Genomic DNA, 922,746 nt, shown 5'->3' on the forward strand with positions numbered 1-922,746 from the left:
TACTAATAGCTATAAATGCGGATAATGAGTAATAAAACCAATAATGCTTTTTAATACTTGTTGTAAAAAGCAATGATGAAATTGTTGCTAAAATTAATGAATAAATCAAAATCATGGTAGTGCTCCTTTTTAAATATTATTGATAATCAATATCAAGTAGATTATAGGTGAATGTTTTAATGAAGTCAATAGGTATTTTTTTGAAAATCCCTAAAGGTTTATAATTTATAAATTAGACTTTACACTTAAGTTATTTATTGATAATAAAAGATTAACTAAAGATGTCTTGATTCAATTATGTTATAATTTTATTAGTAAAGGATGTGGGTAAATGAGTAAATTAGTTAAGATACAAAAACCTAAGTTTATAGATGATTTGGAAGATATAAACAATATGTATGAAGAGATAATTATAGCTGATAAAATTCAAAATAAGCTTATAGAAAATATAACAATTGAGGATAAAAAAGATGTAGGGATAACTATAGATTCATGTATTTTTAGGAATGTAATATTCAATAAGTGCTCTTTTAAAAATGTAGATTTATTAGATGCTAAGTTTGAAAATTGTGATTTATCTAATAGTAATTTTAGTGGAGGGAGTATACATAGAGTTGAGTTTATTAATTGTAAGCTACTTGGAGCAACTTTTGATGAAAGTAATTTAAAGGATGTTTTATTTCAAAAGGTATTAGGAAAGTATTCGAATTTTTCTTTTGCTAAGTTTAAATCAGTAAATATTATTGAATGTAACTTTCAAGAGGGAATATTTCAGCAAGTTAAGAATGAAAAGATAGTTTTGAAAGATACTGATTTAACTAACTCATACTTTAATAAAACTTCTTTAGATAAAATAGATCTTACAACTTGTGAAATAAGTGGAATTGATTTAGAAATAGATGATATAGGGGGAGCAATAGTAACAGCTATACAAGCTTTGGATTTAACAAGGATGATGAGGCTAGTGATAACGTGTTAAATATGACATGTTAGATGAAATAGTAAATATGTTAGAAGACGCTGATTATTATTTTACAGAGTTGAATTAATTAAGAATTCATTAATTAGTTTAATGAGCGTTATGGTATAATTAGAACATAAGAAAAAATGGACTGAATATTTTAAAAAAATGTTTATATGAGAAAAATACAAAGGGTTATATCTGACGAAAAGGAAAAAAATATGATAAGAGTTGTAGCAGGGATTAAAAAAAAGATAAAATCCATCTATGACTATTTCATAATTAAGTATTTACTTACGCGTTAATCAGCAGATGTTATATCAAACTATAACAGGAAGTACCAGTTTATAATAGGTGCATTAATAAATAATTATATAGGAGATGATTTTAGTGTGGTTTAGAGTACAAGGTCAAGAAGTTTTAATAGAATCAAAATTTATTTTCATAAATAAGGCAAAGGCAAAGGTTAAGAAGGCAAAGGTTACTATTAATTGTAGCATAACTAGTAATAATCCATTGATAAATGCAACTTTTTTAGGTATGTATGAAAGTGTTGAAGAAGCTCAAAGGATATTTGAGGACATACAAGCAAATATAGTTCAAGGTAATAAATTATATATAATGCCATAAAGCATTAAAATCGATAAAAAATAGCAAGACAATATGTTAGTACATTTGACTTGTTATTTTTTTATGCGCTACTATATTAATTAGTTTTTTAAAAATACCAAAACGCATGAAAGCCTGAGAGTTGAGTAATTGAGTTTTTAGGCATTTGGATTGTTGCATTATAGACATTTAGAAAATCGCCAATTCCCATAGTGAGGCTAAAAGTGGCAAAACTAATTGCTATTTTTGAAATTACAGAAAATTCAAGAGAATAAAAAGGAATAAATGTTATATATTTAAAAAAAGATATGTATAATAAATATATATATAAATTACATTCAGTTGTAGTAATAGGCATTAATAATTAAAATTTAATCTATTTTACAATGCCTTATTTTAATTAATAGGAGAAGTGTAATAATGAAAAAAATAATAAATATAATATTAATACTAATATTGTTTTTTTGTGCATATAAAGTAGTGGCAAAAATATATAGATATATTGATGATTCTAATAAATATGAGAAAATTAGAATAGAAAAGATGAAAATAGATGAAACAAAAATAAATGAAATAAAAACAGAAGAGGTGAAAGTAGATAATTTATATCAAAATTTTAAAAATAAGAATAACGATTATGTTGGATGGATTACAGTAGAAGGCACAAATATTGATTATCCAGTAGTTCAAGGTAATAATAATGATTTTTACTTATATAATGATTTTACAAAAGAAAAGAGTAGTTCAGGAAGTATTTTTATGGATTATAGAAATGATATTAAAGATGATTCAAATATAATTATTTATGGGCATAATATGAAAAATAAAACAATGTTTAATAATTTAACTAAATTTAAAGATCAGGATTTCTTTGAAAAAAATAAAATTATTACTTTAAAGAGTAATAATGAAATAAAAAGATATGAAATATTTTCTGTATATGTTACCGATGCAAAAGAAGAATATTTAGAATATAACTTTGCAAATAAAGAATCATATCTAACTTATTTAAATAAATTAGAAGTAAAATCACTACATTTAAACAAATTAGATATAGGCGAAAAGGATAAAATTATAACATTGACTACATGTAGTTTTGAATTTAATGATGCTAGAATTATGGTTAATGGAAAACAATTGGAGTAAATGGATGACATAAATCAATAGGTAGGGTTATCTTCAATTTAATAAGATTAGAGTTTATACAGTTAAAATATAATTTATACACTACAACATTAAAAAAATAAAACTTATAATAATATATGTAAACGGTATTTGAAATGTATTGCTATTTTTAATATAGCATAATAAGTTCCAAATAATGGAGGTTTTAAAATGTATTATGAACAGTTTATAGATGGATATAATCCGAAAATATTATCTTTAGTTAATAATATAAAAAATGGAATATTAATAGCCGCTACAATAAGTTATATATTTATTAGTAGCTTAATTTCAATAGGACTTATAGTATTATATTTTATTATTTATATATCAACTTTAAATATATATGTAGAATATGAATATGGAATAACAGATAATGAGTTAGATATATTTAAAATATCAAACAAAAAGAGAAGAAAATTAGTAAAGTGTATAGAGCTTAATAAGGCAGAAATACCTATAAGCTTAAATGATTTTAATCAAAATAGATATAAGGGCACAAAAATATCAAAAGTTTATACTAAGAAATATGAAAAGTGTGATAAGCAAGTGATTATATTAAAAGAGTCAGCTACCACAAAGATTTATGAGTTAGTGTTAAATGAAGAATTACTAGATTATATCTCAAGAATAAGGAGAGTATGAATATTTTAATAGATAAGTAATGGTGGGTAGTTGATAAATATATAGGGGGGAATAAAAATGAAAAATTATATTGCTTTTGACATTGGAGGATCTTCAGTTAAATTTGGACTTGTAAATGAACAAGGAGAAATATTAGACAAGGGATCGTTTAAAACACCAAAAGAAGACTTTGATATACTTATTTCGAAAATAGTTGAAGTTGTAGATAAATATAAAAAGAATATGAAATTACAGGGGATAGGCTTAAGTTGCCCTGGAGCTGTTAATAATGAAGAGGGAATAATATATGGAGCATCAGCAGTGCCATATATACATGGACCTAATTTTAGAAATATATTAAAAAAAGCTACAGGTTTAGATATGTCTATGGAAAATGATGCTAACTGCGCAGCTTTAGCAGAAGTTTGGATGGGTGCAGCAAAAGATAATAATGATGCACTTTTTTTGGTATGTGGAACAGGTATAGGTGGAGCAATTATAAAAAATAAGAAATCACATTTAGGAACTAACCTACATGGTGGAGAATTTGGATATATGATAATGGAAAGTGATATGGAAAAAGGAACAGTCAAAAATTATAGTGAAGTTGCATCTACTTTTTCTATTGTTAAAAGAGTAGCTCAATATAAAAATATAGATACTAGTAAAATTGATGGGAAAAAAATATTTGATATGGCTAAAGACGGAGACAAGGATTGCTTAAGAGCAATTGACGAATTTTATTATAAATTAGCTTTAGGAATATTCAATTTACAATATGTATATGATCCAGAAGTAATTGTTATCGGGGGAGCTATAAGTGATCGTGAAGATTTAGTAGATTGTATAAATGCAAAACTAGAACTTATATTAAAACAAGCAAAAATAGCTAAGATAATGCCAACTGTTAGAAAATGCGTTTATTCAAATGATGCTAATTTAATAGGTGCAGTGTATAACTTTAGCATGCGTCATTAGTATATTAAATAATTGTATATGATATTTAAAGATAGAGATTTATTTCTCTATCTTTCTTTCGGTAGATTACTAATTTTCATTTTAAAGGTATCTATAATTTTGATATACCCATGATGTAATAAGTTTATTTTATAATGCCTTAGATCATGGGTATATTAATAACTATAATTTAATTTTTTTCTCTATCATAGTATCATATATAAAGTGTGCAAATAGTGAGTTAGACCAAGCAAACCAATCTCTTGTGAATTTGGTTGAATTGTCGCAGTGGAATCCTTCATGCATAAAGCCTGTACCACCATGGCTATTTATTAATATATTTATTAAATCTTTTATTTCTTGAGTATTATTAGTTGTAAGTCCATTCATTGAAAGTGCTATATGCCATATATATTGGGGTGGTGTATGTGGGCTACCTATCCCTTTAGCTACAGTACCTTCATAGTAGAATGGATTGTTTTTGCTTAATATAAACTTTCGTGTGTTTTGATAAATTTCATCATCAATTCCTCTAAATTCTAAATATGGAATTGATAAAAGGCTTGGAACGTTAGCGTCATCCATAAAGTTATAGTTGCCTAAGCCATCTACTTCGTAAGCATAAATATCTCCAAATTCTTCATTATGAACTATACCGAATTTCTTTATGCCTTCTTCAATTTCAAGTCTTAGTGAGTTAGCTTTTTCTTTAAGTTCTAAATCTTTATATATAACTTCAGAAATTTCTTCTATATATCTTAGTGCCACAGTAGCAAACATATTAGCTGGAATTAAGTATCCATATTGGCAAGCATCGTCACTTGGTCTAAAACCAGACCAAGTCATCCCTGTAAATGAAACTGGGTTTCCAAGGCCTCCATTGCATAAAGTATCTGTTTTTGAGCAGTTTAATCTTTGGAATGAGTAATCAGATTTTTCAAAATGGTTTTGTTCAGTTTTCCATAAATCAATAATAATATTAAAAATATTTCTTATTTCATCATTAAAGAAAGTGGCATCACCGCATTCTTTCCAATATTTATGTATAAGTCTAACTGGGTAACATAATGAATCTATTTCATATTTTCTTTCCCAAACCCAAGGGCTATCCTTTGTTAAATCATTATCCCACTTTTTACCGTTAGCTTCTTTGTTAAAAGCATTTGCATAGGGATCTATAAGAATACATTTCATTTGCCTTTTTATTAACCCTGTAAATATATCTTTAAGTTCAACGTGATCTTTAATAAAAGGTAAATAGTGTTCTATTTGAGAGGTAGAATCACGAAGCCACATAGCAGGAATATCCCCTGTTATTACAAATGCATCATCAAAAGATACATCAACTGTAGTTTCTATTGTATTAATAAAACAATTTAAAAATATAGATTTAAGTTTTTCATTTTCTATAGAGTTGGTTAAGTTTTGTCCTATTTCGCTTATTGTAGATTTAATAACCTCTAATTTAGTATTTGTTATAGTAGTCATAAAAGTCCTCCTAGTATAATAAGTTTTGTAGTTAGGTATCTTCAAAAAAATAACTAGTAAGATTTTTTGACTTGTTATTTGATTGAGCCTTATGTAAATGCTACGATGTCTTAGTTGTTTCTAGTTCAAGAAGCAATGCTTTATTAGTAAAGCTAAGTAAAAATGCAAATATACTTGAAATAAATAGTATTATTGTACCTGGGGTCATTTCAAATAAAATAAGTGAAAATATAATTATTACTATATTAGATATAGTAATAATTGGCCTAGTAAAGACTAGAATAAGTGAAGATTTAACAATGGACATATTCGTCATAGTAAATCTACTTATTAATATATATATATAGGGTGTCATTAATAAAAGAATAATGGTTAGTGAGGCAAATAAGCATGTTGAAACTAAACTATATTTTGAAGTAGAGAAAAATTTTATATTAGAATAAAGTATAAATACTACTATTAGTTCAAAGCACCATAAGAAAGTAGCTTGTTTAAAGTTTAATTTTAAACCTTTAATAAAATCATTTATAATATTTAAATCTTTATTTCTAATTAATTTCCCAGTGCAGTATAGTAGTGATGTTAATGATGGGCCAATAGGAATTAAGCATATTAAAAACAAAGGGAAGTATGAAGAAATATTACTTATTCCGAGGAAGAGAAAGAATGATACACTTGGTATATTTAAGATCATAAAAAATAGATTCAATAAAAAAAACCAGAATATATAATTAAATATATCAAAGATTTTATCTAAATTAAAAAAGTCTCCCATGAATAATGCCCCCTATGTAAAAGTTTACTTTAATTATAATAAAGTATATTATAATTAATGTTAAAATTCAAAGTTTTATGTGCAAATCATAGAGTATTCTAAAATAAGTCCACTAAAACAATAAAATGTCATACAGATAAACCTTTTCATTAAATTTTAATTATGGTTAAATGTAATTATGAGTCGAAATATAGAAGATGTTGTAAAAAACAGTAAATAGCATAGGGGATTTAAAAAACTATATAAGTTCTAATTAGTAATTTACATTAATTTAATACAGCTAGATGTATAGATCTAAGGTATCTAGAGTTTAATATGTATATCAACTTATATAGTTGTTTATTTATACATTCTTAAGGTTAGAGGAGTGAAGAAATGCGTATAAAAAAATCTATGATATATAAAAGAATATTTGGTGTTTATATGATAATGGTAATTTTTTTAATATCAAGTTTAGATATTTATATTATAAAAAAACAATTAACTAATATTAAAAAAAATAGTTTATACATAAATCAAGAGATTGCCTATGATGTAAATGAAGAAATAAATAACATAAATAATAGTACAAACTTAATAGTTAAAAATATGTATAATGATAAATATATTATTAATGATGTAATTGATTTCTTAGATGTGGATGGGATAACATATTTAAAGCGAAAATTAGATAAATTTTCTAGTAGTAATGAGTATTTTTACAAAGGAATTGAAAAATTCACCAAAGATTCATTTAATATGAATGACGCTTTGATTAATATTTCATTTATTAGTTATAGTAGGGATGAAGAGAGCTCGTTTAATAGAAGAAATCAAATAAAAGTAAAAGAAAATAAAAGGGATTACTTAGGAGAAGAATATAACTTTTCTAATATTGTGTGTCAAAAAAATAGTATAAGGTATATTAGAGAAATAAGAGAGCCAACAACACTTAAAGCTAAAGGTGAAATAATATGTACATATGATTTAAGTAAAATTAAGAAAATTATTAGTACTTATGAAAAAAAATATGAAGTTATGATATTAGATGATAATGAGAATGTTGTTTATGATTCTAATGATGATTATGAATATGAAAAATATTCTTATTTTTCAAAAGTGATGGAGGCTAAGGAAGAAGTTCAGTTAGATAAAAATTATTATATAACTAAAGCTGTAAATGCCTCGGCATTAGTAACTATAGTAAAGACTCAGGAAGTCAAAATGAGAAATTTACCAAAAGAATTTTTTAGCTCTTTATTTTTTATAGATATTTTACTTTTTATAATAGTAGAAGGTGTGCTTTATATAAAGCTTAAAAAACTTAGTGATAGAACAGATACCTTATTACTGGCAATGGAGAGGGTTAAAAATGGAGAACTTAATATTCCAATTCCTATAACTAATGAAAATGATGAAATAAATTATATTTCTCAAAATTTTAATGATATGTGTAAAAAATTAAACGAACATATTGAAAAAAGCTATTTAGCAGAATTAAATCAAAAAAGTGCCGAAATGGTAGCTCTTCAAAATCAAATTAATCCACATTTTTTATATAATACATTAGAATCTATAAGAATGAAAGCTATTTGTAATGGGGATAAAGAAGTTGGAAAAATGTTGTATATATTAGCCTTTTTATTTAGACGGCAACTAAAAGAAAAAAATATTATAACTATTAGGAGTGAGTTAGAATATTGCGAGAAATATTTAGAAATATTCAAATTTAGGTACGATGAAAAATTTGAGTATACTATAAATTGCGATGAACAGCTTTTAAATAAAGAAATAATTAAATTTACTATTCAGCCACTTATAGAAAACTACTTTGTTCATGGAATAAGACTTGAGAATGATAATAATAAGCTAAGCATAGAAATAAGAATAGAAAATAAAGATATTGTTATATGGATAAATGATAATGGTGCTGGGATAGATGAAGAGAAAATTAAAAGTATAAATGAAATGCTAAAGACAAGAATTAATTTTGGGGAATCTATAGGACTTTTAAATGCTCATGAAAGAATTGTGATAAAGTATGGAAAAGATTATGGAATAAAATTGATTAATAATAAAAATAAAGGTGTAATGGTTGTTATAAAAATACCATGCAAAGAGGTAGATAAAGATGTATAAAGTTATGCTAGTTGATGATGAAAAATTAATATTACAAGGGTTATTAAAGATTATTGAATGGGATAAAATTGGATTAGAAGTTATACAAACTGCTGATAATGCAATAAGTGCAATAGAACTGTTTAGAAAAAATCCTGTTAACATTGTAATTACGGATATTAGTATGCCTAAAGTAACTGGACTTGAACTTATAAAACAAATTAAAGCTATAGATGAAAATGTTAAATTTATAATATTAAGTGGATATGATGAGTTTTCATATGCGAAAACTGCTATGAAGTATAAGGTGGAAAATTATATATTAAAACCAATTAATGAAGAAGAGTTGGAAGAGGCGTTAATAAAAATTGTAAATACAATGAATATGGAAAAAGAAACACAAAGTTTATTGTTAGATAAAAATAGAAAACTTATTCAATTTATAAATGGAAAGATAGATAAGGCTGGGTTAAGTAAAATACATCAAGTTATTAATATAGGGTTAAATGAAAAAAGATATACAGTAAGTAGTATAACTTTTGGGCAAAGGGATAATAAAGAAAATATTAATATAATTGATATTATTGAGAAAAACACTTATGGTAAGTGTGAGGTAATAAAAAACTATGATGGACAAGTAATAGTAGTGAATTCATGGAATGAAAATAATACTATTAAAGATGTTATGAATTATTTTCAGTCTATAAAGATCAATCTACTAGACGAACTTAACACTGATATTTTTATTGGTGTAGGAGATTTAGTAGATAGTATAGATAAATTAAAAGAAAGTTACAGTGTTGCAAATAAGCTTAAAAAGTATATTTTAACAGAAGGTTCTAATGTGTGTTTATGCAAAGCTGATATTGCTAATATAAAAGATAATAAGAGAAATTTTTCTAAGGAAATAGAAGTAATAAATAAGTTAATAATAGAAAAAAACAATGAAAAATTGCAAAGTTATATAATAGAGTTATTTGATGATTGTAAATTAACACCTAAAAATATATATGATTTATCAATAAAGATAATATTTTGTGCAGATAAAATATCAGAAGAGTTTAAGCTTGATAATAAGTATAGTAAAGATAGCTTAAGCAATACTATAGTGGAACTTTGCAATGAAAGTACTAGGGATAATGTAAAGACTTTTCTAATTAGTGAACTCGAAGAACTTTTATTATTAATGAATGTAAACACAATTAAATATAGTCCTGTTATATCTCAAATTATGAAAAGTGTTAATGAAAAATATTATGAAGAGCTTAGTTTAAAGACCCTTGCTTGTCAATATAATATAAATAGTTCATATTTAGGACAGGTATTTACAAAAGAGCTAGGGGTTTCATTTTCAGAATACTTAAATAGCACTAAAAATATTAAGGCTAAAGAGTTAATATTAAATACTAATATGAAAATAAATGATATTGCTAAAGCTGTAGGATATACAGATACAAGTTATTTCTATAGAAAATTTAAGAAGTATTATGGGGTGTGTCCATCTACTTTAAGGGAAATAAAAAATTACTAAGGAATAGTAAAATTAATAACTAAATTTACTTCCTTGTCTATTACACACCAAAGGCGGGCAGGGCCAAAAAGCCTAAGAATCTTTGACTAGTTATTTATTTTACGCTCCCTAACAGGAGTTTTTTTTTGTGGAAAATTAGATGAGTTATTTCTAAACAAATAATAAATATCTAATTTATACACTAAACCTAAAAAAAATCAACTTTAAAAGACCGGGTTGGGTGTGATATATTTTATATAATAAAAGAAACGTTTACAAAGAAGAATATATAAAGGAGCGAGTGATAATATGAATAAAAATGTAGAGATAATTAAAGTTAATAAAAAATCAAAATTAAAAAAAATAAAAGAAAATAGAGAACTTCTATTGTTAACAGTTCCAGGAGCACTTTGGTTTTTAATATTCGCATATTTACCAATGTTTGGAGTTATAGTAGCATTTAAGGATTGGAAAATAAATGGTGGGTTCATGCAAAGTTTAATAACGAGCAAGTGGGTAGGTCTTGATAACTTCAAATTCTTATTCCAAAGTAGTGATGCATGGCTTATAACGAGGAACACAGTTGCATATAATCTGGTATTTATAGTACTTGGACTAGCCATACCAGTAACATTAGCCATACTACTAAAAGAAATTTTAAATAAAAGAGCAGCAAAGTTTTATCAAAGTGCAATGTTTCTGCCATATTTTTTATCATGGGTTGTAGTTAGTTATTTCTTATATGCTTTCTTAAGCCCGGGACAAGGTTTCGTAAATGGAATATTAACAAACCTTGGTATGGATACAGTATCCTGGTACACAGAACCTAAATACTGGCCATTTATAATAATATTTATGAGTCAATGGAAAGCTATGGGTTATGGAACAGTTGTTTATCTAGCAGCGATATGTGGTATAGACAAAACCTATTATGAAGCAGCTATGATTGATGGAGCTACTAAGTGGCAACAAATAAAATTCATAACAATTCCATTATTAAAACCAATATTAATAATAATGTTTATAACTTCAGTTGGAGGAATGTTTAGAGGGGATATGGGATTATTCTATAATCTACCTAAAAACTCAGGGGCATTATTCCCTGTAACAAATGTTATAGATACTTATGTATATAGAGGGCTTATGAACTTAGGGAATATAGGAATGAGTTCAGCTGCGGGATTATACCAATCAGTTGTAGGTCTTGTATTAATACTAGTAACAAACGGAATAGTTAGAAAAATTGATAATGATAATGCATTCTTCTAGAAAGAAAGGTGGGACACGTTATGTTAGAGCTATCAAATAGGAAACCAATATTTAAGAAAAAAAGAAAAAGTAAAAAGCCAGTAGAGGAGGTAAGTAGATTTAATTCAGTATCAAGAGGGACAAATGTAGGATTAAATATATTCTTTGCTATTTTAGCAGCTATAGCTATAATACCATTTATATTTGTGCTTATAATTTCATTAACAAGTGAGCAATCACTTCTAATTAATGGATATAAATTTTGGCCAGCTGAATGGAGTTTAGAGGCTTATAAATATATTTTCACATCAAGTAGTCAAATAACCACAGCATATGGAATAACTATAATAGTAACTATAAGTGGAACTTTACTTGGTCTTGCAATAATGTCAACATACGCATATGCGCTATCAAGAAAGAGTTTTATTTATAGAAAATTCTTTACAAAGTTAATATTTATACCAATGTTATTCTCAGGTGGGATGGTGGCTTCTTACTTGGTAGTTACAAGGTGTTTAGGATTAAAGGATAATATATTAGCACTTATACTTCCTATATGTGTAAGTTCATTTAATATAATAATACTTAGGACATTTTTCAAAACAACAGTACCAGATGCAATTGTGGAAGCTGCAAAAATTGATGGAGCATCAGAGTGGGTAACATTTATAAAAGTAGTTTTACCTATATCAGTGCCTGGGATTGCAACTATAGGGTTATTTTTAACACTTGGATTCTGGAATGATTGGTTTAATGCTATGTTATATATTGATGATAACAGCCTGATACCGTTGCAGTATTTACTTGTAAGGATGGAAACTTCTATGGAGTTCTTGGCAAATAATGCAACAACTATGGGAACTGGAGCAATTGAAGCTGCTAGTAAAATGCCAAAAGAAACGGCTAAAATGGCTATAGTAGTAATAACTACATTACCAATTTTATTTGCTTATCCATTCTTCCAAAAATATTTTGTTGGAGGATTAACTATTGGGGCAGTAAAAGAGTAAAAATTTCAACTGTAAATTAATAAGAATAAACAAAAATATAAGAATATAAGAGGTGTATAATTATGTATTATTTATTAGAAAGAATTGAAAAAACTTGTGAGGAAATAGCGAAGCATGTATATAGAGATGCGATTAAACTTGAAAAATATATGTATATAGATGGAAATTATCATAATATAGATGGAATTAAAGAAGCTCCAGCTGATGGCTGGAGAGAATTTAAAACAGAAGACCTTTGGGGTGGTAAGGATTGTCATGGTTGGTTTAAATGTGAAGTAGAAGTTCCAAAAAACTTTGAGGGAGAAACTATAGCATTACACTTCCATACCTTTGATGAAGGATGGGATGCAACAAATCCACAATTTAGTGTATATGTTAACGGAGAACAAATACAAGGTGTTGATATAAATCATAGAGAAGTTATATTAATTCATAATGCAGTAGCTGGCACAATATATAAAATAGATTTACATGCATATGCAGGAATGCTTGCAGATAAGAAAGCTACATTACATGGTAAATTAGTAGTAATAGATATGGCTGCAAGAGAGCTATATTTCAACTTGAAAGTACCAGTTGGAGTTTGCAAGGAGTTAGATAAAGAAGATAAAAACAGAATAGATATGATAACAGTTTTAAATGATGCTATAAACTTAATTGATTTGAGACGCCCAAAATCAAAGGAATATGATGAAAGTGTAATTATTACAAACGATTATTTAAATGAGAAGTTTTATGGAGCATTATGTGGACATGAAGATGTTATTGCTACTTGTGTTGGACACACTCATATAGATGTTGCTTGGTTATGGACAGTTGCACAAACAAGAGAAAAGGTTGAGAGAAGTTTCTCAACAGTTCTTAAGTTAATGGAAGAATATCCAGAGTATGTGTTTATGTCATCACAACCTCAACTTTACAAATTCTTAAAAGAAGATCATCCAAAGCTTTATAAGAAAGTTAAGGAGAAAATTGTAGAAGGCGTTTGGGAACCAGAAGGAGCTATGTGGCTTGAAGCTGATTGTAACGTAACATCTGGAGAATCTTTGGTAAGACAAATATTACATGGTAAAAGATTCTTTAAAGAAGAGTTTAATGTTGATAATGAAATACTTTGGTTACCAGATGTATTTGGTTACTCTGCAGCAATACCTCAAATATTAAAGAAATCTGATGTAAATTATTTTATGACAACAAAAATAGCTTGGAATCAATTTAATAAAATCCCAAATGACACATTCATGTGGCAGGGAATTGATGGAACTGAAGTATTAACTCACTTTATAACTACAACAGGGCCAGGACAAGAAAAAGAATCTCACTTCACAACTTATAATGGACACATTCAACCAGATGCAATAATGGGATCTTGGAGAAGATACCAAAACAAAAACATAAATAATGATGTTTTAGTTTCATTTGGATGGGGAGATGGTGGCGGTGGTGCTACTTTAGAAATGCTTGAAAATGGAAGAAGATTAGCTAAAGGTATCCCAGGAGCTCCAAGAGTTAAAATGGGAACATCATTAGATTACTTTAAGAGATTAGAAGAAAAAGTTGGAGAAAATAAAAAGTTACCAAAATGGGTTGGAGAATTATATCTTGAATACCATAGAGGAACATATACTTCAATGGCTAGAAATAAGAGAGATAACAGAGCTTGTGAAAACATATATACATCCGCGGAAAAGATAAATTCACTTGCAATGTTAGGAGGGAAAAACTATCCATATAACAGCATAAGAGATTCATGGGAAACAGTTTTATTAAATCAATTCCATGATATAATACCAGGGTCTTCAATTAAGGAAGTTTATGATGTAACTGAAGTTGAATATAAAGCTTTACTTGAAAATGGAACTAAATTAGTTAATGAGGGTGTAGAATATTTAGCTTCTAAAATAAATATAAAAGATAGAAGTGTTGTTGTATCAAATACTTTAGGATTTGAAAGAAATGATATAGCTACATTTAAAGTGCCAGAAGATATAATAAATCCAGCAGTAGTAGATAATAATGGCGAAGAAATAGTATGTCAAAGAATAGCTGATAATAAGGCCATATTCTTTGCAACTAACATTCCAGCTAATGGATATACAACTTTTAAAATAGTTGAAAATAGCAAAATTAGTGAAGAAAAAGTAAGTTTAACTGTTAATGGTGGAGAAAATAAGTTCTTTGCAGTTAAGTTTGATGATAAGGGACAAATAATATCATTTATTGATAAAGTAGCAAATAGAGAAGTATTAAAAAATGGAGCTATAGGAAATGAAATTCAAGCATTTGAAGATAAACCTATGTGCTTTGATAACTGGGATATAGATATATATTACAAAGAGAAAATGTGGAAAATAGATAATATAGAAAATATTGAAGTTATAGAAGAAGGTCCTGTAAGAAGTACTTTAAAGATTGAAAGAAAGTTCTTAGAATCAATTATTATACAAAAAATTTATGTATATAATGACCTTGGAAGAATTGATTTTGACACATATATTGATTGGAAAGAAGAAAATATATTATTAAAGGCAGCATTCCCAATTGATACGAATGCTTCAGAAGCAACTTTTGAAATACAATATGGAAATGTTACAAGACCAACTCATAATAACACTTCATGGGAAGTTGCAAGCTTTGAGGTTTGCGCTCACAAATGGGCAGATATTTCAGAAGGAGATTTTGGAGTATCAATCCTTAACAATAGTAAATATGGACATGATATTAAAGAAGGTAATATGAGATTAACCTTACTTAAATCAACTTCAGATCCAAACCCAGCAGCGGATAAAGAAGAACATTACTTCACTTATTCACTATACAGTCATGTTGGAACTTGGAAAGAAGCAGATACAACTCAAAGAGCATATGAGCTAAATGTACCTTTATACACTAAGGTTGAAGAAGCCCATGCAGGTAAGCTTGCAGAAAATATAAGCTTAGTTAATGTAAATAAAAATAATATTATTATAGAAGTTGTTAAAAAGGCTGAAGATACAGACCACTTAATAGTAAGAATGTACGAATTCCATAATAAGAGAACAAATGCTACATTAGAATTCTTTAAAGATATTGAAGAAATATGTGAATGTAACTTAATGGAAAGAGATTTAGAAACTATTAATGCAACTGGAAATAAAATTGACTTTACAATTAAGCCATATGAAATATTAACATTTAAAGTTAAGTTAAAATAGTATAAGTTTAATGTACAAGGGGGCGCGCGTGAAACGCGTCCTCCATTTGTAAGGGATTATTTTCATAACTGGTGTGGAAACTATATAGAATTAATAGACTAAATATTAAAAAAGTTCACTATAAAAGCATAAAAATATGCATTATAATTATCTTGTAAACGTTATTAAAACGTTTAAAAATAAGGGGGAGGACTATAAAATGAAAAAAGTTAAAAAATTAATAGCCTTGGCTGCTTGTGGAATTATGTCAGCAAGTATATTTACTGGTTGCAGTGGATCTACGTCAGGAAGTAAGAGTGATGAACCTGTTAAACTAAAGTGGTACACAATTGGTGCAGAACCTAAGGATTTACAAGTAGTACAAGAAGAAGCAAATAAATATTTATTAGATAAAATGAATGTAACTATAGATATGCAATTTATTGATTATGGAGATTATACACAAAAGATGGGCGTTATAATAAACTCTGGAGAAAACTTTGATTTAGGATTTACATGCTCATGGGCTGGAGATTATTTGGGTAATGCTAGAAAAGGTGGTTTCTTAGAATTAAATGAATATTTAGAAACAACAGGCAAAGATATGAAGGCTACAATAGACCAAAGATTTTGGGATGGAGCAACTATTGATGGAAAAATATATGCAGTACCTAACCAAAAAGAAATATCAACAGCTCCAATGTGGGTATTTACTAAAGAATATATAGATAAGTATAATATACCATATAAAGAACTTCATACCTTGCAAGATTTAGAACCGTGGTTAAAAGTTATAAAAGAAAATGAACCAAATATAGTACCTTTATATATAACTAAGGGGTTCTCCGGACCACAATACTTTGATCAATTAGTTGATCCAATTGGAGTGGAACATGGAGATGATACTTTAACTATAAAAAATATGTTTGAAACAGATCAAATGAAGAAAGATTTAGAAACTTTAAGAAAATATTATAAATTAGGATATATAAATGCAGATTCAGCTACAGCTCAAGATGATAAATCAATTAAGAGATTTGCAACTAAAGGTGACGGACAACCTTACGCAGAAATTCTTTGGTCTAAAGATTTAAAATATGAAGTAGTAGCAACTCCAATTATGGATTCATTTATAACAAATGGATCAACAACAGGATCAATGATAGCAGTATCAAGTAACTCTAAAAATAAAGAAAAATCAGTAGAATTCTTAAACCTTTTAAATACTGATAAAGAATTAAGAAATTTATTAAACTATGGTATTGAAGGTACTCATTACAACAAAATGGGCGAAGGTCAAATTGAACTAATAGAAGCCAACAGAAAGAACTATGAAGTTGGATATTACACGTTAGGAAACTTATTTATTACAGATGTTTTAAGTAATGAACCATTAACTAAATGGGATGAATTTAGAGCATTTAATAATTCAGCAAAGAGTTCACCAGCTTTAGGGTTTAAATTTGATACATCAAAAGTAAGTAATGAAATAGCAGCTGTAAATAATGTTTTAGAAGAATTTAAAGCAACACTGTATAGTGGATCAGTTGATATTGAAGAATACTTAGGAAAATTAAATAATAAGTTAAAAGAACAAGGATTAGATAAGGTTATAGCAGAAATGCAAACACAAATAGATGAATGGAAAAAGACTAAGTAGAAATATAGCAAAAGAAAACAAACTCTATGTGTTTACGTAGAGTTTGTTTTTATATAAGTTATGAAAAAATAAATAATAGACAAATTTGCTAGTCTATTATTTTCTTTCAGATCACTAATAGAAAGGTATATAGATTAGAAAATTTAAATTATTAACCAATATGGAGGTAAGCATATGAATAAGATTTTTCCAAAAGACTTTTGGTGGGGAGCTGCAACATCAGGTCCACAATGTGAAGGTAGGTTTAATAAGCCTCATAAAAATGTATTTGATTATTGGTTTGATATAGAGCCTAATAAGTTTTTTAATGAGGTAGGACCAAATGTAGCATCAAATTTTTATAATAGTTATGAATCAGATTTAGAAATGTTAAAAGAGATAGGCTTAAATTCTTTTAGGACTTCGATGCAATGGACAAGACTTATAAAAGATTTAGAAACCTGCGAGGTAGATGAAGATGGCGTTAGATTTTATAATGCTGTAATAGACAAATGCTTAAGCCTTGGAATTACACCTGTTATGAATTTACATCACTTTGATTTACCAGTAGAATTATATGAAAAGTATAATGGATGGGAATCAAAACATGTTGTAGATTTATTTGCCAAGTTTGCAAGAAAAGCATTTGAACTGTTTAGTGATAGAGTTAAACATTGGGCAACATTCAATGAGCCTATAGTTATAATTGAAGGTCAATATTTATATAAACACCATTATCCATGTGTTGTTAATGGAAAGAGAGCAGTGCAAGCTTCTTATAATTTAGCGTTAGCTTCAGCAAAGGCAATTAAAGAATTTAGAGACCTTGGGTGTGATAAAAATGGTGGAAAAATATCTACAATATTAAACCTTACACCATCATACCCAAGAAGTAATTCAGAAGAAGATATAAAAGCCTCAAATATTGCAGATATGTTCTTTAATAGAATGTTCCTAGACCCAGCGGTACATGGAACTTTCCCAGAGAAATTAGTTGAAATATTTAAAAAAGATAATGTTATGTGGGAGTGCAACGAAGAGGAAAATAATATAATAAAAGAAAATACAGTAGATTACCTAGGGGTTAACTACTACCAACCATCACGTATAATGGCAAGAGAAATTGAATTTGATAAAATTAATGGATGGATGCCAGAGAAGTATTTTGAAAGATACGATATGCCAGGAAAAAGAATAAATCCACATAGAGGATGGGAAATATACCCTGAAGCTATGTATGATGTGGCAATTAACATAAGAGATAATTATAAAAATATACCATGGTATGTTTCAGAAAATGGAATGGGAGTAGAAGGAGAATCAAAGTTTAAAAATGCTGAAGGAATAATAGAAGATGATTATAGAATAGAGTTTATTACAGATCATTTAAAGTGGTTACATAAAGGTATTGAAGCTGGAACAAACTGCTTTGGATATCATTTATGGACACCAATTGATTGTTGGTCATGGAATAATGCATATAAAAATAGATATGGGTTTATATCACTAGATTTAGAAACTAAAGAAAAAACCATCAAAAAATCAGGACACTGGATGAAAGAGGTTTCAAAAAATAACGGATTTTAACTATAGCACCCCTGGGGTGTAATTTATGGAATAAATGTATAAAATAACACCCCAGGGGTGTGAAAATAGATTGGGGGATATTAGTATGAGGTATATAATTGGAGTAGATTTAGGTGGAACTAAAATAAGTTGTGCATTATCAGATTTATCAGGCAATATAATTGAAACTCAAGTAGTTGAGACTAATGCAAGTGAAGGTGAAAGTGCAGTATTAAGTAGAATAATAAGATTAATTGATAAAGTGATGATAGATAGAGATATCACTAAAGAAGATGTTAAGGCGATTGGAATAGGTGCACCAGGACCATTAGATGCAAGATTGGGCATTATAATAGAGCCTGCAAATCTTCCCTTTACAAATTTTGATTTAGTAACACCCATAAAGGAGAAATTTAATATTCCTGTTTATTTAGACAATGATGCAAATGCAGCAGCCATTGGTGAATTTATGTTTGGTGCTGGAGCCGGTACAGAAAATATGATTTATATAACTGTAAGTACTGGAATTGGAGGGGGAGCTATTCTTAATGGACAAGTATATAGAGGAAGAACAACAAATGCTTTAGAAGTTGGGCATACAACTGTGGATCCATTTAGTAGTGCAAGATGTAATTGTGGAAATCTAGGTTGCTTGGAAGCTTTGTCATCAGGAACAGCAATAGCAAGAAGAGCAAAAGATGCAGTGCTGAGTAATATTGATACAAGTTTAAAGAAATATAAGACATTAACATCATATGAGGTATTTAAAGAAGCAGAAGAGGGAGATAAAGTTGCAATTTCTATAAGAGATAATGCTTTAAGATATTTAGGTATTGGAGTAACAAATATTATTAATACCTTTGACCCAGATATTGTAGTAATAGGTGGTGGAGTTTCAAAAGCTGGTGAAGTAGTTTTTGAAAAAGTTAGAGAAGTTGTTAATGAAAGAGGTCTTAAAACAATGACTTCTGGCTGCAAAATAGTACCAGCACAACTAGGAACAGATGCCGGGGTTATAGGTGCAGTTGCTTTAGCAATATTATTCATTTAGTCTATTTCCCGTATTTTATAGAAAATAAGAAAAATAGAGTAAATGTATAGTTTATTCATATTATCTAAAATTACTACACTTGTTCAAGTACTTTTTAATATGGTAAAATTTGAATGTAATCGATTTACATGGTATGCGATAAGGATTGATTTAAAGTTAATATAAATGTAGATTTGATCTGTATTTTCAGGGTACACATTAAATTGAGCACTCTAAAATTAAGATAAAAAAAGGGGCCTTAAAATTATAAAATGGCTTCTAAAATTTAAGGGGGATAACTATATGAATAAAAAAATAAAACTTTTAGCGCCTGCATTTTTAGCGCTTACTTTTAGTTTTAATCTTGTTTCTTGCACTAGAAGTGAGAAAAAGAGTAACTATGGTATTACAGAGGAAGCTGACAAATTTGTTATAGCAAATCAACCCATATCATCTCAGTGGTTTCCAGAAGAACTTTTAAATTGGAAGGCAGAGGATGATAAAGATGCTGCTTTCAATATGGGTAAAGTACCTTTAGCAAAGAGAGTAGACACAGAAAAGTTAGAAGCTGTTAATGCTACGCAAAATAAGGATATGAATGTTGTTGCTATTTCAATAATGAATGCTAGTACTAGTGGAAATCCATCACAAGGATCTAGTAAATTTGCATCTAATACATTTTCTTATTGGCAATACATAGATAAGCTTGTTTATTGGGGAGGATCTGCAGGTGAAGGTCTAATAGTTCCACCAACTGCGGATGTTATTGATTCTGCTCATAAAAATGGGGTTGCAGTTTTAGGAACGATATTCTTTCCTCAAACAGCTCATGGCGGCAAGATGGAATGGCTTAATGAATTTTTAGAAAAAGATGAGTCAGGGAATTTTCCTATGACTGATAAACTTATGGAAGTTGCTAAAACTTATAATTTTGATGGTTGGTTTATAAACCAAGAAACTGAAACTACAAAGGAAGCACCCTTATCTATTGAACATGCAGCTCTTATGCAAGAATTTATAAAAGAATTTAAGAGTAAAGCTAATGATGATTTAGAGATAATGTGGTATGATTCTATGACAAAAGATGGTGAGATGGATTGGCAAAATGCACTTACTGATAAAAATGATTATTTCTTAGTTGATGGAGATAAGAATGCTGTTGCAGATAGCATGTTCTTAAATTTCTGGTGGACTAATAAGAAGCTTGTTGAAAAAGAATTGCTTAAAGCTTCTAATAAAAAAGCAGAAGAAGTAGGAGTAAATCCATACGATGTATATGCTGGAGTAGATATGCAAGAAAATGGAACAGGAACTCCAATTCGTTGGGACTTGTTTGAAAATGGTCCAGGAAAAAACTATACATCTCTTGGTTTATATTGTCCAAGTTGGACATACTTCTCTTCTGAAACTATAGAAGAGTTTGAAAATAAAGAAAATAGATTATGGGTAAATGAATTTAAAAACCCAACTATTAATACAGAAACTAAAGGAACAGAGTGGAAGGGAATTTCAACTTATGCTGTTGAAAAATCAGTTGTAAATAAATTACCTTTTAACACTAGTTTCAATATGGGTAACGGATATAACTTCTTTATTAATGGGGAGAAAGCATCAGAACGTGATTGGAATAATAGAAGTCTTGGAGATATAATGCCAAGCTATAGATGGATAATTGCAAATGAAGGAAATAATAAATTAAATGCTACTATGGATTTTGCAACTGCGTTTTATGGTGGTAACTCTATAAAATTCATGGGAAATTTAGAAGGATCTAAATCTTCTAATATAAAACTTTACAGTGCAGATCTTAAACTTGAAAAAGGTATTGAATTTACTACTTCAGCAAAATCAAGTGCACAAGTAGACCTTGATTTAGTTTTAGAATTCCATGATGGAAGCACTGAAACTATAAAAGCTGACAAGGCTATAGGAACAGAATGGACAACTGTAAAATATGATGTTTCTAAGCTTACTGATAAATCTATTAAAACAATATCTTATAAAATATCTTCAGAAGAAAATGTTAGTAATTTAATTTTCAACTTAGGTAATATAACAATACAAGATCCGAAATCTAGCAAAAAAATTAATGTTAAAAACTTAAAACTTGATGATGCTAAATTTGAAGAAGAGGATATGTATGCAGGATCAAGACTTTCTTGGGATTCAGGAGATGAAAAAGATATTGATCATTATGAAGTTTACAGGATTAATGATGATAAAACAAGCTCATTCTTAGGTGCTACTCAAAATAATAGATTCTTTGTAAATGCACTTAAGAGAGATGATAAATCAGATAAAACAACATTTGAAGTAGTTGCTGTTAATAAAAACAACAAATCAGGAAAATCAGATAAAGTAGTTATGGAATGGCCAGCAAATAACATTCCTAAAGCTAATTTAAAAGTATCAAAAACATTAGTTGCACCTGGTGAAGAAATAACATTCGAAAGCATAAGTTCTGCAGTTACTGAAAGTGTAGAATGGAGCATGCCAGGATCAAGTACAGAAAAAAGTACAGATAATAACCCAAAAGTTAGCTATGCTAAAGATGGTGTGTATTCAGTTACTTTAACAGCTAAGAATAAAGAAGGCGAAGATGTTAAGGTTATTGAAGATTTTATAACAGTAAGTTCAAAGGTTAAATCAGAACTTACAAACCTTTCACAAAATAAACAAGTTACAGCCTCAAGCTTTGTTAATCCTGCTGAAGCACCTAATTTTGCTTTAGATGGAAAAACTAATACAAAATGGTGTGCAACAGGTACAGCTCCTCATGATATTACAATAGATCTTGGAGCAGTTAAAACTGTAAGCGAAATTCGTATGGCTCATGCAGAAGCTGGTGGAGAAAACCCTGGTATGAACACTCAAAGCTATACAATAGAAACTAGTTTAGATGGAGTAACATTTACGCCAGTAGTTGAAGTTCTTAAAAATCAACTTGGAAACACTGTTGATACATTTAAAGCTACTCAAGCTAAATATGTAAAAATAAATGTGCTAAAACCAAGTCAAGGAGCAGATTCCGCAGTAAGAATATATGAAATAGATGTTCTTGGAATAGATAGTATCCTTTAAAGAATATTGACAAATAATCATTATTGATTGATAATACATTTATACTCAATATAAATTACAGGGGGAATAAAAGATGAAAGCATTTGTAGACGAGAACGTTTGTATATCATGTGGATTATGTGAAGGAACATGTTCAGAAGTATTTTCTTTAGATACAGGAGTTGCAGTAGCTGGAGAAGTTGTTGCAGGAACAGAAGATTCAGTTAGAGAAGCCTGCGAGGGATGTCCAGTAGAAGCTATTTCAATTGAAGAATAATAGTTAAATAAAAAATAGATATTATTTACCGTACACCTTTTGGTGTGCGGTTTTTTTACTATAGATTTCAAAACTGTGGATAAATTTTATTAAACACATATTTTGAAAATTAATTAGAAGATAAATTCCAAAAATAGAAATAAGTTAGTATAATTAGATAAAATAAAAATAAAAATGGAACATATACATTTAAATTTAAATTTAATAATTATGAGGTTACATTAGATGAGCAGGAAGCCAGAGCTCCTTTAAACTCTGAAGGCAATTATCAAGGGCTAATAATATTAATGAAACTTAATTTTGTAATTGATGGATATGGAATGAATCTAACAATGGGAGTATTGAGCTCTATTATAAAATATAGAATTAATTGAAATTTTATATTTTAATTAAATAAAGAGAGTAAAAGGTGGGAATTGAGAAAATCAAAATAGTGTAGGGGAATATAAGAAAATTAATCGTATTGCACAAGCTTTAGAGTTAAATTTGATGCTGAGGAACAAATAATATCATTTATTAGTAAAGCAGCAAATAAAGAAAATTTGAAAACTGAATCTATAGGAAATGAACTTCAGTCATTTGAAAATAAACCTATGTGATTTGATAACTGGTATATAGATATATATTATTAAAGGCATCATTAACAATTGATATAAATAGCATATAAGCCACTTTTGAAATACAATATGGAAATGTTACAAGATAAACTCATAACAATACTTTATGGGAACTTGCAAGATTTAAAGTTTGTGCACATAAATGGGCAGATATTTCAGAAGAAGTAAGCTTAGTAAATGTAGATAAAAATAATATTATTATAGAAGTTATTAATGCAGATTATAATTTATATTGATACAACTTCTTCATATTTATTTTACGATTCTTTATAGAAAAAAATAAAAGCTATAGAAATAGTGGTTATACCATTAATTCTATAGCTTTTAGTTTTTATTAAGAATATTGATTTTCTAACCAGGTTATTATCTTAAAGAGTAATAATGAAATAAAAAGATATGAAATATTTTCTGTATATGTTACCGATGCAAAAGAGGAATATTTAGAATATAACTTTGCAAATAAAGAATCATATCTAACTTATTTAAATAAATTAGAAGTAAAATCACTACATTTAAACAAATTAGATATAGGCGAAAAGGATAAAATTATAACATTGACGACATGTAGTTTTGAATTTAATGATGCTAGAATTATGGTTAACGGGAAACAATTGGAGTAAATGGAATAAATATATTGATAAAATAAAATAATGTGCTATAATATTAATTGCGATAAAAAAGAAAGAATATTGTTAAAAATATTCAAAATAATGTATATAGGAACTATGAAATATATTCTGTATTTGGGCACTTGGAATATATGAAGTTAGAAGTGCAACCGACTATTTATAATTAATTTTAAAAAATTGATTATTAAATAGTCTTTTTTTTGCAAAAATAATGTCAATTATCAAAAGAAAGTCAAAAGATATTTTGCAAAATATAAATATTAAGTAAATAAAAAAGAAAGAATATTGTTAAAAATATTCAAAATAATGTATATAGGAACTATGAAATATATTCTGTATTTGGGCACTTGGAATATATGGAGTTAGCAGTGCAACCGACTATTTATAATTAATTTTAAAAAATTAATTATTAAATAGTCTTTTTTTTTGCAAAAAACAATATTTATTATTAAAGAAAAATAAAACAACATCTAAAAATATAAAGAGGAGGAAAATAGATGATAAAGAAAAGTTTAAAGAAATCAGTAGTATTATTAGCAGTAGTGAGTGTAATATTAATTAATGCTTTAGCAATTCCAGTATCGGCATTTACAAGTTCTGTATTAGACGTAAAGGTATTATTAGATAAAAATACTTATAGTGATGGGGAAGAGATTAGCTTTATGGTAGAATATAAGGTTAAAGGTAATATAGGAAATATAAAGGAAAATGATAGTTTAGTATTTAAATTGCCGGAGGAATTTAAAAATTTAAAATTAATATATCCAAAAGAACATTTTAAGGATATGAAAACTGAAGGTGATATAACAACATTAACATTTGGAGAGAATGCTTATAAGGCTGTACAAGGATATATAAAAATTAAAGCTTTAGTATCTAAGGGTGGAACTGAAGAAAAAAAAACAATAGAAGTTCAGGTTAATGGAAAATTAATAACTAGCGTTGATATTGTATTAAAGCCAACGGAACCAATAATAGTGGACCCCGTAAAACCAAGTGTAATTGTAGATCGAGAGTTACTTAAGGATATAGATGGTCATGTAGGATTTGATAATGATGGAAATACTATAGGTGAAGTTAGCGGTCAAATAGTAGGGAAAATAAAACAGTATACTATATATGTAAATGAAAAATATAGTAACTTAGGTAAAGCAAGAATAATTGATAATATGCCAGATGGTATGGAATTAATTACTGAGTCAATAAAAATAATTAAAGTTGATAGAGAAAATAAACAAATAGATATTACCAATGATGGTATGGTTAGTAAAAATAATAAGGTGTTGGATATACAATTAGGTGATATTAATTGTAAATATATTATTAGTTATGAATCGAAAATAACTAAAGAGCTACTTAAATATATGAACACTGCTGTTCTTTATAAAGATAATACAAGTATTAAAAGTACTGTTGTATTAAATAAGGTAGTTGGTGAGGAAAATGTCCTATCTAAAAGTAGTTATGCTGATAAAGGTAAAGATAAAGATGGTGGAATTATAAATGTTACTTCAATTGGCCAGGTGGTAAAATATAGGATTGATGTTAATGAGAGTGGATCATCTTTACAGAATGTTATATTAGAAGATATTATTCCTAAGGGAATGGAAGTTAATAAGGAAAGTATTAATATTGGTACGTATGATTTGAATAGAAATTTCAATTGGATAACAGAGAAAATGAAAAATAAAATAAGTGTAGAAAATGGCAAAATAATAATAAACTTTGGAGATATTACAGAGCATTATGTTATTAGTTATGAAATGAAAGTAGTTTCAAGAGAACTGAATTATGAAAACAAAGCAAAACTTAAATATAACAATAAAATATCAGATGTTGGAGACATTATAAAATATGACAGAACAGCAGGCGCTATTAATGCTGAAAAGAGTGTAGATAAAAAAGAAATTAAGCACTCAGAAGATCAAAAAGCAATATATTCTATAGTTTTTGATTGCTTTGGTTTATTTGATAAAGATTATTTAACTGTAACAGATGATATTGATAAAAGGTTAGAAATATTAAATATAGAAGCACCAGAAGGTTTTACTACTAGCATAGATAAAAACACAAATATAGTGAGAATTATTAATGATAAAAGATCGTTATTATATGGAGAGCGTATTGAGATAAAAATATATGTAGATTTTAAGAATGTAGAAGATGGAACAATAGTTAGAAATATTGCTAAAATTAATGATATACCAACAAATGAAGTTAGCACAGCTAAAGGGTTCAAATTTGAAGCTAAAAAAATAGATAAAAATGATAAGAATAAGGTGCTAGAAGGTGCTAGGTTTATATTGAAAGATAAGGATAAGAATACTATTAAAGAAATAGTAAGTGATAATAATGGTATGATAAGATCTTATTTGGAAGAACTTGGAATATATTATCTGCAAGAGATTGAAGCTCCTAAAGGTTATAAAATAGATCGAAAAGAACATAGATTTGAAATTTTAAAAGATGATATAGGAAAAGTAATAAAATTAAAAGATATTGAAAATGAAGTTCCAATAATTAATTATAGTGAAATAGAAGAAGTAGTAAAGGAAGAAACAACAGAGGAATTAACTGATCCGGAAATAAAAGAAGAAAAAATAGACCCAACTAAAGAAGGCGAAGTAGTTGTAAAACCAGAAATAATAAAACCACAAATATTAGTTAATGAAATAGAAGAAGAAGTAAAAGAGGAAACAACAGAGGAATTAACTGGTGAGGAAATAAGACCAGAAAAAGTAGAACAAACTAAAGAAGAGGACGTATTAGTAAAAGCAGAAATAATAAAACCTCAAATATTAGTTAATGAAATAGAAGAAGAAGTGAAAGAAGAAACAACAACGGAATTAACTGGTGAGGAAATAAAACCAGAAAAAATAGACCCAACTAAAGAAGAGGACGTATTAGTAAAAGCAGAAATAATAAAACCTCAAATATTAGTTAATGAAATAGAAGAAGAAGTGAAAGAAGAAACAATAACGGAATTAACTAGTGAGGAAATAAAAGCAGAAAAAATAGAACCAACTAAAGAAGAGGAAGTATTGGTAAGCCCAGAAATAATAAAATCACAAATATTAGTTGAAGAAAAACAAGAAGAAAAAACAAAAATTAATATTCCTAATACTGGAGATTCATCAATGTTAGGTTATATAGGAGTTTTATTAATCGGAATAGTATCGTTGATAATATTCAATAAAAAAAGGAAATAGTAAATATAAAAATACCTCTAGACTAAAAAACCTTAGTCTAGAGGTATTTTTTCTAAAATAACAGTTAATTTTAATAGGAGTTCAGTACCACTAGTAAAAAGAGTGGATAACTAAAATAATACATTATAATATTAGAATAGATAATAATGTTTAAAAAGTATTGACAAATAATCATTATTGATTGATAATACATTTATACTCAATATAAATTACAGGGGGAATAAAAGATGAAAGCATTTGTAGACGAGAACGTTTGTATATCATGTGGATTATGTGAAGGAACATGTTCAGAAGTATTTTCTTTAGATACAGGAGTTGCAGTAGCTGGAGAAGTTGTTGCAGGAACAGAAGATTCAGTTAGAGAAGCCTGCGAGGGATGTCCAGTAGAAGCTATTTCAATTGAAGAATAATAGTTAAATAAAAAATAGATATTATTTACCGTACACCTTTTGGTGTGCGGTTTTTTGAAATATAAATTAATATACTCTATAAATAGTCTTAAATTTTAATTTGTTAGTAATAAAATATTATTAAATGCAAATAATATAAAGGAGTTAAAAAAATACACCAACGGCGGGCAGGGCCACTAGTGAAATATTTTAACTAGTTATTTTTAAAAGATGCTCAAGTTTGTAGAATTTAGGATATAAACTATTAGATATGGAGGAAAAAAATGAAAAAAATAATATTGTCATTAACTTTAATAGGAGCTTTAGCTATGACCCCATCAGTAATATGTAGTACAAATATCGATAATCCAAACGATAATGTTCAATACAAGAAAACATCAATTGAAGAAAATACAGAGACATCAATATTAGTAGAAGATACATTAGAATCTAAATGCCATTGTGAAGACGAAGATTGTCAAAAAGAAAATAAAAAAATTGAGAATATAGATAAGGAAAATTAAACGTAAAGGAGGTTAGATTATATTATCTAGTCTCTTTTTTATGTACATATATTAATGGGAAAACATAGGATTAATAAAAATGCGAAAATATTAAATTTTAATATATAAATAAACTATTGACAAGAAAAACAAATTTAGTTAATATAATCGTATAAGATTAATCGTAAGCGATTGAAAATTAAAAATAAAAGTATTGGAGGATTTTAAAATGAAAATAGTATCATTAGAGTTTTATGAGAAAGGATATATGAAAGAGGGGTTTGCATTTGGAGGGTCTGTTGAAAAAGAAAAGATAGATGAAGATAAACTTTATGAATCTAGCCTGCAAAGTTATCTAATAGATACAGGAGATGAGGTTATACTAGTAGATACGGGGTTACCTATGGAAATGAAAGATATGGAAGAAAAACCGGGACAAATGATATATGCTGGTAAAAAGATTAATAATTTTGTTGATGCATTAAAACAGGCCGGATATAAAGTAGAAGATATAGATAAAGTTGTAGTTACACATAAACATCCAGACCATAGTGGAGAACTTAGATTATTTAATAATGCAAAAATTTATATATCGCAAATAGAAGCTGATGCTATGAATTTAAATGGAGACAATATAGTTAGAGTTAATTTTAAAGATGGAGAATATAAGAATTTTAAAAAGAGTGAAAAAATAGCTGACAATGTATTTATGTTGCCTGCTTATGGACACACAAAGGGAAACTCCATAGTAGTAGCAGAATTTGATGGATTACAGTATATGTTTCATGGAGATGTAACTTATACAGATGAAGCACTAAGACAAAATGTACTTTCAGTGGTATTTGAAGATAAAGATTTAGCTATAGAAACTTTAAATAAAATTAGAGAATTTATTAAAATGAATAATACTGTTTACTTATCAACTCACAGCCCAGAAGGTATAAAGTCATTAAAAGAAAAAATAATTATGAAATTATAATATTATAAATTTATAATTATAATAGGAGTAAGTATTATGAATGATTATTTAAAATTAGAAAATCAGCTTTGTTTTAAAGTGTATTCTATATCAAAAAGTATAGTTAGAATATATGGCCCATTGCTAAAGGATATTAAATTAACATATCCACAATATTTGACTATGATGGTTCTATGGGAAAATAAGAAAATATCTTTTAAAGATTTAAGTTATAAATTGAAAATGAAGACAGGCACATTGACCCCTATTGTGACTAAGTTAGAGGGTTATGGGTATATAGATAAAATTAAAGATGAAAAAGATGATAGAAAAATATATATAGTTATTACTAAAAATGGTATAGAGCTTGAAGAAAAAGCTAAAGATATTCCTGGAAGGTTAGCGTGTAGCATAGGATTAGAATTAGATGAATACTCGAAGTATATGAAAGACTTCGAAGACTTGTTAAAAAGATTAGATAATATAGAGAAATATGTTGAATAAGTGAGCTAAAAAAACTAGTCAGATTCTCGTGTATTTTATTTTAGATCACTAATATAACTTTTTGAAGATTGCTAAATATATATAAGCCATGCTTTTAAAAAAAGCATGGCTTATATATATTTAGATACTAGTGTAAGGATAGGGGTATCTAAAAAAATAATAAGCTAATATATAATCGCCTTAACTTGGTATTTTTTCAAATACTTAACGTGAACTATTCTAGAGTTATAAATCATCTATACTTTTAAATCTATAGCCTAATACATCAATACAAGAGACTATTTTTTTAAGGATAGAATTTTCATCATAAGTAGAATTAATGGTTCCATCTTCACTTAATGATACATGTACGCTATCAATTTCAATGCTTGGATGATAGAATAAACTTAACTCTGTATCTGAATTTTTAGATTCAATATTTTTAATCATAGTATCTACATCGTTATCCTTAATATAACTTAAAGGAGTAGGAATAAATTTAGTAAGACCATTTTTTTTGCTAGTAATTATATTTTTGTTATACTTTTCTATGGATGGCTCGTAAAGTATTTTAAAATATTCTTCAAATATTAATTGTTGCTCACGATTTGTACGGTAGTGTGGTGTTTCCCAACCGGATGGAGGAATATTCACCTTAGTTGCAAGAGTTATAGCAGACTCCAATCTTTCTCTAATTTCTTTTTCAGTATTATACCCTTTTTCACCAAATTCAGAACCTGAAATGCTGTTAGCATCGCCATATTGATGAGTGTAACCATGAAGGACTATACTCCCACCCCTATTAATTGAATGATCCAGAGTAAATATGAAATTAGCATTGGCAAATGAATTATCTTCTGAAACATCGTTATCGATATGTAATGTATTATTAATATATCTTGGAACCCATGCTACACTAAAATTTTGCGATTCCTCATACATATAATCCGTTATTATCCTTAATTTTTCCAAAGTATCTTGTTGAGTATATACATCTCCTGCCGCAACATCCTCAAATCTAATATAAGCGTCTTTTTTATGCTTCTTTTTAGGTTTGCGTAAAGTATCGGAATTGGGAACATTGGTTTTATTGATATAAATATTGTTATTCTTATAACTCCAATAAGTAGATAGATTTAAAATCTCACATATATCAGAAAAAGAGATGTAATATTCACTATCTATAAATGGAAGATCGCCTCTTAATGAAATAGTTTTATCATCTTTTTTGTAATTTTTATCGGATATATTCAAAATTACATCGTTAGATATCTGAATTTCTTCATCGTTTATTAGAATATCTTCTCCAAAGAATTTTGAAAATTCAGTTATAGGAACGTAATATCTGTTATATTTGTGTAATAATTTATTGCTTAAATTTAATTTGGTTTTATTAAAATATAAATTAACTTCATATGGAACATCCGTTAATAAATTTGAATCGTCATTGATTGTTGTCTCTGTCTTAATATTGTTTAAAAATTTACCACCTTCAGTATTTTCATATTTTAAAATTAATTTATTATGTATTAGTGGTGAGATTCCAGGGCAAATTAATAAAGTAATTCCAAAACAAATAATAAGTATTAATGAAAGTATTATAAAAATTTTTTTCATTTTTTCATCTCCTAAAAGTAAGGGATTCTTAAAAAATATACTAGCGTATTGAATCGTTATTTTAAAAAGAATGCCGTATGCTATTTATAATTTTAAATACTAAAAATCCTATTATGCCACATAATGTATTTTTAATTACTCAGTCTATGTTAACTTATCTTAAATTTCCTAATAAAAGCAATAAATACTAAAGAAAATCTATTAATATAGATACTGAAAAACATAGAATTAGTATTGATTTAATATTTCTAAATTTATTGAAAATTATAGGCACAATAATTGCCAGAGGAGCTAAAAGCAATAAACCTTCAACTATATTTATTATTTATATATTGGTTGTATTAATATTAAAAAATAAATACATATCAATTATACACAAAATAATCGCAAATTAATAGATAATATTACTATTATTCAATTAATAGGGAATTTATGGTTTGAAAAAGTTCTTTTATTAAGAATAATAGTGGTTAGAGAAGGATAACTTTTAGCTATTTATGAAATAACGTTTCATAAAATAAAAAAATACTTGAAATATAATTTTAAATATGTTATTATAAATTCAACAGATGAAAACGTAGTCATAGAATTTAAGTAAACGTAGACATTAAATAATAATAAACAAGGTAATGGAGCTGAAAGAAAATAAAACAGAATCTGATTAGTTATTCTTTGAAGCCCCTAATATAAAAGAAAGCGGAGGAAAATAAAATGGATAGATTAAACTTAGGTAAATTAACTACAGAGAGTAGAAACCAAAATACTTTAGATATAGATAAAATTTCAACTATTGAAATGGTTAAGAAAATTAATAATGAGGACAAGAAGGTGGCAGAAGCTGTTGAAAGGGAACTTCCTCAAATTGCAGAAGCTATAGATGGTATTGTTGAAAGAATGCACAAAGGTGGAAGATTAATTTACATAGGAGCTGGTACTTCCGGTAGACTTGGAATATTAGACGCATCAGAGTGTCCACCAACTTATGGAGTTTCAGAAGACCTGATTCAAGGTATTATAGCTGGAGGTCAAGAAGCAATTTTCAGAGCTAAAGAAGGTGCAGAAGATTCAAGGGAACTTGCAGTTTCGGGTTTAAAAGAAAGAAAATTAACTGCAAATGATACAGTAGTTGGGCTTGCAGCATCAGGGAGAACACCTTATGTTATTGGCGGACTTCAATATGCAAATGAAATAGGAGCTTTAACAATTTCAGTTACGTGTAATGCGGATTCAGCTGTTTCAAAAGAAGCAAAAATATCAATAGCGCCTGTAGTTGGGGCAGAAGTAATAACTGGGTCTACTAGATTAAAATCAGGAACAGCTCAAAAATTAGTTTTAAATATGTTATCTACAGGAAGCATGATAAAACTTGGTAAAGTTTATGGGAACTTAATGGTAGATGTAAGATCAACAAATGAAAAATTAGTTGAGAGAGCTAAAAAAATAGTAGCTGAAGCAACAGGAGTAACTATAAATGAAGCTGCTGAAGTTTTAAGTAAAACAGAATTTGATGTAAAGCTTGCTATATTCATGATTTTATCAAAACTTGAAAAAGAAGAAGCAGGATTTAAATTAAAAGAAAGTAAAGGTTATATCGCTGAAGCTTTAAAAAATCTTTAATAAGTAGATAAATAAACAATATATATTATAGTAAGTAAAAAATAAAAAATAAGGAGGACATTATAATGACAAATCAAGAAATTGCAAAAAGATTAGTTGAATTAGTTGGTGGGAAAGAAAATATAAAATCAGCAACGAACTGTATGACTCGCTGTAGATTAGAACTTAATGATTACTCAAAAGCAGATATAGTTGCAATAAAAAAATCAGAGGGAGCTTTAGGTGTTGTAGAAAATAAAGGCCAATTACAGGTTATTTATGGACCAGGAAAGGTAAATAAAGTAACCGAAGAATTAAAGAAACTAATAGGGAAAAATGTTTTACTTGGAGAAGAAGCAGTACGTGAAACTAAAGCTAAATTAAAAGAAAAAAATGATACCAAGTTTAAGAACGCTCTTAAAAAAATAGGGAATATATTTATCCCGTTAATACCTTTATTTGTAGCAAGTGGACTTGTACTTGCTGTAAATAATATAGCCGGTGTGTATTTTGGAGATGTATATAAGTCTACAACATCAGCACTAATTATAGGACTTATAGGTAATGGTGTATTCTCGATTTTATCAATTTTAGTTGGGGTTAACGCAGCTAAGGAGTTTGGTTCACAAATGCCTATGATGGGTGGTGTTCTTGGTGGTATTTTGTCATCAGCATCACTTGCTAAAATAACTCTTTTTGGAGTAGCATTAACTCCAGGTAGAGGTGGAATTATATCAGTAATACTAGTAGTACTACTAGCTTGCTATGTTGAAAAGATTTGTAGAAGCTTTGTACCAGATGTTTTAGATTTATTTGTAACACCATTAGTTACACTTACAGTTTCAGTACTTGCGGCGTTATTTATACTTCAACCAGCAGGTGGATTTATATCAGATTCAATAGGATTATTAGTGGCTCAAACAATAGCATCAGATAATATGATAGTTTCTGTTATATCAGGAACAATATCAGGAGCATTATTCCTACCACTAGTTATGACAGGAATGCATCAAGCATTAACACCAATACATGCAGATTTAATAGCTAATGTTGGGTTTACAGTATTACTCCCAATACTTGCAACAGCTGGTATGGCTCAAGTTGGAGCTACTATCGCAGTATTAAGGACAACAAAGAATGAACGTTTAAAGAAAATGGCTAAAAATGGTTTGATACCGGGGTTCTTAGGAATAGGTGAACCTTTAATATACGGAGTAACTCTGCCACTTGGAAGACCTTTCCTTGGAGCTTGTTTAGGAGCTGGAGTTGGTGGAGCTGTAATGGCATTCTTTAAAGTTGGAGCAGTTGCACTTGGAGTATCTGGATTACCACTTGCATTATTAATTGCAGATGGAAAGATGCTAGTATTCTTAGTAGGAGTTTTAACATCATATATAGCTGGATACTTCTTCACAAAAATGCTTGGATTTGAAGATCCAGTAGAATAATATTATAGTAGAAATTTCATAAAAAAGGGTGGTAAGTACATTAAATTTAATGTTAATTATCACTCTTTTTTAAAAGTATAATGTATGTTAAATAATAGTTGCAAAAGGGAACTTGAAAAAATAACTAGTTATAATCTTTGACTAGTGGCCCTGCCCGCCGTTGGTGTATTTTCTTTCATATCCCTAAGGCATAATAAAAAAATGGAGGGAAATATTATGAGTTTTGGATTTTCAGTTTATTTTGGTTTAGATAATACAAAAGAGGAAAACATAAAGCTATTAAATGATGCACATAAATTAGGATATACAAGAATATTTACTTCGTTACATATTCCCGAGGCTAATTATGATGTGTTAAAGGCTGAAGTAAGAGGATTTTTTAAATTAGCTAAAGAATATGATATGGATATAATAAGTGATATATCTCCAAATACTTTTAAATTTTTAGATTTAAAAAACATGGATTTAAAAGGATTAAGAGATATGGGTGTTAAAACAATAAGAATAGATTTTGGTTATACAGAAGAAGAAATATCACAAATGAGTAAAAATGATTATGGAATACAAATTCAATTAAATGCATCTACAATAACAGAAGAATTTTTTGAAAAGTTAGATAAACTTTCACCAAATTATAATAATATAGATTCACTTCATAATTTCTATCCAAGAATAGGAACCGGAATTTCAGAGGAGTGTATGATACAAAAGAATAATATGTTAAATGAAAGAGGAATAAAAATATGTGCTTTTGTTCAATCTAATAATAGAAGAAGAAGTCCTATGAAAGATGGGTTGCCAACACTTGAAGATCATAGAGGAATGGAAGTGAGAGAGGCTGCAAATCATTTGTTTGCTATTGGAAATGGATCAGTATTTATTGGAGATTCTCTTCCAAGTGAAAAAGAATTAAAAGATTTATCATCATTAAAACAAGATGGTGTAGAATTAAGAGTAGATATAAAAGTAGAAGATGAGGTTTGTTTAAGATTACTTAAAGAAATTTATAGCTCAAGACCAGATAATGCAAGAGATGCAATAAGGGCTAGTGAAAGTAGATTAATTCTTAATGGTGATAAAATAAAACCTACTAATATAGTAGATAAAAAATATGGTGATGTAACAATAGATAATGAAGGATATACTAGATATGAAGGGGAACTTCAAATTCTAATAAGTGACCAAAAAGCTGATAAGAGAATAAATAATGTAGCATCCGTTTTACATAAAGACTTTTATCTATTAAAATATATAAATAACGGTAAAAAGTTTTATTTTAGACAAACTTAAATATAATTAGGGTGTGATTACATGAATGTTTTAGATTACATAAGACAGAACTATGAAAATTTTACAGATGGAGAAAAACTAATAGCAGATTATTTACTTTCAAATAAAGAAAGCATAATAAATTTATCAGCAAAGGAAATTGGTGATATAACAAATACTTCAGCAGCAACAGTAGTTAGATTCTCTAAAAAGGTAGGATTTAATAGCTTAAATGAAATGAAGTTTAAATTATCTATAAATTTAAATGATAACGAGGAAAATCCAAAATTTGAATACTTAGATAAAGATTTAAAAACTAGAGATATAATTTATGGAATAAAAAATTCAATTGATGTTGTTATGGAAAAAACAGTTAAGTTAATAAAAGAAGAAGACCTTGAAAAAGCTATAGAGTTACTTATTAATGCTAAAGATATATATATTTATAGTGTAGGAGTATCAGGACTTGTAGGGTTAGATTTTTATTATAAACTAAGTAGGATAAATAGAAGATGTATAGCGCATACAGATACACATCTTCAAATAACTTCATCTATATTAATGCAACCGGGGGATGTTGCAATAGCAATTTCATACTCTGGTAGTACAAGAGAAGTTATTAAATGTGTAGAAAATGCTAAGAAACTTAAAATACCAGTAATATCTATTACAAAAGCAAGTATGAATAATAAACTTGAAAACCTGTCAGATATAACTTTAAAAATACCTTTTGTAGAAAAGTCATTAAGAGAAGGGGCTATGAGCTCAAGAATATCTCAACTTGCAATTATAGATATGCTATTTATAGGAATGGTAAAAAATAATATTAAAGAAGTAGAAGAAAAGCTTATTATCACAAGAGAAGCAGTCCAGGAACTTAAACTTTAGGAAGTGATTTTGTATGTATCAGAAGTAGAATCAATTTTATGATTCTGTTTCTGATACATTTTTCATTTGAACATATCTAAGTAAGGCTATAATAAAAGTATAAACTATATTAGGCATTTAAAAAAAGTAGATATCATATTAGCTTGCTATTTTTTGAAGATGTTTTATTAAAAAGGAGATTTAGTATGAAATTAAATTTTAATAATTTAGGATTAGAAGAAGTGCCTAATTTGAGAGAATTCGGTAGAGACATAGAGGATATAACTTTTTATAACAATAGAATAAAGGATATTCCAGAGATGATTTTTGATTTAAGTAATTTAACAGTACTTAATATATCAGCTAATAATATAGAAATTATACCTAGGAGTATTTCGAAATTGAAGAAACTTAGAAGTATTGATTTTGGACACAATAAAATAAAAGACATACCTAAAGAAATTGGAAACTTAAAAAGGTTAGACCAATATCTTTATATTCATAACAATCAAATTGAAGTGTTAGAGGATGAGATATGTAATTTTTATCTATTAAGATATTTAAACGTAAGTAATAACTTTTTAAGGGAATTACCTTTAAACATTGGTGGGTTGAAGAGTTTAGTTGAACTTAGGGCAATAGATAATAGTATTTTCAAATTACCTGAATCTATATGTGATCTACACAGTTTAAGAGAACTTCATTTAAAGGAAAATAAAATAGAACAATTACCAGAAAATATTGGTGAGTTGAAATTCCTACGTGTATTTGATATAAGCGAAAATAAATTATTAGAAATTCCAAAGTCTATTGGCAAGTGTATTAATTTAAGGCGTTTAAATTTTAGAAATAACAATATAAAAGAACTACCAAAGGAGATTGGTAATCTAAAAAAATTATTGGAGATAGATTTAAGAGGAAATAAAATTAAGGAACTTCCAAAATCAATATTAAATATAGAAGGTCTAGAAAGACTAGATTTACGATGGAATAGTGAACTTGAGGACGTAAATTGGTTAGAACAATTAGAAAATAAAGGATGCATTGTATATAAATAATAATAAAGATAAATATAAATTGAGTAAAATTGGAAACGATATATTATTTCCTTTGATAGAGGAAATAATAGAACTATGAATAGGTTTTCAAAAAATCTATAATAAAGTCAAGGTGATGGAAATGATAAATGATTTAAGGCTTCAGAAAATAATAAAAATATTATCGGAAAGCAGTAAGGTAGTTACAGGAGATCAATTGTGTACTACAGTAGGTGTTTCATCAAGAACTATAAGGAGTGATATAAAAGAATTAAATAATATTTTTAAAAATCATGGTGCTGTTATTTTATCCGAAAAAGGAAAAGGATATATATTAGAAATTACCGATATGGAAAAATTTAAAGATATATATAGTGATGAAAAGAAAAAAGATAACTATATAAATCTTACGGCAGAAGGTAGAGCAGAATATATAATTATGAGGCTTCTACTAAATGAAATAAAAAATATAGATGCAATTACTCAAATAGATTTAGCAGATGAATTATTCATAAGTTTATCAACCTTAAAAAATGATATTAAACTTGCAAAAACAAATTTACAGCCTAAGGGCAGAGGATCAAATGTTACATTAGATATTGAAAAACATGCTAATAAGGGAATTAAAGTTACTGGCAAGGAAGATTCTTTAAGATGTTGTATAACTGAAAAATTAAATTTTTCAAATAAAATATTCTTAGAAAAGTTTGAAGAAATATTAAAAGATTCTTTAGGACTTAAAAATTTATCCGAATTAGAGGAAATTATAAAAGATAATATTGTAAAGTTTAAATTAAGATTATCTGATATAGCGCTTAAAGACTTAAGGTCATATGTAGCAGTAATGTTAGTTAGAAACAAGAGTGGTAACAATTTAATTTATACAGAAGCTATGACTAATGATTTAAAAAAAGAATCGAAAATGGATATAGCAAAAAGTATATGTAGTGATCTTATGAAAAAATTAAATGTAGAAATAAATGAAACAGAAGTTTGTTATGTAACTAAACATATAATTGCAAGTAGCTCAATTGGAACTGATATAGATGAGGAAAACAGCAAATTAACAGAAACAATTTTAATAGCTGTTAAAGAAAACTTTAATGTGGATTTAACCTCAGATAAAGTACTAAGGGAATTTTTGGGGGCTCATTTAAAAGCTGCTATAAATAGAGCGAAGTACGGTGTGAAAATGGAAAATAGTATGCTAGGGATTATAAAAAATAATTATCCATTTGCTTTTGAAATAGGAGTTTTATCAAATAATATCATTAAAAGAGAATATGGACTTGATTTAAGTGAAGATGATATAGGATTCTTATCTTTACATTTTGCAGCTTCGATTGAGAGGATAAAACAAGAGGAAATAGGAACGGTAAAAAAAGTAATCATAGTTTGTACTACAGGAATTGGAACATCATTATTACTTAAGGTAAAACTTGAGCAACATTTTAAAGGAAGATTAACTATAGTAGATACAATTTCATGGTATGAATTTAATGAGGTATTATTACAAAGTGTTGATTTTATAATAACTACAATTCCTTTAAAGGCAGAATCTGAAAAGGTTATATATGTTAAAAACCTATTAGATAAGGATGAAATTAAAAAAATAGAGGAAAATTTGAAAAATAATAACTATAAAGAAAATGGACTTGTTAGTAAGTTGAAAAAGGAACTGTTTTTTAAAGATGTAGAAGCATCTACAAGAGAAGAATTGTTAGAAAAGCTTACAGAGGAGTTAATAGATAAAAAATATATAACTAAGGCTGTGAAGAAAGAAATTTTTTCAAGAGAAAAGCTAGCTAGTACTGAAATTGGAAATCTAGTAGCCATACCTCATACAAGTCATAAGGATTTGAAGGAATCATTTATATCAGTAGCTATACTTAAAAAAGGGATTACGTGGCATAAAGAAAAGGTACAAGTGGTTTTAATTATATGTATAGCAAAAGAAGACCAACATGAATGGAAATCAAATTTAGAACAATTATATAAAAGTATTATAGAATTAGATGTTGTTTTAGAGATTATAAAAAGTAGTGATTTTGAAGATTTTAAAAAAATAATATATAAATTTTAATGTAAGACACCTCAAAAAATAACATTTTGAAGATGTCTAAACAAGGGGGAAATAATAATGAAATTATTAGCAATAACATCATGTCCAGTAGGGATTGCACACACTTATATAGCAGCACAAAAATTAAATAAAATGGCAGGCAAAATGGGAGTAGAAATTAAGGTTGAAACTCAAGGATCATCAGGTGCTGAAAATGTTATAACAGAAGAGGATATAAAAGAAGCTGATGGGATAATAATAGCAGCAGATAAATCTGTTAACTTAGATAGATTTCAAGGACTGGCAATATTTGAATGTCCAGTTAGTAGAGCAATAAAGGAACCGGATGTATTAATTCAAATGTTCTTAGATGGAAAAGTAGAAAAGAAAGATTCAAAGAAACTTAAAAGTGTTACTGAAGCAAAAAAAGAAATGAAGTTAAAACAACCAGCATTCTACAAGCATTTAATGGGTGGAGTTTCTTACATGATTCCAGTTGTAGTTGTTGCAGGGTTATTAATAGCACTTGCATTAGCTTTTGGAGGAGAACCAACTGCTAAAGGTCTTGTAATACCAGATGGCTCATTCTGGAAGAAGATTGAAATGATTGGAGGAGCTGGATTTGGATTTATGGTACCAGTGCTTTCTGGGTTCATAGCTTACTCAATAGCTGATAGACCAGGTCTTGTGCCGGGGATGATTGGTGGATATATAGCAGCAAACGGATCTTTCTATGGATCACAAGCAAATGCTGGGTTCTTAGGTGGAATAGTAACAGGTTTCTTAGCTGGTTATATAGCTAAATTCTTAAAAGATATTAAAGTACCAAGTTTAATTAAACCAATAATGCCAATAATAATAATACCAATAATATCAACACTTGTAACTGGACTTGCGTTTATATATGTTCTAGGTGGACCGATAACAGCAGTGTTTGAGGGATTAACATCATTCTTAGCAGGATTATCAGGAACAAGTTCAATAGTTCTTGCTACTATATTAGGTGCAATGATTGCATTTGATATGGGCGGACCAGTAAATAAAGTTGCATTCTTATTTGGTGTTTCAATGATAACTCAAGGTAACCCAGAAATAATGGGACCGATAGCAGCAGCAATAGCAATACCTCCAATCGGAATGGGGATTGCAACATTCTTAAGAAAGAAGTATTATAGTGAAGATGAAATAGATGCAGGAAAAGCAGCATTTGCAATGGGTCTTTGTGGAATAACTGAAGGTGCAATCCCATTTGCTTCAGTAGATCCTATAAGAGTTATACCTTCATTAATGGTAGGATCAATAGTTGGTGCTAACATTGCAATGGCAGGTAATGTTGCAGATAGAGTTCCACATGGTGGACCAATAGTTGCATTAATGGGTGGAATTGATGGAGTAATAATGTTCTTAATAGCAATAGCCGTTGGATCAATGGTAAGTGCAATAATGGTTAACTACTTAAAGGGATTAAGATTTAGAAAAGAACAAGTAAAATAATAATATTTAAAAAAATAAAGAGACAATATAAAAAATAGATTTGAAAGAGGTTGATTGGAATGAACGATAAATTATTTGATGTAAAATATGTAGATTTAAACGTAGTAACAACTGAAAAGTTCGCTACAATAAAGCACCTAGCAAACCTAATGGAAGAAAGACTTGTAGATGTAGATAAATACGTAGAAGACGTTAAAACTAGAGAAGCAATGTCAACAACCGGAATAGGGGATGGTGTGGCTATACCTCATGCAAAATCATCTTGGGTTAAAAAACCAACAGTAGTAGTAGGGAAAAGTTTAAAAGGAATAGAATGGGAAAGCTTAGATGATGAGCCAGTTCACATGGTATTTTTAATAGCTGTGCCAGAAGGGAATGGAAATGAACACTTAAAAATACTTCAAATGTTAGCAGTAAGTATAATGGATGATGATTTTAAGGAAGAACTAGAAAATGCAACAGATGAAAAAGTTATAGAAAAACTTTTATTAGATAGAACAAATAACTAAAACTGATTACTTATTACAAGTAAATTAATACCTATAGGTTATACACTTAAAAAAGTGTTTACCTATAGGTATTTTATTTATTTGGACATGACTTAGTTAAATTATTTTATGGTAACTTATTATATAAAATATTAAAATTGTGTACATGTTAAAGTTAGAATTGATATCATAAATATACAAGCAATAGATAAATTTCTTCCAGTTTTAGCTAGATAATCATTCTTATATTTATGTCCTATAAATACTGCTATAAAAAATAGAATTATTGAAATAATCTTAATTGGTAAGGATATTCCTAGTATACTTAAGATGTGATCACCTATATATTTCCCTGCGATATAAGTGAATGAAAACATCATAGAAAATATAGAAATTATCAAAGCCGAAGTTCCTATACCATATTTTTTGATGCTAATATTACTTGGTTTATCCATGATAAATCCTCCTTATTTTGACTAAATATTATTAATTTAAATAATCTTGTTAATTAATAATATAACATATTTTACTTATATTGTATTGTTAAATTTACATTATAGGTTAGAATAAGAGTTATTCAAAAGAGGTTAAGGAAGAAATATTAAAAGCGGTCAATGAAATTTTAGAGGATTCAGAAGACTTAGAGTTTTTGTAACAGGTTTTAATGTAGATGCTAATTTATGCAAGAGTAGCAGCTGTAGGAATTGGGAGTTTGGATATATGGAACAACTAAATATATAAGGATGTACAATGACAGAAATGTGGGCTAAAGGAAAAAAAAATTTTCTATACTTATTTTATAGTATTTGGATATAGAGACTAATAGAAATTTACAGAAAGGTAGAGTAAGAAAATGAGAATAAAAAAATATCGCAAATTCATTTATGAATAATGCAATATTTAAATATGCTATTTATTTTTATTAATTCGGAGTATGAATATTGTGCATTAAATTTTTCAATGCAATCCATATAGTACCATTATCCAATCCAACTACAATACCTAATGCAAACATAGATATTGAAATAATTCCATATATAATTGATAGTATTTTAGTTACCATTAACCTTGTTTTCAAATCACCTATTTCTCTACTACCAATGTATACTAAAGGTAATATTGCTATTGTCGCCAGTGTCCATGACATAGGATGCCTTAATGCTATAACCCCACAATAGATTAATATTACTGATATAGCACCATAAATAATTTTATCATTTTTCATATAAACCCCTCCTTGAATTATATTTTTTCTGTATCTTTAATCAGAAAGTTCATTAAATCTTTTGTTTATATATTCCAATTCAAAGGAATAACTCACTCTTCGATTATTACTATCTAAAATTCTATAATGATTTGATATTACATTTTGTTGAATTGTATAACAATTTTTAGCCTGAATATCCTTCCACCAAATCTTTCCTCCAAGTGTTGGAGTGTATTTAGTATCATCATTTTCAAATACCAAAGATCTTATTATGTCCTCTATATCACCTCCAAAAGTTAATTCTAATATTTCACTATCCTTAAAGATAACACATACTGCAATAGCAACTGCCCAACCTAAACTACATCTTTCTTTTTCAACTTGTATTAATGTTTTTTTTGATATTGCAAGTATCTCTGCCATTTTGTTTTGTGTATATCCTTTTTCAATTCTTATAAGTTTAACTTTTTCGTCAACTTTTTTTATAAATTCATTTCTTGTCATAAAAATTCCACCCTTTAATTATCATTTACTTATAAATATATATAAGTAAAAGTATCCTTATAGTGTAAATTTACACTATGAGGATACTTTTGTCAATTCTTTTTTGATAATTAATATAATATTGATTTTAAAGATAATTTTATTTTTTTAATCGGAATATTAACAGAGTGTTACTTGTTAATATTAGGAGTTGTTTTTAATGTAAATTTTTAAAGCTTTGATTAGAAGTATTAATACATATAACCCTAAGACTGAAACAGATAAAATCAAAATAATATTTATAAGGCCCCATATAGATGCCAAGAACATATTATCATCTCCTTTACTTATAATTACTATATAACGAATAATTTAATACAATTATATACTGTTTTTAACATAAATTGTATTTTGTTTTTGATATTTAGTAATCTTATCATTTAGTATTTAGCAATATATTTCGTATTTTATCAGTATAAATTTTATCTAAATGTTCAGTGCAGTATTCAAAGTTATCTATGCTTGATACTTTTGGAATATCCATGTTTACATATTCTTTATCAAGATTCTCAAGGATAAAGCGGTAGTCAATATCATTAGCAGTAGACCCTACCTCATTTAAATCAATTTTAGTGCCATCTTTTAATTCTATTATGTAATAAAAATCGCCTTTTGAATGTGTAAAAGGTAAATATCGTTTTTTGCCGTATACTCCTGTATAAATTTTTACAATATCATTATATTCATATTCTTTTCCAGTTGGTGATAAAAATGTATAGTCTATTATTTTATTATTGGTTATAACAGTAACATTAAAGAGAATAGCGTATGTTAGAATTATATTAAATATTACAAAGGTAAAGATAATAGCGGTTTTATAATTTTTGATAAAGTCTTTTGAAAAATTAATAAGGATAAATAAAAGTTCTCTATAATTCTTATTAACAAAATAAAGAAGTGCAATTATAATATATAGTTCATAAATAAAGATTAATCTAGAAATAGGGAATTTGAAAATCCATAGTATATAATCTTCAGGTAAAAATAACTTTGATTGAACAAAGCTTAGCAATATAAAAAAGACTATAGAGAATATAATTATAAAAATTAATGAAAGGATCCAAATGAAAATTATTTTTAATGTTTTCAAAGTAGCAACTTCTTATGGACAAAAAAGACAACTAGTGTTAGCAGCACTAGTTGTCCATTTTTTTAATACTCCCGACTTGGTCGGTTCCCGTTGAGTAATCTAAGCATATCACATAAGAATAATTAAGTAAATAATTACCTATAGTTCAATAAAAAAATATTTATGAAAAAATAAGTAAATAAAAACATAGCTTTATTAGAAAAATTTTACGAAAATATATTTAGATATTATTTTAGTAAAAGTTTACTAAAATAATTGACTTTTTTAATATATTAATAGTATTATTTATATTAAGGTATTAAAAAAATAGCCTTAAACACTGAATAGATATTTTAAATATACCTACAAAGAATATTATTTAAGGAGAAAAATATGGCTACTATAAAAGATATTGCAAGCATTGTAGGAGTTTCAGCTTCTACAGTATCTAGAATTTTAAATTATGATGATACTTTAAATGTTTTAGATGAAACTAAAGTACGGATATTTGAGGTGGCTAAGGAGTTAGATTATGTATCTGTTAGAAATAGAAAGAAAAGTAAAATTAAAAATATAGGGATTGTACAATGGCAAACTCAGTCTCAAGAATGTGAAGATCCTTACTATGTAACTATAAAACTTGCTGTAGAAAAAAAGTTGATTTTAGATTTTATAAATATAGTGAGAATTCATGAGTATAAGAGTTTAGAGTCAATAGATATTCTTGATGGAATAATAGCTATAGGTAAGTTCGGTGATGAAGAAATTTGTGGCTTAAGCAAACTAACTGATAATTTAATTTTTGTAGATTCATCTCCAGAACATAATAAATATGATTCAGTAGTTGTTGATTTTAGAAAGGCAGTTAATGAAAGTTTAGACTACTTAATAAGCCTTGGCCATGAAAAAATAGGATATATTGGTGGCGAAGAATTTTACAGAAATGGTGAGCCTAGCAAGGTGGATCCAAGAGAAGTGGCTTTTAAGGAGTATATGATAAATAGAGGAATATATAATGAAGAATATGTTAGGATTGGTAGCTTTTCAATTAAAGATGGACACGATTTAATGAGAGATATTATTAAAAATTCAGAAGAATTACCAACTGCCTTTTTACTCGGAAGTGATACTATGGCGGTGGGAGCATATAATGCTCTTTCTAAAGAAGGGATGTCTATTCCAGAAGATGTTAGTGTGATTTCCTTTAATGATATTCCATCTTCGAAATATTTAGTTCCATCATTGACAACTAGTAAAGTATATACTGAATATATGGGGGAAGCCGCAGTTGATTTATTGATGGAAAACTTTAATTGTGAAAGGGAATATAGAAAAAAAGTTATTATAGATACTGTTTTGAAAATAAGAAAAAGTTGCTGTAGTTGATCTTTAAAAAATAACAAGTCATAGTATTTGACTTGTTATTTTTTTGCCCCTAAATGTGAACTGTGGCTTGAGAAAAAGGTGAAAAGTAAGTGAAATGTTGGTTGCCTGTTTCTTTATTATATATTTAGTAAATATTATTGAATAAAATATAAAATATTTACTAAAATTATTGACAAATAGTAAAGAAATTACTAAAATTACAAGTATAAAGTTTTAAGTAAACATTTACGAAGAGGGTGGATAAAATGATTAATGAATTAAAAGGTTATTTAGAAGTATTTGGTAAATTAATTAACGCTTCTAATGTTCCCTTAAGGGATGATTATAAAGTAACAGGAATATAATTAGAGAAATATAATATTGGAGGGGACGTATGGTTAATATATTTTTAGAAATAGATAAGTTGCTTAAATATAGTATTAGTAAGGAATTAATTGAAAAAGATGATGAAATTTTTACTAGAAATAGAATATTAGATTTTTTATCCTTAGAATCTTATGAATGTAATGGTGAAGTTTATGATGAAAAGCTTCATATTATATTAGAAGAAATGACTAAATGGGCAATTGATAAAAATATTATAGAAGAGGGATCAATTGTTTTAAATGAGTTATTCCAAAGTAAGATAATGGCATGCATAGTAGATAGACCATCAAATATTATTAAGAAGTTTAATGAAAAGTATTTAATGGAGCCTACCAAAGCTACAGAATATTTTTATAACTTAAGTAAATACTCTAATTATATAAGAACTAATGATGTAAAGAAGGATTTAAAGTGGAAACATAATACAAGCTATGGGGAATTAGATATTACTATAAATTTATCTAAACCAGAAAAGAACCCAAAGGCTATTATGCAAAGCAAAAATATAAAATTATCTAATTATCCAAGTTGTTTACTTTGCAAGGAAAATGAAGGGTACTCGGGAAGAGTTAATCATCCAGGGAGAGGTCATCATAGAGTAATTCCTCTTAGATTAAATAGTGAAAAATGGTTTATGCAGTATTCTCCATATGTTTACTACAATGAGCATTGTATAGTGTTTAAAGGTGAACATGAGCCTATGAAAATAACAGGAGATACCTTTAAGAGGTTAGTAGACTTTGTATCAGATTTCCCACATTATTTTATAGGATCTAATGCAGATTTACCTATAGTTGGTGGGTCGATATTATCTCATGATCATTTTCAAGGTGGTAATTATCCATTTGCAATGAGTAATGCTAAAGAAGAAGTAGAGTTTGATATTAATAGATTTACTGGAGTGAAGGCATGTATTTTAAGTTGGCCTATGTCTGTTGTAAGAATAAAAAGTGAAAATAAAAAAGAATTAGTTTCCTGTGCTAGCTTTATATTAGAAAAATTTAAGCTATATGAAGATAAAGAAATAGATGTAATAGCATTTACAGGTAAGGAACCTCATAACACAATAACTCCTATTTGTAGAAAAAGAGATAAACTATTTGAGTTAGATTTAGTTCTTAGAAATAATAGAACTACAGAAGAATATCCAGAGGGAATATTCCATCCACATAAAGAGCTACATCATATTAAAAGAGAAAATATAGGATTAATTGAAGTTATGGGACTCGCTGTTCTTCCATCAAGATTAAAAATTGAAATGGAAGAAATTAAGGAAGTATTAGTAGGAAACAAAAATTTAGAATCTATACAGCCTAATGATGAACTATTTAAACATAAGGTCTGGATAGAAGAGCTTATAAATAAATATGGAATAATTAATAATGATGCTACTGAGGAGATCTTGAAAAAAGAAATAGGTAATAAATTCGCAGAAGTACTTAAGGATTCAGGATTATTTAAAAATAATGAAGAATCTAAAATTAGATTTATAAAATACCTAAATTAAGGTGGATTAGATAGTGGAAAAAACAGATTAGAATGTGATTAGTTATTCCAAAACTATAACCCAAACAGTGGTCATGGTGGAAAAGAAGGGTTTGATAAAAAAATTGGAAAGTAAAAAATTACTTCTAATAATGAGTGTAGATTAGAGCTTAAATATTATAGTGAAGATGGGGAAGAGGGTTACCCTGGTAATGCAGAAAAATATTTAGAAATAGATGAAACAGGGGCTATAACAGGAAAAGCTATAAGTTGCGAAAATACAGATTTTGATTTTAGAGGTAAGAAAGAAATAGGAAAAGATATTAATGCCAGTGACAGGCAATTAGAACTTAGAAATGGATATGATTATCCTTTTATATTTAATGATAACAAAGGATATATAGTTCTAGAAGACAGAGAAAGTGGTAGAGGATTAAAAGTAGAGACAAATAATTCATCAGTTGTAATATATACAACTAATTACCCAGGAAATAAACAATTAACGACAGGAGAAATGCTAAAGGTTAGAGGCGTAATTTGTCTAGAAACACAAGAACCTCCAATAGAAAGTAACGGAATGTTTATAAAGGACTCAACATTAGTGAAAAATAAAAAGTATTCAAAAGAAACAAAATATAAATTTTATAATAATATTACCTAATCTAATTAAGTTGTTTAAATTACCTAATTGGATATAGCAATGAGTAAAAGCGATATGAGTGCCTTAATTAAGTAAAATAAAAAAACAAGTCAAGTGATAATGTGTATTGACTTGTTTTTTTGCATATAATTTATGCTAATCAACTATTTATTAAGTTTTTAAGAAAGATATTAACTATTACATTAGGCTTGATAATTTAATAGCTTTTTATATTGTGTGATTGTATTTGCATTTGTATTTTAGGCATTATACGATATATTTCTAATAAGATTATATTTATAGTCAACCATACTCCTCCAAAAATATATCCTGCATAAACATCACTTGGATATTCAGTCTGAAAAAATAGAGGATTTAATCCTGATAGTATGCAGATAAGTAAAGTCGCAAATATGATAGGAGTTCCAATCCAAGTTCTTTTTGTATGGCGTAGTAGAATAAAAGCAAAAAAACCAAATGCAACAATTGATATTAAGGATTGATTACTTGGAAAAGTATATTGAACACTTCCAAGTAAAGGTGGTCCCAAACGTCTATAAATATTTCTTAATATAAACTGAATAATTTCACCACCGCAGATTACTATAAGCAAAAAACGAATTTCAAGAAATGGATCTATGTTCTTTATAATAATCCATATACACATGATAAGAGTTAAGGGTATTAATATTTTAATGGAAGTTAGCATTCTAAATAAACCCATCCAATAAGACCATTCTTTAGTGAAAATAGCTTTTACTAAAGATGATACAATAGTATCAAATTGCTCAAATTCGTGTGCTAAATAATCTTGTGTTACACCAATAATAAGAGCGAAAAAACCAAAGAAAGCAACTGTTATCATAGCTATTGCAATACGTATTTTGCCTAAAGAATGAAATGCAATAATAGTTCTATAAAGCGTTTTATGAATAAGTTCTATCATTTGAGTTTTATGACGCTTATAAGCATAAAAAATTATAAAAATGAAAGCAATAATTAAACTGCCAATAATAATATATTTTTTTATATAACTATGAAATTCAACCCAATTTGGTCCAAGAAAATTACCTAAGGAAATAAAAGTAGCAGTCCATATAAAAGCTCCTATATATGCGGGAAAAGCAAATTTTTTATAGGATATTTTAGTTATTCCTGAAAAATATCCAGTAATATGTCTAACTCCAGGGATAAAATAAGCTAATATCAATAATTTATTACCATAGGATTCAAACCATGCTGAGGTTTTTTCAAATTTATCTGGTCCAAGGTGAATATAGGAACCATATTTTTTGAAAAATTCTGATCCTAATTTAGTACCGACAAAATAAGATATTGTAACGCCTAATATTACACCAGAGGTAGCTACAAGAATACTAATAGTTAAATTCATTTTAGACTCATAAACAAGAAAACCACAATAAGTCATTAGAAGCTCTCCAGGTAGAGGAAGTGCAATCAACTCAAGGACTAAAGAACAAAATAAAATTATATATCCATAATTATTAACTAATTCAATTATATAATTCAAAGTATCACATCCTAATTTTAATTATATTTAAACATTATTATCATTATCATTATTACGATATAATATTCTTCCCTAGGATATTTTTTTAGTTCTAGCATTTAGGTTTTTATAATAAAATATAGTAGTATTAAAATTAAACTCAGCGGGGGAAGAATGACGTATAAATTAGACTATAATTTTTTAAGACTAGAATATAAGGATTTATACAATGCAATTATAGAAATTGAGGAAGAGACGGATTTAGAAGTAATATGCAAAAGTATTTTAAAACTACTTAAAGATATAATAGAAATAATCTATAAAAGTAATAAAATGATTTTAAGTAAAGATGCTTTAATAGGGGAAAGCATTAAGGAGCTAGAGAATAAAAAGATAGTTCCTACTGAAATTATAAGTATACTTAAGACTTTTGAAGAAGAGATGAATTTTTTTATAAATCAACCAAAGGAGCTTAGTGAAGGGGATTCAAATAAGCATATCTCAAATGAGGATTTCACTAAAATATATGAGGTTGCTGTATGGCTTGTTATAAATTATGGTGAGGAAAATTATTCTTTGTTCATTAGTAAGCTTAATTTAAAGGAAAAGGTGATATTTAGTAGAGAACTGCAAAATTATAAAAAAGATAAATTTAATAGAGAAGAGCAAGATGATGATATTGAAAATACTAACGAAAAACAAAACTATGAAATAGATGAAGAAATAGATGAGGGAATAGATGATTATGAATTAGCGGAACTTGTTAATATAGGGGAAAATTATTATTTTGGAAGGGGAATAGATAAGGACGTTTATAAGGCAAGAAAATATTTTCAAAAAGCTGCTACCTTAGGAAATGAATATGGAGAAGTGTATTTAGGTCTTTTCTATGAAAAAGGACTTGGGGGAGAATTAGATATAGAGAAAGCTATGTATTGGTATAAAAAAGCAGCTATTAAAGAAAATGCATTTGCTCAATATTCAATGGGTTGTATATATTTTAATGGTGAAGGAATAAATCAAAACTATGAGTATTCTTTTAATTGGTATAAGAAATCAGCAGAAAATGGATTTGCAGCAGCTCAACATGCATTATCATATTTATATAAAATGGGAGATGGTTGTGAAGAGAGTATTTTTAAAGCTTATTATTGGTTAGAAGAGGCTGCAGAAAATGGCTTTGAAGATTCGTTTTATGTGCTAGGTGAATCTTATTTTGAAGGTGCTTATGTAGAATTAAACTATAAAAAGGCATATAAGTATCTATCAAAAGCGGCTAAAAACCAAAATGAAAAAGCACTAGAAAGATTAGGGGATATGTATTACTCTGGATTCTATGTTGATGAAGATAAAAAAAAGGCTTTTAAGTTATATAAAGACAGCATAGACCTTGGAAATACAGAATTATATTATAAGCTTGGAAAAATATATGAAGAAGAGGGTAAGTATAAAACGGCTATTAATTATTATAAAAAAGGTCATGAAAAAAATGATGTTAGAGCAACTCAAAAGCTAGGTGTTATGTACTATAATGGAGATTTAGTTGAAAGAGATGTTAAAAAATCTTTAGAATATATGGAAATAGCATCTAAAGGAAAGGAACCTCATTCTTTATATGTAATGGGAGTTGCCAGTTTAAATAGTTCTAAAGAAAAGGCTATGGAATATTTAAAAGAAGCTTATAAATTAGGGTCAATATATGCAGCAGAAGCTTTAGCAAGTGAATTATTAATAGAAGTTTTAAATGATAAGAAAGTAGATGAAAAGGAACTTTTGAAATATATAAAAAAAGCTATGGATGGAGATTTAGAAGACGGAATTTATTATTATGGTCTAGTTAATGCTTATGGAATAGGCATGAAAAAAAATAATGAAGATGCTTTTAAATATTTTAAAATTGCTGCAGAAAAGGGCTGTGAAAAAGCAATAATTAAAATTGCTAATTGGTATAAGCATGGAATCTATGTTAAGCCAAATACTTATGAAGCAATAAAATGGTATAAAAAAGCAGCGGAAAAATTTAATAGTGAAGCAATTTCCAGTATAATTGAAATATATGAAAAAGGAATAGGAATAGAGGCTGATTATAAAAGAGCTTTTGAAGGGGTAAAGCTTTTGAGAGAAGCTAATATAGTAGAAGGTAATTTGAGAATGGCTTACTATTATATGGAAGGGATAGGAACAGAAGTAGACATTGAAAAGGCAGAGGAAATTATAGCAGAAACAATGGAATTAGATGAAGGGCAAACTCTTAAATTTCTAGGGGAATTAGTTGAGAGTGGAATATATATAAAGGGTAAAACTAAAGCTATAACTTACTATCTTCAAGCAATAGAAAGTGGCTGTAGTGAAGCAAAGTATAATATAGAATATTATTTATATAAAAATAATAATGGAATAAAATATGATGAAATTTATGAATGCCCACTGCAAATAGGAAAGGAGTTCTATTTAAAATCTATAAAAATATTTAATGCTGGAAAAGAAAGAGAAAATACTATGGAGATAGAAAAAGGAATAAGAGAATTAAAAAGAAGTGTTAAGAAAGGGTTTTATCTAGCTATTTTTGAAATAATAAAATACTATGAAGCAGAAGAACCAACAAGAGAAAATTTAATTAATTTAAGCAAGTATAAAGAAAAAGCTGTTTATTATAATATATAAGTGATATTCAAAAAAAAAATAACAAGCCAATATGCTAGTCTATTTTGCACCATATTATCTATATGGAAGCAAAAAAAATATACATAGCACCTTGGTTTGTTATTTTTTTAGGCTTTTAGCTATAATTTTTATAGCTTAGTGGCCTTATTTAGGGATAAAGTTGATTATATATATTATAATGTGTATAATATTAATGATAGTAAAAGAAGTTTAATGGATATATTTCAATGTATAAAAAGATAACTATATTTATTAAAGTTTTTTTAGAATTATTACAGTAAAACTACACTAAATCAATGCTTCACACAATTACTATAATTTTCTAATTAGCATATAGTTAGATGTTAATTAGGTTTTGTAAAAATGAAGATGCCTAAGGGATATTCAAAAAAATAACAAGTCAGAATCTTTGACTTGCTATTTTATTTTACCTCCTTTAGCAATTTTAAAAAAATTTGTAGAAAAAATATTAAATGTTTAGAAAATAAGAAGTTTAGATAACGGTTTCTAAGAGAAACTAGTTATCGAATTGGAGGAGAAATGAAAAATATAAATAAGATAAATAATATAAAAATCATACCCTTGGGTGGATTAGGTGAAATAGGAAAAAATATTACGGCAATAGAGTACGGAGAAGAAATAATAATAATCGATTGTGGGTTTACATTCCCAGATTCAGAAATGTATGGAATAGATATTGTTATTCCGGATGTAAAATACTTAGTAGATAATAAAGAAAAAATAAAAGGGTTTTTCATAACTCATGGACATGAAGATCATATAGGGGCACTACCATATGTATTGCAACAAATTAATTTCCCTGTATACGGGACTCAATTAACAATGGCTTTAGTTGAGAGTAAGTTAATAGAACATAAAATGCTTGATATTTGCGAATTAAATGTAATAAATCCAAATGATATATTGCAAATAGGAGATTTAAAAGTTGAATTTATTAGAACAAACCACAGTATAGCTGATAGTTGCTCTATTGCGATTCATACTCCTTTAGGCATAATTTTCCACACTGGAGATTTTAAAATAGATTTTACACCAATTGATGGGAAAATAATAGATTTAGCTAGATATGCAGAACTTGGTAAAAAAGGCGTGTTATTGCTTATGGCAGATAGTACAAATGCTATTAATCCAGGATATACAATGTCTGAAATGACTGTTGGAGAAACTCTAAATAATCTATTTGGTAAATGCACTGGGAGAGTTATAGTAGCTACTTTTGCATCTAACATTCATAGACTGCAACAAATTATAAATTCATCTCAAAAGTATGGAAGAAAGATAGCTTTTAGTGGTAGAAGTATGGAGAGAATATCAGAGATAGCTATAAACCTAGGATACTTAACTATACCAGAAGGTACTTTGATAGATTTAAAGGATATCAAATTATACAATAATAATAAAATTACTATTGTTACAACAGGAAGCCAAGGAGAGCCAATGGCGGCACTTACTAGAATTGCAGCTTCAAGTCATAGAAGTATAAATATTGAAAAAGATGATACAGTAATAATTTCTGCAACTCCAATACCTGGTAATCAAAAACCTGTATCAAAAGTTATAAATGATTTAACTAGAAAAGGTGCTAATGTTATATATAAGTCTATAGAAGAGATTCATGTTTCTGGGCATGCATGTCAAGAAGAACTAAAATTAATTCATAGCTTATTAAAACCTAAATTCTTTATGCCAATTCATGGTGAAACTAAGCACTTAATACAGCATGGAAAAATTGCTGAAGAAATGGGTTTAAATAAATCAAATATATTTATTATAGAAAATGGAGATATTTTAAACTTAACAAAAAAGAGCGCTCGTGTTACAGGTAAGGTTCATTCAGGAAAGATATTAATAGATGGAAGTGGAATTGGTGATGTAGGAAACGTAGTACTAAGAGATAGAAAATATTTATCACAAGATGGTATTATAACTATAGTAGTTGTTATAGATAGAGAAAGCCAGGCTATTTTATCAGGACCTGATGTAGTTACAAGAGGATTTATATATGTAAGAGAGTCAGAGGAATTAGTGAAAGATATAAGATTTGTGGCAAATAAAACTATAGAAAAGTGCATAAATAGTGATATTACACAATGGTCACAAATAAAAAGAAATATGAGAAATGATATTAGTTTCTTCATATATGGTAAAACAAAAAGAAATCCAATGATTATTCCAATTATAATGGAAGTATAATATTTCAAATACTTAAAATATAAATTGCAAATAAAAAAGGTATATAGGTTTTTAACCTATATACCTTTTTTGAATTAGGAGAGTTTGAATAAATAGTAAGTCAGATATGATAGTCTATTTATTTTAATTTATCTTAGTGTTCAGATACAACTTCTAATCCACCAGGCTTATTATATATAGCTATTTTATCAATTAAAGCTAAACATTCAGGTCTCATACCTAATAAATTAGTTTTAACTCCATTTTTATGGAATTTGATAACTACTTTATCAATAGCGTCTACTGCCGATTCATCCCATACTTTAACATGAGAAAGGTCTATGTTAACTAAGTCAATTTTTTCTGTATAATTAAAACTATGAATGAATTTAAGTGTAGAAGCAAAGAACAGTTGCCCTTTAACTTCGTATGTTACTATATCAGATTCATTAGTAGCTAGATTAACCTGTATATCTGATATTTTAGATGCAAAGAAAATAGAACTTAAAATTATTCCAACTATAACTCCATAAGCTAAATTATGAGTTAGTACAACCACTATAACAGTTGAAATCATTACAAAAGTATCTGCTTTTGGGACCTTTGCAATTCGTTTTATAGATTCAAAGTTAAATGTACTAATTGATACAACAACCATTACTGCACCTAGTGCAACTACTGGAATTTGTACTACAAATTTATTTAAAACTATTACTGATATTAACATAGAGGTTCCAGCTGTAAGCGTAGATAATCTACCTTTTCCACCGTAATTTTGATTTATTATAGTTTGTCCGATCATTCCACAACCAGCGATTCCGCCAAAGAAACCAGCAGCTATATTTGCAAGGCCTTGTCCAACACATTCTTTGTTTTTATTGCTTTTTGTATCTGTTAAATCATCAACTAATTGAGCTGTTAATAAAGATTCTACTATACCGACTAGTGAAAGTGATAGTGAGTAAGGTAATATTATACTTAGTGTTTCCATATTGAAAGGTATAGTAGGTATTAAGAACTTAGGTAAATCACTTGTTATTCTTCCCATGTCACCAAGTGTAGTAACATCTATTTTAAATATTACAACTATTAAAGTAACTGTCATTATTGATACTATAGGTGATGGGATAGCTTTTGTTAATTTAGGTAATAAATATATTACTGCTATTCCTAGTGCACCTAATAAAATTAAAACAAATGACCCTTTAAAGTGGTTTAATTGTGATTGAAACATCATTATACCTAAAGCATTAACAAATCCAATCATAACAGGTTTTGGTATAAACTTTAATAAGTTACCTATTTTAAGAAATTCAAGTATTAGTTGGAAAACACCTGTAAGTATTGTTGCAGCTAACATATATTCTATTCCATGGCTTTTCACTAAACTAGCTAATACTAATGCCATTTCACCCGCAGCCGCAGAAATCATACCTGTTCTACCACCAAAAATTGATATTATTAGAGAAATGCAAAATGATGAATATACTCCAACCATAGGATCAACACCAGCTACTATAGAAAATCCTATTGCCTCTGGTATTAAAGCCATACATACAACTATTCCGGCTAGTAAATCACCTTTAACATTTCCAAACCATTCTTCTCTTAAGTTATTCATTTAATTCCTTCTTTCGTTTCAGGTATATTTAAAAAATAACAAGAAAATGTACATATCACCTGACTTGTTGTTTTAAAAAAGTGTCATTGTATATATTAGAGGAAAATTTGATATACATCAAGTATTACTAAATAGTATTTTTTTTATTCACAATATTAAAGTTATTGCATAATAATAAACTATATAGATAATAACAAATATGAAAGTTAAGGTGATGTTAAATTAGTTAAGTTAAATTGACATATATATAATATCAGAATATATTGTATATAGAATAGTATCTATATAGGAGGGCTAATAGGTGGAGAAAAAATATGAGGATAATGCAAAAATAGTAAAAGCACTATCAGACGGAAATAGAATGAAAATAGTTGATATTTTATCATGTGGTGAAAAATGTGCCTGTGATATTTTAGAACATTTTGAATTTACTCAGCCAACACTTTCACATCATATGAAAGTATTAATGGAGTGTGGGGTAGTCAGTTCTAGACGTGAGGGATTATGGACATATTATTCTTTAAATATTGTTAATTGTAATAAGTTAATATTTTTCATTATGAATCTTGTTACAGATACTGAAGATTGTGTGTGCAAAAATAAATCTAAATGTGAATGTAAATAAAAAATAAGTATAAAGGGGTTAAAAATTATGAGAAAAATGATTATATTTGAACCAGCTATGTGTTGTTCAACAGGAGTTTGTGGTCCTGGAGTTGATCAAAATCTATTAAGAGTTTCAACAGTTTTAAATAGCTTGAAAAACAAGGGGATAATAGTAGAAAGATATAACTTATCAAGTAATCCACAAGCTTTTGTAGATAATAAAGTTATTAATGAAATGTTAAATACTAAAGGAATAGATATTTTGCCTGTTGTTATGGTAGATGGAGCGGTTGTTAAAATCGCTGATTATCCTAGTAATGAAGAGTTTTGTAAAATGTTAGATATACCAGAAAATTATATTAAAACAACTCTGAAAATAAAATCAAGTGGCTGTGGATGTAAAGGTGGATGCTGCTAAGAAAGGGGATAAATTAAATGAGTAAACTATTTAATTTAAATGATATAAAGCTAACTAAATATCTGTTTTTTACAGGTAAAGGTGGAGTTGGAAAAACTTCAACAGCTTGTGCTACAGCAATTACTTTAGCAGATTTAGGCAAAAGAATAATGCTTGTTAGTACAGACCCAGCCTCTAATCTTCAAGATGTATTTAATAGGAAATTAAATAATAAGGGTGTAGAGATAAAGGAAGTTCCAAACCTTGTAGTAGCTAATTTTAACCCAGAAGAAGCTGCAAGTGAGTATAAAGAAAGTGTAGTTGGACCATATAGGGGAAAGCTTCCAGAAGTAGTTATTAAAAATATGGAAGAGCAACTTTCAGGTTCTTGTACAGTAGAAATAGCTGCCTTTAATGAGTTTTCTAATTTTATTACTGATGAAAAAGTAGAGGCAGAATTTGATCATATAATATTTGATACTGCACCAACTGGGCATACTTTAAGAATGTTACAGTTACCGTCAGCTTGGAGTAATTTTATTAGTGACAGCACTCATGGAGCATCTTGTCTTGGGCAACTTGCTGGTTTAGAAGATAAAAAAGAAATTTATAAAAATGCAGTAAATACTTTAGCGAGTAAGGATTTGACAACACTTATTTTAGTTACAAGACCTGAAGAATCACCTTTAAAGGAAACTAAAAGAGCATCAGCAGAGCTTAAAAATATAGGTGTAAATAATCAAATACTTGTAATAAATGGAGTTATGCAAAGTCATGATGATAAGCTATCAACTTCATTATATGAAAAACAACAAAAGGCTTTAGAGAATATTCCAGAGGATTTAAAAACATTAATTACCTTTGAAATTCCGTTAAGACCTTATAATATAACAGGCCTTGAAAATATAAGAGCCTTTTTAAAAGAAGACAATATTAAATATAGTGAAAACAAGTTAGAAGTTACAGAAATACCTAAACTAAAAAATGTAATTGATGACTTATATAACAGTAACAAAAAAGTTATATTTACAATGGGAAAAGGTGGTGTAGGAAAGACTACAATTGCGGCAACTATTGCTTTAGGGTTAGCTGGCAGAGGAAAGAAGGTTCATTTAACAACCACAGATCCGGCAGCACATTTAAAATTTGTACTAGATGAAGGTTTAGGAATTAGAATAAGTAATATAGATGAAAAAGAAGAACTTGAAAAATATAAAAAAGAAGTATTAGGTAAAGCTTGCGACACTATGAGCGATGAGGACCTTGAGTATGTTGAGGAGGATTTAAGAAGCCCATGTACTCAAGAAATAGCAGTATTTAGAGCTTTTGCAGAAATAGTTGAAGGATCAGGTGATGAAGTAGTTGTTATTGATACAGCACCAACAGGACATACGTTATTACTTTTAGATTCTACTCAAAGCTATCATAAAGAAATACAGCGTTCACAAGGAGATATACCAGAATCAGTGAAAAAATTATTACCTACTCTTAGAAGTGAAAAAGATACAGCAGTAATAATAGTAACTTTAGCAGAAACAACTCCAGTTTATGAGGCATTAAGGCTACAAGAAGATTTAAAAAGAGCAGGACTTCATAGTAAATGGTGGATCATTAATTCAAGTATGTATGCAACAAATACAACAAATAAAGTGTTAAAAGCAAAAGCTAGTAATGAAATTCAATGGATTAATAAGGTTAATGAAATTTCAAATGGGAATTTTGCTATTATAGATTGGAAACCAAAGGACGTAAAGGGAAATGAACTAAGAGATTTATTAAAGTAAGTTGAAAATCATTAGGCATTTGAAAAAATAACAAGTGAAAATTCTATGCATAGGGAAATGTTATTTTTGAAAATGCCTAAATTAAAGGAGTGTTAGATATGAGGATACTAGTTATTGGTGCAGTAGCTGCGGGTACATCGGCAGCAGCAAAGGCACGTAGAAATAATGATGATGCAGAAATTGTAATATACGAAAGAGATAATGATATATCTTATTCAGGTTGTGGACTTCCTTATTATATAGGTGGTGAAATAGAGGATATTTCAGAACTTACACCAAGAGATTCTAAGTTTTTTAAGAAGAAATATAATGTTGATGTTTTAACAGGTCATGAAGTTTTAAATATAAATCCAAACACTAAGGAACTAACTGTTAAGAATTTAAATACACAAGAAATATTTGTGGATAAATACGATAAATTAATACTTGGAACAGGGGCAATTCCTTTTATGCCTAGTATTAAAGGTATAAAAAATGAAAATGTATTTTTTCTAAGAAATGTTCAAAGTGCTAGAAACATTAGAGGTTTTATAGAAAATAATAAACCAAAGCATGCAGTAATAGTAGGTACTGGATTTATTGGCTTTGAAATGCTTGAGAATTTAATGGATACTGGAGTAAATGTTACTGTTGTTGAAAAACAAGGTAAGATAACTCCAAACTTAGATGAGGATATGGCTACATTCTTAGAAAAAGCATTAATTAAAAAGAATATATCAATAATAAAAAATGCTGATATTATTGAAATTTTAGAAAATAAAGTTTTGCTTGAAGATGGAACTGAAATAAAGAGCGATATGGTTATTATGGCTACAGGGGTTAAGCCAAATGTTAGTTTAGCTAAAGAAGCTGGAGTGGAGATTGGAATAACGGGAGCTATAAAGGTAGATACTTCAATGAAAACAAATATAGCAGATATATATGCTTGCGGAGATTGTATAGAAACTTTCTCATCTATAACAGGAAAAGCAGTATATAGACCACTTGGATCAACTGCAAACAAAACAGGTAGAATAGCAGGTGATGTAGTAACTGGTGGGAAGTTAAGATATAGGGGGAATTTAAGCACAGGAATATTTAAGTTGTTTGATATGACTATAGGAACCACAGGGTTATCTGAAAAGGAGGCATTAGAAGAAGGTTATGAAATAGTAATGTGCCATAATATTAAACCAGATAAACCATCTTACTTTAAAGGCAAGGAAATGGTTATTAAGGCAATAGCAGATAAGAAAACTGAAAAAATACTAGGTGTTCAAATAGTTGGATATGAAGGTGTAGATAAGAGGTTAGATGTATTTGTTACATTAATAACTTATGGAGCAAAGGTTGATGAGTTATTCCATTTAGATTTAGCTTATGCACCACCATTTTCAACTACAAAAGACCCAGTACATTATACAGGAATGATACTTGATAATGCACTAAATAATAATAGACCTATAATTACATCGAAAGAGGCTCAAAGATTAATAGATAAGGGAGAAAATATTCAAGTTATAGATGCAAGGGTAAGTAAACAATATGATGAAAATCATGTTTATACAGCAATAAATATACCTCATAGTAAATTAAGAAATGAACTTAAAACTTTAGACAAAAATGTACTCACTGTAACTTACTGCAATAAAGGGGTCACTGGTAATGCAACTCAAAATATATTAATAAACCATGGGTTTAAGAATGTTTGTAACCTTTCTGGTGGTCATAAATTCTATAAATCCACTAAAAAGTGAAAGCAAAATTAATAAATTAATAAATTAATAAATTAATATTGAGGAGCTTCAAAAAATAACTAGTCATATTGTAGTTTATTTTCTTTCAGCTCCATTGAAAGAGAAAAATGAAATTTAAGGGGGATAAAGACATGTCACAAAATAAAGAAGTAAAAGAAAAGGGATTAGGTATATTCGAAAAATATTTAACACTATGGGTTGGGGCTTGTATAGTTGTAGGAATATTACTGGGGCAGATTTTACCTATTATACCAAAGACCTTAAGTAAATTTGAATATTATAATGTATCAATACCAGTAGCTATTTTAATATGGCTTATGATTTACCCAATGATGTTAAAAATTGATTTTACAAGCATAGTAAATGCTACAAAAAAGCCAAAAGGGCTTATAGTTACATGTGTTACAAATTGGTTAATAAAACCTTTTACAATGTATGCAATTTCAGCATTGTTTTTCTATGTAATATTTAAAAACTTCATTACACCAGATTTAGCTAAAGAATATTTAGCTGGAGCCGTATTACTTGGAGCAGCACCTTGCACTGCAATGGTATTTGTATGGAGTCATTTAACTAAAGGAGATCCAGCTTATACATTAGTACAAGTCGCTGTAAATGACTTAATAATATTAATAGCATTTGCGCCAATAGTAGGATTTTTACTAGGAGTTGGAGATGTTATAGTACCGTGGAGTACACTAATTCTTTCAACAGTATTATTTGTAGTAATTCCTTTAGCACTTGGATATGTTACTAGAACATTAGTAATTAAAAATAAAGGATTAGATTATTTTCAAAATACATTCTTAAAGAAATTTGATAATCTAACAATAATAGGATTACTTTTAACTTTAATAATTATATTCTCATTCCAAGGGGATACAATATTAAACAACCCGTTACACATACTATTAATAGCAGTTCCATTAACATTACAAACTTTTTTAATTTTTGGGATTGCATATGGATGGGCTAAACTTTGGAAGTTACCACACAATATAGCAGCACCAGCAGGAATGATTGGAGCGAGTAATTTCTTTGAACTTGCAGTTGCAGTATCCATATCATTATTTGGATTACAATCAGGAGCAACATTAGCTACAGTTGTAGGGGTACTAGTTGAAGTACCAGTTATGCTTACACTTGTTAAAATAGCAAATAATACTAAGGGCTGGTTTAAGGAATAAGGCATAGCTGAATAGAAAGCAGTATAATAAGGAATCGTAATAAATAGCTAGCTATTTATTACGATGTCATAAGCTGGTATAAGATGATTAAAGTCATTTTATAGTGGCTTATTTAAATTTATTTGGAGATGACTTACAAGTAAATTTAAATTGAGTGATATATAATGAATATCACTAGCTCAATCAGGTAATGATAAATAACTAGTAGGAATGATATCTTGGATTAAACAAGATATATTAATGCCTTACGGGTAGAACGAAATTTTGTGTATTACTCTATTTTAAAAAAACATGCTTAATACACGGTAAACTCTGTTTGGAGGTGAAGTTTAATGCTTAAATCATTATTTGTAAATTCTACTATACTTATATCATTTTTATATTTAGGCAATCAAATATTAAAAAAAGAAAAAATTAATTTAAATTCAAAATTACAAGAAAAAATTTTATTAGGGTCTTTATTAGGTATAACTGGTTGTGTTTTAATGTTTTACAGCATACAGTTATCTGAAGATTCAATTATGGATTTTAGAACAATTACAATGATAATATCATCAATTTATGGTGGATTTATATCAACAATTATAACAGCATTTATAATCATAGTGTTTAGACTTAGCTATTACGGAATAAGTACAGCCTCTTTAGTAGCGACTTATGATATATGTATATTATTGTTTCTTTTCACTTTTATATCGAAATGTAAAATAAGTTTTTTAAAAAAATATATTACAATGAGTATATTTAACATAGTTTCTTTAATAATAGCATTTTCTATATTATTAAAAGATATAAATGTTCTTACAATAGCTTTAAGAAACCTTATTTTTTCAACAACATTTTTATCTGGTATAGTTTATTACAATTTGATTTATATATCTAAAACTAATGAATTATATAGAAAATTAAATTATGATGCTAAAAAGGATTTTCTTACAGGGCTTAATAATGTAAGAACCTTTGATAATATATTGAACAAATTAATAAATAATGCAATAGAGAAAGAGGAGAGATTATCTATACTTATGATAGATATAGATTTTTTTAAAAATATTAATGATAATTACGGTCATTCTTCAGGAGATTTAGTTTTAAAGCAACTTAGTAATATTTTAGTGAGTTCTTCTAGAAGCTTTGATGTTGTATCAAGAAATGGAGGCGAAGAGTTCACGGTGATTTTATTAGATTGTAATTGCATACATGCAGCGACAATTGCTGAAAGAATAAGAAAGAATGTAGAGGAGTATATTTTTTCTGTTGAGGGTAATAGAGCGATTAATATAACTGTTTCAATAGGCATAAGTTCTTATCCAGATATAACCATCAATGTTAATGATCTTTTAACCCAAGCTGATGATGCACTATATTTAGCAAAACGGACTGGAAGAAATAAAGTGTGCTAGGTAAGGGATTATAAAATAGAAAATAGAAAATAAGAATACTGATTAGTTATCTATTTGGAAATAACTTAAAGGTACTATTTTAAGTTTAACAACTTAAAATAGTACCTTAGTTTATTATTAGGAACATTTAAAAAACAGACTAGAATATTAAATTGCTATTTTAAAAAACATTCCTCATATAAATGGAAATAGTATCTTTATTGAGTTTAAGCATCTCCAAATAAATAGTATTTAGATATAATCGTAATCTACAGTTATTACGCAATTATAGTGATTATGAACTTCTTTTATAGAAGTTTTAATTTCATCAATTAATTTTTCCTCAGAAAGTTCTGATTTTGAATCCTTATTGCTAACAACAATATCAAATATTAAGTTTTTAATATCCCCATCTCCAACTATTCTAAAGTCGTGTAGTGATTTTATGCATGAGTGTTTTCTTAGAACTGTTTCTACATAATCTCTTGTTTCTCTTATTTCATCTGTAACAATACAAATAGGATCCATGTGTATAACTAAGTGAAGGTTAAGTTTTTTTGATACTTCCCTTTCTGCATTATCAATGACATTATGTATTTCCATAATGTCAATATCAGAAGGTATTTCTGCATGAACAGAAGCAATAACTCTTCCAGGTCCGTAGTTATGAATTATTAAATCATGGACTCCTGAAATCATATCATAAGATAATATCATTTCTTGTAGACTACTAACTAAAACAGGGTCTGGAGCTTCACCAAGTAGTGGATTAAGTGTTTCACGAACAAGGCTAAATCCAGCATATAAAATTGCAAGAGCAACTAAAACACCAATGTATCCATCAATAGGTAGTGTTGTAAACTTAGCTAATAAGAATGAAAGAACAACAGTACTTGAAGTGAAAACATCTCCTAAAGCATCTGTAGCAGAAGCTTTTAAAGCTGAAGAATTAATTTTATTGCCAATAAATTTGTTGAATAAAGATAACCAAAATTTAAAACTTATTGAAATTAATAATAAAATAAAGGGTATTAATTCAAAAGTTATAGTTTCTGGGTTTAAAATTCTTTGAACTGATGATTTTACAAATTGAATTCCTACAAACATTACCAAAAAAGCAACGATTAAGGCTGAAATATATTCAAATCTACCATGTCCAAAAGGATGCTCGGCATCAGGTGGTTTATTTGCCATTTTAAAACCTGCTATAGTAATAACAGAAGAAGCTGCATCAGATAAATTGTTAAAGGCATCAGCAGTAATAGCTATAGAGCCAACTAACATACCAACAAAGAATTTAAGTATAAATAACATGGAATTAATAATAATACCAACTATCCCGCCTAAGGTACCATAAGAATTACGAACTTTATTATTTTTAACATTTTCATTATCCTTAACAAAGAATTGAACTAAAAAATTCGAAAACATAAAAATCCTCCTATTTATATAAGTATTATATGGAAGTAACTAATAAATCATTCTAGTTTTAGAGTATAAATAATGATTTTACTTCAAAATAATTATTTAATCAAATTTTATTAATTATAAAATAAACAAAATGCATAATACATGTAAAATATAGTATAATATGTAGTGATATTATTTGGAATTGTCAAATACTTAAGGAATTGAAAGAAAATAATAATTCAAAGATTCTTATGATATACGAAAGATACATTAAGTATTAGTAATATTGGACATACTAATTCGAGAGGTATTAATTGAAATAAGTAAACTTTTTCATAACCCTTAAGGAAAAATTAAGGTAAATTTAAGAAAGCGAGTTAATTAGAATATATTATACTAATGAATGGCTATATTGCTTGATTTATAATAGATATAAACCTTGTTATTAATTATTTGTTTCTTAATATTTAATATGTTATAGGGTGCACTTAAAAAAGTGTATGGCAAATGATGTTATAATTAAGTTAGAAAATGAAAATGGAGGAAAAATATGAAATTAAGGTTAAATAATAAAATAAAGTTATGGTTAAAAGTAATATTTATATTAATAGTTTTGGGAATAGTAGTTAAAGAATTTAGCGGTATTATAGGTAGTTTTAATAGTAATACATTTTCTATGTATGCAAGTGAGTTAACATTTTGGGATATAGTAATTGTTTTAGCTTTAGGATTAATTTCATTTGTACCACTTACATTTTACGATTTAGTATTAAAGAAGAAGATTAAAATAAAGTTAAAAAGTAAAAAGCTATACAAGTATTCTTGGATAGCAAGTTCGGTATCTAGCATGGTTGGGTTTGGGGGAGCGTCAGCTATAGCTTTAAAAAGTCATTTTTATGGAAAGCATGTTAAAGATAAGAATGTTTTAGTTAAAGAAATATCAAAAAATGTTGCATTAAACTTAACAGGATTTTCCATGGTTTGTTTTGTGTACACGATCTTTAATGTTCAAAGTTTGAGACAGTTAAATTTAATAAAGGTAGCAATTGTTTTTATAGGAATGTATTTACCTATATTAGTTATATATTTAATATACAAATACTTTAAATATAAGGATAAAGAAGAAACAATATATACATTTAAAATAATATTTATATCATTATCAGAATGGATAACTACAGTAACATTAATTTATGGAATATTAGTTGTACTTGGATGTGGAGTATCACTATTCGAAATTTTCCCTATATTTGTTAGTGCAGTTGTTGTAGCTATGATAAGTATGGTTCCAAGTGGAATTGGAACATTTGATTTAACATTATTAATAGGTCTTGAGAAATACAATGTACCATCAGAAAAAGTATTATTAGCTATAGTTTTATATCGATTTAGCTATTATTTAGTACCTTTGATTATAGGTGCAGTTATGTATTTACATGAATCATATAAAAAGATTGATGATGATTTAAGAAATACTATAGAAGCTATAACAGCTAATATTTTTCATTTTTTATTAATATGTTTAGTTTTATTAGCAGGTTCAGTTTTATTATTATCAGAAGCAGTTCCAGGTATATTTAGAAGAATAGCGCTAGTACATAAAATATTTGATTTCTCTATTATTTATATATCTAAGGATTTATCAATAATAATAGGATTCTTATTAATTGCAGTTTCTATGGCAATTATTTATAAATCTAAAAAGATTTATAAATTAACAATAATTTTAGTAGTACTTGGAGCAGTATTATCTTTAATAAAAGGCTTTGATTATGAGGAAGCTATTTATTTAACTTTAGTTGCAATTGCACTGCTGCTTAGTAAAAAGAGATTTTATAGAGAAGGATTTATAATGACATGGGGAAGGATTCTACGGGATTTTATAATATTATTATTTTTCCAAGGCGTTTATTTAACAGTAGCTTATTTAAGCTTAAAGGGATTAACAAAGAGATTTTCTATACTAGCAGAGTGTGGGAAACTTACTAGGAATCATACAATTAGGGTGTTAGTAATAAGTTGTGTTGGATTTTGTATAGCTTTAGCATTTTTAGGAATATTACATTATTTAAGTAAGTTTAATAAGTTCCCTAAAATGGAACTTAGCGAATGTGAAGATAAAGTAAAAGCGATTTTTCAAAAGTATAAGGGAACACAAGTAAGCCATTATATTTTTTTAAAAGATAAATTTGTTTATATAAATAAAGATAATGATGTAATGTTACAGTATCAGATGTATGCAGATAAAATTATTATACTTGGAAATCCCGTTGGAGATGAAAGTAAGTTCTTTGAATTTATACAAGAATTTTATGATTTAGCTGATACTTATGGATATACTCCAGTATTTACTGCAATAGATAGTAGCATGATACCTTATCTTCATTCAACAGGATATCAATTTATTAAGTTAGGTGAGGATGCAAATGTGGATATTAGAAATGATTTTACATTAGAAGGTAGTAAAAGAAAAACTATAAGAAATGCAGTAACAAGAGCAGAAAAGCAAGAATATACTTTTTCTGTTGTACATCCACCATTTACAGCAGATTTTATTGATCAAATAAAAAGTGTATCAGATGAATGGCTTGGAGGCCGAAAAGAAAAAGGATTTTCTATAGGCTTTTTTGATGAGGATTATTTAAGCAGAGGAAACATAGCAATAATTAAAGATAAAAATAGTATAATAAAAGGCTTTGCTAATATAATACCTATGTATGATAAAAAAGAAACCTTGTCTATTGATTTAATGAGATTCTCAAAATGTCCTTTTAATGGGGTTATGGATTTTATGTTTGTAAATTTATTTAAATATGGTAAAGAAAATGGTTATAGTAAATTTAATATGGGAATGGCGCCACTTTCTAATGTAGGAATATCTAAATATTCATTTACAAGTGAAAAGGTTGCATATCAAGTTTATTTACATGGTCAACATTTTTATTCATTTAAAGGATTAAAAAAATTCAAAGAAAAATATGCTGATACATGGGAAAACCGATATATGGCATATAGAAGAAATACATCCCTTATATTTACTATGATTCAAACAATATTATTAGTTTCCAAAGTTAAAAAGACATCAGATAAAAAGACTAACTATATATGTTTTAATAAAGAATCTAAATCATTAAATAAATAATTATGGCAATGAAGATTGAATACTTATTAATAATAAATTCTAAAAAATGGATATGTTTTTAAATTAATTGCCTAAGAATTAAATGCAAATACAGAAGAAATTTTAGACTTTGATTTAGCTCTTTATAAATATAAAAAAGCGTGTTGAATAGGAAGGAATAATAAAAAGTAGTATAAGTAAGCTCTTATAAGATGATTAAAGTCATTTTATAGGAGCTTTTATATATAGTTTAGATATAATCATAATCTACAGTTATAACACCATTATAATCAGAATGAACTTCCTTTATAGAAGTTTTAATTTCTTTAATTTCAGCTGTAACTACACAAATTGGATCTATGTGTATAACTAAGTGAAGATTAAGTTTTTTTGATACTTCTTTTTTGCATTATCAATGACATTGTGTATTTTCATAATATCATTTCTTGTAAATCACTAACCAAAATTTAAAACCGGCTATAGTAATGACAGAAGAGGTAGCATCAGATAAATTATTGAAAGTATCAGCAATAATAGATATAGATTCAACGACCATATCAACAAAAAAATTAATCATAAAATATATAAGACATGTATAATATATTTTATGATTTGAAATTGGCGAATGCTTAGGGTTAGTAACATTGGATATACTAATTTAAGAAGTATTAAGGAAATTGATATTAAGTAAACTTTTTTGAAGATGATTTAGGTGAAAATTAAGGTGAATTTAAGAAAGAGAGTTAATTAGAATATATTATAGTAAATGATATTATAATTAGTTAGAAAAAAACGAAAATGGAGGAAAAACATGAAATTAAGATTAAATAATAAAATGAAATTATGGTTAAAAATAATATTTATATTAATAGTTTTAGGGCTAGTAATTAAAGAATTTAGTGGTATTATACGTAATTTTAATAAGGATACATTTGCTATATATGCAAGTGAGTTAACGTTAGGGCATATAGCAATTATTTTGACTTTAGGAATAATTGCATTTTTCCCACTTACACTTTATGATTTAGCATTAAAGAAGAATATTGGAATAAAGTTGAAAAATAAAAAGCTATACAAGTATTCTTGGATAGCTAGTTCTGTATCTAGTGTAGTTGGACTTGGAGGAGCCTCAGCTATAGCTTTAAAAAGTAATTTTTATGGAAAATATGTTAAGGATAAGAAAGCTTTAGTTAAAGCGGTATTAAAAAATGTTGCATTAAACCTAACAGGATTTTCCGTAGTTTGTTTTATTTATACTATATTTAATATTAAAAGTTTAAAACCGTTAAATTTAGTAAAAGTAGCAATTGTTTGCTTAGCAATGTATTTACCTATAATACTTATATATTTAATATACAAATACTTCAAATATAAAAATAAAAGTCAAACAATATATACATTTAAAATAATATTTATATCATTATTCGAATGGACAGCAACAGTAGGATTAATTTATGGAATACTAGTTGTACTTGGATGTGGGGTGTCGCTAGGGGAGGTTTTCCCTATATTTGTTAGTGCAGTTGTTGTAGCTATGATAAGTATGGTTCCAAGTGGAATTGGTACATTTGATCTAATATTATTAATTGGTCTTGAGAAATATAATGTACCATCAGAAAAAATATTATTAGTTATAGTTTTATATCGTGTTAGCTATTATATAGTACCTTTGATTATAGGTGGAGTTATGTATCTACATGAATTATATATACATATTGATAATGATTTAAGAGATACTATAGAATCTGTAATATCTAGAATTTTTCACTTTATTTTAGTAATTTTAGTTTTACTAGCGGGTTCAGTTTTATTAGTATCAGAAGCTATTCCGGGGATAATTGAAAGAGTAGTATTATTGCGTAAAATGTTTAATTTCTCTGTTATTCATATATCGCAAGATTTATCAATAATAATAGGATTCTTATTAATTGCAGTTTCTATGGCAATTAATTATAAATCTAAAAGAATTTATAAGTTAACAATAATTTTAGTAATACTTGGAGCTATATTATCTTTATTAAAAGGTATTGATTATGAAGAAGCAACTTATTTAACTTTAGTTGCAATTACATTGTGGTTTAGTAAAAAGAGATTTTATAGAGAAAGTTTTATAATGACCTGGGGAAAGATATTACAGGATCTTATAATACTATTATTTTTTCAAGGAGTTTATTTAAGAGTAGCTTATGTAAACTTAAGGGGATTTACAAAGAGATTTCCTATAGTTTCACAGTATGAGAACTTTACGAGACATCATGCAATTAGGATATTATTAATAAGTTTTATTGGGTTTACTGCAGCTTTAATATTTTTAGGAGTAATACATTATTTAAGTAGGTTTAATAAATTTCCTAGAATGGAACTAAGTGAATGTGAGGATAGAGTAAAAGTAATTCTTGAAAAGTATAAGGGAACACAAGTAAGTCATTATATATTTTTAAATGATAAGTTTGTGTATATAAACAAAGATAGTGATGTAATGTTGCAGTACCAAATATATGCAGATAAAATTGTTATACTTGGAAATCCAGTTGGAGATGAAAGTAAATTCTTTAGTTTTATACAAGAATTTTATGATTTAGCTGATAGTTATGGGTACACACCAGTATTTACTGCAATAGATAGTAGCATGATACCTTATCTTCATGCAACTGGGTATCAATTTATAAAATTAGGCGAAGATGCAAATGTGGATATTAAAAATGATTTCACCTTAAATGGTAGCAAAAGAAAAACTATAAGAAATGCAGTAACAAGAGCAGAAAGGCAAGAATATACTTTTTCTGTTATTAGTCCACCATTTACATGCGATGTTATGGCGCAAATAAAAAGTGTATCAGATGAGTGGCTTGGAGGTAGAAAAGAAAAGGGGTTTTCTATAGGATTCTTTGATGAAGATTACTTAAATAGAGGAGAATTAGCATTAATTAAGGATAAAGAGGGTATAATAAAAGGCTTTGCTAACATAATATCTATGTATGATAATAATGAAACGTTATCTATTGATTTAATGCGATTTTCAAAATGTCCCTTTAATGGAGTTATGGATTTTATGTTTGTAAATTTATTTAAATATGGTAAAGAAAATGGATTTAGTAAATTTAATATGGGAATGGCGCCACTTTCTAATGTAGGGATATCTAAATATTCATTTGTAAGTGAAAAGGTTGCATATCAAGTTTATTTACATGGACAGCATTTTTATTCATTTAAAGGTCTTAAGAGTTTTAAAGAAAAATATGCAGATACATGGGAGAATAGATATATGGCATATAGAAGAAATACATCCCTTATATTTACTATGATTCAAACAATATTACTACTTTCTAAAGTTAAGAAAACATCAGATAAACATAAATTAATCAAATAAAAAGTGATTTGCTGATAGAAAAATTTGTTTTAATTATCGAAAATGATATAATTAAACTAGTACTTTAATTTTTAATATAACAAGTTATAAGTAATAGTCAATATATATATATGGATAAAAGAACATTAGGAGGAATATAAAATGGAGAAAAAATCAGCTTTAGAATTATTGGATTTTATATATGAAAGTCCATCAGCTTATCATGGGGTTGTTAAGGTTCGTCAGCTTCTTGATGCAAATGGATTTAGTGAAGTTAAGGAATCGGATAAATGGAATTTGAAAAAAGATGGTAAATATTACACTGTAAAAAATGATTCAGCAATTATAGCCTTTGTTGTAGGGAACGGAGATGTAGTAGAAGATGGATTCAGACTTATAGGAGCACATACAGATACTCCAGGGTTTAGAATTAAACCGAACCCGGAAATGACAACAGAAGGTAAATATTTAAAATTAAATACAGAAGGATATGGTGGACCAATACTAAACACTTGGTATGATAGACCACTTAGTATAGCAGGCAAGGTTACAATAAAAGGAGCTTCAGTTTTGAAACCAGAAGTGAAACTTATTAACATAAATAAACCTTTAATGATAATTCCAAACCTTGCAATTCATATGAATAGAGAAGTTAATGAAGGATATGCTATAAACAAGCAAAAAGATACACTTCCTTTATTAGGTTTAATTAATGAAAAATTTGAAAAAGATGGACATCTACTTAAATTAATAGCAGAAGAACTAAATGTAAACTCAGAAGAAATTTTAGGATTTGATTTAGCGCTTTATGAATATGAAAAAGGCTGTTTAATAGGAATGAACGAAGAATTAATTTCTTCAGCAAGACTTGATGATATGTGGATGGTTTATGCAGGAACTAAAGCTTTAGTTGATAGTAAATCAAATAAAGCAACTAAGGTTATGGTTTGTATAGATAACGAAGAAATAGGTAACTTAACAGCTCAAGGGGCTAGTTCAAACCTATTAATTCATACTTTAGAAAGAATAACTTTAGCTCTTGGAAAAGATAAAGAAGATTTCTATAGAACATTATCAAACTCAGTGATGATATCAGCAGATTTAGCTCATGCAGTTCATCCAAACTTACCAGAAAAGCATGATTTAACAAATAAACCAGTATTAGAAGGTGGTCCTGTTCTTAAAATAGCAGCTGCTGGAAGCTATAGTACAGATAGTTTCAATGCTGCAATATTTACAGAAGTATGCAAAAAAGCAGGAGTTCCATCCCAAAAATTTGTTAATAGATCAGATGTTAGAGGTGGAACAACAATAGGTCCAGTAACAGCTGCAAACCTTACAATACCAGTTATTGATATGGGAGCGCCAGTACTTGGAATGCACTCAATAAGAGAACTTGCAGCAGTTAAAGATAATACTTATACTATAAAAGCATTCACAGAATTCTACAATGTTTAATATTTAATGCACCCCTGGGGTGTAATATTTTACATTTTATGATGACTTATATAAGGCATCATAAAATAAATAGAAATCCCTAAATAAGTTTTAGTCTTATTTAGGGATTTTTTTATTTGGAGATACCTTAACTATTTATTTATTATCTACGTGTATATTGTTTCTTTTTTACTATTTGGCAAATTCGTATAATAAAATATATTAATTTAAAAACAATGATAATTATGATAATCATTATCATTTACAAGTATAAGAAAATATGTTACTATAAATTTAGGGCATAAATTATTGCGGCAAATCTTATTAGGAGATGATATTTATGGCAAAAATGATGGGTCCTAGATTTAAACAGTGTAGAAGGCTAGGATTAAATGTTACAGGAAATCCAAAGGCAATGAAACGTTTTGGAAATGGGCAATGTAGAGCAGATAAAAAGCTTTCAGATTATGGTAAGCAACTATTAGAAAAGCAACGGTTAAGAGCTTATTATGGAGTAATGGAAAAACAATTTAAGAACTATGCTAAAAAAGCATTAAACTCAAATGAAAAGGCAGGATATGCTTTAATAAAGAAATTAGAGTGTAGATTAGATAATATAGTTTATAGATTAGGGTTTGCATCATCAATAAGGCAAGCAAGACAAATGGTAGTTCATGGACACATATTAGTTAATGGAAGCAAAGTTAATATACCATCTTATAATGTAAACATAGGGAAAGTAGTTTCCTTAAGAGAAAAATCACAAAAAAATGAACTATTTAAAGAAAATTTTCTTTCAAACATCTTAAATAGCTATTCTTATTTAGAAAAAAGTGAAAATGATTTTTCAGGTAAATTAGTAAGATATCCTGAAAGAGAAGAGATTCCAATAGAAATAAATGATGTTTTAGTTGTTGAATACTATTCAAAGCTTTAACATATATTAAAAATGACGTCTCTTATATAAATGTATTTTTATTAGAGGGGATGAATGTCCCCTTTGATATATACGGATAAAATTTATAAAACATATGGTATTAAGGAGATGGTCATCATGAATAAAGAAATAGAAGGAAATAAAATAAAAAAATGCTATGGAGAATATTTATATTGGGAAAATAAAATAATAAATGATAATAATTTATGGCAAGGTTATTTTGAAGATAATAATATAACTGATAAATCTATTATAGTATACACCGGTATTTTTAATTTAGAAAAGGATATTTTAAAAATGGGTTGGGTTGTATATCCTGACGTAAATAGTTTTTTGGGATTTTTACAGTATGTATTCATTCCAACTGTCTATTTTAATTTATTTGATAAAAAAGAGAATGAATTTTTAACTCCTATTTCCAAATTTAGCATAGTAGTTAATGAAATAAATAAATATAATGGTAATTGTATCAGAAGTACAAAAATGGAATCTTATTATTACTATTTAGAGGATTTATGGAATAAAAGTAATGAAGAGATACTTTTAGGCATAAATAAATTTGTTGTGGATTTTAATGAATATTGGAATGAAGAGCCAAAAAGCAAGGCATTTATTAAATTTTTCAACCAGGGTAAAGATATTTATAGCTTTATCAAAAAAACTATAGGTTGGGATTTTGAGGAGTTTGTAGAGTCGGAAATAGAAATGAGTTTAGGAGACCTTGAATATACATGCAATAACATACTAGAAAAGCCTTTGATAAATAGAAAAATAATACATTTATTAAATAGTAAAATAGTAAATCTGTTTTAAGAATCTTTAATTATTTATTTATTTTACTATTCCTAAATAAAAATCCCTAAATAACTTATTTAGGGATTTTTATTATATAGAATCTAATTGGTAAATTTAGAAATTATTTTCGCTTAATGAATCAATAAATAATTTTCCATTGCTGTCTTCTAGAACTATACCTATTAAGTCAGAATAAGATGATGGCTTTCCAGAAGTTATTACAACATTATATATAATTTCATATGCTTTTGGATAATTAGCATTTTCAGATTGAATTTCTTTTACGTTTGTTATTAATAATTCAGAAGAAGTAAAGCTTGAATTATATTCATTTATATTTTTAGTAATATTTTCAGCACCTTTTTCTGAGAAATTTTTCTGAGCAAATTCTTTAGCTAAATCCTTGTTTTTTTGAGTACTATAATCAGTATTATAAAGTTTGTTTATAGCACTAGTAAATAGATCTTTAACAGGATCTTTAGTAGTGGCAATAGCCTCATCAGTAGTTGCTGAAGGTTCTACTGGTTCCACAACTTCAGTAGGAGTTGTAGGTGTTTCAGTAGGCTCTGTAGGTTCTACAACCTCAGCAGTTTCTGTAGGAGTTTCTTTCGCTGAATCATCCTTCTCTTGGGTTTCAGAATTAGTAGTAGTATCCTCACTAGTATCCTTAGCTTTTGAACAACCTACAACTACTGAAAGAGATACCGTAGTTATAATAATAAGTAATATTAATCTTTTTTTCATTTTAAAACCTCCAAATTTCATCTCATGATTATGTTTATAAATATATATAAATATCTTAAGCATAGTAATTATACTATACTTAAGCAATTTATAATGCAACTTTTTCATTAATATATAATTTGTATAATAACAGGAATAGGAATAATTCAGATAAATAATGATTGCTATTAATTATAAATAGTTGAAAGGAATTTGATTAAGTCAATTTTAAAAAAATAGAATAATATGGTATAATTGCTATATTATAATTGGAAATTTAAAAATATAGGAGGAATTTTATATGGAATTAAATTATTTAATTATTAGTTGTACAGTTATTAATTTTGCTTTATTAGTTGCAATTGCAATAGTGGGATATAAAGGAATACAAGGTGTTAAAAAATTTATTAACAGAAATAAAGAGATAAATAAAAAGATAGATGTTATTTTTAATAAATTAGAAGGTAAACAATAACAGTAATTAGTAGTGGATATATTATGATAATTAGAGAGGAGCATGAGAATGTTTGATACTTTAAGGGATATAGGGCAAAAGCTTAATGAAGGTGGTGTTCTATGGGGTCTGGGGGCTTCTATGCTATTAAATCATTATGGATTTATTGATAAACCTAATGATATTGATATTTTAGTAGATGTAAAAAATATTGAAAAAGCAGATAAAATTCTAAAAAACATGGGAGAAAAAAGGCTATGGGAAAAGTCTGATAATTACTCCACAGAATATTTTTATGAATATGTTATAAATGGTTTTGAAGTTGATGTTATGTCGGGCTTGCGTATTAACCATAGTGAAGGAATATATAAATATATTTTTGATGAAAAATCAATTTCGAAAACTATCCAAATTAATGATATAGATATACACTTAACTTCATTAGAAGATTGGTATTTTATATATCAGTTGATTCCTAATAGGGAAATAAAGGTTAAGATGATAGAAGATTATCTGTTGTTAAATGGAATAAAGAAACCAGAATTATTAGACAGAGCATTAACTGGACATCTGCCAAATGAAGTAAGATGCAATATTAAAAGGTTATTAAATTCATAAAATTAATGGCCCTTATTATGGAAATTACATTTATCTTATTGCGATCTTTAGGTTATGGAACTGATTATTTTTTTAGACCATCTAAAAATGTGTCTATTGCATTTGGCTTGGCATCTGGCACTTCGTTTATGGATGTAATATTTTTGAAAAGAAAAGAATCAATATGAATTAAGGGGTGTGTATATATGTCGAAAATAATAATTTATAGGACATCTCAATACACTAATAATATGAGAAACTATGAAATATATGTAGATGGACAAAAAATTAATACAATCAGTGATAGTGAAAAAAAGACAATAGAAGTTTCAAAAGGTAATCATGAAATCTATATGAAAATTGATTGGTGTAAAAGTAAAAAGTTAAACATAAATTTCACTGAGGAACAAGAGGTGAAATTGAAATGTGGCAGTAAAATAGAGGGTAGAAGACGGTTTTTAGCTTTGTTATATATTTTTGTTCCTAACAAATGTGTATATTTAGATTATTTATCTGAAGGGGAAGTTGTTTCTAATAATAGAAACTTTAAAACTTTTAATGAGATAAAAAATTTGGGAAGAAAAAACTATATCTTAAAATATGGAATTGTAGGATGGGGAATTCCTACAATTATTATAGTGTCTATATTAAAGCTATTGTTTAATTCTGAAACTCACTCCTTAAGAAGTTTTATAATTAATTTGTTAATATTTCCATTGGTTGGTGGTACCCTATTCGGATTAATTATGTGGGAATTTGTGAAAAAGAAGAAGTGTTAACAATCTAAAATTATTTATCGATTAAATGATTTTATATTTTAAATGATAGTAATTAGTTAAAGTTAGGTAATTTGGATGATTTTGAAATTAGGGGGGGAGAGAAAGAATGAATGAAATAATAAGATTACAAGTTGCATTAGAAACTGATGCAAAACAAATAAGAAATATGATGGTTGAAATTGAAAGAGATGAAACTGATAGATGGTATGATAATGATGAGCGACCTTTTATACCGGGTTATGATTCTATTAATATGCAAAAATATCATATGTGGGATAAAAAATATTACAAAATAATGTATGATGATATTCTTGCAGGTGTTTTACTTATATCATATACAGGAAGAGAACACGCAAGAGTTGACCGTTTCTACATAGAACCAACATTTCAGAATAAGGGTATAGGGTCGAAAGTTATTACTCTTATAGAAGGAATGTATCCAATGGTGAGGCTATGGACACTTGATACAATTCAGAAAAGTATCAGGAATCATAAATTTTATGAAAAAAACGGGTATGAGAAAATAGGAGAGGATGAAGATGAAAGATATTATTGTAAGACAATAAGTGAACCAATCAAAGAGATAAATAGATTTAACTCAGATGAAGATTTTAGCAACCAAAATTTTATCCAATGTAATATGCAGAATGTTGATATATATGACGTTAACATGAGGGATTCCGGATTTACTAATATGAATTTGGAAAGTGGAATATATCAGAATTCTAATTTGTCCAATACACGATTTACTAATGTAAATATGAGTAATGCAGTATTAGGTGATTCTAATATGAATAAAATAGAAATTTGTCATGTTTCATTGGCAGATGCTTATATACATGATACTAATTTAGGATTTGAAGAACAAAAAGCACCACTTATAATGGAACGATGCGAATTAAGAAGTAGCAGAATTGTTGATTCAAATTTACAGGATTTATCTATTTGTAATTGTAATATAGAGGGAATGAAAATTGATGGAATACTTGTAAGTGACCTTATTAATATATATAAGAGCAGCCTTAAAACGGAAATTAATAAGATGTAGAAGTCGCAACATTAGGATTTTAAAAACAAGCAGGTAATCTATTGATTATCCAATTTTAGAAGGCGGTGAAAAATATGAGAGATATTATTACTTTAATTGGAGTGATATTATCAATTGTGCTTATTGTTATTGGAAATAAGAAAAATAATAAGATATTTATTTCTATAGGAGTAGTTTTAATTTTAATATGTTTGGGTTATATGGCTCAAGACTTTTTCAAAGGGTTTATACATGGATTTATAAATGGTGATCTATGAAGCCTTAAAATTTATATTTTAGGCATCTCCAGATAAAGAGCAGACCAGTATTCTTATTTTAAGATAATTTTTTATAAAAGTTCTAATATAGGAGGAATTAGTGTTGGAATCAAAAAAATGGAAAATGTTTTTATTTGCAGGTGTTTGTTTTACATTTGCAGGTATAATGTCAACAATTGAAAAAAAGTCTTTTAATGGATATATGTTTCTGTTTATAGGAGTATTATATCTTGTTTTAAGCATAATTCAGTATAAAAGCAAAGATAAATCTAATAAAATTGTAGTATCTGATATAGTGTTAGAAAATATGAATATTGAATTAAAAAACCTAATTGAACAAGGTGAAAAAATTAAAGCAATTAAAAAATATAGAATAGTTACTGGACTTGGTTTAAAAGAAGCGAAGGATTACGTGGATTCACTTAATAAATTTGATCAAAGTGCAGTATCTGATACAATGCTAGAAAATATTGATGTTGAATTAAAAAACCTAATTGAAGAAGGTAAAAAGATTAAAGCAATTAAAAGATATAGAATAGTTACTGGACTTGGTTTAAAAGAGGCGAAGGATTATGTGGATTCACTTAGTAAATCTAATAAAATTGTAATATCTGATGCAGTTGTAGAAAATATTGATGTTGAATTAAAAAATCTAATTAAAGAAGGTAAAAAAATTAAAGCAATTAAAAAATATAGAATAGTTACTGGACTTGGTTTAAAAGAAGCAAAGGATTATGTGGATTCACTTAGTGAAAAAATTTAAATTTACAAAAATAAAATTAATATATTTTATAAACTAATGAATGTTAACCTAGAATAAACCTTATCATTTAATTCTAAATGATAAGGTTTATTCTGTTTTAATATACTCATTTTAAAATAAATATACTCATTTGAAGTATTAATGAGTATGTTTATAATTAAATTGAGATTTGGTTAGAGTATTTTTTAGATGTAATACTTAGAGAATATAAAGAGTTAGAAGAAAGAGTTTGACATGTAACTAACAGAAGGTGAAGTAAGAGTGAAAGAATAGAAAAATTAATATGTGGAAATATTGGATATATTTATAAAAATTATCTTTACAGTGGGAAAATACTTTGATATTATATACATAGATAACCGAGGTATATCAAATCTATGTAAGGGAGTGAATTTATGAAGATTAATAAAGAATTATTAAAAGGAAGCACTACAATATTAATATTAAGCTTACTAAATCGTAAAGAAATGTATGGGTATGAGATGATTAAAGAGATTGAAGTTAGATCTAAAGGGATATTTTCTTTTAAGGAAGGTACACTTTATCCAATACTTCATGGACTTGAAAATGAAAATTTTATAGAATCTTATTGGGATTGTGGTGAAGGTAAACGTAAAAGGAAATATTACAAAATAACAGAATCCGGGGCAAACATACTTAAAGAAAAAGAAAGTGAGTGGAAATTATTTAGCTCAACAGTTAATGAGGTTTTAGGGGAGGGAGAGTTATGCAATCAATAGATAATAAAATGGTGGATGAATATGTTAATAATGTTTGTGGGCTAGTTAAAAATAAAAAAGTACATGAAAATATAAAAGAAGAATTATTAGGTCATATATATGAAATAGTAGAAGAATATATAGAAAGAGGAAAATCAGAAGAGGAGGCTATTAATCAGGCACTTCTTCAAATGGGATCTTTTGATGTTATTGGTAGTAGCTTAAATAAAGTTCATAAAGCAGCACCAGATTGGATCTTATTACGAATGACTAGTATGTTTATTCTTTTTAGTATATTTACATTAGGATTTATGGGGATAAATGCTTCTTCAAGTGGACATTATTTAGGTGAAATATCTAAAAAGTATATTATAAGGAATGGTCTTTATCTAATTATTGGGATTGCAGTGGTAATGGGTATTTCAAAAATAGATTATAGAAGTTTAAAGAAATATTCTAAGTATATTTATATAGGAGCAATAATTATTTCTATAATTGGATTTAGTGTTTGCCCAGTTGTGAATGGCACTATGGGTTGGGTAAGAATTGGTGTAATGTCATTTAATGTTTTGTATATTGCCCCAATTTTATTAACACTTTCACTAGCAGGAATTTATGAAAACTACGACTGGAGTAGCCTAAAAAATATATTAATAGGGTTTGCATTAGGTTTTGGTCCAGGGTTAATTTTTTTAGTTGCCCCATCAGTAACGAGTCTAGTTATTTATACAATAGCAGTTACTACATTAATGATAATTTCTGGTATTAAATTAAGATATGTAATTATTTCTTTAGGAACTTTAGGTATGGCATTTACAGCAGTTATTTTTCAAACTGCATATAATAGAGCTAGAATTACGGCTTTCCTTAGACCTATAGATGACCCCTATGATGTAGGATGGATATATAATCAGATATATATGTTAAGAAAATCCGCAGGGCTATTTGGACAGGGCGGAAATTATGCTTTAGATGTATTACCGTTAGCTAATTCAGATTATATTCTTACTTATATAATATATACCTTTGGCTGGATTGTTGGAATAATATTAATAGCTTTAGTTTTAGCATTTATAATAAGAATTGGATTTATAGGAGTAAATACTAAAGATAAATATGGAAAGTTAATAGTAAGTGGTCTTTGTTCATTATTTGCAACACAATTTTTATTAAACATATTAATGAACTTAAATCTTGCTCCAGCATTTGCTATAAGCTTGCCTTTTATTAGCTATGGTGGAACTGCATTAATAATTAATATATTTTCAATTGGTATAATAACAAATGTGTATAAATGGAGAAACACTCCTTATATAACAGCTTAAGTAATATAAAGACCAGCAAATAATTTGCTGGTCTTGTTTGGTAGTAATAGAAGATTGTTAATTGCTCAAAATATTTCTATATCAATGCACTTAACCTATAATCCGAATCATTTTAATCTAAATTAGTTTCATTCGTGATCTGATATTTTTCTTGGCTTTCATGCATTCTTATCATAACACTTCTTGCGATAGGCTGTACAATAAGTAGTTCCAAAAATATAACTACACAAAAGTTGCGTGGCCAGGAAATTGGAAACTCTTTAATGACTTCCAGGCTGAATCCAGTTGCTAAAATTCCTCCCACAGTTGTCATAATAATGGACATACCAATAACGGTAAAAAATGTCCTAAACAGAATATGAGCATTTAAACTATCTGTTGGTAAGCTAAAAACATTAACTAGTTTATCAGCTATCTTCCCTACAATAAACTTTTCAAGTAGCATTGCAATTATAAAAACTAATGGAAATGCTTTTAATACTGTAACTATAGCTTCTCCGGACACTCCACCCATGTGAATAGAAATATTCATAGTTGCCATAAATATGCAAGTCAACCCACATATAACACTACCATAAATCAGGCCCTCTTTTTCATTTCTAGGCATACATTTTTCCATAATATCCTCCTTGGTTTTACTTAAATTTAAAAATGCGATGTATAGACGACAAGTGTATGACCGTCGGAACAACGCATTGACTTTCATAGTATAGCATAAATATTTTTAGTGGTGTAATACCCTAATTTTATTTTTTTTAGATTTTATTTAAAGTACACATTACATAACAGTTAGTGAGGTTAGCGCTTATATGTATCAACATAACTTATTTTAAATTGTTCTTTTTGGTCATATTTTAAAAATATTAAGTGAAGTTTATTTTTGATTATATTTTTAATAGTAGTATAGAACATTGATATTATTTGTGGAATATATATCCAAAATAGCGTATAATTAATTTAAGAAAAAAGTTAAAAATATTTTATTTAATAACTTTAAAATATGGGAGAAATAAATATGTATCCAAATAAATTTGAAGATAAGAAGGTAAAGAAAATAAATTCACCAATTATGAGTAAAGTTAAAAAAGTGGTTATATCAGTACTAATTATATTAGTGGTGATTTTAGGTGGATTAGTAATTTCTATAGAGACATTAAGATATATGTTTAAACCAAGCGAAGAATTTATAACATCATCAGAATCTAGTGATGGTAAATATAAGGTAGAGGCTTATCTTATCAATGGTGGAATGACAACTGATTGGGCGGTAAGAGGATATTTAACAACAAATGGTAAGAAAAAGAAGAAGAGTATATACAATGATTATCATGTTAATAAAGCAATTATCACTTGGGTTGATGAGGATACAATTAAGATAAATGGTCATGAAATTGATTTGCCTAATGGTAGATATTCTTTTCAGGATGAAGAATAAGGTATTATTTATAGGGGGATAGCAATAAGTGAACAAAGTAAATTAAATAAAGTTGCATGGGAGCATAGAGCTTATGAATTTTGGAATATAAGAGATGGGGAACCTAATAAAAAGGCTGAAGAAATATTAAAAAATCCAAAAGAATGTTTGAAAAATCATCAGAAGTATTTTGAAGACATAAGTGAAAAGAAAATAGCTAATCTTTGTGGATCTAATGGAAGAAAAGCTATTCCACTTGCATTAATGGAAGCAAATGTAACTGTTTTTGATATTTCAGATGAAAATAAGAAATATGCTTTAGAACTTGCAGAGTGTGCAAACACTAGTATTAATTATATAGTTTGTGATTTATATAATATTGATACAGTTAGATATAATAATTATTTTGATATTCTTTATTTAGAAGGTGGAATATTACATTACTTTAATGATATAGCCAAGCTGATGAGCATTCTTTATGCTATATTAAAACCAGGTGGTAAGATGATTTTAAGTGACTTTCATCCTTTTAGAAAATGCGTGGATACCGGAGGAGGGGCACAAGGAAGTTATTTTGACACTGAATTACACAACGGAGATGTAGCCTATAAAAAGTTCTTTAATAAAGAAGAACAAGAAATTTTTCCAGACTGTTTATTAAGATTTTATACAATTAGTGAAATTATAAACTCAGTTATTGAAAGTTGCTTTATATTAAAGAAATTTGATGAACAGCCTAACTTTGAAAATACAAATATTCCAGGAGAATTTACTATTTTAGCAGAAAAGTAATAAAGTAGTGAGGGTATTGAAAATAATAAGGAGGCTCATATGGAGAATTTAGAAATAAGAAGATTTGATGAAAAGGATGCAACTACAATATCAAAAATCCTGCGCAGAAATTTTTTAGAAGTTTTAACAAAGGATTATCCAAAAGAAGAAATGGAAAGTCTAGCGGAAGTTTATAATGAAGATAAAGTATTAGTAATAGCAGGTTATGCACATATGTATGTTGCTTGTATAGATAATAAAATTGTTGGCTGTGGTTCAATTTCAAGTTTTTGGGGGAAAGAAGATGAAAGTATACTTTTAACAATATTTGTACTACCAGAAGTGCACAATAAAGGGATAGGAAGAAGAATAATAGAAACATTAGAACTTGATGAATACTTTTTAAGAGCAAAGAGAATTGAGATTCCAGCATCAATTACTGGTTGTGAATTTTATAAAAAAATGGGATATGATTATAAAGATGGAATAACAGAATTAGATGATGAAGGGAATTTTAGATTAGAAAAATTTAGATAGAAATTATAATTAAAATCTATAGAAGATTTATATTGTTTGGGGGATATAAGTGAATATTCAAATAGAAACTGAAAGATTAATTTTAAAAAATTATAATGAAGAGGATTTACAGAATATTTGTAGTCTTAAATCTGAACCTTTAGTTTGGAAATTTTCAACTAAAGTTGCTACAGCTAAAATAGAAGATGCAGAGATTGCACTTAGTAGAATATTGAAAAATTACTCTGAAAATAAATGTGACTTTCAAGGGTTGTTTTTAAAATCTACTGGCGAATATATAGGGGAAGCTGGTATTCTTTCATTTAATAAAGATAATAATAGAGTTGTGTTAGGTTATAACTTACTTCCTAAATATTGGGGCAATAATTACACAACAGAAATAACTAAAGCACTTATAAAATATCTATTTGAAATAGAAAAAGTTGAAAGAATAGAAGCTTTAGTAGGATCGGGAAACGAAGCATCGAAAAGAGTTTTAGAAAAGTCAGGATTTATACAAGAGGGGCTTTTAAGAAGTTTTGCATACATTAATAATAAATTTGTTAATGTATATTATTATGGCATTATAAAGGATGATTATTTTGATTTAGGAATTAATTATTCAGTTAGTTGAGATGGAATAACTTAAGGATAAAAATAAACGATTAAGATAGCAATTAGATAAATTAAAAAGTATAAAGCAAAGTAGTAATTGTAAGATTATTTTTAGTAAAGATTACTTATATAATACAAAAAACTAGTATAAAACTTGATGGAGGTAGTAGTAATGGAAAATGAAAAATATTCACAAGAAAAGATCGATATGTTTTGGGAAACATTTTTGAGGGAAACGAAGAGAAATGAAACAACAAAGTGTTTAGAGGTATTCCATTTTGAATTAACTGAAAAATGGGCCAATGAACTATTACGTTTGGTGTTAATTGGGCAAAAGAGGGCTACAGCAAGTAGTTTATTGAACTACGAAATTGAAGGAGAGAGTATACCTAAGGTTGGTGATTTAAGTATTGTAACTGATTGGGAAGGTGTACCACGATGTGTTATTGAAACTACTGAGATAACAATTATTCCATTTTCAGATATTACTTATGATATTTGTAAGCGTGAGGGTGAGGATGATACATTGGAATCTTGGGTTGAGGGACATGTTCATTTTTTCAAGGAAGAGGGGAAACAGCTAGGGTATGAGTTTAGTGAGGATATGCCAGTGGTTTTTGAAGATTTTGAAGTAGTATATCAAGTATAGATATTATACAAAAATAAAGCTAGTAGGTAATGTTATTGTTGATACATAACATTCTTATATAACCAATTATAAAGAAAATTATTAACATGTTATGTACAATAAATAGTATAAAAAGAAAGGAAGTGACATTTAGTGCGGGCTGGGTACTTATTATACACACTCTCTATAAAGATAAGTTATGAACTTTAAATTGGGTAGACTAAATGAATATAATGTAAAAGAAATATGCAATTGGAAATATGCTGATGAGTATTTAGTATATAATTATCCAAAGTGGGGTATGGAAATCAAAAAATATCTTTAGAAGTTAGATCTTTTAATAAAAGAGCAATTAAATGTTATAAGAAAGCAGGGTTTAAGATTACTGACACTTATAGTAAAGATACTTATATAGGATATGATGAGTTTCTTAGGATGGATTTTTATATTTAATATAAATACATACTGATTAACTCATTAATTATGTGACCATATAATATTTATAAATAATAAAAATTTATAGCTTAAAGTTTTATAATTAATTTTGGTTGCAAATAATAATATAAATTAAATGTATAATTGTTAAACAAAATACAAAAAAGTTATAAAATGTATTGATATAAGTTTTTGGATAACATATAATACAATTATGAATATTAAGGGGCTGATAAAATGTTAAATCGAAAACTAGATTTAATGATACTTAACTCAGAGAAAATTGAAAATGTAGATGGTACTTTTGCTATGGGAATGTTTAAGAAATCTAATGCATTAACATTAACTATGAAAAATTCTGAAATTAATGTTTCAAATGTTAATAATGCTAGAAATATTATTAAGGATAGAACCTCATTAATTTCTAATTTTAGAAGTTATAATTTATTAACAACGGCAGTTAATTTATCTTTATTTGATAATCCAAATGAAGCATTCGATGAAATTTTAGACATTTACAATAAGTTGAAGAAACAATTTTTTCAAAGTACCTATTTAGTTTTAGTGGCACATTATTTATATACAAATAAGAATAAGTTGCCTATTGATGAAGCTATTATAAAAACTAAGGAAGCTTATGATAGAATGAAAACAAACCATTACTTTTTAACTAGCAGTGATGATGTTATGGCTAGTGCAATGATAGCTACAAACTCAAATAACTTAGAAAAAACTTTTGAGGAAATAGAAGAATGTTATAAAATTTTAAATAATAATGGATACTTTAAAGGTAATAATCTTCAGGCTTTATCAAATATATTATGTTTTGCAGAGGGTACACCAAAAGAAAAATGTAATAAAGTTATTTTATTTGATAAGGAATTAAGGAATATTAACATGCCACTTAAGGGGTATGCATTACCTATTTTAGGTATTGCGATATTGGTAACAGATGATTATAAAGAGCTAGCGTTAGCTATAAAAGAAACTGATGATGAATTGAAAAAGCATAAGGGATTTGGATCTATGTCTTTAGGGTATGCAACTAGGTGTATGATATCAGCATCGATAACTTGTTCAACTTACCTAGAGAATACAAGTGAGATTAATAATACATTTACTGAAACTACGAAAAATGCTGTTATAAATATAATTATTGCAATGCAAATAGCGGCTTCTGCTGCAGCAGCAGGAGCTGCGGCTGGAGGTTCTAGTAGTTAGACATATCATTTAAAATGGGAGAAGAATTATGGAGCTGATTATAGAATTTGTATTTGAAGTGATTTTAGAGGGCGTTAATGATGTTTGGATCAAGTTTATGAAAAAAAGAAATCCGGATTATGATAGTAATAAAAGTAAGAAAGTATTTACTAAAATAATAGGAGTTATTTTGATATTGTTAACAGTTATACTTGTTTTGGCAATATTCTTTCTTATTGAATGGATATTCCCCGATTTATTTAATGTTGTAGGTCTTGATTAGGGAGCTTTTAATATAGGGAAAATATATAAGAATTTAAAATTAAATTTTTAATAAGGGTATTAGTAAATAGAGCACTAGTAGTAAGTGCTTTATAATGGGGGGAAAGATATGTACATAAAGAGTGAGGTTTTACAAATTGCTAAGGCTCAATTAGGGCTAGATTATAGTTGTGATCTATCTAGGTTTGAAGAGGGAAAAAATACTTTGGTTGAAAATAAGCTTGTTGAGGGTAGACGTATTTATGATAATGATGGATGCTTTTTGAAGATACTTTGTTTAGGGGGAAAATCAATTATCACAGCATCACCTTCAATTATGCCATGGTGTGAAGAAAAACTTATAAATAAAAATGCTGCATGGCTTTTTGAATATCCAAATTTGCGAGAAATAGATAAAAAGTTAGGAGAGTTTGGACATGAAATAGCTGATGTGCATCATTATTATCTACCAAATGCAAAAGCTAGAGAAATTGAAGCTAAAACCACAGTGAAATGGTATGAAGGTAAAGAAATTTCACAATTTGAGAATGATGATAGATTTGGAGAGGCATTTGCCTTTGATGAGAATCATCCAGATATGATTGCAGTTGCTGCTTTTGATGATGATAAGATACTTGGTATGGCAGGGGCAAGTGCAGATAGTGAAACTATGTGGCAAATAGGTATTGATGTTCTGCCAGAATATAGAGGCAGGGGTATAGGAACAAACTTGATTACACTTCTAAAAAATGAGGTTTTAAAAAGAGGGAAAATACCATTCTATGGTACAGTAGAATCACATTTAAATTCACAAAATATTGCTATTAGTGCAGGTTTTTTCCCAGCATGGGCAGAACTTTATTCGAAAAATAAAGATTAAGAATTAATCACCCCAGGGGTGTAATATTTTCCAAATGAATGAATAATAGGGGAGAACCATAATGAGTAAATTATTAAAATTAGTTTTAAGACAATTAGAGATTGATGATTTAGATGATTATTTATATTTAACCCATCCTTCACGTGAATTTCATAAGCTTAATGGGCCTTATTACGAGAAAGATAATGAAGCGGAATTGAAAAAATATATAGATGGGTTAAAAGTATTGTTACTAAAAGGTGAGAAAGATGTATTTAAAAATCAAAAAATAATAGCGAATAAAGATACTAATGAGATAATTGGACAAGTAAATTGGTATTGGAAATCAAAAGAAACTCTTTGGATGGAAGTAGGAATTATTATTTTTAATGAAAATTATTGGGGAAAAGGATTAGGGTATGAAGCTTTAAAAATGTGGATTAATGAAATTTTTAGAGAAAATCCAAAACTTATAAGAATTGGAATAACAACATGGTCTGGAAACAAAAGAATGATGAAATTAGCTGAAAAATTAGGAATGAAAAAAGAAGCAGTTTATAGAAAAGCAAGAATTGTTGATAATAAATATTATGACTCTTTAAGTTATGGGATATTACGTCAAAGGTGGTCAGAACTATGGCAAGGTTAGTAATTAGGGATTTTGAAATGGATGATTTTTCAGGTATAAATAATTTAATGGATGAAGTTCATAAATTTCATGTAGACAATAGACCTGATATTTATAAAAATATAGCTGTAGTAATGCCTAAAGAGGATTTTATAAATATTTTAAGTAAGGACAAAACAATTTCAATAGTAGCTGAAATAGATTCAATTATTGTAGGGTTATGTATTATTTCAATTAGAGATAGAATAGATAATAAAGCACTAGTATCAAGAAAAGTAGCTTTTGTTGATAATTTATGTGTTCTTAAAGATTATAGAAAACAAGGTATAGGAAAAAGATTATTTAATGAAGGAAAAAAACGTGCATTAGAATTTAGTGTAGATAGTTTAGAGTTAATGGTATGGGAGTTTAATAAAAAGGCAATAAATTTCTATAAAAGTGAAAACATGAATACAAGAAGTAGAATTATGGAATTAAAGTTATAGTAGGAAACTAAAAGAAGTAGGAAGGAGATAATTATAATGATAAGACATATTGTAATGTGGAATTTGAATGAAGGCTTTACAGAGGAAGAAAATAAAATTAATTTGCAAAAAATTAAAAATGAACTAGAAAAATTGAAGGACATAATTGAAGGGATTATTAGTTTAGAGGTAATAATTGATCCTATAGCTGGAAGCAATAAAGATTTAGTTCTTAATAGTTTATTTAAAGGCACAAAAGAATTAGAAAACTATCAAACACACCCAGAACATCTTCGTATAGGTAAGTTTGCTCGTAATGTAACGTGCGATAGAGTTTGCATTGATTATGTAGAATAGTAAAATAGAGGAGAATAAGTTATGAAGATCAATCAAAAAATATTATCAATAGTAGTAATTGGATGTAGTCTTATTACTTTATTAGAAGATAGAAATTCTACATCACATATATATAATGAGAATTTAGAAGATGAAGTTGCAAAAAGGATAATGAATGATTATGTTGCAGCGATTGGTGAACTAGTTAAAAATTTGGAAGGGTTGTTATAGGGAACCCAGGGGTGTAATATTTTCCAAATGACAAGTGGTTATTAAATGAAATTAATAATCAATCTTCATATAATCTTCATATTAGTTAGATACAATGTATTATGTATTGTAACAAAAAAATATGGAGGTAGTAAATATGAGTAATTTAATTTTTAACTATTTAGTGTACATGGTATATTTTTTGGGGATGGGATTAGTATCAAGCGGCATAGTATTAATGCCTTTTAATATAATGAGATATTCTACAATATTGGTAATTGGATTAATTCTTTTTATATCTGGCACGATGTTTAATGAGGTTGTGATCAATAAAAACAAATTATCAGCTATAGAAGTTACCAAGTTAATAATTGTATCATTAAGCTTGGCTATAGGAATAGGAATGATAAGTGGTGGAATTTCTCACTTTAAAGAAAATCCTAACTATGTATCATATCTTATACCAATAGGAATAATTGTTTCATCAATAAGTTTTACAGTAAAGAATAACTACAAATTGAACAAACAAAATAAAATAAAGCTATGCGTTGCACTGATAATTCTAGCTTTAGCTATACATATTACACTAAGCTTTTTTGCATCAAGTATGCTTGGAAATGGTGGAGATATTTTTAATAATATGAATAATATGCATAAGTAAAATAAATGGAGATGCCTCAAGGTAGAAATTGATTTCTATGTTGAGGCATCTCTTTTTCATGTAAAATATAAAATTTATAGCTTAAGGCGAAATAGATTGTACTAGTATAAACTAGAGTTGCTAGAATCTATAGCCCAGAACTATCAGAAAACCGGTAAGTACAACAACTTGTTGTACTTACCAATGAGAATTTGTTATACTTACTAGTGACAACTTGGCCCTAGACTTGGATTTGGACTTGCTGGTGGTATAGATGAATCAGATTTTGATGTGTCTACTGTATCAAGTTTATCTACAACTTTTATCACACCTCGTATCATTCCCATCCAACAACTAAAGTTTATATCCTTGTCTCCAGGAGTAAATTCAATAATGTTTTCACCACTTTTTAATTTTAACTGTTTGTTTAAGGATTTCACTACAATGGTATTATTACAAGATGTAAGCTGTTTTCCATCAATTATCCACTTAACAGGAATTCCTTTTTGAACGTAAAATTCATTAGGTGTATAACCATTATTAGAAGCTGTCATATTTATAACTTGAACACCATCTTTTATAATAGCCTTAGAAACATTTGAATTAGAAGAACCATTTGAGGTTCCGTTTGAGTTGCCAGTTAATAAATCTTTTGGACTATTTGAAAGTGCTGCCAAAGGATTAATATTTATACCAGCTAAGGCTAGTCCTCTGTTTCCCATAATTAGACCAAGAACTATAATAAGAACTCCACTAAATTTTAGTATTTTTTTAGTATAGCCCTTACTTAAAAGTCCAGATAATGCACCAAAGGTTAGCATAAGAGGGACTGTTCCTATCGAGAACATGAACATCGATAAGGCACCTTTTGTAGCACTTCCTGTACCTAGAGCAAAAAGCTGCATAGTTTGCAAGGGGCCACATGGCATAAGTCCATTTAAAAGTCCAACTATAAAAGGAGAGCCAGATTTGTTTTTAACTTTACATGCAGAATGAGGCAATTTAATAGTGAATTTTCTAAATGCACTAAACCCTGCCATATTAAAGCCCATCATTATCATAAATACACCAGCAAATAATTGCATGATAGCTTTTGCAGTTATTGAAAGTGAGAATACAGAACCAAGAGCACCAATTATTCCACCTAGGATAGTATAAGATACAACTCTTCCTAAATTATATAAAAGGGATGGTTTAATAGCTTCAAACTTGTTAGTGCTTTCTTTAGATAAACTTTGGGAAAGCATAATTCCACCGCACATCCCTACACAATGTATAGAGGTAAGAACTCCTACAACAAAGAGAACTGCATAAGAAGCATTAGTAAGTTTTGATTCCATATCAAAGCCACTAGTTTTCATGCCAAGCAGAATCACTGCAGCTACAACTATAAGAATTCCCATAAATTTATAATCATTTGAACTTTTAGTGCTATATCCAGCTTTTTTTATACTAGCTTTAATTTTATTAATATTACAGAGTTCATCATCGTATTTTACAATAGCGAACTGACCACTATAATCAGCTTTGGCATTTGATACACCCTCCAGTTTTATAACAGCTTTTTCAACTGAATTTTCACAAGATGTACAGGTCATTTCATACACTTTAAATTTTTCACTTCTAATACTCATAAATTTCCTCCTCATTACTTTCATAGGGGTATAAGACGTCCCAATTTAATTAAGTTCAATTAGTAAGTAATGTAGCAAAAGCTAATTTAGAACTTTTACCACATAAATATATATCTGTAGACTAAAGTGTCTTATTCAATGTTAGGCATAGTGAAATAAGAACATGATTAAAGTATATAAAATAAATATGTTGATTATATGAAGATGAAAATAGATAAAGAGTTAATATGTTATGAAAAATAATAGAAATAAACGCACTGTGTGAATCAGAATATAGGGTAAAAAGTATAATCAATCAAAATTAGACCTTATATTTAAAGGTTTTAAGTTTGATTATATATAATGAAACTTTATAATCAAACTTTTATTTCTAACACAAAAATACATACATTAAATCAACGGGTTCCGTTTTGAGGTGCATAAAGCTGTTTTATCAATAATAATAACAGCTACATTCACCAATGGAATCACAGGTAAAATCACAACAAATAATAAAAAGGCAGAATCACCTCTCAGGTGCTCTGCCTTTTTAATTTAGCTCGTATAACTTTAATATTGTTCAGATAATCTAAGAGATAAATTGGAATTCAACTCACACTTGCAATTTATTCTCCATAAGGTAAAATTGCCCTTTCCTCCAGTTAGCGACGCCAACCTTTAAATATCCTAATTTCCATACATTTTTAAGACATATGGATTTAAGCAGGCAAAGAGTTCCGTGAGACTGTTAACAACGCTAGCAAATAAGTCTATTGCTTAGCTTGATATTAAAAATATAAAATAGAATGGATAGAATATGTTTTTAAATGTTGTAATGATAACTAGAACTAAACATGAATAAAAATTAATTTTCGGGATTATTTATAATTCCTGTTCCTATAGATTGTTTTAATTGTATATTAGTTTCTTTTAATTGTATATTAGTTTCTTTTAATTTATCCAACAAATATCCCTTATCACTTTTACACAAAGGTCCAGTCGTTATACTTTTAACTAATGTTTTAGGTATTTTCACCTCGATATAATCTTGTGTTTTGTATCTGTTATCATACTTTTTATTGTAATTTTCTTTTACTTCAAATCTATTATCTTCAATGTATTTAACACCAAATATTAATCTAAATTCTTTTTCCAATTTCCAATACTCATGTTTAACCGATGCTGCTAACTGTTGAAACTGACCGATCCAACATGGATACATTCCAAAACCTTTAAGCGTCTCATTTTTATCATATTCAATATCTTTATAGATATCTATATTCTGTTCGTAATAATTATCGGTTATATATTCTTTCAATTCTGTTTTAGAAAACTCTAAACACACCCCTGTATTGTTAGTATAACTATCCCATAAAAACCTATTGTCATATTCCCTAGGTGGTAAGATAGTTGTCGTAGGGAGTAAAAGATGTTATTCTCAAAGTAGATAAAAGTAAGGGAGAGATACCTATGACAAAAGATAATAAAAATAATAAAAAGTATACAAAAGAAGAGAAGCAAAAGTTAATAGCAAGAATGTTACCACCTGAGCAAATTTCAGTAACAAAACTTTCAATAGAAACAGGCATTAGTCAATCAACCCTATCAACTTGGAAGTCAGTAGCTAATCGCGGGAGCGGAAACAATCCTAAAAGAAATAAATCATCTAAAGATAAATTTATGGTTGTTATGGAGACTTATACACTTTCTGAAATAGAACTTTCAAAATACTGTAGAGAAAATGGACTGTATGTTGAAGAAGTTAAGTCTTGGCGTTCTACCTGCATTGCAGCAAATGATGGTATTAGGGCTAATAGCGCAGACCTAACTGAAGAACTAAAGGAAGAGAAAAAGAAATCTAAAGAGCTAGCTAGAGACTTAAAGTACAAAGAAAAAGCTTTAGCTGAAACCGCAGCCTTATTGGTACTTAGAAAAAAGTTAGATGCGATTTTCGGGGACAACGAGGAAGATTAATCACCATAGAAGATCGCATAATAATTGTAAAGTTGATAGAAGAAGCAAATGCTAATGGAGCAAGATTAATTCCAGCTTGTGATGTAGTTGGTATTAGTAAAAGAACCTTTGAAAGATGGAGGCGTGGAGATACTATAAATGAAGATAAAAGAAAAAATTGTATAAGACCAGAACCTAAGAATAAACTTTCTAAGCAAGAAAGACAAAGTGTTTTAAATGTAGTAAGTAGACCTGAATATGCAGACTTACCGCCAGTTCCATCACTTGCTGATAGAGGTCAATATATAGCTTCTGAATCAACCTTTTATAGAATACTAAGAGAAGAAAATATGCAACATCACCGTAGGCATACAAAACCGCCTGAAAGAGTGCATACACCAACTACATATATAGCAGATGGTCCAAATCAAGTTTGGACATGGGATATTACATATATAAATACATATACTAGAGGACTTTATTTTAAGTTATATACAATAATTGATATTTATAGCCGAAAGATTGTAGGATGGGAAGTTTGGCCTGAGGAAACAGGGGAACTTGCTGCTGAATTAGTAGAAAGAGCTACGCTTACGGAAAATACTAAGGGTAAACCTTTAGTGCTTCATTCTGACAATGGAGCTCCAATGAAATCCTATACTCTTAAAGCGAAGCTTGAAAATCTAGGAATATTATCTTCATACTCTAGACCTAGAGTTAGTAATGATAATGCTTTTTCTGAATCGCATTTTAAAACTATGAAATATAGAGCCAGTTATCCAAATGATGGCTTTTCGTCAATTGAAGAAGCCAGGGAATGGGTATTAAACTTTGTTAATTGGTACAATAACGAGCACTATCATAGTGCGCTTAAATTTATGACGCCAAGTAGTAGGCATAATAGTGAAACAGATAAAATAATGGCTAATAGAAAGAAAGTATATGAAGCCGCCAGAGCACTTAATCCTTTGCGCTTTAAAAAAGGATTAAGAAATTGGAATCCAGATGAAACAGTATCATTAAATCCTACTAATGAAGTTAAAGAAAATAAAGTAGGTAATGCAATCTAAAAAAATCTAATTTAATAATTGGGTTATTACAATAATCAACTTCAATATTATTGTAATTTTTGAATTTAATACAAAATAAGTTGTGTAAAAAAGTTTTTTAATAATAATACGTCAACTCACTTGACATCTTCCGATAACAGCAATATTTAATTTTGGATTAATGCAATTTATTAAGTGGAATGTAAAAGAATTAAAATAAGGAAGCATGGAAAAAATTAAACCTCCAATATAAGATGGACTTTTATTTTACAATAGAAACCATAATATAGGAGGTTTAAAAATAGATAATAGTAGTTTATTATATAATTACTTGGGTATATGATAAATAAGTTTGATATTTAGTAATTATAATAAATATATACATAAGTTATTATTAATAGTTTAATTTAATTTGGTTTCATAAGTACTATGTTAATTAGTTTGTAAGGTATAAAAGTTTTTGAATTCAGAATTATTTTCAAGTAAATCATTCAATTTACCTGAAATAATTTGATGGTTTTTTTGCATAAAAATTATTTCATCGTATTTTGATAATAATTCATAACTTAGGTTATGAGTTATTGTAAGTAGTGTTAAGTTATCCATTTCGAGTAATTGAGTTTCTATGTTATAAGCAGTTTGCATATCTATAGCTGAAGTTCCTTCATCTAAAATTAAGATAGGAGTTTTACGGATTAATGCACGAGCTATCGCAATTCTTTGTTTTTGTCCACCAGAAAGATTTATACCATTCTCACCTACGCTTTTATATAAAAAATCATCATTTACTATAAATTTATCAACGCCACTTAATTTTAATACTTCTTTGAATTGAGAAGTATTAAAATTATTATACAAACAAATATTGTCAAAAATGCTTTTATTAAACATATATACATTTTGATGAATTAAAGATAGTGTTGAATTTATGGAAGCATTGCTATATTCTGATAGTCTTTTATCATCAAAGTATATATCACCTGTATAATCCGTATAATATCCAAGTAATAATTTAATTAATGTAGTTTTACCACAACCACTTTCACCTATAAGTGCATATTTTTTATTTTTATGTATAGTTAAAGATATATTATTTAAAATTTGATTTTTATCATAAGAGAAAGATAAATTTTTAATTAATATATGCGATTCAAATTTAAGATCAGAAGTATCTTTATTATATTCTTTATATTCAGAAATATTTTGAATTTTATTTAAAATAGGATGCATACTTGAAATCTTAGGAATACTATTTAACATTCCCATTATCGGAGAGACTAAGCTTGTACCTAGTTGAAAAATTGCAATTAATGTACCAGCTGTTAAATCACCTTTAAGAACTAAATATGCACAAAGAAAAATACCGATTAATTGAGTTAAATAAGCAAGAATTTGTGATAATGTTGAGTTCAAAACTATTAACTTATCTGATGAATATTTGATATCGCCTAATCTTATGTTATTTTTTTTAAAAGATTGTAAAATTACATTTTGAATATTAAATGAAGAAATTACTTCATAGCCAGAAAGTATATCTTTTATATTATTTGTGAAAGATGAGAATTCTTTTGATAAATTATCCTGCCTTTTTCTTAGAGATTTACCTAGCAAAGAAGGAACAATAAACATTAATAACATAGTTATTAATAGAGAAATAGTTATTAATGGGCTATAATAAATTAATACTACTAAAGTTGCTAAAAACATAATTAAGTTTTGAAAACAAATAATTATAGGTATTAAATAATTTTCTTCTAATAATTTAATATCATTAGTAAGTAGTGAAATATAATCTGCTGTATTTCTAGATGTAAAGTCAATATAATTTTGATTAATAATTTGTTTGAAAATATCATTTTTTAAAGAAATAAAAATATATTTATTTAATTTCTTATTGAGTAAATCAAATATATAATAAAGAATTCCAACTAATAACATATAACAACATGTGTAAATTATAAATTTTTTGAAGGAATTGAAATCTGAATTTATAGCAGAATCGACTATTTTTTGAATGAAAATAGGTAATAAAGAAAAACTACAAGCACTTATCATAGAGAATAGTAAAGTTATAAAAAATAGGAATTTATATTTTTTTAAATATTTTATCATTGTTATCTCCTTTTTAATTATGGTGATTTAAGATTCACTATAATTTTCTTATTTAATATTTATTTCTTAATAAAGCACTTCTTAAATGAAAAAAAATACTATAAATCCAATTACTGTAATAAGATTATACTCTAAAAATCAAGAAAAATCGACCAATATTTAATAAAAAATATTGAAATAGCTATTAAAAAACGTTTATTTGATTGTTTTGATATTAGTTTTTATATGTATAAATGCTAATATATTTTATAATATCAATTTTAATATATTTATTAACGTTATAACCTAATCTCGAGATACTATTTACAAATAAACAAAAAAATGTAAAAATATAAATTGTAAATATGAAAGAGAGGTGATCAAAATGATATTATTTTGTATACCATATGCAGGGGGAGCAGAACAGATATATTCAAATTGGAATAAAGTGTTTAGTAATAATATTGTTGTTAAAGGGATTAAGTTAAAAGGAAGAGGAAGTAGGTTTAATGAAGAATTTAGTGAGAGTATAAATGAAGCTGTAGATGATATATATATTCAAATGGAACCGTATATCAATACCAACGAATATGGAATTTTTGGACATAGTATGGGGGCTTTATTAACATATGAATTATATTATAAAATTTTAAAAGAAAAAAAGCCTGTTCCAAAGCATATGTTTTTTTCCGGGAATGGGGCTCCTAATATTAAAAAGATTAGAGATATAAGTTATAAAATGAAGGATGATATATTTTTAGATAGGATAGGTTCTTTAGGAGGAACACCTAAAGAATTTTTGGAGAATGATGAATTAATAAAATTAATTTTACCTATATTAAAGAATGATTTCAGATTAATAGAAGAGTATGAATATGTTGAAAAAGAAAATAAGATAAAATGTAATATAACTGTATTAAATGGAGACTTAGATAATATAACTTATGCAGAGAAATTTGGATGGAAAGAATTATGTGAAAAAAGTTGTGATTTCTATGATTTTAATGGGGGGCATTTTTTTATTAATGATTGTTATAATGAAGTTATTAAAGTAATTGAGGATATATTATAGGGATTGTTATATTTCAATATTACATAAATGTAATATTGAAAAGTAGAAATGTAATATTAATAGATAGATGTTAAATATTGAAAAAGGTATAATTTTATTATGATAGGATAAGGAGGAAGTTAATTTTGGAGATTATGATTAATATTTCAAATATATCTAAAAAGTATGGAAATGGTGATGAAATTCTTAAAGGGATTGATTTGGAAATATATAGGGAAGAGTTTGTAGCTATTATGGGACCATCGGGATCAGGGAAAACAACATTGTTGAATGCTATGTCTACAATAGATAAATCTACATCTGGAAAAATTGAAATATCAGGTAGAAATATCACTAATATAAAAGATAAAGAGCTATCTAAGTTTAGAAGGGATACGGTAGGGTTTGTTTTCCAAAATTTTAATTTATTAGACAACATGTCAATTAGAGATAATATTGCTTTACCATTAGTACTAAATAATGTGGAAAATAAATTAATATTAAAGAAAATAAATGAACTTTCAAGCCTGCTAGGTATAAAAAAACATTTAGATAAATATCCATATCAACTATCTGGAGGCGAAAGGCAAAGAGCTGCTATATGTAGAGCATTGATTATGGAGCCTAAGGTAATATTTGCAGATGAACCAACAGGATCATTAGATTCAAAGTCAACTAAGGATGTACTTAATTGTTTCAAAAGTATTAATAAAGAGTTAAAAACAACAATTGTTATGGTAACACATGATGCAAATGCAGCTAGTTTTTGTGATAGGGTGTTTTTTTTAGAAGATGGTAGTATTTATGGAAAGTTAGATAGCGATGGAGATAATAAGGACCTATTAAAAAGGACATTAAATATGTTAGCTATAATAGGAGGAGGCAGTGATGAATTCATTTAAAATAGCATGTAGGCTTTTGAAAAATAATAGGAAACTCTATGGGTTATATTTGATTGTTATCGTTTCAGCTATAGCTACATATTACAATTTTGTAGCTATAAAATATAATCAGAATTTTATTGAAGTATCAGAAAGATTACAAACAGCTACAGTGGCTAGTATGGTTTGTGAGTTTGTGTTAGCTTGTACTGTGATATTTTTTATGTGGCAATCTAATGAGTTTTTCTTTAAACATAGACAAAAAGAAACAGCGTTATATATGTTAATGGGGATAAGTAGTTCAAAAGTAGGAACTGTTTTTGGTATAGAGAGTATTATATTAGGTACGTTTTCTTTAGGTATAGGGATACCAATAGGAGTTCTTTTTTCTAAATTATTTTTTATGCTTTTAGGTAAAGTAATGAATTTAGGAATAGACTTTCAAGGAAGTTTTTCTTTTAGTTCACTTCTTCAAGTAGTAGTAGTATTTGGTATCATATTTATTTTTTTATTTTATAAGAATTATAAGGTAGTTAAAAAAAGTGAATTAATAAGATTACTAAATGCATTAAATGAAAGTAGCGAAGTACCAAAGTTGAATTATCTAAAAGGAATTATAGGAGTACTTTTAATTTTAGTTGGTTATATTATAGGTATTAGTATTAGAATAGTTGAACTAGATTTACTTATTGGAACTATGAGTTGTCTAATATTGGTTTCTATAGGGACATATTTATTTTTTGGGAGTTTTTTACCGATTATTTTATCTAAATTAATAACGAATAAAAGTATATTATATAATACATGGCTAATAATAAGTATTAATGATATATATTTTAAGTTAAAAAGTAATTATAAAAATTTAGCAATGACAGCTATTTTAGCTACATCTACAGTTACAGCTCTTACAGTTTCCTTATCTTTAAAGTATTGTGCAGATAAGGATTTGTTAGTAGAATCTCCTTATAGTTTTAGCTATATTAATAGTTATGAAGGGATTGAAAATGAAGTAAAAGAAGACTTGAGTAAATTCAATGTTAATATAGATAAAATAAATAAAATAAATTATTCTATAGGAAATATAGATTACTTAAATAGAGAAAATAGAATAGACAAGAGTGAACCGATATTTATCAGTTATTCAACTTTAATTAATACCTTGAAATTTTTAGATTTTGATTACAGTAATATTGATGAGATATCAAAGAGTGAAGTTTTATTCATATTAAGTGCAGATACAATTTCGACACCAATAAATGTTATAAACGAAGAAGTTAGTATTGAAGGCATAGAAAAAGAAATAGCAAACAGCATTAGAGTACCTATTTTTGGTAATGTGGAAGATCTAGGTAGTAGAAATATATATGTTTTTGAAGATAGTGAATATGAAGTTATTAAAGAGAGTTTAAATGGAAGAATATATTCAGGTGTTAAAATTAATTCTGAAGAAGAGAATTTTAAAATATTAGTCAATATAAAAGATGTAGTAAAGAATAATAATGGTAGTATTTTCCCTAAGGTTGATAAATATGTATGGGAATATTATGCATTTAAAATTTTCTTTTTCTTAGGAACGATAATGTCATTAATATTTATTTTAGCAACCTTAAGTACATTATATTTTAAGATTATTGGAGATGTAATTGATGAAAGGGAAAGATATAATGTTTTAGAAAAAATAGGGGTAAACAAAGAGGTTATAACTAAAACAGCTTTTTCAAAATTAGCAATAATATTTTTATTTCCAGTATTAATTGGAATTGTGCATAGTATAGTAGCAATCCAGATTGTTAAATTAATTTTAAATGAAAGTTTAGTTATGCAGAGTATAATAGGTATATCTATATTTATAACAATTATAACCATTTTTTATTTTGGAATTATTTATAATTACTCCAAAGTAGTATATCAAGAGTAGATGATTATGAATAACTTATAAATTAGAAATGAATAAATAGAAAATAGAGTGAAAAATAAATAATAAATAATAAATCCCAGTAGAAATCATATATTGATAACTACTGGGATTTGTTAATTTTTACAAATGTAATGACTATATATAAAAGGGTGAAATTACAATTAATTAAGAATATATTGTGTAAAAAACTTACATATGTTAAAATTATAGATGCAAATGTATAAAAAAGTAAAAAATAAATAAAAAGTGGTGAAAATATGAATTTAATTGACTTAATTTTAGAAAAAAAATGGAAAAATGATGCTGGGATTGTTTTTGTTAAAAGAGGAAAAGATGATAAAAAAGTTAGTTATAAAGAATTATATAACAAAAGCATGAAGATACTTGGAGGTTTACAAAAATATGGTATTAACAAAGGGGATGAATTAATTTTTCAATTTAGTGATAATGAGGACTGTATAAATGTATTTTGGGCTTGCTTAATGGGAGGAATTATTCCAGTTCCAATCACAAAAGGTGAAAATTTCAATAATTTAATGAAAATATTTAAGGTTAGCGAAAAATTAAATAATCCATATTTAATTGGAGAGAGAAAGCAATTAGATTATATAAAAGATTTTGCATGTGAAAATAAAATTACAGTTCAAAAAATAGAAAATAAATTTATTGATATTAGTGAAGTTAACAAGGAAGAAAATAATGGACAATTAGCAGAAATTAATGGTGATGATATTGCTTTCATTCAGTTTTCATCAGGATCTACTGGTGATCCCAAAGGTGTTATATTAACACATACTAATCTAATTACTAATTTGGATGCTATTACTACAAATTCAAATATGTCAGAAGACGATATTCTTTTGTCATGGGTGCCGTTAACTCATGATATGGGCTTAATCGGATGTCATTTAGCACCACTTAGTATAAATATGAATCAAGTAAATATAAATACAATAGATTTTATAAAAAGACCAACGCTTTGGATAGAAAAGGCAAGTGAGTATAAAGCAACTTTACTAGAATCACCTAATTTTGGTTATAGATATTTATTGATGGGGATGAAGAGACGTAGCGTTGAAAAATGTGATTTATCAAGTGTTAGATTGATTTTCAATGGAGCAGAACCTATATCAAGGGATTTATGTGATGAATTTTTAGATTCCATGAGTAAATACAATTTAAGAAGAAGTTCTATGTATCCTGTTTATGGATTAGCAGAAGCTTGTTTAGCAGTTACATTTCCATATTATTATGAGGAAAATTTTATAGTACATAAAATAGATAGACGAAAAATGAATATTAAAGATGAAATTATATATATACAAAACGAAAGTGATGAATATGCTGCTGAGTTTGTAGATGTTGGATATCCGGTAAAACATGTAGAAATAAAAATTAAAGATTTGGAAGGAAATGACTTAAACGAAAATGTAATAGGATTAATTTATATTAGAGGTAAAAATGTTACTTCTGGATATTATAATGATGAGGAAATAAGCAAGAAACTAATAGATAAAGATGGTTGGTTAAATTCTGGCGATTTAGGATTTATTCATAATAAGAGATTGGTGATAGTTGGGAGATATAAAGATGTTCTATTTTTAAATGGGCAAAATTTTTATGCGAATGATTTAGAGAAAATTATACAACGAATCGAAGGAATAGATTTAGGAGAAGCGCAAATCGCAATTGGAGCAACAAAAAATTACTCGAATAATGAAGAAGAAGTTATTGTATTTATTGAATATAGAAAAAAATTTGAAGACTTTATACAAATTGAAAGTCAGATTAAGACAGAAATTAACTGTAAATCAGGTGTGAAAGTAGATTATGTTATTCCAATTAAGAAAATACCAAAGACTACAAGTGGGAAAGTACAAAGATTTGAATTAATTAAAAAATATGAAAATGGAGAATTTGGATTAATATTAGATGATTTTAACGAAATAAAAAGAAAAATGTATAATAATACAGAAGAAGCAAAAAACCAATTAGAAACAGAATTATTGGAGTTATTAAAGAGTGAAAGTGGTATCGAAACACTTAATGTAAATGACAATTTCTTTGAAATAGGTTTAAATTCACTAATAATAAATAAAATTAGTTCCCAAATTAAAAAGTATTTTGGACAAACTATTAAAACTAAAGAGATATATCAATATCCATCAATAAGGGAGATGGCTCAGTTCCTTACTATAAATAATTTTAGTAATGGTGATGAAATAGATGAAACGTTTTATTATGATGATATAGATAGAAATAAAAATATACAAGATAAATATATAGCAACATCAACTGAGAAAAGAATGTACACTATTCAAAAATTAAATCCTAACAACTTGAATTATAATTTACCATATATATTAAAAATAAATAGAAAAATAGATGTTGATAAAATTAAAGAAGCAATTAATAAGTTGATTAATAGACACTACTCATTAAGGAGTTATTTTGAAGAAGAAGGCGAGGTATTATATCAAAAAATAAAAGATATTGAATATATGGAAATTGAAATCATAGAAAATAAATCAAATAGAAATGTAAAAGAATTTTTAGAAGAACAAAAAATGAATTTTGTTAAGCCTTTTTATTTAAATAGTTTACCTTTAATTAGAGTGGAAATTTTAAAATTAGAAGAGGATAAGCATACTATATTATTTGATTTTAATCATATAATATTCGATGGAGCAAGTTCAAAAATATTTTTCAATGAATTTTTAGAATTAATTAATGGCAGAGAGTTGGAAAGTTTAGATCTAGAATATAAAAAGTACTTTCTATATAAAAATTATGTAAATGATAAAAGTATTAAAAGAATGTCGAAATATTGGGAAGAGGAATTTAAAGTTGAACCAGAAATATTAAATATTCCTACAGATTTTCCAAGACCTGCGAAACAGACTTTTGTAGGGGATATCATATCTATAAATATTAATAAAAAAAATAATATCGAAAAAATTTGTATAGAAAATAAAATAACTCCATATATGTTTTTCTTATCAGTTATTAACATATTAATAAATAAGTTAACTAATCAAAGTGATATTGTTATAGGTACAATAGTGGAAGGGAGAGAGAAGGGTCTAAATAACAATTTGGTAGGAATGTTTGCAAATACTATTCCTATTAGATGTGAAGTAAATACTTTAGACAGTTTAGGTAATTTATTTTATTGTGTAAGAGAAAACTGTATTAATGCATTTGAAAATTCTGATTTAGAATTCGAAGAAATAATTAATATACTAAAGTTTAAAAGGGATTTAAGTAGAAATCCACTATTTGATGTGATTTTAGTGTATCAGAATAATGGAATAGATATATCGGAAGAAAAAGATATTAATATGGAGATTAACAAAATAATGACTAATAGTTCTAAGGTAGATTTATTATTTGAAGTAATTCCAAATAAATATAATTATGAAATTGAAATAGAATACAATTCAGATTTATTTAATAGAGATACGATAAATAGATTTGGAGAATATATAACAACTTTAATAGATAATATAATTAAGAATAAAAACGACAAAATATGCAACTTGTCGATTTTGAGAGAAAAAGAAAAAGTTAATATATTATTGGAAGAAAATAAGAATTACTCTAATTATGATAACAATATAACGATACAAGAATTATTTGAAAGACAAGTAGAAAATAGTCCGAATAATATTGCTGTTGTTTATGAAGAAAATCGTATAACTTATGAAGAATTAAATAAAAAATCTAATGTTTTGGCAAGAAAATTGAGAGAATGTGGAGTTATAGAAGACACAATTATAGGTTTAGTAGTAGAAAGAAGTATTGATATGATAATTTCTATTATGGCTATTCTTAAGGCTGGAGGAGCATACTTACCAATTGATAGTAAAATACCAAAAGAAAGAATTGATTATATAATAAAAGATTCAGGTCTGAAATTGTTACTGGTTACAGATAATACCAATATATTAATTGAGAATAACATTACTAAATTAAATATATCAGATCAGAACATTTTTATTGGTAATGGTAGTAATCTGAATATTATCAATAAATCTAGTAGCTTAGCTTATATAATTTATACATCAGGAACGACAGGAAAACCAAAGGGGGCAATGATCGAGCATAAGAATTTAGTTAGATTATTATTTAACGATAAATTTCAATTTGATTTTAATAGTAATGATGTATGGACTATGTTCCATTCATATTGTTTTGATTTTTCAGTTTGGGAGATGTATGGTGCCATATTATATGGAGGTAAATTAATTATTATTCCTGAATTATTAACAAAGGATTTTGATGGCTTTTTTAATTTATTAAAAAAGGAAAAAGTAACAATTTTAAATCAAACCCCTTCAGCTTTTTATAACATAATAGATATTGAATCGAACAATGAAAGTAAAGAATTAAATCTTAGATATGTGATATTTGGTGGAGAAGCACTTAATATTAAAAAATTAAGGAATTGGAAAAATAGATATGTAGACACAAAATTAATAAATATGTATGGAATTACAGAGACAACAGTTCACGTTACTTATAAAGAAATAACAATGGAGATTATTGAAGAGGGGATAAGTAATATAGGGAAGGCAATACCTACTTTAAAAACATATATAATGGATGAATATAAAAATTTAGTTCCAGTAGGTATACCAGGTGAACTATACGTAGCTGGAGAAGGGTTAGCAAGAGGATACTTAAATAGGGAAGAATTAACAAGAGAAAAATTTATAGAAAATCCTCATGTCAAAGGTGAGAGAATATATAAATCTGGGGATTTAGTTAAGAGGTTACCGAATGGTGACTTGGAGTATTTAGGTCGTATAGATAACCAAGTGAAAATAAGAGGATTTAGAATTGAGCTTGGTGAGATAGAAAGTAAACTCTTAAAATATAGAAATGTAAAAGAAGCAGTAGTTATAGCAAGAGAAGATGAAAATAAACAAAAGTATTTATGTGCTTATGTAGTCTTAAATAATAAAGAAGACAAAGTAGATAAAGTAGATATAAAGAAATATTTACAAGAAAGTTTACCAGAATATATGATTCCATCATATTTTATGACTATTGAAAATATTCCGTTAACACATAATCAAAAAATAAATAGAAGAGAGTTACCAGAGCCAGATGAAACAGGATTAATAGCAAATGAATATAAGGAAGCAAGCAATGAAATAGAAAAAAGATTAGTAGAAATATATAAAGATGTTTTAGGAGTAGAAATAGTAGGTGTAAATGACAATTTCTTTGATTTAGGGGGACACTCACTAAAAGCAACGGTATTAGCAAGTAAAATTCATAGAGAGTTAGATGTTGAAGTACCATTAAAGGAAATATTTAAGTCACCAACAGTAGTAGAAATAGCATCATATATAAGTAAAAGTAGTATAAGTAAGTATAAAAAAATAAAAAGAGTAGAAGAACGTGAGTATTATGAAGCTTCATCGGCACAAAAAAGAATGTATACATTACAGCAAATAGATAAAGAAAATAAAACATACAATATGCCTGGAATATTTGAAATAGAAGGAGAAGTAAATAGAAAGAAAATAGAAGAGACATTTATAAAGCTAATAGAGAGACATGAAATATTAAGAACTTATTTTGAAACAGTTGATGGAGAAATAGTACAAAAAGTAAAAACTGATTATAACTTTAAAGTTAAAGAAGTAAATGAAGAGTGTACTATAGAAGAACTTATGGATAAGTTTGTAAGGAAATTCGAATTAGAAAAGGCACCATTGTTCAGAGTAGAGATAGCAAATATAAAAGATAAAAAGTATTTCTTAATAGATATGCACCATATTATAGGTGATGGTGTGTCAATGGAGATTATGATAAAGGAATTTACAGAATTATATAGTGGTAAAGAGTTAAAACCATTAGAAATTCAATATAAAGATTTTAGTAAATATCAGAATGATTACTTGAGATCTAAAGAAATAGAAAGAGAAAAAGAATATTGGTTAGAAATTTTTAAAGAGAAACCACCAGTATTGAATTTACCATATGATTATGAAAGGCCAGAAATACAAAGATTTGATGGGGATAGTGTTAACTTTGTTATAGATGAAGAAAAAACAAGTTTATTAAGAAGTATAGCAAAAGAAAATGGTTGCACAATGCAAATGTTAATGATGGCAATTTTCAATGTATTCTTATACAAAAATAGTGGAGAAGAAGATATAGTGGTTGGAGTTCCGGTATCTGGTAGGGAACATGCTGATTTAGAAAATTCTATAGGAATGTTTGTAAATACATTAGCAATTAGAAACAAAATGGATTTAAGTGGAAGCTTTATAGATTTACTGAAATTAGTGAAAGAAAATTCGTTAAAAGCATATGAAAATCAAAGTTTACAATTTGAAGAATTAGTTGATTTAATTAGTTATAAGCGAGTAGTTGGAAGAAATCCAGTTTTTGATGTTGCTATAAATATGAATAATACAAAAGATAATTCTACAGTTGTTTTTGAAGATACTAAACTTAAGGGGATATCAACTATTACTAGTGAATCAAAGGTAGACTTAAGTTTGAGTATATATGAAAATGAAGGAACTATAAGTTTGACTTTAGTTTATTGTGTAAAGTTATTTAAGAAACAAACTATAGAAAAGATGATTAATGAATTGCAATTGGTAATTGATGAGATATTAAAGAATAAAGGTATAAAAATAAATGATATAAGTGTGCTTAATGAGGAAGAGAAATTTATAATGATTGAAGAAAAAAGTATTATAGAAGATGCAAAAAATATGTCATTTAATTTTGGGATATAGAATATAGGAGGAAAATAATGAATAATGAATTAGAAGATTGTAACAATATAAATATAGGGAATTGTTATTATGACAATATAAAATTAAGTCAATTAGTTAAGCCTGAATTAACATATGATTATAAAAGTAATGTATATTCTAAAGGTGAAATGAATTTTCAATTAAATGATAATTTGGTTGAGAAACTAAGGCTAATTAGTAATGAACAAGATTTACTTTTGTATATGATATTTTTGACTAATTTAAATATTGTATTATATAAGTATACTGGAGATAATAGTAATCTTATTGGGGTACCGCCGTATTCAATATCTAATAAAATTAGTAAAACTATTATTGATAAGGTGCTTTTGTTTGTAAATGAGATAAATAAAGAGAGTCTTGTGAAAGAATTATTAGTGAAAACACAAGAAAAGCTATCAAGTTTATATGAGAACCAAGAGAAAAATATTTCGTTAGAGTTAGTAAAGAAAAAATATTGTAAGAGCATTATTGATTTAACATCTATAGCTATATGTTTTAAATCAATAAATAATATTGAAGATATAGAGTATATTTGTAATTCTAGTAAGAATGAAATTTCAATATGTATAGATGAAAATCTAAACATTAATATTATTTATAATAGTAATATTTTTAGCGAAGACTACATTAGTAGATTTGGTAAAGTTTTCATTAATTCATTAGGAGAGATAGTATCTAATTTTGATAAAAAAATAATGGATTTAGAAATTATAGATAGAGAGCAAATTGATGAAATTATAATCGAATTTAATAAGAATAAAGATATAACTTTTGATACTTTTGAAACATTTATAGAAATGTTTCAAAAGCAAGCTCAAAAAACTCCTAATAATATAGCAGTTATTTTTAAAAACAAGAATTTAACTTATAAAGAATTAAATGAAAAATCAAATATTCTTGCAAGGGTGTTAAGAAGAAATGGGAGTAAGACTAATAAATTAATTGGATTATTATTTAATAGATCAGAAGAAATGATAATTTCAATTTTAGCAACTTTAAAATGTGGGGCAGGGTACTTGCCAATTGATCCAAATAATCCAAAAGAACGTATAGAGTATATGATAAAAGATGCGAATTTAGACATGATAATTACATCTAATGATTATATAGACATAGCTAATGTTCATAATAATGTAATTAATGCCGAGGATGAGACTATGTATAAGGGGGATACTAGTAATTTAGGAGAAATAAATCTACAAAATGATTTAGCATATGTTATTTATACTTCTGGAACTACTGGAAAACCAAAAGGAGTAATGGTTGAACATAATAGTTTAAGCCATACATTAAAGTGGCTGCAAAGAGAATATAAATATAATGAAAAAAGTGTTGTATTACCTATAATTAATTATGCATTCGATGGTTTTATAGTATCCTTAGGCGGAATATTAATTTCAGGTGGAAAAGTAATAATTGTTGATAATAATGAAATGACTAATCCTATATATATAAGTAACTATATATATAAATACCAGGTTACAGAATATATTAGTGTACCTTCTATATATTCAAGTATTCTTGATTATATTAACGAAAATAATCAAATAGCAGAAAGTTTAAAGATTGTAACATTGGTTGGAGAAAAGATGCCAAATAGTGTTATTAGAAAAACTAAAAAATTAAATAAAGATATTGAAATAGTTAATAGGTATGGACCATCAGAAAATACAGTAGATACTACTATAATGAGAGATGTAGTTAATGCTGATAAAAATATCATTGGGAGACCTATATCTAATAGTAAGGTATATATATTAGATAAAAATAATAAGATTGTCCCTATTGGTATTAAAGGTGAAATTTGCATAGGAGGTTCTAGGTTAGCGAGGGGGTACCTAAATCGACCAGAATTAACATCAGAAAAATTTATAGAAAATCCATTTGTTAAAGGTGAGAGGATATATAAGACAGGAGATTTAGCAAGATGGCTTCCAGATGGGAATATAGAATTCTTAGGGAGAATAGATGATCAAGTTAAAATAAGAGGAATACGTATAGAACTTGGAGAAATTGAAAACAGACTATTAAATTATGAAGATATAAAAGAAGTTGTAGTAGTAGCAAAGACTAATGAAAAAGACGAAAAATATTTATGTGCTTATTATGTAAGTGAAAAAGAGATAAATAAAGATTCGTTGAAAGATCATTTAAGAGAGGCTCTACCAGAATATATGATTCCCACATATTATATTTATTTAAATAAAATGCCATTAACTAATAATGGGAAAATCGATAAAAGAAAGTTACCAGAAGTAGATTTAGAGGCATTAATAAATAATGAATTTGAAGAACCAAGAAATAAAAAGGAAGAAATATTAGTAAGTATATGGAAAGATGTACTTGGGTCAGAAAGAATAGGAATAAATGATAACTTCTTTGAGTTGGGAGGAAACTCCTTAAAAGCAACTGTATTATTGAGTAAAATACAAAAAGAACTTAATATTGAAATACCATTAAAGGAGCTATTTAAAAAATCAACGATAAAGAGTTTAAGTAAAATTTTAAATGAATGTCAAAGTAGCTTATATAAAGAAATAGATAAGTGTAAAGAAGCAGAATATTATGAAACATCATCAGCACAAAAGAGAATGTATATGCTACAACAAATAGAAAAAGGAACTGTATATAATATGCCTATGGTGTTAGAAGTAGAGGGTGAACTTAATATTAGTAAAATAACCAATACTTTTAATCAATTAGTAAAGAGACATGATGCGTTGAAAACATATTTTGAGGAAGTAGATAATGAGGTAGTTCAAAAAATAGGTAATAATTATAATATTGTTCTAGAAAAAATAGAGAGTGACGAAGATTTAGAATCAACAATTAATTCATTTATAAGACCTTTTAATTTAAATAAAGCACCATTATTTAGGGTGAAATATTTAGAAAAAGATTATAAAAATTATTTATTGATAGATATGCATCATATTATAAGTGATGGAGTATCAATGAGTGTTTTGATGGAGGAATTTAGGGAAATATACAATGGTAATAATTTAGAAGATTTAAGAATTCAATATAAAGACTTTGCAAAATGGCAAAATACTTTATTAAGAAAAGAAGAGGGAAATAAGTCAGAAGAGTATTGGTTAAATATTTTCAAGGATGAGATACCAGTATTAAATTTACCATATGATTATAAAAGACCAGTAATTCAAAGTTTTGAAGGTGATAAAATAGAGTTTAAATTAGATGGAAAATTATCAAATGATGTAATTAAGTTATCTAAAGATACAGGAACAACAGTTCATATGATATTATTCTCTATTTTCAATATACTACTTTCGAAATATGGTGGACAAGATGATATAGTAGTAGGAATACCAGTGGCGGGAAGAGAACATGCAGATTTAGAAAATGTGATGGGGATATTCGTAAACACATTAACTATAAGGAGCAAAATAAATCCTGAAGTAAGTTATCTTGATTTATTAAATGAAGTAAAAGAAAATTTATTATACGCATATGAAAATGAAAGTTATCAATTAGAAGAATTGATAGATAAACTGAATGTAAATAGAAATACAGGAAGAAATCCTTTATTTGATGTTATGTTTAATATGATAAATAAAGATAGCAATGAAGAAATAAAATTAGATAGAACGAACTTCAGGATGTTAAGTAGGGAGAGCAATATATCGAAATTTGATTTAACTTTAAATGCATGTGAATATGAAGAGTCTATAGAATTTAGAATAGAGTATTGTACAAAGTTATTTAAAGAGAAAACTATAAAAAGATTAGCCAATCATTATATAAATATATTAAGTAGTATAGTTAGAAATAACCAAATTATTATAAAAAAAATAAATTTAATTACTGAAGAAGAGTGCAATAAAATAATTAATGTATTCAATAATACTAGAGTAGCGTATCCAAGTGAAAAGACGATAAATCAATTATTTGAAGAAATAGCAGAAAATACTCCAGATAAAATAGCAGTAAAATTTCAAGAAGAAAGTTTAACTTATAAAGAGTTAAATAAAAAAGCAAATAGAATAGCAAGAGTATTGGTAGAAAAAGGAATAAGACTGGAGGAGAGTATAGGAATACTATCAAATAAATCTATAGAAACGATAGTGGGCATAATAGGAATACTGAAAGCTGGAGGATCCTACTTAGCGATAGATAGTAAGTATCCAAAAGAAAGAATTGAATATATGTTAAAGGACAGCAAAGCTAGGATTGTGCTTATAGCTGAGGAGAATTATGAAAAGTTCGATTTCGATGGAGATATGATAAAAATAAAAGAAGTTTCTGAGTCGGATACTAGTTCAACCAATATAGAGAGTATGAATACTAGTAATAGTTTGGCTTACATAATGTATTCATCGGGAAGTACTGGTCAACCCAAAGGAATATTAGTAGAGCATAAAAATATTATAAGATTAGTAAAAAATACTGAATATGTTAAATTCCAGGAAGGGGATAGGATTCTTCAGACTGGAGCAATAGGATTTGATGCTTCAACATTTGAGATATGGGGAGCTTTACTTAATGGGTTAAGCTTATATCTAACTAAGTTTGAAAACATACTTTCTGCAGAGTTATTGGAAAAGGAAATAGAAACAAATAATATAACAATATTATGGTTAACAAGTGCATTATTCAATCAATTAGCCCAAGAAAATCCTAAGATTTTTAAATCATTAAGATATTTAATAACAGGTGGAGAACGAGCAACACCAAGTTATTTTAATAGTGTGAGAAACAATTGCGATGATGTAAATATTGTAAATGGGTATGGACCTACAGAAAACACAACATTTTCAACGACATATTTGGCGGATAAGGACTATGAAGATAATATACCTATAGGAAAACCAATATCAAATTCAACAGTATATATAGTTGGTAAAAATGGAGAGCTATTACCTGAAGGTATATATGGAGAGATATATGTAGGAGGAGATGGTGTAGCTAGAGGCTATTTAAATAAGGAAGAATTAACAAGGGAGAAGTTTATAGAAAGTCCTTTTAATAAAAATGAGAGACTATACAAGACCGGAGATATAGGAAGATGGAGAGAAGATGGTGTTGTGGAGTATCATGGAAGAATTGACAATCAAATAAAATTAAGAGGATTTAGAATTGAATTAGATGAAATAGAAAGTTGTTTTGAAAAATATAAAGGCGTAAAAGAAGTTGCGGTAGTAGTTAAAAGAAATAAACAAAATGAACAATTTATATGTGCGTACTATACAGTTAAAGAGAGTGTGGATAGGGGCAGTATAAGAGACTATTTAAAGAGCTGTTTACCAGGATATATGATTCCATCCTATATAAAAGAAGTAGAAAAGATGCATATCACTACAAATGGAAAGATTGATAAAAGGTTATTACCAGAGATAGATTTTAGTGAAATGATAAATACAAATTATGAACCACCAAGAACTGATATAGAAAAAAAAATAGCGGAAATATGGGAGGAAGTATTAGGGATAGAAAAGGTTGGTATAAACGATAATTTCTTCGAAATAGGAGGGAATTCTTTAAAAGCAATTTTAGTAACTACTAAGATAGGTAAAGAACTAAAGAAGGATATATCAGTTAAATCTATATTTGAAAATCCAATAATTAAATTACTTTCAAAATATATAGATGAAAGTATAGATACAGTATATTCAATGATAGAAAAAGTAGAAGAGCAAGAATATTATAAAATGTCATCTGCTCAAAAGAGAATATATAGTATTCAAGAATTTGAAAAAGAAAGTATAGCATATAATATGCCTTTTATATTTAAAGTAGAAGGTGGAGTTAATAAAGAAAAATACGAACAGATTTTTGAAAAGCTTATAAAAAGACATGAGTCATTAAGAACTTATTTTGAGAATAGAGATGGAGAATTTGTACAGAAGATTAACTCCAATTTTAAATTTAATATAAGAACTTTAGAAGCTAACAGTTTAGATTTGAAATCTCTTATTAAGCATTTTGATTTAAATAAAGCTCCTTTATTGAGAGTTGAAATAATAAAAGTAAATAATGAGGAATATTTACTTATAGATATACATCATATAATTGCAGATGGAATATCTATAAAAATATTAATAACAGAATTTATTAAGTTATATAAGGGAGAGAAGTTAGAAGAAATAGAGATACAATATAAAGATTATGCAATTTGGCAAAATAATTTATTGGATTCTAATAAGATAAAGAAAGAAGAGATGTATTGGTTAAATATTTTTAAAGGAGATATACCAGTTTTAGATTTAGCATATGATTATGAAAGACCTCTAATTCAAAGTTTTAATGGCAATAACAAGCATTTTATCATAGATAAAAAACTTATTAAAAGGTTAAGAGGTTTAAGTAGAAAAACAAAGACTACAATGAATATGGTGTTTTTAGCTGCATTTAATATATTATTAAGTAAACATAGCAGTCAAAATGATATTATAATAGGAATGCCTATAGCTGGAAGAAGAAATGTAGAAGTTCAAAATATTATTGGTATGTTTGTAAATACTTTAGCGTTAAGAAATAAGCCATCTAATAATAAAACATTTATTGAATTTTTAGAAGAAGTTAGGGTGAATACTATAAATGCATTTGATAATCAAAGTTATCAATTGGATATGTTAATAGAAAAATTAAATATTGTTAGAGATATTGGAAGAAATCCATTATTTGATGTAGTTTTTGATTATAAAGAAAGTAGTGATGATATAAATATCAGTGATCTTTCATTTAAGCTAATTCAGTCTGAAGGTAAAATATCAAAGTTTGATATTTCTTTAGGTGTAGTAGATTGTGGTGATACTATAAAATTAAACTTTGAATATTGTACTAAATTGTTTAAAGAAGAAACAATTGAATTATTTATAGAAAGATATATAAATATTTTAGATAGTATATGTAGTAACACAGAAGTGAAAATATCTGAAATAGATATGCTATCTCAAGATGAAAAGAACAAGGTAATAAATTGTTTTAACGAAACAAAAGAAGATTATAATAAAAATATTACTATAGTGGAGGCGTTTGAAAATCAAGTTAATACAAATAGTAATAACATCGCAATAGTATATGGAGAAGAAAAAATAACATATGGCGAGCTTAATGTAAGAGCTAATAAAATAGCTAGTACATTAATAGAAATAGGAATAAAAAAAGATGAAATAGTAGCAATAAGATTAGAAAGATCTATTGAAGCTATTGTAGCGATAATAGGAGTATTAAAAACAGGGGCAGCATATTTACCGATAGATGTAGAATATCCAGAGGAAAGAGTTAAATACATGTTAGAGGATAGTTATGCGAAAGTACTAATAACAAGCAAAAAATTTGAATCAGATTTTGAATTAAAGCAAGACAAGTTGTTAATAGAGGAATATAAAACAAGTGTAAATCATGAAAATGTAAATATAGAAATAACAAATGATAGTATAGGGTATATTATATACACTTCAGGGAGTACTGGAAAACCAAAAGGTGTGTTAGTTACGCATAAAAATGTGATTAATGTGTGTAATTGGTTTGGTAAAAGGTATGACGTAGAGAGTAATAAAAATGTATTGCATAACACAAGTATAGCATTTGATGTATCGATAGAAGAAATATTTGGAACACTGTTAAATGCAGGAACAATTTATATTACAAGTAAAGAGGAATCTTTAAATAGAGAAAAAATACGAAGTCTAATAAAGAGAAATAATATAAATATAGTACAATTAGTCCCGGTAACAATACAAGAATTTATGTCTGAGGGAGAAAGGTTAGAAAGCGTAAAAGTATTAATATCTGGTGGAGAAGCATTATCAGTAAAAACAAAGAATGAGATACTGAATATTGGGTATAACTTATACAATTGTTATGGGCCAACAGAAACAACAGTAGATGCAATAACAACAAAATGTGAAATAAATAATAGAGTTATCATAGGAAAACCGATAGGAAATACAAAAGTATATATATTAGGAAAAGATTTAGAATTAAAAGGTATAGGAATAGCAGGTGAATTATTTATAGGAGGAGATGGATTAGCAAGGGGATATCTAAATCGCCCAGACTTAACATTAGAAAAATTTATAGAAAATCCATTTGTTAAAGGTGAGAGGATATATAAGACAGGAGATTTAGCAAGATGGCTTCCAGATGGGAATATAGAATTCTTAGGAAGAATAGATGATCAAGTTAAGATACGAGGATTTAGAATAGAACTTGGAGAGATTGAAAACAGACTATTAAATTATGAAGATATAAAAGAAGTTGTAGTAGTAGCAAAGACTAATGAAAAAGACGAAAAATATTTATGTGCTTATTATGTAAGTGAAAAAGAGATAAATAAAGATTCGTTGAAAGATCATTTAAGAGAGGCTCTACCAGAATATATGATTCCCACATATTATATTTATTTAAATAAAATGCCATTAACTAATAATGGGAAAATCGATAAAAGAAAGTTACCAGAAGTAGATTTAGAGGCATTAATAAATAATGAATTTGAAGAACCAAGAAATAAAAAGGAAGAAATATTAGTAAGTATATGGAAAGATGTACTTGGGTCAGAAAGAATAGGAATAAATGATAACTTCTTTGAGTTGGGAGGAAACTCCTTAAAAGCAACTGTATTATTGAGTAAAATACAAAAAGAACTTAATATTGAAATACCATTAAAGGAGCTATTTAAAAAATCAACGATAAAGAGTTTAAGTAAAATTTTAAATGAATGTCAAAGTAGCTTATATAAAGAAATAGATAAGTGTAAAGAAGCAGAATATTATGAAACATCATCAGCACAAAAGAGAATGTATATGCTACAACAAATAGAAAAAGGAACTGTATATAATATGCCTATGGTGTTAGAAGTAGAGGGTGAACTTAATATTAGTAAAATAACCAATACTTTTAATCAATTAGTAAAGAGACATGATGCGTTGAAAACATATTTTGAGGAAGTAGATAATGAGGTAGTTCAAAAAATAGGTAATAATTATAATATTGTTCTAGAAAAAATAGAGAGTGACGAAGATTTAGAATCAACAATTAATTCATTTATAAGACCTTTTAATTTAAATAAAGCACCATTATTTAGGGTGAAATATTTAGAAAAAGATTATAAAAATTATTTATTGATAGATATGCATCATATTATAAGTGATGGAGTATCAATGAGTGTTTTGATGGAGGAATTTAGGGAAATATACAATGGTAATAATTTAGAAGATTTAAGAATTCAATATAAAGACTTTGCAAAATGGCAAAATACTTTATTAAGAAAAGAAGAGGGAAATAAGTCAGAAGAGTATTGGTTAAATATTTTCAAGGATGAGATACCAGTATTAAATTTACCATATGATTATAAAAGACCAGTAATTCAAAGTTTTGAAGGTGATAAAATAGAGTTTAAATTAGATGGAAAATTATCAAATGATGTAATTAAGTTATCTAAAGATACAGGAACAACAGTTCATATGATATTATTCTCTATTTTCAATATACTACTTTCGAAATATGGTGGACAAGATGATATAGTAGTAGGAATACCAGTGGCGGGAAGAGAACATGCAGATTTAGAAAATGTGATGGGGATATTCGTAAACACATTAACTATAAGGAGCAAAATAAATCCTGAAGTAAGTTATCTTGATTTATTAAATGAAGTAAAAGAAAATTTATTATACGCATATGAAAATGAAAGTTATCAATTAGAAGAATTGATAGATAAACTGAATGTAAATAGAAATACAGGAAGAAATCCTTTATTTGATGTTATGTTTAATATGATAAATAAAGATAGCAATGAAGAAATAAAATTAGATAGAACGAACTTCAGGATGTTAAGTAGGGAGAGCAATATATCGAAATTTGATTTAACTTTAAATGCATGTGAATATGAAGAGTCTATAGAATTTAGAATAGAGTATTGTACAAAGTTATTTAAAGAGAAAACTATAAAAAGATTAGCCAATCATTATATAAATATATTAAGTAGTATAGTTAGAAATAACCAAATTATTATAAAAAAAATAAATTTAATTACTGAAGAAGAGTGCAATAAAATAATTAATGTATTCAATAATACTAGAGTAGCGTATCCAAGTGAAAAGACGATAAATCAATTATTTGAAGAAATAGCAGAAAATACTCCAGATAAAATAGCAGTAAAATTTCAAGAAGAAAGTTTAACTTATAAAGAGTTAAATAAAAAAGCAAATAGAATAGCAAGAGTATTGGTAGAAAAAGGAATAAGACTGGAGGAGAGTATAGGAATACTATCAAATAAATCTATAGAAACGATAGTGGGCATAATAGGAATACTGAAAGCTGGAGGATCCTACTTAGCGATAGATAGTAAGTATCCAAAAGAAAGAATTGAATATATGTTAAAGGACAGCAAAGCTAGGATTGTGCTTATAGCTGAGGAGAATTATGAAAAGTTCGATTTCGATGGAGATATGATAAAAATAAAAGAAGTTTCTGAGTCGGATACTAGTTCAACCAATATAGAGAGTATGAATACTAGTAATAGTTTGGCTTACATAATGTATTCATCGGGAAGTACTGGTCAACCCAAAGGAATATTAGTAGAGCATAAAAATATTATAAGATTAGTAAAAAATACTGAATATGTTAAATTCCAGGAAGGGGATAGGATTCTTCAGACTGGAGCAATAGGATTTGATGCTTCAACATTTGAGATATGGGGAGCTTTACTTAATGGGTTAAGCTTATATCTAACTAAGTTTGAAAACATACTTTCTGCAGAGTTATTGGAAAAGGAAATAGAAACAAATAATATAACAATATTATGGTTAACAAGTGCATTATTCAATCAATTAGCCCAAGAAAATCCTAAGATTTTTAAATCATTAAGATATTTAATAACAGGTGGAGAACGAGCAACACCAAGTTATTTTAATAGTGTGAGAAACAATTGCGATGATGTAAATATTGTAAATGGGTATGGACCTACAGAAAACACAACATTTTCAACGACATATTTGGCGGATAAGGACTATGAAGATAATATACCTATAGGAAAACCAATATCAAATTCAACAGTATATATAGTTGGTAAAAATGGAGAGCTATTACCTGAAGGTATATATGGAGAGATATATGTAGGAGGAGATGGTGTAGCTAGAGGCTATTTAAATAAGGAAGAATTAACAAGGGAGAAGTTTATAGAAAGTCCTTTTAATAAAAATGAGAGACTATACAAGACCGGAGATATAGGAAGATGGAGAGAAGATGGTGTTGTGGAGTATCATGGAAGAATTGACAATCAAATAAAATTAAGAGGATTTAGAATTGAATTAGATGAAATAGAAAGTTGTTTTGAAAAATATAAAGGCGTAAAAGAAGTTGCGGTAGTAGTTAAAAGAAATAAACAAAATGAACAATTTATATGTGCGTACTATACAGTTAAAGAGAGTGTGGATAGGGGCAGTATAAGAGACTATTTAAAGAGCTGTTTACCAGGATATATGATTCCATCCTATATAAAAGAAGTAGAAAAGATGCATATCACTACAAATGGAAAGATTGATAAAAGGTTATTACCAGAGATAGATTTTAGTGAAATGATAAATACAAATTATGAACCACCAAGAACTGATATAGAAAGAAAAATAGCGGAAATATGGGAGGAAGTATTAGGGATAGAAAAGGTTGGTATAAACGATAATTTCTTCGAAATAGGAGGGAATTCTTTAAAATTAGTAAGTATTGTTTCCAAAATCAAAGTTGATTTAAAGATAAAAATTGATTTGACGTTAGTATATAATTATCCGACTATAAAAGAAATGTTGCTATATACAGGCAAAATGGAGAAGGAAGAATATGTAGGATTACTAAATAATAAATATAATAAAAACATTTTTGTATTTCCACCTATAGCTGGATTTAATATAATATATAGTAATTTATCAAAGTTAATAAATCAATATTCATTTTATGCATTTAATTTTATAAATAAAGATAATTTAATTCAAGAATATGTAGAAAAAATTATTGAAATACAAAAAGAGGGATCATATGTATTATTAGGATATTCGGCTGGAGGAAATTTAGCTTTCGAAGTGGCTAAAGAATTAGAAAAAAGAAATTTAAATGTATCAGATATTATAATGTTAGATAGTTATAAACGTATCAATAGAAATAATAGTATAAATACTAAAGATGAGGAGGAACTATATAATAACATTTTAGTAGAAGCAGAAAAGAATGAATTATATAGAAATTATTTACAGGACAATAATATTAAAGAAGAAATAGTGAATAATGTAGAAGGATATTCTAAATATTTAAACAACACTATTAATACTGGATTAGTAAATTCATATATACATTTAGTTAAATCAGAAGATAGCAATAAGTTTAATGATGAAATATCAATATATGGTTGGAACAATTCAACTAAAAAAGAATTCAAAATTTATGATGGTTTTGGGAATCATGAAGATATGTTGGGATTAATGAATTTATCTAATAATGCTGAAATATTAAATAGTATTTTAAGTGTAATTCAATAAATTAAGTTACAAATGTATATATTACATAAATGTAATATATACATTTGTTTTGTAACATAAAGCAATGGATTTAAGCTTGAGAGAAATGATAGAATTAATTTATAAACAAAAAATATTAGTTATTAGTGAAGCAATTAAGTTATTAATAGGGGGGGAAAGATGAATATTTTAAGTAAATATTTATACAAAACAATATTTAATAAAAAGGGGAGAGTAATATTAGTATTATTTTCTATTACATTAAGTGTATCATTATTAATTGGTGCATTGGGTGCAACTAAATCAATGATAGGTAGTATTGGAGATGTATATAAAAATTTATATGGAGAATATAATTATGTAATATCATCGTCGAGCCAAGAAAAACCATTTGTGGATGTAGATGATATAAAGGATGTTAATTTATCTGATAGTTGCAAGATTATTAACATCGGAGGATATCTAAGTGAAAATGATTCAAAAAATGTAAATTTATTTGGGATGAGTTTAAGTGATTTTAATAACTTTGGAGTTATGAGATTAATAGATGATAAAAAGCTTGATAGCTTAAATGATAATGAGATAGTAATTTCAAAGAAAACTAGTGATACATTTGATTTAGAAGTAGGGGAAGATGTAAAAGTAAAAGTATTAGGAAAAGAACATACTTATTCAGTTGTTGGAATTGCAATAAATAGAGGGTTATTTTCATCGGATTCAGAAGATAGCATTAACTTTATTTTAAATAGTAAAACAGTTTCAAAGTTATATGGGATAGAAGATTTATATACTCAGGTATTTATTGAAGAAAAAAGTAATGATTTAGAAGGATTTGAAAAAAACTTTAATAAGAATAATCAGGAAAATAAAATGGTTGTAAAAGAGTTAGGAGATAAGGAAAATCAAGAATATACAATAAATATGATTAGTTATGCAATGTATATTATACTAGCTATTGTATTAGTTATTACAATTTTTCTTATTAACAGTTCATTTAATATGATCATTATTGAAAGGTTATCAACATTAGGGACTTTTTTAAGTCAAGGGGCAACAAAAGGTAGATTGATATTTATGCTCTTGAAAGAAAGTATGATTTATGGAATGATTGGAGGAATATTAGGGTGTATTGGAGGTCGATTCTTCATAAATATTTTAGCTGAAATAGGAAATCCGATGAAAGAGTATGGAATGAAAGCTATAGTAAATTATGATATTTCACACTTTAGTATAGGTATAATATTTGCGGTAATTATATCAGTTATTTCAGCAATATTCCCTATTATAAAAATAAAAAATATGCCTGTAAAAGAAGTAATTTTAAATACAGCAAGTGTAAAAGAAAAAAATTCTATAATTACATTTATAGTTGGAATTTGTTTAATCATTATTTCTATGGTTATCCATTTTATGGGAGAAAGTACGGAGTATGCACTAGTGTCAATATCTTTATTATTATTTATTATTGGTGTTATGATCGCAATCCCTAAAATGGTAGAAGGTTTATTGAAACCTGTAGTAATCCAACTAAGAAAAGTAAGTGGATTATTAATGGTTGCTACTAATAATGTAAGAGTATCTAAATTATTATTAAATAATGTTAGGTTATTAGTAGTAGCAATAATAGCTATGTTAATGATAACAGGAATAAGAATTTCTTTAGTTGATGAAGTATTAGGTGCATATCAATCTATGGATTTCAATGTATACGTAGAGGATGAGTCAAAGGTTCCTAGTAAGGTAAATGAAGAAATAAATAATCTGACAAGTGTACAGAAAATATATGAAGCAATAAGTATTAATGGATCTAAAGTTAATGATAGTGAAGATGTGAAGTTAGATTTATTTGCAGTAGATACCAAAAAATGGCAAGGGTGGAATGACTATATAAGATATGACAATGAAAAGGTTGATCTTGAGAAATTAAACAGTGTAGAAAAAGGTATAATACTATCTAAGAGTATAGCTGATAGTAATAATTACAAAATAGGTGATAAAATTAAGATAGATATAAATGAAAAAGATATTGAAGTAGAAGTTGTTGCTTTAGTAGATTCTAGAATGTTTTACGGTGGTAATTTTAATTTAGTAAATATGGATATGGTGAAAAAAGAAACAGATTATAAATATCCTAATAATTATTATATAAAATCAAGTTTAAATGAAGAAAAATTAAAAGAAGCTTTAGAAAAAGATTTAAAAGGAACAGGGGCCAAAATATCTACTAAGTCATTTATTGAAGATAATAATAAAAAGGATATGGAGCAGATTACAAATATATTAGAGGTATTTTCATTTGCAACTGTAATTATAGTAGCATTTGCAATCGTAAGTAATATAATAATATGCTTTATGCAAAGAAAAAAAGATATAGCAGTAATTAGTGTTGTTGGATTAAATAAAGGAGAAAAGAATTTGTTATTGATGGTAGAATCATTATTACAAGGCTTTGTGGCATTGGCATTTGGATTTATATCTATTGTTGGAATAAATATAATTTTAAATGATTTTATGAAGTATCTTGAAACAAGTTTGATAATAAAATATCCTGTTAGTAAATTAGTACCTACGGTTACTATAGTTATGATAGTAATGTTAATAGCTGCATCTTTTGTAGTAGTTAAGGGAAATAAGTTATCTATGATTGATGAAATAAAATATGAATAGAGGGAGTTATAAATAATGAAAGAAAGTATTATTAAGACTAGTAATTTATATAAATCATTTAAAATTGGTAGAAATAGTGTTGATATATTAAAAAATATTAATTTAACAGTTGAAAAAGGCGAGTTTGTTTCTATCATGGGTCCATCAGGGTGTGGAAAGTCAACATTACTATACTTATTAGGTGGATTAGATAATCCAACTAAGGGAGATATATATTTTGGTGAAAAGAACTACAAGAATATTAAATCCAATCATATGGGAACACTAAGAAGACGCGATATGGGATTTGTTTTTCAATTTTATAATTTAGTACAGAATTTAAATGTAGAAGATAATATTCTATTGCCAATATTGCTAGATGGAAAAAAAGCAAAAAATTATGAGAAAGAGTTAAAGGATATATTAAAAATAATTGGCTTGGAGGATAAGAGAAGGCATACACCATCCGAGCTTTCAGGTGGGCAACAACAAAGAGTAGCTATAGCACGTGCATTAATATCAAAGCCTAAATTAATATTAGCGGATGAACCAATAGGAAATCTTGATTCAAAATCAGGAGAGGATATAATGAATCTATTAAGATGCATAAATAAAGATTTAGGAAATACAATTATACAGGTAACACATTCCATGGAATCAAGTGAATATGGAACAAGAATTATTAATATAAGAGATGGAGAAATTGAGAAAGATAGTAAAAATAATTTAAAATGTAGTATTAATTATTAAACTATTATATTTAAGATTGTGTTGATATGCTCCCTTTATAGCAGATATTTTTAATAATACTGTTTTATGAAGGGAGATTTTTATATTAAAATATATGGTACGAGAGTATATAATTTACAGTATATAAATAAAAATAATGAATTAAGTAGAAAGTTAATCAAAAAAATAAATGATCATATGTGACAATTAAATAATAATATGTTAATATAAAGATATAATTTCATTTTATTTCAATATAAGGAATTTTAGGGGGAGAGTTATGGATAGTTTATATAAAATATATATGATTGAGGATGACGAAAAGTTAGTAGAATTAGTAAAAAAAAATTAGAAAAATGGAAGTTTAACGTTATTGCTTGCACTAACTTTGAAAAAATAGATGAAGAAGTTGATATAGTTAAGCCGCATGTTATATTGATGGATATTAGTATTCCTATATTTGATGGCTTTTATTGGTGTAAAAAAATTAGAAAAAAAAATTGTATTCCTATTATTATTGTTTCTTCTAGAGATAGTAATATGGATATAATCATGGCTATAAGTAATGGTGCTGATGATTATGTAGTAAAGCCTTTCGATACTAATGTATTAATAGCAAAAATCAATGCAGTTATAAGACGTACGTACCAGTATAAATGTCAGGAAAATATGATAATAAAACACAATAATTTGGTACTAAGATTAGATGATGCAACCTTACTAACAGGTGATAAAATTATTGAATTAACCAAAAATGAGTTTGAAATTTTAAAAATATTAATAACTAATAGTGGATCTATAGTTAAAAGAAATGAAATAATGAAAAGGCTTTGGAATGATGATATTTATGTTAATGAAAACACGCTTACTGTGAATATTAATAGATTAAGAAAAAAATTATTGGATGAAGGTATAGAAGACTGTATTGAAACAAAGAAGGGAATAGGGTACATTATAAAGTGAATTTCTTAACATATGTAATAAAAATAAAATTTAAAATATTATCTGATATACTTAAAATATTGATAGTAAATTTATTTTTTTATTGTAGTATCAAAATAGATTATATGGGTGATATTTTTTATATGGATATACTAATATTATTTGTTGATATTAGTTTTATTATAGTTCAATACTTTAAAGAAAAAAGTATATGTACAGAAATTAAAGGGAATGGAGTATTGTCTAAAAATACAATTAAAAACGATTTTTTATATAATTGCATTTATGAGATAATTGAAGATGAGCGAAAAGAATTTTATATAGTACAGGATATTTATAAAAATAAGTTGAAAGAAGTCGATGAATTTGTTACTCAAAGTGTACATGATATAAAAATAGATATTTCAGTATGTGAATTAATAGTAGATGAATTTGACGATAACGATATATTAGTGAATAGAATTGAGTGTATAAAATATAAAGTAAATGAAATTTTAGCTGTTACTAGAAGTAATAGTTTTAATAATGATATCTTTGCACAAAGAGTAAATATAAATGAAGTAATTAAAAAAGCAATAAAGGAAAACTATATATTTTTTATTAGCAAAAATATATCTATCAATAATGAATCAGAGAAATTTATGGTAATAAGTGATATGAAATGGGTTCAGTATATAATATCTCAAATTTTAAATAATTGTACTAAATATGTTAAAGAGTATGGAGAAGTAAGGATATATACTAAAGAAGAGGAATCAGTGTATCATTTATACATAGAAGATAATGGTGTAGGAATTTCAGGTCAAGATATTGGAAGAATTTTTGAAAAAAGCTTTACTGGTGAGAATGGAAGAAAGAATATTAAATCAACAGGGATGGGACTATACTATGTAAAAAAAATATGCAAACAGCTAAAGATTAATATAAAGGTAGAGAGTGAAAAGAATGTATATACAAGGGTTGAATTAATATTTAAGAAAAGTTAAGAAAAAATACTTACTATTTTTAAGTTAAGTAATCAGATAAATAATTTTGTATAAAAATAGAGTGTAAGTATATATAATATTACAATATATGCATACAATCGTCATTTAGTGGGAGATATATTAGATAAAAGATTAAAAGAACTTCATTTGGGGGATAAACCAATTTGGAGTTCTTTCTTTATTAAAATATGAATGAAAATAATAGTTATATTATATATAGATCTATAGTTTTATTAGTCTAATTCAATAAAAACAGCGTGTCTGTTGATTTATACTTAAAACTGGTTCTTCATCAAATTTGTTGGTTTTAGTATAATTGTTTATAATCCTATAGTTGAATTAAACTGACTTTAGGAGAGATGACATAAATGATGAGTGAAATACTTTTTGAAAATAAACTTACTATAGAAGAAATAGAGCATACCTCTGAAACAATAAATATTACTGTTAAGTCTAAAGAGAAAGGAGCCTTCTGCTCCAAATGTGGGGCATACTCTAATAATACTCATAGTAAATATATAAGAAAAGTTTTGGATATGCCTATGATTGATAAAAAGACAATTCTTTTTATCATTTCAAGGAGATTCTATTGTAAAAATTCTAAATGTGTACAAGTAGCATTCTCAGAACAATTTGATGATATTGCAGGAAAATATAATAGAAAAACTGGTAGATTAACAAATTACTTAGTTAAATTTTCACTATCTCAAAGTGCTAATAGTTTAACTAGATTATTTAATGAGCTAATACCTATAAGTAGTAGCACTTTTCTTAGAATAGCTCATAATCATGAAATTGAACCTAATTATACTTCTACTACAATTGGATTAGATGATTTTTCATTTAAAAGAGGGGTTACTTTTGGAACTCTAGTTTGTGATTTAGCAACTAATAAACCAATTGATTTAATTGAAAGCAGGGAGCTTGAGCCTGTCTCTAATCATCTTAAGAATTATACTAATGCAAGTTTAGTAAGTCGGGACAGATCCACTACATATGCTAGTGCTATTAATAATGCATTACCAGATGCTATACATGTAGCTGATAGGTTTCATGTAATTCATAATTTGATGGAGGCATCTTCTGATTTCTTAAAAACATACATAGGTAAAGGTGTTAAATTTGATATAGTTGATACAAATAAAATTCAATTTAATGATGAAATAGTTATATCAAACAGTAAATTAAATAAAGCACATATTATAGATAAAGTTAAGGAACTTCATAAGAATGGAATGGCTATAAGACAAATTTGTAGAGAAGTTTATCTCTCAAGGAATACTGTCAGAAAATATATTAACTTAGATGACCTTGAAAATACATACGCTATAACACATGTAAAGAAATATGATTTATATCATAATGAGATAATTAAGCTTTTAAAACTTGGTAAAACTTACTCCCAAATAGCCACTGAATTTAAAGAAAAGGGTTTATCTTATTCATATTCATCAATTGCTAAGTATTGTAATTACATAAAGAAAAATAATGACGGACAAATAAAGGATATAAAAGCTAAAAGGTTAATTTCAAGATATACGTTCTTAAAATACTTTTGGGATTCTAAGAAAATTACTACTTTAAAGGAAAAAGAGTTACTAGATGAATCATTAGTAAAATATCCTCATTTAAGTGAAATAAAAGTAGCTGTTTCAGGGTTTAGCGAAATATTTAAAAATAAAAGCGTAAGTTTACTTAATGAATGGTTAAATTTTCATGAAAATTCTAATATTAAGCAGATTAAAAGCTTTGTAAATGGAGTAAGAAAAGATTATCAAAGCGTTAAAAATTGTGTGATTTATAGCTATAATAATGGTGTTCTTGAAGGCAATGTAAATAGATTGAAAATGATTAAAAGAACAATGTATGGACGAGCTGGGTTTCACCTTTTAAGGCAAAAAGTATTATTTAATATTAATTAAGTAATGAACTTAATTGTATGTGCTCCAACAAATTTGACGAAGAACCTTAAATTTGATCCTCCTCATAATAAGATAGCTCACGACTGGTATCAGTCATCGTAAGGAGTTCTTCCTTCGAATTAATACCTTTTACAATTTCTAAATATTTGTTCTTTAAAACATTTCTAATTTCTTTAATTTCATAAATGTTTTCAGCAATACAATATTCTAAAATTAAATCTAATGATGCTATATCATAAAGTTGCTTCAACTTAATTATTTCTCGTAAGTGGTAACTAGGCTGTTTTAAATATGGAATACAATTTTTATAGAATATTTCACCATTAATAAATGTATTTTCGAACTGCCTCCTTATTTCTGGAATAGATTTTGGGGCTATATCATTTAGATCACCATAATGATTATCAACTGTTACCATCTTACCTTTCTCATTAACAATTTCATGGCTTGTAATTATATTAATGCCTTATTGAATACTTCTATCTTATATCCTAATGTAATTCTAAATGAAACAATCTTCCCTACATATTCAACAGGAACACTATATTTTACTGCATCAATTGAAATATACGAGTCTAAACTAACTTTTCTCTCTTTAAGATTACAAATTATAAATGGCTGTGATTTTACAGGAGATAAATGAGGGATTTCTTCTGCAAAAAAATCATTTGTTATCCTTAGAGTGGTACTATGAGATTCATTGTTTGCTTCTTCTATAAAAATATTCGCGGCCCTATTTAACTCTGTCATTGAATTAAATTTATTACCCTTTACAAATTGCTCTTCTATGTATTGGAATGGTCTTTCTACTTTACCTTTAGTTTTTGCTCTGTAAGGATTACAGGCATTTAAACTAATTCCTAGATAATGTGATAATCTAAGTGCATCTGTATTGAAAATAACTTCCTCACCTACTTTATTTTCTAGAACTAATGCTTTTGGATTATCAATTAATATTTCTTTTGTAACTCCACCAATTCTTTTAAATAATAAATGTATTGATTCATAAATGGCTTCGCCGTCGCAAGACTTTGAAAATAAAATAGCCTTTTTTCTTGAAGCAGCTAAAATTAATGAAAAACAATATACCGTTATTTTGTCTCCACTGATATACATAGTATAGTGGGCCCAGTCAAATTGAGATTGATCACCTAAAGGAGTCTCTATTCTCTTAGTAGCTTTTAAAGGTATATTGATTTTTTCTTCTTTTAAAGTATTTAAATACCTATAAATTGGAGATATACTGCCATCCCTAGGTGGTAAGATAGTTGTCGTAGGGAGTAAAAGATGTTATTCTCAAAGTAGATAAAAGTAAGGGAGAGATACCTATGACAAAAGATAATAAAAATAATAAAAAGTATACAAAAGAAGAGAAGCAAAAGTTAATAGCAAGAATGTTACCACCTGAGCAAATTTCAGTAACAAAACTTTCAATAGAAACAGGCATTAGTCAATCAACCCTATCAACTTGGAAGTCAGTAGCTAATCGCGGGAGCGGAAACAATCCTAAAAGAAATAAATCATCTAAAGATAAATTTATGGTTGTTATGGAGACTTATACACTTTCTGAAATAGAACTTTCAAAATACTGTAGAGAAAATGGACTGTATGTTGAAGAAGTTAAGTCTTGGCGTTCTACCTGCATTGCAGCAAATGATGGTATTAGGGCTAATAGCGCAGACCTAACTGAAGAACTAAAGGAAGAGAAAAAGAAATCTAAAGAGCTAGCTAGAGACTTAAAGTACAAAGAAAAAGCTTTAGCTGAAACCGCAGCCTTATTGGTACTTAGAAAAAAGTTAGATGCGATTTTCGGGGACAACGAGGAAGATTAATCACCATAGAAGATCGCATAATAATTGTAAAGTTGATAGAAGAAGCAAATGCTAATGGAGCAAGATTAATTCCAGCTTGTGATGTAGTTGGTATTAGTAAAAGAACCTTTGAAAGATGGAGGCGTGGAGATACTATAAATGAAGATAAAAGAAAAAATTGTATAAGACCAGAACCTAAGAATAAACTTTCTAAGCAAGAAAGACAAAGTGTTTTAAATGTAGTAAGTAGACCTGAATATGCAGACTTACCGCCAGTTCCATCACTTGCTGATAGAGGTCAATATATAGCTTCTGAATCAACCTTTTATAGAATACTAAGAGAAGAAAATATGCAACATCACCGTAGGCATACAAAACCGCCTGAAAGAGTGCATACACCAACTACATATATAGCAGATGGTCCAAATCAAGTTTGGACATGGGATATTACATATATAAATACATATACTAGAGGACTTTATTTTAAGTTATATACAATAATTGATATTTATAGCCGAAAGATTGTAGGATGGGAAGTTTGGCCTGAGGAAACAGGGGAACTTGCTGCTGAATTAGTAGAAAGAGCTACGCTTACGGAAAATACTAAGGGTAAACCTTTAGTGCTTCATTCTGACAATGGAGCTCCAATGAAATCCTATACTCTTAAAGCGAAGCTTGAAAATCTAGGAATATTATCTTCATACTCTAGACCTAGAGTTAGTAATGATAATGCTTTTTCTGAATCGCATTTTAAAACTATGAAATATAGAGCCAGTTATCCAAATGATGGCTTTTCGTCAATTGAAGAAGCCAGGGAATGGGTATTAAACTTTGTTAATTGGTACAATAACGAGCACTATCATAGTGCGCTTAAATTTATGACGCCAAGTAGTAGGCATAATAGTGAAACAGATAAAATAATGGCTAATAGAAAGAAAGTATATGAAGCCGCCAGAGCACTTAATCCTTTGCGCTTTAAAAAAGGATTAAGAAATTGGAATCCAGATGAAACAGTATCATTAAATCCTACTAATGAAGTTAAAGAAAATAAAGTAGGTAATGCAATCTAAAAAAATCTAATTTAATAATTGGGTTATTACAATAATCAACTTCAATATTATTGTAATTTTTGAATTTAATACAAAATAAGTTGTGTAAAAAAGTTTTTTAATAATAATACGTCAACTCACTTGACATCTTCCGGTGCTTTGGGATACTTATCTAAATATTTTAGGATATTTTCTTTAGTATCAAAATCTATTTTTCTTGAACCACCTTTATCACCTCTAGTACTAGGCTTTAAAGCATCCAAACCACCTTTTAAGTACTCACAATACCAATTTTCAATTGTTTTAGGTGAATAATGTTTATATCCATAATGAGGCATTTCTATTTTTTCCGCTGTTACTTCTGAGAAGTAAGCTTTGTTATTTTTAACTTGTCCATTGATAACTGGACTAATTAATGAAAATCTTTTAAGAGCTATCGCAGTTCGGGTATTTTCATCGAGCATGTTAATTGAACCTCCATAAATATATTTTTGAATTAACTATTAGAATAATCTCTATAATCCAAAAATATCATAGAAGTTTGTCATAATATAGGAAAATACAGTGTTGGAAGTATTTTCTTAAAATATACTTTCAAATTGTTAACTTTAATGCTAAAATAAAGTGGAGATTTGTTTGCAAAGCAATGTTCTTAACGTTAGATCATGGAATTTCTGTGATAGATTCTTAGTCGGGCCTGACCAAGTATTTATAATCGTTAAAACTTGCTTTGCTTTTTCTTTATCATCTCCTTCAGGTAATGTTAAATTTGGATTTAGTAATCTTAATGTTGATTGTATATATGTTAAGTTCTCGATAAAACGTTCACTGTAAAACTTTAAGAGTTGCCTAGATATCTTCATATTAGTCGTTTTATTCAAGTTTTTAATTAATAATTCAATATTGCCTATTCTATTAAAATATCCATTTAAATAAATGAATATCTCTTCTATACCATTAATAAACCTAGGCTGACAAAAATTAGGTAACATAGATATAGTATGATTACACTTACTATTAGAGCAGATATATCTTCTAATAAATATCCTCTCTGTAAACTCACCACAATTATAGTATCGCTCATAAAATCCATGCTTTTTAAACTCGGATAACTTGCCGCAGTATTTGCATCTTTGCAAACCAGGTTTTGGATAGTAGTTATTCTTTTTATTTTTGAAATACTCATAGGCTATTAATTTTGATAAAAATAATTTTTGCATCGTCATCACCACCTACTAATATTTTACAACAAAATAACCTATTATATAATGAAAAAATTTCTTCACTATCTAATAGGTTTACGTCCTTAACTCTTCTAATTTAATTTGATTATTTCCTTTACAATTATCTATATTAAAATAGTAATTAACACCTAAGAATGCTGATTTTAAATATACACCTGAGGGATACACTATTATTGATGAAGTTTATGGAAATAAAATAAATAAAGAAATTTTATATGCGAATATTAAAAGTGCGATTTCGGATGGAAAAGATATATTAAACTTAGAAGAAATTAAGTGTTATGAAAATCCCAGATTCCTTTCGACCTCAAAAGAAGCTATAGAAGCTAAGGATACTCTGAATAAATACTCATCTACAAAAGTTACTTATATGTTTGGAGATGAAACAGAAATATTAGATGGGGCAACAATAAACAAATGGCTTGGGGTAGATGATAATCTAGAAGTAAAGATTGATATAACTCAAATAAAAGATTATATAGATACATTATCTAAAAAACATAATACTGCGGGGAAAAGTAGGAATTTCAAGACATCACCAGGTAAGATTGTTAAAGTTGAAGGCGGTTTTTATGGGTGGAAGATCAATAAGGTTAAAGAAGAAATTATCTTGACTAAAAATATAAAGAATGGAGAGATAATTTCTAGAGAACCTATATACAGTCAAACAGCGGCATCGCATAAGGATAATGATATAGGTAGTACTTATGTTGAAATAAACATAACGAGGCAATATTTATGGTTTTATAAAAATGGATTTATTGTAACACAAGGAGATATAGTTACTGGGGATAAGAATAAAAATAATCCAACTAGTTTGGGTACTTATATGTTAAATTATAAAGAGAAAAATGCAACACTAAGAGGTGCAAACTATAGCTCAGATGTTACCTATTGGATGCCTTTTAACGGGAATATTGGTATTCATGATGCAAGTTGGAGATACTCTTTTGGTGGGGATATATATAAGTCAAATGGAACTCATGGATGTGTTAATACACCTAAGTATTTAGCAAGGGCAATATTTGATAAGATAGAGGATGGAACACCTATTATTGTTTATGAAGATGAGAACTAAATGAATGGTGAGCGGATATCGAGTGAAAGACATTGCCTCTGTGAAGAACTATATTACTATTGAAATGCTATGCGTAGGAAAGAAGAGGCTTGATCTTCAGTACTCCTAATTATTCACTCGACCGTAGTGAGTAATTCACTCAACTGAAAGGAGCAATTCACTCGACCAAAGGGAGCAATTCACTAATATTATATATACCTAGGAATATACATTAGTGTATAATAAGTGTATATACAGATTGATATAGGGAGTGATGGATATGAAGATAGATTTTAATTACAATATAGATTTTAAAGAGTTAAAGGATATAGAGAAAGAAACTATTAAAGTTGATGATAAATCAGTTTTATTTATTGTTGATATTAACAATGGATTTGCAAAGAAAGGTGCATTAGCTAGCCCAAGAGTGGAGGCTATTATACCTAATATAGTAGAGGCAGTTGAAGTTTCTAGGGATGCAAATGCAGAAATAATAGCTTTTACAGATAGTCACAAAAAAGATTCAGTAGAGTTTAACTTTTATCCAGAGCATTGCTTAGATGGTGATGTTGAATCTGAATTAGTTGATGAATTAAAAGTATATGAAAAATATATAACTTTAATCAAGAAGTCAACTACTAATGCGTTCCTAGAAGAAGAAACTCAAGCTAAAGTAAATGAGTTAGTTGAAAAAGGTATAATAAGTGGATAATAACAGGGTGTATAACAGATGTATGTGTAAAACAATTTGCGATAACACTTAGAACGTATTTTAATAAAATAGAGAAGGACATGGATGTTATAGTACCTATTAATGCAGTAGAAACATATGATGCACCATGGCATAATGCAAATGCTATGAATCTTTTCTCATTATTAGATATGAAAACAAATGGAATAAAATTAGTAAATAATATTAATAAGTAATTTTAGATACTTAGATTAATATCTGAATAGATTAATGGAGAGGGTATATGTTCATATACTCTCTTTATTTACGTATATAAAAGTATAAAAATTATTGATATTACTAGGTTTATACTCAGTGAATAGTGAGCGAAGCTCAAGTGAAAAGTTCCACTTCAAGTGAAAAGCTTCGCTTCAGTGAAGGCGATACGCTTGGAGGAAGAACTTTGCTCTTTATTCTCTAATTCTTAACCGCTGAAGGCGCATTCACTATTCAGAAGGGCCGAAGGGAACAATTCACTAAGAAGAGTGGCATAACAACTTTATCCTATTACTCAATAAAAATAAAATCATAAAAGCATAACAAAATTAACATTTATATAACAAAAAATATATTTTTTGTTATATAATGATTTTGTGGTTAGATTTTTTGTTAACTTAGAATGTAAATTGATAATTATAATTATTATTTAGGAGTTTTATTAAATGGTATATATAGGGGATTTTAGTGAGTGTGATTCTATTGAAATAAAAGAAGATGGCTTAGTACTTAAGAATATAATTGAATATGTTGATAAATCGAGTATTCAGAATTTTTATATGAAGTTGAATAAATATGAGGTATATATAAAGAAAGATAACATTAGTAGTTTTGAATTTAATAGTTTTGAGGAAATTGCTTGTGGTATTGAGGAATCAAAAAGAAGTATAGTAGATATATTATGTAGTTATGTAGCAACTGTAGAATTAGTTAATAGTGAAGGATATAAATATGTTGATGTTGGGGATCAAGTATTACTTGGTCAGAAATTATTGGTATTAAATTATTTAGGGTTAAAAATTGAGATAGGTAGTCCTTGTAATGGGATAGTAAAAGAAATATATGTTAATAGTGGAGAATTTGTTGATTATAATAAAAAGATACTATCATTAGAAGTATTATAAATTTACAGATAGTATAAAATGAATTTATAAAAAATAAAATGGAGATATAGGGATATGGAATTATATATTTTAAATATAAAAAATGAAGAAGATATAGATAGATATTCTAAATTATTAGATAATATATCACCTGAGAAAAAGGAAAGAGTATATAGATATATAAGGAATGAGGATAAAATTAGAGCATTATTCTCAGAAATATTAATAAGGCATATTATTATTAAAACCTTAAAATATAGAAATGAAGATATAAAGTTTGAATATAATAAATATGGAAAGCCATGTTTAATAAATGATAAGAATTTTCACTTTAATATTTCACATTCAGGAGAATATATTGCAGTAATAGTTGATAATAAAGAGGTTGGAGTAGATGTAGAAAAGATTGGAGATATGGAAATTATAGATCTTGCTAAAAGATTCTATACTAAGAGTGAATATGAATACATAGTAAAACAAGATGAAATTCAGCAAGCAAATACTTTTTATAAAATATGGACATTAAAAGAAAGTTATGTAAAATTTGCAGGAAAAGGGTTGTCAATTCCATTAGATTCTTTTACATTTAGTAAGAGGAATGATGGTAATATAATTTTACAAGATAATAATGAAAGTGATAAATTCGTTTATTTTCTTTCTTATGATATTACAAATGAATATATTGTATCAGTATGTTCATTAAATGAGATTAAAGATTTAGAATTAACATACATAGAGCATTCTGAATTAATATATGATTTTATGAATATGATTAATTAGAATTATAGTATAAATACACTATTGTAATATTGTTTTACGATAGTGTATTTTTTGTTTTTTCATAATCGCTTGCGACTTTTTTATTGAAAAGATAAATGTAATTATTATATTTATGAATGTAAGCGTCAAAGATTAGATACCTATTATAAAACCTCTTACCTTGATAAAATTATTTTATAAATTTTGTCGGTAGGAGGTTTTTTGATGAATAAAAAATTAAGTAATAAAGAATGGGAAGGCTTTATAGATGACTATTACAACAACTGTAGTTCAATAACTGTTAATGAATTTTGTAGAGAACATAACTTATCAAAGCAACAATTTCACTATCATAAAAAGAAGATTTTAGGTACTAAAGATTCAAGTAGTACTGTATTTCAATCACTTACTATCACATCTAAAGAAGAAACAGTAAACCAAATAAAAAACGGTACTGAAATAAAGATATCTATAGGGAATGCTAAAATAGCTATTCCGGTTAGTGAAACAACTCTTATTTCTACAATAATTAAGGATTTAGCAATGCAATGTTAAACTTGGATACAGTAGATATTGTTTATATCGCATGTGGAATCACTGATCTTAGAAAAAGTATTGATGGATTAATTTTTGAGGTAGAAAGTAATTTAAAGTTAGATCCTTTTGAAAAAGCACTTTTCGTATTTTGTAATAGACAAATGAATAGATTAAAGATACTGCATTTTGATGAAGGCTTTTGGCTTTATTATCACCGCATTGAACATGGTCGGTTAAAATGGCCACTAACAAAAGAAGAAGCTTTAGCTGTAAATAAGGAAGAATTAAAGTGGCTATTAAAAGGATACGAATTACGAACTAAATCTAAATTCAAACCTGTTGAAGAAGTAAATTATTATTAAATTTAATATGTCAAAACCCTTGAAAATACTGTATTTTCAAGGGTTTTTGTGGTATAATATGGATATAGAATAAGCGGTAAAAAGGAGTTCTTATGAATCACGAAATTATAAACAATGAGCTTAGTGAAGATACAAAATTATTAATTAGTAAAGTAGAATCAATTGAAGAAGAGTTAACTAAAAAAGAACAAGAGATTAATGACAAGAAGGAAGAACTAAGCAAAAAAGATAAAGAAATTGAAGAATTAAAGAATGAAATAGCACTTTTAAAAGGTGTTATATCAACTAGTAATAGAAAGATATTTGATAAATCATCAGAGCAGGTTGATTCTAATCAATTATCTTTATTTAATGAAGCTGAAAAGTATAGTGATTCAAAAGTTGAAGAAGTTATTACTGAAGAAATTACATATAGCAGGGCTAAAAAAACTAATACTAGTAAAAAAGATAATCTTGCTAATTTAGAAACTGTAATTATAGAACATAAATTAGAAGGTGAAGATCTTAAATGTAACGACTGCGATGAAGAACTTACGGAAATCGGAGTAAAGTCAGAAAAGATAATAATAAAATATGTACCGGCGAAGCTTATAGCTGAGAAACATATTATGTATAGCTATGCTTGTAAAACTTGTGAAAAGGAAACAGGAGAAAGCAATATTATTTCAACAGCTGCTCCAAAATCAGTATTCTATAATAGCATGGCATCTAATGAATTGGTTGCACATACTGTAGCTTTAAAATATCAACATGCAATGCCTTTATATAGACAACAAGCATATCGGAAGATGTCAAGTGAGTTGACGTATTATTATTAAAAAACTTTTTTACACAACTTATTTTGTATTAAATTCAAAAATTACAATAATATTGAAGTTGATTATTGATAATAAAAAAGGAAGTAGGCTTTATGCTCTACTTCCTTTTTACATTGATTTAAATAATTAGTAATTTCTTTTTACCATTGAACGTAATAGATCCATTACTGGAGCAACTACTAATGTAATTGAAATTAGTGTAATTAATATGCTGTATGTAGCATCAGTTATATAATTCATATCTTAAATAACTCCCTTCATAAATAATTCTTTTCATAAATACCTAGCAAGATGCCCAACCAAAGAAAATAATTTTTTTGACTGGCACGATTTTTCTACCTGGTATAGCTTTTAAATTTGGTTTAGATTTATAAGCTTTTGTGCTTATTTCACATCTAGAAACCTCATTTTTGCTATTGTTAACAAGGATATATTCCTTAGTAACAGAATACTCTACTCCGTATTCTAAAGTAAGTTCCATAGCTTTTTTATCAGCTATGGGTTTAGCTGCATAATTATAATCAGTTGGAGTTAAATCCAACCATTTATTTTTACAAACTACATATCTTAATTTATATTCTGGCTTATTTTTAAGAGTTTTCTTCTTAACTGTTACTACGTTGTATCCTACTACACCTAAGTCGATATAATCAGCTTGCCACTTTTCTCCGTAGTGATTATCTTCTATATATTTGTATGCTTTTTTTAGGTTACTCTCTGAATACTTATCAAATTTCATTTTGCATACACCTAATGAACAAGTGGATAAAGTACCATTATAGCTCCTATCTCCATACTCCTGCTCATAACTATCTGATAATACCCCTATGTGGTAAGATAGTTGTCGTAGGGAGTAAAAGATGTTATTCTCAAAGTAGATAAAAGTAAGGGAGAGATACCTATGACAAAAGATAATAAAAATAATAAAAAGTATACAAAAGAAGAGAAGCAAAAGTTAATAGCAAGAATGTTACCACCTGAGCAAATTTCAGTAACAAAACTTTCAATAGAAACAGGCATTAGTCAATCAACCCTATCAACTTGGAAGTCAGTAGCTAATCGCGGGAGCGGAAACAATCCTAAAAGAAATAAATCATCTAAAGATAAATTTATGGTTGTTATGGAGACTTATACACTTTCTGAAATAGAACTTTCAAAATACTGTAGAGAAAATGGACTGTATGTTGAAGAAGTTAAGTCTTGGCGTTCTACCTGCATTGCAGCAAATGATGGTATTAGGGCTAATAGCGCAGACCTAACTGAAGAACTAAAGGAAGAGAAAAAGAAATCTAAAGAGCTAGCTAGAGACTTAAAGTACAAAGAAAAAGCTTTAGCTGAAACCGCAGCCTTATTGGTACTTAGAAAAAAGTTAGATGCGATTTTCGGGGACAACGAGGAAGATTAATCACCATAGAAGATCGCATAATAATTGTAAAGTTGATAGAAGAAGCAAATGCTAATGGAGCAAGATTAATTCCAGCTTGTGATGTAGTTGGTATTAGTAAAAGAACCTTTGAAAGATGGAGGCGTGGAGATACTATAAATGAAGATAAAAGAAAAAATTGTATAAGACCAGAACCTAAGAATAAACTTTCTAAGCAAGAAAGACAAAGTGTTTTAAATGTAGTAAGTAGACCTGAATATGCAGACTTACCGCCAGTTCCATCACTTGCTGATAGAGGTCAATATATAGCTTCTGAATCAACCTTTTATAGAATACTAAGAGAAGAAAATATGCAACATCACCGTAGGCATACAAAACCGCCTGAAAGAGTGCATACACCAACTACATATATAGCAGATGGTCCAAATCAAGTTTGGACATGGGATATTACATATATAAATACATATACTAGAGGACTTTATTTTAAGTTATATACAATAATTGATATTTATAGCCGAAAGATTGTAGGATGGGAAGTTTGGCCTGAGGAAACAGGGGAACTTGCTGCTGAATTAGTAGAAAGAGCTACGCTTACGGAAAATACTAAGGGTAAACCTTTAGTGCTTCATTCTGACAATGGAGCTCCAATGAAATCCTATACTCTTAAAGCGAAGCTTGAAAATCTAGGAATATTATCTTCATACTCTAGACCTAGAGTTAGTAATGATAATGCTTTTTCTGAATCGCATTTTAAAACTATGAAATATAGAGCCAGTTATCCAAATGATGGCTTTTCGTCAATTGAAGAAGCCAGGGAATGGGTATTAAACTTTGTTAATTGGTACAATAACGAGCACTATCATAGTGCGCTTAAATTTATGACGCCAAGTAGTAGGCATAATAGTGAAACAGATAAAATAATGGCTAATAGAAAGAAAGTATATGAAGCCGCCAGAGCACTTAATCCTTTGCGCTTTAAAAAAGGATTAAGAAATTGGAATCCAGATGAAACAGTATCATTAAATCCTACTAATGAAGTTAAAGAAAATAAAGTAGGTAATGCAATCTAAAAAAATCTAATTTAATAATTGGGTTATTACAATAATCAACTTCAATATTATTGTAATTTTTGAATTTAATACAAAATAAGTTGTGTAAAAAAGTTTTTTAATAATAATACGTCAACTCACTTGACATCTTCCGTATTCGTAAGTAAAACAAATTACAAAAGGAAAATAGGAACCTATTATCAGTTCAATCAAGTTATCTGATACCTCAAAATCAACGTTAAACAACTGCTTTTTCTGTTCGATGTTTAAGCTTTTGATTATTTTATGTAGTAATTGATAGGTGTAATTATTATTTAATATATTAGCTTTGGGAATTTTGTAACCATCTTCATGTATGTATTCTTGTCTAGATGCAAATTCGTAACTTTCAATTGCTAATGAAATGAACTTCTGACTATGTTTTATATTATAATCAAAAATTATATCTTTCAACATCTTCAAACTAATGCTTTTGCACAACTCCATTTGTTTTTTTATTGAATCCCAGTACTCTGGATCTATTCCTGCATCAGCAACCTCGTTGTCGTCACATTCTATAATGTGATGTGTATCTTTATTATCGTTTGAAGTTATGCTCCTCGTAGCCCAAATTACTTCGTTGTCAAACCAATTATTTAAAACTTTTTCGCTTGTGTAATAATAAATAGAATCATTCCCCATGTCAACACCCCTTAATTGCAATATAATTACATTAAACATTGTATTAGGAAAAATAGCAAGTGATTTAGCTATGCTGTTAATCGTTCGGTAGTGAATATTAAAGTACATTTAACATTCGTTTTTTGTACTTTAATGATTGGTAGTAACAATATTAGCTCAGCCTAGTATTTAGGTGGATAGAAAAGTAGAAAAAGAAGTACAATAAATATAGTACAAATACCTAGCAAAACAATGGTTATTTGTACTTTTATTTTGTAATAGGAGGCTGAATTTATGGCATTGATTGGTTATGCTAGAGTTAGCAAAAAAGACCAAAATTTAGATAGGCAAGTAGATCAATTAAAAGAATATGGAATACCTAAAAGAAATATGTATGTTGAAAAATACTCTGGCACATCAAAGGATAGACCCATGCTTAAAAAGATGCTAGAAGAACTTGAAAGTAATGATATTGTAGTTGTTGTTGATATAACAAGAATATCAAGGAGTAGCAAGGATTTGCTAGGTTTGGTTGATGAAATAAAAGAAAAAGGAGCTTCGATAAAAAGCTTAAAAGGGATCTAATATCCTTCAGGACAAAAGAGGGCTTAGAATCAGTTAGGAAGCGTGGTAAGGTTGGTGGTAGACCTAAAGTGGATAATATCAATATACAAAGAGCATTGATCCTTTATGAGGATAAGAAGTTAAGCATTAATGATATATGTACTATGGGTGATATCAGTAAAAACACCCTGTATAACTATGTTAGGAAAGAGAAATCATTAGATGAATCTGATAAACAATAAATTATCATTGAGGTATAGATAATATTTATATTCTTAATGTGTGAATTTTATGTTTTTTTAAATGAAAAAATAGCCTAAACCCTTTTTAAAAAGGATTCAAGGCTATGTAAATTTTTATATTTCATTAAGAATTTTTTGAATGGCAGTTACATATCCTGCCTTATATACCTGAATGCCGTTTTCTTTTACTCTGCCATAATTATCGGTAGTCCATCCTTGATGGTTCATAAATTCGTTTGATATGGCATTTCTCAGAGCATCTACTTCGGTATCTGTTAGATTGTAAGAAGGCTCCACTATAACAACATCCTTATTTCTGCTTATATCGTTTATAGGACGCATATCAATCGTTAAGGTTGTTTGTTCCTTAAGCAGAGAGTTTTCTCTTTTGAGCTTTTTATTCTCTGACATAAGCATACCAACCAGTGCCTTTGTTGTTGGTTCGGAGATACTTGCTAAGATATCATCGTTTACTGTTGATGTCTTTTCTTTTTTAGGCTTTTTAGTGGTAGCTTTATAGTATTCAGCCCACTGGCTTATCAAAACTCTGTAATCTTCGGCATTTTTGTTTCTAAGTGCCTGTTCACTTAGACCGCCATCATCTGCTATCAGTTTGGCTATAGTGCCAATGGAAAAATCTTTTATGTCAGACTCAGACTGTTTTTTACAGGCGTTATGTATGAGTTCTAGTGTTTTCTTTTTCCTTGTGGAAGCGTTCTCGTAAAACTTTGAGAACAGTTCATCTGGATGCATTTCTATCATATATCCTCCAATACATAAATTATTCTTCATCAATAGTAGAATTATCTAATATTAATACATTACTATTTATAGTCACAGATTTAAGTTCATCAACAAACTCATTCTCAAACCCGATTTCTTCAAGTTTCTTACGCCCGATCGCATAAGGAATAGCATCTTTTAAACTACCTGCACGACTAATCAAAAGCCTCATGAATTGATTTCCTGCAATGAGCTGTTCTTCTTCTGTTAATGAGAACATAACGGGCATTTTATTGTTATTTTTAAATGTTAAATCTATGATTTGAGACCTTTGAAGAACTGCCTTGCTTGCATCTGTTTCAGGGAACAGTTCCGCCCCATTACAGATGATTTGAAGCTGTTCAAGTTCATGTTCGATGTTATTAATAGAAATTTCAACATCTGATATAGAACCTACGGTAACAAGCTGAAATCCATTATCAGAAGAAGTTTCTTTGATTATCTTCATGCTCTTATCAATAAGACGAAGAGTGGCATTATAATCGTTTGCTAGCTTATCATTCTTCTGTATCTCCTGTGCATAAAACTGCTCATATTTAAGCAATTCATGATGTTTTGTAAATATGGTTCTATTAAGTTCGCATTCATATTTTTCATTTTCTAAAAGTTCTATATCATATTGATATTTAATCACTCGTTTTCCTGTTTCGCCCATATTGTAACCTATGGTATTAAAATGATGCACTAAGCCAGGAAGAAAAGCGGGACTAGTTACGAACCATCTACATCTGACACAGTTTTGCTCTGGAAAACCTGGAACAACACCGTAAGTGATTTTATCCGTATCAGCATTAATATATGTGCCACCTGAATCGCATCCAAAACAGCCTTTAGGACAAATTCCTTTATCACTTATAATAATACTTGCACCTGATTTTTGAGCGTTGATTACTGCCTGATAAGCTATTGGGTCATTGGCAGCTACACTTGTTTCTAACTGTTCATACTTTGCATCTCTAATAAATCTATTAAAAGCTTCTTTATCATTTTCAAGGATCCTCTTTTCAGCTTGATTCATTGTATCTGTAACATATGAAATACCTGCTTTTGTATAATAAAGAGTCATAACGAGCCTTGCGTGACCTGCGATAGCCTTTGAAAGAATAGGCATTGGAACTCCACCTTCAAGAGCATAGGCAGTTATAAGTGATACTCTGAGCGAATGAAGGGGATAATAAGTCGTTTTACGACTGTCTGGATGCACAAATCCCAATGTTCTTTCTTCTTCGGATGATGCATTTTCTTTAAGTTGGTTCTCAAGCTTTTGAAGTGTCTTATACCAAACAGATTCCAATCCATTTCTTGTTATTGGCAAGTGTTCCTGTCCTATTGAAGTAGGATTTCTGAAAAGAAATGTGATTTCCCCCATTTGTTTTAAAATCCTCACATCTTTTGCATTTCCTAAGTGAGTGCTTGTCATTTCTGTCCATTTTGCAGGTTGAGAAATAGGATTGTACTTCATCTGCCAGTCAATAAGTTTTGCAAGCCAGTATTGTGCTTCTTCGTGCTGCCAAGGAATGTCATAACCTTTATCAGATTCCTCTTTGTTGATATCCGCTGTTTTATTCGTGTTGATAAAAAAACCTGTCATTTCAAGCTGTGTTGTATTGTCTTTGAATTTACGAAGAACTCCTCTTTCAAAAGGATTTCTTTCTGTACCCTGACTTAAATATGAATCATTCTTAATCCATTTTCCAGCCACATCTCTCACAGACTGCACATACTTATAAGTATCCATTTCTCCACTGTCAAGCATACGTACCTGATAAGTTCTCAAAGGAAGAAGGAGCTTTGTCAAAAGTACCACAGCTGTCCCTGGAAACCACATCTCATATGCTTGATCAGAAAGCCCTTTATTTACCTTTTCGTACGTGGTAGTTTTTCTGAATCTGTAAACACAGTCCGGGTCATTTTTATCAATAACAGATTTATCAACAATGAACCACTCACCACCTGCTCTAATTGAATCACCTGCACTTTGTGCAAATTTCAAGTCTTTAAAGCAGGTTGCATTTGGAGGGCAGAGTATATTGCGAAGGTCTTTAATGTATCTATAAGGCAATACATTCTTATCTGATTCATTACGTTGAGATGATTTTACAGAGTCTGGTATATATTTTATTAGAGGATTTTCAAATTCTGCTGGAGTAAGTTTTTTTCCTAAATCATCTTCAATCGAAAACTTCTCCTCAATGACCCAGTCAATGAAAGCAACAATCTTTTTTGCTTGATTTAAAGCAGCGGATTGTGAGCCTTTTTTTGCATAAATAATCTCGTAAAAATCTGGGGTGTCATATTCTCTTGAAATGAATTCCTGCACAGACCTAGTGATGTTATAGAAAATAACATATTTCTTAAAGAAGCTTGATAGAGATATAAGTGCTGCATCTTTACTTCTTACAACCGTTTTTATCCATTCCTCGGCATATTCTTTCCATTGCTGTAAATCAGAATCATATTCTAAAAGCCATTCGAAGCTTTCACTTGTGCTCGTTCCATGTTGCTTTAACTCAAGTTCTCTTTTCCTAGCTTTTTCCTTTAACTTTTCAAGCCTCAGCTTTTCTTTTGGCGATAATGAGTTATCATCAAAAGCTCCGTTTTCAATGAAATTTCGGAGCCATTTCATGGTAGTAGTACAATTAACACCATATTCTCGTCCAATTTCCGAAGCTGATTTGCCGTTGCAAAGTTCTTCAATCATTTTATACTTAAAAGATTTATCATAATGCTTTACTTCCATTTATTTCCTCCTATATCTGTATCTATTCTGCTGTTTAGTTTCTTCATTCATCCATGCATCAATCTCAGTCTGCATTGGAAGTACACAACCATTATCCAAAGATGCAGTAGCATTATTTAGTGAAGCTGTAACATCTGCAACTGTTGGCTCTGTGTATACTTTATGCGACTCTATGGATTTGTGGTGCATGGCAACTTGTTTGATGCGGTCATCTATATTGGCATTTTTAAGTCTTTGACCATATGCGTGTCTATGTCCGTGTGGAGTAGTGCCATATTTCTTTCCGACTATCAAATCAATCTTTTCAACCGCTTTTTCGTGAGACTCCCTCTGAGTCCTAAGTGGCATCATTTCTCCTAGCGTTTTAGTCGAATGTGCGACAAAGGCAAATGGGTGAGTATCCTTAATGCCATCTCTTAACCTTTTAGCCATATACATTTTCCATACATACATAAAGATGTATCCCCATTCCTTTGACAACCAGTAAACATGCATGTATTTATCTTCGTCGTTATCAAGCCTTGGCTCTTTCCACCCTGCAAATCGTTTGTCCTGTGCGGAATACATATTGCGTGGAAGTAAACCATATTTTAACAACAGATAGCTTTCTCTGTCTGTTATATATTTACCAGTAGTAGGGTTCTTGAAATCCTGCGGGGCTCTTCCTTCGCTTGGGTGATAGATTCGTACCACAGCAAGATTTGGGTCTTCAGGGTCAAGGAAGACATCCTGCACCCATAAATGAAATACTTCACTATGCCTAAGTCCACCGCCATGCATCAGTATAGTAATGGCAATATCACGCCAGTTATAGCGGTCAACAAGGTCTAATTCATAGTTCTTTCTTGTATTCTTAAACCCTTCCCATAGTAGCTCATGTATTTTATTTTCAGGGAATGCTTTTGTATCTCCTTTTGATGAGTATGGTTTTCTTCTTCTAACAGCATTGCGAACTAATTTTGCAGTTTCAGACATTTCATGAACATCATCTAAATGCCCTAGAAATGATTTCTGACTTTTGTTGATCTGTGCCATCCAGTTAAGTCGTTCTTCATATCTTGTGGCTTTTCTCCAAGGGTTTAATTGAACAGCTCCATATTCTTCATATAACCAATCTGATAACCCATTTAAAGCAGATAAAAGCATATTCGCTGTTTCAACTCTTTTAGGTAACCAATAAAGTCCCGAAGGGTCTAAACCTTCTTCATTTATTGTTCCTGAATAAACAGACTCCGTAAATGTATCAAAGAATTCTTTTGCGGAAGAATAACATTTCTGATTAGCTTCCATATAGTCAAGCAATAGTCCAACAGCTTGCACTAACTTCTTATGCCAAGTTCTGCTTTTACTACGATTCTTTATTTGATATCTGTGTAATTGTTCAAAAAGTATTATCTCTCCATTATACTCAACTAGAAGAGTAGGAACGTCTATGCTCCTTCCTGTATTATCCCTATATGTTTTTGAAGATACCTGAACATACTTCATATATATCCTCCTGTACTTATAGTTTGATTATATTATTATGTATAACACCATAGATATTTATACATAACAACAATAAAAAAGGTACTACATATTAAAATGTAATACCTTTTTAGTAGTTTGATTATAAATATTTTACCCTAGATAACTTTGGAAACAGTGCGTCTATAGTTACTTATATTAAAATGTATTAATTATTTAATAAATTGATATAAGATTTCATTTCTTCAAGGGTCATAGCACCAATTTTTTTAGAAACTATGTTACCTTCTTTATCAATGAAAAAAGATGTTGGTATTGAAACAATATTATATTTTATAGCAACATCCTGGTCAGAGTCTAATAGGATATCAAAATTATATTTATTTTTTTCAATAAAAGACTTTACAGTTTGTTTATCTTCTCCTAAATTAACAGCTAAAATAACTAAATCAGAATTTTTATTTTCTTGATAAAGTTTTTCAATGTCAGGCATTTCAGCTTTACATGGAGGACACCAAGTTGCCCAAAAATTTAGAAGTACATTTTTGCCCTTAAAATCATTTAAGGAAACATCTTTCCCATTTAAATCTTTTAATTTAAAATCAATAGCTTTCTCTTTAGTTGTAGTCTGCGAATTTTCCATGTCAATTTTATTATCATCGGTTTCAACTGGTAGACTGATATTGTTTGAATTTCCTAGATTTATAGTTTTATTTTTATTATAATTTATCACCGTATAAAGGCTTACACCAAATAATATGGTAATTGCCAAAATAAAAAGAGATTTTTTCATACATAGCCTCCTTATAGGAATCTGAAAGAAAATAATGAGTCAAAGATCCCTTATAGTAATATGTTATTAATATTTCTAATTTAATGATTATTATGCATTATATACATAGTATAAATATATTTAGAGACTAAAATCCGTGATTAAAAATTGATAAAATTCATATATCTACTTATTATATTAACAGTATTTGTAAAGACCATAACTCCCATTATTATAAGTAATAAACCACTTATAATAGAAATAATTGGAGTATACTTTAATATCTTATTTTTATATTTCATAAAACTATCTATTGCCATTGCTGTAAGTATAAAAGGTACTGCAAGACCTAGTGAATATATACTTAATAACAATATACCTTTATAAATAGTGCCCAAACTACTAGAATAAATTAATATTGAAGATAATATAGGGCCAACACATGGAGTCCATCCAGCAGCAAAAGACATTCCCATAAGAATTGGGCCGAATTTTTTGCTTAAGGAGTTAAAAGGTAAAAATTTTTTTTCATAATAAAAAAACTTAATTTTTAATATACCTAGGGTATGGAGTCCAAAAATTATCATTAAGGAGCCGCCTATTTTTCTAAAGAGACTTTGGTTTTTAATTATTACTTTACTTAATGTAGTAGCTGAGGCTCCCATAAGAATAAATATAATAGAAAAACCTAGGACAAATCCTAAAGCCTTATAAAAAGTAGATAATTTGGATTTTGTATCATTAGTTTCATTTATAACAGAACCAGTCAAATAGCTTATATAAGCTGGAACTAGTGGTAGTACACAAGGAGATAAAAAAGAAAGTACACCAGCCGAAAAGGCTAAGATCAAAGAAATATCATTCAAGTTAAAACACCTCCTATAAATAACATTAATTATTACACATTATCATTAATATGTGAAGATTATATGAAGAAGTATTTTTGTATGGAATAATTAAGCATGTAACGATAGGGGAATAAGCTGAATATATTAATTAGGAGATTAATAATTAAGTAGGTGGTAAATATGTACCTATCGATACCAGATGTTTTTTTAGTACCAGTTCATTATGATGAAGAAGATATTTTTAATATAAAAAAAATAGTAATATTGCAAGACTACAATTTTGATAGTGGTTTTACAAATAAAACTGCAAAGAGAAAGGAATTAGTAAGAGGTCTATCTTTACCTAGCCAAAGAGAAGAGATATTTGTTAGGGCGAAGGCGTGCATTGAAAAATACGCTAAAACTAAAGGAATTACCGTAAAGGTAGAAAATGCTGATAATGATGCAGACAAGCAAGCTTCACAAGTGGAAAATTTAATAGCACAAGGTATAGATGTATTGATTTTAGCTCCTGTAGATTCATTAACTGCAGCAACTATGGTTGAAAAGGCTCATAAAGAAGGAATCAAGGTACTAGCCTTTGATAGAATTATAAAAAATAGTGATTTAGATTTATATATTTCTTTTAATAGCACAAGGGTTGGACAACTTCAAGCACAGTTTCTTATTAAGCAAGTTCCAAAGGGAAATTATATTATTATGTCAGGAGATCCTGAGGATGATAATGCTAAGTTGTTCAAGGAAGGTGCAATGGACTATATAAAACCATTAGTTGATAAAGGTGATATAAAGATAGTTACAGAACAAGCAGTAGATAATTGGGATCCAAAGAATGCTTTTAAGATAGTGGAAGATTCTTTAATTGCTAATAAAAATAAAATTGATGCTATATTAGCGCCAAATGATAATACAGCAGGTGCTGTAATTCAAGCATTGCAAGCACAAGGTTTAGCCGGTAAGATTCCTGTAGCAGGACAAGATGGAGACTTAGCCGCTTTTAAAAGAATAGTTCAAGGAACTCAATTAATGACAGTAATTAAAGATATTAGAGAATTATGTAAGGCTGCTATAGATGCTGCAATAAAATTAGATAATGGGGAAGTTGTAGATATAAATTATACTATAAACAACGGTAAAATAGATGTACCTTCAGTTCTTATTACACCAATAGCTGCAGATAAAAATAATATAGAGAGGGTTCTTATAGACAGTGGATATGTAAAGAAAGAAGACGTTTATAAAATGTAATAGTAACTAAAGTAGCAGAATCGTATGGAGAGTATGGCACGATTTTATTATTGTGCAACGTCAAGAGCAGAAATGCTCTTTTTTATTTTGAAGCAAATATTTTGAATGTAAATAAAAAAAATAGTAGCATCCAATTAAAGTGGGCGGCTACTATTTTTTTTATATTTTATCTTATATAAATTTCGTGCATAATTATCATTAACAGAGGCAAAATAAGAATGTTACGATTACGATACAAGGAGGAAATAGATATGAATCATAATTCAAGCATAGGTTGTTCAGTATCAGAATGTAAGTTTCATTGTAAAGATGATAACTATTGTACTTTAGACAATATTCAAGTAGTAAAGCATTCTCAAAAGGCAGATACTATTGAATGTACAGACTGTGGAAGTTTTAAGACAAACTAATCTAAAACCTAACAGAAGTGGAAAAATCCACTTCTGTTAGGTTTTATTTTCATGCTATTCAATTTCATATTAAAGATCTATAACGAAAGCAAAGGCTCTTTTATTTATGTTAATTAACATTTATCTTAAGACATATCCCATTCTGATGCAAGAAGTGCATATTCATATGTATCTTGCCAAAGGGGCTGGTTATTCACGTCATTTTTAAAGTATATATTCTTCAAAAGATGTCCTTCACGTCTCATATTCAATCTTTCAAGCAACCTCCATGATGATTCATTATCTGGATTGCACATTGCAATAATTCGTCTAGCTTTCAATTCTTTAAATGCATAATTAATAATAAGTTGAGCACTTTCTAAGGCATAACCATTATGCCAATAAGTAGAATTAAAAACATAGCCTAATTCGTAACTTTCATAGTCTTGCTTTGCTAAATAAAGATTGCCAATAACTTTTCCAGATTCTTTTAAACATACTGCTATAAAGTCTTCATTTTGAGATCGGTAAATAGCTTGTTCTTTACTTCCTTCTTCTGAAAATGGCTCATAAGGTTCAAATCTAACTACTTTCTCGTCAGATAAATATTCATGTAGATCTTTCCAATCATCTTCACTAAACTTACGAATTATTAATCTTTCACTAATAATTTCATTCAATAAACCCATAAAAACTTTTCTCCTTTTATAAATAATATTTATGTTACAATATCTAATAACTTTGACACAAAACATATAGAAATATTACCATGTACTTTATAAAATTACAAATTTAAACAATTTACTGTTTGAATTGTTCATAGGAGTGCTAAAATGATAAGTTTCATTTAAAAATCCAATAAGAACTTTTCCACACTTTCGTTTGTAGGAATCTGTGAGAATATAATGTTAGTAGATGTAGTAGCATTTAAAGATGAAATAGAGTCAACAAACTTTTCAATTTCTGATATAGATTTACCTTTTTGGATAATTCTCTAATAGATAAACGACTATCTTGTTGGAGCTCCTTTAATATTTTAATATCTGTATTATCCATTTTCATATGCATAGCAATTACCTCTCTTTTGTTTCATTTGAAATATAGTCGCTTTAAAAATAATATCAAATAGTAAGGATTTTTTATCATTTATTTATTATAATATAGTAAGTAATATGAGTTATCAATTTTTAAGAAATATATTGATTACATATATCAAAAAAAATATTTAATAAATATGAAAGGTTGATTTAAATGCAAAATATAAAAAGTTATACAGTTTTAGATAACGGAGTAAAAATGCCTTGGCTTGGATTTGGCACATATAAGGTTGAAAACAAAGATACAGTTATTGAATCAGTAAAAGAAGCACTTAAAGTTGGTTATTGTCATATAGATACTGCCTCTTTTTATAATAATGAAGAAGCAGTTGGAATTGCAATAAAAGAAAGTGGAGTACCTAGAGAAAAAATTTTTCTAGTAAGCAAGGTTTGGAATTTAGATCAGGGTTATGAGAAAACTTTAGAAGCTTTTGAAACTTCTATAAAAAAGCTTGGAACAGATTATCTTGATTTATATTTAATTCATTGGCCACATCCTTTACATAAAGAAACCTGGAAGGCTTTAGAAAAACTTTATAAAGAAAAACGTATAAAATCTATTGGAGTAAGTAATTTTACAGTTAACCATCTAAATGACTTACTAGAAGATGCAGAAATTGTACCAATGGTAAACCAAGTAGAATTTCATCCTCTGCTTATTCAAAATGAGTTAATAGACTTCTGTAAAAAACATAAAATACAATTAGAAGCATGGTCACCATTAATGAGGGGTAAGATTTTTGAAGTCCCACTTTTACAGGAGCTTTCAAAAAAATACAGAAAAACAATATCTCAAATTGTACTAAGATGGGATTTACAAATGGGAGTTGTTACTATTCCTAAATCAACAACTCCGTCAAGAATAAAAGAAAATACAGAAATATTTAATTTTGAACTAAGTAAAGAAGATGTAAATAAAATTAAACAATTGGATAAAAGCTTAAGAGTAGGGTCAGATCCTAATGAAGTCTATGAATGTGCAGAGATATTCAACAAATAACAAATATTATAATAGCCATTGATGCATCATTTTTAAATAGATAATTGTTTTTTAGGAGTGGAGTATAAATATAGACTTAGAAAATTTGAAAAAAGCAAATAAAAGACAAGCATTGTAATTAATGCTTGTCTTTAGTCTTATAAGAGGATTACAACCTGAATGCAAATGCAAATGCAAATGCAAATGCAAATTATGATCATAATCCCCAGCTTATTTCCTTATAACAGGTATTTGTAGCTCGGTAAGCCATTCATCTTCGCTTTCTTTGTTCCAAATACCATCGATATAGTTTTCTCGCGGACTGTCACCAAGTATATATCCATTATCTTCAATCCACTTAAAAGCAAAGGCATACGCATTTGCAAGTACAGCATATGATCCCTTGTGCATAACAGAAACTGCAGATAGACTTTCAATTTTTTAAAATTTAATATCACCAGTTTCTTTACCCATCTTTTCTACCGCTTCGCAGAATTCAATGTTAATATCTTTATCTTTGTATTCGTTGTCAAGATATTTGATGAAGCAGTACTCAGGCACAGTACATTTTAATTCAGGATTTGCTGCAGCAACCTCTACTCCGATTTCTGGTATAAGCTCAAAATATGAGTCATAACTTGGTACTGTCATCCTCTTTGAATAGACTATACACTCTGGTAATTCTTTTAAAATCGCTTGATAATTCATGATTAACTCCTCCTCTTTTCCTTGTAATATAAATTCAATTCGAGAGAGCTGTGCATTACTTTCAGCGATAGTATCTTCAATTTCATTTTTTCGTTTTCTCAAAATTAAATCTATACAGTATCCGGACATAATCAGCTTGATTTCATTAATTGATAAACCAATTTGGCGAAAAGACTGGATTTTGTGAAGTTTTACTAATTGTATAGTTGTATAAAAACGATAGTTTGTTTCCTCATCCACAAATTCAGGTTTTAATAAATCAATTTCATCATAATACCTTAATGCTTTTACTGTAGTTTTCGTAAGTTTGGAAAATTCGCCTATTCGAAACATATACACATCTCCTTTCCTTATGAATTAAGATTACAGTATCCTCTAGAGGGAGTGTCAATAGGTATTTTAATATTTTAGGCAATATTCTAGAAACACTGATTAGAACCTTGGAAAGTGCCTTATACAACATGAAGTTATGCAGAAGTACAGTTACTAAAAGCTTGATGGAAAATTAGCGAGTAAAAAATAGAAGGTTTTAAGAAATCTAAAGATTATAGGCGCTATCGTAATATAACCTCTTCAGGAAAATCCCATATAGTTCATTACGTAGTTTGCCAACGATGAGGTAATAAATCATCGATAATAAAGACTGTATATTTTTTTTGGATTCAATGTTTTTTGCAATATTATATAATTCATCAAATGTCATAGTTATCATCTTTTCAAATAAATGTCTAATATAAATAATATACACCATAAATCACCAGTATTCATTAAATTATAGAGATAATATTTGCTTTTGTTGATTTGATATTAAAATAAATATTAATCATAGTAAAGTCTCTTCATAAAATCTTTATATAAATAATGTAGGATGTAATCAGATAATAATTATTTTAAATTTGAAAATATATAGGAGGAATAAGTATGAATTGTCACAAAGATAACAAAAAAAATAAATCAAAGCACAAACATAGCCCGTTAAAACACATGTTGCATATGGTTCTTTGCTGTGGTTTACCTATAGTAATTATAGCTTTTTTACCACTTATAATGAGATTTAGTCCTAGTACTGGGGGAGTACTAGCAAGGATAGTACCATTCTTATGTCCAGTAATGATGATCCCAATGATGATGGGTGGTAATAAAAACAAGAGCTGCTGTGAAAGTAAAAATAATGATCATGGTAATAACGAAGTAGAGAAATTCAAGCAACCTATTGAATAATATATTTTAAAATTAGATAGGTAACTCACATATGTACTTCAAAAGGAATACATTGTTAATGGATAAATTATTAATGGAGGTATTTACTTGGGATATTATATTAAAGTAGAAGGAAATGTAAATATTTATGTAGAGGATGTTAACCCAGAGGGCGAGGAGACAATCTTATTTCTTCACGGTTGGCCTGGAAGTCATGAGTTGTTTGAGTATCAGTTTGATCAGCTTCCAAAAATGGGATATCGATGTATTGGTATAGATATGAGAGGATTTGGTAAATCAGATAAGCCTTACACAGGCTATGACTACGATCGATTATCAGACGATGTTCGAGCCGTAGTACATGCATTGAGATTAAATAATTTTATACTTGCGGGGCACTCCACGGGAGGAGCAATTGCTATCAGATACATGGCTAGGCACAGAGAATATGGGGTGTCGAAACTTGCTCTATTTGACGCAGCGGCTCCTAGTCTTATCCAGAGTCCCAATTTCCCTTATGGAGTACCAAGAAAAGTTATAGATGATATAATCCAGGGAACATATACTGATCGTCCTAAAATGCTACGCGATTTCGGAAATATATTTTTCTTTCAAAATATAACGGAACCATTCTCTGATTGGTTCTTTCAATTGGGATTACAGGCAGCAGGGTGGGCAACTGCGGCTATTGCAAATACTTGGATAAATGAAGTACTGTTTTCTGATCTTGGAAAAATAAATGTTCCTACTTTAATTATTCATGGCATACATGACAAAGTTGTTCCATTTGCACTAGCTGAAGTACAAAAAAGAGGTATTCAAAATTCAAAACTTATACCATTTAAATATAGCGGTCATGCGACGTTCTATGACCAGCGTGACGAATTTAACGAAGAATTGATGAAATTTATTGAAGAATAAAGTTTTTGGTCTTTATATTTTCATAGAGTAGTAAAAGTTTGAAAACATTCATAAATTTTAGAGAGATATTAATAATAAATTATACCGATTATTCAGTAAAATACCGTAATATTCAGAAATTTATCAAGAGTAATTTTATAAAAACTATTTTTAAATAAGACTTCTAACATAATATCTATGTATATTATGTTAAAGTAACAAGTCCGGCAACACATGTTGCTGGACTTTAGTTCGTAATATATCAAAAATTGTTCCTATAAATTCTATCTAATCGATTAGATAAATTGGAATTTGTTAACTAGGCATTATACTTACTTTCTTCTCCGATTTTTCAGAATATTATAACTAAAAATCAAAGCAATAATATATACAACAATAAAAATCGCAATCAAGCTAACTCATATTGTGTCACAGATGATTTACTGAATAGAATATTTTTCTTTAAGTAAATCATTTTCAGAAATATATTCAACATCTTCATAGCCTTTTGATAAAGCATAACTATACATCTTTGTTACCGTTTGATTGCTTTTACACCAAAACATAACATAAGAACAATCATATACTGCAAGTGCTATTTGACAATCACTATCTAAGAATTCTTTATAAGTCCGTATTGATTGAACAGTTCCATCTTTGAAAAAGGCCCTTAAAGTGATAAAAACCAAATAGTAAGTATTTATTTTTGCAATATTGCATAATCTTTCGCTCTGTATTATTTTATCTTCTTCTTTAAATAAAAATTCATTTGTAAATTCATTATTATCCAATATATGTATTTCGTCATTATCAATTAACCACTGATACTCACCAAATTTTATAGGTTCTAATATATCAGATAGGTATTTTCCATACTTATTTGGAATTTTAAAACTTACTCCCATATTTTTCATTTAATTACCCTCCCAATATATATATAATAACTATTACCAAAAATATATAACAATATTACCATGTATTTCATAAAAATTATAGATTTTAATAAAGCTCCTATTGCATTATAAAAACACTGATTGGAACTTCTGAAGCTTTATTATATAAGGTGTAGCTATGTAGAATTATAGTCACACATTTAATTTTAGAATGGAAATATCTAATTTTACACATAATATATTTGGTAGAAAGAATTAGATATGTAAAGGAGATTTTTAAATGGGAATAGCAACAAATTCAACAGACAAATACCAAACATGTATTGATGAATGTAATAGGTGTGCTCAAGCATGCCATGAATGCTTTAAAGCATGCTTAAATGAACCTGATGTTAATACAAGAAAGAATTGTATAAGCATTCTTGTTGAATGTGCACAAATGTGCCAAATGTCATCATCACTAATGTCAATGGATGGTAAATTTGTGAAAGAACATTGCAAACTATGTGCTAATATTTGTGAAAAATGTGCGGCAGAATGTGATATGTTTAAAGATGAGCATTGTACAAAATGTGCTACAGAATGTTATGCATGTATTGATGAATGCGAAAAGATGCCTGGTATGTAAATACTCCATAATAAGCAATTAGGAATATATTTAAATTCCTAATTGCTTATTCATATTGTTTTTAAAGTAATTAATTCTTGTTTTTTATCTTATAACAATATTATTCATTACGTAGTTTGCCAACGATGAGGTAATAAATAATCGATAATAACGATTGTATCTTTTTTTATCATGACCTCGCATTTATGATTGTCATCATGAATTTGACAAATAAATTCTCTACATCTTCCACAAGGAGCTATAATTGTTCCGTCTTTATAAACCGCTATTAATTTAATTATCCTATTTTCTCCAGCAGTAATCATCGAAGCAATTGCAGCATGTTCTGCACAAAAGCCCATAGAACAAGGTGTATCTATACATACTCCAGTGTAAACTTTGCCACTTTCACTTAAAATTGCTGCGGCAACAGAACCTGCATAAGAATTTTTTGAAAGCTTTTTAGGGTTTAATGTTTTTTTTGCAATATCATATAATTCATCAAATGTCATAGTTATCATCCTTTCAAATATAGTACTTATTAGCTTAATATAGATTGAATCAAATCCTTTTTAGCTTTATAATATTCTTTACTTTCTTGAGACATCTTGTTATAGCTTCTTTCAAGTTTGCTTTTAACAAACTCAACACTGTCATCAATATTGGTCATTGATTTGTTTTATATTCTTCTAATCCCTTCTGTAATAATGATGCCAGTTCATTAAATTCTATATCTGCTGTAGATAATAATAATGCAGATATTTCAATTGGGAAATACTTTAATATCAAGTTTAATTTAATGGCTAATCGTTTTGCCGGGGAAATTCTTTTCATAAGTTTACTTAAGTCATAGACAGTTATTATTATATATTCTTTTCTAGATCTTTTTCGAACATTAATAGATTTAATTTCTTGCCAACCAATAAATCCGACACTAAATAAAGTTGAAATATCAGTTATTCCATTTTTATCTATTATCAGCATAGGTATGGAACCTAGAGCATTTTTAATAATAAAGATTAAAGCTGCACTAAGTAATACAGTTGATATTCCTCCAATTATAATTAGAAATAAATTTCCTTCAATTATTCCCACTGTTAAAATATAGATACATACAATCAGAAAAGCAATTCCTGATATTATCGACCTTACTACTTTCTTTTCGTTAATAATAATGTCATCCATTTTATCTACCTTCCTTAATCAAAAATAATTTTCATAATTACTTGCCAATATTCTACAACTATTACCAAATTATATAACAATATTATCATGTATTTCTTAAAAATTACAGATTTTAATGAAACTCACCTCATAGTTCCAATGCTGCCCTAAATAAAACAAAGAATTATGCAATAAAATATAAATAATATAATAAATCTTCATAATATCTTTAAAACTAATTGATATAATAGGTAGTGAATAAAAGATTTAATTAATATATTGAATATATTTTAAAAATAATAATTATATAAAATAAGAGGTGGATAAAGATGTATAACATTTTAATAATTGAAGATGAAGAAAAAGTATCAGAGGTGTTAAAGGCTTATTTAGAGAAAGAAGGATATAAGGTCTACTGCACTACTAAAGGCTTAAAGGGAATTGAAATATTTAAAACAATTGATTTTAAACTTATAATCCTTGATTTAATGCTTCCAGATATAAGTGGAGAGGAAGTATGTAAAATAATAAGGCAAAGTTCTGATGTACATATATTTATGCTTACTGCCAAGGGCACATTAAATGAAAAGATAGATGGGCTTAATATTGGTGCTGATGAATATTTAGTAAAACCATTTAGTCCAAGAGAATTAACTGCTAGAGTTAATTCGTTATTTAGAAGATTATTATCAGAGAGTAAGGCTTCAAATTTTTCTTTTGATGATGAAATATTAATTGTTGATTATGAAAAAAGATCTGTAAAATCAAATGGAGAAGAAGTTCAATTTACTCCCAATGAATTTGATATATTATATGCACTTATTATAAATAAAGGTAATGTACTATCAAGAGAACAACTTTTATGCAAAATAGGTGGTATAGATTTTGATGGATATGATAGAACTATTGATGTTCACATAAAAAATATACGTAAGAAGATAGAAGAAGACACAAAAAAACCTAAATATATTATAACAGTTATGAAAGTAGGCTATAAATTTGGTGGGGGAAATTAAATGCAAACTATTAGAAAAAGATTAAGTATTTTATTTGTTATATGCTCAATTTCATCAATACTATTAATTACACTATTTGTAAATGTAACTATAAGTAAAAAATTTAATGAATATATGATAGATACTCAAAATAAGAGATATGAAAGAATTGTAGGTTACTTTGAAGAGCTGTATAAAAAGGAAGGCAAGTGGGATGAAGATTCAGGTGTTGAATTAATGCATGAAGCTTATATGGGAAATTATTGTTTAACTTTACTTAATAATAATAAAGAATATATATGGGGAATGAATTCAGATGATATTAAAAATAGCACGCATCTAAACACTATGTTAGTAAAAGATAAAGGAGTTTATAAGTCTAACAGGTTTGAAATAAATGTTGATGGAACTGTAGTTGGTTATGTAGATGTGGGTCAATATTCATCTGTATTGTTATCTGAAGAAGACATGAATTTTAAAACAGCAATAAATAAAAGTATTATCGCTAGTGGAGTAATAACTCTAGTAATCATTATCTATATAAGCCTTTATTTTTCAAAGCAATTTTCAAGTCCAATTAAAGAAGTTGCCAGTATGTCTGTAAACTTATCAAAAGGTAACTTTGATATAAAATCTGGTACAAAAAGTAATATTGAAGAATTAGAAAATTTAAGGGAGAGTATTAATATATTAGGTGGAAAATTAAATCAGCAGGATATGCTTAGAAAAAGATTAGTATCTGATATATCACATGAGATAAGAACTCCTTTAAATATACTACAGAATAATTTAGAGGCTATGATAGATGGGATTTTCCCAGTTTCAACAGAAAGGTTAAATTATTTAAACGAGGAAGTAGTAAGGTTTGGAGGGTTATTAAATAATTTAAATGTTTTAAATGAGTTTGAGTCAGAGAGTGTAAAGCTTAATTTTGAACCCTTACTTTTAGATGAATTAATACAAGGTATATGTGATGACTTTTATATGGCAGCAAAAAACAAACATATTAATATGGAATACAATATACAACCTAACAAAAATTATAAAATAACTGGTGATAAGGATAAACTAAAGCAAGTCTTTATAAACCTAATATCAAATGCACTGAAATTTACTAATAGTCATGGTGAAATATCTATAAATCTGTATGATAATAATAAAAATATAATAGTAGAGGTTAAGGATAATGGTATTGAAATAAATAAAGAGGATTTATCTTTTATATTTGAAAGGCTTTATAGAGGAGATAAAAGCAGAAATGAAATTGAAGGAAGTGGTATAGGGTTAACTATTGCTAAAAATATATTACTGCTTCATTCTGCAAATATAGATGTAGAAAGTAATTATGGTCAGGGGACTAGTTTCAAAGTTTACTTTAGTAAAGTACTTGAAAAAAATAATTAATATCAATAAATTCAGAAGCATTATAAAGAAATATGAAGAAATAAAAAATGAAATTCCTTATTTCTTCATACAGTCTTCATAAGATTCAATTATTATATATTTATATAGGACAAAATAAATATAAGGAGTTGTAATTATATGAAGAAGACTAAAAAATTAGTGGCTTTTATTATTTCTTCAATGATAGTGTTATCCTTTGTAGGGTGTAGCAGGACAGTAACAGGAAATGAAGATACAGATAATGCTCTTAATGCTTTTAATGAAATTGTTAAGACTTATTCAGAAAATAAAGGCTTCCATAGTGCTTTGCAACATTGGGGTTTTAAACTTCCAGGTGGAGAAAAGTTTGAATGGAGCAAGGATATGTCAGCAAATAAAGCAGATTTTGCTATGGTAATGTTAGCTGATCCACTTATTGAAGCAGGACTAGATGTTAATAAATTAGATCCAAATGAGTGGTTATATAAACCAGCAGAAAAAGAGGATGGACAAGATTTACCAAATAGATTAATAAGGCCATATAATGTAAGTGATAAAAAAGAAACTTCTAAAGGATCAGAAGATTCCATGAGAAGATTATTAAAAGTAGATCCAAGTATTATAAAATACCATGAAGATCAACAGCATTACAGATTAACACTTGGGGAAGATAATGAAGTGCAGTGGACTGAAAATCTAGATTTAAATGATGAAGATATGATATTTGTACTTAAGGCTGAACCTCTTGTACAAGCAGGTCTTGATGTTAGCAAGCTTGAGGGAAGTGGTTGGATATTTAGAGAAGCGTCTAAGGATAATATGGGAATGGGAGAAAATCCAGATCAAATAGTAAAAATATATGATATAAACAAATAAAATTTTTACAGTTATAGCCCTCTTAACAAGAGGAAAGTGATTTTTATATATGTATTATACTAAAAATATACCACTCCCATATAGGGGAGTATTAAAAAGGCGGTACATTATGAACGAAGAACAAAGGAAAGCATTACAATCCTTAAAAACTTGTAGAGGACAAATTGAAGGAATTATAAAGATGATTGAAGATGGAAGGTATTGCGTTGACATATCTAACCAAATAATTGCAGCTCAAGCTCTTTTGAAAAAAGCAAATTTGTTAATTATAAAGCAGCATATAGATCATTGTGTTAAGGACGCTGTTAAGCTGGATAACGGTGATGAAAAAATAGATGAAATTATAGATATTTTATCTAAAATAATGAAGTAAGTAAGGGAGATGAAATACATGGCAACTAAGTCGTTAAAAATAGAAGGAATGACCTGTGCATCTTGTGCAAAAGCTGTAGAGAGAACAGCTAAAAAAGTTCAAGGAGTTTCTGAAGCAAGTGTGAATTTTGCTACAGAAAAACTTAATGTAAGCTTTGATGAAACAGTGGTATCTCTATCAGATATTCAATCAGCTATAGAAAAAGCTGGATACAAGGCTGTTATTGAAGCACGTAATAAAACATTAAAAATAGAAGGTATGACTTGTTCAGCTTGTGCAAAAGCTATAGAAAGAGTAACAAAAAAATTAGATGGTGTTATTGATTCTAATGTAAACTTTGCAACAGAAAAGTTAAGCATAAGTTATGAATCTTCAAAGATTAGAGTTTCTGATATAAAAAAGGCAATAGAAAAGGCTGGATATAAAGCCTTTGAAGAGGAAGATACTAATATAGATGAAGATAAAGAAAAGAAAGAAAAAGAGATCAAATTATTATGGAAGAAATTTATCATTTCTTTAATATTTACTATACCTCTACTTGTGATATCTATGGGACACATGGTAGGAGAAAAATTTGGATACAGCCTTCCAAAATTTATTGATCCTATGAGCAGCCCTAGAGTGTTTGCAATAGTACAATTGGTGTTAGTGATTCCAGTTATGATAGCTGGTAACAGATTCTTTAAAGTAGGATTTAAATCTTTAGTAAGAAAGAGTCCTAATATGGATTCATTAATTGCAATGGGTACTTCAGCAGCATTTTTATATGGAATATTTGCTATAGTACAGATTTTTGGAGGAAACATAGATTATGCCTATGATTTATATTTTGAATCAGCAGCAGTTATTATAACTCTAATTACACTTGGTAAATATTTAGAATCAGTTACAAAGGGTAAGACATCAGAAGCTATTAAAAAACTAATGGGTCTTGCTCCTAAAACAGCAATAATAATAAGAGATGGTAAAGAAATAGAAACTCCTATAGAAGAAGTTGAAGTAGGTGACATCATTCTAGTTAAACCAGGGGAAAAAATGCCTGTAGATGGAGTAGTTGTTCATGGGATAACCTCTGTAGATGAGTCAATGCTTACAGGAGAAAGCATGCCAGTAGAAAAAACTATTGGTGATAAAATAATAGGTGCAAGCATAAATAAAAATGGTGCAATAAAATATGAAGTAACAAAAGTTGGTAAAGATACAGCTTTAGCTCAAATTATAAAATTAGTAGAAGATGCTCAAGGGTCAAAAGCTCCAATAGCTAAATTGGCTGATATAATTTCAGGTTATTTTGTTCCCGTAGTTATGTCTCTGGCTATTATATCAGCCATTGTATGGTATATGTCTGGTGAAACAGGAGTATTTTCATTAACTATATTTATATCTGTTTTAGTAATTGCCTGTCCTTGTGCGCTAGGGCTAGCAACTCCAACAGCTATAATGGTTGGTACTGGTAAAGGAGCAGAATATGGTGTTTTAATAAAAAGTGGAGTTGCATTAGAAACTGCTCACAAGATAAAAACTATAGTATTTGATAAAACGGGTACTATTACAGAAGGTAAGCCAAAGGTTACAGATATAGTTGTTACAAATGGCATAACACAAAATGATTTATTACAGTTAGCGGCATCAGCAGAAAAAAGTTCTGAACATCCTCTTGGTGAAGCAATAGTAAAAGGTGCAGAAGAAAAGGGATTAGAATTTAAAAATTTAGATTTCTTTAAAGCAATTCCAGGTCATGGAATTGAAGTGAAAATAGATGGTAAAAACATTTTACTTGGAAACAGAAAGCTTATGGTTGAAAGAAATATATCATTGCAGAAGCTTGAAGAAACTTCTAATAAGCTAGCTAGTGAAGGTAAAACTCCTATGTATATAGCCATAAATGAAAAAATGGCAGGGATTATTGCTGTTGCGGATACTGTTAAGGAAAACAGCAAAAAGGCTATAGAAAAGCTTCGTAAAATGGGAATAGAAGTAGCAATGATTACTGGTGACAACAAAAGAACTGCTGAAGCTATAGCAAAACAAGTTGGAATAGATAGAATTTTAGCTGAAGTTCTTCCACAAGATAAAGCAAATGAAGTTAAAAAGCTTCAAGCAGAAGGGAAGAAAGTTGCAATGGTTGGTGATGGTATAAACGATGCTCCAGCACTTGCACAAGCAGACATTGGAATTGCTATAGGTTCAGGTACAGATGTGGCTATGGAATCCGCTGATATAGTTCTTATGAAAAGTGATTTAATGGATGTTCCAACAGCCATACAATTAAGTAAGGAGACTATCACAAATATTAAACAAAATCTATTTTGGGCATTTGGATATAATATATTAGGAATTCCAGTTGCCATGGGGATTTTATATATATTTGGAGGTCCGCTTTTAAATCCAATTATTGCAGCTGCAGCTATGAGTTTTAGCTCAGTATCAGTTTTATTAAATGCATTAAGACTAAAGGGATTTAAACCAGTTAAATAAGATAAGTATAGGCACCACATGGGTGTAATATTTTCCAAGGTTTCAAAAAAACAATATATAAATTTGAGGAGGAATAAAAAATGGAAAAGAAAATATTAGTTGAGGGAATGAGTTGTGGACATTGTGTTAATCATGTTAAGGAGGCGTTAAGTGAACTTAATGGAGTAACTAGTGTAACTGTAGATTTAGATGCTAAAACAGCAATTATTGAAGTATCAGTGGATGTAAATGATGAAGATATAAAATTTGCTATTGATGATGCAGGATATGAAGTTGTGGGAATAGAATAGCACCCCAGGGGTGTAATATTTTCCAAATAAGAAGTAAAATTTCCTTGTTAAAGGGAACTTTACTTCTTATTTTTTTTACCTGCTTATTAGAGTATTTATAAAATAAGAGTAAATAAATAAATCTTGGGAATAATAACCTCGTTGATAAAAAGTTGCTATAAAAGGAGAGAAATTTATGAATGAGAATAATTCCCTAATATGCAGAAAAGCAGTTTTGTTAGAGTTAAAAGAAGCCTTTAGTGGAATATTACACAATCACAAATATCTAAATAAGTTAGCTAAACAGGGGGAGGAAATTGCATTTGCAAGTGAATGGCTATTAGATAATATTTATCTAATAGAAAAAGAATATAAAGCCATAAAAGTTAACCTTCCGCTAAGTTATTTTAATAACTTACCAATGAAAGATAATGATAATAGGGATTGTCCTAGAATTTATTATTTAGCAAAGGATTATGTAATTAAAAATCAGGCAATGATAAAAGAAGAAGATCTTATAAAGTTTATAAAAAATACAAAGATAGATTTAACAATGGGAGAACTTTGGGCATTTCCATTAATGATTAGAATAGCACTTATAATCAATTTAGCAGGAGTAACAAGCAAAATGGTTTTGGTTCAAAAACAAAGAGAAGGAGCCACAAAACTTGCCAATATAGTGGTTGATGCATATGATCAATGTAAAGTTGAAGCTTTATTATTAAAATTGTCAAAGGAATATCCAATTAAAAATAATGAAATAAGTGATAATGATAATGAAATAAGTTTTATAGGAGATGATGAATCTTTACATGATGGTTTATTTTCTGCTGAGTTTATTGAAAAATTCTTTAAAATATTAAGAGATAATTCCATTGAAGATGAAAGAATATTTAAATTTGGGTTAGACAGATTGCAAAACAAAGATGAAGATAGCATTAAAAAAGCTGTTATAAAAGAGCAAATGAAGGAAGCATCTATAGAAACATCTATAGGAAGTACAATAAGTTCACTTCGAATTATAGAATCTATAAACTGGAAGAAGTTTTTTGATAAAACTTCAGAAGTGGAAAAATTATTAATGAAAGATCCAAGTGAAACTTATAAAAAAATGGAATTCTCATCAAGGGATTATTACAGACATAAAGTAGAAGAATTATCAAGAAAGTTTAATACTTCAGAAAAAAACATAGTAAATAGTGCATTAAAATTATCGATGCTTGCAATGAATGAAGAAAAGGAAAAGTTCAAAGCTCATGTTGGATATTATCTAATAGATGAAGGAGATGAAATACTAGCTAAGGAGTTTTCTTATAAAGGACCTCTTAAGCTAAAAATGTCAATCTCAAAATACTTAGGAATAATAGCTTTAATAACATTAGCTATTAATTTAGGTGTAATTTTATTAATATATGGATTAGGTGCAGGGTATACAAAAATGCAGTACATAATTGCATTTTTAATAATGCTAATACCAGCAAGTGAAATAACTATAACGTTATTCAATTGGAGTGTAGTTAAAATAAGAAGACCCGCACATATACCTAAATTAGATTACACAAAAGCTATAAATGAAAGCAATAAAACAATAGTAGTAATTCCAACAATTTTATCATCAGTAAATAGAACAAAAGAATTATTAAAAGAACTTGAGGTTTATTATTTAGCCAATAAATGTGATGGCTTATATTTTGTGCTTCTTGGTGATTTTAAGGATAGTAATACAGAAGAAAATAGTTTAGATAAAGAAATAAATGAAGAAGGATTAAGATATGTAAAAGTATTAAACAAGAAATATGCAAATAGTGTAGAACCAAAATTCTTTTTCTTAAATAGAAAAAGGATTTACAACAAAAAAGAAAAAGTGTTTATGGGCTATGAAAGAAAACGTGGAAAGCTCATGGAATTTATGGAACTACTAAAGGGTGAAAAAGAAACTAGTTATACAGTTATAAGTAGTGATATTGAAGGCTTAAAAAATGCAAAATACATAATAACATTAGATGCAGACACAATACTTCCAATGGATGCAGCCAAAAAGATGGTAGGGGCAATGAGTCATATATTAAATACTCCCCTTCTTAAAGATGGCAAGATAGTTCGAGGATATGGAGTAATGCAGCCAAAGGTTGGTATAACACTGGAAAGTAAAGATAGAACACAATTTTCAAAAATATTTGGAGCAGAAGCAGGAATTGACGGATACTCAACAGCCTCATCAGATACCTACCAAGATTTATTTGGAGAAGGAAGCTTCACAGGTAAAGGAATTCTAGATATTGATGTGTTTTATGAAGTATTAAAAAATGAAATACCCGAAAATAAAGTTCTTTCTCATGATTTATTAGAAGGATGCTATGCAAGGTGTGGATTGCTAACAGATGTAGAAGTTATAGATGGATATCCTGCCTTTTATGAATCTAGTTGTTTAAGACTACATAGATGGGTAAGGGGAGATTGGCAACTTTTAAGATGGATGGGTTCATCTAAGTTATCAGCTCTTTCAAAGTGGAAAATATTCGATAACCTCAGAAGAAGTCTTTTAGCACCAAGCTTATTAATTGGTTTAATTTTAACACTAACAGTGTTAAAAGGGGCAGAGCAGGTTATTATGCTCCTATTATTTGCAGCAATAACTCCACTTGTTTTTACAATAATTGATTTTGTTGTTACCCCTAAAAACAAATTAATGGGAACATTTAAAAGCTTAAAGCAAATAGTATTAATAATAAGCTTTATACCCTATCAATCTTATTTAATGATTGATGCTATATGCAGAACACTATTTAGGCTAGTAATATCAAAAAAGAATTTGTTGCAATGGAAAACAGCAGAAGAGGCAGAAAAATCTGTTAAAAATACTCTTGGTGGATATTATAGAAGAATGTGGATATCGTTAGTTATGGCAGTGTTAATATTAATACTAGCATTTAATAATTATAGTATTATGGGAATAGTTAGCATACCTTTAGTAGTGCTATGGATATTTGCACCATTTTTAGCCTATAAAATTTCTGAAATAGGGTTTGAGGTAAAAGAATATTTAGAAGAAGATGACGAAAACTTTTTAAGAAGCTTAAGTAGAAGTATTTGGGCATATTATGAAGATTTTGTTAATGAAGAAAATAATTTTTTGCCACCAGACAACTATCAAGAAAAGCCTTTTAAGGGAATAGCACATAGAACTTCACCAACTAATATTGGTATGGGGCTCATAAGTAATATAATGGCTTATGATTTAGGCTACATTACAATGGGTGAAGTTATAAATCGATTAGAAGAAGAACTAGCAGGAATGAGAGATCTTGAAAAATACAAGGGACATTATTTGAACTGGTATGATACAAAAAATAAAAGTTCTCTATGGCCAAGATACGTATCTACAGTAGATAGTGGAAATCTTCTAGGTTATTTATGGATAATAAAAGAAACATTAAATGACTTTAAAAACAAACCTTTAATTAAAAAGGATGAATTAAAATCATTAAAAGATAGCTATTCATTAATTAGAGAAGAAGATAATAGTGATATAGAAGATAGCCTGCCAGATGAAATAGATGTAAGAGAATATAAAGAGCTTTTAGAAAGTGAGCTAGTAACTATTAATAATTTATTAGAGAGCTATGTTAATGAAGAAAAAGATACTAAGGAACATTATTGGATAAATAAATCAAAAATAGAAGCTGAAATGAAGTTAGATTTTTATGAATCTATATTTGGTGGAATTGAAAAAATAGTTGAAGATACATTTATGGGAGAAAGAAGCCCGTCAATAATAGAAACAAAAGAATTTTTAAATAAAATTAAGGATACTCAAGAAGAAGCATTTACAAATATACTAGAAAAAAGAATAAAAAGATTAGATGATTTTGAAGCTAGAATAGAAGAAATAATTTCTGAAATTCAAAACATAATGGATGCTATGAATTTTAAATCATTATTTAATGAAGAAAGAGGATTATTTTCAATAGGATATAATTTAGAAGAAGATAGCCTTGGAGATTCTTATTATGATTTAATGGCATCAGAAGCAAGAACAGCATCATTTCTTGCAATAGCAAGAGGGGAAGTGCCTAAAAGTCATTGGTATAATTTAAGTAGGAATATGACTAAAGCATTCGGACAAAAAAGTTTAGTTTCATGGAGTGGAACTATGTTTGAGTATTTTATGCCATTTCAAATAATGAAAAGTTATAAAGAGACTCTATTAGATGTAACTTATAACTCGGTAATAGAAGCGCAAAAAGATTATGCAAGTAATAGAAAAACTCCATGGGGAATTTCAGAATCGGCATATTATGAATTTGATGTAGATCAAAATTATCAATATAAAGCATTTGGAGTTCCTGGAATAGGCTTGAAAAGAGGTCTTGAAGATGAAGTTGTAATATCACCTTATTCAACAATAATGACACTACCTTATAAAAATGATGGCGCAATAGACAATTTAAGAGCTATTAAATCTCTTGGAGCTGTAGGAAAATATGGGTTTATAGAAGCTTTAGATTATACAGCGGGAAGAGCTTTAAAAGGTGAAAGTGAAAAAGAAAAAGAAGTAAGATGTTATATGGTACATCATTTAGGAATGTCTCTAATGGCATTAGATAATGTTTTAAATAATAACATATTACAAGAAAGATTTCATAATATACCAGAGATAAAAGCAACGGAACTACTATTAAAAGAAAGAGTTTCAAATAATATAATATTTGAAAGAGAAGTGGATATTAATAACCCTGAAAATAAAATAGAAAAGCAATATTTTGTTCCAAGAATATTTGAGGGAACAAAAAGTGATGATCCAGAAATCTTATTGTTGTCAAATGGAAGTTATAGTACCATGATTACTCAAAATGGAAGTGGGTATTCTAAAAAAGATGATATGACAGTTTATAGATGGAAAGGTGATTCTACAACTGATTCAACAGGAATGTTTTTCTATATAAAAGATCAAGGTTCTAAAGAATATTGGAGTGCTACATATGAACCTTGCAAAAAGGATTGGAATTACAATGTGGAGTTTACCTTAGATAAGGCGAAATTCCAAAGAAAAGATAATAATATAGAAACAAATTATGAAGTGGTATTATCAACAGAGGATGATGTTGAAATAAGAAAGTTAACATTTAGAAATACTGGAGAAGATGAAAAAAACATTGAGATAACAAGTTATTTAGAAGTTACTTTAGCGTCGTTTGAAGCTGATGTTGTTCATCCAGGTTTCTCTAATTTGTTTATAAACACTGAATTTGATGAAGAAACACAAAGTTTAATAGGAAACAGAAGAGCAAGATCAAAGGATGGTAAAACACCTTATATTCTTAATAAAATAGTAGTAGATAACCTGGAAAATAGCCAAATGAGTTATGAAACATCAAGAATAAACTTTATAGGAAGAGGCAGAGATTTGAAATCGCCAGAAGTTATGGATAATGGTGCAGCCCTGAGCAACACTACAGGAATAGTTCTAGATCCAATAATGAGTCTAAGAACAAAGCTAAAAATAAAAGCTGGGGAAGAATGTGAAATCTATTATATAACAGCTATTGGTGAGAGTAAAAACGAAGTTTTAAATTTGCAGGCTAAATATAGCAATACAAAAATAATAGAGAAGGTTTCAGAAAGCTATAACTATTCAAGTCAATTAGAATTAAAGTATATAGGAGTAAAATCTGCACAGGCAAATATATATCAAAGATTGGCATCCAATATATTATTTCTGCATAGTGGAAGAGAAAATAGGGAAACCTTTATAAAAGATATAAAATTGAACCAAGAAAATCTTTGGTCCTATGGAATATCCGGAGATTTACCAATTGTAATGTTAGTGGTTAATAATGAAGATGATATTGATCTGGTAGCGCAAGTGGTTAACATGCATTTTTACTTGAGAAGAAAAGGGCTTAAAGTTGATTTAATTATATATAATGAAGAGGAAATATCTTATGAAGAACCATTACAAAAAAGCATTGGAGAATCAATAAGAAATTCTAATTCAAGAGATAACCTAAACAAACCAGCAGGGATCTTTATTCATAATAAAGCTACTATGGGAGAAGAAATTAAATTTTTCCTAATAGGAATAGCAAGGCTTTTCATAGATTCAAAGAATGGTACTTTAGTAAATCAAATAGGATTAGCTAATGATGATGAACCAAAAAATTATTTAAGACATAAGGAACTTTATAATGTTAAAGGAATTAGAAAACAAGTTTCAAATAACATTATAGAGGAAGAAAATATAGAAGAACCTACTCAAATTAAAAAAGTGAATACACTTAAAAACACAAAACACAAAACTAAATTAAATGAAGAAAAATTAATAAAACAGGGAAATCATGATTTTGATGAAAAGAAGCTAGACTTCTTTAATGGCTACGGAGGTTTTAATAGAGAAAAAAATAGCTATGTAATTAAGCTTAAAAACTATGAAAACACTCCTGCTCCATGGATCAATGTCATTTCCAATGAAGATTTTGGCTTCCATATTTCCGAGGCGGGAGCATCCTATACCTGGTGTGGAAACAGTAGGGAAAATAAAATAACGCCTTGGAGCAACGATTGGGTAATAGATCCACTTGGAGAAGCTTTATATATAAGAGATGATAATACAGGAGAATATTTCAGTATAACTCCAAAGCCTATAAGAGACGATGGAGAATATATTATAGAGCATAGCTTTGGTTACTCCACTTTTAGACATACTGCATATAATATTAGTGGAGTAATGACTGCTTTTTCACCAAAAGGTGAGAAGTTAAAGCTTTATAAAGTAACTCTTGAAAATTTATCATCAGTAGATAAAGAATTATCTTTGTTCTACTATGCTCAATTAGTCCTTGGAGTACATAATTACGAAAGTTCAAAATACATAAGTACATATATCCAAGGGAATTACATTGGAGGCCAAAATCCTTTTAGTAAATATTTTGGAAAACTAAAAGCTTATTTATCAATAAAAGGTGGAGACAAACAAAGCTTCACAGGAGATAGAAAAGAGTTTATAGGAATAGGAGGAGATTTATCAACTCCTAGAGCTTTAAAATATGAAATGTTATCAAATAATTCTGGAGGAATATTAGATCCTTGTCTTGCAGCTTCAACTAAAATAAAGCTTAAATCTGGAGAAAAAAGAGATTTAGTTATAATATTAGGGCAAGAGGAAGAAGAGAATTTAATAGAAGAAAGAATTGAAAAATACAATAATATATCAGAAGTTGATAACTCTTTAGAAAATGTAAAACAATACTGGTCAAATTTCCTAGGAAATATACAAGTTAAGACACCAGATCCATCAATGAACTATATGCTAAATGGATGGTTAATGTATCAAACATTAAGTTGTAGATATTTAGCAAGAACAGCCTTTTATCAATCAGGTGGAGCTTATGGGTTCAGAGATCAACTTCAGGATTCAATATCAATTGGAATATTAAATCCTAAAGTTACAAGAGAACAAATTTTAAGAAGCGCATCAAGGCAATATGTAGAAGGTGATGTTCAACATTGGTGGCATCCAGTTATTAATTCGGGTATAAGAACAAGATTTTCAGATGATTTATTATGGTTACCATATGTACTTATTGGATACATAGAATCAACAGGAGACTATGATATTTTAAAAGAAAAAGTATCATACTTAGAAGATGAACCTCTAAGAGAAGGCGAAGATGAAAGATACACAATAGTAAATAAGAGTAATAAAGAAGGAACTATTTACGAGCATTGCCTAAAAGCTATAGATAGAGCATTGAAGTTTGGAGAGCATAATATACCTCTTATGGGTAGTGGAGATTGGAACGATGGAATGAGTACTGTAGGAAATAAAGGCAAAGGGGAAAGTGTATGGCTAGGTTGGTTCTTATATAAAATACTAGATGGATTTACAGATATTTGTGAAAAGCAAAATGATAATGATAAAAAAGAAGAGTACTTGAAATTCCAAGAGTTCATAAAAGAAAATCAAGAAAAGAGCGGTTGGGATGGAGATTGGTATAGAAGAGCTTACTTTGACGATGGAACTCCATTAGGTTCTAAGGAAAATGATGAATGTAAAATAGATTCATTAGCACAAAGTTGGTCAATTATATCAGGTGCTGCAAACAAAGAGAGAAGCATAGAAGCAATGAAATCTGTAGATAAATATTTAGTAAATAAGGATAAGGGAATGATAATGCTATTATCACCTCCATTTAATAATTCTAATTTGGAACCAGGTTACATAAAAGGTTATGTGCCTGGAGTTAGAGAAAATGGTGGCCAATATACTCATGCAGCAGTATGGGTAATCCTAGCATTAACAAAACTAGGTATGGGAGATAAAGCATGGCAATATTACAACATGATAAATCCAATAAATCATTCAAACACAGAAAGAGAAGCTAGAAACTATAAGGTTGAACCCTATGTTATGGCAGCAGATGTCTACATAAAAGAACCTCATGGTGGAAGAGGCGGATGGAGCTGGTACACTGGAGCATCTGGATGGATGTATAAAGTTGGTCTTGAAGATATTTTAGGTCTAAGAAAAGTAGAAGGAAAAGGCTATGAAATAAAACCATGTGTGCCAAATGATTGGAACGAATATGAAATAGATATAAAAGAAGAAGATGCAAAATATCATATAAAAGTAATTAGAGGAGCCGAAAAAGGTATAAGCATAAATGGAAAGAAAATTGTCGGAAGCTTAATACCAAAAACAAAAGGTGAAGTTGATGTAATAGTAATAATTTAAAATGGTTTAGAAGAAATCCCCTATGGCCTTTAGCCTAGGGGATTAATTCGTCACAAATAATTAACTTAAAAACTAGTTTATCTGTTAAAGAAATAAAATTACTTAGAAAGTAATTTTAAGATTAATCCCATAATTAATTAAGAAAGAATAACCTAACCATTAAATTGGTTAGGTTATTTTGGTTGTTAATTTATTTTACTAGGCGTTCAATATAATATTTAAAGATTTTCAGTATCATTTCTCATATAATGATGATTAAAATCATCATAAATTCTATTTTCAGAACTAAATTCATAATAAGAAGGTCCCACATAATTTAAGTTGCTTCTATCAGGATACATACTACTTAAAGAAAAAAAAGTCTGAGTATTTCTAGGTTCCCGCATATAAATCATCTCCTATATAAATAATAATAAATCTTAAACAAAATTATTATTTAAAAGAATTAGGATTTTGCCTTTGTAAAATTTCTTTATTAGTGTAATTATAATCAGAAGTACCTGTGTTAGTTGAATTATTAGGCTTTGCAAAATTCTTTCCAACTGAAGGTATTACGCCATCATTAGAACTATTTTTTTTCTTAGTCATATTAAATTCGTCACTAAAAATTCATAGAAACTACAAATCTTAGTAACTTCCTCCCTTCTTTCAATAAATTAGGTGTTTAGTTTAACTGCAAAAAGTCATAAAAACTAAGGATTAACAGTAATATCCTCATCAACATTAAAATCTTCAGTATTATCAAACTCTACATTAGAAATATTATTTGCAACTATATCGTCAGTTACTGTATTTGCTAGTGGAGTTGAGCTACCATCAGGAGCATAGCTAACTAAAGCTTCTTTAGGTGGTGCATAACCAGTTTTAACTAAAGGTAAATAAGTTTTTTTATGCATATTAATAGAACCTCCTTAAATATTATTTTATTTTGTACATGTCAGGAATCTCTAAATAACTTTTCAGTATTTTAGGATTCTTTAAGTTAGGCGCCATAACTTACTTAGTTAGTATTTGTCTTAAAGAAAAATTAATGTGTAGAATTATATGTTAAAAAACCAACAATTAAGGGATATTGTAAGTGAAAAATCAGGGATATAAAAAAAAAAGTAGAAGAAACTAGCCTAAAAAGCTTTGAGTTGTCAGATTCTTTAAGCTCTCTAAGGAGATTTTTTTATTAAATTATGATAAAATATAAACCTATGAAAGATTTAAATTAGATAAGGCGCTTCAAAAAATAATAAACCCTTTGTGAGCCTATTATTTTTAAAAAGTTCCTAAATAAAATCTATAAAAATATATTTAAGATATAAGGAGATAGATATTATGTACCCAATTAGATTTGAAAATTTATATTATGAAAAAATATGGGGTGGAAGAGATTTCGAAAACTTCAGAAATAATATGCCAGAAGGATTAATAGGAGAAAGTTGGGATATAGCTTGTCACCAAAATGGTACAGGAGTTGTTTCAAATGGAAAATATAAAGGAATGGGATTTGAAGAACTAATTAAAAAGGAAGGCGTTAATCTTTTAGGTAATAAGGTTAATGCAGAGAAATTCCCATTACTTATTAAATTAATAAATTCAAAAGAAAATTTATCAGTACAAGTACATCCAGGTGATGAATACGCAGCTAAACATGAAAATGAATTTGGTAAAACAGAAGCGTGGTATGTTATAGATGCAAAACCAGGAGCTACTTTAATAGTTGGAACTAAGGATTGTGATAAAGAAATTTTTGCAAAAGCAATTGAAGAAGGTAGGTCAGAAGATTTCTTAAATAAAATAGAAGTTAAGAAAGGTGATTGTTTCTTAATAGATAGCGGACTTGTACATGCTATATGTGAAGGTGTTATTATTGCAGAAATACAACAAAACAGTGATGTAACTTATAGAGTTTATGATTATGGTAGACCAAGAGAAATACATGTAAAAAAAGCTTTAGATGTAATAAAATTTGATTTGAAATGCAAAAATCTTAAAGGTGAGGAAAGAGATTTTGGCGGTTTTAAATCAGCATTACTATGTAAAAATGAATATTTTGGTATTGAAAAATATACAATAAAGACAGTAGCTCAGCAAATGAGTGATGAAGAAAGATTCCATATGCTAACATGCGTAGAAGGATGTGGACAAGTGATTGCAGCAGGATACATAGAAGAAATTAAAACTGGAGATAGCATATTAATACCAGCGACACTTGGACATTATGAAATAAAAGGAAATCTAGTAGTATTAAAAAGTTATTCAGTATAGTGAATAGATGGAGGAATTATGAAGACATATAAAGGTGTTATATTTTTTGATGTAGATGGAACTATAATAGATTGTGCAAACGGTATAAATGTTCCTACAAAGAAAACAAGGGAATCTATAAAAAAATTAAAAGAATCAGGATATTTAACAATACTTGCAACAGGAAGACCAATGAGTTTTGTAAATAAAGATTTATTAAATCTAGGACTTCATGGGTACATTGCATCTAATGGATCATATGCAAAAATTGAGGATGAAATTATCTTTGATTATCCTATTGAAAACTCTATGTTAGCAGAATTAGTAGAGTATTTTCATGAAAATAAAATAGACTATATTTTAGAAGGACAAGAAGCTAGTTATGTTTTAAATCTAGATGGAGATAAAATGAAAGCAATAATTAAGGATTCAGGACTTGGAGATGCTCGTTTTATAGATAAGTGGGATATAAAAACTGTTAGAACTAATAAAATAGTGGTAGTTCTAAATGATGAAAATATGTATAAGAAAATTCAAGAAAAATATAAAAATAAATATGCATTTATGATTCATCCAGGCGGAAATTCTTTTGAAATTTATATAGGTAAATACACTAAAGGTTATGGAATTGAGCAATTAATAAAAAAACTAGGAATAAATCAGGAAGATACCTATGCCTTTGGAGATGGAGAAAATGATATTGAAATGTTCCAAGTTGTAAAACACGGAATAGCAATGGGTGGATATCATGCAAGGCTAGAAGAACATGCGTATGATTTCACAGAAAATGTAGAAAATGAAGGTATATATGAAGGCTTAAAGAAATTAAAATTAATATAAGGCATTTTAATATGTCTAAACTTTGGAGGAATAACTAATGCCAAATAGAATTGCTATTTTAGGTGGACCAAGATGTGGAAAAACAACTTTAATACAACAATTATATGTTGAATTAAAAATAAGAGATTTAAATGTAGGGGTCGCTACAGAATATAGTACAGAGTATTTAAGAGATAAAGGAATGATTGAAAACATAGCAGAGCAATATGGAATATACTTAGGACAACTTCATTTAGAAGATGGTTTAAATGAAGTTGACTATGCAATAACTGATTATGCAACCTTTGTACCATACATATACGGTAGATTTATGTTAGGGGATAAAAAGAGAACTGTAAAAGAAATAGAAATATTAAAAGATTTATATGTTTTAGCATTAAGGGATCTACCAAAGTATAATCATATATTTTTTGTTCCAAGAGAGTTTGGTTATTCAAAGGATGGAGTAAGATGGCAAGATGAAGAAGTTGCAAAGGCAGTAGATAAAGCAATTTTAAGTTTCCTAGAAGCTGAAAATGTAAAATATACAATAATCACAGGATTAACAAAAGAAAGATCAGATAAAATTTTAGAAATTATTGAAGTAGATAAAATAGAAGTAAACCAAATAAAGTTAGTCTAAATTATCAGTGAGGATTAAATTACTCAGTAGGGATTAAATTATCAGTGAGGATTAAATTAATCCTCACTTTTCTAATGTTTAAAACAATGAGATAAATTAAATTGTTTCATTATTATAGTATTTGAAATGATGGAATAAATTACACCCCAGGGGTGACTAAAGGAGGAATAATTATGACAAAATTATATATTACAAGACATGGGGAAACAGAGTGGAACACAAAAGGTATTATGCAAGGCTTTGGAAATTCTCCTTTAACTGAGCTTGGACGTGAACAAGGTAAATGGTTAAGAGATAGAATGAATGATTTACATATAGATGTTATATATTCAAGCCCAAGTGGCAGAGCGTATGAAACAGCAGAGATAATAAAAGGTGATAGAGATATAGAATTGTTAGCAGATGATGGGTTAAGAGAAATAAACATGGGACAATGGGAAGGTCTATGTCAAGATGAAATAAAAGAGCTTAGTGAAGAAAATCACTTTAATTTTTGGAACTTACCATCAAAATATATTTCAGTTGCTGGGGAAAATTACTATGAATCTAGAGAGAGAAGTTATAATACTATTACTAAAATATTAGAAAAAGAAAAAGGAAAAACTATACTTATAGTTACCCATACAGTAACTTTAAAAGGATTTTTAAATATGCTTCAAAATCAAGAAATAGATTCAATAGTGAAGCCTCCATTTATAAAACAAACAAGTCTTACAGAAATAGACTTTAATGAAGAAGGATATAAAATTCTTAATTTAGCATGTATGGAACATCATGAATATTCACGAAAAGAATTTAATGAATAGATCATGCATAGCGGTGTAGGGGTAAAATGTATTGAAAGTAAATGTTATTAATGGTAAACTTATGAAGTGAAAAATGTGTAAAATAAAAGGGGTGGAGAAAGAGTGTTGGTGAAAAATACTATTATGGAGAAGGCAAGAGAAGTTTTTAGATTTGGAATTATCGGAGGGATAGCAACAGCGATACAATATATAGTGTATGTGTGCTTATATTCAAGTTTAGGTACAAATGTAGCATATACATTAGGTTATTTAGTAAGTTTATGCTTTAATTTTATACTGTCAAATTATTTTACCTTTAAAACAAAACCATCTAAAGAGGGTGGAATTAAATTTGTACTAGCCCATGGATTTAATTATATATTACAATTATCAATGTTAAACATATTTATATATATTAGCATTCCTAAAAAAATAGCTCCATTCATAGTATATTCTATTAGTATACCTATAAACTATTTATTAGTTAGCAAGGCATTAAATAAAAAGAAGTAGGAAATATTATATAAGGGATGGGGAGTTTTATGGATGATAAGAGAATAACAATAGTTGTTCCATGCTATAATGAAGAAAAAATGATAAATATATTTTATGTTGAATGTAATAAAGTATTGGAAAAAATTGATGGATATAGATTTGAATATATATTTATTAATGATGGAAGTAAGGATAAAACATTAATAAATTTAAAAGAAATAGCAAAAGATGATAATCGAGTTAAGTTTATCTCTTTCTCAAGAAATTTTGGTAAAGAGGCAGCTATATTAGCAGGCTTAGAAAAATCAGAAGGAGATTTTGTAGTTTTAATGGATGCAGATCTACAACATCCACCAGCATTGATCTTAGAAATGATTAATTATATAGAAGATGGTTGGGATTCGGTTTCAACTAAAAGAATAAGCAGAAAAGGTGAATCTTTTATGAGATCACATTGTTCTAAATTATTTTATAAAGTTATAAATTCTATATCTGATATAGCTATAACTAGAGGGGCAACAGATTATAGAATTATGTCAAGAAAAATGGTAGATTCAGTTCTAAAACTTGGAGAGTATCATAGGTTTAGCAAGGGGATTTTTGAATGGGTTGGATATGATACTAAATGGATAGAATATGAAAGTGAAGATAGGATAGAAGGCGAAAGTAAGTGGTCATTCATATCATTATTTAGATATGCAATAGAGGGAATTGTATCATTCTCAACAATTCCATTAAAAGTATCATCCTTTGTTGGAAGTTTATCAGCTATAGGAAGTTTTATTTATTTAATATATATAATATTTACAACACTAATTAATGGTAAAGATGTACAAGGGTATGCATCTATGATTTGTTTAATTATGTTCTTTGGAGGAATTCAACTAATAGCGCTTGGAATTATTGGAGAATATTTAGCTAGAACGTATATGGAAAGTAAAAAAAGGCCTAATTATTTTATAAAAGAAGACAATATTATATAAAAAGGCAGGGGGATATAATTGTGAGTCAAAAAGTTGAAAAACAAGAATGGGTTTTTAAATATAGTAAATATATTTTCCTTATTGCACTACTAGTTATAATGTATGCAATACATAAATATATTTTTTTATATGCAGATGATTTATATTATAGTAGAGATGCGGTAGCTTCTATGAATAATATACCAGCTTTTGCACTAGAGGAATTAAAGGCAAATGGGAGAGTATGGATTCATTTCCTTTTGCAAATATTGTTGCTAGATAAAATATTATACTTTAGAATAGTAAATCCTATTGTAATAGTATTAGTTGCTTTTTTAATAGCAAAAGTAAGTGTAGGAGAGTTTGTTAATAATAAGAGATTTTTAATTGCAACAGGAGCCTCAAGCTTATTTTTCTTATTATTACATATAGAGATAAGTCAAGATACACTATATTATGCAGCTTGTAGCCTAAATTATTTATATCCTATGGGGGTTGTTATATTATATGGATACATGATTTTGAAAGAATATGAAAAAAATAATGATGATTATAAGGTGAACTTTTTTCTGGTAATAATAGCTCTATTTTCTGGGGCATCATCACAACAATCGGGGATGATAGCTATAGGATTTATGATAATGACTAGTATTTATTATATATTAGTTAAGAGAAAAAAAATGAATATTAAAGTTCTATGGTATTATGTAAGTTTACTATTAGGATATGGAACTATACTATTTGGATCTATATTAAGAATGAAAGCTGATAAGGAAACTGGGACTAAGATAGTTTTTTTAGACACTTTATCTGCAGTTTTAAAAATAAACATATTTTCTAAACAGGTAGCAATATTTGTAATTATAATTTCGATATGTTCAATTTTTACAATATTACATTATACAAATAAAGTGAAAGCTAATAAGTCACTTTATCTGATTAATATAGGGATAATAGTTGCTTTTACAACTGCTATATTTATGTATGTTTATATAATATTATATAGAGGTTTAATTTCTAATCTTTTTGAAGGAAGTATAAAGAAAATTATATTTATTATTGGATTTACAGCGTTATATTTAATAGTGAATTTATATGCGACAACTTTAATACTAATTAAAGATAATAAGCCGATGGTTTTATTTTGTACAGTAAATGCAATTGGTGCACAAATGATGTTATTAATAGCAGATGCTAGATATGCAGACACATACAGAGTAATGTTTCCATCATTAATACTAATGATGATATTTGTTGTTTATTCAATAGTAAAATTCTTTGAAAATAAATTCTTTATTATATTTTTAACATTAGCTATATTTATAAATATAGTTCCTATTGATAGATTTAATAGAGCGTCTATATTAGTAATGGTACTTATAATTTCTGTGAGTCTACTATTACTATTTATATTAAAAGATAGATTTGAAAATTTAATAAAGATATTTATGATTAGCATATGTATAATATTATCTGTAGTTAACGTATCTAAGGCATATAAAGGATATAAATATGTTTCATATTCTCAAAATTATAATATAAAAGCTATAGAAGAGTATAGAGCAAATGGTAGTAATGGAATATTAACATTTAAACGAGTACCAGAAACTATACACGGACATAGTTTAGGACACTGGAATAATATGCCTTATTTCATGAAGCAATGCTATGGATTAAGAGAAGATATAAAAGTAGAATATATAGATTAGAATATAAAATTAGATTTATAGGTAGTTAATTGTTAGAAAACAATTATATTTCTAACAATTAACTATATTCCACTTTTAAGTTATAATATATTAGGTTATAATAAATAATTAGGATACATAAATCAAGGAGGAAAATAATTTGGTTGATTATATAAATGAAATAGAGAAAAGAAGAACTTTCGCTATCATATCTCATCCTGATGCGGGTAAAACTACATTAACAGAAAAATTTCTGTTATATGGTGGTGCTATAAGACTTGCAGGGTCAGTAAAGGCAAGAAAAGCTTCAACACATGCAGTTTCTGATTGGATGGAAATTGAAAAACAAAGAGGTATATCAGTTACTTCATCAGTTATGCAATTTAACTATAATAATAATTGTATTAACATACTAGATACTCCAGGACATCAAGATTTCTCAGAAGATACATATAGAACACTTATGGCTGCAGATAGTGCAGTTATGGTTGTAGATGCGGCTAAGGGTATAGAAGATCAAACAAGAAAACTATTTCAAGTTGCTTCACTTAGAGAAATGCCTATATTTACATTCATAAATAAAATGGATAGAGAAGCTCAAGATCCATTTAAATTATTAGACGACATAGAAAATGAACTTAGAATTAAAACTTATCCAATGAACTGGCCAATTGGTTCAGGTAGTGACTTTAAAGGCGTTTATGAAAGAGACAATAAAAGAATCATAGCTTTTAAAGCTGGGAACCATGGAGCAAAGGCAGTAGACGCAATAGAAGGTGCTATAGATGATCCAAAGTTTAGAGAAATATTAGGAGTAGGTCTTCATCAAAAGCTAATGGAAGATATAGAACTTTTAGATATAGCTGGAGATGATCTTGATTTAGAAGCTGTTAGAACAGGAGAATTAACACCAGTATTCTTCGGGTCAGCATTAACAAACTTCGGTGTAGAACCATTTTTAGAGCATTTTTTAGACATGACTACATCACCACTTCCAAGAAATTCAAGCGTTGGAACTATAGATCCATTTGAAGATAATTTCTCAGCTTTCGTATTTAAGATACAAGCAAACATGAATAAAGCTCATAGAGATAGAATTGCATTTATGAGAATATGTTCAGGTAAATTCACTAAGGGTGAAGATGTATTCCATATGCAAGGTGGCAAAAAGCTAAAACTTGCTCAACCTCAACAATTTATGGCTCAAGATAGAGAAATAGTTGAAGAAGCATATGCAGGAGATATAATCGGAGTATTTGATCCAGGTATATTCTCAATAGGAGATACACTTTGTGCACCTTCAAAGAAATTTAAATTTGAAGGAATACCAACTTTCGCTCCAGAACATTTTGCAAGAGTAAGACCAGAAGATACAATGAAGAGAAAACAATTCGTTAAAGGTGTTACACAAATTGCACAAGAAGGTGGAATCCAAGTATTTAGAGAACTCCACATAGGGATGGAAGAAATAATAGTTGGAGTTGTAGGAGCTTTGCAATTTGAAGTTCTAGAATACAGATTAAACCATGAATATAATGTTGAAATTAAAATGGATAGACTTTCCTATAGATATGCAAGATGGATAGAAAACCAAGAAATAGAGGCAGATAAATTAAACTTAACTTCAGATACAAAGAAAGTTAAGGACTTTAAAGGTAGAAACATACTTATATTCCAAAATGACTGGGGTATTAGCTGGGCGTTGCAACATAATGAAGGGCTAGTTCTTTCAGGAGTAGGTAAAAGCGACGACTAATTTGTTAAGTCATTTTCAAAAAATAACAAGTCAATGTATATCCACTTTGACTTGTTATTTTTTTTAAAGACCTAAAGTAACAAATCAGTATTTACATATTTTAGGATTGTTTTGTGTTATAATAAATTTAAAATAATAAGTATTTTTAATTTACATTTATGTAGCAATCTAAAAAAACTAAATTGCTGAAAATGAGGAGAAAAATATTATGAAATGTGATTTTTCATTCGAACATTATAAGGAAATTATAAAAAAAATAAAAGATGCAGGCTATAAAAGTAGCTTTCTAAAAGAAAAAATTAATGGTAAACAAATAATAATAAGACATGATGTAGATTTAGACTTAGATGCAGCACTAGAAATGGCTAAAATAGAAGCTGATATGGGAATGATAGCATGTTATTTTATATGGATAAATGCTCCTTTTTATAATATTTTCGAACAAAGATATACTAAAATAATTAACGAAATTATATCATTAGGGCATGAAGTTGGATTACACTTTGATGAAACTTGCCATGAATGTAAAACTATTGATGATATGTTATTTTGTATTGATAAAGAATGTGAATTTTTAAATGACCATTTAGATATAAAGATAGAATCAGTATCTTTTCATAGACCAACAGAAAGGATATTAAATAGTGATTTAAAACTTGGTAAATATATAAATACATATTCACAGAAATTTTTCAAACAATTTAAATATATTTCAGATAGTAAAGGATTATGGAAGGAAGATTGTATGTGTAAGATTCTTGATAATATAGAAAATGAAAAAATACAATTTTTAACTCATCCTATATGGTGGAAAGAAAAAAGTCTTAATAATCAAGATAGATTAAAAGAGTTTTTAGAATTTAAACTAAAAAAAATGAATAATGAGATATCTGAAAATATAAAGAGTTATGAGAAAAAAGATTTTAAAATAACAGAGTAGAAGGAGAATATTATAATGAAAATTATAAGTTCACAAATAATAAATATGCTTGGATATGTAGATATAATCCAAAATGAAGATATAGAAATAAATGGAGTATCAACTATAGGAAATATTAAAAAAAATACTATAATATTTTTCAAAAAATATAGTGAAGAACTTGCAGAAATAGTTAACAATATAGAAAACTGTTTTATAATATTAAAACAGGAATATAAAAGTAAAATAAAATTTGGAAAAAATACTTATGTTTTTGCAGAAAATCCTAGATACGAGTATGCAAGAGTGGTTAATGCAGTTTTGAAAAATGAAGAAAAAAATAAAATGAATATTCAATTAATAAATGGATCTTATATATCAGAATTCTCAAATATACATGAAAGTGTTTTTATTGAACCTACATGTTATATAGGTAATAATGTTAAAATAGGGAAGAATACTATTATTATGGCTGGAGCTAAAATAAAAGATAATGTAACTATAGGTGAGAATTGTATAATAAGAGAAAATTGTGTTATTGGAGGATTTGGTTTTGGGTTTGAAAAAGATAAATCTGGAATCAACTATAGAATACCACATATTGGAGGAGTAATAATAGAAGATAATGTTGAAGTTGGAGCAATTACAACAATATGTTCAGGAACTATTAATCCTACTATAATAAAGAATTATGTGAAAATAGATGATCATGTACACATTGCACATAACTGTGTTATTGGAGAAAATTGTACAATAACAGCTTGTGCTGAAATTAGTGGAAGTTGCATAGTTGGCAAAAACACGTGGATTGCACCAAACACATCAGTAATAAATGGAATAACAATTGGAGAAAATGTAACTATAGGAATGGGAGCTGTAATTAATAAATCCGTAAATAACAATGAAGTTATGGTAGGGTCACCAGCAGAACCATTAGAAGATGCTAAAAAATTTAGAAAAATTAAAATTAAAATGATGAGTGAGGTATAAATGGTGGAATGTACAATAATAATAGCTACTTATAATGAAGAGAACTTTATAGAAGAATGTATTAGAAGTTTAGAAAATCAGACATACTCAAAAGATAAGTATCAAATATATATAATTGATGGCGAATCTAAAGATAATACTACTAAAGTAGTAGAGAAGTTAATGACTGAATATAGCAATATAAAATTATTCAATAATCCTAAGAAAATACAAGCAGTAGCTTTTAATATTGGATTAAATAATTCAGAAACAGATTATTGCTTTGTTGTTGGAGCGCATGCCACATTTGATAAGGAATTTATAGAAAATAGCGTTATATCAATAAAAGAAAATGATGCAGTATGTGTGGGTGGAAAAGTTACATTTGATGCAAAAACTAAAATAGGACAATATTATGCATTAGCAAGAGGAACTTTATTTGGTGGTGGAACAGCATCATACAGATATTCAGATAAGAAACAATATGTAGATACAGCTAGTTTTGGTTGTTACAAAACAGAAAGCATGAAAAATGTTGGTGGTTACAATGAAGAGTTAGTTAAAAATCAAGATAATGATATTAATAAAAGAATTAGGGCGCAGGGCGGTAAAATGCTTTTTGATCCAAGTATAAAGTTTACTTATTTCACTAGAGATAACTATAAAGATATAAAAAAACAAATGTTTAACTATGGATATTGGGAATCTAAAGTTATAAAACAAGATCCAAAACAATTTAGTATAATAACAATGGTTCCGGTAGCATTTGTAATTTATAATATAATAGCAATATTATTAGCAGTTAAAACTATAGTACCTTTATTATTATGTTATGTACCATATTTATTGATATATACAATGTTTTATTTTAAACATGCAGCAGGAAAAAATCCTATAAAATTATTATGGATATATCTAACTATACATACCAGCATAGGAATAGGACTTATAAAGGGCTGTTTTACTAAATAAGTCATCATAAAACAAATTCAATATATACCACTACATTATTAAGGTGTATAATATATATTGGAAAATATAAAATAAGTTACAATTGGTGAAAGGAATGAATAAAATGGAAAATATAAGAAATATACCGTTTTCACCTCCAGATATAACAGAGGCAGAAATAACTGCTGTAGCAGATGTTATGAGATCGGGGTGGATAACATCAGGTCCAAATCTTGCGAAATTTGAAGATGAATTAGCAGTTTATTGCGAATCTAATAAAGCGGTAGCATTAAATAGTGCAACAGCGGCAATGGAGATTATATTAAAGATTTTTGATATTAAAGAAGGTGATGAGGTAATCACAACACCTTATACTTATACAGCTACTTCAAGTGTATCTATTCATAGAGGAATAAAACTTATTTATGTAGATGTTAAAAAAGATACATTTTTTATGGATGAAGATAAAATAGCAGAAGCTATTACAGATAAAACAAAGGCAATAATGCCAGTAGATTTTGCAGGAGTACCTTGTGATTTTGATGCGATTAAAAAAGTTTTAAAAGATATGAACAGAGAAGACATAATAATAATATGTGATTCTGCACATTCTTTTGGATCAAAATATAAAGGTGAAAAAGTTGGGTCACAATGTGATTTCCACACCTTTTCTTTCCATGCAGTTAAAAACTTTACAACAGCAGAAGGTGGAGCAATAACTTTTAATGATAATAACTTTAAAGGACAAGAAGATTTATTTAGAAACTTTAAAATTACATCATTACATGGACAATCAAAGGATGCACTAGAAAAAACAAAGCCAGGATCTTGGGATTATGACATTATAACAGATGGTTATAAGTGTAATATGACTGATATTACAGCAGCTATAGGAAGAGTTCAATTAACAAGATACCCAGAAATGCTAGTAAGAAGAAAAGAAATATTTGAAATATATAATAATATATTAAAAAATGAGGATTTTGCTATAACTCCATTTACAAAAGATGATAAGGGAACAGAAAGTTCATATCATTTATATACATTAAGAATAAAAGGGTTTACAGAACAGCAAAGAAATACTTTAATAATAAAAATGGCTGAAAAAGGTATTTCAACAAATGTACATTATAAACCTCTACCAATGTTTACTTTGTATAAAAACCTAGGATATAAAATGGAAGATTATCCAAATGCATATGCTCAATATATAAATGAAATAACATTGCCAGTATATAGCACATTAGCATTAGAAGATGCAAAATATATAGCTACAGAATTAGTGAAAATTACTAAGGAAATTTTATTAGTAAAATAATAAATCTAATATAGAATTTCATGTTGAACTAGATTTTGAAATTAAGTTCAGCATGGATGAATATAAATTAGACTAATTTATATGATTAAGGAGAGTAAAAACATGAATATACCTTTAATAGATTTAAAAGCTCAATATAACTCACTTGCAGAAGAATTAAATAAGGTAACTTTAGAAGTTCTTTCATCTGCTAACTATATAATGGGCACAAATGTTATAGAATTTGAAAAAGAATTTGCTGAGTTTGTAGGAGTAAAGCATGCTATATCAGTAGGAAATGGAACAGATGCTTTAATAATAGCCTTAAAAGCAATGGGAATTGGAGAAGGGGATGAAGTGATAACTTCACCATTCACATTTTTTGCAACTGCTGAAAGTATATCAGCAGTTGGAGCAACACCTGTATTTGTAGATGTAACAGCGGATACTTTCAATATAGATGTAACAAAAATAGAAGAAAAAATAACTTCAAAAACAAAGGCAATAATGCCAATTCATATATTTGGTCAATCTGCAGATATGGACGAAATAAATGAAATAGCTAAAAAGCATAACTTACTAGTAATAGAAGATGCATGCCAGGCAATAGGCGGAAAATATAAAGGTAGAAATATAGGTTCACTTGGAGATGTTTCATGTTTCTCATTTTTCCCAACTAAGAACTTAGGTTGTGCAGGGGACGGCGGAATGATAGTAACTGATAATGATGACTTAGCTATAATAATAAGAGCTTTAAGAACTCATGGAAGTGGAGAAAATGGACAAAAAGCTTATAATTTAATAAATGGAATTAAAGAAGAAGTAGCAAAAGCGGAAGGTGCAAATGATACAGTTTATAATCCTTTAAAATATTACAACTATTTAATAGGGTTTAACTCAAGATTAGATGCAATTCAAGCTGCAATACTTAGAGTAAAACTTAGAGAAATAAAGAACTGGAACTCAAAAAGAAGAGATATAGTTAATATATATAATGAAGAATTACAAAATGAAAGCTTAGTAACTCCAATATGTAAAGAGTGTAACGAGCATGTTTATCACATGTATATATTACAATCAGAAAATAGAGAAGATGTTCTAGAAAAATTAAAGAGTGCAGGGGTTGCAACTGGTGTTTATTATCCAGTACCATTGCATCTTCAAAAAGCTTATAAAAATTCAGGATACAAAGTAGGAGATATGCCAGTTTCAGAATATCTTTCACATAGAACTTTCGCAATACCAGTGTATCCAGAATTAACAAAAGAGCAAGTTAAATATATAGTAGACAGTATCAAATAATTAAATTAGTAACTATGGGGTGTAATAAATAGAATTAATTCAATTTATTACACCCCATAGGTGCTAGCCTAAAGGAGTAATAAATGAAAAAGTATAGATATTTTATAATTCCAATAATATGTACAATTATTTTTGCATTTGCATTTAATGTTATTTTAGATAAAAAATATGAAGAAGTAAAAGATAAAAAAGATTTAACAACCATAAAACATGATTATAATAATATAAATAGAAATAGAGGTGTGCTTCTTAAAGATGATATGCATAAGGAAGGTGATTTAATTTTACTAGGATCATCAGAACTATCATCGCAGGTATATCAAAATCCTATAAATATTTTCCCTTTTGAAGGAGCCGACTATGATGTAAGTATTTATGGAAGATCATATACACAATCATTACAACACACTGCAATATTAAGTAGTATAAGTGATTTAAAGAGTGATGATAAAATAGCGCTAATAGTTTCATCTCAATGGTTTGAACAACCGCTGGGACTAGCTGGAAGCGACTTTAGTGTGAATTTTTCTGAATTGCAATTCTACAAAATATTTAATAATGATAAAATAAGCAAAGAAAATAAAATAAAATATGCACAAAGAATATCTGAGTTATTAAAGAGTGGGGACCAGTTTGGAGAAGAAAGCATATATGCAAAGCTATACTCTGAAAATAATGTATTTTCTAAAATAGCATTAGGTTTGATAAAACCATATTATGCGACAAAAGAATATATGTTAGAAGTAAAAGATAAAGTTCAAACAATTAAGGGAACTAAAAATTTAGAAGATAAAAAAGATGTTAAGATAAAAAGCATTAATTGGCAAGAGGAAAATAGTAGGGCAGAAACAGAGGGTGCTAGCAATGTAACTAATAATGATATTAATGTTGATGATTATTACTATGATACATACCTTAAAGATGTATATGATCAACTTGAGGGTAGGTTGAAAAATGTAGACCTTTTAAGTTCTAAAGAAGTAGCAGATTATCAAACATTTTTAAACGTAAGTAGTGATTTAGGGGTAAAACCATTAATAATTTTAGCTCCTGTTAATGGATTATACTATGATTATCTTGGATTAACTAAAGAAAAAAGAGATTTATTTTATAATACTATAGAACAAATGGCTAAAGATAAAGGTTTTGATGTATTGAATTTACAAAGTAAAGAATATGATAAATATTACCTTCGAGATGTAATGCATTTAGGTTGGAAAGGATGGATTAATATAGATGAAGAAATGTATAATTACTTTAATAAAGAATAAAAAAGAGTTATGGGATAGTATATTACTAACATTAATATTAATAGCAATGTTTTTGATATTTGCATTATCTACACTAAAGGACTTACCGTTTATATATAATCAATTTTAGAGAGTTAAAAAAGATAAGAAATTTTGGTGGGTTATTTATTTTATGAGGCTTAAGAAAGGTGATAAGGTGGAGGGAATTATGGAGATATTATATAAAATGAAAGAATATGCAAAGCAAGAACGTATAGCTATTAATTGTGAAGGAGAAGAATTAACATATAGAGAATTGGACAAGTTATCAGATGAAGTAGCTAGCTATTTTATAAAAAAGTATCCTAATGATAAAAGTCCTATTATAATTTGTGGAAATAAAGAAAATTTAATTTTAGTTTTAATGATGGGCGCTCTAAAATCAGGAAGAGCATATATCCCATTAGACGTAACATTTCCAGTAGAAAGAGTGAAACAAGTAATAAAAGAAGTTAATCCTAAAATAGTAATTAACCTTACAGATAGAGACTTAGAAGTTCCAAATGTTTATACAAAAGAGAACATAGAAGATATTATAGCTAAATATAGTGGAAATAAAGTTTCAGAAGATAATTGGGTATCTGGAGATGATAATTGTTATATATTATTTACTTCAGGAAGCACAGGAAAGCCTAAGGGCGTTCAGATAAGCAAAAATAATTTAGACTCATTTACAAAGTGGTTTACAGAGTATCTTAAAGTTGGAAATGAAAATACAGCTATATTAAATCAACCTTCATATTCTTTTGATTTATCTGTTATGCCTTTATATTTAGGATTATTAAATGGAAAGAAATTATTTAGTTTATCTAAAAAAACACTAGAAAATATGAGAGAAACCTTTGATGAATTAAAAAAATCTGATATGAGATTATGGATATCCACACCAGCATTTGCTTCATTGTGTATGCAAGATGACAGTTTTAGAAAAGAACTTATGCCTAATTTAGAGACTATGTATTTTATCGGCGAAGTTCTGCCACCTAAAACAGTTGCTTTATTAAGAGAAAGATTCCCAAATGTTAGAATTATTAATAGTTATGGACCAACAGAAGCTACTGTTGCAATAACAGCTATAGATATTACAGATGAAATATTAGAAGGTAATAAAGAATTACCAATAGGTTATCCAATGGATGGATCTATTATTATTGTTGTGGATGATAATGGGAAAGAAGTTCAAGATGAAGAAAAGGGTGAAATTGTAATACTAGGTAAGAGTGTAAGCAAGGGTTATTATTTAAATGATGAAATGACTAAAAAAGTATTCTTTGATAGAGAGATAGAAGGGGTTATGTATAGAGGATACAAAAGTGGAGATATGGGATATTATAAAGAAAATATACTTTATTTTTGTGGAAGAAAAGATTTTCAAATAAAGCTTAATGGTTTTAGGATAGAGCTTGAAGATATAGAAAATAATTTGAGAAAAGTAACTAACATTAAAAATACAGTTGTATTACCAGTAAATAAAGAGGGTAAAATATCACATTTAGTAGCTTTTGTTATATTAGAAAAGGAAAATACATTAAGTAATTTAAAAAACACTCTAATTATAAAAGAAGAACTTAAGAAATATTTACCAACATATATGATTCCTAGAAACATGAAGATTATGAAGGAGTTTCCGGTAAATAGCAACGACAAAGTTGATAGAAAGAAACTTATGGAGGAAATTAAATAATGAAATTAGCGCAATATGGAGATTATCTATACCTATATATATTACTATTATCATTTATTCCTGCAATAATATTAGGAATTAGACAAAAAAGCATTAAATCTTATGGAGTAATTATATCCATATTAATGGTGGGTTTAATAGTAGGTAATGGAAGGTTTAATTTAGTACTATTTATTATGTTTATAGTAGGAGAGTTTTTTGTAATATATGCTTATTTAAACATAAGAAAAAAAACAGACAATAAAATAATATATTACATAGCATTGCTATTATCAATGTTACCTGTAATAATAACAAAGCTATCTACATTTGTTAGCTTTGGGCCAATAGGATTTATTGGGTTATCATACCTTAACTTTAAAGCTATACAAATGATAATCGAAATATATGATGGGGTAATAAAAGATGTAAAGTTTTCAAGCCTGGTATACTTCTTTTTATTCTTCCCAACATTAAGTTCAGGTCCTATAGATAGGTTTAGAAGATTTGAAGAAAACTTAGAAAAACCAATTGCAAAAGATGAGTATATAAATGATTATTTATATACAGGTATTAAAAAAATAGTTATAGGTCTTGGATACAAATTTGTATTAGCATATATAATAAATACTTTCTGGATGGTGAAAATTCCAGCAGATATAACATTCGTAAATGGATTAAATTATATGTATGCGTATAGTTTATACTTGTTCTTTGATTTTGCAGGATATAGTTCTTTTGCAGTAGGAACAAGTTATATATTAGGTATTAAAACACCAGATAACTTTAATAAACCTTTCTTAAGTAAAGATATGAAAGAGTTTTGGTCTAGATGGCATATATCATTATCAAGATGGTTTGGAGATTATTTATACTCTAGAATAGTATTAAGCTCAATGAGAAAAAAGAGATTCAAAAGTAGATTTACAGCATCTCATTTTGCACAAATGATAACAATGCTAGTAATGGGTATATGGCATGGCCTAGAATGGTTTTATATAATATATGGGTTATATCAAGGTAGTGTATTAGTACTTACTGATATATTCCAAAGAAAATCAAAATTCTACAGGAAACATAAAAAAGAAAAATGGTTCCAGTGGACACAAATTGCTATAAACTTTAATGTGGCATGCTTTGGATTATTTTTATTCTCAGGTTGGATTTTTAGAGGTTAATTTTTATAAGTCACTTGAAAAAAAATACTAGCATATTAGCATGATATTTTTTGAAGATGACTAAGGCATCATAAAGTAATAAAAAATTAGGAGGAATTTACAATGCAAGATAAAGTATTAGATATTTTTGAGGAAGTAACAGGAACAGATGAGATAAGAGAAGAGTTAGATTTAGATCTTTTTGAAGCGGGTCTTTTAGATTCATTAGGAATAATTGAAGTTCTATTAAAAATCGAAGAAGTATTTGGAATAAAGCTTCAACCAACAGATTTAGAAAGAAGTGATATGGCAACTGTTAATAGTTTAGTAAGTTTTTTAAGTAAAAGATAATATATATAAAGCCCCCTGAGGTGTAATAAATGGAACTAATTCCATTTGTTACACCTCAGGGGGATTTAATTTGCTTAATTAGAAGCAAAACTTTTCTATAGCTTTAGCTACTCCAGAGTTATTATTTGTTTCTGTAATAAAATCAGCTTCTGATTTTAGAAGATCCATAGCATTACCCATGGCAACGCCCATGCCTGCAAATTGAATCATAGATAAGTCATTTTCAGAATCACCTATACATATAACCTCATCTTTAGTTATTCCAAGTCTTTTGGCTAACATTTTAGCTGCATTACCTTTTGAAGAATCTTTTTGCATAATTTCAAAGTTATTTACTCCAGAACTTACAATGTGAAGAAAATCACCAAAAGTCTTAGTAATTTCGGTTCGAGCATTTCTGAACCCCTCTAAATTACCATCTTCACCAACAAAACATTTTAAAATTTTGCCTTCAAATTTAGAAATACCATCTTTTATATCATCAAAAACAAGAAAGTTAACCTTAAATTCATTAGGAACAATTTTGTTAGTTATTTTATAAGAATGAGTTTCAGGAATTTCATATGAGGTAAAAATAGTATCCCCAGTTGTAAAATTAGCCTTTAAATTATGTTTTTTTAATATTTCTGCACAGCCAATTAAAATGTCAGAAGGAATAGGATTGTTATAAATAACATTTCCATCACCACTATCCTTAATAGAAGCTCCATTAGCAGTTATTATAGGTGCATCAATGCCAACAATTCCAGAATAATATTTAGCAGAAGCGTAAATTCTACCTGTAGTTATAGCAATATGTATTCCCATTTCAGTAGCCTTCTTCAAAGCCTTAATATTATCATCGCTAACCTGGTTATCAGTATTTAATAATGTACCATCCATATCAATACAAATTAATTTATATTTCATAAGTTATTTCCTCCTAAAAGATCATTAGTAAATTTATTAATATAATTTTCTTTATGATTAAGTTTATTATACCATAGTAGACATCTTAAAAAACATAACAAGACAATATGCGTTAGTCTATTTTGTACCTTGAAATATGGTTTAATGCACTTTGAAAAAAATATCTGAATTTAAAACTATTTTTTTGAATATGAATTAGGAGTCCTAGGAGTATTAACTCTTAGGGCTCTTTGCTATTTTGATAGCCTAATGAAGAGATGACTTTAGATTTTTTAATGCTCGTTTTTTTAGGCTTGTACAATAGTAGTAATCTTTTCCCTTTAATTGCGCATACTTAGATAGATATTGTTTATTGTCATTTGAATCATTTAAGTATAAAAAGCTTATTAGTTCTAATTCTTCTTTATCTAAGAGTTGTAGCCCAAACCGTAACTCTTTTAAAGTTACGGTTTTAAAAACAATGTCTTCTACAGTTTCTTTTGATTCAATAAGATCTATAGATTCCATATCATCTCCCATTACAATGTTTAAACTAAGGCACTGGCTATGTCTAATCTCATTTCTACATAAATAATTAAAGTTATTTTTAATAGCCCAAAAAATATAAGCATTAAAACTTTCAATTCCTTTGTTTATATCAAAACTATTTATTGCTTTTAGAACTGATTGTACACCAGTTTGGACAAGGTCTTCAAAGGTATAGCCATTTAAGAAGATTGATTTAGTTTGATGAATTATTAAGCCGTAATATTTAGCAACTAACTTTTCTTTTGATTTTTCATCTCCATTTTTAGCAAGTATCAACAATTCGATAACTTCCATATAAAAATTTCGCCTCCAATTATAAATAAATACAGATAAACTCTTTCTTAATAAATTTGTTAATATTTTCATTATAAAGACATTGCACAATGAGAACATATGTTCTATAATTTATATGATACAAGTTTTATTAAGTAAAATCAAGAAAAAATTGAGAAAAATATTTTTTTCCATTTATAAAATACCTCCTTAAAAATTTACTCTTATACTTAAAGATATGCAGTAAATTAACTTTTTGAAAAAAAAATTAAATTATTGAAAAAAATATTTGAAAGATTATTATTTTCAGTTATTTAAGAAGTTTTAAATAGGTGTTTGGAAAACTTAAAGCAGGTATTTCGAAAACTTAAAGGGGGCATTTCGAAAACTTAAAAGATAATAATACAAGTTAATAATACAAGTTAATATATTTTAGATATATTGTCTTTTAAATTTATAATATTAAAAAATATTAGCTTTTGAGAAAATAAAAAACTGAAATACTAAGAAATAAAAAACTAAAGGGAGTGGATGTTAGTGGAAAGAGCATTTAAAGGCATTTGGATTTCAAGTGAATTATGGTTGAAAAAAGATTTAACACTTATAGAAAAGGTTTTTTTAGTGGAGATATCATCTTTAGATGGGGTGGCAGGGTGTTATGCAAGAAATGATTATTTTGCAAATTTCTTTGATTTAAGCAAATCTAGGTGCTCTACAATAATTAATACACTAAAGAAAAAAGGATATATTATCATAAATTATATTTACAAAGAAGACAGGAAAACTGTAGAACGTAGAGTTATAAAGGTTAATGAAAATATGATAACAAAAAAATCAGTTAAGAAAAATGAAAATATGAAGCAGGTCAATGAATCGATAGATCTTGAGGAATTAGGAATTATAGATCCAGTAGTGCAAATAGCTAAAGAAACATCAGAAACTGAAAGCGTAGCAGGAACACAGTTAGGACTATGTAAAGAAAATTTGGGACAAGCTACTAGAGTCGACAGAACATCAGAGGAAATAGCAGGAACTGGATGTGAAGGTGAAACAGAAGAGAGCAGAGAGAAAAGTGGAGCCCCTGGAAGTGTAGAGACTAAAGAAGTTTCTTGCGGGGAAGTTATTGATTATTTAAATGAAAAATGCCACAAGAAGTATAGGTTAACAACTGGAAAAACTCAGAAATTAATAAATGCAAGGGTAAGGGAAGGCTTTTTTATAGATGACTTCAAAAATGTAATTGATAGAAAGTCTAAGTCTTGGTTAGGTTGTAGCATGGAAAAATATTTAAGACCAGAAACTTTATTTGGAACAAAGTTTGAAAGTTATTTAAATGAAAATAGCAGCAATGATGATAATAGCATTTGGAATAAAGATATTAACAGCTTTGATGATAATAACAATTCAAATAGAGAAGGGGGACGAGCTTGTGGAAAACAATATAAAACTTTTAGAAATGATAGAGAGGATAAGAAGAACACAGAAGTTAAACAACCAAGCAAATGGCTTAAAGGATGCGACAGAGCAAGTAGCATCCTTACAGACAAAGACAGGGAATGGGCAGAACGGGAACTTTTCTAAGAGATGTCCTTTATGTGATGATACTACTTGGATTGAGTATATAAAAGATAAAAGAAATTGTGCTTATAGATGTGAATGTTACAATAAAATGCAAAATGATAAAAATCATGGGTGGAAGGATGCTGGTTTAACTTTAGAAAGTAGTAAATTAAATTTTACAACTTTCAAACCTTGGAATGAAAAGGTAGAGACTATGAAAAATACTGCAGTAAATTATTTTAAAGATTTTGATAGTATTAGAGAGAGAAGATCAAACTCAATAATATTTTGTGGAAATCCAGGTTGTGGAAAAACACATTTATCTATAGCAATTGCAAACAACTTAATTAGGAAAAAGAAAAAAGTTATATATATGCCTTACAGAGATATAATTATGGGCATAAAACAAAACATTTTAGATTCAGAAATATATAACAATACATTAAATAAATACAGAAAAATAGAAGTGCTATTAATAGATGATCTATTTAAAGGTCAAAGAACTCAATCGGAGCTAAATATAATCTTTGAAATTATTAACTATAGGTATATGAATAATCTACCTATGATAATTTCAACAGAATTAACAATATCGGATATTATAAAGATAGATGAAGCTGTTGGAAGTAGGATTTACGAAATGATAAGAAGTTATACAGTAGAAATAATAGGAATAGAAAATAATTATCGCCTTAAATAATATATAACAAATAATAAAATGAACAAAGTGTTAACTTTTAACTTATAAGAATGATTTAATAGAAAAAAACACAATTAAATTAAAAAAAAATAGATTTGCAAGATGAAAACAATAACAATACAAAAAGCGACAATAAGTAAAAGGACTAAAGTCCTTTTGTAAATAAAAAAACAATTTTATTTAATAACTAATTTAAAATATAGAATATAAATACATTTTTTAAAAAAATCAAATTTTTTTAAAAATATAAAATAAATTAATTTGAAATAATTCCAATTTAAACTAATTATCTCAAAAACAATTATTTTAATTTATGTTATAATGAATATCATTGCAATTAAACATATGAGAATTTTAGGGGGAATTATGAAAGAAAATATAAATATACAAGAACTTTTAGATACTTTAAAAAAAAGGTGGAAATTAATACTTATATGTACCCTAACAGCAACCTTGTTATCTGCAATAGGAACATTTTTCTTGATTAAGCCACAATATGAAACCGGTACTAAAGTGTTTATAGGAAAAGAAGAAACAAAAGCTAAAGTTAAAGATTATGATAATAATGAGGTAATTATGTATCAAAAACTTTTGAAAACATATTCTGAAGTTATTAAAACAAAAGATTTAGCTAAGGCAGCAATTAAAGACTCAAATGTTGATATAAAGCCAGAAAAACTTTTAAGCAACTTAACTATAGTTCCACTAGCAGACACTCAAATATTACAAATAAAGTTTAAGAGTGAGATGCCAAATGACGCAAAAAAAATAGTAAGTGCCATTACAGACCAATTTATAGAGTTATCTAGTGAATTAGTTCCTAATGGAAATATTCAAATATTAGAAGATGTACAAGTTCCTAAAAATCCAGTTAGTCCAAATAAAAAAATGAATATTGCAATTGCAGTTTTACTTGGATTAATGGTAGGGTTAGGACTAGCATTTTTATTAGAATTTTTAGATGATACTTTTAAATCAAAAGATCAAATGGAAAGAGAATTAGAAATAGCAGTTATAGGGGTTATACCAAATATAGATGAAGATTAGAAAGATTAAGTAGTCACTATTATTATTAAGATAATTATAAAAAATTAAAGATTCTATGCAAATTATAAAGAGTTGTTTGTGTTTGAATATATTTGTCTAAATTTGCGAAAATATATGTTGTAAATGTACAAAAATATAAGTATAGATGTTATAATGAAAGAAATATAAAAGAAAATTGAAGAAAATTAAACAGGAGAGTGAAAATATTGGAAGAAGAAGTAATAAGAATTGGTGACTTAATAGAAGCATTGAAGAAAAGATGGATAATGATAGTTTTAATTACTTTAATAGCTACATTAATATCTGGGCTAGTAAGTTTCTTTTTAATTAAGCCACAATATGAAGCCAGCACTAAAGTTTTTATAGGTAAAGAAGAAGGCAAAGGCGAAGCTTATAATAGTAATGATATACAAATGTACCAAAAACTTATGAAGACATATTCAGAAACAATAAAAACTAAGGATTTAGTAAATAGAGCTTTAGAAAATGTTAGAACAGATTTGAATGAAGGTGATGTACTTGCAGGAATAACAGTTGTTCCAGTTGCAGATACTCAAGTTTTACAAATAAAATTTAAGACTGGTAACAATTATGATGCTAAGCAAATAATTGAAGCAGTAACAGATGAATTTATAATTACTTCAAAACAATTAGTTCCAAATGGTAACATAAGAATTATTGAAACTGTAGAGCTTCCAGAAAATCCAGTTAGTCCAAATAAAAAAATGAACATAGCAATTGCATTTATTTTAGGGTTAATGGTAAGCATGGGCTTAGCTTTCCTTTTAGAATTCTTAGATAATACATTTAAAAGCAAAGATGAACTTGAAAGAATGTTAGAAATACCAGTTTTAGGTGTTATACCAAATATAGATGAAGATTAGAGGAGGAAGAAGATATGTTTATAGTAGAAACAAAGCCAAAATCAATAGCAGCAGAAAGCTATAGAACTTTAAGAACAAACCTTCAATATTCTTCATTTGATAAAGAATATAAAGTAATTGTTGTTACAAGTTCAGAACCCGGTGAAGGGAAAACTACAACAGCAGGAAACCTTGCAATGTCTCTTGCCCAAGGGGAAAAAAAAGTTATTTTAATAGATTGTGATTTAAGAAAACCAAGTTTACACAAAAGGTTTAAAATATCAAATATTATGGGGTTATCAGATGTTCTTATAGGAAGAGAAGTTATAGAAAATGCAGCAACAAGATATAAGAAAAATATAACTGTTTTAACATCAGGAAAAATACCACCAAACCCATCAGAAATGTTAGGTTCAAAAGCAATGACAGCACTGCTTAGTGAACTTCAAGGAATATTCGATTATATTATTTTAGATACTCCACCTATTCAAGCAGTAACAGATTCGCAAATATTAGGAGCAAAAGCAGATGGTGTAATACTTGTGGTTAAAGCAGAAAAAACAAAAAAGGAATCAGTTCAAAATTCAATTAACTTACTTAAAAAAGTTAATGCACATATAATTGGAACTGTTCTTAATGGTGTAGATAATAAAAGAAATAAGTATTATTACTATTATGGAGAGAAAAAGTAATGGTAGATTTACATTCACACATAATATGGAATATAGATGATGGATCAAAATCAAAAGATATGACACTTAATATGCTTAAAATAGCCAAAGCAAATGGAACAACTAAAATAGTAGCCACGCCACACTTCTATAGAGGAGTGTGGGAAGCTTCATCTGCTGAAGTTCGCGAAAGATTAGAAGATGTTAAAACTCTTGCAAAAGAAAATAATATAAATATTGAAATATATAGTGGACAAGAAGTTTACTACTCAGAAAATATTTTAGACCATTATAATGAAGGATTTATAAGCACAATAAATGATTCGAGATATATGTTAATAGAGCTTCCAATAAAAGAGTTTAACATTTCGGAAGTTGTAGATAATATATATGAGTTGCAATTAAAAGGACTCGTACCAATACTTGCACATCCGGAACGTTATATTCCATTTATAAAGAATCCAATATTAATAAATAAGTTTATAAAAGAAGGATTCCTATTCCAATTAAACTCAGGAAGTTTGGTGGGATATTTTGGGAAAGATGTGAAAAAAATAGCAGAAATGTTTTTAGAAAATAAATTGTATAGCTTTATAGGCTCTGATGGGCACAGAGATGAAAAAAGAGATACTAATTTAACTGATGGAATAACTGCGATAAGGAAGATTAGTAATGATTATGTAGATATATTTAAAGAAAATGGACAAGCGGCTATAGAAAATAAAGAAATAAGTTTTATGGGGAAGACAATAAAAGAAAAGAAAAAGAAATTTTTAGGGATTTTTTAAACACATTTCAAGTTAGGAGATGAAAACGTGGGGAAAGGTAAAAAAATAAAATGCTTGTTACTTATATTAATAGATATATTTTTAATCAATGTAGCTTATTTACTTAGTTTTTATATTAGATATGAATTTAATGTAAGATCGGAACATATTGATATATATATAAATACCTTACCTATAATTATAGCTATTTATGTTATAGCACTATCAATTTTTAAAATGTATAAAAGTATGTGGAGAATAGCAGGAATAGATGAAGTAATACATGGGGTAACAGCTTGTGCTTTGGCTGGTGCAACAAACTTTTTATTTATGGAACTATTACCGCATAGAGTTCCAAGGGTTGTAACAATGCTTGCATGTTTATTTATAATAATATTAATAATTGGATTAAGACTTTCTTATAGGGTTCTTGGAAGGCTTATAACATATGTTAATGCATTTAAAACAGATGGAAAAGAAAATGTGTTAATTATAGGAGCAGGGCATTATGCGCAAATTCTTATTGGAGAAATTAGAGGTGCAAAAGCATCACAATATAATTTAATTGGATTAGTTGATGATAATAAAAATAAAATTAATACATACTTAAATGGATTTAAGGTTTTAGGAAGTATAAATAATATTTTAGAAATAATATCTAAGAAACATGTAGATTTAGTTCTTATAGCAATTCCATCATTAGATGTTGAAACTAAAAAAGAAATAATAAATATTTGCCAAGAAGCTAAGATTAAAATGAAAATAATGCCAAGTGTAGGTGAACTTCTAAATGAAGAAGTTAGGCTTAATCAAATGAGAGATGTTGATTTAAGAGATTTACTTGGAAGACCAGAAATAAAGCTAGATAAAGATGGTATTAGTGAATATATAAAAGATAAAGTAGTATTAGTAACTGGTGGAGGGGGATCTATTGGATCGGAGCTTTGCAGACAAATATCTAAATTTTCACCAAAGAAGTTAATAATATTAGATATATATGAAAATAGTGCCTATGATTTACAAAATGAATTAACAAGAAATATGAAAGATTTAGATAAAGATGTTTTAATAGCATCTGTAAGAGATAAAAATAGGCTTGAAGAAATATTTGAAACATATAAGCCTCAAGTAGTTTTTCATGCAGCAGCGCATAAACATGTGCCATTAATGGAGTTTAACCCACAAGAAGCTATAAAAAACAATGTTGTTGGAACATTGAATTTAGCAGAATGTGCAGATGAATATGGAGTAGAAAGGTTTGTACTTATTTCTACAGATAAAGCAGTTAACCCAACGAATGTTATGGGAGCTACTAAAAGATTATGTGAAATGATAGCACAAGCGCTAAATAATAAAAGTAAAACAGAGTTTGTAGCAGTAAGATTTGGAAATGTCCTTGGAAGTAATGGGTCAGTTATACCATTATTTAAAAATCAAATTACAGCTGGTGGACCAATAACATTAACTGATGAAAACATAACAAGATATTTCATGTTAATTCCAGAAGCCGCGCAACTTGTGCTTCAAGCAGGGGCTTATGCAAATGGGGGAGAAATTTTTGTTTTAGATATGGGGAAACCAGTTAGAATATATGATTTAGCAGAAAATCTTATAAAACTATCAGGGCTTGAACCACATAAAGATATAAAAATAGAAGTAACAGGGCTAAGACCAGGAGAAAAACTATATGAAGAACTTCTTATGGATGAAGAAGGGTTAATAGAGACAAAACATGAGAAAATATTTATAGGAAAACCTGGTGAATTTGAAATAGAAACAATTAAGACGTTGATAGGTGAATTAGAAGAAATAAGTAGAACGGATAATAAAGAAAAACTAAGAAGTAAATTAGCAGAAGTAGTACCAACATACAAAAGAATAAGTAAATAGAAGTGAAAAAGGGAGGGGTAATAATGAAAAGAATTTTTGACTTTATAATGAGTTTGATAGCAATTATAGTTTTCTCTCCAGTAATTTTAATTGTATCAATATTAGTGAAAATTACATCAAAAGGACCAGTTTTATTTAAGCAAAGAAGAATAGGAAAAGATAATGTAGAATTTAAAATTTATAAGTTTAGAACAATGAGAATAGATACACCAAATGTACCAACACATTTATTAAATGATACAGATAGCTTTTATACACCAATAGGTAAAAGCCTTAGAAAAGTAAGTTTAGATGAATTACCCCAATTATTAAATATAATAAAAGGTGAAATGAGTATAGTGGGGCCAAGACCTGCGCTATATAGCCAATATGACTTGAAAGAAGCTAGAACTTCGATGGGGATTCATAAGTTAGTTCCAGGGCTTAGCGGATGGGCGCAGATTAATGGTAGAGATACAATAACACTAGAATCAAAAGTTAGATTTGATAAGGAATATTTAGATAAGAGAAGCTTTATGTTTGATTTGAAGATAATATTTTTGACTTTATATAGAGTTGTAAAAGTTCATGGTGTTACTGATGGAGCTATAGAAGAAAAAAAAGAAGAGTTATCAGTATAGAAAAAATAGAATAGGTTTGGTGAATGTATGAAAATATTAGTTGTAACGCAGTATTTTTGGCCAGAAGACTTTAGAATAAATGATATATGTGAAGGTTTAATTGAAAAGGGACATGATGTAGAAGTTTTAACTGGAATACCAAATTATCCTTATGGAAAATTTTATGAAGGGTATTCATTTTTAAAAAAAGGAAAGAGAGAACATAAAGGAATAAAAATAAAAAGGGTGCCTATAATACCTAGAGGAAAAGATGGATTTATAAAGTTAGCATTAAATTACATATCTTATACTGTATCAGCAAGCGTTGCTACAGTGGGGTTGTTGTTCAATAGGTATGATAGGGTATTTGTTTTTCAATTATCGCCTATAACTTTAGCTATTCCAGGAATTATAATATCAAAAATTAAGAAAATACCATCTACTATATATATACAAGATTTGTGGCCAGAAAGCTTATATTGTATAAAAGAAGTTAGTAGCGAGAAGGTTAAATCTATTCTTGATAAAATATGTATGAAAATTTATAATTCATTCGATAATGTATTAATTACATCAAATGGATTTAAGGATAAGTTAATTGATAGGGGGATGAAAAAAGAAAAGATAACCTATCTACCTCAGTGGGCAGAAGAGTTTTATAGAAAAGAAAATGAATATTATAATATGGAATTAGAAGGTGAATTATTAACAGTAACATTTGCTGGTAATATAGGAAAGGCACAAAGTGTAAGTACAATAATAGAAGCTGCAAAGCTAGCTAAAAATAATAAAAAAATTAAATGGCAGATTATCGGAGATGGAAGTGAATTTGAAAATATAAAAGACTTAGTTAAGAAGTATTCATTAGAAGAAACAGTTTATATATTAGGAAGAAAACCTGCCAAGGATATGCCAATGTATTTTTCAAAGGCTAATGGCTTAATAGTTACACTGGCTAGTGATGATATATTGAAAGCTACTTTGCCTGCAAAGGTCCAATCATATATGGCTGCAGGTAAACCAATAATAGCAGCAATTAGTGGTGAGGGTAATGACGTTATTAAACAAAGTTGTTGTGGATTAGTTGGTGAAGCAGAAGATTATAAAAAATTACACGAAAATGTTGTGGCTTTATATAATATGGGGAGCGATGAAAGGAAAAAACTTGGAAAAAATGGTGAAGAATTTTTTGAAGCTAATTTTACAAGAGAAAGATTATTAAATAAGTTAGAAACAATTATTATTACGCAATAAGGGGAGATATAATATTATGTTTAAAAATAAAATTTTATTAATAACAGGGGGTACAGGCTCTTTTGGCCATGCTGTTCTTGAAAGATTTATAAATACGGATATAAAAGAAATAAGAATTTTCTCAAGAGATGAGAAAAAACAAGATGATATGAGAAGAGTTATAAAAAGTGATAAGGTTAAATATTATATAGGTGATGTTAGAGATTTAGATAGTATTGATTATGCTATGAAAGGTGTTAACTATGTTTTTCATGCAGCTGCATTAAAACAAGTTCCATCTTGTGAATTTTATCCAATGGAAGCTGTAAAAACTAATGTAAATGGTTCTGATAACGTGTTTAAATCAGCTTTAAACAACAATGTAGAAAATGTTATATTATTAAGTACTGATAAAGCTGTTTATCCTGTAAATGCAATGGGAATTTCAAAAGCTATGGCAGAAAAAGCTATGATAGCAAGAGCAAGAACAGCAGGAAATGGTGAAACAGTATTCTGTGGAACTAGATATGGGAACGTAATGGCTTCAAGAGGTTCAGTTATTCCTTTATTTGTTGATTTAATGAGAGAAGGAAAAGATTTAACTGTAACAGATCCAAATATGACTAGATATATGATGTCACTTGAAGAATCAGTAGATTTAGTTTTATATGCTTTTGAACATGGACAGCAAGGAGATATATTTGTTCAAAAAGCACCAGCTTGCACAGTTTTAGAACTTGCAACTGCATTAAAAGAATTATTTAACTCAAAGGTTGGAATAAAGGTAATTGGAGCAAGACATGGAGAAAAGGCTTATGAAACTTTATTAACAAAAGAAGAGTTTGTTAAAGCTGAAGATAGAGGGAATTATTTTAGAATCCCTTCAGATAATAGAGGATTAAACTATGCTAAGTATTTTACAGAGGGAAATGAAGAGATAACTTATCAAGAAGAATATAATTCAGATAACACAAACAGAGTAAATGTGGAGCAAGTTAAAGAAATGTTATTAAAACTTTCTTATATTCAAGAAGAGTTAGCTAAATTTAATAAAGATGGTTTAATGGAAGTAGAAGCAGATAAATTAGTATAAAAAGAGGTGAAGACAATGAGAGTATTAATAACAGGGGCTAATGGATTTATAGGGAAAAACTTAGTTGAAAAGTTTAATGAATTAAAAGATTATGAAATAATTACTATAGATAAAGAAAATTCAAAAGAAGAATTAGTTAATGGTGTATTATCATCAGATTTTATATTTCATTTAGCAGGGGTCAATAGACCTAAAAATGAAAAAGAGTTTTTTGAAGGTAACACAGGGTTAACAGAAGAAATAATAAGTATCTTAAAAGATAATAATAAAAACACACCTATATTAATAACCTCATCTATACAAGCTGATTTAGATAATGCTTATGGGAAAAGTAAAAAAGGTGCGGAAGATGCTCTTTTAAATTATGGGGTTGAAAGTGGTGCAAAAGTATTTGTTTATAGATTACCAAATGTATTTGGTAAATGGTGTAGACCTAATTATAACTCAGCAGTAGCTACTTTCTGTCATAACATAGCTAGGGGTGAAGACGTAGTTATATCTGATTCAAGTATAGAAATGACTTTAGTTTATATAGATGATGTAGTTAGAAACTTAGTTAATACTATGAATAATAGGTCATCTAAGTCTGGATATGTTAGTGTAGATACAGAACATAAAATAACATTAGGTGAAATAGTTGATTTACTAAATTCATTTAAAGAAAGCAGAACAAATTTAATGATTCCTAACATGGGGAGTGAAATTACTAAAAAGTTATATAGCACTTATTTAAGCTATCTTCCAGAAGATAAATTTAGTTACCTATTAAAGATGAATGTTGATAATAGAGGATCATTTACGGAAGTTTTAAAAACTTCTGATAGAGGACAAGTGTCTATAAATATATCAAAACCCGGAATAACTAAAGGGAACCATTGGCACAACACAAAAAATGAAAAGTTTTTAGTTGTTAGTGGAAATGGAGTTGTTAGATTTAGAAAACCAGGTAGTGAAGACGTTATAGAGTATAGAGTAAGTGGAGAAAGGCTAGAAGTAGTTGATATTCCTGTAGGATATACTCATAGCATAGTGAATGAAGGTATTGCAGATATGGTAACAGTTATGTGGGTTAATGAAGTATTTAATCCTGAAATTCCTGATACAATTTGGTTGGAGGTTTAATTATAATGAAAAAACTTAAGGTAATGACAATAGTAGGAACAAGACCTGAAATAATAAGACTTGCAGAAACGATTAAAAAGTGCGATGAGTACTTTGAACATATATTAGTTCATACAGGACAAAACTGGGATTATACATTAAACGATGTATTTTTCAAAGAGTTAGAACTTAGAGAACCAGATCATTTTTTAGGTGTTGTTGGAGACGATCTTGGATCGACAATGGGAAACATAATAGCCAAAAGTTATAAAATATTAGTTAAAGAAAAACCAGAAGCTTTAGTGATATTAGGTGATACTAATAGTTGTTTAGCTGCAATATCAGCTAAAAGATTAAAAATTCCTGTTTTCCATATGGAAGCTGGAAATAGATGTTTTGATCAAAATGTTCCAGAGGAAATAAATAGAAGAATAGTTGATTGTACAAGTGATGTTAACTTAGCTTATACAGAACATGCAAGAAGATATTTATTATCAGAAGGAATGAGAAAAGAATATACTTTTGTAACAGGTTCACCACTTCCAGAAGTGTTCCATAAATATATGGATAAAATTGATGAAAGCAATGTATTAGATACATTAGGCTTACAAAAAGGAAAGTATATTTTAGTAAGTGCTCATAGAGAAGAAAATATAGATAATGATGAAAACTTTATAAGCTTAACTAATGCATTAAATGAAATAGCAGAAGAGTATAATATGCCAATTATATATTCAACTCATCCAAGAAGCTGGAAGAGAATAGAATCAATGAAGATTAAGTTCCACGAAAACATAAAACAACTTAAACCATTTGGGTTCTATGATTATAATAAACTTCAAAAAGATTCGTTCTGTGTATTATCAGATTCAGGGTCACTTGCAGAAGAATCAAACATAATGGAATTCCCAGGAGTATCTATAAGAACAAGTACTGAAAGACCAGAAGCTATAGATAAGGGATCAGTAATACTTGGGGGAATAACATCAGATACCATAATACAAGCAATGGAATTAATAACAAGACAAAAACAATTAGGTGAAGAAACAGTTAAAGTGCAAGATTATACAGATATAAATGTAGCGATGAAGGTGGTTAATATTATTCAAGGTTATACAGGTGTAATTAATAACTTTATATGGAGAAAATAATAGTAGGTCCAAGGAAGATATATTGAAGACACATGTTAGATTAAAATATATAATATGAATTAATAGGAGTTTTATGAAAAATATAGTTATTGTCCAACCAAGTAAATATTTAGACATTAGGCAAGATAAATGGATAAAATCATTTATAGATAAAGGGTATCATGTGAATATTATCTATAGTGTTGAAAATAAAATTGGTGTTACTAAATCATTATATAATGAAATAGGCAAAAATATATCTTTTTATCATATTAAGAGTTTTTTACCAAGTAATATACCTTTTAATTTTTGGAGAAATATAAAGATTAGAGAGGTAATAAAAGATATTAATCCAGAAAAATTAATATGTAGAGACATAATGATAAGCGGATTTATGCGAAGTAATCATAAATATGAGAGTTATATAGATGTTTGCGATAATTTTCCAGAAGTGCTGGAAGTTTTAATGAAAAAGCCATTTAGTAAATTGACTAATATTATTGCTAATTATTATGAGCGTAAGGCTTTAAAAAAATTTAAAAGATGCATATTTGTATCAGAATGTTCAGCAGAATATATTATAAAAAAACATAACTTAAGTAAAGTGGATTATTATATTTTAGAAAATGTACCTTTAAAAAAATCTGGAATTTTTATAACACGATCTAAAGAATTTGATTTAGTGTATATAGGAACAATAAATAGAAAAATAAGAGATATAGACATAGTAATAGAGGCAATCGAAAAATGTAGTAAAGAGGGAATAAATATAATTTTCGATATATATTATTTCGAAAATCAAATAGATATAATTAATTATTATAGAAATATAGTGAATAAAATGTGTTTGAACAATAATATAAGATTTTTTGAGGCAGTTAATATAGAAAAGCTACCTGAAGTATTAAGTAGATATAAATGTGGATTAGTCCCGCATTGTAGAAGTTTAGCTACTGACTATACTATACCTAATAAATTATATGATTATTTGCAATTAGGTATGAAAGTAATAACGAGTGATAATCCATCATTGATTAGATTTAGTGATGAATTAAATGTAACTAGTTATTATAATGCAGATAATTATATTACTTTATATGAAAAAATCAAGGCGATAGTTAATGATGAAAATAATAATGACAATATAGAAGCAATAAATTTAATACATAATGAATTAAATTGGAATATGTGTTTTGGAAAATGCTATAAGTGGATGGAGGATTAAAATGAAAATTATTCATGTTGAGGATTATTTTGATCCTATGGCAGGGTATCAGATTAATGAATTAGTTAGAGCGGGATCAAAAATAGGGGATGAAGTTTATATAATAACGTCTAATTGTATGAAACCATTTCATAAAGATGTGGATATTAAAATTGATAAAAAATACGAAAAAGAATTAGGAATAAAAATAATAAGATTATCAGCAAAATTGATAATATCAACAAGAGTAATAATGAAAGATTTATATAAAGTTATAGACAGTATAAATCCGGATTTAGTATACTTTCATGGAATAGGTGATTTTAAAGATTTGCAACTGTGGAAAAATAAAAAAGATTATAAGATAGTAAGAGATTGCCATATGTCTTGGGTAGCATCACAAAATAAATTTAGAAAAATGTATTATAAACTATTCAAAATATTTTTTGCGAAAAAAATTAACAATACGTCAAAGTATGATAAGGTATTTGCACTAGGCGTAGAAGAATATGAATATTTAAAAGCGATAGGTATAAATGAGGATAAGTTAGATTTTTTATATCATGGATATAATGATGATATAATCTTTTTTGATGAACAAAAAAGAAATGAAATTAGAGCAAAATATTGTTATCATAAAGATGATATTATAATTTCTTATATAGGAAAGATGGATAATATAAAGATGCCAGATAAAATATTTGATATTCTAGATAAGTTCGATAAAAAGTATATAGAATGTAAAAAAATAAAGCTATTATTTATCGGACCTCAAGATAAAGAGTATATGAAGATATTTAATAAAAGAAAAGAGCGCGTTTTAAATAAGGTTGAAGTTACTATAGAATCATCTAAAAGTTTTTCAGAATTAAAAAATTATTTTTCAGCAAGTGATATATGTATTTTTCCTAAACAATGCACATTAAGTTCTATTCATGCTCAAATTTGTGGATGTTCAGTTATTATGGAGAAATATTCATCTAATATAGAAAGAGTAATTGAAGAAAAAAATTTATATTCAATAGATAAAATAGATGAAGCTACTAAAATTCTTACGGATATAATAGATAAAAGTGAGTTTGATAAAAAAAGAAATTTAAATATGATTTCTGAATTGAAAAACAGAGAATATAAAAATCAAATAAAAAAATTAAGGAATATCTAGATTTATTAAATTAAATATATTTTTATATGGTTAATTATGAATTTATTTATATAATTGAAGATTTATGAACTAGTTTGATATATAAAATCTAAAATAGTAGGTATTGATAAAATATACTTCAGTAGGAGGTTCAGGTGAAATATGGGGATAGCCAATATGAAGTTAAAGCAGAACATGGCATTAGATAAAGTAAAGTTAATACTTATAATATTATTTCCTATTGCTACTTTTATAGGTCCTTTTTATGGAATAGGAAATATTAATGTAAGTAATATATATTCATTAGTATTGTTAGTGTATTTTGTAAAAGATATACTAGGGAAAAGATTTAAATATATAGGAATATATATATTAAGTATATATATATTTATTTTTTATGCATTTGGGTCGCTTATTTGGGGAAAGTACAATTATATAGGATTTAATATAATATTACCATTAATAACTTGTTGTATAACGATGATATTTATTGCCTCATTTAATAATGAGGAACTAGATTTATTCTTTAGAATATTTAGATGGTTTACAATAATAATTGTTTTTTGGAGTTTAATTGAAATAGTTAATGGTAAGTATTTATTTTTTAATAATATTGACTTTATATATGTAAAAAATCAATATAATTTTAATTATCCAGCTACAGTGTTTATAAATCCTAATGATTTAGCACAGTTTTTAGTAGTAAGCTTGCCTTTTACAATTTATTATGAGTTTAAATATAATAAGAATAAATTATTTAAAATATTAATTACTGTAACGAGTTTATTTGTAGTAATTAACACGGCGTCGAGACTGGCAATGATATGCATTTTAATTATTTGTATAGTGTATTATATTATAGGCTTATCAACTGAAATAAGGATAAATATAAGGAAAATTATGAATATATTAGTATTGTTTTTTTCTATAGTATTAATTTTTATTACTATAAGCAATGTTATACCTAATTTAAATATTTTTGAACAGTTTTTAAATGTTGATTCTTCAGGTGGATATTATACTTCTAGAGATATAATATATAGAAATATATTTCAATTAGGATTAGAAAATTTAATTTTTGGAGCAGGTTTGGGCGGTAGTTATGTAATATCAGAAATAGGTCCGCATAATATGTTATTGTTTATATTTTCCGACTTTGGGATTTGTATTACTATTGGATTTATAATAATACTAATAAATTTAATAATTTTTTTAATAAAGTATAAAAAAATTGACATATGTAATTTACGTTACAATAGAATTACAGTTTCAACCATAATAGTTTTTCCAATATTAGCTTCTATTTCTTCAGCAAATGAACAAAGAAAAATAGTGTGGATACTATTAGGTATAGGGCTTGTTTTGATTAAATTGAGCAAAAAATATGTAGCAAGTATTAAAAATAAGTAATAGTTGTTGAGTAATAATTTAGGAGGAAATAAAATGCAAATTTTGGGAATTGCATCATGGTATCCAACTAAGGGAGAACCATTAAAGGGAACTTTTTTCAAAGAGCAATTTGAAGCACTATCAAATAATGGGGTTAAAGTAACGGTGCTAGCAATTGATTGCCGTTCTATTAGAAAAATAAGAAAATGGGGATTAGTAGAAGAAAATATAAATGGAATTGATACATTTACATTATCTCTACCGCTAGGTCCTATTAATATTACTTTATTTAAATTGGTTATGTCATTAGTTCATAAAATAACAATAAAAATAATAATTAAAAGGTGTGGCAAACCTGATATTATACATGCTCATGCTGCTATGGGGGCCGGAATACTAGCTAAAATGTGTAGTGAGTACACCTCTATTCCATTTGTTATTACAGAACATTCAACGGGAATGTATAAAGTTTTAGAAATGGAAAAATCAAGAGAAATTCATAAGGAGGTGTACGATTCAGCAAGTAAAGTTATAGCTGTAAGTAAAAGTTTTTGTGCGTGTATATCTCAAATTAAAAATGTAAATGAAGATATTATTTATATTCCTAATCTCATTGATTTTAATCACTTTTATAATAAAGGGTCTAAAAATAAAGAATTTACATTTATAAGTATTGGATTTTTAACATATAAAAAAGGTATGGATATTGTTGTTAAAGGATTTTCAGAATTCAATAAAAAGTATCCAAATAGCAAATTAAAAGTTATTGGTTATGGACAAGAAATGGATAATCTTAAGGAATTAGCAAAAACATTAGGTTCGAGTAATAATATTGGATTTTTAGGTGGAATATCTAGAAATGAGTTGCCTGAAATTATTTCCTCTTGCCATTGCTTAGTAATGGGATCGAGGCTTGAAACTTTCGGGTTAATATTTATTGAAGCTTTAGCATGTGAAATACCTATTATAGGAACAACATGTGATGGCCCAATATCCATTATTAATGATGATAATGGATTAATAGTTCCAATAGATGATATCAGTAAATTATCAAAAGCAATGGAAAATATTTATTTGAATTATGAAAAATATAATAAGAAAAAAATAAGAGAAGATGCTAAGTGTTTATATAGCGAAGATAGTGTATGTAATCAACTTATAGAAGTTTATAATGATATTTTAGCGAAAGAGGTTTAAGGATGAAAATATTATATTATTTCAAGGAAAAAGATGTGATGATGGATAAATGGCAGCGAGTTCATATATTTGATGAGCTTGAAAGACATAACTGCAATATAACAGTATTTAATCCGTTGGAATACACTAATATAGATGAGGCTAATGAGAAATTACTTGAAAATGTAAAGGAAAATAAATATGACTTATTTATGACACCACATAATCATAATGATATTTATATATCTTCAATTCTAGATATTAAAAAAAATGGAGTACCAACATTACTAATATGTTTTGATAGTTTAATAACTCATTATAAACATAAAAACATTGGGAAGTATTTTGATTTGGTAATGTTATCACAGATAGATAGAGAGGGCTTCTTTAGAAAATATAAGTGTAATACAATAATATCGCCATATGCTGCAAATCCATTTGCGTTTACAATGAAAAAAAGTGTGGAAATTAATAAAATTAATTTTGCTGGGACCCCTTATGGAACTAGAATTAATAAATTAAATATATTATTGAAAAATGATATTGAATTAGATTTATACGGTAATGTTAAAAGTCAATTAAACACTAACAAAGTAAATAGAACAGCTTTAATTAAGGGCGCATTAGAGTTATCATATCATAGTGTCGGTAGGAAAGTAATGATGGGAGCACTAAAACAAAAGTTTGTGAAAGAAAAATTATTAATGTTAGATAATCCAAATCTAACATTAAATAGTTCAGTTAATCTACAAAGAATAAATGAAATATTTTCTGAATATGCTTTATCTTTATCTATTTCAGAAGCAAGAAACACAGGTGTATTAAAAGATCCAATTAATATAGTTCATTTAAGAAATTTTGAAATACCAATGTCGGGTGGGCTTCAAATTTGTTCTTATTTTGATGAATTAGCAGATCATTTTGAAGAAGATAAAGAAATAATTTTTTATAGAAATAATGAAGAGTTTGTAGAAAAATCAAAGTTTTACTTAAAACCAGAACAAGAAAAATTACGTATAAATATGAAAATAGCAGCAAGAAAAAGGGCTGAAAATGAGCATACTTGGTTTTGTAGATTTAAAAAAGCATTTGATATTTTAGGATTGCAAAATGAATATATTGAATAGTTAAATTAAAAAAATAATAAATAAAAATTTAAAGAGGTGTGAAATATTAATATTTTTAAAAATAAACTTGCATTAAATATGGGTGCTAGCTTAATGGCATTTATAGCCTCAACAATGATAACTTTTTTTATAACGCCATATATAATTAATTCTATAAGTGCAGAAGCGTTTGGATTTGTTGGATTAGCTAATAATTTTGTAACATATGTATCGTTAATCACATTAACACTTAATGCTATGTGTGGAAGATTTGTAACTATTAATATTCATAAAAACAATATGGATAAAGCTAATAAGTATTTTTCATCTTCATTTATATCTAATTTAATTATCATAATTCTGTTATTGCCACCAACAATAATATTTATATTTTTTATAGATAAAATTCTAGAAATACCAACTGGTATAATATGGGATGTGAAACTATTATTTGCTTTTGTTTTTTCTAGTTTCTTTGTAAGTGTTATTGGATCAACTTTTACTATAGCTATTTTTGCTAAAAATAAGTTGTATTTAGGATCAATCAGAGATATTATGTCTAATATTATAAAAATAGTATTAACTATAATTTTATTTGGGTTTTTAAAGCCTTCTGTGTGGTATCTAGGAATTACTACATTTATAATAAGTTTATTAGTTTTAATAACAGATATATTTTTTACAAAAAAATTATTACCACAAATTACAATAAGAAAAGAGTATTTTGAAAAAAATTCAGTTAAAGAACTTTTTTCATCAGGAATATGGAATTCGGTTAGTAGGTTTAGTCAAATGCTTTTAGTTGGATTTGACTTACTAATTGCTAATATATTTTTGGGTGCTAACGATATGGGAGTTCTTTCAGTCTCAAAAACAGTGCCAGCATTCATAATAACCTTTATGAATATTTTTATGGGAGTATTTGCTCCTAGGTTTACAATGTTATATGCAAAAAATAAGCAAAAAGAATTAATAAATGAAGTGGAAAAGTCTGCTAAAATACTAAATATAATTGGAAGTATACCAATAGCTATACTTATGGTATTTGGGGAAGAGTTCTATTCTTTATGGGTACCAACTCAAGATGCCAAATTGTTATACAATTTAACAGTAATAACTCTTTTAGGATTAACTATAAATGTGGGCCTAAGTGGTATGCCTTCTATATTTGTAGTTACTAATAGGGTAAAAGTAAATGCAATTAGTCTTCTTATAACTGGGGTAGCCAATATAGGAATAGTAATAATGTTATTAAGAACAACTGAATTGCGGATTTATGCTATAGCAGGGGTTAGTGTAGTATTAGGTATAGTTAGAGATGTTACAGTTCTACCGATATATGGGGCTAAATGCCTAAAGACCAAGTGGTATGCTTTTTATCCATTAATATTTAAATCAATATTATCAGTCATGTTGGTAGGTTTAGTATCAAATTGTATTAAATCTTATTTTGAAATCACGAGCTGGTTAACTTTAATTATCTGTATATCTATATGTGCAATATTAGGATTGATTATAAATTTAGCATTAAATTTTAATATTAAAGAAATAAAAAAAATTATTAAACAATAGTTTTTATGTAGAAGTGGGGAGGTGAGAATATGTATAAAAGGTTTAAAAAAATAATACATACAATCTTAGTTAAAATTAAGTATAGAGGTGAGAATGTAAAAATACCAATGAGCAGTTATGTAGGTAGAACTTCTGTATTTGAAGGTTCAAACAGAATAGGTGGTAATACTAAATTTTTCGGATATATTGGGTATGGAAGTTACATTGGAGAAAATTGTAGGATATCAGCTAAAATAGGGAAATTCACAAGTATAGCTTCAGATGTGAAAACATTATCAGGAAAACATCCTTCATCAATTTTTGTATCTACTTCCCCTGCATTCTACTCATTACAAAAAACAAATGGATTAACATTTACTTCAAAACAAAGGTTTGAAGAATATAAAAAAGCAGATAAAGATTATGATGTTATTATTGGGAATGATGTATGGATTGGATTAGGAGTTTCTATTTTGGGTGGCGTTACTATAGGTGATGGAGCGATTATAGCAGCTAATGCGACAGTAACTAGAGATGTTCAACCATATACTATTGTAGGTGGATTACCGGCTAAAAAAATAGGTCAAAGATTTACAGAGGATAAAATCGAATATTTATTGAAAGTTGAATGGTGGAATAAACCTATAGAATGGATTAAAGAGAAGGCAGACAGTTTTGAAAATATAGATGAATTTATTAAACAACAGTAAAAATTAAAATAATTTTAGAAGATTAATTATTTGTAAACAATAAGAAATTAGGGGAGGAATAAATGTGAAAGATTTAAATATTATAGGATTGGGGTATATTGGATTGCCAACAGCACTAATGTTTGCAAAAAATGGTGTTGAAGTTGTTGGAACTGATTTAAATGAAGAGTTAGTTAATACATTAAATGAAGGTAGACTAACTTTTCAAGAAGCTGGATTAGAGAAAGTGTTTAAATCAGCTTTAGAAAATAAAATAAAATTCCAAACAAAATACGAAGTAACTAATAGATATATAATTACAGTACCAACACCATATATGAAGGATAGTAAAAAAATTGATGCTAAGTATGTTATAGCTGCGACTAAACAAGTTTTGGAAGTTTGTGAACCAGGAACAATCCTTGTTATAGAATCAACAATATCACCAGGTACTATGGATAAGTTTGTTAGACCTATAATCGAAGAAAAGGGATTTAAAATAGGAGAGGACATACATTTAGTACATGCTCCAGAAAGAATAATACCAGGAAATATGGTTTATGAATTAGAACATAACTCTAGAACTATAGGTGCTGACTCCAAAGAAGTTGGGGAAGAGGTTAAATCATGGTACGATTCATTCTGTAAAGGAGAAATAGTAGTAACTGATATAAAGACTGCTGAAATGAGTAAAGTTGTAGAAAATACTTTTAGAGATATAAATATAGCTTTTGCAAATGAATTAGCTAAAATGTGTGATAAAGAAGGTATGGATGTATATGAATTAATAAATATATCTAATAAACATCCAAGAGTTAATATATTAACACCTGGACCAGGAGTAGGTGGGCATTGCATATCGGTGGATCCATGGTTTTTAGTTGGTGATTATCCGGACATAGTAAATGTTGTATTAGGTGCAAGAGAAGTTAATGATGCTATGCCACAATATGTATTTGAAAAAATACATAAAATAATGAAAGAGAATAATATAAAAGATTATTCAAAGGTAGGTTTATATGGATTAACATATAAAGAAAATGTTGATGATACGAGAGAAAGTCCAACATTACAATTATTAAGTATATTTAATAAATATAATATTGATAATGTGAAAATATATGATCCAATGATTAAAGAAAAGAAGTTTGATAATCAAGTTATGAATATGGATACTTTCTTAATTAATACAGAATTAGTTGTTGTTTTAGTAAACCATGATGAAATTAAGAATAATCAAGAGTTATTAAATTATAAAATAATATATGATACTAGGAATATAATAACAGTTGGGAAGAGAATATATAAAATATAGATTAGCAATTAATATAGTTTAATTTAAGGTTGGAGGGTGAAATGAACAAAATAAAAGTAATGGCCATATTTGGCACAAGACCAGAAGCTATTAAAATGGCACCTCTCGTTAAGGAATTAGAATCTAGAGAAGAAATAGAAAATGTAGTTTGTGTAACAGCACAACATAGAGAAATGTTAGATCAAGTTCTTAATACTTTTTCTATAACACCAGATTATGATTTAAATATTATGAAACAAGGGCAAACATTAGTTGATATAACAACTAGATCCTTACAAAGTTTAGATAAGGTTATTAAAGAAGTAAAACCACATATTGTTTTAGTACATGGTGATACAACGACAACACTTGCTGGAAGTTTTGCGGCTTTCTATAATCAAGTTGCAGTAGGACATGTTGAAGCTGGACTTAGAACATATGATAAGTATTCACCATATCCAGAAGAAGTTAATCGTCAAGTTACTGGAGTAATTGCTGAGATGCATTTTTCACCAACTAAGGATTCAAAAGCTAACCTTATAAGAGAAGGTAAAAATGAAGAAACCATATATGTTACTGGGAATACGGCAATCGATGCCTTAAAAACAACTGTAAAAGAGAATTATAGTCATCCTGTTATAGAAGCTTTAGGTAATGATAAGATGATTCTTTTAACTGCTCACAGAAGAGAAAACTTAGGTGCAAACATGCATAATATGTTTACAGCAATTAAAATGATATTAGCTGAATTCAATGATGTTCAAGTGGTTTATCCAATACACAAAAATCCATTAGTAAGAGAAATAGCTAAAGAAGTATTTGGTGAGAATAAAAGAGTTCATTTAATAGAGCCATTAGAAGTATTAGATTTTCATAACTTCTTAAACAAAGCTCATATAATAATGACAGATAGTGGTGGAATACAAGAAGAGGCACCATCGCTTGGAAAACCTGTTTTAGTACTTAGAAATACTACAGAAAGACCAGAAGGTGTATTAGCTGGAACATTGAAGCTTGCAGGGGTAGAAACAGAGACTATATATAACTTAACGAAAGAATTGTTAACAGATTCAGAAGTATATAGATCAATGTCAACGGCATCAAATCCATATGGAGATGGAAATGCGAGCAAGTATATAGTTGATGAAATAATTAAAAAATTCAATAAATAAATCTAAATTATTTATTGAATGTGGAGGAAGTTACATGAGAAGGCTATTGAATAAATTAAAAGGAATATATTTCAAAAGAAATTTAAAAGAATGTGGGAATAATGTTACTATAATGGGGGTATGCAGGTTGCAAGGTGGGAATATTTCAATTGGTAATAATGTAGTAATATACCCTGGAGTAAGTATAAGTGGTAATGGAAATATTATAATTAAGGATAATGTAGCTATAGGGAAAGATACAATTATATTTTGCAATGAATCTATTGAGATAGGAAATGATACACTTATAGCAGCTCAATGTTATATTATTGATTCAGACCATTTAATAGAAAGAGATAATAAAATACGGGAACAGGGATTAATATCGAAACCTGTAAAGATAGGGAAAGATGTTTGGCTGGGGGCTGGAGTTAAGGTTTTAAAAGGAGTGACTATTGCAGATGGAGCAGTAATTGGAGCAAGTGCTTTAGTTAATAAGAATGTATTAGAATATACAATAAACGCAGGTATTCCTTGTAGATATATAAAAGATAGAACTTAATTAGCAACTTCCACTCGGAAGAGGACATAATTAAGGAAAGGCTCCGAATGTTGGAAATATTGTAGCTGGAAGAAAATTAAATGATGGGGAAATTAATTGTTGAAGAAACTATTAAGTAATTAATAAAATTAGATAAAAAAGTTAAGGGGATAAAGTTGATGTACTTGAAATAACATTTAAGGCAGATTTACTAGATGTTAAAAACACTAAAGTAAGAGATATAACAAGCGAACTTGAAGAATACTTAGTTAATTGTTTAGTTGTAGGGACAATAGATTAAGCTAGTGAGGTTGAAAGAGAATACTGAATTTAAATGACTAACCTAGAAGATTTAAAAGACTTAGTTACAATTATAGTAGCAGTATTACATAGTGAATACAGAGTAAGGGCGCTATGTAATTTATTACAACTATATAAAGATGAAAATAAAATTATAATAGATATAGAAGGTATACTAAACAATATAGCTTACGGAAGATTATGATAGCAATTAAATAATTAGCATATACGTATGACTGTATAAAGTTTTTAAATTTAATATAATAATTAAGAGGTGAAATATGAAGATAAGAGAAATAATACCGAAATCATTAATTGATTACTGTCGCTTAATTATAAATAAAAAAAGATTTCCGACAAGTACTATTTTAACTCCGTATGTTTCCAAAAATGTTGTGTTCGGAAATAATATTTCTTTGTCAAGGGATGTTTATATAGATGAGAATGTAGTTATAGGTGATTATACATATGTTCATAATAATACAATGATAGTTTCGGGTACAATAGGTAAATTTTGTTCAATTGCTTTCAATTGTCAGATTGGTATGTGGCAACATCCTACTAATTATATTTCTACATCTCCGAAAACGTATGCAAATTCAAATATATTTGGATTTAAACATATATGGGAGCATACGAATGGTCCATCCGTAGGAAATGATGTTTGGATAGGAAGTAATGCTGTAATTTCAAGAGGCGTTACTATTGGAGATGGTGCAATAGTAGGGGCGAATGCTGTTGTAACAAAAGATATTCCCCCGTATGCTATTGTTGCAGGCGTACCAGCTAAGGTGATTAAGTATAGATTTGACGAAGAAACTATTGATTTATTACTTAAATACAAATGGTGGGATATGGAAAAGGAAGAGTTGCTTAGTTTGAAAAGCTTTTTTGAGTTAGGTGAAGATGGAGTAAAAGAATTAGTAAATAAGATGAAAAAAAATATTGACTAATATTACTTATACCTATAGCAACTTCCGATAGTGACAGGTATAACGCCCAAAAGCCCTATTAGGTCGGAAATAGTAAAGGCTGTGTAGGTACAAGGAAGTTAATGATGCAATGCTGCGATATGTATTTGATAAAATTCATAAAATAATATAAAAGATTATTCTAAGATAGAATAATAAGGATTAACATATAAAGAAAATTTTGGTGATATGAGAGAAATCTCAACATTACAATTATTAAGTATATTTAATAGATATAACATAGATAATGTTAAAGTATATGATCCAAGGGTTAAAGAAAATAAAACAAAAAAATTGATAAGGAGATTATGACTATGGATATTTTTTTAGCAGACACTGAATTTGTTGTGGTTTAGTAAATTATGATGAAATTAAGACTAATCAACAATTATAGTTAGCTGTTTTAATATATATATTTATTTGAAATTTGAGGATAATAATGAGTAAATAACGAAACAAGCTATAAAAATAATATTAAATATATAGAGATGAATGACGGCTTGTTAAAGAGATAAATATAGTATAATGAAAAGGACGGGATACAATGTACTTTGGTTTATTATGTATAATAATTTTATTAGTTTCTCTTATTTCAATTAAAAAAAATAACTCAAGAAAAGATTTTTCTTTCGATAAAATTTGTACTAATCATTTAAAAGGACTAGCTATTATAATGGTTATCTTGAGTCACTTAAACGGGGAATATGGACATTTTCAATTTATGAAATATTTTGGAACAATAGGAGTTTCAATGTTCCTATTTTCAGCTGGGTATGGGCTCACAAAATCATATCAAAAAAACGGATTATCAAATTTTTTCTCGAAAAGGATTAGGATAGTTTTATTACCATATAGCATAGTTACTATTCTATGGTTATTCGTTGATAGTTTATTAGGTGCTAAGTATTCGTTTAAATTAATAGTAACAGCTATAATAGGGTTTGACTTGAGTAGAACCATTGATTCAACGATGTGGTATATAGCTTTTATAATTTCTTGGTATGTGGTTTTCTATTTCGTGTTTAAATTTATACTTAATGATAAATTAAAAATTGTAGCTTTGTTTGGTGCTTCCATTATATCAGTTGTTATTTGTATATTTAATATAGCTGGTGACGGAAGCGCTCAATGGGGGACCCATGCCGTTATTTTTCCTATGGGCCCATTTTATGCTTTATACGGTGAAAAAATTATTCAAAAATATAAATTTAAAATAGTTATTACGACAATGATTATATTGTCATTAGGAATAATCATAATTAAAAACATACCATTTAATACGGTGCAGTTTATCTTATATGATATATTTTTTATGATATTGATTATTTTCAGCATAATTATTCTCAGATATTTTAATTTAAAATCTTTGTTTTTAGAGAAAGTTGGAAGTTATTCATATGAATTGTATTTGTTTGAAGGATATTTAATTAAAAAAATAGTTAATCCTAATTTTTTTAATAATGATATGATAACTTTATTTATATATGTAATGCTAGTTATATTTCTATCTTATATACTTAAACGACTTATGTGCAAAATTCAAGGTAGAGAAAAAAAAGCAACGTCTGGTCAGTCAATGCCGTCAATTTAGTAGTTTTATAACTACGGAATTATAAAATTAATCTAGTATGTTTAAATTTTCCTTGAGAAATGGTACAATAAATAAATCCACTGGTTAAAGTGAATTTTAAATTATGTATTTACTTTTAATATTAAATACATAATTTAATATTGTAATGGTGATTTTTCCTTGGATGTTTGATCTTTCGCTCACAGGAACGGTTGCAACGTAGCAAGCACCTTTTCCGTTCGCAAACTCAGGGGGGCTAGCGCCTCGGAGATTCCTGTCTAGGATTTTAAATCAGATTTGAATTAAAAAATCTCTCCTCGTATAATAATATTAAAGAAAATATTACTACTAAGGAGAGATTAATTTGAAAAACTAATTTAATTCTATACAAAACATAAAAATAAGTCAACTAACAAATAGCAAGTGAGACCAGCAAATCATGTCCTGACTATTCACTAGGAACCCAGGGTAGAAGAAAATTCCAATCATTAAGTAATGGAAGATTAAAAATTGAAATTCTTGTTAATAATTAGTAAAAAAGATTAACAAGAGGTGGAATGAATGACTAGGAAAAGTGAATGGTATGTAGGAGCAATATATCACGTTACAGTTAGAGGAAATAGACGAAATGATATATTTAAAGATAATAAAAGAAGCGTTGTCTTATTATATACAATTTAATTATAAAGTTATTTGCTATTGTTTAATGGATAATCATGTTCATTTAATGATTAAAACAGATACAGAACCATTAGGTAGCAAATTCTGAAAACAGAGTTTCTATAATAAGGAGCTCGAAGGACCAGAAATTTTCCAGATACAAGCGGAACGAAGTTAAGCGAAATTATAATGAAACACTATAGAATTAATTTTTTATAGTGTTTTTGTTTAACAAAAATATATTATGGGATATAATATATTTAATAAGATAAATGAAATAGAATTGACAGCAGGTGAAATTCCTAATAAACAATTGAAAATGCTATTTGGTTGGGGTGCATTGCATCAAGAGGAATTGCAAGAAGAGTGGTACTTAGCAAGACTACAAAAAGAATTATTTAATATAGAACCATTAAGATAGGTGGTAGATATGGCTAGAATAAAAATAGAAGTTATAGTACCACAGGATGATTATAGCTTAATAATAAAATTTAGTAACGGTGAGACAAGACGTTATGATATGAAGAGTAATTTATTTGGAGTTTTTGAAATTTTAAAGGATATTAATAAATTTAAAGAAGCTTTTATAGATGAGTATGGTAATATTGCGTGGGATAGAGATAAGAATGTTGATTCTAATATATACTGGAATAATAGAATTGATTCATGTAGAGATGATGTTTATTTAGATTCTACATTAGAATCTAAATAAACTCATATAGCAAACTCAGGTTAGTTATTATAAATAAATAATAGGTGGTAGAAAAGAAACACATATAGTTTTTTGAAAACTAATTAAACCTATATAAATATGGTATTTCAAAGGGTATAACGAAATATAATATACCCTTTGAAATACGCTCCTAGAAACTTCTGGTTAGGGTCAAGCCCATTTTTCGGAACGACCTCGGAGATTCCTGTCTAGGAGTTAAAATAGGATTTGAATAAAAAAAGCCCTCCTCGTATAATAAAATTGTAGACAATATTATAGCGAGGAGGAATTAATTTGAAAAATCAATTTAATTGTATACAAAATGTAAAGTTAAGTCAACTAACAAATGAAACTCTTATTATAGGTGTTGATATAGCAAAAGAATTTAATGTTGCTAGAGCCTTTGATTTTAGAGGAGTTGAGTTATCTAGAAAAGAAATTACTTTTAGTAATTATTTTGATGGATATAAAAAATTCGACGACTGGATTGAAAACTTAGCCAGGATTCATAATAAGAATAAAGTTTTCATCGGTGCGGAGCCGACAGGACACTATTGGTTTCCATTGCATAATCACATCATTCAGAAAAAACTTTCCAAAGATATTTCATATGACTTCGTATTAGTAAATCCATTTCATGTTAAGCGATCTAAAGAGTTAGACGATAATACCCAAACTAAGACAGATAGAAAAGATTCGAAAGTAATAGCTTTTTTAGTTAAAGATGCTAGATTTTCGTATATACCACAACAATCAGAAGAGTATATTGAATTAAAAAACTATTGTGATTTAAGGCAAAAAACATTAAAGGAAATAAATAGATACACAAATAATATAATACGATGGACAGATAAGTATTATCCTGAAATGAGAACCATTTTTTCGGATATTGTATGTAAATCATCATTGGTTATATTGCACAGTTTATCTTTCCCTGCTGACATTTGTAATAAATCACCAAAAGATATTGTTGATTTATTTAGAGCTGCAAATATAAAGCAAGGAATAGGTTTAAAAAAGGCTACTGAGATAATTTATCTATCACAGAACTCTATTGGCTTAAGCTATGGCAATAATGTAGCTAAATTTGAAATTGTATCTTTAATTGATACATATAGATTTCTTATGGATAGGCTAGAAAAAATTAATATAGAAATACAAAGGGTAACAGAAATGATTCCGTATTACAATAAGCTAAATGCTATTGATGGATTAGGAACAGTTACTATTTCTAATATTATTTCACAAATTGGCGATATTAGTAACTTTAATTCACCTAAACAACTAATTAAATTAGCCGGCCTTTCATTGAAAGAAAATAGTTCTGGTAAACATAAAGGTGTAACAACCATAAGCAAACGTGGGAGGTCTAAATTAAGAGCTGCATTATATGTAGCAGTTATAACATTAGTCGTTAATAATGATGAATTTAAGCTGTTGCATAAGTATTATAAAACTAGACCAGTAAATCCTTTAACCGGCAAGCAATCACTGATTGCGCTATGCGGTAAGCTCCTTAAATTGATATTTGGAATTGTAAAACATAATGAAGAATATAATGCTAACAAATTTTTAGAAGGCATAAAACCGAAACTAATTGAATTAAAAATAGCTGCATAATTTTTTAAAATAGAACTGGGAGGAATGGCAATTTAAGAACGTACCTTAGGACTTTGATCCAGACTCGGAGAATATAAAGCCAGCCACACCATTAAGATTGTACGAGGGAATTTTTGATTAAATTCAGTGAGAAATGAGAGGGTTGATCTAATGTAAAACTGTGGTACTCCATAAGTCTACATAATAAATTTTTGAGCATCTACCAGATGTTCTATTTCTCATGCCAAATACAGTTATCTATTATAAAAAATTATATAGAAATATTTAATTCTTAAGTTTTGTTTTATATATAAATTATAAATGCTAGAGTATTTCTAAGGATACTCTAGCAAATCAAAGATTATTAAACTTATACGAGAGAGAGGTCCAGGGAATTTCAAGGTACAAGCAATGAAACACTATAATTATTATAGTGTTTTTTTGCTTATAAAAAAAAGCCAAAATAAAGGTGCTGCTAATTTTTAGCAACACCTTGTTTGAGGTTAATATAATTTAAATATTGTAGGGAAAATATAATTTGATTATTTTTTCAAAAACCTTAACTAGTGCATATATTTAAGTGAAGGGAGGTGAAACATATGGCAGTTAATTCAGTATTAGTTGATAGCGCAGTTGTTGTTAAGTACAAGGTTGGTGTTGATACTAAAGGAAATGATATTTATAAAAAACAAAGAGCTAATGATTTAAATTTATTAGCTACAGAAGAAACATTAATGGATCTTGGAGATATAATTGGTGGCTTCATTAGTTACCCAATATCTCAAGTAACTAAAGAAACAGTAAATTTACTATCAAGATAGTAAATTACTTCTTAGGTTAAGCAATTTAATGACAAAGGAAAGGAGGTGAAATGAATGATTGAAAGAGTGTTAAATATGAGGTTTAATGACGTAGCTAAGGGTAAATTTACTTTTGAAGTTAAGGATGTAAAACCTGAGCTTAAAGATGCAGATATAAAAGCCGCTATGGATAGTATTATTGCTAAAGATATGTTTTTATCTAAAGGTGGTAAGCTTGAATCTATAGAACAGGCTCAAATAGTAACTAAAGAAACTACAGATGTAGTACTTTAGTATTAAGGGGAATTTAAATGACCTAGAAGTGATAACTTCTAGGTCATTTTGTAGTATAGGCTCTATTTTGAGATAAATACAATTCAATATATAATTTAACTTAATATCATTTGTTTTGTAAAAACCTATTGAATATTACACTAATGCGTTTAGAATCAATATTTGGAGAAGAAGCTGTTGAAAGCCATAAAGGAATAGTAAACTACCTCGGATGTCTAGAAAATTTACAGGTACAAGCAAAAATATTAAGACTATAAAACTAATTTTAATATTATTTAGCTATATAAAAAAACTTATATGTTATATAATTACAACATAAGGAATAAATAACATTTAGATTGAGGTATCAGTAAAGGGTTGTTAAACCATAAAATATACTGCGTTTTTAGAATATGAAAACCATGAATAGAACCATAGATTAAAAATGGTACAAGTATGGGGGTAGGCGTAAATATATTACCAAAATATAATTATGGTAGAAAATACGGGGAGTGAAAATAGAAATGCAAAAGAGAGTAGTTGTAATTACGGGGAGTATTAGAGGAATTGGCAGAGAAATTGCATTGGAATTTTTAGAACAAGGTGATTTTGTAATAATAAATGGAAGAAGAGAATATGAAGATGTAATAGCTGAATTAGAAATGTTTAGCCGGTATATAGATATGTATGAGTATGTGAAATTTGATATCTCAAAAAAAGAGGAAGTTCAAGAGGGCATTAAGAGTATAATAAGTAAGCATAAAAATATTGATGTTCTTATTAATAATGCAGGAATAACTAGGGATAAATCTTTAGTGAAACTAGAACACTCTATGTGGGATGAAGTTATAAACGTTAATCTTACTGGAGCATTTAATGTGTGCAAAGAAGTTGTTCCTAATATGATAAAAAATAATAGCGGTAGAATAATTAATATTGCTTCAGTAATTGCTTTGAGTGGAAACTTTGGACAAACTAATTATGCAGCTTCTAAATCAGGGTTAATAGGATTGGCTAAGTCATTAGCGCAGGAAGTTGCAAAGTATGGAATAACTGTAAATGCTATAGCGCCAGGGTTTATTAAAACTGATATGACTAAAAACCTGCCAGAAAAAGCTGTTGAGAATTTAATGGCTAAAATACCTATGAAATGTTTTGGGGAAGCAAGTGATGTTGCAAATGTAGCATTGTTTTTATCAAGTGATAGGAGTAAATATATCACCGGTGAAACAATATCTGTTAATGGTGGTTTATATTCCGGTTAAGTAGCAAGCCTTGAGAGTACCAGTCCATTATTTCGGAAAGACCTATGATTAGAAAAAACTCCAAGTGTAAGCAGTGAAGCACTATAATTATTTTATAGTGCTTTTTTGCTTATAAAAACAAATTAAGGGCAATATTAAACCAATTTTTGCGAACTTAGGGTGGGCAAAGTTCGCAGGTTGGAAAAATTAAAATTATAAAGAATAAGAAACCATCATGCTATAAATAATAAAGTCATAATTATGTCGTTTATCAATTTAATCTCTTAAAGTTAATATAGTTTTGAAAAGTGACTTTTTGTTTATTTACAACTAGTATATCAATTACTCTACTTAATTTTAAAACTTCATCTGTAGTACCATATTTTGTATAGAGTTTGCTTAAAATGTCTACTAATTCTGATTCCATATATTCACCTCTTAAATTAGATTATACTAAATTTATACATAAATCAGCAATAGATGTCAAACTTTGGAAAGTGGTAGTTGAAATTAATTAGATATCTCTACCTCTTATTTCCTTATATTTACTATGAATATCTAAGTATATTGAAAAGTGATGAAAATGTAAAAAATGTTGATAATATGTTGAAAAGTCTGTTAACAACCTGTTGATAACCTGTTGAGTAAATTGTGGATAAAATTAATCTGTTAGTTAAATGTGTATAAATTCTTAAGAGCTGGTTTGGAGAGGAAATTTAAATCTACAAGAAACAAGGGGAATGTAAATCAGATTAATTACGTATTTAGTGAAATTATTGATAACATAAAATAAATTTTTAATATGTTTTTGGTTAAGAGAAATATGCGTAGGTGTATAGAGTGAAATTTAATATATATGAGATTAGAAGATTAGCAAGTTTATGATTAAGAATAATATACAAAACTAAATCTAGGTATTATAATATAATAATTAGAATAACACCAAGGAGTGAGCGAAGAATGGATAAAGAGATATTAGAGATTTTAAAGTCTATGCAAGATGGGATAAAAAGATTAGAATCTAAGTTTGCTGGATTAGAACAAGGGCAAAAAGAAATATATCAAATTGTAAAAGCATTAGAGCATTCATAAGAAGTTAATAAAGCTGAACATGATAGTATGAGTAATGATATAGCTCAGATTAAAGGTGATGTAACTGCTATCAAAAAGGATCTACTTCAAGTTGAAATGGTGACTGCTAATAATTGGGCGGATATAACAAATTTAAAAGCAGCGAGATAGCAATAAATCCAAATGGGAAGTTTAATTAAATGTATGTAAGAAAATACAAGTGAATACGAACTGGTGTAATTCGCTATTTAGTAAAGAAACTGCAATAAAATTATAATATTTTATTGTAGTTTTTTTTATTTAATAATAGATTATAGTTCTAGTTAATATAATATTAACTAGAATAGATTAAATTATAAAAATATAGTATAATTATGGTATAAATTATAAATAATAGCATTGAAGTGGGATAGGGGAAAACATTTTAAACTAAGTGGGAGGGTTTTATTATTATGTCTAAAAAGTGTGATTTGAAGAATCTTTATGAGACTATACCAGATTTTCACGATACTAAAAAGAGCTATGAAGCTTTTATAGATGCTGTGGAAAAGGATAAAAAGGGAAGAGTGGCATTTTGCCTTGATGATATAGCTTTTGCTATGAAAAGAGCTAAGGATACTGAACTTTTGGTTAACATGCTTGCAGAGGGGGAATTGCCTTTAAGAATTACTCATAATGACACAAAATTTAATAATGTTATGACAGATGATATTACAGGTGAAGGAATTGCTTTAATAGATTTAGATACAGTGATGCCTGGGTTAGCATTATATGACTTTGGCGATGCTATTAGTTTTGGAGCAACAACTGCGTTAGAAGATGAAGCTGATTTATCAAAGGTAAACTTTGATATTAACCTTTATGAACATTTCGCAAAAGGATATTTAGAGTCTGCTAAGTACACTCTTACAAAAAACGAAATAGAATATTTACCATTCTCAGCAAAACTTATAGCACTTGAACTTGGAATAAGATTCTTAACTGATCATTTAAATGGGGATAGTTATTTTAAAGTGAATCGAAAAAATCATAACCTAGATAGAACTAGAAACCAATTTAAACTAGTTGCTGACATGGAAGAAAACATGGATGCCATGAAAGCTATAATACAAAAATATTGTGTAATGGAAACTGTGTAAGAAAATTACTTAATTATATGATATAATACAAAGGCATAAAGACTACAGGTAGAGATAAATTCTTTACAAAAGAGTAGTTAGTTTAAGATTTATTAAGGAGTAGGTTATGAGTAATAAAGTTAGAAAAGCAATTATACCAGCAGCGGGGCTTGGTACTAGATTTTTACCAGCAACAAAGGCTCAACCAAAGGAAATGTTACCTATAGTTGATAAACCGACTATTCAATATATAATAGAAGAGGCAATAGCTTCAGGAATTGAAGAAATTCTTATTATAACTGGTAGAGGCAAGAAATGTATTGAAGATCATTTTGATAGATCAATTGAGCTTGAAATTGAGCTTGCTAAAGCTGGTAAGGACGACCTTTTAGAAATAGTTAATGATATATCTAATATGGTAGATATTCATTTTATTAGACAAAAGGAACCTAAAGGACTTGGACATGCTATATATTGTGCAAGAGCTTTTGTCGGGGATGAACCTTTTGCAATTCTTTTAGGTGATGATATCGTTTATAATGATGAAAAACCTTGTTTAAAGCAACTTATTGATTGTTACAATGAATATAAAACTACTATTTTAGGTGTACAAACTGTACCAAAAGAACATGTTTCAAGATATGGTATAGTTGAGGGAATTGAAATAGAAGATAGAGTTATGAAAGTTAAAGGTTTAGTTGAAAAACCTAGCATTGAAGAAGCTCCATCAAATGTTGCAATACTTGGAAGATACATAGTTACACCAAAGATATTTGAAATATTAGAAAACACAAAGCCTGGTAAAGGAAATGAAATACAACTTACTGATGCATTATTAACGTTAATTCAAGAAGAAGCAATGTATGCGTATAATTTTGAAGGTAGAAGATATGATGTTGGAGACAAGCAAGGGTTCTTAGAAGCTACTATAGAGTATGCCTTAAGGAAGCCAGAACTTAAAGATGGGTTAGTAGAATATTTGAAAACAATTATATAAATATGATAAACGTTTACTTATTGGGATTTTAGGTATAGTATTAGAAATAGATGAAGATGAGTTTAGCGATATAGAGTTATTAGGGAGAAGATTAGTTATTTTTTCAAGCTCCCTTAGGCATCTTAAGAAACAACTAGCATTGACTAGTTGTTTTTAAAGGTGTCTTAATTTTATTTAAGATATAAATAAACATATTCTATGGAGCTATACTTTTTGAAATTTAAAAAACTAAAGATAATACAGTATAAATAAACTAAAAAAAATCCAATAATACAATGGATTATGTTTATTAGAAGCAAAAAGCAGGGGGGCATTAGATAATAAATTTGTTGCTAGTTGAACAGGAGTTAGTATTAAATAACTAAATCAGGGAAACTAAAATTAATAATTGATATTAATATTAATAATAATTAATATTAAATGGGGAGAGATTATAATGAAAATAACAGTTGTGGGTGCGGGTAATGCGGGGACTACTGTAGCAGCAGATTTATCGTTAAAGGGTCATGAGGTAACAATTTTAAAAACTTCTAATAGTTTGCATAATGAAAATTTTAATACTATATTAAATAATGGTTATAAAATAAATTTAATTAGGAATAATGAGTCAAGAGAAGCTAAATTGCATTTAGTTACTACGGATTTTAAAGAAGCATTAGAAGGATCTGAATTGATAATATTATATGTACAAACTAATTATCAAGAAGATGTAATAAAAAGAATGAGTAAATATTTATATAGTCAAATTATTTTAATAGAACCTGGATATTTGGCTACTTTATTCTTTTTAAAGGAATGCAAGGACAAGCCTTTAATATATGTAGAAGCGGAAAGTTCACCTATTGATTGTAGGATAACTAAGCCAGGGGAAGTTACGGCTATGTTTGAGAATGTTAGAAATCCTATAGGTATATACCCTAAAAGTAGGACTAAGGAAGCTCTAGAGAAGTTAGAATTGTTACAGTATAATTTTATTCCTACAAAAAACATAGTGGAGGCTGCATTGCATAATCCTAATTTAATTGTTCATACAATAGGAGCCTTTATGAGTATTCCGAGAATAGAGTACACAGATGGAAAAGAATATTGGATGTATAAAGAAGTGTTTACAAAATCTGTGTGGAATATGGTAAATGGCCTTGATAAGGAAAAAATGGACATAATGGAGAGGCTAGGTTGTGAGAGAGTATCTTACGTGGAAGCTTGTAAATTTAGAAATTCTTTAATTAGTAATATGGATGCTGAAGCCGTGTTTTTTGATTATGCAAAAAATCATTCTACAAGTGGACCATATACATCTGATTCAAGATATATAACAGAAGATGTACCAGAGGGATTAGTTCTTATGGAATCTTTAGGAAAATACTTAGAAATTGATACTCCAGTATGTACTTCTTTAATAGAACTATCATCAAGTTCTTTAAATAGAGATTTTAGAGCTGAGGGTAGAACTATAGAAAGAATAGGAATAGAAAACTTTAAAGCCATATTAGAGATTTAATATATAAGTAAGCTTAAAAAAATAACATTCTGAATATGTAAATAAGCCCTGCACTAAATAAATTAGTGCAGGGCTTATTTTTTCATTTATATAAAAAAAATGTCGAATGACATGAAATATAAACCAATTTTAAAAAGTAAAATTAATTATAAATAAATTTTTAATTTAATTAAAAATTATGTAGCTTAAAAATATAAAAATGTAATTTTTTTCTAGACAAGGAACCTATTATAGTATAAAATATAAGAGGTTATATAAAACAGATAGATATATATAGTGGGGGATTTAAATGGTAGATTTAAATGCGAATATTCTAGGGAAAGTTGAATGTCTTGAAGCGGATTATAACTTAGCAATAGATGCAGTTGAATACGCTTTCAAGAAGGGTGTTAGAGAAATGGTTGTAGCTACAAAATGTGGCGTGCAAGATGTAGCTGTATCTATAGAAGAAATGGAAATTAGGTTAAGTATTTTAAAAAATAAGTTAGAAAAAAATAATATTGATGTGAAACTTTATTTAGCAGAAAGCATCAAATTATCAGAAAGTAATATTAAGGATTGTTTGAATGGAAAATTTGGAAGTATAAATAAATCTAAATATATGCTTATAGATTTGGATGAAACAATGACAAATCAACAAGTTGACATGGTATTTGAGTTAACATTAATAGGAATAGTTCCAATTATAGTTCATCCAGAAAGATGTAAAGAAATAATAGAAAAGATAAGTAGAATAGAAAAACTTAAAGATCTTGGATGTTTATTTGAATTAGATATAAATAGTTTGACTGGTTTATATGGTAAGGAAATTAAACGTATAGCTAAACAATTATTAAGAGCTAAAGTATATAATTTCGTTGCAAGTGAACTAAACGGGCAATTAACTAGGAACACAAGGTATAGTTATTCAGTACTATCTAAATCACAAAAGGATACTTTTAAAGGTAATGGGTTAAAAGTATTAAGAGATGAAGATATAATAAATCATATAGGAACTACAAAAGTTAAAAAGAAATTATTTGCAGTATAGAAATAGTCATTATTAATGAAGCAATTAAATAAAAACACTATAAAATTATTGAGTTTCAATAATTTTTATAGTGTTTTTATAATGTTCTTATAAAAGTTTGGATACACATGCTTTTACCAGATAAAGAAGTTGTATAATATTTGGTGTGAGCAAAAAATTGAACAGATAGAACAAATATTATTACAATTACCCTAACTATATCTAATCCTATTTTACGATCTTTATCCATTTTATAACCTACTTTAAAAATATATGTAAATTATACAATACAATACAATTAATAACAAATCAAATAGTTAATATTACTAACTATTATTTAGATAAGAAAGGTGTTTACTTATAAATAAGAAATGAATATCTTTTAAAATATAATAGAGCAAATTAAAATTTACTATTAAATTTTGTATATATAATTAAACCTAATGTATTTATATGATATAATAAAAATAAATTTTTGCAAAAGGTGGATGAAAAGATGGTAGTTTTAGTGTCAGGGGGAATGGGATACATAGGGAGTCATACAACTGTTGAACTTTTGAATCAAGGTTATGAAGTTATTATAGTTGATGATTTAAGCAATAGTAAGGATGTTGTTTTAGATAGAATTGAAAGTATAACAGGTAAGTTACCTAAGTTTTACAAAATGAATATATTAAATGAAGAAGATTTAGAAACTGTATTTAAAGAAAATAAAATAGATGCAGTTATACATTTTGCTGCTTTTAAAGCAGTTGGGGAGTCTGTTTCCATGCCAATTGAATATTATCATAATAATTTAACTACTACACTTGTAATGTTAAATATTATGAAGAAATATAATGTTAAAAACTTTGTATTTAGCTCATCGGCAACAGTCTATGGGGAGGCAAAAACTATGCCTGTAAAAGAGGCAGCCTCTTTATCAACAACTAACCCATATGGAGCAACTAAGCTCATGATAGAAGATATTTTAAGAGATGTTTATAAAGCTGATAAAGATATGAACATTGCAATTTTAAGATATTTTAATCCTGTAGGAGCTCATAAAAGTGGAACAATTGGAGAAGATCCAAGTGGGATTCCAAATAATCTAATGCCTTATATTACAAAGGTAGCAATTGGAGAATTAAAAGTACTAAGTGTATTTGGAAATGATTATAATACAGTGGATGGAACTGGAGTTAGAGATTATATTCATGTAGTTGATTTAGCAAAAGGACACATAAAAGCCTTAGAAAAACTATCTGCAAATTCAGGTCTTGTAACATATAACTTAGGAACAGGAAATGGATATAGCGTATTAGAATTAGTAAAAGCTTTTTCAAAAGCAAGTGGAAGAGAAATTTCATATAAAATAGTAGACAGAAGACCTGGGGACGTAGGAATCTGTTATGCAGATCCTAAAAAAGCAAACAATGAACTAGGATGGATTGCAGAAAAATCTATAGAAGAAATTTGTGAAGATTCCTGGAGATGGCAAAGTAATAACCCAAAAGGGTATAATTAAAAGATAAAAGCGTGTATGTTATATAAATAAGACATAGATTAATTATTAATCTATGTCTTATTTATATAACATAAAATAATTGATAATACAGGACTAAAGTCATGTTAATATAAAAACCGATTGACAATATTCGACTTGGCATAAATTAAAAAAAGTAAGTTTTTTTAATTTAAATAGGTATTTATAAAGAAAAAATATAAAATAAATCCTTTAAATAACATTAAATAACATTAATATCGAAAAAGGTAATTTAAAACACTTGAGAAGAATATATATTTGGTTTTTAGAGAGAATTTTAAGTGTAATATAAAAAAAAAGTATGATATAATATGTTTTATCACAAATAAACATTTATTTGTGATAAATGCGTATAATTTAATAAAATTCTTTAACAAATAATCTTAAGTATAGAAAAATAATAAGAAAATATAAAAATAATAAGATTAATATTTTATAACTATTTTGAATTTATAATGGAAGGGGATATAGCTTTGATGAGTACTGAATTAAATAGAGATATAGAAATAAGCTGTAAAAGAGCAGGTTCTTTTTATAGGTATTCAAAGAGAATATTAGATATTATTGGAGCGTTAAGTAGTTTAATATTATTAACTCCTATATTAATAGTAGTAGGAATATTAATAAAATTAGAATCAAAAGGCGCTATTATTTTTGCCCAAAAAAGAGTTGGATTAAATTGAATAAATTTAAAAAGCATATTAATAATGTTTAATTTAGAGAGGAATTTTAGGAGGGGACACTGTGGATTGTAATTTAGAACTAGAAAAAGTGATAGCAGTAACTAAATATAGAGAAAAAAAATTCTATGATTTTATAAAAAGAGCAGCGGATTTTATAGCATCATGTATTGGATTAATAGTATTAAGTCCAGTATTTTTAATTGTTTCAATACTTATAGGAATTGATTCAAAAGGACCAATAATTTTTGGACATGATAGAGTAGGTATGAATGGGAAAAAATTCAAAGCTTATAAATTTAGAAGTATGGTACCTAATGCTAAAGAGGTATTTGATAATTTTACACAAGAGCAAAAACATGAGTTTGAGAAGCATTTTAAATTAGAGAATGATCCTAGGATAACTAAAATAGGTGAATTCTTAAGAAAGACAAGCTTAGATGAACTACCACAACTTTTTAATATAATTAAGGGCGAAATGAGTGTAGTTGGGCCACGACCTATTATAGATAGGGAAATTGCGAAATATGGGGATGATTTTGAAAAGGCATTTAGTGTGAAATCAGGACTGACAGGGTATTGGCAAGCGAATGGTAGAAGTAATACTACTTATGAAGAAAGAGTTAAAATGGATATTTATTATGTTGATAATAGATCAATAATTTTTGATATTAAAATTATATTTAAAACATTTATATCGGTTATTAAAAAGGATGGGGCTATATAACTAAATATAGAAAATATATTTTAGGAGAGTGTGTATATTATGTTATGTGCTTTAATTATGGCTGGGGGAAAAGGGACAAGGTTTTGGCCATTATCAACTGAAGAAAAGCCAAAGCAATTTTTAAATTTAATAGGTGATGATACTATGATACAAATGACGGTAAAACGAATATTACCTATTATACCTATAGAAAGAATATTTATTTGTACTTGTGAAAGGTACGTTGGTTTAGTTAAGAAACAATTACCTGAATTACCAGATAGAAATATAATAATAGAGCCAGAAGGGCGAAATACTGCGCCATGTATAGCGTTATCAGCATTAGTAATGAAAAGATATTATGAAGATGCTACAATGGTAGTTCTTCCATCAGACCATTTAATAAAAGATGAAAATAAATTTACTAATATAATAATAGAAGGAAATGAATTTTTAAGTAAAAATAATAATGTGATATTGACATTAGGTATGAGACCAGATAGAGCAGAGACTGGATATGGGTATATAAAATATGGAGAGAATGTTGGAAATAATGTTAATAAAGTAGAAAAATTTGTAGAGAAGCCGAATAAAGAAAAGGCAGAAGAATATTTAGCTTTAGGAAAGTACCTTTGGAATGGTGGAATGTTTATTTGGAAGGCTGATACTATAATAAGCAAAATAAAAAAATATATTCCAAATACTTTTGAAGCACTAAAATGTATAGAAACGGTAAACGAAGAACAATTACAAGAATTAATAAATAATAATTATAGGAATACAGATGAAATATCAATAGATTATGCAATTTTAGAAAAATCTAATGATATTTACGTTATACCAAGTGAGATAGGTTGGGATGATATAGGGTCTTGGAGATCTATAGAAAGATATAGGCAAAAAGACGAAAAAGGAAATATAATTACTATTAATACTCAGGTTATAGAATCAGAACAAAATATGGTTATAAATAATAAAAAAAGAGTAGTTATGATAGGTGTGGAAAATATATTAACTATAGAAAAAAGAGATACTATATTTGTAGTTAACAAAAATTGTATGGATAATTTAAAAGAATATGAGAAAACTGTTGGGAAATTTTAAGTGTTAACGGTATGGAGGCTAAAATAAAGTGAAAGTTTCAATAATATGCCCTTTATATAATGGGGAAAAATATATAAAAGAACTATATAGTAATATTTATAGACAAGAAAATATAGAAATAGAAAGTTTAGAATTTATATTAACGGAATCTAGCGATTTAACGGAAAGTGTACTTAAAGAAATAGGTGCAAAATATAATAAAATAAGTAAGCAGGAGTTTTCTCATAGTTTAATAAGGGAAAAAGCAGCTTTTTCAAGTAATGGAGAAATTATTGTTTTTATAACTCAAGATATAAAAATTATAGGTAAAGATTGGTTAGCAAATCTTATAAGTGGAATTGTTAATGACGAGTGTGAGGCCAGTTTTAGTAGACAAATTGGATATGAAAACCATGGGCTAGAGAAATATATAAGAGAAGTTAATTATCCAGAAGTATCAAGAATTGTAACAAAAGATGATGTGGAAAAATTAGGAATCATGAGTTTCTTCTTTTCTGATACATCTAGTGCTATCAAAAAAAGTGTTTTCGAAAGTTTAAATGGGTATGACAATAAGGATTTACCCACTAATGAGGACATGTACTTTGCTTATAAATTAATAATGAACGGATATAGGATTAAATATGAATCAGAATCTAAAGTTATTCATTCTCATGAGTTTTCATTGAAGCAAGTTTATAACAGATATAAAGATATCGGAAAGTTTTTTGCGCAAAATCCTTATTTTGATAAATATAAGGCTAGCAAAAGGGGTAAAGGTGTTTTGAAATATGTAATTAAAAGGGCAATAGAAGATAAGAAGTATAGTATAATATTTGACTTATTCACAAATTTTACAGCTCGAGTAGTTGGAATGAAAGTTGGAAAAAGAAAGAAATAGGATAGGAGATGTTTTTAAATGAAGGGAATTATATTAGCAGGGGGATCAGGAACAAGACTTTACCCAGTAACAAAGGCAATGTCAAAGCAAATGGTGCCTATATATGATAAACCAATGATTTATTATCCGATGTCAGTTTTAATGTTAGCTGGAATTAGAGATATATTAATAATATCAACACCAAGAGATATTGTTAATTTTGAAGAGTTATTTAAAGATGGTTCTGAATTTGGATTAAATATTGAATATGCAGTTCAAGAACAACCTAATGGTTTAGCAGAAGCATTTATAATAGGTGAAAAATTTATAGGTGATGATAATGTAGCCATGATACTTGGGGATAATATATTCTATGGTCAAAACTTCTCAAGTCATTTAAAAAAAGCGGCAAGTATGCAAAGTGGAGCTATGGTATTTGGATACTATGTTCAAGACCCTAAGGCGTTTGGAGTTGTAGAATTTGATGAAACTGGGAAGGTTATTTCTCTAGAAGAAAAGCCAGAACAACCTAAATCAAAGTATGCAGTACCGGGGCTTTATTTTTATGACAATTCTGTTGTAGCAAAATCAAAAGCATTAAAGCCTTCTCATAGAGGCGAAATTGAAATAACTGATTTAAACAGAGTATATATGGAAGAAGGCACTTTAACAGTTAATCTTTTAGGTAGAGGTATGGCTTGGCTTGATACAGGAACACACGAATCTATGCTGCAAGCATCTAACTTTGTAGAAGCTGTTCAAAACACTCAAGGAACTTATATTGCTTGTTTAGAAGAAATTGCATTTAGAAAAGGTTGGATAACTGGAGCTGCGGTACTAGAACTTGCAAAACCTTTAATGAAAACTGGATATGGTAAATATTTAGTTGATATAGTTAATGAATCAATATAAAAACACCCCTGGGGTGTAATATTTTCCAAATGATTTTTACAAGATGATAAGGAGTTGTGCTAATTTGAGTAATTTTAATTTTATAGAAACTAAAATAAAAGATTTATATATAATAGAACCTAAAGTTTTTGGAGATGACAGAGGATATTTTATGGAAACTTATAGTAAGAGAGATTTTTATGAGGCTGGTCTTACTATGGAGTTTGTTCAAGATAATGAATCTAAATCTAAAAAAGGTGTTTTAAGAGGAATGCATTTCCAAACTAAAAACACTCAAGGTAAACTAGTTCGCGTAACTCAAGGTGCAGTTTATGATGTTGCTGTAGATTTAAGACGCGGTTCAGAAACTTATGGAAAGTGGGAAGGAATCCTTCTTACCGCTGAAAACAAAAAGCAATTTTATGTGCCTGAAGGTTTTGCACATGGATTTTTAGTAGTTTCAGAAGAAGCTGTATTTAATTATAAATGCACAAATTTCTATTCTCCAGAATATGATAGTGGACTTTTATGGAATGATAAAGATGTTGCTATAGAATGGCCTTTAGATGGAATAGACGAAATACTATTATCAGAAAAAGATAAGGTTCAAAAGACATTAAAAGAATTAGATGTACCTTTTGTGTACGAGGGGTAGGAGAATATATGAAAATATTAATAACAGGATGCAAAGGACAACTTGGAAATGAGCTTCAAAGTATAATAAAAACTGGAAAAGCTGAAATTGCTGTTGTAAGCAATGAAATAAAGAATTCACAAGTTATAGCATTAGATGTTGAAGATTTAGATATAACAAATTTAGCTCAAGTTAAAGAAGTTATATCAAGAGAAAAACCTGATGTTGTAATTAACTGCGCAGCAGCTACTAATGTAGATGGATGCGAAAGTAACCAGGATTTAGCTTTTAAAATAAATGCACTTGGACCAAAAAATTTAGCTATGGTTTGCGAAGAAATAGGTGCTAAATTAGTTCAGGTTTCAACTGATTATGTATTTAGTGGAGTAGGAAACAAACCATTAACAGAATTTGATAGACCAGCACCATATAGTGTTTATGGGAAAACTAAGTTAACTGGTGAAGAATATGTTAGAGAATTTTCATCAAAATACTTTGTAGTTAGAACAGCTTGGTTATATGGATATGTTGGAAAGAACTTTGTTTATACAATGATGAATCTTGGTAAAGATAAAGAATCATTAAATGTAGTAGATGATCAAAGAGGAAATCCAACTAATGCAAATGATTTAGCTTATCATATTCTTAAGTTAATAGAAACAGAAGAATATGGAGTTTACCATTGCACAGGAAAAGGTGAGTGTAGTTGGTGTGATTTTGCAAAGTTAATAATGGAATTATCACATAGAAAGTGTGTTGTTAACCCTTGTACTTCAGAAGAATTTAAAACAGCAGCAAAAAGACCTGAATATTCATCACTTGATAACATGATGCTAAGATGTACTGTTGGCGATGAAATGAGAGATTGGAAAGAAGCGGTAGCAAGTTTTATAGATGGAAATTCAAATTTATAATTTTTATTTAAGTAAAATTTATAATGTTTAATGTTAAAATTATATTATTGAACATTATAAACTTGCTTTTATAATTTTTGAAAATTATTAAGAATGATAAAGGGGAATGAAATATATGAAAACTTATTTAGTAACTGGTGGAGCAGGATTTATAGGATCAAACTTTGTAATATATATGTTAAATAAATATAAAGATATAAAAATAATTAACTTAGATAAATTAACTTATGCAGGTAATTTAGAAAACCTAAAGTCAATAGAAAATGATGATAGACATGTATTCGTTCAAGGAGATATTTGTGATAAAGAATTAGTTTCAAGTCTTTTTGAAAAATATCCAATAGATTATGTAGCTCACTTTGCAGCTGAATCACATGTTGATAGAAGTATAAAAGAACCTGAAATATTTGCAAAAACAAATGTTATGGGAACTGTTAACTTACTTAATTGTGCTAAAGATGCTTGGGAAACTAATGAAGTGTGGAAAGAAGGCGTTAAGTTCCTTCATGTTTCAACAGATGAAGTTTACGGATCACTAGGAGATACTGGTTTCTTTATGGAAACTACACCAATAGATCCTCATAGCCCATATTCATCAAGCAAAGCTGGGTCAGATTTAATGGTTAAGGCATATGCTGATACATTTAAAATGCCAACAAACATTACAAGATGTTCAAATAACTATGGACCATTCCAATTCCCAGAAAAGTTAATACCTTTATTAATAAACAATTGTTTAGATCATAAAGATTTACCTATTTACGGAACAGGAATGAACATTAGAGATTGGTTATTTGTTGCAGACCACGCAAAAGCTATCGATATGGTTATAAACAATGGAAGACTTGGAGAAGTTTATAACGTTGGTGGACATAATGAAAGAACTAATATTCAAATAGTTGACACTGTTATAGGCTACTTAAACGAAAATATTGATAAAGCTATAACTGAAACTTTAAAGAAATATGTTGAAGATAGAAAAGGTCATGATATGAGATACGGAATTGACCCAACTAAAATAAAAGAAGAACTTGGATGGTACCCAGAAACTACTTTTGAAGTAGGAATAGTTAAAACTATACAATGGTATTTAGACAACCAAGAATGGATGAAAAATATAACATCAGGTGCATACGAAACATATTATGAAAAAATGTATAAATAGAATCAGTAGTAAGGATATTAGGAAGATTAGTAACTGATTTTTTTACTTTAATGAAATATACCTATACGAGGAGATATAATATGAACTTACTTTATATAACTTCATTTATACCACAGAAAAACGCATCACAAGCAGGCATAAATGTATCATATAATCTGATAGAAACTATTAAAAAAGAATTCGATTTTAATATAGATGTATTAGGAGTAATAAATGAAAATCAAAGTTCAGTTAATTGTAAAGATATTAATGAAATAGCAAACAGTACAGAATTTTTACCAATTAACAAAAAAGGAAAAATAAAAAATATATTTAGTAATATAAAAAAACCATTAATTATGTCAGTGAGAAATGATAATAGATTAAAAAAGATTATTGTAAATAAACTGAAAAGTACTAATTATGATTTTATAATATTAGATTATACTCAAAATATGATGTATATTGAAGAAATACTAAAAACAAACTTTAAGGGGAAGATAATTTCTGTAGAGCATGATGTTTCTTTTTTATCATTTGAAAGAAAAGTAGATAAAGAGAAAAATTTAATTAAAAAATTATTATATACTTTAGAATATAATAGATTGAAAAAAGCTGAATTAATGTTAATAAATAAGTTTGATTATATATTAACATTAAACGAAAAAGATGCTAAACTAATTCCTGATAATAGCAATGTCAAAGTTATTAATCCATATATAAAAAGAAATAACACAGTTAAGAAAAAACATAAAGGTTTTAATATTATGTTTTGGGGCGCAATGAATAGACTAGAAAATGAAAATGCTGTTACTAATTTTATGAAAAATATATGGCCTTTAGTGGATAAAGAAAATACTAAGTTTTATATTGTTGGTGCAAATCCATCGAAAAAAATACTGAATTTAAAATCTGAAAATATTATTGTTACAGGATTTGTAGAAGATCCTAATGAATATTTTGAAATTATGGATTTATCAGTAACACCTTTATTGCTTGGTGCAGGGATAAAAATTAAAGTTCTAGAGAGTTTAGCCGCAAAGATAGCAGTAATTACTACGAATGTTGGAGCGGAAGGTATAGGTATTATAAATAGCGAACACGCATATGTAACAGATGATAATAAAGAGTTTGCAAAGAAAATAAATTTATTAAAATTAGATAAAAATAATCGGAATTATATAGAAGAGAAAGGTTATGAATTAATAAAGAATAAATATAGTTTGGAAAATAATAGAACTGTACTTAAAGATATATTTAAAAATTAATAAAAGGAGGAATTAACATAGGAAAGTTAGGAATAATTTTAGTTAACTATAATGGGAAAGAATACAATGAAAAATGTATTCAATCAATATTAAAATCTACTTATAAAAATTTTATAATAATAGTAGTAGATAATGACTCTAAAGATGGCTCTTATGAAGAATTGGAAAATAAGTTTGAAAATGAAGTTATTTTAATTAAATCACAAGATAACTTAGGGTTTTCAGTAGCAAATAATATAGGAATTAAGAAAGGAATAGAATTAGGATGCTCATATTTTATGCTTTTGAATAATGATACAGTGATAAGTGAAACATTAATTGAAGAAATGTTTAAAGTAGCTAAAAATAAAGTTATAGTAAGTCCCAAAATATACTATTGTGATGAACCTAAAAAAATATGGTCAGCAGGTTCTGGAGTAAATTGGAAAAAAGGATTGCCTTATCAACTAGGTATAGATCAGATGGATGATGGAAACTATGATAACTTACAGCTAGTTCCATGTGCAACAGGTTGCTGCTTATTATTTAATAAACAGTTAATTAAAGATATAGGATATTTAAGTGATGAATATTTCTTATACTATGAAGATACCGACTATACAGTTAAGGCTGTAAAATATGGATATGATATAATTTATCAACCGAAGGCTGTCCTTTGGCATAAAGTAAGCGCCTCTATAGGTGGCGAGGAATCTGAAAATTATATTTATTATAACACTAGAAATAGGCTTTTATTTAATGATAGGTTTAACAATGAAAATAAAACTTATTATATGACGTATTTTTATTTAACTAGACTACTTAAGTGTATCAAGTGGATATTAAAAGGTAGAAAATACTTAGTTAAAGCTACTATAGAAGGCATAAAAGATTATAAAGATGGAGTTGTAGGTAAAAGATGAAGAAATTTAAGATAAAAAATTGGAGTATAGATAACGAGGTGCAAGTTGATAGTATAAGCGATTACTATAAATATATATTCATAATAGCAATTATATTAATTCCTTTTGATAATTTGCCTTACTTCGGGAAAGTTTTAGGGGAATTAAGCGTAAGAGGTCCAGTTTATGCTTTTATAATTTTAATAGCTATTACTATGTTTGATATATTAAAAAGCAGAGAGATATTTATTTATAAAGATAAAATTAATTACATATTAATTGTGTTTTTAATTTGGGTAATAATAAGCTCAATAGCAAACTTCAATAATATATTAATTAATGATTTTAAGGGTAGGATTGGGATAGAAAAATTAATATTACAACTATTTGTTGTTAGTTTTATGTTTTTAATATGCTATATAACTCAAATTATAATTTTTAAGAAAAATGTTACCTTATTGGATATTAGGAAGTATATTTTATACTCTACAATACCAGTAGGAATATATTCTTTTTTTGAATTGCTTAATTTGACTGGAATAATTAATTTTAGTTGGATAATAGAGAAGATGTCAGGTGTAGTCCATTTATATAATAGAGGAGAAATTTACACTAAAGGGATTAGATCAGTAACAGGGGAACCCTCTTATTTCGCAATGTATAGTGCATTTGTTATACCATGGATACTAAGTTATGTATTCACTGAGAAAGATAGAAAAAAAAAGGTGCAATACGGGTTAGCTATTCTTTACCTATTAATTTTAGTTATATTTTCTAAATCGAGAGTAGGATATGCGATAATGTTTTTTGAATTAGTAGTATTTTCATTTGGAATATTAGTATTCAGAATGTCAAAACAGAATAAAAAAATAATTATAGCATTTATAGGAATTATAATAACCATTTTTATTGGAATTAATATAACTGTTTTTAATAAGATTGGTGGAGATCAAAATAGTGTTCATGAATTAAGTGTAAGTGGTTTAATAAAGTCGTTAACGGATAAAAATAATATGTCAAATGTCGCAAGACTAGGAATGCAAAAAGTAGCGGTTAACATAGGAATAGATAATGCTTTAGTAGGTGTTGGAATTGGCCAATATGGATTTTATGCTAAAGATTATGTAGATGAAAATGCATTAAGATCTAATGAAGTTCAAAATTGGATTAATCCCGATACCACTGAAAATTCATGGCCACCAGCGTTTTCATTATATGCCAGGATTGTTGCAGAGCAAGGTATTTTAGGAATAATTATTTGGATAACTCTAATAATTTATACTATTTATTCACTTTTTATAAAATTAAGAACATCATATAATAATATATTAGGATTAGCATTAATGACAAGTTTTCTAGGAGTATTAATTAGTAGTTTTAATGCCGATACATTTGCAATTAGCCAATTATGGATATTAATAGCGATAATAGTTAAGTATAAAAATGAATAGTTAAATATAATGGAAAGGGATTCTGTGTGTAATAATAACATATAATTAGGTAGAGATTTTAGTAAATGCTTTAATTCTATATATAATCAAGTTGATAATGTGATAATAGTAAATAATAATTCTAATAAAGAAACAATAGAATTTCTTAATAAAGGGTACACTAATAAAGAAATATTGTGCATTAGGTGCGATAGGTTCACTAATAGAAGAAGAGTGTATTGGCCAATAATACAATTATTTTAGTTGGAAATCATCTTAGAGTTTTTTATATGTTGAGGCGAGTATTAAAATACTTTATCGAGTCAATATGTATGGCAATAGCTAGGTTTTTGACAAGGATAGGTTATGGTTAATATTAAGTTTGTTAAAAATAATTAATAAAAATCTAAGAAATGTTTAGAAACTTATAGACAGTTGAAAATAATAATAAAGGATTAGCTAATTAAGTAGACTATATTTATTTGATAGTGTAACGTTTGATATGAAAAGTTAACTAAAAAATATCTGTGGTAAAAAATACAAAATAGGCAATTTATTTGAAAAGAAAATCTGTTTTTAGGTATAAGAAATAGACCTTTGAAAACAAAGATTTTTTAAAAAACTAAGTTTTCTATGTTTTAGCCTGTTTCATTATCTTGCATATGTACAATTGTTTGTTGACCAAGACTAAGTAGTATTTGACACTTTGCTGGCATATTCCCCACATTCTCAAACTCCTTAAGTTCATTTAATGGGCTCCAATAGTTATAAGGATGTGGGCGTAAAAAGTTATAATATGCAACCCAAAGAGAAACACCATAAAGTGCAACATCATCGCTTCCGTAACCGCAGGTTACACGATAAGAGGCTTTGAAAGTACGGTTTAGACGCTCTACAACTTGTTTAAACCAACGATGTTCAGCAGATACTGCATCGTTATTGGTAAGTCCAATAACTTGAACAAGATCAAATATTTTATCTTCTTGAATTTCAAACTGTTGTTTAGCAAGAGGGTAGGCTGTATAGCCATCAGCAACAAATTTTAATGCATTGCTTGGAAACTCTTTAAACTTATCAAAAGCCATTCGCATTGCAAGTATGCAAGGGCCTGTAGCTCTAGTATCAGATACTTGATAACCAATAATAGATTTTTTACAAGCATCCATTACAATCAACACATAATGATTGAGGCCCTTTACATTAATATAAGTTTCATCGGCTGTTAGCAAATTAGAAGGTTTGTAATCAAAAGTATCTACAAATGGCTTAACAACAGGAGCTGCGGTTAATGCATAATTAGCAATAGTAGAGTGTGATATTTTTATACCATGAACTTCTGCTAACGCATGAGCGGTCTGTCTAGTTGAAAGCTTAAGGTTAACATGATAAGTAAGGCATAGTCCCATTATATGAGGATTAAACTTCTTGAAGTCAAAGCTAGTAGCACGCTTAGCAAGTTCGTATAAATCCATTTTAAAGAAGTTAATAGTAAACTCTCTATAAATATAATGAAGCTTGTACTTATGCTTGTCAGAAGCTTTTAATCCTTTTGGAAGCTTGCTTAAATTATTTAAGTAATAAGAGCATTTAGAGTTTTTACATTTATGTATTTTAAAGTTTGTAAGTTCTTTTTGATCAACCAGAGTACTACCGCAATAAGGGCAAGTAAATACTATAGATTTTGTTGCGAAGTTATGCTCATTAAAATTTAAAGAGCAAACCTTACACTTAAATTGACCACGATTACCATTATTGTTGTATATATAGTCATGAGGTGCACCACATTTAGGGCAAATGGTTTTAATTGGTACTGACTTATCCGAACGTCTCTGGACGGGTGTCACAGGTTTCTTATATTTATGTTGGTAATAAGCTAGAAGTAACTGATAATCTACCTTTTCGAATCTTAGAATTTTAGGTAGTTTATCTACTTTGAATTTTTGATATTATGGGCTATTTGAGTCATCAAAAGCCATTTGTTTTAAACGTATGTTTTTAGAAATAAATAAAAGTAATTCTGAAATAGTTTTAAGTAAGTATTGATTATATAAAAGTAAATAAGTTATAAGTGAATCCATAACAATGACCTTTCTTTTGGGTGTTATTTTTGGTTTTCGCGATTCAATTATAGCATAAAAGAGGATGGCATTGTTTTTTTGTTGTAAAAAACTCTGTAAACCTTGATATATAAAGAAAAAATAGAAATAGTAGTGTAAGTAACTTTACACTACTGAAAGATGAGAGGGCGATATGCTATGAATTTACGTAGTATAACTTCATTTATACTACAAGAAAATACATTAAAGTCTACAGAAGTTAAAAATTGGGTAAATTCAGAATCTATTGAAAATTCTTGGGCTACATCATTTTCATTATATGCTAGAATTATTGCAGAATAAGGTATTATAGGAATTATTTAGCTATATTTACAATATATACAATATGCTCATTGATAAGGAAGTTGTTAGGCTCATATAATGATAGATTAGGATTAGCATTAACAACAAGTTTTATAGGTGTGATAGTTTCTAATATAAATGTAGATACATTTGCAATAATTCAATTATAGATATTAATATCAATAGTAATTAAGTATAAAAATGAATGCGGAAATACACATTGTTATATATAGGAATATTAATATAAAAAAATATAATTTCATATGGTTAAATTTTACAGTTATAATCTAAGCAGAATTGTGATGATATATTGTTTATTTGATTATATGCATAGGAGATAAATAATGAATAAAATACAGAAAAATTTTATTTCAGTTTTCACAGGAAATATAGGAGGTAAAATACTAGTTTTCTTATTTTCTATGTATGTTGCTAGAGTTTATGGAAAAGAAGTATTTGGGAGTATTAATTTTGCTAATTCAATGATATCATATTTTTTAATGATATCATCTATGGGATTACAGGGGTATGCTGTAGTAGCTATATCTAGAAATATCAAAGAAAAAAATAATATATATAATAAAATATTATCATATAGAATAATATTAGCTATTTTTTCTATAATAGCATTACTTATTATAGTTCCGATTAGTAATATTATATATGAAAATAAAATGATGACGTTATTTTATGGACTGAATATAATTACGAATGCATTGTATATAGATTGGTATTTTAACTCAACACAGGAAATGGAATATATATCATATTCAATAATTATACAGAACGTGATATCATTTATATTACTAATTGTATTAAGTAATATTACCATGAAAGAAAATATTTATATAATTCCTATATCTTTATTTATTGGTAATGCTATTTCGGTAATATATTTAATTAATAGAGCTAATAAAGAGATAAAGTATACGTTTGTTTTTTCAATTAGTGAATTGGCAGATTTGGTAAAAAAAGGCTTTCCATTTTTCTTTTCAGGAGTTTTTGCTACAATGAACTGCAATTTAGATATTCTTATATTAGGAGTAGTATCTACGAATGAACAAGTTGGATTATATAGCTCAGCTTATAAAATAATAAACATCCTTATAATTGGTATAACTATGATTTTTACACCTATATTTCCGGTTATAATAGATATGTTTAATAAAAAAGAATATATAAAACTTTCAAATTTACTAAATAAAGTAAGAAAAATAATTTTGGTTATTATTTTTCCATTAGTGATAGGGGGCGTATTATTAAGTTCAGAACTAATGATGTTATTATTTGGTGATGAATATTATAGAGCTGGAATAGCTTTAAAAATATTAATAATATATGTTGGAATATTATATATAAGAGAATTATATGGATATCAATTAAGTGCAAGTGGAAAACAAAAACAATATATGAATGTAGTAGTTATTTCTTCATTTTCTAATCTTGTATTAAATTTTATATTTATTCCGAAATATGGATTTACAGCAGCTGCTGTAACAACTTTAATTAGCGAAGTAATTAATTTAATATTAATGAGAAATAAATGCATCAAATATTTTCCGGAAATTATATTTAATAAAGATAAAATATTAGGAATAATATTATCGACGAGTATTATGGGTGGATTGGTATATATATTAAAATGTATAGGGGTTAATGCATTAATAATTATAGTAATGTCAGTTTTAATTTATGGACTGTGTATTGTGATATTAAAAGTAGTATCTTTAGAAGAAATAAAAAGTGTCAAAGGTGGAATATAGCATGGTAAAAAAGAAAAAGAGATATTGTTGTCTTTTTACTAGAACTGAAAATGTACATTTAATTAAAGATGTTGGGATGATTCCATATATTCTTACAAAATATTATTCTATAGATGGACGAGTTGCAACTTATGATAATGGACCATATGAATATATAGATACTGAAGTTAATGGATTGGGTATGGATATTATTACTAAGTTCTTTGGGAATAGTAAAATAGATAGTATAATATATCTATTTAAGAAATCTAGAGAGATAGATATTTTACAAATATTTCATCCTAATTTAAATTCTGCAATGCAAGGATTTTTATATAAGATTTTAAATAAAAGTGGTAAAGTATACTTAAAGCTTGATTGTACATTAGATTATATAGAGAATAGCAAAGGAGCTTTTCCACCAAAGGGGTTAAAAGGTAATATTTTGTTTTATATGTTAAGAAATAAAATAGATTTAATTACAGGAGAGACAACAGGAATATGCAATTATTTAAATGATAACTTTGGGTTGAAGGTTAAATACATTCCTAATGGTTTTTTTGATGACAATATACATAATCCATATAAAACAATAGAAAAGGAAAATATAATTATAACAGTAGGAAGAATAGGAACATTAGAGAAAGATAATAAAACTCTATTGAAATCATTTAGCAATATAAAAAATCAAATTCCAAATTGGAAACTAAGAATAATTGGTCCTATAGAAGAAGAATTTAAAATATATATTAAAGCGTATTTCGATGAAAATCCAGATTTAATAGATAGAGTAATATTTACTGGATTAATATCTAATAGAGATGAACTTGACGCTGAATATAAAAAAGCAAAGATATTTTGTTTGACATCAATATCAGAAGGGTTTCCATTAGTATTTACTGAGGCAATGAAGAATGGTAATTATATAATTAGTACTGATATAGATTCAGCTAAGGATATAATAAAAGATACTGAATATGGGCAAATATTCAGTAAAAAAAACATTACACAATTAAGTGAAATATTATTGAATGTATGTAGTATAGATAACAATAATATGGACAATTATTCTAATAAAATAATAGAAAGAGCTTACAATGAATTCAATTGGATTAATATTTGTGAAAAAATATTGAAAAATTTTTAATTTTCCGATGAGTACACTTAAAACTGAAATGTAGTACCTAAGAAAATTTGATTCATATGAGGAATTTGAAGAAATTATTGATGAATACATAAACTTTTATAATATAAAGCGGTTACAGAAAAAGCGAAAAGGTATGAGTCCGATCGAATATCGAAGTCATACCTTAACTGCATAAATTTTCATTATTGACCCTATCTGCTCGACAGGGTCAGTTCATACTTTATTTTATAGTGGATTTTAAATATAGAAAATTAAATTTATTTATCATCAAATATATAATCTCTAACTTGCTTAATTGTTGTATCTTTATCATAACTTAAATAATAAATACCATCTATAGTAGTGCCTTCACCAAAGCCATCTCTTGGGAATCTGTCTTGTACTAAAGCACCATTGCCAACTCCTAGTACGTTTGTTCCAAGTGAAAGAATATTACCAGCTGTTAAGTTTGTTTGAACGTGAGGTAATAAGCTATTTAATATTGAAGGGTATGAGGTTGTTGAAGTAGAGGATAATTTTTCAAAAAGTGCTGTAAGAACTATTCTATGTCTTTGAGTTCTTTCATAATCTCCTCCAGCTGTATATCTAATTCTTGAATATGCAAGAGCTTGGATACCATTAAGGTGTTGAGAGCCGCTAGAAGTTATATGTGGAGCTGAAGTACCTTCTAGTCCATTTAAACTATCTATATAACTGTTAATATACTGAAGTTCTTCATCATTTATTTCTAAATCTAAACCACCTAGTATATCTATAACAACAGGAAGTGAAGAAAAGTTAACTGTTGCAAAATCTTCTACATTTAAACCAAAGTTTTCATTTATTGTTTTAATTGCTAGCTGAGGACCTCCAAATGCATAAGCATGATTAAGTTTGTCCATTCCGTGGCCATCTATATTTACATAAGAATCTCTCATTAGTGATGTTACTTTAAGTTTATTGTGTACAGGATCTATAGTTACAATCATCATTGAATCTGATCTTCCTGCACCACCGTCTTCAGCATCTACACCAAATAGAGCTATATTTTTTATATCTTTATAGTTATTATATTTTGAGAATTCTTCAGTAGATGAAATTCCTAAATCTTTAGTATCTAATTTTACATTATCTAATTTGAAAAATAAACCATATAGGTACCCGCCCCCTATTGCCATAGATGCAATTAATATTGCTAGAAATCCCATTAATATTTTAAAACCTGTCGATTTTTTCTTTTTCTTTTTTATATTTTTATTATTAGTCTGTTTAATACGTGACATTGTATACACCTCTTTCATTTAGGATTTTATCATAATAGTATATAAGCTTGCAAATAGAAAATGAAATTACTGTTAAATATTTATAAATATATCCAATAAGTAAAGGCTATAGGGTAAATCCTATAGCCTTTACTTATAAATATTTGATAAGTACTAATAATTTTTAATAAACTTATAATCACTTTATGTAAATTTATAATAATAATCAGCATTGCAAATATGTAATTAGTTTTCGTAAATAAATTGTTGCATTTGAGATTTTGTAGCTTCGGCATCAAAGGTTAAGTAGTAAATTCCGTTTATAGTATCACCTTTGGAGAAGTCGTCTCTTGGAAATCTATCTTCTATTATTTTAGAACTATCTATTTTTGAAATTGTAGTTCCAAGGCTTAAAAGTTCTGATGTTGAAAAGCTAGTTTGTACAAATGGAAGAAAGTCATTTAATAAACTTGGAAATTGTGTTGCAGGTGTATTGTTAATTTTATCAAATACTGCTCCAAGTATTGTTCTGTGTCTTGAAGTTCTTTCATAATCTCCACCAGCTGTATATCTAATTCTTGAATAGGCTAAGGCTAAATCTCCATCTAATAATTGGGGACCAGCAGCATTTATACTAGAAGTACTACCTCTTGATGCTGCATAACTATTCATAAGTGGAAATTCTTCAGCTGTTAGATTAATAGTTACCCCTCCAAGCTTATCTATTATTTTAGGTAAGTTCGAGAAATTAGTTGAAATAAAGTTATCTACATTTATATTGAAGTTTTCATTTAAAGTTTGCAATGCAAGTGTAGAATTTCCAAAGGCAAAAGCATGGTTTAATTTATCCATACCGTGATCTGGAATATTCACATAACTATCTCTCATTATTGATGATAATTTTAATTTGTTGTGAACAGGGTCTACGGTTAATACCATTATAGAATCTGAACGTCCAAACTCGTTGTCTCCAGCATCAATTCCAAATAGTGCTATGTTAATGATTTTGTCATAAGCGTCATATTTAGATAAATTTTCAGTAGTTTCATTAGTTATTCCTATATTGTTTTTATCTAAATCTACTTTATCTAATTTGCTTGATAAGTATAGGGAATATAGTCCACCTCCAATAAGTGTAGCTAATATTATTATTAATAAAGTAATAAGTGTTATCTTTAATGGCGATTTCTTCTTTTTATTTCTTTGTGATTTATTCACACTCTCACGTCCTTTCAAAAGTGAATTTTACCATTTTAATTTAAATAAGTAAATAATAACAGGAAAATAGTAATATTAAAGTAATTACTATATAGCATGTTTATGAATTATATATTATAATAATTGTTATGATATTATTATTAGATGGTATATAAGGAATAGTAAAATAAATAACTAGTTATTTATTTACGATCCTTAACAACGAAATAGTGGAGGAATTTAATTATGAAAGACTTATATAAGTTAATAGAAGCTAAAAAAGAAAAAATAGCAGTAGTGGGGCTTGGATACGTAGGAATGCCTTTAGCAATAGCATTTGCAAAAAAAGTTGATGTAGTTGGATTTGATATTAATAAAGGTAAAGTAGATAAATATTTAAATGGAATAGATGTAACTAATGAGGTTGGAAATGAAGCTATAAAAACATCCACAGTTGAGTTTACTTGTGATGAAAGTAAACTAGCAGGGTGTAAATTTCATGTAGTAGCTGTTCCTACACCTATTAATGATGATAAAACGCCAGATTTAAGACCTGTAATTGGATCAAGTGAATTAGTTGGTAGAAATTTAACTAAGGGTTCAATAGTAGTTTTTGAATCAACAGTTTATCCAGGAGTAACAGAGGAAATTTGTGTTCCGATTTTAGAAAGAGAATCTGGACTAAAATGCGGAATAGATTTTAAGGTTGGATATTCTCCAGAAAGAATTAATCCAGGTGATAAAGTTCATACATTACAAACTATTGTTAAAATAGTTTCAGGTATGGACGATGAAAGTTTAGATACTATAGCAAAAGTTTATGAACTTATAATAGAAGCTGGAGTATATAGAGCAGAAGGTATAAAAGTAGCAGAGGCTGCTAAAGTTATTGAAAATTCTCAAAGAGATGTTAATATAGCTTTTGTTAATGAATTATCTATGATATTCCATAAGATGGATATTGATACAAAAGCAGTATTAGAAGCTGCAGGAACTAAATGGAACTTCCTTAAGTTTAATCCAGGTTTAGTTGGAGGACACTGTATAGGAGTTGATCCATACTATTTAACTTATAGAGCAGAGCAATTAGGTTACACATCACAAATTATTGCATCTGGAAGAAAAGTAAATGATGGAATGGGTAAATTTATTGCAGAAGAAACTATTAAACAGTTAATAGAAGCCGATAAAAAAATAAAGGGAGCTAGAGTTGGTGTACTTGGAATAACATTTAAGGAAGATTGTCCTGATGTTAGAAATACTAAAGTAACTGATATAATAAGTTCACTTGAAGAATATTCAGTAAACTGCTTAGTTGTAGATCCTATAGCAGAACCTAGTGAAGTTGAAAGAGAATATGGAATAAAAATGACGAGGCTAGAAGATTTAAAAGATTTAGATGCAATTATAGTAGCTGTATCTCATACGGATTACAGAAAAATGCCATTAAGCAATTTATTAGAATTATATAAAGATGAAAATAAAATTATAATAGATGTAAAATCTATAGTAGACAAAAATGAAGCTAAGGAAAACAATATAGCTTATTGGAGTTTATAATATAAGAAAGCGCCCCTGGGGTGTAAAAAATACCGTTAATGGTATAAATTACACTTTGGGGGTGTAATTTATTACAAGTTTTTAGAAAATTAGTTGAAAAAAGAATATAACATTGGTAAACTATAGAAGAAAAAGGTGGTGGGATTGTGTCATTAAATAAAATAAAAAGAATTATATCACAAGTCATAATTGTAGCAATTATGTTACCTAGTGTAAGTGCACTTGCAGATGGTGGACAAGCTGGAGAAAATACCATGGCAAGAATTTTGAAACATGTTAATGGTAGCGCTTATGGTGGAAGTGATAAAAATACTAATTTATATTCGGATGCAGGTCTTACTAATGCAATTACTTATGTTAATCATTCATATGTAGATGATGCACCGATAATTGCAGATAGTGGTAGATCAGCACAAATAGTAGTTTCAGGATATCAAGGGTGGATAAATAAAGACACTAGTGCTAGTGAATACGATATGATTGTTGTGCCAGTTAGCAAGGCAGTTAATCCAAGTTATTATTACTCTGAAAATGGAGAATTAAAGCATTATATTTCTTCAAACTTAACAGGTAGTGGTGGATATTCTATAAGCATAGGACGAGCACCAACTTATTTACAAGCTGGTGTTAAATATTTAAGTTATGATGGTGTATATTTCTATGATGGAAGTAATATTCAAAATGGATTAAATAATTTAATAAATGATTATAAAAGGGGTGGAAGAGGAAATGCTATAAATGCAGGAAATCCACAGTACACTTATTATAATTATTTACCATTTAGAAGTAAAACTGTTTATTCAGCAGATGAGCTTAATAGATTTATAGATAATAATACAGCTGGAGATTCAAAACTTAGAGGAATAGGAGGAGCACTTAAAGATGCAGAACAAAAATATGGAGTTAATGCCATATTAACTTTAGGTGTTGCAATGAATGAATCTGGAAAAGGTATGTCAGCTATATCTCAGAGCAAAAATAATCTTTTTGGAATAAAGGCTTTTGACTCTGATGTAAGTGGAGCAAGTTCTTTTGCTAGCCCATCAGAATCTGTTTATGAATTTGCTAAAAATTATATCTCAAGAGGATATGCAGATCCTGCAGATTGGAGATATTTTGGTGGGTTCCTAGGAAATAAGAAACATGGTTCAAATGTTAAATATGCTTCAGATCCTTTCTGGGGTGAAAAAGCAGCTCAGCATACATTTGCTGTAGAAAAATATTTATCAGGTTCAGTAAATAGCTTAAGAGATACAGATGTACAGCAAATAGCTATGACAACTTCAAGTAATAAAATTATGAACGGCAATGGAGGATTTTTATATAATAGTAATAAAAATAATATAGAAACACCATTTGTAGTAGCTAAAAAAGGAAAGGTTTCAGTAGCTGGTCAAAGTTCTTATGAAATTTATTCTGAAAGAAACACAGATGTTTCTAGCGGTAAATATGAGGGATCTTATGATTGGCAGAATAGAGGATATGTTTCAGATGCAAATGTGAAGTTCTTAAATAAAGCTAGGGATATGATTGTTTATCAACCTCCTGTTGATGTTAAAGGCGGGATAGATAGATATGCAACAGCAGTTGAACTTAGCAAGGGTCAATTTGAAAAAAATGAAACAGTTGTAATAGTTAATGGGTTAGCTTTAGTTGATGGATTAACTTCAACTCCTGTAGCAAGTCATTATAATTCGCCATTATTATTAGTAGAAAAAAATAGTATACCAGCAGTTACTAGTGACGAACTTAGAAGACTGGGTACTAAAAATGTAATAATAGTTGGAGGAGCCAATGTTGTTTCTGCTACAGTAGAACAACAACTTAGAAATATTGGTATAAATTCAATTACAAGATTACAAGGTGATGATAGATATGATACTTCTTTAGAAGTTGCTAAATATATAGATTCAAATTTATATGATGTATCTAATATAGTTGTGGCAACAGGACTTGGACAAGCAGATGCTATGTCTATAGCCCCAGTAGCTGGAAGAGATAAAATGCCTATACTTTTAACTAGAAAAGATGAAGTTCCTTCGAATATTTATGATTGGTTAAGTAGAGAAGGTATAGATAATGGGTATATTATTGGTGGAACAACTGTTGTAAGTGACAATGTTTTAAATAAAATCAATAGTATAACTGCAAAAAATGTTATGGGTAATAGACTTGGTGGAAAAAATAGAGCAGAAACTAATGCGATGGTAATTAATAGATTCTATGGTAATACTGAGGGTGTATATATAACTAAAGAAATAACATTGGTTGATGCCTTAGCAGCAGGACCAATAGCAGCTATAACAGGGAATCCTATTGTTTTAGCCGGAAATGATTTAAGTGGAGAACAAAAGGATGTATTATCTCAAAAGAAAATAAAAAGAATAATACAAGCAGGATATGGAGTTCCAGCTACAGCTGTTAATACGCTTAAGCAATGTTTAGAGACTTTAGAATATTAAATATAAAAGTAGAGAGTGTTTTGTATAACTCTCTACTTTTTTGTTTTATTTTAACAAAAACAAAAAAATATTGAAGTATGTTGTCAGCTAGTATATAATTTTATTATTAGGAAAATTTTAAAAGATAACTAATTAATATGCATAGCACTTTAAAAAGGTTATTTTTTTTTGATTACTTAAGTAAAAAATGAAGGGATGGGATATTTTGACTAAGAAAATCAGAGTTATAAGTAGTGCTCTAATTATGATGTTTATTTTTACTACTATATCACCAAATTTTACGAAGACTGTGAAAGCTGATACGATTTCCAGTGAAGTTGAACAAATGTTAAGTGAAATAGTTCAGGAGCATGGAATTGAAAATGTAGTTTTTGAAAATGGTATAATTATAAACGTTAACGAAGAGGTGAATTTAAAAGAAATTTCACAATATGAAAACGTAATATGGAGCGTTAAAGATTATAGCGTAGCTAATCTTAATGAAAATGTATCCTTAAGGGGACTAAAAGAAGGAACTACATTTTTAGTGGGACAAGTAGGCGGAAAATATCATTTAAGAGAATTATATGTAGCACAACCAAAGCAAGAAGAACAAAAAGCTGTTTCAAGTGAAACAGTAAATACACAATTAGCTACAGATAATGGTTCTAAAAAAATAATAAATAAACGATTAGCATTTGCTCCACCAGTAGCAAAATCTAAATATGTAGTATATTTAGATCCAGGTCATGGTGGATTAGATTCAGGAGCTACTGGAAATGGAGTAATAGAAAAACAAATAGTTTTAAATATAGCGCTTGACACTAAAAGACAATTAGAGAATGCTGGAGTCGAAGTTATAATGAGCAGAACTTCAGATGTATATGTATCTTTAAAAGAAAGAAGTGATGCTGCAAACGCAGCGAATCCAGATATATTTGTATCAATACACATTAATTCAGCAGAGGATAGTAGAGCATATGGAATCGAGACCTTTTATATGAAGGATATAGATTTTAAATTAGCAGGAAGTATGCAAAATAGATTAATGCAGTATATTTCAACTAAGGATAGAGGGGTTAAATATGCAGATTTTCATGTAATGAGAGAAACAACAATGCCTTCTACTTTAGTTGAATGTGGATTCTTAAGTAATCCAGATGAAGCAAATAAATTAAAGCAGGCAAGTACTCAAAGTAGTTTAGCAGAAGCTATAACAAATGGTGCTGTAGATTATTTAAGAAGTAATGTATCATTAACACCAATAAATGGAGAAAGAATTTACGGAGATAATAGATATGAAACATCTTATAAATTATTTGAAAAGGGATGGCAAACAGCAGAAAATGTAGTTTTAGCATCAGGTATTGATTATCCAGATGCATTAACAGCAGCTCCCCTTGCTAGCAAAAATAATGCACCTATACTTTTAACTGAAAAAGCTAGTTTAAGTAATCAACCTAAGTTAAAAGAAATATTAGTTAACAAAGGCGTGAAAAATGTATTTATAGTAGGTGGAAACACTGCTATTCCTTCAGTAATTGATGGAGAATTAGCGGCTATGGGTATAACTGTTAAAAGAATGGGTGGAAATGATAGATATGAAACATCAGTATTAATTGCAAATGAAGTAGGGGTACATAACGGAGAAGTATCTCTAGTTAATGGATTAAGTTTTGCGGATGGTTTATCAATGTCACCAATAGCTGCAAAAAATAGAAGTCCTATTTTATTAACAAGAAATAATGAAGTTCCAGAAAGTACAAGAGGATTTTTAAATAACAATAATATAACAAAAACATTTATAATAGGAGCAACAACTGTTATAAATGATGCTGTTTCTGCAAGCGTAAGCAATCCAGAAAGATTAGGCGGTAGTGATAGATATGATACTAATAAGAAAATATTAGATAGATTTAAAAGTGAATTAGATTTAAGTACTATATATATTGCATCAGCATTTACTTTCCCAGATGCACTTTCATCATCTGCTTTAGCTGGTAAAGATAATAACTTTGTTTTATTATCTAATACAGTAGTAGCTGATAATATAGTTAAATCTGAAATATCACAGAATAAACAATTAATTAAAAAAGCATATATACTAGGTGGTAATGTTGTAATTTCGGATGAAATTATAAGAAACTTAGGAATAAGTAATATTAATTAATATTAAGGAGTAGCATTTGTTTAAATGCTACTCCCTTTTTTTTTATCTTGTTTCAGGCTCATGTAAGTAAGATGTTACATTAGGATCATTTGTTAAAATATTAAATAATCTTTCAACAGATTTATAACCAATACCTTCTCTCACCATATCCTTATTATCTAATGAATATTCAAAAGCTGCAGATAATACTCTTTGTTTTTCTAGAGTAGTATCACATACGCTTTCGATTAAGAAATCTGTGTTTAACCTTGATACATCCTCAGATGTTGTGAAGAATCTACAATCTTTTATTACTCCATCATTATATAAACTGTAAATTAACTGTCCAGATGTTAAGTGTTGGGGATGAGTATCGTACTTATAAGAATGTGCCACATGGGTTACATTACTATAAGTAGTTTCAAAATAATTTACTGTTTGTCTTAAGGAATCATAATTAATATTATTTTCAGGTTGGTTTAAATATATAACATTATTTAGATTAACCCCAAGTTTTGATAGAGAAGCATTAAATTCATTATTTCTTAAAGCTACTTTTTCTGAAATAGGATAGTTAATGTATTTAGGCCAGTTAAATACTTCAGAACCAGAACCGTCTGTAATTAATACAATATGAACATTTTCAGAGCCAACAGATTCAATTGCATCTACAATTGCACTTCCGGCAAAAAGGGTTTCATCATCTTGGTGTTGTGAGTAGAATACAACTTTTTCTCCATAAATATAACCTTTGGCACGGTTAACAGCAATTTTATTTATGTTTCCAAATACAGTAGCGCTTTGGGCTCCAGCTATAGCTGTTTTATTTGACGTGTTTGAAATTAGTACTACAGGTTCTTTTAAAGCAGATGCAGTTAATGCGTCAATTAAAACATCAGATTTGCTTAGGTTTACGTGAGTTTTATTTGGAAAGAATTTATTAATAACATTTTTATTTGTTTCAAATCTATCAATTCCAGTAATTCTTTGTGCAAAATTATCAAAAGATCTATTTAAAACTTGAAATCCACCTATTGAATAGGCTTGTACATTCTTCCTGTAAGAAGTTGAAGACCCATCTGTAAGTATAACTGGGTTACCAGTTTTTGCTGCAACAGGTGATATACTCATAGCATCAGCTTCACCACGTGCTCCGTTTACATAATATATTTCTTGCACACCTTTTAGAGTTTCAATTTGATTAGCAACAGTGATAGATGTTAAATATCTATCTAAACCACCAAGTCTAACTATTGATTTGCCCATATTACGCAGAGTGTTTTCAATTTCACTAGAAACAACAGTTGGTCCACCTACTATATAAATAGTGTTTACAGATTGTAATTTAGCTAATGTAGAACTTGGAATTTTATTTTTTTCTGTTAATAAAATTGGAGCGTTTAAAGCACCACTTAATCCACTAGCTGAAAGCCCATCTACAATAGAAAGTCCATTTACTAATATAGCAGAAGAATATTGCATCTTTGATGCGATCATGCTTGCAGTCTCATAACGATCACTTCCTGCAATATAATCTAGAGTTAGTGCGTGTGCACTACTGGTAGAAATACCAAAGAGTAATACAGTTGAGAGTAGACATTTTAAAAAATTGTTTTTCATAAGTATAAACCCCTTTATATAATATTTAGATAGTTCTATACTATAATAGCATATTATAGTAAAAAAAAAAAAGTCGCTATTTGTTTAATTAAATTTTACAATGGTATATAATAAGAATGAAAAATAAAATGTAATAAGAATAGGAGTAACATTATGGATATTAATTTAATCGGAGTACCACTTTATTATGGGTGTGACAAAAAAGGAGTTCAAGAGGGTCCTAGGGTTTTAAGGGAAAATGGAATTGCTGAAATCTTGAGGACTGAAGAAAATAAAGTTTATGACTTGGGTGATATATATATAGATAATTCTATTGAAAAAGAGGCTTTTTGCGCCGGGGTAAACGCTAAATATATTAACGAAATAGTAAGTATAAACAATAATTTAGCACATAAAGTATATTCTGCATTATCTGCAGGTGGATTTCCTTTAGTTATAGGTGGAGATCATGCATTAGCAGCTGGAAGCATTTCAGGTGTGGCTAAATATTTTAAAGATGATTTAGCTGTGATATGGGTAGATGCACATGGTGATATGAATACATTTGAAACAAGCCCTTCAGGAAATGTACATGGCATGCCTTTGTCAGCATTATTTGGAGTGGGGGATAAGAGCTTAACTGATATATATTTTAAAGGGGTAAAGGTTAAGAAAGAGAATGTTTTTATAATTGGAGCTAGAGATTTAGATAGCGGAGAAGTGGATTTAATTAATGAGCTTGATTTGAAAGTGTGGACAATGGATAGAATTAAAGAAGTAGGAATTGGAAGTGTATGTGTTGAACTATATAAATGTTTAGAAAATAGAGGTATAAAGAATATACACTTGAGTTTTGATATAGACTCAATAGATCCTTTATTAATGAAGGGTACTGGAACACCGGTTCCTAATGGGATAAATATGGATGAAGCTAAAACTATATTAAATAGAATATTTGAAACAAGATTAGTTAAATCAATGGATTTTGTAGAGTTTAATCCAATGTTAGATAAAAGTGGTTTAACAACAAAAATGTGTATTGAATTAATGGAAACATTAAAAACATTAATATAGGTGAGTTTTAAAAAACAAAAAATATTGATTAGGGGTTGTAAAACGTGGAAGAACAAATAATTAAATTTGAAGATGTTTTAATAGGTTGTGTAAGGAAGTGGAGGTCTATTTTAGTATTTACAATTTTAACAACTGTATTAGCAGCATTAGTTAGTATTGTTTCAAATGATGTGTTTATATATGAGGGATCTGCTAAGTTATATGTTAAAAATGAAGCTACTGTAATAGAAAATAATATAGAAGTTAAAAAAGATAAAAATTTAATACAAAATTATATACAATTAATGAAAACTAAGGATTTTGTCACTAAATCTTTATATACTGTAGATTCTAAGTTAAAGCCTGAAGAGGCATTAGGAAAATTAACGGTTACTAATATTGTTAATACAGATTTTATACAAGTAAAATATTCAAGTTTAAATAAAAATGAAACAGCAGAAGTCCTGCAAGGAGTTATAAATGAATTTACAGAAGTAGCTCCAAATTATAATAAAGATGTAGAGATTATAGTTGAAGAAAGTATAGGAATTGCCCAAAAACAGGAAATGAGAAGTGCTAAAGTTCTTATTGCTATGGGATTAATTGGTGGGCTATGTATGTCGACGGCTATTGCATTTATATTAGAATGTATAAATAAGACATTTAAGACTAAAGGTGAACTTGAAAGAGAATTAAAGATGCCTATAATTGCAAATGTTCCAAAAGTGAAAAAAAATCAAATTAATATTAATAAAATTAAGAATAATCAAGGAACAATATTAGGAGAAGCTTATAATAGTTTAGCAACTACTATAAAATATTCAAAGGAAAATTTCAATAATAAATCTATATTAATAACAAGCTCTATAGTAGGAGAAGGAAGTACTACAACAGCATCAAGCCTTGCAGTATCATTAGCTACTAGTAATAAAAGAGTAATATTATTAGAAGGCGATTTAAGAAAACCATCTCTTCATAATGTTTTTGAAGTAAAGAATGATATTGGATTAAGTGAAGTTATATTGAAAAAAATAAATCTAGATAATGCAGTTAAAAAAATTAATGATAACCTTGATTTATTAACAGCTGGAGAATTAGTTTTAAATCCAATAGAAATAATAGATTCAAAGGATATGAATTTATTATTAGAAGATTTAAAATCAAAATATGATTATATAGTTATTGATACACCTCCACTACAAGCTGTAACAGATGCACAAATATTATCAACTAAGGTTGATTTAACTATACTTGTAGTTAGGGCAGAAGAGGTTAAAAAAGATACTGTTAAAGAATCTATAGCATTAATAAATAGGGTAGATAGAAATATAATGGGAATAGTATTTAATGCAGGAGATACTATTAGAAATAAATATCATAAGTATGGTAATTAAATAAGATGGTGTAAAATAAATAACTATCTAAATTACTAAGTATTAAAATTTGGAGGCGGATATAGTGAGGGGTACAACTTTAATAGTTACAGAGAAAAGTTTTAATAAAGATAAGTTACGTTCAGCTGATTATATTGAATCGGATAATTTTTTAATATATAAAGAATTTAATAAAAAGTTTACTAATGAAAAGATATTTAAAGAAGATGATGAACTTTTAATTGTTATAGATGGTGTTATATTAAATGATAAAGAACTAAAAAATAAATATGTAGCTACAGATAATTTTAGCTTAATAAAAAATATGTATAAGTCTTTGGGTATTAACCTTGTTGATAGCTTAAGAGGAAATTTTTATGGGATTATATATGATAAAAAGAAAAATGTGTGGAGTGTGTTTACAAATCATTTAGGAAATAAGCCTCTTTATTATTTCTTTGATAAAAGTAAAGGTAGTTTAGTTGTAAGTAGTGATTTGTTTGATTTAGTAAAATCATTACGAGAACTTGGAATTAGAGCTAACATAGATGAGATAGGTGCTTATTATATGTTAACCTTTGGATATATGATTTCTGATACAACTCTTATAAAAGATGTTAAGAGGATAGAACCTGGAACAATACTTACATTAAAAGCCAATGAAATAAACTTTAATCAATATTACTTCTTAGATAATGAAAATTACTTAACTGATTCAGAAGATAAGATAATAGATAATATGTATGAATTGTTTAATGATTCAATTGATAAATCATTTGGAAAAGATAGAGAAAATGGTTATAGGCATATTTCATATTTAAGCGGTGGATTAGATTCAAGGATGATTGCAGTTGGAGCTAAAAAGCTAGGATATGATGATATAACAACGATAACTTTTTCGGAAAATTATTCTAGAGATGAAAAAATAGCTAGAGAGATTGCAGCAGATTTTAAGTTTAATAGTATATTTAGAAGCTTAAATAATGGTAACTTTTTAACGAATATAGATGAAGCAGTACAAGGTAACTTTGGACAAAATATTTATAGTGGAGCTATTCATTTAGTTTCAACAAATAAGTTAGTTAACTTTGATGAATTTGGATTTATTCATAATGGAAATATAGCGGATGTAATGCATGGAGATTATATAGATGCGCCTAAGCATACCCCTCCTGCAATCGGAAATTGGATGTATTCAAAAATATTAAAAGATAAGGTTGATTTTATATCACCTATGATAAAAGAAAAGTATTCAAATGAAGAAAAATTTGCGATTTATAATAGAGGAATTAATGGTATGTATAATGGATCTGTAAGTGCTTTAGATATTTCAGAAACATCTGAGCCGTTTATAAACCAAGATTTAATACAATACTGTAGTAGGATGGAGCCAAAATATAAATATAAAGAGGCAGCATTTTTAAAGATGATACAAAAATATTATCCAGAAGCTACTAATTATAAGTGGCAAAAGTGGAATCTTAATCCCACAGAATTTAACGCTAAATTTATGGGAACTGTTTTTGGAAAAGCTTTCAGAGTATTAGATGGTCAAATTCAAAAATATGGATCTCAAAGCAATAATATGAATCCATTTGAAAAATGGTATAGTAATAACGATAATCTTAGAAACTTTATTACAAATTACTTAAAAGAGAACTTATATTTATTAGATGGATATAGTGAGCTTAAAAGTGATTGCGAAAAGCTAATAAATAGTAATAGAGTAATAGAGAAAACTCAAGTAATGACATTACTTAATTTTATAAAGAGGATAAATGATATTTATGAATAAAAATATAAATAAAGAAATGATTAGTTCTCTTATTAAAAAGGGTTTATTACAGATATTTAGCGCAAATATTATAAATAAGATTGTACAATTTACAACTATTATTTTCTTAACTAGAATTATTTCGAAATATGAGTATGGGTTATTTTCATATGCTCAAAATACCATGAATATGGCTATGTTATTAGAAGGGTTAGGCGTAACTGCTGGTATATTACAATATTGTAGTGTTGAAAAAGAAGAAAAAAACAAATTTGGGTTTTTCAGTTATGGAATAAAGATAGGTTTTTTAATTAATATAGTAACTAGTTTAGGTATTATGGCCTGGGCACTATGGGGACCATTGGCTACTGAAGGGAGTAGAACATTCTTATTTATAATGTCATTTATTCCATTGCTTAGTATAACATATGGGTCTATACAAGCATATTTAAGATCAACTCTTAGAAATAAGGATTTTAGTAGGCTAACTGTATTTAATACTGTTGTATATTTTATTTTTACAGTTGGATTTTCGACAATAATGGGAGCAAATGGATTAATATTAGGAATGTATTTAGCATATTTGGCAACTGTAATGCTTGGTGCATACTTTATAAGGAAAGATATATTCTTATATAAAAACACTAAAATAGAAGGTAAGGATGTAAAAATAAAATTCTTAAAGTATTCAATTATTACTGTACTTAGTAATGCTATGTCACAAATATTATATTTACTTGATACTCAGTTAATAGGAACTTTTACTAAGGATCCAATAACAATTGCAAACTATAAAAGTGCAACAATGATACCATTTAATTTAACATTTATACCTTTATCAATAATTATATTTGCTTATCCATACTTTGCCCAAAATAGAAATAATAAAGTTTGGATGAAGGAAAAGCTTTCTTTATTAGTAAAGGGCTTAGGAGTAGTAAATTTAATTATAACTGTGGGTGGAATAGTTCTTGCTAAACCTATATTTTCAATATTATTTCCTCAATATATGGACTCAATACCATGTTTTAGAGTTTTAATGGTTGGTTATTTTATATCAGCAACCTTTAGGATACCTTATGGAAATATATTGGCAAGTGTAGGAAATGTTAAAGCTAACTTAATAAATGCTATTTTTTCAGGAGTATGTAATGTTGTATTAGATATAATTTTAATAATTAAATACGGAAGTATTGGGGCAGCCTATGCAACGCTAATAGTATTTATTATATCATCGATAATTCATTATATATTCGTAAGAAGATATATGAATAGTATAGATGTTACTGAAAATAGTTAAAAATTAAATTTAGGCATTATTAAAATACCTTTAAGAGGTTGTAAAATAAATAGTTGAAGATAATAATGTTGACTATTTATTTATATCTAATAGAAGATGGTTAAATTTAAAAAATGTCTATAGATAATAAGGAGAAGTTATGAAAGTATTAGTATTACCTTCTTGGTACCCTGATAAGAAAACACCTTTAAATGGAATATTTTTCAAAGAACAAGCGGAAGCTTTAGTAAAAAGTGATGTAGAAGTTGTAGTATTAAGTATATCTGTAAAAAGTTTTAGAGAGTTTGATAAAGAGACTAGGATTAATAAGTTAGAGTTTTCAGAGGAAAATAAAGTAAAAGTTTATAGATATACTACTTATAATTGTTTTCCTAAATTAACAGAACTTTATTTGAAATATTATTCAATAATTATGAAAAAACTAATTAAAAAAATTATAGCTAAAGAAGGTAATCCTGATTTAATACATATCCATTCAGCATTAGATGCTGGAATAGCATTTGTTAAGACTAAAATAGATATACCTTATGTAGTAACTGAACATTCAACTAAATATTCAAGAGGAATGGTTGGGAGTGTTGAAGGGAAATATCTAAATAAGCTATTTCAAAATGCTAGTGAAGTAATGGTTGTAGGAAATGGATTAAAAGAAGAATTATCAAAATATATATTAAAGGATAAAATACAAATTATATATAATCCAGTAGTTATGCCAAGTTATGAAATCAAAGAGGATAAAAATAAAAGTAAGTTTAGATTTTTCAGCTTAGGTTTTCTAACTAAGAAAAAGGCTATGGATGCACTAATAGAGGCGTTTAATTCTAATAAAGAAAAATTTGAAAATGTTGAATTATTTATAGGTGGAGACGGAGAAGAGTTTAATAGCCTTAATAAGTTAATAAATGATTATGGATTAAATGAAAATATATTTTTATTAGGTAGTTTAAATAGAGATGAGGTTGCCTTTAATATGAGAAATTGTGATTGTTTTGTATTACCTAGTAGGTTTGAAACTTTTGGAATAGTATATGTTGAGGCAATGCATTATGGAAAACCTGTAATAGCAACTCGAACAGGTGGACCAGATAGCTTTGTTAATGAAAAATGTGGAGTTCTAATTGATGTAGATAATAAACAGCAACTTATGGATGCAATGGAACTTGTAATTAATAATTATGATAAATATGATTCTAAGAAAATTAAAAAGTATTGCATAGAAAATTTTTCTGAGGGAGTTATTATGGAAGAGCTAAAGAAAATTTATAAAGAGGTAATAGGTGAAAGTAATGTTAAATGAAATAACATTTAATAATAAATATTTTAATATATTTATATTATTTATAAATACTTCGATTAGTGATGCTCTTTTTAAATCATTTTTAATACCCCCAAGCTTAATTAGTATAATAAGGCTTTTAAGTAATATTATTTTTGTCTTAATAGTTTTTTATTATTTATTAACAAAAAGAATTAAGATGAAAAGATACGTACTTGCTATAGTATTTATAATATTTATTGGAATTACTCTATTGTGGGCACCGAATAAATTTGAGGCTATAAAATTATATATTAACTTTATAGGGCCTTGTAGTTATTTTATTATAATTTTTTGTATGTTAGATAAGGATGAAATTGTTGATATATTAAAAAAATATTGCAATTTGGTAATTATTATGGATATACTTACACTTACTATATTATCAAAGGTAGGATATATGGGTGAGAGTGCAACAGAACATGTGGTAAGAGGTATACATTTAAGTAGAAGTACGATGATTATATATTTAAATTTTTGTATATTTATATATATTTATTTTTTAAGTTATAATAAAAAAGATTATAAACAGAGGAATATTGCTATATTAATGTTAGCATTAAGCATTACATTGATAGTGTTTTCTAGAAGTTCTACAGGAATAGTTACTATTGCCTTATTTTTACCATTATTGTTAATAGTAAAAAGTAAAAGAGCTTCTAAATCATTAGTTAAGATCTGTATTAGTATAGGAGTGGCATTGCCTATAATAAATTTTACATCGCCAATTATAAATAATATATTAGAATCTGTTTTTCATAAAACATTAACATTTAGTGGAAGAAGATATATATGGGAGTATGCTTTGGACAAATTAACTGATAATCCTATTTTGGGAAATGGATTTGAATCTACAAGTTATCTATTAAATAACAAAGTTGTACCTATATACGATAGGGTAGCGGCACATACACATAATGGATTTTTAGAGTTATTTCTGCAAAGTGGTTTAATAGGATTAATTTTAGGAGTACTTATATTAGTTATAACATTTAGATATACATTTAAATTAGATCGAAAAGAAGCTAATGTAATAAGAGTGTACTTTATTATATTTATAATATTTAATTTTATGGAACCCTATATAATCAATAGTGTTTCCATAATTACAATGTGGTTACCTTTGATATATGTAATTACACTAACAAATAAGAAGATGAGGTTGAATAAAAATGAATAATAAAAATATTCTTTATATAACTTTTGTTGATTTTAAAGATCAAAAAAGTGGGTCATCAGTAAGACCTAAAAAGATGTACGATGCTTTTATTGAACAGGGATATAATATATCGCTTTTAACTGGACTTCAAAATAGAAAAATGGAAAGATGGAAAAGTGCATGGCAATATTTTAAAGAAATAAGAAAAAAAGAATATGAATTTTGTTATGTAGAACCACCAGCAGGACCTATGTTTAATTTATGTGATCATTTAATGTTATTTTATATAAGTAAGATAAAAAAAATAAATACAGGACTTTTTTATAGAGATGCTTATTGGAAATTTGCAAATTGGTATGATGTTAAAGGTTTAAAAAAAATAGTTATAAATACAATGCATAGATTTGATTTGTTTGTTATCAAAAACACTTGTGCAAAAATGTATTTTCCAACTAATATGATGGGTGATTTATTTAAGTTTAAAGATAAAGAACCATTACCACCTGGATGTGAAATAATAAATATTAATAAGAATGAACTTGATTCTGTTGAAATAATATATGTTGGTGGTTTATCTGAGCAATATGGAGGAAAACTATTGCTTGAAGCTTTAGATAAGGTTAATAATGAAAGAAAAATGAATCTTCATGTAGTTTGTAGAGAAGATGATAAAAAGTATCTAAAAGGATATGAAAATAAAGAATGGATACATTTATATCATGTTTCAGGAGAGGAATTACTTGAGGTTTATAAAAAAGCTAATGTAGCAATAATACCAAGAAAAGTAGATTTTTATATGGATTTTGCTATGCCAGTTAAATTATTTGAATATATATCATATGGATTACCAATAATATCAACTAAGTGCAAAGAAGTAGCTAAGTTTATTAGTGAAAATAATATTGGTGTTGTCTGTGAAGATAATGTAGATAGTTTATATAACTCACTAATAAATATGGAATGTAGTGACATAAATGAATATTCAAAAAATGTTCAAATAACAAGAGTAAATAATACTTGGGTTAAGAGAGTAGAACAAATAGCAAATCTAGGAGGTAAACTATGAAAATAATAACTGTTGTTGGGGCTAGGCCTCAATTTATCAAAGCTGCACCTGTATCAAAATCATTAAGAAAAAATTATGATGAAGTATTAATTCATACAGGACAACATTATGATGATAATATGTCGAAAATATTTTTTGAGGAATTATCAATACCAATGCCTGATTATAATTTGCATATAGGTTCTGGTGGACATGGAAAAATGACTGGAGAAATGCTTAGTAAACTTGAAGAAATATATATTAAAGAAAAACCAGATTGTGTTTTAGTATATGGAGATACTAACTCTACACTGGCAGGTGCTTTAGCTGCAAGTAAACTATTAATACCGGTTATACATGTAGAAGCTGGTTTAAGAAGTTTTAACAAGGCTATGCCAGAAGAACAAAATAGAATATTAACTGATAACCTTTCAAAGTTATTGTTAGTACCAACAGAAGATGCTTTGAAAAATCTTTCTAATGAAGGTATAAAAGCTGGAGTGCATAATATTGGAGATGTAATGTATGATGCTGTTTTAATGTTTAAAGAAAAAGCTGAAAGTAAGGAGAATTTATTAGTTGAGCTTGGATGTGAAAAGGGAGAATATATACTAACAACTATTCACAGAGCGGAAAATACTAATGATATAAAGAGACTTGCAAATATAATACAAGCATTGAATGAATGTGGTGAAAAAATAATATTACCATTACATCCAAGAACTAAGAAGTTTACTCTTGATTATGGATTAAAGTTTAATGACAATATAAAAATAATTGAGCCTATTGGATATTTAGAAATGTTAATGCTTGAAGCTAATTCAAAGAAAATAGTTACAGATAGTGGTGGGGTTCAAAAGGAAGCTTACTTTATGGGTAAACCATGTGTAACTATGAGAGATGAAACAGAATGGGTAGAGACTGTTGAAGTTGGTTGGAATGTTGTTGTTGGTACAGATAAAGATAAAATACTAAATGCAATAAAAAACTTCAACCCAACTCATAAGCAACCAAGCATATTTGGAGATGGCTTTGCATCAGATAAAATATCAGCGCTTATAAAAGAAATATTATAAGTATGTTATAAAGTAATAATAGATTATGAGCTACAATTTAATAAAATTGTAGCTTTATTTTTGTTATTTTAGTATATAGTGATATAATTAAAAATAGTTCAAAATAAGAAGATATTTAGAAAGAAACCTTAGATTTTAAAAAGGTATTTATATATAAAGCCTTGAATTTAGGTAAGAGGAGAAATATATGCATATTTTAGTGATTCCATCTGCATATCCCACAGAGGATGCTCCTTTAAGGAGTAGTTTTTTTAAAGAACAAACTATTGCAGTTAAAAAAAGCGGAAAAAAAATAGGGCTAATATATAGTGAGACTAGAAGAGTAACAGGAATAAATAAAAGTACAATTGTTAAAAATCATTTCCAAATAACTGATAATTGTGAAGATGAAATAAATACTATAAGATTACATGGGTGGAATATTCTTTTAATGAGGAATAGTTTTGGGGTGAACCTTTGGGTTAAGCAAAGTATTAAATTATTTAAAATATATATAAAGAAATATGGTTTGCCGGATATTATACATGTACATTGTGGATTGTATGGTGGATTAGTTGGAAAGTATATAAAAGAGGAATACAACATTCCATATATAATTACTGAACATTTATCAATAGTAATGAATCATAAAATGGATAATTATCATAAAAAAATATTAAGAGAAGCTTATAATAGTGCAAGCGCATTGATAAGTGTAGGAAGTAAGCTTAAGAAATCTATGGAGGTATATACGAAAGTAGATATAGTTGTTATTCCAAACATAGTAAATACAAGTGTTTTTAATTATGTTAAAAGTGATATGCCTAGAAATTTCAAGTTTGTTTCAGTATCAAATTTGAAATTAGATAAAAGAGTAAACTTAACAATTGAAGCTTTTAGTAGCGAGTTTAAAGGTGAAGATGTAGAGTTAATAATTATTGGAGATGGCCCTGAAAGAAATAACTTGAAAATGTTATGTAATAAGTTAGAAGTAGAAAATCAGGTGAAATTCATAGGAGCTATAAAAAGAGATATTATTAATGAATATTTAAATAAGTCTTCGGCTTTTGTGCTTCCAAGTAGCTTTGAGACTTTTGGAGTTGTGTATATAGAGGCTTTAGCTTGTGGTTTGCCAATAATTGCAACTAAATGTGGTGGCCCAGAAGATTTCTTTGAAAAATATATGGGATATTTAATTGAAGTAGATAATGTAGAAGCTTTATGTAAATCAATGAGAAGCATGATAGAAAATTATAGTGATTTTAATAAGGAGAAAATTTCTAATTATATTAAGGAAAGATTTAGCGAAGATGTAGTAGTAAAGAAAATAGATAATATATACACAGAAGTTTTGAATAATAAAATTACGTAATAACTCATCTAAAATAAAAGACGGAAAATAAAAGATGATTAAGATTATATAAAAATATTTGAATGTGTGTTGGGAGATAGTGATAGAGTGTGAAAGAATTATTAAAAAAGTTTATGGAATTTGCTCTGGGAAATGGAATAGTTTTAATTATAGGGCTTATTTCATCTCCATTAATAACAAGAATTATATTGCCAGCAGAATATGGTAAAGCATCTATGTTTATTACAGCTACAAGTTTAATAATAGTTATAATGACATTAGGGAGAGACCAAGCATATATTAGATATTATAATGATGAGAAAGAATATAATAGAGGGAAACTATTAAGAAAAAGTATTAAATTACCTTTAATTTTAAACTTAATTTTAGGATTAATATTAATTATATTATATAAACCTATTTCTAATATGATAATTCAAGAAGTATCATTTACAATAGTTCTACTTATGTTAGTACATAGTACATTTAGTATAATATCAAATTTTGCATTATTAAACATAAGAATGAAACAAAAGGGGAAAATATATTCACTATTTACAATATTAAATAAGGTATCATACTTAATATTTATAGTGCTGATATTTACTATATTTAAGAATAGTTATATGACAATTGTATTAGCAACTATTATATCAAATGTAGTTATGTGTGGAGTTGCATTGGTATATGATAGGAGAGAATGGTTTGACTCTAAAAAAGGAGAAGAACTTAATACAAAAACTAAAGAATTATTTAAATATGGAACACCATTTGTTTTTTCAATGTCAATTATATGGATATTCCAATCAATAGATAAAATATCATTGAGAATGTTTTCGGGATATGAGGAAATTGGATTATATGGAGGAGCTATGAGCATAATAGCATTATTAAATATAGTTCAAGGTACATTTACAACATTTTGGACACCGGTAGCTTATGAAAAATATGCTAAGGAACCAGAGAATACAGACTTTTTTATTGAAATAAATGAAATAGTAACTGTAATTATGTTATTAATTTCAATAATTATAATAGCTTTAAAGGATATTATAATTATGTTTATAGGTTCCGAATATGCAGGGGCAGAGTTTATATTCCCATTTTTAGTTTTAATGCCAATAATGTACACTATATCAGAGACAACTGTTATGGGTATTAATTTTAGTAAAAATACAAAATCTCATATTTATGTTGCAATAATATCAGCAATAAGTAATGTTATAGGAAATTTAATACTAGTACCTAAATATGGTGCTAAAGGAGCTGCTATTTCAACGGGTTTAGCGTATATATTATTCTTTATAGCTAGAACATATTATTCAAATAAATATTATAAAGTTAAATATAAATTGAAAAAATTCTGGGTATGTATAATAGCGGTATATATATTAGCGGCATATTCTAGTGCTTATAAATTTAATAGTATAATTTTATATTTAACTATAGGATCATTAGCAATAGTATTAATAATGTACAGGAGTATAATTATTAATAGCATAAAAAAAATAAGGAAATAAGAAAATAAGAAAATAAGGAAATGAGGAAATAACACATTGTTGTATTTATAGACAATAATATGGGTTTAGTAGTATAATTAAAGTAATTAAATATACTATTGTATATATTATATCTTCTAAGGCAGTAGAAGAGAAGGAGCAAAAATGAATAAAATTAAAACTTTGATACTTATTGTAATAGATATTTTTTTAGTTAATATGGCATATTTATTAGCTATTAATATTACGTTTTTTGATAGGTTTACAGAAATAGCAACTATTTATCAAGAAGATATAGTTATTGTAACTATTATATATATTATATGTTTTGCAGCATTTAAAATGTATAGTTCTCTTTGGCATTTAACAGGAACAGATGAGTTTCTTTTAGGAGTAGGTGGCGGAATCCTAGCAGGTGGTCTTGTTATAATTTATACAAGAACATTAGGGTCTACAATACCTCTAAATGTGTCTGTAATTGGTACTATGTTAACTTGTATTTTTGTACTTGGGTATAGAATATTATATAGAGTTTACAGAAGAATGATGTTGTATCTTCCATATAAATATTCAGGTGATCAGGAAAGGGTTATGATAATAGGAGCAGGATCGGCTGGAACAATGATAATTAATGAAATGTTATCTAGAAGAAATTTAAAACTAAACCCTATATTGCTAATAGATGACAGAGAGTACAAAAAAGGAAAACGTATTAGTGGAGTAAAAGTTGAAGGTGGCCGCAAAGATATAGTAAGATTAGCTCAAGAAAAAGAGATAAATACAATTATATTAGCTATACCATCAATAGATAATGAAAATAAAAAAGAAATTCTTGAAATTTGTAAAAGGACTAATTGTAAAGTTAAAATAATTCCAGGAATTTATGAAATAATTTCAGGGGAAGCTACTGTTAGTAAAATTAAAGACGTAGAACTAGAAGATTTATTAGGTAGAGATCAAGTTGTATTAGATAGCAGAGGTATTTCAGAATACTTAAATAATAAAGTTGTTTTAGTTACTGGTGCTGGAGGTTCAATAGGATCTGAACTTTGTAGGCAAATAGTAACATTTGGACCTAGAGTACTTATTTTATTTGATATATATGAAAATACTATCTATGATATACAAAATGAATTAAAAGTTAACTATCCAGATTTAAATATGAAAGTTTTAATAGGATCAGTAAGAGATAAAGATAGACTAGAAGAAATATTTGAAAAATATAAAATTCAAGTTGTATTCCATGCAGCAGCACATAAACATGTGCCCTTAATGGAAGATTCACCTAAAGAAGCTATAAAAAATAATGTTTTTGGAACATTTAACTTAGCAGAAGTTGCAGATAAATATAAAGTAGAAAAGTTTGTAATAATATCTACAGATAAAGCAGTTAATCCAACTAATATTATGGGAGCTACTAAAAGATTATGTGAAATGATTGCCCAAGCCTTTAATTCAGTAAGTAAAACAGAATTTGTAGCTGTTAGGTTTGGAAATGTACTTGGAAGCAACGGTTCTGTTATTCCATTATTTAAAAAGCAAATAAAGAATGGCGGACCGGTCACAGTTACACATAAAAGTATAACTAGATACTTTATGCTTATACCAGAAGCTGCTCAACTTGTGTTGCAAGCGGGTGGGTTTGCTAAAGGTGGAGAAATATTTGTCTTAGATATGGGCGAACCTGTTAAAATATATGATTTAGCTATAGATTTAATAAAATTATCAGGATTTGAACCTAATAGGGATATTAAGATTAAAGTAACAGGACTTAGACCTGGTGAAAAGCTTTATGAGGAGCTATTAATGAGCGAAGAAGGTTTACTAGAAACAACTCATAATAAAATTCACATAGGTAAGCCAACTTTTGACGATATGGAAATTTTGAAGGCTAAGTTAGAAGATTTAAGAAAGATATTATTAGAAAATGATGAAGAAATTGTTAAAAGTAAAATGAAGCAAATAGTACCTACATATAAAGAGCCTAAAGAAGTAAATGAGGTTGCTATTACAAAGTAAGTCATATTGTTTTATTTGATTTTAATAAGTTTAAAAGTCTATAAAAATAAAATACTAAATAGAGGTATATATAATGAAAAAAACTAATCAGTTTATAAAAAGAATTTTTGATATTATTATGTCTTTAATTGGAATAATAATATTATCTCCAATATTTATAATAGTAAGCATTATTATTAGTATAGGTTCATCAGGAAATATATTGTTTTTACAAAAAAGAGTTGGTAGAGATGAGAAAGAATTTAATATATATAAGTTTAGAACTATGATAAATGATGCTGAAAAGTTAGGAAAACAAATAACAGTAGGTGATGATTCTAGAATAACAAAGGTTGGATCTATTTTAAGAAAATTTAAAATAGATGAATTACCTCAGTTGTTTAATGTTTTGAATGGAGATATGAGCTTGGTTGGACCAAGGCCAGAAGTTCCTAAATATGTAGCATTATATACTGAAAAGCAAAAAGAAGTATTATCTATAAGACCTGGAATAACAGATATGGCATCTTTAAGATATAAAGATGAAAATGCTATTTTAGGAAAAGTTGATAACCCAGAAGAATATTATATAAATGTTATAATGCAAGATAAGTTAAGCTTAAATTTAGAATACATTGAAAAAAGCAATATAATATTTGATATATCATTAATTTTAAAAACTATTATAAAATGTATATAAGGTGGTATTAAGATGAAAAAACTAAAATTTGCACTAATCGGATGCGGAAGAATATCTTATAAAAATGTTGAAGCACTTGTGAAAAATAGAGATAGTTCTCAATTAGTAGCTACTTGTGATGTTAAATTAGATAGAGCAATAGCTAAAAAAGATGAATATATAAATAAAATGCAAGATGAAAATTTAGAAGTTAAAATTTATGAAGATTATAAGGAAATGTTAGAAAATGAAGATATTGATGTTGTAACTATAGCGACAGAAAGTGGATATCATGCAGAAGTAGCTATTTATTGCATGAATAAGGGGAAACATTGTATAGTTGAAAAACCAATGGCTATGTCAATTGATGATGCTAATGAAATGATAGAGGTAGCTAAAAAGAATAATGTTAAACTATCTGTATCTCATCAAAATAGATTTAATGCTCCTATACAAAAGTTAAGAGAAGCTGTTGAAGGAAATAAGTTTGGCAGAATGATGAATGGAACAGCAAGGATTTTATGGAGAAGAGATGAGGGTTATTATACTCAAGCGCCTTGGAGAGGAACTTGGGATTTAGATGGCGGAACTTTAATGAATCAATGTATACATAATATTGATTTGCTTCAATGGATGATGGGTGGAGAAGTTGAAAGAGTTTATGCTGAATGTGATACTTTTAGAAATCCAATTGAGGGTGAAGATTTTGGAGCTATATTAATTAGATTTAAAAATGGAGCAATAGGTATTGTTGAAGGTAGTGCAGTTGTGTTTCCTAAAAATTTAGAAGAAACATTAAGTATATTTGGAACTGAAGGAACTGCTGTAATTGGTGGTTTAGCAGTTAATGAATTGAAAACTTGGAGATTTGAAGGTGAAGATGAGGATTCTGTAAAATCAAGTTTACAGGTAGAAATAGATAATGTATATGGAGAAGGTCATACTCCTTTATTTAAAGATGTAATTGAAGCTATTAATGAAGATAGAAAACCTTATGTAAGTGGGGAAGATGCAATAGTACCTTTATCAATAATACTAGCTGCATATAAATCAAGAAAAACAGGAATGCCTGTACAATTTCCGTTAGAGAATTTTTCAAGTTCAGATATGAAATAATTTATATAAATAATTAACAGGATAGGTGATTGGATGAAAAAAAAGGTTTGTCATATTTCCACAGCACATCCTGAAAATGATGGTAGAATATTATTTAAACAATGCAGTAGCATAAGTAGAGCAGGGTATGAGGTATCGTTAATAGTAACGGCTGATAAAGAAAAAATTATTAATGGAGTTAAAATTATACCGTTAAGTAAAAATAATAATAGGATCTACAGAATGTTTTATAAAACCAGAGAAGCTTATAACAAAGCTGTAGATGTAGATGCTGATATATATCATTTTCATGATCCTGAGTTGATTCCTTTAGGTAAAAAGCTTAAAAAGATAGGTAAAAAAGTAATATATGATGTGCATGAAGATATGCCTAAACAAATACTCTCTAAAAAGTATTTAGGTAGTATGAAAATAAGGAAATTAATATCTAAAGCTTTTAATAAATATGAAAAAAATAATTCTAAAGGATTCGATTCAATTGTAACAACTCAAGATGAATTCAAGGAGAAGTTTCTTGATTACCATAATAATATTGTGGTTGTTAAAAATTTTGCTATGAAAGATATTATAGATGAAACAGTCCCTATTATTATAAATGAAGCAAAAGGGAAATTTATAATAATATACATAGGTTCCATTACCAAAATAAGAGGTATTAAAGAAATGATTAACTCAACTGAAAGCTTTAAGGGTAAAGTTGAATTATGGGTTATAGGGGGCTGGGAAACGGAAGAATTATTTAAAGAATGCACTCAGTTAGCAGGATATAAATATACTAGATACTTCGGTAAATTACCTATTTCGGAGCTCTATAAGTATGTTAAAGCAGCAGATTTAGGAATGAGTATATTACATCCGACCCCTAATTATAAAGAGGCTATTCCAACAAAGGTATTTGAATATATGGCTTGTGAATTACCTGTAATATTATCAGATTTTCCATTTTGGGCAAGGTTATTTGGTGATATAGGTACATATGTTAACCCTTTAGATCTTGATGAAATTATTAGAACTATAGAGTATTATAGAACTAATAAAGAAATAATAAATGCTAAAGGGAAAGAAAACAGAAGAGTTTTTGAAAATAAGTTTTGTTGGGATACAGAAGAAGCGAAACTTATAAAATTATATGATAGTATATCTAAAAACTAAAAAAGACGGATTTTTTAAATCCGTCTTTTTATATTTTCTATGAAAGAGGAGCTGTTATATAACTAACTTATTTAGTTAGTTGTATAACAGCTCCTTTTTTGAAAGTGACTAAAGAATGAACTTTTTTATTTATTTTATATGGTTTGGAATTATATATCCAATTATTATAGCAATAACTGTAGGAATTACCCAACCAAATCCTATGTTAGCTAATGGAATTAATGTTAAGTTTAAACCCGGAATAGCAAGTAGTATTCCAAATATTAATGAAGTATAAACACCTAGTCTAACAGCTTTAATATTTTTCAAGTATTTGCTTAATAATGTTGTTACTATTAATGTTATTGAAACTGGATACAATACATTTAATATTGGTACAGATAATACAATTATTTTATCAACACCTAATAGAGCTATTCCTAAACTTATTAAGGCTAGAAATATTGCATTGAAATTATAAGATAATTTACCTTTTGATATTTTTTCAAAGAAAGTAGCACCAGCTGTTAATAATCCAATTGAAGTTGTTAAACAAGCGAGTCCCATTGCAATACCAATTACTACAGGGCCCAAGCTACCAAGTATTGATTTAGATATTAATAATAATAAGCCTGTTTTTGAGATATCTGCTGGCGCTAAGGTAACTGTTTGAGCACCTATGTACATTAACCCTCCATAGACGAAAGCTAGCCCTAAAACAGCAACTGAGCTTGATTTTAATATCATTGAGGACATTTCTTTAGTTTTATAGCCTTTTGTTTTAAGTGATGTAGTCACTATTCCTGCAAATAATAGAGCAGCTAGTGCATCCATAGTTTGATATCCTTCAAGTAAGGATTTTGATAATACGGATGAAGAATTAGTAGTTACTATTTCTCCTATTGGGAAGAAAAATCCTTTGAAAATAATTACTGATAATATAATCAAAAGAGCTGGAGTTAAATATTTTCCTATTACATCTATTATTGAGTCACTTCCAAGTACAAAGAACATATTTATTGCAAAGTAAATTGCCATTGCTACAAATGGTGAAATACTTGGGAAAAACGGGTGAATTGTAAGTTCAAAAGTTGTTGCAGCTGTTCTTGGAATACCCAGCATTGGTCCAATTGCAATAAATAGTGCAGCTGTACAAATAATTGCAAACTTAGTATTTATTTTGCCGGCTAATGTTTCAAAAGTACCATCACCTTTACTACAAGCAAGTATTGCAAGAAGTGGCAGACCTACTCCTGTTATTACAAAACCTATTATTCCTATAAAGAATTCTGCTCCTAAAGTTTTACCAAGAAATGCTGGGAAAATTAAGTTTCCAGCTCCAAAGAACATAGCGAATAAGGCAAAACCTATTACAATTGCGTCTTTTGTTGATTTTTTCATAAAATACCTCTTTTCTAAATTTGTAAATAATAATAATTGATATCATCTTTTTGTAGAATTAAAATTAAGTTAATTCTGCAAAGAACTAAATTAATACTTTTTATTTTGAATTGATAACAAATTGATATAATTTATATAATTTTATTAAAAATATAGCAAATAATATATTAATTATATTAACATGAATCATCATTTTATTCAATAAATTATTACATTTAAATAGTTGTTAATTATTGATATAATATTAGTAATTAAGGGTCTGAAAGAATATGATTAGTTATTTCTTAAAAACTCCCTTAGTATAGAAAAGTTTTAGGGGTTGATTAATATGAAATTAAGCAATATTTGTGAATTGATTGAAGGAGCTATACTTTTAAATGATGGAAATTTTACATCTATGGGATTAGCAGTTTCTAAATGCGAAGAAGAATTACTTTCTTTTATTGAAAATGAAAAGTATATTGAAGGGTTAGGTGATAATATAACTTGCCTTATAACTACTAAAGAAATTGGAGAAAAGTTAAAGGGGAGATATGGAATATTAATTGCAGCCGTTCCAAGAATGGCTTATTTTAAATTACATAATAAACTAACAAATAGCAATGATTATATTAGAAAAGAATTTGAGACTACAATAGGTGAAAATTGCTTAATAAGTAAATTAGCATCAATAAGTGATAAAAATGTGATAATAGGGAATAATGTTAAGATAGAAGAGTTTGTAGTTATTAGAGAGAATACTATAATTGGGGATAATTCAATTATAAGAGCAGGTTGTATTTTAGGTGGAGAAGGTTATGAATATAAAAGGGTTGATGGAATTATAATGAACGTTGTTCACACAGGAGGGGTTAAAATAGGCGAATTTGTAGAGGTTCAATATAATAGTTGTATTGATAAGGCTTTATACACATGGGATAATACTGTAATTGGAGATTATACAAAGCTTGATAACTTTGTGCATATTGAACATGGAGTTAAAATTGGTGAAAGAAATCTAATTGCATCTAATACTACTATAGGTGGGAGAACTATAGTTGGGGCAGATTGCTGGATTGGACTTGGAGCAATAATATCTAATGGGTTAACAATTGGTGAAAAATGTAGTATAAGTTTAGGATCGGTTGTTACTAGAAGTTTAGAAGATAAAGAGCGTGTTTCGGGTAATTTTGCTATTAATCATACTAAATATATAGAATTTATAAAAACAATAAGATAATCATAATTATAAAGTAGTATTTCATTGAAAAAGTTTTTAATTATGGTAATATTAAGGTAAGTATTAATATTATGTATAGGGCGTTTTCAAAATGAATAGACTTGAATTTGACTAGTTATTTTTTGAAAATCGCTTATGTATAATCAGTGTGAAGAGAGGAGTTAAATTTATGAAAGTAAGAAAAGCTATTATACCAGCAGCTGGCCTTGGTACAAGGTTTTTACCAGCGACTAAAGCTCAACCTAAGGAAATGTTACCTATAGTTGATAAACCAACTATACAGTACATAATAGAGGAAGCTATAGCATCAGGAATTGAAGAAATTCTAATTATTACAGGAAGAAATAAAAAATGTATTGAAGATCATTTCGATAAATCAATAGAACTAGAAATGGAATTAGCTAAAAGTGGTAAGGAAGACTTATTAGAATTAGTTAAAGATATATCAGATATGGTAGATATTCATTATATAAGACAGAAGGAACCTAAGGGGCTTGGTCATGCTATTTATTGTGCTAAGGCATTTGTTGGCAATGAGCCTTTTGCAGTATTGCTAGGTGATGATATCGTTGATAGTGAAAAGCCATGTTTAAAACAGTTAATTGATTGCTTTAGTGAATATAAGACTTCTATACTAGGAGTACAAACGGTACCAGCTACAGATGTTAATAAATATGGAATAGTTGATGGAATTCATATAGAAGATAGAGTTTATAAAGTAAAGGATTTAGTTGAAAAGCCATCACTTGAAGATGCTCCAAGTAATGTAGCAATTTTAGGAAGATATATAATAACACCACAAATATTTGATATATTAGAACATACAAAGCCAGGAAAAGGTGGAGAAATTCAATTAACTGATGCTTTAAAAACATTGATATCAAATGAGGCAATGTATGCCTATAACTTTGAAGGCAGAAGATATGATGTTGGAGATAAGCTTGGATTTTTACAAGCGACAGTTGAGTATGCAATGAAGAGAGAAGAATTAAGAGAACCATTTATAGAATATTTAAATTCAAAACCTTGGGAAAATAAATAAGTTCATTTAATATCCTTAGGTATATGAAAAAATAAAACCTATGTTATGAAATCATAACATAGGTTTTATTATATTAACAATTAAAGGCATCTTAAAAAATAGATTAGTTAGTTTCATATCTCTAAATTTATAATGCTGAGTAGTAGTTAGATTTTTTTATATGTTTATAACTATTGGCAATTGCTAAAATAATAAACATTGAAATTATTACTTTAGGGGAACCGTAGTAACTATCTATTAAATTCATAAATTGAAAAACTAAAAAGCTTATAGTTATACCAATGAAAATTGATTTGCTAAACTTATCATCAGTTGAATTTATAAGTTTATAAAGGGTAAACATTGATACTATAAGAAAAGCAATAAAAGCAATGGTTCCAAAAACTCCAAGTTCAACTTGGAATTTAAGAAAAATATTATGTGGATGAACAGCTTGCAAACTCTCCCTTACAAAATAATCCGGATTACTGTTTACATAGATTGGATAATTTAATCCGAAATTTTCATAACCTATACCAAATAGTTCGTGTTTGTTTTTAATCATTATTTCTGTTATTTTCCATATTTTAATTCTAGAGCTATTTTGAGAAAAATCAAATATACCTAAAAGTCTTACTCTGCTTTGAGGTATTATAAAAAGAATTATAGGGAGTATAGCAGAGAAAATAATATATCTCTTATCATATAATATAGAAATAAGTAAAACACCCAAAATGAGTGCTAATAAGGCATTTCTAGATTGTGATATTATTATATTAGATAATAGAATAATAACAAGACTTCCATATATATTTTTTGAAACTCTTTCTTTAGAGTTTATCAATAGCATTATACAAATGAATATAGAAAAAATGCTGTATGCTCCTAGATTATTAGGATTTTCCAAAGTGGAAGAAACTCTATGAAAAAGATCTATATTAGCACCTGTTAATTTTATAGTAATTACTTGAATAAGTGTAATTACTCCAATTAGACCTGAAGTAAAAATAAAAGTATTCAAAACTATTTTAATATTTTTTTTAGTAGTAATTTTATAGGATATTACATAGAATATAAATAAATAAAAACTAAAACGAATACTATGAGTAATAGAAATTCTTTTATCTAATGCCACAAAAGCAGATGTGTACATAATTATATTAAGGAATATTAAAGTTAAAAACATTTTATCCTTTAATATTTTTTTGAAATTTGTTATGGTTTGATTTCTTTCGTCTTTAATAAATATAAGCCCAATAATTTGTAAAAATAATAACATATAAATTATCAAATCTGAATTTAGCTTTCCGTATGTTGGAAGAATAGGAGATAATAAAATGAATAATAATAATAAAATATTATTTAGCTTTCCATATAAATTCATAAGTCTACAACCTTTCATAGGAACAGTTTATTTTAATTATAGTTTTTTGGGGATTTGATGTCAATAATATATAATTATATATTATTAAATTTGTTTAATTAAGTATTTAAAAGGAAGGAGTAGTCATTAAAATAAATAGCAAATTAAGTATGATATTTGATTTTAATGTAACTAAAACTCGGAAAAGAATAATTGTAAATTTTTATAGTTATAGTATATAATAATAGATATATTATTAATAGAATAAGAGATGGTGAAGATAGATGAAAATATGCTATTTAGCAGATATAAAGAGTCAACATACTGAAAAGTGGTGTAAGTATTTCTTAGGAAAGGGATATGAAATTCATGTTATATCTCTAAGATCTGGAGAAATAGAAGGAGTTACTGTTCACAGTTTAGATATAGATAATTCAGTATCACAAAAAGAAAATAGTTCAGATAAAATAGGATATCTTAAAAAAATTATAAAAATTAGAAAATTGGTTAAACAAATAAATCCGGATATATTACATGCTCATTATGCGTCTAGTTATGGATTATTTGGAGCATTATGCAATTATCATCCATATGTTATATCTCTATGGGGAAGTGATGTATTATTATTTCCTAAAGAAGGTTTAATTCAAAAGAGTATATTAAAATATAATTTTAAAAAAGCTGATGAGATTTTTTCAACATCAGAGTATATGGCAAGAGAAGCTAAAAAATATACTAATAAAAATATTTATATTACCCCTTTTGGAATTGATATTAATATATTTAATGATAAAGAAGAAAGAAGTAATGATGAAGTAAACATAGGCATAGTGAAGTCTTTAGAAAAAGTTTACGGAATCGATTATTTAATAAATTCATTTAATGTTATAGTTAATAAATATCCAGATAAAAAAATAAATTTATATATAATAGGAAAAGGAACACAAGAAAAAATATTAAAAGATTTAGTTATAAAATTAGGTTTAGAAAAGAAAATTAAGTTCCTAGGAACAATGCCATTAGAGAAAATAGGAGAATTTTATAATAAAATGCATATAGCAGCAGTGCCATCCTTATCTGAGAGTTTTGGGGTTACAGTTCTAGAAGCACAGGCTTGTGGAATTCCTGTAGTAGTATCGGATATAGAGGCTTTTGAAGAAACTACTATAATAGGACAAACATCGCTAATGTGTAAAAAGAAAGATGTTAATTCATTAGTAGAATGTTTAGAAAAGTTAATTATAAATGAGGATCTAAGAATTGAAATGGGTAGAAAAGGTAAAAAATTTGCTAGGGAAAATTTTGAATCTAATACTATATTTAATGATATAAATAAGTTATATGAAAAGATAAATAGTAAAAATAAATAAGTGTTTTTACTAATATAGATAATTAAAAGGCATTAAGTAATAAATAATTACTTAATGCCTTTTAATTAGCGTGGAATTAATCCTATTTTCTTTTGCATTTTTCTTAGAGTTTTATTTGCAGTGTAAGAAGCTTTTGCTGCTCCTTCTTTATATATTTCTTCAAGTTGTTTTTTATCCCCTAGAAGTTCATTAATTTTTTCCTGAACAGGGGCTAACTCATTAACTATTATTGTTGCAACCTCACTTTTAAAGTCTGCATATCCTTTTCCTATAAAGCTTTCAACAACTTCTTCTGGAGAAACACCCTTTATAGCGCAAATTATATTAATTAGGTTTTTAACACCTGGTTGTTCATCTGTATAGTTTACTACACCTATGCTATCAGTAACTGCTCTTGAAATTTTCTTTCTTATAACCTCTGGTTTATCCATTATAAGTATATAGCAGTTAGGATTTTCTTCTGATTTAGACATCTTTTTGCTAGGATTTTGTAAATCCATTATTTTAGCACCTTCTTTTGGTGTATATCCTTCTGGAATTACAAATGTATCGCTATAAGTATTGTTAAATCTATTTGCAATATCACGAGCAAGTTCTAGATGTTGTCTTTGATCTATTCCAACTGGAACTAAATCAGAGTTATATAAAAGTATATCAGCAGCCATTAAAACTGGATAGTTAAATAACCCTGCTGAGATTGAGTCTCCAGATTTTTGGGATTTGTCTTTATATTGAGTCATTCTACTAAGTTCGCCCATATATGTAGAACATGTTAATAACCATGAAGCCTCACTGTGCGCAGGAACATGGGATTGTATAAACAATGTATTTTCTTTTGGGTTAATTCCACAAGCTATATATATTGCTAAAAGATCTAAAGTTCTTTTTCTTAAATCTTTAGGCTCTTGTTTAACAGTTATAGCATGTAAATCAGCTATACAAAAATAACATTCATATTCATTTTGAAGAGTTACCCAATTTTTTATTGCTCCTAAGTAGTTTCCAAGGGTTAATTCCCCAGAAGGCTTTATTCCGCTAAATATAACCTTTTTCTTTTCTATAGTATTATCCAAAAAAGACACTCCTTTCATTTTCACTATAATTAGTATAGTGATTTAGTAGATATCCAAAAAAATATCAAGTAAGTAGGTTAGTTTATTTATTTGAATCTCCGTAAAGTTTTAAATTTATTAAAACTACTATATCCATTATAGAATTTTCGGATTTTTATGTCAATAAAATCAAAGTATGTACCTTTTAAAAAAAAGAGGATGCTGCAAGATGATTTTAAAAATCCTTTTGCAACATCCACAGAATATTTAACTCGTTATTTTCTTTTGGCTCTCTTAGACTTTTTATTATTTGTTTTTAAATAATGAAGAGTAAAAATTATTAATGGAAGTACTAAGAATAATAGTAGATTAATTATTTGATAGTATTTTAATAAATCATATAATAAAAGATTACTTCTTCCAATTATAGTTCCAAGTGCAAATATAATTGAAGTATATAGTAGGATGAATACTTTTTTGTATGAAATATATTTTTCATATATAAGCATTATCCCATAGGAACACAATATATACTTTATAAAGCTTCCAACTACAGTTTGATATAAGAAAAATAATTCTCCAAATTCTAAAAAACCTGCAAGTTCAATTCTTTGACCCATAATAAATTCTGGATAAAATATGTTTGAACCTCTTAGTGGTCCAAAAAAAGTAATAACTTCTAGTATTGAAATCACAACAATTATAGAAACAATGATTGCAGCAGTAATACTATGCTTTTTTATGGATTTAGTTTCTTTTACATTTTTAAGGAAAGGTAGAACTATTACAAAAGAACACATAGAACCTAATATAAGTAATGTAGTAATTATAAAATCTTTAGTTATACCAGAAGATAATACAGGTAACATATAATCTATATTTTTATATTTTTGTGTTAAAACAAAAAATAATATTTCATTAAATAAAAGTGATGAAAGGCTAATTAAAATAAATATAAGTAGTGTTCTTATATTTTTTAAAAGTAAGAATACTGATGGTAGAAGAAAGAATATTAATACATACCATACCGGTGTTTCTATAAAGAAAGTTGAATGTATAGCATTAGCCTCTACGGTTGCAACTTCTAGTGAGGCTAAAAATAATCCAAGAGCAAATACAAATAAAAATACATTACCTAATAGTTTAGGTAATGAGGACTTGAAAATATGATTTATATTATATGTATTAGTAACGGTGCAAATATTAATTATGTAAGAAACATAGAGAATAAAAATTAAAGAAGCAACTAATGCACAAATCCAAGTATCTCTTCCTCCTAAATTAATAAAGATGGAAGGGTAGGTTTTTAAAGATATAAAAGCCACTCCAATAATAAAGAATATAAAATGTTTCGCAGATAATTTGTTCATTTTTTTCCACCTCATAAATTAATTTCAGCTCTTTAGGAACTTTAAAAAAATAATAGACTAATTTGATAGGTAATTATTTTTTAAAAGTGCCTTATAAAAGAAAATAATAGCAGACTCTACTATTATTTTCTTTCAAGTGCTTTATATAACTAGTATTAGCAAAAAAGTGAATATTAAACCTCGTTTGTGGAATAATATTCTTAGATGAGGTGAGAAAGTGAATGATTTAAAATATATTGAAGAAAGACTAAAAGATTCTTTTGATGTAAAAAACAGAAGAATTGATACTGTACTAGGAAAGGCAACTTTAATATTTATTGATGATTTATCAGGGGCAAATGCAATAAGTGAATATGTAATTCTTCCATTAAGAGGTCATGGAGATATAGAAGGAGCAAAGAGTAATGTAAAAACTCCAAATGATGTAGTTGAAAAACTTATAGATCTAAATGCAAGTGGAATTGCAAAAGATAAAGATGATGCAATTACTCATGTATTATCTGGAGATCCTATAGTTGTTTTTGATGATTTCGAAGAAATTATTTATTGTGAAGCTAAAAACTTTCCAAGAAGAGGAGTTGGAATTCCAGAAACTGAATCAGTTTTAAAGGGTCCAAGGGAAGGGTTTAATGAACTTATAGTAGATAATGTAGCATTAATTAGAAGAAGGATTAAAAACCCAGATTTAAAATTTGAAACATTAATAGTAGGAGAAAAAACTCAAACAGCAGTAGCTATAACTTATATTAAAGGAATTGCACCAGCGGAAATAATAAAACAAGTAAAAGAAACAATTAAAAATTTAGATATAAGATTTATATTGGATACAAACTATATAGAAGCAAGCCTTAAAAAGCAAGAGAGCTTTTTTGATACTGTAGGATATACAGAAAAACCTGATGAAGTATCTGCAAAATTATTAGAAGGAAGAGTTGGAGTAATTGTAGATGGAACACCTTTTGTTATTACTGTTCCTTATTTCTTTTTAGAAAACTTCCAGATGCCAGACGATTATTATTTAAATAAACATTATACAAATTTAAATAGAATATTAAGATGGATGGCATTTTTTATAGCAGCATTTGCACCAGGAATTTACGTAGCGACTATCACGTATCATTTTTCAATGATACCATCATTATTTATATTTAGATTAGCGGTATCAAGGGCAGGTGTTCCATTTCCAACAGTTTTAGAAGTAATAATAATGATGCTTGCATTCCAACTAATAAAAGAGGCAGGACTTAGGATGCCAAAACCAATTGGCGGAGCTATGAGTATAGTTGCAGGATTGATTTTAGGTGATGCAGCAGTAGGAGCTGGGCTTGCATCAAGGGTAACAATAATAATTGTTGCAATAAGCACTTTAAGTTATTTCCTAATTCCAAAACTTTATGGAGCAGTATCATTTTGGGCAATGGTACTAGTGATATTTGCAGCACTTTTTGGATTGCCAGGTCTTATAGCAGGGCAAATGATTTTATTAACACAAATAGCACAATTAGACTCAGTAGGATATCCTTATCTTTTCCCAGTTGGAAGCATAGAAGAATATAAGTTTAAGGATATAATTCTTAGAGGTCATCTAACAAAAATTTCACAAAATATTATAGGAAGAGGTAAACGAAAATGAAAAAATTAATTAAAGTTTTTATAATACTTCTAATTCCATTAATATTGACTGGCTGTTTTAATTATCAAGATATAAATAAAGTAACATTTGCAACAAGTGTTATATTTGATACTGATGATTTTGGAAATGCAGTAGTATACCTTGATTGTATAAAGCCTTACAGGAGCACAAATGAGAGTTCAGATAAAGGTAGACGTATAATTTATAAAGGTGTTGGAAAAACAACATTAGAATCAATAAGGGATATAAGTGTAGCATCAAGTTTTAATATTAACTATAGCCAAAGTAGAGCCTATATATTTACAGAAAAAGCGGCTAGAGGTGGTATAAAAAAATATTTGGATTTAATAAACAATAATCAACAATTTCAAATAAAGCCTAGTATGTTTGTATATTATGGTAATGTACAAGATTTACTAGAAATAACCTCAGGAGATGAAGAATATTTAGGTTTATATTTAAATGATTTATCTCATAAAAATAAATATAACCCAAGGGCCATGGAGGAAAATGTTAATGAATATTTAAATGAGTCATTAATGGGAAGTAATACTAATATACTTGGCGTTATACAAATAAGAAAAGATGTTCTTGATAAAAAAGTAGAAATTAATGGTGGAGCCATAATGAAAGATAATGTTTTAATTAAAAGAATTGAGGCAAAAGATAGTTTAAGTTATAACTTCTTAATTAATGAGGTAAAGGGAGGAACTCTAGAAATGGCTAATCCACAGTCTCAAGATGGGTTCATAACTTTAGAAATTTTAGAAAGCAATACAATAAGTGACATAGAATATGATGGTGAAAATATAAAATTAATAAAAGATATAGATATGAGAGTATCTATAGGAGAAGCCCAAGGGAATTTGATATTAGATAAAGATCTTTTAGATTATATAAAGGATAATAAAGAAGAAGAGATAAAGAGTCGTTTAACTGAAGTATTTGAAAAATATAAAACCGAAGATTTAGATATATTTAATATTGAGAGATTAATAGAAATAAAATATCCCCATAAAGTAATAGAAAACCCACTTTCTAAAACAAAATTAGAACTAAATATAAATTTAATGATTGATGGAAGTGGAACAGTTAAAAATAGTTTGTAAATAGTAAGAATATTTGACTTGTTATTATCCTCAGCGTTAAAAAAAAACCCTAATAATAAAAGAGATGGAAAAAAATGTTGAAATTGAAAGGTAAATAAAGTAATATTAATAAAGGGGTATTAATATTACTTTATATAAATATATTAAAATATAAATGTTATTAATAAGAAAAGTGGTTAATAGTTATAGTTAAATGTACTTATACTATTTTGGTTTTTAAAGGTAGGGGATTAATTATGGGAGAAGAGGATTTAAATTATAAAGATATTAAGATGGAATTTCAAATGTATCAGCAAGTAACTGAAGGTAAAATTCAACAACTAAGTGAGTCTAATATGAAATTAGAGAAAAGTTTAAATGCACTTTCTAATATTGTTGAAGTAAGTAATTATGTTAATTCATTTTTAAGTAATGAAAATTTAATTCCGATGATAAATGATATGATAATAGGGATTTTAGGGGTAACACATTGTACTATATATATATTAGAAGATAATGAATTAGTAGTTAAAGCTACTAATGGGGGTAAAGGAACTGCTTGGTTAACAGGGCAATGTAAGAAATATATGAAAGAACATCAAACTTTCACAATAAATTCAAATCAGGCAATTATGATATGTAAACAAATTGTTAAGAGTGGAATAGAAATTCATTCTAGAATGGGAGTACCAATAAAAATAAGAGATAAGTTTATAGGATATATAATTTTAGACCATACGCATAACAATTTTTTTAATGGAGATCACGAAATATTTGTGAACGCTATATCTAATCAAATAGCAATAGCTATAGAGAATTCAATCCTTTATAGGGAAATTAAAAATGCTGCAAAGGTTGATCCTCTAATAGGCATATATAATAGAAAGACTTTCTTTGAAATTATAGAAAATAAAATAAAAGAAGAAAAGGAAGCAAGTAAAAAATATGCAATTATAATGATTGATTTAGATGATTTTAAAACTGTTAATGATACTTTAGGGCATCAATTTGGTGATACAGTCTTAATAAACACTACAACATTAATTAGAGGAAAATTAAGTTATGGAGATATAATAGCTAGATATGGTGGAGAGGAAATTATAATATACATAGATGACGCAGAAGATGAAGATAAGGTGTTTTCTAGAGTAGAGAGAATTAGAAAAGCTGTAGAGTTTAGCATAGTAGAGAGAGAAGGAATTACTAAACATATAACTGCTAGTTTTGGGTTGAGCTTCTATCCACAAGATGGTAATAACTTATTAGAAATAATAAACTCAGCAGACAAGCTATTGTATAAAGCAAAATATGCTGGGAAAAATAAAGTAATAAGTTCACATTTAGAGAGATGAAACAAAATAGCAAGTCAAATATTATAGGATATTTTACGTCAAGGAAGGAGACAGAACCCATTGATATGTACTATCAGCGGGTTCTACTTAGAAAGTATGATGCGAAATAGGCTAGCATACTGACTTGTTATTTATTTTTGGCTTCTTTAGATAGATAAAGAACATTATTAAGTAGAGATAATAGGTAAAAAAAGTTGATAATTTCCCATAATATAGCTATACTATAGTATGTATATCATCTTTTGAAAATAGTAATTTAGTATACTGATATATTATTTTAGAAAAGATGAGTAAATATAGTAGGAGGTATGAAAATGGCTAATGTTTTAGATGAGTTATTAGATCGTGGCTACATAAAGCAATTTACTCATGAAGATGAGACAAGAGAATTGCTTGAAAGGGAGAAAATAACTTTTTATATAGGCTTTGACCCAACAGCAGACAGCTTACATGTTGGTCACTTTATTGCAATGATGTTTATGGCACATATGCAAAGAGCAGGACATAGACCAATAGCACTACTTGGTGGTGGAACTGCAATGGTAGGAGATCCAAGCGGTAAAACTGATATGAGACAAATGTTAACTAAGGAACAAATTCAACATAACGTTGATTCTATAAAAATACAAATGGAGAAATTCATAGATTTCACAGATGATAAGGCATTAATAGTAAACAATGCAGATTGGTTACTTGATCTTAATTATGTCGATTTCTTAAGAGAAGTAGGTTCACATTTCTCAGTAAACAGAATGCTTTCAGCAGATTGTTTCAAACAAAGATTAGAAAAGGGACTTTCATTCTTAGAATTTAACTACATGTTAATGCAAGGATATGACTTCTATGTTTTAAACCAAAAGTACGACTGTAAAATGCAATTAGGTGGAGATGATCAATGGTCAAACATGATTGCAGGGGTTGAACTTGTAAGAAGAAAAGCAAGAAAAGATTCCTTTGCAATGACTTGTACATTATTAACAAATAGTCAAGGACAAAAAATGGGTAAAACTGTAGGGGGAGCTTTATGGCTTGATCCAAAGAAGAAATCACCATTTGATTTCTATCAATACTGGAGAAATGTTGATGATGCAGACGTGGAAAAATGTTTAAGTTTATTAACATTCCTGCCAATGGATGAAGTTAGAAGACTATCAGCACTTGAAGGCTCTGAAATTAACCATGCAAAAACAGTACTTGCATTTGAAGTAACTAAACTTGTACACGGTGAAGAAGAAGCAACAAAGGCTAAAACAGCAGCTGAGGCTCTGTTCCAAGGTGGAGCAGATATGAGTGATGTTCCAACTGTTACTATTTCAAAAGAAAAGATAGGAACATCAATTTTAGATATTATGACAGAAACAAAGATAATACCATCTAAAAGTGAAGGTAGAAGACTTATTCAGCAAGGTGGATTATCACTAAATGGAGAAAAAGTTACTGATATAAAAAGAGAACTTTTAGAATCAGATTTAGAAAGTGGATCAGCTCTTCTTAAAAGAGGAAAGAAAAACTACAACAAAATAGTAGTAGAATAATATAAAATAAAAAAAAGATTTCCTAGGAATTTAGTTCCTAGGAAATCTTTTTTTATTTTGAAAGCAGGTATGCGTGTTTTAGTATTATACTATATAGATATTTTTATATAGTAAACAGAATTATTTGGAACTAAGGAGTATACACATAACTTACATCATAAACAACGTTATTTTTGAATTTAATTAAACAAAGATTAGATCTATAATCGCCATTAATGTTTGATTTTATATAGGATTCAAATCTATCATAGGGAACTGGTACTGGAATATCTTTATTGGATGATGAATTTGGATGAATCTGAAGTTCTGCAAGATTAAATGTTGAATTTTGGCTTACTTCGTAGGTTATTTCTGCATGAACGTTATCTCTTATATAATAACCGTCAGGTACAAATTTCTTTCCAGTATCATCGTCTATACCAACCTTACTATTATTATCTTTTATTGCTCCTTCAAGAGCAGCATTACCCCTTAAAAATTCAACTAAATCTACATCTATATAAGTTTTTCCATTAGATTTATAAATATTTTTAACATAGCAATGTTCTTCATCAACTACAGATGGAATTACCGGTGCCACTACAGGTGGAACTACAGGTGGAACAACAGCTGAAACTATAGGTGGAACCACAGTTAATGTAGCGCTAAATTGTCTACTATACTCTTTATTTGTGCCTAGATATGAGAAGGTGCCAGCAGTAGAAGTATTAATAACAGAATTATTCCAAGTAACAGGTATACTAACATTTTCATTATTTATTTTTGTTGATAATTCTGAAGGAAGTGTATAAGATTCACCTTCATATAAACTTTTATCTATACTAGTTATTTCAAATTTAGATTTAATATTATCTGAAATAATTTTCATATTATCTATATCAGTATTATTATTAAGTGCAAGTTGCACAAAATAAAGAGCATCATCAAACCTAGTAAGCTCTAAATATTTATCTTTTATTTGCAGATAAATATCTTTATTTACTTTATCTATTGATGTTGCTTTTTCATAGGTTAATTTAGCGTTTGCAAAATCATTATCATTTAAATAGCTATTACCTTTTTCAAGAGTTACTTTAACTTCATTTTCTTCAACTTTTATATCCTCAGTAACATTTGGTGATAGTATAGTTTCTTTATCTATTTTACTACAGGAAACAAATGTTGAAATTAATAATAATGACAGAAATATTGTTATTTTTTTTGCTTTGAATTGTTTAGCCATAAAAATCCACTCCTTTCTTTCTATATTTTTAATATATGAGAAAGAAATTTCTAAGTATCATAGAGTTGTTTCCAAGTTGTTTCTGCAATAAGGAATTTTAATTTCAACAGTAATTAACTCACCGTTTGTTATATTTATTTCGCCATTGTGCTCTTTTATAATCTCATTACATAAATATAAGCCAAGTCCCAGGCTTTGATTTTCTTTAAAATCATTTATTTTTACAAAGGGTTCAAATATTGAATTATAAATATTTTCTGGAATAGTATTAGATTCATTTTCAACATATATATGGTAATAATTTAATTCGCATTTACTGGTAATATTAATAGTATTACCAGTAGTATGTTTTATTGAGTTATCAATTATATTAATTAGTAATTCACGGAGCTTGTTTATTTGTCCGAATAATAGGCCTGGCTCAGTAGATATATTAAGAGTTAAGCTGTATTTGTTAGCTTTAATTTTCATGTCATCACAAACTTGTCTAATTAAAGATTCTATATTAATTTCTACCTTATTTTCTTTAATGGTAGAAAGTCCTTTAGATACTTCCATTAAATCTAATATTAATAAATTAAGACGTTCACTTTCAGAATGAATTCTTTCGATGGCTCTTTCTTTAAAATCTTCATCATCTGAAATATTATCTTTAATCATTTCGGAATAGCCTATAATTGTAGTTAGTGGAGTTTTTATTTCGTGGGTTACATTATCAAAAAATAGCTTTCTACTTTTCTCGAGTGTATAAACTTTATCTTTTTCAGCTTCGATAGTATTAATTTGCTCTGATATTTTATCTTTCATTTTAATAAATTCATTTGATAATATTGATACTTCATCTTTTCCTTTTGATGAAATAGGAATATTATAATTACCATTACTAATTTCTTTAACAGCTTCTGTTAATGCTGAAATAGGTTTAGTTATATTATTAGTTATAAAATATGATAGTAGAAACATAATGAAAAATATAATAAGTTCTATACCGGTTATAAAATTAATAGTACTTGTATAATCTAAATATGTTTCATTATAATCCTTTGCAATATTCAATATTGCAAGATATCGTCCATTAATATAAATTGGATAAGATACTATGCTAGTAATACCACTTTTAGTATATTTTATAGTTGAAGTAGCTTGACCAGTTTTAGAAGATGTAATACCTTTAGCAATTTCTTCAGAAAATCCAGTTATATTTGTAGAAATAATGTTACCATTAATAGCATTTAGCTGAGACATACATTCATAATTTAAAGATATATATTTTATTAAATAATCAGATTCTCTAGATAAAAGATCTTCTTTAGTTAAAGAGTCGTTAAGGGTTAATCTATATTTTACTGCTTCACGAGTGCTGTTCATTATCTCTTTCAAGGAGTTATTTATAGTGATTTCCATGTTTGTAGTTAGTACATTTTTAATTGATATATTAAGTATTACTCCAAGTATTACCAAAATAGATGTAATTGCTAGGGTAAGTTTAAACTTTATCTTCATAATATCACCTCATTACATAGCCTATTCCAAAGACTGTTTCAATAATTGATTTCAAACCATCTATATCCAATTTACTTCTTAATCGTCTAATATGAATATCTATAGTACGGGAGTCGCCATCATAGCTGAATTCCCAAACATTATTTAAGATTTCATCTCTTGAAAAAACTCTGTTTTTGTTTTGGGATAAAAATTCTAATAACTCATATTCTTTAGGTTTAAGAATAACTTCAGTATCTTTTTTGTAAACCAGTCTGCTTTCATAGTTAATTTTTATTATTGAATTAAGTGGAATAAAGGTTGATTTAGAATTAGTAGCATATTTATCAATTCGTCTAAGCGCAATTTTAATCCTAGTTAAAACTTCTTTTATATGAAAGGGTTTTGTTATATAATCATCTGCTCCAAGCTCAAGGCCTAAAACTTTATCAAATACATCATTTCGTGCAGTTAACATTATAATTGGAATGCTATATGTATTATTAATGAATTTGCATAGGTCAAATCCACTTTCATCTGGTAAATTTACATCCAGTAGAGTTAGGTTTGGGTTGAAAGTATTTAATAGTTCTCGAGCTTCAGTGCCGTTAAAAGCGCTTCTAACTAAATAACCTTCAGATTTTAAAGCTGTAGTTAGAATATCATTTATATAAGATTCATCTTCAATAACAAGTATTTTCTTATTCATAATTAAATTCCTTTCCTAGTAAATATATGTCCATTTTTCAAGTCCCTTAGGATAATGTATTTTACTACCCCTTAGTTAAAAATAACATTAAGATTAGTAATTATATATATGGTATAAAATTTGGAAAAATGTAATGAATTAAGAGTTTGGTATATTTTATAAAATTTAAATAAATGACATTAATAATTAAATACAATATATAATAGTAATTAGTAGAATAGAGCTTCAAAAAACTGTTACTGTTGCTAAATAAATTACAAAAAATTACGATAGTTAAATTAAGAACTTGAAAAAAATAATAAGCATAATAGTTTGTTGCTTTTAGAAAGTGTATTAAGAGTAAAAAATGCTAGGATGGTGGACACAATGCCAGCAATTTGGAATGTTAATAATTCATATAATGTTAATAATAGTAACAAGAAGGTAGCTAGTAAGTTAGCCTTTAATGTTGGAGAAAAATTTTCAGGTAATGTTATCAAAAAAGGTGATGGAAAAGAAGTTTCTATTAAGCTTACAGATGGATGGGAGTTTTCGGCAGAAGTAGATGGAGATTTAGACTCTTTAGAAAAGGGTTTTCAGAGATTTGAAGTTGAAGGTTTTGAAGACGGGAAGTTAAAGCTTAAGATTGTAAATAAAGAGAATGGGGCAAACCAGACTAACAAAGGTGAACTTAATGATATTATAACTAAAGAGGGTCTAAGCAAAAAAGACATACCAATATTAGAAGCTATGCTTAAATATGATATTCCTTTAACTCGGGAAAATATTAAAATGGTAAAGGGATTAATTCAAGTTAATGAGAAGATACAAGGAAATCCTAAGGAAATAGAAAAATTTATTTCTAAATATTTAGAAAGTAGAGGGATAGATCCAAGCTCAACAAAGGGACAAGCGGTTACTCAAAAGTTACAACAGTTTTTAGATGTATTTAAAAACTTATCTAAGGAAGAAGTCTTGTTGTTTTTAGAGAATGATATTGAATTTACTAAGGAGAATATAGACAGTTATAATAAACTTTTTAAAGGACAGGGTAAAGTCTCAAATATTATAAATGAAATAAAAAGTGAATTTAAAAACCTAAATCTACTAGAAAATATAGATATCTCTGAAGCTGAATCATTAAACTTAGGAAAAAATATGGGTAATAGTGAAGACGTTAAACAAAATAAAGATATTAATAATAAGTTTAATAATGTTAATATACAAAATGGAGAAGATAGTAGAGCACAAGTTGCAAAGGAAACTATTCCTGTAAGTATAGAAGGTAAAGTTACAGTCGAAGAAAAAAATGGAACTAAGGTAGAGAATAAAAATCAATCTAATCCAGAAAACAAAAATGAATTTAAGTTAGAAGAAAAAAATATACAAGCTTCAGAATCTAAATCTGGGACTATACAAAATGATAGTAGTAAGTCAGATAACTCAAACAATAAATTAGTAACTGGGACTTATGAGAAAAACGATGCAGTCCAAAATAAAGTTAGTGTGCTAGCAGTGCTTAAATCCTTAATGGGTGGGGGGGAAGAGCTGTTAAACATTGAGCTAAAGGATTTAATAAATAATAGAAGTTCAGACTTTACAACTAAGGGTTTTGAAAAGGCCTATAATGCTATAAATAAAATTGATGATGCGAGCTTTATTTCTATGTTAAAGAATGAAATAGGTGAATATAATAATAGCCCTCAAAAAACTGAAAATAATCTTAATGATTATATAAATAAAAAAATGGACGATGCAAAGTTTGGAGGCGGAGAATTATCTTTTAATAAGATAGAGCTGGAAAGTGTATTATCAAAAGTAATAGGTAAAGATATAGTTCTAACAAAAGAGGAATTTACTAAAATAAAAGATATTGTTAATTTAAAGATTACAGAAGGCGAGAATGGCGATAAGCCAATTACAGTAGATCAGCCTAAAAATGAAGTAGCAATTAAAGATGGAAGCTTGGTCAAAGGTGAAAAAATTAATGAATCTTTAAATGGTAAAAATATCCTTAATGAATCACAAAATGATAAAAGTACTATTAATTTAAAGCTAGATAATACAGAAGTATTAAAAGGATTAATAAAGGATAAAATTTCTTTCCAAGAAGAAGTTAAAAATAATATTTTATTAAAAGCTGAAGAAGGAAAAGAAATTATAAAAAGTATATTATCAAGTATTAAAAATGAAGGAGAAGTACCTGGAAAAATATTAGATATAATTAAAAATAATATAAGTGATATAAAATTATTTAATAAAATAAATCAAGAGTATTATTATTTAGATGTGCCAGTAAATATTAAAGAGCAAGAGTACCCTTGTAGGTTAATACTTAAGGATAATAGAAAAGATGGCAAAAAAGTAGATAGTACAAATGTTAAAATGGTTGTAACAGTGAAAACAGTTAACCTTGGAGTTGTTGATGGATATATAAAAGTATTAGAAAAGAAAATAGATATAGATTTAAAATGTGAAGATAGTTTTGTTAAAATATTAGATTTAGGAAAAGAAAAACTAGTTTCTAATATAAAAACCTTAGGATTTAATATTTCCGTAAAGGTAAGTAAAAAAGAAGATGAAGTATCCTTAACAAATTGTAGAGAGTTTTTTAATGAAAATAATATGTCAAACATAGATATTAAGGTATAATAGATTTATAAGAATTAAACTAGTAAGGAGGGAAAATTTTGAGTCAAAGAAAAAAGGCAGCAGCTTTGAAATATGAACAAAATAGTGCTGCACCAATTGTTACCGCAGTGGGTATGGGACAAATTGCTGATAATATAATTGAAAGAGCAGAGGAAAATAATGTTCCAATAGTGTATAATAAAGAACTAACAGACCTACTTTGCAATGTTAATGTAGGTGATGATATTCCCTCTGAACTATATGAAGCAGTTGCTCATGTAATTGCATTCGTAACAGATTTAGATAGAATAGTAAGGAGAAACTAATGGCTTTATATGCTATTTCAGACCTTCATCTTGCTTTAACAACAGATAAACCAATGGATATATTTGGTGATAAGTGGTTAAATCACGATGAAAAAATAAAGAATAATTGGATAAAGAAAGTTACAGAAGAAGACACAGTACTTATTGCAGGAGATATATCTTGGTCAATGAGTGAAGCTGATAGTAAAGGGGATTTAGATTGGATAGATGATCTTCCAGGAAAAAAAATAATTTCAAAAGGAAATCATGATTATTGGTGGGGAAGTATATCTAAATTAAATAAAATGTATGAAAATACAAAGTTCCTTCAAAATAATTTCTATACTTATGGAGAATATGCTATTTGTGGATCAAGAGGATGGATATGCCCAGGAGTAGATAGATTCACTGAAAAAGATAAAAAAATCTATGATAGAGAAGTAATAAGAATAAAATTATCTCTTGATTCAGCAAAAAAAGCTGGATATACTAAATTCATAGTAATGATACATTACCCTCCAACTAACGATAAATATGAAGATTCAGCTTTTACAGAAATATTTAAAGAATACAATGTAGAAAAAGTTATATACGGACATCTTCATGGCCCATCACTAAGTCATGTATTAACTGGAGGAAGAGATGGAACAGAATATATAATGACAAGTTGTGATTATATTAATTTTGACCCTATAGATATAACCCCAGGGGTGTGAATTTTTCCAAATGAATAACAAGAATACGAATTAATTATTTATTTTAAAATGTCTAAAGAAGGCTGTAGCATGCAGAACAATTGCTATAGCCTTCTTTGTTTGTGTACTTAAAATTATTAAAGTGAGTGTTTGCTAATTTTTTTTGTTATGATCGTTATATAGGGTGTAAGAGCTTTTACAAATAAGTTAGGCATAGTAAAATAAATAATCAAGGACACTGGTCTATTATTTATTTGGATATGAATTATTAGAAGAAAGAGTATAGTTTGAGCTAGATCATGAAATGTAATTTACATAAAATATTATTATATATAAATTATATTTAAAGGGATTATGCAAAATTAATAGCTATTTTGAAGATGGCTAAAATTAAGAGGGGAAAAATATGGGGATAAGTTCGAAAAATTATATAAAGAAACTACAAAGTGGAAATGAACATGCTTTAGAATATGTTTATGATAAGTATATTCCACTTGTTAAAAGTATTATTTATAAAGTAATTGGAAAATTTGATGATAATGGATTAGTTGAAGAATGTATAAATGACGTATTTTTATCTGTTTGGAACAATTCAAATAAGTTTAAAGGTGATGAAGTTAACTTTAAAAATTGGGTTTGTGCTATAGCAAAATTTAAAGCTATAGATTATTACAGATCATCAATAAAAAAGTCGGAAATAATTTTAGATACAATTGAAATAAAGGATAAAAACACTTTAGAAGAAGAAATTTTAATAGCTGAAAATAGAAGTGAAGTAATTAATTTATTAAATGAATTAGAGCCTTTAGATAGAGATATATTTATAATGAAGTTTTTCTTAGGGGTAAAGGCAGATGATATTGCAAGAAAGCTTGGGCTTAGTAAATCTGCTGTAGATAGTAGGGTTTATAGGAATAAAAAAAATCTTAAAGAATCTGCTAGAAGTTTAAAGCTGGGGGTAGTTTAAATGAAAGATATATATGAGTTGTTAAATGAAGCTAACATAGATGTTACAGAGATAGATGTTAATAAAATAGAAGAAATGGAAGTAAGTGAACTAGAAAGAAAAAGAGGAAAGAAAAAATTAATGGCATCAATAAAAACTAAAAAAAGAACTAGTAAAAAAGTAGCTATGGTTGCATCATTAGTAATTATTATTGGTATATCATCAATAGTTATAGCAAAACCAGCATGGGCAATGGATATACCTCTTATAGGAGACTTAATTCAAAAGAATTTAATAAATAATAATAGTAAATATAAAGATTATATACAAGCAGTTGGACAAACTAAATCAGATCAAGGCATAGATATAACATTTGAAAGTGCTATTGCGGATAATAATGTGTTGAATTTAAGTTTTGTAGTTAAAAATAATAATGAAAGCATAGAGAATAATATTGTAGATGCAATGGTAATTCCAACATCATTGGAGGTTAATGGAGAAAAAATTAATGCATCATCTGGAGGAAGTCATGAAATTATAGATGCAAATACTATTAGAGTTTTGAAAAAAATAAATTGGGATTATAATAAAGTATCTGACAAATTAGATGTAGGTATAGAAATATCAGAGATGTACGGTAAAAAAGGAAATTGGAGCGTTAACTTTGCATTAGATACAAAAGAAATTGCAAAGAATACTTATGTAGAAAAATTAGATAAAGTAATTAAGGTTGATGGAGTTGATATTAAATTAGATAAATTGACAATGACACCATTGACTATAAATATTAATTATTCAGCTGAATATAAAGATAAAGAGGTATATTTAAATTTCCTTATGTTTGATGAAAATGGAGTAGAAGTTATAAATAATGGCAATGACGGTAGCAGCAGTAGGGTGAATAAAATAATTGAAGGAAGTTGTAAGTATATTAACAATACAAATGCAAAACAATTAAACATAATACCTTTTTATGATAAATATAGAATGGAAGAAAATAATGAGATTGAGAAGAAGTTAGCATCAACTAAGATAAATATAGAAGAATACTCTCCACTTAACTTAAAGATAAATGAAGATGCATCAATAGATATAAATGATTGGATAGTAGATGGGGAGTTTCTAATAGTTAAATATTCATATAGATATTTAGATACAGAACTGACTAACACAAGCTTAGCTAAAATATATATAAATGTAGATGGAGAGGATGTATCAAAAGTACAGAGTTGGAATGAGGAAGATGAAGAGAAAAAAAATAATTTATATAGTAAATATAATGAAAGTAATAGAGATGGTCTTATGAGAATAGTAAAAATAGGAGATTCTAAAAATATAGAAATAGGTTGCTATGATGGAAGTTCAATAGAAATTTTTAATGATCAGGCATTTACAGTAACAAAAAAATAGACAAAGAGTGAAACAGATATAGTACAAAAAAATATTGTACTATATCTGTTTTTTTATTAATCAAAATCTAGATTATATATAAATAGTAATAAATAAAAGAAAACGATTTTTAATTAATGAAAAGTATATATTTAATTTAGTATTAATATGATATACTAAAAAAAAGTGTAAAAAATAACATAAGAATAAGTGAGGAATACAATATGAGAATTAAAAAGATATCATTATTATTAGTTACAGCAGTATTAACATTAGGACTAGCGGGATGTATGCCAAAGGGCAAAGTTAAGTTGCCAGAAGGTGATGTTAAAATAGCTAAGCAACAAATTCAAGGTGTATTAGATTTTATGTTACAATCAGCAGAGTATGGACCAGATAAAAGTATAATAGCATCCATGTTATTACCAGAAGAGGCAGCTTATGATTTAATATTATCTAGAGAACAGTATAAAGATGGAAATCTAGTTGAAACCAAAGAAATAACTACGTACACAACTGGAACTATAGCTAAAGATGATATGATTCATATGGTAATTAATGCAGGGAAAGCTAGCGAAGATGAATCAATTAAAACAATATATTCAGTAGCAGAAGTAGATTCAGAAAAAACTACAAAAAAAGAGCAGCCAGTATATAAAGTTGCCAAAGTTAAGGAAGCCGCTTTAAATTATGATTTAAAGAGTGATGTAGCTCAAGTAGGTAAAAACCTAGATGAAGAAGTTGTATTAACTGGATATGTTAAATTTAAAGAAGCTGATACAGAAAAAGTAGCTATTAACTTAGACACATATAAAGAAGAAGTTTCTAAATATGCAGAAGTTAATATTGTAAAAGTAAAAGTAACAAAGAAATAATATTAGTATAGGCATAGGATAGATATTTAATATAATATCTATCCTATGTTTTTTTTATTATATTAAATTATAAAATATTTTATAATGCCTAAAGTGAAACTATTTAGGGCATAAAGGTATCTAAGTAGTGAAAAGGTTGTTAGCTAACAATTATTTAGATACTTGAAATTGATTAAAAATGACTATAAGATTAAAGAAAATATTAAACTATTGAAGTAGGGGAGAATTTATGGAGAACATACTTAAATTTAGAACAAGGTCTTTAGTCTCCAAGGATAATGAGGGGTTAGAAGAAGATTTAATAAAAAAATCTATTAAAGGTGATTATGATGCCTTTGGTGATTTAATTAAAATTCATAAGGATTATTTATATAAAATGGCTTTTGTATATGTTAAAGATAGGGATAAGTCTTTAGATATTCTTCAAGAGTGTATTTATATAGCATTTAAAAGTATTAAAAAACTAAAGGAACCTAAATATTTTAAAACTTGGATAACTAGAATATTAATTAATATATCAATTAGAACATTAGAAAAGGATAGTAAGCTCGTTTATTTAGAAGATGATAATCCTTTAAGTAATAAAAGTAATAAAAGTAATAAAAGTAATATGGAAGAAAAATTAGATTTATATAATGCTATTGATATGTTAAAAAGGGAATATAGAGTAGTAGTTATAATGAAGTATTTTAATGATATGACAAGTGTAGAAATTAGTCAGATACTTAAGATTCCAGAAAGTACTATAAAAACACAGTTAAGTAGAGCGAAGAATAAATTGAAGACCATTCTAAAGGAGGGTTATTTAGATGATTAAAAGTGATTTAGATAATATTGAAGTGCCAAAAAATATTGATGATACTATAGATTTAGCAATAGATAAAATAAGAAAAGAAAATATAATTAAGAATAATAAAAGAAGAGCTAGTAAAAAAGTAGCTATGGTTGCATCATTAGTAATTATTATTGGAACATCATCAATAGTTGTAGCAAAACCAGCTTGGGCAGTTAATTTACCTATTATAGGAGACTTAATTCAAAATAATTTAATAAATAATAATAGTAAATATAAAGATTATATACAAGCAGTGGGACAAACTAAATCTGACCAAGGAATAGATATAACATTTGAAAGTGCTGTTGCAGATAATAATGTGTTAAATTTAAGTTTTGTAGTTAAAAATAATAATGAGAGTATTAAAGATAATCTTAGAGATGCACTACTTATTCCAACATCATTAAAAGTTAATGGAAAATCAGTAAGTACAGGGGCTGGTGCAAGTTGGGAGGTTATGGATGAAAATACAGTTAGAGTCCTGAAAAATATTAGTTGGGAATATAATGAATTACCTGAAAAATTAAATATGGATATAGAAATATCAGATATGTTTGGAAAAAAAGGAGATTGGAATGTTAGCTTTGCTTTAGATGTAAGTGACATTAGAAAAAATACCTATGTAGAAAAATTAGATAGAGTAATTAATACAAATGGGATTGACTTTAATTTGACAGAGATAGTAATGACACCATTGACAACAAATATTAAAGGTTTTGGTGAGAATAAAAGTGGAGGTGTAAATCCAATAGATTTTATGATAATTGATAATAATGGAAAAGAAGTTAAAGGTGGTAACAGTGGTTCACATGCAGATATGACGTTAGAAAGATTAAATCATAGTTTTGATTATATAAACAATACCAATTCAAAAACACTAAATATAATACCATATTACAATAAGCATGTTATTCCGTTTAGTGAATATGGAAATGGACAAATTAAAAATATTGAAGAAAAATTAGCTCCAACTAAAATAAATGTAGAAGAATTTTCAAAAATGAATCTAAAGGTTAATAAAGATATGTCTATAGACATAAATAACTGTATAGTTGATGGTGAATATTTAGTAGTAAAATATTCATATAGATATTTAGATACAACAATGACAAATATTCTATCTGCACAAATATACGTAAATGCAGATGGAGAAGCAGTAATGAACTCTAAAGAATATACTGATGAAGAGAATAAAAAAATAAATGAATTAAATACTAAATATAATGAAAAAAATAAAGAAAACCTTGTACAGATTATGAAAATAGGAAATTCTAAAGATATAGAAATAGGTTGCTATGATGGAAGTTCAATAGAAATTCTTAAGGATCAAGCATTTACAGTAACAAAAAAATAGAAATAGTAACTACTTAGCTATATAAAAATCAAACCACTATAGATGCAGATATAGTGGTTTTTTGAAAAAATAATAAATAGTGTAAACTGTGTTTAATAACATAATTTATTGGTATATAATATAAATATATTAATAAGAAAATAGGTGAGGTGATTAAAATAGATAAGAATATTAAAAATATAAAAGAAATTCTGAAATTAGGTGAAGCAATTAATATTGAGTTTAAAGAAAGTAAAGAAAAATTGAATAAGGATGTTTTCGATACTGTATGTGGATTTTTAAATAGAAATGGTGGAGAAATAATTTTAGGGGCAAAAGATGATGGTAGTATTGTAGGAATATCTAAGGACTTCGTAGATAAGATAAAAAAGGAATTCGTTACGTCAATGAATAATCCTAATAAAGTAAATCCAACTTTTTATTTGTCTGTAGAAGAGTATGAAATAGATGAAAAAGTTATATTGCATATTTATGTGCCAGAAAGTTCGCAGGTGCATAGGTGTTCTGGAAAAATATTTGATAGAAATGAAGATGGAGATTTTGATATAACTAACAATACAAATTTGGTGGCGGATATGTATTTTAGAAAGCAAAGAACGTATACCGAGAATCAAATATACCCATTCATAACATTAGATGATTTAAAAATTGAACTAATAAAACGTGCAAGAAAGTTAGCTGTAAATCAAAGAGCCAATCATCCGTGGCAAGATTTAAATGATATGGAATTGTTAAAGAGCGCAGGTTTATATATGAAAGATTACCAAACGGGTAAAGAAGGTTTTACTCTAGCAGCAGTATTATTACTAGGTAAGGATGAATTAATTACAGCTGTATTACCACATTATAGAACTGATGCAATATTAAGAGTGGAAGATATTGATAGATATGATGATAGGGATGATATTAGAACAAACTTAATAGAAAGTTATGATAGGCTTATGGTATTTGTTGAAAAACATTTAAGTGATAAATTTTTCTTAGAGAATGATCAAAGAATTAGTTTAAGAAATAGGATATTTAGAGAAGTAATTTCTAATATTTTAATTCATAGAGATTACGCAAATCCATTTCCAGCTAAATTTATTATTAATAGAGATGTAGTTATAACTGAAAATAGTAATAAGCCACATGGTCATGGAGCTATAAATCCAGAAAAATTCTCACCATTTCCTAAAAACCCTATGATAGCTAAATTTTTCAAGGAAATAGGATGGGTAGACGAGCTAGGTTCGGGAGTAAGGAATATTTATAAATATAGTAAGGCTTATTCAGGTAGAGAACCGGGTCTTGTAGAAGATGATATTTTCAAAATAGAAATACCTATACCGAAGATTATTCAAGGTAATAAAGATAAGGTACAAGATAAGGTACAAGATAAGGTACAAGATAAGGTACAAGATGGAAAATTAAGTGGTTTTAATGGTACCGAATTGAAGATCATTGAGGTATTAAAAGATAATACTATGTCTAGAAAGGAAATAATTAAAGCGCTAGGGTATAAATCTATAACAGGTAATATTAGAAAGGCTATAGAGCGATTACTTGAAAAAGGATTAATAGAATATACTATTCCTGATAAACCAAGAAGTAAAAATCAAAGGTATAGGATCAACAGTGGGGTGTAATTACTTCCATGTGAAAGTTCTAATATAATAGTAGTATAGGCGTAGGATAGATATTTAAATATAATAGCTATCTTATGTTTTTTTTATTGACATCTTAGTAACTATATCGTATTATTTGAATATAGTAATGTATAGAAATTAAAAATTGAAATAAAGGTGTGGAGTAGATGGATAATAATTATAAACAGTATGAAGAAACAGCAGAGCTTTTAAAAGTTTTAGCTCATCCAATTAGATTGTGTATTGTTAGCGGCCTTTTAGAGGTTGGTTCTTGTAATGTGAGCAAAATGCAAAATTGTTTGGGAGTTCCTCAATCAACAATTTCTCAGCATCTTCAAAAATTGAAAAGTGTAGGAATAATTATTGGAGAAAGAAATGGTCTGGAAGTTTTTTATAAAATTGCAGATGAAAGAGTAGAAACAATTATAAAAGCATTATTATAAAGTACAAAAATATAGAAATTTTATTTTGAATTTCTATGAATTATATATTTATAAATTTGAATATACAGATTAAAAGATTAATTGATTTTAAATAGTTTATAACAATAAACGTAATAACAAATAGAGTTAACAATAAATAAAATTGATAAATTTAGTATAAAAGAATGGAGGATTTAAAATGAAAAATAAAAGAGTGTTAATAGTTGGTGGGGTAGCAGGCGGTGCATCTACAGCTGCAAGACTTAGAAGGTTAGATGAAAATATTGAAATAATTATGTTTGAAAGAGGGGAACACATTTCATTTGCGAACTGTGGTTTACCTTATTATATAGGAGAAACAATTAAAAATCGCGATGCATTACTTCTACAAACACCTAAGAAAATGAATGATAGATTTAAAGTTAATGTAAGAATAAATAGTGAAGTTATTAGTATAGATACAGATAATAAAACTGTTAAGGTAAAGTCAAAAGCTGATGGAGAATATGAAGAAGGGTATGATTATTTAGTATTAGCGCCAGGGGCTAAGCCAATTAACCCAAATATTCCAGGTGGGAATAGTGAAAAAATATTTACTCTTAGAAATGTCTGGGATACGGATAAAATAAAAAAATATGTTGATAATTCGGAGATAAAATCTGCAGTAGTTATTGGTGGAGGTTATATCGGAGTTGAAATGGCTGAAAATTTAAAGGAAAGGGGATTAGAGGTTACTTTAATAGAAGCGGCGCCTCATGTACTTGCTCCTTTTGACTCTGAATTTTCTGCACTTGTTGAAAAAGAATTAAATGATAATGGTATTTCAATAATCTTAAATGATAAGGTTAAAGGCTTTAAGGATACTCAAGATGGAATAAATGTTATTTTAGATAGTGAAAAGGAAGTTAAAACTCAAATTGTTATTTCTGCAATTGGAGTAATGCCAGATACAGGTTTCATCAAATCATCAGGTATTGAACTTGGTGACAGAGGTCATGTAAAAGTAGATGAGCATATGAAGACAAATAAAGAAAATGTATTTGCAGTAGGGGATGCTATTGTAGTTCGCGATTATGTAAATGGGGAAGATACATTTATTCCACTTGCAGGACCTGCCAATAGACAAGGAAGAATAGTTGCAGATAATATTGCAGGTATAAATTCTATTTATAAAGGAACACTTGGAACTTCAATAATTAAGGTTTTTGATATGGTAGCAGCATCGACAGGTAATAATGAAAGAACTTTAAATAGATATAATATAAAATATAAAAAAGTGTATTTATATCCAATGTCACATGCAAGTTATTATCCAAATGCAACTCAATTATCAATTAAGGTTTTATATGATTTAGAAGGAAAAATACTAGGAGCCCAAGCTTTAGGATATGAAGGCGTAGATAAGTTTGTAGATGTTATTGCAACAGTTATTAAATTTGGTGGAACTATGGAAGATTTAACAGAGCTTGAACTAGCTTATGCACCACCATTTTCATCAGCAAAATCTCCAGCTAATATGGCAGGGTTTATAGCTCAAAATGAAATGAAGGGTTTAGAAGAAATAATAACTTTAGAAGAATTAGTTAATTATGATGAAAATAAGCAAATATTCTTAGATGTTAGAGAAAAAACAGAAATAGAGATAAATGGAGAAATTCCAAACTTTATAAATATACCAGTAGACAAGTTAAGAGATAATTTAGAAACCTTAGATAAAAATAAAGAAATAGTAGTTTCATGTGCAGTAGGAGTAAGAGGTCATATTGCTTCAAGAATACTAATTCAAAATGGATTTAAAGTTAAAAACTTAACTGGTGGATATAAGGTATATAAAAACTGGGACTATAAAGCAGAGGTATTAGATAATAAACCTAAAGTTTGTCCTGTTATGGAAGATTTAGATAGGGAAATAAACTTAGGGAATAATACAGAAGATAAATCTAAAATAGATATTAGAGAAGAAGCGGCAATAGAGAAAGACCTTGCACCAAGAGTAACAAAAGAGCTTGATGCTACAGGATTATCTTGCCCTGGTCCATTAATGAAAGTTAAAACAATTATGGATGAAATGAATAAATGTGATATATTAAAAATAAAAGCATCAGATCCTGGTTTCTATAGAGATATTCAATCTTGGTCGAAGAAGACAAATAATACTTTATTAAACATAGAAAAAAACAAAGGTATTATAGAGGCTACAATTCAAAAAGGAATAGCTTTAGAAGAATCACTTTTAACAGTAGCAGATGAAAAATCATTAGTAAAAAAACTAAAGGGGCAAACAATAGTAGTGTTTAGTGGAGATTTAGACAAAGCCATAGCAGCATTTATAATAGCAAATGGAGCAGCAACTATGGGTAAAAAAGTTACAATGTTCTTTACATTCTGGGGATTAAACGTAATAAGAAAACCAGAGAAAATAAAAACAATTAAAAACCCTATAGAAAAAGCTTTTGGAATTATGATGCCAAGAGGAAGTCAAAAACTAGGCTTATCAAAAATGAACATGGCAGGAATGGGCGGGAAAATGATAAGAGGAGTTATGAAAAATAAAAACATCCAATCATTAGAAGACCTAATAGAAGCAGCACTAGAAAGTGGAATAGAACTAGTAGCATGTACAATGTCAATGGATGTTATGGGAATTAAAGAAGAAGAAATAATAAAAGGTGTAACTTATGGTGGAGTAGGATACTACCTAGGTGAAGCTGATGATTCAAATATAAATTTATTTATATAAGTCATACCAAATAAATGATATAAATAACAAGTCAATATGCAAAATATATAGCATATTGGCTTGTTATTTTTTTGAAATTAACTTTTATGTCTTAGTATTTTTAAGAGGTAATAATGAAAATAATATTATTGATTGATGTATCGTGATATAATGAGGTAAAAAATTACAAAAATATTTAGTAAATTTGATATTTAAAATAAGTAAGAGAGAGGTTAATAATGATAAATATTTTATTTTTAGAAGATGAACCTACTATTTCAGAGGTAACAACAGAATATATGAGAATGAAGAATTATAATGTATCTTGTGCAAGTGATGGGGAACAGGCCATAGAGTTATTAAAAAATAATAATTTTGATTTAGCTATATTAGATATTATGGTTCCAAAGGTTAGTGGACTTGAAGTTCTTGAATATATAAAAAAGGCTAATCCTCAAATGGCTACAATTATGTTAACTGCTTTAGATGATGAACAAACACAGTTAAAAGCATTTAATTTGTATGCAGATGATTATGTGATAAAGCCATTTTCACCATTATTATTATTGAAGAGGATTGAAACTGTTTTACGTAGAACTATGAAAGCTACTAATAATATAACTACAGATAAAGGGCTTTTTGTAAATGATGAAGCTTTTCAAGCATTTTATAATAATAAATCATTAAATTTAACATTAAGTGAATTTTTACTTTTGCAAGCCTTAGTAAAAGAACAAAATAGAGTTTTCACAAGGGAGAATTTAATTGTGAAGATTTTTAGTGATGAGTATTTTTCAAATGATAGAATTATTGATGCTCATGTTAAAAATTTACGTAAAAAACTACCTAAGCAATATATTAAAACTGTAACTGGAGTTGGATATCAATTTGATAACTCAGTTGAAAAATGTAGTTAGCCAAGCTATAAGGCACAATCAAATAAATAATAGACCAGTATGCTAGCCTATTTTGCGTAATACTGCGTCAGTAAATCCTTAGATAACCCCAGTATCTGCGGATTTACTTCCTTGTCTTACACAAAATATTCGTCGCATCTTTGGTCTATTATTTATTTTCAAGTGCCTAAAATTTATTATATAAGGAGAGAAAATATGAATCTATCTAAAAAAACCTTTTTGTATAGTGCTATTATTTCGGGAACTATAGTTACATTAATGATATCTTATTTTGTACTTATGCTACCATCTTTATATGTAGATTATATTAAAAAATTAAATTTTGAGTCTATTAAAGCTGTACAAGCTAATTATTTGAGAGATGGAAATTATACTAATATTTCATCTAGAAACTTATCAGGAACAGCAACTATTAAGGTTCCTATGGAAGGCAACTCTATATTTGCTTCAAATATGCTTGGATCTATTAAAATTAATATTGATGATGAAGAATTATTGAAAATAATAGAAAAAATAAGATACTATTCAGAAAACCCAGAGTCTATTAATGAAGAGGATAAAGAAAGTTTTGATTTTTCAAAATTTAAGAAGAAATTTTTTAATAATGATATATTTAAGGATAATCCTCCAATTACATTTGAGGTTTTAGAAGAGGAAAAAGTAACTAATTACAAAAAGGTATCTTCAAAAATAAATATAATAAATGAAAATTTTGTTATTTATGAATATAATGTAGCTGATAATAATAATAGCTATACAACATATATGGCTATAAGCCGTGATAATGGTGATATTATTATATCTATATCACCTATAATGAATCCAGAAATAGGCGAAATAAGACCAATAATTTTTCAAAGTTTACCAATGATTATTGCAATATCATTGTTAATAATATTGATTTCAACTTCATTATTTTCAAAAAAAATAGTGAATCCAATAGAAAAACTAGTTAAGCATGCAAACTTTATGAAGTCTAATACAAATTATTATGTGGAGCCAATTGAAGTTTATGGGGAGGATGAAATTGCAGTTTTAGCATGTACTCTTAATGAATTATATAGTAAATTAAATAAAGTTTTTAATGAGCTTGAAGAAAAGAATAAATATCTACTTCATCAAAATGAAAGACAAGAGGTGTTTTTAAGAGCATCATCTCATCAATTAAAAACTCCAGTTGCAGCTTCTTTATTACTTTTAGAAGGTATGATAGATGAAGTTGGAAAATATAAAAATACAAAAGAATATCTGCCGAAGGTTAAAATGCAAGTAGTATCAATGAGCAATATAATAAATGAATTATTAGATGCTAGTAAAAAACAGGTGGAAATCATAAGTAATAATACTAAAATAGAATCTATTATTACTGAAAGTATTTTGAGCCATGAAATACAATTAAAATTAAAAGAAATTAATTTAATAAAAGAAATAGAAGCTGTAGAAATAGTATCAAATAGTGAGATGCTATATAAAATAATTGATAACATAATAAGTAATGCTATTAACTATACGCCTAAAGGTGGGAATATAAAAATAATACTATCTAAGGATTCGGTTAAAGTAATTAATTATGGAGTTAATATAGAAGAGTCTTTATTACCTCATATATTTGATGCTTTTGTGTCTAGTAATAGTGAAAATTCTGGGCATGGGCTTGGACTATATATTGTATCCTATTATTCTAAGTTGTTAAATTATAATGTTGATATTAGAAATATTGAAAATGGTGTTGAGGCAATAGTTTATTTTTATAATACTTAAATAGTAGTTAGGATGTTATTCATAGCCAATAACTAAATTAATTATGTATATATAAGGTAGGGCAAGTTATAAACATGAAAACCTGTTTATAACTTGCCCTATTTTGTTTTAATATAGGACTACTTAATCAGTTTATTAGTAAATGTTCAATTATTTGAAAATACATATTCATAAAATAGCTATAACATCTGCATATAATCTTCATAAAAAATTCATATGAGATTGATATAATACAAATATAGTAAAAAATAGGGGGTTCGGTTATGTTAACAATAAATAATTTAGAAGTAAATTACGGCAAGGAAATTGCCTTATCTATTAAATCAAAAATAACATTTGAAGATGGGGATCGTATTGGAATAATAGGGGCTAATGGAGCTGGTAAAACAACGCTTGTGAAAGCTATATTAGGGATAGTTAAATATAATGGAAGCATTCATACAAATTTATTACCAGAACAAATGTCAGCACATATGCAAGAAAATAATTATGTAGTAACTATGAAAATAAAATATATAATAGAAGCTATTTTAGGCTGTAGTATAAAAAATAATGAAAAGCTAAAGGAATTAATTAAGTTCTTCAACTTTGAAGGATGTTTAAATAAAAAATATAGTAACTTATCTGGAGGCCAAAAACAAAGATTAACAATAATATTAGTTTTAATTCAAGATTCACCTTTAGTGTTTTTTGATGAGGTTACATCAGGTTTAGATTTTGAAACACGTAATCAATTAATGGAAAAAATAAGTGAATGGTATAAAAATAAAAATTCTACAGTGTGTATTGTTTCTCATTATTATGAAGAACTAGAACGTTTAGCTAATAAAATACTAATATTGGATAAGGGAAAAGTTGTAGACTTTGGAGTAAAGGAAGAATTGTTTAAAAAGTATTGTGGTAATTCAGTAATAATAATTCAAAATGATACTATAGAGGATAATTTAACAAAGAAATTTACTAAAATAGAAGCACCAGAAAATTTAATAGCAATATCTTGCCAAAGTAAAGAAAATGAACTTGAAATAATTAATATTTTAGCATCAAATAATATTAACTTTAAAAGAAGTAATAATGATATTGAAATTATGGTTATGAATGCTAAGGAATCTTCAAATAAATTAAATCACTATAAAAAGTTATAGGGGGAGAGAAGATATGAATACAAAATTATTTAATATTAGTCTAATAAAATATGAAATTAGAAATTTAATAGGAAATGTATTTACAATTGTTTTTGGTTTGTTTTTCCCAATAGGTATGTCTATATTAGTGGCGAATATTGTAGGGGCAAAGATCCCAGAGGAGGCTAGAGAAACTGTTGTAGTTGGTATTTTTATTACAACAAGTTTAATAATTCCACTAGCAACTGTTTTAGTTGGTTATGCAGCATCTTTTTCACAAGAACTTGAGAAGGAAATACCTTTAAGACTTAGCCTTTTTGGATATAAAGAAAGTATTTTGATTATATCTAAAATAAGTGCAAGTTTAATATTTATGACGATATCATTAATTGCTTATACAGCAGTAAATTATATAGTTTTAAAGTTACCAATGCCAACAATAGGATCAGCTTTAGTATTAATTATTTCTCTATATGCATTAGCTGTAGTATTATTTATATTATCACATGGAATAGCCTTGTTTTTCAAAAAATTTGGTCCAACTTATGCAATAACAATGTCATTGTATTTTGTAATAATGCTTTTAAGTGGACTATTTGGAATTCAAGCAAAGGATTTTCCAAAGCCAATAAGATTAATATCATATATGTTTCCAACAACGTATATGAATAGTGACTTTGCTGATTTCTGGACTGGAGGAAGTTATAACTTTGTTCCGTTTATACAATCATTTATATTCTTAGGAGCAGTATCATGTATAGTTTTATTTGTAGCACTTAATAGAAATAGTAGAAAAATAAAATAATATAGTATAGATAAATTAGAGTAGTGTTTTAGGATTATTCTAGAATATGTTTTAAAAACTCCAATACAGGCAAGTATACTTGCATTGGAGTTTTTTAGTTTCTATAAGTATTAATATGTACATGTTTTAAAACTTACTATTTCTTAATATGATGTTTAAAAATAGTAGTAGGGTTTATAATGTATATTAATTAAAGCTCTTTAATTTTATCTCTTCCCTCACGAGCAAGTTCTTTAATCTTATGTGTGGAGCCTACAGATGTTAGAGTTTTAGAGTACCATTTTAGAGCATCATCATTCCTATTTAAACGTCTTGATAACTCGCCAATTAAATACATAAGTGAAAATTTATCCAATCCATAAACAGGAAGATCCTCATTAAGAAAAACTTCTTGAAACCCATCAAGAGCTTGTTGTAAAAGAATATTTTCATTTTTAGTATCATCTAATAATCTATAAATCCAAGCTATTTTTAAGCATATCATAGATTTAGTACTGGTTTTTGAATCTGTTAATACTGCTGTGAGTAAAGCTAATTTATATCTTTGGATAGCAATTTCCTCAGTAAATACATTAGGATAAAATTTGCATTTCCATTTAGGTGTAATTCTATTTTTAACTAGATCTATTTGGGATTTTTTTATTTTATTAAATTCTGACTGCATACTGCTATAACCGCAACTACTGCATATTAATACATCATAAAAATAAGGATTAATAACTGAATAGCGTATAAAAAAATCACTATCCCTAGAAATAATTCTAGAAGTCTTTGCTTTAACTGAAATAAATTCAAAATTATCACCGCAAACGGGACAAGTTATAGTATTCATAAAAGTATAATGTGGAATTTCCATTTGTTAATCACCTCTGAATTATTGATTGCTGGACGGCAAAAAGTTGTTTTTTACAAGGATAGCCCTAATATCAATAATATAGAGCTATCTCGAATTATATTTTAGCATAGTAGTGCACTGATAGCTATAAAAAAAATGTGGGAATTATTTAATGAAATTTTTATAGATTTAAAAAATGTTTTAAGTGAATAAGTTGAGGGAATTTTTGAAATGTATTAAAAAAACTCCAATTCAAGTAATTATACTTGAATTGGAGTTTTATGAATTATTTTAAAATAACAATTTAATATAATGATTTATTTTGCATATTTATTAGTTATTCTCTTATATGTCTTATTTTAAAGTGTGTTATTAAGATTCTTAACTGTTTCATCAAATTCTTCAATATTATTAGATTGTATATCCATATTAGCAGCAATTTCTTGGCAAAGAGCTGAATGCTCTTGTGAAATTGTGGATACTCTTTCCATAATTGATATAACTTCATCCTTTTTAGAAGAAGAATTTACTAAATTAACAATACATTCATCTATTTCAACATTAGCCTCATTAATTGATGATTTTATATTAGTAAAGCTATTTTTAGTGTTTAAAAGTGTAGCTTGTTGAGTGCTTAAAGCGATGTTACCAGTTTTAGTTGCTTTTGATGTATCTAATATATCTGATTTTATATCATCTAATATACGTGTGATACTTTCAACAGATTGCTTTGAGTTTTCTGCAAGCTTTCTAACTTCACCAGCAACCACTGAGAAACCACGTCCAGCTTCTCCCGCACGAGCAGCTTCAATAGCAGCATTAAGTGATAAAAGATTAGTTTGGCTAGCAATTTGACTTATAGAATCTGTAATTGTATTAACTGATTCAAGTTTAGAAACTAATGTGTTAACTGTAGTGCTAACAATACTAAAAGCTTGTTGAAGTGATTTTAAAGAGGCATCTAAATCAACAAAGGTATTAAGCCCTTCATCAGCTACATCGCCTGTATCTAAAACTTTTATTTGAACATTAGTTATGTTATAAGCTAATTGTTCCATATTCTTATTGAAATTCTCTAAAATAGAAGTAGCATTTGTAACTTCTTCAGCTTGTGTAAGAGTTGCAGATGTTAAATTACTTAAAGAACTATTAACCTCTTTTATAGCTAATGATATGTTTGTACTATTTTCATTTAATAATCCTACTTGAGATTTTATCTCGCTAGAATTAGAGTCTTCAATTGCCTTAGATGCTATGATATCTCTTGTAGTTGGGGCAGAAGAAACTATTTCTTTTTTTTTCAATGTGGAAAATAAGCCCATGTTATTGCCTCCTAAGTTTTATTTTTTCAATTGACTAAGGGATTTTCAAAAATAACTAGTTAATAGGATAGTTTGTTTTTGACTATTCCTTAGAGATATTTTAAAAAACAACTAATCATATTGCGGTATATTTTGACCTATGTCTTATTACCACAACCTTTACATAATTTATTATGAATAGGTTATAGCTGTTAGCCTAAAACAAAATATTCTCACAGCTTTTGACATGTTATTTTCTTTTAGCTCACTTAAAATGTTTTAGTAAATACACTTTAGTTATATATCGTCCATAATAACCTAATTCTTTAATTTTTTGTTATTAAATTAAAGAAAATTATCATTATTTCCATTATATTTCAATTTTGTTGATATGTAAAATAAAAGATATAGAAAAAGAAAAAATATTATTGTAAGAATTTAATTACACTTTTAAAAAAATTTGATATAATGATAAAGTGAAACTTGTGAAGGGTGATAATATGGCGATATATGATTGGAAAAGTTTTCTAATGCCTTATGAACAGGCTGTAGATGAACTAAAAGTAAAAATTAGAAGTATAAGAAAAGAATACAGAAGAAAAAATGAATATTCACCAATAGAATTTGTTACAGGAAGAGTAAAGGATATATCAAGTTTACTAGAGAAAGCAAATAAATTTGAAATTCCTTTAGATAGAGTTCAATATGAAATGGAAGATATAGCAGGAATAAGAATTATGTGTCAATTTGTTGATGATATAGATAAGGTTGTAGAACTTTTACGTGCAAGGCGTGACATGCAAATTCTTTATGAAAAAGATTATATAAGAAGCGTAAAAACAAGTGGGTATAGAAGTTACCACCTTATTATTAAATATCCTGTTAATATGGCATCAGGTCAAAGAGATATTTTAGCAGAATTTCAAATAAGAACTTTAGCCATGAATTTTTGGGCAACTATTGAACATTCATTAAATTATAAATATAAACAACAAATGCCAGGGGATATTAAAATAAAATTAAAAAAGGCAGCAGATACGGCTTTTGAGTTAGATGAACAAATGTTAGAAATTAAAGATGAAATTAAAGATGCACAAAAATTATTTGAAGTTAAATCAGATATTGTTTCAAACATAATGAATAGCATTTTGACATTAATATCACTAGGAAAATCAGCAGAAGCTAGTAGATATGAAGTTTCATTAAATAAGTTAATAGAAGACGGCGGAATTTGGGAATTGACTAGTATTTTAGAATCAATAAACCATGATATTGACAGATATAGAGAATAAATATGGAGTTTAAAGAAGACATTAATCTTAAATTGGTTAATGTCTTCTTTTATTTTTAATATTGTATTTGATAATATATATTACTTGATGATATTTATCCGTAAATCCTGTATAATAAAAGTAGATAGAGTATACAAATTAAATTAGTTAGGGAACTTTTAAAAAATAGCAAGTCAAGAGACTGTGTATATTTTTGAAGATGCCTAAGGGAAGAAGGAGTTTTAATATGGAAGATTTAGATTTAAAGAAGATTTATAATAATCCTTTTAATATACAAAATATAGAGAACCCAACTGAAGAAGTTCAATTAGCAGCTGTTAAGAAAAATGGACTAACTTTAAAGTTTATAAATAACCCAAGCAAAGAAGTTCAAAAAGAGGCTGTTAAAAGTAATCCTTTAGCAATAGAATTTATAGAAAATCCAAGTGAAAATTTAGGAATACTAGCAGTACAATCTTTATGGAATTCTTTAAAGCTTATAAAAGATCCTACAAATAAAATTATAGAAGAAGCAATAAAAACAAAAGGTTGGGCGATTCAATTTATTGAAAATCCCTCAGAAAAAATGAAGCTACTAGCAGTAAAGAAAGATTATGATGCAATAAAATATATTAAAGAAACTTCAGAAGAAGTTAGCCTTGAAGCAATAAAAACTTATTGGGGTGCAATAAGATATATACATAATGCAAGTTTAAATGTTAAAAGAGCAGCAGTTATTGAAAATGAGGAAGCTATTAATTACATTGAAAGTTATGATTTAGATGAGCTAAAGATATTAATTGGAGATAATATAAATGTAGTTAAGTATGTATATGATTCAATTGATGTAGATCTAGTTATAGATGTTTTAAGAGATAAACTTATAAATGAAGATATAGATTCTGAATATATGAAGAATTTTTTTAAACTAGAAATTTTAGAAATGGATAAGATTAATTTTATAAGAGAGCAAGGAAGTAAAAAAGCTAAAATGCTATTAGTGGATTATAAGCTTTCTATGTAAGTAAGCTTAGAGAACTTCAAGAAAACAACTAGCATGGGCTATTATTAAAAAAAGTGCCTTATATGAGATATAGAAGAAAGGAAGACAGTATAATGAGATTTTCAGAAACTTTAAATACAGTAGATTTAATTTTAGAGGCAAAAGATGTTCCCTTAATTATAGGAGAAGCTGGAATAGGAAAAACAGCATTAGTTAAGGAATTAAGTAAAAGAACAAATAGTCATTTAGTAACAATAGATGCTAATCTTTTAAAAGAAGGGGAAATAGGTGGGTTACCAATAGTAGAGAATAGAAAAACTGTTTATGCAATCCATAATAAACTTGCAGAAGTAGAAAAATTAGCAGGTTTAGAAGATGATAAAAATGTAATATTATTTATAGATGAGTTAAATAGATGTGAACATGCAGTTCAACAAGAACTTATGAACTTAATTTTAAATAGAGAAATTAATGGATATTATTTAGCAGATAAAGTAAGGGTAATAACTGCAATGAATCCATCTAATAAATATGAATCATTTGAAAGCAGTGATTACCAAGTTGTAGATATGGATGCAGCTCAAGAAGATAGATTTGTTTGGGTTGAAATGGATGCAGATGTTAAGGAATGGATAAGATGGGGTATGGGACAAGGTGATAAGGTTCATGGGAATATAATTGAGTTTATATCAACATTTCCAGAATATCTACACACTCCATATTCAAGAGAAAGTATAAAAGCAACTCCAAGAAGTTGGGAGAGGGTATCAAAAGCTTATAAAGTGTACAATGATAATAAAGATAAATTTTCAATAGATATATTCTATAATGTTGTAAAGGGAAATGTAGGAGTAAGTATTGCAACTGATTTTATGAATTTTATTAAGAATATAAAGAATCCTCTAATAAAGGCAGAAGAATTATTTTCATATGAGGTTTTAGGGGTTGAATTAAAGGAGAGAATAAAAAGAGAGAGCCAATCAAGATTATATATTATGGCAAAAAATTCTTTAAGTTTCTTAGAAAAAAATATAAATGAGAAAAATATAAATATATTTGCGAATATTTTAATGAATTATCCAAAGGATTTAAGGCTTGGAATTATGAAAGAAATAAAAAGCGATTATAGTACTGAATTATATAAAAAATTATTAGAAGCAGATACTTTCTTAGATGCATTTTTTAGTATATACGAATAAGGGATCTTAAAAAAATAACAAGTCAGATTCTTTGACTTGCTATTTTTTTAAGGTACCTAATATTTTATAGTTTTGAAAAGGAGGTGAACTTTAGTGGGGAGGACTTATAAGATAATCGCTCACTAAAGATAAAAGATGAGATTTGATGATAAACGTAACGAGTTATTAAAACAAGCTTTAGGTTTTCAAACTAAGGATGATTTAAATAGTAATTTTAAAAAAGAATTTTTCTATTTAGTTGAAAATGTTGTTATAGACATGCTTGAGAAAGAAGATGATTTCTTTGGACAGTTTATGATAAAAATTAAAAGAGATATAAAATTAGATATAACATGGCCTCTTGCAACATTGCCAAGACTTGATGGCTTCCTTATGTATTTTAACCCTATATTGTTTTTAATGCTTGATAAAAAAGAAATGTCAGCATTATTTAAACATGAAATATATCATATAATGTACTCACATTATGATAGGGAAAAAAGACTTAAAAATAAATATGAACCATTAGCAGTAAATTTGGCATTGGATATATCAATAAATCAATTTATAAAAAATCTTCCAATGAATTCTCAAAGAATTGATACAGTAATAAGAGAATATGATGTAAATATAAAAGAGGATATGACCTGTGAGATATATGCAGAGAAAATAGAAAAGGCTATTAAAAGAAAATCTAAGAAGATTATAAATAATTCAAAAGATGATTCCATTTGTAGAGTTATAGATTTGTCTAAAGCTCATGATATTTGGAGCAAAATTGAATTAAATAAAGATTCTCTTAAAGATTTAACTAAAAAAATAGCTATAAATTCTTTTAAAGGAAAGGGTCCAAAAGATATAGAAAGTATAATAAATTCATATACAGAAAAACCTGAAATATCTTGGGAAGATATTTTAAAGAAATTAATACCCTCATTAAGAGCAGGACAAAAAAAGACTATTACAAGAAGAAGTAGGAGACAACCAGAAAGGTTAGAACTTAGAGGTACATTACCTAGAAATCTACCAGAAATTTTAGTGGCTATAGATATTAGTGCATCTATGAGTGATGAAGAAGTTTATAAAATAATGATAGAAATACTTGGAATAACTAAGATAAGAAGCCATAAGATTACTGTGATTGAGTGTGATAACGAAGTAAGAAGAGTATATGAAATAAAGTCTAAAAATGATATCAAAAAAAGACTTTCCAGTACAGGCTCCACATTATTTACACCAGTATTTGAATATATAAAGAAAAATAACTTAAGAAACCATGTGCTAATTTATTTTACTGATGGAGTAGGGGAAAAAAGACTTGAATTAAGACCAATAAATGCAAATACAATATGGGTATTAACAGGGGATGAAGAATTATCTTTAGAAAAATCATATGGTGAAGTTAAGAGGATTAATGGAAAAGATAAAAAGCAAGAAGTAGAAAATTCTCCTCTGAATTTAATGAGAGAGTTTATGCACGATTGGGCGAGGTAGCAATATTAGAGGTTATATGATATAATATTTTATATATGGAGGTGTTTTATGAAGAAAATTAAATTAGATAAAAATAACAGTGTAATGGTTATAGTAGGAGTACTGATGGTAAGCTTATTATTAAATATTTATACATCTGTTATGAACTCCAAATATAAAATGAAAGCGGGAAGAGAATCATATAGATATATAGAAGAAATTAAACACAGGAATGAAAGTGCATTAGTTATATTGGATCAAAGTATAGAAACTAAAAGTATATCAAATGAAGAATTATTAAGTCTTTATAAAAGTTATAATTCTATTTTAGATTCAACCGTACAATTATGTGATTCATATTCAATCTACAAAAATAGCAATTTAATAAGAGAATATAAAGAAGATGATAAAAATAAAATAAAACAAAGTGAAGTATATTCAAGAATAGAAAACTTAGTTTTTGAATATTTAAATTTAGAAATGAAAAATGAACAAGCCAAGATAGTATTAGATGGTAAAATATTAAATGATTTTATTAAAATGAAAGAAGTATCAAATGATGTACAAGACTTCTTTAATGAATTTAATGAACAATATTTATCTAATTTAAAAGATGAAAAAAGAGAAGAAAAAATTATAAAGAAAGATTATTGGATAGATATGTATCTTGGAGTTAACAAGGCTACAGAAAAAAATATAGATTATCCATTTATTATTAAAAGTAAGAACTAAAAAATAGAAACACCTAGAAATATTCAGAATGATGGATATATGTTTTTAGGTGTTTTAATTATAAAAAAAAGTGCCTAAGCACTTTTTTTTAGTGGCATCCACCACCGCATGAGCCGCATCCGCCGCCTTCTGCTTCTATAATAGGTTTAAGTGATAAGCCTCTACCTTCGTTTTCTTCTGATGATAATAATTTAAAACCACCAAATTCATCAATTAGCTTGCTTTCAATTACAAAAGTTATGTCGTTAATTTTTTCAACAACATCACCTTCTTTAACTTCGTCAACAGCTATGTTAAAAGCTGGACCACTACATCCAAAACCGCCTAAATTAATTCTTATTGTATAATCTTTAATATCATTTTCGTCTAAGAAAGATTTAAATTCATTGTATCCTGATTCACTTATTATTACTTTTTCCATAATGTACTTCACTCCTATACTGTTGATAATTTATATCAATAGTATATCATAGTATATTTAAATAGCAAGAAATATTTTAAGCAAAAAGGAAAAAATAAAGAAAAATAGTAATTATATTGAAATTTCAAGTTATTACCAATATAATTATCTATGCGGTTGTAAATACTATAATTATAAGTAAATAACAAAGAGTGTTAAAATATTAGTTATCAGTTAAAGAGAATATATAATTATGTAATGTATTGTATATGAAATCACTTAAGTAAAGTAATTAAGTAACGATAAATATGTGAGAATAATAATGAAAGGAATTGTTAATTTTGAAGCCATATAACAAAAAATATGTATTAGATGTAATAACGGAATATAATAATAAAATTAAAATTAAAAAAGTAGGAGATTTTGAAATTAAAAAAAATTATGGTATTCAAGGAATTGTTAAAGGATATATGTATGAAATAGAAGATGGGGTTAATATAGATATTTTAGAATTACAAGGTCCAGATAATGTATGGATGAGATTAACTCCACTAGAAATAGAAAGTTCATATATGCCAATAAAATTTTCCAAGGGTAAAGTTGGATTAGTGGGACTAGGTCTTGGTTATGTTGCACAGGAAATGGCAAAAAGGAAGGACGTAAAAGAAGTAATTGTTTATGAAATAGACCAAGATGTGATAGATTTATATAATAATAGTTTTAATAAAAATAAAAAAATAAAAATATTATGTGAAGATGCCTTTAAGGCAGAATCAAATAGTTTTGATTTCTTTTATGTTGATATTTATGAATATAAGTTAACTAAAAAGGTAGTAGAAGATTATAAGATTCTAAATAGTTTGCATAAAATAGAAGAGTATTCATTCTGGGGAATGGAACATTTCCTATTAAGTTGTAGATATGAAGAAATAGTGTGGGTATATATACCAGAAAATTGGATGGCTATGACTAAGCTGCTATCAGAGAGGTTAGAAGAGTCTGGATATATTAAACATTATAAAGCTCTAGATGAAAAATTAGTAAGTGAAGTAATTGCAGATTTTAAAATAGTATTAGAGTAATAAGGCATAGTAAAATCAAGGACACTGGTCTATTATTTATTTGATATGCCTAAGGGTTATTCAAATAAATAGAAAGATAGTATGGTAGTCTATTTTTTTGAAAATAACTAAATAAGTAGAGACTTAATGATTAAATTAAAATCATTAAGTCTCTTTAGGGTAAATAATACAACTAAGTAAGGGAGCTTTAAAAAATTAGTAGGATTTTTAAAGCTCCCTAAGTTTATTTATATAATTTTTATTTTATAACTATATTTACAAGTCTTCCTTTTATAACTATAACCTTAACTATAGTTTTTCCTTCAGTTGAGGCTAAAACATCTTCATTTTCAAGTGAAGCAGCTTTTATGCTTTCTTCAGATAAATCAGAAGCAACGTTAATTCTAGCTTTTATTTTACCGTTAACTTGAATAGCAATTTCAACTTCATCCTTAACTAAAGCTTTAGGATCAAATACTGGCCAAGAGTGGTTAAAGATCGAATAATCAAGACCTAGTAAGTTCCATTGTTCTTCAGTAAAGTGAGGAGCAAAAGGAGCTAATATCTTTAAGAAATCTATAATAGTTTCTTTTAAGAAATCTAAATTAAGAGCATCTTCTTGAAGATATTTAGACAATGAATTTACTAGCTCCATCATTCTAGCAATGGCAGTATTGAATTGCATTTTATCAGCATCTTCACTAACTCCTTTAATTGCAGTATGCCTCCAGAAGTTTAATTCTTTTTCAGCTTTATCCATAGTAGTTTTATTGTTTTTACCACTTAAAATAGATTCTCTTGCAGTGTCTAAAGCTCTTTCAATTCTATCAACAAATCTTGAAACAGATTTAATTCCATCATCACTCCAAGCTCCGCCTTCAACATATGAGAAACCAAACATTAGGTACACTCTAAATACATCAGCACCATACTCTTTTATATAAGAGTCAGGAGAAATTGTATTTCCTTTTGATTTACTCATTTTTAAACCATCAGGTCCAAGTATTAAACCTTGGTGAGTTAATGATTTAAATGGTTCATCAAAATCTAAATAGCCCATATCACGAAGTGCTTTAGTAATAAATCTTGCATATAGAAGATGCATACAAGCATGCTCTGGTCCACCAACGTATTTATCAACTGGAAGCATTTTATTAATTAGATCACGATCAAAAGCAATCTTAGTATTTTTATTATCAGGGTATCTCATTTGGTACCATGATGAACATACAAAAGTATCTAATGTGTCACATTCTCTTTTTGAAGGAGATCCACAAGTTGGACAAGGTACATTAACAAACTCTTCACATTTTGCAAGTGGTGATTTACCATCTGGTGCAAATTCAACATTGTATGGAAGTTCTACTGGTAATTGATCTTCAGGTACTGGAACAGTTCCACATTTTTCGCAATGAATAATTGGAATTGGGGCACCCCAGTATCTTTGTCTTGAAACTAACCAATCTCTTAATCTATAGTTAACTTTAGCAGTTCCAAGAGTGTCTTCTGCTAGTTTAGCAACTACCTTTTCTTTAGCAACTTCAGTAGTTAATCCATCAAATTCAGAGGAGTTAACTAAAACGCCATATTCACAGTATGGAAGCTCGTTGTTTTTACCATTTTTACTAGTTATAACTCTTTCTATTTTTAAGTTAAACTTTTGTGCAAAGGCAAAATCTCTTTCATCATGAGCTGGAACTGCCATAACAGCACCTGTTCCATAAGTTGCAAGAACATAATCTGCAACCCAAACTGGAACTTCACGTCCATTTATAGGGTTTATAGCGTAAGAACCAGTGAAGACACCAGTTTTTTCTCTAGAAATAGATTGTCTTTCAATGTCTGTTTGTACTTTAGCAGCTTCTTTGTAAGATTCAACAGCAGCTTTATTTTCAGCAAGTGTTAAGTCATCTACTAAAGGATTTTCAGGAGCTAAAACAACATAAGTAACTCCATTTAAAGTATCAACTCTTGTAGTAAACACATCAAAGTTTATATCTGAATCTTTAACTTTAAATGTAACTTCAGCACCAGTAGATTTACCAATCCAATGCTTTTGCATAGCTACAGTTTTTTCTGGCCAATCTAAAGTATCTAATTTTTCAAGAAGTTCATCTGCATAATCAGTTATTTTTAAGAACCACTGAGTTAAATCTTTTTTAGTAACCTCAGTTGAACATCGCTCGCAAGAACCATCATGAACTTGCTCATTAGCTAAAACAGTGTTGCAAGATGGACACCAATTTACAGGAGCCTTTTTTCTATAAGCTAAACCTTTATTATAAAGTTTAACAAATAACCATTGAGTCCATTTATAATAGTCAGGGTTACATGTTACAACTTCATTTTCCCAGTTAAACATAGCACCCATTGCTCTTAATTGTTTTTCCATATTAGCAATGTTTTTAACTGTTGAATCCTTAGGATGGATACCAGTTTTAATTGCAAAATTTTCAGCAGGTAAACCAAAAGCATCAAATCCCATAGGTTGAAAAACGTTAAAACCTTGCATTTTTTTCATTCTAGCCCATGAATCTACAGGCCCATAATTAAACCAATGACCAGCGTGAAGTTGACTACCTGATGGGTAAGAAAACATTTCTAAAACATAAAGTTTTTCACCAGGATTTTCTGGATTAAATTTATAAAGATCTGTTTCATCCCATTTGTTTTGCCATTTAGTATCAATACTAGTTCCATAATTACTCATTTTTTATTCCTCCTGTTATTTAGTGAATTAATTGGTTTGACACGCAAAAAAAGCTTTCATCTCTATACAAAGAGACGAAAGCTTGTAGTTTCCGTGGTACCACTCTAATTAGAAGATTAATAATCTTCTCACTTAAAAATTTAACGATTTCCCGTACTTGCTTTTAAACAAGTAAGCTCATAGATAAGTTCCTATAATTGCAACACTGTTTTACACCAAACAACAGCTCTCTAAAGGTTACATTTTTATAGTACTACTTCTAATCAAAGCATATTATATTTAAATTATTATTTATAAGTATATCCTAAATCAACATAAGTAGTCAATAAGAAGGTATTTAAAAAGTGAAATTAGTTAATCAAATGAAATATTTTAAGTTTAACTTAGTATCCAACTTCGTCCCCAACTACTATTATTGTAAATCTTCCTGGAAATTTGGCTCCGTTATTTACGACTGATAAATAGTTGCATAATCTTCCTTTTACAAAACAATCATTACATACTCCAGTTTCTGCGCAAGGTGTTTTATGATTTATTCTTTTAGAATTTAGTATAGCTACGTTTTTTATTCTTTCTAAAGCTTCATCCATATTCTTAACTAGTTTATTTGCACCAATAACTACAATTACCTTTTTTGGGCCAAATAGCATTCCAGCAGCTCTATTACCTGAGCAATCCATGTTTACAAGTTCACCAGCCTCAGTAACTGCATTTGTACTTGTTATTAAATAATCGGCTACCATAGATTGTCTCATTATTTCAACAATATCACTAAAAGGTAAATCTTGATATCTATCATAGAAATTATAATTTCCATTTCTTATAACATTAATTAAATCCATCTCATTTAAAGTTACAGATCCACCTAATGCAACACTAGATTCTTCAGGTAGTAATTCTAATACTTTTTCTTTTGCCTCACCTATGTTGTTCACGTAAATAGCATCATATTTTTTAGCATTTAAAATAGCTACCAATTTTTTACCATCACATTCATATTTCCATTTTTTTACCTTGTCCATTTAAATCACTCCTTGAATAAATATAAGGCATAAATTTTATTTATTTTAATATTAACATAGATATCAATAGTTAGTAAACCGGTTTAAAATAAATTTCTAATCATATATAATATTAGGGATATTAATTTTGTTATTTGAGAACCTGTTATTTTAAAAAAGTAACTTAATTAAATTAATTTTTTAAAATAGCTAATATTAATGTAAGGAATTTGAAAAAATATATATAAGAATGATCTTAAATATCGTAGGAAAATAAAAAATACTCAAATAGACATAAATTTTTATTGCTAAACAATAAAAATTGGCATATTATATTTATATAGTAAATATTTAGGAGTGCTTAAAATGAATAATAAATTTAAAAGATATGAGTGGGTTATTTAATACAAGCTTTAATGCAGTTATTATAGCAACCATGATAATATTATTAATAATTCTTTTAGAAGTATTAGATAGAAGGTATTAAAATTAAAGAGGAAAATGATTTAACGGTGTAGGTGAAGAAATGAGTATAATAATAAATTTAGATGTAATGATGGCAAAAAGAAAAATGTCTTTAAATGAATTGTCAGATAGGGTTGAAATAACAATAGCGAATTTATCAAATTTAAAAATAGGAAAAGCAAAGGCTGTAAGATTTTCAACTTTAGAAAAGATATGTGAAGCTTTAAATTGTCAACCTGGAGATATTCTTGAGTATAGAAATGAGTAAAGATTATTCGATAATGAAATGCAATATTTCCCTGCTGAAATTCCTAAAGATGCAGAAAATATTGAGTTTGAAGAATGGGCTACATTTATGCAGGGGGGACTTTTTATGTGGAAAATGATTATAAAAAATAATAAAGTGAATTTAAGTATGTGTATTATATTTTTTATATTAGGGTGTTTAAATTTAATAATTAACAATAAGATGTGTAGGTTTTTTCAACTTAATAATATTGTTATAGCATTTATACCATTTTTAGTAGCAAGTATTTTATTAATGATATTCTATAAGAAGGAAATTAGAACAATTACAATGATTATTATAAATACTATAGTGATTAGCTTAAGTATAATATTATTAACAATTAATTTTGGAAAATTAATTGTTAGTGAAACATTTGATAGAAATACTGATGTTAAAAATTATCCTAGAATAAGAAAACTATATTCCGATAATGAAATGCAATATTTCCCTGCTGAAATTCCTAAAGATGCAGAAAATATTGAGTTTGAAGAATGGGCTGCATTTATGCAGGGGGGATCAGGATTATACTTATCCTATGATATTGATAGTGAAAATGAAGAGAAAATAGATGAAGAATTAAGAGGTAAAAGTAAATATGTACTTGAGAGTATTGAAGAAATTAAAATAGCTGGTGAAAATATATGCGTTTTGGCGGACAGTGAAATTTCAGAAGCTATAGATTACAAGAGTTCCCCAGAAAGTAGTGATAAATTTATAATATATATATCAGAGGCTAGGAAATCAAGTGGAGATGGTTACTGGAATCATGGAATTCAATATGGGGTAATAATAAATAAAGATAAACATAGAATAATATATTTTCATGAGTATTGGTAGATGTTATTAACTATGAAAGAATTTATTTTTGAAGAATAAGAATAAAAATGGTGAGTTTTGAAAAAAATACTGACTAATGGAATACAATAGTAGGGAATATTTAAATATAGTATAATATTAAATAATTATGTTTAAATATTTAAATTAATAAGGAGGAAGAAATATGGAAGCAAAAGAATTAATTAAGGAAAAAAATTGGGTTGTAATTGGAGATGTTACAAATTCAACTAAATATGCATATAAAATTTTAGAAAAATTCAAGTTAAAAGGTCATACAGTAGTAGGTGTTCATCCAAAGGGGGGAGATAGAGTTTATAAAACTTTAAAAGAAGTTCCGTATAAAATAGATTCTATAGATTTATGTATAAATCCAAAACTAGGATTAGAATTTATAAAAGAAGCTAAGAAAATTGGAATAACTAAAATTTTAATTCAACCAGGGGCAGAAAGTATTGAAATAATAAATTATTGTAATGAAAATAATATTATGGCAATTAGAGGTTGTGCATTAGTAGAATTATAGAAGTGGCGTATAATAAAATAGTTACTAGCATTTAGAAATTTTTAGGAATGTCTAAATAAATAACAGACATGTATTCTAGCTTTTAAAAATTAAGAATATTTGGTGTGTTATTTATTTACTATGCCTTAAATAAACCTTAAATATGACAAAATTTTACCTGTGAACAAAATAAAAGGTTTATAATAATATATATAGAAAATTAATAACAGTTACAATATAGAATTGTTATTAAACTATTATTTTAAATTATAAGTGAGGTAAAATAAATGAGTTGTTTAGGAAATATTATTTGGATTATATTTGGAGGTTTAGTTGCTGCGATAGCTTGGGCTTTCACAGGAGTTTTATGGTGCTTAACAATAGTTGGAATTCCAATAGGGTTACAATGCTTTAAAATGGCAGGGTTACAACTAGCTCCATTTGGAAAAGAAGTTATAACTGTTGATACAGGTAATGGTAGTTTAATACTGAATATATTATGGCTTATTTTTGGTGGATTAGAATTATGTATAGCTAATTTGATAAGTGCATTCTTTTTATGTATTACTATAGTAGGTATTCCATTTGCAAAACAATCATTAAAACTTGCAAGATTATCATTAATGCCATTTGGTAAAGAAGTTAGATAAAAAATAGAGGAAAATTTAATAAAGTAGTTTACAAACGATAATAATTATTATATAATAAAGCCAAGCAATAAAACAAAACAATTTAGAAAACTAATTAAAGTAGTAAAACAAAATAATATAAAAAACTTAAAAAATAAAATAAATTATGGTCTAAATAAGAGGAGGATTTTAATATGAAAAAGTTTGTATGTACAGTATGTGGTTATATTCACGAAGGAGAAACAGCTCCAGCACAATGTCCAGTATGTAAGGTAGGAGCAGATAAGTTTATAGAACAATCAGGAGATTTAGCATGGGCTGACGAACATAGAATCGGAGTTGCTAAAGATGTTGATGCTAGAGTAATCGAAGGATTACAAGCTAACTTTATTGGAGAATGTACAGAAGTTGGAATGTACCTAGCAATGTCAAGACAAGCAGATAGAGAAGGATTCCCAGAAGTTGCAGAAGCTTATAAGAGAATTGCCTTTGAAGAAGCAGAACATGCAGCTAAATTTGCAGAAATGCTTGGAGAAGTTGTAGTAGCTGATACAAAAGCTAATCTACAAGCAAGAGTAGATGCAGAATACGGAGCATGTCAAGGTAAGAAAGATTTAGCAACATTAGCTAAACAATTAAACCTAGATGCAATTCATGACACAGTACATGAAATGTGTAAAGATGAAGCTAGACACGGAAAAGCTTTTAGTGGATTATTAAAGAGATATTTTAACTAAGCGATCTTCAAATAAATATAAAGAAGAAGGATTTGCATAATGCAGATCCTTTTTTCTATATGTTAATAATATATAGGGTGAGCGCCTAATTATATTTATGTTTTTAATTTAGGTATCTTTAAATAAATGATATTAGGAATATAATAGATTCTTAACTTTTAAGTTATTATGGAAAGGGTTATAATGGATTATGAGGGAAAGTTTCTTATAAGATAATAATTTAAATTGGTAGGAGGGAGATTTTATGTGTAGAAATATAATATTTGATATTGGAAATGTGCTATTAGATTTTAATCCTAAAGAATATCTTAAATCAAAAATGAAAGAAGATAAAGTTGATTATGTTCATAAAGAGATATTTGAAAGTGAAGAATGGATAATGCTTGATAGAGGTACAATTTTAGAAGAAGAGGCTATAAAAATTATAACTAGTAGAAGTAATGGGAATGAAGAACTTATAAAAATAGCTTTTGAAAAGTGGTATGATATATTAAATCCTATTGAGAAGACTGTAGATATTTTAAAGAAATTAAAGGAATCAGGATATAAAGTTTATTACTTATCCAATTTTCATTTAAAAGCATTTGAACATGTAACTAGTAAATATAATTTTTTTAATATTTTTGATGGTGGTGTAGTTTCATATGAAGAAAAAATTATTAAACCAGAAAAGGAAATATACAATAAAATTATAGAAAAATATAAACTTAATGTTAATGAATCAATTTTCATTGATGATATGGAATGTAATATTAACAAGGCGAGGGAAGTTGGATTTAAAACTATACTTTTTAAAAATCCAGAAGAGCTAATGGTAAGCTTAAAGGAATATGGTGTTAAATGCTAATATTAATGCCTGATTTAATATATATAAGGCATATTTAAATAAATAACAAATTAGTATCAGTGTATTTTAACTTGCTAATCATTTTACAATGGCTAAAGAAGTTGAAATTAAAAAAATAAGTAAGTTTATTTTAAAAAAGCATTTACAAATAAGAATAATTATTATATAATAATTATAGAAAGTTAAACAAAACAATTTAAAAAATTAATTAAATTAGTAAAACAAAAGATTATAAAAGAACTTAAGAAAAATAAAATTAAATAAATTATGGTCTAAATAAGAGGAGGATTTTAATATGAAAAAGTTTGTATGTACAGTATGTGGTTATATTCACGAAGGAGAAACAGCTCCAGCACAATGTCCAGTATGTAAGGTAGGAGCAGATAAGTTTATAGAACAATCAGGAGATTTAGCATGGGCTGACGAACATAGAATCGGAGTTGCTAAAGATGTTGATGCTAGAGTAATCGAAGGATTACAAGCTAACTTTATTGGAGAATGTACAGAAGTTGGAATGTACCTAGCAATGTCAAGACAAGCAGATAGAGAAGGATTCCCAGAAGTTGCAGAAGCTTATAAGAGAATTGCCTTTGAAGAAGCAGAACATGCAGCTAAATTTGCAGAAATGCTTGGAGAAGTTGTAGTAGCTGATACAAAAGCTAATCTACAAGCAAGAGTAGATGCAGAATACGGAGCATGTCAAGGTAAGAAAGATTTAGCAACATTAGCTAAACAATTAAACCTAGATGCAATTCATGACACAGTACATGAAATGTGTAAAGATGAAGCTAGACACGGAAAGGCGTTTAGTGGATTATTAAAGAGATATTTTAACTAAGATAGATATATAAGACTTGCATAATGCAGGTCTTTTTTGTTGTATTCAAATATTATTATATAAATTAAGTTAAGGTACCATTTAATATTAGATATAATTATATTTAATAAGTGGGAAAAAATCCATTAAAAACTTGTGTTGGAAATTGTTGTATAGTATTATAATATATGAAATAAATGAAAATGGAGGAATAATAATGAAAAACGCTTTGAAAAAAGTTGCTACTATTCTACTAATTATATTTGCAACTAATTTTATGCCGGTACAAGCTTATAATGGACAAGGCAGTAATGAGAGTTATATTAATGGTAGTGGATTTGGGTTAAGTACAATAGAAAATGTAAAAGATAAAGATGGAAATAGAACTATAAAAATAGGTTTTATAGATGGGGTTATAGAAAATATAAAGAGCTTAAAAGTTTATACAAAGGTGAAACAATATGAGGGAAATAATTATCAACCAAATAATTATGGACCAGGTAAAGAGATAATATTGGATGGCTTCTCATTAGAATTAACTAATAAAGAAGGTAACAAGTTTACTGGAGAAGTTAAAGAAGAGTACATAAAAGAATTTGGAGAATATTATTTTGATAAAATAGAAATAACATATAATGATAATAGTAAAAAAGTATCATTTAATAATAACTTCTATGGGGCTATAAGTGATAACGATAAGAATAATGGCGAACTTGTAAGTTCGTATGCTTATAGTGAGGAACGTCAACATTTAACAACTAATGAATGGAATTTTAAGAGCAAGAAAGTTAAACTTAACGAAGAACAAGTATTTAGATTTAATGTTGCAACTACTTCAGCTAAAGTAGAACCACAAAAAGTATTTATTACATTTAAAAATACTACAAATGAAAGTTCAAAAGAACAGATAAGAGAAGCTGAAAAAGTAGATACTTTAAAATATGAGACAAAATTAAAGTTAACAAATAGTTTAGATACAGGTGACTGGAAAGTATCTAAGATTGAGTTTGTTGATAATTATGGGAGAACATATAATTCATTAAATAATTTTTATGAATCATTTAATGTAGTATCTGAAAATACAGATATTGATGCACCTAAGATTATAAAAAGTAGTATAACATCAAAAATTTATGATGCTAAAAGTGAAACAAAACCTAATTTTCAATTTGAAATAACAGATGATATTTCAGGGATTGAAAGAGGAAATATTACAATAGTGAATAAAAAAAATATAGAGGTAACAAAAAATTTCAGTCTTAATAATTATAGCAATAAGGATGTATATACAACAAACTTATATGGGTTAGATACAAATGGAGAATATGAAGTTAGTCAGGTAGATTTAACTGATAAGGCTGGAAATAGAGTTACCTATATTTCAGATAAATATTATAAGGATCATATGAAGGATAGTAGATATATTGTAGCAGATTTTTCAAAACTTGATGTTGAAGTAATTAATAATAAAGATAAAGAAGCAGAAGTAGAAGTAGAAAAAGAAAATATTCAAATTATTGAAATAGTTAATAATAATAAGGAAATATCTAATGGAATGGATATAGATATGGATCTTAAAATAAAAAGCAATAAAATTCTAAATAATGTATCAGTAAATATTAAGGATAAGAGAGAAGATGTATATAATCCAATAGATTTATATGCGCAACAAGTGGGGAAGGCTACTGAAGATGGAATCATTACTTATAAAATCAAAAGTAATAATAGTAGTTTAACCTATTTGGAATCAAGTGAATATATTGTGAAAAATATTTATCTATCATATTATGAGAATAATAAATATAAGTATAAAAATATATATGATATAAGATATAATAGCTATGAAGAAAATATAGAAAAATATGATTTTAGTCATACAGATTTAATTTGTAAAAATCCTAATGAAGATCTAAAAAAACCAGAAATTTCAGATATAATTATGGATAAGAAAGTAGTACTTCCAGGAGATACTATTAATTTCACTATAAAGGTGAAGGATGATAAGTCAGGTTTTGAAGAAAATAATAACTCAGGTTATACAAGTTATGCGTCTAATTACCTAAGCATAGATTATTCAAATGCTGGAATTAGGGAAAGTGTAAATGTTAAGAGTTATAATAAAGAAACTAATGAATTTAAGGGGACATTAACTATCCCTAAATATGCGTCAACAGGAAAATATAAGATAAATAATTTATGGATAAAAGACTTAGCAGGTAAGTCGCAATCTTATAATTGGAGTGATGAAGCAGATAAGGAATTGCTAGGAAAAGGAACAATACTTGTTAAAAAAGATTTAAATGAAATGCTACCTCCAGAAATAAGTGTTAAGGTTAGCAAAGATAAAGTTGAGACATTTAAGGCTCCATTTGTACCAAGTGTAAGTGCAGATCATGGAACTATAGAAATGAAGTTGAATGATGAAGTTTATAAGAGCGAGCCAATTAATAAGGTAGGTAGCTATCATTTATATATAACAGCTACAGGGGTTGATGGTTCAGTTTCAACAGATAAGGTTTATTTCAAAGTAATTGCTGAAATAACTAATAAAACTACCCCAGAAATGATAATTAAGCAAATAAATGGTTCAACTGATAAAAATATAGAAATAGAAGTTAATAGTGATAAAAAAGAGATAGATTCATCTATATTTGGAGCTATAAAGGGAACGGATAAAACAATTTCATTAACTCAAGAAGATGGAACTGTTTGGACTTTTGCGGGTAAAGATATTAAAGAAGGAAATCTAGAGAGTATTAATCTAAAGGTTAGTAATGTAGTCGATGAAAAAAATAAAGATAATATAGATAAAATAGATCAAAGTGCTAAGATAATACATTTTGATTATCATGGAGCATTACCAGGAAAGGCTACAGTTAAAGTAAAGGTTGATAACCCAGAGGATGTAAGAGGAAAAGATTTAACATTCTACTATTATAATCCAGAAACTAAGAAAGCAGAAAAGGTACAAGGACCATTATCAATAGATAGGGATGGTTATGTAACTGTTCAAATAGAACATTGTAGTGATTATTTCTTATCGGTTGATGATAAACTAGATGAAAATACAAAAATTCCAGTTATAACAGTTAATAAAGCAGATATTAATTTAAAAGAGGGCGAAAAGCTGCAATTAAATGCAACGGTTGATCCAGTAATAGTAGTGCCAGTATATTCATCATTAGATGAAAAGGTAGCTATAGTATCTAATACTGGGGAAATAAGAGCAATATCTTTTGGGGAAACTCAAATAAAAATTACAGCTAAAGATTCTGTTGCTTTTGTAAAAGTAAATGTAAAAAAGATTGAAGAAATTAAACCAGAACTACCAAAAGCTCCAGTAATAACAACAAATAAAGAAATAATAGCACTAAAAGAAGGTAAAGAAGAGCAACTTGAAATTATTGTAGACCCAGAAGATACAAAAGTTACAATCTCATCATTAAATGAAGAAATTGTTAAAGTATCTAAAGTTAAAGACTTGAAATTAGAAGGAAAGACTATAATAAATATAGAGGCTAAGAATATTGGAGAAACTTTTGTTAAAATAGATGCAGGAACTGCAACTAAGACAATAAAAGTAACTGTAGTGAAGGATGCAGAGGTATCAATACCAAAGCTTCCACTAACACCGGAATTACCAGTAATCCCAGAGGTTCCAGTAAAACCGGAAGTGCAAGAAATACCTAAAATACCAGAGCTTCCAGTAACACTAGATCTTCCGGTAAAACTAAAGCTTCCAGTAAAATCCGAAGTATTAGTAACACCAGTGGTTCCAGTAAAACTAGAAGTGCAAGAAAAACCTCAAATACCAAATACAGGTGATTTGGTTGGGTCAAAATCTAAAATAGTATTTGCTATATTTTTAACTGTAGCAGGAGTAATGCTATTTATAAGAAAAAAGGTTAACAATTAATATTATTAAATATTTGGTGACATCTTTAAAACAAAGATGTCACCTTTTTTATTCAAAATAATAGGTAACTGTAAAATATATTTAGTAATAAATTAATAATAGTTAAATAAAATAATAATAAATAATAATGAACTTTAGTTAACTCTTATAATATTATATAAAGATATACAATCTAATTTGTACATAAACAAGAAACACTACATAATTGATATATTATGGTATAATTAATTAAAAGATGTCTAAAATTAATGAAAAGTGAAATATATCAAAAGGAGAAAAAAATGAAAATAACCAGTGTATGGAGTATCCTTATTTTTATAAATGCATTATGTGCAATTTCTTTAATTTTTATTGAAAGACGTGAGCCAACTACAACTTGGGCATGGCTTTTAATATTGTTACTACTACCAGGATTTGGATTTGGAATATATTTAATATTTGGTCAAAATTTAAGTAGACAAAAAATATTTAGAGAAAAAACTGTAGTTGATGAAAAGAAAACAAAAGAATTAATGATGAAGTTTAAAGATGAAAAAAATATACATAGGATAGCGCAAGAATATGAAGGGTTAGTTAGAATGAATTATAATAATTCTGGTTCACTTTATACTACCGGAAATAAAGTAAAGACATATACCAGTGGTGAAGAGAAGTTTAAGGATTTATTTGAAGATATAAAAAATGCAAAAAGTTTTATTCATATTGAATATTATATTTTTAGGTTAGATAATTTAGGAACAGAAATATTAGAGGCACTTAGGTTAAAGGTTTTAGAAGGTGTAGAAGTAAGACTTTTAGTAGATGGAATGGGATCTAAATATATTAGAAAAAAAGAAATTAGATTAATAAATAATTTAGGAATTAAATTTGCAATATTTTTCCCAGGAATACTACCTTATGTTAACGTCCGTATTAACTATAGAAACCATAGAAAAATAGTAATTGTAGATGGACATACTGGATATGTAGGAGGCTTTAATGTTGGGGATGAATATATAAATAGAGGAAAGCAATTTGCTTTTTGGAGAGATACACATATAAGAGTTCAAGGAGAAGCTGTTAATGAACTTAATAAGAGATTTATACTAGACTGGGATTATGCTGCAACTGAAAATTTAGTTGATTCTGAAAAGTATTTTATAAAACAAGAGGTTTACGATGATGTAGGAATACAAATAGTATCTTCAGGACCAGATCATGAAGAAGAGTATATTAAAAATTCATATATGAAAATGATAAATGATGCTAAAAAATCAGTATATATACAAACTCCATATTTAGTTCCAGATGAACCTATGTTAGAAGCTTTAAAAATAGCATCATTATCTGGAGTAGATGTAAGACTTATTGTACCAGGAGAACCGGATCATTTCTTTATGGAATGGATGCTAAGTGCTAATATGGGTGAACTTATGAAATTTGGAGTTAAAATATATAGATATCAAAAAGGATTTATTCATGCTAAAACAATTGTTTCTGATAGTAAGGTATGCAGCATTGGAACTTCAAATTTAGATATAAGAAGTTTTAAACTTAATTTTGAAGTAAATGCATTTATATATAATGATGAAATTTCAAAACAACAAGAAGAAATTTTCTTTAAAGATCAAGAAGATTGCAGACTTGTTACTCAAGAAGAATATGATAGCCGGGCTAGAAGTCTTAAAATAAAAGAAGCTATTATAAGACTTGTATCACCAATACTATAATTAAATTTGACATATGAAATTATATAAGAAATTTAAATTAAAAAATATATTGACAATAAAATTTATATTGTTATAATTAAAAAAAGACGTAAAAAGCTTTTTAATATTTTATTTAGGAGGATATTATGGAATCATTAAGAAAAGAATTATTAGCAAAACTTTATAGCTTTATATATTTTACATTCTGGGGCTTTTATTTTAGCGCTGGCTATTTATTTTGCAAAAAAGAATATAAATCTTTTCGAATGAGTGTGTAAAATCTAATCCTAAAAGAAATTTTATTTTAATTAGGTATTTTATCAGAGAACTCATAAGAGTTCTCTTTTTTTTATAGTTATTTAGGAAATTTCTAATATTTTAGTAAAATATAGAATAATTTTTAGGATAACTAAGAAAGCTTTTAAAAATAATTAGTTGAATTATTTGACTTAATATTTTTAAAAGCCTCTTAATAAAAAGTGATAAAGTTAAAAATAAAGAGGGGGCAACAAAAATGGTAATAATTTTAAAAGCAAAAACAGCACAAGCAGAGGTAATAAAATTAACAGCAGAATTAGAAGCAAAAGGGGTTATAGTTAGCCCAGTAATTGGAACTGAATTAATGATACTCGGATTAGTGGGGGACACAAGTAGAATTGATCCACTTCGAATTGAAGCTAATAATATTGTTGAAAAAGTAATGCACGTACAAGAGCCTTTCAAAAAGGCTAATAGATTATTCCATCCAGAAAATACAATAGTAGATGTTTGTGGGCAGAAAATAGGTGGAAAGAAAATAGCAATTATAGCTGGACCTTGTTCTGTTGAAAGTGAAGATCAAATTACATTGATTGCAAATGAAGTTAAGAAACTGGGGGCAGGTTTTCTAAGAGGCGGAGCATTTAAACCAAGAACTTCACCATATAGTTTCCAAGGTCTTGAACATGATGGTTTAGAATTGTTAAAGAAAGCTAGAGCAAAAAGTGGATTACCAATAGTAACAGAAATAATGTCACCATACGATGTTGAACTATTCGCCAAAGATGTAGATATTATTCAAGTTGGTGCAAGAAATATGCAAAACTTTGATCTTTTAAAAGAATTAGGAAAAATAAATAAGCCTATTTTACTTAAGAGAGGCTTGTCTGCAACAATAGAAGAATTATTAATGAGTGCAGAATATATAATGGCTGGTGGAAATGAAAATGTAATTCTTTGTGAAAGAGGAATAAGAACATTTGAGACATACACAAGAAATACTTTAGATTTAAGTGCTATTCCAGCGATTAAGAAATTAAGTCATCTTCCAGTAGTTGTTGATCCAAGTCATGCTACAGGAAAGAGATTTATGATAGATCCATTATCAAAGGCGGCTATTGCAGTTGGAGCAGATGGATTAATTATAGAAGTTCATAATGATCCTGAAAAAGCTTTATGCGATGGTCCACAATCAATAAAACCAGATCAATTTGGAAAATTATTTAAAGATCTTAAAGCAATAGCAGAAGCTGTAGGACGTGAAATGTAATTAAATAAATTTAACTATAGACAGTGTAAAAACAAATATTCTAGTAGCTATGAAAGGAGAAGATGTTTTGGAGTTAATAGTAGATTTAAAAGAAAGAAGTTATCCTATTTTAATAGAAAAAGGATTAATTAATAAGGTAGCTTATGAGGTACAGAAGGTTTTTAAAGGTGAAAAAATATTTATATTAACTGATGAAAATGTTAATGGCTTTTATGGTGAAAAAGTAATGTCCTTATTACAAGATGTAGGTTATGAAGTTAAAAAGCTTGTGTTAAAACCAGGCGAAGAAACTAAGAATTATAGATGTGTAGAAGGTATTTATAATGAATTATTAGATTTCAAACTAACAAGAAGTGATTTAATAATTACTTTAGGTGGTGGAGTTATAGGTGATTTAGGTGGCTTTGTAGCTTCTACATTTTTAAGAGGTGTTGATTTTATTCAATTCCCGACATCATTGCTTGCTCAAGTAGATAGTAGTGTTGGTGGAAAAGTTGGGGTAGATATAGCCCGTGGGAAAAACCTAGTAGGAAGTTTTTATCATCCAAAAGCAGTGCTTATAGACCCAGAGGTTTTAAATACATTAAAACCTAGATTTTTTAATGATGGTATGGCAGAAGTAATTAAATATGGTTGCATAAAGGATAAGGAATTTTTCTATGAATTAAAAAAATATAAAAATAAAGAGGAAGTTATTAACAATATAAGCACAATAATCCACAGCTGTTGTAAAATTAAGAGAAATGTTGTGGAGAAAGATGAAAAAGACAAAGGTGATAGAATGTTACTTAACTTCGGACACACTTTGGGGCATGGAATTGAGCAATATTATGAATATAAAAAACATACTCATGGTGAAGGGGTAGCGATTGGAATGTATGCTATTACTAAAATAAGTGAAGCTAAGGGGTTAACTAAAGACGGTACAGCAGAAGAAATAAAAGAATTATTAGTTCAATATGCACTTCCTTTTGAAACAGATGTAAAAATAGCTAATATAATGGAAGCTATTTCTTTAGATAAAAAGAATATAGATGGAAAACTAAATGTTATTTTAATTAAAGAAATGGGAGAATCATTTATTTATAAAACTGATACTAGATTTTTCAACTAAAAAATTAGGGCTCTGAAAGAAAATAATAAGACAATTGGAGATATGTATTTTCTTTTAGGCCCCTTAAAGAAACCAATTATAAAGAGAGGTATATATGGGAAGTTTAAAAATAGACTCAATTAAGCTAAAAGGTGAAGTTAAAATACCACCATCAAAAAGCATGGCACATAGAGCTGTTATTTGTGCATCTCTATCTAGAGGGGTTAGCATACTAGAAAATATAGATTACTCAGAAGATATTATTGCAACAATTGAGGGAATGAAAACACTTGGAGCAGTAATTACTAAATATGATGATTATATAGAAGTACAAGGAATATTTAATGAGGAAAATAAAAGAGAATCTTTAAGAACTATTAATTGTAACGAATCAGGATCAACACTTAGATTTCTAGTTCCTATTTCTCTATTATTCAATGGAATGACAAGATTTATAGGAAAAGGAAATTTAGGTAAAAGACCTTTGAAGACATACTATGATATTTTTGAAAAACAAAAAATAAACTATAAGGCAGAAGAGGGGAAGCTTAATTTATTAGTAGATGGAAAACTGAAAAGTGGAGATTTTGAAGTTGAAGGTAATATAAGTTCACAATTTATAACAGGGCTAATGGTTACATTGCCATTATTAAATGGAGATTCTAAAATATTAATAAAGACAGAAATGGAATCTAAAGGATATATTGATTTAACTATAGAGGCTATGAAGGATTTTGGTATTGAAATAATAAATAATAATTATAAAGAGTTTATAATTAAGGGAAATCAAAGTTATAAGCCTAGAAATTATAGAGTTGAGGGCGATTATTCCCAAGCAGCATTTTTCTTAGCGGCAGATGCTTTAGGAAGTGAAGTTATTTTAAAAGATTTAGAATTAAATTCTCTTCAAGGAGATAGGTTAGTTATTGAGATTTTAGAAAAAATGAATGTAGAAATAACAGCTACTAAAGAGGGGATAATAGGAAATGCTAAATCAGCTTTAAAAGCTACAGTAATAGATGGTTCTCAATGCCCAGACATTATTCCTGTTTTAGCTGTTGTTTCAGCATTAAGCAAAGGAACTACTAAAATAATTAACTCATCAAGACTTAGAATTAAAGAGTGCGATAGGTTAAAAGCAATTACTACAGAATTAATTAAATTAGGAGCAAATATAAAAGAAACAGAAGATGGATTAATTATAGAAGGAAAAGAAGATTTTTTAGGTGGGGTAGAAGTTTGGAGTTGGAATGATCATAGAATTGCTATGAGCCTTGCAATAGCTGCAACTAGATGTAAAAATCCTATAATAATTAATGACTTTGAATGTGTTTCTAAATCATATCCTAATTTCTTTGAAGATTATAAAAATCTTGGAGGTGGAGTGAATGAGTGGAGTTTGGGGAAATAACATAAAGGTATCTATTTTTGGAGAGTCTCATGGAACTGCAATTGGAATTACTATAGATGGGCTTCCATCAGGATTTGAAATAGATATGGATAAAGTTAATGAAGAAATGGAAAGAAGAGCACCAGGAAAAAGCAATATATCTACATCTAGAAAAGAAGCTGATATACCAGAAATATTAAGTGGTTTTTTTGAAGGTAAAACAACAGGAACACCGCTTTGTGGAATAATTAGAAATGGAGATACACGCTCTAAGGATTATGGTAAAACTAAAGATTTAATGAGACCAGGACATGCAGATTACACAGGTAACATTAGATATAATGGTTTTAATGATTATAGAGGTGGAGGTCATTTTTCAGGTAGAATAACAGCACCACTAGTGTTCGCAGGAGCAATTTGTAAGCAAATATTAGAAAGCAAATGTATTTTTATTGGAGCACATATTAACTCTATAGGAAATATAAAAGATGAAAAGTTTAATGAAGTGAAGCTTGAAAAAGAAGAATTATTAGCTTTAAGAAATAAAGAAATGCCATTAATAAATAAATCTTTAGAAAGTAAAATGCGAGAATCTATATTAGAAGCTAAAACTAATGGGGATTCACTAGGTGGAACTATAGAATGTGGTGTCGTAGGAATAAAAGCTGGTGTTGGGAATCCATTTTTTGATTCAGTAGAATCTACATTAGCACATTTAATATTTTCGGTGCCAGCAGTTAAGGGAATAGAATTTGGAAAAGGCTTTGAAGTTGCTACAATGAAGGGATCAGAGTGTAATGATGAGTATTATTATGAAAATGAAGTTGTAAAAACTAAAACAAACAATAATGGTGGAATATTAGGTGGAATAACAAATGGAATGCCATTAATATTTAAAGTTGCTATAAAACCAACAGCTTCTATATTAAAAGAGCAAAATACAATAGATATTAATAGTAAAGAAAACTCAGTTTTAAAAATAAAAGGAAGACATGATCCGTGTATAGTACAAAGAGCATTACCTGTAATTGAAGCAGTTACAGCAATAGGGTTACTAGATTTAATCATTTAAAAAATATGATTGAGTATTTTTCAAATGATGCATTGTTGAATGGTTATTTTTTGAAGATGCATTAATGAATAGGAGAAGATTAATGAAGGATTTGAATCAATGTAGAAAAGAAATTGATAAAATAGATAAAGAACTTGTTGTCTTATTTGAAAAAAGAATGGATATTGCAATTAATGTAGCTGAATATAAAAAAGAAAATAATTTACCTATTTTAAACTCTACAAGAGAGAAAGAGGTAATAGATAAAAATATAGAAAAGCTAAATAATAAAGAATATGCAAATAGTGCAAGGAAGTTTTTTGCAGGCATAATGGAAGTAAGCAGAAGTATACAAGGTAAGTTTATTTCACAAGATGATGAAGCAAAGATTGAAAATATAGATATAGATAAAACTAAGAAACTTGGATTCCAAGGGGTTAGAGGCTCATTTAGTGAAGAGGCATTGTTAAAATATTTTGGAGAAAACACAGATGTAACACCATATGAAGAGTTTGAAGATGTTTTTGAAGCACTTAAAAATAATAATATAGATTATGGAATACTCCCAATAGAAAACTCATGTACAGGGTCAATTAGGGATGTATATGATTTATTAAGTAAATATGGATTTTATATTGTAGCAGAAGAATGCATAAAAATAAATCAACATTTAATAGGAATAGAAGGGGCAACAATTGATAGTATAGAAGAGGTATATTCACATCCACAAGGGTTTGAGCAAAGTAATGAATTCTTAAAAAATTATCATAATTGGAAGCTGATTCCTTACCATAATACTGCTACAAGTGCAAAAATGGTTCATGACTTAAATGATAAAACTAAGTCAGCAATTGCAAGTGAAAGAGCTGCAAAAATATATGGATTAAATATAATAAAAAAAGCTATTAACAATAATAAAGATAATCATACTAAATTCATAATAATAGCAAGAGATCTAATAGTAAGGGAAAACTGTAATAAAATAAGTGTAGTATTTTCCCTAGAAGATGAAGCTGGAACATTATATAGATTACTTAAATATTTCGCAGAAAATAGCATAAATATGATAAAAATAGAATCAAGACCAAACAAACACACTTCGTGGAAGTATTTATTATATGTAGATTTTGAAGGAAACTTATATAATGAAGAAGTTCAAAATGCTATTAAGCTAATAAAGAAAAATAGTGGCTACTTTAAACTACTTGGAAATTATAAAAGTTTTAGTGAAATATAAAAAGGTGGTGAGATCAAGTGGAGTTTTACGGGTTACTAGGTGAAAAACTTTCACATAGTTTATCTCCTAAAATACATGATTTAGTTTTTAAGGCAATAGGGGTAAGTGGTGGATATAAGTTATTTGAAGTAGACAGAAATAACTTAGAAAAATTCACTATGGGGCTTAAAGTTTTAAATATTAAAGGCTCAAATGTTACTATTCCTTATAAGGAAGAAGTAATTAAATATTTAGATGAAGTTTCATATGAAGGAAAAAGGATTGGGGCAGTAAATACAATTTCATTAATAGATGGAAAACTTTATGGTTATAATACAGATTACTATGGTTTTGGATATATGCTAGAAGCACATAATATTAAAACTAATAATAAAATAGCCGTTATTTTAGGTAATGGTGGAGCTTGCAAAGCAGCATTATATTATTTGCTTGATAATGGAATAAAACATGTTTATGTAGTAAGTAGAAATTCAAAAGTAAAAACTACCTTTAATGAAGAAAAAGTATCTTTAATAAGTTATAATGAACTTAAGGATTTAAAAGGAGATATATTAATAAATTCTACACCAGTTGGTATGTATCCTAAAGTAGATGGGTGTCCAGCCTGTGAAGAGGTTATTTGTAATTTTAGTACACTTATTGATTTAATTTATAACCCCGGGTTAACTACATTTTTATCTAAAGGAAAAGAGTTAGGTAAAGTTACTGTAGGCGGATTATATATGCTTGTGGGGCAAGCGATAAAAGCTCAAGAAATATGGCAGGGTATAAGCATAAATAAATCTATTATTAATGATATATATATTGAGATAAATAAAGAATTTTAATAAAGGATAGTATTTTAAAATGAGTGATTTAAAAGATAAAGTATTATTGATTGGTATGCCAGGTTGTGGGAAAACTACAATAGGAAAGTTATTAGCAACAAAATTAAACTATAATTTTTGTGATATGGATAAATATATAGAAGATATTTCTGGAGAGACAGTTAAAGAATTATTTGAAAAAGGCGAAGAAAACTTTAGAAAGTGGGAAAACAAGGCTTGTGTGAAGCTTAGTAAAAAGAGAAGAGTAATAATTTCATCTGGTGGTGGAGTTATTAAAAATGAAAAGAATATAGATTTATTTAGAGAAGAGAGTATAATTATATTTATTGATAGACCTTTAGATAATATTATTGAAGATGTTAATATAGAAAAAAGACCTTTGTTATCAAGTGGAAAAGAAAAATTATATAATATTTTTCAGGAAAGATATGAACTATATAATAAATACTGTCATATAAAAATAGTTAATAATGGGTTTCTAAAAGATATAATTTTTGAAATACAAAAAGAATTAAAGGAAAGAATAAGGAAATAGGCTTTGGGAGTTTTTGAAAAATAACTGGTATATATATAGCATCGTGAGAAGCTATATGACTTAATCAAAAAAAGTGGGTGAACTTACATGAAGGTTATGGTTATAAATGGACCTAATTTAAATATGGTTGGAGTAAGAGAAAAAGATATATACGGAAGTAAAGATTTTAATGATATATGTGAATATATTAAAAAAGAAGCAAAGATAAAAAATATTGATATAACACTTCTACAAAGTAATGTTGAAGGGGAAATTATCAATTTTATTCATAAAGCATATTATGAAAAATATGATGCAATAATAATTAATCCAGGAGCGTATACTCACTATAGCTATGCAATATTTGATGCAATAAAAGCAGTTAATATAAAAACAGTTGAAGTTCATTTATCAAATATACATGCAAGAGAAGAATTTAGACATAAATCAGTAACAGCACCAGCATGTATTGGACAAATTTGTGGATTTGGTGAGAAAGGCTATGTTTTAGCAATGGAAGCAATATTAAGTTAGAAGATGCTTAAGATGAAAAAAGTAGTATGGAGTGATGGTAGAATGATTATAGTAATGAATCCTAAATGTAGTGAAGAAGAAATATTGAAAATTAAGAAGGCAATAGAGGAAAAAGGTGTGCTTACGCACCTATCTCAAGGAGCAACTTATTGTATATTAGGAGTTGTAGGTGAAACTAGAGCAATAGATTCTAATAAACTATTAAGATTCCAAGGTGTTGATAAAGTTTTAAAGGTGGAAGAACCTTTTAAAAAAGCTAATAGATTATTTAAACCAGAAGATACAATAATTGATGTTAATGGATCAATTATTGGAGGAAAAAACCTTGCAGTTATGGCAGGTCCTTGTTCGGTTGAAAGTGAAGAACAAATTATAGAAATTGCAAAAAGTGTAAAAGAATCAGGAGCAACTTTCTTAAGAGGGGGAGCATTTAAACCAAGAACATCACCATATAGCTTCCAAGGTTTAGAACTTGAAGGTTTAGAATTACTAAAAAGAGCAAGAGCTGAAACAGGGCTTCCAATAGTGACAGAAATAATGTCAACAGATTATATAGATCAATTTGAAAGAGACGTTGATGTAATTCAAATTGGGGCAAGAAATATGCAAAACTTTGATCTTTTAAAACAAATAGGTAAAACTAGAAAACCAATTCTTTTAAAGAGAGGGTTATCAGCAACTATAGAGGAATGGCTAATGTCAGCAGAATATATAATGGCTAGCGGAAATGAAAATGTAATTCTTTGTGAAAGAGGAATAAGAACTTTTGAAACATACACAAGAAACACTTTAGATTTAAGTGCAATTCCGGTAGTTAAAAGGCTATCACATTTACCCGTAATAGTTGATCCAAGCCATGCAGCGGGATACTGGTATTTAGTAGAACCACTAGCAAAAGCCGCAATAGCAGCAGGAGCAGATGGATTAATGATAGAAGTTCATAACAACCCACAATGTGCCTTAAGTGATGGACAACAATCGATTAAACCAGAATCTTTTAAAATTATGATGGATAAAATTAAAAAATTAGCAGAATTTGAGGGCAAAATTCTTTAAAAGTGATAAGGCATCATAAAAGCTTCAGTATTACTGAAGCTTTTTCTGTAATAAATATTGGGGGAAATAGAATTTATGAGAATTTTAATAGTGGGGCTTGGTGTTGTTGGTGGAAGTTATGCAATGGCACTTAAAGAAGCTGGATATGAAGATGTATATGGTCTTGATACAGATTTAGATACATTAAAAAAGGCAGAAGATTTACGCATAATTAAAAAGGGATATATTGATGGAACTGATATTGTAGAAAAGTGTGATTTAATTATACTTTCTATATATCCAAGGTTAGTTAAGAAGTTTATACAAGATAATAAAAATAGATTTAAAAAAGGTACTGTTATTACAGATGCAACCGGCATAAAAGAAATGTTTATAAACGATATATTAGAAATATTACCTTCTAATGTAGATTTTATTTTTGGTCATCCAATGGCAGGAAGAGAGAAAAAAGGAATAGATTATGCTTCAAGCAAGGTATTTAAAGGAGCAAACTATTTAATTACTACTATAGATAGCAATAAAGAAGAAAATATTAAGCTAATAGAAAAACTTGCTTATAACATTGGATTTAAAAAGGTAAGAAGAATAACTCCTAAATATCATGATGAAATGATAAGTTTCACAAGTCAACTTCCACATGCAATAGCTGTAGCACTTATAAATAGTGATGAAGAGGGACGGGATACAGGAAGCTTTATTGGAGATAGTTATAGAGATTTAACAAGAATAGCAAATATAAATGAATATTTATGGAGTGAACTTTTCCTGGGGAATAAGTCGAACTTAATTAAAGTAATTGACGAGTTCGAAGTAGAACTGGAAAAAATAAAAGTAGCTTTAGAGAATAATGACAATGAATGTCTAAAAGAATTATTTATTAAATCCACTAAAAGAAGAGAAAAACTTTAAAAAAAATGAAGAGAGCCTGTGGTTTTTAAAATAACCATAGGCTTTTTTCGGTTCTCTAAAAAGATTGAATAAAATTAATGGAAGAGCTTAAATGAAGAAGAAAAAGAATGGATATCATTAACTAACTACCTTAAATCCTTTGATAAAGTTAATGGGGTACCTCAAATTACTGAAAATTATAATATATTGCAAGGTAGAAAGATTGTTGATGATAATCATAATGTAATTAATTTATTTAGTAATCCCAATAAAATAGCTTTAGGTGTTTATGGAATTGCTATAGTGCTAATATCACTAATGGTTTTAATTATACTAAAGATTAGAAAAAGGATTAGAATATCCAAAGAATCAAATGAAAAACAAGCTTTATAAAATAATAATAAATATACAAGAAAAGGTTGGACTAAATATAACTTAGTTCAGCCTTTCTTTATTTTTAGACAATTGATTTAAATAGAAATACATTAGTATAAAATTATCAAAAAGATATCCTTAGATATAGCCCCTATAAGGCATCTCCAAATAAATATAACTATATTAGTATAAGTTCGATTAGATTCTAACTACAATTAGGCATTGTAAAATAAACAAGGATACTAGTCTATTATTTATTTTATGATGCCTTATATAGTAAGTTTATTAAGAAAACTTGGAAAACAATGTTAAGGTTATTGAGGAAGTTTATGAGTTATACCCCAATTAACTACTAAAGACTTATTTTAAGTTTTAAATTATAATAAGGTCATGAAGTTGATAAGACAAAGACAAAACCTAAGTTTAAAAGCAAAGTAATTTAAAATATTATATAAATTAAAAAAACTAGTTTGTATAATAACAAAGTTATTAAACTTAAAATCAAGGGGGAATACGTATGAATAAAAGAAAATTTCTTATAGGTTTATCAGTGGCGGGTGCTTTAATATTTGGTGGAACTTTAAGTTTTGCTTCTATGAGAGATGCAGATACTGCACAAGTTAATAAACTAGCAATAGAATCTAAACAAGTAAATACAGAAGCTAAACAAACAAATATAGAAGCTACACCAGTAGATACAAATGCAATAGAGAGTGGCGTAGATACAAATTCGGTAGCTACAAATGAAGTAGCTACTGAAGCTAGCAATGCACCAGCAGAAGTGACGAATGAAGTTCAAAAACAATTATTAGTATCTCCAGCGCCCGAAGAGAAGGTAGCAACTGTTAAGGAAGCTTCAAATGATGTAGCAAAAGCTATTGATTCTCAAAATAGTTGTTCAAATGATTGTCCTAGTACTTGCACAAATGGATGTAATCAAGGATGCGAGAGTACATGTGTAAATGAGTGTAATCAAGGATGTCAAAGTACAGGTACAAGTAACAGCACAAAAGAAAATAATAATTGCTCTAACTCAAATGGATGTTCAAAGGTTAAGGTTATACAAGGTGAAAATGTAGATAATACAACAAATGGAACTTGTCCAACACAAAGTACAACAAATACTTGTCCAAATACAAATGAATAAAAAAGTTAAAATATAGCATATATTAATAAAAATAGCAGCACAATGTGCTGCTATTTTTATTTTAGAATGCCTAAAGTAAAATAACTATTAAACCTTGAACTAGGCCTATAAGACCACCAAGAACCAAACCTAAAATTTCGATATGTTTAAATTCTTTCTTACATATACTAATTATAATTCTTTCAAGTTCTTCTAGATCTAATTCATTTATTTTTTCTTCTACTATTTTATTTATATTAATTTTATCCTTAGCCATGGAAATTATATCAACACCAATATTTTCTACAGCGCCACCTATTTCTTTATTAATAATATCATCAACATAAGGACTAACCATCATTCTAAAAGGTGCTGGTATAATATTAAGCTTTTCATTTGCAACATCACGAGCTTTTGATTTTATATGTTCAGTAATGTTATTCTTAGATTCATCATCTAATGCTTCGTTTAATAAATCATCAATAGATAATAGATCATTAGCTACTACATCACCAATATTCTTTGCAATTTCTTTTTTTCTTTTAGGTATTAACCCTAGTATTTCTATATTTAGTAATGGGATTTTAATAGGATTTATGGGTCTAAACATAAGCTTTATAGCTAAGATGTTAGTTATCCAGCCTATAACCCCTCCAACTATAGTAAGTAATAAAATTGTAGATAAGTTATTCATAATATTCCTCCAAAAGTTAATTTTTTCATTTGTTAATATTTAGTTTAAGGCATTTCAAAAAAAATAACAAGTCAAAGGGCCATGTATATTGACTTGTTATTTTAAAAAAGTGCTAAAGTCCTTTTGCATCCTTATTGCCAATGCCTTTATCAGCTAAAAGCTCATAAATTGTTTTAGAAGTAGTATCTTCAAGTGTATACCCTAAAAGTTCAACAATTTCTTTAAGATTTTCCACGTCAGATGTTTCTATTTCAATATAAGGGAATGGGCAGAAGCTTTTATCATTAATATCAATTTCAACTAAAGAATTTTTAAATTTATAGCTTTCTCTAGATTTCTTAATACATTTATGTTGCACAAGACCAAGAGATAAATAAATTCCACGAGCCATTTCTTTATCTTCTACTACAGTTTCATTTTCTTCCATAACTTTAAAAGTACCTTGGCTTAACATTTTCTTTGTAGTCATATAATAAGTTTCTTTTCCAGATAACTTATCAATAGTAGTACGTATTCTTGCATAACCTTTAGCATTTAAAAGTCTTCCATCCTCAAAATCATATATATCGTTAATTTGATTTTCATCCTTAACTTTTTCTGCACCTAAGGCAACTAACTTACACCTTATATCATCAACATCAATATCTATAATTCTAGTTTCTAATTCATTCATCTTCTTATCTCTCCTTAAATTTAAAAAATAATATTATTTTTATTCAATACTGAAATTGAAATTTTGAAATAGTATTATCCATCTAATACACCTACTTTTAAGTTTATTAGCTTAAGTTTATTATAACGAAATACAATTATATAAACAATAAATTTATTATTATGTAATTTATTGATATAATGAAGATTAATAAAAGTGTTATAATGAAGATTAATAAAAGTGTTATAATATAAGCAAATAGGATGAAATATAAGGGGTTAAATTAATATGATTAGACACGGAGAAGAAAAAGATTTAATTAATATTTTAGAAATTTATAATGATGCTATAGTAAATACTACAGCAGTATATAATTATAAGGCTCAGACTTTAGAAGAAAGAAAAGCATGGTTTAATAATAAAATTTCTGAAGGTTATCCAGTATTTGTTTTTGAGGAAAATAATAAAGTTATAGGTTTTGCGACTTATGGCCCATTTAGACAATGGCAAGCTTATAAATATACAATAGAGCATTCTGTTTATGTAAAAAAGGAAAGTAGAGGCAAAGGAATTGGAATCTTATTATTAAAACAAATAATAAAAGATGCTAATGAAAGGGAATTTGCAACGTTAGTTTCTTGTATTGACGCAGCTAACATTGGAAGTATTAAGATGCATGAAAAATTAGATTTTAAATATTCAGGTACAATTAAAAAAGCTGGATATAAGTTTGAAACTTGGCTTGATTTAGCATTTTATCAGTTAGATTTAGTAGGTCCTAAAGTACCTGTAGAAGATTAAAAGAACTATAAGCGTTTTACAAATTGTTAGCGTTATTATAAAATATATAAGAAATAAGGCATTGTAAAATAAATAAATAGTTAAAAAAGACAAGTATACTGACTAGTTATTTATTTCTAAATTACTAAAGTGGGTAAGGACGTTAAAGTACTCTATGCGCGAAAGATTATAAGGTGGTATAAAAATGGAATATGTAAATGATGTAAATATACAGGAAGCTGTGATCCATATATTAGATTCAGAGGCAGGAGAGCCAGTTTTAAACGAATATGCTCTTGATTTAAGTGATGATACGTATAACTTTTTATATAGACATATAGAAAAATGTTTTAAGGATGAAGAATTAAAGTATGCTATTTTTAATCAGGAAAGAAGCATTGTTAAAGAAGTTGTTCAAGATTATTTAAATGGAATGGAAAGTGATATTATTAAACTATCACAAGAGATAGCAAGGCAGTTATTTGCAGTTATGAATGGTAATGGAAGTATACCATCTTGTGATTTAATAGTTGTTTCAATTGTTACGGATCAAGGACCTATGATAGGGTTACTTAAGATGGATTATGTTAAGAACTTTACTCATCAAATAGATTTTGTTGACAATAAAATTGGTATTGGAATAATTCCACAAGCAGCAGGGCTCCCAGGTAGTAGCCAAAGGATCCAAAAGGCTGCATTTATAAAGCCAATTAGAGAGACTGATGGATACAATTTAATGGTTATAGATAAGCAAAAAAAGAGTAAAGATAAAGATGAATATGGAGCAAATTATTTCATTAATAACTTCTTGGGCTGTAATATTGTTAATAACGAAAGAGATATGACTAAAACATTCGTAAAGGCAACAGAAGCTTGGACTAGAACTAATATAGTTGAAGATGCAGATAAAGCAGAAAGAATAAGAACAACAGTTAAAGCTAAGCTTAAAAAAGAAGATACAATTAATATAGAAGCGTTATCCCATGAATTGTTTAAAGAAGAACCTGAAATAAAAGAAAACTTCAATAATTTTGTTCGTGGTCATGGGTTAGATGAAGAAGTATCAATAGATAAAACTTGGGTTGAGAAAAAGCTTAAGAGAGTAAGACTTAAAGTTGATAAAGATATAGATTTATATATAAACGAAGAAGCTTACAATGATAATACAAGGTTTGAAATCCAAAGAAATGGTGACGGAAGTATTAACATGATAATTAAGCATATTAACAACTATATGGAAAAATAGTTGATAGGCATATAAAAAATAGAATTAATAATAACTAGTTATTTTTTCAAGATGACTTAGATTATATTTATAAAATTATATATTTAAAATAGGTGATATAACATAGTCATTAATGTTATATCACCTATTTTTATGTTGAAACTGAATAATTTATAGTGTAAATATTACCAAGTTCCTGGAAGCGCAATTAGATGTAGAGTTACATTTTGTCTACCCCAAGAAACACATTCTTCATGGCTATTTAAGTATAAATCAATTATATTTCCCTTTATAGCGCCACCGGTATCTGAGGCTATAGCATAACCATAACCAGGTATAAGTACTTTTGAACCAAGTGGTATTACAGAAGGATCTACAGAAATGGTGCTTATACCATTTGGATCTCTTATAGGTTTTAAACCTGAAGCAGTTATAGTACCACCAGTGTAAGCAGTTGCGGACATAGCATAAGTTGCTAGGTACTCACCATCTCCAGAGGTAGAATTACCATTACCACTGTTATTATTATTATTATTATTATTATTATTATTATTATTATTATTATCAGTAGTACTACTATTATTATTATTATTAATTACAGCATTTTTGCTGTTTTCAATTTCTATAGCATCAATTTTAGCCTGTCCATCCAAAATAGCAGTATTAGCCAAATCTAATACATAGTCACTGCTAATTTGAGCAATTAATGATTTTAAGGTGCTAATTGCAGACGTTAGCTCTAGCGATGTAGAACTATCTGAATTAATTATTGATAGTTGATGAGATATAAGCTTTTCTTCGTTTGCCTCAATTATTGAAGCAACATTAGCCTTTTGGGAATTAAGTTCGTTCAAACTTTCTTGTTGAGTACTTTGCTTTTCATTTACAGAAGCAAGATCTTTTAAAGCAGATGTTTTTAAGAAGTTTAAATCTGATTGACTTTTACTTAAATCCTCTGCACCTTTAATTAAAAATGCACTTTTCTCATTAATCTCATTAATCATTTGTTTATCTAGAGATACTATTTTACTCATAGAATAGACTCTGTTAAATGCATCAAGTAGGTTGTCGGAAGTCATAATATAAATAAGCATATCTGTATTTGTATTATTCTCATACATAGAGCGTATTCGTTTATCTAATATTTCCTGGTTTTTTTCAATATCAGCTTTAGCTTCTTCAATTTGAGAATTAATAAGCTTAATCTGTAAACCCGTTTCTTCAATTTCTGTATTAGTAGCATTAAGTTTATAGTTAATTCCCTCTATTTCAATATTTAATTTACTTATTTCAGAATTTAATGTTGTTATTGTATCATCAAGCTGCTCATACTTAACTTTACTCTCTTCAATAGCTTGAGCTGGAGTAAGTGTTGTTGCAAAGGATACATAGCTTGTATTAAAACATAAAGCTACTATAGTAGTTAATAATAAAACTTTTTTAATCAAAAATTGTACCTCCATTAGTGATATTAATAAAAATAAATAAGATTTAATTTTATTTATATACAACAGTATACACTACAAGGGGGTATGTTTGTCAAATTATTATGGGAAACTATAGATATATTTTAAAATAATGGAAATAATTATACCCCAGTGGTGTAATTATTTCCGCTTTTTACTTATTTTAAAAGTTTAACAAGTATTGCTTTTTGAGCATGAAGTCTATTTTCAGCTTCGTTAAATATTATTTCAGAGTGTTTTTCTAGCACTTCAGTTGAAATTTCTTCTTCTCTATGGGCTGGTAAGCAGTGAAGAACTATTGCATCATTTTTTGCAAGTTTCATAAGTTGTGAATCTACTTTGAAGCCTTGGAATGCTTTAATTCTTTTTGCTGATTCATCTTCCTGACCCATACTTGCCCAAACATCTGTTATAACAACATCGGCATTCTTCACAGCTTCTTTTGGACAAGTTGTTACTGTAAAGTTTACGTCCATAGATTTAGAGATTTCCTTTCCTTTTTCTATATAGTAGTTAGAAGGAGAGTAGTCTGTAGGAGAGGCAATACACAGGTTCATTCCAACAGTTAAAAATCCAACTATTAAGGAATTAGCCATGTTGTTCCCATCTCCAATGTAAGCCACGTTTAGACCTTCTAATATTTTTTTGTTTTCTCTTATAGTCATTAAATCAGCTAATATCTGGCATGGATGCTCATCATCTGTAAGACCATTAATTATTGGAATAGATGATGACGCTGCAAGGGTTTCTACCTCTTTTTGAGAGAAGGTTCTAATCATAATACCATCTAAATATCTTGATAATACACGTGCAGTATCTTGGATTGGTTCACCTCTACCAATTTGTAAATCCTTTGAACTTAGGAAGAGTGGATAGCCCCCAAGTTGATACATCCCAACTTCAAAAGATACTCTTGTTCTAGTAGATGATTTTTCGAAAATTAATCCTAGGGATTTTCCCTTTAAATGATGATGTTCTATACCATGTTTTTGTTCATATTTTAATTGATCTGCAAGATTTAGTATATCTAAAATGTCCTCTTTTGAAAGATTACTCATTTTCAACAAATCTTTATTCATAACTTAGCCCCCCAATTTTATTTTAAAGTCGTGAAATATGAAAATAATTAGTATTTATTTTCATATCATTTTAAATATATTTATAGTGTTTTTAGAATTTCTTCAAGTATTTTGAATCCAGCTAATATATCTACCTTTTCTATTATTAATGGAGGAAGTAATCTTACAACATTTTTACCTGCTGTTAAAACTAATAATCCTTTTTCTAAAGCTTTTTTTTGAATTAAATCTGCATCAATAGTGGTCTCAATACCAATCATTAAACCTGTTCCTCTAATTTCTTTTATTATTGGAAGATTTAAGTTTTCTAAAAGTCCTTTAAGAAAAGCCCCTTTATTAGTTATTTCTTCAAGATTAATATTAGTACAAACTTCATTAAGTACAACAAGTGCACCAGCACAGGCAATAGGATTACCACCATAAGTAGTGCCGTGGTCACCAGGAGTTAATACATTAGATAGCCTTTCATTACATAAGAATCCACCAATAGGTAGCCCGCCACCAAGGCCTTTGGCAATTGTGATTATATCAGGGGTTACATCCAGATGATTAAATCCAAATAATTTACCAGTTCTGCCAATGCCGCATTGAACTTCATCAAATATAACTAAAATATCATTTTCATTGCACATTTTAACTACTTCCATAGCAAATGAAGTATCTAAAGGAGTTACCCCACCTTCACCTTGAATAGCTTCAAGAATAATTGCACAAACATTATTGCCTAGTTTACTTTTAAAAGAATCAATATTATTTACTTCTACATAATCAAAACCTTCTGGAAAAGGAAAAAAATAGTTGTGGAACTTATCTTGACCTGTAGCAGTTAAGGTTGCAAGTGTTCTTCCATGGAAGGATTGTTTTAATGATAAGATAACATTTCTATTAATTCCATATTTATCAAAGCTATATTTACGAGCAAGTTTTATAGCTCCTTCATTTGCTTCTGCCCCAGAGTTTGAAAGAAAAACCTTGCTCATACTTGAAATATTAGTAAGGTTTTTACACAATTTAAGAGTAGTTTCATTTAAAAAAATATTAGAGATATGCGCAAGAGTAGAAGCTTGTTTTGAAACAGCATCTACCCATTTTTTATTATTGTAGCCAAGGCAATTAACTCCAATTCCACTAGTGAAATCTATATATTTATTATTATTATCATCAAAAACATAACATCCATCGCCGTAAACCAAGTTAACGGGTAGATAAGCATAGGTATTCATAATACAATTACTTTCTTCATTAAACATATTTTAAGCCCCCTTTTTATTGAATAGGTAGTTAGGTATATTGAAAAAACTACTTATGGACTTTAAAATAAATAATAGACTAGCAAATTGGTGTATTATTTATTTGATAGTCACTTAGTATGCCCATATAGTTGTAGCACATAATATAATTTTGAATGAGTTAGTAAATCATAGTTCCAATTCCCTCATTAGATAGTAGTTCTAAGATAATAGAGTGGGGTACACGTCCATCAATAATATGTGCGCGTTTAACACCCATTCTAACAGATTCAACACAACAATCTATTTTAGGAATCATCCCACCTTTTATTACTTTATCATGAAGCAGTTTTGGAACTTCGTGAAGTCTTAATACTGAAAGTAATGAATTTTCATCTGACGGATCAATCATAACACCTGGTACATCCGTTAATAAAATTAATTTTTCAGCTTTTAATGATGATGCAATTTTAGCTGCACAAGTATCTGCATTAATGTTATATAAATTATTATCATCTTCCCCAAGGGCTATTGAACCAACTACTGGAATGTAACCAGAGGACATTGCCATTTTTAAAATATCTGTATTAACAGAAGTTATTTCACCAACATATCCTAAATCATCTTCAGTAATAAGTTTTTTAGCTTTTAAAAGAGAACCGTCTATTCCACAAATGCCAATTGCTTTGCCACCAGATTTTTCTATTAGCTTAACTAAATCCTTATTAACTTTGCCGCCAAGAACCATTTGAACTATGTCTATAGTATTTTCATCTGTATAACGTAATCCATTTATAAATTCACTTTTTTCACCTATTCTATTTAGAAACTTAGAAATATCAGGTCCTCCACCATGAACAACAATTGGCTCAATACCTATACATTTCATAAGAATAATATCATTAATAACAGTTTCGCGAAGCTCTTCACTAATCATTGCATTGCCACCGTATTTCACAACAATAGTTTTGCCATATAGTTTTTGAATATAAGGTAAAGCTTGCATTAAAACTCTAGTATGTTCTGTATGATTCAAAATAGTTTCCCCCTAACTTCTATAGTCTCCATTAATTTTCACATAATCATAACTTAAATCGCAGCCCCAAGCTACTGAAGATGCATCACCATCGTTCATATTAACTAAAATATTTATTTCTGGCTGAAGTAATATTTCTTTGGCGTGAGCTTCATCAAATTCTAAAGAACCACCTTTTGAGCATACTTTAATTTCCCCAACAGAACTTTTAAAAGAAACATCAACTTTATTTGGATCAAAGGTTGCAGTCGAATATCCAAGAGCACAAAGTACACGACCCCAGTTTGCATCACTGCCAAACATTGCAGTTTTTACAAGGCTTGAGTTTATAACACTTTTAGATAAAGCCTCTGCATCTTTTACTGTTTTAGCATTAGTAATGCTACATTCTATAAGCTTTGTTGCACCTTCACCATCTTTGGCAATGCTTTTAGCAACAATTATATTTAATTCATTTAATATTTTAAGAAAAGTATAGTAATCTTCATTTCTACTTTCTATTTTGGGGTTAAGAGCTAAAGCATTTGCCATAATTAACACCATATCGTTAGTACTTGTATCACCATCAACACTAACTCTGTTATAACTAAGATTAACACTTTCCTTAAGTGCTTCACTCAGAAGTTCACCAGAAATATTTAAATCTGTTGTTATAAATGAAAGCATAGTTCCCATATTAGGTTCTATCATTCCAGATCCCTTTGCCATAGCCCCAATTGTTATGGTTTTAGAATCAATTATAAACTGAGTTGCAAAGTGCTTTTTAAAAGTATCGGTGGTCATAATAGCACTAGCGGCATCTAAGCCACCATTAACTGAAAGTTTTTCTGTAAGGCTAGGAATTCCACTTTGTATAGCATTAATATTTAGAGGAACCCCAATTACTCCAGTTGATGCCACTAATACCTCATCAGTTTTTAGGAGTAAGGCTTTTGCTTGAACTTGTGACATTCTCTTTGCTTTATGTAGACCATCAACGCCGTTACAAGTATTAGCATTACCGCTATTTATAATAATAGCTTGAGCCATTTTGTTAGATAGATGTTCCTTTGTAATATAAAGTGGAGCTCCTTTTACTTTATTTTTTGTATAAACTCCAGCAGCTGCAGCTGGAACTTCAGAGTAAATAAGAGCTAAATCCATTTTTAAACTATTCTTTTTTAAACCACAATGTATTCCAGAAGCTAAAAAACCTTTAGGAGAAGTAACTCCACCATTATTTAATAGTTCCATTTATATGCCCCCTTTTTATTTAAGACCTTTTGAAAAAACAACAAGCGAAGGTAGAAAATAGATTATAATATTGGCTTGTTATTTTTTGAATATGCCTAAATTAGAATGCTGGTGCAATAAAGTTTAATCCTTCAGTTTCATTTATACCCAAAATAATATTCATATTCTGAATTGCTTGACCAGCAGCACCTTTAATCATATTATCTATTGCACTAACAACAATTATTCCATCACATCTATGATTTAAATGAAGTGAAATATGACAGTTGTTTGTAAATGCAACATTTTTTATTGATGCAGTTTCTCCAATAGGTAAAACATGAGTAAAAGGTTCATTTTTATATGTCTCACAGTATAATTTATATATTTCTTCAAGGTCGATTTTATCTGATTTGATTTCTTTATAAGTGATTTTATCTGAGCTGATTTTTTGTGAAATATCTATATTTGAATTAAATTTATAACTCATAAGTTCTTTTTTAGGTGTTGTATATATTGTGGAAATGATACCTCTATTTATAGGTAATAGATGTGGTGTAAAGGTAACATTAATTTTTTCATTTGCTATTGTTCCTAAGATTTCTTCGATTTCTGGAATGTGTCTATGGGAGCCAACAGCGTAGGGTGCAAAATCTCCATTAAGTTGAGCGGCGTGAGTTTTTTGTGAAAGGCCACGTCCAGCTCCTGTTACTCCAGATTTTGAATCGCAAATTATATTTTTACCATCTATCAAACTATTTTTTAAAAGAGGTAGTAGTCCGAGCTCTATACTTGTTGGATAGCAGCCAGGGTTTGCAATGATTTTGCAGGTCTTTATTTTGTCTCTATTTAATTCTGGTAATCCATAAATGCTTTTGCTATGAAGTTCTTTATGAGAAAATTCTTTTCCATACCACTTTTTATATTCATCTTCGCTAGTTAATCTAAAATCAGCTCCAAGATCTATACAAATTTTGTTTGCAGCTAGACATTCATTTGCAATGTCCTCACTTAAGCCATGGGGAAGAGCAGTAAATATAACTTCACATTTCTCTATAACATCAGATTTGTTTTCGCAAATTAAATCTGTCATTTTATAAAATGACTTGTAGATAGAAGAAAATTCTTCCCCTTCAAAAGAAATAGAACTAATAGCTGAAACTTCAACACTTGGATGATTTATTAAAATTCTAAGGAGCTCACAGCCAACATATCCAGTAGCTCCAATTATACCTACTTTAAACATGATAATGACTCCTTAGAAACTATTATAAATTTTTCTAAACTTGCAATTTGAATAGTCACAGAAGAACTGCTTGGTCCGCCAATTACTTTTCTTTCTTCAACACAAGTAAGCAAATCAATTGCTTTATAAATCTCTTCAGTGAAAATAGGGGAGAATGATTTTAATTCATCTAAGGATAACTCTTCAATAGATTTATTAACTTTTATACAATGAAGAACTATTTCACCAACTATTTCATGAGCATTTCTAAATGCTGTTCCTTTTTTTACTAAATAATCAGCAACATCAGTAGCATTTGTAAATCCACCAGCTGCGGCTTTTCTCATAACATCTTTTTTGATTTTCATAGTTTGAACCATACCAGTAAAAGTTTTTAAAGAAAGGGAAGCTGTGTCTAAACCATCAAATAAAGCTTCTTTATCTTCTTGCATATCTTTGTTATAAGCAAGTGGTAGTCCTTTCATAACAGTTAATAAAGTCATTAAATCACCATAAACTCTACCTGTTTTACCACGAACAAGTTCTGCAACATCAGGGTTTTTCTTTTGTGGCATAATGCTACTACCTGTACTGTATTCATCATCAAGTTCTACAAAATTAAATTCACCTGTGCACCATAGAATTACTTCTTCAGAAAATCTTGATAAATGCATCATTATCATAGAAAGAGTAGAAAGTGATTCGATAGCATAATCTCTATCTGAAACAGAATCTATACTGTTTAAAGTTATTTTAGAAAATCCAAGTTCTTTAGCCACAAATTCTCTGTCTATTGGATAGGTAGAAGTAGCAAGTGCACCACTACCTAGTGGCATTTCATCTAATCTTTTATAACAATCTAATATTCTTCCTATATCTCTTTTAAACATTTCAGCGTAAGCTAAAATATGATGAGAGAATGTTATTGGTTGTGCTTTTTGCATATGAGTATAACCTGGCATTATAGTACCTGTATGTTCTTTTGATTTCTCTAAAATTACAGATTGTAAACTTAAAACATCATGCGCAACATTTTTTAAAGCTTCTTTTAAATATAATTTAGTATCAAGAGTAACTTGATCATTTCTACTTCTTCCAGTATGAAGCTTTTTACCTTCATCACCAATGTAGTATGTAAGAGTACCCTCTATAAAACTATGGATATCTTCAGCAGTTTCATCTATTTTTATTACTCCGTTTTCGATGCGAGATAAGATTTCTTTTAGCCCATGAGAAATCTTTAAACTATCGTCACTGGGAATTATATTTTGTTTGCCAAGCATCTTAACATGAGCAAGGCTACCAATAATATCTTCCTTATACATTCTTGAATCTATGTTAATAGAAGAGTTAAAGTCGTTAACTAAAAGGTTAACGTCTTTTTTAAATCTTCCTCCCCAAAGTTTCATACTACTTTACCTTTAAAGCTAGGGCAGCATCCATTTTAGCTTTAACTGTTATTGGTAGTCCAAATAGATTAATAAATCCTGCTGAATCATTTTGGTCATAAACTTGATCTTCTCCAAATGTTGCATATTCTTCACTATATAATGTATAAGGAGAAGTTACTCCTGCATTAATTAAGTTACCTTTGTATAATTTTAATTTAACTTCGCCAGTTACGTTTTCTTGAGTAGTTTTAACAAAAGCTGAAAGTGCCTCGCGAAGTGGAGTGTACCATTGACCGTTATATATTATATCTGCAAATTTTAAAGCAACTGTTTCTTTATAATGTGCTGTTTCTCTATCTAAACTAATTTCTTCTAAGTTTTTGTGAGCAGCATATAAAATTGTTCCACCTGGAGTTTCATAAACCCCTCTAGATTTCATTCCTACAAGTCTGTTTTCAACCATATCTACAATACCAATGGCATTTTTTCCACCAATTTTATTAAGTTTTTCTATTAAAGTAACACCGTCCATTTTTTCTCCGTCTAAAGCTACAGGAATTCCTTTTTCAAAATTTAATGTAATGTAAGTAGCTTTGTCTGGTGCATTTTCAAGTGTAGTACACATTTCTAATATTTTATCATATTTTGGTTCAACGCCTGGATCTTCAAGGTCTAACCCTTCATGACTTAAATGCCAAAGGTTTTTATCTTTACTATAATTAGTTTCATAATTAATTGATATTGGAATTTTTCTGTCTAAAGCATATTCAATTTCTTCATCTCTAGATTTTAAATCCCATATTCTCCATGGTGCAATAATTTTCATGTCAGGAGCAAAAGCTTTAATGGCAAGCTCAAATCTTACTTGGTCATTTCCTTTACCTGTACAACCGTGACATATAGCATCAGCACCTTCAGCTATTGCAATTTCAACCATTCTTTTTCCTATTATAGGTCTTGCAAAAGAAGTGCCTAAAAGATATTTTCCTTCATATATAGCATTCGCTTGAATAGTTGGGAATATATATTCTTCTACAAATTCCTTAGTTAAATCTTCAATATAACACTTAGATGCCCCTGTCTTAAGTGCCTTTTCTTCAAGGCCTATTAATTCATCAGATTGACCAACATTACCAACTACACATATAACCTCACAACCATAATTTTCTTTAAGCCATGAAATAATAATTGATGTATCTAATCCTCCTGAGTATGCTAGAACCACTTTGTTAAATTTATTCATAATAAAAGCCCCCTATTATTTATTTTCTTAATAAATATTTTGTGTATAAATATGATTATATATACCTATGTATAATTATGCAAGAAAAATTTATAAATTTACATAAAAAAATATAAATATATCTATAATACATAGGTTTACTAGTTAAAATATATATTAATTTGTATAATATAATATAGTTATGATTATTTATGCAAATAAATATTGGGTAATACAATTTTAAAATAGAGTCTATTAAAATAAAAAAGCCGAATTCAGCTATTTATAATAGCTAAATTCGGATTCTGTTTTTTATTATTAATTAGTAGTTTTTAGATTTATAGAAGTTGGTGTTGAAGAACCAACTCCACCTTGACAGGAACCACCAAAGGAAATAGATTTTCCTTTAGGAATACTTCCATTCCAAGGCATAGATTTAAAGTTATAGATATTATTAGAAGCTGAAAAACTACAATCCCAAGCAGAGATAATTTTCTTATCAAAATTAAATGATAAATCCCAACTTGTGATATCTTTATCTGTATTGTTAGTTATTGTAAGGGCATAGTTAGCGGTATTACCTGAATCTTGTACAACTGAAAAATCAACATTAACTCCAGATGCTGGTGGATTAATTTCTGAAGATTTAACAACAACTTTCACTTCATCACTTGAAGTAGTACCATCTTTATTAATAAGGTCTAATCTATAAGTGTAAGTTCCAGAAATTTTATTTGTAAAACTTTCTATAATATTTAAAGGTAATGTACCAATATCACCAATTTTAACTATTTTATTATTTTCATAAAGTCTATAGCTTGTAGCTTTTGAAAAAGCTGGAGTAGACATAGTGATTTTGTAATTACCGGTATTATTAATATTATCTACTGTAAGTAATCCTTTTAAAGGAATTTCAACAGGTGGAACAACATTATTATTAACATAAACAGTTAGGTTGTTACTTGAAGTAGAACCAGAATTATTAATTAAATCAACTTTATACATATAAGTACCGGTTGGTTTATTAATTATACTTTGCGAAATGATTTGATCAGAAGCTGTAAGTGCTCCTGTTTTTATTGTTGCACCATTTTCATAAAGTTTATAGCTAGTTGCTTTAGAACCAGTAGGAATATTTACAGTTAAGTTATAGTTACCATTACTATTTGCTTTATCCACAGTTAATGTAGATTTAGCCGGTAAATCTACAGCTGGGGGAGTAGGCTTATTTGAGCCATCTAGGTTTAATGGGTTTTTATAATAACGTTGAGCTTTAGTTATCCACCAGTAATCATCGGAAGCTGGAGAACCAACAGCATCTGTACTTGCACCAACACCAGCTCCAAAAAGAATGGAGACTATACCAGCATCTTTAGCTTCTTGCATATGATCACCCCAAGTTACTGTATCTCCAGTAACTTTAATTTTAGGATCATTAGCAGTATTTTTACTAAAGTAATTTAATCTTGTATCAGAACCAGCTTTAAAAGTATCACCAAAGAAATAAGTAGGAGCAGAATCTTCATAATTACCAACTGCATTTGTTAAATCTTTGAATTTTCCGTTATTATAAGGATTAGGTTCTTGGCTTGAATTTATATGACCAACAGGTAATTGCCATAGTATAACTGGCAGTTTTGTTTGATCGTGTAATGTTTTTGTATAAAGCAAATAATTGTTCCATAAATCTGCATTCCAGAACCATTTAGATTTTTCAGGATTATCTTTTGCACCATCTTCAAAAGCTCCATCTAAACCATATTTATCAATTGATATGAAATCAGCACCATAAGTTGTTACACCAGCTGCAGAATAGTAATTTGCAGTTTCTGTAGCAACTTGTTTTATAAATTCTCTACCAGCATCAAAACCAATTTGTTCTGTTTTATGAAGTAATCCTTGGTTTGGTATTTCGGGGCTATCGTATGACCAAATATTAAATTGCCATCCATAGTAAGATTGAGGGTAGTATTTGTTTACTGTGTAGTTTATAGATTCAACTAAACCTTTAACACTATTTTCAAATTGTGGGTCTTTACCTTTTACTAGTACTCCTGAGCTGTAAGCACAATCAACAAGTGCAGCTATTTCAGTGGGTTGTTTTTTAGATTGTTGCATCATATAACCTAAGAAATCAGGTTCAAATAAAAGACCAACAGTTTCATCTCCGCCATACTCAACACAAATATCTAATAAAAATTTTAAATCTTTATAATAAGCTTCCATATAAGTTTTATCATTAATATGCTTTATATCAAGATCATAACTTTCACCATCATCAGGAATGTTATAGTAAACAAAGAAAGGTATCATTCCCATTTTCAAGCTTTCAGTAATAAATGTTTTAGCTCTAGCACCATCATCTTGAGTCCAAGTTCTCCATCCTTTCTCAAGAGGGCCACCATTTATATAAACATATCTTACATCGGTTCTTTTATTAGTATCTGTTTCAGAAGTTTCTTTCCAAAAATTTAAATCTTCTACTCTATCTTCAGATACTTGTCCAATCGAAAGATAATCAGGCATTCCAGGTAGTTTTCCGTCAGAAGTTAGAACTCTAACACCTACATGTCTTATATCGCCAGTAGTTTCATCTATTATTTTAAGTCCGCTTCTACCTTTAGAAATTCCTTCTAATTTCAATGTAGAACCGTTTACAATAGATGCCTTAGCAACAGTTGTATTATTTGAGATAATTTTAAATTTAGAGGTAGGGCTTGTACTATTAATTAACTTATATTCTGTAAATCCTTGAGGAATTGTAAATTGAGATTTAATACCTTCATTATCAACCGTATCGACAATGATTTTAGCATTTCCATCATTACCAACCTGAACTTGGATAGTTGAACTTTTAGTGGCACCATTTAAATTTATAAATTCAACATAATAAGAATACATTCCAATTTTTAGCTTACCTCTAATTGGAATAACGACTTGTTGACCAGCAGAGGCTGTAGCTTCAATTTTACCTTCAGAAACAACAGTGAAAGCGTTAGCTACACCAAATTTTTCGTAAAGTTTATAACTTGTAGCAGCATTTCCAGACCAAGTATTACAAGTAATGTCATAGTCACCATTAACATCAGTCCCCCATTGGTTATGAGATACTGTTGGAATCCCAGGAAGGTCAGAACCAGCAGCTTTAGCTGGTATATATGGGAATAGTGTAAAAATAAAAGTAAGAGCAATAGTTGTAGATAAAAATTTTTTCAATTTTTTACTAAAGTTCATTTTTAATCCCCCTTATGTTTTTGTGGTTAATATTTACATCTAAATGTTAACACTTTATTTACATCAAAGAAAGATAAAAACTGAAAAATGAGAATATTTTGAAAATAAATAACAAGTCAAAGATGCAAGATAGATTATCAAGCGGACTTGCTATTTATTTTCAGCGCATTTACTAAATCATAATAAATTTTTTAAATTAGTTTTTTGTATATCTTTCATATTTCTTGATCCGTATCGTAAAACATGAAGGGAAGATAATGCTTCACTATAATCTTTTTCTTTAATGTATATAGATAACCGTAAGGATTCGTTTATTAAACAATCATAATCTACATGATTTACATAGATGGAAGCTATACAACCTTCCTTTTCAATAAATCTTAGAAGAGCGACAGATTGAGTATAAGCTTTATCATTATCTTTAGTATTTAAGGAAATTTCAATTTCTTCACACTTTACATAAATTTCATTGCAAGTTGAAACTAAACTTTTATCTGCAAAGAATAAACATATAAATAAAATTATAAAAAGTCCAATAGATAAAATTGTATTCTTCAATTTTTACACCTCTCTTCATATTCATCATGGAGTTGATAAATAAATTCGCCGGTTGTATCGGTCATTGCAAGAATAACATTATCTATATTATTAATTTTATATTTTTTAAGTTCATTCTTAATCCAAAATATATTTTTACCAGAAGTAGTTAAAGCATTTTTATTAACTTTACCATCTAAAACATATATAACTGGTAACTGAGGGCGCCTATTTTTCTTAATTGGTTTTTTATTATTAGTTGAATTAGATGATTCATCAGAAGTTGCCCCTACACATTTATTATCAGAATCAGAACTACTATTATTAGAATCATAGGATGTTAAAAATGATAATTGACCATTATTTTCAAGTATTGCATATTCAATTTGATTTAAATCGAAATATCCAGCAAGACGTATCTCTTCCATAAGTTCATCTAAATTAATTTGTTGTTTTTTTAAAACTTTAAAATTAACCTTACCTTTGCAAATCATAATACAAGGTTCTCCTTCTATAACTTTTCTTGCTAATTGACTTTTAAGTTGTAGTTGAGTTAATAAAGTTTTTACAAATAATAAAGTTATTATTGGAATAATACCTAATAACAAAGGTAACCTGGTATCTTGCATTGGTAGTGCGGCTAAATCAGAAATCATTATAGTAATTACAAATTCATAGGGTTGTAATTCTCCAATTTGTCTTTTCCCCATTAGTCTCATTACAATCACTACTAATATATAAAGAAAAATTGTTCTTAAAAGTACTATAAACATAAAAAATACACCTCTAATATTTAGTATTTCAAGAATGGTAAATTTTATTCCGAAAATTATGGGGTTTCAAAAAAATAACTAGTCAGATTCTAATGTCTAAGTAAAATAAAAATATAGATATTATTATATTTGACCATATTTTGAGTAGAAGTATATAATATATATATATTAAAGAAAATATTAAAATAATAAAAAGTGCTTAAGGCATTAGAGAATAAATAACTAGTCAAAGATTCTTAGGATTTTTTGAACTACACAAGGAGGAAATCAGGTGGACAGTTTTAATATAATGTATAAAGATGAAAAATTAGAGGTGAAAAAAAATATTATATTTAAAGAACTTATAAAAGAGTATACTAGTGAAAATTATCATAATATTGCATTGTGTAGATTAAATGAAGAATATTACGAATTAGCTAAGGAAGTAAAAGTAAGTGGAGAGTTAGAATTTATAAAAATTAATAGTCCTATTGGTATGAAAATATATTCAAGGACTCTTCAGTTCATATTTATAAAGGCTAGTTTAGATATTTTTCCAAATTCTAAAATAACAATAGAACATAGCATAAGTAAGGGGTTATTTGGTGAAATACACAAGGAAGAAGCTCTTTGTGGCAAGGATATAGAAAAAATAAAGGCGAGAATGAAAGATATAATACAAAAAGATATTCCTATTAATAAAATTAAGGTTAAAAGAGAAGAAGCCATAAGAATATTTAAAAGTTATGGGATGGAAGATAAGGTTTCCTTATTAAATCATGTAGATTTTGAAACTGTTAACTTATATGAACTAGATGGAAGATATGATTATTTTTATGGTCAAATGGCATATTCAACCGGATTTATAAGAGCTTTTAACTTAACTGAATATGAGCCAGGATTTGTATTGGAAAATCCTATGGAAAGTGATCTTGATAAATTACCACCATATAAAGATCATAAAAAATTATCCCAAATATTTTTAGAAACAGAAAAATGGCTAAATATTTTGGGGGTAGGAGAGGTTGGATCTTTAAATGATAAGGTTGAAAGTAGCGAATTAAATGATTTAATTATGGTTTCAGAAGCTCTTCATGAAAAGAAAATAGCATATATAGCAGATATGATTAAAATTAAAAGTGAAACTAGGGTAGTTTTAATTGCAGGACCCAGTTCTTCAGGAAAAACTACTTTTGCAAATAGACTAGGAGTTCAGCTCCGAGTAAATGGATTTATTCCTATAAGAATATCTTTAGATGATTACTTTGTTAATAGGGAGGAGACACCAATAGATGAAAATGGTGAATTAAATTTTGAAAGTATTTATGCATTAGATTTAAAATTATTTAATGAACATTTAAATATATTATTGGGTGGAGAAGAAGTTGAAATACCAAGATATAATTTTAAAAAAGGTGAAAGAGAGTGGCCTAAAGAAAAATTAAAACTACCTCCAAATGGGATAGTTATAATAGAAGGGATTCATGGATTAAATCCTATATTAACAAGTGCTGTAGATGATAAAAATAAATTTAAAATATATATATCAGCATTAACACAATTAAATTTAGATAATCATAATAGAATTGCAACTACTGATATTAGAAGACTTAGAAGAATTGTTAGAGATTATTTATCAAGAGATTATGGAGCAGAGCAAACATTAATTATGTGGCCATCTATAAAAAGAGGAGAACAAAAAAATATATTTATCTATCAGGAAGAGGCGGATGTAATGTTTAATTCTACCTTGGTTTATGAGTTATGCGTATTAAAAAAATATGCACTTCAAGAGCTTGAAAAAATAAAACCTGAAAGTCCAGTATATTTAGAAGCAAAGAGATTAAAGTCATTTTTAGGGTTTTTCAAGGAAATAGATAAAGAATATGTCCCAGGAAATAGTATTTTAAGAGAATTTACTGGCGGGAGTATCTTTTATAAATATTAGTAGTTTATTTAAATGTTAGATCTCTAAGGAGGAGAAAAATTATGAAAAATTTTGGAATTTTTGATATATTAGGACCTATAATGATTGGTCCTTCTTCATCTCATACAGCAGGTGCTGCAAGACTTGGCAAAGTTGCAATGGTAATAGCAGATGGAGAAATTGAAGAAGTAACATTTTTATTACACGGATCATTTGGAAAAACTTATAAAGGACATGGAACGGATAGAGCTTTAGTAGCTGGAATATTAGGGATGGAACCTTCGGATATAAACCTCCGAAATGCTTTAGAAATAGGAAGAGAGCAAGGCTTGAAATTTGAATTTAAGGAATATGACTTAGGAGATGAACATCCTAATACAGTTAAGTTTTTGATTAAATGTAAAGATGGGAAAAAAAGTGAAGTTGTGGGCTCTTCTATAGGAGGCGGAAGCATTCAAATTAGTGAAGTTAATGGAAATAAAGTGGAATTTACTGGGAATTATCCTACAGTAATTATTTCACATAAAGATGTACCAGGAGCTGTATCAAAGGTTACTAAATTTTTATATGAGGATAATGTAAATATAGCATTTATGAAGGTTTTTAGAAATCAAAAGGGGAAAGAAGCAACAATGGTATTTGAAGTAGATTATGAAATATCTAATATTACATTAGATAAGATTAAGGAAATAGATGAAATAAAGAAGGTTATAGTTATAAACCTAACAAAGAATGGGGAAAAATAGGATGGCCTAAAAATGCATTAGTTAGTGGGAGCGAAATGATAGATGTTAAATATAGAAAACGTAGTAAATATATTTAGAGAGTACAGTATGTTATCAATACCTATTTCACTATTATTAAGTATAATAATAGCATTAGTTGGAGTGGTACCATCAATATTTGTAACAGGGGCAAACATAATTTTTTTTGGTCCTACTATAGGTTTTCTTATCTCATTAATTGGTGAAACAGTAGGAGCATATATAACTTTTATTGTTTATAGAAGTGGATTTAAGAAAGGTGCAGAAAACATTACTAATAAATATAAATTAGTGGGGAGAATAGTAGAAAGCAGTGGTAATAAAACAGCTTTATTAATATTTGAAGGACGTTTAGTTCCATTTATACCATCAGGATTTATAACATTAGCAGCTTCAATAAGTAATATTAATATAAAGCTATTCACTATAGCCACACTATTTGGGAAAATACCATCCATAGCTTTAGAATCATTAATAAGTTATGATGTAATCAATATTCAAGAAAACTTTATAAGGATTGGAATAACAATAATATCATTATTACTTATATTAATGACTATTAAGAAAATAAACAATAATAATTGAAAGTATAGTCATTGACTATACTTTTTTCTTTTTATGAAAAATATACAAATAAAAAAATATAAGAATAACACAATTAGTGAATATGTAGAATAATATACAATAAAGTTAGTTTTTATTCAAAGAAAGGATAAAATAAATATGAAAATAAGTATAGAGGCATTGACTGAAGTTCTAAATTTACAGAAGGAAAAGCAACCTCTTATACATTGTATTTCAAGTATGGTTACTATGAATGATTTAGCACAGGGAATTCTAAGTTATAATGGGAAACCAATTATGGCACCTGGCATTGATGAAGTAGGAGAAATAACAGCTAGCGCTAATGCGTTACTAATTAATCTTGGAACATTAGATAGGAGTAGGGTTGAGGCTATGGAGAAATCTATTAGAATAGCTTCAAAAAAAAATAAACCTATAGTTTTAGATGCTATAGGAGTTGATATTTCTTTTTTTAGGAGAGAAATAGCTTTGGTGTTCTTAACCAGATATAAAATAGATGTTATAAAGGGCAATGTATCAGAAATTAAAGCATTACTAGAGAAAAAGCCTAAGAAAAATAAAGAACACAAAGAAATTATAGAATCTAAAGAACAAAATAGAAATAATGGAAATGAAGAATTTGTTAAAAATACTATAAAAGATGATTATGAAATTAGAGAACAAATGAGAGAGTTTTCTAAAAAATATAAAAGCATATTAATAGCAACAGGAAATGAAAATTATATAACTGATGGATTTAGTGAGTTTTTTATTAATAATGGAAATGATGAATTTGATAGAGTAGTTGGAGTCGATAGTTTATTAGGTGGGTTAATTTCAGTGGGGGTGGCAGTAGCCAGAACAAATGCAGAAAAAGTACAAGCCGTGCTAATTGCAATAATGACTATGGGTGTAAGCAAAGAACTAGCTTATGAAAAGATGGACAAAAAACAGGGACTAATATCTTTAAAAAATTCTTTAATAGATGAAATTTCCCTTATAAATAATAAAAAATTAGAAGCTATGGGGAAAATATCATATATATTTAAAAGGTAGATATATTTAGGGAGCTGAAAGAAAATAAATTAATACACATAAGAGGAAAAATATTAAATTAAAATATAAAGCAACAAGTGTAGTTAGATTTGAACTTTACTTAAAAAAGGTACAGTTCAAATCTAATTACTTAAGTTTTTATTAAATTAAATTTGCAAATAATTAAGAGTGTAACATATAACCTAAATTACTCTATAGGACTCTGTTTTATAATAATATTGGTATAAGTAATTATTTCTATTTATAATATATTAGAAATAGAAATAGAAATAGAAATAGAAATAGAAATAGAAATAGAAATAGAAATAGAAATAGAAATAGAAATTTTGGAAGCAGTGTATAAAATAAGGCGATTATTAAGGCAAATATATTTAGAGAATGCAAACTTCGGTTTTTATGAAGTTTTTATTGGATTTAAAAGTATTTTCTAAGGTTAATAATTTTATTAATTTGGCTATGTCATGATGAATATTTTTAAAAAGGATTATGTACCAACTCAAATAAGACCATAGATATTTAGTAGCAATTCCTCTAAATATATAAAGCCATCTTTTTATATTGACACCAAATGATTTAATTATAAGATCATTTTTAGATGTACAAGGCGTTAAATTTTTATTATGTTTCCTTGCAAGGTAACATAAGTTAGTATCTGTATAAACATTTATAAAAGCATTTTCATCTATTTTAGAGTAGAAAGATTTTTCAACGAAGGCATAATCAAAATAACCTTGAGAAATAGGTCTAGACAATAGATTATTATTAACATCTATAGCTGAAGCTACCCAAATAGTTTGCCTATTACGAAGAAAGTGAGGGGGAATATTTCTGCATCCTTTAAAGTTTTGTTTGAAATTCACTTTGAACATTTCTACACAGCCAGTTAATATTTTAGGCTCAACAAATGAATTTTGCGTAAATAAAATCTTATGCCTCCAGTAAAATGAAGTTGCAATATTAATTTTAAGATATTTAGCACAATAACGAATAGATCTTCCTTCCATCATCAATTCTAAATATTTAATCCATAAATTGATATTTTTTTTAGAATAGCTCCAAGGTGAGTTTGTAGTAACGGAAAAAGTGCAAGAACATTCTTCATTTTTACATTTAAATCGTTGAAGTCCTTTATAAGTTCCATGTTTTATAAAATATGTAGACTCACATCGAGGACAACATTTAATAGATTCTTTTTTTTCATTATATAAATCTACAATATTTAGTTTCTCTAAATTATTATCTATTTGATTATTATCTTTATCAGTAACTTGATTGAAAAAATTTTGCAACAAAATATATCACCTCATAAATGATTGTTGACATAAATAACATTAAATAATCAGCAACAACATTTAAATAAAACATAATACTAAGAAGAAAAAAAGGAAATATATTAATAAGTACAATCTAAATAAAAAATAATCAAAGGGAATATGAATAGGAACAATCACAAAATAAATTAATTATAGGTATATCTATATAAAGAGGGAATATTATAATTATTAATCTATTATGTTATAATTTATTATAATAGATTAAAGGAATAATAGATATTATAAGGAGGGGAGTAATACGTGACTAGTCCTATAGAAATTTTAAAAAAGTATTTTGGGTATAGTTCTTTTAGGGAAGGGCAACAAGAAATAATTTCAAATATAATGAGGGGAAGAGATAGTTTTGCTATTATGCCAACTGGTGGCGGAAAATCTGTATGCTATCAGATTCCAGCAGCTATATTTAGTGGGATAACTTTAGTAATATCTCCTCTTATATCATTAATGAAGGATCAAGTTGATAATGTCAATGATATAGGAATTAATGCAGAATATATAAATAGCACTCAAAACTTAGATGAAATAAAATGTATTTTTGAAAGATGTTATAAAGGTGATGTTAAACTTTTATATATTGCACCTGAAAGGCTTGAAAATGATTATTTTATTAAAATGCTTAGAAGGATAACTATAAGTCAAGTTGCAGTTGATGAAGCTCATTGTGTTTCTATGTGGGGACATGATTTTAGAAAAAGTTATACAAACATAGCACCATTTATTAGGAGTTTAGAAAATAGACCAATAGTAACAGCTTTTACAGCCACTGCAACTATGGAAGTAAGAAAAGACATAATTAAATTATTGGAACTTTCTAATACATATACCTATTTAGGAAGTTTTAATAGGGATAATTTATCTATTAATGTACACATCGAAGAGGATAAATTGGAATTTGTTAAGGATATGATTAGGGAAAAAGAAGAGGAATCTGGAATAATATATTGTTTGACAAGAAAAGAAGTGGATGCTTTATATGAATATTTAAAAGAGAATGGATATAATGTTGGGAAATATCATGGTGGCATTAAAGATGAAGAAAAGAAATATTGGCAGGAAGAATTCTTAAATGAAAACATAAATGTTATGATAGCCACTAGTGCATTTGGAATGGGAATAGACAAATCAAATGTTAGGTACATAATTCACTTTACGTTACCTAAAAATATAGAATGTTATTATCAAGAAATAGGAAGGTCTGGAAGAGATGGAGGAGTGGCAAAATGCCACTTGCTTTATTCAAGACGTGATATAAGAACTTTAGAGTATATGATAAATTCAACTACCAGTATAGGTAGAAGACAAATAGATCTTATGAAAATTCAAGGTATGATAGATTTTTGTGAAACTAAGGATTGTTATAGAAGTTTTATATTAAAATATTTTGGAGAAGAGAAGTTTAATAATTATTGTAATAACTGTAGCAATTGTTTGAAAAATGATGAGCTTAGGGATTATACAAGGGAAACTCAAATGATATTATCTTGTGTTTATAGAACAAGAGAAAATTTTGGGATATCAGTTTTAATAGATATCTTAAGGGGATTTAGAGGTCCTAAAATAATTCAAAATAAATTAGATGAGTTAACTACCTATGGAATAATGAAAGAGTATAATAATAAATTTATTAGAGATTTAATTAAAACCTTAATAGACCTTGGATATGTAGGCTTAAGAGATGGAACTTATTCTATGCTAAAATTAAATGCTAAATCAATAAAAGTTTTGAAGTCACAGGAAAAAGTGATTTGTAAGCTAGAAGAAGATGTGGAAGAGCAAATTTTAGATAAAGAGTTATTCCAAAACTTTAAATTATGGAGAAAAGAAAAAGCTTATAAAGAAAAAATAAAACCATATATTATATTCTCAGATTCTACTCTTATAGAGTTATCGAATAAACAGCCTAAGGACAAGGAAGAACTTATGGCAATAAGGGGAATGGGAGAAAAGAAATTTGAAAGATATGGAGAAGAAATTTTAGATTTAATAAATTTAAAAAAAGTATGAAAACAGTAGGTAGATTTATTCTATTTACTGTTTATTTTTTATATGACTAAGTAAATTGTTATATAAGTAATTATTTATTTGAAGATGCTTAGATTAAAATTATCGTAATTAGGAGTGCTTGTAAAAGTATACAAAAAATATATGGTTAAATTGTATGATGTTACTATTGAACAAAAACGTTTTCAGGAGTATAATTCAAATATAAAGTAAATGACTACAAGTAATTATAAAAAAGAAAAGGTGCATTTGTTTTCAAAATTGGAATCGGTACCAAAAAAATGTAATGGTTTAGTTTAATGAAGTTAATATTATAAAGAAGGTGAATTTATGAATAGCTTTAAATATTCTTTAAAAGAAATAGAAAAAGATATAGATATAGATATTCCATTTAGAGTAAAAGATGAAAATGGACATATATTAATAAATTTACTAGAAGATATCGGTGAGAAAACTATAGAAACTAAGTTAGAAACAAAAGGTAATAACTTAATAATAGAAACTAGTATGGAATTTAAAAATTGTATTGGACTTTTAAAATATTGTATAAAAGAAAAGCTTAAAGATACTATAAAGTCAAAAGAAGAGATAATACAGGATATATTAATTGGGAAAAGTTTTTGTGATGGAATGTTAGAATGTCCTATAAGAAGTATTCCAAGTAATATAATTTTAATACATAGAATAAGTGATAAAGATGAAATGTTTAACATACTATTAGATAATAAGATGCAAAGTGAAGAAATATTAGTATCGCTAGATAAGTATATAGTTGCTTTAGTTAATGATGAAAATATGGACAAGTATTTAAATTCCATTAGAGAAATAATAGATACAAATCCAAAGATAGATTATTATACAAGCTATGGTATTACAAAAGGAGTATTAGATTTAAAAGAAAAATTTGATTATTTAAAGGAAAATATTAATCTATGTATGAAATATAAACTTAAAGTAAAAGTATATAAGGAAAATGAATTAATTTTAGAAAGAGCATTAGAGTCAATTAGTGAAGTAGAAAAGAAAAAAATATATAATGACTACAACAAAAAACTATCAAAGTTAGATGATGATTTAATAAAGACAATAGAAGTATTTCTAAAAGAAGGGCTTAGTGTTAGTAATGCATCAGAGAAGCTGTATATTCATAGAAATACATTGTTTTATAGAATAGATAAAATTAAAAAAATAGTTAATTATGATATAACAAACTTTAATGAAGCAACAGAATTTAAAATCATATTTAACTTATGGAAAGCTAATAAAAACAAAGAGGTTATTTAATTTCATATGGAAAGGTTTCCGAAAGATTAAATAACCTCTTTATTTTTAATATATACTATAAAGTAAAGTTTTTAGACAGTATTTAGAAGTTAAATTAACTTTTAAAATAAAAAAATTGAATGGGGGAGAATTTGTTATGAAAAAACTATTAGTATCATTACTTATAGCTACAACAACTCTTAGTGCTATAGGCTGTTCTTCAGGTAAGAAGGAAGAAGGAGCAGCAAATAAAGAAGTTGCTTTATCAGTTCAAGTAGAAGAAACTTGGTTACCTTATTATGAAACAGTAAAAGAAACTGTTGAAAAAAAATATCCTAAGGCTAAAATAGAATTTGTTAAGATAGGTTCTTTTGATCACTTAGATGTAATTGATCAAACAGATGCTACTAATAAAGATGTAGCAGACGTATTTTCATTACCTGTAGATAGACTATATGGTTTAGCAAAAAATCAAGTGCTGGCTTCTCTTGATACAGAAAAAATGGCAGAAGAAGTTGGAGGATTTAAAGACTTCAAAGGTGGACTAGGTGGAAACTTGCAAGTTGATGGAGAATATTTAGCATTCCCATATAACATTGAAACATTATTAGGATTTGTGAATGTTGCAAATGCTAAAGCTTCTGGAATAGATACAACTAAGCCAGTTGAAATGACAACTTTAAAATATAATCAATTACTTTCAGTAGTACACGATGCTTGGTTTGGAGTTGCAATTGCTAACTCAGCTAATTTCGAATTCTTAAGTAAAGATGCTGATGGTAAATTTGCATCAGATGCAACTAAGCCATGGGCAGAATTAACTTCTGAACAACAAAAAATGTTTGAAGGACTATTCAACTACTGGAAAGCGCACAATGAAGGAAAAACTACTCTTTGGGACAAGGACGCAGCTGGGGGATATATTGATGAACAATTCAAAACTGGTGGAACAGATGCTATAAAGATAGATGGTCCATGGGGAACTCCTGCAGTTAAAAAGTTAATTCCTGATGAAAACAATATAGAAATTACACCTTTAACAAATATTACATTTAACGGAAAACCATTAACACACTGGAAAGGTGGATGGGGTCTTGGTATAAATGCTAGAGTTGAAGAAGATGCAGCTAAGATGGAAGTTGCAACAGCATTTATTAAAGAATTAGTTAACCCAGCTAACGCTAAAGAATTATTCAAAGTTACTGGTAAGGTTTTAGAAAATGTTGAACCTTCTGCTTACGAAGGAATAGATGAATTAGATAAAAAAGTTATAGATGCTACTTATGAAGGATATAAAAATGCTGTTGCTAGACCATTGTTCAGTGAATATGGACAAGTTTGGGCAACATGGCAGAATTCATTACTATCATGGTCAGCTAAAAACCCAGCAAATGCTGAAGCTGCTTACAATGAAGTTAAAGCAGGATTTGATGCTATGATGGGTGCAATTAAACAATAATTTCATATTTACACTTAAGATTAAAAAAGGGGACTTAGTCCCCTTCTATAAGTATAAGGAGAATCATATGAGAGAAAGTATAGAGATGCCTAAAAAAATATTTTATTTAATAGTAGGAATATGTTCAGCAATTATTATGTTAACATCAATAGATATTATACTTAGAGCAAAGGACACGGAATTATTTAATATGTGGTTATCTAAGACAAACTCTAGTCAAGAATTTTTAATGAAAACAACAGAAGAATTATTTTCTGAGTATCTTCAAATGAATATTTCTATATTTATGGTTAGAGCAGTAACACCAATGGGTATAGCTATTCATGCATATTTTACTTTTACAAAGTTAAGAGTAAATAAATTATATGTAGTATTATGGTCATTAATATCAATAGGAACATTCTTATTAACAAGTTTAGGAGAACAATTTTATTCAATATTCTTTATAATGAGTGGAATATGTTACTTTATTTTAATTGCAATTATGAGTTACCTAGGAAAATGTATTTATAATCTTAGAAGTATTTAAAGGTAATTAAAAAGGGGGGAAATAGGTTGAAAAAATTCGATGTATATTTATATGACAGCATAAATAGGCAATATGATAGAAAAAATATGTACCTATATGAAGTTGCGACTTTGCAAGAAAAAATTGAAGATGCAACAGGAAATGAAAACGATCAACTTAGTAAAAAGTTAAAAGACTTAATTGGTAATAAATCAAATCATGAATATAATAAAAAATTGGTAGACTATAAAAATAAAGAGAAATTATTTTTAATAGAAAATAAGAAAAAGGTCACAGAATTAAAAGGGAAACTAGATAAGACTTTGTCAACAAATGCTAAAAGGTTAGAAATAAGACTTTTTAAGGCTCGTGAAATAAAAATGTTTTATGAAAATTACGTTGACTTAACATATGATGCGGAACTAATTACTGAACAATGTAAACTGGAAATAATGCAAATACCAGCAGTAATTGAATTTGAAAAAGAAAGTATTAAAGTCTTAAATAAAGCAATAAATAAAAAAATGAATGTTAGTGAAATTGAGAATAAAAAATTCCAAGAGGAGTTTAAAAGATATAAAATACAGGAAAAGAAAAAGGTTGAAGATAGAATAAAAGAAGTTAAAATAAAACAAAAAGATGGAATTATATCTAAAAAAGCAAAAAATAATATAATTGAAGAATTAAATAGGAAATATGATGAAACCATATTAGTAAAATCATTCGAATGTGAAAAAAAATATAATAAAGAAATTATTAGAAATAAGAAGTATGAACTTAGTAAGGTAGTTAAGCAAAGGATTAATACAGTAAACGTTAATGTTTCAGATTTAAGAAGAGTATATGCAATAGAGAGTGAAAAAACATTTCCTATAATTTCATATTGTACTTTCTTAGTTCCAGGACTAGGACAATTGCTTAATAAACAATACATGAAATCGCTAATAATGTTCTTTGCAACAATATATATATATGCTGCTGCAATACCATATGCATTAGGTTATGGAAATTATAAGGGCAATGGAATTGCAGGATTAGTTACTTTAGCAGCTAATTCAGGAAAACTTGATAGATCAATAATTTTTATGATTGAAGGAATATTGGCAATATTTTTAGTAGTAATTGCATTAATGTTAATTTATATGTCATTTAAAGATGTTAATACTGTTGAGAAAGATGTTATAAAGGGAACTAGATATAGGGTTTGGACTGAAACTAGGCAAATAATGTTTGAAGATGGATTCCCTTATTTAGTATTATCTCCAGCAGCGATAGTTACAATATTTATTGTATTTATTCCAGTTGTAACAACAATACTTATATCATTTACAGGTATGGGACCAGAGACTCAAGCAAAGTTTGGCTGGGCCGCATTTGATAACTACAAGATGCTAATACTCGGACAGGGAATGGTAGGTTCTATATTCTGGGGAATATTAGGTTGGACAGTAATTTGGACTATAGGGGCATCTACTTTAGGAATAGGATTAGGATTTATATTAGCTATAACTCTTAATAATGATAGAATAAAAGGAAGAGCAATATTTAGGACAATATACTTATTGCCATGGGCAGTACCATCATTTTTAACAATAATGTTCTTTAGTATATTATTAGCAGATAATGGAACAGTAGTAATTTTTTTTCAAGGGATATTTGGAGACGGCTTCTCTATTAAAAATGATCCGTTTGTATCACGTATCGCAGTAATATGCATGCAATCTTGGCTTGGAAGTGCATATGTATTCATGCTATCTACAGGTGTTCTTCAATCAATTAGTTCAGAACTTTATGAAGCGGCAGATATAGATGGTGCTACAAATTTCAAAAAACTAACCAAAATAACAATACCACTAGTATTATTCCAAACAGCACCTTTATTAGTTGGTCAATATGTTTTTAACTTCAATAACTTTGGGCTTATATATTTATTTAATAGTGGTGGACCGTTTGATCCAACAAAATATGGAAATTTAGCAGGGTCTACAGACTTATTAATAACTTATATATATAAATTAACTATAGAAAACCAATATCAAGCATTAGGTGCGGCAATTACAGTTATAATTTCAGTGGCACTTATAGGTATTTCATATGTAGGATATAAAAATACAGATGCATTTAGGAGGGAGTAATAGATATGAGTATGATAGAGACTAAAAAGGTAAAAAAACCAAAGATATTTAAGAAAAGAAAAAAGAATAACTTATATCTTTCTGATAAGCCACCTCTTAATTTAGGAGGGAAAATTACTTTAGGTGTATCATATGTATTTCTAATTATTTGGTCTATAATAGTATTAGCACCAATATTTCAAATTGCTGTTTCATCATTTAATGGTGGGCAAGCAAGTAGAATTATAATAGGTGGAGAATTTATATTCTCGTTAAAACATTTTAAATTATTATTTGCTGAGACTGACTATGTTAGATGGGTATTTAATACATTATATATTAGTATAGCTACAGTTATAATAGTAGTAGTAATGGTATCATTTACTGGTTATGCTTATTCAAGATATAGATTTAAAGGTAAAAAAGCATCGTTATTGACAGTAATGTTAGTACAAACTATACCAACATTTGCAGGTCTTACAGCATTTTTCACAATGTCCTCAATTATATCAGACATAGTGCCAGTGTTTTCAAGACAAATGATGCTTATCCTTATATATTCAGGAGGCGGTATAGCTGGTAATACTATTATACTAAAAGGATATTTAGATTCAATATCTATGGAGCTAGATGATGCAGCTAAAATAGATGGCTGTTCTAGTATGAAGATATATAGATTAATAATTATGCCTATAGCAAAACCTATGCTATCAATTATAGCATTATGGTCATTCATAGGACCTTTTTGTGATTACATGCTATCAAAGATATTACTAAATTCTTCAAAAGACTACACTTTGGCAGCGGGCTTACGTACATTAATAACAGATCAAAGAACTTTAAATGAACCAGCTTTTGCAGCAGGAGCGCTTTTAATAGCAATTCCAATAGTAATATTATTCATTGTATTACAAAAGCAATTAGTTTCAGGTTTATCAAATGGAGCTACAAAAGGATAGAATAGGAGGATGGTAGATATGAAAGTAACATTAAATAATATAGGTAAAAAATATGAAAGTAGAGAAGATTTTACTTTAAGAAATATAAATTTAGAAATTGAAGATAAAGAATTTTGCGTAATTTTAGGACCTTCAGGATGTGGTAAAACTACATTATTACGTATGATAGCGGGACTTAACTCAATAACAGAAGGTGATTTAGTATTTGGTGAAAAAAGGGTAAATAAATTAGCATCAAAGGATAGAGATATAGCTATGGTATTCCAATCATATGCTCTATATCCTCATATGACAGTTTATGATAATATGGCATTTTCTTTATCAATGAGAAAGGAAAGAAAAAATATTATAAATGAACGTGTTATGGAAGCTGCTAAATTACTTCAAATAGAAAATTATTTATATTCAAAGCCATCTGACATATCTGGTGGACAAAGGCAAAGAGTTGCCTTGGGCCGTGCTATAGTTAGAAAACCTAGTGTATTCTTAATGGATGAGCCATTATCTAATCTTGATGCGAAACTTCGTGAACATATGAGAGTTGAATTAGTTAGAATTCATAAGGCATTAGGAACTACATCTATATATGTAACTCATGACCAAATAGAAGCTATGACAATGGCAACTAAAATAGTTCTTATGAATGATGGTAAAATTCAACAAGTTGGAAAACCATATGAATTTTATGAAAAACCTCAAAATATGTTTGTTGCAAAGTTTATAGGGTCACCAACAATAAATTTAATAAAAGGTAAAATAGTAGGTGATAAGTTTATATCAGAAGATGGATTAATTAGTATTACTCAAAAGGGCGAAAATTTAAAAGCAGTAACTGATTATAACGGAAAGGATATATATTTAGGAGTAAGATCTGAAAGATTTATAACAGGGAAAAATGTTGAACAATTTAAATGTGTAATTGATGTTATAGAAGTTTTAGGAAAAGAGAAAAACCTATTTGTTAAGTTAAGCAGTGGAAAGGATCTTGTAATTACAGTTCCAGGTCATTATGATTATGAAGTAGGGGAAAAACATGTATTTGGATTTGATTCAGAAGCATTACATTTCTTCGATGATGAAACAAAAGAGAGGATAAATTAACTGGTATTTTAATATAATAAGTAAGAATAAGAGCTTAGCGTTTAAAATACAATAAGAGGTGTAATTTATGCAAATTAATGATATAGCAAAACTTGCAGGAGTTGGAGTTGGAACAGTTTCAAGAGTTATAAATAATCATTCACAAGTAAGTGATAAAACAAGAGAAAAGGTTCAAAAAGTTATAGATGACAATAACTATGTTCCAAATAATAGTGCAAGAATTTTAAAAATGAATAATACAAAAAACATCGGAGTATTAGTTAGAGGGGTATTTAATCCCTTCTTCTCTGAAATAATAGATACAATGAGAAAAGATATAGAGAAAGCTGGATATTTTATGGTTCTTCATCAAAGTGATTTAGGTGATTCAAAAGAAGAATTAAATGATATTATAGCATTTATAAAAGAAAGTAAATTACAAGGATTAATTTATCTTGGAGCTCAGATTGAAGGATTAGATAATGAGACTTTTAAAAGGCTGAAAATTCCTTTAATATTTACATCAGCAAATACAGTATATGATGAAAATATAGATACATTTTCTACAATAACAATTGAAAATGCTAAGTCAGCTTATACAGGAGTAAATTATTTAATAAAGAAAGGTCACAAGGAAATTGCAATAATTCTTGGTGATGAAAATGATAGCGGAATAAGTAAAAAAAGATTTGAAGGGTACCTTAAAGCATTAGGTGATAATAACATAATGTTTAAAGAGTATAACGTAATTTATGGAGAATATGGATACGAAGGATCTTATATTAAAACTAAGGAATTACTTAATAATAATCCAAATGTTACTGCTATATTTGCAATATCAGATATTATGGCAGTTGGAGCTGCAAAAGCAATAACGGATAGAGGATTAGTACCAGGAAAAGAGATATCCTTAATGGGTTTTGATGGAATGGATATTACTAAATATTATACGCCTTCAATTACAACAATAGAGCAACCTAAAAAAGAAATAGCAGTGTTTACTACAAAGGTTCTTTTTGATATGTTAAAAGGTGACTGTGGTAATAAGCATTTAATATTAGAAACTAAGCTAATTGAAAGAGATTCTTGTAACGATATTAACTAGATAAACATATTCTATGCAGAGGAAGGGCTAAAGAAAGCATATGAAAAATGGATGCTTTCTTTAGACTAAATTATGATAAAAAGGGGAAAGTGAAATGGAAAGAAGTAGTGGGATATTAATGCATATAGCCTCATTGCCGAGTAAATTCGGAATCGGTTCCATAGGGAAAGACGCATATAGGTTTGTAGATTTTTTAAAAACAGCAGGGCAAAAATACTGGCAGATATTACCTCTAGGACACACAAGTTATGGAGATTCTCCATATCAATGTTTTTCTGCTTTTGCAGGTAATCCGCATTTTATAGATTTTAATCTTTTAAAAGAAGAAGGATTATTAAAAGAAGAAGATTATAATAATATAAACTTTGGAAAAGAAGACGATAAAATTGATTATTCAATTATTTTTCTAGAAAGACAAAAGGTTTTTAAAATAGCCTTTGATAATTTCGAAAAGATAAAATGTAATGAATTTGAAATATTTAAAGAAGAAAATAAGTTTTGGTTAGAAGAGTACAGTTTATATATGGCTATAAAGGAGCATTTTAATTTAAAATCATGGCAAGAATGGGATGAAGATATTAGAATAAGAAAATATTCATCAATGAAAAAATATAAGTATATTTTAAAATATGAAATTGAGTATTGGAACTTTATACAATATAAATTTTTTCAACAGTGGGAAGAATTAAAAGTTTATGCAAACAAAAATAATGTTTCTATTATTGGAGATATTCCAATTTATGTAGCAGAGGATAGTAGCGATATTTGGGCTAATCCTAAAATGTTTAAAATGGATAAAAATATGAAGCCAAAAGTTGTATCCGGTTGTCCTCCAGATTCATTTTCAATTACAGGACAGTTATGGGGAAATCCTATATATGATTGGGATGCAATGGAGAAGGATAATTATAGCTGGTGGGTACTTAGAATAAAAGAAAGCTTTAAGCTTTATGATGTAGTTAGAATAGATCACTTTAGGGGATTTGAAGCATATTGGGAAGTTCCATATGGTGATAAAACAGCTGAAGATGGGAAATGGGTCAAAGGACCTGCAATGAAATTAATTAATGCTATAAAAAAAGAATTGGGAGATTTAAATATTATAGCAGAGGATTTAGGATTTTTAACTAAAGAGGTTTTAAAGTTTAAAGAAGAATCTGGATATCCTGGTATGAAGGTGCTTCAATTTGCATTTGGTGAAGAAGATAGTGACTATCTTCCACATAATTATCCAGTGAAATGTGTTGCTTATACAGGAACACATGATAATGATACTTTTAAAGGGTGGATGGAAAAGACAGGACAAAGTAATGAAGTTAAAAATGCTAAGAAGTATTTACCATTAACAAATGAAGAAGGATATAACATTGGATTCATTAGAGGTGTATGGAGCTCAGTTAGTTATTTAGCAATTGCGCCAATACAAGATTTTTTAAATCTTGGTAATGAAGCAAGAATAAATTTACCGTCAACTTTAGGTGGAAACTGGAAGTGGCGGGCAACAGAAGAAGAATTAAGTACTGAATTAGCAAAAAATATATATAAAATAACAAAAAGATATGGGAGGATTTAAATTATGGATAAAATAGCTATGAAAAATGATATTGAAAAACAACTAAAAATCAAATATGGAGTAGGAATTGAAGAGGCAACAGGTGGAGAAATTTTCTCTGCTCTATCAACTTCATTAATGGGATTAGTAGTAGATAATTGGAAAGATACAAAAGAAGTTTATTCAACTGGAAAGCAAGCTTATTATTTATCAGCTGAATACTTAATGGGAAGAGCTCTTGGAAATAACTTAATAAGTTTAGGTATATATGAAGAAGTAGAAGAGTTATTAAAAGAACTTGGGGTTGATATAAATGCAATTGAGGAAAGTGAAGAAGATGCAGCTCTTGGAAATGGTGGTCTTGGAAGACTTGCAGCTTGCTTTATAGATTCAGCAGCAGCTATGGAAGTTCCACTTCAAGGTTATGGAATAAGATATTCAAATGGATTATTTAAGCAAAAATTTGAAAATGGTTTCCAATATGAAGAGGCTGATAGCTGGTTAACTTATGGTGATCCTTGGAGTATTAGACGTGAACGTGAAATAGTAGAAGTTGAATTTGCAGATATGAAAGTAAAAGCAGTTCCTTATGATACACCGATTATAGGTTATAAGAGTAATAATATTAATACTTTAAGATTATGGAAATGTGAAGCAATAGAAGATTTCGATTTCAATTTATTTAATGAAGGAAAATATACTAAATCAATAAGACTTAAAAATAAGGCTGATGATGTTTCAAGAGTATTATACCCAAATGATGATATGAGAGCTGGGAAGCTTTTAAGATTAAAACAACAATACTTCTTAGTAAGTGCATCAATCCAAGATATAATTTCAAAACATGTGAGTTTACATGGGGAAGAATTTAAAGAGTTTGCTAAACTTCATGCAGTTCAATTAAATGATACTCATCCAGTTTTAGCAATACCAGAATTTGTGAGAATATTAGTAGATAAATATAATGTGGAAATAGATGAAGCAATTGAAATATCAAAGAAAGTATTTGCATATACAAACCATACTATATTAGCAGAAGCCTTAGAAAAGTGGGATAGAAGCTTAATAGTAAAAATATGCCCAAGAATATTTGAAATTATAAAAGTTATAGATGAAAAGTTTATAGCAGAGCTTAAAGTTAAAGGTTATAGCAAAATTGAAATAGATGAATTTAGAATAATAAATAAAGGTGTAGTTAGAATGGCGAACCTTGCAATTTATATAGGTTTTGCAGTAAATGGAGTTGCTCAATTACACACAGACATTTTAAAAGATACAGAGCTTAACAATTGGTATAAATTATATCCAAGCAAATTCCAAAACAAAACAAACGGAATTACACAAAGAAGATGGCTTAGATCTTGTAATAAAGAATTATCAGCATTAATAACAGAACTGTTAGGAAATGAAGATTGGGTTAAAAATTTAGCATTGCTTAAAGATCTTGAAAAGTTTAAAGATGATGAAGCGGTATTAACTAGATTTATGGATATAAAACATGAGAAAAAAGTTCAGTTAGCTAAATATCTAAAAGAAGTAGATGGAATAGAAGTAGATCCAAGTTCATTATTCGATATTCAAGTAAAAAGACTACATGAATATAAGAGACAATTACTAAATACTTTATATATTTTAGATCTATATTACAGAATAAAAGAAAATCCTGAAATGAAGATTCCAAAATCAACATTTATTTATGGTGCTAAGGCATTCCCAGGTTATAAGAGAGCTAAGGGAATAATTAAATTCACAAATGATATAGCAAACTTAATAAATAATGATAAAGATATAGATGGAAAAATTAAAGTTGTATTTGTAGAAAACTATAGAGTTTCTTATGCAGAAAAGCTATTCCCAGCTGCGGATGTTTCAAAACAAATATCAACTGCAGGTAAGGAAGCTTCAGGAACAGGAAATATGAAGTTTATGTTAAATGGAACTCCAACAGTTGGAACTTATGATGGAGCAAATGTTGAAATTGTAAGAGAAAGTGGAGAAGATAATAACTTTATATTCGGATTAAGAATTGAAGATATAGAAAAAATAAAATCAGAATATAATTCTAAGGAATATTATGAAAAGGATCCATCATTAAAGAGAGTTATAGATACATTAATAGATGGAACATTTGATGATGAAGGAATGGGCTATTATAAAGATTTATATAATTCTTTAGTAAATGAAAATGATCAGTATTATCTTTTAGCAGATTTTGAAAGTATGAAAAAAGCAGAAGATCAAGTATTTGAAGCTTATGCAGATAAAATGAGATGGGCTAAAATATGTTTTGAGAATACTTGCAATGCTGGAATATTTTCAAGTGATAGAACAATATTAGAATATTGTTCAGATATTTGGAATATAAAATCTACTAGAAATAATTAAATTACAAAGTTATAAATAGAATTAAAAGGCAACCTTCTTTGGTTGTCTTTTAATTCTAAATAAATACTATTCCTCTTGCTATGAATAACTTCTTTGGGGCTTTTTCAAAACAATGGGAGCTCGCAATGGCAGGGATAGTTTTATCTATTATACCTATGATAATATTCTATTTCTTTGTACAAAAATATATAATAAAAGGAATTACACAAGGGTCAGTAAAATAATAACTAATTATATATCAGGATAAAGCATCTTTTGAAAAAATATTACTAAGAGGAGATGGAAACATGTTTGAAAGAAGTAGTGGAATACTAATGCATATATCGTCTTTGCCAAATAGATTCGGAATAGGTTCAGTTGGGAAAGATGCATATGAATTTGTAGATTTTCTAAAAAAATCAGGACAAAAATATTGGCAAATACTTCCTGTTGGGCACACTAGTTATGGTGATTCACCATATCAATGCTTTTCAGCTTTTGCAGGAAATTATAATTTTATAGATTTTAGCATTTTAGAAGACGAAGGACTATTAAAAGAAGAAGATTATGTAGGATTAAGTTTTGGACAAGATAATAATAAGGTGGATTATAAAACTATTTTCATAACAAGAGAACTTGTATTACGAAAGGCATTTAATAGATTTGAAAAAAATATACCAACTGATTTTAATATATTTATAAATGAAAATAAATTTTGGTTAAAAGATTATAGTCTTTATATGGCTGTAAAGAAACATTTTAATTTGGAAACTTTTCATAATTGGGATGATGATATAAGGCTTAGAGAAGAAAGTGCAGTGAAGAGATATGAGGAAAGTCTTAAAGAAGATATTAAATATTGGAACTTTATTCAGTATAAATTCTTTGAACAGTGGAAAAAGCTAAAAGCATATGCTAATAAAAATGGAGTGTATATAATAGGGGATATTCCTATATATGTTGCAAGTGATAGTAGTGATATTTGGTGTAATCCAGAAATGTTTGAGGTAGATGAAAATAGTATTCCTACAGTAGTTTCAGGATGTCCACCAGATGCTTTTGCATTAACAGGGCAGTTATGGGGAAATCCAATATATGATTGGGCTGAAATGGAAAGGCAAAATTATAAATGGTGGATATTAAGAATTAAAGAAAGTTTTAAACTTTATGATGTAGTAAGAATTGATCATTTTAGAGGGTTTGAATCATATTGGGAAGTTCCAGGTAAGGATTTAACAGCAGAAAATGGTAGATGGGTTTTAGGACCTGGAGTTAAATTATTTAATGCTATTAAAAATGAATTAGGTGATTTAAACATTATAGCTGAAGATTTAGGATATTTAACTAAAGAAGTTATAGATTTTAGAGAAGCCACAGGATATCCAGGTATGAAAGTATTGCAGTTTGGATTTAATGGTGAAGGACGTGGATATCTTCCACATAATTATCCAGTAAAATCAGTAGCTTATACAGGAACCCATGATAATGATACATTTAGAGGTTGGGCAGAAACTACAGGTGAAAAATCAGATTTAGAAGATGCAATAGAGTATTTTAAAATAACAGAAGAAGAAGGATATAACTGGGGATTTATCAGAGGGATATGGAGTGCTGTTAGCTATTTAGCAATTGCACCTATGCAGGATTTTTTAAACTTAGGAAATGGATCAAGAATGAACCTGCCGTCAACAATAGGTGGTAACTGGCAGTGGAGAGTTAAAGAAAGTGACTTAACAGATAAACTTGCAGAAAAAATTTGTAAATTAACAAAGACATATGACAGAGTTTAATATGTTAAAAAATAGCTTAACTATAATTTATGGTTAAGCTATTTTTTTGTGGATAATAATATTTTCTGTAAGGAATTCTTAAGAAAATTGGCAGTAGTTTCTTAATTTGATTTGGTTATTCTATTAATAGAAGTTAATTAAGTCATCTAAAAGTAAATGAAAATTATCAAATTATTTAAAATAGGGGGATGAGATAACATGGTAATTTAAACTAAGAAAATCGTATATTTAGAACTTAATTTAGCTGATAAGGAATATATTACTAAAAAAATAGCTTATATGATAAAATACTAGTATAAACAATAGGTGATCAGGGGGAGTTAAGATGATTAACATTTTAGTAGTAGATGACGACAGGGAAATTACAGAGGCTATTGAAATATATTTATTAAATGAAGGATATAATGTTTTTAGAGCTTTTGATGGGATACAAGCTTTAAATGTTATAAGAAGTGAAGAAATACATTTAATAATAATGGATATTATGATGCCGAATCTTGATGGGACGAGGGCAACTATAGAAATACGTAAAGAGAAACAAATTCCAATAATAATGCTTTCAGCAAAATCAGAGGACTCAGATAAAATTTTAGGATTAAACCTTGGAGCGGATGATTATATTACAAAACCATTTAATCCATTAGAACTTATAGCAAGAGTTAAATCACAATTAAGAAGATATACTACATTTTCTACTATAACAAAAGTAGATAAAAATATAATTATAGTAGGTGGATTACAACTTAATAAAGCTGAAAAAGAAGTATTTGTAGATGGAAAACAAGTTAAATTAACAGCTTTAGAACTTAAAATATTAACGTTATTAATGGATAACATAGGAAGAGTTTTTTCAATAGAAGAAATTTATGAAAGAGTGTGGAAAGAAGTTGCATATAACGTTGATACAGTAACAGTTCATATAAGAAGAATAAGAGAGAAAATAGAAATAAATCCAAAGGAACCTAAATATTTAAAGGTGGTGTGGGGAATTGGGTATAAAATTGAAAAACAGTAAGGTGTTTAGAATTTTAAATAGTATTATTTTAATAACTATGATTATTATATTGCCAATAAAAGTTGCAAATATAATTAAATATAAGGATTACTCAAAGAATATATATAATCTGAAGCTAATATCCGATTATATATTAGACTTTGATAGTCAAGCTTGTAATATGCTAGAACGTTATACTGACTTACAGGGAAATCCAACAGAAGAATATTTACAGCGTGATATATCAATGATGAAGTCAGACGATGAAAGTGGATTTAAGTATAGGAAGGATCATATAGAAAGTGAGCAAGATGGAGGAGCTGAAAAAGCAAGCAAGGAAAAAATAGATATGTTACTAGAAGAAGTTAAAAAAGAAATTATTAGATCAGATGAAAAATTAAGAGCGGATGCTATTAGTAGTATCAAAAATAGTTTTAAAGATTTTAAAAAGGATCTTATTATAAATAATGTTAATATTGAATTTTATTTTGAGAATAATGAAAATGGAAATGTAATAACTAATGTCCCTGGAGTAACAGCTGATGATTTTGATATTGATAATAATAATGACTATGAAATTTTAGAATTAAGCAACAATAATAATAAAAATATAAACGATAATAAGAATACAGAAAATTTGTATAATATTAGATTAGATATATCAAAAAACACACAAGATGATAGTGGGTACAATAGGTACTATAGAATACCTAAAAAATTATTGCCTGGAGATTGGATATATGATATTCAAGCAAGCGAAGATAAAAGTAAAGAGGATTTTAATAGAAATAGAATAATATCAGTAGGTATAGGCGTAGTTCTTTTGTTATCATTAATATTAGCTTTAAAAGATAAAAGAAAAGTTAATAATGGATTTTTTTATAGGTGTCAAAAGATAATACCAATAGAAATTAAAATTATCAGTCCTATTTTAGCAATAGTAAATGGTTATATAATGACTAACGATGTTCTTTTTGGAAGAAAAATAAATATAGCTAGTTTAATGGTTCAAGCAATTTTATTAATTATAAGTTGTTTATTCATAAGTAACCTTATAGCAAATGGAACCTCTAAAATTGATTATGCAAATATGAAGAAGAGAAGCATTATATATAATATAAAAGTATTAACAATAAAGTTTATAGATTCATTAAAAGAAAGCTTTTCAATAAAATCTACTACAATTAGATTAGGGATATTTATAGTAATGACAGTATTAGCTTACATAGGGGCTATGTTTTTGCATAGGTATAGTCAATATGAATACTATTGGTATGAGAAGTATGTTGTTGCTTACGAAATACTATATCAAATAATTATAATTATATATGTTTTTAATCTTTCTAAAAGATTGAATTTGTTGAAGATTAATACCGATAAAATAGTAGAAGGAAATTATAATGTAGATATTGAAGTCAAAGGGTCTAAAATAGTTAAAGAAATTGCAGCTAATATTAAAAATATAGAAGCTGGATTTAGCAAGGCTGTTGATGCTGGGATTAAAAGTGAAAAGTTAAAGGGTGAACTTATAACAAATGTTTCTCATGATTTAAAAACACCATTAACTTCGATTATAAGTTATGTTGATTTATTGAAAAATGAAAATTTAAAGGAAGTGGATAGAATAAAATACATTAATGTGTTAGATAGAAAAGCTCAAAGATTAAAAGTGTTAATTGAAGATCTTTTTGAAGCATCTAAAGCAGCTAGTGGAAGTATTGAACTTCAAAAAGAGAATATAGATGTGACTTCACTTCTTAGGCAAACTCTTGGAGAATTTCAAGAAAAAATTTCAGAATCTTCTTTAGAGTTTATAAATAAGTGGCCAGAAGAAAAGGCAGAATTATATTTAGATGGCAAAAAGACTTGGAGAGTATTTGAAAACTTAATTTCAAATATAATAAAATACTCAATGAAAAACTCAAGAGTCTATATAGATGTAATTAAAAATATCGATAATGTACAAATAGTAATGAAGAATATATCAGCATATCAATTAGATTTTACAGAAGAAGAGGTTATTGAAAGATTTAAAAGAGGAGATAAATCAAGAAATACAGAAGGGTCAGGCCTTGGGCTTTCAATAGCTAAAAGTTTAACTAATTTGCAAGGTGGTACTTTTAAAATAGAAATAGATGGAGATTTGTTCAAAGTAATATTAACTTTTCCATCAAAGTAATTAATAAATATAGAAAAAGGACTTATATTAAAAGAAATCTAATCGTAGATATTTAATGGAAATTACGAAAATATTAGGCTGAAAAAGGTTAATATAAAGTCATTAGGTAAATTCTGTACTTATTGCTATTTTTAACAATTAAAAATAACGCCAAAATAAAGTTAAGGGAAATTTTTTTAAAAAAATTATCTAAAGATAATTTTGGTGAATAATGCAGCATAAAATAAACCTGTTTTAATTAAAATTGTTAGGGAGGTTTATAGTGGGGAAAATAAAATTTTTAGATGGACTAAGAGGAGGAGCTGCTTTTATTGTTGTTATAGCTCATTATATACAAGTATTTTATCCAACTGTTTTTAATGGCAATATCGAATCAATACATACTAAAAATAATTTAGAGTTAATTTTTTATAAAACACCATTAAATTTATTTTTTAATGCTAATTTTTGTGTATGTATTTTTTTTGTATTAAGTGGATATGTCCTAAGTATAAAATTTTTCAAACATAATGATAAAGAAATAATTATATCTGGAATGTTGAAAAGATATTTAAGATTAACAATTCCTGTACTTGCCGTATTGACGCTATCATATTTAATGCGGAAATGTAATTTGTTTTATTTTGGAGATGTTTCTTCAATAACAAAAACAGAGATAATGAATAGGTATTTAATAAAATATGAGTATATAGACATATTAAAACAATCATTATTCCAAATATTTATTTTTGATATTGAAACGTATAATGCAGTTTTGTGGACTATGAAGTATGAATTCATAGGATCTTTTATTGTATTTTTTATATTAATATTATTTTCGCATTGTAAACATAAAAAAACGTTAAGTATTGCATTAATATTAATATTTTTAAACTCTTATTATTTAGGATTTGTTTTAGGATGTTTGCTTTCATACATTAGTATAAATAAAAAAATTAAGATTAAAAAAATAACATTGAAATTTCTGCTATTAATATCTTTATTTTTTGGTTCCTATCCGTATTATCAAGGAAGTAATTCAATTTATTATATAATTTCAATTAAGTTTGGGGAAATTAATAATTTTATATTATTTCATACATTAGGAGGAGCATTATTAGTATTTGTAATTATTAATTTTAAAACACTTCAAAATATTTTTTCATCTAGAACAATGGTTTTTCTAGGTAAAATATCATTTTCATTATATTTAGTTCACTTTTTATTTATAAATTCTTTAGGGAGCTATATTTTCATTAAAACAGTCAACTATTTTAATTATCATATAAGTTTTTTAATTTCGTTTATCATTACTTTTTTATTTTCAATAGTTACAGCCTATAGTTTTAATAGGATTATAGATACACCTGCTATTTATTTATCTAATAAGTTTTCAAAATTTATTTTGGATAAATTTAAAACAAAAAAAATACATTTTCTAAAATTAAATAATGGGATGGTTTATAAATATTCAAATGCATTAAATAGCTATACAGAAAATATTAGAAATAATGATACGCAAGTATATACAATGAAAGAAAAATAAATATAGAAAAGAGGATATACAAAAGCTTAGCTTTCGTATATCCTCTTTAAATTAAGTATTAAATGAATTATGCTTGGTTAGTTGAACCAAATAAGTCCATCTTTTCCTTAACTGTAGCCTTTATAGCTTCAAATCCAGGTCCTAATAATTTTCTAGGATCGAATCCTTTGCCTTGTAAGTCTTTACCAGATTCTATATACTTTCTAGTTGCAGCTGCAAATGTTAATTGACATTCAGTGTTAACATTTATTTTTGAAACTCCAAGTGATATAGCTTCTTTAATCATAGCGTCTGGAATTCCAGTACCACCATGTAATACTAGTGGCATATCTCCACAAAGTTTATTGATTTCTGCTAATGCATCCATGCTTAATCCAGCCCAGTTTGCTGGGTATTGTCCATGGATATTTCCGATACCAGCAGCTAAAATAGTAACTCCTAAATCAGCTATTGATTTACATTCCTTAGGATCTGCGATTTCTCCAGCTCCAACAACTCCATCTTCTTCTCCGCCGATTGATCCAACTTCTGCTTCTAATGAAACTCCTTTAGCAGCAGTAAGCTTAACCATTTCAGTAGTTTTTTCTATATTTTCTGCTATTGCATAGTGTGAACCATCAAACATGATTGATGGGAAACCAGCTGCCATAGCTTCTTTAGCGCCTTCATAGCTACCGTGATCTAAGTGTAATGAAACTGGAACTGTAATGTTTAATGACTCCATCATTCCGTTAACCATTGCAACTATAGTTTTGTAACCAGTCATATATTTAGCAGCACCTTCTGATACTCCTAATATTACTGGTGAATTGTTTTCTTGAGCAGTTAATAAAACCGCTTTAGTCCACTCTAGGTTGTTGATGTTGAATTGACCAACAGCATACTTACCTTCTCTTGCTTTGTATAACATTTCTTTTACTGAAACTAACATGGTAATACCTCCGTTAATTTAAAATTTTATTATGATTATGTAACAAAATAAATATTTTGTATATTTATTTCTTACTGATAATTATTATACCCTAAAATACCTACAATGAAAACAAAAAAACATAATTCATATTTTTTTGTTTCTTAAATTTTAATATAAAAGATGTAGATATAGGGGGGCTAGTTAAAAATATAACAAGATATATTTTTATTTTTTACTCTCTGTTAGGGCTGCATGTACAAACCCAACAAATAATGGATGAGGTTTAGTTGGTCTTGATTTTAGCTCAGGATGGAATTGTACTGAAACATACCATGGATGATTTTCAAGTTCCACTATTTCAACTAAATTACCATCAGGGCTTGTTCCTACAAATTTCATTCCTGCAGATGTTAGTTGTTCTCTAAAATTATTATTAAACTCATATCTATGTCTATGTCTTTCATTAATTAGGTTGTTTGAATAAGCCTTATATGAATAACTATTTTCATCTAACATGCAAGGGTAAAGACCAAGCCTCATAGTACCACCTAAATTTTCTATATTCTTTTGATCTGGAAGAATATCAATTACAGGGAACTTAGTATATTTATCTATCTCAGAACTATTAGCTCCTTCAAAACCTAATACATTTCTTGCAAATTCTATAACAGAACATTGCATTCCAAGGCAAATTCCAAAGAATGGTTTTTTGTTTTCTCTAGCCCATCTTGTTGCTTCTATTTTACCTTCAATTCCTCTATCTCCAAAGCCTCCAGGTACTAAAACACCATCACAATCTTTTAATAGTGAATCAACATTATTCTTATTTAAATCTACAGAATCAATCCAAATTATTTCTACATTTGAGTTGTTAGATAGACCACCATGACTTAAGGCTTCTACAATAGATATGTAAGCATCGTGTAACTCTACATATTTTCCTACTAAAGCAATTTTAATATTATTCTCAAGAGTTTTAATATTATTAACCATTTCAAGCCATTCACTATTATCTATAGCTTTAGTTTCTAATTTTAGCTTTTCACAAACTAATCTATCTAATCCTTGATTATGTAACATAAGAGGTACTTCATAAAGATGCTCGGCATCTAAGTTTTCTATAACACATCTTGATTCTAAGTTACAGAATAAGCCTATTTTTGCTTTTAAATTATCAGGAATTTCTTTTTCAGATCTACAAACAATTATATCAGGTTGAATACCAATGCTTCGTAGTTCTTTAACTGAATGTTGAGTAGGTTTAGTTTTTAGTTCGCCAGCTTTTCCAAGGAAAGGAACTAGTGTTACATGAATAAAGCATACATTTTCCTTACCAACTTCATATTGTACTTGTCTTATAGCTTCTAAAAATGGTTGAGATTCTATATCTCCAACAGTTCCACCTATTTCGGTAATAACTACATCTACATCTGTTTCTTTACCTAAAACATATACTTTTTCTTTTATTTCATTAGTTATATGAGGAATTACTTGAACTGTTCCTCCAAGATATTCACCTCTACGTTCCTTAGATATAACTGACCAGTAAATTCTACCAGTTGTTATATTATTATTTTGACTTAAATTCTCATCTATAAATCTTTCGTAATGACCTAAATCTAAATCAGTTTCTGCACCATCATCAGTAACAAAAACTTCACCATGTTGATAAGGACTCATTGTTCCTGGATCTACATTTAAATAAGGATCAAATTTTTGAATTGATACCTTTAAACCTCTATTTTTTAATAATCTACCTAAAGATGCAGCAGTGATACCTTTTCCAAGAGATGATACTACACCACCAGTTACAAATACATATTTAGTACTCATTTGAATTCCTCCTATAATGTGAAAATTTATATTGACAGCCTACAGATTAATCGTTATAATAGTAATTACCCCCTAAAATACAATGGGGGGCTTATATGTATAAACACATAAAATATATATTAGCACACTTGGTTTTAAAAATCTAGTGTATTTTTGTGGTATTTTAAAATAGTTAATAAAATAACATAGTCGTATTAATGTAGGAATTAAATTTTACATTAATACGATTTTTTTATATTTAATATAAACTAAGAAATTATATGTAAAATAAATGTAGGTTTTACATAATTGATAGATTGTTTTTTGAAAGTGCCTAATGAAAAAATGAACCAAGTATAAACATATGACCATAATTAAGTGAAGGGGGCGATAAGGTGGAGATTGGGGGTATAGAAAATCTTATAGATGAATATGGTGATTATATTTATGAATTTTGTAGAAAACTTGCAATAAACCCCAGATTTAATTGTAAATATGAAAGAAATTTTTGAATAAAAATAGAAGACTATGAAAGCGAAAACTCCTATAATTATAGCTTTAAATATAGAAGCCTAGGGTACCCTTAATTAGTACCCTAGGCTTAGTTCATATATTTACAAGAACTTTGATTTGATATTTTTCTAAGTTTATTTAATAGAATATTTTTACTTGTTTTATCACTAGAGAAGATGGTAAGTATAATTACTAAAATTATTTAACATTATACATTCCTTTGCTTTCCATATATTGAAATATGGCTTCTCCGTGTTTTTGTTCTTCCTTTTGTATATGATTTAATACATCTCGAACATTAGTATCTCTAAATTCAAAAATTGTAGTATCATAAGTTCCAGATACATATTTTTCTGTCATTAATAAATCGGTACACATATCAGCATCAGATAAATTAACTCCGCTTGATTGTGCATTATTCATATTAGTGGTAGAACTTGGATTTGCCACAGGTTGTGCTGAACCTTGATTTTGTTGCTGATTCATTTGAGGAATTGTACCACTTAACAATTGATTAATACTATCAAGATGTGTTCTTTCTGATTGACAATTAGCATTAAATATTTGTTTTAATTGAGTGTCCTTGGCTTGGTTTGCATAATTTGTATACTTTTCTATACAAATCTGTTCGTGTTTTTTTTGATCCTCTAGTAACATTCTTTCTTTTTGTGATAAAGTTATTTCCATAATACTACACCTCCAACCTTATTTTGTGTAAATATTATTAATTTATACTAAAAAAGAGCCGATAACTTTAACCCATCTATTCTCATTTTATTAAATTCACGAGATAGAGAAGGCCTTTGGATTCCAAACTTTTCAGCAAGTTAGTTTTAAAGAAGATGTTTTTAATGGAAATAAAGAATAAGTATTACCTCGGCAAGAGCACTATAGCCTAAAATTATAAGGATATAGTGCTTTTGTAGCTTTTGAAATTATTAGCATTTTAATATAGAAATTTAGATTTTAGTCATATCTTTATACTATTACTGAATATATTTTAAGTAAGGCATTGTAAAACAAATAACAAGTCAAAGATTATTAGGATTGTTTGAACTAGATAATAATAATGACTAGTTATTTATTTGGAAATACCTAAAGAGGGGGGATTTTATGAACTTTAAAGAATTTATAAAGAATGATAGAGAAGGCAGCAATAGTGAAAAATTTGAAGGTACATTCATTGATTATTTAGAGATAGTAAAGGAATGTCCTGATACTGTTAAGCTCTCTCATAAACGCATATACGATATGATTGCAAGCAAAGGGGTAGAAGTTCTTAAGGGAGACGAAAATGCTAGAATTAGAAAAATATATGGCAATGAAGTTATAAGAAAGTATGGTTTCTTTAAAAATGAATTTTATGGAATTGATAAAGTAATAATGAAAATGGTTAACTATTTTCATTCAGCGGCTATGAAAGGTGAGGAATCAAGGCAAGTTTTATATTTAGTTGGGCCTGTTGGTGCTGGTAAATCTTCATTAGTTGAATCTCTTAAAAAGGCTTTAGTAGAATGTGAAGCTATTTATTCAATTAAGGGATGCCCAATGCATGAAGATCCATTACATCTTATTCCAAGACATTTAAGAGCTGAGTTTGAAGAACTTCTAGGGATACAAATAGAGGGGGATTTATGCCCGGTTTGTAGATATAGGTTAGTTAATGAATTTAAAGGTGAATATGAAAATTTTCCAGTTGAAACTAAAACATTCTCTATAAGATCTAGAAAAGGGATTGCTGTTGTACCACCAGTTGACCCAAATAATCAAGATACTTCAATATTAACAGGCTCAGTAGATATTTCTAAAATGGATATGTATCCAGAAGATGATCCAAGAATTTTCTCGCTAAATGGAGCCTTTAATGTTGGTAATAGAGGGTTGGTTGAATTTATAGAAGTATTTAAAAATGATGTTGAATATCTTCATACAATAATAACAGCAACTCAAGAAAAATCAGTTCCATCACCAGGAAAGGGATCAATGATTTATTTTGATGGAGTTATTGTAGCTCATTCAAATGAAGCAGAGTGGAATAGGTTTAAATCAGATCATACAAACGAAGCTATTTTAGATAGAATAGTAAAGGTTGAAGTGCCTTATTGTTTGGAACTTGATGAGGAAGTTAAAATATATAAGAAGATTTTAAAGAAAAGTAATTTTAAAGCACATATAGCACCACACACTATAGAGGTTGCAGGTATGTTTGCTATTTTAACAAGGCTTGCACCTTCCGCAAAAATAGATTCGATGACTAAACTTAAAATCTATAATGGAGATGAAATAGTTGAAAAGGGAACAACTAAGAGAATTGATATTATGGAACTAAGAGAAGAATCTGATCAATATGAGGGAATGAAGGGGATTAGTACAAGATTTATTATTAAGGCAATAGATAATGCCTTATCCGATTCTGAACATAATTGTATAAACCCATTAAGTATAATGGAAAGTGTCGTTAAATCTATAAAAGAATTAGATATTGCACCTGAGGATAAGAAAAAATATTTAGGGTTTATTCAAGATACAATTAGAAAAGAATTTAATAAAATATTAGAAAAAGAAATTACAAAAGCCTTTATACATTCATTTAGAGAACAAGCAGAAAGCTTATTTAATAATTATATCGATAATGCAGAAGCTTTTGTTAATAAGAGCAAAATTAAAGATGGTTCAACTGGAGAAGAATTAAATCCAGATGAAAACTTTATGAGAAGTATAGAAGAACAAATAGGGGTATCTGACGCTTCTGCTAAAGGGTTTAGAGCAGATGTTACATCATACATGTTCTATTTAGTTAGAAAAGGTGGAACTATAGATTACAAGTCCTATGAACCTTTAAAGGAAGCTATAGAGAAGAAACTTATGGCATCGGTTAAGGATTTATCAAGAATAATAACTAAATCTAGAATTAGGGATAAAGAACAAACAGAAAAATATAATACCATGGTTGAAGAAATGCAAAATAATGGATATTGTTTGCATTGCTGTGATGTAACTTTAAAATATGCAGCAAACAACTTATGGAAGGATTGATTAAATGGCAATCTTTAGAGATAGTAGCGATAACCCATTAAACCATGATAGATCAATAGAAGATAGAAGAAGGCATAGGCAGTTAGTTGAAAAATCAATTAAAGAAAATCTAGGAAATATTTTATCAGAAGAAAGTATTATTGGAGAGAGTAAAAATAAGAAATTTAAGATACCTATTAGAGGTATAAAGGAATATCAATTTGTTTTTGGAAAAAATAATAGAGGGGTTGCAACTGGTAATGGGGAAGAAGCCCGGGGTGATAAACTTGGAGAATCGGGTGAAGATGGAAAAGGGAGTGGAAATAAAGGTGCAGGAAATTCTGTAGGGGAAGATGTTTATGAAACTGAAATTACTTTAGAAGAATTAATGGACTATATTATAGAAGACCTTAATTTGCCTAACTTAGATAGAAAAAAATATTCGGAAATAATTACTGAAAGTGCAGGTAAAAGAAGAGGGTATCAAAGGCATGGAATAAACCCAAGACTTGCTAAGAAAAAAACTGTAATGGCTAAGATGGCAAGAAAACAGGGTAAGAAGAGAGCCTTAAATGAAATTGTATCTAATGAAGAAATAGAAAGATTTCCTTTTAGAGAGGATGATTTAAGGTATTGGAAAGTAAAGAAAAAGCCTAAAAAAGAAAGTAATGCAGTAATGATATTTATTATGGATGTATCTGGATCTATGGATAACACAAAAAAATATTTAGCAAGGTCTTTATTTTTTGTGTTATCAAAATTTATAAGAAGAAAATATAATAATATTGCTTTTGAATTTATATCACATACAACTATAGCGAAAAGAGTAAATGAGTATGATTTTTTTCATAAAGCAGAATCTGGAGGAACTTATATATCAAGTGGATTAAATGTAGCTTTAGATTTAATAAATGAAAAGTATCCTAAAGAGGCGTGGAATATATATCCTATATACGCAAGTGATGGAGATAACTGGAGTGAAGATAATGAAAAAGCTATGGCAGCGGTAAAAGAAATATGCGCCCTAAGTAGCATGTTTGGATATGCAGAGTTATTGCCATCAACTTATTCAACAACTATGTATTACAGATTTAATAAAGAAATTGATTGTGAAAATTTCACCTCTGTAATTGTAAAGGAAAAGAAAGATCTTTGGGAAGCATTAAAGATAATGTTAAGCAAGGAGTTAGAGGAGGAATAGGAATGGAGTACATTCTTCGAGATTTAGAAGTTTGGAATGAAAAGATAGAGGCCAAAGCAAAAAAAGCTAATTTAAATTTTTATCCTCAAGAATTTGAGATAATAGGTTTTAAAGAAATGCTTGGATATGAGGCGTATGTTGGAATGCCTTCAAAGTATCCACATTGGAGCTATGGTAAAGCTTATGATAAAAATAAAACTTTATATTCTCTTAATATGACTGGTTTGCCATATGAAATGGTAATAAACTCTGATCCTTGTTTAGCTTATTTAATGAGAGAAAATACACTTTTATTGCAAATACTAACTATGGCTCATGTGTATGGACATAATGATTTCTTTAAAAATAATAGATTGTTTAGAGATGGAACAAGGGCAAATTATACCTTGGAAATGTTTAAGTTAGATGGAGAAATAATTAGAGGATATATAAATGACCCAAATATTGGTTATGAAAGAGTTGAAAAAATTATAGACTCAGCACATGCTATTAAATTCCAAATTCCACGAGTCGTAGGAGTTAAGGAGTTAACAGAGGAAGAAATTAGAGAAAGATTATTAAATGATTATAAAAGTAAAATAGAGAATAGAAATTTTTTAGATGAAAATGATGAAATTGCTGTTCCAGATTTAACAGCGGTACCTCTTGAACCTTGTGATGATTTAATTGGATTTATTATTAAGTATAGTAAACTAGAGGACTTTGAAAAAACTATTTTAAAAATAGTAAAAAGAGAAACAGAATATTTTATGCCTCAAATTGAAACTAAAATAATGAATGAAGGTTGGGCAAGTTTCTGGCATTATACTATTCTAAAAGAGTTAGAACTAGAAGAAGGGTTACACCTTGAATTTATAAAAAGGCATAATGATGTCATAGCACCAATACTTGGAGGTTTAAATCCTTACTATATTGGGTTTAAGGTTTTTGAGGATATAGAAAAAAGATATGGAAGGGAAAAAATATTTGAGGTGCGCGAGGTTGAGCGGGATAACTCATTCCTTAGAAAATATTTAACTAAGGAATTATGTGAGGAGTTAAATTTATTTCAGTTTGGAAAAAGAAGTTTTGAATATGTAGTAGAAGAAGTAGCAGATGAAAATGGATGGATGAAAATAAGAGATTCTATTTCATCAACTTGTGGGCTTGCAGCTATCCCTTGTATAAGAGTAATAAATCTAAATAAGAGAGATAACGTTCTTACATTAGAACATTTATTTGACGGGAGAGAACTGGAAATATCTTATGCAAAAGAGACTCTTAAGTATGTTAATGATCTTTGGGGGCACAAAGTTATTTTGAAAACTAAATCTAAGGATGGAAGAGAAATAGAAATAATTTGCGATGAGGATAGAAAAATATTTATAAATTAAAAAATTTAGAGTAGCTATTTTTAGCTGCTCTAAATTTTTGTTTTTTTGTCATTTTAAAAAATAGTGAATATTATAGTTTAGTTTCCACGCAGGATTATATTAGAAGCTTTAAATAAGACGAGGTAACAAAAAAGATATATATAGAATATATTGATTAGTAGAAATAATTATTTAGGAGATACAAATGGAGATGGAAATGGAAATGAAGTTAAAAGGAAGTAAAACAGAAAAAAATCTTTTTAGAACATTTGCAGGAGAATCAAGAGCAAGAACTAAATATGACTTATATGCAGAAAAGGCTAGGGCTGAAGGCTATCAATGGGTAGGGCAAGTGTTTAATGAAACAGCTCTAAATGAATATGCTCACGCAAGAAGAAGCTATGGGCAATTACTTAATAGGGTAGGAAGTACTAAGGAAAATTTATTAGATTCCATAATGGGTGAAACTAGTGAATTTAAAGATATTTATAAGAGGTTTGAAGAAGAAGCAAGAGAAGAAGGTTTCATGGAAATTGCTGATTTTTATAAGGAACTAAGAGAAGTTGAAGAAAGTCATCAAGTAAGATATCAAGCCTTATATGACAGGTTACAAGATGGAAAAATGTTTAAAGGCGAACAAGAATCTAAATGGATTTGTATGAATTGTGGATATATACATGAGGGTATGGATGCACCTTTAGTATGTCCACTATGTAAATATCCAAGAGCTTACTTTAAACCACTTTGTGAAACAACTAATTTATAAGTGGCATAAAAATAGACTAGCATACTAACTTGCTATTTATTTCAATGTCCCTAAGGAGGATAATATGTTTATATCAATACCAAAAGAATTTTTTGTGCCTGTATTATTTAGAGATAGATTTATATTGAATTCAGAAAATAATAATATGGAATATAATACAGAAAAAACAAGCGCCATGGAGGCTAGATATAGAAGAATAGATGAAGAAAATAAAGAAGAACAATTAAAGGTAGAAAAAGAAATGAAAGTAGATAGGTCTAGAGATGGAGCAATATTGGATGAAGCAGATGAAGAATTTGTTAATAGTGAAACAGCAGTAGCATAGAAATTAGATTAAGTAGGTGGGAGCTTTGGCATACCGTGAAGTAATCAAAAATAATGGGGAGGAATTAAATAATCTTGCTGATCTTTTAGGTAAGTTTGTAAATTCATATAGATTATTAATAGGAGGGGCTGGAGAATTAAACATTATAGCCTTAGCAAAAAAGAGTGAGGTTAAAGATGCATTAGATAGAGCAGCGAATGTAGGGGCTATAATTGATGATTTAGTAAAAGTTATAGAAAGTAGTGATAATTGCTACTTTAAGTACATGAAAATAAAAAATAATTTTATTTTATCTAAAACAGAAAAGGATTCTATTTTAACAGAAATTAATAATGAGTTAGAATTTCAAAATTCTCAAAGATATGAGGAAGGAGAAGAGGAATAGGGCTAGTGTTATTTTTATAACCTAAGTAAAAAATTATAAAGGCCTAGTTTAGATTTCTAAACTAGGCCTTTATAAACTTATAATTTTTTAAGTTTCAAAGTGCTTACCATTAAATATGAACCAAGTAACATTAAAATTATAGGTACATAGATAGGTATATGAATTAAAACGGTAGGTTTACAAACTAACATTACAAATAAGCCAATAAAGCTTCCAACAATTGTAATAGGAACCCCTGAAAAAGTACCGTCAAATTCTGTTGCGTTAAATCTAGCTAATCTGTAAGCTCCACAAATAGGGAACGTTAACAGAACAGCTATACCTAAAATACTAAATGGTCCAAAATCTTTTAAATTAAATAATAAATATACTAATATTGATGGTGCCACTCCAAAAGATACTAAATCAGCTAAAGAATCTAGTTCTTTACCAAGATCACTACTAACTTGAAGAAATCTTGCGATTCTTCCGTCGTATCTGTCAACAAGGGCTGCAATAATAATAAGTATACTTGCCAATAAATATTTTTCAGCGCAAGCAGATAAAATAGATAATATACCACATCCTAAATTAATAAATGTAAATATATTAGGAATACAACTTTTTTTCATATAATCACTCCTGATTAATTCTTGTATTATTTTATTGATTTGAGACTTATTATAACATAAAATTAATAAAAATATAAGATGCTTGCAATTATACCAAAATCAAAAGCAATATAGACATAAATTGGAATTGATGTTATAATTCAATATAATTTGGTTAGGAGGGAAATAATGAAAAAAGTTAAATTTATATATAATCCTTACTCAGGTGAAAATGCAATATTAGAGAAACTAGATGAAGTAATTAGAATCCATCAAGAAGCAGGATATTCACTAGTTCCTTATAGAATAGATAAAACTTCAGATTTAATAGAGGCTTTTAGTGATGCAAAAGATGAAAATTATCATTATGTATTAATTGCAGGTGGTGATGGTACTGTAGATTCCGTAGTAAATGCTATGGCTAAATGTGGTGTTTCACTTCCAATTGGAATATTACCAGTTGGTACAGCAAATGATTTTGCTAAGTTTTTAGGAATTCCATTTGATATAAAAAAAGCTTGCATGCAAATATTATCATCAGAGGTAACAACTGTAGATTTAGGTAGAATAAATGATAAATATTTTATAAATGTTGCAAGTACAGGACTATTTACAGATGTTTCACAAAAAACAGATGTAAATTTAAAAAATACAATTGGAAAGCTGGCATACTACTTAAAAGGACTAGAAGAACTACCAAATTTTAGAAAACTTAAAGTAAAGATAAATTCTAAAGAAGTTGACTTTGATGGAGAAATGTACTTTATGTTGGTGTTTAACGGGAAAACAGCAGGTAACTTTAATTTAGCAACACATGCAGATGCAACAGATGGGTTACTAGATGTTATAGTTTTTAAAGCAATACCAATTAGAGAATTAATTCCACTGTTTATAAAAGTATTAAAGGGAGATCATTTAGAGTCAGATAATGTATTATATTTTAAAACAGATAGTTTAATAATAGAAAGCCCTGAAGATATAGTTACAGATATAGATGGAGAACGTGGACCTGAATTTCCACTTAATATAAAATGCATAAAAGGTGGACTTAAAATTTTAGGAGTTAAATAATTTTATAAAAAATAGAATAAAATCAAGAAAAAATTAATAATTATAATTAACAGTAATATGAAAGGATATGAAGCAGAAATTGATAGGATTCATCTACTTATGTCTAGTGTTATTTATAATTATTTTTATTTTATATCTATTTAAGAAAAATATAAGATCATCTCCTAAAAAAATCAAACTTTTTATGGCAATGGCACTTGCACCGCTATTATTAAGATTTTTAGTATTGATGTGTGGAATAATAATTGAAAAACAATCTATTATATATATGCTTAGACCTTTTGTATTTTTAAATTTCTTTAGTAATCCCCTATTAATTATAGGTTGTTTGTTTATATTTTTAAGGGACGAAAAGGTTAAATTTAATATTAATTATATTTTTTTAAGTATATTATTAGTAGGTTATTGTTCTTTAATAATGTTTTATAAAATAGATATAAATATAAATACAACTTTTGGATTTGTGTTAAATATAAGACAAATGTTAATGCCAACATTAGTTTATTTAATAATTTTTGGATTACTAACAGTGTTTACCATGTTATTTATAGACAAACCACATAGTAATAAATTTGGAATGAGAATACTTATAGTAAGCTTAATAGTAGTAATATTAGAACAAATATTCTTTATTGGAGGAATAAAAAGTTTTCCTTATCCAATAATAGGAGAAATATTTATTTTGTTTTCAACATTTAAGGCGATAGAAACTTTTAATGTGATTTCAAAAAAATAATAAGTTAAAATTTTCATATATTTAAAAAATAAAAAACAGTAAGGGGATTATACCTTACTGTTTTTAGTTTAGAAAAATTTTTTCAAATTACATGATTGAAAAAGGTTGCGTTTTAGGCATTCTATAATATAATATAGTAGGTAAGTAAATAAATAATGGGCTAAATTGTAAATTACAAACTAGTTAATAGAATATAAACAAGGAGTGAATTTAAAATGGAGGGTGCCCCTCATGGTACGGACTTAGAAAAATTGAATAATATTTTTAGAGGATACATAATAGGTCTAAACTAACATTAGTTACAATATGTATGAATATAAAAAAACTGTATTTATACATATTGTAATTAATTAATTAATATAAGTCATATTGTGAATCCTTTAAACTTAAGGAGGAAGCTTTATGAAAAAACTATCAGTATTTTTATACACTAGCATTGTAGGAAAGAAAATGTATGATGAATTTGATGAGGTGCTAGGACTACTAAAGGATATATATGTAACTACAGATGAAGGTTATCCTAGAGTCATTGGATATAAGGTTAAACGTGATGGATCAACCTTTCACTACGAGTTCAGAAACATATATTTTTGCCAAGTAGATAATAAAGTTAAAATAGTAACACGAGGTAGTAAAGAAATACTTCCAAGGACCTATTCATATCTATTATCGCAAAATCTATTAGATAAAAAAATCGTAGATATTAATGGAAAGCAAGTTGTTCGTGTTGATGATTTAAGAATAGCGGAAATAGCAGGAGAATATAGAGTTGTAGCAGTTGAAACAGGACCAACTGCCAAGTTTAGAAGAATGGGATGCGAAGGCTTGGGTAGATTTATCTATAAAATTATGAAAAAGGAATATGAAGATAAAGTTTTAACTTGGGATAATGTTGAATCGCTTGAAATGATTAATAATAATTTAAAGCTATCAGTTCCATACCAAAAGTTATCAACACTACATCCAGCAGATTTAGCGGATATATTAGAGGAATTAGATGCAGGTTCAAGAAAAAGAATTTTTGAATCTTTAGATGAGGATTTAGCAGCAGATACTCTAGAAGAAATTGATCCTGAATACAAGGGTAGTATTATAAAGGGACTTAGTGATAGTAAGGCAGCAGAACTTTTGGAAAATATGCCTAGTGATGAAATAGCAGATTTACTAGATGAGCTAGATGAGGAAGAAAGGGAAAAAATTCTTGCTAATTTAGAAAAAGAAGATGCAGAAGAAGTTAAAGCTTTGCTTAAATATGCAGATGAAACTATAGGAACTATAATGAGTAAGGATTTTATATCCTTTAATTTAGATATTACTACAGGTGAAATTATAGAAATACTAAAAGAAATGGAAGAAATAGAGGAAGAAGAATTATATGCTATTTATATAACTGATGAAAAAGAACGAGTCATTGGAGCTATAAGCTTAATGCAGTTACTTTTAAATAATTCAGATGTTAAAGTTAAAAATATTATGGATGAAAACATAAATGTTATAAGACATAATGTAGAAATAGATGAAGCTGTAGAACTAGTATCAAAATATGATTTATTATCAATTCCAGTTGTTGATGAAGATGATAAATTAATTGGATCAGTAAATGCTCATGATTTAATTGATGAAGTTTTATACCCGATTTGGAAGAAAAAAAATAAATAAAATAATTTCAATGAACAAGGTTGACAAATTTAGTGAAAAGAATATAATAAAAAGATAAAGCATATTAAAATGCTCGGAATTAAAAATTGCGAAAAAAGAAAAGTACCATAAAAGATGGTTATTTGAATATAACCTAATTAGAGTATAAGTGAGCTAAAAGAAAATAGATTAGAATAACTAGTTATTTTTTTGAAGTTCCCTACAGCGAAGTTAACTTCGTCTCTATATAGTTTATATATAGAGGCGGGGTTTTTTCATTTGTAAAATTATTTAATTTTGAGAAAGACTAAGATATCTGAAAGAATAGTATAACTTAAAGTAGTTTTTTTGAAGAAAAATTATAAAAGATAAAAGAAGGAGTGTATAAGAATGATATATAACGGGGTTTTAGAATTAATAGGAAAGACACCAATATTAAAAATAAATAATTTGGTAGATGAAAATAGCGCAGAGGTTTATGTAAAGCTTGAAAAATTTAATCCAGGTGGAAGTGTAAAAGATAGAGCAGCCATTGGAATGATAGAAAAGGCAGAAGAACTTGGATTATTAAAAGCTGGAGATACAATAGTTGAACCGACAAGTGGAAACACAGGAATTGGAATAGCTATGATAGGAAATTTAAAAGGATACAAGGTTGTTATAGTTATGCCAGAAACTATGAGTAAAGAAAGAAGAGATTTAATAAAGGCTTATGGAGCGGAATTGGTTTTAACTGAAGGTGCTAAAGGAATGAAGGGTGCAATTGAAGAAGCTAATGAATTAGTTAAAGAAAAAGGATACTTTATGCCGCAACAATTCGAAAACTTAGCTAATCCAGAAAAACATTATAGTACAACAGCAGAAGAGATATTTGAAGATATAAGTGATTTAGATGTTTTTGTTGCAGGGGTTGGCACAGGTGGAACTATAACTGGAGTTGGTAGGAACTTAAAGAATAAAATAAAAGACTTAAAAGTAGTGGCAGTAGAACCAGCTAACTCTCCTGTATTAACTGGAGGAAAGCCAGGTCCACATAAAATTCAAGGAATAGGAGCAGGTTTCATACCTTCTATATATAATAAAGAGTATGTAGATGAAATTATACAAGTTTCAGATGCAGATGCTTTTAAAACAACAAAGGATTTTGCAATAAAAGAAGGGGTTTTAATTGGTATATCATCAGGGGCAGCAATTTATGCAGCTATAGAAGTAGCTAAAAAGTTAGGCAAAGGAAAGAAAGTACTAGTAATAGCTCCAGATGGTGGTGAAAAGTATATTTCCATGGGAATATATGATTAATTAATTTAAACAAGGGGGTAAAAGCTGTGTTTGATAGATTAAGATATGATTTAAATAATATAATGAAAAATGACCCAGCGGCAAAAAGTAAAATAGAAGTTTTTCTTTTGTATCCATCAGTTCATGCGATAATTGCATATCGAATGTCACATTTTTTATTTAAACGCAAATTATACTTTATTGCAAGGGTAATATCTCAACTATCAAGATTTTTTACTGGAATAGAGATACATCCAGGAGCTACAATAGGACGAGGTTTATTTATAGATCATGGTATGGGGGTTGTAATTGGAGAAACAGCAGAAATTGGTGAAAATGTAGTGCTTTATCATGGTGTTACATTAGGTGGTACAGGGAAAGATATAGGGAAAAGGCATCCAACAATTGAAGATAATGTTGTAATTGGAGCTGGAGCAAAAGTTTTAGGTCCGATTACAGTTAGAGAAGGTGCGAAGATAGGGGCTAACTCAGTTGTGGTTAAGGAAGTTCCAAAAGGTGCAACAGCAGTTGGAAGAGCTGCTAAAAATATTGTTAGAATATCAAACTGTATTATAGAAGTAAATGATATTCATGGGAAAAAGAAAAAAATATATAATGATATGATCATTTAATATGATTATTAGGCATTTAAAAAATAACAAATCAAGGTGAGATGTATATTTTTCAAGATGCCTTAAGAGGGTTAAAAGATGGAGTTAAAAGAAAAAATAAAAGATTACTGCGAATTTTTGGGGCTAGATACAATAGGTTTTATAAAATGCAGAAAGTTTAATGAACTAAGAGAGTTTTACAATGGAAGAAAAGCTTTTAATTTAGAAAATGAATTCGAAGAAGAGAATATAGAAAAAAGAATAAATCCTAATATATATATGGAAGAGGGAAAAACTATTATATCAATAGCTTTCCCTTACCTACATAACGTAGAATATATTAATAATGGATTTTCAGTTTATACAAGAGGCGAAGATTATCATAAAGTAGTTAAATCATATTTAAACAAAATATGTAATTATATAGAAAGTCTTGGTGGAGTTGCAATCTCCTTAGTTGATAGTAATACTCTACCAGAAAGATATATTGCATATTTAGCTGGAGTTGGGTTTATAGGTAAAAATAATATGATAATAACAAAGAAATATGGTTCATTTGTTTTCCTTGGAGAAATAATAACAAATTTAGAGATTAACAGTGATGATTTAAGAACATTTGAAGAGTTAAATAACTTTAAGGAATGTAAAGATTGCGAAGCTTGTTATTACGCATGTCCTACTAAGGCTATTAATATAAATAAAAAAAATTGTAATATATGTCTATCATATTTAACACAAAAAAAAGACTTGGAAGATAAATATATTAAATTGTTAAATGGAAGAGTTTTTGGTTGTGATAGTTGTCAAGATGTATGTCCATATAATAAAAATGCATTGTTTTCAAATATAGAAGAGTTCAAACCATTTTCTTTTATGAATGAAAATAATACAAAAGTTTTAGCAGATATTAATAATAAGGATTTTAAAGAAACATTTTTAAAAACCTCCTGTGGATGGAGAGGTAAAAATGTATTGAAAAGAAACGCAATTATAAAATTAGCTAAAAATGATTTAGATAGTATAAAAGAATTAGAAACAGAATCACCATACATTATAAATTATATAAATAGACTTTTATAAAATTATAAAATATAATATTAGGTAGATAAGGCATGTTTTTCTGTTGTTTTTTCAAGATGACTTAGGGAACTTAAAAAAATAACCGGTCATAATCTTTGACTTGTCATTTTTTCAGCTCTCCTATTGTGAAGTGCCTAAAGTTTAAGAAGGTGAGGGGATATTAATGTTATCACCAATAGTAGTAAAGGTAATGAAAATGTTACCAGAGAGTTTATTAGTTAAATTTACAAAGATTGCTGTGAATAGATATTTGAAAAAATATGGAAGCTTTGATGTTCAAGGCTTAGAAAACATAGAGAAAGTTAAAGGGGCTAAAATATTTATATCAAATCATTTAAGTAATGCAGATGGTTTAGTTATAGATATGTTGCTTAGAAAAAAATATGATCCTACTTTTATTGCAGGAGCAAAGCTTTCAGATGATCCAGTAACTAACCTTGGAACTAGATTAGTTAAAAATATTCAGATAAAACCTAACACAGCAGATAAAGACGCAATAACTAATATGGTTAAACTTATTAAAAGCGGACAAAATATGGTTATGTTTCCAGAGGGTACAAGAAGTAGAGGCAAATCTATGATAGAAGCTAAAAAGGGTATTTTACTTATATCAAGGTTAACAAAAGCACCTATAGTTCCAATAGCTTTATGGGGAACAGAAAAACTACTTCCAATAAATGAAGGTGGAACTATGGCAGATGAAACATGGAAACATGCAGATGTACATGTGAGAATAGGGGAACCTATAACACTTCCAGTTAAATCAGCCGATGAAGATAAAAAAGAATTTGAAAAAAAATCAATGGATTATGTAATGAAATCTATAGCAAATTTATTACCAGAAGAGTATAGAGGTGTATATACTAATTCTAAAGAATAATAAAATACTAAGCTACTCAAATTATTTGAGTAGCTTTATTATATATTTAAACATAAGGCGTATCCCAATAAATATATTTAAGATGATTAAGAAGGGTGAGAAGAGTAATATTAATATAAGTTAACAGATTTTAAAATGAAATTAGGGGGGATTATGAAAATAAAATATGATCTTAGTAGTGAAGAATTTAAAAATATGATTAATATTAGCCAAAAGTGTAGATATGAAAGAACAATAGGAAAGCAGAAAAAGAATAAAAGGGCTAAATCTAGACTGTTATTATTTATTTTTACGTTGTTATTATTTATTTTATCTTTAATAATATATACTGTTTTAGAGAATAATAACTTTATAGATGCTATTAAAAAAGCTTCAATATGTGCAGTTATAGGTTTTATTGTAATAAAAATACTGATAATTGGATTAAGATGGGGAATTGAAAGTAATATTATAAAAGCGTCTCAAAAAATAGTGGAAGAAATTCTAATAGAACATAAAAAGGGCATTTCAATAGAGATAGATATAAGTGACAGACTTATTAAGGCCTCCACGACAGGAATAACAGAGGAGATAGGTTTTAAATATATAGAAGGTGTAGAGATGGTGGAGAACTTTTTAGTTGTTAATTATCTTGAGTCAGAAAGTTTATGCATACCAATAAAGGCTTTTAGTGATGAAGAAGAAAAAGAAGCGTTTATTAAGATAATAGAAGAAAATAAAGAAAAATATAAGGATGAAGAGTTAGGAGAGATGAAAACTAATAATATAATAATTGAATTTGAGTATTTACCTCAGAGAGATGATTTTGAAATACGCTATGAGTATTTAATCACAACTAATTTATGGAAGGAAATGATGAAGCGTATAAGTGTGCCGATGTATATTTATCAAGCTATAGTTAGTATAGTTACTATTATTATGACAACTTTAATTATAGGAAGTATATATATTATTCCTATAATTACTGTTTTGATTTTTGTGATAATTCTTTTCATCAATAAGAAAAGAACTCCTAAAATTCTAAAAAAAATTATTATTAAAGAATTTGAAAAAACTAATAAAAAAATAAAAGTAATATTAGCTGATGATGGAATAATAATATGCGATGGAATAAAAAATATAAAAACAGTATGGATTAAGATAGATGAAATAACGGATTTTAAAGGGGTATTAATAGCAAAAAGTAAAAAAGCTATTATCTTTTCTTTACCAAATAATGTTTTTGATAATATAGAAAATAGAAAAAAAGTTATTGATATAGTAAATGAAAAGATGAGAATATAATATTTAGAGAGAAGGTGAAGATATGAAGCCAAGGACAAAATTGATATTAGATATATTAAAAGAGGAATATCCAGATGCTAAATGTGAACTTAATCATGGAACACCATTTCAACTTTTAGTTGCTACAATATTATCAGCTCAAGCAACTGATAAAAAAGTAAATGAGATAACAGAGTCGCTATTTAAAGAGTATCCAGATTTAGATGCTTTCTTAACATTAAGTATAGATGAGCTTGAAGTTAAAATAAAGCAAATTGGATTATACAGAACTAAATCAAAAAATATTATGATAATGTGTAATCAGTTAAAGCAAAACTTTAATGGTGAAGTTCCAAAAACTATGGAAGAACTAACTTCTCTTGCTGGAGCTGGAAGAAAAACTGCAAATGTAGTATTATCAAATGCTTTTGGAGTGCCATCTATTGCAGTTGATACCCATGTGTTTAGAATAGCAAACAGATTAGCCTTAGCAGATGCAGATAATGTATTTGAAGTAGAAAAGCAACTTCAAAAGGAATTACCTAAGAGAGAATGGAGCGAAGCACATCATCTTTTGATTTTTCATGGGAGAAGATGCTGTGTAGCTAGAAATCCAAAGTGTAATGAATGTAGATTAACAAAACAATGTAAATACTTTAGGGATCTTGAAAAAAATAACTAGTTATAAAATTTTGTTTGTTATTTTATTACAACTAAGTTCAAATGATAAAAAAGAAAATTCTTAAATAAAAGTGTAGAGTTGTAATATATAATTCAATACAATATAGTGATATAATAATAAAGGCTTGATAATCAAGTCTTTATTTTGTTTACTAGTATTTTTAAATTTAATATATTAGTAAATAATAAATTATTTTTATAAGATATTTTAATTTAGTCATTTGCAAAAACAAATCAAGGTTAGATTTTTGAAAGTGTCTTATATAATTTGGAGGGGAAGAAAATGAAAATTGGAGTAATAATGGGTGGAATATCTTCTGAAAGAGAAGTATCCTTAAATAGTGGTAAATCAATACTTGAAAATATAGATAGAAATAAATATGAGGTAGTTCCAATTGTTATTGATAACAAGGAAGATATAATAAACAAAGTTAAAGGAATAGATTTTGCGTTGCTTGCTCTTCATGGTAAGTTTGGAGAAGATGGAACAGTTCAATCTGTGCTTCAAACTTTAGAAATACCTTATTCAGGTTGTGGTCCTTTAAGTAGTGCATTGTGTATGGATAAGGATTTAACTAAGAGTGTATTAAAATCACATAATATAAGAGTTGCAAAATGGACAAATGTTAGAAGTATAGAAGAAATAGATTATAATGTTATAGAAGAAATAAAATACCCTGTATTTATAAAGCCAACTAATGGTGGTTCAAGTGTTGCTACGTTTAAAATTACTAAAAAAGAAGATGTAGAAAATGCTGTAGTTGAAGGCTTGAAGTGGGATACCGAAGTTATGATAGAAGAATACATTAAAGGTGATGAAATAACTTGCCCTGTATTTGAAAATATAATGTTCCCAGTTGTAGCAATTAAACCTAAAACTGAATTCTTTGATTATACTCAAAAGTATGCAGCTGGTGGAGCAGATGAGTTTGTTATAGAACTTGAACCAAATCTTCACACTGAAGTAGAACAAATGGCGTTAGATACTTATAGAGCTTTAAAGTGTGCAGTTTATTCAAGAATAGATATGATAATAACTAAGGAAGGGATTCCTTATATATTAGAAGTAAATACACTGCCAGGGATGACGAGTACAAGCCTTTTCCCAAAAAGTGCAGAAGCTAGGGGTGTAAGTTACTCTGGGTTATTAGATATGATAATTGAAACATCAATGAAAGAAAAAAGATAGTTAGTTATAGAGCCCTTGATTTATAATAAATCAAGGGCTTTATTTAGTTGCTTTTTAAATATAAGTATAAAAGGCTTTAAAAAAATAATAGACCTATTTACTAAGCTATTATTTCTTGAAGGGCACTAAATTAAGAAATTTTTAAGAATTATATTAGTTTTTTATTAAGAAATTAAGAATAAAGTTAGGTTAATTAATAGATAACATATTAGATATTTTGTTTAATAAATATAATATGATAAAATTATATTATAATTTAAGGGGAGCGATTAGTTATGGATAAAGAGAGAATTTTAATAGTAGATGATGAAAAAGAAATTAGAGATCTAATTGAAATATATTTAAAAAGTGAAGGATATAAGACTATAAAGGCTGAAAATGGAGAAGAGGCATTAGATATATTAAAAACTGAAGAAGTTGATTTAATTATATTAGATATAATGATGCCTAAGTTAAATGGAATAGAGGCTTGTTTAAAGATAAGAGAGGAAAGAGAAATGCCGATAATTATGCTATCAGCTAAAAGTGAGGATTTAGATAAAATACTTGGGCTTAATACAGGAGCAGATGATTATTTAACTAAGCCTTTTAACCCACTTGAGTTAATAGCTAGAATTAAATCACAGCTTAGAAGGTATAAAAGGTTTAATGCTAAAAATGAAATAATAGATAATGAATCAAAAGAAGCGAAAAATATAATCGAAATAGATGATTTGGGTATAAACTTAGAGACTCATGAAGTTTGGAAAGATGAAGTTTTGATAAAACTTACGCCAACAGAGTTTGATATTTTAGTAGTACTTGCTCAAAATAGAGGCAAGGTATTTAGCATAGAAAATATTTATAATAGTGTGTGGAAACAAGAGTTTATGAAATCTGATAATACTGTTATGGTACATATAAGAAAAGTAAGAGAAAAAATAGAGGATGACCCAAGAAAGCCTAAGTTTATAAAAACAGTATGGGGGGTAGGCTATAAAATTGAAAAATAACAACAATTATAAAACGCAGAAGATGGAAATAAAAGAGCAAAAAAAAATATTTGAAAAGCAGATGAAAGAAGAAAAAATAAATTTTAAAAGAGAAAGACAAATAGAAAATGCACAAAATAGAGGACTTGTAAATAGAGTTAAATTATTTGCAAGAAGATTTTGGATTAAATTTTCGAAATCTAGAATTGGAAATAAAATAAATGAATTTATTTATTGGTTAATGAAGAGAATAGAGAAAAGTATTCGTTTTGAGTTAATGGTGGTTTTTGCAGTATGTTTTGCAATTTCAGTTATATTTTATGGAATATCTAACAATATCTTATCAAGAGATTATACAAGTAGTAGTATAAAATATGATTATGAAACAATAAAAGATAAGGCATTGCGACTAGTAAATGAAATATCCTATGAAAAAGAAAAATCAGGGCATAATGGTAGTGCTGAAAGTAATTCTATAGATAGAAATGGAGAAGTAGGAGCATATAGAGAAAGTATTGAAAATACATTGCTAATGTATAAGGATAGTAAGATTAAAGTGTATTTAACTGATTTAGATGGAAAGGTTATATATAAAAGTAACGGAGCTGGAGAAGAAAAACTTGATATTTATGCAATTTTAGATAAAAGTAATAATATTGCTTCGGATGGAGAAGAAAGAACACTATTATATCCAATTAAAATAGGAGAAACTAGAAACTATTTAATATATTCAGAAATTCCAACACCAAGAATAAATATAGAAACCTATAAAGGGGAAAAATCGTTCTTTGCATTAATATTATCAGTTTTAGTATTTATATCAGCCTTTATAGTTATAACAAATAGAAAAATAAAATACTTAGATGATATTGTTAAAGGGGTTAATATAGTATCTTGTGGGGATTTAGCTTATAGGGTAGAAGAAAAAGGTAAAGATGAAATTACAAGTCTTGCAGTTAATATTAACACTATGACAGAAGAAATTGAAAGAAGAATTCAAAGTGAAAGAGCAGCTGAAAAAACAAAGGGTGAGCTTATAACAAATGTTTCGCATGATTTAAGAACTCCTTTAACATCGGTAATGGGATATATTGGTCTGATTAAGGATGGGAAATATGAAAATGAAACTATGATGAAGGAATATCTAGATATTGCTTTTAGCAAATCAAATCAATTAAAAGAACTTATAGAAGATTTGTTTGAATATACAAAGCTTAATAATAATGGAATAGTAATAGATAGAGAAAAAGTTAATTTAGTAGATTTTTTAGCTCAAATAATAGAAGAATATATGCCTCTTTTTGATGAAAATTCATTAAAAGTCGTAAAGAAATTTGCAGATGATAAAACAGAAGTAAATATAGATACAGGAAAAATAGTTAGGGTCTTTGAAAATTTGTTTTCTAATGCAATAAAATATTCATTTAAACCTGGGGAAGTTGTTATTTCTTCTTATCAAAATAATGGATATGCGAATATTATAATTAAGAATAGTGGAGAAACAATTACAAAAGAAAAGATGGATAAATTATTTGATAGGTTTTATAGAGCAGATGAAGCAAGGAATTCAAATGTTAAAGGTAGCGGCCTTGGACTTGCGATATCTAAAAATATAATAGAACTACATGAGGGCAAAATATGGGCAGAATGTATAGGTAATGATATAAGTTTCTTTATTAAATTAAGAGCAGTATAAGAGAAATTATTTATTGTTTTTTCAAAATCATTTAGGGCTATTAAAATAAGTTTAAAACAGTAACAATTATTAGATTTTATAATAACATATTAAGGAGAAGTATTTTTTTAGTGGAGGAACAATGCAAAATAAAAATGATAAGAGTCTTTTTGGAATAGACATAAATGAATTTACTCAAGGGGTGGATTTTGAGGTTTTATCTAAAACATTAGATTTTCTATATCTAAGATCCTCAGGATCAGGTTCAGCTGGTGGAGGATTTAGAGTAGATAAAAAATTTCTAGAATATGCTCCTAAAGCAAGGCAATATAAAATACCAGTTGGGGCATATCATTATGGAGTACCTTCTTATGATTTGACAGCTGCAGATGCTCAATGTGATGATTTTATAAACTTATTACAACAAGGGTTTGGAGAAAAAAACTATGGAGATCTTTTTCCTGTATTAGATATAGAAGCACCAATAGAGGAAAAGATAAGTACAAAAGCATTAGTAACATGGGTAGATAGATTTAGAAAGAGATTTGAGAAGAAAACTAGAAGACGATTAATGCTATATACAGGATTATTTTTTATTGACCTTTACAATGATTTTAACGTACCCGGTATTGGGCACCCTTTAAAGAATATGCCACTATGGATAGCAATGTACACAAATGTACCTATAAATCCTCCTTATCCACCAGATGCAGGTGGATGGAAGAGATGGAGAATTTGGCAATTTAGTGAAAGTGCTATTGTAGAAGGAGTTTCTAATCCAGTAGATGCTAATTGGGGGCCAGATAGCATAGATCTTTTAACACAACCAAGAAGTATAACTGGATTGAAAGCTGTTAGAGAAGGTAAAAAAATATTGGTAAATTGGAACCCGAATACGGATACAGATCTTTTGGGTTATAACTTATTTGTAAATGGTTATTGGATAACTACATTAAATAAGAATGATACAAAGTTTGAAATTAACGAGAGTGATTTACCAGTTACAGCCAAAGGTTTAATTACTATAAGTATTGAAGCTTTTGATAATGATGGAGAAGTATCACAAATTAGAAGTAAGGTAGTTGTATAAGAGGTATTAAAAGTTTAATATGGAATAAAAAACAAAAAAATCTGGCTAAGGCTGGATTTTTTTGTTTTTAAATATTTTGTTAAAATAAAAAAATATATTTTATTATTTAATTTTAACTAAATGTATTAAAATAAATTTCGATATAATATATAATAAGAAACAGTAGTATTTTAAAAAAAATTAGTACTGTATAAAATAAGGCACTTGAAAAAGGACTAGCATAGTAGCTTGTTATTTTTTGAAGATGCTTAAATTAAGATATATAAATATATCTATGGGAGGTGTGTAATAATTGAAAAAAAATAAAAGTCTACAAAAAAGCAATTATAATGAATTATTTGAAAAAAATAAAAAGCCAATAATGATTGGTTCAGTTGTTTTAGTTGCAATTATTGCATCAAGTTTAGCCTATGGAATAGGTTTAAATAAGAACGTTAAGGCATGGGAAAACAAAGTTTACCCTGGAGTTAATGTTTATGGCGTGGAAATTGGTGGGTTAACTAAAGAAGAGGCTATAAAATCTTTAAATGAAAAATTATCAGTAAATATTATGGACAAGACTTTAGCAGTAACTGCTGGAGAACGAAAGTTTGATTTGAAATATTCTGATTTAAATCTAAGTTATGATGTAGAAGCTATTGCTACAGATGCCGTTAAATATGGTAAAGATGGTAGCAACTTTTCAAAAAATACTAAAATAAAAAAAAGTAAGGATCATAATATAGAAGGGGAAATTTCCTATGATGAAGGTAAATTAAAAGAATTTGAGGATACTGTAAAATCTACTGTAGATGTGGAACCAAAGGATGCTAAAATATCAACAAATAGTGGAAATATAGTAATTATACCAGAAGTAGTTGGAAATAAAATCGATGGAGAGGATCTTCATAATAAACTTGTTGAAAATATAAATAAAAATCTATCTAATAAAGTTGAATTAACTTTTGAATTAAAAGAATCTAAAGCAAGACTAACTAAAGATGATTTAAGTCAAATAGATAGTAAGCTTAGTTCATATAGTAATAGTTATAGAATGACTGGAGATGGAAGAGTAAGAAATATGGAAATTGCAGCTCAAACTGTAAGTGGTATTGTTTTAATGCCTGGGGATGAGTTCAGTTATAATGACTTAATTGGAGATACTACGCCAGATAAAGGTTATGAAAAAGCTAATACTTATGTAGGAAATAAAATAGTTCCAGATTATGGCGGTGGTATATGTCAAGTTTCAACAACTTTATATAGGGCTGTAATGAAAGCTAACATACGATCAACTGAACGAAGAAATCATTCACTAATGGTTGGATACTCAGAGGCAGGGTTAGATGCGACAGTAGCTTATGGGTTTGTTGATTATAAGTTTAAGAATACTTATGATTTTCCAATTTATATTGAAGGAGCTGTAGGCGGGGGAACTGTAGGATTTAGTATTTATGGAAATAAATCAAAATTTGGTGAAAAAACATATGAATTAGTTAACGAAGTTTTGGAAACTTATAAACCCGGAAATGAGTATGTTGATGATCCTACATTAGAAATAGGAAAAGAAGTGATTCAATCATATGGTATGACTGGGTATAAAGCTAGTTCGTATCAAGTAACTTATGAAAATGGAACTGAAGTTAATAGAGAAATTGTTGCAACAGATGTATATGGTACTACAAAGAGTGTAGTTAAAAGAGGCACTAAGAAACCAGTAAATACGCCTCCACCAGCAAATGTAGCAACACCTACACCAGTGCCGACACCGGTACCAACACCTACACCGGTACCAACACCGGTGCCAGCACCAAAAGTAGCACAATAAAATATAGTTAAGAAAGCTTAGGAATTTTTAATTTCTAAGCTTTTAATTATGTGTATGAAAAAAAAGTAATGTATATTGTTCAACATAATTATTTAATGAAATTATATGTAGAAACTAATGGGAAAAATATATTGAAATAACAGAGGAGTTATAAAATAAATACAAATGGATAGTATAATAGTGAAGTAGAGTGTATTTAATAAGGAAAAGTGATATTATAATAATATAAATTAAGGTGGAGAAAAAGATTTATTCAAGTGTGGCATAAGTGAAAAACAACTAATATTAATAAAATATTTAGATGCCTAGCAGAAGAGGAGTTTTTTTATGAAGTATAAGATGGTTTGTATTGACATGGATGGTACCTTGCTTGGAAAAGGACGCAATATATCAGAAAAAAGTAAGGAAATTATTAAAAAAGCCCATGAAAAGGGTGTTGAAATAGTAGTAACAACTGGACGTATTTATAATAATGCAGCATATTTTTCACATATACTTGGAGTTAAGTCTCCGGTAATTGCTGCAAATGGAGCTATAGTTAGAGAAAATAATAATAATATAATATATGAAGAATATATTCCAACCGTAGATTGTTTAGAGATTATTAAGGTTTTAGATAAAAATAAAATATCATTTCAATTTTATACAACAGATACAATATATTGTAGTAACCTAATAAGTAAAATGGCAACAGAACTATTTATGACTAAACAAATAGGTTATGAAATGTTGAAAATAAAATATATTATGGTAGATAAAATAGAAAGGTGGGAAGATATTTTTAAAAATAATGAAGGTAAGATGACAAAGTGTATAGCAATATCTCCTAAAGCTAGAAAGATAGAGAGTGTTAAAAAGGCACTAAAAAAAGTGAAGAATATTACTATCTATGGTTCAGGCAAAAGGAGTATAGAAATAAATTATAAAGAAGTATCAAAAGGAAATGCAGTAAAAGTACTTGGAGAATATTATGGAATAAGCTCTGATGAAATTATGTGCATAGGAGATAATGAAAATGATATTTCAATGATAAAATATGCAGGGCTTGGGGTTGCTATGGGAAACGCAATAGCGGAAGTAAAGGCAGTAGCAGATTTTGTTACTGAAACTAATAAAGAGGAAGGCGTAGCTTTAGCTATACAGAAATTTATAATTGATGAAGAGAGTTGACTAAATACTAACAGCTAATGTCTTTGACTATTATATAATGATATAGTATGATTATGGGTAGGTGAAATTAAACTAAGAGTAAGATGAAAGTTCATATTACTCTTATTATGCTTATCAATAGGATAAGTTCTTCTAAATTTCAGATGGAGTTAGATATTTTTTGAAGATCCATAAACTTTATCTAAAGATAAGAATAACTTGAAGAATTGGAGGATGAAAAAAATGAATTTTAATATAGTTATGTATCAACCGGAAATTCCACAAAATACAGGAAATATAGCAAGAACTTGCGTGCTTACTAATTCAACCTTGCATTTAATTAAGCCGCTAGGATTCAAAATAGATGATAAACAAGTGAAAAGAGCTGGACTTGATTATTGGAAAGAGTTAAAACTTGAAGTACATGAAAGCTATGAAGATTTCATGTCTAAATACGGAAATGAAAGAATCTTTTTAGCAACTACACATGGCGGAGTCTACTATAATGAGGCAACTTTTAAAAAAGGTGATTTTATAATGTTTGGAAGAGAATCCTCAGGAGTGCCAGAGGCTGTCCATAATGAACATAATGGAATAAGAATTCCAATGATAGAAACTAGTACAAGAAGCTTAAATATTTCAAATACAGCAGCGATAGTTGTATATGAAGCCTTAAGACAAATAGGTTTCCCAAATATGAAATAAAAAGTGGTAGGGGGTGAGAGAATGCAAAAAATAAAGATAATTACTGATAGTTGTTTAGATATACCAAAATATCTTATAGAAGAAAATGACATAGAAGTTTTACCGGTACTAATAAATTTTGAAGAAGAAAGTTATTTAGATACAATTGAAATAACTGTTTCTGAAATGCAAAAGAAAATAGAACAAAAGAAAATTTTACCAACTACAGCGCAGATAATTCCCCTAAGATTTGAAGAATGTTTTAAAAAATATTTAGATCAAGGTTATAAAATAGTAGCTTTAATAATGTCAGCTAATATGAGTGGTACTTATGAATCAGCTTGTTTAGCTAAAAATATGTTAGAGTCAGATGACATAGTTGTTATAGATTCAAATACTATAACTTCAGGACTTGGATTATTGACTTTGGAAGCATGTAGATTAAGAGATGCAGGGCGATCAATAGTTGAAATAGAAAAGGAATTAAATGAAACTAAAAATAAAATTAAAAGTTCTATTGCATTTGAATCTCTAGATAACCTTGTGAAAGGTGGAAGAATATCTAAAACAGCAGGGGCTATAGGAACTGCTTTAGGATTAAGATTAATTCTAGAAATAAAAGATGGTACAATGGCAGTTAAGGATAAAATAAGAGGAAATAAAAAAGTGATTAAAAAAATTATTTCTGATTATGAGGATGGAAATCCAGATACAAGTAGTCCGGTTGCTCTTTTGGTGTATGATAATGATGACTTATATAATGCTCTAAAAGAGTATTTAGAAGGAAATGATATACAATATATAACTACTACAGTAGGATGTGCAGTAGGAATACATTCAGGTCCTAAAGTTTGTGGATTATTATTTATATCTAAAGAAGCTACAAATAATAATGCTAAAGTAGAATAGTCTATTTTAGTATTGGACTATTGTTTTAAAAAAATGACCAACTAAAAAATAGAGAAAGTCCTTTGGGCTTTCTTTTTTTGAAATTTTTTAGTAAACATTGAATAGAAATTTCTTAAATTATTCTAAATAAAAAATAAAAGAAAACGGTTAGAGTTTGAATATTCAATAAATAGAGTGTATATTAATATTAGAGACTTGGAAAAAAATAGACTGTAAAATTGGTTTATTATTTTTTTGAAAGTACCTTAGAGATATATTTAGAATATTAAAAAACTAAATAATTTTATTGAATGAAGGTGTTAATTTATGAAACTAGATTTTAATTTAAATCTTTCCCAAGAACAAAGGCTTGTGATGACGCAACAAATGCAACTATCTATAAAGTTACTTCAAATGTCATCTTGCGATTTAAGGGAATATATAGACAATGAATTTACAGAAAATCCTATGCTAGAAGGAAATTTTGATACAGTTCAAGAAGAAGGTAATTACCAAGATAAAATTGATTATAAAGAAATGATAAAATATTTAGAATTTGATAATTATGGTTCGCAAAACTATGGCAGTTATGATAGTGATAATGATGTATCACCATTTAATTTTATAACAAAAAAACAATCATTAACCGAATATCTTCATGAACAAGTATTGGAATGTAATGAAGATGAGTTTATTAAAACAATAGTTGGATACATGATTGAAAATCTAGACTCTAGAGGTTATTTAAGTTTTCCTTTAAAGGATATATGTAGAGAACTTGAAATATCAGAAAAACTAGGGAAAGAAGCTTTAGATGTACTTCAAGATTTGGAACCAGATGGAATAGGCGCGAAAGATTTGAAGGAATGTTTGAAAATTCAACTTATTAAAAGAGGTATTTTAGACGAAAATTTAGAAGATATAATAGATAATTATTTAGATTCAATTGCAGATAATAAATACATAAATATTTCAAAAGCTTTAAAAATAACTCCAAAAGAAGCACAAGGTTGTGGAGATTTAATAAAAACATTAGAGCCAAAACCTTCAAGGGGGTTTTATACAGGTGAGGAAGTAAAATTTATAATCCCAGATGCATCTATAAGGAAAATAGATGGAGAATATTTTGTAATTATGAATGAAGGAGCATTACCTAGGTTATCAATTAATAGCTTATATAAACAAATAATTAATAATAAAGGGGACAAGCAAGCAGAGGAATATGTTAAAAATAAATTAAATAGTGCTATGTTTCTAATAAAAAGTATAGAACAAAGAAAAAGTACGCTTCTTAGAATCTTAGAGAAAGTAATTAAAAAGCAAATAGAATACTTTGATAAAGGTCAAAGATATTTAAAACCTATGAGTTTAAAAGAAATGGCAGAAGAATTAGAAGTTCATGAATCGACTATAAGTAGAGCTGTAAGAGATAAATACGTGCTGACAAGTATGGGAACGATTAAAATAAAAGATATATTTACTACAGGTTTAACTTCAAATGAAAATGGTGGAGAAGATGTAGCAGTAGTGAATATTAAGAAACAGATAAAAACACTTGTAGATGAAGAAAATAGAATTAAGCCTTTGTCAGATCAAGTTATATGTAATGAACTAAATAAAAAAGGACTAAATATCTCAAGAAGAACCGTAGCAAAATATAGAGAAGAACTAGGGATAAGATCTTCAAGTAAAAGAAAAAGAATATAAAATGCCTAAGTTTTACAATAAAGAGTGTTTTTTATTTAACAATTAAATAAAAAAAATAGATAAAATACGGCTAGAATACACATCTTAGGAGAGTTTTTGGTAATAAAAAGGCGAAAACTATATAAAAATTTTCAAGAAACCCTTTCATATTTCTAAGATGTGTTTTATAATAGTAACTGTGGGACGCTTGAAAAAAGCGTGGGACGCTTTTCGACCAAGGGAGGGCTAAAAGTGCAGGAAATATTATCATTACAGAAAAAAATAGTTCCTGAGCTTGTAGAAGTCCTGGAAAAAAGATATAACGTTCTAAGAACTATAAGTTATAATCAACCAATTGGTAGAAGAGTTTTAGCAAATCGACTAAATCTTGGGGAAAGAATTGTAAGAACTGAAATTAGTTTTTTAAAATCTCAAAACTTAATTGAGATAAATACCCCAGGAATGACTGTTACTGAAGAGGGACAAGAAGTTGTTGATAGGCTAAAAGATTTTATCCACGAGCTTAAAGGATTATCTGATATTGAAGAGAGTATAAGATCATTCCTTGGGTTAAAAGATGTAATAATTGTTCCAGGAGATACTAATGCAAATCCAACAATATTAAAAGAGCTTGGAAAAGCTACTGCCAATTATGTAAAAACAATTATAAAAAATAATGACATAATTGCATTAACTGGTGGTAATACTATTAAAGAATTTGTTGAAGCATTTCCTAAAATAAATAATGTGTCAGATATTCTTGTTGTTCCAGCCAGAGGCGGAATGGGAAGAAAGGTTGAGAGTCAAGCTAATACTTTAGCAGCATCTTTTGCTAAAAAAATTAATGCAAGCTATAAAATGCTTCATATTCCAGAAAACTTAAGTTTAGAGGTCTTAGACACACTGCTTAAGGAAAAAGAAATAAAAGAAGTAATAGATACTATCCATAAAGCAGATATTCTTATTTATGGAATAGGTAATGCCATTGAAATGGCGGAAAAAAGAGGAACATCTTTAGTTGAAACAGAGAGATTAAGATCCTTAGGAGCCATAGGCGAAGCTTTTGGATGTTATTTTAATAAAGAGTCTAAAGTTGTATCGGAAAATACTTCAATTGGAATAAACATTAATCAAGCTAAAAATATAAGTACGCATATTGCAGTAGCAGCTGGAGAACACAAAGTTGAATCCATTTTGTCTACTATGATGAATAATAAAAATGCTGTGCTTGTAACAGATGAATCTGCAGGAAGAAAAATATTAGAATTTATTAAAGAACAAACTAAATAAGCTTTAAAATTTAATTTTAAATAGATCTATTTTATAGGAGGTAATTGCAATGGTAAACGTAGCGATTAATGGTTTTGGAAGAATAGGAAGATTAGCATTAAGATTAATGATTGACAACCCTGAATTTAACGTGGTAGCAATCAATGATTTAACAGATGCTAAAACATTAACACATTTATTTAAATATGATTCAGCTCAAGGAAGATTTAATGGAAACATTGAACTTAAAGATGGTGGATTTGTAGTTAATGGTAAAGAAATTAAAGTTGTAGCTGAAAGAAATCCAGCTAACTTACCTTGGGGTGAATTAAAAGTAGACGTAGTACTTGAATGTACTGGTTTCTTCGCTGATAAGGAAAAGGCTGAAGCTCATATAACAGCTGGAGCTAAGAAAGTTCTTATATCTGCTCCTGCAACAGGAGACGTTAAGACAATAGTATTTAACGTAAACCAAGATATATTAGATGGAACAGAAACAGTTGTTTCAGGTGCTTCATGTACTACAAACTGTTTAGCTCCAATGGCTAAGGTATTAAATGATCAATTTGGATTAGAAAAAGGATTCATGACTACAATTCATGCATACACAAATGATCAAAATACATTAGATGCTCCACATGCTAAGGGTGACTTAAGAAGAGGAAGAGCTGCTGCTGCAAGCATAGTTCCTAACTCAACTGGAGCTGCTAAAGCAATTGGTTTAGTAATCCCAGCATTAAAGGGTAAATTAGACGGAAACGCTCAAAGAGTACCAGTTATAACTGGTTCATTAACTGAATTAGTTTGTACTTTAGGAAAGAACGTTACTGTAGAAGAAATAAACGCTGCTATGAAAGCTGCTGCTGATGAATCATTCGGTTACACAACTGATGAAATAGTATCTGCTGACGTAATAGGAATTTCATTCGGATCATTATTCGATGGAACTCAAACAAGAGTTATGCAAGTTGGGGATGCACAATTAGTTAAAGTAGCTTCATGGTACGATAACGAAATGTCATACACTAACCAACTTATCAGAACTTTAAAATTCTTAGTAACTAAATAATAAATTTTTATAATTTAATATTTAAGGCATTTCTTTTGGGGATGCCGTGTAAGAAATAAAGACATAGTTGTTGGTCTGGTTTTGTAGTTAATGCTATGAGGTCAGACCAATTTCTTTTAAGCAATACTTTATTTAGTAAAGCTTTTATAAAAAATTGCAAGGGGTGTATATTATTATGAACTTTAACAAAAAAACTATCGAAGATATCGATGTAAAAAGTAAAAGAGTTTTAGTAAGATGTGATTTTAACGTGCCATTAAAAGAAGGCGTTATAACTGACGTGAATAGATTAAATGGTGCATTACCTACTATTAAGTATTTAGTTAAAAATGGAGCTAAGGTTATCCTTTGTTCACATTTAGGAAAAGATGCTTCAAAATCATTAGCACCAGTTGCTACAAAATTAAGCGAACTTTTAGGTCAAACAGTAGTTTTCGCTAGAGATGAAGAAGTTGTTGGAGCAAATGCTAAAAAAGCAGTTGCAGGAATGAATGACGGAGATATCGTATTATTAGAAAACACTAGATGTAGAAAAGAAGAAACTAAAAATGATCCAGCATTCTCAAAAGAATTAGCATCACTTGCTGACGTATTTGTTAATGATGCATTTGGAACTGCTCATAGAGCTCATTGCTCTACAGTTGGAGTTACAGAATTCTTAGATACAGCTGTTTGTGGATACTTAATCCAAAAAGAATTAAAGTTCCTTGGAGAAGCTGTAAATGCTCCAGTTAGACCTTTCGTTGCTATATTAGGTGGAGCTAAGGTTTCAGATAAAATAGCAGTTATAAATAACTTATTAGATAAAGTTGATACATTAATCATTGGTGGAGGAATGGCTTATACATTCCTAAAAGCACAAGGATACGAAATCGGGACTTCATTAGTTGAAGCTGATAGAGTTGACTATGCAATGGAAATGATTGAAAAAGCTAAAGCTAAGGGTGTTAAATTCTTATTACCTGTAGACCATAGAGTTGCAGCAGGATTTAAAGATGTTGAAGCAATAGTTACAGCAGATCAAAACATACCAGAAGGACATATGGGATTAGACATCGGACCTAAAACAGATGCTATATATGCAGATGCTATTAAAGATGCTAAGACTGTTATCTGGAATGGACCTATGGGAGTATTCGAATTCGATAACTTCAATAAGGGTACAATTGCAGTTGCTAAAGCTATGGCTGATGCAGATGCTACAACAGTTATTGGTGGAGGAGACTCAGCTGCAGCTGTTAATATATTAGGATTTGGAGACAAAATGACTCACATATCAACAGGTGGTGGAGCATCACTTGAATTCTTAGAAGGTAAGTTATTACCTGGAATAGAAGCTTTAAATAACTAAAGTACCATAAATAAATAATTAATCAGAGTTATAAAAATTACTGAAAAGTTATTTATTTTAGGTTACCTAATCAATATTAAAATAAATTGAAAAAATAAAATTAAGAGGTGAATATAATGAGAAAAGCAATAATAGCTGGAAATTGGAAAATGAATTACACACCTGCACAAGCAGTTACTGTTATAGAAGAATTAAAATCATTAGTTAAGGATGCTACTTGTGACATAGTTATATGTCCAACTTTTGTTTGTTTAGACGCTGCTTTAAAAGCTGCTGCTGGTTCAAACATTAAAATAGCAGCACAAAACATGCACTTTGCAGAAAATGGTGCTTTCACAGGAGAAGTAGCTCCAGGAATGCTTGAAGCTATGGGAGTTTCTTATGTTGTTATAGGACATAGTGAAAGAAGAGAATATTTCAATGAAACAGATGAAGCTTGTAACAAAAAAGTTAAAGCAGCATATGCTCATAACTTAGTTCCAATTCTTTGTTGTGGAGAATCATTAGAAGATAGAGAAAATGGAACAACTAATAATGTTATCGAAGCTCAAATCAAAGTTGATATAGCTGGATTAACAAATGATCAAGCTAAAAACTTAGTAATAGCTTACGAACCAATTTGGGCTATTGGAACAGGTAAAACTGCTACTTCAGAGCAAGCAAACGAAACTATAGCTGCTATAAGAGGAATGGTTACAGAAATGTACTCAAAAGAAATTGCAGCTGCAGTAAGAATCCAATACGGTGGATCAGTTAAGCCAAACACAATAAGCGAACAAATGGGTATGTCAGATATCGATGGAGCTTTAGTTGGCGGAGCTAGCTTACTTGCTACAGATTTCGCAGGAATAGTTAACTTTAAATAAGAATTTTTTTATAAGACCCTATAATTCATTTATTATGAATTATATGGTCTTATTTTTGTCTTAAGATTAGGCTATGTTATAATTAGTATATAAATAAAGTATAATTTAGTAAATACTTGTATAGAATTATGTATCGGTTGTTAAAAAAACTAATACATAAAGAGTAATTTAACTATGAGCTAATTGATATTAAAGACGAGGGGCGGTAAAATGGAGATTACTTTAAATGCTATTGTGTATATAAGTAATGAAGTTAAAGGTAAAAAGGATATTTCATGGGTCGATGATATTTCTAAAATTGTATTAAAAGAAGAGTAGTGTGGTGGACTAACGGGTTTGAATGATTTTTCACATGTAATTATTATATACTATTTGGATAAAGCAAAATTTGAGATTAATAAACATTTGCAATGTAGACCTCAAAATCGAGATGATATGCCATTGGTTGGTATATTTTTACAGAAGGGAAAGGATAGACCAAATCAAATAGGTATGAAATCAGTTGAAATAATTTCAACTACGGACAATAGCTTAGTAGTAAAAGGATTAGATGCTTGATGGTACTCCTATTTTAGATATTAAACCATATTATCCTATGTACGATTCAAGAAAAGATACAATTGTACCTGAGTGGGTTGAGCGTTTGATGGAACATTATTTTTAACTTATATGAACAGGTTAAATTCCAAGTTATAGAGCATATTGAATAAGAATTTAGACAGTTGGAGGTTATATGGATTTACGATTAAAGTTTAATGAAGATGAAAAAAATTACGACAGCTATAGACCAACATACCCGAAAGAATTATTTTCAGATATTATAAACTATTCTAATATATCAAGCGGTTGTAAAGCCCTAGAAATTGGTATTGGTACAGGGCAGGCTACAGTACCAATTCTTCAAGTTGGTTGTAAAGTAACCGCAATAGAGCTAGGGGCTAACCTCACTCAATATGTTAAGGCTAAGTATAGAGATTATACAAATTTTGAGGTTATTAATGCAGATTTTATTGAACATCCGATTAAATCTCAAACTCTTAATTTAGTGTATTGTGCAACAGCTTTTCATTGGCTACCATTAGAAGAAGGATATACAAAAGTAAGAAATATACTAAAGGATGATGGAACTATAGCTTTATTTTGGAATCATCCATTTCCAAATAGAAAAGATGATATAAGTAACATTGCAAACAAAAAAATATATGATAAATATCGACCATCTAATAAAGAGATAATTGAGTTTAGTAAAAATGATTGTCAACAGCATATCGATGAATTAGCACGATTTGGATTCAAAGATATTATTTCTAAATTATATCATCGACAAAGAACTTTTGCATCAGATGAATATATTTCATTATTGAACACATATTCAGACCATAGAGCATTACCTATGGAAATAAAAAACGACTTTGAAAGAGATATGAAAAATGCAATTGATGAAATTGGCGGAAAAATAAATATATATGATACAATCGATTTATATTTAGCAAGAAAGGGATAAATTCCAATTTGTAGGGTAGATTAAATTAACTTTAAATGGAAAGATGAGTAATGTAAAAGTTCCTCTTAGGGTTATTGATATTCAAAAAGCATTTCTTGATTCCTCATGGGGAAAGCACATGCTATTTTATTATGGTGTGTTGTTTCCCCTGGGGGTATTTTTGAGTAGTCAGCTTGTCTGATGCAAAATTGCTAAAAACTTAGTAATAGCTTACGAACCAATTTGGGCTATTGGAACAGGTAAAACTGCTACTTCAGAGCAAGCAAACGAAACTATAGCTGCTATAAGAGGAATGGTTACAGAAATGTACTCAAAAGAAATTGCAGCTGCAGTAAGAATCCAATACGGTGGATCAGTTAAGCCAAACACAATAAGCGAACAAATGGGTATGTCAGATATCGATGGAGCTTTAGTTGGCGGAGCTAGCTTACTTGCTACAGATTTCGCAGGAATAGTTAACTTTAAATAAGAAATTTTTAAGAATTTTTAAGACCATATAATTCATTTATTATGAATTATATGGTCTTATTTTTGTTTTAATATTAGGCTATGTTAGATAAATGTATGGTTATAGGGTATAGTATAAGAAAAAGTGCTGAACTCGTAGAAGTGTGCGTTAAAACCTCATTTTATATAAGGCATAAAATATTATGGTTTATAGTACAACTAACTTTGTAGATAGAAGAATTGATAATTACAAAGTTAGAGAACCAATTTTTAGGAAGTATAATCCCTTATACTTGGAGTCTGTGTTACAATTAGTATATAAACAAACTAGAATTTAGTAAATACTTGTACAGAATTGTGCATTAGTTCTTAAAAAAACTAATATATAAATAGTAATTTGAAAGGAAGTTTTTTTATGGGAGAATTATCAAAACTACCTAATATCGGAAAAGAAGTTGAAAGGCAGTTAAATAAAGTAGGGATATTTACTTATGATGAATTAAAAAATATTGGTGTAGAACAGGCGTGGCTGAAAATACAAGAAATAGATGTTTCTGCATGTATTCATAGATTATTAGCACTGGAAGGTGCAATTCAAGGTGTTAAGAAAACAACGTTACCACAGGAACGCAAAGTAGAGCTGAAAGATTTTTATAATTGGCATACGGGTAAAAAGTAATTTAAGGTTAAGTATTATAAATAGTAATTTGAAGGGAGAATAAGGTGTGAAAAGCAAAGCTTTAATTATTACAAATATGATAATTGCATTAGGAAGCATGGCAATTAACTTCTGTTTTTGGTCATTTCCCGATTGGGCGGTTAGGGTAATAGGAATAGTAGGATAGTATGTCTTAATTTAATTATATAGAGGGAGGCCTGAAAATGTTAATTGATACTAAGTTGGATGATTTCAAGTTAAGATTTGCAGAAATAAAGGATGTTTCATTGATTTTAGAATTTATAAGGGAATTGGCTGATTATGAAAAAATGTTGCATGAAGTTGTAACAACAGAAGAGGTTTTAATAGAATCTCTATTTGAAAGAAAAATGGCTGAGGTTATTATTGGTGAATATAAAAATAAGCCAGTGGCTTTTGCATTATTCTTTCACAACTTTTCTACTTTTTTAGGGAGACCAGGTACTTACTTGGAAGATTTATACGTTAAACCTGAAATGAGAGGAAAGGGTATAGGAAAAATTATGCTTTCTTTTCTTGCTAAATTGTCTGTGGAAAGGAAGTGCGGAAGATTAGAATGGTGGTGCTTGGATTGGAATGAGCCATCAATTAAGTTTTACAAACAAATGGGTGCAGTGCCAATGGATGAATGGACAGTATACAGAGTGCATGATGATGCATTAGATAAATTGGCTATGAAATTTGATAAGTAAACTTTGTCTGAGGGAGAACAATCTTTTTAAGGTAGATCTATTATTCACAGTTTAACGTCTCAACTATTAAAAATAAATAATTCTTTAAAGTACTGTATTATTCAGAATGAGATTTTATGGTATGTTTACGTCACATTCGTAAATTGTTCATTAATCGTATAATATTATCTTTTATAATAATTAGAGAAAAGTTTATATTCTAAATAAAAAAAATGTAATTTATGAAGAATTATATTTATTTTTAAATGAAGCTAGATTACTTAAAAATAGAATATCACATAAATATAAAGAACCTTCAACAGCTGAATTAATTGAATTTATAAATAGTAATATTGATAAGTTTGATAAAGTAGTAGATATAGCAAAAAAATACTTATAAATTATAATCCTTAATAAAAAACAAGTGAAATAATCCATTAGCAATAATATTAGCTAATGGATTATTTTTTTAGATTTATTTTGAGAAGTTATAACTAAGGAAACTGAAAAAATAACAAGCTAATTTGCTAATATAGTACAAAATGAATTTTATTACAGATTAGAATAGTAAAAATACATATAAACTCCAGTTAGAATTCTTATGAAATAAAGAGACCTTCTATAGTATCAGAGATGAAAGAAATAAGGAATCGCAAAATAAATAGCTAGTCAAATATAAAAGTGCTTACTGCTTATTTATTTAAAGATGCCTAAGGAGGATTAATATATGGATTTTATTTTAAGAGGATTATTAAGTTTGAAAAAGAGAAAGGGTAAGGGGATAATATTACTTGCTATAATGTTAATTGTATGTCTTGTAATTTTATCAGGATTTGGAATACAATCAGCAACAAAGGCAGCGGCTGTTTTAGCAAGGCAAAAGCTTGGGGCAGAGGTTACCTTAATGCAGGATATGCAAAAAACTATGGAAAAAATGAGAGCACAACAAGATCCAGCGGCTGAACCTACTAGAGGAAAAGGAATTACAAGAGCGTCAGTACCGATAGAGTATTTAGATCAATTAAAAGGTTTAGAAAATATCGAAGGATATTCATTAGAAAATAGTACAGGAGCAAATTTAGGAGATGGAGTTATAGCAGTAGCATCAGAAACAACGGAGACTACAACTGCTGCTAAGGTAGGTGGTGGTCAAGATGGAAAGATGAAGGCGCCAGTTAGTAAAGGCGATATTACCTTAATGGGTATTAATGATTTCTCTTTGGCATCAGAAATTAATAATGGTGGTGGGGAATTAGTAAGTGGTAGTGCAATAACTGAGAATGATTTAGAAAAAAATGTTGTAATGTTAGAAGAAGTATTTGCAGAGGATAATAAATTAGCGGTTGGAGGTACTATTAAACTAAAAAATCCAGAAACAAGTGTAGAATTTGAGGCAAGTATAATTGGAATTTACAAAACAAATTCAACAGTGGATGATACAGCTTTTAGAAATACAGCAATGATGCCATATAATAAAATATATGCACCATATACATTTGTTAATACTATTAAAGGTAGTGATTACACAGGAAAGGTAGATAGTATTAAATTCTTCTTAGATGATCCTGTTAACGTAGATAAATTTATTGAAGAGGGAAAAAAGACAAATATAGATTTTGAGACATTTGTATTAGATGGTGGAACAAGAGAGTATGATCAAATGATGTCACCTATAGAAAATGTAGCATCTTTCTCAAAAATAACATTAGTTGTAGTTACTGTTTTTGGAGCAGGGATTTTAGGATTAATAATTATGTTATCTATAAAAGAGAGAATAAATGAAATTGGAATATTAATGTCTTTAGGAGAAAAAAGAATAAGGATAATAGGACAGTTTTTAGTGGAGGTACTTGTAATTTTAGTGATTGCATTAAGTGTTGCAGCATTTACTGGTAGCAGTATTAGTAAAGTAGCGACAGATAAATTATTAGCTAATGAATTACAAACTGAATCACAACAACAATCCCAAGGAATGGGAGGCCAAATGCCTCAAAATATAGGAAGACAAGGTAATGGTGGTGGCTTTAGTAAAACTAAAGTAGAAAAGATAGAAGAATTAAATGTAAAAATAACAGCAACAGAATTTTTCCAAATGGCATTACTTGCAATGCTAGTAGTTATTGTTGCAACAATAATACCATCTTTAATGATAATGAGTGTTAACCCGAAAGAAATATTAAGCAAAAATAGTTAGGCATCATAAACTAAATAATTAGTCAAAGTTAATAATAGTGGCTAGTTATTTAGCTAAAGATCACATAGGAGGAGTTTTTATGGAAGCAGTATTAAAAAACAAAGAAGAAATAGTTTTAAAAATAGAAAATTTATCATTTGCATATGAAGAAGGTAAAAATATACTAGATAAAATAGATGTTGAGTTTAAAAAGGGAAGGTTTTATGCAATAGTAGGAACTTCAGGATCAGGAAAAACAACATTTTTATCATTAATTTCAGGTTTAGAGGCTCCTACTGAAGGAAGTCTATTATTGAAAAATAAATCTGTAAAGGAAATTGGATTAGAGAATTATAGAAATAAATATGTATCAATAGTTTTTCAGGGATATAACTTAATAAATTATATGACAGCTGTGCAAAATGTAACATCGGCTATGAGTATAAAAGGGGTTAAGAAAGAGGATAATAAGATTTTCGCTATGGAAATGTTACAAAAAGTTGGGTTAACAGAAGAACAAGCTCATCAAGATGTCTTAACATTAAGTGGTGGACAACAACAAAGAGTTGCAATAGCTAGGGCATTAAGCTGTGAAAATGATATAATTATAGCAGATGAACCTACTGGAAATTTAGATGAGGAAACTTCAAAAGAAATAGTAGCACTCTTTCGTGATATAGTATATAAATATGGAAAAACAGTAATTATGGTAACTCATGATAAGGATTTATCTAAAAATGCGGATGAGATATATGTTATGGGTAATAAAAAATTAATTAAACAATAGTAAGGAGGGTTTTTTATGGCAAAAAGAATTTTAGTGGTAGAGGATGATGTGCAAATACAAGAAATTATAGTTGAGTTTTTATCATCACAACACTATGAGGTCCATTGTGCTAATGATGGGCTTGGAGGCTATGAAAAATTTAGAGAGACTAATTTTGATTTAGTTATTTTAGATATAATGATGCCAAATTTAGATGGTTATGCTTTATGCAAAATGATAAGAAATAAAGATAAAAACATAGGAATTATATTTCTAACAGCTCTTGGTAGTGAAGATGATGAGGTAAAGGGATTTGATTTAGATGTTGATGATTATATTAGAAAACCTTTTTCCTTTAATGTATTAATAAAAAGAGTTGAGGCGGTTTTAAGGCGTAGAGGAGAAGAAGAAGAGGGAAAGAATGAGTTAACTTATGGTAATGTTACATTGGAAGTAAGCTCTTACAAAGCTTACTTGAATAATGAAGAGGTTGAAATGACATTAAAGGAGTTTAATATACTAAAATTACTTATTCAAAGTAGTCCTATGATAGTTTCTAGGGATATTTTAATAGAAAAAGTATGGGGTTATGAATATTATGGTGATACTAGAGTTATTGATGCGCATATTAAAAATATTAGAAAGAAAATTGGTGGTGAGTACATTAAAACAGTAAAGGGGATAGGCTATGGACTTAAAAAGTAAGTGGAATAATCTTGGGATAAAAAAGAAAACATTTTTATTCTCATCTATAGTAATAGTTATAGCTTTTTCAGTATTGTATTTAAGTATGTCAATTTTCCTACCAAGGCTTTATTATAATTATAAGGTTGACCTATTAAATAAAAATATTAGTGAATTTATAAATAAACTAGAGAATAATACTGTTGATGATATAAATACAGTTGTAGATGAATTTAGTTTTCAAAATAACTTAATGATAAATATAATGACAGCAGATGATGAATGGGTTTATTCAACTTTCAAAACTGATATGAATAAAAAGATAATAAGAGTGTTAGATAATAAAGTGCCAAGTGAAAAAAGATTGCCAAATAGTTTTTATGAAAAAAGAGGTGGCACTCCTATAGAAAATTTAACATTAGAAAATAAATTTTATTTTAAACAAATAGATAAAGAATGTATTATATTAACTCATGCACCTATTAAAGCTATTAATGAGGCAGAGATAATTGTGAAATTATTTTTCCCTTTTGCATTTTTAACAATTGTAGTAGTTGCAGTAACAATATCAATGTTTTATTCTAAAAGAATTAGTGATCCTTTAATAAAAATAAAGGAAGCTGCGGAAGAGATGGCTGCTTTAGATTTTACAAAGAAGTTACCTTTAATGGGGAAAGATGAAATTGGAGAGCTTGCAAATAGTTTAAATGTTATGAATAGAAAACTTGATAAAACCTTTAATGAACTTGATATGGTAAATAGAAAATTGAAAATAGAGATTGAAAAGGAAAGAGAAATAGAAAAGGAAAGAAGAGAATTTATTGCAACTATTTCTCATGAATTAAAATCTCCTATAACAATAATAAGTGGTCAAATAGAAGGTATGAGTTATAATATAGGAAAGTACAAGGATAGAGATAAATATCTAAAGGAAAGCTATGCAGTAGTTGAGAAAATGAGGGATTTAGTAAATGAACTTTTAGATATTTCAAAAAGAGATAAAGATGATTTTAAATTAAATATAGAAAAAATTAATATTTCAAAGTTACTAAAAGAGATATTACGAGAAAACTATTTCTTTATTGAAAGAAAAAATTTAAAGTTACAAGAAGAAATTACAGAAGAAATATGGATAGATGGAGATAGATTATTATTAAGAAAAGTTATAGGAAATGTAATAAAAAATGCTATTGCACATTCGCCTTCAAAGGAAAATATTTTTGTAGAGTTAAGTAATTCAAAATTAGTGGTAAAAAATACAGGGGTAGAAATAGAAGACGTAGATAAGGGAGAAATTTTCAAAGCTTTCTATAGAGCAGATAAGGCGAGAAATAGAAAAGATGGTAATACAGGGCTTGGTTTATATATAGTGAAAACAATATTAGATAAACATGAAAATATAAATTATAGCCTTGAATCAAATAAAAATCAGGTTTCATTTATTATAAATTTTTAATAAGGAACTTAAAAAAGTAATAGATCACGTCGCAAAATAGACTAGCGAATTGGTCTATTATTTTTTTTGAAGATACTTAAGAATATGTTAGATAATATTTTAAAAGTAGTAGAACATAACTCTTTACAAGGGTAGTTAAAAAATGTAGTATAGGTATATAATAAAATTTTGGGGGTTTTAAAATGAGTGAAAAATTTGAATTGCTATACGGAAATACTAATAAGGTATTAAAAATTAAGGCAGAGACAGGTGAAAGATATATTGTAGAAGCTGGAGCAATGGTTTCAATGAGTGATGTTTTTGAAATGAAGGCTAAAACTGGTGGGCTTGGAAAAACTCTTGGAAGAATGTTTTCTGGTGAATCAATGTTTATTCAAGAATTTAAAGCAAAAAGCAATGGAGAATTATTGTTAGCACCTCAATTTTTAGGAGATATAGAAAAGGTTGAGATGGATGGAAGTAAAAAATATAGATTAGGCAAATCAAGTTTTTTAGCTTCAACTTCAGGAATAGATGTAAATACTAAATCAGGTGGAGTTAGTGGGATGTTTTCAGGAGAAGGATTAATACAAATGGAGGCCTCAGGAAAAGGCGAATTATTTATAAGTTCTTATGGAGCAATTCATAAAAAAGAAATTGAGCCTTTGGAAGTTTACATAGTAGATTCAAACCACTTAGTTTTATGGGATAGTAATATGAAATATAGTGTAGAATTAGCATCAGGACTTTTTGGCTCAATAGTTGGTGGTGAAGGTTTTATTTGTAAATTTTCTGGACCAGGAACAGTTTGGATACAAACAAGAAATCCTGCTAATATGACAAATAAGGCAAAATAAAAAGCGCCCTTAGTTGTTTAAGAAGTATAATTATAGTATAATAAAATCAGAATTAATAAAAAAAATACTATAGATTATTAAGAATAAAATATAGATGACTTGGAGGAAAATTATGGCGAAGAAACCTGTAATGTTAATGATACTAGATGGATTTGGAATAGCTCCAAAATCAGAAGGAAATGCTGTTGAAACAGCAAATAAACCAAATTTTGATAAATTAATGGCAAAATATCCACATACACAATTAAGAGCAAGTGGGCTTGAAGTTGGATTACCAGAAGGTCAAATGGGTAATTCAGAAGTAGGTCACTTAAATATAGGTGCAGGAAGAGTTATATATCAAGAGTTAACAAGAATCACAAAGGAAATAAAAGATGGTGGATTCTTCACAAATGAATCATTGAACTTAGCTGTAGACAGTGCTAAGAAAAATAATTCAGCTCTTCACTTAATGGGTTTATTATCAGATGGTGGAGTTCACTCACATATAGATCACTTAAAAGGTCTATTAAAATTAGCTAAAGATGCTGGTCTAAGCAAGGTATTTGTACATTGCTTTATGGATGGTAGAGATGTAGCTCCTGGATCTGGTAAAGATTTTATAGCGAGTTTAGAATCTTATATGCAAGAAATTGGTGTAGGTAAAATTGCTACTATTAACGGTAGATACTATGCTATGGATAGAGATAACAGATGGGAAAGAGTTGAACTTGCTTACAATGCAATGGTACTTGGAACTGGTGAAACAGCTAACAATGCTATTGAATGTATGGAAAAATCATATCACGATAATAAAAGTGATGAATTTATTCTGCCATGTGTTATAGAGGAAGATGGAAGACCAGTTGCAACAATAAAGACTGGAGATTCAGTAATATTCTTTAACTTTAGACCAGACAGAGCAAGAGAAATAACTAGAGCTATAAATGATAGTACATTTGAAGGCTTCAAGAGAGAAAAATTAAACCTTACATTTGTAACAATGACTCAATATGATAGCACATTAAAAGGTGTTACAGTTGCTTATACACCAAATAGCTTCGAAAACACTTTAGGACAATATGTTGCAAGTAAGGGATTAAATCAATTAAGAATAGCAGAAACTGAAAAATATGCTCATGTTACTTTCTTCTTTAACGGTGGAGTTGAAGCACCAAATAAGGGTGAAGATAGAGCGTTAATTGCATCACCTAAGGTTGCAACTTATGACCTTAAGCCAGAAATGAGTGCTTTTGAAGTAACTGATGAATTAATAAATAGATTAGATTCTGATAAGTACGATATGATTATATTAAACTTTGCTAACCCAGATATGGTAGGTCATACAGGTGTTATAGAAGCTGCTGTTAAAGCAATAGAAACTGTTGACACATGTCTTGGAAAAGTTGTAGCTAAAGTATTAGAAAAAGATGGATCAGTATTTATAACTGCTGATCATGGAAATGCTGAAATGATGATAGATTTCTCAACAGGAAAGCCATTTACAGCACATACTACAGAGCCAGTACCATTTGTATGGGTCTCAAACCACACAGAAGGTAAAACATTGCAAAACGGAAAACTTGCTGATATTGCTCCAACAATGTTAGTAGAAATGGGACTTGAAGTTCCAAAAGAAATGACAGGAACAAGCTTAGTAGTAAATAAATAATTAATAGGACGCCTTATAATATTATAAGGCGTCTTTTCTAGTTTATAGTAAAATATTAAGGCATCGTAAAAGAAATAACAAACAAGAACACTTGTCTGTTATTTCTTTTACGATGCCTAAGAGAGATTAGAGCATTAAATACGTTTATATAGATGAAAGTACTTTCAAAGAGAAGGGGAGAGAGGACATGGTTAATAAGGATAACTTTATTATAAGGCTTAGGAAAAGGGATTTGATAGCCTTAGATTATTTAGTGGATAATTATTCACAACTTGTATTAAAGGTAAGTTACAGTGTATTAAATAATTTAGATCTTAGTGAAGAATGTACAAATGATGTAGTGTTAAGAGCTTGGGATAATATTAAATCATTTAAAGGAGATATAAATATGTTTCCTAAATGGCTTGTAGTTATTACAAAAAGGCATGCAATAGATATAATTCGGAAAGAAAAAAAGCATAGTAAAAATGTGTATTTAGATGATGAAATTAGCATTAATACTAGAGATGTAGCCGATGAGGTAGAAGACAGCATAGCTATGGATGTAATTCATTCAGAAATAAATAATTTAGATAATAAAAGTAAAGACGTAATTGTTAGAAGAATATTTAAAGATCAAAAGGTAAATGAAATAAGTAAAGAACTAGGAATAAGTGAAACAGCAGTTAGTAATAGGTTAAGCCGGGGAAAGAAAAAATTAATATGTGCATTAGAAAGGAGAGGATAGTATGAGTAAAGAGTTAGAAAATATAAATTTAGATGATTATAAAAATATTGAAGTAGAAATGAATGATATAAAAAAAGCTAAAATGAAGAAAACATTAAGAAAAGAAATAATAAGGAGAAAGGGAAGAAAACGAAAAACTGTGGCTATAGTAGCATCATTAACATTTATAATGACATTAGGGATTATTTCACAACCAGCAATTGCACAAAATATACCTCTAATAAATACTATGTATCAAAAAATGGGATTTAGTGAAAAGTATTTGCCAGTGACAAAATATGTTGGTGAGTCAGTTGAGGAAAATGGTATTAAAGTCACTGTAGATAATATTGCAGCATCTCAGCGGGCTATAATAGTTAGCATTAAAGTAGAAGCTAAAAATGAAATTTTTGAAAATCCTTCAAGTCTTATTCATATATCAGGGTCAGTGAATGGTATTAGTGTGGGATCTGGTGGAAGTGCTTATAATATAGACAAAAAAAATTATGTTCAAGTTATGGAACTGAGTTCAATTGAAGGATTTCCATCTACTGGAACATTGAAATTAGATATATTTAGTGAAACTTATAAAATAAATAAATCAATAGAGTTAAATATAGATTTTAATGACTCTTATAAAAATAATATTAAAAAAGAAGTAACTATGGAATCAAATAATGGAGAATATAAAGTAGTTGAACTAGAAGGTACTAGTTTAGGTACATTCCTAAAGGTTGAGAACTGTAAAATTGAAGGGGGTGACGGTAGTAAAGGTATTTTATTAAAGATAGATGATAAAATTTATAGAAATGGTTCATTTTCGAGTGATGGAGAGATAGCATATCTTAGTTGTCCAGATGTAGTATATGATGATATTAAAAATGCAAAAAATATCTCAGCTATTGAATATAAAAATGAAGATGGAGCTGTAGTATTCGGTGGGGGAGTTAAAAGTACTTTAGTTAATAGTGAATGGGTATCAGTTCCAACTATGACAGAAGAAGAAACAGAAGTTAAAAACAAACTTTTTGTAGAGTATATGGAAAAAGAAAGGATAGCAAAAGAATCATCGCCTAAAAAAATAAAAGATAATGTTGAATATATTAGTGAGTTAATATCTCAAGATGGAAATAAAGTAAATATAACAAATGTAGAAAGAAAAGATGGAAAAATAAAAATATATATAGATGGTGATGAAAGGAACGATATTTTAAGAGTAGCAAATGATACATTTATTTGTGATGACAATAATAAAAATTATCAATTTCCAGAGTTAATAAGAGAAAATAGGGAAGGATATATTATTGAATTTGAGGATAGTATTGAGGGTAAAGTAAAGGTAGATATGAAAGATATGTTGATTAATAAACATGGTTTGAGATTTGAAGAAGAAGAAAAATTAATACTTAAATAAAAGATATAAATCCACTGAAATTAAAATAATTTCAGTGGATTTTCTTTATTTATAAATAAAAAAATAATAAGATAACATGCTTTGAATATACATTTTATTCAAAAAAATGATATAATTACTGAGAAAGTATAACTAAAATTTAATACTTTCTTAAAAAGTGGAGGGCTCTATGAGAGCTAAAGATACTAAAAATAAAAGTTGTAAAAATGATTTTATAATCTTGTTGGGTTTATTACCAGTTAATATAATAAATTTAATGCGTGTATTTGAGGACTATGATAATAGACTTAATTTAAAAACTATTATAATAGTGGCATCTGCTTTACTGTATATATTGGCATGTATTTATACTTATGTGAAATGGAAAAAACAAAAAATAGATAAGTTGGTGAATAAATATGGATAATAATATTTTAGTGGTAGAAGATGATTCAGATATTAATGGATTGCTATGTAACATTTTAAAAAAAGAAGGACATGCGGTTAGAAGTGCATACTCTGGTACTGAGGCGAAAATGTGCATAGAACAATATGATTATGATCTTATAATATTAGATTTAATGTTGCCAGGTGTTACAGGGGAAGACCTTATAGAAGAAATAAGAAAAATAAAAGTTATGCCTATAATAGTTATATCAGCGAAGATTGGACAAGAGGATAAAATAAATGTGCTAAAACTTGGAGCAGATGATTTTATAAATAAACCATTTGACATTAAAGAGGTAATAGCGAGGGTGCAAGCTCAATTAAGAAGATACAAAGAATTTTCACAAAGTAAAAGTAAAGATAATAAATTGAAGTATAAAAATATAATATTAGATTCAGAATCAAGAAGAGTATTTATAAATAAAGAAGAAATAGCTTTAACAGTAAGGGAGTTTTCAATTTTACAATTGTTAATAAGTAATCCTAATAAGGTATTTACAAGAGAAAATTTATTTGAGACTGTGTGGGAAAATGAATTTTTAGGTGATGATAATACAGTTAATGTACATATTAGTAACTTAAGATCAAAGCTAAGCAAAGCAGATAAAGATTTTGACTATATTAAAACAGTTTGGGGCATAGGATTTAAACTTAAAGAGTAGAAATAAGACATATTCAAAAAAATATCAGACTAAGGCACTTAGAAAAATAATTAATCAAGGTACTTAAGATGATGTTCTTTTTAATATGCCTAAATTGATAGGTTCGAACTCAGGCATTATAAAATAAATAATAGACTAGTATCATTGAGATATTATTTATTTTATAGTGCCTTAATACTTTCTTAATGTTTTCTTTAAGGTATCTTATACTTAAGTTTATATAATAAGAGCATAAGGTAATGGGGAGGAAATAATAATGAATGAGATAATTTTAAAAACTAATAAAATAACTAAAAAATATGGCACTCAAGCGGCTGTAGATTCTATAAATATAACAATAAAAAAAGGCGATATATATGGATTCATAGGACAAAATGGTGCAGGGAAAACTACATTAATGCGTATGATAACAGGGTTAATACACAAAACCAGTGGAGATATAGAATTACTTGGAGGAACTACTGAATCTGAGTTAAATAATGCTAGAACAATGGTTGGTAGTTTAATAGAAACACCATGTTTTTATGGAGGTATGACCGCAAGAGAAAATCTTGAAGTTTCAAGGCTTGTTAGAAATATTGCAGGAAAAGAATGTATTGATGAGGTTTTAAAGTTAGTTGGATTAACTGATTTGAAAAAGAAGAAAGTTAAGAATTTTTCACTTGGAATGAAACAACGGTTAGGAATAGCAAATGCACTACTTGGAAATCCAAGATTGCTTATTTTAGATGAGCCTATAAACGGATTAGATCCTATGGGCATTATAGAAATAAGAGAGCTTCTTAAAAAAGTAAATAGAGAAAAAGATGTAACAATATTAATATCAAGCCATATACTTGGAGAACTTTCAGAACTTGCTACATGTTACGGTATAATAAGTCATGGTAAGTTAATTGAAGAAATATCTTCAGAAAAATTAAATGAAAAATCTAGACAATATATAGAATTAGAAATTGACGATGCGCCAAAAGCTGTAACATTAATGGAGGAAAAACTAAATATAACAGAATATGAAGTTTTAGATAAGAATAAAGTGAAAATATATAGTGACCTAGATAATGTTGGTAAAATAAATACTCTTCTTTCTAAAAATGGCATAATTGTAGAACGAATTGGGTTAAAGGGAGAAAGCTTAGAGGATTATTTTATGAATATTGTTGGAGGTGGAGAAAATGTATAGATTAATAAAAGCCGAAATGTTTAAATTATCTAAGAATAAAACATTTAAGGTATTATGTATTGTGGCTATAATATTATCAATAATAACAATAGTTATGACATTAATAATGACCGAGGACCACCTTATTAAAAGTTTAGGAAATATTCCAGAAGACCAAAAAATGATACAGTTAGAACAAATAAAATCATTAGCTAGTAAGTCAGGTTTTAATCCAGGTAAAATAGGGGTTCAAGTGGATGGGGTTAAAGATATGTTTAATATTACTACTGTAGAATTATTTCATATATCATTTGAAAAAGGAATATTAGAGGTTCTAATTGGTATTTTGGTAGCGGCTTTTCTTGCAAAGGAATATTCAGAAGGTACAATAAAAAACATATTGGCATATGGGAAAAAAAGATCGCATTATTATATTTCAAAGTGGATAGCAATTACATTAGGAACAACTATAATAATGGCTATAACAGTAGGACTTGCAACTATTATTAATATAATTATTAATGGTTGGGGGGAACCTTTTGAAATTATTCAATTAATGGGTATGTTAAAAACATTTGGTGCCGCAGTAATAGTTAATTCAGCGGTTGTTGCAATTATAATGTTGATTGCAACACTAGTAAAGAGTAATGGAGCAACTATAGGAATAAGTGTAGCAATATTTGTAGGTATTCCGCTATTCACATCGTTTTTATATGGAAAAATTGATTGGTTTGATAATCTTTATGAATTAACTTTATTATATAATGTGGCAATTGTAACAGCTATTAGCGCAAATAGTGCAGATATTATAAAAGCGATAATGATATCTTTAGTTACGTTAGTAGCAGCTTTAGGTTGTGGAATAGCAGTATTTAATAAACAAGATATTAAGTAAATAAGGCATTGAAAAATAAATAACAAGACAAAATAATGACTTGTTATTTATTTGGAGATGATTAATATTAATAAAAAATAGAGAGGTATTGGAGGTGGAGCAATGATATTTTTAATAATAATGTTAGTAGTAGCAGTTATTATTCTTTTTATGTATATTATTAATTTAAAGAAAGAGATAAAAGCTGTTTCAAGCGAGATAAAAAAGAATCATAGTGAATATAGAAATATTAGAATTAAAACAACAGATAGACATATAGAGCAACTAGTAGTAAATATAAATAAATTATATGATGAAAATCAAAAAGTAAATGTTAGGAAAAAGGAAGTTGAACTTGAACTAAAACAAAGTATTGAAAATATGGCTCACGATTTGAGAACTCCATTAACTTCTATTATGGGATATATTCAACTTATTAAAGATGAAGAGGTAACTGAAGAAGAGAAGAGTAAGTATATAGATATAGTTGAAAAAAGAACAAATGTATTACAAACATTAATAACAAGTTTTTATGATTTATCTAGGATTGAAGGTAATGAATATAATTTTAACCTTAGTAAAATTAATTTAGCTAATGTTTTATGTGAAAATATAGCCTTGTTTTATAATGAATTTGCAGAAAAATTTATGGAACCAATTATAGAAATACAAGAAAATACATCCTATATAATATCGGATAAAAATGCAATAAACCGTGTGTTTTCTAATTTAATAAGTAATATTTTAAAGTATGGAGATAAATATACAAAAATAATATTAAAAGAAGAGGATGAATTTATAATAACTGAGTTTATAAATTATGCTCCGAATTTAGTACAGGAAGATATAAATAAAATGTTTGAAAGATTTTTCACAGCAAATAAATCTAGAAGTGATAAAAATACAGGCCTTGGGTTATCGATAACAAAAGCCTTTGTTGAAAATCTGGATAATAATATAGAAGCAAAATTATTAAATGAAAATTTAGTAATAAGTATAAGCTGGAGAAAATAAGTTATAAATTTAAAAAAACATTAATATAATATACAAACAATTAAAATAGGGTGGGACAAATGGTTAGGACTTATGCTTATTCAGCAGATTTTGATAAAGAAACAGAAAAGTTATTTAGAAAAGCAATATTTTTAGGGGAAGGACATAATGGGATAGTATATGAACTACCTGAAAATAAGGCTATAAAAATATTTCAAGAAGCTAAAGTATGTAGAGAAGAAGCAGAAATTTTAAAACAGGTAAGTAAATCTACATATTTTCCTCATGTGTATAATATTGGACAGTTGTATATGGTAAGAGAAAAAATAGGCGGAGAAAGGCTAGATGACTTTATTAAAAAAAATGGTATGAGCCGTGAACTAGCTAAAAACTTATATAAACTTATAAATGAATTCAAAAAATTGAAATTCACTAAGTTAGATATGAGATGTAGGGATATTTATGTTAAAGAAAGCTTAAGTATAAAAGTAATTGATCCAAAAGAGTGTTATAAAAGAAAGGTTACTTATCCAAGACATTTAATGAAAGGCTTAAAAAAATTAGATTGTCTAGATAGTTTTTTAGATTATATAAAAGATATAGATAAAAGAAGCTGGGAAGATTGGGAAAAGAAAATGAAACAATATTTATATGAATTAGAGTAAATTATCTTCAAAAAACAAGCATTGTAATTAATGCTTGTTTATTTGTTTATTAATAAAAGTAATAAAATAATAATTATTATTTAGGGTGAATTAAGTTAATCTATGTTATTAGTACCTTTTTAATTAATGCCACAATCCTCATTTTCTAGCTCGTAAATAGCCTTTTGGTATATTTTATTTAATATATAATAAGAAGTAAAAATAGTAATAGGAATTATTAGTAATGCAATTATTGCAACTTCTTTTTCATAGCCTTTAAAAATAAAGTATATTAAATCTGATAACATAAAAGGCGGGAAAAAAAGACCGGTATAAATTATAAAAGAATGAGTGCTGCCTTCAATAATTCCTCGTTTACAAAATGCAATGCCACAATAAAAACAAACTAATCCAATTATAAAAGATATGAAATGAAAAAGCCCAGGTACTGATGTTGGTATGCTAAAGTGGATATCTATAGTGTCGTATATAATAGAAAAAATAAAGAGTAGTATTATTAAAGCAAGCATACCTGTGGAAATGATTTTATGGCTTTCAATAGATTGACGTTCATCTCCATATTCTGTTTTGTTGCTTAGAGCTTTAAATAACTGATTAAATAAAGTTTTATTTTTCATTTTCATTCCCCTCCCAAAATAAATCGTTTAAAGTTTTATTTAATGCTTTGCAAATTGAAATACATAAATTTAAAGTTGGATTATAATTTCCTGATTCGATCATACTGATTGTTTGCCTTGTAACACCAACCTGTTCTGCTAGTTGTGCCTGAGATACATCGCACTCTATTCTCGAAATCTTCATTTTTTTGTTTTTCATTATATCACCCTTTCTATAATTAAATTGTATGTTATAACTTAATATATGTCAAATATAGTATACAATTTTCAAAAAATAATTTTCAAAAAAAGTGCATAATAGATATTTATAATATTCAGTTCTATAGTAAAATATTCAGTTTTATAGTAATATATTAGTATGATACATTAGTAAAACTTATATAATGTTTATTAAAGAAGAGGGGATGATATTATGAAAATAGGCGATATTGTAAAATTACAAAATAACACGGTTAAAGTAAACGATACCATAGATGAAGTTTTACAAGTAATGAACAATCTCAATATTAATGGTATTCCTGTAGTTGATGATTATAATAATTTAGTAGGTATGGTTGTTAAAGCTGATATATATAGATTTAGGATAACTCCTGGTCATTATGATAGTTGCCCTGTTGAATGGGTTATGTCAAAGTCTGTAGTACTTGCGCAAGCTGATGAAGATGTTTTAACAGGGGCTAAACGTCTAAGAGAAAATGGTATTATTTCTATGCCTATAGTTGAAAATGAGAAAATTATGGGTGTTGTTAGTATTGAGGATTTATTAGACTACTTTCTTGATAAAGAGAAAAATATTTAAATTTGTAAAATGATATAAAATATAATGAATAAGTTCATATATATTTAGAAAACGAGAATGAAAATTCATTAGTAGTCTCAAATACAGGTGAGGATTTAAGAGATAATATAAATAGATTTTCAACTAATGGCCTATAGCCTATCAAAGCAAAAAAAGCTAGCGAAAATAGTTGCAGCGGAAAGAAGCAACAATATAAATGAGGCTTTACAGGAATATAAATCATTGCTAGTAAAGGCATTAGAGGTTCCTTCAAGCACTATGAGAAATGTTAATATGCTATTACATCTATTTGGATATTTTTCTAAACAACTAACACAGGAGGAAAAGATTTTTTTCCTAGATAATTTAGAAAAATATCAAAATAAAAGAGTTCCATTTTCACTACCATTAACAATAATTAAGGCTTGGGTAATAAGATTTGAAAATGAATATTTATTAAGTCAGAAAATATTTGAAGCATTTCCAATGGAATTAATTGAAGTTACAGATTCAGGGAAGGGAATTTAACAATATATTACTATACAATTTTTAATTTGTAAATTAGAGCAAATTAATCGATCTTATTATAAGATTGATTAATTTGCTTTTTTATTTAGTGAAATTAAATAATATTATTATTAATATATCTACGAGAGTATTTTTAGTAAAGATGGCTCAATTTTGAGTAATTTCAGGAGTCTAATAATAGTACTTTAAATAAAGTCTATCGAAATAATAGAAAATGGAAGTGGAATTGCAAAAAAATGTTGTAATATAATACAAACGAGTGTAAAGTTGAGGTAAAGGTCAAAAAATGTATAATATAAGTGAATATATGTAAAAAAAATAGTTGTTTATAGAAAATACAGTATATGATCATGACTATATTATCTATAAATACAATTAAAATCCATGGAAACTTTATTAGTTTATAAATTATTATAATGGAAAAAGAAGAGGAGAGTTAAAATGAAATTATTTTTAAATTTAAGTGTAAAGAAAAAACTTATATCAGTATTTTCAGTAGTTTGTATTTTTATGGTTGTAATAGGAGGTGAGGGTATATTAAGCTCATCAAAGATAAATGCAGGTTCTGAGTATATATATACCAGTAATGTAGCGTCCATTAGTGCTTTGAAGGAAATGAAAATAAATATAAATGAAATTAGTAATAATATGCTTAGAATTGTTTTTGAAAGAGATAAATCAAAATTAGATGAGCAAATAAAGGCTATAGATGAACTAACCAATAAAAATAAAAAATTGCAAGATGAATATGAAAGTATACCAGATGAATCAAATGCTGATATAGCAAAAGAAGAAACAGAAACCTATGAAGCTTTTAAGAATGACTTAGCAAAATATAGAGAAACAAGAAATAATGTCATTGAACTGGTGAGCGGTAATAAATATGAGGAAGCAGTTAAGGGTTATTATTTAGAGGTAACGCCAATGAGAGTTACTGCTTTTGAGAAAATAGATAAATTAATTGATATAAATATAAAATTAGCGCAGCAAGGAAATTCAAATAACATAGCTGAATTTAGCCATGCTAGGAATACAATTATAATATATACAACTATAGGATTTTTAATTATAATTTTTATGGCTTATATATTAAGTAGAAATATAATAATTCCATTAAATAAAATAAAAGATTTAGCTAATAGTTTAGCTGTGTATGATTTTTCAACTCCAATTACTATTACAATAAAAGATGAATTTGGACAAACTGGGGATGCGTTAAATATTGCACAGGAGAATATTAAAGAGTTAGTAAAAGAAATACTAAGCAATTCTTCTGATATGAGTGCATCTGCTGAAGAACTTTCAGCTACAGTTCAGGAGATAACATCTAAAATAGAAATTATAGATAATTCAACAGTTGAAATAAATAAATCTGCTCAAGATGCTAGTGCTACATCAGAAGAAATAACTGCATCTGTTGAGGAAGTTAACTCTAGTATGGAAGAACTATCTTCAAAGGCTATGGAGGGTAGCGAAAATGCTGGTCAAATTAAGGAAAAAGCTAAAGAAGTTCAAATAACGGCGCAAAATGCATTGGAAAAAAGTAATAGTATTTATAAAGAAAAGGAAAAAAATATATTAAGAGCTATAGAAGATGGAAAAGTTGTAGATGAAATAAAAGTTATGGCTGATGCAATTTCAGCAATTTCATCACAAACTAATTTACTTGCGTTAAATGCAGCCATTGAAGCTGCTAGAGCTGGAGAACAAGGAAGAGGATTTGCAGTAGTTGCAGATGAAGTAAGAAGACTTGCAGAACAATCCTCAGAAACTGTAAATACAATTCAAAGTACAATAGTAAAAGTTCAATATGCATTCAAGAATTTATCGGAAAATAGCAATGACGTACTTAAATTCATTATAGAAAATATTAAACCTGTTTTGGAACAATATTCAGAATCAGGGAAACAATATGGTGAAGATGGGGAATTTGTAAGCGCCATGTCAGAAGAAATTGCGGCTATGTCAGAAGAGGTGGAAGCAACAGTAGGTCAAGTTAGTGAGGCAGTTCAAATTCTTGCAGAAAATTCACAGCTTTCTGCAGAGCGTACAGGAGAGATTCAAGTTAGTATTGATGAAACATCAAAAGCTATGGAGCAAGTAGCACAAACATCACAAATTCAAGCAGAACTTGCACAAAAGCTTGATGAATTGGTACAAAAATTTAAGATTTAAGGAAAAAAGCATACTTTTTTATTAAAAGTATGCTTTTTATAATATCTCAATAGTAAAGTCAAAATTTTATTTATATGTTAATGTAAATAACTCTTCAACTGTAGTATTTAAGTATTTTGAGAACTGCATAGTTAATTCTAAGCTTGGATTATACTTATCATTTTCTATAGCTATGATTGTTTGGCGAGTAACACCTAAATTATTAGCTAACTGAGCCTGTGTTAATTTATATTGAAAAATATAGAAGTAGTCAGAATAGTTGCGAGTCTCTATAAAATGAACTATAATAGTGTAACATATAATGATAGGAAATAGAGTCACAAGGTATGATACAAGAGATGTATAAAGGAGCGATAAAGATGGCAGATTTTAAATTTGATATTAAAAATAATTTAGGTACTATATCACAAAGTGCAAAAGGTTGGAATAGAGAAATTAATGTAATGACTTGGAACAATAAAAAGCCGAAAATAGATATTCGTGAATGGGATGAAAATCATGAGCAAATGGGAAAAGGAATAACATTAAATAAAGAAGAGTTAAAACAATTAAAAGAAATTTTAAATCAAGTTGATATTGATGAATTAGAAATAGATTAAATAACTATGTGAAATATAAGGCGTATAAAGGGACTCTATAGTCATTTTATACGCCTTATATTTATATTAAAGCAAAAATATAAAGTGGTTAAAAATATTAATTGATTATGTATTGCAAAAGAGAACAATAATCACTATAATAGAATTAAGGAAGTTGAAGGAAAATAAATTAGAATCTGACTAGTTATTTAAAAAAATATCTAATTATTATAATAATAATAAATTATTTAGAAGATAATAAAGAAGTATCGTTTTTCATCAAATTATATAAGGCACTTTCAAAAAAGAGTATATGAATAGATGAAAATGTTATTTTGAAATATAACTAAAATCAAAATATTTAGGAGGAAAAGAAAATGAAAAATTATGTTGAAATTGTAGATGTAGTGGCAAGACAAATTATGGACTCAAGATGTTTCCCAACAATAGAAGTTGAGGTGTATCTTGATGATGGTACTATGGGAAGAGCAGCAGTTCCATCAGGAGCATCAACTGGTAAGTTTGAAGCAGTTGAACTTAGAGATGGAGACCAATCTAAATTCATGGGAAAAGGTGTTTTAAAAGCAATAAAAAATGTAAATGATACTATTGCAGAAGAATTAATAGGATGTAATGTATTTGATCAAACATATATAGATAAAATGCTTATTGAACTAGATGGAACACCTAATAAAGGTAAACTTGGAGCGAATGCAATTCTTGGAGTGTCACTTGCGGTTGCAAATGCAGCAGCTACTTCACTTGGAATGCCATTATACCAATATGTAGGTGGAGTAAACGCAAAAGTTTTACCAGTACCTATGATGAATATTATAAACGGAGGATCACATGCTGATAACTCAGTAGATTTACAAGAATTTATGGTTATGCCAGCAGGAGCTTCAAGTTTTAGTGAAGCACTTCAAATGTGTGCAGAAGTTTATCATACATTAAAGAAAATATTAAATGATAAAGGATATTCAACTGGAATTGGTGATGAAGGTGGATTTGCTCCAAACTTAAAATCAAATGCAGAAGCAATTGATGTTATTATAGAAGCAATTACAAAAGCTGGATACAAACCAGGAGAAGATATGTTTATAGCTATTGATGCGGCTGCATCAGAATATTATAAGGATGGAAAATATGTTTTAGCTAATGAAGGAAAAAGTTTAACTTCAGAAGAAATGGTAGCATTCTTTGAAGATTGGGTTAATAAATATCCAATTATATCAATAGAAGATGGTATGGATGAAGAAGATTGGGACGGTTGGAAGTTACTAACAGAAAAGCTTGGAAAGAAAATTCAATTAGTTGGTGATGATTTATTTGTTACTAACACTGAAAGACTAGAGAGAGGAATTGAAATGGGAGTTGCAAACTCAATCCTTATAAAGCTTAACCAAATTGGTACATTAACAGAAACTTTAAATGCAATAGAAATGGCTAACAGAGCTGGATACACAGCAGTTATCTCACATAGATCAGGAGAAACAGAAGATACTACTATTGCAGATTTAGTTGTAGCAGTTAATGCAGGACAAATTAAAACAGGTGCACCAGCAAGATCAGAAAGAGTTGCTAAGTATAATCAATTAATTAGAATAGAAGAAGAACTTGAGGAAGTAGCAGAATATAGAGGAAAGAAAGCATTCTTTAACATTAAAAAATAGGTTAATATAATTAAAATTTATATTTTCAATAGGATTTATTATAAAAAGTGGTGAAAGCCACTTTTTATTTTTTCTAGTATATAGATTATGAATAACTATATTTTAAAGGTAAATAGGTTAACTACTATAGAAATTAGTAGTTAAAAAAATCTATGCTACCTTAAATGGAGAAAAATGTAACTAAATACTTGTTTTTTAATATGTAGTATGATATTATAGGCTTATATAAAAATGTAAATCGGAAGAGACAGTGGGAGGTATAAGTATGAAAAATTTTCTGCTAATATTAGAAATGATTTTAGGTTTAATAGTTGTAGTAACAATATTAATGCAACCAAGTAAGGCAGATGCCCTAAGTGGATTAATTCAAGGTGGAACAACTGAAACATTTTTCTCGAAAAACAAAACTAAAACTAAAGAAGTTATGCTTGCAAGAGCAACAGTAGTATCAATGTCGATGTTTGCAATAGTTACAGTGGCATTAAATTTAATATAGTATGATGAAAAGCTACTATCATTATGATAGTAGCTTTTATTTTAAGGTTATTTTAAAAGAATAATTTATAATATAAGTACATAATGGATATACTTTAAGTAAGTAATAAAAAATGGAGGAATGCAATATATGGGAATGAAAAAAACGCTTTTAAACTTTATGAGGGAAGAAGCTTACAGACCAATGGATATACAAGAACTAGTAACAGTATTTGATATATCACAAGAGGAATATAAGCCTTTTAAAAAGACTTTAAAAACAATGGAAAAAGAAGGTACAATAATAAGAACTAAAAAAGATAAATTCGGGATTCCAGAAAGAATGGGACTAGTAAGAGGTAAACTTCAAGCTCACCAAAAAGGTTTTGGGTTCTTAATACCAGAAACTGAAGGTGAAAGAGATGTATTTATCCCAAGTTCATTTATGAATGGAGCTATGAACGGAGATAAAATATTAGTTCAAGTAACAAAAGAAGATAAAAATGGAACTAAAAAAAGAGAAGGTGAAGTTGTTGATATCCTTGAGAGAGGAAACAGCAAAATTATCGGTATATATGAAGGTAATAAGAACTTCGGTTTTGTAGTTCCAGAAGATACAAGATTAAATCAAGATATTTTCGTATCTAAAAAAGATAAAAATGGAGCAGAAGATGGAGATGTAGTTGTTGTTGAAATAACTAGATGGCCAGATCAAAGAAGAAGCCCAGAAGGTGTAGTTGAACAAGTACTTGGTAAAAAAGGAGATAAGGGCCTTGACATATTAACTATAATTAAAAAATATGGTCTGCCTGAAGAGTTCTCTGAAAAAATATTAAGCTATGCAGAGGGTGTATCAGAAACAATTGAAGATAAAGAATATAGAAGAAGAAAAGATTTAAGAAATATGAAAATGGTAACAATAGATGGAGAAGATGCTAAGGATTTAGATGATGCGGTATCAATAGAAAAATTAGAAAATGGAACATTTAAATTAGGAGTTCATATTGCAGATGTAACTCATTATGTTAGAGAACAAAGTCCTCTAGATAAAGAAGCATTTGACAGAGCAACTTCTGTTTATTTACTAGATAGAGTTATACCAATGCTACCAAGAAAGCTTTCAAATGGTATTTGTTCATTAAACCCAAGTGTTGATAGATTAACATTAAGCTGCTTTATGACAATAGATCAATCAGGAAAAATTATAGATCATGAAATAGCTGAAACTATAATTAATACAACAGCAAGAATGACTTATACAGATGTTACTAAAATTTTAAAAGATAAAGACGCAGAACTTATAAAGAAATATGAAAATCTACATCAAGATTTCTTAGATATGGAAGAGCTTTGTGCAATTCTTCGTAATAAAAGAATGAGAAGAGGAGCTATAGATTTTGATTTCCCAGAATCTAAAATAATATTAAATGAACTTGGAAAACCAGTTGATATTAAGCCTTACGAAAGAGGAATAGCTAATAAAATAATAGAAGAATTTATGTTAGCAGCAAATGAAACAGTTGCAGAATATATGCATTGGGCACATATGCCATTTGTTTATAGAATTCATGAAGAACCAGATGAAGAAAAATTAACTAAGTTTAAAGAGTTTGTTTATAATTTAGGATATGGAATTAGATGGACACAAGATGTTCAACCTAAACTGCTGCAAGAAGTACTTGAAAAGGTAAAAGGAAAACCAGAAGAACCAGTAGTAAGTAAATTATTATTACGTTCAATGATGCAAGCTAAATATTCACCAGAATGTGTAGGTCACTTTGGTCTTGCAGCTAAATATTACTGTCACTTTACATCACCAATAAGAAGATATCCAGATCTTCAAATACACAGAATTATAAAAGAGCATTTAAATGCTAAAATAGATGAAAAAAGAGCAGAAAAATTAGCTGTAATAGTTGATCAAACTTCAAAACAATCATCAGAAAGAGAAAGAGTTGCAGAACAAGCAGAAAGAGAAGTTGATGATTTAAAGAAAGCTGAATACATGCAAAATAGAATAGGTGAAGAATTTGAAGGAATGATATCATCAGTAACTTCATTTGGTATATTTGTACAACTACCAAACACTATAGAAGGTTTAGTCCATATTACTGAATTAGATGATGATTATTATATATATGATGAAGCTCATTTATGTTTAATAGGTGAAAGAACTAAAAAAGTATATAGACTTGGAGCAGTAGTTAAAGTTAAATGTACAAAAGTAGATATAGATAATAGAGAAGTCTACTTTAATTTAACAGAAGAAGAGGAAGCACCAAAAACAGAAATTAAGGCAAATAAAAAACTAGTTGATGAATTACTAGAAGTTAAAGAAGAGATGAAAACAAACTACGTAGACGAAGAGTAGAATGTTTATTTAATAGAAACAAATTTAAGGAAACTTCAAAAGCACTAATCTTTTAAGGTTAGTGCTTTTTCTTTACTTTCAACTTATAAATTATAATAATAAATTTTATGCGAAATTATATTGTTTATTTTATAATGCCTAAATGATAAATTTAGAACTTATAAATTTACAATTTGAAATTATATTGATATACTATAATTAATAAATAATAGAAATTTTAATGATTCAAGATACTTTCTAATCTTGGATACATTAAAATTTATTAGTGGGTGAAAAAAATGGTAAGAAAAAAAAATAGTAATACATTAGCTGAAAATAGAAAAGCAAGACATGATTACTTTGTTGAAGAAACAATAGAAGCAGGAATATCTTTAGTAGGAACTGAAGTTAAATCTATAAGAATAGGTAAGTGTAATCTTAAAGAAAGCTATGCAGATATATATAACGGAGAAATGTTTATTAAAGGAATGCACATAAGTCACTATGCGCAAGGAAACATTACAAACGTAGATCCGATAAGAGAAAGAAAGCTTTTACTTCATAAAGAACAAATAAAAAGATTTGATTTATTAGTAACTAGAGAAGGATTTACACTAATACCATTAGCTTTATATTTAAAAAATGGAAAAGTGAAAGCAGCTATTGGTTTATGTAGAGGTAAGAAAAATTACGATAAAAGAGATTCAATGCTAGAAAAAGCACATAACAGAGATATAGAAAGACAAATGAAAGAAAGTAATAGATAATAATTTTATTTAAGATAAAAGGCTCCTCATTTTGAGGAGTCTTTTTGTGCGTAAAAATATTAGGTTGTGCAAAATAGATCAGAATCTAACTAGTTATTTTTTAAGATTCCTAATGGATGTGAAAATAAATAACAAGCTAATATGAAATTAAATAGAAAATATTTACTGGATAGTATTGACAATAAACTTAGTTAGTTATATAGTTAATTACAATAGTAACTAACCAAGGAGTTATGCATAGTATATAACATAGAGAATTAGGCATTTGAAAAAATAATAAACTAGCAAATTGATATATTATTTTTTTGAAAGTCACTTATATAAGGAGTGATAATATGATTTTAGAATTAACAAATGACACGCCAATATATGCGCAAATAGCTCAAGCTATTGAAGATAATATTTTAAAAGGGATTTTTAAAGAAGAGGGAGTAATACCATCAACTACAGAAATATCTGTTAAGTTTAAAATTAATCCTGCAACAGTGGCAAAAGGGTTTAATTTATTAGTAGATGAAGGAGTTATATATAAAAAGAGGGGTGTGGGAATGTTTGTTTCAACAGGTAGTAAAAATTTGTTAATGGAAAAGAGAAAAGATAGTTTTTATAAAAAATATATAGTTTCTTTAATTGAAGAAGCTAAAAGATTAGATATTTCAACTGTAGATATTATAAATATGATTAAGAAGGAGGATTAATTTATGAGTACAATAAAGATTTCTAACATTACAAAAAACTTTGGGGATGTTTGCGCATTAAATGATGTATCTTTAACATTAGAGGAAAATAAAATTTATGGTTTACTTGGAAGAAATGGAGAGGGAAAAACTACACTTCTAAATCTTATGACAAATAGGATTTTTCCAACCCGTGGAACAATAACTATTGATGGTGAAAATGTTATAGAAAATGATAATGCTTTAGAAAAAATATATTTAATGGTTGAGAAAGATTTATATCCAGAGAGTATGAAAATAAAAGATATTTTAAAATGGACAGCAGAGTTTTATAAAAACTTTAACATGGATTATGCATTAGAGCTTTCAAAGAAATTTGGAATTAATATAAATAAAAAGTTTAAAGAACTTTCAACAGGATACACATCAATATGTAAAATAATAATTACATTAGCATCAAACGCAGAAATATTATTATTTGATGAACCAATACTTGGGTTAGACGCAGGTCATAGAGATTTGTTTTATAAGGAACTAATGGCAAATTATATAGAAAAGCCAAAAACAATTATACTTTCAACTCATATAATTGAAGAAGTAGCTGATATTTTAGAAAATGTAATTATAATGAAGGATAATAAAATTATTAAAAATGTAGAAGTAGAAGAGCTTTTAAAAGATTCATATACAATTTCAGGTTTAGACAAAAATGTTGATGATTATATAAAAGGAAAAAACTGTGTAAATGTAGAAACTATGGCTTCATTTAAAGCAGCAACTATAATTGGAGAAGTTACAAATAAAGAAAAAGAAGAGCAAATTAAATTAGATCTTAAAGTTTCAAAGGTAGAACTTCAAAAATTATTTATATATTTAACAAGTGAAGGAGGAGAAAAATAATGAAATGTTATAGTGTTGCAAAATATAATTTGGCTAGTGTTAAAAAATCAATGATAATATATTATTCTATATTTATTTCAGTTTTGATAGTTATGTCATATCTTCAAAAACATTATAGAGATGGGAATATAGTTTCATCTGGGATTGAGATATCTACTGTTATATTTTTATTTGTTATAGGGTTAAACTACTTTAAGGAAAATTTCTATTTTTCTCAAAGTAATAATATATCAAGGAAGACATACTTTAAAGGAACAATATTATCAATATTGATCATAGCAGCAATAGCATCATTATTAGATGTAATAATAAATAGAGTATATAATCTATTTACTAAATCTCCAACTGGTTATGATATGATTTTTACAAGTTTTAGAGATTTGGAAACTGCGGGTACAACGAGTATATGGATTCAAAATAATGATGTAGTAACATTGTTAAACACTTTTTTATTACAATTTTCAGTGTATATTATGATTTTTACATTAGGATTAACAATAGTATTAATATACTATAAGTGTAATAAATTAATGAAAACAATAATTTCAATAGGACCAATAATAATTGCAGGTACTTTCGAAAAATTATTTAGCGAAATAGGGATATTTATTCAAAATATATTAGGGTGGAATACAATGAATCCTTATGGAGCAATAGGAACATTTATAGTTATATTTATTATTTTAATAGGATTTATATATTTGTTAGTTAAAAAAGCAATAATTAAAGAAAGATAAGGGTAAATTAAAAAACAATAAGAGTGACTGGCATTTTAGTGTCAGTCACTTTTTATGTTCTAAAATATTTCAAAAAACAGAGCAGCATTTTAGCCTTTTTGAGCCTTTTTGTTATTTTTTTCATAGGTCTTATACAAGTTGTTTAAAATATGGTAATTGGATATAATAAAGGTATATTTATTTGGATATGCTTTAGGCATCATAAAATAGCGGAGATGTAAGTAAGTAGCTGATTAAAAGTAGAAGACTTAATTTCACTTTTAAATATATGATTTTAGAAGGGGTATATGAGGTAGGGGCAGTTTAACAAAAGGGGAGAAATTTATGTTAGATAATAAATTATTAGTTAAGGAGTCACATAAAAGAAGTAAGGGGTATGGCGTACTAAAAGAATCTATATATTCTAAAAAAATATTAGAGAATGAAGAATTATTAAGAATTTTAAGTAATAATAGTGAGCTTATTGAAATTTCAAGGCCTTATATAGATATGATGTTTTCATCTGTTCATGATAATGATTTTATTATAGTTTTAACAGATAAGGAAGGATGTATATTAAATATAAAAGGTGCTGAGTGGATAGTAAATAAATTTGATAAATTGAATTTAAAAATTGGTGCTTATATGGATGAGCAAAATATAGGAACTAATGCAATGGGGACAGCAATAAAAGAAGATAAGTGTGTTCAAATTACAGCAAATGAACATTATATAGAAAGCTTTAGGAGTTTAACTTGCTCTGCAGCACCAATTCATAATATATATGGGAAGATAATAGGAACTTTAAACTTAACAGGGAAAAGCAATATGAAGCACCCTCATACTCTAGGGTTAGTTGCCTTCGGAGTTAAAGCAATAGAGAATAATTTGGATAAATGCAAAAATGACACAAAGGGAGCTTTTTGTGATTTTAATGATATTATAGGGAAAAGTGCAGCTATAACTAATGTGATAACAAATTGCAAAATAATAGCTAATAGTCCATCTACAGTTTTAATTCAAGGCGAAAGTGGTACAGGCAAAGAGGTATTAGCTCAAGATATACATAACTATAGTTATAGAAGAAAAAATAAGTTTGTAGCAATAAATTGTGGAGCAATACCTGCAAACTTAATTGAAAGTGAACTATTTGGATATGAAGAAGGGACTTTTACTGGTGGAAAAAAAGGCGGTAAGATTGGGAAAGTTGAAATAGCAAATGGAGGAACTTTATTTTTAGATGAAATAGGAGAAATGCCTTTAGAGATGCAAGTTAATCTTTTAAGAGTACTTCAAGAAGGTGTTATAACTAGACTTGGAGGAAATGAAGAAATTCCAGTAGATATTAGAGTTATTGCGGCTACTAATAAAAACCTTAAAAAGCAAATAGAAAAAAGGGAATTTAGAGAAGATCTTTATTATAGGCTTTGTGTTATTCCAATAAAAATACCGCCATTGAGGGAAAGAAATGGGGATATAGAGGAGCTAATAGAATATTTTTTAAGAAAGAAATCATTTAAATTAAATAAGGTAGTACCAGAGATAAATAATGAATTATATAAAGATCTAGTTAATTATAATTGGCCAGGAAACATAAGGCAACTAGAAAATTATATTGAGAATATAGTTAATTTAGGTGGGAAATTATCTTTTGATTTAAGTGAGGATAATGATAGTAGTAAGGAAATATATAGTTGCATAGGAATAATTAGAGATGAAATAGAAAAGTCGAGAGTAGATATTAATATACTAGAAAAAGATTTGAATTTAGAAATTATAGAAGCTAGAACAATAGATACCGCAATGAAAGTTAATAATTATAATATCACTAAAGTTGCAATTGTCTTAGGTATAAGCAGAAATACTTTATATAATAAGATAAAGAAATATAATATAAAAAGCAAATAAAAAATACAGTAGACTATATTAAGATTTATTTAAATATATAAAATTATAGAGGAATATCAAAGTTGTATTGCCTGGTAATTGAAAAGAATATAGTGTAACAAAAACTAACAGTGTATTAAAAGCTAACAGTATTATAAAAATATAATGTTAACTTTTAGGACATTGTTATTTAATAGTAAATATTTTATATTTGAATAAATTGCTATAATAAGGCTATTACAAGAAAGTATGATAAAAAAATAACAATTGGCACGGTAGTTGCTATAAATATATATAAGGGATTTTTTTAAATAATTAATATCCTTAAGTTAATAAATTAGTAATATAAACTGATATAAAGAAATATAAATATAAAAGTATAATCTTTTAGAAAATTTTTAGTATGAAAATTTATTGATTATAATTTATTTAAAGTTAAAAAGGTATAAAAGAAATAGGGATTTAGGAGGAATTATTATGGCACGTTTTACATTACCAAGAGATATTTATCATGGCGTTGGGTCACTTGAAGTTCTTAAAACTTTAAAGGGTAAGAGGGCAATGGTAGTAGTTGGTGGAGGATCAATGAAAAGATTTGGTTTTCTGCAAAAAGTTGAAGAATATTTAAAGGAAGCTGGAATTGAAGTTGAACTATTTGAAGGTGTTGAACCAGATCCATCAGTTGAAACTGTTATGAAGGGTGCAGAAGCAATGAGAAGATTTAAGCCCGATTGGATAGTTGGAATGGGTGGAGGATCACCAATTGATGCAGCTAAAGCAATGTGGATATTCTATGAATACCCAGATTTCACCTTTGAACAAGCTGTAATTCCATTTGGATTACCTGAATTAAGACAAAAAGCTAAGTTTATAGCAATTCCATCAACTAGTGGAACAGCAACAGAAGTTACTGCTTTTTCAGTAATAACAGATTATAAAGCTAAAATAAAATATCCTTTAGCTGATTTTAACATAACTCCAGATATTGCTATAGTAGATCCATCATTAGCTCAAACTATGCCAGCGAAGTTAGTTGCGCATACAGGAATGGATGCGTTAACACATGCAATTGAAGCTTATACAGCAGGTTTAAGATCAAACTTCTCAGATCCTTTAGCAATGAAGGCTATAGAAATGGTTAAAGCTAATTTAATGCAATCTTTTGAAGGTGATGTAGAAGCTAGGAACTTGATGCATGAAGCTCAATGTTTAGCAGGAATGGCATTTTCAAATGCACTGCTTGGAATAGTTCATTCAATGGCTCATAAAGTAGGAGCAGTATTCCACATTCCTCATGGTTGTGCAAATGCGATATTCTTACCATTTGTTATGCAATATAACAGAGTAGAGTGTGAAGATAGATATGCAGATGTTGCTAGAATGTTGAAGTTAGATGGAAAAACAGATGTAGAGTTAACAGATTCATTAATAGAAATGATAAATGAATTAAATACAAAATTAAGTATTCCTCATACAATGAAGGAATATGGAATAACTGAACAAGACTTTAAAGATAATGTGAAGTTTATAGCACATAATGCAGTATTAGATGCTTGTACAGGATCAAACCCAAGAACAATAGATGATGAAACTATGGAAAAAGTACTAGAATGTACTTACTATGGTACAAAAGTAACGTTCTAATAAAAAATAAAAAAATTATCAGATGCCCTCTTTTTATAGGGGGCATTTTTAAAGTTATATTATTTCAGAAAAAGTTTCTTTTAAGAGAGCTGAAAATAGACTAGAATCTAAATAGTTAATTTTTGAAGCTCTCTAAATACATAAAATAATAGTAAAATAGTAATAAATTAATAATTTAAAATGCAGAATATTTTAATTATTATGTAAAAATAATATTGTTTATAAATTCAAATATGATAAAATGTAAACATTGTGTATAGAAAAAAGGGGGAGAAAAATATGTACAAAATAGTTAGTAAAAGGGAGCTTACAGATAACATATTCTTAATGGATATTGAAGCTCCAAGAGTAGCTAAATCTGCAAACCCAGGTCAATTTATAATTATAAAAAACGATGAAAAAGGTGAAAGAATTCCTTTAACAATTGCAGATTATGATAAAGAGGCTGGAACTGTAGCTATAGTATTTCAAACAGTAGGGGGCGGAACAAAGCAATTAGCAAGCTTTGAAGTTGGAGATTATGTTTCAGATTTTGTTGGACCACTTGGACAACCAAGCGAATTTATAACAGAAGATTTAGAAGAATTGAAAAAGAAAAACATAATATTTATAGCTGGAGGCGTAGGGGCAGCCCCTGTATATCCACAAGTTAAGTGGATGCATGAGCAAGGTATAAAATGTGATGTTATAGTAGGTAGTAGAAATAAGGAATTATTAATTTTAGAAGATGAGATGAGAGCGGTAGCTGGAAATCTTTATATAGCAACTGATGATGGATCTTATGGATTTAATGGTAGAGTTACAGATTGCCTTAAAGAACTAGTGGAAGTTAAAGGTCAAAAATATGACCATGCAGTTGTAATTGGACCAATGATAATGATGAAATTTATGGCGATGCTTACAAAGGAATTAAATATAAAAACAACAGTAAGTTTAAATCCAATAATGGTAGATGGGACAGGCATGTGTGGTGCTTGTAGAGTTACAGTTGGAGGGAAAGTTAAATTTGCATGTGTAGATGGACCAGAATTTGATGGCCATTTAGTTGATTTTGATGAATCTATGAGACGACAAACTCTTTATAAAAAAGAAGAGGGAAGAGCTCAGCTTAAAGTAGAAGAAGGAAATACTCATAAAAATGGTAGCTGTGGCTGTGGAGGTGACAAGTAATGAATATGGTAGATAGAATGAAAAGAACACCGGTAACAGAGCAAGCACCAGAAATTAGAGCAACTAATTTTAAAGAAGTATGTCTTGGATATAATGAAGAAGAAGCTATAAAAGAGGCAAATAGATGCTTAACTTGTAAAAAACCTAAATGTGTTGAAGGGTGCCCTGTAGCTATAGATATTCCAGGATTTATTGATTTTGCAAAGAAAGGAAACTTTGAAGACGCAGCAAAAGAAATAGCAAAGTATAGTTCATTACCAGCAGTTTGTGGAAGAGTGTGTCCACAAGAAAGCCAATGTGAAGGTAAATGCGTACTTGGAATAAAGGGAGAACCAGTTGCAATTGGTAAGCTAGAAAAATTTACAGCAGATTGGTCAAGAAGAAATAATGTGGATTTATCACAAACAGAAGCAAAAAATGGTAAGAAAGTAGCAGTTGTAGGAAGTGGCCCTGCTGGTTTAACTTGTGCAGGTGATTTAGCTAAAAAAGGATATGAAGTTACTATATTTGAAGCACTGCATGAAACTGGGGGAGTTTTAGTTTATGGTATTCCAGAATTTAGACTTCCAAAAGATGAAGTAGTTAAAGCTGAAATTGAAAATATAAAAAAATTAGGTGTAAAAATAGAAACTAATGTTGTTATAGGAAGAACTATAAAGATTGATGAGCTTATGAAAGAAGAAGATTTCAAGGCAGTATTTATAGGATCTGGAGCAGGTCTTCCAAAGTTTATGGGAATTCCAGGAGAAAATGCTAATGGAGTGTTTGCAGCTAATGAATTCTTAACAAGAGTAAACTTAATGAAAGCATATAAAGAAGATTATGTAACACCAGTAAATATTGGTAAAAAAGTAGCAATTGTTGGTGGGGGAAATGTAGCTATGGATGCTGCAAGAACTGCATTAAGATTAGGTTCTGAAGCACATATAGTTTATAGAAGAAGTGCAGAAGAGCTTCCAGCAAGAGCAGAAGAAGTACATCATGCAAGAGAAGAAGGAATAATATTTGATATATTAACTAATCCAACTGAAATACTTGTCGATGAAAATGGATGGGTTAAGGGTATGAGTTGCATGAGAATGGAACTTGGAGAACCAGATGCATCAGGAAGAAGAAGTCCAAAAGTTGTAGAGGGTTCAGAATTTGTAATGGATGTTGACACTGTAATAATGTCGCTTGGAACATCACCAAATCCATTAATATCTTCAACAACAGAAGGTTTAGATATTAATAAATGGCAATGTATAATTGCAGATGAAAATGGCTTAACATCAAAAATAGGTGTTTATGCTGGTGGAGATGCAGTTACAGGAGCCGCTACAGTTATACTTGCAATGGGAGCTGGAAAAAAAGCAGCTGCTGCAATAGATGAATATTTAAGATAATAAATGAAAACTTGCCGCTGAGGTTAATCCATAGAAGGGACTAACTTCAGGGGCAAAAACTTTTTTTTGTATTTTATTAGTAATGTATTTTATTTTTAACAGTTATGTATTAAAATGTAGTGAAGAGCATTTTCAACTTTATACATTAAAACAACAGGGGGATATATTATGATATCAGTAAAGAGAAAAGAAGATAAATTTTTTGACATGTTTGTTGATTTTTCAAAAAAGGTTCATAAATCTGCATTAATGATGAGGGATTTCATGAACGATACTAGTAATACTGAAGTAAAGTATCAAGAAATTAAAGACTTAGAAAAACAATGTGATGAAATGCTCCATTCAATTTATACAGAATTAGATAATAGTTTTATTACTCCAATAGATAGAGAGGATATACATGCAATCGGAAATGCCCTTGATGATATTATCGATTATATTGAAACTACTTCCAGTAGAATATTAATATTTGATATAAAGGAAACAAGAGGATACATAAATGAATTCTGTGATTTAATTGTTGAGGCAACTTCTGAAGTAATTAATTTAATGGTAGAATTTAAAATAATGAAAAAAAGTAAAATTTTACAGGAAAAAATTTGGTTAATTAATAAGCTTGAAGATGCCGGTGATAAACTATATAGAGATTCATTAAAACAATTATTTAAAGAAACAGATGCAATAGAAATAATTAAATGGAAAGAAATACTTGAACGCATGGAAAAGGCAATAGATTCTTGTGAAGATGTAGCTAATATGGTTAAAGGGGTTGTAATGAAGAATGCCTAGTTCCACAATTATAATAACAATAGTTATTGTTATATTAGCTTTAGGGTTTGATTTTATAAATGGATTTCATGATACAGCTAATGCAATTGCTACATCAGTAGCAACTAGAGTTCTGACACCTAGACAAGCTATAATAATGTCTGCTTCTCTTAATTTAGTAGGCGCATTAATTAGTGTAAAAGTTGCTACAACTGTAGGAGCAAATATTATAAAACCAGAATTTATGCCTCAAATTGCTGTAATTACAATGCTTATTAGCTCAATATGTTGGAATTTAATAACTTGGTATTATGGAATTCCAAGTAGTTCTTCTCACGCCCTAATAGGTTCATTACTTGGTGCGGGGATAACTTATAATGCTAGTTTTTCAATAGTTCAATGGGGTAATTTTATGTCGAAAATAGTATTGTGGCTTTTTTTATCTCCAATTATAGGGTTTTGTGTTGGGTTTGTATTTATGAAGATATTAAATGTAATACTTAGTCCATTTAAACCTAAATCTATATCTAAATTTTTCTGTAAAGCTCAAATTGCTTCAGCAGCTGCAATGGCATTTAACCATGGGTCAAATGATGCTCAAAAATCAATGGGTATTATAACTATGGCTTTAGTTAGTGGAGGATTAATAAGTGATTTCCATGTATATACTTGGGTTAAAGTTTGTTGTGCTATTTCTATGGCTTTAGGAACCTCTATTGGTGGATGGAGAATTATTAAGACTATGGGAGTTAGCATGGGTAAATTAACTCCAGTTAATGGATTTGCTGCGGAAACTAGTGCAGCGGCAATTATTTTTACTGCAACTATGCTTGACGCACCAGTTTCAACAACACAGATAATTTCAACTTCAATAATGGGAGTTGGTGCATCTAAAAGACTTTCATCTATAAGATGGGCTGTGGCAAAAAATATTGTATGGGCATGGGTTGTAACAATCCCAGTGTGCGCAATATTTGCAAGTTTACTAACACTTTTAATAAAGATGTTATAATATTTATAGGGATGTACATAATTAGTAAGGCTATGAAATTCTATAATTTCATAGCCTTACTGTTTTGAGAGAGAAGAATATTTATAAATATAAGGTGATTCCCAAAAAACACACTAATTTGATAGTCTATTTTGAGCCATATATCCCTTAATAATTAAGTTTTTTAGATTCTAATAATATAAGAAAAAGTGTAAATTAAATAAACATATAACTAAAATTATTTAAAAAAATTTGTTTAGGGTGTATAATGATAATATAAAAAAGTGACATAATTAATTATTAAGGCATTTAAAGAATGACATGTAGTATGTAATTGTTATTTATATATACCTTAAGGAAAGAGAGGGATTTTATGTATTTATCAAAGTTTACAGATTATTCATTTAGATCATTAATATATTTAGCAGTAAATAGAGAAAAACTTTGTACAGTTGAAGAACTTGCAAATAATTTAGATATTTCAGAGCATCACTTAAAAAAAATTATACATAAGTTAGCTAAAACAGAGTATATTATTTCTATAAAAGGAAGATCAGGTGGGATAAAACTTGGACTTGACCCAAAAGAAATAAACTTAGGGGAAGTTTTAAAAGTAACTGAGGATAATTTAAACATAGCAGAATGTTTTAATAAAGAGAATACGTGTCCATTTATAAGCGGTGGATGTAAATTAAAAGGTATTATGAATGATTCATTAAAATTATTTATAAAAGAGTTTTCTCAATATACCTTAGCTGATGTTATTTAAGAGAAATGTAGAAAAACAAAAGTGACGTATTAATGTTCTATTAACAAATAGAAATATAAAATTAGAACAGGAAGCAGCCTTCAATTATAAAATTGAAGGCTGCTTTTTTAGTTTATTATAATAGTTTTTTATTTTATATAATTTACTTTAGACACATGAACACCATTGTTTTCAAAATCACTTGAATCTTTTAATGATATATCTGAATCGGTAATAAGATGGGAAATGTCATTTATATCTCCACTACAGAAATTATGATGTTTACCGATTTTAGAATTATCCGCTAATATATATACCGGACCATTACAATGATTTATCATTTCTTTATTTATTAATGTTTCTTGAAGTACAGAAGTACTTATTCCTGAATCGGCAGCTATGCCACTTACCCCTAAAAAACATTTTGATGCTGTTATTTTTGATAGTATGTGTGTCGCAAAATCACCTACCATTGATTGTTTTCTACCATAAACTTGACCACCAGTTAAAACTAAATCAACATTAGGGCCAATAATTGAATTAAGCGATTTACCATTATTAGTAACAACAACAACTCTTTTATCTCCTAGATATTCAAGTATTAGAAGAGAGGTAGTAGCAGAGTTTATAAAAATTGTATCCCCATCTTCTATTAAGCTTGCTGCATATTTAGCAATAGCTTTTTTTTGTTTCTCATGCTTCATTGAAATATCAAGTTGATTAACATTAGAATCATCAAAACTATTAACTAGAACTGCTCCACCATAGTGCCTTTTAACAAAACCACTTTCTTCTAAAGCCTGAAGATCTCTTCTAATAGTAAGAGGAGAGGTTCGTAGTAGTTCAGCTAATTCTTCATTTTTTATTTCATTATTAGATTTTAAAATATCTAATATTTCATCTCTTCGTTTAGAAACTATACTTTGAGTTTTTTTCATAATAATATCCTCCTTAAAAACTAACATATCTAAATCTTACCTTAAATTAAATGTAAAATTAAGGTTTATCTAACTTATATACATTATAAAACAAATGTTCACAAAGTTCAAATAAAACATTCATAAAATAAAAAAAATAAAACATTCAAAAAAACCTTGAATATTTTGAATGTTTGATGTATTATAAAGTTACAAACAGACAAAGAGTTCTAAAAAAGAAAAAACATAGTTCAAAACAATCATTAATAAAAAACTAAATAAACAAACTAAATCAATAAAATAGACAAACAAACTAAATAAGTGAACTAATTAAATAAATTTTTAGGAGGAGATCAAAATGTCACAAATACAAAATATAACAAGAGAATCATGGGTTTTAAATACATTCCCAGAATGGGGAACTTGGTTAAATGAGGAAATAGAAGAAGAAGTCGTTAAACCAGAAACATTTTCAATGTGGTGGCTAGGGTGTACAGGCATTTGGGTTAAAAGTGAAGGTAGTACTAACTTATGTATAGATTTTTGGTGTGGAAGTGGTAAAAGAACAAGAAAGAATCCATATATAGATCCAGAACATCAAATGGCAAGAATGTGTGGAGGTAAGAAGCTTCAACCAAATTTAAGAGTAGCACCTTTTGTATTAGATCCATTTGGTATTAAGAAAGTAGATGCAATATTATCAACACATGACCATAATGATCACATCGATGTAAACGTTGCGGCTGCAGTAATGCAAAATTGTGATTCATCAATACCATTTATTGGACCAAAAGCATGTGTAGATAAATGGATTGGATGGGGAGTTCCAGCTGAAAGATGTATAGTTGTTAAACCAGGAGATATAGTAAAGGTTGGAGACATAGAAATAGTTGCATTAGAAGCATTTGATAGAACTGCTTTAATAACAGCACCTCCAAAGGGAGACCTAAGAGGTACAATGCCAATTGATATGGATATTAAAGCTGTTAATTACTTAATAAAAACTCCAGGAGGAAACCTTTATCATAGTGGAGATTCACATTACTCAAACTATTATGCAAAACATGGAAGAGATCATAAAATTGATGTTGCTTTAGGATCATATGGAGAAAATCCAAGAGGAATTACAGATAAGATGACATCAGTAGATATTTTAAGAATGGCTGAATCATTAAATACAAAGGTTGTTATTCCATTCCATCATGATATCTGGTCAAATTTCCAAGCTGATACAAACGAGATATTAGCATTGTATGATATGAAGAAAGATAGGTTACAATATAAATTTAATCCGTTTATATGGCAAGTAGGTGGGAAATTTATATTCCCAATAGATAAAAACAATAGAGAATATCATTATCCAAGAGGATTTGATGATTGCTTTGAAACTGAAATAAATCTTCCATATACATCATTCCTATAAAATAAAATTAGAGGGTTAGGTTTAACCCTCTAAATAAAAAAAGGAGGACAGGTCATGTTAAAGGAATTAATTAATAAGAAAAGATATTCTTTTCATGAGGGATTTGAAAATTGGGAGGAAGCAATAGAGGCTTCATGTAAACCTTTAATTGATGAAGGTGTAATAGAAAATTCCTATGTGAACGCTATAATAGAAAATGTTAAAAAATTTGGACCTTATATAGTAATCGCACCTAAGATATGCATACCCCATGCTCAAGAAGGCGTTGTAGGTGTAAATGATACGGCAATGTGCTTTATGAAAACCGAAAAACCAGTACACTTTAGTGATGACCCAGAGCAGGATGCAAATTTATTTTTTGTCTTAGCTTCAACAGATAGTGATTTACATATGAAAAATTTAATGGAAATGGTTAGTCTTATAGAAGATGAGTCAGTGGTTGAAAAGTTAATGGCCACTAGGTCAGTAGAAGATTTGAAAAAGTTACTTTAGCCTTTTAGGAATTGATAAATATCAAAATGTTAAGGGGGATTAATTAAAATGAACATTGTTTTAAAAATATGGGAATTTTTCCAAATAAATATATTAACTAATCCGGCATTCTTCATGGGATTTATTGTATTATTCGGATACTTATTATTAAAAAGACCTCTACATGAAGCATTTGCAGGCTTCATAAAAGCAACTGTTGGGTACTTAATTCTTAATGTAGCAGCTTCAGGACTTGTAGGTAACTTTAGACCTATATTAGCGGGGTTGAAAGATCGGTTTAATTTAACCGCAGCAGTAATTGATCCATATTTTGGACAAACAGCAGCACAAACAGCAATTGAAAATGCAGGAAAATCATTCTCAATGATGATGATAGTTTTACTAGTTGCATTTATGTTCAATATAGGTTTGGTTTTATTTAGAAAGTTTACTAAGATTAGAACAGTATTTATTACAGGCCATGTAATGGTTCAACAATCAGCAACAGCTTTATGGTTAGTATTCTTCGCATTCCCAAATCTTCAAGATACTAAAGTAGTAGTTATGCTTGGGTTGTTATTAGGAACTTATTGGGCAGTAGCTTCTAACCTTACAGTTGAAGCTTGCCAAGAGTTAACTGAGGGTGGTGGATTCGCAATTGGACATCAACAAATGTTTGGTGTTTGGTTAACAGATAAAATTGCAGGAAAAATAGGAAATAAAGAGAAAACAATAGAAGATCTTAAGTTGCCAGGTTTCTTATCAATATTTAGTGATAACGTTGTAGCAACAGGTATATTGATGATGTTCTTCTTTGGAATAATAATGACAATATTAGGACCTGATTTATTACATGAAATAGATAAGGGCTTTAGTCCAAATAGAAACTTTGGGTTCTATATAGTTGAAAAATCATTAAACTTTGCAGTTTATTTAAGCATATTACAACTTGGAGTTAGAATGTTCGTTGCAGAACTTACAGAATCTTTCCAAGGTATTTCAAACAAAATATTACCAGGTTCAATGCCAGCAGTTGACTGTGCAGCAGTTTATGGATTTGGTCCTTCAAATGCAGTAACAATAGGATTCTTATTCGGAGCAATAGGTCAATTCGTAGCAATTTTAGGATTAATAGTATTTAAAAGTCCAGTACTAATAATATCAGGATTCGTACCATTATTCTTTGATAATGCAACATTTGCAGTATTTGCTAATAAAAAAGGTGGATTAAGAGCAGCAATGATTATACCAATTGCAGCTGGGGTTATTCAAGTATTAGGTGGAGCTTTTGCAGCACATTACTTCCAATTAGCACAATATGGTGGATGGCATGGAAACTTCGATTTCGCCACAATATGGCCAATAATTGGAGTGTTAATGAATAAACTACAATATGTAGGTGTAGGAATTGCAATTGTAGCATTACTACTTATACCACAATTACAATATAGAAAAAATAAAAAGGGTTATTTCAAGATAGCAGAAAACTATGACGAGTATATTAGCGAAGGTTTAGGAAATAAATAATAATATGGAAACATAAATATAATAATATTTTAAATATTAAAAATTAAGGGGGAAATACAAATGTTAAAAGTAATAGCAGCTTGTGGAAATGGGATGGGATCAAGTCAAATAATAAAAATGAAGATAGCAAAAATTTTCAAGAAACTTGAAATAGAGGTATCAATTCACCATACAAGTATCGGAGAAGCAAAAAGCCAAGCCTCAGGTTATGATGTAGTATTTTGCTCAGAAGCCTTAAAATCAAACTTTAAGAGAGCAGAAGATGGTGGAACAATTGTTATAGGGTTAAAAAATCTTTTATCAGAACAGGAAATAGAACAAAAAATTGTAGAACATATAGTAAATAAAAAATAGGTAGAGACATTCAAATAAATAGACTGGCACACTGACTTTCTATTTATTTGAATATCCTTTAACATATTGGAGGAAATAAATTATGAAATTTGAAAAGAAAGTTTTAACAAATTTACATAGATGTTATGCAACTAGTAGCACTATGGTAAATGGAGAAAGAAATATATTATTAGCAACAGAAGGTGAAGGATCTTGTTATAGCTATACTGGAGAAGATTTTAAGCAAAACACTGTATGGGATGGCCCTGGTGGAACAATGTCAATGGTATCTGTGCCAGGAAAAAATGGAGACTTTTTAGCAGTACAAAACTTCTTTCCAACTTTCCAATCAGAAAATGCAACAATAGTATGGGCAAAACCAGTGGACGGTGGAACTTGGGATGTGAAAACATTATTTAAGTTACCTTATGTTCATAGATTTGACATACTACAAGCTAATGGTAAAAACTATTTCTTAGGTGCAACTCTTTGTACAACAAAGGAATTTAAAGAAGATTGGTCCAACCCAGGTAAAATATATGTAGGTGAAATACCAGAGGATTTAAATGAACCAATTAAACTAGAAATCATAAAAGAAGGCTTAACTAAGAATCACGGATATTGCAGAGCAACTTGGAATAAGGTAATGGCTGGATTAGTAACTTGTGAAGAAGGTGTATTTGTTGTAACTCCTCCACAAACATGCAAAGAAGAGTGGAAGATAGAACAAATAATGAATAAGCCAGTTAGTGACATTGCAGTTGTGGATATAGACGGAGATGGTGTGGATGAATTAGTAACAATAGAAGAATTCCATGGTGGAAACTTCTTAATAAATAAAAAAATTGATGGAGAATATAAAGTTGTGTACAAGTACCCTAAAGAAATGGATTTTGGACATGTAGTCTGGGGTGGTAAATTAAGAGGGATACCAAGCATAATTGGTGGATATAGAAGAAATGAAAAAGAATTATTTGTTATTCAATGCGATGACAAAGAAAAACTTACATTTAAAACAGAAGTTATAGAAGCAGGTATTGGTCCAAGCAATGTAGCAGTTATAAATGAAGAAGACAGAGATATTATAATATCAGCAAACAGAGAACTAGGAGAAGCGGCACTATATATAGTTAAGTAAGCCTCCAAATTTTACATTTGGCAAGGTGAACTTACTCATTCGAATGAACATGAGAAGGAGTTTTAGATATTGCCTCCAAATTTCACATTTGGCAAGGCGAACTTACTCATTCGAATGAATATGAGAAGAAGTTTTAGTTGAAAAATAAATACAATGAGTATGGGGAATTAAATAAAAACTCCATACTCCACTTTTTATCTAAAAATCAAATAGATGGAGGGATAGGTATGTTAGAAGAATTAAAAAAAGAAGTTTACGAGGCAAATATGTTGCTTCCAAAATATAATTTAGTAACTTTTACTTGGGGAAATGTATCAGGAATAAATAGGGAGCTCGGGTTAGTAGTAATTAAACCATCTGGTGTAGATTATGAAGTTATGGGACCTGAGGATATGGTAGTAGTAGATCTTGAAGGTAATGTAGTAGAAGGAAAGTACAAACCATCATCAGATACGCAAACACATGTGAAACTATATAAAGAATTTAGTGAAATTGGTGGGATTGTTCATACTCACTCAAGGTGGGCAACAATTTTCTCTCAGGCTGGAAGAAGCATTGTACCTTATGGAACAACTCAAGCAGATTATTTTTATAATGAAATCCCTTGTACAAGAGATATGACAAAGTCAGAAATAGAGGAAAACTATGAGTATAATACTGGTGGAGTTATAGTTGATACATTTAAGAAATTAAATCCATCACAGGTACCAGCTGTTTTAGTTAAAAACCATGGTCCATTTTCATGGGGAAAAGATCCTCTAGAGGCGGTTCATAATGCAGTTGTTTTAGAAGAAGTTGCAATGATGGCGTGGAATACAGAAATTTTATCAAGACAAACAATAGAAGCAATGCCAGAAGAATTAATGAATAAGCACTTTATGAGAAAGCATGGTCCAAACGCTTATTATGGACAATAGTGTTATAAGGGAGACAGATTATGAAGAATTATACATTAGGATTATATGAAAAATCTATGCCAAATACATTAAGTTGGAGTAAAAAACTTACTTGTGCAAAAGAATGTGGATTTGATTTTGTAGAGGTTAGCATAGATGAAACTGATGAAAAATTAGCTAGGCTAGAAATGACTAAAGAAGAAAGAAAAGCACTTGTAGATATTATGTTTACAGTAGGAGTTCCAATAAGAACAATGTGTTTAAGTGGACATAGAAAATATCCATTAGGTAGTTTAGATGAAGCCACTAGAAATAGAGGCATAGAAATAATGGAGAAAGCAATAGAGTTAGCTTGGGATTTAGGAATTAGAATAATTCAAATAGCTGGATATGATGTTTATTATGAAGAGGGTAACAAGCAAACAAGAAAGTATTTTGAAGAAAACTTAAAAAAATCAGTAGAAATGGCAGCTAAAAAAGGTGTAATTCTTGCTTTTGAAACTATGGAAACAGAGTTTATGAATACTGTTGAAAAAGCTATGAAATATGTTAACTTAGTTAACTCTCCATATTTGCAGGTTTATCCGGATTGCGGAAATGTAATGAATGCAACATTAAGTTATGGAACATCAGCAGTTGATGATTTTAAAACAGGAAAAGGACATCTTTGTGCTGTTCATTTAAAAGAAACTGTACCTGGAAAGTTTAGAGAAATTCCATTTGGAACAGGTCATGTTAATTTTGAAGAAATAATAAAAACAGCTTGGGATCTTGGAGTAAGAAAATTCACAGCAGAGTTTTGGTATGTTGGAAATGAAAACTGGAAAGATGTTATTAAGGATACAAGAAAATTCATGGATGAAAAATTTACTGTAATAGAACAATAATATAATGAAAAAATATTTGATTGGTTGGTGAATAGAATGAATAAGGAACATTTAATATCTGTATCAAAAGATGTTAAGAAAAATATTATAGAAATGATTTATGAAGCAAAGTCAGGACATCCAGGTGGATCGTTATCCTGCTCAGATATAATTACTTATTTATATTATGAAAAAATGAATATTGATGTAAATAATCCTAAATATAACGAAAGAGATAGATTTGTTTTAAGTAAAGGGCATGCAGCTCCAGCACTATATTCAGTATTAGCAGAAAAGGGATTCTTCGAAAAATCAGAGCTTAAGAACTTAAGAAAAATAGGAGCTTTGTTGCAAGGACATCCTGATTCTAAAAATATTCCAGGGGTTGATGTTTCAACAGGATCTTTAGGTCAAGGAATATCAAATGCTGTTGGAATGGCTTTAGGGCTTAGATTTCAAAAAAATCCAGCAAAGATATATACAATTTTAGGAGATGGAGAGTTACAAGAAGGTTTAGTTTGGGAAGCATCAATGGCAGCAGCTCACTATAAACTAGATAACTTAGTTGCAATTATAGATTATAATGGACTTCAAATTGACGGAAATAATGAAGAAGTAATGGGAATAAGCCCAATAGATAAGAAGTTTGAAAGCTTTGGATGGAATGTAGTTACTTGTGATGGCCATGACTACGAAGAACTTCACGAAGCATTTAATAAAACATCAGAAGTTAAAGGAAAGCCAAGTGTAATAATTGCAAAAACTGTAAAAGGTAAAGGCGTTAGCTTTATGGAAAATCAAGCAGGATGGCATGGACAAGCACCTGCCTTAGAACAAAAAGAAAAAGCATTAATGGAAATTGCTAACTAGGAGGTATTAATAATGGGTAAGGCAACAAGAGAATCATATGGAATGGCATTAGTTGAACTTGGATTAGAAAATGAAAAAGTTGTAGTTCTAGATGCTGATCTTTCTAAATCAACAAAGACAAATGATTTCAAAAATCAATTTAAAGATAGATTTTTTAATGCAGGTATCGCAGAACAAAACTTAATGGGCATGGCAGCAGGCTTCGCAAATGTAGGAAACATACCATTTGCAAGTACCTTTGCAGTGTTTGCAACAGGAAGAGCTTTTGAAATAATAAGAAATTCAATTTGTTATCCTAAAATGAATGTAAAAATAGCAGCAACTCACGCTGGTATAACAGTTGGAGAAGATGGGGGATCACATCAATCAATTGAAGATATAGCCCTTATGACTTCACTTCCTAATATGACAGTAATAGTTCCGGCAGATCACAGAGAAGCTATGCAAGCAACTAAAGCGGCTGCAAAATTTGATGGGCCAGTTTATTTAAGATTTGGTAGATGCAACACTGAAGATATTTTTGATGAAAATTATAAATTTGAAATTGGAAAAGGTGTAGAGCTTAGAAAAGGAAATGACATAACTGTTATAGCAACAGGAATGATGGTTCAAAAAGCAATAGAAGCTTCACGTATATTAGAAGCTGAAGGAGTTTACGTAAGAGTTATAAATATATCAACAATAAAGCCAATCGATAGAAAAATAATTATAAAGGCTGCAAGAGAAACTAAGGCAATAATAACAGCAGAAGAACATTCAATAATAGGTGGACTTGGAGCTAGGGTAGCGCAAGTTGTATGCGATGAGATTCCAACAAAAGTAAAAATGATAGGAATAAATGATGTGTTTGGACAATCAGGTACACCAGATGAATTAATGGAAAAATATAATTTAACAACTGAAGCTATAATAACTAAGGTTAAGGAATTATTAGGTTAATTATATATAGAAGGTAGTTAAGATAGTAGAAAACATTAGAGAATCAAAAGAAAATATTATTAATTATTTTTTGGAGATATCTTAAGATGAAAGAGGAGTGAATAGTATGAAAATATTTATTGATACAGCAAATATAGATGAAATAAGAAAAGCAAACGAGCTAGGTGTAGTATGTGGAGTTACAACTAATCCATCACTAATAGCTAGAGAAGGAAGAGATTTAAAGGAAGTTATAAATGAAATTTGTTCAATTGTAGATGGTCCAATTAGTGCAGAAGTTATGAGTCTAGATTCAACAGAAATGGTTGAAGAGGGAATCAAATTAGCAGCTATGCATAAAAATATAGTTATTAAGATTCCAATGTGTGAGGAAGGATTAAAGGCTGTAAAGCAATTAACAAAAAAAGGAATAAAGACAAATGTTACATTAATATTCTCACCTCTACAAGGGTTATTAGCATCAAGAGCAGGAGCTAGTTATGTTAGTCCGTTTTTAGGAAGATTAGATGACATAGGAAACCCAGGAATAGATTTAGTTAGACAAATATCAGAAATATTTGAAGTTCATAGAATTGAAACAGAAATTATAACTGCAAGTGTAAGAAACCCAATGCATGTATTAGATGCTGCACTAGCAGGATCACATATTTCTACAATTCCATATGGAGTTATTACTCAAATGGTTAAGCATCCATTAACAGATGGAGGAATAAAAAAATTCGTAGAAGATTATGAAAAGGCATTTGGAGAAAAATAAATAAGTTTAAAAAGGATATTGCAAAATTACTTTGCAATATCCTTTTTTCAATTAATACTAATTAATTGAAATGCTATATCATCATCACTAAAACCTAAATCAAAGGGAACATGAAATCTATTAACAGTATTAGAATTAACTAAAGGGTAACCATTAGAATCAAAAGTTGTAATAATAGATGAATATACTGGGATATCCCCCTTGCTGTAGAATATTAAATCACCTGCTTGTAAGTTTAAAAATGGAGATGAGGTATCAGTTACTTCAGATAATAAGTTTTGAATATCACTACTTTTAACTAGGGAACCTTTATTAGTATAAATAAGATAATCTTTAAGTTCCTTAGGGTTTATCCAAGCATCACTTATTTTAGGTGCTTTACTATCTTTTGAATTGTAAAACCAAGTTTTATCCTGTTTTAGAGAACCACCCACTTCATTATCACTTAGACATTGGGATACAAAATTAGTGGAATTACCCCCATAACTAAGGGCGGAGGCATTAAAATAATAGGGGTTATATTGGATAGAATCCTTATTAGTTAATATTCCAGAATATTTATCAGCATATTTAACAGCAGCAGATCTATTGTAGGCTTTATTTTCTTTAAAGTTTAAAGCTCTTCTATTAAAGTTAATATTGTATGTTTTATAAGATGTTAATGGAAGTTCCTTTTCAGTTAGATTAAAGTTATATTTTTTTAAAGCATTTTCAAAAGAATCAAAATAGTAATCTTTTTGTATAGTAAAGCCACTACCTATTGATTGCAATTCTTCAGTGTGAATTAATGTAATAGAAAATTTGTTTTTGACAGTAGGGTTTTCTGGGTAAATATAAGTAACAGTAAAAGTTTCATCTACCTCTAATTTAATTATAGTATTATTAATTTGTATATTTTTAATATAAGGGGTTGAAGTAATATCTTCAAAAATTATACCTCTTTCATTTGCAAAATCACGAAGATAGGCTATTCTTTTAAACTCGTGATGCAGTGAATATTTGCTATATGAATGAGATAAATCATAAAATTTATAAAGGTTCTCTACATTTCCAGTTAAAAAACTTTGATTTCTTGTAGAGAAAAAGTCATTTAAATAAGATGAAAGCTTTGTGTTTCTATCTTCATTAGAATCAGTAATAAAAGTACCAACATTAGCAGTTTCTTCGTAATTATAACTTTCCTTAGGGAATGAATACGGAACTAGAAAGTTATTAGTTGTTTTAGATAGCAAAGAGAAGAAACTAATAAACAATATGCTTACTAATAAAAAATATAAGGATAATGAGAAAATATTTTTATTTGTTTTTATAAATTTAATAAGATCATTTAAATAAAATTTCATAATAAAAACCTCCTTATATGTTTAAATATAGTGTGCTCAAAAGTTATAATAAATATTAGAAAAAAGGAAGTTTTTATAATAAAAAATGGCATGAAATTAAATATAAATTTCTTTCTAGTTATTTTAAAAAAGCTCCCTTATAATAAGGATAAGAAAAAATTAATTTGTGAATATAAAAAAGTAGGATAGAATAGGGATTAGTTTTTAAAAATAAACATTGAGAGGATGAAGTTAGATGATTAACATTAGAGTTGGAGTAGTTGGTACAAATAATATTACAGATTGGTTTTTAAGTGGAGCAAAAGATGTTGAAGGGTTTAAACTTGCAGCAGTATATTCAAGAAGTGAAAGTAAAGCTAGAGAATATGCAAATAAATATGGAGTAAAAGATATTTTTACAGACCTTGAGGAAATGGCTAAAAGTGATTTAATTGATGCGGTGTATATTGCTACCCCAAATTCATTACATTCAGAACAAAGTATATTATTTTTAGAAAATAAGAAACATGTGTTATGTGAAAAAGCCTTTGGATCAAATTTAAAAGAAGTTGAAGCTATGATTAAATCAGCTAAGGAAAATAAAGTTCTTTTAATGGAAGCTATGAAAACAACAATGCTTCCAAATTTCCAAGTTGTAAAAGAAAATCTGCATAGAATTGGTAAGGTAAGAAAATGTTCTGCAAGCTTCTGTCAATACTCATCAAGATATGATAAATATAAAAATGGAGAGGTTTTAAATGCTTTTAAACCAGAATTATCAAATGGGGCATTAATGGATATAGGGGTTTATTGTATTGAACCTATTATAAATCTTTTCGGAAAACCAAAATCAATAAAAGCAAACGGGCTTATGCTTGAATCAGGAGTAGATGGTAGCGGAAGTATAATTCTTGATTATGAAGACATGGATGGAGTTGTGATGTTCTCTAAAATTTCAAATTCATATTTACCATCAGAAATTCAAGGTGAGGATGGAAGCATTATAATAGAAAAAATAAACACATTCTCAAAAGTAAAATTAATATTAAAAAATGGAGAAGAAATAGATTTATCAAAACAGCAAGTTGATGATGATATGTATTATGAAGCAAAAGAATTTATTAGTTTAATACAAAATAAAGAATTAGAGTCAAAAGTAAACACATTTGAAACATCAATTAATACTATTGCAGTAATGGATGAAGCTAGAAGACAAATAGGTTTAGTTTATCCAGCTGATAAAAAATAAGAGATTCTAAAATGAAAAGACAACAATACTGATTTGCTATTTATTTTGAAGATGACTAAATGGTAAAATTTCTTAGAGTAGGTATAGATAATATAGAAAATCCACTTGTGGATAAGTTGACAGAGAAAATACTATACTATATAATGATGTTAAGTCAAAAATCTGAATAGCAAATTGCGTTTAAGACATAGACTATTTAAGAGTAAATATATTAATGAAAGTTAATATGTTTTGCAAATAACTATGCAACCTGGGGGCGCTTTGGCTTCGACGGGGGCATGATTGGTCTAGTAAGCGAGTAGAGGCACGCATGTCACCTCTTAAATAAAGTATGCAAAAATGTAAACGCAGAAAACAATTTTGCAATAGCAGCTTAATTTAGCCGCTCATCCGCCCAGGCTCCCCATGGCTTGGATCACGGGTGTCATGAAGTGGGAAACGAAGTTTAGCAAAGCTTTGAGCTAAAGGGGTATTTATGAAGCTACTGAAGGGAAGAGCCCGTCTATAGGCGCTCCTGGAGGAAAATTTAAAATGTAGAATACACTCGTAGAAAGCTAGGTTGGTCGGCTTTCGGACATGGGTTCGAAACCCATCGCCTCCACCATGAAACCCACGACAATACTAATATAGTGTTGTCGTGGGTTATTTTAGTTTAAAGATATTTTGAGAAAGGCTTGATATTTATAACACTATGAAAAAGAGTGCATTAAAAAGCAGAAACAGAAAAATATTTTTAGGATTAGCAAAGGCGAACCTTACAATAAAATAAAAATATTTCATGATATTAATAACTAGTTATTAATATGGATTTTTAAAATAATGTTAAGAAAATTTGAAATGGAAAGTTTTATATTAATTTTTATTAGAATAAAATACTTGAAATAGCTAAAGATATATATATGAAATTTATTAAAATACATTTAGTGAATAATTTAGTATAATGATTTCTAAAAGGAGTGGAATTAATAATGCGAAGAAAAGTAAATCGTTTAATAATATTCGTGATACTTATAACACTAACTATGACTAATATAACATATGCACAACTAACAACAAATCGAGAAGCACCCTATGGACCCAAAGTAGAGGAATTAAAAAACAAAGAAGACATTGTTCAAAATTTAGAAGAAATAAAAAGGATAAGAGCAAATTTAACTGTTATAAATATAACTGAGAACTCAACACTTGAAGAATTAAAATCCATCGATAAAGATTTAGAGAACTATATACAACAATTTAATGCTATTAAAAGAAATTTAGAGAATCATAAACTTTCATATAAAGATTCTTTTTCAGATGTATTCTTCTCAGACCAAATTTTATTTGTAGCTGATAGTTTTATTATAAGCGTAAGGCAACAGCAAAACTTGGTAAGAACATTAGAAAACAATAAAGAAGACGCAAAAAAACTATTTTATTCAAGCTATCTAATACCGATATATTATTATCTTACTTTAGGAGATCAAATGATATCTTATATTGAAAACTATTTCGTATTATCATAATCAAATACCTCAAGGGTATAGTTTTTGTGATGGAAAAATAATTTTAGAAACTCAACTGTAATAGATATAAAAGTCTAAAGTATATATAGTATTTTAAAGGACCTCACGAAACGTGAGGTCCTTTTGAAATTAAGTAAATATAAAGTTTAAAATATTATCATCTTGGATAAAAGTATAGAAAAATAAGAAATAATAATTTTAAGTGCTTTAATAGCCATGTATAATAATCTAAGAGATGTTTATTTGCGTGGAATTTCTTTAGGTGGGCAAAAAAAATATTTATGAAGAAACCAATAGTTATGAAATAAGTTATGCGGTTAAAAGGGCCGGGAGAGTATTAAATGATGAAATATTGTAAGCTATATATGATATAGGAAACTGTTTTAGAAAATAATGGATTTTTAAAAACTATATAAGTATAATAAGTATATATGTTCAATTTTACATAATTAAGAAATATTTTTAAGGAGAGGAATTTATGGATATGTTAACTTGTAGTAAAGATAGAATGGAAGATAAGATCACAGCTTTTAGTAAATTTGGAGATACAGGAAAAGGTGGAATCACAAGATTGTCTTTATCAACTGCTGATTTAGATGCAAGGGAAGAGTTTTGCAAAAGGTGTATAGCTCTTGGAATGGATATAAAAACTGATGATATGGCAAATATTTATGCTACGGTTCCAGGAGATGAAAGCTTACCTGCTATTATTATGGGATCTCATATTGATTCTGTTAAACAAGGTGGAAATTATGATGGTATTTTAGGTGTTCTTACTGCTTTAGAAGCAGCAGAAACTATTGTTATAGAAAAAGTAGCTCACAAACATCCAATTACAGTTGTTGTATGGACAAATGAAGAAGGTTCACGTTTTGATCCAGCTATGATGTCATCGGGTGTTATCACAGGAAAATTTAATAAAGATGTTATGTTAGAGTCTAAAGATAGAGAAGGAGTTACTTTTAAGGAAGCATTGGAAGCTAGCGGATATATGGGTGAAGTCGAAAATAGAATGACTGCAGAAAAATATATGGCATTAGTAGAATTACATGTAGAACAAGGACCTGTACTAGAAAATGAGAAAAAAGACATAGGTATACTAGAGGGCGTTTGTGGAATGGTTAATTATGAATTTTCATTTATTGGACAAGCAGATCATGCAGGAACAACACCTATGAAATATAGAAAAGATGCATTATATGCAGCTGTAAAAGTAATTCAATATATTCATGATGAACTTGATAAATTAGATAGTAAGCTTGTATATACAACTGGTAGAATGATTGTTTCTCCTAATATCCATACAGTTATTCCCGATAACGTTAAATTTACTCTTGATGCGAGGCATCAAGATCCAAATGTTATAAAACAAGTAGTAGAGATTATTAAAAAAGTTCCAAGTGAAATTGAAAAATGTGAAACTAGTTATGAAGAATTATGGTCACGTAAAACAGTACAATTCTATCCTGAATTTGTAGATTATGTAGAAAAAAATGCAAAGCAATATGGTTATTCTGCAATGAGAATGTATAGTGGACCAGGACATGATGCCCAGTTCATTACAGATATTATTCCAACTACAATGATTTTTGTTCCAAGTGAAAATGGGCATAGTCATTGTGAAAAGGAATTTACACATCTTGATAACTGCTTAAAAGGTGCAAATGTATTATTACAGACAATTTTAGATATTGATAAAAATTAAGGGGATAGCACCTCTAAGGTCCAGGGAATTATGCTGCGCCACTACTAGAAAGTCCACTATAATACCTAATTGTTATTATAGTGGATTTTTTGTTTAAGAAAATAGTTATTTCTATCAAAATATTGATATTTATAAAGTATGTATATAGAGGTATAATAAATTTAAGAAACTTTAGAAATAGTAATTAGGAAGGTTGGAATTAATATGATAAAACCAGTTATGAAGGATATAGTATTCTTAGGACAGAAGTCAGAAGCTGCAACTAAGGAGGACATATCAGTTATTGATGATTTAGTAGATACCTTAAGGTCAAATCTAGAGCATTGTGTTGGAATGGCTGCTAATATGATAGGTGTTAAAAAACATATAATAGTATTTTGTGTAGGGGATATGATAGTTCCTATGGTTAATCCAGTTATACTAAAGAAAGAAAAAAGCTATGAGACAGAAGAAAGCTGCTTATCTTTAATAGGTTTTAGAAAAACAATGAGATATGAAACAATAGAGGTAGAATATTTTGATAGAAATTTTAAGAAGAATAAAGAGACATTTACTGGATTTACGGCACAAATTATTCAACATGAAGTTGATCATTGTAATGGTATAATAATATAAAAATATATTTTGACTGTAATGATTTGATTCAACTATGGCAATATATTTAAAGTCTAATAAATAATTGCAGAATTATGAAGAATTGTATAGAAGTAAATACTTTGTAGATAAATCTTTAATTATAGAAAGATTAAAAGAAGTTATAGATCTCTGTAAATAAATAATGATGTCAAGTTTAATGAATTAGAAAAATGGTACAATGGATATCTAACAGCAAAGGGAAAAAGAGTATATAATCCGCGTTCGGTAGTTAAAAAACATTCTAGGAGTAGCAATATGTTATGATTCAAAAACAAAGGAGCATAGTTGTAAAATAGAGAAAATTTAAAACCCATCAGAAGCAATGATGGGTTTATTATGTATTTTTACTAATATTTTTTGAAAATAAATTAATTTAAGTTTCTTAACTATTTACCGCTGGCACCATAATTTGATAATACTCTGGCACTAGGATCGGTTACGTCACAGCCTTCCCACTCTTTGTTTGGCATCCAAAAGTCTACTATCATTTCTGATTGTCCTGGATAGTATTTTTCAAAAGTTTCTCTGTATAACAATGATTCTTTTGTGAATGGTTTAGCATGAGATGCATACTTTTCACATAGTTTTTCAAATTCTTCATCAGAATAGCATGCTTCAGCATATTCTTTTAAATAGTCTACCATAGAATGTCCTACAGCATCGCTAAATGCAGCTTTTTCACGATATAAAATATTGTTTGGTAGATAATCACCTTCAAATGCATGTCTTAAAAGGTATTTACCCATGTTATATTTGTTTAATTTCTTTTCAGGATCTATGGACATAACATATTTTACAAAATCTAAATCACCAAATGGTACTCTAGCTTCTAAAGAATTTGAGCTGATACAACGGTCTGCACGAAGTACATCGTACATATGAAGCTCTCTCATTCTCTTTTGGGATTCTTTTTGGAATTCTTCTGCATTTGGAGCAAAATCAGTATATTTATAGCCAAATAATTCATCAGAAATTTCACCAGTTAGAAGCACTTTGACATCAGAAATTTCATGCATTTTCTTGCAAATTAGATACATTGCCATACTCGCTCTTATTGTGGTAATATCGTATGTTCCAAGAAGTTTAATAACTTCATCAAGTGATCCTAGCACGTCTTCTTTTGTCATATAAATAACAGTATGATCACTATGAATGTAATCTGCAACTTCCTTTGCATATTTTAAGTCAATTGCATCTTCAGTCATACCTATGCAAAATGTTTTAATTGGTTTTTGAGGATGTAATTTTTGAGCGACTGCACATACTAATGAGCTGTCTAAACCACCACTTAATAAGAAACCTACAGGAGCATCAGCATCCATACGTTTTTCTATAGCAGCTACCAATTTATCATGAATTTTAGTGCAAATAACATCTAAGTCATCTTGGCAATATTCACCCTCTGTTGCTGCGATATCACAATAGCATATAAATTTCCCGTCAGCATAATAATGTCCTGGTGGAAATGCTATAATTTTGTCTGTAAGCCCAACTAAATTTTTCGCTTCACTTGCAAATATGATTTTACCAGATTCAGAGTAGCCGTAGAATAATGGACGGATACCAATTGGATCTCTTGCTGCAATGAAACTGTCCTTTTTTCCATCGTAGATAACAGTTGCGTATTCTGCATCTAATTTTGAAAACATATCTAGTCCATATTCATGATACATTGGAAGTAATACTTCACAATCACTATCAGAAATAAACTTATGTCCCTTTTTTGTTAGTTCTTTTTTGATTTCACGGAAACCGTAAATTTCACCGTTACAGATGGATGCATCTGTATTTCTTGTAAATGGCTGCATTCCGCTGAAACTTAAATCCATAATAGAAAGTCTTTGGAATCCCAAAATACCAGATGGTAAAGTTAGGATCTCTGTCATATCTGGTCCTCTCGACTCGGTTCTTTGTAATGCCTCAGCAAATTTTTCGTGTTTCATGTCTGTTCCTGTATAACTCATAATTGTACACATGTTTATAGTCCCCCTTAGTTTATAAAATTGGTAAAAAAAAAAGCCCTTCATCCTATGAAAATAGGACGAAAGACTTATACTTCCGCGGTACCACCTAAATTAGCTTAAAAAGCTCTCTCTAATCAGTACGGAATTAATATAAATGAATTCTATACTGTCCAAGCTGTAACGGGCTGGCTCCGTCCAAGACTACTCTTAATAAATTTCGTTTGGAAGCTCCGGGAAGTTTTTCATTATTTGTTTCGTATCAGTCTCTCACCATCACTGATTCGCTTTGACTACCTCTAAATAATTACTCGTCCCTTCAATGCTTTTGATTTGTTTTATTTTACTTCGTTTTTTATTATTCGTCAATAGGTTTATAAAAAAAAATTAAAAATAAAATTCAGTTTAAGAAAAAAGATCTAGGAGTAAATAAAACTCCTAGATCTTTTTTGTGAATTAATTTAAGTCTATTTTCAATCTAAGAGTTGTAGTGAAAATAGTAATTATCTAGAGTCTCATTATTGTAACTAACTCACTAACATATAAAAACACTGCTTTTATTTTTCAAAAATTTCATTGTAATAGCAAACTATGGCAGCGTCTAAAATAGCATTAAATTTAATATTAAAATCATCTTCATTTGCCTTAATTTGATAAAGTTTTTTCATTGTAGTCTTTTTCAATTTATAAGTACGGCTTATTTCGTACTCATTTTTTATTGACACACTATTTTCTAAATTATTATTTTCCATTTGTAAAAACCTCCAGTTATTATGTGGTCTACCATATGTAGACCCATTGTATTTATTTAAAGATAATTTATTTTTTGTTATAAATTGCCCTCACTTAAATATATGCAGTAAAGTAACTTTTTAAAAAAATAAACAAATTATTTATATATGCTTTAAATTTAGGAATCTATAAAATACCTGTTCCAAAAATTCACATAGGGGTGATCCATAAATACATATAGGCTGTTCCATAAATAGATATAAGGTATTCCATAAATAGATATAGGGTGTTCCATAAACGTTAAAGTAAGTAATACAAGCTAATAATACAATTTAATAATACAAGTTAAGATAGATTAGATATATTGTCTCGAAGACAAAAAAAGGTAAATTTAAAAGTAAATAAAACATATTAGAAAATGATATTAGATATTAAGAAAAGAAACAATAAGTGGAAAAATCAACAAATAAAAATAAATCTAAAAATATTTTCAAAAAGTTATGTTACTGCATATATTAAAAGTAAGGGGAACAAATATAAAAAAAAAAGGGTGGAGTGATTTTTATGGATAGAGCATTTAAGGGAGTTTGGATACCTGCTAAGGTTTGGTTAGATAAAGGGTTAACACTTACAGAAAAAGTGTTTTTAGTTGAGATATCATCATTAGATGGAATAAATGGATGTTATGCAGGAAATGCTCATTTTATGACATTCAGTGGTTTAAGCAAGGGTAGATGCTCTGGAGTAATTAAAACTTTAAAGACTAAGGGATACATAAATATAAAAATGATTTATAAGAATGATAATAAAACAGTAGAACGCAGAATTATAAAAGTTAACGAAGATAAATTTGTCGGAAAAGCAAAGGGTGAAAACATCGAAAACATCGAAAACATCGAAAACATCGAAAACATCGAAAACATCGAAAACATCGAAATAGGACAAGCTCCTTTAATAAATGATAGTGATAAAGCTGTAGAGGAGAATAAACAAAATAGTTTTAGTAATGAGGAAGCTAAGGCCGGTAATGATAATAGGAATAGTGGTAGTGAAAAGCCTATGTTTCATTATGTAATTGAGTATTTAAATATCAGGTGTGGAACAAATTATAAGGTGACAACAGTTAAGAATCAAAAGCTAATAAATGCAAGGATTAAGGAAGGTTATGGCTTAGAGGATTTCCAAAATATAATTAGTGCAAAGGCTAATGAGTGGTTAGACAGTAATATGAAAAAGTATTTGAGACCAGAAACCTTATTTGGGACAAAGTTTGAAGGGTATGTAAATGAATTTAATATGAATATGAAATCTTGTGTAATTAATAACAACTTGGAATCTACAGCTGGTAATTTTAATGGATATAGAGATAATTCAAGTTCTAATTTATATAAAAATAATAATAATGGGAAAGGGGGACAAGCATATGGAGGGAAATTTAAAGATGCTAGAAATAATAGAACGAATCAGGGAAATGGAGAGGAAGAACAAGCAAGCAGATGGAGCCAAGGAAGCAACACGAGTAACAGATCACTTACAGCAGAGGAAAGAGAATGGGCAGAGCGAGAACTTTTCTAAACGTTGTAAATTATGTGATGATACTAGTTGGATTGAGGTTAGAGTAGATAAAAGAACTTGTGCTTATAGATGTGAATGTTACACAAAAAGCCAAAGTAATAAAAATGATGGTTGGAAGGAAGCTGGACTTACTTTAGAAAGTAGCAAATTAAATTTCAAAAATTTTGAACCTTGGAACCCTAAAATTTTAGATATGAAGGATATGGCGACAAAGTATTATCAAGCTTTTGACAAAATTAAAAACACTAGACAAAATTCAATAATACTTTGTGGAAACTCAGGCTGTGGGAAAACTCATTTATGTATAGCAATAGCAAATAATTTAATGAAAAAGAAGAAAAAGGTTATTTATATGCCTTATAGAGATGTGATTATATGTATAAAGCAAAATATGTTAGATGCAGAAGCTTATAGCATTACATTAAATAAATATAAAAAAGTAGAGGTTTTGCTAATAGATGATTTGTTTAAAGGTCAAATAACTAAATCTGATGTAAACATAATGTTTGAAATTATTAATTATAGATATATGAACAATCTTCCAATGATAATTTCAACAGAGCTTACAATAAAGAAGCTTATAGATATTGATGAAGCAGTTGCAAGTAGGATTTATGAAATGATTAAAGATTATACAGTAGAAATTTTAGGGATGGAAAATAATTATCGATTTAAAGATATCTAATTAAAAGGTTAAGACAATCTTGATATGAACATTAATAGGAACATTAATAGGATATGTAAGTAAGGTTATATGGATATGAACATACTATGAAGTTGATAAAATTCCAATTTATCTAGGAGATTAGATAGAATTTTATTTTTAGAATTTACTATGTTATTTAAAAATTGAATAATCGTATATTTACAAAATATGTTATAATAAATATACAATAGTAAATTATTATGCAATAAAAATTATTGATATTTTGTTAAAGGAGTTTTATTGATGAGATATATGAAAAAACTACCTTCTACGAATAAAGAGTTGAGTAACAAACTAGTATCAGAAGGGTGGTCAAAACTGAAAGAACCATCTAATTTAGGCATAGCAACTTTACTTTCAGTACCTTTTATGCTTATAAATGTAGCTAGTTCTATTGCTATTGCATTTTATTTATATCCTCCTTTGAAGGAACTTTTGAATAACAAACAAGGATTTAGTATTTCTATAACAGTAAACTTATTTACACTGATATATGTTGTTATAATTTTACTATTCATGGCACTACATGAAATTCTACATGCTTGTTTTATACCTAATGTATTAAAATCAGATAAAACATATTGGGGTATTAATATGTTTTGCGGATTTATTTTCACTACCGAAAAGATTAAAAAGGATAGATTTTTAATTATTTCTATTATGCCATTAATTATGTTATCACTTATATTACCTTTTATTCTTAATATTTCAGGTTGGCTAAATGGTTATACTATTTTACTCTGTTTAATAAATGCAGGGGGGTCATGTGTCGATTGTCTAAATATGTATTTAGTAGCAATTCAAGTTCCCAAGGGTTCATATATTTTTAATAATGGAGTTGAAACATATTTTAAGTAACTTAGGATTATGATGAACATAATCCTTGATAATTCATAATTTCGTACTTTGGTTCCCTAGTTACTAAGACTGTTCACCCTTTTTCCATTTGCTATAATCATAAATTGATTGAAATAGGCCTATTACTAATCCTATTACGGGTACTACTCGGTTCATAAATATGCTATCTCCAATCCAAAATATAAAACCCATTAATATTATAGCCCAAGGCCACATCCACAAGTCCCTAATAAATCTTCTTCTATAACTTAAGTTCCAATAAATTGATTCAGAACCTTTATCTACTTTTTTACTCAACCCAAATTCAGCTCCCTTAATGAAATGTATCGTGAGATTGTGAATATACATTATTTTAATTATCTAATAAGTCTACTCTGTCAATTGAGTCTATACGCATAATTTTTGTTTTAGTAAGACCTTTCTTATCAGTAAAAGTAAACTTAATCCATTCATCATCAACATCTAATATAGTACATTCGATTTCCTTACTCGAAGTAATTGCTAAATATTCCCTAGTTATTAGTTTACATTTACTATTTATAAGTTTAGATAATATCTTAGACATAGAGTTTTCTCCTTTCATATTTCTTTCAATATTTTTCAATTTAGTTTCCAGCTTTTTAATTTTAGCTGGATAGGATGAATAACATAAAATAAGCCCTAAGGCAATAAGTCCAACCCACTCCAAAACAATTCCCCCTTCTCATTCAAATCAAGTGCTAAATATATCATTATATATAATACTGGTTTACTATCTTTTCAAAGACATATGATTTATCTCCATTTTAGTTGCCGGAATCAAATGTATTTTATTGTAATTATACCATATATAGTATTTAGATAGATAAACATTTAGTAATTCAAATAAACTGAATATATATATAAAGCTTACTAGCGTGAAATGCCTAGTAAGCAAAATGTTGGGAGGGGATTTGAGATTTTTAATAAATTGAATTTTGGAAAATACAGATTTTTTAGACTCTCTATTATTTATTAAGTTGTTTAATACATAATATTTGGATATACTTATATATAAGAATACTCAAGCTATTGGGTATAATTAAGGATGTGGTTTAGTTGGAGTTAACACCGTTAATTAATAATGCTTTAAGAAAATATGACTTTATTTCTGCTACATTTATTTTTGGAAGTTATGGAAAAGAAACTTTTAATAATGATAGTGATATTGACATTGCAATTTTACTTAAAAGAAATATAAGCTATATGGAACTTTTAAGTATTGAAGAAAAGCTTGAAGAAGAAATAGGATATAAGATAGATTTAAATTCACTTAGGGATTTACCAGAACATATTCAACTTGAAATAATTATTAGAAATGAATGCTTATTTATTTCTGATGATGTGGATTATGAAAAATATTTAGATGAACTTAACTTTTGGTATAAAACAGAATATCCATTTTGGATAAAAATGATGACTGAGAGGGGAATGGCGTAGTAGTGTTAATTAATAAAGTTAGATTAAGAGATTTAAAAGGTTATTTGGAATAAAATTGTAAATTGTGGTATTATAATATTAAGTAAGTAACTAAAAATTCTATTTAACTGATAGAAAAACATAAAGTTATGAAAGGAGTTGATGTACGATGGTACATTTAGTTTATTGTGATAATACTGGTAAAAAAGGCGAGAAAATTATAGATAAAATATTAGTAGGTTCAAAAACAATGGTTGCAAGAGGTGCAGCAGCAAGAAAAATACCTCATAGCCGTGTTAAAAATGGAGAAACTCTTTATTTTATGGAAAAAGGAAGTGCTAAGATTACTGCTTTTGCCACTGTCAATAATGTGCAAAATTATGTTAAACTTTCAGGAGAGGAAATAATAAAGATATTAGAAGAAAATCAATCTAAATTAAATCTTTCTGAAAAGCAAAAAATGCGGTGGTATAAAAAATGTCTTTGTCTAGTGGAGTTTTCTGATGTAAAAGAAATGGAACCTCTAGATTTTGATCATCAATCGAATATGGATGATTGGTTGATTATTGAAAAAATTGAAGATGTAGTTGTTGGTACAAGTATCCCATATAACTATGATAAATCAAAATTTTAGGAGAGAAGTATATGGCGATGTGGAATCCGTGGCGTGGATGCCATAAATATAGCGAGGGATGTAAATTTTGTTATATTCATAAAGGCGATGTTAAAAAAAAAATTGTTACAGATAATATCATTAAGACTAACAATTTTTATGCACCAATTCAAAAGGATAAAAAAGATAAATACATTATCAAATCTGGGCAAATAGTGTATTTATGTTTCTCTACTGATTTTTTGATTGAAGAAGCGGATGCTTGGAGAGATGAATGCTGGGCTATGATAAAAGAACGTCAAGATTTACATTTCTTATTTTTAACTAAAAGAATTGAACGATTGGCAGAATGTTTACCCTATGATTGGGATTTAGGATATGATAACGTAACAGTTGGATGTACAATAGAAAATCAAAAGCGTGCAGATGAAAGATTATCCTTATTTTCTGATTTACCAATAAAACATAGAAATATCATTTGCCAGCCACTTATCGAAAAAATAAATATAGAAAAGTATCTAGATAATGTTGAATTGGTAGTGGTTGGTGGTGAATCAGATAAAAATGCTAGACATATTGACTATGATTGGGTCTTATCTATACGAGAGCAATGCATAAGAAAAAATGTGCATTTTGAGTTTAGGCAATGTGGAACACATTTTATTAAGGATGGTAAAGAATATACACTGAGAGTTAAAGAATTAAGTAGTCAAGCCAAAAAAGCCAATATTAACTATTAAAATATAATATTATAAATTGTGGAGAATAATCTTAGGATAAGATAAATAAAAACTCAGCATTGCTGAGTTTTTTTGTTTGATACTAATTCAATTAGATTATATCTAAAAATCAACACTATATTTAAAAACCGCCTAAAGAATTAATTATTTATGATATAATTATTCAAAGAATAAATATATGACATATTAAAATAAATGATTAATATAGCGATGGTTATTTTATATAAATTAGGACAATAATTAAATCGTGGGGTGAATGTAAATTTATGAAGAAAAGATTTAATACTACAGGGATTTGTGTAGAGAGAAAACATTATATGGTAGATATAAGCGATAAGATTATGGAAATAAAAGAACTTATAGATAATGAATTTTATTTTACTATAAATAAGCCAAGACAATATGGTAAAACTACAACTTTAAATGAACTATATAACTTATTAAAAGATGAATATTTAGTTATAAACATTAGTTTTGAAGGTATGGGTGATAGTGCTTTTCAAAGTGAGATAGAATTTTCAAATAAATTCCTGAAAGTAATAGCTAAATCTTTAAAATTTGAAAGTAATGAAGATTATAAAAGGCTTTTAAAACTAAGTGAAGATGTTAATGACCTAGAAGAAATATCAGAGGTTATAACTAATTTTATAGAAGGAGCCTCAAAAGATGTTATTTTACTAATAGATGAAGTAGATAAAAGTTCAAATAATCAATTGTTTTTAAGTTTTATAGGAATGCTTAGGAATAAGTATTTATCTAGAGAAGCAGATAGGGATATTACTTTTAAATCAGTTATATTAGTTGGATTATATGATGTAAAGAGTTTAAAGTTGAAATTAAGAAAAGAAGAAGAAGCAAAGTTTAATTCACCTTGGAATATAGCTATAGATTTTGATGTTGATATGAGTTTTTCGCCAAAGGAAATAGCTACTATGTTAGATGATTATTCTAAATACAATAATGTAACTATGGACATGGATGCAATTAGTGAAGAAATATATTTCTATACAGGGGGATATCCCTATTTAGTAAGTAGACTTTGTCAAATTATAGATGAAAAAATAAATAAGGATAACATAAAACCTTGGACTCGAGAAGATGTGAAAAAAGCTGTTAAAATTATTAACGAAGAATCTAATACCTTATTTGAAAGTATAGTTAAAAATTTAGAGAATAATAGCGAACTTTATGGGTTAACCAAAAGGGTTTTAATAGATGGTGAACAGGTAGTATTCAATAGATTAGATCCTGTAATAAGCATAGGTCTGACTTATGGTATATTTGAAAAAGGTGAAGATGGATTAGAAATAAGTAATAAAATATTTGAAGAAATAATTTATAGTTATATGATATCAAAAATAAGAACATCTACTAAAAATATGAGTTTGTATAATACTAAATCAAGCTTTATAAAAGAAAATGGAGAACTTAATATAGAAAAAGTTCTTAAAAGGTTTCAGCAATTTATGAAGGAACAATACTCAGCTAAGGATGAGAAGTTTATAGAAACTCATGGAAGGTTATTATTTTTAGCATTTATAAAACCAATAATAAATGGAACTGGATTTGATTTTAAAGAAGTTCAAATATCAGAAGAGAAAAGATTAGATTTAGTAATTACCTATAATAACTTTAGATATATAATTGAAATGAAAATATGGAGAGGAGCTAAACTTCATGAAGAGGGATTAAAACAACTTTGTGATTATTTAGATATACATAGTTTAACCCATGGATATCTACTAATTTTCAACTTTAATTCGAATAAGGAATTTAAAGAGGAAAGAGTAGAAATTGAGGGCACGGATATTTTCGAAGTTTATGTATAATATGTAGTAATACGTAGGCATAGCCAAATAAATAATAGACCAGTATTATTCACAATTTATAAAAGGCCCAATTCAATTTACACTTTTGAAGTGTAGTGGATTGGGTCTTTATTATAGAGAAAGTAAAATAGTTTATTAATTAATATTTTAGTAATAACTTACCTTTAAAATAAAAGCATAAAGAATAATTTAAAGGGGTGCAGATATATGAAGAAAAGAAAAATAGGTCTTATTGTAGTAGCTATTACTATTTTAACTATGGTGATAGGTGGATGCAGTAAAGAAAAGATCGTTATAGTAGATACCAATGTACAAGATAGTAAAAATATTGGAGTAAATATTAGTGAGGAAACTATTAATTTAAAAACGGATGATAACACAGATTATTTACCTAGATATTTTGATGGAGATAAAATATGTGGAACCGTTAGACTTTCATCAGGTGGAATTATAGAAAATGGAACGGAGGAATATCCTATATTAGGGATAATGAAGAAGGATATATATACTTTAGAAAGTGATGGATCTATCAAAGTAACAGACAGAGAACCTATGTTTTATAATTGGGGAATAACAGAAAGTAAAGGAATAGTTGTAGATGATATTAATGCTATGATTGAAAGTGATAATAGTAATGATATTTATTACTATGATGATAAAATAGGTGAAAAAAGAAAACTAGGAAAGACCTATTCTTTGGATAATGAAGAATCTATAGGAAGACGTGAAGGTGAAACACAAATGATAGAAGGGCAATCAGAGTTTGCGTACACTATGCTAAATGAAAGAGAATGTGAGGTAAGAGAAAGTAAAATGAGTGGAGAAGGTAAAATTAGCGGAGAAGATAAACTTTTAAATCTACAAATTTTAGGCGTAAACAATGGTGAAAAGTATGAGTATAAGGGCACTGGTATTTTACCAATAGGTGATATTGTTTATAGTAAAATTACAGATAAGTTTTATGCTATAGATGTGAAGGGAAAACTATATAATGTTGAAATGAAAGATAATGAAACTAAATTTATTGAAGTAGATAACATAGATATTAAATGGCTAGATAGTATAAATGAAGGTTCAGTTTCAGTCAATAATAATGGTGAAATACTTATATTTAATAAACTAGATTATGGGCAAGTCTTAACTATTATATATAACCCTAAAACTAAGAAAACTGCTTATATAAATAAGGGTGATGAGGAAAACACAAGAATATTAAAGTATTTCACAGAAGAAAATAAAGTTATACTTGGGAAAAAAACTAGTGATAATAGAAATGAAATATATGTAGGTGAATTAAAAGATAAGTATATAAAAATATATACAAAGTTAGATGTAGATAAAGATGAAGAAGAGTACCCAGGATTTGATACTGCTATAATGAGTGATGATGGAAAGAAGATGCTAGTATCACAACGTATTTCTAAACCAGTATATGAAATGAAGCCAGATAAAAGATATGTATATAAGATACTTACATTTAATTAAATAATAGAAGATGGCATAATAAACGACTATTAATTTACTTGTTTATTATGCCATGAGTAGAGAGGTAAATATGGATAAGAGGATATTAATAGTAGAAGATGAAATTGCAATAAATGATATTTTATCAAGAGCTTTGAAAAAAGAAGGTTATATAATTAAATCGGCTTACAATGGGGAAGATGCACTTGATTATGTGGATACTTTTAAACCTCATTTAACTCTTTTAGATGTTATGCTTCCAGACATTACAGGCTTTGATGTTGCAAGTAAAATAAGTAAAAAAACTTATGTAATTATGGTAACTGCAAAAGATGATATAAGTGATAAACTTAAAGGGGCAGATCTTGGAGCAGATGATTATATAACTAAGCCTTTTGATATAAGAGAAGTTAAAATGCGTGTAAAAATGGTTTTAAGAAGGGAAAATAAAATTAGTGAAGAAGATACAACTTTAATAATAGATGAAGAGACTAGAACTGTAATTAATAATTCTATAAATATTAATCTTAAAAGAAAGGAATTTGATCTGCTTTATTTTTTATATTCCAATAAAAATAGGGTATTTACAAGAGATGAACTTTTAAATAAAGTTTGGGGAATGGATTTCTTTGGTGATGATAGAACTGTAGATGTTCATATTAGAAGGATAAGAGAAAAACTAGGTGAAAATAGAGAAGACTCTATAATCAAAACAATTTTTGGTGTAGGGTATGTAATGAGGTAGATTATGAAAACAACTATAAAAGGGAAACTTGTATTATCTATTGCTTTAGTAATTTCAATTTCTATGATAATTGGATTATCAGCAATATATTATATTATTGATAATAAAGAAGAGAAGTATATAAAACAGGATATAAAATCAATAGGAGATTTTGCTACTAATTATATTTATTCATCAAAAGTAGTTGGCGATAATAAAAATATTTATAGAACAGTTAATGATATAAGTGAAATATTTAATATATATGCATTTATAAATACAAATGATGATGTAGCCTTTAATGGGGAATCATATGTTAGCAAAGATATTGAAGATTTCAAGGTGAATCAGGATAAAACTGTTTCAAAATTAAAGTTATACGGTAAAGATCAGCTTTGGACAGGCACCTTATATCAACCTATTTATATAGATGGAGAATTTTATGGAGAATTAATTTTGCAAAAAGATTATTCGGAAATACATAAATTAAACAAAGGTATATTAATAGGAATAGGTACAATACTTGGAGTAATGATAGTAGTTTTAATTGTAATTGTATATTTAATAATAAAAAATACAACTAAGCCACTTGAAGAATTAAGCATAGCTATGAAACTTTTTGGAAGAGGAGAAAAAGTACTAGCTTTAGAAGTTAAGTCTGAAGATGAAATAGGAGAGGTAACCTTAGAATTTAATAATATGAAAAATAGTATATCTAAATTACAAGATACATCTAAGGAGTTTTTTAGTAATGCAACTCATGAACTAAAAACACCTTTAACAGTTATAAAAGGTTATACACAATTACTTAAGGAAGAAGAGTTTGAAAATAAGGATATAAATTTTATGTTAGATAATATAGAAAATGAAGCTATTAAAATGAGTAATCTTATTCAAAAGCTTCTAAGTTTATCAAAAAACAATATAGTCTTAAACACCCAAAAGGAAACTATAAAAATTAATGATATAGTAGAGGATTTAATAAATTTGTTTAAGGTTATTATTGAAGAGAAACAATATATAATAAACTTTGAGGCAGAGGATGTTTGTATAACAGCGGTAAAAGAAGATATAGTAAATTTAATTTCTAATTTATTGGATAATGCATTTAAATATTGCCAAGGACAAGATATAAATATAAAGCTTACTAAAAGACAATTAATAATATCTAATAAGTGTGGATATATAAAAGAAGAAATTAAAGATAGCTTGCTGGAGCCATTTATAAAAGGAAATACAGAGAAGCATAAAAATAGCACAGGGCTGGGATTATATTTATGCAAAAATATATGTGCGAATAATGAGTTCAAACTAACTTATAACATAGATGAAGATATAATATCATTTAGAGTAGATTTTTTATAATTTGCTATCAATAGGCGTAATTTAGGAAAATTAATTTTCATAGGTAAAATATTATGTTTAATAGTTGATATGCTTGGAGCTTATTATACAAAAGACGTTGATAGTAAGATGATTTTTGAAAATCTGAAATTAAGTAATAGTGAAAGTTATTTAGACCATTTAAATAAGAATCAGCCTCAATATTAGATAGTTTAATAAAAGTACCTAGAAGTAAGATTCTAGGTACTTTTGTTGCATAATGGTAAGAAATCTAATCAAATTTTAAATAATTTAAATGAATCCTATAAGATAATTAATTCATGCAATATAAATACAATATTAAATATACCTATGCTTTTTTATTTTTTGCAAAAGACAAAATTATAATTGTAATTATAATGAATATTGTTCCTAACAATTGTGGCATATCCAAAGGAACATGTAACCATAATACAGATAAAAAAGATGCAGATAAGGGTTCAACAGAAGATAGTACGCTTGCTTCTGTTGGTTGTATATATTTTAAGCTTTCCAAGTAACAACAAAAAGCAATGAGAGTTCCAAATAACACTACAAACATAACAGCAAATATTGAAGTAACAGACCATTGACCTGTAAAGTTCCAAGGCGGATGGATAAAACTAAAAGCTATTCCACCAATAAGCATCCCCCATCCAACTACAACTGTAGAATTATAGTTAGCAAGAAGATAACGAGGTTTCAATGTGTAAAAAGCTGCTGTAAAAGCCGAACCAATTCCCCAAAATAATGCTAACTTAGAAATAGATAGGGTATGAATACTGCCTTTGGTAATGATAAGAAATGTACCAAACATCGCCAATGCAATAGCTATGATTTCTTGTAAACTTGGGATTTTTTTGTTGCGAATAATTAAATAACAAGTAATTATAACCGGTGATAAATATTGAAGTATAGTGGCTGTTGCAGCATTTCCATATTTAATAGAAGCAAAATATGTATACTGTACACCTAACGTCCCTATAATACCAAAAATTATAAGACTCCAGCGACTATGTTTAGACTTCCATATTTTCCAGATATCTTGATCGCCTTTAATAAAAGCATATAATAATAAAATTAGACCTGATACTAATAGACGAATATCAACAAGCCATTCTGTACTAAATCCTTTTTTCTGAAACAAGAATTGAGCAACAGTACCAGATATTCCCCATAACATGGCTCCTATAATTACAAGCATTATTCCTTTTATCCTTGGTTGAAATTTCACTATATTTTCACTCCTTTTCTTCGTAATTATCCTAAATAAATCTTTCTACAATAATGACTAGTATAATATTATAGTTCATTGCAAATATATTGATTTATTCAAATAGACCTGTAATAATAATAATAATATTATTATTAATTTATAACAATTAATATATTATCCAAAATTAAAACTATATTAGCGAGATGATAAAAATGCAGGTAGCAAAAATAGAAGTAGATGACAATTTACAAGAGACAACAAAGCACGGTTCGTATGATTTACCAATAGCAATATATACGGATAATTTTAATCTGTTTGAAGATGGGCATATCAGATTGCATTGGCATAACGAATTACAGTTTTCATATTCACTTTGTGAAAAGGTATGCTTTTTTATTGAAGGTCAAAAAATAATATTAGAGCCAGGCGAAGGAATTATGATTAATTCAAATGTTCTGCATCAAATTAAGCCATATAACAATAATAATTGCATGATGTTTTCCATTGTCTTTGACCCAATTTTAATAGGTGGTACTCAACAGTCACGTATTGAAAAAAAATATATAAATCCAATCTTGAAAAGTAGTAATTTGAGATTTATATATTTAAAACCGGATATTCAATGGCAAAAAAATATCTTAAAGTATTTAAAAGAAATCTTTATACTGTCTAATCAAAAAGCCTATGGGTACGAACTGGAAATGAGGAATTGTCTGAGTAGCCTTTGGCTAAATTTATTGCGAGAAGTGAAAGAAGAAGTTAAGGACTCTATATCTGTAGTTTCACATGATGAAGAACGTGTAAAATCAGCACTACAGTATATACACAAATATTATGCAGAGAATATTTTATTGGATAATATTGCGATGTCGGTAAATATTAGTAAAAGTGAATGCTGTCGAAGTTTTAAGAGGATTTTAAAAGTGACACCTTTTGAATACTTAATGGAATATAGAATTTCAAAAGCATCAAGAGAACTTTTGAAAAGCAAAGAGTCTATTTCTAATATCGCTTTTGATGTAGGCTTTAATGGAACAAGCTATTTTGGAAAAATATTTAAAAAATACATGAATTGTACACCTTCTGAATATAGAATTAAATATAAACAATATGATATAGTTTAATAAAGATTATTTATATAATCTATTATTAAAAGATATTACAGTAGGTATGGAGGGTATTTTATGAATTTAGAAGAACAAAAACAATTGATTTTAGTGGGTAAAATGTATAATGATTTAACACAAGAACTAATTCAAGCAAGAGAAAATACGATATTTCTTACAAACGAATATAATAATAGCTTTGGTAGACCTAACTATGAAAGAGAAGAAATATTAAAAGGGCTACTGAAAAGTATCGGGAAAGGAGTTCATTTTGAACCAACTTTTCGATGCGAATTTGGTTTTAATGTTACAATAGGAGATAACTTTTATGCCAATTTCGATTGCGTAATGTTAGATGGTGGAGGGATAGACATAGGAAATAATGTTTTGTTTGGGCCACGGGTTGGGATTTATACTTCTAATCATGCAACAGATGCAAAAGAACGAGTAGCGGGAGGCTGTTATGCAAAACCTGTAAAGATAGGCAATAACGTATGGATTGGAGCAGGCGTTCATATAAATCAAGGGGTTACTATTGGAGATAATACAATTATAGGGTCTGGTAGTGTTATTACAAAAAATATCCCTTCAAATGTAATTGCAGCTGGGGTACCATGTAGAGTAATTCGAGAAATTACAGAAGAGGATAGAACCGGATTTGAAGTGTAGAACAAATTTTAATGCAAAATTGATGGATTTGGAGCTATGGAATTATAATCTGAGTTTGTTAAAAAGTGATAAATGAGGCCAGTGAAAAAGTGACCTTTAGCATTTGAAAGTTAAAAAGCATAATTTCAATACTTATGAAGTATTGGGATTATGCTTTTTTAGTGTGTTAAAAAATTGTTCCTTGGAGGTGCTTATTTTGGAAACTATGTTTTCAGAATTTGCTACAAGCGATAGTTTAGAAAATGTTATTGGATAAAAATCAAAATTAGTAGATCTAGATGGTGAACTAGTTCAAATTGCAAAAAAAATAGGTATTTCATTTGCAGATTAGTTTCGTTAAAGGTATAAATAGATTAAATTTTTCTTGAATATATGTAATGGATTTCAAAAGGTAAAATGCCATATATTTAATAAAAAGATAGATTATTTAAGCAATATATAAAAAAAATAGCAAAAAGGTATTTAAAAAGAAAAGGTAATGGTATATAATTGCTAAAAGTGAATTAAATGGGAATATCGCTTTTAACATTTAATAGGGGGGCTAAAAAATGAAAAAGGTAAAGAAAAAGGTTATTGCAATAGCAGTTACAACTATGTTTGTTGTTAATTGCAGTAGCTTAGTAGTATCAGCTAAGGAAACTGGGGAAAAGGAAAATTTTCTTAGAACGGAATTATTACAAAATCTAAAATCAGAAATTAATGAAGGGGATAAATTTTCAAATATTAAGCAATTGAAAGAAGAAGATATTGAAAATTTATCTTTGAAAGAAAGTGGTAATCCTGAAGAACGAGTAAGGGTTATTGTAGAATTAAAGGAAAAACCAGCAACATTAAAATTAGAAGATGGTGAGCAGCCTACAAAAGAACAAATTCAAGAAGTTAAGGATGATCAAAAACCTATACAAGAGGATGTTGAAGAAAAAACTGGGGAAGAAGTAAGGCATACTTATGGAAATTTAATTAATGGATTTTCTATGGAAGTTAAAAGAAAAGAAATTGATGAAATAAAAACTGTTGATGGTGTGCAAAATGTTAAAGAAGTTAACAAGTACTATTTAGATATGTCAACAGCAAAGGAGTTAACTCAAAGTTTAGATGTTTGGAAAGATTATGGATATAAAGGAGAGGGGTTAGTAGTTTCGGTTATAGATTCTGGTGTAGACTATACACATAAGGATATGAGACTAACAGATCCATCAAAGGCAAAATTAAACAAGGATAATTTAAGAGATGGTAAAGGAAAATATTATAACGATAAAGTACCATATGGATATAACTTTGCAGATGAAAATGATGAAGTAATTGATAAAGGAAGTATGCATGGTATGCATGTAGCTGGAATAATTGCAGCAAATGCAACAGAAGCAGATGTGAAATCAGATACAGGTATTCAAGGGGTTGCACCAGAAGCTCAAGTGCTTGCAATGAAAGTATTTACTAACAATCCAGAAATTGAAACTGCATATTCAGATGATATTATTGCAGCTATTGAAGAATCAGTAGAACAAAAGGCAGATGTAATAAATATGTCATTAGGTGCACCAGCAGGCTTTAGAGATTCAGAAAATCCAGAACAAGCTGCAATAAAAAATGCTACAGATGATGGAGTTATTTGTGTAGTATCAGCAGGAAATTCAGCAGCATCAACAAGCCCAACAATATATGAAGACTTTAGTGATATAGCAACAGTAGGAACGCCAGGACTTGCATCAGATGCACTTCAAGTAGCAAGTTCTGAAAATACAACTATACCACTACATGCATTTAACATAAATTTGAATGGAGAAAATAATTTAGCAGGATATACTCTATGTAAAGTGAATCCTAGGGATACATTTACAGATGGAGAAGAATTAGAACTAGTAGAGTGTGGTAAAGGTACAGAAAATGATTTTAAAGGAAAAGATTTAAAGGAAAAGATTGTATTAGTTAGTAGAGGTGAAATATCTTTTGTAGATAAACAAATAAATGCACAAAAAGCAGGAGCTAAAGGCGTTATTATTTACAATAATGCTGTTGGTGGATATATTAGCATGCAATCAGATGAGAGTATAAAAATTCCTTCTCTTTTCATTTCACAAGAGGATGGATTGAAATTAAGTGGGGGAATAGCAAAGGGTGTAAAAATATCTTTTGGAAATTATAAAGTTACCAAGGCTAATCCAGAAACTGAAATGATGTCAAATTTTACATCTTGGGGACCAGCTCCAAATCTTGAATTCGCACCTCATATTACAGGACCTGGAGGAAATATTTTTTCAACTTTAAATGATAATAGATATGGAAATATGAGTGGAACATCAATGGCGTCACCTCATGTTGCAGGAGCTACAGCTTTAATTATTCAAGGCTTAAAGGCAAAGGGAATTAATCTTAAAGGGAGAGAACTTGTTGAATTTGTTAAAAAATCAATAATAAATACTGCTAAAACAATAGAAGAAACAAATAAATTGGGTGAAAAAGTACCATTTTCTCCAAGAAGACAAGGCTCAGGTATTATTCAAACAAAGGAAGTAATAAATAATAGAGTAGTAGCCTTCGGAAAAGATGGACAAGCTACTGTATCTTTAAAAGAAATAGATGAAGTTACAGAATTTGAAATAAAGTTAAAAAATTATTCAGATAAGGAAGAAAGTTATAAAGTTGAATCTTTAGGTGAAGTATTAACTGCTTTTACACCATCTATGGCAAATGAAAAATCTTTAAATGCTATGCCATTTGATACTACTTTAAATGGTGCAAGTATTAATATTGATAAAGACAAAGTAACTGTACCAGCAAATGGGGAAACTACAATTAAAGTAACTCTAAATGTTAAAGAAGACTCTGTAAAAGATAATTTTGTTGAAGGATTTATAAAGTTTATTGCAGAAAATCAAGATACGCCAAGTTTAGTTGTTCCTTATATGGGCTTTTATGGTGAATGGGATAATCAAAAAATTATAGATGCGCCAGTTTGGGAAAAAGATGATATTCGTATACTTCCAAGTTATACAGTAGCTGAAGTTTTAGGTAAGCTTAATTATTTGGGATTTAACGGAAGAGATGCAAATGATGATATAGTAATAGATCCAAACAAAATAGCAATATCTCCAAATAGTGATGAACTTGGTGATAAAATTATACCAACTTTATACATGCTTAGAAATGCAAAAGAAATACAAGTTGATGTTTTAGATGAAAATAAAAATGTAATTGCAGAAAACATTAGCAAGGAACAAGATGTTACTAAAAAAATAGTTGAAAGTAAAACTGGTAAAGAAGCAAGTGCATATAAATCATTAGCTTGGGATGGAACTGCTTATAATAAAGCAACAGGGAAAAATGAAAAAGTTAAAGATGGACAATATTATTTAAATTATAAATCTAAGGTGGATGGCGACGGAGCTAAATACCAAGATTATATTGTTCCAGTAAAAGTTGATACAGAAGGTATAGAAACAAAATTAATTTCAGCAGATAAATCAGATGCACCAGATTATAAATTACAAGTTAGTTTTAATGGTGAGTATGAAAAAGGATTAGTAAATAATGTAGGATTATCTGTAAATGGGGAAAAGGTAGAAGGATTTACTGTAAAAGGAGATACTTTAACAGCAGATTTAAAATTAAATAATGATTCAGCAAATGAAATTAAAGTAGCAACTTTAGATAATGCATATAATTTAAAAGATACTAATTTTAAAGTTTCAGTAGGGAAGGTTGAAACTCAGGTTAAATTTACAGACTTTGAAGAGGGTGCAACAGTAACTGATAATAAACTTGTAGTTAATGGAACATACTCAGGAGATGTAGATACAATATTAGTCCGTGGTGAAGCTCCAGATAAAATGGAAAATGGAAAGTTTAGTAAAACAATTGCTTTAACTGATGGATTAAATACAATAAATCTTTTTGCAAAAGATAAAGAGGGAAAAGTAATAAGAAATGATGCTTATAGAATATTCTGTGATACACAAGCTCCAGTGTTGAATATTACTGAACCAGTAAGTAATCATGAAGGATTAGTAGTAACAGCTAAAGACGTTGTTACACTTAAAGGAACAGTTAGTGATAATCTTATGGGATATAACTTATTTGTAAATGGAGAAAATAAGTTGAATATTTCTTCAGATGGAAAATATGGCGAACAATATACTAAGAGAGAATTTAGCTATGATATACCAGTTGCTGATGGAGATATAATAACATTAAAAGCAGTGGATTCAGTAGGTCATGAAACTCTTAAACAATTAAAGGTTAAAGTTGATAAAACAATACCAGAAATAAATGTTTATGGAGTAGAAAATGGTGCAATTTACAATAAAAATATAAAACCAAATATTACAGTGAAAACAGAATTAGCAAAATTAGAAATGACATTAAATGGCGCTAAATATAATGGCGAAGAAATAGTGGAAGAAGGAAATTATGAATTAGTAGCAAAAGCAGTAAATGCTAATGGTCTAACTAGAGATATTAAATTAAATTTCACTATTGATAAAACAGCACCAACAATAAATATAGGAAACATTGAAGATGGTAAAAAATACAACAAAGAAGTAACACCTAAATTTGAAATAGAAGAAGGGGCAACAACTTCTATGAAATTAAATGGAAAAGACTACAATGGAGAAATGATTGTAGAAGAAGGTAATTACGAATTAGTTGTTAAAACAGCAGATAAGGCAGGAAATATCACAGAAAAAACCATGAAATTTGATATAGATAAAACAGCTCCAGCTGTTTCTTTAGATGATGCAATTGATGGAATGACTTATAATAAAGAGGTTAAACCAGTTGTAAATAGTGATAAAGATGCTAATGTATCTGTAACAGTTAATGACAAGCCATATGATGGACAAGCGATAAAAGAAAATGGAGAATATGTAGTAAAAGTAGTAGCTAAGGATGAAGCAGGAAATGTTACAGAAGTAACAAGGAAATTCACAATAAAGCTACCAGAAGCAGATACTAAAAACCCAACAAAAACACCGGCTTCAACATCAAAGCAAGTAGAAAATTTAGGTGGGGAAGTTTCAGATGATAAAAAGAATGCAGAAACAGAAAAAGTATTAAATGCAAATAATACAAGCAATAGTAAAGAGGCAGCAAGTAAAGGTAATATACCTAAAACAGGTGGAGTAAATAGCAATGCACTAATAGCTATAGGGGTAGTAGTGCTAGCAGCAGGAATTGTATTGATTGTAAAAAGAAAATCAAAAAGCATAAAATAAAATATAAAAATTATCTTATTTTATATGTGGTGTTAAGTAGAATTCTTTGACACCGCCATGGAATCCACAACAATTAAATTTGTTGTGGATTTTTTTGTTAGAGATAGTTTATTTGTGTTTTTAGATTAAAGAAGTTGAAGGAGTTGTGTAAAATGAATAACGGAAATAGAGGTTCTATATACTGAAATGAAATCATATTAGTTATAAAATTTATTGGAATTTAGACCGAAAATAATTGTAAAAATATCAGAGGAAATAATTGACAAAAGAAATAGAGTGTTTTATAATAATGGTTATTAAAAGAAATAAAATATCTTATAAACGTTATTGTTGATTTGGGAATGATATAAGCAGCTTGAGGGTTTGACGTGAATTATTAGGATTAGTATATTTCTAAAATTTTAAAGTGTATATTTTCTATGGATTTTTAATAATAGAATTCATAAAAATTTAAATACAACCCGAAATAAAAGGAGGTAAGTTTATGTATAAGACAAGTGAACAACACGAAGCTTTTCGTAGGAAAATCAGAGAGTTTGCAGAATCAGAGGTAAAACCCATAGCATTTATGTTAGATAAGGAAAGTAAATTTCCAAAAGAGGCCATAGAAAAATTAGGAGAAATGGGTGTTTTAGGGACTCCTTATCCTAAAAAGTATGGTGGAATTGGTTTAGATGTACTTAGTTATGCAATTGCTGTTGAAGAACTTTCTAGAGTAGATGGTGGTACAGGTGTAATTTTATCTGCCCATGTTTCTCTAGGGACTTATCCAATAGCTGCATATGGAACAGAAGAACAAAAACAAAAATATATGATTCCAATGGCAAAGGGTGAAAAGCTTGGTGCTTTTGGGTTAACAGAGCAAAATGCTGGTAGTGATGCTGGTGGTACTGAAACTACTGCAGTACTAGATGGTGATTACTATATTTTAAATGGTGCAAAGATATTTATAACTAATGCAGATGAAGCTGATGTATATGTTGTATTTGCTGTAACTACACCAGATATAGGCGTTCGTGGAATAAGTGCTTTCATTGTTGAAAAAGGATGGGAAGGATTTACTTTTGGTGAACATTATGAGAAGTTAGGAATTAGATCTTCTGCAACTGCAGAATTAATATTTAATGATGTTAAGGTTCCTAAAGAGAATTTATTAGGAAAAGAAGGACAAGGATTTAAAATAGCTATGGCAACTTTAGATGGAGGTCGTATTGGTATTGCATCTCAAGCATTAGGTATTGCACAAGGTGCTTATGAAAGTGCTTTAGAATATTCAAAAGAAAGAATACAATTCGGACAACCTATATGTCAGCAACAAAGTATTTCATTTAAGCTAGCTGATATGGCAACAAAGTTAGCTGCGGCAAGACTATTAATTTATAGTGCAGCTGAGCTTAAAGAAAATCATGAGCCTTATGCGAAAGAAGCGGCTATGGCAAAAATGTATGCTTCTGATATATGTTTAGAAGTTGTAAATGATGCTCTTCAAATCTTTGGAGGATCTGGTTATCTTAAAGGTATGGATGTAGAACGAGCTTATCGTGATGCTAAAATTTGTACTATTTATGAAGGAACAAATGAAATCCAAAGAGTAGTAATTGCTTCACATATAATAGGTAGAATGCCAAAAAGCAATATTCCAGTTGCTAAGAAAAAAGGTGCAGAAACAGGTGTTAGAAAAAAGATGATTCTGAAAGAAGGTACAGCAGAGGAAAGAGTTACAAAGTTAGTAGAAGCATTAAAAGCAGATAATTATGATTTCACTGTTGGAATTGATATAAATACTCCAATATCTAAGGCTGAACGTGTAGTTAGTGTTGGTAAGGGTATTGGAGCACAGGAAAATATGGAACTTGCTAAAGCTTTGGCTATTCAAGCAGGGGCGGCTCTTGGGTCATCTCGTCCTGTAGCTGAAACTTTAAGATATTTACCACTTAATCGTTATGTGGGAATGTCAGGTCAAAAATTTAATGGGAATCTTTACATTGCTTGTGGTATATCTGGTGCTGGTCAACATTTAAAGGGCATAAAAGATGCTACTACAATAGTTGCTATAAACACTAATGCTAATGCAGCTATATTTAAAAATGCTGATTATGGTATTGTGGGAGATATTTTAGAAATAATGCCACTATTAACAGCAGCTTTAGATAATGGAGAGCCTAAAACTGAAGCGCCTCCAATGAAAAAGATGAAGAAATCTCCTCCTCCAAAGGTTGTTCCTACTTGGAAGAGATATGTTTGTAATGGATGTGGCTATGAATATGACCCAGCTATAGGTGATGAGGACAGCGAAGTATTACCTGAAACTTTATTTGAAGCTATTCCAGAAGAATGGATATGTCCAGACTGTGGTGAAGAAAAAGATAAGTTTATAGAGGCTTAAAATTTATAACAAGAAATTAAAAATATTGTATAGTAAAAAAAGGGGGATTAAATTATGTTTTGTGTTAGAGAAGTAACGGAGGATCTGTATTGGGTAGGCGGTAATGACAAGCGGTTAGCTCTTTTTGAAAATATTCATCCAATTCCAAGAGGTGTTTCATATAACTCATATTTGTTATTAGATGAAAAAACAGTACTATTTGATACTGTAGATTGGTCAATTGGCAGACAGTTTTTAGAAAATATACAACATGTTTTAGCTGGTAGAACACTAGATTATTTAGTAATAAATCATATGGAGCCAGATCATGGAGCTTCTGTTGAGGAAATATTATTACGTTATCCAGATGTTAAAATTATAAGTACAGAAAAAGCATTTTTATTAATGAGACAATTTGGATTTAATATTGATGGCAAAATGGAAGAAGTTATAGAAGGGGATATAAAATCTTTTGGAAAGCATGTAGTAACATTTGTAGCTGCACCAATGGTACATTGGCCAGAAGCTATGGTTACATTTGATACTACAAATGGTGTTCTTTTTTCAGCTGATGCCTTCGGATCATTTGGTGCATTAGATGGAAAACTATTTAATGATGAAGTTGATTTTAAGGGTGAGTGGATTGATGATGCTAGAAGATACTATACAAATATAGTTGGCAAATATGGGCCTCACGTTCAAGCCTTGTTAAAGAAAACTGGTGGAATTGACATTAAAATGATTTGTCCACTACATGGACCAGTTTGGCGTACAGACCTTGGATACTTTATAGATAAGTATGATAAATGGAGTAGGTATGAACCAGAAGAAAAAGCAGTAATGATTGTTTATGCTTCAATGTATGGAAATACAGAAAGTGCAGCTAGTGCTTTAGCTACTAAGTTTGTAGAAAAAGGTATGAAAAATGTAGTTATGTATGATGTTTCAAACACACATGTATCTAAGTTGATTTCTGAAACATTCAGAGTAAGTCATGTTGTTTTAGCATCAGTGACATACAATCTTGGTATTTATCCACTTATGCATAATTACCTAATGGATATGAAGGCACTTAACCTTCAAAAGAGAACTTTTGCAATTCTAGAAAATGGCTCATGGGCATGTAAATCTGGAAGCTTGATGCGTGAGTTCTTAGAAGATATGAGAGAAATGACAATTCTAGAAGATAAGGTTACACTTATGTCTTCAATGAATGAAGATAATGTTCCAGATATGGATACCCTTGTTGAAAGTGTTCTAGAATCAATGAAATAGTTAGCAATTTCGTGTCAGACAAGCTGACTACTCAAAAGTTCCCCTGGGACTCAGGATTTTCCAGGGACAAGTGATGTTTAAATAAAATAATTTGAGCGATGAAACTGTAATAGAGCTAAACTTTATTGCAGTTTTTTTATTTAGGCTAAAGTTGTTATTGAAGAGTTTTTAGAAGATGTATAAGCACCAATATCAATTTAGTGTAGACGAGAATGACTACTCAAAATATATCAGGGGAAGATAGAGATTGCCAATAGAGAATAGTTGCGAATGGAAGTAATCAATTATTTGGTATATAGATAAAGTGGCTATTGCAAAATAAAATGCAATAGCCACTTTAAAAAATGAACAATTATCTTTAGGGTATCATTTTAATATCTTTAAATTATCACTTTATTATATTTTAGGAAATATACCAACAATTTTCTTTCCACAAAAGAATATAATAGAAGGGTTTTTAACTTTGTAAAAACTATTGACTATCACGTTACGGCATCCTGTATATTGATATATAGGAGCTGATGATATGAGTATTAAACTAATACGATCAGATACAATTTACAAAAAAATGATGAATGCACCAAAGGGAAAGCGAGATGATATTTATCGTTACGAAATAATGAAGCCTTTTGAATTTAAGTGGTCTTGTTATAATGTGCCTCTTAAATCTCTACAGAAGGGTGGATATGATGTAGTTATGGCAAGCAGTATGCTTGGGTATTTAGCACCATCAGAGGTAGATGAAAAACAAAAGGAAAATATAGATTTAATTTCAAACGAAAATTTATGGAAAACTTGTAAAAAAACTATTCAGAATTCCTTGGAGTGTTTTACAAAAGTAGGGTATGAATTACCTGTAGAAGAGTATATGTTTTCTATTGTACTTGGCAACCCCAAAAGTCCATATATGTTAATGTGTGATGGTTACTCTGGTGAAAGAGGAATCCTGTTTCCCCTTGGGGTATTTTTGAGTCGGCTTATTTCTCCCCATTCTTGTTTCACATAAAAATATTATATCATCTAATAGCTCATTTGTTATTCTTATTCCTTCTGCTAAAAAACTCGTATTTTTCATAAAAAAATCATCCCAACCTCTAGATATACCTAAAAAGGTATTCGTAATGATTATTAGGCGATTTTCAAAAGTTAAGCATTTTTTGGGAATATTAAGTTTTTATTTTACCAATTTAATGTATTCTTAGCTTGATGACATTGACTTCGCAGTCACATTAGGTACTAGGTCGTATAATATAAATCAAAAGATTAATAGTTGACAAGTCAACAAAATTTCATTATAATAAGATTGACTTGTCAACTAAAATGAAAAATATCTTTAAGATAATTAAATATGAGGGGGTTAAATTTTGAAGGAAGATATAATGCATTTAATAAAACTTAATAACAAAATTTTTAGAACTACGCAAGTTTATTTAGATAAGGTATTAAAAGAATATGAATTAAGCAGTGGTTCATACCCGTATTTACTTACACTAATGGAAAATGAAGGCATTAGCCAAAATAAAATAAGTAAAGAATTGGGTCATGATAAGGCAATGTCAGCTAGGACCATCACAAAACTTATAAAACTCGGATATTTTAATAGGAAAGAAGATGAAGATGATTCTAGAGCCTATAAGTTATATTTGACAGAGAAGGGTAAGGATGTAATTCCAAAAGTTATTGATAAAGTTCGTAAATTGATAGATATAATAACGAGGGATCTAAATGAGGAGGAGAAGATAACTACCATGGATTCCTTGGATAAGATTCTAAAAAATATAAAAAATATAGAAATATAAGCATAAGAGGAGAGTTTAAATGGATTCAGTAAATAATAGTAGTAATAAAAATAGATGGGCAATTTTATGTATAGTTGTAATGGTAACTTTTATGTGTACATTAGATGGTAGTATCGTAAACGTAGCTTTACCTTCTATGGCTAAAGCTTTAAATGTATCATCATCGGGCATTCAATTGGTAGTAACAAGTTATTTAATTATAATTTCAGCAACTATATTAGTTTTTGGAAGATGGGGAGATATAGCTGGTAAAACAAAGGTATTCAAGTTTGGAATAGCTTTATTTACAATAGGATCTTTATTTTGTGGAATTACAAGTTCCCTTTCGATTTTAGTTTTAGCTAGGGTAATACAGGCGATAGGAGCCGCAGGTTGCATGGCCAACAGTCAAGGAATTATTACTGCAGTGTTTCCATCAAATGAAAGAGGGAGAGCGTTAGGAATCACAGGAACATTCGTGGCTCTGGGAGCCTTGGTAGGACCAGGACTAGGAGGATTTATAGTGGGTGGCACCAGGTGGGAATATATATTTTTAATAAATGTACCAATAGGTATAATAACTTTATTTTATGGATTTAAGATACTTCCTAAATCTAATAAAACAGAAAAGGTGAAATTGGATGTACTTGGAGCAGTATTGTTTATGTTTGCTATAGTTCCTCTATTCGTAGCTCTAGGTAAGGGTCAAGAGGTTGGATTTACAAGGCCTATAATTTTGTTAGGATTTTTAATAGCAATTATTTCTTTTATTGCATTTATTATTGTGGAAAAGAAACGTGAAAATCCTTTACTACAGCTAGGAATTTTTGGGAATAAGTTATTTTCACTCAGTATATTTTGTGGATTTATATCTTTTGTATCAATGTTTTGTTCAATTATTATTCAACCTTTTTACCTTCAGGATGTGCTTAAGTATTCACCTGCATTCACTGGATTAATACTTATGATATCCCCCTTGATTTTGTCTGTAGTGGCACCAATTAGTGGACATTTGTCAGATAAAATAGGATCTGAGATTCTAACCTTTATAGGGCTTGTGCTTACAAGTTTGGGGTTACTACTAATGTCAACTTTAAATGAGCAAACTAGTCTAATTAGTATGATAATTTTTATAGCAGTTATGTCACTTGGAAATGGTTTATTTCAATCACCTAATAATTCATTAATAATGTCAACAGTACCAAGGGATAAGCTAGGTATTGCTGGAAGTATTAATGGACTTGTAAGAAATTTAGGAATGGTATGCGGAATAGCTTTATCAACGACACTCTTGTATAACAGGATGAGTTATAAAGTTGGTTATAGTGTAACTAGTTATATAGCAGGACGCAATGATGCATTTATTTACGGCATGAGAATTGTATATATAACTGCATCGGTTATTTGTATAATTGGGGCAGTTTTAACCTTTTTAAGATTACATGCTAGTAAATCTAAATCAGCTAAAAAATCTAGATTAGTTTAGTATCAAAAAATAACATTAAACCTTTGAAAAGATTCAACTTTTCAAGGATTTAAGATACTTATTAGTAGCATCATTTCAAATACATATATGTATATCATAGTTGTTTTAAAAAGTTTTTAGTTGGGCTACGGCCACCTGGGGTTTTAGATGTTTCCAAGAAGCTACCTCAGTTGGCAGTGCCACCAGGAGAAACAGGGTTTTACAGGTACATACTTGATGAATTTATGTGATTTAATTAATTTAATATAAAAACAAAAGGGGTTGCAATATAATTTGCAGCACCTTTGTTTTAGATAACATTATTGGAGATAATCACTATTCAGAGGAACTAGAATGGGATGAAGTAATACTCTTGCTAATAAAATACTAAGTGATGATGAATTAGTGAAAATGATAGAGTATGGTAACAAAATAAAAGTTATTGCTAATTTAAGCCATAGGTTTAGCTTTGCGAAAATTTTAATTAAGTAAACATAATTTTGTAACAGTGATGTAACAGTTTAATGATATACTGTAATTATATATTCATGTACAAATGATAATGAGTTTAATATTAGACTAAATATAGAGGTTGGTGTTAGCTGTGAAAAATAAAGGGAATAAAATTAAAAAGAAAAGAAAAATTAGTAAAAAAAGAAGAAAAGAAATTAGAAGAGCAAGGTTGATATTAGCAACAATATGCTTAATACTAATAATTATAGTTGTAAAACTTAAGAATATAACATTTTCAGATGACGATTCACCTAAAGTATTAGTATCTGAAAATAGTAAACAAAAAGAGAAAGAGAATAACATATCTAAGATGGATATGATCGTGCAAAACAGTGGAGAGTATCCAGAGTCTTTAATTGAATTAGCAAGAAAATATGAAGAGACAATTGATTTTGTATTAAACTATCCAAAGAACAAAGATAAAGATTATAAAATAAATCCAAATGATTTTAAAAAGGAAAAAGGTGAGATTCAACTATTTATTCAATGGGACGAGCATTGGGGATATAAAAAATATGGCGATGATTTTATGGCTTTGACGGGGTGTGCGCCTACATCATTAGCAATGGTGATTTATTCACTTAATAATGATAAATCAGTTACACCTAATGTTATTGCAAAATATGCAGAGGAAAACAATTTTTATGTAGATGGAATTGGGTCTAGTTGGGAACTAGTAAATGCAGCGACGAAGAAGTATGGATTAAAGAGCACGGCTATACCTTTAAATGAGAATACTATTATATCATCACTTGAAAAGGGAAACCCTATAATAACATCAGTAGGGCCTGGAACATTTACAGGAAGTGGACATTTTTTAGTATTAACTGGTATCACAGATGAAGGAAAGATAAAAATAAATGATCCTAATAGTAAAATTAATTCTTCAAAAGAATGGGATATAGATGTATTTATAAAAGAATCTTTAATGTTATGGGAAATAAGTAAATAAAACATTATTTTGAAACAAAGCAAAGGGTATATCAAATTAAATCGCTAGCAATTTCGTGCCAGACAAGCTGGCTACTCAAAAGTTCCTTCAGGGGAAACAGTATTTTACAGGTACAAGTAGTATCTAAAATACAATAATTTAATCAATTAGACTGTAATAGAGATGAAGACTTTATTACACTTGGAGCATCTTGTGCTAAAGATAAGAAAAATAAACAATTAGGAGTAACTAAAAAAATTAAAGGAAATATTCTTAGAATTTATAGCTTGTTTAGAGTCAGTCTTAAATGGTTTAAATTATATTATTATTCATGTCGAAAGAAATATCTCCTAAAATTTTCATTTGTATTGTATGAGTCTTAGAATGATTTATTTACATTTACATATCGGCAGTAGTATCTTCAGAATACTACTTTCCATATTTGCGAATTAATTCAAAAATACAAGTATTATTAAAAAAATAATTAAAAAATTTGAACTGTGATAGAGATAAAAACTTTATTACAGTTTTTTTGTTTAACAAAAATAGATTATGGGATATAATATAAAGTGAAAATAGAAATAATAAAGTATATAAGGACGTGAACAAAATTGTCGAAGACACATGACTTTGATGGGGCGTGGAAAGCTATTTTAGAAGCATTTGAAGTAGAAATAGTTGAATTATTATTTCCAGAGATATTTAATGAAATTCATTGGAAACTTGGAACTGAATCATTAGATATGGAGCTTAAAGAAATACAAAAGGAAATTTTTGATAAATATAGCGGTGATAAAGTAATATCAGATAAGATAATAAAGGTTAGATTAAAAGATAATGGTAGTAAAATATTATTTATTCATATAGAAGTACAAAGTTATGATAGTAAGCAGGATATCTTTGGAGAAAGAATGTTTAGATATTTCTATAGAATTTGGGATAAATTCAGATATAAATATGAGGATAAATCGGAAATAGTTGCAGCTGCAATATATACGTACAAAGGTAGAGCAGGAAAGGATGAAAGATATGTATATAAACTTCCAGAAATAGAGGAAGAAATACTACGGTATAATTTTAGAACTATAGATGTAGAAACTATAAAGCTTGAGAATATAAGTGATAATAACCCTTTAAAATTAGTTTTTAAAATGGCTAAGAGTTTATTAGAAACAAATTCAAAGGATGAGGATATATATATAGCTAAAGTTAAATTAGCTGAAGAACTTGCATATTATGATAAAGTTAAAGATAATGAGCAAATAAAAGCATTAGTAGATTTTTTAGAGTACTTATTTTTAATACAAGATCCAAAATTAGAAAAGAAATATGAAGAGTATAAGAGAGAGAAGGGAGGGGCATTAAAAATGACAATAGAGGAAATTAGAAAGGTACACTATAAGCGAGAAGGAAAAGAAGAAGGAAGAGAAGAAGGAAGAGAAGAAGGAAGACAAGAAGGAAAAGAACAAGGCCGAGAAGAAGAAAAAATAAAAATTGCAAAAAAATTATTAGATGTATTAGATAATGAGACAATAGCATTAAAGACTGGGTTAACGGTAGAATTTATCGAATCTTTAAGATAGAAGTTTTTAAGATTATACTGTAATAGAGCAAAAAACTTTATTACAGTTTTTTTGTTTAACAAAAATAGATTATGGGATATAATATAAAGTAAAATAGAAATACTACGGTATAATTTTAGAATTATAGATGTAGAGAATATAAAGCTTGAGAGTATAAGCAAATAAAAGCATTGGTAGATTTTTTAGAGTGCTTGTTTTTAATATAAGATCTAAAATTAGAAAAGATAGCAAGCCATAAGTCTGTCAGACGAGCCGCCATACTGGGCTACGCCCCCCGACAGGTTTTAAATACTTTCAGATACAAGCATCTAAAAGTACTATGGTTTTTATAGTGTTTGGTGCATTTTGAAATAGGATAATTTAAAAGAAATATACAAACAAAAGGTGTTGCAATACTGAACTGACCTCTGTCAAGTAGACAGGTTAAATAATTAAAAATGTATAAGTTGATGCGACCATATTATTGGTCGCATTTTTTATGCACTTTGTTTCTTTGATTCTAACATTGCTTTATAAGCTTGTATTCGTTTATTTTCAGGAATAGGATATTGAATTGGATTATCATTTCTTAATGCAGCATTTCTTACTTCAATAGGTGCTAGAGTACCATATCTTTCTTGATATCTATAGTTGTTGTAATAATCTATATATCCATCGATTGCCTTACGTAATTCTTCTTCATTGCAAAAATCAGATATATAATACATCTCTGATTTGATAATGCCCCAAAATCCTTCGGTTGGTGCATTATCAATGCAGCAACCAACTCTAGACATGGATTGTTCTATGCCTTGTTCCTGTAACTTCTTTTGGAACGCTTTGCTTGTGTATTGAAATCCTCTATCGCTATGAAATAATGGTATTGCATTTGGATTCTTTTCGATTGCAAGATCATATGTATCAAATACAAGCTTATTATCATTTCTATTACTTAATACATAAGATACAACCGACCTGTCATACAAGTCTAAAATTACACTTAAATATACTTTTTTATTACTCATTGTAACCTTAAATTCTGTTACATCTGTTCCCCATTTTTCATTAGGTTTTGATGCTTCAAATTCTCTATGTAATGTATTTTTTGCAACTGTTTCAGGTGTAGAACGACGATAAGGTTTTCTCTGTTTTCTAATTATTGATTTAATTCCAAGTGCATGCATAATACGCTGAATTCTACGTTTGCTGTAGTTCTTATTCTTATCTCTATTGATATAGCTACGCATACGGCGATAGCCCAGTGTATGCTTAAACTTTTCATCATATTCTTTGATCCATAAAGCAATTTGTTCATTCTCCAATTCAGTAGGAGACTTTTCTCTATTGAGCCATTTATAATAACCAGCACGAGAAATATTTAACTGTTGGCACATGTAGAGAATATCCCAACCTTTTTCATTTTTAAAATACTGTATAGCAAGATATTTAGGTTCTAACTTTCCTTTAGCTAGAATCGCCCCCTTTCGAATTCCTTCACTTTTTTTAATAGTTCTACTGCCATGTCACGTTCTTCAAGCAGGCGCTTTAGACGTTTATTTTCTCTATGTAGCTTTTCTAATTCATCAACTTCATCATCTGCTTTATGATGTCCTCGCTTATCAGCAAGACCATCTTCACCAGTCATATCATATTTCTTAACCCATGAATAAACGTGACTATAAGAAACATCATACTTTTTAGCGGTTCTTTTATAATCACGTTTATGTTCAATACAATATATTACAATTTCTTTACGTTCATTAATTGTTGTTTTTCTTGTAGCACTAGCCATATAGACCTCCTGTTTCGGATCATAATCCTTAAGTTCCATATTGCTATTATACTTCTTAATCCATCTTTGTAGAATACTAGTGCTACGAATTTCATACTTAGTGCAAATATATTCTTGAGATAACTTTCCATCAAAATATTCCTCAATTGCTTTAAGTTTTAATGCTGAAGAATAAGATTTATTATGTGGTTTATGATAAAACACTGATTCTCCGAATTCTTGATATTTCTTAGCCCAGTTACGTATGATACCGCCTCTATTGCAACTATAACGAATCCATAATTCTGTACATATTTGATAGATGCTCTTGATACCCGATAGATAATCCTCAACTGCTTGAATTTTATCTTCGGGAGTATACTTATATTTTCGTCCCATAAAAAATACCTCCAAAGTAGATTTTGGTTATTTACCATGTCTACTTTGGAGGTATCATATCAGAACTAGAGTGGTATGAAGTCACACTATTGATAAATGAAAGTATAATTATAAAAAATTACTCATATGATTAGTTAGACACCTATATAATAAAGTGTAATATCATTTAAATGAGAAGGGATAGCTAATATAGAATACAGTATCTATATGTATTCTATATTTAAATTTAATTAAGTTAGTTCTAATGTTCGTTAGAAGAGTATTTACTTTTCTATCAAATGTTCTAACTACATCATACAAGGAGGGGTAGTGTTATGTCAGAAATGAAATGTCCAGTAACAGGAAAAACTAGTACAGCTACAGCTGGTGGTGGAACTACTAATAAGGATTGCTGCTCGAACCAGTTGAATCTTAACATTCTTAGGCAAAACTGTGATAAAAGCAATCCTATGTCAAAGTGCTTTAACTATGCTGAAGAATTTAAAAAGTTAGATTACAAAGGACTAAAGAAGGATTTATATAAGCTAATGACAGATTCACAGGATTGGTGGCCGGCCGATTATGGTCATTATGGACCATTTTTTATTCGTATGGCTTGGCATAGTGCAGGGACTTATAGAATTGGTGATGGTAGAGGTGGTGGAGGACAAGGTCTTCAACGTTTTCCACCACTTAATAGCTGGCCAGATAATATTAGTCTAGATAAAGCAAGACGTTTACTTTGGCCAATTAAAAAGAAGTATGGAAATAAAATATCTTGGGCCGATCTTATGATATTAACAGGTAATTGTGCATTTGAATCTATGGGGTTAAAGACAATTGGCTTTGGTGGTGGCAGAGTAGATGTTTGGGAGCCACAGGAGGAGATTGATTGGGGTAGCAAAGAAATACTTGGAGATAACTTTAAAAATGGTAAACTTGAAAATCCTTTAGCTGCAGTTCAAATGGGGTTAATTTACGTGAATCCAGAAGGTCCAAATGGAAATCCAGATCCATTAGCATCAGCTCTTGATGTTAGATTAATTTTTGAACGTATGGCTATGAATGATGAAGAAACTGTGGCGCTTATAGCAGGTGGACATACCTTTGGTAAATGTCATGGAGCAGCATCACCTACTTATGTTGGACCAGCACCAGAGGTTGCACCTATTGAGCAGCAAGGCTTAGGATGGAAAAACAGCTATGGAACTGGAAATGGTGATGATACAATAAGCAGTGGATTAGAAGGGGCATGGAAGGCAGAGCCAACAAAGTGGACTATGGGTTACTTAAAGACAATATTTAAATATAAATGGGAACTTGTTAAAAGCCCTGCAGGAGCATATCAATGGTTAGCTATAAATGTAGATGAAGAGGATATGGTAGTTGATGCTCAGGATCCATTAAAAAAACATAGACCTATGATGACTACAGCAGATTTAGGCCTTATATATGATCCTATTTATAAGGAGATAGCAAAAGGTTATTTAAAAAATCCTAAAAAGTTTGAAGAGGATTTTGCTAAAGCCTGGTTTAAATTAACTCATAGAGATATGGGACCAATATCAAGATATCTTGGGCCGGAGGTTCCAAAGGAAATATTTATTTGGCAAGACCCTGTACCAGAAGCAAATTATAAATTAATTAACAAAAAGGATATTTCAGAACTTAAGAAAAAGATTTTAGAATCGGGGCTGTCGGTATCTGACCTTGTTACAACAGCCTGGGCATCTGCATCAACTTTTAGGGGCTCAGATAAACGTGGTGGAGCAAATGGAGCAAGAATACGCCTTGAGCCACAAAAACATTGGCAAGTTAATGAGCCAGAGCGTCTTAAAAATATTTTGAGTATATTAAAAGAGATACAGAAGAGTTTTAATAAGTCACATTCAAAGGATAGGAAGGTTTCATTAGCAGATATAATTATACTGGGTGGATGTGCGGCTATTGAAAAAGCTGTAAAAAATGCAGGATATAATATTATTGTTCCGTTTAATCAAGGACGTACTGATGCAACTCAAGAGGAAACAGATGTAAAATCCTTTAGTGTACTTGAACCTAAGGTAGATGGCTTTAGAAATTATGAGAAAACTAACTATTCAGTAAAACCAGAAGATATGTTAATTGATAGAGCTCAATTATTAACATTGACTATTCCTGAAATGACAGTATTAATTGGTGGTATGCGTGTGTTAAATGCTAATTATAATCAGTATAAGGATGGAGTATTTACAAATAAAAAAGAAACTCTTACAAATGATTACTTTGTAAATCTTCTTGATATTAATACTATTTGGAAGCCATTATCAGAAGATAGAGAAAGGTTTGAAGGCTTAGATAGAGATACAGGAAAAGTTAAGTGGACAGCTACAAGAATTGATATTATATTTGGATCAAATTCACAGCTTCGTGCAGTTGCTGAGGTATATGCAAGTGATGATAATAAGGAGAAATTCATAGAAGATTTCATAGATGCATGGAACAAGGTGATGAATGCAGACCGCTTTGATAGTTAAGTCGATTTTATAGTGTAAAGACGTTAGCACGTTTCGTGATAACGTCTTTTGTATTGGAAATAATAGTTACCTAGGGAAGAGATGGTTACATTGGTAAATACTATAAAGTAGTTGAAATATACAAATAAATATGTGATAATTGGTAACGTAATCATTTTATATTAGGAGGTTATTTAATATGAAGAAATTAAATGAAATTAAAGAAATTGTTGTACAAACTATAAAATTATCAGATGAATTCCATAGGTTTTTAGGGAATAATGAGTTGAAAGAAAAAGATGATATTAAGATACGTTACTCACAGGAGGATCTTAAAGAAAGAAGAAAATTATCTGGATATTTAGAGTCATTTGATGATGATACAGTACTTACAATACAAGCTATTATGTATATTGGTAGAGATGAAGTTTATAGTAATAAAACTTATAGTGATGAGGCTGAAGTATGGGCTAAAATTGAAGAAAAAAAGAAAACTTTAGAATTTGAAACTAAAGAAACAGAAGTTGACCAAATGGTATCGAAATCTCCTTTAGGTGACTATCTTAGATTAGGATTAAAATTATTAGGTTTATAATATAAGTATAAGAGAGAAAAGGGCAGGATATTAAAAAAACAAGTTTGGATGTTGATTTTAGTAAACGATTAAGGTTGTTGATACAGTAATATATTCTGAATTATGCTTAAATATTAAATGAAGCGTGCTAATAAAGGCACGCTTTATTATGTTGTTTAATATATTTAAATTGGATATAATAAGAGATATTCGAACAGACGAGGCGCGACAGTTATTTTAGAATAAAAGATGCGTAATGACCAGGTCGGTCAGAGGGTTTTTGGATACAAGCTAATTTAAACAATTGAACTACAAAAGGAGTTATTAAATGAAATATTATTTAGCACCAATGGAAGGCATTACGGGATACATATATAGAACTTCTTATGAAAAATATTTTGGAAATATTGATAAATACTTTACACCTTTTATCGTTACTAATCAAAGTAGAAGTCTTAAAACTAAAGAATTAAGGGATGTTTTTCCTGAAAATAATAAAGGGATGAATATAGTTCCTCAAATACTTACTAACGATTCAGAAGGTTTTATTAATATTTCTAGAAAATTACAGCAATTAGGTTATAATGAGGTTAATTTAAATTTAGGGTGTCCTGCTGGAACCGTTGTTTCAAAAAATAGAGGATCAGGATTTCTAGCTAAAAGAGAAGAACTTGATATATTTTTAGATGAAATATTTAAAATAGATGATATGAAAATTTCTATAAAAACTAGAATAGGAAAAGATAGCCCAGAAGAATTTTATGAGCTGATAAAAATTTACAATAAATATCCTTTAGAAGAATTAATTATCCATCCTAGAACACAAAAAGACTTTTATGGAAATAAACCTAATTTAGAAGTATTTAAAGATGGATTATCATTAACTACTAACCCAGTATGCTATAATGGCGATATTTTCACTGTAGATGATCATAATAAATTAATAAAAGCTTTTCCAAAAGTAGATACAGTAATGCTAGGAAGAGGGATACTAGCCAATCCAGGGTTAATGAATGAAATTAAAAATAATACTTTTATAGATAAAGAAGTATTAAAAGATTTTCATGATGAAATTTTATATAAATATATAGAATTATTTAATGAAGATAGAAATGCAATATTTAGAATGAAAGAACTATGGGGGTATATGAGTTGCATATTTTCAGATAATAAAAAATATGCTAAAAAAATAAAGAAGTCACAAAATTTAAGTGATTATAATGAAGCTGTCTTAAGTTTATTTAGGGATCAGGAAATTATACAAGGAGCTGGATTATTTAATAAGCCATATTAAATAAGTACTTGGAAATGGGTGAATATGAAACAAAGAAATATGGAATTAAAGAATAGAAAAAAAGAAAGAATAAAAATTAATAATATAAATGACTTTAAAGATGCGTTAAAAAGAGAAGGATATAAGATAGATGAATTTGATGACGAAAAATTCAAAGAAAAAATTACAAAGATTTTTAAAATAGATAATAGTGTAACGGAGAGATTGCATATATATATTAAGGATACTGAGATTACTTATAGAGCAAATGATATTAAGGATTTTATGGATTATATAGCAAAAATGATATTGTTTGAAAATGAACATAACAAACTATGTAAAAAAATAAGTGAAGTAAAAAAACTAGATATAGATAGAATTGAATATGAACGACAGGTAAGCTCTCAAGATAATGTTGAAGATATCATAAAGGCTATAGAAGAAATAAAAAGTAATATATCTGTAGTAATAAGTGAAGAAGAGAAAATAAAATTGGAAAAGTTAGAAAAAGAATTAGATAAGGACTATGTTTATGCAAAGGATATTGAACTATTGAAAAAAATGGTTTCTATTAGAAACGAAGGCGTAAAAGAAAAATATAATGCCGAAACTAAAACTAAAACAGTATCCATAGAAATACCTAAGCAAATAAGTTATGAATATATTAGGGCTAAGGAGGGTACTGTAGAGTATCATCAATATTTAAGTAATAACATACAAAGAATGAAACGTTTAATAAAAAATATTGATAAATATATGAAAGTTGATGAAAAAGAAAAGACAACATTTAAAATAGATCAAAGCAAAGCATTAAATGACTCTATAAATATAGCAGTAGCAATATTTAATGAGAAAGAATTTAGAGCAATTAGTGGAAGTAATGAGATAAAAAATTATTACACAGCACCACCACTAGAAAAGGCAATTTTTAAAAGTAGTAAAGTTAATAAATTAGGCAAATTAGGAATAGGATATGAGAGAGCTTTTGATAGTGAAAAAAAGATATTTGAAGAAATACATAAACAAATAGAAGCAAAAATTCTTAAGGATGAAGGAAATCTTATTTTATATAGTAAATGGGAACCCTGCCCAAGTTGTTATTTTGTAATTAGTCAGTTTTGCATAAAGCATCCAAATATAAAAATACAGGTAAAATATAGTAGAAGATATGGAGAATAACGTAGTTAGAGGTAAGGAAAACTTCAGGTACAAGTAATATCTAAAATTATTAGCGTATCTATTACAAGAAGGTATTTACAATCTATTACAAAAGTGATAACATATTTTAAATATAGAGTTAAGTTAATAAGATTATTTTAAATTAAATATAAATGAGCAGAGAAAGGGACGAGTATTATAGAGTACAGTTTTTAGAGAGGGAATGTCACCGGTTGTAAGCATTCCTAGATATGACTATAAGAAAACTACCCTGGAGTTATGGTTTATTAGCTAAAATTAGTGAAATACCATCGGTGAAAGTCGTTAAACATATTGAGAAGAATTGGATTAATTTAATTCAATTTGGGTGGAACCACGGATATTAACATTCGTCCCAAGCTGGGATGAGTGTTTTTTTCATACAATTAATTAATAAAAGGAGGTAGTAATATATGATAAAGATAAAACTAAAAGATGGATCAATAAGAGAAATTGAGGATTATTCTAATATTTATGATCTTGCAAATTCAATTAGCAAAAATTTAACTAAATCAGCTGTAGTGGGGGAAGTAAATGGAACGCTAGTTGATTTGAGTTATAAACTAAAAGATAATGATGAGGTAAATATTCTGACATATGATGATGAAAAGTCAATTGAAGCTATCAGACATTCTACTTCACATGTTATGGCTCAGGCAGTTAAGAGACTTTATAGTAGTGCAAAACTTGCAATAGGACCTTCAATAGAAAATGGATTTTATTATGATTTTGATATTGAAAATCCATTATCTGTGGAAGATATAGATAAGATTGAAAAGGAAATGAATAATATTATTAAAGAAAATTTGAAGTTTGAAAGAATGGATGTTTCAAGAGAAGAAGCTATAAAGCTAATGGAAGAAAGAAATGAAAATTATAAAGTGCAACTTATTAATGATTTACCAAATAATGAAAAGATATCTTTATATAAGCAAGGAGATTTTATTGATCTTTGTAGAGGTCCACATATTCTTTCTACAAAGTATATAAAAGCATTTAAATTAATAAGCGTAGCTGGAGCTTACTGGAGAGGTAATGATAAGAATAAAATGTTGCAAAGAGTATACGGAGTAGCATTTTCTAATAAAACATTACTGGAAACTCATTTGCATAATTTAGAAGAAGCTAAAAAGAGGGATCATAGAAAGTTAGGTAAGGAACTAAAGCTATTTAGTTTTATTGAAGAGGGTCCAGGATTTCCATTTTTCTTACCTAAAGGAGTTGTTTTAAAAAATACTCTTATTGATTTTTGGAGAGAATTACATTTAGAACATGGTTATGTTGAAATTGAAACACCTATAATGCTTAATAAAAAATTATGGGAAACTTCAGGACACTGGGATCATTATAAGGAAAACATGTACACTTCTATTATTGATGAAGAAGAATTTGCATTAAAGCCAATGAATTGCCCTGGTGGAATGTTAGTATATAAATCAGAAGCTCATTCATATAGAGATTTTCCAATGAGAGTAGGGGAACTTGGAAGGGTTCATAGACATGAACTTTCAGGAGCATTACATGGATTAATGAGGGTTAGAGCCTTTACTCAAGATGATGCTCATATATTTATGTTACCAAGTCAAATAAAATCGGAAATAAAAGGGGTTATAGACCTTATTGATAAGGTTTATTCAAGATTTGGATTTAAATATAATCTTGAACTTTCTACAAGACCAGAGGATTCTATGGGAAGTGATGCAGATTGGAAATTAGCAGAGGATTCTTTAAAAGGTGCATTAGATGAACTAAATTTAGAATATAAAATAAATGAAGGCGATGGAGCATTTTATGGACCTAAAATAGATTTTCATCTTGAAGATAGTATAGGGAGAACATGGCAATGTGGAACAATTCAATTAGATTTTCAATTACCACAAAGATTTGAATTAGACTATATTGGAAATGACGGAGAAAAGCATAGACCAATAGTTATTCATAGAGTAATATTTGGAAGTATAGAAAGGTTCATAGGAATACTAATCGAACATTTTGCTGGGCAATTCCCAACATGGCTATCTCCAATTCAAGTGAAAATACTACCTATATCAAGTAAGTTTGGAAATTATTCAGATTGTATTAAAAAAGAATTATATGCAAAGGGAATAAGAGTTGAAATTGATTATAGAGATGAAAAGATAGGTTATAAAATAAGAGAAGCTAGAAATGAAAGAGTTCCCTATATAATCGTTGTTGGGGAAAAAGAAGAAAATAATAATGAAATTTCATTAAGAAGTAGAAAAAATGGAGATGAAGGAACTTTAAAGCTGGAAGATCTAATAGAAAGACTTGTTAATGAAATTAAAAATAAAGATGCGTAACGACCTCGAAGATTTAGAAAATTTCAAGGTGTAAGCTAATTTAAGCAATTGAACTGTAATAGAGATAAAAACTTTATTACAGTTTTTTTTATTTTAATAGGGGTTATGAAAAGTTAAAGGGCTAGTGTGAAAACAAACAAGGGATGTTATGGAAACATCATGTAAAGGTATTTGGATTCCTGAGGAGTTATGGCAAAATGAAGAGTTAACAGTTATATAATAGCGCTTTCTTTAAATAAATAATATTAGTAAGTAGTATATGAACTTCTATTTTAGTTTAAAGTTAAAAAAAACACAAAGTTGACACAGTTATTACATGAAGACTACACAACTCATGAGTATAATAAAATTATATTAACAAAGGTTATAAAAAATAAATATAAAATTACTAAAGAAGGAGAACATTATGCAAATTAATAATAGGGATTCTTATTTTGATAATTTAAAAGGATTTTTAATTATAGCAGTTATTGTAGGAAATTCATTGGAAGTTGCTAATCCCAAATATGTAAATATTCATTTTTTGATACTTCTACTATATGTATTTCATATGCCATTATTTGCATTTGTATCAGGATACTTTTCTAAATTAAGTACAAGGACTGTAAAAGAAAAAGTTAATGATACAATAAAATTATATTTTTATTCACAAATGTTTTATACTGCATTTAATTTTTTTATTCTTGGAAGAGATGATGTAAGTCTAAAACTGTTAATGCCACAATGGACATTATGGTATCTTTTATCTTTGGTATGTTGGCATATGATAGAAGATTATATTAAGGAACATAAAAAATGGATTATATTTACTATAACTCTAGCAATATTAGTTGGATTTGATGCAAGTATTGGAACTAATGGAAGTGTTTCGAGAACACTATTCTTTCTACCATTCTTTATTGCTGGTAATGCATTTAAACTAGAATATATAAGTATTTTAAAGTTAAATAGAATTAAAATATTAATAGTATCTATAATTACATTAGGAGCACTATGGGTTTTAAGTCAAGAGACTCCAGTAGAATTATTTTTTGAGTACTCAAAATACACTTGGTACTTTGATAGCCCTTGGTTTCCAATGTATATGAGAATGTTTCATTATTTTGCTGCAGTTTTTGTGGGTATGACAATACTTATATATATTCCTAAAAAGAAGACTGCGTTAGATAAATTAGGAAGATATTCTTTAATATTATATTTAGTTCATTCTGGAGTAGCTCAAATTCTAATAGGATATAAATTACTTAAATACGATTCATTATTAGATGTAATAATATCTACTATTATTATTGTCATAGTAGTAGTAATTATAAGCTTTAGTTGGGTTATGATTAAAAAAAGGATAAAAGCAAGCCATTTTAATCCTTTCCTAAAATCAGTAGGAGCAATGATAACCTAAGGGAATGCCATCAACTTAAGAAAGAAATTAGTTTTTAATAGTTAGAAAATATTGTTTCAAAACTATTTAAATCTACGAAAACCATATTGATGGAAGAGTCAATATGGTTTTCGTTTTTATTTAATATGAATAAATAAGTAGATTATTTTTTTGGATTTTGAACCTCTTGATGAAACAATAGCTAAAAACAGGTTTGGAGCATTATTATTTAGAAGAATATGATAATAATAAATTTATTAGAAGTCATAAAACCAAAGATAGAAGGTGAAAAACAGAGGGAAAAAATAGAAATAATTCTTAAAAAAGTGTATAATGGAAACAAGTAGATAAATTTTAAGAGAAAAGGAGCTACATTTATGATTAGAATTGATAAAATTAGTAAGACCTATAATGGGAAAATCCAAGCTGTTGATAATATATCAATAGAGGTTAAATCCGGGGAGATTTTTGGGTTTATAGGACCTAATGGTGCAGGGAAAACAACAACAATCAAAATGCTAACTGGTATAATATCACCAGATTCAGGAGAAATAGAAATAAACGGCAAAAGTATAGTGAAAGACCATTTAGAAGCTAAAAAAGAGTTTGGATTTGTACCAGATAGCCCAGATGTATTCTTAAGACTTAAGGGGATAGAATATCTTAATTTTATGGGAGACATATATGGAATAGATACGACAATTAGAAAAGAAAGAATAAAAAAATTATCTTTAGAGTTTGAAATGGAAGAAGCATTAGGAGATAAAATTCAAAGTTATTCACATGGTATGAGACAAAAAATGATAATAATGGGTGTGCTTATTCATGACCCAAATGTTTGGATACTTGATGAACCTATGACTGGACTTGATCCTAAGTCATCATTTAAATTAAAAGAAATGATGAGAGAACATGCAGATAGTGGGAAAACAGTAGTGTTTTCAACTCATGTACTTGAAGTAGCAGAAAAGATATGTGATAGGGTAGCCATTATTAACAAAGGAAAAATTTTATTCTGTGGAACACTTGAAGAGCTAAGAAAAGAAAAAAATACAAGTGATTCATTAGAAAAAATGTTCTTGGAGATGATTGGCAATGAGTAATGTAATAAGACTTACAAAGCTATTTTTAAAAGATGGTTTTGGAAATAAGGAAAATCAAAGTACAAAAGAAAGAGGGAATTATAAAAAAATATTATTAGGTATATTTATTTTTATATGTTTAATACCCCTTATGGGAACTATTTCATTTGGAACAAAAGAAATTTATGAAATTCTTAAACCTATGGGGCAGGAAAGTTTAATAGTTGGTGCATTAGTAATGAGTACATTTAGTGTAGTACTTATATTTGGAATGCTAATTTCTATTTCTGTATTGTACTTTTCATCAGATATAGAAAGTATTTTACATCTTCCGCTTAAAGTACGGGAAATAGTATCTGCAAAATTTATAACAATTTTAACTCATGAATATGCATTTGTTTTATTTATAACAGGAACAATAGGAGGAACTTATGGATATTTAGAAAGTGCAGGACCAATTTATTGGATAAAATTAATAGTTGTGACTATTATACTACCAATTATGCCACTTTCAATTGCATGCATACTATGTATTTTCCTTATGAAGTTTAATTTTATTACAAGAAACAAAGACAGATTTAATATGCTTATAGGTATTGTGGGAATGGGACTTGCTATAGTATTTAACATTGGTCTTCAAAAAATGACCAGATTACCTAAAGATGAACTAATGGAAAGATTAGGAAATGGAGATTCTTTAGCAAGTACACTATTTAATAATCCACTAATAAAAGCACCAATGAATTTTTTATCTCAAAATGATATAGGATCTGCATCTATGAATTTTATGTTTTTTGTAGTATTTACAATAGGGATTTTCCTTATATATATAACAATTGCAGAGGCTTTTTATCTAAAGTCTGCAATGTCAATAAGCTCATCAAGTTCAAAAAGAAAAAAAATATCAGAGGTTGATTTATCAAAACAAAGTGAAAAGAAATCACAAATAATAGCATATATGATGAAGGAAATAAAATTATTACTTAGAACACCTGCATTTTTTATGAATTGTGTTTTAGTAGAAATTTTATTACCTGTATTTTTATTGATACCTGCAATAGCAAATGGGACAGATATTACAGCAATTAAAGAAAATCTAAGTAAAGCTAGAGAATTTGTTTCAAGCAATGCAAGTGAAACAGTAGCGCTATTTGCAATAGCTACTTTTGTTATAACTATATTTGTAGCAGGTTCAGCTATAGTATCAGGAACTTCAATAACTAGAGAAGGTGGAAGTTTTTATGTTAATAAATTTCTGCCTATAAGTGCAAAACATCAGATAATAGGTAAATTGTTAAGTGGAGTTCTAATAAATTCAATAGTTTTAGTTTATATTATTATAATAAATTTAGTTTTAGGAACACCGATTATTAATTTTGTAGTTAGTATAACTACATGTATCTTAACAATAATATTAATTAATATTACACAAATATTATTTGATATTATTAAACCAAAACTAAATTGGACAAATGAATATAAGGCTGTTAAGCAGAATTTAATGGTGTTTATTATGATGATGTTTAACTTTGGAGTAGCAGGTGCCGTTGGAGTAATTACATTAATCAATTTCAAAAATATAGGTGGGAATGGGCTAATTATAACATCTTCAATAATAGCTATCTTAGTTATTATTATTGCAATTATGTATAATGTAGTAATGAGTTATGGTATAAAAAAATATGAAAAAATTTAAAATATAATGCTGAAAGAATTGGTAATTTTAACTGCAATAGAGCTAGAAACTTTATTGCAGTTTTTTTTATAAGGGTAACCCAGCGTTGGTATAATAAATGAAAGTATTACATAAAATTATAAGTGGGAGTGATTAGAATGGAGCAGAAGTCAAAGTATAAGAGTATATCAAAATTTATAATTATATGTATTTTTGTAGCATATATTGCAATAATATTTAAGATAGTTGTATTTAAATATCATGGATTTATAGATATATTTTCAAAAAAGTCAGTTAGTTTTACAAGCTTAAATTTAATTCCATTTAAGCTATGGGCGGATTTCTTTGAAAATGCATCCGGTATGGGATGGGCATGGGCTATATCTAATTTATTTGGTAACATAATAATATTTATTCCACTAGGATATTTATTGCCTTTAATATTTAAAAAGGCTAAGAATATATTGCCAGTAGCCTGTATGGCATTTGTATTTAGCTTAGTGCTTGAGTCTTTACAATATGTATTAGCAATAGGAAGTTCTGATATTGATGATATTATTTTAAATACATTAGGTGGAGTAATAGGATATTTATGCTATAAAATAGTTGCTAAAGTATTAGTAACTAATAAAAAAATATATATAGGTACAATAATACTAACAGTTTTATTTTTAGTAAGTGGATTTACTGTTGCAAAGTATGAATTTGGAAATATGCTTGGAATAACAAAATTTGAGCAAGAAGTAATCGGAGGAGATGTTATACCAGAATCAAGGGCCGATTATATAGGAGCTTTTATTAGTTATGATGATAATATTATAAATATGTATGATGGTATGATTGTAGATAGCAATGTAGACACTTCATTAATGGAAAAATTAAATGTAAAAGTTAATGAAAATACAAAGATATATTTAAATACAATGAAAAGTAAAGAAAATAAAATGACTGCTGAATATAATGAATATACGGACTCAGTAAGTAGTATAGAAAAAAAATCTACTTTATCTATTTGGGGAAAAGAGGTGGAGGGTAAGATAGTAGCGGAAATAATTGTTATACAAAAACCAATCATAAATAAAGAAGAGTCTACTATAACTCATACAGAGGATAAAAGAAATAAGAAGACTACAGACAATAAATCAAAAGATGATATTCAAATTCCAGAAGAAAAATCTGATATAGAAGGTTGCTTTAAAGAGTATGAAAATGATGTAATAATAATTAACCGTATAGATAATTTCGAAAGTGGGGAGTCTACTATTTCCGTTTCATCAGATATTAAGGTGAAAATAAAAGTACAGGATGATACAAATTATATTATTAAAGTTATAACTTCAGCAGGAGAAGTAAGGTCTATAAAATCAACTTCTATAGATGATATGAAAAATGGAGACAGGTTAGATGTTTGGGGAGAAAGTTTTGATGGAGCACTAATAGCTGATAAGATAGTAATTATAAGGATAGAATAAAATTAAAATTAAATGAAATCCACGATAGAATTCTATCGTGGATTATTATTTAAAAGTAATATATTCTTATAAAATTTCTAATATTTCTATATTATATTTTTCTCCGGGAGCATCAACTTCAACCTTAGCTCTAACTTTTTTGCCGGATAATGCTTTTCCTAAATCAGACTCTATACTTATACACATATTTTGAGGGTCTAAATCCATAGTAGTTACTAGTGTAACAATAGTTTCGTAGTCATCCTCTATAAATTTAATTTTAGCTTTACTATTAATTCCTAATGTTAATTTATTTAAATGCGTATCATCTATTAGAGTTGCTGTTGAAATCATAGTCATTAAATATTGAATTCTATTATCATTTTCTCTATAGTTTGCGCAAGCTTCTTTATATTCTGCGTTTTCTGATCTATCGCCATGTGCAGCAGCTACTAATTTTTCCTTTGATATTTCAGCCCTTTTTACTGTTAATCTATATTCCAATTCTTCTCTTAATTTTTTTATATTTTCTTCTGTTAATTCATTATTCATAAAAATTTAGCCTCCCCTAAAATATATTTCCCTATATATTATATAATATATAGAAAAAAATGAAAGGTATTTAGTTATATTTATTCTACGATATTGATAAAGAGAATTAAGAAGGAAATTAAGAAGGGAATTGATAGCTTTTTACTTGATTCAAATATAGGAAAACTTATGTTTGCTATATTATGAAATACAACATATAATGAACTAGAAGATTTAGATAAGATAGATGATTGGTGTTAAAAGTACTAGTAAAGAGCTAAGCAGCTAAGATTTACTAGAAAAGGAATTATCGACGAAGTTTATAGTCCATGCTTTAAGGCTATTTTCTGATTATATGGATAAAAACTATATAATTGTCACAATTAATTGTGGCGCGCTATTGTTTAATAAATTTGTATATTTGATATATATTGAAGTATTTATACTTCAAGCTTTAAGTCACGGTACTTAAGGCTTTTTTTGAGTAAAAGTATAAAGGATTTACATAAGTAATCTGCAAATAAATAATAGACTAGTATTCTTGATTTTGAGTCTGTTAATTATCTTACGATGACAAATAATTTATAAAGACATGTCTAAAAATTTTTATTAAAAGCATTAGGTATTTAAAAAATAGACTAAAACATTAATTTGTTGTTTTTAAAAAATATCTAAGCAAAGAAACTATATAAAAATTAAGGGGGACATATAAGATGATAATAGGCGTATTAAAAGAAATTAAGTGTGGAGAATCAAGAGTAATAGTAACACCGGTAGAGGCAGAAGAATTAATAAATGATGGACATGAGGTGTTAGTTCAGAAAAATGCAGGGTATATAGCTGGCTTTAATGATGAGGAATATGCAAGAATAGGTGCTAAAATTATAGATAATAGAGAAGATATATATGGTAAATGTGATATGGTATTAAAGGTTAAAGAATTTTTCGAAGAAGAATACCATTTATTAAGAAGTGGACAAATACTGTTTGCATGTATACATCCAGCTTCAAATAGAGAAGAGGTAGATGCATTATTAAGAAATAAAGTTATAGCGTTTACTGCAGAAGATACACATAGATATGGGTCACCTAACTGCGAAGTAGCTGGGAAATTAGGTGCATTAATGGGCGTGCAGTACTTATTAAATAGTAATGGTGGAAAAGGTCAATTAATTAGTGGAATAGCAGGGGCACCAGGCGCAAATGTTATAGTTCTTGGAGCTGGAATAGTTGGAAAAGGAGCTATACAAATATTGTCATCACTTGGAGCACAGGTAACAGTTATGGCTAGAAGTATAGCAACTATGAGAAGTTGTCATGAAATATATCCAGCTAATGTGAGAACAATGTTTTCTAATCAATCAAATATAAAAGCACTTTTACCTACAACAGATTTAGTAGTAAATTGTGTTAAGTGGCCAAAGCATAGAGAAGATAATTTAATAACTAGAGAAATGCTTTCATTAATGAAAAGAGGTTCAGTAATAGTTGATATAAGTGCAGATGTAGGTGGGGCAATTGAAACATATAGACCTACAACTCATGAAGATCCTGTTTATGAAGTAGATGGAATAATTCACTATGGAGTAGATAATATACCAGGAGCTGCGGCGCATACTACATCAATAGCATATGCTGCAAGTGTACTACCTCATATAAGAGCTATTGCAAATAAAGGAGTAAGAGAAGCTTGTAGAAAAGATGGATTTTTGAGAAGAAGCTTAACTGCATATAATGGAATACTTACTCATAAAGAAACAAGCATAATTCAAAATAGAAAATGGAGCACACCAGAAGAAATTCTAGAATTAGATTTGGATAATATAGATTTAGCGCCAATTGCAACTACAATATAATACACATTATTCAATTTTAAAGCGAGTTAAAAGGTGTTTATAATATAAAGGCAAAGGAATGGATTTAAAAATGACGAATAATACTGAATTAAAACAAAAACAATTTATAGCGGCTATGGAGCTTTATGAGGATAAAAGAATTTATAAGTTGTTTGGAAAATTTATTTCTACGGTAAATATTTCACTTCAAATTATTATAGCATATGTGGTTATACCTATTAATATAGGTATTTGGTGGCAAATATTTTCATTTGTTGTAGCGTATTTTCTTACTGACTTTATAAATGGATTAGTACATATGTATATGGATAATAATGAAAATTACAAATCCGTAGCAGGCCCACTAATAGCAAGTTTTCATTTGCATCATAAAACACCTCTCTACAAAAAAAACAATCTTTTATTGGTCTATTTCAATGAATCAGGTTCAAAGATTTGGCTTTCGGGGTTTTTAATAATTGTTTCAATAGTAATGAGTATATTTAATATTAATAGGATAATTTTATATATCATATTATATTTTAGTATATTATCATCGGTAGCTGAGGTTGCTCACTATCTTTGCCATGGATCAAATACAAGATTAGTAATTTTTTTGGGGAGAAGTCATTTATTACTTGATAAACATCATCATGGAAGACATCATATTGAAGATAATGTTAATTATGCATTTTTAAATGGTATGTCTGATCCCTTAATTAATATAATTGCTAAGAGGTTTTATTGTGGATATAAAAATACAACAGATAAACATTATGCATATTATAAAGGGAAGGGCACAAAAAACAGGGGACAAGCCTAGTAATTAAGGGTTCATCATTAAATAAATAATGATGAACCCTATTTGTTTTAAACTTCTATTTGTTTAGTAGCTATAGTATCTTCTGTTTTAGTTACTACTGAAGCATTAGCACTAGCCATATTAGCTAAAACCATGCTCATTATGCCTTCCATTGCATTAGGTGTTTTTCCATCAGTGCCACCCATAATTATTGTTTGTGGAACTAGTGGAGATTTACTTATTTTTAGTGCATCTGCAAAGGCTATCATAACACTTTGTTGTACTTGTAATTCTGGTCCGCCATAGGCTTCAACCAAAGCTTTAGCCGCAGTACCTTTTGCAATACCAACCTTTGTTTCTTGTTCTGCAGTAGCATCTGCAACGGATTTAATATTTAATGCTTGTGCTTTACCAACTGTTTCAAGTTTAAAGGCTTCTGCACTAGCTTGTAGTTGCACTTGTTTGGCATTAGCTTCTGCATTTAGTTCAGTAGCTTTTGCATTAGCAGCAGCTTCAGCTTCTTTTGTATACCTTGAAGCATCAGCTTCTTGAGTTCTCTTATATTTATCAGCTTCAGCGAGCTTTTGTGTTTTTAGTGCAAGCTGCTCTGCAAGTCTTAATTCTGATTTACCTTTATTATCTGCAACTTCTATGTCGATACTTGATTGTGTAAGAGCTGTTTGAGCAGAACTTTTTGCAATTGCCTCATTAAGTTCTCTTTGTTTTTCAGCTGATTTTTGTTTAGCTTCATTAGTTTTTATTTCTTCCATAGCAACTTGTCTGTCTCTTAATTGTGCTAGTATAAGTTCAATTCTCTTATCTGTTGCAGATGCGGCAGGTGTGCCGATCAATACTTCTTGTAATTCTAAGTCATACAACTTGAATTTCTCTTTCATTTCCGCTGAGGCTTGGTCTTGAATAGTACTTCTATCTTGAACTAATTCAATAAGTGTCTTGGTTTGACCAATGTTTTTGAAGTAACCAGATATCATAGGATCAAGTGATTGTTCAATAAGCATTTTAATATCACCAAATCTTTGGATAACTGAAGAAGCTTTCCTATAATCAATATTAAATACCACTGTAAGCGGTAGATTTGGTTCAAAGGCATCCTTAGTTATAAGGCTTATTTCTTTCAAGTTATCATCTAATTTATGATCTCCTGACTGTCCACTAATCCATTTTAATATAACATTAGTAGTTGGAACTGGAACAACTTTACCTGCATATGTGTTAAAGGCATATTTACCTGGCATCATAGAATCTCTCCAAATACCTTTTTTACCTTGCTCAACTAGCTCTCCATGTGAATAAGTTGATCCAGATACGTCTTCACCTTTATCACCAAAGTAGCTTACAACTACGCCAACATATCCAATATCTATTATACTTTTTGGTACTATATCAACGTTTGCGAACATTCTGTTTATAAAATAAACTCCATCTGTTAATACTTGCATTTGCTTACCTTTTCTACCATTAGCAGCTAGGAATTTTTCAGGTTCCTGGAAATTATTGTGATAAAATTCATTAGTTATACCATCTCCAACTATAGGGGCAATAATAGCACCATTATCTGGAGTAGGGCCTTCATTAATAGTAACAATACCTATAGTATCTTTACTTCTTATAGTGTTACTAGATTCATATTGTTCAACTGTTTTTGAGCTTGCTATAACTACAGGATTAAATCCACCCACTTTAGCTAAATCACTTCTCATCGTTTCTATTTGTGCGGATTCATCTTTTGAAGTAAATATTGAATGTACTTTATCTCTTGTAATTATAATAAATTGAGCTAAATTAAATGCATAGGTACCTTCACGAAGAATTTGTCTTTGTGGACCTTTTTGTCCTCCGTTACCTAAAAAGGCAGCCACATCTTGAAAAGATTTACTGGAAGATACAACTCTTCCTAGAGTTTGCCCATCACCTAGGCTTTCACCAGATCTTGAAAATACATAAGCTATTTGACCTTGTGGGATGGTTACTAACCTTACCTTTTTTACTTTATACTTAAAAGGAGTCTTAAAATGGACTCCAGCTCTAAGTACTTGTGGCTGATAACCAGCCTCGCCTTTAAGAGCAATAAGACCATCAGAAGGTACAGACCCACCCATACTCCACCATTTTTCAACAATACCGACTTCGTCGGTTCCGATACTTGTAAACCCTATTCCATAGAGTAATAAAAATAATACGACTAATACCGCTCCTACTATAATTAAAATTGACAATGGTTCCATAATCTTAACCCCCAAATTTTATTTGTATAAAGATTTTATACTTTACTATTTTATACTATTAGTTATTTATAACTTTTATGTATTTACAAACTATAGTAATGAATCTTTATATTGGATATATTCGACAGAGTTATACAATACCCTTTATATAAAAAGATAATTATATTAGAAGGAGACCCATTTCAGAAAATTTAAATAGACACTATTTTAATTTTCTTTTTAAATTCTCTTTATAAATATACATTCTTTCATCTGCAATCTTAATAAGTTGGCTATAGCTTACAGCATCAGATAAAAAAGTTGCAATTCCATAGCTATAATTATAGGTAACTTTATTTCCTTCTAAAATGATAGGATTATCAATAAAGTACTTATTTAGTTCTTCAAACTTTTCTGATAGGGAATCAAGTTGTGTGTTAGAAAATACACCAATGAACTCATCGCCACCATATCTGGCTAAAATATCAGTTTCACTTATAGCGCTTTTAAGTTTATTAACAAAGCTTTTAATAAACTCATCTCCTTGCAAATGACCATAAGTATCATTAACTAACTTTAATCCGTTTAAATCAAAAATAACTAATAAAAAAGAATTATTGTGTCTTAGAGCTTCACTTAAAACCTTATCGAAAATTTCTTCAAATGATCGTCTGTTATAGATATTAGTTAATTTATCATATTTAGATAAATACATTATTTCATTATATAAATTATGTGTGCTTATAGTATTTTCTATTTGATATTTCATATAATTCATAATGTCTATATCATCTTGATTAAAGATATCTTTTTTATCACTATCAATATTCATCATACCAAATAATTTATTATTAATTATTATAGGAGTACTAATACATGATACAATTTTCCAGTCATTTTGACCAAGAACAACATATCTGCTACTATATAAATTAGACACATCATCTATTATTATAGTAGAAGTTATTTTACCTTTTGATTTAAGATAATAGAATGAAGATTCTAATGGTAAAATAAAATCTTTTGTTTTTTCATCATCATATCCAATGGAGCTAGCTATTACTAAATTAGTATCTTCTTTTAATAATAAAACACTACCATATTTTGCGCCTTTCATAAGTGCAATACATTTACTTAGTATTAAATCAAATAATTCATTAATGTTAGTTAGTTCAATGATAGATTGGTTTACTTCAATCATTACTTCCTTAAATTTTAATAATCTATTAAGCTTATTTTCATTTTTTTTGAGCTCTGTTATATCGATAATAACGCCTACAATTCCAATAGCTTCATAATTAGATAATATACTTGATTTATTTAAAATTACATCATGTTTTTCTCCGTTGGTACGTATTAATTGTGTTTCATAATTTTGGTTGCCTTTTATGTCCATTAATTCTAAATCTGCTTTATGATATACCTCAGCAAGTTTAAATTGATGGATATCATAAACTGTTTTATTAATTATGTCATCTTTTGATAATCCTACATATTCTTCGAATGCATAATTACAATCTGTATATTTACCATTAATATCTTTGCAAAATATTGGAGTTGTTATTGTATCTAAAAGAGTCCTTAAAAAATTGAAATTATTGTGAAGATTTAATTCACTTTCCTTTAGCTTTTTTTTAGTTTTTATTAGCTTTTGAATATTAATAATTAAGAAAATAATTATTAATGTAAAAAAAGAAAATAATGAATAAAGAAGTATGGTCCATTGTTTTTTTGTAATTGAATACATAGAGCTAGGTTGATTTATTATTATGCTGTTTTTGGGTAATTGAGATTTGTTTATTTTAAAGCGAACTAATTCATTATAGTCAAACATATAATTGGAACCAATATCATTCATTATAGGAATATTTTTTATCTGTTCACCATTTATAATCTTTTCGGCAATTTTACCAGCATACACGCCTTGATCAAATCCAGAACTTATTTTTCCTCCAATAACACCATTATCTAAAAGGATATCCCAAATTCCGTAGATTGGAATATAAGTTTTGTTTTTAAAATTATGTATAACTTCAACAGGGTATAAGGTAGAGCCATCATTTGTTTTAATTGAAGTTGATGTGAAAAGGACAACACTATTTTTATCATTTGAATTTATTTTTTCGATTGTATCTTCTAAGGTGATATTTTTTATTTCTTGAAAATTTACATTAGAATAGTTACCATAAATTAATTTATTTAAGTCAGTAGAGATTTCAGTTCCTACTATAGTATCATCAAGAATAATAAATATGTTTTTAGTATCGGGATGCATTGTTAGTATTAAATCTATGTTACCCTTAATATCAATATTCTCTAAAACACCGGTTGAATTTTCAATTAACTTATCTTGTGATTTATAACTTTCAAAGTTATTTAGACCAGTAAAGATTAAAGGCGTGCTTGGAAAAAGTTCGTCTCTATGTTCTTGAAAAAAGTCATAAGCCCAATTATCACTACATATAACCATATCAAATTTACTGTTTTCATACTTATGTTTATACAAAGTAAGTAACTTATCATAATAATTTTCATCATTATTATTGAGAGCATCCATGTATTCTATCTTAATATTAATATATTCACCATAATTTTTTAGAATTGAAAGAAATCCTTGTTCTATAATATCATTCCACTCATAACCACGATGATATGAAGTAAGGATAAGAATGTTTTTCTTAAAAGAGGTTGCATAAACATTAATAGTTAAAAGAAATGTTATGAAAAGAAAATAAAAAAACACTTTAAATTTTTTTGGCAATTTTAAACACCTCAAATATATACAGCAAAATAGTGTATAAATTTTATTTTTTAATAATAGTTTACACTGTTTTGAGTTGAAAAGGAAGCTATATGTACATAAAAAATGTTATTAAATAGAGGTATCGTCTACAATAATTACTAAATATATAGAAAAATTAGAAGAGGATTTAAAGCATTATAAATGGAAAATAGGGATTAAATATGACTAAAGTTTAATTAAGTAAAATGAATAAAAATGAGGAAATATGAATTAATATTGCTTTATTTGAAAAAAACTGTATAATAAATATGAAATTTATAATTCATTATTTGATTTAATTAATTTATTAGGAGGAAAAACAAATGATTAAGAACAGAAGCTTTTGGTCGTATATTTTACTAACTATTATTACTTTCGGTATTTACGGTATAATATTTATGTACAACTATACAGAAGATTTAAACAAAACTTGTGAGGGGACAGGCAAGCCAAGCAAGAATTACTTAATAGTAATTTTATTAAGTATTATAACTTGTGGAATATACTATTATGTATGGTTATATAAACAAGCAAATAGAATTAATCAACAAGGATTTAGCTATTCAATAAATATTCCTGAAACTGGTTCTACTATTTTACTTTGGAATATACTTGGTAGCCTTTTATGTGGTGTTGGTCCATTAGTTGGACAATACCTAATGATTAAGAATTTCAACTTGTTAGCTGAAGAGTATAATAGAAAATTTGCTAATTAATTTTATAAATTAATAAATAAGGAGCTACATATGTAGCTCCTTATATTTTGGGAGAGATAATATGGATTTTATAAAAAAAAAATTAGAAAAACATGAAATAATAATATTGATGTTCTTGATTTTCTTTTTAACTGGTGGCGAGTGTATAATAAAAAAAATAACTGGTGTGCCATGTCCAAGTTGTGGCATAACAAGATCCTTTTATTATTTTGTAAATTTGGATTTTAAACAAAGTTTTTATTACCACCCATTATTTTGGTTAATACCTATTGTTTTAATTATTGTTATTTATGGAAAGAAGCCTTTGTTTAGAAATAAAAAAATTGAAGTAACTTTTTATATTATAATAACTACCCTTATATTAGGAGTATATATAATTAGAATGGTTAATTTATTCCCTTATATATCACCTATGGATTACAATAAATCATCATACATATGGAGATTATTGAACTTTATAAAGGAATATATTTTACTATTATTAAAAATATAAAAAAGATTTTAGGCATCATAGAAATAATTGAACTGCGATAGTATAATAAAGTGGTCCCTATGTCAAGGACAGTTAGAAAAAAACGCCTAAAAAATGAATTGGAATATTTTTCATGGAAGATGTATGACAAGAAAGCACTGGTATTATACCGTTTGTAGGTATTTACCAGTGCTTTAAATTATATTAATATATAAAATTAGTTTAGCTAGATTTTAATCGGATATTCACCGGTTTCTAGATATTCGTAGTATTTATTTGGTGATAGCTTGGCCAAATTCCATTGATATCTATTGTTATTGTAATAATCAATATAATTATCAGTTTCTTGTTTCAGTAGATTAAATGTGTTGCATTTTCCAAGGTGAATTTCATCTTTCATATGTCCGAAGAAGGATTCTTGTGGGGCATTGTCCCAACAATTACCTCTTCGAGACATCGATTGTCTAATTTCTTGCTTTGATATAATCTCTTGAAATTTAACGCTAGTATAATGGCAACCTTGATCTGAGTGAATTAGAGTTTCGCTTGTCAGAGAAATGCCATGTTCACGAATAAGTATATGTACAGTTTCTAATACAAAATCTATTTCTAGAGATTCACTTAGAACATATGCTAGAATTTGCTTTGTATAAGCATCCAGAATAGTTGAAAGATATGCTCTTTGACTATTGGCATAAGATATATATGTAATGTCTGTTAATAAGACCATTCTTGCCCCATAGTTAGTGAATTCTCTATTTAATAAATTTTCAGCAACATTATTAGTTTTTAGGGCCTTTGCCATTCGGCGGTACGGGTTTGCTTTTCTAATAGGACATGTTAAATTAAATTTTTTCATCAATCTACTTATTTTCTTGATGTTCATACGTACCCCAGTATTTAGAAGCCTCATGTAAATACCACGTTTACCTTTGTCATATCCACGAAACTGATAAGCAGCTAATATAATCTCAAAATCTTTTCTATCTTCTTCCTCTTTTTTATTTCTATGATCTTTAGAAGATAACCAATTATAATAACCTGATCTAGATACCCCTGCATATTCACAGAGCCAACTAATATTTAATAAATTATTATTCCGTGAAAGCATTTGCTGAATTATTTTGAATTTTTCTTCTGTTTTAGCTTGAACTTCCATTGCGCCTCCCGATTTATAAAATTCATTTTTTTTAGAAACTCATTTTCTTGTTTTAGATATCTAACTTGATGTTTGAGACGTGTAATTTGTTCATCAGGTGTCAAATGTTTTGTAGCTAATCGTCCAGAGGTTTCCTTCCTTAAGTCACTAAAACCTTCTTGTCGTTTTCCCATACTTAGAAATCGGCGCGATAAATTATCAACTCTCTGTTTTCCTAAAGCCTTAACATCAAATCCTGCATTCCGTAGTATTTCTAATGGCATTTTCCCGGTATTATATTCAGAAACATAATACTCCTTAAATTCATCTGTATAAGTAATAGCTTTATTACTAGCTTTTTTTACAAATGGATTTACTGATAAATCTTTCAATTGTTCATCTGTAAAATAGATTCTTCCCATAACTACAATCCTCCTTTAAAATATTTTACAATAAAAAAAGACCCTATAAAATAGAGTCAGTTAAATAAATGTTTAGCACTTTTTTTCTAACTGTCCATTCTATAGGTACCAGTTTATAAACTCTATTGCAGTTTTTTATGATGCCTTATTGCAACTGTTGGAATAAATTTGATTTAGATTAGCAATTTGTACACTGTTTTTCTAAAATGTATTATTCAAAAAAAGAAACTATAACCATTAATTTATAATATTAATTATCTATAATGGATAATATAGGGATATTACGGGCAACTTGAAACACCCTAAATTTTTACATTTTTTTTACTGTTAACAACTTATATTTGCTTATATTTGCTTATATTTATATGGTAATTTATAAAAACATTGCAAAATAACCCGAAATATGACATAATAATTGCGTATAATGACCTATATCAGTATAAAATTCAGGAGGTGAGATATTAAGTATATACCCTTTATAATTAATAATAATGATAAAAGGTTTTGTTATATGGCTTATAGAATATTAACAACTATTTGATAAAGGAAGTGAAGAGTAATGAAAAAAAATTCCAAATTTATGGTTACAATTTTTTTAACATGTATTTTAATTTTTAGTGGAATTATATATCTATTAAACAAAGAAAAAGTTAGTGAAAAGTTTACTCAGGTATTTGCATTTGGAGACAGTTATTCTGACAATGGACAAGCAAAAAAAATCACTGCACAAATTATGGCAAGCACTAATAGACCTGATGATGCATATTTAAAACCTTCTGATGAATTGTATTGGAAAGGTAGATATTCAAATGGTCCTACAGCTGTTGAAGTATTAGCAGAAAATTTAGATGTACCATTAGTTAACTATGCCACAGGTGGTGCAACTACTGGAGAAAAAAACTATTCTGAGTGGATGGATCACTTAGGCAATACAGGGGTGCTCGGACAAATTGAAAAATTCGAAAAGAGTTTAAAGGAAGGTAAGGCTGATCCTGATGCATTGTATTTTATTTTCGCTTCTGCCAATGATTATTTTTTATTCATGGATTATTCCTTACCAGGTACAGTTGAAAATGTGGCAGATACAGCTGTTGATAATATAAATACTGCTATTAAAAGATTAGTCACACTTGGAGCAGAAAAGTTTTTTGTAGTAAATAGCAGTGATTTATCACTTGTACCTTATGAAATTACTACCAATAGAACAAAATCTGCTGAAGATTTTGTAAAACATGTGAATAAAAAACTTCCTGAATCCATAAAAGAATTACAAAAAAACTCAAATATTAAGATAATGATGTTTGATCTCCCTACAATTAGTGACAATATAATGAAAAATCCAAGCAAATATGGATTAGTTGAACTAGATAAAGAGTGTCAAAGTACTTATCCAAAAGTTAAACCAGCAAGTGTTAATCCAGAACAATATTATTTTTGGGATGAATGGCATTATACTGCTACTGTCCATAAAATATTAGGAGAAAAAATGTATGATAAGGTGAAAATGTTTAAATAAAGAAACATAATACAAGGAGGTAATTATTCTGCTTAAGAAATTTAAAAGTATTAAAACTCAATTTTTAGTTATTACTATACTTATTATAATATTAGCACTAGCAACTGTTGGTATTATCGTTAGCTATCAAGCTAATACGCAAGCTAGAAAAGATTATCTTAATAATTCTCAAGAACAGATGCAATTGGCTGAGAATTCTATCAATATTTTCTATGATCAAATTGATAAAAATATAGATATGCTAGCCACTAATCCATTGATAGTTCAAGCGAACAAGGATAATATAACTAGTTATGTCAATGCTACGGAAGATACTAAAATGACACCATCTAAGAACGGACCAATGGAACGTGACATTTATAATATATTTGATCAATATGCAAATTCACATCCCGGTACCATGTTTGTTTATTTGGCTGCTAAAGATGGTGGTTATCTAAATTGGCCAGAAACTAATATATCAAAAAAATATGATCCAACGTCTAGGGATTGGTATCAAAAAGGTGTAAAAGGAGATGGGGAAATAATAAGAACAGCTCCATACAAAGCCGATACTGGTTCAATGGTTATAAGTAATGTACGTTCATTAACTGATTCCAATGGAAATATATTAGGTACAATAGGAATTGATGTTGAACAATCTGTTATTAGTGACATGTTAAGTAAAATGAAAATAGGTAAAACAGGTTTTTATATGCTTGTACATAATACAGGAATGATTATGGCAGATGGAAATAATGCTGATAATAATTTTAAAAATATAGAAGAAATTAATATACCAGGAGTAGAAAAAGTATTGTCAAAAGATTTAAAGTCTTTCGATGTAAATATTAATCAAGAAAAATATATTGGTAATACATATGAAATAAAGGGTACTGACTGGGTTTTAGCATCTTTTATGTCAGAAGATGAATTAATAGCAAGTGCTAAAAAAATATCTTTTATAGTCTTTGTTATTTCAATATTTATGTTAATTCCAACATTTATTTTAATTAATATTAGCACAAAGCGAATTACTAATCCAATAATTAAATCTTCTGAATATTTAGAAATACTTGCAAAGGGCGATTTCTCCCAAGAACTTGATTATGAATTATTGTCAAGAAAAGATGAAATAGGGTCCATTACCAATGGTATTAATAATATGAAAAGTTCATTAGTGAATTTAGTGAATAGTATTAAAGCAGAATCCTCCGCTATGGAACAGAAAGTGAATAATATTGTAGACAATGTTCAGATATTAAATAGTGACTTACAAGAAATATCTGTAACTACAGAAGAATTAGCGGCAAGCATGGAAGAAACCTCAGCCGCGTCTGAACAAATGTCAGCAACTTCACAAGAAATGGAAATACACATTCATTCCATAACGCAAGGATCAGAAAAAGGTGCTATTGCTGCTAATGAAATTAGTAAAAGAGCAACTGCCATTAAAGAAAATGCCAATATTTCTCAAAATAAAGCTGCTAACATACTTCTTCATACAAAAACACAACTTGAGCAAGCGATAGCAGATTCAAAGGTAGTTAGCGAAATTAATATTTTATCTAAATCTATCATGGATATAAGCGAAAAAACTAATTTACTTGCATTAAATGCTGCTATTGAAGCTGCAAGAGCTGGTGAATCTGGAAGAGGGTTCTCCGTTGTTGCTGATGAAATAAGAAAGCTTGCAGAACAATCAAAAGATACAGTGCTAAAAATACAAGCTGTAACAACAAACGTTATATCTTCAGTAAATAATCTTTCTACTAATTCTAATAATTTATTAACATTTGTATCTACAGATGTTGCTAATGATTATCAGGTTATGTTAGATGTTTCAGAAAAATATAACGAAGATGCTAAGTTTATAGATGAACTAGTAACAGAATTTAGTGCTACTTCGGAGGAACTTTTTGCTTCAGTTCAAGAAGTTTTAGGAGCTATAAATAACGTGGCCATGGCCGCTAACGATGGAGCTTGTGGAACTACAACTATAGCAGATAGAGTTTCCAAAGCAACCTACAAATCAACAGATGTTATGCAGGAAGTTTTAAAATCAAAAGAAAGTACTGATAAATTAGAACAAGAAGTAAATAGATTTAAAATATAATCTACATTTTATAATAAATTGCAGTTTACGCTTATATAATATCAGTAGCAGAACAAAAATTGCTTCGCAACTTAGTTGACAGAGGACAATTACTAAGTTCTGCTACTGATTTTTTATTTTGTTTACTTAGGACTAAATCTACTGGGGAAATAGAATAATAATTTGTGTTAACAATTTATATTTACTAATAACTTTTGAATTTCCATCTCTGTCACAAGCTATACTGACCTTTTTCTAATAACTCTGTTTCATATTTCCTATCTTCTATTTGCTTTAATGCTTTCGCTATTCATTCTTCTCTGAGCTTCGCCCCTGATATATAGTATCCGCTGGCCTGCCAAGTACAAGATAATCTAGTCCAATCTCTATTAGAAGTGATACCCTCTTCTTAATCTCATTCACTATGGGCTCTGCAATATGCCTTTTATCCCTTGTGGCATATCTTCTGAAAGGATCTCAGCTTATAAGTACATGTTACCCCATTACCTCTAGTGCAGTTTCTAAAGAAGTAGTTATAATTTTTTGAAATCTATCAATGATTGTTTTAACATCATGATCACAGTATTCATCTATATCTATTTCTTCGATTGTATCAACTCTACTTCAATCTATAATCAGAATGGTAAAGATATAATGGAGTCACTGAAGAATGCAATAAAAGGTGACCCATTCATATTTTTGTTAAGGTATTGTTAAGGTTTACTATATAAAATAGAATTGTATTTTGAAGGTGAAGCTTAACACTTTTTCAAAACTCAAATCAAAATGGAATATTTGTAAAGTTAATGATAAATATTATTTAATTAACAAAAATATTAAAAAAATCCATAAAAATATTTACACTAAAAAGAAAATAATGTATAATAAAGTCATAAAAATCTAAAAATAATATTTTGGATTTTATAAGATATCATTATGATATTAAAAAAAGGGGGACAAGAATATGTTAGAATTCAACCAAAACATTCAAAATACTTGTAACAACATGGAAGAAGTTTCTGTAGCACCAGGAGCATGTTGCTGCTGTAGCTGTTGCTGTTGTGTAGCAATCGGTGTAAATAACGGAACTGCTTCAACATCAGCTAGTTTAACTCCTGCAAAATAATAAGTGGACAAGCATTATGGTCTTAGTAATTATAATTAATATTTTATAAAAGGGAGATGACATTATGTTAGAATTCAATAAAAATGTACAAAACACTTGTAACAATATGGAAGAGGTTTCTGTAGCACCAGGAGCATGCTGCTGTTGTAGCTGTTGTTGTTGTGTAGCAATTAGTGTAAATGGAACTGCTACATCAGGAATGACACCAGCAAAGTAATATAATTGGACAAGCAATTATATAGTTAAGAGGTCCGTGAAGGTTGTTTATAAACTAGTTATTTGATTATAAATACCTTGCGGGCCTTAAAACTATATAAACAATTAATTGTTAATAAGGTAATAATACGTTTTGATAAAAAGAGGTGAATTATGCTTAAAAGAAAAAATAAAAACAAAGAAAAAGAGAATAAAAAACCAGTTAATAAGTACCCTTATGAAATGAAAATAATATCATTTAATACTCAATACTGCAGTATGAGTACATATGCAGATACTACAGTTTTAAAGACTCCAGATTCAGTTTTAAAGGGAAGTCTTTATTCAAAGGAAAATAGATTTAATTCGGAAGAATATCTTTTAAATTATAGAACAAACAACAACAATTTGGGATTTAGAGCAGGTCTTTCAAGTTTTTTTCAGCAAAATGCAGCTATGACTGCAGCTAATAAGAATTTAGAAGAAGAGATAACAGATGTAATAAAACTTCCAAAAGCTAAAGGTATAAAGGCGCCACTAGGTGCAAGCATTGAGCTAAGAAGAAGTGTTAGAAATTATACAGAAAATAAATTATCTATGCAGGATTTAGCAAACTTACTTTACTATGGACAGGGAATATCAGGAGAGATAGAACTTAAGGATGCTATAGCAGGTAATGATAACATAAAGCTTAGAAATAACCCATCAGCAGGGGGATTATATCCTATTAATCTATATGTATATTTAAAAAATGTTCAAGATATAGAAGATGGATTTTATTTATACTACCCTTATGCACATGGTATAAAGCCAATCAATTTAAATGATGAAAATATAAATCAGTATGATTTTGCTGAATTTTCAAATATAACTGCAAATAATGTGAACGTATTTTTTATATATGTGTACAACATGTATATTAATAGTAGAAAATATGGTGATGCAGGAGCAGCATTTGCTTTTATTGAATCGGGAGAAATAGCACAAAATGTACAGCTAACAGCAACAGCACTTGGATATGGAAGTTGTGATATTGGTGGATATGAAAAACAATATTTAGAAAAAAAACTTAAATTAGATGGTGTAACAAATCATGTAATTCATATGACTATAGTTGGAAAAGAAGGGGAATAGTTATGGAAAAAAATTATTGTATAAATGACAGTCTTAGAATTTTTGATAATGGACAAAACGAAATAAGATTTAAATTAGGTCTTTGGAATTATAATGAAGCGGTTCTTGATTTGAAAAATGAAAAGGATGAATTTAAGATTTCGTTAAGGGAAATCTTAAAAAAATTAAGGCTTGGTATGGAAGTATCAGAAGAAAGTGTTCATGATATGGATATAACAGATGAAAGTAAAAATAATATATTAAATATATTAAATGGATTAGCTTTAGCTGGAATGCTTATAAATGAGGAACAAAGGAAGCTTTCCAATGAAATAACAATGAGTTTATTAGGTGATTATAAATACTTTATAAGAGAAGACTTAGTAAATAATAATGGAAGAAAATTATTATTTATATCTGATAATACTTTTTCAAATAGTATGGCAAAACTTTTAATTGAAGAAATGGAACTTAATATGGACATAGCATCAGAATCTTTAATAAATGCTATAAGAGATGTAGATTTAACAACTAATATAGATGCTATAAATATAATTGAAAATATAAATGCTATACAAGCGCTTATAAAAGATTATGAAGGGATAGTTTTATGCCTAAAGAGGCCAGAACTTACAATGATTAGAAATGTAAATAGAGTTGCTATAAAAAGAGAAATACCAGTTATATGCTCATTTATAGATGGACCATTTATTACAGCATTTAGCACTAATTATCCAAAGACAGGATGTTTAGAGTGTTTCGAACAAAGAACACTAACTAGATTAGAGGATCATATATCTTATCATGCATTTGAGAATTTTAAATTTTCAAATGAGACAAAAGACATGAATAAAGGAATAATACCAGTTTTAAATACAATTACTAATTTAGTAGTTTCAGAAGCTTTTTTATTATCTAATTATGGAACAAGTAAATTTGAAAATAGAGTATTAAATATTTACGTTCCAACATTAGAAATACAAGTACAAGATTTATTAAGAGTTCCCTATTGCCCTGCCTGTGGAAATGTATCAAAAGCAAAATTCCAAGAGCTTAATGTATCTTCTAGAACTGTAGTAGATAACATAATAGATAGCATAAGATAGGAGCTTAAATTATGAGATTTTATCCAAGTTTTAATAAGGTTTTAGATACATTTAATAAGGTTTCAGGCAATCAAACAGGAATAATAAAAGCTACTGCAATGCCTCTTATAAATCAAGATAAGAGTATAAGTTTAAAGAGTATAACAGGAAATATGCCTAAATACCATAAGGTATTACTAGAGAGGCAAAGCGGAGATGTACAATATCATGTAATTGGATATGGAAACTTTTATGAAGAAGCGTTAATAAAGTATACAGGAGAGAGCGTAGAGAGATATTCTTCTATGGTAGCACCAAAGCTTGTTGAAGATAAGATTGTATATGATACATATAAGAATATGTGTAAAAGAGGAAAAGTTATGCCTCTAAAATATATAGATGTATTTACAAAAGAACAGTTAGAAGAAATGTCAACATACATAAGTGATTTTTCAAAGGAAAAAATTACTGAAGATGATGTTGTAGGCTGGCTTCAATGTCCTTCTCTTGTAAATAAAGGTGAAAACATATGGGTGCCTGCAATAATGTTATTTGTTGGGTATCAAGTTAATCTAGAAAAGGGAGAAAAGCAATATATACAAGGATTTAGTACAGGTACAGCATCCCATACTGATCTTAAAAAAGCACTTGTAAATGCAATTGTTGAATATTTGCAAATAGATTCATTTATGATAACTTGGCATACTAAACGTAAATGTAAAAGGGTAATTATAGATGACGAAACTGTAAAAAAAGCACTTGATGAAATTGGATTAGGTGATGATTCTATATATGAAATCATACCAGTTGAAATGACATTGCCAGATAATTCAGTTCCAACTTTTGGTACGTTTTTAAGAAGAAAGGACAATAAAATGCCATATTTATTATTTGGAGTTCAAGGTGATTTTGATGTAAAAAATGGTGTTTATCGTTCAATTATGGAGGGAATATCAATAGCTCATAGTGGATATTTCAATACTATATATAATAGAGATTTAATAGAGCATGTTATGAATAATGATTCGAAATTTTTAGATTTAGATTTAAATGTATTATATTATAGTGCACCTAAACATATTGATGAGAAAAATAAACTTATAGAAGAATTTATAGATGGAGAAATTAACTTAAGTGACATAAAAACAATAGAAAATTTAGATACTGATTCACAACTTAAAGAATTATTGAAAACAGTATCAGAAATAAGTGAGTATGCTGTTTATATGGACATGACATCACCAGAACTTAGAGATAAAGGATGGTATACAATGAGAGTTTTAATACCAGAAATACTTGAAATGTGTATTCCAGAATTCCCATTTAAAGATCATCCAAGAATGAAAGAGCATGGAGGTATAATAAATGAATACCCACACCCTATGCCTTAATATACTTATAATACTATTTACTATAAGCCCTGTGTTACTAATTGGTATTATTTCAAACTTTCCTGGAATGAAAATGAAAAAAGATGATGTGTTTTTTACAAAGGCATTAGCTTATTTATTAATCATAGAGTTCACTTTTATATTAATAATGAAATTTAATGTTTTAAAAGTAAGTTTGCCTGAAAATATTTATTGGTATGTTATAGCAATAGTTTGTGTGCCTTTAATAATAGCATTAGAAATATTAATAGCATTCATAATGATTAAAGCTAAGGGTAAAAATGTAAAAAAGTTATCTTTTTGGGGAAGCGGGAAAAAGCTTGATAAATATCATATGATATTTATACTTATAATAGCTATATTTGAAGAATTAATATTTAGATGTGTATGGTTTAATATATTAGGAAATGATTTTGGTATAAATTTATATATAGTTATAGCTATATCTGCTGTAGTTTATGGGTTTAATCATTTGTTTATGGGAAGTAAAATAATAGTTCAAAAAATAGTTACAGGATGCATATATGGGCTTATATATTTTTTAAGTGGATCTATTATTATTCCTATAATTACTCATTGTGTTCAAAACTATTTTGTTATAGCAAGAGGTGAGCGTTGTGAATAATTGGTGGATAAAGATTTCGGTGCTAGGTTTTATAGTTTTGATTACAGTGCTTTTAAATCTTATAAATAGAATAAATATAAAAAGTGTAAAAGCAAAACAAACATACTTAAGTGTAAACAGAGTTATAAGTATTTCAAAGCAGTCATATATGTATAGTTTGAGAGCAATAATATATATAACTATATCTATTATTTCATTAGTAGTTATAATAGGAACTTTTAAAGTTGATATTAGAACTTTGTTATTTATGGATGGACAAAATATATTAAAAGCAATAATCTCACTTGTACTTGGGATATTCGTAAGTATGAAAATGTTTTTTATAACATCAATTTTATTTATATCATTTATACTTAAAAAAGATTTAACAGGATGTATTACAAAAGTTAAATGGATAGATAAAAGTGAAGAATATGCTTTTTATACAAAGATCATAAGACCCTGTGCAATAGCAATATTTGAAGTAATATTGTATTGTGTGATATTTAATAATATACTTTTACTCAATACAGATATAAATTTTGTTGTTTCAGCTCTTATAGTATCAGTTATTTATGGATTTGGAAAAAGTCTTTTAGTTTGTGATTTAGAGCTGAAGGTGCTTATGTTTTCCTATGGATTTTGGAGTTTGTTTACTGCAAACTTAGTTTATGGATTTACAGGGAATGCACTATATTCTATATGCTTATTTATTGTTACCATTAGTTTTTGGGTTTTTAAAAGATAGGAGGAAAAGTAATGAATATATTAGAAATTAGAGAACTGTCTAAGGAATTCGGGGATTTTAAAGCTGTAGATGGTATAAATCTTACAGTAAAACAAGGTGAAATTTATGGTTTACTAGGGCCAAATGGAGCAGGAAAAAGTACAATTATAAACATGATTTGTGGGCTTCTATCTAAAAGTTCTGGTGAGATATTTATTTTAAATAAAAATGCTCAGAAGAACTCCAATGATATAAAAAGAGAAATAGGAATAGTACCTCAAGAAATTGCTATATATGAAGATTTGACCGCTTTAGAAAATGTCATATTTTTTGGATCTATATATGGTCTTAAAGGAAAAGATTTAAAAGAAAAGGCAATGAAAGCTTTAGAATTTGTGGGATTACTAGATAAGAAAAAGCAATTTCCATCAAAATTTTCAGGTGGTATGAAAAGGCGATTAAATATAGCTTGTGCACTTGTACATGAGCCAAAGCTAGTTATAATGGACGAGCCAACGGTAGGGATTGATCCACAATCAAGAAATCATATTCTAGAGTCAATTAAAAAATTAAATGAAACCGGTACTACTATAATATATACAAGTCACTATATGGAAGAGGTAGAAGCTATATGCACTAAGATTGCCATAATTGATAATGGGAAGGTTGTTGCAGAAGGAACTAAGGAAGAATTAAAGGCGCAGTTTAAAGAATTTAATAAAATTATACTAAAGGTATCTAACATAGAAAATGTGGATATATCTAAGTTAAAGGAAATACATGGAGTAGATAAGGTTGACTGCATGGGGAATACTATAGAAATAAGTACTAACACAAGTATTGATAATTTAGATAAGATACTTATGGTTATTATGGATTCAAAGGTTTCTATAAAATCTATAGAAAAAACAAGTATTGATTTAGAAACTGTATTCCTTAATCTTACTGGGAAAAAATTGAGGGATTAAGGAGTGATATAAGTGATTTTAAATATAATAAAAAAGGAAATATTACAAAATCTTAGAGATAAAAAAGCAATGTTTTGGATGATTTTTTTTCCTATAATTATGATATTTATATTAGGAAATGCATTATCATCCGTCATTGGAGAACGTAGCACAGCAGTACCTAAAACTAAAATTGTATACACTATAGAAAAAGAAACAGACGATACTAAAAAACTTGAAAATTTCTTTAATGATTCTAAAGAAGAGCTTAATATGGATTTTATAAAAAATGATGATAAAGAAAGTGTACTTAATGATATAAAAAGAGGAAAATTTGATTGTTATTTAGATATCGAGAATGCAGAAAACATAATCGTATATAGTAATGACATAAAAACTTTCAATGCAGCATTAGTTACAAATCTTTTAGAGATTTATGGAGAAAAAAATAATGCACTTTCAAGTATAGCAAATGAAAATCCACAAGGATTACAATTTGTAGAAGTTGATTCTAAACCAGATTTTATAAAAATTAGAAGTTTAGATAAGTTAGAGAAGCCTACAGCTTTAGATTATTATTCAGTAACTATGCTTACAATGATAATTCTATACGCAACTTTAACAGGGGCTATGACTATATTAGGAGAAAGAGTTAGAAGAACAATGCCAAGAATAGCATGTAGTCCTATAAATAGGGGGACATTATTCTTTGGGAAGCTTATAGGTGCCTTTGTAATTGTAACTATTCAAGTAGGTATATTATTTCTTTTCACAAAATATGTGTTTAGAGCAAATTGGGGAAGTGATTTATTACCTATAATAGGAATTCTTTTAACACAGATACTTATGGCAATATCATTAGGTATGGGGCTTTCTAGATTGTTTAATAACCCAAACTTAATTAGTGTATTTTCAAATTTAATAATAATTTTATTGAATTTCTTAGGTGGAGCATATATTCCTTTAGAAATATTTGGACCAAACAATATATTAATTTCAATATCAAATATATCTCCTTTAAAATGGACTAACGAATCCATATTTAAGATAATATATGGACAAGACTATTCTTTAGTGGCAATGGCTATATTTGTTAATTTAGCTGTAGCGTTAGTCTTTATGGTTTTACCTTTGGTATTTAGAAGAAGGGGGGAAGTTTAATGAGAGATATATTAAATATTACAAAAAATGTTTTGAAATTAATATTTAGGAAAAAATCAAGTATACTAGTTTTTATGCTTCTTCCTATAATGAGTATATTTATAAGTAAATATTTTAACACCACAACACAGCAGGATATAAAGATAGGGATTTATGATGAGGATAAGAGCACGGTATCAAAGGATCTTGCTGAATACCTTATAAATAAAGAAAATTTTAAGGTCTTTTATATAGAAAAAGATTATATAGATTCAAAGATATTAAATAAAGCTGTTGATTCTGTAATAGTCTTAGATAAGGGATTTGAAGAGAGCATAATTAATGGAAGTTTATCTAAAATTGATATGGTTTCTATAAAGGGACAAGAGGTAACTGTTTGGCAAGAAAACTATATAAACTATTATATATCTGATCTTTTAGATATAAGTAAGTCATGTAGTGGTAACTCAGAACAGTTTTTTAAAGTTTATAATGATTTTAAAGAGCAAAAATTATCAATTAAAAATGAAACGGTAACTGATATTACACAAAGTCTTGGAGTTTCAAAGCAAAGTATAGCATTCCTTTTAGTATTTATGCTTACAGGGGCGACTATATCGGCTGGAACAATTGCTAGAGATAAGTCAAATAGAGTATTTAAAAGACTCATGGCATCACCCCTTAAAATGTATAAATATATATTAGGAAATTTTATTGCTAATTTTATAATGAATATACTTCAGATAGTTGTAATATTAATAGCAGCAAAGATTTTGAAATTAGATTTCCATATGAGTATGGCAATGATATTTATAACATTAGGAGTATTTTCATTAGTTTCAGTAGCACTTGGAATGTTCATAGCATCTATTAGTAGTTCTAGTGCACAGGTTGGACAAATATCTAATGCTATAATAGTTCCAACATGTATGCTTTCAGGATGTTTTTGGCCAATAGAGCTTATGCCAAGTATAATGCAGAAAGTAGCACTAATACTTCCGCAAACATGGGTTATAAAAACTGTGGATTCCCTTCAATCAGGAAAAGTATTTACTGATGTAGTTCCATATATACTTATAATTTTAGCTTTTGCGGTAGGGCTTTTCTTATTATCCGTTATAAATATTAAAAAAGATGAACAATTAGGAAGCTATGTTTAGAAAATATTAAAAGTAGAACTTTGTATTAAAGTACAACCTTCAATTATAAGATTGGAGGTTGTTTTTTGTTGTGGATAAATTTGAAAATAGAAGTGCATTCAGAAGGTTAATTAAAGAAATTAATGTCTTCATTTCTATTAAGTAATTACTAGAAATAAAGACTTTTTATTATTTTCTTATTGAATTAATATTAATTGATGTATTTGATAAGGGTAAATAATGCTTATTGAAAGCAATTGGATATTTACTATCTGAATATATAGCTTCCTCAATTAAGTAGTATTGTGATTCAGAGGAAATAGAATATTTTTTAGTTGCGAATGTACCCGAAGATGAAAGCTTAATATGTATAGACGTACTAGTACATTTGTTGTAAATTTCATCTTCTATAAAATGAAGAATCTCATCATTATTATTTAAATCAAGGTTAAAAGTAGATATAGTTTCGATTGGTATAATTGTATATGTATAGGCAATGGTATTTTCATTAGATTTATACCATCTGTCAATGCTAACTGCTGCAACTGTTATCCTACCTAAAACCTTCGTAAAATAGTCAGTGGGAGGCTCAATATGAAAATTAATTTCAACAGAATCTACATCGTGTTGCAAGCATTTATAAACAACATTACCTATTTTTTCAAGACCTACACTTTTGTCTTTATGAGATTTAATAATGAAATTACCTTTTCCATGAATGTTTTTTATTAAACCATCATCTTGTAATAAAGCTAATGCCTGGCGCAAAGTACTTCTGCTAACACCTAAATCTTTAGCTAAATCAGGCTCAGATGGTAAGCGACAATCACCTGCAAAGGTTCCTTCATTTATCATTTTAAACAATTTATTATATACAGCAACATATCTTAATTCTTTTGATTTTTCAATAATATTAATCATAATATACCTCTTTCTGTTAAATAGACAAGTTAAATACAAGTGTGAGTATAATTTATATACTATAATAGCATTATAGTATAATATAGTAAATTATAAAATAAATAATTAAAAAATATATTTTGAAAACGGTGACAGGATATTTAATTTGTGATAATATATGTATATAGAAACAGACAACTAAATAGACAAGTAAAGAACCTGTGATATAAATAAAGATTTAGGAGGGGTATTAAATGATTTATTCTCAAGGAGTAGAAAAACAATATCATATTAATGTTGCAAAAGGGGAAGTTGGAAAATATGTAATTATGCCAGGGGACCCAAAAAGATGTGAAAAGATAGCAAAGTATCTTGATAATGCAAAATTAGTGGCAGATTCTAGAGAATATGTTACATATACAGGATACTTAGATGGGGAAATGGTAAGTGTTACTTCAACAGGAATTGGAGGCCCGTCAGCTGCCATAGCATTAGAAGAATTAGTTAGATGTGGAGCAGATACATTTATTAGAGTAGGAACTTGTGGTGGAATGGATTTAGATGTAAAAGGCGGAGATATGGTAGTTGCTACAGGAGCTATTAGAATGGAAGGAACAACTAAAGAGTACGTTCCAATTGAATTCCCAGCAGTAGCTAACTTAGATGTAATAAATTCTTTAGTATTAGCATCTAAAACATTAAATAAAGTTTATCATGCAGGGATTGTTCAATCAAAGGATTCATTCTACGGTCAACATTCACCTGAAACAAAACCAGTATCATATGAATTAATGAATAAATGGGAAGCTTGGTTTAGATGTGGGTGTTTAGCTTCAGAAATGGAAGGGGCAGCATTATTTATAGTAGGTAGTTATTTAAAGGTAAGAGTAGGAGCGGTATTCTTAGCTATAGCTAACCAAGAAAGAGAAAAGGCAGGATTAGAGAATATACAAGTACACGATACTGAAAGTGCAATAACAGTAGCAGTAGAGGGTATTAGAAACTTAATTAAAGCAGATAAGGAAAATAATAAATAATTTAGATAGATTAAATTTAACCTAAAAATAGGTTTTTAGAAGGAGAAGTAATATGAAAAAATATAAAAGAATTTTTACAATAGTAATAGATTCATTAGGAATTGGAGAAATGGAGGATGCAAAGGAATATGGAGATATAAATGTTGATACATTAGGACATATTGCAGATTCAGTAGAAACTTTTAATATTCCTAATCTTGAAAAAATGGGGATTGCAAATTTGCGTCCAGTAAAACATCTAAAGAAACAGGAAAAACCTTTAGGATATCAAATGAAAATGAAAGAGGCAAGTGTAGGAAAAGATACAATGACAGGTCATTGGGAAATGATGGGGCTACATATTACAAAGCCTTTTAAAACTTTTACTGACACAGGTTTTCCTAAAGAATTATTAGATGAGTTATCTAAGAGAACAGGACATAAAATAGTAGGAAATAAAAGTTCAAGTGGTACAGAAATACTAGATGAACTTGCAGAGCACCAAATGAAAACTGGAGACATGATTGTATATACTTCAGCAGATTCTGTGCTGCAAATATGTGGACATGAAGAGACTTTCGGGTTAGAGGAATTATATAGATGCTGTGAAATAGCAAGAGAGTTAACTTTAAAGGATGAATGGAAAGTTGGAAGAGTTATTGCAAGACCATATCTTGGAGATAAAAAGGGCGAATTTAAAAGAACTAGCAATAGGCATGATTATGCATTAAAACCATATGGAAGAATTGCATTAAATGAATTAAAAGACAATAACTATGAAGTTATTTCAGTTGGAAAGATCAATGATATTTTTGATGGTGAAGGAATTACAGAATCAAATAGATCAAAGAGCTCAGTACATGGAATGGAACAAACATTAGAAATTATGGATAGAAACTTTGAAGGATTATGCTTTGTAAATTTAGTTGATTTTGATGCATTATGGGGTCATAGAAGAAATCCAGCAGGATATGCTAAAGAATTAGAAATGTTTGATGTTAGTTTAGGTAATGTATTAAATAAGCTTAGAGAAGATGATCTATTAATTATTACTGCAGATCATGGAAATGACCCTACTTATAAAGGATCAGATCATACAAGAGAATATGTGCCATTTTTAGCATATTCACCTTCAATGAAAGGCAATGGAGTATTAGATATATGTAATAGTTTTGCTGCAATTGGAGCTACAGTAGTTGAAAACTTTGGAGTTAAAATGCCAGAAAATACTATAGGTGAATCAGTATTAGAAAAGCTAAATTAATAAAATTTATGGTTATAGAGTTATTAATATTATCAATTAATTTCAATGTTAATTTAAAAAAGATTTTAGGAGGATGAATTATGAGTTTACACATTAATGCACAAGAGGGTGCAATAGCTGAAAATATTTTATTACCGGGAGATCCATTAAGAGCAAAATTTATTGCAGATAATTTTTTAGAAGATGTTGTTTGTTATAACGAAGTAAGAGGAATGCTTGGATTTACAGGTACATACAAAGGTAAGAGAGTTTCTGTACAAGGAACAGGAATGGGAATACCATCTATGTCTATATATGCTACAGAATTAATGGCAGAATATAAAGTTAAAAATGTAATTAGAGTTGGTACTTGTGGATCTTATTCTGAGGATGTAAAGGTTAGGGATTTAGTAATTCCTATGTGTACATCAACAGATTCAAACATTAATTTAACAAGATTTGGAGGAAGAACTTATGCTCCAACAGCTAGTTTCACATTGTTAAAGCAAGCTTATGATATTGCTATAGCAAAAGGATATGATCCAAAGGTAGGTCAAGTATTTTCATCTGACACATTTTATGGAGATGACAATGAAGATTGGAAGACATGGGCTAAATTTGGATGTCTTGCAGTAGAAATGGAAACAGCAGCATTATATACTATAGCAGCTAAATATAATGTAAATGCTCTAACTTTACTAACAGTAAGTGATCATTTAGTTACAGGTGAGGTAACTACTTCAGAGGAACGTCAAACAACATTTAAGAGTATGATGGAAGTAGCTCTAGAAACATTAATAAGTCTTTAAGAGTTAGTTATTTGTTAATAAATTAAATAAGAAATAATATTTTTAAGAGTTAGGTATTATATTTACCTAACTCTTTTTAAAAAGCTATTTTATGGGAAAAGAATAAATTAATAAAATGTTACTTAAGGAGATAATCTATAATGGCTCTAGCGATTGTAAGCTTAGATGGTAAAATAGGTAACCCTGAATCATTACTATACCAATTTGCCATTAGAATTTCCTTATTATCTACTTTAATCTCTCCACTTTCATAATCAGCTATAAATCCAATCATAAGTGAATCTTCAGTTGACCAAGGACTACTTCCAAAATAGGTGACATTTTTAATCTTTATACCTACTTCTTCAAAAACCTCTCTTTTAACAGTGTCTTCCAATGTCTCACCTTGCTCTACAAATCCTGCGATAACACTATAAAGACCTTGAGTAAAATTCGAATTATGTGCGAGAAGTATTTTATCTTCATTTTTTATTCCAACTATTATAGCTGGAGAAATCCTAGGATATTGAGTAAAACCACAATTTGGACATTTTTTTGATTGTTCAGCATAGTTTAGATCTGTTAGAGTCCCACATTTTCCACAATACTTACTTGAGTTATTCCAACTTAATAGTTGATATGACTTTATACCTTTAAAATAGACATCCCTGTTATCGATCCATCTTTCATCCTTTAAACTTCCCCATTCTAAGGTATTAGGCAAAATATATGAATCTGAAATTTCAGCACAATAATATGATATGTTACTTGAAATCCCCACGGAAAGAATATTTTCAAGGTTTTCTTTCAATAAAGTACACTCTTGCAATGTAGGTACTTGAATATTTAATTTATCTTTTTTAATTAATAGTTTAGTACCTTTATAAATAAACCATAAAGATAGGTTATCATCTTCTTTTATATCTAAACAAAGATTAATATATGATTCTTGGGTATGCATGTTTAAATCACCTCGTTACTATTATATATATAAAATATCATAACATAATTTAATATTTTTAGGTGGAAATATAAGTAGATTGGTAAGCATGTTGTCAATTGGAAAAGTTTACAAAGTTAATCGTATAAGTTAAAATATTACTATGTTGTATTGTAGTGAATTTATAAAAAAATAAATTTTAGACTGTAGGCATAGTAAAACAAATAGCAAGAATATTATCTTGTTATTTATTTGATATGCCTTATGCAAGATGAAATATCAATATTTTATGAATTGATGGGAGAAATCTATGAAAAAGTTATTAAGTTTAGTTATGTGTATTTTAATAATTGGGGCAGTTAGTTGTAGTAGGTCTAAGGAATTGTTGAAAAAAAAGGTATCTACAGAAGTAACTAAAGAAATAGGAGATTTTATTGAATTTATGAATTATGGATATTTTGATGAAAGTGAATTTGTTGAAAAATATACTTTGACAGATAGGAAATTAAAGGACTTACCTTATAGTCAAATATGGGATTTGCAAAGAGCTAGTGCTAATGATTTTATGAATGAGGATATTGAAGTTTATAAAATTTTAGTAAAAAATCATAGGTTAAGCAATTTACCGGGAAATAAGTTGAATGAAACTGAAGTATTTATTATGATTTCTGATGGACATATAATGGGTGGATATTCTATACCTAAATTAGATACTGTAGGTAGTGTTTATTCTATTGATGGTTGGGATAATGATGAATTAACAAATGAACTCAAAGCTAATCCTGTTGTTGAAACCAAAAGTACTGATAAAAAAATAATCGCAACAGAGGTTTATACAGGGTATATTAAAGCAAATAGCACTGATTGGCGGAATGTAGAAAGAAATAAGTTAGATAGAGAACCTATACAAACCGTTCTTGATTATAAAATCACTAGCATTAATATGACAAATGAGTTTGATGACTTCTTTACGGTAAGTATTGGTTACGATATTAAATCAGTAAAGGAATCATCACAATGGGTAGCTGGTAATGGAGAAGATGGACCAGATAATTGGATAATTAATAAGTCAGGCTTTGCAGATATTATGAAGGTTGGGAAAAATAAATATATAAAGATTAAGGGGTACACAGGGTAGTATATTATGGGAAATACATATAAAGATTAGTTTGCACAAATTTAACATTTTATTACAAAGTTACACATTTGATTATTATTGATGATTTTCTTATATAAAAGTTAGAGTTATTCTAATTTTAGAAGAAATTCTAAATTGTATTTTGGAAGGTGAAATATTATGAGAAATTATCAACACATAAGCACATTAGCGCCTACAGGAATTGAAAAAAAGAAAGCATATTTAGTTGGTGCTGGTATAGGGTCACTTGCGGCAGCTGCATATTTGATTCGTGATGGACATATGGATGGTAAAAATATTACTATTTTAGAAGAATCAAATATGATTGGTGGAGCTATGGATGGGTATGGCAATCCAAAGGACGGTTATATAATTCGTGGTGGAAGAGAAATGGAAGAAAACTATGAATGTTGTTGGGATTTATATAGTCAAATACCATCTATAGAAGATCCAAGTAGGACTGTTTTGGATGAATTTAGAGAATTAAATATAGCAGATCCAAATGAATCTACTTGTAGAGTAATAGAAAACTGTGGTGAAAAGTTAGATTTCTCTTCACTGGGTTTAGATGAAAGTCATATAAAACAATTAACTAAGCTTTTCCTTGTTACTGAAGAGGATTTAGGAGCTACAACTGTTGAACAATTTTTTGATAAATCTTTCTTAGAAACAGATATGTGGTGTTATTGGCGTTCAATGTTTGCCTTTGAAAATTGGCACAGCGTTGTAGAAATGAAACGTTATATGGAACGCTTTATGCATTTGCTTCCGGGAATGAGTCGTCTTAAGGGAATTATGTTTACAAAGTATAATCAATACGATTCTATGATACTTCCTTTAATAAACTGGTTAAAGGAGGAGAAGGTAGTATTCAAAAATGATTCAAGAGTAACTGATTTAGATATTGATATAAATGAAAAAAGCAAAACTGTTGCGGCTATTCACTTAATAAGTAATGGAAAGGAAGAAATAATTAATACAACAGTTGATGATTTAGTATTTGTTACTAATGGTTCTATGACAGAAAATTCTACTCTTGGTACTATGGACAAGGCTCCAATATTAAATACAGGAGTGGGTGGGTGTTGGAATCTATGGAAAAACATCGCTAAGAAAGATGCTATCTTTGGCAGACCAGAAGTATTCTGTAGTGATATAGAAAAAAGCAAATGGGAATCATTCACTATTACCTGTACAGATTCTAAAGTAGCAGATATACTTAAAAACTTAACTGGTAGAGATCCATACTCTGGAAAAGTTGTTACTGGTGGTATTATTACAATTAAGGATTCAAGTTGGTTATTAAGTATAACTTGTAATAGACAACCTCACTTTGTTAATCAACCTAAAAATGTATTAGTATTATGGGCTTATGGATTATTCCCAAATAAAATTGGTGATTTTGTAAAGAAGAGAATGTGTGATTGTACTGGTGAAGAACTGGTAACAGAACTTCTTTATCATTTAGGTGCAAAGGATGATATTGCTGAAATTATAAAAACAGTAAATGTAATTCCTTGTATGTTACCATATGTAACTAGTCAATTTATGCCTAGAGTTAAAGGGGACAGACCATCAGTTGTACCAAAAGGATGCACTAATCTAGCATTTTTAGGTCAATTTACAGAAATTCCAGGAGATTGTGTGTTTACTGTTGAATACTCTATTCGTTCAGCTATTATGGGAGTATACACATTACTTAAGCTTGAAAAACAAGTTCCTGAAGTTTATCCATCTAAATATGATATTAGAGTAATTGCTGCTGCTACAAAGACATTATATAGTGGAAAGCCACTACCAGCAGAAGGCATAGTTAAAAAGCTATTAAAAAATACAACTCTTGAAGGATTAATATAAGGCACTAGAAAAAAGTGTGAGGAAGTCAAATAAGGCTTCCTCACACTTTTATATAGAAATAACTTTTTTATGATTTATATTTTAATAATGCTCTATGAGTATTACCACTTATTATTTTATTAAGATTATCAATAATTTCAACAGGATCTTCAACCATATTAGATCTTATCCATTCAAGTAATAAACCAACTAATGCAACCTTATAGAAATTAACAATAAATTCTTTTTCTTTTTCAGGTACATTCATTTCTACAGATATTTCTTGTACAACATCAAAAACAAGATAGTAAACACCACTATATAAATGTGTTTCTAGCTGCTCTCTTCCAATAGAATTATAGGTGTTTAAAACAAGCTTTTTATTTTCTGCTAAATAATAAAAGATATTTAAAAATCCTTGTTGCCATGAATCATAAGTTTTTTTTTCTTCCATAACAGAAGCTATTTCATTTTTAAAAATCCACTCCAAAAGATTATAAATATCTTGAAAGTGATAATAAAATGTACGGCGATTAACTTCACAGTCATTAACAATATCATTTACAGTAATTTTAGATAATGGAATTGTAAGCATTAGCTTTTTTAAAGATTGGGCTAAAGCTTTTTTTGTCATTTGTGACATTCCTTGCATCCCCTTTTTTGATATCACTATAAATTATTATTCAATAATACAATAGGTAATATATAACTATTATAACATTTTGATTAATTATTTAAAAGGATGCTTTACATAAAAATTGGTATCAAATGCTGCCTAGTATTTAGTAATTTTAATCGAAGATACAGTTAACTCTTATAGGTTTTAAGAAATAAATCTCTATAAAAATCAAAGCCATTTGAAGTGTTAACTAAACCACAATCATGTACACACCAAGGAGTTTCTTGCCTTGGAACTACGACCTTATAGCCCTTATTTATAAATTCTAAACATTGGGATAAATCATAAAAATGCCATCCTTTGAAGATATCATCTCTCCATTTCAAGTCATATTGAGTAGCAATTAATAATCCATCTACTGCTTCTATTTCCTCATAATTAGAATTTATCTTATTAAATTCTAATAAAGACAAATGCCCTGTATGACTTTCGTATACTCTTCCAACTGTAATAGAACTTTCCCACCATACTCCACTAGCTGGAAGTGTTTTTGCACCACACATACCTATAAGACCTATATCTTTATCTAAATTAAAAATATTTAAAAGATCATTTATAAAATTCATATTCCGTATATATACATCTTGATGTAAATACACCTTATATTTAGCAGTTGAAGATTCCATACATTGATTATAAGCAAAAGCAATTCCATTTGCATTTCGCATCGGAATAACCTCTACATTAAAACCATTTGGAACTATTAAATTACTAATATAAAACTTACATTCCTCAAAAGCTAATTCATTATTTACAACTATAATAAAGGCTATCTTCTTATCATCCATTAAATTCTTTCAGCTCCCTTAGCATTTAAATTTTAAATAGTCTGTTTAGATTCTCACAAATTTTAATCCAACTTAAATTTTCCTGTGAATAAATTTGAGAATTTATACAGTTGCTCTTTAATAGATCCTCATTAAAGCAGCTATCTAGTAAGGCTTCTTCTAATTTAGTTCTGTTATTTACAGGAAATATTCTACCGTATTTACCGTAATCAATAATATCTATAGCCCCATCAACATCAGTTGAAATTAAATAACATCCATTAGAAACTGACTCTGAAAATACATTAGCACAAGCTTCAGAAGCTGATGTTAAACAAAATATCTTAGCCTCTTTAAATCTCTCTTTAAGTTGATTTTTCTCTAGCTTTCCTGTTAATTTAATTCTTTCTCTTAAATGGGGATTTTCAGTAAAATAATTTTTTAGATAAATTAAGAAGTTATCCTCTATCCCTCCAACTAATTCTATGTTCCAGCCCTTAATTTTATCTTCAATATTCTTAAAGGCTTCTAATAAAAGTTGGTTATTTTTATCAGGACTTCCTATTCTACCTGCAAACATTATAGTATTGGTTTTATCTTCGTAATTTATAATTTCATCATTTATAAAGTTATAATATCCATTAGGGATGAACTGTATATTTAGATTCCATATTGAATTTAATAAATGTTCTAATCTTCTGCTTTCTACAGTTATTAAATCACATCTTATTAATGCGCTAAGTAATCCTTCATTCATAGATTTATTTAAATTACTCATCCAATATACATTAGCATCTAATTTTAAATAGATTTTTCCTAAAGGATTTACAGATTTATAGGCGTTTATCATTTGAATATTGTAATCATATAAACCAATCATCATAAGAACCTGAGTATTTTTTAATTTTTGAAGTACATCTTCTTCGTTTTTTATTAAATTAACTTCTAAATTATCAAGATATATTTTATTATCATATAGCTCATCATTTATTGAATAGCATAATATCTCACTTTTATATCCGTGATATTTTTGCATTATAAAGGGTATAACTCCAACATCTTTAGTTAAAAGCACATTTCCCATATTTGGCATATATAGTGTAAAATTTTTCATAATAAAAATCACTCCAGCAAAATATTTATATTTCTTTTTGATAATTCAGCTACTACCATATCTTTTACTTGTTTTTTATTTATTATATGATTGGCTACTAAATAATTTATATCATCTACGAAATCTTCTTTATATTTATTGTACATATCAAAAATATATTCTAAGCTTTTATTAAGGTCTATATTGTTGTCTAATCTCATTAACTTAAATTTCAAATTAACCATATCATCATTTTCATATCTATTAAGGTCTAGTTTGTTTTTAGCTTTTACAATATATTGATATATACTATATTGATGTCTTAAATTTTCATTTCCAAGTGCACATAGAGCGTGTATAAGAGTGGAATCGCTAGGGGACAGTTCAAGGGCATTTGCAGTTATACTTGTTGCTTCATAACTAGCAAAGTTAAATAATTCTTCTATTTCAGCTAAAGTGAAGAATCTTATATGGGTTTTATTTAGAATACCTATATCTTCATACTTAAATCTTCCATTTATAATATTTTTAAGTACACTTATATGCATAATATTAGGAAGGTTAGCTAATATATATCCATCTTTCTTTAAATATTTTTTCATTTTCTTTATTAATTCCCATGGATTTATAACATATTCAAGCATATCAGCCAATATGATATAATCAAAGAATTTAGTTTTGTAAGGAAGTTCTAATTTTTCAATATCTCCAACTATTACATTACATACTCCTTTAGCAACTTTAGCTACGGCTTCTGATGTCTCTATACCATAAAGATTAGCATTTCTATATTTATTATTTATTTCTAATAATGTCCCACCTATTCCACATCCAACATCTAAGACATTAAAACTTTCCATTAGATCTGAATCAATAAGACCTATTATTCCAGACTTTACACGTTCATGGTAGTTAGTATCAAATCCCCACTTTTCTTGAATTTTAATTTTGTTGTTAAAGAGAACCTGTGAAAATATTGAGCCCTCATTTGCAAAAGAAACACTTCCAAAGTGATGAATAAAAGTATCTTTACACAAAAATAATTTATAGCCTTCGCTAAGTATTCTTAAAGAGAGATCATCATCTTCATAATTTCCTGGAGTAAACCTTTCATCTAATAAACCTATCTTGTCTAAAACTTCTCTTTTTATCATATAACAGTAGCCTATTAATTTAAGTCTATAATCCCAAGCGCTTGGGTTTGATACATTTATTTTAGTTGCAAATTCCAACATTTCCGATATATTGGTATAATTTACCTGTATTTCTTGGAAATTTGAACAATTGTTAGAAATACATCCAACTGCTCCTATATCATTACTACTATACAATGCCATTTGTAAATTATTTAGCCAGTTAGGCGTAACTATAGTATCGTTATTTAGAAGTAATAGGTTATCTCCATTTGATATGACCATTCCTTGATTACATCCTGCTGGAAAACCTTTATTTTCTTTATTATATATAATCTTCAGATCTTCTTGATTCTCTAACCATTCTACTGTATCGTCTGTTGAATTATTATCAACTACAATAATTTCATAATTCTCCAAAGGAGTAAATTTTCTAATGCTTTCAATGCACAATTTAGTAAAATTTAATTGATTATAGGTAAGTATTATAATACTAGTAAACTTCATACTTTCATTATTTGCCTCATAATCATAATCCTTTATAAACTCTTGACTTTCCATAGTAGGTGCTATATATCCTTTCATAATTAAACCTCCATTAATAACTTATAATATTCATAGCAATTTCTTTTGTTACAACTCATATATTTTGTACAGCACGCTTGCACAAAATATTCGTGGCATTTTTGATTTGTTATTTATTTTCACTTTTCGTACTGCACCAAATAAGGCTATATACATACTATAGATATAGTAAATATTATTCTATATATACGTACTTATTAGTAAAAAATATATAAGGGATCTTTAAAAAATAATTAGTCAGATTCTTGTCTTTTTTGATTTGTTATTTTCTTTTATATCCTTAAGGAGGGAAATGAAATTAACGAAATGTCAGTTACATCTAATATAATTAAAGATAAAAATTTTTGGTATGGAAAAACAGTATTAATAACAGGACATACAGGATTCAAGGGATCCTGGCTTAGTATTTGGCTTACTTTACTCGGAGCTAAAGTTATAGGATTTTCCTTAGAAGAATCAAATCCACTTAGTATTTTTGAAAAAGCTAAATTATCCGACAAGGTGATTGATACTAGAGGGGATATAAGAGATTTAACTAAGCTTAAGGATGTATTTAACAAATATAATCCTGAAATAGTATTTCATTTAGCAGCGCAAGCTTTAGTTAGAGAATCTTATAAAAATCCTTCCTATACCTATGAAGTAAATGTAAATGGAACTATGAATGTTTTAGAGTGTATAAGAAGTAGTGAAAATCCAATAACGGCTGTATTAATTACTACTGATAAGTGTTACGAAAATAAAGAAATTATGTGGGGATATAGGGAAAATGATGCACTAGGTGGATATGATCCTTATAGTTCTTCTAAAGCTTGCTGCGAAATATTAATAAGCTCTTGGAGAAATTCATTTTTTAATCCTAGTCAATATACAAATCATAAAAAATCTATTGCATCTGCAAGAGCTGGGAATGTTATTGGTGGTGGAGATTTTGCAAAAGATAGAATTGTTCCAGACTCAATAAGAGCTTTAGAGGAAAATAAAAAGATAAAAATAAGAAATCCAAAAAGCACACGTCCTTGGCAACATGTACTTGAACCACTTTTTGGATATATGGTATTAGCTAAAAAGATGTATGAAAACCCACTTGATTATTGCGAAGGGTGGAACTTTGGACCAAATATAAATTCAGTTATAGATGTAAAATCCTTAACTGAAAAATTAGTTTATCTATATGGGATGAAAGATATGATAGAAATAGAAAAGAATAATGAACTTCATGAAGCAAATTTATTATTTTTAGATACTACTAAGTCAAGGTTAAAGTTAAACTGGCAAGGCAAACTTGATATAGATGAAACGTTGAATCTAACTATTGATTGGTATAAGAGATATAAAAGTGAAGATGTATTCACTTTGTGTAGTGAGCAAATTCAATATTATATGAAGATAATAGGTGAGGAGATATGAGTAAAAAATATTTAGTTACTGGTGCAACAGGTTTTGTTGGATCCTGTTTAGTTAGGAAATTAATAGATAATAATGAAGAAGTTCATATAATAGTTAGAAAAAAATCAGATAATTGGAGACTAAAAGATATTATTAAATTTATTAAAGTCCACTATGTTGATTTAAATGATGAAAATGAAATAAAAGAGTTATTTGAAAAAAATTCCTTCAATATAATATATCACTTAGCAACCTATGGAGGATATAACTTTCAGATGGATATTAATAATATAATTAATACTAATTTAATTGGAACTTGGAATTTATTTAAATATTGTAAGGACAGCGGAATAGAAATGTTTATAAATACAAGTAGTTCCTCAGAATATGGTGAGAAAAATGAGGCTATGAAAGAGGATATGTTGCTTAATCCTAATAATATGTATGGTGCAACTAAGGTTGCGTCAACCATTCTATGTAATACCTACGCAAAATCAAATGATATACCCTTAATTACCTATAGACTATTTTCACCATATGGACATTTCGATTCTACTAGTAGATTAATTCCAACAGTAATAAAGTCCTGTTTTAAAAATGAAGATATATATTTAGGAAGCAAAAACTCTAAAAGAGATTTTATATTTATAGATGATGTTATTGATAGTTATTTAATATCTTCAAAAATTAATAATAAATATGGTGAAATATATAATATTGGAAGTGGAAGAGAATATGCGGTAGAAGAAATTGTTAATAAAATAGTATATCTAACTAAAAGTAAAAGTAAATTGTATTGGGGAAATGATTTAGGAAGACAATATGAACCAAAATCCTGGGTTGGTGATATAAGTAAGATTCAAGCAGAAGTTTCTTGGAAACCAAAAGTAGATATTGATGAAGGTTTAATAAAAACAGTTAAATGGTTTAAGGAAAATCTGATTTTATATAAATAATATGGAGGTGTTTATGAAGGTATCAGATTATATAGTAGAGTTTATTAAAGAATTTAATATAGATACTATTTTTGGATATCAAGGTGGAGCCATTACACATTTAGTGGATTCCATATATAAAGCAGAAGGAATAAGTTTTGTTTCATTATATAACGAACAAGGGGCAGCTTTTGCCGCAGAATCTTATTCAAGAACAAGTGAAAATATTGGGGTTTGTATTGCTACTAGTGGGCCTGGAGCTACTAATTTAATTACAGGCATAGGAAGTTGCTTTTTTGATTCAATTCCTTGTGTATTTATAACAGGTCAAGTAAACACCTATGAATTCAGAAGACGTGATAATATACGGCAAGAGGGTTTTCAAGAAACAGATATTATTAAAATAGTAAATTCTATAACAAAATATTCAGTTATGGTAACTAAAGCAGAGGATATAAAATATCATTTAGAAAAGGCTTTTTTCTTAGCAAAAAACCAAAGGAGCGGGCCAGTTCTTATTGATGTTCCAATGAATATTCAAAGAGCAGATATAGATATTTATAAATTAAAAGGATTTTATGATTCAGATGAATATATTAAATTAATTGAAAATGTAAATGATGAAGAAAGTTTAAATGAAGAGACTTTAAATGAGGTAATCGAATTACTCAACTTATCAACAAGACCTGTAATTTTAGCTGGAGGAGGAATAAGACTTTCAAAATCTATAAATGAATTAAAAGAATTAATAGATATAACTGGAATTCCAACAGTTACAACTCTTATGGGATTAGATTCGGTAGATAATGAAAATAAGAAATTTGTTGGATACATGGGAACTTACGGGCTAAGATATTCTAATTTAGCAGTAGCGAACTGCGATTTATTAATTGTGCTTGGTTCTAGGTTAACATCAAGGCAAACAAGTCCGAGTCCTAAAATGTTTTCAAGAGAGGCAAAGATAATTCATGTTGATATTGATAGTAATGAACTTAATCTAAAAGTAAAAGAAGATATTAGTATTAAATGTGATCTAAAAGTATTTATAAAAAAGTTAATTGATAAAATAAAAATAAAGGAATTGAAATTAAATTTTAGCTCATGGATGGATAAAATAGACTCATATAAAGATCAATACCCAACTTATCCAACTCAAAAAGAAAAGGGAAAATTAGATCCAAATGAGGTTATGTATTTAATTAATAAACTTTGCAATAAAAACACTATCTTTTGTTTGGATGTAGGCCAAAATCAAATATGGGCTGCACAATCTATGGTTATAAAAAACAAACAAAGAGTATTAACTGGAGGGGGAATGGCGGCAATGGGATTTGCACTGCCGGCAGCTATTGGAGCTTGGTATTGCAGAAAAAATTCAAAAATAGTAGCAATAGTGGGTGATGGTGGATTTCAAATGAATATCCAAGAGTTACAAGCTGTAGTGAGAGATAAAATACCTGTGAAAATTATTCTTATGAACAATCATTCTTTAGGAATGATACGTCACTTTCAAGAGTTATATTTTAATTCAAATTACTATGGAACAATAGATGGATATTCGGCACCAGATTTTATAAAGGTATGTAGCGCATATGGAATTGATTCTCATAGAATAAATTCCATTAATCAAATTAATAATATTGAGAAACTTATCAATGATGATAAAAGTCATTTTATTGAAATAGATTTAAGTAATATTACCTATGTAATTCCTAAACTAGAAATGGGAAATCCAATTGAGGACCAATCGCCATTAGTTGATAGAAATGAATTTTATAAAAATATGATAATAGAACCTTTTGAAAAAAACTAAAAATTAATTTTTTAGTTTCCTTATAAATATAATATTTAGGTAAGAAAGTTCAAAAAAATGGGGGAGAGAACTATGAATTTAATAGATATATATGTTATTAGTCATAAACCTTATAAAATGATAGAATCTGAACTGTTTACACCAATATTTACAAAACGAGAAATTGTTCCAAATGATTATAATATATTATGTTCGGATGAAGAAGATAATATTGCTAGTGAAAATTCTTTATATGCTGAGTTTTCAACCTATTATTGGGTATGGAAAAATAGAGAAATACCAAAGTATGTAGGGTTCTTTCAATATAGAAGATATATATCATTTAAAGATAATGTAACTGGTACTAATAATATTGATGAGGTAATTGATAAATATGGCTGGAATGAAGAGGAATTAGAAAACCTCCTAACTGATTGTGATATAGTGCTTCCTACATCTTTAAGTTTTAGGATGCTTGGAATGGGAAATATGTGGAATCAATATAAGCTTTGGCATAAAAATGAATATTTGAATGAAGCTTTAGAGATTATTAAAGAAAAATATTCAAGTTATATAGGAGATTGTTTTACTGCTCTTTTCAGTACTGAAATATATTATGTTAATTTATTTATTATGAGAGGGGATTTGTTTGATAGTTATATGACTTGGGTAATGGATATTTTTGATGAACTTAAAAATAGATTAAATATTGATTATACGGTTAAGGATTTTGCATATTTAGGTGAACGCTTATTTAATATATTTTTAGTTAATAAACAAAGAACTGAGAATGTGAAAATAAAAGTAAAGCAACCAGTATATTTACGAGAAAATAATTCGAATGGAATAGATTTTTGGATAGGGGATTCGGCACATATACCAGAGGCAGGTAATTAAAAAATATATAATTATCAAGTTTAAAAGGAGGAGCATAATTGTCAGACAAAGAAAAAATATTAAGGTTAAAAGTATTAGAGGATGTTAAAGAATATTATAACGAAGTTTTTAAAAATAAAGAACCTTGGGTAGAGGGTGCTAAAATAAACTATTCGGGTAGATATTTTGATGAAGATGAAATGATAAATCTTACTGAAGCAACTTTAGATTTTTGGCTTACTACGGGTAGGTTTAGTGAAAAATTCGAAAAAGAATTTGCAAAATTATTAGGAGTGAAATATTGTTCATTAACTAATTCAGGATCATCTGCAAATCTTCTTGCCTTTATGACTTTAACATCTCCTATGTTAAAAGAAAGAAGAATAAAAAAAGGTGATGAGGTTATAACTGTAGCAGCAGGATTTCCAACTACTATAACTCCAATATTGCAATATGGGGCAGTACCAGTATTTGTAGATATAACTGTGCCAACTTATAATATTGATGTTAATTTGTTAGATGAGGCTTTATCTGAAAAGACAAAAGCTGTTATGATAGCACATACTTTAGGTAATCCATTTAATTTAGAAAAGGTTAAAGAATTTTGCGATAAAAATAATTTATGGTTAATAGAAGATAATTGTGATGGGCTTGGTTCACAATATGAGATCAATGGAGAATTGAAATTCACAGGAACAATTGGAGATATAGGAACTTCAAGCTTTTATCCGCCTCATCATATAACTATGGGAGAAGGGGGAGCTGTATATACAAATAATCCTATTTTAAATAGGATTATAGAATCTTTTAGAGATTGGGGAAGAGATTGTTTTTGTAAATCAGGCTGCGACAATACTTGCAATAAAAGGTTTGCAATAAAATATGGGGATATGCCTCTTGGTTATGATCATAAATATATATATTCACATTTAGGATATAACTTAAAGGTTACAGATATGCAAGCGGCTATAGGTTGTGCCCAACTTAAAAAGCTACCTAAATTTATAGAAAGAAGAATAGAAAATTGGGAATCCTTAAAAGGAAAATTAGAGCATTTAAGTGAATATTTAATTTTGCCTGAAGCTGAGAAAAATTCTAAGCCTAGTTGGTTTGGATTTTTAATGACAATTAAAGATCCTTCAATAAATAGAACAGATTTACTTCAATATTTAGAAGCTAAAGGAATCCAAACTAGATTACTATTTGCAGGAAATATTACAAGGCAACCAATGTTTGAAGAATTTAAAAATAATAAAGATTCATATAGAATTATAGGAAATCTTAAAAATACAGATTTAATTACTACTAATTCATTTTGGGTAGGTGTTTATCCGGGAATGACTGATTCTATGATAACTTATATGGCATCCTCCATTGAGGAATATATTATAAAGAATACAATCAAAAATAATATAATTGGAGGATAGCATTATGAAGGTTGTAATTTTAGCAGGTGGGTTTGGAACTAGAATAAGTGAAGAATCTTACTTGAAACCAAAGCCATTAATAGAGATTGGAGAAAAGCCAATATTGTGGCATATAATGAAAATATATTCTCACTATGGTTTCAATGATTTTATTATATGTGCAGGCTATAAAAGTAATTTAATAAAAGATTATTTTTATAAATTACAGATGTATGAAAATGATGTAACCTTTAATTATGTTAATAAATTTAATATGGAAATTCATGAAAATAATAATAAAAGTAATCCTTGGAATGTTACTGTAGTTGATACAGGCTTAAATACAATGACAGGTGGAAGAATAAAAAGAATAAAAGATTATATAGGTGAGGATGAAGAATTTATGATTACCTATGGAGACGGAGTAGCAAATGTTAATATAAATGAATTAATAAAAGCTCATAAATCTTTTGGGAAAATAGTAACAGTTACAGCAATAACACCTGTTGGAAGGTTTGGAGTAATGAAAGTGGAAAATAATTTAGTAAAAGAATTTAAAGAAAAGGTATCAGCAGAAGATAGTTGGATAAGTGGTGGATTCTTTATAGCTAATAAAAAAATATTTGATTATTTAGAGGAAGACTCAACAGTATTAGAACAGTATCCATTAAAAACTTTAGCTAAAGAGAATGAACTAGGTGTATATAAGCATACAGGCTTTTGGCAACCTATGGATACCCTGAAGGAAAAAGAGTATTTAGAAGAATTATGGTTCAATAAAAATGCTCCTTGGAAGTTATGGGAATAATATAAAGGCACTTTCAAAAAAATAATAGACCAATTTGATAGTCTATTATTTTTTTCAAGTGCATAAAATTAGTTTGTAATAAAAGGAGAGTGGATTAATTAAAGTGTGTGGTAATTAAGAATATCTTTTTTGAAGATTCATTAAAATAAGGAGTATTAAAGAATGGGGGCAGATTATGAAAGGAATTATTTTGGCAGGGGGATCAGGTACTAGATTATACCCAGTAACAAAGGCAATGTCAAAACAAATGGTACCAATATATGATAAACCTATGATTTACTATCCAATGTCAGTTTTAATGTTAGCTGGTATTACGGATATATTAATAATATCAACAGTTAGAGATATTATTAGTTTTAAGGAGTTATTTAAAGATAGCTCAAAGCTTGGAATAAATGTTGAATATGCAGTTCAAGAAGCTCCAAATGGGCTAGCAGAAGCATTTATAATAGGTGAAGAATTTATTGGTGATGATAATGTAGCTATGATACTTGGAGATAATATTTTCTATGGACAAAACTTCTCTAGTCATTTAAAAGAAGCAGCGAGTTTAAAAAGTGGAGCAATAATATTTGGATATTATGTGCAAGATCCAAAAGACTTTGGAGTTGTAGAATTTGATGGTAATGGAAAGGTGATTTCATTAGAAGAAAAACCAGAATATCCTAAATCAAAATATGCAGTACCAGGGCTTTATTTTTATGACAACTCAGTTGTAGAAAAGTCAAAAGCTTTAAAACCTTCTAATAGAGGTGAATTAGAAATAACTGATTTAAACAAAGTGTATATGGACGAGGGTACATTAAGAGTAAATGTTTTAGGTCGAGGAATGGCTTGGCTTGATACAGGAACACATGAATCGATGTTACAAGCATCAAATTTTGTAGAAGCAATTCAAAATACTCAAGGAACATATATATCTTGTTTAGAAGAAATTGCTTTTAGACAAGGTTGGATAAATGCAGCTGAATTAAAGAATTTAGCTAAACCATTAATGAAGACTGGCTATGGGCAATATTTAATTGAGATAGTTAAAGAGAACACCCCAGGGGTGTAATATTTTCCAATTGTACAAGGAGTTGTATTAATTTGAGTAATTTTAATTTTATAGAAACTAAAATAAAAGATTTATATATAATAGAACCTAAAGTTTTTGGAGATGAAAGAGGATACTTTATAGAAAGTTATAATAAAAAGGCTTTTTATGAGGCGGGACTTACTATGGAGTTTGTTCAAGATAATGAATCAAAATCTAAAAAAGGTGTTTTAAGAGGAATGCATTTTCAAACTAAGAACACCCAAGGAAAACTAGTTAGAGCAACTCAAGGGGAAGTATATGATGTTGCAGTTGATTTAAGAAAAGGATCACCTACTTATGGGCAGTGGGAAGGTGTACTTCTTACTGCTGAAAATAAGAAGCAATTTTATGTTCCAGAAGGGTTTGCTCATGGATTTTTAGTAGTTTCAGAGGTGGCTATATTTAATTATAAGTGTACAGATTTCTATTCACCAGAATATGATAGTGGTCTTTTATGGAAAGATAAAGATGTTAATATACAGTGGCCCTTAGATGGAATAGATGAAATATTATTATCAGAAAAAGATAAAGTTCAAAAGACCTTAAAAGAATTAGATGTACCATTTATAAAGAAAGGGTAGGGTTATTATGAAAATATTAATAACAGGTTCAAAGGGGCAATTAGGAAATGAAATTCAAAGCATAATAAAAAATGGGAAAGCTGAAATTGGAGTTATAAGTGAAGAAATAAAGAATTCGCAAGTTGTTGCATTAGATATTGAAGATTTAGATATAACAAATTTAGAACAAGTTAAGGAAGTTATATACAGAGAAAAACCCGATGTTATAATTAACTGCGCTGCAGCTACTAATGTAGATGGATGCGAAAGTAACCAAGATTTAGCTTTTAAAATAAATTCAATTGGCCCAAGAAACTTAGCAATAGTTTGCCAAGAAGTGGGTTCTAAATTACTGCAAGTTTCAACTGATTATGTATTTAGTGGAGTAGGAAGTAACCCTCGAGCAGAATTTGATTTAACAAATCCATATAGTGTTTATGGAAAAACTAAGTTGATGGGAGAAGATTATGTTAGAGAGTTTTCTACAAAGTACTTTATAGTTAGAACAGCTTGGTTATATGGATATGTTGGGAAAAATTTTGTTTATACAATGATGAGCTTAGGGAAAACAAAGGAGTCAATAGATGTAGTAGATGATCAAAGAGGAAACCCAACTAATGCAAATGATTTGGCATATCATATTCTTAAGTTAATAGAAACAGAAGAATATGGAGTGTATCATTGTACAGGTGCTGGTGAATGTAGTTGGTATGATTTTGCAAAACTTATAATGGAGTTATCAGAAAGAACTTGTGTTGTTAATCCGTGTTCTTCAGAAGAATTTAAAACAGTGGCAAAAAGACCAGAATATTCATCTCTTGATAACATGATGCTAAGATGTACTGTTGGTGATGAAATGAGAGGTTGGAAAGAAGCATTAACAAGTTTTATAAAAAATATTAAGTAGAAAAAATATTAAGTAGAAAAAATATTAAGTAGAAAAAACATTAAGTATAAAAGGGGATATGATTAGTGAAAACTTACTTAGTAACCGGTGGAGCAGGATTTATAGGGTCAAATTTTGTATTGTATATGTTAAATAAATATAAAAATATAAAAATAGTAAATTTAGATAAGTTAACTTATGCAGGTAATTTAGAGAACTTAAAGTTAATTGAAAATGATGAAAGATATGTATTTATTAAAGGGGATATCTGTGATAGAGAATTAGTAAAGAGCATATTTGAAAAATATAAAATAGATTACGTAGCTAATTTTGCAGCAGAATCACATGTTGATAGAAGTATAAAGGAACCCGAAATATTTGCAAAAACAAATGTTATGGGAACAGTTAACTTATTAAACTGTGCAAAAGATTCTTGGGAGACAACAGAGGGGTGGAAAGAAGGTGTTAAATTTCTTCATGTTTCAACTGATGAAGTTTATGGATCACTAGGGGAAACTGGATTCTTTGTGGAAACAACACCACTAAATCCTCATAGCCCATATTCAGCAAGCAAAGCTGGATCAGATTTAATGGTTAAGGCATATGCTGATACATTTAAAATGCCAGTTAATATTACAAGATGTTCAAACAACTATGGTCCATTTCAATTTCCTGAAAAATTAATACCTCTATTAATAAATAATTGTTTAGAACATAAATATTTACCTATATATGGGGATGGAATGAATATAAGAGATTGGTTATTTGTTGGAGATCATGTTAAGGCAATAGATATGGTTATAAACAAGGGAAGGATTGGGGAAGTTTATAATATTGGTGGTCATAATGAAAAAACTAATATTCAAATAGTTGATACGGTTATAAGCTATTTAAATAAAAATGTAGATAAACAAATAACAGAAAACTTAAAGAAATACGTTGAAGATAGAAAAGGTCATGATATAAGATATGGAATAGATCCAAGTAAGATTAAAGAAGAACTTGGATGGTACCCAGAAACTACATTTGAAGTTGGTATAGTAAAAACTATAAAGTGGTATTTAGATAATAAAGAGTGGATGAATAGTATAATGAATCATCCCTATGTAAATGTTAATTGATATTTATTTGAATAAAGTGTAAAATTATAGTTAATATAGAAAAATAGGGGGCTAGGTTATGAAAATAAAGTTTATTTTACCTGCATTAGAGGAATCAAAAAGTCCTTATTGGAGACCTATAAAATATTCGCTTTTTCCACCATTGGGTTTAGCAACTCTAGCCTCGTTATGTTCAGAATCAGATGAGATAGAGATAGTTGATGAACATGTTGAGAAGATAAATTTAGATGATGAACCTGACTTGGTTTGTATTGAAAGTTATATTACAAATGCACATAGAGCTTATGAAATAGCTGACAGTTATAGAAAGAGAGGTATAAAGGTAGCAATTGGAGGAATACATGCAACATCTATGCAATCAGAAGCAAAAAAACATGCAGATGCAGTTTTACTTGGATTGGGTGAAGCTAGTTTTCCTAAGTTTCTTTCAGATTTAAGAGCAGGGAAAGCTTTAGAAGTATATGAACAAGGAGAGGTATCTTTAGATGGGTTACCGCTACCACGAAGAGATTTATTTAAGAAAGATAAGTATCTTGTACCAAATTCTATGGTGTTTTCAAGAGGGTGCCCTAATAAGTGCTCTTTTTGTTATGTAAACTCTTTTTATAAGAATGGAAAATCTTTTTATGCATATAAGATTGATAGAATTTTAGAGGAGATAGAAAGTATGCCTGGAAAGCATCTATATTTTTTGGATGATAATTTATTTGCAGACAAAAAACTTTCTAAAGAAATATTTAGAGAAATGAGAGGTATGAAAAAAGTATTTCAAGGTGCTATAACAATAGATTCAGTTTTTGATAATGAAACTATAGAGCTAGCTTACGAGGCAGGATTTAGGAGTGCATTTATAGGATTTGAAAGCATAAATGAAATGAGTTTAGTAAATGCTAATAAACGTTCTAATTTAGGACAAGACTATAGTAAAGCTATTAAGAGGTTGGATGAATTAGGAATTATGATTAATGGTAGCTTTATTTTTGGATTAGATAATGATACCAAGGATGTATTTGATAGAACTACTGAATGGGCAATAAATAGTGGGATTGCTACTGCTACAAATCATATTCTAACACCTTATCCAGGAACTGTTATATATGAACAAATGAAAAAAGATAATAGAATATTAACAGATGATTGGACATTATATGATACAAGGCACCTTGTATTTAAACATCCAAATATATCAAAAGAAGAAATGGAAGCTGGATATAATAGAGCTTATGAAAATTTTTATAAGTGGGGAAATATAGTTAAATGTTCAGGAAACCATGAAGAGTTAGGCATGAAATTGAAACATTTAACTTATGCAGGGGCTTGGAAAAAGTTTGAGCCAGTATGGAATTTTTTAATTAAAAATGAAAAGTTATTTAAGGCTAGGGGTATGTTAGTAAAAACTTTAAAATAGTAGGTATTTAAAGGTAATTATTTCAATATATTTTTGAAATAATTATAATATATTTATAAGGGAGATAAATTTCAAAGTATTGAGGGGGGATATTTATGAAGTGTCTAGTTATTCATGGCAGCCCAAGAAGGGGAAATACATGGGAGGTATTAAATTTAGTAAAAGAAGAAATGAAGAAAAATGGTGATGTTGAATTTATTGATATTGAGCTAAGGAAACAAGGGATTCCAAGTTGTGTTGGATGTTTTAATTGTATTATGAAAGGTGAAAATAAATGTCCTCATAAAGATATTATAAGTAATATTACTACTAAACTTGAAAAAGCAGATGCATTAATTATTACATCTCCTGTTTATTCACTTCAAGTTACAGGTTTATTAAAAGATTTCATAGATCATATGTCATATAATTTCCATAGACCAAGATTTTTTACTAAGAAAGCATTAGTTATAACTACAACTGCAGGTGCTGGACATATGGATGCAGCTAATTATATAAAGAAAGTACTTCATTACTGGGGATTTAATTATGTTAATACCTTACCAATTGCATATAGAGGATTAGAACTAAATAATAAAAATAATGAGAAAATTCATAAAGCTGCTAAAAACTTTATGAATGATTTAAACTCAAAGAAACTGCATAAGCCAAGTATAAAATCAGTAGCAATGTTTAACCTATGGAGAGGTATGGCTAATGAAAAAAATAAATTTGGAAGCGCAGACTATGATTATTGGAATGAGACAGAGTTAAATAAATATCCATTTTCTCCAAAAGTAGAAATAGGTATATTAAAAAATGTAATAGGAAATTTTATATATAAAATGATGAAAAAACATAATTAATACGCTAAAGTGAAAATTAGTGTATTACTTATTTTAAATAGGTAGTTGAGGAAACCACATAATCTTTAAATACTTTTGAAATTGGAGACATATAGGAATCCTTAAGGTAACCCATATAAATAACTCTATCTTTAATCTTTTCTTTAATTTTTATAATGGATAGAGTATTTGTATTAATAACTGGAGTGTTTGGAACTAGTGAAATACCAGCACCAGCAGCGACTAAACCTTCGAGCATGCTAGATTCACTAGGTTGTATAGAGATTTTAGGAATATAACCTAAGTACTCAGAGTATGAAAGCATATTGTCTTTACTTGACTCGCAAAATGCAACAAATGATTCATCTTTTAATTCTTTTAAAGAAATCTCAGTTCTAGTTGAAAGAATATGATTTTTAGGAACTATTAAAACATATTCTTCTCTTTTTATAGGAATTGATTCAATGTCAGTGTGAGAATCAATACTATCTACATAATCATAAAATCCTAAATCTATTTTTCCACTTTTTAAATCTTTTAATATTCCTGGGACAGATTGATGATTAAATTTAAAGTTACTATTAGGACTTTTATTTAAAAAATCACTAATTATAAAAGGCATAAAATATGTTCCAATGCTAGATGTAGAAGAAATAGAGATTGTTCCAGTTACTGGATTGATTATATCTTGAAGTTCCTTTACTCCTTGTTCTATTTCAGTTAAAGCTAAATTACTATGAGTTAAAAATATTTTGCCAAACCGAGTAAGTTTAATGTTTCGACCACTCTTTTCAAATAAAGGTACATTTAATTCATTTTCTAATTTTGATATTGATTTGCTTAAAGCTGGTTGAGTTACAGATAATAATTTTGAAGCAGTTGTAAAATTCTCAGTTTCAGCTATTATTTTAAGGTACTCTAATTGTTGTAAATTCATTTTAATCCTCCTTGGATAATTCAGGTATATTATTTGATAGAAATCTAAAAAATAGTATTTCATATAACTATAACTAAAAGTTATAGTTATATGAAAAAAGTGAATTAGACGTAGTAAGTTTATAGGTGATATAATCACAATATAATATTTGATAATCCACTTAATATATTTAGTAATTATAAATTTTATTTATGGATATGTCAAAAGGGGGAGACTCAAATTATGAGTAATATATTTAATAAAGAAATAAAAGAAGTAATGACAAAGAGACACTCAGTAAGGAACTATGAAAATAGACTTTTATCAAAAGAGATAATAGGAAAAATAGAAAAGTATATAAATGAAGCAAAAAATCCTTTTAATGGAAACATAAGGATTAAATTAATACAAAAGGATGATAGTAATAAAGACGTAAAACTTGGAACATATGGAGTAATAAAAGGGGCTAATTATTTTTTAGCAGTTGCTTCAGAAAAGGGGGAACTTGATTTAGAATCCCTTGGTTATGTTTTTGAAAAAGTAGTTTTATATTGTACATTTTTAGGGCTTGGAACTGTATGGATGGGGGGGACCTTTAGTAAAAGTACATTTGCAAAAGCTATGAATATAAAAGAAAACGAAACTATTTCAATAGTTTCACCTTTAGGATATGAAGGTGGTAAAAAATCATTACTTGCATCAATGATGGGAAGTAAGAATAAAAAACGAAAAAGCTATGAAGAAGTTTTCTTTAATAATAATTTTAACAATTCACTTTCAAAAAAAGATGCAGAAAGTTATAGTGAAGTGCTAGAAATGGTAAGAATTGCACCATCAGCTATGAACAAACAGCCTTGGAGAATATTAAAGATAGGAAATAAATTTCACTTTTACACAGCTGGTAAAATAGAAATGAATAGAATAGATATAGGAATTGCACTTTGCCATTTTCATTTAATGGCTGAAGAACAAAATCTAAATGGAGAATTTAAAATTATAGATCCTAAAATAGAAAGTGAATATAAATATGTTATGTCATGGATAGGTTAAATTATAAAAGAGGGAGACAAAATTATGATGAATGTAAATAAAGAGAAATGTATAGCTTGTCAGTTATGTATTAAAGATTGCCCAGTAAGAGATATAGAACTTGTAGATGGAAAAGCAAAAGTTAAAAATATAAATTGCATTAAGTGTGGTCATTGTATAGCTATTTGTCCTAAAGACGCTGTATCAACAGATGATTATAATATGGATGAGGTAAAAGAGTATAATAAAGAAACTTTTGATATAAATGCAGATAACTTATTAAATTCAATTAAATTTAGAAGAAGTGTAAGACATTTTAAAAATAAACAAGTAGAAATAGAAAAACTTTCTAAAATTATAGAAGCAGGAAGATTTACTCAAACAGGAATTAATAGTCAAAATGTATCTTATGTAGTAGTAAAAGAAGGTATAGAAGAGTTAAAGGTTATGGGGCTTGAAAGCTTAAATGAAGCAGGAAAAGGAATACTTGCTAATTTAACACCAGAAACAATGGTATATAAAAGGTATGCACAAATTTGGATGAATATGTATGAAAGTTATAAAAAAGATCCAACTATAAGAGATGGATTATTCTTTAATGCACCTGCTATAATTCTTGTTGTTTCAGATTCAGAAGTTAATGCAGGGTTAGCCTCTTCAAATATGGAACTTATGACTAATGCACTAGGTCTTGGAACATTCTTTAGTGGATTTTTTATAAAAGCGGCTCAAGGAAATAAAAGTATTATGAATTATTTAGGATTAGATGAAAATAAAAAAATAGTTACATGTATGGTAATTGGATATCCAAGTGTAAAATATTCAAGAACAGTACCAAGAAAAAATGCGAATATATTATGGAAATAAAAAAACAATTATATGTTTAGTGAAAAACTGCAATGAAATTATAAAATTTTGTTGCAGCTTTTTGTTTGCAAATAAATATAGGGGTATTAAATTTACACATCAATAGAAAATCTCCATAGAAAATCTTTGGCTTCCTCTGCATAATCAATACCTATCCTTTTGGTCTCTATTATATCAAAATCCCTATATTGATCATCAATTATATACAAATTACCTTTTACATGTATTTCTTTATAATTATCTTCCTTATTAATACCATATGCTAAGCATAATTTTGAAGGCCCATTAGTTAAATTATTTTTTTGGTATTTAGTCAATTCATTATTTTCCTTTCCATATCTCCTAATACTAATATAGTCAATTTCATTTAATGGCTTAACTGCTCTTATTAAAACAGCTTCAGCTTTACCCTCCTGTCCAGAAACTATATTAAAACAATGATATAATCCATAAATAAAATATACATAGGCAATGCCACCCTCCTTATATAGTGGGTCAGTTCTTTTTGTAACACTTCTGCCGTAGGCGTGACAAGCTTTGTCAATTTCAGCTATATAGGCTTCTGTTTCTATTATTCTTCCCTTTAAAATTCGACCATCAATTTCTCTTACTAATACCTTACCTAGCAAATCCTTTGCTAAATCTAATGCTCCTTTTACATAAAAATCTTTCTCTAACATTAAATATATTCTCCTTTTATATTTTTTTGTTGAATTGTTTTTGTAGATATGTGCAAATTTCATTTAATGCTTTATCTGCTTTTTTTGTAAGGTTACCCATAGAAATAAAACCATGTGTAACACCTTTATATCTAGTAGAAATTACATCCACACCTGCTTCCTTTAATTTATTTCCATAAGATTCACCCTCATCCCTAAGTGGATCAAATTCAGCTGTAATTATAAGCGTATCAGGTAACCCATTAAAATTTTCAGATAATAAAGGAGAGGCATATTCACTTTTTCTATCTTCTAATATTGGAGTATATAGGTCGATAAATTTCTCAGAGTTTTCCCTTGTAAGATTATAATCCATACCAAAATAAGACCAAGATTCAGTATTTAGCTCATAAATGTTTGTAGATGGATATATTAGTACCTGAGAAGTTATATGAGGACCAGATTTATCGCGTGCCATTTGAGAAACTACAGCAGAAAGGTTAGCGCCAGCACTGTCGCCTACAATAGATATTAGATTTGAGTCTCCGTTAATACTTTTAGCATTTAAATAAACCCATTGAAGCACATTATACATGTCATTAAGCCCAGCTGGAAAAGGATTTTCTGGTGCAAGGCGATAATCTACAGATACTACTATAGCCTTTGAATTTTTTGAAAGTTTCCTGCAAATATGATCATAGTCATCAATAGTACCACTTATCCAACTACCTCCATGGGCATATATTATCAAAGGAAAATCATTGCCATTATCAGGCGTATATATTCGTACTGGTACTTGATTTGAAGAGGTTTTTATATCCATATTTTTTATATTGGAAAAGGATATAGGCTTAGGGCTCCATTTTGTTGCACTTTTATGTAAGGCTTCACGTATTTCATATGTTGATTTTTCTTTAAGTGAAGTAGGGCTAAAGTAATTATTTATTTTTGTAACTACACCAAAAACTTTATCAAGCTTACCATAACTTGTTGTAGTTAAATTTTTAATCATAAAAGAACTATATATCATAACAAATAAGATAACAATTGAAAAAATCCAAAATACTTTTTTCTTTTGCATTTAATAAAACCTCCACCATTATATTAAGATAACCTATTAGCAAATATTCACTAGGGTTTTTAATGGGAAAATATAATTTCATTAATAGTATACCCATATAAATTATAATAATCAGTTTAATCATATGTATAAACTGATTATTATAATTTGGCTTTATTAGATACACTAAGGGGAATTTAAAAGAGCATCTTTATGATGTTATTTTTTGAAGATTCCTAAGTCTACTATATGCACAAAGTTTGAGATGTATATTGAGATAGTGATATAATAGTATAAAATAATATAAAAAATTACAAATTTCTAGTAAATAGATGGAATGAGTAAAAGGTAGAAGGAGAAATAACTATGAAATTATTTAAGAAGGCACCATGCAATGAAGCTCTTTGTATAATTAAAAATGTTGAAGATAGAATGAATGGAAAAATAGTGGAGAATCCCCAAATAGACTATCCTATTCACAAAACATTATTTAAACATTTTGACAAGCTTTTAGCAAGTGAAAAGAAAATGTCTATAGGGTCTGAACAACTAGTAAATATTACAGCTTCTTTAAGCGATTTTGATGTGAAAATGACACATTCTTCGGGTAAGCTAATAAATTTTGCAAAAGATATGTCAAGTTTAAGTGAATCTAACTTGGCTATAGTAGAAGAAATTACTGCGAATATGAATCAAGTAAATGAGACGATAGGAAATACATCTGAGACAATGGATCAGCTAGCTAGCGCTTCTAAAGCTTTAGTTTTGAAAAATGATGAGGGTATGCTTCAATTAAATGAAGTTAATATATTAAAAGAGAATGTTATGAAAGATTCAACTATAATGAGCGAGCAAATAAAGCATTTAGTTGACATGGCTGTCAAAGTAAATGAAATAGTAAATGGAGTGGAAGAAATAGCAGAACAAACAAATTTACTAGCACTTAATGCGTCTATTGAAGCAGCACGTGCAGGAGAATTTGGAAAAGGGTTTGCAGTTGTAGCTGATGAAATTAGAAAATTAGCAGATAACACTAAGATTAATTTGGATGAAATGAGGGTTTTTGTAAATAACATACATCAAGCAGCAAATGGTGGACAAGAAAGTATGAATAATACAATGAAATCTACGAATAATATGAATTCAAAGTTAGATACTATATCTGGAACTATGAAAGAAAATGTATCTATGCTAAGGGGTACAATTGAAGATGTACATAAGATATCAGAATCAATGGGTGAGATAAAGGAAGCAGCGACACAAATAAACCAAGCTATGGACGCATCAACAAGGGATGTGGAAAAACTAAATTATATGACACAGAATATTCATTCTGATGCTACTGAAAGTGCTGGAAATGCTAAACAAATATCAAAAATTGATGAAGAGCTTAGTAATATTGCAAGGAATATGATATCTTCTTTAAATGGTGGAGTAAATGCAATAACAAATCAGGAGTTGATAAATAATCTTTCAAAGGCAAAAGAAGCTCATGGTAATTGGATGAAAAATTTAAAACGAATTGTAGATGAAAAGAAAACTTATCCAATTCAAACCAATTCAAAAAGATGTGCTTTTGGTCATTTTTATCACTCTATTACCGTAAATAATCCAGATATAGTTGAAGCCTGGAATGAAATTGATAAGGCTCATGAGGGATTACACAGTATGGGGAAAAAAGTAGTTGAAGCAATTGAAGATAAGGATTTTAAAAAGGCTAACACTTTTTATTTGGACGTAGAAAAATTATCAAGAGAGGTATTTTCTCATATAAATGATACTATTGAAATTATTAAAAATAACTCTAAAGAAGGCGTAGAAGTGCTAAAATATATGAAGTAAAAAACCTATTAGAAAAAAATAACAATGATTTGCAGAAAATTCAGGATTAAAAGTAGATATAAATAATGATATGCACCTTTGGATATGATTTACATAAATTAATATAACAATAATTTTTTTAGGAGATTACTTTGGAAAAAGGATATATATTAGTAAGGCTATTTAAGGTGATGGATGCGCTACCTAAAACTAGGGGCAGTCTTAAGATTACTAATGCTGAAAATGGAAATATAGTTTATGAAAAAGATGATGCATTTGATATTAGTGGAAGAAGTGAAATAATAGAGGTAGATACTCCAGAAAAGAGCTTATCACAACAACCATATGAAAGCGGTATAATTCCTTACGGAAGGTATAATTTAGATATTTTATCGGATGGCTTTGTAGAGGTTATTGTGGAGGGTGTAAGTGTTTTTGAGGAAAATACATCAATACAGAATATTGAACTAAAAGAGGAAGATAAGATTAGTGAATTTACTTCTTTACCAGAGATAATTGTTATACCAGAGCAACAACTAGTACTTAAAGAACAAAGAGACAAGCAGATAGGAACAATGGAATACCCATTTGTTTTGGATAAAGTATATATACCACAATTTATTGTAGTGCATTTAGGATATCCAAATTCAGGTGCTGAAAATGTGACAGTAGGATTTGTTGATTACATTAAAAATGTTGCTTCAAGTGAAATTTATCCAACTTGGCCAGAAGAATCACTAAAGGCAAATATTTATTGCCAAATATCTTTTGCACTAAATAGAATTTATACAGAATGGTATAGAAATAAAGGATATTCATTCCAGATTACAAACTCAACTGCCTATGATCAATATTTTATAAAAGGTAGAAATATATATGAAAATATAAGCAAAATAGTTGATGAAATTTTTAGTAAATATATTATAACTATTGGAAATAAAACTCCGTTTTTTGCACAGTACTGTAATGGTACAACTGTTAAATGTGATGGATTATCACAATGGGGTTCGGTTGATTTAGCAAATGCAGGGGTAGAAGCTTTAGATATTATAAAATATTATTTTGGATATGACAAAGATTTAGTTAGAGCAACTGTTATTGAAGGAGTACCTGAGTCGTATCCAGGGGCACCCCTTAGACTTAATGATATAAATGAAAATGTAAAAATAATTCAAAAGCAATTAAATAGAATTTCTAAAAATTTTCCGGCTATTCCTAAAATTGTTTCTGTAGAGGGTAAGTTTGATAAGCAAACTGAAGATTCGGTTAAGACTTTTCAGAAGGTTTTTAACCTAACTCAAGATGGAATTGTTGGAAGAGCTACTTGGTATAGGATATCAGATATTTACGTTGGAGTAAAAAGATTAGCAGAGCTTAATCAAGAACCAGAGATAGATGAAGAAAATCAGAAACCAGGAGTAGAAAGGCAATATCCAGGCTATGTACTAAAGGAAAATTTAGTTGGAGAGGATATTAAATGGCTGCAAACTTATTTACAAGCAATATCAAGAGTTTATAAAAAAATTCCAAGGATAGAAGTTGATGGAGTGTTCAACAAAGGAACAAAGAATGCGGTAATAGCATTTCAAAAGGAATTTGAATTAAATGATGATGGAAATGTTGGTGTTAATGATTGGAATAAATTAATATCAGTATATGATAGCTTAGATAGTGGGAAAAATATTAATAAATCAGATATACTATATAGTTATCCTGGATTTAACTTAGAGCTTGGGGATAAAGATGGATATGTTACTGTTTTGCAACAATATATAAATGTAATTGCAAAAAATAATTATAGGATAGATGAAATACCTGTAACTGGGGAGTTTGATAACAATACTAAGATTGCAGTTGAAAAATTACAAAAAGAATTTGGATTAGAAGTTAGTGGTATAGTTGACGAAATTACTTGGGAGAAAATATCTTCAACTTATGAAGATTTATATACTGGTAGAGAAATTAAAGAAAAAAGAAGTAAATCAAGAAAATCTAAGTAAATAGGAATGAGATATTTTTATTATATTGAAATTTCCTTTTTCTTATATATATATTTATTATTACTAAAAAGGAGCTCTTAGCGGAGCTCCTTTTGCATTTTTAAAATAGTTATTATTTGAGAAATTTTGAGTATTTACCAAAATTTACTTGAACTCCATCTGTGTCTAATGTATAATCACAGTAATAGCATGTTGGAGGTGATAGTTTGAATGTAATAATTTCTTCGCTTTCCCAGACTCCTATATACAAGCAGATTACTAACCAAATTAAAGAACAAATTTTTAAGGGTATTATAAAAGGAGAAGAGCAACTTCCATCTATTAGAGTTATGGCAAAGGATTTAAGAGTTGGAATAGTAACAGTTAAACGAGCTTATGAAGAGTTAGAAAAACAAAATCTTGTTATAACAATTCCAGGTAGGGGTTGCTTTGTAAATCAAATTGATTTAGATAAAACAAAAGAACTTCATCTAATTGAGTTAAAAAAGAAATTAGATGAAATCAAAGATTTTGCTGATAACTCTAATATTGAAAAAATAGAAATTACAAAAATTATTAATGATATCTATGGAGGATAATATTATGAAAAATGCTTTGGAAATTAAAAATCTTTGTGTGAAAAATGGAGACTTTGAATTGAAATCTATAAATTTAACTATACCTAAAGGAAGCGTTATGGGGCTTATAGGAAGAAATGGTGTTGGAAAAACAACACTAATTAAGGCTATAGTAAATCAACTTCCTCATTCAAAGGGAGAAGTATTATTTGATGGATTAAGGATGTATGGTAATGATGAAAAGGTGAAATCGAAAATTGGGGTAGTTTTTGATGATTTAATGTATACCATGTGGAAACCTAAACAAATTGTGAAAATGATAGCTCCATTTTATGAGCAATTTGATATCAATAAATATAACTTATTAATGGATAAGTTTGAATTGAATCCAAATAAAAACTTAACTAAGTATTCAAAAGGCATGAAAACTAAATTTAATGTAATTATGGCACTTTGTCATAATCCAGATTTAATAATTCTTGATGAACCAACAGCAGGTCTTGACCCTATTTCTAGAGCCGAAATTATTGATTTTTTTCTTGAAATTATGCAAGACGAAAATAAGGCTATCCTTTTTTCAACACATATTTTAAGTGATTTAGAAAAAATTGCTGATTATATAACACTAATGGATAAAGAGAAAATTATTTTTTCAATGGATAAAGAAATGTTAATAGAAAAATACTCTATAATCCAAGTGGATAAATCATCAATTTCTGATGAGCTAAAAAGAAATATAAAAGGATTAAAAGAAAATATTTTTGGATACCAAGGTTTGGTTGAAGATAGAGAACCTTTTAAAAATATACATGGTGTAAAATTTGCTCCTGCTAGCATTGAAGATGTAATGATACTTAGAGGGGGCATGAATAAGGATGATTAAAAAAATAAGAAGTTTTCAAAGGGTCTTTTTCTTTCAAAATAATTTTGATTCGAATGAATCACCAAAACATGTAGGGAAAATATTTTTTATGTTTATCTTTTTTAGTATTGCTTATAATATTATTGTGGGAGGAGATGCTAATGTAATTGCTATTGGAATTATGCCTATAGGATTTGTTTGCCAAGGGGTAAACAAAAAGATAAAACTTTGGGAGTTGTTACCGGTATCTAATAAATTTGCTATTTATAATATATTTTTTAGTTTTTACCATTTCATTTTTATGGTTGTTATGATGATAAGTGGATTTGCCGTTGTTTCATTTATAGTTATGTGGTTATTTTCACGTGGAAATTCAAACCTTTTATTAAATAATTGGAATTGGTTTTTAGCAGATATTAAAGGGTTTTTTATATGTGGGGGTATAATTAGTATTCTGTTTTTCTTTAGTATGGGTAATATATGTATCGCTATATGCTTTATTAAAGATATAAAATATAGGATTGGTTCACTTATTACTATTTTTGTTTTATTCTTCGTATCTGCTTATGTATTTAAGTTAATCTATAATATAAAATTATCTAGTGCATTAGCTAATATAGAGAATATAAATTTTAAATATATACTTCTAGGGACTTCTTTAATACTATTTATCATTTCTCTATTTGGAGGAATTAAAATAGCATTAAATCTTCATAAAAAATAGTTGTTAATGAATAAGGAGGATTTATGATTAAGAAAATAATAGTATTTCAAAGAATTCTTTTTAAAAGTTTAGTTGCAAACTTGAATACAAAATATAATTTTTTATTGCTTTTAGAAATTTTTATTTTCAATATAGTAATTCTAAATATTCCAGACTTGGGTGGAGTCTTAAATAACATTCCATTAATAATTTTTTCATTACTTGCATTACACATTACTTTTAGTAGCAAAGTAAAACATTTTGAACTTTTACCTGTCTCTAAAAATTTTTATATATGTAATATATTTTTATATTGCATTTTGTTAAACATTTTTATTAACGTAATTATTATTTTTGTTATGTTTTCTTTAATAGGATTATTTCTAATTATTAATTTTGTTTTTTCAATAGGAATTATTACTGGTGGGGATGATAATTTTAGTTTAATACAAGCATTTACTCAAAATTGGAAAGAGGAGTTATTTAGTAAACTGTCCCATTTAATATTTATAGCCTTTGGTACTAGTTTTGTTTTTATAAAATCAAAAGTAATAAAATTATTATCTATATTACTAACTTGTGGAACATATATAATATTACTTTTATTTGTAGATAGAAATTTGCTATTTGTTAATGGAAATATTGCACAAGATTTCTTTGGGAAATTTTCAGCATATCAACAAGCAGATACAATATTAATAATCACAGTAATATTAACGCCAATTATTTTTATATGTTCATATAGAATATGCAATTTTTTCTATGGACAGAAATTTAAAATTAGAAACTAGAAAAATATAAGAAATCTAATTCACTACAGTACTTTTAGGTACTGTAGTGAATTTTTTTTGAATTTATAAGGGCTTTAGGAATTTCTAAGTAGTAAGGTAGATTGACTAATACCAGTTTCTAAGTAAACTAAATCGGTACTATTTTTTATTTAGTGGATATATTAATTAATATAGGTAATTAATATGTTAAAGATAGTTAGGGTAACTAAGGCATATCACAATAAATATGAAGTACAAGAGAGAAAGGATGATTTAAAGTGGATATACTAAAGGAAACAGAGAAATTAGGCGACTATATAATTGCACTAAGAAGAGAATTTCATAAACATCCTGAGATTGCACTAGAGGAATATGAAACGTCAAAGAAAATAAAAGAGGAATTAAATAAAATAGGAGTACCATATGTAGAATGTGGAAAAACAGGTGTAATTGCAACTGTAGGTAAAGGTGAAGGTAGAACTATTGCATTGAGAGCAGATATGGATGCTTTAAAAATAGAAGAAAATACGGGCGTAGATTATACGTCTGAAAACTTAGGGGTAATGCATGCTTGTGGTCATGATTCACATATGGCATCACTTATTGGAGCTACAATTATTTTAAAAAAATATGAAGATGAATTGCCAGGAAAAATTATTATAATATTTCAGCCTGCAGAAGAAAACTCTAGTGGGGCAAAGCTTATAGTTGAGTCTGGACATTTAGATAAAGTAGATGAGATATTTGGGCTACATGTTTTTGGTGATATTGAATGTGGCAAGATTTCTATACAAAAAGGTAATAGAATGGCAGCATCACAGAAGTTTAAAATATTTATTAAGGGAAAATCGGGACATGCAGGTAAGCCTCATCAATGTGTTGATGCGACTTTGGTATGTGCAGCAACTGTTATGGGAATCCAAGCTATTGTAAGCAGAGAAATTGATCCTATAGATCCAGCAGTAGTAACTATTGGGCATATGGTATCTGGAGCTTCTCATAATATTATTTCTGGCGAGGCACTTATTGAAGGAACTGTTAGAATGTTTTCGGATGAAAATGCAAAGAAAATAGAAACTTCTATAAAAAGAATTGCATATAGCACAGCAATTGCACATGGAGCAGTTGCTATAATTGAATATAATATTTCTTCACACCCCGTGGTGTTTAATGATGAGGCAGCAGTTAAAACGGCATTAGAAGGAGCTAGAAAGATATTTAATAAAGAAAATATAGTGTGTATTCCAAAAATGATGCTTGGGGAAGATTTTTCAATATATCAAAAGAAAATACCAGGAGTTTTTGTATTTGTAGGTGCTGGAAACTCAAAGATAGGAAGAGATTTTCCAAATCACAATGAAAGATTTAATATAGATGAAAGAGCAGTTTTAATAAGCACTAATCTATATTTAGCTTATGCATTAGAAGCCTAAGTTACAATGAGAAAAAATATAATTATAGAATTTAACACAGTATAAAAAATACTGTGTTAGATTTTTTTTATTTACCTGAAAGTTAAGTATTTAGCTGAAAAATAAATAAGTAGTACCTTTATATTTTTGAATTATACTATGCTTTAATTAAATGGATAATGTTGCAATAAATGTAAAGGTAATTTATGATATTTATAGAATGGGTATTTAAAAAGATTATATTAATATTGAATGGAGAGCTAGATGGATAAAAAAGATATTTTAATTATAGATGATGATAAAGATTTAGGAATGATAACAAGTGATGTATTGCAGGATCATGGATATAAGGTGGAACTTGCAGGTAGTATTGAAGATGCTTATGAAGCTCTTGAAAAAAATCAATTTAAGCTGCTTATATTAGATATTAATCTTCCAGATGGGACAGGCTTTAACTTTTGCAAGGAAATACGTAGAGAGAGTATAATTCCTATTATATTTATTAGTGCAAGAACTAGTGATAGTGATAAAGTTACAGGTCTTGATTTAGGTGGAGATGACTATCTTCCTAAGCCTTATTCTTTAGGCGAATTGCTTTCAAGAGTTAATGCAAATATTAGGAGAGCCTATGGGTTTGTAGGGATAGAAGAGAAGGTGAAATTTGATAATATTGAAATTGATTTAACAGCACGGATTATTAAAAAAGAAGGTAAAGATATCAAATTATCTATTAAAGAATTTGATTTATTAAAATACTTACTTAAACATAAAAATACTACTTTAAGAAAAGAAAATATTTTTTCAGAAGTATGGGGAATGTTTAATGAAATTGAAATTTCTACATTAGCAGTTCATATTAGATGGCTTCGTGAAAAGTTAGAAGATAACCCATCAAAGCCAAAATATATTAAAACTTTATGGGGTATAGGATATATATTTGAGGTAGGAATATGAAGAAAAAAATTATAGGAATTTTTATATTTTTCTTTGTTTGTATTACAGTTATGTTTTTAAGTATTTTAAATAACAAGAACCTTGAAAATAAGGATAAAGAAATAAGAAATCAAATTGTCTCTTTGAATGAAATACAAGAATTAACAAAGATGACATTAGAAGATAGTAGTAAAGCAATTGAGCTAGAAAAAGCAATTGAAAATTTTCAACAAGATATTAGAAGTAATTTTATAGGAATCGACACAGGGTATGGTGAAAAGCTGTGGATAATATATGGGCTTTGTGTATTATTTTTAATAATAGTTTTTTTATATATTTATATTCAAGTAATTCGTCCTTTTATAAAATTACAAAGTTTTGCTACTCAAATTGCAAAGGGAGATTTTGACTTACCGCTTTATATAGAAAGAAATAATATGTTTGGTGATTTTACTTGGGCATTTGATATGATGAGAAAAGAAGTGAAAAGAGCTAGATTATGCGAAAAAGAGGCTATTGAAAATAATAAAATAGTAATAGCCACTATTTCTCATGATATTAAAACTCCAATTGCATCTATTCGTGCATATACAGAAGGGCTTCAAGCAAATATGGATAATAATTATGAAAGAAAGCAACGCTATATTTCAGTTATTATAAAGAAATGTGATGAGGTTAGTAAATTAACTAATGATTTATTTTTACATTCATTATCTAATATTGAAAAGCTAGAAATTAATATAGATGAATATAAGGCACCTCAGATCATTAATGAAATTTTGAAATCTATTTTAGCAGAAGAAAATAAGCTTGTAGTAGAGTGTAAAATTCCAGATTGTATTGTTAAAGTTGATAAAAATAGGCTAGAGCAAGTTTTTGAAAATATAATAAGCAACAGTGTGAAATATTCAAGTGGAAGCAAAATCAATATTGATTTTAAAATTGAAGGTAAATATTTATATTGTACTATTAAAGATTTTGGACAAGGTATATTAGATGAGGATATGCCTTTCATTTTTGAAAAATTTTATCGGGGTAAAAATATTGAAAATAAACCTGGAGCGGGGCTAGGACTTTACATTGTAAAATATATTATGGAGCAAATGGAGGGGAAAGTTGAAATTGAGAATAGGAGAGATGGGTTAACTGTGATTTTAAAGATAAAAAGGAGTTGAGGAAATATAAGGGTAGTGGTTGGTGGTTAGGTATTTACTTATAAATGTCTTAAAGATTCCTTAATAACTTGCATGCTAGAATTAAATTATTAAGGATATCCCAATAAATACTGAGTTATATCAAAATGAATAACAAGTAAGTATTTTTGTTATTTATGATGCCATGCTTAACTAGTTATTTAGAGGGAAATTCCAAGAGGATGAAAGGGGAATTTATATGGCTAATATATTAATTAAAGCAAAGGATTTATGTAAAAGTTACGCAAATGAAGGGTTACAAAATCATGTGTTAAATAATATTGATTTAGAAATTATAGAAAATGATTTTACTGTTATTATGGGTAGTTCTGGGTCTGGAAAGTCAACACTTCTTTATTGTTTAAGTGGAATGGACACTTTTTCTTCCGGTGAAGTTTATTTTAAAGAGGCAAGTATTCATAATATGAAAACTGATGAACTTTCAATGCTAAGGAGAAAACATATAGGGTTTGTTTTTCAACAAATGCATTTAGTATCAAATTTAAGTTTGTTTGAAAATATTGTTGTTCCTGGTTATTTACTGAAAAAGTACAAACCAAAGGAAGTAAATAAAAGAGCTAAAGAACTGCTGAAATCAGTTGGGTTATTAGAAGCACAAAAAAGGCTACCATCACAAGTTTCAGGAGGAGAACAACAAAGGGCTAGTATTGCAAGAGGATTAATTAATGAGCCATCACTAATATTTGCTGATGAACCAACAGGAGCTTTAAACTCTAAAGCTAGAAATGAGGTTTTAGATTTATTAACTAAGGTTAATGAAAAAGGACAAAGTATTTTAATGGTAACACATGATATTAAAGCAGCTATTCGGGCAAATCGTATTATGTATATTGAAGATGGAAAAGTAGTTGGAGATATGAGTATGAAACCTTACACAGAAGAAGAAAAGAAATCAAGAGAAACACAAGTGCTTTCTTGGCTTTCAAGTAAGGGGTGGTAATAGTGGCTATTTATACAATATTACTATCAAATTTAAAAAAGCGAAAAGGAAGTTTTATAAGCATATTTATTCTTGTTTTAATTATTTCAATGACGCTTTCAACAGTTGTAAGTGTAGTTATTTCTGGAAAAGAAAGGTTTTCAATTGCTAACAAAGAAGCTAATTCGCCTGACATTACGAATATGATTAATAAAGAATATTATAGCACAGATATAAAAACTAAATTAGAAGAACAGGAAGAGGTTAAGACTGTAGAAGAAAGTGAAATTATTTCATATTCAAATTTACAAATAGGAGAGAAAAAATATCCGAATTTTATTTTTTTAACAGATTATAAACCAAATAGAAATAGTTATAATCTAGATAGGAATAATAATAAAATGAAAGAACCTAAAGATGGAGAAATATATTTGCCTATCTATTTTAAGGAAGAATTTAGTTGCGAAATTGGACAGGAAATTATTTTCAAGACTGAAGAATGTGATTATAAATATAAAATTGCTGACTTTTTTGAAGATCCTATTTATGGTTCTAGTAATATAGGGATAAAACGATTTTTTATAAATAATAATGAGTTAAGTCAGTTATTAAAAGTAGAATCTAAGGGATTTGAGCATTTTATTATAGTAGATACATTTATTAATGATAATTATAAAGAAAAAAATATTAATGAAGCAATTAATAATATAAATAAAGAAACCGGTTTAGAAAATTTTGGGTTAGTTTCATATACATTGGGACAATATGAGATATATACATTTATTTTACCTAATATTATTAGCGCTCTTTTTTTATGTTTCTGTATATTGCTACTTGTAATAGTAACAATTGTAATTGGATATTCTGTTAATTCAAATATAGAAATGGATTATGTTTCACTTGGAATATTAAAATCTATAGGATTTAAAAACAAACAAATAAGATTGATTTTATTGATACAATATATGTTAATGGGAATTTTAGCAAGTGGAATAGGAATGTTAAGTAGTGGGTTATTATTAAAATCCGTTGGTGATACTTTGTTAAGCAGTACTGGACTATTTTGGGAAGGTAATATCAAATTTTTAATATGTTTGTCTATTTTAGGAGCTTTGTTATTTTTACTTAGTATTTTTATTATTTTAATAACAAGGAAGATAACTAAGATTTCACCTGTTAGAGCAATAGCTTTTGGGCATGCACCAGTTTATTTCTCAAGTAGAATTAACATTTCCCTAGATAAAGCAAGCTTCATACCGTTATCTATGAAAATTGCAGTAAAACAAATTATAACTCATTCAAAACAATATGTAATGTTGTTTATTGTAGTTGGGATTTTAACATCGTTTATTATATCTATTGGATCAATTAGTAATATGATAATTGGAGACAATGCGGAAAATATATTCAGTTCATTTTCAAGTGACATTAGTATTTCATACAATAATGAAAAGGATATTAATGTTGTAAATGAAATTATTAAGGAAGTAGAGAGCGAAGCCAGTGTTATAGGGAAGTTTATGTTAAAAGGTGAGTATAGAACAGTTGATAATAGAAAAATATTTGTAATGGTTGTAGATGATTTAGGAGGGGGATTAAAAAAACCTTTAGAGGGAAGAAATCCTAAATATAGTAATGAAGTAATGATTACAACAATAATGTCTGATTTAATGCAAAAGTCAATTGGTGATAAAATTGTAGTGGAAAATTTAAAGGGAGAAAAGGAAGAATATATAATAGTTGGATTAAATCAAAATACTCAGGAAGTTGGGGAAAATATAATTATGCTTGAATCTGGAATGCGTATATTAGAACCTGATTATACATTGAAGAGAACTGAGTTTAAGATAGAAAATAAGGCGAATATAAGTGGACTAGTAGAAAAATTAAAAGTTAAATATAAAGACTATGAAGAAAATGTAATAATTACCGATACAAATAAAATAGAAAAAGAATCTATGAAGTCAACCGTAAGTATAATTGAGGAAACTACAAAAGGAACTTATATTATAGCTATAATCGTAGTAGGATTAATTTCGATTTTAGTATGTAGCAACACACTTCAAAAAGAAAAAATTGATATTGGAATATTAAAAGCACAAGGTTTTACAACAAAACAACTTAGAGGACAATTTACCTTGAGGTTTTTAATTGTAGCATTGGTAGGAAGTGGATTAGGTATAATATTAAATATATTGTGCAATGATTATATTATGTCTTTATTATTTAAAAATGCTGGGTTAAGTAATTTTGTAACAGTATATTCTATAAAAACACTAATGGAGCCAGTGGCAATAATTTGTACTTTCACTTGTTTATTTGCATGGCTGGTAACAATGAAGATTAAAAAAGTAACACCAAAAAATTTAATACAAGAATGATATATGTATACTAATTATAATGGAATATAGTAATTAGGCACTTGAAAAAAATAATAGACTATTTAAATTTCAGTTAGCTCATTATGAGAATATGATATAATTGAGCAAAGATTTAAATTATAAAAATACAAATAAAAGAGGTAACATAAGATGAGTAGATATTTTAATGATCAAGAAGTTGAGTTATTAGCGCCTGCTGGGAATTTTGAAATTTTCAAATCAGTAATAAATAGTGGAGCGGATGCAGTTTATTTAGGTGGTAAAATATTTAACATGCGTATGCATAGAAAAGATTTTAACTTTACTAATTTGGAGCTAGAGGAATCAATACAAATAGCACATTCTTTAGGGAAAAAAGTATATATAACAGTAAATAATTTATTAAGTTCAGATGATTTATTACAGGCTGAAGAGTATTTTAGATATTTAGATAGAATACAACCAGATGCTCTAATAGTACAGGATATGAGTGTAATAAAGTTAATTAAAGATTTAGGGTTGAATTTAAATGTACATTCATCTGTAATGATGAATGTACATAATTTTGATACTATAGAAAAATTACAAGAACTTGGAGTTACAAGGGTAGTTATGCCAAGGGAATTAGATTTAAATACAGTAAAACAACTATCTAGTAAAACAGATATGGAATTTGAATATTTTGTTCATGGAGATATGTGTGTGGCTCATGGAGCTCAATGTATGTATAGTGGAATGCTATTTGGAAAAAGCGGTAGTAGAGGATTGTGTATGAAGCCTTGTCGTTGGTCTTATAAAATAAATAAAGGTGGAGAAGAGTATAATACAAGTTTCCCTATGGCAGTAAAAGATATGTATATGTATGAAAATATTCCAGAATTAATTGAAGCTGGAATTGTATCTTTTAAAATTGAAGGAAGAATGAGAGATACAGATTATCTTGTAGATTTAGTGAATTCTTATAGTGATTCTATTGATAGATATATAGAAGATCCTATTAATTATGATAGAAAGAAAGATTCTATAAAACTATATGAAAGTAGAAAAAGAGATCTTTCAACTGCATATGCTTTTGGAAATCCTGGTCTTTTTAATATAAATGAACGTTATGAAGGTACAGGTAAACTTTATAGTACTGGGAAGGTATTTAGTAGCCCTATGGACGAATTTGAAATAAAAGAAGAAAGAGTAGAACATGTTAAGGCTATTCTAGAAACAGATAATAAAATTGATAATAAGGCAGAACTTAGTGTAAAAGTAAACTCTTATGAATCAGCTATGGTAGCAATAGAAGAAGGGGTAGATAAGGTATATTTATCAGGAGAGGTATTTAAACCAAGCCTTCCATTTAATAAAAAAGAAATAATAGATATAGCTAAAAATAAGAAAAATTCTAAAGTATACTTAGGTATGCCAAGAATGATGTCTGAAGAAGATTTTTCAAAGTATAATCATTTATTAAGAAATAACAAATTGGGAATAGATGGTCTATTAGTTACAAGTCTAGGTAATATAAGCAAATTTGATGATTTAGGATTAGAACTTATTGGAGATTATTCATTAAATATATATAATCGAATTTCAGCAGATTTCTATAAAAATCAAGGGTTAAGTTCGGTAGCAGTATCCTGTGAATCACCAGCTAAGAACACAAAGGATATATTAATAGGATCATCATTACCTTTAGAAATAATAGTACATGGTTCACCAGTTGTAATGTATATGAGCCATGATATATATGAAAATACTAAAGTGTTAGAGAAAACTAAAAATGTAGAGAGAAAATATATGGATAAAGATGTTTTATTATTAGTAGACGATAAAGGCAATGAACATCCTATATATATAGATAATGCAGGGAAAAATCACATGTTATTATCTAAAGAACTATGTTATATGCCAATACTTAAAGAATTAAGTGAACTTGGAGCTAAATGTTTTAGGATAGAGGCTTGTAATTATGATAATGATACATTAAGAAAGATTATAAAATCCTATAAAAAAGCAATAGATAATTTAGAACTTTGTAAGGAAATATTTAATGAATTTGATTATAATTGTTCAGGGTTTACATTAGGGGCAATGCAGTTTGATTAAGAAAGGTAAAAGTAAATAACTAAGGAGGAAGAGGATTTTGATTGGAGCAGAAAAGATAATTAAAAAGAAAAAGGAATACTTATTTCCATCATCTCAAGGGAATCATTTTTACAAAAATCCACCGCAAATAGTAAAGGGAGATATGCAGTATTTATATGATGATAAAGATAATAAGTACATAGATTTTTTTGCAGGAGTATCAGTAATGAACTGTGGTCATTGCAATAAAGAAATAGTAGAAGCCTCAATAAACCAAATGAGAACTCTTCAACATACAACAATACTTTATTTAACAGAGCCTATGGTTAATTTAGCAGAAAAATTAGCAACTGTGCTTCCAGGGGATTTAAGGCGTTCATTTTTTTGTTGTACAGGATCAGAGGCAAATGAAGGGGCTATGCTATTAGCTAGATTATATACAGGAAAAAATGAATTTATCGCATTAAACAACGGGCTACATGGAAGAACTTATTTAACAATGAGTGCTACTGCTATACCTATGTGGAGAGCAGACCAGGATTTATCACCATCAATACATTTTGCTAAAAATATAATAAATGAAAAACTTAATATAGATGAAGGCGCAAAAGAATCATTAAGTAGTATTGAAAAAATAATTAATAAAAGAGGCGCTGAAAATATAGCAGCATTAATAGTAGAACCAATACAAGGAAACGGAGGAATAATAACTCCACCACTTTGGTATTTTAAAGAATTAAAAAGTATCTTAGAAAAGAATAAAATATTATTAATAATTGATGAAGTACAAACTGGTTTTGCAAGAACAGGTAAAATGTTTGCTATAGAAAACTATGATGTGGTACCAGATATAATTACAGTGGCAAAGGCACTGGGAAATGGTATGCCAATATCAGCTTTTTGCACTAATGATGAAATAGCAAAAGCTTTCACAAAGCCATCTGCATCAACACTCGGTGGAAATCCAGTTTCATCAGCTACAGCAATAGCAGTTCTAGATTATATAGAAAAAAATCAGTTATGTAAAAAAGCTGAAGAATTAGGAATTCTTTTGAAAGCTAAGTTAGAAAATTTAAAAAACAAACATAACATAATAAAAGATGTAAGAGGCATAGGCTTAATGCTAGGTGCAGAACTAGTAAAAGAAAATGGAGAGCCTGCAAGCGAAGAAACTGACATAATATTAGAAAAATTAAAAGATAGAGGATTAATAGTAGGTAAAAATGGATTAGGTAGAAATGTATTAGCTTTCCAACCACCATTAGTAATAACAGAAGAAGATATAGAAACTTTAATAAGTAACTTAGATGAAGTTTTAGATGAAGTAAAATAAATAGTTTTAAAAAGTAAAGTAGGGCAAAATAGGATATCACAGTAATTGTGGTATCCTATTTTGTAGTATGGATTTTTTGAAATGACGGAGGTCTTCCTAACTAAAGAAGATACATAAAGTTATTTACACCCGCCACTTATTTTTGAAATTAGTTCTTCTACAAGTTCATCTATAACATAATTCAAATTTTCAATGTCATTAAAGGTAATGTTTTCGATATGTATTCCACAGCAAACAACTACAGTACTATTAATTTTACTACATATTTTCTTTGCTACATTTTGTACTATTATATCTTCTTTATGCCCTGTAATTGTTAGCACTGATACTGAAGAACTTATTTTATTGCTGCCATCAAGACTAAGCCTTGGAATACCAAGTGCAACAGCACCTATATGAGAAATTTCACCACCATATATACTTATATTCCAATCAGTACCCATGTTTATAGCTGAACAATTTATATTATGATTTCTAAATATTCTCGTTAATTGAAACACGTATATCCTCCTTTGGGGATTTTTTATAATTATAATATATATGATATAAAAAATATATATTAAAGATAGTATAAATATATATTGAAGGTAGTAATTTGTTGAAATAGAAATGGAAATGTAGTAATATGAGAGAGTTGACCAAATATAAAAGAGTCAACATTAGGAGGTTTTTTATGTCTTTTAAGGACTTACAAACATTTATTAAGGAACTAGAAAATAAAGGGGAGTTAAAAAGAGTAACGGTAGAGGTAGATGCAGACCTTGAAATTACTGAAATTACAGATAGAGTTTCAAAGGGCTACGGACCTGCATTATTATTTGAAAATGTTAAGGGCTCTAAGTATCCAGTTTTAATTAATGCTATGGGTACTTATGAAAGAATGGCAATGGCATTAGGTGTTGAAAAAATAAATGATATAGGAAACGATATAGAAGAGTTTATAGATATGGCTAACTATATGGGGATAATGAATAAGATTAAATCAATACCTAGATTAAGCAGAATGGCAGCAGTTCTACCTATTAAACTGCCAATAAAGGGAGCTTGTCAACAAGTTATAAATCATGAACCTGATTTAACAGAATTACCTATACTAAAGTGTTGGCCAGAAGATGGTGGAAAGTTTATAACACTACCACTTGTTATAACTAAAGATCCAGAGACTGGAATACAAAATATGGGTATGTATAGAATGCAAGTTTACGATAAAAATACTACAGGTATGCATTGGCATTGGCATAAAGATGGAAGAGAAATATATGAGCAATATAAAAAAATAGGTGGAAAAATGCCTATATCAGTAGTGCTTGGATGTGACCCAGCAATTACATATGCAGCAACAGCACCATTACCTAAAATGGTAGATGAAATGATGTTTGCAGGTTTCCTTAGAAAAATGCCAATAAATATGGTTAAATCTATAACTAATGAAATTTATGTTCCAGCAGATGCAGAATTTGTAATTGAAGGATACGTAGATGTAAATGAAGAGCTTAAAAGAGAAGGACCATTTGGTGATCATACTGGATATTACTCATTAGCAGATGATTATCCAGTATTTCATGTAACATGTATAACTCATAAAAAGAAACCTGTATACCCAACTACAATAGTAGGTAAGCCACCAATGGAAGATTGTTATATGGGAAAGGCTACAGAAAGAATATTCCTACCACTATTAAAGATGATGAATCCTGAAATAGTAGATATAAACTTCCCACTAGAAGGGGTATTTCACAGTTGTGTAATAGTATCAATTAAAAAGAGTTTTCCAGGACACGCAAGAAAAATAATGAATGCATTATGGGGAATGGGACAAATGATGTATACAAAAATGATTATTATAGTAGATGAAGATATAGATCCTCAAGATGTATCTACAGTAGCTTGGAAGGTATTTAATAATATTGATGCAAAGAGAGATGTAGTAATTTCAGAAGGTCCATTAGATGCATTAGACCATGCAGCTGCCACAGCTTTTTATGGTAGTAGAATGGGAATAGATGCTACAAAGAAATTGCCAAGTGAAGGGCACACTAGAGAATGGCCAAAAGATATAGAAATGTCAGATGAAATAAAGGAACAGGTAGATAAAAGGTGGTCAGAATATGGAATTAAGTAAAATGAAAAATAGGATTACAGACTATGGAACACTAGTTATGTTTTCACATACTATTTTTTCATTATCATTTGCTTTGATTTCAATGTTAATTGCAGGAAATGGAGAATTAGATTTTAGAACAATATTTTGGATAATAGTAGCTTTCTTAGGGGCAAGGACAGGAGCTAATGCTTTAAATAGAGTAATAGATGCAGAAATAGATGCGAAAAATCCTAGAACAGCTACTAGGCAAATTCCTAAAGGTTTAATGAAGAAAAAAGAAGTGTTGATTTTTGTAGTAATATGTTTTGGAGTTATGGTTTTTGGTGCTTGGCAACTTAATACAATTTGTTTAATACTTTCACCAATAGCATTATTCTTAATGACAATTTATTCTTATACAAAAAGATTTACATGGACATGTCATATAATACTTGGTATAACTTCAGCAGCAGCACCAGTTGGAGCATGGCTTGCAGTTACTGGTGAAATAACATGGCTTCCATTAGTTATGGGGGCAGCTAATACTTTATGGGTAGCTGGCTTTGATATTATTTATGGTGCTCAAGATTATAAATTTGATACGGAAAATGGAATTTGCTCAATACCATCAAAGTTTGGTGTTAAAAATGCTCTATTAATATCAAGTGCATTTCATGTGATTGCATTAGGAGCCTTAGTTATTGTAGGATTATTAACTAATCAACTTGGCATTATATATTACATAGGGTTATTTATAATTGGAATATTATTTATAGTGCAACATGGAATGGTAAGCTCGGATAATTTAAAGAATGTTAAAGTAGCATCATATAATGTTAATCAAGTTATAAGTATTGTATTTTTAGTCTTTGGATTAGTAGACTGTTTAATATAAGTGCTATTCAAAAAGAAAGTAAGATGTGGGTCTGTTTTAAACTATATACCCAGTATTAATTTATTACTTTTTAAGGTTGATGAAAGGAGAAAACTATGAAAAAAATAGTAGTTGGAATTACAGGAGCAAGTGGAAGTATATATGCTAAAAGATTAATTGAAGTGTTAATTAACTTGGGTATTCAAACTAATGTAGTAGCTACAGAAAAAGGAAAACAAGTATTTAAATATGAACTTTCTATGGATTTAGATACATGGATTGGAGAGCTAAGTTTACAACATAAAAATATAAAACTTGAAGATAATGATAATTTGTTTTCAGGAGTAGCTAGTGGATCTAATAAATATGATGCTGTAATAATACTGCCTTGTTCTATGGGAACATTAGCCCAGATAAGTCATGGCTTATCTCAAAATCTATTATGTAGAGCTGCAGATGTTGCAATGAAAGAAGGAAGAAAATTAGTAATAGTTCCAAGGGAAACTCCACTTAGCACTATACATTTAGAAAATATGCATAGATTATCAAGTATGGGAGTTGCAATTATTCCTGCAATGCCAGGTTTTTATCATCATCCAAAATCAATAGATGAATTGGTGGATTTTTTAGTTGGTAAGATATTAGATTATCTTAATATAAATAATGAATTATTCAAAAAATGGGAGGATACAACAGATGAAAATTAAAAAAATTATAGCAGCTACTATGGTGTTAGCTATGGCAACAACAATGGTGGCATGTGGAAATAAAAAAGAAGAGACAGCTGAAAAGGGGGCCAAAACTACTTTAAGAGTAGGGGTAATGGGGTCTATTGATGCAGTGCCTTTAGTAATAGCTAAAGAAAATGGATATTTTGAGGAACTAGGAATAGACCTTGATCTTCAAATATTTAAGGCTGCGAAAGATAGAGATGCAGCATTGCAAGCAGAACAATTAGATGGAGTATTATGTGATGAAGTTGCTATTTCAATTTATCAAAATTCAGGAATTGATATGAAAATAACGGGTACAACTAATGGATCATGGACTTTAGTAGCTGGAAAAGATTCAGGAATTAACTCTATAGATGATTTAGTAGGTAAAAAAGTTGGAATATCAGAACGTACAATGATTGACTATTTAGCTGATAATATAGCTAATGAAAATGGTATAGATGCAAGTTCAATAGAAAAGGTAGCAGTACCAGCTATGCCAGCAAGATTAGAGGCTCTTAAAAATAATCAAATAGATGCGGCAATTTTACCAGCACCATTTAATGATACCGCAATTGCAGATGGTGGACGCGAAATAACTAAGATATATAACAAAGATATAATGATATCTACAACTGCATTTCTGCAAGAAATTATAACTAAGAACCCAAAAGATATAAAGAATTTTTATAAGGCTTATGATAAAGCAATTGACTATATAAATAATAATGATATAAGTAAATATGAAGATATAATAATATCTACTGTTGGATATTCAGAAGATATGAGAGGTAATATTGAATTGCCAGAATTTAAAAATAATTATCTGCCATCAGAAGAAAAAGTTCAAACAGTATTAGATTGGTCAAAGGCTAAAGGAATAATAACTAAAGAACTTAAAGCTAAAGATGTAATAAGGGATATAGCAATTAATTAGTTTTGGAGGAAAATTTATGATGCAAATAAAAGATGTATCTGTTTTCTATGAATCAAAAAAAGAAAAAGTTGAAGCTTTAAGACATATAAGTTTTAAAGCAGAAAATGATGATATATGTGCAATAATAGGTCCTTCGGGTTGTGGGAAAACTACACTATTAAATGTACTATCAGGAATAATAAAAAACTATGAGGGGAAAGTTCTTCTAAATGAAGAAGAACTTAACCCTCATATTCATAAAATAGGGTTTATTCCTCAAAACTTTGGACTTTTACCTTGGAAAACAGTAAAGAAAAATTGCCTTTTGCCTTTTAAAATAAGAGGTGAAATAGTTAAAAAAGAAACAGTTGAAAAAATGGATTTAATGATGAAAAGATTAAATATAAATGAATTTCAAAATAGGTTTCCTAGTGAATTAAGTGGTGGTCAAAAGCAAAGAGTTTCAATTGTAAGAACTTTTTTAATGAAACCAGACCTGTTATTAATGGATGAAGCATTTTCTGCTTTAGATGCTATTATAAGAGAAGAGGCACAGGAACTATTTTTAGAAATATGGAATGAAAATAAAATGACTACATTTTTTGTAACTCATAGTATTGATGAAGCTTTGTACATGGGGAAAAAAATAATAGTAATGTCTAATACACCAGGAGAAATCGTAGAAGTAATAGACAATAATTTATTTAATAATAAAAATTATAAAATAGATAAAGATTACTCAAAGTTATTTTCACATATAAAAAACCTGATAAAGAGGGGATGGAATAAGTGAGAGAAATAAAAAAGATAGGTACATTTGTAAAGGGATTTATAATATTAAATGTTATTTGGTATATTTTCAGCATAGTTATGAATTCGAGAATTGTACCAAAACCACAGGATATATATAGGTACATGCCCACGCTATTTAAAAATGGATTTTATATACATATAACTGCAAGTTTGTATCGAGTAGTGATAGGTTTGTTGATATCTCTTGTGATTGGTATAATTATAGGATTATTAATGGGATACTCTAAAAAAGTAAATAAACTATTAAATCCATTAATATATTTTACATATCCAATTCCAAAAACAGCATTATTACCAATTGTGATGACAATTTATGGGTTAGGGGATGGGTCAAAGATAACATTAATAGTTTTAATAACCGTATTCCAGATAATAGTATCAGTAAGAGATTCGGTATCAAATATAATAAACGAAAATTATAACCCTTTAATTAGCTTAGGAGCAAGCAAGCTTCAGCTATTTTATCATGTAACTATTCCTGCAATATTACCAGAAATATTAACTAATATTAGATTATCTATAGGGACATCTTTTTCAATACTTTTCTTTGTAGAGGCCTATGGAACAAATAAAGGTTTAGGATATTTTATACAAGATGCTTGGTCAAGAATTAATTATATAGAAATGTATTCCGGAATAGTAATGTTAAGTTTTCTAGGTTTGATATTATTTATATTAATAGACTTTATTGAGGACATAGTATGTAAATGGAAAATGTGAAATTAAACATTGGGGAAAAATATAAAAGTTATTGACTTAGATTTTAGTTAGAACTATAATAGTTACAACGGGAGTGAGAAAAATGAAAATAAGCAGTAGATTTTCTGTAGCAGTTCATATTTTATCTATACTATCTATGGAAGATAGCAAATTATGTACTTCTGAATGGATAGCAGGAAGTGTAAATACTAATCCAGTTGTTATAAGAAGAGTAATGGGAATGTTAAAGAGAGCAGGTCTAGTTAATGTTATAGCAGGAGTTGGTGGGGCATATTTATTAAAGGATTTAGACCAAATAAAATTGCTGGATATATATAGGGCTGTAGATGTTGTGGAAGAAGGAGAATTATTTCAATTTCATGAATCGCCAAATATAAATTGTCCAATAGGTGCAAACATTCAAGCTGTTCTTGAAGTTGTACTATTAAGTGCACAAGAGGCTATGGAACAAGTATTAGGAAATGTAACAATGGAATATGTAGTTACAGGTATAAGAAAAAAAATTGAGAATTAAAGTCAATTTTTTTATCAGTGATGTAACCAATTAAGTTACAACGATAAGCAGTTAAATAATTACTATAATTGAAAAGTCTAAATATATTAGTCATTGTAAAAAACAAGAATACTGACTAGTTATTTATTTGATAATATCTTAAAAAAATGTTTAAAATATAATTAAGAGGAGAGGTTTAAATTGATTAAAAAGCAACCAGTTTTATTTATAGCTCATGGAAGTCCGATGAATGCAATAATAGAGAATTCCTATAGTAAAAGTCTTAATAAATTAGGGGAAGAACTAGATAAGCCTAAGGCTATTATGATTATATCAGCTCATTGGTATATAAATAATACTTTTTTAACAAAGCAAGATTCACCTAAAGAAATATATGATTTTTATGGATTTCCAGAAGAATTATATAAGGTGAAATATTCAACTAGTGGAGCTAAACCTTATATAAACTTAGCATTTGAAGAACTTAAAAATTACGATGTAAAGTTAACTGACACATGGGGACTAGACCATGGTGGGTGGAGTGTGTTAAAGCATATTTTTCCTAAAGCAGATATACCTGTATTTGAATTAAGTTTAAATGCATTAGAAAAGGAAGAATATCATTATAATTTAGGAAAAAAATTATCTAAGCTTAGAGAACAGGGAATACTAATTTTAGCAAGTGGGAATATAGTTCATAACCTAGGGAAAATTAAATATAATGAAGAGGATAAACCTTACAAATGGGCTTTAGATTTTGATAATTTTGTACGGGACGCTATTATTAATGATGAACATGATAAGTTAATTAATTATAAAGATTTTGGGCAAGATGCTTTAGAATCTGTTCCAACAAACGAACATTTTTTACCCTTATTATATGTTTTAGCATTAAAGGAAGATGAAGATAAAGTTGAATTTATATTTGATGAAATACATCATGGATCTTTGTCTATGAGATCTATAAAAATAGGATAAGTAATATAAAAAAAATTCTTTTGAAAACATTAACATTATCTATTGACAATGTTGTACGTACAGGATAATATATAAACATAGCAAACGTGTACGTACAAGATTTGCAACGGGATGGAGGTAAATAAAAATGGGAAAATATATAAAAGAATCAAAAGAACTTTTAAAGCACATAGGTGGTAAAGAAAATATATCTGCTGTTTCTCATTGTGCAACTCGTATGAGATTTGTACTAAATGACCAGTCCTTAGCAAGTAAAGAAGAGATAGAAAAGTTGAAAATTGTAAAAGGTACTTTTACTCAAGCGGGACAGTTCCAAGTTATTGTAGGAAATGAAGTGGCAGAATTTTATAACGATTTTATAGAAGTTGCAGGGGTAGATGGTGTAAGTAAAGATGTTGCTAAAGATGCAGCAAAGACAAATATGAGCCTTCTGCAAAGAATAATGGCTAATTTAGCAGAAATATTTTCACCACTTATACCAGCAATAATAGTTGGGGGATTAATTCTAGGGTTTAGAAATATTATTGGAGACATTAAATTTTTTGAGGATGGAACAAAATCACTAATTGAAATATCTCAGTTTTGGGCAGGTACACATAGCTTTTTATGGTTAATAGGAGAAGCTATATTTCATTTCCTACCAGTAGGAATAACCTGGTCAATAACTAAGAAAATGGGGACAACTCAAATTCTTGGTATAGTACTAGGACTTACTTTAGTATCACCACAACTTTTAAATGCTTATGCAGTAGCAGGCGGACAAGCGCCTCCAGTGTGGGATTTTGGATTTGCGCAAGTTCAAATGATAGGGTATCAAGCTCAAGTTATACCAGCAATATTAGCAGGATTTGTATTAGTATATCTTGAAAGATTAGCAAGAAAAATATCACCAGCTTCGATTTCAATGATAATAGTACCATTTTGTGCACTAATACCAACAGTACTTATAGCACATATAGTTTTAGGACCAGTAGGTTGGGCTATAGGATCATGGATTTCAACAGTAGTATATGCAGGATTAACTTCAAGCTTTGGATGGTTATTTGCAGGAATATTTGGATTTGGTTATGCTCCATTAGTAATCACAGGATTACATCACATGACAAATGCCATAGATCTTCAATTAATGGCAGAAGTAGGTGGAACATCATTATGGCCAATGATTGCTTTATCAAATATTGCACAAGGATCAGCTGTGTTAGCTATGATATATTTACATAGGAAAAATGAAGAGGAAAAACAAGTATCAATACCAGCTTGCATTTCAGCTTACCTAGGGGTAACAGAACCAGCTTTATTTGGTATAAACTTAAAATATGGCTTTCCGTTCATAGCAGGAATGATAGGCTCATCAGTAGCAGGAATAATATCAGTTTCTAGTAATGTAATGGCAAACTCAATAGGAATTGGTGGAATTCCAGGAATATTATCAATTCAACCAAAGAGTATGGGAATGTTTGCAGTAGCAATGGTTGTAGCAATTATAGTACCATTTGTATTAACAATTATAATTGGAAAAAAGAAACTTAAAGTATAAGGAGTAAGGTGGGGGTGAATGCCCCTTCTTTTACTGTTAAGGAGTTAAATAGTATGAAAGATTTTAAAAAAAGCGTTGTATATCAAATATATCCTAAATCATTTAAAGATTCAAATGGAGATGGAATTGGAGATTTAAACGGAGTAATAGATAAACTAGATTATTTAAAGGAATTAGGGGTAGATTATATATGGTTAACACCTTTCTATATTTCACCGCAAAAAGATAATGGATATGATGTAGAGGATTATTATAATATAGATCCTAGCTTTGGGACAATGAATGATTTTGATAGGCTTGTAGAGGAAGCTAGAAATAGGGATATTTATGTTATGCTAGATATGGTTTTTAATCATACATCTACAAAGCATAAATGGTTTAAAGAAGCTTTAAAGGGAAATGAAAAATATAAAAACTTTTATATTTTTAAAGATGGAAAAGAAGAAAAAGAACCAACTAACTGGGTATCAAAATTTGGCGGTTCTGCTTGGGAGTATGTAGAAGATTTTGATCAATATTATCTTCATTTATTTGACGTTACTCAAGGGGATTTAAATTGGGAAAATGAAGAAGTTAGAAAAGAAATATATAATATAGTTAATTTTTGGATTGAAAAAGGCGTAAAAGGATTTAGATTAGATGTTATAAATTTAATATCCAAGCCATTAGTATTTGAAGATGATAGTAGTGGAGATGGAAGAAAATTTTATACAGACGGACCTAAAATACATAAATATTTAAAAGAACTTAATGAAAAAACCTTTGGAAACCAAAAAGATATAGTAACAGTTGGTGAAATGTCCTCAACTACAGTAGATAATTGCATTAAATATTCAAATCCAAAAGAAAATGAATTATCAATGGTGTTCAATTTTCATCATTTGAAAGTAGATTATGAAAATGGAGATAAATGGACGAAAGTGGATTTTGATTTTAAAATGCTTAAAAGTATTTTTAAGGAATGGCAAGAAGGTATGGAATATGGTAATGGATGGAGTGCTACATTTTGGTGTAATCATGATCAACCTAGAGCAATATCTAGGTTTGGAGATGATAAAAAATATCATAAAGAAAGTGCGAAAATGTTAGCAACAACAATCCATATGATGAGAGGAACACCTTATATATATCAAGGCGAAGAATTCGGAATGTCAAATCCATACTTTGATAAAATAGAGCAATATAGAGATATAGAATCAATAAATTATTATAATATATTAATGGCGCAAGGAGTAAGAGAAGAAGAAATACTAGAAATTTTAAGAGCTAAATCAAGAGATAATTCAAGAACTCCAATGCAATGGAATAATGAGTTAGAAGCTGGTTTCACCAAAGGAACACCTTGGATACCTGTTGGGAAGCATTATAAAGATATAAATGCAAAAAAGGCTATTAAAGATAAAGATTCGGTATTCTATTACTATAAAAAACTTATATCATTAAGAAAAGAATATGATGTTATTGCATATGGAAATTTTGAAATGATATTAGAAGAAGATAAGAATATTTTAGGATTTACAAGAAGTTATAAAAACACTTCTATTGTAGTTTTAAATAATTTTTATAATGAAGATGTAGAAGTATCTTTGCCAAAAAATATATTTGAAAAAAGTAAGAAGGTATCTATATTAATATCAAACTATAATAAAAAAGTGGTAGAAAAAGAGAATTTATTACTTAGAGCTTATGAATCTATAGTTTACTATATTGAAAATTAGTAGCTAAATATGTTAAAATATTTATGGTGATAGAATGGATAGTAAATATTTAAGCATATACAATAATATTTTAAGTAAAATAGAAAATGGGATATATCAAGTAAATGATAAATTACCTTCAGAAAATATATTAATGAAGGAATATAGTGTATCTAGAGATACTATAAGAAAATCATTAAATATATTAGAACAAAATGGATATATACAAAAAACAAAAGGTAAGGGTTCATTTGTATTAGATATAAATAAGTTTAATTTTCCAGTATCAGGTGTTGTAAGTTTTAAAGAGATAACAGATAAGCTTGGGAAATGTTCAGAAACTATAGTAGAGCTTTTAGACTGTATAATTCCTAGAAAATCTATATCAAATAAATTAGAACTTGCTCCAGAGGATAAGGTTTGGGAAATAATTAGAACAAGAGCAATAGACGGTGAAAAGGTAATTTTAGATAAAGATTATGTTGTAGAAAAATTTGTGGAAAACTTGTCAGAAGATATATGCAAAAAATCATTATATGAGTATGTAGAGAATGATTTAGGGTTAAAAATAGCTTATGCAAAAAAAGAGATAACTGTTCAGATGACAACAGAAGAAGATAAAAAATATTTAGATATGAGAAGCTTTGAAATGATAGTAGTAGTTAAAAGTTATACATATTTAGATGATACAAGCCTTTTTCAATATACAGAATCAAGACATAGACCCGATAAGTTTGTTTTTGTAGATTTTGCAAGAAGACATTAAGATAATAGCCAATGTTAAATATATAACTGAAAATCATCTAGGAGAAGCAAAGCCGAATTAATTTTAGTAGGTTTTGACAGAGTCTTTCACCGTTAAAAGAAAGGCATATTGTTAGATATGTATCTAAGAGATATAAAATAACTTGTTTGTTATAGGTTTATTTTATAGAATTAGGGTGGTAACGCGGTTAATCCCGTCCCTTGTTTATAGAAAGGGGCGGGTTTTTTTGTGTATTTAAAAGGTTCAATTGTAAAATTATTAAAGCGTTTTTGCACTATTATAGTAATAATACAAATATGGAATTTTATATAATAAGATAAAAAAACAAGCAAAATAAGAAAAATATGTTGTTTATGTAGACAATTGGGCTTATAATGACAAAGAAGATTGTAGGTGTTATATGAGTAGAAAATTATTTGAAAAAATAATTAAAGAACTAGCATTGGTTAGCGGATATACAAAAGATCAAGAAGAACAAGTAGAGTATACTATAAGGGTTCTATTTTTCGAAATAATAAAAATTATTTTGTTATTATTTATATTTAAAATAATTGGATATTTTAATGAAGGATTAACATTATTAACATGCATGGCTTTAACAAAACCTTTTATTGGTGGATACCATGAGAAAACACAAATCAAATGTTTTATAGCAACTTTACTGCTAGCTAGTATGATAATTATTTTATCGATAAGAAGTAAGCTAGACTTTTTTAGTATAATAGTATTAGATATGATTAGTATTTTTATAGTGTATAATAGAGCGCCTATATTAAATGATGATATGCCAATAACTAAATTAGAATTAATCAATAAAAATAGAAGAATAGGAATTACAATGACTATTTTAGCCAGTGTAATATCTTTAATTGTGTTTGGAATAGCAGAATATTCTGAGATAATAGTGTGGACAATCTTCATTAATGCTAGTTTAATGTTTAATAAAAAATAAATTTATTAATTAAAAAGGGCGGTGAATAATATGAATTTCAAAAAATATATTGGAGCAATGTTACTAATGTTATCAGGTAGAATGATAAAGGTAGGGGCAGCATCTATGTTAGCTCTTGGAACTGAAGATATGCCTGATTCTATTAAAAATTTAAGATAGTATATAAATAGTCAGGGGGAGGAACTTTGATAATAAATGTTGTAGATTTGATAAATACTATAATACAAGCAGTTTTTTTATCATATATTCCATTTTACTTTATAGAAAAAGGGGAAAAAGAAAGTTATAAAAAATTTATTATAGTTAGCATAATTTTATTTTTCACGATAGTGGCAGGTACGGTTCTTTGGGGGAATACAACTATAGGATCACTAATAATGTATATTATGACTATCATAATTATTGGAGTTTTTTATAAAAAAGATTATAAAAAAGCAATAATAGCCAATGGTTTAGGTTATTTTTGTATCCAAATTAATATTCTTATATGCGGAAGTATATATTTTGGGCATATAAAAGATATAATACCTATTGAGTATTTAGATCTTTCAATAATAATATTTCTTTATTGTCCACAAGTTGTTATGCAATATTTAATCCTCAAGTACATAGATAAAATGAATATTATTTATAAGGATATAGTTATAAGAAAATACTCATTATCTATAGTACTAATAATTATTTTTTCAATACAATATATGGTATCATATATTTGGATAGTGAATGATAAATTTACGGAGAATGCATTATCTAAAGATATTATAATGATTGTGGCAATAGCTTTTCTTTTTGTTGTAGCTACGTATTTTTCAAATTTGCAGAAAAGAATTAATGAAATTTCAAAGATTAATAAAGAATTAGATTTAAAGATAACTGAGCTAAAAAAGGTGAAGCATGATTATGGGGCTCAAATTTCATATTTATATGGAGTGCATCTAATGGGAAATCATGAAAGATTAGGCGAGCTATTGAAGGATATTATTAAGGGGAATAACAGTATATCCAATGCCGTGGAACTAACAAATAGTTCAGATTCGATTATTTCAATAGCTATGAGACAAGCGGTTTCTAAAGGCATAAATGTGGTCATAGATGAAAAAGTTGATTTGGATGAAATTATAATGTCAGAATTAGAATTACAAAGAGTGATTTTAAATATAGTAGGTAATTCCATTACAGCCATGGATGGAAAAGGCCTCATTACAGCTAAGACTTATAAGTGTATAAATAGTATAGTAATAAAGATACAGAATAATGGACCAAGAATTAAAGAAAATACAATAGATAAGATTTTCAATTTAGGCTTTTCAACTAAAAAACATGGTGAGCATGGTTTTGGGTTAGCCATAGTAAAAGAGATTGTTGAAAAATATAAGGGAACTATAAAAGTAATAAGTACAGATGATTTTACAGAATTTAAAATAATATTACCAATTAAAAGAAACGAACCATTAACAAGCTGAGTTCTATACTTGGCTTGTTTTTAGTTGATTAATTTTGAATTTGATGTTTTATGTAAATGATAACTTTAAAAGATTATTATTACATAATAGACAAAAAATATATTTCAATATATTGACAGGAAACAAATGTTGATATATTATATTAATAACATATAAATCCAAATAAATTCTATGAAGAGAAAAAGTAAGTAATATTTTTGTTCCACAGAGAGTTGGTATTTTGCTGTAAGCCAATGTTCAATATATAACTGAAAATCATCTCGGAGAAGCAAAGCCGAAATTAATTTTAGTAGGTTTTGACGGAGTCTTTCACCGTTAAAAGAAAAGCGTATTGTTAGATATGTATCTAAGAGCTATAAAATAACTTATTTATTATAGGTTTATTTTATAGAATTAGGGTGGTAACGCGGTTAATCCCGTCCCTTGTTTATAACAAGGGGCGGGTTTTTTTGTGTATTTAAAAGGGGGAATTTTATTAGTATTGAAAGTGATATATTAATTATTAGTAAGAAAAATAAAAAAGTTAGGGATAAATGTATAGTGATTAGTTATTTTGAAAAAGATGACTGACAATTAAAAAAGGGGGCAATTTAAAATGAATAAATTATCAAAGAAGGATTTAGTATTTATAAGCTTAATGCTTTTCTCATTATTTTTTGGGGCTGGAAACTTAATATTTCCACCATTTTTAGGACAAACAGCAGGGAATCAATCTTGGATTGCAATGCTAGGATTTTTTATAACAGCAGTAGGATTTCCTGTTTTAGGGGTAATAGCAGTAGCAAAATCAGGTGGGTTAAATAATTTAGCAAAAAGAGTTAATCCAATATTTGCAGCAATATTTACAGTTCTTATATATTTATCAATAGGACCCTGCTTAGGTATTCCAAGAGCTGGAAGTTTACCTTTTGAAATGGCGGTATCACCATATCTGCCACAAGGTGTATCAAAAACATTAGCATTGTTTTTATTTACATTAGTATTTTTCTTAGTGGCATATTGGCTTTCTTTATCACCAGCTAAGCTAGTTGATCGTATGGGTAAGGTTTTAACACCTATATTATTAATATTAATTTCACTTGTTTTCATAGCAGGTGTATTTAAACCATTAGGTGGTTATGGACAACCAACAGGGGACTATATGGCCTCACCATTTGTTAAAGGATTCTTAGAAGGCTATTTAACAATGGATACAATAGCAGCTTTAAATTTTGGGATAGTTATTGCCTGGGCAATAAAATCTAAAGGTGTTAAGGATGAAAAAGTAATGGTTTCAGCATCTATAAAGGCGGGCGTAATAGCAGGAATATTATTAGTTATTATTTATTCAATGCTAGCTCATTTAGGTGCTACTAGTGGTGGTAGATTTGGAGCAACAGAAAATGGGGCACAAACATTAACAAATGTTATAACTTATATATTTGGTAAACCAGGAGCTTTGCTACTAGCGGTTATATTTACTTTAGCTTGTTTAACAACTTGTGTTGGTCTTATAACTTCATGTAGTCAATATTTTATGACATTAACTAGTAAAATATCATATAAGAATTGGGTCAGAATACTATCTCTTTCAAGTATGATACTTGCAAATATGGGGCTGACAAAAATACTCGCAATATCAGTACCTGTATTAAATGCAATTTATCCAATATCAATAATGCTTATAGTACTTGCAATGTTAGATAATTTTTTAAAAGGGAATTCGACAGTTTATAGTTTAACAATATTATTTACAGGTGTAGTAAGTATAGTTGATGCATTAGGACAAGTAGGGATAAAGTTAGGATTTGTAATGAATTTATGCAGTAAATTACCACTTTATTCACAGGGGTTAGGATGGATAGTTCCGGCAGTTGTAGGATTAATATTAGGCGTAATAATTAAAGTTGTTAAAGAAAAATTTGCAAATAATAAATTAGTAGAAAGTACAGATATTTATGCTGAAATTAGATAAGGCATATTTAAAAAAATAACAGACCAATATTTCTGATAATTACTAGTTGTATATTAAATGCAATTATAAATAAGCTACGTTGCTATCAATTTATTTAGCGACGTAGCTTATAAAAATTGATTGTATGGCAAATTTAGGATAACATATAGTGGTATAGATTTAAAGCTTGTTAGGGAGTGAGAGATTTGCGAAAGATTTTAATTATTGAAGATACTGAGAAAATCAGAAATGAACTTAAAGAATTATTAATTAGATATGGTTATGAAGTCGAAGCACCAAGTGATTTGGATAATATTGTTGATCATGTAAATAAAGAAAAACCACATTTAATATTATTAGATATAAATTTACCTGTTTATGATGGGTATTATATATGTAGAGAAATTAGAAAGACATGTGATGTTCCTATAATAATAGTTACAAGTAGGGACAGTGAAATGGACGAGCTTATGAGTATGAATTTAGGTGCAGATGATTTTGTTACTAAGCCTTACAATATTCAAATTTTATTAGCACGTATAGCATCAATAATTAAGAGAACCTATAAAAACAATATTTCAGATGTTTTGATTTATAAAGAGTTAACTTTAAATTTATCAAGGGGAACTATTTCAGTGGATAATTCTGAGTTTGAAATAACTAAAAATGAACATAAAATTCTTAATTGTTTAATGAAGAATAAAGGTAATATAGTAACTCGAGATGAGTTAATGGAATATCTATGGACTTCAGAATTATTTATAGATGATAATACACTAACTGTAAATGTAAATAGGTTAAGAAAAACCCTACAAAATACAGGGATGAAAGATGCAATAGAAACTAGAAGGGGAATAGGGTATATAATGCCATGAATTTTATAAGTTACATAAAAAATAAGATTATACTTTTAGGTATTAATTTAATGATATTTCTTTTCTTTAGTTTTTTATTTTATATTTACAAGGTGGATTTAGCCTTTATTATTTTAATATTTATAATATGGTTATTACCAATAGTAAGCTATTTAGTAATTGATTATTATAATAGAAAACAATATTATAAAATTGTTTTATCTTCAGTAGACAACTTAGATAAAAAAACATTGATTGGAGAGGTTATAGAAGAATCTTCATTTGTGGATGGGCAAATTTTATATACTGTTATAAAAGAGATAAGTAAATATATGAATGATGAAATAAGTAAAGAAAGATTTTCAAAGCAAGAATATAGAGAGTATATTGAAACCTGGGTTCACGAAATCAAAATACCAATATCATCTAGCAAACTTGTAATAGAAAATAATAAGCATAAGGCTACCTTGAGTATTTTAGAAGAATTGAATAAAGTTGAAGGATTAATAGATCAGGCTCTTTATTATGCTAGAAGTAATGATGTTGAGAAGGATTATATTATTAAAGAATTCTATTTAAAATCATGTATAAATACTGTTATAAAAAAGAACTCTAAATATTTTATACAAAATAAGATTAAGTTAGAAATGGATGAAATTAAAGAAACTGTATTTAGTGATGTTAAATGGGTGGAGTTTATATTAAATCAAATAATTAATAATTCTATAAAATATTCCAAGATAAAAGATTCAGTAATAAAAATATATACTATAAAAAATGAACATAGTGTTATTCTTTATATTGAGGATAACGGCATAGGCATCGAAGAAAAGGATATAAGAAAAGTATTTACTAAGGGTTTTACGGGGGCGTCGGGAAGAGTTTATGAGAAATCTACAGGTATAGGTTTATATCTATGTAAAAAGCTTTGCAAAAAAATAGGATTAACTATTAATATAAGTTCTCAAATAAACAAAGGAACAAAAGTAGAGATTGTCTTTCCAAAAAGTAAAATGATGATTTTAGAGTCGTAAAATTTACGGCTCTATTATTTTACCATATCTTAAAAAAATCTAATGTGACAATAATGTAAGTTCATTGTAAGGAAATCTTATTACTGAAAATGGTAATTTGCTTTAAAATAATAAATGTAGCTACTACTTAAAGATTTATGTGTAAAGTAGGTAGCTAAATGAAAAAGACTAGAAAATATATAAGAAAGATAAGTAAACTGAAAAAATCACAATAATAAAGAATTATGATTTATTTGAAGAACTTAATAAGGGGAGGAAATTTAAATGGCAACTATATTAAAAGTAGAGAAAATTGAAAAATATTATGGAAATAAGGGGAATGTAACTAAGGCAGTAAATAATATTTCATTTGAAGTTGAAGAGGGGGAGTTAATAGGAATAATGGGACCTTCCGGTAGTGGGAAAACTACTTTGCTTAATTGTATTGCAACAATAGATACTGTTACTAGTGGTCATATATTTATAGGTGGAGAAGATATAACAAGTTTAAAATCAAAGGATATAGAAAAGTTTAGACGTGAAAAATTAGGTTTTATATTTCAAGATTTTAATTTATTAGATACTTTAACTGCTTACGAAAATATAGCTTTAGCATTAACTATTTTAAGAGAAAAGCCTAGTGTTATAGATAAAAAAGTTAAAGAAGTAGCAAAGAAACTTGAAATTTTAGATACTTTGAATAAATTTCCTTATCAGTTATCCGGTGGGCAAAAACAAAGAGTGGCATGTTCAAGAGCAATAGTTACAAACCCAACACTAATACTGGCAGATGAACCAACAGGATCACTAGATTCTAAATCAGCTAGAATGTTGCTTGAAGCTTTAGATAATTTAAACAAGACACTTAATGCAACTATTGCAATAATAACACATGATGCTTTTACAGCTAGTTATTGTAAAAGAATATTATTTATTAAGGATGGAAAAGTTTTTAATGAATTAATAAGAGGAAATGATAGTCGAAAAGAGTTCTTTAATAAAATAATTGAAGTTGTAACATTACTTGGAGGTGACTCAGAAAATGTACTTTAATTTATCAATAAGAAATGTTAAAAGAAGCTTTAAGGATTATTTAATATATTTTTTAACTATAACATTTGGAGTATGTATATTCTATACCTTTAATTCAATAGAATCTCAACAAGCTATGCTCGAGTTATCAGAAGTGCAAATGAGTATAATGAAAATGCTAACAAATATGATTTCAGGGGTATCAGTATTTATTTCATTTATTTTAGGATTTTTAATAATATATGCAAATAGATTCTTAATAAGAAAAAGAAAAAAAGAACTAGGTATATATGTATCCCTTGGTATGGGAAAAGGTAAAATATCTTCATTATTAGTATTTGAGACAATATTAATAGGTTTAATTTCTTTAGTTACAGGGTTGGTACTTGGGGTGATTTTATCACAAGGGCTATCAGCATTAACAGCAAAGTTATTTTTAGTAGATTTAAATAAATATAAATTTGTATTTTCAAGTTCAGCTATGATTAAAACAATAATATATTTTGGAATTATGTTCTTGTTAGTTATGATATTTAATTCATTTACAATATCTAAATATAAATTAGTAGATTTATTAAATGCATCAAAGAAAAGTGAGGATTTAAAAGGTAAAAATATTTATGTTTCAGTATTTTTATTTATTTTATCACTTACTTCTTTAGGAATAGCTTATTATCTTATTATACAAAATAGATTAGCGGTTATTGATAAATGGTTTTGGTTCTCTATAGCATTGGGTATTATTGGTACATTCTTATTCTTTAGATCATTAGCAGGATTTGCTTTGAAACTTATTCAATCTAATAAAAAATTATATTTAAAAAACTTAAATATGTTTACCCTAAGACAAATAAATAGTAAAGTTAACACAACATTTATATCAATGTCCTTTATATGTTTAATGTTATTTTTAGCTATTTGCATACTTTCATCAGGGCTTTCAATTAAGAATGGTTCAGATAAAGATATAAAGTTTTTAACACCATATGATGCTACATTTAAGGTTGATTTACTGAAAAAACCAGAAGGGGGGAAAGTAGATACTGTAATAAAGGAAATGGCAGGCATTGATATAAAATCATATTCTGATAAGTATAGTGAGTTAGATGTATATAATTCAGATGTTATGTTTAAAGAAATAATTAAAGATACAACAGATCCATCAGTAAAAAGTAAACTTTCAACTCTAATTGATTTTAATGTTCAGGTAATAAAAGTTTCAGAGTTTAATAAAGCAATGAAACTACAAAATGAAAATGAAGTTACATTAAAAAAGGATGATGTGTTGTTTTTAAATAACTTTAATGTTGTTGAATCTTCACTAAATGAATTCTTAAAAAATAATAGTAGTATAAATATAAATGGAGGAAATTATAATTTAAACTCTAAAAAAATTATTTGTAAAAATATAGAAACAACAATGATGGCAGGGAATTTTTTAACATTTATATTACCAGATGAAAAAGTAGAAGGGTTAACACCTGTAAAAAGGATTCTTAATCTAAATTATAAAGATGATAAAAAGGTGCAGGAATTATTATTACAAAAAGAGATGACTCGAGTAATGAATGAAAATAATAGTGAGGATAAGTTTAAAGTTATAGATGGAAATACTAGGCAAGAAGTTATTGAAGGTATGAGGGGATTATCAACAACTATAGTATACCTTGGAATATATTTAGGTATAATATTTCTAATTACAAGTGGAGCAGTTCTAGCAATACAACAATTGTCAGAAGCGGCAGATAATAAATGTAGGTATGAGGCATTAAAGAAAATAGGTGTTGATAGAAAAATGAGAAATAAATCAATATTTGTTCAAATACTAATTTACTTTATGATGCCACTATCATTAGCAATAGTTCATTCAATAGTAGGAATGTATGTAGCAAATGAAGTTGTAGTAATATTTGGAGGAGCAAATAGTTTTAATGCATCCTTAATTACGGGAGGGGTAATATGTATTATATATGGAGCATATTTCCTAGCGACTTATAATGGATGTAAAAATGCTATAAAATAGTTGGGAGAGAGGTGCCTATAATAATGGGAGAATGAAAACTTAATCTTATTATAGGCACCTCTTTTAATTTATTTTTATTGATCAGTAACTTAATTATATTGACCAATATTTTGGTCGGGCTATAACATTGGGTAGTTTTGTATGGGAATCGCCCTTGGCTACATTAATTTGAGATTGAGTAAGAAAAATACTATTTGATAGATTAGCTCCACTAAGATCAGCGTCTCTCAAATCAGCTCCAATAAAATCAACACCACTTAAATCAACATTTCTAAGATTCGATGCTATAAGGCATGCTCCTCTCAAATCGGCACCTATAAGATTAGTTTTTCTCAAGTCTTTTCCAAAATAAGATTTCATTTTTGAATTGACTTTTTTTTCTCTACAAGCTTTAGTTCGAACCAGCTCACTAGTATTTTTAAGAAATATATTGGCCTTATTTCGATAAGCCACAACATCTAATTCTAAAAGAGAATCAATGTTAAGAAGAGTAAGATGTTCAATATCATCTATTAATGAAACTATTTCCTCTTTTATGCTATAATCTGTTTGTAGGCCAAGTGCTTGGTTAATATACCATAGCATTTCATGGAGCTGTCTCATAATCAAGAATGCATCAAACATTCTATTGGCTGATTCTGGTTTTTGTCTCCAGTCATTGCCACCACATGTAACTTGAGCTACCTTTTGACCTGCACCAAAACAATCATAAGCGGTGCATCCTTTAAGACCTTTACTCCTAAGAGTTTTATGAACCGAGCAAGTAAAATTCGATTGTAAGTTTATGCAAGCCTTACCAGCATCTTTATTTATGGGGAAGCCCTCTGAAGCTGAAAAGTACAATGCTATACAGCATAATCCAAAGCATTTTTCACAATCAACTTTCAACTCTTTATTATATTTATCTTCATGTGTATATACCATATTCATTTACCTCATATTAAAAAATTATAAATAACTTTTACTTCAAAAGTATATATTTTGTATTTCAACAACTGTATAATACTTAGGTAGTTAATTATTACTATTATATATAAATTATAACATGTTTTTTTAATATCGCACTATTTAATTTTCAAAGAACCCTTTTATTCACATTCTCTACAAATTTAGAATTATTAACTAAAACTGAGTTGTTTTTAGGTTTTAACCTGTGAATACTTAGCAGGGAGATTGAATATATAATATATTATTATTTAACTTAAGGAGGATTATATGAAACAATATGAGTATAGAGTAGAACAAATACAAATTGAATTAAAAGGTATTTTTAAAGCTGGTAAAAGTAACTATAATAAAGAAATTGAGCATAAGCTAAACTTACTTGGTGAGGAAGGGTGGGAACTATCAGGAGTAGATGGAACTTGGTTTTATTTCAAGAGAGAAGTTAACACCTATCAAAATAAATAGATATAAAAGAAGTTCTTATGATAAGTATAGAATAAAAATTCAATCATTATCATAAGAACTTCTTTTAATTTGGGTTTGTTTTTATACGGTGTTGAAATTTCATAGACAATTCGAATTATACTAATACTATTTACTAGTTATTTATTTTACAATACCTTAAGGCATATAATCTAAAATTTAAAAATCGCGTTCAAGAATACTAACTTTATCAGGATCTTCAAAATCACTTATAGAAGTTATATCAAGTTTTTCTAAAAGCTCATCAAGAATTTCACTGTGAAGTGGAACTTTTATAGGGGAGTCATAAGCAAATTCATCTACAGCTATTTTTCCTTGTTCTTTAGGAATCATAGTTTTAGGTCCACCAACACATCCGCCAACGCAACCCATACCTTCAATAAAGTTTGCATCAAGTGTGCCGTTTAAGGCTCTTTCAAGAACTTCTTTACATTCTTTAACACCAGAAGCTTTAACTGGTCTTAAGTGTTCAAATTTAGTTGGGTAAAGTTCTTCTATAGTTTCAGAAACTGCAATGGAAACACCTCCACTGCGGGCATAAAGCCTTCCACCACGAGAAGCGTATTCGATAGAAGGAATTCCTTTTAAGTCGTTAGGCTTAATATCTAATGATCTAAAAATAGAATCAACTTCCTGGAAAGTTAAAACAAAATCTATAGCACCGACTATATCTTTATCTTTTGCCTCTGCTTTTTTAGCAATACATGGTCCGATAAAGACTACTTTAGCATCTTTATTAAGCTTTTTAATAACTCTACCAGCTGCAATCATAGGTGATACAGATGGGGATAAATCTGGAATAAGATCTTTGTAAACTTTTTTAAGCATTCCAACCCACATAGGGCAACAACAAGAAGTTATCATCAAATCAGTTGGTCCATTTACATGTTTATTAAATTCAACAGCTTCTTTTATAGTTAACATATCAGCAGCGAAAGCTACTTCTATCATGTCATTAAAACCAATTTTAATAAAGGCTGCTCTTAGCTGATCCATAGTAACATCAGATCCAAATTGACCACTGATAGAAGGTGCCACAGCTGCAATAACTGTTTCGTTATTTTTTATTAAATCTATTATAGGAACAAATTCTATTTTGTCTAAAAACTTTCCAGATTTACATGCATCTACGCATAATCCACAATCAACACAACGTTCAGCATCTATATAAGTAGATTTACTTTCTTTATCGTAGCCTATTGCATCAAAAGGACAAGCTGCTTGACATTTGAATTTATTATTATCATCTCTAGTACACTCACAATCACACTCTTTAAGTTTTTCAACTATCTTTTTGTTAACAGAATAATTTGTTATTGCTTTCTTTAAGTTATACATATAATTATTATCATATTCTAGATTAGAACCACATAAAGATGAAATAATAGTAAAGGTTTCTTGGGGAGATTTTTCATGATTTCCCATAACACGAGTAAGAGTTTCATCAAAATTACCATCATAATATGATTTAACTAAAAGATTAAACATATCAGCATATTTATTATTCATACAATTACCTCCAACGAATAAGGCATATTCAAAAAAACAACAGAGTAATATGCCTAAAATAAAAATCTATATACTTAGTATATATAGATTTCAAAAAAAAATACTTAAATTCAAATAATAAAGATTTTATAGTTTAAGGTTATGATACTTTGTTATAATAATGTATAAAAGTATTAGAAAATAATAAATTAAATCTATTTTATTATGACTTAAGGAGTAGAAATGGAACATATAGATGCAAAAACAATTATTTCTCAATATATAGAGAATAATCATTGGTTTGGGATTAATTATAATATGAATATTTATAAAGGTTGTTGCCATGGATGTATTTATTGCGATTCGAGAAGTAGTTGTTATGGAATAGAAGATTTTGATAGAGTTAGGGCTAAAGATAATGCAGTTGAAATAATTAGAAAAGAGTTAAGAGGAAAAAGAAAAAAAGGGGTAGTAGGAACTGGAGCTATGAGTGATCCATATAATCCTTTTGAAAAAAGAGAAAGATTAACAAGAGGAGCTCTTAAGCAAATAAACAATTTTAATTTTGGAGTTGCAATTGCTACTAAAAGTTCACTAATTACAAGAGACATCGACATATTAAAGAAAATTAAAGAACATTCACCAGTTTTAATAAAGATGACAATTACTACACTAGATGATGAATTATGTAGTAAGATAGAACCTAATGTGAGCCTTTCATCTGACCGGTTTAGTGCTATAAAAAAACTTAGTGATAACGGCATATATACAGGGGTATTACTTATGCCAATATTACCTTTTATAAATGATGATGAAGAAAATATAATAGGAATAGTTAAGAAGGCATATGAATGTGGTGCAAAATTTATTTTTGCATACGGAATGGGTGTAACATTAAGAGAAAATCAAAGGCAATATTATTATGAAAAATTAATAGAGTTATTTCCTGAGGAAAAATTAGCTAAAAAATATATTGAGATATATGAGAATAGATATGAATATCAATCTATTAATTCAAAGACGTTGTGGCAGTGCTTTAAGCGTGAATGTGAAAAATATAATATGTTATATAAAATGGAAGATATTATATTAAGTTATAAGGATATAAATAATAAAAAAGAGCAAATTAGTTGGTTTTAATTATCACAAAAGGAATTAAAAGTATGATATAATTATACATAAAATGTATAATGTATCTGAAAATAGATTAGCAGAATGAATAATTATTTTTGAAGATCATTAATAAAAATATATGGAGGGCTATTATGGAATTAAATTGGAGCTTAAAAGAAATATACACATCATTTAATAGTAAGGAATTTAAGGGGGATATTGAAAAGCTTACTGAACTTATAGAAGATATTAATACATGGGCAACAGAAACAGTTAAAGATAATCAAAATGTAGTAGTAAAACTTGAAGATTATATAAAAAGATTTTCAGAATTTACTAAGCTAATTAGTAAACTTGGTTCATTTGCAGAACTTACTGTAAGTGCTGATACAACTAATATAGAAGCATTAAAATATTGTGATATTATTGAAACTAAATCAACTAAAATAGTTGAAGCATCTACAAAACTTGAAAAGTGGATAAGTAATATAGAAGATATAGATGTAGTAATAGGTAAATCAGAATTACTTAAAGAACATGAATTTGTATTGAAAAACACAATAGAGTTAAGTAAATATTTACTTAGTGATAGAGAAGAAAATATAATAGCAACTATGCAAAATACAGGCTCAAGTGCCTTTGGAAAGCTTAAAGATAAGCTAATATCTTCATTAAAAGTAGAAATTGAAGAAAATGGAGAAGTTAAGGAATTACCACTTACTGTAGTTCTTAATATGGCTTATGATAAAGATTCAGATGTTAGAAAAAGAGCTTATGAAGCAGAAATAGCATCTTATAAAAAAGTAGAAGAGGGAGTAGCCGCAGCACTTAATGCAATAAAAGGTGAAGTTTTAACTGTTTGCGATTTTAGAGGTTATAAATCACCACTAGAAAAAACTCTTGTAGAATCAAAAATGGATGAAGAATCATTAGAAGCGATGTTATCTGCAATGAGAGAAAGCATGCCTGTGTTTAGAAAATATTTAAGAAGAAAGGCAGAAATATTAGGACATAAAAATGGTCTTCCATTTTATGATTTATATGCTCCAATTTCAGATGCTGATATGAAACTTACCTATGAAGAAGGGGCAAAGTTTGTAGAGAAGAACTTCAGAACTTTTAGTGATAACTTAGGTGATTTTGCAGCAAAAGCTATTAATAATAATTGGATAGATGTTAAACCAAAAGAAGGTAAAGTTGGCGGGGCATTTTGTGCAGAGCTTCACTTTATAGGTGAATGTAGAGTGCTGTTAAATTATGGAGATAGCTTTAGTGATGTAATAACAATGGCACATGAGCTTGGTCACGGATTCCATGATGAATGTTTGAAAAATGAATCTATACTAAATATAGATTGTCCAATGCCAATAGCTGAAACTGCATCTACTTTCTGTGAAACAATAATTAAGAAAGCAGCTGTTAAAGATGCTACAAAGGAAGAGGCACTAGCTATTTTAGAAGCAGAAATTAGTGGATGTACACAAGTGATTATTGATATATACTCTAGATTTTTATTTGAAAAGTCACTTTTTGAAGCTAGAAAAGAATGTGCACTAAGTGTAGAGCAAATAAAAGAACTTATGTTAAATGCGCAAAGAGAAGCTTATGGAGATGGACTTGATCCAAACTTCCTACATCCGTATATGTGGACTTGGAAGCCTCATTATTATTATGCAGATAGTAATTTCTATAACTTCCCTTATGCATTTGGATTATTATTTGCGAAAGGATTATATGCTAAATATCTTGAAGATAGAGAAGGATTCCCAGAAAGTTATGAAAAACTTCTTGAAATTACAGGCAAGAATAAAATTGCAGATGTAACAAAAGTTATGGGAATTGATATCCATAATAAAGAATTTTGGAAAAACTCTTTAAAGACTGTAGAAGATGATATAGAAAGATTTATTGAACTTAGCAAAAACTAAAATATAATAATTAATAATAAAAAACACATGCAATTTTGCATGTGTTTTTTTGCATAAGAAATATGAAACAATGTATGTGAAATAATTCATTGGGGATAAAAAATGGACCGGAGTTATATCAAATAATGAGGGATAAAGATGACCGAGGTGATAATATAAAATATTATTATAGTTTGTTAATATGTATAGAACCCTAATAAAAGGGCTCTATAAATATTATGATACTGCAGGAGCTTCTATTAAAGTTGCAAATATAAATTGATGTTGATGATTATCTACAACTGTAGTTACGCCAGTTACTAAATGAACATGTTTACCATTGCCAACTGGTATTGCTGGACCAGTAGTAACACATATTTCATGAAAGTGATCTAAAAAATCTGTTCTAGTTTTTATTTTGTGAACATGAGATCCATGTTCAGGAATAGCTTCACCAGAAATACCTGCAAAACGATGGTTGTGTCTATCGTCACCTTCCTCAGCAAATTTAGTACTACCTAAAAATTCATGAACGTGAGTTTGCTTCTTACAAGGGTCTGAACAATTATTAGTATACATAAATGACCTCCTTATATAATCAAGATACTAATAGGATATGCAAATTTATTAGTAATGTGATTGTTTTTATTTTAAACGATATTATAGCTTACCAAACTGGGATAACTTTTGTTGAAAAGTAGAAGTGCACAGTTTGGGAAGTAGATTTTTTTCAAGGATAGATTTCTAAACTATTGATGAAATGTTAGATGGTGCATTAAATCAAATTGAGAATAAAAAATATGATGCTAAAACAGAAAATATGATAAAGCTTTCTATAGTTTTAGTGGTAAAGGTATTTTTATAAAAGGATAATTATAAGATATATCCAAAAATAAAAAAACTATGCAAATTTAATTGCATAGTTTTAATTTTTATACTTTTATATTTTTTCAACGTTTACGGCAGTAGGTCCTTTTGGACCATTTTCAACGTCAAAAGTAACATTTTCACCTTCTTGTAGACTTTTTCTTTCACCTTCAGCTTTAATATTTGTATGATGAACGAATAAATCCTTTTCACCCTCACATTCTATAAAACCAAAACCTTTTTCATCATTGAACCATTTAACTGTACCTGTTTTACTTGCCATTAAAATCTCTCCTTAAATTCTAAATATCATTATATAGATTAAATAAAATTGTTTATTTTAATCTACAATACATAGTATTTACAAAAAAAATTAAAATATACTGTATTTTAACAAGAAATAATTGGTGAATAGATTTATGGATGGTATAATTTAAATAGAATTTCTAAAAATATAAAAGAAAGTACATTTATAAAAATATGATTAGGCATTTGAAGATTATTTAGAAAGGGGAATATATAAATGAATAAAAGAAAGTTATTATTAATGGTACTAATAATATTAGTGGTATCAATTACAACTATAGGGTGCTCTAAAGTTAGCAAAGCAGAAAAAGTATTAGATAATTATAAAGAATTATGGACTAAAGAAGATTTTAAAGGCATGTATGGGTTATTAAGTCAAAATTCTAAAGATGAAATATCAGAGGAAGAATTTTTAGAGAGATATAATAATATTTACTCAGCAATAGAAGCTACTAATTTAGTTATAGAAGCTAATGGTAAGGGAGAAAAAGTTGAAAAAAATATAGCTATTCCATTTAAAGTAACTATGGATACCGTAGCAGGAAAAATAGAATTGCCAGATTTTAAAATTAATATTGTTGAAGAAGAAAAGGAACTAAAAGTTCAGTGGGATGAAAGTTTAATTTTTCCATCAATGGTTACTGGAGATAAAATAAGGGTTATAGATGATTTAGGAAGTAGAGGTAAAATATTAGATAGGGATGGAAAACCATTAGCTGAAGATGGAAAGATAAGTGTTTTAGGAATACATCCAGCAGTATTTAACCAAGAAAATAAAGACGAAAAAATAAAGAATATGGCTACAATATTGGATATAAGTGAAGAAACAATAACTACTAAACTTAATGCAAGCACTAATCCTGAGCAATTTGTTGAAATAGTAAATATATCTAAAGATGATAGTAAGATTTCAAAGTTAGCTAATAGAGAAGCTGGCGGTATATTAATACAAAATAAAGATGGCAGAGTTTATACTGGGGGAGCAGCCTTTGGTAGATTAGTTGGATACATTGGAAATGTTACTGAAGAAGATTTAGCAAATAATGTAGACAAAGGGTATACACAAACAAGTTTAATTGGGAAAGCTGGTCTTGAACAAGTTTATGAAGAATCATTAAGGGCAAAAAATGGTGGAGAAATTTATATTGCAAGAGGCGAAGAAAAGATAGCTATAGCTAAAAAAGCAGCAGAAAATGGGACTGATATAAAACTTTCTATAGATTCAGCTCTTCAAAGCACGGTATATAATGAATTTAAAGAAGAAAAGGGTGCGGCAACAGCAGTTAATCCTAAAACAGGAGAAGTTTTAGCATTGGTAAGTGCGCCATCTTATGATTCAAATATATTTCAAACATATGTAACTAAAGAACAAAATGCATTATGGGAAAAAAATAATCATGCAGATGAAATAAATAGATTTAATAAAACTTATTCACCAGGTTCTACAATGAAGTTATTGACTTCTGGAATTGGTTTAGAAAATGGAGTGCTAAAACCAGAAGAGAAGAGACCTATTGAAGGAATGTCATGGCAAAAAGATAGTACATGGGGAGATTTTAAAGTTACAAGAATACATGATACACCAGCAGTTAATTTAATAGATGCTGTAAAGTATTCAGACAATATATATTATGCACAAATTGCTTCTGAAGTAGGAAGTGAGAAATTTATAGCTGGAGTTAAAAAGTTTGGCTTTGGAGAAAAGTTAGAATTTGAATATCCAATGGAAGAATCAAGTATATCAAATGATGGAACAATAAATAGAGATATATTACTTGCTGATTCGGGTTATGGACAAGGTGAGTTAATGGTAACACCTTTAAATGTAGCATTAGCTTATAGTGCATTAGGTAACGAAGGAAATATAATGCAACCAAGATTAGTGATAAGTGAAAATTCTGAGGCAAAGGTTTGGAGAGAAAAAGCAATATTACCTGAAAATGTACCTGTACTAGTAAAATCATTTTCAGCATTGATAAATGATGAAGATGGTACATCTACATTAGCTAGAATACCAGGAATAAATATAGCTGGTAAAACTGGAACAGCGGAAATAAAAAAATCACAAGAAGATAAAGATGGAAAAGAGAATGGATGGTTTGTTGCTCTTAATACAGATGATTCTAAAATTGCAGTATCTATGATTTTAGAAGATGTAAAAGGAAGAGGGGGAAGTCAACTACCAATTCCAAAGGTTAAAAATATAATAGAATATTATATGAAAAGATAATAAAAATGAGTAAATGTTTTCATTAAGTGATATAACCCTACATAGTAAATGTATGGTTATATCTTGTAAAAAAGGGGATACTATAAACTTATAAAAGTGAAAAATAATAATGTACCTTTATATAAAAATGTGGCATAATATAAAAATGTAAAAAATTAATCCATAAATTTAGCTTGTGAGGAGTTTGAAATGAAAATAGGATTTGATCATAAAAAATACTTAGAAGAACAATCAAAATATATACTAGAGAGAGTAAACAACTATGACAAACTGTACCTAGAATTTGGTGGTAAATTGTTGTTTGATCTTCATGCAAAAAGAGTTTTACCTGGATTTGACGAAAATGCTAAAATAAAATTATTACATAAATTAAAAGAAAAGGTTGAAATAATTATTTGTGTATATGCAGGGGATATCGAAAGAAACAAAATGCGAGGAGATTTCGGTATTACATATGATGTTGATGTTTTAAGATTAATAGATGATTTAAGAGGATATGAGCTTGATGTTAATAGTGTTGTAATTACAAGATACAACGGGCAACCATCTGCAACAACATTTATTAATAAACTAGAACGTAGAGGAATAAAAGTTTATAAACATGAAGCAACTAAGGGATACCCAACAGATGTAGATATGATTGTAAGTGATGAAGGTTATGGTAAAAATCCATATATAGAAACAAGTAAGCCAATAGTAGTTGTTACAGCACCAGGACCTGGAAGCGGTAAACTTGCAACTTGTTTAAGCCAAATGTATCATGAAAATAAAAGAGGAAATGTTGTTGGATATTCTAAATTTGAAACTTTCCCAGTTTGGAATGTTCCACTAAAACATCCTTTAAATATAGCATATGAAGCAGCAACAGTGGATCTTAAAGATGTAAACATGATTGATTCATTCCACATGGATGCATACAATAAATTATCTATAAACTATAACCGTGACATTGAAACTTTCCCAGTTCTTAGAAGAATTATCGAAAAGATAACAGGAGAAGAAGCAGTTTATAAATCTCCAACAGATATGGGTGTTAATAGAGTAGGGTACGGAATAATTGATGATGAGGTTGTACGCGAAGCTTCAAGACAAGAAATAATAAGAAGATATTTCAAAACAAAATGTGAATATAAAAAAGCTTATACTGATAAGGAAAGTGCGGATAGAGCAAAACTTATAATGGAAGAATTAAACCTTAAAGAAACTGATAGAAATGTAGTTGTTCCAGCTAGAGAATATTCATCAAAACTTAAAGAAACAGCTGGTAAAAATGAGATTTGTCCAGTAGTGGCTCTAGAGCTTAATGATGGAACAATATTAACTGGAAAATCATCAATAACAATGGATGCAACAGCAGCAGTTATATTAAATGCAGTTAAGCATTTTGCAAATATAACTGATGATATACACTTAATTTCACCAGTTATAATAGAACCAATTTTAAACTTGAAATCAAAGACTTTAAACAGTATGAGTACAGCATTAACTTGCGAAGAAGTACTTATAGCACTTAGTATTTGTGCTGCTACTAACCCAATGGCACAAGTAGCACTTGATAAATTAACAATGCTTAATGGCGGTCAAGCACATTCAACAACTATACTAAGTATAAATGAAGAACAAACCTTCAGAAAGCTAGGAATAGATGTAACATGTGATGATGAATACCCATCAGCAAATCTTTATTATAACTAAATTTATATAGGTTAAAATAAAAGAATCTCTTATTGTATTATAAGCAATAAGGGATTCTTTTTATTTATAAGTAATTTGAAAAAAATAATAGACCAATTTGATAGTCTGTTATTTTTTTCTAATGCCTAAGGAAAATACAAGTTAGTTATAGAAAAATAGATTATAATAGATATATAGGATTAATAATAGATTGGGGGAATAAAAATGTTTAAAGGGGTAGAAAGTGAAGCTATTTATGATAATCAAAAAATTGAATATAGAATAGTAACTAATTATGAAGATGCATATAGATATAATTCGCCAAGAGGAAAAAGCGCACCTAAAGCAGAAATATTTATGGATATAAATGAAAAAAATTATAAATCAGAAAGTACAAAAAGGGAAAGACAAGATAAGGCTATAAGAAATAGATCAAATAGAAAGAATAATCATAAAGATTCTAGTGATGAAACTAAAACTATAGGAGCAATAATAATTGCAATTATATTTTTTGTTTTAAAGTTAATATTTTAATAGAGTAGAAAAGTTAAAAATAATAGAAATTAATGCTACCTTAATAAGTGCGATTTATATATAGAAAAGAATTTCAAATGAAATTCTTTTCTATATTATGCATGAAATGATAACGTTTTTTTAGGGGGATTTGTCAATAGTTAATTTAAATTTATAGAAGTATAATATAAACATAAGATACAGGAGGCGATATATTATGGCAAGTTTATCATTAAAACATATATATAAAGTTTATGAAGGCGATGTAACAGCAGTTAAGGATTTCAACCTAGAAATTGAGGACAAGGAGTTCATTATATTTGTAGGACCATCAGGATGTGGTAAATCTACAACATTAAGAATGATAGCAGGCCTTGAAGATATTTCAAAGGGTGAACTTTCAATAGATGGAAAAGTAGTTAATGATGTAGCACCAAAGGATAGAGATATAGCCATGGTATTCCAAAGTTATGCATTATATCCACATATGACAGTTGCTGAAAATATTTCATTTGGTTTAAAATTAAGAAAAATGCCTAAAGATGAAATAGAGAAAAAAGTTAAGGATATAGCAAAAACATTAGATATAGAACATTTATTAGATAGAAAACCAAAAGCATTATCAGGTGGACAAAGACAAAGAGTTGCACTTGGAAGAGCTATAGTTAGAGAACCTAAGGTATTCTTAATGGATGAACCATTATCAAATCTTGATGCGAAATTAAGAGTTCAAATGAGAACAGAAATATCAAAATTGCATAAAAGATTACAAACAACATTTGTATATGTAACTCATGATCAAACAGAAGCTATGACAATGGGTACAAGAATAGTAGTTATGAAAGATGGTATTGTACAACAAGTTGCAAGCCCTCAAACTTTATATAATAACCCTGAAAACATGTTTGTTGCAAGCTTCATAGGAAGCCCACAAATGAACTTTATGACTGGAACTATAGTAGAAGACGCTGGTAAGATGTATATTAAAATTGAAAATGATAAAATATTATTACCAGAATCTAAAGCTAAATTACTAAAAGAACAATCATACATTGGAAAAGAAATAGTAATGGGAATAAGACCAGAAGATATTAAAGATGATGAAGAATATATAGCAGAACATCAAGACGCTGTATTTGATGGTGAGGTAGATGTAGTTGAATTAATGGGAGCTGAAAGTTATATTTATATGAAAAAGGCCAACAGCAACTTAACAGGAAGAGTTACTGGAAGTACTAAATTAGTAAGTGGACAAAAGGCTAAGTTTGCAATAGTAACAGAGAAAATTCATATATTTGATAAGAAAAGTGAATTTGCTATTAAGTAATTCTTGGATTAACCTAGAGTTTGATTAAAAGCAGCACCTTCATTAAGAAATTTTATTATGAAATGTCTTTAAATTCCGTATTAGTAGAATAACTAAGGGTATAATAGTGGAATAAGGGACTAAAAAACTGTCTAAGATATTGGTGCTTTATACCATAGGTCTTAGACAGTTTTTTTAGGTGTATTTAAAAAACTGATAAATATGAGATAAGGAATCTAAAAAAATAGCTAGTCAAAGATTCCTAAGGGGGATACTATGAATAATATACCGATTTTATTAGATGAAATGTGTAAAAAATCAAGATTAGAGTTAAAATTAATAGATAACAATAAAGTTGAGATATATAATAATATATCTTCAAAAGAAGAGTTAATTAGTAGAAGTATTTTAATAAATAGCAATATATATGATATAGTGCTTACAAAATTAAGTTTTCCATGTTTATCAATAATAGAGTTTACTTTAAACAAATTTATAAAAGAAGAAAATAATATCTGCTTAGAGGCTTTATTTAAAGGTGATCAAAATTTTGATAATTTTAATAAATCACCAATACATAAAGAGGGGAAAATAATTGTAATAGATTGTAATGAAGTAAATGAAGTTGTTGAATTAGTTAAAAGTACTTATAGTGGACAAGATGTTTACATAGGTAAAGCTTATAGCAAAATAGTTTTGATAGGTGATTTAGAAGATGAGCGAGATCATGGAATAAGTTTAAGGGAAACAATTATAAGCAATATAAAAACTAAGGTATATATAGGGGTAAGTAGTATTGATGGAACATTTGAAGGACTTGCAAAAGGTTATAAAGATGCGAAGGAATCTATAAATATAGGTAAGACCTTTAGTATAATGCCTGAGGTATATTTATGGGGTGAAATGAATTTCGAAAAAATTGTTTATAATATTAATGATAGCTATTATAAAGAACTTAAAGATGCATATAATAGGTTGTTTAAAAACTTAAATAAAGAATTAATATTAACTTTAGAAGCGGTCTTGAAATGTAATTTATCATTGGCTAAAGCATCAAAAAGTTTATATATACATAGAAATACTTTAATGTATAGAATAGAAAAGATAAATAAAGAAACTGGACTAGATATAAGAAATTTTAGAGATGCAACTTATTTATATATGTTATATATGAATAATAAAAGATGATTATTTTATTAAATTCAGATCTTAAATTTAGCCAAGAATATTATTATTGATAATGAAAGGGAATCTTTTTTATTTAAGCAATATGAAAAGATAACTCAGATTAGTCCTAGTAGTGTCCTTGCTAAGTATATTGAAGGTAAGGAGTTTACTTCTAATGCTAAGATCGGATCAATTGATTTTTTCATTTGGGTTTAATATTAGTCAGAAGGATGGCGGTTGAAAAAGCTATAATGAATGAGCTTAGTGTTAGTAGTATCAGAATATGATTCGAAAAATCTAATGAACACAGTAATAGAAAAAGTATTAGAAAATGAATGCTATAGCCATATATCCTATGCAATGAACCGACCATTAAGATTACTTATAAAGGATACATCACTATTAACAGAAGAGGAAATATATAGAACTGCTTATTCTTACCCTAGCAACGATTTTAAATTTATGAATAGTTTATTTGATTCTAAAACCACAACAAATTATTTTGTTGTGAAAATTAGTTTAATACAACTTTAAAATACAAGATAAAATGCAATTAATTGGATTGCTTTATTGTGAAAAAAGTACAAATATTAAATATAAATACACATATATTTAATAAAATAATATGATTAAATAACAAAAAGTTGGAGTTATATTTACAAAACACAAGATAAAACATAAACTTCTCAGGTGATAATACTATATATTGTAGTATTAAAATATAAAAATATCTTTTTGTGAGATAAGCATAATATAATTTCAAGTATGTCATAATATGTCTTTTTTTTTTTTTTTTTTTTTTTTTGCAACAAAATATTACAAAAATATATTAATTTACATGTTAAACTAAAAAAGTAGACAAGCTTGTATACAAAATATTAAAAAAAAAGGGGATAAATATAATGAAAAAAATAAAAAATATAGCTTTATCTTTAATTTCACTTATAGCTATAAATGGTACTGTAGCTTTTGCATCTAATATTGATAGACCGTTTACTAAGTTTAGCTTGCCAGCAAATTATGGAAATTGTTATTCGCCAACACAGGCGTTTAAAGTCAATAATACTAATTATTCTTATGTAAAGCCTACTTCAATGATTGGTACTTCAAGGGTAAGTTTTTGGATATCCAATACTAGTCTCCAACCACTTACTGGTGTTATAGACTTACCTGTAGGAAGTTCATTTAACACAATGTATTATTACTCATATCCAGGTACAAATCTAGATGTTAGATTATCTTGTGAAAATGCTGAATATTCTAGCGTTAATGCATCTGTAACTGGACTAGTAGATTATGATTGATTTTACTAGCAATAGTAAGTAGTTAGGTATTTAAAAAATATGATATATAATTTCTAATTTTAAAAAGCTACATTATTATTAGAGAACTAAGAGTAAAATACGATTAAGTAAAATTAGTTATAATGTAGAAACTTTATTAGAATATATATATGCAAAGTTCAAAATTTTACATTTTATAATAAAGCAATAAAACTAAAGAGTTGAACTAAACATTATTTTTTATCATTAAAAACTAATTTATGTAGCAAGTTAACAGTTTGTGCAAATATAATTTGCTACATAAATTTTATTTTTATACATAAAATCAAAAATATTTAATTATTAAAGAGCAAAATAAAATATAAGTTTTTTATATATTAAGAAAATGGAGGATATCATGCGTAATATTATAAAATTAGAATTTTCTAATTGTATAAATAGTAATAGGTTTAAAATAATGTTTACTATATTATTTGGAATCAGCATTACAAGTTTTCTAATAACGGCTATTAATTATTATGGAAGTTTTAGTTATTCTGTAAATGTTACTTCTTTAATGGGAATGTTGCAGGGAAGCAGAGCTAGAACAATATTATTCTTTTTTATAAGTGCAATGCCATTTATAGTTGGTTTTATATATTCAGATTCTTATTGTATAGAGCGTAAGAGTGGAATAAATGTATCGCTTTATATGAGAAGTGGCAGAAAAAAATATTTATTATCAAAATTGATTGTTATAGCTACAGTTAGTTTTGTTTCTGTTTTTTTTGTATTATTTATGAATGAGCTATTAACATTCATAACTTACAATAACAAGGGAAGTGATATTGCAGGAATGACAGTATATCAATATAGGAATAGATATATATCGGACTATTTTCTTGCTATGTTAAGTATAAATAAACCTATTTTATTTAAGTTTATATTAATACTTGTAAATTCTTTATATGCATCTATAATGGCAATGCTTTCGTATAGTTTAACTTTAATAATCAAAATGAAAGGTATAGCAATGATAACATTAGTTTCAATTGGGAATTATCTTTTAAATATATTAATAGCTAATATAGGGTTAGAGAGAAAGTTCTCTATGCCTATGTATCAAACAGGAGCAGCGGGGAATGTTATATGTTTTTCTATCTTGGTTATATTATGGTTGCTTACTATATGGATAATTTTTTCTATAGGAACTAGAAAGGATGTTATTTAGAAAATGAAGAGTAATATAAAAATCAAAGATATATTAAAAAATAAAATAAACTTAATTTTTATTCCAATAATATTTTCTCAAATTTATTTTTTGCAGGGGTCTATAGGAATTGTAAAGGAGCCAGTTAACATATATATTTCAGGATTATATACTATGTATGAAAGGGCGTTATTTGTAATTGTTTTTTTATTAATTAATTACTTAATAATATGTGAATTTGACAAAAATATGATTATATTACGATACAAAAGTTCTGAATTGTGGGTAAAGGATATATATGAAAAAATCATAAAAAAAACTGTGAAAACTATATTAATTCTAAATAGTTTTCCTCTAATTTTTGCTATAAGCCAAAGCAATCTTACTACTAAAGATTGTGCTATACTTATTATGTATGTAGTAAATCAAATAGCGTCATTTTCTATCCTAGTATATATATATATTCTTGTATTTGCATTAACGCACAATAAAATATATGTTTTTTGGGGGATATTTATTAGTTTATATCTACCTAAAATTTTATTAGATTTTTTTAAGAATGGATATATCACTCCAATTAATATGATATTTTTAAATCCCAATATAAGTATAGGAAATATGTTACTACAAACAAATATAATAGTTGTAATTTGTGGCATAACTGTATATTTAATTCAAAATAATTTTTTAAAAGATAAATATAAGGATATAATATGGAGATTTTAAAATGAAAAAAAGAATTTACATCATTATTTTAGGGTGGCTAATCATATATATATCATCATATATGATTAAATCAAATGTATTATATTATTCAAATGATATTAAAGATTTATATTTAGGTTACTTTAGCTATTTACCAATAGGTCCTAAATTAGGAATAATGGATTTTATTATTCCAGTAGTGCATATTGTATTTGTCATATATATGTTTTCAGGAGATATATTAGATGATATAAGCGAAAAAGGTGTAATTATATTTACTAGAACAGATAAAAAGGAGAAATGGATATTAAGTAAATATATGAATATTTTATTAGAGTTAGTTGTATATTTTGCAATTCAATTTATACTTTTTTTTGTTTTAGGAAAATTAAATAATATGAGTATTATAGAATTTGATGAATTTGTAAATGTTACTATTGCATTATTTGTAATGCAAGTATTGTCAAGTTATTTATTGGTAGTATTATCAAATACAGTTTCTTTATTTAGTAACTCAATTTATGGATATTTGGTTAGCACTATTGGGATACTTGTTAATGTTACTGTATTAGATGCGTTATATAATAATAATATTATTAAGTATCTTCCATTCTCGCAGCATTTAATACTATTTAATGATTTAAGTTTTATTAATAGAAATATATTGTTATTTAATTTTGAAATTAAGGGGTATACTTTAGCAACTAATATTATAGTAGAAGGTTTATTATTATGTATGTTGCTATATGTATCAATTAGAAGAATAAAAAAAATGGATATATTATAATAGATTAAGGTGAAGTAAGGAGAAAATTATGGCGTTTATTGAAATAAATAATTTGGATAAAAAAATCAAAGAAAACTTAATTTTAAGTAACATAAATTTAAAACTTGAAAAGGGAAATATATATGGAATTATAGGAAGAAATGGTTCAGGAAAAACAATGCTATTTAGAGCTATATGTGGATTAATAAAACCGACAAATGGAAATGTGTTAATTGATGGTAAGTTATTGGGAAAAGATATTGGATTTCCACCATCTTGTGGAGTTATAATAGAAAGTTGTGGTTTTTGGAGTCAATATACTGGTTATGAGAATTTAAAAAAACTGGCTTCAATAAAAAATATAATAACAGATAAAGAAATTGAAGATATATTAGTTATGGTAGGATTAGATCCTAATGATAAAAGACAATTTAAAAAATATTCATTGGGAATGAAACAAAAGCTTGCTATAGCACAAGCAATTATGGAAAAACCAGAGATATTGATTTTAGATGAGCCTACCAATGCGTTAGATGAAGAATCAGTAGATATAGTCAGGAACATTATATTAAAAGAAAAAGAACGTGGTGCTTTGGTAATAATAGCAAGTCATAATAAAGAAGACATAAATCATCTTGCAGATTTCAAATTTAAAATGGATATGGGTAAAATCCAACCGATTATAGAGTAAGGAGGTCGTATAAATGAATAAAAGTAGTAAGATCTTTTTTATGGGTATAATAGGTGTTTGTGCAATATGTTTATTAATAGGCATTAAAGTAAGAGGTTCTATTAAAGATTTAGAATACAAAGATGTAAGCAATCAGGCTGGAGAATATAGCTATAATATTAGGGGAAATACAAATGATGTGAAAAATTTAAGTTTAGATAAAATAAAAGATGAATTAGAAAATGAAAGTGATGTTATAGTTACCGGAAGTTTCACTGGAAAGAGGAAGATGATTAAGGAGTCTGTATTAAGTGAAGTAAGTATTTTAAAAACATATAAAGGTGATACAAAGTTAAAAAACATTTATATTTATGAACCTGTATTTTCTTATTTGTTCATTGATGGTCCCTTCAAAGGAAGTGTTATTTCAGAGGGTGGGTATGGATTAATGAACGAGGGAAAAGAATACCTATTGTTTCTGAAAGAAGAAAGTAATTCACCTGAGTTTGGATATCTAAAAAAATCTGACAAAGCATTTACTTATGTGAATAATGAATTTGGTAAGCTATGCATAGAGTATGATAAAAATGATTATAAAGTGGTAAAAGAAAATAAAGATGGTAAAGATAGATATAATGAATTTAAAGGCTATGAACAAGTAATTTCAAATGAAGAAGTTTTTGACTTCTACAATCAATTAAGAGAAATAGTACTAGATAGATATTCCTTATAATCTATGGTTGCGTAGCTATGAAAATAAAAAAAATATAAAAAAGTAAAGGTAAGTTATATAAGACTGATTTAAGAGCAATAGGTAGATAGTTGAGCTATTGTTTTTAATTTATCAAAGGCTGAGTTTTCACATAATAGTGTAAACTCAGCCTTTTGTTTATTAATTGAAATTTAAAGTCGAGCCTATAAATTTATGCTGCGTCTTCTACGTTTTCTCCACGAATTTCTGCCGCAGTACGTATTTTATAGTTTTTAAACATAATAGATCCTAAGTAACCACTAAAGACACTAACTATAATACAACCTGCGGCTGTTATTAATACTTTAGAAGCTGGATTATATGCGAACATTACTGCAAAACCAGCTATAGGAGTAGCTGTTCCTGGAGACATATTTACAAGTCCCATTAATGCTATTATTACTCCAGATAGAGAACCACCTATAAAGTTAGTTATATAAACTGGTATAGGATTTGCGGTAATTATATCTGCTTGAGTTAGAGGTTCTATAGCAACTGCTATAGTATCTTTTTTACTTCCAAATTTAAGTTTGCTAAATAATACAAAATTCATGAATGATGAACCAAATACTGATAATGCGCCTATAGCCATAGGTGCACCTGTAAGTCCAAGCATTGCTGTTAGAGCCATTGAACTAAGGGGTGCTGTGGCAACAACAGTTATTGTTCCTCCAAGTACTATTCCCATTATTATTGGGTTAGAAGTAGAGGCTGATGTTAAAATTTGACCAATATTTAATAATGTTGAATTTACTAGTGGAGTCATACCTAATCCTATTAGTCTACTTAATGGAGCTGCAATTATAATTATAATTATTAAGTCTAATCCAGCAGGTAATTTTTTTTCTAAATACTTAACTACAAATGACATAATGTATCCAGCGATAAATCCAGGTAATATTCCAAACCCAGAGCAAGATAGTCCAACTAAGACTGCATATACTGGTGAAACACCAAGAGCTAAAGGCACAAGTGTTGCAGCCGCTACTCCTGATAAACTACCATTGGCTAAACCAACCTCGCCTAAAAATTTGATTTTTAATACACTACCAAAAAATGCACCGTGAAAGGCTTCAACTAGAAAGCTTGCACATGCAGCACTTGCTAGAGCACCCATTGCTTTCATTCCTTGTGGTGCTTTGTAACTAAATAATGTAAATAAAGCTAATACTAGTAGTAAAAGACCAGTCCCTATTAAAATATCCATTATTTTTTCCTCCTTAGATTGTTTAAATTATTTATTTTTAAATACTTTGTTTTTAAGTTCTAGACCAGTTTTAGTAATAGCAAGTCCACCAAGAGCTGTTTCTCTTAATGATGCTGGCAAATCTACTCCGATTTTATACATTGCAGATAATGCATCATCAAATGGTATTTTAGATGTTACTCCAGCCATAACTAAATCAGCTGTAGAAAGAGCACTAATTGCACCAGCTACATTCCTTTTTGCGCAAGGAATTTCAACTAATCCTGCAACCGGGTCACAAACTAGTCCTAATATATTTTTAAATACAATGGCACCGGCATCTAGACTCATAGCTGGCGTTCCACCCATCATTTGTACAACAGCGGCTGAAGCCATAGCTGCTGCTGAACCACATTCAGCTTGACATCCACCTTCTGCACCTGCAAATGTTGCGTTCATTCCAATTATCATTCCAACAGCCGCAGCCGCGAATAATCCTTCTATCATTTCATCAACACTTTTATTAAGTTTTTCACCAGCTGCTAATATTACTGCTGGAAGTATTCCACATGATCCAGCTGTTGGACATGCTACTATTTTACCCATGGCTCCATTAACTTCTGAAGATGATAATGCCATAGCCATAGCTTTGACAGCAGTGTCTCCTAAAAGAGAGTTACCAGCTTCTAAATATTGTTGTAATTTATAAGCGTCACCGCCGATAAGACCACTTAATGAATAAACTTTACGTTCACGTCCATCGGTAGCACCTTTTCTCATTACATCAAGAGTTTCTTTCATATGTGAAAATAATTCTGCGCGTGAAGTACCTTTTTCTTCAATCTCGCGATTTATTGCATATTCACTTAATTTTATGTTTTCTGTTTTGCATATTTCAATAAGTTGACTAGCTGACTTTGCTATCATTATGTTTACCTCCTGTTTCTGGATTAATAACTATAACCTTGTTTATTCCATTGATTTTTTTTATATCTGCCATTAAAGAATCGGGAACAACAGTATCTACTTCAAAAGTCATAGTTGCAGATTTCCCTTTTTCGCCTCTAACAAGTTTCATAAAAGCAATATTGATTTTATGAGAATAAATAAGTTCTGACACTTTTGCTACTGTTCCTGGAATATCATTATGACAAGTAATTATAGTAGGATATATACCAGTTATTTGTACACTATTACCATTTATCTCAATTATCTCTACATTACCACCACCAATAGATGAACCCATTACTTCAAAGGTATTATCTTTAATATCTGTTATTAAAAATTTAACTGTGTTTGGATGGACTTGTCCAAGATCTTCTTCAACAAAGTTTACAATTAATCCTTTATTTTCAGCAATTTCAATAGAATTTTTAAGTCTGTCATCGCTTGGCTCCATTCCAAGTATTCCTGCAACAAGGGCTCTATCTGTTCCATGGCCTTTATAAGTTTTACCAAAAGAACCATGAAGTAAGAATGTAACCTCTTTTATATCATTTCCAACAATAGTTTTTGCTATTTTACCAAGTCTAGCAGCTCCAGCTGTGTGGGAGGAGGATGGACCTACCATTATAGGGCCTAGAATGTCAAAAACACCAAAATTTTTCATAGTAACTATCATTCCTTTCATTAATATAATATTTTATTATATTTTTTCGCTAGTGTAGTAATTTTCCACAATCGGATACTTTTTTCGACTAAGTTCACTTAAATACTAAACGGTTTCACCTTGGTTGTCAAGAAATCGAGGTATTAAGGATTTTATTATTAAAAAAAGTTCCTAAGGAATCTTTTAAATAATAACTAGTCAGATTGTAGGCTATTTTCTTTCAATGCACCAAAATAAAAAACACTACAATAAATTATAGTGTTTTAATTTGGTTGCGGGGATAGGACTTGAACCTATGACCTTTGGGTTATGAGCCCAACGAGCTGCCAACTGCTCCACCCCGCGATATTAAGTTGTGTAATTAGTTTTCCTAACCACAAGACTTATAATAGTACACTAATTGTAATAAGTCAACTTAAATATTATTTTTTAAGGCGTAAAGAGTAAATTAATTTATAGTAATTCTTTTAGAACTTAGTTTTTTCAAACACCTTAAGTTAAATAATTCATAAAAAGGGATTAACCTACTGAAAAAAATGGTCAAATAATATATAATAATACTAACTAATATAAAAAATGAATTTATTAGAAACAGGGGGAGAAAATTATGACTAATAATGAATTTGCAGTTCAAATAAAAGATTTACAAATGAATTTCGGGGATAAAAAGGTTTTAAAGGGAATAAATTTAGACATACCGGCAGGTAAAATAATAGGTTATATTGGACCAAATGGTGCAGGGAAAAGTACAACAGTTAAAATAATATTAGGGCTTATTGAAGGTTACACTGGGGAAGTTAAAATATTTGGAGAAGATATTTCAACTGGAAATGAAGAATATAAAAAAAGGATTGGATATGTTCCAGAAGTTGCAGAGCTTTATGATAGTTTAACGGCTAAAGAATATTTAACTTTTGTTGGCCAATTATACGGATTAGAATATGAAATTGTAGATAAAAAAGCTTTAGAATTAATGACTATTTTAGGAATTGGAGATGCTTATGATTCAAGGATAACTACTTATTCAAAGGGAATGAAACAAAAAGTAACTATAATATCAAGTTTGCTTCATAATCCAGATATTTTATTCTTAGATGAACCATTAAGTGGATTAGATGCAAATAGTGTAATGATAATTAAAGAGATATTAGCAGAACTTGCGCGTAGTGGGAAAACTATTTTCTATTCATCACACATTATGGAAGTTGTTGAAAAATTAAGTGATAGAATTATTCTTTTAAATGATGGAAATATAGTTGCAGATGGAAACTTTAACGAGCTTAAAGAAAGTTCAAAAGAAGGATCACTAGAAGAAATATTTAATCAACTAACAGGCTTTAATAACCATAAAGAATTAGCAGAAAAATTTATTTCAGTTATTTGTGAGGTATAAGCTATGAAAGAGTTTAAAGTTTTAAAAATAATAGATAAGTTTAAAGGTATCTATAAAAAAGCTGGTGTAGATTATGAGGTAATGAGATTAATAATTAGCACTAAATTATTAATGGATGGAAGAAGAACCTCTGTTGCTTTTAACAATGGAAAAAAACAAAAGCCAGATTCAAACCAATTTACAAAAGCTCTTATAATGTATGCAATTATGGGATTCTTTTTAATGCTGACATTAGTAATTAAAATAAATATAATGTATCAATTATGCGTTTATTTTAGTGGATTTATGTTTTTTATTTTAACAGTATTTATATCAGATTTTTCATCAGTAATATTAGATGTTAAAGATAAAAATTTAATTGGAAGCAAAGGGATAAGTTTAAAAACAGTAAATGCAGCAAAGTTAACTCATGTGTTTATATATATGATGTATTTAACTATTGCCCTTGGAGGGTTTTCAATAGTAGTATCAGCTAGATATGGTATATTGTTTATGCTAGTTTTTATACTAGAGATTATTCTTATAGATTTATTTATGGTTATTGTAACAGCATTAATTTATTTTTTAGTTTTAAAGTTTTTTGATGGAGAAAAACTAAAGGATATGATAAATGTAGTGCAAATAGTTTTAAGTTTAACTATGGTAGTTGGTATGCAAATTGCTCCAAGATTATTTAATTTTATGGATCTTAAAATAACCTATACTCCAAAGATATGGCATTATTTATTTCCACCAATGTGGTTTGCAGCTCCTCTAGAAATAATACAGAGTGGGCATATTAATGGAGGCCTTATAGCAATGAGTATATTAGCAGTTATAATGCCAATAGCTTCAATTGTTGTTTATATAAAATTAGCACCAACTTTTGAACAATATCTTCAAAAATTAAATAATAATACTTATAAAAGTAAAGGTGATAAAGAAAAATTATCATTTAGGGTTAGTAAAATTATATGTAGAAATAAAGAAGAAAGAGTATTTTTTAATTTTGTAAATAGCATTGTAAGTAGTGAAAGAAATTTCAAACTTAAAGCATATCCAGCAATAGGTCTTTCAATTATTTTTCCATTTATATTTATGAGTATAGGTATTTATGATTTTACAGGTATTATGGAGTGGAGAGCTAAAATGGTAAACTCAAAAAGCTTTATAAGTTTATATGGAGTAGCAGTAATGTTGCCTAACATATTAATGTTACTCCAATATTCAGAAATGTATAAAGCTGGGTGGATATATAGAACAACTCCTATTAAGGATATAGCATCAATATTTAAAGGAAGCATAAAAGCTGTTATGTATAAGCTTTTAGCACCTGTTTTTATTTTTGAAAGTATAGTGTTTATAATAATATTCTCTCCAAAGGTTATTATACAAATAGTAGCAGTATTACTTGCAAGTATATTATCAATGATGATAATATTTATGACTATGGAAAAAGCATTGCCATTTACACAAAAGCAAGAAGTTGGAGATGCTTCAGGAAATATAGCGCCTGTAATAATAACAATGTTTACTATACCTTTATTAGCAGGAATTCATTTTGCAGTAACATTTCTGCCAATTGGAATCTATATTTATATTCTAATTTTAATAATAGTAGATATGCTTCTTTGGAGTAAAGTATTTAATGTTGAATGGAAGTCACTTAAATAATTATTATTTTGAAAGTACCTAAGGAAGGGTAAAATAAAAGACCCGAATACCTGCTTGTTATTTAGAAATCATAAAAATTTAGTAGTCATATTTTATAGAATTTAATCTCTATTAAATATGGCTATTATTATTAAAGAGATAGGAGAAATTAATTCATGGAAAGAGAAAGAACACTGGTAGGAGTTATAATATCTGCATTTATCGTATTTATAGCAATTAGTGATAAAACCTTAGTTAATGAATATATAATAAGGTATATACTTGTTTGTGTTATACTTATCGTTATTCAGCTTGCATCATATTTTAGTGGGAAATATAGAAGAATTATTGATTTATTTCAAATAGTATTCTCAATAATATTAATAACTAAGGGAATGGAAATTGTTGTTATTGCAGTGCCCTCAGTAATATATTCTCTTTTAATAAATAAATATAGAAAAATATCTTATGTATCTTCTATAGCTGGATTTTTATTAATTATAAATCCAGAGAATATAGCATTGTTTTTACTTTATTCTTCAATAATTTATCTTTATATGGATAGTTTATATAAAAGAGAAGTATCAGAAAAAGATTTGAAAAATAATTATAAAATAGAAAGAGAAGAAAATCATAAATTAATTGAAAAGCTTGCTTATATGGACAACTATCGTAATCATACAAATATAATGGCGCAGATTAATGAAAGAAATTATATAGCACAAAGTTTACATGATAAATTAGGACATAGTGTAACAAGTTCTATAATGCAATTACAGGTTTCAAAAGCTATGATTGATAAAGATAAAAATCTTTCTATGGAGTATTTAAACAGTGCAATAGAAAATCTAAGTGAAGGAATGGATGATATAAGGTTAATACTTAGAAGTTTGAAACCACAAGAAGAGATTATAGGAATTGAGAGTATAAAAACTTTATTATCAGAATTTCAAAATAATAGTCGCATATGTGCAGAGCTAAAGGTTACTGGAGATATAGCTACCATAGATTCAAGTTATTGGATTGTTATTGAAGATAATCTAAAAGAAGCTTTAACAAATGCTTATAAATATTCTAATGCTACAAAAATTGAAATGTATATCGAAGTTTATAATAAATTTATAAGAATAGAAATAAGAGATAATGGAAAAGGCAGTGAAAAAATAGCGAAGGGTTTAGGGCTTAGAGGTATGGAAGAAAGAGCTAGATCAATTGAAGGAACTATTAGCTTTTTAAGTAATAATGGATTTTCTATATCAATGATAATTGGATTGTAGGTGAAAAGTAATGAATATAAAAGTATTAATATGTGATGATGATAAATTAATAAGAGAAAGTCTTAAAATATTATTGCCTTTAGATAGTGAAATAACGGTTGTTTCTGAAGCTTGTAATGGACTAGAAGCTATTGAAATTTGTAAAAATACAAAGGTTGATGTAGCGTTACTTGATATTAGAATGCCAAAAGTAAATGGAGTGGAAGCAGTTAAAAAAATTGTTAGTGAAACAAATACAAAATGTCTTATATTAACTACTTTTGATGAAGAAAAGTATGTAAATGAAGCTCTAAGGTATGGGGCAAAGGGGTATATTTTAAAGAATAATTCACCAGAGCAAATAATAAATGCTATAAAATCTGTTTATAATGACACTATAGTTATGAATGAAAATATTTTAGGGAAAATTAGAGGTAATGAAGTAGAACCTAAAATTTCTAGTGAAAAATTTACAGAACGTGAAGTAGAGATAATAAAAGCTATAGCAGAGGGTTTAAGTAATAAAGAAGTAGGTAAAAAATTATTTATATCTGATGGAACAGCAAGAAATTATATTACAACAATATTAGATAAAACAGGTTTAGAACATAGAACTCAAATTGCAATTCAATATTTAAAGGGAAATCTATAAGGTAATGACATTTGTCATAGGTAAAAGGTGAGTTTTCTAACTGTTGGAAAACTCACCTTTTTTATATAATAGGATTATAGGATTAAAAGTAAGGTGTTTCAAAATAAATAACCAGTCAAAGATTTATAGGACTTTTTGAACTACACAAGAAGGTAACCATGTCTAAGATTGGATAAATATGAGGAGGAAATTAAATGAAAATATTAGAGGTTAAAAAATTATATAAAGAATATGGAAATAGTGTTGCTGTTGATGGAGTTAACTTTTGTATAAATGAAGGAGAAATATTTGGACTTTTAGGACCAAATGGTGCAGGTAAAAGTACAATTATTAGTATGATAACAGGATTAATTAAAAGTAGTGAGGGAGAAACAATTTTTGAAGAAAAGGAAAGTAAAATAAATAAGTGGAAGCAAAATATCGGGTTAGTTCCACAAGATTTTGCATTATATTTTGATTTAAGCGCAGAGGAAAACATTAAGTATTTCTGTTCATTATATGGATTTAGAGGAGAGGACCTAAAAAAGCGTGTAGATAATGCTTTAGAATTTGTTGGACTTTTAGATGTTAGAGGAAAAAGAGTAAATCAATTTTCAGGAGGAATGAAAAGAAGGCTTAATATGGCATGTGCAATAGCTCATACTCCAAAGCTTGTAATAATGGATGAACCAACAGTTGGCATAGACCCACAATCAAGGAACCATATATTGGAATCGGTTAAGAAGTTAAGGGATGAGGGAGCAACTATTATATATACATCTCATTATATGGAAGAAGTAGATGAAATTTGTGACAAAATTGCAATTATGGATCATGGGAAAATAATAGCAGAGGGAAATAGTGAATATTTAAAATCGTTAGTTAGCGATAAAAATATATATTCTATAACTCTTAAAAATAAAATTGAAGGTATAGAAACTGCATTGAAAGCTGTAACAGGAATTGAAAAAGTTATTGCAACTGAAAATGAATTGAAATGTTATTACCTAAAAGAAAGTAATGTTATAGAAGGTTTAGTAGCGGCTATTTCAAAGAAAAACGGAGTAGTTGAAAATATAAAAAATGAAACACCTAGTTTAGAAACAGTATTCTTAGCCTTAACAGGCAAAAAACTAAGAGATTAGAGGTGAAAAAATGATACTTTTATCAATGATTGAAAAAGAACTAAAACAATTTTTTAGAAACAAGGGAAGTGTAATAATGTTATTTATTTTCCCAATAGCACTAATAACATGTTTAGGATTTTCGTTAAAGGGTATTATGAGTGAAGATATTAATATTTTTCAAGGCGGAAAAGTTTTATATTCTATTGAAAATAATAGTAAGTATGAACATGGATTCAATAATTTTAAGGAAGAATTTCAAAAAGAAACAGGAACTAGCTTTGAAGAGATAACAAAGAAAGAAGAGGCAATGGATTTAGTTAATAAAGGTGAGGCAATTTCTTTAATAACGATAAATGAAAGTGGCTATGATTATTATAGGTCAGAAGAAGGAGAACCCATAAATTCAAAAATATTTAGAAGTATAGTAGAACAAACATTAACTACCTATGCTTTAGTTGATACTGTATTAGAAGTAGAACCAAGCTCTTTGCAAGAAGTCTTAATAGCTGAAAAAGCTAAATATGTTGAAGAAGGTTCAATTGGAAGAAATTCAGTATCATCTTTTGAATACTATACATTTGCAGAACTTGCACTTATTATTTTATATATTTCAACTACTATAGCTGAATCTGTTTTTGCAGAAGGTAGTTTAACAACTATAAATAGGATAAGATTGTCTAAGGCAAATAATCTTAAATTAATAATTGCAAAAGCAATACTTGGGTTAATAATAGGAATATTACAAATTACAGAAGTTTATTTATTTTCAACATTTATATTAAAAGTAAATTGGGGAGAAAACTTACCTATAATGATAACTGTATTATTAGCACTAACAGTATTTGCATCAATGCTTGGAATAGTTATTGGGTTACTTGTTAAAGAAAGTAAAAGTATAAACAGTGCTCTGCAAACTATAATTATAATAATTTGTATGGCAGGGGGATGTTATGGTCCACTTGTAATGCTTAAACAAATACCTATATTGTCAGATATTATAAAATTTAGCCCTGTTTATTGGGTTAATTCAGCAATGGTAAGTTTAAACACTGGCGTTGTAAATAATTATGCAATAACAGCTATAAGTATGTGCTTGGGATCTACACTTGCTTTAATACTTGGTTATGTGATTATTAAGAAAGTAAACGGAGGGAAGTCAATTGCTTAGAGTTATATTAAATACATTTAATGTATTAAGAAAGAAAAAAGGATTTTTATTATTATCAATAGTACTTCCTGCTATGTTAATAATTCTTTTTAGTTATGTATTAGGGCAGGAAGGTGAATATAGAGTAGGTATTGTTAATAAGGATAATGGTATAATTTCAAATTCGGTATTAGGAAAAATTGAATCTATTGATGGAATTAAAATAGAAGAAATTAAAGAGGAAGACTCTGAAAATTTACTAGCGGGAAAAGAATTAGAGTTAGTTATAATAGTAAATGACAATTTCACAAAGAATATATTAAGTGGTAAAATTGATAATATAAATGTTAAATCTGTTTCTGAAAGTGATGTTAAACCAGTTATAATAGGAGTTTTGAACTCTGAAACTAACAATTTACAAGTGTTAAGTAAACTAGCGAATGGTGATGAAATAAAATTTAAGGAATTAGAAGAAAAATATAATAATAATATGCCAGAATATAAGTTAAATGATAATAAAGAGAAAAGAGTATCAATTATGAGCTCTATAGGAATCATAATAATGATGATATTAATATCTGGGCAAGTAATAGTAAGGTTTATTATAGATGAGGAAGTAAATGGAACTAAAGCAAGAACACTTTTAAGTGGAGTTTCAGAAAAAAGTTACTCAGCAGGTATTTTTACTGTATTTTATTTGTGCTCAGCACTAACATCAGTACTATATTATGGAATATGTAAAGTCTTAGGGTTCAATTTTGGATTAGATAATAGCATATATTTTTTAATAATATTATTATTAGTGAATCTTTTAGCAGTAACCTTTAATTTATGTATTGTATCTTGTACTAAAAACCCAAGTCTTGCATCAAATATAAGTGTTTTATTTATAATACCAACATCAATGTTATCAGGATCATTTTGGGGCTTTAGCATGATGCCAGATTATATGCAAAAAATAGGTAACATTTGCCCTCAAAGATGGGCAATAGGGGCAATAGAAAAATTGCAAGCTGGAGAAAGTTTAGTAGATGTAGTGCCAATGTTACTATCATTAATAATATTATCATTAGCATTATTTTTACTAAGTATATTCTTTTCAAGTAAAGTAGAGGATAGAAAATGTTAGAAAAAAATAATATATATATAAGGCATGGTAAAAAGATAAGAACACTGACTTGTTATTTATTAAAAAATGTCTAATAATAAAAAAATATATATAAAGTAATAGGCAGATAGAAGAAAAAAAATTCTATCTGCCTATTTTTTTTACATATTAGGGAACTATATAAATACATAAAACAACTAAAATGCTAGAACCATAAACTTAGGCATAATAAAATAAATAACAAGAATACTTACTTATGAAAGGAGAAATTAATTTTTATGGAAAATGAAGCTTATTGGATTTTAAGTTCAGAAGGGAAAAAGTATGAAAAATTAAAAAAGGATATAACAACAGAGTGTTTAATAGTAGGGGGAGGAATTCCAGGAATAACAACAGCTTACCTTTTATCTAAAAAAGGGGTTAAAGTAACTGTTGTAGATGCTGGGAAAATATGTGGAGGTTGCTCTGGTAGAAATACAGGTAAAGTAACGGCGCAGCATAGTATTATATATTCAAAAATAAAAAGTGAATATAATTTTAAAAAAGCAAAATCTTATTATGAAGCAAATAATAAGGCTTTAAATTTAATGGAGAGCATAATAAAAGAAAATAATATAGATTGCAGTTTTGAGAGGTTACCTGCTTATACATTTACTGAAAGTGATGATTATATAAAAGATATACAAGATGAATTTGAAGTTTGCAAGGAAATTGGTATAGATTGTGAATATCATAAATCTTTGCCATTGCCCTTAAATATAAAAGCTGCTATATCATTTAACAATCAAGCTCAATTTAATCCTAAAAAATACATAGATGCATTAGCTGAAATTGTAATAAAGCAAGGTGGAGAAATTTATGAAAATACAACTATTAAAGATGTTGATAAAAGGAAATTAAATAAGATAACAAGTGAAGATGGATATGTTATTTACGCATCTAATTTAGTAATAGCCTCCCACCATCCTTTTTATGATGGAATGAGTTTTTATTTTGCAAGATTAGAGCCAGAAAGGTCATACATAATAGCAATGAATAAAACAAAGGATTTCCCAAAAGGAATGTTTATTAATGTAGAAAGCCCAAGTAGAACTTTAAGAAGTTATGAAGGAGATGGGGAAAATCTATTATTAGTAGGCGGAGAAAAACATAGGGTTGGAAAAGGAGATGAGGATAAGAATTATTATGACATTTTAGAATCTTATGCAAAAGAAAAATTTGGAGAGGATGAAGTAAAATATAAATGGTCAGCTCAAGATTGGTTATCTACAGACCATATACCTTATATAGGATATATAAATGCAGAATTTGATAATGTATATGTAGCAACAGGTTTTTCAAAGTGGGGCATGACTAATGGAACTGTAGCGGCAATGATAATTTCAGATTTAATTACTAGTGGGGATGATGAATTTAAAGAAACATTTACTCCATCAAGATCAAAATCATATTTATCAAAAGAATTTATTAAACAAAATGTTAATGTAGCTGTAGAATATATTTCTGGAATGCTTAGATGTGGAGATAAAGAAGTATCAATAGAAAATGGTGAAATGAAGATTGTTAGAATTAAAGGCGTTGATTATGGTGCATTCAAAGATGAAAATGGAAAATTATTTATAGTTAATATTAAATGCACTCATTTAGGTTGCGAGCTAAGATGGAATAATTGTGAACGCAGCTGGGATTGCCCTTGTCATGGTTCAAGATTTGATTATATGGGAAATGTTTTAGAAGGACCTGCAATTAACCCTTTAAAATCCTATGGAGAAGGTCCTAATAAAGTAGAACCTAATATATTATAAAAAGTTTAAATATTTGAAACCCCTATAGGAATAAATAGCCTATAGGGGTTTTTATGGCAATATAACAAGTGTATAATTATTATTGTAAGGCATTTAAAAAATAACAGGTAAAGGTGAAAGAATGAGATATAAAATTGCAATTTTAGCAGCGATAACTACTTTTCTTACTGCAACAATAAAATATAATATTGAAAATAATAATAGTGTTACTGTAGTAAATCAAAAAATTGGAATAGAGAATTTACCAAAAGAATTTGAGGGGTTTACCATTCTGCAGGTTACTGATTTGCATAGTAAAAATTTTGGTGAAAGTCAAGAGGGATTAACAGAACTTATAAATGGATTGAAATTTGATATAATAGCTATTACTGGAGATATGCAAAATAGACAAGATAAGGATTATGAAAAATTTATTGCTTTATTAAAAGGAATAAATAATAAAGAAGAGATTTTTTATACACCAGGTAATCATGGACCTATGGTTTATAAAGATGAAGTTAGTTTTAATAGTTTTACTAAAAGAAATATAAATAATTATAAGGGTAAAGACGTAATAAGTAATAATAGCAATAAGAATAAGGATAATTTGAGTAACAATAATGATATAGGAGAAAGAGAATTAACTGAAGCTGGAATAAAAATGAAAGAACTAGGAGTTAAGTTTTTAGATAATGTATATTCTATAAAAAAAGGAAAAGAAATATTGTGGGTTTCTGAATTGATTTACTCTGATGAATTTAATGAATTGGCTAAAGGGAAATATAATGAAAATGATATAAAGTTAGCGTTAACACATTACCCAATGAATAAAAGAGGTTATGAAGGAGATATAGGTAAATTTCTAGGAAGATATGATTTAGTTTTAGCTGGGCACTATCATGGAGGACAATGGAGAATACCTTATGTAGGAGGTATATTTATACCAGATTTAAACCAAAGTGGATGGTTTCCATCTAAAGAGCGAATAAGTGGACTCACAAAATGGGGAGGCTTTAAACAGTATGTAAGCAGGGGAATTGGAGCTGGTGGAGCAGTAGAAATTTTAAGATTTAGATGTTTTAATAAACCCGAAATAAATTTAATAAAATTAGTTAAAAAAACAAATCTATAGAGTTGAGCATCTCACTAGTTAATATTAAAAAATCCTTTATTTAGAAAATATTTAGTAAGTTAATAGTTGCACCTTGGACTTTAATGTAATAAAATTGAAGTGAGCAAATTTGTAATTAGGGGTGTTTTATGGAAATCAATTATATTGAAAAAATAATTGAAAATTATATATCAGACAAAGTAAATAAATCAATAAAGGAAAAGTTTATTGAGGCAGCAGTACATTTTAATATTAGCTCCAGTATATGCACAAAAAATGATCTTATGAGAATAGACTATAGATTTAAAAATATTAAAGACTTAAATGTTTATCAAATATTTAAAATATATTCTGTCTACAGCTACATTTTATATAGAGCAGTAGAAGTTGGAAGTATTAAAGGTGAAGACAGACTTGAAGTTTCCCAAAGTGTTCTTAGTATTAGTACTTTAATAACTGGTTATGCAACTATGAAGTATGATGATACAGATATAATATTAGGTTTTACTGATGAAGCTATTAAGCTCGGAATAAGTAAAGAATTCGATGATAAGGTAAGAACTAAATTAGATTTATGTTAAAATAGACAATTAAAATAAATTTATAAAAATATCCAAGAAATACTTATATTAAAGTAGTATTTTTTGGATATTTTTGTTAGGCAGGTTAAAGACTATGACTATTTATATTTTTGAGCCTCCAGTAGTAGTTTTATTTAAAAATATTTTAGTATGTCAATATTTAATATATAAAAAATTGTTGGGAATATTTTAAAGTTTGATAAAATAGTATGTTATATTATGGTATAATAATATTCATAAAGTTCTATGCAAAGGATTACAGGAAACAGGATAAAAAAGTAAATAGGTTAAATTTAATCTAAAAGAAGCATGTGTTACAGTGTTTTAAAATCAAAATAAAAAAAAGGAGAGTTTACATAAAAAAAGTAGCATTATAATAAACTAGTATTTAGAGTATTATAATTTTTTATGTAATAAATTATATGATTAATAAAAAAAATATTTACAGTATAATTCCCGTAATAATAATAATAAACTTATTATTATTTGTTAAAATGAATGAATTTATTATTGTTAATGGGGCAGTCATTATATATATTATCATTAAATTAATAATGAGTAGAAATAATAAAAATATAAGTGATAATTCAAGCTTAGTTATACAAGATAATAGTAATGAAAACTCAGTTACTTTAAAGAAATCACTTTTAAAGTTGGATGAAACAGGTGCTAAAATATTTATGGCTCATGGAGGATTAAATAAAGTATCATCAGAAATTAATGAGTGTTCAAAGAAAATTTTAAACTTAACAGAAGATAATAATAAAAGTGTAAATAGTTTAGATAATTCATTTAAAGTAATACAAAGCAAAATAAATACAATGGATAGTATTCTAAATGAAGTGAATTATGATGCAAACACAAGTGAACAAACTATTTTAATAGAGGGGAAAAGATTAAAAGACGTAGAAAAAACTGTGGAAGAACTTAAGGAATATTATAGAAATATATTAGGTCTTTGTGTTAAATTAAATAAATCCTTTGATGAAATATATAAATCTACGTCAAGTATTAGTGAAATTGCAAACCAAACAAATCTTTTAGCTTTAAATGCAACTATTGAAGCAGCTAGAGCTGGAGAACACGGAAGAGGATTTTCTGTAGTTGCAAGTGAAATTAAAAAACTATCAACATCATCAGGAATTTTTAGTTCTAATATAAGTGAACAGCTAAATATAATGAAGAAAGAGATAGGTACATTAAACTCAACTTCAAAAGAAACTCAAGAAGTAATTAATATAACCGCTGAATCAGTATATAATTTATCAGCTTCATTTAGTTCTATAGTAGTAAATAGTAAAGAATTGAAAGAAAAAACACATAGAGTAAAAGAAAACTCCGTAAATATTGTTGGAATGGCTAAGGATATAGAAAATATTACAGAAGGGTTAAGGGAATCACATTATACAACATTATCAACAGTTCAACAAGTTGGTATGGATATAGATATACAACAAAATATACTTAAAGATTTTTCTAGCATAATGGAAGAATTAACAGGTAGCTCTAATGCATTACTTGACTTGTCATTTGGTAAGGATTTAACTAGCAAATTAGAAGATATATGCATGAAGGTATGTAATACAGATATTAAAAAAGATATAAAGGCCCTAAGAAATTTCGCAAAAGAATTGGGAGTGAACGGTATTTATTATAGTAATTCTAAAGGGTGTTTTGAACATGCATCAGAACCAGTAGATAATAGTTTTAATATTTTTGAAATAAACAAAGATTATTATAGCTTTTTTAAAAGTGATAAAAAATATAAACTGTATCCATTATCTAAAAGGTTTGATAATGGGAAGACATCAATGTATCTAATAACAAAAAGACAAGATAAACCTGGAATAGTTTCAATAGAAATTTATTTAGAATCTTTATTTAAATTAAGTGAAATGGAGAGTTAAAGAAAAATAAAGCAGAGTGTGATTAGTTATTTTTGAAAATCCAATAATCTAGAATATAATAAAATAGAGCCTGGTATCCGGCGAAGGACTGACCAGGCTCTATAAGTAATTAGCACTTTTATGCCAACTGCTCGTTTATAATAACATGGATAGTAATTAAAAGCAATAAAAAAGTTAAGGGAAATATATTTTATGCGGAAATAGATATAATAGATAATTGAATATAAAAATATAGTCAATAATAATTATTATTGACTAACAATAAGAGGAAAGGTATACTTAGAATAGTAATAATATTAAAAAAATTAAAAATATTGCGAAAATAAGGAGCGGGTAAATAATGAAAAAATTAAATGGAACTAATACTGCAATTAACTTAATGAAATCTTTTGCTGGAGAGTCACAAGCTAGAAATAGATATACTTTCTTTGCAAGTGTTGCAAAAAAAGAAGGATATATTCAAATAGCAAAGATTTTTGAAGAGACAGCAGCACAAGAAAAAGAGCATGGTGAAAGATTCTATAAGTTCTTAAAGGATGATTTTTCAAATGAGACAATTGAAATAACAGCATCATTTCCAGTTGCATTACATACAAGCACTGTAGAAAATTTAAAGTCAGCAGCTGCTGGTGAAAATGAAGAATGGGTGGATCTATATCCAAAGTTTGCAAAGGTTGCTAGAGAAGAAGGGTTCCTAGCTATTGCAGCTGCATTTGAAAATATAGCAACAGTAGAAAAATGGCATGAAGATAGATATTTAAAATTAGCTAAAAATATAGAAACATCAAAAGTCTTTAAAAAAGATGAAGTTAACATATGGCAATGTCAAAATTGTGGATATATATATGAAGGGGAAGAAGCTCCAACAGTGTGTCCAGCGTGTATTCATCCACAAGGATATTTTAAAATATTTACACAAGATTATTAGAAGTTAACAAAAAATATATTTAAATTTAGAAGGAGTGATAGATATTAATACTATAAAAGATGTTTATAAAAAAGATAATGCTGCGGACATGGAAGAAATAATACAAAAATATTCTAATACATCTAGTGCAGAATTAGAGTATGCTAAATCATGGACTGGTTTCAAGGATCTAATATTAGTAGATAAAGTTAACGAATGTAGTGATATAATATCATTTTATTTTAAAGATAAAGAAGGGAAAAAATTAGTTAAGCATAGAGCAGGTCAATATTTGCCTATTAAAATTAAGAAAAATGATGATAAATATAATAATGAAATAAGAACATATACCTTATCAATGAAGCCGAATGAGCATATTTATAGAATAAGTGTGAAAAAAGTAGAGGGTGGATTAATAAGTTCTTATTTACATGATGAGTTAGAAATTGGACATGCTATTGAAGCTATGGTTCCAGCCGGATTATTTACATTAGAAAATAATAAAAAGCCCGTTGTTTTAATTTCAGCAGGAATTGGAATTACGCCTTTGATTTCTATGTTATATGACGCAATTGAAGATAAAAAGAATATAACGTTTATTCAAGCAGTTCAAAACTCGAAAATTCAACCATTTAAGTATGATATTAAGAAGATGGAAGAAATTATAAAATTAAAAAGTTATGTATTTTACAGCAATCCTTTGGAAGTAGATGAAAAAGGAAAAGATTACGATGTTGAAGGTTTCATAGGGAAAGAGTGGATAGAAAATAATTTGGATTTAAATAGTGAATTTTATTTCTGTGGACCACCAATATTTATGAAAATATTAAATAAAGCTCTTATAGAATTAGGTGTTAATAGAAAAAATATACATTTCGAATTCTTTGGAGAGCCACAATCTATGGAATAATGAATAAATATATTGGTATAGTTAATAAGTAATATTCAAATAAAGTTTAATATTAAGATGGAAATAGGGTGTGTGAAACACCCTATTTTTTTATTGAGTTTAGACATGATGAAACAAATACAAGTCACCTTATTGTTATTTATTTGACCATGTCTTAATAGAAAAAAGATCATATAAATTATTAAAAAAAAGAGGTTGACTCTATAGTAACAATAGAGTTTATAATAAGAAAAGGATAATAATAAATAAAAAAGGTGGATATATATGATAAAGGAATTTTTTAAATACGCTGTACCATCAGCAATTGCTATGTTCATTTCGTCTTTATATACAGTTATTGATGGAATATTCGTAGGAAAAGGTGTTGGAGATTCGGCATTAGCAGCGGTTAATATAGTATTACCATTTACAGTTTTGCTATTTGGGTTAGCTTCTATGTTTGCAATAGGGGGAGGGGCTTTGGTCTCTAAAAATGTTGGAGCAAATAATACTGAAAAAGCACTAGATGTATTTAGACAAGTATTTAAGTTTCTACTAATAATTAGTATAGGAATAAGTATAATTGGAGTTATGTTTACAGAAGAAATAGTAACTTTACTTGGAGCAACAGACAATTTAAAGTCTTTAGGTGTAGAATATTTAAGGTTTTATGCATTGTTTTGTATTCCTAATTTAATAGGAATAGTTCTTAGTAGTTTTGTGAGAAACGATGGTAGACCGAAACTTGCAATGGTATCAACAATGGCTGGGGCAATAACTAATATAGTATTAGATTATATATTTATATTTGAACTCGGTTTTGGAATAAAAGGAGCAGCTATAGCTACAGGACTGGGTCAAATAGTTACAGTATGCATATTACTACCTCATTTCTTAAAAGGAAAAGGTATTTTAACTTTTGGACGTGCAAATATTAACAGGGAACTTATTAAGGAGTTTTCACTTATAGGTTTTCCATCATTTTTTGCACAAGCAAGTTATTCAATAATTGTATTATTGCATAATATAGCTTTAGTAAAATTTGTAGGTGAGATAGGACTTTCATCATATAGTATAATAAATTATTTAACTACAAATATATATATGGTTCTTTATGGTATAACATTAGGTGTACAACCTCTTATTAGTTATAACTATGGAAGAAAAAATGGTGAGAAAATGTTAGGGTTCTTCAAGATAACATGTGTATCATCAACTGTGATAAGTGGAATTTTTGTTATAGTAAGCTTTATTTTTGGACCTAAACTTATAGGAATATTTACAATAGATCCAAATATAGCGCAATTATCTTATAATGCTCTTAGAATAGCAAGTTTTAGTTACTTTTTAGTAGGGCTAAACCTAAATACTCTTGTATATTATCAAGCTATAGAAAAACCAATGTATTCAAATATAAGTTGCATACTTAGGTCAGTTATATTTCTTCCAATATGTTTAATTGTATTTGGAAGTATGTTTGGAATAACTGGAATATGGATAAGTGCAACAGTATCTGAAAGTTTAACATTTATAACAGTTAAATTAATTGCAAATATTAAAACTTCTACAGAAGCAGTTTTAAGTGTATAAAATTTAATGAAATAATAGTTCAACCTTATAAAAGGAAAAAAATAGTAGTATAATAAAGCTATGCTTAAAGTAATTTAGGCATAGCTTTTTAAATTTTAATTTAAAAAGGGATATAAAAAATAGGCTAAGGTGAAAAATAACTAGGATATTGGCTAGTTATTTATTTTACAATGCCTAAATACAAATGAGGTGTAAAGATGGGGACAAACTTTTCTATTGGGGAAATGTCAAAGTTACATAATATATCAGTTCAAACATTAAGACATTATGACAAAATTGGGCTTTTAAAACCTTCATATATAAATGAAAAAAGCAGATATAGGTATTACTCTGCAAAACATTTTGTAATACTAGATTTAATAAAACAATGTAAGGCTATGGGATTATCACTAGAGGAAATAAAGGGGTTAATAGAAAATTATACTTCCTTTGATTCTATACTTAATATAATAAGTAAGCAAAAAGAAATGATAGATAATAAAATAAAGGAATTAAGCACTGTAAAAAATAATATTAGTTTTCTTGAAGAACGTATAAAAAAATCTTTAGAAGAAGGTATTGATGAGGTGTTTATTAAATATAGTGAGGAAAAGAGATTTATTAAATATAATAATACAAAAAGATATACAGAAGAATTTGAAATAAACTTAAGTAAAACATTAGTAGATATGGAGCAAAAGTATAGCAGTTCAAATAAGGAACTTGCATTTGCTATATCATACGAAGATATAAAAAAATATGAAAAATTAATATATAATAATATGTTAATTAGTGTTGGAGAGGGTATTCGAAATTATCATGAGAATTTAATAACATTGCCAAAGGGAGAATATATAACATTGAATTTTGATGATGATTATAAGGATACAAGTAAGTACTATAAAAAAATTATAGAGTATATTGATAAAAATAACATTGAAGTAAGTGGAGATTTTTATGAAATATACATAATGACTAGAGTTGGAAATGATGGTAAGGAAAGGTCCTTAGGTCAGATACAAATATTAAAAAACATATAGCAACAAATAAAATCTAATAATAGAATATAATAAAAAATAGGCTCTTCTTAATTAGAAGGACCTATTTTTTAGACCAAGAACTATCACTACCTGGACTAGTGGTTGTCCACCAATTAGCTTCATAGATTGTACCATTATAATTTAACTAGAGTACAAGGAGAATAGGGTGTTCCAGAAATATAGTTTACACTCCATCTGTATTTAAAGTTAGAACTATAGACCAAACTTGGCTAGTTGAAGGTGTTTCACCTTTGGTCCACCATTTAGCTTTATATTTAACACCATTATATATTACTGTATCACCGGCGTTATAAATTTTATCTGCATCATAGGTATTAGCTGATGGTACAACTGGTTTTACTACTGTTACTGTAGCAGTTGCAGTAGTAACAAGACCTTTGCTATCAGTTACTTTATAAGTTAAGGTGTAATTACCTACAACTTGTGTGTTAACAGAACCACTAACAACTATTTTGCTAGTTAAATCACCGTCTTCTGTATCAGTAGCTGTAACACCGGTTAAGGGATTAAAAGAAGTTCCAACATTCACAGTATTATTTTTTACACCATTTAAAACAGGCGCAGTATTAGTAGCTGGTGGAGTTGGATTAGTTGTCCCAAATTGTTTATATACATTATTAAATAAGTATAAACCAGTAATTCCTTGATTTGTATCAAATTTAGCATCTCTGTTTACTGACCAATAAGAAGTCATAGCAACTTTGTTTTTAATTGAAGCATCAACTACAATTTTTGCTAAATCAGGAGTAAAAGTTGGGAATGAACTGCCCTCATAACCAATTGAGCAGGTTGTACCTAATTTTGCATATGCATCAGCATCGCTTAAAGTTGCACCAGTAAATTTCTTATAGTAATCCTTTAATTGATCTTTAGTTGAAGTCATAGCTCTAACAGATGCTGTACCATAATTTTCGCCGGGTAACAATACACCATCACCATAACACATTGTCATAATATTAACGGCTTTTACATTAACGCCATTAGCTAAATAGGCTTCTAATACGCCTAAACCTTCAGAAGTTAACCCACTTGGTAATACAGGTAATGTTAAAACTACATCTACTTTTGTTGTATCTTGAACTAGTTTAATAGCTTTAGCATTTGTAATGTTTGAAGCTTTGTTTTGTGCACCACCTTCAACATCTAAATCTAATCTAGTTAACCCATATCCATTAACTATATCAGTATAAGTAGCTGCGAGTACATTAACATCAGAAGATGCTTCCCAGAGCGGTGTTCCGGATAATCCTCCAAAAGATATAGTTACATCTCCACCATTTAATCTAAAGTCTTTTATTGATTGTTTAAGTCCAGCATATTGAGTGTCGTTTGAACCTTCAGTTAATACGGAATATCCACCCCAACCCCAATTAACCTTACCGTTTGAAACATTTCCTGTAGCTTGGATAAATCCTAGGTTGAAATATTTTACACCAGTGTCTTGAGATAGTTTTGTTAGGTTTGCAACTCCATTGTAGTTATAACCTGCTTTTGTAATCCACTCTACCATATCAACGTAGGGTGCGTTAACTTGAGTTGGCCAAGTTACTCCATGTCCAACCCCATAATCGGTAGTTGCAGCTAAAACTGGTGCAGTTGATATGCTATTTACACAGGGTAATAATATAACAGTTGCAAGAGACGTAGCTAAGATTTTTTTTATAACGCTTTTAACCATGAAAAAACCTCCTTCAATTACATTTTAACTCTTTCTATTATCAAAAGCACTTATTTTAAAAATAAAAATTAATCACTTTTACAAAAAAGTTATTATAAAATTTAGATACAAAAGTAAAATATGATTATTTTACAAAAATAAAATGTTTATATTGTATTTTAAAACGCAATATGATATTATATTGATAAATTAAAACTTAATAATATATTAAATTAATACTAAAAGAGACAAAAACTTAAAAAATTGATAATATGAAAAAAGGGGGCAATGTTATGAAAAAGAAATTAGTAGCATGTGTAATTGCAGGGGCAATGGCAATTACTACACTTGTGGGATGCGGTAATAAAAGTAATGAGGATATTATTAAAATTGGTGGAATAGGACCACTTACAGGAACAGCTTCAACTTATGGACAATCAGTTAAAGAAGGCGCGGATTTATATGTAGAGGAAATAAATAATGCTGGTGGGGTAAGCGGAAAACAAATAGAACTTATATTTGAAGATGACCAAGCAGAGCCAAATTCAGCAATTCAAGCCTTTAACAAATTAGTAGATAATGATAAGGTAGTGGCAGTTTTAGGGCCTGTAACATCAGGAGCAGCAACAGCAGTTGCACCAAATGCAACTGATAAACAAATACCACTTATTACACCAACAGGTACAGAACCAAACATTACAAAAGTTGGTGGAGAATTTGTATTTAGAGGATGCTTCGTAGATTCATTCCAAGGTGAGATTTTAGCTAAATATGCTAAAGAAAACTTAGGAAAGAAAACAGCGGCAGTTTTATATAATTCAGGATCAGATTATTCAAAAGGTATAGCTGAAAGTTTTAAGAAAGATTTTGAAGCAACTGGTGGAAATGTTATTGAATATTTAAGCTATAACGATAAAGAAACAGATTATAATGCTCAATTAACTAAAATAAAATCTTCTAACCCAGATGTATTAGTTCTTCCAGATTATTACAATGTAGTTGGGTTAATTGCTAGCCAAGCTAGAGATAAGGGGATAACATCTCAATTATTAGGTGGTGATGGTTGGGAATCTCAAGAGCTTGCAACTATAGGTAAGGATGCTGTAAAGGGTGCATTATACATTAATCATTATTACGCAGGTGATAAAGAAGAAAATGTTAAGAAATTTGTAGATAGTTATAAAGCAAAATACAAAAAAGATCCAGATGCATTTGCAGCTTTAGCTTACGATACAATGAAAGTTTTATTAAAAGGTATTGAAGATGCAGAAAGTACAGATGGAGTAGCAATTAAAGATGCTTTAAAGAAAGTTGAAATTAATAGTGTTACAGGAAATATTAAATTTAATGATGAAAGATCAGCGATTAAGACTGCAAGTATAATTAAAGTAGATGGAGATAAAAATCAATTAGTAGATAAAATTAACCCTTAAGGGATTAGCAAATAAATGACTAATTATTTATTTGCTAATCACTAAATTTAACTAAAGGAGGAGAGTATTATGGAATTTTCAGAGCAACTTATAAACGGACTAGCATTAGGGAGTGTATATGCCCTCCTTGCTCTTGGGTATACAATGGTTTATGGAATTATTAAATTAATAAACTTTGCCCATGGAGAAATATATATGATAGGTGCCTTTTCAGGATACTTTGCAGCGAATACATTAGGATTTTCACTAGTGCCTACATTAATAGTTGCAATGGTAATATCAGCAGCGGCAGGGATAATTATTGAAAAAGTAGCTTATAAACCACTTAGGAATTCACCAAGAATAACCCTTTTAATAACAGCGATAGGGGTTTCTCTATTACTACAAAATGGAATGCGGTTAATAGTTGGGGCTAACCCAAAGGCGTTTCCAGAGTTAATTAGAAATAAGGTTATATCTTTAGGTGGAGTTGAAATAAACAGTAAAACAATACTACTTCTTGCTGTATCAGCATTTTTAGTATTTCTACTTCAATTTATTGTTTATAAAACTAAAGTTGGAAAAGCAATGAGAGCAGCTTCTTTTGATACAGAAGCATCACAGCTTATGGGGATAAATGTTAATAATACTATATCACTTACATTTGCCATAGGATCAGCACTTGCAGGGGTTGCAGGAGTTTTAGTTGCTATTTCATATCCAAGCATAACACCATATATGGGAACAATGCCAGGGCTTAAAGCCTTTGTTGCAGCAGTTCTTGGAGGAATAGGAAGCATACCAGGTGCGCTACTTGGAGGATTCCTTATGGGAATGATAGAAACTTTAACAAAAGCATATATATCAACAAGTTTCTCAGATGCTATAGCTTTTTCAGTGTTAATAATAATATTGTTAATTAAACCTTCAGGGTTACTTGGCAAAAAGACTAATGAGAAGGTGTAGGTGATGAATATGAAATGTATGAGCAAAAAAACATTAGTTAATATAGGACTTATAATTGGAACGTTTTTAATATTATTTATATTAATGACTACTAAAGTAATTAATTCATACTATGGTGGAATTATTATTTTAATTCTTATAAATATAGTTTTAGCAGTATCTCTTAATTTGATAGTTGGATTTACAGGGCAATTATGTTTAGGGCATGCAGGGTTTATGGCTATTGGAGCATATGTTTCAGCGGTTCTTTCAGTAAATATGAAATTGCCATTTTTTCTTTCAATTATAGTTGGAGGAGTTATTGCAGGAATATTTGCAGCTTTAATAGGATATCCAACTTTAAAGCTAAAAGGTGATTATTTTGCAATTACCACTTTAGCTTTTGGAGAAATAATTAGGGTTATAATTATGAACCTTGATTATGTTGGAGGAGCTAGAGGCTTTTCTGGAATTCCAAGAAAAACAAACTTTACTATAGCGTTTTTAGCTATGGTTATAGCGATAGTTGTAATTTATAATATTATTCATTCAACTCAAGGAAGATCAATGGTAGCAATAAGAGAAAACGAAATAGCTGCAGAAGCTATGGGTGTAAATGCATTTAAATATAAAATGATGGCATTTATAGTTGCAGCTTTCTTTGCAGGGGCAGCTGGTGGGTTATACTCTCATCATATGGGATTTATACAACCAACATCATTTGATTTTGTTAAGTCAATAGATATTCTAACATTTGTAGTTTTTGGTGGTATGGGTTCATTATCAGGGTCTGTAATAGCAACGGCTATATTAACATTTTTACCAGAAGGACTTAGAGAATTTAAAGAATTAAGAATGATTATATATCCACTTGCTCTAATTGTTTTAATGATATTTAGACCACAAGGGTTACTTGGAAATAAAGAATTATCACTTAAAGTGTTTGGTAAATTTAGAAAAAGAAAGGAGGGCTAAACTATGTTATCAGTAGAAAATCTTTCTATACAATTTGGAGGGTTAAAGGCTGTATCAGATTTTAATTTAAAGATAGGTTCAAAAGAAATTGTAGGACTTATAGGACCAAATGGGGCAGGGAAAACAACAGTATTTAATATGCTAACTGGAGTATATAATCCAACTGAGGGAAAGATATGTTATCTTGGAGAAGATATTCATGGTTTAAAGCCTTATAATATTACCAAGAAGAAAATAGCTAGAACCTTTCAAAATATAAGGTTATTTTCAACACTATCAGTGATAGATAATGTAAAGATCAGCTTTAACTATATGATAGATTACAATATGTTAGATTCTATTTTTAGAACACCTAGGTTTAGAAAAGAAGAAAAGGAAATAGAAGAGAAAAGCATAGAGCTTTTAAAAATATTTAATTTAGATGATAAAAAAGATGAAATGGCTAAAAATCTTTCTTATGGAGAACAAAGAAGACTTGAAATAGTTAGAGCTTTGGCAACCAATCCATCATTATTACTACTAGATGAACCAGCAGCTGGAATGAATCCAAAGGAAACTCATGAACTTATGAATATGATTGGGTGGATTAAGGAAAAATTTGAAATATCAATACTATTAATAGAACATGATATGAAACTTGTTATGGGTGTTTGTGAAAAAATAGTAGTATTAGACTATGGTAAAAAAATAGCAGAAGGAACACCTGCTGAAATAAAGATAAATACTAGGGTAATTGAAGCTTACCTTGGAGAGGGGGCATAAAATGTTAAAAATAGATGGAATTAATCTATATTATGATGGGATACACGCTTTAAAAGATATATCACTAGAAGTGAAAAAAGGTGAAATAGTTACTTTAATAGGGTCTAATGGAGCTGGGAAAACTTCAACACTTAGAGCAATTTCAGGTCTTGAAAAGTATAAAAGTGGAAGCATAACTTTTAAAGATACAGAAATTAATAAAGTGCCTGTTCACAAGGTAGTAGGTCTTGGACTTTCTCATGTGCCAGAAGGAAGAAAAATATTTGGAAACCTAACAGTATTAGAAAACCTAGAACTTGGAGCATATTTAAGAAAAGACAAAAAGGGAATAAAAGAAGATATGGATAACATATTTAAAAAATTCCCAAGACTTAAGGAAAGAATAAAGCAGCAAGCAGGAACATTATCAGGTGGAGAGCAGCAAATGCTAGCAATAGGAAGAGCCTTAATGAATAGACCAGAAATGCTTATATTAGATGAGCCATCAATGGGTCTTGCTCCAATAATAATAAAAGAAATATTTAATATTATTGTAGAAATAAATAAAGCAGGTACAACTATTTTATTAGTTGAACAAAATGCTAATATGGCATTATCCATAGCAGATAGAGCTTATGTACTTGAAACAGGTAAAATAGTAATTCAAGGAAATGCAAAGGACTTACTATCAGATGATAGCATTAGAAGTGCATATCTTGGAGAGTAATTATTTGGAATTAGCTAATAAGAAATTTAAATATAAACATTTAAATATAAACTTTGATATAATTAATTTATATTAAGGTTTTTATTTTTTGTAGTGGATGAGGCATATGAAAATAAATAAAAAATTAGTATTTTATTATTTATTTTACTATGCATTACTAAAATTTAATTGGTGGTGAAAAGTTTTATGGAAATAAAAAGTGTGAATTTAGAGTTTAATGAAGAGTTGAAACCATTAGAAAATCCCAAAAACATTATAATACATCATACACATAATCCAGAATTAACATTAATAACAACACACAAGCTCCATCAAGAAAAATTTAAATGGGCAGGTGTAGGTTATAATTATTTAATTGAAAAAGATAGTACAATTTTTGAAGCTAGGGGAATGTATATTGGAGCACATGCTAAAGGTCATAATGCAGTAGCTATTGGAATTGCACTAGTTGGGAATTTTGATGAGTTTTTACCTAGTAGTGAACAGTTAGAATTATTAATAGAACTTTGTACATATTTCATGTTTAAATATGATATAGAACCAAATAAAGTTTTAGGACATCGAGAATTAGAGGGAGTAACTAAGAGCTGTCCTGGCAGTAAATTTAATATGGATGAATTCAGAGAACTATTAAAGGTAAGAATAAGCAATAATAATATTATATAAGGATTCAAATAATAAAACGCTATGTTTAAAGTATATGTTGATATAAAGGGTAATTTTTAAGGCTGGATATTCCAGCCTTTTTACTTGTATTATAATATAATTTATCTCCCCATACTATAAGATTGAGAATTAAAGTTAAAATAGAGTGTTATATTTTTAAGATGACCTTATTATTTCAATAATCTGTTTAGTCGCTTTCTTTGACTCAGGAAAGAAAAATAATGGCCAAACATGAATCATAGAAGGATATTCATAATAGTCTATTTCTATCCCTTTCAAATCTGATATATTTTTAAATTTTTTGGCATCTGGGTACAGGATATCATGCGTCCCTATGAATAAACTAATTTTACCTAACCCCTCAAAATTACCGTATATGGGGCTAATCAAATAGTGTTTTGAATCTTTCTCACCACTATACCATTTGATTATATCAATTAATGCTGGTACTGCTGATACTGGGTCAAGTTTTTCCACTGCGTGTATTTCTGGATTGCTGAATGTCATATCCAACGTAGGTGATATAAGAATTATATTTCGAGGCTGTGGCAATTCTTTTTCTTTTAACAATTGTGCTAAAGAAAGACTCATTCCACCTCCTGCCGAATCACCCATAATTACGACACTCTCGGGTTTTACTTTTAAAATAATTTGTTGATATATGAGAAGTATCATATCAAAAACCTCTTGATGTTGATGTTGCGGTGCTAAAGGATAAATCGGAACGATGATTGTACATTTCAATTCGTCAATTATTCGTGCTAAAAATTCCCAATGAGGACTCATAATTTCATAGACAAATCCTCCCCCATGAAGATACAAAACATGCTTTTGTCCTACACTATTTAGTGGTTTGATTATATAACAGCAATATCCATTTACCTGCTTTTTTTTGATTTTAAAATTTCTTTGAATCTTTTTAGGAGGTTCATGGCTTTCTGACAATTGTTTTTTCTCTATATTCTTTCTTAATTCATTACCAGTAACTTCCCACATTTTTTTCAGGTTAATAATGCGTAATATCATTTTTAACAACTTACTTTGTATACTCTCCATACTCTTTCTCCTTCTGACTTTAATATAACAATATGACGTAAAAAAATACATTTGTACTTTATCTATGTTTTAATTATACACAAATAAAAGCAAAATTAAATATATCTGGCTTTCCTTGTTTTAAATTCACTAATTTTAGTTGTGGAATGGGATGTGTGGGATTGTACCATAATCCTTCTGTACATAACTTCATACCTATCGCTTTTGAAGAGCTGGGTATATACCTTTTTTGTAGTTATCATGTTCTGCTTGATCTAAATCAACACTACAAGTCTTTTCTAAATCAGTATAGGCATTGTGCGAGTCATTACATACTTTTGAATGTTTTTCAATTCTTCAACCCAAAAATCTATTTGAATCAGCATTCCTTAGTCTACCATTGCAAACTAGCTCGGTCATAATGTTACCAGTTCTATCTATTGCACATAAAACAGCTACCTTTTGTTCTGATACACCTGTTTTACGCTTTTCTTTATTTGGTGATGGTCTACTTTTAGGGCCTCTTTTAAATGGCTTTCTAGGAATTTAAAATGATGTAGTTACTTTATGCCCACCTTTATAGGACAATCTGAAAAATGTTTCATCCGCCTAAATAACTCCAGCAACACTCCCAACCCATTCATAGAGCCTTATAGAGTCTAAAAGCTTATGTCTCCATGCAAAAGAAGTATGAATAGTTATTTCAGCTATTGTTGCAGATTTTCTAATTGAATATCCTTCTACCATGCATTTCAAATACTTAATCCATTGACTTTGTTTTCTTGCTGTTATAGATAGGAGAGTTTGTAAAGTCAGTAAAGGTCTTACTACATTTTTTGCACTTGTACCTCTGTATATTATTATACTTACCATTTCTCATTATTTTATCATGGATATAGTGAGGGAATATTTGACCTTGGGAAAACCTATTTTATTTAATCTCTGCTGTAAAATCCGCTGCTTAGGTATACAGTATAAACTTTTCTTGAAAGTAATATATTAATCTTCTTTTATCGTATTCTGGTAGTTTGCTGATTTCATCTACAATAGTATTAAAGTTACTCATAGACACGCTTCCGCCTACTTAGTATGATGCTAGTATAAAGTATTCACAAAAACTAATCAAATATCAACATAGTTCTTAAACATAGCATAATAAAAATATGAATCAAATAAACAATATAGAAGTAGCTGTAGGAGAAGCCACTTAATTTATATGTACTTATTTATAAATTATAGTGTCTTTTTTCTTTATTAATAAAAGTTATTGACAAGATGGTGGCATAGATGTAATATAGTTTGCATAGGAACTAAATAGTTCGCATGAGAACTAAGGGAGGAGAGTATTATGCAAAGTGGATTTGAATGTTTTGAAATAGCAATGCTTATTAAAGAGGTATATTCAAGTACAATGAATATAGTTAGTAAAAATTTAAAAGATAGTGGGTTAACTCACCAGCAAATTATGGTTATAAAATTAGTAGCTCATAAAAAAGAAATTACTATTTCACAGTTATGTGAAGAAATGTCCTTGGCTAAGGGTACTGTTTCAGGCATAGTACAAAGATTAGAAGATGCGGATTACGTGAAAAAAGTTAAATCTGAAAATGATAAAAGAAATACTTATGTTGTATTTTCAGAAAAAGGGCTAGAGTTTGCCAAGGAGTTTAGATATAAAATAAATGAAAGTTTTGATGAAGTTTTTAAAAATTTCACAAAAGAAGAAATCGATGAGGCAAAACAAGGCCTTAGAAAATTAAGAGACAAAATAAAGGAGAATGAATAATTATGGATGGAAAATTAATGTTTGCAATTATTACAATTACATTAGCACTTGTATTTTATACAGTAGGTGTATTTGGAGAGAGAAAAGCTAAAAGCTTAAATAAAAGACATGTAATAATATTCTGGCTTGGTTTAGTATCCGATACTACAGGAACAATGACAATGACTAGAATAGCACAAGAAGGAGCAACGTCTATTTCAGCAAATGCTCAAATAATTCATGGTATAACTGGTGTACTCGCAATAGTTTTAATGTTATTCCATGCAGGTTGGGCAACTTGGGTATTATATAAAAATGATGATGTTAAAAAACAAGCATTCCACAAATTAAGTATAGTAGTATGGTGTATTTGGTTAGTACCATATTTAGTAGGTATGGTTATAGGAATGAGCTAATAGGATTATAAAATATAAAATTTTAATAAAAAGGAGATGACTAAAATGAAAAAAAAGAAAAATTCGATTTTGCCACTATTTTTAACTGTTTTTATAGATTTATTAGGACTTGGGATTGTAATTCCTATACTACCAATGGTTCTATTAGATCCTAGCACTGGGATATTACCTATGGATATGAGTTTTTCTACAAGATCTATTATATATGGATTTTTAATTGCAGCTTATCCTATAGCACAATTTTTCTCTGCACCAATACTTGGGGCTTTAGCAGATGAAAAGGGTAGAAAGAAAATACTAACTTTATCATTGATAGGAACTTTAGTTGGATACTTATTATTCGGACTAGGTATTTTACAAAAAAATGTGTATCTTTTATTTTTAGGTAGAATATTAGATGGATTTACTGGTGGAAATATTTCTATTGCTCAATCATCGATAGCTGATATTAGCACAGAAAAAACTAAAGCTAAAAACTTTGGACTTATAGGAATGGCCTTTGGCTTAGGCTTTGTAATTGGACCTTATATGGGTGGAAAGCTATCTGATCCCAGCATTGTTAGCTGGTTTAACTATGATACACCATTTTGGTTTGCAGCAATACTTACTTTCTTAAATATAATATCTGTGATATTTAAATTTAAAGAAACATTAATAACTAGTAGGAAAGCTAATATATCATTTACTATAGGAGCTAAGAATATAAAGAAGGCATTTTCAATACCAAATTTAAAATCAGTATTTTTAACAGTATTCTTCTTAACTATTGGTTTTAATTTCTTCACACAATTCTTCCAAGTATTCTTAATAGGAAAGTTTAGTTTTAATCAATCACAAGTTGGGAATTTATTTGCATATATGGGAATATGGATAGCCTTTGCACAAGGTGGATTCCAAAGACCATTAAGTAAAAAGTATAGACCTAGCCAAATATTAAACTATTCAGCAATACTTTTAGCTATTGTATTACCAATGTTATTGTTACCAACTAAATCTATTTGGATATACGCTATAATACCATTTATAGCAATATTCCAAGGATTAACTCAACCAAATGGAACAGCAATAGTTTCTAATCAAAGTGACGCTAGCACTCAAGGCGAAATTTTAGGTGTAAATCAATCTGTACAATCACTTGCTCAAGCAATACCTCCAATAATAGCTGGCTTCGTTACAAGTATAGATTTAAGATTACCAATAATACTAGGTTCCGTTTCCATTTTAATAGGTTGGTTAATATTTAAAGCTTTATACAAAGAAAAACCAATCCCAACCAATACTGAATCTAATTTAGATTATATAAATGATTAATAATAAAATATATCTCCTCATCAATTTTTATTATTAATTCATATTTATAATATTATAAAAATCAAAATCAAAATTAAAATCTATGAATTTAGAAGTGTATAAATAAATTCATAGATTTTATTTGTTTAGATATAAAACATAATATCACTTACGTTTGTGTATTTATTTGCTTCCTTAACTAAATCATTTAGAGTTATAGCGTTAAGGGTAGTATAGACTGTATTATCTAGTTTATCCCAAATTAATAAACTCATTGATTTTTCTATATGAATAGAATTTTTTGAAACGGAAGTATCGGTTTTTTCAAATAAGCCTATTTCAATGGCACTTAAGATATCAAATGCAGTTATATTATCTGGAGATTTTGATAACTGATATCCTCCTTGAGAACCTTTTGTAGATGTAACTAGGTTAGCTCTTTTTAAAAGAGAAAAGACTTGTTCTAAATATATCTTAGAGATACCAAGTTTTTCAGCAATACTTATAATTGTGATATACTCATTATTTTCATAACTTGTAGAAAGGCTTATCATAGAGGCTAGCCCATACCTTCCTTTAGATGAAATTTTCATTGTTAATTCCTCCAATACATAGCGGTTAGATATGCTTACATTATACTACTATTAATCTAAAAATGGTAAAAAAAATTATAATTTAAAAAGTATTGATAATTTTAAAAATTCAGAATATAATAATAACATACTAAACATATATGTTTATGAAAAAAGTTTTTTTAATAGGTAATAATATAGAAATAAAACATATACTATACTATAAATACATATAAAACATATATGTATAAAAATAATTAGGGGGCAAATATTATGGAAAAAATTTATAGAAGTTTAACAGATCTTATAGGAAAAACACCATTAGTAGAACTAACAAATTACAGCGAAAAAAACAAATTAAATGCAAGGATAGTTGCAAAACTAGAATATTTTAATCCAGCAGGAAGTGTTAAAGATAGAATTGCAAATTCAATGATTATTGATGCAGAAGAAAAGGGATTATTAAGTAAAGATTCTATAATTATTGAACCAACTAGTGGTAATACAGGAATAGGACTTGCTTTTGTTGGAGTAGCTAAAGGATATAAAGTAATTTTAGTAATGCCTGATACTATGAGTATAGAAAGACGTAGTCTTATAAAGGCATATGGAGCAGAAATTGTGCTTACAGAAGGGGCAAAAGGAATGAAGGGAGCTATGGCAAAGGCAGCAGAACTTGCATCAGAAACACCTAATTCATTTATTCTGGGACAATTTAATAATTCTGCAAATCCAGATGTTCATAGAAAAACAACAGGACCTGAAATATGGGAGGATACAGATGGAAAGGTTGATATATTTGTAGCTGGGGTTGGTACTGGTGGAACTATAAGTGGAGTTGGAGAATATTTAAAAGCACAAAATCCAAATATTAATATAGTAGCAGTGGAGCCAAGTGGATCACCGGTTTTATCAGAAGGAAAAGCAGGTCCCCATAAAATCCAAGGAATAGGAGCAGGGTTTATACCAGACACTTTAAATACAAAAATATATGATGAAATTATAAAAATTGAGAATGAAGTTGCATTTGCTACTTCAAGAGAATTATCAAAATCAGAAGGTATACTTGTTGGTATATCATCAGGAGCGGCAGCGGCTGCTGCTATAGAACTAGCTAAACGTCCAGAAAATGAAGGAAAGACTATAGTTGTACTTTTACCTGATAATGGTGAACGTTATTTATCAACACCATTATTTGCAGAATAATAAGGGTGGAATAGCTAATAATAAATTGACTCTGTTTTTTAAAACAGAGTCAATTTATTTATGCAAAAAAATTAATTTCTAGCAAATAAAATATTGATAAGTGAAAGATAAAGTGTTGAACAGATTAATCTAGAGTTTAAGAAATTGGGGACATGAAAGAAAATAATATTAGAATAGTTTGAAAATATATAACGTTAATTATTTAACGATAATAATTATTAAATTAAACTTGAATTAACGGCAATTAAATCATATAATTCATTATAGTAGAAATTTTATGTGTTGGAAAATTATGCGATTGAAAAGGAGAATAACTTATGAAGACTTTAATAATTAATTGTGGTAGTTCATCTTTAAAATATCAGTTAATTGATATGGCTACAGAAAAATCAATGGTACAGGGATTAGTTGAAAGAATAGGAATTGAAGGATCTATATTAACTCAAAAAATAGAGGATAGAGACAAGTATATAATAAATACACCTATGAAAGATCATAAGGATGCTATAAAATTAGTTTTAGAAGCATTAGTAGATAAAGAAAATGGGATAATTAAATCAATGGATGAAATTGGAGCAGTTGGACATAGAGTTGTTCATGGCGGAGAAAAGTATTCAGAATCAGTGATTATAACAGATGAGGTGATACAATCAATTAAAGACTGTATTATACTTGCACCATTACATAATCCACCAAATATTACAGGAATAGAAGCGTGCCAAGAGTTAATGCCAAATACACCTATGGTAGCTGTATTTGATACTGCCTTCCACCAAACTATGCCAAAAGAAGCTTATATTTGTCCGCTACCATATGAATTATATGAGAAATATGGTATTAGAAAATATGGATTCCATGGAACTTCTCATAAATATGTTGCAAATAAAGTTGCTAAAGTTATGGGAAAAAATATTGAGGATTTAAAGATAATAACTTGTCACTTAGGAAATGGATGTTCAATAGCGGCTATTAAAGGTGGTAGATCAATAGATACATCTATGGGATTCACACCTGTTGCTGGTCTTATGATGGGTACAAGATCAGGGAGTATTGATCCATCAGTTATTACTTTCTTAATTGAAGAACATGGATACACTATAGAAGAAGTAGATGATTTATTAAATAAAAAATCAGGAGTACTTGGAATATCAGGAGTTTCTTCAGATTTTAGAGATGTTATAGCTGAAGCAGATAAAGGAAATATTAGAGCACAATTAGCTCTAGATATATTCCATTATAAAGTAAGAGCTCAAATTGCTGCATATGCAGGAATCATGGGTGGAGTAGATACTATAGTATTTACGGCTGGTATCGGAGAAAACTCTTCATTAACTAGAAGAGAAAGTTTAAGAGGTTTAGAATTCTTTGGATTTACTATTAATGAAGAGAAAAATTCTATTAGAGGAAAAATTCAAGAAATTTCTAATGAAGGATCAAAGGTTAAGATATATCAAATACCAACTAACGAAGAATTAATGATTGCAAGAGATACTGCAAAATTAGTAAAATAGCAATAAATAGAAATATAAAATGGAAAATATTACACCCCAGGGGTGTAATATTTTTTTTCTGGTTCTTTTATTACGGTTAATTCTATTATTTCTAAATAAGCATTTCCATTTTCATATTTTATTTTCCCAAGTGCTTTAACCCAGGAACCATTTTTAATATTAGCAGTATTGGTAGTATTAGTACTATTATTTAAGTGGGTTTCTTTACAGAAGAGACTAATAGTGCTTAAATCTTGAAGACAACAACTAATGGTATCTCTTGAAATTAGGAATATATTTTCAGGTAAATGACCATTTCTATCTACATAACCAACTATTGATATTGTTTTATCAATATATTCAGAATCTATATTTAAATCTTCAATTAAATGATATTTATTATTATTATTATCAATAGAAATATAATTTCCAGTATAATTAAATTTAACTTGGTCTTCAGTTAATAATAATGAAGAGCTAATTGCGTAGCTAGAATTTATAGAAATATATGCTACCGCCATAAAAAGAGTAAATATTAAAGGAATAAATTTATTAGACATATCTATTCTAGACGGGAAGGTAAGGATTTTACTAAGCTGAAAAATAGTTAAAATAATAAATATAACAAATGCAAAATAACTATATTTAACCATTCTAGGGTTTACCAAACCATATATAGATCCACTTAAAATAAGATAGCCCCATAAAGATGTAAGCAAAAGTAATAAAATAAACCAAATTAATTCATCTAAATTAAAACGTCTCATAATCTACCCCCTAAAGCCCAAAGAATAATACTAAATAGGAAAATAAGGCTAGAATACTACAAGTTAAGAACATTAAAGAAAATACATATTTCTTTTTAAATGCTCCTAGTAGTAAAATAACGTTTTTCAAATCTAGCATAGGTCCTAGTATTAAAAAAGCAATAACTCCACTATTTCCAAATGAGGATAGAAATCCTTTTGCAACAAAGGCATCAGCTTCTGAACAAAGAGAAAGGAAGAAGGTAAGAAGCATCATAACAATTATCCCCATAGAAGGCATTATATTTTTAAAGTCTATGTTTAAAGAACCCATAGCAACAGATACTATTCCAGCTAAAAAAGCTCCTAAAATAAAATATCTGCTTATGTCCAAAAACTCTTTTGATGTGTGGTCTATTAAGTTTTTTAGGTTAGTAAAAAAGTTAGATTTCATATAAAGATTTTCACAGCCACAATCACAAGAGGATAAATAATCAGTATCATTTTTTATAACTTGAGTTTTCTTAGTTAATATTTCTAATATTAAACCTATAAGTATAGATATAAATAATCCACCAAATGCCCTTAAAAAAACAATGCTTAAATTATTAGAAAAGGCATAGTAGGTAGATAAAAGTACTATTGGATTAATAATCGGTACGGCCAGCATAAAAGTAGTAGCAGTTCCAACAGAAACACCTTTTTTTATTAAACTTCTTCCAATGGGAACAATAGCACACTCACAAAGAGGTAGAAAAAGCCCCATTAAGCTTGCTAATATTATTGATATTATTTTATTTTTAGGTAGAAATTTTTTTATGGTTTCTTCTTTAAGAAATAGTTGTATAATTGCTGAAATAATTGATCCAATTAAAATAAATGGTAGGGATTCAACTATTATACTTAAAAAGGTAGATAACCATGAATTAAATATTTCTGAATTTATAAAACTACTCATACAACATCCCTCTTAAAATATTTTGATAAAAAGTGTAATTTTTTTGATATTAATCCTCTGTTAAATAAATTGCTTTTTAATAAAGCTGTATATAATTCGCAGGAAGAATCAACACAAAGAATAAAAGCTTTTTGGTTTAATGTTTTTAGTTTTTTTAAACTAGGGCCAAGATCTTTATGGGATATAGCTAAGGTGTTAGTTACAGTAATTATATTTGCGCTAGCTATAAAGGGAGTTAAAATACCACCCATATTAAGTAAGTAGGAATCAATGGTTGTGCCATCACATAAAAAATAATTAGCCCCAGAATAAAATTCCTTATTTAATTCTTTTTTATTTAAATTTTCCCTTAGTGATTCTAAAGAAAGTGTGCCGTTAAATTCAATTATTACTCTAGATGGATTAAATTCATAAGTAGTTTCTAAAATAAAGCTTGAAAGTTCACTTAAATCATTATTAAAAGTAATAGTTTTAACCCTAGAGCAGTTATCTATAAATGTAACTCCGGACTCTAATTGAATTACTAAAATTTTATCATTTGGTATTATTGTTAAAGCGATTAGGGAATTAATAAAAGAGGATTTGCCAGCTCCTAAAAATCCAGTAACCACCTCTAAGCGTCTTTTCATCAAAATCTCTAATTAAAAAAACTTTTTAATGCATTTTCTTTTAAATCAGTACCTATAATTATAATTACATCTTCAGGTGAATAATTTAATTTCCGTATGTTAAATTCATTCGGCACAAAATCAAATTGATGTTTATTTCCATCAAGTAAATTTACTATACCTTTAGCTCTTAAAACATTTCCAAAATTAGATGAAGAGGAAAGAAATTCGAATTTTTTTATTAGTTCATCCTTGGAAAATCTATTCTTAACATAAATAGGAATAGATGAAAAAGTATTACTAGTATTTTCTGCAGTAGAATCTTTTAATAAAGTAGCTTTTGATTTAATAGGATTAGTTTTTAAATTGAGAAATGAATTATTTGGAGTGAAATTTTTTATAACTTCACTACCTTTTAGAGTATCCCAAGGTTTTGTTATTAATAATGCTTTTCTATTAAGCCGCGATATTTTTAGTTTTGCCTCTAATAATTCAGACTCATTAATAAACTGACATCTACTAAATACTATTTTATCCGCAGAAATAACTTGATCCTTATAAAATTTCTTGAAATTATTTAAATAAACATCAATCTTTAAGGGATCTATAACTGTTATAACATTATCAACTTCAGTAACATCAATTAAATCTTTTTCTGAAAATATATTTTTAATATCAGATAATTTAGCAACTCCAGAAGGTTCTATAAGTAACCTAGTTGGCGAATAATCGGAAATAACTTGGAGTAAAGCATCTTTAAAATCTCCAGTAACTTGACAGCAAATACAACCAGAGTTAATTTCACGAACTTCAATATTTGTTTCACGAAGGATACCTCCATCGATGCTAACTTCACCAAATTCATTTTCAATAATAGCTATTTTTTCTGTGTAAACACCTTCTTCAAGTAATTTTTTCATAAGAAGGGTTTTACCAGCCCCTAAAAAGCCTGAAAATATATCAATCTTAACTTTCATAACTAACACTCCTAAAACTATATTATTAATCTACATTAATTGTATGATTAATAATTTGCTGATATTCTTTGGAAAAGTTTAAACATAAAAATCTATTGTAAGAATTAATAATATATTTCAGAGAAATAATAAATTAAAGCAAGATAAGAAATATTTTAATAATAATAAGAGGGAATAAGTATGAATAAATTTAAAAGAAACTTAGCTGTTTTTATATGTATGGTTAGGATAAAATTTAGAGCAATGTTGGAACCTTCAAAACTGGTTATAAGGAATGGGAAGTTACATTTCCATTAAGCAAAAGTAGGATTTTTGCTTAATGGGGTTATTATTTTCCATAATTTACTTGGTTAGAAACACAAACTATTGTTTGTTATAGATGTTACGATATGTTAGACTTATCAAGTGAAAAAGTATGAGTAGGTATGTATTTGTTTATAATAAAGTATTTTAAACAAATACAGTATGAGAATATACTATTGATAAAGAAGGAGAAAGCATTTGAAAAATTTATTGCAAAAGAAATTTATAAAAACAATAATATTTTTACTTTCAGTTATCTTAATAACGGGACTAGCCTTATATGGTTATTATGAATATAACCAAAAGGGTATAGGAAACAAAAAGAATGAAGGGATAGCTTTATTTAAAGACGATAATTATGAAAAAGCTACAGAGATATTAAATGATTATTTAACAAATTATCCTGATGATAATGAAGTAAAAGAAATCATAAGTATCATAAAAATTTATAATGATAGTAAGGCTCATTTTGATAAAGGCAACTTTGAATTAGTTATTTCTACACTTGATACAATGCCGGAAAAAGCTAATGATTATCCCATAAAATCAAAAATAGATGAACTTAAAAATAATACAAATAATTCTATTAAAAAGAAAGAAATTGAAGCTGTTTTTGTTGAGCTAAAAGCTTTGATAGATAATGAAGATTACACTGGTGCTAAGGATATAATTACAAAATTAGAAACAATGGAATTAAGTAATGAAAGTGATGTAGAGGAACTAGCTAAAAATAAAAAGCTTGTTGAAGATTATTTCATAGATAAAGATAAGTTAGAAGCAAATAAAGATAAATTAGAAGCAGATAAAGAATTATCTGCGAATAAAGAATCACCAAAACCAACAAATAAACCACAAACAGAAAATAATAGTGAGGCAAAACAACCCTATATAGCCAATACTAGTGCAGCTAAGAACTCTAGTCAGTTACTAACTATAACTAGCACTGGCGGTTCAAGTGGTGAACTTATTATGTGGGAAAAGGATAGCCATGGTGTTTGGTATGAATATGATCGTATGTATGCAAGAGTTGGATCAGGTGGAATGAAAGAAGCAAGCGAGGTATATGAAATGGATAAGTGTACTCCTACTGGTGTTTATAGTTTAACTGAAGCATTTGGGGTTGCGGAAAATCCAGGCTCAGGGGTTCGTTATAAACAATTAGATGGTAGTGAATATTGGATAGATGATTCAAATTCACAATATTATAATACCATGGAATTTGGAGAGGCAAATGGTAGGTGGCAATCAGCAGAACATTTAATAGATTATAAAAATGCTTATAAGTATTCATTAGTTATAGATTATAATAGATGGCCTACAATACCTGGGAAAAGTTCAGCAATATTTTTACATGTGGACACAGGAATTCCTACATTGGGATGCGTGGCAGTAGCACAAGATAAAATGGTTAAAATATTAAATTGGATAAATCCTAGTAGTAATCCAAAAATAATATTAGGATTTGACGATAATTATATTTCTAAATTTTAATTAAATAATATACTGCACTTTCAAAAGAAGTGTAATTGGGACTTAAACATCTAAATGATTATTAGATATATAATCATTTAGATGTTAATTTTTTAATAGACTATTGACAAATTCTTTAGTTGTAACTATAATGATTACAACGGGAACAATTAAGAATGATAATAAGTAGTAGATTTTAGTTGAAATATTTTTAATATAAATGTAACTTTTTTAGTTGCACAAAATAAACAACTATTTTTTTAAAACTGTTGTAACCATAGTGGTTACAGTCAAAATAAAATAAAAATTGAGAGGATGATTATTTATGAAAATAGCATTAATTGGAGCAAATGGAAATGTGGGAAAAGTTATATTGAAGGAAGCGTTATTAAGAGGACATGAAGTTACAGGAATAGTTCGTAATATATCAAAAAATGAAGAAAAGCAGGCTAATTTAAAACTTATTGAAGGGGATATATTTGATGAAGAAAATATATCAAAGGCTATTGAAGGAAATGATATAGTTATTAGTGCCTTTGGTCCAAAGCATGGAGAAGAAAAAACTTTAGTAGAGGCTACTAAAAGATTGATAGCTGCAGTAAAGGAAGCTGGTGTACCTCGTATTTTATCAATGGGTGGAGCTGGAAGTCTTCTTGTACAGGGTGATATAAAATTAGTTGAAACAAAGGGCTTTCCTGAATCTTGGAAACCAATTGCATTAGCTCATGGTGAGGCTTTAGATTATTATAAAAAAGAGAAAAATATTAATTGGACAAATTTGAGTCCAGCGGCAATGCTTGAATCCGGAAAAAGAACTGGAGTTTATAGAATTGGTGAAAATTATTTGATAACAGATGAAAAAGGTGAAAGTCATATTTCATTTGAAGACTTTGCTTTTGCAATGCTAGAGGAAGTTGAAAAACCTAAGTTCTCTGGAAAAAGATTTACAGTAGGATATTAATTTGAATTGGAGGAATAAAATATGAAAACAAAAATATATTATGTTATGGATACTATGTGTGGATGGTGTTATGGGTTTAGCGATGTTATAACTAAAGTAGAAGAGAAGTACAAAGATATTTATGACTTTAGCATTTTACCAGGAGGCATGTGGGTAGGGGATAATTCTAAAACTATTGATGTGAGTTTAGGTGATTATATAAAAAGTCATAATATGAAAATAGAACAATTAACTGGTAAAAAATTTGGAGATGGATATAATAAAAATATATTAGCAAATACTAGTATAGTTTTAGACAGTTTTCCAGGAGCAAAAGCATTAGTTTTAATTCAAAGATTAAAAAAAGATGTAAGCTTTAGATTCCTTAAAAAGCTCCAAGAAGCCTTTTTTATAGAAGGAAAGGATACTAATAATTTAGAAACATATATTGAAATAGCTAAAAGCTTTGATATATCTAAAGAGGAATTTGAGAAAGAATTTCTATCAGAAGAATTAACACAAGAGACTTTAAAATATTTTGATATGGTTGTAGATTTAGGGGCGCTAAGTTTTCCAACAGTTATTTTAGTTAATGGAGATAAAAAACAAATAATATCACAGGGCTACAGCAAATTTGAAGATATAGATAAAATATTAGCTTCTTCAAATTTTAAAAACTAATAATTTACTTGTGAAAATAAATTAGTGGGATTAAGTATGATAAGCTTATGAAATAGAGCGTTAATAATTAATACAAGAACTTAAGAACTTGAAAAAAAATAATAGATCAAGGTGCGATGTATATTTTGTGCAAAGGCAAGAGATAGTCCATATATATATGGATTGTCTCTATGCAATATAGCTAAAAATAGACGAGCAAATTGGTCTATTATTTTTTAAAAAGTACATTAAATATAAATCTGTAATAAGGTAAGATAAAAACAGCTTGACTTTTAATAAAAAAATTTATACAATAAATTGGAAACGTTTTCTAAAGCGAAAAATTCGGAGGTAAAAAGATGAATAATATGTATGAGAAAGTTTTAGAATCAACAAGATATATACAAAGTAAAATTGATTTAATGCCTAAGATCGGTGTTGTTTTAGGTTCAGGATTAGGAGATCTAGTGGATTCTATAGAAAATAAAGAATATATTAATTACGAAGATATACCTAATTTCCCAAGATCAACAGTTAAAGGTCACAATGGAAGATTGGTATTTGGGAAAATAAAAGATACATATGTGTTAGCAATGCAAGGAAGATTTCATTATTTTGAAGGATATACAATGAAAGAAGTTGCATATCCAATATATGTTATGAAGCAATTAGGAATTGAAAAAGTTATAATAACTAATGCTTGCGGTGGCATAAATACAAGCTTTAAGCCTGGTACTTTGATGATTATTAATGATTTTATTAATTTAATTTCAGATAATCCATTAATTGGTATAAATGATGAAAGATTTGGGACAAGGTTCCCTGATATGTCTGAACCTTTCAAGGTTGAATTAATAGACAAAGCAAAGAAAATAGCAGATGAAATAGGTGTTGAATATAAAGAGGGTGTTTATGCAGGGTTTATGGGACCTTATTATGAAACTGCAGCAGAAATAAGATCAATTAGAAATCAAGGGGCAGATGCTGTTGGAATGTCAACAGTTCCTGAAACAATAGCTGCTAATTATTTAGGAATAGATGTACTGGGGATATCTTGTATCACAAATATGGCTACAGGGATACAAAAGCAAAAACATTCACATGAGAATGTAATAGAAATAGCTCAAAAGGCATCAATAGATTTTTGTAGATGGATAGCTAAGATAATTGAAGCTATGGATGAAATAAAAAGATAGATTCCTAAGTATTAATTTATTACAAATATGAGATTTTTATTTGTTTAATAGTTTGTGTAAACTATTAAGCAAATTTGAATCTCTTTTTCTATGCTTTTTATAAATATTTGTTGGTTTAAAAAACAAATATTGACATTGAATTACTAGTGTACTATAATAATGGTACACTAGTAATGAGGATGGGAGGTACCATAGGTGATTAAATTTAATGAAAGTACACCAATTTATATGCAAATAATACAAAAAATTAAAGCTGATATAGTAGCAGGTAAGCTTAAAGGCGGCGAAAAAATGCTTTCTGTAAGGGAGTTTTCTGAAAGCTTTAAGGTTAATCCTAATACAGTGCAGAGGGTTTTTCAGGAATTAGAAAGAGAAGGCATAACTTACTCGCAAAGAGGTATTGGAACATTTATTGTTGATAGTGATGATCTTTTGAATCAATTAAAAAATACTCAAGCACAAAAATATGCTAAAAGATTTGTAGATGAAATGACAGAGCTTGGAATGAGCAAAGAAGAAATTTCTAAATATTTAATAAAGGTATTGGGGGAATAAAAAAATGAAAATTCTTGAGGCTAAATTAATTAGCAAAAAATATTTAAAAAAGAAAGCTTTAGATGGAGTAGACTTAACAATTGAAAAAGGCAAAATTATTGGGATATTAGGACCAAATGGAAGTGGTAAAACAACTTTTTTAAAATTAATTGCAGGTTTAATAAGACCTTCTGAAGGTGAAATTAAAATTTGTGATAATGAGATAGGGTATAAAACAAAGGAACTAGTTGCATATTTACCAGATAGTGATTTTTTATATCCATGGATGAAAATTAGTGAAGCAAAAAAAGTTTATTCTACATTTTTTAAGGATTTTAACAGCGATAAATTTAATGAGTTACTAGGTTTTATGAAATTAGAAAGTAATATGTCAGTAAAAGGTCTATCAAAGGGCATGAAGGAAAAGTTAGCACTAGCATTGACATTAGCTAGAGAAGCAAAGCTAATAATTCTTGATGAACCATTAAATGGTGTGGACCCAATAGCTAGGGAACAAATTCTACAGGCTATATTAAAGGGATTTAGTTTTGAAAGTTCTATGATAATAACTAGTCATCTTATTAACGAAGTGGAAAGTCTATTAGATGAAGTTTATTTTTTGAAAGAAGGTAAAATTATGCTTTCTGGAAATGCAGAAGATTTGAGAAGTGAAAAAAATATGACTATTGATGAGATTTATAGGGAGGTTTTTGCATGTTAGCTGATTTATTAAAATATGAACTTACGAAAAAATGGAGAAGTATGAGATATATAGTATTAGCTTATGGACTTATAGAAATTATTTTACTGTGTACTTTGAAAATAGCTTCTTCAAAAAGTGATATGACTCATTTATTTACTGCGAGTGAGAATAAAATGGGGAATTTAGGGTTTATGTTTATTACAGGTATGATTTTTTACTTTATATTTATTTTAATATTGACAATAATGCCTTTTATAGAAGCAATTATAAAATACGAAAAAGACTTAGCTGGAAAACAGTCTCCACTTGAACTTATGATTCCGGCAGAATCTTGGAAGAAAATTCTATCAAAATTAATAACAGCGGTATGTGGAACTATTATTTGCGGAATAATTGCAATTGCATCTGTTATAATATTTTTCCTAGTTATGAGTAATTTTGAGGAAAATATAGTAGATTTAATTCTTCGTGGTTTGAGTACGGGAGTAAATTTCTCAACTGGCATTATTTTTATAATAATTAGTGGTTTCTTTGAGTATATTTCAATATTCACATTATTTTTCTTCTGTATAGCTATTTCAAAATGGATTACGCATAAGAAAAAAACATCAGATATAATAAGTGTTTTTGTGCTTGCAGGAGCTATAGCTGTAATTTATTTTTTACAAATACAGGTAGACAAATTACCTATTGCAACTTTCACTTTATACGGAATAAATACTAATTTAAGTGCAATAATATTAGATATATTAATTTTTATAATATTATTTATAGGTACATCATTTATTATGGAAAGAAAAATTGAAAATTAAATAATTTATAAAATTGAATTGTTATTTTTTCATATAAGTAAAGTTTAACCAAATTTAATTATTTGGCTAAACTTTATTTTTTTAGTTAAAATAATACTATTAAAAACAGAGTTGTTAATAATATAATATAGATATATATTTTGAGAAAGTATTAAAGGATCTTAAAAAAGGAGTGAAATAATATATGTTTGATATAGCTTTACTAGGGACCGGTGGTGGCATGCCAATGCCAAATAGGTATCTTTCTGCATCTTTAATAAATTATAGAGGACGAAAAATACTAATAGATTGTGGCGAAGGAACTCAGGTATCAATGAGAATTTTGGGTTGGGGGTTTAAATCTATTGATATTATATGTATTACTCATGGGCATGGAGATCATATTGTAGGGTTACCAGGATTATTAGCTACAATAGGGAATAGTGGCAGAACAGAACCATTAACAATAGTTGGACCAGAGGGTATAGAAGAAATCGTTAATGGGTTAAGAGTTATTGCTAAGTATCTACCTTATGAAGTCAATATAATAGAAAATCCTAAAAAGGTTAATCTTAAAGTTAATAAGGATAATATGGTTGTTGTAGAGGATAATAATATTTCAGATATTATAATAAACACTATGGAAGTTGATCATTCTGCAAATTGTTTAGCATATAAATTTTCGGTACAAAGGCAAGCAAAATTCAATATAGAAAAAGCAAAAGAAAATAATGTGCCTAAGAATTTATGGAATTTGCTTCAAAAGGGAGAAACCTTAGAAGTAGATGGAAAAGTTTATACAACTAATATGGTTTTAGGTGATAACAGAAAAGGAATTAAACTTAGTTATGTAACAGATACAAGACCAATAGAAGATATAAAGGAATTTATAAAAGATAGTGATTTATTTATTTGTGAAGGAACTTACGGCGATGATGGAGATATAGATAAGGCAATAAAAAATAAACATATGACATTTAGGGAAGCAGCTACATTAGCAAGGGAAGGTAAAGTAAAAGAACTTTTATTAACACATTTTAGCCCAGCAATGATAGAACCAGAAAGCTTTGCAAATAATGCGACGTCAGAATTTAATAATTCTACTATAGGATATGATAGATTAGTTAAAGAATTAAATTTCATAGATGACTAAAAGAAATAATTGTAAATGAGTTTGTTTCGATACCTATGCTACATGTATTGTTTAGTTTTCCTAATTTGGGTATAATAATAACATAAGAGTTTAAGAATCTGAAAAAATAGATTAGCATATATGGAGTGATGAAAATGTTCAAGGAAGAGTATTCATCACAATTTGATAAAGAAGAAGTTCATTGGATAAAGACAGAATTTCCATTCTGGAAAAAGCTTATGACAGCTAATTAGAAGGTCTATGGATTTATCATTTAGAAGTTTATTTAATAGTTTCCAATCATTAGTTGAAGATTATATTTCTATTGTATTAAAAACTGTAAGCGTAGATGTGAGAAAGGTATATTTTAGACAATCCTTAGATATATGCGTAGATAATAATTTTCTATCAAAAGAATTTATAGAAAAATTTAAGCCTTCTATAAAATTGAGAAATGATATTGCACATGGTTATGATATACCAACAACAGATGCTTTAATTGATTTCTATAAGGAAAATAGAGAAGTGTATAATAAGTTTATTATTGATATAAATGAATTTAAAAATAATTTGGATCAACAGGAGTTATTTTAATAAGAATGTGAAATAACTACTCCATATAAAAAATATATATGTCTTAATAAATTTCAAATAAAAAACAAGCATTATAATTATGCCTGTTTTTTTTTATTTGAAATAACTGTAATTTTAGATGCTTATTGCTATTAAAACAGAGCATTTTTAAAAAGAACCAGAAGTCCTCCACCCCCACAGGAACCAGAATCACCGCCAGAGGTAAAACCACCGCTATTCTCAAAAGAATCATCAGTAGTATCATCTATTTTTTCGGCACTACCAGAAGAAGAAAAAATAACCAATGTTTTACAATAGATGAAAACAACTTGACTTTCAATAAGAAAATTTATATAAGGAATCAATAAATAATAAGTAAAGTTGTACATACTAGCCTTAAGGAACACCTAAACAATAATTTCCATATATTATAATAAATAAAATTATTTTATAGTTAGTTCTAAATAAATAACTATAACAAAGTTGATTTTCAAAGAATAATTACGATGTAGTTATTGTTTAAACAATAACTATGGAAGAGTTACTGTTTAAAAACAAACTTATATTTTTCTGAATTTAGTACAAATTATCTTTAAGTGACTATAATATTTCTAAGTTGGAGGAGTTTATGAATTATATAACAATAGTATTTGATATAAAAAAATCTAGAGAATTAGTTAATAGAAATGAAGTTCAAAAAATATTAATACAAACATTAAAAAAATGTAATGAAGATTTTAAAGAAATAATAGAATCGCCTTTTTTAATAATTATTGGAGATGAATGGCAAGGATTGTTGAAAGAAGATAGCGATTATAATAAAATTATAGATTTCTTTAAGGTTTCACTATCTCCTGATGTTGAATTTTATACTGGCGTTGGAATTGGTGATATAACAATACACAATTTTGAGTTAACAGTTAATCAATTAGATGGTCCATCTTTTCATCTTGCTAGGGATGCAATAAATTATGCTAAAGAAAATAACTATTCACTAGTAGTATTATCTAAGGAATACCCAAATAAATAACAAGCCAATATATATGGTACCTTTACTTGTTATTTTAAAAAATGCCTAAATAATTAAAAAAATAAGCTTCTAATAATTATACCCAATAATAGGGCAGGTATAAAACTTAGAAATGTTCCTATTATAAAATACTCTGCAAAGCTATCATTAGATAATTTTTTAAAACGAGCTACTGACTTTATGGTTAATATAAAACCTATCATCATTGGGTAATTTATAACAATACTAACTAAAATAAAAGTTCTCTCTAGCAAACCAATTATGAAACCACCATTTGGGGCTCCCGCATCCTCTTCTAAAGTATCCTTATTAATAACTTTATTATTTTGTGACCAATTTCGTATTTTAAAATCTGTTTTATTATTATTTGAACTTAGATGATGCATTAATATTTTTATAAATATTCCAACTCCCCAAGTAGCAATGGATATATTTATAAATACAATTAAGAGCTTTTCATTTAATGAAAACCCATTTGGATATATTAAAATCTTTTCTCTTAGCATATTAATAAGATTAATATTGTTACAAATTGAAAGAATGAGTAATATAAAAATTAAATGTAATAATTGATCTAGCCAAAATACCCATATGTTTTCAATTAACTTAATGTCTTTTAGATATAATAAAGATTTTAGTTCATCAACTATAAAATGAGATATTGATATTAATAGAACTTGGAATAGGGGAACATACACTGCTTGTCCATTTATTAAGTTTATCATAGCTGAAACTATGTAAATTCCAATTAAATGGATTGTGGAATGTATAACGTTACCTACTATTGATCTTTTTTTTATACTAAGGCTATATAAACTTTTATATAGCCTTTCTTTTATCCTTAAGGAAGTTTTTTCTTTAAGTTTATTATCTATATATGATTTTGATTTTGGAAACCTCATTTTTAATATGAATTCATTTTGAAAAACAAAGTCGAATAGTATATGACTTAATATAACTATAAAAAATAAACTAATATCCACAATACTCTCCCCCTAGTGTATATGCATATATATCTAGTAACTTTGATATAACTTTTTTATTGTAAATAGTTAAGAAATAATTTGATGCACTTAATTTGTTTGAAATACCAGATTTTGTGTAGTTAGGATATTCTTTTTCTATGTTACTATATGAACCTAATTCTTCATATAAAGAAATTATATCTATTTGTTTATCAGTAAATTTATTTTCTATCATTTCATTATTTTGCATAATATTATTAATAATATCTATAAGTCCTAAAGATATATTATCATCTTCTGTACTGGTAACAGCACATTCAAGAAGGGTATCAGATTCATTAACTAGTAATTGATTATTGTGGTTTCTAGTCATATCAATATGATTTCCTTTTAAAACTAACTTGCAATCCTTTGTATGGATTACTTCGTTATAAAATCTATTGCTTTTTTTAGCTATATTTATTGCTTCTCTAGCATAAATAAAAGCATCCCCATCCATTTCTCTAGTGTCGTTTGATTCATTAGTACTTATAGTTCCAATACCAATTCCACAATAACAATCTAATTTACTTAAATGTAAAAATAATTTAATTTCAGTAAAAATATTATAACTTTCTTTAACATCTCGTATAACAATTTGCCATTCATCACCTAAGATAAATGTGATTGGAGAGACTAAAAGATTATCATATTTATTATTTAATTTTAAGAAATACTCTTTAATCTTACATTGTATTTCTATTCTGTTTTCTATTTTTCTAGATTTTACTAAATCTATATTTATTACGCTATAAATATTCACTGTTTTCCCTCCATGGATATTAGAAATCATTTAAATAGTATTTATTTTTAGATAGATTAAACATTAATTGTTAATTATTTCTTATATTTTAACACAAATATTATATAAATATAAGAAAGAAGATAGGTTTAAAATGGAAATATAATAATAATACCGCCTTTTTAATTATTACCTAAATTAAAAGTGCTATTCAGTATTTGATAAAAAGCACTGAATAATATTGAATACAAATAAATTTAATAGTATTTTTTAGAAAATATGACATAAAATTAAATGAAAGCAATATTAAGGGAATTAAAAAATGAGACAAGGTAAAATAGTATGCCCTAATTATTTAGATGAAAATTCACCAGACTTTTTAGTAGAGTATAGAGGTCCATTTAAGGAAGAAATAGATAAGGTTGATTATGCTTGTGGAGATATTATAACTGATACCCTTGGAGTGATATCAGTACCTTATGAATATTTAGATATATTAAGGAGGGATGTGCCGTCTATTATATTTATAGAAAGTAGAAGTATGTATGTTCTGCAAGATGTTATTGTAAATTATGTGGATAAAATAAATGAAATTAAACTAAATCCTTATTTAGGGCTTAATGGTAGAGGCGTTCTTGTAGGCATGGTTGATTCGGGAATAGATTATCTGAATAATGAATTTATAAGAGAAGATGGAACATCAAGAATACTTAATATATGGGATCAATCAGCGCCTATAAATTATAGTAATACTAAAGTATATACTGGAGATACTTATGATAATGAAAAAATTAATGAAGCTATTAATGCATCCAAAAGAGGTGAAGATCCTTATGCGATAGTGCCTACAAGAGATGAATTTGATCATGGTACAAGGATGGCAGGGATTATAGGGGGAAGAGGATATACTGAAGGTGTTGGAGGGGTAGCATCTGATTGTGACTTTGTAATTGTTAAATTGGATGAATCACTTAATTATAAGAGGATGCTTAGAGAAAATGGAATATTAAATGTACCAGCATATAATAATGTAGAGGTTTTAGCTGGAATTGAGTATTTAAGGCGTTATGCAGAAGAAACTAAGAAACCTATGGTTATATATCTAGGAGTAGGCACCACAAGTGGAAGTCGCTCAGGAGACAATATTATATCTACATATATAAATGTTATTGCAGCAGAGAGAGGGCTTGCAATAGTAGCTGGAGTTGGGAATGAAGGTGCTGCAGAGGGGCATGCATCGGGGACCATTAAGGATGTAGATGATGTGGCATTAATTGAATTATCAATTCCTAGAGTACTTAAAGAATTATCTTTTGATGTATGGATTAGGAAACCAGATATAATGTCAATTAATATAAGTACTCCTTATGGAGAAATGTCTGGGTTTATCGATGCGAAAATTAAAAGAGTTGGAACTATAAAATTTGTGTTAACAAATAGTTCTGTGAATATTAGTTATAATGTTCCTGAAGAGTACACTGGTGATGAAGTTATTGGATTAACCTTTAAAGATATGAAGCCAGGAATATGGAGGCTAGAGTTGAAAGGTAAATATATAGTAAAGGGAAGATATGACATGTGGCTACCTCCTAAAGCAACATTACCAGAAGGTACAAGGTTTCTTGCTTCAGATCCATTTATAACATTAACAGTACCAAGTACTGCAAAAAAAGTTGTAACTGTAGCCTATTATAACAGTGAAACAGAATCATTAGTAGCATCATCAGGTAAGGGATTTAATTCAAATGGGTTAATTAATCCAGATATAATTACAGCAGGTATTGATGTTTTGACTACATCTAATACAGGAGTTGTTACAAAAACATCTGGAAGTTCGGTTGGAGCAGCTATTGTAGCAGGATGTTGCGCTTTAATACTTCAATGGGGAATAGTTGATAAAAATGATACAACAATATATTCTGCAAAAATAAGGAGCTATCTTGTATATGGTGCAGATAGAACTAGGCCGGATAAGTATCCTAATAGATATTCCGGGTATGGAGCTTTAGACATATTAAAAACATTTAATGTTATGGGTGGTATTTATACACGTTATAGAAGTTCAGAGTTTATTGAGTATTATGTAGGAAATCTATATGTGAAAATTCCAAGTGATAAAGAAGAGAGGTATAGAATAGATGAATAATGAAAAATATCGTAATACTCCAGAATATATTTTTAACAATCCTGAATATAGAGATTATATTATTAAATATACAGGTAATCCAGCAGGTTATTCAAATAGTGTTGCCGGGGTTTTTGTAACGCCCCTAGACAATAACTATGCAATATTATCAATAAGAATTGATTTGCAAAGTGATATATTCGATTATTCAATAGTAAGTAAGTATAAAAATGAACAAGGGGAAACTTTGATGTCAAATATTCTATATATTAAATATCCTGAATTTTATAAACTTCAAGATATTTCACCTATTGATGCTGCTGAAGTCAGAGTTGTACAAACAGATACTCCATTAAATGTAACTGGAAAAAAAGTTGTAGTAGGAATAATTGATACAGGAATAGATTATCTAAGTAATGAATTCATGACTTTAAGTGGTGAAACTCGAATAAATTTCATTTGGGATCAAACTATAGCAAATGAAAATAATTTACCGCTAGAGGTTCCATATGGTACTGAATATGATAGCGAAAAAATAAATAATGCAATACAGTTATTTAGAGAAGGCAAGGATCCATACACTATTGTTCCAAGTGTAGATAAAATAGGTCATGGAACAAATATGGCAGGCATAATTGCTGCAACTGGTGTAAATCCAGAACTTAAAGGGGTAGCACCAGATTGTGAATTGTGTATTATTAAACTTGCAGAAGCTATTACCTACCAAAGCGATTTTAATATACAAATACCTATATTTAATATAACTACAATAGTTGCAGCAATTATTAGGTTATATAATTATTCAATTAAATCTTTAAAGCCAATGGTTATATATTTACCTTTAGGCACTAATTCTGGAAATCATAGAGGCAATGGATTGATTAATGAAATTATTCAAAAGGTATCAAATAGTATGGGGATTATAGTAGTTACAGGTTCAGGTAACGAAGGGGCAGAAGGTGGCCATGCTTCGGGATTTATCCCAGATGTAGGGGGAACAGAGACCATTGATCTTAATGTATCTGATGAACAAAAGTCTTTAATAGTAGAAATATGGGCAGAGTTACCTAATATTATGACTTTAAATATTATTTCACCATCAGGCGAAGACACTGGAATAATACCTGTACTAATAAACAGTAGAGAAAAGTTTAGCTTTATTTTTGAAAAGGTATCTATACAGGTAAGGTATTTAATCCCCGAACAAATAACTGGAGATGAATTAATATTAATATACTTTAGCAATTTGCAATCAGGTTCATGGAAATTAAGGTTAACGGCAAATGCGGTTACAGATGGGGCGTTTAATGCATGGATACCAGTTCAGGGAATATCAGTTGGAGATACTAGATTTATACAAGCAGACCCTTTTGGTACTTTGACCACTCCTGGAGATTCACCAAGTGGAATGACTGTTGCTGCCTATAATCAAAATAACAATAATACAATAAATTATTCGGGAATGGCATTTAAAAATGATTTAAATAATTCAATATATGTAGCAGCCGGAGCAGTAAATGCAAAAACAATTGCACCAGGTAATAAAATAGAAATTGTAAATGGAACTAGTGTATCAGCAGCGGTAGCAAGTGGGGTATGCGCTTTAATATTTCAATGGGGAATGACTGATGGAAATTATCCGAGTATGTATGCTCAAAGTCTTATTACTTATATGATAAGAGGAACAGTAAAAAGAAGAGGAGATATATATCCAAATCATCAATGGGGGTTTGGAATTTTAAATGCATTTGAAATTTTTCGAAATATGCCTTAGATGAAGAGGTTATAAATTAAATATTATAAAACTAAATTGGAGCAATATTAAAGGGAGTAAAATATGGAACAGTATAAAATAGTATGCCCTAATTACTTAGATGAAAATTCACCAGACTTTTTAGTGGAGTATAGAGGTCCATTTAAGGAAGAAATAGATAAGGTTACTTATGCTTGTGGGGATATTATAACTAATACCCTTGCAGTGATATCAGTACCTTATGAATATTTAGATATATTAAGGAAAGATGTGCCGTCTATTGTATTTGTAGAAAATAGAAGTATATATGTTCTGCAAGATGTTAGTGTAAATTATGTGGATAATATAAATGAAATTAAACTAAACCCTTATTTGGGTCTTAATGGTAGGGGCGTTCTTATAGGGATGGTTGATTCAGGAATAGATTATCTTAATAATGAATTTATAAGAGAAGATGGAAAATCAAGAATACTTAATATATGGGATCAATCAGCACCTGTAAATTATAGTAATAAGAATGTATATATTGGTGATACTTATGATAACGACAAAATTAATGAAGCTATTAATGGATCTAAAAGAGGTGAAGATCCTTATGCAATAGTGCCTACAAGAGATGAAGTTGATCATGGGACAAAGATGGCTGGAATTATAGGCGGAAGAGGATATAATGAAGATATTAGAGGGGTAGCATCTGATTCTGATTTTGTAATTGTTAAGCTGTTTGAATCACTTAATTATAAGAGGGTGCTTAAAGAAAATGGAATATTAGATGTACCAGTATATAATAATGTAGAGGTTTTAGCTGGAATTGAGTATTTAAGAAGTTATGCAGAACATGCTAAAAAACCTATGGTTATATATATAGGGGTAGGAACCACAGCAGGAAGTCATTCGGGAAATAATATTATGTCTACATATCTAAATGTTATTGCAGCAGAGAGAGGATTAGCTATAGTAACTGGAGTTGGGAATGAAGGCGATGCAGAGGGCCATGCATCGGGGAATATTAAGGCAGTAGATGATGTAGCATTAGTTGAATTATCGATTCCTAGAGTGCTTAAAGAATTATCTTTTGATGTATGGATTAGGAAACCAGATATAATGTCAATTAATATAAGAACACCTTATGGAGAAATGTCTGGATTTATTGATGCGAAAATTAAAAGAATTGGAACTATAAAATTTGTATTAACAAATAGTTCTGTGAATATTAATTATAATGTTCCAGAAGAATATACTGGTGATGAGGTTATTATATTAACATTTAAAGATATGAAGCCGGGAATATGGAGGCTGGAATTAAAAGGAGAATATGTAGTAAGGGGAAGATATGACATGTGGCTACCTCCTAGAGCAACATTGCCAGAGGGTACAAGGTTTCTTGCTTCAGATCCATTTATAACATTAACAGTACCAGGTACTGCAAAAAAAGTTATAAATGTAGCATATTATAATAGTGAAAAAAGATCCTTAGTATCATCATCAGGTAAGGGATTTAATTCAAATGGTTTAATTAATCCAGATATAATGACAGCCGGTATTGATGTTTTGACTACATCTAATGGTGGAGCTGTTACAAAAACATCTGGAAGTTCGGTTGCTACAGCTATAGTAGCAGGATGTTGTTCTTTAATACTTCAATGGGGAATAGTTGATAAAAATGATACAACAATGTATTCTGCAAAAATATTGAGTTATCTTATATATGGTGCGGATAGAACTATGATGGATGAGTATCCAAATAGATATTCAGGATATGGAGTTTTAGATATATTAAAGACATTTAATGTTATGGGTGGTATTTATAGAAGTTATAGAAATTCAGAGTTTATTGAGTATTATGTAGGAAATCTATATGTAAAAATTCCAAGTGATAAAGAAGAGGGGTATAAAATAAATGAATAATGAAAAATATCGTAGTACTCCAGAATATATTTTTAACAATCCTGAATACAGAGATTATCTTATTAAATATATAGGTGATCCAACAGGTTACTCAAATAGTGTTGATGGGGTTTTTGTAACTCCTCTGGACAATAACTATGCAATATTATCAATAAGAATTGACTTGCAACGTGATATATTCGATTATTCAATATTAAGTAAGTATAAAAATGAACAAGGGGAAACTTTGATGTCAAATATTCTATATATTAAATATCCTGAATTTTATAAACTTCAAGATATTTCACCTATTGATGCTGCTGAAGTCAGAGTTGTACAAACAGATACTCCATTAAATGTAACTGGAAAAAAAGTTGTAGTAGGAATAATTGATACAGGAATAGATTATCTAAGTAATGAATTCATGACTTTAAGTGGTGAAACTCGAATAAATTTCATTTGGGATCAAACTATAGCAAATGAAAATAATTTACCACTAGAGGTTCCATATGGTACTGAATATGATAGCGAAAAAATAAATAATGCAATACAGTTATTTAGAGAAGGTAAGGATCCATACACTATTGTTCCAAGTGTAGATAAAATAGGTCATGGAACAAATATGGCAGGCATAATTGCTGCAACTGGTGTAAATCCAGAACTTAAAGGGGTAGCACCCGATTGTGAATTGTGTATTATTAAACTTGCAGAAGCGATCACCTACAAAAGCGATTTTAATATAGAAATACCTATATTTAATATAACTACAATAGTTGCAGCAATTATTCGGTTATATAATTATTCAATTAAATCTTTAAAGCCAATGGTTATATATTTACCTTTAGGTACCAATTCGGGGAATCATAGAGGAAATGGATTAATTAATGAGATTATTCAAAAGGTATCAAATAGTATGGGAATTATAGTAGTTACAGGTTCGGGTAATGAAGGGGCAGAAGGTGGCCATGCTTCGGGGGCTATACAAAATGTTGGAGAAACGGAAACTATTGATCTTAATGTATCTAATGAACAAAAGGCTTTAATAGTAGAAATATGGGCAGATTTACCTAATATTATGACTTTGAATATTATTTCACCATCAGGCGAAGACACTGGAATAATACCTGTACTAATAAACAGTACAGAAAAGTTTAGCTTTATTTTTGAAAAGGTATCTATACAGGTAAGTTATTTAATCCCCGAACAAATAACTGGAGATGAATTAATATTAATATATTTTAGCAATTTGCAACCGGGTTCATGGAAATTAAGGTTAACGGCAAATGCAGTTACGAGTGGGGTATTTAATGCTTGGATACCAGTTAAAGGAATATCGGTTGGAGATACTAGATTTATACAATCAGACCCTTTTGGGACTTTTACAATTCCTGGAGATTCGCCAAGTGTAATGACGGCTGCGGGCTATAATCAAAATAATAATAACACAATAAATTATTCGGGAATGGCATTTAAAAACGATTTAAATAATTCAATATATGTAGCAGCAGGAGCAGTAAATGCAAAAACAGTTGGACCAGGTAATAAAATTGATATTGTAAATGGAACTAGTGTATCAGCAGCAGTAACAGGTGGGGTATGCGCTTTAATATTTCAATGGGGAATGACTGATGGAAATTATCCAAATATGTACTCTCAAAGTCTTATTACTTATGTTATAAGAGGAACAACAAAAAGAAGAGGTGATATATACCCAAATCCTCAATGGGGGTATGGAATTTTAAATGTCTTTGGAATTTTTAAGAATATGCCTTAGAGGAATATGTAGGTAAAAAAATAACAAGTTAGATTCTGATCTATTTTGAACTAGACTTAATAACTATAACCTATGCATAGACTCAATATGTATAGGTTATGTTTATTAGTCTATTCTAAAATATCAACAGAATTTTGACTTGTTATTTTACTTTAGCCTCCTAAAAACTATAAAATTTGAAAAATATGTAATGATAGAGTATATTAATATTAAGATGAAATATATAAATAAAGGAGTTCGAAATGAATAATTTAAAAGTAAAATCAAAAATTATGTTTTTCTCAATCACAATGTTATTACTTATTACCATAATTAGTGGTGTGGGATACGCTTATCTTTCAAAGGCGAATAAAGATATAACAATAATGTACAATGAACGACTATTAAGCGTACAATACTTAAATGATAACAGAAACCAATCTAGGGCTATTGAAGCGGATACCTATTACATACTAGTACATTCAGAAAATAAAGATAAACAAAATGAGAAATTTAAAGACATAGAAGTTAGAGAAGCAAAATTTAATACAAATTGGGAAAGTTACAAACAAAGCGATATTGATCAATATGAAAAAGAAAGAATTTCTATTATGGAAAGCAACCTGGAAAATTTGAGAAAATCAAGATCAGTAACTACTAAACTTGCAATGGAGGGAAAGAAACAGGAAGCTTTGAATGAAGAATTAAAATCTGTTGAATATGAAGAAGCATTCCAAACAAGTTTAAAGGAAATAGCAGAACATAACGTGAAATTAGCTAGTGATTTAAATGAACAAAACAATAAAGATTTTAAGGTTTCAATAAATGTACTTGCGGCAATATTTTTATTTGCATTAGGCGTTGGTATAGTATTAACATTTATAATTTCAAAAAGTATTGCAAATCCATTATCTTTAGCTGTAAATCATTTAAAACTTATAGCTACTGGTGATTTTACAAGAGATGTTCCAGAAGAGACTAAGAAAAGAAAAGATGAAATGGGAGATATAGCAAAGGCTGTGGACATTATGCAAAGTTCATTAAAGCTTTTAATTAGAAATGTAAGTGAAGAAGCTAATATTATTAAAGCTGTAGTACTTAATGTTTCTGGAAATGTAAAAATTTTAAATGAAAATATAGAAGAAGTATCTGCAACTACAGAGGAATTATCAGCAGGAATGGAAGAAACAGCAGCATCTACAGAAGAGATGAATGCAACAGCCGATGAAATAGAAATAGCAGTTCAATCTATAGCAAAAAAAGCACAAGGCGGATCTATACAAGCTCAAGAAATAAATAAAAGAGCAATAGATACTAAAGATAATGTTACAAAATCAAAAGATAGAGCACTTGAAATATTTATAAAAACTAAAGATAAATTAGAGATAGCCATGGAAAATTCTAAAGTAGTGTCACAAATTAATGTATTGTCTGAAGCTATAATGCAAATATCAGCACAAACTAATCTTTTAGCGTTAAATGCAGCTATTGAGGCAGCAAGAGCTGGGGAAGCTGGGCGTGGATTTGCAGTTGTTGCAGATGAAATAAGAAAACTTGCAGAAGATTCAAAGAATACCGTAATTGAAATACAAAATATAACTAAAAAAGTAACTGAATCAGTATCTGATTTATCATTTAGTTCTAATGAATTATTAAATTTTGTGGAAGAAGATGTACAAAATGATTATAATACAATATTAAATGTAGCAGATGAATACAGCAATGATGCAGAGTTTGTAAAAAATCTTGTATTAGATTTTAGCTCAACTTCTGAAGAACTTTTAGCTTCACTTCAAGATGTGATAAAGATTATAGAACAGGTAGCGCAAGCTTCAACTGAAGGGGCTGAAGGGACAAACAATATTGCAGAAAAGGTATCTGATGTAACTGAAAGATCTAATGGAATTATTGAGGATGTAAAAAAATCTACAGAAAGTGTAGAGAAATTAAATGAAGAAATATCTCAATTTAAGATTTAGGTGTTTAAAAAATAACAAGTAAGGCACAAAAATAGACAAGCACTTATATTATATAATTAACAATTTGTAGTTTTTAGAGACAAGCCACTGATATTAAAAGTATCAGTGGCTTATGTTATAATAAAATATTAAAAATGTTTTTCCCCAAGGGCTTCTATTTCTTTTAGTACAATAGCATATTCTTCTCCTTTTGGAGTTAAAAAATATTCAACTTTAGGAGGATTTTCATCATATACTTTTTTATATATTAATTGAGACTCCTCTAATTCTTTAAGTTTTTCATTAAGAACTTTATGACTAACTCCACAAGTTATTCTTTGGAGTTCTAAAAATCTTTTAGTACCTTCTAAAAGATGGCAAAGAATAACAGCTTTCCATTTACCTCTAATAATTTCAAAAGCCCAATCTAATTTGCAAACATAGTTTTTTCCATCTCTTTCAATCAATAGTTGTCACCTCTAATAATCTTAATTTAATACATATATACATTGTAATACAGTTTATTAATAAAGGTAATAGTAATGTTTGTAACGAAAAAAATATATAATTAATAAAAAGTTCAATTATTTTAGAAAAATGATTATATATCTATAGTGTCCCCATAGAACGCCATATAAGAAAGAAGACTAGATATTATAAAAACTTGAAATTTTAGAAAATACAGAGTAAAATTAAGTCGAATAAAGTTATAATAAAACAAATTAAACTGCAAATATTTACAAATAGGTTGGGGATTTATTTATAAATACAAAAAATATAACAAATAGAAACCATGATGAAAGTCTAAATCTCCTTGTGAAGTTACAGCATCGAAGATGATGATTTAAACTTCGATAATTAGTAAATAGGGGGCAATACAGATGAAGGTGCTAATAGTAGAAGATGATAAAACACAAAGGAAAAGTTTAAAGAAGATGATACAGCAAATAGGTGAAGATATAAATATATATGAAGCTGAAGATAAAGATGAAGCTTTAGAAATTACAAGTAAGAATAATATAGATATATTTTATATAGATATATATCTGAAAAATTCTTCAGGATTAGATTTTGCAATGGAGCTTAGAAGAATACCTGAATATGAATTTAGTTTTATTATCTTCTTAACAACTCATGTTGAATATATAACTCAAGCATTTAAACAAGTTCATTGTTATGACTATATCATAAAGCCATATGACGCTACTGAGGTAGTAGATATGACAAAACGCTTTATGTTACATGGTAATAACATAAAGGATACTCCAGAAGATAAGAGACATATTGTACTTGAAATTAGTAAAGGTATTAATGTGAAAATATACGTTGATGAAATAATTTTTATAGAAGTGAATCTTCGAAATTGTATGATACATACAATAAATGGTGTTTATAAAGTTAATAGGTTAGCACTGGAGAAGATTCTTAAACTTATAAATTGTAGCAATATAATTCAGTGCCATAAATCATTTGCTACGAATATTAAGCATATAAAAAAAATAGAGAGTGTAGATAGTAAATTAAGTGAAATTTACTTTGAAAATTATGATAAAAATGCTCTTTTAGGTTACAAATTTAAAAATATAATAATGGAACAATTTCAGTAATTATATCAAATTAAATTTGTTATGAAAAGGAGATTATAAAATGTTAGAGATAATACAAAAATTTGTAGTTAATTCTATTGAGTTGACTATTCTTATGATATTATGGTCAAGGTTTTCTTTTAAATATGAAAATAATTGGTTTAAAAACTTATTTATAATTTTAATAGGCTCAAGCATAATGGTTGTAACAACTAACACAAATACATATTTAAATATAATTATTAGCTATTTAAGTGTAATATTTTCAGCTAAATTTATTTATAAGAGATTGTTTATAAGAACCATATTGGAATTTATTATATTTTTCTTTATAAATATAGTGTTACAAGCAATTATTATGGCTTTTGTAAATTTAATTGGACTTACATATTCAGATAATTTCATATGGAAGAGTTCTCTTCTTTTATTTGAATTATCTTTTGTTATTGTTATATTAAAATACATTTTTAGCGAAAAAGTAAGGATTTTCTTTGAGTTAGAGTCTAAGATATTATATTATTTTGTAATTAATTTAGGTTTATATATATTGTTTTCAAAGTTTATATGGGAATATAATGAAAACATAATATTGAATAATTTGATAGCATATATTTTAATTATATTAATGCTGTTATCATTAAATATATTTTTATATTATTACATAGTTAAAATAAGTGAAGATAAAAAGGTTGCAGAGTTGCAAAATAAGTACAATCCTATATTAATTGATATAGTAGAAGAGACAAGACGGAAACAGCATGATTTTAAAAATCATTTAAATACCATAAATGCAATAGTAGAAATAGCAAGTGAAAAAGAACTTAAGAATGAATTAAAGAAGTATATTACATCCTCAAAATATTTAAATAAGAGTATAGAAGACATAATGTATATCGATAATATTGTGATTAAAGCTATAATATACAATAAATTATGTGAAGCTGATAGATTAAATATAAAATTATTAGTTAATGTCAAAAATGATTCATTAGAAAATAGCTTAAAAGATTATGAAATTTCTGATATACTAAATAATCTTTTGGATAATGCTTTTGAAGCGGTTATAGATAGTACGAATGATAAGGTGGTTATATTAAATATATGTACAGAAGGAAGTACTAATATTATAGAAATTAGAAATAGTGGAATAACAATAAATCTAGATAATATAAAAACCATATTTGAAAGAGGATTTTCTACTAAAAAAGGGAAAAATAGAGGCTATGGACTTTACAATATAAAAAAAATAGCTGAAAAAAACGGCGGTAATGTTCAGCTATTTTTTGAGGATAATTATACTGTTTTTAAAATATTATTTAAGTAAACTTTTAGGTGGCGTAGGTTCCCCAAGAAAAGCAAAGCAAGATGAATAACTTATGATTCCAGCCACAGCTATTAAGCCTGTACCTAGTATATTTATTATTGATTTTGATTTAATCTTATTTTTCATAATTAGTCTCCTTTCTAGTTAGTAAGAATTGACTTACCTCTAATATAATTGTTAGAAATCCACAGTTTAAATAAGTTGATGAATCTATATAGAGTAATAGAATACTAAGCCAAAATATAGTTACGAAGATGGAGATTAATTTTATAATCCGTCTTCTTTTTTTATTTTTAATTGGCCTTTTTTTGTTGAAAAATGGTGCATAAATTGCAACTATAAGTGTGCTCAATGCTGCGATTGTATAATAAAACATAATATTAAATACAGGGAGCATTGGACCTATTAATGACGTTATTAAAAATAGTATTGTTGAATATAACAAACATTTTAGTGTAGTGTTGCAATGATATCCACCAACAAAAGTTCTAAGTGTGAATAAAATCATCATTGAAAATAAAAGATAATTTGTTTTTCCTAGTATTAAAAATAAACTAATTAGAACTGCTGTTTTGAATGTTTCACCTATAACTGCCTGTAATGCATAGTCTATTTTTTCTAAGTCGTCATCGGTTTTAATATTGCTATTTTCTTTTATATATAGTGTCATTTTACTAGATAAGATACATATCATTTTAATCACCTTGGGTAGTAATGGAAAAGTGTGGATTTACGCTTTTTAGTACTACCTCCTTATAAGAATAACATTTATAAAAATAGCATAAAAGATAAAATATGTAAACAATTATGGCCTAAAAAGCAAAAAAACAGTCATAAACGGAATATTATATCACATATATGATTTAAAGAGATTTGATTAGATGGTAACTGGGGTTTTACACATATCTCGGTGTCCTTGGACTAGTTACTAAAAAGTGCGTACTTGTTCATAAATTTCACTTGTTATATATTATGAGTACAGCAAATAAATAAAAATTTTAAATAGATAAAACTAGAGGAGATGTTCTTGTGAAAACACTTTGGGATAAAACAAATATAGGAAATATGGAATTAAAAAATAGATTTTTTAGAGGAGCTTTATGGGAAGACTTAGCGGATGGAAAAGGGCATATGACACCAAAATTATCTTCTATATATGAAGAATTAGCAAAAGGTGGAGTGGGTACAATAATAACTGGATATTCATTTGTAACTAGAGATGAACAACCAAACCCTGGTATGATGGGAATATATGATGATTCATTTATAGACGAATATAAAGAATTTACAGATAAAATCCATTCACTTGGAGCTAATATAATAATGCAAATAGTTTATGGTGGGTTCATGACAACCTTTAATGTAGGGGAAAGAACTATATGGGGACCATCAACTATGCAAAATGAAGTTACAGGCACATGGGCAGAAGAAATAACTAAAGATGAAATAAAATATTTAGTTAATGCATATGCACAAGCAGCACTTAGAATTAAAAAATCAGGGTTTAATGGAGTAGAAATACATGGAGGGCATGGATATTTATTAAGTCAATTTTTATCTCCATACTACAATAAAAGACGGGATGAATATGGTGGAAACATAGAAAATAGAGGAAGAATTATATTCGAAATATATGAAGCTATTAGAGAAAAGGTAGGCAAAGACTTTCCTATACTTATAAAATTAAACTCTGCTGACTATGTAAACGAAGGTGGGTTAACTCAAGAAGATAGTTTATATGTTGCTAAAAAATTAGCAGATTTAGGTATTAGTGCGATAGAAGTAACAGGTGGAAATGAATCGATAAAAGAAGTTGCAGATAATAACTTAGGTGCAGCAAGAACTAAGGTTGTTATATCAAGAGATAGAGAGTCGTATTTTAAAGATTACGCCAGTAAATTAGCGGGTATGGTGGATATACCTATAATATTAATAGGTGGAAATAGACATTTAGATGTTATGGAGGATATATTAAAGAACACAAAAATACAATACTTCGCTTTATCAAGACCACTAACAGCAGAGCCAGATTTAATTAATAAGTGGAGTAGTGGAGATAGAAAAAAGGTTAAGTGCGTATCATGTAATCAGTGTTATTCTACGCCAGGAAAGAGATGTATATTTAGTTTTTCCTAAAACAACAAAAACCTTATATTTTTAATATTATATAAAATATTGAAAAATGTAGAATATTCATGTGAAATGCGAATAAAGATTAAGAAAAACTCGTATAAAGTTGGTTATATGGACCAGAAGTTTCTACCTGCTAACCGTAAATAAGCAGACTACGAGGTATTGAATAATAAGGTAATATTCGTATATTTAAGCTTATAGGTATATTTCTATTATTTAAAAGGCAGCACCTCAATATTAAATTTGAGGTGTTTTTTTATGTTTATTATTTAAAATATGTAGGGAAACAATTATGAATACAGAAAAAAATCAGATAGAATTAAATTAATATATGGGGTTAATGATAATCCATCCTTATCTAAAAAAATATTATTTGGAATCCAACATAATATTTCTTTTGATACAATAGCATATTCTTCTCCTTTTGGAGTTAAAAAATCTTTTAGTACCTTCTAAAAGATGGCAAAGAATAACAGCTTTCCATTTACCTCTAATAATTTCAAAAGCCAAATCTAATTTGCAAACATAGTTTTTACCATTTCTTTCAATCAATAGGTATCACATCTAATAATCTTAATTTAATACATACATACTAAAGTGGATATATGAAAAACACACGGAAAATTTTCTTCCATGCGTTTCTTGTAACTATAATTTTGTTTGTTTTCTAGTAGTAAAAATTTGAAAAGTAACTCCAAATTTATCCGTAACCATAGCATATGCAGGGCTAAAGTGACTTTCATTAAGCTCAATATTGACTTTATCATCTTCCTTCAATTTCTTATAAAATTGTTTAGTTATTGAAATATCATTTGTATAAAAGAAAATTTAAATATAATTTTAGACCAATATGAATAATTCAAATATGTTCGGGTGGTAACATTAATGCTATTAACTTATCCTTTTGTATATTTATTATTATTGCTATTATATTAAATAGCATGGATATAAAACTTAATTTAACAACTGTTATTTATAGGGGAATTAAATTCATGACTATTTACCTAAAAGTCAATAGATTATGACAGGGAAGTCCCTGAAAGCCAAGGGTAACAAATTAAAACTGGAAACGTTGACAAGAATAAGGGCAGGGTATATAATGTAATTAAAGACGGATAGTGATTGTTTAAAGGACAAGCTAAACCTACTTGCAGAGCAAAATCTGTGGGTAGGTTTTTTTATATTTACATGGAGGGAGGAACTTTATGATTATTAATAAAATATTAAATAATAATGTAATAGTTAGTACTGATGGAAATAATAATGAAGTTATTGCTATGGGTAGGGGAATTGCATTTAAGAAAAAATGTGGTGAGGAAGTTTTAGATGAAATGATTGATAAAATCTTTACTATTTCTAATAAAGATATGGCAAGTAAATTTGAAGAGTTACTTAAGAATATTCCACTAGAACATATGAAATTATCAGATGAAATTATTAATTATGCTAAAACAAGTTTAGGGAAAAAACTAAATGAGAGTATTTACATTTCGTTAACAGATCATATATATACGGCAATTCAGAGATTTTCAGATGATGTATTAGTTAAAAATGCTCTGCTATGGGAAGTTAAAAGGTTTTATAAAGATGAATTTATTGTTGGTATGAAAGCTTTAGAGATGATTGAAAATAAATTCAACGTTAGATTACCTGATGATGAAGCCGGATTTATTGCACTACACATTGTTAATGCACAATTAGATGAAAGCCTTCCTATTGTATATGATATTACTAAAGTAATGCAGGAAATATCTAATATTGTGAAATATTATTTTAGTATAACCTTTGATGAAGATTCAGTATATTATTATCGATTTATTACTCATTTAAAATTCTTTGCTCAACGATTATTTAATGATAATGAGTATAAAGATGAAAATGATGATGGTTTATTAGATGTTATTAAAGTTAAATATGCTACTGGATATGCATGTGTACAAAAAATTACTGGTTTCATTTCAGATAAATACTCTTATGATTTATCTGATGAGGAGCAGTTGTACCTAACTATTCATATTACAAAAATGGTACAAGAATCCACAAGATAAACATATACTTTACATAGGATAAATATATAAAGTGGAACAAATAGATAAATGCTATAGATAAGATAGATCCTAAACAAGTGTTTAGTGATATATATATATAAGGCATTTTAAAAATAAATGAAAGATAATATTCTTGTTTTTAATTTTAAGATGTTTAATCTAAAAAGGAGATAAAAATACCCGAAAAATATTAAAAAGCTATATTAATATTGGGTGGTGACATTAAGTTGGCCAAACCTTCATTATTCAAAAAAATGAAAAATGGAGGAGAAAAAAATGAAAAAGTATGAAGAACTAGCAAAAAAAATTATTGAAAATATTGGTGGAAAAGAAAATGTTAACAGTGTAACTCACTGTATTACCCGTTTACGTTTTAAATTAAAAGATGTAAACAAGGCAAATACAGAAGTGTTAAAAAACATGGATGGGATTGTTACTGTAATTAAAAGTGGAGGACAATATCAGGTTGTTATCGGAAATCATGTATCTGATGTGTATTCTACAGTATTGGAAATAGGAAATTTTCAAGCAGAAGGTGGATTAAATGATGAAAAAGAAGAGAAAATGAACCTATTTAATAAATTTATAGATATAATTTCAGGTGTTTTTGCACCAACACTTGGAGTATTAGCTGCAACAGGTATGCTAAAAGGATTTAATTCTTTATTCCTGGCGCTTGGATGGCTAACTATGGATTCTGGAACTTATCAGATACTGCAAGCTATAGGAGATTCGCTATTCTACTTCTTCCCAATTTTCTTGGGATATAACGCATCTAAAAAATTCAAAACAAGTACCTATTTAGGAATGGTAATTGGGGCAGCTTTAGTATATCCTAGCATACTAGGTTTAATGAGTGGCGCACCTTTATATACATTGTTTGAAGGAACTATGTTTAAGTCACCAGTACATGTTACCTTTTTAGGTATTCCAGTAATTTTAATGAACTACACTTCAAGTGTAATTCCAGTTGTAGTTGCGACATACTTCGGTGGAAAAATAGAAAAATTCTTTGCAAAAATAATACCAGATGTAGTAAAAACATTTTTACTTCCATTATTCACATTATTAGTAATAGTACCATTAACATTTATTGTTATTGGACCAATAACAACATGGGCAAGTCAAATCATAGGAACAGCATCAGTTAGTATTTATAACTTCTCACCAATTATTGCAGGCATATTAATTGGTGGCTTATGGCAAGTCTTTGTAATATTCGGTTTACATTGGGGATTAATACCAGTGGGAATTTTAAACTTAACAACTTTAGGATCAGATACATTACTAGCTTTAACATTTGCAGCATCATTTGCTCAAACAGCAGTAATTATGGCTATATTTATAAGAACTAAAAATAAAAAATTAAAATCATTAGCTATTCCATCTATTGTTTCAGGATTCTTTGGTGTAACAGAACCCGCAATTTATGGGATTACATTACCAAGAATCAAAATGTTTGTAATTAGTTGCATAGGAGGAGCCGTTGGTGGAGGTATCATTGGACTTACAAGTATTAAAGGATATCAACTTGGTGGACTTGGTGTTTTTGGATTCTTTAACTTTATAAACCCAGTAAATGGAGATACAAGTGGAGTAACTAGTGGATTAATTGCAGTAGGAGTTTCAATGGCAATTAGTTTCGGATTAGCTTTCATTGCATATAAAGATGATGAGCCAGTTAAAGAAACAAAGAAAATAGAAGTAACTAAAAATCCATTAATGACAAAAGAGGTAATAGGGAGCCCGTTAACAGGAGAAATATTACCTTTATCACAAGTAAAAGATGATGCCTTTGCACAAGGGGCATTAGGAAAAGGATTAGCAATATTACCTTCAGAAGGAAAAATAGTTTCACCTGTAGATGGTATTTTAACAACTTTATTCCCAACATATCACGCACTTGGAGTTACATCAAACTCTGGTGCTGAAATATTAATTCATGTAGGTATGGATACTATTAAATTAGAAGGTAAACATTTCACAGCAAAAGCCAAACAAGGAGATGCTGTAAAAAAAGGACAAGTATTACTAGAATTTGATATAGAAGGAATAATAGGTGCTGGATATGAAGTTATAACTCCAGTAATTATAACAAATTCAAATGATTATTTAGATGTAGTAGAAACAAGCTCATCAGATATTACCTTTGGAGAAGATTTATTAAAGGTTATAATATAAAAAAAATAATGCGAAAAGGGAAGTGTGAAAGCTTCCCTAAAATGAAAGGGAGGAATTAATATGAGTTTTAAAGATGGATTTTTATGGGGGGGAGCAACTGCTGCAAACCAATGTGAAGGTGGATACTTAGAAGGTGGAAGAGGTTTATCTACAGTAGATGTAGTGCCAGCTGGCAAAGATCGTTTTCCAGTAGCCCTTGGAGAAAAGAAAATGTTTGAATGCGATAGTGAACATTACTATCCAAGCCATGAAGCAATTAATATGTACCATAACTTTAAAGAAGATATAAGATTATTCGCTGAAATGGGATTTAAGTGCTATAGGTTATCTATAGCTTGGTCAAGAATATTCCCAAAAGGTGATGAAGTTACTCCAAATGAAGAAGGATTAAAGTTTTATGATGAATTATTTGATGAATGCATTAAATATGGAATTGAACCGTTAGTTACAATTTGTCATTTTGATGTGCCTATGCACTTAGTTGAAACAATTGGAGCATGGAAAAATCGTGAAATGATTAATCACTTCACAAGATACTGTGAGGCTATTTTCAATCGCTATAAAAATAAAGTTAAATATTGGCTAACATTTAATGAAATTAATATGTTACTTCACCTACCTTTTATGGGAGCAGGTATTCTTTTTGAAGAAGGTGAAAATAAGGAAGAAATAAAATATCAAGCAGCTCATCATGAACTAGTTGCAAGTGCAATGGCAACAAAGATTGGACATGAGATAAATCCAGAATTTAAAATTGGATGTATGTTAGCTGGTGGTAATAATTATGCAAATACATGTAATCCAAATGATGTGTGGAAGTCTATGGAAATGGATAGAGAAAATTATTTCTTTATAGATGTACAATCAAGAGGGGAATATCCTCCATATGCTAAGAAAATGATGGAGAGACAAGGCATAAATATTAAAATGGAAGAGGTAGATGAAAAGTTACTTAAAGATAATACTGTTGACTTTATTTCATTCTCATATTATGCATCAAGATTAACAAGTGCTGACCCTGAGGTTAATAAGTTAACAGAAGGAAATGTATTTGCAACTCTTAAAAATCCACATTTAAAAGCAAGTGAATGGGGATGGCAAATTGATCCACTAGGTTTACGTATAACATTAAATGCTTTATTTGATAGATATGAAAAGCCACTATTTATTGTTGAAAATGGTTTAGGAGCAATAGATAGGGTTGAAGAAGATGGTTCAATAAATGATGATTATAGAATTGAATATTTAAGAGAACATATAAAAGCAATGAAAGATTCAGTTGAGCAAGATGGAGTAGATTTAATGGGATACACTCCATGGGGTTGCATAGATTTAGTAAGTGCAAGTACAGGAGAAATGAAAAAACGTTATGGATTTATCTATGTTGATAAAGACAACAACGGAAAAGGCACACTTGCACGTAGTAAGAAAAAATCTTTCAACTGGTATAAAAAAGTTATTAAAACAAATGGTGAAGATTTAAAATAAAAAAAAGGGAGCATATTGCTCTCTTTTTTTGAATATAAGGGTGGAAGATAAATGGAGTATAGGTATGAAAATATAGAGCATAAATTAAATATACCAATTAGAATATTTACTCATTACTTAGAACAATTTCCTTATCATTGGCATGAAGAAATGGAAATGTTATTTGTTCTAAAAGGAACAGTTGAGCTTTTTATTGATAAAGAAGTTAATATTTTAGAAGAGGGAGATATTTTTTTAATAAATAGAAATGAAATTCACTATGTAAAGTCAACTAATCCTCTTGAAAGCTCACAGTTATTAGTGTTGCAATTTAATACTGAATACTTAAATAAATATTATGCAAATTTAAGCAAATTGCAATTTAAACTAGATTCTAGACAAAATAATAAAGAAAATGAAAAGTTTTATAATAAGATTAGGTCTATACTTGCAACAATGATGAACGTTGTTCTTAATAAAGAAGAGCCTTACGAGCTTTTAATTAGTAGGCATTTACTAGATATTATAATTATTTTAATTAATAAATTTACTATTAATGAAAAAAGTGAATATAAGGAGTTAAATGTAAGTGAAAATAGACTAATTAATATTATTAAATATATAAATAATAATTATAAAGATAGTGAGTTTGCAATTGCAAAAATAGCTAGTGAATTTTATCTAAACCCTCAGTATGTCTCAAGATATTTTAAAGAAAATATGGGGATAACAATAAAAACATTTTTAGATAATTTAAGATTAAATAAATCTTTAAATGATCTAAAACTTAGCAAAGATAGAGTTATAGATATAGCTCATAGGCATGGTTTTCCTGATGAAAAATCATACTACAGAGTTTTTAAAAGTATATTAGGAATTACACCTACTAAGTATAGAGAAGTTAATGGGATAGAGGAAACTAATGCAAATGTATTAAATTATTTTAATATTAATAGTAGAGAAACATTGGCTAAACTTTTTGAATATTTAAGAACAAATGATTCGTTTTTTGAAGCGAGGAAAATAGGATCAAATATTAAAATAATTAAAACTGGAGAAGTTATAGGTGAATTAAATCACAGTTTTAATAAATTAATAACATTTGGACATGCACCCTATGGATTAAGAAATGATTTTAAAAAACAACTTAAAAAAATTCAGAAGGATATTGGTTTTGAATATGTAAGATTCCATGGAATATTTTCTGATGAAATGATGTTATATAATGAAAACTCAAGAGGTGAAGTATATTATAACTTTAACCATATTGATACCCTGATTGATGGGTTAATAGAAGACGGGTTAAAGCCATTTATAGAAATTGGATTTATGCCAAAGGAACTTTCATCTAGTGAAAATAAAGTTTTCTTTTGGAACTGTCATGCAAGTGGGCCAAACAATATGGAAAAGTGGATAGATATGGTTGAAAAGTTTACAAAACATATTATTAATAGATATGGAATTAATAAAGTTAGAGAATGGTATTTTGAATTTTGGAATGAGCCAAACCTAGAGAAGGTATTTTGGGATGGAAGCAGAGAAGAGTTTTTTAATTTTTTTAAGCTAACTTATGAATCTATTAAAGCTATTGATAAGGATATTAAGGTTGGAGGTTTCGGAAATTTAAAGTTTGGTGAATTTAATAGTTGGATGAATGAATTTAAAACTTATTCAGAGAAACATAAATGCTTTTTAGATTTTTTCTCTTTTCATGCTTATCAATTAGAATGTAAATATATAGATGATATTGAAATTGATATTACTAATGAAGGTATAAAGTATGTGGAATCAGAAGATAGTGAAGTTAAGGGAAATATAAAATTAAAAGATATTCTTAATATTGGTGACAAGGGTTATATATCTGAAACTATAAGAGAAATGGTTGAAATAGGAGATGGATTACCTGGAAAATGTAAAGAATATTGGATTACAGAATGGAACTCAACTATGGATTGTAGGGATTTAGTACATGATACATGTTTTATGGCAGCATTTATTGTGAAAACCTGTGTTGAAAATAGCAACCTAGTTAAAGGAATGGGATTTTGGACATTTACAGATTTATTTGAAGAGTTTAGATTAAAGCAAAATTTATTTCATGGAGGCTTTGGATTTATAACATATAATGGTATAAAGAAAGCTAGTTATCATGCTTTTGAATTTTTAAATAAATTAGGTAAGGAAATTGTATATAAAGATAAAGGCTTAATAGTTACAAAAAAAGGGGAAGATTATCAATTACTATTTTATAATTATTGTCATTATAATGATTTATATAGATCCTTAGATTACTCTCAAATATCATATTTAAATAGATATGATGTTTTTAAAGACTCAGTTGAAAGAGGCTATAGTTTATCTCTTCAAATAAATAAGGGAAAGTATCAGTTAGAAAAATTTAGAGTTAATAGGGAAGAAGGTTCATCATTTGATGCTTGGGTTACAATGGGAGCCCCAGAAATGTTATCAGAAGATGGATATAAATATTTAGAAAAAGCTTCTGAAGTTGGATATAAAACTTGGGGGGAAAAGGTTGAAAAAGATTTAAATATTAATACTGAATTATTACCACATGAAATTCAATTAATAGTTGCTAAAAAAATATATTAAATTAATAGAAAAAGGAAGGTACTTTATTGTATTTTCCTTTTTTATTTATAAAAAGAAATATAAGAGGTCAACAATTGGAAGATTTAAAATCTAAAGTGGAAGATGTAAACGTAATTATAAATATATAATTAAAGTATAATAAAAAATATATTTGAATGGAGAAATAAAAATGGGTGTTGATTTAAGTAAAAAACCTTTTTACCTTAATAAGGAGCAAATTAAATGGGTAAATGATACAAAGGATAAAATGACAATTGATGAGAAAATAGGACAATTACTTTTTACAATGGCTGCAGATGATAAAAGTAAAACTCTTGAAGTAATAAACGAGATAAAACCAGGTGGAGTTATGCTAAGACCAATGAAGGCAAAGCAAGTAATAAAAGCACATAATAAGTTACAAGAGAATGCAAAAATCCCAATGTTTTTAGCTGCAAACCTTGAGGCAGGTCCTAATGGATTAGCTGAAGAAGGAACTGAAATTGGTAATGAGATGTTAGTTGCTGCAACTAATAATCCGGAAAATGCATTTAAGCTTGGAGAGGCTTGTATAAAAGAGGCTAAGGCACTTGGTGGAAATATGGCTTTTGCACCACTTATAGATATTAATTTTAATTGGGAAAATCCAATAGCTAGCACAAGGTGTTTTGGAGACAATATAGATTTAATATCAAAAATGGGTCAGGCTTATACAAATGGTGTTCAAAAACATGGTGGGTCAGTAACTCTTAAACATTTTCCAGGAGATGGAGTTGATGGACGTGACCAACATGTTATTAAAACTATAAATAGTTTAAGTTATCCAGATTGGAAAGCCTCTTTTGGACGTGTATATAAGGAAAATATAGATAATGGAGCAACAGGAGTAATGGTAGGTCATATTGCTTTCCCAGCATACTATGATGAAAAAAATATTGAGGGAGAAGATAGATTAACTCCAGGAAGTTTATCTGAAAATTTATTAAATGGATTATTAAGAGAAGAACTTGGATTTAATGGTCTTATTATGACAGACTCAACATTAATGACTGGATTTGGAGCTCACGGGAAAAGAGAAGATTTAGTACCAATGTGTATTGCAAGTGGAAATGATATGTTGTTATTTACTAAATCACCTTTAGAAGATTATGAATTTATGTTAAATGGTTATAAAAAAGGAATTATTACAGATGAAAGATTAGATGATGCCCTATCACGTATTTTAGGACTTAAGGCTCATCAAAAGTTAAATACAAGTAATAAGTTAGTGCCAGAAAAAGTTGAAAATATAGGAACAGCAGAGCATAAAAAATGGGCTAAGGATATAGCAGACCAAGGTATAACTTTAGTTCAAAATAATGAAGGATTAATACCTCTTAATAAAAATAAGATAAAGAAAATTGGGATTATTCCATTAGGTTGTGATGATGATATTTTTGATCTGTTAAAAACTTCGAAATCACTTCCTTTAATTGTTAGGTTAGCTCTTAAGCTTAAAAAACCAGGTCTTAAAAAGTATGAAAAGTTTATAAATAGCATGACTAAAGAAGGGTTTACATTTGAAGTAATAGATCACTCAGATATTTTACAAGGAATGAAGCAAATAATGCAAACTATGGAAGACTTTAAAAAGCAATATGACTTAATTATATATTTTATTAATAAACAACCTAAATCAAATCAAACAAATTTAAGAGTAGAATATAAATCATTTGGTGGTTTTGATTCACCTTGGTTTGTAAAAGAGATACCAACTATGATAATATCTGTTGGTAACCCATATCATCAATATGATTTAGAAAATGTTGAAACTGTTATTAATGCATACACTTCTACAGAGGAAGTAATAGAATCATTAGTTGAGAAGTTAGTTGGAAAAAGTAAGTTTAAGGGTAAAAGCCCAGTTAAACTTGAGTTTAATCCATTTGTAGGAGACATATCAAAATGGATATAAGAGCAGTACTATTTGATTTAGATGGAGTAATAGCAGATACAGCAAAATTTCATTTTTTAGCATGGAAGGCAGTTGCAGAAGAACTTGAAATTATTATTGATGAAGAATTTAATGAACAACTTAAAGGTGTAGATAGGGTTTTATCATTTGATAGAATCCTAGCACATGGAAATATTACAGCATTAAAAGAAGAAGAAAAAGAGCATTACAGAACAAAGAAAAATAATATGTATAGAAAACTTTTGGAAACACTTAGTGAAAAAGATGTTATGCCGGGTATTAATGAATTCTTTAATGAATTAATTGATAACAATATTAAAATAGCAATAGCATCTATTTCTCAGAATGCACCATTTATTTTAGAAAAGTTAAACTTAATTGATAAAGTATATTGTGTAGCAGACCCAAAATCAGTGAAACTTTCAAAGCCAGCTCCAGATATATTTTTAAAAGCAGCAGAGCTTGCAGGGGTAGAGACTAAATATTGTGTTGGTATTGAGGATGCAAAAGCTGGTATAGAATCAATTAATAATGCAGATATATTTTCAGTTGGAGTAGGAAATTTAATAGGAGCAAACCTTTTACTAAATTCAACTAGTGAATTAAATTTAAAGATAATAAAGGAAAGTTTTTATAAATATCATTCAAAATAAAAGGCTAATTACTATTTATTTGGATATGAATTAAGGAATATGAAAGGAGAATATCATGAAGAAATATACAACAACAGAAAAAGATAATTATATATATGTAAAAAACCATGAAGGAAAAGATATTGCCTACTCAAAGGAATCGGGTATATCAATATTAGAAATTGATGGGTTTGCTTTTAAAGATTTAAATGGAAATGGAGTTCTAGATCCGTATGAAGATTGGCGTTTACCAATAGAAGAAAGAATTGAGGATTTATCAAGACAAATGACTGTAGAACAAATTGCTGGGCTAATGTTATATAGTCAACATCAATCAGTATCAACAGAGGACAGTATATTTGCAAAAATGTTTGCTGGAACTTATGATGGGAAATCTCTACAAGAGAGTGGGAAAGATATAAGTGATTTAACAGATCAGCAAAAGAAATTTTTAAAAGAAGATAATTTACGTCATATTCTTTTAACTCTAGTAAATGATGCGAAAACAGCTGCAAAATGGAATAATAATGTGCAAGGCTTTGTAGAGGGGCTGGGACTTGGAATACCTGCAAATAACAGTTCAGATCCACGTCATACACCAAGTGCAGATACAGAGTTTAATGCAGGAGCTGGTGGAGATATTTCTAAATGGCCAGAACCATTAGGTTTAGCTGCCACTTTTGATACTGAATTAGTAAGAGGATTCGGTCAAGTTGCATCTAAAGAATACAGAGCGTTAGGAATTACAACTGCGCTATCACCACAAGTTGATATTGCAACAGAACCTAGATGGATGCGATTTAATGGAACATTTGGAGAAGATTCAGTATTATCTACACATATGGCAGAAGCTTATTGTGATGGTTTTCAAACAACTGAAGAAACAAAGGGATGGGGAAAAGAAAGTGTAAATGCTATGGTTAAGCATTGGCCAGGTGGAGGAAGTGGAGAAGCAGGACGTGATGCACATTATGGGTTTGGAAAATATGCTGTTTATCCTGGGAATAATTTTGAGGAACATTTAAAGCCATTTACGGAAGGTGCCTTTAAATTGAAAAATGGTACAAAAGAAGCATCGGCAGTAATGCCTTATTATACAATTTCTTATAATCAAGATCACAAATACAATGAAAATGTAGGAAACTCATATAACAAGTTTATTATTACAGATTTACTACGTAATAAATATAATTATGATGGTGTTGTATGTACAGATTGGATGATTACAAAGGATGCACCTACTATAGATTCATTTTTGGTCGGCAAATGTTGGGGAGTAGAAACTATGGGAGAAGCAGAGCGTCATTATAAAATATTAATGGCAGGGGTTGATCAGTTTGGTGGAAACAATGAAATTCAACCAATTTTAGATGCTTATAATATGGGAGTCAAAGAACATGGTGGAGAATTTATGCGTAATAGGTTTGAAACCTCTGGAAAGAGGTTACTTAGGAATATTTTTAAAACAGGTTTATTTGAAAATCCATACGTAGATCCACAAGAATCTGAAGTAATAGTAGGAAATAAAGAATTTATGAAAGATGGTTACAATGGACAACTTAAATCAATAGTTATGCTTAAGAATAAAAATAATACACTACCAATAAGTGAAAATGAAAAGGTTTATATACCAAAACGTAGATTAAAGGAAGGCATGGATTGGTTTGGAAACATAATACCAGCAAGTGAAATATTCCCAGTGGAAAAGAAGATTGTTGAAAAATATTATACAGTAGTTGGAAAACCAGAAGAAGCAGACTTTGCTATTGTGTTTATTGAGTCACCAGATAGTGTTGGATATAAAAAGGAAGAGGGATATATACCAGTAACTCTTCAATATAGACCATATACAGCGGAATATGCAAGGGAAGAAAGCATTGCAAATGATGATGGAGAAAGTAGAAGTTATAAAAACAAATCAAACACAGCTACTAATGAGAAGGATTTAGATATTATATTAGAAACAAAAGAGGCAATGAAAGATAAGCCAGTTATTATATCTATGAATTGTAAAAATCCTACAGTAGTAAGTGAATTTGAAAATAGAGTTGAATCAATTCTAATAAACTTTAATGTACAGACACAAGCAGTTTTAGATCTAATAAGTGGAAGACAAGAGCCAAGTGGGTTACTTCCATTCCAAATGCCAAAGGATATGAAAACAGTAGAAGAGCAAAAGGAAGATACAGCTCATGATATGGAATGTTATGTTGATGAAGACGGGCATATATATGATTTTGCCTATGGAATGAACTACAAAGGGATAATTGTAGATGAACGTGTAAATAAATATAAAAAATAATATAAATATAAAAAATGAGGAGTGGATAGTTATGGAAAGAAAGTACTCAAAAGAATTATTGGATAAGCTTGTTGAACGTCAAGAAACAATTATGATAAAAGGTGCGGAGGTACTGGTTAAAAACTTGCCAGACAGTGATGAAAAAGGAGCTATGGATCCACGTCTGTATAAAGATATGAAAAAACAACTTTTAATGATGAAATATATGCCAAAATTTTTAATGAAGATGGATATGTCACCAAAAGGAGTTGGAAAACTTAGAAAAATGTTTAATGGGATAAAAAGTATTCCTATAGTTAAAAAGAAAATTGAAATAGAGCATAGAAATGTAAAAGGGGAAGATGGAAATCAAATTCCTATAAGAATTTATAAATCAGAAACAATGAGAAAAAATGCCCAAGTTTTATATTTCATTCATGGTGGAGGATTCTTTGGAGGATCTCCTGATGTTGTAGAAGAGTTTGTTAAGTTAATAGTGGAAAAAACAGATATCCTTGCGGTGTCAGTTGACTATAGACTTGCACCAGAGAACCCATATCCAGCAGGACATAAAGATTGTTACACTACTTTAAAATGGATTTATAATAATGCAGAAAATATAGGTGGAGATAAAAATAATATTTTCGTTGCAGGAGATAGTGCAGGAGGTAACTTAACACAATATTGCACAACTAGAGATATGGAAGATAAATTAGGAATGGTAAAGGGACAACTTTTACTTTATCCAACAGTAAATATGGCAGGAACTGAGGATGAATATTTCAAATGGAGTATTGATGACTTTGAAATGGCACCTAAACATAGATCAGGTATTACAATGATGTTAGATGTGTTCAGTTCACTGGTAGGACTTGGAGAAATATTAGGAACTACAGAGATAGATAATGATTATTTAAGTCCATATAATAGAAACCCTAAAGGTTTGCCACCAACATTTATTACAGTGGGAGAGCATGATTTCCTTAAAGTAGAAAGTTTAGCATATGCAGCTAAATTAGCCAATGCGGGTGTAGAAACAAAAACAGTTTTATATAAAGGGTTTGGACATGCCTATGCAGATAATGTAGGAGTTTATCCTCAAAGTGAAGACTGCGCAATTGAAATAGGTAAGTTTATTTTAGCTAATAGTGACTGTGGCTTGGAAAAAAATAGAAAAAATTAAAAGAAAGGTGAGATAAGATGGGGAAATTGCAAAAGGTAGGATTTGGGATTATAGCATTACTTATGATAGCATTTATATTTATGGATTTACAGATATCAGATGCTATTTATAATGCGAATAGTGTATACGGATCAATATTTGAGGCAATTGGCGAGTTTCCAGCAGGAGTAATTGCTACTTTCTGTACAGTTAGTTTAATTTTAATAAGGGAGAAGAAGAAATCAGTAAAATATACTTTGGGAACCATTGGGTATGGATTTATGTTAGTTCTATTTTCATTAATGGCTACAATGTTACCAATTAAATATTTAAATTGGCCTACAGTTTTAATTCCAATATTGTCAATTTTATATGTTATAGCTTCTTATTTTATAGCTAAAAAAATTAGTGTTACAAATAAAGTAGAGTTACGCCAAGCTGCAATAGTAGGGGTATTGACATTCTTATTTGTAGTAATTACATTTAATTTAATTAAAATGGGATGGGGAAGAGAACGATACAGACACATGATTTCAGAAGGATATTTTGAAGGGTTCTCTCTATGGTTTATAAGACAAGGATTTACAACAAATAATGAATTTATGTCATTTCCATCAGGTCATAGTGCAAATGGAGCTATTATGATTTGGCTCACATTAATTCCAACATTTATACCAAAATTAAAAAATAAGCAAGTATTGATTAATACCTGTGTAATAGTGTGGATTATTTTAGTTGCAGCTAGCCGTGTTGTTGTTGGTGCTCATTTTGCATCCGATGTAACAATGGGTGCAACAATTACTTTAATAATATTTAGTTTCTTAAAAAATAAATATGTTAAGTCATTCCCAAATAATTAGGAAAGAGGCGATATTTATGCAAATAAGTAAACAAGGTCTTCACAGTTATATGTTTAAAAAAATTATTATTAATTTCTGGCTAGTTAATGCGGTTATTAATGGAGTGATGTTCTTTTTCATAACTTCTGATAAGGGAAAAATGTTTGGTACAGAAGAAATTGCTTTTGACTACTTAATGTCTATTGCAATATTAGGAATGGCAGCAGCATTAACAGGATTTCCAATTATAAAAAAAGATATAGATAAAGGGATTGCACCAAAGGGAACTTATGAGAGAGAAGAACACATAATAGTTAAGTATTTCTCAAATAATAAGATTATAAATTCAGTAATTATAACAATAATGACTATAATATTAATAGTTCCATTCTTTGTTGGAATACCAGCAATGTTTGGTATGAGCAAATTAAACTTTATTCAATCGCTAATTTTGAAAACCATTGCAACCGGTTTTGCAGGGGTAATAGTTGGGTATTTTGTTATTGTACTTTCATTTACAGAGAGTAGAAAGACTTCTAAAGCATAAAAAAGAACTATAGTTTTTTTTAGATAATAAATATAGGAAGAGCTTCAAGAGGAGCTCTTTTTTTGTCTAAAAGATTGTTGATTATTAAAAATACGTACATCTACAGGGAATATGAGTTTATACAATAATAAATAGAACCGGATTTGAGTTTAAGGAAGTTCAAGTATCAGAACAAAAAAGATTATATGTGGTAGTAACATATAAGGAATTTAAATATGTAATAGAAATGAAAATATGGAGAAGTGCTAAGTATCATGAAGATGAGATAAAGCAACTTATTCATTATTTAGATATCCATGACTTAAATGAAGCGCACTTAGTAATATTAAATTTTAATAAAGCAAGGAATTTAAAGAAGAAAAAGCAGAAATTAGAGGGGAAAATATTTTAGATATGTATATTTAGTAATATAAATGATAATATAGGGATTTAGTGAAATCCAGTGTTACTAATATAAAGTTGAATTGTTAAATTAATTTATATTTAAAATATTATATAAAAATATTGAAATATGTAGAGTATTCATGTAAAATACGAATAAAGATTAAGAAAAACTCGTATAAAGTTGGTGATATGGACCAAAAGTTTCTACCTGCTAACCGTAAATAAGCAGACTACGAGGTATTGCATAATAAGGTAATATTCGTATATTTAAACTTATAGGTATATTTCTATTATTTAAAAGGCAGCACCTCAATATTAAATTTGAGGTGTTTTTTTATGTTTATTATTTAAAATATGGAGGGAAATAATTATGAATACAGAAAAAAAATCAGATGGAATTAAATTAATATATGGGGTTAATGATAATCCATCCTTATCTAAAAAAATATTATTTGGAATCCAACATATATTTGCGGCTTTTGGGGGAATAATTGTTGTACCATTAGTTATTTCAACGGCTTTGGGGTTTGATGCTAAAACAACTACAACATTAATAAGTGCAGCAATTTTAGCTGCAGGTATTGCTACAATAATACAAGCAAAAGGTGTTGGACCTATAGGTTCAAGAGTAGCTTGTATTATGGGAACAGATTTTACATTTGTATCACCAGCTATATCTGTTGGTTCAGTACTGGGACTACCGGGGATTATTGGAGCAACAATTTTAGGCGCTATTTTTCAATCAGTTCTTAGTTATTTTATAAAACCATTAATGAAGTTATTTCCACCAATAGTTACAGGAACAGTTGTATGTTTAATAGGATTAACATTATTACCAGTATCTATAGACTGGGCTGCAGGTGGAGTGGGATCAGCAGATTATGGTAATATAAGGTGCATATCAATTGCAATGCTTGTACTTATTGGTACATTATTATTAAATAATTATGGAAAAGGCATGTTAAGTAGTGCATCTATATTAATAGGAATGGTAGTTGGATACATAGTTTGTATTCCTTTAGGACTAGTAGATTTTACAGCTATAAAAGAAGCAAGCTGGATATCTATGCCTAAAATATTTGAATATGGAGTGACTTTTGATTTTAAAGCACTTATAGCATTTATACCAGCTTATTTTGTTACAGCTATCGAAACAGTAGGATGTTTAAAAGCAGTTGGAGAAGTTTCAGAAGTTGAAATGGATGAGAAACGTATTGGAGCAGGAGTTTTATCAGATGGTATTGGAAGTGCCATAGGAGGCGTAGTTGGTGCATTCCCAAATACAACATTTAGCCAAAACGTTGGGCTAATTCCTCTAACAAAGATAGCAAGTCGCTACGTTGCAGTAACAGCAGGAATTATATTAGTAGCTTTAGGATTTTTACCTAAAATTGCAGCTTTAGTTAGCAGTATGCCACAACCAGTACTAGGTGGAGTTGGAATAGTTATGTTTGGGACTGTTGCAGCTGCTGGAATTAAAACATTAAGCAAAGTAACATTAAATGAACGTAATTTATTAATAATAGCTACATCTGTTGGTTTAGGTCTTGGAGTTACATTTAGACCGGATGTTATTTCACAATTACCAGAGGGATTAAAGATGATTTTTGCATCAGGAATATCAACAGGGACAATTGTAGCATTAATATTAAATGTAGTACTAAAAGAAGATAAAGAAGATAAAGAAGAAATTATAGAAGAAAGTTGTGAAGTTATATAATTGGAGAAATTAAAATATAAACAGAATCAATGGAAAATATAATAAATAGAAAATAGGACAGTAAATATTTTAATAGATGTTTACTGTCCTATATTTTTTTAAAAGTGCCTTAATTTTATATATGTTGAAAAGTCTACTAGGGTATGTTGAAAATTAAAAAAGGTGTGTTGAAAAATCTAATAGGATATGTTGGAAGTTAAAAGGAGGTGTGTTAAAAACGCTAAGGATAATAATACAACTTAATAATATAATTAATAATTTAATATATATAAATATATATAGTCTTGCAGACAGAGTAAATTCATTTGAAAAGATAAACTTATAAGACAAATAAAAATAATTTTTAAAAAATTTTCAAAAAGTTAAATTGCTGCATATTTTATAGTGAAAGGTAAAATAATACATAAAAATAAATTGCAGGAGTGGTTTTAATGAAAAAAGAATTTAAAGGAATATGGATTCCGAGTGAATTATGGTTAAATAAGGATTTAGGGGTTATGGAAAAAATATTTTTAGTTGAAATAACATCACTAGATAGAGAAAAAGGTTGTTATGCAAGTAATGGATATTTTAGTGAGTTCTTTAGTTTAAGCAAAACTAGATGTTCAGCTATAATTAGAACTTTAAGAGATAAGGGGTATATCACCATAAAGCTTATGTATGAAGAAGGAAAAAAGTTTGTAAAAAGTAGAATTATAAAGGTTATTAAAAATATAAAGTCAACTAAGGAAGAAGTTATGGGCAGCGAAGATCCAGAGGAAGAAAATATAGAAATTGTAAATCATGAATTAGAAAAAGAAAATCAATATAATAAAGAGGGCTACTTTGAGGATAACTATGAAAAACTTCAGAAAGTTGAGTTGAGTAAATGTGATGAAAATTTGCCTAAGGATAGCGTAGAAAAAATAGAATATGATGAAAAGAATGATTATAAAAATCCTATATATAGTGAAGTAATTGAATATTTAAATGATAAATGTGAAAAAAATTATAAATATAATACAGAAACAACTCGAAAGTTAATAAAAGATAGATTAACTGAAGGCTTTTGCATAGAAGATTTTCTTAAGGTAATTAATAAAAAAAATGAAGAATGGTCAAATTCACCTATGGAAAAATATTTAAGACCAGGAACACTGTTTGGAGAAAAATTCGAAAGATACTTAACAGAGGCTGAAATGAATTTAAAACCAAGTTCATTTAATAATAATTTCTATTTAAATTGGGGACAAGCTTATAATGATGGATATAATAACTTTGAAAATAATAGAATCTATAATAAAAAAACAGACTTTGGGGAAGAAAGAATAAGATTTGGTAACCAGACACCTCTTACAGAGGAAGAAATAAAATGGGCAGAGGAAAACTTGTTTTAGTAATATAAGCATAGCTAGATTGTGTTTTTAAATATATAACTGAAATGAAAATATTGAGAATCTCAAATAGCATCAAGAATGATTAAAGCAACTTTGTGATTATTTTAATATACATGTTTTGGATAAAATAACTAAAGGTGGTATAATTAAAAATGTAAAGGTGGGATTAAATATATGAAAAGAAGTAAGACTATAATTTTAATAGGTGCCATATTGGTTGGAATAATAACAGGTGTATTTGTATATTACTTAGAAACTAAAGGTTTAGTAACTTTAAAGTTTAGGGGAATAGAGTTTATTGACTGGATCTTCATAATTACAAGTATAGCAATGACAATTATAGTTATAATTGACTATATATTAATTAAGAGGTATAAAAATAAATTTGGAAAGTTAAAATACATCCTTCTAAGACAAAATAGAAAAAAACAAGTATATGGATTAAGATTTTTAATAGCTATATTTATATTTCAACTTATTATTATTATACTTTTTTCTGATGAATTCAAATTTATGTATATTGCACCGTTATTTTTAATTGGAAATGAAATAATTATGTTTAGTATTCATAATAATGAAAAGGAAGGAATTAATGAAAATTGCATATATTCTTGGGGCAACGCAATCAAATGGGACAAAGTAAAATCATATAATATTAATGAAAATATATTGTGTTTAGAGCTTGAAAAGAAGATGTTTGGAAAAATTGAAAGATATAAAATGCCATTTAAGTTAGATATGGAAAATAAGGATGATATAGTTAAATTGATAGATATGAAGATTAACTAGGAATTGATGAGAACTATATTTAATAAATATAGTGTAAGACAATAAATATCTTAATGTATGTTTATTATTTTGGCTCAAAAGATAAATGGTTATTAAAAATACCAGATAGAAATAATTTATTATAGTTGTTAAAAAATAGAAGATTAATGGGTGACCCTTATACTTTTTCAAATAAGGCATAATGTAACGGATATAGTATTTCTTAAACTATGAATTATAACAAGTACCCAAAATGAAGAAATTTTAGTTGGCTTATATAATTATCTTTCTTCATAAATAATAAATGTATATGCAAGCAACATACCCATTACAAAAGCAAATATTCTATACCCCCAATTAGGAGTATGTGCTAATGAAAATATTATTGCTGAAATTAAAATGTTTAAAAAGTTTTTGTTTTGTAAAAAGATAATGAAGTAATACTAATAATAAATTTTATAGTTGATGTTTCTGGAGAGGATTATTTGCTTAATAATATCAATTAAGTTATTTTGGAATATGGGTATTTTTGTTGATGAACATAACACATCTCCAGACATAATATCAGGTGGTGATTTTTGGCTTTATGTGGATTGGTTAAGATTAGGATTCACTTCCGTTATATGTGTTTTATCCGGCATAAGTCTATTTAGTGATAATAAGTAATAGACGAACAACTCACATTGTGTAACAAATATTATCTATATAATAGGAGGTATGTATATTGGAATCAATTAGCTATAGGGAATTAAAAAAATCCGAAATAAGAATAACATTATTTGCGAATTTTAATCGTTATCAAGACGTGAAGAAATGTTGGCGTAATGAAAATGGGGAATGGATATTAAAAGATATTGCTTTTACTGAACAGTGGGGTTCAGATGAATATAAATACCTGATTAAATGTCTAAAAAACACTATAAAAACAGGTGGCGTAGTAGTTGGTGCGTTTAATAACAATGAACTTGTAGGATTTGCATCTGTCGAAAGTCAGTTTTTTGGTTCACAAAAGGAATATTTACAACTTTCAAGCATTCATATATCTTATGAAAACCGTAGCGAGGGGATAGGGAAAAAATTATTTTCTCTTGTATGCAAAAAGGCAGAAGATATGGGTGCTCAAAGCCTATATATATCTGCTCATTCATCTCAAGAGTCACAGGCTTTTTATAAAGCGATGAACTGTATTGAAGCTGTAGAATATAATACTAAATTAGTTGATGAAGAGCCATGCGACTGTCAGCTGGAGTATAGATTATTAAAAATTATCTAATGAACTTAATTCTTGTTAATGGCGGAATATGAAGTAATGAAAAGTGGAGCATATGAAATATAATGAAAGTAAACCAAGTTTGGCTAGCAGAATGAATTACCTTGTAAGAAGTGGGAAACGCCTATATTAGCAGCTAAGGATAACATATTGCTAAGGATAAGTTATTATCTAAATATGGGAAGATTGAATCTAAAGCAGAAGCTCAAATAGTAATAACAGAAAAAGCTTTAATGATATAGTAAGTGTTCATGGGTAATAGGTAGGGGTTTTTACTATAGTATTTAAATAACAGTTTGTAGAAATCGTGAAATAGATAATAAAATATATTATTGGAGGTACATTTATATGTATGAATAGAAATTTATAAGATTAGAATTAAGGGGATTAATTGAGTCAAAGCCAAAGCAAGACTATCATGCTATAGTGGAAGAACATGCAAAAGAAGGCTGGAGATTGGTACAAGTATTAGCACCACCGACAGGGGCTTACGGTACTGCTACTCATTTTGAATTAATATTTGAGAAACAAATTTAATACAAAATCTTATTATATTATGAATGATTAAAAATAAATAACAGATTGAATATATTGATTGGAGGGATAAACATATGGATATTATTTTTGATTTAGGAAAAGCAAATGATATTGATGAATTAGAACAGTTGTATAACGATTTGAATGACCATTTGGCAAAAGGAATAAACTATCCTGGATGGAAAAAGGATATATATCCTGTTAGGCAAAATGCAATTGATGGGGTTAAACAGGGTAATCTCTATGTATCAAAACATAATGGGAAAATCATTGGTTCTGTTATTTTAAGTCATAAACCTGAACCTGCATATTATAAAGCTAAATGGAAATTTGAATCTGACTATTCAGATGTTTTTGTTGTATATACATTTGTAGTGCATTCCAAATTTTTAAAATGTGGTGTAGGGAAAGCATTAATGGACTTTGCTATTGAACACAGTATTAAGTCACAAGCTAAATCAATTAGGTTGGATGTTTACGAAGGTAATATGCCTGCCATTAGGCTGTATGAAAAATGTGGTTTTAAATATATTGATACAGTTGACTTGGGACTTGGAAATTACGGGTTGAACTGGTTTAGACTATATGAAAAAGTGCTATGAGATAATTACCAATATTATGAATTGTTATAGTAAATAAAGAAAAAGTAAAGATATAATTTAGGGGGATAATTATGATGGAATTACGAAAAATCACAGATGATAATTTGGATGAATGTATTAAATTAGAACCAAAAGAAGAACAAAAAAGTTATGTTGGAAGTAATATATCCAGTCTTGCAGAGGCGTATGTTGCTTTAACGAATAATGAGTGCATTCCTATGCCTTATGGCATTTATGACAATGATATCATGGTAGGTTTTATAATGTTATCATATAATGAAGCAGAAGAGACTGCTGATGATGATGATGAAAATGCTTATTGGGTGTGGAGATTAATGATTGACAAAGGATATCAGGGCAAAGGTTATGGTAAGGAAGCTATGGTAGGGGCACTTAAACTTATTAGGACATTCCAGTATGGAAAATCTTCAGTAGTTTTCCTTTCTTATAAACCAGAGAATGTGGTAGCAAAGACACTTTATGCATCTTGTGGTTTTGTGGAAACAGGTAAGATTGAAGATGGTGAATTGGTAGCAAAACTGGCTTTGTAGAATCGATAATTATAAATAATAATTCGGAAAGGCGAACGAAAAGTTATTTGAAGTTTTGCGGGAGGTTAAGAATGAAAAGACCTATAGTAAGTGCAGTTGCTGCTGTATCAGGTGGGGAAAAACAACTGTGATAAATGAGTTAAACCAAGTTCAGATTTTATTATAGACGGCAGTTTAAGTATTGATAAAATTACCTCTAAAATTATCGAAAAAATATTAAAAGTTAATTAGGGTTACTAAAGAATTCAATTCGCAAATTTAATATATTAAATAAATACAAAATATAGTTGTTAAGGTGGAGGGTTTATGAAATATATAATGACTGATAATCCCAAAAAGGAAGATATTAGCGTAATTCTAAACAATTTGATAAAATATAATCTTGCTCATATAGAATTAAGAGAAGTTAAGCCAATCGCTATTTTTGTTAATGATGAAAATGACAATAAAGTAGGAGGAATTTCAGCAGAAACTCATGGTAATTGGCTAGAAGTATCATTTTTATGGGTTGATGAGAAATTAAGAGGCCAGAAAATAGGTTCAAAGTTGTTAAAGGATGTTGAAGTAGAAGCTATAAAAAGAGGCTGTAAATACTCATTTCTTGATACTTTTAGTTTTCAGGCCAAGGATTTTTATGTGAAGTTAGGCTACAAAGAAGTTTTTACATTAGAAGACTATCCACTAACTAGTAAACGTCATTATTTTGTAAAACAATTGAAGGAAAATAAGTAATTCACTAAATGATTAAATTGTTTAGATGTTAAAATAAATTTTTCCTAAAAGTTATTTGTTTTTTTGTAGTATTAATGAACACAAATAGATAACAGATTGAAATATCGCATTATTCAGAGGTGAATTTGCGGTATTTTTTTGTTGCAATTCAAGGAGAACATGTAGGAAGTACGAATTAGATAATTAAATGTGATATTTATAAAATATGTTATAATTAATTCATTGTAAATTACATAAAGATGAAAGAAGTATATTGGATTTAATACGTATGCAAATGGATGATATACTACAAAGAAAGTTTGTTAAAAAGAAGTATCTTTGTAAATGGCTTGGTATGTCAAACAAACAAGTTGAAGTTTTTATAGTTCAATATCCTGATATACCAAGTATAAATATTGATGTGGAAATTTATTACATAAGAGAAGAACTTAATGTATAGTTTAGGAATTTACAGCGGAATAAGTAAGGTGTTAGTGCTGGTGATTTTGGGGGAATTAGAATTAGATAATGGAATATGATATTTAAAAATAAAACAATGCGACATTTATAAAATATGTAATAAATAATTTGTAATAGTACACTATAAAATTAAAAAGTGATATAAATGCAAAAAGTTTAGAGCGTGGAAACATTAAATTTGTGAGATAAGGAGAATATAGATGTTAGAAAAAAAGAAGTACGCAAATGGTCAAGAGGTTTATACATATGATGAAAATAAACTTACATACTATTATAAGAATGGGAAAATAAAAGCAGAAGGCCCTTTTGAAAACAATCAAATGGAAGGTAAATGGATATTTTATAGGGAATCTGGACAACTATGGCAAATAGGAAATTTTCAAAATAGCAAAAAACACGGTAGATGGATAAGATTTAATAAAGAGAATCAAGAGGAATATAATGAGGAATTCATGGCTGGGAAACTAATTAAAGCAAAATAGTACTCAATGTTTTCAACATCCAGGGGCCGTTGCCTGCTTGAGTTTGCAAGGAGGAGAGGGATTGATAGTTGTACTATAATTATAAAGAGTAAATATTAGGAGCTATAAAAAAGAACAAGATTAGGATGCTACTAATTAATAAGATTGAGAATATCTATTTTAATGGTATTAAAACCATTAAAATAGATATTCTCTTTTTTCATTATTATTCTTAAAAATATGACAACCTTTTGACAAAAACAAGTTGTCAGTGTATAGTTGAAAGAGTAAATCAACCTAAGAATGAATAACAACTTAACACTGAGTCAAGTAATTATAGTTTAAAATATAGACTTGGTGTATGTTCTGGTAATATTAATAAGTAGTCAATATGTATTACAAAATGATTATAGTAATACTTTTATTGAACTAAAGAATCATAAAATATTTTATTTTAGGGCTTTAATGAAAAATTGAATTTTTTTGCAAAGTTTAGCACAATATAAGGATGAGATATTTATTTAAGATATAAAATTATAATTAATACGTAGATTAAAGAGGTGGATTAATGTTAAAGATTGAGGTTAAAGGGTTAACAAAAATTTTTGGTAAGAACCCTAAACAAGGTTTGAAGCTTTTACAAGAAGGAAAAACGAAAGAGGAAATTTTAAAAGAGACAGGCATGACTATAGGGGTGAATCAAGCATCCTTTGAAGTACATTCTGGAGAGATTTTTGTGATTATGGGATTGTCAGGAAGTGGAAAGTCCACTCTTGTAAGATTAATAAATCGCCTAATCGAGCCAAATGCAGGTAGTGTATTAGTAGATGGTGACGATTTAGCAAAAATGGATAAAAATAAATTAAGAGAAACTAGAAGAAAAAAGGTAAGCATGGTTTTTCAAGGATTTGGATTGTTTCCTCATAGGACTGTTTGGGAAAATGCAGGATTCGGATTAGAAATACAAGGAATGGATAAAAAAGAAATTAAAGAAAAATCTATTGAATCATTAAAATTGGTAGGGCTTGCAGGATATGAAGAACAATATCCTAGTCAATTATCAGGTGGAATGAAGCAAAGAGTAGGGCTTGCAAGGGCTCTAGCTAATGATCCGGATGTTTTATTGATGGATGAAGCGTTTTCAGCACTGGATCCATTAATTCGTAAAGAAATGCAGGATGAGCTTATAGATTTACAATCATCTATGCATAAAACAATTATATTTATTACACATGACTTAGATGAAGCACTTAAAATTGGAGATAGAATTGCAATTATGAAAGATGGATTAATTGTACAGGTTGGAACTCCAGAGGAAATCATGACAAATCCTGCGGATGAATATGTTAGAAAGTTCGTTGAAGATGTAGATAGGTCTAAAGTTTTTTCAGCACAAAATGTTATGAAACGTCCAGAAACCATCGATATAGAAAAGCATGGTCCAAGGGTTGCACTGCAACGTATGAAGCAAGCTGGAATTTCAAGTATTTATGTTATTAATAAAAATAAAGAGTTTTTAGGCGTTGTAACTGCAGATGCAGCGGTAGACGCAATAAAGACTGGAAATAAAAATATTTATGATGCTATGATTACAGATGTTCCCGTGGTTGCTCCAGATTTATCATTAAATGATTTATTTGAGGTAATACATGATTCACCTGTACCAGTAGCTGTTGTTGAAGATAAAATATTAAAAGGAATTGTTGTTAGAGGTGCAGTATTAGCAGCTCTTGCAGGAAATGAGGTGAATGTAGATGTTAGAAATACCAATGATACCAATAGCTAAATGGGCTGATATGATTGTAGAATGGTTAAGAGAGAATGCACAGTGGTTTTTTGAACCAATTAAGAATTTACTTGACGGGATTGTAACTGGGTTAAGTGACGCATTGATATCTATACCTCCAATACTTTTCATTATAATTATCGTACTATTAACTATATTTATAAATAAGAAAAAATTGGGGTTACCCATATTTTCATTAGTAGGACTACTGTTAATAGAAAATCTTGGATATTGGAAAGCGACAATGCTTACTCTTTCATTGATTTTAACAGCTAGTTCAATATCAATTTTAATAGGAGTTCCTCTTGGGATTTGGATGTCAAAAAACAAGACGGTGCAAAGTATAGTAACACCTATATTAGATTTTATGCAGACTATGCCGGCCTTTGTCTATTTGATACCCGCAGTTTCTTTCTTTGGGATAGGAATGGTACCTGGAATTATTGCATCTGTTATATTTGCAATGCCTCCAGTTGTAAGGTTAACTAATCTTGGTATTCGTGGAGTTTCTACAGAACTAATTGAGGCTGCAAATGCCTTTGGATCAACTCCAACTCAAAAACTATTCAAGGTTCAACTTCCACTAGCGAAAAATACAATTATGGCAGGTGTTAACCAAACAATTATGTTATCACTATCTATGGTTGTTATAGCTTCTATGATTGGGGCAGAAGGCTTAGGAGTTGAAGTTTTTAGAGCAGTTACAAGAAATGAAGCCGGACAAGGATTTGCTTCAGGATTGGCTATTGTTATATTAGCTATGATATTAGATCGTATTACTCAATCAATAAATACAAAAAAGGATTTTTAAGATTTTAATAAGGCGATTGAAAAAATAATAGACTAGCAAATTGGTTATTGTTTTTTCAAAGTATCTAAATAAATAGATATATAAGGAGGAATAAATTTATGATTAAAAAAAATTGGAAAATAATCAGTGTAGTAGCAATTAGTATAGTAGCATTAACTTTTGTAGGTTGCAGTAATAGTAAAAGTAGTGAAGAAAAAAAAGGTGCTGATGCAACTTATGGTGAAAAAGTAAAGTATAAAATCACAGGTATAGATGCTGGGGCTGGTGTAGTGCAAGCTGCTGAAAAAGCAGTTAAAGACTATAAGTTAGATTATACTGTACAAACTAGTTCAGGAGGTGCTATGACACAAGCACTTGCAGATGCAATTAAAAATAAGGAACCAATTATAATTACTGGGTGGTCACCTCATTGGATGTTTAGTAAATATAATTTGAAATATTTAGATGACCCTAAGGGATCTTTTGGTGGTAATGAACATATAAATACCATTGCACGTAACGGATTAAAAGAAGATATGCCTAATGCTCATAAAATTTTAGACCAATTTTTATGGACGGCTGATGATATGGAAGCTGTTATGCTTAAAGTTAACGAAGGTGAAAATGTAAAGGAAGTTGCAAGACAATGGATCACTGACAATACAGATAAAGTAAGCAAATGGACAGAAGGCGCAAAAAAAGTAGATGGTGAAGAAATCAAACTTGCGTATGTTGCTTGGGATACAGAAATTGCATCTACTAATATAATTGGATTAGCATTAGAAGATATGGGATATAAGGTTACACTTACACAAGTAGATGCAGGACCTATGTGGGCCGCAGTAGCTAGCGGAGATGTAGATGCTATTGTTGCAGCTTGGCTACCAGGAACTCATGCAAAATATATATCAGACTATGAAGGTAAAGTTGAAGATCTAGGACCAAACCTAGAGGGAGCTAAAATAGGTTTAGTTGTTCCTTCTTATATGGATATTAATTCTATAGAAGATTTAGTTAAATAGATTATTAAGTGAAGGGGCTGTTGCAAAACTAAATAAATTAGTTTTGCAACAGCCCCTTCGTATTAGATTATAAATTCACTTACTATACTGTTTAGTGTTGTAGCTAATTCTGCTTGTGCATCAGCAACTTGAGAAACTTCGTCAGCGCTGATCTTTGTATCATTTACAGTAATCGCAATTTCTGAAGCACCTGATGCTACTTCTTCAACTACGGCTGAAACTGATTCTAGTGATTTTATTAATTGTTCTACAGAACCTGTTACATCTCCAATATTTGTTGAAAAATCATTTATTAATCCTGATACGTTATTTGCATCTTCTAAATAAAGTTCAGATCTCTTTATCATTTGGTCATAATCTAAAGTAACTTTCTTATCGATAAACTCTAATATTCCAGTTGCGTCCTGTGACATATTTCCGAAGGCATTTTTAACTTGTCCAACTATTTTTTGAATATTAGTTACAGTTGCAGTTGATTGAGAAGCTAATTTAGCAACTTCGTCTGCAACAACTGCAAAGCCTCTGCCGTGTTCGCCAGCTCTTGCAGCTTCTATAGCTGCATTTAAGGAAAGCAGATTTGTTTGAGCTGCAATCTGTCCTATAATTTCTGCCATACTATTTATTTCTTCTACTATTTTACCTTCTTCAATAGATTTTAAAATAGCAGTTTCTTTTTCACGATACATATCTAATGCGACTTTCTTTGAATCTTCTGATTCTGATTTCATATTTAATGCTCTACTCTTAATTTCAATAGCAGAATTATTACCATCGGCAGCTTTCAAATTAAGCTTAGTTATAGCACTTGTTATTAAATCACTGAAGGAAGTCATTTCTTGAGCAGAAGCGCTAGTTTCTTCCATAGCGGCTGCTATCTCTTGAGTTCCACCATTAATAGTATTTATTTGTCTATTAATTTCTGATATTACAGCTGCTAGTTCTTCGCCACTTGCACTAACATTTTCGCTGTTTAATGAAATTTTTTCAACTATAGTATTTAAATTTAGACTCATATCATTTATTGCTTCGGCAATTTGTCCTATTTCATCCTCAGATTTAACTTCTACTTTAAATGTTAAGTCTCCTTGAGCAACTCTTCTAATAGCACCTAATAATTTAGGAATATCTTTTAATATTTTTTTAGTAACAAAATATATCGCTGCAATTAAAAATAATAAACCAATTATATAAGTAGCTGCTAAAATAGTATTAAATTTCACAAGTGGTTTTTCTACTTCTGATTTAAGAATAACTGTACCAACAGACCAATTGTTAGCTTTAATAGGAGCATAGGCTGCATATCTTTCTTCATCATCTAGAATATAAGTACCAACACCATTTTCTCCTTGAACCATTTTTTTACCTACTTCACCTGCATCACCTGCATATTCAGTAAATTTTTCTTTTAAAACTTTATTTTCATCTTTATGATACATAAATGTTCCAGTGGTATCTAAAAGGAATGTATATCCACTTTCTCCAACTTTATATTTATTCATGATCTCAGGTAATTTGTCAATTAAGTAGTCTACACCTACAGCCCCTACAGATTTTCCATCTGTATCTAAAATAGGATATGCCATAGTGATAACCATTTTTTTTGTTAATTCATCTACATAAGGTGGAGAATAATATAACCCGCCAACTTTTAATGTATCTAAGTACCATTGTCTCTTAGTAATATCCCATGTAGCAGGACTATCTTTTCCATCATCTACAAATAGGTAACTTGATTTTTCTAATGCTACATAAACAGCTGAAGCATTTTTATCAGTTGCTTTTATATTTTGTAAGCTTTTAAGAACAGTAGCATAGTTTGGATTTGTTTTGACATCAGCCTTTGACTTAACTTCATTTGCTAGAGTTCTAATGGAATCATTAGTAGCCATTTGTGTAACTAATGTTCCGCCTTGTTCAAAGAAACTATTAACATCTTTAGATATAATGGTTGCATTATCAGTTAAAGATGTATTAATATTTTCAATTAAAACATTCTTATTGTAAGAGTTAATTACAATTCCAGTAACGACAAAGACTAATACAGTTACAATAGTAAGAATAGATAATAGCTTTAATGTAATACTTTTATTAATTTTTTTAAACAATTTACAACACCCCTAATCTTTTGTTTTATTTATATTATTATTATCGAGTTTAAAAATAATATATTAACTAGTAAATATTAGAAAATTCTGATTTCATCACATAAAAAATCATATAAGTTAACATTATATCTTCCAGAGTTAGAAAAACTGAATGATAAATTATTACAGGAGTTGTAGTATGTTTGGATTATTAGATATAGATATAAAGAATATATATAAGGCACTCGAAAAGTTTAAAGAAATAGAAAAAGCAATATTAATTATTATTTTAACTTTTCCTTTGCAATTTCTACTTCAAATCCATCTACAAAGTTTTTTTACATCCTTTAACTTAGTATCTTCTGGAAAAGAATTAGGTATATCTAATTCTTTATATAATTCATTTAATTCAATTTTAGTTCCAATGGATACTTCTTTTATAGTCATATAGCCCTTAATATCGTCAATATTAATTTTAGACTCTGCAGTTATTTTCTCGGGTAAAAATTTAGAAATTCCAGTAATTTTACTTGCAACTATCACTGTGAAAAACAATCCGACTGCAAGTGCAAATATAGTTGCGGTTTTCCATGTAAAATATAGAGTTAAAAGAAGGATAACATATTTCAAATATCTCATAGGCTTGTCTATTTTTTGGCATAATAAATTTTTTGTTCATAATTTTCTCTGAGGTCCTTATTCTGGTAATTATCAGGGACTTATAAAATATATTTTTTAAAATAGTAGAACAAGCTGGGGAAAATAGAATATAATTATATAGAAATCTCTTTGCGCTGCATATAAATCTACAGTACAAACTGATCAGGCCAAGAATTAATATGAGTTAATAAAATAATGTTATATGTAGGTAAACTATTATTTAGATTATGCTACAAAAGTTATTTTAAATCATTAAGTTAATTCAAGGAGCCGGGCCAATAGGATTATTACAATACCTGTGGGACAGTAAAATGTTCTACGGATATTTTTTTATTTGCCCTAGAACATTAAGTTATCTTAAAAATGCAGAAGAAACTAGATGTTTTTGGGTATATATTGAATATAAACTATATTTGTAACAACTTAAAAAAGTTGTTACAAACTTTTTAATTATTGGGATATTATAGCTACAGGATATTAAAGTTCTTTTGAGCATCTTAAAAAATATAAGAATACCAACTTGTTATTTAGAGGTGACTATTTAAGATAATTAACTGAAACAAAGAAAAAAATGCATTGCCATAGAGCTATCAAAATAATAAATTTTTGCTAAAAGTCAAAAATTAAAATGGAGGTAACTTTTTATGACAGAACAAAAAAAAGTTAATGAATTGAAAGGTCTTACAAATGAAGAGGCAATTAAATTACAAGAAATGTTTGGAAAAAACCAATTAGTTGCTGAGAAAAAGGAATGCTTTTTTCACAAAATCTTAGAGGTATTAGAGGAACCCATGTTTTTACTATTATTAGTAGCAGCAATAATTTACTTTATACTTGGTGAACCTAAAGATGGAGCAATAATGCTAGTATTTGTTATTGGAATAATTAGCATTGATGTTATTCAAGAATGGAAAACTGATAAAACCTTAAAATCTCTGAAAAAGCTATCAGCTCCACAGGTTAATGTAATTAGAAATGGAGTAGAGAATATAATTAATAGTGAAGATTTAGTACCTGGTGATTTAATGATAATTAATGAAGGTGTAAAAATTCCAGCTGATGGTACAGTTGTTAAGTTAAATGACCTTTGTGTAGATGAATCTTCTCTTACTGGTGAAGCTTTAGAGGTTTGGAAAGTTTTAGAGGATACACAAGAGGGTGAAAATCAGGATTATTGGAAAAAGAACTATTGCTATGCGGGAACTTTAGTTACTCAAGGTAGCGGAATAATTTTAGTTGATAAAATTGGATCAGAAACTGAATATGGTAAAATAGGTGTAAACATTGTAGGGGCTCCAAATGAGCAAACACCACTTCAAAAGCAAACAGGTAAGCTTGTTAAAATTTGCGCTGGTATTGCAGCAGTACTTTTTGCTTTAGTTAGTGGAATAACTTATTTAAATCTATCTGACCATATTTTTAAAGATAGAATTATAGAAAGTATTCTTTCAGGAATAACACTTGCAATGGCAATGATACCAGAAGAATTTCCTGTTATTTTAACAGTATTTCTTTCAATGGGAGCATGGAGGCTTGCTAAGAAAAAATCACTTGTTCGTAAACTTCCATCTGTTGAAACATTAGGGGCAATATCTGTTCTTTGTGTAGATAAAACAGGAACTATTACAATGAATAAAATGACTGTAACTGAAACTTTAGCATTTGCTAAAAAAGATTTAGAGGAAATAAATAACAAAAATAAATTAGAATATTCCCAGTCTACAAAAACAAATAATGATAGCAAAAATAATATAGATAATAATGGCTTACAAATATTAAAGTCTTTGGAAAAATCAAAAGATAATAAAAGACTATTAGAAATTATGGGAATGGCTTGTGAAACTGAGGCTTATGACCCTATGGAAAAAGCTATGGTGAATTATTGCAAAGAAAATAATATTTGCAAAGATCATTTATTTGGTGGAGAACTTATTTCTGAGTATTCTTTTACTAATGAAAGTAAAATGATGGGACATGTTTGGAGAAGAGAAGAGGGTATTGTTATTGCTTCAAAAGGATCTCCAGAGAAAATTTTAGAAATTTCTGATTTAACTAGTGGAGAACGTGAATTTGTAGAAAAAAGCATATATGAAATGTCTTCTAGAGGACTTAGAGTTATTGCAGTTGGAGAAATGAAAGTAGATAATGAAGAAAATGTTCCAAGCACTTTAGAAGAATGTAAACTTCAGTTTCTTGGGTTAATAGGACTTGAAGACCCCGCTCGAGATTCAATTAAGGAAGATATAAAAGCTTGCATAAAAGCTGGTGTAAGAGTAGTTATGATAACTGGGGATAATGGTATAACAGCAAGTGCAATAGCTAAAAAGGTTGGAATACCACATGGTGATCACATTATTACCGGTGATGATTTAAATAAAATGAGTGATGAAGAGCTTAGAGAAAAAGTTAAAGATGTTAGTATTTTCTCAAGAGTTGTACCAGAGCATAAAATGCGTATAGTAAAGGCGTTTAAAGAAAATGGAGAAATTGTTGCAATGACAGGTGATGGGGTAAATGATGCTCCAGCATTAAAATATGCAGATATTGGAATAGCTATGGGGAAAAGAGGTTCAGAAGTTTCAAGAGAAGCTGCTGATTTGATACTTTTAGATGATAATTTTAGTACTATAGTGCATACAGTTGAAGATGGAAGAAGAATTTATGACAATATAAGAAAAGCAGTAGGATATGTATTTGTAATTCATATTCCAATAGCATTTGCCTCATTACTTGCTCCCTTCCTTGGAATAGGGTCATCTTCATTATTACTATTACCAGTACATGTTGTGCTTTTAGAGCTTGTAATAGATCCTACATGTTCAATTATTCTTGAAAGGCAATTAGCTGAAAAAGATATTATGAACAGGAAGCCACGTAATCCAAAAGAAAGTATATTAACAGCTAAAACATTAACAAAAAGCTTAATTCAAGGTTTGGTATTATTTGCAGCATCATTTGGAACTTACTATTTATATCTAAAAAATAATCCAGATAGTGCAAGTGTTGCAAGAACAATGGGACTTGCCATTATTATGATTTCAAATGTTTTACTAGTTCAAGTAAATAGTTCAAATACTGAATATGCATATAAAACTTTCAAAAATATGATAAAAGATAAAGTTATGTGGGCAGCAAATACAGCAACAATAGCAGGTTTACTTGTAATAGTATACACACCACTTTCAAAGTTTTTATACTTATCACCATTAAGTATAAAACAACTATTAACAGTAATAGGAACATCAATAGTTGCTGTTATGTGGTATGAAATTGTAAAACTAGTTAAGAATATACAAACTCAAAAATAAATGTAAGAGTTAAAAACAAGATAATTACAGGGGGAGTATTCTATATAGAGAAATAGAGGTTTAACGATAGCACGAAACGTGCTATCGTTAAAAGTAGTATGAAGGTACATAAGGCATCAGTACACGACCTTCTGAAGCAGCCTTTCTCTCGCGTATAAGTTTAAAAATCTTGGAGGTCCTTATTCTGGAAACTCTATTTTCAGAATTTACTAACTGGATTACTAGCAATAAAATTATTTTTAAGGATGTTTATATATATTTAATATTCGCTTTAATTTATACCTTGATTATGTCATTTACAATGATTGGATTTGGATTGATATTTATAAAAAATCCACCAAAAGAAATAAATTCAACTTTGGGATATAGAACGAAAATGTCATCTAAAAATAAGGATACATGGAGTTTTGCACACAAGTATGCGGGAAAAGTCTGGTTGTTAAGTGGGGGCGTTAATGCAATTTTATTCATTATTGTATTAAATATTTTTAAAGATTCAGGTGTTTTTGAAAGCATTGTAAATACAATTACCTCTATTCAAATTGCTATATTACTATTAGTTATTCCTTTTACGGAAATAGCTTTAAAAAAAACATTTAATAAAGATGGAAAAAGGAAAATTCAAGGTTTTCCAGTAAAGAATTTAATAATGTGATATTTACAAAATATGTTATAATTAATAATAATATTAAATTGAGAGTTAGTTTTTAATATTGCAAAGATATGTGAAGTACCTAGATTAAGAAGGCGGTCGCTAAATAGGGATTTAGCTAGAAGTTTATAAAGAATTATTTGTAAAGATACTTGATAATTAAGCACGGCGAAACACTTGAAAATTTAACATAAGGTTAATGAGGGAGAGAATTATGAGTAATAAGAGTCAATGGAATAAAGACACACCAGAGGAGCTAAGGACTAGAATAATTGTAGGAACAATTATAGGGATAGTTATTGTACTTATGGGGATTGGTTACTACTTTTATGCAATTAACTACACAAGTAGGGGGAGAATTAATGATTTTCTAAATAAAAGAGAGGGGAAAACACTAAATAGTAAATTTAGTGAAAAAATAAAATGCGCAAACCTTTCAACTGATTATACTGTTGAACAAACTTTAAAAGACATTGAGACTTTAGAGTTAAACACAATTAACCTACCAATTGTTATAAACATAGATGATCTAGATTCAAGCAATGTAAGTATTTATGATAATAGTCTTCAAAGAGCAAAATTACTTTTAGATAAAATTAAGGGAAAGAAAATAAATGTTATATTAGAGCCATATCCTTGGATTGCAAATGGGAGTAAGTATGAAACAGAGTTTAATCCTACTAATAAGGAGCAATTTTTTTCTAACTGGGAGAATAAGGTTTTAAAACCTATAATAGATGAAATAGCAATTCCATATAGAGTAGATGCATTGAATATTGCTACAGGGTTTAATAAATTAGAGAATATGGAAGATGAATTTTGTAATATGATTGACTTTGCAAGACAGTATTACAAGGGATTAGTTACTTATAGGACTAGCTTTTGGACAACTGCTAATTGGAAAGATGAAGTAACTAAAAAACAAGTTGATGAACTTAATAAAAAGTATGAAAACAAGTTAAATAATAAAATATTTTCAAAGGTGGACTTTATATCAATTGCATCATATTTTGAGTTAACTGATAATGATCTAAATACCGTGGAAAACTTAGTTAAGGCTTTAACTTCTTCTCAAAGATATCTTAGGGAGCAAGAAATTAAGCAACAAGTTGAAAACTTCTATGATAAGTGGAACAAGCCAATTTTCTTTGGAGAATTAGGGTTTCCAAGAACAACTAAAGCATCAGTAGAACCATGGAATCCATACCTTTCAAAAGACATAAGTGGGCAAGAACAAGCTAATTGTTTTAAAGCGTATAAGCAAGTGTATGAAGAAGAGCAATGGTTTTTAGGATTTTCATATTTTGCAGTTGGAAACAAGGATGGGGATAAAATGTATTATCCAAGTGAAAAAACTGTAGAAGTTATGAAGAGTTGGTTTGACGCTAATTAGAAGGAGCGTTAGTTGGCTATTTACTTTGGGAATATGGTCATGGAATTATAGAAGAAAAGGTAAGAAAGCAATGAAAAACAACTAAATTATGCTGCTTATCACAAATACCGTATTATTAAGAAGATGATTGGAATTTATTGTTAAAAATGTTTTAGAATATTTATATATACATATCTAGTATATAATTAAAGCATATAATAAAAAATTAATAAGAGGTTATAGTATGAGTAGAGGATTATTAGATACTATTAAGTAAGATGTATGAAGAACAGCTAGGTGAAGGTGAAGATTATTTAAAAATAAAAAGAACTGTATGTATAAATATTTTGAATTTTAAATATCTAAAAACTACAAAATTTCATACAGGATATAGATTGAAAGAAATGGAAACGCATGAAGAGTTAACAGATATTATTGAAATGAATTTTATTGAAGTACCAAAACTTGAAGAAAATAGTGGTGAAAAAGATCTGTTAGTTGCATGGACAGAATTTTTAAAAAATCCTGAAAGTGAAAAAGTTAGACATTTAGAGATGGATATTGAAGAAATAAGAAGTGCAAAAGATGAATTAATAAGAATGAGCAATGATGAAAAAGAAAGAGAAATTTATGAAATGAGGTCAAAAATACTAAAGGACAAAGTAAGTGCTCTTAATAGCGCTGAAAGAACTGGAGAAATGAATAAGTCTAAATTAGGAATAAGAAACATGCTTGCAAAAGGAATGGATACAAAATCTATTACAGAAATATTAGAGATAAGCGTTGAGTTAGTAGAAGAAGTTATTAATGAATAATAATATAAAAAAATTTTCCATATGGGCTTAGAAGTAATTAACTTCTAGGTCTTTTTGAATGAATATTTCCAACGTGACGTGGTGTTTGTCATACCTGAGTTTGCGAAGGTTAAAATTTACAAATCTAAACAATTACGTTTTAAGGGGAGAATGATATGTTAGATTCATTAATTAAGTCGTTGTTTATAGTAGTACCAATGTTATTAAGTATGGAAGTTTCTTATCTAGAAAGTTCTAAAGGTAGATTACATTATTATGGGCAGGGATCCATGCAATAAAATTAGCTAATGAAGAGGAGGTAGAAGCAATTAATAAGGCTAATAATAATATTGTTTAATAAATAGTAATTTGTAAGGAGTGATAAGTGTGATATTAACTATTGAAGATAAATATCAAAAGGAATTAATAGTAAGAGGAATATTATCTAAGCTACCAGATTGGTTTGGATTGACTGAGAGTATAGAGGAATATGTTAAATGTAGCAAAGAAATGCCTTTATGGGCTGATATAGAAGATAAACAAGTAAGAGGATTTATTACATTAAAAGAAACAAGCCCATTTACTGTTGAACTTTATGTTATGGGTGTATTGAAGGAGTTTCATAGAAATAAAATAGGTAATGATTTATTTAAAACTTGTTATGAGTATTCTAAAGATCAAGGTTATTTATATATGCAAGTTAAAACAGTGAAGAAGGCTGTTATGAGGAGTATGATAGAACAATTGCCTTCTATAAGAATCTTGGATTTAAAGAACTTGAATGTTTTCCTATACTTTGGGATGAATGGAATCCTTGTCAGATTTACATTATATCTCCTAAATAAATTCTAAAAAGTAAATTAGATTGATAAATACATTTATCACAGAAAAAGATACTATAAAAACTAAAAAATGTATAGTACAAAGTAATATACAGTATAACTATACTATGATTAAAGATTTTAAGACAAGACAAGAGATATATGTATAAGTTTTATTTAATTCACATTTTTACTGGAATTATATTCTATAAATTAGGTATAATATAAACTAATAAGCAATTGTATCAATAAGATAATGAATTTTTTATTGAATTAATATATAAATTTATGGAGGTGAATTATATGGGTGAAAATAAGGATAAAAACAAAAACGACTATTATTTCCCCATTTGTACAGGAGTAGGTCTTACGTTTGGCGTAATATTTGATCAGTTAGCGATAGGATTGTGTTTAGGCGTTGCAATTGGTCTTGCTTTAGATAATAAAAAGAAACAATAAATTAAACTTGTTTCTTAGATTTTATTTTTAATATATTATTAATGGGTAATATTATTTGAAAATTTGATAATGAGGTATAGGTATGATATAAAAATAATAGAAAGAGGTGAACTTGATGAGCAGATTCTACTCCTACTTTTAATATAAAAAATGTAAGGAGAATAGTATGATTAAAAAATTTGATTTAAGTAAATTAGAGGAAGTAATGGGCATCTGGCTTGAGACTAACATAGATGCTCACAATTTTATACCGAAAGAATACTGGACTGAAAATTTTGATATGGTTAAAGAAATATTACCATCAGCTGAGATTTATATATATGAGGAAAGTAACATTATAAAAGGATTTATAGGCGTTGTAGAACAAAATTATATAGCTGGGCTTTTTGTGAAAAAAGAATATCAAAGAGAAGGTATAGGGGAAAAATTGATAAAATATTGTAAATTAGAGTATCCATGCCTTATATTAGATGTCTTTATGAAAAATAAAAAGGCAGTGGATTTTTATCATAAGAATGATTTTATAGTTCAGGAAGAACGTATTCATGATGATACAAAAGAGCTAGAATACACTATGTCTTTTGATAAGAAATAATTTGTTTTTAGAATTTGCTAATAATACCTAAAAGTTTTAATATAATTTTATAAAATATTTAATTCTAGATTAGATTATTTTATAGTTGTCCTAAGTGGGATATAATAATAGATAATTAATAGAATAGATTAATGAAGAGGAGTTATAGAATAGGAGGGATATATTATGTTAATATTCGCTTTAATTTATACGCTTATTATGTCGTTTACAATGATTGGATTTGGACTAATATTTATAAAAAATCCACCAAAAGAAATAAATTCAACTTTTGGATATAGAACAAAAATGTCATCTAAAAATAATGACACATGGAGTTTTGCACACAGGTACGCTGGAAAAGTTTGGTTGTTAAGCGGGGGCGGTAATGCAATTTTATTCATTATTGTATTAAATATTTTTAAAAATTCAAGTGTTTTTGAAAGCATTGTAAATACAATTACCTCTATTCAAATTGGTATATTACTATTAGTTATTCCTTTTACGGAAATAGCTTTTAAAAAAACATTTGATAAAGATGGAAAAAGGAAATTTTAAGATTTTCCAGTAAATAAATCAATTAATAGGGGGGCTTAATATGGATATAATTAAGACCAATAGGTTAGTTTTTAGACAATTTACACAAGCAGATATTGATAATTTATTTCTTCTTTTAAGTGACCCAATTGTAATGAAGTATTGTTCAGGTACTATAAATATGATAGGTACACAAAAATGGTTAGACATAGCTATTGAATCTTATGAAAAATATGGTTATGACTATTGGGCGGTGTATGAAAGGGATACAAATACTTTTTTAGGACAAATAGGGATATTAAATCAAGAAATTGATGGTACCCAGGAAGATTGCTTGGCATTCATGATAGGACAGAAATATTGGAATAAAGGATACGTGACAGAAGGGGCTATTGCTTGTATTAATTATGCTTTTAAATATTTAAAACTTGAAAAATTAATTGCTACAGTTGAGCAAGAAAACTTACAATCAATATGCGTATTGAGGAAAATTGGAATGAAGTATATTCGTGAGGCAAATTATGGGGATGAAAAGGTACACGTTTATTCAATCAACAAAAGCGCGTGTCATGTATAACTAGAATTTGAAAATAATAACTATTTTAAATAAAACAGTAATAGAGGTTATAGAATATGAAAAGTATTAATGTACATTTGAAAATTGCAACGGTATCTTTTCTTGCTATTGTTCTAGCTGGACTTGTATGGCTTGGAATAACATTTGTAAGTAGAAAATTTGGAATTAAATTGTTTGAAAATAATGTAATAAGTACTATGGGCTTAGCGAGTTGCATTTTGGTATGTCAGTATTTTGTTATTAAAAAATATAATAATGGTAGATTTAGCTTTGATTTTATTGGATTAGCATTTAAACAAAATAGTTTTAAATTACTTTTTATAGGTATTGGAGTAGGAACACTAATGTATTTCTCTTGGGCCTTAATTTTGATTGTAATGAAAATTGTAAAATTTAAAGGCATAGGTTCTACCTTTTGCCCTGTATATAATGTTACTATAGGCATTATTAGCGCTTTGGTAATGAGTATTTTTGCTAGTTTTTCTGAAGAAATATTATGTAGAGGGATTATTTTAAATCAGTTAATGCAATTTAAGGGGAAAATCTTTGCTCTTATAATAAGTTCTTTAATATTTACAATGTGTCATACCCAGTATTATCATGATTTTAGTGCTTTATTATCCGTGTTTGCTATGGCAATTCTATTTGGGTAGTCTATGTAATAACGGGATCATTATATCTATCTATAGGGTTACATTTTGCTGTAGATTTCTTTCAATTAATATCAGGTGTTTCTAATAATTTTTTACTGTTTGATATTAAAGTGAGTGACTCGCAATTAAGTATATATTTATCAGATGCACAACTTTTTGTAATATTAATACTCATTTTAGTTTTGGTATTAATGGATATTAAAAAAATAGGTTTCAATAGTAAGATTTAATAAATTATTGAGCGATTATTCATTTAGAGATGACTGGAATATGCGAAGATGATATATAATAATTTATTGCAGCTAGTGTGATGAGCATAAAAACATCACGAGAAAGCACCTAGAATTGATATGCTCCCTTTATAGTAGACAGTTGAAATAATAAAAACTGTTTATATAGAGGGAGCATTTTATTATGGAAAGAAAAACTAAAATATTGTCAGAAATTAAGATAGAGGTTGTTAAAGAGTATTTATCAGGAAAAATAAGTGTAGGGCAAATAGCTTATCAACTACAAGTTTCTAGCTTCTCGGTTGAGGAATCGGTATTGTTTCTTATGTATTGGGTCACCCTAACAATAATCCATTGGTATTCGATACATTGGATAAAGCTATCGCTACGAACCCAACTGCAAAACCTATTTTTCATAGTGATCGTGGTTATCAATATACAAATAGAACGTTCAAAAGTAAATTAGATAAAATAGAAGCAACACAGAGCGTGTCTAGAGTTAGCCGCTGCATTGATAATGGACCTATGGAAGGTTTTTGGGGTATACTTAAAGTTGAAATGTATTATCTAAGAAAATTTGATACGTATGAGGAACTTGAACAAGCCATTGACGAATATATAGATTTTTATAACACACAAAGATTACAGAAAAAGTTAAAAAATATGACTCCAATAGAATATCGAAGTCATACTTTAACAGCGTAATTTTTATTATTTACCCTGTCTACTTGACAGGGGGCAGTTCAAATGAATAGGCTATATATATTGGCAATTTCCACTATTGTATATAATATGCTAAAATAAAGTAAATATTGAAATTGTTAAAACAAGGGGATAAGAGATATGGAGAGGAGATAGTTGATGTTTAATATAATGATAGTGGAAGATAATAATCAATTACAAAATGAAATAGCTAATATTTTAGTGCATAATGGATATAGTGTTATAAAGAGTAATAAATTTAATGAAATACCTAAAGTGGTTAAGGATAAAAATCCTGATTTAATATTATTAGATATTAATTTGCCAGAAGTTGATGGGTTTAATATATGTACTGAAATACGTAGTTTTTCTAAGGTGCCTATTATATTTGTTACAAGTAGAAGTACAAATATTGATGAATTAATGAGTATAACCTTAGGTGGGGATGATTTTATTACTAAACCATATAATACTCAAATTCTTTTGGCCAGAATAAATTCACTTTTGAAAAGAGCATATCCAAATGTAACATCAATGGATGTTATAGAGCATAATGGAATTAGTCTAAATATGTTAACAAGTAAAATAAAATATGAAAATAATGAAATAGAACTTACTAAAAATGAAGCGAAAATACTTAGGTATTTATTGATTAATAAAGGGAAAATAGTTTCAAGAGTAGATATTATGGAGTATTTATGGGATAGTTCATTATTTGTAAATGATAATACTTTAACTGTAAATATGACAAGAGTAAAGAATAAGTGTGAAGAAATTGGCGTAAAAGATTTTATAAAAACTAAAAGAGGACAGGGTTATATAGTATGAGTTTAGGTGAATATTTAAAAGGAAAACGGAGTGATATTTTAGTAAATATTATAGGGTTAATTACTTTAATCATATTTCTTTTTAGTGTAGGAAATACATTTGATGCTATAGTAACTGTTTTAATAACTTGGATTACTGTAGTTGTATTATTTTTTATTTGTGAATATAGACAAAGAAAATTATATTTCAAGGAGCTTGAAGAAAGTATAGATAAGCTAGATAAGAAATATCTTATTAGTGGAGTTATAGATTATCCAAGGTATATTGATTCAGTTCCATATTATATAATGATGAAAAAAGCTAGTAAATCTATGATAGAAGAAATAACTAGAGTGAAGAATCAACGTAAAGATTATAAAGAATATATTGAGCAGTGGATTCATGAAGTTAAAACTCCAATTGCTGCCATTAAGATAATAGAGGAAAATAATAAATCAGATGTATCAAGAGTAGTATTAGGGGAGCTTGGAAAAATAGATGGTTTTGTTGAACAAACACTATTTTATGCTAGAAGTGAAGAGGTTGAAAAAGACTACTTAATAAAAGAGATTTCTTTGGAGCAATGTGTTAATGAGGTTATTATAAAAAATAAGCAGTTATTTATTTCTAATAATATAAATATAGAGTTATATGAATTAGATAAGAATATTTATTCTGATAGCAAATGGATAGAGTTTATAGTTAATCAGGTAGTTATTAATTCTATAAAATATAGAATTAAGGATCATTCAGAGGTTAGAATATATACTTTAGATATTAAAAATGGTATTCAACTTATTATTGAGGACAATGGTATAGGAATAGATGATAGTGAGATAAATCGTGTGTTTGAAAAAGGATTTACAGGTAATAATGGTAGGTTAAATCAGAAATCTACAGGAATAGGATTATATCTATGTAAAAAATTATGTGATAAATTAGGGATAGGAATAGCTATAGAATCTCATAAAAACATATATACCAAAGTAATAATCACTTTTCCTAAGGGAAGTTTTTGCAGAGTAGGGGGCTGATAAGGCTCCTTTTTGCTGTAAAGAATATGATTACTATAGTGACAAAGTTGTAACTTAAAAGTAATGTTAAATCGAATTAGATAGATAGTTTTGGGTGTAGAATATTATTGAGGTGAGGGAAATGGAAAAAATATTAAGTATAAAGAATATAGAGAAATATTATGGAAACAAAGGGAATATGGTAAAGGCGATTGATGATATTAGTTTTGATGTTTTTAAAGGTGAGTTTGTAGGGGTAATGGGTCCTTCGGGTTCAGGAAAAACAACATTGTTAAATAATATATCTACAATAGATGAGGTTAGTGCAGGTCATATTTATATTAACGAAAAAGACTTAACTGAAATTACTCAAAAAGAAATTGCTAAGTTTAGAAGAGAAAATTTAGGGTTTATATTTCAGGATTTTAATTTGTTAGATACATTAACTATTCATGAAAATATAGCTTTAGCATTGACAATTAATAGAACTAAAAAAAATGAAATAGATAGTAGAGTAGCTGATGTAGCTAGAGAACTTGGTATAGAAGATATACTTTCAAAGTATCCTTATGAAGTTTCGGGAGGGCAAAAGCAAAGATGTGCTTGTGCAAGAGCTCTAATAACAAATCCTAAACTTATTTTAGCAGATGAACCAACAGGATCTTTAGATTCTAGGTCTGCTCAAATGTTAATAGAAATGATTTCACAATTAAATAAGGAATTAGAAGCAACAATTTTAATGGTAACTCATGATTCATTTACCGCAAGTTATTGTGACAGAATTTTATTTATTAATGATGGTAAGATTTTTACTGAGCTCGTAAAGGGGAAGAATACTCGTAAACAATTCTTCAATCAAATCTTAGATGTAGTTGCACTACTAGGAGGCGATGTTAGAAATGTACGCTAAACTGGCAATTAATAATGCAAAACGTTCAATTAAAGATTACTTAATATATATTGTCACATTAACAATATGCGTAAGTTTATTTTATGGATTTAGTTCATTATCAAGTTCGAATTATACACTTGTAACTGAAGATATGTTTAACTTTGACGTGTTAAAAGAAATGCTTAAATACTCAACTTATGGAGTAACTGCATTGCTGGTATTACTTGTTGGATATGTAAATAAATATATGATGAAGAGGCGTCAAAAGGAGTTTGCAACATATATATTACTTGGGACAGAACAAAAAAGTGTAGCGTTAATGTTCTTTGTTGAAACTCTAATAATAGGAGTAATTTCAATTGTAGCAGGTATTTTAATTGGAACTTTATTTTCTCAAGTTGTGACAGCTCTAATACTTATGACAGCGGGTCAGGAAATAATATTTTCATTTAAAATATATACGGATACTATATTAATTACTTTTGGATTTTTTATAACTATATTCTGTATAATTGGATTTTTCAATATAGGATATTTAAATAAAATTAAGTTAATTAATATGTTAAATAGTGAAAAGAAAACTGAGTTTCAATTTAAAAGAAGTAAGTTTGTATATATAACAGTATTTTTAATGTCTATAGCTTCTTATAGTACTTGCGGGGTCTACGCATACAAGATTTTATATAGTTCAGGTAAGGATGTTATTCTGGCAGAACAAAAAATGATGTTTGCCCTTATAGCATTAGTAGCTTTTATAGTAGGAACATATGCGCTATTTTATTCAGCTTCATATATAGCCATTGTTATTAAAAATAAATGGACAGGGTTTAAGTATGAATACACTAATCTATTTTTAATTGGGGCTATTGTTTCTAAAATAAAAACAGTACCTATATTAATGGCTACAATTTCCTTAACATTATTAGGGTCAGCTTTATGCTTCACTATAACTTTACTAATGTCACAATGGAGCTTAGGCTATTTAGATTATAGAATTCCATTTGATGTAAATATATCAAATCAAAATATAAGTATAACTGACATTAATGATATGCCTAATATTAATTATGATGAAATTGTTGAATATATGGATATTAATAATCATACTTTAGAAAATTATTGTCAGGTTGAAGCTTATTTTATAGAAGAAGAAGATTTTTATATAAAAGATAAAATAAAGATGCCCATACTTGCAATTGGGTTAAGTGACTTTAATACTTTGAGAAAAACATTAGGCTATGAGGAAGTTACCTTAAAAGAAAATGAGTTTACAATGCAATGGGATAAAAAGGTAGACGGAAATAAAATTAAAGAGTATATAAATAATAATTCCCCTATTAATGTTAATGGAGAAGAGTTTAAAGTTAGTTCTAATTCACATTATATAGACAGCTTGGGAGAAAATATTTATAATTTTTGGACAGATACATTAATAGTTTTACCAGATGAAGTATGTGAAGAACTAATGATAGCTAGTACTCAATTTTATGGAAATACTAAAGAGAAAATGAATTATGAAGAAGCATTGAAACTAAGAGAGTTTGCGTCAACTTGGTTTAGGGAAAAGCATATTGATTTGTATAATAAATATGAAGAAAGTGAAGCAGAAAATTATAGCTTTACTGATCCTGCTAAGATTAGAATGAAGGTAGCTGAAACTAGTGTAGTAATAACTATGAGCTTGTTTATGAGGATACTTGGAATATACTTAGGAGCAGTTTTACTAATGATTAGTTTAACAGTTTTAGCACTTCAACAATTATCAGATTCTATTGATCATAAACAAAGGTTTAAAACTCTAAAGAAACTTGGTATAGAGAAAAAAGAAATTAATAAGTTAATATTAAAACAAATAGGTTGTTATTTTGTAATACCTATATTTATAGCAATAATTGGGTTATTAATATTCTTATATAATTATTCAGTAATATTTAGAGACCAAATAAATTTATATATAGGAAATAGCGCATTTATATTGAATATGATTATTGGGATATCATTAATTATAATTATTTATTCATGCTATTTTATGGCTACTTATTATACATTTAAAAGAAATATTGAATAAAATTAGATAGGGATTATTAACGCAAATAAGATGCAGAGCTTGAAAAAAAGTATGAAGAATATAGCAAAAAGTTTATTGTCAAAGGGTATATCAAAATGATATACCCTTTGACATCTAGTTAATGTGAGATAATGAGTATGAAAAGATTTTAGTGAGATTCATAGTTTTATAAGGTCAGTAATGGCAATAGTTTCATCAAATTTCAAATTAGGTTTTGAATTAATAAGTAAATTATATTGATAGAAAACTCTGCATTTTAGGAATTAATTAATTTGACAGTTGACTTAAAGAATAAAAAAATTTACAGGTTATCTATTGGAATTTATAGTAAATAGAGTATTATATAATTATACTAACTTATTATAGTTAAACTAAAATGATTATGCGGTTGTTACTATTAATGAAAAAGTTTCATATAAGGAGGATTTATAATATGGATATTATAATCGAAACTAAAAATCTTACTAAGAGTTATGGGAAATCAAGAGGGATAATTGATGTCAATTTAACTGTGGAGCAGGGAGAGATATTTGGGTTTATTGGACCTAATGGAGCAGGTAAGTCTACCACCATTAGAACACTACTTTCATTAATAAACAAAACAAGTGGTGAAGCTAAAATTTTTGGACTTGACTGTGAAAAAGATAAAGTGCAAATTCTTAAGGAAGTTGGATATTTACCATCAGAAGTATTTTACTATGAGAATATGAAAGCTAAGGATTTACTAAATTATTCTGCTAGCTTTTATGGTAAAGATTGTTCTGCAAGAATAAAGGAATTATCAGAAGCTCTTGAGTTAGATTTAAATAAAAAGATTGAAGATATGAGCTTAGGTAATAAGAAGAAAGTGGGAATTGTACAAGGTTTATTACATTCACCTAAATTAATAATACTAGATGAACCTACATCAGGTTTAGACCCTTTAATGCAAAAAAAATTCTTTGAAATTATAAAGAAAGAAAATGAGAGAGGAGCTACAGTGTTATTCTCATCACATATATTAAGTGAAGTTCAAAAGATTTGTGACAGAGTAGCTATTATAAAGGAAGGAAGAATCATAAAAACTGAAAAAATAAGTGATTTAAAGCAAAGTGCATATAAAAAAGTAACTTTTAATATAACTGATGAAGCACCTAAGGAGTTAAATATATCTGGATCTAAAAACGTTGAAATTAATGGTCAAAATATTGCATTCCTTTATAAAGGTAATATTAACTCACTATTAGATGAAATAGGAAAATTTCAATTAACAAACATAGATATAACTGAGCCTTCACTAGAGGAAATATTTATGCATTATTATGAAGCATAAGGGGGGACAAGACGTTGAATATATTTAAATTTGAATTAAAGTCAGCCTTGAAAAATTCACTTATCTGGCTAGTAGTTTTGCTCACATTAAATTTAGTATTTATGAAAGCTATGTATCCTCTTTATATTGATGCAGCAAAAGATATAGAGCAAGTAGTAGCTAATTTTCCACCAGAATTTACTGCAGCCTTTGGATTTAATATAAAAGAAATATTTCAATATGGAGGATTTTACTCCTTCTGTTCTAATTATATAGTTTTATGTGGAGCAATAATGGCAGTATATTTAGGTGTATCAACTTTTGCCAGAGAGAAAAAAGTTAAGACTATGGATTTTCTTTTTACAAAACCAATATCTAGAGAAAAAATATTTTCATGTAAATTATTAGCTAATATTTCTATTCTTGTAATTACTAATATTGTTTTTACTACCTTAGCTTATTTTATATATGAAAGCAGTGGAGATACTACTACAACAATTGAAAAAACCTTATTAGCTACAAGTGGTTTGTTTTTTACACAATTAGTATTTTTAGCCTTGGGAATTATATTTGCAATATTTGCAAAGAAAGTAAGAAGTATAGCTGGTATAGCGATAGCCTTTGGTTTTGGTGGCTTTATAATATCTGCAGTAGCTAACATTATAGATGAAGAAATATTAAATTATATAGCACCAATGAAATATTTTGCTCCAAATTCTGTTTTTAGTAATGGAGCTTTTGAGATGAAATATGTTATTACAGCAATAGTTATAATAGTTGTTTGTATAGGGACTTCCTTTATTAAATATAAAAACAGTGATATACAAGCTGTCTAGGAGGTGAAGGTAATGAATGTATTAAAAAAAGAATTGAAAACAGGATTAAAACCTTTTATATTTTGGTCAATAGGCCTATTTTTTCTAGTATTTGCTGGAGTGGTAAAATTTACTGGGATAAGTGGAGTGGAAGGCGCATCAGTTAAGGAACTATTTGATAAGTTTCCTAAGATAATTCTTGCTCTTTTTGGTATGGCAGGGTTAGATGCTACATCTATAGATGGTTATTATGGTATTTTAGCATTTTATGCATTGATATGTGGGATGATATATGGTATATCTCTTGGAACTAACATTATTAATAGAGAAGTAGTTGATAAAACTTTTGAATTTATTTTTACAAAGCCAAGAAAAAGAAGTTATATAGTAAATATGAAGTTTATAAGTGCTATTATATATTTAGCAACTTTTAGTCTTTTAAATTATATCTTTTCTATAGTGGCTATAAGAACTTTAGATTTAAAAGAAAACATAGATAAGGAGATATTGTTATTTTCTTTAGCTATATTTATCATTAGTATGTTGTATTGTGTTATAGGTATATTTATTGCAACTGTAATTAAAAATTATGAAAAAGGGAACTTATATGGGAACTTATTTTTCTTTGTAACATTCATATTAAGTATAATATATGATGTCGTAGAAAATGGAAGCATAATTAGGATATTTACACCATTTAAATATTTATTGCCTACAGATATTGTTAATGGAAAGTTTGAAATATTACCTCTTATTGCATCTATAGTTATAATTGTAGCTTTATATATAGTTTCACTTAAAATTTTTGAAAGAAAAGAATTTAGTAACTAAAGAGTATATAGAAAAATATAAAATAGAGTAGATAAAAATGAGAAGTGAAGATTACTGAATAAATAATATTCACTTCTTATTTTTTGTTGATTCATCCAAGGGAAGGTTATAGTAATAGTAATTTTCTAAGATAATTACTAGGAAAAGCAATCTAGATATGAATAATTCACAAGCAAGAATATTATTTGTATTAAGCAAATTTAAAGAATTAAATATAAATAAATTAGGACAGGAATTATCATTAAGTAAATCAACTCTTACTAGTATGTTAGATAGATTAGAGAAATTAGGATATCTTAAAAAGAAATCAAATCATTACCATCTTGGGGCGACTTGAGAAAAATAAATTGGTGAAAATTACGAAAAAGCCATCGGATATGGGACCACCCCGAAAGTTTTTTGCGCTTAATGATTCTGGACGTGAAGAGTTAAAGAAGTTCTAGGAAAAATGGGGATTCGTTTCGACGAAGATCAACCTGTAATTCCTATCATAGAAGCTATTCGTAATTTATTAGCAAACCAACCAGTAGGAAATGATATCTGGGTTGCCATTGCTTGGTGTATAGCAATAATAGTTGTTGCTTATATATTTGCAATGAGGATTTATAAAAAATTATAACCTATCTTTATATAAGTACATTTAGGCTAGAGGAACATTTAATCAAAGGGAAATTGATGTTATCTTAAATGAAGTAATTCCAGAGCTCAAAACAAAAGAATCTATAGGGATAATATCTCCATATAAAAAACAAGCCAATACAATAAAAAGTCAGGTTGAAGGTAATGAAATAGAAGCAGATACAGTGCATAAATATCAAGGAAGAGAAAAAAATATAATTATACTTACAACAGTAGCTAACCAAGTAAATGACTTTGTAGATAATGCAAACTTAATAAATGTTGCAGTATCAAGAGCAGTAAATAAATTAGTGTTAGTAGTATCAGGAAATGAAGAAATGAAAAATAAGCAAAGTAACATTTCAGACTTAATAAGATATGTACAGTACAATAATTATGAAATAATTAACAGCAAAATAAACTCAGTATTTGATTTGCTTTACTTTATAAAAACTATAAATCAGCATTATTAGAAGTAATGAGTAAAAGTAAAAAAGTATCAGAATATGATTCGGAAAATCTAATGAACACAGTAATAGAAAAAGTATTAGAAAATGAATGCTATAGCCATATATCCTATGCAATGCACCAACCATTAAGATTACTTATAAAGGATACATCACTATTAACAGAAGAGGAAAGTGTATATGAAAAACATCCATGAACACATACGGACTTCATACTATTTAATAAGATAGATAAGAGTCCAATCCTAGTAGTAGAAGTTGATGGATATGCTTATCATGAAAATAATGAAAAGCAACTTAGAAGAGATAGATTGAAGGATAGTATTTTAGAAAAGTATAATATACCAATGCTTAGAATAAAAACTACAGGCAGCAATGAATATAACTTGTTAGTTAATAAGTTAGAGAAAGTATTAGCGTAAGTTGAATATATGATACCTCGAAATATTTAAAACCTGCGGCGGTCTTTGCCACGGCTGAGTTTGCGAAGGATTGAGGGGCTTGATTACCTTTAAAAGGCGTGTAAAATATGAGAAGTTGAAGATTCCTTGAGAAAGAATCTTCACTTCTTATTTTTTTCATATTTTCTTTATTCTAATCAAACCCAGCCGTCGCTTTTAGCGATTTAGTTCAATAGCTGTTTATGATAAAAACAAATAAACAAGAAAATTGAAAATATTAGCAAAAAATGATATTATTATAGTGAGTTTTATCTAATAAACAGATTAAGATAAACAATTGAATTAATCGGAATAAAAAAAGTTTATAATGAGGGAGTAGAGGTATGTTGACATATAGAGAGTATGATTCAATTCCAAATGCACATTTATTACTTTCTTCTTTAAGGTCAGTTGGATATACAGAATTAACGGCTATAGCAGATATAATTGATAACTGTATAACTGCGTTCGCCTCTAAAATTACTATCAAATTTGACTGGGAATTAAGAAAAATTATTATATTAGACAATGGAAATGGTATGGATGAACAAACGTTACTAGACTCAATGAAGATAGGAAGTGCAGACCCATACGTTGTAAGGACGGCAGAGGATTTAGGTAGATTTGGAATGGGGATGAAAACAGCAGCTTTTTCTTTAGGAAAAAGACTTACTGTAATTAGTAAGGATGGTGGACAAGTATCAAATGCATGTTGGGATTTAGAGCGTATTGAAGAAAAAAACGAATGGAAAATGGTTATATTATCAAAAACTAATAACGTTGTTATTAGTTCTGTAGACAGTCTTAGTGAATATGAAAGAGGAACAGTTGTAATTATAGATAAGCTTGATAAACTAATTGATGAAAACAATATAGAAAAAGCAGAAGATAAATTTTTCAAAATAGTAGCTAATTTGAAAAAACATTTAAGTCTAGTGTTTCATAGATTTATAGAAGAAGATAGTTTGGAAATATGGGTAAATGGTAATAAAATTGAAGCGTGGGATCCGTTTATATTAAAAAATAGTGCAACTCAAGAGTTAGGTATAGAGGAGTGGTGTGAGGAAGATAAGTTGATTAGAATACAACCTTATATATTGCCGCATAAAACAAAATTTACGTCAGAAGAGGAATATAAAAATGCTACAGGGCATAAAGGTTGGTCGCAACATCAAGGTTTTTATATTTATAGAAACAGGAGATTATTAGTATATGGTACATGGTTTAATATATTAAAAAAAGAAATATCCTATAATTTAGCTAGAATTAGATTAGATATAGATTCAAATAGCGATTTTGACTGGCAGATAGATATAAAAAAATCTAAAGCAGTTCCACCTGTCTATTTAGAAGAATTATTAGATAAAGTAGCTACAATATGTACTGAAAAGTCAGCAAGTGTATATAATTCTAGGGGAACTTATAAAAAAAATATTGATAAGAGTATACCTAGCTTATCATATGTATGGGAACAAAGAAAAAACAAAGAAGGTAAATATTCATTTTATTTAAATCAAAAACATCCATTATTAAGTGAAATTAAGAATTCATTAAGTCAAGAGAATAGAGAATGCTTAAAGGCATATATTTCATTGATTGAAAATTTATCACCAATTATGCTGTCTGGAGTCGCAGATACAATGAATTCAAAAGAAAAGAAAATAGATGATATGGAATTAATAAAAGAAAAAATACATATTAAAAAATTAATAGGTATTTTCAGGGAAAAGGGATTTGAAAATCAAGAGCTAATAGAAACATTATCTAATATGGCATCTTATAAGGGGATGGATCAAGAAATAAAAAGTTTAGTAATGGAGGGGGAATATGATTAATATAAGTAAATTAGATGAAAAAGATATGAAATTCTATAAGTCAGCTTATGAGTTTTACGAAGGTACATTGAATAAAGATGCAGAAAATATGGAGTATGAAATAAAAAATGCGGTTGATAAAACTATGGAAATATTTTCAAGCGTGGTATCTGATGGGAATAATTTGGAAAAATATTTGTATGAACAGATAAGTATGATTAGAGAACAACAACAACCAGTATTTATGACATCTTTAGAGGTGAGAAATTCTGATTGGTGGACTAAATTTAAAGATGAAAAAGTAGCAGAATACTGGAAGAGATATGAACAATATTTATTTGAAAATAAGGGATGGGCAAGAAGCGCTATAGATAAGAGTATTGATAATACTACAGAGCAAATTATGAACGCGCTTGCAGATCCAATTAAAAAAGTAGCAGAAGAACGTAAAGGTATGGTAGTTGGTTATGTACAATCAGGAAAAACAGCACATTATATAGGATTAATTAATAAAGCAATAGATGCTGGGTATAAAGTAATTATAGTTTTAGCAGGAATGCATAATAATTTAAGGGCACAAACTCAATCAAGAATAGATGAAGAGGTTTTGGGATTTGAAACAAGCATAGATTATATATTAAGTGAAATGAAGGGAGTAGCTAATGTAATTGGTGTAGGAACTAAAATAGGTGTAAAGCGTGATACACAAACTTTAACGTCAAGAGATGATAAAGGTGATTTCAATAAGGCAAGACAAAAAGTACATCTAAGCTTAGAAATCCCTACAGTATTTGTAGTTAAGAAACAGTATAACAATTTAGAAGCTTTGGTGGAATATTTTCAGAAACATAAAAAAGCAAGTGTTGAAAAAGATACAAAAAGAAAGTACATAGATGCTAATTATCCATTGTTATTGATTGATGATGAGGCTGATCAAGCATCAATTAATACTAAATATGAATACCAGCAAGGCCAAATTAAAGATAAAAATAAATCATCAACAATCAATAAAGATATCAGGGATTTATTTCATGTATTTGATTGTCGATCGTACATTGGGTACACAGCAACACCTTACGCAAATATATTTATACCTAGTACAATTAATTCAGATGAACATGGAAATGATTTGTTTCCCAATCATTTTATCTTAAGTTTGCCTAAACCACCTAATTATATAGGAGCTCATGAGTTTTTTGGAACTGAAGAACGCGAGGGGATGCCATTAAGAAGACAAATAAAGGCGAAGTCATTATGCTTTGTGGATCATAAAAATAAAACCGTCGGAAATGAACTTCCAGAAGAACTGAAAAAAGCAATAAAGTCATTTATTATATCAACAGCAATTAGGGGATGTAGAGGGCATTTAGGTATGCCAAATACAATGCTAATTCATATTACAAGGATAACAGATACTCAAAAGAGAGTCCATAAACGTGTTGGTAAATATTTTGAAAGTCTTGGTAATAAAATTGTTGATGGACATATAGAAACAATAGCTAGTATGGAAAACTTATTTGAAGAAGACTATATGAAGACTACAAATAAAATAAAAAATTCACATAAAGAATTTATGGAAAATATTAAAGAAGTGAAATGGGAAGAAGTATTTAATGAAATAATAGATATAATAACTAATGATATGATCAAGATTTATAGTATTAATGGGAAAAGTAAAGATGCACTATTATATAAAGAACATAAAGGGAAGCAGTACAATGTTATTGCAATTGGTGGCGATAAACTTTCTAGAGGGCTAACTTTAGAAGGGTTGACGGTTAGCTATTTTACTAGAGAATCAAAAATGTATGATACTTTAATGCAAATGGGGAGATGGTTTGGATTTAGACCAGAATATTCCGACTTATGTAGATTGTATGTACAAGATGACTTGTATGAAGCATTTAGACATATATCTTTTGCTAGTGAGGATTTACGTGAGCAAATAGAGTATATGAACAATATAGAAGAAACCCCAGAAAACTTCGGTTTAAGAGTAGCTACACATCCTATTATGAAAATATCAGGAGCTAATAAAGTACAAAGTGGGGAAGAAAGAAAGGTTACATTTAGTAATGTATTTAGTCAAACTAGATCAATGGATATCAATGCAGAAAAATATGATAGGAATTTTAATGCTGTAGATAAACTTTTAGAATTGTGTGGTAAACCAATAGAAAGATATTGGGAAAGTATAGGAAGAGAGGAAAATAGAAGTGATCATCTGTTCTGGAAAAATGTTAGTGGGTATTATGTAAAGGAATTTTTATTAAGTTACGAAACTTCAAGTCAAGCTAATAAGGCTAATAGTAAGTATATGGCTGAATATATAGAGGACCAAATGAAAAATGGAGGACTGATAAACTGGACCATAGCATTACTAAATGTCGGTAGGAGTGAAGATGTGATACAATTTACTAATTTAAAAGTAGGTTCAGGAATAATGAGAAATAGAATAGAATCTGTTAGTGGTGAGTTTTGTTCTATCCAAACTTTAACACCAGAGGATGTTCAATATTATGATTTTACTAAAGCTGATATGACGCGTATTGAGAAAATGAAAGAAAAGTTAAAAAAAGAAGGGGAAAAATTAACTAATGATTATATTAGAAAGGAAATAAGAAACAGGGAAAATGGACTTTTGATTATTTGTCCAATAGATATAAAGGAAGGAAATGGTTATAAATTACAGGATGAAAAAAGAGATCACAAAGCTCCAATAGGAATAGCGATTGTATTTCCAGATAATAAGAATATTGGTAATACAAAATCTTATAGAATTAATGATATTGGCTTAAGGGGGGAAGAAGATGAGTTATTTGAGTAAAATATTCAATGATATAGTAAAAGACTTTGATAAGGAAGAGTATAGAAATCAAAGTCTTTTATCCAGAAGATTTGCTTTAGATAATGATATTATCTTTATTGCTTATTATAATAATGTTAAAAAGATAAAAGAGTTATCAATAAAAATAAATAAGAACTTTAACAAGGAAGTGATCTCTAAATATCCAGAGTGGAGTGGAATAAGCGTTATGGTTAGTGAAATTGAGAATGGACCAGATAAAGGCATATATTTGTCATTTGCACAATTGGATAATTTAGATGAAAATATATATGTAGCAGTATTGGATGATATTATAGAAAATATTAAGGTGATAAAAGGGGGGGAACATTTAATAAACACTGTGGGAAAAGTGTTAGTTAAATGGAAACAATTTTTTAAGATTCATAATGAGTTAATTATGTCAGATATTAAACAACAAGGGTTATATAGTGAGTTGATATTTCTAAAGAAATTAATAAATATATATGGAGAAAAGGCATTAAATTGTTGGAGTGGATGCAATTCTGAAACACATGATTTTTATATAATGGGTAACGCTATTGAAATAAAGAGTACGAGCTCTAATGAAGCTAATAGTGTGACTATAAGCAATGAATATCAATTAGATTCAAAAGATGTAACAGGAACCCTTTATTTGATGTTTATGTCATTGAGAAAAAGTCTAAGTGATGGACAAACTCTTCCCAATATAGTAGAAGAAATATCGAGCAAGTTAGAACAAGGAACCTCCTTAGAGGTTTTTGAAGAAAAATTATTTAATTATGGATATTTACTAAGAAAGCCGGAGTTATACAAATTTGGATTTAATGAAAGGGAAACAAAATATTATGAAATATGCAATGAGTTTCCTAGTATAACTAAGTATAAATTAGCGAATGGAATATCTAATGTGAGCTACAAGTTATCTCTTAATACATGTGAAAAATATTTAGTTTTAGAGGGGAATGTAATAAGAAACAATGAAGGCGGGATAATATGATAACGGCACAAATGAGAGAATTTAATGAAGAGTTAATTGAAGAAGTAAGAGCGGATGCATTTAAAAATAATATCAGTGGAGAGGATGCATTTACAAATATTTTTGCATCCTATATTGTTGACGCAGGTGAATCATACTTATCTAATTGTAATATTTCTGCATATCAAAAGACAAATGAAAAAATGAAAATTAATGGATACACTTATGATGAGTATTTTCAAACATTAACTTTAGTAATAAGTGATTTTAACAACAGAAAAGAAATTAAAAAGATAGGTAAAACTGAAATTGAAAAGATGGTTAGATTAGCCACCAAATTTTTCAGAAATTGCAAAACAGATTATTTTATGAATATAGAGGAGTCAAGTGATGGATATCTTATTTATGAGTATATAAAGGAAAATCTAAGAAATATAGAAAATATTAAAGTAATACTTTTAACAAATAAAGAGTCAGCAAGACATATACCAGAGGATATTAGAATTGATAATATGATTGTAAAATTTGATGTTTGGGATTTGGAAAGAGTATGCCAGTACATATATCAAAATAAAATTGAGGAAGACTTAATAATAAGATTGCAGAAAAAGTATAACTATGATTTACAAATGATTAAGGTAGAACAAAAAAATGATACATACGAATGCTATATAGGAGTTATACCGGGACAGTATTTAGCTAGTATATATAAGGATGAGGGACAGAGACTTATTGAAAAAAATGTTAGGTCATTTTTACAGGCAACAGGTAAAATAAATAAGGGATTAAAGGAAACATTAACAAAAGATCCAGAAATGTTTATGGCATATAATAATGGAATTTCCACTATAGCAGAAGAATTAATTACAGATGAACATAATTCAAGTGAAAATATTATAATTATAAAAGAACTCAAAAACTGGCAAATAGTTAATGGTGGTCAAACAACTGCATCTATTTATAATGCATTACAAAATAAGGTATCACTAGAAAACGTTAATGTTCAAATGAAACTAACTGTTATTAAAGATAAGAATAAATATAATGAAATCATTAGTAATATTTCTAAATATGCTAATAGTCAAAATAAAATTAATATGTCAGATTTTAGTGCTAATGAAGAATACCATATAGAAATGGAACGATTATCTAGAAAGACTTATGTTCCATCTGAAAAAGGTAAATCTAATAATAAATGGTTCTACGAACGTGCTAGAGGACAATATATGGTTGAATTGAATAGACAACCTACTATTGGTGCGAAAAAACAATTTAAAGAAATGAATCCTAAAAAACAATGTATTTCTAAGACTGTTGCAGCTAAATGTCAAATGGCATGGATGAAATATCCTGATGTAGTTAGTAAAGGTTTAGAGACTAATTTTATTAAATTTTCAGAGATGGTAAAAAATAATGATGTAGAGACTCCAAGTGAAATAAGTTATATTTCTATGATAGCAAAAGTGATTTTATTTCAGGCGTGTGATAAAATTGTTGAAAATTTAAGATTAGGTGGATATAAGGCGCAAGTTAACTACTATACATTAGCTGTGCTATCAGAATTTCATAGAGAACACGTTCAAGATGAACAAATTTGGAGGAATCAAACTATTTCTCAAGAATTAGAATTAACAATAGAAGAAGTTGCGCTTAAAGTTTGGGAACACTTTATGAAACCAGAAGTTAAAGGAATAAATATAGGACAATGGTGTAAAAAAGAAGATTGCTGGAAACTTCTAAAAAATAGATATAAGAATAATTTATTATAGGTTAGAAAGTCGGGATCAACAAATAGTAGAAATTATAAAATTTAAGGCGATAGATATTATAGATATGTATTGCCTTGATTTTTTAGTGACGAATAATTGTAAAGGCATTATACAGAATTATAAATGATTTGAAATTAAAAAGAATATATTTCTAGTTTTGGGTTGAATTATTTTAATGAAGAAATAGCAGTATATTTATTAAGAAAATGTATATAAAAAGATGTGAGTAGATTATAATTATACTAGTGGAAATTTTAAATAAGAGTAGGGTTGGATATAAAATGTGTAAATATAAATTAGTAGATCTATTTGCAGGAGCCGGTGGATTAAGTTATGGATTTCTGCAAACAGGAAGATTTAAGGTTGAAATGGCAGTAGAAATAAATGAAAGTGCACAAAATACTTATAGAAAAAATCACGATAATGAAAAAGTGGAAATAAAGGGTAATATACTAAATGTTGATTTTGCAGATGTAAAAAAAATATATGGGGATATTGATTTTGTCATAGGGGGGCCACCGTGTCAAGGTTTTTCAAACGCCAATAGACAAAAATCAACACTTATATCAAATAACAACAAATTAGTAAAAGAATATATTAGAGCGATAGAAGATCTAAGCCCAAGAGGATTTATTTTAGAAAATGTTAAAACTATGGATTCGGATAAACATAAATTTTATTTAGCAAAGGGTGAAGAAAAAGATAGTATAATTGATGCGTTAGAAAAAAAAGAAGAGCATGTTCAAGTGGCAACTAATAGTTATATAATAAAAGAGAATAAGGATATAATATATAATTTTTATAATAATAGACTTGATATCAGCTTATATTTAATTGAATATGAGATATTAATATTTATAAAAAATATAGCTAAAGCAAAAGATATAAACAAGTATATGGATAAAAATAAAAAGAGTTGGAAACTATCGATAATAGAGTGGAATAAATACCACTGCGAGTATTTTAGTGAAAAATATAAGAACATATTTAGTAGGTTATTCTACGGATTGGAGCAAAAAGATTGGGATGAGGTAAGAATACTTAGTGCGGAAGTGCTCAATGTTCAAAATGTTTTATATAAATTGAAAGAAGTTATTGATAATAATATAGTGGTTAGTAATTTTGATTTAGATGGTGATGCAGTTATATTTGAGTTAATAAGTTATAATATTTTCAAATATGTTAAGAGTAAGTTAGTTTCATTGGGTTATAAAGTAGATAATTACATCCTTAATGCAGCTGATTATGGAGTAGCTCAGCAACGTAATAGATTAATAATAATCGGGATTAAGAATGAATTATTAAATGGAAGAGATATAGAGGAACCTAAGAAAATTTATACTCAAGAAAAGTATATGAAAATTGGAGATGCAATTAAGGATTTAGAGGGATATAAATATTCATTTAAAGTAAATGAATATAGTAGGCTTAAGCGAGTTGAAAATATTGAATATGGTATTTTAAACGGGTATTTAGCGGATTCTAGAATTATACCTAACATGGTGATTACAGAAACTACAAAAGTTGCTATGGAGAGATTTAAGGCTTTAAAGCCAGGTGAAAATTTTCATAGTTTAGCAGATTCTTTAAAGACTACATATACGGAACCATCAAGAACTCAAAGTTCGGTTTATAAAAGGTTAGATTATAATACAACATGTGGAACTGTCACAAATGTAAGGAAAGCTATGTGGATTCATCCAGAGAAGAACCGAGCTTTATCGGTGAGGGAGGCGGCTAGATTACAGTCGTTCCCAGATAGTTTTGAATTTCTTGGTACGAAGGATCAACAATATCAACAAATAGGAAATGCAGTGCCACCAATGCTAGCAAGAGTAATAGCGGAAACTGTATTAAGTCTTATTGGAGATGAGCCTGAAGAATGGCTAAAAGATAAATTACATAAAAAAACAGAAAATTGAGTCTGTTATTTTAGATAAAGAAGAAATTCAACAGTCTATAATGGTGTAAAAGAGGTGTTTTTAATGGCTTATATTTCATTAGATAATATAAAAAAAGGTGATCGCGAGTCCGGAAGTAAGCATGGAGAAGTTAGAGCGGAATACAATATATTTAGCACTAAAGATGGAGAAAAACTACTTCAGATAGATACAATGGGATCTGCAAGTAGACAGATTCAAGATAAGGTTAGTCAATCTATACAAATTGATAATGAAGTTCTAAGAAAAATCTATAGTGAAATAAACTTGGATGATAAAATTATAGCGAAGAAGTTTGATAATAAACTAGTGGATAATACAAGTAAAGAAGTTACAGAGTGTATTAATAAATATATAAAATCCAGAGGATTTATATACAATGATAAAGATTTAAACAACTTCTACATATCACTTAAAACAAAGCCTTTTGTTATTTTAGCTGGTGTTAGTGGAACTGGTAAATCAAAGCTTGTTAAGCTCTTCGCTAATGCCATTGGTGCAACTTCTGAAAATGAGCAATATAATATTATTTCTGTCAAACCTGATTGGAATGATAGTACTGAGTTATTTGGATATAAGAACATTAATGATGAGTTTGTTCCTGGGAAATTAACTGAAATTATTTCAAGAGCTTCTAGTTCTGAAAATGTTAATAAGCCTTATTTTATTTGTTTAGATGAAATGAACTTAGCTAGGGTTGAATATTATCTAAGTGAGTATTTAAGCATTATTGAATCAAGAGAATTTAAAGATGGTGAAATAGTTACTGATTTATTATTTTCAAAGGATTATTTACCAAAGGAAAGTAAGTATTATGATTTAAGAATACCAGAAAATATTTATATTATAGGTACTGTAAATATGGATGATACAACTTTTGCGTTTAGTAGAAAGGTACTTGATAGAGCTAATACTATAGAATTTTCAGATGTAGATTTAGATTCTTTAGATTTTGAGGAAGAAGAGTGTGAACCTATAGCAGTTGATAATAGTTTTTTTAAAACAAGTTTCTTAAATATTAAGGAAGCTTTAGTTGCTGATGATAACTTTGTTAGGGAAATTAATAAAAAGGTAAAAGAGATAAATGCAATTTTAAAAACAGGAAATAAAAATTTTGGATATAGAGTTAGAGATGAAATTGTATTTTATATGTTGGAAAATAAAATATGTGAGTTATTAAATGAGGATATAGCTTTTGATTACCAAATAATGCAAAAGATATTGCCGACTATATCTGGAAGCGAATCTATTATTAAGGGGATTTTAATTGATTTATTTAATTATTGTATTGAAGGTGAGAAGGTTTCAGGTAATGGAGATTATATGAATGATTGTGAAACTAAGTTAAAAGCAGAAAATATTAAGTATAAAAAAAGTGCTGAAAAAATACTTATGATGTTAAGGGGATACCAAGATGGGTTTACTTCATTCTGGGCATAGTAAACTTTTAGAGTTAAGTTGCAATGAATTTTCATTAACATTTACTGGCGAAAGCGGGAATAAGAAATCAACAGATTTAAATATAAATAAATATACCCCAGCAGAACTTAGAATAACTTCAACATACATAAATAAAATTGTTGTGAAAACTCTTTCTAATCATGGACAACTAGTAGAGAATAGCGGATGTATAATGAAGCCCTGCTTTTATGAAGATGGAAGTTATCAATTAATACTAGAACTTAAAGATGAAGGTGATTATGAATTATTTCATATGGGTGTTAACTTAAATGATAAATTTCAGAAAATAAGTAAATGTTATTTTGGAATAGTTGATTTTTCTTCTGATATTGGGTTATCAAATTTTCTAATTACTAAAGATGGACAAACTATTTTATCTATAGATATAGAAGTTTTTCCTTCTAAAATTGATTATAGAAAAGATTATGAAGAAATTATGAGAGAGATAAATGAAGAAATATATTCATTAGCATTTGGTCTTATAGGTAAGACTTATTTAGAAACTAATTTGGTAGATACAAATTATCAAACTAATGCAGAGTTTATTAATATTTTAAAATGTATATTTAATGGTTTAGAAAGATCTATTAAGAGAGTTATAGCTAATCCTAAACATAATGTAGAAACAGTTGAATCTTTAAGGTGTATAGAAAAATCTAAATCGCCTTCAAGAAATACTATTTCATATCTTAGACGTCATCCGAATGCTCTTGAAAAAAATGATAATGGATTTATTAGAGGAAGAGATGGTAATTATTCTGCAACAATGGTAGTTGATAAAAGGAAAATAACTACCATAGATATATATGAAAACAGATTTGTAAAATATATGATAACTAATATTATTAGAAGACTAAAGGTCATTGAAAATACCGTTACTAAGGTTACCGATGGTAAAAGTGAGTATATTAATTTTTTAAGAGAAAAGAGAATCATATTAGAAAAACATATAAAGTATAACTTTAGTAATATTAGTGATATTACTGGAAAAAAAACTATGAGTTTAGTGTTTCAAATGGCTCCAGGATATAAGGAGATTTACAAAAAATATATTATGCTAAGTAAGGGATTGGCTTTAGGGGATGGAATTTATCAAATGACGCCTAAGAAGTTATACTCTCTTTATGAAATCTGGTGTTATATGAAGATACATCATATTCTTAGTGATTTAGGTTATGAAGTGCAAGAGTATGGAATTTTAAGATATAAGGATAATGGATTGTATTTAAATCTTCAACAAGATTCGGAAGCTAAGATGATATATTCAAATAGTAAGAATAGATTAGAATTATGGTATAACAAATCTTATACATCTCCAACTACAAATCAAAGACCAGACACTGTACTTTGCATTAAGAATTTAAATAATGAAGATGATAATAGAATTTATATTTTTGATGCTAAATATAGGATAAACGTTGATGATATGGGAATAGTAGGACCCCTTGAAGAGGATATAAATGTAATGCATAGATATAGAGATGCAATAGTATCTAAACTTAGTAATAAGATTCAGTTTAAATATGATACTTTTGGAGCATATGTAATGTTCCCTTATGGAGATGAAGAGAAGTTTAAAGAACATGATTTTTATAAAAGTATAGAAGAGGTTAATATAGGAGCTTTTCCTATGTTGCCAGGAAGTACTAAGTTAATTACGAGGCAACTAGAAAAGATAATAGAGCAGTCATCATTAGAAGCAAGAAGTGATAGAGTTGTAATAGATGAATACGATGAAGGTGGAAAGTTTAAGCATGAAAATGTAATTATAGCAAATGTTAAGGATAGAAATCATTTTAAGTCTTATAAAGAAAATAAGTTTTATCATATACCAATATCAAGCTTATCAAAACTTAGACCAAATGTTGAATATTTAGCATTTTACCAACCTAAGGGTAATGGTAATAACAATGATAAATTTTCAGAAGACGGCGGAGTAAGATATTATGGTAAGATTAAATCTTGCAAAGAATATAATAGAGAAGAATGTGTTGAAATAAAATCAAGACCAGGCACCGAGAAAAAGAAATATTTAAGAATAGAATTAGAAGAAATAAAAGAAACTACTAAAATAGAACCAATTCAATATGGCACAAGGCTTATAAGCTACACAACAATGTATTTACTTAAAAAAGCAGAAAATACACATGAACTTAAACTTGGAAGCAGCTTAGAACTTGAAGTTTATAAAATAATGAAGAAAATCTCAAAAGCTAAAAAAGTTGAAATTAAGAAAATTAGTAGTAAAGCTAAAAACGATGAGGAGGAAATAATTAAGGAATATTCAATAGGTGACATAAACATAAAAATAGATGGTGCAATCATAAAAGTAGAAAACAAAGAAATTGCTTTTGGTAAGTTTGAAAATGAGTTATATAATATTAATAAAGCATAGAGGTGAACATATGAATGATGTTAAAGCAAGAGCAAGAAAATTTAGAGATGATAGAGATTGGTCACAATTTCATACACCGGAGAACATAGCTAAGGCAATTAACATTGAAGCTGGTGAGCTTCTTGAACATTTCCTTTGGGATAACAAGTTTGATAAGGAAGAGGTATCAGATGAACTTGCTGATGTAATGGTATATTGCCTACATATGGCGGATTGTTTAGGTGTAGATATAGAAGATATTATAAATAAGAAAATGGATAAGAATGAAGCTAAATACCCAGTTGATAAGGCAAAGGGAACTAGCAAAAAGTACACAGAACTATGAGCTTAAACGATATATTTTAAAGCAAGGAAAATTCAATAAGGCAAATATTAATTAAGGAAGTGCATTTGTACTTCCTTAATATGAGTAAAAGAATAAATTTTCAATTATATAATGGGCATTAACAAAAAAACATATTATATAATTAGATGATTTTGTAGTAAATATGTAACCTCATATCTGGTGCTTTATATGGATATAAAGCACCAGATTAATGAATCTAGTATAAAGTAAATAAGTACAAATATAATAGATAGTGCTATAATAAGTATAGATAATGAAAAGGATTTCTTTGAATAAGTTAGAAAAGCAACTATAAAATTTTTTGAAAATAAATAATTATATAGGAGGCTAAATTAAATGTGGGTTAGAGTACAAAATAAAGAGATTTTAATAGATGTAAAAATTATTTTTATAAACAAAGGTATAACTAAGAAATCAAAGGGTATTATTAGAGCATCTGCTATAAATTCAGTAGAAGATACTATTTTAGGTCAGTATGAGAGTATAGAAGAAGCCAAAATAATATTTGAAGATATACAAAATAATCTAGTTGAAGGTAAGAGGGTATATATAATGCCATGAAAAACTAACTAAGTGTATTTATATTTTGTGAGTAAGGAGGGCGTGCAATGGAGATATTATTTTGGAATATAGCAGGAGAATATAATAAAGATACATGGATATTTCAGATTGCTATTTTTTTAATAGAGCTGTTTATTATATTTTTGATATATAAAAAACCATCAAAAACTATAATTTTATGTGAAAAAATCTTTTTGGCTATATATTTTACATGGATTGCAGTAGTTTATTTTATTTTGCATGGTTCATCTGAATTTAATAATCTATTAAACGCAATTCCTTTTGGAATTATAGCATTATTATGGATTGTTGATATATTTGTAAATAAAGTTAAATTTACAAGAAACAAGAGGTATGACAAAATAGTCAGTATACTTTATATTATATGGTTCACTTTTCCTATTTTTAGTTTTCTGATAGGAAGAGAATGGCCAAAAATGTTTGGTATAGTTTTTCCTTGTAATTTAATTACTTTTACATTAATTCTTTTGATTTCTTATTCAAAAAATGTAAATTACATTTTACTTATAATATTGATAGCATTAGCAGTTCCTGGTGGATTTATTAATGTATTTGAATTTGGAGTATGGGAAGATATTATTATGATTTTTGTTGGTATTGTTGCAACTGTAATTTTTAGTAAAATTATATTTGAAAACCATCAATGTAAAAGAGAGAGTAAGAAAATTTAGAGATGATAGGGATTGGTCACAATTTCATACACCGGAAAACATAGCTAAGGCAAAGGGAACTAGCAAAAAGTACACAGAACTATAAGATTAAACCATATATTTTAAAGCAAGGAAAATTCAATAAGGCAAATATTAATTAAGGAAGTGCATTTGTACTTCCTTAATATGAGTAAAAGAATAAATTTTCAATTATACAATAGGCATTAACAAAAAAAATATATGATATAATTAATGAAAATAATAACCTGAAAAAAATTAGTAGGAGATAATTAAAATGAGAAAAGAAGCAAACTAAAAAAATATTAGTAAGGGATATGCACATTTTTAGTATATTAATGGATGTGTGCAAAAAAATGAAAGTAGAGTTAATAATAAAGGGAAATTTAAAAGTAATAGATGATTTTGTTGATAAGTCAATGATGATAGAAACAACAAATAAGTTAATAAATAGAGCCAATAATTATTTATGTATAGCAAGACCAAGAAGATTTGGGAAATCATCAGTTGCTAGTATATTAGCTTCTTATTATTCAAAAACGGTGCAGTCAATACTACATGATATTCATAATTCTGAAATTCCAATACTTAAGTATAGTGATGAAAATAGTTTGTCATGCGTGTTAACTCTTGCTTATCTTGCAGCTAGAGATACCTATAGAGTAGAACGTGAAGAAAAGTCGGGGAAAGGATATTCTGATTTTTCATTCCATCCAAGAAGAAAAAATGATATTCCTGTATGTGCAGTTTATGCTGACGGTTATAATGGCTATATTTACGCTTTAGCTGACAAAGAAAATAACAGATTTATTTATGTTGAAATTAATTTTTGTAATTATTTCTCAGACATTAACTATGAAGATATAATTGATGAAGAATATCTTCCAATAGATTTTGATGCGAAATCAGGAAATTCAACTAGGCAAGCATTTGAGAATGGAGAGTTATAAATATATAGATTGGTTTAAAAAGGTATGGGGGAAGATTTATGCATGAATTTGAGTTTATTAAAAATAAGACTATAGGTATAGTATATGATATTACAATTGGATTTTTATCTGTTGTTGCAGTGTTTGTTGTTATATTGCAGTTTAATGGTAATTTAAATGATTATCAAATGAAAATTTTAAGTTATTTCGATAATGCAGTGTATATAATGTTTTTATTGGATGGTATGGCTAAATGTTTTTTAGCCACTGATTTTAAGAAATTTATTATGAGTAATAAAATAGATTATTTAGCACTAATTCCATTTCAATTTCTAGTAGCTGGAAATTTGGGAAGTATATTTAAGCTTTTAAGAGTAGTAACATATTTTCTAAGAATAATCGATAATATGAAGGTTTTTCTATTTACAACTGGTTTCTTTCAAATTATTGTTGGAACTGGAGTAATAACATTTTTTGGATCTTTAGCATTATACTTTTTTGAAAAGAGTGGAGAAACGATATCTACATATGGAGATGCTTTGTGGCTTAGTTTGGTAACGTTAACTACAGTTGGTTACGGGGATATTAGTCCTAAAACAACAGCCGGAAGAGTAGTTGCAATTATATTAATGTTAACGGGTATAGGATTTTTATCAATGCTTACATCAACTATTTCTTCTTATTTAATTTCAATGAGGGATAATAGAGAATATATATATATAAAAGAAGAAGATAAGGTATTTATTGAAATTACAGATTTATCAGAAGATAAAAAGGATAAACTAATGAGTTATTATAAATTTCTAAAAGAAAATTAATCATAACTGGGGGTGCTAAGTGATGAAAAAGCAATAATAATTATAATGAACGTGCTTTTTAGCCACTTTTACTTAAGGCATTGTAAAAATCAAAGATACCAGTCTATTATTTATTTTATTATGCCTAAATAAAACAATAAAGGAAGTACAAAAGTACTTCCTTTATTTATATGAAAAATAAGTTCCATAATTAATCTTGACGAATTAAATATTCATTACCATCTTGGTCATTAAATTTAAACATACTTCCATAAGGCATTTTCATTAGTTCCCCTACTTCAACATTATTTTCTTTTAATTCATCATAGGTTTTATCAATGTCATTTGTACTAAGTATTATAGATGGATGACCTAAATTTATTTTTGGATTTTGAGCTGCCATCATATTTTTGTCATACAAAACAAATGTAGTAAATTCATTTTCACTAGGACCTACTTCTAACCATTTCATAGCTGGACCCATTTGTTGTTCAAACTTAACTACAAAGTTTAATTTTTCAACCCAAAACTTTTTAGCTTCATCTTGGTCATTAACATATAAAGTTATTTTACCTATATTGTTTATCAATTTAATCACTCCTTTTTTAAAATGTATATTTATTATGTATATATTATTCTGGATTTGTCAATACATTGAGTAGGTTATGTTTAAAATACAAATGTAAAAATAACACATAGGGTTGTAAAGATTGAAGGAGCAAATGATATTTCATATGTAACTAAGGGCGATAATAACTCTGTAGAAGATCTATATAAAGTTAGTGACTCTTTTTTTTATTTAGTGTAACAAGAATAATATGTATAAAGTATATTGTTATATATCAATATAATTGGAGCTAATATGAAATCTGTAGTAAGAAAATTAAAAAAGAGAATGCGTAGACAATCACCACCGCCAATGCCTAAAATTGTTGAAGTAGATTATAAATGGGCAAGCCCACTAAGTTACACGCTGAAACCTACTATGATAGTATACCATCACACAGCAGAAGATAACTTAACGCCTGAGAGGATAAATGAACTTCATAAGGCAAGAGGATGGGCAGGTATAGGATATCATTTCTACATTAGAAAAGATGGTACAATTTATAGAGGAAGACCAGAAAATGCAATAGGAGCTCATGCACCTAGCGTTAATTCTAAAGCATTAGGTATTGCTTTAGAAGGGAACTTCAATGAGGAATTTGTCACTAAAGAGCAAGAAGATAGCCTAATTGCATTATCTAAATATTTAGTAAATAAATATAATATAAAGGATATAAAACGACATAAGGATGTAACTAACACTGAGTGTCCTGGAAAAAACTTTCCTTTTAAAGAAATTAAAGATGCGTTAAAACTATAAACTTGTACAAGTGAGGTAAATCCGTTAAAAAAGAAGGTTGTCTAGTAGATTAGACAACCCTCTTTTGTTTTCCACAATAATAAATTCTAAATGAAAGTTATTATTATATATTATAGTAAAGTAGATTTGTTAGATTCTAATTTATCAAGTTTTTTGTTATTCATATACATATAAAATGATGCACCAAAAATTATAATATAACCAATAAAACTTAAATAATCAGGTAAAACCCCAAATAGTATAACACTGATTATTGCAGAGAAAATTATATTTGAATAGTCAAATATAGATATTTCTTTTGCAGCTGCATACTTATATGCAATAGTTATACCAAATTGACCTACACTTGCAAATATACCTGCTAGAACTAGATATAATAATTGGACTTTAGTCATAGCTGTGTATGAGGCTAACATGAATGGAAATATTACAATAGTAGAAAATAGTGAAAAATAAAATACTATTGTATAATGCTTTTCTTTCCCCCCTAAACTTCTAAGGCAAGTGTAAGCAGCTGCTGCAGAAATAGCACCTATAACACCGGCTAAAGATGGCATAATTTCTAAGTTAAAGGATGGTTTTATTATAAATAATGTTCCTAAAAAAGCTATTATTATTGCTATAATTTGTTTGGAGTTTATCTTTTCACTTAAAAACAAGGCAGAAAATATTATTACAAAAAATGGACTTAATTTATTTAACATATTTGCATCTGATAAGACTAGCCTATCTATTGAATAAAAGTTCAAAACAATACCTATTGTGCCAAAGGTTGATCTTAATATTAACAACTTTTGATTTTCTTTTTTTCCAAAGAAGCTTTCTTTATGTTTTATTATAAAAATCAATGCAACTAGGCAAGAAACTAAATTTCTGAAGAATGTCTTTTGGAAGGTTGGTAAATCCCCAGAAAGTTTAATAAAAGCGGACATCATTGCAAAACCAAAGGCTGAAATTATAATGAAATATATTCCTTTATTTCTATTACTTAAATTATTAAATTTCATATCTATCTCCTTTATTTAATCTAATGGATGTAATTATACACCTTTTAGGTGCTTAGTAGTTCACCTTATAATAATTAACACCTAATAAATAATATTATATATTATATTTTATGAAAATAATAATAGAGTGGGAATAATTTCTATTGTGGTAATTATAATTGTAGTTAATTTTGCATTAGGATATTTAGCAATGAATCTTTTTGATAATTTAAATTAGCACCAAAATACCAGAACTTCAAAGGTTTGTATATATTTAATATTGTTTAAGAGTAAAGTGAAATATTCTAAGTTATAATTACGAATATACATTGAAACCAAGAAAGTACTTTCAGTTTTAATAGGAGGAAATATAAATGGTAGGTAAGGAGAATTTCCTTAAACAGTTGAAAAAGAAAAATCCTAAAGCATTAGAATATGTAATAGATACCTATTCTAATGGAATTTTTAAGGTAGCATATGGAGTTTTAAATAATAGACAGCTTAGTGAAGAATGTCTAAATGATGTGTTTCTAAAGATTTGGGATAATATACATTATTTCAACAGAGAAGAGGACAAGTTCTGTGGTTGGATACTAACAATAGCAAAGTACACTGCCATAGATATTTTAAGAAAAGAGGTTAAGCATTCAAAGTCAATAGATATATCAGAAATAAATATTGGAGAAGAGCAGTGCTTAGAATCTAAAATAGAAGACAAAGATAAGTTAAGGGCAGTAACAAAGGAAATAAATTTAATGAAGGATATAGATAAAGAGATATTCCAAAGAAAGTTTTATCTGGATCAATCAAGCAAAAGTGTAAGTGAAAAAATGGGGTTATCTGATAAATTTATTAATTTAAGAATATTTAGGGGTAGAAAAAAGCTACTAGCTAAATTCAATAATGAGGAGTGATAATATGGATCCTAAAAAGATTTTAGATAATATTGATAATTTAGATATAAATGATATAGAAATGTCAGATATAGATATAACAGAAATTGAAAATGAAAGAGTTAAAAAGAATGTTAAAGCTACTATTGCAAATAGAGAAATTAGTAAGGAGAATGGAAATAATAATTATAGAAGATATGTAGTGGCTGCAACTTTAATAATTACTATTTTAATAGGTCTAACACCAAGGGTAAGTGCAGAAATAAAGAAAATAATATTTAGCTTTAATAATCCAGGAGTTGAGGCCGCTGTAGATAGTGGATATGTTCAAAGTATAGATGAGGTAGCCATGTCTAATGAAGATATGGATATAAAACTAGAAAATATTATGATAGATAAGAGTAAAATTGCTTTAGACTTTTTTATAACTTTTAAAGATGAAGAGATACTTAAGATGTCGGAAGGTAGCTCTAATGCAAAAATAGAATTATATGATGAAAATGATAATATAATTGTAAAAGAAGGGGTTGTAGGAATCTTTGGTGGTTCTAAGGTTAATTTAGAAAAAATATCAGATTCAGAAAACACTGCAAGGTTGAAAGTTTTATTAAGTTCAAGTGTAGCTAGGATTCCTAAAATAGATAGGCTAAAGGTTAAATTTAATTCTATAATGATTAGGGAGAAGATTAATATGGATAGATATGATAAAGATTTAAATTGGAGTTTCGAAATAGATGTTGATGATAAATTTAAAGAAACATCTACTACAGAGTATAGCTATGAAAATAATAATTCAAATATAAAGATTAATAAGGTAGAGGTTCTACCAACAGGCGTACATTTAGAATATGAATACTTCCCAGTAGGTCATTATGAGAATATAGTACACTATTCAGAAGTAGTAGCAGAGGATGGAAGAAGATATAAGCTAAGTGATGGAGCAAGTGGGAAAACGGGAGACAATGGTGAGTATATTATATCAGGGGTATTTAATGGTATTTCCTCTTTTGAAAATATAGAAAAGTTTACACTTGAGATACCAACTCCAGATAAGGAAAAAATAGATAAAATAGAATTTATAAAAAATAAATAATTTAGGTAATAAAATCTCATGGGATAAATTAAATCCTATGAGATTTTTTTATACTTAATTAATTCTAAAGCTGGATATTCAATTTTGGTCATATTAAATTAATTATAGCATAATCAACTTTATTATTCTCTATTCTTATTTTATCATTATATACGGTAATAATCCGTTAATGTTTGTAACCACTGAAAATAAAGGGTTAATAATTTTATGTTAAATATTTGAAATTTATATTAGTATTCTATATAATTTAATAAGGACATACCTGTAGAATATGATTAAATATTAAGTATAAAATTTGAAGGAGTGATAGGGGATGGATAGGCATTTTACAGTTTCCATATTTATAGTATATAAAGATAAAGTATTATTACATTTGCATAAAAAGGCTAAAAAAATACTTCCTTTAGGTGGACATATCGAATTGAATGAATTGCCAGAAGAGGCATGTATTCGTGAAGCACAAGAAGAATCAGGATTAAAAATAAATCTATATAATCCAATAAATAACCAACTTAAGGATTCGTGCGAATTGGTAGGAGAAAAATTGTTAATAAATCCTATGTACACAATTTTCGGTGAAATAAATCCAGAACATTATCATATAGACTTTGTTTATTATGCAACTGCAAAATCTTTTGATACAATATCAGGAGATGGGGAATCTAATTTGCTCAAATGGTATAATAAAGAAGATTTGAAAAACGCATCTGACGTTCAGCATAATATTTTGACAATGGCTAATGAATCGTTAGAATTATTAGCAGAAAGATAGAGTTATTGGTAAATTATTACATGATTTTCGTATATAGAGAATAAATTAATAAAAATAAGTAGCAGAAGTTATTATATTATAACTCCTGCTATTTTATTTGCTATTATATTAAGTTTTTAGCCTATAAGTAATATCTATTTAGTGATTTTTTTAGTATTAAAATAGAATGCGGATATACGGACTACTATTGTAATAATTACACTAATAGCTAAGAATAAGAAACCAATGGGTATTAAGAAAAATGGTTCTACAAGAGTGCCATCTGCAGCTACTTCAGATCCTATGATTTCAAATGTTATAAAACAAACCACCCCTATAATAAATGGTATTAATGCTAAAATATATTTTTTCATGTTAACCTCCTTAAAAAATGTTTTCTGTAGTAGTTAAGTGATTGCTTAGTTAACTACTAAATATATAATAACATATATTTTATTGTTTATCAATAAAATATTTATATAAAATAATAATAATATGCCTTAATTCAATATTGAAGAATGTGGAAATTATGTCTGCGTTCTTAATTTTGATATTGGCTGCATTTATAAAATTTTGGAAATATATTTTTGAATACTGAAAAATTAGCAGAATTAACAGGGATGTTGATGGAATACTTCGCTATATAACACTTAGTGGGTAAAAAGTCAATATTATTATCATAAAAGGTGCATTTTTAGGCATAAAAAGAATATTAAAGGAAAAATGAAAATTATTTCCGTTTAATGCATGGTTTTGTATGTTTAGAGGAAAAGCTATTTCTTTAATTTGAGTATTATGAGAATATGTAATTGTAAATAGCTGAATAATTAGGTTAAATGTGTAATGAATAGGAAGGAGAAAAAATAATATGATGACATTAGAATTAGATTCAAAAGAGGTTGATTTAGAACAAAAGGATTCTTTGAAAAAATATTTTGGACAAGGTATATACCTTTATATCGATGGTAAAAGGTATATAGATTGTGCATCAGGTACTTTTAATTTATCACTTGGCTATTCTGCTGAAGAAATTATTGAAGCTGTAGATAAGCAATTACATAGATGTGCACATCTTTCATCTGCTTTTACTCAAGAAAAATCAAAAGAAATTTTCGAATTATTAAGGGAGTTTCTACCAGAGCAAATTAATGATTTTTGGTTTAGAGATATAATTGGTTCTACAGCAAATGAATGTGCCATTAGAATTGCACAAAAAGCAACTGGGAAATCAGATATTATGTCTTTATTTTTTTCACATCATGGACAAAGTACTTTAACTACGGAAATATCTGGAAATGCTTTCCGTAGAAAAAGCTTTTCATTCGCTCAAGTAAATAGTATAAAGATACCTGCTCCTGATTGTTTTAATTGTTTTTATTCACAATCAAAAGAAGACTGTGATTTTTTATGTGCAAGTAGAATGGAAGAATTTATTGATTGTGCATCAAGTGGGCAGGTAGCTGCATTTATTATAGAACCAATACTAGGGAATGGAGGTAACATAGTTCCGGATCCTAGATACTTTAAGAAGATAAGAGAAATCTGTGATAAGCATGGTATTTTGATTATTGCAGATGAAGTTCAAACTTGTTTTGGAAGAACTGGATCTTTTTTTGCTACTAATGGTTTTGCAAAAGACCTAAGGCCAGATATTATAACCTTTGCAAAAGGAGCAGGTGGAATTGGTATTCCTGTTGCTGGTGTTTTAATGAGAAAAGAACTTAATATTTTAGAATCATGGGAACATTCAACAACATCAGGAGCAAATCCATTAGCACTTGCTGCAATTGAGGCAACAATTAAGTATATAAAAAAATATAATATTTTAGACAATGTTAATAAACAATCACAATTATTAGAAGATGGTTTAAAAAATCTTGCAAAAAAATATCCCTTTATCTTTAATGTTAAAGGAATGGGATTAATGTTTGCATTTGATTTTGCAAATAGAAAAAATGTAGATTTATTTATGGAGGTTGCAAAGGAACAAGGCTTGATTCTTAGAGCCAGCCGTTATAGCTTTGGCCTTTCAATAAAGGTTAGACCACCATTAATAGTAACTGAAAATGAAATATATAAAATTTTGGAAAAACTTGAATCGTCATTGATTCAATTTTGTGAGGAGAAAGAAAAATGCGAGCTTTAAAATATAATGGTACATGGGATGTTTCACTTGAACAAGTAGAGGATCTTCATGTTATTAATCCAAATGATGTCGTAATTGATATTAAATATTGTGGAATATGTGGTACTGATGTAGGTATAATTTCAGGGGCTTATCCTGTAGCAGTAAAAGGTGTTACTCTTGGACATGAAGCAGCTGGTATTATAGCTGAAATTGGAAAAGATGTAACAAACGTAAAAGTAGGTGACAGAGTAGCAATAAATCCAACTTATTACTGTGGTAAATGTCGTATGTGTGAAACTTTGAGAATAAATCATTGTGAGAATAAGATTGGTACAGAAAGTGGTGTAAGTTATGATGGTACTTATGCAGATCGTTATCGTACTACATCAGATTTCGTATATAAAATTCCAGATAATGTGTCTATGAAAGCTATAACTTTAACAGAACCATTAAGTTGTGTAATTACAGGAGTACGTAAAATCCAACCTTCATCAATGAGTTTATATACCTTTGTTTTTGGTGCTGGAACAATGGGAATTCTTTATACATGGGCTTTATCTTTAAAAGGTCTTGTTCCAGTAGTTATTGAAACATCAAAAGCACGACTTGAATATGCAAAAAATTGTCTTCCAGAAGGAGTAAAGATATATAGTTCACTTGAAGAAGCAAGAATAAATTATTTTAATGATGAAAAAGCTCCATTAGATATTGTAGTAGATACTACATCTGGATTATTAGAAACACTATATCCTCAAATGTCTTGTGATGGAATCTATATGAGCATTGGTTTAAAAGATAAATATACTAAGATAAATGTTAGAGAATTAGCAGATAAAAGTTTATCAATAATTGGATCAATAGATTCTTTACATGGTTCATTTTTAGAAGCATTCCATCTTATTACAAAGAATGTCATTCCTGCTGAAAAGTTAGTAAGTCATGTAATTCCACTAGAAAATTATAAAGAAGCATTTTCAATTTTAGGTTGTGATATTGATTCAAAATCTATGACTGAACCTAAAGAAAAAAATGCAAAAATTATAATAGAGTGTTAATAGAGAGGAGTAATTATGATAAAGGGAATAATATTTGATATAGATGGGATAATTATTGACAGTGAACCCTTGCATATGAAAGCTTTAAATGAATCAATAAAAAGACAATTAACTAACTGTATAGATGTTGAAGAAGATAAGTTAATAGGACTAACTCTTGATGAAACTATTGAAAAATTTGGTATATCAGATAATAAACATGAAGAAATAAAAGATTCTACTATAAGGTATTATATAGAGAATTTGAGTACAGAGTTAATTAGACAAGATATGAAAAATTTATGGATGGCATTAATTAAAAAAGATATCAAATTTGGTTGTGTATCTACGGCTGAGATGAAGATTTGTGAGGCAAATATTAACCTTCTAGGATTAAATGATAAAATAAAGGTACCTATTGTTGCTTTAGAAAGTGTAGAAAAATCTAAACCTCATCCATTACCATATCTGACAATGCTAGATATGCTTAATTTAAATGCAGATGAAGTGATAGTTTTAGAAGATTCTGATATAGGCATAAGTGCTGCTGTATCAGCGGGAATTAGCAACGTTTATGCTTGGCCTCATAAGTTATCCTCTTCTCAAAAATATAATAAAGCTAAAAAGGTTATTGCTAATTTACATGATGTAGAATTTTTTGATAATATAATGGACTGAAAATTTGTGTATGTGTAATTTTTTATAAAATTCGGCGTGTTTCAAATTGACCTTACACTTTTTTGAACCTCTATTAGGATTATATTAATGTTATAATTAAGAAGAGATGTATTATTATAGAGGAGTGAGGTATGGTTTATGGAAAATTTATATTCTTTAATAAATGATAAAATAAAAGAAAATAATAAGGTGTTAATTGGTATTAGTGGTATTAGCAAAAGTGGTAAAACTACTTTTGCTAATAAGCTAAAGGGATTATATCAATCTAATTATAGTGTTTATGTAATTTCTTTAGATGAAAATCAAGATGTATTAAATGAGTCTGTTGATAATATTAATCCATCTAAGTATTATTATGAAAATGCCTACGATTTTGGCACAATAAAAAATGAAATTGAAGAAGCTTTTAAAAATAACGATGTAGTTATAGTCGAGGGATTATTAATATTTAAGAACACTGTAAATATTAATTTTGACATAAAAGTATGGTTGGATTGTACTTTTACATCATCAATAGAAAGAAGTAGTGAAGATAGAAAAGAACTATATGAAGACTATTTCATGTGGCTTCAAAGACAACATTTTTCCATAGATAATCCAAAGGGTAAGGCAGATATAATAATAAAAAATGATAAAGTATTAGAAAATGAGTCAGAAGTTTTAGTTGATTTCATAAATAATCCTTCATCAGTAAATAAGATGAAATGGTTATATGAACCAACAACATGGGAAGTAAGAAAAAATGGGATTTATGTAGAATCTGATAAAATAACTGATTTTTGGCAAAGAACTCATTATGGTTTCAGAAATGATAATGCTCACATGTTGTATATGGAAACTGAAAAGGACTTTACTATGACAACAAAGATTAAATTTAATCCAGTTAATCAATTTGACCAATGTGGATTAGTAGTAAGAATAGATGAAGATAATTGGTTAAAAACTTCTATAGAATATGAACGCGGTAATCCACCAAAGTTAGGTGCCGTTGTAACTAATTTAGGATATTCAGATTGGTCTACTGAAGAATTAGATAAACAAGTAGATGAAGCTGAATTTAGAATTAGTCGAGAGGGAAAAGATTATAAAATAGAGGTTAATGTTCTAAATAGAGGATGGAAACAACTAAGGATTTGCCATCTTCATAGCTCAAAAAAAATCGTTAAGTGTGGAATATACTGTTGTAGTCCTATTGATAATGGCTATAAAGTGTTGTTTACAGATATAAAGGTAAAAGAGGAGTATTTCTAAATACAGTTTAATTTTCAGTAAGGGAGGGATTTAACTGTTGCAATAAATCTACAATACTTATAGATTTTTATAGTTTATTGGCAATGGTGAAACAATATGAAGTTTACTTATAAGCATACATTATACGCAAGTTATTTAGGTTATATTACGCAAGCAATTATAAATAATTTAGCACCTTTGCTTTTTTTAACTTTTCAAAAAGAATTTGATATTTCATTAGAAAGCATTGGTATATTAATAGCTCTGAATTTTGGTATTCAAATTATAACAGATATATTGGCTGCAAAATTTATTGATAAAATTGGTTATAGGATATCCATAGTGGGAGCACATATTCTATGCCTAATAGGTTTGGTGTCAATGGGGATTTTACCATATTTATTTACAAATGCATATGTAGGACTAGTTATTGCAATTAGCATTAATGCAGTTGGAGGTGGACTTATAGAAGTATTAATAAGTCCAATTGTACAAGCACTTCCAGGTGATGAGAAGGAGTCTGCTATGAATATGCTCCACTCTTTTTATTGTTGGGGACACGTTATAGTTGTTTTACTAACAACTATTTATTTTAATGTGGCCGGAACTGAAAACTGGATATATTTACCTATGATATGGGGTATTGTACCATTGTTTAATATGGTTCTATTTTTGAAGGTACCCCTTCGGATCCTGGTAGAGGAGGAGGTAAGAATTCCATTCAAAAAATTATTTGCAGCTCAAATTTTTTGGATGTTTATAATTCTTATGATATGCGCAGGAGCATCTGAACAAGCTATGGCTCAATGGGCATCTTTGTTTGCTGAGTCTGGTCTTGGAGTATCTAAATCAATGGGGAATTTGTTAGGAACTTGTGCATTTGCAATTCTAATGGGGACGGCAAGAGTTTTCTATGGAATAAAGGGTTCAAAAATTAATATGAAAAAGGCATTAGTATTTAGTAGTATACTGTGTGTTCTAAGTTATCTATTAGCAGTGTTTTCAACAATTCCACTGGTATCACTTATTGGGTGTGCATTGTGTGGATTGTCAGTAGGTATCATGTGGCCAGGAGTATTTAGTTTAAGTGCAAAGTACTATCCCAAAGGAGGGACAGTAATGTTTGCAGTTTTAGCTTTGGCGGGCGATGTTGGGTGCTCAGCTGGACCAGGTCTTGTTGGATTTGTATCCAATAGTGTTGAAAAAGGTAAGCTGATATTTTCTAACTCTTGGTTTTACAGTACAAACATTACAGAAATAGGTTTAAAAACAGGATTAATGTTTGTTATTATATTTCCTGTAATTATGTTATTTAGCATTATATCGCTAAATAAAAAAAATGTGCAAATTAGTGATAGTATACCCGATATTGAAAAGAATTTATCTAATTAATAACTTGCTAGAATGAAGAGAAATCTATTAATTTAGGTTTCTCTTTTTTATTTATTCTCTTAAATAATTTAATTTTTACACGAATCCTTGCCTTACTCCTTGTTAACATAATTGTAAAAAATTACACCCCAGGGGTGATAAATGTTGGAAGGAATATAGCTGATGAATCTGTTATAAAATCACCGATTCTAGTAAATATTCCACATGGGGTATCGCCTGTTATATATATACCCATAACAGGGAATTGCATAACAGTTTTTGAGCCAAGAGTTGAGTGTCTTTCAATTTGAAGTGGTGCAATGTTGACTCTTTCTTGGAAAATAACATCACTTATATCTTCTGGCATATCTTCGTAACTCATAGTTATTCCACCACCTTCTCTTGATAAATAGGGTTTTACTAAAAAGTCGGTGGATATATTATTGTTTGGAACTAAACAGGTGTAGGGAATATATTTTTTGATAAAAGCTTCTTCTTTATCGCTATAGAATCCTTTCCCAATAAGTTCATAAATAACAGCTAAGTATGCTTTAGATTGTATTATTAATGTAGAGGTTGGATTTATAACAGAAGTACCTTTATTTAATATAGGAATAATGTTACATAAATCATCATCATAAGAAATCCAATCTAAGGGGAAATATCTATACATAGCATCAATAGGGGTATTATAAAGATATAGTTTATCATCTCTAATTTCTAAATCGTAGATGTTTCCAATAATTAAATTATATTTTCCTTCTTCTTTTAAAATATCATGTAAAACAGAAGTGTTAAACAAATCCTCATAGAAGTTAGTAGATACAAAGGCTATATTCTTAATTTTATTAGTTTTAATTTCAGTGTTTTCAGTACTAATGCTTTCGGTGGCTATATTTTCAACAGTATTACTATCAAAGTTTATATTAACCATGTTTTTATTATTCTCAATATCTTTAAGTATTTTCTTAAAGACATTTTTAATATTATCTTTTAGCTTATCATTAGGGTTAGTATAATTAAGCTTCAGCTCTTCTTTAATAATATTTGTAATTCCAATACTTTCTACAATTCCAGCTGGAGTTTCTGAATTAAATTCTAATATTTTTAAATCTCCATTATTATCTAAAACAAAATCTATTCGACCTAATGCACATAAGGCATCTGTATCAGAACTTAGAATAACTTCTTTTAAATTTTCTGGTAAAGATAATAAATCAGAAAACATAGGAAAGTTGCATTTTATAAGTTCATTAGTTTTCTTTAAGATATTACAAAATTTAATACTAGCAGAATTCATTTCATCATAAAGATTTTCGGTAATCAAAAATCTATCAGTTGATAAAAATTCATCTACATTAGTGTAAGGTCCAGTAAAGTTATATTCAAATAAAGATCTCTCAACAATTTTATCCCATGTCTCTTTTCTTGGTTTTAAATAGGTGGAATCTATTGATATAGGAAGATTTTTAACTCCTAAAGGACACATCCAAGAGTTGCTATCATCTGTAAGAAAATTCTCGCTCCATCTTATACAAATACCTATAAGTTTTTCTTTTGTAATATAAGTACCAAAATTTCCATAAGAGAGCATTGGTAAGTTCATATTATGATTTCCAGGACGATAGGTATATTCTTGTTTTATATCTATTACATCTTGAATAATATGAATTTTATCAGAATTTAAAACTAATTGAACTTGAGCTTCCCAGTTAGCAGCTGTATAAAGTTTTCCTATATAAACTTCGCCACTATATCGACCAAGAGAAGATTTAATAACATATTTATCTTTATTTTTTATAACTTCAGAAATTTTATTTATATCTTTAGAAGGAGTAGCTTTAGAAATATCACTTCTAGAAAATCTATCTTTATTAAATATAGTTGTGTAGGGAATACAAGCTTTTATATCTTTCTTTTCAGAACTAGAAAGCAGTGGAGAGTTAGATAGTGTTAACTCCCAAAGGTAAGCGAAGAAAGTTTTAGCCTGAATAGCAACAACTCTAGGATCGTTAAGTATTGTTACGTTACCTTTATTAAAAGCTTCTAATATATCACCGAAATTATCAATTTCATAAAGATATTCAGCAGGGAATAGTTTTAAAATCACATTGATTTTAACTTCTTCAAAAGCATAAACATTATCATTTTTAACAGATAAATTTTTAGGCCCAACTTGATGAATAGTAATATTAGTATCCTTTAAAATATCTTTTATATATGTAGCTAAATGAAATTCATCATAGTGACAGGGGTCTATAAGTATTCCAACACTAATATTTGATTGATCATATAAATCATTACATATGGACACAAGAGAAGTAATAAAATTTTCTTTGAAATCACTATTTATATTTTTTTCAAAGTCAAAGGACCCAGCTAGTGATATTTCTTTTTGTGCACAGGGTTTATCGTAATTAAATTCAGCAAAATAAATTTCTCCTTTTGTAGTTCTAAAGGTATCAAACCTTGTCCAAAGCATTGGAGCTACAGGGCAAGTTAAGTTAAAAATATCCTCTTTAAATGGGAAATCATCTATATAGGAAAGGAGCTTTTTATGATTTGTATTTAATTCATTTAATACTCGTGTAGAGATTTTATTAATTGATTCTGAGTAGTAAACCATTTTTTCATAGCAGTTTGTATCTATAAAAAATGGTATTTGACTATGGATATAATTTTCATAGGGACTACTAATCATATAATTATTAAATAAAACATCTTCAGTAAATAGCTTTTGATTTTTCATATTTAAATCCTTTCTATAATAAGTTTAGATATATTTAAAGCATCATAAAATAAATAACAAGGCAAATACTATTAAAAATTTTTATATTTAGCTAGAAGAACTTCCACCTTTAGAACTAGAGTAACCTGATTTGCCTTTAGATGGAGTTGATGAACCTTTGCTAGTTGAATCACCACTTTTTATAGATGAATCGCTATTAGATTTATTACTATCATTTGTAACTCCACTTTTTCCACCATAATTACGACCGCCAAAGAAAAAGAAACCGCCTCCACGGTGATTGTTGTTACTATTATTGTTGTTTTCCTCTTCTTCTTCAGGAGAAAGAGGCTGAGTAGGAGCTTTTTTACTACAACCGCTTAGAGCAGAAGTAGCCATTGCTGTTGCGACAGCAAGAGATAATGCCTTCTTTTTATTAATGTTAAGTAGTTTTTTAAAATTATTCATAGTTACCCCCAATTTATTATTTCAACAGTTAAGTCCTTATTTAATGTATCAATATAAGCTCTTATATCTTCTTTAAGAGTACATTTTGTGTAAATAGTTAAATTGTTATACCCAAGTTCTTTTAAAGTCTTAGCATAAGGTAAGTCTTCACACGAAAATTCATATTGATTATTAAGTTTCTTTTTATATAAATCTTCTGGAAAATCCATATAACGTTCATAATCTAAAAGTAATACATAACCAGTAGGTTTAATATTATGTAGATTTTCACCAAATAATATTAATCTTTCAATAGAATCTATATTTCCTATTAAACCATAAGGGTGAAAAAGGAAATTGAAATTAATTATAGGTTTTATATTAAATTTATTATTAAGTAAATAAGCAATATCAAGAGATTCACTCATATTAGTATCTATAATAATAAATGTTTTTTCAAAATCATTTTTAGTTATTTGAGCTAATTTATCCTTATATAAATTATAAAGATAACATTCATCTAATAAGTAGGTAAGCTTAAAATCAGAATATGTTTGAAGTGATACAAAAGGTCCACTTCGCATAAAAGGTTCAAAGGTTCCAAGGCTTGATTTCCAAGCTCTATATATTTCTTTAAAGTTCTTTTCTCTTAAATTCATTTTTACACCTAGCTTTCATAAGTAACAGCAAAAATTTTGGATAATGAAATAATTTGCTTAAAACCATCAGTGGTATTAAAAGTAATATGTGAATCACTACATTCATCTTCTTGAAGTTCACCAGTAAAGGTTGCTTCAGGTGTTGAGATTGACCAGGATTGCATATTTTCAAAAATATTTATTTCTCTTGGATAGGTTATGTATCCATAAGGTAGTTTGTATACAATAGCAAATAGTTTATCAAATGAAAGTATTTGCTTGTAAGTTTTATAATTCTCTGAAGTTTCAATTGTAATAAGTCCATGGCTATTTACATTAAGTATTCCATCCATAGATTCAAAAGGTTCATCTTTTTGCCATTCTAAATAATCTTTATAAAGATATATATTCAAGTTATAATCCTCCATTTTAAAAAATAATTTTAGGCATCTTAAAAAACAACTAGTAAGTATGCTAATATAGTTCGCACCATAACTGTTGTTTTTTTAGATGCCTTAGGTAGTATTATATTAAAAAAACTTATTCAGTAGTAAGTTGTTATTTAAATTAATAGAGTTATCTAACAACTTGAGAAACTATAATTGCTAGGCCAATAAGTATACCTGCTGAAAATATGGCTACAGCTATATTTCCTTTTTCTAATTCTTTATTAAAATCTGCAGGTATTAATGCATCAAATATTTTATATCCTAATACTAAAATTAAAATTCCAACTAATCCAAATGCAAAACTAAGTCCTAAATTCATTAATATATCCATGTAAATTCACCTCCTCAATATATTTACTTAGGGGTCATAAAAGAAATAAATAGTTATTTCTTTTATGATCCCTTACTAGACATTTCTAAATAAAAGACTGTTTAATAGTATAGTCTAATTTTTATAATCATTGTAATATGTCTTATAATTATTTTACTACAAATTTAACACTTTTGGGAAAAATATATTAAACAAAAAAATATTTTAATAATATAGAAGAAATGTTTAGTGAAATTTGTGAAAAATTAATTTATATGTAATCGAAATATAGTTAAAATAAGAAAAAAATGTTATAATTTATAATGAAAAGTTATTAGTTAAAAAATTGAAACAGTGCAATTATATAGAAAGTATTTGATTAAGGGAGATTGATAATCTTTGAGAGGTAGTATTTTAAAAAACATAGGACAATTTGTTTTAGGAATTTTATTATTATCATTAATAGTCTTTTATATCTCTAGATTAGCGCCAGGGGATCCATTAGTATCTTACTATGGTAATGCTGTAGAGAAAATGAGCGTAGAAGAAAGAGATAGTGCAATTGAAAGATTAGGCCTTGATGAGCCTATTTATATTCAATATAAAAAGTGGTTAAGGGCTACATGCAAAGGTGAATTTGGAATTTCATTTAAGTATAAGCAAGAGGTGAAGGTAGTTATAGGAGAAGTGTATATAAATACAATAATTTTAGGTGGACTAGCTTATTTTATAACATTTACAGGAGCTTTGTTTTTAGGAATATTTTGTGCTCTTAATGAGGATAAATTAGTTGATAAAATAATATGTGGGTTAGGAAACATATCAAGCTGCATTCCAGCATTTTGGGCATCCTTAATATTTATATTAATTTTTAGTGTTAATTTTAGAATATTACCAACTAGTGGTGCTTATTCTGTAGGGCAAGAAGATAACTTAATTAATAGAGCTTGCCATTTAATATTACCTTTAGTAGTTCTTGTGTTAAGCCACTTGTGGTATTACACATATATGATAAGAAATAAATTATTAGAAGAAATAAGGGAAGATTATGTTTTGCTAGCAAAAGTAAAGGGTTTAAGTAATAGGAAAATTGTTTATAAGCATTGTTTAAGAAATATAATGCCAGCATTTATAAGTATTATGGCGATTTCAATTCCTCATATATTAGCTGAAACTTATGTGGTTGAAAAGGTTTTTTCATATCCAGGACTTGGAACGCTTTCTTTTGAAAGTGCAAAATATCATGATTACAATATGTTGTTAGTACTTTGTTTACTAACAGGAATAATAGTATTATTTACTAATATGATTGCAGAATTAATAAGTACAAGCATAGATCCAAGAATGAAATATGAGAGGTGGGAAGACCTTGAATCGTAAGATAAGTGATTTTGAGATAGTTACAGATAAAGAAATGTTCAAAGAAGAAAATACAAAAAAAAAGAAAAAATATTTTTCCTGGGAAATTAAAAAGACTCCATATATTTCTCTAGGTTTATTAATTCTAATAATAGGAGGATGTATTCTTTCGCCTTTAATAATGACTCATAATCCAAGGTATATGGATTTAGCAAATTCTAATATTTCTCCAAATAGTTCTTTTTATTTTGGAACTGATTCAATGGGAAGAGATGTATTTTCAATGATATGGGATGGTGGGAAAATATCATTATTTATAGGAGTATTTGCAACTATAATTTCTACATTTATTGGAGTGGTTTATGGAAGCATAAGTGGAACTGCATCACAGTTTATAGATAGTTTAATGATGAGAGCCACTGAAATAATTATTAGTATTCCATCAATTTTAATAATTATATTTATCCAAGCAATTTTAGGGAATGCTAGTCCAGTTTCTATTGCTATAGTTATTGGAATAACTAGTTGGATGAACATAGCAAAAATAGTTAGAAGTGAAGTACGGCAAATACGAAATAGTGAATATATATTAGCAGCAAAATTAATGGGTGGTAAGTTTTTTTATATATTAAAAAATCATTTGCTTCCTAATTTTATATCATCAATAATGTTTATGGTTGTTTGTAATATTGGATCATCAATTATAAAAGAATCAACTTTAAGTTTTTTAGGAATAGGACTTCCAATAGAAGTTATATCCTGGGGAAGCATGCTTTCTTTATCTGAAGGTGCATTGCTTTCAAATTCATGGTGGGTAATTTTAATTCCAGGAATATTCTTAGTTATAACATTAGTTTCTATAACTAATATAGGAAATTATATAAGAAAAAAAATAAATAAAAAATCTAGTAATCTCTAAAAATAGATAGTGAAAAATTCTTAAGGGTTTTGGTTAAATAGAAAAAAGGATAAGAATGCTAACTAGTTATTTATTTGGAGATAAATTATAAGGAGGACAATATGAAATTTGAAAAATTAAAAGCTGTAGCGTTACTAGTAGGTGTAAGCTTAATTGTAGGATGTGGCACAAAAGAAAAGGCTAAAGAAAATTTGGGGCAAAATGAAAAAACACTTGTTTATGGGAGTAATGATTATACAAGTATAAACCCTGCTATATATGAGCATGGGGAAATAAATTCTCTTATATTCACAGGGTTAACTGCACATGATAAGGAAAATAAAATAGTTCCGGCACTAGCAGAAAGTTGGGACTTTGATAAAGAGACTAATATTTATACATTTAACTTAAGAGATGATGTTAAATGGCATGATAAAGAAAAATTTAAGGCCGAAGATGTTAAGTTTACTCTTGAAACAATAATGAATCCAGATAATGCTTCAGAAATAGCCTCAAATTATGAGGATATTACATCTATTGAAGTTATTGATGACACAACTCTAAAAATAGCTTTAAAAGCTCCAAATGTAGCTATGTTAGATTATTTAACAGTAGGTATTTTGCCAAAACATTTATTAGAGAATAAAGATATAATAACTGATGAATTTAATAAAAAACCAATAGGTACTGGACCATTTAAGTTAGAAAAATGGGACACTGGGCAAAGTATAACATTAGTTAAGAACCCAGATTATTTTAAAAAAGATCCATCTATTGATAAGGTTATTTTCAAAATAGTTAATGATTCAAAAGCTAAAGTAATACAGTTAAAATCAGGAGAACTAGATTTAGCTCAAGTTACTCCAAAGGATATTGCTACATTTGAAAAAGATAATGATTTTAATGTAAATATAATGAATACAGCGGATTATAGAGGGATAATGTATAACTTTAATGCGCCACTGTTTAAAGAAAATAGGGAACTTCCAAATGCTTTAAGTTATGCAATAGATAGGCAAGCTATTGTTGATAGTGTTTTATTAGGTCATGGGAAAGTTGCATATTCTCCACTTCAAATGGGAGACTATAATAATTCTGATATAGAAAAGTTTGATTATAATAAAGAAAAAGCCAAGTCAGAGTTAGAAAAATCAGGGTGGAAAATTTGTGCTGATGGCATATATGAGAAAAATAAAACAAAATTAAGTTTTGAAATTACTTGTAGTGAAGGTGACCAAGTAAGAGTTGATATGGCAAGTGTTGCAGCTCAACAATTAAAAGAAATAGGTGTTGATGCCAAAGTTGTTGTTAAGGCTAAAATAGATTGGGAAAACCAAGATAGTAACTTAATTGGATGGGGAAGTCCATTTGATCCAGATGATCATACTTATAAAGTATTTGGTAGTAATCAAGGTTCAAACTTTAACGCTTATTCAAATAATAATGTAGATGAATTGCTTAAAGTAGCTAGAGAAACTGATGTAGATGAAGATAGGGTTAAGTATTATAAAAAATTCCAAGAAGAAATGGTTAAGGACATGCCGTACACATTCTTTGCTTATATAGATGCTATTTATGTAGGGAAATCTACAGTGAAAGGAATAACGCCTGAAACAGTTTTGGGACATCATGGAGTAGGAATATTCTGGAATATAGAAGATTGGGAAATAGAATAGGATGTGATTAATATAAATAGTTTGCTTGAAATTAAGGATTTAGTTGTGAATTTTAAAACAGAAGATGGAGAAATACAATCAGTAAGAAAAGTTTCTTTAGATTTGAAAAAAGGAGAAACATTAGCAATAGTTGGAGAATCGGGCTGTGGGAAAACCGTTCTTTGCAGAAGTGTAATGAGGATATTACCAAGTTGTGCTTATATAAAAAGTGGTGAAATATTATTAGATAATGATGATATAAGTAAGTTCTCTCAAAAGAAGATGGAAAAGATAAGAGGGCATTATATATCTATGATATTTCAAAACCCAATGACAGCCTTGAACCCTACTATTTCTGTAGGCAAGCAAATTGTAGAAGCAATTAGAACACATGAGAAAATTAGTAAAGCAGATAAAAAGAAAAAGGCTATAGAATTTATGGAACTTGTGGGAATAGAAGATGCAGAGATTAGATTTAAGCAATATCCACATCAATTTTCAGGGGGAATGAGACAACGTATTGTAATTGCTATTGCATTAGCTTGTAACCCAAAAATATTAATCGCAGATGAACCAACTACTGCCTTAGATGTTACTGTTCAATCACAAATATTAGATTTATTAAAAGATATTCAAAAGAAAACCGGAGTAGCTATTATATTTATCACTCATGATTTAGGTGTAGTTGCTAAAATTGCAGATAGAATTGCTATTATGTATGCTGGAAAAATAGTGGAGATAGGGAGATCGGAAGAAATATTTTTCAATGGAAAAAATCCTTATACAAAAGCACTTATAGCATCACTTCCTTCTTTAGATAAAGAAAAGGAGTTTTTATATAGCATTCCAGGTATGCCACCAAATCTTTTAAATCCTCCAAAGGGAGATGCTTTTGCAATTAGAAATGAAAGTCCTTTGAAAATAGATTTTAAAGAGGAGCCACCCATGTTTAAAATAAGTGAAACTCATAGCGCTGCAACCTGGCTCTTGCATCCTAAAGCATTAGAATTAAGAAATAAGTGATCTCTAAATAAATAATAGACTAGGAAATTAATCTATTATTTTTAATAGTGAATTAGGAGAAGGAGAAATTATTAGTAATGGATAAAGAGAAAATATTAGAGGTTAAAAACTTGAAACAGTATTTTCATTTAGATAGGAATCACATAATAAAGGCTGTTGATGATATTTCTTTTGAAATATACAAGGGAGAAATATTTGGGTTAGTTGGAGAATCAGGAGCAGGAAAATCTACAGTAGGAAGATCTATAATAAAAATAAATAAATCAACTGCTGGTAAAATAATATATAAAGGAAAAAATATAGCTAATAATTTGGTGTACAAGAAAGAAAAAAAATCTATAAATAAAACAATGCAATTTATTTTTCAAGATTCAACTTCAGCTTTAAATGAGCGTATGACCATAGCAGAGATAATTGGAGAGCCTCTTAAAATTCAAGGATTATATAAAAATAAAGAAGAAAAAATGAATAAGGTTTATGAAATGCTTGAACTAGTAGGGCTAGATAAAAGCTATGCTAGCAAATATCCAAGTGAATTTTCGGGAGGTCAAAGGCAAAGAGTAGGAATAGCTAGAGCTCTTTCGATGAATCCAGATTTTATTATAGCAGATGAGCCAATAGCTTCTTTAGATGTATCAATGCAAGCACAAATTGTTAATTTGTTTAAGAAACTAAAAAAGGAAAAAGGGTTAACCTGTCTTTTTATTACTCATGATTTATCTATGGTTAGGTATATAAGTGATCGAATAGGTGTTATGTATAGAGGGAAGTTAGTTGAGCTTGCAGAGGCTAAAGAGTTATACGAAATGCCCGTGCATCCATACACAAAATCATTACTTCAATCAATTCCGATTGCAAATCCAAAATATAAAAATATTAGAAGTAAATGTTTATATAGTTACAAAGATCATGATTATTCAAAAGAAAGTCCTAAATGGGTGGAAATAAATAAGGGACATTTTGTTTATGCATCGTCATCAGAAGTAGAGAGTTATAGAAATAGAATAAATAATAAAGAATAAGTATTTAATACCCCTCATATATTACTAATAAGGAATCTCCAAATAAATAACAAGCCAAAGATTCTTAGGATTTTTGACTTGTTATTTCTTTTTAGATTCCTAATAAAAATAATATATGAGGAGTTATTATGGGGAAAAATAAAAATATTAGCTCTAAAGAATCAAATAATTGTGAAAGAAAATGTAAATTACAAGTTGATAAAAAAGATAAGGCAATTAAAATTGCTATGAGAGCTATTGATGATGTTAAACTAGGAAAAAATGAAAAGATAAATGCCATATGGTTAGAAATTTCAGGTTGTTTTGGACAAGTAATTTCATTATTAGATGCAGAAGATCCAGATGTAATTTATTTGCTTAGAAAGTTTGTTAATATGACATTCTTTGGTAGTATAAGTGGAGATGAGGGTGAAGTTGCTTATGAGAGAATATTAGAAACTTTAAAAACCGATTATATTTTTATAGTAAGTGGAGCAGTTCCCTTAAAAGATAATGGATTATATACAACAATAGCTACTTATAAAGGACAGAAAATAACTGCAATGGAGGCGGTACAGACTATTGCTAAAAATGCAAAGCATATTATTTCTGTTGGAACTTGTTCTTGTTTTGGAGGACCAACTGCAGCCAGTCCTAATTTATCAGATGCAGTTAGTGTTTCACAATTTTTAGGTAGAGATGATGTTATTAAAATACCAGGATGTCCCGCAAATCCAGTTTGGATAATGGGAACACTAGGATATATTGCTTCTTACGGAGCGCCAGAGTTAGATGCTGAAGGAAGACCAAAGGCCTATTATGGAGATCTAATTCATGATAATTGCCCAAGGAGAAGATTTTTTGATGCAGGAATATTTGCAAAGAAATTTGGTGAAAAAGAATGTATGTTTAAACTTGGGTGCAGAGGACCGAGGACTTATGCATATTGTCCTATAAGTAGATGGAACGGTACGGATAATTGGCCAATTGGAGACAATACAAATTGTATAGGTTGCGCAGGTCCTGAATTTCCAGATGGCACATCACCATTTGTGGATTATGGAGGGCTTTAGTTATGACCAAAATAATAATTGATCCAATAACAAGAATAAGCGGACTTTTAAATATTGAAGTTGAAGTTATAAATAATAAAATAGTGGATGCAAAAAGTAGTGGTAGCCAGTTTAGGGGTTTTGAAAAAATGTTTCAAGGTAGAAATCCACTAGATATTATAAGACTTGCTCCAAGAGTATGTGGTATTTGTTCAACTCATCATACAATAGCGGCTGTTTTAGCATTAGAAAATGCAATGAATATTACACCAGATTATAACGGTAAAATTGTTCGGGACATTGCTAATGGTTTCGAATTTATACAAAATTATTTAAGACATATATACTTTTTTGTATTTCCTGATTATGTGGACATAATCAATATAAATCCACTATATAAAACAGCAAGTAAAAAGGAAGCTGATTATAGATTATCAAAAGCAGATACAGATAAAATAAATGAAGATTATTTAGGAGCTATAAAATATAGTAGGCAAGCTCACAGCGCTATAGCAGAAATTGCAGGGAAAGTACCTCATACCCATGGAATATTTATTGGGGGGACAACTACTAATATTAATGTTCAACAAATAGAAAGCATTAAATATAGTATTAATGTAATAAAAGCTTTCGTTGAAGATAAATTAATACCCGATGTAGATCTTATATCAAAAGTATATAAAGACTATTTCAAAAAAGGTGTTGGATACAAAAACCTAATGAGCTTTGGATTATACAATGATTATGAATCGCCAATTAAATACTCAGAACCAGGAGTAATGTTAAATGGTACTCGGGAAGAATTTAATGTTAATAATATTACAGAAAATGTTGCAAGAAGTTGGCTAGAAACTACAAATAAAAATGGAAATGGAAATATTTACACCCCAGGGGTGGATGAACCTGTTACGCCCAATCCATATAAGCCTGGTGGTTATAGCTGGGTTAATGCGCCAAGGTACAAGGGATATGCTATGGAAGTTGGAGCATTAGCAAGAATGACCTTAAGTGGGAATTATAAAGGTGGAATATCTGCAATGGATAGAATTGTAGCTAAATCACTAGAAGCTAAGAAAATTTGTGAAATAATAGAATCATTAATTGAGAAGCTTAAACTTGGCCCTGCATATCAAGAGCAATGGCAAGTTCCAGATAAAGCAAAAGGAATTGGACTAATTGAAGCAGAGAGAGGGTCTCTCGGTCATTGGGTTTCTATAGATAAAAAACTTGTAGCTAATTACACGTTAATTCCACCATCATCATGGAATTTATCACCATCAGATAGTGAAGGGATAAGGGGACCTGTTGAAGAAGCTTTAATGGGAACTGAAATTGCAAGCATTAAACATCCAGTTGAAATAGGAAGAATAGTGAGAAGTTTTGATCCTTGTTTAAATTGTGCAGCTCATATAACTAGTGATAGATATGAGCCTATGACTATAGATATAGTATGATAAAAGTTTTTGGGGTAGGAAATATAATGCTTTGTGATGATGGAATAGGTGTAAAAGTTGCTGAATATATAAAAAAAGAATTAGAATCAAATGAAAATATAGAGTTAAATAAAAACAAAGAGTTAAGCAAAAATATAGAAGTGATAATTGGAGAAACTGATTTTATGTATTGTCTAGATTGCATAAACAAGAATGATTTTGTAGTTATTATAGATGGGACATACTTTGATTTTAAACCAGGGCATATATCAAAATTATCATTTGAGGAATGTGATAATTTAATTGTAGAAAGTAGAGACCCTCATGGCGATAGTCTACTTAAGGTTTTACGTAGAGAATATAGAGAAATTAATGGGTATTTAATTGGAATAGAAATAGATAAAGTAGATTATTCATTAGACTTATCGCCTAAGTTAAATAAAGAATTTAATAGTATATGCAATAGGGTTTTAGACAAAATAAAAACTCTAATATGTCTAAGTGAAGTTCAAATAAATAGTAAGTCAGTAGTCTAGTCTATTTTGCACCTTGTCTTGTTATTTTTTTTAAATGCCTAAAATGAAAATGAGGGAGATGATAAAGTGCATGAGTTATCAATCATTAGTAGTGTTATTAATATGGTTGAGGAAAATTGCAGGGATAACAATATAAGTAAGGTAGAAAAAATTGTTTTAAAAATAGGCGAATTTTCTTATATAAATAATTCATCTCTCATTTTTGCCTTTGAAAGCTTAAGTAAAGATAGTATATGTGAAGATGCAACTCTAGATATAGAGAAGGTTATTGCAATGGCTTATTGCAATAATTGTAATAAGGAGTTTCACGTTGAGTTTAGTAAAAAGGAATGCCCTATATGTAATAAGTACAGTGTGGATATTACAAATGGATATGAAATGTTATTATACAGAATAGAAGGGGAGTAGGCTTTTATGATTTTTTTTGAAGATACTTTAAAGGAAATAATATAAAATGATTAGAGAATATATTGTAGTAAAAGGTATAGTTCAAGGGGTTGGATTTAGACCTTTTATATATAAAATTGCATTAAATAATAAACTAAATGGCTGGGTAAAAAATAGTTGCGAGGGTGTTTATATAGATATAGAGGGACCACCTAAGGATATTTCTAATTTCATAATGGATTTAAAGAGAAAAGCACCTATGCTAAGTAAAATTGAGTATATAACAATAATTGAAAAAGAGTTAAAGGGATATAAAGATTTTAAAATACTAATAAGTGATATTAGTGAAAAAGATAGAAAAGATGAATACAAAGATGAAAATGAATTAGAAGAATGTAGTAAGGGAATATCAACAATAATATCTCCAGATATAGCAACTTGTGAAGATTGTAGAAATGAGGTTTTAGATAAAAGCAATTTACGAAGGGGAGGGTATTCATTTACTAATTGTACAAACTGTGGACCTAGATTTACTATAATAAAAAAATTACCTTATGATAGATTTCAAACTACAATGAATGAATTCAATATGTGTAGCCAATGCATAAGTGAATATGAAAATCCTTTAAATAGGAGGTTTCATGCAGAGCCAACATGTTGTAATAAATGTGGGCCAAGGTTAACCGTTTTAGATAATAGGGAAAATGTTATAGATTGCATAGATGAGCTTAAAAAAATACGAGAGTATTTAAAGGAAGGAAAAATAATTGCTGTTAAGGGATTAGGGGGATTTAATTTAATTTGTAATGGAAAAGATAAAGAGGCAATAGATTTACTTAGAGAAAGAAAAAGACGAAAGACTAAGCCTTTAGCATTAATGATGAGAGACATAGATGTAACATTAAAATATTGTAATATAAACAGTAAAGAAAAAGAAGTATTAATAGGAAATAAGAAACCTATAGTTATTTTAGAAAAGAAAGATAATCAATTAGAAAACAACAAAACAATAAATAATGAAGCTATAGATCAAACCTTAGGGAAAATAGTGAATAATGAATTATTAAATTACAAACTTCCAAATAATATATCCTTTAATAGTAGTAAACTTGGGGTAGTGCTACCCTACACACCACTACATTATTTATTGTTTGATGAAGAATTAGAAGTATTAGTTTTTACAAGTGCAAACATTAGTGGAGCTCCTATGATTTATGAAAATGAGAAAGCTTTAAGTGAGCTTAAAGATGTTGCAGATTGTTTTTTAATTCATAATAGAGATATAAATATACCTATTGATGATTCAGTGGTTAATGTAATTTTAAATGAGGAAAGAGTTATAAGATGTGGTAGAGGATATGCTCCAATATCAAAAAAATATCCTGTTAATGATGGAATATTAGCACTAGGGTCTCAGTTTAAAAATACCTTATCAATAAGTAGTAATAAATATATTTTTACAAGTCCTTATATTGGAGAGATGGACAATTTGGAGACTCTTAGTAATTTTGAAAATAACATGAATTATATAAAAAATATCTATAACATTAATATTAAAACAGTATGTTATGACATGCATCCAAATTATTGGAGTAGTGAGTTTGTTAAAAATTATAAATGCGAAAAAATTGGAGTATATCATCATCATGCACACATAGTAAGCTGTATGGTTGATAATAATATTACTTCAAGAGTTATAGGATTAGCCTTTGATGGTACAGGCTATGGTGAGGATGGACAAATTTGGGGAAGTGAGTTTTTAATATGTGATTTTAAAAGCTTTAAAAGAGTTGGACATTTAAGTTATATGGATATGCCAACTGGAGATGGAGCTGGGATGTTTCCTTGGAAAATGGGAGCAAGCCTTATATACAAATCACTTAAAGAAAATAATGAATTAAATGATAAAGCAAAAGATATAGTTGCTAAGGAAGCAAAAGAAGTGTTAGAAGAAAAGTTAAACAAAGAAATACCTAATATAATTAAGTTTTTACCAAGCCAGTTTAGTTATAAAAATTTTAATTTAATAATGAAGATTATAGATAATAAAATCAATACTCCCTTAACTAGTAGTATGGGGAGATTATTTGATGGTGTAGCAAGTTTACTAGGTTTTAATAGTAAAATATCCTATGAGGGGGAAGCTGCAATTTATCTTCAAAATTTAGCCGAGTCTTTTATCAAAGAAAGAAGTAATAATATTTATGAAAAGTTTTATAGTTATGATTTAGCTATAAGTGATGATATGAAAATTATAAATACAAATAAAATAATAAAAAACATCTTAGAAGATTTAAAAAATCAAGTTAATAAAGGTGAAATTGCTATTAGATTTCATAATACTATAGTAGAAATTTCCTCTAATATTTGTATAAGTTTAAGAGATAGATATGGAATAAATGAGGTTGCTTTAAGTGGTGGAGTTTTTCAAAATGAAATACTACTAGAAAAATTATATCTTAAGCTTAAGGAAAATGATTTTAATGTCCTTACTCATAAAAATATTCCATGTAATGATAGTGGAATATCTGTGGGACAACTTGTTATAGCAAATGAGCAGAGAAATTGAAAAAATAGAAGGGAGCAGCAATATGTGCGTAGCTATTCCAGGCAAGATTATTGAAATATATGAAAGAGAATCTTTAGTAGAGTTTGGGAAAATAAGAAAAATTATAAATACATCTTTAGTTGAAGATTTGAAAATTGGAGATTATGTTTTAGTACATGTGGGATGTGCTATTGATAAAATGGAAGAGGAAGAAGCAAGAGAAACTTTAGAGGTATTTAAAACACTAGGAATGTTAGAATAGATGTCTTTTACAAGAATAACAGAAGTTATATGGGTATCTAAAAAGTTGAACATGTTAAATTGTTTGTAACTACTATTTTAGATATGTAAAAGGGGAATTATGAATTTAATAAATGAGTTTGATAATATAGATTTATCACTTAAATTACTTGAAGAAATAAAAAAAAGAGCAACTAAAGAAGTAAGGATTATGGAAGTGTGTGGCACGCATACTAGAAGTATATATAAATATGGAATAGATAAGTTGATGCCTTCAAATGTAAAGATGTTATCAGGTCCTGGATGTCCTGTATGTGTTACTTCTCAAAGTTATATAGATAGTGCAATAGAGATAAGTAAAAAGAAAAATGTTATAGTTACAACCTTTGGAGATATGATGAGAGTACCAGGAAGTTTAAGTTCATTAAGAGATGAGAAGGCAAAAGGGCGTGATATTAGAGTAATATATTCTCCTTTAGATTCCTTAGAAATAGCTAAAAATAATAAGGAAAATGAAGTTGTATTTTTAGCAATTGGATTTGAAACAACGGCACCTGTAATAGCATTAACTTTGAAAATGGCTAAGTTGGAGAAAATAGATAATTTTACTATGATACATTCAATAAAAACTATGCCAAATACTATGAAGACTTTAGTTTTAAATGAGGTCGTTAATATAGATGGTTTTATAGCCCCAGGACATGTAGCAACAATAATAGGCGAAGAAGTATTTAATAAGTTAGCCAAGGAAAGTGGAACGCCTATGAGTATATGTGGGTTTAAAAGCACAGAAATATTAGCTGGAATACTTTCTATAATAAATATGGTAAATAATAATGAAGTTAGATGTGAAAATCTATATAAGGGGTTTGTTAAAAAAGAAGGAAATATTATTGCTAAAAAACTTATGAATGAAGTATTTGTACCTTCAGATAGCGTATGGAGAGGTATTGGAAACTTAGAGGGTACAGGATATATATTTAAAGAAGAATACGAAATGTTTGATGCGAAATTAAAATTCTCATTAAATATAAAAGAAGAAATTATTAATAATGGATGTATTTGCGGTGATATATTAAAAGGTAAGAAAAGCCCAAGAGAGTGCAAATTATTTGGAAAGCATTGTAATCCAAATAACCCTATAGGACCATGTATGGTCTCTCAGGAGGGGACATGCGGTATAGTTTATAATGCATCGTATTAGCTAGAAATACTGGGAATGCTAGAAAGGCTGCGATGGTTGGGGCGATTTGATCTATTGGCACAATAGGAATCAATGTAATAAGCGTAGTAAGCTGGAAGGATATAGGATAAATTGCGAAAGGTGTAATTAAAGGGGATGGGTAAAGGTGGATATAATAACAATGGCACATGGTAGCGGTGGAGAAGAGAGTTATAAATTAATAGAAGAAGTATTTTATAATAATTTTAATAATGAAGAGTTGTTACAACAAAATGATTCAACTATAGTAGACGAAATTAAAGGGAAAATAGCAATTACCACAGATAGTTTTGTAATAGATCCTATATTTTTCCCTGGTGGAGATATAGGGAAACTTAGCGTATGTGGAACTATAAATGATTTAGCAGTAAGTGGAGCAAAGCCTTTATATATAACAGCTGCATTTATTATAGAAGAAGGATTTCAAATTGAAAGTTTAAAGAAAATTGTTAAATCTATGGCAGATACAGCAAAAGAAGCAGGGGTAAAAATAGTAGCAGGAGATACTAAAGTTGTTGAAAAAGGAAGAGGAGATAAAATATATATAAATACAACTGGTATAGGCGAATTCACTAAGGATAGATATGAATTAAACATGAAAAACATAAGAATAGGAGATAAAATAATATTAAGTGGCACAATGGGAGATCATGGAATGTGTATTATGAATGAAAGAGAAAAATTAGATATTGAAAGTAGCATAAAAAGTGATTGTGCAACTTTAAATACATTAACAGCAGATATAATGAGTGTAAGCAAAGAAATAAAAATAATGAGAGACCCAACTAGAGGGGGAGTTGCAGGTACGTTAAACGAACTTGTAAATAGTAGTGGGAAAAGTATTATGATTTATGAAAAAGACTTACCTATAAATGAAGAAGTTACAAGCTTTTGTGAAATTCTAGGCATAGACCCTCTTTATGTAGCAAATGAAGGAAAGTTAATTTGCATAGTTAGTAGTTGTGATGCTGAAAAGGTAATAAATGTTATAAGGGTACATTCATTAGGGTTGGATGCTGAAATAATAGGAGAAGTTGTGCCAGGTCAAAGAAAGGCACTATATATAAAAACAGAACTTGGAGCAATGAAAATAGTACCAATGCCACAAGGCGAGTTATTACCTAGAATATGTTAGGTAAATTTAGTGAAAAAATAGATAATATAATTTATTTTACATGCGTGGCATCGTAAAACAAATAAACACAATGATTATATGGCTTAAATTATTTAGAGGTAATACTAAAGTAGTATCTTAAAAGAATTAGTAATATACACAATATTATTAGAGGAAAATAATTCGAAAAATTAGGCAGAGTGTTGTATCAAATACCATAGTGGGTAAATAAACTATAGTAAGAACAATTTAATAGGAGAAATATAAATGTTAAATATGCTTTTAAATAATTTATTAGGTGGCGGTGGTATGGGGAAAATGCAAGGCAATGGGGGGATGGGAGGAAATCCCTTATTAAATATGTTAATGGGTAATATGAACATGGGTGGACAAGAAAATGGAATGGCAAATAACCCACTTAGTATGTTAATGGGCGGTATGAATGGTAATAGGGGAAATAACATGAATAATCAAGGTGGGAATCAAAAAAATGGTAACCAAAATAATGGTAACCAAAATAATGGTATGAATCAGATGTTGAGTATGTTAATGGGCGGAAATAATCCTATGAATGGTGGAAATCAAAATAGCAACCCAAATATTAATAAAGGTAATAATCAAAATTCAATGAAAAATAATCCTTTAAGCATGCTTTTGAATAATAACAATAGCACCAATAGCACCGATGGAAATAATGGAGCTAATGGAGCTAATGGAGCTAATGGAAATGATGGAAATGCTGGAAATAGTGCAAGTAATGGAGATAACGGAAGTAACGCAAATGGTGGAAATAACGGAATTGATATAAATCAGCTTTTGAGTATGTTTATGGGGGGGGATAATCAAAACAATCCCATGACGGATGAAAATCAAAATGGAATGGAAAATAATCCATTGAGCATGCTTATGAATAGTATGAATAATGGTAATGTGAATAATAATTCTAATATGGAGAATGGTAGGGGTAGACGTGATAAGGGTGAAAGAAGTCATAAAAGCCACAAAAGCCATAAGAGGCATAGATAATATATATTTGAAGAGTTTATTAAAAAATGAAAATAAAATTAATTAGCTATCGAAAATAAGCATTAACTGATATTGGTTAATGCTTATTTAAATTTTGGAGATTCCTTATATAAATGGCCATATTTTTTATATTTATATATCTTAATGATTGTAAGAGTAAAGAAAAGTGTTTAAAGATAAAAGTATAAGTGTAAGTTTATCAATTGATTTATAAAATGAATGTATTGTAGATATTAGAGAGATAATAAATGTAATAGAAGTTAGTATTGTTTCATGTTTAGCTTCCATAAAATGCTCCTTTAAAAAAAAATATACTTATGAGAGCAGCCTTTGATTATACCGATAATAACCATGTAATGTAAGTATATCATATGTTATAGATAAATATAGCAGCTACGATAAAGTTGTTTAATATATTTAAATTAGCTACTGAATTTTTAATTATTCTTTGTATAAAATTCGGAAAATTATCTATAATCATAATATAACTGAATAAAATATTTGATTAGAAGAAGGTTTTTCTAGGAAAAAAAAGGGGCCTTCTTCTTTTTGGTAATGTGGAGAGCTGTCATATTTTCATTCCTCTTTATGTAAATAACATTCAGTAATGTTTTACCCGGCTATAATTCTTTATTGCAAAACATTTTTCAAAATTAATTTAATGTATCTTTATATGTTAATATACCATTAAATATAGCTTCAGCAGAAAGGGATTGACCATTTTCAGAAGTTAGGAAAGATTCATCGGACAAGTTACTTAGAAAGCCAAGCTCTATAAGTACGGATGGAACGTCATTATTATTTAATACAGCTAAAGGTTCGTCTTCAGAATAATATTTAGTTCCTCTATCGGATGTGTATTCCAAATTACTTAACTCATTTTGTATTAGTGTGGCAAATAAGTTGCTTTCATCGTCATCGTTATTATACCAAGTTTCTATTCCTTTATAAGAATGGGATTCATCAGAACTATTACAATGTATAGAAATAAATAAATCAGCACCACTATCTTTAGAAATATTAACTCTTTCGTATAAATTTTCTGTAGAATTATCAGACCAAAACAATGTATCAGTGGTTCTTGTATATACTACATCAATACCCTGAGATTCTAATAATTCACCTAATTTAATAGTTATAGATAGAACAATATCTTTTTCAGCAGAATCATTTAAGCCTATAGTGCCAAAATCCCAATCACCATGACCAGCATCTATACAAATAGTAAAAACATCTGCACTATATAAAGGAACATTTTTGCTGGAAGTAGGTATAAATTTATTCTTAGATGTTATATTAGCAAGTCCTATTTTAAAACTTAATATCTTTTTAAAACCAATTGTAATTGATAGAATAGATATTAAAGAGAAAGTAATTAAATTTATTATTTTTTTACGGTGCCTTAATTTTTTTCTTTTTATATGGATATTTATGTCTCTATTACTCATATTATGTACCTCATCCCCTTATTATAAATGAAAGTAAAGAATGCATTAGTTCTATAGGTTTATTAGAAGTTCTTAACTTTAAAATAAGCTTAAGGTGTTAATGTGGAGAGTAGGTGAAGATAGTATGTTTTCTTTGCGAAATTTAAAAAAATATAAGAAATGTGGATGTATGTTACACAAAATCCAACAAAAATTATAAAAAGTATTTATAAAATGTATATTTTACAGTGATTATAGTGTTATAATCAATAAACAGGAAAGTTATAGAGCATTTAAATGAAAATAATCACATTGAATATAATTGGTTATTAATTTAAAATAGTATGGTACAAAATAAACTAGCATAGTGACTAGTTATTTTTTTTGAAAATACCTAGTGAGATAATATAACTTTAAGAATATATAAGAGAAGGTGATATGATGACAGATAATAGATTTTTACCAATAAGTAAAGAAGATATGATTGATAGAGAATGGGATCAATGTGATTTTGTTCTAGTTACAGGAGATGCATACATTGACCATCATAGTTTTGGTACAGCAATTATTTCAAGAGTACTAGAAAATGCAGGTTATAAGGTTGGTATAATAGCTCAACCAGATTGGCATAGTACAGAGGATTTTATGAAACTTGGAAGACCAAGACTTGGATTTTTAGTTAATGCAGGAAATATGGATTCTATGGTTAACCATTATAGTGTAGGTAAAAGACAAAGAGATAAGGATCTTTATACACCAGGTGGAAAAATGGGAGCAAGACCAGATAGAGCTACAATTGTTTATTGTAATAAAATAAGAGAAGCTTATAAAAATGTTAACATAGTAATAGGTGGTATTGAAGCTAGTTTAAGAAGATATGCTCATTATGATTATTGGGGTGACAATGTCCGTAATTCTATACTTGTAGATACCGGTGCAGATTTACTTATATATGGAATGAGTGAAAAGCAAATTGTTGAAGTTGCAAATTCATTAAATGAAGGATTTGAAGCAAAATACATAAGACACGTTAATGGAACGACTTACATAATAGACGAATTAGATGAGATTTATGGAGACTATATAGTAATGCCTTCATGCAAAGAAGTCGCTACTGATAAAGTTAAATATAATCAAGCTTTTAAAATACAAAATGAAGAGCAAGACCCAGTAAGAGGAAAGGTTTTAGTTCAACAACATGGTAGTAAATATGTTGTTTCAAACACTCCGGAAATGCCTCTTACAAGAGAAGAATTAGATGAAGTATATGGGCTTCCATACACTAAAGAATATCATCCTATATATGAAAATCAAGGTGGAATTGCAGCTTTAGAAGAAGTTAAATTTAGTATAGTAAGTTCAAGAGGATGTTTTGGAGATTGTGCTTTCTGTGCAATTACTTTCCATCAAGGAAGAGCAGTTCAAAGTAGAAGTGAAGAATCTATATTAGAAGAAGTAGTAGAAATTACTAATCTTAAAGATTTTAAGGGATACATACATGATGTAGGTGGTCCTACTGCAAACTTTAGAAAACCAGCTTGTTCAAGACAACTTACAATAGGTGCATGTAAACATAAAGAGTGTTTAACTCCAAAACCATGTAATAATTTAGTTGTTGATCATAGCGAGTTCCTTGGAATTCTTAGAAAAATAAGAAAAGTACCTAAGGTTAAGAAAGCTTTTGTTCGTTCAGGACTTAGATATGATTATATAATGGCAGATAAGGATGATACATTCTTTAAGGAACTTGTAGAGCATCATGTAAGTGGACAATTAAAAGTTGCGCCAGAACATGTAGCTGTTAATTCACTTAAATATATGGGTAAACCATCAGGTGATACTTATGATAGATTTAGAGAAAAGTTCTTTAAAATAAATCAAAAATTAGGTAAAGAACAGTATATAATACCATACCTAATGTCAAGTCATCCAGGTACTGGTTTAAAAGAAGCTATAGAACTTGCAGAATATTTAAGAGATACAAAATATCAACCAGAACAAGTTCAAGATTTCTATCCAACACCAGGTACTTTATCAACAGCAATGTTTTATACAGGTGTAGATCCAATTAGTGGAGATGAAGTATATGTTGCAAGAACTAAAGAAGAAAAAGCTATGCAAAGAGCACTTCTTCAGTTTAAAAATCCTAAAAACTATAATTTAGTTCATGATGCATTAATGCAAGAAGATAGAGAAGACCTAATAGGAAACGGACCTAAATGCTTAATACAATCAAAAGAAACTAGATACCTTGCAAGTAACAGAAAATATTCTGGAACAGGATACCAAGGTAAGAATAAAAATAATAGAAATAAAACTAGCACTGATAAAGATAAGAAAACATATGAAAAGCCACAAGGTAAAATGAAAAGTGGCGAATCAAAAGGTAAAGCTGGAAACAACGAAAAACCAGCGGCAAGAGCGGCTAGAGGAAAAGGCGGAGAAATGAGATCAACTGATACTAGAGTAAGTGCGCCTAAGAAAACTAGAGGACCAGCTAGAAGCAGATTAAAGAAATAATTTAAAACTTCCAATAATTAGTACGTATCAAAAGTAAAAAAAGTATATATAATATATGTATTGATAAGGGAGTGATTTGAGAATGGATAAAGAAATATTAGAAATTTTAAAATCAATGCAATCAGATTTAACATCAGTGAAATCTGATGTTAAATCATTAGAAAGTAAAGTTGATAAAAACACACAAATATTAAGAGCTTTAGAGGATTCATCGCAAGTAAATAAAGCTGAACATGATAATATGAGTAATGATATAGCTAAAATTAAAGGTGCTATTGAAAAAATGAATAAAGAGTTAAATAGAGTAGAACAAGCAACGGCTAATAATTGGGTGGATATCGCAGAGTTAAAAGCCACTAGATAGGTATTTAAAGGGTAGAATTACTTGCGCAGAGCAGGGAGTTCTACCTTTTTAATATTATTTTACAATTCCTTAATCTTTTATTGAATTTTTTCTGATTCTAAAAAAGTAACTGGTAACTCTATAGTATAAAAATAAGTATTCCAATAGCATAAGGATAGAAATAATAATATAGGCATCAGGACCTGAATTAATATCACTTTGTACAAGTCGAATACTGATTAGTATTAATGGAATTAAAAATGCACTATAGCGAATAAAGAATTTTCTAGCAAGGTTATACTTAATATCGTAGTCAGTATAAATATTAGGCTTTTCTTCATTAGAATTATATTCTTTTGCCCAAATATATCTAGTAGTAAGAGTATCATCAAAGGAATAAACCAGTTTCCAATTATCATCTCTATAAAGTTCATAGTAGCCAGCCGTAGTTTCACTATGACAATCGGTGCAATATCTAACATGTTTTGGTGTGCCTTTAACAAAAGTAAAAATATAACCAAGGAAGCCAACTTTCACAAGATTATAGCCTTTAAGTTCCATTTTCTCAAGGTAATCTTCAATTAAGTCCGGTGAATAACACCATCCAAATTTTAATCTCCTAATTTTCTTCATTTTTAAAACACCCCTCATATTTAATAGCATTATTGTTTAATTCTTTAATTCTTTCAATTTCTTTTAGTAATAGGGCTTTACCTATAGTAGTTATTTCATATATTGTTTTTCTAGCATCATCAGCGTAAACAGTTATTATATTAGCTTTTTGCATCTTAGATAAAGTTCCATAAACAGTACCAGAACCTAGTCTAATTCTGCCTTCAGTAATTTTATCAACATGGACTATAATTCCATAGCCATGTCTAGGCTCTGTTAAGGAAAGTAGTATATAATAAGCAGTTTCACTCATAGGGAGAAAGGCTTTTAGTATTTTTTCCAAGGATAAGGTCACCTCCTATGTCACGTTGTGATATATTATATGTTGACTATATCACAACGTGACTTAGTATTCAACAGTTATTTCAATAGGTTTGATCCAAATAATATTATTTGTTTTAGGATGCCTTAATGAATTAAGCAAAGAAATTGGTGATAAGCAAATATTTGAAAAATTAGCGAAGATGCTGTATATTATTGGAGTAGAAGAGTAGAAGAACTGTTTCAAAATAGAGACATAGTGTTAAAGTTGAAATTTTTCATTATAGGGAATATAATATTATCACATAGAAACATCTAAAGATGAATGCGCGGAAGTATTTAAATTCACAATAATCTTAAAACCATTGATAGAAGAGCTAATATTAAAATATACCATAGAGGAAATATCTAAAGAGCATAGTGGGATTTTTGACAAATTGATAAAATAAAAGAATGAAAAAATCTAAGAATCTTTGGTCTGTTATTTATTTTACGATGCCTAAGATAATGGGGAGATGAAAAAACCTGAAAAATGAAAACTTAAGTTTAAATAAGATAATTGATTTAAAAAAATGGCAGAAATTACAGGATTCTATTGCATTAGTTACTAAGACTGCAATAATTACAGTTGATTATAAAGGGAAGCCAGTTACTGAACATAGTTCTTGTCATAGATTTTGTGAAGAAGTAAGAGCAGATTCAGATATGGTGAAATATTGCGAAAAGTGTGATTCAAGAGGTGGGTTAGAAGCTATACGGTTAAATGAACCATATATATATTTATGCCACTATAATATAGTAGACGTCGCTATACCTATAATTATTGATGATAAATATATTGGAGCAATTATGGCAGGTCAAGTAAAGTTATCAGATCCTAATGAAACTAAAATACTAGAGCAAATAGTAACAACCTCAAATAAAGATTTAGCTAATAAGAAATTAGAGGATTTAAAAGAGTATTATGAACAATTACCACTATTATCCTATGAAAAAGTTAAAGAACTTGCAAATATGTTAAGTTATTTATGCAATTATTTAGTTGAAGAATCAATAGAGAAAAATTTAATTTTACAAATGTATGAAAAGTCGCTGAAGAGTGAAGTGGATTCTAATTCATTACTAGGGTATCCAGTAAAAAATATTGAAAATGTAAAAAAACAAATATCAAATGCTATAATAGACTCCTATATTATAGAAAAATCATGTGATGATGGTAGAGAAGTTTTAGTAAGTACAACTTTAAAACCAGCTATAGATTATATTTATAATAATAAAAGTGAAAATATTTCAGCAGAAAATATGGCTAATATTTGTCATGTTAGTCAAGGTTATTTTAGTAGGTTGTTTAAAAAAGAAACTGGAGAAAATTTTTCGATTTATTTGGCAAAATTAAAAATTGAATGGGCTAAGAATCTGTTAGAAGAAACAGATATGCATGTTAATGAAGTTAGCCAAGAACTTGGATTTAGTGAATCAGGATATTTTATAAAAATATTTAAAAAGTATGAAGGGGTTACACCATCTATTTATAGAAAGTATTTTAAGAAAATTTAGGCAATAATCAGGTATCTAAATAGAAAGTCATAATGCTAAGAAGTTGTCTCTTTAAGTGATAAAAAATCATTTGAAGAGACAATTTTTTTTATTATTTATATTAAAAAAAGATATATTAGGGAAATATAGTTTAAGAATGAAATAATCTGAAAAGTATAAAAATTACGATAATATAGTTTTATGTCAAAATATTACGGTCTGAAATCATAATATTTTGACATATTAGTCTAATGCGTAAAAATGAAAACGATATTATAATAAAGACAAGTTAAAAAACAAAAAAGTCAAAAGCAATAAACTTAAATAATACATAGAGGAGAGATTAATATGAGAAAAGCATTTATTTGCCCAACTAAATATGTTCAAGGGGAGGATGAATTATTAAATCTAGGTTATTTTGTGAAAACATTTGGAAAATCAGGACTATTAATTGCCCACAAAGATGATGTGGCACGTATTAAAGAAAAATTAGATATAACTTCTGAAAAATTTGGAATTACTTTTGTAGAAAGTGGATTTAAAGGTGAGTGTTCAAGACAAGAGGTAGAGAGATTACAACAAATTGCTAAAGAAAATAAATGTGATTGTATAATTGGGCTTGGTGGCGGTAAAGCAATTGATACTGCTAAATGTGTTGCAGAAGGTGATGCACTAATTATTGTTCCAACTATTGCAGCTACAGATGCACCAACAAGTCATTCAGCAGTTTTATATACACCAGAAGGAGCATTTGATGATTATGCTTATTTCAAACAAAGCCCTAGTGTAGTACTTGTTGATACAACAGTTATTGCAAAAGCACCTACTCGTTTCTTAGTTTCAGGAATGGGAGATGCATTATCAACATACTTTGAAGCAAGAGCAACATCAAATTCATATTCAAATGTAAATGCAGGTTTACCTTGTGGAGTTCGCGAAGGGGTATGTGGATCAGCTATAGGAACTAACACAGCACTTGCACTTGCTAAGTTATGTTATGAAACTTTAATGATGGATGGAGTAAAAGCAAAAGCAGCTTCAGATTGCAATTTAGTAACACCAGCTTTAGAGAATATTATAGAAGCAAATATTCTTTTATCAGGACTTGGATTTGAAAGTGGTGGACTAGCAGGAGCACATGCAATTCATGATGGGTTAACTATTTTAGAAGGTACACATAAATATTTCCATGGTGAAAAAGTTGCATTTGGAACAATAGCACAATTAGTATTAGAAAATTCAAAAACAGAAGAAATAAATGAAGTATTAGATTTCTGCTTAGAAGTTGGACTTCCTGTTTGTTTAGAAGATATAGGAGTAGATAGTATTACTGATGAAGAACTTATGGAAGTTGCAGAAAAAGCATGTATAAAAGAAGAATCAATACATTCTATGCCATTCCCTATAACAGCACAGGCTGTTGCGGCAGCAATTATTACTGCAGATAAAATAGGAAAAAATCATAAGATAAAAAGAGAGATGACTAATGAAAAAAATAATTAATAGACCAGAAACAGTAGTAATGGAAATGTGTAATGGTATAGCTAGGGCACACCCAGAAATTGAATTTCTTAGAAAATATAAAGTAATGAAGAAAAAAAATATTAATAGAAATAAAGTTAGTTTAATTAGTGGTGGTGGAAGTGGCCATGAACCAGCTCATGCAGGGTTCATTGGAAAAGGAATGTTAGATGCAGCTATATGTGGAGATGTATTTGCATCTCCATCTCAAATTCAAATATATCAAGGAATCAAAGCTACTGCTAGTGAAAAAGGAACTTTATTAATTATAAAAAATTATAGTGGAGATATGATGAACTTCAAAAATGCTGCTTATTTAGCAAGTGAAGATAGCATTAATGTTGATTATGTTAGAGTAGATGATGATATTGCAGTTGAGGATAGCTTGTACACTGTAGGTCGCCGTGGAGTTGCAGGAACTGTATTAGTTCATAAAATTGCAGGGGCAGCAGCAGAAAATGGACTGTCACTGGAAGATGTAAAAACTGTTGCACAAAAAGCCGTTGATAATGTTAGAAGCTTAGGATTTGCTTTTACATCGTGTACAGTACCAGCAAAAGGAACTCCAACATTTGAAATAGCAGAAGATGAAATGGAGTTTGGTGTTGGTATTCATGGTGAACCTGGAATCAAAAGAGAAAAAATGGCTACGGCAGATGAATTAGCAAAAAGAATTGTAGATGCTATATTAAAAGACATGAAAATAGAGGGTACAAATAAGGAAGAAATTGCTTTACTTATTAATGGATTTGGAGGAACACCTCTTCAAGAATTATATTTATTTAATAATTCTGTTACAGGTGAGCTAGCAAAGAGAAACATTAAAATATGTAGAACTTTTGTTGGAAATTATATGACAAGTATTGATATGGAAGGTGCTTCAGTATCAATTATGAAATTAGATGGACAATTAAAGGAACTACTATCACAAGAAAGTGATACTCCAGCATTTAAGGTTTCAGGACCTGTTGATGCAGTAGAATATGTGAAATTGGATACTTATAGTGAAGAATCAGAAACAGTATCTTTTGAAGTAGAGACATGTGAAAGTTTTGCAAAGATTAATGATGAAAAAATAACTTTAAACAACATGGTTTATATTGTAGACAAAATGAGTGAAGTTATTATTGAAAATGAAGTACCATTTTGTGAATTAGATTCTCATGCTGGTGATGGTGATTTTGGTATGAGTATAGCTAAAGGATTTAAACAGTTAAAAAGAGAATGGAAAGATATCCTTGAAGAAGACAATATGAATATTGGGAAATTCTTAAATGCTTGTTCTTTAGTAATAATGGAACATTGCGGTGGAGCATCAGGACCAATTTGGGGATCGGCATTTAGAGCAGCAGGTAAAAGTGCAGGAGAAAAAACTGAATTAACAGTTTCAGAATTTGCACAAATGATGCAAAAAGCATCATTAGGAATTCAAACTACAGGAGAACGTTCTTTTGGACGAGGAGCTGTAGTTGGAGATAAAACTTTAATAGATGCATTAATACCTTGTGCAAATTATTGGTCAAATAATGCAAAAGAAGATAATAGCATTAAAGAATCCTTTGAAAGAGCAGCTAAAGAAGCTGTTAAAGGAGCAAAAGCAACAGAACAAATAGTAGCCCATATGGGGAGAGCTGGAACTGTTGGAAAAAGAAGTTTAGGTTACCCTGATGCAGGAGCGCATGGCGTAGCTATAATATTCACAGAAATTGCAAAGGTAATAAAATAGTATATTAAAGTAAATAAATAAAAAGATGCATGCAGTGTAATAATTCTGCATGCATTTTTAATTTTGAAGATTATATTTGTTTAAAGAATTGTTTAGACAATAGGTTATTTAAGTCATCTTAAAAAACATGTTTGGAGATACCTAAAGGGGTATAATTATATTGAGTTATGTATAAAAGAAGGTTTTTTACCACAAGAGGAAATTATATTATATAAAATTTTAAGTAAGTTTAGGAATGATACAGCACATGTATATAAAAAGCCTCCATTTAAGATACTGCTTCAATTTTATATAGAAAATAGAGAGTTTCTAATAGGTGTAGGTGGAAATGTTGATAATGTAATAAAAGGAATTATTAAGTAGATATACAAGTGTTAATAATAATATGAAATGATTAAATATAATGGCGTTAGATAATATTAAAATAAATAGGATGTAAGTATAATTTATATACTTACATCCTATTTTTTTGCACTATAGGGTACTTATAAAGTCAGCTAATAGACAACGGCGAACGAACGTCACTTCCTTGCTATAATTTAAAAAAATCTAAAAATCTAAAAATATTTAGTATATTATTTATTTTACAATGCCTTAAAACTTATATTTATTAAACTTCATATTTTTGTAAGATTTTTGCTAACTGATTTGTAAGATAAAAATTATATTATAAGGACAAGTAATGAGTGAAAGGATCATTATAGTGTATAATTAAGGAAGAAAAATAATGTTATGGGGAAAATAACAATTTTAACAAGTGATTAGGGGGACAAAATGAGTAACGTTTTAGTTGTAGATGATGATAGGGAAATAGTTGATGCTATAGAAATATATTTAAAAAATGAAGGTGTTGATATATTTAAAGCTTATGATGGATTGGAAGCTTTAGACATTCTGCTATCCAAAGATATTCATCTTATTATTATGGATATAATGATGCCAAAGCTAGATGGATTAAAGGCAACTATAAAAATAAGGGAAGAAAAAAACATTCCTATAATATTAATATCCGCAAAATCAGAGGATTCTGATAAAGTAATTGGATTAAATTTAGGGGCAGATGATTATATAACAAAACCTTTTAATCCGCTAGAACTTATTGCAAGAGTAAAATCACAACTTAGAAGGTATATTACTTTAGGTAATTATAATAATGAAACTGAAGATATATTAAAATGTGGAGGACTTGAGCTTAATTTGCAAACTAAAGTAGTTTTAGTTGATGGTGAAGACGTTAAAATGACAGCTAAAGAAATTAAAATACTTCAATTACTTTTATCAAACCAAGGAAGAGTTTTTCCAACAGATGAAATATACGAAAGAGTTTGGGATGATCCATGTTTTAATGCAGATAACGTTATAGCAGTTCATATAAGAAGAATAAGAGAAAAAATTGAAATAAATCCTAAAGAGCCAAAATATTTAAAGGTGGTGTGGGGACTTGGATACAAAATTGAAAAACAATAAAAGAGAAATAACATTATTTTTTATAATTATAGTTTCAATAGCATTAATGTTATTAGTTTTTAAGACAGATAATAGTGGGGGGCAATTTGATAAACCATTTTATGAAAATGACAGTTTTCAACAGTATATAAGTGAAAAAGCTGAGACGATGTATGATGAGATAGATAATACTTATAAATGTGATCATCATAATGAGAGGATGTCAGGGTTAAAGGGCGAAAAGAATATTAAATTTATGACAGTTAATAATAGAACTAATGAAATTTATACTAATACAGAATACGATAGTATAAGTGACTTTAAAGATAAAGAAAAAGGATATGCGGAAATTGAAGGTGAAAATTATAAATTTAGAGTAAGAATAAATAACGAAAAATTTATTAAAGGATCAGCTGATAGATCTAGCATAACTGAAGACACAAATATAAGTCTGTATGCCATAATACCAGAAAAATTAGAGGAAACTGACGAATTAAAGAGTTTATATGTAGAGTATGCTTCTTCATATAATACTAGAAAATATGTAGTAGCGATAGGAATAATAGGGTTTATAGCATTTATAGTGGCTACATTTATTTCTAAAAAAAGAGGCTATAAATTCATTAATAAGGAAAATGAAAGGTATAAGCAATACTCTAAAATTCCTGTAGAATTAAAGTTAATGTTTATTATTTTTCTAATGATAATAGATAGTGGTGCAAATATATATAATTATTATTCACGAGACACATTTTCAGGAGTAAGAATAGAGCCTACATCATTAGGAATAAGCGTATTATTAAAAGTAATATATATAACTATTATATATCTGCTTATTCAAAATATAAAAGATAGAAATATATTAAAGAATAGTATTATAGGCAAAGTATTTGTATGTGGAAGAAAAAATATAAAAAGTGTTATAAGAGTAAGCAAAAAAATAGGGTTAATTAAAAGAATAATATTTATTTTTACAATTATAACAATAGGGAATATGGGAATATTTATTTTTGATACAGTATTAAATCCATATAGAAATCCTTCTAGGTTGGGCATATTTGTAGGGGTTACTAGCTTTATATTATTTACATTATATATAGTAGGTAAATTAGGATATTTAAATGAGATTATGGAAGGTGTTAATAAAATAAAGGATGGGGACCTTAATTATAAAATAGAAGTAAAAGGCAATGATGAATTCACAGTTTTAGCAGAAAATATAAATGATATGGGAAGTGGTCTAGAGAATTCTATTGAAGAAAGGCTTAAAAGTGAAAGAATGAAAAGTGAGCTTATAACAAATGTTTCTCATGATTTAAAAACACCTTTAACATCTATATTAAATTATGTGGATTTGCTTAAAAAAGAAGATGTTATGCCAGAGCATTTAAATGATTATATTGAAATTTTAGATCAAAAATCAAAGAGATTAAAAGTTCTTATAGAAGATTTATTTGAAGCAGCTAAGGCTACAAGCGGAACTGTAGAATTAAATATAGAAAAAATCCAACTAAATCAACTTTTAACTCAAAGCATTGCAGAAATGGAAGGAAAGGTAACAGAAGCTAATTTAGATATGAAAGTTAATTTTCCTGAAAATAAAATTTATATAAATGCAGACGGTAAAAAATTGTTTAGAGTTTTCGAAAATCTAATTTCTAATATAGTTAAGTATTCATTAAAGGGTACAAGAGTTTATATAGATCTTTATACTAATGAGGAATATGCATATGTAACTTTTAAAAATATATCAGCATATGAATTAAGCTTTGAGGTTGGTGAAATTACAGAAAGATTTAAAAGAGGCGATGATTCAAGAAGCGAAGAAGGCTCAGGTCTTGGACTTTCAATAGCAAAAGGTTTAGTAGAAATCCAAGGTGGAGAATTTGTTATCCAAACTGATGGGGATTTATTTAAGGCTATAGTTAAATTAGGATTAAGTAAAGATTAGAGAATTAATTAACGAACAGGCGAAGATATATTAGAAAGTGACCTTTGAGATAAGTCAGCATAATGCTGGCTTTTTTCTTTTAAATAAATTTAGAAGGGGACTCCGTAGATATTCTACTTATTGATAATTATTATCATATGTGATAACATTGAGACTAAACATGATTTAGGAAACTGAAAAATGATAACTATTAATTGACCGAAGAGGAGACAGAGATATGAATGACATAAATAAGTTTCAATCAGGGATTTTATTACTATTAATATTTATAAGTGTATTACTTGGACAAGTTAATATAATTGGATTAGCAGCTGGATATGTTATAATTCCAGCTTTAATAATAATGTTATTTTTATTGTTTATTCAAATCCCTATAAGTGATATAGGGAAATCTATTAAAAATATTAAATTTACAGCAATAACAGTAGTAATTAATTTTATATGGACACCAATATTAGTATTTTTACTTGGAAGGGTATTTTTAAGTAATGATCCAGATTTATTAATTGGATTTGTGATGCTAATGGTTACCCCATGTACAGATTGGTATTTAATATTTATAGCCAGAGCAAAAGGAAATAGGGCACTTGGAGCATCACTTCTACCATTAAACTTTATTTTGCAAATAATATTACTTCCTTTATACATACTAATAATAGGAGGAACTAGTGTTAAGTTAGATGTAGTGAATTTACTTACTAGTACTATTGTAAGTTTATTAATACCCTTAGTTTTAGCTTCAATATATAGAAAAATAATATTATCTAAAAAGGGTGAAAACTATTTTGAAAAAGTTATTTCGAAAAAAGCATGTAAGTTTCAAGGCTGGTTTTTGAATTTAGCAATAGCCACAATGTTTGCATCCCAAGGTAGATTACTTATAACAAATCCACAAGTATTATTTAAATTATTAATACCTATTTTACTATTCTTTATAATAAATTTAATTATAGGACAATGGATAGGTAAACTATTTAAATTACAATATGAAGATAAAGTAGTTTTAAATTTAACTACACTTGCAAGAAATTCACCCATTGCACTTGCAATAGCAGTGTTATCATTTCCAGATAAACCAATAATAGCATTAGCATTAGTAATTGGACCATTAATAGAGCTACCAGTGCTCTTAATAATATCAAGTATATTGTTAAAAGGGAGAAAAATTGCTAAAGTAATATAGTTATTTTAAAAATTCAATCATTAAAATTACATTTTTAGAGTATAAATTTAAGAATGTAAAATTTTGATGGGGGAATTTATTGTGGCTGTATCCAAAGTAGACACAAAGTTTATTGGAAGAAAAGAAATTCAAATTTCAGATATTGAAACAAAGGAATGTAACTTTTATTCAATTAAAACTGTATCTGAAATTAAAGAAACTGTAAATCATCATATACTTTTAGTTGATGTATCGGGAAGTATGTGTTGCGAAATTGAAGAACTTAAGGTTAGGCTTAAGTCAACATTAGATGCTTTAAGAAAAAGCGGGAATAACTATGTTTCAGTAATACTTTATTCTGGACATGAAGAAACTTTTAGAATTATTAATGCAGTTAAATGTGATTTAATATCTTTTAGAATGGCTCAGGTATATGAAACTTTAGAGGAAGAAGTGTATGCAAGAGGAATTACGGTAATGTCTAGGCCTTTAGAAGAATCTATAGAAATTGTAAAAACATTAGCAGGTGTATGTGATAAGCACCATATAGTTTTATTTACAGATGGATATTTAGTGCCTAGTAAATGGAATTGCATAGTTGAAGAAGAAAAATGTTTTGCAATTGCAGATATATGTAATGAGAAAGGAATATTCTTAGATGCAATTGGGTTTGGGCAATATTATGATAGAGAATTTCTTTTAGAGCTTGTAAGGAGAGGAAATACAGGAACGTTTATTCATATTGATGAAATTATTGATTATTATAAAACTATTGTAACTATGGCTCAAGATGTAAACAATAAAGAATTAATAGATTTTAGCATTACAAATAATGATTATTTTATTATTAATGAAAGTACTAGAAAGAATAAGCCTGAGATTATAAAAATATTGAAAAATAATGGAGAAAATATAATTGTAGTTTTTAATGAAGAAATTATTATTAATGATAAAAAAATAAAGGCTACAAAAAAAGAAATGCCTGAAGAGGTTTTAGAGGACTTCTTTTATGGATTGGCTTTATATCATGTTATTAATGAGGATATAGAAAGCGGAGAAGTTGCAATAGCACAAACACAGGATATAGGGGCTTATGCTTCTTTAGCAAACTGCTATTCCTTCTTAGAGAAAGGAAAGGTAATTAATTTATTAAATAAACTAATTGAAAATAAGGATAAAAGATTTAAAAAAGGTAAAGTAAATATAAAAGTTCAATCACTAGAAGAGGAACCTTTATGCCTTTTAGAAGTATTAAAGGAAATACTTGAGGATGAGGAGTCGAAACTTCTTTGGGATTATAAATATAAATATAAAAGAATAGGGGTAAAGAGTAAAAGTATAGAAGATGAGTATAAATTTATTTATCCAAAGGAAGGATATGGGAAAATAATAAATCTTTCAATAGGATCTAAAAAATTAAATATTGGAGTTAAAGTTGAAATAAAAGGAGAAGTACAAAATACTACTAATAAGTTAAAGCTAGATGCGGTAGTGTATAGAGATTATAATCTTATTCTTAATGGTAATATAAACACAACACAACTATGGTGTGAATTATCTAAAGAATTAAAAACTAAGCTTAGAAAAGAAAAAATAATTAAAAAGACAATAAAATCAGAACACCATGAAATTTCTATTTTAGATTTAACTAAGCTTAAGGCAACAAATAAAAGATTATTAAAATCATTAAACAAAAATGATTTAGCTAAAGCTATCTATGACATAGAAGTTTTAGAATGCAAGCAATGGGCTGTGAAAAAGCAAATAGATGAATTGTTTAAAATTGGGAATGCTGAAAAAATAGATTTAGTAGATATGTCAAAAGAAGAAATTCAAATTAGGAAAATGTTTAGAGTAGATAAAAAGGGAACTTATATACCTCTCAAAGTAGTACATGAAGAAACTGCTGCCTGTGAAATATACACTGCAAAAGTTTTAGAGTGGAAAATAGAAAAATTCCCTAAAAAGAAAGAACAAGAAAATGCATTGGCAAAGTATAAAGAATTACTTAAACAGGAATCTAGAGATCCTTATGAAGTTTTAAGACATGAATTATATATTGTTAAAAGAGAACTTAATAAAAAAAGGGATCTTGTTAATTTAGTTAGGTTATCAAGTGGGTTAATAGGTAAATCAATATTTTTATGGGAAGAAGAATTTGAAAAACCTAAAAAGGAAAATGATAAAAATTTAAATATGAACATGATAGTATCAGAAAAAATGAATGTAAGTATAAAAAATATAGATGGAATTAAAATAAGACAAGATAAATATAACATGTTAACTAAATGCACATAAAAAATAGATTGGTAAATTGGTTTGTTATTTTTTAAAAATACCTTATAATAGGTTTTACAAAGGTAAAAATAGAAGTACAATATAATTATAGTATAAAGAGTACGGAAATTTGAAAAAATAATTAAATATATTGATATGAAGGTGAACAAATGGAAGAGTATTTAGACGTGCTACAAAAATGTAGTATTTTCAAAGGTATGGAAAATGAATATATAAAAAACATACTTAAAGAGAAAAACTATAAAATAGTTAATTATAATAAAGGTGATATTATAGCTATAGAGGATAGTGAATGTGAATATATAGGTATAGTTTTAAGTGGCAGTGTAGAAATTGAAAATATATATGAAAGTGGAAGAAGTTTAACAATTCAAAGGTTTATAGAAGGTAGTACATTTGGAGAAGCTATAGTTTTTTCAACAAGAAAAACCTATCCAGCTACAGTAATGGCATCAGTTAAAAGTAATATAATGTTCATACCAAATAACACCATTATTGAATTGTGCTCTAGTGATAAAAATTTTCTTTGGAACTTTATGGCCTTACTAAGTGAGAAAGTTTTAATGATTAACAACAAGATGAAGATAATATCTCTTTCTAGTATAAGACAAAAACTTGCGAAATTTATTTTAGAACAGGTTAATATTCAAAAAAGTGAAAAAATAAAACTTAATGTAAACAAAAAAGAATTAGCAGAATATCTAGGCATTCAAAGACCATCGTTATCAAGGGAACTTATAAGGATGCAGGAAGATGGCATTTTAGAATCTAATAAAAACGAAATTAATGTTTTAGATATGAACACCCTTAAAGAAATAATGTGCAAATAAAATATATATTTTAAAATCCGTAACATATGTTACGGATTTATTTCGTATATGGAACTATAATGAGTATATGAAATAGACCTAAAACATATTAAAAAGTAAAAACATTATTACTTTAATAGTAATAAATAAATATATCAATGGAGGTTTCTATTATGGATAAAAAGATGTTTTGTTTTCAGTGTCAAGAAGCAGCGGGATGTACAGGTTGCACAATAAAGGGTGTTTGTGGTAAAACACCAGAACTTGCAGGGTTACAAGATTTATTAATATACACAACTAAAGGATTATCAGAAGTAGCAGTAGAAGCAAGAGCAGAAGGAATAAAAGTTTCAGAAGAAGTAAATCATTTAGTTACAATGAATCTTTTCAAAACAATAACAAATGCAAACTTTGATAATGAGGTATTTTATAATAGTATAAGAAATACTTTAAAAGTTAAAAATGAATTATTAGCTAAAGTAACTAATAAAGATAATATTAGAGCAGGGCTATGGAGTGGCGTAACTAATGAAGAATTTGAAGTTAAGGCTAAACTAGTAGGTGTACTAGCTACTGAAAATGAAGATATTAGAAGTTTAAGAGAACTTGTTATTTACGGATTAAAAGGATTATCAGCATATTTGAAACATGCAAATGTACTTGGTCATGATTGCGAAGATATATCAATATTTATGCAAAGAGCATTAGCAAAAACAACAGACAACAATGTTAATGTTGATGAATATGTAGCATTAACTTTAGAAACTGGTAAATTTGGTGTTGATGGAATGGCTTTATTAGATACAGCTAACACTAAGACTTATGGGCACCCAGAAGCTACAAAAGTAAATATAGGAGTTAAATCAAAGCCTGGTATATTAGTTTCAGGACATGATTTAAAAGATTTAGAACAATTATTAGAACAAACAAAAGATACAGGAATAGATGTGTATACTCATTCAGAAATGTTACCAGCACATTACTACCCAGAATTTAAAAAATATTCAAACTTAGTAGGAAACTATGGTAATGCATGGTGGAAACAAAAAGAAGAATTTGAAAGCTTTAATGGACCAATACTTATGACTACTAACTGTATAGTTCCACCAAAAGATTCATATAAAGATAAAATATTCACTACAGGAGCTTCAGGTTATGAAGGTTGTGCTCATATAAATGCGGATGAAAATGGTAAAAAAGATTTTAGCAAAATTATAGAATTAGCTAAAAAATGCATGCCACCAGTAGAAATAGAAACAGGAGAAATACTTGGAGGTTTTGCACATAACCAAGTTATAGCTTTAGCAGATAAGGTTGTTGATGCTGTTAAAACAGGAGCAATTAAGAAGTTCTTTGTTATGGCAGGTTGTGATGGTAGAGCTAAATCAAGAAACTACTACACAGATTTTGCAGAGGCGCTTCCACAAGATGCAGTTATATTAACAGCAGGATGTGCAAAATATAAATATAACAAATTAAACTTAGGCGATATTGGAGGAATTCCAAGAGTTTTAGATGCAGGACAATGTAATGATTCATATTCATTAGTATTAATAGCTTTAAAATTAAAGGAAGTATTTGAATTACAAGATATAAATGAACTTCCAATAGCTTATAACATTGCATGGTACGAACAAAAAGCTGTAATAGTATTATTATCATTATTACACCTTGGAGTGAAGAATATTCACTTAGGACCAACACTTCCAGCATTCCTATCACCAAATGTAACAAATGTATTAGTTGAAAACTTTGGTATAGGTGGAATAACAAATGTAGAAGATGACATGAAAATGTTCATGGATCTATAAAATATAGTTAATAAGATTAGAATATATATTCCTAGAAAATAGGATTTAAAATAACTTTGACATGGGGCAACCTTTGTTAAAGTTATTTTTATATTTATTTTAAAATAGATACTTTGTTAATGAAACTTATAAGTTTAACTTGAATATATATATAAATATTGGTATTATTAGATAGTTAATTAAATAGATACTCATTTGTATAGGGGAGTAGTTAGCTTTGAATAGTTATTAAGTCAACATAATGGATGTAAATCCTGGCTTAATATTAAATAACGAGACTTATACGTAGTTTTGCGCTACGTATAAGTCTCTTTTATTTTGCAAACTATATATGTATTTTCCAATACAAGGCTCTAGTCCATCTACGAAAAACCTCCATACTTTAGTGTGGAGTAGTTTAGTTGGAGATGCTTTAGTTTAAAATTATTAAAAGAAAAAAGGAGATCTAAAATGGGATTATTATCAATATTTATGACAGCAGTAGGACTATCAATGGATGCAGTTGCGGTTTCAATTGCAAAGGGAATGACAGTAAAGAAAAATTTACTTAGAAATGCTATAAAAATAGCTTTGTTCTTTGGAGTGTTTCAGGGGGTAATGCCATTAATAGGGTGGTTTGCAGGGAGATACTTTGAAAACTATATTAAATCATTTGATCATTGGATTGCATTTATATTATTAAGCGTAATTGGTGGAAAAATGATATATGAATCACTTAAAGGGAATAAGGAACGAAAAGAAAATAAAGAAGATGAAGTACGAGAAATAGATAAGATAAAAAAAGAAGATGAAATAATTGAAATACAAGAAGAAGTTAGCTTAGATAGAGATAGAGATAGTTGTGATAAACAATGTGAAATTAAAAGTGAAGAACTAAGCCATAAAAGTTTAACAATACTAGCAATTGCAACAAGCATAGATGCATTAGCTGTAGGAGTAAGCTTTGCATTTTTAGAGGTTAGCATAATTCCAGCAGCAACTATAATAGGATTAACAACATTTATACTATGTATAGCAGCAGTACTTATAGGTAAAAAATTAGGATGTATTCTTCAGAAATATGCAGAAATTATTGGTGGGGTAATATTAATAATTATCGGAATTAATATATTAATTGAGCATTTATTTATGAGTTAAATAATTAGTAAAAGACAAAGTAATTAAAGTAATGGATTGGAACCAGGAATAGATATAACCTTCACAGTATAGAAATATATTGTGAAGGTTATATTATTATTAAGATAGAATATTTAAGAATTAATTGGGTTAATATGAAAAAAATGTTATAATGGAAAGATGAAAAATAAGAGATATATCTAAAGAATAAAATTGGAGGATGCAATCATATGAGAAATAAGAATAATAGAGCAATTTATTTTGATGAGTATATTGAAATTAATGGTATATTACAGTATCTTTATCACTGTGGAACAAATGAGGAAAATCCTGTAATGTTATTTTTACATGGGGGTCCTGGGTCTGTGGAGTCGTTGTTTGCTCATGCTTTTCAGGAGAAATGGGAAGAAATTTATACAGTGGTTCACTGGGACCAAAGAGGGGCTGGAAAAACTCTTTTTAAAAACAAAAGGGAGGAGCATTATCCAACAAGTGATTCTATTATGGAAGATACTTATGAGATTGTTCAATATCTAAAGAAAATATATAAGAAAGAAAAAATTGTTATATTTGGTCATTCTTTTGGTAGCCTTTTAGGTAGCTTGTTCACTTTAAAATATCCAAATGAAGTAGAATATTATATTGGTGTTGGGCAAGTAGTTAATATGTTAGAAAATGAAAGAGTCGGCTATGAAAAAATTAAGGAAGTAATTATAGAAAGTAATAATAAAAGTGATTTAAAGAAGCTTGAAGCAATTGGAGACTATCCGGGTGAAAATTTTGATTCTAATTTTCTAAAAAGTATTAAAAAATTAAGACATCTTCAGGAAAAGTATAAGTTAGCAGTTGCGCCTACATTAGGTTTAATTTTACTTGCATTTAAAAGCCCAATATTTAAACTAAGTGATATTATGGCACTTAAAAATGGTATGAAATCAAATAAAAATTTATTTAATTACTTATGTAAATTTGATCTTTACTCATACCCAAGTAATTATGATGTGCCTATGTATTATATTTTAGGCGGTGATGATTGGCAAACACCGTACGTTTTAGCTGAAAAATACTATGAAATTGTTAAGGCTCCTAATAAGAAGTTCTTTAAAATCCCTAATGCAGGACATTTGACAATGATAGACCAACCTGAGTTGTTTTTTGATGTCATGAAGGAAATTAGATATACAAACCAAGATGAAATTAGGTTGTGTAATTAAGTTTAGGTGTGATTATTTATGAAAAGAGGATATTTACACTTAAAGAAATAGTGTGAAAAATCTAAATGTCAAAGAAGGTTTAGTTCTTAATAATTAAAATTTACCATAAGAAATTAATAATGGGGGTATATATTGTGGATAAGGTTAGAGCATATTATGATAGTAATGCAGAAATGGAATGGGAAAGGCTTAATAATCCATATAGTATTGTTGAATATAAAAGTACATTATTTTTAATAGATAAGTATTTTAGTAATGATGGAAGCGTTATTGATATTGGTTCAGGACCAGGTAGATATTCAATAGAACTTTTAAAAAGAGGATATGAAGTAGATCTTTTAGATATATCGCAAGAAGAGTTAAACATTGCTAAAAATGAAATTGAAAAATTAGGATTAAAGGCAAATAATTATTACTGTAGAAGTGCAATAGAACTAGAATGTTTTGAAGCTGAATCGTATGATAATATATTAGTAATGGGACCTATGTATCATCTTCATATTAAAGAAGAGAGGCAAAGAGTTTTAAAAGAAGTATATAGAATTTTAAAGAAAGATGCAGTAGCGATAATATCATATATAAATACCTGGGGAGCGATTAAAGCAGCAGTAACTGAGTTTCCACTTGAGTTTGATAATAAAAATAAATTTGAAAGATATATGAATGGAGACTTAAGTTTTTCAGAAGAAGAAAGCTTTACAAAAACTTATTTTACAACAGCAGAAAAAGCTTTACGGGAAGTAGAAGAGGTAGGATTTGAAATAGTATCATATGCTGGTGCAGAAGGATTTCTTAGTGGAATTTCTACAGATATTAAAAAACTTGCAAATAGTAACAAAGAAATATATGAAAATTTTATCAACGCAGCAGTAGAAACATGTGAACTAAAACAATATAGAGATGCTACGGAACATATTAATATTGTAGTTAGAAAGTAGAATGAGTTTAACCATGTAGAATAAGTAACTACATGGTTTTTTCTATATGTATTTCTAAATACATTGATTCAAAGAGAGAATTAAATGTAAAAATAAATGGGGTATTTACAAAATATTTGATTTAATCCTAATCTTTAGGACGAAATTAGATAAACTTTTGTATGATTAGTACGAAAGTATTAATAGAGTATTGGTAAATATGATATGTAATGGGAAATATACTATTTTGCTAGTATTAAAAGAGGGGGATAAATATGAATATATATATTAATAATAGACAAGGGTTTAACAATTTAACAAATCATAAAAGTAATGAGAAAAAGGTCATAGATAAATCTATAAAAGCTGAAGATATTAAAGATAATAAAAATTCTACTTTAAAGAAATTAGAGGAATGGAAAGAAAATCTTATTATACAAAAAGGAAAGTTGCAAGAAGAAAAAGAAATGGATCCAGAACTTAAAAAGAATAGAATGAAACAAATTAATGAGGAAATAAATCAAGTACAGCAACAAATTCAGGAAATTAAATTGATTGAAAAAGAAAAAGAGATAAGAGAACGTAATGAGAAGAGTGAGGGAAAAAAACAAGAGAGAGATATTAATAAAGATGAAGTAAGAGATGGAATAATAATAGCTAGTAGCTTAAATAAGTTAATTGATGCAAATAATAATTTAAAAAACTCAAGAAATCTTAGGACAACTAAAACGAATATGGAAATGGAACTAGGATACTTAAAGCAAGGAAATAGCGACAGCAATTTTGTGGCTAAACAAAAAGAAAAGTTAACAACTGGAATAGGTAATCTAGAGTTCAAGGCAAAAATGCAAGTAGCTGAATCAATTAGAAATGTAAATAAAAATGAATATAAAGCAGAGAATACTATTAAAAAAGAAACATTAATAAATGGTGATGATTCAGAATCAGAGAAATCAAATGAAAATAAAGTTAATAATAAGAAAGAGAAAGATCAAAATGAAGACGGTATTAAGAAAAATGAGGAAAATGCAGAAATTCTAAATAAACAAGTCTAGTTTAGAAACTAATATAACTATTAGAGTTACAGCTGTATCCATTTAAAGAATAATTCAACATATCTTAATCCATCTGATCCAGATAGTTTCAAAAATAATATTGTTAATAATTTTATTTATTTTACAATGCCTAAAATAATTCACTTATCAGCAATAGTAAACAATTATACTAAATAACAAAAGAAAAAATTATAATTAAAAGGAAGAAAATAATATGATGAATTTTAATTTTCAAAATTATACAAAACTTATATTTGGTAAGGATAAAGAGTTAACAGTTGGTAAAGAGGTTAAGAAGTTTTCTAGTAAAATACTTATTCATTATGGTGGAGGAAATATAAAGGCTAGTGGATTATATGAAAAAAGGTTATATCTTTAAAAGATGCTAATGTAGAATTTATAGAGCCATCAAGGGTTAAACCTAATCCAAGGTTATCACTTGTAAAAGAATCAATAGATATGGTTGCGATATAGTTTAAGTTAGATAAATCTCTGTTAAATATTAGTTAACACTATATTTAACAGAGATTTTCTTATTGATTAATGTAATTTAATTCAACATTGATGCTTCAGGAATAATAAAATAAATAACAGACCAAAAATCAAGAATAATGGTGTTATTTATGAGATATCTTATATACTACAAGTACCATTGCTACATTTATTATCATCTTCCACATCTAAGTTATCTTCTGATGATAGATCCATTTCAGAATAAACTTTTTCTAAAAAATCTAAGAAAACCTTACTTGGTTGAGCTCCAGATACTGCATATTTATTATTGAAAACAAAAAATGGAACTGATGTTACTCCAAGATCTGCAGCTTTTTCTCGTTCTGCTTTTACATCATCTTTATAGCTATTTCCTTCTAACATAGAAATTACATCAGTTTTGTTAATTCCAACATCTAAAGAAATATCACCTAGAACATTTATATCACCAATATCCAATGAATCAACGAAATAAGCTTTTAGCAATCTTTCAACTATTACATCTTCTTTATCTATAGATTTTGCATATTTAGCAAGTCTATGAGCATCAGCAGTATTATTTGGAATTAGATTTTCGAAGTTGTAATTTAAGCCAACTTCCTTAGCTTGAGCAACTATACCATCATTCATTTCTTTTGATTTTTCGTAAGTAATGCCATATTTTTTAGCAATGATACTATTAATATCAGCATTTTCTGTTTTTCTTGTATAAGGGTTAAGCTGAAAACTACTATATGAAATTTCTACATCATCTTTCCCTTTAAATTTATCTAAGGCACCTTCAAAATTTCTTTTTCCTATATAACAAAATGGGCATGCATAATCTGACCAAATTTCAACTTTCATAAATAAATCCTCCTTAATAATAATTATTAAATAACTATATATATCATTGTTTCTATAGATAATAGCATAAGTTTTTGGATAGTACAAATTTGGTGGAAAAGTACTGAATTAAAGGACGTTATAATTTCTATAGCAAAGCAAGAATTTGCTAATAATATGCTCTAGTAGCGTAAAATTATAATTTTTAATAAGTTACTAAAAAACATTGAAGTTAGTATATAAAAGTATTATAATTTAATTAAGCAAATGCTTAACTAGATGAGGTGATGTTATGGAAGAAGCAATAAAAATTTTAAAAGCATTAGGTGATGAGACTAGAATTGAAATTTTACGTCTTATATCAGAGAAAACCATGTCTGCCAAGGGAATAGCAAGTCACCTTAAAATAACAGAGGCAGCGGTATCACAGCAAATAAAGATTCTTAAAGAATCTGAATTAATTATTGGATATAAAATTGGTTATCATATTATCTATGATCTAAATGAAAAAAAATTAAAACATTCCATAAAGTTCATAGAAAATATTATAGATAATGATAAAACTAATATAAATGTACCTAGTGCTCTTAGATGCACTAAGAGTTGTAAGCATTTAAAGTGTGTTAGTAATAATAAATTTAAGGAGGAATCTATAATGAAAGTTTGTTTTCCTGTAAAATCTAATGAAGGAGTTAAAAGTGTACCATATGGACACTTTGGAACAGCTCCACTATTTGTAGTATGTAATTTGCAAAATGATGAGGTAACTACAGTTGGAAATGGTGATTTAGGACATGAACATGGTAGTTGTAATCCTATTAAAGCATTATCAGGAGAAGCTGTTGATGCTGTAGTTGTTGGAGGAATTGGAGCTGGAGCAATTAATAAATTAAACTCAATGGGAATTAAAGTATATAAAGCTAGTGAGGGAAATATAGAAGAAAATTTAGTCGCGTTTAAAAATAATGAACTAAAGGAATTTCCAAGTAATCATTTATGTAGCCATGATGGATGTTCTCATTAGTAGCAAGATAATCACTATGTGAATATCTTGGTTTCTATCAAATTAACAACCCAGTAATTATAAAATTACTGGGTTGTTTAATTTTCGAGTTATATAATTTAAATAGTATTTCATTATTTTTTTTATTCTAATTCTTTAAGCATATCCAAATAAATAATAAGAATACTAACTTGTTATTTATTTGGAGACCCTTTAGATATAAACCTCTTCATTTATAATGTTAACCTATTATTTATTTATTTATTTATTTATTTATTTATAGAGTTGTTTTGAATATTAGCTTTTTAGACTATAAAAAAATAGTAACTAAATAATGTGAAAATATAAAAAAAGTGGTATAATTAGGATATTATTATGAGGAATATTGGAGGAAAAATAATGAAGCTGTCAAAAAAAGTAACCTTGATTTTTTTAATATCAACTATTTTTAGCTTAGGATTTTATAAAATTATGGCATATATAATGATTGATAAAATGTATAGTGGAGAAAATGAGAGAATAAGTGGAATTGCAGGTGGAGTAGTAACACGATTTAATAGTGAAACAAATACCATTAAGGTGAAAGGCTTAGACTATGCAACATTAATAAAAGCTTCAAATAATATAAATAAAGACTTTGGAATAAATGATGGAGATTATAGAGTTGGACTGCAAGAAAAGATGGAAGAGGATAATATCGAATATAAAATAAGGTTAAAAGAAGATCTTTCATTAGATAATATATATTTACATAGTGAAAATGATAAAGATGTGGTAAATAAATTAATTTCTGATGTAAAGGGAAATTATAATGGAGGCATGGAACCTTTTAATGATATTATTACAGCAAATGAAAAGTTCTACATTGTAGCGGTTTCACCAATTTTAAATGATGGTGATAGTGAGGTAGTTAGAGGATATTTTCTGCTTGCAGAATGTATAGATGGAGGTTTAGCCCAGAAAATTGCAAAAGTATTAAGCAGAAATGTAAGCCTTGTTTATGAGTTAGAAAAACCATCAATTGCAAAGATGGGAACAACTGATAATAAGGAGACTATTATAAATGAAACTGATAAGGTGGAGGTTTTATCTTATTACAAAATAACATCAGTTACAGGTGAAGAATGTTATTTAAAGCTAAAAGAGAGCCTTCTTGTAAGGATAAGTGCTACTAAAACTATAAATAGATTTACAATATTAGTGAGTATTGTATTTTTAATTATAAATATATTGATATTTATAGCTATTAAAAATGTGGTTGTTAAAAGAATAGTATTTATTAATGATGAAATAAAAAAGGTTGCAAGAAATAAACAAAAAAATATAATAACTAATAAATTAAGAGGAAGAGATGAGATTAACGACTTAGCCAAGGATATTAGTGATATGGTTATATTTTTAGATAAGTCAATAGATAAGATGTCTTACTTAGCAAATTATGATACTGTTACAAATCTACAAAATAGATATAGCATATGTAATTTTATGAATACCCTTATTAAAGAAAAAAAAGACTATACCATATACTATATAGATTTAGATAACTTTAAAAGTATAAATGATAATTTAGGACATACTATTGGGGATAATGTTCTTTGCGGGGTCGCAAAGACTCTTTTGTCACTTGAAGAGGCTGAAGTAAAGGTTGGAAGGGTTGGTGGAGATGAGTTTATAATTATAAGAAAAGGGACAAGAAGTGATGAGGAAAGAATAGAGTTTGGAAATTATTTTCTGAAAGTTTTAAGGCAAACATTTAAATATAAAAGTTATACTTATCATTTAAGTGGAAGTATTGGGATAAGCGCTTATCCAAAACATGGGGAAAATATTGAAACACTTTTAAAATATGCAGATATTGCTATGTATAGAAGTAAGAAGAGTTTTAATAACAAAGTTCAGATAATTTCAGAGGATATGATAGATGAAATTGAGGTTGAGGGAATGTTAAGTGATGCATTAAGTAGAAATGAGTTTATTGTTTATTATCAACCAATTTTAAAGTTAGGTTTAAATAAAATTGTTGGTGCTGAGGCATTAGTAAGATGGAATAGGTCTGGAGAAATAATACAACCTTCTAAGTTTATAGACATTGCAAAAAGAAGTGGAGAAATAGCTAATATTGATGCTATAGTTTTAAAAGAAGGCATAAGAGTAGCTAAAGAGTTTAGGGATAAAGGATATAAAGAATTCCAAATTTCTGTTAATATATGTTTTATGTTGTTAAAAAATGATAGCTTTGTTATTGATTTAAAGGAAATGTTAGAGGAAATAGATTTAGAGCCTAATGCTCTTAAAATTGAGATTACAGAGGATGAAATATTAGATGATCCAAAGTATATAATAGGTATATTAAATGAAGTTAAAAAAATAGGGGTACAAGTTAGTCTAGATGATTTTGGATCAGGTTATTCATCTTTTAATCACATAAAAATACTTCCTATTGATACTATAAAAATAGATAAAACTTTATTATTGGAGGTAGATGGGGATGATAAAAGTAAATCTATTATTGAAAGTATAATAAATCTTTCCCATTCATTAGGATTAGATGTTATATGCGAAGGTGTAGAGGGGAAAAATCAGTTAAGGCTATTAGAAAGCATAAATTGTGATAAGATACAAGGCTATTACATAAGTGCACCTGTTAATGAGGAAAGTTTTAAAAAATTATTAGATAATTATTCTTTTATATGATTATATTTAAAGTGCCTCTTAGGTGAATTAAGATTAACCTAAGAGGCACTTTTTAATTAATTGAGCTCATATATATCTGAAAATTCAGCAGAAATTTTTGAAGTATTGGGAACGTAGGTATTACAAATCATTTTATCATAAGGCTCCATAGATTTTACATTTGGTAGTAAAATAATAAATTCACTACCTCGCATTCGAGTACTATTTAGATAAACTCGTCCATTATGTAATTCAACTATTGATTTAACTAATGATAAACCAATGCCACTACCTTCTTTCTTTCTATTTAATGCATTATCTACTTGAATAAATTTATCAAATATTTGATCTCTCATTGAAGGGGGTATTCCAATACCATCATCATTTACTTTTATGCACACATTTGTATCTTTTAATGAGATAATAACATTTATATTGCCACCATTATTTGTGAATTTAATTGCATTAGATAATAGGTTTAACATTATTCTTTCTATAGCATAAGGGTCACATTTTATTTCTAATTGTTCTATTTCAGTATCAAATATAATATTCAATTTTTTTATTTCAATATAAGGCAATGTTGATAATGTAATATCTTCTATTAATTTTACAATATCATAGTTAACAAAAGTAAGATTAAAACTACCAGAATCTATTTTAGTAGTATCTATAAGGTTGTCTATTAATTTCAAAATTCTTAAGCAATTATGAGTTACACTTTTTTCATGTTTTCCATAATAGTCTTTAAATTTATCCTCGTTTGTATCTTTAAACATATTTAAAAGTTGTATAGAAGAATAAATTATATTAATAGGAGTTTTAAGCTCATGGGAAAGATTTGCAAAAAATTGATTTTTGGTTTCTTCATTTTCTTTAAAGTCTTCATACTCCTTATAAACTTTAGTATAATTATCTAATAAGTTAACATGTTGAATAGTGCTTCTAATTTTATCAACTTTTTCCATATTAATAAATGCTTCTTTGTAATTATTTAAGGCTGCATAATCTTTAGAAATTTTTTGATGAGCATATATAACATACTTTGACTCATACTTAGAGGAAAACTCAAGTGCGAGTTTATGATACTCAAGAGCGTTTAAATAATCTTCAAATTCATAATAAATATCTCCAAATAAAGAGTTTATTGTATAATCAGCATGACTAAATCTATATGAAGTTTTATAAATTGTATAAATTTCTTTTGATTTAGTAATCCAATTAAGTAATCTATCAATAGATTGATTATTTAATAAAAGACCTAGTCTACATTTTATTATTAGCAACTGAGAGATAAATTGTAATCTATATAGTTCTGGAAGTAATATTAAATTTTCTTGGATAAAGTCTATGCCTTTACCAATATAATCAATATTTGATTCAGTAGTAATATATAAATTAAGTAATTCTAAAGTAAATATACATTTCATTGTAATAGATGGTACAGCTAAAGTGTCAGAAAGTAAATTTTCTAAGATTTTACAACCTTCATTATTTCTATTTAAATCAATATATCCAACAGCTATAAAATAATTAATCATAATTTTTAAAGTAACTAAATTATATTTATTGGCTAAAAATGAAGCTTTTTTATATAATTCAATAGCATAATAATTATCTTTAAGGTAAACAGAATAAACTGAGCCTAAAAGCATATAGGTTTGGGCAGAAAACTCATTTTCGTAAAGGGGGAGTAAAGTTAATGTTTTTGATATAAAACCTAAAACTTCACTTGTGCAAATACCTACCCTTAAATTGTTAAAAAGTGAATAGATATATAGTTTACTTAAATCACAGAAGTTATTGCTTGCAGTGAAAATTTCCTCAGCTTTATTAAAACAATAAACGGATTCATCTAAGTCACTTAATATAAAATATAATTTAGATGCATAAAGATAACATTTGCCTGTGTAAGTCTCATTATTGGTAAGAATACTATAGTATAAACATAAGTTAAAGTGATGTAATGATTTATCGTTATTGCGTAAAGTATCATTACATAATGCAAGCAAATAATGAATATACATTAACTCTTCTAAGGAAAAGATATGTTCTTCATCTATAAGGTTTTCATATTTTGTAACACTTGTAGTTAAAAAATTCATGTCCAAAGTAAGACTGTAAGAATACTCTAATGAACTAATTAAATTTTTCAATGTATTTATCATAAATATCACCTTTTATTTTCCATACTTTTTATATAATTGTAACATAAAATGCCAATAAAACACAAATTTTTCTAAAAAAGGATTGGATGTTAAATAAACGTGAATTATCAACACTTTATTGTATAAAGTTTACTCGGATAACTTAGATTTATATTCTATAGGTGTAATATAGGTTATAGGGCTATAAGTTTTCAAAAAATAGGAACATTTGAAACTCCTGTGAATATTATAAAACTATATAAATTATTAGGAGATTTTAAATGAATGGTTATGAATTAATTATGACAATTCAACGAAAAATGAAAGATCCGGAATTCGCTAATAGATTTAATAATCTTACAGAAGAATTTAATAATGTACCAGGAATGCAACAAGAAATAATGAGAATAGTGCAAATACAAGATGAACATAGTAGACAAAAGGCTATGGAAAAACTACCATCTAAAGTTAAAAAATTAGCTAAGGAAATGCTTAGTCTTATAAATGATTAAGGCATTTTAAAAAAATAACAAGTCAAGCTATGATGTATAGTGGCTTGTTATTTTTTGAATAGGACTAAAACTCATATTAGTTAGTTTTGTAATGTGCATTAGTGAAAATAAATCTTAGGACTTTTAGGAGTTCTAAGATTTATTTATTTACTATTATATATAAGTAATTTTCAAAAAAAATAAATAGTTGAATAATAAAGTCTTTTTAGTTAAAGATTATAATAGGTCGTTTTATTTAGAAATTTAAAATAATAACAAGTCAAGGTGAAATGTATATTTTGATTTCATATGAATTATAAATATTAGATCATATTTGAAAAAAAAGGACGAATTTTATGGCAAAGCTAAAATGGAATTTAATTTTAAGTAAGAAAAGAATTAAAGATTATAAAGGTTCAAAAAAGAGTAGCGATATTAGAGATGAATTTGAAAATGATTATGACAGAATTTTATTTAGTGCTTCATTTAGGCGGCTTCAAGATAAAGCACAGGTATTCCCCCTAGAAAAGCTAGATTTTGTTAGAACGAGGTTAACACATTCTTTAGAAGTTTCTTCTATTGCAAAGTCATTAGGAAGAAGTATAGGCAATAGTTTAATTGAAAAAACAAAAAATGATTCTGATAAAGTTACAATGGAAGATGTAGATGATATGTGTAACATACTTTCTTGTGCAGGGCTTATTCACGATTTAGGAAATCCACCTTTTGGCCATTTTGGAGAAACAGCTATAAGAGAATGGTTTAAAGATAAATTAAATGAAAATAAAAATGGAACATATACATTTAAATTTAATAATTATGAATTTACCTTAGATGAGCAGGAAGCAAGAGATATTTTGAATTTTGAAGGGAATGCTCAAGGTCTTAGAATATTAACTAAACTTCATTTTGTAATTGATAGATATGGAATGAATCTAACAATGGGAGTATTAAGCTCTATTATAAAATATCCTGTTTCTTCTTTAGAAATAAAGAAGGAAAATGTTTATAGTAAAAAGCTAGGTTTTTATAAAGCAGAAGAAAAAGCTTTTAGGGAAATAGTTGAAGCCACAGGCTTATATAATTGTAGAAATCCATTAGTATTTATATTAGAAGCTGCAGATGATATTGCTTATTTGTTAGGAGATTTAGAAGATGCTTTTAATAAGGGAATAATATCTCATGATATATTTAAATTAAGGTATGAAGAATTTCTTCAAGAAGAAGGTTATGAAGAAAAAACATTAGAAGAAAGTTTATCATTTTACCTTTCAAAAAATTATGATATAGCAAAAGAAGAGTATGGATATGAAGATCCTGGAGAATATGCCTTGAAATCTTTTATTATTAAATTGAATAAACATTTAAGAAGTTTTGTGGTAGAAGAGTTTTTAGCTTCATATGAATTAATCATGAATGGAGAATATAACGGGGAACTTATAGGGAATTCTAAAGGCAATAAAATTTCTATATTCTTAAGGAGTATATCTAATGAATATGTATATAATGATGATAAAATAGTATCAAATGAAATAGTAGGTTACAATATGATCCATAGTTTAATGAATACTTTTATTCCAGTAGCACTAAATGAAAATGTTAAGTTATATAAAGGCTATGATGGAAAAGTGTACTCACTTATTTCTAAAAATTATAGGTTTATATGTGAACATAGTATAGAACAAGATAATTGTTCTAAGGAATATTGTAGGCTTTTATTAATAACAGATTTTATATGCGGAATGACAGATTCTTATGCTGCTTATATATATCAAGAATTAATGGGGATAAAAGTATAAAAGATATAAAAAAATAGACAAGAAAAGTACTATAAGGCAGAGCTGAAAATAAATAATAAGTCAAAAATCTTAAGAATATTTGACTTATTATTTGTTTAACTATTCCTAAATTATAGTGCTTTTCTTGCGTATAATATATATTTTGATCTGTTGATAGGATTAACATCTACAAAATCTTTACTACTACCAAGATCTATAGGACAAGGAGCATAACCACTAAATTTAGTGCTCATAACACCACGGCCAGAGGATAGAATTCCAAGGTTAATAGGATAATTTAAAGATGTTGAAACAGGTACGCTGCCAACTACAGTAAATATACCATTAATAATAGTTGGAGAATCAAATACTCCTCTCATTGTAACTATATCATTTAAAACTTTGCTGCTAAACATTTCAGGAACTGAAATTCTAAAATCTATTAAAGGTTCTAGAAGTGTCATACCAAGTTGAGAGAACCCTCTCATAAGTGCTATAGCCGTAGCTGTTGTGAAGTCACCAGAACGAGAATGCATTACATGATCTTCACCATCAACTAAGGTTATTTTTAAATCAGTAACATTCCATCCATATAAGCCTTGTTTTAATAATCTATCTAGATTACTTTCAATTTCACGTTGATACCTTTGTTTTATATATTCAGTTCTAACTTCACTTTCAAATATTATACCACTGCCAAGGGGAAGAGGTTCTATTAAGAAGGTAACAACTGCCCAGCATGGCTTAGGCATTGTATAGTATTCCTCGCAATAGCCTTTAATAGAAGGGGTTTCTTTGTATATAACAGAAGCTTCACTAAAACTAGCTTCTAAATTAAACCGTTCTTTTAATATGGTCTGGATAATTTCAATTTGAATGGCTCCAGTAATTTGGATATTTATTTCACTTTTATCTTTAATCCATTCCATATTTAAAAGAGGATCTTCAGATTGGAGAATTGTTAAGGCTTCAACTAAAGGAATATAGTCGCTAGCAATATTAGTATAAACTTTTAAAGTAAGAACTGGGTTTGCGATACTTGGCAATTTAGGGATGAAATCCTTAATGCCTAAAATATCACCAATATTACTATTAAGACCAGAAATCATAATTAATTCACCACTAGATCCTTCTTTAATATCACAATCTTTATGATTAATTATTTTTCTCATTAAAGTTACCTTTTCTTTAATAGAAGTTCTTATATTTAAAACATTATCTCTAGCTTTTAATTTTCCGCTAAAGATTTTTATATGAGAAATTTTCCCGAAAGTTTTATGGTGAGATATTTTATAAACTAAAGCCGAAAAATCTTCGGTGTCTAAATTTTTAGGGGCTGGAATATAGTCAATAAGCCCATCTAATAATTCTTCAATACCTACACCATCAATTGCAATACCAAAAAGAATAGGATAAATTTTTGCAGCTTTTGCTTGAATAATTATTTCGGATTTCACTTTATCTAAAGTTAAAGTTTCATCATAAAATTCATTTAAGATACTTTCATTTTCTTCACCTAAGAGAACTACTATATCTTCTATAATAGAAGAGTAGTTTACATCATTAATAGAAGATATAGTAGAAAATAAATCTTTCCTGTTAAATCCATTATCTAAAGTTTCTATTATTTGAAGTGGGAGAAACCTAGTAGTAAGTAGCTTTTTTATATCATTCAAAACATTTTTAGGATCTGAACCAATTCTATCAAGTTTATTTATAAAAAATATAGTAGGTATGTTCATTTCTTTTAATGTGTTAAAATATATTTCTGTTTGAGGTTGCACGCTTTCTACAGAAGAAATTACAACAACAGAACCATCTAATATACCAAGACTTCTTTCAACTTCACCAATAAAATCTATGTGACCTGGAGTATCTATTAAATATATATGAGTATCTTTGTATTTAAAATCTATTTCAGAGGATTTAACAGATATTCCACGTTGTTTTTCTATATCCATAGAATCAGTATGAGTTGTACCTTTATCTACACTACCAAGTGTTCTACTAGAGCCACTTTTGTAAAGTAGTTGCTCAGTAACGGTAGTTTTACCAGCGTCAACATGAGCAACTATCCCAATATTTCTTATATTATCTTTAAACATAAAATTCTCCTCATAAGTTGAATAATAAAGTCTTTTTATCTTAATAATATAATAGCATGTTTAATTTTATCTTTCAAAGAATTATGATTTAAAGAAATGGATTAACTTGAATAGCAGTTTTATAAAGATGAGGATAAAATTTTTCTAAATGATAAAGATAGTTAACCCATTGAGCTGTAATGTTTTTATAAACTCGTGCAATATCAACTTGAAGATGAAGTATAGTATTTTCATCTTTATTGTTGTTTTTCATAAATATAAGCTCATCTCTTAAATGCATTATTGACATAAGTAAATCTGTGAAAATATCATGTTCTAAAATATTATCATTACTCATTAAGTTTATAAGAATATCTCTATGTTTAAGTAAAATTTCTTCTAAGTTATTAATATTTATTTGATTTATATCTATAAGATGATCGTGGGTTATAAGTTTTGTTTCTACATCCTTTAAATTATCAAAACAACAAATTAGGTTTTTACCATTCTTATCGCCTTGTATAATCAAATGCATTAATTCATAGCCAAGTTCACTAAAAAACATACCAATAAGCATATTAAGTTTATTTAATTTTTTCTTTTTAGATTTATGATCTATTATGTTTTCAAATACAATAGTTACAGTTAATATGTTTATTGGGATTATACAAATATTCATAAGAGAGTAGTATATGGTATTTTGAACTTGTCCAAATATGAGGTTATGGGATATATACATAATAGTTGATAAAAAAATTAGTGCTAAAGAAATAGTAGCATAATGTTTAAAATTTTTCATGTGAATCCTCCTTAATATAGATTTATAACTAGTAAAGTATATCATAAACAAAGTGAATAAAAATTTCACTTTAATAGTATATTATAAATATTAAATGTTTTTTAATATTTAACATGAATACAGGATTAAATTTTATATTATAATAAAATAGAGAAAGTAAAAAGAAATTATATTTTAAAAAATTAAAATGGTGGAGGGAAGTATGAAAAAAATATTAAAGTGGATAGGAATAGTGCTTTTAATAATTATCCTTCTCTTAGGTGGGTATATATATTCTATAAGAGGAAGGCTAAGCCTTTATAAAAGCATTGGAGAAAAATATATGGAGATAGCTAAAAATCCTCCAGTTATTAATAGTATTGAAGAGTTAAGTACTATGGAGTCTATGGATTATAAGGATGTAGAATATAATAACATTAATGGCATTGTACAAACTTTAGATATATATGGCCCTAAAAAATATATAAAAGGAGGCTCACCAGTAATTTTATATGTTCATGGGGGAAGCTGGGCTTATGGAGACAAGAGCATACCAGATGTTATTTCTCCAGTATTAGATTCTTTTAGAGATGAGGGATTTACTATAATAAGTACATCCTATGAGTTGATGAGTGATGAAGAAATATTTGGAAAACAAATTAGTGACGTTAAAGATACGATAAGATGGATTCACAAAAATAAAGAGAATTATGGATTTAATACAAAGGAAATTGGTGTTATAGGAACATCATCAGGAGCTCATTTGGCATTAATGGCTACATATACTGACGATAGTGAATTTAAAGGGGATGAGGATTTAGCAGGTTTTTCATCTAAAGTAAAGTATGTAGTTGACTTCTTTGGCCCTACAGATTTGAATACATTAGATTTAAGTGCTGGAGGTGGGGATATTAATGAAGCAATAAAATCTGCAGAGGAAGAAAATAAAAAGGAAGAAGTGCTTAATACCTATAGTCCTATAAATTATGTGGGAAAAAATATGCCTAAAACCCTAATAATACATAGTAAGGCAGATAAAATAGTATCGTATAATAATTCAGTAATGTTGTATGATAAATTACAAAATACAGGTAATAAGGTAGATATGCTTACATTAGAAACAAGTAATCATGATTTATCTGGAGTAAAAGATGAAGAAGGTTTAGAAATAGCTATGAAAATGTTGAAGTTTATAGTTAAAAATTCACCTTTATAAATAGTAGAGACATTTAAGAAATAGAGCGTTTAAAGTAGGAAAGTGAAAGAAAATAAACTAGAATATGGAAAGTTGTTTTTAAAAATAACTTATACACAAAAACACCCTATAAATAAGCTTTTTTAATTGCCTATTTATAGGGTGTTTTTTTATAGAATTTTATGCATCAATAGCTTGATCTTCGTCAGGATTTGAAAATCCGAAAATAGATCTTCTTTTGTAAATAAATAATCCTAGTAATCCAGGTAATATTAAACCTATTAATAAAGTTATTAATGAGAATAGATTAAATCCAGACACAATAACACTGTAGATTGACCTAAGTAGTATTGCTATGAAGCATGAGTACACACCAACTTTTTTCTTGAATAATATTAATATTAAAGATGCTAATATTATTATTGAGAAAACAAGAGAAATTGATATGTTTAATGTTGTTGCTTGAGCTAATGCACTATCAGATATTGATTTGAAAAAAGTATTTCCTGATTGTTCAAGAGCCTTTTGCCCTTCGATTAGTAATTGTCTAGTTTCTTCCAGATTGGAAAAACTTTTAATAAGTGAATATAGTCCCCATACAGAAAATATAATATAAATAATTGAGCATGTAAGTATTCCGCCGCCTAATTTCTTTTCTTTCATTATTTTTCCTCCTTTTAAATAAATTACAAAATATTGTATAGTTAATAATTTATCATAGTTTTTACCATAAATCAATAAAAAAATTAATTCAAATTATTAGCTAATAAACCTATATTTCTGCATATATTTAAATATGGGGTGAGTATTATGGAAAATAAGAATTTTAAAAGTGTTAAAGGTATGTTTTTTAGTGTTAGAAAAATAATAGCATTAGGAGTTACTGGTGTGTTTTGTTATTTAAGCATTAGTGGTAAAATAACTAGCACTGAATTTATACCGATTTTTAGTATGATAATAGGTTATTATTTTGGAAAATCGACAGCTTTAGATGGTCCAAAGAGTATTAATCAAAGTGATGAAGAAAATTCTAACATATAAAATTAGCAGCGGATTTCTAAAAAAATAACAAGTCGATGTGCAAAATAGACTAGCATATTGGCTTGTTATTTTTAAAAAGGGAAGAGCACTCTATAAATACAGTATTATTTCTAGTAAAATATATAGGTATATAGTAAACTGTTAGAGATTAGGGAACTGAAAGAAAATAGACTAGAATCCTATTAGGTATTTAAAAAAATTCCCTTTATTAGGCTAAGATACATATATGGAGGATTTATTTATGAATATACAAAGTTTTTTAAAACTAGTAGAAATACAAACGAAGGTAGCAAGTGTTATTCCTTTTATGATTGGGACAAGTTATGCAATATTTAAATTTGATAATTTTAACATTAAAAATGCATTTCTAATGTTTTTAGCAATGATATTTTTTGATATGACAACAACAGCAATAAATAATTATATGGATTATAAAAAAGCTATAAAAAAAGATGGTTATGGATATGAGACGCATAATGCTGTAGTTAGTTATAATATTAATCCTAAGACTGTGAGAGTAACAATATATATAATGTTAGTTATTGCAGCAGTACTTGGAATAGTGTTAGTTGAGAATACGGATATTGTTGTACTAGCATTAGGAATGGTTAGTTTTACTATAGGAATACTTTATTCTTTTGGACCAATTCCAATATCAAGAACTCCATTTGGAGAAATATTATCAGGTCTTACAATGGGATTTATAATAACATTCATATCAGTTTACATACATATATTTGATTTTAATATAATAAAAATAACCTTATCATTATCTTCAAATTTATTAGGGTTAAGTTTAAATATTAATGAATTAGTAGCAATATTCATAGTAAGCATACCTGCTATTGTAGGGATATCTAATATAATGTTAGCAAATAATATCTGCGATATAGAGGAAGATATTGAAAATAAAAGATATACATTACCTATATATATTGGTAAAGAAAACGCACTTAAGATATTTAAAGCATTATATTACATAGGATTTATCTCAATAATAGTAGGAGTAGTATTTAGAATTTTACCTTGGATATCATTAGTTACACTTATAGCATTAAAGCCAATAAATAATAATATTAATGAATTTATGAAATTGCAAACAAAAAAAGATACATTTATTCTTGCAGTCAAAAACTTTGTAGCAATGAATGGTATATATATAGTAACAATTATAGTTGGAATATTTTTAGAATGAAAATAAATAATAGAAATTTTAAGAACATTATTAATGTAATGGAGATACATTAAGATTAGATTAGTCAATAAGTAAATTTGATACTGTAAATATATATAAGGAATATTCAAAAAGATAATAAGCCAATATACATTTCATATTGATATATTATTTTTTTGAAATGCCTAATGTGGAGGGGGAAGTATGAATAAAATTAAAAAAGGTATATACATATCTATTGGATTAATTTGTGTTGCAATAGGAGCGGTTGGTGTGGTTTTGCCGGTGCTACCTACAACACCTTTTCTACTTTTAGCATCAGCTTGTTTTGTTAAAGGATCTGATAAATTTGATAGATGGTTTAAGGGAACAAAGTTATATAAAAATAATTTAGAAACATTTGTAAACAATAGAAGTATGAAGATGAAAACTAAGGTAAGCATTCTTTTGTTTGCAGATGTAATGATAGCATTTCCGTTAGTAATATTAGATAGTTTAATTATGAAGGGAATATTGATTTTACTTATGCTATTTAAATATTATTATTTTATGTTCAAAATAAAAACAATTAAGGTAGCTGGTGCGAAATAGAATAGACTATTGTAATACCCTGGGATTTTTTAGGAATATAATATGTAAATGGAAGCAGATATTTAAAGTTAAAGGTTAATAATCTGAAAAATCTAAATTTTTAATAAATTTTTTATTTTTTTGCAGATTTTTAGACTTATTTCTGATATAATCACCGATGTTATCGAAAAAAATGAGGATGACGGAGGGGTTTTTATGGAAAAATCAACAATGCCTACTTTATTTAAAAAAATTACTTTTTATTTAATTGGAATATGTGCCATTGGCTTTGGGGTCGCAGCTATTATTAATGCGCAACAAGGTGCAGGAGCTTTTGATGCATTCATTGTTGGGGTAGCTTCAAAGACTGGATTAACAATTGGTGTTTCAATGAATATAGTTGCTGTGACTTTTTTACTTGTTGCAGCTGTAATTGAAAAAAAAATTCCAAGGTTTCTTTCATTAATAACATCGGTGTTAGTTGGAATAATTATTGATTTTTGCATGTTAGTTATTTTTAAAGATATTTCGATTAATAACCAGTTTTGGCAATGGGTTCTTTTAATTAGTAGTACTGTTGTATTATCTGCTGGGATTTCATTTGCTATTAGTTCTACAATGCCACTTAGTCCGGCTGATGTTCCAGTTATCATAATGAATCAGAAATTTGGAATTAAATTGGTAACATCTAAGTTGATTTTTGATGGAATAATGCTAATTTTAGCTATATTACTTGGAGGGCCGGTGGGTATTGGAACTATTATAGTTACTCTAGGTACTGGACCACTTATTCAAATTTTAACGCCTTACACTAAACAATGGATGGATAATAATTAAAATTATTTTAAATAGCTCAAAGCTAATTGCTTTTGAGCTATTTTTCTTGTATGCTAGGATTACTGCTAGAAATTTATTATTTACTTAATTAAGTTATTGACTAGCGATAAAGTCACGTATAGAATTATAAAGATAGATAATTTTTCAAATTATTAAAAAGTCGGGCACTTAAAATTGATAATAAATATTGGGGGATAAATATTGAAGAGTAATAATGTTAAAAAAGTAAAGTTCTGTATATTCATATTGTTAATGGTTATAGGGATAAGCATAGTACTTATCAATTGGAAATTTATATCTAATCTAAAAATAGAAAATATAGTTAAATTTATAAAAGAAAAAAGATACATATCAGTAATACTATACTTAGGTATATATATTATAAAACCATTATTGTTAATTATTCCTACTAGTATGTTGGCATTAGTAGGTGGTGGATTATTTGGCCCTATTAAAGGCTTTATTTTTACAATGACTGGGTTTTGGATAGCAGGAACAATAGCATTTTACTTGGCAAGGTCTTTAGGTAGAGAATTTGTTGCTGGAATATTAAAAAGGAAATTTAATAAGCTAGAGAGTATAATGCAAAAAAGTGGCTTTAAATACTTATTTATATTAAGGTTACCACCAATTATTCCATACGATCCATTAAGCTATATAAGTGGACTAACTAATATATCATATAAAGATTTCATATTAGCTTCGTTAATAGGGGTTATTCCAGAAACTATATGCTATTCTATAATAGGCACGAGCTTTAAAAGTCCTTTAAGTCCACAATTTATAATACCTGTTATAGTATTGGTTTTATCGACATTATCTGCTAAATATTTAATTGGTAGAGGGAAAAAAGAATAGAATAATAATATATTTAAAATAGAAATAATATTAAGTAGAAAAGATGTCTTAAAAAGTCGTATAGTGTACGACTTTTTTTATTGGGTAAATATATTATAATTTTCTTAGAACAGGGAAGATTTAAAAAATATAGAAAAAATATAGAAAATAATAGAAAAATAATGTATAATAATGTAATGGATTAGTAAAGAAAGAAATTAAAAAGATGAATCGGAGAGATAAAATGGTAGAAACTATAATTATAGCTTTAATAGTCGCTAAAATTAAGGATTATAAAATAAAGCCTTTATTTAAAACCTGGGCAATTTATCCTGTAATATTTATGGAGTTAGTATCTTTAGTTATACAAATATGTATATTTAATGAGTATTATGAAGTAATAAAATATGCAGGAATATTAAAGACTATATATTTATGTTCCTATTTACCATTAATATTTAAATATGAACAATACATAAGTGCAATAGTGGGATCTATAGTTATGGTTGTAGGAGGATTATTAAATAATCTTGCAATGTATGTAAATAATGGGATGATGCCAGTATTTCCTAAATTATCATATGTAACTGGATACGCAACTGTGGAATCGTTTAATAAAGTAAATGATATTCATATTTTAGGGAATTCAGAAACAAAGCTAAAATTTTTAACTGACATCTTTGATATAGGTTATAGTATTTTAAGTTTAGGAGATGTATTTATAAGGTTTTATGTTTTTATAATAATATTTAAATCAATAAAACATTTGAATGAGAAAAGCTATATAGAGAATAAAGAATTTATACAAAATTAAAATATACGAATTCGCTAAATAGTAGTGAATGATAAAACCTAGAGCAAAAGGGGATGTGAAATGTTGAAATTACAACCAATAGAACTTTTTTTTAGAGCAATACCAGAAAGTTTTTTAGCAATATTAGCTATATATATTTTTTCTAATATTCCTATAAATAAGAAAAAGTATATAATAACAAGCTTATTAGTCGCTTGCATTTTCTTTGGAGTTAGAATGTTACCTATAAATTATGGTGTTCATACTATTTTAGGTATAGGGATAATGATAATTTTATCGGTATCAATTAATAAAATAGATATAATAAAATCTATAAAAGCAGTCTTAATTTATTCGATATTTCAATTTATAGCAGAGGGGTTAAATATTTTTATAATACAAAATATTCTTAAAGAGGATGTGAATGAAGTATTATCTAATGTAGTTTTAAAAACAGTTTACGGATTACCTTCATTGGCTATTTTAGGATTTATAATATTTTTATATTATATTATTAGATTAAAAAAGGATGAATTAACTAATGTTTAATGCAGATATGTTATCAAAAAAGGTTGCTTTTAAAATAGCTAATGAACTTAAGTTAGATAATGATAATAAGGAAGTAATTTCTTATGGTATTTTTGCCATTATTCAAATGGTTTATAATTTACTATTAATTATACTATTTGGATCAGTATTTAATGTTGTAATAGAAGCAGTTATAGCTTCGTTTACAATAGCTATTCTAAGGAAATCATCAGGGGGAGCACATGCAAGTTCCAGTAAAATATGTGTAGTCATAGGAACTTTTATAACTGTAATTATTGGATTAATTGCTAAAATAAATATAAATGCAAATAGTACAATGATAATAGGGGCTATAACTTTTATATGGGCCTATTATATTATTTTTAAATTAGCACCAGTAGATAGTGATGCTAAACCTATAAGAACAGAGAAAAAGAAAAAAAGGTTGAAAAGAAGTTCTATATTTATACTAAGTATATATCTAACAATTGTAATTATTGGTATTATATTATATTTATACACAAAGATAGATAGGTTACTTATTTATTCTATTTGTATCTTAGGTGGAGTTATATGGCAGATATTAAGTCTTACAAAAATTGGACATGAAATAGTTAAAATAATAGATGCTTTTTTAAATAAAATAATACCTATGGGAATTAAGGAGGAAAAGAAAAATGAGAAAAATGAATAATAAAATTTTAATGGCAATTGCAGCAATTGCAACTATATTTGCGTCAACAGTAGCGACATCAGCATGCTTTTGGTGTCAGTATCAACCAGAAGAACCTAAATGTTTAAGAGACGAATAAAAATAAAGATCGGGAAACCGATCTTTATCTATAAAGTTAAGAGGTAATTAATATGAATAAAATAGAAAATAATAAACGAAAACAAATAAATGATATAGTTTCTGTTGTAAAGTTAGCGTCGTTAATGTTTACAACAATAATATTTTTTCAATATTATTTTGAAAATAATAAATTAAATATTAATTATATTTACAATAGTTATGGACTTCAGGCTGGTGTTATTGCAGCTTTTTTATTATTCCTTATATATTGTGTATGGTCATGTTCATTTAATAAAAAATTAAACCCAAAAGATATAAAGCGTGCACACTTTATAGAAAATGCATTTTTCATACTAATATTTACAATAGCAATTATGATTTCAGGGGCACATCTTAGTGAATCGAAATATATATTTATATTTATTATAACAACCTCAACAATACAATCAGGTATGAAGAAAGGTGTAACTATCGCATGTATATCTTCATTAATAATTTTACTAATTGATCTTATTTATGCACCTAATTTAGTTGTAAATCAATATTTCCAAAATGATTTAATTTTATCAGGAGTTTTTCTCCTTACAGCATGGCCATTAGGGTTTTATGTAAAAGTAGAAGGTGAGCATATTAAAAAACTTCAAGGATTAGCTAATGAGGATGGGCTTACGGGAGTGTATAATCATAGGTATTTCCAAGATGCATTAAAAACGAAAATAGAAATGTCAAATAGGTTGTCTCAGCCTATTTCAATGATATTTATAGATATAGATTATTTTAAGCATTACAATGACCTCTATGGACATCAAAAAGGTGATGAGGTTTTAAAAAGTATAGGGAAAATACTTCGGGAGAATATTAGAAAAGAGGATATAGTAGCTAGGTATGGTGGCGAAGAATTTGCAGTTCTTCTTCCTAATATAAAAGAAAATGAGGCTATTATAATTGCAGATAATATTAGAGGAATTATTGAATCAACTAAGTTCTATGGTGAAGAAAACCAACCTAAAGGAAAGTTAACAGTTTCTATGGGAGTTTCTGTTTACCCAGATAAGTGTAAAACAGAAATAGAACTTATAAAAAGTGCAGATGATGCATTATATAGAGCTAAGTTCTTTAATAAAAACAGAGTTGAAACATATACATCTATTTTAGATGGATTGAAAAATGATATAGATGATAAGGATGTAGAATTAGTGGCATCAATAAAAACATTAATTAGTGTAATTAATGCTAAAGATAAATATACATATGCTCACTCTGAACGATTAGTTTTTTATAGTAGACTATTAGCACATAAGCTTAACTTGAGTAAAATTGATACAGATACATTAGTTTATGGAGCTTATATGCATGATATAGGTAAGATTAATATTTCCAAGGAAATATTAATTAAGAAAATGCCATTAACAAAGGAAGAGTGGGAATTATTAAAAGAGCATCCTCAAAATGGTATAGATATTATAAAACCTGTACAATCACTAGAAAAAATAGTTCCGTTAATACTTCATCATCATGAAAACTATAATGGAACAGGTTATCCAAATAAGTTAAAAGGTGAAGATATACCTTATCTTGCAAGAGTATTAACTGTAGTTGATAGTTTTGATGCTATGACATCGAATAGACCTTATAACAAAAGAAAGACTTATGAAGAAGCTGTGGAAGAGCTAATTAAATTTAGTGGAGCTCAGTTTGATCCTGAAATAGTTAAAGCATTTATTCAGGTAATAGAAGAAAATAAAGATAGCTTAGATAGCTTAGATTAGTATTAATATTTAAGACTTTGAGTGAATATTAATTTGCATATGGATGAAAATATATTGAAATAAATACTTGCATACATTAATAGATAATTGTATGCTATAGTAATGTATGTTGTTGAAATATAAGTAGAAGTGTTATGGAGAGTTATATGGATAATGATGAAAAAAATACAAATAATATTAATATGATAGTTAAGAGGGTAATAAGTGAAATAAATATAGGGAAAAGTAATATATTTAAAATTGTAGATAACGTAAGTGATGAGTTTCAAGTAAAAAATGAAGAGCTTCAAGAAGTTAAAAGAGAAATAGAAGAAGTAATTGGAAAAGTTGATAAATTACAAATATTGGATAAAAATATGAGGTTAACTTTAGCAGAGGTATCTAAAATTAGTGGAGAAAAAGCAGAAAAGATAATGAAAAAGGCTTATGAAGAGGCTATAGAAATTAGAGTTGAATATATTACTAAGCAAAATGAAGAAAAGAATCTAAAAAGAAGACGAAATTCGTTAGAGAAAACTTTGAAAAATTATTTAAAAAATATAGAAGAGGCGGATAATACCGTAAATCAAATAAATATAGCATTAGGGTATTTAGAAGGTGATATGGCAAATGTTGAAGAAGATTCACAAATGCTTATAGGTATTAAAATATTAGAAAGTCAAGAACGTGAAAGAAAAAGAATTGCAAGAGAAATTCATGATGGGCCAGCTCAATATATAGCTAATACTATGATGAGAATAGATTTTTGTAAAATGGTTGTACAAAAAGACTTGAATAAAGGACTTAAGGAATTAGATGATTTGAAAAATAATGTAAGAAAAGCTCTTAAAGAAGTTAGGGGAATACTTTTCGATTTAAGACCATTATCATTAGAAGAAAGAGGATTAAACGAAGCAATCAAAGATATGGTAAATGAAATTTCAATAGAAAGTAATATATGTGTTAATCTAATTTTAAATACCGTGAATTATGAAATAGAGCATATAATAGAAATAGCCGTTTATAGGATAATACAAGAAATTTTAAATAACATAAAGAAACATTCTAAGGCCAATGAAGTATCCGTAAGAATTGAATGTGGAAAGGAATATATAACCTTCATGGTAAAAGATGATGGAATAGGATTTGATTTAAAAGAAACTATGGCAAGAAATAAAGAAAAGGGAACATCCTATGGATTAATTGGAATATTTGATAGAGTTACTCAACTCCAAGGAAACATAGATATAAAATCTGAGCATAATAGAGGAACAATATATAAGATAAAATTGCCAATAAATAGAGAGGTATATAAAAATGAGCGAAAATAAGATAAAATTAATTATTGTAGATGATCATGATTTAATTAGAGAGGGTTTAAATAGAATATTAAGTTTTGAAGATGATTTAGTTATATTAGGAGAAGGTAAAAATGGTAAGGAAGGCTTAGAACTTATAAAAACTTTAACACCAGAGATTGTACTTTTAGATATTAATATGCCTGAAATGAATGGAATTGAAACACTTAAGAAGATAAAAGAATATTCTAAAGATATAAAAGTGGTTATGCTCACTGTTGAAAATGATAGAAGAACTATTAATGAAGCTATAGATATAGGTGCGGATGCCTATGTCCTTAAAGAATCAGCAGGAAGCGAAATAACGAATGCTATTAGACTTGTACATAGTGGAGAAAAGTATATTGATAAGGCTTTAGTTAAAATAATTTTTTCGGATATTAAGAACAACTTTAATAAAGAAAAAAGCATATTAGATAGTTTGACGGATAGAGAATTAAATATCCTATTTGAAATATCTACAGGTCTTAGAAATAAAGAAATAGCAGAAAAATTATTCTTATCGGAAAAAACAATAAAAAATTACGTGACAAATGTATTTAGAAAAATATCTGTTGAAGATAGGGTGCAAGCTACCATATTTGCTATAAATAATAATATAGAAGAATATTATTATTCTAAAACAAATAAAGATACAAGTAGATATTTTAAGGTAAATAACAGGTTAGATTAAGAGACCTTAAAAAATGTATACTTAAATATTACTCATGACTAAACAGAGAAACGTGTTTAGTCTATATCTGTTTTAAAAAACTTATAATTTTAATATCCCTTAAGGAAACAAAGTTAAGATAATAAAATAAATTTCAGAAAATTGGTTACACTATAAAATACAACTTATAAAAAATGAATTAGGCATTTGAAAAAATAACAAGTTAAGATGCGATGTATATTAGTTTGTTATTTTTTTAGATGCCTTAATTGAATAGATCATATTAACTTTAATAAATATAAAGGATTGGAAGATAAGAATGAATAATTTTAGGATAGAAGAAAATTTAAATAGAGTTCGTTTAGTCTTTAAAACTATTAAATATAATATTATAGTCGACAGGGACATGAAAGCGAAACATATTAAATATGGAAAAGATATAAAGCAATATTATAGGTTGTATAATGAAAAAAATAATGACAAGCCTGTAATATTTTTCATACACGGTGGAGGTTGGTGGCATGGAAGCCCCAAAATGTGTACTTGTATAGGAAAGTACTTTGCAAAATTAGGATATACAGTAGTTTTGCCAGCATATAGATTAACACCGTTGCATAAGTATCCAAGTCAAATAGAGGATATATATTCTGCATTTTCAAGCTATTCTAAAAGAAATATGCATTATAGAGATAGAAAATTTATAATAATGGGATTTTCTGCTGGGGGAGAGCTTGCAGCAAATCTTATATTTAATAGAAAAATGCAAGAAAAATATAAAATAAATAGCTCTATTTTAAAAGGGTTAATTACATTTTCAGGAGTATTAAACTTCGAAAAATGTACTTCAAAGCATTCTAAAAGACTTATAAAAAATTACTTAGGTGAAAATACTAATATAAATAATGCAAATCCAATAAATTTAATTAGTAAAGATACGAAGGTTCCAGTTTTATGCATTCATGGGGATCGAGACCCACTTATTAATAAAGAAAATTCTAGTAGCTTTATAAATAAAATTAATAGTATGAATAAACTAGCAAGGTTAGAAATTGTTAAAGGTAAGCATCACTCAGATATTAATGAATTAATTATAGGTAAGGGAGAACAAATGTCTAAAATAATATTGGAGTTCATAAATACATTATAAAAAGTACAATTACTGTAGATCGTAGGGGGATAGTAATGAGAGAAAATAAAGAGAGAAACTACTTAATAGATAATTTAAAGGTATTACTAATGTTGATGGTTGTGTTTGGACATGTAATAGAATATTATATAAAATCCAGTGATTTACTTAGGGGAATATACATTTTTATATACTTGTTTCATATGCCACTGTTTGTTTTTATATCTGGGTATTTTTCCAAAAATGTAGAAAAATGCAGGGTTGGGATTTTAAAAAGTCTATTAATACCATATGTTTTCTTTAATATAGTATGGTATGTAATAGCATCTATATGGACTGGAGAATTTATATTTTCTTTATTTAATCCTGGATGGACCCTTTGGTACTTAATTAGCTTATTTATATGGAGATTATTAATTAAATATTTAAGTGAAATTAAATACATAATTGCAATAAGCATATTAGGGGCGCTTACAATAAGTATTATACCAAATAGTTATTCATTAGGATTTATGTTAAGAACAGTTACGTTTTTACCATTTTTTTTAATAGGATATTTTACTAAAGAAAGAACCATAAATAATATAAAGTCAATTAATAAAGGATTTTCTTTTGGAATAATAGTTTTGTTTGTGGGTGTATCATATTTTATAACTATAAATAATCTTTTGAATTATAAGTTTTTTTATAACTCACAATCATATTATGATACTGGGTTATCAACGCTAGAAGGAATGATATTTAGAGGGTTATTATACATAGCAACAATTGTTTTAGGTATATGTATTATAAATATAACACCTAAATCTAAATTATTATTTACTGGCATAGCTAAATCAACTATGAATATCTATGTATTCCATATATATTTAGTTATTTTATTATATGGTGTTATACCAAAATGGAATATGGGAGTTATAAGAAATATACTTTTATTAACTAGTCCATTATTAATAATGTATATACTATCAAAAAAACCAATAAATACAATGTATATTAAAATATTTAACCCAATAAACAATATAGTTTATCCAAAAACCGTAGGGATATTAAAAAAAGTTAAAAGATTATTAGGAATTTGAAAAAACAACAATTAAAGGAGTAATGTATATTTTGCATATATATTAATTAGATAGTAGAATATTTTAAAATAGTATTTGAGAAAATGAAAGTTAAGTTTAATAATTATAAACTTAACTCTTTTTGCGTTATAAACATTAAAATAAATAGGCTAGAACACTGATTTGCTATTTATTTCAATGTCCTTTAGACACTTGAAAAATTACATAGATACTTTACAAAAATAACTGAAACATATATACTAGTGTATATACAGTAAAGGTGTAATCTTTTAAAAATTATTAAGAAGAATTAAAAAAGTAAGGGGGCTTTAAAATGAACAGTAATAAAAAAGTTAGGCAAATGGTTTTTGCAGCACTTTTAACTGCATTTGCAATAATAATACCAATACAATTTGGATTTTTAAAAATAATAATACCACCATTTACAGCAACTATTGCGTCACATGTGCCTATGTTTATAGCAATGTTAATATCACCAATGGTTGCAGTAGTTGTAGGTATAGGATCAACACTTGGATTTTCTCTTACAGGGTTACCGCTTCCAGTAGTATTTAGAGCATCAACACATATTGTTGTTGGACTAATTGGAGCTATAATAGTGCTTAAGAATAGAAACTTTAAAATGGCAATTATAATAACAGGACCTATTCATGGTATATTGGAAGCTTTAGTAATAATACCATTTGTACCAGTAGGTGATTATAAAATTTTAATAATAACATGCATAGGGGCTATTGCTCATCATTATGTTGATGGTACAATTGCTTATGCATTGGCAAAAGCAATTGCAAAATCAAGAAGAAAAAATATATATACAGCATTTAATGATAGTAAAGATGCATAATTTTAGTTGTTCATTTCATTAAATAATTTGACAAAAATGAGAACAAGTTGTAAAATATAATAAAATTATATGAAGAAATATTTAATGGGATAAAAAAAGTAATAATAGGCAAACTTATAGAGAATATATGGATTATGCAAATAGCGTATTAGCTTATTATTTTGAAGATGACTTATGAATGAAACTTTTGAGTAATTAAGTAAGTAGGGCATATGCTAAGAAGGGTGAAACTGCGGAAAAATTTTCGTGCCTTTGTAGTATGCCTTTTTTTGTACAAAAAAGAATAGGAGTGGATAAAATGAAAGCAATATTAACTGTAATTGGAAAAGATAAGGTAGGAATAATAGCGGGTATAAGTACGCAGCTACAAAAATTAGATATTAACATTGTAGATGTTAATCAAACTATTATGGAAGAATATTTTACAATGATAATGATGTTAAATTTAGAAAAAGTTAATACAAGCTTTGAAGAAGCTAAAACTTCATTAATTTCAAAAGGTGATGAATTAGGGGTAGATGTTAAGATTCAAAGAGCAGAAATATTTAATGTAATGCACACACTTTAATTGGGGGTTAAATAATGAATACTAATAATATATTAGAAACAATAAAGATGATAGAAGAAGAAAACTTAGATATAAGAACAATTACAATGGGAATATCTTTATTAGATTGTATAGATCCAGATGGTGATAAAGCTAGGACTAAAATATATAATAAAATAACTACTTGTGCTAAGGATTTAGTTAAGGTTGGACATGAAATAGAAAATGAGTTTGGTATTCCAATAATAAATAAAAGAGTTTCAGTAACGCCAATTTCAATAATAGCAGGGGCTACAGATGAAGAAGATTATGTTAAATTTGCACAAACCTTAGACCGAGCAGCCATAGATCTTGGAATTGATTTTATTGGAGGTTTTTCAGCGCTTGTACATAAAGGCTACACAAAGGGAGATAAAATATTAATCAAATCTATTCCAGAAGCGCTTGCAAAAACAAGTAAAGTTTGTTCATCTGTGAATGTTGCTTCAAGTAAATGTGGTATAAACATGGATGCAGTAAGGGAAATGGGTTATATAATTAAAGAAACAGCAGAATTAACTAAAGATACTAAAGGATTTGGTTGTGCAAAGCTAGTTGTATTTGCAAATGCAGTTGAAGATAATCCATTTATGGCAGGGGCTTTTCATGGAGTAGGTGAAGCTGAAAAAGTTATAAATGTAGGAGTAAGTGGACCTGGAGTTGTTAAAGTGGCATTAGAAAAAGTAAGAGGCGAATCCTTTGATGTTGTTTGTGAAACAATTAAGAAAACAGCTTTTAAAATCACAAGGATTGGTCAATTAGTTGCAGAAGAGGCATCAAGAAGATTAAATGTGCCGTTTGGTATTATAGATTTATCATTAGCACCAACTCCAGCAGTTGGAGATTCAGTTGCACATATATTAGAAGAAATGGGTCTTGAAGTTGTAGGAACTCATGGAACAACTGCTGCTTTAGCAATGTTAAATGATGCAGTTAAAAAAGGCGGAGTTATGGCATGTGGTCATGTTGGAGGGCTAAGCGGAGCGTTTATACCAGTTTCAGAAGATGCAGGAATGATAGATGCAGTAGTTAATGGATCATTAAACCTTGAAAAACTTGAAGCTATGACAGCTGTTTGTTCGGTAGGACTTGATATGATAGCAGTACCTGGGGATACACCAGCTGAAACAATTGCCGCAATTATAGCAGATGAAGCTGCAATTGGAGTAATAAACAATAAAACTACAGCAGTTAGGATAATACCAGCACCTGGTTGCGAAGTTGGAGATATGGTTGAACTTGGAGGGCTACTTGGAACAGCTCCAGTAATGAAAGTTAATAAATTTTCTTCAGCTTTATTTATACAAAGGGGTGGAAGAATACCTGCACCGATACATTCATTTAAAAATTAAGATATCTAAAAGAATCTAAGGTAACATATATAGTTTGTGAAACACGAGGCGATGGAACCCCCATATAGTTATACTATATGGGGGTTTTGCTCGGGTCGCATGGGTGAAAATTGATTAGTTATTGGATTGTTATTTCTAAAAAAAATAGTCTAAATAGAGATATAGTTCTTAATATTCTCTAAAACACAATCATCACCAACATAAACTAAAATATCATTTTCTTTTATTGTAAAGTATGGTCCAGGAGATAAGAATAAATCACCATCTCTTTTTATTGCGATTATTGTAGCTTTAGTGTTTTGCCAAAAATTAAGTTCACCGATACTTTTATTAACAGCTACACTACCATCTTCTACAATACTTTCAAAAGGAATAATTGAACCAACATTTCTAAGCTGTGTAGCAAATTCAATTATAGAGTTAATATTTTTCTCAAGTTGATTATCAATAGATTTTTTTTGTTTAATAAGATTAAAGGTTTCATTATTAAGTGAAAAAAAATCTGATTTAGTTTTAAATATATTTAAAAACTCTTTAGCTTTAAGTTTGCTATTAATTATAATACCACTTTTTTCATTAACAATAACAACATCGTTATCTTTAAGAAGAGATAAGGATCTTCTAATAGTCTCATGAGAAACGTTATATATCCCTACTAGAGTTGTTCTGCCAGAAATTTTACTTCCTTCAGTAAACTCATTATTTGTTATTCTATGAGCTATATCTACTGCAATTTTTATATAATTAGGTGTTTTTGTTTGTTTAGTCATAATAAAATCCCCTTCCTTTACTAAAAGATTTTAACATTTTACATATTAAAAGTAAAAGGAATTATAAATAATAATAAAGAAATTACAAATTATTCATATGATAATCTAAATGGCATTGATATTACTTGTGTAGTAGCCTATAATTAATATATTAGTTTAGCATATTAAAATAAATTTTTTTGAATTTTAAGAAAATATTATTTGATATGCCTTACATTGGAGAGGTGAAAATGAGCGAGTCATTAGAACTAGAAAGAGGAATATTTAAAGAAAAAAAAGCACAGATAATTAATGAATTAGAGGGAAAGAAACAAAACGAAGATAATATTGGGAATAAACTTAAAAATTTAATAAAAGAATCCAAGGGCGATTATAGTGAAGAAATGGAAACTACACAGAGGGTACACTCTGTATTAAGAAAAGAAATAGAAAATTATGAAGAGGCCTTAAGTTCTCCTTATTTTGGGAAAGTAGAGTTTAGAGAGCATAGAGGAGAAGAGGAAAGTATCTATATTGGAAAACAAGGAGTAAGCTCAACTGTTGATGGTGAAGAGGTAATAGTAGACTGGAGAGCACCAGTTTCAGATCTTTACTATAGTGGAACAGGTGGCGAGGCTTATTATAAAGCACCTGCTGGAATAATCGAAGGAAAACTTTCTTTGAAAAGAAAATTCTTGTTTAAAGAAGATGATATAGAAGCGATATTTGATGAAGGAATAAATGAAATAATAATTAATCAAGAGGAAGGAACTGATTTAGTTGATGAGTTCTTAAAAATAAATCTTGAAGAAAGTAGAGGGAAAAAGCTTAAAGAAGTTGTTGCTACAATTCAAAAGGAGCAAAATGATATAATTAGATGGCCCAAAAACCTTCCTATTATAGTTCAAGGGTCAGCAGGATCTGGTAAAACAACAATAGCATTACATAGACTTGCATATTTGCTTTATAGATATTCAGATACAATAGAAGGAAAGGATATTTTAGTTTTAGCACCAAATAAACTTTTTTTAGATTACATATCAGAAATCCTACCAAATCTTGGAGTAGATGAAGTTACACAAACAACATTCCAAGAACTGGTTATGAAAAGGTTGAAATTAAAAGGTAAGCTTAAAACTAAGGATGAAAAAATAAAGGAAATAATAGAGATTAAAGATGAAAAAACTAAAAAGCTTATTACAAATTCATCTAAAGTTAAAGGAACTTTATTATTTAAAACATTCATAGATAGATATATAGCCTTACTTGAAAGTAACTCTTTAGATATAAAAGATATAGAAATAAGAGGATATGTGTTATTTACAAGAAAAGAAATAATGAGGTTATATTTAAAGGACTTAAAAAATTATCCAATAAATAAAAGAAAAGATGAAATTAAAAGATATCTAAATTTAAAAATAAAAGAAAAAGTGGAGAGTCTTCTTGTTCATATAGATAGGAAATGGGCTACGGAAATAAGAGAAGTAAAAGATGAAATGGAAGATGGAGAAGAAAGAAGGAAAAAATTAAGAGAAGTATATGGTGAAAGAGACGAAATAAAAGAACATATAAGAGTAAACAGTAAAAAGAAAATGACAGAGTACTTTAAAAATTGGAGAGGAATAACTTCTAAAGATTTATATATAAATCTTTTTAAAGAGGATGTAATATTTGAAATAGCGACAGCAAATAAAATTCCAGAAACTTTAGCTGATTTCATGAAAAAAGAAGTAATAGAAAATGCTGAAAATGGAATAATAGATGAAGATGATTTAGCTTTACTTTTATATATAAATTTACTTTTAGAAGGTGTAGATGAAAAAGATAAATTTAAACATATTGTTGTAGATGAGGTTCAAGATTATAATCCTCTTCAAATTTCTTTAATAAATAATCTTACAAATGGGAATTCTTTAACCTTAGTAGGAGATTTAGCACAAGGAATTTATTATTATAAAGGAATTAAAACTTGGGAAGATATAACTGAAGGAGTGTTTAATGGAAATGCTACATATATCCAATTAACACAAAGTTATAGATCAACAGTAGAAGTTATAGACTTTGCAAACGGGGCATTAGAAGCACAAGAACTTGGGCTAAAGCCGGCTAAACCTGTATTAAGGCATGGAGAATCTCCGAAGATTGTTAAATGCTTAGATAAAAAGGAAAGCATTATAGAAATAAATAATATAATAAATGAAATAAAAGCAAAAGATAAAAATAGTATAGCCATAATTACTAAGAGCTTAGATGAGGCAAGAGATTTAGAAAAATTAATAAAGAAATCTTGTGAACATAAGGTTTCTTTAATTAAAGGGACAGAAAAGAATTCAAATAGTGAAATAGTAATAATCCCCTCTTACCTAACAAAAGGATTAGAATTTGATGGAACTATTATATATAACCCAAGCACGGAAAATTACGGAGACAATATTCTAGATAAAAGACTTTTATATGTAGCACTTACTAGAGCATTGCATTATGAATATATTATAGCTATAGATGAAATCACTGATATGATAAAATATAAAGTATAGTTAAGGCATATTCAAAAAAATAACAAGCCAATATCATAGTACATTGACTTGTTGTTTTTTAAAATCACTAATGCAAATAAAATGGAGGTAATTTAAAATGGGAGCAGAAAAGTTAAAAGATAATATTTATTGGGTGGGAGTTAAAAACCCAGAACTTAGGGTTTTTGATATCATAATGGAAACTAAAAAGGGAACAACTTATAATTCATATGTTATAAATGATGAAAAGGTTGCTGTTTTAGATGCTGTTAAAGATGGATATTATGATGAATTTAAAGAAAATTTAATCAGTGTTATTGGAGAAAAAAAAGTTGATTATGTAATAGTACATCATACTGAACTAGATCATACTGGGTCATTAATAAAATTAATTGAAGATTATCCAGATATGAACGTGGTTGGTTCAAGGAGTACATTAATAAATCTAAAAAATATATTAAATAGAGAGTTTAATGGAGTAGAAGCTAAAGAAGAAATATGCTTAGGTGAATTAACTCTTAAATTTATAATAGCTCCAAATTTACATTGGCCAGATACAATGTTTACATATGTAGAAGATAAGAACTTCTTATTTACATGTGACTTTACAGGGTGTCATTATTCACCAAAAGGGAAAATAACAGACAACTTTGGTGAAGAATATTTTGTAGAAATGAAATATTACTTCGATTGTATAATGGGTCCATTTAAAAAATTTGTTAATATGGGATTAAATAAAATAAAAGATTTAGAAATAGATTTTATTGCACCAAGTCATGGACCAGTTCATGTAGCAAATATTGAAGATGTTTTAAATAAGTATGAAACTTGGGCAAAAGAAGAACCTGTAGATCTTAAAAAAGTAGAAATATTTTATATAACAGCTTATGGAAATACAGAACGTATAGCTAACTTCATGAAAGAAAAATTAGAAGTAAAGGGATTTAAAGCTGATGTAACTGAAATTACATCAATTACACTTGAAGAGTGCAAAAAAAGAATTGAATCTGCAAAAGGATTTATGGTAGGGTCACCAACTATAAATCAAGATGCAGTCAAACCTGCGTGGGATTTATTATCAGTAGTATGCCCTATAACAAATAGGGGTAAAGCAGCTTTAGCATTTGGTTCTTTTGGATGGAGTGGAGAAGGTGTTCCAATGTTAACAGCTAGAATAAAATCATTAAAGCTTAAAACTGTAGATCCAGGGTTGAAATTCTGTTTTGTACCTTCAGAAGAAGATTATAAAAATGCAGAAGAAGCAGTCAATAATTTTATAGAACTAATGTAATCAGTCATCTGAAAGAAAACAGACTAGAATATGATTTGTTATTTTTTGAAGCTCTATAAAATAAACTCAGTGATGATAAGTAATCACTGAGTTTATTTTCATTATATTATTTTTAAGTTATTTTTAAAATAAAGCTAACTAGAACGGAGAGTTATTTACTATAAATATTAATAGAATAATCTAATGTAATAACTAAGTTACAGTTATTATATGAATTTGAATGTTTATCAAAATCATTCAAATTCATAAGCTCTTTGCTTGTTTCATAAGTAAAATTAGTAATATCTAGTTCAGGATTTTCAAGTAAGTAGCATTCGTTTTCTAGTAAATAACCAATATTTAAATATTTGGATATAGTAAAAGGAATATAAATTATATTATCTTTATAGCTAGAATTTATCATGCATTTAGATGAGGGATTAGGTTCTAAAGTATAAAAAGTAGTTTTTAAATATCCTTCAAAGTAAAATAGTGCACTAGATGCGCCCATAAAGTTATCAGCTAATAAATAATTATTAGTTATAACTATTTTATTTAAATTGATAACTACATTGTTTATTGGATATGAGAATTTTAAGGAACCCGTAAATATATCTATTACATGACAGCTACCTATTAAAAGAGGTACTCTACAGAGGTTTAATGGAGCTTTAGGTAACTGTATTGGCAAATCATTTTTACAGGATATATTTCTAAATTTAGATACTTTAAGTATATCAGATTTTTTAAGCTGTTTAATAGAAGAAGTTATTTGCTTTTTCTTCTTATGATTATGTGCATCGATAGAATTATCTAAATTGCCATGACTATTAGTTGAAGTAGTGGCATGTTTATCTAAATCACGCTGACTATTAGTTGAAGTAGTAGTATGTTTATCTAAATCACGCTGACTATTAGTTGAAGTAGTAGTATGTTTATCTAAATTACGTTGACTATTAGTTGGAGTAGTAGTATGTTTATATAAATCACGTTGACTATTAGTTGGAGTAGTAGTATGTTTATCTAAATCACGTTGACTATTAGTTGGAGTAGTAGTATGTTTATCTAAATCACGTTGACTATTAGTTGGAATATTAGTATGTTTATCTAAATCACGTTGACTATTAGTTGAGGGATCCATGTTTTTATCGAAATCGTTCTGATTATTAGTTAAAGTAGCAGTAGAATTATAAAGGTAGCGTTTATTAGTGGCGGCAGCATTAGTATAATTATTTTTATCGTTGCTGAAAGTAGTAGGAACATTATAAAAATGGATAGGGACTTTAGTCAAATCTGTATTTGAATCTAGAGAAGTATTAATATTTTTAATATACCTTGATAAATTATTATTACAATGATAACAATTTATATGTTTAGGATTTAACCTACTATCATATTTTAGAGTAGGTTTGGTTAAGAACAAATTATTATTATTATTATTATTATTATTATTATTATTATTATTATTATTATTATTGTGTTGTTGATAATTTGAACTACATAAATCAATTATAATAGAAAAAAATAGAGATTTTTGGTAGTCTGAATTGCTAAGTGTATATAAAAATAAAAAGGTTGCTAACTGTGATAAATAATTCAATATATTTCCTGCTTTTAATAATTACTATACTATAATAATATAAAAAACACAGAGTTATTGTGACTCTGTGTTTTTGTATATTTAAATAAAATAAAATATTTTAAAAAATAAATATTAGTTTAGCTTAAAAATCTTCTTTAAGCTTTAATAAGCCCTCAGACATTTCTTCTTCTTGAGTATTATCAACAGAAGCATTAGGGATGGTATCTACTCCTTCTGTTTTGGAATAGTTACCAGTTGTACATGGACGTGGACATGGACATGGACGTGGGCTTGGACAATAAATTGGGCAATGTTTATATTTATATATTGAGAAACAAAGCTTTAATACAAATTTTTCAGTGAAAGTATCGAATAGTCCATCTGGGCATTCATGTCTATTAAGAGCAAGTTCGCAAATGGAATATCCTTCTAATTCAGCAAATGCAGGTTTGTTTAAAGGCGTAAATTGATTATGAACTTTTGCACAATCAGCGTCTCCCATTATTCCTTTATCACAAACATTATCACCCATTGTGTTTTCAAGGAATACTTTTTCAGATTCTTCTTTCTCGTGTAAATGTCCAAGATCTAAGTGATGCAATGGAGTTGAGAAACAAAAAGGAACAATTACTTCTATATCTCTAACTTCATTTCTAACAACGGGACAACATACAGTAGTCCCTGGAGTTATAGGGGTTGTATACATAATATTTTTTTTAACAAAACCCTCAACTATTAATTGCTTGCATACAACTTTAGCTTGAGTAACAATAACTTTTCTTTGAATTTTTTTTATTTCAGAAAATCTTTCGTCACATGGAAATTTTACGTCATCAATAATCACTCCGCCAACATGGACAAAACCAACTCTAACAGGAAGTTTTGCTTTTGGTGGATGAGAAGGCCAAGCAAAGCCAGTATCATTACAATTTTTAGTAGCTATTTTTATAGTTTCATCATTACAATTAATATCAGAACATGGATCACAATTCATAAAAATCACCTCATAAATTTTTTTTAGTTGCTTTTAATATATAATAGTGCAATATATGACTATATGTTACAAATTTATTACTATATATTAATTAAGGTAATTATTAATCTACTAAAAGGATAGAAAATTTACTAAAGTTAAATGTATAGTTATATATTGTAGTAAACTCTGTTTTTTATAAGTACTATAATAATATAAAAAACACAGAGTTATTTTAACTCTGTGTTTTTATATATTTAAATGAAATAAGGCATTTTCAAAAAAAAACTAGCAATATATATCGAACCTTAGATTGCTATTTTTTTGATGATTAATACTATTTAGATATTTAAATAGAAAAATAAATATTAGTTTAATCTAAAAATCTTCTTTAAGCTTTAATAAGCCTTCAGACATTTCTTCTTCTTGAGTACTATCAATAGAATCAATAGGATCAGTATCTACTCCGTCTGTTGTTAAATAGATATCCTTTGAACCTGGGCAGTAAACTGGACAATGCTTATATTTATATATTGAGAAGCAAAGTTTTAATACAAATTTTTCAGTGAAAGTATCGAATAGTCCATCTGGGCATTCATGTCTATTAAGAGCAAGTTCGCAAATGGAATATCCTTCTAATTCAGCAAATGCAGGCTTGTTTAAAGGCGTAAATTGATTATGAACTTTTGCACAATCAGCGTCTCCCATTATTCCTTTATCACAAACATTATCACCCATTGTGTTTTCAAGGAATACTTTTTCAGATTCTTCTTTCTCGTGTAAATGTCCAAGATCTAAGTGATGCAATGGAGTTGAGAAACAAAAAGGAACAATTACTTCTATATCTCTAACTTCATTTCTAACAACGGGACAACATACAGTAGTCCCTGGAGTTATAGGGGTTGTATACATAATATTTTTTTTAACAAAACCCTCAACTATTAATTGCTTGCATACAACTTTAGCTTGAGTAACAATAACTTTTCTTTGAATTTTTTTTATTTCAGAAAATCTTTCGTCACATGGAAATTTTACGTCATCAATAATCACTCCGCCAACATGGACAAAACCAACTCTAACAGGAAGTTTTGCTTTTGGTGGATGAGAAGGCCAAGCAAAGCCAGTATCATTACAATTTTTAGTAGTTATTTTTATAGTTTCATCATTACAATTAATATCAGAACATGGATTACAATTATTATTCATAAAAATCACCTCATAATTTTTTTTAGTTACTTTTAAGATATAATACTGCAATATATAACTATATGTTACAAATTTCCTACTATATATTAATTAAGGTAATTGTTAATCTACTAAGAAGGATAGAGAATTTACTAAAGTTAAATGTATAGTTATATATTGTAGTAAACTCTGTTTTTTATAAGTACTATAATAATATAAAAAACACAGAGTTATTGTAACTCTGTGTTTTTATACATTTAAATGAAATAAGGCATTTCCAAAAAAATAACTAGCCAATATACATCTAACCTTAGACTGCTATTTTTTCTGCTGACTAATATTATTTAAATATTTAAATTGAAAAGTAAATATTAGTTTAATCTAAAAATCTTCTTTAAGCTTTAATAGGCCTTCAGACATTTCTTCTTCTTGAGTATTATCAATAGAATCAATAGAATCAGTATCTATTCCGTCTGATGTTAAATAGATATCCTTTGAACCTGGGCAGTAAACTGGACAATGCTTATATTTATATATTGAGAAGCAAAGCTTTAATACAAATTTTTCAGTGAAAGTATCGAATAGTCCATCTGGGCAGCCATGTCTATTAAGAGCAAGTTCGCAAATAGAATATCCTTCTAATTCAGCAAATGCAGGTTTGTTTAAAGGAGTAAATTGATTATGAACTTTTGCACAATCAGCGTCTCCCATTATTCCTTTATCACAAACATTATCACCCATTGTATTTTCAAGGAATACTTTTTCAGATTCTTCTTTCTCGTGTAAATGTCCAAGATCTAAGTGATGCAATGGAGTTGAGAAACAAAAAGGAACAATTACTTCTATATCTCTAACTTCATTTCTAACAACGGGACAACATACAGTAGTCCCTGGAGTTATAGGGGTTGTATACATAATATTCTTTTGTATAAAGCCTTCAACTACTAATTGTTTGCATACAATTTTAGCTTGAGTAACAACAACTTTTCTTTGGATTTTCTTTATTTCAGAAAATCTTTCGTTATTTGGAAATGTTACGTTATCAATAATTACTTCACCAACATGAGCAAAACCAACTCTAACAGGAAGTTTTGCTTTTAGTGGATGAGAAGGCCAAGAAAAACCAGTATCATTACAATTTTTAACAGTTGTTTTTATAGTTTCATCATTACAATTAATATCAGAACATGGATTACAATTATTTTTCATAAAAATCACCTCATAATTTTTTTTAGTTACTTTTGATATATAATACTGCAATATATAACTAGATGTTACAAATTTCTTGATATATTAATTGAGGTGATTATTAATCTTCTAAAAGGATAGAGAATTTACTAAAGTTAAAGGTCTAATTAGAGAATTCCGGTAAGTAATTTACGGTGCCAGAAATATTTTCTAAAGAATTTTCTCTAAGTTCTAAAATCATGTAAGATTCATCTGAAACTTCGAAAGGAGATTTTATATTGAAGCTACTAGCTTTTTTGAAATCAAATTTTAAGTAGTAATCACTATGACCAAGGACTACTACAAATTTATAACCAAGAGCCTTAGCTAGGAGTAAGCCTTGATGGATTAATGCAGTACCTACACCTTGGTTTTGATAACTTGGCTTTACTGATAATGGGGCAATGGTAAGTCCACCTAGGTAATCAATATCGCCTTTAACTATTATTTCACTAAAAAGTATATGACCTGCAATTTCATCAATATCTTCGGCAATTAATGAAAGTTCATTTATATGTCTTGGATTTTTTCGGATTTTTTCAACTAATTCTTTTTCAAAATTATTATTGAATGCTTCTTCTATAAGTAAATTAATTTCATTAAAATCATTCGAATTTTCTCGTCTTAGTATCATAAAATATCACCAATCCTTTTTCTATATTACATAATAATAGCTAAAAAAAATAATAAGTACAATATTTTTGTTTAAAAAAAATTAATTATGGAAAAATATACTATAAGGGATAAAAATAAATTTTTTATATAAATTATTAATGTTTTCACTAGAAAAAGGTAGTGAAAATGGTTGGAAAAGATATATAATATAAAAATATAATTATATATATAATAAAAGGAGAATCTTAAATGAGTTATATTTTACTAATAATTGGATTTGTGCTTCTTATTAAAGGGGCAGACATATTTGTAGATGGAGCATCTGAGATAGCTAAAAAGTTTAAAATACCAGAGATAATAGTTGGACTTACCATAGTATCTATAGGAACTAGTGCGCCAGAACTTGCGGTTAGTATAATTTCATCTTTAAAAGGCTCTAATGAAATAACAATGGGAAATATAATAGGATCAAATATATTTAATACACTTATGGTTTTAGGTATAACATCAATAATAATGCCTATAGTAATAAAGAAGTCTAGTATAAGTAAAGATTTTATTATAACTGTAATAGTAGCGATATTATTATTGGTACTTACTTTTGGAGACCTACTTTGGGGTGGAACTTCACAAATAAGTACATTAAATGGTATTGTATTATTAATTCTTTGTATAGGGTATTTATTATTATTATTATTAGATACAAAGAAAAGTAATTCACTCGTTGAAAATATAGAAAGTGAAGAACCTCAAGAAGAAATACAAATATTAACTTGTATAATAAAGATTTTGATTGGAGTTGCAGGAGTTGTTAGTGGTGGAGAAATGGTAGTAAATGCTGCTACAAATATAGCTACAACATTTGGAATGAGTCAAAAGCTTATTGGATTAACAATTATAGCTGTTGGAACATCATTACCAGAACTGGTTACATCGATTATAGCTGCAATTAAAGGGAAAAATGATATAGCTCTTGGAAATGTATTTGGATCAAATATATTTAACATGCTCTTAATACTTGGAACAGCAGCAAGTATTAATCCAATACCAGTATTGCCACAACTTGGAATAGATCTCATATTTCTAATAGTTGTCACATTAATACTCGGAGGGTTTATGTTTGTTGGGAAAAAGGGTAAGAGTAAATTAAGCAGAAAAGAAGGGCTAATTTTAGTATTAATGTATGTAGTATATATTGTTTATATAGTAATTAGAAATTAATAAATAAATATATATAGTTTATATTTATTGCTAATTATAAACTCAGATGGTAATATTGATATAGAAAAAGAGTTTTAAGTAATAAATAGTATAAAATAAGAATAGTATTTAAGGATGAGAAATATGAAAAATAAAATAAAATTTGATATAGGATATGAGCGATACAATGAGTTTAACCTAGTTATAATTATGCTTGCAACTATGGTTATTTTTTTGCCTATAATAGCTTATTTAATTAGACTCATAATACCTAATATGATTAGATGTTTTTATTATGAATTTACTTCTAACCCGTGTCCATTTTGTGGAGTAACAAGTGATATAAGAAATATAATTAAGGGAAACATATTTGCGCCTAAGTATAATATGATTTCTATGCCTGTTCTAATATGTTCAGTTTTAGAAATTATAGGTAGGGTTAGTCTAATATGTAACAAAAGTAAGCTTAAATACATAGACTTAAGAGTGAATGTTTTCAGAGTAGATTTTATATATCATGGCATTATATTTATGCTAATACTTATTTATATTTTAGCTTTTTTTATGTTTCATTTAAGAAGATTTTAATTACTTAAAATTACTTTGAAAAATATTAAAATAGAGGGGATGTTTTTAATATGGATATTGCAGCATTAGTTTTGGGAATAGTTGGAATGCTTTTTAGCTTTTTCTGTGGGCTTATAACTATGATAACGGCACCAATAGGGTTAACACTTGGAATTATTGATTTAGTTAAAAAGAAAAAAGAAAATATGACAAACAATGGTATGGCTATATCAGGGATAATACTTTGTAGTTTATCTTTAGTTATAGCTGTTATAATGTTTTTTGTATTGCTTTCTATAGGTAATAGTTTATCTTATTAGAGACATTTAAAAGAGGGGCTGGTAACATTAACTATGTTACCAGCCCCTCTTTATTAGTAACTATTTTCTGAAGATAAATATGATTTAGAATACCATGAAAACCTTTAAAGACAATAAATTCTAATTAATAAAAATTATTACAAAGTATTTCATTTTGAACAAAAGTATCATATAATTATATAAAATTAAGGCATCTGAAAAAAACAGTTAGTGAAATAACAGTTATGGTTCAAAATACATTAGCTTAATAACTAGTTATTTTTGAATATGCCAAAAACTACATGGAGGAAATTATGATAACTTTTTTAAAAAATGAAGCAGATAGATGTTTAATGTGCAAAAATCCAAGGTGTAAACAGCATTGTCCAATAAGCACACCTATACCAGAAGTAATTGCATTATATAAAGAGGGCAAAATAAAGGAAGCTGGAGAAATGCTTTTTAAAAATAATCCTTTATCCTTAATATGTTCAATAGTATGCCCTCACGAAGAGCAATGCAAGGGGAATTGTATTAGAGGAATAAAAGGTGAACCTGTACATTTCTATGAAATAGAAAAGGAAATATCTACTGAATTTCTAGAAAAAGCAGAAATAATAGTTGAAAATAAATTAAAAGATAGAATAGCAATAATCGGTGGAGGCCCTGCAGGAATTACAATTGCATTTGTACTTGCAACTAAAGGATATAAAGTAACTATATTTGATAGTCATGAAAAAATAGGTGGAGTTTTAAGATATGGTATTCCAGAATTTAGACTTCCAAGAACTATTATAGATGAACTTGAAAATAAGCTTATTCAAGTAGGTGTTAAGATAAGACCAAATACTTTAATAGGACCGGTTGTTACCTTAGATAAATTATTTGAGGATGGTTATAGGGCAGCGTTTATAGGTACAGGAGTTTGGAACCCAAGAACTTTAGATATCAAGGGAGAAACTTTAGGTAATTCGCATTATGCAATAGATTATTTAAAATCTCCAAGTGTATATAGATTAGGTACTAAAGTTTGTGTTATTGGAGCGGGAAATGTTGCTATGGATGCAGCTAGAACGGCAAAACAAAATGGAGCAAAAGAAGTCTATGTATTATATAGAAAAGGCGTTGAAGATATGCCTGCAACAAAAGTAGAAATAGAAGAAGCTAAGGCTGATGGAATTGAGTTTAAATTATATAAGGCTCCTCTTGAAATTACTGAAGAGGGAGTTAGATATATAGAAACTAAAAAAGTAGTTTTAGAAGATGGAAGGGTTGATTTAGTTTCAATAGAAGGTTCAGAAAATATATTTGAATGTGATTCTGTAATTATAGCTATTAGTCAATTACCTAAAAATAATATAGTAAATAACACTAAGGGGCTTGAAACTAATAAATCGGGATTGTTACTTGCAGATCATACAGGGCATACAACTAGAAATGGTGTTTTTGCATCTGGAGATGTAGTAACTGGAGCTAAAACTGTTGTTCAAGCTGTTGCAGATGCGAAAAATGTAGCAGAGGCTATAGATGAATATTGCAATAAACTTAGGGCACTTTAAAAAAATAACTAAGAAATTTTAATAGGTGTTTTTTATTGGAAAATTATATATTAATTACAATGAATTTTAAAATGAAATTAGAGCAAAATAGAATTATTAAGGAAGAGCAAGAAAATAACTAGCAGATAAGCTGGTAGATTTCTTGTTACATTCTTTAAATAATAAGGAGGTGTAGGTAATATGAGTAATGCTGAAGAAAAAACATCTTATAAAAATAATAAACATAGCGATGAATCTGGTTGTGGACACAAACATTCAAAGGATGAAAGTTCTTCACATCAAGGCTCTCAACATGGTGATGAAAAAACAGCAACAAACAATGAATGGACTTCAACTAATTTAAAATAACCATGAATATTACAATATGAATTAAGCATCAAAATCATAATGTAAAACTAAAATAACTAAAATCAAATTAGTAATGTGAAAAGTGGATTCAATAATATGAATCCACTTTTTGTGTTTTATATAAAATATTAATAATATATCTCAAAACATAAATATTAAATCTAAATTAGTAAGGAATATTTTATTTATTATCTTTAAAAGTGGTTAAAAAATTATTAAGTATTTTAGCTGTTAATCCCCAAATGACATAATCATTATAAATGTAAAATTGAGTTGGATAAGGAGAAGTCCTAAATTTGTAATTAGGGTCTTGAATTAAATCAAAAGGAAAATCATCACATCTATTAATACCGATAGTATTAATGTATTCTAAAGGAGCATATTTCAACAAAAAGTCTATGGGAACTAAAAATATATGATCAACCTCATCTTTGTTAATATGTAAATCTTCTATGCTTTTTAACCAGCCAACATAAGGATTAATTATAAAATTAAATGGAGATACAAATAAATCTAAAGGTGATATTATTTCTATATCATTATCATTTATTCCGAGTTCCTCACAAGTTTCACGAATAGCTGCATCATAGGTAGATTCATTATTTTCAATTCCTCCACCTGGAAAACAAATTTCTCCAGGTTGTGATCTTAGAGTTTTAGCTCTTACCTCAAAAAGTATATGTGTCTTATTATCCTTTTCTACTAAAGGTATTAAAATAGAATATTTCTTCATATTTTCAGCTCCATTAATATATGGAGTAAAGTTTTTAAACGCCTTATATAAATTTTCTTTCATAAAATCACCTCATAAAAGTTTATAAATTAATAATATCAAAATATACTACATTATAAAACCTAAATAAGTTGATTTGATATTAAAAATAAAAATATGTATATAATTTCAAAAAAGTGTCTAGAATAATAATGTAGGTAGTTAGTATAGGACAGCATACTATTTTGACTGACTATAAGGCGTTATAACGTAAGTTATAACGCCTTTAATTTTAGAAAATTTTTTAAAAAGTAATATAATATGAAAGCTTATTCCTCTTTTATTGAAGTAGCATAGAATATAGTAAATACAGAATAAAGGAGGGGGACATACTGTGAGATTATTTCAAGTTAGTTTAATGATAACAATAGGAGTTCTTATGGCTATAATAGATGTTACTCCATATTTAAGAACTCAAAAAGCTATAAAAAAAGCAAAAGAAGTAAAGGATACTCTTAAAAGTGATTTTAAATAAAATATAAATAGTTTTTTTTATAAGGTCATGCTATAATGCAATTAGAAGTAATAAAAAAATCAATATTTATGGAGGAATTAAATTGGATAATATTCGTGAATTTAAACCAAAGAAGAGTTCATTTGTTAAATACTTAAAATTTTTAATTGGAGCATATGCATTAGTTGGAGTTATTTTATTTTTAGGTGGTAACCTAATATTAGATGTTACATTAAGCATATTTTATGTGATAGGTATATTTGTGGTGGTAAGTATTGCATATTCATTGATGACATTTGATAAAAAATATGGAATGGCAGGAATTATAGCTGTAGTTATATATTTTGCATTGATAATTGTCTCTAGTCCAATTATAAATTATAAAGCACATAGAGGCTTGATTGGTGAAGTAAAAGAAGTTGATTTTACAAGTCAGATAGAATATATTGATCTTAAGCAATTACCAACTATAGATAAAGATGTTGCTTATAAATTAGCAGATAAAAAACTTGGAGAAATCTCAAGTTTAGGTAGTCAAGTTACTATTGGTGATTTAAATTTACAAAGTGTTAATGGACAACTATACTATGTTGCTCCACTTGAACATTCATCATTATTCAAATGGCTAACTAATAATGATGGTACTCCAGGGTACATAAAAGTTAGTGCCACAAACCAAAGTGATGTTCAATTAATTACAGAGATAGAAGGAAAAGAATTAAAAATAAAATATCTAAAATCAGCATATTTATTAGATGATTTAAATAGAGCAGCTTATTTTAGGGATATGAAAGCAGGACACACTGATTATACCTTTGAATTAGATGACTCAGGAAATCCATATTGGACTATTACTAGATATGATAATGCTGTTGGAATAGCTGAAGCAAAAGCAATAGGAACATTAGTTATAAATTCTCAAACAGGAGAATCACAAGTTTATGATATTGAAAATACTCCAAAGTGGGTAGATAGAATACAACCAGATAAGTATATTAAGGGTTATGTAGATAAATGGGGAAAATTAGTTCATGGTATATTTAATTTTAACGATAAAGATAAATTGAAGAGTACAGAGGGAATGAATTTAATATTTAATAAAGATATTTGTTATTATTATACAGGAGTAACTTCAGTTGGTAATGATGAAGGATTAGTAGGATTTACATTAACAAATACAAGAACAGGAGAAACTACTTTCTATAAAACAGCAGGAGCAACTGAAACTGCAAGTATGCAATCTGCTGAAGGTAAGGTACAACAATTTGGATATAAAGCAACATTCCCATATTTAATTAATATTCAAAATGAACCAACTTACTTTATAACATTAAAAGATTCAAATGGACTTGTAAAACAATATGCAATGGTAAATGTTAAAAATTATAATATAGTAGGTGTTGGAGATTCTCTTCAAGGCACATTAAACAAATATTTAGAAGGTTTAACAAATACTAATATATCTTTAGAAGGTTCAAGTAGTGAAGAAACGCTTGAGAGTGAAGTTGAAAGAATAGGGCTTGTTGTTAAAGATGGAACAAGTATATATGATATAAAATTAAAAGGAAATGATCATATTTTTTCAATTTCAACAGAAACATCAAGAGAAGTAGCATTAACTTCCCTTGGAGATAAGGTTAAGGTTAAGTATATAAAAGTTGGAGAGGGTAGATTTGTTTTAACAAACTCCTTTGAAAATATAACAATAAAATTAGTAGAAAAATCAGAAACTGAAAAAACAGATACTCCAGTAGTGCCTGAAGTACCTATAAAAACAGGATCATAATAAAATAATAAAAAAGAAACTCGAAAAATTTCGGGTTTCTTTTTTATTAGAGCTAAAAAAATAACCAGTCAAAGGTTTAAAGGTATCATATAACTATACAATGTGTATGGAGGTATTTCTAGGTACATTATCCCAAATCCACTTAGCGTTTTCTTTAGCGAGCCTTACGCAACCATCAGAGATAGCCATGCCAAGTCTACCATCTTTTATAGATCCATCTAAATTATAAATAATTGAATGGAATAAGTAATTGTTTTTTATTTGGCTATAGTACCAACATTTATAACCTCTATTAACTCCGAAATAAAGACCTTTAATTCCTAATTTAAAGTCGCCTTTAATAGTAGGGGTAGATGGCTTTCCAATACTACATAGGTAACTGCGCGAAAGCTTCCACTTATTATTAGAGCCTTCAAAAATGTTTGTCCTAAAATTTTTAGTATCAACGTAAATAAAATAATAGGTATCACTAGTAAAGTTATTACTATTGACAAGATTTGTAATAGTGGTTAAATAATCCTTATCAGATTTATACTCCCTAAGGATAGTATTTAATTTATAGTTAATATTTCTATAAAAATTTTTAAAGTAATGAGTTAAGTAATTAGCCATAAAAACACTCCTAAAAACTTATATATATAATATTATAATCAATGATTAAGAAAGTGTGAGTTTGTCCATAATTTAAAAAAAGGGAGGTTTTAAATTATGGTTAAAATTTATATTGATGGTGGATGTAAAAGAAAAGGTATGTTTTCAGGAGTATATTGCAATTGTAAAGATATTAATATTAATTATTCCAAAAGAGTAGGACAAGGGTTAAAGAAAAATTCTCAGGAATTAGCGTTATGTCATGCTATTGAAATTATTAAAAGACTTGGAATAAATGAAGAAATAAAAATTTATTCATCTAATAATAAATTATCAGAAATATTAACAAGAAAAATAATTACTGATAAAGATATTAAAGAATTTCCAATGATTAATGAAATAAATAGATTTATGCAAAGTAATAACATTGAGTTAGAGTTTATATCAAAAAGAAAAAATAAATGTAGAAATTTAATAAAGGAAGGGGATAAAGGTATATTCTATAATGAAGTAGGTATAGTAAGTCTACAGGATTTAGAAACTAAAAAAGGAAGATTAATGAAGGTTATATTTAATGGCCCAAGTAATGGAATTATTAATTATGAAGAAGTTATAGCGTAATTTATTAAGGCATTTTTAAAGAATATTATGTTCCAGTAGATAAGTATAGGGCGGATATAATTTTAGAAAATGAAAAAAATAACTATATATGTAAGTAATAAGGCGTCATAAAATAAATAAAAATAGGGAATCTAACAAAAGGTTCCCTATTTTTCATATGTTTTAATTTAATAAAGTGTAACTTTATTAAATTATATTTAGTTTATAAAAGATTATAATAGTCTAAATACCTACGGTCAAAATCTTCAGGCCTAATATCATTAGTTGGGCTATGTGGTTTTTGAGGCGTATTGCCCCAAAGGTTTTCTATTTTAGTTTTAATTGGTGCAAGTGTTTTAACTTCTAAGGTTACTTTTCTATTAAAGATTACCTCATTAGTATTTTCACTTATTATTTTTTTTCTTACTTGAATTAGATCTTCTAAGCTATGCATTAATATATAAGCTTTTTTTCTGCCTAGGTTTACATTTCTTGATTCATCTTTATCTAAACTAAGCATGAATACTATTCCAGTGAAATGTTCAAAGACATCTTTTTCCTTTTGCAACTCTTCTTTAAAAAAATCAGTTATATCTGGTATATTTGCTTCTATCATATTTTCTTTAGCTTGTATTTTGTACTCTAATGCCTTATGAACTATACAAGCACTTTTGTGATTAAATAATATATTACTCATTTAGTAACTCCTCTTTATATGAAATATTAATGATTAGAATTTTTTTTGTTTTTAAATATTATTATATTAATTAAGTTCTATTATCCCAATGTAAGGAGTTGAGTATAGCATAAGTTTTTCCTAGTTTCAAATAAACTTAGGTGATAGTTATATAAGTAATTCAGAAAAAATGAAGTAATATTAAATTCTCTTTAACTATACAATAAGACTTATTTGTTGTTTATTTATAAATAAGTCTTATTAAAAAATAACTTAACGCTAAGAAAGCGTAATTTCATTTAAATTATTTGATGGTGTATTACATGAACCATTAGTACATAAATAATAAGTGGTTTTATCATTTTTCATAGTATAGTTTTTAGTAAATGGAATTAGGTTTTCTAGTTCTTTTTCATTTTCTTTAGTTTTAACTACAATTGTTAAATTAGGTGTGAATTTATTTTTCAAAGTGATTTTAAGAGCTTCTAATTCGCTATTATCGTTAGCAACTACTACTAATTCTTTTGAAGGATAAAGCATTTCCATTAAAGCTATAACATAAAAACTATAACCAATAGGCATTTTTTTAACTGTTCCATAGAAAGCAGTAAGCTGTTTAAAGGCGTATTCTTCTAAATTTTTATCGGCCGTTAATTTGTATAGCTTAACTAAGTTAAAACTTGCGACAGAGTTCCCTGAAGGCAATGCACCATCATAAATATCCTTAGGGTTAGCAATTAAAGTTTTAGAATCCCTACCATTTAGGAAGAAGCCATGATTTTTTGTATCCCAAAATAAATCAATCATATCTTTATTAAGTTTTAAAGCTTCTTTTAAATATTTAACATCAAAAGTAGAATTGTAAAGTTCCGTTAATGACCAAACTAGGTATGCATAATCATCTAAATAGCCTAAGTATTTAGAATCACCATCCCTAAACCGGGCAAGTAATCTACCATTATCATTAGTTAGTTTTTCTTTAATAAAGTTTAAAGCTTTTTTTGCAGCGTGAAGATATTTTTCATCTCCTAAAACTTTATATCCTTTTGCAAGAGCTGTAATCATTAAAGCATTCCAAGATGTTAGTATTTTATCATCCTTATGAAGTTTAGTTCTTAAATTTCTATATTCAAAGACTTTATCTCTAAGAGACTTTATTTTTTCATCTTCTTTATTATAAGCATAGTTATCTATTAAGTTTAAAATGTTTGAACCTTCAAAATTACCTTCTGGAGTAACCCCATAGTAATTATTAAAGTAAGCTCCATCTTCATCACCAAGAAGTACTAGGATTTCAGCTGGGTTAAATACATAAAATTTACCTTCAATTCCATCACTATCAGCATCTTCAGCAGAATAAAAACCACCTTCCTCACTTGCCATTTGAGTTAGAATATATTCAAATGTATTTACACATATGGTTTTGTATAAAGGGTTTTTAGTTTGCTCATATGTTTCTAAATAGGTTATTAATAAAAGTGCATTATCATATAACATTTTTTCGAAGTGGGGAATAAGCCATGCTTCATCTGTAGCATATCTAGAAAAACCATATCCTATATGGTCATAAATACCACCTTTAAACATTGAATTAAGAGTTTTCTCCACCATTTCTAAAGGATTTATCATATTTTCATTAATACCAAATCTTAATAAAAACATTAATTTATGAGCAGATGGGAACTTTGGAGCATCTCCAAAACCACCATTAGTTGAATCAAACATTTGGCTAGATAATAAAAATGTATCTTTAACAGGTGTTTTTGTTAATTCTTCACTAGAATTTTCTGGAGAAAAATCATCTTTTATAGACTCTAGTATTCTATTTCCAGATTGAATAATTTCATCCTTAGAAGTACACCATTTGCTACCTATGGATTTAAGGATTTGAAGCAAACCGGGTTTCCCATATTTATTATCCTTTGGAAAATAAGTTCCTGCATAAAATGGTATTTGATCAGGGGTCATAAGTATTGTTAAAGGCCATCCGCCTTGTCCTGTAAGACGCTGGCAAACTGTCATGTATATACTGTCTATATCAGGGCGTTCTTCTCTATCAACCTTAATAGCTATGAAATTATTATTCATTAAATCAGCGACTTCAATATCTTCAAAGCTTTCATGAGCCATAACGTGGCACCAATGACAAGTGCTATATCCAATGCTTAAAAAGATAGGCTTGTTTTCTGCCTTAGATTTTTCAAAAGCCTCACCTGACCAACTAAACCAGTTAATTGGATTATAAGCATGTTGAAGAAGATAAGGTGATTTTTCTTTAATTAAATGATTTGTTTTTTTATTCAAATTCGAACACCTCCTAAGTATTATTCTGCCTAAATTTATAATTATTATAACTTATAAAAGTATGTTGCAGATAAAAATTAAGTGATATTTAATTATTTTTACTATTTGTTGGGTAACATAAATACAAGTTTATAAATAATAAATTTTATTAATTACAACTTATATATACATAAAGGTTAAGGTGGATTTTTATTTATCATAATTCAAGTAATGTTAATAATCAAATTTTTATATAGGAGGAAAAATTTTTATGGACAAAAAAAGACTTATAGCTTTAGTTGCAGTAGTTACTACTATGTTTGCTGGGTTTGGAAATACGGCAGAATCTCAAACCATAATAAAAGGAGATGTTAAAGTTGGTATGGTTACAGATTCAAATAATATTGATGATAAATCATTTAATCAAGGTACTTGGGAAGGTATAGAAAGAGCAGCAAAAGATTTCAATTTAGATAGTAAATATTTAAAATCACTTAGCGAAACAGAAGATGAATATACTAAAGCAATTGATAGATTAGTTGATTTGGGATTTAACTTTATAGTAACTCCAGGATTTGCATTTCGGACTACTATATTCAAAGCTCAAGAAAAATATAAAGACATAAAATTTGTTTTATTAGATGGATCTCCTGTTGAAGGTGGAATAGCTGGTGAAAAAGTAAAAGTTGGAGATAACACAGTTTCGATATTATTCGCAGAACATGAAGCTGGTTTTATAGCAGGGGTGGCAACAGCTCTTAAAATGAAAGATGGCAATGTAGGGTTTATTGGAGGAATGGAAACACCACCAGTACAAAGATTTAATTGGGGATTCCAACAAGGTATAAAATATGCAAATTCTAACTTAGGAACTAACATAGAATTAAAATCAGAAAATATTATATACCAAGGTTCATTTACTAATGTTGCTGAAGCTCAACAATTAGCTGCTGAAATGTATGATAGAGGAGTTAAAGCTATATTCTGTGCTGCTGGCAACTTATGTAATGGCGCTATAAACGAAGCTAAAGAAAGAGCTAGTTTAGGTAAAGAAGCTTGGATAGTTGGTGCTGATAAAGATCAATATGATAGTGGCATATATAAAGGTAAGCAATCGGTTGTTATAACTTCAGCCATTAAGAACCTAGACAGTGTAACTTATAATATGATTAAAGATGCTACTGAAGAAAAATTTCAAGGTGGAAAAATTTTAATTTATGATGTTAAAAATGATGGTGTAGGTATACCAAAAAAAAATCCAAACCTAACCGAAGATACAATGAAAAAAGTTGATGAGATATATGGAAAAATTAAATCGGGTGATATAAAAGTATCAGCAGAAAAAGGCGACTTAATAAAATAATAAAGACTTGATTGGATCCAAGTCTTAAAAATTGTTGTAAATAATGGATATTTAATTATTAAGCAACTTATTTTTTTAAAATGACTAAAGAGGTGTATAATAGTATAGACTCTGTACAAGAGAGGAGACCAGTTTATGGGAAGAGGTAAAAAACAAGTAGTAGAGGATAATATTGATAAAAGAGAATCAGGATATTATTCAACACCGAGGTTTGTAGCAGATTATGTCTCCAAAAGAATGCTAGAAATTAATCCTTCTGGTAAAAAAGTTTTAGATCCATGTTGTGGCAAAGAAGAACTTCTTAACATATTTTTAAAAGAGAGTATGCTAATAGACGGATTTGATATAAATACATATAGCCATAATTATAAATGTAATTTTAAAGAAAAAGATTTTTTAAGATTTTATGGAGATAGGAAAAATAAAAAATTAAATAATATGCAGCTAAAATATGATTACTTTATTGCAAATCCTCCATATAATTGTCATGAAGTAGAATTAATAAAGGGCAACAAGACGGATCTTAAAAAGATTTTTAGTGATGTAGGAATTTATAATACATATAGCATGTTTATTTCAGCTATAATTGATTTAGCAAAACCTAATGCAATTATTGGATTAATTACACATGATTCATTTTTCACGGCAAAATATCATGAATCATTAAGAAGAAAAATAGTTAAAGAATGTGCAATTCATGAAATAACAATGTGTCCAACAGATTTATTTAAGGAGCAAGGGGCCGATGTAAGAACTAGTATAATAATTTTACAAAAGGGAATAAAAAATCAAAAATATATTAGAGTAAATAATAGAGTAACATCTACAAAAGAATTTAGAGAACTTATAGAAGGTGGAAGTGGTAGTGAAAATATAACTAGCCTTAAAAATATACTATTAGATACGCCTTATGATAATCTTGAATTTATTATAGACTGTAATGAAGAAATTAAAAAAATATTTAAAATGGAGAGAATTTCAAATGAATTCAAATGTGTAACAGGAATATCAACTGGAAATGATAAAAAGTATTTATCAACTGAAAAAATAGAACCATATATAATACCTTACTATAAAAATCCTGGAAACAATAGATTTTATACAAATAACTACATATACATACATAAGAGTTTTTTGGAAATACAAAAAGATATTAAAAATTTTATGGTTAGAAATAAAGAATTATTATTTTTACCTGGAATAACATGTTCATCAGTAGGAGTGAATTTTACTGCAGCTAAACTTCCAAAAGGTAGTGCTTTTGGAGTTAATCCTAATATTATATGTAAAGAAGAAGATTCATGGTGGCTGATGGCTTACTTAAATTCATCGCTAGTTACATATTTAGTAAGAGGAATATTATTAAGAAGTAATATGATTACATCGGGATATGTTTCAAGAATTCCATTGATAAACTTTACAAAGCTAGAGAAAGAGGAACTTAGTAAGTTGTCTAAAGAAGCATATACACAGGCTAAGGAAGGCGAAGATATAAGTAATTCATTAATTAATATTAATTCAATAGTATATAAAGCTTGTAAATTATCAGAAGAAACTATAAGAAAAGTAAGTGAATTTGAAAAAAAGATAGTTAAGAAAGTTTAAAAATAAAAGGTTGAAAAATATTAGGTAGCTAAAAGTGAGAAGATTTTCAGCTACCATTAGGTATATAAATTTTATAAAATTCTCATAAATGCTAAAACTATTAGCAATACTCCAGAAAGCCAAGAAAGATTAAAATTCATTTTTTCAACGAATTTTCTGCCTATAAATACACCTAGTAAGATTGAAATAATACCTATAATCAAACAAAAAAATATAACCTGTATAAGATTAATAGTTATTAAACTACTTCCAAAACCAACGGCTAAACTATCTAATGAAAGTGCAAGGGATAAATAAAATGCTTCTTTAGGACTAAGAGTTTTTGAATTGTCAAAGTCGGCTTTTATTTCATCTGCATAAACTTCCATTACAAATTTAAAGTCAAATAACTTGAAAGTTAAAGGTTTATGTGAATTTGAACGTTTTAGTATATAACCTTTAAATATACATTCAAATAGTCTATAAATACCAAGCCAAAGCAAAATTGTAAAACTAAAAATCACAGCTATATTTCCAGGAATAAAATCTTTTATTATTGATCCAATAGCTAATGAAAAGCCTAAAACTAAAGCGGAAACTATATCGATAATTAAAGCCGATTTTAAAGGAATTTTAATTTTATTAGTTCCATATGCAATACTAGCTACGAAAGAATCTAGTGATATGGATAACGCTAATAATAGTGATGCAAACATAAAAACACCTCGTAAATTATTGTAATTAATAATAATTTATGAAAATAATAGGACTTTAGTGACAAAAAATGTGTTATAATATCATTTGCAAACTATATTTTATAAAATATAGGGATGGCTTAATAAAAATAATAAGTTTATAAATTTACATTTAGGCATTTGAAAAAATAAGCCAAGGTGCCTTAAATTAAAATGTGAAACGAATGGGAAGAGTTAAAAAATATGAGTAGATGGGGAAAATCTATTAAGTCAATGAAAATAGTTTTGATATTAGTTATTATGATTGTAATTGGAAATGATTTATTTCTTATAGCGAAAATAAACTTAACAGAAAGTAAAGTTGCTAAGTCTTATTTTTCAAATAATTACTTTATAGAAGCAAGCAATGAAGAAATGAAAATAGAAAATTTTAAAGAATATATGCTAATGGAAGGCTGGAGCTTTTCAGAAAATTATTATGGAACAATAATTTTTAGAAAAGGAAATTTACAAAAAGAGATACCAGTATATAGATTAATAAAAATTTAGGTATCTTAAAAAAAATAATAATACAAGGTGTGATATATATTTTGTGGCTTCTATGAATGAAGTATAATGCAAAATAGATTAGCATAGTGGATTGTTATTTTTTTTATCGAAAATTGAAGGAAAAAATATAAAAATTTGTAGCAAAAATATATTTTAATATATAGAATAATAAAGTATAATTACAATAAAATATTTTAAAGAGGTTTAAAGAGGAGATAATTATTATGGATGAAACAAATGTAGAAATAGAAGAAGAAAGAGTTATAAGAACATTCTTAGATGAAGATGGAAATAAGGTACAATTTGAAGCAATAGCTGAAATATATTTAGAAAAGCAGGGATATCTTTTATTAGCACCAATGAATGATGAAGAATCAGAAGATGTTTTTGTTTTTAGAATGGATGAAATAGATGGAAAAGAAGAACTAAATATTGTAGAAGATGATAAAGAATTTATAGCTGTAAAAAAAGAATATAAAAAATTATTATATTAAGGGGTGTAAAAATATGAAAAGTACAGAAATATTAAGCATATTAGAAAAAAATGGTTTATCAGAAATTGAAGAATTAAAAAATGAAGAGGATCATATATTAGTAAAGTTCTATTTTGATTTTGATAATGTAGTTTTAAATGCGGCAAAAGCTTATTCAAATGAAGAAAGTGATTATGAATTTGAAAGTAAAGAATGGTTCTCGGAGTATTTTATACCATATCTTTATGATTATGCAAACGATGAAGTATTAGAAATAGTAGAAGAAATAGTAGAAGAAATAGATATTGAAGGGGAACTTATGGCATTCCAAATAGATAATAAAAATTCTAATTTTGTTCAATTTATGGCATTATTTACAGAAAGAGAGAATACGTTAACAATAGAGGAAGCAGTAAAGGATTTCATTTAATATATATAGTTAAGGTTTGAATTAAAAAATATACTTGAAATATTAATAATATATGCTATAATAAAGTCATACTAAATCCTAGGATGTGCGCTAAGCTTGAGATGTTCAACCTACATTAATTATTCGGGATTTGCGATAGCTTTTAAATATGCCGGGCTTCAAAAATTCGCTTTTTAGCGGCAGAAGATGGCAGAGGTAAAGTGAGCTTAACCCACCTGCGAGACGCAGGTATGAATATCTAAGCCACCGGCATTTCGGGAATAGCATATGCATTTAGCACCTCATTTTATATGGGGTGTTTTTTTATATTTTTGAATATAAAAAATAACCTAGGATAAAATAAAACCTTGCAAGTTTTAAATTTCATAAGTTATTTTTAATTATAAACAATTTATTAAATATTAAAATATATCTAAGCAATTTTTTTCAACCTTTTTAAGTCTTTGGATATAGTTAGGCAATTAGGGGTTGATTCATTTTTAATATGGTTAATGTAAAGTATTTTTTGACTTGTATAAACTAGCCTGTCTAAGTTTTGTGAAAGATAAAGTATAAGTCTATTTCGTGGAGAAAAAAATTTTAAAAGAAAATTTAAAAGCTTTTTTCTTATTATTATATCTTTTTCAAGAGAACGGTTAATCATTAATATCACCTCTTTAAATATTACAAAATATTATTGTTTGTAACATAATTATATCAAATAGGATAAAAATGTAAAACAAAACCGTTTTACAAATAGCTACAAAAAAATGCAAATAGTTACAAATGCTATCCTGTAAATTAAAAAAAATAAAAAAGTCCTTGTCGATAAAAAACTAACTTACCACAAATGTCAAATAAAATGGAATTTAAGTAACAAAATGTAAAAAATATAAAATGTCGAATTTTTATAAGTTGATATTAAAGTAAATAGAAGGTAAAATATATACATAGATAATAAATAAACAAAAGGAAAAAAAGGAGAAAATGATATGGATTACAAAGATACTAAAATAGATGATATAATAAAGATGATAAATGAGTTATATAAGAAGTCAAAAGAAGAAGGGTTAAGTGAAGAGGAAAAAGTAGAACAAGAAAACCTAAGAAGAGTATATATAGATAATATTAAGTCGAATTTTAAAGTTCAATTAGATGGAGTTAAGCCAAATAATCCGGTTAAACCATCTTTAAAAAAATAAAACTAATAATTAAAGGGTGATGATGAATGTCAGTTACAGTAGAAAAACTAATAAAAGACTTTGATCTAGAAGTTTTGGGATCAGGAGAAAAAGATACTATGGTATCAGTAAATGATATTAATAGACCCGGGTTACAATTAGCAGGTTTTTATAACTATTTTTCTCCAGAAAGAATACAAGTTATAGGTAAGGCTGAGTGGAGCTTTTTAGATGATATGCAAATAGAACTAAGAAAAAAAAGAATTAATAAATATTTTAGCTTTAATTTAAAGTGTTTAATAATTACAAGAGGGTTAGAACCCCACGAGGAAGTTATGAAAGCAGCTAAAAAAAATAAAATATGGATATTAAGAAGTAAGCTTGTAACAACTAAATTTATGAGCAAACTTACAATATATCTTGCAGATAAGCTTGCACCAGAAACAAGATTACATGGAGTATTAGTTGATGTTTATGGAATTGGAATTTTAATAACTGGTGAAAGTGGTATAGGTAAAAGTGAAACGGCTTTAGAACTTATAAAAAGAGGCCATAGACTTATAACGGATGATGCAGTAGATATTAGAGAAATTGATGGGGACTTAATAGGAACATCGCCTAAGATAACTATAGGGATGTTAGAGGTTAGAGGAATAGGTATTATAGATGTATCATCGTTGTATGGGTTAAGTTCAATATTGCAATCAAAGGGTGTTACACTAATAATGCATTTTGAGCACTGGAAAGATGATGGAGATTATGATAGATTAGGGCTTGATAAAGAATATCAAGAAATACTAGGCGTTAAAGTTAGAAGATTAAGAATTCCAGTAAGACCAGGTAGGAATATAGCTGTGATAATAGAAGCGGCCGCAGTAAATTACAGATATTCATTAATGTCTGAAGTTACTCCTGTAGATATTATAGAAAGTAGAATGGGAAAACCTGATGAGGAATAAACTAACAAGATGACTAAATAATATTTAAATGTAGGAGGGTTAAATATGAGTGATAAAGATAAGAATGCTTGGTTAAAGTATGATGAGAATGGAATAGAAGAAATATTTGATTTCTGTAATGGTTATAAAGAATATACATCAGTATGTAAAACAGAAAGGGAATCAGTATTAACTGCTATAGATATGATTGAAGCTATGGGATATAGGGATTTAGATGAAATAATAGAAAATAGTGAAACTTTAAAACCAGGAGATAAAGTGTACTCAAATAATAAAGATAAAACATTAGTAGCATTTTTAATTGGGAAAAATCCTATTAAAGATGGTATGAGAATAATAGGATCACATGTAGATTCACCAAGATTGGATTTAAAGCAAAATCCATTATATGAAGATGGAGAGCTAGCTTTAATGGAAACTCACTATTATGGTGGAATTAAAAAATATCAATGGGTTGCAACTCCTTTATCATTACATGGAGTTGTTATTAAGAAAGATGGAACTAAAATTGATGTTGTAATTGGTGAAGATGATAATGATCCTGTAATTGGAGTTTCAGATCTTTTAGTTCATTTAGCTGGAGAGCAACTACAAAAGAAAGCAAATGAAGTTATTGCAGGGGAAGATTTAAACATATTAGTTGGAAACATACCTGCTGTAGGTGAAGAAAAAGATGCTGTTAAAAAGAACATATTAAATCTTTTGAAAGAAAAGTATGATTTTGAAGAAGCAGATTTTATGTCAGCAGAAATAGAAGTAGTGCCAGCTGGTAAATCAAGAGATTATGGATTAGATAAGAGCATGATTATGGCTTATGGTCAAGATGATAGAGTTTGTGCTTACACATCTATAATGGCATTACTAGAATTAGACCAAGTAGAATATACTTCAGCAGTTTTACTAGTGGATAAAGAAGAAGTAGGAAGCCAAGGGGCAACTGGAATGCATTCAAGATTCTTTGAAAATATAGTAGCTGAACTTATGGATAGAGCAGGGGAATACTCTGAGCTTAATTTAAGACGTGGACTATCAAATTCAAAAATGTTATCAGCGGATGTATCAGTAGCTTATGATCCTAATTATCCAAATGTTTCAGAAAAAAGAAATACAGCATACTTTGGGAGAGGACTGGTATTTAGTAAATATACTGGGTCAAGAGGTAAAAGTGGTTGTAATGATGCCAATCCGGAATTTATGGCATGGCTTAGAGATGTAATGGATAGTGAGAATGTATCTTATCAAACTGCAGAACTTGGAAAAGTAGATCAAGGTGGTGGCGGTACTATAGCTTATATTTTAGCTCAGTACAATATGGAAGTTATAGATTGTGGAGTAGCACTTCATAATATGCATGCACCATGGGAAGTTGCAAGTAAAGTTGATATTTATGAAACAATGAAAGGCTACAGAGCCTTCTTAAAAGCAGAATAAAGTTTTAATAAAGGACATTTAAATGAATAGTAAGTCAGTAGGGCATTATATTTATTTAAATGTAGCTAATACAAAAAGACCCTTCTTTTTCACAGGATTTACATTGTATGAATATAATGTAGTATAAATGAAAAAAGGGAGGGTCTTTTTATGAAGAGTTTTGACTGGTCAAGATTTAAAAATTATGGTCTGTGGGTTTCGATTATAGCCTTAATACCACTTTTATTAAATGCATGTGGAGTAGAGGTAGTAGCAGAGCAGTACCAATTAATAACAAACACTATTTTATCAACATTAGTAGCACTTGGGGTTGTAAGTAATCCAACAACATCTACAAAATGGTTTAATGATGATAAAAAAGAAGCGCAACTACCTGAAGAAAATAAATAGTTAAAATATTAGCCTGTAGCGCATTGCTACAGGCTTTAGATATTTTTAAAATACCTTCAGTATTTCTGATTTGTTATTTTAAAAAAACTCTTGTATTATTTTTTTTGAATATGACTTAATTATTTAATACTAGTAACCCAATTAAGTAGTTCATCAATGGGAATAATAGGATTAATATATATTTCACCTATTACAGAATGTTTTGGATCATTTAAAACACCATGGCAATCAGAACCACAAGAAGTAAAAAGTTTCTTTGTTTTTACTATTTCTAAAAGATTATTTGTTTGTTCTTCAGTATTTTGGGCATAAAGTGCTTCAATACCATCAAAATCAAATTTTAACATTTCTTTAAGCGGAGTCTTTTTAATATATATAGGATGAGCTAAAAATGCAAAAGCATTAAATCTTTTAAGAATTCCAATTCCTTCTTCAGTAGACATTTTTGTGGAAGCTACATAAGCCCTGCAATCATTTCCTATAATATTATTAAATATGTAAGTTGTATCATAAGGGTAGCCAGCATAAATTATAGCTTTAGCTATGTGAGGTCTAGTAATTGTATCTGTACCCCCAGCTAGAACCTTATTAATATCTAGAGTTATTTTAAAATATTTTTCTAGTTTTTCAACAATTTTATAGGCACGTTCAATTCTATGTTGCTTAATTTTATCAAGAATTTCTAATAACTCTGGGTTTTTATAATCATCACCTTTAAAAAAACCAAGAATATGAATAGATTCTCCATTGTGCTCAGTAGATAATTCGATTCCAGGAATTAATGTTATGCCAAGTTTTTTTGCCTCTTCAGAAGCTTCGAAAATTCCAGATACAGTATCATGATCTGTTAGTGCGAGATATTTGACTCCATTTTCAAATCCTTGCTTAACTACATCCTTTGGTGAAAACTTCCCGTCAGAGCTTGTTGAATGGGTATGTAGGTCATATATACTCATAATTAATAACACTCCTTTAAACTTATAGTTTTTTAAGACTAAAAGCTATGATATAATTTAAACATTATATTTATTTTAACATAAAAGATAAAATGTTTAAAATACTAATGGAGCTAAAAATATAGAAAGTTACTGAGGCTAGGGGGGATACTATGTTATTAATGATAGATAATTATGATTCATTTGTATTTAACTTGGTAAGATACATTGAGGAATTAGGCGAGGAAGTTTTGATATATAGAAATGATAAAATAACAATTGAGGAAATAGAAAAACTTGAAATAGATGGAATAATTATTTCACCAGGGCCAAAATCGCCAAATGAAGCTGGATTAAGCTTAGAAATAATAAATAGATTTAAAGGAAAGATACCAATACTAGGAATTTGCCTTGGACATCAGTGTATAGGACAATATTTCAAAGGGGAAATAGTAAGGGGGATAGAGCCTGTACATGGAAAGATAAGTTATGTAAGTCATAATAATAAGGGGATATTTGAAAATGTTAAAAATCCACTTAGAGTTACAAGATACCATTCTTTAATAGTTAAGAATGAAGATATTCCAAAAGAAATTGAAATTACTTGTAAAACAGAAGATGGTGTAATTATGGGGATTAAACATAAAGAGTATGAGATTTATGGGGTTCAGTTTCATCCTGAAGCAGAGATGACAGAAGAGGGCCATAAAATTTTAAATAATTTTATTCAAATAACTAAGAAAGATTCAAAAAAATAACTAGTCTGATTCTTTCAGTGACCTAAAAACTTTAAGAAAGGAAAACTGTAATATGAATTTCACTATAAAAGAAATAAATACAAGGTTAAATCCACTAGAGGTTTATAATATATTTAAAGAAGAAAAAGATACTATATTTTTAGATAGTTCAAAAGAAGATAAAAGGTTATCAAAATATTCATTTATAGGGGTAAACCCATTTTTGAATTTTTATTCAATGGGAAATAAAAGTTATATAAATAATGAAGCGGTTAATGGAGATCCTTTTAATGTTTTAGAAGAACTTATAAAAAAATATAAGGTTAAAATAGAAAGTGAATTACCCTTAGTGTCAGGATGCATGGGGTATATAGGTTATGATACTGGCAGAATTCTAGAAAATTTACCAGATATATCAGGGGAAGATTTTCAAATTCCAGATATGAAATTTGTTTTTTATAATAACATTATTATATTTGATATTATTAATAATAAAGTTTTTATAACTGATTTAGGAATAGAAAATAGTAGAATTAAAGATATAGAAGGTAGAATTTTGGATGGAATTAATCTTATAGAAGAAGAAGTTAAAATTAGCAATAATAAATTCTACTCAAACTTCACAAAAGAAGAATATAAAAAGGCAGTTAAGGACTTGAAAGATTACATAGTTAGTGGTGATGTTTATATTGCAAATATGACACAAAGATTTTATTGTAATAATAATGAGGATTCTTTTGAAATTTATAAAAAACTAAGAACTATAAATGAAGCACCTTTTTCAGCATTTATGAATTTTGAAGATTTTCAAATTATAAGTTCTTCTCCAGAAAGATTTATACAAGTAAAGGAAGGCTATGTAACTACAAGACCAATAAAGGGAACAAGACCTAGAGGGCATAATGAAGAAACTGATAATAAGAATAAAGAAGAACTTTTAAATAGTGAAAAAGATAAAGCAGAACTTTTAATGATTGTAGATTTAGAAAGAAATGATTTGAGCAAAGTTTGCAATCCACATTCTGTAAAAGTTACTGAAATCTTTACTTTAGAAGAATATGCAACAGTATTTCATCTAGTTTCAACAATAGAAGGAATATTAAAGAGAGATGTATCAGCAGTTAAGTGCATTAAAGAATGTTTCCCAGGGGGGTCGATAACTGGTACACCTAAAATAAGAGCTATGGAAATAATAGAAGAGCTTGAAATGCTTAAAAGAAATATTTATACAGGATCAATTGGATATTTTGATTTTAGAGGAAATGCAGATTTTAATATAGTTATTAGAACAATAGTTAAAAAGGATAATAGGGCATACTTTGGAGTTGGAGGAGGAATAACCTATGATTCCATTGAAGAAGATGAGTATAATGAAACACTAGACAAGGCTAAAGCATTAATGAGGGTGTTATAATGAGAAATATATATTTCAATGAAGAAAATATAACTTTAGATGAAGGATTACTTTTTGGAAGAGGTGCCTTTGAGACTATTTTAGTTAAAGAAGAACCTATACTTTTTTCGCAGCATATTAAAAGACTTAATAATGCTATTGAAGTTTTGAAAATTGGAGAGAAAATAGAAGAAAAGGAATTGTTAAATAAAATAAAAGAGTATGAAATAAAAGATAAAGCAGTTAAAATTTTAGTAACACAAAGAAATATAATTATATTAGAAAGAGAAATTAATTATAAAGATGATGATTATAAAAAAGGGTTTAAACTAAAATTGTCTAAAGTAATAAGAAATTCTACTTCATCACTAACTTATATTAAATCAATTAATTATATAGAAAATTTAATGGAAAACCAAAAAGCTAAAGAAGAAGGGTATAATGAAGTTATATTCTTAAATGAAAAAGGATTTGTAACAGAAGGTAGCACATCTAATATATTTATTATTAAAAAAGGAATTATATATACACCTAAAGTAGAATGTGGACTTTTAAATGGTATTTTAAGAAGCTTTATTATAAATAATTTTACTGTGATAGAAAAGGAAATAACACTAAAAGAATTGATTGAAAGTGATGAAATATTTATTACTAATAGTTTAGTTGGAATAATGAAAGTAACTTCAATTAAAGAAAATAGTTACATAGAAAATAATATAACTAAAAAGATTATATCAAAATATAAAGAGTATATAGGGTAGATTCAAATAAAATAACTAATCAAATTATGGAATATTTTATTAAAAATTCCTAGAATAAAACGGAGGATGTAAAAATGGTAGATAAAGAAAAGATTAGACAAGGGGCAAAGTTAATATTAGAAGCAATAGGGGAAGATGTAAACAGAGAAGGGTTACTTGAAACACCAGATAGAATGGCAAGAATGTATGAAGAAATATTTTCAGGAATTGGACAAACGGCAGAAGAGGTTTTATCAAAAACTTTTGAAGTTGAAAATAATGATTTAGTTATAGAAAAAGATATAACGTTTTTCTCTATGTGTGAGCATCATTTAGTGCCTTTTTACGGGAAAGCACATATAGCATATATTCCAAATGGTAGAGTTGCAGGGCTTTCGAAGCTAGCTAGATGTGTTGAAATTTACGGGAAGAAGCCACAACTTCAAGAAAAATTAACAAATGAAATTGCAGATGCTGTTATGAAGTATTTAGATGCAGAAGGTGTTATGGTTATTATTGAAGCAGAGCATATGTGTATGACAATGAGAGGTGTTAAAAAGCCAGGAACAAAAACTGTAACAACTACATATAAAGGTGTGTTTAAAGAAAATGCAGATCTAAGACGTGAAGTAATTTCTTTAATTAAATAGGTGATACTTTGGAAAGAGTAAATAAAATTTTGTATAATAAGAAATATAAAGACCTTTTAAATAAACTTAATGAAATTGAAAAAGAAAGAGTTTTTTGCAAACATAATATGGAACATTTCTTAGATGTAGCAAGAATAGCTTATATAAAAGTTTTAGAGGAAGGTTTAAATTATAATAAAGAAGTGATATATGCCATAGCTTTATTACATGATATGGGAAGAGTTCTTCAATATGAAAATGGAACGCCCCATGAGATGGGATCTATAATTATAGCAAAAGATATTTTAGATGAAATAGATTTTTCTTTGGAAGAAAAGGAATTAATAATAGAATCTATTAAAGACCACAGGGGAGAAGGTTCTTCGCAACTTTCGAAAATAATATCTAAAAGTGATAAACTTTCAAGAAAATGTTTTATATGTGATTCACAAAAAGATTGTTATTGGGATAAAAGCAAGAAAAACATGGAGATTATAATTTAGGGAGATGAGTAGTTATTTATGTGGAGATAATTAAAAAAGACTAGCATATTAATTAGTTATTTTAAAGAATTAAGTGACTAGTAAAATAGAGTCTTAGGAGGAAATATGAAAATAGGAAATAAGGAATTTAAAATAGGGGAAAGAACTTTTGTAATGGGGATTTTAAATGTAACTCCAGATTCATTTTCAGATGGAGGAAAATTTAATGAAATAGAATTAGCTGTAAATAGAGCTAAAAAAATGGTAGAAGAAGGCGTTGATATTATTGATATTGGTGGTGAATCTACAAGGCCAAATGCAGCATTTGTATCAGAAGAAGAGGAAATAAGACGAGTTGTTCCAATAATTAAAGCTATAAAAGAAGCTATGGATATAACTATTTCAATAGATACATATAAAAGCAAAACAGCAGAGGCTGCGATAAAAGCTGGAGCAGATATAATAAATGATGTATGGGGATTTAAAAAAGATAATAATATGGCGTGCATTGCAAATAAATACAAAGTTCCTTGTATATTAATGCATAACAGAATTAATAAGCCTTATAAAGATTTAATGAAAGATGTTATTTCAGACTTAGAAGAAAGTATAAAAATAGCCTTAGATGCAGGGGTGAAAAGAGAAAACATAATGTTAGATCCAGGTATAGGTTTCGTAAAAACCCATGAAGAAAATCTAATTGTTATGAATAATCTAGAAACTATTGTGAAAATGGGGTATCCTGTGCTACTAGGTACTTCAAGAAAATCTATGATTGGGCTCGCTTTAAATTTACCAGCAAATGAAAGGGTTGAAGGAACAGTTGCTACAACTGTAATGGGGATAATTAAGGGTTGTGATTTTATAAGAGTGCATGATGTTTTAGAAAATAAAAGAGCTTGTATAATGACAGATACAATATTAAGAGCAAAGTAGGGAGAAAGAGTTATGGATAAATTATATTTAGAAAATATAGAGATTTTTGCTTATCATGGAGTATTTCAAGAAGAAAAAACATTAGGGCAAAAATTTATAATAAGTTTAGAGTTAACATTGGATATGAGAGAAGCTGCCATCACTGGAGATTTAACTAAATCAGTTCATTATGGAGAGCTTTGTCATAAAATAGAAGAAGAATTTAAAAAAGAAAGCTATGATTTAATAGAAACAGCAGTAGAAAAAATAGCTGAATATATACTTTTCAATTATGATATGGTTAAATGCGCTAAAGTGATGTTAAAGAAGCCTTGGGCACCAATAGGAAGACATTTAGATTATGCAGCAGTAGAAATTGAAAGAGCTTGGCATAAAGCGTATATATCAATAGGAAGTAATATTGGAGATAAGAAGAAGAATATAGAAGAATCCATTGAAAGAATTGGAAATATAAAAGAAATAAGAGTTTCAAAAGTTTCAACATTAATAGAAACAGCACCCTGGGGAATTGAAGATCAAGATGAATTTGTAAATGGAGCTATAGAAATATCAACAACACTATCTCCTAAGGAACTTATAAGAACACTACTTAAAATAGAAGCAGAAATGAAAAGAGAAAGAATTTTAAGATGGGGACCTAGAATAATAGATTTAGATGTGGTTTTTTATGATGATTTAATTTCTAGTGATGAAGAAATAATATTACCTCATCCAAGAATGGAAGAAAGAATTTTTGTGCTTGAACCATTAAATGAAATAGCACCATACATGTTGCACCCAATAAAAAATAAAAGAGTATTTAAACTTTTAAGTGAACTTAAAGGTTAATAGTTATAAGGCAGAGGAACTTAGAAAAAATATAAATTGATAAAAATAAAATAAAAATAAAAATAAATAGAGAGAAGTTGGTTACGTTAGGTGACTCAATTTTCAATAGCAATTTAATGCTAGAGGATAACTGAGGTACATAATTAAATCAAAGTCTCTCTATTTTTATTTGGATTTTTAACCCTCATAGCCTTGTGATATTTTAGTTATAAATTCACAAAATTTATAAATGTTATAATAATCAGGAACATCTTCCATAGAAATTGTATCCTCTGGGAAGGTTCCATCCCATGGATATACAGATAGCTCTTTTTCATTATAGGCATTTATAACATATTTAGAATCTTCAAATTCAATTATTAATTTATATCGAGGCTCTAACTTAGAATCTATTTCAATATTGAAATTTGGGTCTTTCAAATTTTCTATAAATTCAAGAACAATACTATGCTCACGGGTGTTTACATTAAAATATTTATATACATTCATATCAAATATTTTTAATGTATAGGGTTCATCTTTAGATAATTTACTATAAATTTCTCCAGTATAAAAATGAGTATTTGGTTTGGTTTTTAGTGATATGTACTCAGGGTTTTGAGCTACTGTGCATCCAGGTATAATACAAATAATCATTAAAATTAAAATCAATTTTAAGTATCTCATAATAATCCTCCAATTATAAAAAAGTTCTTTATTAATTTATTCTAAGTAATATTTTTTTAGAACAAATTAAGAAATTAAGAATAAAATGTAATTATCAAGTGAATCTTAGTTTGCGGTGGAGTTTACTAAAGAATAATATATCCCTCTAGCTAAATATTAGAAGGATTTATAACTTGGAGTATAAATAATTTTTCTTGGAGGGGAACTTTTGAAGTTTGGAGTTGACGTAAACAACGAATACATGTGCAAAAGAGTGTTAGAAAAAATAAAAGACAGTGGTAATATAATTGTAGATTTAACAGTGGAAAAGTGGCAAAACAAAGGTCAGGAAGTATTTAAAAAAGTATTACTTGCAAATATCACTAATATTGGCTTTTATATTGGAATAGAATATAATAAAAATCATGAAGAATGTAAAATATTTTATAGCAATAATGAATACTCTAAAACTTGTAGCTTTAAAGTAAAGGAAAGTTTAAGTGGTGAAATTCAAAATATAACTTGCGAGGATGGGACTTATTTATATTTAATAAAGAATATGAATTCACCAGGAGTTTATATAAAAATTCCTTTAAGAGAAAATAATGAAGACAATATTAAAATAGTAGACAATATTATAAAGCAAATAATAGGTGCTCTTAGCAAATAACTCCCTAAAATTATTAGGGAGTTATTTTTGATTTAGGGATATAAAAATAGACTAGCACATTGATTATTTACTTTTTGAAGTTTCAATATATAAGGAATCATAAAATAAATAAAAAATAAGTTATCTATCAATGTAATAATTTTATGATTTATTAAATAAAGATAATATAAGTTAGCAATTTAAGGAGTTCAAAAAATGCATATTATAGCAACGATAGGCCCTAAATCTATGGAGAGACATGTATTAAAAGAATTTATAGAAAGTGGCGCAGACATATTTAGATTAAATTGTTCTCATTTTAATGAGGATGAATTTAATAAGATAGTTAATTATGCAAGGGATATTAATAAAGATATAAATATAGTAGCAGATTTATGTGGGAAAAAAATTAGAATTTCAGAGGATCTTACTAAGGTTTATAAAATATTTGATGGAGAATATGTTTATTTTTGTGGAGAGGACTTTTATAGCATAATAGAAACAGAAAGTATGAATGATATGAAATTAATTCCGTTAACAGTAAAGGCAGAATCATTAATAAATAGTGATATAAAGAATATATCACTTAAAGATAATACAATGAATTTTGAAATAATAGAAAAGAAACAAGGTGTAATAAAAGCAAAAGTGATTAGTGGAGGCGTTATTCGTGGTGGAAAAGGATGTAATATTCCAGAACTAGATAAAAGTGATGTGTTCTTAACAAATAAAGATAAAGCTGATATAGATTGGGCTTTAAGTAAAGGTATAGATATTATTTGTCAATCATATGTGGATGATAAAAGTGATATTGATATAGTAAATAAATATATAAAGTCTAAGATTGGTAAGAGTAATAAATATAAAAAACCTAAAATATGGGCTAAGGTAGAAACTCAATTAGGAATGGAAAATTTAAATTCTATATCAAATAGAGTAGATGGAATAGTTATAGGTCGAGGCGATTTAGTGCCTGAATGTGGAATGCTAAATTCTATAGAATTACAAAATGAGGCTATAACTGATTTGGTGCATAAGGGGTCGCCGGTTATTATTGCAACGCATTTGTTAAATAGCATGAAAAATGGAGATAGACCAACACTGCCTGAAATAGAAAGTATCTATACATTTGTAAAATCAGGAGTTTCAGGTTTTATGCTAGCAGGAGAAACATCTATAGGAAGAACTCCAACAAAGACTATAAAATTTTTAAAGGAAGTGATTAGTAGGTATGAAAAAATAGAAGGGGAATAGCATAGAAAAAAATAATTAGTGTTACTATAAAGAAATATTCTAATAATACGATAGTATATGTATACCAAAAAGGATAAAGGGGAGAAAAATATGTATACTGTTTTACACGTAGAACAAAGTGAATTCTTCTTAAGAATAGGAAAAAATATAATCGAAGAAAAAAATTATAGATATATCGCTACTAATGATATTAATGAAGCTAGTAGTATATTAAGAAATAATAAAGTGGACCTTGTAATAACATGCTTATATCCAGAGGGTGGAAATATAGAAGATTTTATAAAAGAAGTAAATAGTAAATATGAAGTACCTATATTTGTAGTTACAAGTAATAATATAGATGCTCAAAAGAAAGATTTAATTAATTTAGGAGTAACTGAATATATTCTTAAAAATGATTTTGAAGATGAGATAGGAAAACATATAAATTATGTGTTTCAATATGATCAATATATGAATGACCTAAGAGAAGTAAAAATAGCTGTAGTAGAAGACAGTATGTTTGAAAGAGAAAGACAAAAAGAAATATTTGATAAACATGAGATTGAAAATGTAGATTTTTATGAATCAGGTAGAGAACTTGTAAATAGTGGGAGAGTATATAATATATATTTAATTGATATTATATTGAAAGATGAATTTGGAAAAGATCTAATAAGAAATTTAAGAATTAATAATATAGAAGCAATAATATTAGCAGTAACAGCACTAGATAATTCTAAGACATTAGCTAGTATTTTAGATGTTGGAGCAAATGATATTATAAGCAAGCCTATTAATGAAAATTTATTTATAGCAAAATTAAAATCAAACATTAGAGTATATACTTTAAATAAGAAAATACAGATGATGTTAGAGAAGTAGAACTATAATACAAATTATTATAATTTTTGTGACATAACTGACACAAAGTTAAGGTATTATATGATTGTTGAGAAATTTTACATTACAATCCTTCTTTTTAATATTATATAAAAGACATCTTCAAATTAGAAGATGTCTTTTTTTTATTTTCTTTAAGCTTTCTTAATGTATAAAAAAATACACGGGTATCATATTAGACGTAATCATAATTAGTGACTTAAATCATTGATATGATGATTATGGGGTGCTATAGGAAACAATATAGAGTCTTTCTAATATTATAGAATTAATTAAAAAGCAAATAAAAGCAAAAATTATTTTATAATATTTAAAATAATTATAAAAATGTTAAAAAAAAATACAAAGTAATGAAAAGAAGTATAATAACAAAAAGAAAAATAAAAAATATTATAAAACAACTTGCAATATGTCGAATAATAGTTTAATATAGTAATTGTAAGAAGTACATAGGTGTTAAACAGAGCACAGTTACAACTTACAAGTTAGTAATAACTAACAATTAGTTTAGATAGAACCCCAAATAACTTTTGAAAATACATATTCCCCATAAGTATTTTCACACTCATACCCTTTTTTTTAACAGAGCGTACTTGGTACGCTCTGTTTTGTTATAAAGAAAAATAAGTTATTTATATAATCTAATTAATAACAAATACTTAGTTAATAAGGATATAATTTAAGAAATTTAAAAAATGAAAAGTAAAGATGCAATTTATGCACAAAATAGACTAGTATATATATAGTGATTTTTTTGAAAAAATATTATATATATTGATAAATGTATATGTAATGAAAATAAAATTGTTTGAATTGAAGAATAAACTTGAATATATATAGATGGTATTGTATATTTAATTAAAACACCTTTATCAAAGGAGGGAAAGTTACTATGAAATATGAAGATAATGCAAAAATATTTAAAGCTTTAAGTGATACAAATAGACTTCAAATAGTTCAATTATTATCTTGCGAAGAAAAATGTGGTTGTGAATTGTTAGAAAGCTTTAAGTTTACACAGCCAACATTATCTCATCATATGAAGGTTTTAATCGAAAGTGGCTTAGTGAACACTAGAAAAGAAGGTACTTGGAATCACTATAGCTTAAATAATATAAATGCAAATAGATTAGTATTATTTTTGATGAATATAGTAACTAATTAATTATGGAAAAAATAGATTTAACTAAAGGAAAGGTTTTAAAAGTTTTAACTGCATTGACATTACCTATAATTGGAAGTTCGATTTTGCAATTTACTTATAATTTAGTAGATATGCTATGGGTTGGAAGACTTGGAAGTAATGCTGTTGCAAGCATTGGTTCATCAAGTTTTTTTATAGGACTTGGTTATTCAATTAGTGCATTAGTTGTTACTGGAACAGGTATAAAAGTAGCTCATGCAATTGGAAAAAAGAATGAGGATGAGATAAAAGCATATATAAATGCAGGGTTAATTTTAAATACAGTAATAGCATTAATTTATGCCTTATCACTTATTTTTATTGGAAAGAATCTTATAGGAATTTTAAATTTAGATAATGCAATTGTAGAGAAGGATGCGTATTTATATTTGGCTGTTAGTGGACCTATGATGTTTTTTTCGTTTTTTAATATTTTATATATAAGGATATTGAATAGTTTTGGAAATAATAAAAGTGCTTTAAAAATAAGCGCAATTGGAATAATAATAAACATAATATTAGATCCTATATTTATTTATGGATTTAAATGGGGAGTTACTGGAGCTGCAGTTACAACTTTAATTTCTAATTTGTTTATGTTTATAATGTTTCATCTTAAATTTAACAATATGTTTAAAATTAATCTAAAAGATGGAATAGATTATAATAAAATTAAAGAAATTGCCAGGTTAGGATTACCAATGTCTTTTCAAAGGGTATTATTTACTTTAGTAAATATAGCGTTAGCAAGGTTAATAGCAAAATTTGGAGCCGAAGCAATTGCAGCACAAAAAATAGGTTTGCAAATAGAATCAGTAGTCTATATGGTCATTGGTGGATTAAATGGAGCAATATCAAGCTTTGTAGGCCAAAATTTTGGGGCTAAAAAATATAAAAGAATTAACGAAGGATATAATACAGCCTTAATTATTGGAATTATATATGCTTCAATTACAACTGTAATATTCATATTTACTCCAGAATTATTAGTTAAAATATTTATAAGAGAGGAATCTACAATAGTAATGGCTAGCAACTATTTAAGAATAATTGGAGTTTCACAAATATTTTGCACAATAGAAATGATTTCAAATGGAATGTTTACGGGGCTTGGCATGCCAAAAATACCAGCAATTATAAGTATTGTATTCACATTAATTAGGATACCTTTAGCATTAGTTTTAACAAGGTATTTAGGCATAAGTGGAATATGGTGGAGTATATCAATTTCGAGCATATGTAAAGGAGTTTTAGTTTATTTAATTTATAAACTAAAAATTTGGAAGGATGATGAAAATGTTACATGTTCTTAAGACATTTAGAGAAAATAAAGAAATATTAAAAGGGACTTTTGGAGTAGAACGTGAAGGTTTAAGAGTAGATTTATATGGAAACTTATCAGAGACTAAACATCCTAAACTATTTGGAGAGAAACTTTCTAATCCTTATATAACAACAGATTTTTCGGAAAGTCAGGTAGAGCTTATAACTCCTACTTTTAATAGTTTAGAGGAAGTTTATGATTTTTTAAATTCTCTTTATAATATTACAGCATTAGAGCTTGAAGATGAATATCTTTGGCCGCAATCAATGCCTTGTAATATACCTGATGATGAAAATATACCAATTGCAGATTTTTCAGGGGAAAAGGAAGGGGAAAAAGCCAGAGATTATAGAGAGAAACTTCATAAAAAATATGGTGGGAAAAAGCAATTAATATCAGGTATTCACTATAACTTTTCCTTTAATGAAAAAATAATCAGACATTTATATGACAGCGAAAATACTAATGAAAGTTATAAAGAGTTTAGAGATAATATTTATTTAAAGGTAGTAAGAAACTATCTTAGATATAGGTGGTTTCTTATTTATATTTTAGGTGGAACTGCTGTTATTCATGAAAGTTATGCAAAAGAATGTGTAAAAAAGTTACAAGAAATTTCAACAGGAAGCTTTACAAGTGAAGGTGCTTTATCCTATAGAAATAGTGAGTGTGGTTATAGAAATCATATAGATCTATTTCCAAACTACAGTACTGTTAATGAGTATGTAAATAGTATAAAAACCTTTGTTAATGATGATGTAATAGAAAGTCATAAGGAGCTTTATAGCCAAATAAGATTAAAAGCTAGGGATAATAATGATTTTTTAAATTCCTTATCAAAAGATGGTATAGATTATTTAGAAATTAGAAGTACAGATATAAATCCTTTTGACAAGGCTGGCATAAGCCTTGAAGATTTAAAATTTATAAATATATTTACTATATTCTTATTAACAGAAGAAGAGAATAATTATAGCTCGTGGCAAGAAGAAGCACTATATAATCAAAATATCATAGCGAGATTTGGTCAGCAAAATGTAATGCTTAGAAATAATGGAGATCAAATTATTAAAGAAAAATGGGCATTAAATATATTAAATAAAATTGAAGAAATAAATAAGGAATTAAACCTAGATCATGAAAATATTATTGGAAATGTTAAGGATAGAGTTTTAGATCCAAGGTTAACATATGCTTATAGGATTTCTGAAATGGTTAAAGAAAATGGATATATAAATGGTCATTTAGAATTAGCTAAAAAGTATAAAAAGGAAGCTTATAAAGATAGGTTCAAATTATATGGCTATGAGGATTTGGAACTTTCTACACAAATTTTAATGAAGGAAGCTATTAAAAGAGGGATAAAGGTTGAGTTAATAGATAGAAGTGAAAATTTCATTTCTCTTCGTACTAATAATAAAGTAGAGTATGTGAAAGAAGCAACAAAAACATCAAAGGATAACTATGTTAGTGTTTTAATGATGGAGAATAAAGTTGTTACAAAAAAAATTCTGAAAGAAAATAATATAAATGTACCTAGGGGAGAAGAGTATACTTCTTTTGAAGAAGGAAGTAGAAATGCTAGAGAATTTTCAGGTAAACCAGTAGTTATTAAACCAAAATCAACGAATTTTGGAATCGGAATAAGTATTTTTTCAAAAGGAACAGATGAAGAGGATATAATAGATGCTTTGAAAATAGCTTTTAAATATGATAATACAGTTTTAGTGGAAGAGTTTATTAAGGGAAAAGAATATAGGTTTTTAGTTATAGGGGATGAAGTTGTTGGGATACTTCATAGAGTTCCAGCTAATGTACTCGGAAATGGAAAAAACACTATAGAAGAATTAGTTAAAATTAAAAATCAAAGCGTTCTTAGAGGAAAGGGTTATAAAACACCATTAGAAAAAATAGATTTAGATGAAAATGCAAAACTTTTCTTAAAGCAAAAAGGTTTAAAATTCAATTATATTCCTAAGTTAAATGAAGTTGTATATTTAAGAGAAAACTCAAATATAAGCACTGGTGGAGATAGCATTGATTATACAGATGAAATACCTAAAAGGTTTTTTGATATTGCAATAGAAGCTGCAAAAGCCTTAAAAGTAAATATTTGTGGAGTTGATATGATTATTGAAGACTATAAAGATGAAAATTCAAATTATGGAATAATTGAATTGAATTTTAATCCTGCAATACATATTCATTCTTATCCATACAAGGGAAAAGAACGAAATGTAGCAGAAGCTTTGCTAAAGGTGTTGGAATTAATAAAGTAAATAAAATTTTTTAAAAAGGTACTTAGCAAAAATGCTAAGTACCTTTTTTACTGAAGTAATATATGGACAGAATACAACAATACTGATCTATTAGTTATTTACAGATATATTAATAAGGTGTGATATAGTAAACTCATATTTTATTAAGGTTGAAATTATTTTTTGAAAATATCTAAAATATAAGATTTAAATTCTTCGAAGGTTCCCTGAGTAATAGATGCACCTTTATTAATCTTTTGGCTGTTGAAGTTGTATTCCGCAGAACCATAATTTAATCTTGGGCTTAAAATAGTAATACTAGAATCTGTGATTCTATAGATTCCACTAGATCCCACAACTTCTTTGCAGAGTTCTATAAAACTTACACAAGTTTCAATATTTCCATTTGATGCTACGGTTAAAATAAAGTGGAAGAAATCAAATCCACCTCGAAGTCCTATCATTTCACCTTTGGACAAGTAAAATACTTTTCCGGTAGTATAGAAATACTTCATTGGTCCGAAAGTGATAGTCTTATAATCATTGTTAATTTCTAACCCGTTGTCTTTATATTCTAGAATGCTTTTTTCAATACTTTCCCAACTTTTTGTTTCAGAAGTTGAAGAGGTAGTTGCAATTATTTGTTTGAATTGATAAACTGCATTATCAAAATCTGTTCCTGTTTTTATAATTGATTCATTTAAGGTTAAATTGAATTCGCCATTTTCGTATGTTAAAGCTATTTTATTATTCATATTAATCTCCTTTCATACTTATATAATAATAATTATTATATCATAATAAATTTTATTTATATAGTGAATATTGATTTGCTTTTATAATATTGAATAGTTATTTATTTTACGGATCCTTATATAAAAATGAATAAATAATCTATATAGAGGAACACTAGTAACAAAAATAAATTATGTGAATATTATACAATGGAGGAATTTTAAAGCTATGTTAATTACAAAATGAAAAACAATATTTATATAGAGACAGGAGATGGAGATTATGGTGAAATTTATAAAAGATTCTAGTTATAAAAATATACAAAAGAAATTTATTTTACTTTATAGTTTAAACATATCCGATATTATATTTACATTGCTACTATTACAAACAGGCTTATTTAGGGAATTTAATGGGGTTATGGCACAAGTGGTTGAAAAGCCAATGTTTTCTTTATGTTTAAAGGTAGTATTGGTTGGAGTTTTCGTATTTATAATATGTAAACGAATGGTAAGTGCTACAGAAAAGCAGTTAAGGACATCTAATGTAATTATTAGTGGAGCAGTAGCTGTTTATGGAATAATAAATTTACTACATATCTCATATATGTTTTTATATCTAAGTATATAAAGAATATACAAATAAATACTTAAACATAATTATATAGGGTTGTTAATGGATTGTCTTTTAGGATATACTTAGAGTGTATAAATTAAGGTGGATATTTAAAGCTTTATATTTATTAGGTAGAAGAGAAATTTTAATATATAAGAAATGAAGGAGAATTTAAAATGGATTTAAAGAAAGCATTAAATAGCGTAGGGAAAGGTAGCTTTATAAAATTTTATTATGAATATAAAGCATATGCAGATGCACCTAGTGAAGCGAAAAAACAAGAACTTGGAAAGAAACTATTAGAAAAGAATCCAAATGCTAAAGCAATAGAAGGGCAGTTTATTAGAATAGATTATGCAACTAGCATATTTAATAATAAAATGGAGAAAGAAGCTTTGACTCAGATTCTAGAATCAAATGTTTCAGATATAATTAAGGAAAGAACTAGAGAATTAAGAGGAAGAATATAAAACATATATATTAGGTATAGTTGAAAAAAGATAAGCAAACTCACTTGTTATTTATTTGGATATGCCTTACATAAAATACAAGCCGCTAACTACAATGATTTTGAGTTAGCGGCTTATATTAAGTTGAATTTATTTGGTTTCAAATTGAATAGTAAGATATATTTTATAAGCCCGTACCTTGACCACGTCCAGCACCGCCATTACCTTTATGTTCTCCAGTGCCAGCTTTTCCGTTAGAGCCGAAACCAGACCTCATACCTTTACCAGTTTTTGATGTGGCTGTTCCATCACATGAAGTTTGTTTTTCAATAATAGCAGAAATTATTTCATCTGCTTTATCTTGTGTGATTGTGCCAGCAGCTACCTGAGCGTTTAAATTATTTTTTTTCATTTCAAGTTTTTCAGCTTTGAATTCTTCAAGTTTACCTGCCTCTTTTGCAATTGCACCATAATTCTTTCCTGTTTCTGATTTTTCAGCAGTAACGCTCTCTACTGTTTTTCCTGTAATTCCTGCAACTGCCTCAGCTGGAGTTTTGTAGTTTGAAGCCGCAAATGCCGTTACAGATGTTGTACCTATTGTAAATAGAATTGTTCCTAATGCCATAGCTTTTTTAAAATTTGTCATTTTAAATGACCTCCTTAATAATTTAATTTGATTTTGTTTTTTTATAATTTGTTTTCTGGTATATTTATATAATAGCTTATGGTTATGGCGAAACTGTGTTTTAAGTTTTATGTTTTTATGACATTTTATAAGGCACAATCAAATAAATAATAGACCAGTATGCTAGCCTATTTTGTGTAATACTGCGTCAGTAAATTCTTAGATAGCCCAGTATCTGTGAATTTACTTCCTTGTCTTACACAAAATATTCGTCGCATCTTTGGTCTATTATTTATTTTCAAGTGCCTAATTGGAAAAATATAAATTTATCACATAAAAAAAGGTTATTTCATTTCAAATACAAAATGAAATAACCTGCTATATCACATCTGGAATATAAACATTGCACCATGACCCTCATCACTTTGTGCAGTTAATTTTATGTTGTGTCTATCAGCTATTTGTTTTGCTATTGCAAGCCCAAGACCTGTACCTGTTTTATTTTGCTCTGAGCGAGATTTATAAAATCTATCAAAAATATAAGGCAAATCCTCATTGGGAATACCTATACCAAAGTCGCGAATAGAGATGGTTTTATTTTTAAAGATAACTTCGACAGTAGCATTTTCAGGTGAAAACTTAATAGCATTATCAAGCACAATCATAAGCATTTGACGAAGCCTACCATAATCACCATTTATAATACAGCTTTCATTATCTTTATCTACATTAATTTTTATGCTCTTGTTGTCTTTAATATGGGATGCACTTCTTATAGCATCATCTATGACATCGCAGATAGAAATTTCTTGCTTATCAATAACAAAGTCTGGATTTTGTAGCTTTGATAGATCAAGTAAATCACCTACAAGCCTCTGCAGAAATAGAGTTTCTTTTAGCATTTGATTATGATAGTTCTCTATTTGTATTGGGTCGGTAACTATTTTTTCAACTAGTGCTTCAAGTGAGCCTCTCATAACAGTAATTGGAGTTCTAAGTTCATGAGATATATTAGATACAAAATCCTTTCGCATTTGTTCTAAGCCTTCACTTTGGCGACTTGCCATGTCTAAACGGTTAGCTAAAATGTCCATTGTATCAGAAAGCTCTCCGATTTCATCATTTTGATTTATATTATTTTTTGCTGTATAGTCACCACTTGCAAGTTGCAATGCAGTATTTTTCATTTTTCTAAGGGGTTTTGTAAAAGTAATAGAAAATCCGATAGATAATAAAAACGCAAGGGTTAGGGAGACTAAAATACTAATTGATAGTACTGTAAATCCTTGAGATACAGCTGCATTTATACCATTCACAGGAGAATGAAGTAACACAACACCAATTATCTTATTGTTGCTATTTTTAATTGGTGTACCAACTGTTAATGTAAGCTCAGACAAAATATTACTAAACTCTTCGCTAAAAGCAGTCTGGTCTGCAAAAACCTTTTTAATAAGAGTATCTGCATTTTCTGGTAGATCAGAATAATTATATTTATTACTAATCATACCTTTTTTTGTTCCACCTGTAATAAGATTTAAGTCCTCATCCACAATCCAAACATCAGTTCCAGCAATGTCACCTATAAATCTCATATAGGCACCATAACCACCCATGTTATTTCCTTTATCCATATATAGAGAGATGGTGGTTGCTATAGATGTTGCACGAGTAGCTAATTCGTTCTTGTGGATTGCTATTGTATGATTTTTAAATAAAACCATAAAAACACTACCAATTATTATTGAGAAAACAAGTAGTGCAATTGCAAAATAACTACTCAATTTCAGTGCTATCTTATTCTTAAACATCTGATAATACCTCTAGTTTGTAGCCAACTCCCCATATTGTTTTTATATCCCAAGTTTTATGCTCAAATTCATCTAGCTTTGCACGAAGTCTTTTAATATGGCTATCTACAGTTCGATTATCACCTAAATAATCATATCCCCATAGGCTACTTAGTAAATTATCACGTGAAAAAACTTTGTTTTTGTTTGTGGCAAGTGTCCATAAAATCTCAATTTCCTTTTTGGTTAAAGAAATATCTATATTATTAATTGATATGCTATAATCAGCAAGGTTTATTTTTAAGTTATCAAACTCAAAAGTTTGTAATTGTTTTTCATCATCACGGCTAATTCTACGTAAAATAGCCCTTACTCTTGCCATAACCTCACTAGGAGAAAATGGCTTTACGATATAATCATCAGCACCAATATCAAGACCCATAATCTTTTCAAAATCCTCACCTCTTGCAGTTACCATAATCACAGGTGCATTAGAGATTTTACGAATATCTCTACAAACATCAAAACCATCTTTTTTTGGCATCATAACATCAAGTAAAACTACGTCAGGCTTTTCTTCTATAAATTTGGTGATAGCCTCTAAACCATCAAGAGCTATTATGGGTGTATATCCTTGACTTTTTGAATATTCTTCTAAAATAGATGTGATCTGTTTATTATCATCAGCTATTAGTATTTTTATCATAGTGGTACCTCCTTTTTGGAACTATTGTACCATGTATTTATGGCGAATTTATGTTTTAAGATGAATTTTTTTGAAGCAATTTTAAATGGTCAAAAAAGTATGGAATATGTCGATTTAAAGTTAATACACTCGAAATATTTTTAAAAAATAGTGAATTGCAATTTACATAAGAGGAATAATATAATAGAATTAAATAAATCAATTGAAGTTTATGGTAATAATAATGGGGGTTGAGAAATTGAAAAAGAAATTATATTTGAAAGATGTTATTGATATAAATGCTTTTCAAAAAATACAAGATGATATAGCAAATGCTACAGAAATGTCTATAATAACTGTTGACTATAAAGGTAAGCCTGAGACTAGGCATAGTAACTGTAGTGAGTTTTGTAAGATTATGAGGGCAAGTGATTTATATTCTAAGTTATGTGAAAGATGTGATTCACGTGGTGGGTTAGAGGCAGATAGACTAAAAAAGCCTTATATATATAAATGTCATAAGGGTTTAATAGATTTTGCTACTCCTATTATTGTTGATGGACAGTATTTAGGTTCAGTAATGGCAGGTCAGGTATTGATGAGCAATGATACTATAGATTTAGAGAATATAGTACATATAAAAAATGATTTTGATGATTTGGAAAAAAGTGAAAAAGAAAAATTGTCAAATGCTTATAGTAAATTACCAGTAGTTAGTTTTGAAAAAATACAGGCAGTAGCACAAATGATGTTTCATATAAGCAATTATATTGTAGAAGAAGCTGTAGCTAAAATGGTTCAAATGGAGCTTGATGAAAAAAAAGTAAAAATTGCAGAAGCACAGAAAGCTCAAGCAGAGCTAGAGAAAGAATATAAGGCTTCTCAATTAAAAGCTTTGCAGTCACAGATAAACCCACATTTTCTATTTAATGTGTTGAATAGTATTTCATCACTTGCTATATTTGAGGAAGCTCCAAAAACCCAAGAGGTTATATATGATTTATCTAACATGTTAAGATACACTTTGAAAAGAGCTGATAAAATAGTTTCTTTAGATGAGGAATTTGATTATATAACTTCATATTTAAATCTTCAAAAAGTAAGGTTTTCAGATAGATTAAACTATGAAATTAACATAGATCCCCAGTTTAAAAATATAAAAATACCCTTTATGGTTCTTCAAAATTTTGTGGAAAACTCTGTTATACACGGACTTGAGACAAAAGAAGAGGGTGGGTATATAAAGATTTATGTAGAGGATAAAGTTGAATCTGTAATAATATATATTGAAGATGACGGCATAGGTATAAATAAAGATCAACTTAATGAAATGCAAAAAGAGCTGCAGATAAAAAATGATAATAATTTAGATAAAATAGGTATAAATAATGCTAATAAAAGGATGGCTTACTATTATGGAGATAAATATGAAATAGATATAACTAGTAAAATAAGAGTTGGAACTTTAGTTAAAGTAACTATTTTGAAATAAGGGTAGGTAGGAGTTGTGTAAATGTTTAAGATAATGATTGTAGATGATGAGATTTTGGAGAGGCAAGCTTTGAAAATGATTATAAATAATTCTCAATGTGGAAAAGTTATAGCTGAAGCCTGTAATGGGAGAGAAGCTATAGAATTAGATAGAAAATTTAATCCGGATATTATAATTATGGATGTTAAAATGCCCGGAATAGATGGAATAAAAGCATCGCAAATAATAAAAGAACAAAATTCAAATAAGATTATAATAATGATTACAGCTTATGATGATTTTGAACTGGTACATAAAGCGCTGGTTCTTGGAGTAGATGACTATATACTAAAACCAATAAAACCAGATAATTTAATAAACATTTTAAATAATTTCTTTGTTAATTTTAAAATTAACAAAGAAGTCTGTGACCCAAAAGTGCTTAACGAAGATAAAGAAATACCTATTAAAGCAGCTATAGAATATATACACAATAATTTTAGTAAAAATATAACTTTAGAGAAAACGGCTTCAATTTGCAATTTGAGTCCTTGTTATTTTAGTAAGATGTTTAAGAAACAGGTTGGAGTTACCTTTATTTCATATGTTAATGATATTAAAATAAACAAGGCAAAAGAGATCCTAGAAAATCAAGATATACCAGTGCTTAATGTAGCTTTAGATTTAGGTTTTGAGGATTGTGGATATTTTATAAGAGTATTTAAAAAATCTCAAGGAGTTACACCAAAAAAGTATAGAGAAGCACATCGAGAAGGGTAAAATGATATAAGCTACTTTGCTAACAATTATTATTTAGTTAATTGTTAGTAAAGAGCTTTTTTTTTTACCACATAAATAGGATTTTTTTACGTGATGCACAAAAAACTTCGATTTAATTGATATAAATTAAACAATATAATGCAAGAACAACACAAGAATTTGTAATGGAATTTAGAAGAAGCTGTATTATAATTTATATATTGATAAAAACATAACAAGAACAAAATCCTTTTTAAAAGTTATGTTAAAAGTTATATGAAAAGGGAGGAATTTTAAGTGAAATCAAAAAGATTCGAGGTTTTGGCAAAACGTCCTGTAAATCAAGATGGACTTATTGGGGAGTGGCCAGAAGAGGGTTTAATAGCAATGGATAGTCCTACTGATCCTAAGCCTTCAATAAAAATTGAAAATGGAAAAATAGTAGAGTTAGATAATAAAAAAAGAGACGAGTTTGATATGATAGATACATTTATAGCTAATTATGCAATTAACTTAGAAAATGCAGAAGAGGCTATGAAATTAGATTCAGTAGAGATAGCAAAAAGACTTGTAGATATAAATGTTAGTCGTGATGAAATAGTTGCTATAACAACAGCTATAACACCAGCTAAAATAGTTGAGGTTGTTTCGCATATGAATGTTGTTGAAATGATGATGTCAATGCAAAAGATGAGAGCTAGAAAAACACCTTCTAATCAATGTCATGTTACAAATTTAAAAGATAATCCAGTTCAAATTGCAGCAGATGCAGCAGAAGCTGCAATAAGAGGGTTTTCAGAGCAAGAAACTACAGTTGCTATAGTTAGATATGCTCCATTTAATGCACTAGCATTATTAGTAGGTTCACAAGTTGGACGTGGAGGTATTTTAACTCAATGTTCAGTTGAAGAAGCTACAGAACTTGACCTTGGAATGAGAGGACTTACAAGTTATGCAGAAACTGTTTCAGTATATGGAACAGAAGCAGTATTTACAGATGGAGATGATACTCCATGGTCAAAGGCATTCTTAGCATCAGCTTATGCATCTAGAGGCCTTAAGATGAGATATACTTCAGGTACAGGTTCAGAAGCATTAATGGGATATTCAGAAGGAAAGTCAATGCTTTATCTAGAATCAAGATGTATATACATAACTAAAGGTGCTGGAGTTCAAGGACTTCAAAATGGTGCAGTTAGTTGTATAGGAATGACAGGATCTGTTCCATCAGGAATAAGAGCAGTATTAGCTGAAAACTTAATAGCAGCAATGCTTGATTTAGAAGTTGCATCAGCAAATGATCAAACTTTCTCACATTCAGATATAAGAAGAACAGCAAGAACATTAATGCAGATGTTACCAGGAACAGATTTTATATTCTCAGGATATAGTGCAGTTCCAAATTACGATAACATGTTTGCAGGTTCAAACTTTGATGCTGAAGATTTTGATGATTACAATGTTCTTCAAAGAGATTTAATGGTAGATGGTGGATTAAGACCAGTATCAGAAGAAGAAACTGTAGCAATTAGAAATAAAGCTGCAAAAGCAATACAAGCAGTATTCAAAGAATTAGGTTTCCCAGCTATAACTGATGAAGAAGTTGAAGCGGCAACTTATGCTCACGGAAGCAAAGATATGCCAGAAAGAAATATAGTTGAGGATTTAAAAGCAGCAGAAGAAATGCTTAAAAATAGAGTAACTGGATTAGACATAGTTAAAGCTTTAAGCGCTAATGGAATTGATGATGTTGCAAATAACATATTAAACATGCTTAAGCAAAGAGTAACTGGAGATTATCTGCAAACATCAGCTATATTAGATACCGAATTTAATGTGCTAAGTGCAGTTAATGATAAAAATGATTATATGGGACCTGGAACAGGTTATAGAATAAGCAAAGAAAGATGGGAAGAAATAAAGAACATCCCTAATGTAATAAAACCAGAAGATATTTAATGGAGGTGGGTAATATGGAAAATACAGCAAATAAATATGCTATAAAAGAGCTTGAGCTTACCGAAATAGGCGAAGCAAAAATTGGAAATAAGGCAGATGAAGTTGTTATAGGATTAGCACCAGCTTTTCTTAAATTTCAGAATAAAACATTAGTAGGTTTATCACATAGTAGCATATTAACAGAGATAATAGCTGGAATAGAAGAAGAAGGATTAAGTGCTCGTGTTGTTAGAGTAATAAGAACATCTGATGTTTCATTTATATCAAATGATGCAGCAAAATTAAGTGGTTCAGGAATAGGTATAGGAATCCAATCAAAAGGAACAACAGTTATTCACCAAAAGGATTTACTTCCTTTAAATAACTTAGAGTTATTTCCGCAAGCACCACTTTTAACACTAGATACTTATAGATTAATTGGGAAGAATGCAGCAAAATATGCTAAAAGAGAGTCGCCAACACCAGTTCCAACAAAGAACGATCAAATGGTTAGACCTAAATTTATGGCAATAGCTGCTTTATTCCACATAAAAGAAACTAAGCATGTAGTAGCTTACGCAAAACCTGTAGAAATCCAAGTTAAATTTTAATTTGTAAGGGAGAGTAATTTTTATGGAACAAAGAAAGATGAATCCACAAGATTATCCTTTAGCTACAAAAAGACCTGAGTGTATAAAGACACCAACAGGGAAAAAGCTAGAAGATATAACTTTAGAAAATGTATTAAATGGAGAAATTAAGCCAGAAGATGTTAGAATATCACCTGAAACTTTAGAGATGCAAGCTCAAATTGCTGAAGGTATGAATAGAGATGCTATAGCTAGAAACTTTAGACGTGCCGCAGAACTTATAAATGTTCCAGATGATAGAATTCTTGAAATATATAATGCATTAAGACCATATCGTTCAACTAGAGAAGAACTTTTGTTAATAGCAAAAGAATTTGAAGAAGTTTACAACGCGAAAGTTAATGCAGAGTTCATAAGAGAAGCTGTTGAGGTTTATGGGAAAAGAGAGAAATTAAGAACAGAGTAGTTTTTTGAACATGCACTAAGGAGGAAAATCAATGAAGATAATTGCAGGTGTAGACATTGGTAATGCTACAACGGAAGTAGCATTAGCAAAGGTTTTGAATGAAAAAGTAGAGTTTCTTTCAAGTGGCATAGTTAAAACAACAGGAGTAAAGGGCACAGAAGAAAACATAGAAGGAATATTTTCCTCTTTAAAACAGGCTTTGAAAAAGGCAGATTTGAAATTGGAAGATTTAGATCTAGTAAGAATAAATGAAGCAGCGCCAGTTATAGGTGATGTTGCTATGGAAACTATTACTGAAACTATAATAACAGAATCTACAATGATTGGACATAATCCATCTACTCCAGGTGGAGTAGGCACAGGTATTGGAAAAACTATATATATAGAAGACTTAGATAACTTAGAGGTAGATAAAATTGAAGAAAATCAGTTTATTCCTTTAATTTTAAGTAGAGTTAGCTTCTTAGAGGCTGTATATAGAATTAATGCTGCAACTCAAAGAGGAATAAATATAACAGCAGCCGTAGTTCAAAGAGATGATGGAGTTTTAATTAATAATAGATTAGAAAAGAAAATACCTATAGTTGATGAGGTAATGCTTTTAGAAAAAGTTCCAGTAGGAATGAAAGCAGCAGTAGAAGTTGCAGCTCAAGGTGAAGTTGTTGAAACTTTATCTAATCCATATGGGATAGCAACAGTTTTTAATTTAACATCAGAAGAAACAAAAATGATAGTGCCAATATCTAGAGCTTTAATAGGAAACAGATCTGCGGTAGTAATTAAAACTCCTAAAGGTGATGTTCAGGAGAAGAAAATACCAGCAGGCAGAATATGTATAACTGGTTTAAAAAGAAAAGAAGTTGTAGATGTAGAACATGGTGCAGAAAAAATAATGGATGCAGTTAATTTATGTGTTCCAATTCAAGATGTTAAAGGTGAATGTGGTACTAATGCAGGTGGAATGTTAGAAAGAGTAAGACAAGTTATGGCAAAGCTTACAAAACAAAAAATGTCTGATATAACAATCAAAGATTTATTAGCAGTTGATACGTTTATACCTCAAATGGTAAAAGGTGGAGTTGCAGCAGAGTTCTCAATGGAAAATGCAGTGGGAATAGCTGCAATGGTAAAAGCTGATAAACTTCAAATGCAGATGATTGCAAATAAGTTAGAAGAGGGATTAAATGTTCCTGTTGAAGTTGGTGGAGTGGAAGCTGATATGGCTATAAGAGGAGCGTTAACAACTCCAGGAAGTAGTGTTCCACTTGCAATTTTAGATATGGGAGCAGGATCTACAGACGCATCGATAATAAATAAACAAGGAGAAATTTCTTCAATTCATTTGGCTGGAGCAGGAAACATGGTAACTATGCTTATAAAGTCAGAACTAGGATTAGAAGATTTCAGCTTAGCGGAGGATATTAAAAAATATCCATTAGCAAAAGTAGAAAGTTTATTTCATATAAGACATGAAGATGGCAGTGTAGAATTTTTCCGAAAGCCATTAGATTCATCAGTGTTTGCCAAGGTTGTAATAATAAAAGATAAAATACTTGTTCCAATAGATGGACAAAATTCATTAGAGAAAATAAAAAATATAAGAAAATCTGCTAAGGAAAAGGTATTTGTAACTAATTGCCTAAGAGCATTAAGAATAGTATCACCTACAGGCAATATAAGAGATATTGAATTTGTTGTATTGGTAGGAGGATCTTCATTAGATTTCGAAGTTCCTCAATTAGTAACAAATGCTCTTGCTCAATATAGAGTAGTTGCAGGACGAGGAAACATAAGAAGCACAGAAGGGCCAAGAAATGCAGTAGCTACAGGACTTGTACTAGCTTTTAATGGAAATGGAGTAGATAAGTAATGATAATGAGAAATTTAAAATACGACATGCCAAGTATATGTTTGTATTATTCTTCAAAATTAGAAGACTTAACTAGAATCAATGAAATTTTATGGGGAATAGAAGAAGAAGGAATACCTTGCCAGGTATTCTGCAAAGAAGATTCTCTAAGATCAGAAGAACTAAGTCATGTGGCTTCTCAGAATTCAAGACTATCAGTTGGAATTGGTATTGATGAAAGTGTAAAGGTAACATTAACTTTAAATAAGCTAAACAAAGATGAGCCTTTGTTTACGGCTAGTTTAGATGATGAAGAAAAAGTTCTAAGAGCTTTAGGTGCTAATGCAGGACGATTAGTAAAAGGGATTGCCTTTAAGTAGAGTATAAGGAGTAATTATATTATGAAAATTTATACTAAAACTGGTGATAAAGGAACTACTGCTTTATATGGAGGCAGTAGGGTGAAGAAAGATAGTTTAAGGGTTGAGGCCTATGGAACTATAGATGAAGCTAATTCATTTATTGGTTTAGCTTATGCTGAAATTGAAGATAATGAAGAGCGAAAAGTACTTGAAGAAATACAAACAAAATTATTTGTATTAGGTGCAGAACTAGCTAGTGATGAAAAAGGATTTAAAAAGTTAAAAGAAATAATAACAGATGAAGATATAGAGAAAGTAGAAGTTTTAATAGATAAATATATGGAACTTGCAGGTCCTTTTAAAGGATTTGTTACTCCAGGAAAAAATAAAACATCTGCGGTATTACATGTAGCAAGAACTGTTATTAGAAGAGCTGAAAGAAGAATTAATACTCTTTGCACAGAAGAGTATGTACGAGAACAGGTTAAAATGTATGTAAATCGTCTATCTGACCTTTTATATGCTATTGCAAGATATGAAGAAGAAAAATAATTTAGGGGGATAAAATTATGAAGAAGTTAAATGAAATAAAACAATTAAGTTTAGAAATAGTTAAGGAAATGGCTAAAGCAGCTGAAGAAAAAGCAGCTAGCATAAATGTACCAGTAATTTTTGCAGCAGTAGATGCTGGGGCAAACTTAATGTTAGTGCATAGAATGGAAGATGCTTTCATAACAAGCGTTGATATAGCAATAAACAAAGCTTATACAGCAGCATGTTTAAAGCAAGGAAGCCATGAAATAGCGGGATGCGTTCAACCAGGACAAAGCCTTTATGGGCTTCAACTTACAAATAACTGCAGAATAGTTCCATTTGGTGGAGGTCTACCAATAATAATTGATGGTCAAGTTGTAGGAGCAGTTGGAGTAAGTGGTGGAACTGTAGAAGAAGATATGAGCATAGCTCAAGCAGCAGTAGATGCTTTTAATAGGTAATAATTTTAATTTACATATTAGAAATTAAATAAATAAACAAAAAATAGGAGGAATTAACAATGAGAATGTATGATTATTTAGTACCAAGTGTTAACTTTATGGGCGCTGGATGCGTAAAATTAGTTGGAGAAAGATGTGAAATATTAGGTGGTAAAAAAGCTCTAATAGTAACAGATAAATTTTTAAGAAGTATGGAAGGCGGAGCAGTTGAATTAACTGTTAAGTCATTAACAGAATCAGGAATAGAAGTTGCATATTATGATGGAGTAGAACCAAATCCAAAAGATACTAATGTTGCTGATGGATTAAAAGTATACCAAACTGAAAATTGTGACATGATAGTTACAGTTGGAGGAGGAAGCTCACATGATTGTGGTAAAGGTATTGGTATTGCAGCAACTCATGAAGGAGATCTTTATGAATATGCTGGAATAGAAACTTTAACAGTTGCACTTCCACCAATAGTTGCAGTTAATACTACAGCTGGAACAGCAAGTGAAATTACAAGACATTGTGTTATAACTAACACTAAAACAAAAGTTAAATATGTTATAGTTAGCTGGAGAAACTTACCTTTAGTTTCATTCAACGATCCAATGTTAATGGTTAAAAAACCTGCTGGTTTAACAGCTGCTACAGGAATGGATGCTTTAACTCACGCTATTGAAGCATATGTATCAATAGATGCAAACCCTGTAACAGATGCCGCTGCTATTCAAGCTATAAAATTAATATCAAATAACTTAAGACAAGCTGTTGCTTTTGGTGAAAACTTAGTAGCAAGAGAAAATATGGCATATGGTTCATTCTTAGCAGGTATGGCATTCAACAATGCTAACTTAGGATATGTTCATGCTATGGCTCACCAATTAGGTGGATTATACGATATGCCTCATGGAGTAGCTAATGCTATGCTTCTTCCACATGTTGAGAGATATAACTTAATATCAAACCCTGCTAAATTTGCTGATATAGCTGAGTTCATGGGAGAAAACATAGCTGGGTTATCAGTTATGGAAGCTGCTGAAAAATCTATTGATGCTATGTTTAAACTTTCAAAAGAAATCGGAATTCCTTCAAGCTTAAAAGAAATGGGAATTAAAGAAGAAGATTTCGCATACATGGCTAAAATGGCATTAAAAGATGGAAATTCTTTCAGTAATCCAAGAAAAGGAAATGAAAAGGAAATAATGCAAATATTCAAAGCTGCGTTCTAATATTAGGACTAGTTGGATAAATTAACATATTATAAAATATAGGAACTCCTTTGTTTTAAAGGGGTTCCTTACTTGAAATTAGGTATCTGAAAAAAATAATAAACTAGGGTGAAAAATAAACATTGCACTTTGATTTATTATTTTTTCAGGTGCCTTATAAAATGAAGGATGGTAAAGACTTATGAGTATGACAACGATTTTAGCAGAATTATTTGGAACTTTAATATTAGTACTATTAGGCGATGCAGTAGTTGCAAACGTAATACTTAACAAAACTAAAGGGAATAGCTCAGGTTGGATAGTTATTGCATCAGGATGGGCATTTGCTGTAGCGGTTCCAGTTTACATGTTTGGAAGCGTTAGTGGAGCACACTTTAACCCAGCAGTTACATTGGCGCTTGCAGTTGTTGGAAAATTTCCATGGGCAAATGTACCAATGTATTTAGTAGCTCAATTTGTTGGAGCATTTTTAGGAGCCGGACTAGTTCTTATTTCTTATTATAATCATTTTGAAGAAACAGAAGACAAAGCTACAAAACTAGGTGTGTTTTGTACATCTCCAGAAATAAGGAATCCAAAATTTAATTTTGCAACTGAATTTATAGGGACTTTTATATTTGTTTTTGCAATGCTTGGAATAACTGCACATCCTTTTGTTGAGGGAGTTCAACCCTTCGTAATAGGTGTATTAGTATGGGCTATAGGATTATCTTTAGGGGGGCCTACAGGTTATGCTATTAACCCAGCAAGAGACCTTGGACCAAGACTTATGCATTATTTATTACCTGTACCAAATAAAGGTGGTTCAGATTGGGGTTATGCATGGATACCAGTAGTAGCACCAATACTTGGAGCAATATTAGGGGCTTTACTATATGTAAGTATATTTTAATATTAGAAATTGTAGAATAAGTAATAAGTCAAAGAGCCTTAGTCTTGTTTGTACTAGATAAGGATAATGACTTATTATCTATAATTAAGGAATAAGGTTTGGGGAGCTAGAAATAGTTATTCAAGCCTTGTTTTTTTGATGTATTAATTTAAATGACTATTCTCGAAAATTTGAGGACAGTTATAATTGATACCATGTAAATGAAGGGAAATTTGAAAAAAGATAAATAACATTATATAAAGATATTGATAAAAATAAAAAGCACCGATATTACAACTTGTATAAGTTAATAATATCAGTGCTTCTTATTTTGTTTGGTGCCGGCAGTGGGAATTGAACCCACACGGTTTCCCGCATGATTTTGAGTCATGTGCGTCTGCCAGTTCCGCCATGTCGGCATAACATGTTCCTGTGAATATATAATAACATATTTTAAGATTAATTTCAAGTGATAAAAAAATATCAATATAAAAGTAAAAAAAACATAATAAATTGTTGTTACAGTAGAAAAGTTCTGATATTATAAGAGTAGGGGCAATTTAACCCAGTGGGTTTAAATTTGGCCCAGTTATAATGTCTACATATCAAACTTTTAGTAGTTAAAGTAGACAAGCTTATAACTATTTCATAATTAGGGAGGATCAGTTTATGATGTATTCAAGAGAAGTTGAAGAAATGTGTGTTGTAGCTAAGGGACCTAACCATGGTTCAGCACCTATTCCTGTAGAAGGAAGATGGGTTCAATCTAAAGAAGTAACAGATATTTCAGGATTAACTCATGGTGTGGGTTGGTGTGCGCCACAACAAGGAGCATGTAAGCTTACTTTAAATGTTAAGGACGGAATAATAGAAGAGGCGTTAATAGAAACTATTGGATGTTCAGGAATGACTCATTCAGCAGCTATGGCTTCAGAAATATTACCAGGAAAAACTATACTAGAAGCATTAAACACAGATTTAGTTTGTGATGCAATAAACACAGCTATGAGAGAGTTATTCCTACAAATAGTATACGGAAGAACTCAAACTGCTTTCTCAGAAGATGGATTACCAATAGGAGCTGGACTTGAAGATTTAGGTAAAGGCCTAAGATCACAAGTTGGTACTATGTACGGAACAGTTGCTAAGGGACCAAGATACTTAGAAATGGCTGAAGGATATATTACAGAAACAGCTTTAGATGCTGATGGAGAAATCATTGGTTATAAATTTGTTCACTTAGGTAAGATGATGGAATTCGTTGCTAAGGGAATGGAAGCTAATGAAGCTTTAGTAAAGGCTACTGGCCAATACGGAAGATTCGATGAAGCAGTTAGAGTTATAGATCCAAGACACAACTAATATATTATAAGGAGGACTAGAAACATGGCATTATTTGAAAGTTATGAAAGAAGAATCAACCAAATCACTCCAGTATTACAACAATACGGAATGGAAACATTAGAAGATGCAAAGGCTGTATGTGACGAAAAGGGTATCGACGTTTACGAAATCGTTAAGTCAACTCAACCAATCGCATTTGAAAACGCTATGTGGGCTTACACTTTAGGTGCTGCCATTGCAATTAAGAAAGGTTGCGTAAAAGCTGCTGATGCTGCTGCTGCACTTGGAGAAGGATTACAAGCTTTCTGTATCCCAGGTTCAGTTGCTGATGATAGATTAGTAGGTATTGGACATGGTAACTTAGGAGCTATGCTTTTAAGAGAAGAAACTGAATGTTTCGCATTCTTAGCTGGTCACGAATCATTCGCGGCTGCTGAAGGTGCTATAAAAATAGCTGAAAAAGCTAATAAAGTAAGAAAATCTCCATTAAGAGTTATATTAAATGGTCTTGGAAAAGATGCTGCATTTATAATCTCAAGAATTAATGGATTCACTTATGTTGAAACTAAGTTTGACTATAAAACTGGTCACTTAAACATCGTAAGAGAAAAAGCTTACTCAAACGGACCAAGAGGATCAGTTAAATGTTACGGATCTGATGACGTTAGAGAAGGGGTTGCTATAATGCACCATGAGGGCGTTGATGTATCAATCACTGGTAACTCAACAAACCCAACAAGATTCCAACATCCAGTTGCTGGAACTTACAAAAAAGAAATGGTTAATCTAGGAAAGAAATACTTCTCAGTTGCATCAGGTGGTGGAACAGGAAGAACTCTTCATCCAGATAACATGGGTTCAGGCCCTGCTTCATACGGTATGACAGATACAATGGGAAGAATGCATTCAGATGCACAATTCGCAGGATCATCATCAGTTCCAGCTCACGTTGAAATGATGGGTCTTATCGGAATGGGAAATAACCCAATGGTTGGTGCTACAGTTGCTGTTGCAGTTGCTATAGAAGAAGCTTGTAAATAATAATAAGTTAATTACTTTTACTAGTATTTAATTTATATGTAAAGCCTTGTACTTAGGGGGAATCCTTTGTACAAGGCTTTTTTCTTCTTAGAAAGGTGATTATTATTAAATTCGAAGGAATCTTTAGGGTTATTGAAAAAGAAATGGTTATTTAAATATTAAACTAAATAGGGGCAATAGATGAGTATATTGTTGTTGTGAATGAAGTGCAATATGACACAATAGCCACTTTCTTTATTTTACATGAATTAAAATGATTTCAACACGAGGAGTGTTTTCTGATATTTTTTAAAATACAAACAATAATAATTTAAATTATAAGAGTTAAAGTAATGAAAAAACAGTAGAAAAGAGGATTGCAAATGAAAAAAAATAAATTTTATTTATTATCTATATTGTTAGTTATAATTACAATATCTTATTTCTACAATTCTATAGAAAATAATTCTTTCGTAGCAGATTTTATATCTATTATTGAACAAATTATTATCTTTATTATTTTGTTGTATACTTATAAAAAAGCGGAGCGTTTTAGGAATAATTGGCTTATGCTTTCTATAGCATGTTTTAGTTGGTTAATTTCAGATTGTTTATGGATATATAACACTTATGTGTTTTTGGTTAATCCTGTTAAGATCGATTTATTTTTATATTTATACTTAATTCCTAATATATGTATTCTAAGTGCTATGTTCATATATTTTATTAAACAGAGGGATAGATGGAATTTAGTTCAATTATTTTTAGATGTATTTACAACCGTAGTTATTATTATATATATTGCATGGAAGGTGTTTTTTTACAGATATGTGGATTTTATCACTGGAAGTTCAACTGAAATTGTTATAAATATATTATATAATGTAACAGACTTAATATCTATAGTGATGGCTATAGTAGTTCTTATTTCTTCAGTAAATTTAAGAAAATCTCAAACTTTAAAGATAATAGTATTAGGTATCTTAGTATTTACTCTAGGAGACTTAATATATTCATATCAATCTCTAAATAATCTATACGTTGAAAATAATATATCTGATTTTACCTATATATTTTCTTTAGCAATTTTTTCTTATGCTGGATTATATGAATTATATAAACCTACTACACATAGAAAAGAAGATATAAGGTTAGGTGTTTATGAAAATACAAGAAATGATAAATTGTCATTAGCGTTATTTATAGTTCCATTTTTATTGAGGGCTTTTAACTTGTTTAACATAAAAGATACAATATTCGTAGCAGTGGTAATACTAGTTCACTACATAATTACAATATATATTGACATTTTTTATAAAAATGTATTATTAATTAAAAAACAAAATCAGCAGAATGAATCACTTGAAAAGATTGTTTTAGAAAAGACTAAGGAGTTAAGAAAATCAAATGAAAATTTAAATATTTTGGCAAAAGAAGATTATCTTACTAATCTATCAAATAGAAGATTTTTTATTAGCGAGTTGGATAGAGTAATTGAAGAATCATGTATTGATGAAAAAATTGTAATATTCTTTATTGATTTAGATCGGTTTAAATCAATAAATGATTCATATGGTCATGAAATGGGTGATTTAGTTTTAATTGAGGTATCAAAACGAATAAAGAATATTTTTAAAGAGGATTCTATTGTTGCAAGACTTGGAGGAGATGAGTTTGTCATAGCTGTGTCTAATTTAACGTCTCAAGAAGAAATAGTCTCTTTAGCAGAACAAGCAGTTAATATATTTAACGAATTAATAATTTTAAATCCCTATGAATTTAGAATTACCTTAAGCATGGGAATATCAGTTTATCCTAGGGATGGAGAGGATAGAATTACCTTAATGAAAAATTGTGATATTGCTATGTATAGAGCTAAGGAAACGGGATATAATAAATATAAGTTTTATAATAAAGACATGAGTCTTGAGTTAATGAAGAAACTAAATTTAGAATTAATGTTGAAAAATGCTGTTTATAATAAGGAATTTGAATTGTATTATCAACCACAAATAGATATAAAAAATAATAACTTAGTTGGAGCAGAGGCTTTAATTAGATGGAATACCCCTGATGGCAAAATGGTTTTCCCAAATGAATTTATTCCCATAGCTGAGGAAATTGGGGTTGTTGTTCCTCTAGGTCAGTGGGTATTAGAAAATGCTTTAAAACAAATAAAAGTTTGGAATGAAAAGTATGGGCTTGAGCTTTCAGTTGGTATAAACATATCACCAAAACAATTTGATAGTTTAAATTTTGTTGATAATGTTAAAAGTACTATTAATAGATTAGGAGTATCGACAAAGTGGATAGATATTGAAATTACAGAAGCTTGTGCTATGAATAATGAAATGGAAACAGATAAAAAGATAATGGAATTTAATAACTTTGGTGTGGAAATATCTATTGATGATTTTGGTACAGGTTATTCCTCTTTTGGGTATTTAAAAAGATTTCCTGTAGATAAACTTAAAATTGATAAACATTTAATAGATAAAATTGAAGTAGAACATAATGAATTTCATATTGTAAAAGCTATTATTGTAATGTCAAAGGCTTTAGGGATAAAAGTAATTGCTGAAGGA

Annotated in this window: 816 protein-coding genes, 2 tRNA genes, 1 other RNA gene, 17 pseudogenes, 5 riboswitches and 4 other annotated features (2 of these 845 only partly in view); of the genes and pseudogenes, 671 read left to right on the forward strand and 165 right to left on the reverse strand. The window is 28.2% G+C overall.

Annotated features, from left to right (window positions below):
* On the reverse strand, window positions 1–115 hold the 5' portion of the coding sequence (locus J1C67_RS08735; RefSeq protein WP_167865844.1) for a ferric reductase-like transmembrane domain-containing protein. The gene continues 557 nt to the left of window position 1, outside the view; the window shows 115 of its 672 coding nt (coding positions 1–115); it begins with the start codon at window positions 113–115; the stop codon falls past the left edge of the window.
* A 216-nt stretch (window positions 116–331) separates the two neighbouring features.
* On the opposite strand from J1C67_RS08735, the gene J1C67_RS08740 reads away from it, so the two are divergent.
* The 5 genes from J1C67_RS08740 (at window position 332) to J1C67_RS08760 (ending at window position 4,336) form a co-directional block, all read left to right on the forward strand.
* Window positions 332–979, forward strand: coding sequence for a pentapeptide repeat-containing protein (locus J1C67_RS08740; protein ID WP_089966840.1), 648 nt, complete (start codon window positions 332–334; stop codon window positions 977–979).
* A gap of 372 nt (window positions 980–1,351) precedes the next feature.
* Window positions 1,352–1,591: a hypothetical protein gene (locus tag J1C67_RS08745; RefSeq protein ID WP_089966838.1), complete on the forward strand. Its 240-nt coding sequence runs from the start codon at window positions 1,352–1,354 to the stop codon at window positions 1,589–1,591.
* A gap of 399 nt (window positions 1,592–1,990) precedes the next feature.
* Window positions 1,991–2,716 (forward strand): class B sortase, encoded by a 726-nt coding sequence (gene srtB / locus J1C67_RS08750; protein WP_167865843.1) that lies wholly within the window; start codon window positions 1,991–1,993, stop codon window positions 2,714–2,716.
* A 189-nt stretch (window positions 2,717–2,905) separates the two neighbouring features.
* On the forward strand, window positions 2,906–3,379 hold the full coding sequence (locus J1C67_RS08755) for a hypothetical protein (protein WP_089966834.1): 474 nt from the start codon (window positions 2,906–2,908) through the stop codon (window positions 3,377–3,379).
* Window positions 3,380–3,436: 57 nt separating this feature from the next.
* A complete protein-coding gene (locus J1C67_RS08760) occupies window positions 3,437–4,336 on the forward strand; it encodes an ROK family protein (RefSeq protein ID WP_167865842.1) in 900 nt (299 codons plus the stop codon).
* Between the two features lie 162 nt (window positions 4,337–4,498).
* Here the strand turns inward: J1C67_RS08760 and J1C67_RS08765 are convergent, their stop codons facing one another.
* Together J1C67_RS08765 and J1C67_RS08770 are read right to left on the reverse strand one after the other, a co-directional pair.
* Window positions 4,499–5,803 (reverse strand): glycoside hydrolase family 125 protein, encoded by a 1,305-nt coding sequence (locus J1C67_RS08765; protein ID WP_167865841.1) that lies wholly within the window; start codon window positions 5,801–5,803, stop codon window positions 4,499–4,501.
* Between the two features lie 100 nt (window positions 5,804–5,903).
* Window positions 5,904–6,578 (reverse strand): DUF624 domain-containing protein, encoded by a 675-nt coding sequence (locus J1C67_RS08770; RefSeq protein ID WP_167865840.1) that lies wholly within the window; start codon window positions 6,576–6,578, stop codon window positions 5,904–5,906.
* 375 nt (window positions 6,579–6,953) lie between these two features.
* Here J1C67_RS08770 and J1C67_RS08775 point away from each other — a divergent pair, with 375 nt between their 5' ends.
* The 15 genes from J1C67_RS08775 (at window position 6,954) to J1C67_RS08850 (ending at window position 29,997) form a co-directional block, all read left to right on the forward strand.
* A complete protein-coding gene (locus tag J1C67_RS08775) occupies window positions 6,954–8,696 on the forward strand; it encodes a sensor histidine kinase (RefSeq protein WP_167865839.1) in 1,743 nt (580 codons plus the stop codon).
* The gene (locus J1C67_RS08780; protein WP_167865838.1) at window positions 8,689–10,206 is read left to right on the forward strand and encodes a response regulator transcription factor; all 1,518 of its coding nucleotides are present in this window, start codon (window positions 8,689–8,691) and stop codon (window positions 10,204–10,206) included. The genes J1C67_RS08775 and J1C67_RS08780 overlap by 8 nt, the downstream gene beginning before the upstream one ends.
* Window positions 10,207–10,494: 288 nt before the next feature.
* Window positions 10,495–11,454 carry an ABC transporter permease gene (locus J1C67_RS08785; RefSeq protein ID WP_089966822.1) on the forward strand — a complete coding sequence of 320 codons (960 nt, stop codon included), beginning with the start codon at window positions 10,495–10,497 and terminating at the stop codon, window positions 11,452–11,454.
* Window positions 11,455–11,474: 20 nt separating this feature from the next.
* On the forward strand, window positions 11,475–12,443 hold the full coding sequence (locus J1C67_RS08790; RefSeq protein WP_167865837.1) for a carbohydrate ABC transporter permease: 969 nt from the start codon (window positions 11,475–11,477) through the stop codon (window positions 12,441–12,443).
* 62 nt (window positions 12,444–12,505) lie between these two features.
* On the forward strand, window positions 12,506–15,637 hold the full coding sequence (locus J1C67_RS08795; protein WP_167865836.1) for an alpha-mannosidase: 3,132 nt from the start codon (window positions 12,506–12,508) through the stop codon (window positions 15,635–15,637).
* A gap of 199 nt (window positions 15,638–15,836) precedes the next feature.
* Window positions 15,837–17,276 carry an ABC transporter substrate-binding protein gene (locus J1C67_RS08800; RefSeq protein ID WP_167865835.1) on the forward strand — a complete coding sequence of 480 codons (1,440 nt, stop codon included), beginning with the start codon at window positions 15,837–15,839 and terminating at the stop codon, window positions 17,274–17,276.
* 174 nt (window positions 17,277–17,450) lie between these two features.
* The gene (locus J1C67_RS08805) at window positions 17,451–18,842 is read left to right on the forward strand and encodes a glycoside hydrolase family 1 protein (RefSeq protein WP_167865834.1); all 1,392 of its coding nucleotides are present in this window, start codon (window positions 17,451–17,453) and stop codon (window positions 18,840–18,842) included.
* 85 nt (window positions 18,843–18,927) lie between these two features.
* Window positions 18,928–19,872, forward strand: a complete 945-nt coding sequence (locus tag J1C67_RS08810; RefSeq protein WP_207253581.1) for an ROK family protein — start codon at window positions 18,928–18,930, stop codon at window positions 19,870–19,872.
* 282 nt (window positions 19,873–20,154) lie between these two features.
* The gene (locus tag J1C67_RS08815; protein WP_167865833.1) at window positions 20,155–22,932 is read left to right on the forward strand and encodes an endo-beta-N-acetylglucosaminidase; all 2,778 of its coding nucleotides are present in this window, start codon (window positions 20,155–20,157) and stop codon (window positions 22,930–22,932) included.
* Between the two features lie 73 nt (window positions 22,933–23,005).
* The gene (locus J1C67_RS08820; protein ID WP_089966808.1) at window positions 23,006–23,188 is read left to right on the forward strand and encodes a ferredoxin; all 183 of its coding nucleotides are present in this window, start codon (window positions 23,006–23,008) and stop codon (window positions 23,186–23,188) included.
* 1,326 nt (window positions 23,189–24,514) lie between these two features.
* A riboswitch (cyclic di-GMP riboswitch) is annotated at window positions 24,515–24,598 on the forward strand.
* 141 nt (window positions 24,599–24,739) lie between these two features.
* Window positions 24,740–24,823, forward strand: a riboswitch (cyclic di-GMP riboswitch).
* Between the two features lie 108 nt (window positions 24,824–24,931).
* Window positions 24,932–27,643 (forward strand): collagen binding domain-containing protein, encoded by a 2,712-nt coding sequence (locus tag J1C67_RS08830; protein WP_167867697.1) that lies wholly within the window; start codon window positions 24,932–24,934, stop codon window positions 27,641–27,643.
* A gap of 227 nt (window positions 27,644–27,870) precedes the next feature.
* Entirely contained in the window at window positions 27,871–28,053 is a 183-nt protein-coding gene (locus tag J1C67_RS08835; RefSeq protein ID WP_089966808.1) for a ferredoxin, read from the forward strand.
* A gap of 263 nt (window positions 28,054–28,316) precedes the next feature.
* Complete coding sequence (locus J1C67_RS08840) at window positions 28,317–28,556, forward strand: hypothetical protein (protein ID WP_089966807.1); 240 nt, start codon at window positions 28,317–28,319, stop codon at window positions 28,554–28,556.
* A 208-nt stretch (window positions 28,557–28,764) separates the two neighbouring features.
* Complete coding sequence (locus tag J1C67_RS08845) at window positions 28,765–29,514, forward strand: MBL fold metallo-hydrolase (RefSeq protein ID WP_167867556.1); 750 nt, start codon at window positions 28,765–28,767, stop codon at window positions 29,512–29,514.
* 36 nt (window positions 29,515–29,550) lie between these two features.
* Window positions 29,551–29,997 (forward strand): MarR family winged helix-turn-helix transcriptional regulator, encoded by a 447-nt coding sequence (locus J1C67_RS08850; RefSeq protein WP_089966803.1) that lies wholly within the window; start codon window positions 29,551–29,553, stop codon window positions 29,995–29,997.
* A gap of 225 nt (window positions 29,998–30,222) precedes the next feature.
* Here J1C67_RS08850 and J1C67_RS08855 read toward each other — a convergent pair whose 3' ends face one another.
* The gene (locus tag J1C67_RS08855; protein ID WP_167867555.1) at window positions 30,223–31,593 is read right to left on the reverse strand and encodes a DUF2334 domain-containing protein; all 1,371 of its coding nucleotides are present in this window, start codon (window positions 31,591–31,593) and stop codon (window positions 30,223–30,225) included.
* A 711-nt stretch (window positions 31,594–32,304) separates the two neighbouring features.
* On the opposite strand from J1C67_RS08855, the gene murQ reads away from it, so the two are divergent.
* The 8 genes from murQ (at window position 32,305) to J1C67_RS08895 (ending at window position 41,875) form a co-directional block, all read left to right on the forward strand.
* Window positions 32,305–33,210: an N-acetylmuramic acid 6-phosphate etherase gene (murQ, locus tag J1C67_RS08860; RefSeq protein WP_089966797.1), complete on the forward strand. Its 906-nt coding sequence runs from the start codon at window positions 32,305–32,307 to the stop codon at window positions 33,208–33,210.
* A gap of 65 nt (window positions 33,211–33,275) precedes the next feature.
* Entirely contained in the window at window positions 33,276–34,637 is a 1,362-nt protein-coding gene (locus tag J1C67_RS08865; protein WP_089966795.1) for a PTS transporter subunit EIIC, read from the forward strand.
* Window positions 34,638–34,853: 216 nt separating this feature from the next.
* Entirely contained in the window at window positions 34,854–35,927 is a 1,074-nt protein-coding gene (locus J1C67_RS08870; RefSeq protein ID WP_167867554.1) for a MupG family TIM beta-alpha barrel fold protein, read from the forward strand.
* Between the two features lie 21 nt (window positions 35,928–35,948).
* On the forward strand, window positions 35,949–36,794 hold the full coding sequence (locus tag J1C67_RS08875; RefSeq protein WP_167867553.1) for a MurR/RpiR family transcriptional regulator: 846 nt from the start codon (window positions 35,949–35,951) through the stop codon (window positions 36,792–36,794).
* Window positions 36,795–36,979: 185 nt separating this feature from the next.
* Window positions 36,980–37,831, forward strand: a complete 852-nt coding sequence (locus J1C67_RS08880) for a leucine-rich repeat domain-containing protein (protein WP_167867552.1) — start codon at window positions 36,980–36,982, stop codon at window positions 37,829–37,831.
* A 121-nt stretch (window positions 37,832–37,952) separates the two neighbouring features.
* Window positions 37,953–39,893 carry a BglG family transcription antiterminator gene (locus J1C67_RS08885; RefSeq protein ID WP_167867551.1) on the forward strand — a complete coding sequence of 647 codons (1,941 nt, stop codon included), beginning with the start codon at window positions 37,953–37,955 and terminating at the stop codon, window positions 39,891–39,893.
* A 57-nt stretch (window positions 39,894–39,950) separates the two neighbouring features.
* Complete coding sequence (locus tag J1C67_RS08890) at window positions 39,951–41,366, forward strand: PTS fructose transporter subunit IIC (protein WP_167867550.1); 1,416 nt, start codon at window positions 39,951–39,953, stop codon at window positions 41,364–41,366.
* Between the two features lie 59 nt (window positions 41,367–41,425).
* Window positions 41,426–41,875: a PTS sugar transporter subunit IIA gene (locus J1C67_RS08895; protein ID WP_167867549.1), complete on the forward strand. Its 450-nt coding sequence runs from the start codon at window positions 41,426–41,428 to the stop codon at window positions 41,873–41,875.
* A 131-nt stretch (window positions 41,876–42,006) separates the two neighbouring features.
* Here the strand turns inward: J1C67_RS08895 and J1C67_RS08900 are convergent, their stop codons facing one another.
* The 4 genes from J1C67_RS08900 to J1C67_RS08915 form a co-directional block, all read right to left on the reverse strand.
* Window positions 42,007–42,309 (reverse strand): hypothetical protein, encoded by a 303-nt coding sequence (locus J1C67_RS08900; RefSeq protein ID WP_167867548.1) that lies wholly within the window; start codon window positions 42,307–42,309, stop codon window positions 42,007–42,009.
* Between the two features lie 467 nt (window positions 42,310–42,776).
* Complete coding sequence (locus J1C67_RS08905; protein WP_167867547.1) at window positions 42,777–43,079, reverse strand: hypothetical protein; 303 nt, start codon at window positions 43,077–43,079, stop codon at window positions 42,777–42,779.
* A 36-nt stretch (window positions 43,080–43,115) separates the two neighbouring features.
* Window positions 43,116–43,565: a helix-turn-helix transcriptional regulator gene (locus J1C67_RS08910; RefSeq protein WP_167867546.1), complete on the reverse strand. Its 450-nt coding sequence runs from the start codon at window positions 43,563–43,565 to the stop codon at window positions 43,116–43,118.
* Window positions 43,566–43,980: 415 nt separating this feature from the next.
* A complete protein-coding gene (locus J1C67_RS08915; protein ID WP_167867545.1) occupies window positions 43,981–44,694 on the reverse strand; it encodes a hypothetical protein in 714 nt (237 codons plus the stop codon).
* A 372-nt stretch (window positions 44,695–45,066) separates the two neighbouring features.
* Here J1C67_RS08915 and J1C67_RS08920 point away from each other — a divergent pair, with 372 nt between their 5' ends.
* The 3 genes from J1C67_RS08920 (at window position 45,067) to J1C67_RS08930 (ending at window position 48,571) form a co-directional block, all read left to right on the forward strand.
* Window positions 45,067–46,059, forward strand: coding sequence for a LacI family DNA-binding transcriptional regulator (locus J1C67_RS08920; protein ID WP_167867544.1), 993 nt, complete (start codon window positions 45,067–45,069; stop codon window positions 46,057–46,059).
* Window positions 46,060–46,432: 373 nt separating this feature from the next.
* Window positions 46,433–47,932: a UDP-glucose--hexose-1-phosphate uridylyltransferase gene (locus J1C67_RS08925; protein ID WP_167867543.1), complete on the forward strand. Its 1,500-nt coding sequence runs from the start codon at window positions 46,433–46,435 to the stop codon at window positions 47,930–47,932.
* A gap of 117 nt (window positions 47,933–48,049) precedes the next feature.
* Window positions 48,050–48,571 (forward strand): aldose epimerase family protein, encoded by a 522-nt coding sequence (locus J1C67_RS08930; protein WP_167867561.1) that lies wholly within the window; start codon window positions 48,050–48,052, stop codon window positions 48,569–48,571.
* 196 nt (window positions 48,572–48,767) lie between these two features.
* Here the strand turns inward: J1C67_RS08930 and J1C67_RS08935 are convergent, their stop codons facing one another.
* On the reverse strand, window positions 48,768–50,081 hold the full coding sequence (locus tag J1C67_RS08935; RefSeq protein ID WP_167867542.1) for a VTT domain-containing protein: 1,314 nt from the start codon (window positions 50,079–50,081) through the stop codon (window positions 48,768–48,770).
* A 153-nt stretch (window positions 50,082–50,234) separates the two neighbouring features.
* On the opposite strand from J1C67_RS08935, the gene J1C67_RS08940 reads away from it, so the two are divergent.
* Together J1C67_RS08940 and J1C67_RS08945 are read left to right on the forward strand one after the other, a co-directional pair.
* Entirely contained in the window at window positions 50,235–52,724 is a 2,490-nt protein-coding gene (locus J1C67_RS08940; protein ID WP_167867541.1) for an SEL1-like repeat protein, read from the forward strand.
* 540 nt (window positions 52,725–53,264) lie between these two features.
* On the forward strand, window positions 53,265–54,938 hold the full coding sequence (locus tag J1C67_RS08945; protein ID WP_089966756.1) for a ribonuclease J: 1,674 nt from the start codon (window positions 53,265–53,267) through the stop codon (window positions 54,936–54,938).
* Between the two features lie 133 nt (window positions 54,939–55,071).
* On the opposite strand, the gene J1C67_RS08950 is transcribed toward J1C67_RS08945, so the two are convergent.
* Window positions 55,072–56,538 (reverse strand): SulP family inorganic anion transporter, encoded by a 1,467-nt coding sequence (locus J1C67_RS08950; RefSeq protein WP_167867540.1) that lies wholly within the window; start codon window positions 56,536–56,538, stop codon window positions 55,072–55,074.
* A gap of 301 nt (window positions 56,539–56,839) precedes the next feature.
* On the opposite strand from J1C67_RS08950, the gene J1C67_RS08955 reads away from it, so the two are divergent.
* From J1C67_RS08955 to J1C67_RS08980, 6 genes are all read left to right on the forward strand, one after another.
* Window positions 56,840–57,163, forward strand: a complete 324-nt coding sequence (locus tag J1C67_RS08955; protein ID WP_167867539.1) for an ArsR/SmtB family transcription factor — start codon at window positions 56,840–56,842, stop codon at window positions 57,161–57,163.
* Window positions 57,164–57,190: 27 nt separating this feature from the next.
* Window positions 57,191–57,562: an arsenite efflux transporter metallochaperone ArsD gene (gene arsD / locus J1C67_RS08960; protein WP_167867538.1), complete on the forward strand. Its 372-nt coding sequence runs from the start codon at window positions 57,191–57,193 to the stop codon at window positions 57,560–57,562.
* Between the two features lie 17 nt (window positions 57,563–57,579).
* The gene (arsA, locus tag J1C67_RS08965) at window positions 57,580–59,325 is read left to right on the forward strand and encodes an arsenical pump-driving ATPase (RefSeq protein WP_167867537.1); all 1,746 of its coding nucleotides are present in this window, start codon (window positions 57,580–57,582) and stop codon (window positions 59,323–59,325) included.
* Window positions 59,326–59,423: 98 nt separating this feature from the next.
* Window positions 59,424–61,061 carry an FAD-dependent oxidoreductase gene (locus J1C67_RS08970; RefSeq protein WP_167867536.1) on the forward strand — a complete coding sequence of 546 codons (1,638 nt, stop codon included), beginning with the start codon at window positions 59,424–59,426 and terminating at the stop codon, window positions 61,059–61,061.
* 131 nt (window positions 61,062–61,192) lie between these two features.
* Window positions 61,193–62,248 (forward strand): ACR3 family arsenite efflux transporter, encoded by a 1,056-nt coding sequence (gene arsB, locus J1C67_RS08975; protein WP_167867535.1) that lies wholly within the window; start codon window positions 61,193–61,195, stop codon window positions 62,246–62,248.
* 332 nt (window positions 62,249–62,580) lie between these two features.
* Window positions 62,581–63,651 (forward strand): diguanylate cyclase, encoded by a 1,071-nt coding sequence (locus tag J1C67_RS08980; protein WP_167867534.1) that lies wholly within the window; start codon window positions 62,581–62,583, stop codon window positions 63,649–63,651.
* A 231-nt stretch (window positions 63,652–63,882) separates the two neighbouring features.
* Here the strand turns inward: J1C67_RS08980 and J1C67_RS08985 are convergent, their stop codons facing one another.
* The gene (locus J1C67_RS08985) at window positions 63,883–65,061 is read right to left on the reverse strand and encodes a cation diffusion facilitator family transporter (RefSeq protein ID WP_167867533.1); all 1,179 of its coding nucleotides are present in this window, start codon (window positions 65,059–65,061) and stop codon (window positions 63,883–63,885) included.
* 529 nt (window positions 65,062–65,590) lie between these two features.
* On the opposite strand from J1C67_RS08985, the gene mprF (J1C67_RS08990) reads away from it, so the two are divergent.
* The 5 genes from mprF (J1C67_RS08990) (at window position 65,591) to J1C67_RS09010 (ending at window position 74,697) form a co-directional block, all read left to right on the forward strand.
* On the forward strand, window positions 65,591–68,182 hold the full coding sequence (mprF, locus tag J1C67_RS08990; RefSeq protein WP_167867532.1) for a bifunctional lysylphosphatidylglycerol flippase/synthetase MprF: 2,592 nt from the start codon (window positions 65,591–65,593) through the stop codon (window positions 68,180–68,182).
* Window positions 68,183–68,972: 790 nt separating this feature from the next.
* The gene (mprF, locus tag J1C67_RS08995; RefSeq protein ID WP_167867531.1) at window positions 68,973–71,531 is read left to right on the forward strand and encodes a bifunctional lysylphosphatidylglycerol flippase/synthetase MprF; all 2,559 of its coding nucleotides are present in this window, start codon (window positions 68,973–68,975) and stop codon (window positions 71,529–71,531) included.
* A 141-nt stretch (window positions 71,532–71,672) separates the two neighbouring features.
* On the forward strand, window positions 71,673–72,968 hold the full coding sequence (locus J1C67_RS09000; RefSeq protein ID WP_167867530.1) for a M18 family aminopeptidase: 1,296 nt from the start codon (window positions 71,673–71,675) through the stop codon (window positions 72,966–72,968).
* Between the two features lie 319 nt (window positions 72,969–73,287).
* The gene (gene rpsD, locus J1C67_RS09005) at window positions 73,288–73,884 is read left to right on the forward strand and encodes a 30S ribosomal protein S4 (RefSeq protein WP_089966725.1); all 597 of its coding nucleotides are present in this window, start codon (window positions 73,288–73,290) and stop codon (window positions 73,882–73,884) included.
* A 117-nt stretch (window positions 73,885–74,001) separates the two neighbouring features.
* Complete coding sequence (locus J1C67_RS09010; RefSeq protein ID WP_167867529.1) at window positions 74,002–74,697, forward strand: hypothetical protein; 696 nt, start codon at window positions 74,002–74,004, stop codon at window positions 74,695–74,697.
* 96 nt (window positions 74,698–74,793) lie between these two features.
* Here the strand turns inward: J1C67_RS09010 and J1C67_RS09015 are convergent, their stop codons facing one another.
* Window positions 74,794–75,423, reverse strand: coding sequence for a hypothetical protein (locus J1C67_RS09015; RefSeq protein ID WP_167867528.1), 630 nt, complete (start codon window positions 75,421–75,423; stop codon window positions 74,794–74,796).
* A 280-nt stretch (window positions 75,424–75,703) separates the two neighbouring features.
* Between J1C67_RS09015 and J1C67_RS09020 the strand changes: the two genes are divergently transcribed.
* The 9 genes and pseudogenes from J1C67_RS09020 to J1C67_RS09055 all read left to right on the forward strand — a co-directional run bounded on the left by J1C67_RS09020 (window position 75,704) and on the right by J1C67_RS09055 (window position 81,344).
* A complete protein-coding gene (locus J1C67_RS09020; RefSeq protein WP_167867527.1) occupies window positions 75,704–75,877 on the forward strand; it encodes a hypothetical protein in 174 nt (57 codons plus the stop codon).
* Between the two features lie 48 nt (window positions 75,878–75,925).
* The gene (locus tag J1C67_RS09025; protein WP_167867526.1) at window positions 75,926–76,474 is read left to right on the forward strand and encodes a nucleotidyltransferase family protein; all 549 of its coding nucleotides are present in this window, start codon (window positions 75,926–75,928) and stop codon (window positions 76,472–76,474) included.
* 185 nt (window positions 76,475–76,659) lie between these two features.
* The gene (locus J1C67_RS09030; protein WP_167867525.1) at window positions 76,660–77,232 is read left to right on the forward strand and encodes a hypothetical protein; all 573 of its coding nucleotides are present in this window, start codon (window positions 76,660–76,662) and stop codon (window positions 77,230–77,232) included.
* Between the two features lie 106 nt (window positions 77,233–77,338).
* A complete protein-coding gene (locus J1C67_RS09035) occupies window positions 77,339–78,280 on the forward strand; it encodes a GNAT family N-acetyltransferase (protein ID WP_167867524.1) in 942 nt (313 codons plus the stop codon).
* Window positions 78,281–78,354: 74 nt separating this feature from the next.
* Window positions 78,355–78,537, forward strand: coding sequence for a hypothetical protein (locus J1C67_RS09040; protein WP_089966708.1), 183 nt, complete (start codon window positions 78,355–78,357; stop codon window positions 78,535–78,537).
* Window positions 78,538–78,637: 100 nt separating this feature from the next.
* Window positions 78,638–79,009: pseudogene (locus J1C67_RS19420) on the forward strand (ribosomal protein L7/L12); the annotation flags it as partial.
* Window positions 79,010–79,021: 12 nt separating this feature from the next.
* Window positions 79,022–79,300: pseudogene (locus J1C67_RS09045) on the forward strand (ribosomal protein L7/L12); the annotation flags it as partial.
* A gap of 395 nt (window positions 79,301–79,695) precedes the next feature.
* Complete coding sequence (locus J1C67_RS09050; RefSeq protein WP_089966706.1) at window positions 79,696–80,040, forward strand: PadR family transcriptional regulator; 345 nt, start codon at window positions 79,696–79,698, stop codon at window positions 80,038–80,040.
* A complete protein-coding gene (locus tag J1C67_RS09055; protein WP_167867523.1) occupies window positions 80,028–81,344 on the forward strand; it encodes an FtsW/RodA/SpoVE family cell cycle protein in 1,317 nt (438 codons plus the stop codon). Before J1C67_RS09050 ends, J1C67_RS09055 begins: the two co-directional genes overlap by 13 nt.
* Window positions 81,345–81,456: 112 nt before the next feature.
* Here the strand turns inward: J1C67_RS09055 and J1C67_RS09060 are convergent, their stop codons facing one another.
* The gene (locus tag J1C67_RS09060) at window positions 81,457–81,963 is read right to left on the reverse strand and encodes a DUF2798 domain-containing protein (RefSeq protein WP_167867522.1); all 507 of its coding nucleotides are present in this window, start codon (window positions 81,961–81,963) and stop codon (window positions 81,457–81,459) included.
* 396 nt (window positions 81,964–82,359) lie between these two features.
* Between J1C67_RS09060 and J1C67_RS09065 the strand changes: the two genes are divergently transcribed.
* The 14 genes from J1C67_RS09065 to J1C67_RS09130 all read left to right on the forward strand — a co-directional run bounded on the left by J1C67_RS09065 (window position 82,360) and on the right by J1C67_RS09130 (window position 90,342).
* Window positions 82,360–82,779: a DUF5412 family protein gene (locus J1C67_RS09065; RefSeq protein WP_243176864.1), complete on the forward strand. Its 420-nt coding sequence runs from the start codon at window positions 82,360–82,362 to the stop codon at window positions 82,777–82,779.
* A 147-nt stretch (window positions 82,780–82,926) separates the two neighbouring features.
* A complete protein-coding gene (locus J1C67_RS09070; RefSeq protein WP_207713950.1) occupies window positions 82,927–83,550 on the forward strand; it encodes a class I SAM-dependent methyltransferase in 624 nt (207 codons plus the stop codon).
* Window positions 83,551–83,589: 39 nt separating this feature from the next.
* Window positions 83,590–84,066: a GNAT family N-acetyltransferase gene (locus J1C67_RS09075; protein ID WP_167867521.1), complete on the forward strand. Its 477-nt coding sequence runs from the start codon at window positions 83,590–83,592 to the stop codon at window positions 84,064–84,066.
* Window positions 84,067–84,115: 49 nt separating this feature from the next.
* Entirely contained in the window at window positions 84,116–84,679 is a 564-nt protein-coding gene (locus J1C67_RS09080) for a GNAT family N-acetyltransferase (protein ID WP_089966690.1), read from the forward strand.
* A 138-nt stretch (window positions 84,680–84,817) separates the two neighbouring features.
* On the forward strand, window positions 84,818–85,309 hold the full coding sequence (locus J1C67_RS09085) for an ASCH domain-containing protein (protein WP_216224388.1): 492 nt from the start codon (window positions 84,818–84,820) through the stop codon (window positions 85,307–85,309).
* 178 nt (window positions 85,310–85,487) lie between these two features.
* The gene (locus tag J1C67_RS19660) at window positions 85,488–85,613 is read left to right on the forward strand and encodes a hypothetical protein (RefSeq protein ID WP_279286205.1); all 126 of its coding nucleotides are present in this window, start codon (window positions 85,488–85,490) and stop codon (window positions 85,611–85,613) included.
* Window positions 85,614–85,960: 347 nt separating this feature from the next.
* Window positions 85,961–86,944, forward strand: coding sequence for a DUF4003 family protein (locus J1C67_RS09095; RefSeq protein ID WP_167867520.1), 984 nt, complete (start codon window positions 85,961–85,963; stop codon window positions 86,942–86,944).
* A gap of 28 nt (window positions 86,945–86,972) precedes the next feature.
* The gene (locus tag J1C67_RS09100) at window positions 86,973–87,206 is read left to right on the forward strand and encodes a hypothetical protein (protein WP_167867519.1); all 234 of its coding nucleotides are present in this window, start codon (window positions 86,973–86,975) and stop codon (window positions 87,204–87,206) included.
* 108 nt (window positions 87,207–87,314) lie between these two features.
* The gene (locus tag J1C67_RS09105; RefSeq protein ID WP_167867518.1) at window positions 87,315–88,064 is read left to right on the forward strand and encodes a GNAT family N-acetyltransferase; all 750 of its coding nucleotides are present in this window, start codon (window positions 87,315–87,317) and stop codon (window positions 88,062–88,064) included.
* 61 nt (window positions 88,065–88,125) lie between these two features.
* Window positions 88,126–88,692: a GNAT family N-acetyltransferase gene (locus J1C67_RS09110; RefSeq protein WP_167867517.1), complete on the forward strand. Its 567-nt coding sequence runs from the start codon at window positions 88,126–88,128 to the stop codon at window positions 88,690–88,692.
* Entirely contained in the window at window positions 88,680–89,156 is a 477-nt protein-coding gene (locus J1C67_RS09115; protein WP_167867516.1) for a GNAT family N-acetyltransferase, read from the forward strand. The genes J1C67_RS09110 and J1C67_RS09115 overlap by 13 nt, the downstream gene beginning before the upstream one ends.
* A 36-nt stretch (window positions 89,157–89,192) precedes the next feature.
* Window positions 89,193–89,492, forward strand: a complete 300-nt coding sequence (locus J1C67_RS09120; RefSeq protein WP_089966674.1) for a Dabb family protein — start codon at window positions 89,193–89,195, stop codon at window positions 89,490–89,492.
* 21 nt (window positions 89,493–89,513) lie between these two features.
* Window positions 89,514–89,702, forward strand: a complete 189-nt coding sequence (locus tag J1C67_RS09125) for a nucleotidyltransferase substrate binding protein (RefSeq protein ID WP_167867515.1) — start codon at window positions 89,514–89,516, stop codon at window positions 89,700–89,702.
* Between the two features lie 136 nt (window positions 89,703–89,838).
* Window positions 89,839–90,342, forward strand: coding sequence for a hypothetical protein (locus tag J1C67_RS09130; protein ID WP_089966669.1), 504 nt, complete (start codon window positions 89,839–89,841; stop codon window positions 90,340–90,342).
* A gap of 224 nt (window positions 90,343–90,566) precedes the next feature.
* Here the strand turns inward: J1C67_RS09130 and J1C67_RS09135 are convergent.
* Together J1C67_RS09135 and J1C67_RS09140 are read right to left on the reverse strand one after the other, a co-directional pair.
* Window positions 90,567–91,955, reverse strand: a pseudogene (locus tag J1C67_RS09135) (urease accessory protein UreH domain-containing protein); the annotation flags it as partial.
* A gap of 844 nt (window positions 91,956–92,799) precedes the next feature.
* Entirely contained in the window at window positions 92,800–93,342 is a 543-nt protein-coding gene (locus J1C67_RS09140; RefSeq protein WP_280526556.1) for a DUF2971 domain-containing protein, read from the reverse strand.
* Window positions 93,343–93,404: 62 nt separating this feature from the next.
* Between J1C67_RS09140 and J1C67_RS09145 the strand changes: the two genes are divergently transcribed.
* Window positions 93,405–94,957 (forward strand): IS3 family transposase gene (locus tag J1C67_RS09145; protein WP_167867715.1). Its coding sequence is split into 2 segments (ribosomal slippage): window positions 93,405–93,864 and window positions 93,864–94,957, totalling 1,554 coding nucleotides; the frame shifts between segments, so codons are not numbered across the junction.
* 411 nt (window positions 94,958–95,368) lie between these two features.
* Here J1C67_RS09145 and J1C67_RS09150 read toward each other — a convergent pair.
* On the reverse strand, window positions 95,369–97,048 hold the full coding sequence (locus J1C67_RS09150) for an ABC transporter ATP-binding protein (protein WP_167867667.1): 1,680 nt from the start codon (window positions 97,046–97,048) through the stop codon (window positions 95,369–95,371).
* Between the two features lie 364 nt (window positions 97,049–97,412).
* Between J1C67_RS09150 and J1C67_RS09155 the strand changes: the two genes are divergently transcribed.
* The 10 genes from J1C67_RS09155 to J1C67_RS09200 all read left to right on the forward strand — a co-directional run bounded on the left by J1C67_RS09155 (window position 97,413) and on the right by J1C67_RS09200 (window position 127,360).
* Window positions 97,413–98,099 (forward strand): thioesterase II family protein, encoded by a 687-nt coding sequence (locus tag J1C67_RS09155; protein WP_167867666.1) that lies wholly within the window; start codon window positions 97,413–97,415, stop codon window positions 98,097–98,099.
* Between the two features lie 134 nt (window positions 98,100–98,233).
* Complete coding sequence (locus J1C67_RS09160) at window positions 98,234–98,980, forward strand: ABC transporter ATP-binding protein (RefSeq protein WP_167867668.1); 747 nt, start codon at window positions 98,234–98,236, stop codon at window positions 98,978–98,980.
* On the forward strand, window positions 98,967–100,877 hold the full coding sequence (locus J1C67_RS09165; protein ID WP_167867665.1) for an FtsX-like permease family protein: 1,911 nt from the start codon (window positions 98,967–98,969) through the stop codon (window positions 100,875–100,877). Before J1C67_RS09160 ends, J1C67_RS09165 begins: the two co-directional genes overlap by 14 nt.
* A gap of 257 nt (window positions 100,878–101,134) precedes the next feature.
* On the forward strand, window positions 101,135–107,641 hold the full coding sequence (locus J1C67_RS09170; RefSeq protein ID WP_207253583.1) for a non-ribosomal peptide synthetase: 6,507 nt from the start codon (window positions 101,135–101,137) through the stop codon (window positions 107,639–107,641).
* Window positions 107,642–107,658: 17 nt separating this feature from the next.
* Window positions 107,659–120,156 carry a non-ribosomal peptide synthetase gene (locus J1C67_RS09175; protein ID WP_207253584.1) on the forward strand — a complete coding sequence of 4,166 codons (12,498 nt, stop codon included), beginning with the start codon at window positions 107,659–107,661 and terminating at the stop codon, window positions 120,154–120,156.
* Between the two features lie 159 nt (window positions 120,157–120,315).
* Window positions 120,316–122,802 (forward strand): ABC transporter permease, encoded by a 2,487-nt coding sequence (locus J1C67_RS09180; protein ID WP_167867674.1) that lies wholly within the window; start codon window positions 120,316–120,318, stop codon window positions 122,800–122,802.
* Between the two features lie 15 nt (window positions 122,803–122,817).
* Entirely contained in the window at window positions 122,818–123,531 is a 714-nt protein-coding gene (locus tag J1C67_RS09185; protein ID WP_167867673.1) for an ABC transporter ATP-binding protein, read from the forward strand.
* A 351-nt stretch (window positions 123,532–123,882) separates the two neighbouring features.
* Window positions 123,883–124,473: a response regulator transcription factor gene (locus tag J1C67_RS09190; protein ID WP_244980277.1), complete on the forward strand. Its 591-nt coding sequence runs from the start codon at window positions 123,883–123,885 to the stop codon at window positions 124,471–124,473.
* A 122-nt stretch (window positions 124,474–124,595) separates the two neighbouring features.
* Window positions 124,596–125,438, forward strand: coding sequence for an ATP-binding protein (locus J1C67_RS09195; protein ID WP_167867672.1), 843 nt, complete (start codon window positions 124,596–124,598; stop codon window positions 125,436–125,438).
* Between the two features lie 368 nt (window positions 125,439–125,806).
* Window positions 125,807–127,360 (forward strand): ISL3 family transposase, encoded by a 1,554-nt coding sequence (locus J1C67_RS09200; protein WP_167867671.1) that lies wholly within the window; start codon window positions 125,807–125,809, stop codon window positions 127,358–127,360.
* Between the two features lie 46 nt (window positions 127,361–127,406).
* Here the strand turns inward: J1C67_RS09200 and J1C67_RS09205 are convergent, their stop codons facing one another.
* Both J1C67_RS09205 and J1C67_RS09210 read right to left on the reverse strand, forming a co-directional pair.
* On the reverse strand, window positions 127,407–127,778 hold the full coding sequence (locus J1C67_RS09205; RefSeq protein WP_167867670.1) for a hypothetical protein: 372 nt from the start codon (window positions 127,776–127,778) through the stop codon (window positions 127,407–127,409).
* Between the two features lie 35 nt (window positions 127,779–127,813).
* The gene (locus J1C67_RS09210; RefSeq protein WP_167867669.1) at window positions 127,814–128,476 is read right to left on the reverse strand and encodes a Mu transposase domain-containing protein; all 663 of its coding nucleotides are present in this window, start codon (window positions 128,474–128,476) and stop codon (window positions 127,814–127,816) included.
* Window positions 128,477–128,688: 212 nt separating this feature from the next.
* Here J1C67_RS09210 and J1C67_RS09215 point away from each other — a divergent pair.
* Window positions 128,689–130,241, forward strand: a protein-coding gene (locus tag J1C67_RS09215) for an IS3 family transposase (RefSeq protein WP_167867715.1) whose coding sequence is annotated in 2 segments (ribosomal slippage) — window positions 128,689–129,148 and window positions 129,148–130,241 — 1,554 coding nt in all. Because the reading frame shifts where the segments join, the coding sequence is not laid out codon by codon here.
* A gap of 116 nt (window positions 130,242–130,357) precedes the next feature.
* Here the strand turns inward: J1C67_RS09215 and J1C67_RS09220 are convergent.
* Window positions 130,358–130,684, reverse strand: coding sequence for a helix-turn-helix domain-containing protein (locus J1C67_RS09220; protein ID WP_167867682.1), 327 nt, complete (start codon window positions 130,682–130,684; stop codon window positions 130,358–130,360).
* A 150-nt stretch (window positions 130,685–130,834) separates the two neighbouring features.
* Window positions 130,835–131,440: a hypothetical protein gene (locus J1C67_RS09225; protein ID WP_167867683.1), complete on the reverse strand. Its 606-nt coding sequence runs from the start codon at window positions 131,438–131,440 to the stop codon at window positions 130,835–130,837.
* Between the two features lie 160 nt (window positions 131,441–131,600).
* Here J1C67_RS09225 and J1C67_RS19765 point away from each other — a divergent pair.
* The 9 genes and pseudogenes from J1C67_RS19765 to J1C67_RS09265 all read left to right on the forward strand — a co-directional run.
* Window positions 131,601–131,702: pseudogene (locus J1C67_RS19765) on the forward strand (hypothetical protein); the annotation flags it as partial.
* An 81-nt stretch (window positions 131,703–131,783) separates the two neighbouring features.
* Window positions 131,784–132,542: a L,D-transpeptidase family protein gene (locus J1C67_RS19770; RefSeq protein WP_341479246.1), complete on the forward strand. Its 759-nt coding sequence runs from the start codon at window positions 131,784–131,786 to the stop codon at window positions 132,540–132,542.
* Window positions 132,543–132,801: 259 nt separating this feature from the next.
* A complete protein-coding gene (locus tag J1C67_RS09235; protein ID WP_167867684.1) occupies window positions 132,802–133,233 on the forward strand; it encodes an isochorismatase family protein in 432 nt (143 codons plus the stop codon).
* 80 nt (window positions 133,234–133,313) lie between these two features.
* On the forward strand, window positions 133,314–133,448 hold the full coding sequence (locus J1C67_RS19670) for a hypothetical protein (RefSeq protein ID WP_341479245.1): 135 nt from the start codon (window positions 133,314–133,316) through the stop codon (window positions 133,446–133,448).
* A gap of 465 nt (window positions 133,449–133,913) precedes the next feature.
* On the forward strand, window positions 133,914–134,372 hold the full coding sequence (locus J1C67_RS09245; RefSeq protein WP_167867685.1) for a biotin/lipoyl-containing protein: 459 nt from the start codon (window positions 133,914–133,916) through the stop codon (window positions 134,370–134,372).
* A gap of 54 nt (window positions 134,373–134,426) precedes the next feature.
* A complete protein-coding gene (locus J1C67_RS09250) occupies window positions 134,427–135,131 on the forward strand; it encodes a 4'-phosphopantetheinyl transferase family protein (protein WP_167867686.1) in 705 nt (234 codons plus the stop codon).
* Window positions 135,132–135,335: 204 nt separating this feature from the next.
* Entirely contained in the window at window positions 135,336–135,665 is a 330-nt protein-coding gene (gene tnpA, locus J1C67_RS09255) for an IS66 family insertion sequence element accessory protein TnpA (protein WP_167867687.1), read from the forward strand.
* Window positions 135,659–136,009 carry an IS66 family insertion sequence element accessory protein TnpB gene (tnpB, locus tag J1C67_RS09260; protein ID WP_167867688.1) on the forward strand — a complete coding sequence of 117 codons (351 nt, stop codon included), beginning with the start codon at window positions 135,659–135,661 and terminating at the stop codon, window positions 136,007–136,009. Before tnpA ends, tnpB begins: the two co-directional genes overlap by 7 nt.
* A 92-nt stretch (window positions 136,010–136,101) precedes the next feature.
* Window positions 136,102–136,827, forward strand: a complete 726-nt coding sequence (locus tag J1C67_RS09265; protein WP_167867689.1) for an IS66 family transposase zinc-finger binding domain-containing protein — start codon at window positions 136,102–136,104, stop codon at window positions 136,825–136,827.
* A 283-nt stretch (window positions 136,828–137,110) separates the two neighbouring features.
* On the opposite strand, the gene J1C67_RS09270 is transcribed toward J1C67_RS09265, so the two are convergent.
* Window positions 137,111–137,566 (reverse strand): hypothetical protein, encoded by a 456-nt coding sequence (locus J1C67_RS09270; RefSeq protein WP_167867690.1) that lies wholly within the window; start codon window positions 137,564–137,566, stop codon window positions 137,111–137,113.
* Between the two features lie 162 nt (window positions 137,567–137,728).
* Here J1C67_RS09270 and J1C67_RS09275 point away from each other — a divergent pair.
* A protein-coding gene (locus J1C67_RS09275) for an IS3 family transposase (protein ID WP_167867715.1) occupies window positions 137,729–139,281 on the forward strand; the annotation gives its coding sequence in 2 pieces (ribosomal slippage) (window positions 137,729–138,188 and window positions 138,188–139,281; 1,554 coding nt in all).
* Between the two features lie 111 nt (window positions 139,282–139,392).
* Here J1C67_RS09275 and J1C67_RS09280 read toward each other — a convergent pair.
* The gene (locus J1C67_RS09280) at window positions 139,393–139,941 is read right to left on the reverse strand and encodes a hypothetical protein (RefSeq protein WP_167867723.1); all 549 of its coding nucleotides are present in this window, start codon (window positions 139,939–139,941) and stop codon (window positions 139,393–139,395) included.
* Window positions 139,942–140,214: 273 nt separating this feature from the next.
* Here J1C67_RS09280 and J1C67_RS19775 point away from each other — a divergent pair, with 273 nt between their 5' ends.
* Entirely contained in the window at window positions 140,215–140,505 is a 291-nt protein-coding gene (locus tag J1C67_RS19775; protein ID WP_342356952.1) for a recombinase family protein, read from the forward strand.
* A gap of 68 nt (window positions 140,506–140,573) precedes the next feature.
* A complete protein-coding gene (locus J1C67_RS19780) occupies window positions 140,574–140,726 on the forward strand; it encodes a helix-turn-helix domain-containing protein (protein WP_341479248.1) in 153 nt (50 codons plus the stop codon).
* Between the two features lie 114 nt (window positions 140,727–140,840).
* Here the strand turns inward: J1C67_RS19780 and gmtX are convergent, their stop codons facing one another.
* The 5 genes from gmtX to J1C67_RS09310 all read right to left on the reverse strand — a co-directional run bounded on the left by gmtX (window position 140,841) and on the right by J1C67_RS09310 (window position 147,354).
* Window positions 140,841–141,488 carry a gamma-mobile-trio protein GmtX gene (gene gmtX / locus J1C67_RS09290; protein ID WP_207253513.1) on the reverse strand — a complete coding sequence of 216 codons (648 nt, stop codon included), beginning with the start codon at window positions 141,486–141,488 and terminating at the stop codon, window positions 140,841–140,843.
* 19 nt (window positions 141,489–141,507) lie between these two features.
* On the reverse strand, window positions 141,508–144,249 hold the full coding sequence (gmtZ, locus tag J1C67_RS09295) for a gamma-mobile-trio integrase GmtZ (RefSeq protein WP_207253585.1): 2,742 nt from the start codon (window positions 144,247–144,249) through the stop codon (window positions 141,508–141,510).
* A complete protein-coding gene (gene gmtY / locus J1C67_RS09300; RefSeq protein ID WP_207253586.1) occupies window positions 144,250–145,737 on the reverse strand; it encodes a gamma-mobile-trio recombinase GmtY in 1,488 nt (495 codons plus the stop codon).
* 187 nt (window positions 145,738–145,924) lie between these two features.
* Window positions 145,925–146,509: a TlpA disulfide reductase family protein gene (locus J1C67_RS09305; protein WP_167867332.1), complete on the reverse strand. Its 585-nt coding sequence runs from the start codon at window positions 146,507–146,509 to the stop codon at window positions 145,925–145,927.
* Window positions 146,510–146,649: 140 nt separating this feature from the next.
* Window positions 146,650–147,354, reverse strand: coding sequence for a cytochrome c biogenesis CcdA family protein (locus J1C67_RS09310; protein ID WP_167867333.1), 705 nt, complete (start codon window positions 147,352–147,354; stop codon window positions 146,650–146,652).
* A gap of 162 nt (window positions 147,355–147,516) precedes the next feature.
* Between J1C67_RS09310 and J1C67_RS09315 the strand changes: the two genes are divergently transcribed.
* Together J1C67_RS09315 and J1C67_RS09320 are read left to right on the forward strand one after the other, a co-directional pair.
* The gene (locus J1C67_RS09315; RefSeq protein ID WP_167867334.1) at window positions 147,517–148,584 is read left to right on the forward strand and encodes a sugar ABC transporter substrate-binding protein; all 1,068 of its coding nucleotides are present in this window, start codon (window positions 147,517–147,519) and stop codon (window positions 148,582–148,584) included.
* Window positions 148,585–148,835: 251 nt separating this feature from the next.
* On the forward strand, window positions 148,836–148,994 hold the full coding sequence (locus J1C67_RS09320; RefSeq protein ID WP_167867335.1) for a DUF1540 domain-containing protein: 159 nt from the start codon (window positions 148,836–148,838) through the stop codon (window positions 148,992–148,994).
* 125 nt (window positions 148,995–149,119) lie between these two features.
* Here J1C67_RS09320 and J1C67_RS09325 read toward each other — a convergent pair whose 3' ends face one another.
* Window positions 149,120–149,662, reverse strand: coding sequence for a GNAT family N-acetyltransferase (locus tag J1C67_RS09325; protein WP_167867336.1), 543 nt, complete (start codon window positions 149,660–149,662; stop codon window positions 149,120–149,122).
* Between the two features lie 280 nt (window positions 149,663–149,942).
* Window positions 149,943–150,035: pseudogene (locus tag J1C67_RS19785) on the reverse strand (AsnC family transcriptional regulator); the annotation flags it as partial.
* Window positions 150,036–150,224: 189 nt separating this feature from the next.
* Here J1C67_RS19785 and J1C67_RS09335 point away from each other — a divergent pair.
* Window positions 150,225–151,070 carry an aldo/keto reductase gene (locus tag J1C67_RS09335; protein ID WP_167867337.1) on the forward strand — a complete coding sequence of 282 codons (846 nt, stop codon included), beginning with the start codon at window positions 150,225–150,227 and terminating at the stop codon, window positions 151,068–151,070.
* A 210-nt stretch (window positions 151,071–151,280) separates the two neighbouring features.
* Here the strand turns inward: J1C67_RS09335 and J1C67_RS19435 are convergent, their stop codons facing one another.
* Window positions 151,281–151,460 carry a GyrI-like domain-containing protein gene (locus J1C67_RS19435; protein WP_243176844.1) on the reverse strand — a complete coding sequence of 60 codons (180 nt, stop codon included), beginning with the start codon at window positions 151,458–151,460 and terminating at the stop codon, window positions 151,281–151,283.
* Window positions 151,461–151,490: 30 nt separating this feature from the next.
* Entirely contained in the window at window positions 151,491–152,090 is a 600-nt protein-coding gene (locus tag J1C67_RS09340) for a MerR family transcriptional regulator (protein WP_243176845.1), read from the reverse strand.
* A 588-nt stretch (window positions 152,091–152,678) separates the two neighbouring features.
* Between J1C67_RS09340 and J1C67_RS09345 the strand changes: the two genes are divergently transcribed.
* Together J1C67_RS09345 and J1C67_RS09350 are read left to right on the forward strand one after the other, a co-directional pair.
* Window positions 152,679–152,978, forward strand: coding sequence for a hypothetical protein (locus tag J1C67_RS09345; RefSeq protein WP_167867338.1), 300 nt, complete (start codon window positions 152,679–152,681; stop codon window positions 152,976–152,978).
* Between the two features lie 87 nt (window positions 152,979–153,065).
* Window positions 153,066–153,878, forward strand: coding sequence for an alpha/beta fold hydrolase (locus J1C67_RS09350; protein WP_167867339.1), 813 nt, complete (start codon window positions 153,066–153,068; stop codon window positions 153,876–153,878).
* Window positions 153,879–154,297: 419 nt separating this feature from the next.
* On the opposite strand, the gene J1C67_RS09355 is transcribed toward J1C67_RS09350, so the two are convergent.
* Window positions 154,298–154,771 carry a DUF2691 family protein gene (locus J1C67_RS09355; RefSeq protein WP_167867340.1) on the reverse strand — a complete coding sequence of 158 codons (474 nt, stop codon included), beginning with the start codon at window positions 154,769–154,771 and terminating at the stop codon, window positions 154,298–154,300.
* A gap of 259 nt (window positions 154,772–155,030) precedes the next feature.
* Here J1C67_RS09355 and J1C67_RS09360 point away from each other — a divergent pair, with 259 nt between their 5' ends.
* Window positions 155,031–155,378: a four-helix bundle copper-binding protein gene (locus J1C67_RS09360; RefSeq protein ID WP_167867341.1), complete on the forward strand. Its 348-nt coding sequence runs from the start codon at window positions 155,031–155,033 to the stop codon at window positions 155,376–155,378.
* A 107-nt stretch (window positions 155,379–155,485) separates the two neighbouring features.
* Here J1C67_RS09360 and J1C67_RS09365 read toward each other — a convergent pair whose 3' ends face one another.
* The 3 genes from J1C67_RS09365 to J1C67_RS09370 are packed head-to-tail and all read right to left on the reverse strand — an operon-like array spanning window position 155,486 to window position 156,542.
* A complete protein-coding gene (locus J1C67_RS09365) occupies window positions 155,486–155,869 on the reverse strand; it encodes a cytidine deaminase family protein (RefSeq protein WP_167867342.1) in 384 nt (127 codons plus the stop codon).
* A gap of 29 nt (window positions 155,870–155,898) precedes the next feature.
* On the reverse strand, window positions 155,899–156,027 hold the full coding sequence (locus J1C67_RS19675) for a hypothetical protein (protein ID WP_279286203.1): 129 nt from the start codon (window positions 156,025–156,027) through the stop codon (window positions 155,899–155,901).
* Complete coding sequence (locus tag J1C67_RS09370; RefSeq protein ID WP_167867343.1) at window positions 156,024–156,542, reverse strand: STM3941 family protein; 519 nt, start codon at window positions 156,540–156,542, stop codon at window positions 156,024–156,026. Before J1C67_RS09370 ends, J1C67_RS19675 begins: the two co-directional genes overlap by 4 nt.
* 308 nt (window positions 156,543–156,850) lie before the next feature.
* Between J1C67_RS09370 and J1C67_RS09375 the strand changes: the two genes are divergently transcribed.
* The 7 genes from J1C67_RS09375 (at window position 156,851) to J1C67_RS09405 (ending at window position 171,629) form a co-directional block, all read left to right on the forward strand.
* A complete protein-coding gene (locus tag J1C67_RS09375) occupies window positions 156,851–157,537 on the forward strand; it encodes a response regulator transcription factor (protein WP_167867344.1) in 687 nt (228 codons plus the stop codon).
* Window positions 157,538–158,920, forward strand: coding sequence for a sensor histidine kinase (locus tag J1C67_RS09380; RefSeq protein ID WP_167867345.1), 1,383 nt, complete (start codon window positions 157,538–157,540; stop codon window positions 158,918–158,920).
* Window positions 158,921–159,058: 138 nt separating this feature from the next.
* On the forward strand, window positions 159,059–159,775 hold the full coding sequence (locus J1C67_RS09385; protein WP_089966633.1) for a hypothetical protein: 717 nt from the start codon (window positions 159,059–159,061) through the stop codon (window positions 159,773–159,775).
* 109 nt (window positions 159,776–159,884) lie between these two features.
* Window positions 159,885–160,148 carry a metal-sensing transcriptional repressor gene (locus J1C67_RS09390; RefSeq protein WP_167867346.1) on the forward strand — a complete coding sequence of 88 codons (264 nt, stop codon included), beginning with the start codon at window positions 159,885–159,887 and terminating at the stop codon, window positions 160,146–160,148.
* Between the two features lie 18 nt (window positions 160,149–160,166).
* Window positions 160,167–162,626, forward strand: a complete 2,460-nt coding sequence (locus J1C67_RS09395) for a heavy metal translocating P-type ATPase (protein ID WP_167867347.1) — start codon at window positions 160,167–160,169, stop codon at window positions 162,624–162,626.
* Between the two features lie 80 nt (window positions 162,627–162,706).
* On the forward strand, window positions 162,707–162,916 hold the full coding sequence (locus J1C67_RS09400) for a heavy-metal-associated domain-containing protein (RefSeq protein WP_089966627.1): 210 nt from the start codon (window positions 162,707–162,709) through the stop codon (window positions 162,914–162,916).
* 175 nt (window positions 162,917–163,091) lie between these two features.
* Window positions 163,092–171,629, forward strand: a complete 8,538-nt coding sequence (locus J1C67_RS09405; RefSeq protein ID WP_167867348.1) for a glycoside hydrolase family 94 protein — start codon at window positions 163,092–163,094, stop codon at window positions 171,627–171,629.
* 218 nt (window positions 171,630–171,847) lie between these two features.
* Here the strand turns inward: J1C67_RS09405 and J1C67_RS09410 are convergent, their stop codons facing one another.
* The 3 genes from J1C67_RS09410 to J1C67_RS09420 all read right to left on the reverse strand — a co-directional run bounded on the left by J1C67_RS09410 (window position 171,848) and on the right by J1C67_RS09420 (window position 172,525).
* Window positions 171,848–172,015, reverse strand: coding sequence for a hypothetical protein (locus J1C67_RS09410; protein ID WP_167867349.1), 168 nt, complete (start codon window positions 172,013–172,015; stop codon window positions 171,848–171,850).
* A 46-nt stretch (window positions 172,016–172,061) separates the two neighbouring features.
* On the reverse strand, window positions 172,062–172,217 hold the full coding sequence (locus J1C67_RS09415; RefSeq protein WP_167867350.1) for a hypothetical protein: 156 nt from the start codon (window positions 172,215–172,217) through the stop codon (window positions 172,062–172,064).
* A gap of 104 nt (window positions 172,218–172,321) precedes the next feature.
* Window positions 172,322–172,525 (reverse strand): hypothetical protein, encoded by a 204-nt coding sequence (locus J1C67_RS09420; protein ID WP_167867351.1) that lies wholly within the window; start codon window positions 172,523–172,525, stop codon window positions 172,322–172,324.
* A gap of 427 nt (window positions 172,526–172,952) precedes the next feature.
* Here J1C67_RS09420 and J1C67_RS09425 point away from each other — a divergent pair, with 427 nt between their 5' ends.
* From J1C67_RS09425 to dltC, 17 genes are all read left to right on the forward strand, one after another.
* Window positions 172,953–173,885 (forward strand): type I phosphomannose isomerase catalytic subunit, encoded by a 933-nt coding sequence (locus tag J1C67_RS09425; protein ID WP_167867352.1) that lies wholly within the window; start codon window positions 172,953–172,955, stop codon window positions 173,883–173,885.
* A gap of 18 nt (window positions 173,886–173,903) precedes the next feature.
* Entirely contained in the window at window positions 173,904–174,704 is an 801-nt protein-coding gene (locus J1C67_RS09430) for an HAD family hydrolase (protein WP_167867353.1), read from the forward strand.
* A 37-nt stretch (window positions 174,705–174,741) separates the two neighbouring features.
* A complete protein-coding gene (locus J1C67_RS09435) occupies window positions 174,742–175,326 on the forward strand; it encodes an ATP/GTP-binding protein (protein WP_089966617.1) in 585 nt (194 codons plus the stop codon).
* A gap of 173 nt (window positions 175,327–175,499) precedes the next feature.
* Complete coding sequence (locus J1C67_RS09440) at window positions 175,500–176,132, forward strand: histidine phosphatase family protein (protein ID WP_167867354.1); 633 nt, start codon at window positions 175,500–175,502, stop codon at window positions 176,130–176,132.
* 123 nt (window positions 176,133–176,255) lie between these two features.
* Entirely contained in the window at window positions 176,256–176,624 is a 369-nt protein-coding gene (locus J1C67_RS09445; RefSeq protein WP_167867355.1) for a GtrA family protein, read from the forward strand.
* Window positions 176,625–176,653: 29 nt separating this feature from the next.
* A complete protein-coding gene (locus J1C67_RS09450; RefSeq protein WP_167867356.1) occupies window positions 176,654–177,589 on the forward strand; it encodes a glycosyltransferase family 2 protein in 936 nt (311 codons plus the stop codon).
* A 20-nt stretch (window positions 177,590–177,609) separates the two neighbouring features.
* Window positions 177,610–179,277: a DUF6056 family protein gene (locus J1C67_RS09455; RefSeq protein ID WP_167867357.1), complete on the forward strand. Its 1,668-nt coding sequence runs from the start codon at window positions 177,610–177,612 to the stop codon at window positions 179,275–179,277.
* Between the two features lie 139 nt (window positions 179,278–179,416).
* Window positions 179,417–181,012: a peptide chain release factor 3 gene (locus J1C67_RS09460; protein WP_089966613.1), complete on the forward strand. Its 1,596-nt coding sequence runs from the start codon at window positions 179,417–179,419 to the stop codon at window positions 181,010–181,012.
* 208 nt (window positions 181,013–181,220) lie between these two features.
* Window positions 181,221–181,952: a hypothetical protein gene (locus J1C67_RS09465; protein ID WP_167867358.1), complete on the forward strand. Its 732-nt coding sequence runs from the start codon at window positions 181,221–181,223 to the stop codon at window positions 181,950–181,952.
* Between the two features lie 15 nt (window positions 181,953–181,967).
* The gene (locus tag J1C67_RS09470) at window positions 181,968–182,921 is read left to right on the forward strand and encodes a UDP-3-O-(3-hydroxymyristoyl)glucosamine N-acyltransferase (protein ID WP_167867359.1); all 954 of its coding nucleotides are present in this window, start codon (window positions 181,968–181,970) and stop codon (window positions 182,919–182,921) included.
* Window positions 182,922–183,872: a glycosyltransferase family 2 protein gene (locus tag J1C67_RS09475; protein ID WP_167867360.1), complete on the forward strand. Its 951-nt coding sequence runs from the start codon at window positions 182,922–182,924 to the stop codon at window positions 183,870–183,872.
* 103 nt (window positions 183,873–183,975) lie between these two features.
* Window positions 183,976–185,169 (forward strand): DegT/DnrJ/EryC1/StrS family aminotransferase, encoded by a 1,194-nt coding sequence (locus tag J1C67_RS09480; RefSeq protein WP_207253595.1) that lies wholly within the window; start codon window positions 183,976–183,978, stop codon window positions 185,167–185,169.
* A gap of 102 nt (window positions 185,170–185,271) precedes the next feature.
* Window positions 185,272–186,450: a DegT/DnrJ/EryC1/StrS family aminotransferase gene (locus tag J1C67_RS09485; RefSeq protein ID WP_167867361.1), complete on the forward strand. Its 1,179-nt coding sequence runs from the start codon at window positions 185,272–185,274 to the stop codon at window positions 186,448–186,450.
* Between the two features lie 83 nt (window positions 186,451–186,533).
* Window positions 186,534–187,721: a D-alanyl-lipoteichoic acid biosynthesis protein DltD gene (gene dltD / locus J1C67_RS09490; protein WP_167867362.1), complete on the forward strand. Its 1,188-nt coding sequence runs from the start codon at window positions 186,534–186,536 to the stop codon at window positions 187,719–187,721.
* A 187-nt stretch (window positions 187,722–187,908) separates the two neighbouring features.
* The gene (gene dltA / locus J1C67_RS09495; protein WP_167867363.1) at window positions 187,909–189,423 is read left to right on the forward strand and encodes a D-alanine--poly(phosphoribitol) ligase subunit DltA; all 1,515 of its coding nucleotides are present in this window, start codon (window positions 187,909–187,911) and stop codon (window positions 189,421–189,423) included.
* On the forward strand, window positions 189,423–190,580 hold the full coding sequence (gene dltB, locus J1C67_RS09500) for a D-alanyl-lipoteichoic acid biosynthesis protein DltB (RefSeq protein WP_167867364.1): 1,158 nt from the start codon (window positions 189,423–189,425) through the stop codon (window positions 190,578–190,580). The genes dltA and dltB overlap by 1 nt, the downstream gene beginning before the upstream one ends.
* 102 nt (window positions 190,581–190,682) lie before the next feature.
* Window positions 190,683–190,910: a D-alanine--poly(phosphoribitol) ligase subunit DltC gene (gene dltC, locus J1C67_RS09505; protein ID WP_167867365.1), complete on the forward strand. Its 228-nt coding sequence runs from the start codon at window positions 190,683–190,685 to the stop codon at window positions 190,908–190,910.
* 78 nt (window positions 190,911–190,988) lie between these two features.
* Here the strand turns inward: dltC and J1C67_RS09510 are convergent, their stop codons facing one another.
* Together J1C67_RS09510 and J1C67_RS09515 are read right to left on the reverse strand one after the other, a co-directional pair.
* Complete coding sequence (locus J1C67_RS09510; RefSeq protein WP_167867366.1) at window positions 190,989–191,819, reverse strand: Cof-type HAD-IIB family hydrolase; 831 nt, start codon at window positions 191,817–191,819, stop codon at window positions 190,989–190,991.
* A 246-nt stretch (window positions 191,820–192,065) separates the two neighbouring features.
* Window positions 192,066–192,641, reverse strand: a complete 576-nt coding sequence (locus J1C67_RS09515; protein ID WP_167867367.1) for a sigma-70 family RNA polymerase sigma factor — start codon at window positions 192,639–192,641, stop codon at window positions 192,066–192,068.
* Window positions 192,642–193,157: 516 nt separating this feature from the next.
* Here J1C67_RS09515 and J1C67_RS19440 point away from each other — a divergent pair.
* From J1C67_RS19440 to fabG, 32 genes and pseudogenes are all read left to right on the forward strand, one after another.
* A complete protein-coding gene (locus J1C67_RS19440; RefSeq protein WP_244980271.1) occupies window positions 193,158–194,201 on the forward strand; it encodes a conserved phage C-terminal domain-containing protein in 1,044 nt (347 codons plus the stop codon).
* Window positions 194,202–194,289: 88 nt separating this feature from the next.
* Window positions 194,290–194,880 (forward strand): ATP-binding protein, encoded by a 591-nt coding sequence (locus tag J1C67_RS09530; protein WP_244980272.1) that lies wholly within the window; start codon window positions 194,290–194,292, stop codon window positions 194,878–194,880.
* A gap of 366 nt (window positions 194,881–195,246) precedes the next feature.
* Window positions 195,247–195,927 (forward strand): YveK family protein, encoded by a 681-nt coding sequence (locus tag J1C67_RS09535; protein ID WP_207253587.1) that lies wholly within the window; start codon window positions 195,247–195,249, stop codon window positions 195,925–195,927.
* Between the two features lie 206 nt (window positions 195,928–196,133).
* On the forward strand, window positions 196,134–196,811 hold the full coding sequence (locus J1C67_RS09540; RefSeq protein WP_167867368.1) for a YveK family protein: 678 nt from the start codon (window positions 196,134–196,136) through the stop codon (window positions 196,809–196,811).
* Between the two features lie 14 nt (window positions 196,812–196,825).
* Window positions 196,826–197,482 (forward strand): CpsD/CapB family tyrosine-protein kinase, encoded by a 657-nt coding sequence (locus tag J1C67_RS09545; protein WP_167867369.1) that lies wholly within the window; start codon window positions 196,826–196,828, stop codon window positions 197,480–197,482.
* Complete coding sequence (locus tag J1C67_RS09550; protein WP_167867370.1) at window positions 197,482–198,249, forward strand: tyrosine-protein phosphatase; 768 nt, start codon at window positions 197,482–197,484, stop codon at window positions 198,247–198,249. The genes J1C67_RS09545 and J1C67_RS09550 overlap by 1 nt, the downstream gene beginning before the upstream one ends.
* 27 nt (window positions 198,250–198,276) lie before the next feature.
* Window positions 198,277–200,118, forward strand: a complete 1,842-nt coding sequence (locus J1C67_RS09555) for a polysaccharide biosynthesis protein (RefSeq protein ID WP_167867371.1) — start codon at window positions 198,277–198,279, stop codon at window positions 200,116–200,118.
* A 23-nt stretch (window positions 200,119–200,141) separates the two neighbouring features.
* A complete protein-coding gene (locus tag J1C67_RS09560; RefSeq protein ID WP_167867372.1) occupies window positions 200,142–200,738 on the forward strand; it encodes a sugar transferase in 597 nt (198 codons plus the stop codon).
* 27 nt (window positions 200,739–200,765) lie between these two features.
* Complete coding sequence (locus J1C67_RS09565; RefSeq protein ID WP_167867373.1) at window positions 200,766–201,971, forward strand: glycosyltransferase family 4 protein; 1,206 nt, start codon at window positions 200,766–200,768, stop codon at window positions 201,969–201,971.
* A gap of 16 nt (window positions 201,972–201,987) precedes the next feature.
* Entirely contained in the window at window positions 201,988–203,043 is a 1,056-nt protein-coding gene (locus tag J1C67_RS09570; RefSeq protein ID WP_167867374.1) for a polysaccharide biosynthesis protein, read from the forward strand.
* Between the two features lie 15 nt (window positions 203,044–203,058).
* Window positions 203,059–204,165: a capsular polysaccharide biosynthesis protein CapF gene (locus tag J1C67_RS09575; RefSeq protein ID WP_167867375.1), complete on the forward strand. Its 1,107-nt coding sequence runs from the start codon at window positions 203,059–203,061 to the stop codon at window positions 204,163–204,165.
* A 5-nt stretch (window positions 204,166–204,170) separates the two neighbouring features.
* Window positions 204,171–205,295 carry a non-hydrolyzing UDP-N-acetylglucosamine 2-epimerase gene (wecB, locus tag J1C67_RS09580; protein WP_167867376.1) on the forward strand — a complete coding sequence of 375 codons (1,125 nt, stop codon included), beginning with the start codon at window positions 204,171–204,173 and terminating at the stop codon, window positions 205,293–205,295.
* 73 nt (window positions 205,296–205,368) lie between these two features.
* On the forward strand, window positions 205,369–206,499 hold the full coding sequence (locus tag J1C67_RS09585) for a glycosyltransferase family protein (protein ID WP_167867377.1): 1,131 nt from the start codon (window positions 205,369–205,371) through the stop codon (window positions 206,497–206,499).
* 1 nt (window position 206,500) lies between these two features.
* Entirely contained in the window at window positions 206,501–207,643 is a 1,143-nt protein-coding gene (locus J1C67_RS09590) for a glycosyltransferase (protein ID WP_167867378.1), read from the forward strand.
* A 156-nt stretch (window positions 207,644–207,799) separates the two neighbouring features.
* On the forward strand, window positions 207,800–209,032 hold the full coding sequence (locus tag J1C67_RS09595; RefSeq protein ID WP_167867379.1) for an O-antigen ligase family protein: 1,233 nt from the start codon (window positions 207,800–207,802) through the stop codon (window positions 209,030–209,032).
* Between the two features lie 33 nt (window positions 209,033–209,065).
* The gene (locus J1C67_RS09600; protein WP_167867380.1) at window positions 209,066–210,208 is read left to right on the forward strand and encodes a glycosyltransferase; all 1,143 of its coding nucleotides are present in this window, start codon (window positions 209,066–209,068) and stop codon (window positions 210,206–210,208) included.
* Window positions 210,209–210,210: 2 nt separating this feature from the next.
* Window positions 210,211–211,314, forward strand: coding sequence for a glycosyltransferase family protein (locus J1C67_RS09605; RefSeq protein ID WP_167867381.1), 1,104 nt, complete (start codon window positions 210,211–210,213; stop codon window positions 211,312–211,314).
* A gap of 78 nt (window positions 211,315–211,392) precedes the next feature.
* Window positions 211,393–212,865 carry a lipopolysaccharide biosynthesis protein gene (locus J1C67_RS09610; protein WP_279286204.1) on the forward strand — a complete coding sequence of 491 codons (1,473 nt, stop codon included), beginning with the start codon at window positions 211,393–211,395 and terminating at the stop codon, window positions 212,863–212,865.
* A 29-nt stretch (window positions 212,866–212,894) separates the two neighbouring features.
* Window positions 212,895–213,554, forward strand: coding sequence for a CatB-related O-acetyltransferase (locus tag J1C67_RS09615; protein ID WP_167867383.1), 660 nt, complete (start codon window positions 212,895–212,897; stop codon window positions 213,552–213,554).
* 64 nt (window positions 213,555–213,618) lie between these two features.
* Window positions 213,619–214,848, forward strand: coding sequence for a nucleotide sugar dehydrogenase (locus J1C67_RS09620; RefSeq protein WP_167867384.1), 1,230 nt, complete (start codon window positions 213,619–213,621; stop codon window positions 214,846–214,848).
* A 41-nt stretch (window positions 214,849–214,889) separates the two neighbouring features.
* Window positions 214,890–215,999, forward strand: a complete 1,110-nt coding sequence (wecB, locus tag J1C67_RS09625; RefSeq protein WP_167867385.1) for a non-hydrolyzing UDP-N-acetylglucosamine 2-epimerase — start codon at window positions 214,890–214,892, stop codon at window positions 215,997–215,999.
* Window positions 216,000–216,033: 34 nt separating this feature from the next.
* Window positions 216,034–216,540, forward strand: a complete 507-nt coding sequence (locus tag J1C67_RS09630; RefSeq protein WP_167867386.1) for an acyltransferase — start codon at window positions 216,034–216,036, stop codon at window positions 216,538–216,540.
* A 313-nt stretch (window positions 216,541–216,853) separates the two neighbouring features.
* Window positions 216,854–217,024, forward strand: a complete 171-nt coding sequence (locus tag J1C67_RS09635) for a hypothetical protein (protein ID WP_167867387.1) — start codon at window positions 216,854–216,856, stop codon at window positions 217,022–217,024.
* Window positions 217,025–217,100: 76 nt separating this feature from the next.
* Window positions 217,101–217,772, forward strand: coding sequence for a CatB-related O-acetyltransferase (locus tag J1C67_RS09640; RefSeq protein WP_167867388.1), 672 nt, complete (start codon window positions 217,101–217,103; stop codon window positions 217,770–217,772).
* A 189-nt stretch (window positions 217,773–217,961) separates the two neighbouring features.
* A pseudogene (locus tag J1C67_RS19865) lies at window positions 217,962–218,102 on the forward strand (Rossmann-fold NAD(P)-binding domain-containing protein); the annotation flags it as partial.
* Window positions 218,103–218,334: 232 nt separating this feature from the next.
* Window positions 218,335–219,381 (forward strand): acyltransferase family protein, encoded by a 1,047-nt coding sequence (locus J1C67_RS09645; RefSeq protein WP_167867389.1) that lies wholly within the window; start codon window positions 218,335–218,337, stop codon window positions 219,379–219,381.
* A gap of 883 nt (window positions 219,382–220,264) precedes the next feature.
* On the forward strand, window positions 220,265–220,441 hold the full coding sequence (locus J1C67_RS09650; RefSeq protein WP_167867390.1) for a DUF4160 domain-containing protein: 177 nt from the start codon (window positions 220,265–220,267) through the stop codon (window positions 220,439–220,441).
* Between the two features lie 9 nt (window positions 220,442–220,450).
* Window positions 220,451–220,732 (forward strand): DUF2442 domain-containing protein, encoded by a 282-nt coding sequence (locus J1C67_RS09655; protein ID WP_167867391.1) that lies wholly within the window; start codon window positions 220,451–220,453, stop codon window positions 220,730–220,732.
* Window positions 220,733–221,026: 294 nt separating this feature from the next.
* Window positions 221,027–222,352 carry an IS110 family RNA-guided transposase gene (locus J1C67_RS09660; protein WP_207253540.1) on the forward strand — a complete coding sequence of 442 codons (1,326 nt, stop codon included), beginning with the start codon at window positions 221,027–221,029 and terminating at the stop codon, window positions 222,350–222,352.
* A gap of 578 nt (window positions 222,353–222,930) precedes the next feature.
* Window positions 222,931–223,152: a DUF1659 domain-containing protein gene (locus tag J1C67_RS09665; RefSeq protein ID WP_167866633.1), complete on the forward strand. Its 222-nt coding sequence runs from the start codon at window positions 222,931–222,933 to the stop codon at window positions 223,150–223,152.
* 54 nt (window positions 223,153–223,206) lie between these two features.
* On the forward strand, window positions 223,207–223,425 hold the full coding sequence (locus tag J1C67_RS09670; protein ID WP_243175640.1) for a DUF2922 domain-containing protein: 219 nt from the start codon (window positions 223,207–223,209) through the stop codon (window positions 223,423–223,425).
* A 503-nt stretch (window positions 223,426–223,928) separates the two neighbouring features.
* The gene (gene fabG, locus J1C67_RS09675) at window positions 223,929–224,669 is read left to right on the forward strand and encodes a 3-oxoacyl-[acyl-carrier-protein] reductase (protein ID WP_089973801.1); all 741 of its coding nucleotides are present in this window, start codon (window positions 223,929–223,931) and stop codon (window positions 224,667–224,669) included.
* Window positions 224,670–224,919: 250 nt separating this feature from the next.
* Here the strand turns inward: fabG and J1C67_RS09680 are convergent, their stop codons facing one another.
* A complete protein-coding gene (locus J1C67_RS09680) occupies window positions 224,920–225,075 on the reverse strand; it encodes a hypothetical protein (protein WP_167866634.1) in 156 nt (51 codons plus the stop codon).
* A gap of 533 nt (window positions 225,076–225,608) precedes the next feature.
* On the opposite strand from J1C67_RS09680, the gene J1C67_RS19680 reads away from it, so the two are divergent.
* The 6 genes from J1C67_RS19680 to J1C67_RS09705 all read left to right on the forward strand — a co-directional run bounded on the left by J1C67_RS19680 (window position 225,609) and on the right by J1C67_RS09705 (window position 230,365).
* Window positions 225,609–225,740, forward strand: coding sequence for a hypothetical protein (locus tag J1C67_RS19680; RefSeq protein ID WP_279286183.1), 132 nt, complete (start codon window positions 225,609–225,611; stop codon window positions 225,738–225,740).
* Between the two features lie 27 nt (window positions 225,741–225,767).
* Complete coding sequence (locus tag J1C67_RS19685; RefSeq protein ID WP_279286184.1) at window positions 225,768–225,890, forward strand: hypothetical protein; 123 nt, start codon at window positions 225,768–225,770, stop codon at window positions 225,888–225,890.
* 281 nt (window positions 225,891–226,171) lie between these two features.
* A complete protein-coding gene (locus J1C67_RS09690; protein ID WP_167866635.1) occupies window positions 226,172–226,858 on the forward strand; it encodes a phosphotransferase enzyme family protein in 687 nt (228 codons plus the stop codon).
* A 106-nt stretch (window positions 226,859–226,964) separates the two neighbouring features.
* Window positions 226,965–227,834: a UTP--glucose-1-phosphate uridylyltransferase GalU gene (galU, locus tag J1C67_RS09695; protein WP_089970110.1), complete on the forward strand. Its 870-nt coding sequence runs from the start codon at window positions 226,965–226,967 to the stop codon at window positions 227,832–227,834.
* Between the two features lie 436 nt (window positions 227,835–228,270).
* Window positions 228,271–229,335, forward strand: a complete 1,065-nt coding sequence (locus J1C67_RS09700; protein ID WP_167866636.1) for an NAD/NADP octopine/nopaline dehydrogenase family protein — start codon at window positions 228,271–228,273, stop codon at window positions 229,333–229,335.
* A 289-nt stretch (window positions 229,336–229,624) separates the two neighbouring features.
* Window positions 229,625–230,365 (forward strand): CpsB/CapC family capsule biosynthesis tyrosine phosphatase, encoded by a 741-nt coding sequence (locus tag J1C67_RS09705; protein ID WP_167866637.1) that lies wholly within the window; start codon window positions 229,625–229,627, stop codon window positions 230,363–230,365.
* A gap of 76 nt (window positions 230,366–230,441) precedes the next feature.
* Here the strand turns inward: J1C67_RS09705 and J1C67_RS09710 are convergent, their stop codons facing one another.
* The gene (locus J1C67_RS09710; RefSeq protein WP_167866638.1) at window positions 230,442–230,594 is read right to left on the reverse strand and encodes a hypothetical protein; all 153 of its coding nucleotides are present in this window, start codon (window positions 230,592–230,594) and stop codon (window positions 230,442–230,444) included.
* A 246-nt stretch (window positions 230,595–230,840) separates the two neighbouring features.
* Here J1C67_RS09710 and galE point away from each other — a divergent pair, with 246 nt between their 5' ends.
* The 12 genes from galE to J1C67_RS09770 all read left to right on the forward strand — a co-directional run bounded on the left by galE (window position 230,841) and on the right by J1C67_RS09770 (window position 242,401).
* The gene (gene galE / locus J1C67_RS09715; RefSeq protein ID WP_167866639.1) at window positions 230,841–231,851 is read left to right on the forward strand and encodes a UDP-glucose 4-epimerase GalE; all 1,011 of its coding nucleotides are present in this window, start codon (window positions 230,841–230,843) and stop codon (window positions 231,849–231,851) included.
* 494 nt (window positions 231,852–232,345) lie between these two features.
* Window positions 232,346–232,552, forward strand: a complete 207-nt coding sequence (locus J1C67_RS09720) for a sugar transferase (RefSeq protein ID WP_167866640.1) — start codon at window positions 232,346–232,348, stop codon at window positions 232,550–232,552.
* Window positions 232,553–232,613: 61 nt separating this feature from the next.
* A complete protein-coding gene (locus J1C67_RS09725) occupies window positions 232,614–233,276 on the forward strand; it encodes a sugar transferase (protein WP_167866641.1) in 663 nt (220 codons plus the stop codon).
* A gap of 39 nt (window positions 233,277–233,315) precedes the next feature.
* Entirely contained in the window at window positions 233,316–234,359 is a 1,044-nt protein-coding gene (locus J1C67_RS09730; RefSeq protein ID WP_167866642.1) for a mannose-1-phosphate guanylyltransferase, read from the forward strand.
* Between the two features lie 28 nt (window positions 234,360–234,387).
* A complete protein-coding gene (locus J1C67_RS09735) occupies window positions 234,388–235,239 on the forward strand; it encodes a glycosyltransferase family 2 protein (RefSeq protein WP_167866643.1) in 852 nt (283 codons plus the stop codon).
* Window positions 235,240–235,257: 18 nt separating this feature from the next.
* Entirely contained in the window at window positions 235,258–236,130 is an 873-nt protein-coding gene (gene rfbA / locus J1C67_RS09740; protein WP_167866644.1) for a glucose-1-phosphate thymidylyltransferase RfbA, read from the forward strand.
* A 64-nt stretch (window positions 236,131–236,194) separates the two neighbouring features.
* Window positions 236,195–236,764: a dTDP-4-dehydrorhamnose 3,5-epimerase gene (rfbC, locus tag J1C67_RS09745; protein ID WP_167866645.1), complete on the forward strand. Its 570-nt coding sequence runs from the start codon at window positions 236,195–236,197 to the stop codon at window positions 236,762–236,764.
* An 8-nt stretch (window positions 236,765–236,772) separates the two neighbouring features.
* On the forward strand, window positions 236,773–237,657 hold the full coding sequence (gene rfbD, locus J1C67_RS09750) for a dTDP-4-dehydrorhamnose reductase (protein WP_167866646.1): 885 nt from the start codon (window positions 236,773–236,775) through the stop codon (window positions 237,655–237,657).
* Between the two features lie 115 nt (window positions 237,658–237,772).
* A complete protein-coding gene (gene rfbB, locus J1C67_RS09755) occupies window positions 237,773–238,822 on the forward strand; it encodes a dTDP-glucose 4,6-dehydratase (protein WP_167866647.1) in 1,050 nt (349 codons plus the stop codon).
* Window positions 238,823–238,902: 80 nt separating this feature from the next.
* Window positions 238,903–240,069, forward strand: coding sequence for a glycosyltransferase (locus J1C67_RS09760; RefSeq protein WP_167866648.1), 1,167 nt, complete (start codon window positions 238,903–238,905; stop codon window positions 240,067–240,069).
* A gap of 35 nt (window positions 240,070–240,104) precedes the next feature.
* On the forward strand, window positions 240,105–240,971 hold the full coding sequence (locus J1C67_RS09765; protein ID WP_280526558.1) for a glycosyltransferase family 2 protein: 867 nt from the start codon (window positions 240,105–240,107) through the stop codon (window positions 240,969–240,971).
* Window positions 240,968–242,401 (forward strand): O-antigen ligase family protein, encoded by a 1,434-nt coding sequence (locus J1C67_RS09770; RefSeq protein WP_167866649.1) that lies wholly within the window; start codon window positions 240,968–240,970, stop codon window positions 242,399–242,401. Before J1C67_RS09765 ends, J1C67_RS09770 begins: the two co-directional genes overlap by 4 nt.
* A 617-nt stretch (window positions 242,402–243,018) precedes the next feature.
* Here the strand turns inward: J1C67_RS09770 and J1C67_RS19970 are convergent.
* Window positions 243,019–243,852, reverse strand: coding sequence for a DDE-type integrase/transposase/recombinase (locus tag J1C67_RS19970; RefSeq protein ID WP_341479225.1), 834 nt, complete (start codon window positions 243,850–243,852; stop codon window positions 243,019–243,021).
* Between the two features lie 783 nt (window positions 243,853–244,635).
* On the opposite strand from J1C67_RS19970, the gene J1C67_RS09780 reads away from it, so the two are divergent.
* From J1C67_RS09780 to J1C67_RS19875, 4 genes and pseudogenes are all read left to right on the forward strand, one after another.
* Entirely contained in the window at window positions 244,636–244,779 is a 144-nt protein-coding gene (locus J1C67_RS09780) for a hypothetical protein (protein WP_167866650.1), read from the forward strand.
* Between the two features lie 344 nt (window positions 244,780–245,123).
* Window positions 245,124–246,542 (forward strand): flippase, encoded by a 1,419-nt coding sequence (locus J1C67_RS09785; RefSeq protein WP_167866651.1) that lies wholly within the window; start codon window positions 245,124–245,126, stop codon window positions 246,540–246,542.
* 1 nt (window position 246,543) lies between these two features.
* Window positions 246,544–247,668, forward strand: coding sequence for a glycosyltransferase (locus tag J1C67_RS09790; RefSeq protein ID WP_167866652.1), 1,125 nt, complete (start codon window positions 246,544–246,546; stop codon window positions 247,666–247,668).
* Window positions 247,669–247,723: 55 nt separating this feature from the next.
* Window positions 247,724–247,843 (forward strand): annotated as a pseudogene (locus J1C67_RS19875) (IS3 family transposase); the annotation flags it as partial.
* A gap of 82 nt (window positions 247,844–247,925) precedes the next feature.
* Here J1C67_RS19875 and J1C67_RS09800 read toward each other — a convergent pair.
* Entirely contained in the window at window positions 247,926–248,930 is a 1,005-nt protein-coding gene (locus J1C67_RS09800) for an LCP family protein (RefSeq protein WP_167866653.1), read from the reverse strand.
* A 225-nt stretch (window positions 248,931–249,155) separates the two neighbouring features.
* Window positions 249,156–250,127: an LCP family protein gene (locus tag J1C67_RS09805; protein ID WP_244980241.1), complete on the reverse strand. Its 972-nt coding sequence runs from the start codon at window positions 250,125–250,127 to the stop codon at window positions 249,156–249,158.
* Between the two features lie 225 nt (window positions 250,128–250,352).
* Here J1C67_RS09805 and J1C67_RS09810 point away from each other — a divergent pair, with 225 nt between their 5' ends.
* From J1C67_RS09810 to J1C67_RS09820, 3 genes are all read left to right on the forward strand, one after another.
* Complete coding sequence (locus tag J1C67_RS09810) at window positions 250,353–251,666, forward strand: nucleotide sugar dehydrogenase (RefSeq protein WP_167866655.1); 1,314 nt, start codon at window positions 250,353–250,355, stop codon at window positions 251,664–251,666.
* A gap of 146 nt (window positions 251,667–251,812) precedes the next feature.
* A complete protein-coding gene (locus J1C67_RS09815) occupies window positions 251,813–254,128 on the forward strand; it encodes a cell wall-binding repeat-containing protein (protein WP_167866656.1) in 2,316 nt (771 codons plus the stop codon).
* Between the two features lie 205 nt (window positions 254,129–254,333).
* On the forward strand, window positions 254,334–256,277 hold the full coding sequence (locus J1C67_RS09820) for a cell wall-binding repeat-containing protein (protein ID WP_243176779.1): 1,944 nt from the start codon (window positions 254,334–254,336) through the stop codon (window positions 256,275–256,277).
* 42 nt (window positions 256,278–256,319) lie between these two features.
* Here J1C67_RS09820 and J1C67_RS09825 read toward each other — a convergent pair whose 3' ends face one another.
* Window positions 256,320–257,876 (reverse strand): cell wall-binding repeat-containing protein, encoded by a 1,557-nt coding sequence (locus J1C67_RS09825; protein ID WP_167866658.1) that lies wholly within the window; start codon window positions 257,874–257,876, stop codon window positions 256,320–256,322.
* Between the two features lie 153 nt (window positions 257,877–258,029).
* Between J1C67_RS09825 and rocF the strand changes: the two genes are divergently transcribed.
* The 14 genes from rocF (at window position 258,030) to J1C67_RS09895 (ending at window position 275,724) form a co-directional block, all read left to right on the forward strand.
* Window positions 258,030–258,929, forward strand: a complete 900-nt coding sequence (rocF, locus tag J1C67_RS09830; protein ID WP_089970174.1) for an arginase — start codon at window positions 258,030–258,032, stop codon at window positions 258,927–258,929.
* 44 nt (window positions 258,930–258,973) lie between these two features.
* On the forward strand, window positions 258,974–260,302 hold the full coding sequence (locus tag J1C67_RS09835; protein WP_167866659.1) for a tyrosine-protein kinase domain-containing protein: 1,329 nt from the start codon (window positions 258,974–258,976) through the stop codon (window positions 260,300–260,302).
* Between the two features lie 64 nt (window positions 260,303–260,366).
* Window positions 260,367–262,076, forward strand: a complete 1,710-nt coding sequence (locus J1C67_RS09840) for an asparagine synthase-related protein (RefSeq protein WP_167866660.1) — start codon at window positions 260,367–260,369, stop codon at window positions 262,074–262,076.
* Window positions 262,069–263,355 (forward strand): oligosaccharide flippase family protein, encoded by a 1,287-nt coding sequence (locus tag J1C67_RS09845; RefSeq protein ID WP_207253495.1) that lies wholly within the window; start codon window positions 262,069–262,071, stop codon window positions 263,353–263,355. The genes J1C67_RS09840 and J1C67_RS09845 overlap by 8 nt, the downstream gene beginning before the upstream one ends.
* A gap of 139 nt (window positions 263,356–263,494) precedes the next feature.
* A complete protein-coding gene (locus J1C67_RS09850) occupies window positions 263,495–264,652 on the forward strand; it encodes a glycosyltransferase (RefSeq protein ID WP_167866662.1) in 1,158 nt (385 codons plus the stop codon).
* Window positions 264,642–265,850, forward strand: a complete 1,209-nt coding sequence (locus tag J1C67_RS09855; protein WP_244980279.1) for an O-antigen ligase family protein — start codon at window positions 264,642–264,644, stop codon at window positions 265,848–265,850. Before J1C67_RS09850 ends, J1C67_RS09855 begins: the two co-directional genes overlap by 11 nt.
* Window positions 265,843–266,895 (forward strand): glycosyltransferase, encoded by a 1,053-nt coding sequence (locus J1C67_RS09860; RefSeq protein WP_167866664.1) that lies wholly within the window; start codon window positions 265,843–265,845, stop codon window positions 266,893–266,895. The genes J1C67_RS09855 and J1C67_RS09860 overlap by 8 nt, the downstream gene beginning before the upstream one ends.
* Window positions 266,892–267,950, forward strand: a complete 1,059-nt coding sequence (gene wecB, locus J1C67_RS09865) for a non-hydrolyzing UDP-N-acetylglucosamine 2-epimerase (protein ID WP_167866665.1) — start codon at window positions 266,892–266,894, stop codon at window positions 267,948–267,950. The genes J1C67_RS09860 and wecB (J1C67_RS09865) overlap by 4 nt, the downstream gene beginning before the upstream one ends.
* Window positions 267,951–268,137: 187 nt before the next feature.
* Window positions 268,138–269,301, forward strand: coding sequence for a glycosyltransferase (locus J1C67_RS09870; protein WP_167866666.1), 1,164 nt, complete (start codon window positions 268,138–268,140; stop codon window positions 269,299–269,301).
* A gap of 89 nt (window positions 269,302–269,390) precedes the next feature.
* Window positions 269,391–270,800, forward strand: coding sequence for an oligosaccharide flippase family protein (locus J1C67_RS09875; RefSeq protein ID WP_167866667.1), 1,410 nt, complete (start codon window positions 269,391–269,393; stop codon window positions 270,798–270,800).
* 144 nt (window positions 270,801–270,944) lie between these two features.
* Entirely contained in the window at window positions 270,945–272,798 is a 1,854-nt protein-coding gene (locus tag J1C67_RS09880) for a polysaccharide biosynthesis protein (RefSeq protein ID WP_089970202.1), read from the forward strand.
* Between the two features lie 73 nt (window positions 272,799–272,871).
* Window positions 272,872–273,477 (forward strand): sugar transferase, encoded by a 606-nt coding sequence (locus J1C67_RS09885; RefSeq protein WP_089970204.1) that lies wholly within the window; start codon window positions 272,872–272,874, stop codon window positions 273,475–273,477.
* 12 nt (window positions 273,478–273,489) lie between these two features.
* Window positions 273,490–274,572, forward strand: coding sequence for a Gfo/Idh/MocA family protein (locus tag J1C67_RS09890; RefSeq protein ID WP_167866668.1), 1,083 nt, complete (start codon window positions 273,490–273,492; stop codon window positions 274,570–274,572).
* 33 nt (window positions 274,573–274,605) lie between these two features.
* Window positions 274,606–275,724 (forward strand): glycosyltransferase, encoded by a 1,119-nt coding sequence (locus tag J1C67_RS09895; RefSeq protein ID WP_167866669.1) that lies wholly within the window; start codon window positions 274,606–274,608, stop codon window positions 275,722–275,724.
* 129 nt (window positions 275,725–275,853) lie between these two features.
* Here the strand turns inward: J1C67_RS09895 and brnQ (J1C67_RS09900) are convergent, their stop codons facing one another.
* Window positions 275,854–277,104 carry a branched-chain amino acid transport system II carrier protein gene (brnQ, locus tag J1C67_RS09900; protein WP_167866670.1) on the reverse strand — a complete coding sequence of 417 codons (1,251 nt, stop codon included), beginning with the start codon at window positions 277,102–277,104 and terminating at the stop codon, window positions 275,854–275,856.
* A gap of 328 nt (window positions 277,105–277,432) precedes the next feature.
* On the opposite strand from brnQ (J1C67_RS09900), the gene J1C67_RS09905 reads away from it, so the two are divergent.
* A complete protein-coding gene (locus J1C67_RS09905) occupies window positions 277,433–278,323 on the forward strand; it encodes a UDP-3-O-(3-hydroxymyristoyl)glucosamine N-acyltransferase (RefSeq protein WP_167866671.1) in 891 nt (296 codons plus the stop codon).
* 169 nt (window positions 278,324–278,492) lie between these two features.
* Window positions 278,493–279,365, forward strand: a complete 873-nt coding sequence (galU, locus tag J1C67_RS09910; protein WP_167866672.1) for a UTP--glucose-1-phosphate uridylyltransferase GalU — start codon at window positions 278,493–278,495, stop codon at window positions 279,363–279,365.
* A gap of 127 nt (window positions 279,366–279,492) precedes the next feature.
* On the opposite strand, the gene J1C67_RS09915 is transcribed toward galU (J1C67_RS09910), so the two are convergent.
* A complete protein-coding gene (locus tag J1C67_RS09915; RefSeq protein ID WP_167866673.1) occupies window positions 279,493–280,728 on the reverse strand; it encodes an O-antigen ligase family protein in 1,236 nt (411 codons plus the stop codon).
* A gap of 263 nt (window positions 280,729–280,991) precedes the next feature.
* Here J1C67_RS09915 and J1C67_RS09920 point away from each other — a divergent pair, with 263 nt between their 5' ends.
* Window positions 280,992–282,077 carry a glycosyltransferase gene (locus J1C67_RS09920; RefSeq protein WP_167866674.1) on the forward strand — a complete coding sequence of 362 codons (1,086 nt, stop codon included), beginning with the start codon at window positions 280,992–280,994 and terminating at the stop codon, window positions 282,075–282,077.
* Window positions 282,078–282,142: 65 nt separating this feature from the next.
* Here J1C67_RS09920 and trpS read toward each other — a convergent pair whose 3' ends face one another.
* Both trpS and J1C67_RS09930 read right to left on the reverse strand, forming a co-directional pair.
* Window positions 282,143–283,168, reverse strand: a complete 1,026-nt coding sequence (trpS, locus tag J1C67_RS09925) for a tryptophan--tRNA ligase (protein WP_167866675.1) — start codon at window positions 283,166–283,168, stop codon at window positions 282,143–282,145.
* Window positions 283,169–283,404: 236 nt separating this feature from the next.
* Window positions 283,405–284,499 (reverse strand): endospore germination permease, encoded by a 1,095-nt coding sequence (locus J1C67_RS09930; RefSeq protein ID WP_167866676.1) that lies wholly within the window; start codon window positions 284,497–284,499, stop codon window positions 283,405–283,407.
* Window positions 284,500–284,716: 217 nt separating this feature from the next.
* Here J1C67_RS09930 and J1C67_RS09935 point away from each other — a divergent pair, with 217 nt between their 5' ends.
* The 4 genes from J1C67_RS09935 (at window position 284,717) to tyrS (ending at window position 290,107) form a co-directional block, all read left to right on the forward strand.
* Entirely contained in the window at window positions 284,717–286,132 is a 1,416-nt protein-coding gene (locus tag J1C67_RS09935) for a spore germination protein (protein ID WP_167866677.1), read from the forward strand.
* Complete coding sequence (locus tag J1C67_RS09940) at window positions 286,129–287,241, forward strand: Ger(x)C family spore germination protein (protein ID WP_167866678.1); 1,113 nt, start codon at window positions 286,129–286,131, stop codon at window positions 287,239–287,241. The genes J1C67_RS09935 and J1C67_RS09940 overlap by 4 nt, the downstream gene beginning before the upstream one ends.
* 236 nt (window positions 287,242–287,477) lie before the next feature.
* A complete protein-coding gene (locus J1C67_RS09945) occupies window positions 287,478–288,572 on the forward strand; it encodes a sensor domain-containing diguanylate cyclase (RefSeq protein WP_089970248.1) in 1,095 nt (364 codons plus the stop codon).
* 314 nt (window positions 288,573–288,886) lie between these two features.
* Window positions 288,887–290,107, forward strand: a complete 1,221-nt coding sequence (gene tyrS, locus J1C67_RS09950; protein WP_167866679.1) for a tyrosine--tRNA ligase — start codon at window positions 288,887–288,889, stop codon at window positions 290,105–290,107.
* A gap of 130 nt (window positions 290,108–290,237) precedes the next feature.
* Here the strand turns inward: tyrS and J1C67_RS09955 are convergent, their stop codons facing one another.
* The 3 genes from J1C67_RS09955 to J1C67_RS09965 are packed head-to-tail and all read right to left on the reverse strand — an operon-like array spanning window position 290,238 to window position 293,520.
* The gene (locus tag J1C67_RS09955; protein WP_167866680.1) at window positions 290,238–291,329 is read right to left on the reverse strand and encodes a tetratricopeptide repeat protein; all 1,092 of its coding nucleotides are present in this window, start codon (window positions 291,327–291,329) and stop codon (window positions 290,238–290,240) included.
* A gap of 57 nt (window positions 291,330–291,386) precedes the next feature.
* A complete protein-coding gene (locus J1C67_RS09960) occupies window positions 291,387–292,832 on the reverse strand; it encodes a sensor histidine kinase (RefSeq protein WP_167866681.1) in 1,446 nt (481 codons plus the stop codon).
* A 4-nt stretch (window positions 292,833–292,836) separates the two neighbouring features.
* A complete protein-coding gene (locus tag J1C67_RS09965; protein ID WP_167866682.1) occupies window positions 292,837–293,520 on the reverse strand; it encodes a response regulator transcription factor in 684 nt (227 codons plus the stop codon).
* 366 nt (window positions 293,521–293,886) lie between these two features.
* Between J1C67_RS09965 and J1C67_RS09970 the strand changes: the two genes are divergently transcribed.
* From J1C67_RS09970 to J1C67_RS10040, 15 genes are all read left to right on the forward strand, one after another.
* Window positions 293,887–296,151, forward strand: a complete 2,265-nt coding sequence (locus tag J1C67_RS09970; RefSeq protein WP_167866683.1) for a hypothetical protein — start codon at window positions 293,887–293,889, stop codon at window positions 296,149–296,151.
* Between the two features lie 38 nt (window positions 296,152–296,189).
* Window positions 296,190–296,456, forward strand: a complete 267-nt coding sequence (locus tag J1C67_RS09975; RefSeq protein ID WP_089970267.1) for an EscU/YscU/HrcU family type III secretion system export apparatus switch protein — start codon at window positions 296,190–296,192, stop codon at window positions 296,454–296,456.
* Window positions 296,456–297,151: a metallophosphoesterase gene (locus J1C67_RS09980; RefSeq protein WP_167866684.1), complete on the forward strand. Its 696-nt coding sequence runs from the start codon at window positions 296,456–296,458 to the stop codon at window positions 297,149–297,151. The genes J1C67_RS09975 and J1C67_RS09980 overlap by 1 nt, the downstream gene beginning before the upstream one ends.
* A 385-nt stretch (window positions 297,152–297,536) precedes the next feature.
* On the forward strand, window positions 297,537–298,097 hold the full coding sequence (locus tag J1C67_RS09985) for a sigma-70 family RNA polymerase sigma factor (protein WP_167866685.1): 561 nt from the start codon (window positions 297,537–297,539) through the stop codon (window positions 298,095–298,097).
* Window positions 298,098–299,486, forward strand: a complete 1,389-nt coding sequence (locus J1C67_RS09990; protein ID WP_167866686.1) for a DUF4179 domain-containing protein — start codon at window positions 298,098–298,100, stop codon at window positions 299,484–299,486.
* A gap of 203 nt (window positions 299,487–299,689) precedes the next feature.
* Window positions 299,690–300,340, forward strand: a complete 651-nt coding sequence (locus J1C67_RS09995; RefSeq protein WP_167866687.1) for a hypothetical protein — start codon at window positions 299,690–299,692, stop codon at window positions 300,338–300,340.
* A gap of 229 nt (window positions 300,341–300,569) precedes the next feature.
* Window positions 300,570–301,157, forward strand: coding sequence for a sigma-70 family RNA polymerase sigma factor (locus J1C67_RS10000; protein ID WP_167866688.1), 588 nt, complete (start codon window positions 300,570–300,572; stop codon window positions 301,155–301,157).
* Window positions 301,150–302,529 carry a DUF4179 domain-containing protein gene (locus J1C67_RS10005; protein ID WP_167866689.1) on the forward strand — a complete coding sequence of 460 codons (1,380 nt, stop codon included), beginning with the start codon at window positions 301,150–301,152 and terminating at the stop codon, window positions 302,527–302,529. The genes J1C67_RS10000 and J1C67_RS10005 overlap by 8 nt, the downstream gene beginning before the upstream one ends.
* 149 nt (window positions 302,530–302,678) lie before the next feature.
* Complete coding sequence (locus J1C67_RS10010; protein WP_244980242.1) at window positions 302,679–304,157, forward strand: RNA-binding domain-containing protein; 1,479 nt, start codon at window positions 302,679–302,681, stop codon at window positions 304,155–304,157.
* Between the two features lie 167 nt (window positions 304,158–304,324).
* A complete protein-coding gene (locus J1C67_RS10015) occupies window positions 304,325–304,600 on the forward strand; it encodes an ArsR/SmtB family transcription factor (RefSeq protein ID WP_089970278.1) in 276 nt (91 codons plus the stop codon).
* A gap of 178 nt (window positions 304,601–304,778) precedes the next feature.
* A complete protein-coding gene (locus J1C67_RS10020) occupies window positions 304,779–307,319 on the forward strand; it encodes an FAD-dependent oxidoreductase (protein ID WP_167866690.1) in 2,541 nt (846 codons plus the stop codon).
* 218 nt (window positions 307,320–307,537) lie between these two features.
* Window positions 307,538–308,215, forward strand: a complete 678-nt coding sequence (locus J1C67_RS10025; protein ID WP_167866691.1) for a response regulator transcription factor — start codon at window positions 307,538–307,540, stop codon at window positions 308,213–308,215.
* 195 nt (window positions 308,216–308,410) lie between these two features.
* Window positions 308,411–309,976 carry a sensor histidine kinase gene (locus tag J1C67_RS10030; RefSeq protein WP_167866692.1) on the forward strand — a complete coding sequence of 522 codons (1,566 nt, stop codon included), beginning with the start codon at window positions 308,411–308,413 and terminating at the stop codon, window positions 309,974–309,976.
* A gap of 263 nt (window positions 309,977–310,239) precedes the next feature.
* Window positions 310,240–311,121, forward strand: coding sequence for an ATP-binding cassette domain-containing protein (locus J1C67_RS10035; RefSeq protein ID WP_167866693.1), 882 nt, complete (start codon window positions 310,240–310,242; stop codon window positions 311,119–311,121).
* A gap of 13 nt (window positions 311,122–311,134) precedes the next feature.
* On the forward strand, window positions 311,135–311,905 hold the full coding sequence (locus tag J1C67_RS10040) for an ABC transporter permease (protein ID WP_167866694.1): 771 nt from the start codon (window positions 311,135–311,137) through the stop codon (window positions 311,903–311,905).
* Window positions 311,906–312,095: 190 nt separating this feature from the next.
* Here J1C67_RS10040 and J1C67_RS10045 read toward each other — a convergent pair whose 3' ends face one another.
* Window positions 312,096–312,761, reverse strand: coding sequence for a DUF2225 domain-containing protein (locus J1C67_RS10045; protein WP_089970284.1), 666 nt, complete (start codon window positions 312,759–312,761; stop codon window positions 312,096–312,098).
* Between the two features lie 338 nt (window positions 312,762–313,099).
* Window positions 313,100–314,062: a methyl-accepting chemotaxis protein gene (locus J1C67_RS10050; RefSeq protein WP_089970287.1), complete on the reverse strand. Its 963-nt coding sequence runs from the start codon at window positions 314,060–314,062 to the stop codon at window positions 313,100–313,102.
* A gap of 479 nt (window positions 314,063–314,541) precedes the next feature.
* On the opposite strand from J1C67_RS10050, the gene yjbM reads away from it, so the two are divergent.
* The 5 genes from yjbM to J1C67_RS10075 all read left to right on the forward strand — a co-directional run bounded on the left by yjbM (window position 314,542) and on the right by J1C67_RS10075 (window position 319,698).
* Window positions 314,542–315,333 carry a GTP diphosphokinase gene (gene yjbM / locus J1C67_RS10055; RefSeq protein ID WP_089970289.1) on the forward strand — a complete coding sequence of 264 codons (792 nt, stop codon included), beginning with the start codon at window positions 314,542–314,544 and terminating at the stop codon, window positions 315,331–315,333.
* 226 nt (window positions 315,334–315,559) lie between these two features.
* A complete protein-coding gene (locus tag J1C67_RS10060; RefSeq protein ID WP_089970292.1) occupies window positions 315,560–316,336 on the forward strand; it encodes a hypothetical protein in 777 nt (258 codons plus the stop codon).
* Between the two features lie 92 nt (window positions 316,337–316,428).
* Window positions 316,429–317,514 (forward strand): AAA family ATPase, encoded by a 1,086-nt coding sequence (locus J1C67_RS10065; RefSeq protein ID WP_167866695.1) that lies wholly within the window; start codon window positions 316,429–316,431, stop codon window positions 317,512–317,514.
* Between the two features lie 135 nt (window positions 317,515–317,649).
* Entirely contained in the window at window positions 317,650–318,987 is a 1,338-nt protein-coding gene (locus J1C67_RS10070) for a vWA domain-containing protein (protein WP_167866696.1), read from the forward strand.
* A 48-nt stretch (window positions 318,988–319,035) separates the two neighbouring features.
* Window positions 319,036–319,698, forward strand: a complete 663-nt coding sequence (locus tag J1C67_RS10075; protein ID WP_167866697.1) for a hypothetical protein — start codon at window positions 319,036–319,038, stop codon at window positions 319,696–319,698.
* Between the two features lie 88 nt (window positions 319,699–319,786).
* On the opposite strand, the gene J1C67_RS10080 is transcribed toward J1C67_RS10075, so the two are convergent.
* Entirely contained in the window at window positions 319,787–320,119 is a 333-nt protein-coding gene (locus J1C67_RS10080) for a HesB-like protein (RefSeq protein WP_167866698.1), read from the reverse strand.
* Window positions 320,120–320,439: 320 nt separating this feature from the next.
* On the opposite strand from J1C67_RS10080, the gene J1C67_RS10085 reads away from it, so the two are divergent.
* Window positions 320,440–321,180, forward strand: a complete 741-nt coding sequence (locus tag J1C67_RS10085) for an rRNA adenine N-6-methyltransferase family protein (protein WP_167866699.1) — start codon at window positions 320,440–320,442, stop codon at window positions 321,178–321,180.
* Window positions 321,181–321,418: 238 nt separating this feature from the next.
* Here the strand turns inward: J1C67_RS10085 and leuS are convergent, their stop codons facing one another.
* On the reverse strand, window positions 321,419–323,869 hold the full coding sequence (gene leuS / locus J1C67_RS10090) for a leucine--tRNA ligase (protein WP_167866700.1): 2,451 nt from the start codon (window positions 323,867–323,869) through the stop codon (window positions 321,419–321,421).
* A gap of 67 nt (window positions 323,870–323,936) precedes the next feature.
* Window positions 323,937–324,145 (reverse strand) — a binding site (T-box leader).
* 107 nt (window positions 324,146–324,252) lie between these two features.
* On the reverse strand, window positions 324,253–324,891 hold the full coding sequence (locus J1C67_RS10095; protein ID WP_167866701.1) for a lactate utilization protein: 639 nt from the start codon (window positions 324,889–324,891) through the stop codon (window positions 324,253–324,255).
* A gap of 505 nt (window positions 324,892–325,396) precedes the next feature.
* Here J1C67_RS10095 and J1C67_RS10100 point away from each other — a divergent pair.
* The 22 genes from J1C67_RS10100 to J1C67_RS10200 all read left to right on the forward strand — a co-directional run bounded on the left by J1C67_RS10100 (window position 325,397) and on the right by J1C67_RS10200 (window position 347,237).
* Window positions 325,397–325,603 carry a helix-turn-helix domain-containing protein gene (locus J1C67_RS10100; RefSeq protein WP_167866702.1) on the forward strand — a complete coding sequence of 69 codons (207 nt, stop codon included), beginning with the start codon at window positions 325,397–325,399 and terminating at the stop codon, window positions 325,601–325,603.
* A gap of 105 nt (window positions 325,604–325,708) precedes the next feature.
* A complete protein-coding gene (locus J1C67_RS10105; protein WP_167866703.1) occupies window positions 325,709–326,461 on the forward strand; it encodes a hypothetical protein in 753 nt (250 codons plus the stop codon).
* 163 nt (window positions 326,462–326,624) lie between these two features.
* A complete protein-coding gene (locus tag J1C67_RS10110; protein ID WP_167866704.1) occupies window positions 326,625–326,984 on the forward strand; it encodes a CoA-binding protein in 360 nt (119 codons plus the stop codon).
* 266 nt (window positions 326,985–327,250) lie between these two features.
* Entirely contained in the window at window positions 327,251–327,613 is a 363-nt protein-coding gene (locus tag J1C67_RS10115) for a YccF domain-containing protein (protein WP_167866705.1), read from the forward strand.
* Window positions 327,614–327,786: 173 nt separating this feature from the next.
* On the forward strand, window positions 327,787–328,329 hold the full coding sequence (locus J1C67_RS10120; RefSeq protein ID WP_089970322.1) for an NADH peroxidase: 543 nt from the start codon (window positions 327,787–327,789) through the stop codon (window positions 328,327–328,329).
* Between the two features lie 244 nt (window positions 328,330–328,573).
* Window positions 328,574–329,176 (forward strand): HAD family hydrolase, encoded by a 603-nt coding sequence (locus tag J1C67_RS10125; protein ID WP_089970321.1) that lies wholly within the window; start codon window positions 328,574–328,576, stop codon window positions 329,174–329,176.
* Window positions 329,177–329,471: 295 nt separating this feature from the next.
* Window positions 329,472–330,014: an NADH peroxidase gene (locus J1C67_RS10130; RefSeq protein WP_089970322.1), complete on the forward strand. Its 543-nt coding sequence runs from the start codon at window positions 329,472–329,474 to the stop codon at window positions 330,012–330,014.
* Window positions 330,015–330,210: 196 nt separating this feature from the next.
* On the forward strand, window positions 330,211–333,909 hold the full coding sequence (locus J1C67_RS10135; RefSeq protein ID WP_167866706.1) for an Ig-like domain-containing protein: 3,699 nt from the start codon (window positions 330,211–330,213) through the stop codon (window positions 333,907–333,909).
* 281 nt (window positions 333,910–334,190) lie between these two features.
* Entirely contained in the window at window positions 334,191–335,618 is a 1,428-nt protein-coding gene (gene cls / locus J1C67_RS10140) for a cardiolipin synthase (protein ID WP_167866707.1), read from the forward strand.
* A gap of 125 nt (window positions 335,619–335,743) precedes the next feature.
* Window positions 335,744–335,875 (forward strand): hypothetical protein, encoded by a 132-nt coding sequence (locus tag J1C67_RS19690; protein WP_278336670.1) that lies wholly within the window; start codon window positions 335,744–335,746, stop codon window positions 335,873–335,875.
* Window positions 335,876–336,111: 236 nt separating this feature from the next.
* On the forward strand, window positions 336,112–337,125 hold the full coding sequence (gene aroF / locus J1C67_RS10145; protein ID WP_167866708.1) for a 3-deoxy-7-phosphoheptulonate synthase: 1,014 nt from the start codon (window positions 336,112–336,114) through the stop codon (window positions 337,123–337,125).
* Between the two features lie 67 nt (window positions 337,126–337,192).
* A complete protein-coding gene (aroB, locus tag J1C67_RS10150) occupies window positions 337,193–338,239 on the forward strand; it encodes a 3-dehydroquinate synthase (RefSeq protein WP_423738891.1) in 1,047 nt (348 codons plus the stop codon).
* 94 nt (window positions 338,240–338,333) lie between these two features.
* Window positions 338,334–339,629, forward strand: a complete 1,296-nt coding sequence (gene aroA, locus J1C67_RS10155; RefSeq protein ID WP_167866710.1) for a 3-phosphoshikimate 1-carboxyvinyltransferase — start codon at window positions 338,334–338,336, stop codon at window positions 339,627–339,629.
* The gene (gene aroC / locus J1C67_RS10160) at window positions 339,607–340,680 is read left to right on the forward strand and encodes a chorismate synthase (RefSeq protein ID WP_167866711.1); all 1,074 of its coding nucleotides are present in this window, start codon (window positions 339,607–339,609) and stop codon (window positions 340,678–340,680) included. Before aroA ends, aroC begins: the two co-directional genes overlap by 23 nt.
* 82 nt (window positions 340,681–340,762) lie before the next feature.
* Window positions 340,763–341,896 (forward strand): prephenate dehydratase, encoded by a 1,134-nt coding sequence (gene pheA / locus J1C67_RS10165; protein ID WP_167866712.1) that lies wholly within the window; start codon window positions 340,763–340,765, stop codon window positions 341,894–341,896.
* Between the two features lie 17 nt (window positions 341,897–341,913).
* Entirely contained in the window at window positions 341,914–342,723 is an 810-nt protein-coding gene (gene aroE, locus J1C67_RS10170) for a shikimate dehydrogenase (RefSeq protein ID WP_167866713.1), read from the forward strand.
* 19 nt (window positions 342,724–342,742) lie between these two features.
* On the forward strand, window positions 342,743–343,258 hold the full coding sequence (locus J1C67_RS10175; RefSeq protein WP_167866714.1) for a shikimate kinase: 516 nt from the start codon (window positions 342,743–342,745) through the stop codon (window positions 343,256–343,258).
* An 87-nt stretch (window positions 343,259–343,345) separates the two neighbouring features.
* Window positions 343,346–343,771 (forward strand): type II 3-dehydroquinate dehydratase, encoded by a 426-nt coding sequence (aroQ, locus tag J1C67_RS10180; protein WP_167866715.1) that lies wholly within the window; start codon window positions 343,346–343,348, stop codon window positions 343,769–343,771.
* 42 nt (window positions 343,772–343,813) lie between these two features.
* Window positions 343,814–344,827 (forward strand): 3-deoxy-7-phosphoheptulonate synthase, encoded by a 1,014-nt coding sequence (gene aroF, locus J1C67_RS10185; RefSeq protein WP_167866843.1) that lies wholly within the window; start codon window positions 343,814–343,816, stop codon window positions 344,825–344,827.
* A gap of 75 nt (window positions 344,828–344,902) precedes the next feature.
* Window positions 344,903–345,736: a prephenate dehydrogenase gene (locus tag J1C67_RS10190; RefSeq protein WP_167866716.1), complete on the forward strand. Its 834-nt coding sequence runs from the start codon at window positions 344,903–344,905 to the stop codon at window positions 345,734–345,736.
* 186 nt (window positions 345,737–345,922) lie between these two features.
* Window positions 345,923–346,108 (forward strand): hypothetical protein, encoded by a 186-nt coding sequence (locus tag J1C67_RS10195; protein WP_167866717.1) that lies wholly within the window; start codon window positions 345,923–345,925, stop codon window positions 346,106–346,108.
* A 499-nt stretch (window positions 346,109–346,607) separates the two neighbouring features.
* Window positions 346,608–347,237 carry a hypothetical protein gene (locus J1C67_RS10200; protein WP_167866718.1) on the forward strand — a complete coding sequence of 210 codons (630 nt, stop codon included), beginning with the start codon at window positions 346,608–346,610 and terminating at the stop codon, window positions 347,235–347,237.
* Between the two features lie 70 nt (window positions 347,238–347,307).
* Here the strand turns inward: J1C67_RS10200 and J1C67_RS10205 are convergent, their stop codons facing one another.
* Entirely contained in the window at window positions 347,308–347,910 is a 603-nt protein-coding gene (locus tag J1C67_RS10205; protein WP_089970355.1) for a DUF445 domain-containing protein, read from the reverse strand.
* 112 nt (window positions 347,911–348,022) lie between these two features.
* Entirely contained in the window at window positions 348,023–348,583 is a 561-nt protein-coding gene (locus J1C67_RS10210; protein WP_167866719.1) for a class IV adenylate cyclase, read from the reverse strand.
* Between the two features lie 267 nt (window positions 348,584–348,850).
* On the opposite strand from J1C67_RS10210, the gene J1C67_RS10215 reads away from it, so the two are divergent.
* A complete protein-coding gene (locus J1C67_RS10215; RefSeq protein ID WP_089970360.1) occupies window positions 348,851–349,363 on the forward strand; it encodes a GNAT family N-acetyltransferase in 513 nt (170 codons plus the stop codon).
* 184 nt (window positions 349,364–349,547) lie between these two features.
* The gene (locus tag J1C67_RS10220; RefSeq protein ID WP_167866720.1) at window positions 349,548–350,588 is read left to right on the forward strand and encodes a nucleoid-associated protein; all 1,041 of its coding nucleotides are present in this window, start codon (window positions 349,548–349,550) and stop codon (window positions 350,586–350,588) included.
* Between the two features lie 164 nt (window positions 350,589–350,752).
* Here the strand turns inward: J1C67_RS10220 and J1C67_RS10225 are convergent, their stop codons facing one another.
* The 11 genes from J1C67_RS10225 to J1C67_RS10275 all read right to left on the reverse strand — a co-directional run bounded on the left by J1C67_RS10225 (window position 350,753) and on the right by J1C67_RS10275 (window position 364,971).
* Window positions 350,753–352,015 carry a 3D domain-containing protein gene (locus tag J1C67_RS10225; RefSeq protein WP_243176784.1) on the reverse strand — a complete coding sequence of 421 codons (1,263 nt, stop codon included), beginning with the start codon at window positions 352,013–352,015 and terminating at the stop codon, window positions 350,753–350,755.
* A 176-nt stretch (window positions 352,016–352,191) separates the two neighbouring features.
* Window positions 352,192–353,112, reverse strand: coding sequence for an ornithine carbamoyltransferase (argF, locus tag J1C67_RS10230; protein WP_167866722.1), 921 nt, complete (start codon window positions 353,110–353,112; stop codon window positions 352,192–352,194).
* A gap of 80 nt (window positions 353,113–353,192) precedes the next feature.
* Entirely contained in the window at window positions 353,193–354,362 is a 1,170-nt protein-coding gene (locus tag J1C67_RS10235; RefSeq protein WP_167866723.1) for an aspartate aminotransferase family protein, read from the reverse strand.
* A gap of 160 nt (window positions 354,363–354,522) precedes the next feature.
* Window positions 354,523–355,380: an acetylglutamate kinase gene (argB, locus tag J1C67_RS10240; RefSeq protein WP_207253599.1), complete on the reverse strand. Its 858-nt coding sequence runs from the start codon at window positions 355,378–355,380 to the stop codon at window positions 354,523–354,525.
* A 9-nt stretch (window positions 355,381–355,389) separates the two neighbouring features.
* A complete protein-coding gene (gene argJ, locus J1C67_RS10245) occupies window positions 355,390–356,610 on the reverse strand; it encodes a bifunctional glutamate N-acetyltransferase/amino-acid acetyltransferase ArgJ (RefSeq protein ID WP_167866725.1) in 1,221 nt (406 codons plus the stop codon).
* 100 nt (window positions 356,611–356,710) lie between these two features.
* A complete protein-coding gene (gene argC / locus J1C67_RS10250; protein WP_167866726.1) occupies window positions 356,711–357,835 on the reverse strand; it encodes an N-acetyl-gamma-glutamyl-phosphate reductase in 1,125 nt (374 codons plus the stop codon).
* On the reverse strand, window positions 357,823–359,223 hold the full coding sequence (gene argH, locus J1C67_RS10255; RefSeq protein ID WP_167866727.1) for an argininosuccinate lyase: 1,401 nt from the start codon (window positions 359,221–359,223) through the stop codon (window positions 357,823–357,825). The genes argC and argH overlap by 13 nt, the downstream gene beginning before the upstream one ends.
* Before the next feature lies 1 nt (window position 359,224).
* Window positions 359,225–360,448 (reverse strand): argininosuccinate synthase, encoded by a 1,224-nt coding sequence (locus tag J1C67_RS10260; RefSeq protein WP_167866728.1) that lies wholly within the window; start codon window positions 360,446–360,448, stop codon window positions 359,225–359,227.
* A 297-nt stretch (window positions 360,449–360,745) separates the two neighbouring features.
* Window positions 360,746–363,661 (reverse strand): cellulose binding domain-containing protein, encoded by a 2,916-nt coding sequence (locus tag J1C67_RS10265; protein WP_167866729.1) that lies wholly within the window; start codon window positions 363,659–363,661, stop codon window positions 360,746–360,748.
* A 177-nt stretch (window positions 363,662–363,838) separates the two neighbouring features.
* The gene (locus tag J1C67_RS10270) at window positions 363,839–364,219 is read right to left on the reverse strand and encodes a DUF4363 family protein (protein ID WP_167866730.1); all 381 of its coding nucleotides are present in this window, start codon (window positions 364,217–364,219) and stop codon (window positions 363,839–363,841) included.
* Window positions 364,216–364,971 (reverse strand): YetF domain-containing protein, encoded by a 756-nt coding sequence (locus J1C67_RS10275; protein WP_167866731.1) that lies wholly within the window; start codon window positions 364,969–364,971, stop codon window positions 364,216–364,218. Before J1C67_RS10275 ends, J1C67_RS10270 begins: the two co-directional genes overlap by 4 nt.
* A gap of 289 nt (window positions 364,972–365,260) precedes the next feature.
* Here J1C67_RS10275 and J1C67_RS10280 point away from each other — a divergent pair, with 289 nt between their 5' ends.
* From J1C67_RS10280 to thiM, 4 genes are all read left to right on the forward strand, one after another.
* Entirely contained in the window at window positions 365,261–366,898 is a 1,638-nt protein-coding gene (locus J1C67_RS10280) for a nucleoside kinase (protein WP_167866844.1), read from the forward strand.
* Window positions 366,899–366,939: 41 nt separating this feature from the next.
* Entirely contained in the window at window positions 366,940–367,623 is a 684-nt protein-coding gene (gene sdaAB, locus J1C67_RS10285) for an L-serine ammonia-lyase, iron-sulfur-dependent subunit beta (RefSeq protein WP_167866732.1), read from the forward strand.
* A 42-nt stretch (window positions 367,624–367,665) separates the two neighbouring features.
* Complete coding sequence (locus J1C67_RS10290) at window positions 367,666–368,226, forward strand: TVP38/TMEM64 family protein (RefSeq protein WP_167866733.1); 561 nt, start codon at window positions 367,666–367,668, stop codon at window positions 368,224–368,226.
* Between the two features lie 138 nt (window positions 368,227–368,364).
* Window positions 368,365–369,261, forward strand: a complete 897-nt coding sequence (thiM, locus tag J1C67_RS10295; protein ID WP_167866734.1) for a hydroxyethylthiazole kinase — start codon at window positions 368,365–368,367, stop codon at window positions 369,259–369,261.
* A gap of 371 nt (window positions 369,262–369,632) precedes the next feature.
* Here thiM and J1C67_RS10300 read toward each other — a convergent pair whose 3' ends face one another.
* Window positions 369,633–370,553: an IS1 family transposase gene (locus tag J1C67_RS10300; protein WP_167866735.1), complete on the reverse strand. Its 921-nt coding sequence runs from the start codon at window positions 370,551–370,553 to the stop codon at window positions 369,633–369,635.
* 282 nt (window positions 370,554–370,835) lie between these two features.
* Here J1C67_RS10300 and recQ point away from each other — a divergent pair, with 282 nt between their 5' ends.
* The 15 genes and pseudogenes from recQ (at window position 370,836) to J1C67_RS10375 (ending at window position 391,488) form a co-directional block, all read left to right on the forward strand.
* A complete protein-coding gene (gene recQ, locus J1C67_RS10305) occupies window positions 370,836–372,599 on the forward strand; it encodes a DNA helicase RecQ (protein WP_167866736.1) in 1,764 nt (587 codons plus the stop codon).
* A 327-nt stretch (window positions 372,600–372,926) separates the two neighbouring features.
* The gene (locus tag J1C67_RS10310) at window positions 372,927–373,880 is read left to right on the forward strand and encodes a PucR family transcriptional regulator (protein ID WP_167866737.1); all 954 of its coding nucleotides are present in this window, start codon (window positions 372,927–372,929) and stop codon (window positions 373,878–373,880) included.
* Between the two features lie 136 nt (window positions 373,881–374,016).
* The gene (locus J1C67_RS10315) at window positions 374,017–375,318 is read left to right on the forward strand and encodes a sugar ABC transporter substrate-binding protein (RefSeq protein ID WP_167866738.1); all 1,302 of its coding nucleotides are present in this window, start codon (window positions 374,017–374,019) and stop codon (window positions 375,316–375,318) included.
* Between the two features lie 67 nt (window positions 375,319–375,385).
* The gene (locus J1C67_RS10320) at window positions 375,386–375,847 is read left to right on the forward strand and encodes a hypothetical protein (RefSeq protein WP_167866739.1); all 462 of its coding nucleotides are present in this window, start codon (window positions 375,386–375,388) and stop codon (window positions 375,845–375,847) included.
* Window positions 375,848–375,873: 26 nt separating this feature from the next.
* Window positions 375,874–377,961: an ABC transporter permease subunit gene (locus J1C67_RS10325; protein ID WP_207253496.1), complete on the forward strand. Its 2,088-nt coding sequence runs from the start codon at window positions 375,874–375,876 to the stop codon at window positions 377,959–377,961.
* A 5-nt stretch (window positions 377,962–377,966) separates the two neighbouring features.
* Window positions 377,967–378,899, forward strand: a complete 933-nt coding sequence (locus J1C67_RS10330; RefSeq protein ID WP_243176786.1) for a sugar ABC transporter permease — start codon at window positions 377,967–377,969, stop codon at window positions 378,897–378,899.
* An 18-nt stretch (window positions 378,900–378,917) separates the two neighbouring features.
* Complete coding sequence (locus tag J1C67_RS10335; RefSeq protein WP_167866740.1) at window positions 378,918–380,000, forward strand: ABC transporter ATP-binding protein; 1,083 nt, start codon at window positions 378,918–378,920, stop codon at window positions 379,998–380,000.
* 67 nt (window positions 380,001–380,067) lie between these two features.
* On the forward strand, window positions 380,068–381,084 hold the full coding sequence (locus tag J1C67_RS10340) for a LacI family DNA-binding transcriptional regulator (protein ID WP_089970420.1): 1,017 nt from the start codon (window positions 380,068–380,070) through the stop codon (window positions 381,082–381,084).
* Between the two features lie 94 nt (window positions 381,085–381,178).
* Window positions 381,179–382,657 carry a 4-alpha-glucanotransferase gene (malQ, locus tag J1C67_RS10345; RefSeq protein WP_167866741.1) on the forward strand — a complete coding sequence of 493 codons (1,479 nt, stop codon included), beginning with the start codon at window positions 381,179–381,181 and terminating at the stop codon, window positions 382,655–382,657.
* Between the two features lie 3 nt (window positions 382,658–382,660).
* Entirely contained in the window at window positions 382,661–385,021 is a 2,361-nt protein-coding gene (locus J1C67_RS10350; RefSeq protein ID WP_167866742.1) for a glycogen/starch/alpha-glucan phosphorylase, read from the forward strand.
* Between the two features lie 59 nt (window positions 385,022–385,080).
* Window positions 385,081–385,245 (forward strand): annotated as a pseudogene (locus tag J1C67_RS10355) (carbohydrate ABC transporter permease); the annotation flags it as partial.
* 63 nt (window positions 385,246–385,308) lie between these two features.
* A complete protein-coding gene (gene malQ, locus J1C67_RS10360) occupies window positions 385,309–386,790 on the forward strand; it encodes a 4-alpha-glucanotransferase (protein WP_167866743.1) in 1,482 nt (493 codons plus the stop codon).
* A gap of 325 nt (window positions 386,791–387,115) precedes the next feature.
* Window positions 387,116–387,805 (forward strand): response regulator transcription factor, encoded by a 690-nt coding sequence (locus tag J1C67_RS10365; protein WP_167866744.1) that lies wholly within the window; start codon window positions 387,116–387,118, stop codon window positions 387,803–387,805.
* Window positions 387,780–389,963 (forward strand): sensor histidine kinase, encoded by a 2,184-nt coding sequence (locus J1C67_RS10370; RefSeq protein ID WP_207253497.1) that lies wholly within the window; start codon window positions 387,780–387,782, stop codon window positions 389,961–389,963. Before J1C67_RS10365 ends, J1C67_RS10370 begins: the two co-directional genes overlap by 26 nt.
* 262 nt (window positions 389,964–390,225) lie before the next feature.
* Complete coding sequence (locus tag J1C67_RS10375; protein ID WP_167866746.1) at window positions 390,226–391,488, forward strand: acyltransferase family protein; 1,263 nt, start codon at window positions 390,226–390,228, stop codon at window positions 391,486–391,488.
* 67 nt (window positions 391,489–391,555) lie between these two features.
* Here the strand turns inward: J1C67_RS10375 and fba are convergent, their stop codons facing one another.
* From fba to J1C67_RS10390, 3 genes are all read right to left on the reverse strand, one after another.
* Window positions 391,556–392,419: a class II fructose-1,6-bisphosphate aldolase gene (gene fba, locus J1C67_RS10380; RefSeq protein WP_089970449.1), complete on the reverse strand. Its 864-nt coding sequence runs from the start codon at window positions 392,417–392,419 to the stop codon at window positions 391,556–391,558.
* A 207-nt stretch (window positions 392,420–392,626) separates the two neighbouring features.
* Window positions 392,627–394,234: a CTP synthase gene (locus J1C67_RS10385; protein ID WP_167866747.1), complete on the reverse strand. Its 1,608-nt coding sequence runs from the start codon at window positions 394,232–394,234 to the stop codon at window positions 392,627–392,629.
* A gap of 690 nt (window positions 394,235–394,924) precedes the next feature.
* Window positions 394,925–395,413 carry a spore coat protein gene (locus J1C67_RS10390; protein WP_167866748.1) on the reverse strand — a complete coding sequence of 163 codons (489 nt, stop codon included), beginning with the start codon at window positions 395,411–395,413 and terminating at the stop codon, window positions 394,925–394,927.
* Window positions 395,414–395,839: 426 nt separating this feature from the next.
* Here J1C67_RS10390 and J1C67_RS10395 point away from each other — a divergent pair, with 426 nt between their 5' ends.
* The 6 genes from J1C67_RS10395 (at window position 395,840) to J1C67_RS10420 (ending at window position 401,770) form a co-directional block, all read left to right on the forward strand.
* Complete coding sequence (locus tag J1C67_RS10395) at window positions 395,840–397,762, forward strand: PrkA family serine protein kinase (protein WP_167866749.1); 1,923 nt, start codon at window positions 395,840–395,842, stop codon at window positions 397,760–397,762.
* Between the two features lie 4 nt (window positions 397,763–397,766).
* The gene (yhbH, locus tag J1C67_RS10400; RefSeq protein WP_167866750.1) at window positions 397,767–398,942 is read left to right on the forward strand and encodes a sporulation protein YhbH; all 1,176 of its coding nucleotides are present in this window, start codon (window positions 397,767–397,769) and stop codon (window positions 398,940–398,942) included.
* A 2-nt stretch (window positions 398,943–398,944) separates the two neighbouring features.
* Window positions 398,945–400,315, forward strand: coding sequence for a SpoVR family protein (locus J1C67_RS10405; protein ID WP_089972009.1), 1,371 nt, complete (start codon window positions 398,945–398,947; stop codon window positions 400,313–400,315).
* Between the two features lie 202 nt (window positions 400,316–400,517).
* Window positions 400,518–401,060, forward strand: coding sequence for a rubrerythrin family protein (locus J1C67_RS10410; protein ID WP_089972028.1), 543 nt, complete (start codon window positions 400,518–400,520; stop codon window positions 401,058–401,060).
* A gap of 64 nt (window positions 401,061–401,124) precedes the next feature.
* The gene (locus J1C67_RS10415; RefSeq protein WP_167866751.1) at window positions 401,125–401,385 is read left to right on the forward strand and encodes a hypothetical protein; all 261 of its coding nucleotides are present in this window, start codon (window positions 401,125–401,127) and stop codon (window positions 401,383–401,385) included.
* A 25-nt stretch (window positions 401,386–401,410) separates the two neighbouring features.
* Complete coding sequence (locus J1C67_RS10420; RefSeq protein WP_089972003.1) at window positions 401,411–401,770, forward strand: hypothetical protein; 360 nt, start codon at window positions 401,411–401,413, stop codon at window positions 401,768–401,770.
* A gap of 77 nt (window positions 401,771–401,847) precedes the next feature.
* Here J1C67_RS10420 and pssA read toward each other — a convergent pair whose 3' ends face one another.
* Window positions 401,848–402,381 (reverse strand): CDP-diacylglycerol--serine O-phosphatidyltransferase, encoded by a 534-nt coding sequence (gene pssA, locus J1C67_RS10425; RefSeq protein ID WP_089972001.1) that lies wholly within the window; start codon window positions 402,379–402,381, stop codon window positions 401,848–401,850.
* 168 nt (window positions 402,382–402,549) lie between these two features.
* Between pssA and J1C67_RS10430 the strand changes: the two genes are divergently transcribed.
* The 41 genes and pseudogenes from J1C67_RS10430 (at window position 402,550) to J1C67_RS10630 (ending at window position 445,076) form a co-directional block, all read left to right on the forward strand.
* Entirely contained in the window at window positions 402,550–403,431 is an 882-nt protein-coding gene (locus J1C67_RS10430; protein WP_089971999.1) for a YegS/Rv2252/BmrU family lipid kinase, read from the forward strand.
* A 184-nt stretch (window positions 403,432–403,615) separates the two neighbouring features.
* The gene (locus tag J1C67_RS10435) at window positions 403,616–404,167 is read left to right on the forward strand and encodes a hypothetical protein (RefSeq protein ID WP_243176789.1); all 552 of its coding nucleotides are present in this window, start codon (window positions 403,616–403,618) and stop codon (window positions 404,165–404,167) included.
* 402 nt (window positions 404,168–404,569) lie between these two features.
* Window positions 404,570–405,826, forward strand: coding sequence for a magnesium transporter MgtE N-terminal domain-containing protein (locus tag J1C67_RS10440; RefSeq protein ID WP_089971995.1), 1,257 nt, complete (start codon window positions 404,570–404,572; stop codon window positions 405,824–405,826).
* Window positions 405,827–406,195: 369 nt separating this feature from the next.
* A complete protein-coding gene (gene cysK, locus J1C67_RS10445) occupies window positions 406,196–407,104 on the forward strand; it encodes a cysteine synthase A (RefSeq protein WP_089971992.1) in 909 nt (302 codons plus the stop codon).
* A 26-nt stretch (window positions 407,105–407,130) separates the two neighbouring features.
* The gene (epsC, locus tag J1C67_RS10450) at window positions 407,131–407,715 is read left to right on the forward strand and encodes a serine O-acetyltransferase EpsC (RefSeq protein ID WP_089971990.1); all 585 of its coding nucleotides are present in this window, start codon (window positions 407,131–407,133) and stop codon (window positions 407,713–407,715) included.
* Between the two features lie 78 nt (window positions 407,716–407,793).
* The gene (gene queG / locus J1C67_RS10455; RefSeq protein ID WP_167866752.1) at window positions 407,794–408,774 is read left to right on the forward strand and encodes a tRNA epoxyqueuosine(34) reductase QueG; all 981 of its coding nucleotides are present in this window, start codon (window positions 407,794–407,796) and stop codon (window positions 408,772–408,774) included.
* A 163-nt stretch (window positions 408,775–408,937) separates the two neighbouring features.
* Window positions 408,938–409,654, forward strand: a complete 717-nt coding sequence (locus tag J1C67_RS10460; RefSeq protein ID WP_167866753.1) for a lysophospholipid acyltransferase family protein — start codon at window positions 408,938–408,940, stop codon at window positions 409,652–409,654.
* Window positions 409,655–409,807: 153 nt separating this feature from the next.
* Window positions 409,808–410,938, forward strand: a complete 1,131-nt coding sequence (locus J1C67_RS10465; protein ID WP_167866754.1) for a hypothetical protein — start codon at window positions 409,808–409,810, stop codon at window positions 410,936–410,938.
* A gap of 22 nt (window positions 410,939–410,960) precedes the next feature.
* Window positions 410,961–411,599 carry an endonuclease III gene (gene nth, locus J1C67_RS10470; protein WP_167866755.1) on the forward strand — a complete coding sequence of 213 codons (639 nt, stop codon included), beginning with the start codon at window positions 410,961–410,963 and terminating at the stop codon, window positions 411,597–411,599.
* A gap of 282 nt (window positions 411,600–411,881) precedes the next feature.
* The gene (locus tag J1C67_RS10475) at window positions 411,882–412,787 is read left to right on the forward strand and encodes a D-alanine--D-alanine ligase (protein WP_167866756.1); all 906 of its coding nucleotides are present in this window, start codon (window positions 411,882–411,884) and stop codon (window positions 412,785–412,787) included.
* 275 nt (window positions 412,788–413,062) lie between these two features.
* Window positions 413,063–413,779 carry a response regulator transcription factor gene (locus J1C67_RS10480; RefSeq protein ID WP_167866757.1) on the forward strand — a complete coding sequence of 239 codons (717 nt, stop codon included), beginning with the start codon at window positions 413,063–413,065 and terminating at the stop codon, window positions 413,777–413,779.
* Window positions 413,769–415,454, forward strand: coding sequence for a sensor histidine kinase (locus J1C67_RS10485; protein ID WP_243176791.1), 1,686 nt, complete (start codon window positions 413,769–413,771; stop codon window positions 415,452–415,454). The genes J1C67_RS10480 and J1C67_RS10485 overlap by 11 nt, the downstream gene beginning before the upstream one ends.
* A 121-nt stretch (window positions 415,455–415,575) precedes the next feature.
* Window positions 415,576–416,523, forward strand: coding sequence for a glycoside hydrolase family 25 protein (locus J1C67_RS10490; RefSeq protein WP_167866758.1), 948 nt, complete (start codon window positions 415,576–415,578; stop codon window positions 416,521–416,523).
* 292 nt (window positions 416,524–416,815) lie between these two features.
* Window positions 416,816–418,330, forward strand: a complete 1,515-nt coding sequence (locus tag J1C67_RS10495) for a VanW family protein (RefSeq protein ID WP_243176792.1) — start codon at window positions 416,816–416,818, stop codon at window positions 418,328–418,330.
* A 327-nt stretch (window positions 418,331–418,657) separates the two neighbouring features.
* Window positions 418,658–419,500: a Cof-type HAD-IIB family hydrolase gene (locus tag J1C67_RS10500; protein ID WP_167866759.1), complete on the forward strand. Its 843-nt coding sequence runs from the start codon at window positions 418,658–418,660 to the stop codon at window positions 419,498–419,500.
* A 222-nt stretch (window positions 419,501–419,722) separates the two neighbouring features.
* Window positions 419,723–420,184 (forward strand): tRNA (cytidine(34)-2'-O)-methyltransferase, encoded by a 462-nt coding sequence (locus tag J1C67_RS10505; RefSeq protein ID WP_089971973.1) that lies wholly within the window; start codon window positions 419,723–419,725, stop codon window positions 420,182–420,184.
* 21 nt (window positions 420,185–420,205) lie between these two features.
* On the forward strand, window positions 420,206–421,072 hold the full coding sequence (locus J1C67_RS10510; RefSeq protein WP_167866760.1) for a DegV family protein: 867 nt from the start codon (window positions 420,206–420,208) through the stop codon (window positions 421,070–421,072).
* Between the two features lie 306 nt (window positions 421,073–421,378).
* Window positions 421,379–422,758 (forward strand): RNA polymerase factor sigma-54, encoded by a 1,380-nt coding sequence (gene rpoN / locus J1C67_RS10515; RefSeq protein WP_167866761.1) that lies wholly within the window; start codon window positions 421,379–421,381, stop codon window positions 422,756–422,758.
* Between the two features lie 231 nt (window positions 422,759–422,989).
* Window positions 422,990–424,027, forward strand: a complete 1,038-nt coding sequence (locus tag J1C67_RS10520; protein ID WP_089971967.1) for a sugar-binding transcriptional regulator — start codon at window positions 422,990–422,992, stop codon at window positions 424,025–424,027.
* A gap of 49 nt (window positions 424,028–424,076) precedes the next feature.
* Window positions 424,077–425,075, forward strand: coding sequence for a type I glyceraldehyde-3-phosphate dehydrogenase (gap, locus tag J1C67_RS10525; RefSeq protein WP_089971964.1), 999 nt, complete (start codon window positions 424,077–424,079; stop codon window positions 425,073–425,075).
* A 175-nt stretch (window positions 425,076–425,250) separates the two neighbouring features.
* Entirely contained in the window at window positions 425,251–426,426 is a 1,176-nt protein-coding gene (locus J1C67_RS10530; protein ID WP_167866762.1) for a phosphoglycerate kinase, read from the forward strand.
* 116 nt (window positions 426,427–426,542) lie between these two features.
* Window positions 426,543–427,292, forward strand: coding sequence for a triose-phosphate isomerase (gene tpiA / locus J1C67_RS10535; RefSeq protein ID WP_167866763.1), 750 nt, complete (start codon window positions 426,543–426,545; stop codon window positions 427,290–427,292).
* Window positions 427,293–427,628: 336 nt separating this feature from the next.
* Window positions 427,629–427,850: a TrmO family methyltransferase domain-containing protein gene (locus J1C67_RS19445; protein ID WP_243176794.1), complete on the forward strand. Its 222-nt coding sequence runs from the start codon at window positions 427,629–427,631 to the stop codon at window positions 427,848–427,850.
* A gap of 175 nt (window positions 427,851–428,025) precedes the next feature.
* Window positions 428,026–428,796 (forward strand): class I SAM-dependent methyltransferase, encoded by a 771-nt coding sequence (locus J1C67_RS10545; RefSeq protein ID WP_167866764.1) that lies wholly within the window; start codon window positions 428,026–428,028, stop codon window positions 428,794–428,796.
* 190 nt (window positions 428,797–428,986) lie between these two features.
* A pseudogene (locus J1C67_RS10550) lies at window positions 428,987–429,265 on the forward strand (triose-phosphate isomerase); the annotation flags it as partial.
* A gap of 393 nt (window positions 429,266–429,658) precedes the next feature.
* Complete coding sequence (locus J1C67_RS10555; RefSeq protein ID WP_167866765.1) at window positions 429,659–429,922, forward strand: TfoX/Sxy family protein; 264 nt, start codon at window positions 429,659–429,661, stop codon at window positions 429,920–429,922.
* A 203-nt stretch (window positions 429,923–430,125) separates the two neighbouring features.
* Window positions 430,126–430,632 carry a GNAT family N-acetyltransferase gene (locus J1C67_RS10560; protein ID WP_185170013.1) on the forward strand — a complete coding sequence of 169 codons (507 nt, stop codon included), beginning with the start codon at window positions 430,126–430,128 and terminating at the stop codon, window positions 430,630–430,632.
* Window positions 430,633–431,338: 706 nt separating this feature from the next.
* Window positions 431,339–432,805 carry an ABC transporter permease gene (locus J1C67_RS10565; protein WP_167866766.1) on the forward strand — a complete coding sequence of 489 codons (1,467 nt, stop codon included), beginning with the start codon at window positions 431,339–431,341 and terminating at the stop codon, window positions 432,803–432,805.
* Between the two features lie 79 nt (window positions 432,806–432,884).
* Window positions 432,885–433,571: an ABC transporter ATP-binding protein gene (locus J1C67_RS10570; RefSeq protein ID WP_089971949.1), complete on the forward strand. Its 687-nt coding sequence runs from the start codon at window positions 432,885–432,887 to the stop codon at window positions 433,569–433,571.
* A 15-nt stretch (window positions 433,572–433,586) separates the two neighbouring features.
* Window positions 433,587–434,255 carry a response regulator transcription factor gene (locus J1C67_RS10575; protein WP_089971946.1) on the forward strand — a complete coding sequence of 223 codons (669 nt, stop codon included), beginning with the start codon at window positions 433,587–433,589 and terminating at the stop codon, window positions 434,253–434,255.
* Entirely contained in the window at window positions 434,239–435,690 is a 1,452-nt protein-coding gene (locus J1C67_RS10580; RefSeq protein ID WP_167866767.1) for a HAMP domain-containing sensor histidine kinase, read from the forward strand. Before J1C67_RS10575 ends, J1C67_RS10580 begins: the two co-directional genes overlap by 17 nt.
* A gap of 182 nt (window positions 435,691–435,872) precedes the next feature.
* Window positions 435,873–436,526, forward strand: coding sequence for a TIGR00266 family protein (locus J1C67_RS10585; protein WP_167866768.1), 654 nt, complete (start codon window positions 435,873–435,875; stop codon window positions 436,524–436,526).
* Between the two features lie 112 nt (window positions 436,527–436,638).
* A complete protein-coding gene (gene gpmI / locus J1C67_RS10590) occupies window positions 436,639–438,177 on the forward strand; it encodes a 2,3-bisphosphoglycerate-independent phosphoglycerate mutase (protein ID WP_167866769.1) in 1,539 nt (512 codons plus the stop codon).
* Window positions 438,178–438,364: 187 nt separating this feature from the next.
* Window positions 438,365–438,904 (forward strand): sigma-70 family RNA polymerase sigma factor, encoded by a 540-nt coding sequence (locus tag J1C67_RS10595; protein ID WP_167866770.1) that lies wholly within the window; start codon window positions 438,365–438,367, stop codon window positions 438,902–438,904.
* Window position 438,905: 1 nt separating this feature from the next.
* A complete protein-coding gene (locus J1C67_RS10600) occupies window positions 438,906–440,297 on the forward strand; it encodes a DUF4179 domain-containing protein (RefSeq protein WP_167866771.1) in 1,392 nt (463 codons plus the stop codon).
* 169 nt (window positions 440,298–440,466) lie between these two features.
* Window positions 440,467–440,703, forward strand: coding sequence for a hypothetical protein (locus tag J1C67_RS10605; protein WP_167866772.1), 237 nt, complete (start codon window positions 440,467–440,469; stop codon window positions 440,701–440,703).
* Complete coding sequence (locus tag J1C67_RS10610; RefSeq protein WP_167866773.1) at window positions 440,696–441,385, forward strand: response regulator transcription factor; 690 nt, start codon at window positions 440,696–440,698, stop codon at window positions 441,383–441,385. The genes J1C67_RS10605 and J1C67_RS10610 overlap by 8 nt, the downstream gene beginning before the upstream one ends.
* 256 nt (window positions 441,386–441,641) lie before the next feature.
* Window positions 441,642–442,565, forward strand: a complete 924-nt coding sequence (locus J1C67_RS10615; RefSeq protein ID WP_167866774.1) for an ATP-binding cassette domain-containing protein — start codon at window positions 441,642–441,644, stop codon at window positions 442,563–442,565.
* Window positions 442,558–443,439, forward strand: a complete 882-nt coding sequence (locus tag J1C67_RS10620) for an ABC transporter permease (protein ID WP_167866775.1) — start codon at window positions 442,558–442,560, stop codon at window positions 443,437–443,439. Before J1C67_RS10615 ends, J1C67_RS10620 begins: the two co-directional genes overlap by 8 nt.
* Window positions 443,440–443,541: 102 nt before the next feature.
* Complete coding sequence (locus tag J1C67_RS10625; protein ID WP_167866776.1) at window positions 443,542–444,432, forward strand: sensor histidine kinase; 891 nt, start codon at window positions 443,542–443,544, stop codon at window positions 444,430–444,432.
* 59 nt (window positions 444,433–444,491) lie between these two features.
* Entirely contained in the window at window positions 444,492–445,076 is a 585-nt protein-coding gene (locus J1C67_RS10630) for a protein kinase (RefSeq protein ID WP_167866777.1), read from the forward strand.
* Between the two features lie 119 nt (window positions 445,077–445,195).
* Here J1C67_RS10630 and J1C67_RS10635 read toward each other — a convergent pair whose 3' ends face one another.
* Complete coding sequence (locus J1C67_RS10635) at window positions 445,196–445,693, reverse strand: hypothetical protein (RefSeq protein WP_167866778.1); 498 nt, start codon at window positions 445,691–445,693, stop codon at window positions 445,196–445,198.
* Window positions 445,683–445,892, reverse strand: a complete 210-nt coding sequence (locus tag J1C67_RS10640) for a helix-turn-helix transcriptional regulator (protein ID WP_167866779.1) — start codon at window positions 445,890–445,892, stop codon at window positions 445,683–445,685. The genes J1C67_RS10635 and J1C67_RS10640 overlap by 11 nt, the downstream gene beginning before the upstream one ends.
* Before the next feature lie 213 nt (window positions 445,893–446,105).
* Between J1C67_RS10640 and J1C67_RS10645 the strand changes: the two genes are divergently transcribed.
* The 3 genes from J1C67_RS10645 (at window position 446,106) to J1C67_RS10655 (ending at window position 449,174) form a co-directional block, all read left to right on the forward strand.
* Window positions 446,106–446,492: a CBS domain-containing protein gene (locus J1C67_RS10645; protein ID WP_167866780.1), complete on the forward strand. Its 387-nt coding sequence runs from the start codon at window positions 446,106–446,108 to the stop codon at window positions 446,490–446,492.
* A gap of 126 nt (window positions 446,493–446,618) precedes the next feature.
* Window positions 446,619–446,999 (forward strand): DUF1722 domain-containing protein, encoded by a 381-nt coding sequence (locus J1C67_RS10650; protein ID WP_167866781.1) that lies wholly within the window; start codon window positions 446,619–446,621, stop codon window positions 446,997–446,999.
* 441 nt (window positions 447,000–447,440) lie between these two features.
* The gene (locus J1C67_RS10655; protein WP_167866782.1) at window positions 447,441–449,174 is read left to right on the forward strand and encodes a methyl-accepting chemotaxis protein; all 1,734 of its coding nucleotides are present in this window, start codon (window positions 447,441–447,443) and stop codon (window positions 449,172–449,174) included.
* Window positions 449,175–449,240: 66 nt separating this feature from the next.
* Here the strand turns inward: J1C67_RS10655 and J1C67_RS10660 are convergent, their stop codons facing one another.
* Complete coding sequence (locus J1C67_RS10660; RefSeq protein WP_167866851.1) at window positions 449,241–449,414, reverse strand: helix-turn-helix transcriptional regulator; 174 nt, start codon at window positions 449,412–449,414, stop codon at window positions 449,241–449,243.
* Between the two features lie 119 nt (window positions 449,415–449,533).
* Here J1C67_RS10660 and J1C67_RS10665 point away from each other — a divergent pair, with 119 nt between their 5' ends.
* The 15 genes from J1C67_RS10665 to J1C67_RS10735 all read left to right on the forward strand — a co-directional run bounded on the left by J1C67_RS10665 (window position 449,534) and on the right by J1C67_RS10735 (window position 465,923).
* Entirely contained in the window at window positions 449,534–449,773 is a 240-nt protein-coding gene (locus tag J1C67_RS10665; protein ID WP_089971912.1) for a YdbC family protein, read from the forward strand.
* A 356-nt stretch (window positions 449,774–450,129) separates the two neighbouring features.
* Entirely contained in the window at window positions 450,130–451,425 is a 1,296-nt protein-coding gene (gene eno / locus J1C67_RS10670) for a phosphopyruvate hydratase (RefSeq protein ID WP_167866783.1), read from the forward strand.
* A 265-nt stretch (window positions 451,426–451,690) separates the two neighbouring features.
* Window positions 451,691–451,921 carry a preprotein translocase subunit SecG gene (secG, locus tag J1C67_RS10675; protein WP_167866784.1) on the forward strand — a complete coding sequence of 77 codons (231 nt, stop codon included), beginning with the start codon at window positions 451,691–451,693 and terminating at the stop codon, window positions 451,919–451,921.
* 129 nt (window positions 451,922–452,050) lie between these two features.
* Window positions 452,051–454,270 carry a ribonuclease R gene (gene rnr, locus J1C67_RS10680; protein WP_089971909.1) on the forward strand — a complete coding sequence of 740 codons (2,220 nt, stop codon included), beginning with the start codon at window positions 452,051–452,053 and terminating at the stop codon, window positions 454,268–454,270.
* 278 nt (window positions 454,271–454,548) lie between these two features.
* Window positions 454,549–455,016, forward strand: a complete 468-nt coding sequence (gene smpB, locus J1C67_RS10685; protein ID WP_089971907.1) for an SsrA-binding protein SmpB — start codon at window positions 454,549–454,551, stop codon at window positions 455,014–455,016.
* Window positions 455,017–455,351: 335 nt separating this feature from the next.
* Window positions 455,352–455,714: a GntR family transcriptional regulator gene (locus J1C67_RS10690; protein WP_089971905.1), complete on the forward strand. Its 363-nt coding sequence runs from the start codon at window positions 455,352–455,354 to the stop codon at window positions 455,712–455,714.
* A 3-nt stretch (window positions 455,715–455,717) separates the two neighbouring features.
* Window positions 455,718–456,593, forward strand: coding sequence for an ABC transporter ATP-binding protein (locus J1C67_RS10695; protein ID WP_089971903.1), 876 nt, complete (start codon window positions 455,718–455,720; stop codon window positions 456,591–456,593).
* Window positions 456,593–457,330 (forward strand): hypothetical protein, encoded by a 738-nt coding sequence (locus J1C67_RS10700; protein ID WP_167866785.1) that lies wholly within the window; start codon window positions 456,593–456,595, stop codon window positions 457,328–457,330. The genes J1C67_RS10695 and J1C67_RS10700 overlap by 1 nt, the downstream gene beginning before the upstream one ends.
* Window positions 457,331–457,654: 324 nt before the next feature.
* Window positions 457,655–459,217, forward strand: a complete 1,563-nt coding sequence (locus tag J1C67_RS10705; protein WP_167866786.1) for a sigma-54-dependent Fis family transcriptional regulator — start codon at window positions 457,655–457,657, stop codon at window positions 459,215–459,217.
* A 456-nt stretch (window positions 459,218–459,673) separates the two neighbouring features.
* The gene (locus tag J1C67_RS10710; protein WP_167866787.1) at window positions 459,674–460,840 is read left to right on the forward strand and encodes an iron-containing alcohol dehydrogenase; all 1,167 of its coding nucleotides are present in this window, start codon (window positions 459,674–459,676) and stop codon (window positions 460,838–460,840) included.
* A gap of 279 nt (window positions 460,841–461,119) precedes the next feature.
* Complete coding sequence (locus J1C67_RS10715; protein ID WP_089971896.1) at window positions 461,120–462,010, forward strand: sulfide/dihydroorotate dehydrogenase-like FAD/NAD-binding protein; 891 nt, start codon at window positions 461,120–461,122, stop codon at window positions 462,008–462,010.
* A complete protein-coding gene (gltA, locus tag J1C67_RS10720; protein WP_167866788.1) occupies window positions 462,010–463,395 on the forward strand; it encodes an NADPH-dependent glutamate synthase in 1,386 nt (461 codons plus the stop codon). The genes J1C67_RS10715 and gltA overlap by 1 nt, the downstream gene beginning before the upstream one ends.
* A 168-nt stretch (window positions 463,396–463,563) precedes the next feature.
* Window positions 463,564–464,184 carry a DUF47 domain-containing protein gene (locus J1C67_RS10725; RefSeq protein ID WP_089971892.1) on the forward strand — a complete coding sequence of 207 codons (621 nt, stop codon included), beginning with the start codon at window positions 463,564–463,566 and terminating at the stop codon, window positions 464,182–464,184.
* Window positions 464,177–465,175, forward strand: a complete 999-nt coding sequence (locus J1C67_RS10730; protein WP_089971889.1) for an inorganic phosphate transporter — start codon at window positions 464,177–464,179, stop codon at window positions 465,173–465,175. The genes J1C67_RS10725 and J1C67_RS10730 overlap by 8 nt, the downstream gene beginning before the upstream one ends.
* A 352-nt stretch (window positions 465,176–465,527) precedes the next feature.
* Window positions 465,528–465,923 (forward strand): RrF2 family transcriptional regulator, encoded by a 396-nt coding sequence (locus J1C67_RS10735; RefSeq protein WP_089971887.1) that lies wholly within the window; start codon window positions 465,528–465,530, stop codon window positions 465,921–465,923.
* Window positions 465,924–466,051: 128 nt separating this feature from the next.
* Here J1C67_RS10735 and J1C67_RS10740 read toward each other — a convergent pair whose 3' ends face one another.
* Entirely contained in the window at window positions 466,052–466,840 is a 789-nt protein-coding gene (locus J1C67_RS10740; protein ID WP_089971885.1) for a DeoR/GlpR family DNA-binding transcription regulator, read from the reverse strand.
* 337 nt (window positions 466,841–467,177) lie between these two features.
* On the opposite strand from J1C67_RS10740, the gene ulaG reads away from it, so the two are divergent.
* The 10 genes from ulaG (at window position 467,178) to fsa (ending at window position 476,039) form a co-directional block, all read left to right on the forward strand.
* On the forward strand, window positions 467,178–468,242 hold the full coding sequence (ulaG, locus tag J1C67_RS10745) for an L-ascorbate 6-phosphate lactonase (RefSeq protein ID WP_167866789.1): 1,065 nt from the start codon (window positions 467,178–467,180) through the stop codon (window positions 468,240–468,242).
* 54 nt (window positions 468,243–468,296) lie between these two features.
* Window positions 468,297–468,734: a PTS sugar transporter subunit IIA gene (locus J1C67_RS10750; RefSeq protein WP_167866790.1), complete on the forward strand. Its 438-nt coding sequence runs from the start codon at window positions 468,297–468,299 to the stop codon at window positions 468,732–468,734.
* A gap of 48 nt (window positions 468,735–468,782) precedes the next feature.
* Complete coding sequence (locus J1C67_RS10755) at window positions 468,783–470,240, forward strand: PTS ascorbate transporter subunit IIC (RefSeq protein WP_089971878.1); 1,458 nt, start codon at window positions 468,783–468,785, stop codon at window positions 470,238–470,240.
* A 60-nt stretch (window positions 470,241–470,300) separates the two neighbouring features.
* Window positions 470,301–470,594: a PTS sugar transporter subunit IIB gene (locus tag J1C67_RS10760; protein ID WP_089971876.1), complete on the forward strand. Its 294-nt coding sequence runs from the start codon at window positions 470,301–470,303 to the stop codon at window positions 470,592–470,594.
* 82 nt (window positions 470,595–470,676) lie between these two features.
* Complete coding sequence (locus tag J1C67_RS10765) at window positions 470,677–471,711, forward strand: hypothetical protein (RefSeq protein WP_167866791.1); 1,035 nt, start codon at window positions 470,677–470,679, stop codon at window positions 471,709–471,711.
* Between the two features lie 227 nt (window positions 471,712–471,938).
* Entirely contained in the window at window positions 471,939–472,628 is a 690-nt protein-coding gene (locus J1C67_RS10770; RefSeq protein WP_167866792.1) for an L-ribulose-5-phosphate 4-epimerase, read from the forward strand.
* A gap of 20 nt (window positions 472,629–472,648) precedes the next feature.
* Window positions 472,649–473,494 (forward strand): L-ribulose-5-phosphate 3-epimerase, encoded by an 846-nt coding sequence (locus tag J1C67_RS10775; RefSeq protein WP_167866793.1) that lies wholly within the window; start codon window positions 472,649–472,651, stop codon window positions 473,492–473,494.
* Between the two features lie 36 nt (window positions 473,495–473,530).
* Complete coding sequence (locus tag J1C67_RS10780; protein ID WP_167866794.1) at window positions 473,531–474,343, forward strand: transketolase; 813 nt, start codon at window positions 473,531–473,533, stop codon at window positions 474,341–474,343.
* A 12-nt stretch (window positions 474,344–474,355) separates the two neighbouring features.
* Window positions 474,356–475,282, forward strand: coding sequence for a transketolase family protein (locus tag J1C67_RS10785; protein WP_167866795.1), 927 nt, complete (start codon window positions 474,356–474,358; stop codon window positions 475,280–475,282).
* 106 nt (window positions 475,283–475,388) lie between these two features.
* Complete coding sequence (fsa, locus tag J1C67_RS10790) at window positions 475,389–476,039, forward strand: fructose-6-phosphate aldolase (RefSeq protein ID WP_167866796.1); 651 nt, start codon at window positions 475,389–475,391, stop codon at window positions 476,037–476,039.
* A 47-nt stretch (window positions 476,040–476,086) separates the two neighbouring features.
* Here fsa and J1C67_RS10795 read toward each other — a convergent pair whose 3' ends face one another.
* Window positions 476,087–477,382: an amidase domain-containing protein gene (locus tag J1C67_RS10795; protein ID WP_167866797.1), complete on the reverse strand. Its 1,296-nt coding sequence runs from the start codon at window positions 477,380–477,382 to the stop codon at window positions 476,087–476,089.
* A 235-nt stretch (window positions 477,383–477,617) separates the two neighbouring features.
* Between J1C67_RS10795 and J1C67_RS10800 the strand changes: the two genes are divergently transcribed.
* From J1C67_RS10800 to J1C67_RS10820, 5 genes are all read left to right on the forward strand, one after another.
* Window positions 477,618–478,610, forward strand: a complete 993-nt coding sequence (locus tag J1C67_RS10800; RefSeq protein WP_167866798.1) for a Gfo/Idh/MocA family protein — start codon at window positions 477,618–477,620, stop codon at window positions 478,608–478,610.
* 252 nt (window positions 478,611–478,862) lie between these two features.
* Window positions 478,863–479,214, forward strand: a transfer-messenger RNA (tmRNA) gene (gene ssrA, locus J1C67_RS10805).
* A 364-nt stretch (window positions 479,215–479,578) separates the two neighbouring features.
* The gene (locus J1C67_RS10810) at window positions 479,579–480,115 is read left to right on the forward strand and encodes a hypothetical protein (RefSeq protein ID WP_167866799.1); all 537 of its coding nucleotides are present in this window, start codon (window positions 479,579–479,581) and stop codon (window positions 480,113–480,115) included.
* Between the two features lie 484 nt (window positions 480,116–480,599).
* Window positions 480,600–481,820, forward strand: coding sequence for a Zn-dependent hydrolase (locus J1C67_RS10815; protein ID WP_167866852.1), 1,221 nt, complete (start codon window positions 480,600–480,602; stop codon window positions 481,818–481,820).
* A 204-nt stretch (window positions 481,821–482,024) separates the two neighbouring features.
* Complete coding sequence (locus J1C67_RS10820; protein ID WP_167866800.1) at window positions 482,025–482,435, forward strand: peptide deformylase; 411 nt, start codon at window positions 482,025–482,027, stop codon at window positions 482,433–482,435.
* Between the two features lie 407 nt (window positions 482,436–482,842).
* Here the strand turns inward: J1C67_RS10820 and asnB are convergent, their stop codons facing one another.
* A complete protein-coding gene (asnB, locus tag J1C67_RS10825) occupies window positions 482,843–484,432 on the reverse strand; it encodes an asparagine synthase B (protein ID WP_167866801.1) in 1,590 nt (529 codons plus the stop codon).
* A 58-nt stretch (window positions 484,433–484,490) separates the two neighbouring features.
* Window positions 484,491–484,749 (reverse strand) — a binding site (T-box leader).
* 225 nt (window positions 484,750–484,974) lie between these two features.
* The gene (locus J1C67_RS10830; RefSeq protein WP_089973442.1) at window positions 484,975–485,169 is read right to left on the reverse strand and encodes a hypothetical protein; all 195 of its coding nucleotides are present in this window, start codon (window positions 485,167–485,169) and stop codon (window positions 484,975–484,977) included.
* 544 nt (window positions 485,170–485,713) lie between these two features.
* Between J1C67_RS10830 and J1C67_RS19450 the strand changes: the two genes are divergently transcribed.
* From J1C67_RS19450 to J1C67_RS10840, 3 genes are all read left to right on the forward strand, one after another.
* On the forward strand, window positions 485,714–486,724 hold the full coding sequence (locus J1C67_RS19450) for a conserved phage C-terminal domain-containing protein (protein WP_243176797.1): 1,011 nt from the start codon (window positions 485,714–485,716) through the stop codon (window positions 486,722–486,724).
* Window positions 486,621–487,409 (forward strand): ATP-binding protein, encoded by a 789-nt coding sequence (locus J1C67_RS10835; RefSeq protein WP_243176799.1) that lies wholly within the window; start codon window positions 486,621–486,623, stop codon window positions 487,407–487,409. Before J1C67_RS19450 ends, J1C67_RS10835 begins: the two co-directional genes overlap by 104 nt.
* Before the next feature lie 264 nt (window positions 487,410–487,673).
* The gene (locus J1C67_RS10840) at window positions 487,674–488,288 is read left to right on the forward strand and encodes a DUF3267 domain-containing protein (RefSeq protein ID WP_167866803.1); all 615 of its coding nucleotides are present in this window, start codon (window positions 487,674–487,676) and stop codon (window positions 488,286–488,288) included.
* Between the two features lie 63 nt (window positions 488,289–488,351).
* On the opposite strand, the gene J1C67_RS10845 is transcribed toward J1C67_RS10840, so the two are convergent.
* The gene (locus J1C67_RS10845; protein ID WP_243176801.1) at window positions 488,352–488,585 is read right to left on the reverse strand and encodes a hypothetical protein; all 234 of its coding nucleotides are present in this window, start codon (window positions 488,583–488,585) and stop codon (window positions 488,352–488,354) included.
* A 55-nt stretch (window positions 488,586–488,640) separates the two neighbouring features.
* Complete coding sequence (locus J1C67_RS10850) at window positions 488,641–488,976, reverse strand: hypothetical protein (protein WP_167866805.1); 336 nt, start codon at window positions 488,974–488,976, stop codon at window positions 488,641–488,643.
* 389 nt (window positions 488,977–489,365) lie between these two features.
* On the opposite strand from J1C67_RS10850, the gene mntA reads away from it, so the two are divergent.
* The 7 genes from mntA (at window position 489,366) to J1C67_RS10885 (ending at window position 496,460) form a co-directional block, all read left to right on the forward strand.
* Window positions 489,366–489,746: a type VII toxin-antitoxin system MntA family adenylyltransferase antitoxin gene (gene mntA / locus J1C67_RS10855; RefSeq protein ID WP_167866806.1), complete on the forward strand. Its 381-nt coding sequence runs from the start codon at window positions 489,366–489,368 to the stop codon at window positions 489,744–489,746.
* Window positions 489,747–489,894: 148 nt separating this feature from the next.
* On the forward strand, window positions 489,895–490,359 hold the full coding sequence (locus J1C67_RS10860; protein ID WP_167866807.1) for a hypothetical protein: 465 nt from the start codon (window positions 489,895–489,897) through the stop codon (window positions 490,357–490,359).
* 11 nt (window positions 490,360–490,370) lie between these two features.
* Complete coding sequence (locus J1C67_RS10865; protein ID WP_167866808.1) at window positions 490,371–491,078, forward strand: DUF5131 family protein; 708 nt, start codon at window positions 490,371–490,373, stop codon at window positions 491,076–491,078.
* Between the two features lie 266 nt (window positions 491,079–491,344).
* Complete coding sequence (locus J1C67_RS10870; RefSeq protein ID WP_167866809.1) at window positions 491,345–492,907, forward strand: GxxExxY protein; 1,563 nt, start codon at window positions 491,345–491,347, stop codon at window positions 492,905–492,907.
* A 207-nt stretch (window positions 492,908–493,114) separates the two neighbouring features.
* Window positions 493,115–494,392, forward strand: a complete 1,278-nt coding sequence (locus J1C67_RS10875) for a hypothetical protein (RefSeq protein WP_167866810.1) — start codon at window positions 493,115–493,117, stop codon at window positions 494,390–494,392.
* A gap of 70 nt (window positions 494,393–494,462) precedes the next feature.
* Complete coding sequence (locus J1C67_RS10880) at window positions 494,463–495,116, forward strand: response regulator transcription factor (protein ID WP_167866811.1); 654 nt, start codon at window positions 494,463–494,465, stop codon at window positions 495,114–495,116.
* Between the two features lie 3 nt (window positions 495,117–495,119).
* Window positions 495,120–496,460 carry a HAMP domain-containing sensor histidine kinase gene (locus J1C67_RS10885; RefSeq protein ID WP_167866812.1) on the forward strand — a complete coding sequence of 447 codons (1,341 nt, stop codon included), beginning with the start codon at window positions 495,120–495,122 and terminating at the stop codon, window positions 496,458–496,460.
* Between the two features lie 328 nt (window positions 496,461–496,788).
* Here the strand turns inward: J1C67_RS10885 and J1C67_RS10890 are convergent, their stop codons facing one another.
* The gene (locus J1C67_RS10890; RefSeq protein WP_167866813.1) at window positions 496,789–497,691 is read right to left on the reverse strand and encodes a DMT family transporter; all 903 of its coding nucleotides are present in this window, start codon (window positions 497,689–497,691) and stop codon (window positions 496,789–496,791) included.
* Between the two features lie 194 nt (window positions 497,692–497,885).
* On the opposite strand from J1C67_RS10890, the gene J1C67_RS10895 reads away from it, so the two are divergent.
* The 10 genes from J1C67_RS10895 to J1C67_RS10940 all read left to right on the forward strand — a co-directional run bounded on the left by J1C67_RS10895 (window position 497,886) and on the right by J1C67_RS10940 (window position 514,574).
* A complete protein-coding gene (locus tag J1C67_RS10895) occupies window positions 497,886–498,797 on the forward strand; it encodes an AraC family transcriptional regulator (RefSeq protein WP_167866814.1) in 912 nt (303 codons plus the stop codon).
* A gap of 60 nt (window positions 498,798–498,857) precedes the next feature.
* Window positions 498,858–499,448 carry a sugar O-acetyltransferase gene (locus tag J1C67_RS10900; RefSeq protein WP_089973415.1) on the forward strand — a complete coding sequence of 197 codons (591 nt, stop codon included), beginning with the start codon at window positions 498,858–498,860 and terminating at the stop codon, window positions 499,446–499,448.
* 548 nt (window positions 499,449–499,996) lie between these two features.
* A complete protein-coding gene (locus J1C67_RS19695; protein WP_167866815.1) occupies window positions 499,997–504,664 on the forward strand; it encodes a S8 family serine peptidase in 4,668 nt (1,555 codons plus the stop codon).
* A gap of 484 nt (window positions 504,665–505,148) precedes the next feature.
* Window positions 505,149–507,050 (forward strand): acyl-CoA dehydrogenase family protein, encoded by a 1,902-nt coding sequence (locus J1C67_RS10910; RefSeq protein ID WP_167866816.1) that lies wholly within the window; start codon window positions 505,149–505,151, stop codon window positions 507,048–507,050.
* 54 nt (window positions 507,051–507,104) lie between these two features.
* Window positions 507,105–508,304 (forward strand): FprA family A-type flavoprotein, encoded by a 1,200-nt coding sequence (locus J1C67_RS10915; RefSeq protein WP_167866817.1) that lies wholly within the window; start codon window positions 507,105–507,107, stop codon window positions 508,302–508,304.
* Between the two features lie 526 nt (window positions 508,305–508,830).
* Window positions 508,831–509,310, forward strand: coding sequence for a hypothetical protein (locus J1C67_RS10920; protein ID WP_207253498.1), 480 nt, complete (start codon window positions 508,831–508,833; stop codon window positions 509,308–509,310).
* 358 nt (window positions 509,311–509,668) lie between these two features.
* Window positions 509,669–510,103 carry a MarR family winged helix-turn-helix transcriptional regulator gene (locus J1C67_RS10925; RefSeq protein ID WP_167866818.1) on the forward strand — a complete coding sequence of 145 codons (435 nt, stop codon included), beginning with the start codon at window positions 509,669–509,671 and terminating at the stop codon, window positions 510,101–510,103.
* 19 nt (window positions 510,104–510,122) lie between these two features.
* Window positions 510,123–511,568, forward strand: coding sequence for an MFS transporter (locus tag J1C67_RS10930; RefSeq protein ID WP_167866819.1), 1,446 nt, complete (start codon window positions 510,123–510,125; stop codon window positions 511,566–511,568).
* 583 nt (window positions 511,569–512,151) lie between these two features.
* Window positions 512,152–513,012: a C39 family peptidase gene (locus tag J1C67_RS10935; protein ID WP_167866820.1), complete on the forward strand. Its 861-nt coding sequence runs from the start codon at window positions 512,152–512,154 to the stop codon at window positions 513,010–513,012.
* A gap of 590 nt (window positions 513,013–513,602) precedes the next feature.
* On the forward strand, window positions 513,603–514,574 hold the full coding sequence (locus tag J1C67_RS10940) for an Rpn family recombination-promoting nuclease/putative transposase (RefSeq protein ID WP_167866821.1): 972 nt from the start codon (window positions 513,603–513,605) through the stop codon (window positions 514,572–514,574).
* A 476-nt stretch (window positions 514,575–515,050) separates the two neighbouring features.
* Here J1C67_RS10940 and J1C67_RS10945 read toward each other — a convergent pair whose 3' ends face one another.
* Both J1C67_RS10945 and J1C67_RS10950 read right to left on the reverse strand, forming a co-directional pair.
* Window positions 515,051–516,061 (reverse strand): IS3 family transposase, encoded by a 1,011-nt coding sequence (locus J1C67_RS10945; RefSeq protein WP_167866853.1) that lies wholly within the window; start codon window positions 516,059–516,061, stop codon window positions 515,051–515,053.
* Entirely contained in the window at window positions 516,022–516,549 is a 528-nt protein-coding gene (locus J1C67_RS10950) for a helix-turn-helix domain-containing protein (protein WP_341479229.1), read from the reverse strand. The genes J1C67_RS10945 and J1C67_RS10950 overlap by 40 nt, the downstream gene beginning before the upstream one ends.
* Window positions 516,550–517,037: 488 nt before the next feature.
* Here J1C67_RS10950 and katG point away from each other — a divergent pair, with 488 nt between their 5' ends.
* The 9 genes from katG (at window position 517,038) to J1C67_RS10995 (ending at window position 530,169) form a co-directional block, all read left to right on the forward strand.
* Entirely contained in the window at window positions 517,038–519,218 is a 2,181-nt protein-coding gene (katG, locus tag J1C67_RS10955) for a catalase/peroxidase HPI (protein ID WP_167866823.1), read from the forward strand.
* Window positions 519,219–519,396: 178 nt separating this feature from the next.
* A complete protein-coding gene (locus J1C67_RS10960) occupies window positions 519,397–519,792 on the forward strand; it encodes a DUF3775 domain-containing protein (RefSeq protein WP_167866824.1) in 396 nt (131 codons plus the stop codon).
* 307 nt (window positions 519,793–520,099) lie between these two features.
* Window positions 520,100–521,065 carry a tRNA dihydrouridine synthase gene (locus J1C67_RS10965; RefSeq protein ID WP_167866825.1) on the forward strand — a complete coding sequence of 322 codons (966 nt, stop codon included), beginning with the start codon at window positions 520,100–520,102 and terminating at the stop codon, window positions 521,063–521,065.
* A 24-nt stretch (window positions 521,066–521,089) separates the two neighbouring features.
* Window positions 521,090–522,223, forward strand: coding sequence for a deaminase domain-containing protein (locus J1C67_RS10970; protein WP_167866826.1), 1,134 nt, complete (start codon window positions 521,090–521,092; stop codon window positions 522,221–522,223).
* A gap of 150 nt (window positions 522,224–522,373) precedes the next feature.
* Window positions 522,374–522,602 (forward strand) — a binding site (T-box leader).
* 52 nt (window positions 522,603–522,654) lie between these two features.
* On the forward strand, window positions 522,655–524,562 hold the full coding sequence (gene thrS / locus J1C67_RS10975; protein ID WP_167866827.1) for a threonine--tRNA ligase: 1,908 nt from the start codon (window positions 522,655–522,657) through the stop codon (window positions 524,560–524,562).
* 406 nt (window positions 524,563–524,968) lie between these two features.
* Window positions 524,969–525,961 (forward strand): acyltransferase family protein, encoded by a 993-nt coding sequence (locus tag J1C67_RS10980; protein WP_167866828.1) that lies wholly within the window; start codon window positions 524,969–524,971, stop codon window positions 525,959–525,961.
* Between the two features lie 356 nt (window positions 525,962–526,317).
* Window positions 526,318–527,043, forward strand: coding sequence for an ABC transporter ATP-binding protein (locus tag J1C67_RS10985; RefSeq protein ID WP_167866829.1), 726 nt, complete (start codon window positions 526,318–526,320; stop codon window positions 527,041–527,043).
* Window positions 527,036–528,718 carry a putative ABC transporter permease subunit gene (locus J1C67_RS10990; protein WP_167866830.1) on the forward strand — a complete coding sequence of 561 codons (1,683 nt, stop codon included), beginning with the start codon at window positions 527,036–527,038 and terminating at the stop codon, window positions 528,716–528,718. The genes J1C67_RS10985 and J1C67_RS10990 overlap by 8 nt, the downstream gene beginning before the upstream one ends.
* A gap of 137 nt (window positions 528,719–528,855) precedes the next feature.
* The gene (locus tag J1C67_RS10995; protein ID WP_167866831.1) at window positions 528,856–530,169 is read left to right on the forward strand and encodes a VanZ family protein; all 1,314 of its coding nucleotides are present in this window, start codon (window positions 528,856–528,858) and stop codon (window positions 530,167–530,169) included.
* 66 nt (window positions 530,170–530,235) lie between these two features.
* Here J1C67_RS10995 and J1C67_RS11000 read toward each other — a convergent pair whose 3' ends face one another.
* Complete coding sequence (locus tag J1C67_RS11000; RefSeq protein WP_167866832.1) at window positions 530,236–530,700, reverse strand: GreA/GreB family elongation factor; 465 nt, start codon at window positions 530,698–530,700, stop codon at window positions 530,236–530,238.
* A 215-nt stretch (window positions 530,701–530,915) separates the two neighbouring features.
* Window positions 530,916–531,087: riboswitch (Lysine riboswitch) on the forward strand.
* A gap of 305 nt (window positions 531,088–531,392) precedes the next feature.
* On the opposite strand from J1C67_RS11000, the gene J1C67_RS11005 reads away from it, so the two are divergent.
* On the forward strand, window positions 531,393–532,535 hold the full coding sequence (locus J1C67_RS11005) for an alanine dehydrogenase (RefSeq protein WP_167866833.1): 1,143 nt from the start codon (window positions 531,393–531,395) through the stop codon (window positions 532,533–532,535).
* A 58-nt stretch (window positions 532,536–532,593) separates the two neighbouring features.
* Window positions 532,594–533,337: a fatty acid desaturase CarF family protein gene (locus J1C67_RS11010; RefSeq protein WP_167866834.1), complete on the forward strand. Its 744-nt coding sequence runs from the start codon at window positions 532,594–532,596 to the stop codon at window positions 533,335–533,337.
* 47 nt (window positions 533,338–533,384) lie between these two features.
* Here J1C67_RS11010 and J1C67_RS11015 read toward each other — a convergent pair whose 3' ends face one another.
* Entirely contained in the window at window positions 533,385–535,562 is a 2,178-nt protein-coding gene (locus J1C67_RS11015) for an SPFH domain-containing protein (protein ID WP_167866835.1), read from the reverse strand.
* 202 nt (window positions 535,563–535,764) lie between these two features.
* Window positions 535,765–538,302 (reverse strand): ABC transporter substrate binding protein, encoded by a 2,538-nt coding sequence (locus J1C67_RS11020; protein WP_167866836.1) that lies wholly within the window; start codon window positions 538,300–538,302, stop codon window positions 535,765–535,767.
* Between the two features lie 344 nt (window positions 538,303–538,646).
* Between J1C67_RS11020 and J1C67_RS11025 the strand changes: the two genes are divergently transcribed.
* The gene (locus tag J1C67_RS11025) at window positions 538,647–539,039 is read left to right on the forward strand and encodes a DUF4234 domain-containing protein (RefSeq protein WP_167866837.1); all 393 of its coding nucleotides are present in this window, start codon (window positions 538,647–538,649) and stop codon (window positions 539,037–539,039) included.
* Between the two features lie 61 nt (window positions 539,040–539,100).
* A complete protein-coding gene (locus tag J1C67_RS11030; protein WP_167866838.1) occupies window positions 539,101–539,532 on the forward strand; it encodes a DUF2752 domain-containing protein in 432 nt (143 codons plus the stop codon).
* Between the two features lie 205 nt (window positions 539,533–539,737).
* On the opposite strand, the gene J1C67_RS11035 is transcribed toward J1C67_RS11030, so the two are convergent.
* Together J1C67_RS11035 and J1C67_RS11040 are read right to left on the reverse strand one after the other, a co-directional pair.
* Complete coding sequence (locus tag J1C67_RS11035; RefSeq protein WP_207253499.1) at window positions 539,738–540,670, reverse strand: IS3 family transposase; 933 nt, start codon at window positions 540,668–540,670, stop codon at window positions 539,738–539,740.
* Entirely contained in the window at window positions 540,631–541,071 is a 441-nt protein-coding gene (locus tag J1C67_RS11040; RefSeq protein WP_167867717.1) for an HTH domain-containing protein, read from the reverse strand. The genes J1C67_RS11035 and J1C67_RS11040 overlap by 40 nt, the downstream gene beginning before the upstream one ends.
* A 559-nt stretch (window positions 541,072–541,630) precedes the next feature.
* On the opposite strand from J1C67_RS11040, the gene J1C67_RS11045 reads away from it, so the two are divergent.
* The 12 genes from J1C67_RS11045 (at window position 541,631) to J1C67_RS11100 (ending at window position 554,149) form a co-directional block, all read left to right on the forward strand.
* Entirely contained in the window at window positions 541,631–542,587 is a 957-nt protein-coding gene (locus J1C67_RS11045) for an SGNH/GDSL hydrolase family protein (RefSeq protein ID WP_167866366.1), read from the forward strand.
* A gap of 28 nt (window positions 542,588–542,615) precedes the next feature.
* The gene (locus J1C67_RS11050) at window positions 542,616–544,682 is read left to right on the forward strand and encodes a methyl-accepting chemotaxis protein (protein ID WP_167866607.1); all 2,067 of its coding nucleotides are present in this window, start codon (window positions 542,616–542,618) and stop codon (window positions 544,680–544,682) included.
* Window positions 544,683–545,625: 943 nt separating this feature from the next.
* Window positions 545,626–545,787 carry a streptolysin S family TOMM toxin gene (locus J1C67_RS11055; protein ID WP_167866367.1) on the forward strand — a complete coding sequence of 54 codons (162 nt, stop codon included), beginning with the start codon at window positions 545,626–545,628 and terminating at the stop codon, window positions 545,785–545,787.
* 64 nt (window positions 545,788–545,851) lie between these two features.
* Window positions 545,852–546,004, forward strand: coding sequence for a streptolysin S family TOMM toxin (locus J1C67_RS11060; RefSeq protein WP_167866368.1), 153 nt, complete (start codon window positions 545,852–545,854; stop codon window positions 546,002–546,004).
* A 152-nt stretch (window positions 546,005–546,156) separates the two neighbouring features.
* Window positions 546,157–547,116 carry a SagB family peptide dehydrogenase gene (locus J1C67_RS11065; protein ID WP_207713896.1) on the forward strand — a complete coding sequence of 320 codons (960 nt, stop codon included), beginning with the start codon at window positions 546,157–546,159 and terminating at the stop codon, window positions 547,114–547,116.
* 2 nt (window positions 547,117–547,118) lie between these two features.
* Window positions 547,119–548,201: a ThiF family adenylyltransferase gene (locus tag J1C67_RS11070; protein WP_167866369.1), complete on the forward strand. Its 1,083-nt coding sequence runs from the start codon at window positions 547,119–547,121 to the stop codon at window positions 548,199–548,201.
* 11 nt (window positions 548,202–548,212) lie between these two features.
* Window positions 548,213–549,571, forward strand: coding sequence for a YcaO-like family protein (locus J1C67_RS11075; RefSeq protein ID WP_207713897.1), 1,359 nt, complete (start codon window positions 548,213–548,215; stop codon window positions 549,569–549,571).
* On the forward strand, window positions 549,546–550,196 hold the full coding sequence (locus tag J1C67_RS11080; RefSeq protein WP_167866370.1) for a CPBP family intramembrane glutamic endopeptidase: 651 nt from the start codon (window positions 549,546–549,548) through the stop codon (window positions 550,194–550,196). Before J1C67_RS11075 ends, J1C67_RS11080 begins: the two co-directional genes overlap by 26 nt.
* Window positions 550,189–550,923 (forward strand): SagF family protein, encoded by a 735-nt coding sequence (locus J1C67_RS11085; RefSeq protein ID WP_167866371.1) that lies wholly within the window; start codon window positions 550,189–550,191, stop codon window positions 550,921–550,923. The genes J1C67_RS11080 and J1C67_RS11085 overlap by 8 nt, the downstream gene beginning before the upstream one ends.
* 11 nt (window positions 550,924–550,934) lie before the next feature.
* Window positions 550,935–551,870, forward strand: coding sequence for an ABC transporter ATP-binding protein (locus J1C67_RS11090; protein ID WP_167866372.1), 936 nt, complete (start codon window positions 550,935–550,937; stop codon window positions 551,868–551,870).
* 12 nt (window positions 551,871–551,882) lie between these two features.
* Window positions 551,883–553,010 (forward strand): SagH family ABC transporter permease subunit, encoded by a 1,128-nt coding sequence (locus J1C67_RS11095; RefSeq protein ID WP_167866373.1) that lies wholly within the window; start codon window positions 551,883–551,885, stop codon window positions 553,008–553,010.
* On the forward strand, window positions 553,010–554,149 hold the full coding sequence (locus J1C67_RS11100) for an ABC transporter permease (RefSeq protein ID WP_167866374.1): 1,140 nt from the start codon (window positions 553,010–553,012) through the stop codon (window positions 554,147–554,149). The genes J1C67_RS11095 and J1C67_RS11100 overlap by 1 nt, the downstream gene beginning before the upstream one ends.
* Window positions 554,150–554,317: 168 nt before the next feature.
* Here the strand turns inward: J1C67_RS11100 and J1C67_RS11105 are convergent, their stop codons facing one another.
* Window positions 554,318–555,049 (reverse strand): GntR family transcriptional regulator, encoded by a 732-nt coding sequence (locus tag J1C67_RS11105; RefSeq protein WP_167866375.1) that lies wholly within the window; start codon window positions 555,047–555,049, stop codon window positions 554,318–554,320.
* 233 nt (window positions 555,050–555,282) lie between these two features.
* Here J1C67_RS11105 and udp point away from each other — a divergent pair, with 233 nt between their 5' ends.
* From udp to deoD, 3 genes are all read left to right on the forward strand, one after another.
* Window positions 555,283–556,065 carry a uridine phosphorylase gene (gene udp, locus J1C67_RS11110; protein ID WP_089964646.1) on the forward strand — a complete coding sequence of 261 codons (783 nt, stop codon included), beginning with the start codon at window positions 555,283–555,285 and terminating at the stop codon, window positions 556,063–556,065.
* A 52-nt stretch (window positions 556,066–556,117) separates the two neighbouring features.
* The gene (locus J1C67_RS11115; protein ID WP_167866376.1) at window positions 556,118–557,308 is read left to right on the forward strand and encodes a phosphopentomutase; all 1,191 of its coding nucleotides are present in this window, start codon (window positions 556,118–556,120) and stop codon (window positions 557,306–557,308) included.
* An 80-nt stretch (window positions 557,309–557,388) separates the two neighbouring features.
* Entirely contained in the window at window positions 557,389–558,096 is a 708-nt protein-coding gene (gene deoD / locus J1C67_RS11120; RefSeq protein ID WP_167866377.1) for a purine-nucleoside phosphorylase, read from the forward strand.
* Between the two features lie 118 nt (window positions 558,097–558,214).
* Here deoD and nudC read toward each other — a convergent pair whose 3' ends face one another.
* Window positions 558,215–559,036, reverse strand: coding sequence for an NAD(+) diphosphatase (gene nudC, locus J1C67_RS11125; RefSeq protein WP_167866378.1), 822 nt, complete (start codon window positions 559,034–559,036; stop codon window positions 558,215–558,217).
* A gap of 289 nt (window positions 559,037–559,325) precedes the next feature.
* On the opposite strand from nudC, the gene J1C67_RS11130 reads away from it, so the two are divergent.
* Both J1C67_RS11130 and J1C67_RS11135 read left to right on the forward strand, forming a co-directional pair.
* The gene (locus J1C67_RS11130) at window positions 559,326–560,153 is read left to right on the forward strand and encodes a hypothetical protein (protein ID WP_167866379.1); all 828 of its coding nucleotides are present in this window, start codon (window positions 559,326–559,328) and stop codon (window positions 560,151–560,153) included.
* A gap of 159 nt (window positions 560,154–560,312) precedes the next feature.
* A complete protein-coding gene (locus J1C67_RS11135; protein ID WP_167866380.1) occupies window positions 560,313–562,010 on the forward strand; it encodes an oleate hydratase in 1,698 nt (565 codons plus the stop codon).
* A 67-nt stretch (window positions 562,011–562,077) separates the two neighbouring features.
* On the opposite strand, the gene J1C67_RS11140 is transcribed toward J1C67_RS11135, so the two are convergent.
* The 4 genes from J1C67_RS11140 to J1C67_RS11155 form a co-directional block, all read right to left on the reverse strand.
* Complete coding sequence (locus tag J1C67_RS11140) at window positions 562,078–562,632, reverse strand: TetR/AcrR family transcriptional regulator (protein WP_167866381.1); 555 nt, start codon at window positions 562,630–562,632, stop codon at window positions 562,078–562,080.
* Between the two features lie 164 nt (window positions 562,633–562,796).
* Complete coding sequence (locus J1C67_RS11145; protein ID WP_167866382.1) at window positions 562,797–563,456, reverse strand: glycosyltransferase family protein; 660 nt, start codon at window positions 563,454–563,456, stop codon at window positions 562,797–562,799.
* A 25-nt stretch (window positions 563,457–563,481) separates the two neighbouring features.
* Window positions 563,482–564,549: a glycosyltransferase family 4 protein gene (locus J1C67_RS11150; RefSeq protein WP_167866383.1), complete on the reverse strand. Its 1,068-nt coding sequence runs from the start codon at window positions 564,547–564,549 to the stop codon at window positions 563,482–563,484.
* An 8-nt stretch (window positions 564,550–564,557) separates the two neighbouring features.
* Window positions 564,558–566,246, reverse strand: a complete 1,689-nt coding sequence (locus J1C67_RS11155) for a glycosyltransferase (protein ID WP_207253500.1) — start codon at window positions 566,244–566,246, stop codon at window positions 564,558–564,560.
* A gap of 306 nt (window positions 566,247–566,552) precedes the next feature.
* Between J1C67_RS11155 and rfbG the strand changes: the two genes are divergently transcribed.
* The 12 genes from rfbG (at window position 566,553) to J1C67_RS11215 (ending at window position 579,350) form a co-directional block, all read left to right on the forward strand.
* Window positions 566,553–567,656: a CDP-glucose 4,6-dehydratase gene (rfbG, locus tag J1C67_RS11160; protein WP_167866384.1), complete on the forward strand. Its 1,104-nt coding sequence runs from the start codon at window positions 566,553–566,555 to the stop codon at window positions 567,654–567,656.
* Complete coding sequence (locus tag J1C67_RS11165) at window positions 567,653–568,591, forward strand: NAD-dependent epimerase/dehydratase family protein (RefSeq protein ID WP_167866385.1); 939 nt, start codon at window positions 567,653–567,655, stop codon at window positions 568,589–568,591. The genes rfbG and J1C67_RS11165 overlap by 4 nt, the downstream gene beginning before the upstream one ends.
* Before the next feature lie 13 nt (window positions 568,592–568,604).
* The gene (locus J1C67_RS11170) at window positions 568,605–570,383 is read left to right on the forward strand and encodes a thiamine pyrophosphate-binding protein (protein WP_167866386.1); all 1,779 of its coding nucleotides are present in this window, start codon (window positions 568,605–568,607) and stop codon (window positions 570,381–570,383) included.
* Window positions 570,384–570,455: 72 nt separating this feature from the next.
* Window positions 570,456–571,259, forward strand: coding sequence for a DUF4422 domain-containing protein (locus tag J1C67_RS11175; protein ID WP_167866387.1), 804 nt, complete (start codon window positions 570,456–570,458; stop codon window positions 571,257–571,259).
* Window positions 571,260–571,297: 38 nt separating this feature from the next.
* Window positions 571,298–572,665, forward strand: coding sequence for a lipopolysaccharide biosynthesis protein RfbH (gene rfbH / locus J1C67_RS11180; RefSeq protein WP_167866388.1), 1,368 nt, complete (start codon window positions 571,298–571,300; stop codon window positions 572,663–572,665).
* Between the two features lie 4 nt (window positions 572,666–572,669).
* Window positions 572,670–573,452, forward strand: a complete 783-nt coding sequence (gene rfbF / locus J1C67_RS11185) for a glucose-1-phosphate cytidylyltransferase (protein WP_167866389.1) — start codon at window positions 572,670–572,672, stop codon at window positions 573,450–573,452.
* Between the two features lie 175 nt (window positions 573,453–573,627).
* The gene (gene rfbA / locus J1C67_RS11190; RefSeq protein ID WP_167866390.1) at window positions 573,628–574,509 is read left to right on the forward strand and encodes a glucose-1-phosphate thymidylyltransferase RfbA; all 882 of its coding nucleotides are present in this window, start codon (window positions 573,628–573,630) and stop codon (window positions 574,507–574,509) included.
* A 32-nt stretch (window positions 574,510–574,541) separates the two neighbouring features.
* A complete protein-coding gene (gene rfbC, locus J1C67_RS11195; protein ID WP_167866391.1) occupies window positions 574,542–575,111 on the forward strand; it encodes a dTDP-4-dehydrorhamnose 3,5-epimerase in 570 nt (189 codons plus the stop codon).
* A gap of 7 nt (window positions 575,112–575,118) precedes the next feature.
* Complete coding sequence (rfbD, locus tag J1C67_RS11200; protein ID WP_167866392.1) at window positions 575,119–575,997, forward strand: dTDP-4-dehydrorhamnose reductase; 879 nt, start codon at window positions 575,119–575,121, stop codon at window positions 575,995–575,997.
* Between the two features lie 65 nt (window positions 575,998–576,062).
* On the forward strand, window positions 576,063–577,097 hold the full coding sequence (rfbB, locus tag J1C67_RS11205; protein WP_167866393.1) for a dTDP-glucose 4,6-dehydratase: 1,035 nt from the start codon (window positions 576,063–576,065) through the stop codon (window positions 577,095–577,097).
* A 58-nt stretch (window positions 577,098–577,155) separates the two neighbouring features.
* A complete protein-coding gene (locus J1C67_RS11210) occupies window positions 577,156–578,505 on the forward strand; it encodes a B12-binding domain-containing radical SAM protein (RefSeq protein WP_167866394.1) in 1,350 nt (449 codons plus the stop codon).
* Window positions 578,506–578,600: 95 nt separating this feature from the next.
* Window positions 578,601–579,350, forward strand: coding sequence for a flavodoxin family protein (locus tag J1C67_RS11215; RefSeq protein ID WP_167866395.1), 750 nt, complete (start codon window positions 578,601–578,603; stop codon window positions 579,348–579,350).
* A gap of 28 nt (window positions 579,351–579,378) precedes the next feature.
* On the opposite strand, the gene J1C67_RS11220 is transcribed toward J1C67_RS11215, so the two are convergent.
* Window positions 579,379–580,266 (reverse strand): LysR substrate-binding domain-containing protein, encoded by an 888-nt coding sequence (locus J1C67_RS11220; protein WP_089964691.1) that lies wholly within the window; start codon window positions 580,264–580,266, stop codon window positions 579,379–579,381.
* Between the two features lie 222 nt (window positions 580,267–580,488).
* Between J1C67_RS11220 and J1C67_RS11225 the strand changes: the two genes are divergently transcribed.
* Together J1C67_RS11225 and J1C67_RS11230 are read left to right on the forward strand one after the other, a co-directional pair.
* Entirely contained in the window at window positions 580,489–581,295 is an 807-nt protein-coding gene (locus tag J1C67_RS11225; RefSeq protein ID WP_167866396.1) for a nitroreductase family protein, read from the forward strand.
* A gap of 24 nt (window positions 581,296–581,319) precedes the next feature.
* Complete coding sequence (locus J1C67_RS11230; RefSeq protein WP_167866397.1) at window positions 581,320–582,141, forward strand: nitroreductase family protein; 822 nt, start codon at window positions 581,320–581,322, stop codon at window positions 582,139–582,141.
* Window positions 582,142–582,233: 92 nt separating this feature from the next.
* Here J1C67_RS11230 and J1C67_RS11235 read toward each other — a convergent pair whose 3' ends face one another.
* Window positions 582,234–582,821 (reverse strand): DNA-3-methyladenine glycosylase, encoded by a 588-nt coding sequence (locus J1C67_RS11235; protein ID WP_167866398.1) that lies wholly within the window; start codon window positions 582,819–582,821, stop codon window positions 582,234–582,236.
* Between the two features lie 16 nt (window positions 582,822–582,837).
* On the reverse strand, window positions 582,838–583,881 hold the full coding sequence (locus J1C67_RS11240; RefSeq protein ID WP_167866399.1) for an alpha/beta hydrolase: 1,044 nt from the start codon (window positions 583,879–583,881) through the stop codon (window positions 582,838–582,840).
* Window positions 583,882–584,226: 345 nt separating this feature from the next.
* Between J1C67_RS11240 and J1C67_RS11245 the strand changes: the two genes are divergently transcribed.
* From J1C67_RS11245 to J1C67_RS11305, 13 genes are all read left to right on the forward strand, one after another.
* Window positions 584,227–585,702, forward strand: coding sequence for a methyl-accepting chemotaxis protein (locus tag J1C67_RS11245; RefSeq protein ID WP_167866400.1), 1,476 nt, complete (start codon window positions 584,227–584,229; stop codon window positions 585,700–585,702).
* Window positions 585,703–585,833: 131 nt separating this feature from the next.
* Window positions 585,834–587,681 (forward strand): peptidoglycan-binding protein, encoded by a 1,848-nt coding sequence (locus J1C67_RS11250; protein WP_167866401.1) that lies wholly within the window; start codon window positions 585,834–585,836, stop codon window positions 587,679–587,681.
* Between the two features lie 206 nt (window positions 587,682–587,887).
* Entirely contained in the window at window positions 587,888–588,259 is a 372-nt protein-coding gene (locus J1C67_RS11255) for a GntR family transcriptional regulator (RefSeq protein ID WP_167866402.1), read from the forward strand.
* A gap of 4 nt (window positions 588,260–588,263) precedes the next feature.
* Window positions 588,264–589,121, forward strand: a complete 858-nt coding sequence (locus tag J1C67_RS11260; RefSeq protein WP_167866403.1) for an ABC transporter ATP-binding protein — start codon at window positions 588,264–588,266, stop codon at window positions 589,119–589,121.
* Window positions 589,114–589,824, forward strand: coding sequence for a hypothetical protein (locus J1C67_RS11265; protein WP_167866404.1), 711 nt, complete (start codon window positions 589,114–589,116; stop codon window positions 589,822–589,824). Before J1C67_RS11260 ends, J1C67_RS11265 begins: the two co-directional genes overlap by 8 nt.
* A gap of 23 nt (window positions 589,825–589,847) precedes the next feature.
* Window positions 589,848–590,594 carry a hypothetical protein gene (locus J1C67_RS11270; protein ID WP_167866405.1) on the forward strand — a complete coding sequence of 249 codons (747 nt, stop codon included), beginning with the start codon at window positions 589,848–589,850 and terminating at the stop codon, window positions 590,592–590,594.
* A gap of 257 nt (window positions 590,595–590,851) precedes the next feature.
* Complete coding sequence (locus J1C67_RS11275) at window positions 590,852–592,006, forward strand: M20 metallopeptidase family protein (protein WP_167866406.1); 1,155 nt, start codon at window positions 590,852–590,854, stop codon at window positions 592,004–592,006.
* Between the two features lie 243 nt (window positions 592,007–592,249).
* Window positions 592,250–592,939, forward strand: coding sequence for a response regulator transcription factor (locus J1C67_RS11280; protein ID WP_167866407.1), 690 nt, complete (start codon window positions 592,250–592,252; stop codon window positions 592,937–592,939).
* Entirely contained in the window at window positions 592,936–594,093 is a 1,158-nt protein-coding gene (locus J1C67_RS11285) for a HAMP domain-containing sensor histidine kinase (protein ID WP_167866408.1), read from the forward strand. Before J1C67_RS11280 ends, J1C67_RS11285 begins: the two co-directional genes overlap by 4 nt.
* 217 nt (window positions 594,094–594,310) lie before the next feature.
* Complete coding sequence (locus J1C67_RS11290) at window positions 594,311–595,072, forward strand: ABC transporter ATP-binding protein (protein WP_167866409.1); 762 nt, start codon at window positions 594,311–594,313, stop codon at window positions 595,070–595,072.
* 2 nt (window positions 595,073–595,074) lie between these two features.
* The gene (locus tag J1C67_RS11295) at window positions 595,075–597,432 is read left to right on the forward strand and encodes an ABC transporter permease (protein ID WP_167866410.1); all 2,358 of its coding nucleotides are present in this window, start codon (window positions 595,075–595,077) and stop codon (window positions 597,430–597,432) included.
* Between the two features lie 150 nt (window positions 597,433–597,582).
* A complete protein-coding gene (locus tag J1C67_RS11300) occupies window positions 597,583–599,508 on the forward strand; it encodes a peptidase U32 family protein (protein ID WP_167866411.1) in 1,926 nt (641 codons plus the stop codon).
* Between the two features lie 37 nt (window positions 599,509–599,545).
* Entirely contained in the window at window positions 599,546–600,820 is a 1,275-nt protein-coding gene (locus tag J1C67_RS11305) for an aspartate aminotransferase family protein (RefSeq protein WP_167866412.1), read from the forward strand.
* 119 nt (window positions 600,821–600,939) lie between these two features.
* Here J1C67_RS11305 and lpdD read toward each other — a convergent pair whose 3' ends face one another.
* Window positions 600,940–601,320, reverse strand: a complete 381-nt coding sequence (lpdD, locus tag J1C67_RS11310) for a prenylated flavin chaperone LpdD (RefSeq protein WP_167866413.1) — start codon at window positions 601,318–601,320, stop codon at window positions 600,940–600,942.
* 173 nt (window positions 601,321–601,493) lie between these two features.
* Between lpdD and J1C67_RS11315 the strand changes: the two genes are divergently transcribed.
* The 19 genes from J1C67_RS11315 to J1C67_RS11400 all read left to right on the forward strand — a co-directional run bounded on the left by J1C67_RS11315 (window position 601,494) and on the right by J1C67_RS11400 (window position 621,680).
* Complete coding sequence (locus tag J1C67_RS11315; RefSeq protein ID WP_167866414.1) at window positions 601,494–602,942, forward strand: menaquinone biosynthesis decarboxylase; 1,449 nt, start codon at window positions 601,494–601,496, stop codon at window positions 602,940–602,942.
* On the forward strand, window positions 602,929–603,798 hold the full coding sequence (locus J1C67_RS11320) for a UbiA-like polyprenyltransferase (protein WP_167866415.1): 870 nt from the start codon (window positions 602,929–602,931) through the stop codon (window positions 603,796–603,798). The genes J1C67_RS11315 and J1C67_RS11320 overlap by 14 nt, the downstream gene beginning before the upstream one ends.
* A gap of 95 nt (window positions 603,799–603,893) precedes the next feature.
* Window positions 603,894–604,484, forward strand: coding sequence for a UbiX family flavin prenyltransferase (locus J1C67_RS11325; protein ID WP_167866416.1), 591 nt, complete (start codon window positions 603,894–603,896; stop codon window positions 604,482–604,484).
* A complete protein-coding gene (locus J1C67_RS11330) occupies window positions 604,474–605,427 on the forward strand; it encodes an ABC transporter substrate-binding protein (RefSeq protein WP_167866417.1) in 954 nt (317 codons plus the stop codon). Before J1C67_RS11325 ends, J1C67_RS11330 begins: the two co-directional genes overlap by 11 nt.
* 16 nt (window positions 605,428–605,443) lie before the next feature.
* Entirely contained in the window at window positions 605,444–606,199 is a 756-nt protein-coding gene (locus tag J1C67_RS11335) for an ABC transporter ATP-binding protein (protein WP_167866418.1), read from the forward strand.
* Complete coding sequence (locus J1C67_RS11340) at window positions 606,196–606,939, forward strand: ABC transporter permease (RefSeq protein WP_167866419.1); 744 nt, start codon at window positions 606,196–606,198, stop codon at window positions 606,937–606,939. Before J1C67_RS11335 ends, J1C67_RS11340 begins: the two co-directional genes overlap by 4 nt.
* 82 nt (window positions 606,940–607,021) lie before the next feature.
* Window positions 607,022–607,453 (forward strand): Rrf2 family transcriptional regulator, encoded by a 432-nt coding sequence (locus tag J1C67_RS11345; protein WP_167866420.1) that lies wholly within the window; start codon window positions 607,022–607,024, stop codon window positions 607,451–607,453.
* Window positions 607,454–607,633: 180 nt separating this feature from the next.
* Window positions 607,634–608,410, forward strand: a complete 777-nt coding sequence (ygiD, locus tag J1C67_RS11350; protein WP_167866421.1) for a 4,5-DOPA-extradiol-dioxygenase — start codon at window positions 607,634–607,636, stop codon at window positions 608,408–608,410.
* Window positions 608,411–608,537: 127 nt separating this feature from the next.
* Window positions 608,538–609,947 (forward strand): PTS system trehalose-specific EIIBC component, encoded by a 1,410-nt coding sequence (gene treP / locus J1C67_RS11355; protein ID WP_167866422.1) that lies wholly within the window; start codon window positions 608,538–608,540, stop codon window positions 609,945–609,947.
* Window positions 609,948–610,000: 53 nt separating this feature from the next.
* Window positions 610,001–611,665, forward strand: a complete 1,665-nt coding sequence (treC, locus tag J1C67_RS11360; protein WP_167866423.1) for an alpha,alpha-phosphotrehalase — start codon at window positions 610,001–610,003, stop codon at window positions 611,663–611,665.
* A gap of 34 nt (window positions 611,666–611,699) precedes the next feature.
* Complete coding sequence (gene treR / locus J1C67_RS11365; RefSeq protein WP_089964741.1) at window positions 611,700–612,410, forward strand: trehalose operon repressor; 711 nt, start codon at window positions 611,700–611,702, stop codon at window positions 612,408–612,410.
* A 400-nt stretch (window positions 612,411–612,810) separates the two neighbouring features.
* On the forward strand, window positions 612,811–613,362 hold the full coding sequence (locus J1C67_RS11370) for an accessory gene regulator B family protein (protein ID WP_167866424.1): 552 nt from the start codon (window positions 612,811–612,813) through the stop codon (window positions 613,360–613,362).
* Window positions 613,363–613,392: 30 nt separating this feature from the next.
* On the forward strand, window positions 613,393–613,521 hold the full coding sequence (locus tag J1C67_RS19700) for a hypothetical protein (protein WP_279286178.1): 129 nt from the start codon (window positions 613,393–613,395) through the stop codon (window positions 613,519–613,521).
* A 26-nt stretch (window positions 613,522–613,547) separates the two neighbouring features.
* Window positions 613,548–614,825, forward strand: a complete 1,278-nt coding sequence (locus J1C67_RS11375) for a sensor histidine kinase (RefSeq protein WP_167866425.1) — start codon at window positions 613,548–613,550, stop codon at window positions 614,823–614,825.
* Window positions 614,826–614,987: 162 nt separating this feature from the next.
* Window positions 614,988–615,252, forward strand: a binding site (T-box leader).
* A 168-nt stretch (window positions 615,253–615,420) separates the two neighbouring features.
* Window positions 615,421–616,779 (forward strand): branched-chain amino acid transport system II carrier protein, encoded by a 1,359-nt coding sequence (gene brnQ / locus J1C67_RS11380; RefSeq protein WP_167866426.1) that lies wholly within the window; start codon window positions 615,421–615,423, stop codon window positions 616,777–616,779.
* A gap of 185 nt (window positions 616,780–616,964) precedes the next feature.
* Complete coding sequence (locus J1C67_RS11385; protein WP_167866427.1) at window positions 616,965–617,633, forward strand: response regulator transcription factor; 669 nt, start codon at window positions 616,965–616,967, stop codon at window positions 617,631–617,633.
* A gap of 92 nt (window positions 617,634–617,725) precedes the next feature.
* Window positions 617,726–618,646 carry a sensor histidine kinase gene (locus J1C67_RS11390; protein WP_244980244.1) on the forward strand — a complete coding sequence of 307 codons (921 nt, stop codon included), beginning with the start codon at window positions 617,726–617,728 and terminating at the stop codon, window positions 618,644–618,646.
* A gap of 264 nt (window positions 618,647–618,910) precedes the next feature.
* The gene (locus J1C67_RS11395; protein WP_167866429.1) at window positions 618,911–619,678 is read left to right on the forward strand and encodes an ABC transporter ATP-binding protein; all 768 of its coding nucleotides are present in this window, start codon (window positions 618,911–618,913) and stop codon (window positions 619,676–619,678) included.
* Complete coding sequence (locus J1C67_RS11400; protein ID WP_167866430.1) at window positions 619,668–621,680, forward strand: ABC transporter permease; 2,013 nt, start codon at window positions 619,668–619,670, stop codon at window positions 621,678–621,680. The genes J1C67_RS11395 and J1C67_RS11400 overlap by 11 nt, the downstream gene beginning before the upstream one ends.
* A gap of 93 nt (window positions 621,681–621,773) precedes the next feature.
* Here J1C67_RS11400 and J1C67_RS11405 read toward each other — a convergent pair whose 3' ends face one another.
* Complete coding sequence (locus tag J1C67_RS11405; RefSeq protein WP_167866431.1) at window positions 621,774–622,604, reverse strand: pentapeptide repeat-containing protein; 831 nt, start codon at window positions 622,602–622,604, stop codon at window positions 621,774–621,776.
* A gap of 291 nt (window positions 622,605–622,895) precedes the next feature.
* Here J1C67_RS11405 and J1C67_RS11410 point away from each other — a divergent pair, with 291 nt between their 5' ends.
* Window positions 622,896–623,090, forward strand: a complete 195-nt coding sequence (locus J1C67_RS11410; protein WP_167866432.1) for a hypothetical protein — start codon at window positions 622,896–622,898, stop codon at window positions 623,088–623,090.
* A 177-nt stretch (window positions 623,091–623,267) separates the two neighbouring features.
* Here the strand turns inward: J1C67_RS11410 and J1C67_RS11415 are convergent, their stop codons facing one another.
* Entirely contained in the window at window positions 623,268–624,617 is a 1,350-nt protein-coding gene (locus tag J1C67_RS11415; protein WP_167866433.1) for a [Fe-Fe] hydrogenase large subunit C-terminal domain-containing protein, read from the reverse strand.
* 222 nt (window positions 624,618–624,839) lie between these two features.
* On the opposite strand from J1C67_RS11415, the gene J1C67_RS11420 reads away from it, so the two are divergent.
* On the forward strand, window positions 624,840–625,736 hold the full coding sequence (locus J1C67_RS11420; protein ID WP_167866434.1) for an SPL family radical SAM protein: 897 nt from the start codon (window positions 624,840–624,842) through the stop codon (window positions 625,734–625,736).
* A 125-nt stretch (window positions 625,737–625,861) separates the two neighbouring features.
* The gene (locus tag J1C67_RS11425; protein WP_167866435.1) at window positions 625,862–627,637 is read left to right on the forward strand and encodes a M3 family oligoendopeptidase; all 1,776 of its coding nucleotides are present in this window, start codon (window positions 625,862–625,864) and stop codon (window positions 627,635–627,637) included.
* 216 nt (window positions 627,638–627,853) lie between these two features.
* On the opposite strand, the gene J1C67_RS11430 is transcribed toward J1C67_RS11425, so the two are convergent.
* Entirely contained in the window at window positions 627,854–628,195 is a 342-nt protein-coding gene (locus J1C67_RS11430; RefSeq protein ID WP_167866436.1) for a YmaF family protein, read from the reverse strand.
* A 361-nt stretch (window positions 628,196–628,556) separates the two neighbouring features.
* Window positions 628,557–628,766: a cold-shock protein gene (locus tag J1C67_RS11435; RefSeq protein WP_089964767.1), complete on the reverse strand. Its 210-nt coding sequence runs from the start codon at window positions 628,764–628,766 to the stop codon at window positions 628,557–628,559.
* 240 nt (window positions 628,767–629,006) lie between these two features.
* Here J1C67_RS11435 and J1C67_RS11440 point away from each other — a divergent pair, with 240 nt between their 5' ends.
* From J1C67_RS11440 to J1C67_RS11495, 12 genes are all read left to right on the forward strand, one after another.
* On the forward strand, window positions 629,007–631,019 hold the full coding sequence (locus J1C67_RS11440) for a penicillin-binding transpeptidase domain-containing protein (RefSeq protein ID WP_167866437.1): 2,013 nt from the start codon (window positions 629,007–629,009) through the stop codon (window positions 631,017–631,019).
* Between the two features lie 189 nt (window positions 631,020–631,208).
* The gene (locus J1C67_RS11445) at window positions 631,209–632,714 is read left to right on the forward strand and encodes a DUF1846 domain-containing protein (RefSeq protein WP_167866438.1); all 1,506 of its coding nucleotides are present in this window, start codon (window positions 631,209–631,211) and stop codon (window positions 632,712–632,714) included.
* A gap of 204 nt (window positions 632,715–632,918) precedes the next feature.
* Window positions 632,919–633,227, forward strand: a complete 309-nt coding sequence (locus J1C67_RS11450; RefSeq protein ID WP_167866439.1) for a hypothetical protein — start codon at window positions 632,919–632,921, stop codon at window positions 633,225–633,227.
* A gap of 196 nt (window positions 633,228–633,423) precedes the next feature.
* Window positions 633,424–634,533, forward strand: coding sequence for an ABC transporter ATP-binding protein (locus J1C67_RS11455; protein WP_089964774.1), 1,110 nt, complete (start codon window positions 633,424–633,426; stop codon window positions 634,531–634,533).
* Window positions 634,534–634,788: 255 nt separating this feature from the next.
* A complete protein-coding gene (locus tag J1C67_RS11460; protein WP_167866440.1) occupies window positions 634,789–635,700 on the forward strand; it encodes a PucR family transcriptional regulator in 912 nt (303 codons plus the stop codon).
* Window positions 635,701–635,934: 234 nt separating this feature from the next.
* Window positions 635,935–636,213 (forward strand): hypothetical protein, encoded by a 279-nt coding sequence (locus J1C67_RS11465; protein ID WP_167866441.1) that lies wholly within the window; start codon window positions 635,935–635,937, stop codon window positions 636,211–636,213.
* A 368-nt stretch (window positions 636,214–636,581) separates the two neighbouring features.
* Entirely contained in the window at window positions 636,582–636,983 is a 402-nt protein-coding gene (locus J1C67_RS11470; RefSeq protein WP_167866442.1) for a hypothetical protein, read from the forward strand.
* Between the two features lie 376 nt (window positions 636,984–637,359).
* On the forward strand, window positions 637,360–638,172 hold the full coding sequence (locus tag J1C67_RS11475; protein ID WP_167866443.1) for a hypothetical protein: 813 nt from the start codon (window positions 637,360–637,362) through the stop codon (window positions 638,170–638,172).
* A gap of 3 nt (window positions 638,173–638,175) precedes the next feature.
* A complete protein-coding gene (locus J1C67_RS11480; protein WP_207253501.1) occupies window positions 638,176–638,877 on the forward strand; it encodes a hypothetical protein in 702 nt (233 codons plus the stop codon).
* Between the two features lies 1 nt (window position 638,878).
* Window positions 638,879–639,643 (forward strand): DUF2705 family protein, encoded by a 765-nt coding sequence (locus J1C67_RS11485; RefSeq protein WP_167866444.1) that lies wholly within the window; start codon window positions 638,879–638,881, stop codon window positions 639,641–639,643.
* Between the two features lie 28 nt (window positions 639,644–639,671).
* Window positions 639,672–640,313 carry an ATP-binding cassette domain-containing protein gene (locus J1C67_RS11490; RefSeq protein WP_167866445.1) on the forward strand — a complete coding sequence of 214 codons (642 nt, stop codon included), beginning with the start codon at window positions 639,672–639,674 and terminating at the stop codon, window positions 640,311–640,313.
* A gap of 13 nt (window positions 640,314–640,326) precedes the next feature.
* Window positions 640,327–641,025 (forward strand): hypothetical protein, encoded by a 699-nt coding sequence (locus J1C67_RS11495; protein ID WP_167866446.1) that lies wholly within the window; start codon window positions 640,327–640,329, stop codon window positions 641,023–641,025.
* A 190-nt stretch (window positions 641,026–641,215) separates the two neighbouring features.
* On the opposite strand, the gene J1C67_RS11500 is transcribed toward J1C67_RS11495, so the two are convergent.
* The 4 genes from J1C67_RS11500 to J1C67_RS11515 all read right to left on the reverse strand — a co-directional run bounded on the left by J1C67_RS11500 (window position 641,216) and on the right by J1C67_RS11515 (window position 644,183).
* On the reverse strand, window positions 641,216–642,250 hold the full coding sequence (locus J1C67_RS11500) for a PTS sugar transporter subunit IIC (RefSeq protein WP_167866447.1): 1,035 nt from the start codon (window positions 642,248–642,250) through the stop codon (window positions 641,216–641,218).
* A gap of 27 nt (window positions 642,251–642,277) precedes the next feature.
* Window positions 642,278–643,156, reverse strand: coding sequence for an L-serine ammonia-lyase, iron-sulfur-dependent, subunit alpha (gene sdaAA / locus J1C67_RS11505; RefSeq protein ID WP_167866448.1), 879 nt, complete (start codon window positions 643,154–643,156; stop codon window positions 642,278–642,280).
* Window positions 643,137–643,838 (reverse strand): L-serine ammonia-lyase, iron-sulfur-dependent subunit beta, encoded by a 702-nt coding sequence (gene sdaAB / locus J1C67_RS11510; RefSeq protein WP_167866611.1) that lies wholly within the window; start codon window positions 643,836–643,838, stop codon window positions 643,137–643,139. Before sdaAB (J1C67_RS11510) ends, sdaAA begins: the two co-directional genes overlap by 20 nt.
* Window positions 643,839–644,107: 269 nt before the next feature.
* A tRNA-Met gene (locus J1C67_RS11515) sits at window positions 644,108–644,183 on the reverse strand.
* Window positions 644,184–644,445: 262 nt separating this feature from the next.
* Between J1C67_RS11515 and J1C67_RS11520 the strand changes: the two genes are divergently transcribed.
* The 15 genes from J1C67_RS11520 to J1C67_RS11590 all read left to right on the forward strand — a co-directional run bounded on the left by J1C67_RS11520 (window position 644,446) and on the right by J1C67_RS11590 (window position 661,920).
* On the forward strand, window positions 644,446–645,231 hold the full coding sequence (locus tag J1C67_RS11520; protein WP_167866449.1) for an ABC transporter ATP-binding protein: 786 nt from the start codon (window positions 644,446–644,448) through the stop codon (window positions 645,229–645,231).
* Window positions 645,232–645,234: 3 nt separating this feature from the next.
* Entirely contained in the window at window positions 645,235–646,884 is a 1,650-nt protein-coding gene (locus J1C67_RS11525; RefSeq protein WP_167866450.1) for a hypothetical protein, read from the forward strand.
* A 155-nt stretch (window positions 646,885–647,039) separates the two neighbouring features.
* On the forward strand, window positions 647,040–648,140 hold the full coding sequence (locus J1C67_RS11530; protein ID WP_167866451.1) for a sensor histidine kinase: 1,101 nt from the start codon (window positions 647,040–647,042) through the stop codon (window positions 648,138–648,140).
* 10 nt (window positions 648,141–648,150) lie between these two features.
* Entirely contained in the window at window positions 648,151–648,771 is a 621-nt protein-coding gene (locus J1C67_RS11535; RefSeq protein ID WP_167866452.1) for a response regulator transcription factor, read from the forward strand.
* Between the two features lie 194 nt (window positions 648,772–648,965).
* Window positions 648,966–649,895, forward strand: coding sequence for an ABC transporter ATP-binding protein (locus J1C67_RS11540; RefSeq protein WP_167866453.1), 930 nt, complete (start codon window positions 648,966–648,968; stop codon window positions 649,893–649,895).
* A 10-nt stretch (window positions 649,896–649,905) separates the two neighbouring features.
* On the forward strand, window positions 649,906–651,045 hold the full coding sequence (locus J1C67_RS11545) for an ABC transporter permease (protein WP_167866454.1): 1,140 nt from the start codon (window positions 649,906–649,908) through the stop codon (window positions 651,043–651,045).
* On the forward strand, window positions 651,038–652,153 hold the full coding sequence (locus tag J1C67_RS11550) for an ABC transporter permease (RefSeq protein ID WP_167866455.1): 1,116 nt from the start codon (window positions 651,038–651,040) through the stop codon (window positions 652,151–652,153). The genes J1C67_RS11545 and J1C67_RS11550 overlap by 8 nt, the downstream gene beginning before the upstream one ends.
* 257 nt (window positions 652,154–652,410) lie before the next feature.
* Window positions 652,411–653,937: an FAD-dependent oxidoreductase gene (locus tag J1C67_RS11555; protein WP_167866456.1), complete on the forward strand. Its 1,527-nt coding sequence runs from the start codon at window positions 652,411–652,413 to the stop codon at window positions 653,935–653,937.
* 121 nt (window positions 653,938–654,058) lie between these two features.
* Window positions 654,059–655,048, forward strand: a complete 990-nt coding sequence (locus tag J1C67_RS11560; protein ID WP_167866457.1) for a metallophosphoesterase — start codon at window positions 654,059–654,061, stop codon at window positions 655,046–655,048.
* Between the two features lie 128 nt (window positions 655,049–655,176).
* Window positions 655,177–655,608, forward strand: a complete 432-nt coding sequence (locus tag J1C67_RS11565) for a hypothetical protein (protein WP_167866458.1) — start codon at window positions 655,177–655,179, stop codon at window positions 655,606–655,608.
* Window positions 655,609–656,162: 554 nt separating this feature from the next.
* Window positions 656,163–657,515, forward strand: coding sequence for a methyl-accepting chemotaxis protein (locus J1C67_RS11570; protein WP_167866459.1), 1,353 nt, complete (start codon window positions 656,163–656,165; stop codon window positions 657,513–657,515).
* A 340-nt stretch (window positions 657,516–657,855) separates the two neighbouring features.
* Entirely contained in the window at window positions 657,856–658,443 is a 588-nt protein-coding gene (rbr, locus tag J1C67_RS11575; RefSeq protein ID WP_167866460.1) for a rubrerythrin, read from the forward strand.
* Window positions 658,444–658,477: 34 nt separating this feature from the next.
* Window positions 658,478–659,332, forward strand: coding sequence for an FAD-binding oxidoreductase (locus J1C67_RS11580; protein ID WP_244980245.1), 855 nt, complete (start codon window positions 658,478–658,480; stop codon window positions 659,330–659,332).
* A gap of 264 nt (window positions 659,333–659,596) precedes the next feature.
* Window positions 659,597–660,901 carry an MATE family efflux transporter gene (locus J1C67_RS11585; RefSeq protein ID WP_167866461.1) on the forward strand — a complete coding sequence of 435 codons (1,305 nt, stop codon included), beginning with the start codon at window positions 659,597–659,599 and terminating at the stop codon, window positions 660,899–660,901.
* 197 nt (window positions 660,902–661,098) lie between these two features.
* On the forward strand, window positions 661,099–661,920 hold the full coding sequence (locus J1C67_RS11590; protein WP_167866462.1) for a MerR family transcriptional regulator: 822 nt from the start codon (window positions 661,099–661,101) through the stop codon (window positions 661,918–661,920).
* A gap of 61 nt (window positions 661,921–661,981) precedes the next feature.
* Here the strand turns inward: J1C67_RS11590 and J1C67_RS19880 are convergent.
* Window positions 661,982–662,053: pseudogene (locus J1C67_RS19880) on the reverse strand (cellulose-binding domain-containing protein); the annotation flags it as partial.
* A 51-nt stretch (window positions 662,054–662,104) separates the two neighbouring features.
* Window positions 662,105–663,619, reverse strand: a complete 1,515-nt coding sequence (locus tag J1C67_RS11600) for an immunoglobulin-like domain-containing protein (RefSeq protein ID WP_167866463.1) — start codon at window positions 663,617–663,619, stop codon at window positions 662,105–662,107.
* Between the two features lie 272 nt (window positions 663,620–663,891).
* Between J1C67_RS11600 and J1C67_RS11605 the strand changes: the two genes are divergently transcribed.
* The 6 genes from J1C67_RS11605 to J1C67_RS11630 all read left to right on the forward strand — a co-directional run bounded on the left by J1C67_RS11605 (window position 663,892) and on the right by J1C67_RS11630 (window position 669,064).
* A complete protein-coding gene (locus J1C67_RS11605) occupies window positions 663,892–665,031 on the forward strand; it encodes an ABC transporter substrate-binding protein (RefSeq protein WP_167866464.1) in 1,140 nt (379 codons plus the stop codon).
* A gap of 69 nt (window positions 665,032–665,100) precedes the next feature.
* Window positions 665,101–665,976 carry a branched-chain amino acid ABC transporter permease gene (locus tag J1C67_RS11610; RefSeq protein ID WP_167866465.1) on the forward strand — a complete coding sequence of 292 codons (876 nt, stop codon included), beginning with the start codon at window positions 665,101–665,103 and terminating at the stop codon, window positions 665,974–665,976.
* An 18-nt stretch (window positions 665,977–665,994) separates the two neighbouring features.
* A complete protein-coding gene (locus tag J1C67_RS11615) occupies window positions 665,995–666,930 on the forward strand; it encodes a branched-chain amino acid ABC transporter permease (protein WP_243176746.1) in 936 nt (311 codons plus the stop codon).
* 3 nt (window positions 666,931–666,933) lie between these two features.
* Entirely contained in the window at window positions 666,934–667,692 is a 759-nt protein-coding gene (locus J1C67_RS11620; protein WP_089964817.1) for an ABC transporter ATP-binding protein, read from the forward strand.
* 1 nt (window position 667,693) lies between these two features.
* Window positions 667,694–668,398, forward strand: coding sequence for an ABC transporter ATP-binding protein (locus J1C67_RS11625; RefSeq protein ID WP_167866466.1), 705 nt, complete (start codon window positions 667,694–667,696; stop codon window positions 668,396–668,398).
* A gap of 186 nt (window positions 668,399–668,584) precedes the next feature.
* A complete protein-coding gene (locus J1C67_RS11630) occupies window positions 668,585–669,064 on the forward strand; it encodes a peptidoglycan recognition protein family protein (protein ID WP_167866467.1) in 480 nt (159 codons plus the stop codon).
* A gap of 156 nt (window positions 669,065–669,220) precedes the next feature.
* Here the strand turns inward: J1C67_RS11630 and J1C67_RS11635 are convergent, their stop codons facing one another.
* The 3 genes from J1C67_RS11635 to J1C67_RS19890 form a co-directional block, all read right to left on the reverse strand.
* The gene (locus J1C67_RS11635) at window positions 669,221–670,120 is read right to left on the reverse strand and encodes an alpha/beta hydrolase (RefSeq protein WP_167866468.1); all 900 of its coding nucleotides are present in this window, start codon (window positions 670,118–670,120) and stop codon (window positions 669,221–669,223) included.
* A 588-nt stretch (window positions 670,121–670,708) separates the two neighbouring features.
* The gene (locus J1C67_RS19885; protein WP_425321711.1) at window positions 670,709–670,846 is read right to left on the reverse strand and encodes a hypothetical protein; all 138 of its coding nucleotides are present in this window, start codon (window positions 670,844–670,846) and stop codon (window positions 670,709–670,711) included.
* 13 nt (window positions 670,847–670,859) lie between these two features.
* On the reverse strand, window positions 670,860–670,979 hold the full coding sequence (locus tag J1C67_RS19890; protein ID WP_423738887.1) for an IS1/IS1595 family N-terminal zinc-binding domain-containing protein: 120 nt from the start codon (window positions 670,977–670,979) through the stop codon (window positions 670,860–670,862).
* A gap of 468 nt (window positions 670,980–671,447) precedes the next feature.
* On the opposite strand from J1C67_RS19890, the gene J1C67_RS11645 reads away from it, so the two are divergent.
* From J1C67_RS11645 to J1C67_RS11655, 3 genes are read left to right on the forward strand one after another with little or no spacing between them, the layout of a single operon-like run.
* Complete coding sequence (locus J1C67_RS11645; protein ID WP_167866470.1) at window positions 671,448–671,885, forward strand: MarR family winged helix-turn-helix transcriptional regulator; 438 nt, start codon at window positions 671,448–671,450, stop codon at window positions 671,883–671,885.
* 2 nt (window positions 671,886–671,887) lie between these two features.
* Complete coding sequence (locus tag J1C67_RS11650; protein ID WP_167866471.1) at window positions 671,888–672,280, forward strand: HsmA family protein; 393 nt, start codon at window positions 671,888–671,890, stop codon at window positions 672,278–672,280.
* A gap of 45 nt (window positions 672,281–672,325) precedes the next feature.
* Entirely contained in the window at window positions 672,326–673,591 is a 1,266-nt protein-coding gene (locus J1C67_RS11655) for an MFS transporter (protein ID WP_207253502.1), read from the forward strand.
* Between the two features lie 125 nt (window positions 673,592–673,716).
* Here J1C67_RS11655 and J1C67_RS11660 read toward each other — a convergent pair whose 3' ends face one another.
* A complete protein-coding gene (locus J1C67_RS11660) occupies window positions 673,717–674,163 on the reverse strand; it encodes an RrF2 family transcriptional regulator (RefSeq protein ID WP_089964830.1) in 447 nt (148 codons plus the stop codon).
* 252 nt (window positions 674,164–674,415) lie between these two features.
* Here J1C67_RS11660 and cysK (J1C67_RS11665) point away from each other — a divergent pair, with 252 nt between their 5' ends.
* The gene (gene cysK / locus J1C67_RS11665) at window positions 674,416–675,348 is read left to right on the forward strand and encodes a cysteine synthase A (RefSeq protein ID WP_167866473.1); all 933 of its coding nucleotides are present in this window, start codon (window positions 674,416–674,418) and stop codon (window positions 675,346–675,348) included.
* 317 nt (window positions 675,349–675,665) lie between these two features.
* The gene (locus tag J1C67_RS11670) at window positions 675,666–676,859 is read left to right on the forward strand and encodes an acetate kinase (RefSeq protein ID WP_089964833.1); all 1,194 of its coding nucleotides are present in this window, start codon (window positions 675,666–675,668) and stop codon (window positions 676,857–676,859) included.
* 29 nt (window positions 676,860–676,888) lie between these two features.
* Here J1C67_RS11670 and J1C67_RS11675 read toward each other — a convergent pair whose 3' ends face one another.
* The 4 genes from J1C67_RS11675 to J1C67_RS11690 are packed head-to-tail and all read right to left on the reverse strand — an operon-like array spanning window position 676,889 to window position 680,127.
* The gene (locus J1C67_RS11675) at window positions 676,889–677,605 is read right to left on the reverse strand and encodes a TIGR03943 family putative permease subunit (protein WP_167866474.1); all 717 of its coding nucleotides are present in this window, start codon (window positions 677,603–677,605) and stop codon (window positions 676,889–676,891) included.
* A gap of 10 nt (window positions 677,606–677,615) precedes the next feature.
* Entirely contained in the window at window positions 677,616–678,542 is a 927-nt protein-coding gene (locus tag J1C67_RS11680) for a permease (RefSeq protein WP_089964837.1), read from the reverse strand.
* On the reverse strand, window positions 678,539–679,171 hold the full coding sequence (locus J1C67_RS11685; protein ID WP_167866475.1) for a GTP-binding protein: 633 nt from the start codon (window positions 679,169–679,171) through the stop codon (window positions 678,539–678,541). Before J1C67_RS11685 ends, J1C67_RS11680 begins: the two co-directional genes overlap by 4 nt.
* A gap of 8 nt (window positions 679,172–679,179) precedes the next feature.
* Entirely contained in the window at window positions 679,180–680,127 is a 948-nt protein-coding gene (locus J1C67_RS11690; protein WP_167866476.1) for a CobW family GTP-binding protein, read from the reverse strand.
* 501 nt (window positions 680,128–680,628) lie between these two features.
* On the opposite strand from J1C67_RS11690, the gene J1C67_RS11695 reads away from it, so the two are divergent.
* The 9 genes from J1C67_RS11695 (at window position 680,629) to J1C67_RS11735 (ending at window position 688,450) form a co-directional block, all read left to right on the forward strand.
* A complete protein-coding gene (locus J1C67_RS11695) occupies window positions 680,629–681,921 on the forward strand; it encodes a L,D-transpeptidase family protein (protein WP_167866477.1) in 1,293 nt (430 codons plus the stop codon).
* Between the two features lie 304 nt (window positions 681,922–682,225).
* Entirely contained in the window at window positions 682,226–682,861 is a 636-nt protein-coding gene (locus J1C67_RS11700; RefSeq protein ID WP_167866478.1) for an NAD(P)-dependent oxidoreductase, read from the forward strand.
* A gap of 21 nt (window positions 682,862–682,882) precedes the next feature.
* Window positions 682,883–683,521, forward strand: coding sequence for a DsbA family protein (locus J1C67_RS11705; RefSeq protein WP_167866479.1), 639 nt, complete (start codon window positions 682,883–682,885; stop codon window positions 683,519–683,521).
* Window positions 683,522–683,868: 347 nt separating this feature from the next.
* Window positions 683,869–684,696 carry a purine-nucleoside phosphorylase gene (locus J1C67_RS11710; protein WP_167866615.1) on the forward strand — a complete coding sequence of 276 codons (828 nt, stop codon included), beginning with the start codon at window positions 683,869–683,871 and terminating at the stop codon, window positions 684,694–684,696.
* Window positions 684,697–684,891: 195 nt separating this feature from the next.
* A complete protein-coding gene (locus J1C67_RS11715; RefSeq protein ID WP_244980246.1) occupies window positions 684,892–685,251 on the forward strand; it encodes a GntR family transcriptional regulator in 360 nt (119 codons plus the stop codon).
* A 4-nt stretch (window positions 685,252–685,255) separates the two neighbouring features.
* Window positions 685,256–685,951 carry an ABC transporter ATP-binding protein gene (locus tag J1C67_RS11720; RefSeq protein ID WP_089964851.1) on the forward strand — a complete coding sequence of 232 codons (696 nt, stop codon included), beginning with the start codon at window positions 685,256–685,258 and terminating at the stop codon, window positions 685,949–685,951.
* Window positions 685,945–686,745 (forward strand): hypothetical protein, encoded by an 801-nt coding sequence (locus tag J1C67_RS11725; RefSeq protein WP_089964853.1) that lies wholly within the window; start codon window positions 685,945–685,947, stop codon window positions 686,743–686,745. Before J1C67_RS11720 ends, J1C67_RS11725 begins: the two co-directional genes overlap by 7 nt.
* A gap of 184 nt (window positions 686,746–686,929) precedes the next feature.
* Window positions 686,930–687,877, forward strand: coding sequence for a ribonuclease Z (locus J1C67_RS11730; RefSeq protein ID WP_089964857.1), 948 nt, complete (start codon window positions 686,930–686,932; stop codon window positions 687,875–687,877).
* Between the two features lie 240 nt (window positions 687,878–688,117).
* Window positions 688,118–688,450 (forward strand): hypothetical protein, encoded by a 333-nt coding sequence (locus tag J1C67_RS11735; RefSeq protein ID WP_089964858.1) that lies wholly within the window; start codon window positions 688,118–688,120, stop codon window positions 688,448–688,450.
* A gap of 131 nt (window positions 688,451–688,581) precedes the next feature.
* Here J1C67_RS11735 and J1C67_RS11740 read toward each other — a convergent pair whose 3' ends face one another.
* Entirely contained in the window at window positions 688,582–688,818 is a 237-nt protein-coding gene (locus tag J1C67_RS11740) for a hypothetical protein (protein ID WP_089964859.1), read from the reverse strand.
* A 239-nt stretch (window positions 688,819–689,057) separates the two neighbouring features.
* Between J1C67_RS11740 and J1C67_RS11745 the strand changes: the two genes are divergently transcribed.
* Complete coding sequence (locus J1C67_RS11745) at window positions 689,058–689,459, forward strand: SatD family protein (protein ID WP_089964860.1); 402 nt, start codon at window positions 689,058–689,060, stop codon at window positions 689,457–689,459.
* Between the two features lie 53 nt (window positions 689,460–689,512).
* Here the strand turns inward: J1C67_RS11745 and J1C67_RS11750 are convergent, their stop codons facing one another.
* Window positions 689,513–690,442 (reverse strand): DUF3307 domain-containing protein, encoded by a 930-nt coding sequence (locus J1C67_RS11750; protein ID WP_089964862.1) that lies wholly within the window; start codon window positions 690,440–690,442, stop codon window positions 689,513–689,515.
* Entirely contained in the window at window positions 690,432–691,226 is a 795-nt protein-coding gene (locus J1C67_RS11755) for a SatD family protein (RefSeq protein WP_167866480.1), read from the reverse strand. Before J1C67_RS11755 ends, J1C67_RS11750 begins: the two co-directional genes overlap by 11 nt.
* A 301-nt stretch (window positions 691,227–691,527) precedes the next feature.
* On the opposite strand from J1C67_RS11755, the gene J1C67_RS11760 reads away from it, so the two are divergent.
* The 5 genes from J1C67_RS11760 to J1C67_RS11780 all read left to right on the forward strand — a co-directional run bounded on the left by J1C67_RS11760 (window position 691,528) and on the right by J1C67_RS11780 (window position 700,702).
* Window positions 691,528–693,351: a S8 family peptidase gene (locus tag J1C67_RS11760; protein WP_167866481.1), complete on the forward strand. Its 1,824-nt coding sequence runs from the start codon at window positions 691,528–691,530 to the stop codon at window positions 693,349–693,351.
* Window positions 693,344–695,104: a S8 family peptidase gene (locus tag J1C67_RS11765; protein ID WP_167866482.1), complete on the forward strand. Its 1,761-nt coding sequence runs from the start codon at window positions 693,344–693,346 to the stop codon at window positions 695,102–695,104. Before J1C67_RS11760 ends, J1C67_RS11765 begins: the two co-directional genes overlap by 8 nt.
* Window positions 695,105–695,167: 63 nt before the next feature.
* Window positions 695,168–696,991 carry a S8 family peptidase gene (locus J1C67_RS11770; RefSeq protein ID WP_167866483.1) on the forward strand — a complete coding sequence of 608 codons (1,824 nt, stop codon included), beginning with the start codon at window positions 695,168–695,170 and terminating at the stop codon, window positions 696,989–696,991.
* A complete protein-coding gene (locus J1C67_RS11775; RefSeq protein ID WP_167866484.1) occupies window positions 696,984–698,744 on the forward strand; it encodes a S8 family peptidase in 1,761 nt (586 codons plus the stop codon). Before J1C67_RS11770 ends, J1C67_RS11775 begins: the two co-directional genes overlap by 8 nt.
* 242 nt (window positions 698,745–698,986) lie before the next feature.
* Window positions 698,987–700,702 carry a methyl-accepting chemotaxis protein gene (locus J1C67_RS11780; RefSeq protein WP_167866485.1) on the forward strand — a complete coding sequence of 572 codons (1,716 nt, stop codon included), beginning with the start codon at window positions 698,987–698,989 and terminating at the stop codon, window positions 700,700–700,702.
* A 128-nt stretch (window positions 700,703–700,830) separates the two neighbouring features.
* On the opposite strand, the gene J1C67_RS11785 is transcribed toward J1C67_RS11780, so the two are convergent.
* Window positions 700,831–701,148, reverse strand: coding sequence for a winged helix-turn-helix transcriptional regulator (locus J1C67_RS11785; RefSeq protein WP_167866486.1), 318 nt, complete (start codon window positions 701,146–701,148; stop codon window positions 700,831–700,833).
* A 414-nt stretch (window positions 701,149–701,562) separates the two neighbouring features.
* Between J1C67_RS11785 and J1C67_RS11790 the strand changes: the two genes are divergently transcribed.
* Together J1C67_RS11790 and J1C67_RS11795 are read left to right on the forward strand one after the other, a co-directional pair.
* The gene (locus J1C67_RS11790; protein WP_167866487.1) at window positions 701,563–702,288 is read left to right on the forward strand and encodes a LytR/AlgR family response regulator transcription factor; all 726 of its coding nucleotides are present in this window, start codon (window positions 701,563–701,565) and stop codon (window positions 702,286–702,288) included.
* Window positions 702,289–702,328: 40 nt separating this feature from the next.
* Window positions 702,329–703,591 (forward strand): sensor histidine kinase, encoded by a 1,263-nt coding sequence (locus J1C67_RS11795; protein ID WP_167866488.1) that lies wholly within the window; start codon window positions 702,329–702,331, stop codon window positions 703,589–703,591.
* On the opposite strand, the gene J1C67_RS11800 is transcribed toward J1C67_RS11795, so the two are convergent.
* Entirely contained in the window at window positions 703,580–703,717 is a 138-nt protein-coding gene (locus J1C67_RS11800) for an AgrD family cyclic lactone autoinducer peptide (protein WP_167866489.1), read from the reverse strand. The genes J1C67_RS11795 and J1C67_RS11800 overlap by 12 nt on opposite strands.
* Complete coding sequence (locus J1C67_RS11805) at window positions 703,707–704,285, reverse strand: accessory gene regulator ArgB-like protein (RefSeq protein ID WP_167866617.1); 579 nt, start codon at window positions 704,283–704,285, stop codon at window positions 703,707–703,709. The genes J1C67_RS11800 and J1C67_RS11805 overlap by 11 nt, the downstream gene beginning before the upstream one ends.
* Window positions 704,286–704,620: 335 nt before the next feature.
* Between J1C67_RS11805 and J1C67_RS11810 the strand changes: the two genes are divergently transcribed.
* On the forward strand, window positions 704,621–705,727 hold the full coding sequence (locus J1C67_RS11810) for an NADH:flavin oxidoreductase (protein WP_167866490.1): 1,107 nt from the start codon (window positions 704,621–704,623) through the stop codon (window positions 705,725–705,727).
* A gap of 70 nt (window positions 705,728–705,797) precedes the next feature.
* A riboswitch (purine riboswitch) is annotated at window positions 705,798–705,899 on the forward strand.
* Window positions 705,900–706,144: 245 nt separating this feature from the next.
* On the opposite strand, the pseudogene J1C67_RS19705 reads toward J1C67_RS11810, so the two are convergent.
* Window positions 706,145–706,276, reverse strand: a pseudogene (locus J1C67_RS19705) (winged helix-turn-helix transcriptional regulator); the annotation flags it as partial.
* 653 nt (window positions 706,277–706,929) lie between these two features.
* Here J1C67_RS19705 and licT point away from each other — a divergent pair.
* The 14 genes from licT (at window position 706,930) to J1C67_RS11885 (ending at window position 725,693) form a co-directional block, all read left to right on the forward strand.
* A complete protein-coding gene (licT, locus tag J1C67_RS11820; protein WP_167866492.1) occupies window positions 706,930–707,772 on the forward strand; it encodes a BglG family transcription antiterminator LicT in 843 nt (280 codons plus the stop codon).
* Window positions 707,773–708,048: 276 nt separating this feature from the next.
* On the forward strand, window positions 708,049–709,953 hold the full coding sequence (locus J1C67_RS11825; protein WP_167866493.1) for a beta-glucoside-specific PTS transporter subunit IIABC: 1,905 nt from the start codon (window positions 708,049–708,051) through the stop codon (window positions 709,951–709,953).
* Between the two features lie 60 nt (window positions 709,954–710,013).
* Window positions 710,014–711,441 carry a 6-phospho-beta-glucosidase gene (locus J1C67_RS11830; protein ID WP_167866494.1) on the forward strand — a complete coding sequence of 476 codons (1,428 nt, stop codon included), beginning with the start codon at window positions 710,014–710,016 and terminating at the stop codon, window positions 711,439–711,441.
* A 51-nt stretch (window positions 711,442–711,492) separates the two neighbouring features.
* A complete protein-coding gene (locus J1C67_RS11835) occupies window positions 711,493–714,030 on the forward strand; it encodes a GH39 family glycosyl hydrolase (RefSeq protein ID WP_167866495.1) in 2,538 nt (845 codons plus the stop codon).
* A gap of 169 nt (window positions 714,031–714,199) precedes the next feature.
* Window positions 714,200–715,963, forward strand: coding sequence for a glycoside hydrolase family 3 protein (locus tag J1C67_RS11840; RefSeq protein WP_167866496.1), 1,764 nt, complete (start codon window positions 714,200–714,202; stop codon window positions 715,961–715,963).
* Window positions 715,954–716,616, forward strand: coding sequence for a beta-phosphoglucomutase (pgmB, locus tag J1C67_RS11845; protein ID WP_167866497.1), 663 nt, complete (start codon window positions 715,954–715,956; stop codon window positions 716,614–716,616). Before J1C67_RS11840 ends, pgmB begins: the two co-directional genes overlap by 10 nt.
* Before the next feature lie 55 nt (window positions 716,617–716,671).
* Window positions 716,672–718,897, forward strand: a complete 2,226-nt coding sequence (locus tag J1C67_RS11850; protein ID WP_185169365.1) for a glycoside hydrolase family 3 protein — start codon at window positions 716,672–716,674, stop codon at window positions 718,895–718,897.
* A gap of 31 nt (window positions 718,898–718,928) precedes the next feature.
* The gene (locus J1C67_RS11855) at window positions 718,929–720,059 is read left to right on the forward strand and encodes an alpha/beta hydrolase (RefSeq protein ID WP_167866498.1); all 1,131 of its coding nucleotides are present in this window, start codon (window positions 718,929–718,931) and stop codon (window positions 720,057–720,059) included.
* A gap of 17 nt (window positions 720,060–720,076) precedes the next feature.
* A complete protein-coding gene (locus J1C67_RS11860) occupies window positions 720,077–720,898 on the forward strand; it encodes a phosphatase PAP2 family protein (protein ID WP_167866499.1) in 822 nt (273 codons plus the stop codon).
* A 16-nt stretch (window positions 720,899–720,914) separates the two neighbouring features.
* Window positions 720,915–721,424: a hypothetical protein gene (locus J1C67_RS11865; protein ID WP_167866500.1), complete on the forward strand. Its 510-nt coding sequence runs from the start codon at window positions 720,915–720,917 to the stop codon at window positions 721,422–721,424.
* Window positions 721,425–721,611: 187 nt separating this feature from the next.
* Window positions 721,612–721,815, forward strand: a complete 204-nt coding sequence (locus J1C67_RS11870; RefSeq protein ID WP_167866501.1) for a hypothetical protein — start codon at window positions 721,612–721,614, stop codon at window positions 721,813–721,815.
* A 144-nt stretch (window positions 721,816–721,959) separates the two neighbouring features.
* Window positions 721,960–722,061, forward strand: a riboswitch (purine riboswitch).
* Between the two features lie 117 nt (window positions 722,062–722,178).
* Window positions 722,179–723,528: a nucleobase:cation symporter-2 family protein gene (locus tag J1C67_RS11875; RefSeq protein ID WP_167866502.1), complete on the forward strand. Its 1,350-nt coding sequence runs from the start codon at window positions 722,179–722,181 to the stop codon at window positions 723,526–723,528.
* Between the two features lie 431 nt (window positions 723,529–723,959).
* Window positions 723,960–724,904 carry a conserved phage C-terminal domain-containing protein gene (locus tag J1C67_RS11880; protein WP_167866503.1) on the forward strand — a complete coding sequence of 315 codons (945 nt, stop codon included), beginning with the start codon at window positions 723,960–723,962 and terminating at the stop codon, window positions 724,902–724,904.
* Window positions 724,905–725,078: 174 nt separating this feature from the next.
* Window positions 725,079–725,693, forward strand: coding sequence for a hypothetical protein (locus J1C67_RS11885; protein ID WP_167866504.1), 615 nt, complete (start codon window positions 725,079–725,081; stop codon window positions 725,691–725,693).
* 260 nt (window positions 725,694–725,953) lie between these two features.
* On the opposite strand, the gene J1C67_RS19895 is transcribed toward J1C67_RS11885, so the two are convergent.
* A complete protein-coding gene (locus tag J1C67_RS19895) occupies window positions 725,954–726,106 on the reverse strand; it encodes a CPBP family glutamic-type intramembrane protease (RefSeq protein ID WP_167866619.1) in 153 nt (50 codons plus the stop codon).
* 85 nt (window positions 726,107–726,191) lie between these two features.
* Between J1C67_RS19895 and J1C67_RS11895 the strand changes: the two genes are divergently transcribed.
* The 11 genes from J1C67_RS11895 (at window position 726,192) to J1C67_RS11945 (ending at window position 733,882) form a co-directional block, all read left to right on the forward strand.
* Window positions 726,192–726,338: a hypothetical protein gene (locus J1C67_RS11895; protein WP_243176748.1), complete on the forward strand. Its 147-nt coding sequence runs from the start codon at window positions 726,192–726,194 to the stop codon at window positions 726,336–726,338.
* A gap of 58 nt (window positions 726,339–726,396) precedes the next feature.
* Complete coding sequence (locus tag J1C67_RS11900; RefSeq protein WP_167866506.1) at window positions 726,397–726,945, forward strand: GNAT family N-acetyltransferase; 549 nt, start codon at window positions 726,397–726,399, stop codon at window positions 726,943–726,945.
* Between the two features lie 363 nt (window positions 726,946–727,308).
* Complete coding sequence (locus J1C67_RS19475) at window positions 727,309–727,479, forward strand: DUF4177 domain-containing protein (RefSeq protein ID WP_278336638.1); 171 nt, start codon at window positions 727,309–727,311, stop codon at window positions 727,477–727,479.
* Window positions 727,480–727,553: 74 nt separating this feature from the next.
* The gene (locus J1C67_RS11910) at window positions 727,554–728,081 is read left to right on the forward strand and encodes a GNAT family N-acetyltransferase (RefSeq protein WP_167866507.1); all 528 of its coding nucleotides are present in this window, start codon (window positions 727,554–727,556) and stop codon (window positions 728,079–728,081) included.
* Between the two features lie 71 nt (window positions 728,082–728,152).
* Entirely contained in the window at window positions 728,153–728,632 is a 480-nt protein-coding gene (locus tag J1C67_RS11915; RefSeq protein WP_167866508.1) for a GNAT family N-acetyltransferase, read from the forward strand.
* Window positions 728,633–728,938: 306 nt separating this feature from the next.
* Window positions 728,939–729,364 carry a GNAT family N-acetyltransferase gene (locus J1C67_RS11920; RefSeq protein WP_167866509.1) on the forward strand — a complete coding sequence of 142 codons (426 nt, stop codon included), beginning with the start codon at window positions 728,939–728,941 and terminating at the stop codon, window positions 729,362–729,364.
* Window positions 729,365–729,638: 274 nt separating this feature from the next.
* Window positions 729,639–729,803: a hypothetical protein gene (locus J1C67_RS11925; RefSeq protein ID WP_167866510.1), complete on the forward strand. Its 165-nt coding sequence runs from the start codon at window positions 729,639–729,641 to the stop codon at window positions 729,801–729,803.
* A gap of 220 nt (window positions 729,804–730,023) precedes the next feature.
* The gene (locus J1C67_RS11930) at window positions 730,024–730,305 is read left to right on the forward strand and encodes a toxin-antitoxin system YwqK family antitoxin (protein ID WP_167866511.1); all 282 of its coding nucleotides are present in this window, start codon (window positions 730,024–730,026) and stop codon (window positions 730,303–730,305) included.
* A gap of 547 nt (window positions 730,306–730,852) precedes the next feature.
* Window positions 730,853–732,070, forward strand: coding sequence for a quaternary amine ABC transporter ATP-binding protein (locus tag J1C67_RS11935; RefSeq protein ID WP_167866512.1), 1,218 nt, complete (start codon window positions 730,853–730,855; stop codon window positions 732,068–732,070).
* Complete coding sequence (locus tag J1C67_RS11940; RefSeq protein ID WP_089964903.1) at window positions 732,039–732,881, forward strand: ABC transporter permease; 843 nt, start codon at window positions 732,039–732,041, stop codon at window positions 732,879–732,881. Before J1C67_RS11935 ends, J1C67_RS11940 begins: the two co-directional genes overlap by 32 nt.
* Window positions 732,882–732,979: 98 nt before the next feature.
* The gene (locus J1C67_RS11945) at window positions 732,980–733,882 is read left to right on the forward strand and encodes a glycine betaine ABC transporter substrate-binding protein (protein ID WP_167866513.1); all 903 of its coding nucleotides are present in this window, start codon (window positions 732,980–732,982) and stop codon (window positions 733,880–733,882) included.
* 62 nt (window positions 733,883–733,944) lie between these two features.
* Here J1C67_RS11945 and J1C67_RS11950 read toward each other — a convergent pair whose 3' ends face one another.
* Window positions 733,945–735,987 (reverse strand): methyl-accepting chemotaxis protein, encoded by a 2,043-nt coding sequence (locus J1C67_RS11950; protein ID WP_167866514.1) that lies wholly within the window; start codon window positions 735,985–735,987, stop codon window positions 733,945–733,947.
* Window positions 735,988–736,281: 294 nt separating this feature from the next.
* The gene (locus tag J1C67_RS11955; RefSeq protein WP_167866515.1) at window positions 736,282–736,605 is read right to left on the reverse strand and encodes a hypothetical protein; all 324 of its coding nucleotides are present in this window, start codon (window positions 736,603–736,605) and stop codon (window positions 736,282–736,284) included.
* A 665-nt stretch (window positions 736,606–737,270) separates the two neighbouring features.
* On the opposite strand from J1C67_RS11955, the gene J1C67_RS11960 reads away from it, so the two are divergent.
* The 39 genes and pseudogenes from J1C67_RS11960 to J1C67_RS12125 all read left to right on the forward strand — a co-directional run bounded on the left by J1C67_RS11960 (window position 737,271) and on the right by J1C67_RS12125 (window position 773,072).
* Window positions 737,271–739,934 carry a cation-translocating P-type ATPase gene (locus J1C67_RS11960; protein ID WP_167866516.1) on the forward strand — a complete coding sequence of 888 codons (2,664 nt, stop codon included), beginning with the start codon at window positions 737,271–737,273 and terminating at the stop codon, window positions 739,932–739,934.
* A gap of 289 nt (window positions 739,935–740,223) precedes the next feature.
* Window positions 740,224–740,589, forward strand: coding sequence for an SdpI family protein (locus J1C67_RS11965; protein ID WP_089966463.1), 366 nt, complete (start codon window positions 740,224–740,226; stop codon window positions 740,587–740,589).
* A gap of 211 nt (window positions 740,590–740,800) precedes the next feature.
* Window positions 740,801–741,979, forward strand: a complete 1,179-nt coding sequence (locus J1C67_RS11970) for a glycoside hydrolase family 113 (protein ID WP_243176750.1) — start codon at window positions 740,801–740,803, stop codon at window positions 741,977–741,979.
* Window positions 741,980–742,236: 257 nt separating this feature from the next.
* Window positions 742,237–742,773: an Rpn family recombination-promoting nuclease/putative transposase gene (locus J1C67_RS11975; protein WP_185169356.1), complete on the forward strand. Its 537-nt coding sequence runs from the start codon at window positions 742,237–742,239 to the stop codon at window positions 742,771–742,773.
* Between the two features lie 155 nt (window positions 742,774–742,928).
* Window positions 742,929–743,051: a hypothetical protein gene (locus J1C67_RS19710; RefSeq protein WP_278336631.1), complete on the forward strand. Its 123-nt coding sequence runs from the start codon at window positions 742,929–742,931 to the stop codon at window positions 743,049–743,051.
* An 88-nt stretch (window positions 743,052–743,139) separates the two neighbouring features.
* Window positions 743,140–743,604 carry a GNAT family N-acetyltransferase gene (locus J1C67_RS11980; protein WP_244980247.1) on the forward strand — a complete coding sequence of 155 codons (465 nt, stop codon included), beginning with the start codon at window positions 743,140–743,142 and terminating at the stop codon, window positions 743,602–743,604.
* Between the two features lie 16 nt (window positions 743,605–743,620).
* Window positions 743,621–743,743: pseudogene (locus J1C67_RS19900) on the forward strand (IS1595 family transposase); the annotation flags it as partial.
* A 133-nt stretch (window positions 743,744–743,876) separates the two neighbouring features.
* Window positions 743,877–744,032, forward strand: coding sequence for a glycine zipper domain-containing protein (locus J1C67_RS11985; protein ID WP_167866517.1), 156 nt, complete (start codon window positions 743,877–743,879; stop codon window positions 744,030–744,032).
* Between the two features lie 166 nt (window positions 744,033–744,198).
* On the forward strand, window positions 744,199–744,627 hold the full coding sequence (locus tag J1C67_RS11990) for an N-acetyltransferase (protein ID WP_089964910.1): 429 nt from the start codon (window positions 744,199–744,201) through the stop codon (window positions 744,625–744,627).
* A gap of 165 nt (window positions 744,628–744,792) precedes the next feature.
* Window positions 744,793–745,161, forward strand: a complete 369-nt coding sequence (locus J1C67_RS11995; RefSeq protein ID WP_167866518.1) for an SdpI family protein — start codon at window positions 744,793–744,795, stop codon at window positions 745,159–745,161.
* Between the two features lie 40 nt (window positions 745,162–745,201).
* Entirely contained in the window at window positions 745,202–745,717 is a 516-nt protein-coding gene (locus J1C67_RS12000; protein ID WP_167866519.1) for a GNAT family N-acetyltransferase, read from the forward strand.
* Window positions 745,718–745,773: 56 nt separating this feature from the next.
* Window positions 745,774–746,370: a CPBP family intramembrane glutamic endopeptidase gene (locus J1C67_RS12005; RefSeq protein WP_167866520.1), complete on the forward strand. Its 597-nt coding sequence runs from the start codon at window positions 745,774–745,776 to the stop codon at window positions 746,368–746,370.
* Window positions 746,371–747,089: 719 nt separating this feature from the next.
* Window positions 747,090–747,305, forward strand: coding sequence for an IS3 family transposase (locus tag J1C67_RS19905; RefSeq protein ID WP_280526560.1), 216 nt, complete (start codon window positions 747,090–747,092; stop codon window positions 747,303–747,305).
* Between the two features lie 156 nt (window positions 747,306–747,461).
* The gene (locus J1C67_RS12015) at window positions 747,462–748,130 is read left to right on the forward strand and encodes a response regulator transcription factor (protein ID WP_167866522.1); all 669 of its coding nucleotides are present in this window, start codon (window positions 747,462–747,464) and stop codon (window positions 748,128–748,130) included.
* Complete coding sequence (locus J1C67_RS12020; RefSeq protein WP_167866523.1) at window positions 748,127–749,143, forward strand: sensor histidine kinase; 1,017 nt, start codon at window positions 748,127–748,129, stop codon at window positions 749,141–749,143. The genes J1C67_RS12015 and J1C67_RS12020 overlap by 4 nt, the downstream gene beginning before the upstream one ends.
* Window positions 749,144–749,264: 121 nt before the next feature.
* On the forward strand, window positions 749,265–750,032 hold the full coding sequence (locus J1C67_RS12025; protein ID WP_167866524.1) for an ABC transporter ATP-binding protein: 768 nt from the start codon (window positions 749,265–749,267) through the stop codon (window positions 750,030–750,032).
* The gene (locus tag J1C67_RS12030) at window positions 750,022–752,082 is read left to right on the forward strand and encodes an FtsX-like permease family protein (RefSeq protein ID WP_167866621.1); all 2,061 of its coding nucleotides are present in this window, start codon (window positions 750,022–750,024) and stop codon (window positions 752,080–752,082) included. The genes J1C67_RS12025 and J1C67_RS12030 overlap by 11 nt, the downstream gene beginning before the upstream one ends.
* A 433-nt stretch (window positions 752,083–752,515) precedes the next feature.
* Window positions 752,516–753,394 carry an ABC transporter ATP-binding protein gene (locus J1C67_RS12035; protein ID WP_167866525.1) on the forward strand — a complete coding sequence of 293 codons (879 nt, stop codon included), beginning with the start codon at window positions 752,516–752,518 and terminating at the stop codon, window positions 753,392–753,394.
* Between the two features lie 14 nt (window positions 753,395–753,408).
* Window positions 753,409–754,209: an ABC transporter permease subunit gene (locus J1C67_RS12040; protein ID WP_167866526.1), complete on the forward strand. Its 801-nt coding sequence runs from the start codon at window positions 753,409–753,411 to the stop codon at window positions 754,207–754,209.
* Window positions 754,210–754,221: 12 nt separating this feature from the next.
* On the forward strand, window positions 754,222–755,019 hold the full coding sequence (locus J1C67_RS12045; protein WP_167866527.1) for an ABC transporter permease subunit: 798 nt from the start codon (window positions 754,222–754,224) through the stop codon (window positions 755,017–755,019).
* Window positions 755,020–755,176: 157 nt separating this feature from the next.
* On the forward strand, window positions 755,177–755,356 hold the full coding sequence (locus tag J1C67_RS12050; RefSeq protein ID WP_167866528.1) for a MarR family transcriptional regulator: 180 nt from the start codon (window positions 755,177–755,179) through the stop codon (window positions 755,354–755,356).
* A pseudogene (locus J1C67_RS12055) lies at window positions 755,331–755,462 on the forward strand (helix-turn-helix transcriptional regulator); the annotation flags it as partial. The gene J1C67_RS12050 and the pseudogene J1C67_RS12055, both read left to right, overlap by 26 nt.
* Before the next feature lie 17 nt (window positions 755,463–755,479).
* Window positions 755,480–755,638, forward strand: a pseudogene (locus tag J1C67_RS12060) (ABC transporter permease); the annotation flags it as partial.
* Window positions 755,639–755,687: 49 nt separating this feature from the next.
* Window positions 755,688–756,110, forward strand: a pseudogene (locus J1C67_RS19485) (AAA domain-containing protein); the annotation flags it as partial.
* A 5-nt stretch (window positions 756,111–756,115) separates the two neighbouring features.
* Complete coding sequence (locus J1C67_RS19490) at window positions 756,116–756,301, forward strand: hypothetical protein (RefSeq protein WP_243176754.1); 186 nt, start codon at window positions 756,116–756,118, stop codon at window positions 756,299–756,301.
* A gap of 15 nt (window positions 756,302–756,316) precedes the next feature.
* Entirely contained in the window at window positions 756,317–756,526 is a 210-nt protein-coding gene (locus tag J1C67_RS19495; RefSeq protein WP_423738890.1) for a DUF2726 domain-containing protein, read from the forward strand.
* A gap of 362 nt (window positions 756,527–756,888) precedes the next feature.
* Entirely contained in the window at window positions 756,889–758,379 is a 1,491-nt protein-coding gene (locus J1C67_RS12070) for an ATP-binding protein (protein ID WP_167866529.1), read from the forward strand.
* Entirely contained in the window at window positions 758,372–761,185 is a 2,814-nt protein-coding gene (locus tag J1C67_RS12075; RefSeq protein WP_243176755.1) for a Z1 domain-containing protein, read from the forward strand. The genes J1C67_RS12070 and J1C67_RS12075 overlap by 8 nt, the downstream gene beginning before the upstream one ends.
* Window positions 761,169–762,185: a PD-(D/E)XK motif protein gene (locus J1C67_RS12080; RefSeq protein WP_167866530.1), complete on the forward strand. Its 1,017-nt coding sequence runs from the start codon at window positions 761,169–761,171 to the stop codon at window positions 762,183–762,185. Before J1C67_RS12075 ends, J1C67_RS12080 begins: the two co-directional genes overlap by 17 nt.
* Window positions 762,182–763,933 carry an AIPR family protein gene (locus tag J1C67_RS12085; protein WP_167866531.1) on the forward strand — a complete coding sequence of 584 codons (1,752 nt, stop codon included), beginning with the start codon at window positions 762,182–762,184 and terminating at the stop codon, window positions 763,931–763,933. The genes J1C67_RS12080 and J1C67_RS12085 overlap by 4 nt, the downstream gene beginning before the upstream one ends.
* A gap of 281 nt (window positions 763,934–764,214) precedes the next feature.
* Complete coding sequence (locus J1C67_RS12090) at window positions 764,215–765,855, forward strand: DNA cytosine methyltransferase (RefSeq protein WP_167866532.1); 1,641 nt, start codon at window positions 764,215–764,217, stop codon at window positions 765,853–765,855.
* A 63-nt stretch (window positions 765,856–765,918) separates the two neighbouring features.
* Entirely contained in the window at window positions 765,919–767,313 is a 1,395-nt protein-coding gene (locus tag J1C67_RS12095) for an McrB family protein (protein WP_167866533.1), read from the forward strand.
* The gene (locus J1C67_RS12100) at window positions 767,288–769,729 is read left to right on the forward strand and encodes a DUF2357 domain-containing protein (RefSeq protein ID WP_167866534.1); all 2,442 of its coding nucleotides are present in this window, start codon (window positions 767,288–767,290) and stop codon (window positions 769,727–769,729) included. Before J1C67_RS12095 ends, J1C67_RS12100 begins: the two co-directional genes overlap by 26 nt.
* A gap of 10 nt (window positions 769,730–769,739) precedes the next feature.
* Complete coding sequence (locus tag J1C67_RS12105; protein WP_167866535.1) at window positions 769,740–770,054, forward strand: nucleotide pyrophosphohydrolase; 315 nt, start codon at window positions 769,740–769,742, stop codon at window positions 770,052–770,054.
* A gap of 357 nt (window positions 770,055–770,411) precedes the next feature.
* Window positions 770,412–770,636: a hypothetical protein gene (locus J1C67_RS12110; protein ID WP_167866536.1), complete on the forward strand. Its 225-nt coding sequence runs from the start codon at window positions 770,412–770,414 to the stop codon at window positions 770,634–770,636.
* Window positions 770,637–770,683: 47 nt separating this feature from the next.
* Window positions 770,684–771,328 (forward strand): DUF6064 family protein, encoded by a 645-nt coding sequence (locus tag J1C67_RS12115; RefSeq protein WP_167866537.1) that lies wholly within the window; start codon window positions 770,684–770,686, stop codon window positions 771,326–771,328.
* Between the two features lie 353 nt (window positions 771,329–771,681).
* Window positions 771,682–771,858 (forward strand): annotated as a pseudogene (locus J1C67_RS19715) (AAA family ATPase); the annotation flags it as partial.
* 18 nt (window positions 771,859–771,876) lie between these two features.
* A pseudogene (locus J1C67_RS12120) lies at window positions 771,877–772,275 on the forward strand (hypothetical protein); the annotation flags it as partial.
* Between the two features lie 38 nt (window positions 772,276–772,313).
* The gene (locus tag J1C67_RS12125; RefSeq protein ID WP_167866539.1) at window positions 772,314–773,072 is read left to right on the forward strand and encodes a potassium channel family protein; all 759 of its coding nucleotides are present in this window, start codon (window positions 772,314–772,316) and stop codon (window positions 773,070–773,072) included.
* 190 nt (window positions 773,073–773,262) lie between these two features.
* Here the strand turns inward: J1C67_RS12125 and J1C67_RS12130 are convergent, their stop codons facing one another.
* Window positions 773,263–773,649, reverse strand: a complete 387-nt coding sequence (locus J1C67_RS12130; protein ID WP_341479223.1) for a VOC family protein — start codon at window positions 773,647–773,649, stop codon at window positions 773,263–773,265.
* Between the two features lie 264 nt (window positions 773,650–773,913).
* Here J1C67_RS12130 and J1C67_RS12135 point away from each other — a divergent pair, with 264 nt between their 5' ends.
* Window positions 773,914–774,417: a peptidoglycan recognition protein family protein gene (locus J1C67_RS12135; RefSeq protein ID WP_167866541.1), complete on the forward strand. Its 504-nt coding sequence runs from the start codon at window positions 773,914–773,916 to the stop codon at window positions 774,415–774,417.
* Between the two features lie 110 nt (window positions 774,418–774,527).
* Here J1C67_RS12135 and J1C67_RS12140 read toward each other — a convergent pair whose 3' ends face one another.
* Window positions 774,528–775,424, reverse strand: coding sequence for a DMT family transporter (locus J1C67_RS12140; protein WP_167866542.1), 897 nt, complete (start codon window positions 775,422–775,424; stop codon window positions 774,528–774,530).
* Between the two features lie 353 nt (window positions 775,425–775,777).
* Between J1C67_RS12140 and J1C67_RS12145 the strand changes: the two genes are divergently transcribed.
* The 3 genes from J1C67_RS12145 to J1C67_RS12155 all read left to right on the forward strand — a co-directional run bounded on the left by J1C67_RS12145 (window position 775,778) and on the right by J1C67_RS12155 (window position 778,161).
* Window positions 775,778–776,317: a sigma-70 family RNA polymerase sigma factor gene (locus J1C67_RS12145; RefSeq protein ID WP_167866543.1), complete on the forward strand. Its 540-nt coding sequence runs from the start codon at window positions 775,778–775,780 to the stop codon at window positions 776,315–776,317.
* A gap of 4 nt (window positions 776,318–776,321) precedes the next feature.
* On the forward strand, window positions 776,322–777,389 hold the full coding sequence (locus J1C67_RS12150; RefSeq protein WP_167866544.1) for a DUF4179 domain-containing protein: 1,068 nt from the start codon (window positions 776,322–776,324) through the stop codon (window positions 777,387–777,389).
* Window positions 777,390–777,702: 313 nt separating this feature from the next.
* Window positions 777,703–778,161 (forward strand): NUDIX hydrolase, encoded by a 459-nt coding sequence (locus J1C67_RS12155; RefSeq protein WP_167866545.1) that lies wholly within the window; start codon window positions 777,703–777,705, stop codon window positions 778,159–778,161.
* A gap of 134 nt (window positions 778,162–778,295) precedes the next feature.
* On the opposite strand, the gene J1C67_RS12160 is transcribed toward J1C67_RS12155, so the two are convergent.
* Window positions 778,296–778,514: a DUF3955 domain-containing protein gene (locus J1C67_RS12160; RefSeq protein ID WP_167866546.1), complete on the reverse strand. Its 219-nt coding sequence runs from the start codon at window positions 778,512–778,514 to the stop codon at window positions 778,296–778,298.
* 494 nt (window positions 778,515–779,008) lie between these two features.
* On the opposite strand from J1C67_RS12160, the gene J1C67_RS12165 reads away from it, so the two are divergent.
* The 5 genes from J1C67_RS12165 (at window position 779,009) to J1C67_RS12185 (ending at window position 784,602) form a co-directional block, all read left to right on the forward strand.
* Entirely contained in the window at window positions 779,009–780,286 is a 1,278-nt protein-coding gene (locus tag J1C67_RS12165) for an aspartate aminotransferase family protein (protein WP_167866547.1), read from the forward strand.
* Entirely contained in the window at window positions 780,274–781,323 is a 1,050-nt protein-coding gene (locus J1C67_RS12170) for a zinc-dependent alcohol dehydrogenase (RefSeq protein ID WP_167866548.1), read from the forward strand. Before J1C67_RS12165 ends, J1C67_RS12170 begins: the two co-directional genes overlap by 13 nt.
* A 15-nt stretch (window positions 781,324–781,338) precedes the next feature.
* A complete protein-coding gene (locus tag J1C67_RS12175) occupies window positions 781,339–781,980 on the forward strand; it encodes an HAD family hydrolase (protein WP_167866549.1) in 642 nt (213 codons plus the stop codon).
* A 138-nt stretch (window positions 781,981–782,118) separates the two neighbouring features.
* Window positions 782,119–783,231: a DUF1349 domain-containing protein gene (locus J1C67_RS12180; RefSeq protein ID WP_167866550.1), complete on the forward strand. Its 1,113-nt coding sequence runs from the start codon at window positions 782,119–782,121 to the stop codon at window positions 783,229–783,231.
* Between the two features lie 96 nt (window positions 783,232–783,327).
* Window positions 783,328–784,602, forward strand: a complete 1,275-nt coding sequence (locus J1C67_RS12185) for an MFS transporter (protein ID WP_167866551.1) — start codon at window positions 783,328–783,330, stop codon at window positions 784,600–784,602.
* 121 nt (window positions 784,603–784,723) lie between these two features.
* Here the strand turns inward: J1C67_RS12185 and J1C67_RS12190 are convergent, their stop codons facing one another.
* From J1C67_RS12190 to J1C67_RS12210, 5 genes are all read right to left on the reverse strand, one after another.
* On the reverse strand, window positions 784,724–787,330 hold the full coding sequence (locus J1C67_RS12190; protein WP_167866552.1) for a glutathionylspermidine synthase family protein: 2,607 nt from the start codon (window positions 787,328–787,330) through the stop codon (window positions 784,724–784,726).
* An 87-nt stretch (window positions 787,331–787,417) separates the two neighbouring features.
* Window positions 787,418–787,777: a hypothetical protein gene (locus J1C67_RS12195; protein ID WP_167866624.1), complete on the reverse strand. Its 360-nt coding sequence runs from the start codon at window positions 787,775–787,777 to the stop codon at window positions 787,418–787,420.
* Between the two features lie 2 nt (window positions 787,778–787,779).
* A complete protein-coding gene (locus tag J1C67_RS12200) occupies window positions 787,780–788,415 on the reverse strand; it encodes a normocyte-binding protein (RefSeq protein ID WP_167866553.1) in 636 nt (211 codons plus the stop codon).
* A gap of 8 nt (window positions 788,416–788,423) precedes the next feature.
* A complete protein-coding gene (locus J1C67_RS12205; RefSeq protein ID WP_167866554.1) occupies window positions 788,424–788,807 on the reverse strand; it encodes a hypothetical protein in 384 nt (127 codons plus the stop codon).
* A gap of 163 nt (window positions 788,808–788,970) precedes the next feature.
* Window positions 788,971–789,174 (reverse strand): DUF350 domain-containing protein, encoded by a 204-nt coding sequence (locus J1C67_RS12210; protein ID WP_089964966.1) that lies wholly within the window; start codon window positions 789,172–789,174, stop codon window positions 788,971–788,973.
* Window positions 789,175–789,552: 378 nt separating this feature from the next.
* Here J1C67_RS12210 and J1C67_RS12215 point away from each other — a divergent pair, with 378 nt between their 5' ends.
* From J1C67_RS12215 to J1C67_RS12280, 14 genes are all read left to right on the forward strand, one after another.
* Window positions 789,553–790,533, forward strand: a complete 981-nt coding sequence (locus tag J1C67_RS12215) for an ABC transporter permease (RefSeq protein WP_167866555.1) — start codon at window positions 789,553–789,555, stop codon at window positions 790,531–790,533.
* A complete protein-coding gene (locus tag J1C67_RS12220; protein WP_243176759.1) occupies window positions 790,523–791,431 on the forward strand; it encodes an ABC transporter permease in 909 nt (302 codons plus the stop codon). The genes J1C67_RS12215 and J1C67_RS12220 overlap by 11 nt, the downstream gene beginning before the upstream one ends.
* 101 nt (window positions 791,432–791,532) lie before the next feature.
* Window positions 791,533–793,086 carry an ABC transporter substrate-binding protein gene (locus J1C67_RS12225; RefSeq protein WP_167866556.1) on the forward strand — a complete coding sequence of 518 codons (1,554 nt, stop codon included), beginning with the start codon at window positions 791,533–791,535 and terminating at the stop codon, window positions 793,084–793,086.
* A 3-nt stretch (window positions 793,087–793,089) separates the two neighbouring features.
* Window positions 793,090–794,088, forward strand: a complete 999-nt coding sequence (locus tag J1C67_RS12230) for an ABC transporter ATP-binding protein (RefSeq protein ID WP_210345924.1) — start codon at window positions 793,090–793,092, stop codon at window positions 794,086–794,088.
* 77 nt (window positions 794,089–794,165) lie between these two features.
* Window positions 794,166–795,110: an ATP-binding cassette domain-containing protein gene (locus J1C67_RS12235; protein ID WP_167866557.1), complete on the forward strand. Its 945-nt coding sequence runs from the start codon at window positions 794,166–794,168 to the stop codon at window positions 795,108–795,110.
* Window positions 795,111–795,238: 128 nt separating this feature from the next.
* Entirely contained in the window at window positions 795,239–796,162 is a 924-nt protein-coding gene (locus J1C67_RS12240) for a hydrogenase small subunit (protein ID WP_167866558.1), read from the forward strand.
* 2 nt (window positions 796,163–796,164) lie between these two features.
* Window positions 796,165–797,595 (forward strand): nickel-dependent hydrogenase large subunit, encoded by a 1,431-nt coding sequence (locus J1C67_RS12245; protein WP_167866559.1) that lies wholly within the window; start codon window positions 796,165–796,167, stop codon window positions 797,593–797,595.
* Window positions 797,592–798,110 carry a hydrogenase maturation protease gene (locus J1C67_RS12250; RefSeq protein ID WP_167866560.1) on the forward strand — a complete coding sequence of 173 codons (519 nt, stop codon included), beginning with the start codon at window positions 797,592–797,594 and terminating at the stop codon, window positions 798,108–798,110. The genes J1C67_RS12245 and J1C67_RS12250 overlap by 4 nt, the downstream gene beginning before the upstream one ends.
* 66 nt (window positions 798,111–798,176) lie before the next feature.
* Entirely contained in the window at window positions 798,177–798,518 is a 342-nt protein-coding gene (gene hypA, locus J1C67_RS12255; protein WP_167866561.1) for a hydrogenase maturation nickel metallochaperone HypA, read from the forward strand.
* A gap of 46 nt (window positions 798,519–798,564) precedes the next feature.
* Entirely contained in the window at window positions 798,565–801,066 is a 2,502-nt protein-coding gene (locus J1C67_RS12260) for a carbamoyltransferase HypF (protein ID WP_167866562.1), read from the forward strand.
* A complete protein-coding gene (locus J1C67_RS12265) occupies window positions 801,050–801,307 on the forward strand; it encodes a HypC/HybG/HupF family hydrogenase formation chaperone (RefSeq protein WP_243175532.1) in 258 nt (85 codons plus the stop codon). Before J1C67_RS12260 ends, J1C67_RS12265 begins: the two co-directional genes overlap by 17 nt.
* Before the next feature lie 99 nt (window positions 801,308–801,406).
* Window positions 801,407–802,489: a hydrogenase formation protein HypD gene (gene hypD, locus J1C67_RS12270; RefSeq protein ID WP_167866563.1), complete on the forward strand. Its 1,083-nt coding sequence runs from the start codon at window positions 801,407–801,409 to the stop codon at window positions 802,487–802,489.
* Between the two features lie 160 nt (window positions 802,490–802,649).
* Window positions 802,650–803,642: a hydrogenase expression/formation protein HypE gene (gene hypE / locus J1C67_RS12275; protein WP_167866627.1), complete on the forward strand. Its 993-nt coding sequence runs from the start codon at window positions 802,650–802,652 to the stop codon at window positions 803,640–803,642.
* Between the two features lie 246 nt (window positions 803,643–803,888).
* Entirely contained in the window at window positions 803,889–804,647 is a 759-nt protein-coding gene (locus tag J1C67_RS12280) for a hypothetical protein (protein WP_207713900.1), read from the forward strand.
* 653 nt (window positions 804,648–805,300) lie between these two features.
* Here J1C67_RS12280 and J1C67_RS12285 read toward each other — a convergent pair.
* A complete protein-coding gene (locus J1C67_RS12285; RefSeq protein ID WP_167866564.1) occupies window positions 805,301–806,095 on the reverse strand; it encodes an N-acetylmuramoyl-L-alanine amidase family protein in 795 nt (264 codons plus the stop codon).
* Between the two features lie 420 nt (window positions 806,096–806,515).
* On the opposite strand from J1C67_RS12285, the gene J1C67_RS12290 reads away from it, so the two are divergent.
* Both J1C67_RS12290 and J1C67_RS12295 read left to right on the forward strand, forming a co-directional pair.
* The gene (locus tag J1C67_RS12290; protein WP_167866628.1) at window positions 806,516–808,594 is read left to right on the forward strand and encodes a YgiQ family radical SAM protein; all 2,079 of its coding nucleotides are present in this window, start codon (window positions 806,516–806,518) and stop codon (window positions 808,592–808,594) included.
* 82 nt (window positions 808,595–808,676) lie between these two features.
* On the forward strand, window positions 808,677–808,958 hold the full coding sequence (locus J1C67_RS12295) for a hypothetical protein (RefSeq protein WP_167866565.1): 282 nt from the start codon (window positions 808,677–808,679) through the stop codon (window positions 808,956–808,958).
* A 69-nt stretch (window positions 808,959–809,027) separates the two neighbouring features.
* On the opposite strand, the gene J1C67_RS12300 is transcribed toward J1C67_RS12295, so the two are convergent.
* Window positions 809,028–809,570, reverse strand: coding sequence for a DUF2812 domain-containing protein (locus J1C67_RS12300; RefSeq protein WP_167866566.1), 543 nt, complete (start codon window positions 809,568–809,570; stop codon window positions 809,028–809,030).
* Entirely contained in the window at window positions 809,557–809,862 is a 306-nt protein-coding gene (locus J1C67_RS12305) for a PadR family transcriptional regulator (RefSeq protein WP_167866629.1), read from the reverse strand. Before J1C67_RS12305 ends, J1C67_RS12300 begins: the two co-directional genes overlap by 14 nt.
* A 533-nt stretch (window positions 809,863–810,395) precedes the next feature.
* Here J1C67_RS12305 and J1C67_RS12310 point away from each other — a divergent pair.
* The 14 genes from J1C67_RS12310 (at window position 810,396) to J1C67_RS12375 (ending at window position 828,811) form a co-directional block, all read left to right on the forward strand.
* Complete coding sequence (locus tag J1C67_RS12310; protein WP_167866630.1) at window positions 810,396–811,427, forward strand: PocR ligand-binding domain-containing protein; 1,032 nt, start codon at window positions 810,396–810,398, stop codon at window positions 811,425–811,427.
* 327 nt (window positions 811,428–811,754) lie between these two features.
* Entirely contained in the window at window positions 811,755–812,909 is a 1,155-nt protein-coding gene (locus J1C67_RS12315; protein ID WP_167866567.1) for a glycerol dehydrogenase, read from the forward strand.
* Window positions 812,893–814,653: a dihydroxyacetone kinase subunit DhaK gene (gene dhaK / locus J1C67_RS12320; protein ID WP_167866568.1), complete on the forward strand. Its 1,761-nt coding sequence runs from the start codon at window positions 812,893–812,895 to the stop codon at window positions 814,651–814,653. Before J1C67_RS12315 ends, dhaK begins: the two co-directional genes overlap by 17 nt.
* 774 nt (window positions 814,654–815,427) lie before the next feature.
* The gene (locus tag J1C67_RS12325; RefSeq protein WP_167866569.1) at window positions 815,428–816,120 is read left to right on the forward strand and encodes a response regulator transcription factor; all 693 of its coding nucleotides are present in this window, start codon (window positions 815,428–815,430) and stop codon (window positions 816,118–816,120) included.
* Window positions 816,095–818,050: a sensor histidine kinase gene (locus tag J1C67_RS12330; protein ID WP_207253504.1), complete on the forward strand. Its 1,956-nt coding sequence runs from the start codon at window positions 816,095–816,097 to the stop codon at window positions 818,048–818,050. Before J1C67_RS12325 ends, J1C67_RS12330 begins: the two co-directional genes overlap by 26 nt.
* A gap of 217 nt (window positions 818,051–818,267) precedes the next feature.
* Window positions 818,268–819,233 (forward strand): arsenic resistance protein, encoded by a 966-nt coding sequence (locus J1C67_RS12335; RefSeq protein WP_167866571.1) that lies wholly within the window; start codon window positions 818,268–818,270, stop codon window positions 819,231–819,233.
* An 81-nt stretch (window positions 819,234–819,314) separates the two neighbouring features.
* Entirely contained in the window at window positions 819,315–821,510 is a 2,196-nt protein-coding gene (locus tag J1C67_RS12340) for a vWA domain-containing protein (RefSeq protein WP_167866572.1), read from the forward strand.
* A gap of 149 nt (window positions 821,511–821,659) precedes the next feature.
* Window positions 821,660–822,340, forward strand: coding sequence for a Crp/Fnr family transcriptional regulator (locus tag J1C67_RS12345; RefSeq protein ID WP_167866573.1), 681 nt, complete (start codon window positions 821,660–821,662; stop codon window positions 822,338–822,340).
* 152 nt (window positions 822,341–822,492) lie between these two features.
* A complete protein-coding gene (gene hcp, locus J1C67_RS12350) occupies window positions 822,493–824,130 on the forward strand; it encodes a hydroxylamine reductase (protein ID WP_167866574.1) in 1,638 nt (545 codons plus the stop codon).
* A 450-nt stretch (window positions 824,131–824,580) separates the two neighbouring features.
* Window positions 824,581–825,267, forward strand: a complete 687-nt coding sequence (locus tag J1C67_RS12355; protein ID WP_167866575.1) for a manganese efflux pump MntP — start codon at window positions 824,581–824,583, stop codon at window positions 825,265–825,267.
* Between the two features lie 209 nt (window positions 825,268–825,476).
* Window positions 825,477–826,460 carry an alpha/beta fold hydrolase gene (locus tag J1C67_RS12360; protein ID WP_167866576.1) on the forward strand — a complete coding sequence of 328 codons (984 nt, stop codon included), beginning with the start codon at window positions 825,477–825,479 and terminating at the stop codon, window positions 826,458–826,460.
* A gap of 134 nt (window positions 826,461–826,594) precedes the next feature.
* Window positions 826,595–827,398 carry a class I SAM-dependent methyltransferase gene (locus J1C67_RS12365; protein ID WP_244980248.1) on the forward strand — a complete coding sequence of 268 codons (804 nt, stop codon included), beginning with the start codon at window positions 826,595–826,597 and terminating at the stop codon, window positions 827,396–827,398.
* A gap of 254 nt (window positions 827,399–827,652) precedes the next feature.
* Entirely contained in the window at window positions 827,653–828,432 is a 780-nt protein-coding gene (locus J1C67_RS12370; protein ID WP_167866577.1) for a hypothetical protein, read from the forward strand.
* Window positions 828,433–828,646: 214 nt separating this feature from the next.
* Window positions 828,647–828,811 (forward strand): iron-containing alcohol dehydrogenase, encoded by a 165-nt coding sequence (locus tag J1C67_RS12375; RefSeq protein ID WP_167866578.1) that lies wholly within the window; start codon window positions 828,647–828,649, stop codon window positions 828,809–828,811.
* Window positions 828,812–829,065: 254 nt separating this feature from the next.
* Here J1C67_RS12375 and J1C67_RS12380 read toward each other — a convergent pair whose 3' ends face one another.
* Window positions 829,066–829,770, reverse strand: coding sequence for a DsbA family oxidoreductase (locus J1C67_RS12380; RefSeq protein WP_167866579.1), 705 nt, complete (start codon window positions 829,768–829,770; stop codon window positions 829,066–829,068).
* A gap of 271 nt (window positions 829,771–830,041) precedes the next feature.
* Here J1C67_RS12380 and J1C67_RS12385 point away from each other — a divergent pair, with 271 nt between their 5' ends.
* Complete coding sequence (locus J1C67_RS12385) at window positions 830,042–830,773, forward strand: metalloregulator ArsR/SmtB family transcription factor (RefSeq protein ID WP_167866580.1); 732 nt, start codon at window positions 830,042–830,044, stop codon at window positions 830,771–830,773.
* Between the two features lie 378 nt (window positions 830,774–831,151).
* Window positions 831,152–833,446 (forward strand): bifunctional diguanylate cyclase/phosphodiesterase, encoded by a 2,295-nt coding sequence (locus J1C67_RS12390; protein WP_167866581.1) that lies wholly within the window; start codon window positions 831,152–831,154, stop codon window positions 833,444–833,446.
* Between the two features lie 56 nt (window positions 833,447–833,502).
* On the opposite strand, the gene J1C67_RS12395 is transcribed toward J1C67_RS12390, so the two are convergent.
* Window positions 833,503–835,593: a sensor histidine kinase gene (locus J1C67_RS12395; protein ID WP_167866582.1), complete on the reverse strand. Its 2,091-nt coding sequence runs from the start codon at window positions 835,591–835,593 to the stop codon at window positions 833,503–833,505.
* Between the two features lie 260 nt (window positions 835,594–835,853).
* Here J1C67_RS12395 and J1C67_RS12400 point away from each other — a divergent pair, with 260 nt between their 5' ends.
* Together J1C67_RS12400 and J1C67_RS12405 are read left to right on the forward strand one after the other, a co-directional pair.
* Entirely contained in the window at window positions 835,854–836,084 is a 231-nt protein-coding gene (locus tag J1C67_RS12400) for a hypothetical protein (RefSeq protein WP_089965054.1), read from the forward strand.
* Between the two features lie 335 nt (window positions 836,085–836,419).
* Complete coding sequence (locus J1C67_RS12405; protein ID WP_167866583.1) at window positions 836,420–837,862, forward strand: deoxyguanosinetriphosphate triphosphohydrolase; 1,443 nt, start codon at window positions 836,420–836,422, stop codon at window positions 837,860–837,862.
* A 110-nt stretch (window positions 837,863–837,972) separates the two neighbouring features.
* Here the strand turns inward: J1C67_RS12405 and J1C67_RS12410 are convergent, their stop codons facing one another.
* Window positions 837,973–839,946 (reverse strand): elongation factor G, encoded by a 1,974-nt coding sequence (locus tag J1C67_RS12410; protein WP_167866584.1) that lies wholly within the window; start codon window positions 839,944–839,946, stop codon window positions 837,973–837,975.
* An 88-nt stretch (window positions 839,947–840,034) separates the two neighbouring features.
* A complete protein-coding gene (locus J1C67_RS12415) occupies window positions 840,035–840,724 on the reverse strand; it encodes a hypothetical protein (protein WP_167866585.1) in 690 nt (229 codons plus the stop codon).
* Window positions 840,725–840,926: 202 nt separating this feature from the next.
* Between J1C67_RS12415 and J1C67_RS12420 the strand changes: the two genes are divergently transcribed.
* Window positions 840,927–841,919 carry an alpha/beta hydrolase gene (locus J1C67_RS12420; protein WP_167866586.1) on the forward strand — a complete coding sequence of 331 codons (993 nt, stop codon included), beginning with the start codon at window positions 840,927–840,929 and terminating at the stop codon, window positions 841,917–841,919.
* 159 nt (window positions 841,920–842,078) lie between these two features.
* On the opposite strand, the gene J1C67_RS12425 is transcribed toward J1C67_RS12420, so the two are convergent.
* Complete coding sequence (locus tag J1C67_RS12425) at window positions 842,079–842,561, reverse strand: hypothetical protein (RefSeq protein ID WP_167866587.1); 483 nt, start codon at window positions 842,559–842,561, stop codon at window positions 842,079–842,081.
* A gap of 147 nt (window positions 842,562–842,708) precedes the next feature.
* On the opposite strand from J1C67_RS12425, the gene J1C67_RS12430 reads away from it, so the two are divergent.
* The 17 genes from J1C67_RS12430 to J1C67_RS12510 all read left to right on the forward strand — a co-directional run bounded on the left by J1C67_RS12430 (window position 842,709) and on the right by J1C67_RS12510 (window position 857,219).
* Window positions 842,709–842,939: a hypothetical protein gene (locus tag J1C67_RS12430; protein WP_243176761.1), complete on the forward strand. Its 231-nt coding sequence runs from the start codon at window positions 842,709–842,711 to the stop codon at window positions 842,937–842,939.
* A 241-nt stretch (window positions 842,940–843,180) separates the two neighbouring features.
* Window positions 843,181–844,134 carry a 1,4-dihydroxy-2-naphthoate polyprenyltransferase gene (gene menA, locus J1C67_RS12435; protein ID WP_167866588.1) on the forward strand — a complete coding sequence of 318 codons (954 nt, stop codon included), beginning with the start codon at window positions 843,181–843,183 and terminating at the stop codon, window positions 844,132–844,134.
* Between the two features lie 183 nt (window positions 844,135–844,317).
* Window positions 844,318–844,704, forward strand: a complete 387-nt coding sequence (locus J1C67_RS12440; protein WP_167866589.1) for a YbaN family protein — start codon at window positions 844,318–844,320, stop codon at window positions 844,702–844,704.
* Window positions 844,705–844,899: 195 nt separating this feature from the next.
* The gene (locus J1C67_RS12445; protein ID WP_167866590.1) at window positions 844,900–845,520 is read left to right on the forward strand and encodes a YczE/YyaS/YitT family protein; all 621 of its coding nucleotides are present in this window, start codon (window positions 844,900–844,902) and stop codon (window positions 845,518–845,520) included.
* Window positions 845,521–845,721: 201 nt separating this feature from the next.
* Window positions 845,722–846,378: a TVP38/TMEM64 family protein gene (locus J1C67_RS12450; RefSeq protein WP_242873908.1), complete on the forward strand. Its 657-nt coding sequence runs from the start codon at window positions 845,722–845,724 to the stop codon at window positions 846,376–846,378.
* Between the two features lie 223 nt (window positions 846,379–846,601).
* The gene (locus J1C67_RS12455; protein WP_167866591.1) at window positions 846,602–847,171 is read left to right on the forward strand and encodes a DUF5317 family protein; all 570 of its coding nucleotides are present in this window, start codon (window positions 846,602–846,604) and stop codon (window positions 847,169–847,171) included.
* 60 nt (window positions 847,172–847,231) lie between these two features.
* On the forward strand, window positions 847,232–847,699 hold the full coding sequence (locus tag J1C67_RS12460; protein ID WP_167866592.1) for a hypothetical protein: 468 nt from the start codon (window positions 847,232–847,234) through the stop codon (window positions 847,697–847,699).
* Complete coding sequence (locus tag J1C67_RS12465; RefSeq protein WP_167866593.1) at window positions 847,692–848,372, forward strand: accessory gene regulator ArgB-like protein; 681 nt, start codon at window positions 847,692–847,694, stop codon at window positions 848,370–848,372. Before J1C67_RS12460 ends, J1C67_RS12465 begins: the two co-directional genes overlap by 8 nt.
* Window positions 848,356–848,490 (forward strand): cyclic lactone autoinducer peptide, encoded by a 135-nt coding sequence (locus J1C67_RS12470; RefSeq protein WP_167866594.1) that lies wholly within the window; start codon window positions 848,356–848,358, stop codon window positions 848,488–848,490. Before J1C67_RS12465 ends, J1C67_RS12470 begins: the two co-directional genes overlap by 17 nt.
* A gap of 52 nt (window positions 848,491–848,542) precedes the next feature.
* The gene (locus J1C67_RS12475; protein ID WP_167866595.1) at window positions 848,543–850,240 is read left to right on the forward strand and encodes a bifunctional diguanylate cyclase/phosphohydrolase; all 1,698 of its coding nucleotides are present in this window, start codon (window positions 848,543–848,545) and stop codon (window positions 850,238–850,240) included.
* A 146-nt stretch (window positions 850,241–850,386) separates the two neighbouring features.
* On the forward strand, window positions 850,387–851,550 hold the full coding sequence (locus tag J1C67_RS12480) for a sensor histidine kinase (RefSeq protein ID WP_167866596.1): 1,164 nt from the start codon (window positions 850,387–850,389) through the stop codon (window positions 851,548–851,550).
* Window positions 851,537–852,250, forward strand: a complete 714-nt coding sequence (locus J1C67_RS12485) for a response regulator (protein ID WP_167866597.1) — start codon at window positions 851,537–851,539, stop codon at window positions 852,248–852,250. The genes J1C67_RS12480 and J1C67_RS12485 overlap by 14 nt, the downstream gene beginning before the upstream one ends.
* Before the next feature lie 298 nt (window positions 852,251–852,548).
* A complete protein-coding gene (locus tag J1C67_RS12490) occupies window positions 852,549–853,376 on the forward strand; it encodes an alpha/beta hydrolase (RefSeq protein WP_167866598.1) in 828 nt (275 codons plus the stop codon).
* 35 nt (window positions 853,377–853,411) lie between these two features.
* Entirely contained in the window at window positions 853,412–854,437 is a 1,026-nt protein-coding gene (locus J1C67_RS12495) for an acyltransferase family protein (RefSeq protein WP_167866599.1), read from the forward strand.
* 313 nt (window positions 854,438–854,750) lie between these two features.
* Window positions 854,751–855,281 (forward strand): ECF transporter S component, encoded by a 531-nt coding sequence (locus J1C67_RS12500; RefSeq protein ID WP_167866600.1) that lies wholly within the window; start codon window positions 854,751–854,753, stop codon window positions 855,279–855,281.
* A 298-nt stretch (window positions 855,282–855,579) separates the two neighbouring features.
* On the forward strand, window positions 855,580–855,849 hold the full coding sequence (locus J1C67_RS12505) for an ACT domain-containing protein (protein WP_089965094.1): 270 nt from the start codon (window positions 855,580–855,582) through the stop codon (window positions 855,847–855,849).
* A 14-nt stretch (window positions 855,850–855,863) separates the two neighbouring features.
* Window positions 855,864–857,219: a PFL family protein gene (locus J1C67_RS12510; RefSeq protein ID WP_167866601.1), complete on the forward strand. Its 1,356-nt coding sequence runs from the start codon at window positions 855,864–855,866 to the stop codon at window positions 857,217–857,219.
* Between the two features lie 149 nt (window positions 857,220–857,368).
* Here the strand turns inward: J1C67_RS12510 and J1C67_RS12515 are convergent, their stop codons facing one another.
* The gene (locus J1C67_RS12515; protein WP_167866602.1) at window positions 857,369–857,989 is read right to left on the reverse strand and encodes a GntR family transcriptional regulator; all 621 of its coding nucleotides are present in this window, start codon (window positions 857,987–857,989) and stop codon (window positions 857,369–857,371) included.
* 230 nt (window positions 857,990–858,219) lie between these two features.
* Between J1C67_RS12515 and helD the strand changes: the two genes are divergently transcribed.
* Both helD and J1C67_RS12525 read left to right on the forward strand, forming a co-directional pair.
* The gene (helD, locus tag J1C67_RS12520; protein WP_167866603.1) at window positions 858,220–860,505 is read left to right on the forward strand and encodes an RNA polymerase recycling motor HelD; all 2,286 of its coding nucleotides are present in this window, start codon (window positions 858,220–858,222) and stop codon (window positions 860,503–860,505) included.
* Between the two features lie 97 nt (window positions 860,506–860,602).
* A complete protein-coding gene (locus tag J1C67_RS12525) occupies window positions 860,603–861,775 on the forward strand; it encodes an FprA family A-type flavoprotein (RefSeq protein WP_167866604.1) in 1,173 nt (390 codons plus the stop codon).
* 151 nt (window positions 861,776–861,926) lie between these two features.
* On the opposite strand, the gene J1C67_RS12530 is transcribed toward J1C67_RS12525, so the two are convergent.
* The 5 genes from J1C67_RS12530 to J1C67_RS12550 all read right to left on the reverse strand — a co-directional run bounded on the left by J1C67_RS12530 (window position 861,927) and on the right by J1C67_RS12550 (window position 867,355).
* The gene (locus J1C67_RS12530) at window positions 861,927–863,354 is read right to left on the reverse strand and encodes a hypothetical protein (protein ID WP_207253505.1); all 1,428 of its coding nucleotides are present in this window, start codon (window positions 863,352–863,354) and stop codon (window positions 861,927–861,929) included.
* Window positions 863,355–863,478: 124 nt separating this feature from the next.
* Window positions 863,479–864,330, reverse strand: a complete 852-nt coding sequence (locus J1C67_RS12535; protein ID WP_089965106.1) for an SPOCS domain-containing protein — start codon at window positions 864,328–864,330, stop codon at window positions 863,479–863,481.
* A 357-nt stretch (window positions 864,331–864,687) separates the two neighbouring features.
* Entirely contained in the window at window positions 864,688–865,515 is an 828-nt protein-coding gene (locus J1C67_RS12540; protein WP_207253506.1) for an SPOCS domain-containing protein, read from the reverse strand.
* 360 nt (window positions 865,516–865,875) lie between these two features.
* On the reverse strand, window positions 865,876–866,703 hold the full coding sequence (locus J1C67_RS12545; protein WP_167867454.1) for a hypothetical protein: 828 nt from the start codon (window positions 866,701–866,703) through the stop codon (window positions 865,876–865,878).
* 142 nt (window positions 866,704–866,845) lie between these two features.
* The gene (locus J1C67_RS12550) at window positions 866,846–867,355 is read right to left on the reverse strand and encodes a GNAT family N-acetyltransferase (RefSeq protein ID WP_167867455.1); all 510 of its coding nucleotides are present in this window, start codon (window positions 867,353–867,355) and stop codon (window positions 866,846–866,848) included.
* A gap of 230 nt (window positions 867,356–867,585) precedes the next feature.
* On the opposite strand from J1C67_RS12550, the gene J1C67_RS12555 reads away from it, so the two are divergent.
* From J1C67_RS12555 to J1C67_RS12575, 5 genes are all read left to right on the forward strand, one after another.
* On the forward strand, window positions 867,586–868,557 hold the full coding sequence (locus J1C67_RS12555) for a calcium/sodium antiporter (RefSeq protein WP_167867456.1): 972 nt from the start codon (window positions 867,586–867,588) through the stop codon (window positions 868,555–868,557).
* A 123-nt stretch (window positions 868,558–868,680) separates the two neighbouring features.
* Complete coding sequence (locus J1C67_RS12560; protein WP_089965116.1) at window positions 868,681–869,124, forward strand: hypothetical protein; 444 nt, start codon at window positions 868,681–868,683, stop codon at window positions 869,122–869,124.
* Window positions 869,125–869,174: 50 nt separating this feature from the next.
* Entirely contained in the window at window positions 869,175–869,423 is a 249-nt protein-coding gene (locus J1C67_RS12565; RefSeq protein WP_167867457.1) for a DUF4190 domain-containing protein, read from the forward strand.
* 293 nt (window positions 869,424–869,716) lie between these two features.
* A complete protein-coding gene (locus J1C67_RS12570) occupies window positions 869,717–870,961 on the forward strand; it encodes an NAD(P)-dependent oxidoreductase (protein ID WP_243176862.1) in 1,245 nt (414 codons plus the stop codon).
* A 180-nt stretch (window positions 870,962–871,141) separates the two neighbouring features.
* The gene (locus J1C67_RS12575) at window positions 871,142–871,309 is read left to right on the forward strand and encodes a hypothetical protein (protein ID WP_167867459.1); all 168 of its coding nucleotides are present in this window, start codon (window positions 871,142–871,144) and stop codon (window positions 871,307–871,309) included.
* 181 nt (window positions 871,310–871,490) lie between these two features.
* Here J1C67_RS12575 and J1C67_RS12580 read toward each other — a convergent pair whose 3' ends face one another.
* Window positions 871,491–872,105 carry an NUDIX hydrolase gene (locus tag J1C67_RS12580; RefSeq protein ID WP_167867460.1) on the reverse strand — a complete coding sequence of 205 codons (615 nt, stop codon included), beginning with the start codon at window positions 872,103–872,105 and terminating at the stop codon, window positions 871,491–871,493.
* A gap of 310 nt (window positions 872,106–872,415) precedes the next feature.
* On the opposite strand from J1C67_RS12580, the gene J1C67_RS12585 reads away from it, so the two are divergent.
* Window positions 872,416–872,556, forward strand: coding sequence for a hypothetical protein (locus tag J1C67_RS12585; protein ID WP_167867461.1), 141 nt, complete (start codon window positions 872,416–872,418; stop codon window positions 872,554–872,556).
* Window positions 872,557–872,638: 82 nt separating this feature from the next.
* Window positions 872,639–874,321 (forward strand): cell shape-determining protein, encoded by a 1,683-nt coding sequence (locus J1C67_RS12590; protein WP_167867462.1) that lies wholly within the window; start codon window positions 872,639–872,641, stop codon window positions 874,319–874,321.
* A gap of 93 nt (window positions 874,322–874,414) precedes the next feature.
* Here the strand turns inward: J1C67_RS12590 and J1C67_RS12595 are convergent, their stop codons facing one another.
* Window positions 874,415–874,933 (reverse strand): L,D-transpeptidase, encoded by a 519-nt coding sequence (locus J1C67_RS12595; protein WP_167867463.1) that lies wholly within the window; start codon window positions 874,931–874,933, stop codon window positions 874,415–874,417.
* 96 nt (window positions 874,934–875,029) lie between these two features.
* Between J1C67_RS12595 and J1C67_RS12600 the strand changes: the two genes are divergently transcribed.
* The gene (locus tag J1C67_RS12600; protein ID WP_167867464.1) at window positions 875,030–875,533 is read left to right on the forward strand and encodes a ribonuclease H family protein; all 504 of its coding nucleotides are present in this window, start codon (window positions 875,030–875,032) and stop codon (window positions 875,531–875,533) included.
* Window positions 875,534–875,735: 202 nt separating this feature from the next.
* Here J1C67_RS12600 and J1C67_RS12605 read toward each other — a convergent pair whose 3' ends face one another.
* Window positions 875,736–876,209, reverse strand: coding sequence for a hypothetical protein (locus J1C67_RS12605; RefSeq protein ID WP_167867465.1), 474 nt, complete (start codon window positions 876,207–876,209; stop codon window positions 875,736–875,738).
* Between the two features lie 258 nt (window positions 876,210–876,467).
* A complete protein-coding gene (locus J1C67_RS12610; RefSeq protein WP_167867466.1) occupies window positions 876,468–878,492 on the reverse strand; it encodes a thioredoxin domain-containing protein in 2,025 nt (674 codons plus the stop codon).
* A 250-nt stretch (window positions 878,493–878,742) separates the two neighbouring features.
* Here J1C67_RS12610 and J1C67_RS12615 point away from each other — a divergent pair, with 250 nt between their 5' ends.
* Window positions 878,743–879,834 (forward strand): BMP family lipoprotein, encoded by a 1,092-nt coding sequence (locus J1C67_RS12615; RefSeq protein WP_167867467.1) that lies wholly within the window; start codon window positions 878,743–878,745, stop codon window positions 879,832–879,834.
* A 135-nt stretch (window positions 879,835–879,969) separates the two neighbouring features.
* Window positions 879,970–881,439, forward strand: coding sequence for an HsdM family class I SAM-dependent methyltransferase (locus J1C67_RS12620; RefSeq protein WP_167867468.1), 1,470 nt, complete (start codon window positions 879,970–879,972; stop codon window positions 881,437–881,439).
* A 71-nt stretch (window positions 881,440–881,510) separates the two neighbouring features.
* On the opposite strand, the gene ytaF is transcribed toward J1C67_RS12620, so the two are convergent.
* Window positions 881,511–882,134, reverse strand: a complete 624-nt coding sequence (gene ytaF, locus J1C67_RS12625; protein WP_167867469.1) for a sporulation membrane protein YtaF — start codon at window positions 882,132–882,134, stop codon at window positions 881,511–881,513.
* A gap of 222 nt (window positions 882,135–882,356) precedes the next feature.
* On the opposite strand from ytaF, the gene J1C67_RS12630 reads away from it, so the two are divergent.
* The 7 genes from J1C67_RS12630 to J1C67_RS12660 all read left to right on the forward strand — a co-directional run bounded on the left by J1C67_RS12630 (window position 882,357) and on the right by J1C67_RS12660 (window position 887,505).
* Window positions 882,357–882,662, forward strand: coding sequence for a hypothetical protein (locus J1C67_RS12630; protein ID WP_167867470.1), 306 nt, complete (start codon window positions 882,357–882,359; stop codon window positions 882,660–882,662).
* Between the two features lie 224 nt (window positions 882,663–882,886).
* A complete protein-coding gene (locus J1C67_RS12635) occupies window positions 882,887–883,156 on the forward strand; it encodes a DUF1292 domain-containing protein (protein ID WP_089965211.1) in 270 nt (89 codons plus the stop codon).
* Between the two features lie 13 nt (window positions 883,157–883,169).
* Entirely contained in the window at window positions 883,170–883,565 is a 396-nt protein-coding gene (locus tag J1C67_RS12640) for a hypothetical protein (RefSeq protein WP_167867471.1), read from the forward strand.
* 971 nt (window positions 883,566–884,536) lie between these two features.
* Window positions 884,537–884,746, forward strand: coding sequence for a DUF896 domain-containing protein (locus tag J1C67_RS12645; RefSeq protein ID WP_089965217.1), 210 nt, complete (start codon window positions 884,537–884,539; stop codon window positions 884,744–884,746).
* Between the two features lie 26 nt (window positions 884,747–884,772).
* Entirely contained in the window at window positions 884,773–885,684 is a 912-nt protein-coding gene (hprK, locus tag J1C67_RS12650; protein ID WP_167867472.1) for an HPr(Ser) kinase/phosphatase, read from the forward strand.
* Window positions 885,685–885,729: 45 nt separating this feature from the next.
* Window positions 885,730–887,115, forward strand: a complete 1,386-nt coding sequence (locus J1C67_RS12655; RefSeq protein WP_167867473.1) for an aminopeptidase — start codon at window positions 885,730–885,732, stop codon at window positions 887,113–887,115.
* A 150-nt stretch (window positions 887,116–887,265) separates the two neighbouring features.
* A complete protein-coding gene (locus tag J1C67_RS12660; protein ID WP_089965222.1) occupies window positions 887,266–887,505 on the forward strand; it encodes a phage holin family protein in 240 nt (79 codons plus the stop codon).
* Between the two features lie 119 nt (window positions 887,506–887,624).
* Here J1C67_RS12660 and J1C67_RS12665 read toward each other — a convergent pair whose 3' ends face one another.
* A complete protein-coding gene (locus tag J1C67_RS12665) occupies window positions 887,625–888,461 on the reverse strand; it encodes a PHP domain-containing protein (RefSeq protein WP_167867474.1) in 837 nt (278 codons plus the stop codon).
* Between the two features lie 152 nt (window positions 888,462–888,613).
* Between J1C67_RS12665 and J1C67_RS12670 the strand changes: the two genes are divergently transcribed.
* The 7 genes from J1C67_RS12670 (at window position 888,614) to folK (ending at window position 894,185) form a co-directional block, all read left to right on the forward strand.
* Entirely contained in the window at window positions 888,614–889,198 is a 585-nt protein-coding gene (locus J1C67_RS12670) for an anthranilate synthase component II (RefSeq protein ID WP_167867475.1), read from the forward strand.
* Window positions 889,199–889,250: 52 nt separating this feature from the next.
* The gene (gene pabB, locus J1C67_RS12675; RefSeq protein WP_167867476.1) at window positions 889,251–890,591 is read left to right on the forward strand and encodes an aminodeoxychorismate synthase component I; all 1,341 of its coding nucleotides are present in this window, start codon (window positions 889,251–889,253) and stop codon (window positions 890,589–890,591) included.
* A complete protein-coding gene (locus J1C67_RS12680) occupies window positions 890,591–891,331 on the forward strand; it encodes an aminotransferase class IV (protein WP_167867477.1) in 741 nt (246 codons plus the stop codon). Before pabB ends, J1C67_RS12680 begins: the two co-directional genes overlap by 1 nt.
* Window positions 891,332–891,405: 74 nt before the next feature.
* Entirely contained in the window at window positions 891,406–891,960 is a 555-nt protein-coding gene (folE, locus tag J1C67_RS12685) for a GTP cyclohydrolase I FolE (protein WP_167867478.1), read from the forward strand.
* Between the two features lie 8 nt (window positions 891,961–891,968).
* Entirely contained in the window at window positions 891,969–892,442 is a 474-nt protein-coding gene (locus tag J1C67_RS12690; protein ID WP_167867479.1) for an HD domain-containing protein, read from the forward strand.
* A 105-nt stretch (window positions 892,443–892,547) separates the two neighbouring features.
* The gene (gene folP, locus J1C67_RS12695; RefSeq protein WP_167867480.1) at window positions 892,548–893,357 is read left to right on the forward strand and encodes a dihydropteroate synthase; all 810 of its coding nucleotides are present in this window, start codon (window positions 892,548–892,550) and stop codon (window positions 893,355–893,357) included.
* Between the two features lie 12 nt (window positions 893,358–893,369).
* On the forward strand, window positions 893,370–894,185 hold the full coding sequence (gene folK, locus J1C67_RS12700; RefSeq protein WP_167867481.1) for a 2-amino-4-hydroxy-6-hydroxymethyldihydropteridine diphosphokinase: 816 nt from the start codon (window positions 893,370–893,372) through the stop codon (window positions 894,183–894,185).
* Between the two features lie 177 nt (window positions 894,186–894,362).
* Here folK and J1C67_RS12705 read toward each other — a convergent pair whose 3' ends face one another.
* The gene (locus J1C67_RS12705) at window positions 894,363–894,851 is read right to left on the reverse strand and encodes a DUF4883 family protein (RefSeq protein WP_167867482.1); all 489 of its coding nucleotides are present in this window, start codon (window positions 894,849–894,851) and stop codon (window positions 894,363–894,365) included.
* Window positions 894,852–895,059: 208 nt separating this feature from the next.
* On the opposite strand from J1C67_RS12705, the gene J1C67_RS12710 reads away from it, so the two are divergent.
* The 6 genes from J1C67_RS12710 to gshAB all read left to right on the forward strand — a co-directional run bounded on the left by J1C67_RS12710 (window position 895,060) and on the right by gshAB (window position 902,401).
* Window positions 895,060–895,500 carry a hypothetical protein gene (locus J1C67_RS12710; protein ID WP_167867483.1) on the forward strand — a complete coding sequence of 147 codons (441 nt, stop codon included), beginning with the start codon at window positions 895,060–895,062 and terminating at the stop codon, window positions 895,498–895,500.
* Window positions 895,501–895,695: 195 nt separating this feature from the next.
* Window positions 895,696–896,733 (forward strand): pyruvate kinase, encoded by a 1,038-nt coding sequence (locus J1C67_RS12715; RefSeq protein ID WP_089965242.1) that lies wholly within the window; start codon window positions 895,696–895,698, stop codon window positions 896,731–896,733.
* A gap of 90 nt (window positions 896,734–896,823) precedes the next feature.
* On the forward strand, window positions 896,824–897,597 hold the full coding sequence (locus J1C67_RS12720; RefSeq protein WP_167867484.1) for a response regulator: 774 nt from the start codon (window positions 896,824–896,826) through the stop codon (window positions 897,595–897,597).
* A 910-nt stretch (window positions 897,598–898,507) separates the two neighbouring features.
* On the forward strand, window positions 898,508–898,780 hold the full coding sequence (locus J1C67_RS12725) for an ArsR/SmtB family transcription factor (protein WP_089965245.1): 273 nt from the start codon (window positions 898,508–898,510) through the stop codon (window positions 898,778–898,780).
* 2 nt (window positions 898,781–898,782) lie between these two features.
* Entirely contained in the window at window positions 898,783–900,111 is a 1,329-nt protein-coding gene (locus J1C67_RS12730; RefSeq protein ID WP_167867485.1) for an MATE family efflux transporter, read from the forward strand.
* The gene (gene gshAB / locus J1C67_RS12735; RefSeq protein ID WP_167867511.1) at window positions 900,095–902,401 is read left to right on the forward strand and encodes a bifunctional glutamate--cysteine ligase GshA/glutathione synthetase GshB; all 2,307 of its coding nucleotides are present in this window, start codon (window positions 900,095–900,097) and stop codon (window positions 902,399–902,401) included. Before J1C67_RS12730 ends, gshAB begins: the two co-directional genes overlap by 17 nt.
* A 155-nt stretch (window positions 902,402–902,556) precedes the next feature.
* Here gshAB and J1C67_RS12740 read toward each other — a convergent pair whose 3' ends face one another.
* A complete protein-coding gene (locus J1C67_RS12740; protein ID WP_167867486.1) occupies window positions 902,557–903,135 on the reverse strand; it encodes a hypothetical protein in 579 nt (192 codons plus the stop codon).
* Between the two features lie 262 nt (window positions 903,136–903,397).
* Here J1C67_RS12740 and J1C67_RS12745 point away from each other — a divergent pair, with 262 nt between their 5' ends.
* On the forward strand, window positions 903,398–903,745 hold the full coding sequence (locus J1C67_RS12745; RefSeq protein WP_167867487.1) for a DUF5658 family protein: 348 nt from the start codon (window positions 903,398–903,400) through the stop codon (window positions 903,743–903,745).
* 161 nt (window positions 903,746–903,906) lie between these two features.
* Window positions 903,907–904,200 (forward strand): hypothetical protein, encoded by a 294-nt coding sequence (locus J1C67_RS12750; RefSeq protein WP_089965254.1) that lies wholly within the window; start codon window positions 903,907–903,909, stop codon window positions 904,198–904,200.
* Window positions 904,201–904,363: 163 nt separating this feature from the next.
* Here the strand turns inward: J1C67_RS12750 and J1C67_RS12755 are convergent, their stop codons facing one another.
* The 3 genes from J1C67_RS12755 to J1C67_RS12765 all read right to left on the reverse strand — a co-directional run bounded on the left by J1C67_RS12755 (window position 904,364) and on the right by J1C67_RS12765 (window position 907,300).
* Window positions 904,364–904,825 carry a hypothetical protein gene (locus J1C67_RS12755; RefSeq protein WP_167867488.1) on the reverse strand — a complete coding sequence of 154 codons (462 nt, stop codon included), beginning with the start codon at window positions 904,823–904,825 and terminating at the stop codon, window positions 904,364–904,366.
* Between the two features lie 362 nt (window positions 904,826–905,187).
* Window positions 905,188–906,588: a sensor histidine kinase gene (locus J1C67_RS12760; RefSeq protein ID WP_342356935.1), complete on the reverse strand. Its 1,401-nt coding sequence runs from the start codon at window positions 906,586–906,588 to the stop codon at window positions 905,188–905,190.
* 19 nt (window positions 906,589–906,607) lie between these two features.
* Window positions 906,608–907,300 carry a response regulator transcription factor gene (locus tag J1C67_RS12765; RefSeq protein ID WP_167867490.1) on the reverse strand — a complete coding sequence of 231 codons (693 nt, stop codon included), beginning with the start codon at window positions 907,298–907,300 and terminating at the stop codon, window positions 906,608–906,610.
* 238 nt (window positions 907,301–907,538) lie between these two features.
* On the opposite strand from J1C67_RS12765, the gene J1C67_RS12770 reads away from it, so the two are divergent.
* From J1C67_RS12770 to J1C67_RS12820, 11 genes are all read left to right on the forward strand, one after another.
* On the forward strand, window positions 907,539–908,771 hold the full coding sequence (locus J1C67_RS12770; RefSeq protein WP_167867491.1) for a sensor histidine kinase: 1,233 nt from the start codon (window positions 907,539–907,541) through the stop codon (window positions 908,769–908,771).
* Between the two features lie 21 nt (window positions 908,772–908,792).
* A complete protein-coding gene (locus tag J1C67_RS12775) occupies window positions 908,793–909,530 on the forward strand; it encodes a response regulator transcription factor (protein WP_167867492.1) in 738 nt (245 codons plus the stop codon).
* 276 nt (window positions 909,531–909,806) lie between these two features.
* Window positions 909,807–911,468: a propanediol/glycerol family dehydratase large subunit gene (locus J1C67_RS12780; RefSeq protein ID WP_167867493.1), complete on the forward strand. Its 1,662-nt coding sequence runs from the start codon at window positions 909,807–909,809 to the stop codon at window positions 911,466–911,468.
* Window positions 911,469–911,482: 14 nt separating this feature from the next.
* Window positions 911,483–912,058 (forward strand): propanediol/glycerol family dehydratase medium subunit, encoded by a 576-nt coding sequence (locus J1C67_RS12785; protein WP_167867494.1) that lies wholly within the window; start codon window positions 911,483–911,485, stop codon window positions 912,056–912,058.
* Window positions 912,059–912,080: 22 nt separating this feature from the next.
* Window positions 912,081–912,503: a diol dehydratase small subunit gene (locus tag J1C67_RS12790; protein ID WP_167867495.1), complete on the forward strand. Its 423-nt coding sequence runs from the start codon at window positions 912,081–912,083 to the stop codon at window positions 912,501–912,503.
* Between the two features lie 31 nt (window positions 912,504–912,534).
* Window positions 912,535–914,373: a diol dehydratase reactivase subunit alpha gene (locus tag J1C67_RS12795; protein WP_167867496.1), complete on the forward strand. Its 1,839-nt coding sequence runs from the start codon at window positions 912,535–912,537 to the stop codon at window positions 914,371–914,373.
* A complete protein-coding gene (locus J1C67_RS12800; protein WP_167867497.1) occupies window positions 914,373–914,732 on the forward strand; it encodes a glycerol dehydratase reactivase beta/small subunit family protein in 360 nt (119 codons plus the stop codon). The genes J1C67_RS12795 and J1C67_RS12800 overlap by 1 nt, the downstream gene beginning before the upstream one ends.
* Window positions 914,733–914,753: 21 nt before the next feature.
* Window positions 914,754–915,266 (forward strand): cob(I)yrinic acid a,c-diamide adenosyltransferase, encoded by a 513-nt coding sequence (locus tag J1C67_RS12805; RefSeq protein WP_167867498.1) that lies wholly within the window; start codon window positions 914,754–914,756, stop codon window positions 915,264–915,266.
* 17 nt (window positions 915,267–915,283) lie between these two features.
* Window positions 915,284–915,709, forward strand: a complete 426-nt coding sequence (locus J1C67_RS12810; RefSeq protein WP_167867499.1) for a GlcG/HbpS family heme-binding protein — start codon at window positions 915,284–915,286, stop codon at window positions 915,707–915,709.
* Window positions 915,710–915,768: 59 nt separating this feature from the next.
* Window positions 915,769–916,926, forward strand: a complete 1,158-nt coding sequence (locus J1C67_RS12815) for an iron-containing alcohol dehydrogenase (RefSeq protein WP_167867500.1) — start codon at window positions 915,769–915,771, stop codon at window positions 916,924–916,926.
* A gap of 187 nt (window positions 916,927–917,113) precedes the next feature.
* Window positions 917,114–917,818: an MIP/aquaporin family protein gene (locus tag J1C67_RS12820; RefSeq protein WP_167867512.1), complete on the forward strand. Its 705-nt coding sequence runs from the start codon at window positions 917,114–917,116 to the stop codon at window positions 917,816–917,818.
* Between the two features lie 315 nt (window positions 917,819–918,133).
* Here the strand turns inward: J1C67_RS12820 and J1C67_RS12825 are convergent.
* A tRNA-Leu gene (locus J1C67_RS12825) sits at window positions 918,134–918,216 on the reverse strand.
* Window positions 918,217–918,466: 250 nt separating this feature from the next.
* Between J1C67_RS12825 and J1C67_RS12830 the strand changes: the two genes are divergently transcribed.
* From J1C67_RS12830 to J1C67_RS12840, 3 genes are all read left to right on the forward strand, one after another.
* On the forward strand, window positions 918,467–919,159 hold the full coding sequence (locus J1C67_RS12830; protein WP_089965278.1) for an iron-sulfur cluster assembly scaffold protein: 693 nt from the start codon (window positions 918,467–918,469) through the stop codon (window positions 919,157–919,159).
* Window positions 919,160–919,183: 24 nt separating this feature from the next.
* On the forward strand, window positions 919,184–920,182 hold the full coding sequence (locus tag J1C67_RS12835; protein WP_167867501.1) for a GGGtGRT protein: 999 nt from the start codon (window positions 919,184–919,186) through the stop codon (window positions 920,180–920,182).
* A 362-nt stretch (window positions 920,183–920,544) separates the two neighbouring features.
* Window positions 920,545–922,746, forward strand: the 5' portion of a protein-coding gene (locus J1C67_RS12840; RefSeq protein ID WP_167867502.1) for a putative bifunctional diguanylate cyclase/phosphodiesterase. 177 nt of this gene lie beyond the right edge of the window; the window shows 2,202 of its 2,379 coding nt (coding positions 1–2,202); it begins with the start codon at window positions 920,545–920,547; its stop codon lies off the right edge, out of view.

Source organism: Clostridium gasigenes (assembly GCF_017348895.1).
In the GTDB taxonomy this organism is placed as follows: domain Bacteria; phylum Bacillota; class Clostridia; order Clostridiales; family Clostridiaceae; genus Clostridium; species Clostridium gasigenes.

Excerpts from the sequence above, each read along its gene's own strand:
- J1C67_RS08740 (WP_089966840.1), top strand. The coding sequence starts at position 332 with ATGAGTAAATTAGTTAAGATACAAAAACCTAAGTTTATAGATGATTTG.
- srtB (WP_167865843.1), top strand. The coding sequence starts at position 1,991 with ATGAAAAAAATAATAAATATAATATTAATACTAATATTGTTTTTTTGT.
- J1C67_RS08755 (WP_089966834.1), top strand. The coding sequence starts at position 2,906 with ATGTATTATGAACAGTTTATAGATGGATATAATCCGAAAATATTATCT.
- J1C67_RS08760 (WP_167865842.1), top strand. The coding sequence starts at position 3,437 with ATGAAAAATTATATTGCTTTTGACATTGGAGGATCTTCAGTTAAATTT.
- J1C67_RS08765 (WP_167865841.1), bottom strand. The coding sequence starts at position 5,803 with ATGACTACTATAACAAATACTAAATTAGAGGTTATTAAATCTACAATA.
- J1C67_RS08770 (WP_167865840.1), bottom strand. The coding sequence starts at position 6,578 with ATGGGAGACTTTTTTAATTTAGATAAAATCTTTGATATATTTAATTAT.
- J1C67_RS08775 (WP_167865839.1), top strand. The coding sequence starts at position 6,954 with ATGCGTATAAAAAAATCTATGATATATAAAAGAATATTTGGTGTTTAT.
- J1C67_RS08780 (WP_167865838.1), top strand. The coding sequence starts at position 8,689 with ATGTATAAAGTTATGCTAGTTGATGATGAAAAATTAATATTACAAGGG.
- J1C67_RS08785 (WP_089966822.1), top strand. The coding sequence starts at position 10,495 with ATGAATAAAAATGTAGAGATAATTAAAGTTAATAAAAAATCAAAATTA.
- J1C67_RS08790 (WP_167865837.1), top strand. The coding sequence starts at position 11,475 with ATGTTAGAGCTATCAAATAGGAAACCAATATTTAAGAAAAAAAGAAAA.
- J1C67_RS08795 (WP_167865836.1), top strand. The coding sequence starts at position 12,506 with ATGTATTATTTATTAGAAAGAATTGAAAAAACTTGTGAGGAAATAGCG.
- J1C67_RS08800 (WP_167865835.1), top strand. The coding sequence starts at position 15,837 with ATGAAAAAAGTTAAAAAATTAATAGCCTTGGCTGCTTGTGGAATTATG.
- J1C67_RS08805 (WP_167865834.1), top strand. The coding sequence starts at position 17,451 with ATGAATAAGATTTTTCCAAAAGACTTTTGGTGGGGAGCTGCAACATCA.
- J1C67_RS08810 (WP_207253581.1), top strand. The coding sequence starts at position 18,928 with ATGAGGTATATAATTGGAGTAGATTTAGGTGGAACTAAAATAAGTTGT.
- J1C67_RS08815 (WP_167865833.1), top strand. The coding sequence starts at position 20,155 with ATGAATAAAAAAATAAAACTTTTAGCGCCTGCATTTTTAGCGCTTACT.
- J1C67_RS08820 (WP_089966808.1), top strand. The coding sequence starts at position 23,006 with ATGAAAGCATTTGTAGACGAGAACGTTTGTATATCATGTGGATTATGT.
- J1C67_RS08830 (WP_167867697.1), top strand. The coding sequence starts at position 24,932 with ATGATAAAGAAAAGTTTAAAGAAATCAGTAGTATTATTAGCAGTAGTG.
- J1C67_RS08835 (WP_089966808.1), top strand. The coding sequence starts at position 27,871 with ATGAAAGCATTTGTAGACGAGAACGTTTGTATATCATGTGGATTATGT.
- J1C67_RS08840 (WP_089966807.1), top strand. The coding sequence starts at position 28,317 with ATGAAAAAAATAATATTGTCATTAACTTTAATAGGAGCTTTAGCTATG.
- J1C67_RS08845 (WP_167867556.1), top strand. The coding sequence starts at position 28,765 with ATGAAAATAGTATCATTAGAGTTTTATGAGAAAGGATATATGAAAGAG.
- J1C67_RS08850 (WP_089966803.1), top strand. The coding sequence starts at position 29,551 with ATGAATGATTATTTAAAATTAGAAAATCAGCTTTGTTTTAAAGTGTAT.
- J1C67_RS08855 (WP_167867555.1), bottom strand. The coding sequence starts at position 31,593 with ATGAAAAAAATTTTTATAATACTTTCATTAATACTTATTATTTGTTTT.
- murQ (WP_089966797.1), top strand. The coding sequence starts at position 32,305 with ATGGATAGATTAAACTTAGGTAAATTAACTACAGAGAGTAGAAACCAA.
- J1C67_RS08865 (WP_089966795.1), top strand. The coding sequence starts at position 33,276 with ATGACAAATCAAGAAATTGCAAAAAGATTAGTTGAATTAGTTGGTGGG.
- J1C67_RS08870 (WP_167867554.1), top strand. The coding sequence starts at position 34,854 with ATGAGTTTTGGATTTTCAGTTTATTTTGGTTTAGATAATACAAAAGAG.
- J1C67_RS08875 (WP_167867553.1), top strand. The coding sequence starts at position 35,949 with ATGAATGTTTTAGATTACATAAGACAGAACTATGAAAATTTTACAGAT.
- J1C67_RS08880 (WP_167867552.1), top strand. The coding sequence starts at position 36,980 with ATGAAATTAAATTTTAATAATTTAGGATTAGAAGAAGTGCCTAATTTG.
- J1C67_RS08885 (WP_167867551.1), top strand. The coding sequence starts at position 37,953 with ATGATAAATGATTTAAGGCTTCAGAAAATAATAAAAATATTATCGGAA.
- J1C67_RS08890 (WP_167867550.1), top strand. The coding sequence starts at position 39,951 with ATGAAATTATTAGCAATAACATCATGTCCAGTAGGGATTGCACACACT.
- J1C67_RS08895 (WP_167867549.1), top strand. The coding sequence starts at position 41,426 with ATGAACGATAAATTATTTGATGTAAAATATGTAGATTTAAACGTAGTA.
- J1C67_RS08900 (WP_167867548.1), bottom strand. The coding sequence starts at position 42,309 with ATGGATAAACCAAGTAATATTAGCATCAAAAAATATGGTATAGGAACT.
- J1C67_RS08905 (WP_167867547.1), bottom strand. The coding sequence starts at position 43,079 with ATGAAAAATGATAAAATTATTTATGGTGCTATATCAGTAATATTAATC.
- J1C67_RS08910 (WP_167867546.1), bottom strand. The coding sequence starts at position 43,565 with ATGACAAGAAATGAATTTATAAAAAAAGTTGACGAAAAAGTTAAACTT.
- J1C67_RS08920 (WP_167867544.1), top strand. The coding sequence starts at position 45,067 with ATGGCTACTATAAAAGATATTGCAAGCATTGTAGGAGTTTCAGCTTCT.
- J1C67_RS08925 (WP_167867543.1), top strand. The coding sequence starts at position 46,433 with ATGGTTAATATATTTTTAGAAATAGATAAGTTGCTTAAATATAGTATT.
- J1C67_RS08940 (WP_167867541.1), top strand. The coding sequence starts at position 50,235 with ATGACGTATAAATTAGACTATAATTTTTTAAGACTAGAATATAAGGAT.
- J1C67_RS08945 (WP_089966756.1), top strand. The coding sequence starts at position 53,265 with ATGAAAAATATAAATAAGATAAATAATATAAAAATCATACCCTTGGGT.
- J1C67_RS08950 (WP_167867540.1), bottom strand. The coding sequence starts at position 56,538 with ATGAATAACTTAAGAGAAGAATGGTTTGGAAATGTTAAAGGTGATTTA.
- arsD (WP_167867538.1), top strand. The coding sequence starts at position 57,191 with ATGAGAAAAATGATTATATTTGAACCAGCTATGTGTTGTTCAACAGGA.
- arsA (WP_167867537.1), top strand. The coding sequence starts at position 57,580 with ATGAGTAAACTATTTAATTTAAATGATATAAAGCTAACTAAATATCTG.
- J1C67_RS08970 (WP_167867536.1), top strand. The coding sequence starts at position 59,424 with ATGAGGATACTAGTTATTGGTGCAGTAGCTGCGGGTACATCGGCAGCA.
- arsB (WP_167867535.1), top strand. The coding sequence starts at position 61,193 with ATGTCACAAAATAAAGAAGTAAAAGAAAAGGGATTAGGTATATTCGAA.
- J1C67_RS08980 (WP_167867534.1), top strand. The coding sequence starts at position 62,581 with ATGCTTAAATCATTATTTGTAAATTCTACTATACTTATATCATTTTTA.
- J1C67_RS08985 (WP_167867533.1), bottom strand. The coding sequence starts at position 65,061 with ATGTTTTCGAATTTTTTAGTTCAATTCTTTGTTAAGGATAATGAAAAT.
- mprF (WP_167867532.1), top strand. The coding sequence starts at position 65,591 with ATGAAATTAAGGTTAAATAATAAAATAAAGTTATGGTTAAAAGTAATA.
- mprF (WP_167867531.1), top strand. The coding sequence starts at position 68,973 with ATGAAATTAAGATTAAATAATAAAATGAAATTATGGTTAAAAATAATA.
- J1C67_RS09000 (WP_167867530.1), top strand. The coding sequence starts at position 71,673 with ATGGAGAAAAAATCAGCTTTAGAATTATTGGATTTTATATATGAAAGT.
- rpsD (WP_089966725.1), top strand. The coding sequence starts at position 73,288 with ATGGCAAAAATGATGGGTCCTAGATTTAAACAGTGTAGAAGGCTAGGA.
- J1C67_RS09010 (WP_167867529.1), top strand. The coding sequence starts at position 74,002 with ATGAATAAAGAAATAGAAGGAAATAAAATAAAAAAATGCTATGGAGAA.
- J1C67_RS09015 (WP_167867528.1), bottom strand. The coding sequence starts at position 75,423 with ATGAAAAAAAGATTAATATTACTTATTATTATAACTACGGTATCTCTT.
- J1C67_RS09020 (WP_167867527.1), top strand. The coding sequence starts at position 75,704 with ATGGAATTAAATTATTTAATTATTAGTTGTACAGTTATTAATTTTGCT.
- J1C67_RS09025 (WP_167867526.1), top strand. The coding sequence starts at position 75,926 with ATGTTTGATACTTTAAGGGATATAGGGCAAAAGCTTAATGAAGGTGGT.
- J1C67_RS09030 (WP_167867525.1), top strand. The coding sequence starts at position 76,660 with ATGTCGAAAATAATAATTTATAGGACATCTCAATACACTAATAATATG.
- J1C67_RS09035 (WP_167867524.1), top strand. The coding sequence starts at position 77,339 with ATGAATGAAATAATAAGATTACAAGTTGCATTAGAAACTGATGCAAAA.
- J1C67_RS09040 (WP_089966708.1), top strand. The coding sequence starts at position 78,355 with ATGAGAGATATTATTACTTTAATTGGAGTGATATTATCAATTGTGCTT.
- J1C67_RS09050 (WP_089966706.1), top strand. The coding sequence starts at position 79,696 with ATGAAGATTAATAAAGAATTATTAAAAGGAAGCACTACAATATTAATA.
- J1C67_RS09055 (WP_167867523.1), top strand. The coding sequence starts at position 80,028 with ATGCAATCAATAGATAATAAAATGGTGGATGAATATGTTAATAATGTT.
- J1C67_RS09060 (WP_167867522.1), bottom strand. The coding sequence starts at position 81,963 with ATGGAAAAATGTATGCCTAGAAATGAAAAAGAGGGCCTGATTTATGGT.
- J1C67_RS09065 (WP_243176864.1), top strand. The coding sequence starts at position 82,360 with ATGTATCCAAATAAATTTGAAGATAAGAAGGTAAAGAAAATAAATTCA.
- J1C67_RS09075 (WP_167867521.1), top strand. The coding sequence starts at position 83,590 with ATGGAGAATTTAGAAATAAGAAGATTTGATGAAAAGGATGCAACTACA.
- J1C67_RS09085 (WP_216224388.1), top strand. The coding sequence starts at position 84,818 with ATGGAGGTAGTAGTAATGGAAAATGAAAAATATTCACAAGAAAAGATC.
- J1C67_RS19660 (WP_279286205.1), top strand. The coding sequence starts at position 85,488 with ATGAACTTTAAATTGGGTAGACTAAATGAATATAATGTAAAAGAAATA.
- J1C67_RS09095 (WP_167867520.1), top strand. The coding sequence starts at position 85,961 with ATGTTAAATCGAAAACTAGATTTAATGATACTTAACTCAGAGAAAATT.
- J1C67_RS09100 (WP_167867519.1), top strand. The coding sequence starts at position 86,973 with ATGGAGCTGATTATAGAATTTGTATTTGAAGTGATTTTAGAGGGCGTT.
- J1C67_RS09105 (WP_167867518.1), top strand. The coding sequence starts at position 87,315 with ATGTACATAAAGAGTGAGGTTTTACAAATTGCTAAGGCTCAATTAGGG.
- J1C67_RS09110 (WP_167867517.1), top strand. The coding sequence starts at position 88,126 with ATGAGTAAATTATTAAAATTAGTTTTAAGACAATTAGAGATTGATGAT.
- J1C67_RS09115 (WP_167867516.1), top strand. The coding sequence starts at position 88,680 with ATGGCAAGGTTAGTAATTAGGGATTTTGAAATGGATGATTTTTCAGGT.
- J1C67_RS09120 (WP_089966674.1), top strand. The coding sequence starts at position 89,193 with ATGATAAGACATATTGTAATGTGGAATTTGAATGAAGGCTTTACAGAG.
- J1C67_RS09125 (WP_167867515.1), top strand. The coding sequence starts at position 89,514 with ATGAAGATCAATCAAAAAATATTATCAATAGTAGTAATTGGATGTAGT.
- J1C67_RS09130 (WP_089966669.1), top strand. The coding sequence starts at position 89,839 with ATGAGTAATTTAATTTTTAACTATTTAGTGTACATGGTATATTTTTTG.
- J1C67_RS09150 (WP_167867667.1), bottom strand. The coding sequence starts at position 97,048 with ATGATAAAATATTTAAAAAAATATAAATTCCTATTTTTTATAACTTTA.
- J1C67_RS09155 (WP_167867666.1), top strand. The coding sequence starts at position 97,413 with ATGATATTATTTTGTATACCATATGCAGGGGGAGCAGAACAGATATAT.
- J1C67_RS09160 (WP_167867668.1), top strand. The coding sequence starts at position 98,234 with ATGATTAATATTTCAAATATATCTAAAAAGTATGGAAATGGTGATGAA.
- J1C67_RS09165 (WP_167867665.1), top strand. The coding sequence starts at position 98,967 with ATGAATTCATTTAAAATAGCATGTAGGCTTTTGAAAAATAATAGGAAA.
- J1C67_RS09170 (WP_207253583.1), top strand. The coding sequence starts at position 101,135 with ATGAATTTAATTGACTTAATTTTAGAAAAAAAATGGAAAAATGATGCT.
- J1C67_RS09175 (WP_207253584.1), top strand. The coding sequence starts at position 107,659 with ATGAATAATGAATTAGAAGATTGTAACAATATAAATATAGGGAATTGT.
- J1C67_RS09180 (WP_167867674.1), top strand. The coding sequence starts at position 120,316 with ATGAATATTTTAAGTAAATATTTATACAAAACAATATTTAATAAAAAG.
- J1C67_RS09185 (WP_167867673.1), top strand. The coding sequence starts at position 122,818 with ATGAAAGAAAGTATTATTAAGACTAGTAATTTATATAAATCATTTAAA.
- J1C67_RS09195 (WP_167867672.1), top strand. The coding sequence starts at position 124,596 with ATGGATATACTAATATTATTTGTTGATATTAGTTTTATTATAGTTCAA.
- J1C67_RS09200 (WP_167867671.1), top strand. The coding sequence starts at position 125,807 with ATGATGAGTGAAATACTTTTTGAAAATAAACTTACTATAGAAGAAATA.
- J1C67_RS09205 (WP_167867670.1), bottom strand. The coding sequence starts at position 127,778 with ATGGTAACAGTTGATAATCATTATGGTGATCTAAATGATATAGCCCCA.
- J1C67_RS09210 (WP_167867669.1), bottom strand. The coding sequence starts at position 128,476 with ATGTATATCAGTGGAGACAAAATAACGGTATATTGTTTTTCATTAATT.
- J1C67_RS09220 (WP_167867682.1), bottom strand. The coding sequence starts at position 130,684 with ATGCTCGATGAAAATACCCGAACTGCGATAGCTCTTAAAAGATTTTCA.
- J1C67_RS09225 (WP_167867683.1), bottom strand. The coding sequence starts at position 131,440 with ATGCAAAAATTATTTTTATCAAAATTAATAGCCTATGAGTATTTCAAA.
- J1C67_RS09235 (WP_167867684.1), top strand. The coding sequence starts at position 132,802 with ATGAAGATAGATTTTAATTACAATATAGATTTTAAAGAGTTAAAGGAT.
- J1C67_RS19670 (WP_341479245.1), top strand. The coding sequence starts at position 133,314 with ATGGATGTTATAGTACCTATTAATGCAGTAGAAACATATGATGCACCA.
- J1C67_RS09245 (WP_167867685.1), top strand. The coding sequence starts at position 133,914 with ATGGTATATATAGGGGATTTTAGTGAGTGTGATTCTATTGAAATAAAA.
- J1C67_RS09250 (WP_167867686.1), top strand. The coding sequence starts at position 134,427 with ATGGAATTATATATTTTAAATATAAAAAATGAAGAAGATATAGATAGA.
- tnpA (WP_167867687.1), top strand. The coding sequence starts at position 135,336 with ATGAATAAAAAATTAAGTAATAAAGAATGGGAAGGCTTTATAGATGAC.
- tnpB (WP_167867688.1), top strand. The coding sequence starts at position 135,659 with ATGTTAAACTTGGATACAGTAGATATTGTTTATATCGCATGTGGAATC.
- J1C67_RS09265 (WP_167867689.1), top strand. The coding sequence starts at position 136,102 with ATGAATCACGAAATTATAAACAATGAGCTTAGTGAAGATACAAAATTA.
- J1C67_RS09270 (WP_167867690.1), bottom strand. The coding sequence starts at position 137,566 with ATGAAATTTGATAAGTATTCAGAGAGTAACCTAAAAAAAGCATACAAA.
- J1C67_RS09280 (WP_167867723.1), bottom strand. The coding sequence starts at position 139,941 with ATGGGGAATGATTCTATTTATTATTACACAAGCGAAAAAGTTTTAAAT.
- J1C67_RS19775 (WP_342356952.1), top strand. The coding sequence starts at position 140,215 with ATGGCATTGATTGGTTATGCTAGAGTTAGCAAAAAAGACCAAAATTTA.
- gmtX (WP_207253513.1), bottom strand. The coding sequence starts at position 141,488 with ATGATAGAAATGCATCCAGATGAACTGTTCTCAAAGTTTTACGAGAAC.
- gmtZ (WP_207253585.1), bottom strand. The coding sequence starts at position 144,249 with ATGGAAGTAAAGCATTATGATAAATCTTTTAAGTATAAAATGATTGAA.
- gmtY (WP_207253586.1), bottom strand. The coding sequence starts at position 145,737 with ATGAAGTATGTTCAGGTATCTTCAAAAACATATAGGGATAATACAGGA.
- J1C67_RS09305 (WP_167867332.1), bottom strand. The coding sequence starts at position 146,509 with ATGAAAAAATCTCTTTTTATTTTGGCAATTACCATATTATTTGGTGTA.
- J1C67_RS09315 (WP_167867334.1), top strand. The coding sequence starts at position 147,517 with ATGTACCTATCGATACCAGATGTTTTTTTAGTACCAGTTCATTATGAT.
- J1C67_RS09320 (WP_167867335.1), top strand. The coding sequence starts at position 148,836 with ATGAATCATAATTCAAGCATAGGTTGTTCAGTATCAGAATGTAAGTTT.
- J1C67_RS09325 (WP_167867336.1), bottom strand. The coding sequence starts at position 149,662 with ATGGGTTTATTGAATGAAATTATTAGTGAAAGATTAATAATTCGTAAG.
- J1C67_RS09335 (WP_167867337.1), top strand. The coding sequence starts at position 150,225 with ATGCAAAATATAAAAAGTTATACAGTTTTAGATAACGGAGTAAAAATG.
- J1C67_RS19435 (WP_243176844.1), bottom strand. The coding sequence starts at position 151,460 with ATGCACAAGGGATCATATGCTGTACTTGCAAATGCGTATGCCTTTGCT.
- J1C67_RS09340 (WP_243176845.1), bottom strand. The coding sequence starts at position 152,090 with ATGTTTCGAATAGGCGAATTTTCCAAACTTACGAAAACTACAGTAAAA.
- J1C67_RS09345 (WP_167867338.1), top strand. The coding sequence starts at position 152,679 with ATGAATTGTCACAAAGATAACAAAAAAAATAAATCAAAGCACAAACAT.
- J1C67_RS09355 (WP_167867340.1), bottom strand. The coding sequence starts at position 154,771 with ATGAAAAATATGGGAGTAAGTTTTAAAATTCCAAATAAGTATGGAAAA.
- J1C67_RS09360 (WP_167867341.1), top strand. The coding sequence starts at position 155,031 with ATGGGAATAGCAACAAATTCAACAGACAAATACCAAACATGTATTGAT.
- J1C67_RS09365 (WP_167867342.1), bottom strand. The coding sequence starts at position 155,869 with ATGACATTTGATGAATTATATGATATTGCAAAAAAAACATTAAACCCT.
- J1C67_RS19675 (WP_279286203.1), bottom strand. The coding sequence starts at position 156,027 with ATGACCAATATTGATGACAGTGTTGAGTTTGTTAAAAGCAAACTTGAA.
- J1C67_RS09370 (WP_167867343.1), bottom strand. The coding sequence starts at position 156,542 with ATGGATGACATTATTATTAACGAAAAGAAAGTAGTAAGGTCGATAATA.
- J1C67_RS09375 (WP_167867344.1), top strand. The coding sequence starts at position 156,851 with ATGTATAACATTTTAATAATTGAAGATGAAGAAAAAGTATCAGAGGTG.
- J1C67_RS09380 (WP_167867345.1), top strand. The coding sequence starts at position 157,538 with ATGCAAACTATTAGAAAAAGATTAAGTATTTTATTTGTTATATGCTCA.
- J1C67_RS09385 (WP_089966633.1), top strand. The coding sequence starts at position 159,059 with ATGAAGAAGACTAAAAAATTAGTGGCTTTTATTATTTCTTCAATGATA.
- J1C67_RS09390 (WP_167867346.1), top strand. The coding sequence starts at position 159,885 with ATGAACGAAGAACAAAGGAAAGCATTACAATCCTTAAAAACTTGTAGA.
- J1C67_RS09395 (WP_167867347.1), top strand. The coding sequence starts at position 160,167 with ATGGCAACTAAGTCGTTAAAAATAGAAGGAATGACCTGTGCATCTTGT.
- J1C67_RS09400 (WP_089966627.1), top strand. The coding sequence starts at position 162,707 with ATGGAAAAGAAAATATTAGTTGAGGGAATGAGTTGTGGACATTGTGTT.
- J1C67_RS09405 (WP_167867348.1), top strand. The coding sequence starts at position 163,092 with ATGAATGAGAATAATTCCCTAATATGCAGAAAAGCAGTTTTGTTAGAG.
- J1C67_RS09410 (WP_167867349.1), bottom strand. The coding sequence starts at position 172,015 with ATGCGGGAACCTAGAAATACTCAGACTTTTTTTTCTTTAAGTAGTATG.
- J1C67_RS09415 (WP_167867350.1), bottom strand. The coding sequence starts at position 172,217 with ATGACTAAGAAAAAAAATAGTTCTAATGATGGCGTAATACCTTCAGTT.
- J1C67_RS09420 (WP_167867351.1), bottom strand. The coding sequence starts at position 172,525 with ATGCATAAAAAAACTTATTTACCTTTAGTTAAAACTGGTTATGCACCA.
- J1C67_RS09425 (WP_167867352.1), top strand. The coding sequence starts at position 172,953 with ATGTACCCAATTAGATTTGAAAATTTATATTATGAAAAAATATGGGGT.
- J1C67_RS09430 (WP_167867353.1), top strand. The coding sequence starts at position 173,904 with ATGAAGACATATAAAGGTGTTATATTTTTTGATGTAGATGGAACTATA.
- J1C67_RS09435 (WP_089966617.1), top strand. The coding sequence starts at position 174,742 with ATGCCAAATAGAATTGCTATTTTAGGTGGACCAAGATGTGGAAAAACA.
- J1C67_RS09440 (WP_167867354.1), top strand. The coding sequence starts at position 175,500 with ATGACAAAATTATATATTACAAGACATGGGGAAACAGAGTGGAACACA.
- J1C67_RS09445 (WP_167867355.1), top strand. The coding sequence starts at position 176,256 with ATGGAGAAGGCAAGAGAAGTTTTTAGATTTGGAATTATCGGAGGGATA.
- J1C67_RS09450 (WP_167867356.1), top strand. The coding sequence starts at position 176,654 with ATGGATGATAAGAGAATAACAATAGTTGTTCCATGCTATAATGAAGAA.
- J1C67_RS09465 (WP_167867358.1), top strand. The coding sequence starts at position 181,221 with ATGAAATGTGATTTTTCATTCGAACATTATAAGGAAATTATAAAAAAA.
- J1C67_RS09470 (WP_167867359.1), top strand. The coding sequence starts at position 181,968 with ATGAAAATTATAAGTTCACAAATAATAAATATGCTTGGATATGTAGAT.
- J1C67_RS09475 (WP_167867360.1), top strand. The coding sequence starts at position 182,922 with ATGGTGGAATGTACAATAATAATAGCTACTTATAATGAAGAGAACTTT.
- J1C67_RS09480 (WP_207253595.1), top strand. The coding sequence starts at position 183,976 with ATGGAAAATATAAGAAATATACCGTTTTCACCTCCAGATATAACAGAG.
- J1C67_RS09485 (WP_167867361.1), top strand. The coding sequence starts at position 185,272 with ATGAATATACCTTTAATAGATTTAAAAGCTCAATATAACTCACTTGCA.
- dltD (WP_167867362.1), top strand. The coding sequence starts at position 186,534 with ATGAAAAAGTATAGATATTTTATAATTCCAATAATATGTACAATTATT.
- dltA (WP_167867363.1), top strand. The coding sequence starts at position 187,909 with ATGGAGATATTATATAAAATGAAAGAATATGCAAAGCAAGAACGTATA.
- dltB (WP_167867364.1), top strand. The coding sequence starts at position 189,423 with ATGAAATTAGCGCAATATGGAGATTATCTATACCTATATATATTACTA.
- dltC (WP_167867365.1), top strand. The coding sequence starts at position 190,683 with ATGCAAGATAAAGTATTAGATATTTTTGAGGAAGTAACAGGAACAGAT.
- J1C67_RS09510 (WP_167867366.1), bottom strand. The coding sequence starts at position 191,819 with ATGAAATATAAATTAATTTGTATTGATATGGATGGTACATTATTAAAT.
- J1C67_RS09515 (WP_167867367.1), bottom strand. The coding sequence starts at position 192,641 with ATGGAAGTTATCGAATTGTTGATACTTGCTAAAAATGGAGATGAAAAA.
- J1C67_RS09530 (WP_244980272.1), top strand. The coding sequence starts at position 194,290 with ATGCAAAATGATAAAAATCATGGGTGGAAGGATGCTGGTTTAACTTTA.
- J1C67_RS09535 (WP_207253587.1), top strand. The coding sequence starts at position 195,247 with ATGAAAGAAAATATAAATATACAAGAACTTTTAGATACTTTAAAAAAA.
- J1C67_RS09545 (WP_167867369.1), top strand. The coding sequence starts at position 196,826 with ATGTTTATAGTAGAAACAAAGCCAAAATCAATAGCAGCAGAAAGCTAT.
- J1C67_RS09550 (WP_167867370.1), top strand. The coding sequence starts at position 197,482 with ATGGTAGATTTACATTCACACATAATATGGAATATAGATGATGGATCA.
- J1C67_RS09560 (WP_167867372.1), top strand. The coding sequence starts at position 200,142 with ATGAAAAGAATTTTTGACTTTATAATGAGTTTGATAGCAATTATAGTT.
- J1C67_RS09565 (WP_167867373.1), top strand. The coding sequence starts at position 200,766 with ATGAAAATATTAGTTGTAACGCAGTATTTTTGGCCAGAAGACTTTAGA.
- J1C67_RS09570 (WP_167867374.1), top strand. The coding sequence starts at position 201,988 with ATGTTTAAAAATAAAATTTTATTAATAACAGGGGGTACAGGCTCTTTT.
- J1C67_RS09575 (WP_167867375.1), top strand. The coding sequence starts at position 203,059 with ATGAGAGTATTAATAACAGGGGCTAATGGATTTATAGGGAAAAACTTA.
- wecB (WP_167867376.1), top strand. The coding sequence starts at position 204,171 with ATGAAAAAACTTAAGGTAATGACAATAGTAGGAACAAGACCTGAAATA.
- J1C67_RS09585 (WP_167867377.1), top strand. The coding sequence starts at position 205,369 with ATGAAAAATATAGTTATTGTCCAACCAAGTAAATATTTAGACATTAGG.
- J1C67_RS09590 (WP_167867378.1), top strand. The coding sequence starts at position 206,501 with ATGAAAATTATTCATGTTGAGGATTATTTTGATCCTATGGCAGGGTAT.
- J1C67_RS09595 (WP_167867379.1), top strand. The coding sequence starts at position 207,800 with ATGAAGTTAAAGCAGAACATGGCATTAGATAAAGTAAAGTTAATACTT.
- J1C67_RS09600 (WP_167867380.1), top strand. The coding sequence starts at position 209,066 with ATGCAAATTTTGGGAATTGCATCATGGTATCCAACTAAGGGAGAACCA.
- J1C67_RS09605 (WP_167867381.1), top strand. The coding sequence starts at position 210,211 with ATGAAAATATTATATTATTTCAAGGAAAAAGATGTGATGATGGATAAA.
- J1C67_RS09610 (WP_279286204.1), top strand. The coding sequence starts at position 211,393 with ATGGGTGCTAGCTTAATGGCATTTATAGCCTCAACAATGATAACTTTT.
- J1C67_RS09615 (WP_167867383.1), top strand. The coding sequence starts at position 212,895 with ATGTATAAAAGGTTTAAAAAAATAATACATACAATCTTAGTTAAAATT.
- wecB (WP_167867385.1), top strand. The coding sequence starts at position 214,890 with ATGAACAAAATAAAAGTAATGGCCATATTTGGCACAAGACCAGAAGCT.
- J1C67_RS09630 (WP_167867386.1), top strand. The coding sequence starts at position 216,034 with ATGAGAAGGCTATTGAATAAATTAAAAGGAATATATTTCAAAAGAAAT.
- J1C67_RS09635 (WP_167867387.1), top strand. The coding sequence starts at position 216,854 with ATGACTAACCTAGAAGATTTAAAAGACTTAGTTACAATTATAGTAGCA.
- J1C67_RS09640 (WP_167867388.1), top strand. The coding sequence starts at position 217,101 with ATGAAGATAAGAGAAATAATACCGAAATCATTAATTGATTACTGTCGC.
- J1C67_RS09645 (WP_167867389.1), top strand. The coding sequence starts at position 218,335 with ATGTACTTTGGTTTATTATGTATAATAATTTTATTAGTTTCTCTTATT.
- J1C67_RS09650 (WP_167867390.1), top strand. The coding sequence starts at position 220,265 with ATGGGATATAATATATTTAATAAGATAAATGAAATAGAATTGACAGCA.
- J1C67_RS09655 (WP_167867391.1), top strand. The coding sequence starts at position 220,451 with ATGGCTAGAATAAAAATAGAAGTTATAGTACCACAGGATGATTATAGC.
- J1C67_RS09665 (WP_167866633.1), top strand. The coding sequence starts at position 222,931 with ATGGCAGTTAATTCAGTATTAGTTGATAGCGCAGTTGTTGTTAAGTAC.
- J1C67_RS09670 (WP_243175640.1), top strand. The coding sequence starts at position 223,207 with ATGATTGAAAGAGTGTTAAATATGAGGTTTAATGACGTAGCTAAGGGT.
- fabG (WP_089973801.1), top strand. The coding sequence starts at position 223,929 with ATGCAAAAGAGAGTAGTTGTAATTACGGGGAGTATTAGAGGAATTGGC.
- J1C67_RS09680 (WP_167866634.1), bottom strand. The coding sequence starts at position 225,075 with ATGGAATCAGAATTAGTAGACATTTTAAGCAAACTCTATACAAAATAT.
- J1C67_RS19680 (WP_279286183.1), top strand. The coding sequence starts at position 225,609 with ATGGATAAAGAGATATTAGAGATTTTAAAGTCTATGCAAGATGGGATA.
- J1C67_RS19685 (WP_279286184.1), top strand. The coding sequence starts at position 225,768 with ATGAGTAATGATATAGCTCAGATTAAAGGTGATGTAACTGCTATCAAA.
- J1C67_RS09690 (WP_167866635.1), top strand. The coding sequence starts at position 226,172 with ATGTCTAAAAAGTGTGATTTGAAGAATCTTTATGAGACTATACCAGAT.
- galU (WP_089970110.1), top strand. The coding sequence starts at position 226,965 with ATGAGTAATAAAGTTAGAAAAGCAATTATACCAGCAGCGGGGCTTGGT.
- J1C67_RS09700 (WP_167866636.1), top strand. The coding sequence starts at position 228,271 with ATGAAAATAACAGTTGTGGGTGCGGGTAATGCGGGGACTACTGTAGCA.
- J1C67_RS09705 (WP_167866637.1), top strand. The coding sequence starts at position 229,625 with ATGGTAGATTTAAATGCGAATATTCTAGGGAAAGTTGAATGTCTTGAA.
- J1C67_RS09710 (WP_167866638.1), bottom strand. The coding sequence starts at position 230,594 with ATGGATAAAGATCGTAAAATAGGATTAGATATAGTTAGGGTAATTGTA.
- galE (WP_167866639.1), top strand. The coding sequence starts at position 230,841 with ATGGTAGTTTTAGTGTCAGGGGGAATGGGATACATAGGGAGTCATACA.
- J1C67_RS09720 (WP_167866640.1), top strand. The coding sequence starts at position 232,346 with ATGAGTACTGAATTAAATAGAGATATAGAAATAAGCTGTAAAAGAGCA.
- J1C67_RS09730 (WP_167866642.1), top strand. The coding sequence starts at position 233,316 with ATGTTATGTGCTTTAATTATGGCTGGGGGAAAAGGGACAAGGTTTTGG.
- rfbA (WP_167866644.1), top strand. The coding sequence starts at position 235,258 with ATGAAGGGAATTATATTAGCAGGGGGATCAGGAACAAGACTTTACCCA.
- rfbD (WP_167866646.1), top strand. The coding sequence starts at position 236,773 with ATGAAAATATTAATAACAGGATGCAAAGGACAACTTGGAAATGAGCTT.
- rfbB (WP_167866647.1), top strand. The coding sequence starts at position 237,773 with ATGAAAACTTATTTAGTAACTGGTGGAGCAGGATTTATAGGATCAAAC.
- J1C67_RS09760 (WP_167866648.1), top strand. The coding sequence starts at position 238,903 with ATGAACTTACTTTATATAACTTCATTTATACCACAGAAAAACGCATCA.
- J1C67_RS09770 (WP_167866649.1), top strand. The coding sequence starts at position 240,968 with ATGAAGAAATTTAAGATAAAAAATTGGAGTATAGATAACGAGGTGCAA.
- J1C67_RS19970 (WP_341479225.1), bottom strand. The coding sequence starts at position 243,852 with ATGGATTTATACGAACTTGCTAAGCGTGCTACTAGCTTTGACTTCAAG.
- J1C67_RS09780 (WP_167866650.1), top strand. The coding sequence starts at position 244,636 with ATGAATTTACGTAGTATAACTTCATTTATACTACAAGAAAATACATTA.
- J1C67_RS09785 (WP_167866651.1), top strand. The coding sequence starts at position 245,124 with ATGAATAAAATACAGAAAAATTTTATTTCAGTTTTCACAGGAAATATA.
- J1C67_RS09790 (WP_167866652.1), top strand. The coding sequence starts at position 246,544 with ATGGTAAAAAAGAAAAAGAGATATTGTTGTCTTTTTACTAGAACTGAA.
- J1C67_RS09800 (WP_167866653.1), bottom strand. The coding sequence starts at position 248,930 with ATGTCACGTATTAAACAGACTAATAATAAAAATATAAAAAAGAAAAAG.
- J1C67_RS09810 (WP_167866655.1), top strand. The coding sequence starts at position 250,353 with ATGAAAGACTTATATAAGTTAATAGAAGCTAAAAAAGAAAAAATAGCA.
- J1C67_RS09825 (WP_167866658.1), bottom strand. The coding sequence starts at position 257,876 with ATGAAAAACAATTTTTTAAAATGTCTACTCTCAACTGTATTACTCTTT.
- rocF (WP_089970174.1), top strand. The coding sequence starts at position 258,030 with ATGGATATTAATTTAATCGGAGTACCACTTTATTATGGGTGTGACAAA.
- J1C67_RS09845 (WP_207253495.1), top strand. The coding sequence starts at position 262,069 with ATGAATAAAAATATAAATAAAGAAATGATTAGTTCTCTTATTAAAAAG.
- J1C67_RS09850 (WP_167866662.1), top strand. The coding sequence starts at position 263,495 with ATGAAAGTATTAGTATTACCTTCTTGGTACCCTGATAAGAAAACACCT.
- J1C67_RS09855 (WP_244980279.1), top strand. The coding sequence starts at position 264,642 with ATGTTAAATGAAATAACATTTAATAATAAATATTTTAATATATTTATA.
- J1C67_RS09860 (WP_167866664.1), top strand. The coding sequence starts at position 265,843 with ATGAATAATAAAAATATTCTTTATATAACTTTTGTTGATTTTAAAGAT.
- wecB (WP_167866665.1), top strand. The coding sequence starts at position 266,892 with ATGAAAATAATAACTGTTGTTGGGGCTAGGCCTCAATTTATCAAAGCT.
- J1C67_RS09870 (WP_167866666.1), top strand. The coding sequence starts at position 268,138 with ATGCATATTTTAGTGATTCCATCTGCATATCCCACAGAGGATGCTCCT.
- J1C67_RS09880 (WP_089970202.1), top strand. The coding sequence starts at position 270,945 with ATGAATAAAATTAAAACTTTGATACTTATTGTAATAGATATTTTTTTA.
- J1C67_RS09885 (WP_089970204.1), top strand. The coding sequence starts at position 272,872 with ATGAAAAAAACTAATCAGTTTATAAAAAGAATTTTTGATATTATTATG.
- J1C67_RS09890 (WP_167866668.1), top strand. The coding sequence starts at position 273,490 with ATGAAAAAACTAAAATTTGCACTAATCGGATGCGGAAGAATATCTTAT.
- J1C67_RS09895 (WP_167866669.1), top strand. The coding sequence starts at position 274,606 with ATGAAAAAAAAGGTTTGTCATATTTCCACAGCACATCCTGAAAATGAT.
- brnQ (WP_167866670.1), bottom strand. The coding sequence starts at position 277,104 with ATGAAAAAATCAACAAAAGACGCAATTGTAATAGGTTTTGCCTTATTC.
- J1C67_RS09905 (WP_167866671.1), top strand. The coding sequence starts at position 277,433 with ATGAAATTAAGCAATATTTGTGAATTGATTGAAGGAGCTATACTTTTA.
- galU (WP_167866672.1), top strand. The coding sequence starts at position 278,493 with ATGAAAGTAAGAAAAGCTATTATACCAGCAGCTGGCCTTGGTACAAGG.
- J1C67_RS09915 (WP_167866673.1), bottom strand. The coding sequence starts at position 280,728 with ATGAATTTATATGGAAAGCTAAATAATATTTTATTATTATTATTCATT.
- J1C67_RS09920 (WP_167866674.1), top strand. The coding sequence starts at position 280,992 with ATGAAAATATGCTATTTAGCAGATATAAAGAGTCAACATACTGAAAAG.
- trpS (WP_167866675.1), bottom strand. The coding sequence starts at position 283,168 with ATGAAAGGAGTGTCTTTTTTGGATAATACTATAGAAAAGAAAAAGGTT.
- J1C67_RS09930 (WP_167866676.1), bottom strand. The coding sequence starts at position 284,499 with ATGAACAAATTATCTGCGAAACATTTTATATTCTTTATTATTGGAGTG.
- J1C67_RS09940 (WP_167866678.1), top strand. The coding sequence starts at position 286,129 with ATGAAAAAATTAATTAAAGTTTTTATAATACTTCTAATTCCATTAATA.
- J1C67_RS09945 (WP_089970248.1), top strand. The coding sequence starts at position 287,478 with ATGGGAGAAGAGGATTTAAATTATAAAGATATTAAGATGGAATTTCAA.
- tyrS (WP_167866679.1), top strand. The coding sequence starts at position 288,887 with ATGGCTAATGTTTTAGATGAGTTATTAGATCGTGGCTACATAAAGCAA.
- J1C67_RS09955 (WP_167866680.1), bottom strand. The coding sequence starts at position 291,329 with ATGGCTAAACAATTCAAAGCAAAAAAAATAACAATATTTCTGTCATTA.
- J1C67_RS09960 (WP_167866681.1), bottom strand. The coding sequence starts at position 292,832 with ATGAAGATAAAGTTTAAACTTACCCTAGCAATTACATCTATTTTGGTA.
- J1C67_RS09965 (WP_167866682.1), bottom strand. The coding sequence starts at position 293,520 with ATGAATAAGAAAATACTTGTTATTGAAGATGAATCTTATATAAATGAT.
- J1C67_RS09970 (WP_167866683.1), top strand. The coding sequence starts at position 293,887 with ATGCCAGCAATTTGGAATGTTAATAATTCATATAATGTTAATAATAGT.
- J1C67_RS09980 (WP_167866684.1), top strand. The coding sequence starts at position 296,456 with ATGGCTTTATATGCTATTTCAGACCTTCATCTTGCTTTAACAACAGAT.
- J1C67_RS09985 (WP_167866685.1), top strand. The coding sequence starts at position 297,537 with ATGGGGATAAGTTCGAAAAATTATATAAAGAAACTACAAAGTGGAAAT.
- J1C67_RS09990 (WP_167866686.1), top strand. The coding sequence starts at position 298,098 with ATGAAAGATATATATGAGTTGTTAAATGAAGCTAACATAGATGTTACA.
- J1C67_RS09995 (WP_167866687.1), top strand. The coding sequence starts at position 299,690 with ATGAGAATTAAAAAGATATCATTATTATTAGTTACAGCAGTATTAACA.
- J1C67_RS10000 (WP_167866688.1), top strand. The coding sequence starts at position 300,570 with ATGGAGAACATACTTAAATTTAGAACAAGGTCTTTAGTCTCCAAGGAT.
- J1C67_RS10005 (WP_167866689.1), top strand. The coding sequence starts at position 301,150 with ATGATTAAAAGTGATTTAGATAATATTGAAGTGCCAAAAAATATTGAT.
- J1C67_RS10015 (WP_089970278.1), top strand. The coding sequence starts at position 304,325 with ATGGATAATAATTATAAACAGTATGAAGAAACAGCAGAGCTTTTAAAA.
- J1C67_RS10020 (WP_167866690.1), top strand. The coding sequence starts at position 304,779 with ATGAAAAATAAAAGAGTGTTAATAGTTGGTGGGGTAGCAGGCGGTGCA.
- J1C67_RS10025 (WP_167866691.1), top strand. The coding sequence starts at position 307,538 with ATGATAAATATTTTATTTTTAGAAGATGAACCTACTATTTCAGAGGTA.
- J1C67_RS10030 (WP_167866692.1), top strand. The coding sequence starts at position 308,411 with ATGAATCTATCTAAAAAAACCTTTTTGTATAGTGCTATTATTTCGGGA.
- J1C67_RS10035 (WP_167866693.1), top strand. The coding sequence starts at position 310,240 with ATGTTAACAATAAATAATTTAGAAGTAAATTACGGCAAGGAAATTGCC.
- J1C67_RS10040 (WP_167866694.1), top strand. The coding sequence starts at position 311,135 with ATGAATACAAAATTATTTAATATTAGTCTAATAAAATATGAAATTAGA.
- J1C67_RS10045 (WP_089970284.1), bottom strand. The coding sequence starts at position 312,761 with ATGGAAATTCCACATTATACTTTTATGAATACTATAACTTGTCCCGTT.
- J1C67_RS10050 (WP_089970287.1), bottom strand. The coding sequence starts at position 314,062 with ATGGGCTTATTTTCCACATTGAAAAAAAAAGAAATAGTTTCTTCTGCC.
- yjbM (WP_089970289.1), top strand. The coding sequence starts at position 314,542 with ATGGCGATATATGATTGGAAAAGTTTTCTAATGCCTTATGAACAGGCT.
- J1C67_RS10060 (WP_089970292.1), top strand. The coding sequence starts at position 315,560 with ATGGAAGATTTAGATTTAAAGAAGATTTATAATAATCCTTTTAATATA.
- J1C67_RS10065 (WP_167866695.1), top strand. The coding sequence starts at position 316,429 with ATGAGATTTTCAGAAACTTTAAATACAGTAGATTTAATTTTAGAGGCA.
- J1C67_RS10070 (WP_167866696.1), top strand. The coding sequence starts at position 317,650 with ATGAGATTTGATGATAAACGTAACGAGTTATTAAAACAAGCTTTAGGT.
- J1C67_RS10075 (WP_167866697.1), top strand. The coding sequence starts at position 319,036 with ATGAAGAAAATTAAATTAGATAAAAATAACAGTGTAATGGTTATAGTA.
- J1C67_RS10080 (WP_167866698.1), bottom strand. The coding sequence starts at position 320,119 with ATGGAAAAAGTAATAATAAGTGAATCAGGATACAATGAATTTAAATCT.
- leuS (WP_167866700.1), bottom strand. The coding sequence starts at position 323,869 with ATGAGTAATTATGGAACTAGTATTGATACTAAATGGCAAAACAAATGG.
- J1C67_RS10095 (WP_167866701.1), bottom strand. The coding sequence starts at position 324,891 with ATGGACAAGGTAAAAAAATGGAAATATGAATGTGATGGTAAAAAATTG.
- J1C67_RS10100 (WP_167866702.1), top strand. The coding sequence starts at position 325,397 with ATGAGTATAATAATAAATTTAGATGTAATGATGGCAAAAAGAAAAATG.
- J1C67_RS10105 (WP_167866703.1), top strand. The coding sequence starts at position 325,709 with ATGTGGAAAATGATTATAAAAAATAATAAAGTGAATTTAAGTATGTGT.
- J1C67_RS10110 (WP_167866704.1), top strand. The coding sequence starts at position 326,625 with ATGGAAGCAAAAGAATTAATTAAGGAAAAAAATTGGGTTGTAATTGGA.
- J1C67_RS10115 (WP_167866705.1), top strand. The coding sequence starts at position 327,251 with ATGAGTTGTTTAGGAAATATTATTTGGATTATATTTGGAGGTTTAGTT.
- J1C67_RS10120 (WP_089970322.1), top strand. The coding sequence starts at position 327,787 with ATGAAAAAGTTTGTATGTACAGTATGTGGTTATATTCACGAAGGAGAA.
- J1C67_RS10125 (WP_089970321.1), top strand. The coding sequence starts at position 328,574 with ATGTGTAGAAATATAATATTTGATATTGGAAATGTGCTATTAGATTTT.
- J1C67_RS10130 (WP_089970322.1), top strand. The coding sequence starts at position 329,472 with ATGAAAAAGTTTGTATGTACAGTATGTGGTTATATTCACGAAGGAGAA.
- J1C67_RS10135 (WP_167866706.1), top strand. The coding sequence starts at position 330,211 with ATGAAAAACGCTTTGAAAAAAGTTGCTACTATTCTACTAATTATATTT.
- cls (WP_167866707.1), top strand. The coding sequence starts at position 334,191 with ATGAAAATAACCAGTGTATGGAGTATCCTTATTTTTATAAATGCATTA.
- J1C67_RS19690 (WP_278336670.1), top strand. The coding sequence starts at position 335,744 with ATGGAATCATTAAGAAAAGAATTATTAGCAAAACTTTATAGCTTTATA.
- aroF (WP_167866708.1), top strand. The coding sequence starts at position 336,112 with ATGGTAATAATTTTAAAAGCAAAAACAGCACAAGCAGAGGTAATAAAA.
- aroA (WP_167866710.1), top strand. The coding sequence starts at position 338,334 with ATGGGAAGTTTAAAAATAGACTCAATTAAGCTAAAAGGTGAAGTTAAA.
- aroC (WP_167866711.1), top strand. The coding sequence starts at position 339,607 with ATGAGTGGAGTTTGGGGAAATAACATAAAGGTATCTATTTTTGGAGAG.
- pheA (WP_167866712.1), top strand. The coding sequence starts at position 340,763 with ATGAAGGATTTGAATCAATGTAGAAAAGAAATTGATAAAATAGATAAA.
- J1C67_RS10175 (WP_167866714.1), top strand. The coding sequence starts at position 342,743 with ATGAGTGATTTAAAAGATAAAGTATTATTGATTGGTATGCCAGGTTGT.
- aroQ (WP_167866715.1), top strand. The coding sequence starts at position 343,346 with ATGAAGGTTATGGTTATAAATGGACCTAATTTAAATATGGTTGGAGTA.
- aroF (WP_167866843.1), top strand. The coding sequence starts at position 343,814 with ATGATTATAGTAATGAATCCTAAATGTAGTGAAGAAGAAATATTGAAA.
- J1C67_RS10190 (WP_167866716.1), top strand. The coding sequence starts at position 344,903 with ATGAGAATTTTAATAGTGGGGCTTGGTGTTGTTGGTGGAAGTTATGCA.
- J1C67_RS10200 (WP_167866718.1), top strand. The coding sequence starts at position 346,608 with ATGAATAAAAGAAAATTTCTTATAGGTTTATCAGTGGCGGGTGCTTTA.
- J1C67_RS10205 (WP_089970355.1), bottom strand. The coding sequence starts at position 347,910 with ATGAATAACTTATCTACAATTTTATTACTTACTATAGTTGGAGGGGTT.
- J1C67_RS10210 (WP_167866719.1), bottom strand. The coding sequence starts at position 348,583 with ATGAATGAATTAGAAACTAGAATTATAGATATTGATGTTGATGATATA.
- J1C67_RS10215 (WP_089970360.1), top strand. The coding sequence starts at position 348,851 with ATGATTAGACACGGAGAAGAAAAAGATTTAATTAATATTTTAGAAATT.
- J1C67_RS10220 (WP_167866720.1), top strand. The coding sequence starts at position 349,548 with ATGGAATATGTAAATGATGTAAATATACAGGAAGCTGTGATCCATATA.
- argF (WP_167866722.1), bottom strand. The coding sequence starts at position 353,112 with ATGAATAAAGATTTGTTGAAAATGAGTAATCTTTCAAAAGAGGACATT.
- J1C67_RS10235 (WP_167866723.1), bottom strand. The coding sequence starts at position 354,362 with ATGTTTAATGAAGAAAGTAATTGTATTATGAATACCTATGCTTATCTA.
- argJ (WP_167866725.1), bottom strand. The coding sequence starts at position 356,610 with ATGGAACTATTAAATAATGGTGGAGTTACTTCTCCTAAAGGTTTTTTA.
- argC (WP_167866726.1), bottom strand. The coding sequence starts at position 357,835 with ATGTTTAAAGTAGGTATAATTGGAGCTACTGGATATGTTGGCTGTGAG.
- argH (WP_167866727.1), bottom strand. The coding sequence starts at position 359,223 with ATGAAACTTTGGGGAGGAAGATTTAAAAAAGACGTTAACCTTTTAGTT.
- J1C67_RS10260 (WP_167866728.1), bottom strand. The coding sequence starts at position 360,448 with ATGAATAAATTTAACAAAGTGGTTCTAGCATACTCAGGAGGATTAGAT.
- J1C67_RS10265 (WP_167866729.1), bottom strand. The coding sequence starts at position 363,661 with ATGAACTTTAGTAAAAAATTGAAAAAATTTTTATCTACAACTATTGCT.
- J1C67_RS10275 (WP_167866731.1), bottom strand. The coding sequence starts at position 364,971 with ATGTTTATAGTACTTTTAAGAACAATTTTTCTTTATATATTAGTAGTG.
- J1C67_RS10280 (WP_167866844.1), top strand. The coding sequence starts at position 365,261 with ATGTATAAAGATGAAAAATTAGAGGTGAAAAAAAATATTATATTTAAA.
- sdaAB (WP_167866732.1), top strand. The coding sequence starts at position 366,940 with ATGAAAAATTTTGGAATTTTTGATATATTAGGACCTATAATGATTGGT.
- J1C67_RS10290 (WP_167866733.1), top strand. The coding sequence starts at position 367,666 with ATGTTAAATATAGAAAACGTAGTAAATATATTTAGAGAGTACAGTATG.
- thiM (WP_167866734.1), top strand. The coding sequence starts at position 368,365 with ATGAAAATAAGTATAGAGGCATTGACTGAAGTTCTAAATTTACAGAAG.
- J1C67_RS10310 (WP_167866737.1), top strand. The coding sequence starts at position 372,927 with ATGAATAGCTTTAAATATTCTTTAAAAGAAATAGAAAAAGATATAGAT.
- J1C67_RS10315 (WP_167866738.1), top strand. The coding sequence starts at position 374,017 with ATGAAAAAACTATTAGTATCATTACTTATAGCTACAACAACTCTTAGT.
- J1C67_RS10320 (WP_167866739.1), top strand. The coding sequence starts at position 375,386 with ATGAGAGAAAGTATAGAGATGCCTAAAAAAATATTTTATTTAATAGTA.
- J1C67_RS10330 (WP_243176786.1), top strand. The coding sequence starts at position 377,967 with ATGAGTATGATAGAGACTAAAAAGGTAAAAAAACCAAAGATATTTAAG.
- J1C67_RS10335 (WP_167866740.1), top strand. The coding sequence starts at position 378,918 with ATGAAAGTAACATTAAATAATATAGGTAAAAAATATGAAAGTAGAGAA.
- J1C67_RS10340 (WP_089970420.1), top strand. The coding sequence starts at position 380,068 with ATGCAAATTAATGATATAGCAAAACTTGCAGGAGTTGGAGTTGGAACA.
- malQ (WP_167866741.1), top strand. The coding sequence starts at position 381,179 with ATGGAAAGAAGTAGTGGGATATTAATGCATATAGCCTCATTGCCGAGT.
- J1C67_RS10350 (WP_167866742.1), top strand. The coding sequence starts at position 382,661 with ATGGATAAAATAGCTATGAAAAATGATATTGAAAAACAACTAAAAATC.
- malQ (WP_167866743.1), top strand. The coding sequence starts at position 385,309 with ATGTTTGAAAGAAGTAGTGGAATACTAATGCATATATCGTCTTTGCCA.
- J1C67_RS10365 (WP_167866744.1), top strand. The coding sequence starts at position 387,116 with ATGATTAACATTTTAGTAGTAGATGACGACAGGGAAATTACAGAGGCT.
- fba (WP_089970449.1), bottom strand. The coding sequence starts at position 392,419 with ATGTTAGTTTCAGTAAAAGAAATGTTATACAAAGCAAGAGAAGGTAAG.
- J1C67_RS10385 (WP_167866747.1), bottom strand. The coding sequence starts at position 394,234 with ATGAGTACTAAATATGTATTTGTAACTGGTGGTGTAGTATCATCTCTT.
- J1C67_RS10390 (WP_167866748.1), bottom strand. The coding sequence starts at position 395,413 with ATGGAAATAACTTTATCACAAAAAGAAAGAATGTTACTAGAGGATCAA.
- J1C67_RS10395 (WP_167866749.1), top strand. The coding sequence starts at position 395,840 with ATGAACTTTAAAGAATTTATAAAGAATGATAGAGAAGGCAGCAATAGT.
- yhbH (WP_167866750.1), top strand. The coding sequence starts at position 397,767 with ATGGCAATCTTTAGAGATAGTAGCGATAACCCATTAAACCATGATAGA.
- J1C67_RS10405 (WP_089972009.1), top strand. The coding sequence starts at position 398,945 with ATGGAGTACATTCTTCGAGATTTAGAAGTTTGGAATGAAAAGATAGAG.
- J1C67_RS10410 (WP_089972028.1), top strand. The coding sequence starts at position 400,518 with ATGAAGTTAAAAGGAAGTAAAACAGAAAAAAATCTTTTTAGAACATTT.
- J1C67_RS10415 (WP_167866751.1), top strand. The coding sequence starts at position 401,125 with ATGTTTATATCAATACCAAAAGAATTTTTTGTGCCTGTATTATTTAGA.
- pssA (WP_089972001.1), bottom strand. The coding sequence starts at position 402,381 with ATGAAAAAAAGTTGTATTCCTAATATATTTACATTTATTAATTTAGGA.
- J1C67_RS10430 (WP_089971999.1), top strand. The coding sequence starts at position 402,550 with ATGAAAAAAGTTAAATTTATATATAATCCTTACTCAGGTGAAAATGCA.
- J1C67_RS10435 (WP_243176789.1), top strand. The coding sequence starts at position 403,616 with ATGGCAATGGCACTTGCACCGCTATTATTAAGATTTTTAGTATTGATG.
- J1C67_RS10440 (WP_089971995.1), top strand. The coding sequence starts at position 404,570 with ATGAAAAAACTATCAGTATTTTTATACACTAGCATTGTAGGAAAGAAA.
- cysK (WP_089971992.1), top strand. The coding sequence starts at position 406,196 with ATGATATATAACGGGGTTTTAGAATTAATAGGAAAGACACCAATATTA.
- queG (WP_167866752.1), top strand. The coding sequence starts at position 407,794 with ATGGAGTTAAAAGAAAAAATAAAAGATTACTGCGAATTTTTGGGGCTA.
- J1C67_RS10460 (WP_167866753.1), top strand. The coding sequence starts at position 408,938 with ATGTTATCACCAATAGTAGTAAAGGTAATGAAAATGTTACCAGAGAGT.
- J1C67_RS10465 (WP_167866754.1), top strand. The coding sequence starts at position 409,808 with ATGAAAATAAAATATGATCTTAGTAGTGAAGAATTTAAAAATATGATT.
- nth (WP_167866755.1), top strand. The coding sequence starts at position 410,961 with ATGAAGCCAAGGACAAAATTGATATTAGATATATTAAAAGAGGAATAT.
- J1C67_RS10475 (WP_167866756.1), top strand. The coding sequence starts at position 411,882 with ATGAAAATTGGAGTAATAATGGGTGGAATATCTTCTGAAAGAGAAGTA.
- J1C67_RS10480 (WP_167866757.1), top strand. The coding sequence starts at position 413,063 with ATGGATAAAGAGAGAATTTTAATAGTAGATGATGAAAAAGAAATTAGA.
- J1C67_RS10490 (WP_167866758.1), top strand. The coding sequence starts at position 415,576 with ATGCAAAATAAAAATGATAAGAGTCTTTTTGGAATAGACATAAATGAA.
- J1C67_RS10500 (WP_167866759.1), top strand. The coding sequence starts at position 418,658 with ATGAAGTATAAGATGGTTTGTATTGACATGGATGGTACCTTGCTTGGA.
- J1C67_RS10505 (WP_089971973.1), top strand. The coding sequence starts at position 419,723 with ATGAATTTTAATATAGTTATGTATCAACCGGAAATTCCACAAAATACA.
- J1C67_RS10510 (WP_167866760.1), top strand. The coding sequence starts at position 420,206 with ATGCAAAAAATAAAGATAATTACTGATAGTTGTTTAGATATACCAAAA.
- rpoN (WP_167866761.1), top strand. The coding sequence starts at position 421,379 with ATGAAACTAGATTTTAATTTAAATCTTTCCCAAGAACAAAGGCTTGTG.
- gap (WP_089971964.1), top strand. The coding sequence starts at position 424,077 with ATGGTAAACGTAGCGATTAATGGTTTTGGAAGAATAGGAAGATTAGCA.
- J1C67_RS10530 (WP_167866762.1), top strand. The coding sequence starts at position 425,251 with ATGAACTTTAACAAAAAAACTATCGAAGATATCGATGTAAAAAGTAAA.
- tpiA (WP_167866763.1), top strand. The coding sequence starts at position 426,543 with ATGAGAAAAGCAATAATAGCTGGAAATTGGAAAATGAATTACACACCT.
- J1C67_RS10545 (WP_167866764.1), top strand. The coding sequence starts at position 428,026 with ATGGATTTACGATTAAAGTTTAATGAAGATGAAAAAAATTACGACAGC.
- J1C67_RS10555 (WP_167866765.1), top strand. The coding sequence starts at position 429,659 with ATGGGAGAATTATCAAAACTACCTAATATCGGAAAAGAAGTTGAAAGG.
- J1C67_RS10560 (WP_185170013.1), top strand. The coding sequence starts at position 430,126 with ATGTTAATTGATACTAAGTTGGATGATTTCAAGTTAAGATTTGCAGAA.
- J1C67_RS10565 (WP_167866766.1), top strand. The coding sequence starts at position 431,339 with ATGGATTTTATTTTAAGAGGATTATTAAGTTTGAAAAAGAGAAAGGGT.
- J1C67_RS10570 (WP_089971949.1), top strand. The coding sequence starts at position 432,885 with ATGGAAGCAGTATTAAAAAACAAAGAAGAAATAGTTTTAAAAATAGAA.
- J1C67_RS10575 (WP_089971946.1), top strand. The coding sequence starts at position 433,587 with ATGGCAAAAAGAATTTTAGTGGTAGAGGATGATGTGCAAATACAAGAA.
- J1C67_RS10580 (WP_167866767.1), top strand. The coding sequence starts at position 434,239 with ATGGACTTAAAAAGTAAGTGGAATAATCTTGGGATAAAAAAGAAAACA.
- J1C67_RS10585 (WP_167866768.1), top strand. The coding sequence starts at position 435,873 with ATGAGTGAAAAATTTGAATTGCTATACGGAAATACTAATAAGGTATTA.
- gpmI (WP_167866769.1), top strand. The coding sequence starts at position 436,639 with ATGGCGAAGAAACCTGTAATGTTAATGATACTAGATGGATTTGGAATA.
- J1C67_RS10595 (WP_167866770.1), top strand. The coding sequence starts at position 438,365 with ATGGTTAATAAGGATAACTTTATTATAAGGCTTAGGAAAAGGGATTTG.
- J1C67_RS10600 (WP_167866771.1), top strand. The coding sequence starts at position 438,906 with ATGAGTAAAGAGTTAGAAAATATAAATTTAGATGATTATAAAAATATT.
- J1C67_RS10605 (WP_167866772.1), top strand. The coding sequence starts at position 440,467 with ATGAGAGCTAAAGATACTAAAAATAAAAGTTGTAAAAATGATTTTATA.
- J1C67_RS10610 (WP_167866773.1), top strand. The coding sequence starts at position 440,696 with ATGGATAATAATATTTTAGTGGTAGAAGATGATTCAGATATTAATGGA.
- J1C67_RS10615 (WP_167866774.1), top strand. The coding sequence starts at position 441,642 with ATGAATGAGATAATTTTAAAAACTAATAAAATAACTAAAAAATATGGC.
- J1C67_RS10620 (WP_167866775.1), top strand. The coding sequence starts at position 442,558 with ATGTATAGATTAATAAAAGCCGAAATGTTTAAATTATCTAAGAATAAA.
- J1C67_RS10625 (WP_167866776.1), top strand. The coding sequence starts at position 443,542 with ATGATATTTTTAATAATAATGTTAGTAGTAGCAGTTATTATTCTTTTT.
- J1C67_RS10630 (WP_167866777.1), top strand. The coding sequence starts at position 444,492 with ATGGTTAGGACTTATGCTTATTCAGCAGATTTTGATAAAGAAACAGAA.
- J1C67_RS10635 (WP_167866778.1), bottom strand. The coding sequence starts at position 445,693 with ATGAAAAATAAAACTTTATTTAATCAGTTATTTAAAGCTCTAAGCAAC.
- J1C67_RS10640 (WP_167866779.1), bottom strand. The coding sequence starts at position 445,892 with ATGAAAAACAAAAAAATGAAGATTTCGAGAATAGAGTGCGATGTATCT.
- J1C67_RS10645 (WP_167866780.1), top strand. The coding sequence starts at position 446,106 with ATGAAAATAGGCGATATTGTAAAATTACAAAATAACACGGTTAAAGTA.
- J1C67_RS10650 (WP_167866781.1), top strand. The coding sequence starts at position 446,619 with ATGGCCTATAGCCTATCAAAGCAAAAAAAGCTAGCGAAAATAGTTGCA.
- J1C67_RS10655 (WP_167866782.1), top strand. The coding sequence starts at position 447,441 with ATGAAATTATTTTTAAATTTAAGTGTAAAGAAAAAACTTATATCAGTA.
- J1C67_RS10665 (WP_089971912.1), top strand. The coding sequence starts at position 449,534 with ATGGCAGATTTTAAATTTGATATTAAAAATAATTTAGGTACTATATCA.
- eno (WP_167866783.1), top strand. The coding sequence starts at position 450,130 with ATGAAAAATTATGTTGAAATTGTAGATGTAGTGGCAAGACAAATTATG.
- secG (WP_167866784.1), top strand. The coding sequence starts at position 451,691 with ATGAAAAATTTTCTGCTAATATTAGAAATGATTTTAGGTTTAATAGTT.
- rnr (WP_089971909.1), top strand. The coding sequence starts at position 452,051 with ATGGGAATGAAAAAAACGCTTTTAAACTTTATGAGGGAAGAAGCTTAC.
- smpB (WP_089971907.1), top strand. The coding sequence starts at position 454,549 with ATGGTAAGAAAAAAAAATAGTAATACATTAGCTGAAAATAGAAAAGCA.
- J1C67_RS10690 (WP_089971905.1), top strand. The coding sequence starts at position 455,352 with ATGATTTTAGAATTAACAAATGACACGCCAATATATGCGCAAATAGCT.
- J1C67_RS10695 (WP_089971903.1), top strand. The coding sequence starts at position 455,718 with ATGAGTACAATAAAGATTTCTAACATTACAAAAAACTTTGGGGATGTT.
- J1C67_RS10700 (WP_167866785.1), top strand. The coding sequence starts at position 456,593 with ATGAAATGTTATAGTGTTGCAAAATATAATTTGGCTAGTGTTAAAAAA.
- J1C67_RS10705 (WP_167866786.1), top strand. The coding sequence starts at position 457,655 with ATGTTAGATAATAAATTATTAGTTAAGGAGTCACATAAAAGAAGTAAG.
- J1C67_RS10710 (WP_167866787.1), top strand. The coding sequence starts at position 459,674 with ATGGCACGTTTTACATTACCAAGAGATATTTATCATGGCGTTGGGTCA.
- J1C67_RS10715 (WP_089971896.1), top strand. The coding sequence starts at position 461,120 with ATGTACAAAATAGTTAGTAAAAGGGAGCTTACAGATAACATATTCTTA.
- gltA (WP_167866788.1), top strand. The coding sequence starts at position 462,010 with ATGAATATGGTAGATAGAATGAAAAGAACACCGGTAACAGAGCAAGCA.
- J1C67_RS10725 (WP_089971892.1), top strand. The coding sequence starts at position 463,564 with ATGATATCAGTAAAGAGAAAAGAAGATAAATTTTTTGACATGTTTGTT.
- J1C67_RS10730 (WP_089971889.1), top strand. The coding sequence starts at position 464,177 with ATGCCTAGTTCCACAATTATAATAACAATAGTTATTGTTATATTAGCT.
- J1C67_RS10735 (WP_089971887.1), top strand. The coding sequence starts at position 465,528 with ATGTATTTATCAAAGTTTACAGATTATTCATTTAGATCATTAATATAT.
- J1C67_RS10740 (WP_089971885.1), bottom strand. The coding sequence starts at position 466,840 with ATGAAAAAAACTCAAAGTATAGTTTCTAAACGAAGAGATGAAATATTA.
- ulaG (WP_167866789.1), top strand. The coding sequence starts at position 467,178 with ATGTCACAAATACAAAATATAACAAGAGAATCATGGGTTTTAAATACA.
- J1C67_RS10750 (WP_167866790.1), top strand. The coding sequence starts at position 468,297 with ATGTTAAAGGAATTAATTAATAAGAAAAGATATTCTTTTCATGAGGGA.
- J1C67_RS10755 (WP_089971878.1), top strand. The coding sequence starts at position 468,783 with ATGAACATTGTTTTAAAAATATGGGAATTTTTCCAAATAAATATATTA.
- J1C67_RS10760 (WP_089971876.1), top strand. The coding sequence starts at position 470,301 with ATGTTAAAAGTAATAGCAGCTTGTGGAAATGGGATGGGATCAAGTCAA.
- J1C67_RS10765 (WP_167866791.1), top strand. The coding sequence starts at position 470,677 with ATGAAATTTGAAAAGAAAGTTTTAACAAATTTACATAGATGTTATGCA.
- J1C67_RS10770 (WP_167866792.1), top strand. The coding sequence starts at position 471,939 with ATGTTAGAAGAATTAAAAAAAGAAGTTTACGAGGCAAATATGTTGCTT.
- J1C67_RS10775 (WP_167866793.1), top strand. The coding sequence starts at position 472,649 with ATGAAGAATTATACATTAGGATTATATGAAAAATCTATGCCAAATACA.
- J1C67_RS10780 (WP_167866794.1), top strand. The coding sequence starts at position 473,531 with ATGAATAAGGAACATTTAATATCTGTATCAAAAGATGTTAAGAAAAAT.
- J1C67_RS10785 (WP_167866795.1), top strand. The coding sequence starts at position 474,356 with ATGGGTAAGGCAACAAGAGAATCATATGGAATGGCATTAGTTGAACTT.
- fsa (WP_167866796.1), top strand. The coding sequence starts at position 475,389 with ATGAAAATATTTATTGATACAGCAAATATAGATGAAATAAGAAAAGCA.
- J1C67_RS10795 (WP_167866797.1), bottom strand. The coding sequence starts at position 477,382 with ATGAAATTTTATTTAAATGATCTTATTAAATTTATAAAAACAAATAAA.
- J1C67_RS10800 (WP_167866798.1), top strand. The coding sequence starts at position 477,618 with ATGATTAACATTAGAGTTGGAGTAGTTGGTACAAATAATATTACAGAT.
- J1C67_RS10810 (WP_167866799.1), top strand. The coding sequence starts at position 479,579 with ATGCGAAGAAAAGTAAATCGTTTAATAATATTCGTGATACTTATAACA.
- J1C67_RS10815 (WP_167866852.1), top strand. The coding sequence starts at position 480,600 with ATGTTAACTTGTAGTAAAGATAGAATGGAAGATAAGATCACAGCTTTT.
- J1C67_RS10820 (WP_167866800.1), top strand. The coding sequence starts at position 482,025 with ATGATAAAACCAGTTATGAAGGATATAGTATTCTTAGGACAGAAGTCA.
- asnB (WP_167866801.1), bottom strand. The coding sequence starts at position 484,432 with ATGTGTACAATTATGAGTTATACAGGAACAGACATGAAACACGAAAAA.
- J1C67_RS10830 (WP_089973442.1), bottom strand. The coding sequence starts at position 485,169 with ATGGAAAATAATAATTTAGAAAATAGTGTGTCAATAAAAAATGAGTAC.
- J1C67_RS19450 (WP_243176797.1), top strand. The coding sequence starts at position 485,714 with ATGGATAGAGCATTTAAGGGAGTTTGGATACCTGCTAAGGTTTGGTTA.
- J1C67_RS10835 (WP_243176799.1), top strand. The coding sequence starts at position 486,621 with ATGGAGAGGAAGAACAAGCAAGCAGATGGAGCCAAGGAAGCAACACGA.
- J1C67_RS10840 (WP_167866803.1), top strand. The coding sequence starts at position 487,674 with ATGAGATATATGAAAAAACTACCTTCTACGAATAAAGAGTTGAGTAAC.
- J1C67_RS10860 (WP_167866807.1), top strand. The coding sequence starts at position 489,895 with ATGGTACATTTAGTTTATTGTGATAATACTGGTAAAAAAGGCGAGAAA.
- J1C67_RS10865 (WP_167866808.1), top strand. The coding sequence starts at position 490,371 with ATGGCGATGTGGAATCCGTGGCGTGGATGCCATAAATATAGCGAGGGA.
- J1C67_RS10870 (WP_167866809.1), top strand. The coding sequence starts at position 491,345 with ATGAAGAAAAGATTTAATACTACAGGGATTTGTGTAGAGAGAAAACAT.
- J1C67_RS10875 (WP_167866810.1), top strand. The coding sequence starts at position 493,115 with ATGAAGAAAAGAAAAATAGGTCTTATTGTAGTAGCTATTACTATTTTA.
- J1C67_RS10880 (WP_167866811.1), top strand. The coding sequence starts at position 494,463 with ATGGATAAGAGGATATTAATAGTAGAAGATGAAATTGCAATAAATGAT.
- J1C67_RS10885 (WP_167866812.1), top strand. The coding sequence starts at position 495,120 with ATGAAAACAACTATAAAAGGGAAACTTGTATTATCTATTGCTTTAGTA.
- J1C67_RS10895 (WP_167866814.1), top strand. The coding sequence starts at position 497,886 with ATGCAGGTAGCAAAAATAGAAGTAGATGACAATTTACAAGAGACAACA.
- J1C67_RS10900 (WP_089973415.1), top strand. The coding sequence starts at position 498,858 with ATGAATTTAGAAGAACAAAAACAATTGATTTTAGTGGGTAAAATGTAT.
- J1C67_RS19695 (WP_167866815.1), top strand. The coding sequence starts at position 499,997 with ATGAAAAAGGTAAAGAAAAAGGTTATTGCAATAGCAGTTACAACTATG.
- J1C67_RS10910 (WP_167866816.1), top strand. The coding sequence starts at position 505,149 with ATGTATAAGACAAGTGAACAACACGAAGCTTTTCGTAGGAAAATCAGA.
- J1C67_RS10915 (WP_167866817.1), top strand. The coding sequence starts at position 507,105 with ATGTTTTGTGTTAGAGAAGTAACGGAGGATCTGTATTGGGTAGGCGGT.
- J1C67_RS10920 (WP_207253498.1), top strand. The coding sequence starts at position 508,831 with ATGAGTATTAAACTAATACGATCAGATACAATTTACAAAAAAATGATG.
- J1C67_RS10930 (WP_167866819.1), top strand. The coding sequence starts at position 510,123 with ATGGATTCAGTAAATAATAGTAGTAATAAAAATAGATGGGCAATTTTA.
- katG (WP_167866823.1), top strand. The coding sequence starts at position 517,038 with ATGTCAGAAATGAAATGTCCAGTAACAGGAAAAACTAGTACAGCTACA.
- J1C67_RS10960 (WP_167866824.1), top strand. The coding sequence starts at position 519,397 with ATGAAGAAATTAAATGAAATTAAAGAAATTGTTGTACAAACTATAAAA.
- J1C67_RS10965 (WP_167866825.1), top strand. The coding sequence starts at position 520,100 with ATGAAATATTATTTAGCACCAATGGAAGGCATTACGGGATACATATAT.
- J1C67_RS10970 (WP_167866826.1), top strand. The coding sequence starts at position 521,090 with ATGAAACAAAGAAATATGGAATTAAAGAATAGAAAAAAAGAAAGAATA.
- thrS (WP_167866827.1), top strand. The coding sequence starts at position 522,655 with ATGATAAAGATAAAACTAAAAGATGGATCAATAAGAGAAATTGAGGAT.
- J1C67_RS10980 (WP_167866828.1), top strand. The coding sequence starts at position 524,969 with ATGCAAATTAATAATAGGGATTCTTATTTTGATAATTTAAAAGGATTT.
- J1C67_RS10985 (WP_167866829.1), top strand. The coding sequence starts at position 526,318 with ATGATTAGAATTGATAAAATTAGTAAGACCTATAATGGGAAAATCCAA.
- J1C67_RS10990 (WP_167866830.1), top strand. The coding sequence starts at position 527,036 with ATGAGTAATGTAATAAGACTTACAAAGCTATTTTTAAAAGATGGTTTT.
- J1C67_RS10995 (WP_167866831.1), top strand. The coding sequence starts at position 528,856 with ATGGAGCAGAAGTCAAAGTATAAGAGTATATCAAAATTTATAATTATA.
- J1C67_RS11000 (WP_167866832.1), bottom strand. The coding sequence starts at position 530,700 with ATGAATAATGAATTAACAGAAGAAAATATAAAAAAATTAAGAGAAGAA.
- J1C67_RS11005 (WP_167866833.1), top strand. The coding sequence starts at position 531,393 with ATGATAATAGGCGTATTAAAAGAAATTAAGTGTGGAGAATCAAGAGTA.
- J1C67_RS11010 (WP_167866834.1), top strand. The coding sequence starts at position 532,594 with ATGGATTTAAAAATGACGAATAATACTGAATTAAAACAAAAACAATTT.
- J1C67_RS11015 (WP_167866835.1), bottom strand. The coding sequence starts at position 535,562 with ATGGAACCATTGTCAATTTTAATTATAGTAGGAGCGGTATTAGTCGTA.
- J1C67_RS11025 (WP_167866837.1), top strand. The coding sequence starts at position 538,647 with ATGATTAAGAACAGAAGCTTTTGGTCGTATATTTTACTAACTATTATT.
- J1C67_RS11030 (WP_167866838.1), top strand. The coding sequence starts at position 539,101 with ATGGATTTTATAAAAAAAAAATTAGAAAAACATGAAATAATAATATTG.
- J1C67_RS11035 (WP_207253499.1), bottom strand. The coding sequence starts at position 540,670 with ATGGAAGTTCAAGCTAAAACAGAAGAAAAATTCAAAATAATTCAGCAA.
- J1C67_RS11040 (WP_167867717.1), bottom strand. The coding sequence starts at position 541,071 with ATGGGAAGAATCTATTTTACAGATGAACAATTGAAAGATTTATCAGTA.
- J1C67_RS11045 (WP_167866366.1), top strand. The coding sequence starts at position 541,631 with ATGAAAAAAAATTCCAAATTTATGGTTACAATTTTTTTAACATGTATT.
- J1C67_RS11055 (WP_167866367.1), top strand. The coding sequence starts at position 545,626 with ATGTTAGAATTCAACCAAAACATTCAAAATACTTGTAACAACATGGAA.
- J1C67_RS11060 (WP_167866368.1), top strand. The coding sequence starts at position 545,852 with ATGTTAGAATTCAATAAAAATGTACAAAACACTTGTAACAATATGGAA.
- J1C67_RS11065 (WP_207713896.1), top strand. The coding sequence starts at position 546,157 with ATGCTTAAAAGAAAAAATAAAAACAAAGAAAAAGAGAATAAAAAACCA.
- J1C67_RS11070 (WP_167866369.1), top strand. The coding sequence starts at position 547,119 with ATGGAAAAAAATTATTGTATAAATGACAGTCTTAGAATTTTTGATAAT.
- J1C67_RS11075 (WP_207713897.1), top strand. The coding sequence starts at position 548,213 with ATGAGATTTTATCCAAGTTTTAATAAGGTTTTAGATACATTTAATAAG.
- J1C67_RS11080 (WP_167866370.1), top strand. The coding sequence starts at position 549,546 with ATGAATACCCACACCCTATGCCTTAATATACTTATAATACTATTTACT.
- J1C67_RS11090 (WP_167866372.1), top strand. The coding sequence starts at position 550,935 with ATGAATATATTAGAAATTAGAGAACTGTCTAAGGAATTCGGGGATTTT.
- J1C67_RS11100 (WP_167866374.1), top strand. The coding sequence starts at position 553,010 with ATGAGAGATATATTAAATATTACAAAAAATGTTTTGAAATTAATATTT.
- J1C67_RS11105 (WP_167866375.1), bottom strand. The coding sequence starts at position 555,049 with ATGATTAATATTATTGAAAAATCAAAAGAATTAAGATATGTTGCTGTA.
- udp (WP_089964646.1), top strand. The coding sequence starts at position 555,283 with ATGATTTATTCTCAAGGAGTAGAAAAACAATATCATATTAATGTTGCA.
- J1C67_RS11115 (WP_167866376.1), top strand. The coding sequence starts at position 556,118 with ATGAAAAAATATAAAAGAATTTTTACAATAGTAATAGATTCATTAGGA.
- deoD (WP_167866377.1), top strand. The coding sequence starts at position 557,389 with ATGAGTTTACACATTAATGCACAAGAGGGTGCAATAGCTGAAAATATT.
- nudC (WP_167866378.1), bottom strand. The coding sequence starts at position 559,036 with ATGCATACCCAAGAATCATATATTAATCTTTGTTTAGATATAAAAGAA.
- J1C67_RS11130 (WP_167866379.1), top strand. The coding sequence starts at position 559,326 with ATGAAAAAGTTATTAAGTTTAGTTATGTGTATTTTAATAATTGGGGCA.
- J1C67_RS11135 (WP_167866380.1), top strand. The coding sequence starts at position 560,313 with ATGAGAAATTATCAACACATAAGCACATTAGCGCCTACAGGAATTGAA.
- J1C67_RS11140 (WP_167866381.1), bottom strand. The coding sequence starts at position 562,632 with ATGTCACAAATGACAAAAAAAGCTTTAGCCCAATCTTTAAAAAAGCTA.
- J1C67_RS11145 (WP_167866382.1), bottom strand. The coding sequence starts at position 563,456 with ATGGATGATAAGAAGATAGCCTTTATTATAGTTGTAAATAATGAATTA.
- J1C67_RS11150 (WP_167866383.1), bottom strand. The coding sequence starts at position 564,549 with ATGAAAAATTTTACACTATATATGCCAAATATGGGAAATGTGCTTTTA.
- J1C67_RS11155 (WP_207253500.1), bottom strand. The coding sequence starts at position 566,246 with ATGAAAGGATATATAGCACCTACTATGGAAAGTCAAGAGTTTATAAAG.
- rfbG (WP_167866384.1), top strand. The coding sequence starts at position 566,553 with ATGTCAGTTACATCTAATATAATTAAAGATAAAAATTTTTGGTATGGA.
- J1C67_RS11165 (WP_167866385.1), top strand. The coding sequence starts at position 567,653 with ATGAGTAAAAAATATTTAGTTACTGGTGCAACAGGTTTTGTTGGATCC.
- J1C67_RS11170 (WP_167866386.1), top strand. The coding sequence starts at position 568,605 with ATGAAGGTATCAGATTATATAGTAGAGTTTATTAAAGAATTTAATATA.
- J1C67_RS11175 (WP_167866387.1), top strand. The coding sequence starts at position 570,456 with ATGAATTTAATAGATATATATGTTATTAGTCATAAACCTTATAAAATG.
- rfbF (WP_167866389.1), top strand. The coding sequence starts at position 572,670 with ATGAAGGTTGTAATTTTAGCAGGTGGGTTTGGAACTAGAATAAGTGAA.
- rfbA (WP_167866390.1), top strand. The coding sequence starts at position 573,628 with ATGAAAGGAATTATTTTGGCAGGGGGATCAGGTACTAGATTATACCCA.
- rfbD (WP_167866392.1), top strand. The coding sequence starts at position 575,119 with ATGAAAATATTAATAACAGGTTCAAAGGGGCAATTAGGAAATGAAATT.
- J1C67_RS11210 (WP_167866394.1), top strand. The coding sequence starts at position 577,156 with ATGAAAATAAAGTTTATTTTACCTGCATTAGAGGAATCAAAAAGTCCT.
- J1C67_RS11215 (WP_167866395.1), top strand. The coding sequence starts at position 578,601 with ATGAAGTGTCTAGTTATTCATGGCAGCCCAAGAAGGGGAAATACATGG.
- J1C67_RS11220 (WP_089964691.1), bottom strand. The coding sequence starts at position 580,266 with ATGAATTTACAACAATTAGAGTACCTTAAAATAATAGCTGAAACTGAG.
- J1C67_RS11225 (WP_167866396.1), top strand. The coding sequence starts at position 580,489 with ATGAGTAATATATTTAATAAAGAAATAAAAGAAGTAATGACAAAGAGA.
- J1C67_RS11230 (WP_167866397.1), top strand. The coding sequence starts at position 581,320 with ATGATGAATGTAAATAAAGAGAAATGTATAGCTTGTCAGTTATGTATT.
- J1C67_RS11235 (WP_167866398.1), bottom strand. The coding sequence starts at position 582,821 with ATGTTAGAGAAAGATTTTTATGTAAAAGGAGCATTAGATTTAGCAAAG.
- J1C67_RS11240 (WP_167866399.1), bottom strand. The coding sequence starts at position 583,881 with ATGCAAAAGAAAAAAGTATTTTGGATTTTTTCAATTGTTATCTTATTT.
- J1C67_RS11245 (WP_167866400.1), top strand. The coding sequence starts at position 584,227 with ATGAAATTATTTAAGAAGGCACCATGCAATGAAGCTCTTTGTATAATT.
- J1C67_RS11260 (WP_167866403.1), top strand. The coding sequence starts at position 588,264 with ATGAAAAATGCTTTGGAAATTAAAAATCTTTGTGTGAAAAATGGAGAC.
- J1C67_RS11265 (WP_167866404.1), top strand. The coding sequence starts at position 589,114 with ATGATTAAAAAAATAAGAAGTTTTCAAAGGGTCTTTTTCTTTCAAAAT.
- J1C67_RS11270 (WP_167866405.1), top strand. The coding sequence starts at position 589,848 with ATGATTAAGAAAATAATAGTATTTCAAAGAATTCTTTTTAAAAGTTTA.
- J1C67_RS11280 (WP_167866407.1), top strand. The coding sequence starts at position 592,250 with ATGGATAAAAAAGATATTTTAATTATAGATGATGATAAAGATTTAGGA.
- J1C67_RS11285 (WP_167866408.1), top strand. The coding sequence starts at position 592,936 with ATGAAGAAAAAAATTATAGGAATTTTTATATTTTTCTTTGTTTGTATT.
- J1C67_RS11290 (WP_167866409.1), top strand. The coding sequence starts at position 594,311 with ATGGCTAATATATTAATTAAAGCAAAGGATTTATGTAAAAGTTACGCA.
- J1C67_RS11300 (WP_167866411.1), top strand. The coding sequence starts at position 597,583 with ATGAGTAGATATTTTAATGATCAAGAAGTTGAGTTATTAGCGCCTGCT.
- J1C67_RS11315 (WP_167866414.1), top strand. The coding sequence starts at position 601,494 with ATGTCTTTTAAGGACTTACAAACATTTATTAAGGAACTAGAAAATAAA.
- J1C67_RS11320 (WP_167866415.1), top strand. The coding sequence starts at position 602,929 with ATGGAATTAAGTAAAATGAAAAATAGGATTACAGACTATGGAACACTA.
- J1C67_RS11325 (WP_167866416.1), top strand. The coding sequence starts at position 603,894 with ATGAAAAAAATAGTAGTTGGAATTACAGGAGCAAGTGGAAGTATATAT.
- J1C67_RS11330 (WP_167866417.1), top strand. The coding sequence starts at position 604,474 with ATGAAAATTAAAAAAATTATAGCAGCTACTATGGTGTTAGCTATGGCA.
- J1C67_RS11335 (WP_167866418.1), top strand. The coding sequence starts at position 605,444 with ATGATGCAAATAAAAGATGTATCTGTTTTCTATGAATCAAAAAAAGAA.
- J1C67_RS11345 (WP_167866420.1), top strand. The coding sequence starts at position 607,022 with ATGAAAATAAGCAGTAGATTTTCTGTAGCAGTTCATATTTTATCTATA.
- treP (WP_167866422.1), top strand. The coding sequence starts at position 608,538 with ATGGGAAAATATATAAAAGAATCAAAAGAACTTTTAAAGCACATAGGT.
- treC (WP_167866423.1), top strand. The coding sequence starts at position 610,001 with ATGAAAGATTTTAAAAAAAGCGTTGTATATCAAATATATCCTAAATCA.
- treR (WP_089964741.1), top strand. The coding sequence starts at position 611,700 with ATGGATAGTAAATATTTAAGCATATACAATAATATTTTAAGTAAAATA.
- J1C67_RS11370 (WP_167866424.1), top strand. The coding sequence starts at position 612,811 with ATGAGTAGAAAATTATTTGAAAAAATAATTAAAGAACTAGCATTGGTT.
- J1C67_RS19700 (WP_279286178.1), top strand. The coding sequence starts at position 613,393 with ATGAATTTCAAAAAATATATTGGAGCAATGTTACTAATGTTATCAGGT.
- brnQ (WP_167866426.1), top strand. The coding sequence starts at position 615,421 with ATGAATAAATTATCAAAGAAGGATTTAGTATTTATAAGCTTAATGCTT.
- J1C67_RS11395 (WP_167866429.1), top strand. The coding sequence starts at position 618,911 with ATGGCAACTATATTAAAAGTAGAGAAAATTGAAAAATATTATGGAAAT.
- J1C67_RS11400 (WP_167866430.1), top strand. The coding sequence starts at position 619,668 with ATGTACTTTAATTTATCAATAAGAAATGTTAAAAGAAGCTTTAAGGAT.
- J1C67_RS11405 (WP_167866431.1), bottom strand. The coding sequence starts at position 622,604 with ATGGTATATACACATGAAGATAAATATAATAAAGAGTTGAAAGTTGAT.
- J1C67_RS11410 (WP_167866432.1), top strand. The coding sequence starts at position 622,896 with ATGAAACAATATGAGTATAGAGTAGAACAAATACAAATTGAATTAAAA.
- J1C67_RS11415 (WP_167866433.1), bottom strand. The coding sequence starts at position 624,617 with ATGAATAATAAATATGCTGATATGTTTAATCTTTTAGTTAAATCATAT.
- J1C67_RS11420 (WP_167866434.1), top strand. The coding sequence starts at position 624,840 with ATGGAACATATAGATGCAAAAACAATTATTTCTCAATATATAGAGAAT.
- J1C67_RS11425 (WP_167866435.1), top strand. The coding sequence starts at position 625,862 with ATGGAATTAAATTGGAGCTTAAAAGAAATATACACATCATTTAATAGT.
- J1C67_RS11430 (WP_167866436.1), bottom strand. The coding sequence starts at position 628,195 with ATGTATACTAATAATTGTTCAGACCCTTGTAAGAAGCAAACTCACGTT.
- J1C67_RS11435 (WP_089964767.1), bottom strand. The coding sequence starts at position 628,766 with ATGGCAAGTAAAACAGGTACAGTTAAATGGTTCAATGATGAAAAAGGT.
- J1C67_RS11440 (WP_167866437.1), top strand. The coding sequence starts at position 629,007 with ATGAATAAAAGAAAGTTATTATTAATGGTACTAATAATATTAGTGGTA.
- J1C67_RS11445 (WP_167866438.1), top strand. The coding sequence starts at position 631,209 with ATGAAAATAGGATTTGATCATAAAAAATACTTAGAAGAACAATCAAAA.
- J1C67_RS11450 (WP_167866439.1), top strand. The coding sequence starts at position 632,919 with ATGTTTAAAGGGGTAGAAAGTGAAGCTATTTATGATAATCAAAAAATT.
- J1C67_RS11455 (WP_089964774.1), top strand. The coding sequence starts at position 633,424 with ATGGCAAGTTTATCATTAAAACATATATATAAAGTTTATGAAGGCGAT.
- J1C67_RS11460 (WP_167866440.1), top strand. The coding sequence starts at position 634,789 with ATGAATAATATACCGATTTTATTAGATGAAATGTGTAAAAAATCAAGA.
- J1C67_RS11465 (WP_167866441.1), top strand. The coding sequence starts at position 635,935 with ATGAGCTTAGTGTTAGTAGTATCAGAATATGATTCGAAAAATCTAATG.
- J1C67_RS11470 (WP_167866442.1), top strand. The coding sequence starts at position 636,582 with ATGAAAAAAATAAAAAATATAGCTTTATCTTTAATTTCACTTATAGCT.
- J1C67_RS11475 (WP_167866443.1), top strand. The coding sequence starts at position 637,360 with ATGCGTAATATTATAAAATTAGAATTTTCTAATTGTATAAATAGTAAT.
- J1C67_RS11480 (WP_207253501.1), top strand. The coding sequence starts at position 638,176 with ATGAAGAGTAATATAAAAATCAAAGATATATTAAAAAATAAAATAAAC.
- J1C67_RS11485 (WP_167866444.1), top strand. The coding sequence starts at position 638,879 with ATGAAAAAAAGAATTTACATCATTATTTTAGGGTGGCTAATCATATAT.
- J1C67_RS11490 (WP_167866445.1), top strand. The coding sequence starts at position 639,672 with ATGGCGTTTATTGAAATAAATAATTTGGATAAAAAAATCAAAGAAAAC.
- J1C67_RS11495 (WP_167866446.1), top strand. The coding sequence starts at position 640,327 with ATGAATAAAAGTAGTAAGATCTTTTTTATGGGTATAATAGGTGTTTGT.
- J1C67_RS11500 (WP_167866447.1), bottom strand. The coding sequence starts at position 642,250 with ATGGATATTTTAATAGGGACTGGTCTTTTACTACTAGTATTAGCTTTA.
- sdaAA (WP_167866448.1), bottom strand. The coding sequence starts at position 643,156 with ATGATAGCAAAGTCAGCTAGTCAACTTATTGAAATATGCAAAACAGAA.
- sdaAB (WP_167866611.1), bottom strand. The coding sequence starts at position 643,838 with ATGAAAAATTTTGGTGTTTTTGACATTCTAGGCCCTATAATGGTAGGT.
- J1C67_RS11520 (WP_167866449.1), top strand. The coding sequence starts at position 644,446 with ATGACTAATAATGAATTTGCAGTTCAAATAAAAGATTTACAAATGAAT.
- J1C67_RS11525 (WP_167866450.1), top strand. The coding sequence starts at position 645,235 with ATGAAAGAGTTTAAAGTTTTAAAAATAATAGATAAGTTTAAAGGTATC.
- J1C67_RS11530 (WP_167866451.1), top strand. The coding sequence starts at position 647,040 with ATGGAAAGAGAAAGAACACTGGTAGGAGTTATAATATCTGCATTTATC.
- J1C67_RS11535 (WP_167866452.1), top strand. The coding sequence starts at position 648,151 with ATGAATATAAAAGTATTAATATGTGATGATGATAAATTAATAAGAGAA.
- J1C67_RS11540 (WP_167866453.1), top strand. The coding sequence starts at position 648,966 with ATGAAAATATTAGAGGTTAAAAAATTATATAAAGAATATGGAAATAGT.
- J1C67_RS11545 (WP_167866454.1), top strand. The coding sequence starts at position 649,906 with ATGATACTTTTATCAATGATTGAAAAAGAACTAAAACAATTTTTTAGA.
- J1C67_RS11555 (WP_167866456.1), top strand. The coding sequence starts at position 652,411 with ATGGAAAATGAAGCTTATTGGATTTTAAGTTCAGAAGGGAAAAAGTAT.
- J1C67_RS11560 (WP_167866457.1), top strand. The coding sequence starts at position 654,059 with ATGAGATATAAAATTGCAATTTTAGCAGCGATAACTACTTTTCTTACT.
- J1C67_RS11565 (WP_167866458.1), top strand. The coding sequence starts at position 655,177 with ATGGAAATCAATTATATTGAAAAAATAATTGAAAATTATATATCAGAC.
- J1C67_RS11570 (WP_167866459.1), top strand. The coding sequence starts at position 656,163 with ATGAGTAGAAATAATAAAAATATAAGTGATAATTCAAGCTTAGTTATA.
- rbr (WP_167866460.1), top strand. The coding sequence starts at position 657,856 with ATGAAAAAATTAAATGGAACTAATACTGCAATTAACTTAATGAAATCT.
- J1C67_RS11585 (WP_167866461.1), top strand. The coding sequence starts at position 659,597 with ATGATAAAGGAATTTTTTAAATACGCTGTACCATCAGCAATTGCTATG.
- J1C67_RS11590 (WP_167866462.1), top strand. The coding sequence starts at position 661,099 with ATGGGGACAAACTTTTCTATTGGGGAAATGTCAAAGTTACATAATATA.
- J1C67_RS11600 (WP_167866463.1), bottom strand. The coding sequence starts at position 663,619 with ATGGTTAAAAGCGTTATAAAAAAAATCTTAGCTACGTCTCTTGCAACT.
- J1C67_RS11605 (WP_167866464.1), top strand. The coding sequence starts at position 663,892 with ATGAAAAAGAAATTAGTAGCATGTGTAATTGCAGGGGCAATGGCAATT.
- J1C67_RS11610 (WP_167866465.1), top strand. The coding sequence starts at position 665,101 with ATGGAATTTTCAGAGCAACTTATAAACGGACTAGCATTAGGGAGTGTA.
- J1C67_RS11615 (WP_243176746.1), top strand. The coding sequence starts at position 665,995 with ATGAGCAAAAAAACATTAGTTAATATAGGACTTATAATTGGAACGTTT.
- J1C67_RS11620 (WP_089964817.1), top strand. The coding sequence starts at position 666,934 with ATGTTATCAGTAGAAAATCTTTCTATACAATTTGGAGGGTTAAAGGCT.
- J1C67_RS11625 (WP_167866466.1), top strand. The coding sequence starts at position 667,694 with ATGTTAAAAATAGATGGAATTAATCTATATTATGATGGGATACACGCT.
- J1C67_RS11630 (WP_167866467.1), top strand. The coding sequence starts at position 668,585 with ATGGAAATAAAAAGTGTGAATTTAGAGTTTAATGAAGAGTTGAAACCA.
- J1C67_RS11635 (WP_167866468.1), bottom strand. The coding sequence starts at position 670,120 with ATGGAGAGTATACAAAGTAAGTTGTTAAAAATGATATTACGCATTATT.
- J1C67_RS19885 (WP_425321711.1), bottom strand. The coding sequence starts at position 670,846 with ATGGTAGAAGGATATTCAATTAGAAAATCTGCAACAATAGCTGAAATA.
- J1C67_RS19890 (WP_423738887.1), bottom strand. The coding sequence starts at position 670,979 with ATGAGAAATGGTAAGTATAATAATATACAGAGGTACAAGTGCAAAAAA.
- J1C67_RS11645 (WP_167866470.1), top strand. The coding sequence starts at position 671,448 with ATGCAAAGTGGATTTGAATGTTTTGAAATAGCAATGCTTATTAAAGAG.
- J1C67_RS11650 (WP_167866471.1), top strand. The coding sequence starts at position 671,888 with ATGGATGGAAAATTAATGTTTGCAATTATTACAATTACATTAGCACTT.
- J1C67_RS11655 (WP_207253502.1), top strand. The coding sequence starts at position 672,326 with ATGAAAAAAAAGAAAAATTCGATTTTGCCACTATTTTTAACTGTTTTT.
- J1C67_RS11660 (WP_089964830.1), bottom strand. The coding sequence starts at position 674,163 with ATGAAAATTTCATCTAAAGGAAGGTATGGGCTAGCCTCTATGATAAGC.
- cysK (WP_167866473.1), top strand. The coding sequence starts at position 674,416 with ATGGAAAAAATTTATAGAAGTTTAACAGATCTTATAGGAAAAACACCA.
- J1C67_RS11670 (WP_089964833.1), top strand. The coding sequence starts at position 675,666 with ATGAAGACTTTAATAATTAATTGTGGTAGTTCATCTTTAAAATATCAG.
- J1C67_RS11675 (WP_167866474.1), bottom strand. The coding sequence starts at position 677,605 with ATGAGACGTTTTAATTTAGATGAATTAATTTGGTTTATTTTATTACTT.
- J1C67_RS11680 (WP_089964837.1), bottom strand. The coding sequence starts at position 678,542 with ATGAGTAGTTTTATAAATTCAGAAATATTTAATTCATGGTTATCTACC.
- J1C67_RS11685 (WP_167866475.1), bottom strand. The coding sequence starts at position 679,171 with ATGAAAAGACGCTTAGAGGTGGTTACTGGATTTTTAGGAGCTGGCAAA.
- J1C67_RS11690 (WP_167866476.1), bottom strand. The coding sequence starts at position 680,127 with ATGAAAGTTAAGATTGATATATTTTCAGGCTTTTTAGGGGCTGGTAAA.
- J1C67_RS11700 (WP_167866478.1), top strand. The coding sequence starts at position 682,226 with ATGAAAATAGCATTAATTGGAGCAAATGGAAATGTGGGAAAAGTTATA.
- J1C67_RS11705 (WP_167866479.1), top strand. The coding sequence starts at position 682,883 with ATGAAAACAAAAATATATTATGTTATGGATACTATGTGTGGATGGTGT.
- J1C67_RS11710 (WP_167866615.1), top strand. The coding sequence starts at position 683,869 with ATGTATGAGAAAGTTTTAGAATCAACAAGATATATACAAAGTAAAATT.
- J1C67_RS11720 (WP_089964851.1), top strand. The coding sequence starts at position 685,256 with ATGAAAATTCTTGAGGCTAAATTAATTAGCAAAAAATATTTAAAAAAG.
- J1C67_RS11725 (WP_089964853.1), top strand. The coding sequence starts at position 685,945 with ATGTTAGCTGATTTATTAAAATATGAACTTACGAAAAAATGGAGAAGT.
- J1C67_RS11730 (WP_089964857.1), top strand. The coding sequence starts at position 686,930 with ATGTTTGATATAGCTTTACTAGGGACCGGTGGTGGCATGCCAATGCCA.
- J1C67_RS11735 (WP_089964858.1), top strand. The coding sequence starts at position 688,118 with ATGGATTTATCATTTAGAAGTTTATTTAATAGTTTCCAATCATTAGTT.
- J1C67_RS11740 (WP_089964859.1), bottom strand. The coding sequence starts at position 688,818 with ATGTACAACTTTACTTATTATTTATTGATTCCTTATATAAATTTTCTT.
- J1C67_RS11745 (WP_089964860.1), top strand. The coding sequence starts at position 689,058 with ATGAATTATATAACAATAGTATTTGATATAAAAAAATCTAGAGAATTA.
- J1C67_RS11760 (WP_167866481.1), top strand. The coding sequence starts at position 691,528 with ATGAGACAAGGTAAAATAGTATGCCCTAATTATTTAGATGAAAATTCA.
- J1C67_RS11765 (WP_167866482.1), top strand. The coding sequence starts at position 693,344 with ATGAATAATGAAAAATATCGTAATACTCCAGAATATATTTTTAACAAT.
- J1C67_RS11770 (WP_167866483.1), top strand. The coding sequence starts at position 695,168 with ATGGAACAGTATAAAATAGTATGCCCTAATTACTTAGATGAAAATTCA.
- J1C67_RS11775 (WP_167866484.1), top strand. The coding sequence starts at position 696,984 with ATGAATAATGAAAAATATCGTAGTACTCCAGAATATATTTTTAACAAT.
- J1C67_RS11780 (WP_167866485.1), top strand. The coding sequence starts at position 698,987 with ATGAATAATTTAAAAGTAAAATCAAAAATTATGTTTTTCTCAATCACA.
- J1C67_RS11790 (WP_167866487.1), top strand. The coding sequence starts at position 701,563 with ATGAAGGTGCTAATAGTAGAAGATGATAAAACACAAAGGAAAAGTTTA.
- J1C67_RS11795 (WP_167866488.1), top strand. The coding sequence starts at position 702,329 with ATGTTAGAGATAATACAAAAATTTGTAGTTAATTCTATTGAGTTGACT.
- J1C67_RS11800 (WP_167866489.1), bottom strand. The coding sequence starts at position 703,717 with ATGAAAAATAAGATTAAATCAAAATCAATAATAAATATACTAGGTACA.
- J1C67_RS11805 (WP_167866617.1), bottom strand. The coding sequence starts at position 704,285 with ATGATATGTATCTTATCTAGTAAAATGACACTATATATAAAAGAAAAT.
- licT (WP_167866492.1), top strand. The coding sequence starts at position 706,930 with ATGATTATTAATAAAATATTAAATAATAATGTAATAGTTAGTACTGAT.
- J1C67_RS11825 (WP_167866493.1), top strand. The coding sequence starts at position 708,049 with ATGAAAAAGTATGAAGAACTAGCAAAAAAAATTATTGAAAATATTGGT.
- J1C67_RS11830 (WP_167866494.1), top strand. The coding sequence starts at position 710,014 with ATGAGTTTTAAAGATGGATTTTTATGGGGGGGAGCAACTGCTGCAAAC.
- J1C67_RS11835 (WP_167866495.1), top strand. The coding sequence starts at position 711,493 with ATGGAGTATAGGTATGAAAATATAGAGCATAAATTAAATATACCAATT.
- J1C67_RS11840 (WP_167866496.1), top strand. The coding sequence starts at position 714,200 with ATGGGTGTTGATTTAAGTAAAAAACCTTTTTACCTTAATAAGGAGCAA.
- pgmB (WP_167866497.1), top strand. The coding sequence starts at position 715,954 with ATGGATATAAGAGCAGTACTATTTGATTTAGATGGAGTAATAGCAGAT.
- J1C67_RS11850 (WP_185169365.1), top strand. The coding sequence starts at position 716,672 with ATGAAGAAATATACAACAACAGAAAAAGATAATTATATATATGTAAAA.
- J1C67_RS11855 (WP_167866498.1), top strand. The coding sequence starts at position 718,929 with ATGGAAAGAAAGTACTCAAAAGAATTATTGGATAAGCTTGTTGAACGT.
- J1C67_RS11860 (WP_167866499.1), top strand. The coding sequence starts at position 720,077 with ATGGGGAAATTGCAAAAGGTAGGATTTGGGATTATAGCATTACTTATG.
- J1C67_RS11865 (WP_167866500.1), top strand. The coding sequence starts at position 720,915 with ATGCAAATAAGTAAACAAGGTCTTCACAGTTATATGTTTAAAAAAATT.
- J1C67_RS11875 (WP_167866502.1), top strand. The coding sequence starts at position 722,179 with ATGAATACAGAAAAAAAATCAGATGGAATTAAATTAATATATGGGGTT.
- J1C67_RS11880 (WP_167866503.1), top strand. The coding sequence starts at position 723,960 with ATGAAAAAAGAATTTAAAGGAATATGGATTCCGAGTGAATTATGGTTA.
- J1C67_RS11885 (WP_167866504.1), top strand. The coding sequence starts at position 725,079 with ATGAAAAGAAGTAAGACTATAATTTTAATAGGTGCCATATTGGTTGGA.
- J1C67_RS11895 (WP_243176748.1), top strand. The coding sequence starts at position 726,192 with ATGGGTATTTTTGTTGATGAACATAACACATCTCCAGACATAATATCA.
- J1C67_RS11910 (WP_167866507.1), top strand. The coding sequence starts at position 727,554 with ATGGATATTATTTTTGATTTAGGAAAAGCAAATGATATTGATGAATTA.
- J1C67_RS11915 (WP_167866508.1), top strand. The coding sequence starts at position 728,153 with ATGATGGAATTACGAAAAATCACAGATGATAATTTGGATGAATGTATT.
- J1C67_RS11920 (WP_167866509.1), top strand. The coding sequence starts at position 728,939 with ATGAAATATATAATGACTGATAATCCCAAAAAGGAAGATATTAGCGTA.
- J1C67_RS11925 (WP_167866510.1), top strand. The coding sequence starts at position 729,639 with ATGGATGATATACTACAAAGAAAGTTTGTTAAAAAGAAGTATCTTTGT.
- J1C67_RS11930 (WP_167866511.1), top strand. The coding sequence starts at position 730,024 with ATGTTAGAAAAAAAGAAGTACGCAAATGGTCAAGAGGTTTATACATAT.
- J1C67_RS11935 (WP_167866512.1), top strand. The coding sequence starts at position 730,853 with ATGTTAAAGATTGAGGTTAAAGGGTTAACAAAAATTTTTGGTAAGAAC.
- J1C67_RS11940 (WP_089964903.1), top strand. The coding sequence starts at position 732,039 with ATGTTAGAAATACCAATGATACCAATAGCTAAATGGGCTGATATGATT.
- J1C67_RS11945 (WP_167866513.1), top strand. The coding sequence starts at position 732,980 with ATGATTAAAAAAAATTGGAAAATAATCAGTGTAGTAGCAATTAGTATA.
- J1C67_RS11955 (WP_167866515.1), bottom strand. The coding sequence starts at position 736,605 with ATGAGATATTTGAAATATGTTATCCTTCTTTTAACTCTATATTTTACA.
- J1C67_RS11960 (WP_167866516.1), top strand. The coding sequence starts at position 737,271 with ATGACAGAACAAAAAAAAGTTAATGAATTGAAAGGTCTTACAAATGAA.
- J1C67_RS11965 (WP_089966463.1), top strand. The coding sequence starts at position 740,224 with ATGTCATTTACAATGATTGGATTTGGATTGATATTTATAAAAAATCCA.
- J1C67_RS11970 (WP_243176750.1), top strand. The coding sequence starts at position 740,801 with ATGAGTAATAAGAGTCAATGGAATAAAGACACACCAGAGGAGCTAAGG.
- J1C67_RS11975 (WP_185169356.1), top strand. The coding sequence starts at position 742,237 with ATGTATGAAGAACAGCTAGGTGAAGGTGAAGATTATTTAAAAATAAAA.
- J1C67_RS19710 (WP_278336631.1), top strand. The coding sequence starts at position 742,929 with ATGTTAGATTCATTAATTAAGTCGTTGTTTATAGTAGTACCAATGTTA.
- J1C67_RS11985 (WP_167866517.1), top strand. The coding sequence starts at position 743,877 with ATGGGTGAAAATAAGGATAAAAACAAAAACGACTATTATTTCCCCATT.
- J1C67_RS11990 (WP_089964910.1), top strand. The coding sequence starts at position 744,199 with ATGATTAAAAAATTTGATTTAAGTAAATTAGAGGAAGTAATGGGCATC.
- J1C67_RS11995 (WP_167866518.1), top strand. The coding sequence starts at position 744,793 with ATGTTAATATTCGCTTTAATTTATACGCTTATTATGTCGTTTACAATG.
- J1C67_RS12000 (WP_167866519.1), top strand. The coding sequence starts at position 745,202 with ATGGATATAATTAAGACCAATAGGTTAGTTTTTAGACAATTTACACAA.
- J1C67_RS12005 (WP_167866520.1), top strand. The coding sequence starts at position 745,774 with ATGAAAAGTATTAATGTACATTTGAAAATTGCAACGGTATCTTTTCTT.
- J1C67_RS12015 (WP_167866522.1), top strand. The coding sequence starts at position 747,462 with ATGTTTAATATAATGATAGTGGAAGATAATAATCAATTACAAAATGAA.
- J1C67_RS12020 (WP_167866523.1), top strand. The coding sequence starts at position 748,127 with ATGAGTTTAGGTGAATATTTAAAAGGAAAACGGAGTGATATTTTAGTA.
- J1C67_RS12025 (WP_167866524.1), top strand. The coding sequence starts at position 749,265 with ATGGAAAAAATATTAAGTATAAAGAATATAGAGAAATATTATGGAAAC.
- J1C67_RS12030 (WP_167866621.1), top strand. The coding sequence starts at position 750,022 with ATGTACGCTAAACTGGCAATTAATAATGCAAAACGTTCAATTAAAGAT.
- J1C67_RS12035 (WP_167866525.1), top strand. The coding sequence starts at position 752,516 with ATGGATATTATAATCGAAACTAAAAATCTTACTAAGAGTTATGGGAAA.
- J1C67_RS12045 (WP_167866527.1), top strand. The coding sequence starts at position 754,222 with ATGAATGTATTAAAAAAAGAATTGAAAACAGGATTAAAACCTTTTATA.
- J1C67_RS12050 (WP_167866528.1), top strand. The coding sequence starts at position 755,177 with ATGAATAATTCACAAGCAAGAATATTATTTGTATTAAGCAAATTTAAA.
- J1C67_RS19490 (WP_243176754.1), top strand. The coding sequence starts at position 756,116 with ATGAGTAAAAGTAAAAAAGTATCAGAATATGATTCGGAAAATCTAATG.
- J1C67_RS12070 (WP_167866529.1), top strand. The coding sequence starts at position 756,889 with ATGTTGACATATAGAGAGTATGATTCAATTCCAAATGCACATTTATTA.
- J1C67_RS12075 (WP_243176755.1), top strand. The coding sequence starts at position 758,372 with ATGATTAATATAAGTAAATTAGATGAAAAAGATATGAAATTCTATAAG.
- J1C67_RS12080 (WP_167866530.1), top strand. The coding sequence starts at position 761,169 with ATGAGTTATTTGAGTAAAATATTCAATGATATAGTAAAAGACTTTGAT.
- J1C67_RS12085 (WP_167866531.1), top strand. The coding sequence starts at position 762,182 with ATGATAACGGCACAAATGAGAGAATTTAATGAAGAGTTAATTGAAGAA.
- J1C67_RS12090 (WP_167866532.1), top strand. The coding sequence starts at position 764,215 with ATGTGTAAATATAAATTAGTAGATCTATTTGCAGGAGCCGGTGGATTA.
- J1C67_RS12095 (WP_167866533.1), top strand. The coding sequence starts at position 765,919 with ATGGCTTATATTTCATTAGATAATATAAAAAAAGGTGATCGCGAGTCC.
- J1C67_RS12100 (WP_167866534.1), top strand. The coding sequence starts at position 767,288 with ATGGGTTTACTTCATTCTGGGCATAGTAAACTTTTAGAGTTAAGTTGC.
- J1C67_RS12105 (WP_167866535.1), top strand. The coding sequence starts at position 769,740 with ATGAATGATGTTAAAGCAAGAGCAAGAAAATTTAGAGATGATAGAGAT.
- J1C67_RS12110 (WP_167866536.1), top strand. The coding sequence starts at position 770,412 with ATGTGGGTTAGAGTACAAAATAAAGAGATTTTAATAGATGTAAAAATT.
- J1C67_RS12115 (WP_167866537.1), top strand. The coding sequence starts at position 770,684 with ATGGAGATATTATTTTGGAATATAGCAGGAGAATATAATAAAGATACA.
- J1C67_RS12125 (WP_167866539.1), top strand. The coding sequence starts at position 772,314 with ATGCATGAATTTGAGTTTATTAAAAATAAGACTATAGGTATAGTATAT.
- J1C67_RS12135 (WP_167866541.1), top strand. The coding sequence starts at position 773,914 with ATGAAATCTGTAGTAAGAAAATTAAAAAAGAGAATGCGTAGACAATCA.
- J1C67_RS12140 (WP_167866542.1), bottom strand. The coding sequence starts at position 775,424 with ATGAAATTTAATAATTTAAGTAATAGAAATAAAGGAATATATTTCATT.
- J1C67_RS12145 (WP_167866543.1), top strand. The coding sequence starts at position 775,778 with ATGGTAGGTAAGGAGAATTTCCTTAAACAGTTGAAAAAGAAAAATCCT.
- J1C67_RS12150 (WP_167866544.1), top strand. The coding sequence starts at position 776,322 with ATGGATCCTAAAAAGATTTTAGATAATATTGATAATTTAGATATAAAT.
- J1C67_RS12155 (WP_167866545.1), top strand. The coding sequence starts at position 777,703 with ATGGATAGGCATTTTACAGTTTCCATATTTATAGTATATAAAGATAAA.
- J1C67_RS12160 (WP_167866546.1), bottom strand. The coding sequence starts at position 778,514 with ATGAAAAAATATATTTTAGCATTAATACCATTTATTATAGGGGTGGTT.
- J1C67_RS12165 (WP_167866547.1), top strand. The coding sequence starts at position 779,009 with ATGATGACATTAGAATTAGATTCAAAAGAGGTTGATTTAGAACAAAAG.
- J1C67_RS12170 (WP_167866548.1), top strand. The coding sequence starts at position 780,274 with ATGCGAGCTTTAAAATATAATGGTACATGGGATGTTTCACTTGAACAA.
- J1C67_RS12175 (WP_167866549.1), top strand. The coding sequence starts at position 781,339 with ATGATAAAGGGAATAATATTTGATATAGATGGGATAATTATTGACAGT.
- J1C67_RS12180 (WP_167866550.1), top strand. The coding sequence starts at position 782,119 with ATGGAAAATTTATATTCTTTAATAAATGATAAAATAAAAGAAAATAAT.
- J1C67_RS12185 (WP_167866551.1), top strand. The coding sequence starts at position 783,328 with ATGAAGTTTACTTATAAGCATACATTATACGCAAGTTATTTAGGTTAT.
- J1C67_RS12190 (WP_167866552.1), bottom strand. The coding sequence starts at position 787,330 with ATGAAAAATCAAAAGCTATTTACTGAAGATGTTTTATTTAATAATTAT.
- J1C67_RS12195 (WP_167866624.1), bottom strand. The coding sequence starts at position 787,777 with ATGAATAATTTTAAAAAACTACTTAACATTAATAAAAAGAAGGCATTA.
- J1C67_RS12200 (WP_167866553.1), bottom strand. The coding sequence starts at position 788,415 with ATGAATTTAAGAGAAAAGAACTTTAAAGAAATATATAGAGCTTGGAAA.
- J1C67_RS12210 (WP_089964966.1), bottom strand. The coding sequence starts at position 789,174 with ATGGATATATTAATGAATTTAGGACTTAGTTTTGCATTTGGATTAGTT.
- J1C67_RS12225 (WP_167866556.1), top strand. The coding sequence starts at position 791,533 with ATGAAATTTGAAAAATTAAAAGCTGTAGCGTTACTAGTAGGTGTAAGC.
- J1C67_RS12235 (WP_167866557.1), top strand. The coding sequence starts at position 794,166 with ATGGATAAAGAGAAAATATTAGAGGTTAAAAACTTGAAACAGTATTTT.
- J1C67_RS12240 (WP_167866558.1), top strand. The coding sequence starts at position 795,239 with ATGGGGAAAAATAAAAATATTAGCTCTAAAGAATCAAATAATTGTGAA.
- J1C67_RS12245 (WP_167866559.1), top strand. The coding sequence starts at position 796,165 with ATGACCAAAATAATAATTGATCCAATAACAAGAATAAGCGGACTTTTA.
- J1C67_RS12250 (WP_167866560.1), top strand. The coding sequence starts at position 797,592 with ATGATAAAAGTTTTTGGGGTAGGAAATATAATGCTTTGTGATGATGGA.
- J1C67_RS12260 (WP_167866562.1), top strand. The coding sequence starts at position 798,565 with ATGATTAGAGAATATATTGTAGTAAAAGGTATAGTTCAAGGGGTTGGA.
- J1C67_RS12265 (WP_243175532.1), top strand. The coding sequence starts at position 801,050 with ATGAGCAGAGAAATTGAAAAAATAGAAGGGAGCAGCAATATGTGCGTA.
- hypD (WP_167866563.1), top strand. The coding sequence starts at position 801,407 with ATGAATTTAATAAATGAGTTTGATAATATAGATTTATCACTTAAATTA.
- hypE (WP_167866627.1), top strand. The coding sequence starts at position 802,650 with ATGGCACATGGTAGCGGTGGAGAAGAGAGTTATAAATTAATAGAAGAA.
- J1C67_RS12280 (WP_207713900.1), top strand. The coding sequence starts at position 803,889 with ATGTTAAATATGCTTTTAAATAATTTATTAGGTGGCGGTGGTATGGGG.
- J1C67_RS12285 (WP_167866564.1), bottom strand. The coding sequence starts at position 806,095 with ATGAGTAATAGAGACATAAATATCCATATAAAAAGAAAAAAATTAAGG.
- J1C67_RS12290 (WP_167866628.1), top strand. The coding sequence starts at position 806,516 with ATGACAGATAATAGATTTTTACCAATAAGTAAAGAAGATATGATTGAT.
- J1C67_RS12295 (WP_167866565.1), top strand. The coding sequence starts at position 808,677 with ATGGATAAAGAAATATTAGAAATTTTAAAATCAATGCAATCAGATTTA.
- J1C67_RS12300 (WP_167866566.1), bottom strand. The coding sequence starts at position 809,570 with ATGAAGAAAATTAGGAGATTAAAATTTGGATGGTGTTATTCACCGGAC.
- J1C67_RS12305 (WP_167866629.1), bottom strand. The coding sequence starts at position 809,862 with ATGAGTGAAACTGCTTATTATATACTACTTTCCTTAACAGAGCCTAGA.
- J1C67_RS12315 (WP_167866567.1), top strand. The coding sequence starts at position 811,755 with ATGAGAAAAGCATTTATTTGCCCAACTAAATATGTTCAAGGGGAGGAT.
- dhaK (WP_167866568.1), top strand. The coding sequence starts at position 812,893 with ATGAAAAAAATAATTAATAGACCAGAAACAGTAGTAATGGAAATGTGT.
- J1C67_RS12325 (WP_167866569.1), top strand. The coding sequence starts at position 815,428 with ATGAGTAACGTTTTAGTTGTAGATGATGATAGGGAAATAGTTGATGCT.
- J1C67_RS12335 (WP_167866571.1), top strand. The coding sequence starts at position 818,268 with ATGAATGACATAAATAAGTTTCAATCAGGGATTTTATTACTATTAATA.
- J1C67_RS12345 (WP_167866573.1), top strand. The coding sequence starts at position 821,660 with ATGGAAGAGTATTTAGACGTGCTACAAAAATGTAGTATTTTCAAAGGT.
- hcp (WP_167866574.1), top strand. The coding sequence starts at position 822,493 with ATGGATAAAAAGATGTTTTGTTTTCAGTGTCAAGAAGCAGCGGGATGT.
- J1C67_RS12355 (WP_167866575.1), top strand. The coding sequence starts at position 824,581 with ATGGGATTATTATCAATATTTATGACAGCAGTAGGACTATCAATGGAT.
- J1C67_RS12360 (WP_167866576.1), top strand. The coding sequence starts at position 825,477 with ATGAGAAATAAGAATAATAGAGCAATTTATTTTGATGAGTATATTGAA.
- J1C67_RS12370 (WP_167866577.1), top strand. The coding sequence starts at position 827,653 with ATGAATATATATATTAATAATAGACAAGGGTTTAACAATTTAACAAAT.
- J1C67_RS12375 (WP_167866578.1), top strand. The coding sequence starts at position 828,647 with ATGATGAATTTTAATTTTCAAAATTATACAAAACTTATATTTGGTAAG.
- J1C67_RS12380 (WP_167866579.1), bottom strand. The coding sequence starts at position 829,770 with ATGAAAGTTGAAATTTGGTCAGATTATGCATGCCCATTTTGTTATATA.
- J1C67_RS12385 (WP_167866580.1), top strand. The coding sequence starts at position 830,042 with ATGGAAGAAGCAATAAAAATTTTAAAAGCATTAGGTGATGAGACTAGA.
- J1C67_RS12390 (WP_167866581.1), top strand. The coding sequence starts at position 831,152 with ATGAAGCTGTCAAAAAAAGTAACCTTGATTTTTTTAATATCAACTATT.
- J1C67_RS12395 (WP_167866582.1), bottom strand. The coding sequence starts at position 835,593 with ATGATAAATACATTGAAAAATTTAATTAGTTCATTAGAGTATTCTTAC.
- J1C67_RS12400 (WP_089965054.1), top strand. The coding sequence starts at position 835,854 with ATGAATGGTTATGAATTAATTATGACAATTCAACGAAAAATGAAAGAT.
- J1C67_RS12405 (WP_167866583.1), top strand. The coding sequence starts at position 836,420 with ATGGCAAAGCTAAAATGGAATTTAATTTTAAGTAAGAAAAGAATTAAA.
- J1C67_RS12410 (WP_167866584.1), bottom strand. The coding sequence starts at position 839,946 with ATGTTTAAAGATAATATAAGAAATATTGGGATAGTTGCTCATGTTGAC.
- J1C67_RS12415 (WP_167866585.1), bottom strand. The coding sequence starts at position 840,724 with ATGAAAAATTTTAAACATTATGCTACTATTTCTTTAGCACTAATTTTT.
- J1C67_RS12420 (WP_167866586.1), top strand. The coding sequence starts at position 840,927 with ATGAAAAAAATATTAAAGTGGATAGGAATAGTGCTTTTAATAATTATC.
- J1C67_RS12425 (WP_167866587.1), bottom strand. The coding sequence starts at position 842,561 with ATGAAAGAAAAGAAATTAGGCGGCGGAATACTTACATGCTCAATTATT.
- J1C67_RS12430 (WP_243176761.1), top strand. The coding sequence starts at position 842,709 with ATGGAAAATAAGAATTTTAAAAGTGTTAAAGGTATGTTTTTTAGTGTT.
- menA (WP_167866588.1), top strand. The coding sequence starts at position 843,181 with ATGAATATACAAAGTTTTTTAAAACTAGTAGAAATACAAACGAAGGTA.
- J1C67_RS12440 (WP_167866589.1), top strand. The coding sequence starts at position 844,318 with ATGAATAAAATTAAAAAAGGTATATACATATCTATTGGATTAATTTGT.
- J1C67_RS12445 (WP_167866590.1), top strand. The coding sequence starts at position 844,900 with ATGGAAAAATCAACAATGCCTACTTTATTTAAAAAAATTACTTTTTAT.
- J1C67_RS12455 (WP_167866591.1), top strand. The coding sequence starts at position 846,602 with ATGGTAGAAACTATAATTATAGCTTTAATAGTCGCTAAAATTAAGGAT.
- J1C67_RS12460 (WP_167866592.1), top strand. The coding sequence starts at position 847,232 with ATGTTGAAATTACAACCAATAGAACTTTTTTTTAGAGCAATACCAGAA.
- J1C67_RS12465 (WP_167866593.1), top strand. The coding sequence starts at position 847,692 with ATGTTTAATGCAGATATGTTATCAAAAAAGGTTGCTTTTAAAATAGCT.
- J1C67_RS12470 (WP_167866594.1), top strand. The coding sequence starts at position 848,356 with ATGAGAAAAATGAATAATAAAATTTTAATGGCAATTGCAGCAATTGCA.
- J1C67_RS12475 (WP_167866595.1), top strand. The coding sequence starts at position 848,543 with ATGAATAAAATAGAAAATAATAAACGAAAACAAATAAATGATATAGTT.
- J1C67_RS12480 (WP_167866596.1), top strand. The coding sequence starts at position 850,387 with ATGGATAATGATGAAAAAAATACAAATAATATTAATATGATAGTTAAG.
- J1C67_RS12485 (WP_167866597.1), top strand. The coding sequence starts at position 851,537 with ATGAGCGAAAATAAGATAAAATTAATTATTGTAGATGATCATGATTTA.
- J1C67_RS12490 (WP_167866598.1), top strand. The coding sequence starts at position 852,549 with ATGAATAATTTTAGGATAGAAGAAAATTTAAATAGAGTTCGTTTAGTC.
- J1C67_RS12495 (WP_167866599.1), top strand. The coding sequence starts at position 853,412 with ATGAGAGAAAATAAAGAGAGAAACTACTTAATAGATAATTTAAAGGTA.
- J1C67_RS12500 (WP_167866600.1), top strand. The coding sequence starts at position 854,751 with ATGAACAGTAATAAAAAAGTTAGGCAAATGGTTTTTGCAGCACTTTTA.
- J1C67_RS12505 (WP_089965094.1), top strand. The coding sequence starts at position 855,580 with ATGAAAGCAATATTAACTGTAATTGGAAAAGATAAGGTAGGAATAATA.
- J1C67_RS12510 (WP_167866601.1), top strand. The coding sequence starts at position 855,864 with ATGAATACTAATAATATATTAGAAACAATAAAGATGATAGAAGAAGAA.
- J1C67_RS12515 (WP_167866602.1), bottom strand. The coding sequence starts at position 857,989 with ATGACTAAACAAACAAAAACACCTAATTATATAAAAATTGCAGTAGAT.
- helD (WP_167866603.1), top strand. The coding sequence starts at position 858,220 with ATGAGCGAGTCATTAGAACTAGAAAGAGGAATATTTAAAGAAAAAAAA.
- J1C67_RS12525 (WP_167866604.1), top strand. The coding sequence starts at position 860,603 with ATGGGAGCAGAAAAGTTAAAAGATAATATTTATTGGGTGGGAGTTAAA.
- J1C67_RS12535 (WP_089965106.1), bottom strand. The coding sequence starts at position 864,330 with ATGAATTGTGATCCATGTTCTGATATTAATTGTAATGATGAAACTATA.
- J1C67_RS12540 (WP_207253506.1), bottom strand. The coding sequence starts at position 865,515 with ATGAATAATAATTGTAATCCATGTTCTGATATTAATTGTAATGATGAA.
- J1C67_RS12545 (WP_167867454.1), bottom strand. The coding sequence starts at position 866,703 with ATGAAAAATAATTGTAATCCATGTTCTGATATTAATTGTAATGATGAA.
- J1C67_RS12550 (WP_167867455.1), bottom strand. The coding sequence starts at position 867,355 with ATGATACTAAGACGAGAAAATTCGAATGATTTTAATGAAATTAATTTA.
- J1C67_RS12555 (WP_167867456.1), top strand. The coding sequence starts at position 867,586 with ATGAGTTATATTTTACTAATAATTGGATTTGTGCTTCTTATTAAAGGG.
- J1C67_RS12560 (WP_089965116.1), top strand. The coding sequence starts at position 868,681 with ATGAAAAATAAAATAAAATTTGATATAGGATATGAGCGATACAATGAG.
- J1C67_RS12565 (WP_167867457.1), top strand. The coding sequence starts at position 869,175 with ATGGATATTGCAGCATTAGTTTTGGGAATAGTTGGAATGCTTTTTAGC.
- J1C67_RS12570 (WP_243176862.1), top strand. The coding sequence starts at position 869,717 with ATGATAACTTTTTTAAAAAATGAAGCAGATAGATGTTTAATGTGCAAA.
- J1C67_RS12575 (WP_167867459.1), top strand. The coding sequence starts at position 871,142 with ATGAGTAATGCTGAAGAAAAAACATCTTATAAAAATAATAAACATAGC.
- J1C67_RS12580 (WP_167867460.1), bottom strand. The coding sequence starts at position 872,105 with ATGAAAGAAAATTTATATAAGGCGTTTAAAAACTTTACTCCATATATT.
- J1C67_RS12595 (WP_167867463.1), bottom strand. The coding sequence starts at position 874,933 with ATGGCTAATTACTTAACTCATTACTTTAAAAATTTTTATAGAAATATT.
- J1C67_RS12600 (WP_167867464.1), top strand. The coding sequence starts at position 875,030 with ATGGTTAAAATTTATATTGATGGTGGATGTAAAAGAAAAGGTATGTTT.
- J1C67_RS12605 (WP_167867465.1), bottom strand. The coding sequence starts at position 876,209 with ATGAGTAATATATTATTTAATCACAAAAGTGCTTGTATAGTTCATAAG.
- J1C67_RS12615 (WP_167867467.1), top strand. The coding sequence starts at position 878,743 with ATGGACAAAAAAAGACTTATAGCTTTAGTTGCAGTAGTTACTACTATG.
- J1C67_RS12620 (WP_167867468.1), top strand. The coding sequence starts at position 879,970 with ATGGGAAGAGGTAAAAAACAAGTAGTAGAGGATAATATTGATAAAAGA.
- ytaF (WP_167867469.1), bottom strand. The coding sequence starts at position 882,134 with ATGTTTGCATCACTATTATTAGCGTTATCCATATCACTAGATTCTTTC.
- J1C67_RS12630 (WP_167867470.1), top strand. The coding sequence starts at position 882,357 with ATGAGTAGATGGGGAAAATCTATTAAGTCAATGAAAATAGTTTTGATA.
- J1C67_RS12635 (WP_089965211.1), top strand. The coding sequence starts at position 882,887 with ATGGATGAAACAAATGTAGAAATAGAAGAAGAAAGAGTTATAAGAACA.
- J1C67_RS12640 (WP_167867471.1), top strand. The coding sequence starts at position 883,170 with ATGAAAAGTACAGAAATATTAAGCATATTAGAAAAAAATGGTTTATCA.
- J1C67_RS12645 (WP_089965217.1), top strand. The coding sequence starts at position 884,537 with ATGGATTACAAAGATACTAAAATAGATGATATAATAAAGATGATAAAT.
- hprK (WP_167867472.1), top strand. The coding sequence starts at position 884,773 with ATGTCAGTTACAGTAGAAAAACTAATAAAAGACTTTGATCTAGAAGTT.
- J1C67_RS12655 (WP_167867473.1), top strand. The coding sequence starts at position 885,730 with ATGAGTGATAAAGATAAGAATGCTTGGTTAAAGTATGATGAGAATGGA.
- J1C67_RS12660 (WP_089965222.1), top strand. The coding sequence starts at position 887,266 with ATGAAGAGTTTTGACTGGTCAAGATTTAAAAATTATGGTCTGTGGGTT.
- J1C67_RS12665 (WP_167867474.1), bottom strand. The coding sequence starts at position 888,461 with ATGAGTATATATGACCTACATACCCATTCAACAAGCTCTGACGGGAAG.
- J1C67_RS12670 (WP_167867475.1), top strand. The coding sequence starts at position 888,614 with ATGTTATTAATGATAGATAATTATGATTCATTTGTATTTAACTTGGTA.
- pabB (WP_167867476.1), top strand. The coding sequence starts at position 889,251 with ATGAATTTCACTATAAAAGAAATAAATACAAGGTTAAATCCACTAGAG.
- J1C67_RS12680 (WP_167867477.1), top strand. The coding sequence starts at position 890,591 with ATGAGAAATATATATTTCAATGAAGAAAATATAACTTTAGATGAAGGA.
- folE (WP_167867478.1), top strand. The coding sequence starts at position 891,406 with ATGGTAGATAAAGAAAAGATTAGACAAGGGGCAAAGTTAATATTAGAA.
- folP (WP_167867480.1), top strand. The coding sequence starts at position 892,548 with ATGAAAATAGGAAATAAGGAATTTAAAATAGGGGAAAGAACTTTTGTA.
- folK (WP_167867481.1), top strand. The coding sequence starts at position 893,370 with ATGGATAAATTATATTTAGAAAATATAGAGATTTTTGCTTATCATGGA.
- J1C67_RS12705 (WP_167867482.1), bottom strand. The coding sequence starts at position 894,851 with ATGAGATACTTAAAATTGATTTTAATTTTAATGATTATTTGTATTATA.
- J1C67_RS12715 (WP_089965242.1), top strand. The coding sequence starts at position 895,696 with ATGCATATTATAGCAACGATAGGCCCTAAATCTATGGAGAGACATGTA.
- J1C67_RS12720 (WP_167867484.1), top strand. The coding sequence starts at position 896,824 with ATGTATACTGTTTTACACGTAGAACAAAGTGAATTCTTCTTAAGAATA.
- J1C67_RS12725 (WP_089965245.1), top strand. The coding sequence starts at position 898,508 with ATGAAATATGAAGATAATGCAAAAATATTTAAAGCTTTAAGTGATACA.
- J1C67_RS12730 (WP_167867485.1), top strand. The coding sequence starts at position 898,783 with ATGGAAAAAATAGATTTAACTAAAGGAAAGGTTTTAAAAGTTTTAACT.
- gshAB (WP_167867511.1), top strand. The coding sequence starts at position 900,095 with ATGTTACATGTTCTTAAGACATTTAGAGAAAATAAAGAAATATTAAAA.
- J1C67_RS12740 (WP_167867486.1), bottom strand. The coding sequence starts at position 903,135 with ATGAATAATAAAATAGCTTTAACATACGAAAATGGCGAATTCAATTTA.
- J1C67_RS12745 (WP_167867487.1), top strand. The coding sequence starts at position 903,398 with ATGGTGAAATTTATAAAAGATTCTAGTTATAAAAATATACAAAAGAAA.
- J1C67_RS12750 (WP_089965254.1), top strand. The coding sequence starts at position 903,907 with ATGGATTTAAAGAAAGCATTAAATAGCGTAGGGAAAGGTAGCTTTATA.
- J1C67_RS12755 (WP_167867488.1), bottom strand. The coding sequence starts at position 904,825 with ATGACAAATTTTAAAAAAGCTATGGCATTAGGAACAATTCTATTTACA.
- J1C67_RS12765 (WP_167867490.1), bottom strand. The coding sequence starts at position 907,300 with ATGATAAAAATACTAATAGCTGATGATAATAAACAGATCACATCTATT.
- J1C67_RS12775 (WP_167867492.1), top strand. The coding sequence starts at position 908,793 with ATGTTTAAGATAATGATTGTAGATGATGAGATTTTGGAGAGGCAAGCT.
- J1C67_RS12785 (WP_167867494.1), top strand. The coding sequence starts at position 911,483 with ATGGAAAATACAGCAAATAAATATGCTATAAAAGAGCTTGAGCTTACC.
- J1C67_RS12790 (WP_167867495.1), top strand. The coding sequence starts at position 912,081 with ATGGAACAAAGAAAGATGAATCCACAAGATTATCCTTTAGCTACAAAA.
- J1C67_RS12795 (WP_167867496.1), top strand. The coding sequence starts at position 912,535 with ATGAAGATAATTGCAGGTGTAGACATTGGTAATGCTACAACGGAAGTA.
- J1C67_RS12800 (WP_167867497.1), top strand. The coding sequence starts at position 914,373 with ATGATAATGAGAAATTTAAAATACGACATGCCAAGTATATGTTTGTAT.
- J1C67_RS12805 (WP_167867498.1), top strand. The coding sequence starts at position 914,754 with ATGAAAATTTATACTAAAACTGGTGATAAAGGAACTACTGCTTTATAT.
- J1C67_RS12810 (WP_167867499.1), top strand. The coding sequence starts at position 915,284 with ATGAAGAAGTTAAATGAAATAAAACAATTAAGTTTAGAAATAGTTAAG.
- J1C67_RS12815 (WP_167867500.1), top strand. The coding sequence starts at position 915,769 with ATGAGAATGTATGATTATTTAGTACCAAGTGTTAACTTTATGGGCGCT.
- J1C67_RS12820 (WP_167867512.1), top strand. The coding sequence starts at position 917,114 with ATGACAACGATTTTAGCAGAATTATTTGGAACTTTAATATTAGTACTA.
- J1C67_RS12830 (WP_089965278.1), top strand. The coding sequence starts at position 918,467 with ATGATGTATTCAAGAGAAGTTGAAGAAATGTGTGTTGTAGCTAAGGGA.
- J1C67_RS12835 (WP_167867501.1), top strand. The coding sequence starts at position 919,184 with ATGGCATTATTTGAAAGTTATGAAAGAAGAATCAACCAAATCACTCCA.